This window comes from Mesorhizobium sp. B1-1-8 (assembly GCF_006442795.2).
Lineage (GTDB): Bacteria > Pseudomonadota > Alphaproteobacteria > Rhizobiales > Rhizobiaceae > Mesorhizobium.
Window position 1 is genome coordinate 2,940,917 of record NZ_CP083956.1, and the last position, 900,286, is coordinate 3,841,202.

Genomic DNA, 900,286 nt, shown 5'->3' on the forward strand with positions numbered 1-900,286 from the left:
CCGGTCCCCGGACCGTTTTTTCGAATAACACCGTAAAAGGGTGCCTTGGCTTACCAGGCCAAATGGAGAAGGATTCGAACCTTCGGCCGTCAGATTATGAGTCTGATGCTCTACCCAACTGAGCTATCCGTGTCGTGGGTGTGGGAATTGAACCCTGCCTCCGGACCCAAATCCGGCGCTCTCCATGAGCTACACCCGCAATCCCAACACCCGAAACGGCGCCGTACACAGCGCGGCAGAGCCGTCTGCGCGGGCGGAGGCGAAAGCTCCAGCCGTTGTGCTCGCTTCGGTTTTCGTGACCGGGAGCGCGCCTATAGACCCTGCGACGGGTTGTCGCAAGCGGCATTGTCGCGGCAGATTTGCGGCTTCTTTCCGCTGTGACATTTCGGCACCAATTTCATCGGTCACAGCCTTGTTTGTACCAATGTACCATGATAACAAGCGTTATGGTTATAGAACGTATACAGACTGGCGTGCGCCTGGAGAAAAGGCTTGTGAAAGTGCTCAAGGCTCTGGCCGAGCATCACGACATGAGTCTTGGCGAGCTCATCGAGGGCATCGTGTTGCATGCTTTCGAGGGGCGAGCGCCGTTTTCACCGGCGACACTCGAGACAATCGATCAGCTGAAGCGCATCTACGGGCTGGAGCTCCGCGCGGCGGATAGCCACCAGTTGACGGAAATAATGGAGGAGTCCGGTGACGAGCCATCTTGAGCGCAGCCACAGGATCGATCTTGCAGGTCCTGTCGAGCGCGTCTTTCCATTGTTCACGCCCATGGGAGAAAAGCTGTGGGTCGATGGCTGGAATCCTGAATTTCTGCATCCGCGAGACGGCGAGACGCAAGAAGGGATGGTGTTCCGGACCGGCCACGGTGACGAGCTCACGCTTTGGGCTTGCACGGATTGGCAGCCGAAAGAACACTTTGTGCGCTATGCCAGGGTGACGCCGGGATCGCGTTTCGGATTTGTCGAAGTAACCTGTCTTGATAAAGGCCCGGACGGCACGCAGGCTTCCATCGCCTATGCGTTCACGGCGCTCGGTGAGCAGGGACAATCGTATCTGTCGAAGCTGACCGAGGATGCCTTCAGGGATATGATCGAAACGTGGAAGGTCGAGATCAACGCCTGGCTATTGAAAAATGGGATGGCCAGCCACCACGCCTAGTCAGAACGTGACCCGTCCGAGTACCTTGAGGCCGTCGCCCTGCGGTTCGACGATCACCGCTTCGCCCTCGCGCGGCGCGATGCCGGTGAGCGCGACGATGTTTTCCAGATGCGTGACCATCACCAGGTTGTCAGAGCCGGAATAGTTGCGGATCTCCTTCATGACGGCCTCGAGCTGGGCGGCCTTCTCTTCCGGATCGGTCTTGAGCAGGTCGAGCGGCGCGAAGGGCTGCGGCTCGTCCTCGAAGGCGATACGCGCGGTATCGAGGCAGCGGCAGTAGCGGCTGGAGAGCACACGCTCGATAGGCGCCGCGCGTGCCGCGAACAAGGCGCCGATCCGGCCCGCCTGCTGCTTGCCGCGCTCCGACAGGTTGAGTTGGGTAATGCAGCTGTCGATGTTGAAATTGGCGGGATCGGTTGTACCGGTGACCAGCGCATGGCGAAGCAGCACGACATGGCCGCCGTCGCGCAGCAGCGCCCAGCCCGCATCGGTTGCGTGGGCAAGGCTCGGAACGGCAAGAAGGAAAAGCGCAAGGGCAAGTCGCAGCATCGGGAGTCCTTGTGGCGGCCCGAGAGGCCCGGACCATCGTTGGCATATAGGGATCGCAAAGCCGCCTGAAAGACAAGCAGAGGAAGCGGTGGACGGGCGCAAAGCCGTTCCGCGGAGCGATTGCCCCGCCGTCGGGGCTCGCCTATCACGGGAAAAATGTCACCGCTTGTGGAAACAGTCCTGTTCGTCTTCAGTCTGGTCGCATTCGGCTATCTCGCCGGGTTCACAGGCTACCTCAAGCCGGCGAGCGGCGAGGGCATAGCCGAATTCGCCGTCAACGTGGCGATGCCGCTGCTTCTGTTCCAGACGATGGTGAAGTCGGATTTCCACGGCGTCGCGCCGTGGTCATTGTGGGGCGCCTATTTTGCGGCCGTCGCCATCACCTGGGCCGCCGGTCATCTGCTGACAACGCGTGTGTTTGGGCGCGATGCCCGCGCCGGCATCGTCGGCGGTGTGTCTTCTGCCTATTCCAATATCGTGCTGCTCGGCGCGCCGTTCATCCTCGGCGTCTTCGGGCAGGACGGGTTCGAGGTGCTGTCGCTTTTGGTCTCGGTTCACCTGCCGATCATGATGATGGCCTCGATTATCCTGTTCGAGATGTTCGGGCGAAGCGGCGGCGAACCAGTCCATCCGTTGCGTGTCATCAGAAGCTTCCTCAAGCGGCTGTTCGTCAACCCGCTGATCATCGGCATCCTGGCGGGACTTGCCTGGCGCCTCACCGGCGCTCCGCTGCCGGATCTTGTCGAGCGGCTCGTCGATGCGCTGGCCGGCACGGCGGGACCGGTGGCGCTGTTTGCCATGGGTTTCAGCCTGCGCCGCTTCGGCATCTCCGGCAACGTCCGGCCGGCGCTGGCGCTGTCGGCGCTCAAATTGTTCCTGATGCCGGCGATGGTGCTGGCACTCGTCTGGCTGCTCGGCCTGCCGCCGCTGACGGCGAAGGTCGCGGTGGTCGTGGCGGCGCTGCCTTCGGGCATCAATTCCTATCTCATCGCCGTCCAGTTCAACACCGGCCAGGCGCTGGCGTCGAACCAGATGACGATCGCAACGGCAAGCGCGGTGCTGACCACGTCCTTCTGGCTGACGGTTGTCGTCCATGTGTTTGGATAACGGGCGGAACGGCCCAACCGCTCTCGCCTTTGCTGGCCCAACCCCTATATGCCATCATGCGATTGCTTGCCGGGCTTTCCCTCGGTAAGAGCAACGTGGCAGCGTGGCCACGTGCACGCTCATCGAAATTTCCAGAAAAACGGCCGATCAGCGCGCCGGACGGAGGCCAGACCATGCTTCAGAAAACCAGCCATTTCATGCGCCAGGCCAATCTCATCAAGGGCGAATGGGTGCAGGCCGACAGCGGACAGACGGTCGACGTCAACAATCCAGCCACGGGCCTCAAGATCGGCACCGTGCCGAAGTCCGGCAGGGCCGAAACCCGCCGCGCCATCGAGGCGGCCGAGGAAGCCTTCAAGAGCTGGCGCAAGACCACCGCGCTGGAGCGCTCGAAGCTTTTGCGCAAGCTGCACGATGCGATGATGGACAATCAGGATGTGCTGGCCGAGCTGCTCACCATCGAGCAGGGCAAGTCGCTGTTTGAATCGAAAGGCGAGATCGGCTCGGCCGCGGGCTACATCCTGTGGTTCGCCGAGGAGGGGCGCCGCACCTATGGCGACATCGTGCCGTCGCCCTGGGGCGACCGCCGCATCCTGGTGACCAAAGAGCCGGTCGGCGTCATCGCCGCCATCACGCCGTGGAATTTCCCGTCCTCGATGCTGGCCCGCAAGCTCGGTCCCGCACTTGCCGCCGGTTGCACGGCCGTGGTCAAGCCGGCCTCGCAGACGCCGTATTCGGGGCTCGCCTGGGGCGCGCTGGCCGAGGAAGTCGGCTTCCCCAAGGGCGTCATCAACATCCTGACGGGCTCGGCCGCCGAGATCGGCGACGAGATCTGCGCCAATCCGCTGGTCAAGAAGATCACCTTCACCGGCTCGACCGAGGTCGGCAAGATCCTGATCCAGAAATCGTCGACGACGGTCAAGAAAGTGTCGATGGAGCTCGGCGGCAATGCGCCGTTCCTGGTCTTCGACGATGCCGACATCGATCGTGCCGTCACCGGCGCCATCACCGCAAAATACCGCAATTCCGGCCAGACCTGCGTGTGCACCAACCGCTTCCTCGTCCAGGCCGGCATCTACGACAAATTCGTCGAGAAGCTTGTCGTTGCCAGCAACAATCTCAAGGTCGGTTCCGGCCTGGAAGAGGGCGTGCAGCAGGGACCGCTGATCGACGAGAAGGCGGTCGAGAAGGTCGAGGAATTCATCGCCGATGCGACGTCGAAGGGCGGCAAGGTCGTCGCCGGCGGCAAGCGCCATGCGCTCGGCGGCTCGTTCTTCCAGCCGACCGTCATCGCCGACGCGACTCCTGGGATGCGCTTCATGAAAGAAGAGATTTTTGGGCCGATCGCGCCGGTGTTCAAATTCGAGACCGAGGAAGAGGCTGTAGCGCTCGCCAACGACACCGAGTTCGGCCTTGCCGCCTATTTCTACACCGGCGACCTCGGCCGCGCTTTCCGCGTCATGGAAGGGCTGAAATACGGGATGGTCGGAGTCAATGAAGGCCTGATCACCACACCCGAGGCGCCGTTCGGCGGCGTCAAGGAATCCGGCCTCGGCAAGGAAGGCGGACATCAGGGCATCGAGGACTATCTCGATACCAAATATGTCTGCATCGGCGGCCTCGGCCTCTGATTGCGGTGCGCGATTGGGGCAGGCGGCCAGCCTGCCCTTGACAGCGTTGGGCCGGCCGGCCGAAGTCCACGGATCAACGAACTGACTTTTCGGGCACAGCGATGAAGGATGGCGAGGTCTTCGGCACGACGCAGGCGGGCGAACCCGTTCGCCGCTTCACCATTCGCGGTGGCGGCATCACCGCCAGCATCATCGGACTCGGCGCCATCGTCCAGGATCTGCGGCTCGCCGGCCATGACGCGCCGCTGGTGCTGGGCTATGACCGTTTCGAGCCCTACGAGACCGACCGCGCCTTCTTCGGCGCAATTGTCGGCCGCTATGCCAACCGCATTCGCGACGGGCGTTTCACCATCGCCGGCAATCGCTACCAGACGGAGCGAAATTTCCTCGGCAAGCACACGCTGCATGGCGGCTCGGAAGGTTATTTCCACCGGCCCTGGACCGTTTCGCTGCATGGCCGCGACTTCGTCACGCTGACGCTGCACGATCCCGACGGCACAATGGGCTTTCCCGGCGCGCTCGACGTCACCTGCACCTACCGGCTGAAGATCCCCGGCACGCTCAGCATGGAGCTGACCGCCACCTGCGAGGAGCCGACGCTCTGCAACCTGGCGCAGCATTCCTATTTCAATCTCGATGACGGCGGCGAGGGCGACATCCTCGACCACCGGCTGATGCTCAACGCCGGCGCCTATACGCCCGTCGATGCCGAGATGATCCCGACCGGCGCGGTGAAGCCGGTCGACGGCACGCCGTTCGATTTCCGCCAGGCGCGGCCGCTGCGCATGGAAACGGAAGGCGAGCAGCTTCCCTACGATCTCAATTTCTGCATGGCCTCGACCCGTGGGCCGCTCCACCAGGCGGCCTGGGTGCAAGGTGCCGCCTCCGGCGTCGAGATGGAGGTCTGGACCACCGAGCCCGGTCTGCAGCTCTATATCGGCCAGCATGTCGCGCCGACCTCGCCGGGGCTAGGCGGGCGCCGCTACAAGGCGTTCTCAGGTTTGTGCCTCGAGGCACAGACCTGGCCGGATGCTCCGAACCGGCCCTATTTCCCGCAGGCGACGCTGTGGCCGGGGCAGATCTACCATCAGGTGACGGAATACAGGTTCCGACTTCCCTAGATCGGTTCACCCTTTCACGGAAAGGCTGAACCGCTCCATCTTTTTGTTTGACGCAATTCCGGACGGAAAACCGCTTCACACTTTCCTGGAATTGCTTCTGGGGCGATCCAATGTTCGATCGGACGTTCAAGCCGCTGCTGGCCTTTGTCTTTGCGCAATTCTGGGCGGAAAGTCGGCTGGGACTTTCCCCCGAAGTGCTCCGGGATCTTCGGAACCTCAGCGCTCGAACGCCGCCTGCAGCATCTCGAACGGTGCCAGAGCCCCGCGCACCTGCACGACGGCCGCAGCGACACGATGCGCGCGCGTCGCTGCTACCGCAGTGGCGTGGCCGGCGAGACGGGCGGCGAGATAGGCGCCATTGAAGGAATCGCCGGCGCCGGTGGTATCAACGGGTGCGGCGACATGGATTGCCGGGATGTCCTGCAGCGCTCCGTTCCCGGCAATCAGCGCCGGCGCTTCGCCGTTCTTGACGACCACTTCGCCGACGAATTGTCTCAGACGCCGCGCCGTCGCTTGCGGCGACTGATCGCCGAACAGCATCTGCTCGTCGGGGAAGGTCGGCAGCGCGATATCGGTAACGGCAAGCGCCGCAAGCATCGCGGCTTGCGCCTTCTCGCGGTCCTGCCAGAGTCGTGGACGATAGTTGGGATCGAAAGCAATGAGGGAACCTGCGGCGCGAGCCGCCGCAACGGCTGCAAGCAAGGTCTTGCGCGACGCGTCGTCCAGAATTGCCAGGGTGATTCCGGAAAAATAGACAAGCGCCTGGCTTGAAAGGCTTTTCGCCAGCGCCGCGGGATCGGAAGCCAGCTGGCGCGCGGCTGCGTCGCTTCGCCAATAGGTGAACGCGCGTTCGGCACCTGTCAGCGTGATGGCGTAAAGGCCGGGCCGGGCGCCGGCTATGATCGGGCTGCTGCCGATGCCGATGCCGTTTTGGGCGAAGAACTCGATCTGGTCGCGCGAGAACGGATCGTCGCCGAAGGCCGAGACATAGGTCGCCGGCCGGTTCGGGCTCAGGGCATGCAGGGCCCACAGCGTGTTGAAGGTATCGCCGGCAAAGCCCATGCGCCAGTTCGCGCCGGCCTGGCCCGACAGTTCGAGCATGCATTCGCCGATCGACGCGACACCTAATGCGGCCATGCAACTTTCCTCCTGAAAACTTTGTTGCTGTAGCTTTTTGCAAACGGCAGCGCCATGCTTGGCGAAGGCCGTTTTTTGCGCCAGAAGCGATTTCCCACAGGCGGGGCGGGATGCGACATGCGGCCCGTGACGTTATCAGCCGAAGAGGAACCGGTTTGGCATCGATATGGCGTTACATTCTCGTGGCTCTCGGTCTGGCTGCCCTGCTGGTTGGCATCCTGGCCGTCGTCTATCTGACGGCGCCACATTCGGCGCAAGTCGCAGGTCCCGACACGTCGCGCTCGAAGAAGACGGCGGCCGGACTGTTCGTCGCCGGCTTCGAGCCCGAACATGGCGTCATCCGGCAAGGCGAATTGCAGTCCTGGCTGCTGACGCTGAAGACCGCCGCCGGCGCGCCGGTGGAGGGCGCGGCGATCACTGTCTCCGGCGGCATGCCGCAGCACAATCACGGCCTGCCGACCAGCCCGCAGGCGACCGACTATCTCGGCGACGGACGCTACCGTATCGACGGCGTGAAATTCACCATGGGCGGCTGGTGGCAATTGCGCTTCGCCATTTCGGCGGCGGCGGGCTCAGATTCCGTCGTCTTCAACATCGTGCTGTGAGCGGCCGATGAGGCGTCTTGCCACCATCACAGGCCTGCTCGCCCTGATGGCGCTCGCCCTGCTCGGCGGCTGCGGCAAGCCGCAGTTCAGCGATGCCGAGAAGAAGACCATCGCCTCGCTGGCGCTGAACACGCTGCCGGCGCTCAAGGCGGACACCACCAACCAGTATGCCGATGTGCCGGCTGCGGCGGCGCTCGGATCGACGTTGTTCTTCGATGCCGGCATGAGCCACGACGGCACGGTCTCTTGCTCGACCTGTCACAAGATCGACCGCCAGTTCCAGGACGACCTGCCGCAGGCCGTCGGCGTCGGTCGCACCAACCGCCGTACCATGCCGCTGGCTGGCGTGGCGCACGATCCGTGGTTCTTCTGGGACGGCAGGCGCGACAGCCTGTGGGCGCAGGCGCTGACGCCGCTCGAAAATCCGCTGGAGCAGGCGGGAAACCGCGCCGCCTTCGCGCATTACATCAAGAAGCGGTTCGGCGAGCGCTATGAACGCATTTTTGGGCCGCTGCCGGATCTTTCAACGGTGCCGGCCAATGCCAGCCCGCTCGGCAGCGATGCCGAGAAGGCGGCGTGGAGCGCCATGCCCATTGGCCAGCAAGAGGCGGTCAATCGCGTCTATGCCAATATCGGCAAAGCGATCGCCGCCTTCGAGCGGTCGATCGAGCCGCAGCAGACGCGCTTCGACCGCTTCGCGATCGACCTCGCGACTGGCAGCGAGCCAACCGGCGACGCCGTTTTCTCGGCGCAAGAGATGCTCGGGCTCAAGCTGTTCATCGGCAAGGCCAACTGCGTCACCTGCCATAACGGACCGCGCTTCACCGACGACAGTTTCCACAACACCGGCGTGCCGCCGGTCAAGGATCTGCCGCCGGACCGCGGCCGAGCCGATGCGGTGGCGCAAGTCCAGGCCGATCCTTTCAACTGTTTCGGCGAATTCCGCGATGGCGACGCCAGCGCCTGCCGCGAACTGCGCTTCATGGTCAAGGACGGCCCGCAACTGACGCGCGCCTATAAAACGCCGTCGCTCAGGGGCGTGGCCACGCGGCCGCCTTACATGCATGCCGGGCAGTTTTCCTCGCTCGACGAGGTTGTGGCGCACTACACGAAAGCGGCACCGAGCGTCGAGGGCGCCTCGGAGGTCCACCCGCTCGATCTGTCCGATCGCGAGCGCGCCGCGCTGGTGGCGTTTCTCAAGACACTGTCGGAGTGAGTTAGCGGTCCTTCACCGTCTCCATGGCCACGAAGGTCGAGGTCTGGGCGACGTGGGGGAGGGCCGAGATGCGCTCACCGAGCACGCGGCGATAGGCGGCGATGTCGGTGGTGCGGACCTTCAGCAGATAGTCGAAGCTCGACGCCATCATATGGCATTGCTCGATCTCCGGCACGGCTTGCACCGCACGGTTGAAGGCGTCCAGCGCCGCCGAGCGGGTGTCGGACAATTTCACCTGGACGAAGGCGACATGGCCTTCGCCCATGCGCTCGCGGTCGATGATGGCCCGATAGCCCCGGATAAAACCGTCTTTCTCCAGCCGCTTCACGCGCGCCTGCACCGGCGTCTTCGACAGGCCGACCTTGGCCGCCAGTTCGGACATCGAAAGCCTGCCGTCGCGCCCGAGCGCGGACAGGATGTTACGGTCGATGCGGTCCAATTGGTCTTCTATCATCGGTCTGGTGGTCAAAGTGATGGGAATTGATCCTATATCATAGTCCAAATAGACTGCTCTGACGATTTCTTTGGACCGACCTGCGCCCTTGGCTGTGCTAGCTTGCGCCAATCGGTCCGGTGGCCGCCAGACCGCTCCCTAACGCTTGCTTTCATGGACCCGACATGCCGCTCGACGCCATCCGCCAGCAGATCCGCGCCAATTATTTGCCCGATGAAGACGAAGCGGTGAAGCGCCTGTCGGGGGCGGCCGGGCTTTCGGCGCAAGACCGCAAGGCGATCTCTGCCCGCGCCGCCGACCTGGTGCGCGCGGTGCGCGGCTCCTCCGATCCGCGGCTGATGGAGGTTTTTCTCTCGGCTTACGGCCTGTCAACGAAAGAAGGCGTGGCGCTGATGTGTCTCGCCGAGGCGCTGCTGCGCGTGCCCGACGCCGAGACGATGGACGACCTCATCGCCGACAAGATCGCGCCGCACGACTGGTCGGCGCATTCGGGCGGTTCGAGCTCGATCTTCGTCAACGCCTCGACCTGGGCGCTGATGCTGACCGGCCGCGTGCTCGACGAAGGCGAGGGCGGCATCGAAGGCACGTTGCGCGCCATGGTGCGCAGGCTTGGCGAACCGGTCATTCGAAAAGCAGTCGCGGCTGCCATGCGCGAAATGGGCGAGCAGTTCGTGCTAGGCCGCACCATCGCCGAAGCGGTCAAGCGCGGCAGGCCGATGACGCAAAAAGGCTATCTCTACTCCTTCGACATGCTGGGCGAGGCGGCCCGCACCGAAGCGGATGCGCTGCGCTATCACAAAGCCTATGCGGACGCGATTTCATCGCTCGATTCCGGGTCGAACGGTCCCGATATCCGCCAGAACCCTGGCATCTCTGTCAAGCTTTCGGCCCTGCATCCGCGATACGAGGTGGCGCAGAAGGAAAAGATGCTGCCGGTCATGGCCGAGCGGCTCTTGTCGCTGGCGCTCGCAGCGCGGCATTCTCGCATGGGGCTCAATATCGATGCCGAGGAGGCCGACCGGCTCGACCTGTCGCTCGATGTCATCGAACGGGTGCTGGCCGAGCCGGAGCTCGCCGGCTGGAACGGGTTCGGCGTTGTGGTGCAGGCCTATGGCCCCCGCGCGGCCTTCGTCATCGACTGGCTCCATGCGCTCGCCAAGAAATACAACCGCAACATCATGGTGCGGCTGGTCAAGGGCGCCTATTGGGACACCGAGATCAAGCGGGCGCAGACGCTCGGCCTTGCCGGCTATCCGGTCTTCACCCGCAAGGCCAACACCGACGTGTCTTACCTGGCCTGCGCGCGAAAACTGCTGTCGATGACCGACCGCATCTATCCGCAGTTCGCCACCCATAATGCGCATACGGTGGCCGCCATCCTGTCGATGGCGACGGACCGCGATTCTTTCGAATTCCAGCGCCTGCATGGCATGGGTGAGGCGCTGCACGAGACGGTGCGCAAGGCTGAACGCACGCGCTGCCGCATCTATGCGCCGGTCGGCGCCCATTCCGACCTGCTCGCCTATCTGGTACGGCGGCTGCTGGAGAACGGTGCCAACTCATCCTTTGTCCACCAGCTGACCGACGAAGAGGTAGAGCCGGAGGAAATCGCCCGCGATCCGCTTGAGGCAGTGGAAAAACAAGGTCCGGCCGCCAACCCGGCGATTTTGCGCCCAGCCGCGATCTTCGGCACCGGCCGGCGCAATTCCAAGGGGTTCGACATCACCGATAGTGTGACGCTGGACGCCATCGAGAAGGCCAGGGCCGCATTTGCCGGTGCCGGCCGCTGGCGTGCCAAGCCGATCACGCGTGCCGCCGGTTACGGCAAGCAGCGCCAGATCATCAATCCGGCAAAGCCGGACGAAGTGGTCGGCACGGTGCAGGAGGCGGCGGCCAAGCAGGTGGCGACCGCGGTACGCATCGCCGTCGAGGCGCAGCCGGCCTGGGCCAGGCGCCCTGTCGCCGAGCGCGCCGCCATTCTCAATCGCGCCGCCGATCTTTATGAAGCCAATGCGGTCGAATTCTTCGCGCTTGCCACCCGCGAGGCCGGCAAATCGCTCGCCGACGGCGTCGCCGAAGTGCGCGAGGCCGTCGATTTCCTGCGCTATTACGCTGCCGAAGCTGCCAATGCCGAAGCAGGCACCGTGGCACGCGGCGCAATCGTGTGCATCTCGCCGTGGAATTTCCCGCTCGCCATCTTCACCGGCCAGATCGCTGCTGCGCTCGTCACCGGTAACTCGGTGATCGCCAAACCGGCCGAGCAGACGCCGCTGATCGCTTTTCGCGCTGTCGAGATGCTGCGCGAAGCCGGCATCCCGGAAGACGTCATCCAGCTGCTGCCGGGCGATGGCCCATCGGTGGGCGGTCCGCTCACGGCCGACCCGCGCATCGCCGGCGTCTGCTTCACCGGCTCGACCGAGGTCGCCAAGCTGATCGAGAAGCAACTGGCCGAGACCGCCGCGCCCGACGCCATGCTGATCGCCGAAACCGGCGGGCTGAACGCCATGATCGTCGATTCCACCGCGCTGCCCGAACAGGCGGTGCGCGATATTCTCGCCTCGGCCTTCCAGAGCGCCGGCCAGCGCTGCTCGGCGCTGCGCGTGCTCTATGTCCAGAAGGACGTCGAGAAGAAGATGCTTGAGATGCTGAAGGGCGCGATGGAGGCGCTCAATGTCGGCAACCCATGGCTGATCTCGACCGATGTCGGACCGGTCATCGACGACGAGGCGCAAGGCTCGATCAGCGACTATTGCAAGAAGAAGGCGCTTGAGGGCCGGCTGATCGCCAGGCTGGAAGTCCCGGCCACGGGCCGCTTCGTCGCGCCGCATGTCTTTCGCGTCAAAGGGATCGAAGAGATGGAGCGCGAGGTGTTCGGCCCCGTGCTGCATGTCGCGACCTTCGACGCCGACGATATCGACGCCGTCATCGCCGCCATCAACCGCAAGGATTACGGCCTGACCTTCGGCCTGCACACCCGCATCGAGGGCCGCGTCCAGCATTTCGTCGACGGCATCCATGCCGGCAACATCTATGTCAACCGCAATCAGATCGGCGCCGTCGTCGGTTCGCAGCCGTTCGGCGGCGAGGGGCTGTCGGGCACCGGGCCGAAGGCCGGCGGGCCGCATTATCTGCGCCGCTTCCGCAGGGGACCAGAGGCCGGCACGGAGGTCGGCGAAGGCCACAAGGTGACGGCAACCGAGCTTGCCGACAATCTGCCTGACCCGACGCTTGGCGGTTGGTCGACGCGGCCGGACCGTGTGGCGATCCTGAGGAAGCATCTGCGCGGCAAGGGTGCTGCGGCGATCGCCGCCGCCGCCGGCCTCGATTTCGGCCAGGTCGACCTGCCCGGGCCGACGGGGGAAGCCAACACGCTGTCGCTGTCGCCACGCGGCCGCGTGCTCGCCCTTGGGCCGGATGCCGACACGCTGCTTGCCCAGACAATCCAGGCGCTCGCTGCCGGCAATGCCGTTCTGGCGGTAGCGCCGGGCGCGCCGGCGGCGCTGTCGACGCTGACGGGCAAGGGCCTGCCGCTGGCGGCGATCGACGGCCGGCCCGACCCGATCGAGGCACGCTCGCTGCGCGTCGATGTCGTCGCCTTCTCCGGCACGCCGGAGGCAGCGCGCGTCGTGCGCAAGGTGATTGCCGAGCGTGCCGGACCGATCGTGCCGTTGGTCACAGAGGTGTTTTATCCCGCCGCCTACGCGCATGAACGAGCCGTATGCGTCGACACTACAGCCGCCGGCGGCAATGCCAGCCTGCTGGCGGCGGCATAGCAATGCACCTCAGCGGAGGCTTTAAAATGGACCGATCCGCGCCTTGAACACCCAACTCGATCTTCCCGTCTCGGGTGGAATGGGAGGGAACGGGGCTTGCTGGCGCACCAGTTTCAGAGCGAATTGATCGAGCTCGACAGATCCTGAACTTTCGGCGAGTTGCAGGTCGCCGATGCTGCCGTCGGCCATGACGACGAAAATGACCCTTGCATTGTTGCGAGCCTCGGCCTGGATCGATTTCGACACGCGACGGCTGGCGCGGGCAAGCTTCTTCTGGACTTCACCGCTGTAGTGAGATTCCATGGCATTGCCGGTGGCCGCCTGTTTCTTGCCCTTGCTGGCAACGCCCCCCGCATCGCGCGCATCGCCATTTGCCGTGCCTCGCGAATCAGTGGCTTGACTTGACCCGGCCGATCCGGCGGGCGCGCTCGGGGCCGGTGGCTGCGCGGGTTCGGCAGGCGTCGCTTCGGTGGCTTCCGGCCGGATCGCGGGCGCTGCCGGCCCACTGCTCGCGGCGGGATCATCCTGGCCTGGGGTCTTGGCCGCCAGAATATCCGGTGCGCGGGTCGATTCCTTGACGGCTTCCGGCATCGCCGGCCCGCTTGCCGGTTGCAGCGCCTCCCCTGGCGGCGCGGGCTGGACGGTCCGGGGTTTGGGCGGCTGCGGATCCGGCACCAAGGCAATATTCACCGCTGCGGGCCCCTGATCATCCAAGGCGCTGCCGAGGACGTTTGTGCCATTCTGATCGGCGCCTTCGGCCTGAATCGCCTCGATGGAATCGAACGCCCCGGCCGGTGCGATCAGGAATGCCGCGGCAACAGCGGCATGGAGCAAGCCGGAGACGATAATCGCCAGCATCCATTTGCGGTCTCCGGCCCAACCCGTCGTCTGCGCAAGCGGCTCGGCCGGCGGGATCGCCAGTTCGCTCTCGGTGTCGGGAAGGGGGTTGATGTCCTGCATGTCTCGCGACGAGACCTGCCGCAAGCGGCGCGAAAATGTCAAATCAAGATCGGTTGCCGCAAGCGGGGTGCCCAGCCGATGCCGGCCGGGGCCACGCAAAGGCGTCTCGTGCCGGCTCGAAGCTCCCGCCGTCAGCCTCCAAAGCGCAGGGTTGCCGCCAGCTTCAGCGTGATGCCCGGTTCATAGACGACCGCGGTGGTGCTGCCGTTCAGCGGGTTGGCGTATTTGACGTCGAACAGATTGTCGGCGCGGAAATCGACCTTGAGACTGTCGGTCGCCTGATAGCTGGCAAAGGCGTTGACCAGCGTATAGTCCTCGGCCACCGGATTGCCCTTGGGCTTGCCATTGTACTGCACCTCGCCGCCGACGGTCAGCTTGTCCTCGAGGAAGCGCAAGCCGAGCTGCGCCGTCACCTGCGAGGAGGGGATGGTGGCAAGGTCGGCCCGCTCGCCTTTGTAAGAGATCGTGTGACCATTGGTGATCGAGGCCGAGAGGCCCGCATAGCCCCAGCCGGCATCATAGACGCTTTCCAGCTCGAAGCCGTTGATCTTGGCCTTGGCGAAGTTCTGGTACTGGAAGCAGATCGGGATACCGGGGCCGAACGGGCAGCCGCTCGTCGGATCGAAGGGCGACAGCGTCACGCCGTCGATGTAATCGTCGACATTGTTGTTGAAGTACGCTGCTTTCAAACGAAACGCGTCGCCGGGCTCGAAAATGTCGTTCTGCCTGTAGTTCACGCCGAATTCGACCGTCTTGCCGGTTTCGGGCCTGAGATTGGGATTGGGCAGGAAGGGGAAGGTGACGCCGGCCGGGTGGTTGCCGCTGATCAGCGTTTCCGTCAGCGAGGGCGACCGGTAGCCTTCGGCATAAGTGCCGTAAAACTGCAGACCGGCAAGGCCGGCGCTTTCGAAGGGCGAGACGCCGATTGTGATGCGCGGCGACAGCCGGTTGCCGGATGTTTCGTGGGTGTCATCCTTCAGGCTGTAATTGTCGTAGCGCAGGCCGGTGATCACCTCGAGCCAGTCCCAGGTCAGCTTGTCCTGGATGTAGGCGCCGGAGACGTTGCGCCTGCCGCTAGGCGTGTAGAAGCTGTCGCCGCCGGCGCTGCCGCCGGTATCGACATCGTCGCCGACCCAGTCGCCGCCATAGGTCAGCTCATGCGCGACGCCTCCCGTCTCGAAGCGCGACGTGTTCCAGACATCGATGCCGCTTGTGCCGACATCGAAGGTCGACAGCGAGCCGACCGGCAGCACGACGGGAAGGCCCGTGGCCGGGTCGAAGCGGTTTTGCGGAACAAGAGTCGTCAAGTCGAGATTGGTCTTGTTGTAGGAGGCGTTGATGTGCAGGTCGAGCCAGCTCCTGGCGTCGTCGGTGATGTTGTAACGGGCGGTAAAAGTGTTCGACTTCAAATCGACGTCGTTCGCCGGCACGCCGCCGCTGGTCTCCGTCCAGCCGTCGCTGGAGCCGACCCAGCCGAGCTTCAGTTCGCTGTTCTCGCTCGGGCGGATGGTGGTCTTGAGCAGGCCGCTCAGCACATCGAAGCCGGTGCCGGCAACGGTGTCGCCGCTGCCGTTCTCGTAGTCGCCGTAGTTGCGGTAGACGATGTTGCCCAGCGCATCCCAATTCTCGTTCAAGCGGTAGGCGCCGGTGGCGATGGTGGTCCAGCCCTTGCCGTTGCTTTCATAGCGCCCGGTCACCGAAGCACCCCAGGTCTCCTCTGGCTTCAGAAAATCCTCGGCGTCCTTGGTGTCGAAGAAGACGACGCCGCCGATGGCGCCTGATCCATAAGTATTGGCGACCGGGCCGCGGATCACATCAACGGATTTGATGAGCTCGGGATCGACGTAGAAGGTCGATTGCGTGCCGTGGTCCGAGCGCTGGAAATCCTGCCTGGCGCCATCGACGATCACCGCGACGCGGCCGAAATCCTGCAGGCCGCGGATGTTGATGCTGGAGCTGACGCGCCTGGCGTCGGCCTGCACGGCGACGCCGGGCACGCCGAGCAGCATTTCGTTCGGCGTCGTCGCCATGCGGCGCTCGAGCTGCTCCCGGTCGACATGGCTGGCCGAGGCCAGCGACTGGATCGCCGTCTCGCCGGTGCGGCTGATTACGAGGATCTTGTCGAGCAGCGTTGCCTCGCCGGGCGCCTTCTCGTCAGTCTTTTTCGATTGGTCGGCCGGATGCTCGGCCGCCGGCTGCGCTGCCTGTTGGGCGTTTGCGGCGGGCGTACAGAGCGCGATGACCGCGGCTCCGGCCATCAACACTGCAATGCTGCGCGCCATCGATAGAAAGCCCGGGCTCGCATCCGCCAGCCCCGTCCAATTCACCAACCCCATGCCCCAACTCCAGATTTTCAGGCTCGATGCTGGCTGGCGTGGGGCTCGCTCGCATTTTTGATCACGTCCGGCGTCTTAAATGTTGACTCATTTAGTCCGGTAATGCACTGCTATTAAACATGACCATTCCAGTCAAGAAATGAATCGGCATTTTATGTGAGGCCCGGCCAGACGGCCGGCACAGGAAAGGGACCAACCCGATGAACACGCACAACCCCAACGATTTCCGCTATCGCGTCCGCCGTTCAGACGATACGGCCGAACGTTTCCAGCGGGTGCCGATGGCGGTGAGAACGCTGTCCAGCAACATGCTGTTCCAGGGCGAGCACGAGATCGGCATCGAGCATCATGGCGCGCTTTACCGCCTGAAGATCACCCGCCAGGGCAAGCTGATCCTCAACAAGTAAGCAAGATCAGCAGTCAGAAGACGAGCATCCAGAAGACAGGCAGGTGGACGGCATGGACCAGCGCGTAAAACCCTCGCCGGGTGAAATCCGGCGAGCTCGGGAGGACAATCCAAAAATGCGCGAGCGCGATCTTGCGGCGCAATTGGGCATTTCGGAAGCGGAACTGGTCGCGGCCTATTGCGGCCTGGGCGCAATGCGCATCGAGCCGCGTGTCAACGACCTTTTGACCGGCCTCGAAGCGGTCGGCGAGGTGATGGCGCTGACCCGCAATGAAAGCGCCGTGCACGAGAAGATCGGCGTCTACGACAAGATCGTCACCGGCAACCACAATGCCATGGTGCTCGGCGAAAACATCGACCTGCGCATCTTCCCGAAAGTGTGGGCGCACGGCTTTGCCGTCGAGAAGCGGGACGGTGGCGACATCCGCCGCAGCCTGCAGTTTTTCGACGCGGCCGGCGAGGCACTACACAAGGTGCATCTGCGGCCCGCATCGAACCTCTATGCCTATCAGAAACTGGTGGCGGGGCTGGAATCGTCGAACCAGGAGCCGACCGTCGCGATTGCCCCAAGCGCGCCAGAAAATGATGGCGAGATCCAAGGCGCGGCCGCAAGCATCGACGATCTGCGCGACCGCTGGAGCCGGCTGACCGACGTGCATCAGTTCTTCGGCATGCTGAAGACGCTGAAGCTCAGCCGCCGCGAGGCGGTGCGCATGGTCGGCCAGGATTTTGCCTGGCTGCTCGACAGGGATGCCGTCGGCGCCATGTTCCACCACGCGGTCAAAAGCGAGATGCCGATCATGTGCTTCGTGGGCAACCGCGGCTGCATCCAGATCCATTCCGGCCCGATCAAATCGATCAAGTCGATGGGGCCGTGGATCAACGTGGTCGATGAGACCTTCCACCTGCACCTCAGGACCGACCACATCCAGGAAGTCTGGGCGGTGCGCAAGCCGACCAGGGGCGGCCATGTCACGTCGCTCGAAGCCTATGACGCCAACGGCAGCATGATCATCCAGTTCTTCGGCAAGCGCCACGAAGGCGAGGGCGAGCGCGAGGATTGGCGCTTCCTTGCTGAAAACCTGCCCCGCATTCCCAGCCCGACCGCTGCATAAGGCAAGACCCAATGCGTGTTGTTTTCAGTTTCCGCTCGGCGCTTGCGCCGATGCTCGGCGCTTTGCTTGCCATCGCCGCTCCACCCGTCGAGGCCAACGAAGGTACGACAGCCTTCTCCGACACCTCGCGGATAGCGTCCATCGGCGGGTCGATCACCGAGATCGTCTACGCGCTCGGCGAAGAAGGCCATCTCGTCGCCCGCGATTCAACCAGCCACTACCCGGAGGCGGCGCTGAAACTTCCCGATGTCGGCTATATGCGTGCGCTGTCGCCGGAAGGCGTGCTGTCGGTCAATCCGAGCGGCATCCTGGCCCTGCACGGCAGCGGCCCGCGGAAGGCGGTCGATGTGCTGAAGAAAAGCAGCATCCCCTTCATCGAAGTGCCTGAGCACTATAGTCATGGCGGCATCCTCGAAAAGATCCGTATCGTCGGCATGGCGCTCGGCGTCGAGGCGAAGGCCGAGAAGCTTGCTGCCGCGACGGACGCCAAGCTGAAGGCGGCCGAAAAACAGACCGCCTCGATCAAGGAGCGCAAGCGCGTCCTGTTCGTGCTGTCGATCCAGGGTGGCAAGATCCTTGCCGCCGGCTGCGACACCGCCGGCGACGGCATCGTCAAGCTGGCCGGCGCGGTCAACGCGGTCAAGGGCTTCTGCGGCTACAAGCAGATGTCGGACGAGGCGATCGTTACCGCAAGGCCGGATGTGATTTTGACGATGAAGAACGCCGGGCCGCCGGTCTCCGAGGATGAGCTGTTCGCCAACCCTTCTATCGCCTCGACGCCCGCGGGCGCGGCGCGCAAGGTGATCAGCATGGATGGCGGTTATCTGCTCGGCTTCGGACCGCGCACGGCTGACGCCATCCACGACCTTGCCGTCTCGCTATACGGCAACCAGGTCACGGACTGACCGGCGATGGCCGAACAGTCGATCACAGGCGCGGCGGGTAGGGCGACGGCAGCCGATGGCGACCGCTCGACACGGGCAAGGCTTGTCATCCTGCTTCTGTGCCTGGCGCTTGCGCTTTCCATGTTCGTCTCGCTGACGTCGGGCGCCTCCGATGCGTCGCGACTGGTTTACCGGCGCCGTGCCGGATGACGCGGTGCTGGCCGCGCGCGACCGGCTGATCGTCTATGACATCCGCATGCCGCGGGTTTTGCTCGGCGTGCTGATCGGCGCGGCACTCGCCGTCTCTGGCGCGGTGTTGCAGGGCCTGTTCCGCAACCCGCTTGCCGATCCAGGCCTGATCGGCGTCTCCGCCGGATCGAGCCTCGGCGCGGTGGCCATCATCGTGCTCGGCACGACCTGGCTTGCGCCGCTCACCATTGCGCTTGGTACGCTCGCCTTGCCGTTGGCGGCGTTCTTCGGCGGCCTGGCGGTGACGTTGCTGCTCTATGCCATCGCCACACGCCAGGGCCGGACGTCGGTTGCCACGATGCTGCTTGCCGGTCTCGCGATCGCCGCCCTTGCCATGGCGCTCACCGGCGTGCTGATCTTCGTGGCCGACGACCGGCAGTTGCGCGACCTGACCTTTTGGCAGCTCGGCTCGCTTGCCGGCGCGACATGGCCGAAAATCGGCACAGTCGGGGCGGTGATCGTGATGGCGCTGGCAACGATGCCGTTCCTGGCGCGCGGCCTCAATGCGCTGGCGCTCGGCGAGGCAACCGCCGGCCATCTCGGCATTGCGGTGCAGCGGCTGAAATACACGGCCATCGTCGCGGTGTCGGCGGCGGTCGGCGCATCGGTCGCCGCCAGCGGCGGTATCGGCTTCATCGGCATCATCGTCCCGCATCTGCTTCGCCTGGCGATCGGTCCGGACAACCGCTATCTGCTGCCGGCATCGGCCTTGCTCGGCGCCTCGCTGCTGTTGCTCGCCGATGCGGTCGCCCGCACCATCGTCGCCCCGGCTGAACTGCCGATCGGCATCGTCACGGCGGTCGCCGGCGCGCCCTTCTTCCTCTGGATCCTGCTGCGCAAGCGCGGCATCGTCGATTTGTGAGGTGCCGATGATCGAAGCACGCGACGTTTCCGTGCCGCTCGGCGGCAAGCGCATCGTCGCCCATGTCGATTTGACCGCGCGGCCAGGCGAAGTGTCGGCCATTGTCGGGCCCAACGGGTCCGGCAAGACGACCTTGCTCAAGGCGCTGTCGGGCGAGCTTTCCTATACTGGCGCCGTCACTCTCAACGGATGCGACCTATCGACGATGAAGCCGCTGGAAGCCGCCACGCTTCGCGCGGTGCTGCCGCAGTCGATATCGCTGTCTTTCCCGTTCACGGTGCGCGAGATCGTTCGTCTTGGCCTGCTCGGCGGCCGCTCCGGCGTGCTGCCCGGCGAGGACGCGCGCTTGCCCGAACGGGCGCTGGCGCGGGTCGATCTCGACGGCTTTGCCGGCCGTTTCTACCAGGAGCTTTCGGGCGGCGAGCAGCAGCGCGTGCAGCTTGCCCGCGTGCTTTGCCAGGTCTGGGCGCCGGTGCTCGAAGGGCGGCCGCGCTACCTTTTCCTCGACGAGCCGGTCTCCGGCCTCGATATCAAGCACCAGCTGATCATCATGAACATCGCCCGCGACTTCGCCCGCCGCGGCGGCGGCGTGGTGGCCATCCTGCACGACCTCAACCTGACCGCCATGTACGCCGATCGCATTTTCGTGCTGCACGGCGGCCAACTGGCGGCCGCGGGCTCGCCGACGGACGTGCTCAATGACGAGCTGATCGAAAAGGTGTTCGACTGCAGGCTGAAGGTCGGTGCCCTGCCGGCCGCGAACATGCCGTTCATATTGCCGCAATCAGCAGCCTAATCAGGCCGCAGGGGCGCGCTGCTCCAGCATGTCGATGCCGAGCAGGTGACGCACGTTCGGGCGCGCGGCGACGAGATCGGCGATCGTGTAACGCGAGAGCACGGCGAAGAAGGCGTTGAGCGCTTCGCGCAGCGCCGAATTCAGCGCGCAGCTGTCGACCAGCGGGCATTCGGCGGCGTCGTTCTCGAAGCATTCGGCCATGGCGAAACTCTCTTCGGTGACGCGCACGACATCGAACAGATTGATCTGCTCGGCCGGGCGGCCGAGCCTCACGCCGCCGTTGCGGCCGCGCACGGTCTCGACAAGGCCGGCCTCGACCAGCGGCTGCAGGATCTTGAACAGGAACAGTTCCGACACCGAATAGGCGGCGGCGATCTCCGGAATGCGGCTCAGCCGGTCGGTATTGGCGGCGCAATACATCAGGATGCGCATCGCATAGTTGGTCTGGCGCGTAAGCCGCATGGTACCCTCGCGAAACATTAGCGTGGCACGAATATGGCCTATAGTTTGGAACAATTCCAGACTAGGGCGTCGAGATGGCTGAATATTCTCGTCAACTTTCTGTGCCTGACCGCGCGAACCGCGATCGGTGGGCCGGACGGGCATTTCGCCGGCGCAGGCACTAGATAAGCCTGGGTGCAAAAAGGAGCGGCCTGCCATGTCACAATCAGTTCAGGCCTTCGCGCCGGTCCGATTCGACGCCGATGCACAGGCCAAGCTGTCGGCGCTGAGACGCATCAAATTCATTGCCGCGGCGACGCTCGGCCTGTGCGTCGTGGTGTTTGCCCTGGCGAAATCCTTCGAGGGCGCCTATCCTTGGCTCGGTTTCGTTGCCGCCTTCGCCGAAGCGGCAACCATCGGCGGCCTGGCCGACTGGTATGCGGTGGTGGCGCTGTTTCGGCGACCGCTCGGCCTGCCGATCCCGCACACCGCAATCATCCCGGAAAACCAGCACCGTATCGCCGACAATCTCGGCCGCTTCATCGAGGCCAATTTCCTGGCGCCGGAGCCGGTGCGGGAAAAGCTGACCGAGGTCGACTTTGCAGCGCTGGTCGCCGACTGGCTGGCCGACGCTGAACGTGCCGCCGACCTGTCGCGATTCGTCGCCCGGTTGGTGCCCCAGACGCTTGCCGCGGTGGAGCAGTCCGGACTGCGCGACTTCGTCACCAGCCGCATGCTGGAACAGATCGAAAAGGTGCCGCTGGCGCCGCTTGCCGCCGAGCTTTTGTCGGCGCTGACCGAAGATCGGCGCCACCAAAAACTGTTCGATGAATTCATCAGGGTGGTCGGCCGGTTTCTGAATGACGAGCAGGCCTTGGCGACGATGCGCGAGAAGATCCGCGAGGAACTGCCATCGCTGTTCAACCTGTTTCGCGCCGACGCCTATCTGTTGAAGAAGATCGTCGCATCGGCGGGCTCGCTGCTCGACGAGGTGAGAGCCGATCCCAATCACCCGATGCGCGCCGAATTCGACCGCTTCGCGCTTGGCTTTATCGACCGGCTCAGGACCTCGAAGCAATATGCAAGGCGCGCCGAGAAGCTGAAGCGCGACTTTCTCACCAGGCCGGAAGTCAAGGCGCTGGCCGGCGACATTTGGGAAAGCCTGCGCCTGTTCATCGAGCAGGATGTCAACGCGCCGAATTCAATGATCCGCGACCATCTCGCCAACATGTTCGTCGAGGTCGGCCGGCATCTCGCCGACGACACGCAGATCAGGGCGGACATGAACCAGGGCTTCGTCGTGGCGCTCGCCTCATTCGTCGAAAGCCAGAAGAGCGGCGTGTCGAAATTCATCGCCGACCAGGTCAAGCGCTGGGATCTTGCCCAACTGACGCGGCTGATCGAGATGAACATCGGCAAGGACCTGCAATATATACGCTTCAACGGCATGATCATCGGCGGCCTCGCCGGCCTGGTGCTGTACACGGCCGAACGGCTGTTTCTCGTCAATTGACGCGCGCCGGAGGTGCACTATTGTCCCTGATGGGCGCTGCATCCGCGGCGGATCGGGAGGTGAACGACATGGCAAGGCAAACGGACTCCGATACGTTTCTGGAAATGTTCAGCAGGTTCGGCCGCGATCTCAAAGTGCCGAACGTGGACATGCAGGCGATCCTCGACCACCACCGCAAGAACCTCGAGGCGCTGGAAAAGTCGGTCAGGGCAAGTGCCGCCGGAGCCACCTCGGTCCTGTCGCGGCAGCATGAAATGCTGCAGGAGGCGCTGCGCGAGGCTACCCAGATGGCGCAGAACTACCAGGCCCCCGGCAATCCGCAGGACCTGATGACCAAGCAGGCGGAGTTCGCCAGAAAATCGTTCGAGACGACGCTGAAGAACGCCAGCGAAGTGGCTGACATGGTGAGAAGGTCCAACACCGAATCGATCGAAATCCTGCGCGACCGGATCAGGGACGCGATGGCGGAAATCCGTGCCGGCTACGAGAAAAAGTGAGAGGCCGGACCATCCCGGCTTCCCGTAACTTCGGATTGGATTGAAGTAGCGTTGCAACCGACGCTTGCGGCCGGCTGTTTCCGGTCTGCTTAGGTTTTTGATTTCAAGCATGTCTTCGCCCCGAAACCGCTACACACTTTCGGGAGACATGCTTTAATCCGTCAACCCTGCGGGCGAAATCGCAGGCCTGCGAATTGACAGCGACCGCCGGTTCGTGGTCGGGAGACTTGCTGGAGCCACCAGGAAAGCGGGAATGACGGAAAATCGGCCGAGAACGCCGCCGACCTTCGAGCAGTTGCGGACGATGGCCGGACAGGAGATCGGCGTCTCCGACTGGACGACGGTCGACCAGCGGCGCATCGACCAGTTCGCCGAATGCACCGGCGACCACCAGTGGATTCATGTCGACCCCCAGCGTGCGAAACGGCAGAGCCCGTTCCGCACCACGATCGCGCATGGCTATCTGACGCTGTCGATCATCGGCGCGCTGGCACTGGAAATGGGCATCGTGCCGGAGAACACGCAGGCCGCCTTCAACTACGGCTTCGACAAGGTGCGCTTCCTGGCGCCGGTGCGGGCCGGCGCCCGCATCAGGCTGCGCACGACGCTGCTTTCGATGGAGGATCGCGGGCCCGGCCAGTATCTGATGAAGGCGGCAAACACCGTCGACATCGAAGGCGAGCCAAAACCGGCGCTTACCGCCGAAACGCTGGTCATGCTCTACGAGCGCCGCAAGCGGGCAGGGGCCTGAGAGACTGTTTGGAAATTCTCCGGCGGCCATCTGATGGCGTTGGGCCTCATGCCCTCACCGCGCAATACTTATTGCCCAGTTGTAGCAATATTGCTTGACAATATTGCTGCTATCAGTGATATCTGGCCATGAAAACGATCGTTCTCGCCCCTGCCGCCGCCAAGGCCCTCGACAAGATGAGCGAGTCCGCCCGCGTGCAGATCACCGAGGCACTGCATGCCTATGCAATGCATGGCACGGGCGACGCGAAGGCGATGGTCGGCACGCCGACGGTACGGCTGCGCAGCGGCGATTACCGGGTCATCTTCGACGAGGCGGCGACGACGATCACGGTTCTGGCGCTAGGCAACCGCCGGGAAATCTATCGATAGGAGACAGCAATGGGTATTCAGATCATCACTACCGACAGCGGCGACGAACTTGTCGTCATGTCGCGCCGCGAATACGATGCCCTGCTGGCCCAACTGGGCGACGAGGACGCGGAAGACCGCATGACGCTGCTCATCGCGGCCGAGGCGCGCGGCGAACAGGCTCTACCTGAGCAGGTTTCGGCGGCCATGCTGGCCGGCGACAGCGTGCTGAAGGCGGTGCGCAAATGGCGGGGCCTCACCCAGGCGGCGCTTGCCCAGGCAGCCGGCCTCAACCAGGGCTATCTCAGCGAGCTCGAGGCGCGCGCCAAGACGGGCAAGGCCGAAACTATGCAGCGCCTGGCCAGGGCCATGGATGTTCCTGCGGGCTGGCTTGCCTGAAACGCTGCGCAAGGCGGCGGGACTGTAGAGACCAACCATGATGACGAGGAGGGGATCGCGCATCACTCCGCCCTCCAGATCGTCGAGCCCGAGCATGTCGAACATGGTCGTGATGGCGCGCTTGCTTCCGGCCTTCGCCGGCCAAAGCCTTCCTGAGCGTCTACGCCTCGGATCGGCTACGGCCGGCATAGGCCGGTGCTCACGGACTCAAAGCCGGCTCCGCTCCCGCCTTCGCCTGCTGACGCCATTGCAGGCGCCCGCGCTCCATGAAGGGCTACGGCCGGCGTAGGCAGGTTCTCGAAACCGCCACCATATGCCTCGCCGGAGCGAATTTCGAAACAGTCTCTTGGCGCTCCGTTTTCCGGCAGGGCATACGTCAATTTGCCATCGCTTTATCGAGCGCCTTGAAAATCTGTTCGTCCTCGCATTGGGCGACGTTGAAGCGCATGAAGCGGCTGGCGGTGAGCGACAGGCTGAAGGCGTTGCCGGGCGCCAGCACGACGTTGTCCGTCAGCGCGCGGCGGGCGACATCGGCGGCGTCGATGCCGTCGGGCAGGCGACACCACAGGAACATGCCGGCAGGCTGGTCGATCCAGGGCTCGATACCCATCGCCTTCAGCCGGCCCGCGGTCTCGGCCATGGCGCGCGACAGCCGGGCGCGCAGCTGCTCGACATGCTTGCGATAGCTGCCATCTTTCAGCAGCGTCAGCACAAGCTCGGATGAGAGGCGTCCGCCGCCGAAACTCGTGGCGATCTTGAGGTCGGTCAGCCCCTCCATCCAGTCGCGAGGTGCCGCGATGAAGCCGCAGCGTATGGAAGCGGACAACGTCTTGGAAAAGGAGCCGATGTGTACGACATGCCGCAGCCCGTCGAAGGCAGCAAGCCGCGGGGCAGGGGCGTGTTCGAAATCGGCGAAGATGTCGTCCTCGACAATGGTGAGTTCCGCCTGGTCGGCGAGTTTGAGCAACCGGTGCGCGGTGACGGGAGACAGGATCGCGCCGGTCGGGTTGTGGATGCCGGAATTGGTGATGTAGAGGCGCGGCCGATGTTCGGCGAGCGCCTGCGCGAACAGCTCGATGTCGGGTCCGGAAGGCGTGTAGGGCACGGAGACGACCTTGGCCCGATGGGCGCGCAGCAGCGCGTGGAAGTTGAAATAGCAGGGATCGTCGACCAGTACCGTATCGCCCGGTTCAAGCAGGAAGCGGCACAGAAGGTCGATGGCTTGGGTGCCCGATTCGGTGAGCATGATCTGGTCGGGCGAAGCCTCGACGCCGTGCACCGACACGCGGCGGGCGAGAAGCTGCCGCAGCGCCGGCAGGCCGAGCGGCGTACCGTAATCGGCAAGCACCGCATCGTCGGCTCGCGCCGCGCCCCGCAATGCCTGGCGCAGCGCGGCCTGCGGTAGCCAGGAGGCCGGCAGCCAGCCGCAGCCAGGCTTCAGCATTTCCTCGCCCGCCTCCAGAGACTGCCTGGACACCCAGAGCGGATCGACGGCGCGGTCGAGCCGCGGGCCGATCTCGGCCAGTGACAGCGGCGCGAGCTGGCCGGCGGCGTAGAAGCCGGAACCAGGCCGTGAGCGGATCGTGCCCTCCGCGACCAGACGCTCATAGGCTTCGACAACAGTTGATTTCGAAACCTGCAAGGATTTGGCCAGCGCTCGGATCGAGGGCAGGCGGGCCCCGGGCGTCAGCGTGCGCGCCGCGATCCGGTGACGGATCGTCGCCATCACACCCTCGACGAGGGTGCGCGCACCATCGATTTGCAAGGCAAGTTCCGCCATCTGTACTGTCCGCAATGCCATTACAGTTTTGTTGAATTGTACCCCACTGTCTCTGGCGAGGCCATAGCCGCCGGGTTGATAGAGGGCGGAAACAACGGAGCCTGGAATGGACAAGACGGCGAGCGGCTGGCTGAACGGATTCATCGGCGTGCTGATCTTCAGCGGCTCGCTACCGGCAACGCATGTGGCGGTGATGGATTTCGATCCGACGTTTCTCACGTCGGCCCGCGCGGCGATTGCCGGGCTGCTTGGCCTGGCGATGCTGCTTGTGTTCCGGCAGCAGCGTCCGCAGCGCGAAGACATGGTCTCGCTGGTGGTCGTAGCACTCGGCGTGGTCGTCGGCTTTCCCTTGCTGACGGCGCTGGCGTTGGAGCACATCACCACTGCCCATTCCATTATCTTCGTCGGGCTGCTGCCGCTGGCGACCGCGATCTTCGGGGTGCTGCGCGGCGGCGACCGGCCGCGTCCGGCGTTCTGGCTGTTCTCATGCTTCGGCAGCGCGCTGGTCGCGGGCTTTGCCCTGTCGCAAGGCGTGACAGCGTCGCCGGTCGGCGACGGCCTGATGCTGGGCGCCATCATCATGTGCGGGCTGGGCTATGCGGAGGGTGCTGCGCTGTCGCGCAGGCTCGGCGGCTGGCAGGTGATCTGCTGGGCCTTGGTGTTGTCGCTGCCGGTCATGCTGGTGCTGACTTTTGCGACATTGCCAACGTCCTTTGCTGGCATCGGTTCCGGCGCATGGATCGGCCTCGCCTATGTCTCGCTGTTCAGCATGCTGATCGGCTTCGTGTTCTGGTATCGCGGCCTTGCGCAAGGCGGCATCGCGGCCGTCGGCCAACTGCAGTTGCTGCAGCCCTTCTTTGGCCTGGCGCTGGCGGCGACGCTGCTGCACGAGCAGGTCAGCCCGCTGATGATTGTCGTCACGCTCGGCGTGGTGGCGTGCGTGTTCGGAGCGAAGAAGTTTGCGAAGCAGGATGTGCCGCGGCAGGCGCGCGCGAGCTGACCGCGTTACTGAAACTTCGTCACCACACCGATGCCGATGCCCTCGAAACCGCCCATCGCCATCAGCGCGGCGGGCGCTTCCTCGAGGCTGATCTTCTTGCCGACCAGCAGCTCCGGCTTCAGCTTGCCGGCGCGGATCATCTCCATCAGTGCCGGATAGCGGTAGGCCTGGATGCCGTGGCTGCCTAGGATTTCGAGTTCGAAGGCGATGATCTTGCTCATCGGCACCGCGGCCTTGGCGTGCTCGCCCAGCATCAGGCCGACCTGAACGTGGCGGCCGCGGCGGCGCAGATTGGCGATCGAGTTGAACGAGGTGGTCGGGTGGCCGAGCGCGTCCATCGACATATGGGCGCCGCCATTGGTGATCTGCTTGACGGCCTTGACGACATTGGGCGTCGTGGAGGCATTGATGGTCGCCACCGCGCCGATCTTTTTGGCGAACTCCAGCTTCTCGTCGGTGAGGTCGATGGCGATCACATTGGCGCCCATGGCGCTGGCGATCATGATAGCCGACAGGCCGACGCCGCCGCAGCCGTGCACGGCGACCCATTCGCCCGGTGTCACGCGGCCCTGATCGACAATGGCGCGAAACGAGGTGACAAAGCGGCAGCCAAGGCTGGCGGCGGTGGCGAACTCCATCTCATCGGGCAGGCGCACCAGATTGGTGTCGGCGAAATCGATGGCGACATATTCGGCGAACGAACCCCAGGCGGTGAAGCCGGGCTGGAACTGGTGCTCGCAGACCTGGTGGTTGCCCGACGTGCATTCGAAGCAGCGGCCGCAGCCGCCGACGAACGGCACGGTGACGCGGTCGCCGGCCTTCCAGCGGGTCACCTGCTTGCCGACGGCCACGACGACGCCAGCAAGTTCGTGGCCGGGCACGTGCGGCAACCGGATGTCGTCGTCATGCCCCATCCAGCCATGCCAGTCGCTGCGGCACAGCCCGGTTGCCTCGACCTTGATGACGACGCCTTCGGCAGCCGGCTTCGGATCGGGAACGGTCTGGATCGTCGGCGTTTCGCCGAATTTCTCGAAGACGACAGCTTTCATGGAATTGCCTTCATATTTCTCAGTTCAGAATGCGTCAGCTTAGCGATGGCGGTTCGTCGAGGAGCGGCTGCCGTTCGCGAAACCATTCGTCGGCTTCGACATCCCACGGCCAAACACCAGAGGTCGTGGGATAGACAAGCTGCATGACTCGGAAATCCGGACCATCGTAGAACCAGATATCCCAACCGAAAAACTCGGGATAGTGGTCTGGATGAACAGCGCCGAACTGACAGTCGAAGCCACCTCCCAGGAACCCCGAAGCTCGCTCTCCGACATTGAACTGCTCACCACCGCGCACTCGTCGGCAATACTCGTTGATGATGGTCAGGGAAAGCTTTGGCTTTAGCCCTATTACAACCAATTCAGGGACTTTGAAATTGTGCTCTATCCCCACCGAGTAAGCGAATGGCGGATGCTCGTCGTCCTCCAGCACATAGAGGATATGGCAGCCATACTCTTCGATATCGGCGAGCGCCTTGGCCTCGTCCGGGTCCGTGACTTCTCTATTCAGCATCGATCTGTTTCTCAGGAGATGCCCTCTGGAACGCCGGCAGCGCCATGCAGGCTGCGTGGATGCGCGAGATCACCGGATAGGGCGTCATGTCGACGCCAAAGCGCGCGTTGTTGGTGACTTGGGCGGCAAGGCAGATGTCGGCCAAGCCCGGCGCATCGCCATGGCAGAATGCGCCCGTCGGCGGTGATGTGGCCAGAATCTTTTCAAGCGGCTGGAAACCTTCGTTCACCCAGTGCCGGAACCAGTTGACGACGTCCTGGTCGCCTGCGCCGAACACGGTGCGCAGCGACGTCAGCACACGCAGATTGTTCACCGGATGGATATCGCAGGCGATCATCTGCGCCAGCATCCTGACGCGCGCGCGTCCCAGCGCATCCTTCGGCAGCAGCGGCGGTTCGGGCGCGATCTCGTCGAGATATTCGACGATCGCCAGCGACTGCGTCAAAAGCGTGCCGTCGTCGAGCACCAGCGCCGGCACCAGCCCTTGCGGATTGACCGCGAGATAGGTGGCTTCCAGATGCTCGCCGTGACGCAGGTGATGCGGCACATAGGTATAGGTCAGCCCCTTCATCTCCAGCGCGATCCGCACCCGGTAGGAGGTGGAGGAGCGGTAGTAGTTGTGGAGGACGAGGTTGCTCATCGGACTGGGTCACGCTCTCGGCTGGCCGATGGCGATCTCGATGGTGCCGATGCCGTCGACGCCGCCGGTCATTGTCTGCCCCGGCCTGACCGCGCCGACGCCGGCCGGCGTGCCGGTGAAGATCAGGTCGCCCGGTTCGAGTTCCACTGCCTCGCTGCAGGTCGAGACGATGTCGGCGACCGGCCAGATCAGTTCGGCGAGATCGCCATCCTGTTTCACCTCGCCGTCGACGGCGAGCCAGATGCGGCCCTTTTCGGGATGGCCCGACTTCTGCGCCGCAACGAGCGGCCCGCAAGGCGCGGAGCGGTCGAAGGCCTTCGACCAGTCCCACGGCCTGGCCGCTTTCTTGGCCTGGTCCTGCAGGTCGCGGCGGGTGAGATCAATGCCGACGCCATAGCCCCAGACATGATCGAGCGCCCGGTCGCGTCGGATGCGAAAGCCCGCCTTGCCGATGGCGACGACCAGCTCGATCTCGTGATGCAGGTTGGTTGTCAGCGGCGGGTAGGGGATCTCGGCGCCGCTGTCGACCACGGCGTCGGCCGGCTTGGTGAAGAAGAAGGGCGGGTCGCGCTCGTCATTGCCGAGCTCGCGCGCATGCGCCGCATAGTTGCGGCCGACGCAGAAGATGCGGCGCACGGCAAACCGCTCCGCCGAGCCGGCAATGGCAACCGAGGCGATCGCCGGCGGCGGAAGGACGAAGTCTGTCATCGGTGTCTCTGCATCGGGGTATGGTTCCGTTAAGCACATTCGGCCCATTTCGGCGGCCGGGCAAGGCATGACGGCCGCGAAAGCATTGGCCCTGTCGCTGCGTCGAGTTGGCGATGTACTATTTGGCAATAATCTGGCCATGCTCGCGGGACTATCCTGTGCCCGACAAAACCGAACCGATGCCGCCGAACTGAAGCCATGACCGCCGTCAACGATCGCGCCCGCTTCCTGATCATCGACGACCACCCGCTGTTTCGCGAGGCGCTGCACAGCGCCGTGCAGATGGCCTATCCGGATGTCGACACGGTCGAGGCGCGCTCGATCGCCGAGGCGCTCGACCTTCTTTCCGAGGCCAAGCCGTTCGACCTAGCGCTGCTCGACTTGAGCATGCCCGACGTGCACGGTTTCGAAGGTCTATTGCAGCTCAGAACCCGCTATCCGCGCCTGCCGGTGGTGGTCGTGTCCGGCTATGAGGAGCCGAAGATCATTTCCGAGGCGCTGTCCTACGGCGCCGCCGGCTTCATCCCGAAATCGGCGCGCAAGACCGACCTGGCCAACGCCATACGCTCGGTGATGGACGGCGCCATCTACGTGCCGGAAACCTATGAGGGCCAGCCGCCGGACGCCGACAGTGCCGACCGCGCCGACATGGTGCAGCGCCTGGCCAAGCTGACGCCGCAGCAACTACGCGTGCTGCAGATGCTGCGCCAGGGGATGCTGAACAAGCAGATCGCCTATGAGCTGCAGGTGGGCGAGACCACCGTCAAGGCACATGTCTCGGAGATCCTGCGCAAACTCAACGTCTACAGCCGCACGCAGGCGGTGATCGAGGTGTCGAAGCTGGACAATGCGGAGTTGTTCAGGGATCAGGCGGGGTTTTGAGGGATAATTCTCGTCGCTGTTGGCTATGCGTGCGTCGGCAGATCCCGCCTTGGCGTTTGGCTGAAACGCCCATCACTATCGTCATCCACGGGCGGAGCAAGGAGCGCAGCGACGCGCGCAGACCCGAGGATCCATTCCGTGACATGGAAGCGCTGCGGCGGTCCAGAATTCTGCGCCGTTGCACATTTCGGTCGAGGTAACGGCATGGATTCTAGGGTCTGCGCGCGTCGCTGCGCTCCTTGCTCCGCCCTAGAATGACGAGGTCCAGGAGCCTTCAGCTCGTCGCCAACGTTTGCGCCGACTATCCAACGGGCGTTGAGAATCTTGCCCGCTGACAAGCCCGCAATCCTTCAAACTCCTGTGTTGAGGAACTAAGCCAGAAGATGCGCCAGCAGCGCGCGCAATTGCGCGGGCTTCAGCGGCTTGCGCATCAGCTCGATGCCGGCGGCCCGCGCGGCCTTGGCGACGGCGTCCGAGCCGTCGGCGGTGACGATCAGCGCCGGCACCGGGCGGGCAAGATAATCGCGCACCTCGGCTATTGTCGCGGTGCCGAGATCGCCGCCGTCGAGATGCTGATCGGCGATGACGATGTCCGGCACCCAGGCGGTGTCGCCGAGCAGGTCGAGCGCATCGTCTGTCGAGGTCGCGGCGCGCACCTGGCATTGCCAGCGCTCGAGCAGCGAAGTCATGGCGCCGAGCACGTCGGCGTCGTTCTCGACCAGCAGAACCTTGGTGCCGAACAGGCCGTAGCCGCGCGGCCGTTCCATATCGGCGCCGCCTGCTGCCAGATCAGCCGCCGCGCCCATGCCGACCGGCACGTCGATGTGAAAAATCGTGCCGCGCCCGACCCTGGATGAGAATGTCACCGGATGGCCGAGCGCGGCCGCCATGCGGCGCACGATGGCGAGGCCGAGGCCGAGGCCGCCGGCAAGCCCGGCATCGGCAAGCGTCGAGATGCCGCGATGGAATTCCTCGAACACCGCCTCGCGCTGCTCGTCGGGGATGCCGCAGCCGGTGTCGGCGACGTCGATGCGGATGGTGTCGCCGCGATGCCTGGTGCCGACCAGCACGCCGCCGGAGCGGGTATAGCGCAACGCGTTGGAGAGGATGTTTTGCAGGATGCGGCGCAGCAGCGTGCGGTCGGAGCGCACGACGACGTTGACTGGCCGGAATTTCAGGCTCAACCCCTTCATCTCAGCCTCCGGCAGGAAATCCGAGCGCAGCGAGGAAAACAGCGCCTCCAGGCTGACGTCGCCGATCTCGGCCTGCACCACGCCGGCGTCGAGCTTGGAGATATCGAGCAAGGTGCGCAGCAGGTCTTCCATCGTCTCCAGCGAGCGCTCGACCTGGCGGACCAGTTTTTTGCCTTCCTCGCTGGTCTGCACCTCGGCCAAGGCCGAGACCGACAGATGCGCCGCGTTCAGCGGTTGCAGCACGTCATGACTGGCGGCGGCAAGGAACCTTGTCTTCGACAGGTTCGCCAGCTCGGCCGTCTCCTTGGCGGCGCTGAGGTCTATGTTTGACCGCTCGAGCCGGCGCAAGGTGGCATTCAGTTCCTCGGTGCGGGTGCGCACCCGGTTTTCCAGCGAGATCGCGGTCTGGAACAACGAGAAGGCATTGCCTTGCTGATCCATCGAGCGCTCGACGCGGCTGACCAGCGCCGCGTTGATCTTCTTCAGCTTTTCCAGGTCGTTGATGTCGCGCAGCGGCATGGCGAAGCCTATTCGGCCGCCTGGCGTTCGCCGAACGCGATGCCGGTGAAAGTCTGGTTGAGATGCATCGAGCGGTACTGCTCGCCATAGGTGCCGAAGCCGATGACGTTGTTGACCCGGTAGAGCTCGGAAATGTCGCGAAAAACCTGGCGGTTGCGGGCATCGAGCCGGCGCAGCACGCAGTCGAAGCCGAGGATCATGTCGATGCCGCCCAACCTGTCGCTGACGTCTTCGAGCGCGGCGCGCGTGGATTCCACCATGTTCTTCGGCTGGGCGATGGAGAGCACGACGCCGTCGTCGATGGCGCAGAAGAACGACAGCGAGCCGTCGGGATGCATGCGCTGGATCGAGCGGCAGTAATATTCGCCGCCCACCTTCACCACCACCGGATGGGAAGCAAAGCTCAGCGGCGTCAACGTCTGCGGCACGATGCCGACGGAGGCCGCATATTCCTCGGCGGCATTGGTGGCGTTGAACTCGCGCACGATGCGATGGTCGGGATCGGAAGCCGTCACCACCAGCTTCTCGTCGGTCGGAGTGAAATTATCGGTCTTGAAGACGTGGAAAGGGATCTCGGTGGCGATCAGCACGATGACGGCGCTGTCGGAAGCGACCTTGCCGTTCGAGATCAGGCATGTCGTTTCGAACTTCAGGTCGTCGCCGGCCGAGCCGCCGATCAGCGGGATGTCGTCCAGCCCCCAGTGGATGGCCGAGGTCACCGCTTCCTCGGCGTAGGACAAGCCATCGATGAAGCAGAGCGCGAACGTGCCCTTTGTCCCTTCATAGCCGGCGCGGCCGCGCAGCAGGCGCCTCAGGCCGGCGACCTCGCCGGTGATCCTGTCCATGCCGGACGAGGACAGGTTTTCGACCATGGTGCTGGCGGTCGAGAACGACGCCGACGGCAGGAGCAGGGCAAGGACATGGCCTTCCTCCAGGCCTTGCGGGGTGATCTCGCCGGCGGTCGAGCAGCCGGCATAGGCAAGCGCAGGCGCATGGGTCTCCAGCGCCTGCGAAAGCGCTGCCGCGTCGACCAGACTCTGGGAGAAGAACAGCAGCGCGAAGCCGGCGTCGATCTTTGCCGCCTCGGCCGCGATTGCCCGGGCAAAGGCGCCGGCGTCGCGCTCGTCAGTGGTAAGCGCCGAGAGGCCGCATGCGTAGCGCGTGCTCGAACTGGCCAGTTGCTTCTCTCCCGCATTTCCTTCGACGCTGTTTTTGTGCGTGTCGGGCACGCGGGCGTCGAAATCATTGTTGTCTTCGCCACTCATTTTGGCAATGGGCTGCCGCAATCGGGCGTGACCGAAAGTACAATATGCGGCGTTTCGAGCGAACTGCATTCTCGCATCGCCGGGAGGTCTCAAGACACGTTTGCGGTGCATTGCGGATGGAGGGATTGCCGCAGCGCTCGGAACATGCCGGCGGCTGGACGAACCGAGGTAATACCCAGGGAGGTTTCATGTCGGAAATAGCGTTGACTGTGAACGGGAAGCGGGTCAGCGGGGCGGCCGAGGACCGAACTCTGCTTGTGCATTTCCTGAGAGAGAACCTTGGCCTCACCGGCACGCATGTCGGCTGCGATACCTCGCAATGCGGCGCCTGCGTCGTGCATGTCGACGGCAGAGCCGTGAAATCCTGCACGATGCTCGCCGTCCAGGCTTCGGGGTCGACCATCGTGACCATAGAGGGGCTGGCAAACGGCGCCGATCTGCACCCGGTGCAGGCGGCGTTCAAGCAGCATCACGGACTGCAATGCGGCTTCTGCACGCCGGGCATGATCATGGCGGCGACCGACATGATCGCGCACCATCCGGAAGGCCTCGACGAGGCCACCGTGCGCGCCGAGCTCGACGGCAACATCTGCCGCTGCACCGGCTACCATAACATCGTCAAGGCGATCCTCGCTGCATCGCAAGCGATGGCGACGGGGGCGAAGGGTAAGGCGAAGCAGGCTGCTTAGGGGACTAAGGGAGTAGGGCAGTAAGGGAGTAGGTGAAGACACACCGATTTCCCTACTGCCTTACTCCCCTACTGCCCTACTCCCCTAATTCCGGAGGAATTCCATGGGTATCGAAGGTGTCGGCGCTCGCGTGGCGCGCAAGGAAGACAAGAGGTTCATCACCGGCGGCGGGCGCTATGTCGACGACATGGTGGTGCCCGGCATGAAGCATGCCGTGTTCGTGCGCAGCCCGCACGCCCATGCCGAGATTAAGAAGATCGACGTCAAGAAGGCGCAAGCGATGCCCGGCGTCATCGGCGTGCTGACCGGCAAGGAGCTCAAGGCCGACGGCATCGGCAACCTGATCTGCGGCTGGATGATCCACTCAAAGGACGGCTCGCCGATGAAGATGGGCGCCTGGTCGCCGCTGGCCGTCGATAAGGTGCGCTATGTCGGCGATGCCGTCGTGATCGTGGTGGCCGACACCAAGGGCCAGGCGCGCGACGCGGCGGAAGCGGTCGATATCACCTACAAGGAACTGAAGGCCGTGGTCGAGGCCACCAAGGCGCTGGAAAAGGGAGCGCCGCAGATCCACGCCGAGGCTGAGAACAATCTGATCTTCGACTGGGAGATTGGTGACGCCAAGGCGACCGATGCGGCGATTGCGGCGGCTGCTCACGTCACACGGATGAAGATCGTCAACAACCGGCTGGTGCCGAACGCCATAGAGCCCAGGGCAGCACTTGGCCATTACGACAAGGCCGAGGACCACTATACCTGCTGGACAACGTCGCAGAACCCGCATCTGGCGCGGCTGGTGATGAGCGCCTTCTACAATGTCGCGCCGGAAAACAAGCTCCGTGTCATCGCGCCAGACGTCGGCGGCGGCTTCGGCTCGAAGATCTACATCTATCCGGAAGAGATCGTCTGCCTGTGGGCGTCGAAGAAGACCGGCGTGCCGGTCAAATGGGTGGCCGACCGCACCGAAAGCTTCCTGTCCGACGCGCATGGCCGCGACCACGTCTCGATGGTGGAAATGGCCTTCGACAAGGACAACCGGATCACCGGCCTAAGGGTCGACACGATCGCCAATCTCGGCGCCTATATGTCGCTGTTCTCGTCCTGCGTGCCGACCTATCTCTACGCGACGCTTCTGTCGGGGCAGTACGACATTCCGGCGATCCACGCCAATGTGCGCACCGTCTACACCAACACCGCACCCGTCGATGCCTATCGCGGGGCGGGGCGGCCGGAAGCCACCTACCTGCTTGAGCGCACCATGGAGACGGCCGCGCGCGAGCTTGATGTGTCGCCGGCCGTGCTCAGGCGCAAGAACTTCATCACCTCGTTTCCGCACCAGACCCCGGTGATATTGGCCTATGACGCCGGCGATTATGCCGCCTCGCTCGATGCGGCGATGAAGGCCGCCGATTATGCCGGCTTCCCCGGCCGCAAGGCGGACGCCGCCAGGAGAGGCAAGCTGCGCGGCATCGGCATGAGCAACTATATCGAAGCCTGCGGCCTTGCCCCGTCGTCGGCGGTCGGCTCGCTCGGCGCCGGCGTCGGCCTTTGGGAATCGGCCGAGGTGCGCGTCAACGCCGCCGGCACGATCGAGGTGCTGACCGGCTCGCACAGCCATGGCCAGGGCCATGAGACGACCTTCGCGCAATTGGTCAACCAGCGCTTCGGCGTGCCGATCGAGTCCGTCTCGATCGTCCATGGCGATACCGACAAGGTGCAGATGGGCATGGGCACCTACGGCTCGCGCTCGGGCGCCGTCGGCATGTCGGCGGTCGCCAAGGCGCTCGACAAGGTCGAGGCCAAGGCGAAGAAGATCGCTGCCCATCTGCTGGAAGCCGACGAGGGCGACATCGTCATCGAGAACGGCGAGGTCAAGGTCGCCGGCACCGACAAGAGCCTGCCCTGGTTCCAGGTGGCGCTTGCCGCCTACACCGCCCACAATCTGCCGGCAGGCATGGAGCCGGGATTGAAGGAGACGGCTTTCTACGATCCGTCCAACTTCACCTTCCCGGCCGGCTGCTACATCTGCGAGGTCGAGATCGATCCGGAAACCGGCGTGACCGAGATCGTCCAGTTCGTCGCGGCGGATGATTTCGGCAACATCATCAATCCGATGATCGTCGAGGGCCAGGTGCATGGCGGTATTGCGCAAGGCATCGGCCAGGCGCTGCTGGAAGGCGTGCATTACGACGCCAGCGGACAACTGCTGACGGCAAGCTATATGGATTATACGATGCCCCGCGCGGCCGACCTGCCGTCGTTCAGCGTCTCGACCTCGAACACGCCTTGCCCCGGCAATCCGCTCGGCATCAAGGGCTGCGGCGAGGCCGGCGCCATCGGCTCGCCGCCGGCGGTGATCAACGCCGTCACCGATGCACTCGGCGTCGCCGACATCGCCATGCCGGCGACGCCGTCGAGGGTATGGAAGGCGATAAGGGCGAAGAAATGAGTGAGTAGTCAGTAGTGAGTAGGGAATACGGACGCGCTTCATCATGGCGGCCGCTTTTCACTACTGACTACTTCCTACTTCCTACTCACTACTGCCTAACCACTTTAGGGGAGGATCCCATGTACGCAGTCAACTACCACCGCGCCACCTCGGTCGCCGACGCAGCCAAGCTGTTGAAGAATGGCGACGCGAAGCTGCTTTCCGGCGGCATGACGCTGATCCCGGCGATGAAGACTCGGCTCGCGGCTCCCTCCGACCTGGTCGACGTGTCGCGCCTGAAGGACCTTCAGGGCATCGAGGTGTCCGGCAAGACAATCACCATCGGCGCGGCCACGACGCACTACGATGTCTCCAGCAGCGAGAAGCTGAAAAAGGCCTGTCCGGCGCTTGTCCATATGGCATCGCTAATCGGCGATCCGGCCGTGCGTTACAAGGGCACGATCGGCGGCTCGATCGCCAACAACGATCCGGCGGCCGACTATCCGGCAGCACTGCTGGCGCTTGATGCCACCATCGTCACCAACAAGCGCGAGATCGCCGCAGACAAATTCTTCAAGGGGCTGTTCGAGACGGCGCTGAAGGACGGCGAGATCATCACCGCGGTGACTTTCACCGCGCCGGCCAAGGCAGCCTACCAGAAATTCCGCAACCCGGCCTCGCGCTACGCCATCGTCGGCGTGTTCGTCGCCAAGGGCAAGGATGGGGTGCGGGTCGCGGTCACCGGCGCCGGCGAAGACGGCGTCTTCCGAGCGAAGGACATCGAGGCGGCGCTGGCGAAGAATTTCGACGCCTCCGCGCTCCACGGCGTGAAGGTGCCGGCAAAGGGCATGATGAGCGACATCCATGCCTCGGCCGACTACCGCGCCAGCCTGATCGCGGTGATGGCGAAGCGCGCGGTGGCCGCGGCCAACGCCTGAACGCTCCCGGTCAAGCGAGAAAAAGGGGCCGTCGCGGCCCCTTTTTCTTTTGCAGCCACAACAGCTTGCCGGGGAATACCGGCCAGACCGCAGCTTCGCACTTGCACAAACTTATCCCGCACTGCAAAATAAATGGGGCGGAGTTACGAGGCGGGTCCGGAGCGCGGCCATCCGCGCTGCATTCGGATCTCGAGTTGCGAAGGAACGGCATGACCGACATCTCCGCAGCGTCTGTTGCCCTGCCGCGGGCCGCAGTCGACCGGGCGGCAAGAGAGAGGCTGGCCTATCTCGACGGCTGGCGCGGCCTGTCGATCGCACTGGTGCTGATCGGCCATTTCTTCCCCGTCCCCGGGATCAATCTCGGCGTGCTTGGCGTCGAGTTCTTCTTCGTGCTCAGCGGCCGGCTGATGGGCGAGATCCTGTTCATCGAACGCTTTCCGCTGAAGAAGTTCTTCAAGCGCCGCTTCTCGCGCATCTATCCGGCGCTGCTTTTGTTCGTGATTGCCGCCATGATCGGACTTGCCGGCACATATATCGCCTTCAAATGGAAGGCGGCGCTGGCGGCGCTGACTTTTACCTACAATTATGCCGGCATTCTGATCACCCGCGCCGGCGCGCTCGACCATATCTGGTCGCTCTGCGTCGAGGAGCACGCCTATATCACCCTGGCGCTGATCAGCGTGGCAGTGTCGGGGCGGGCGAATGTCGTGAGGCTTCTGGTGATCCTGTCGCTGCTGGCGATGGCCAACGGTGCCGTTTCGTACTGGGTTCTCGGCATGCATTACGAGACCAGCTACTGGCGCACCGACGTGCATATCGCCTCGATCCTGCTGTCGGCCTCGATCTGCCTGCTCAAGGCTGGCGGGCGCCTGCCGGCTTTCCTGCAGAGCCCGCATGTGGCGCTTGTGGCAGGCGCCGGCTCGGTTTTGCTGTTCCTCAATCCGGTGCCGACGCCGGTGCATTACCTGCTGGGCGTGCCGCTGCTGGCGCTCGCCGTCAACGCGCTCGACTTCGCCGGCAACTATCTTACCGGACTGTTGTCATCGCGGCCGATGGTGATGCTCGGCCTGTGGTCCTATTCGCTCTATCTCTGGCAGCAGCCTTTTTACAAATTCGTCGACGAGCGGGGCAGCGCGGCGATCCCGATGCTGGCCGCGGTCTTCGCCTGCGCGCTCTGCAGCTACTACATCGTTGAAAAGCCCGCCCGCGGCTGGCTCAACCGCAATTGGTGAGGTCCTTGTTTCGACGCAATTCCAGATGGAAACCGTTTCACCCTTTTTCCTGGAATTGCTCTAAGCCGCCCTGCCGTTGCGTTGCGTCGCCAGATAGCGGCGCAGCCCGGCTTCGCCGCGCGGCGTGGTCCAGCGGTGATTCCAGGCAAAGGCTGGCCGCAGCAGGGGAGCCAGCAATTTGAGGATCGGTCTCTCCACCGTCACTTGCCAGATGAGCGCCACGTGCGTGCCGGTTGCGGACGGCGACAGTTCCGCGCGCCAGAGGCCGTCGAAATCGCCGAAGGTCTTCACCACCACCAGCCGGCCGGGGTCGAGCTCGGCCGCCTCGATGATAAAATTCAGCTCGTAGGGCAGGGCGCCGCGCGCCCGCGCCCTGGCGCGCGAACCGACGACGCCCTTGCCCTTCCTGTCGAGCGGCACGACCTGCTTGTAGACGTCGCCCCACCAGAGCGGCAGCAATTCGGCGTCGGACAGCACGTCCCACACTTCTTGCGGCATGGCGTCGGGAATGTCCCAGCTCTCGTCGAAGCGGAACACGTTGCTCGGCATGATGTTCGCCCCTGCCAGAGGAGCGGGTACATTAGCCCCGGCTTGTTTTCGTGGCCAGTGGTGTTCGTTCAGCCGGCGGTCGGCCTGGCAAAGTAACGTACCGATTTCTTGCCGCCGTGGATCACCGCGTCGCCGACCTCGGTGAAGCCCAGCGCGGCATGAAAGGCATCCGAGACCGGGTTGGGCGGATCGGCATTCACCTCGCAGGTCACGATGGTCTGGCCGGCACGTCGGACATGATCGAACAGATCCTCATAGAGCCGGCGGGCATGGCCGCGGCCGCGTGCCTCAGCCGCGACCACGACCCGGTCGACATAGACGAATTGCGGATAGCGATCGCGAAACCAGAGAAAGTTCGGGCTGTCGTAATCCGCATCCTGGTCGAAGGTCATGATGAAGGCTTCGAGCGCGCCGATGCGCCGCGCGTAGAAGGCTTCGCCGAGCAGGAAGGACAGCCGCTCGGGTTCGAGCCACGACAATTCGGCGGCATGCTCGTTGTTGAGGACGAGGATGGCGGCTTCGTCGGCAGGCGCGACCTTTTCGATCAGCAGCAATTCCTTCGACATTGTCGTTGCCGGCATCACGCCCTCGCGGCCGCGATCGTTGCCGCCACCAGCGCTTCGTCCGTGACCGTGTTGCGGTATTCGCGATCGAGATCGGTGCCGCCCATGCCGACATTCGGGTTGCGGTAGCGCATGGCGCTCGGCACGTCGGCGAGCGCTGCAAAATGCATTTCCTTGAGACCGGTTCGCCTGCGCACTTCGCCGATGGTGTCGGGCGCCAGGCCGCCGCAGCCGAGAATGATGATGCGCTCGCCGGCCTGGCGGACGAGCCGCGACAGGAGATCCACGCCTTCGAGCGCGGTGTCGCGCTGGCCGCTGGTCAGCACGCGGCCGACCTTGCAGCGGATCAGCGCTTCCAGCGCCTCGGCCGCGTCGCGGGTCATGTCGAAGGCGCGGTGACAGGTGACGTTGAGCGGACCAGCCGCCTGCACCAGTTCGCTCATGCGCACCTCGTCGATGGCGCCATCGGCGGTCAGGCAGCCGACGACGACGCCGGCGACGCCGAGATCGCGAAGGGCGCCGACATCAGCGAGCATCGAGCGGTATTCGGCCTCGCTGTAGAGAAAGTCGCCGCCCCGCGGGCGCACGATGACATGGAACGGAATGGTGGCGCTGTCGAGCGCGGCGCGCACCGTGCCGAGGCTCGGCGTGATGCCGCCTTCGATCAGGCTGGCGCAGAGCTCGACCCGATCGGCGCCGGCGGCCTGGGCGGCCAGCAGCCCGTCTATGCCTTCGACGCAGATTTCGATCAGGGGCAGTCGGGCGTCGGTCACCAGCGTCCATCCATGCTTCAACAGATGGCCAGCCCTAGCATTGCGGCGATCGCCGCGAAAGCCGCAACGATCGGTCCAGCATGAAGCCTTCCCCTCAAAGCCCAGCCTCAAGGGCCGTCTGGTTATTGCCGCAGGATGGTATTCCTTGCGCCCTGTTCGACCTGGTCGATCACCAGCAGCCTGACCGGATCGGCGCCGATGTTGGCGGCCTGATGCCATTGCCCGATCATTTCGACGATGAAATCGCCAGTCTTGTAGGTATTGCTGGCGCCGGTCTCGATATTGGTAACCTTGAGCGTGCCTGCCTCGACATAGGCATAGCGCGGGAACGGATGCTTATGCACCGGCAAGGTGGCGCCCGGCGCGATCTGATAGATCGAAACCTGAACCTCGACATTCTTTTGCGGCAGCGTGATCGGCTGGCCCGATGCCGTCGTCGTCTTCGACGCCAGCGGCGTCACCACGACGGGCGCGCCGCTGCTGTCCAACGCAAGCGCGGCGGTCGCCGAAAGCGCGGCCATGAGCAGCGCCGATACCAGCATGTTTCGCATGATGTCCTCCAGAAGCCGGCAGCATCGCCCGGCGATCTCCCATGCGCAAGTCGGCGAGGGGATCATCGGCGATGGCCATCGGGCGGCGCATCGACCCGCCGGAAGGCTGAAATTATCGCGTCGGTGACTGTCTTAGTTCCTTCATTGGGCTGACCTACAAAGCGTCATCAGACAGCGGAGTATGCCATGGATACCTCAGATCTCGACCAGCTCCAGACCGCCTACAAGGCAGCGGTGGAGGAATGGATAGCGGCGATCAGACGGGAAGAGGAACTCGCCTCCGTCAACCATTCACTGGCCGAGATCGACAAATGGGAGGCGGCGCACTTCCATGAGGATGAGGTGCGCGGCAAGGTTCTGGACCTGAAGAAAAAATACGAAGACGCGCTGCGCAAGGAACAGTTCGGCTTCTGAACCTGCTTCCAAGCGGGCCGGCGTTTGCGCATTAAAGGGAACGAGAGGGTGGGTTAGCCAGTTAACTCGATATGCCTACCAAGGTCAAAGAACCGCAGCCGAAGTCCGACCAGAGGAAGCGACCTCTCCGTCGTCCCGATCAGGAAGCATCGCCAGAGCCCGATCATGTCGATAAGCCGCCGCGCGACGCGCGGGAGGCGCCGGCACCAAATCCCAACGGCGACAAGAAATCCTGAGCGTTCCGCAGGCCAAAAAATGGGCCGGCAGCCTCGAAGGCCGAACCCATCCTACCCTGGCGGAATGGGCAGTCGCGCTCGCTCAAGAACGCGGCGTCGTGCGAACGCGCGTTTTCGCCGGCATAGGCATTTCCCGCTGCCACAGGTGGTGCCGGACATCGCCGGCACCGCGTCCTTGATGCGCCGGATTCATCCTCTAGTTATTCCGTGGGCGCGTAGTCGCGAGTGCCTGGGGGCACCGGCGGTTTCGACGTTCTGACCGTATACGCGGAAGGACGGCTGGGCCGAGGCACCTTTGGAGATTGCCGTGCGTCAATCGCTTGGATTCAGCTTGGCTTATTTTGCATTCGCTTGCTCGATCGCGGTAGCTTGCGCAGGAACTGCAGTCGCCGGCCAGCACGGCGGAGGACATGACGCTGGCGGCCAGCACGGCGGGGGACACGACGCTGGCGGCCATCAGGGTGATGACGGAGATCATGATGCTGGCAGCCGTCACGGCGAAAGTGGCAACCACGGCCAGCACAAAGGATCTTCCAGCGATCCCGTCGGCGACAGCGGCAGTCCGCCGTCGAACGATCCACCGTCGGACGATCCGCCGTCGAACGATCCACCGTCGAACGATCCCGGGATCAGCACCACTCCAACGGCCGCAATACCGTCAACTCCAGCCGCCACAGCTGCCATCGTCGATCCGTCCGCGGACGGCGGACATTCGCTCGACCTCCCGCCCGCCCTGCAGCCTCCCGAAGACAGCACCATTCCACCGGCGGTCAATCCAGTCGAAGCGCTGCCGGGTGTCCCGGATAAAGTCGTTCGCGCCTGCCATGAGGCAATCGAGCAGGCCGCTGCCAAGTTTGGCGCAGCCAGCGTGCGCGTCAGCAGCGCAGGTTCCATACGTCGATTGAGCCAACGCAGGATCTCGGCCCCCATTCAGGTCAGCATCGACTATGTCCATCAGGGGCGCGTGGAGACGCGTCAGGCGCCGGTCGGCTGCGAATTGAACGCGAAAGGCAGCGTGATCGGTCTGACATAGCGCAAAGCGCGGAACTCCTTGCCGACGAAATTCATCTCGCCCTCCCGGTTTTTCCAGGAAGAGGCCGCGCCATCGTGACCTTTCCCTGCGTCCGGTGTGTTGCGAGGGTGCGAGGCCAATGACTAGAGCGTTTCACCGTTTCACGGAAACGGCGAACCGCTCTACCTCTTTGTTCTACGCAACTCCGAACGGAAGGCTACGGCGAAGTCGCCGAACCTAACCGTGTCACACTTCTCCTGGAATTACTCTAGAGCCTTCACCGCCGTCGCGGTCGTTTGAACTCAATCGAGCGTCGGTTGCCTTGGCCGGAGGGGAAAGGGAAGCGTGATAGAACGCACGCGGATCGCCCGCGACGAGTTGCGAACCTTGCTGCGCATAGTCGTCTTCTGGCTGACGGCCTTCACCTGACCTGTGCCGGCCGATGCGCGGCCGGAACTCGGCTTCAGTGGCGGCTCAATCTGCGCGCTGCGGCGCTCAGCCCTGAGCTTGTCATTGTCCGCGCGCGCGGCGGCCAGGACGCGGGCTAGAGAAACAGTGGCTTCGCGTTGCCTGTCCAGAGCTTCGTTCAGCCTGGTGACCTGTCCCAAAAGCGCTCGGGACGTGCCGCGCTCGAGGCGGGCTTTATCGAGGTCGTCATGGGTCGAGGCCGCTGAAGCGCGCGCCTGTGCCAGAGCATGCGCCGTCTCGGTCGCAGTCTGCTCGGCACGCTCTTTCGCTGAGACAGCCCTGGCGCGTTCCTGTTCAGCCGCGTCGCGCTCGGCACGGGCTTTATCGAGGTCGTCATGGGTCGAGACCTCTGAAGCGCGCGCCTGTGCCAGAGCCTGCGCCGTCTCGGCCGCAGTCTGCTCGGCACGCTCTCTCGCCGAGACAGCCCTGGCTCGTTCCTGTTCAGCCGCGTCACGCTCAAGGCGGGCTTTATCGAGGCCCTCATGGGTCGATACTGCTGAAGCGCGTTCTCGTGCGAGGGCCTGCGCGGTCTCGGCTGCGGTCTGCTCAACCCGTGCTGCACCGGTCCGTTCCCGCTCAGCCGTGTCCGCGATCGCGGCCTTGGACTGTTCCATCGCGGCGAGGTCAGCACGAAGGGCCTTCGACTTCCGGCGCTCGTCGTCAAGCATTCCGCTTGCTTGCGCCAGCGAAGCCCTGGCTTTGGCGCGGTCCTCGGCGGCCGTGGCCTCAAGCTGTGAAATTTGCGCCCGCGCTTGGGATAGATCGCGCGCCATCAGTTCGGTTCGCTGACGCTCCCGATGAGCGGCGGGCATCTGTGTAAAGGCATAGTTGATGCTCTCGGCCAGCAGCGTGCGAGCGTCCCCCGCAATGCGCCGCAATGCGTCGAGTGTGCGGGCCGCCGCGAGTTCGTTGCGCAAACGCTCCCCGTATGCGCTGTCGGCGGCTGCCATGCTTGTCCTCAGCGCGTCGACCTGCTTGCGCGATTCGAAGAGCGCACTCTGCAGAGAGGCGCTTCTGGCGCGCTCTTCTTCCACAGCTCGGCGCTCCTGGTCGGCCAATTCCCTCGCAGCGGATGCCTGAGCACGAGCTGCTTCGACTTGTGCCTTGGGAGTTGCGAGATCCGGGCCAAGCAATCCGACATTCGTACGTCCATCTCCCTGGGCTGGTCCACGCATATCCAATGCAGCACTCGCCGGAGCCTCAAAGCTTCGCGAAAGATCTGGATGGTCCTGGGCCTGCGAAACGGCGGGGGCGCTTTCGACCCAATTTTGTCTCGTCATCGCATAGCCAAGCGGCACGGCCAGGCAGATTGCGGCGACGCCCAGGCGTGACACAAGACGGATGGCCCCGCGACCGCGAGGAGGTGAGGCCGTGGCAATGTTTGCCGGGGAAGCGAAAGCATCGAGCTGGTCGCCTGGCGAACTCTCCGAAGCTTCGGAGAGTATGTCGAAATGCTCGATTCGCACCCCGAACTGACGGTAGTTGGCATCCTGAGGCCGGGCATCCGCGTCCGAGGGCACGGCAGCCTGAGAAGAAGCAGGCCCGGTTGCCAGGTCGACCGGGCGTTCCCAAACCCAAGGGACCTCCTCGACGGGAACAGGCCTGCATTCTTTCAGATAGGCATTTGGTTTCAGGCGACGCCGTTGCACCGCGATAAGGGCATGCCGGACCATAAGAAAGACGCCAGCCAGTGCAAGTATCACCATCCCGCCCAGGATGGCTAGATCCGTGTCATTTGTGTAAATTCCGGCAAGATGATTTGGCATCGCCGTGCCCGTCTGGTCTTGGGGTGCAATTTTTAAGCTCGTGAAGCGGTGTTCGGGTCCTCGCCCTGGCTAAAGCCTCTGCCTGCTCTCGAAGCTGTCGCCGCTTCGAGGCCCCAGTGCTGTGCGAATGTGTTGTTGCATTGCGGAGCGCCGGTCGTGCGTTGATAAAAAGATGCCGGCGCAGATGATTTTTGCTCGAAACGAAACTTGCAGATGCCGTCGCCGCCGGTTGCCGGCCGGCGCCAGCGCAACACTCCGAAAAGCCGACACGCACCTCTCCATTGTCAATGTCCCAAGGTTCTCCCACGATGCGTGCAATCCGCCATTTCGGAGCCTGGGCGGTCCCACCGTGGGCTTTAAGCTAGGTCACAGACTTCGACGGTCAACAATCTCGGCAGTATTTCGGCCATGCAGAACGGGCCATTGTGGTGCCCGCTCTTCGTAGCGGGTCTGAGTCTCCGTTCAGGAGTTCGTCGTCGAAGATTGTGCAGCAGGCTGAGCAGGAGCCGATCGAATCGTGATTCGAGGTTCAAACTCGCAATCGCTTGTCGCGCCTGGAGGAAAGCGCGGGTGCTCACAGTGGAGCACGACGTTCGCAGTTTTGTGAGCGACCCGAGACATAGGTGACGATTTGTACCGGACACATGGGTAACACTTTTGGCTTTTGGCCGGAGGTGTTGATGCCGTGGAGAGAGTGTTCGGTGATGGAGGAACGTCTACGTTTTGTCGCCCGCCTTCTGGATGGCGAAGGCATGAGCGAAGTGTGTCGGGAGTTCGGGATTTCCCGCAAGACCGGCTACAAGATCTTCGGCCGCTATAGGGAGGAAGGGCTCGAAGCCCTATGCGACCGCTCGCGCCGGCCGGTCCGCTAGCCAACCAGCTGCCCGACCCGGTCGAGCGGCTGGTCGTCGAGGCCAAGCGCGACAAGCCGCATTGGGGCGCCCGCAAGATCAGAGAGCTCCTGGTGCGCAAGCTGGCCGGGGACGTGCGTATTCCCGCCAAGAGCACGGTGCACGCGGTGCTCGACCGTCACGGCCTTGTGAGCCAGGCCCGCAAGAGGAACCGGGGGCGAACAAGGCCGAGGGCACGCCGCTCTCGCAGGCTGTCCAGCCCAATGACCTGTGGTGCGCCGACTTCAAGGGCGAGTTCAAACTCGGCGACGGCCGCTACTGTTACCCCCTGACGGTCACCGATCAGGCCTCACGCTACCTGCTTCTCGCCGAAGCGCTTGAAGCGACAAAGGAAGCTCCGGTCATCGAGGCCTTCGTCCGGCTCTTCAAGGAACGCGGCCTGCCGCATGCCATCCGCTCCGACAACGGCGTCCCCTTCGCTTCCCCCAACGGCCTCTACAACCTCTCGAGGCTCTCCGTCTGGTGGCTGCGGCTGGGGATCGCGATCGAGCGCATCAGGCCCGGTCATCCGCAGCAGAACGGCCGCCACGAGCGCATGCACCGCACCTTGAAGCAGGAGACCACGCGGCCGCCGGGCATGAATGCCCTCCAGCAGCAGGCCAGGTTCGACGCTTTCATCAGCGAATTCAATGAGGAACGGCCCCACGAAGCCATCGCCATGAAGGTGCCGGCCGAACTCTATAGCCCCTCGTCACGGCCCTATGATGGCCTGCCGGAGCTGACCTACCCCTTCCATGACAAGGACACCATGGTCACCGCCTGCGGCCGCATCTGCATGATGAGGAAGAAGATCAACGTCTCGACCGTGCTCGCCGGTCAGAGGCTCGGAATCAAGGAAGTCGACGACGGCATTTGGCTCGTCAGCTTCATGCATTATGATCTGGGATATGTCGACCTGGAGCAGAGGACCTTGCAGACGATCGACAATCCGTTCGGCACGAGATTGTCACCCATGTCTTAGGTACGAACTGTTACCTATGTCTCCGGGCCGTACATTGACGAAAATGGCTCCCCGGGCCGGATTCGAACCAGCGACCAACCGGTTAACAGCCGGTTGCTCTACCACTGAGCTACCGGGGAACAGCGCTCTTATGTAAGTGGCGCAGCCTATAGCAAACCCGTTTCGGCTTTGCAAAGAAGCATTTCGCAATTTTTTTCCAGTTTTCGTGCGGCCATTTGTGCCATCGTTGTAGCGTGCCCACATATGAACGGCTTCACAGTTGTGCGGAACAAAGCGGTGGCTGCCGCTTTTGGCGTGGGAAGACAGACGGATCGGGGCCTCGACATGACGGCAGCAGACGACAATGACGCGCCGGCGCGGAAAATCAGCGTTTTCGGCCGCGAATTCACCATGCCGCGCTCGCGCGGCTTGAGGATCGCGATCGGCGTGGTGCTCACCATTGGCGGCATTCTCGGTTTCCTGCCGATCCTCGGTTTCTGGATGATTCCGCTGGGGCTGCTGGTGCTGTCCTATGAATTCGCGCTGGTGCGCCGCCACCGGCGGCGCTTCGTCGTCTGGTGGGAGCGCCGGCGCCGCCCGGACTGACAGGCATGTTTCGGAATGGTCCGGCAAGTCGCCGTCATCGCTCTGGAAACTGGCCGAAACCGATCGGCAACCACTGTTGCCGGTGCGGCAATCGAAAGCGCCGCGAATGAAGCGCCAGCGCTTGACGACCTTTCACCGCCAACATAATGAGTTCGCTCGGAACGCCGGGAGCATTACGAGGCCTCGTGGCGGAGTGGTTACGCAGAGGACTGCAAATCCTTGCACCCCGGTTCGATTCCGGGCGAGGCCTCCAAATGCCCGGGCTCCGGCGCGACCGCGCAGGAGTGGAGTTCCAGTCGAATGAAACCGCGAATTTAAACGCGGGGAGAGCGGGTGGTTGGGACATGAACGCTGATTTCTCCGAACGCCGCCTGAAGATGGTCGATGGCCAAGTTCGCACCACCGATGTCACCAGCGCACCGCTGATCGAAGCCATGCTCGTCACCCCGCGCGAGGCGTTTGTCGGCCCCGAGCAGCGCGACCTCGCCTATATCGACGAGGACATCCGCATTTCGGACGGCGCCAATGGCGGCGGCGCCCGCTATCTGATGGAGCCGTCGCCGCTTGCCAAGCTCTTGCAGCTGGCCGAAATCGGCGACAGCGATTCGGTGCTCGATGTCGGCTGCGGCACAGGTTATTCGGCGGCGCTGCTGTCGCGGCTTGCACGCGCCGTGGTTGCGCTGGAAAGTGATCCGGCGCTGGCGGAAGCCGCGAAATCGACGCTTTCGAGCCTGGGCTGCCACAACGTGACGGTGGTGACCGGACCGTTGCCGCAAGGTCATGCCGCTACCGCGCCTTACGATGTCATCGTCATCGGCGGCAGCGTCGAGGAGGTGCCGGCGGCATTGCTCGACCAGCTCGCGGAGGAAGGACGCCTGGTTGCAGTGGAGGGGCAGGGCAACTCCGGCGTGGCCCGTCTGTTTTTCAAAGCAGGGGGGGTTGTAACCGGAAGACGGGCATTTAATGCGGCAATTAAGCCACTACCGGGGTTCGAACGCATCCATGCGTTCGAATTCTAAGTAATTTTGCCTTGCAGCGAAGGCGTTGTCATGATCGTTTTCGCCCGAACAATCGTTGCTGATTGCTAAACCGGGGATTTTCGGGGGCTTTCAGCGGGGGAACGATAAACAACGCGGCGCTGGCTGATCCACAAGGGTGGGCTGACGTGGCGTGGTTCCCATGCAAAGCGAATGAGGGAAATAACGTGCCGCCTGTACGAAAAAGCATTTTAGCTGCCATCCTCGTTTCCGGCACGGCGCTTTCGCCGCTGGCCGCCTCGGCCGAGACCATCACCGGCGCGCTTGCCAAGGCCTACCAATACAATTCCCAGCTGAACTCGGCGCGGGCTGGTACGCGCGTCACCGATGAGGGCGTCGCCATCGCCAAGTCGGGCTGGCGTCCGACCATTACCGGATCCGCGAGCATCGATTACACCAGCAGCCATGCTAACCGCCTGGGCCGGAGCTTGGCCATCACCACCGGTAATTTTGGCGTGCAGATCAATCAGACGCTGTTCGATGGGTTTCAGACCAGCAACAACGTCGCCGCCGCCGAATCGCGGGTCAAGGCTTCGGTCGAGAGCTTGCGCAACACCGAAGAGAACATCCTGTTCAACGCGGCAAGCGCCTACATGGATGTGATTCGCGACCGCCAGGTGGCGGTGCTGACCGAACAGAACCTGCAATTCCTGACCGAGCAGGCGCGCGCCGCAAGGTCGCGCTTCGAGGTCGGCGAAGGCACCCGTACCGACGTCGCGCAGGCCGACGCTTCACGCGCCACCGCCGTGGCGCAGCTCGCCAGCGCTCGCGCGACGGCGCTGGCCAGTGCCGCAACCTATCACCAGATCGTCGGCGACGAGCCCGGCAAGCTCAAGGCAGCAGCGCCGCTGGCCAGGCTGTTGCCGTCGAGCATCGACAGCGCTTTCACCATTGCCGCCGCCGAACATCCCGCGATACTGGCAACCGAGCATCTCGTCGATGCGGCGGCGTTTTCGGTGAAATCGAACGAAGGCGCGCTGTTGCCGCAGCTTTCGGCTTCAGCGGGTGTCTCCAGTGCCTATCGCAACACCTCGCCCGGCACCTTCTCGAGCGCGACCGACGGCACCACCAACTCAGCCAATATCGGCGCAACGCTGACGGTGCCGATCTATTCGGGCGGCCGCACTTCCGCCCTGGTGCGTCAATCCAAGGAATCGCTGAGCGAGGCCCGGATCGAGGTCGATGTCAACCGCGACCAGGTGCGCCAGGCGGTGGCCGCGGCATGGACGCAATATACCGCCGCCCGCGAAAGCGTGGACGCCAACAGGCAGGTGATCGAAGCCGCCCAGCTGGCGCTCAACGGCGTCATCGAGGAGCGCAATGTCGGCCAGCGCACGACGCTCGATGTCTTGAACGCGCAGAACGCCGTCATTACCGCCAAGATCAACCAGGCGAGTTCCGAGCACGACGTCGTGGTGGCGAGCTATGCGATCCTGTCGGCGATGGGCCGCCTGTCGGTCGAACGCCTCGGCCTGCCGGTCACGAAGTACAAGCCGGAAGAGCATTACAACGCCGTCAAGGACAAGTGGATCGGGCTGCGCACGCCGGACGGCCGCTGATTTTTCGGCATCGTTTTCAGGAGTGCCGCGTGTCCGAGGGATGCGCGGCGTTTTTGCGTGACCGAGCCGAATCATCCGGTTGCTGGGTGGCGCCGACCTAATCTGTTGAAATCCCCTAATCTGTTGAAATCCAAAGTCTCCCCAGATTGGGGATTCTCGGATGGCGATCGGTCGGTTACGCTGTCGCCATGATTCGATCCGGTCGAGGCTGGAACGGAAATCTGTAACGGGTCACAAGGGCGGCGGATGTGACGATGGCGACGGCAAGCAGCGCACAGCGCGAACCTTCCATGGAAGAGATACTGGCTTCGATCCGCAGGATTATCGAAGACAGCGACACCGGCCGCAAGCAGCCGGTCGATGCCGGTGAGCCGCGCCAGGATCTCCAGCCGGCGCCGGCGGTGGAGCCGGTCGCCGAGGTCGATGCCTTCCGCTCCGAATTGCATGCCGAAACCACCCCGAAAAAGCCGGTAAGCCTGGCTGAGGTCCAGGCCCAGCTCGCGGCGGCCGATCCGGCGGTCCGGCGCGTCGAGACCCGTCCGGAACCGGTGAAGATCACACCGGCGCCGAGGACCTTGGCGGAAGTCGGGGCCAGGATCGCCGCCGAACCCGCCGCGCCGGCGGTTGCGGGCCAGCCTGTCGCGGCAAGCGCGCCGCAGACCGCGGACAGCATCGTCGCCGATTGGCGACGCGAAATCGCCGCCGCCGGCGGCAACACGGTCACCGCCAAAACGGCTCAGCGTGTGCAGGAAGCCGCGCCCAAGGTCGGAATAGAGGAAGTCGAAATCGACGAGGAGGAGGCGGATGCACCGGTGGTGGAATCCATTGCCGCGCCTTCCAGCGTCTCCCGCGCGCCGTCGCCGGACGCGCCGCCGCCGGCTCGGCCGGCGATCCTTTCCGAGCATGCCGGACGGCAGGTCGCGGCGGCGTTCGGCGAGCTCTCCGACGCCTTTGCCAGCCGCAGCAAGAAAACCTTCGACGAGATGGCCGAGGAGATGTTGCGGCCGATGCTGCAGGACTGGCTCGATAACAATCTGCCGACCCTGGTCGAGCGGCTGGTGCGCGAGGAGATCGAGCGCGTGGCGCGCGGCGCGCAGTAAATTTTCCGGCCGTTCAGGATGAGACGCCGCCCCTCGGGCGGCGTTTTTGTCTGGAAAGGATTCGAAAACCGCTTGGGTGGCATCGCCGAGGGCGTGGGATTGCCGGCCGCCGTGGCGGACCTATCTTGTAAGAGCAGGCCGCTCCCCGCTCGCGGTTGACTCGGCCAAGACCTTCCGATTTACACCGGACGCATCAATTCCCGACAGTTCGGACTTCCTCCATGCTTGAAAAAACATACGACGCCAAGACCGTCGAGCCCAAGATCGCCAAAGTCTGGGAAGAGGCTGACGCCTTTCGCGCCGGCGCCGGCGCGGAGGAAGGGGCCGAAGCCTTTACCGTCGTCATCCCGCCGCCCAACGTCACCGGCTCGCTGCACATGGGCCATGCGCTCAACAACACGCTGCAGGACATATTGGTGCGCTTCGAGCGCATGCGCGGCAAGAATGTGCTTTGGCAGCCCGGCATGGACCATGCCGGCATCGCCACGCAGATGGTGGTCGAGCGCCAGCTGATGGAGAGGCAGATCCATCGCCGCGACCTGACGCGCGAGGAGTTCATCGAGAAAATCTGGGAGTGGAAGGCCGAATCCGGCGGCGCCATCCTCAACCAGCTGAAGCGGCTCGGCGCCTCGGCCGACTGGAGCCGGGAACGCTTCACCATGGACGAGGGCCTGTCCAAGGCAGTGCTGGAAGTCTTCGTCACGCTCTACAAGCAAGGCCTGATCTACAAGGACAAGCGCCTTGTGAACTGGGACCCGAAGCTGCTCACCGCCATTTCGGACCTTGAGGTGGAGCAGCACGAGATCAACGGCAGTCTCTGGCATTTTCGGTACCCGATCGAATGCGTGACGTTCGATCCGGAAAATCCGAAGACTTTCATCACGGTTGCGACGACGCGTCCGGAAACCATGCTCGGCGACACGGCGGTGGCCGTGCACCCCGACGACGAGCGGTTCCGCGACCTGGTCGGGAAAAACATCGTCCTGCCGATCGTCGGCCGCCGGATTCCGGTGGTCGCGGATGAATATTCGGATCCGGAAAAAGGGTCCGGCGCGGTCAAGATCACGCCGGCGCACGACTTCAACGATTTCGAGGTCGGCAAGCGCCACAAGCTGCCGGCGGTCAACATCCTGACCGTAGAGGCGGCCATCAAGCTGAAGGACAATGAGGATTTTCTCGCCGGCCTCGAGGTCACGCCCGAGCGCCAAACTGTCTGGGACGAGCTCGACGGGCTCGACCGCTTCGCCGCGCGCAAGAAGATCGTCGAGCTGATGGAAGAAGGCGGCTTCCTCGACAAGGTCGAACCGCATCACCACGCGGTGCCGCATGGCGACCGCGGCGGCGTGCCGATCGAGCCGTTCCTGACCGACCAGTGGTACGTCAACGCAGCCGAGCTCGCCAAGCCGGCGATCGCCTCGGTGCGCGCGGGCGCCACCCGCTTCGTGCCGAAGAACTGGGAAAAGACCTATTTCGATTGGATGGAGAACATCCAGCCCTGGTGCATTTCGCGCCAGCTGTGGTGGGGTCACCAGATCCCGGCCTGGTACGGGCCGGACGGACGCGTCTTCGTCGAGAAGACCGAGGAAGAGGCGCTTGCCGCGGCAATCGAATACTATCTGGCGCTGGAGGGGCCGTGGAAGGCCTGGGTCGAGGACAGACTGGAGAATTTCGAGCCGGGCGAGATCCTGACGCGTGACGAGGATGTGCTCGACACCTGGTTCTCCTCGGCGCTGTGGCCGTTCTCGACGCTTGGCTGGCCCGACCAGACGCCGGAGCTGAAGACCTATTATCCGACCGACGTTCTGGTCACCGGCTTCGACATCATCTTCTTCTGGGTCGCCCGCATGATGATGATGGGCCTTCACTTCATGGACGAGGAGCCGTTCCACACCGTCTATGTGCATGCGCTGGTGCGCGACAAGAACGGGCAGAAGATGTCGAAATCGAAGGGCAACGTCATCGACCCGCTCGAGCTCATCGACGAATATGGCGCCGACGCCTTGCGCTTCACGTTGACCGTCATGGCGGCGCAGGGCCGCGACGTGAAGCTCGATCCGGCGCGCATCGCCGGCTACCGCAATTTCGGCACCAAGCTCTGGAACGCGACGCGCTTCGCCGAGATGAATGAGGTCGCGCGCAACGACGACTTCTGGCTGAACGATGCCAAGCTCGCGGTCAACCGGTGGATCCTGACCGAGCTGACACGCGCGGCGCGCGCCATCACCGAAGGCATAACCGCCTATCGCTTCAACGAGGCGGCGGGCGCCGCCTACCGTTTCGTCTGGAACCTGTTCTGCGACTGGTATCTGGAGCTTCTGAAGCCGGTGTTCATGGGCGCCGACGAAGCGGCCAAGGCCGAGAGCCGGGCCTGCGTCGCCTTCGTGCTGGACGAGATCTACAAGCTGCTGCATCCGATGATGCCCTTCATGACCGAGGAGCTGTGGGCGCAGACGGCTGGCGAGGGCAGGGAACGCGAGTCGCTGCTCTGCCATGCCGCATGGCCGTCGCCGGATTTCGAGGACGACGATGCCGCCGCCGACATCAACTGGCTGGTCGAGCTTGTCTCCGGCATCCGCTCGGTGCGCTCGGAGATGAATGTGCCGCCGGCGGCCATCGCGCCGCTGATGGTGATCGGCGCCAATACGCTCACGCATGAGCGGCTGGAGCGCCATGCCTCAGCCATCAAGCGGCTGGCGCGGGTCGGCGACATCGCGCTGGTCGACGCGCCGCCGAAGGGATCGGCCCAGATCGTGCTCAACGAGGCGACGGTGAGCCTGCCGCTCGGCAGCCTGATCGACCTTCAGGCGGAGGCCGCACGGTTGCAGAAGGAACTGGCCAAGGTGACCGAGGAGATCGCCCGCCTGCACAAGAAGCTGTCCAACGAAAAGTTCGTCGCCAACGCGCCCGAGGAGGTGGTCGAGGCCGAGCGCGAAAAGCTGGCGGAATATCGCGCGGCGCAGGAGAAGCTTTCGGTGGCTTTGACCAGGGTCCGCGACGCCGGCTGAGCCGCCGGATTCGACCTTCGCCGGAGGCTTCTTCCGGTACGTCGGCTGCCTCGGAAAGAGGCATGCCGTTGCGTTAATTTTGACGTAAACGGAAAGTTTGCGCCCCATTGTTGCCATAATGTAACAATGGGACCCATCAGCCCCCAAAACGGGCCGTTTTTGTGCATTTTTAGCCGATTTTTGTCACTTTTTGCGGCTGATAAATGCTGACGGGCACGACTTAGGCGCCAACTACCATGGCGAAAATGCGTGCTGTCAAGATGTACATGTACAGCTCTTGAAAACGTTGTTGCGCCGTTAACCCGAATTGGTTCTAGCTTGATCCACTCGTATTTCGGGGAGGGAAATCTATGGACGTTCTGCGGCTCAAAGCACTGCTGGGGGCAGGGTGCTTTTCGCTGGCACTGATCGGCGCGGCGATGCATCCGGCGCATGCCGGCGGCCTGGAGCGCGGCGGCTACGACATCGACCTTCTGTTCGATCCGGCGCCGTTCGCGACGGAAGCCGAAGCGACCTACGTGATGCCGGATCGCAAGTACAAGAACGCGCGTGGCCCTGGTGGCGCCGACCTCGGCTTTGGCACCTCAGCCAAGGGAGCCGAGGATTATTGGGTGCCGCGCATCGGCGTCAAAGCTCAGGTCGTCCAGGGCGTCGACTGCATGTTCGACTATTCGCAGCCTTGGGGCGCGCATACCGCACCCGGCGTGTGGAACGGCGCGTTTTCCAACATGGAAACCGACATCAAGAGCGACAACTACGCGGCAACCTGTTCCTACAAGATGGATGCCGGCAAGGGTCAACTCCGCTTTATCGGCGGTGTCTTCTATCAGAAAGTGTACGGTTTCAAGGAAGACCTGGTGTCACCGTTTGTACCCGACTTCGGGGGTACTGGTCGTGTCGATCTGACGAGCAATGGCTGGGGCTGGCGCGCCGGCATTGCCTATGAAATCCCGGACATCGCCCTGCGCGCTAGCCTGGTCTACAATTCGAAGGTCAAGCTCGACAACATCGAGGGCACGCTGGACTTGACGAACGTTGGCCTAGGTACGATCCCGATCTACGGCTCGACGCAGTACATGCCGGATGTGGTGGAACTGAAATTGCAATCCGGCATCGCACCCGGCTGGCTTGCCTTCGGTTCGATCAAGTGGGTCAACTGGAGCACGCTGCAGAGCGTGCCGATCTGCCCGAAAGGCGTTCCGACTTCGCTTTGCTTCAGCAACTCGCCGGCAGAAGTGACTTCGCTCGACCTGATGTATCGTGACGGCTGGACTGTCTCGGGTGGCGTCGGCCACAAGTTCAACGACCAGTGGAGCGCTGCGGGACAGCTTTCTTGGGACCGTGGCACCTCGCATGGTTATGGCGCGCAAACCGATACGTGGACCGTCGGCGGCGGGGTCGCTTATACACCCCAGCCCAACATTGAGGTTCGCTTGGCGGGTGCAATCGGCGTGATGACCAGCGGTCATTCCGGTACATTGATTGGCCCGAATGGCAAAATCATTGGCGACGACGCCAGTTACGATTTCGGCAACGACTTGGTCACGGCGATCTCGGGCGGCGTCAAGATCAAGTTCTAAGTTTCTGAAAATTCGAGAAAAAGGCCGGGCAGCGCCCGGCCTTTTTCTGTCCAGCCGATGCTTCAAGCCGATCTCTCAGCGCGATGTTCCAGATTCGCCGCACGATCGGTGCCCCTCACGATTGTGACGTTTTGGCAACAGTTTATGAACAACCCCTGCGCTAAAAGTCAGGTCGGGAGGACTGCCCATTTCCCGCCATAAACCCGGCGCACCTCGAATTGTCTCGGGAGGCGCGCGCCAGCAAGGCTCGGCGATGAGGCAGGCCGCGGGGTGTGCGGCAAGGACGAGTATGGACGCCAGAGTAATCTCCAAGGCCAAGCTGCCCAGCCGCCACGTGACCGTCGGCCCGGCGCGTGCGCCGCATCGCTCGTATCTTTACGCCATGGGACTGTCGGCGGCCGAGATCGCGCAGCCGCTGGTCGGCGTCGCCAGCTGCTGGAACGAGGCCGCTCCCTGCAACATCTCGCTGATGCGCCAGGCGCAAGTGGTCAAGAAGGGCGTCGCCGCCGCCAACGGCACGCCGCGCGAATTCTGCACCATCACCGTCACCGACGGCATCGCCATGGGCCACCAAGGCATGAAATCGTCGCTGGTGTCGCGCGAGGTCATTGCCGATTCGGTAGAGCTCACCATGCGCGGTCATTGCTACGATGCGCTGGTCGGGCTTGCCGGCTGCGACAAGTCGCTGCCCGGCATGATGATGGCGATGGTGCGGCTCAACGTGCCTTCGATCTTCATCTATGGCGGCTCGATCCTGCCCGGCAGCTATCGCGGCCGGCAGATCACCGTGCAGGATGTGTTCGAAGCCGTCGGCCAGCATTCGGTCGGCACGATCGGCGACGCCGAACTGCTCGAGATCGAGCAGGCAGCATGCCCGTCGGCGGGCTCCTGCGGCGCCCAGTTCACCGCCAACACCATGGCCACCGTCGCCGAGGCAATCGGCCTGGCCTTGCCCTATTCCTGCGGCGCGCCGGCGCCCTACGAGATGCGCGACCGTTTCAATTTCGCCTCCGGCGAAAAGATCATGGAACTGATCGCAAAGAACATCCGGCCGCGCGACATCGTCACGCTGAAGGCCCTGGAGAATGCGGCCACCGTCGTGTCCGCCACCGGCGGCTCGACCAATGCCGCGCTGCATCTGCCGGCGATCGCGCATGAGGCCGGCATCAAGTTCGACCTCTTCGACGTGGCGGCGATCTTCGAGAAGACGCCCTATATCGCCGACCTCAAGCCGGGCGGCAAATATGTCGCCAAGGACATGTTCGAGGCCGGCGGCATTCCGCTCTTGATGAAGACGCTGCTCGACCACGGCTATCTGCACGGCGATTGCCTGACGGTTACCGGCCGCACTTTGGCCGAAAATATGGAGCATGTTGCCTGGAATGACAGCCAGGATGTCGTGCGTCCCGCCAACCGGCCAATCACCAGGACAGGCGGCGTTGTGGGCTTGAAGGGAAACCTTGCCCCGGAAGGCGCGATCGTGAAGGTCGCGGGCATGTCGGAACTGAAATTCTCCGGTCCGGCGCGCTGCTTCGATTCGGAAGAGGAGTGCTTCGAGGCAGTCACGCAACGCAACTACGAGGAAGGCGAGGTTCTCGTCATCCGCTACGAGGGCCCGCGCGGCGGCCCCGGCATGCGCGAGATGCTGTCGACGACGGCGGCACTCTACGGTCAGGGCATGGGCGGCAAGGTGGCGCTGATCACGGACGGGCGCTTTTCGGGCGCCACCCGTGGCTTCTGCATCGGCCATGTCGGACCCGAGGCGGCCGTCGGCGGGCCGATCGGACTGATCAAAAATGGCGACGTGATCTCGATCGATGCCACGAAGGGCACGATCGAGGTGGCGCTGTCGGACGCCGAACTGGCGGCGAGGGCAAAGAAATGGAAGGCGCGCGAGACCGATTATCAGTCCGGCGCCATCTGGAAATATGCGCAGACCGTGGGGTCGGCCCGCGACGGCGCGGTCACACATCCGGGCGGCGCCAAAGAAACGCACTGCTATGCGGACATTTGAGGTGTTGAGGTCGTCTGTCTTTTCGGCACTGGTCGCGATAGCGACCTTGGGCGCCGTCGGGCAGGCCATGGCCTTCGACGACAAGGTGTTCGACGACAAGACCGGCGTCAAGCCGCAGTCGAGCCCGTGGGCGGTGTTCCAGTTCGGCTTTTCGGCCTACAAGAACGGCCACAAGGACCAGGCGGTCGAGGCCTATAAATACGCCGCCGAAAACGGCCAGATCGGCGCGACGTGGAAGCTTGCGCGCATGTATGCCGAAGGCGACGGGGTGGCGCGCGACGACTACGAGGCGTTCAAGTTCTTCTCGGAGATCGTCGACCAGGATGTCGAGCCCGGCTCGCCGGAGGAAAGCTATGTCTCGGACGCGCTGGTGGCGCTTGGCGACTATCTGCGCAAGGGTATCCCTGGCAGCCCGGTCACCGAGAACGAGGTCGCGGCGCAGGAATATTATATGCGCGCCGCCGCCAACTACCGCAATCCGAACGCCCAGTTCGAGATCGGCCAGATGTTCTTGAAGGGCGAGGGCGGCGTCAAGGCCAGCGTCAAGCAGGCCGGGCGCTGGCTGCAGCTGGCCGCCGAGAAGGGCCATGCCGGCGCGCAGGCGACGCTCGGCAATCTCCTGTTCCAGAGCGGCAAGATCGTGCGCGGCCTGGCGATGATGACGGCGGCGCTCGAGCGGGCTCCGCCGGCCGACCAGCCCTGGATCCGCAGCATGCAGGAAGAGGCCTTTGCCGCCGCCGGCGAGGCCGACCGCCGCACGGCGATTTCGCTGGCCGACGATATCCTGACCAAGGGCGGCGGCGACCAGTAGAAGGCTTTGAGGTCAGTTCTCGGTCGGTTCCGTCGGCACCACGCCCGGCGCCGGCGTCGACGTCGACGTGGGATGGAGTTTTGGGGCTGCTCCAGGGCACCCATCCTCGATCTTCGTCCAGGACGTGTTGTTGAGGACCATGTCGCAGCGGGCGAGGTGGGTTTCACCGGCGAGCGTCAGGCACGCCGTCTCGCCGACCTTGAAGGACTTGCCGTTGGCAAGACACTCCGGCGCGGCGAGCGCCGGCGCCGCCGCGGCAAGCGTCCACAAAAGGCAGACCGGGTAAGCAACAAATCGTATCATCACGGCACCCCCTGACACGACGATAACGCACCAAACGTGCGATTTGTGGCGATATCAGGATTTGGCGAGCGCGCGACGCTTTTCAGACCGGCCGCAGCGCCAGATCGATGGCCACCGGCACATGGTCGGAGGGCTTTTCCCAGGCGCGCACATGCTTTTCGACAGAGGCGGAGGAAAAGCGGCTGGCTGCCTCCGGCGACAAAAGCAGATGGTCGATGCGGATGCCGTTGTTCTTCTGCCAGGCGCCGGCCTGATAATCCCAGAAGGTATAGACATCGGGCGAGTCGGTGACGGCGCGTACCGCTTCGGTGAAGCCGAGGTTCTTCAGCCGGCGGAAGGCTTGCCGGGTCTGCGGCTGGAACAGCGCATCGCTTAGCCAGTTCTCGGGGAACCTGGCATCGGCGGGTTCGGGGATGACATTGTAGTCGCCGGCCAGCACCAGCGCTTCCTCAAGCCGCAGCCGTTCCTCCGCCCAGCGCTCCAGCCGCGCCATCCATGACAGCTTGTAGGAAAACTTCTTCTCGTCATCGATCGGATTGCCGTTCGGCAGATAGAGCGAGGCGACGCGCAGCGCGCCCTTGTCGGTCGAGAACACGCTTTCGATGAAGCGGGCGTGGTCATCCACCTCGTCGCCCGGCAGGCCGCGATTGACCTCGTCGAAGCGGAGTTTTGAGAGAATGGCGACGCCGTTGAAGCTCTTCTGGCCATTGGTCTCGACATTGTAGCCCAAGGCCTCGATCTCGGCGCGCGGGAACTGGTCGTCGAGCGTCTTGATCTCCTGCAGGCAGACGATATCCGGCGCGCTCTCGGTCAACCAGTGGGTGAGATTGCCGATGCGGGCGCGAACACCGTTGATGTTCCAGGTGACGATCTTCATGGGGACCTCAAGGCTGTTCCGGCGCAATGCGTTCGACCAGGCCGATCGTATTGCCTGCCGGGTCCTTTAGAAAGGCCATCCACTCGCTTTCCCCTGCCGGACCGAACTGGCCCTCGGTGTCGCGATGGACGAGCATTGGCGGTGCGGTGAAGGGAACGCCCGCCGCGTTCGCCTCGGCATGGAAGGCTTCGAGGCCGGAAATATCGAGATAGACGGTGCCGGCCGGCACGCCGTCGGTGAAGAGCAACCGCACGCCGCCGGCCATGATGAAGGCCATGCCCGGCGGATCGTAGCGCGCATGCACGCTCATGCCGAGCACGTCGCGCCAGAAGGCAAGCGTCGTGTCGAGATCGCGGCCGGCCGACAGCGCGACCTGGCGGACCGCGCCGACGACAGGCATAGCGTTTTCTTCAGATGGAGAAGCTGGTGCCGCAGCCGCAGGAGGCGACCGCGTTGGGGTTCCTGATCTGGAACGACTGGCCCATCAGGTCGTCGACGAAGTCGATTACCGAGCCGCCCATATAAACCAGCGACAGGTCGTCGATCAGGATAGTCGCGCCGTCCTTCTCAATGGCAACGTCGTCGTCGTTTGCCGCTTCGACCAGATCGAACTTATAGGAAAAGCCGGAGCAGCCGCCGCCCTCGACGGAAACGCGCAGCGCCGTCTTGCCGGGTTCGCCGGAAACGATCCTGGCGATCCGCTTCGCGGCGGCGTCGGTCATCTCGACCTTCATGGCAGTCTTGGCATCCGCGCCCATCGGCGTCACCTTGCTTTCGGTTTCATATGATAGGTATGAAGCGGACGGGGCCAAGTCAACTGGTGGTGAATGGGCAAGGATGCTCTCGGCGACATCGGATTCGGCTATCGGCCGCGCGCGCCCTATGCCAGCGACCCGGCGCAGTCGCGCGGCCGCCTGTTTCCCGAGGCCGAAAGCCCGACCCGTACGCCATTCCAGCGCGACCGCGATCGCATCATCCACTCCACCGCCTTTCGCCGGCTGAAGCACAAGACGCAGGTGTTCGTCGCGCATGAGGGCGATCATTACCGCACGCGGCTGACGCATTCGATCGAGGTGGCGCAGATCGCCCGCGCCTTGGCCCGCGCGCTGCGGGGCGATGAGGATCTCGCCGAAGCGGTGGCGCTGGTGCATGATTTCGGCCACACGCCCTTCGGCCATACCGGCGAGGAGGCGCTGAATGACAAGATGGCCGCCTGGGGCGGCTTCGACCACAACGCGCAATCGCTGCGCGTGGTAACGCGACTCGAGCGACGTTATGCCGAATTCGACGGACTGAACCTCACCTGGGAGACGCTGGAAGGATTGGTCAAGCACAACGGGCCGCTGACCGATGCCGGCGGCAAGGGTCTCAAGGGGCCGGTACCGCAAGCGATCCGCGACTATTCGGAGCTGCACGACCTCGAACTCAACCGCTTCGCCGGCATCGAGGCGCAGTGTGCTGCGATCGCCGACGACATTGCCTACAACACCCATGACATCGACGACGGCCTGCGCGCCGGCTTCCTGACGCTGGATATGCTGGACGAGGTCGGCTTGCCGGGCTCGATCCTGAAAGGCGTGCGCGCGCGCTATCCGGCCCTCGATGACGTACGCACCGGCCATGAACTGATGCGCCGGCAGATCACCTTGATGGTCGAGGACGTCATCACATCGACCTCCGCCAACATCGAGCGCCTCAAGCCGCAGAGCGCCGATGCGGTCAGAGCGGCGGGCGAGACGCTGGTGACATTCTCCGACGGCATGGCGGCGGGCGAGAAGGAACTGAAGGCATTCCTCTACAAGCATCTTTACCGGCACAGCGAAGTGATGCGGGTGCGCGCCGATGCCGAGCAGATCGTCCGCGACCTGTTCGATGCCTATTTCGCCGATCCGCGCGCCATGCCGGACGGCTGGCGCGAAGGCCTCGATAGGGCGCAAGACCGCATCAAGGCGCGCAGCGTCGCCGATTTCCTGGCCGGCATGACCGACACCTACGCCCTCAAGGAGCACCGGCGATTGTTTGACCATACGCCGGATTTGAGCTAGGGCGGGCACGATTTTGCCGGCCAGGCAGCCGGTCACTCCTTTAAAGCCGCCAGAGCATATCCAATGAACATCTTCGCCGATTTCAACGCGCGAATCACAAAAGCCGTCGAAGCCCTTGATCTGAAAGACAAGGAGGGCGGCTCGCCGGACCTGTCGCGCATTGCGGTGGAGCCGCCGCGCGACGCAAGCCACGGCGACCTTGCGACCAATGCGGCGATGGTGCTGGCCAAGCCGACCGGCCAGAACCCGCGTGTGCTCGCCGAGAGGCTGGCCGAGGCGCTGCGCGCCGATGCCGATGTCGCCTCGGCCGATGTCGCCGGGCCGGGTTTCGTCAATCTGAGGCTGAAGGATGGGTTCTGGCAGGCGCATCTGGCAGCACTTCTCGGCGAAGGCCGCGACTACGGCCGCTCCAAGGTGGGCGGCGGCCGCAAGGCCAATGTCGAATATGTCTCGGCCAATCCGACCGGCCCGATGCATGTCGGCCATTGCCGCGGCGCCGTCGTCGGCGACACGCTCGCCAATCTGATGGCTTTCGCCGGCTACGATGTGACCAAGGAATATGTCATCAACGATGCCGGCTCGCAGATCGACGTGCTCGGCCGCTCGGCCATGCTGCGCTATCGCGAAGCGCTCGGCGAAAACGTCGGCGAGATCCCGGCCGGTCTCTATCCGGGCGACTATCTGGTCCCTGTCGGCCAAGCGCTGGCCGAGGAGTTCGGCCTCGGCCTGCTGGAGATGCCCGAAGAGGAAGCGCTGGCGATCGTCAAGCACCGGACGGTCGACGCGATGATGGCGATGATCCGCGAGGACTTGGCGCTGCTCAACGTGCATCACGACGTGTTCTTCTCGGAGCGCACGCTGCATGCCGACAACGCCAAGAAGATCCGAGCGGCCATCGCCGACCTGACCCTCAAAGGGCATATCTACAAGGGCAAGCTGCCGCCGCCGAAGGGCGAGAAGCCCGACGACTGGGAAGATCGTGAGCAGACGCTGTTCCGCTCCACCGCCGTCGGCGACGACATGGACCGGGCGCTGGTCAAGTCGGACGGCTCCTTCACCTATTTCGCGGCCGACGTCGCCTACCTCAAGGACAAGGTCGAGCGCGGCTTCGTAGACCTGATCTATGTGCTCGGCGCCGACCATGGCGGCTACGTCAAGCGGCTGGAGGCGCTGGCGCGCGCGGTTGCCGGGGACGAGGTCAGGCTGACGGTTCTGCTTTGCCAATTGGTCAAGCTGTTTCGCGGCGGCGAGCCGGTCCGGATGTCAAAACGGTCAGGCGATTTCATCACCCTGCGCGAAGTGGTGGAGGAGGTCGGTCGCGATCCGATCCGCTTCATGATGCTCTTCCGCAAGAACGACGCGCCGCTCGATTTCGACTTCGCCAAGGTGACCGAGCAGTCCAAGGACAATCCGGTGTTCTATGTCCAGTACGCCTCGGCGCGCTGCCATTCGGTGTTCCGGCAGGCGAGCGAACAACTGGGCGAGGCAATTTTCGACCGCAACCGGCTGGCTGCCTCGGCCGCCTCGCTGACCGATGAGGGCGAGATCGGCCTGATCCGGAAGCTGGCTGAATACCCACGGCTGATCGAATCCGCGGCGCTTTCGCTGGAGCCGCACAGGCTTGCCTTTTACCTCTACGATCTGGCGTCCAGCTTCCACGCACATTGGAATCGGGGCACTGACAACCCTGACTTACGTTTTGTTAAGGTTAACGACCGACAATTGACGTATGCCAGACTAGGGCTGGTGCAGGCTGTTTCGGATGTTTTGACCTCCGGCCTGACGCTGATCGGGGCAGACGCGCCCACCGAAATGCGTTAGGTTTGACTAAAAAACCTGTCACCTTTTGCCCACATTGCGCTGGTAAGGGCCAACCCTGCGCGACGTCCATGGCGTCCGAATGTGTGCGAGTTCGGGAACAATAATGGCAGACAGAACCCAGCTGAAAGTAGCCGACCACAACGACATCGCCGCCGATGACCCGTTCGCGGAGCTGACCAGGATCATGGGTTTCGACCCGCGCCAGCCGGTGAGGCCGCAGGCGCCCGCGGTCGAAAAGGCTGCGCCGGCAAACCAGGTTGCGGACGAAGCCGACTTCGACATCGACCTTGAAAAGGAGCTGATGGGGGAGTTCGGCGCTGCCGATGACAGCGCGCTTGCCGCGTTCGAACCTGCCAGGCAAGAGCCGGCTTTCGAAACCGTCAGGCAAGAGCCGGCTTCCGAAACCGTCAGTGCCCCTGCCAGCGAGGACGAGTTCGCCGCCTCCTTCGAACAGGATTTTATCTTCGACGATGCGGCGGATCACGCCGACAGTCACTTCGCGCCAGTCCGAGCGCCGGAGCCGGCCGCCGATATCGCCTTCGACGATGATTTCGACAAGGCGGTCGCCGGCTCGCTGGATGTCTCGCCGCTGGAAGACGATTTTTCCATCGACGACGAAATGGCCGCTTCGCTGGATGAGGGCTTCCGGCTTGATCGGCATGTGCCCGAGCTTGATCAGCATGTGGGCGGCAACGCCGATGACGCCGTCGGGGCCGCACCGGTGACCGAGGCAGCCTTCGATGCCGATTTCGACAATGCCGTCCAGATGTCGCTCGAGGACGAACTGGCCTTCGACGATCATATGCCGGAGCAGCCGCCCGAGGTCGCCGAAGCCCGGCCGGCCGAGGTCCATGCTGCAGCCGAACAGCAGACTTTGGACGAAGATTTTGCCGGCCATTTCGACGAAGCGCTGGCCGATGTCGACATGGATCTCAGCCAGCATCAGGATTTGTCCCCGGAAGACTTGCCGCAGGAAGACTTGCCGCGGGAAGACTTGGCCCTTCAAGGAAATTTGGCCCGTCAAGAAGATTTGACCGTTGAGGAAGACTTTGTCGGTGAAGACAATGTTGGCCAGGAACCGGAACTGCCATCCGACGATGAGCAGGCACCGGTCGTGGAAGCGCCCGCCGAGGCGGCGCATTTCGCTGCCGAACCCGACGCCGATCCGGAACCCGTGACCGGCCAGGCCTTCGAAGACGATTTCGAACTCGACTTCAGTCAGGCGCTGAGCGAGGAGCCCGAGGTCCGTGTTGCGGCTGCAGCCGCTGAGGCGCAACCCTCGTTCACGGCGCCCGCAGTCCCGGCATTCACAGCTCCCGCGGCCCCGGCACCGGTTCCGCCGGTTGCCGCTGTCGAGCCGGCAAAGCCCGCCGCCAGCGAGCGGAGCCTGGAAGACGAACTCAATGCGCTGCTCGGCGCCATGACCGCGCGGCCGATTGCGGCCGCCAGGGAAGTCGCCGCTCCGGTCGCCAGGGAAGCAGTTGCTCCGGTCGCCAGGGAAGTCGTTGCGACGCCGCAGCCGGTTGCTCAGCCCGCGAGTTACGGCCAGAAGGTCGAGCAGAAGATCGAGCCGGCTGACAACCTCGACTGGGATCTCGACGAAGACAACCAGGCGCGGAACGAGCAGGCCGCGGAAGACGCCGACCTCGACGCGCTGCTTGCCGGCGAGCTCGACCGGCAGGATTTCGGTGCGGCACACGGAACGGAAAGTGCCGAGCCGAGCATCGATTTCGATGACGAGGCTTTCGACGCCGCCTTTGCCAAGGGCATCGAAGCGGATCAGCACGCGCCTGTCGCAACGGCTGCCGACGTTCCGGCAAGAAGCCCGGTCAATTCGGCCGACTGGCGGCAATCCGTGCCCGCCGAGCCGGTGCGGTCGTCGTGGAGCCGGGTGACTCCGGTCGCCGCGCCTTCGCAGGCTTCGTTTGCCGTGCAGCCGGCGGCCTCGGCGCCGCAGATGTCGGCTCCTGCCTATCGCGACGAGCCGGCCAACGACTATTCCGCCTATGCAAAGCCGGCCCAGGCGCCGCAGCCTCGCCGTTACGATGACGTGCCAGAGGTCGAGACGGTCGATGTGCCGGAGCGCGTGGTGGCGCTTGCCGACGATCTCGACATACCGGAGCTCAACTTCGAGGAAGATCAGCCGGCGGCACCCGCCTATGACGATCTCGATGCCGAGTTTGCGGGCCTGCTCAATGACATGAATGCGACCGAAATCGCTCCGGCGCCCGTGCAAGGCCGGGGCTACAGTGACGATTCCTACAATACCGGGTTCAAGGTCGGCTACGATCGTCGCGAGTTGCGCGCCGAAACGCCTGCCGCCCCCGCAGCCGCTTCGTATGCGATGGCCGCCAACGACTTCGACGTCGACAATCTGCCCGGCAACCAGCCGGTTTCGCAGGCGGACGATTTTGCCGTCGACGAGCTCGATTACGATCCGGAGCTCGACGAGGCGATGACCGTGCCCGGCCTCGCCGAGCATGAGGCGGCGAAGCCGCGCCGCCGCGGCCTGATGATCGCAGCCCTTGTCGGCGCCGTGGTGATTGCCGGCGGCCTTGGTGCTCTTGCCTTCTCGTTCGGCGGCAAGGGCGGCAGCGCAGCGCCGGTGATCGTCAAGGCCGACAACGCGCCGATCAAGGTCAAGCCGGAAAATCCCGGCGGCACGGTGGTGCCGAACCAGGACAACAAGGTCTATGACGCGGTGGCCAAGGGCACCAAGCCGGCCGAGCCGGTGCAGCAGAAGCTGGTGACCAACACCGAGGAGCCGGTCGACCTGGCGTCCAAGGAGCCGCCGCAGAGCCGCGTCGTCGACCTGTCGCCGGACGATACCGACACTGCCCCGGGCACCGACGCCGCGGGCAATCCGGACGCCGCGGCGCCCGGCAGCACTCAGGCGGCCGCGCCTGAGAGCGCTCAGCCGGCCGCCCCGGCGCCGAAATCGGAAGATCGCATCGCCCAGGTCCTGCAGGAAGCCGACAAGGCGACCAATACCGATGTCGTCGCCGTGGCGCCTCGCAAGGTGAAGACCATGATGGTTAAGCCCGACGGCTCGCTGGTTCCGCGCGAGGATCCGGCACCGGCTGCCGCGCCGGCGGTTGCGGCGGCCGAGCCGGCCGACCCGGCACCGCAGCACGTCGCATCGGCGGCACAGCCCGTCGCCGCGCAGACAGGCACGGTAACGGAGGCAACCGACCAGCCGGCCGATCAGGCCGACGCCGGCCAAAGCGAGACGGCCAAGCCGACGCCCGCGGCGAAGCCCGCCGCTGCGCCAAAACCCGCAGCTGCACAGAAAGTCGAAGCCAAGGTCCAGTCCGCCAGCACACCGGCGATGGTGCCGGTGGCGCCGCAGCGCCCGTCCGACCAGCCGGTCGACGTGGTCGGCGAGGTCAAGCCGGATCAGGTCGCCTCCATCGACCCGGCAGCGGCCGGCGGCGGTTCGTGGTCGATGCAGATCGCCTCGCAGCCGACGGTGGAAAGCGCCCAGTCGACCTACCAGGATCTGCAGCGCCGCTATGGCAGCGTGCTTTCCGGCCGCACGGCCAGCATCGTCAAGGCCGAGATCGCCGGCAAGGGCACCTTCTACCGCGTCCGCGTTCCGGCCCAGTCGCGCAACGATGCGATCAATCTGTGCACCAGTTACAAGGCAGCAGGGGGCAACTGCTTCGTGTCGCGCTGATCCGCTCGAACCAACCAGAAGCCGGCGCCGCCGCGAGGTCGCGCCGGCTTTTCGTTGTGGACGGTTTTCAGCAAAGGATCGCCTGCGGGCAGGGGTGATTCCCTTTGCTGGCCTGAAGCCCTAAGCTTCGATTCATGACCGAATCAAAATCCATGATCCTCGGCTGCGCCGGGAAAGCACTCACGCCAGAGGAAATCCGCTTCTATCGCGGCGAACGTCCCTGGGGCTTCATCCTGTTTGCCCGCAACATCGGCGAGACCGAGCAGATCCGCGATCTTGTGGCGTCGATGCGCGATTGCGTCGGACGCCCGGATGCGCCGGTCTTCATCGATCAGGAAGGCGGCCGGGTGCAGCGGCTGCGGCCGCCGCTGGCGCCGAACTATCCGGCCGGCGGCGCGCTCGGCGCGCTGTGGCGAAACGACCGCGAGGCCGGCCGGCGCGCTGCCTGGCTGATGGCGCGGCTGCATGCCTTCGATCTCCTGCGCCACGGCATCACGGCCGATTGCCTGCCGGTGCTCGACGTTCCGGTCGAAGGCGCCAGCGACGTCATCGGCGCGCGCGCCTATGGCAAGGAGCCCGAGCCGGTCATCGAGCTTGGCCGGGCCTCGGCCGAGGGCCTGATGTCGGGCGGCGTGCTGCCGGTCATGAAGCATATTCCCGGCCATGGCCGCGCCTTTGCCGACACGCATTTCGCGCTGCCGACGGTGGACACGCCGCTGGCCGAATTGCGCAAGCATGATTTCGCCCCGTTCAAGGCGCTCAATCGATTGCCCATGGCGATGACGGCGCATGTCGTCTACAGCGCCGTCGACCCGGACAATCCGGCGACCACCTCGGCCAGGGTGGTCAACGAGGTGATCCGGGGCGAGATCGGCTTCGACGGGCTGTTGATGAGCGACGACACGTCGATGAAGGCACTTTCTGGGGATTTCCCGACAAAGGCAGCGGCAATCCTTGCGGCCGGCTGCGATCTCGTCCTTCACTGCAACGGCGTTTTCGAGGAAATGTCGGGGATCGCGTCGCGCACGACGGCGCTCGAAGGCAAGTCCCTGGCGAGAGCGGAGCGGGCGCTGACCTATGTAAAGGGCCGCGACGTCGCCGAGGAAACGGCGATACGCGCCGAATTCGCCACCTATTTCGAAGCGGTGGCCTGAACCGAAGGAAAGCAGGGCAGTGGCGGAGACATTGGACAGTAAGGCCGCAAAGGCCGCACCGATGGACCGTCTGTGGGCCGAGAACGACGATTCACGCCTCACCGGCGACCCGTCGCTGGTGGTCGACGTCGCCGGTTTCGAAGGGCCGCTGGACCTGCTTCTGCATCTGGCGCGCAACCAGAAGGTCGACCTGGCGCGCATCTCCATTCTGGCGCTGGCCGAGCAATATCTGGCCTTTATCGAGAAGGTGAGGGCGTTGAGACTGGAGCTTGCCGCCGATTATCTGGTGATGGCGGCGTGGCTTGCCTTCCTCAAGTCGAAGCTTTTGATCCCGAAGCAGCCTGGCGAAGAGGGCGAGAGCGGCGAAGAGCTGGCGGCGGTGCTGCAGTTCCGGCTGAAGCGGCTGGAAGCGATGCGCGACGCCGCGGCACGGCTGGTCAACCGCAACCGGCTCGGCCGCGACGTCTTTGCGCGCGGCATGCCGGAAATGGTCATTGTCGAGAAGCGCAATGCATATTCGGCCTCACTGTACGACCTGTTGACCGCCTATGCGCAACAGCGCCAGCGGCAGGTCATCAACAATGTGACGATCGCCAGGCGCGCGGTGTGGTCGCTGAAGGATGCCCGCGACGTGCTGGCACGGCTGGTCGGGACGCTGAGCGACTGGACCGCGCTCGACGGTTTCCTGATCGAATATCTGGCGGCGCCGGAAGAGAAGCGCACGGCGGTCGCCAGTTCTTTTGCGGCAACGCTTGAAATGGTGCGCGAGGGCACATTGGAAATGCGGCAGGAGCAGGTGTTCGCGCCGCTTTACCTGCGCGGCCGCGCGCAAAAGGCAAGGGCAATCGAGGTGGTATCATGAGCGAACGCGCCAACGCTTCGGTCATCCCGTTCAAAATTGAGGAACCCGAGGACGAGATGGTCGAACAGGGCTCCCTCGAGAATCCTGCCGAGCGGCTGCAATTGTCGGAGGCGGTGCGCATGGCCGAGGCGATTATCTTTGCCAGCGCCGAGCCGGTCAGCGAAAGGCAGCTGGCGGCGCGCCTGCCCGAAGGCGTCAACATTGCCGCGGCAATGGCCGACCTGCAGGAAATCTATGCCAGGCGCGGCGTCAACCTGGTGCGTGTCGGCGACGCCTGGGCGTTCCGCACCGCCTGCGACCTCGCCTTCCTGATGAGCCGCGACACCGTGCAGCAGCGGAAGCTGTCGCGCGCGGCGCTCGAGGTGCTGGCGATCATCGCCTACCACCAACCGGTAACGCGCGCCGAGATCGAGGACATCAGAGGCGTCGAAACCTCGAAGGGCACGCTGGACACGCTATTGGAAACGGAATGGGTGAGAATGCGCGGCCGGCGCCGCACGCCTGGCCGGCCGGTGACCTATGGCACCACCGACGCCTTCCTCGACCATTTCGCGCTGGAGGAGATTCGCGATCTGCCCGGCATGGAGGAGTTGAAGGGCGCCGGGCTTTTGTCGACGCGCATGCCGTCCAACTTCTCGATGCCGGTGCCGCCGGCCGATCCCGATGCGCTTGCGGAAGACGAGGATGCGCTGACCGATATCGACCTCGAAGAGCTCGGATTGTTGACGCCCCGCGTTACGGAAGATTGACCGCAAAAAAGCCGCTCTTGGGTGGTCCACCGCGAAGGCTGCGCGGATTCGTAGCAAGCCGGTGCCGCCGAAAGTGCGTGACATCCGCCAGCCCGTTCACCAACTTTGTTGCGGTTGTGTTTGAATCCCAAGGCGAAAACGCATAGATCAACGCTAGGGAAAAACGTTCGAGAGAGATTTGCAATGGGTTCACTATCGATATGGCACTGGCTGATCGTGCTGGTCATCGTGCTGCTGGTGTTTGGCCGCGGTAAGATTCCGGAGCTGATGGGCGACATGGCCAAGGGCATCAAGAGCTTCAAGAAGGGCATGGCCGACGACGACGCCGCCGACGACAAGCGTACCGTCGAGCATCGTGCGGACGAGACTGTTTCGGCAGTGAAGGAAAAGGCCAGCAAGAGCTGAGCCCAAGGTTCTAGTCGGAACAAATAGCCATGTTTGAAGTCGGCTGGACCGAGATGCTGGTGATCGCGATCGTCATGATCGTGGTCGTCGGGCCGAAGGATTTGCCCAACATGCTGCGCACGTTCGGCCGCACCACGGCGAAGCTGCGCGCCATGGCGGCCGACTTTCAGAAACAGTTCAATGAGGCGCTGAAGGAAGCCGAGCTTGACGACGTCAAGAAGTCGGTGGACGCGCTGAGAGGCCTCGACCCGGCGAGCGAGATCCGCAGGCAGCTCAATCCATTCGAACAGGCTGCGGCCGATGTCCGCGCCGGCGTCGATACGATGATGAAGCCGAAGCCGGCCGCGGACCCCGCCGCGCCTGCTGCATCGGAGCCGCAAGCCGGCGAGCCGCTCAAGAATGGCGCAACGGATATGCCTGGCGTCAACGGGACGGAGGCGGTTCCGGCCGCGCCGACCTTTCCGGCCATGACCGATGCATCGGTGACTGCGGCCGCTCCAGAGGCAGCCGCGCCTGCCCAGCCGGTGAAGAAAGCCGCAACATCCAGAACGAAGACCGCTGGTGCGGCGGCGAAAACAGCATCGTCCAAGGCGCCGGCCGCCAAAGCCGCGGCAAAGCCTTCGCAGGCCGCCACGAAAGCCGCAGTGCCCAGCAGGAAGGCTGCGCCCGAAGCCAAACCCGCCGCCGTGAACAAGCCGGCTGCGAAAAAGGCCGAAGCCAAGAAGACGGCGGGAGCGCCCAAGTGAGCGTTTCGGATACGGAAAAGGACGAGATCGAGAAATCGTCGGCGCCGCTGATCGAGCATCTCATCGAATTGCGCCGGCGCCTGATCTGGTCGCTGGGCGGCTTCTTCGTCGCTTTCCTCGTCTGCTTTTTCTTCGCCAAGCGCCTGTTCAACTTGCTGGTCGTGCCGTTCAAATGGGCGACGCAATGGGCAGGGCTCGACCCGCACAAGGTCGAGCTGATCTATACCGCGCCGCAGGAGTTCTTCTTCACTCAGGTGAAGCTGGCGATGTTCGGCGGCATGGTCGTCGCCTTTCCGTTGATCGCCACGCAGATCTACAAGTTCATCGCGCCTGGCCTCTACAAGAACGAGCGCAATGCCTTCCTGCCGTTCCTGATCGCGTCGCCCATTCTGTTTCTGATGGGCGCCTCGCTGGTCTATTTCTTCTTCACGCCGATGGTGATGTGGTTCTTCCTCGCCATGCAGCAGACCGGCACCAACGACCAGGTGCAGATCTCGCTCCTGCCGAAGGTGTCGGAATATCTCAGCCTGATCATGACGCTGATCTTCTCCTTCGGCCTGGTGTTCCAGTTGCCGGTGGTGACCAGCCTGATGACGCGCGTCGGCCTGCTGTCGTCGAGGGCGCTGGCCGAGAAGCGCAAATGGGCGATCGTCCTTTCCTTTGTCGTTGCCGCGGTGCTGACGCCGCCCGATCCACTGAGCCAGTGCGGCCTCGCCATCCCGACCATCCTCCTTTATGAGGTCGCCATCTGGTCCTCACGCCTGATCGAGCGCAGCCAGGAACGCGAGCGCGTTGCTCGCGAGAAGCAGGATGCGGATGAGAGCGTGGCGGAAAAAGTCCCCGACGAGCCTCCGACACAGGCAGCCTCGTAGGGCGTCGCGACGGAAAACGATAACCGCCGCCCGACCTCCATCTTGCATCGATCCTGGATGCGGTTTACGCCCTCTGGCCTGCAACGCATCGCCATCAAGCGATGCGTTTCAGTTTTCGTTTTGAGCATGTCGTTATCCCAAAACCGCTGCACACTTTTGGGCGACATGCTACCTTGGAGCGCTCAGAACCATGCTTGACATCAAATGGATTCGCGACAACCCGAAGGCTCTCGCCGACGCGCTGGTGAAGCGCTCGTGGCCGGCCGGGGACGCGCAGTCCACGGTCGATGACCTGATCGCCAGGGACGAAGCGCGGCGCGAGCATCTGACCGAGCTGCAGGTCAAGCAGGAGCGCCGCAATGCCGCCTCCAAGGAGATCGGCAACGCCATGCGCTCTGGCGATTCAGCGCTTGCCGAAAAGCTCAAGGCAGAGGTCGGCGAGATCAAGGCGTTCATCCAGAACGGCGAGGCGCGCGAGCGCGAGCTCGACAAGGCACTGAACGACGCGCTGGCAGTGCTGCCCAACGTGCCGCTCGACGACGTGCCGGTGGGCAAGGACGAGCACGACAATGTCGTCAAGCGCATCGTCGGCGAGGTGCCGACGCGTCCCAACTGGGTGAAGGAGCATTTCGAGATCGGCGAAGCGCTCGGCATGATGGATTTCGAGCGGGCGGCGAAGCTATCGGGCTCGCGCTTCACCGTGCTGAAGAGCCAGCTCGCCCGGATGGAGCGAGCGCTCGGCCAGTTCATGCTCGACCTGCACACGACCGAGCACGGCTATGAAGAGATCCAGCCGCCGCTGATGGTGCGCGACGAAATTTTGTATGGCACTGGGCAGTTACCGAAGTTCGAGGAAGATCTTTTCAAAACAGAAGGCGAAGCGCCCAAGGAGGGTTCTGTTCATTTAGGACCTGAAGATGGTGATCCTCGCGAGCTCAATCAGCTCTTCGATATGGTTTTCAGCCATCAGAAGCGCTCGGACATAACGGCACTCATTCACAAGATCTGGCACGACAATCCAAAGCGGCAGCGAGAAGTTGAGGAACATTTCTTAGGGAGGCGTTCTTTCTGGCTCATTCCCACCGCCGAAGTGCCACTGACCAACCTCGTGCGCGAGGAGATCACCGCGCACGAAAAGCTGCCGCTGCGCTACACGGCGCTGACGCCGTGCTTCCGCTCGGAAGCCGGCTCTGCCGGGCGCGACACGCGCGGCATGCTGCGCCAGCACCAGTTCTACAAGGTCGAGCTGGTTTCGATCACCGACCAGGAGAGCTCGCTGGCCGAGCATGAGCGCATGACGCAATGCGCCGAGGAGGTCTTGAGGCGGCTCGGCCTGCCGTTCCGCACGGTGACGCTGTGCACTGGCGACATGGGCTTTGGCGCGCGCAAGACCTATGACATCGAGGTCTGGCTGCCCGGCCAGAATGCTTATCGCGAGATCTCGTCCTGCTCGGTCTGCGGCGACTTCCAGGCCAGGCGCATGGATGCCCGCTACAAGGACAAGGACGGCAAGGGCAACCGCTTCGTCCACACGCTCAACGGTTCGGGCACCGCGGTGGGCCGCGCTCTTATTGCTGTCATCGAAAACTACCAGAATGAGGACGGCAGCGTAACCATTCCTGAAGTGCTGCGGCCTTACATGGGCGGTCTCGCCAAGATCGAATCGAAATGACTTCATGCGCATCCTGCTGACCAACGATGACGGCATCCACGCCGAAGGACTGGCGTCGCTCGAACGCATCGCCCGCACGCTGTCGGACGACATCTGGGTAGTCGCGCCGGAGCAGGACCAGTCCGGCTATGCGCATTCGCTGTCGATCTCGGAACCGCTCAGGCTGCGCAAGATCGGCGAGAGGCATTTTGCCGTGCGCGGCACGCCGACCGACTGCGTCATCATGGGCGCTAAAAAGATCCTGCCCGGGGCGCCCGACCTCATCCTGTCCGGCGTCAATTCCGGCGCCAACATCGCCGACGACGTCACCTATTCCGGCACCGTCGCCGGCGCCATGGAGGGCGCGCTGCTCGGCGTGCGCTCGATCGCGCTTAGCCAGGCCTATTCCTATGTCGGCGAGGACCGCGTCGTTCCTTATGAAACGACCGAGGCGCTGGCGCCGACGCTGCTTAAGAAGCTGGTGGCGGTGCCGCTTCCCGAGGGCGTTCTGCTCAACGTCAATTTCCCGAACTGCGCGCCCGATGAAATCGAAGGCACGGTCGTCACCTCGCAGGGCAAGCTGGTGCACAGCCTCTGGGTCGACGAGCGCCGGGACGGGCGCGGCCTGCCGTACTACTGGCTGCGCTTCGGCCGCGAGCCGGTCGAAGGCAGGAAAGGCACCGACCTTTACGCGCTGCACAACCGGCTGGTGTCGGTGACGCCGCTGCAGCTCGACCTCACCGCCCATGAACTCCGCGACCAGCTGACCAAGGCGTTGTTGTGAATAGGGTTTTGGCATGAACATGGCTGTCGACGACCGCGAAGGTTTTGCCGCTTTCCTGCTTCGGCTGCGTGGCCGGGGCATGGCGCCCAAGGCCCTGATTGCCGCCTTCGAGGCGACGCCGCGGCGCGGTTTCCTCTCCGCGCAGTTCCATTCGATCGCCTGGTCGGACGGCATGCTGCCGATCGAATGCGGTGAGGCGATTGAGGGCGCGGATCTGCAGGCGGCGGTGATCGCGGCGCTCGCAATCGAGCCGGGCAACCGCGTGCTCGAGATCGGCACCGGGTCGGGGTATACGGCTGCGGTGATGTCGCGGCTTGCCGCGCGCGTCGTCACCATCGATCGCTACAAGACCTTGACCGAACAGGCCAGGCAGCGCTTCGAGGCGCTCGGCATCGGCAACGCCTTAGCGCGCCAGGCGGATGGCTCCAACGGCCTGCCGACCGAGGGGCCTTTCGACCGCATCGTCGCCTGGGCGTCCTTCGACAGCCTGCCGCGCTTCCTGCTCGACCAGTTGTCGAGCGGCGGCATCGTCATCGCGCCGATCGGGCCGGAGGAGGGCGAGCAGGTGCTGGCCAAGCTGACCAAGGTCGGCAGCCGTTTCGAGCGTGAGGACATCGGCATGGTCAGGCTGCAGCCGATCCTGCGCAGCCTCGCTGCCGTCATTTAGCGGACTACCGGACATCCGCCAAAACGCCGTCGAATGTTTTAAGAAAATTTTCGTCGGATTCTAATGGGTTAACCCGCCGGTAACATTAACACGCTTTAATCGGGCCAGTTTGTACCGGGTCTGTGCGGGTTAATGCGATGCAATTCAATGTTTTGAAGGCAAACGGACGCATTCTGGCGCGTGGCTGCGCCCTCATCCTGATCGCCGGCGCCGCAGCCGGGTGCAGCTCGCAGGCGATGCGCTTCAATGGTGTCGATGACGTCTTCACCTCATCCACCAACAACCAGCGCGCCATCATCAACAAGCAGAATGCCGACCAGCCCTATCCGGGCGACACATCGGTCGCGCCGGCGCCGGTCGACGGCAGCCACACCCAATCGGTGAGCCGCTCCAGCCTGGAGCCGGTTTCGGTCCAGCAATTGCCGCCGCCGTCGCAGGCGGCCGCTTCACCCGCCAGGCCGATGCGCACCGCCGCGGCTCCGGCGCCCGCGCCGGCTCCTGCCGCGCCGCACCTGGACAAGACGGCGACCGGTACGGTCACGCCGGCGACGAAGCCGTTCAAGACCGCCGAGCCTGATGCAACGCGCGCCGCAAATGCGACGCCGCATGCCACAGAGATCGTGGTCCGCGAGGGCGAGACGCTGTCGGGCCTGGCGCAGCACTATCATGTGCCCGCCGACGCCATCGCCAAGGTCAACGGGATCGACCCGAAGAAGGGCATCCGGAGCGGTCAGAAGATCGTCATCCCGGCCTATGCTTATTCGAGTAAGGCGGAGCCGAAAGTGGCCGACGCCAAGCCCGCCAATGCTCCAAAGAAGCCCGCCAGCGGGCAGGACAAAGTCGCCGTTTTGCCGCAGCAGCCGAAGGTCAAGGACGGCAAGTCCGCCGCGCAGATCGATGCGTCGGCAGCGGCAAGCGGCTCGAAGAACGCCAGGCCCGCGCCGCAAGTGGCCGCCGCCAAGCCGGCAGGCGCCGGCGGCAGCTATACCGTTCAGCAGGGCGACAGCCTGTCCTCGATCGCCAGGAAGACGGGTGTCAGCGTCACCGCGCTGAAGCAGGCCAACGGCATGGAAAACGGCCTCTTGAAGATCGGCCAGACGCTGAAGGTTCCGGCCGGCGGCACCGTTGTGGCCTCCGCCAAGCCTGCGGTCGATCCGGTGACGACGGCGACGACGCCGCCGCCGGCAAAGGCCACGCCGTCGGAGACGCTCGCCTCCTACACGCCGCCGAAGAAGGACGCCAAGGTCATTCAGCAAGCCGAGGATGAAGACGCGGTGGCGCCGGATGCAACCGGCATCGGCAAGATGCGCTGGCCGGTGCGCGGCCGCGTCATCTCCAGCTTCGGCGCCGGCAAGGACGGCGTCGACATCGCGGTGCCGGAGGGGACGCCGGTCAAGGCGGCCGAGAACGGCGTCGTCATCTATGCCGGCGACGGCCTCAAGGAATTCGGCAACACCGTGCTGGTGCGCCACGAGAACGGTCTGGTCACCGTCTACGGCCATGCCAGTTCGATCGAGGTGCAGCGCGGCCAGAAGGTCAAGCGCGGCCAGGAGATCGCGCTGTCCGGCATGAGCGGCACCACCGACTCGCCGAAGCTGCACTTCGAGGTGCGCAAGAACTCGGCCCCGGTCGATCCGACCGGCTATCTCGAATAGAACAAGAACCGTTTGCGGGCCGCCTGACCTCCAGTCCGATCCCGCCGTCTTCGGCCCGCTCCGTCAGGAGCGGGCTTTTTCAATTCCAGATCAATCCTTGAGCGGTCTGCCGAGCCGCCCGGCGAGGTCCTGCGTGAACTGCCAGGCGACGCGGCCGGAGCGGCTGCCGCGCGTCGTCGCCCATTCCAGCGCCTCGGCGCGCAGCGTGTCGGGATCGATGGTCAGGCCATGATGACGGACATAGCCGTCGATCATGTCGAGATATTCGTCCTGCGAGCATTTGTGGAAGCCGAGCCAGAGCCCGAAGCGGTCGGAGAGCGAGACTTTTTCCTCTACCGCTTCGGACGGATTGATCGCGGTCGAGCGCTCATTGTCGATCATATCGCGCGGCAACAGATGCCGCCGGTTGGAGGTGGCATAGAAGATCACATTGGCCGGCCGGCCCTCGACGCCGCCTTCGAGCGCCGCCTTGAGAGACTTGTAGGAAGTGTCGTCATGGTCGAAGGAGAGGTCGTCGCAAAACAGGATGAAGCGATAGGGCGCGGCCTTCAGCAGCCCCATCAGCTTCGGCAGCGTGTCGATGTCCTCGCGATGGATCTCGATCAGCTTGAGTGGACGGTCGAGCTTGTCCGAAGCGTTGACTGCGGCATGCACGGCCTTGACCAGCGACGATTTGCCCATGCCACGGGCGCCCCACAAAAGCACGTTGTTGGCCGCGTAGCCGGAGGCGAAGCGCTCGGTGTTGTCGACTAGGATGTCGCGGACGCGGTCGACACCGCGGATCAGGCCGATGTCGACGCGGTTGACCTTGTGCACCGGTTCCAGAAAGCCGGGATCGGCCTGCCAGACGAAGCAGTCGGCCACCGCAAGGTCGGTCTGCGGCATCGGCGGCCGGGCGAGGCGGGAGACCGCCTCGATCAGGCGGTCGAGCTTCTTGTTCAAGGCATCCAGGCCGGTGTCGGTCATCTGAGGTCTTTGGTCTGGCATTTCAGGTGCGGAAACGGTTTTCCAGGGGCGCGGCAAGAACCGGCTCCAAGCTTTTGTTGGAACATGCTCCTTTCGGCAAGCCCGATACCGTTTCTCGCCGAGACGCTCTAGCATGGGCCAAACGGCTGGAAAAGCAACGGATTCGCTCCCTCGCGCAGTTGCATTGGCAACTTTACCGACTATATTCCGGCCAAATTTCGCGGGGCCGCCTCGGAGCGGTTTGTCATCATCCAGGAGTATCTTGATGTTCGTCACACCGGCATACGCCCAAGGCGTCGGCGTCTCGCCCGACATCTACCTTCAGATTTTGCCGTTTGTCCTGATTTTCGTGATCATGTATTTTCTGATCATCCGGCCGCAGCGCACGCAGCTGAAGAAGCGCCAGGAAATGCTGTCGGCGGTGCGCCGCGGCGACACGGTGGTGACCGGTGGCGGTTTCGTCGGCAAGGTGACCAAGGTGATCGACGACAACGAGCTGGAGATCGACCTTGGCGGCGGAACCAAGGTGACGGCATTGCGCTCAACGATCTCGGATGTGCGGGTCAAGGGCGAGCCGGTGGCGAACCAGAACGCCAAGAAGTAAGCTGGAGACAAATGGTCCTGGGGCAAAGTAATCTGCCGGTAATGGGCAACGCCGAATGCGATTTTCGCGCCTCACGAAGATCCTGATCGGGCTGGCCGTCGCCGTTGTGATTATCTTCGGCCTGCTCATTGGCGCGCGCTCCATAAAGCCCGATGGGCCCTTCGACGACCTTCTTGCTTGGGTGCCGAAGCGGCAGACGCGTTTCGAACGGCAGGGCGGTTCGCAGTTTCTGCTTGAAGTGGACAAGAACGATCTGATCGAGTCACGTCTCGAGACGGTTCTCGAGGACGTCCGCTCGCTGCTGAGGAATGCCAAGATAGGCTATCGCGGCCTTTTCGTATCGGATCGCGAGTTCAGGGTTCATATTTCGGATCCAGCTGAGATCGATGCCGCCAAAACGGCCCTGAAAATATTCACCGATCCGATCGCCGGAGATAATCCGATCAGGGAGTTCGTGCTCGATGAGCCCGAACCGGGATTACTCAGGCTCACGCTGACAGGTGAGGGCATGAAACTGCGGAACTCGATGGCGATGGTTCCCTCAATGGAGACCGTCAGGCTCCGGGCCAGCGAAAGCGATTCCGAACCGATCGTGCAGCAGCAAGGTGATGACCGCATCCTGCTCCAGGTGCCGGGCCTGCGGGACCCGCAAAGGCTGAAGGAAATTCTCGGCCGGTCCGGCAGGCTGACATTTCAGATGATCGATACGTCCTGGCCGATTGAGGATGCGCTCAAGAACCGGCCGCCGCGAGGGTCTTCGGTGCTGTTTTCACAAGACGAGCCGCCAGTTCCTTATCTGGTCGAAGATCGCGTCATTGTTTCCGGCGACAACATCGTCGATGCACGGGCGACATACAACGCGGCCATGGATGCGCCTGTCGTTTCGTTCCGGTTCGATGCCAAGGGTACTGCGCGTTTCGGGGAGGCGACCTCGCAGAATGTCGGCAAGCCGTTTGCCATGATCCTCGACAATCAGGTGCTTTCGGCCCCTATCATCCGTGAGCCGATCCTTGGCGGTTCCGGCCAGATATCGGGCAACTTCACCAAGGAGAGCGCGGATGATCTTGCTTTGATTCTGCGTTCCGGTCCGATGGCGGCATCGCTGAAAATAGTCGAGGTACGCACGATAGCGCCCGGCGGCGTTCAGAATTAGAATTGCAACCGACAGAGGCGATGACACCAAGCGCGATTCCAGCGAGCGCACCAAATTGACCTCAGCGCGCTCGACAATCGATGACGTGCGGGTTAAGGGCGTGCCGGTGGCGAACCGAGACGCCCAGAAATAACCGAATTATCGGCGGAATAGTCCGCCAGCATGCCCTGACGGACGACGATATATGCTCTATTTTTCGCGCCTGAAGATGATCCTGATCTGGCTGGCCGTGGCCGTCACAGTGATCCTCGCCGCGCCCAACCTCTTCCCGGCAAGCATGCTGGCGCAATTGCCGAGCTGGGTGCCGAAGCGGCAGATGACGCTTGGCCTCGACCTGCAGGGCGGCTCGCACATCCTGCTGCAGATGGATCAGAACGATCTGATCAAGGACCAGCTGCAAACGACGCGCGACGAAATCAGGACGCTGCTTCGCGATGCCAAGGTCAACTACACCGGACTTTCGGGGTCCGGGCGTGTTGTGCAAGTGCGCATCAATGATCTGTCCCAGGTCGATGCGGCAAAGGCAGCGCTGAAGCCGATAACGAATCCGGTGAATGCCAGCCTGTTTACCGGCGGCTCGGTTCAGTCGATGGCGTTGGATGATTCCGAGCCCGGGCTTCTCAAGTTCACCGTTACCGACGCTGGCATCAAATACCGGACGTCGACGGCGCTGTCGCAGGCAATCGAGGTCGTCGAGCGACGCGTCAATGCGCTTGGCACCACCGAGCCGATCGTGCAGAGGCAAGGTGACGACCGCATTCTCGTACAGGTGCCCGGTCTTCAGAACCCGCAGCGACTTAAGGATATTATCGGCCAGACCGCCAAGCTGACGTTCCAGATGGTCGATACCTCGATGCCGGTCCAGGATGCAATGAAGGGCCGCCCGCCGGCAGGCGATGCAGTCCTCTATTCGCAGGACGATCCGCCGGTCCCTTATCTGGTCGAGAACCGGGTCATCGTCTCGGGCGAGGACCTCTCGGCGGCGACGCCGACGTATAATTCGCAGACCAACGAGCCGGTGGTTTCATTTACCTTTAATTCCCGGGGCGCGACCCGCTTCGGCCAGGCGACATCGCAGAATGTCGGCAAGCCGTTTGCAATCATTCTCGACAATCAGGTGATTTCGGCGCCTGTCATCCGGGAGCCGATCCTGGGCGGGAGCGGGCAAATTTCCGGCAATTTCACCGCTGAGAGCGCCAACGATCTGGCCGTGCTGCTGCGTGCCGGCGCCCTGCCGGCAAAGTTGACGATCATCGAGGAGCGCACGGTTGGTCCGGGCCTCGGCCAGGACTCAATCCATGCCGGCAAGGTGGCGGGCGTGATCGGCTCGATACTCGTCGTCGCCTTCATGTTCGTCGCCTATGGCTTCTTCGGCTTTCTCGCTAATGTCGCGCTGGCGGTCCACGTCGCTATGATCGTGGGGCTGCTCTCGCTGCTCGGCGCCACGCTGACCTTGCCGGGTATCGCCGGTATCGTGCTGACCATCGGCATGGCGGTGGACTCCAACGTGCTCATCTATGAGCGTATCCGCGAGGAGCGACGAAACGGCCGCTCGGTGATCCAGGCGATCGACACCGGCTTCTCCAAGGCGCTGGCGACCATCGTCGATTCCAACGTCACCTCGCTGATCGCGACGGTGGTGCTGTTCTGGCTGGGCACCGGCCCGGTCAAGGGCTTTGCCATCACCTACGCCATCGGCATCCTGACCACGGTCTTCACCGCCTTCACCTTCACCCGCATGCTGGTGTCGATCTGGCTGCGCCGTGCGCGTCCGAAGGAATTGCCGCGCGCGCCGGTCACCTTCATTCCGCCGGGAACGAAGATCCCGTTCATGGGCATCCGCCGCTGGACATTCGCGCTGTCCAGCACATTGTCGATCCTGTCGGTCGTCGGGTTCCTGACGCTTGGCATCAACTACGGCATCGACTTCAAGGGCGGTTCGCTGATCGAGGTGCAGTCCAAGCAAGGCGACGCCAATCTCGGCGACATACGCAGCAGGCTCTCGGAGCTCAACATCGGCGAGATTCAGGTGCAGCAGTTCGGCGCGCCGAACGACGTGCTGATCCGCGTCGGCACGCAGGACGCCGGCGAGAACGCTGAGCAGACCGTCATCGATAAGGTGCGCGGCGAACTGCAGGACCAGTACGACTTCCGCCGTGTCGAGGTGGTGGGGCCGACCGTTTCCGGCGAACTCGCCAAGCAAGGCACGATCGCCATGCTGATCGCGCTGGTCGGCATCCTGCTCTATGTCTGGTTCCGCTTCGAATGGCAGTTCGCGGTCGGTGCCATCGTCGCCACGGTCCACGATGTGGTGATGACGATCGGCTTCTTCGTTCTATCGGGACTGGAGTTCAACCAGTCTTCGCTGGCGGCGATCCTGACCATCATCGGCTATTCGTTGAACGACACCATCGTCGTCTATGACCGTGTCCGCGAGGATCTTCGAAAATACAAGAAGATGCCGCTGCCGCAGCTTCTCAACAACGCCATCAATGAGACGCTGTCGAGAACAACGCTGACCTCGGTGACCACTACTTTAGCGCTGCTGGCGCTGGTGCTGTTCGGAGGCGAGGTGATCCGCTCCTTCACCATGGCGATGCTTTTCGGCGTGGTGTTCGGCACCTATTCGTCGATTTTCATCGCCGCGCCGCTGCTGATCCTGTTCAAGCTCAGGCCGCAGGCCGCGACCGCCGACGAGGAGAAGAAGCCGGTGAACGGCAAGGCCGTGGCGACCTGACGTCATAGATCAGGATAACGTTTCGTTGAACCGTCATCCTGATCTAACCTTTTGTCGGAGCATGATCTTTTCCGAAAACCGGTTCCCACTTTTCGGGATCATGCTCTAGAGCCGGATGATTTCAGGTCGAGTCGACCTGAAATCTGAATCCGGCTCTAAATCAAAGAGATGGAGCATGATGTCGTCCGAAAACCGCTCCACACTTTTCGGCATGCTCTAGATCGATGGCCAAAGGCATTGTCATCCGCGAAGCGCATTTCCCCGGCCGTGCGCCAATCGAAGCCTATGGCAATGGCGGCTTCCGCTTTGCCGACATGTCGCACCGCGGCTCGCTGTTGTGCCTGCCGTCCGGCATTCACGGATGGGAGCCGGCCGATCCGCTGGCGCTGAAGGCATCCGACTTCGACAAGCTTTTCGCCGAGGCCGACAAGGTCGAGATCCTGCTGGTCGGCACCGGCAAGGATCTGCGGCCGCTGCCGGCTGCCTTGCGCGCGGCACTCAAGGAGGCGGGCATCTCGGCCGACCCGATGTCGACCGGCGCGGCGGTGCGCACTTATAACGTGCTTTTGGCCGAAAACCGCGCTGCGGCCGCGGCGCTGATCGTCGTCGACTGAATGGCCGGCACACCGAACATCGTCGTGGACGCGGTGCGCGCCGCCGACCATGACCGCTATCTCAGCGCGCTCTATGCGCCGGCCGATAAGCGCGATGCGATGCTTGCCCTTTATGCCTTCAATGCAGAGATCGCCGGCGCGCGCGACCGCATCCGTGAGCCGTTGCCGGGCGAAGTCAGGCTGCAATGGTGGCGCGATGTGATCATGGCCGGGGGCCAGGCTGATACCGGCCATCCTGTCGCCGATGCGCTGAGGGCGACGATTTCCGCCCATCGGCTACCGAAGACGGCTTTCGAGAACATGCTCGAGGCGCGCATCTTCGACCTCTATGACGACCCGATGCCGTCGCGCACCGATCTCGAAGGGTATTGCGGCGAAACCGCCGCGGCGCTCATCCAGCTTGTGGCGATGGTGCTCGATCCGGTCGAGGCCCCGCGCTCTGCCGAGCTGGCGGGCAGGGCAGGCTGCGCGCAAGCCATCACCGGTCTTTTGCTACTCTTGCCGCTGCATCGCAGGCGCGGACAATGCTACGTGCCGGCCGACATACTTGCGGCAGCCGGTTCCTCGCCGGAGGAATTCGTGAAAGGCGACGGCGGCCCCGGCGCGGAACGCGCCGTGGCGGCGATGATTGCGCTGGCCCGGGAGCATCTCAACGCTTTCGAGAAGGGCACGCCGGCGCTCCCGGTGTCGCTGCGCCCAGCCTTCCTGCCACTCGCGCTGACACGCGCCTATCTCGACAAGATGGAGACAGCAGGCCGGTCACCCCTTGGCCGTACTGCGACGCTCTCCACCTTGCGCCGGCACTGGCTGTTGTTGCGTCATGCGATGCGCGGCTGGGCTCCCTTTTTGACGTAAACGTCAATCGTGCTAGGGAGTCTCCCGGCCGGACCCGCCCGTCGAAGAAACGCGAGCCGCCGGAGGAGATGCCTTTTCATGAGCCTGCCCGTGCTGGTCGTCCTTGTCGTGTTCGGCATTGCGCTGTCGGTCGCGGCCGTACATTTCACCGGCGGCACCACGACCGCGACGTTTGCCAGCGCCGATCAGGCGCTCGCGCGTTTCGCCGAGGATTTTCCCGATGAAAAACCAGCGTCCGTGCGATTGACCGCGGACGGGCGCGCAGCGTTTCTCGATCTTGGCCCAGCGCGCTGCGGCATCGTCCAGAGTATCGGCGATTGTTTCCTGACACGCATCCTCACGCCGCGGGATGTTCTTTGCCTGACGACGGAAGGAAACGCGGTCGCCGTGAGAATGGACGATTTCACCTGGAAGGGCGGGCGATTTGTTTTTGGCAGCGCGGCCGACGCCAGGGCGGTGGCGACCTCGTTGCAGACGCAGGACCAGATCCGAAAGGCCGCGTGATGGATGACTATAATTTTCCGCAGGTCACCCAGCTTGCCATCCCGTTCTTCGTCGCCGCGATCCTGATCGAGCTCTGGCTGGTGCGTACCGGCCGCGCCAAGGGATCGTTCGAGACACGCGACACGCTGACCAGCCTGATGATGGGGACGGGCAACGTCGTGGCCGGCCTGCTGCTCGGCGTGGTGTCCTATTGGGCGTTGCTGTGGCTATGGCAATACCGTTTCTTCAACCTCGGCCTGTCGATCTGGGTGTTCCTCGCCGCCTTCCTGCTCGATGATTTGCGCTACTATGTCTATCATCGTATCGCGCACCGGGTGCGCTGGGTGTGGGCCGAGCACGTCAACCACCATTCCAGCCAGCACTACAACCTCTCGACGGCGCTGAGGCAAAGCTGGACCGGCCTCTTCACCTTCATGTTCGTGCTGCAGGCGCCGCTGGTGCTGCTCGGCTTCCATCCGGCGGTGATTGCCTTCACCTTCGGCTTCAACCTGGTCTGGCAGTTCTGGATCCACACCGAGGCGATCGGCAAGATGTGGGGCTGGTTCGAATTCATCTTCAACACGCCCTCGCACCACCGCGTCCACCACGCCACCAATCCGCGCTATCTCGACGCCAACTATGCCGGCACGCTGATCATCTGGGATCGCATGTTCGGCACCTTCGTCGAGGAACTGGAGGAAGACCGGCCGCGCTACGGCATCGTCAAGAACATCGGCACCTTCAACCCGCTGAAGGTGGCCTTCCACGAATGGATCGGCATGTTCAAGGATGCGCTAATGCCAGGGCTGACGCCGAGCGACCGCCTCAACTATCTGATCAAGCCGCCCGGCTGGAGCCATGACGGGTCGCGCGACACGTCGGAAACGCTGAAGGCGGCCTATGTGCGGAGGAATCCGTCAGAGGCGGGAAAGCCGGGATTGCCGCCAGCGGCTGCCGAACCGGCGGAGTAGGTACGAACCTAGTCGACGACCTTGATCCGCACCCTCGAATTGTCCGGCAATTCGTTCAACTGACGGTGAACGTTCGCGATGCCGACGAATTGCTCGCTGACCGGAGTCACGAACATGTTGTCTACGTCGAATTTTCCCTCAGCGAAGACAGGCAAGATGGTGAAGCCGTAGCATTCTCCCGCCTTGGGCTTCTTGCCCGCGGCGTGAAGGCGTTCGACAAGCGGCGGAAGGAACCACTCGTCAACGACATCGGGAGAGACCCGGATCATATCCTCAAAACGTGCCCGGTTGTGAGCGATCCGCTGGACCAAGCCCGTTCCGGTGTCTAGCCAATGAACCTCGTTGTTCGGTTGCTCGACAAACATGCCCCCGACCATTGAGCAGACCAGTGGGGTCCAAGGCTCAGGCAAAAGCCACGACCACGCTTTCGCTGTCGCCAGCGCTACATCGGGCTCAAATTGGAAAGCGATGTCCTGCCAAATGACGTCAGCCACAGGTTACTCTGCCGCCTGCGCCTGCGCCGGCAGCCCCAGCCACGCCCTGCAATCGGCCAGCGCGCGCGAGGTGATGGCGTGCCGTTTTGCAATAGTTTTGTCCTTGCCGCGCAGGCGCTTGCCTTCGGTCCTGGGTGCTTCGACCGGCGGGAACAGGCCGAAATTGACGTTCATCGGCTGGAAGGAGCGTTTGCCCGGCTCGTCGTCCGAAACGATGTGACCGCCGGTGATGTGGTTGAGCAGCGCGCCGAAGGCGGTCGTTAGCGGCGGCACCGCCGGCGCGTGGCCGAGCCGCTCGGCGGCGGCGAAGCGGCCGGCGAGCAGGCCGATCGCCGCGCTCTCGACATAGCCCTCGCAGCCGGTGATCTGGCCGGCAAAGCGCAGGCCGGGCCGGGCCTTGAGCTGCAGCGAGGCATCGAGCAGCGTCGGCGAGTTGATGTAGGTGTTGCGGTGCAGCCCGCCGAGGCGGGCGAACTCGGCCTTCTCCAGTCCCGGAATGGTGCGGAAGATGCGCACCTGCTCGGCATGCTTCAGCTTGGTCTGAAAACCGACCATGTTGTAGAGCGTGCCCAGCGCATTGTCCTGGCGCAACTGGACGACGGCGTAGGCTTTCACCGCCGGATTGTGGACATTGGTCAGGCCCATCGGTTTCATCGGACCGTAACGCAGCGTCTCGACGCCGCGCTCGGCCATCACCTCGATCGGCAGGCAGCCGTCGAAATAGGGCGTGCCTTCCCATTGCTTGAATTCGGTTTTCTGGCCTTCAACCAGCGCCTGGACGAAGGCAAAATACTGCTCCTTGTCCATCGGGCAGTTGATATAGTCCTTGCCGGTGCCACCGGGTCCGACCTTGTCGTAACGCGACTGGAACCAGGCCGTGTTCATGTCGATCGTGTCGAAATGCACGATCGGCGCGATGGCGTCGAAGAAGGCGAGCGCATCGGCGCCTGTGGCTTCGGCGATCGACCGGGCAAGCGAAGGCGCGGTCAGCGGGCCGGTGGCGACGATCGCCTGATCCCAATCGGCCGGCGGCAGGCCGGGCACCTCCTCGCGCTGAATGGTGATCAGCGGGTGCGCCTCGATCTTCCTGGTCACCGCTTCGGAAAAGCCGTCGCGGTCGACGGCAAGCGCGCCGCCGGCCGGAACCTGGTTGGCATCGCCGGCGCTCATGATCAAGGAGCCGGCGAGCCGCATTTCGGCATGCAGCAGGCCAACGGCGTTGTTTTCTGCATCGTCGGAGCGGAAGGAGTTGGAGCAGACGAGCTCGGCCAAACCGTCGGTCTTGTGCGCATCGGTGCCGCGCAGCGGGCGCATTTCATGCAGCACGACCGGGACGCCGGCTTCAGCAATTTGCCATGCGGCTTCGGAGCCGGCGAGGCCGCCGCCGATGACGTGTATGGGATTTTTGCTCATAAGCGCCGGAATAATCGCTTGGCGGTCCGATTGCAATGTCGCGTGGGCGGTAACGCTCGGCGCCACGCGGCTTCAGCCCCCAAAACAACAACACCCGCCGGGGGAGGAGATCCGGCGGGTGTCGTTTTGGTGGCCGATCTTCGGGAGGAGGTGAAGATCGACCGTATCCGTCATCGCCGGGGAGGAGGTCGGCTTTGACGAAATTTCTTTTCGCTTAGAAGACGAACTGCGTTCGCTTCGGAAACAACGCCCGCCGGGGGAGGAGGTCCGGCGGGCGCCGTTTTTATGGTCAACCCTCGGGAGGAGGTGAAGGTTGACCGTATCCGTCAGGGTCGGGGAGGAGGTCGACCCTGGCGAAATCGCTTGGTTAGATCGCCTTGCGGGCGACCATCTTGATCTCGTCGCGAACGATGCCGAGATCATGGAGCTGGCGGTTCGAAAGCCGACCCAGCTCGGAAACCGTGTCGCGATAAACGCGCCAGTTACGGTAGCTGCGGATCAGGTTCATGTCGTTACTCTCTTCAAAACTGGTTCGGACCATTTGCGGCCCGAAGCGGATTAGATCGCCTTGCGGGCGACGTAGTGGATGTCGTGGCGGCTGATGCCGAGATCGGTCAGCTCACGGTTCGACAGGCGGCTCAGCTCGGAAACAGTTTCCCGGTAGCGGCGCCAGTTGCGGTAGTTGCGGATCAGGTTCATGGTAGTGCTCGTTTCGTCTTTTCATTCCGTTTGTGTACGAACGGAAAATAGGCAGGGTCATATCGATTTAAAAGTGCCATTGGCGCATGGCAGCAATGCAAATTGTGCATTGCAGCATTAATGGCCGGTCGCGCCTGCGACACAAATAAGGCCGAATCGGAAAATGCCGTTGCGTCAATGGCTTGCCGGTAGTGGCCGAAAAAGCACCAGGCTCCTAGGGGAAGGATATGGCGAGCTACGCGACACGGGTGAGGGCCGATATCGCCCGATGGCGGGACGCAGGCCTGATCGATGCATCGACAGCCGCGGCGCTGACTGGCGATGTTGCCGCCCACGAGCGCGCCTCATTAAGCTTCGGCTCGATACTGGCGATGATGGCCGCCCTTTTGTTCGGCGCCGCGATCCTGATCTTCGTCGCCTCCAACTGGGACGCCATTCCGCGTCTGGTGCGGGTGGCGGCACTCTTTGCCGCCATCCTTGCCGGCTATGTCGGCGGCGCGGTGCTGAAGACGCGCGACCACGCCGCGATCGGCGAGGCGCTGTGGATCATTGCCGCCGCTGCGTTCGGCGGATCGATCGCGCTCATCGGCCAGATGTATCACCTGTCGGGCGACGAGGCGTCGGCGCTGGTCACCTGGGGCGCCGGCACGGCGCTGGCGGCGGTGGCGCTGCGCTCGAACCCGCTGACCGTCGCTGCCGTCGGCATCGCCGATGCGTGGCTGTTTCTCAACGGGAGCGAATTTTACTGGCATCCAGGTTTTCCGGATTTCTTCATTGTCGCGGCCATCGTTTTATTCGTCGCTTCGTTCTGGACGCAAAGCCAGGCCGCGCGCCACCTGATCATCCTGTCGATTGTCTTCTATCTTTTCATGCGCGCTATCGATCACGACCACGAGACGCTGCGGATCGCCATTCCGCTGGTCATCGTTTCTGCGTTGGTGTTCGCGGCCTCGGTCTTTGCAGGCGATCCGATCGACAAGGTCCTTCAGCTAGGTGGGCGGCTACCCTTGCATGCCTTGTTTGGCTTTCTTACCGGTCTGGCCATGGTCCAGTTCGAACTGGCGGACGGGAATACCTACAATGGCGGCTTTGCCATTGCCTCGATCGTCGCCTTGGCCGGCATCGTGGCGGCCATCATGCTGGCGGGGCGCGAGAGCCGGGGGCTGCGCTGGCTGGCCTATGCCGGCTTCGCCTTCGAGCTTGCCATCATCTACAGCGTCACCCTGCAATCCATGCTCGATACAGCGGGCTTCTTCCTGGCGGCGGCCGTGCTGCTCGGCATATTGGCGCTGGCCATTATCCGCATTGAAAAGCGCATGAGGATGCCTGCCGGGACAGGAGCAACGACATGACCGGGAAGAAGCTGATTATCTCGGCGCTGGTGCTGGCGCTCGTCCAGATCGGCTTCCTCAGCTGGATCATCGCCGGGCGCGCGGCGATCCTGCGCAACGGCAAGGAAATCCTCCTGAAGGTCGAACCCGTCGATCCGCGCGATCTTTTGCGCGGCGACTATATTTCGCTCAACAACAACATATCGCGCATCCCGGTGAAACTGATCGGCAACATCCCGCCCAACAAGTTCTCAAGCGACGATACCTCGATCGTGGTCCGGCTCAAGAAGGGCGCCGACGGCTACTGGCAGCCGACCTCGGCCTGGTTCGGCCACGCACCGGCGCCGGCCGGCGCGGATGAGGCCGATGTTGTCGGGCATGTCAGCGAAGGCTGGGATTTGCACGAGGAAGCGATGATCACACCAGACTACGGAATCGGGCGGTTCTACGTGCCGGAAGGCGAGGGAATGGCGATCCAGAACGATATGCGCGTGCGGCCGTTCGGCATAAAGCTGGCGCTCTCAGCCAATGGCACGGCACAGATCAAGGCGCTGATGGATGGCGACAAGACGCTGTTCGAGGAGCCGCTTTATTGAAGAGCTAGATGTCTTTGGTGTGAGGAGTTCGACGCGCGTTGACTGCGCCGGTCCTCCTTCGCAAGGCTTCGGAGGACACCTTCGGCTCTTCGAGCCTCAGGTGGCGGCGTGCCACCCGAAGCTCGAAGAGCGAAGGGTGGTGCGGATGAAGGGACTCGAACCCCCACGCCTTTCGGCACTGGAACCTAAATCCAGGGCGTCTACCAATTCCGCCACATCCGCGTCGCCCGGCAATCCCATGTAGCCATCATTCTGTCAATGTCGGCGCCAAAGGATGCTTATCCAGCCAATCGCGAAGATGGTTGAAAATTAGCCTAGCCTGTGACAAAAGGCGTGTCGAATGTGACGGGACGCGACGATCCGCTTCTGCAGAATGTGAGAAGAAGTAGGAAAAACAAAGACTTCTTCACATTTTGAAAGGCGCAGCTCAGGAGAGTTTGAGCCGCTTTAGCGGTCAAATCACCAGGTTCCGTACCAAAAGCCATTTCCGGCAAGATTATACCGGCAGGCTGTGAACGGCTAAGAACCGTTTGGCAGCCTCATTGGTGAAAACAAAGGTTTTAGGATGCAGGTCACCGAAACGCTCAACTCCGGTCTCAAGCGCGAGATCAAGATCACCGTGCCGGCCGGTGACATGGAAGCCAAGTTGTTGGCGCGGCTGAACGATGCCCGCGACAAGGTGCGGATCAACGGCTTTCGCCCGGGCAAGGTGCCGGTGCAGCACCTGCGAAAAGTCTACGGCAAGTCGTTCATGGCCGAGGTGGTCAACGAGATCCTCAACGACTCGACCCGTTCCATCATCACCGGGCGCGGCGAAAAGGCAGCCATGCAGCCCGAAGTGATCATGACCGAGGACGAGAAAGAGGCCGAAAAGATCCTGGCCGGCGGCGCCGATTTCGAATTCCGCCTTAACTACGAGGTCATCCCGGCGATCGAGATCAAGGATTTCTCCGACATCAAGGTGACGCGCCAGGTATTCGAGGTGCCGGAAGCGGAGATCGACGAGCAGGTCAAGCGCATCGCCGAATCGGCGCGCAGCTATGAGCCGAAGGACGGCAAGGCCGCCGAAGGCGACCGCGTGAGCATCGACTATGTCGGCAAGATCGGCGGCGAGGCTTTTGCCGGCGGCGCCGGCACCGACCAGCCGCTGGTGCTCGGCTCGAAGGAGTTCATTCCGGGCTTCGAGGACCAGTTGGTCGGCAGCAAGGCCGGCGACGAGAAGCAGGTCACGGTCACCTTCCCGGAAAATTACCAGGCGGCGCATCTGGCCGGCAAGGAAGCCACCTTCGACATCACCGTCAAGGAAGTGTCCAAGCCGGGCGAGCTGGAGATCAACGACGAGACGGCCAAGAACCTCGGCCTGGAGTCGCTGGAACGCCTGCGCGAGGTGGTGCGTGGCCAGATCGAGAACCAGTTCGGCTCGATGACCCGCCAGAAGGTTAAGCGTCAGCTGCTCGACCAGCTCGATGCCGCCTATTCGTTCGAAGCGCCGTCGAAGCTCGTCGAGGCCGAGTTCAACAACATCTGGGCGCAGGTCAACCGCGACCTCGAAGCGGCAGGCCGCACTTTCGCCGACGAGGACACCACGGAAGAAGAGGCGCGCGCCGAATATATGCGCCTTGCCGAGCGCCGCGTGCGTCTCGGCCTGGTGCTGGCCGAGATCGGCGAGAAGGCCGGCGTGACGGTGTCGGACGAGGAGCTGCAGCGCGGCCTGTTCGAACAGGTTCGCCGCTTCCCGGCCAACCAGCAGCAGGAGGCTTTCGAATTCTATCGCAACAACCCCGAAGCGCTGAACGCGCTCAGGGCGCCGATGTTCGAGGAAAAGGTGGTCGACCACCTTCTCGGCCAGATCTCGGTCACCGACATCAAGGTCAGCAAGGAAGAGCTGATGGCCGACGACGACGAGGCCGAGACCAAGGCCAAGCCGGCGAAGAAAGCCGCGTCGAAGAAGGCCGAAGCCAAGGCGGATGAAGCCGTCGACGAAACGGAAGAGCCGAAAAAGAAGGCCGCGCCGAAGAAGAAGGCCGCCAAGGACGCCGAGTAATACCGTTCCGCAACTGATTTTTGGAAGGCCGCCCTCGAAGGCGGCCTTTTTTATTGCCGGCGTTCATACCGATCCGCCTCGAGCCCGGCGTGAACTCTAAACCTTCGCAAATGTTGGCTTTTCCTACTCCTGGGCTGGATTCCGTGGTATGTAGGTAACGCAATTCCACTGGGGATGCGAATATTGCACTTTGCCATGAAGCGCGGGTGCCGCCGCAACGGGCACGCGTGCACATGGCGATCAGGGAGGAAATGCCATGCGCGCGATTGCGTTCTTAGCCATCATGCCTGTTGTTGCCTTCGTCGTGAATCCGTCACGGGCACAGGATGCCTCGGCGGGTGAGAAGGTCTTCACCAAATGCAAGGTGTGCCACATCGCCGACAAGGACCAGAACAAGGTTGGTCCGTCGCTGAACGGCGTTATCGGCCGCACCGCCGGCACACATCCAGGATTCAGCTATTCCCAAGCCATGATTGAGGCCGGAAAGTCCGGAACCAAATGGGATGAAGCGACGCTGACGACCTATCTCCATGATCCAAAGGCCATGGTCAAAGGAACGAAGATGGCGTTTCCAGGCCTTAAGAGCGACCAGGACGTGGCAAACGTCATCGCATACCTCAAACAGTTTTCCAAATAGCCGGTTCCTTCCGCCACCATCGACGGTCGTCTGCCATGTCGACTCACGAAGGCCACCTCAAGGGCACCAGCATCGGCCTATCGGAAGCGACGGCAGCCGATTTCTTCGCGCTGTTGAAACCACGGGTCATGGCGCTCGCTGTTTTCACGGCTTTCGTTGGTCTCATGGTGGCGCCCGGGGGGATGAATCCGGTCATGGCCGTGATTGCGATCGGCGCGATTGCCGCTGGAGCGGGGGCGGCCGGCGCGCTGAACATGTGGTACGACGCGGACATAGATGCGTTGATGTCGCGCACGTCAAAACGGCCGGTGCCGTCTGGCCGCGTCACGCCAGGTGAGGCGCTCGGCTTTGGCCTGGTGCTTTCCGCGCTTTCGGTGATGACGCTCGGAGTGCTCGTTGGGTGGCTTGCCGCATCGCTGCTCGCGTTCACCATCTTCTTCTACGTCGTGATCTATACGATGTGGCTGAAACGCTCGACGCCCCAGAACATTGTGATAGGCGGTGCTGCGGGCGCGCTTCCACCTGTCATCGGATGGGCGGCTGCCACCGGCGGGATCGGCATCGAAAGCCTTATCCTGTTCCTGGTCATCTTTCTTTGGACGCCGCCGCATTTCTGGGCGCTGGCGCTGTTCAAGGTTGGCGATTACGCCGTGGCCGGCATCCCCATGATGCCGAATGTGGCAGGCCAGGCTTCGACGAAGAAACAGATACTTGTCTATGCGCTCTTGCTGGTACCGGTCGGCGTACTGCCCTGGCTCCTCGGATTTGCCAGCGGGTTCTACGGAATCGCCTCGGCTGCATTGGGTGGCGGCTTCCTTTGGCATAGCTGGAAGGTTCTGACCGCTCCGGGTCCGGAAATGAGACCGGCGAAGGCGCTATTTGCCTATTCGATTTTCTACCTTTTCGCGCTGTTCGCAATGCTGCTTGCCGACGCCATCGTCATGCGCGCGGCAGCTGCGAATTGATGGTATCAGCAGTGGTCGCCCGGAGAGGAGACTGGCAATTGCCGAGGTGAACGCTTGAGCCCCGGCCTTTATGTCGGCAATGTCCAAAATCCCAGGACCAGCAGGACAGCGATGCCAAGCGCGAGTATGAGAAGCGTCCTTGCGTCCATGACCTTCTCCTTCGACATCAAGAATATCGAAAAAAGACTTTCGGAGCCAGCGCCCGATCCGAGCCGCTCCATGCCATGGTCCGATTCCGGAGCGACAAATCCCATGCAAGGGCGTATGTTGACTTAGGTGCAGGTCGCGGTTCGCGTGGCCAGCCATGCCGAACGGCAGCACCCGTGAGCTGCGACCTTGCCGGACCTGGTCTGGAGGGAATGGGCATGGCAAATTTTCATGTAATAGCAGGTGCCAGCGAGACGCTGGAGCATACTAAAATTCGAAAGATCGGTATTTCCGATCTCTTCGACGCGCTCAAGCGTGGCGTCGACGACTTCATGGTCAAGCCGTCGCACATCGTGTTTCTGTGCATGATCTATCCGCTCGCCGGCGTAGTGCTTGCCACCTGGACGTCGGGAGCAAACACGCTGCCGCTGCTGTTTCCACTGGTGTCAGGCTTTGCGCTGATCGGGCCGCTCGCGGCGATCGGCCTCTATGAGATCAGTCGCCGGCGCGAAGCCGGGCTCGATGCGTCCTGGAAACATGCTTTCGAGGTCAGGAATTCTCCGGCGCTGCCGGCCATCGCCGCCGTCGGCATCATGCTGTTTGCGATCTTCATCACCTGGCTTTTGACCGCCAAGATTTTCTACGAGCAGCTGTTCGGACCTGAGCCGCCCACGTCATTGTCCAGTTTCATAGCCGAAATATTCGCCACCGGGCGTGGCTGGACGCTGATCGCGTTGGGTCACGCCATAGGGTTCGTGTTCGCCGTGGTCGTGTTGTGCACCACCGTGGTCGCTTTCCCGCTGCTGCTCGATCGCGATGTCGGCGCCTACGAAGCCGTCCACACTTCGGTGCGCGTGGTCCTGGCCAACCCGGTAGTGATGGCCGTCTGGGGCCTGATCGTCGCCATTGCGCTGATCGTCGGCTCGCTGCCCGTGTTCGCGGGACTGGCGGTCGTGTTGCCAATCCTCGGCCATGCGACCTGGCATGTGTATCGCAAGGTTGTGGAGCCGCCACCCGGCCCCAGACCGGCCAAGTGAGCAAGGCCTGTCGTCGCCCACCGGCGAGCCGTGCAGGTGCGCTCAGAAGGCGGGGTGGCTGAACCGCGCCTGACGTGCGCCTGTGGTCAGGTTGCGGAAATCCTTGCCGCTGACATGCACGAGCGTTTTGTGGTCGCCACCCTCGAAATAGACATCGGCGGCATCGCGCAGGCTTTCATCCAGAATGACTGGCACATCATAGGCGGCGCCAATCGGCGGGACGGCGCCGATGTCGCAATCATCGAAGAGCGATACCACCTCGTCCTCGGACGCGAGCCCAAGGCGTTTGTCCATGACGTCCTGCAGCTTGTTGAGCTCGATCCTGTGGGTGCTTGGAACCACGGCCAACGCATAGCCGAGCTCGTGGTGGACGAGGACGGACTTCGCCATGATGCTGCCGGGCACGTGCGCGGCGATGGCGCTCTGTCTGCTGGTGGCGGTCCGATGGTGCGCGACGGTGTCGTAGGGGATTCCCTTGCCGTCGATAAAATCCCTCAGTCTGTTTGCTATCGTCATTTTTGGCCTCCCTTGCTTGAGTTCTCGACGGAAATCAAAATGGACCGGCGGCCTATTGTTTCAAGGCTCCGGCGGCTGCGGTTCCCGGCTGGTTATGCTGCGGCTGGGGTCGAATCGCGTGTCAGGGGCCGGGCCCGAAAAACGCGATGCGGGTCAACAGCGTATAGTCGGACTCGAAGACCATCATCGTCACGAAGACCAGCACCAGGATCGGCGGCAGAATGATCGCATACATCATCGCCAGCCGCTCCCAGGCCATGTGCATGAAGACGGCAACGATCAGCCCGGCCTTGAGCATCATGAAGATCAGGATCAGTGACCATCTGAGATAGCCGTGGAGGCCGAAATAGTCGACCAGATAGGAACAGGTGCTGAGAATGAACAGCCACGCCCAGACCACCAGATAGAGCTTGATCGGGTGTTCCTGATGCGTGTCCGTCTTGACGACCGCCGTCGCATCATGGGTGGCGTGCAGTACGTGTTGTCCGAGCCCGTTTGCGGTTGCTTCAGCCATGTCTTCCTCTCAAAGCCTGCCTCTCACCAAAGATAGAAGAAGGCGAAGATGAACACCCATACCAGGTCGACGAAGTGCCAGTAGAGCCCCATGATCTCGACGTTCTCGTAACGGCCACGGCGACTGGTGAAGAAGCCGGGCCGCCCAACGTCGAAATCGCCGCGCCAGACCTTTCGCGCCGTAATGATCAGGAAGATCACGCCGATCGTCACGTGAGTGCCGTGGAAGCCTGTGATCATGAAAAAGCACGAGCCGAATTGCGCGGCTCCCCACGGATTGCCCCAGGGCCGTACCCCTTCGGTGATGAGCTTGGTCCATTCGAAGGCCTGCATGCCGACGAAGGTCGCGCCGAGCGCAGCGGTCAAAAGCATCAGGATCGCGGTTTTGCGGCGGTCGCGGCGGTAGCCGAAATTGACCGCCATGGCCATGGTTCCGCTGCTGGAGATCAGCACGAAGGTCATGATGGCGATCAGGATCAGCGGGATCTCCGTGCCGCCGATGCGAAGCGCAAAGACCTCGCTCGGATTTGGCCACGGCACGCGCGTGGAGATGCGCGCGGTCATATAGGAAAGCAGGAAGCAGCCGAAGATGAAGGTGTCGCTGAGCAGGAAGATCCACATCATGGCCTTGCCCCAGGACACGTTCTTGAACGCGCGCTGATCCGAGGCCCAGTCGGCCGCAATACCGCGCAGGCCGTCGGGGCGGGCCATCGAGCTGGAATGCGTCAGTGTCGTCTCGGCCATCGCCGGGTCTCCTAGGTGAGCAGCCGTTGGCAAATGTCGATGAACGTCGCCGCCCAGCCGGCCAGAACGGCGAAGATGCAGAGCCAGACGAAGAGGAGGAAGTGCCAATACATTGCGCAGAGCTCGACGCTGAGGCGCAGCCGCTCCGGACGAGCGCCATTCCAGGCGCCAAAGCTCGTCCTGCCAAGGCCAATCAGACCGCCCAGTATGTGCAGACCATGCATTGCGGTGATCAGATAGAAGAAGCTGTTGGCCGGGTTGGAGGCCAGCAGGTAGCCGTCTTCGGTGAGCTGCCGCCAGGCCATCAACTGGCCGGCAAGGAAGGCGAGGGCGGTCAGTCCGGCCGTTGCAAGACCGAGCCTGACCATGTCCATCTGGCCTCTTCGTGCGGCGACCACGGTACATTGCAGTGCGACGCTGCTCAGCACCAGCACGCCGGTGTTCAGCCAGAGCAGGCGCGGCAGCGGCAGCGGCTGCCAGTCCGGCAGGCCCATGCGCATGAAATAGGCGCTGGTAAACAGCGAGAACAGGCAGCCGACAACGGCGAGGAAGACGCCGAGGCCGATCTTAGCGGTGGGCAGGGCCGACCGGTCGGAGCCGACGAAATCCCCGGCCAGGCCTTGCTCCAGCCACGGCTTGGATGTCAGTCGCTGGTGCGAAAGCCACCAGCCGGCAAAACCGGCGATGACAGCCAAGAAGACCAGGATGACGCTCATGCCGGCTCCCTTGAGGGGGCGAAGGTGCCCGGCACGTTCTGCGGAATGAAGTCCTCCTTGGCCCCGGGTACGCTGTAGTCGTAGGCCCAGCGATAGACGACCGGCAGTTCCTTGCCAAAATTGCCATGCGCCGGCGGTGTCTGGGGTGTCTGCCACTCGAGTGTCGTCGCCCGCCACGGATTGCCGCCCGCCTCGCGGCCATGGCGGATGCTCCATATCAGGTTGAACAGGAACACCATCTGGGCGAAGCCGACGGTGAAAGCCATGATGCTGATGAACGAGTTCAGATGGTGGGCCGACTCCGTCATAATAGTCATGTCGGTCAGTTCGGCGTAGCGACGCGGGATGCCCATCAGGCCGAGATAGTGCATGGGGAAGAAGATCAGGTAGGCGCCGAGGAAGGTGACCCAGAAATGGAAGCGGCCGAGTGTTTCGTCGAGCATGCGGCCGGTTACCTTCGGGTACCAATGGTAAATCGCGCCGAAGATCACCAGGATCGGGGCAACGCCCATGACCATGTGGAAGTGGGCGACGACGAACATCGTGTCCGAAAGCGGCACGTCGACAACCACGTTGCCGAGGAACAGTCCGGTGAGGCCACCATTGACGAAGGTGACGATGAAGGCCAGGGCGAACAGCATCGGTATGGTGAGGTGGATGTCGCCGCGCCACAGCGTCAGCACCCAGTTGTAGACCTTGATTGCGGTTGGAATGGCTATGATCAGCGTCGTGGTGGCGAAGAAGAAGCCGAAATAGGGATGCATGCCGCTGACATACATGTGGTGCGCCCAGACCACGAAGCTCAACGCGCCGATGGCGATGATGGCCCAGACCATCATGCGGTAGCCGAAGATGTTCTTGCGCGCATGGGTGCTGATCAGGTCGGACACGATGCCGAAGGCCGGGAGCGCTACGATATAGACTTCCGGGTGGCCGAAGAACCAGAACAGATGCTGGAACAGGATCGGGCTGCCGCCATTGTGCTGCAACTGCGCGCCCATCTCCACGATCGCCGGCATGAAGAAGGAAGTGCCGAGCGCGCGGTCGAGCAGCATCATCACGCAGGCAACGAACAGCGCCGGGAAGGCCAGAAGCGCCATGACGGTGGCGGTGAAGATGCCCCAGACGGTGAGCGGCAGGCGCATCAAGGTCATGCCGCGCGTGCGCCCCTGCAGCACCGTCACGACATAGTTCAGGCCGCCCATGGTGAAGCCGATGATGAACAGGATGAGCGAAGAGAGCATCAGGATGATGCCCCAGTCCTGGCCGCCCGGCGTGCCGGTCATGATGGCCTGCGGCGGGTAGAGCGTCCAGCCTGCGCCGGTCGGTCCGCCCGGCGCAAAGAAGCTCGAGGCCAGAACGAGCACGGCGAGCAGATAGACCCAGTAGCTCAGCATGTTGACATAGGGAAAGACCATGTCGCGGGCGCCGACCATCAGTGGGATCAGATAGTTGCCGAAGCCGCCGAGGAAGAGCGCGGTCAGCAGGTAGATCACCATGATCATGCCGTGCATGGTGATGAATTGGTAATAGGCCTCCGGGGTAATGAAATCGAACGTGCCGGGAAAGCCGAGCTGCAGCCGCATCAGCCAGGACAGCACCAACGCCACCAGGCCGATCGCCGTCGCCGTCGCCGAATACTGGACCGCTATGACCTTGGCGTCCTGTGAGAAGACGTATTTCGTCCACCAGCTATGCGGGTGGTAGAGTTCCACCTCCCCGACTTCGGCGGGCGGCACAGCATCTGCGGGTGTGACATCGACCATGGGAGCACCTCCGTGCTCTGTTCAGCGGGCCTCGACGGCTTCGAGTTTTGCCGCGACGTCCAAACCGGACGTCATCGTCTTTCCTGACGGTTGGTTTGCCGAGCCTGTTTGCTTGGGCGCCGACAATTGTGCAAAAGTCTGCTGCTGGCCGACCCAGGCCAGATAATCTTGCTCGGTGTCGACCACGACCACGCCATGCATCAGCGGGTGTCCCTGGCCGCACAGCTCGGCACACAAGACCTGGAAGGTTCCGGTCCTTGTCGGCGTGAACCAGAAATAGGTGACCGAGCCCGGGATCATGTCCATCTTAGCGCGGAATTCCGGGATGTAGAAATCATGCAGCACGTCGATCGAGCGCAGCAGCACCTTGACAGGTTTGCCGACCGGCAAATGCAGGTCTGCCGCCTCGACCACGACATCGTCCTGGGCGTTGGGGTCAGTCGGCGCGATGCCAAGCGGGTTGTCGGCCGATACGTTGCGGGTGTCGGACGTACCGAGCTTGCCGTCCTTCCCGGGCAAGCGGAAGCTCCATTGCCATTGCTGGCCAACGACCTCGATATCGGAGGCGTCGCTTGGAACGCTGACGAAGCGGCTCCAGACGAACAGGCCTGGGACCAAAAGGGCCGTGACGCCGACGGCGGTGCCGACTGTCAGCCACCATTCGAGGCGCTTGTTCTCCGGTTCATAGGCGGCGCGACTGCCTTCGCGATGGCGGAAGCGGAAGACGCAATAGGCCATGAAAAGCACGACGGCGCTGAAGACGATGCCCGTGATCCAGAAGCTGATGATGATGGTGTTGTCGATATAGTCCCAGTTCGAGGCAATCGGCGTCCACCACCATGGGCTCAGGAAGTGGAACAACACCGAGCCCACGACGATCAAAACGAGTACAAGCGCGATGGCCATGTCCCGTCCTCCGGTATTTCAATAGAGCGCGAAGGGTCCACCCGAAATACCAAGCCGCATCATGCTCGATTTCCGGTTGAAATTCCAGAGCCGACTATCCGATGAGAAATTGTTGGGGTTGTTCGCGCCTGCAAAACCTCGGATGCCGGGCAAACGCCTCAAATCAGCAGCAGGCCCTTCATCGAGGCGTTGCCCTTGCGGCCGATGATGATGTGGTCGTGGACGGCGATGCCGAGCGGCTTGGCCGTATCGATGATCTGCTTGGTCATCTCGATGTCCGCGCGGGACGGTGTGGGATCGCCTGAGGGATGGTTATGCATCATCCCAAAGGATTCTCCATCGCATTGATATTGTAGATATTTCTCTGAAGCTTGGTGGAACTGGTGCCGGGGAATGGGGCATGTTCCCCATGACCGATCGTGATTGTCACGGCTGATCATCGGTGAGTTCAGTGAGTCGCCTTGATGCACGGCAACTCACTCTGTTCTGTTCGTCCCACGCTTCAAGCTCGTCGATCGGATAGAGGACGGCTTTGCCAATCTTAACGAACGACGGGCCGATTTTCATCGCCCGCCAGTTCCGAAGCGTTCCAACCGAGACGCCGCCGCGATAGCGCTCCGAGACTTCCTCGGCGGTTAGAAATTTGGTGTCCAACGTAAGCCTCCCTTGATCGACAGCGTGGTGTCGCTCGTTTGTGGTCATCGAGCGTGAGGCGAGGTCCTTGAGTGCGATATCGCCCGACGTCACCGTTGGGCTTGCTTGTCATCGGTCGCTCACGCTGTTGCACGAGCGACCATGCAGCACTGAGGTGAAATGCGAGAAGCCTGATTTGGTCCGCGTAGGGAGCACGGATAGTCTGGGTTATATATAGGTCGGTCGAGCGCCTAGGCTCGGCGTTTCCTAGAGCAACGGCGCCGTATTTTTTTAGACGCGCCTCCCATCAAAATCCGGTTCAAATAGGAGTGTCGGTTCGATTCCGACCACCCGCACCGTCTTCTTTCTTCCGAGGAATGCGACCTCAGGGAACTCGAATCTCTTCCGGTCCGCCATCTCCCGCCGTTTTCTAAGCAGAAGCCGACGGCCGCGCCCGCATAGCCGATGCGACCTTTGGCTCGCGAGTTCGCCGGCTTCCTGCCCCCACGTTCGTCGTTTGAAGCGCTGGGTCCGACGCTCCACGGTCCGCGCGTGTCAGATCGTCAGGCTTGGAAGGCCCACCGCCGTGTCCCACGGTGTCGGGGACGGGAAAATCTCCCGCAGGAAAGCGGTGAAGGCCCTGACGTTGGGATTGCCACGGCGAGTTTCCGGCCACAAAGCGGTGATCGCGAAAAGGTCGATCGCGAATTCCGACAGCACCGGCACAAGTTCGCCGCGCAACACGAAAGGGGCCGCGACGTATGTAGGTGATATGCCTATTCCGCCCCCGGCAGTGAGAACGGTGGCGACGGCATCGCTGGAATCCACAGTTATACCGGCATTCGGAATTATCTCGATCGTCCGATCTCCGACGCGAAACGGCCAGCGCAGGCTTTGGCCAGTGCTTTGATATCGGAAATTGACGCAGTCGTGGCCATCAAGTTCCTTGGGATGGAGCGGCACGCCCTTGCGGGATAGATAGCTCGGCGCCGCGAAGGCGCAGATGCGATGTGGCGCGAGTGGTCGAGCAATAAGAAGCGAGTCGACGGGATCGCCGACCCTGATCGCCACGTCTATGCCCTCGTCTATGATGTCGACCAAACGATCGGTAAGCCGGAGATCGATCGATAGCCTAGGGTGGCGCAATCTGAAGAGCGGCAGGGCCGGTGACAGCACGGCAATGCCCAGGGGAAAGGGAGCTGTCACTTTGAGCGTCCCAGCGGGCTCCGCCCTCGCGGCCACCGCGGCTTGTTCCATCTCCTCGGCGTCGCGTAGAAGCCTGAGGGCTCGCTCGTGGAGATCGCGCCCCTCCGGTGTCAACGACAACGACCGCGTCGTCCTGTTGAACAGTCGGATGCCTAGTCGCTGCTCCAGGCGCTGCACGCTTTTGCTCACGGCCGACGGAGAGATCCCAAGCGAATTTGCCGCCGCTGTATAACTCCCCAGCGAGCCCGCGCGCGCGAAGGCGATGAGGCCCGTCAGTCGTTCGAATCCCATTTGTTCCATGGCGGAATTTTTATAGCGCCTAGGAAGCCGATTATCAATGGCATGGACTTGGTCTAATCACCGCTAACCGTCTCTTTGACTTGGAGGAGCAGCAGCTTGAGTTTTGGCTGACCCCTCCGCGTCAGAAGCCCGCGCAGCCGAAATCGACGATATCGAAAGTAATCGGAATGACGAACAGACTAGAAGGTAAGATCGCACTGGTAACGGGCGGCAGCAGCGGTATTGGTTTGGCAACTGCCAAGAACTTGGCAGCCGAGGGAGCCCGGATCTTCGTAACTGGCCGACGACAGGTAGAACTCGACGCCGCTGTGCTCGAAATCGGCCACAACGCAACCGGAGTGCGAGGCGACGCTGGCAGCCTGGCTGATCTCGACGCGTTATTCACGACCATTAGGAACGAGGCCGGCTCTCTCGACATCCTGGTCGCCAATGCCGGAATTTACGAGATGCAGGCCCTGACGGATGTCACCGAAGTGGCATTTGACAAGACGTTCGATCTCAACGTGCGGGGGCTGCTGTTCGCGGTGCAGAAGGCGCTTCCGGTGATGAACGACGGTGGGTCCATCGTCCTGCTCGGCTCGGTCGGCGCATCGAAGGGCTTCGCCGGGTTCTCGGTTTACAACGCCACGAAAGCCGCAGTGCGATCTTTTGCGCGCACCTGGGCCGTCGAACTCAAGGATAGAAAGATCCGCGTGAACGTCGTCAGCCCGGGACCGACGGCTACGCCCGGCTTCGACGTGTTCGCCAACGCGGAGATGAAAGAGGGTCTGCTCGGCATGGTTCCGCTCGGACGACTTTCGGATCCCTCGGAGATTGCCAAGGCCATCACCTTCCTCGCGTCCGCTGACAGTCGATTTATTACGGGCATCGAGCTTTTCGTCGATGGCGGCACCGCGCAGGTCTGACGCATCCCCGCGGGCCGGACGCGCGTGGCATAGGCTGACGGCTAAGCGCGAGATAGCTCGGACCAGGAATCGAAACATGCAGGGGCCCGCAGCATTCGCGGCTGGAGGCCGGGCTAAGGAGAGACGCTGTGACACATCAGGATTCGGAACCAGACTATGACACCGTGATGCGCGGCAACGCCGCCCGCGTATTCGGCGAACGTGACCCCGACAAGCGGCTCGCTGCGCTGGCTGAGTTATGGTCCGTAGACGGCACTTTGTACGAGCAGGAGCCCGTTTCGGGATATCAGGCAATATCTGACAGCATTACCGCACTGTTGGGGCAACTGCCTCCGGATACCGTCTTCATGCCTGTCGGGCCCGCCATTGGACATCATGGTGTCGGGCTGCTGCGCTGGGCGGCCGGACCGCGTGGTGGTGAGCCCGGGCCCGTGAGAGGGACGGATGTCGCGCGGATCGAACATGGGCGGATCCGGGACCTCTACGTGTTCCTTGATCCCCCCGCGAGTGGATCGGCCCACGACCCAGTCGTTGCTACGGAGATTCGGTCATGATTTCGATCGAAGTGAACGGCAAGTCTGTGTCGGTGGACGCCGAAGGCGAAGCTCCTCTGTTGTGGATCCTTCGAGATGACCTCGGACTGACCGGCACCAAGTTCGGATGCGGCATCGCCCAATGTGGGGCCTGCACGGTTCACGTCGACGGCGTGGCAACGAGATCATGCGTTTTGCCTTTGGATGCGGTGGAGGGGAAGTCGATCACCACCATCGAGGGGCTGGCTGGAGGCCGACCCCATGTCTTGCAGCAGTTGTGGATCAAGCATCAGGTTCCGCAGTGTGGATACTGCCAGTCCGGCATGCTGATGGCAGCAGCGGGTCTTCTTGCAGAGAACCCCAAGCCCAGCGATGAGGAAATCGACGCGGCGATGACGAATATATGCCGCTGCGGAACCTATCCTCGCGTTAGGGCCGCTTTGCAGGAAGCTCGCGATTCCGCCATTGGTGGAGGTCGTCAGTGAACCCCATCACGCCAAGCCGGCGCTCATTTCTCAAGACTTCCGCGGCGATCGGCGCGAGCGCTTTCATACTACCCTTCGCTACACGAGCCTTCCCGCAAGGCAAAGGCGAGAGTTTCGTCAGCAATTTCCTTCGCATTGATCGAGACGGGGGGATCGTGATCGTTACGCCCGTCGCGGAGGTGGGCCAGGGGACGTCTACGGCGCTGCCCATGATCCTCGCGGAGGCCTTGGATGCCGACTGGACGAAGGTGCGTTTCGAGCTTGCATCCGTCGGGAAGGAGTATGGCAATCCGACCTTGGGCGGAATCCAGCTTACCGGTGCCAGCACAGGCGTCAGTGCCTTCCATGACCCCCTGCAAAATGCTGGCGCCGTGGCGCGAACGATGCTCATTCTCGCGGCGGCCAAGGTCTGGAACGTTAGCCCGGAAGCCTGCTCCACGCAGAACGGGCGCGTGTTGCTGGGCAACACGAATAAGATTCTGACATACGGTGAGCTGGCGTCGGCGGCGGCTGAGCAGCCCGTACCGAAGGTGGTGGCCCCGGTTGCCTCCTCAAAAAACCGGTTCGTTGGAAACCCAATCCCCCGGCTCGACATCCCTGGCAAGGTCAACGGATCCGCAACGTTCGCGGTCGATGTGCGCCTCCCGGGTATGCTCTACGCCACCGTCGCGGCGTGCCCCACTTTCGGCGGCAAGCTGCTGCGCGACACGCGTTCGGAAGTCCTCAAGCAGAAAGGCGTTCGAGGAGTCGTAGACCTGCCGAGTGCGGTGGCCGTCGTGGCCGACCGTTGGTGGATTGCGCGCCGTTCGCTCGACAGCCTCGGGGCAGAGTGGGCACCAGGCCAGAATGATCACGTCAATGATGAATCTATCAGTGCTCAGCTTTGGGGAGACCTCAAATCGAAGGACGGCGTCGTCGTAAAGACGGCGGGAACGCCGGACGCGGCTTTGCGAACGTCGCAGACTGTCATCACCGCGCAGTATGAGGTTCCGTTTCTAGCACACGCGACGATGGAGCCGATGTCGTGTGTCGCGCGCGTCGACGCCGCGAGCTGCGACGTCTGGGTCGGCTCGCAACTTCCCGACAAGGCCAGGGCAGTTGCCGCCGAACTGACAGGCCTTCCGGAAACGTCGGTCAAGATCCACACTCTGATTGCGGGCGGCGGCTTCGGCCGAAGACAGGAGGCAGATTTCGTCGCCCAGGCCGTCCTCGTCGCAAAGAGTTTTCCGGGTCAACCCGTAAAGCTGATCTGGTCACGCGAAGAGGATATCCAGCACGATTTCTATCGGCCCGCAGGTGTATCCGAGCTCACGGCGGGCGTGACAGGCAGGGACGTCCTGGCATTCAAGCACAAGCAGGCATCACAGACGATCTTGCCTCGAATGTATCCGGCCTTCATGCAGTCATTCGACAGCGTCGTCACCGACGCGATCTTCGCCTTCTACGATTTCCCGAACCAGGAAGCTCGTTGGGTCCGCAGCGAAACACACGTACCCGCCGGCATGTGGCGTTCCGTCGGTGCTTCGCAAACCGTTTTCGCCATCGAGAGTTTCATCGATGAAATCGCGGCCAAGACCGGCGAGGACCCTTATCAATTCCGGCGAGACAGACTTCGTGCCAACGCCAAGGCGCTTAAGGTGCTCGACAGGCTCGCCGAGATCAGCGGCTACAAAAATCATGCCGGTGGCTCCAGGGCCATCGGTCTCGGCATCAGCCACAAGAATCTCGACTGCCTTGTCGCCCAGGCGGCAGAGGTCTCTCTGGAAGGTGGACGTGTTGTCGTTCACAAGATCTGGACGGTCGCCGATCCCGGCCAGATCATAAATCCGGACACCGCGAGAGCCCAACTGGAGGGCGCGGCAATATGGGGACTGTCCGCTGCGCTGTACGGGAAGATTTCCATTGGGCAAGGACGCGTCCAGGAAAGCAATTTCGACACCTATCAAGTCGTTCGTCTCGCGGACACACCAACCTTCGTCACTGAGCTACTTCTGAGTGGCGGGCCTTTCGAAGGTATTGGCGAAGGCGGAGCTCCGAACGTTGCTCCAGCGGTCTGCAACGCGCTCTTTCGCCTGACCGGCAAACGTATCAGGCGCTTGCCTATCGCTGAACAGTTCGCCTGACGATCCACGCGACTTTGCTTCAAGCTGTGGCGTGCCGTCGCGCGGCGATCGATCCATCAAAGACGATGGGCCGGTCACGCCATCCAGAACGGGAATCCCGATTTCGAAACCACCACCGAAATGTGCGGTCTTTCAGTCACCAGACTGGAACCGCTCATTATCTAAAAAGGAACGTCATGAATGCCGCAAATGATCACGAAGGCGGGTAGCGCCTTAGCCTTCCTCCTCGCAATCGCCGCGCAAAATGCGAATGCACAGGACGCGACCGCAGGGGCCAAGCTGTTCCAGCAACGGTGCCAGGCCTGCCATAGTACAAAAGCCGGCCAGCGTGCGACGGTTGGTCCAAACCTGGCGGGCGTCATGGGACGACCGGCAGCATCGACAACCTTCTCCTATTCTACAGCACTCAAGAAATCCGGTCTGACGCTGGATGGGGCCACCATGGACAGCTATCTGGCCGCACCCTCGAAGCTGGTGCCGGGGACGCGCATGTCCACGTCAGTTCCCGACGCGAAGCAGCGGGCCGACATCATCGCCTACCTTGCCACGCTAACGCCTTAGTACCGACACGCGCCCGAAGGCGCGTGGCCAGTCCTATTTGGCCCGGGTGACAATTCTAAGTACGCCAGCGCCATCTCCCGGCGATTGGCTCCCTTTACCTAAACTGCATCAACTGAAACAGGAGTCGATATGATAAAAACTGGCCTCGACGCCCTTCTCGCACCCGAAGAGTGCGTATTGCTGCTGATGGACCATCAGCCTTTCCAGTTCGCCAATTTACACAGCCACGAGCCGACAATGGTGGTCAACAATGTCGTCGGGTTGGCAAAAGGGGCGAAGGCCTTCGGGGTCCCGACTATCCTCACTACAATTAATGCCTCGACCGGCGGCGCGCTCTTGCCTGGTATACAGGCCGTGTTTCCCGAACAGGAATCTATCGACCGTACATTGATCAATACCTGGCAGGATGGACGCGTGGTCGAAGCCATCAAGGCCACGGGCCGCAAGCGGGTCGTCATGGCAGGGCTTTGGACCGAGATTTGTCTCGCCATGCCCGCCATACAGGCGATCGGTGAAGGCTGGGACGTCACGATCGTAACAGATGCTTCGGGAGGTGTAAGTCGTGAGGCCCACGATGTCGCCGTCACGCGGATGGTTAGCGCGGGTGCCAACCCTATGACCTGGCTGGCGGTGCTCGGCGAATGGCAACGTGACTGGGCGCGCACCGCGACTGTTCCCGCGTTCGCCCAGGTGATCGTCGAACACGCGGGCGGTTCAGGCGTGGCGTTCCAATGGGAGCAGCAACTCCTGGCCACCTCAAAACACGGATGAGACCTGCGCATGCCAACTTCGACAGACCCGATCCGCATAGGCTATAGCCTGCCCCTTTCAGGTCCGCTTGGCGGAAACGGTCGTTCGGCACGCCTTGCGCATCGGGTATGGGCTGAGAAAGTCAACAGAAGTGGAGGCCTGCTTGGGCGCTCGGTCGAGCTCATCTGTGAAGATGACCGAACAGACGCCACATTGGTGCCAGGGATTTATTCACACCTCCTCGACGTCAAGAAAGTGGACCTCGTAATCGGAAGCTACGGTACCAACAGCCTGCTGCCGGTTATGCCGCTCATCATTCGAAGCAACCGCTTTTTCGTCGGATTGATGGGCGTGGGCGTAAACCAGGGCTTCAACTACCCCGGCTACTTCGCAATGATACCGCTGGGGCCCGATTCAAACGGGGCCCTCACCGACGGATTTTTCGCGTTGGCCGCCCGCCAGTCGGCTAAGCCCGCGACGGTCGCGTTGCTTTCCGCCGACGCGCAATTCGCGCTTAATCCGATCCTCGGAGCCCGCAGCAATGCTGCCAAGTATGGGCTTCACGTCATCGACGAACGGACCTACGCGCTCGGCACCGAAGACTTTGGGCCCATCATTGAAGCGGTTGCCGCACTCAAACCCGACGTCCTTTTGCTTTGCTCATACCTCGCCGACTCCATCGGTTTGGTGCGGGCGATCTCGCAGAGCCGGTTCAAGCCCAAAATGGTCGGGGGAGCGATGATCGGTCCGCAGAACGCGGATGTGAAGGTGCAGCTCGGGCCGCTGTTGAACGGGTTCGTAAACTACGAGTACTGGGCTCCGGTGCCGTCGATGATGAACGACGACGTGCGCAGTATGCTCGACGAATATCAAGGCCTTGCGCGCGATGCGACCGTCGACAAACTCGGCCACTATATGGCGCCGACTGCCTATTCCCAGCTCCAGGTGCTCGAGCACTGTGTGCGGGAGACCGGAACGCTCGAGGACGCGGCCCTTATCGCTTATGCCCGCAGCGCCAGCTTCGAGACGGTTCTCGGAACGATTCGCTTCGGCGCCAACGGCGAGTGGACATCGCCAAGGGTGCTTCAGGTTCAGTTTCGTGGAGTTGCCGAAGATCCACTCGATCAATTCCGGCAAGGATCTGGACAGGTGGTCGTCTCGCCAGACGACCTCTCGTCTGGCGCATTGCTTTATCCCTACTCGACCACCCTTCCTCCACGATCTTGAAAACGGAGTTAGTTGGCAAACAAGCGCGACTCGCTTGCACCTCAGGATGATCAAGCGGTCAATTAATGCCATTCCAGCACAAATGAAACGATATCCGGCCATATTATTGAACGCACGACGACAAGCTATACCGGGTTCGGTGTACATAAAGGATCTCTGCAATGACCGAAGCCTCTTCGCCGACTAGCCACAGCGGCCCGCTCAAGGACCGAACCGTTCTCCTTTTCGGCGGCACCTCAGGCATAGGCCTTTCCGCTGCGGTGCAGGCTAAGGCAGCCGGCGCGGAGGTTTACGTCGTGGGCACGGACGCGACGCGCGCGGCAAAGGCGGCTTCTGACAATGGGTTGGCAGGTTGGCGCGCAGCCGACGTAACCAACCCGCAAGCCATTGCAGAGGCGATCGCCGACATCCCCCATGTCGATCACCTCGTGCTCCTTGCCGGCACTTTCGTTGCTGGCAAGGTTATGGAAGCAGAGGTTTCCCATCTCCACCGGGCGTTCGACGAGCGCGTTTGGGCCGCCGTGCACACCATCCGAGCACTCGGCAATCGTTTGTCGAAGGATGGATCGGTTACCTTTATCTCCGGCGTGCTGGCGGATCGTCCTAATGCCTACGGGACCGCAGTGCTCGCCGCCGCTTCCGCCGCGATGGAGGCTCTCGCTCGTGGCTTGGCCCTGGAACTGGCGCCCGTCCGTGTGAACACGCTGTCGCCTGGCACCACCGATACTCCGCTGCTCAGCCGGACGCTCGGCGAGGGGCGCGATGCATATGTTCAGACACTGACCGATAAACTCCCTCTGCATCGGCTCGGGACAGCGGAAGAAGCTGGTGCCGCGGTGCTGTTCCTAATGACCAACTCGTCAATGAACGCCGAGACGCTCCATATCGACGGCGCTCAGCGGATCGTCTGAGTTGAAGCGAACAATCTAGAGAAGCAACGTAGATGCCGAGTTTATTCGATCCGATCAGGGTTGGTGCGATCGAGGCGCCCAACCGCATTTTCATGGCGCCGATGACACGGGCTCGTGGCACCCGCGACCACGTCCCCACGAAGATAATGGCTGACTACTACGCTGCCCGGGCTAGCGCGGGCCTGATAATTTCGGAGGCGATCGGCATTACACAACAAGGCCTTGGCTGGCCATATGCCACGGGTTTGTGGTCGCGTGAGCAGATTGCAGGCTGGCGCGGGGTGACCGACGCCGTTCACGGTAAAGGCGGACGGATTTTGGCGCAGCTCTGGCATATGGGCCGCGTGGTGCATTCAAGTTTCCTCGCCGGTGATCGTGCTGTGTCCGCTTCGGGCACCACGGCCCCAGGCCACGCCCATACCTACGACGGAAGACAATCCTACGAGCAGGCGCGTCATCTCCACGCCGACGAGATTCCGGGCATCCTCCAGGATTTCGAACGCGGCGGGCGCCATGCGATGGAGGCCGGCTTCGACGGTGTGCAGATCCATGCCGCGAATGGTTACCTCATCGACGAATTCCTTCGAGACAGTTCCAACTTTCGCGACGACGACTACGGCGGATCCATTCCGAACCGGCTACGGCTGCTCCGGGAGGTTACTCAAGTCGTGTCCGACGCCATCGGCGCGGATCGCACAGGCGTTCGCCTCTCTCCCAACGGCGAAACTCAGGGCGTCACTGACAGCGACCCCAAGCCCGTGTTTTTCGCGGCCGCGCAGACGCTGTCCGAGATAGGGATCGCCCATTTGGAGCTTCGGGAGCCCACGCTCGACGGCACGTTCGGGAAGGGTGACATCCCACCGCTCGCGCCCTTTCTTCGGGGTGCGTTCAAAGGAACCTTGATCCTGAACTCCGATTTCGACGCCGCACGCGCACAAGCGGATTTGGATGGCGGTATCGGCGACGCGGTGGCGTTCGGTCGGGCGTTCATCTCGAATCCGGATCTGCCACGTCGGATCGCGGAAGGCTTGCCAATCGTGCCGGCCGAGACGGCCACTTGGTTTAGCCAGGGTGCCGAAGGATATCTCGACTACCCCGCAGCGAACTGACTTCACGGCGGAAAGGCCCGCTTTGCTTCTTGTGCTTGGCCAACTCTGGCTCGAGCTTGAGTGGCGACCCGGGCGAACTTTATTCTTAACATAGGGGATTACACGATGAGCTATGTCACTACCGCCGACGGGACGCGGATCTTTTACAAGGACTGGGGAGATCGTTCCGCGCGCCCTATCGTGTTCTCCCACGGTTGGCCGCTCACTTCGGATGCGTGGGACGGCCAGATGCTGTTCATGCTGCAGAACGGCTTCCGTGTGATCGCGCACGACCGCCGCGGTCATGGCCGGTCCGATCAGCCGGGCGTCGGAAACGACATGGACACTTACGCCGACGACCTCGGCTCAGTATTGGAGGCTCTCGACCTTGAGAACGCGATGATGGTCGGCCATTCCACCGGTGGCGGCGAGGTAGCTCGCTACATCGGCAGGCACGGCACTGCACGCGTCACCAAGGTCGTCCTCGTCAGCGCGGTTCCCCCCATCATGGCCTCGACGGATCAATGGCCGGGCGGCCTCGATATTTCGGTTTTTGATGGACTCCGGAAGGGTGTTTTCGACAACAGGTCGAAATTCTATCTCGATCTCGCGGTGCCGTTCTTTGGGATGAACCGTGACGGCGTAGCGTTGGACGAGGGCCTGCGCTTGACGTTCTGGAACCAGGGGATGATGGGCTCGATTGTCGGTCAACATGCCTGCATTCGTGAGTTCTCGGAAGTCGATTACACGGCAGACCTGAGGAGGATTGACGTCCCGACTCTCGTCATCCACGGCGACGACGACCAGATCGTACCGATCGGCCACTCCGGGGAATTGACGGCGAAGGTCGTTCCGAACGGCGAACTCAAGGTTTACGCTGGCGCGCCCCACGGGCTGGCTGCCACTCACCAGGACAAGCTCAACGCCGACCTCCTGGCCTTTGCACGACGCTGATTGCTTTCCTGCGCGGTTCGATGCGCCTGGATGTTTGCAATCACTGGATTGAAGGACTGGGAAAGCTTGCGTCCTACAGTCGCCAGAACACGGACAAGATCACTTTCGGATTTGCGGTCGTGAAAGCCGAAGAAGTCGCTAATGCGAAAGGCAAGAAAGCCAAGGCGAAATCGAGTGCTGCTGCGTCTGCCCACGTGAAATATCTGACAACGAAGAACATTGGGTTCGATATCCAGGCTATCAGGAGCCAGTTGAACCGGTAGACCAGAATGATCGGCAGCGCTTCACTACGCGGCAGAGCCAGACATGGGCAGCAGGTAACGCGCAAACTCGGGCCGGATGGCGGCTCTCGGCTAAGATCGACCCTTAAGCAAACAGTCAGCCTCCGGCCTCATTTCAGTCGTTCCGATCGCGGCCCAGTGGGGCCGTTTCTGAGCAATTCAGCTAGCGGCGATTGCCGATATCTCTGGCGCTCAGCAGGTTCGTCAAAGGGTGCAGTGACGCGGAATCGACGCTACGTTGTGGGGCACGGAAGGGCGCATGTCTTGTGCCAACGCCCTCGCAGGTCGCTGGCTATATTTGCGATCTATCAACCGTCGCACGACGGTTGGGCAAACTCGCAAATCTATGATTTCAGGGGAAATTGGATCGAAGCGTGACCAACCGTGATCCGTAACGGTCGGTAGGGTGCCGAGCGGGTTCGTTGTGAATCAAAATACTATGATCAGATTCGTCATATCCATCAAATGCTTGCATGCTCATGCTGAAGAGGTGGGGCCGTTAACTGGGGCGTGTGTCGAGCGACCACTGATGATGTTCCACGCTGGGCATGATCGCATTCGCTCAGTACTCTGACGTCCCGATCAACCACGGATTCCGAACGCTTATCTGTCGAGCCAGCGAACTCGGAACGACTGAACTGCCTCTCTGCTACTCTGGCGGTGCCGCTTTTCCCGCGTCAGTTCGCGTGTGGGTCTGCAGACGAAAGGCCCGATTTGTACCAGCGATCCAACTCGCCGCTCGGATAGAGGATTGCTTTGCCGATCTTGAGGAACGATGGCCCGATCCTCATGCAACGCCAGTTGCGAAGAGTCCCTTCGCTTACCTGTCCGCGATAGCGAGCGATGACTTCTTCAGGGGTGAGGTAGTTCGGGTCAGGCATGGGGGTTATGTTAGCAGAGTTGTGCAACGGCTTGTTGCACCCGCGACCCCGTCGGATCGAGACGTGAGGAGAATGCCGGCGCCGTCACCACGGACTTCTCATCGTGACCCGAAGCTGAGGGCACAGGCGATGATGAGCGCTTTGCGCCTCCTTCCTGCCGTTTCGGGTGATGCAGCTGTTTCCCAGAAGCCGCCATCGCTGGCGCGTGTATCAGATGCAGGACCTATGCTGCACTATTTTTTTGAACGGTCGTGTGCGAGGCTTGGGCTGTGTGCTGGAAATGCTGAAGATGCGTTGCCAGCCATCGCGGTTGAGGCGCTCAAGCCGCCGCCAAGGCAAAGCGGGGCAAGGCGCGCGCAGCTGTCCAATACCTGCCAGCGCATCTGCGATGCGGATTGAATCGACAAGAATTGTTCCGTCAGGAGAATTCGAAGGTATTTGAGGAGATCGCTATCCCTATGAGCCCTCAAGGCTTGCCCAGCGTTCTCGCATTTGAACGCTACGACCCGACTGACGCCTCGCTGAACTGGCTGCGCGAGCGTGGGGTCAACGTCATTTTCGGCAACGCACTCTGGGAAATGCCGTTCAAACGCTTCACCGAGGATGAGCTGATTGCCAAGGCACAGGGCTGTGTCGCCTTGATGGGGGCAAGCGGCACCCGCATCACCCGGAGCGTCTTACAGGGGCTTCCGGATCTGCGCTATATCTCGAAATATGGCATTGGCGTTGACAGCATCGATATCGACGCCGCAACAGAGCACGGCATTCTGGTTTCCAGCACGCCTAACGACTTTCAAATCTTTACGGTCAGCGAGCACGCGGTCGCCCTGATGCTGGCTGTTGCCAAGCAACTCGGCACGTGGACGCCCGAATTCATGCGACGTGGCGGGTGGCGCGGCCTGACACATGGAGCTACGCTGCGCGGCGCCACCGTCGGCATCCTCGGCCTCGGCCGCATCGGCCGTGGCGTGGCGCAACGGCTATCAGGCTGGGAGGCTCGCATCCTAGCCTATGATCCCTTCCTTAAGGAAGCGCCTCTAGGGATCGAACTCGTAGACTTCCTCACTTTGGTGGAGCAATCCGACTTCTTGACGCTGCACGCAACGCCGAGTCCGGACAACCATCACATCCTAAACGCCGCCGCGTTTGCGAAGATGAAACCCTCAGCCATTGTCGTTAACACCGGGCGCGGATCGCTGATCGACTACACGGCCCTGCGAGCAGCGCTGGCCAACGGCCAAATCGCGGGTGCAGCACTCGATGTGTTCGACCAGGAGCCGCCAAAGACCGACGACCCGCTGTTTTCGTGGCCCAACGTCTTGTGCACGCCGCATGTCGCCGCCTGGACGACTGAAGGAACTCAAGCCATCGGCTGGCATGCGGCCAAGAACCTGTGGGCGATGATGAGCGGCGAAGGGCAAGCCGATATCGTCAACCCGCAAGCCAAGCAGCGCAGGAGTGCGGCCTTGCTCGGCGACGCGTGATTTCAGGAAGCTGCGTCAATGCCCACCCTTCTGCATCGATCGTGGGACCCGCAAGTCGACACGTGATTGCGTGGCTTGCTCCCATGTTTCTGCATTGGGTGATGTCTCGACGATCCCACCCTAACCTGAAGGTCAGCTCTCGAGGATTCGCAGCCCGAAACCCGCCGGTCTTCTCTCGGCCCCATTCCGGCCGCTTGAAGCAACGGCTTAGCGCGCCTTTAAAGCTAAGTGCTTGTTTCCATGGATCGGAACGGTGGATTATACTATTGCATGGCGGAGAACAAGAATCAGCATTTCGTTCCCAGAGTGCACCTAGCGCCTTTTAGCGTCTGCGCAGAAGGCAAAGCCATCCATCTGTTGAATCTTGATCGGAAGAAGGTAATTTTCGACGCGCCGGTGAAAAATCAGTGTTCCAGGGATTACTTCTATGGGCAGGATTGGAAGCTCGAAGAGGCCATTCAGGCCGTCGAGGGACACTACGGCCAATGTGTTGCTTCCCTCCACAAACCAGGCGCGGTTATCGACGCGTCGCGTGCCACGGTCTTGAGGCGTTTCGCCTATCTGCAGCATGTCCGCACAGAAGCTGCTGCGCATCGATCCGCAGAGTTCGTGTTCGCCGCAACGAACTTTAGTGGTGTCAGCTTCGAACAACCGACATTCAAGGAGGCCGTGAATACCGCCGTCATTGCGGCGATGCGCCACTACGCACACACGATGACCGTCGTGGACGATCTTAAGGTGCGAGTTGTTCGAAACCTCACGTCAGTGCCTTTCCTCACATCCGACGATCCTGCCGTTCTCGCCAACCGGTGGCATCAGCAGCGTGTGCAAGACAGATCCTTCGGCGTCTCCAGTGCTGGAGCCTTGCTGTTCCTGCCGCTTACGCCAACACTCCTTGCCGTTTTCCTGGATGGTGATGTCTATCAAGCTGAGCATGTCGGCGGCTGGATCAGTGTGTCAAACCCAGCGGACATTCTTGCCTGTAACCATCAGCAGATATTGAACTGTGCGGCAAATCTGTATTTTGGTGATCGGAGTTCGGGAATCGATGTGCAAACGATGGCGGCCTCTGTCGCGCAGCTGAGGCTGCCCAGCCGGTTCGATGTTGTGGTGGCTGTAGCTGACGGCGGGACCGCAACCCACTCTCGCTACGCAGTCGTGGAACCGAAAAACGTCGTCGAGCACGACGATGTGCTTGTTCATGTCAAAGCGGTCAGGCCAATCCCGCCGCGATGGCCCTCGTTCGTCAAGTTTCGCAACAAGCCTTTCGTCTTCACCAATGATACCGGCGCAGGCTTTCGACGTCGGACTACAGCGATATCGCGCCTCCAGAACAGTCCGTGTTGGCGCAAGGTGCGTGGCTAAGGACCAATGCGGCGTCGGCACCTCGGTGATATGTCAGGCGTCCGATTGCTCTGTTTCTTCGAAGACCACGAACAGCGTGTCCTCTTCTTCGTTCAGCGCAACATCGCGTCGGTAAGAGAGGGATTCATTGGGGGCTTGGTAAACAGTCTTTGCCGTTAACCTTGGAAGGCTATCGAAGATCATTTGCGCGGGCTCCAGTTCACCAAAGAAGCCGATCAAGCGGCGATTGTGGTTCCATTCCAAGGCCCAAGCCCACGTCTCTGCGGACGGATGCTTCCTTGTGATGAGTTTGAAGAAACCGTCGGCGGAGATCGCGAGAAAGCGACAGTCCCAGAGCTCGACCGTGCGCATGAAGCCTTTCATTAGCGCATTGCCCCAATCGCTGCGGATGGCCGTCATAACGGGATGATAGCCATGAAGCCAGTACCCGCCACGACGGATGTCATGGTTATAGGTCTGCATGTAGAAAAACGCCATCAACTGCAAGCGCGCCAGTTCAAAGGCACGCTGGTCGTCGATCTGGGGCGGAGAAGAAAATTGGAACGATATGTTGATGCCTGGCCCGAGGCTGCCGCGGATATTTATGCCTTCGCTACTATCCTTCACCGGCTTTCGGGTACGACGACTGCGGGCATCGTTCGCCTTCCGGCGCGCCTCCTCCATCGCGCCCGTGTCATCATGGCCGTAGCGCCCCCAGGCGTCGGGCTGAAGAGTAATCGCAGAAATGTCGTCCTCAAGGTCGGCCTTGCGTGAGTTGCAGCGTTGGCAGGCATTCAGGATTAGATTCCATTGTCCATGCAATTTACCCTTGGGCACGAAGCGGCGTCCGATCACGTGCTCGCGAGAAATGTTGCCTGCCAAAAGGGTGGTGCCGCAATAGACGCAGGCGCGATTGTTGAGCGCTGTCGGTCGCTCCGGCACCATTTCAATTTGGCGGGAATGGGCGGCGGATGATTCCATGTGCAGACGGTACACGATCCCTTGCCTGCCGAACAGATCGGGAACACAATAGTCTGTGTCTGATATCGAACCAGAGTCGCTAGTCGCTCCTCGCCAGCATAGCCGCGATCACCTGCGTTACGGAAGCGACCTGAGCGATGCGGAGTGGGAGATCCTGACCCCTTACATGCCGCCGCGGGCCGGGACAGGTCGGCCGCGCCGATGGTCGATGCGCGAGATCGTGATCGCCATCTTCTATGTACTGCGGGCCGGCTGCGCCTGGTGCCTGCTTCCCAAGTGCTTCCCTCCGGCGACCACGGTTTACGGGTGGTTCCTGCGGTTTCGCCGCGAGGGACTGCCATCAACCATCATCTGGTCATGCAGGACCGCGAGCGGGTCGGGCGCGAGGCCTGCCCTTCGGCGGCAACAGGTGAGGCGTTATTCGCATTACATTCATTTTTGCTAAAATTCTCGGAACCGATGGCGCCCGCCCGGTTTGAATCCCTGTTCAGGGAGTCCGAGTACATGCGTAAACAGACGGGCCAACTCACCTTTATCGAGTTTCAATCGCCGACGCTGGTCCAGAAGGCTCCCGATGACGATGAGTGGCTGCATGAGATCAAATATGATGGCTACCGGACGGAGCTTGTCATCGAAGGTGGCGCCGCACGTGCCTTCACTCGTCGCGGCTACGACTGGTCGCACCGTTACAAGCGTATTGTCCAGACCGCGGCCAACCTGCCGGTCAAATCCGCCATCATTGATGGCGAAGCTGTCGTTCTCGGCAGTACCGGCCTGCCGGATTTTCAAGCCCTTGAGCGGGAGTTGGGGAATCCGAACTCGCCGAAGCTGATGTTCTTTGCATTTGACCTTCTGCACCTCAACGGCCGCGATCTTCGACCACAGCCGCTGGTTCAGCGCAAAGCCGCCCTGCGAGACCTGCTTGAGAAAGCGGCGCCGACGCTGACCTATGCCGAGCATCTGGAGCTGGGTGGTAAAGAGGTGTTCGACCACGCCTGCCGCATGGGCCTGGAGGGCATTGTCTCCAAGCGAGCAGATTCTCCTTACCGGTCCGGTGTCCAGGCGAGCTGGCTCAAGATGAAATGTATCAAGAGCGACACGTTTCCGATTGTGGCATTCGTCGAGAAAATCGGTGCCCGACCGCGCCGCATTGCTTCTTTGTACGTCGGCAGGCGAGAAGGCGACCGGCTGCTTTATGCCGGGAAGGCCCAAAGCGGCTATACGCTGGAAGCAGCGCGGAGCGTTCGCGAGCGCCTTGACCCCCTCATCACCGACAAATCCCCCCTGTCTGAACCAATCGACAAGCCCAAGGCGACATGGGTCAAACCAGTGGTCCTTGCCGAGGTGCAGTTCAGCGGCGTGACGGATCGTGGAATCTTGCGCGAGGCGGTGTTCAAGGGAGTGCGCGAGGACCTTCAGCCCATTCCCGCCAAGCCGCCGTCGCCCTCCAAGCGCAGGTCGGACCGCCAACATGGCGTCCCTCGCGAGAACATACTGCAGCTGCTCCCCGAAGCTGTCGCGCCTTCTAAGGAAGAGCTCGCGCGGTACTGGGAGCGGGTGGCCGATCAGGCTCTGATCCATCTAGGCCGACGACCATTGAAGCTCGTCCGCCATGCTTTCGGCGCCACCTTCTACCACAAGGGACCGCTGCCTCGGATACCGCGGTCCGTGCACCAGCTTCGGGTTCAAAAACGCGAAGGCGGTGAAGGTGTCCGGGTCTGGGTGGATGATTTCGACGGCCTGCTCGGCTTGATCGAAATGGATGCTGTCGAGCTTCATCCGTGGAACGCTACGATTGACGATGTCGAACATGCCGACCGGCTTGTCCTGGACCTCGACCCCGGCGACGGCGTCTCATGGGATGCGGTGATCGAAGCAGCGCTGTCGCTACGCGGCATTTTGGAAGCAGCTGGCTTGGAGAGCTGGCCGAAGGTCACCGGCGGAAAAGGGCTTCACTTAATGGCACCGCTCGCCGCGAAGATGACCCATGACAGGGCCCGCCAACTGGCCAAATCGCTCGCCCAGTGTCTCGTTGACGCCGATCCTGACCGGTACCTGCTGTCAGCCGACCCGGCGGCTCGGAGAGGCCGCATCTTCCTTGACTACCTTCGCAACGGTCGGGGCAATACGGCCGTCGGCGCGTTTTCTCCACGAGCTCGCCCCGGCTTCCCAATCGCTCATCCAGTTACATGGAAACAAGTTGAAGAAGGCATCCGGCCAGATACCTTCTCCATCGTCCATCCATTCCGGGCGGCAACCGGCAAGGCAGCCTGACCGAGTGAGGTTGTGCCTCTCCCCCGCCTTTTCCAAGATAATTGCACCTGTCACCGTTTCCTAATAGGACACAGCGAAACAGGAACTGGAAATGGACGAGGCAAGCAAGCAGATGAATTCCGAGCTGTTGGAACTCACGGCAGATATTGTGGCGGCTTACGTGCAAAAGAACGCCGTGCCTGCGACCAGCCTCCCGGATTTGATCGCCAGCGTTAGTACTGCTCTGTCAGGCTTAATCGAGCCGGTCGCCCCACCGCCGCCAACCCTCACACCAGCAGTGAACCCCAAGAAGTCGGTATTTCCTGACTACATCGTGAGCCTTGAGGACGGGCGCAAGTTTAAGTCAATGAAGCGCCACCTTGGGTTGCTCGGCATGACACCTGACGAGTATCGGATGAAGTGGGGTCTCGCAAAAGACTATCCTATGGTGGCGCCGAGCTATGCGGCCCAGCGGTCGGCCCTTGCGAAATCTATTGGCCTTGGTCGCAAGGCGGCAGCTAAAACCCCGCCCAAGAAGGCACCCGCGAAACGGAAAATTAAAACCTGAAGTCAAGGCATATCCGCACAGGAGCCTTCATCATTCCATGTCGGGCACATCGCCACCCACGAAGAGGGTTGCAGGCTCCCCGTATTCGCCCAGCGAAGGGTTGGCTTCACGCGACCACGCAATGACACCAGCATGCTTGCCCGCCAGTCCCTTCGCGGTCCGTATCGCCCGGTCCTCGGTCTGCTGCTCGGCTGGCCCAAAGACCGGCTGAAGGTCCCCGGTCTCATCCCGGTCGAACGCGGTGACGACGATCAGCTTCGGTGCTTTCTTTTGAGGCAGCAGGTTATCCGACATGTCGTTTCTCTTTCCGCTGGACTAAGAGCCGGTCGAAGGTGAGCGGTGCGGGAGGAAGGATCTCGGTCATCTCGAAAAGCGGCACCAAAGGTACTCCCGGCTCAGCTGTTTTCTGCTTGGCTTTCAGGTCGGTGATCTCCTCGTCGCGCCTCGCGATCCGGCTTTCCAGATTGGCAATGCGCTCCGTCAGGAAATAGCGCCCGACGGCAAATCCGCCGCATCCAAACAATATGGCGAACGAGGCAAAGGGGGCCGGATTTGCCATCACCAGCGCCGCATTACTCTGTATGAATACGATCAGGTCATGCATGGGCAAACCCCGCCGTCATGATGCCGTGAACAGCTCAAGCTGTCGCTGATCCCGCGGTAGATCGTAGTAGCCCGGCGCTCTCCGTTCCGCGTACTGCTCCGCAAGCCTGCAGGGCTCGTAGAAAGCGACGCGCAAGACGGGAACGATCCGCTCCTCATAGAGGTCATGCTCTTCGTCGCTGAGTTCTTCCAAATCGCATCCGGCCAGGTTGTAGGCTACGTCGTCCTCTGGCCGGTTGTCACCGAAATGCCCTGCCTTGCGAAGCGCCGCAAGCACGTCGAGACATGCCTCCTCGAACGTCTCGCTCCATTCATCCGCGCTGTCGTAGCCGAAGGGCGGCACAGGAATCGGTAGCAACTCCACGGCCTCACCCGACAACAGGCGGCGTATCGTCGTAGCCAATGGACACTATCCCTGGATGCCGGTGGGCTATGGCGAGGATCTGGGTCTCGAGCTCGCAATTGTAAGCCATGAGCGCCTTCACAGTCTCAAGCGGGCTATCGTAACGAGCGATTAGCTTCACTGCTTCTGAATGCAGCTCGGCTTTGGCCTCGGCGTCAAAGTACATCGTGCCCATTGAGCTTCCTCCTAGCGTGTCGCGCGGCGTGGCGCAGTGAGCGCGTCAAGTCGTTCCTGCAGGTGCCCATTGAGCACGACTTAAGGGCTTTCATTAAGTCGCCCTTGTGCACCGCAACGAACCTGTCGGCCGTCGCTTGCAGGGCGGCCGCTTGGCGGCTGTCCAGCGTCACAACGTGGTCCATCAGGTCACTCCAAAACGCTTGATGGCGATGAGAACAAAAACAGAACAGTGAGTCAAGACGGAATTGACTCATCGAGGAATTACTTCCTATTTTTCCGATCATGCCGGAACCGAGCAGAGACCGGTCCGACAACATGCCGGCGAGATTAGCTGTCAGCTGGATGTTCCCCCGATGTTCCAACGCGCTACGCAGAAGAGGAACGTCCGGAATGCCCGCTGGCGCGCGTCGTACCAATTGGGGGGCCACCGCCGTTCGCCTGTATTTGCACGCCACACTACGATGGTGGTGGAAACCTGTTGAACCGGCCAGATTTCTGGTTCTCTTGATCGTCCCCGAGCGGGGGCCGTCTGAGTTGGTCCCGACTCAAACGGGGACAAGATGGCTGCTTCGCAAAACGGCACCGAAGGACGAGCGCGCAGTTCGCGCATGCTTCGCACTGCGTTCGGCTCCGCCATCACCCGGTTCCTGGACGATCCGGCCATCGTTGAGGTGATGCTGAACCCCGACGGTCGCATTTGGGTAGACCGCCTTGTGGAAGGTCTGGCCGAGACGGGGGAGACGCTCTCAGCCGCTGACGGCGAGCGCATCGTGCGCCTTGTCGCGCACCATGTCGGCACGGAAGTGCACTCGCGCTCGCCGCGCGTTTCGGCCGAGTTGCCGGATACCGGCGAACGCTTTGAAGGCCTGCTTCCGCCTGTCGTTGCCGCACCGGCCTTCGCGATCCGAAAACCCGCCGTCGCCGTGTTCACCCTCGCTGACTACGTCGCCGCCGGCATCATGAGCACCGGCCAGGCCGCGACATTGCGCGCTGCTGTGGCCGCTCGTGCAAACATCCTCGTCGCCGGCGGCACGTCGACCGGCAAGACGACGCTGACCAACGCTCTGCTCGCCGAAGTAGCCAATAGTGCGGATCGGATCGTCATCATCGAAGATACCCGCGAGCTGCAATGCACGGCGCCCAACCTAGTCGCCATGCGGACCAAGGAAGGCGTCGCCTCTCTCTCCGACCTGGTCCGCTCCTCGCTCCGCCTGCGGCCGGACCGCATTCCCATCGGCGAGGTCCGCGGCGGCGAAGCCCTCGACCTTCTGAAGGCGTGGGGCACCGGACATCCAGGCGGCATAGGCACCATCCACGCAGGATCCGGGATCGGCGCTCTGCGCCGTCTCGAGCAACTCATCCAGGAAGCTGTCGTCACCGTCCCGCGCGCTTTGATAGCCGAGACCATACACGTTGTCGCCGTTCTCTCCGGACGCGGTTCGGCGCGTCGGCTCACCGAACTCACCCGCGTCGAAGGGCTTGGCCCCGACGGCGACTATCGCACCTCCCAAGCCACCTTGCACACCACAGGAGACCATTCATGATCCCCGCTTACCGCCAAGGCACTGCCGCAGCCACGACGCTTGTTCTTCTCATGATCGCCCCTGCGGCCCATGCGGCCGGCTCTTCGATGCCTTGGGAGCAGCCGTTGGAGAAAATCCTTCAGTCGATCGAGGGACCAGTCTCCAAGATCATTGCCGTCATCATCATCATCGTGACAGGCCTGACGCTTGCATTTGGCGATAGTTCGGGCGGCTTCCGGCGGCTCATCCAGATCGTCTTTGGCCTGTCGATCGCCTTTGCGGCGTCGAGCTTCTTCCTCTCGTTCTTCTCATTTGCGGGCGGGGCGCTCATCTGATGTTGACCGCTTTCGAAAGTCTCGACGCGGTGCCGGGCTTCGTGGTCCCGGTCCACAGGGCGCTGACCGAGCACATCCTGCTCGGTGGCGCACCGCGTTCCATCGCGATCCTCAACGGCACGCTCGCCAGTGCGGTCGGCCTCGGGCTGCGACTTTGGCTGCTCGGTCTCCTTATCTGGGCTCTCGGGCATCTCGTCGCGGTGTGGGCCGCCAGACGCGATCCGCTTTTCGTCGAAGTCGTTCGCCGGCATCTGCGCATGCCCGGTCATCTGTCGGTTTGAGGGCTCGGCCATGATGAACCTTGCCGAATTTCGCCATACCGCCAGCCGCCTTGCCGACTATCTGCCTTGGGCCGGGCTGGTCGCGCCAGGCGTCGTGCTGAACAAGGATGGCAGCTTTCAGCGCACCGCAAGATTTCGCGGACCCGACCTCGAGTCCGCCGTAGCCGCCGAACTGGTGGCTGTCGCCTCACGCATCAACAGCGCCTTGCGCCGCCTCGGCTCGGGGTGGGGAATCTTCGTCGAGGCGCAGCGGCATGAGGCGTCGAACTATCCCGAGAGTCAGTTTCCCGATCCGGCCTCCGACCTGCTCGACGCGGAGCGCAAGGCAGACTTCGAGGAGGAGGGGGTTCATTTCATTTCGAGCTACTTCCTCAGCTTCCTCTATCTGCCGCCGGCCGACGAGGCCGCTCGCACGGAGGGATGGCTCTACGAGGGGCGCGAACGGTCCAGCGTCGATCCCGGTGAAATGCTGCGCGCCTTCGTCGAGCGCACCGAACGCGTGCTCTCCCTGCTCGATGGCTTCATGCCGGAATGCCGATGGCTCGATGACGGTGAGACGCTCACATACCTGCATTCCACCGTTTCGACCAAGCGCCATCGCGTTCGCGTTCCCGAGACGCCGATCTATCTCGATGCGCTGCTGGCCGACCAGCCACTCATCGGCGGACTCGAGCCGCGCCTTGGCGACCAGCATCTTCGTATCCTCACAGTCGTGGGCTTTCCGACCGCGACGATGCCAGGCCTGGTCGATGATCTCAACCGGCTCGCCTTTCCCTACCGTTGGACGACGCGCGCGATCCTGCTCGACAAAGTCGATGCCGGCAAGCTGCTGACAAGAATCCGGCGGCAATGGTTTGCTAAACGCAAGAGCGTCGCCGCTATCCTGAAGGAAGTCATGACCAACGAGGCGTCGGCGCTCGTCGACACCGACGCCGCCAACAAGGCGGCCGACGCCGATGTGGCATTGCAGGAACTCGGCGCCGACGTGTCGGGCATGGCCTATGTCACGGCGACCGTTACGGTCTGGGACGCCGACCCGCGCCTGGCGCAAGAGAAACTGCGACTCGTCGAGAAAGTCATCCAGGGTCGCGACTTCACCGTCATGAACGAAACGGTCAACGCAGTCGACGCCTGGTTGGGCTCATTGCCCGGACATGCCTATGCCAACGTCCGGCAGCCACCAATCTCGACGCTCAATCTCGCCCACATGATTCCCCTCTCTGCCGTGTGGGCGGGGCCGGAACGGGACGAGCATTTCGGTAGCCCCCCCTTGCTTTATGGCAAGACCGAAGGCTCGACCCCGTTCCGGTTGTCGCTGCATGTCGGCGATGTCGGCCACACGCTGGTGGTCGGCCCGACAGGCGCCGGGAAGTCGGTTCTGCTTGCAGTGATGGCCCTGCAGTTCCGCCGCTATCCACGCGCCCAGGTTTTCGCCTTCGACTTCGGTGGTTCGATCCGTGCCGCGGTCCTTGCCATGGGCGGGGACTGGCACGATCTTGGGGGCGGGCTCACCGATGGCGCGCAAGCATCTGTATCGCTTCAACCTCTCGCCCGGATCAACGATACCTACGAGCGCGCGTGGGCAGCCGATTGGCTGACGGCTATCCTCGCGCGCGAAGGCATCCCAATCACCCCGGACGCCAAGGAGCATATCTGGACCGCGCTGACGTCGCTCGCCTCGGCACCGGTCGAGGAGCGCACCATCACCGGCCTGAGTGTGCTGTTGCAGGCGAGCGACCTGAAGCAGGCTCTGCGGCCTTACTGCGTCGGCGGCCCCTATGGTCGGTTGCTCGATGCGGAAGCCGAGCACCTCGGCGCCTCATCGGTGCAGGTCTTCGAAATCGAGGGCCTCGTTGGAACCGGAGCAGCACCCGCCGTGCTGTCTTACCTGTTTCATCGGATTGGCGACCGGCTCGATGGGCGACCGACATTGCTGATCATCGATGAGGGCTGGCTCGCCCTTGACGACGAAGGTTTCGCCGGCCAACTCCGCGAATGGCTGAAAACGCTGCGCAAGAAGAACGCCAGCGTGATTTTCGCCACCCAGTCGCTGTCCGATATCGACAATTCGGCCGTCGCACCAGCAATCATCGAGAGCTGCCCGACCCGGCTGCTTTTGCCGAACGAGCGTGCGATCGAACCGCAGATCACAGCCATCTATCGCCGGTTTGGTCTCAACGACCGCCAGATCGAGATCCTGGCGCGAGCAACCCCCAAACGCCACTACTACTGCCAATCGCGGCGCGGCAACCGGCTGTTTGAACTTGGCCTGTCCGAGATTGGCCTCGCCCTCTGCGCCGCATCGTCCAAGACGGACCAGGCTCTTATCGACAGCGTGCTCGCTGAGCACGGCCGCGACGGCTTTCTCGCCGCCTGGCTGCGAGCGCGCAACGTTGGCTGGGCCGCCGACCTGGTTCCAGGCCTGACCCACACCCAACCCATTCCCAACCCACAAGCTGAAAAGGAGCCTCGATAATGAGCACCCCGAAAACCCGCAGACACGCGCTTGTGCTGGCCGTGGCGCTACTCGCCCCGCCAATCGCGATACTGCCCCTGGTTACGCCGGCGCACGCGCTCATCGTCTTCGATCCGTCGAACTATGCGCAGAACGTTCTGACCGCGGCGAGATCGCTCCAGCAGGTCACCAACCAGATCACGTCGCTTCAGAACCAGGCCCAGATGCTGATCAACCAGGCCCGCAATCTCGCGAGCCTGCCGTTCTCCTCTCTGCAGCAATTGCAGCAATCGGTGCAGCGTACGCAACAGCTCCTCAACCAGGCGCGGAACATCGCTTTCGACGTTCAGCAGGTCGACAAGATCTTCCAGCAGCAATATGGCGACATCTCTCTCTCCACGTCCGATCGGCAGCTTGTCGCTGATGCGCGCTCGCGCTGGCAGAACACGGTTGGCGGCCTTCAGGATGCCATGCGTGTGCAGGCGGGCGTCGTCGGAAACATCGAGACGAACCGCTCGCAAATGTCGGCGCTGGTCGGCGCCAGCCAATCGGCCACGGGAGCGCTCCAGGCAACACAGGCAGGCAACCAGTTGCTTGCGTTGCAGGCGCAGCAACTCGCCGACCTCACCGCGGTCATGGCCGCGAACGGCCGTGCGCAGGCGCTGAGCGAAGCCGAACGTGCAGCCGCGGCCGAACAGGGCCGCGAGCAGCGCCGCCGGTTCCTGACCCCGGGCTCCGGCTATCAGCCCAGCACCGCCAGGATGTTCAACCAGTGAGGGTTAGACCGATGGATGGCGGGATGCTCGCTCGCATGGTTGCCGTCATTTTCGTCGCCGTCGCCGTCACCGCGGCTGCGCTCGAGTTGACCGGGAAGAAGGGGAGGCCGGCCGACGCGGCTCCGTTGTCGTCGACTTCGGCACCGAACCCCCTGCGTGAGGGTCTTCGCCGCTGTCAGATCCTCGGCGAGGCCGCGCTGCGCGACCAGGAGTGTTCGCGCTTGTGGGCCGAACAGCGAGATCGTTTCCTTGGATTCGAGACGCCGTTCACGACCTTCGCGGAGCCGGGCGCCTCGCCAGATGGGATCAGGCAGGGGGCTCGATAGGCATGGGCGACACCGGCCTCATCGACCAGTTCCTCGGGACTTTCACTCGATACATCGACAGCGGCTTCGGCCTGCTCGGCGGCGAAGTCGCCTTCGTCGCCACAACACTGATCGTCATTGACGTGACGCTCGCGGCACTGTTCTGGAGTTGGGGCGCGGACGACGACATCCTTGCACGGCTTGTCAAGAAGACGCTGTTCGTCGGCGTCTTCGCCTATCTGATTTCCAACTGGAACAACCTTGCCCGCATCATCTTTGAAAGCTTCTCCGGGCTTGGGCTGAAGGCGAGCGGTACCGGCTTTACGGTTCAGGACCTGCTGCGGCCAGGCAAGGTGGCGCAGACCGGGCTTGACGCGGGACGGCCGTTGCTCGAGGCCATCTCCGGGCTGATGGGCTACGTGTCCTTCTTCGAAAACTTCATCCAGATCGCTTGCCTGCTTTTCGCCTGGGCCCTCGTCCTGCTTGCCTTCTTCATTCTGGCGGTCCAGCTGTTCGTCACGCTCGTTGAATTCAAGCTCTCGACGCTGGCCGGCTTCGTCCTGATCCCCTTCGGCCTTTTCGGCAAGACCGCCTTCATGGCCGAACGCGTGCTTGGCAACGTCATCTCCTCCGGCATCAAAGTGCTCGTCCTTGCCGTGGTCATCGGCATCGGCTCTACGCTTTTCAGTGAGTTTACCCGTGGCTTTGGCGGCGAAAGCCCCACCATCGACCAGGCAATGGCGATCGTGCTGGCGGCCTTGTCACTGCTCGGTCTCGGGATCTTCGGCCCCGGCATTGCCAACGGTCTCGTCTCCGGCGGACCACAACTCGGAGCCGGTGCTGCTGTCGGTACGGGCCTCGCGGCTGGCGGCATGGCGCTCGTCGCCGGCGGCGCCGCGGGCCTTGCGACGCGGAGCGGAGCAGCAGCTTTCTCGGGTGCGGCTTCCGCCGCGCGTGGCGGCTCGTTCCTGGCCGGGGGCGCCTCGGCTGCCTATACGCTGGGCTCGGCCGGCCAAACTGGCGGCGCTGGTATCACCGCCGGGGTGAGCGGTGTTGCAAGCGCTGGCGTCTCCGCCATGGCCTCACCGCTCAAACGCGCCGCCACCCGCGCCAGCCAGTCGATGAAGTCTAGCCTGATTTCCGGCACAAACGTCGCCGTCGCGGCGACAGGTGGATCGTCGAGCCTCGGAACGCTGGGAGGCGGGGCCACACCCAATGGACCGTCGTCCGGCCGCGTCGGCGAAACCGGCAGCCCGGCACAAGGGCCGCCCGACTGGGCCAGACGCATGCAACGGTCCCGGCGCTTGTCCCATGGCATCCAGACCACGGCCCATGCCGTGCGCGCCGGAGAGGCCCACGGCAGCGGAACTTCCATCTCTCTCTCCGAAGGCAAGTGATCCATGAACATCTTTCGAAGACCCGCCGTTCACTACGGCAAGACACCGCAACCCGAGACTCCTTATCAGAAGGCCGCGCAGGTCTGGGACGAGCGGATCGGCTCTGCACGCGTCCAGGCCAGGAACTGGCGCACCATGGCCTTCGGATCGCTGATCCTCTCGGCCGGCCTGGCTGGCTCCATGGTCTGGCAGTCGTCCCGGGGCACGGTCGTGCCATGGGTGGTGCAGGTCGATAACGTAGGACAGGCGCAAGCCGTTGCGCCTGCGACCAGAGACTACAAGCCGACCGATCCGCAGATAGCGTGGCACCTGGCCCGCTTCGTCGAGCAGGTCCGCTCGATCCCGGCCGATCCGATCATCGTGCGACAAAATTGGCTGCGCGCCTATGAATGGACGACCGACCAGGGAGCGGCGGCGCTCAATGATTATGCCCGAGCCAACGATCCCTTCGCCAAGATCGGCAAGCAGCAGATTGCGGTCGAAGTCTCCTCTGTCATCCGCGCCTCCGCGGATTCCTTTCGCGTCGCCTGGATCGAACGTCAGTATGAAAACGGCAGGCTTTCCGTCACCGAGCGCTGGACCGCCATCCTGACAATCGTTGTCCAGCCGGCGACCGACGTCGATCGGCTTAAAGCCAATCCGCTTGGCATCTATGTCAACGCCATCAACTGGTCGCGGGAGATGAACCAATGATGCCGGCATTCCGTGACCTTGCGGCTCCGGCTTATCGGGCGTCCGCCTTCGCAGCGGTCTTGCTGTCGGCCACCGCGTTTGGGGGTTGCGCCACACCTCAGAAGCCACCCCGCATTGCCTACGACGCCTTCGTGCCGCCATTGCCGGACGTCGCGCCTATTGCGACGGATGAGCAGCCGAAACCACTGCACGTTCCACCAGCCTGGAGGCCGGCGCGAGGAGGTGCCGCCGGCGACACGCCGTCCGTGCGCGTCGAGAACGCCAACGCTGCCGCGCGTATCCAGCCGCGCCGTGAAGGGTACTATAACGCCATCCAGATCTATCCCTGGAGTGAGGGGGCGCTTTACCAGGTCTACGCTGCCCCTGGGCAGATAACGGACATTGCGCTGGAGCCCGGAGAGAGCCTGACTGGCACGGGTCCGATCGCGGCCGGCGATACCGCGCGCTGGATCATTGGCGACACCGAAAGCGGATCGGGTGTCACCCGGCGCGTCCACGTGATGGTCAAACCCGCACGCGCGGACATAACCACGAATCTCGTCATCACCACCGACCGGCGCGTTTATATGATCGAGCTGCGGTCAGGCGAGAAGCCTTACATGCCGGCTGTGGCCTGGGCGTACCCGGCCCGGCCGGCGGGACAGGGGCAGACCTTGCCCGCCACGCCGGCCATCCCGCAAATCCCCGCGCGCAACTATCGCTACGGTCTCACAGGCGACGCGCCGCCCTGGAAGCCCGTGGCCGTCTATGACGATGGGCGACGCGTCTACGTCGAGTTTCCGCGCGGCATCGTGCAGGGCGAAATGCCGCCCATCTTCGTCATCGGGCCGGACGGCGATTCCCAGATCGCCAACAGCCGTGTCTACCAGAACATCCTGATCGTCGACCGCCTCTTCGGCGCGGCGGAATTGCGGCTTGGCAGCGGCAAACGCCAACAGACTGTCAAGATCGTCCGCACCGATCGGTCGAGAACGGCTCGACTGCCGCTGACGTCAGGGTTCGACGGGTCGTCCGCAGCCATGGAAGCACCGAAGCAAGGGGGAGGGCAACGATCATGAAAGAATCCGAAACCGCCGCCGCGCCTATGCGGCTACGCGCCGAGCCGCCGCGTGTGACCCGCCTGTCGCGCAAGGTTCTCGCTGGGATCGGCTTCGTTGCGTCCCTTGGCGTCGGCGGTGCGCTGATCTATGCGCTGCAGGTCCGCGACAGGGCAACGCCCGGCGAGGAGCTTTATTCGACCTCCAATCTGCAGCGCGCCGACGGGCTGGCCAACCTCCCACGCGATTATACCGGGCCCATACTCGGGCCCCCGCTGCCTGGAGATCTCGGTCGGCCAATTCTGGAAGCCCAGAAGAAGGGGCAGCCCCTTGTACCGCCGACGATCGCCACACCCACGGTCGACGAAGCTGAACAACGCCGGCAGGCCGAACAGGAGGCGGCCCGGACGTCGCGCGTCTTCTTCGAAACGGGAGCGGTAACGGAGACAACCACCGAACCGCCCGGCAATGCTGCCAGCCCGAGCCTTGCCGGCCTAGACCCTGCTGGACAGACACGACAGGATCGCCAGCTTGCCTTCCTCAATGCCGCCGCCGACCGGCGCACCGTGGCGCCCGACCGTGTCGTGGCTCCGGCATCGCGCTTCGTGCTTCAGGCCGGAGCCGTTATCCCCGCCGCGCTGATAACCGGCATCCGTTCCGATCTGCCCGGGCAGATCACTGCACAGGTGACGGAGAATATCTACGACAGTCCGACGGGCAGGGCGCTTCTGATCCCGCAAGGCACCCGCGTCATCGGCGAGTATGATAACGGGGTTGGCTTCGGGCAGCGGCGTGTGCTGCTTGCCTGGAACAGGCTGATCTTCCCCGATGGCCGCTCCATCGTCTTGGAGCGGCAACCCGGGGCGGATGCGCAGGGCTATGCCGGCCTCGAGGACGGGGTCAATTACCACTGGGGTGAGTTGTTCAAGGCGGCGGCGCTCTCAACCATCCTCAGCGTAGGCGCCGAAGCTGGCTCTTCCGGTCAGGAGAGTGACATGGTCCGAGCGCTGCGCAGCGGCGCTTCCGACAGCGTCAGCCGCGTCGGCCAGCAGATCGTCCAGCGCCAGCTCGACATAGCACCGACACTGACGATCCGGCCGAGCTTCCCCGTGCGTGTGATCGTGACACGCGATCTCAAACTCGATCCCTACGGAGGCTGAAATGGCAAAGCTGAAACTTGGCCCGATCGCGGACGACAAACCCATCAAGGTAACCGTCGAACTGCCCGCGCGGCTACATCGCGAGCTGTCCAAATATGCCGAAATCCTTGGCCGAGAATCTGGACAGCCGTCCACCGATCATGTCCGCCTGATTGTGCCTATGCTTGAGCGCTTCATCGCAACCGATCGCGGCTTTGCGAAAGCTAAGCAGGAGCCTAAGGCTTAGTCGGCGCCGGCTTGGTGGGCAACGTGTCCCGACTTTCTCGGGAACCAAATGCGGTGGTTCTGGTTCGGCGCCATACCGCCCCGGACCTGAATCCGGACGAGGCTTTGGTGTTGCTCCGAGGCCGGAGATCGAGGTGCCTACTATTATTATGGCTTCGACGATTCGCGGCAACCGGGAGCTCGGTACAAGGACGGCCGATGAAAAGGCGCACCAATAGAGAGAGACCGGACCCGAGGTGGAACACCGCGGCCGCCGTCGATAGCGGCTCTTTCCGAGACAAGACGGCCGGCATGGATCCCGCCGCCGCTCCGATGGAAACGGACGCAGAGGCCGGCGGCTCCTCTCAACCGGGGGGGCTCGGTGAACCGCCATCTCCGCTGAAAAAGGGAGAGGCGAAGGGTAATCAAGCCTCGTACGGGACGGCAATGCGTCGCCTTGCCGGGATGCCATCTGCGGATCGAGGCTGGTGGCCCCTCCTCCCCCTCCTAATCGTGGTCATCGTGGCGGCGGTGCTGTTGACGATTTTGGCCACTGTATGAACGTCAGCCACCGAGGTTCTGGAAGTTGCGCCTGCAGACAATGTACCCGGTTCTGGGATTGTGACGCGACCCGCGCCGTCGGGACCTCGGCCGGAGGCCCACATGGGATTGCAACATGCAGTTCCAGCGTTGGTGAGGGAACAAGCCGTGAAGCTGCGAATCTAGCGTAGAAAGATTTCGTTGCGTTGAAGGGCTGTTCGTAGATTCGCGTGCAGCTAAGCTGGCCACGCACCGGAGTCGCGAGCGGGTCCGCTACAACCTCCTGGGGGTGACCTACCAGGGATCTAAAACTAGCGTTGGCGCGGGCGGCTCCTTGGAAAAGCACTATGCAGGCGGAGCTGGAGCGAAGGCAGACAATATCGCATCGAGGGACACATTCAATGCGTTGGAAAACGTCCTGCCCTTCTGCCAGATCGCAACGTAATGATAGAGCGCGGATGGTTCTACCGGTTTCACTCCCAACGCGAACGCCTTGTATTCGCGTGCGATGATTTCATTGGTTATTGAGATGCCGAGGCCTGCCGAAACGAACCCAGCCTCATGGCCGTTCGAATCGTATTCGACCAGGATGTCAGGCTCAATGCCGGTGAAACGCAAGGCATTGAAATTCATCTGATGTGAAGCGAACTGAGGGTCGATATCGATGATAGTTTCGCCGGCCAAGTCCTGCGCTTCGATGCAAGAGTGTTTGGAGAAGCGATGTTCAGGATGAAAGATGCACACGTTGCGCGCGGACCCGAGCGGGGCCCATTCGAACAGGCGGGAATCCAGGGGCAGCCTTGATATTCCCAGATCCGCCACTCCGGACAAGATGTGCACACCGACTTGCTCGTGGCTTCCAGATATTGAGCGGACACTCGACGCGGTCTTGGAGCGGATCGTCGCCACCACCTTCGGCAAGGTCACAAAACCGAACACGGCAGGCGCGGCGATTGCGATCCGTTGCTGCTCGTCGTTTTTCATCGCCGTGATGGACGCTTCCAGCCGATCGAGCGATGTCAGGGCCAGTTCCACGTTCCGCAGGAATTCCCAGGCTTCCTGCAACGGGAGGATGCGGTTTGCCGATCTTTTGAAGAGCGCAATGCCCAGCGCCGCTTCAAGCTGTTTTACCTGCTGACTGACGGCTGGCTGACTTATTCCGACTGCGGCGGCTGCCCGCCGCGTCGAGCCGGTCCTTAACACCTCGCGAAAGACCTGTAGTTGTCGCAGCTTCAAGCCGCTCTGCAGCAACTCCATTCTTGCGCTCCTTCCCGAAGCCTTCCTGAGCCAAGCGGTAGATGCCTGGCCGGCAGATGAGGCGAGAGCCGCTTCGATGCACGATGCCTGGATCGCGTCCGATGCGCGGCGCCTGAATCCACCATCGTATAGTCATTATAGTGACTGGTAAAGCTGAACGTTTGCTTATCGCTATGCGCGCATGCGGCTGGCTAAGATTTTTGGAGCGAACGTTCGCAGGGTCCGCCTGAAACGCGGAATGACCCTGGAAACGCTGGCGACCGAAGCTGGCCTCGCCTACAGCTATGTGGGCGGCATCGAACGCGGTCAGAGAAACCCCAGTCTGGATGTCGCCGAGCGGATCGCGAAGGTTTTGGAGAGCGATCCGGTCACACTGTTTCGAGCAAGCTCTCCGTCGGAATAGCGGCTGCCGCAAGGTTCGGGGTGCTGACAGCACAGGGCAGCCTCTCGCTCGGGCGTCGCGGTCTGACATCGCGCCTGGGCCGCCGCCTGTTCGGCAGGTGAGCCACTCCTGGTCATGGCACTTGCGTCCTGCCTCCCCGTTCTCGGAAGCGACAGGGCAGGGCGGCCCCAGCCTGTGACGCGGCGACTTTGCTCTCGATTGTGCGACGCAAGCGTTGACCCGGACGCTCCGCCCGCCGTCAGCCCTCTTGAGATCTTGCCGCGTCAGCCGCGGAAAATTCGGAACCCACACCGCACAACAATCTCAAGTATATAACGGCACCTTATAGAGTAGATTTTCAAATTTATAGATTGATCGAGATTGTTCAGGATTTTAAGATAGAGAAAGGTTCGCAAATTAACTAGGAATTACTTCTTGAACAATTGGCAACCCTGGGTAATCAGACTTGGCCGGCGTCGCAATTGGAATGGCACGGCTTGCGTAAACGCGAGTCAGGGAAGCGCTCCATGAATGGTTTCGCTGCTCAGTTTATTGCCGCATTCGCGACAACCGTGGGCCTTGCTCTTGTCAGTGGATGCCTGGGTACAACGATCGGACTGTTTCTGGCGATTTCGAAGGGCGCGGCCATGCCCCGCCTCAAGCGTGCTGTGACGGCCTACACGACGATGGTCCGTGGCGTTCCAGAACTTCTGATTATCCTGCTCATCTACTTCGGCGGAACCACCTTGGCCAGCAAGGTCGCCGGCCGATACGTGGAGGTGAATGCGTTCACGGCCGGGGTCATCGCGCTCTCGGTCGTCTTCAGCGGTTATGCGACGGAGGTCTTCCGGGGCGCGATCGCGGCAGTGCCGGCGGGCCAGACCGAGGCGGCGAAATCCCTTGGGTTGAATGCATGGCAGCGTTGGGTGTTCGTCGTTGGCCCGCAGATGCTGAGGCTGGCGCTGCCCGCCTACGGCAACCTGTGGATTTCGCTGTTCAAGGACACCGCGCTGGTTTCGGTCGTCGGCCTCACCGACATCATGCGTGTTGCCTATGTCGGCGCCGGGTCGCTGCGCGCACCGCTGACCTTCTACCTCTCGGCGTCGGCTCTCTATCTCTCCCTGACGACGGTCACGCTGCTGTCGATCCGTTTGGCGGAGCGGCGCTTCCCCGCGTTCGGTCGATAGGGAAGCGTCCCATGAACCTCGGCTTGATGCTCGATGCGGTGGTGGTGCTGTCTTCAGGCCTGCTGCTCACCGTGACTCTGACGGCTTTATCGCTCGCGGCGGGATTTCTTGTCTCCGTCCCGCTGGCGTTCGTCCGTGCCTTCGGCCGCCCCGGTCAATCCCTCACGGTGCTCGCCTACACCTATGTCTTTCGCGGCACGCCCATGCTCGTTCAGCTCTTCCTCCTCTATTACGGACTGAGCCAGATCCCGGCGGTGCGCGCCAGTCTCTTCTGGGTCATCCTGCGCGACCCGTTCTGGTGCGCCCTATTGACCTTTTCGCTGAACAGCGCCGCTCACACCACGGAAATCCTCTGTCGCGGTCTCCAGTCCGTGCCGCGAGGAGTCGTGGAGGCGGCCTCGGCGCTGGGCTTGAAGCGTCTGCAAATCGCCCGTCTCGTCACCTTCCCGATCGCGTTCAGGATCTCGCTTCCCGCCTATGGCAACGAGGTCGTGGGCATGATCAAGGGCTCGTCCCTCGCAAGCACGGTGACGCTGCTCGAGATAACCGGCATGGCCCGACAGATGGTGTCGGCGACATTCGCGCCCTACGAAATCTTCATCGTCGCCGGAGCGATCTACCTTTCACTCACGTCGTTGGCCGTGAAGGCGACCCAGTTCCTGGAACGACGGCTTTCGAGCGAAGGCAATCCAAAACAGCGACGCAAGGCGCGCATCAGCCCGTCCTTGCCTGATCACAAGATCACGACCCCCATGACGTAACCCCGCGGCTTTGCGGCTCACATTCCACCGAAGATCCAAAACCAACCAAAGAGGTGCCTTATGCGCATACCCCTGGCTATTGCTGTTTCCATAGCATCCCTGATGACGGCTTGCCCCGTCAGGGCCGAAATCGAGCGTACGATATCGATCGCCACCGAAGGCGCGTCACCGCCCTGGGACGGCACCGACGCGAACGGCAAGCTTTACGGCTACGATATCGATGTCGGTCTCGAACTGTGCCGCCGCGTCAAGATCAAATGCGCCTTCGTCGCGCAGGACTGGGATGGCATCATTCCCGCACTGCTCGTCGGCAAGTACGATGTCATCATGTCAGGCATGGCGATCACGGAAAAGCGCAAGCAGTCCATCGCCTTCTCGGTTCCTTATGCCGCCGGCTTCAATCAGTTCGTCGTGCGCAAGGAGATTGGGCTCGACGCCGGCGACATCAAGGAGAAACTCAACCTCTCGATGGTCGGGACCAGGGAGAAGGCGATCATCGAACGCCTCAGGTCGACGCTCCGGGGCAAGGCAATCGGGGTCCTGCGCTCATCCAACTCCGAGGCTGTCTTGAAGGATCTCTTCGGCGATATCGTGACGCTGCGAAGCTATGACAGTCTGGACAATTTGAAGCTCGACCTTGCCGCGGGCCGGGTCGATGGCGGGCTGGCCGACTATTTCACCTGGCGGGATTTCCTGGAGACGCCGGACGGCTCGATCGCGGTCTTCTTCGGGCCGGAGCTGAACGGCGGCCTGTGGGGGCCGGGGGTGGGTGCCGGCATGCGCAAGGAAGATGCCGAACTGCTCGGCAAGTTCAACACGGCAATCGAAGCGGCGACGAGGGACGGAACGATGAAGGCGCTGAGCCTGAAGTGGTTCAAGATGGACATATCGCCCACCTTGGCGAAATAGCCCGCCCACCGGCCCCGGCATCGATATAGTGCTGGCCGGGCCGCCAGCGCCCAACTCTCAAATCGTCAAGGCGAGTTTTCCATGGAAGATCCATTTTGCGTGGTCGTTACCGGCCAGTCGTTGATTACCCACGACATCCGTCATGTCCACGACGAGCGGTTCGCCGAGGTCATCGGCTTTCTTCGGCAGGGCGACGTCGTCTTCACCAACTTCGAGTCGACCATCCTGGGGAAGCACGGGGGATGGCCAACCAAGGGCAAGTATTTTGGCTACTCGAAGGCCGAAATGCTCGATGCGTTGAAGGCGATCGGATTCAACGCTCTCGCGCTGGCCAACAATCATGCCTTCGATCTTGGTCCCTGCGGCGTCCTCTCGACGCTGGAGGAAGTTGAAGCGCGTAGCTTCCTGTATGCCGGAATCGGGAATGATGAGACTGACGCGGCGATACCTGGTCGCCGCCGACTGGGTGGCCGCAAGGTCACGCTGCTTGCGGTCGACGCCGGCCCCGGCCCGGCCAATATGTATGCCGCGGACCGCACGCCGCTCCGCCCGGCGCGTCCCGGTGTCAACCGACTGAATACCCTGAGAAAGGTGTGCGTTCCGGACGGGCATTTCCGGCGACTGGCACGGCTTGGCGCCGACCTGCGAAGTTCCGAGCTCGAGCTGACCAATTACGCCCAGCCGGAGGATCCGCCGGCGGTGGCGAGCGGCACGGAGATCAATTTCTACGGCACTATCTTCGCCCAGGCAGCCGGCTTCGGCCGCAGGATCGAGGTCGATCCGCAAAGTGCCGCCACCCATCTGTCCGCGATCCGGCAGGCCTCGGCGAGGGGCGATTTCATCGTCGCCTATCTGCACCATCACCATTGGGAACCCGGCTGGCAGGAGGTTCCGCTCTGGGTGCAGGCCTTTGCCCGGACATGTGTCGACGCCGGTGCTGACCTCTTCGTCAGCCACGGCGCCCCCGTGCTGCAGGCAGTGGAGATCTACAAAGGCGCGCCGATCTTCTACGGCCTTGGGAATTTCCTCTTTCACGTCCATCCCGACGAGACCGAGTGGGATCCGCCGGAGGTATGGCAAAGTATAGTCGCCGCCTGCCGCTATGATGCGGGCGGAGGTTTGCACGCCATCGACCTTTTGCCGGTCGTGATCGGCGGCGACGGTCAGGCTGGTTCGGCAACGAATAGACTGGTTCCCGTCGCCGCCCCTGAAAGCATGGCACGCGATATCCTGGCCGGCTTCGCGATCCGTTCGCGAGCATTCGGCACCGAGATTGCGGTGTCCGGACACTCGGCCACGATCGCATTGTCGGGAGCCCGCAAATTCGGCTGATAGGCGCGGGCTGGGTGTCAGCGTTTCATTCGGCCGGCGGTCTCCGGCCGTTCCCCTGTCTGCGACAACTGTGAGCAAGACGAGCCGCTTCGGTACACCGGCCAACAGGAGGGCGCAGCGACACCTGGCGCCAATGCGCTTGCGTCGTTGGTCAGACCGATTATTCGTAACGAGATTTGTCCATACCTAGGCTACGCTGATCGTCCCGGCCAAAAATGATGGTTGGGGCGAATCCCCCAGCGCTGCGACCGTTTAGAAGAGATGCTTCCCCGAAACACTAGGTCTCCGCCGCTGTCCCGCGCGACGACCACCAACGGGCCTCAAACTGTGCTCCGCCGGAGTTCGGCCGCCAGCGCTTCCAGCACCTGTACGTCGCTGTCGTAGAACTGCCCGGGATAGCGCTCCCGCTGCTGCCGGTAGAAGTCGAGCCAACTCGGCAGATCCGAAATCGGAAAAGTTCCCTGCCATCGGTCCTTCACGATGGTGAAAGTGCCCGCTGCCGAATCGTATGTCGCTGTCGTCTGCATGAGCGAGCTATAGCCTCAGCCATACATTCCCAAAAGTAAGCTCGCCGTTCAGCCCCCCAATGTCCCGTGTGTTGCGCCACCCAAACGGCACAGCAAGGGCAGAAATGCCGCCGAATGGAACCCAATAAGGCGACCCTCGAACGCGCTTTCGGATTAGCCCGATCAGGCAAGTGCAACAATTTGACCAGCCTTCGACTGGATGTGAACGCTATGACCTTCGGCAACTGGAAGGCAAGGAGGCTCTTGAACCAGTTGCTGGCGCTCATTGCTGCCGCTGCGCCACCGCCGCAGGCCGAAGGCTTCTAAACCATCTCGCAGCTACAGCGTGACGTATGGCGATCGCCGAGGGCGCAATATGCGTATCAGAATCGAACAAGCTAGGCATCAGCCTTGCTTCGCCGGCGTGGGCGGAGACGAAATGATGGCGATTTCACGCGAGTTGCTCGGTGTCGATCTGACTTTCCATTGTCCTGGGTGTGAAGTTGCGGTGATCCGAAAAGGATCGTGGATCAAGAGCTCCAAGGTGTTCGTTGCGATTTCTGCAATACGCAAACGCGCCTGACATATGGGCTCAAGCTTGCCATCTTCGAAGCGCATCTGGATCCTGGTCGCCGGCTGGCCTGAGAAAACCGGCAACACGGTCCCGCGTGATAGTCGTTCAGATTTGTGATACGATTCGCTGCATGGGCAAAAGGGCGAAGCACAAAGCAAGACAGGCGATTGCTGAACTATCGTTGGATGACGAGATTCAAACGGAAGCCGCCTACTATGCCCGCAAGTGTGGCATTACCACAGAAGAAGCCTTGCAGATCATGGAAGCGGCCAACCGTCCGCAGCGGTCAAGCGGCGCTTTGGCTGGACAGTCCAGTCCGTAGGCCATTGGCGGCATCTATGGTCCGCCCTGGCGCGCTTTTTATACGCTGCTGGCGCGAAGCATTCCGTTGGCCTTAGCTGCGGCAAGGAAGGCCCTGCGCGCATCGTCGGCTGTGCCAGTGCTTTCCTTGGCAGCAAGGCACGCCTCGACCGCGGCTCGCCACTTCGGGCCACGGCCGTCCCATGTCAGCAACTCTTCAGCCGCCGCGTCGACATTGCTGACCATGTGGGTCGTGCCGATCTGTTTCGACTTGACCGGGACTGGAGGTGAAAACCAGAGCATCGCCCGGCATATGCGGCAATGCCAAACTTCGTCAAGCCTGAAGCACTTGCGCGGCGAGAAGGATTTGCGGCATGCTTCTTCCCCAGGATTTCCGGGAGGACGATGGTGCCAATTCGAAGAAGGGCGAGTGAGGTCGGTATCTTCGATGCTTCTGAACTTGCCTTACTTGGTCGCGTCTTCGACCGTTTGCTGCTGGACAACAAATCTGCAGGTGAGCGCGACGCCATAGCCTCACGGATCATCGCCAATTACATGGCCGGCATCAAAGATGAGGCGGAATTATTGTCGCTCTCCAAGCAGCCCTTGGGCCGGTAGCGACAGCAGGGGGAAGCGTGGCAGTCGCAAAGAAGGATCAGGAGCGCACCAGCTACGCCTGGATGTACGGCGCAGGGACGCAAGGACGGCAAAGGAACGGCAGTTCGGGACTTCTGGCAGGAGTACGCCGAAGCCTGGCTTCAGGGCTTTGATGGTCAGGCAATTGGCGGCGCCGGCGGCAAGTCGGTGAGCGACCAGTTGGAGACGGAACTCGACGAGGCAGCGGTGCAGAAATCAGCCGGAATCTAACCTCCGGGCCAAGCTTATGGGCTGGATGAGCACTCCAGCGCTAAACTACCTGCATAAATGGATAAAGGAGAACGTCCCCGTAAACGCCGCGACCGGCCGTGGTCTGATGACCGATCTTGCCGACAGGCCATATCAGATTTGGCGAACGCGGGGATTTCGCCTCGTGAGATCGATCAAGAGGTGGATCGCCTTTTCGCCGTCGTGGTCGATGCGGTGGCAAACCACCAGGGCGGGTTGGCTGAGTAGTTGAGTTGTAGACGCCCAATGCATCCGATTGAAGCACGGAGGTGTTTTGCGGGGCTACGCCGCGTCTAGCCAAGAACTACCTTGCGCCAAACTCCAGGGCTCGAACCGACGCGGCGCGTGAAAACGCGACAAAGGTGGCTTTGGTCCGCAAAGCCGCAAGCGCGCGCTATCGTCGGCAGAGCCGCATCCCGCCTGCGCATCATGGCCTTGGCCGCTTCGACACGAGCCTCAAGCAACCAAGTATGCGGAGCCAGGCCGGTTGATCGACGAAATGCCCGCGAGAAGTGGCTGACCGATAGGCCGCAAGCCGCGGCAATCTCGCGTAGCGGCGTCGCGCCGGTGAGATCGCCAGAAATCATTTCTTTCGACCGTTTTTCCTGCCATGGGGCAAGCCCGCCCTTCAGCGGTCGCGAAACCGCCTGCATTCCGCCGTAGCTCTGCGCGGTGTGGGCTGCGAGCGCCAGTGTCAGATGGTCTGTAAAGAGTCGATTGGTGCATTCGGGAGTCTGAAGCGCGGGTAGAAGCGTGAGGCCGATGTGCTCGACTGTTTTGTCGAATATGCCCTCGCCAGGCTCATAACGCAGTTCACTTATTCGCGGGACGTTGACCTCATCGGCCAAAGCGCCAAGAGCCGCGCAAGGCAAGTAGAAAAGGAGCGAATGAATGGGTTTGTCCATTACAGCGAGTGGTTCGCGCTTCAGATCGTGGAGCGTGATTTGACCCGCCTTCAGCGAATTTGCTGAAACCTGTCGCCCATCCTCCCAGTACAAATTGTTGGGGAGATCACGAAGCATCAGACATATCATGTAGGCGTCAACGCGTGGAATCGGGTCGCACAACCGTCCGAGGGGCCGGTCCACATAGAGTTCGGTGATCGCGATGTCCGTGCTCTTCAGGGATCGGGTCAGGATGAAAGGGGCGTCCTCGGCGCCGAACTTATGGCCAAGGTTTCGACCGTAAACACTACTTGCAGCCAGCGTATCTGGATTTGCTCCCATCGACCGTCTCGGTGCAAAGTTTCCTCGGTCGGAGAGGATAGGCCGGAATCGGTTTGCCTTCAAACGGGAAGGACTTCACGTCGCGCGAGGTTCTGGTTGATGGGCTACAAGCCGCTCTTTGAAACGTGCGGCTCCTTCGCGCAATCTAGCCAATGAGCTTATCCGGCGTGATCGGCAGGTCGCGAATACGCTTGCCGGTTGCGTGAAAAACCGCATTCGCGACCGCCGCGGCGACACCAGTCGCACCGAGTTCTCCGATCCCCTTGCCACCAATTGGCCCCGCCTTTTCATCGATCTCGTCGACGAAGTGCACCGTGATCTCGGAGGGAATGTCGGCGTTCACCGGGATTGCGACACCGGCGAGGTTTTTCGAAAGGAACCGTCCGAGCGTGGGCTCGAACGCGCTCTGCTCCATCGCTGCCATCCCCCAGCCCCAAACGATACCGCCAAGCAATTGGGATCTGGCCGTGCGTGGATTGACGATCCGCCCGACGCTGTAGCTGCCCACGGCACGACGCAGCCGCAGCAGCCCGAGCGCGGGATCAACACCCACTTCCACAAAGACCGCTCCAAACGTCCGCATGGCATAGCCCGTGCCATGCTGCGTTGGATCGAAGATTCCCAGGCCGGCAATCTCAGTTTCTCCGGCTCGCTGCATGACCTCGCCGACAGACTGCGTTTCGGTCGCGCCGATTCGGCCGATGCGGCCGTCGAGCATCGTCGCTTCGTCAGGCGGCAGATTTGCGAGACGGGCCAGTCTGTCGCGAACCTCCTGCGCCGCCGCAAGCACCGCCGCCCCCACGCCCATCGTCGATGACGATCCGTAGGTCGGCCCGGCTTCCGGCAACTCGGTGTCACCCAACCGCAACTCGATCCTGCTTGCCGCAAGTCCGAGCACATCGGAAGCGATTTGAGGGAAGATCGTCGGAATACCGGTGCCAATATCCTGGGTTCCCGTTTCGATCACGGCCGTGGCATCACGGCGCAAGACTATTCTGGCGCGCGAAGGAAACCGGAATGTGCCCATGAAACAACTCGCCATGCCCTGACCGATGATCCAGTCGCCATCGCGCCGTGGCGAGCCTGCGCGCTCCCGCCAGCCGAACAGGCGCGCGCCTTCCTCATAAGCTTCCCGTAATTTCTTCGAAGACCAGGGCGCCCCGGTTGATGGTTCGGTCTCAGCGTAGTTGATGAGCCTCAAGTCCAGCGGGTCTATGCCGAGTTTCACCGCAAGCTCGTCCATCGCCGATTCGAGGGCCCACATGCCCGGACCTTCGCCAGGAGCACGCATAGCTGTTGGCATCGCCACATGCGCGCGCTCGGCTCGCTGGCTCAGCAGCATGCTGGGCGTCGCATAGAGCGACTTCGATGCTTCCGTTGCAAATTCGATGAAATCGTCGGTCACGGTTGTGAGATTGACGACGTGGTGGGTAATGGCTGCCAGAACGCCTTTGTCATCGGAACCGACGCCTACCTTCTGGACGATGCGAGGCTGGTACCCAAGAAACGAGTACATGTCAGCCCGCGAGAGAACGACGCGAACGGGACGCTGGACAATTTTGGCAGCAAGCGCAGCGAGAGCCTCCTGGGGCCACAGCAGGCCTTTCACTCCGAAAGCGCCGCCCGTATGCTTGGAGATGACGCGCACGCGCTCGGACGGAATGCCAAAGAGTGCGGCCAACCCCATTCGCAAGGCATAGACATGCTGGGTCGAAGCATACAGCGTGAGGGCATCCCCCTCCCACTGCGCAAGGACCGCCGATGGCTCCATGGGATTGTGATGCCGCGGGGGCTGCGAATAGACCGCTTCGACGTGCTGCGTCGCGAGCGCGAGAGTCCTATCCGCCTCGCCCTTGGCGAATTCGGGCTCGAGGTAGAAATATCCAGTATTCTTGGGAGGCAGCGCTATCCTGTCGACGTTGGACCAGAGCGGAGCCACCGGAATCCTGGCGATCGCCGGCGCAATGCTGACATTGACCTTTTCGGCGCCAGCTGCGGCGGCTTCGAGCGTCTCGCCCAGAACGATGGCGATCGGCTGGCCCTCATGGCGTATTTCCTCGTCCTGCAAGGGAAGAAAGCTGTGCGCGAAGGGCGGACCTGCGATTGCAGTCTTGGACTGTGGCATGTCGTGGTGAGTCAGCACACTAAAGACACCCGGCTCCGCGAGTGCGTCGCTACTGTCGATCGCGATTACCTTTCCAGCGGGAAGCGGAGCTGTGACAAATACCGCGTGAAGCATGTTCGGCGCGCGCAAATCGGCGGTGTAGCTCGCCGATCCGGTTACCTTCAGCGGTCCGTCGATCCGCGCGAGTGGCTCTCCGATACCCATCACGAGCCCCTTGCTGCAGCGAGCCGTATGGCTCGCTCGGCGGCGTTCTTGGCGAGCGGAACCTTGTAAGCGTTGTGCGTCAGCGGCCTGGCCGTTGCGAACGACGTATCAAGGGCCTTGCGGATTGCCGGAGCGTCGCCGAGGACAATTCCTGCTAGCGCAAGTTCCGCTTCGACGAGCCGCCAGGGTTTATGGGCAACCCCGCCGAGCGCGATGCTGGCGCGGCGAATGCTATCACCCTGCAGGTCGAGGGCGACCGCTGCCGATACGACAGCATATTCATAAGACTGGCGCTCGCGAAGCTTGAGATATGCCGAGTGAGGCGCGGGCCCTGGCAGTTCAATGCCGACAATCAACTCTCCGTCTCTCAGCGTGTTCTCGATATGCGGCGTCTCTCCCGGAAGCCTGTGCAGATCTTCGGCTTTGATGCGTCGACTACCATCTCTGTGATCGGTGACATAGACGGCATCGAGGGCCGCCAGCGCATTGGCCGGATCCGATGGTTGGGTGGCGACACAGGCCTGGCTCCAGCCGAAGATCGCGTGTTTGTCATTGAAGCCGTGCAGGGCGGAACAACCAGAGCCGGGCCAGCGCTTGTTACAAGGTAGTATTGCCTCTGAACGGAAATAGCCGCAGCGGGTCTTCTGTAGAGGATTTCCACCGACTGTCGCCAGGTTGCGCAGTTGCGCCGATGCCGACTGCAAGATTGCCTCGGAAAGCACCGGATAGTCGCGCGCGACATCGTCGTCTAGCGCGACATCGTTGAGCCGTGTCAAAGCACCGATGTGCAGTCCGCCGTCCGGCAGGCGAGAGACGCCGGTGAGGCCTTCGAGCCGCCCAATATCGATTACGCGGGCGGGCTTCACAATACCGAGCCGAAGCCAATTCAGAAGTTCGGTACCGCCTGCCAGAAAAACGGTGTCAGGCGCGCTTGCCTCCGCCAGTGCTTCGACAATGTCGGACGCTTTGCCGTAGGCGAACGCCTGCATCAGCGATCCCCCTGCTGCGACGCGGCCGCTGCCACGGCGGCGGCAATTTGTGGATAGGACGCGCAGCGGCAGAGATTTCCGCTCATCCACTCGCGGATCTCAGCGGGCGAACGCGCGTGCCCTTCCTTGATGAGCGCGACGGCTGACATCACCTGGCCAGGCGTGCAGAAGCCGCACTGGAACGCGTCATGGTCGATGAAAGCCTGCTGGACCGGGTGCAACTCGCCGTTTCCGGCAAGCCCCTCTATCGTGGTAACTTCTGCACCTTCGATGGAAGCGGCCAGAACCATGCAGCCGTTCACGCGCTGCCCGTTCAAATGCACGGTGCAGGCGCCGCACTCACCGAAGTTGCAACCCTTCTTCGTGCCCGTGAGTTCCAGCTTCTCGCGTAGTAGATCAAGCAAGGTCGTGCGGGAATCCAGCTGCACCTGTCGGCTTTGGCCATTGACGCGCACCGTGACTGTGAGATTTGATCGAAATTCCATGATGGCCGACAAACCCGGGCTCTGGTCGTGTTCTGAAGTATTAGAAAATCTGAGGTCATCACCGTAAAGCCTAGATACGGGCGCCGCTTGGCATTTGCGCACGATTGTCCAAATTGTGCTTGGATCGTTCATTGCACTTGATGCGGATGGATGACCAAGCTGGAACTGGGTGCATCAATTCGCAGATGAGAAGGCAAGGTGGACGGTTCTACCGCAGGATGCCTGCTGACTGCGCCGGGACCAAGGAACCGAAACGTTCCTATTCAGCTCAGAAAGCTTCTCGAGGCCGAGCTTGGGAGCCGTTTGTCCGCTGCTGCGGCAATCCAGTGTTCACCGATTGCCGAGCAGTTCCCCAGAACCAGCAACTAGGGTTACAGATGAAACCCTGCCGTTGATACGCCGATGCTAGGTCGCACGATGACGTATCAAAGCAGTGAATTTGTGTCCTACGTTGTCAACCATCTTGCGATTCCTCTGCTTTTGCGCGGGATGCGTGTGGCCAGCTAGCGAAATTGGCGTTATGTTTACGTTGACATAAAAAAGCGTCGATCCCTACGATCGAAATAGCCGCCAAAGAGCGGCGGCAAGGCTGCTAAATGTGCAGTGAGCCTCTTGCTCGCGGTGCCGAGGAGCGTCGTTCTTTTGATCGTTCCGCGCTGCGGCTTTGAATTGCTACTTACGCTCTTTAACGCCGTCCAACCACTGTTCGGCTAAAAGAGATCAGCAGTTGCAGGAGCCTGCGATGATGAAAGAGCTAACAAAGGGGTCGGGGGCGAAGGGGGCGCGTGGCATCGTCGGATACTCGCTGCTGGCAGGCCTCTCCATGCCTTCACTCACCCGCCACGCCTCCTCCCATAAGCGCATCATTATTAGCTACATCAATCCTTCAGTCGCTAACCAAGGCTGGATTGTGATCGGGCAGGGGGCAAAGGACGCTGCGATGCAACGTGGTGTCGAACTGCGCACATACGGCCCATCGCAGGGGGGCGACGTCGCCGGGCAGGTCTCGGTAACACAGGATCAAATAGCCGCTGGAGTCCAGGCTTTGGTAATCGCGCCGGTCAACAGTTCTGCCCTTGTGATGGTCGTCAAAGAAGCGAACGCGGCAAAAATCCCGGTGGTCAATCTCGACTCGAGCATCGACGGCGGAGAGTTGGCCTCCTTTGTCGCCACGAACAACTACGAGGCGGCGAGCATTCAAGCCAAGGCAGTCGCTGACCTCATAGGCGCTAGGGGAAAGGTTGTCCTGATCAACGGGTCGCAAGTCTATTCCACTGGCCGCGACCGTCGCAACGGCTTCGTTGACACAATGACGATTTGCTACCCCCACGTCGACATCGTAGAGGTGCAGACTGATTGGAGCGCCGGTCAAGCGCAGCAAGGCCTGCGTGCCGTACTGTCGTCGAATTCGGACATCGTCGCAATCGCGAACGCCTGGGATGGGGCCACGGTTGCGGCAGCTTCGGTGCTTTCTGAGCGGAAATCCGGGGAGCGGATAGTATTAGTGGGCTTTGACGGCGCTGGTGACGCCATTGCTCTGATGAAGCAGGGCAAGGTGGCCGCCATTGTAGCCCAACGGTTGTACAAGATGGGCTATACTGCGGTGGACACTGCAGTGAACGCCGCATGCGGCGAAAAAGTAAGAGCTCGCATTGATACGGGCTCCATTTTGCTAACCCCGCAGACTGTTGATGGCTTCGTCGAGGACAATCCGCACATGATGCGAGTTCATAGAGAAGGTGTCAAACCGTTGAGAATGAACAAAGCCCCAGCTTAATCGTTATTCTAACCGGCGACGATCAGACGGTGTCTAACCGTGAAGCGGCCATCGCCCTGGCTACGCGGACTGCTCAACGGGACATCGAACCGGTGAAATCGAGCAAATTTCCAAGGCTAACCGGCAAAACAGGAGAGACCGGGGTTGCGAAACCTCTGCAGCGAGCCACGATGCGTGACGTGGCAGCGTTAGCGGGCGTTAGCATCAAGACGGTGTCGCGAGTTATCAATGGCGAAAAATACATATCTGACGCGATCGCGAAGAAGGTCAACGAGGCCGTTCACCGCCTCAACTACCGGCACAATTTGGCCGCAAGCCAATTACGTGCGGGAGCCAACTCCTTTGCTGTCGGCGTTATTCTGGTTGATATATCCAACCCATTCTCGGCTGCCGTGCACCGGGCGGTAGAGGATGTGTTTCGCGAAGCCGGAGTGGCTGTCCTGCTCGCCTCGACCGACGAAGAAGCGGAGCGAGAATGGGCGGCTGTTCACGCCTTCTCGAGGCGTCGCGTCGACGGCCTGGTGATCATGCCGGCGAGCCATGACCAAGCCTATCTCAAATCCGAAATCGAAGCAGGAACGCATATAGTTTTCATCGACAGGCCACCGGCTTTCCTCAATGTCGACTTCGTCGTTTCGGATAACCGAAGAGGCGCGAGAAGTGGGGTCGATCATCTGATCCGTTTTGGTCACCGCCGCATCGGCTTTATTGGCGATCGGCCTATGGTCTCCTCATCACAATTGCGCTTCGAAGGCTATGAAGACGCGCTGGCCGCCGCAAATATCGACATGGACGCTTCCATCGTCTGTAAGGGTTTCGCCGATGCTTCGGCCGCGCAAAGAGCCACGGAAGACCTCCTGTCGCGCGATTCCACCATGACTGCGCTCTTCGTAGCGCAGAACGCCCTTTGCGCGCCCGCAATTCGCGCACTCCGCTCCCTCGGTAAGGGACCGAATGTGGCCGTTGTCGGCTTTGACGGTTTCGACGGCGCGGATCTTATTGAACCGGGTCTCACAGTCATCGCGCAGAATCCTGCACTGATGGGTCGAACTGCGGCCTGTATCCTTTTGAAACGCATGAAAGGCGGGAGCCCTGAGCCACATGCGCGAATGCTCGATACACACCTGATTGCCCGGGGTTCAGGCGAAATTCGCGGCCCATTCTTGCGCGACAGCCTATTGGTGACCTGACGCCAAGCTGTTGCGACGTATCGAACAGGTCAGCAAAATCGTCCTCTCTCGAGCATCGCCCGCAGAATTCATAGTCGACCAAATATTGGCCACCGGGCACGCTTGTTGGATGCGATGGTCGGCCTGTCACCCTCTCGAAGTGACAGCACGCCTCCACCGGGCAGGGCTATCACCAACAACTCGAACAAATGCTCGGGTAAAGGACGCTTGATCAGAAAAGCCGGATTGTATCGCAACATCCACTATCGGGCTGGCGCTCATCATCATCAGCGCCTTCGCATGATCGATCCGACGTTCGAGTAGCCAGCGATAAGGTGACCGGTTGAAGCTTTTTCGGAAGGCACGGGTAAAGTGACTCACTGACAGTCCACACTCGCGCGCCAATTCGGACAAATGAAGATTCCCGTTAAGTCGCGCCGCAATCAGTTCGGCGGCACGCCTCGCTTGCCAAGGTGCCAGCCCGCCACCCTTTCTCACCCTCAAAGGTGGAAGGCCTCCATAGGTTCGGAGCACGTGCGCACCAAGGACAAGGCTGAACTGATCCAGCGCAAGAGAGAGGTTCCAATCCTGCGACTCAACAAAGGGAAGCACGTGGCGCGTCAACTGTGCGAGCACGATATCGTGCTCGCACATTGCGAACTTATACGAGCCCAAGGGTTCTATTCCATGATCTCTGGCTATCTCGTCGAGCCCCTCTCTTGGGACGTGGTAATGCACATAATCAAAGCCGGCACCAACCCAGGCGACCGGGTCCGACTGAAGGTCCATTACGATGGTCCGGAGCGACGGAATAAAGGGGACGTCAATCGCCTTTCCGTCGATCCATAGCTCGTAGGCCCTCAAGGGGACCGGAAGGATTGCAACCGAGATAAGGAGCGCAGCTTCGCTGGGAACGCGCGTCGTGCGATCTGGGGTGCCGGTGCTGGATTGCAGGCGGGTGACGGCGAAAGGATTTCCCCCCGGCCACTCAACAGAGACTTGATCGCTTTCCTGTAGATGGAAATGACTGGCGAGATTTTCCCCAAAGGCACCCGATCTGTTGGGCGAATCGTGCAAGACATCGATCGGATGGCTCATGTGGGAGACCCCGTAACCTGAACCGAAACGGCGCAAAGATATCAAAGAATCGCTTGCGGCGCAGCCGAAATGGAAAAAACTGATCCCTTCGGCCAAAAATGATAAAATCGGTAAAGACGTTGGCTTCGTTAAGTACCTATCGATGGGGGCGTTCGGGAAACGCGCATCGGTCCGCGGCCTATCGCTTTCGAAAACTGGATAGGGCTTTGCCACCACGCTGCTCGGTTTAGCGCCCGCGTGACTGTGAGACATCGTTATGGCCGGTCCTCGATCCCCGCTCCCTCCGGCAGGCGTCTATGGTCGGACGCTTGGGGAGAGAATTGGAGTCGAAGAGGCGCCGGCCATCCTAACAAGGTCGTTGCCGCGAGCGGAAATCGGTCTAACCGAAATTCAAGTGGTTCGACCGATTGGGCGATTGTCTGACCCACTACCGCGGATCGACGCCTTTATGATCGCCTTTATGCTAAGTGACCTACCCAACAACTCCTATTGGGAGGGGGGCCGGGAGGTTTCGTCATACTCTCTGCGGGAAGGCATGACCACGGTTCATGATCTGAGGCGGGAACCGTCGCAGATGGTCGACAAGCCGTTCCATAGTCTTTTGTTTTATCTACCATCAGTGGCTCTCAATGCGCTGGCAGACCAAGCCAATGTGCCGCGCATTGACGAGCTTCGGTACAAGCCTGGGGTTGGCCTGTTAGATGAGACGGTTAGGCACCTTAGCTTGGCGCTGCTGCCGGCACTTAGAGCGCCTGAACAGGTGAACCAATTGTTCATTGATCATGTCATGCTCGCCTTTGCAATTCACACCGCGCAAACTTACGGTGGAATGCAGACCCTGATCAAGCCGCTTAGGGGGGGGCTCGCTGCATGGCAGGAGCGACTTTCAAAGGACATGATCAACAGCGATCTCGCCGGCTCGGTGTCACTGCGCGACATTGCCAGTGCATGCGGACTGTCCGAAAGCCATTTCTCTCGGGCATTCCGCAGATCCACCGGCTTGGCTCCGCATGCATGGCTACTTCACGCACGGGTAGAAGCCGCGAAAGAAATGCTTCGGAAGCGGGAGGGATCGCTGTTGGAGATTGCACGTGCGTGCGGCTTCGCGGATCAAAGCCACTTCTCTCGTGTGTTTACACGTCGCGTGGGTCAGAGCCCCGGGAGTTGGCGCAAAGCAATCATTGATTGACACGTTCATGGTTGCTCAGCTTTGCCACATGCCGCTCTGCGGCAGGTAGCCACGCCACCTACTGTCAATGCCCGAGATCACTGACGGCATGAAACCAGCCTCGGGAGCTAGCGCTTCAGGGGGAGAAGAGCGGTTGGTCGTCATGGCAGTTCGACAGCTACTGCTTTTAGGCGATTCTTTGAGTTGACGTTGAAACCGGCGCTTCGCTGCTGAGCAGGTTGTGAGCCGCTCTAATACGAACGCGGACCACGGCGAGGCCGATGAGCTCGCCGAGCCGTCCATCCAGAACCGTCTTCGCCATAAAGGTGCCGAACCCCCTGACTTCCTGGATATTAACAGTGGGAGGCATAAACAATTCCTGTCTCGCCGTGACCACGTCGGTAAGTGCGGGTGCACGATAACGCAGCGCTGCGCGTACAGCGTCCTCTAGCTCGTCTGGCCGTTCGACGCAAAAACCGGAAGCAAAGAAGCAAACAATGCAGCTTTCCAAACAGCGGCCGCTCTCACGCCCTCGAAACGATATAGTTGCTGCTCGTCATCCTTAGCTCGTCGAGCAGGCGTTTCGCCTTTAGCATGTCCGGTGTGCCGAAGCCTTCTGTGAAGCGCCCATACACCACTTCAAGCGCGTTCACTGCCTCTCTCTCTCGCCGATGAATGACGCTGGACTTCCCGAAACTAATCGTAGAGCGAAGCTCCCAAGAGAGCGCGCCTTGACGATGCGCAAGAGCGCCCGCGCGCTGGTAGAGATCGGCCCCAGCGTTCCAGTCTCCGGACGCCTCCGCTACCACGCCCTTGACGCGAAGAATTTCGGCGGTGCACCAGTGCTCGGGGTCATTGATGTCGTCTCCGTCGTTCTGTCGAAGGAACCATTCAGCATCTGCAATTCGCCCCTCTCTAACAGCCGCCTCAGCGAGCTCAGTCCTAATGATCGGGTGGAAGACGCGGTAGTGCGATGCCTCCTGAAGCCGCAAGCCCTCCTCTACAATCCTGCGCCCTTCGTGGAAACGACCGCGACGGGTCTGGCAAAGGCCGAGGATGGAAAGCCCAAATCCTTGACACTGAGGGATTCCATGTAACTCGGAGTGTTCAACGAGTGCTACCATATCAGCTTCGATCTTTTCGATGTCCGATCCGATGAAGTACTGGCTAAAACCGCACCACATCATGGCGACCGCAAACGGCAGTGGAAATTCGAATGACTCAGCCGTAGATACTGCTTCGCGGCTGGTCCGGAGGGCTTGTTCAGGGAATCCGGTCAGCCATAACAGGCATGAGCTACAGCCTAGGCTATCCAGTCTCCGGTCGTAACTAGTGTCCTTCAACATTATCAGTTTCGACGGCTCTGTATCCGCATCGATGAATCGTCCGAAATGCCCAATTGCCTCTTCAAGTCGTCCTAGGAATAATTTCGATTGCCCCACCATCCATTCTGCATGGCCGACCGCACCGGGGGCTTCGGTGCCCCGGGCTATGTTGAGGCATTTCTCCGCTGCAAGAAGCGACGCCGCATAGCGCGGCACGCGAATCAGGCGTGCCCATAATGCGCGGCTCCATTCCATCTGGCTTTTCGTGTCGCCAAGACTGACGGCGAGGCTGAAGACTTTGTTCCAAATGGGTTCGAACTCGGCTATCTCGCGCCCGATGAACAGCAATGTTATCGCGAGCGGCATATAGATTTCCAACTGCTCCGACTGCGACGCGCGGGTATTGTTCAGCGCGTCGGATGCTATCTTCATCCAGTCATAGCATTCGGTCAAAAGTCCCAAGCCGAGCCAGGTCGTTGCCGATGCCCGCGCCAACTGAACTCCCAAGTCGGGATCGCCCTTAGGGCCAAACGACCAATGAAGCGCCGTTCGAATGTTATCTATTTCCGTAGCCAGTGCGCGGGGGGATCGATCACCGCTAGCGTTTTCTGCCAACAGATCTCGATAGTAGATCGCATGTCGCTCCTGCAAAGCGTGCATTTCATCGACCTGCAGCAGCAGCTTCGAGGCCGCATAGGTACGCGTGATGTCCAGTAGACGATAGCGGACAATAGGCCCTGAAGAGTATGCGGAGACCAGGAACTTTTCGCACAGACCCCCGACTGCCGCGACGACCTGTTCGGTCCCAAGATCGCTTTGGACCACCCGTTTTGCGGCTTCCAGAGTAAAGCTGCCGGCAAAAGTCGACAGTTGCCGCAAGACCATACGCTCGGCTTCCGACAGTAGATTGTGACTCCAGTCAAGCATCGCATTGATGGTTTGCTGGCGAGCCGGCGCTGTTCGGCGTCCAGACCAGTGCAGCGCAACCTGACTGCTGAGCAGCGACGCCGTATTGCGAATGCCGTAGACCGCGACGCGGGCAGCAGCGAGTTCAATAGCTAGTGCGATACCTCCGAGCTCACGACACATTCCTCCGACTATTCGCGCATCCTCATCGGTGAGTGCATCACCGAAACCCGCCGTCCCAACGCGATCACAAAATAATCGTGCAGCTGGGTATGCAAGTACTTGGGTTGCCGTAAGCGCTCCATTCGCCGGCGGGCTGACCAGCGGATGCAACAGATGAACTTGTTCCCCTTCAGCTCGTAACGCCTCGCGGCTGGTTGCGAGAATGTGGAGATGCGGTGTTCCCGCGACGAGGCGCTCTGCGATAACCGCGGCCGTCTCGATCAGGTGTTCGCAGTTGTCGAGAATAAGTAGGACGCGCTTATCGCGAAGGTGTGCGATGAGTTCGGGAATCGGATCTTCAGATCGAATTGACAGGCGGAAGGCTGATGTGATCGTTGTAGCCACGACTTGCGGTGAGCCAATCGCACTGAGTTCAACAAAGCAAATTGCTCCAAGAAACTCTTCTAGAAGCAGGTGGGCGACGGACAGTGCCGCGATAGTCTTGCCTACGCCCCCAGCCCCAACGACCGTGACAAATTTCTTTGAAAGCAGCTTCTCGCATATCTCTTTCACATCTTCGTCTCTTCCCACCATCGCCGTCAGCGGGGAGGGCAGGTAATACACTGGTTCGATTGAGAATTCCGCCCTTTCCTCGGTCATGGTTCGGGAGGTCGGCGCGACGAGGCTATAGCCTCGGCCCCGCGCGTTCCTTAGATAACGCGTACCGTCACAGTTGAGCGTTTTACGCAGGGCGGCAATGTGCACGCGAAGGCTGACGTCCTCTACAAAGACGTTAGGCCATACCTTGGCGATTATTTCCTTCTGACTGACCACCTCACCAGCCCTGTCGGCGAGTACAATCAGAATATCGAGGGCGCGACTGCCTAACTTGATCGTCTCGCCATCCTTCGTCAGGCGACGTTGTGATGGGAAGAGCCGGAATGCACCAATGGAGACGACCTCAGACGCCGGCGGAATATGCGGTCCATGCATTGACTAGACATTGCACATTGCGAATGGCCTCATTTGCGGTAGCGCCAATTCATCGAGCGAGCGGCGCTGCGCGAGCCACCCAAACTAGTCCCTTCCTTTTGAGTCGCTCGCATCTGGACAGGCTCAGCGGCACATTAGGACAGGCGCACCAATCCGAGCGAGGAAAGACGCCCATTCATGTAATTTTTGGCCCGATTTGTACCAAAAAAGCCTGGACCGTACACACTGAGCATCACGTGCATATCATTTCGCGGGCACCCGGCGGAGCCAATGCAAGAGAATAGCCGCGATAAACATGCCTGATTTGCAAACTGCTCGCATCGTGGGCGTAATGTGAGGGTCGAAGAGAGCTCCTCATATTCGCTTCAATCTTGGTCGGGTGTGCGGCTATTGCAAGACAGCTATTCAGGAAACTCACCATCTGGGGGAAGCAGATCCTCCAATGCGTATTTGCCCGAGCTGCGGCATAGATCGCGCTCGCGCCGCCATTTCGATGGGCTTTGGCCAAATGCCTCCCTGAAAAGCTTGCATAAATGGGCGTGGTCAGAAAACCCAACGCTCAACGCGATCTCGCTCAACGATGCGGGGCTGGTCAGCATCAGATGACATGCGCCCTCGAGCCGTCGCTTCACAATGTAGGCATGCGGTGGCTCTCCAAAAGCTTGTTTGAACGAGCGTGAGAAGTGCGCGGTGCTTCGCCGCGCAACGGCACTGAGGTCGCTTGCGCGAATGGGCCGGTGTAAGTTCAGACTAATGAAGGCTCGGACACGTGAAATCTGCCAACCTGTCAATCCACCTGCGTGGGAGCCTTTGGGGGCTGAGCGGCGCTCGATCTCGGACTGAAGGATCTGTGATGCTGTCGCAAGCGATGTCTTTGCCGCCTCCTGGTCGCGGTCGAACTCGCGTCGGGCCGTTTCTAGGAGCAGTGCAAGGCTGTTTGCCAGCGAACCAAATTCGAGTTCGGCCAGAGACAGACGACCTGCGGCGTCGCTGTATGGCTGCTCCATAGCGAACCCTCGATCTCATTACTCGAAGTCGGATGCATAGGAGAATGGCCCGAAAAGCCTCGCTTGGCGCGTTAAGTAGTGTTCTGAAGTGTTAATCGGTGCGGCAACCCCCAAAAGGGCACGGGGGTTCGCCGCCGGTAATGCCGATTCCTTTGCGGTAAATTCATTTGTCCGCAGGCATCAGCCCCACCCGGAGCTTGGCAAAATTCCTGTCGCTGGTACCAATGGCTTTCTGCAAAAACCCCAAACCTTGCCCGCAGAATCGCTTAGGAATTGCCGTATTTTTTTCTGAGTTCCTTCTTATTGAATTTGCCCACGCTTGTTTTAGCGAGTTCCTCAACGAAAAGGACCTTGTCGGGTATCCCGTATTTCGAAATAACTCCGACATCGGCGAAGGCTTTCAGGTGCGCCTTTATCTGCGGCTCGGAGAGATCGGCACCCGTGTCAGCATCCCTGATCACAAGTGCCAACGGTCGTTCACCCCATTTAGCGTCTTTGACGCCGATCACAGCGGCTTCCAACACACCCTTACACTGGCAAATGAGATCTTCGATCTGGAGCGATGAGATCCACTCGCCGCCCGTCTTTATGACGTCTTTAATCCGGTCAATGACCCGAACGTACCCGCTCGGCTCTATAACCCCGATATCGCCGGTGTGCAGATAGCCGCCAGCCCACAACTGCTCGGACGCTTCAGCGTTTTCGACATACCCCTGAGTTAGCCACGGCGTACGCACGACGATTTCCCCAGTGGCTTTCCCGTCGTGAGGTAGTGCATTCATGTCCATGTCGACCAGGCGGATATCGACCAACGGTGCAGGCATCCCGGCACTGATCCGGATATCGACCTCCTTCTCGAAATCGCCGGTAAGGTCCGCGGATCTCACCTGGGACATGCAAAGCAGCGGAGCGCTCTCCGACATCCCGTAACCCGCATAGACGTCGACCCCAAGCGCAAGGGCCTGTTTGGCAAGTGCCTTCGACAGTTCGGAACCTCCGATCACCATCTTCAAACCAGCCAGATCGGTGTTTGCATTCATGGCCGCGCCAAGCAGCATTTGGAGGATTGTCGGCACGCCGTGTGTGAACGTCACGCCTTCGGTTTTGATGAGTTTTAGGAGCAAGGCGGGATCGTAGCGTCCCGGGTATACCTGCTTGACGCCAGAGAGTGTCGCTGTCCAAGGAAACCCCCAAGCATGCGCGTGGAACATTGGGGTGATAGGCATATATACATCGTCGCGGCAGAACCGGCCCTGTCTCGCAGCGGCCCCCAGGAAAGCCATTTCGGCCAGAGAATGGAGAACCAACTGCCGATGGCTGAAGTATACACCTTTCGGCGAACCAGTTGTCCCGCTCGTATAAAGGGTAGTGGCGAGAGTGTTCTCGTCAAAGTCCGGGAAGGTGTAGTCCGGCGAAGCGTCGAGCAACAAGCTCTCATACTCGCCGTCGAATGTAAGCCCGCCGGTTTGGGGCGCCGCCCGATCCGTCATCACGATCAGCGTCTTTACGTTAGGAAGTTGCTGTCTGATGCCTTCGAGGATGGAAACGAAATCGTCGTTGACGAGCAGGACCGACGTGCCCGCATGATTGATCGTATAAGCGATCTGTTCCGGCGGCAGGCGGACGTTCGCCGTCTGCAGGACAGCCCCCATCATTGGAACTGCAAAATAGGCCTCCAGAAATCGGTTGCTGTCCCAATCGAGAACTCCGACCATATCCCCGGCGCGAACACCGAGCCTGTCGAGGCTGGACGCCAGCCGCGCGACGCGTTCGCGCAACTGGCGATAAGTGAAGCGCCTTATGTCACGATATACGATCTCCTGATCGGGCGCTTCCATGAGCGGCGAGTGCCATAGCTGCTTGATGAGCAATGGATATTGATATGCGGACTTGGTGGCTTGTGCGAGCCTTCCGGCCATGGCGTCCTCGGATATGTTGCGCGCCAGCGCCAGATGGCGAGCACGCCGCGAATTGGCATCGACGATGGCACGCTCTCCAGGCTTAAACGCGCCCTAGGCGACCCGACCGCTTTTTGACTGCGCCGTTTCCTCGTCCGCCTTGCTTCGCAATTCCAGAAGCCCGAGCAAGACCTCGTCTCGCTCCGCCGCCAGGTCATCGATCGACCGCGAGCCCACCTCCGCATGAACGCCCTCTATTAGCTTCTGCTGGAGTTCCGGCGTCAGTTCTGGCGAGCCTAGGACCTTCCACCAGGCGGTCATTGGTCCAGTGAATTGCTGCAGGAAATGCTCCATGCCGCCTTGGCCGCCCCCAAGGTGGTTGAGCAGCACTTGGCCCATGATGCCCCACCGTAGTCCTGGTCCCCAACTGAGCGCAGTGTCGACGTCGGCGACGCTGACGACGCCTTCGCCCACCAAATGGTAGACTTCGCGGGCCAAGGCAGCCTGCAGTCGGTTCGCGACATGACCCGGCACTTCCTTGTGAAGACGGACCGTTCGCTTGCCCAGAGCCGTGTAGAATTCCGAAGCGCGCCGGATCGTCTCCTCGGACGTCTTAGCTCCCCCGACGATTTCAACAAGTGGAATCAGGTGTGGGGGATTAAACGGATGCGCAATGACGCAACGTTCGGGGTGAAACGGTGCGCCGGACTGGATCTCACTCATCGTCAGACCCGATGAACTCGAGGCAATGATCACATCCGACGGCAGAAGCGCGTCGAGTTCAGCGTAGAGCTTCTTCTTGAAGTCAATCCGCTCCGGTCCGTTCTCTTGGATTAGATCGGCACTCTTGACGGCCTCCTCCAGGTCTGTGGTAAACCCCAGACGCATCGGAGAGGCGCCGGCGGTGAGTCCTAACCTGTCGAGGGCTGGCCAGGCCGCATCGACAAAGCGCCTCAACGACGCTTCGGCATTGGGAGCGATATCTGTCGCCACGACGTCGAGACCCTTTGCCAGGAAGAGTGCCGCCCAGCTCGCGCCGATGACACCCGTACCAATAATGGCGACTTGAGAGATTGGCTTGTTGCCAGCCATGGTCATTCCTCCTTTGCGGGGATTTCAGCGAATGCGATGCCGGATAGATTGCCTTGAGCGAACAGAAGCGTACGTTTTTCTGAGCCATCGAGATGTGCGGAATAGACCGATCCGCCCAGGTCCGTCACGAACATCCGATTGCCGGGAACATCGAGTGCGACACCGATGCCTTCCATTAGATCGCTGACGACCAGCTCGGATTCGCCTCCGTTTCTGGCTGGGGCATCGATTGGAGCCCGATTGACGGAATTGCCGAGGGGTGGATTGCCGCGGTCGGTCCAGTAGAGGACACGGCTTTCGAGGTCGAGCTCGAGGTCAATCGGCTCAGGGAGGTCGTCGAACCAGACCTCGATGTCCGTTCGACTGGCAGCGCCTTCTCCTTTGGGAAGGTCTATGCCCGCGCGGAAGATGCGGCCGAGACCGGAGTTGTCCGGTCCTTTTTGTGTCCAGAAAAATTGCCCCCCGTCGGGATCGACGGTGATACCCACGCACCACTTCGTGGCGTCGCGACGGTCATCGTCCCCCTCGCCAGTCTGGACCAGGGTCTCCACGTTCGTTCCGTCGAGATTTGCGCGCATGACCCGCATGCCTTCGCGATCGCACCAGTAGAGCTTCCCGCTTTGCTTCTCCAGGTGAAGCTGCTTTGGCGTGTGCGTAATGCCCTGAGGGATGATGAGCTTGCGGTTGCTCCCGTCGAGGTCGGCACGCTCGATGGAACCATCGTTGACGCTTGGCACTCCCATGTTGGTCCAATAGATATGGCCGGCCTCGACGTCGACCGCGATGCCATCGGGAAGATGACAGTCGGTGACAATGACTTTTCGGTTGGTACCGTCCGGCCTCATTGAGTGAATACGGTCACCGCTCAGCTCGAGGACGAACAGTAGACCGGTGGCGTCATTGCGGCCCGATGTGGGTTTCGGCATCGTCGCAGCATTGGTCATGATGATTTTCCTTTCACAGCTCAGGCCCTATGGCGAAGAAGCATCCTCGCGGGATCACTAGATTTCAGTCCGTGGCAATGGCCCTATGCGGTTGCCGCGGATTTAGTGACCTTGGTGAACTCAGGTAGACGCTTTTCCAGAAAGGCCTTAAGCGCTTCCTTCGCTTCTTCAGAACGAACGTGCACGCTGAATGCCTCGTTTTCGGCCAGCATTGCCGCCTTGATCTGCTTGCGAAACGGATGTTTCAGAAGCCGTTTGGAGGCTTGCAGTGCGCTGAGCGGCTTCGCCGCCAGTGTTCGGGCTGTTTCGGTCGCCACTTGCAGGACGTTCTGATCGGACACGACCCGCGTGACCAAACCCAACTCCTGAGCGCGTTTGGCGTCAAACGGTAATCCCAACAGGATCAGTTCAGCCGCGCGAATGTGTCCAATGGCAAGTGGAACTAGGCAGCTCGATCCAAACTCGGGCACCACGGCGAGGTTGATGAAGGGCATCTGGAATCTGGTGCTCTCACCTGAGTAGACGAAATCGCAATGCAGCAGCACGGTGGTTCCGCTACCGATTGCGGCCCCTGCCACGGCCGCAACCACCGGTTTGTCGAAATCGGCCAGGGCATTCATCAGCTGGGCTTGAGGGGATTCTTCCGCGCCCGGAGGATTATTCAGGAAATCCTTCACGTCATTACCAGCGCTAAAAGAATTGCCTGCGCCATGCCACAGCACGACATGAACGTTTTCATCCGTGGCAGCGCCATTAAAAACCGCCGCAAGCCTCGTGTACATGCTCGATGTCATCGCGTTGCGCTTTTCTGGGCGATTCAATTCGAGGCGAAGTATACCCTCGGAAAATTCCGTAACTATCTCGGCCATCGTCTTTACCTTCTCCCGTTCGCATGCCATCGCTCCCTAAGAACGGGGCGCTGTGGCACCTCGCTCTATGCGGCGCGCTCTTGTGATTTCGGAACGGTCTTGCTGGCCTGCAGTTCTTCAATCTCGTTGGCGCTGAAGCCCAGCTGGGTCAGAATCTCCACGCTATGCTCGCCGAGTTCAGGTGCACGCCTGGCCGGAATCTTGGCCACGTCATGCACTTGGAGTGGGCTGCTGATCGTGAAAGTGAGGTTCCCGCCGGCGCCATCGAGCGGAACGACAATGTCGTTTGCCCTAAGCTGAGGGTCCTTGATGACCTCGCTGGGCGAAAGTACCACACCAAAAGTAAGATGTGCCTTCTCGAAGACTTCGCTCCAATGCACCATAGGGCGCGAGGCAAATGTCTGATCCAGGATCGAGGTGAGCTGCGTCGAATTTGCTGCCTGCTTGCCAGGGTCGGCAAACCGCTCATCCGTCAGGAGATCCGGACGGCTGATCGCATCAACCAGCGCCGACCATTTGTCGGGCGTCAACACGATCACAAACCAGACATTGTCAGACGCCTGATAGAGATTGAACGTAGCGTTCGGCGGGTTGGTCCGATCGTGCAACGGGAAGAACGTGGCATCGGCAAGCGCAGCCTGGGCCGACACTGCGGCAGCCCAGACCCCGGCAGCAAGCAGCGACGTCGTGACATACGAACCCGCGCCGGTGCGTTCGCGCCGATAGAGCGCGGTTACTATTGCCGAATAAAGGCTAACGGCAGTCGCGTGGTCGCCGCTGCCTGAAACCGGCAGTGTCGGTGGGGCGCCCGCATCCCGCGTCAATGACAGGAGTCCGCTCCGTGCCCAGTATGCAGTGATGTCGAATCCCGGAAGCCGCGCGTCAGGCCCGTGGTCGCCGTAGCCGGTCACGTCGGCGTAAATCAGTCGTGAATTCCACTGCGCAACGTTCTCATAGCCGAGCTTGAGTTTTTCGCGCGCCGGATGTGGGGTGTTGACGATGAGAACGTCGGCCCACTCGACTAGCCGCCGCAGAACTGCACTCGCCGCGGGCGATTTCAAATCAAGGGCTAATCCGCGCTTATTTCGATTGTTGAGGTGCCATGGATAATTGTCCTTGGAGCGGGGCTGCGGCGGAATCTTGAACCCGATCCGCCAGGTATCGCCGGTCGGTGGTTCGACCTTGACCACGTCAGCTCCGAAGTCGGACAGGATCACTGCTGCGCCCGGACCGGCAATAAAACTTGCCAAATCAACTACCTTCAGTCCGGAGAAAATGTTGTCGTTCATCATCGCTTCCTCGTCAGAACGGGTGATCCGGTGGGCTCAGCGTCCACGGAACTGGGGGGGACGCTTCTCGATGAAGGCCGCAGTACCTTCTTTCTTGTCCTCGGTTGCGGCACAGAGGCCAAAATAGGAGGCCTCGAGCAGCATGCCTTGGCTTTGACCGGACTCCATCCCTTTGTTTGCCGCCTCGAGTGCGAGCCTCACAGCGATGGGGGCGTTGGAGGCGATTTTTTGCACAATTGCCTCGGCGCGCGTGATCAAGGCCGCGGCCGGGACGATTTCGTTGACGAGCCCGATCCGATAGGCTTCCTGAGCGGTGATCATCTCGCCGGATAGAATGAGTTGAAGTGCTCGGCCTTTACCGACCAGCCTGGGCAGTCGCTGTGTACCGCCTCCTCCGGGAACGAGACCGAGCGTGACTTCAGGCTGTCCGAATTTCGCTGCTTCCACGGCGATTCGGATAGTGCAGGCCATTGCTGTCTCACAGCCGCCGCCGAGCGCGAAACCGTTCACCGCAGCAATCACCGGCTTGCCAAGATTCTCGACGAGATCGAGCACTTTCTGACCAACGCGACTTGACCGTTCGGCCTCAACAGCTGTGACTTGCGCAAGCTCTCTGATGTCTGCGCCTGCGATGAAAGCCTTGTCGCCGGCACCGGTCAAAATGACACCGCGGACATCCGCGTCGTCCCGAGCATCCTGGAATACTTTGTCCAACTCCATCCACGTTGGCGTGTTCAACGCATTCAGGACGCTCGGACGATTTACCATCACATATCCAATACCCCGGTCTTTGCGATAAAGGACGTTCGCCAGGTTAAAGACTGTAGTTTCCGCAGCCATAATGATCTCCCATTGCGAGGGGCGAGCTAGAAGTGGGGACACCCCGGCTCGCCGTTGCTCACACGAATGCGCCCAGGCCGGTAATGGCTTTCCCGACAATCAAATTCTGCATTTGATAGGTGCCTTCGTATGAGTAGAGAGCTTCAGCATCGCAGAAGAACCGCGCGACATTGTAGTCAACTACAATGCCGTTGCCGCCCAGAAGCTCACGGCCCCATGAAACCGTCTCGCGGGATTTCGCTGTGCAGAAGGCTTTGGCTAACGACGCGTGATGATCGGCAAGCTTCCCTTCATCATCCATCTGCGCCAGTCGGACCATCAGGCACTGGCATGCAGTGACATTGGCGAGCATTTTGGCGAGGAGATCCTGCACCATCTGGAACGAAGCGATCGGCTTGCCGAATTGCAGCCGCTCCTGCGCGTATTTCAGCGTTGCCTCGAAGGCTCCCATTTGGATACCTGTCGAGGCCCAGCCAACCATGTACCGCGTCATCCGTAGCACCCGAGCCGTATCGCGGAACGAGTTGCCGCCCTGCAGCCGGTTTGCCTCCGGAAGTCGAACATCCTTCAGGGTTATGACGCCGTTCTGGACCACCTTGAGCGCAATTTTGTGCTCGATCTTCTCCACGCTGAATCCGGGCGTTGTCTTGTTCTCGACGATGAAACCCTTCACCTGATTATCGGCAAGGTCGCGGGCCCAGATAATTGAAACGTCGCACCATGTCGCATTGCCAATCCAGCGCTTTTCGCCGTTGAGCACCCAGGTGTCGCCCTCGCGCGCGGCGGTCGTGGTCATCCCTCCGCTCGTTCCAGAACCGACGAGTGGTTCGGTAAGGCCGAAGCAGCCGATCTTTTCCCAGCGCGCCATTGGCGGTAGCCATTTTTGCTTCTGCTCTTCAGATCCATCGAGATAAATCGAGCCCATTGCCAGGCCGCTGTGGACGCCGAAGAAGGTGCCAAACGAAGCATCGACGCGTGCCAGTTCCATCGCGACGAAGCCGAACAGTTTCTGGCTGCCGCCGGCGCAGCCATAGCCCTCATATCCAAGCCCCCCCAAACCCAACTCCTTGAACGAGGGCAGCAGTTCGAAGGGAAATGCGTCCTCCGACCAGTATTTGTTGATAATTGGCTGGACCCTCGCCTCCATGTAGCTCCGCACCTTCTTGACGAGGGCCAATTCGACGGGGGTCAGCACATCGACAAGCTGGTAGAAGTCGCTATTCGGCGCCGGCAAAGGCTTCGCAGCCTTGCCGTTCTTGACTGGGGTGGACATCGGCGGCCTCCTGCTCGTTGGCCCGATAGCTCGGGATGGTGTCTGAGCAGGAATATGGCTTCAGCGGGGGCTTTCTTCTTGGAGAACTCTGCGGCGGGTAGGACGCCTGTGCCGATATCGAACGCGAAACTTCGAGCGCTGAACCATCGTTTCAACAATTCTCCAATAAATTCGCAGGCGACCCTGGCCCGCTCATTGGTAAACTTGTTGTGCGGAAATCTTCTTCCGTTCGGCACATGAAGATCGCTTCATACAAGACCACGCAGGCCGAACCGAGCAACCCGCCTGATGAGATGGATATCGTCTCAGGACGCATAGGGCCGGGAATCCGAGAAGTCAGCCATGCGGTTTTACAAAGCCGGCCCTCTGCTACCGGTGTAATCGAGGGACTTGTTCACAGCGCAAAGGGGTAGCGCCCTCTAAGGAATGAATTTGCGGCTCAAAGGGAGTGAACGCGTCAAGCAAACCTCGCCCCAAGGGCCTAACACGTGACGCGGTGGCGGCCAGCACACCTCCGCGATATAAATGAGCGCCTAGCGCAACTGAGACGAGGCGCAGTTTCCCTAGGCTTTCATGGGGCAGGGGGCTGCTCAGCCGTTACTGAAGCACTATTTGGCCGCGGTGTTTCAGGGATCAGCCGCGAACTGCGCTGGCCGGTTAGATACGACCACAGCCATTGCGATTGAACCCTCCAACGGTTCTGCAACTGAGGCAGAGCCATCAAGTGAATGAAGACCCAGACAAACCACGTCAGAAAACCACCGGTCTTCACCCGACCGGCGTCAAGAACGGCAAAGTTCTTGCCGACCACCGCCATGTTGCCTTTGTCTCGATAGCGAAAGCCCCGGGTCGGCTCGCGGCCGTTGATCCGATCGGAAATGAGGCGCCCGATATAGCGCCCTTGCTGGATTGCTGCTTGTGCGACCCCGGGTACGGGGTGCTCGTCCTGTTTTATAGATGCCGCATCGCCGGCCACGAATACGTTTGGTTCACCAGGCAAATTAAGGAAAGGTTCGACCAACGCTCTTCCGGCCCGGTCTGTCTTGACGCCGAGCAGGCCAACAACCGGCGACGCAGTCACGCCTGCTGTCCACAATACAGTCGCGCTCGGGATTCGATCGCCGCCTGTTATCACCCCTTGTGCATCAACACGGTCGACCTTGGCTCCGGTCATTACATTTACGCCAAGTTTTGCCAAGCGTGCGGCTGCCATTCCCGACAACGAGGGGGGAAAGCTCGACAGCACCCGATCACCCCCTTCAATTAAGGTGATCGTGCTGGTAGCAGGGTCAATCCGTCGAAAATTCCGGCGCAAGGTGACCTTCACCATATGCGCAATGGACGCCGCGAGTTCGACCCCCGTAGGCCCGGCTCCTACAAGAACAAAATTCATTTGGCGCGCGCGCTCGTTCTCATCATCGGTAGCCTCCGCCAGTTCGAATGCGCTCAGGATCTTCGTTCGAATCGTCTCGGCGTCGCGCAGATTTTTGAGCCCGGGTGCGAAGGCCGCGAATTCGTCATGGCCGAAATAGCTCGGATGGGTGCCAGTGGCGACCACGAGGAAATCGAACCGCACCTTGTTTATACCGAGTTCAGGATAGAGAGCATCCACTGTTCGATGGTGCAAATCAATGCCGACGATCTCTGCGAGCATCACGTTCAAATTGGCTTGCTGGGACTCCAACTGCCGGATCGGCGCCGCGATCTCGGATGGTGCGAGTACCGCGGTCGCGACCTGATAGAGCAAAGGTTGGAAGATATGGTGATTGCGGCGGTCTATCAGAACCAGTTCCACATCGGACTTTCTGAGGGCCCGCACCGCCGCAACTCCGGCAAAGCCAGCACCTATTATTACGACTCTAGGCCGCCGGGTGCGCGAACTATCGCCTTCGGCGGCGGTTTCGGGGGGGTCGGTCAAATCCAACATCGCTCATCACCTCATGACTAGCAAAGGGCTAGTGCAGCCGGCCGGGCTGCCGGCCATGCACTGCAATCCGCAGCGGTGACAGAACGGGCTTCACTGTGCGCCTCCCTAGAACCCGCCGGCTGAGTGATCACTTCACAGGCAACCACAAATCGATTGTGGTGCCACGATGAGACGCGCTAACGATCGACAGCCTGCCACCATGACGTTCCACAAGCTCCCTGACAGTCACCAGGGCAATTTCCGTTCCATTGTTCTTGGTGGAAGTATCTCCTTCCGCCCTCAATTTCGCCTCGTCCGTTCCGAGGCTGCAGTCCGATATTGTTACACGGATCATCGGATCGTCGTTCCCGGGACCACTGCTGGACGGATCGTCTTTTGCAGCAACGATCGCGACGTGTCCTCCCTTTGGCATTGCTTCGCGAGCATTCAAAATGAGATTGAGCAACGCCCACTCCATCGGCCGTTTGTCGACGAGAGCCTTTGGGAGACTACGTTCTATATCGAGTTGAAGACGAACGTCGTTCGACATCAGGTGCGGCGACTCGATCCGTTCGAGAAATCGCCTTATGTCAGCCGCCCCAAGCTTGACGACCCGCGGGATAGCGAGCTCGATCATCTGCCTAGCCAATGTCCTGGCCTGAAAGGCACAATAAATCGCACCATCGATCTTTCTCAGCTGTCGTGACGTTCCAGTGCTTCGAGACTGCATCTCTTCAAGCGCTGCCAAAATTGGTGTCAGCAGACCGTTGAAATCATGAACTATGGAGGCGAGCAAGAACCGTGGATCATGCGCTGTCGGAAAGGCGATTTTGGCATCCGAGACGTGCTTCCTGGATGTTACGCCGAGATCGTTGGCCACGGCTTCTTCTTTCCCATCGAGAACTTCTGGATGCTGCTTCGAAAGAAGCATTTGATCACAACCCGTTGGTTTTAGGCTTGTAGGAAGCTTCGGAACTTTTGATGTTTCGCGCACGATTATCGGTTCTGGGTGCCGAGACGGATTGATCGCAAAGGCCAGGATGTTGTCGCGACAAGCTACGCAATGGTGAGCAACGGCCGATTCATGGGAGCCGGGCGAAGATAGCTGAAGGCAGGCTGAGTTCCTCGACGAAACTCTAGGATTCGTACGCGCCGGCCGGATGGCATCAAGAACCAGCTTGAGCATAGCTGAAAGGGCCGCCACGAAGGTGCTGTGTCTGGCGCGCCACAGGCACGGGCGCCTAGCAAAAGACGCTCGAGAGCAGGATGGCGTGCAGAAGTCCGGTATTGCGAGCAGCTACGCGATAACATATGCCGTTCCGACAGCGCGGTGCGCAGCGACCCCGGTGGCACATTCCTTGCGGCTAGCCGTTCAGCGATGTGCCGCGCCGACTTGAACGCCGGGACAGCAGTTCATTCTTGCAATGCCTTCCGCAAGGCAGCGACGTTGGGTGCGTCAACAGGCGGTGCGGCGTTGCCCCAGCTGTTGCGGACGTAGGTCAATACACTTGCTATCTCTTCGTCGCTCAGATTCCATGCAAAGGACGGCATTGCCGGAGCCGTCGGCATGGCGTTGGTCGCACCTGCCACATTCCCAGCAAGCACAACCCGGATCAATGATGTCGCGTCATCGTTGTTGGCGAGCGGCGCGCCCGCCAGTTTTGGGAATAGCTTGGCAACGCCTTCTCCCGAGCCGACGTGGCAGGCGGCACAGCGATCGGCGTAGATGGCTCGACCAGCGACCATGCGCTTATCGTGCGCATCGACCGGCAAGGGCACGGCGATGCCGTTTCCCTCAACTGAACGCAGATAGACGGCGACGGCCCTAAGATCGGGATCAGTCCAATGCTGCGACGATTTCTCGACCATCTCAGCCATCGGCCCTGACGCAATATCGAAATGGTTTGTGCCGGTCTTCAAATACTGCACGATGTCCTCGGATGACCAGGAACCGATACCTTTGTGGGTGTCCGCGGTGATGTCGGGCGCATACCAATTGTCCAGTGTTCCGCCTTGGAGGAATTCAGAGTTCTTGTCGCCGCCTGTCAGGCTCTTGGGGGTATGGCAGCTGCCGCAATGCCCAAGGCCCTGAACGAGGTAGGCGCCGCGGTTCCATTCCGCCGATCTTGCCGGATCCGGTCGGAACTCGCCTCGAGTAAAGTTGAGCAGATTCCAGCCGATAAGGCTCAGGCGCACGTTGAAGGGGAAGGGGAGCTGGTTGGGCTCAACCGGACTCTTCACGGGCTCGACTGTTTGCACGTAAGCCCACAGCGCAGCGTTGTCTTCTTTCGATACCTTTGTGTAGGCAGGATAGGGCATTGCGCCATAGAGGTGGAATCCGCCACGGCCGAGGCCCTCCGACATTACACGTTGAAAGTCGTCCAGCGTCCACTTGCCGATGCCGGTATCCGTATCAGGGGTGATGTTGGCGCCGACGAGGTTGCCGAAAGGTGTCCGCAGGACAACGCCGCCCGCCAATGGCTTGCCTCCCGCCGTGGTGTGGCAGGCAGCGCAATCTCCGAGCACCGCAAGATATCGACCGCGTTCGACCTTCTCGAAAGAAGCGTCGCTAGAGGATTGCGCATGCGCGGTCGAAACGAGACCGGCAGCGGCTACGACCGACACAACAAGGGTCTTCATACCTGCACCAATGCGCCCGGCGCTTTTAGATACAGGGTGCGGATGGCATTGGCGGCCTTGAACGAAAGCGCGCCAACGGTGCCTGTAGGGTTGTAGCCTGGGTTTTGCGGGAAGGCCGACGCGCCGACGACGAAGACATTGGTCACGTCCCAACTTTGCAGATATTTGTTCACGGAACTCGTTTTCGGATCGGCTCCCATCACGAAGCCGCCGACAACGTGCGATGACTGATAAGGCACGGTGTTCCAATGACCCTTTGTCCGATTTTTGACGATCTGGCGCGGAGCCATGGCTTGCGCGATCTCAGCCACCTTGTCGGTGCAGTACTGCGCCATTTTCAGATCGTTTTGGGGGAAGTCGAAGGTCAGCCGCAGCAGCGGCCGGCCGAAGCGGTCTTTGTAGGTAGGGTCTAGCGAAAGATAGTTGGTACGTGTGGTGTAGCTCGATGCCTCACAGCCGATAGACATCGTGCTCAGGTAGTTCTTGACCGTCTGCCGCTTCCATTCAGATCCCCAGCTTGGCGTGCCTGGCGGTACGGGCCGATTGTTGATCGGTGCGGCGCCGATCGGTGTCACGCGTATGCTGCCGCCGCCGAAAAAGCCGAGGCTCGAATGATCGAAATTATCGTTGTTAAATTCATCGATGGCCATGCCGACCGCACCGGCGCCGATAAACGGATTGAAGTTCTTGTCGTCGAAGAACAACTGGACGCCATTGGCGGTCTGATAGGCATAGTTGCGACCCGTCGTACCGACATTGGTTTCCGGGTCGTAAGGCGCGCCGATTTCCGACAAAAGCATGAGACGAACGTTCTCGAAGGTGAATGCGGTGACGACGACGAGCTCTGCCGGCTGCTCCCACTCCTGTCCCGATGTGTCGACGAAAACCACGCCAGTCGCGCGTTTGCCGCTGGCATCCTTGGTTATCCGCAGCACCTCGGAATTTGTTCTCGCGGTGAAGTTGGATTTGCGCACCAGCACCGGCAGTATGGTCGTGATCGCGCTCGCCTTTGAATAATTGGCGCAGCCATAGTTTGTGCAGAAACCGCAAAAAGTGCAGGGGCCCATGGTGACGCCCAGCGAATTTGTGTAGGGCTCCGAAATTAGCGCCGAAGGAACCGGAAACGGTTTGTAACCCATTTTGCGGGCAGCATCGGCGAATAGTGTTGGCCCATAAGGCTGCCGCATCGGCCTGGTCGGATATTCATTTGAACGAGGCCCTTCGAAGGGATTTCCGCCTTCCTGGATTTTGCCCATAAGATTGCCCGCCTTTCCGGAAAGACCGGTGATCTTATCGAAGGCGTCGTAGAAGGGCTCCATCTCTGTCCAATCGGTGCCCCAATCCTGCAGCACAAGGTCCTGTGGAATCGCGGCAGCGCCATATTTCTCCGCCAGATGGCTGCGCAGCCGGAATTCTTCTGGCTGGAAGCGGAAGGTGATGCCGGCCCAATGATTGCCGGCGCCGCCTGCTCCATTTCCTGGGTGAAAGGATCCCCAACTGCGCATCGGCAGCGCCGTCTGAGACGGATTGTTGCGAGCTGTGATGGCATTCTGCGCGGTGCGCAGCATCAATTCCTGGCGCTGCACGTACCGCAATTCGTCGGGCGCAGAAGCGAGGTTGAAATCTGTCGCTGTGTCGCGCCATGGGCCTCGTTCCAGGGCAACTACGTTAAGCCCTTCGTCGGTCAGTTCGTTGGCGATGATCGACCCGGCCCAGCCAAGGCCAACGATAACCACGTCGGTTGAAGGAAGTTTCGTTGCCATCGATCAACCCTTTGTGCTCCAATCGGGGCGGCCTGCAATGCTCAACGGCGGCAGGTCGATCTTCTGGTTGTGCAACTCCACATAGTCGCGATAGTCGTAATGCGCTCCGGGAAAGCCGAGCATCTTCCACGACACCATGTCCCGGTTGCCACCGTAAATCGGATCGGCAAAAAATCCTTCCATCGTGTTGGTCAGAACGATCGCAAAAAATTGCTTTGCGTCGATGCCCTTCAGCGCGATGTCGCCGGTTTGGAGCCCGGTCAGAACTTTGTCGCGCTGTTCGCCTGCAATGTCGGCGAATGACTGCTTGAGCCTGTCCCGACAATAGGTGTCCAGCGCGGCGAGGCCGATCCGGTAGCGTTGCTGCGGAACGAGGGGCGACTGATCGCCTTGTTCCGCGGCTCCAGCCTGGAAGGGACCCTGCATATAGAGGCGCTCGAACGTGCCGTAGAAGCCTGCCAGCTGCCGGTCGATGAATTCAGCACATCCAGCATCCTTGCCGCTGACGCTGAGTTCGTCGGCTGGGATCAATCGCTCGACAATCGCTTCGACCAGCGCGGCTTCCTGTGCAGTAAAGAAATACCAACCGCTGGGTTCGAGTGTTTGGGGTGAGCTGTAGTCAAAGGGTGCCCAGGGCGGCGCGCCCTTGATAATGGCCCCTCCGGCCTTGTCGGCCGCTGCGAACACGACGACCGCCGTGGTCGACAGCAGAAGCTGTCTGCGGCCTATTCCTCGCTGCTTTAGTTTGTTCATGGAACGAGCCTCGGTGGTCGGAAGGGAGGTAGAAGGCCTCACCCAGGCGGGCTCAATGAAGACGCTTGGACGCTGCTTTTGAGTGCTCGCGCTTAATAAACGGGATTGTTAAATCCGTGCTTGTATAAGGATGCGGAGACTTTAATCCGATTGCGGAAATGGTGCGTGCGATGTGCTCGGTTATAGGCTGGATTTCAGTCCAGAGCTTTCGATGTCGAACGGAACTAGAGATTGAACAGATGTCTGATGCGCGTCCGCAAGGGCCGTATAGTCGTTGCCGCAACTGCTCCGTGGCCTTGTCCAAGCCTAAGCGACTCCGATGCATTTCGCTTCGAGAGAAGCGACGCTAACTCGTCGGCAATTGCAGGGCGGTCGCGCATCAACGGTGCCAATCCGTCCTGAGTGATTTCGTAGACGACAACAAAGGTCAAAGCTTGGATTGTCCCCGTTTCGCCGGCGCCTGTTAGAAGTCCGCCTTCGCCGAAAAAGTCTCCTGGAGCTAGCCTCTCCAGTTCCGTGCCATGCGCCCCATCACGCCGAACTATCGACGCGACGCCGCTCCGTACAATCATCAACGACTTGAGCACGGCACCTTGCTCAGCCATGATCTCATCTTTGCGAAAAGTTCGACGCGCCATCGTTGCAGCGAGTGCCTCTTTTTCGTCGTCAGTTAACGAGGCGAAGAGTGGTATTGAGTCCAAGAGCCGATGTGGTGTGGTGTGAAAGCCGAAAGGCGTCTCGTCCGCTTCTGACCGCTGAGATGCCGAACCCGCAGGATCTCCGGGCGTTGCAAATGAGAGCCCGGCCGCCCTTGCGTGCCGATAGATCAGATCAAGTATCTCACTCTTTGCGTTGCTGGCGATGGCCACGTCCGCGACCCTGAAAACGAGCGCCAATTCCACGGCGCCCCCATCAAGAGACAAGATTTGCACGCTCGGCTCCGGTTGTGACAGTATCAGGTTGCTGCTCAAGAGCACCGAGCGCATGACAGCGACCATTCCGGAGGGGGCGGTACTTGCTCGGAAGCAGACCGTCAGCGTCACACCGTGGCTCCGGTCCGGGCTGCTGAGATTGGTCAGCCTTGCCTTGGCAAGATCACTGTTGGGCACAATGACAAGGTCGTTGCCACCTGTCAGAAGATGGGTGGCCCGCCAATTCGTCTCGATTACCTTGCCCTCGATGCCAGCGCTCAGGACCAGCCAATCGCCAATGCTGTAAGGCTTGGCTAAATTGAGTGCGATGCCAGAAAAGACGTCGCTCAACGTGCTTTGGAGGGCAAGGCCAAGGATGATAGCGACCGCTCCGGAGGTAGCTATCAATGTCCCCACTGGAGCCCCGAATACGTAGGCGATAACCGAAAGGATAGCACCCACGTAGATGATGGCAATGATCAAATCCTGGACCAGTCGGCCCTCGCGGGGCTGCCGCTCGAAGATCAAAAAGACGCGGACAATTATAGTCAACGACCATGCCGCATTCGCCCACCATATGATCTTCGCCATATCGATGACGGCTCGCTGCAACTCGGAAGCGTTTGGCTGCTCCGGTCTGTAGGGCAAAATCCCGTGAGAGAGCAGCAGTACCGTCAGCGCAAAAAAGAGTGCCAGTTGCCCTAAAAGGCGCAGAGTTGGATGGCGGCGTAGCAGGAGGTGCGTAGCCGAAGCTCCAATCATGGCGAGAACACTGGTCTGCACGAGAGGATCCGCGATAATGCGGAAGACAGCAGTGTCGTCAAACATGTGCGTCACCTGCTTGCAACGTCCTCTCGGGGCGGGCAATGGGACTGCCCGGACCCTTGGTGCTATCGAGGGTTGGGGAGCCAGACCGTCATCCCAGGTTCTAGGCCTTCGAGACCGCCGATCGGATCAAGCCGAACACGGAAGGAATTGAGATCATGATCGCCAACGGCCCGCGCCGCGCGCCAAGTGGCGAACTCCCCCAGCGGGCGCAGCTCGGTTACGCGAGCTTCGATTTTGCCCCCGTTGTACGTCGTCAATCCTACCACTTTCCCCACTGCGATGTCGCGCAGGTCGTCTTCGCGCATTGTGAACGCAAACCAATTTTGACCTGTGACCTCCAACGTCATAACGGGCCGGCCGGGGCCGACGATCTCACCAGGTTCGGCAACGCGAATTCCTATAGTTCCGTCGGCAGGGGCCACCAATTTCATTTTGTCCAGCTGCGCCAGCAGATCCGCAACCGTTGCTTTGGCCAGCGCCACCCTCGCGTCAGCGAGCACACGCTCTTCTGCAGTCGGACCAGCACTTGCTTCCGCGACCTGAGCTCTCTTTACGTCGAGATCCGCCTTCGCCTTGGCGAGTGAGCCCGTGCTGTCGTCGAGGTTCTGCTTGCTGGCAAAGTCCTTGCCGGCCAGCGCCGCGACGCGGTCAAACTGTTGCTGTGCAAGCAGGAGATTGGCTTCGGCGGTTCGCACGCCCTGCGAAGCAATCGCCACCTTTTCTTTTCGCACACCCGAATAGACCCGATCCCTCTCTGCACTGGCACTTTCAGCGGCGGCTTTTGCTTCGCCAAGCGACGCGGTCAGCTCCGGATTGTCGAGCACTGCGAGCAGATCACCAAGGTGAACGTTTTGACCCAGCATGACCTCGACAGACGCCAAACGTCCCGTCGTTTCAGGTGCGACACGGATCTCGGTCTGCCGAACCATGCCGGTAATCAATAGGTTAGCATCCTGGCCTGCAGCCCGTGGTGCGGAAGTGAAAAGGGGTAAAGTAGCCGTTGCTACCAGCATGGTAGCAACGGCACGAGTCCATCTAAGGCGCATCCGATACTCCTCGCCCAGAAGCGATCCGGGCCGCGATGACCGCGAGGATCGCGTAGACGCCGGTCAGGATCCATAGCCGCATCCAGTCCTTTGAGACTTCGATCCACGTTGCTCCCATTTGGTTGATGCGCACGAGGGCATCGATGCCGGAAGTGCTCGGAAGCACGAAGCTGGCCTGGCGAACGATCGGGGGGATTGCTTCCGGAGGCCATGCCACGCCGACAAGGAAGAAGATTGGCAGGCTGACGGCGAGGAAAAGCAGCACCGCAGTTTCTCGCCGCTTGAACCAGCTGCCCAGAAATTGACCCAACAGACTGACAGAGAGGATGAAGGGAATCCCCATGACGGTGAGGTCGAGTACATGATCGTTCGCCGAAAATCCGTAGACGCGCGGCAACACGACCAGGAAAAGCGCCAAGCCCGGTGCCGCCAGCATGAGGTGCGCCAAGGTTTGGCCGACGACCGCAGCTACGATACCTCTACGCCGGCGTGCGTCGCGACCACCCTGCTCGAAAGCGACTCCACCGAGCGTCGCCGAGCCCATTAGCAACGTCTGTTGCACGATCAGGACAAAGGCAGCCGGAACGACATAGCTCGCATATCCGCCGGTTGGATTGAACAGAGGCTGATTCAGGATTTCCACCGGGGAGTTCCTTGCAAGCGCCGCTTGATAGAGACTGCCGTCAGGACGGGCGCTACGGGCGGCAAGATCGGCCTGGACCGCCGCGGAGGCTTCCTGGATGCCTGCGAGGGTTCGACTGTAGAGAAGGAAGTAAGCTGAATCGACATACGCCGGCAATCGTGCTTGGCTACCCTTGAAAACCTCACGTTCTGTTCCGGCCGGAATACTCAGGATGCCGAATACTTCCCTCCGGGAAAGCGCGATTTGGGCCCCTGCAAGGGTGGTCGGCCGAAGGGCGACCTCGACGGCCTCGTCAGCATTGAGCGCCTGGATAATCATCCGGCTGACCTCGGAATTGTCGTCGTCGACGACGGCTACGGGAATGTGCCTGATAAGCTGGCCAAGATAGGGTTGCGGGTAGAAGACACCGTATAGAATGGGTCCCAACACGATCAGACTTAATGCGCTGCGGTCCCCGAGAACCCGGCCATACTCATCTACGAATGCCCGAGCAATTCCGATCCTGCCCGGCCAATTCGGGACAGGCGCTTCGATAGCTTGGGGGACTGGTTGGCGCGCGACGACGCGTAGCCTGAGCCATGCGAGGACAAAATAGGCGACAGCCAGTCCGCCCAATAGTTGGAAGGGCTCCGCTGAGTCGGCCGGCGGCACTCCCCGGGCCGCCTGGTCGAACAGAATCTGAATGTACCAGCGTATTGGCAGGATCGAGCCCCAGGCACGAGCAAATGTGTTCATGCCCAAGACGGGGAAGCCGACACCGGCATAGCCAAATGCCGGTGAGCAGACGATGCCGGTCAGGCTCAGGCCGAAAGCCAGATCTTTTGTAAGCAGTTGCAGCAGAGCGCCAACAGACAGGTAGGCAACAATAAGGAGGCAAGCTGAGGTCGCAACAATTACCGGATTCCCACGGAACGGTACGTCAAACACACCATGGATGATGCCAAGTCCGATAACCATCATGATGAGAAAGCTACCGAAATAGGCTGCCAACTTGCCCACGAGGGCGACCAGCGTACTGCCACCAGCTGCGGCGAGCCACCCCTGCATGGATCGAGACTTAAACTCGGAGCCGACCGCATAGCCGCCGGCAATCGCGACTACGACATGGAGCACGGTTGGCAAGATCGCGCGCAGCAGGAACTGCACATAGTTCAGCGCGGGATTAGTGAGAACATACTGCTCAACGACCAGGTGGCCCGGCGTGAACGTTGTGTTGGCCGGCCCTGCAGGCAGGTCGGCAACAGCAGCCGATATGGCTGCTTGGATTGAGCCGGACGCGACGTTGCCGGGCGTGAAAAACTGTTTGTTGAAGAAGAGCACTATTTGCGGCCGACGCCCGTCTAAGATGTCACGCTCGAAATTTCGCGGGATATAGACGGCAGCAATGGCGTCGCCGGATCGGATTGCGTGCGTTGCACCATTGAGATCGGACGACCGGCTTGCCACGTTGACTCCAGGTGCAGAGCTGATCGCTTGAACGAACGTCTCGGACGTCTTCGATCGATCCTGATCGACCACGTCCACTCTGAGATCGCGGATCACTGCATTGCTGAAAGTGAACGCCAGAATCGCAAATGCAATCAGCGGGACGGCGATGACAAGCAGCAGCGCCACCCTGTCGCGACAAATCCAGATCACCTCTCTGAGCGCAACATCCAAGATGCCGAAACGACGAGCGGCGGACATTAGTGTCTCCCCAACCAGTCAGCATAGGCGCTCATGCCTGGTCGCAGGTTGGGAACCTTGTCGACGGGGTAGGCCCGCACCTCGAAGGTCCGGAGATCGAAATCGCCGGTCGCACGCGTCGCTCGCCAGCCGGCATATTCGCCACGGGTAGCGATTGTTCGCACCTCAACAATGATTGTCTTGTCGCCAAGGGCCGGAACCTTGACTGCAAAGTGATCCCCGACCTTGAGGCCGAATACCAAATCCTCGCGAAGATCGAAGCGAAGCCACGTGTCACTTAGATCCACCAGCGACAGCAATGGCACACCGGGTGAAACATATTCGCCAGGTTCCGCGGCAACCTGGTAGACTTGCGCAGCGACCGGGGCTTTGACTGTCATCTCCGCGACCTGAGCCTGCAGTGTTGCAATTGCCGCTTCAGCCTTGGCGACAGCAGCCTTAGCTACACCGCGCTCTTCAATCGTGGCTCCAGCGACGGCTTCCTGGTAGGCTAGCTTGGCTTGCTCCAGAGACCGCATCGCAACGTCGAGCGATGCTGTTGCTTCGTCAAGCTTGGCAGCCGATTCGTAACCGCTCAGTGTGACCTTGCTCACGCGGTCATAGGTCTGTTGCGCCAGCTTGGCGTTCGCATCGGCCGACGCGACGGCTGCCTTGCGCTCCGCAATCACCTCGGCGCGCGTGCCGACTTGGATCCGCGCCAGATCGGCCAACGCAACGGTCTTCGCCGCGACCGCTTCGTTAAGTTTGGTCAGGAGTTCAGGGTTGTCGATTTTCACGAGCACCTGGCCGTCAGCAATGTTATCGCCTCGGGATACCGGCCGCTGCGCCACGCGGCCGTCTATGCGCGCCGCTATGTCGATGCGCGTGGCGTCGGCTTCCCCCTGGACGAGAAGCGGCTGCGGCTGGACGAGATACCACAGGGACAATCCGACAATAGCCGCAACGCTGAGCACCACGATAGTAGCCGCCACCTTTGATGTTCTTGGCGGAGCCGGGGGGGCGGCCCGACCTTCGGCTTCGTACGGATCTGGCTGCGGGCGCTCCATCAGGGGGGCTTCTGCAGCGAACTGTCGGGCAGCAGGTTCCGATCGCGCGATGGGAGCATCTGCATGAGTGTCGTCGTTGTTGGACAGCGACCGGCCGGGAAATTGTCCCGCAGAAACGGATTCCGGTGATTTTGCAATTCCCTGATATGTTCCATCACTTGGCTTGGGAGAAACCGTGCTAACGTCGGCCTTGGCGGCTGATGGCACTCCGGCATCGTTCGGGCTTGATGCTTTGTTTTCGGGCGAAGGGTCGGCCACCATCTTGTCTCCGCATCTGTGCTCATTTCCGAGGACCGGCCTCGAAAACTCACCCTGGAATCTGGTCTTGCGGCGGTCGCCGCCTGCCGCAGCTCATTGCACGTATCCCGGCGGAACCTTTTTCCACGGCACGCCATTGAGGCCCATCTGAAAGCCTTTTTCATACAGGGCGGTCATGAATTTGCGGTCGAACTCGTCCGTCTCCTTGACGGTGAAGTCGCCGGGAATGTCTATATAGTTGTAGTCAATGCCGTCTCGCCGTGAGATCGCATAAAGTCGGTACAGATCTCCGATGCCTTGTGTCTTGATGAGTGAAGATATTGCTTTCTCGGCTATGGACGGCAAGGTTGGCTCAACTGAACTGTACTCGGGCGTTGTTCTACCATTACGGATTACATAGAGACTGGCCTTAACTGTACTATGGAATCTCTTCTTAAGTTCGCCGAGAGTCAGTCCCGCAGGCATGAGGAAAACCTCATTGGCAGTGCCGCCGTCCACATGCATCTCATGATAGGTCTTACCTGCAGCTGCAACCTCCAGGTTCACTGGAGGAAAAAAGCCTGGGACTGACGTTGAGGCGAGCAGGACCTCGGCAAACAGTTTTCGACGATCCGGCCGCCCGCTGGCGGCGATCGCACCCATGTCCCAGATGACCGCCCGATCAGCATCGAGGTTGGTCGTCCCGATAAACAGTCGGCGCCCTTTGGAATATTCCGTCGCGACCTTATCGAGAAATTGGTCCGTGACGTTTTCGTCTAGCATCCTGGCGAGGGGCGCGTTGTCGGTGAAGGAGCCGCTCGAAAGTGCGCCCAGAATACCGTGTCTGGTAAAGATGCTTGCGTCGGTAACTTTCGTGAACCCTTCCTTGAGCTTGCCGTCATAAGCGGGTCCAACGAAAACGAACGGAGCTATAAGTGCACCGGCGCTGATGCCTGTGACGATGTCAAATTTTGGCTCGGTGCCCGATTTCGCCCAGCCGGCAAGGATCCCGGCCCCAAAGGCGCCATTGCTGCCACCACCTGACAGCGTAAGCGCGTTGAGCTCTCTCAGGTTTATCGAGGGATCCACCTTCGAGGCCCTCAGTCGCTCATCACGAAACCGGACAAGTCGTTGGGTGGGATAGCTGGCATAGGAGTCGCCCCAGATCCGGATATCGTCCGAATAGCCGGGCGGCTTGGCTATCGAAGCATATTCCTGGGGGACACTGTCTCGCGGAAAGCTTGCGATGCACCCGGCGAGTTGGCTTGCGCACAGGCCAAGTCCAATGGTGCGCGTCATCGAGCGGTTGAACAGGTGTATAACGGCGCATACGTGCTGAACGGTGGCGGTCCCGGCCGTCAAGCAGGCTGAACCCGCGACGAAAGCGCTCGACCAGATCGATTTGCCGTCCGATGAACGCGGGGCTCGGGTTGCCGCCATCGTTGATTCCTCTCAAGGAATTTTTGCCAACCTCGCGAGAGGGCCTTCGGGAAGCATTCTTTTGACCACGGGCCAATGCCCCGCGCTTGTACAAAGCGACGCATATTTTGATATTTCATGCATGATCGGCCCCTGACCTCGGCCTTTGGGCGTTGGACATCGGCTCAGCGCGACCAACTTAACCCCAAAACCGCTAAAGAGGCCGGTGGCGGAATTCACGCTGGCGGAACTGAGTTGTGGGCAAGCGCTCGCTTGCCGCACATCGTGTCACTCCGCGTTGCTTGCCCAATCGTCGGGGGGTACTTGCCAGCCGTCAACACAGCAGCCAAGGCCCAATTCCATTCTTTGAGCATGATCGGCCCCAGTTCAGCAGCGCGGTACAAGCCGGATTTCTAAGAATGTGCAACTTCAGGAATCGACCCCGATCGCGAAGAAACACATCGCCGTGGCATCGTTCAAGGGAGCTCGAAGCGGCATGATAAGCATCGAGACGATAGCTGACCAAATTGGCCGTAGCCACCGGTCGGTTCTATCAATATCGAGGCGTATTGCGCGTCAGATGCGCTACGCGCGTAATGCCGCGAGCCTAATCGGCGTAGCATTAATTGCAGGCTGTTCCCAAGGGGTCCTCAATCCTCAAGGACCTATAGCGTCGGCGGAACGTCTGGTGCTGTTTAATTCGCTGGGCATAATGCTGGCAATCGTGATCCCGACGATCGTCGCGACGCTCGGGGTCGCGTTTTGGTTCCGCTCGTCCAACGACCGCGCTCGCTATATGCCGGATTTCAACTATTCCGGTCGCCTCGAGCTGCTCGTTTGGTCGATCCCCACAATGACAGTGCTCCTAGTTGGCGGTGTTGCCTGGGTCGGCTCGCATAACCTCGATCCAGGCAAACCGATCGCCTCTGCAACTGAGCCCGTGAGAATTCAGGTCGTCGCGCTCGATTGGAAATGGCTGTTCATCTACCCGGATCAGAGCGTTGCGAGCGTCAATAGACTAATTCTCCCGGTTGGCACGCCAGCCGCGTTCGAACTTACCTCATCCGGCGTGATGAACAGTTTTTTCGTACCGCAGCTTGGTAGCCAGATCTATACCATGGCCGGGATGGTGACGCGTCTTCACCTTCAGGCAGACCAAGCCGGAACGTATCGCGGCCTCTCGGCCAATTTCAGCGGGGAAGGCTTTGCGGACATGCGTTTCGACGTCCAAGCCATGCCGGAGGATGCCTTCGCGCAATGGTTGGCCGATGCTCGCAAAACTGGCCCAATGCTCGACACTGCATCGTATGCGGAACTCTCGAAGCCCAGCCAGGCGATCGCGCCGTTCACATATCGCGCAGTCGCTCCCGATTTGTTCAACGAAATCCTGACGTCAGTGATGCGGCCGGGCGGTCTGTCACAGCTCAGCTATCTGGCGCCACAACAGGTAGAAAAATGAACCTTCTCGGCAAGCTCAGTTGGAGTGCAATTCCGTTCGATCAGCCGATCATCATGGGCACGGGGTCGGTTGTAATTTTGGTGATCGTTTCAATCCTGCTGTGGATCACCCTCAAGGGTTATCTGCCTTACCTTTGGTCGGAATGGATCACCTCTGTCGATCACAAGCGTATCGGCGTGATGTATTTCCTGCTGGCACTGGTCATGCTGCTTCGCGGCTTCTCGGACGCAATCATGATGCGGGCACAGCAGGCGGTCGCGGCGGGCGGCGCGCAAGGATATCTGCCGCCAGAACATTTCGATCAAATTTTCTCGGCGCACGGCACCATCATGATCTTCTTCGTGGCAATGCCGTTCGTCATAGGATTGATGAATTTCGTGTTGCCGCTGCAGCTTGGTGTCCGCGACGTGGCGTTTCCGACGCTGAATTCGGTGAGCTTCTGGCTAACTGCTGCGGGCGTTCTCCTTATCAACGTCTCGCTGGTAGTCGGCGAGTTCGCAAAGACAGGCTGGATTGCGTATCCACCGCTCAGTGAACTGAGATTTTCTCCGGGCGTTGGCGTCGACTACTACTTGTGGTCGCTGCAGATCTCTGGGATCGGTACTCTGATGACGGGTATAAACTTTGTCACCACCATTCTCAAAATGCGGGCGCCTGGCATGGGCTATATGCGTATGCCGGTCTTCTGCTGGACCGCGCTTGCGGCGAACCTGCTCATTGTCGCGGCCTTTCCGGTTCTCACCGCAACATTCGCGATGCTCCTGCTCGATCGCTATCTCGGCTTTCATTTTTTTACGGTTGATGGTCAAGGCAACGCAATGATGTATGTCAACCTGTTCTGGGTCTGGGGGCATCCTGAGGTCTACATCTTGGTCCTGCCCGCATTCGGCGTTTTCTCAGAGGTTGTGGCGACGTTCTCCGGCAAGCCGCTGTTCGGCTACCGCTCAATGGTGGCTGCGACAATGGCGATCTGCGTCCTCTCCTTTTTCGTTTGGCTGCACCACTTTTTCACCATGGGTGCCACCGCAGACGTGAATGGGTTCTTTGGCGTTATGACCATGATCATCGCCGTGCCTACTGGCGTCAAAGTCTTTAATTGGCTGTTCACGATGTACGGTGGACGCGTCCGCTTTACCGTCCCGATGCTCTGGTCGTTGGGTTTCATGGTGACATTTGTCATTGGCGGCATGACTGGTGTGCTAATGGCCGTGCCCCCAGCAGACTTCCAGTTGCACAACAGTCTCTTCTTGGTCGCTCATTTCCACAACGTCATAATCGGCGGCGTTTTGTTTGGAGTGATGGCGGGCTACAACTACTGGTTTCCCAAAGCATTTGGTTTTAAACTGGATGAACGCTGGGGGAGGGCATCCTTTTGGTGCTGGCTCATCGGTTTCTATGTGGCGTTCATGCCGCTCTATGTCTTGGGCCTCATGGGCATGACTCGGCGCATGCAGCACTACGACAATCTGGATTGGCAGCCTTGGCTTGAAGTAGCGGCGATCGGCTCTGTCATCATTCTGGCTGGAATCCTTTGCCAGATCATCCAGTTGGTTGTCTCTATCCGCAATCGAGAGTTGCTACGCGTGACCGGTGATCCGTGGGATGGCCGCACGCTAGAATGGTCCACGGCGTCGCCGCCGCCACCTTGGAATTTTGCGCTCCTGCCAAATATCGCTGAACCTGATGCTTTCTGGGTCAGAAAGCAGCATGACAGTACCCAACAGGCACAGCCACTGTCACTTAAGTATGAGCCGATCGAAGTGCCGAAGAACAGCCCGGTCGGGTTCGTAAACGCATTCTTTGCGGTGGTCACCGGTTTCGCATTGGTCTGGCATATCTGGTGGATGGTCGCGCTCGGCCTCGCCGGCGCATTCCTGGCCCTGCTCCTCTTCGCCTTTCGCGATCACGACGAGATTGAGATATCGGCTGCGACAGTTGCCCTATTCGATGAGGTTCATCGAGCGGAGTTCGCGACATGACTGTCGCTGCTGTTGACGACGTCACCCACACCGCTTTGCGGACTGCAAGCGAAACTGGTCCAGCGCCAAAGCGCATTGTCGTTACCTACGGCTTCTGGATCTTCTTGCTCAGCGACATCGTAATGTTTTCGGCATTGTTTGCCAGCTACGCGGTGTTGCGTGGGGCAACTGCTGGCGGACCGACCGGCGCCCAACTTTTCGATCAAACCAGGGTCGCGATCGAAACCGCCTGTCTTCTTGCGTCGAGCTACACGTGCGGTCTTATGATTTTGGCCGCCAATTCACGAGTTCGCCTTGGGACGTATGTGGGTGCTTTACTGACGTTCATGCTCGGAGCCGCATTTCTTGCCCTCGAGATTCGCGAGTTCGCCGATATGGTCGCACAAGGCGCGACACCGCAACGCAGCGCTTTTCTTTCAGCTTTCTTCACGCTGGTCGGCTGCCATGGGCTTCATGTATCTGCCGGTTTGATTTGGCTGACTGTGATGGTGGCGCAGGTCGCAAGGAAGGGCTTCCGCCCGTCGGTGCAGCGCCGCCTTCTGTGCTTCTCGCTGTTCTGGCATGCACTCGACATCATCTGGGTCGGGCTGTTCACAGTCGTCTATCTGATGGGAACCTCAGCATGACAACCGCACTTCACGATCGAGCCCCGGGCGACGATCCGGAATTGACCGGCAAGAAGCAAACCACATCCTCCGGCATATTCATCTACAATATTGGTCTGCTGCTTGCCGTTCTTCTCACAGCGGCATCATTCTGGGTCACTAATACGTCACTTCTCTGGGGGCCGGGCGTCCCGCTCGGTCTCGCCGTGCTCGCCATTGCCCAGATGGGGGTGCACCTCGTATTTTTCCTGCACATCACTACAGGACCAGACAATACCAACAATGTACTGGCGTTGGCGTTCGGTGTCCTCATCGTCCTTCTGGTGGTGGCCGGTTCCCTAGTGATCATGACCAATTTGAACGGCAACATGATGCCGTCCGGCGATCTGACGGATATGCAAATGCACTACTGATCCCCCGTTTCAATGACCGCACGGAAGGTGGCATCGCGATTACCTATAGAGTAGCGCGTAAGAGGTTGGGCGAAACTCCCGAGGTCCTATATTTGATAAGCCGTTCTTGATCGACTACTGAGGGCTTTTCCGCTGGGGTCGTTTAGATCGACCGTTACCCAGGGCAGGAATTTCCAGCGCTTCGTCTGGGTCAGACCGCATCTTCAAGCATAAATCGGCGTCAACGACAAGATCGCTATCGCGATCGATCTCTGAGTTCGCTTGCTTTCGTTTCATGGCCGTGGCGGGACTGTAACAGATCTGGTTTTATGAGCACGTACCGCCTTCATCTCGCTCCATCGAAGGACCGGCGCTTCTCCTCCAGTCTATTGGCTAGTGAGCCTGCTCGGAGTGATCATTTAAGAAAAGGCCCATTCCGCATCCGACGGAACGATCCTTCCTTCCCGCAGCCGCCTGTGAAGTTGGTGCCACGAGGAGTCCGTCGCGAAGCTTGTCATGTTCCCACAGGTTTCGAATAAGGGAAGGCCACCAAAGCGATTGACGAGACCGGCTATGGCGCCCGCTCTGCGGTTTCCGAATAACAACTCGAGTGGAGAATCACCACACTCCACGACGCGGTGTCCCCAAGCTCCCGGCACGTCGTCGGTTGCCAGTGCGTGTCGAAGGCCCGCATCGACGCCTGCCGCCTCAAGTGCGCGGCTGACGACAAAACGCATCAGGGGATAGTAGATCGGCTGATGGCTGCCTCCGAGCACGCGTACGCCAGGCAAAATGGACAAAACGAGAAACACGAGAAGGAGGTTCGGGATTAAGCTGCGGTTGGCCAGTCGCTCGAGGATATCAGGCGCCGCGAAGCGGGCCACCTTCACGCCGGTTGTCGCGTGGACCAGTTCCCCTGCCATCAGCCGCAGAGGCAGGCGCTTGCCGTTTTCATAGAACCAGAAGAAATCGGTGCCGCGGGCGAGCCACCCGCTCCAGGGCCCGGCCGCCAAGCTGTCGAGCTCGGCGAGAATAGTTGGCGCAAACTTCGTGTCTTCCAGCAGCCGGGCACGTAGCCAAGAGTCATCCTCTGACAGATGCTCAGCGACCAGATCGGCTATATCCTCGTCGTCGATCTGCAGAAATGCAAAGCTATCGTCGAACATCTTTGGCCATAAAATGCGGTTCGCTGCCTTGATGGCATGCGCCGGCCGTTCGAATTGCGCTTTAGGCACAAGGCCGCGAAGCCGTCTGATCGCGTCTCTCTCGGCGCTCGGCTCCTTTGATGCGAACTCGAACCTGTAGGATCCAGGCCCGGCCAGAAGGCTGTACCCGATCATCCTGCTGCGGCTCAGCCCGAACACGTTGTGCGGCTTGCCGTCGACCGTGAGCCAGCCTGGCCCCTTGTGTGGCCTTTCAACGAGATTAACCGTCGAAACGGCATAGGAAACGTAGGTCGAGCAGCCATGCGCAGAGAGGCCGATGAGGCTGAATATATGCGTATGATACGCTTCCGGCTCCGCTATGAGAAGCAAATGAGGACCGGTCTGCAACACGCGGCGCTTCTCGAGATCCCTGCAGATTTTCCCGGCGGTATCGGCCGATAATCCGTTTCGTTTCGCTGCCTTCCTGATGATGTCGAGCAGTTTGGTCAAGGCTCGATGCCGGATTTCCGGCACAGACCTCAAGGCCGGCGCTTCGAAAAGTCGGAACGCATAGTCGCGGACCGGCCGGGAGTAAAAGGGTTCCATCCACGGGTAGAGCGCCGCCAACGACCCGAGCACTATCTGCATCGCGTTTACGTCTGCTGCTAGCTCTTCCACCTCACGACTTACCTATTTCTCATTTGCACGACACAGACGTTCAATGCAGAAATGCTGATCAGCAGCACCACTCCGAAGGCGAAGAAGATCGTAGAAGGAAACGCTCGATCTCCCACAACTGCTGCGACGCCAAAGACGAGCAAGCCGAATAGAACGGCCGCACTGTGCATAACGCCTTTTGCCCGGCCCAGTAAGTTAAGGGATATACGCGACTGGAATGTGACTTCGACGCTGACGCGCCCAAGGTTGTAGAGAAATCCCAGGGCGGCAAACAGGATCAGCGTCCATGGCATGGGCACAGACATCACAGCCATGAGTACAAGCCCGGTTGCGCTCAAGAGCACTAGGTGCAGTGCAGGAGGACTCATCACTCGTTCAACTCGAACCAGAGAAATCGCGCCGATCAGCGAGCCGACCGACCAAGCCGCCTCGAGGTAACCGAAATCCAGGGCGGTACCTTTCTGCTCCTGGAAGACGAAACTTGAGCCCATAACGCTCACAAGCACGGCGCTCGCATAGAGTAGCGTGTAGACGACAATCAGACGAAGCAGACCGAGGTCGATGTGGATTGCAGACGCCATGGCGATGCGGACATCGCGCGCCAGGGGGGCCAGTCGCATCAAAGCCAGGAAACCCGTCGAGACAAGGAATAAGGCAGCGAGAGCGGTGAATGGCAGGGCAGGCGAACGCTCATGCATCAAGGGACCTGCGAGCAGAGCAGCTGCGAGATTGCCGAACTGCGTGACGAAAAAGACGATGGAATTCATGGCAACAAGATTCCGCCCGCTGGCCACCGCAGGGATCATTGATTGAGATGTCGTAAGCGCCATACGGTCGTAGAATGAGAACAGAGCCGCTGACAGGCAGATCGTCACAAACGCGTCTAGATAGAGGAGGGCGCAAGCGGTAGCGATAGTGACCAGAAATCGACCGAAATCTGCCGCGAGGTTGAGGCGCCGCCTGTCAAACCGATCCGCCGCTGCACCGACCAGAGGACTGGCGATGAATTCCACAACGCTGACGACCGCAAGCAATGTTGCTACGCCGGCGCTGCCATATCCTCGTTCGACGAGAATCCAAGCCGTTGCGATATAGTAGCCGTTCCGTCCGATCGCCGCAGACAACGTGCTGGCAACGAAACCGAAAAGCGGAATAGACAGGTGGGCCCATGCGTTGGCATGACGAATTCGAACTCGGTTTGACATGAACGGCGGATCCAACCTGACCGCCGATGCTCATACCCGCTTCTTGGAAGCTTGCTTAACAGTAAGGTTCTGATTTTCATATGATTGCTGAGAAGGCAAGCCGCTGGCTCACATCCTGCATTTGCGCCGAAATTCCGTGGGGTTCGCGCCGAAGGCTCGCTTAAAGGCGATCGTGAAATGGCTCGGGCTTGCAAAACCACACTCCATCGCGATTTCGGTCGCCGACAAGTTGGTGGATCGCAACATATCTGCGGACTGCTCCAGTCGGCGTCGCGCGATGAATGCATGCGGCGTCACACCGGTCGACTGCTTGAAGGCCCTGGAGAAATGGAAGCGACTAACCCCAATCTCTTTTGCCAAATGGGCCAAGGTCGGCCTTTCGTCCGACGATGATTCGATCATCCCGACGGCACGCTTCAGATCGAACGACGACAGCCCCCCTTTTGCCCGCTCATGGGAGATGCCGTTCAATCTTAGCATCTGCACGAACAATTGCGTGGCCTGGCTCTCCACCATTGTCACGCTGATAGGATCGGGCTGCTTGAGCTCGATTGCAATCTTCTGCAACGCTATCTCAATGGTGCTGTCCCGAAAGCCTATCGCAGGCGGCAGTTCCGCCCCGCGATAGTATGCCATTCCCCCAAACGTCAGATCAATGAATTGCCGCTCAATTGAAACCAGCAGGTATGAGGCCGTCGCATCGCCTTCATCCCAACCGCTCCAATCGCTGTCAGCCGGGATGTAGATTATTGAGCCTGGTCGCCGCGGCGAGAAGGGAATTCGACGGCCATCCACGAAGTCTTCTCCGCGGAGCGCGGTGCCTCTTACGTTCATCAAGAATATATGCCCCGGATGCGAGATACGTGTTTCCTGTCGCTCCAGACCAGTCCTCTTTATCAAGTCTGCTCGCACCTGGCCCCAGGCCTCACAATGATGAGCCAAGGTCTGATGCCGTGAAGGGCGAATCTTATCTGGGTCGAGGAACATAGGCTCCGACAACTGACGGCTCCTTACTGAAGGTGCTTTCCATCCGATGATGTGCCGAACCCCGGGTTGTCGAACAAATCACAAATAACTCTGGATTGCTAGAAGATGTGCCTTTGGTAAAAAAACGGCAACGGAATGAAAGCAGCCTGTGCCAAGGAAGCCTACCAAAAGCCTCAGCCAATACTCGACTTAGGGAATATTAGGTCTCCCCTAATTTAGTGGAACCTTCCCATCGACGTCTTGGCATCTCACCAATCGTACGGTGCGGGAGGCGTATTGCCATGCGAGGACTCGATGATTTCCTGGCCGAATGCGATCGTGGCCCACGTATCAACGAACTCACAGGCTTCTTCGCGGCCACCGCTGGAGGGAAGAGCGGGATGCCGATCCGGAACCCCGTCGCCGACCCCCGCCTTCTTCCGAGGAATGAACTGCTGCGCAAGCTGGTCGGCCTGCATGCGGCTCGGCAAGGCTTTTTCGACCAGCACTATCACGGCAGCATCCCTTACAGATTGGAAGAGGAGTGCCGGATGGCCTATGCGGTCCTGCAATACGCCCAGCAACGTCACACCCCACTCTCATTGTACAGCCTCGGAACCGCGGAAGGCACAATGGCGAGAACATTGTCCGAATTGTCTGAAGGACAGATTCTCACCCTGTCGTGCAGCCCGAACCCGGAAAACTACGCATCCTTCATGGCCTATGGCGAACCGCGCTACGCCGAGTTCTTTATCGGCCCGTTCCACCGATTGACCAAGGACGTTCTCCGGTCTGATCGCCGGCTGGAAAAATTTGTCCACGGATTCGATATCATCCTGGAAGACACCACCTTTCAAATGTATTCGCCGAACCGATCTAAGCAGATCGAGTTCGTGGCACAGCACCTCAGGGAAGGAGGCATCTTCGTCTTCGTCGAAAAATTCAGGGCGATTGATGACAACGACTACATGCGCCGCGAGCATCAGAAGGATTATGGCTTCAAGGCGCGGTACTTCCCGGTAGAGGAGATCGAAAGCAAGAAGACCGCCGTCCTCAAGACGATGTTCGGCAATGAGGTGACACTCGCAGAGATGTCCCGGGCGGCGAGCGCGCATTTCAAGCACTGCATCATCACTTGGAACAGCGGAAATTTCTGCAGCCTTGCTGCAAGCAACAGCAAGGAAAACCTCGATCTATACGTTTCGCAGATGGCTGCCCCGGCCATTCCGCACGAGTATGTCTACGAAACCAGGCTGCATTGGTCCGCGACGATCGACGCGGCCGAGCCGGGACCTTGAAGGGATGTGTGCGATCCGTGGTGGGGAGGTGCCACGCCCCTACCGAGATCTCGCAGCGCTGCACTGAAGACCGACCGCGCCGGCGGCGCGTGCATTCCGTCAGACCTACCATTCACCTGTAGGTTCCTGGAAAAGATACGACCCCGAGCACTCCGGCGAAGTACTTGAGACATGATGCCGAATGGAAACGCTATCCAGCTACTGACCTATGCCTTTGCGGCCCTGGAGCACGGCAGCCTACGCCAGGCGGCAAGGGCCTTGAATGTCCAGGAGTCCTGTGTGAGTCGCAGCGTCGCCAAGCTCGAACAGCTTCTGGGCATGCAACTGTTTGATCGCGACGTGCACGGCATGCGGTTGACCGAGGCAGGACGAGCCTGGGTCGACATTGTTCGTGTCCACTACGAAGGTTTGGTGGATGCTTTTTCCGGATGTGTCCGTGAACACCAGGACGTGAGCACGCTGCGGATCGGTTTGTGCTGCGTGACAGCTGGGGAATTTCTCCAGCGTCTGATCAGGCGTTTCGGCAAGGTGTATCCCGGTGTCCGCCTGGCCATCGAGGACATCCCAACTGGACAGTGCTTTTCAGCCATACGCCGCAGGCGACTTGACATTGCCTTCACGCACGACCTTGGCACGCTCACGACCTGCCATAGCGAGGTGTTTTGGCAGGAGCGCCTGTTCGTCCTCTTGGCGTCTCGTCATGCGCTTGCCGAGATGCCGTCGGTCACCTGGTCCGATCTTTCTAATATGTGCTTGCTCGTTCCAGCAGGATTGGAAGGACCGCCAATGGATCGGCGCTTGCTGGAACGCATTGCCACACACGGTGCCCCGGCCGTTCAGAGGTCTCGCGCGACCCACGCGACGATCATATTCAAGGTGCAACTGGGCCAGGGCGTCGCCTTGGCCGAGGAAAGCTACGCGAAGTCAGTCGCCGTCGATCGCGCGATGTGGAAGCCTCTTGAAGGTCAAAACAGCGTCAGTTCAATAAGGGGCCTATGGCTCGAATCAAACCCAAAGCGGGCCCTTCTGCGTTTCGTCGCGCTTGCGAAGAAAATGGCTCAGGAAACGGGATTGGGATGCGCGAAGGGCGCAGACGTTGCTGTAGAACCAGCGTTCGCCTGGCCCGCGTAGCTCTCGGTCTTCCCGCTCCCACCGAGGCTGCAGAACATCGTGGGGGGCGACCAGAGTGCTGCCGGGCGCGGGCACGGCCTTATCTAGGCCCAGCCCCGGCGAGTATGTCTTGTGTCGGCGGCCGGCTTACCGGGCTGCTTCCTAGCCGTCGGTCGCTTCGCCGTGATCTGTTGTAGACGCTCACCCAACGACCGCTTTGCGCCCATTCCGGTCAACGCCGCCGCGTTGAAAGCTTCTCGGAAGCAGACATCGGGGTAGCCACGCAAGTTGGCACCTTTGCACCACCAGCGGAACTCCTTGCAGCGAGTGTCGATAAAGGCCATCAAGGACCGCGTTGCCACTCGGAACTTCTAGTTCTCCTCTTCAGCGATGCTGTGCACTGTAGGAGGTTGAACCCGAAGCGCCGTCGCAGCAATTCGGGGTTAGGCGAGTAAACGATGGCCAAGAGGGCAACCGAAAACACGACTTTACTGGCGAAGGGCGGCGGGAATGCGCCCGCCGGCGGCGTCACCATACAAGCTTCGGTTGCCGCGTCGATTGCGGTCCGGCTTCTAGCCGCTGTCGCGTTAGATAAGAGGCTCGGACTGGGCGCTGCGAAGGCGACTGCGATCCGGTTCGAAACCGAAGTACCCGTGGACGATGTCTTAATAGAAACAGATTTCGGCGGGTGGGTGTTTATCCAATCGAAAAACTCGCTCACGGGACGTTTCGTTCTGACGAGCGAACTAGGAAAAACCTGCGATGAGTTTGCACGTCTATGGCTGCTGACCACAGACGGCCAAGGCGAGAGAGGGTGGGATCGCCCTCTGGTCCGCGGCAAGGACGCGATGCTTCTTGCGGTCGGACACGAAACGTCCGGCCCCATCAAAGTGGGCCTCGCAAAGGCGCTCGATGCGCTGAGGATGCAATCGACCGCAACGCTCACGGACGCAGAGCGGACACTCCTGACGTCTTTCAAGAAGTTGGTGCGTTCGGCTTTCGATGCGCACGGCGCGCCTGCCGACCTCGATCTAGAAGCGGTCCTAAGATTCATTCACGTGATCGACTACGATTTCGGCGGGCCGCAGCGCGAGCTTGCCGAAGATAGGCTCAAGGGGCTACTTGAGCTTCCAGACGAGGCTCCGGCTGCGTTCAAGGCGATCGAGCGCGATTGCCAAAATGCGATGACAGAGAGAGGCCGCCTCGATGGCGAGAGCTTTCGAGCGTCCCTTGCCGCAGATGGCCTTCTTATCAAGACCGCTGCGAAAGGCCTTCTGGAAACGCAGGCCGCCATAAGCGCGGACACGCAAGCAATTTTAAGAGGCCATCGGGAGATCGCTCGCGCGCTTTCCGGAACTCCGGCAGAAAACTCGGTTGTCACCGATTTTGCGGAAAGACGACTTCGCGAACTACGGCAATCGCGGTTCGCAGCCGGGTTCGATTCAACGGCTGTTTGCAACTTGCTTCTAACGGCCGTCGATACCGGCGACCTTACCGCTGCTTCGTCGAGCGTACGTCAATCGATCTTTGCCTGGTGCGCGCGAATTCTCAGTTCCGTCGATCACGAAAAGGCGCGGCATGCTTTATCGAAAGCCCAAGCGTTCGGCCCCAGCGAAGAAACGACTATTGCGAGCGCCTTCGTCGAAGCCTTCGCTCAGAACGGCGACAGGGCGAAGGCGCTCGCCGCTATGGAGCCTCTCAACTCGCCGGAGGCTCTTGCAGCCTCGCTCATCGTAGCCGTCCACAATCTTTCGCCGGTAGAAGGGCTTCAATGGCTGGAGAGAACCGGTCTGTCGCTCGACAGATTTCATCCGGACGGCAAGTTCCGAATTCTCGGTATGCACCTCACAGCGGGCGACATTGAGGCCGCGATTAAGGTCGTCGATTCGCTTAAAGAGGCGGATTTGGAGACGACACCTGCGCTCCTTTATCTTTCCGGGACGGCGTATCTAGAGCGGACAGTTCATCCTGAACTTCGAGATGCGCTCCAGGTGCCGCTACCTCCCAATCTGGCCGATTTCCCATTGGCCGAAGATACTCAGGCGATGGCGGATCGCGCGAAAGCGACCGGCTACTACAAAAGAGCTGCGGCAGCTTTCGGACTTCTCGGCGCCAAACAGGCAGCATCGATCGCGGCGGATAGAGCGCTGTGGTTGCAGTTGCGCGACCCCTCGTTGGTTGGAAAGGCTCTCGAAGATCTGCAAGCGAGCATGGCCGATGAGAAGGTTAGGCTACGTAGAATACCGCTCGCTTTCGCATTCCAACTCGATCTGAACCTGCAAGCAGTCGAAGACGACATAGAGCGGGCGACAGCGCTCACAGGCGGGAAATCGCTCGACGCCGCGGTCGCCCGCTTCGAAGTGGCTTTACACCGAAAAGCGTCGGATGTTGCCGCCTATATCGACCGGCATCGTGAGCAGCTCTTGGAGTATTATCATCCGAACTTCTTGACCTCGATTGAAATTGAATCACTGGTCAAAGCGGGACGCGCCGAAGAGGCTAGATCGAAGCTCGCCGTTCTGGAAGGCAACGATATTCCGCCCAGCGCTCTCACGACATTGCGTAATCTTGTCGAGGGGGCGACGGGTGCCGACGTTGCCGCGCTTAGGGAGTCGGAATATCGAGCGAACCCAACAGTCCCCGTGCTTCTCAACCTTGTGGGTGAACTAGAACATATCCGGGACTTTTCGAAGCTTGCCGAATTCGCGGAGATTCTCTTCCAACAGGTCAAGGACGTTCCAAGCGCCGAAACCTATACCTTCGCTCTCTTTGAGACGAATGCCGACGACAAGATCGTTGCGTTCGCGGACGCGTATCCGGGGATCGTCGCCGCATCTCTCAAAATTACCGCGACGGTGGCGTGGGCCAACTACCGCCTTGGCAGGCTCGGCGGCGCTAAGTCCGGCTTGGAAAAGCTTTCCGCCGGACGGGATATTCAAAACGACCGTCGCCTTGCAATGAACATCGCGATTGCATCCGGCGATTGGAGTTCACTCAACACCTTCGTCGAAACCGAATGGCAGAATCGCGAGAAGCGGGACGCCACGGAACTGCTTCGCGCCGGTGTGCTGGCCCAACGGATTGGAGCGACGGCTCGATCGCAAGAGTTAGTTCGCGAAGCTGCGGGCAAAGCGGACGGCGATGCCGGCATCCTTTCAACGTCTTATTCCACGGCTTCCTCGGCAGGCTGGGAAAACCAGGAAGAAATTCACGGCTGGCTCGAAGGAGCGATAGTTGCGTCGGGTGAAGACGGTCCGGTTCGGCGAATGGATATTCGAGAGCTTTTGGACCTGCAGCCCGATTGGGATGAGCGGATGGATCGGACCTGGGACCTCGTCGTTCGCGGAGAGGCTCCTCTGTTTGCCGCTGCAAAGGTTGCCCGCCGAACTCTGCTCGATGTGTTCTTGCGCCCCGCTCTGCGCAACTTAGGACAAGCGGACCCTCGGAGGCGGTCTCCGATCTTCGCTTTCGGCGGCACGAAACCTGTGCGCACGAATGTGGGTAAACGCATTGCGATCGATTTGACAAGCCTCCTTACGCTCAGCCTAACGGACAGGCTTCGAAAGTTTTTGAACTGGGCGGACAGTGTCACGATCGCCCACACGACGCTCAACTGGCTCTTCGAAGAACGAGATAAATTGGCGTTCCACCAGCCAAGTCAGGTGCGGAGAGCGCGAGAGGTACAACAGCTTATTGATGCGGATCGAGTGCACCGGTTTGAGGGCGCAGTTCCGCCGCAAGAACTCGAGCTTCGGGTCGGAGATGACATCGCGCAATATCTCGTTGCCGCCCAAACGCTCGACGGACAAGACATGTCGCAAAAGTTCGTGGTTCGGCCCGCGCCTCTTCCCAAACCCGGTTCTCTCCTCGAAGAAACCGCGGATATTTCGGGGTACGAGTCGTTTTTTGCCGGCGTGGGCGATGTGCTGGCGGCGCTCAAACTCAGCGGGCACTTGTCCGATGTCGAGAGGGCGAATGCCAACGCATACTTACGTCTTCACGAACAGGCTTGGCCTCACAACCCGGTTGTGCAGCCGGGCGCGACGCTCTATCTAGATGATGTCGCCCTATCGTTCTTTCAGCATCTTGGCCTGCTGTCCCGTCTGCCGATGGCTGGGTTTAAGGTTTTTGTCACCTCCTCGGAAGTCGACCGTGCGAATGAGCTTGTCGGCTACGATGCCTCAGCAGATGGCGCCCGGTATATGGTTGAGGACCTACAAGTCGCCCTCCGCGATGGGATCGCATCCGGGAAGGTGAGCCTCGGTCGGTTGCTACCGGGAGAGGACGACGACAAGGATTTCGATCTGCATCCCAGCAGTCTGCTCCTTGCCGGGCGGCCGGAGATCGACGCTCTGATCGTCGACGATCGGTTTGTGAATCGGTTCGGGACTCACGAGACCTACCCCATCGCGAACTCAATCGATCTACTGGCAACGATGACCGAAGGCGGGGAACTCACCTCCGAGGAACTGACAGAAGCCCTGACAGTTATTCGACAGGCAGGAATGCTTTTCGTTCCGCTACGTCCGGGCGAGCTCGCCGCACTGTTGAATACAGCCCCCATCATCGAGGGCCTCGTTCAAGAGACGGCCGAACTCAAAGCCATCCGCGAAAGCATCGTTCGGGCAAGAATGACCGACGGTCTTCAATTGCCCAATGAAGGCCTCTGGCTCGATACTCTTACGCGAGAGGCAGCGGCGGCTTTGCGAATTCAGTGGCAGGAGTCCGTTCTGGACGAGACGGCACGCGCGAGATCGAGTTGGCTTCTTGAACTGTTCGATGCGCGCGGCTGGGCACATAGGTCGGCCGCAACAGGGCTCGGCGCGATCGAGCGATACCGCGCGCAAGTCCTAATGCTTTTGATCCTTCCGATGCCAGACGAAGATGTCCGAGCGCGATACCGAGATTGGCTGGAGGGCGCCGTGTTGAAGGCCTTCAAAGAAGAGCAGCCGGAATCGTACGCCGAGCTTCTCACGTCAATCCGCGAGATTCTCGAGCAACAGATCGCCCGTACCCTCGAAGGAGGAGACGATGACGAGCAAGCCTAATCGCGGTCCTGTTGCCCTGGAGCTGCTTAAGCTGTTTCCGAAGTCCATTCGGGAAGATATCTCTTATTCTGAGAGTTTCCGCTCGAAGTACGAGCTGACGGTGGACTCGGTGCTAACGCTCAACGGTCTTGGGATTGCATTCCGAAGCTCCCGGCTGTTGCCAGCCATCCGGACCCTCTACAAAGGACCGGATACTTCGATCCTTGTTCAGCCTATCGAGGGAGAGCCTGTCGAACTATCGATCGAGAGGGGCGCCAAACCTGAGCTCTTCCTGACGCTCGGCGAACTGCGTCACCGCATGCCTTCGTTCTGGATGCTTGCTGAGGATCGAAGCGTACGTCGTGCTTACTTCGAAGACGAGGTCGGTTCTGCCAATCTACTTAGGAACGTGATCGAGGCGTGGAGGGAGAAGATCGAGAAGGGTCCGCTCAGCGAAGACGAGATGGATGTACTGACCGAGGACCTCAAACTAACGCCGCAATCCGTTGCAGCTGCAGTACGTGGCGAGCTCACCGTGCCGGACGGCCAAGTTTCGGTGATCGTGCCCGGAAAAGCGAGCTACTACCGAGGTCTTATTGGAGAACGTGGCGACGCGAACAATGTCGAGGCCTATGCGGCTGGCAATGCAAGGGATCAGATCGGTCGGCTGTTAAAATGGGATTTGGAGCGCGGCCTTGCTCAGTGTCTCTTGCTTTGCGCTAATCCGAGACTCAGTGCGCTAATCGATATCTCGCAAACCCCCGCTGCTCTTGTCGAAGCCTTCTTCGCCTGGCTCTCGGAGCAAGGCGATCTCTTTTCGCAGATTGCCGGCATTGAGATCGGCATCAGGTCTTTGAAAAGCTTTCCCACCCTCGAGCCTGTATTGGTTCGGATGCTGGAGCGAATACGAGACGAGGATCCCGAGGACAAAACGGGACGACTAGCCCTCACAGTCAATCTCTTTGTGTTCGTGGATGGGGAGTTGTCACGCCTTCGCCTCTTCGCCGCCGACCCCCCGTTCTGGCGCCGTCTCGCTGCGAGCGCGCAAGCGTCTATGATCGAAAGGGAGATCGCTGCACTCGGAGGAACCGGAGATGACTCTTCCGTATGGGCGAGCTTGGGAGCAGAGCCCTTCTATATGCAAACGCTGGCCGATCTACGGCAGGAACCGCGTAGTATTCCCGATCTGATAAGCGCGAAGCAATTCCAGGTCGAGTTCTTGATGCGAGCCCGCATTGTCGGCAACGAAAACAAAGACACTCTACCGGAAGGTCCGCTCAAGACTCTCCTGCTGGGAGACGGTGAGAACGATCTCCAGAGCCGAACTTCTCATCCGTCGGCTTACGCGCCTAGCCCTGTCGAAGGCGGCATCGACGCCCCGCTGCCTTTCCCGGAAGACCTTCTGGAAGAGCTTCGCAAGCCAAGAGACGAGAAGCCCCTTGAGGCGCGTGTCTTCGCGAGCGTTGTGAACTTCTCTTTAGTATTTCGGTTCGATACGGAGACCGTCGATCTCATCGCCGGCCTGCTCCGGAAGGTGAAATACCGCCTCAAGCTCGAGCCGGATTCCGATATCGGCTTCTCCCTCATAATGGGGCTCGCGATTATTGCCGCCTCGGCGCGGCATAGCGGGCTTGCCGACGAGGTGCGCATCTTGTCGCGAGTTCTCCGGCGCCGCGGTGTTATCGGCTCTGCCGCGGACAATCAGATGCGAATTGCACTTACAGCCTGCGCCTCTAGATCGGATTTGGAAGAGTGGTGCAAAGCGGTTGGCGAATGGTTCTTTGAAATCGCCGATGGCGAAATTGATCGTGGGGAAGCTCCGCGGCTGCGTTCCCACCTTCTAGCGCTTTGCCGCGCTGTTCCTCAGCTTTGGCCGCACATTTCGAAGGCCGATGCGGCTCTGGCGGCCATTTCGTATTAAGTGCATTTGTTGCGAACCGCCAACAAGAAGGAAACTCGTCAATTCCGATTGGAAATGGCACTAAATTCCTCGCCGGCCCAACTATGCCCCGGCTTCCATCGACGGAATGTCCAGTTCTTCTTGAACGTCCCCGCTGGCGGATGGTCCGCTACCGGTCCCCGAGCGGTAGTGCCCCTGCGGTTCTCGTCTGGCCAATCAAGGCTGAGGAGCATTCACATGATGCTAGCCCGGACCGCTCAGCTTGGAACGCTGACAAGGAGATCGGCACCAAGCGTCCGCTCACACAGAAACAGATCAGGGCCGTCCGCGTCTTCCTCGATCGCGAGCGCCGCCTTCGTGACCGTGCCCCCGGGCGATACCAAAGCCTCCTGACTGGCGCGAAACTTTCACATGACTGCGGATCTTCGGACGAGCTCCTTGACGTTCAAGGATATCTTGTTCTGACTATTGATGGGCAACAGGCCCGCCTCCTCGTAGACAATTCTGGGTGCCTTCAAGAATGACCTTGTCGCCTTCCACCAAGTTCGCCGTCGCGGTGAAGCCCCTGCTTTGGAGCTTAAACGGCTATGACGGTCCAAGCAGCCCCCGGGTGGCCGGCGGCTTCGTGAGGAAACATGGGTTCGGCGGTGAGGAATGGAACGGGCGCAGTGACCGCACCTGGAAAGGGCAGCGCGTCTTCCATACCGAGACGAAGGAAAAGCTCGATCTCTACGCGAAACATGGACACCTCGGCCTTCTCATGATCGCCATGCATGACGACGTGCAGTACATCGTCGGTGTGGCGTGTGGCGTACGCATCAACGAGGAGGATGATCTCGCCTCGATTTTCAAACAGTTAGCGTTCAAAAACACGATCAATGAGCTATGGAATGCAAGCTCTGTTCGAGCGCGATATGCGTCGATCGCGGCATTGAAGAAGGACTTTCCAGCCGGATTCGACGCACCGAGGTGGCGTTGCCCGTCCGACTATTTTCATTGGTTCGAAGAACCGGTTCCTCTGCCAAAGGACCCCCTCGGCTTCGGGAAAGAGGTTCTCGCCAAGATGCACAACAACTACCAGGCCATCCGACCCGAACATGCCCTGAAGCTGCTGGACGGACACCTGCCGCCCGAGAGCCTGATGCGCCAGTGGTTCATAGAAGCGGAGTTCGACGAGGCCTTTCTGCCGCGCTCCGTAAGAAGCAAACCAGGTCAGACGTCTTCAGAGCGCGCCGACAACTTTGGCGCGCCAGCGGCCAAAGATCCCTACACGCGCTATATCCAAGAGAAGGAGATCAGGGTAACCCCCGAGCACCACTTGTTAGAGAAGGCGTTTCTCGTCTTCCTGAGAACCCTTGAAGCGACAGCCATTGCGCAGAACAAGAATGCGATCGACGTTCGTTTCGAGCTTAAGACTCGGGGTCATATCATCGCCGAACTCAAGCCAGCAGTGGCTGGGCAGACGAAGTACCCCATTCGATTCGCTGTGGGTCAAGTGCTCGAATATCGACACTTCCAAACCCCGAACGCACACCCACTCATCGTCCTAGGGACGAAGCCCAAACCCGAAGAGATCAAGTTCTGTCAGTCACTAGGAATTAGCGTGGCCTGGAAGACAACTACTTCGTTTGTTGTTCAATGGGCAGAATGACCAGGTTGGTTAAGAGACCGCAATGCTCTGACTGAGCTGGACTGCCTTAGTACCTACGCCCGCTTGAGGCTAAAAGCGGCCACCGCCAGTGGGTTGCGCTAATGAGTAGAATGGAGTCGCTGCAGAACGGTCGCTTTCCACCATTAGTTTCCATAAGCGGACTGACGGCTGTCGTCCTCGTTCCTGACGTTCGGGACTTGACTCCGAACGGTGCTTCTGGCGCGTATTTTTGAGATTCAGCTTGGGGCTGCTGGAGCCGCATCCCAGAGGCAACCGGGCATCCCTGCATCATTTGCCGCCGAGATGATTAACTAGCCGGACACCAAGCCCGCCACCATTCTCGGAAATGAATTCAATCCCTGCATCGACCAACGCTCTGATGATCTTCGCTCCTGTCTCAGGGCGACCGCCGAGCGGCCCATCCTCTGCCTCAAGCCGCGCAATCGTCGGCTCTGAAACCGCAGATCCTTCTGCGAGGTCTCCTTGAGACCACCCCAGCAGTGCCCGCGCAGCCTTTACTTGTCTGGTGGTCACGATCAAACGGCGATTTGATAGATTTTCTATTGACATTCACAAAGTCGCATTGATATTTTTCCTATCAATTTTTAGCATCCCGCCCAGAGGCTAGCTGGGCACCGTTTGCCGCATGGCTGATCAGGGTGCGAGAACACCTCGATCAGCTGCCAAAACCAAGTTGCGAGGATCTTGGATCATGGATTCCGACAATAGCACGACTCTGCCTCTGGTCACCCGGAGGAGGGTACTCACAGGAACCGCAATTGCAATCGTGGGATTGCAGACACGCGCGTCTGCTAGAACTGATTTGGGAGGGGACCAGACTGCCGACCCTGCGGTGGCGGTGTGGCGCGAATGGCAGGCGGCCTATCACCAGACTGAACTGCTGTGCCGTCGGCAGCAGCGTCTCGAGCGGCAACTCGTGGAAACGGTCGGATTTCCTTCGGTCACTATCCATGTTCGCGACTGCGAGAACGTGACGCTGCATTCACTGGAGGCTCTTCGCGAAGTTCTCGGTCAAGAAGACGTTAGAACGCGCAAGCAGGCCGAGGCTGATTTTGCTGAATGTCAGGCGCGGTGGGATGCCGCCGACAACGAAATTGGCTTTTCTGCGGCACTCCGAGCTGAGCGCGTAGCTGCGGACCGAGCGGAAAACCTGCTGAAGGTGCTCTCTGAGACCCACGCCACTTCCCTTGCGGGTCTGGAGGCGAAGCTTGATGCCGTACTCAGGGTAGGGGGGTCTTCGGATGATGATTCCGAGTTTCCCTGGCCACATATCCGGTCAGCGTTAGAGGACATTGGCCGATTAGTCGGCAAGCAGAGGTGAGGTAACCACCAAAGCGCCGCTGATCGAAAACATCGTGGGGCATTGGCTCTGCATGCGGATTGTGAAGCATGCGGACAGAATAGAAGGGTTTGCCGCGAAGCTCGTACGCTATCGGAAGTGCTCGGCTCAGGGCAGCGGGCTCAATCCACGTCCGCGACTTCCTCCTGTCGGGTAAGCGAGGAGGAAGGTCCATCACTTGGTGGGCGCACTTTTCGTTGTATCCCACCCCAACCCGCCATCGCATGCCATCTGCTTGGTGGTCTTAGCGCTGTTTTTGCTAGGTTATCTTCGCGCCAACCTTTGATTTTCCATCATAGGTGGGCTGGTCAAATTCCGGAATTTCGGCTAGCTCTGGACGTGAGGCAGTACGCGCTGCCTTGGGGCGTGCAAACCCCTGCGAACGACTGATGCTGGTTGAATCGGCATCAAACTCTCTGACCTTTCGGGTCGGGGAGCCTGTGACGTATGTCCAGGTTCTCCGGAACTAAAGGCCACAGGGCCGTTTCGCACGGTTTGCAACTCCCCGATCATTTGGAGGTTTGATGAGTTTCGCGGGGGCGTACCGCGGCAACTCTCTTTTCGGGGAGTGACGATGCAACATCGCAGGGCCCTGGCGAATCCGAACCGCCCTCGCTTCGAGACATCGGCGAAGGGAGAGAGCGACCCTCATCCGGCCGATCAGCATGTCGGCAGGCAGCTCGCAACGGTTCGCGTCCAGTCGGATGTATCGCAGGCGCAACTCGCCCGATCTATTGGGATCAGCTTCCAGCAGCTCCAGAAATACGAGAACGGGAGGAACCGTGTAAGCGCATCCATGCTCTATGAGATCGCCAGGTCCCTGGGGGTTCCTGTCAGCCGCTTCTTCGAAGGCCTACCGGGAAACGAGGCCAACCGTGATGTTTCGCCTCTGCCGGCCGATGAACGCATCGACTTCATCGCCAGCGCGGAAGGCAGGCGCCTGATCCAGGGATTGATGAACCTTCACCCGCGGGTGCGCGGTCGCGTGTCGGCCCTGATCGCCGCGTTGGGAGAAGAACTGGCTGTCCTTGACGCCCAACCGAATAGTCAAGCTGCCGGTGAACCAACACCCGCCGACAGAAGTCGGTTTTGATGAGCGGACATAGCTATTGCGACCTCCGCCGGGCAGAGACTTGATCCATCGAGTGTGCGGTCCCGTCCTCGATACCGGCAATAGGGAGGCGGGCAGGCCGCTCCTCGATGTCGTTGGCCGTCGTCATGCATCTCCCGCATGTCAGGTATTGAGTATCGCACAGGCGCGAAGCCCTGCGGAAAAGAAGCACACCCGCAAGAGTTTGCGCGTCAGGCCAACGAAACCGCAATGCCCAATTGTGATCATCACGGCTGGTCACTGGCGGATTCAGTGAGTCGCCTTGACGCACGGCACGGCACTCTATTCTTCTCGTCCTACGCCTCTAGGTCGTCGATTGGGTACAGAACGGCCTTGCCGATTTTTATGAACGAGGGGCCGATCTTCATCGCTCGCCAGTTTCTAAGTGTCCCAACCGACACGCCGCCACGGTAACGCTCTGCCACTTCTTCGGCAGTAAGGAATTTGCTCTCGGCCATGTTTCCTCCTTCTAGGAGCGGGACCAACGCCGCGTTATCATTCTTGAGCCAAGCGCAAGAGCCCATGTTAAATTCTGTCGTCACTCAGCATGAGCGCTACTCGCGGCGACGTTCGGTCACCCTGCACGAAGTGATGCAATGTTGGCGCGCGGGGTGGGAAGCACAATGTGGGAGGCGTAGGGAAACTCGCCTACTCTCGGATAGAAATCGGCTGGGTGGAATGACGTTCGCGGCAGTCGGGAATTACCTCAAAGGAAGGGCCGGCGTTTTCACTAGGAAGACGCTTCACATCCGCAGAAATGCGCGATCCGATCGACGTCGCTGTCGTAACCTGTAGCGGTCTGTCGCTGCCTTGCCGGCACAAACGGTGGAAATGCGAGAGCAACGCAGTGCCTATGAGGGTCCTACTCAGTCAGCCGGAGAATCCTGGCCGGTATGTTGGGAAAGTCCCGGCCGACTTATCCATCCCTTGGCGTCAAGCCGATATCTTCAGAAATCTCCTGACGGAGCTTGGGCCCCTTCGCCAACCTGCGGCCGAGCGCGGTGACAAATTGGTCGTACCGTTCGCCCGCCTTGGCACGCGCAGCCTGCGCCGCGGGTTCTGGGAGAGCTGGCGTCGTCGTCAGCCAGAAGCGAATGAACACCGCCAGCGTCTCGATCGCGATGCCGACATCGCGCTCCATCCTCGTCATGCGGCGATCAAGCAGGTCGATCCGCTTCGTGATGGCAGCTTCCTGTCGCTCGGCCGCGTCAGGCGACAGGAAAGATTCGATCGCCGCTTCAGCAACGAGTGAACGGGAATGATCTCGCCGCGCTGCATGTTCGGCGAGCCGGTTCATCACGACCGGATCGAGATAGACCGAGAGGCGCTGTTTGCGGGTTGTCTTCGTCATAGCAATCTCACAGCTCCATGCCGTCGCCAGGATCGAGCGACACTTGACGCGCGACGCCCTGCATGACGCGGATCATGCGGTTATTACGCACAGCCTCATCGTCGGCTTCGTCGGACGGACCGATCTCGAACTCATTCTCGATCGGCGCTTTCTTCTCGACCGGCTGGACTCGGTTCAACTCCGGCTGATGCCGGTGCTCGGATTCCGTCGGGTCGCCATCCCCCGCCTGTGAGGGGGTGGAAGTTTCCCCGGTCGCCGGCCGAGGCGGCAAGGGGAACGCGGTCCACTCGTCAGCGCCTCCCTGTTTCGGCGCGATCAGCGCAGGCGGGGGCAGGATGCGCTCTTGGAAGCGGGCATCCTCATAGTAACGCGCCTTCTTCGCGCGGATCGGTGGCGTGCCCGCGACCATTACGATCTCATCGGCCGGCGGGAGTTGCATGATCTCGCCTGGGGTGAGCAGCGGTCGCGCCGTTTCGGACCGCGAGACCATCAGATGGCCAAGCCAGGGCGAAAGCCGATGGCCGGCATAGTTCTTCATCGCCTTCATCTCGGTCGCGGTGCCGAGCGCATCCGAGACGCGCTTGGCGGTGCGTTCATCGTTGGTCGCGAAGCTCACCCTGACGTGGCAGTTGTCGAGGATCGAGTTGTTCGCGCCGTAAGCCTTCTCGATCTGATTGAGGGATTGCGCGATCAGGAAGCTCTTGAGGCCGTAGCCCGCCATGAAGGCCAGCGCCGACTCGAAGAAGTCCAGCCGCCCCAGCGCCGGAAACTCGTCGAGCATGAGCAGCAGCCGGTGGCGTCCGGCCTTCGCCCGCAGATCCTCGGTCAGACGACGGCCAACCTGATTGAGGATCAGTCGGATCAGCGGCTTGGTACGATTGATGTCGGAGGGCGGCACGACGAGGTAGAGCGTCGTCGGATGTTTGCTGCCGACGATATCGGTGATCCGCCAATCGCAGCGACGCGTCACCTCGGCCACGACGGGATCGCGATAAAGGCCAAGGAACGACATGGCGGTGGAGAGCACGCCGGAGCGCTCGTTGTCGGATTTGTTGAGCAGTTCGCGCGCGGCGCTGGCGATGACGGGATGCGGCCCGGCCTCGCCAAGATGCGCCGTTTTCATCATCGCGGCCAAGGTCGACTCGATCGGACGTTTCGGGTCTGAGAGGAATCCCGCGACGCCAGCGAGCGTCTTGTCCTCTTCGGCATAGAGGACATGGAGGATCGCGCCGACCAAAAGCGCGTGGCTGGTCTTTTCCCAGTGGTTCCGCTTCTCCAGCGAGCCTTCGGGATCGACCAGGATGTCGGCGATATTCTGCACGTCGCGAACTTCCCACTCGCCGCGGCGCACCTCGAGCAGAGGATTGTAGGCCGACGACTTCGCGTTGGTCGGATCGAACAGCAGCACGCGGCCATGCTTCGCGCGGAAGCCGGCGGTGAGTTGCCAATTCTCTCCCTTGATATCGTGGACGATCGCGGAGCCCGGCCAGGTGAGCAGCGAGGGGACCACGAGGCCGACACCCTTGCCCGAGCGGGTCGGGGCGAAGCACAGCACATGCTCCGGCCCGTCGTGGCGGAGATAGGCGCGGTCGTAGCGGCCGAGCACGACGCCATCGGGACCAAGAAGACCCGCGCGCTTCACTTCCTCTGTCCCGGCCCAGCGCGCCGAGCCGTAGGTCTCGACATTCTTGGCTTCACGCGCCCGCCATACCGACATGCCGATGGCGACCGCGATCGAGATGAACCCACCGGATGCCGCGATGAAGGCGCCCTCGACAAAGATCGCGGGCGCATAGGCGTCGAAGCCGTACCACCACCAGAAGAAAGAGGGTGGCAGGTAGAAGGGAAAGCCGAGTAACGTGAACCAAGGCGCGCCAAGCCTGGGCTGGAATGCGAGGCGCCAGGCCACCCATTCCGTTGCCGTCCAGGTCGTGACGAGGACGATGGCGAAGACGGTGAGGATCTGGCCCCAGAGGATTTTCGTGCCCGACATGACGGCGGTCCTTTCGGATAGAAGTTAGAGGCCGAGCCCGCGCTTGCGGCCGAAGCTCCAGTCGACGCCGCCGTCGTCGCGGGCGGCGCCGGAGACGTGCTTCCCGAGTTGTTTTTCGAGGGAGGGCGACCAGGGCACGAGCTGGAAGCCCAGGCCATCGTCCAGCATGGCGAAGCGGCCCGAGGCGAGTGTGAGACGCTCTCTGTAAGTGCCGGCGACATACTCGCCGCCGCCGGGGCGAGTGAACGGCCGGCCGGTCTCGGCGGCGAGCTTCTCGCCGACCGCTTCCAGTTCCCGACGACGCAGCGTGTCGATCAGCCCGCGGTTGAAGGTGACGCGGTGACCGTGCCGTTCGCCCCGGCCCTGTCCGACCAGATGATCGGCGCGCCGATCCATCGCTTCCCGGACCGCCGCGCCAAAGCCGCCCTCGGACAATGCGGCCGGTTCGCGGGCGATGTTTTGACGATCGAGCCAGGTCGCGCCCGTTGCCGTGATCTGCCGATCGATATCGAGATCGGAGCGCACAGCGATCGCGACACGCCGCTGCCCCTGCGCGTCATCGAACTTGCGCAACTCGACGATCGAGCCCGGCGCGCTGTCGCCAGCCGCATCGAGGTCGAATAACTTGATGTGGTGGGTGCGTCCGTCGACGCCATCGACCACGGCGTAGGCCGTGCCTTTCAACTCGTCGTCCAGGCCGCGATCGACCAGCCGGCCGATGATCGGCGTATCGAGGCTCTCGGCCGCAAGCACGTAGCTCGCCGAGCCGCGCTCGATGCCGCGCTCGGTCAACGCGCGGTGCATCCGTTTGATGATGTCGCCGCGCTCGCCGAGTTCCCGCAGCGCCGCCTCGGCCTTCTCGTCGATGATCCATTGGCCGGGGCCGACCTGATCGGCGAGACCGAACGTTTCCAGCTTGCGAAGGCGTCCGACCTTCAGCGCGTGGTATTCGTCGGGCTGTTGGTCGCGAGACGGTGCGAGGTCAATGACGCCGGTCTGGCGGCCGTCGCGGACAAGCTGCCTGTCGAGCTGCGTCCAGCGCTCTGCGTCAACCTGGCGCTCCAGACTGCGGCGGATGTCGAGATCGGTGCGCGGACCGAGTTCCTGCGTGATGAGGTCGCGCGCCCGATCGCGCATGCCTTCCTTGATGTAGTCGCGGGAAATCACAAGATCCTGGCCGTCGTCCCGCACACCACGGACGATCAGATGGACGTGGGGATGTTCGGTATTCCAATGATCGACGGCCACCCAGTCGAGCCGGGTGCCCAGGTCCTTCTCCATCTGGCCGACGAGATCACGCATGAAGGATCTGAGGTCTGCCATTTCCAGCGCGTCGTCAGGTGAGACGATGAAGCGGAAATGGTGCCGGTCATCTTCGCAGCGCGCCGCGAAGGCGCCGGCATCCGCGGCCTGGGGCTCTGGACCAAACAGGCGCGCCTTCTCCCCGTCGCGGGTCACGCCCTCGCGACGGAGATAATTGAGATGGGTCGCCAGCGGCGCGGATCGTGAACCATGGCGCACAACGCGCGCCTTGATCACGGCGCCGCGCGAACGCGACATTATGATCCGGTTCGCCTGGATGCTGGCACGCTGGCCCCTGCCGAAGCGGGAGCGATTGCCTGGAACGATGCGGCCGGAGCGTGAGACACCGGCACCGGCCTTTTTCGCAGCGGCCAATGCCTGGTCGATGAAGGGCCGCGCGCTCTGGGAGCCGGAGGAACGGATGCGGCCTGGCCGGATCCGAAAATCGTCCTCACCGGTCATGGCCGATGCTCCGCACATCGCGCCAAGTACCGGAAACTTAAGAGAAATGGGTCTCGCTGCGAGGTGCGCGGAATTCCCGCACCTCGCGAAATCGCCTCATAACCTATTGAAATACCACAACCGACCGAAGCCGCGCCTCGCGGCCTTTTATCCTGCCATCGTTCGGTTGTGGTGCCTGCCTCTACCCTCGGCGCACGCCATAATACGCCAGAGACCACTATCGTGCGATCGGGAACCGGGACGCTCATCGTGCTGTCCCTTCACCGGCACGGGCGACGAACAGACCGCCGGACTGCGGCACGATGGCGGAAACATCGCGCACGGCCGGCGTCATCGTTGCAGCGTCGGACGCGCGCTCCACCGGAACGGGATCTACGGCCGGTCTGCGATCCGGCTGCGCGATGAACAGGGGCGCGTGTGTCCAGGCGAGCGGATCGGCCGTGACGATCATCATCGGGCTGGCCGTATCGCCGCCATCCGCTGACGGCGCAACGATGGCAACATAGGCGCGCGTTTCCGCAGGCAATGCGCGACCTCTCAGCGAGTCCCGATAACGTCCGGGTCCCGCGTTGTAGGCGGCGATCCAACCGGGCGACCCGTAGCGATCGAACAGTTCGCGGATATACCCCGCGCCGGCGATGATGTTGTCGTGCGGATCATACGGATCGGCGCCGAGATGGTGGCGGAGGCGCAAGCCCGCCCAGGTCTCCGGCATGATCTGCATTAGGCCCATCGCGCCCTTGCGCGAAATCGCGTGCGGATCGCCCGCGCTTTCGGCGCGCATCACGGCCCTGATCCATGCAACCGGAACACCGAAGCGCCGCGATGCCTCCGCGATGTGATCTGCATAGGGCGCGCGTAGCGACGGCCGCACGATCGGCGCGTCCTGCGCCATCGTGATCGCCGGCGCGACGCTCTCAATGGAAAGGCCGGAAAGGAGAAGGAGAGCCATGCGCCGGGCGGCGCGGAGCGGCCCCGACGCACTCGAATGGCTCGTCGATTGGCGGCGAGCAGGCATCGATCAATCCTTCTCGCCGCGATCGCGCGGGCGCGACCAGTGCAGCGACCAGGCGTTGCCGGCATCGTCGTCGCGGAACAGGTTGGCGCGAATCGGATGCGGGAACGCCGGATCGTCGATCTGCAGCGCGACGTATTCGCCGGCCTTCTCGCCGGTGCGTTTCCAGCCGGCGCCGATCTCCGGGCCTGTTTCGTTGCTCATGCCGTCGAAGAGGTGAACGCGATAATCTGGTGCGTTCTCCGCGTCGGACGGTTCTGCCAGGACGATGATGATGTCCTGATGCAGTAAGAGCGTTGCGAGGTTTCCGATGAAGCTGGCCTCCTCGCGCCTGAACTCACCAATTTGCGGCATGACTGTCTCCTTGGCGGTGAGATGGGGGAAGCCATCGGCGAGCACCGCTCCCGCCGATGGCGAAGCGGTCAGCGTGGCGGCGCACGCCATTCGAAGCGGCCGGTTCCGTCTTCGTCGGTCCACAGCGGGACGGCGCGGCCGATGATCTGGTCGGTCGAGATCAGGCCGAAGTAGCGGCCGTCGAGACTGTCGCGAACCTGCCAGTTCATGAGGAAGACTTCGCCGGTCTGGACACGGCGGCAGCCTTGCCAGACGGGGAGATCGCGACCGGCGCGATCGCGTTCCAGCGCCGCGCCGACCTCGACGCCATCGACCTTGATGGTGAGGTTCGAGCGGCAAACGGTCTGCCCCGAGACGGCGAGGATGCGCTTCATCAGCGGCACGCCCTTGGGCAGGTAGCCGCGCTCGGCGAGGAAGGTCGACAGCGGTTCCGGCGCATCGACGGCAACGAGATCGGTCACTTCGAACGGCCCGTCGAAATCGATCGAGTAGAAGCCGATCGGTGCGCTGGCCGATGCATTCCACACCAGCTTGACCGGCATCGGCGTGAGGCCGGGATAGCCGACGCCGAGCACAGCGAGCGTTGTCCCAAGGAGCAAACCGACGCGGCTCACGGCTCCGCCCTCCGGCGCAGCAGAGACGCGCGATGATGATCGAGCGTGTAGGCGCGCGGCTCGTGCCCTGCGGTCAATCGGTTGTGGACGTGCCGCCAGTGTTCAGGCGAGACCGCTTCAGGATCGATGTCGAGACGCTCGATGGCGTCGATCGCCTGCAGCACGCGCTCAACCTTCGGCCATCCCTCAATCTTGAGCAGGATATCGCCGCCTGGCCGCACGAAAGGCAGCGTCTGATAGGCCTCGCCGCGTGCCACGGCGCGCACGATGTCGATGCGCGAGATGATCGTGCCGAAGTCGTTCGACGCCCAGCGCACGAAGGCGAAGACGGCGTCAGGGCGGAACGACAGGACGCGCCGACGACGATCGAGGATCTGTTCGTGCGCGTGCGCGCCGAAGCGAATCCAGTTCTCGATTTTCTTCTCGACCCAGGTGAGCTCGACATGGGTGAGATTGTCGATGGGAAGCGCGGCCGGCGACGGGCCGCCGCGCACGCGGGGAGCCGCGGTGCCGGTCATGATGGATCTCCTGATGTTGCGGGGTATTCGCGCGCGAACAATTCGCGCAGCATGTCGGCGATGGTGATGCCGCGCTGGAATGCAGCAATCTTGATGCGGCCGCGCTGTTCGACCGTCACGTCGACGGTGAGACTATCAACAGCGCTGCAAAAACGCGGATGCGTTAGAAAGATTCCGTAGGAATCCAGGTTAGAGAAGTTACGGCCGCCGCAAGGCTTTGAATGGAGAAGATGAATCGTCGATTCCGGTCCCCGATAGCACGAGGATCGGGTCCCCGATGGCACGATACGGGTGGTCCCCGATAGCACGAGACAATTCACAGCTTATCCCCAAAGCGCGTTGATGATCTCCGTCTCGGGCGCGGCGGGGTGAGAAAGGTCGGAACGGTGGCGACGAAGGAGAGGACGTCGGGTCCGCCGGGCTGGTGTTCGATGGTCAGCCGGTAGCCGGGAAGCGGTTGGCGCTTAACGATCTCCCGCAGGTCGTAGGCGAAGTGCTTGAGCGGCGAGAGGCTGCCGGACTTCTGGTGCAGATGGCCGAAGTCGAAGCTCCAGCCGAAGGACTGGCGGCCGCCGTGCTTGCGCACGATGCGGTAGAGCCAGCGTTCGAGACCGCCCGTCAGATCGAAATACGCCCGGTCGATCGTGAGCACGAGTGCATCGTCGAGCACGGCGCGGTAGAACCAGTCCGGCAGGATCAGCTCGACGCCGACGGGGCGGCCAGCGCGATCGGTACGCTCGTGCCATTCGTTGATCCAGGAGAAGCGGTGACGGCGGCCTTCCGCCGGCTGGCGGATCGATGTCGCGACGGTGGTGGATTGGAGCCGGTCGAGCGCCGCCTTGAGGCGCAGGTAGTCGCGTATAGACACGCCGCGGCCGACGTAGGTGAGAATCTCGTAAGGTGTCGTCGCCATCAGGCGCGAGGTGCGCAAGCCCGCGTCGCGGGCATTGACGATCTGGCTCGCGGCCCAGATCAGGATGTCGGCATCCCAGATCGTCGCCATGCCATGATCCGGCACGGCTTCGACGCGGATGGTGACGTCGCCGGCCTTGAAATCGATCGGGGCGACGCGTTTGGACTTTGCGAGTGAGAAGAACGGATAGGCCATGAGATCCTGCGCGTCGCGAGGCGCGAACTCGCCGGGAAGCGCATGAAATAAATCGAGTTGCGCGCGTTCCGAGGGTGGGTAGGAGCGTGCCGACAAGAGGGAGCCGCTGCGCGATCAGCGCGCGTAGCGGCCGCCATGAGCGGGCGGTTGAGGCGTGTGACGCTTGGCTGGAAGGACGGTGCCCCGCGGATCGGAGGTCGAGGTGACAGCGCCACGCTCGGCCCAGGCTTCGAGGTCGTCGATCGCATAAACGACGCGGCCGCCGAGCTTGCGATAGGCAGGGCCTGTCCCATAGGTCCGGTGCTTTTCGAGTGTGCGGGCGGACAGGCTGAGGAACCCCGCGGCTTCCTTGGTGCGAAGAAAGCGCGGTGGGAGAACGGCGAGATCGGGTCGCATGGGGGCCTCCGTGGGTTCGTTGAGGCTGCTGGTGTTCAGCGGCTAACGAAGGTCACGATGGCGAAGCAGGACCGGCGAGTTGCAGGGCGAATTTAGGGGAGGCTAAATTCGCCCACCATGAACGGCATCCTGATGCGCTAAGCTTGCCCGGCGATGACGAAGAAGCTTGCGATAGCCGCCTGCGATCATGGCACGCGCGTCCCTGAGCAGGGATTTGATGGCGTGGCGGGCAGAGGATGCCTGCCAGTCGTCGCGCTCAAGAGGACCCATGCGGAAGATGACCTGCGCGATTTCCTGCTGTGTGGCGCCATCGCGATAGCCATCGACGCATTGCAGCATCCGTCGCAGTCGCGCGCGCTGTTGTTTGGTCAGCCGCGTTTCGGGAGGAACGGCTCTATTGTGGAGCGCGGCGAGCAGGCGTTGGATGGACTCAACCCGGTCGAACCCCTCGATACCGAGAGGCACGAACGCGCCGAGCGCTACGCGGCCTGGCTCGACATCGTGATGCGTGATCTGCAGGCGTTGCCCGTTGCCGAGATCATAGAGGAGGGAGGTTTCGCCCTCGTCGCTGGTCATGAGAGTGACGCCGATTTTCGGATACTGCGCAGTGCTTGCGGACAGGACCGCAGGCGCCTCTGTGAGAACGATGGCGCCGGTGTCGTCCTGCGGGAGCCAGATCACGCGAGCTTCGGGCGGGGCATCCAGCGGGTCCACCGGGAAATCGCAACCTCCACCGCTGCCGAATCGCGTCGGTCAACGGACGGGTATCCCCCTTCATCTCTTTCAACTCTTCGAAGTCCTTGTCGTAGGAGTCGTTACGGCGGAGCCATTCCCAGGCGAGGTCGGTTGCGGCCATGTCCTCGACATGATCGTAGCCGTTGGGCGAACGCCAGCCGGACGCGTCAGGTCTCATCGCGATGCTCTCCTCGTCTTGAACTTGTGAGAGAATCAAGATTCCCGGATGGGTTGTCGTGTGGAAGCTAGGAAGTCGGCAAAGGGTGATGCCAAAAAAGCATCGCGGCGATCACTGCTTCGTGCGCAACAGTTCACGATAGCCGTGCTCCGTCATCCAACGTGCACGCGCGAGATGCGAGTCATGAATTTTGAGACAGCGCTGCGGCTCTTGTAGGGGGTCAAGGCCGAAAAGAATCTGGACAACCTCGCGCCAATCAGCGCCATCGCGAGCCGAGTCGAGCAGGCGCAGGTAGAGCACCATATGCTCGCGATCATAAGCCGTGAGCGTTTCCCTTATCGGTGGTTCTTCCAGAAATGACGTCATGACATGTCTCATAGGCCGACCATCACTCGACCGGCATTCGTTGGCACTCCTGCCAAGCACTTCTGTGACAAGGGACGACAGTCGGTGCGCTATCGGAACGACGCGAGCGGATGGGCTTAGCCTGGTCCCGGCCATCCAACAGCAGCACTCCTTCACCCTTGTCGGTTGAGAGCAGGACGACACCGGCTGCCTCGAACGCTCTACGAACTTGATCGCATCGTCACCGTCACCTCCGATCCGTTCTCGGATTCGAGGCGTTTGAGCGCGGTCAGCAATGTGCCGGGCTCAGCGAGCGTCTCCTGCGTCCATCCAAGCAACGCGCACGCGGCCCGTGATTGCCGGACGGCGATCATGCATCATCACCTCCCCACCGACGCGAATGTACCTGCCAGAACTACGACTATATTAGTCGTTCTCGCGGGCCGCGCGCGAGGAAAATCGATATCTTTTCCTCTGGATTGCGCCGAATAGGCCGAACAGATTCGGTCGCTTGCATAGCGAAGGCCCCGGCCAATCTGACCGGGGCCTTGTTCGGGGCTCAGTCGCCCCGGCGACCGTTGGGCCGGGACCAGATCAGAGAGAAGGTGTCGGCATCCTCGTCATCGAAGAGGTTGGCGTAGATCGGGGCGTTGAAGCTTGGATCGTCGAGCTTGAGGCCCAGGTAGTCGCGGCCTTCGCCGGAGCGCTTCGACCAGGCGGCGCCAATCTCGGCGCGGCCGACCAGAACGCGGTGGCTGGGGGCGTTCTCGCCGGTTGCGCGCAGGTCGGGGACGATGCGCACCCCCTTGGCCTGGACGCTGAGGGTGACGATGTCGCCGGTGAACTCGTTCGTGCCGGTTTTCTTGAAGGTGCCGATGGTGGCCATGGTAAGTCTCCGTTTTTCCGTTCTCGAGCCCGCACCATGCGGCCTCGATGGCGATCGGTTGGACGGAGGCGACCGACGACGCATCGCTCGCGACCGAAGCAAAGCGGAGGATGGCGCGGATGAGACTTTCTTGGTTCGCGAGGAATGACGGCAAAACCGGGGTCCCCGCGCGACTTGTCGCGCGGGGTGGTTTCGGCAGGGGAAGAAAGTCGGGACGCGCCGTTGCGGCATAGGCGGTCGAGGCGTCAGCCGCCCTTCGGCTAGATCAGCCCATTAAAGAGGCCGTTTGGAGCGCTCGCCGGACGAATTTGAAACGAAGAGGCTGGCCACCGACGCGCCTCACAAGACCGACATGCACTCGACCGGCGCTCCACCCTCTCTTCTCGGGCCACGCCTGCGCATGACCATCATCGGCTTGGCAACGGCAGAAATGTCGCTCCGCCATTCATCGTTCAGTGCCGCAGCCACGACATCGCCGCCCGAGCTGAAGGCCCGACAGGTCGCCTGCGTGGGTTCGTTGCGATGATGCGAAGCACAAGGCCAGAGCCCCGACGTCGGATGCCGTGGTCTGCGAGAGCAACGTCGCGCTGGTTCCGTACCAGTTCGTCGGCCCCGCCTAAGCCCGGACTATGCCACGTCCGGTTTGGTCGGCGGCCGTCATGCCTGCCACGCGGACAAATGCCGTGACGCCCACGGCCACCGCGCCGACGACAGAAAAGACAATCTGCCATGTCGCCGATGGCATGGCGTGTTTCACTATGCCATGGGTTGCATGGTAGCCGGCGATAGCAGCGGGCGCGACGAACACCAGCGCGATCGCCAGTCTCGCCCACAGCGGGCGAACGACGTTGAGCAGAAGCTGACCAAGGCCGAGTGTCAGTCCAGCGGCGAGAGCGCCGACAACGATTGCGCCGAGCCAGCCAGCGCCTACGTTGAATGCCCACATACCTGTGCTGACGCCCGAAAAGAATGGAAGCGCGAAGATGGCGAGCGTGAAGAGTAGCCAGCAGAAAAAGCCGATGGCGATGATGCTGAGAAGTATGCCGAGAACGATCATGGCGGTGTCTCCGAGAGAAATGCTCTGACGGTTGCGCCTTCCACCACCACCGCGGCGCGAAGCAGAGCATAGCAAAAGTTGAATCGTGGCGGGAGCGAAAACCGACAAGGTTTCCGCGTCGCCCGACAGGATCTTCGCCCCGTCATGGGGCGAAGGGATCGATTTCGCCGACGATCTCGGCGGCGTCGCCGTCGTATTCGTTGGCGGGTATGACCGAGAGCGTGCCGTCGCCCGCGCGAAAGATGACGATGGCGACCATCAGGGTGGCGGCGAGGCTGAAGGCGAAGGCATGTGCGTCGGAAAGGGACATCGATCCGGCTCCTGTTTGAAGCGGAGGACCATCCCCCGCTGACAGGCGCCCGATGTGTTCGGCCGAGGGCCGCAATCACCGCGCAGGCGAAGCCGCAGCGGCGGCACGCTTTGCGTAGTCCGACCCCTTGCGGGTTGATGGCGTCAGGCCATCGGCTGGACCAAGGATCAGCGACGAGAAGTGGGGGTGGTGTTCAGCTTAAGAGGCAGCCGGGCTGTCGATACGGCAAACTGCTATGCCACGAGCTTCGCAAGCGCGGTGACAACTTCGCCGACGTCGGCTGCAAATCCCCCCGGCCATCGTCGTGCTACATCACGCTGGAAGCCGCCGCGCTGAAAATGAGGGTGAAGGAGGGAGATTACGCACTGCAGGTCTGGCGGGAGAGTTAGACCGGCCTTGGCGGCGTAGCGCGCTGCCTTGTCGAGATCATGCCGTATGTGCGTCCGATTCCAATTATCATCGGTGACGGTGCGAAGCAGGTAAGACTTGAGCAGCGATTCAATGGCGATGGCAGACTGATGCAAGGCGACATTGTCGGCGCCATTTTCAACCGCCCAATTTGCGCCCTCCATGCTGCCGGTGGCAGTTCGAAGAAAAGTCTCGGAAAGCGCGACGTCGAGAACGACAGTGTCAGGGAACGAAGCAAGCCGCAACATGATGCGAAGATATGCTTCACGTCGTGGACCGTCAAAATATCGCCAGGCGATGAGATGGGGCGGCGCTTACGCGCCGCCGCTTCCGAAGCGATAGACCGGAATGCCGAGCTTGCGGGCCTTGTCGGCAAGATTGTCCTGAATGCCGGTGCCCGGGAAGACGATGACCCCGATCGGCATGATCGCCAGCATCTGGTCATTGCGCTTGAAGGGTGCCGCCTTGGCATGTTTCGTCCAGTCGGGCTTGAAGGCGACCTGCGGCACCTTGCGGTGATCAGCCCAGCGGGCTGCGATCTTTTCGGCGCCTTTCGGCGATCCGCCGTGCATGAGCACCATGTCGGGGTGCTTGATATGGATTTGATCGAGCTTCACCCAGATGAGCTTGTGATCGGTGGTGTCACCGCCCGAGAAGGCGATCTTCGGCCCGGCGGGCAACATGACCTCGGTCTCTGCGCGCCGTTTTGCGGCGAGAAAGTCGCGGCTGTCGATCATCGCGGAGGTGAGGTTGCGATGGTTGACCATCGACCCGGTACGCGGGCGCCAGCTTGATCCGGTCTGCCGTTCGAAGTGATCGGCGGCCTGGTCGCGCATCAGCTCGAACGCGTTGCGGCGTTCGATCAAGGTCTGCCCTTCGGCGGTCAAGCGCTCCAGTTCGACCGATTTCACCTCGCTGCCGTCCTGTTCGCGTTGGCTGCGGCGCTGTCCTTGCTCGTTGTCGTCCAGCTCGCGCTCGATGCGGTCGGTGGCGCGGTGAAAGAGATTGACGGTCGACCAAAGCAGGTCGTCGAGGTCGGGTTCGAGCCGTGTGTCCTGCATGGTCGAGATCAGGGCGTCGAAGATATCGGCGATGGCGCCGGCCACGCGGTCGCCCTCAGGGAGTGGGCGGGGGTCGGGTTCATCCTCGAAGGGACGAAAGCCGTAAAGTTGAAGTTCCTGCAGGAGGTGGTCGGTCGGGGATGTGTTGTGGTGTGGCTCGAAGTCGTCGTGCTCGCTCATGGGATGCTCCATCGGTTGGACCGCGACCGTCGCGGCCTTCATGGCGACGAAGCCCATGGGCGGATCGGCCTTGCACCCGGAGCGCAGCGCCGGGCCGGAGCGTCAGCGGAGGATGGCAGAGGCCGGCTATTTTGGTTCGCGATGGAAAGGCGCGGCACCGGGGTCCCCACGCGGCCTGCCGCGTGGGGTGGAGATGCGCCGCCGGAAAATAGCCGGCCGCCGCCATTGCCGGGCCGGCCCGGCTATGGGCCGATCGCCCTCTCGAAGGCCGAGGCGCGGTTCTCTCCGACGGTCAGATGCATCCGCACGGGCACGATGACGATGCACCGCACCACGCCGTCCTCGTCCAGGGCTATGCCGCCAGCGCCATGAAACGGGCGACGTCCTGGGGTGCGAGTTGGCTCCTCACGTTCGCCGTCAGCGCATTGAGCCCGCGGGTTCGCAGATCCTCGTTGAAATCCCCGAGCATCGGCGAGAGCACGGTCGCGTCGATCCCGACCGCGTTCGCCCGTTCGATCAGGCTATCCCGCGCGCCGTCCCCGGCCGGATCATTGTCGCGGACGATATAGAGCCTGCGCAGCGCGCCCGGGAACAGAATGGCAGCGAGATGTGCGGCTGAGAGTGCTGCCGCCATGGCCATGTCGGGCAGACTCTGCTTGAGCGAGAGCACCGTTTCGATGCCTTCGCCCGCCGCCATGACCTCGCCGGCGTTCCCGAAGCGAACCGCGTTTCCGAGGAGATCGCCCATCGCCTTGCGTTGCGTAGCAATCGGCGCCTTGTCGGAGCCGTCCGGTGCGAGCCAGGTGCGATGCGCGCCGGTGATCCTGCCGCCGAGGTCGGTGACACCAGCGATCATGGCTGGCCAGGTCTCGGTCGGAGAGTGCTCGTCAGGCCGATAGTAGCAGCGCGGATGAAAGTGGAGATGTCCGGTTCCGCGCAAATCCGTAATGCCGCGTTCCCGCAGATACGTTTGTACGATCGTGCCTAAAATCGGCTGCGACACGGCGACGAGGCGCCGTGCTGCTTCGGGTGAGCCCTGTGGTGCGGGACTGCGCTGTTCGTCCACGCGCGGCTCTGGCTCAGGTGGCGTGCTGAGAAAGAGGCGTGCCTCGTCGGCGACGTCCTTGAAGCCGATGAGGCCGCAGCTCTCCCGGATGATGTCGAGAAGATCGCCGTGCTCACCGGTGGCGGCGTCGGTCCATTTGCCCGCCGGGCCTTTTGGTGAATCCTTCAGCCGCACGAACATCGAGCGGCCGGGCGTATTGCGAGCATCGCCAACCTGCCAATAGTTGCCCTGGCGATGACCGGCGCCGAGGTAGCGCCGGCAGACCGCCTCGGCCTGCCGGCCGAGACGTGTTGCGAGATCCGAAGCGTCGTGACCTGCCATTACGCCGCCTCCCGCTCAGAGATGCGCACGATCGGATAGGTATCGAGCAGCTTTCCGATGATCGCCGGCCCAGACGCATCGACCGGTACGAAGAAGCGCAGCTTCCATGAGATGATCTCCGTGAAGAGACCATAGGCGCACAGGCGGTCGCGCGTCGCTTCGGTGAAACCGGAGAGTTCGATCCGGTTCGCGCCCATGACGCGGACACGGCGGAGCTGGAGCCCATCGGCGAGATCCAGAATGGTGCGTCCCTCGATCAATGCCGCATACGCATCGTCGGCCCCGAGGCTGGTCGTGCCGGTGGAGGCGGCGTTCGCGGCCCAGGCCGGAGACACGCGTCGGCCGATGATGCGTTCGCCGCCATCGGTCTGGAGGCGGTAGACGCGGGTCGACTCGTTCGGCAGGCGCTTCCAGACCGGCAGGAGAAGGCCGGCGACGATGTGGATAGTGCTGTCGGTGAAGGTCGGAACCTCATCGAGTTCACGGGACCACGCCGCATTGAACGCGTCGGGGTGAGCTTCCTGCCAATGGCTTTCCGCTATCATCTTCAACGAGGCATGATGATGCTCCATCGGCCGGATCAGCCGGACGCGGCGCTCGATCTCGCCGTCGTCAAGCATCAGCGATGGTGCTGGAACCTGCACGGCGGCGCGGCCCGAGCGCTCGTTCACGAGCAGCTTGCCGTGGCCGTCGTCCAGCGACCGCAACGCGGTGTCCAGCGACATCGGACGATTGCGCTCGCGCTGGGAGATGGTGAGAAGGCGCGTCTCGGCGCCTGTCGCCGGATGGGTGTAGATCGTCCTGCGATCCGTGACCGTGAAGCTCTCGGCCGTCAGCGTTTCCAGACCGATATCATAGATGCCGCTGGCGATCGCTCCCGCCACTTTGGCGTCGAGCAATTGCTCGAAGGCGGTGAAGAGGACGCCCTGAAGCTCGATGGTGAGCGCCAGCAGCCGATTGAGGAAGGTGGTGATCGGCGGCAGCTCGTCCTTGATGCCATTGTCATCCATCAGCTTCAGGCCGGTGGCGGACTCGAAACGGTCAAGCGAGCACCCCTCGATCTTGCCGCGCACGAGCAGGAGATAGAGCTGGCGCAAGGCATCGCGGGCGTAGGCCGACTCCAGATTATCCTCCGGCCGGAACAGGCCCTGGCCGCCGGTCTGACGCTGCCCGCGTGTGATCGCGCCGAGCGTGTCGAGCCGCCGGGCGATTGTGGAGAGGAAACGCTTCTCCGCCTTCACGTCGGTGGCAATCGGCCGGAAGAGCGGCGGCTGCGCCTGGTTGGTGCGATTGGTGCGGCCGAGCCCCTGAATGGCCGCATCGGCCTTCCAGCCCGGTTCAAGCAGATAGTGGACGCGCAGGCGCTGGTTCTTCGCTGACAGCTCGGCATGGTAGCTCCGGCCGGTGCCGCCAGCGTCCGAGAAGACGAGGATGCGCTTCTGGTCATCCATGAAGGCGGATGTCTCGGCCAGATTGGCGGATGGCGCGCGGTTCTCCACCGCCAGGCGATCGCCCATGGTGTCGGCACACGACTTGCGGACGATGCGCCGCGAGCGGCCGGTCACTTCCGCTACCGTATCGGTGCCAAAGCGCTGGACGATCTGGTCGAGTGCGCCGGGGACGGGCGGCAGCGAGGCCAGACGCTCGATCAGTTCGTCACGACGCGCGACGGCTTCGCGGCTCTCGACCGGTTGCCCATCCCGATAGACTAGCCGTGACGACAGATTGCCCTCGCTGTCGGTGAAAGGCTCGTAGAGCTGCACCGGGAAGGAATGGGCGAGATAGTCGAGGACATATTCGCGCGGCGTGATGTCGACACGAACGTCATTCCACTCCTCGGTCGGGATTTCCGCCAGGCGTCGCTCCATCAGGGCCTCGCCCGTCGAGACGATCTGGATGACGGCGGCATGGCCGCTTTCCAGATCGTGCTCGATGGAGCGGATCAGGGTCGGCGTCTTCATGCTGGTGAGGAGGTGGCCGAAGAAGCGCTGCTTGGCGCTCTCGAAGGCCGAACGCGCAGCGGACTTCGCCTGCCGGTTCAAGGTGCCGCTGTGGCCGGTGATGTTGGCGGCCTGCATGGCGGCATCAAGATGATTGTGGATGATCGCGAACGCCCCGGCATAGGCGTCGTAGATGCGGCGCTGCTCATCGGTGAGCCGGTGTTCGACCAGTTCGTATTCCACGCCGTCGTAGGAGAGCGACCGCGCCATGTAGAGGCCGAGTGATCGGAGGTCGCGGGCCAGTACCTCCATGGCCGCAACGCCGCCATCCTCGATCGCCTCGACGAATTCCGCGCGCGTGGCGAAGGGGAAATCCTCACAGCCCCACAGGCCGAGCCGCTGGGCATAGGCGAGATTGTGAACCGTGGTGGCGCCGGTGGCGGAGACATAGACGACGCGGGCATTCGGCAGGGCGTGCTGAAGGCGAAGCCCGGCGCGCCCCTGCTGTGAGGCGGCGACATCACCGCGTTCTCCCTTGCCGCCTGCTGCGTTCTGCATCGCGTGGCTCTCGTCGAAAATGATCACTCCGTCGAAATCGGAGCCCAACCATTCGACGATCTGGCGGACGCGCGAAACCTTCTCGCCACGGTCGTCGGAGCGTAGCGTGGCATAGGTCGTAAATAGGACGCCTTCCGACAGGGAGATGGTCTTGCCCTGCGGGAAGCGCGACAGCGGTGTTACCAGGAGGCGCTCCATGCCGAGCGCGGACCAGTCGCGCTGCGCATCCTCGATCAGCTTGTCGGACTTGGAGATCCAGACCGCTTTGCGGCGGCCGCGCAACCAGTTGTCCAGGATGATGCCGGCCGACTGACGGCCCTTGCCGGCGCCGGTGCCGTCGCCGAGCATGAAGCCACGCCGGAACCGGACGGCGCCACCGGCGTCGGCAGGAGCGGCTTTGACCAGATCGAAGGTCTCGTCGACCGACCACGATCCGGCGAGATAATCGCTGTGGGCCTCGCCGGCGTAGATCACCGTCTCGATCTGCGCGTCCGACAACAGGTACAGAATGTTCTTCGGCAGCATCGGGCGATAGCTCGGCTTCGGCGGCGCAACGCTCGCCATGGCGGCCGACTGCACCAGCTGGGTCGGGTGAGCCTGAGAGCCGGGAATGCGGATCGACTGCAATCCGTATTCTTCGTAGATCGCATCGGTGAGACGGATGCTTTCGGGCGATGTCCAGTCCACGGTCTCGTAGGCGAGTTCTACGCCTTCGGGATCGACTTCTACGGCATCGACGGGCCGTGCCGCTGCCGAGCGCGACAGATATCCGCGCACGGTCTTCGGCGCCGGCGTCTGGAGCCTCGACGTGACTACGGGCTGCGTGACGGGCAGGCGCGGCGGGACCATCGCCTCGATCCAGCCGAGCAGCGTCGCGACGTCGGGGGCCATCCCTGGCGAGGGGGGAAAATCGGTGGGATTGGCGGCCGGACGCTTGTCGATGACCGTCAGCCGCGTCGGGAATGTCGTGCCATGCTTGGCATAGACCGAGCCGGCGATGGTGGCGGAGAAGACGATTATGCCGCGTTCCTGCAGGCGAATGAACGCTTCGCACCAGTCCGGCAGGTCCGGCCCGACATTGGCGCCGGTGATCGCGACCAGCCGTCCGCCCGGCGCCAGACGATTCAATGCCGAGGCGAGATGGCGCATGCCGGCGTCTGTGACGCGGCCCGCGATGTTCGCCATTGCCGAGAATGGCGGGTTCATCAACACGACGGACGGCACAGCGCTGATGTCGAGATGATCGTCGATCTGCGCCGCGTCGAAGCGGGTGACGGGCAGGGTGGGGAGGAGGGACGACAGCAGGTCGGCACGGGTGTCGGCCAGTTCGTTGAGGATCAGAGAGCTGCCGACCGTCGCCGCGAGAATGGCCAGAAGGCCGGTGCCGGCAGACGGCTCCAACACGCGGTCGCTCGCCGTGATGGCCGCCGCCGCCAGTGCCGCGAGCCCCAAGGGAAGCGGGGTCGAGAATTGTTGCAGCGCCTGCGACTCCTCCGACCGGCGAGTATGGGTCGGCAGCAGCGCGACGAGCTTCGCAAGCACAGCCAGCCGTGCGGCCGGAGACGCGGCCTTACGGAAAAGCGCCTTTCCATATTTACGCAAGAAGAGGACCGTTGCGACCTCGCAGGCCTCGTAGGCGGCCTTCCAATCCCAGACGCCGGCGCTATCGGAGGCACCGAAGGCGGTCTCCATCGCGGCGCGCAGAGTGGACAGATCGATACGCTCGCCACGTTCGAGATGACCGAGCAGGCCGTCAGCGGCGCAGAGAATGGCGGGCGCGACGGTGACGGGCGCGGCCGGGGCGGGGGGCAACAGGATGGTCATCGGGAGATCCTCGGGAGAGCGGGAACGGACGAGCCGGCCGGCGCTCTCTCTCGAACCGCCCGGACTCATCCGTCCCGGCGGGCCTCTTCCTCTCAAGGGCCGACACAAAAAAAGCGCCCCGCCGAACGGCAGGGCGCGGAGTGCGCGACGGGCGGGCCGCCTCGTGTCACCGTTCTATTCGGCCGCGATCATTCCCGCCGGCTCGTCGTCTTCTTCGGCGAGTTCGTCATCCTCACCGTCGTCAGCGAGGAATGCCGGCAGATCCTCGTCTCCGCTCTGGGGCGTAGCGTGTTGAGCATCGGAGGCTGCGGTGTCATCCGACATGCGCAGCGGTTCGGGCAGCCATCCACTATCCGCCAGCAGGCGTTCGGCTTCCTTTGCCATGTCGCCCTTCTTCATATGATCGACGAGCTGGGCGGCTCGCTCGCCGGCGCCCTCGCGGACAGCTTCCAGAATGCGGGTCTTCGTGACCCGGCCGAGATAGTTGCCAACCGTAGGCTTCCAGCCGGCTGCTGCCATGTCCAGTCCCGTGGCATGGGCAAGTCGATCTGCCTGGGCCAGTCGCACTTCGAGACCGTGGCGGCTGATGCCGGATGCGGCGTGCGGATTCGGCCGCTCATAGAGAGCGTTGACCCCGAAGCTCACGCAATGCGCCAGCAGATCGAGCCGCGTACCGTCATCGAGCTGTTCCAGCCAGTCCCAGAGCGCCTGATCATCGGCGGGAACATGATCGCCCCAATTTTCGTGGCGCGTCTGCTCCGATTGGGCGGCGGGGCTGGCCTTCATCTCCTCCGATTGGCCGGAGAGGTAGAGATGCCGGACGCTCGCCTCGAGGCAGCCGGTCGGCGCGGTGTGCCGGAAGGTGTCGCTGACCAGCTTGTGCAGCAGCATCGTCAGCGCGACCTGCGGATGGTTCGCCAGTGCATCGCGCAAGGCGAGCGTCCGATGGGCGGTCAGCTCGATGACCAGGCGTTCGGGCAGCGGCTTCAGGCCGTCGTCCTCGTCCTCATCATCTGCCGGAACGGGCTCGCCGCCGACGGTGATGACCGCGCGCTGGATAGCAGGCGCACGGATTTCCCCGGTGTCAGGGTCGACCTCTTCTTCCAGGGCGCCGTCATCCGGAGTGTCCACGGGCCGCTCGTCTTCGGGGCGGACGTAGCCGCGATCGACGGAAAGCGAACCGTCCGAGTCGATGCTGACGAACACGCCGGCGATGGCGATCTCGGTCGGGTCATAGCGAACGGGTCGATTGTCGAGCGCCTTCATGGCGGCTTCGATCTCGCCCAGGCGTTCGTCCACCTCGTCGGGCAGTTCATCCGCATCCTGGTATTCGTCGGTCAGCCGATCGAGTTCCGCCTGCAGTGCGTCGCGGGTGGCCTGTTCTTCGTCGCTCACGTCGGGCGGCGTGCCGTCGAGTTCGCGCAGGCCGTGGGGCACGCCATAGGGAATGCTGACGGCTGCCTCGACCCACTTCCAACCTTCAGCCGCGATCTCGTCGGCGATCACCTTCAGCTTTTCGGAGACGAGACGATCGAGAAGGCTGACATCCTGAAGCCAGCCGCCATCGTCGGACTGGAACAGATCGCGCAACACGAGACCGCCCGCGGCCTCGTAAGCGTCGAGGCCGACGAAGACGGCGCGCTTGTCGGAGGCGCGCGCCGTGGTTTCCGTCAACATGCGCCGGATATGGTATGGCTCCTTCTGCCAGCTATTGCGGATCTGCTCCCAGACCTGTTCCTGGCGAGCGTGGTCCTGCGATACGCTGAAGGCCATGAGCTGTTCGAGCGTCATGCCGTCCTCGGCATAGACGTCGAGCAGCGTCGGCGAGACTGACGCCAGGCGCAGGCGCTGCTTCACGACGTTGACGCCGACGAAGAAAGCAGCAGCGATGGCCTCTTCGGTCATGCCCTTGTCGCGCATGGACTGGAACGCGCGGAACTGATCGAGCGGATGGGCCGGCACGCGCTCGTCATTTTCCGCGAGCGAGATTTCTTCCATCAGGATGCCGCTGTTGCTCGCGCCGACGACGCAAGGCACCGCGGCGGTCTTGTTGAGGCGCTTCTGATTCACCAGCATCTCCAGCGCCCGATAGCGGCGGCCGCCGGCGGGCACCTCGAACATGCCGGTCTCGGCGCCCTCGGCATCAAGGACGGGCCGAACGTGCAGGGATTGGATGAGACCGCGCCGCGCGATCGACGCAGCCAGCTCCTCGATCGAGACGCCGGCCTTCACGCGCCGAATGTTGGACTGGCTCAGCACCAGCTTGTTGAAGGGGATGTCGCGCGCGGACGACAGGGTGATCTTCTGAATGGCAGTTGCCATGTTCGTTACTCCGCGACGGGCGCCGAGAGCCTCTCTCTCGAACCCAAACCCGTCACGAAGCGAAGCGCCGCCCTCTCACTCTAGGGCAGCGCCACCGGGTCGGGAAAACGGAAAGGTACGGAGACGCAAAACCGGAAACACGGAAAACCGCGCTTCCGGCTTCGCGGATATCAGGCGGCTCGCTCCAGCAGCTTCTTTGCCCTGGCCTCCAGGTCGAGCCGGGCGTCCTGATGAGGCTTGTCGCGCGCGACCGCGGTGATGCCCTGGACGAAATCGAAGATGCTCTCGGGCGGGCGGCCTTCCTCGGCGAGAACGGTGTCGATGATCTTGCCCGTCTCCGCCTTGGAGAACCCGCGCTTGCGCAGGAATTCGCTGCGTTCCTCGTCCGATCTGGCGACGATCCGCTCGCGCGCGGCCTTGATGCCGTTGACGAAGGGCACCGGCGACGAGTTCGCGAAGTTCAGCAGCGCAGGCGCGGCCTCGTGGGCGAAGCGGGACGCGGCGTATTTGGAGTGACGGATGGTGATCTCCTCGAAATCTTCCACGCCCCACAGATTCCTATTTTGGCAGACCGCGCGGAGATAGAAGCTCGCCATGCCGAGCGTCTTCGCGCCGACTTCGGAATTCCAGCAATAGAAGCCGCGGAAGTAGAGGTCAGGCGAACCGTCCGGCAGGCGGCCAGCCTCAATGGGATTGAGGTCGTCGACCAGGAAGAGGAATACGTCGCGGTCGGACGCATAGAGTGTCGTCGTATCTTTCGTGATGTCGACGCGGGGATTGTAGATGCCCGTCGACCAATCGAGCACGCCGGGCACCTTCCACCTTGTTTCGCCTGTGCCGTTGCCCGCAATGCGCTGCACGGCTTCCACCAGTTCGTGGTCGTAGATGCGACCATAGTCGGGCCCAGTCACGGCGCGCAGCTCGATGCGGCCGTTGTCGGTTTCGAGAGTCTTGATCTGCTCGGCCCGATGCGACGTCAGACCGTATTGCAGGTTGATGCCAGCCAGCGCCGCCGGGAGCTGGCGCAGATAGGCGGCAGGAGCGCCGACTTGGCTGGCGAGCTGGCCAAAGCTCCAATGGGTCGGGGCGACCGGTGTATCCGAACCCGGCAGAACGAGCGACAGCCGTTCCGGTTCGGTCCGGCTCGCTTCGACATGAATGAGCGCGGTTTCCACCACGCGCGTCCGGCTGCGTTCGGAGCGGCTACGCACCGAGTCTGCCAGCTCCGACAGCGAAAGGTAGCGCTCGTCATCCGGACGCGAAAACCACTCTGAGGAAACGCGACCGATCCGCTCGCCGCGGCTGACGTCCACCTTGTATCCGCCGCTCATGTCGCGGCGCGCGTCGAGAACCTGGATGTTCATGGGATTCAACTCCATGACGGGCGCCGAGAGCCTCTCTCTCGACATTCGACCCGTCATGGAATTCCCGTCCACCCTCTCACTCTAAAGGGGGCGTTGCGGGGAGGGCTCCCCGCAGAAGGGGTCGGCCGAGACCGTGGCTCGGCCGCAGGGGAAGGCTTTCCCCTCTCATTCGCAGTACCGCCAAAATTCAGTTTTAGAGCGCAAATGCTTCTTGACGCGGTTCGTCGTGATATTCGTCCACGCGATAAGTTTGTTTCGGGAACGGCTGCAACAGCACTGATTCCGGCCGGATCAGGTCAAGCCATGCCATCCGCTCCTCGCGGCGCAGCACCACCATTTGCCGATCATGATAGGGCGCGATGTCCTCATTCGCCTTGACGGTGAGGATTGCGTAGGCCTCGGGCCAGTCGCGCATGGCGGGCCGCCAGATACCCGCGAAGTAGAACCAGTCACCGTCCGCCAGCATGAAGCGATAGTGCTTGCCCCGGCTGCGATGTCGAAACTCCGAGGCGGGAATCAGGCAGCGAAATGTCGGAAAAGTTCGCCCCTCCGGTCGCACGACAGTAAACGGCCGCCCGTCGGGTTCGCGCGGCTGCAAGCCCCAAATCAGCTCGACCATCTCCACACCGCTGCCATCACGTTTTATGATGACGCGGCGATCGTCGAGCGATGTGGCTGTGTCAAAGGCCGTGGCGTTCATGACGTCAGGAACATAACAAGAACGAGGTCGCCGCGCAATGGCGATGGAGTCGGAGGCTAGATGTGCAATGACTATCGCCTGACGGTCGATCTGGCATCGATCATGGAGGATTTCGCGGACCTGAAGATCAAGATCCGGTTCTCCGAGGGTCGGCCGAATATCGAGTCCCGAGAGGACATCAAGATCACAGACGTGGCGCCGATCGTTCGGACGGTCGAGGGTCTGCGTGGCGAAGGCGATCTCGTGAACCGGCGCTGGAGCTGGCCTGCGCCGAACAAGCGGCCGGTTTATAATTTCCGCTCAGAGGGGCGCGAGTTCACATCGAACCGCTGCCTCATCATCGCCGATGGCTTCTACGAATTCACCGACCCAGAGGATAAAAAGAAGAAGCGCAAGGACAAGTGGCTGTTCACGAGGAAGAATGAACAGATCTTTGCGATCGCCGGGGTTTGGCGCGAGACCAAGGATGTGGGTGAGGCTTTCACGATGCTCACGATGGAGCCTGGCCCGGACATCGCTCCCTATCATGACCGGCAGATAGTTATCCTCGACCGCGACACCTGGGCCGGTTGGCTTGACCCATCCGTGCCGACGCAGTCGCTGATAAGGCCATTGGCGGCGGGGACGCTTCAGGTCGAGCAGATTGGATGAGTGCTCGTCGTTCCAATCTGCCTATGCATGCTCGTCTTGTTGGGGCGGTGGCGTCCACCCGTCGGCTTGCAGCGTCGCAATGACGTCCGCATACTTGTCGAGACGACCCATGCGGCGCAGATGGTCGTAGAAGCGGTTACGTGCGTCATGAGTGGGGCGGTCGGCCGGAATTGCATTGCGCAATAGGCCGAGCAGGCTCCCAGGCGTATCGGCAGCATCCCAATTTTGTCCGTTCTCTATTACCGCAGCCAGTAATTCGTCGAGTTGTTGGCTGCCGAGGCGGCCGGCGAAGGGAGCGATGAGGTCGCGGAAGTTCGCTTCCGATCCCCGAAAGCTGCCGGAATCCTGAAATTCCTCGACTGCGCGCGGCCATAGGTCACGGAGCGGCTGCGCCGCAATGGCATTTCCAAGGTGATCCCGGTCGAGGCCGGCAATGACATGAAGCAGAGGTTCGCGAAATTGCGGCAGGCTGACGCCTGCCAGCAATCGATACTCTGCCAGCGTCGCGGGATCGGTATGGTCAACAGTCTCCTGCAAGGCTGTTCTCGTCGGCTCTTGCAGCAACGGCCAGAAATCGGGAAAGGCGCCGATAAACGCGATCGCGCGGGGCCGGTGTTCCGGCTCGAGATTGTTGATCAGTCCAATGATGGCCAGCGATATGTCAGGCCATGTCGGGGCGGCGCGCTCCCGCACTGCGACGAGGGAGGAGACGATTTTGCGGTGTTGGGGCTCCCATTGCGGCGGCACACCCTTGAGCAGAGATTTCCCCAGGACCATTCCGAAATTGCGGATGTTATGGGCGCGGACACGCGCAAGGTAGCGCTGCTCCACATAGTCCAGGATCCGAACGTGCGCTGTGGGAAACCCCGTCGACAGCACGTCAACGTCGAACAGGTCGAAGATTGCCTTGCCCTGCAGCGGCTCCTGCGAAAGGACCAAGTCGACGGCGTTGACGAGATGGAGCCGCACCAATTCCGGGGAGGGCTCGAACAGCTCGGCCTCGGCCGAGAAGGCCGGGTGCGCACAAAGATGCCTGTCTTCACGGAGGCGTTCGAGATGTTTGTGTGCGATGCGGTTGACAGCTTGGGTATTGGTCGTCGCATCGTCGAGGATCGTCGCCTCAAGCTGAAGCAGTTTCCGGACGTCATCCGCGGCCGTTGCGGCATCCCAGTCGTGAAGGAACGCGGCGGCAGCGGCATCGCCCAGGGCGCTCAACTCGCGATATTTGGCGATTAGATCGTACACTAGGGCCACCCAAGCCGAGGTGAGAGAGGCGCGCAAAGCGCCTGCCTTGTAAGCTTTTACGGCGTCGAGAAAATAGATCTTCGACTGCGGCTGCCGAATACGCGTGAGCAATATGTCGAGATCTATGAAGCCTGCGTCCACGGCACCTTACCCAGAGCGCGATATATAAAAAAGATAGTATCTCATTGTATATGCTACCGGACATCTCGTGTCTTCAGCTGGTGCGTATAGCCGCGAACACGAGACGTATGAAAATCTATAATTTCCCAGTCCTCGCTGTGCCTGACGTGGTAGTCAAGCTCGTTGAACTTTGAGAGCACTGGTTGTGTCGAGTCGGACCGCGAGGTGGAATAGATGAGTGGCGTCGTAACTACTCCGGCGGTGTGGACCGCCGAGAAGATGGTCGCGTTGCCAGAGCCCAAGCGGCACCTTCACAGTCCCAGCCCGGTTGCACCGGGTTTTGTCGCCCCGATCGCGCCGCCTCACCTTTCATTCACCCCGATTGCTCTTGCCGGTGCGATTGCGCGAACGGCCACCACGCAAGAATCTGCCCCGATCGAGCTCCTTGAGCGAAGGACAGGCAATGCCCTCTCGGACCTGGAGTATTTGATTTCGGATGGTCCAACATTCGCGCTGTCGCCGAACTTCGAATATCTGATCGATATCGAGCGCACGCATTTTGCTGGTCAGGTCGGCAGCGGGATTACCCATCTCGTTATGGAGTCGCTGGGATACAATTGGCGCGCAAATGCGGACTGTCTGACGGCGACGCAGGAGCCGCACGGCGATTTGCTCTATGGCAATGGAAGCGTCTCCCGGCACGGGGTCGTTCTGACAGAGGCTCATGGGTCGTTCTCGGCACGGGCGAGCGCGGGGCACGTCCGCAAGGAGTGCGACGACAAGTATTTGCGCCAGGTGAGGCCGTGGGTCGGCGAGGACTCGCCGCACGGCAAGGTGATCCACGGGTATTCGGTGGCGTTTGGGTGCAAACCGAAGACGGCGGGCGCATCGGTCGCGTTGAGCGAAACTCGGATCAATAAGCCGAGGCGAACGGCAGATCGACCTCCTGCAGCGGAACCTGGTGGCGAGGCTCCGCTCGCGCCCACATCGATGGCTCTCACGACGCATCGGTCTAATTTTCTCCTGATGGGAGCGCGACCTGTCGCCAAATGGATCGACTGGCTGCATGGTGTCGGAGGGGCTCCGGCTGATCCAGGCCCCGTGGAGTTCCTCGTTCTGGAATATGCCGGTCGGCAATTCATGGCGAGTATCACCCCGCTTGTGCCGGTGGCCTCGCTGCGCTGGTGGTTCGACGAGATCTACGGTCACCCTTTTATGTGGCGGCATCATCCCCGCCATACGGACGGGAGCGTAGTTCGACAAGGGAGCGGTTGGTTCGTCATCGAACGCACGGCCGGCGAGCGATTCCTGCATGAATTGAGCGGTATGATCCGAGGTGGCCGAGAGCGTCAGCCGGCGCGCCTTGATCTACCAACCTTCAATCCAGAAGGTTTCGGCTTCGGCGGCGAGTTCGCCGCAATCCACCCTCGACGGGGCGAGTATGAATACGCGATGTTTTCCGACGGCCTGGCACTATTGGGCACTCCAAAGCGGGATCCAATTGTCCGATCTGTCCTCTGGTGGCCGAAGGATGGGGTGCAGTGAGCGTTCGTGATTCCTGGGAAGGTTTGGACCGAGAAGCGGTCGTTCCTGCGCCAATTGGGGCTTGTCAGGCGACCGGTTGCGCGTGCTCGTCCGGCACGTGATGGCGGGCCGCATGGCCCAGCTCCCGATAGCGACGCGTCAGATCTTGGAAGTCATCCCAGAGGTCGGTTCTCTCCTTGATCTTCATCAAAAACAGTGTTGCGAGAATCATTGAGAAGCCGAGTTCGGTGACGGTCACGAGCATATCGTTCTCGTCGAGTGCCGGGTCGACAATCAGCAGGGCTGACTGATCGTCGCGGTTTTCGATGTAGTGCCGGTTGAGCGAGGTTATGCTGACGTGTGCAGCGTCGCCCGAAACATTACGATAGCTGTGGTAGAGGCGCTCAAAATCGCTTCCGTTTAGAAGATCTCCCATCTGGATCTGCTTCGCGCCTTGCAGTCCCTGCGCGACAAAATCCTCGAGCATCTTGCGGACATCGTCTGACCCCGTGAATTTCTTGGCCTTCAAATGCAATCCGGCGCGTGCGTGCCGGTTCTTATAATCGTCGTCCTTCATTTTTTCGACATAGGCGGGGTCGCGATCCAAAGCGATCAAGTACATCGCGGCCTCGATGATACCGCGCGACTGAATCCGGAAATCGAGCTGGCGATCGTTCTCGATCAACAGCAGAGCGCCGTCGAATAGCGTCAGTGCTCGTGCGTAAAGTGCGGCCTTGATCGCGACGAGCTCCCGTTCCTCTTCGGAGGAAACGTGAACCGGCTCGTCCTCGGTAAAGCGTCGCGCGGTGGCCGAGTAGTCTCGTAGCCACGTGACCCATTCGGGCGAGAGTGACGGCGCTTCGACGTTGACTGACATTAGATCGCCTTCCCAACCGTTTCCATTTCTTGGGCCGGCTCTGGTGGGCAATGAATCGGTCGATGGGTTCGATACCTGTATGTTCGAGAGCATATAGGCTGCCTTCGAGCCTGAAGGTCATCTCCACCCGCGCGCTCACTGACGCCGAAATCGGCCGGTCTGATTGCCGACGAAACTGCACAGGAAAGTGTTGCCGGTCTGCTCGCTCGAAATCATCACCGAGCCGCGCCGCGGTTGCAATTGCGCACGGATAGCACCGGTGAACACGGACCATGGCATGTCTTCCGGTCGGCTTATCTCTAGGGTCGTCCGATGAGAGAGAATCGTAGCATCTAATCCACGTCGGCGCAGACGTCGGGCGGCCAAGCGGATATTGTCGCCCCTAACACGATTGAATTCACCAAAATAGCGTCTTGTCATTCGCCTTCGTCCTCCTCGTCGTCGCTTGCAAATGAGATCGTGACCGATGCCAAGCCGTTATTGCGGCTAAAGGCCACCAAAACTCCTTCCCCAACCAAGGCGCGTCGGATCGCTTTGATCGTGTCCGCCTTCGAATCGCGACCGCGTTCGACGTTGCTCACGGTCCCGGCAGACACTCCTGCACGTTCTGCAAGGTTGGCCTGATCCAGGCCAGCGAGCATGCGGGCTGCGGCGTAAGTACGTCCGAGCGCTTCGCTGTTCGAAAGGTTGAGTGGCATACGATGATCCAAAAATGAGTGATAATTAGTGTAATACAAAATTTGATCTAAGCAAGGGGTATCAACGGAAATCCCGCGTCTTCACCTTTAGCCCGCTGATGTGGCCATATGGATCGGCGAAATCGCGAGCGCGCAGTCCCTTGGGCGGTCGTTCCCTTGGGGCGGGACCGCCCCCATGGTGCGCCTGATCACCACGACCATGCGGGAGCGGGAACACGGTATCGCGGCGGCCAACGCTGGCAAGGTCGGCGGAAAGGTCGGCGACCTTCTGGACGACCAGATGCACGACTTCGCCCTCGCGCTGGATACGGCCGCGCACCGCCATCATTGAGGTTCCGAGGAACGTCCGGCGGTTGGCCTCGAACACCTTCGGCCACACGACGAGATTGGCGATGCCGGTCTCATCCTCCAGCGTCACGAACAGCACTCCCTTGGCGCTGCTGGGTCGCTGGCGCACAAGGACGACACCGGCGGCCTCGAGCCAGCGGCCGTCGCGCGCCGCCATCGCCTCGGCGCAACTGACAATGCGACGTTTGCGGAGATCGTCTCGCAGAAACGAGACCGGATGCGCGCGGAGCGACAGCCCGACATGGCCGTAGTCCTGCACCACCTCGCCGCCGGCTGTCATCGGTCGGAGCACGGCGGGCGGTTCGGCGATTTCAGGGACGACGGCAGCCTCACGCGCGGAAGCGGCCGCGAACAGCGGGAGGGGCTCATCCCGCAAGGCGCGGATGGCCCAGAGCGCTTCGCGTCGCGCCAGTCCGAACGCCGGCCGAAAGGCGTCGGCTTCGGCGAGTTGCACGAGTGCCGCCTGTGGCACGCCGGCTCGCTGCCATAGATCGTCAACCGAAGCGAAAGGCTCATCACCGCGGGCGGTGACGATTGACGCGGCGTGGATATTGGCCAGTCCTTTGACCATGCGCAGTCCGAGGCGGACGGCGAGCCTGCTGTCGTCGCTCGTTGATTCGAGCGTGCAATCCCAACGGGAGACGTTGGCGCAGACGGGGCGGACCTCGACACCGTGAGCAATGGCGTCACGGACGATCTGCGCCGGCGCATAAAAACCCATCGGCTGGGAATTCAACAGCGCCGCGCAAAAGACGTCGGGATGCCAGCATTTGAGCCAGGCGGATGCGTAGGCGATGAGCGCAAAGGAGGCCGCGTGACTTTCCGGAAATCCGTAGGAGCCGAAGCCTTCAAGCTGACGAAATGTCTGCTCCGCGAAGTCGGGCGCATAGCCATTGGCAACCATGCCATCCACGAGTTTCGCCTTGAAGGACGAGACGCCGCCCGTGTGCTTGAAGGTGGCCATCGACTTACGCAGCATGTCGGCCTCGCCGGGCGTAAACCCGGCGCATTCGATCGCAACCCGCATCGCCTGCTCTTGAAAAAGTGGGACGCCCAGCGTCTTGCCGAGTACCTTTTCCAGCTCGGGTTTCGGATAGTGGACGGGCTCGATCCCTTCGCGGCGACGCAGATACGGATGCACCATATCGCCCTGGATTGGACCCGGCCGCACGATGGCGACCTGAACGACCAGATCGTAAAACGTTCGGGGTTTGAGGCGCGGCAGCATCGACATCTGCGCGCGGCTCTCGATCTGAAAGGTGCCGAGCGTGTCTGCCTTGCGGATCATCGCATAGGTGCGCGGATCTTCGGCTGGGATGGTCGCGAGGTCGAGCGCGACACCTTTGTGCTCGGCGAGCAAGTCGAGACCGCGCTTCATGCACGTCAGCATGCCGAGCGCCAGGACGTCGACTTTCATGAAGCGCAACGCGTCGATGTCGTCCTTGTCCCACTCGATGACTTGCCGGTCCTCCATTGCGGCAGGCTCGATCGGCACGAGGTCGTCGAGCCGATCGTGGGTCAGCACGAAACCACCCGGATGTTGCGACAAGTGGCGCGGCGTACCCTGGAGCTGGCGGGCGAGATCGAGTGTCAGGCGAAGCCGACGGTCGGTGCTGTTGAGATTGAGCTGTTCGACCTGGCCTTCGGTGACGCCTTCCTCGGACCAGCCCCAGACCATGCCGGAGAGCGTCTTGACAAGGTCCTCGGGCAGGCCAAGCGCCTTGCCGACATCGCGCAGTGCGCCCTTGGTGCGATAGCGGATGACCGTCGAGCACAAGGCGGCGTGGTCACGGCCATAGGTGTCGAACACCCACTGCATGACGATCTCGCGCCGCTCATGCTCGAAATCGACGTCGATATCGGGTGGCTCCCGGCGTTCCTCCGAAACGAAACGCTCGAACAGCAAGTCATTTCGGCCGGGATCGATAGAGGTGATGCCGAGCACAAAACAGACAGCGGAGTTCGCGGCCGAACCGCGGCCCTGGCAGAGGATATCGCGGGAGCGGGCGAAGCGGACGATGCTGTTCACCGTCAGGAAGTAAGGCGCGTAGTCGAGCTTCGCGATCAGTCGCAGCTCGTGGAGCAGGGTCGCGCGAACGCTCTCCGGCAAACCTTCGGGATAGCGGCGCTCTGCGCCTTCCCAGGTGAGTTTCTCCAGCGCCTGCTGTGGGGTCAGCGATGGGTCGTCGCGCTCCTCGGGATATTGATAGGCGAGTTCGTCTAGCGAGAAGCGGCAGCGCTCGGTGATTTCCACTGTGCGCGCCAGCGCCTCCGGGTAGCGGCTGAAGAGCCGATACATTTCTTCCGGCGGTTTCAAATAGCGATCGGCATGCCGCTCGCGCCGATCGCCCAGCTCGTCGATCGTGACGTTGTGGCGGATGGCGGACACGACGTCCTGCAGAATGCGCCGCCCGGGATCGTGAAAAAGCACGTCGTTGGTGACGATGGTCGGCACGCGCATTTGCGCCGCGAGGTTCGAGAGGTTGTGAAGGCGGAGCTGGTCGTTCGGCCGGCGCCGCAGTGTGAGCGCCATATAGACTCGATCGCCGAACGCTTCGCGCAGCCGGCGCAACCGCAAACCGCATTCGGCGTCAGCGATATCGGGCAAGAACACGGCTATGAGACCCTCGCCATAGGCCACGAGATCATCCCACTGGAGGTCGCACTTGGCCTTGCCAGCGCGCTTCTTGCCGAGCGAGAGCAGCCGGCAGAGCCGAGAATAGGCAGGACGATCGGTCGGATAGACCAGTACCGACAATCCATCGGTTAGATCGAGCCGACACCCGACGACCAGGCGCGCGCCCGTCGCTTTCGCCGCCTCGCGGGCGCGCACGATGCCGGCGAGCGAATTGCGATCGACCACGGCGAGCGCCTCGATGCCGAGGCGTGCGGCTTGCGCAAACAGTTCCTCGGCCGAGGACGCGCCACGCAGGAAGCTGTAATGGCTCGTCACTTGAAGCTCGGCATAGCGCGGGATCATCCGAACACCCCATGCAGGAACCAACGATGCGAGCCGGTGGCGGCATCCTCGCCGTCGCCGGCGCGATAGATCCAGTAGCGCTCGCCGGCTTCATCCTCGACCCGGAAATAGTCTCGCACCGCGACCATCTCGGCGTCGCGCCGCCACCATTCGCCGAACACGCGCTCTGGCCCGTCCGCGCGCTTCACGCGCCGGCGGACGCCGCGCCAGGTGAAGGAGACGGGCGGGTGGTCGGGCAGCAGCGCGACGGTTTCGATCAGCTCGGGATGGCCGAGTAGCCGCGATGGCCGAGGCCAATGTCCAGGCCAGGTCGCGCCGCTGTCGGGAGAGGCGGCGGGAATTCGACACACCGATCGCTCGGGCACGTCGCTGGCGACAGGCGCCATGCGATAGATCGCGCGCTCGCCGACCCTATTCGCGAGTGTGTCGATCAGATCGGAAATATCCGGGGTGGCGACCTCAATGAGGCTGCTCGCCATCTGCTTGCGGTCAAGCGGTTCGGCGATGCTCGCGGCCAGAGTCATGATCTCGATCCCGAAGCCGGGATCAATCGTCTCGATTTTCTCGCACAGGAGCCGGGTCAGGCGTTTCGTGTCGCGCACCGGCTGCGCCATGCCGACACGCACGGCAGCAACGCGACTATCGACGCGGTGACAGAGGAGATCCAGCCGACGCGCGCCCATGCCCTTTTCTTCGAGCGCGGTGCAGAGTTGATCGGTTAGCTTGCCGATATAGCGAGCAATGGTCTCGGCCGCCCCGATGGGCTCGGGGAATGCCCAGCGCACCTCGATCAGATCGGGCGGACGCACGGGATCGATCGGCTCGGCCAAGGCCCCCAGCGCCTGGTCGATGCGTCGACCCAGCTCCGGACCGAACCGCAGCGTAAGCGGCGCGCGCGGTTGGGCGAGGAGATCGCCGATGCGCTCGAATCCCAGCACACGCAGGTCGGACGACATCTTTCGCGACAATCGCAGCGCCTCGAGTGGGAGGCTTGTGAGTACGGATGCGCCGTGCCCGGGAGGCGCAACGAAGGTCGGACGCGCCGCGTAGCGGGCGAGAGCGTGGGCAGCGCCCCAGCTATCGGCGATGGCGGCGCGTGCTGTGACGCGGGACATGATGACCCGTCCGATCAGCGCGTCGAGCATGGCCTGCTCGCCGCCATGAAGATGGTCGGCGCCGGTTGTATCGATGGCGATGCCGTCCGGAGCGTCGGCGGCGACGATCGGCGCGAACCGTTGCAACACCCAGAGCGCAAGGCGCTCCAACGCGGCCCCATCCTCGACGGGGTCGGCATCTCTGACGACTAGGCCGGGAACGAGAACCTGCGCTTTGGCCACGGGCATACCGACATGAACGCCGACGGCCTGGGCCGCTGCGTCCGCGGCCACCACGAACCGCCTGCTTCCCTCCCGGCCAATTAGGACGAGCGGCGCCTCATGCGGAGGCGCCGCGTCGCCAGCCTTCCGCCGCAGCCGGTCGGTGGACCAGATCGGCAGGAAGAGCGAGACGACCCGTGTCATCGCAAGCCTCCAACTCGAAATCAGCACTCTCGCCCGCGCGTGCGCGGATCAACTCAACAAGCCAGCGGTGTCGACCGACGCCAGGCACGGGCAGCGGCTCCGAAGGAAGCGCGGATACGCGCCAGCGCGTCATCGCTGCGGTCGGCTGCCCGAAGTCCGCTGCTTCCGTGTGTCGTCGCCAGCGCCGCAATGCGATCGCAATAGAGCCCGTTCCCTCGGCGGAAAGCTGAAGCCGGCGTGAGGCAGTCATCGACAGGCGCGCGACTTCTGCAACGACGGCGCCGAGGCCGCCGTGACGCAGCCCTTCCTCCATACAGGCGAGCACCGTCCTATCGTCGCCTGCCTCCAGGTAGATCACTCGGTCAGAGGTCAGGCCGGCCTGAGCAAGTGCCGGCGCGAAAAGATCGGGCCGCGTGATGCACCAGAGGGTTTTGCCGGTGGTGCGTGCGGCTATACCGGCCGCGAATAATGCTGCGGCTGCACCATCAACTGCACCGTTGCCACCACCAGCGATTTCATGAAGAGCACCGCGTGCGAGGCCACCGCCCGGGAGCCGCGAGTCTACCTCGGCTATCCCAAAGGGGAGAACCGATTTCGCGCGCCGGCTTCTGCCTTCGATCTTTTCGATCTGCGTGCGCAAAGACTCTATGGCGGGCCCGGGCCGCAAGCTCGTTCTTGACCTCCTTGGGCAGGTGCGCTTTCATGTTCCTTATTTGTTCTTCTTTTCAGGCGAAGGAGTCAAGGAGGATTCGTCGGGCCAGCACAAGGCGGCGGACGATATGCGCCGCAAATGCGGTCGGCAGCGATCTTGGCTCGTCTGGAGGTGGATGCTTCCCATAAATTGTTTGGAAATCAGTGGATTCTCGCTCAAGTCGTTGGTTCAGGTTCTTGAATGCCTGCGAGACGATCGCGATATTGAACGGATAGCGAACATTGGGGGGCTTATGCCGGTTCCACAGGCACGTTTTACGGAATTACTCGCGGATATCGAACCAAGTGCAACAACGAAGTCCCGCGCATCTGGCGGGCACAGCGGCATTCGGGAACATCTTCGGACACAAGAACAGTTTAAGAATAGGTACGTTTCGAGCTTTTTGTCGGGAAGCTACGCGCGCAGCACGTCGATCCGTCCACGGACGTCGGCTGACGGCCAAGAGCGTCCGGACGTGGATATCATTATCGTCACGAACTTCTCTACCAGCGACCATCCCGACGACGTGCTGAACGAAGTCTGTCGTGCGCTTGAGGATGGAGGCGAGGGCTACGAGGTCGAGCGCATCAACAAGCGTTCGGTGCGTGTCGAGACATGGCAGGCCGATATGGACATCGTGCCGGTCGTGCAGACGTGGAATGGATACATGATTCCGGACCGTGACAACGGCACCTGGAAATTCACCAACCCGCCGGTCCATACGTCATGGAGCGCAGAGCAAAATGAAAGGTTCGGCGGCCGCTTCAAGCCGCTCGTCAAGCTGTTCAAGTGGTGGCGTCGCATTAATCCCAGCGGCAGACGCCCAAAAGGCTTTGTTCTCGAGAAGCTGGTTTCGCTTCACGCGCCGATTTCACAGACGCACTACGGCGAGGCATTCGCACAGTTGCTCAAGAATATCTACGATGCGTATGGGTATCTCGCTGCGATGGACCAGAAGCCATTCATCGCCGACCCTGCGGATCAGTCGAACGACATTCTTGGCAAAGTGACGCTCGCTCAGTGGAAGGATTTCGTCGAGAAGGTTCGAGTCTACGCCGACATTGCGCGTCGGGCGCAAGTAGCGGAGGACATGGAGGAAGCGACGCGGCAATGGCGCCGCGTCTTCGGTGATCGGTTCAAGGCCACCGCGAATGTGGCGAAGGCGGCCGCCTATGGCGGCTTCGCGACGGCAGCACCTGTGGCTGCTGGCTACACTTTCCCGAATGCGATGGCCGCCCCCGCCAATAAGCCGCGTGGTTTCGCTTGAAATTCTGGTGGCTCGCCAATTCTTCGAGGCTGGGGGTCGAGAAGGCCGGAATCGAATCGCTCGCGCGTGAAGAGGAGTGGTTCGAACTCGATCGCTGGCGATTCCATGCAGGCAGGCTGAGCGCCGAAGGTGTTCTGATCGCGCACGGCCATCGTTATGCAGTGCGCCTAGTCTATCCGGATCAATATCCGGAGGTGCCTGCATGGGTCGAACCGCATGATGAGGTTCGCTGGACTGCGCACCAGTATGACAAGGGTACGCTTTGTCTTGAGCTGAGGCCCGACAATTGGAGTTCCGGCGCAACAGGAGCCGATGTCCTTCGCAGTGCGCACAACCTGCTCATGATCGAGAATCCTCTCGGGAAGGGCGAGCAGAAGGCGCCATCGGTGCACGATATCGGGCAACTACAGGCCTATGATTGGGGCGCGCACCCGGTCCTGATCGGCTCGGGTTGCGCAGAGCGCATTCGCGCTGGAACGGCGCGCGATCTGAGTGCTCTGCGCTGGATGGCCAATGACGATGTATGGCCGATATTGATCCACGACGAAGAGGATCGTCGATTGGCCAGACGACCTCCGGGGCCAGACCTCAATAGCTGGCGTTTTCAGGTGCCGGTTTATGTTTCCGGCGAGTCTGCGCCGTCCACTGGACCGGCCGACCGCGCGGAGTTGGTTCGAACTGCTGCGTTCGATCCTGAGACGTCCACAGCGGTCGAAGCATCGACGGCCGGTGTAGTTGTCTTCGCCGACGGCACTGATCTCGGAGTGGTCCACCTCGTTGCCGACGGCGGCACACATCGGCGTCGTGTGTTTGTCCTGCCCGATGAGGATGGCGCGCGTTCGGTGCGGTCGGCGGACGCCGGAACGAAGCGTGTGACAGTCGTTGGCGCTGGTTCGGTCGGATCCAAGATTGCTGAGGCCGTGCTGCGTTCAGGTGTCCAACATCTGACCTTGGTCGATGGCGATGTGCTGCTGCCAGGAAATTTGGAGCGCCACGCATTGGATTGGCGTGACGTCGGCTTTCGCAAGGTTCATGGGTTGAAACGGCGGCTGTTCGGCATTGTGCCGGGGGCGGAGATAACAGCGATCGATGTCAACTTGAACTGGCAGCGATCAGCAAAGACACATGCTTGGCAGATCGAGGCAGTGGCGGAAGGAAACGTGATTGTCGACGCGACCGGCGATCCTGCGACCGCGCTATTTCTGGCGGCGGTAGCCGAGGCGAATGGCCGAGCCTTTGTCTCGGCCGAAGTCTTTGAGGGTGGTCTCGGCGCCTTGATTGCAGCGTGCTTGCCAAATCGCGATGTGCCCTTTGTCGAAGGCCGGGCGACATTTCTTGCATGGTGCGATGCGCAGGGTATCAAACCGCCAGAGCCTGGCCCGCGACGCTACGAAATGCTGGCCGAGGATGGGGCTCCTGTCATTGCGGACGATGCTGCTGTCACGATCACCGCAGGTCACGCCGCGCGCGTGGTGCTCGACATCCTCGACGGCAATCCGCCTCCGACCGATTCCGCTTGGTTGCTGCTCGGATATCGGAAGGGCTGGCTGTTCGACGGACACGGCCACACGATCCGCCTGAATGTCGGCGAACGCGGGGTCGGGGCACCAGTAGCTGACGATCCGGAGGCGCGATCGTTTGCGCTAAAGCTATTCAAGGAGTGGGTTGGTGAGAGTAGCACTGGCGGCTGATCAAGCAGGAAAGCTTGTCGCCGCTCTGAGGCGTGCGGGGATCAAGGAAATTGGTGGTCAGTTGTTCGGCGAACAGCTCGCGCCGTCGGAATTTCGCGTAACCGAGCTGACCGTGCAGTCCCGACCTGGCACGTTTGCGCGCTTCGTCGTCGATTTACTGCAGGCGGCGAAGGATGCGGTTCGGTTTTTCGATAGAACAGATCATCGATACACGCGCTACAACTACATCGGCGAGTGGCACAGCCATCCAAGCTTCGCGGTGCAACCCAGCAGGCCAGACGTGGCGACCATGCGGGATCTCGTCCGGGACTCGCAGTTTGCGGGCACCTTTGCCGTCCTGATGATCGTTCGGTTGGACGCCGAGACGCTGACGGTCGGAGCGTGGGTCTTTGACCCGCAAGGGGAGGAGCGCGCGATCACATTGGAGGTGGAACTTGAGCAACAATGAGAATGCGCCGACGCTGACTGACGCCAGGGGTGTGGGCGGTGTGATTGCGCAAGATGGTTTCGATTATCAGCTCTACGACGGTCTGGCCCGGCTGCCGGCCTGGCTGGCCTATCCCGCCTTTGAGCAGATGATATTTGAAGGCCTGGAAGATCTGGAGGCGCGATTTTTTGCGCCACATGCGCCGAGAGAACGGCTGCTCGAGCGGTTTCAAGCAAAGGCTGGTTCGCTGGCGCCTGCCGATGTGCGAGAGGTTTTCGAGACATTCGCTAAATTCGAGACGGCCTTTCCTCATGCGGCGCGCGTCCACACGTTGGTGACACCACGATTGCCGCCGACCGTAGGCTGGCTGGCACGGGATCCAAGCCGGGTTCGTAAGGCTCGCCCTTTCTACGCGCCCTTTGCCGATATGATGGCGGCGAGCGACGCTGAGCTGCGGAAACGACTCATCGAGACCTATGGAGATGCGCTGGGGACATTCGTTGCGCAGTCGGTGGAGGTTAGCGAGCGCAACCTTCCGGATCGTGACGCCGCTTTGGCGACCTTCGGAGTCGAACTCGACCGAACCTTCCCCTCTCTTGAGGCACCTCAACGGCGCGTGGCTGACGCATTCGAAGCACTGAGCGGGCTCGCACGGCGGTCGTTAGGCGCGCCGCTCGGGCGAGCCATCCTGTTGCGCACAATTGAAGACGCCTTGGGTAGATCGCTTCCGCTACCGGATCGTTTCCCGATTCAAATTCGCTCGGATCGAAACGAGATCAACGAGCGTAGCCTGGAGATTGACGCTAGTGCGTTTTCGGGGCGTGAAGGGAAATTTCCGGGATCAGCGGTGTGGGCTGACGATCTCGTCGTGCCGCTGAATCGCACGGCGCATTGGCTTCGTAGTCATGACGTTACTCGTATAGCGCTCCGCGGCTCCTATCGCCTGACGACTGCGCTGGTGACTGGTTGGTCATTCCGTGCAGCGATCGGTTTCGAGTTGGAGATACCAACACGCGAGGGCGCGTGGGCGACCGATGATCGGCCATCATCGAGTGATCCGGTGCCAGGCTGGAGTATCGCAGAGCCAACCGCCCTTCATGGCGATCAACTCATAATTTCGGTTGGTGTTTTGCGCGATCCAGCGGCGGATCTACTTGAAACTGCGGGCATCCCGGCCGAGTCGGTGCTGAGGCTCTTTCTTGATGCGCCAATTACATCGGCCAAGTCTGCGCAAGCAGGCGTTTCGGCCATGAAGCGGGCGGCAGATACTGCGGTTGCCAGACTGCGACCTAAAGGGATTCAGCTCTTTTTTGCGGGACCCGCGGCTTTTGCCATCGCGCTCGGCCATCGCTGGAACGCGATGCCGCCGACGCAACTGCATGAATTCGTCACCGCCAGTCGAGTCTATGTCGCAAGTGCGCTGATTTGATCACGAGCGGTGGACGAGATTTTTGATCCACGCCATCGCAGTTTCGATAGCCCAGCTTGTTTGATGTGGCGTCAAAGCAGGAGGACGCTGGCTCCCCGCGCCGTGGCCGTGCGGATTGCGCACGTGGACAAAGTAGGCCTTCAGCATATCCCCCTCCCAGGGGGCGAGAAAGCGCCCGTTTTGTTGGCTTACAAGATTGTCGATGTAATTCGCAGCGCCGCGCTCACGGCCCGTTGACCAACCTCTATCATCGGATATGATCTTGATGGCGCTCTCCAGCGCTTTTGCCGCGTGGAAGGCCGCATCCTGGCGCTGCGCATCCGCGTGCTCAATGGCCTCCTTCAATTCACGATCAACATTCGCCCATTTTGAGTCTTGCAGGACCGCCCAGCAAGGCTCCGCTGTGCGCGTCTCGGTCAACTCATCTCGAGCGAATTGCAGGAGCCCGTTGTGATAGTGCAGGTCCATCCGGGCGTGCCGGAGACGGCTGTTCAACTCGTCCACGGCCCGCGCTACGAGGCGGACCGCGTCTGGAACAGCGGAGGCAAGTTCGCGCGCCCGCTCTTCCGCAAAGCGGAATAGCAGTTCCACCAAGCTAAGACGCATCTTCAAAAAGGTGTCGGCGGCCCATGACGATCCTTCCATAGATCGTGGACTTCCGTGAGGAATTCGCCACAGACCGCGTCCCAGGACGGGGCATCATAGAGACGCCCACGGCCCATTTCGCGCGCGAGCGCGTCATGTGCCTCCTTAAAGAAGGCGACATCCAAGCGCAGGGTCCCCACAAGGTCGTCGAAGACGATGTGAGCGACTTGGACAAAGAGCTGGTGAATCTCAGGAGTGGGGCGGTCTGCCCAATAGATCTGTTGAGGATACCGGCGAACGAACAGGTCTTGGATCATGAATTATTGCCATTTGTGGGGTCGTTTTCAGACTGGCTTCGCAGGTCACTCAGAAACACCGTGCCTACATCAACCGCTCGCCGCGCGTTTTCCGAATCCACGTCGACCCCGTGCGAGGCTTCATTCATGACGCGGAGAGATTCGAGAAATTTCTCCGTGCCGGCCGGAGCGAGCCCACGACGCTGCAAATCGCGGAGCATATTGCCGAGGCCTGTCGGGCGAACGGGAGCAACGCTGTTGGCAGCCATCAAGTCGCGCACGGCACGTTCGATCTCGATCCGCAGCTTGACCACAGACATGAGCGGAAACTCGCGCGCGAACTCCTCGACGGTTGGAAGTTCGTGCTGAAGCTGTGCTGGTAATGCCGGTGAAAGCCGATACTGGGCGACGCCCATGGGTTTGCTGCTATCGCGCAGGGCATATTCGACGATCACTTCATTTCGGCCCTTGCACAGAATGATGCCGATGGTCGGCTGATCGTCCTTGTGCCGAAGCTGATCATCGACGGCCGACAGATAGAAGTTCAGCTTGCCGGCGAACTCAGGCTTGAAGTCCTCGATTTTCAGCTCGATGACGACGAAGCAGCGCAGCCGAAGGTGATAGAAAAGCAGATCGAGATAGTAATCCTGCCCGCCGACCTCGAGATGGTACTGGCTCCCGACGAAGGCGAAGCCCTTGCCGAGTTCGAGGATGAGAGAACGCAGATGCTCGATCAGACCGCGTTCGAGGTCGCGCTCCAGCATGTCGGGGCCGAGCGCGAGGAAGTCGAATGTGTAAGGGTCTTTGATGAGCTGCTGGGCAAGCTCGGACTGCCGGGCGGGAAGGGTTCGGGAGAAGTTGGTGAGCGCGCTGCCCTGCCGCGCGAACAGATTGCTTTCGATCTGATGGACGAGGACGGGACGGCTCCAGCCGTGTTCGATGGCCTGCCGGGCGTACCATGTGCGTTCCTCGGTCGCCTTGACGCTGTCGAGCAAGCTCACGTTATGGCCCCAGGGTAATTGTGCAATGACCCGTTGCACAAATTCGCTGTCCGGCCAGGCATCGGCCAAAGCGCGCATATATTTCAGGTTTCGGGCCGAAAGGCCGGTCATTTCGGGGAAGGCCCGGCGGAGATCCTCGGCTAGCCGGTCGATGACCTTGGCGCCCCAGCCTTCGCGCTCCTGACGCGCCAGAATATCACGACCGATGCCCCAGTAGAGCAGGATCAGCTCCCGATTGACCGAAAGGCTGGCGCGATAACGAGCCTCGGCGATCTTTTGCTTCAGATCGCCGATGAACGCGGAATAACTCTGCGGGTCGATCTCGACGGTCCGACTGAAGACCTTGGCACGGCGAGGCGCTGGTTTGGAGGGCCGAGAACTCACGCAGCCTCCTTCATCAAGGGCTTGCGCCTCTTTTTCGAGAGCAGTTCGCGGACGAACTTGTCCCACTTTGCCACCGCTGCGCGTTTTTCTGGCATGTAGTTCCAGCGATCATAACTCTTAGAGCTGACATCCTGGAGCGTGTGGTTTTGCAGCCGATCTCTTATCTCCTTCGTCAAGCCAGCTTTACCGGCGAGGGTCTTCCATGTTCGCCGGAGATCGCGATTGGTCACGACAGGGATGATCTCGCGATCGCGCTGGCGCCACATGAACGAATAGAGTGTGCCGTGGCTGACCGGCTTCGACGGGTCGGTCGCAGACGGGAAGAACCAGCCAAATTCGTTGGGCTTGATCGACTCGATAAGCTCGGCCGCGATTCTGGGCACGGGAATGGCGTGCGGCTTGCCGTTCTTCGTTTTCGACCAGTCAATGATGCGCTCGGCCGCATCCCATTGGTCAACGTGCAACCGGGCGATTTCCTCGACGCGCTGGCCCGTCAGCATGAGAATTCTGACAGCACGCGCGTATGGCGGATGAACCGGCCTATCGGGGTATTCAAGCCAGCGATAGAGACGGATGAATTCGTCCTCATCTAACCAGCGCGTGCCGACATTCTTAGGTTCAGTCGGAATACCTGCGGCGGGATTGTAAACGAGGCGGAACCGTCGGGCTGATGTGCTGCGGTAGTCGTGTTCGGACTTCAGGCCCCAACTAAAAGCGGAACGAATGTAGCTGCGGACATGATCGGCCATGGAGCGTTTGCCGCGCTCATAAATGGGGCGGATGATTGCAGTGATCTCGTCCGGTTCTATGTCACGGGCGGGACGGTTGCGCCCGAGCGTGTCAGCGATTTTGTTGAGACCCTTTTCCGCCTCTTTCCAGGACGATTTTCCCGCCTCCTTGAGGTTGGCGACATAGGCTTCGAAAAGATCGGCGACCGTACCGGGCCGTGTGTCGCCAGCGATCTTGATGCTGCGACCCTTTTGGATCATTTCCGCGAAGTCGCGATTGAACACCTCGCGTGCTTTGCTGAGTGGCATCGATGGATAAGAGCCGAGCTTCTTTTTGATCCGCTTCTCATCGCGCCATTGTTGGGCCATCCAATCAGCCGTCACCCGTGTCGGCATTGGCTTCATGACGAGGACGAGGCGACCGGTGCCGTGACCCTCACCATCGACGAGGCTTAGCTGTTTTCCTGTCTGTTCGACCTGCTTGAGGGCGCGGCGTATTTCTCCATCGGTAAGGCTTGGCACTGGGGTCTCCCGTCGGCTTTCTAGTGGGGTCGCCAGTCGGATTTGTGGGGCCGGCAACTGGGGTCAAAAAGGGCTACGATCCCCTTAAAACCGACCCCAATATGCCACAATAGCCGGGAGTACGACAAGCCAAAAAAACGTTGTGTTTCAATGGGTATATGCGTGATCCAACGTGATCGAAAGGGGGTGAGTGGGATGGTTGTGGACCAGGATAATGGCGCTGGCGGAGAGTTCGAGCGCCCGCTTCACCACCTCGCGCGGATAGACCGGCGTGTGGTCGACGGTGCCGGTCTGCTGCACCTCGTCGACGATCAGCCCATTCTTCTTGTCGAGGAACAGGATGCGGAACTGTTCGCGGCTCTCGAAGGCCATGGCCGAGCGGCAATAGTCGAGAAGCTGCGTCCAGTTAGACAGCACTTCGCGGCCGCGCACTTCGCCGCGCGCCATGCGCTGCGCCATCGCGGCGATGATCTTCAGCTCGAGCGCCGCCGCCGGCCCGATGCCCTTGATCTCTTCCAGCAGAGCGGCGGGCGCGCCGAACACTTCGGCCAGCGAGCCGAAGCGGGCAATCAGCGCCTTGGCGATCGGCTTGGTGTCGACGCGCGGGATCAGCCGGAAAAGCAGAAGCTCGAGAAGCTCATAGTCGGGCAGGGCGTCGGGACCGCTCGCCGCGAAGCGCTCACGCAGCCGGTCGCGATGACCGAGGTAATGCGGCTTTTCCACCGCCGCTGCGGTTGTCTTCTTAAGCGGCGGCTCGATCCAGGCTTCGGAGAAGAATGCCCGCTCGTCGTCAGTTTTCCCCATGGGCCCGCCCGTGCTCGTCCGGACCGGAGAGGTCCGATGGAGACACTAGAGCATGATTGCGAAAGGGGAAACCGGCTCTCGATTACTTTCAGGACGGTTGCCGGTGACCGCTCACCGAATCCCGATGTGTAATGATCCAGTCGGCTGCCGCCGCGAGATCGGCAACGGTCGACGTCGGGCGGGGATCGAAGCGGGTTTCGTCGCCTGGCCGATATTTGCCTGTCCGCACCAGAAGTGCGCCGGAAAGCCCGGCGCGCAGGGCGCCGGCGACATCGGCCTCGGCATCATCGCCGACCATGACCGCTTCATCCGGCGCACAGCCCATGCTTGCCAGCGCCGACCGAAAGAATTCCGGTGCTGGCTTGCCGACAAGGGTCGCATGGTTCCCGGAAGCAAATTCCAATGCCGCGACGAATGGCCCGGCATCGAGGCTGAGCTCGCCATCGGCATCCCGAAACATCCGGTTGGTGGCAAGGGCCAGCAGTTCGGCTCCCTTGCCCAACTCACGGGACGCCTCGTTCAATGCGGCATAGGTGAAGGCGTCGCCGGCATCTCCGACGACGACGGCACGCCGGCCGCGATCCGGCAGTCCGCGGAAGTCCGGCGCCAGGCTGGGGTGCACCAACAGGTATGGCGCGCGATTGTTGCGCAGAAGCCATTCGCGCGCTGCGTGGGCCGGCGTGAAAACGTCCGCCCCTGCAACCGGGAGCCCGATCGCTGCCAGACGTTCGACAACAGTCTGTTTTGACGACCGGGTGGTGTTGCTGACGAAGCGCACGGTCAAACCTGCCCGACGCAAACGCGCAACAGCGTCGACCCCGCCCGGTATGGCGGCATCGCCATCATAGATGACGCCTGCAAGATCGAGCAGCACGCCTCTTGTCATTGTCTCAGCATGAACGGGAGACCGCCAGGCGTCAAATCCGGCGAACGCCGGGCTTCTGCCGCAGTGCCTGCTACGCCGGCAGGCCGGGCCGGTCGAGTTTTTTCGGCGACAGCGTGAAGATCTCGCAGCCGGTCTCGGTGACGCCGATCGTGTGCTCGTACTGCGCCGACAGCGAACGGTCGCGCGTCACCGCTGTCCAGCCGTCCGATAGCACTTTCACATGCGGCCGGCCGAGATTGATCATCGGCTCGACGGTGAAGATCATGCCGGGCCGCATCTCGACGCCTTCATTGGCGGTGCCGTAGTGCAGGATGTTCGGCGCATCGTGGAAAAGCCGGCCGACGCCGTGGCCGCAGAAGTCGCGCACAACCGAGCAGCGCTCGGCCTCGGCATAGGTCTGGATGGCGGCGCCGATGGCGCCGGTGCGGACGCCCGGCTTGATCGCCGCGATGCCACGCATCAGGCACTCATAGGTCACTTCGAGCAGTCGCTCGGCCGCGCGCTTGATCGTGCCCACCGGATACATGCGCGAGGAATCGCCGTGCCAGCCGTCGAGGATAAAGGTGACGTCGATGTTGACGATGTCGCCATCCTTCAGAGGCTTGTTGTCGGGAATGCCATGGCAAACAACGTGGTTGATCGAGGTGCAGGAAGATTTGGTGTAGCCGCGATAGTTGAGCGTCGCCGGCAGTGCGCCATGATCCACGCCGAACTCGAAGACGAAGCGATCGATGGCTTCGGTGGTGACGCCGGGCTTCACCATCGGCACCAGCTCGTCGAGACAGCGCGCGGTTAGGTCGCAAGCCTTGCGCATGCCGGCAAAGCCTTCCTCGCCGTAGAGGCGGATCTGACCCGTGTTTCTCAAGGGGGCCGTGGCGGCGTCGAGGTAGGTGACCATTTTGTTCGCTAGCCGGTGTTGGCTCGTTAGGCGAGCCGGTGCAGAAAATTTCTCCAGATTTGGCACTTGAAGCGGCAAGGTTCAAGGAGGAACTGCCGTGGATGGATGCTCCGGCGAAGATTTGCGGGAGTGTTCGCCGCATGTCCCAGGCAACGCGATGGGAAGGCGGACACTGTAGAGAGCGCCACCGGGTGCCCATCGCCCTGTCACACAATGGTTATCCTGCGGCCTTAGTCAGGTTTTGCAGCCCCGGCGAACGCCGGACTTCCTCATGTCATTCGAACAGGTATCCCCATGCGCCAGATCGTCTTCGCCGCCATGTTGCTGGCATCCTCCGTTGCCGGCGCGTCCGCCGCCGACGGCACGCTTGTGCTCTACACCAGCCAGCCGAACACCGATGCCCAGCAGACCGTCGATGCCTTCATGGCGAAGAACCCCGGCGTCAAGGTCGACTGGGTGCGCGACGGCACGCCGAAGATCCTGGCCAAGCTGCGCGCCGAGATCGAAGCCGGCCAGCCGCAGGCGGATGTGCTGTTAATCGCCGATGTGGTGACCATGGAAGGCCTGAAAAAGGAAGGCCGGCTGCTTGCTTATCCCGAGGCGAAGGTCGACGGCCTCGACGCCGCGCTCTACGACAAGGACAAGACCTATTTCTCGACCAAGCTGATCACCACCGGCATCGTCTACAACACCAAGGCGCCTTTCGTGCCGACGAGCTGGGAAGACCTGACCAAGCCGGAAGCCAAGGGGCTGATCGCCATGCCGAGCCCGCTGACTTCGGGTGCGGCGATGATCCATGCCGTCACGCTGACCGGCAACCTGCCCGAGGGCTGGGACTATTACGGCGCTCTCGCCAAGAATGGTGCGCAAGCCTCAGGCGGCAATGGCGACGTGCTCAAGGCCGTCAGCGGCGGCGACAAGCTGTTCGGCATGATCGTCGACTACATGCCGATCCGCGAGAAGGCCAAGGGCGCTCCGGTTGAGTTCGTCTTCCCGAAGGAAGGCGTTTCGGCCGTCACCGAGCCGGTGGCGATCCTCTCCACCGCCAAGAACAAGGAAGCGGCGAAGGCCTTCGTCGATTTCCTGCTCTCCAAGGACGGGCAGGAAGTCACTGCCAAGATGGGCTACATCCCGGCGCGCGCCGATGTCGCGCTGCCGGCCGGCTATCCGGATCGCGCCGCCATCAAGGTGCTGGGCTATGACGCCGCCGCGGCACTCGCCAACGATGCCGCGAACAAGGAAAAGTTCAGCGCGGTGATGAGCCAGTAAACGGCTTGTCCTCAACGGGACAACGTATCGCGGGGCAGGGGCTGGCTTCGCCGGGGCTTGGCGGCTTTGCGCCGGCAGGCCCGATAACTGGCCGGCGTCTGTCGGCGCTGGCGGTGCTGCTCATTATCGCCGTGCTCAGCCTGCTGCCGATGGCGCGCCTCGTCCTCGCGGCGATCGCCCCCGGCGGCGGGGTTGATTTCACCGCCTTCGCCGCCCGGCTTGCTGCGCCTGCGGCATTGCGGGCGATGTGGCACACGCTGGATACAGCCTTTTTCGGCGGCGTGCTGGCGCTTTGTCTCGGCATTCCTTTCGCCATCGGCGTCACCATGGCCGATTTGCCGGGGCGAAAAATCCTCGGTTTCCTCCTGCTGTTACCGCTGATGATTGCGCCGCAGGTCACGGCGCTCGCCTGGCTGCATCTGTTCGGCCCGTCGAGCACCTTGCTTGGCATGTTCGACCTGGCGCCGCCGCCGGGCACCGCCAATCCGATGCTTGGCCGCAACGGCATCGTCCTGCTTTATGCGGTGCAGCACGCGCCGATCGTCTTCATCACCATGCGGGCGGGGCTGTCGCGGGTGCCGCGCGATCTGGTCGAGGCGGCACGATCCTGCGGCGCGAGGCCGCTCGCCGTATTGCGGACCATCGTGCTGCCGGTGGTGCGCCCCTATGTCGTGGCAGCCGCGGCACTTGCCTTCGTTTCCGGCGTCGGCAATTTCGGCATCCCGGCACTGCTCGGCATGCCCGTCAACTACCTGACCCTGCCGACGCTGATCTACCAGGACCTGTCGAGCTTCGGGCCGGGCGTGCTGCCGCAGATCGCGGCGCTCTCGGTGCTCGTCGGCGCCCTGGCGCTGGTCGGCATGGCGTTCCAGTCGGTGGCGTTGCGCGGCGCGGGGCATCGCCTCGTTGCCGGCACGCCGGCGCAATTCGAGCTCGGACGCTACCGCTTGCCGCTCGCCTGCCTTTGCTGGCTGGTCATCGCCCTGATCCTCGTGCTTCCGGCCTGCGCGCTGCTGGCGACATCGCTGGTGCCATCCTTCGGCGTGCCGCTTGGCTGGCAGACCGCAACGACTTCAAACTATGTCGAAGTGCTCGCCCGGCAGGCGTCGACGGTGCGGGCCTTCCGCAACTCGCTGTTCTTTGCCGGGGGTGCCGCGTTGATCCTCGCGCTCGGCGTCATACCGATGGCCGCGGTGCTCGAACGCTTCGACCGGCGCTGGCGTCGCGTGCTTGGCGGCATCGTCGATCTGCCTTACTCGATCCCCGGCGTCGTGCTGGCAATCGCCTGCATCCTTCTGTTCCTGCGGCCGCTGCCGCTGATCGGCAGCCTCTATGCGACGGCGTCGATCATCCTGATCGCCTATGCAATGCGGTTCCTGACGCTGGCGATGAAACCGGTGACGACGGCGGTCGGGCAGCTCCCGCGCGATCTCGACGAGGCGGCGGCGGTGTCCGGCGCGGGTCCGTTTCGCCGACTGTGGACGATCACTTCGCCGCTCGTGGCGCCGGCGGCGGTGGCGGGAGGGCTGCTGGTCTTCATGAGCGCCTTCAACGAACTGACGGTTTCGGCGCTTTTGTGGTCGAGCGGCAAGGAGACGCTGGGCGTGGTGCTGTTCAGCCTGGAAGAGGCGGGGCTCGGCACGCAGGCCGCCGCCATCGCCGTATCGACGATCGTCGTCGTTGTCGTGCTGCTTCTGGCGCTCGACCGTTTCGGCCGGCGCCTGCCGGCAGGCGTTCTGCCATGGCGATGACGTCTAAAGCAGGTCGCGTGAAAAAGGATTCACGCAACCTGCTTCAGGTCTTTGATTTTAAGCATGTCTTTATCCCGAACCGCTGCACACTTTCGGGAGACATGCTTCAAGCCAGGCGCTCAGGCGCCCGGCACCACCCAGGCGTCGGACACCGCGACATAGACGCGCTGCCCGGCTGTCAGCGCCTCGGTGCTGTCAACCAGCAATTGCTGTCCCGGGTCGGCGAGCGCCAGCCGCACCTCATGCACCGGGCCGCGATAGACGCTGTCGAGCACGGTTGCCGGCAGGCCGTCGGAAGCGATGCGCAAGGCCTCCGGCCGCAGCAGGACCTTGACCGCACCCGTTGGCTCGCCTTCGCTGCGCGCCGCCAGGCGATGCCCGGCGATGTCGATCATCGAGGTCTGGCCGGAATGGTGGACCGTGTTGCCGGAAACCAGGCTGCCGCGGCCGACAAAGCCCGCAATCGTGGCATCGGCGGGAGAGCGGTAGATCTCCTGCGGCGTCGCTGCCTGCAGCAATTTGCCCTTGCTCATCACCGCGACGCGGTCGGCAAGCGCCAGCGCCTCGGCCTGGTCGTGCGTGACATAGACGATCGTCGCGCCGGTGCGGCGATGGATATCGCGAAACGCATCGACCATGGCCGAGCGCAGATGCATGTCGAGATTGGCCAGCGGCTCGTCGAACAGGATGATCCTGGCTTCGGCGACCAGGCAGCGGGCGAGCGCCACGCGCTGTCTTTGGCCGCCTGAAAGCTCGTCGATGCGGCGCTTGCCGAAGCCATTGAGGCCGACGATATCGAGCACGGCGCCGACGCGGGTGGGGATGTCGGAGGACGCGATATGCCTGGCCTTCAACGGATAAGCGACGTTTTCGGCGACATCCATATGCGGCCACAACGCGTAGGACTGGAAGACGACGCCGACGCCGCGCTGTTCCGGCGGCAGCTGCCGCTTCGGGTCGGCGACCAGCGCATCGCCGAACAGGACGCGGCCTTCGCTCGGCGCCTCGAACCCCGCGATCAGCCGCAACATGGTCGTCTTGCCGCAACCGGATGGACCGAGCAGCGCGGTGAACGAACCCTCCGGGAAGGCGAGTGATACACCGTCCAGCGCGGTCGTGTCGCCATACTGCTTGGTGAGGGATTCGACCCGGATTTCGCTCATGTTTCGTCCGCGGCAAGGTGGCGACGGCCCGGCAATACGTTGGAAATCCGGCATTGGCAATGAGGCCGGCGATCCACGCAGGGGTGCCGATCCGCCGCGCTGATATATGAGGCTGCCGACCCTACTGAGGTCACATTGCGGCGTCAGAAGGCCATCAAAGCAACTTTTCAGAACGAACCGCGTTGCAGACCCGAGGCCAGTTGGGGAGACAGGGAATGGACAGACTGCAATTCGAGGTGCCGGTGCGCATCACGCCCGTGCCCGGCCTGCCGGTCGAAGAAATCTACAGCGTCGAGCAGGCGCTGGATTTCCTGCAGGGTTGGCCGGCGCGCCGGCAGGGCAAAGTCTACGAAGCCGCCTTCAACGCCTGCTTCGGCGCGACGGTCGACGTGGTCGGGACCGAGGAAGCCTGCCGGGCGTTCATGGGATTCTGCCGCGTCAGCGGATTGCTCGCGAGGGACATGATGAACCCTGTCAGGCGCGGCAGTGGAGCGGCGAGGGCGTTTCGCGAGGCGAGAGCTTAGAGCCGATACTTCGATTTCGCCGATTTCAACCGGCGAAGGATACGCCCCTGTAATGCATTCCCACCTGCACGCCGCGGACGATCAGGCGGGACAGGATTTCCATGTCCAGCGGCATCCGCGGGCGCCAGACATCGAGCAGCAGAGCCACGCGCGCCTGGTCGGCGTTGTTCATGACTTCGTGCTCGAAGGTGTCGTCCCACAGCATGCACTCGCCGTCGGCGATGCGCCTCTCCTCATGGTTGATCATCATGATCGTTGCCGGGCGGCCATCCGCCTGCTTCGGGATGACCAGGCCGAGATGAAATCGCATGATGCCGCGAAAGGGGCCGCGGTGGGGCGGGATGTGCTTGTGCGGTGCCAGGAATGAGACAGCCGCCGATTTGACCTCGGGGCATTCGGACAGCAACCTGCTGAGCGTAGGCATCCGCTCGAGGTTTTGCGGGATCGTCATGTCATAGGCCTTGAGCACGAACATGCGCCAGTCGAGGCCGTCATTGGCCGAGATTTCAGCCTGCTCAGGCATGATGTCGTGGAAGCGCGGCGCTCTGTTCAATTGCACGGCAAGCGCCTCGTCACGGATGCCCTGCCAGGCCGCAACGAACTTCGCCGCGTTCGGAAAATAGCTATCGGTATCAAGAACGGGCGGTGCGTCTATGCGCTTTTCATAGATACGACGGACGAGATCGGTTGCGGACTCATAGACGTGCGACATGTCATTGCCTCGATCACCTTATCATATGGCAGGCGATTGTTTTCCGGCCATTGTTTCACAGAGATTTGTTCCGGCCGTTGCCACAATCGTGAGAATACCGCTGCATTTGAAGGCAGCGGTAAACCTGCCATTTGAAGAGCCCTTATTGCTGGCTGGCCGCCGCCGGAGTCTCGCCCGAATCCTGCCCGGTATCTTGTTTGGCCAACCTGCCCTTGAATATCCGGCGCACCGTGACGAACAGCAGCGGCACCAGGAACACGCCGATCACCGTCGCCGCGATCATGCCACCCATCACACCGATGCCGACGGAGTTCTGCGCGCCCGAGCCCGCGCCGCTGGCGATCGCAAGCGGCGTGACGCCGAGGATGAAGGCCAGCGACGTCATCAGGATCGGCCGCAGTCGTTGGCGCGCCGCTTCCAACGTCGCCTCGACCAGTCCCATGCCGGCCGCCTGCCGCTCGATGGCGAACTCGACGATCAAGATGGCGTTCTTGGACGCGAGGCCGATCGTGGTCAAAAGCCCGACCTTGAAATAGACGTCGTTGGTCTGGCCGAAGAGGCTTGCCGCCAGGAGCGCGCCGAAGATGCCGATCGGCACCGAAAGCAGAACGGCGAACGGGATCGACCAGCTCTCGTAAAGGGCTGCGAGGCAGAGGAACACGACCAGCGCCGAAATCGCGTAGAGCGACAGCGCCTGGTTGCCGGAAAGCCGCTCCTGATGCGACAGCCCGGTCCATTCATGCGAATATCCGGGCGGCAGTTGCGCGACCAGCCTGTCGATCTCGTCCATGGCCGCGCCTGAACTCACACCCGCTGCCGCAGCGCCCTGGATCTCGACCGCCGCCGAACCATTGTAGCGTTCGAGCCTGGGCGAACCGAAAGTCCAGTGGCTGGAGGCGAAGGCCGAGAACGGCACCATGGCGCCGCTGGCATTGCGCACCTGCCATTTGTCCAGATCTTCCGGCTGCATGCGGAAATCCGGGGCCGACTGCAGATAGACTGGCTTCACCCGGCCGCGATCGATGAAGTCGTTGACGTAATTGCTGCCCCAGGCGGTTGACAGCGTGTTGTTGATGTCGGCGAGGCTGACGCCCAGCGCGCTCGCCTTCTCCTGGTCGATGTCGACCGAGAATTGCGGCTGGTCCTCCTGGCCGTTGGGACGCGTGTTGGCGAGCACCTTGCTCTGCGCGGCCAGGCCGAGAAGTTGGTTGCGCGTCTGGATCAGCGCATCATGGCCGGCGCCATTGACGTCCTGCAGGTAGAAATCGAAGCCGTTGGTGTTGCCGAAGCCCTGGATGGCGGGCGGGGCGAGCGCGAAGACCTGCGCGTCCTTGATCTTCCTGAAGGCGCCCATGGCGCGGCCGGCGATCGCCTGCGCCGCCAATGCCGGCGATTTGCGCTGGCCGAAAGCCTTCAGCGGCACGAAGGCGATGCCGACATTCTGGCCGGCGCCGCCGAAGCCGAAGCCCGAGGCGGTGAAGACGCCTTCGACAGCGTCCTTTTCGTCTTTTAAATAATGATCGGTGACCTGGGCCAGCACGCGCTCGGTCCGGTCCTGCGTCGCGCCGACCGGCAATTGAACGCTGGTGATCAGGATGCCCTGGTCTTCTTCCGGCAGGAACGAGCTCGGCAGCCGGGCAAACATCCAGCCCATGGCAATGACGATTGCGAGGAACACGGCGAGGAAGCGCCACGAGCGCTTGATGATGCCATGCGAGCCGTTTCGATAGGCAAGCGTGCCGCGATCGAAGAAGCGATTGAACCAGCCGAACGGACCGGTCTGCGTTGCATGGTCCTTGGGCCGGCGCAGGATCGTGGCGCAGAGTGCCGGCGTCAGCACCAGGGCGACCAGCACGGAGAGCACCATTGCCGAAACGATGGTCACCGAGAATTGCCGGTAGATGATGCCGGTGGAGCCGCCGAAGAAGGCCATCGGCACGAACACGGCCGACAGCACGGTGGCGATACCGATCAGCGCGCCGGTGATCTCGTTCATCGATTTGCGCGTCGCCTCCCTCGGCGGCAGGCCTTCCTCCTGCATGACGCGCTCGACATTCTCGACCACGACGATGGCGTCGTCGACGAGCAGGCCGATGGCGAGCACCATGGCGAACATGGTCAGCGTGTTGATCGAATAGCCGAAGAAGGAGAGCACGCCGAACGTGCCGAGCAGCACCACCGGCACGGCGATGGTGGGGATGAGAGTGGCGCGCAGGTTCTGCAGGAAAAGCAGCATCACCAGGAACACCAGCACGATCGCTTCGGCCAGCGTCTTGACCACCTCCTCGATCGACAGCCGCACGAAGGGCGAGGTGTCGTAGGGATAGACGACCTCGACGCCTTGCGGGAAGGTCGAGCTCAGGCGGCTGATCGTGGAGCGCACGGCCTCGGCCGTGTTGATGGCGTTGGCGCCGGTCGCCAGGTTGATGGCGACGCCGGCCGCGGGCCTGCCGTTGTAATTGGCCTGCGTCGTATAGCTTTCGGCACCGAGCTCGACGGTGGCGACGTCGTTGAGGCGAACCAGCGAACCGTCCGTCTGGCTCTTCAGGATGATGTTGCGGAATTGCTCGGCGGTCTGCAGCCGGCTCTTGGCAGTCACTGTGGCGTTGAGTTGCTGGCCCTTGCGCGCCGGCTGGCCGCCGAGCTGTCCGGCCGAAACCTGCGTGTTCTGCGCCTGGATGGCGGCGGCCACGTCGCTCGGTATCAGCGCATATTTGGCGAGCTGGTGCGGGTCGAGCCAGATGCGCATGGCATAGCTGGAGCCGAAAAGCTGTGTGGACCCGACACCTTCGACACGCTTCAGCGTGTCGTTGACCGTGCTGTCGACATAGTCGGCAAGATCGGTCGAGTTCATCTTGCCGTCGCTGGAGACGAAGCCGATGACCATCAGGAAGCCGGTCGAGGATTTGGAGACGTTGATGCCGTTGCTCTGCACCACCTGCGGCAGCTGCGACTGCAACAGCTGCAGCTTGTTCTGCGTTTGCACCTGGGCGGTGTCCGGGTCGGCAGCGCTGGTGAAGGTCAGCGTGATCGAGGCCTGGCCGGTCGAGGTCGACGTCGCCGTCATGTAGTCGAGATTATCGATGCCGGTCATGCCTTGCTCGATGACCTTGGTCACCGAATTCTCGACCGTCTGGGCGTCGGCGCCCGGATAGGTGGCGCCGATATTGACTGTGGTCGGCGCGATCTGCGGATATTGCGAGATCGGCAGCGTGGTGAGCGCGAGCAGGCCGCCCAGCATGATTACGATGGCGATCACCCAGGCGAAGATCGGCCGGTTGATGAAGAATAGCGACATCGGCTCAGTTCCCGCCCGAGGCGCCGGCCTGCTGGCCGTTGCTGGCCATCCTGGACGTGGACGGCGCGGCGGACGTGTTCTGCCCGCGCTCCTTGATCTCTCCGGTCGCCTCGTCGATCGTCACTTCGACGCCCGTCGCATCGCCGCCGGGGCGGGCCAACTGCAAGCCTTCGACGATGACGCGATCGCCGTCGCCGACGCCGGAATCCACCAGCCAATTGTTGCCGACGCTGTTGCGCACGGCGAGCACGCGCGTCTCGACCTTGCCTTGCGTATTGATGACCATGGCCGTTGCCTCGCCCTTGGTGTTGCGGGTGACGGCGCGCTGCGGCACCAGGAAACTGTTCTGGGCGACGCCTTCCTCGACCAGCGCCCGCACATACATGCCGGGCAGCAGCAGGCGGTCGGGATTGGGGAATTGGGCCCGCAGCGCAAAGGTGCCGGTGGTCTGGTCGACATTGGCGCCGGCGAATTCCATCTTGCCGGTCCGCGCATAGATGGTGCCGTTATCGAGCTTCAGCTTGACGCTGACATTGGGACCGCTGAACTTCAGCCGCCCCTCCGAGATGGCCTGGCGCAGATTAAGCAGGTTGGTGCTCGACTGCGTGACGTCGACATTGATCGGATCGAGCGCGCGGATGGTGGTCAGCACCGTTTCCTGGTTGGCGGTGACCAGCGCGCCCGGCGTCAGCGTGGATTTGTCGATGCGGCCGGCGATCGGTGCGGTGATCGAGGTGCGGTCGAGGCTGATGCGCGCCGTCTCGACGCTGGCCTTGGCCGATGCCACGTCCGCCTGGGCCTGCGCCAGCGTGGCGGCGGCATCGTCGTAATCCTGTTGGGAGACAACCTTCTGCTTCAGCAATCCGGCATAGCGGTCGAACTTCGCCTGCGCTGTAGAGACCGCTGCCTCCGCCTTCTGCTGGGCCGCGACGGCACTGTCATAGGCGGCCTTGTAGCTAGCCGGATCGATGAGGTAGAGCGGCTGTCCCACCACCACCTCAGCGCCTTCGTTGAACAGGCGCTGCTGGATGATGCCATTCACCTGCGGGCGCACCTCGGCAACCAGTGAAGCCCCCGTGCGCCCCGGCAATTCGGCAGTGATGGCGACCGATTGCGGATGCAAGGTGACGACGCCGACCTCGGGCTTGCCGACGCCGCCCATGCCGGCCGGAGCCTTTGCTTGCTCCTGCGAGCAGGCGGCCAGGAAAAGTGCTGCGGCCAGCATCGCGGTCCGGGGCGCGTAGTGGCGTAGCGACAGGAGACTGGACTCGATGGGCATGGCCTGGATATTTCCCTGGAGTTGCGGTCGCCGCCTGGCTGTCGGCATCGGATCATTCCAGCAGGAGCCGGCTGAGGACGCACCGGACGTGTCATGGCGATCGGCTGCGCCCGCTTGCACGGCGTCGAGCAATGCGTCGAAGCGGTTCATGCCACGCTCCTTCTGTCTGCGACCGGAGTGTGCTCGATGAGCAAGGATCGTGCGCTTGGCCGCGATGCTGATCGGCATCAGTATCCCGATCCGTGGCGACATGCCAAGCATCTTGCCGGTAGCGCCGCTGTCGGACCGTCGATGAGCGCGGTCGTCGATACCAGACATGTCTTACGCGATCTTGCGGTCATGATTTCCGTGGCTGTCGGGCGAGCGCGGAACCGGAAGCGAGAGACGACAGGCGGCGTAGCTCAGCCGGATCGTGCCCTTCAGCGTGTCGGCCGGCGGCGTAGTGCGTTGTCCCACGGAAAAGCTGGGGCCTGCGGAGGCGATCAGCCGCAACAACATGAGGGCTTCCCACATTGTGGCGCCTCCAGTTCTTGATTGAAACGATCGATGGCGGGACGGGCCGCCATCCGAGGTCGGCCGGCCCGTGAACGGGTAGGTTAGCAAACCGGCCGGCGCAGCCGGTCAGGGTTGCTCGCCATTCCGGGGTGGCGGGAGCTGTCCGCCATGGTCGGGCAGATCTCCGGGGCCGGCTGCATCGTCCGGCGGATTGCCCCAGGGACCGGGGGGTGGTCCGTGCGGCCGATCCGCCGAAGCGAGGATTTCGAGCTGTTCGGGCGTCAGCTTGGTGCGCAGTGCCGCGATGGCGTCCTTGAGCCTGGCGGCCGAGGCAGCGCGCTTGGTGACCTCGTCGGCCAGCCTTTCCTGGAAGGCGAAGGGATCGCGCTTTGCCTGATCGCCGGGACCGGCTGGCCCGGCATCGGGACCGCGACCATCGGGACCGCCGGGGCCGAAATCAGGCGGCGGCGCCAACACCGCTTGCAGCGCGCTGGTGTAGTCGCGCCAGGCGTCGAGCTGGTCGGAGCGGATGCCGATGCGCGTCTCCAGCACCGAAAGCCGGGCCGCCGGCAGTTCCGGCGGCGGCCCCATGCGGCGGAAGCCGAAGCCTTCCGGTCCGCGCCGCATCGGCCCGTGCCGCCAGGGCATCGGGCCGTGGTTGTCGCCGTCAGGCCGCGCCATCGCCGGCGGCTGACCGTCCGGCGCGCTGAAGTCGGGCTGCGCGGCCAGCGCCGGGTGGATGGCGGCGACCGAGAACAGGCCGAGCGCAAGAAGTCTGCTTCGCATGATGTTTCCTTTCTCTCATGCTTCGGACTGCAGGAGGATAGGCAGCGTCCTTTGCCGCTTTGCTTCCGCGCGTTGCCGAAGGTTGCCAGAAAAAGGAGATTTGTTTCTGAATGTTTCCGTCTGCCCGCCGGCAACATTCGGTTGCAATTTTCCGTGCCGCTTGGCTATGGCAGCCCTTAATATGAGCCGCGAACAGACAACCGGGCGATCATGCAGGCACAATCCCACATCCTTGTCGTCGACGACGACCGCGAGATCAGGACGCTGCTCGGGCGCTATCTCGACGGCCAGGGGTTTCGCGTCTCGGTGGCGGCCGACCGGCACGAATGCGAGCAGAAGCTCGGTTCCGGCCAGTTCGACCTGATCGTGCTCGACGTCATGCTGCCCGACGGTTCCGGCCTCGATATCTGCCGGGCGCTGCGGGATCGCAAGCCGCACATTCCGGTCATCCTGCTGACGGCGCTGAAGGAAGACGTCGACCGCATCATCGGCCTGGAGCTCGGCGCCGACGACTATCTCGGCAAGCCGTTCAACCCGCGCGAACTCTCGGCCCGCATCCGCGCCGTGCTACGGCGTTCGAGCCCGGAAGAGGCCGCCCCGCGGCGCGTGCGCGTCTACCATTTCGCCGGCTACAGGCTGGAGCCCGACACTCGCAAGGTGGTCGATACGAGAGGCACGGCCGTCGATCTCACCGGCGCGGAATTCGACCTCCTGCAGGTTTTCCTCGACCGTCCCGGCCGGCTGTTGTCGCGCGACCAGCTGCTCGACCTGACGCAGGGGCGCGAGCGCGACCCGCTCGAGCGCTCGGTCGACGTGCTGATGAGCCGGCTGCGCCGCAAGTTCGGCGACCAGGGCGACGAGCCTCTGTTCAAGACCGTGCGCAACGGCGGCTACCAGCTCATCGCGCGCGTCGAGACGGTGGAGAGCCAGGCGTGAACTCGCTGCGCCGGCGGCTGATCATCCTGCTGGTCGTCTCCATCGTCGGCGTCGTTGGCCTTGCCACCGCCGTTGCGATCAAGGTGCTGGGCGGACCGTCCCCCGAACTGATCATGCGGCCGGTCGCCCGTCAGATCCAGTTCATGGTGCAGCTCGTGCCCGGCCACGTGCCGGGCGCCGGCGATGCTCCAGTCCAGATCAGCGACCATCCGGCGGATGGGCTCATGGATCGCAAGCACACGCGGGTGCTCAACGACATCCTACGTGGCGACGGCCTCGACGTTTCGGCCGTGGTCACCCGCACGATCGGCAAGCGCGGCATGGTTGCGTCCGTCGCGCTGCCGGGCAATCGCTGGATGATCGTGGATGTCACCAATTACGACCCGCCGCGAGACGTCTGGCTCGTGCTGGCGGGCTGGATGGTGCTGATCGTGCTCGGCGCCACCGCGGTGTCGGTCTATTTCACCGCCGTGCTGGTGCGGCCGCTCGAAATGCTGGAGGCCGCCGTCAGCAAGATCGGATCGGATGGTATGTTGGCAGAGGTGCCGGAAGAGGGATCGGCCGAGGTCAGGGTAACGGCGCAGGCGCTCAACCAGCTCTCCGCCAGGCTGAAGACGGCGATGGAAAGCCGCATGCGGTTGGTCGCGGCCGCAGGCCACGATCTCAGGACGCCGATGACGCGAATGCGGCTGCGCGCCGAATTCCTCGACGAGGATCGCGACAAGTGGCTTCACGACCTCGATGAACTGGACCGCATCGCCGACAGCGCCATCCGGCTGGTGCGCGAAGAGGTGAACCAGGACGCGGTCGAGGCGGTCGAACTCGACAGGCTTGTCCGCGATATCGAGGCCGAGATGATTTCGGCCGGCCATGCGGTGTCGGTCGATCATCTGGACAAGGTCTCGGTCAAGGCCGGCGCGCTCGGCCTGCGCCGCGCGCTGCGCAACCTGATCGTCAACGCCGCGACGCATGGCAAAAGCTGCAGCGTCTCGCTCGCCGGGCAGGGCGGCCGCGCGGTGCTCACCATCGCCGACCGTGGTCCCGGCATCCCGCCGGAGCTCCTGAACAAGGCGTTCGAGCCGTTCTTCCGGGTCGATCCGGCGCGCGCGCAATCCATTCCGGGCGCCGGACTGGGCCTCGCCATCGCCAAGGAGATCATCGAGCGCTACGGCGGGACGATCAGGCTGGAGAACCGGCAGGGTGGCGGGCTGCTGCAGACGGTGGTGTTCGGAGCGGAATTGAAGCCGGTCACTTGACCTTTTCGATCACCGGAGGCGGCGTCTGGTCAGGCGCCGGGACCGGCGTGCAATCCGGCCCCTTGCACTCCTGGACGGGGTTCTCGGCCGGCGGCAGGCAATTTTGCCCCTTGCAATGAACCGGCGGCTGCTCCGGCGCTTTTTCGCCCTTCGACGGCGCCGGCTGATCCTCAGCGCGAACGGCCGGCACGCCGGCCAGGCTGATCATGGCGGCGCACACGAGCGCTATCCGAAGCAAGTTCATATTCGCCTCCGGATCTGAAAGCGGGCAGAAGTTTACACGTTCGAGCTAAGGCCGACATGCTGTCACCGCGAACGATGTTAACAGGGTGTTTCCGCCCCAAGGGTGCGCTCGACGCGGATGCGCACCGCTCGGCTTCCATTAGCACTATGAAACCAATGCGGTCGCTCGCCGTTGAATGGCGCGAGGGCAGTCATGACCGATCTCAGCGCCAAAGTCGCGCAAGACCAGAGCAACGTCGCGGCAAAAGGGCCATTTCAGCGCTTCCTCCGGACTATCGGCCCGGGTTTCGTCACCGGCGCCTCCGACGATGACCCGTCGGGCATTGGCACCTACAGCCAGGCTGGAGCACAACTCGGATTTTCAATTGGCTGGACGCTTGTCTTCACCTTCCCGCTCATGGCGGCGATCCAGGAGATAGCGGCTCGGGTGGGCCGAACCACGGGGCGGGGTATCTCTGGAAATCTTTGCCGACACTACCCGGTTTCGCTGGTGTGGTTTGTCGTGATGCTCCTGTTTATCGCCAACGTTATCAATATCGGGGCTGATCTCAGTGCCATGGCCGACGCTCTGAAACTCTTGATTGGGGGGCCAAGCCCGCTTTACGTCTTGCTTTTCGGCGCGATTTGCATCTCGGCGATCGTGTTCCTGAATTATTCAAGATACGTCACCGTCCTCAAATGGACGACGCTTAGCCTGTTCGCTTATGTCATTGCCCCCTTTCTCGCCCATGTGCCTTGGGGCGAAGCGGCAAGCGGTGTTCTGATTCCGAGCATAAGCTGGAACGGCACCTACTTCACAACGCTGCTAGCGATCCTTGGCACGACCATTTCGCCCTATCTGTTCTTCTGGCAAGCCTCGGAGGAAGTCGAGGAGGAGGAACTCGATCCCAAGGCGAAACCTCTCAGATGGGCGCCCTGGCAGGCCCTTTCAGCGTTTTCGCGCATCAGGGCTGATACGCTGGTAGGAATGGCTTTCTCGAACCTGATCGGCATAGCAATAGTCATCACAACCGCTGCGACTTTGCACAAGGCCGGGGTAACCGATGTCGGTTCTTCAACAGACGCCGCAAAGGCGTTGGAACCGGTGGCCGGTCGATTCGCGTTCATGATCTTTGCTGCTGGAATCATCGGTACAGGGCTGCTTGCTGTGCCCATCCTCGCTGGCTCGGCCGCCTACGCAGTAGGCGAAGCATTTCGCTGGCCTGTAGGCCTGGAGCGCCGGCCAAAGGAAGCTATCGCCTTCTATGCCACTTTGGTGAGCGCCGGTGTCTTGGGAATGGGGATAATGTTTACACCGATCGATCCCATCAAGGCGCTTTACTGGAGCGCTGTGATCAACGGGATTTGTGCCGTGCCGGCGATGGTGGTCATGATGCTGATGACCCACCGCCCGGACATCATGGGCGATTTTCCTGTCCATGGCTGGCTGCGCATGCTGGGCTGGTTATCTACGCTGGCCATGTCGCTCTGTGTCCTGGGTCTGGTCCTGCAATGGATGCTCTAAGCTGCCACGGAGGCCATAGGAAGCTCACATTTGCACGATTTCCCGCCAAGGTCCTTGTGCAGCCGCCGCTGTACCGTTCTGGGACGCTCAGATTGGCATTCAAATTGCTGCACTGGACTGTGCCAGCTCTGTGTTGGGGAGGTCTGGAAATCGCCCCGATCGTACCGGGACGTGGGCTCGCTGGGTTGGGCAAGGGGTTTTCCAGCGAGCCTTTCGGATGCCCGCGGGAGATAACGACTGGGAAGCCATTCACTTAAATTTGCCGTGGATCTGGCTGACGTACATACCCACCAAGCTGCTGATGCGCCAACGGTACAGTCGCGCGGCCGTTCTCTGGCGCCCCATAATCGTCTCTGCATGTTCTGCCGCAAGTTTGAGTAGCGTTTCCGCGACTTCATGCGCCGACCAGCCTTTAAGCACGGAAGCTTTCACCAAAGCCTCAAACGAGGGCTCAAGCGCAACCTCGCAGTTGATGAGGCGGTCAGGGCTACCTTCAGGAAGCAGGGGAGATTCGATCGGTCGTGTCGGAGCCATGCACCCAGAAAGCGCAAAACCTGGAAATCGTTCCCCCTGTCATTGGCGCTTGTAGCTTCCGCGACCTCGCCCCGGCGCCGCCGTACGATTTGTTTGGAGTCGAGCGAGAGGCGGGAAGCCTGCTTTCGCCTTGATGGCAGAGCGTGGCACCGGGCGATGCGCCGGCGCCGCGCTCATTCCTTAAACCGTGAAATGCGCGAAAGGCTCTGGCAGCGCGCCCAGGAACACGCAGGGGCGGGCACCAAAGGGCGAAGCGACCGGCGACACAATGGGTCAGCCCTGGCTTAATCGGCCCGTGTCAGACATCTGCGATGCGGGGATGACTTGCGCCACGCCTCGCTGCAGGAGATTTCCGCGAAGAAGCTTAATAGGTCTTCTTGGGGGCTGCCGTCTTCGCAGCGTGCTTCTTGTGCTTGACCGGGCATTTGTGCGTCTTGGTCGGCTTGCAGACCTTCTTGGTTGTGACCTTCTTCGGAGCAGCCTTGGCGGGCGCAGGGGTCATGGTCGAAGCAGCCGGAGCTGTGGTGGTCGCGGCGGCGTTGCCGAGAGCCGGCATCGAAAAGGCCAGAGCAATGCCGAGGCCAAGGGCGGAGAGGAGGGGCTTTTTCATGATTTTCATCCTTCTTCGATGCAGGTCGAATTAAAGCGTCACTGGCCTGGATCGACCGGTGTCACTCCGAGCAGCTTCAAAGCGTTCGCAAGCATCCGGATTCCCTGTGCCTCCTTCTTTTTGGCGCAGTACCGGTTTCCCTTTCTCTGAAGTGCCTTAGCCGCAGTGACCTGCGTGGCCGCGGCATGGGTTTCGATGGCTTCGTCAACCTGGCGATTGAGATCACTGCAGCGCTCAGCCCGAGTAGTCGGCGTCGCCTTTACATTGGAGGCTGCGACCGCGGCCGTGACGAGCGAAATGCTGAGCAACGCGCCCGTCAAAATGATCGAGATCCTTTGCATCCTTCTCGCAAACCCGAGCAAGTGCAGCAGTGCTGCAGCCGATGAACTGACCCTCGCGTCAATTATACGCTTGAAGGATTTCCCGAGTTTTTCCGGAATGTTTCTGGATTGTGTCTGAGGGGAGCGGCTCATATCCGGAGAGGATTCGGTTCCGTCTACTTCGGCGGCAAAGCATTTAGGAGACGCTAAGTGTTCGTCCCTTTCAAATGGTTATCGGCGATACGCGGCGTCCGATTTTGTTAAAAAAGCTTAGCCGGCGCCGCGTTTTCATGCGAACGCATGAGGTTTGGCGCCCGGATGTGATTGAATGCTTCACGGGTGCGGTGGGGCGAGGGTGTCTAGGTCTGGAGCGTATCGTCGGAGCCAGATTACGTGATTATCGAGCTATTCGGCCCTCCAGGCTCGGGCAAAACAACCTTCGCGCATGCGCTTGCGAACCGTCTTCAGGCTCAGGGTTACACTGCGAAGGTGGTACTTTCTTATCAACCCGGCGCTCATCCCTCGTTTGATCCCAGTGGGCTTTGGTACGCTCTCCAGCGTATCGGCGGGGCGACGATACGAACGGCCGCCTTCGCTCATCATCCCTTGAACAACGCTGATGGATTCAGGCTAACGGTCAGGTTAATCCGAATTCTAGCTCCGAGAAACCCGATTTGGTTGCTCAGGTTCAGCCAGTATATCCTGAATCTATCATTGGTTTGGCGTCGCTCAGTCAGCAGTCGCCAAATTGTAATCTTCGATCAGGGTTTCATTCAGGCCGTCTGCTCGCTCGGCTTGTTTTGCGGCGCTGCGGATAAGGAGTCATTGGAAGCGGCCCTGGATCTGATCCCTTTTTCGGATCTTGCTATAAATTTGGACGTCACCGAGCCTTTGTTGTCGGAACGTTTGAAAGACCGGCTTTTTCACGAGAGCTATATGGAGCGGCTGTTCGAGGCAGATCTCACAACGAATTTGCAATCGACGCCGATCATCAACCTGGTCAAAAGCCTTCTTCTCAGCAAAGGGAGATCAATACTAAGCGTCGACACGTCGGATGAACGCAGTCTTCAGGAAGCTATATTTCGCGTTGAAACAGAAATTGGCGAAATGTCGCGCAATTTGGGCGGCCAAATGGACAGAACCGAGCCAGAAGTCCCCAAAGTGCCACCAAAAGCTGGTACGCCCAAGGGGAATCGAACCCCTGTTACCGCCGTGAAAGGGCGGTGTCCTAACCGCTAGACGATGGGCGCGCTCAGACGAAGCGGCTTATAATTGCGTTGTTGCCAACCGGCAACCCATCTGCCGCCGCATGCGACAACTTTTTTCCAAAGCGGCAAAAACCGCCTTGTCATCATCCAGGGGCAGAGCAAGGAGCGACGCGGCGCAGGCCCCAGGGATCGATCTTGTGACCTCGAAGCGTTGCGACGGCGCAGAATTCTGCACCGCTGGATTTTTCGGCCAAGGTAACGGAATGGATCCTTGGGTCTTCGCTCCGCTTCGCGTCGCTACGCCCAAGGATGACGAAGTGGGGGAGTATCAGCCGTCCTCGCCACCGCCGCTGCGCCCGCGGCAGCGCCAGTTCCAGTCGCGCTCGGGGCCGACGTCGACATGGACGGATTCGGTGTGGCAGTAGGTGCCGACGCCGCCGCGGCCGGGCATCGAGCGGACGTAGTTCGCCAGGTCCCATTTGGAGACGCCGGGCAGTTGGATGTCGGCGGCGGCGCAGTACATGTGCAGCGAATTCTTGGCGCCATTGGCGCGGCGGTTTCTGGATGGATCACGATAGCCCGAGGTGACGATCATCTTGCGGCCGAAATGGCCCTCGATCGTCTTCAGAACGCGCACCAGCGACGGTTTCAGGCAGGCGACGTCGACGCTTTCGTTCTGCTTGAGCAAGCCGTTGGGGGCGAGCCTCGCCATACCGGCAGCCGACGCCACCTGGTAGGAGCCTCCGGAGCCTTCGTCCTCGTTCAAGTCGACGTCGCTCTCGTCGTCGAGGCCGGATTTGCGCTTGATCTCGAACAGCGCGGTCTGGCGCACGCCGGGCAAGGCATCGGCGCCAGTGATATGATTGCTTGGGTCGTCGAGGGAGGCCAGTTGCACCGGCTTTTCACCCGGCGTCGCCGAGGCGAGCGTCACGATCGGCTTGGCCGGCGGCGGCGTGGTCTTGGCCTGCGCGGTGGGCTGGTCATTGGTGCGCGCGTTGATCAGCGGTGCCGGCGCTGCCGAAGCCGGCGTGGTGCTGAACAGCGAGGCAAAGAAGCTCTTCTTCGGCGCGGCGATCTGCGGCTGCGGCGCCTCGCCCGCCGTGACATAGACGCCGTTGTTCATCACCGGCGCGATCTGAGCCTCGGCCTTCGACGCCACCGCGGCGGCATCGCCGGCTGAAACCTGCTTGGCGACGGCCAGCGTCTGGTCGGCCGTCTGCGCGGGCTGAACCAGCGGTTGCGGCGTATTCCCCGCAATGGTCGCGGTGCCGGCGGGCACCGCGATGGGGAAGGCGGCCTGCGGCTTGGCGACAGGCACATAGGCGATTTTTTCCGGCAGGGGCGTATCGCCCTCGCTCATCACGGTCGATGCCGCATCGGATGAGGCAGATGCCACCTGCGGCGACGAATCGGCCGCGGTTGCAGGCTTGGCGCCGGCAGCCGCGCTCATCTCGGTGGCGGTTGAATTATAGGCGGGCGAAATCATCGACATGGTCGGGTCGCCGGTCGACGTGCAGGAGGCCAGAAGCACGGAGAAAAGTGCTGCCACAATGCTGCGGCTTTGCCCTCGTGCGAGACGCCAACCTGCTGGTTTCAAAACAAAATTCCCCCTCGGTATCCGGCCGGCCGGTCATCGGTGCGGACGCTATCGCCGTCCCTCCCGATGACCCTCTGTTCCCAACCGGAACGGGACCTGTGTCGAATCTGCAAGCCTCGGATTTATTCGGCGTTTGAAGGTGAATTGAGGCTGTGAAACGATTGACGTGCCCATTTCGCCCTGTTTTGACGGGCCGTCAACTCACCAGACATTACAGACGGTTACACACGCACCTTGACATAGGTGCCCGGCGCATCGCCCAAGGTTTTCATACGCTTGCCCGGTTTGCGGGCCGGCACATGCACATTGTCCTGGGCTTCGATCCAGTGCTGCCAGTGCGTCCACCAGGAGCCCGGATGCTCCACCGCCGTGGCGAACCACCGGCTGAAATCCCCCACCGGCCGGCTGCCGGTCCAGTACTGGTATTTCCTGGCCGCCGGCGGGTTGACGACGCCGGCGATGTGGCCGGAACCGGCCACCACGTACTCGACCTCGCCGCCGAAATACTGCGAGCCGATGAACACCGAAAGCGCCGGCGCGATGTGATCGTCTTTCGTCGCCAGGTTGTAGACCGGGATTTTGACATCGGCCAGCGAGACGATGCGGCCGGCTAGCTCCATTTTGCCGCGCGTGAGATTGTTCTCGAGATAGCAGTTGCGCAGGTAGAAGGAATGGTTGGCCGCCGCCATGCGGGTCGAATCGGCGTTCCAGTAGAGCAGGTCGAAGGGCAGGGGATCCTTGCCGCGCATATAGTTGTTGATGACGTAGGGCCAGATCAGGTCGCCCGAACGCAGCATGTTGAAGGCGGTCGCCATCTTGGTGCCGTCGAGATAGCCCTTCTCGGTCATCGAGCGCTCGACCGCGGCGACCTGCTCCTCGTCGACGAAGACCTTGAGGTCGCCGGCATAGGTGAAGTCGACCTGGGTGGTGAAGAAGGTCGCCGATTTGATGCGGTCGTCGCCTTCCTTGGCCAGCAGCGCCAGTGCCGCCGCCAGCAGCGTGCCGCCGACGCAGTAGCCGATGGCGTTGACATCTTTCTCGCCGGTCGCCTTCTCGACCATGTCGAGGCCGTATTGCAAGCCTTCGCGGATATAGGCCTCCCAGCCCTTGGCGCCGTGGCGCTCGTCCGGGTTGATCCAGGAGATGACGAAGACCGTGTGGCCCTGCTCGATCGCCCAGCGGATGAAGGATTTCTGCGGGTTGAGGTCGAGGATGTAGTATTTGTTGATCCAGGGCGGGCAGATCAGCAAGGGCCGCTTCAGCACCGTCTCCGTCGCCGGATCGTACTGGATGATCTCGGCGACGTCGCTGCGCCCGATCACCTTGCCGGGCGTCGTCGCCACGTTCTTGCCGATCTCGAAGGGCGAGTAGTCCGCCTGCCGCAGTTTCAGGTCGCCCTTGCCGGCGGCGATGTCCTCGGCCAGCATTTTCATGCCGCGCACCAGGTTCTCGCCATTGGAGGCGATGGTCTCGCGGAACAATTCCGGATTGGTCAGAATGAAGTTCGACGGCGCGATCGCGTTCGACACCTGCTTGACGTAGAAGCTCGCCTTGTGGCGGGTATGATCGTCCAGTCCCTCGGCGTGCTCGACGAGCTCGTTCGCCCAGCGCGCGGTGACGAGATAGGCCTGCTTGAGGAAATCGAAAAAAGCATTGCGGCCCCATTCCGGGTCCTGGAAGCGCTTGTCGCCGTGCTCGGGCTTGACCGCGTCCTCGGGCGCCTCGGTGTTCGGGCTGACCTTCTGGATGGCGTTCGCCCATACCGTCATGTACCCGGCGAACAGCCGCGTCTGCGCTTCCAGCGCGCGCTGCGGGTCGGCCAGCCAGTATTCCGAGAGCTTCGAAAAGGTCTTGACCATGTCGACCATGGGCTCGGCGACATGGTCGCGCACCTCACCCTTTTCGCGCGGCTCGGCCCAGGCGGAGGCCGCCTTGCCCGCCTGTTCGAGCATGCGCGCCATGTTCAGCGCAAAGCGCTCGGGGTCCTTGACCAGATATTGCTCGACGGCCGAAGGTCCGCCATCTTCCGCTTTGTCCGAATCGGGAGTTTTGGACATGGTTCTCGGGGTTCCTCCCGGAGCGTTTTCTTGACATATTACCATGGGACATCTGACCGGGTCCAATTCGCTCTAACCCGGCTGCCAGGAAAACAATATGACGATCAATGCAGGCGGCACTCATTTTTTGGGCGCGGGTTCGATTTGCCGCATAGCGCTCGTGGCGGGGCTGGTCGGTGTGCTGCTGCCGGTTGGCGGCTGCACCAGCACCAGCACGAACAATGCGACACCGACAGCGCTGACCGAGGGGCCGATAGACACCGGCTCCTATCCCAACCTCAACGTCCCGCCAAAGGTGGCGGCCAAGCAGTTCACCAAGGAAGAGACGGCGGCAAAGCTGGCGCAGCTCAAAGCCGACCAGCAGGCGCAGGCCGGCAAGGGGGGCGCAGCGAAAGCCCCCGCCAACCAGGCGGCGCTCAACACACTGGCCAGAACCCACGGCAGCGATACGCTGAAGCAGATCGAGGCCAAATGCGACCCTGCCCTCGACCCTACCTGCAAATAGGTCTATATCGCGCGCCGAAACTCGATCGTCTGGGACTGAAATGGAAGAATTTCACAAGGTTCGCCGGCTTCCGCCTTATGTGTTCGAGCAGGTCAACCGGCTGAAAGCCAGCGCGCGTTCGCGCGGCGCCGACATCATCGACCTCGGCATGGGCAATCCGGACCTGCCGACGCCGAAGGCCATCGTCGACAAATTGTGCGAAGTCGTGCGCGATCCGCGCACGCATCGCTATTCGGCCTCGCGCGGCATCCCCGGCCTGCGCCGCGCTCAGGCCAGCTACTATCAGCGCCGTTTCGGCGTGAAGCTCAACCCCGACACGCAAGTGGTGGCGACGCTCGGCTCGAAGGAAGGCTTCGCCAACATGGCGCAGGCGATCACCGCGCCCGGCGACGTCATCCTTTGCCCCAATCCGACCTATCCGATCCATGCCTTCGGCTTCATCATGTCGGGCGGCGTCATCCGCTCGCTGCAGGTCGAGCCCGATGACGGCTTCATCCCGGCGGTCGAGCGCGGCATCCGCCACTCGATCCCGAAGCCGCTGGCGTTGATCCTCAACTATCCGTCGAACCCGACGGCGCTGGTCGCGACGCTCGATTTCTACAAGGACGTGGTCGCCTTCGCCAAAAAGAACGACATCATCATCCTGTCCGACCTTGCCTATTCGGAGATCTATTTCGACGGCAATCCGCCGCCTTCTGTGCTGCAGGTGCCGGGCGCGATCGACATCTGCGTCGAGTTCACCTCGATGTCGAAGACCTTCTCCATGCCCGGCTGGCGCATGGGTTTTGCGGTCGGCAACGAGCGGCTGATCTCGGCGCTGACGCGGGTGAAGTCCTACCTCGACTACGGCGCCTTCACGCCGATCCAGGTGGCGGCAGCGCATGCGCTGAATGGCGACGGCGCCGACATCGCCGAGGTGCGCGAGGTCTATCACAAGCGCCGCGACGTGCTGGTCGATTCCTTCACTCGCGCCGGCTGGACGATTCCCGCGCCTGCCGCCTCGATGTTCGCCTGGGCGCCGATCCCGGAACAGTTCCGCCATCTCGGCTCGCTCGAATACTCCAAGCTGCTCATCGAGCATGCCGACGTGGCGGTGGCGCCTGGCGTCGGTTTCGGCGAGCACGGCGACGACTTCGTGCGCGTGGCGCTGGTCGAAAACGAGCACCGCATCCGCCAGGCGGCGCGCAACATCAAGCGCTTCCTGGCGTCGACCGCCAAGCAACCCAACAATGTGGTGCCGCTCGCGTCCCGCCGCTGAGTTTGCCGGACATTTTCATCGACCAGGTTTTTGAGGGGCGTCGCCGGACATGGCTGAAGCGTTGCGTGTTGGAATTGCCGGCCTCGGCACGGTTGGCGCCTCGGTGGCGCGCGTGTTGCGCGACAAGGCAGCCGAACTCACCCGGCAGTGCGGCCGCGATATCGTCGTGGCGGCGGTTTCGGCGCGCGATGCGAGGCGTGATCGCGGCGTCGATCTCGGCGCCGCGAAGTGGTTCGACGATGCCGTCAAGATGGCGCAGACCGCCGACATCGACGTCTTCGTCGAGCTGATCGGCGGCGACGAGGGGCCGGCGCGTGCGTCGGTCAAGGCGGCGCTCGAAGCCGGCCGGCATGTCGTCACCGCCAACAAGGCGCTGCTTGCCAGGCATGGCGTGCAATTGGCCGAGATCGCCGAGAAGAAAGGCGTGCTGCTCAATTACGAAGCGGCGGTGGCTGGCGGCATCCCGGTCATCAAGACGATGCGCGAGGCGATGGCGGGCAATTCGGTCACCCGCGTCTTCGGCATCCTCAACGGCACCTGCAACTACATCCTGACCCGCATGGAAGCCGAGGGCATCTCCTTCGACGCCTGCCTCAAGGATGCGCAAAGGCTGGGCTATGCCGAGGCCGATCCGACTTTCGACATAGAGGGCCACGACACGGCGCACAAACTGTCGATCCTGACCAGCCTTGCCTTCGGTACGAAAATCGCCGCCAACGACATCTATATGGAAGGCATCTCCAACATCAGCCAGGCCGATATCCGCGCCGCCGGCGATCTCGGCTACCGGATCAAGCTGCTCGGCGTCGCGCAGCGCACCGAGAGCGGCATCGAGCAGCGCGTGCACCCGACCATGGTGCCGACGGCTTCGGTCATCGCGCAGGTGCACGGCGTCACCAACGCGGTGGCGATCGAGACCGACATTCTTGGCGAATTGCTGCTGTCCGGGCCCGGCGCCGGCGGCAACGCCACCGCCTCGGCGGTGATCGGCGACATCGCCGATATCGCCAAGAGCCGCCCCGGCTTCCAGCACGGACCGGTGTTCGGCCTGCCGGCGAAGGAGTTGAGGCCCTACCGGAAGGCGCAGATGCGCAGCCATGCCGGCGGCTATTTCATTCGCCTTACCGTGCATGACCGCATCGGCGTCTTCGCGGCAATCGCCAAGCGCATGGCCGATAACGACATTTCGCTGGAATCGATCGTCCAGCATGCGGCCGGACCGGAGACCGAGGCACAAAAGACGGTCATCCTCGTCACCCACGAGACGACGGAAGCGGCGGTGCGCAAGGCCGTGGACGGCATCACCAAGGATGGCCATTTGACCGACAAGCCGCAGGTGATCCGCATCGAGCGGGCCGGATAGAATCGGTCTATCGCCAATCGGTCTTGCCGTTGTCACGCAGCTTTGACACAAAAAGCGCGCCTCTGGCGGGAGGCGCACTGCGTGCGAGGAAACTGATCGATGAATATGGCCCAGAACATCGCTGCCGGTCTTGACCGGATCCTTACCATGGAAGTCGTGCGTGTCACCGAACGGGCCGCTGTCGCGGCTGCCCGGCTGCGCGGGCGCGGCGACGAGAAGGCCGCCGACCAGGTCGCCGTCGACGCCATGCGCCAGGAGCTCAACCGCCTCGCCGTCAAGGGCACGGTGGTGATCGGCGAGGGTGAGCGCGACGAGGCGCCGATGCTTTATGTCGGCGAGGAGGTCGGCACCGGCAAAGGTCCGGCTGTCGACATTGCGCTCGATCCGCTGGAAGGCACGACGATCTGCGCCAAGAACCTGCCCAATGCGCTGGCCGTCATCGCGATTGCTGAAAAGGGCAGCCTGCTGTTCGCGCCCGATGTCTATATGGACAAGATCGCCATCGGCCCCGGTTATCCGGATGGCCTCATCGATATCGACGCGCCGCCGGCCGAGAACCTCGCCAGGCTTGCTAAAGCCAAGGGCGTGGCGGTGTCCGATATCACCGCCTGCATCCTTGACCGGCCGCGCCATGCCAGGCTGATCGACACCGTGCGGGCGACGGGCGCGGCGATCCGCCTGATCGGCGACGGCGACGTCGCCGGCGTCATCCACACCACCGACCCGGACGAGACCGGCATCGACATCTATCTTGGCACCGGCGGCGCGCCGGAAGGCGTGCTGGCGGCGGCGGCGCTGCGCTGCACCGGCGGACAGATGCAGGGCCGGCTTATCCTCGACACGCCGGAGAAGGCGGCGCGCGCCGAAAAGATGGGCATTTCCGAGCCGAAGCGCATCTACCACACGCAGGATATGGCGCGCGGCGACGTGCTGTTTGCGGCGACCGGCGTCACCGACGGCAACCTGCTCGACGGCGTCAGGTTCGGCCGCACTTTCATCACCACGCACACCATCGTGCTGCGCTCGTCCTCGCGCACCGTGCGCGAGATCAAGGCGCGTCACCAGGACCTGGAGAATTTTTGATTTCGCATTTGCGCGCCCCTTTCAACGCGATTGCGGACGGAAAAGCGTTCCACAGTTTCCTTTAGTTGTCCGCTTTCCCGGAATTGCTACGACCCTCGCATATTGATATCTGCCAAAGGATGATGTGCAGACGGCGCGTCGCATGACGGGCGAAAAACGCTTCTTCCTCGATGTCAGGCAGTCGGCAACCGGTGTCTCCTGGGAGCACCGGCTGACCGAACGGCAGGACATGACTGCGCTTGCCATCGCGCAGGGCCATGGCGTGCCCGATATCGTGGCGCGGGTGCTGGCCGGGCGCGGCGTCGACGCCGAGCAGACCGAGCGCTTTCTCGACCCGACCATCCGCGCGCTGTTGCCGGACCCGTCGTCGCTGACCGATATGGAAAAGGCGGCGGCGCGGCTGGCGGATGCCATCGTTGCCCGCGAAAAGACAGCGATCTTCGGCGACTACGACGTTGACGGCGCCGCCTCGTCCGCGTTGCTCAAGCGCTTCCTGACGCATTTCTCGGTCCCGTGCGAGATCTACATCCCGGATCGCATCTTCGAGGGCTACGGCCCCAATCCGGAAGCAATGCGCGAACTCATCTCTCGTGGGGCGAAGCTGATCGTCACCGTCGACTGCGGCACCAACAGCGCCGCATCGATCGAGGCGGCCAGGCAAGCGGGCGGCGATGTCGTGGTTCTCGACCACCATCAGGTCGGCGGGCCGTTGCCGGCGGCGGATGCGGTCGTCAACCCGAACCGCGAGGACGACCTTTCGGGGCAGGGGCATCTGTGCGCCGCCGGCGTCGTCTTCCTCTGTCTGGTGCAGACGGCGAAGGTTCTGCGAGGTCGGTTGCCCGACGCCGCGCCGCCGGACCTTTTGTCGCTGCTCGACCTCGTGGCGCTGGCGACCGTTTGCGATGTCGTGCCGCTCACCGGCGTCAACCGCGCCTTTGTGGTCAAAGGGCTGCAGATCGCGCGCCAGCAGCGCAATGAAGGGCTTGCGGCGCTGGCGCGGGTGTCGCGCATCGGCGAGCCGATCAACACCTTCCATCTCGCCTATCTGATCGGCCCGCGCATCAACGCCGGCGGCCGCATCGGCGACGCGGCGCTCGGCAGCCGGCTGCTTGCCACCGACGATCCGGTCGAGGCAGCTGTTATCGCCGAGACGCTCGACCGGCTCAACCAGGAGCGGCAGCAGATGGAGATGGAGATGCTGGCGCAGGCGCGCGCCGAGGCCGATGCGGAACTTGCCGGCGGCAGCGGGCCAGCGATCGTCGTCACCGCCAGCAACAGCTGGCACCCGGGTATCGTCGGCCTGATCGCCTCGCGCCTGAAGGATCACGCGCGCCGCCCGGCCTTCGCCATTGCCTTCAACGCCAATGGCATCGGCACCGGCTCCGGGCGCTCGGTGTCCGGTTTCGATCTCGGCCGGCTGGTGCGTGAGGCGGCGGCGGCCGGCCTCATCGTCAAGGGCGGCGGCCACGGCATGGCAGCCGGCATCACCGTCGAGCGGGCAAAGCTCGGCGCGCTGCGCGCCTTTTTCGAAGAGCGCGCGGCGGCCGACATTTTCCGGCTGCAAAGCGAGGAGAGCCTGGCGATCGACGGCGCGCTTGCCGCCGAAGGAGCGACGCTTGCCCTGCTGGATGCATTGGAGAAAGCCGGTCCGTTCGGCGCCGGACATATTGCCCCGGTGTTCGTGCTGCCGCGCCACAGGCTCACCGATGCACGGCCGATCGGCACCAATCACATCCGCGCGGAACTGCAGTCGCAAAGCGGCGGCAACCTCCAGGCGATCGCATTTCGCGCCGTCGATACCGCGCTCGGCGAATTCCTGTTCAAGAACAGGGGCAAAACCGTGCACGTCGCCGGTTCGCTTTCGGCGAACCACTGGAACGGCAACCGCACGGTGCAGTTCCGCATCACCGATGCAGCGCTGGCATAAAGGGCGTTTGGTTGGGTCAGGCCAGAACGGACTGCAGCCGGGTCAGTTCGCCGATCTGGGACATGGTCGCCTGATAGCCTATGCTGATCGCCTCGTCGGCGCGATGAAACTCCGTCAGGCCGATATGGCTTAGCTTCGGCTGCAGCGACATGTCCGGCGGATCGCCGGCGAGTCTTGCTCGCGAAATCCGGTCCTGGATGATGTTGAAGGCCTCGACCATGACGCCGGTGATGCCGAGCCGGCTCTGGTGCGGCTGGTGCTGGGGGTTGACCTGGCCGGGACGCGGCGCATCCTTCTCGATGACGAGTTCACCTGCGCTATGCTTGATGACCGCGGCTCGCCCGAACAGATCATAATGCAGGTTCACCGCCACCACGAGCGGCTGCTCGTAGGCACGGCAGACCGACACCGGCACCGGATTGACCAACGCGCCGTCGACCAGCATACGGCCGTTGCAGTTCACGGGCGAGAAGACGCCGGGCAGCGCGTAGGACGCGCGCATGGCGGTGATCAGCGAACCGTTCGACAGCCAGATTTCGTGGCCGGTGCGGATTTCGGAAGCGACGGCGACGAACGGCTTCGGCAGATCCTCGAAACGGATACCGTCCACGTGCTCACGCAGACGCGCATCGAGCTTCATACCGCCGAATAGGCCGCTGCCGCGCAGATTGAGATCGAGAAGCCCGAACAGGCGCCGCTTGGTCAGGCTCCTGGCGAATTCCTCCAGCTCGTCCAGCTTGCCGGCAAGATAGCAGCCGCCAACGAGCGCGCCGATCGAGGTACCGGCGATCATCGAAACTTCGATGCCGGCTTCGTCGAGCGCGCGCAGCACGCCGATGTGGGCCCAGCCGCGGGCGCAACCGCCGCCGAGCGCCAGCGAGATGCCCATCTTCTTCGCCGACTTCGGATCGGGCACGCCGCCGGACGATGCAGGGCCATTGGCTTCCTGAACGTCAGGTCTGCTGCGCAATGACGCCCATTCGAGCATCATGATCTCCCTTGTCCCGTATCCCTTCTACACCAAGGGCGTTTGAGAATAGTGAATATGAGCGTTTTGTGAATATTGAATGGTTCACACCGGCTTCCGATACGTCTCTTGCGCATCGAACAGCGGTTTGCTGCCGTCGTCGACAAGCGTCGCCTTGCCGTCGTCGAGCCCTACCGTCCGATAAAAGCAGGAACGTCTGCCGGTGTGACAAGTTGCGTCGTGGCCCAATACTTTGACGCTCAACCATATCGCGTCCTGGTCACAATCCGTGCGCATCTCGACGACGCGTTGGAAATTGCCGGAGGTCTCGCCCTTCTTCCACAGCGCATTGCGCGAACGCGACCAGTAGTGCGCGATGCCGGTTTCCAGCGTTAGCGCCAATGCCTCGGCGTTCATATGCGCGACCATCAAGAGCGTGCGGTCGCCAGCGTCGGTGACGACGACGGTGACGAGGCCAGCGGTATCGAAGCGCGGCGAAAGGAGGGTGCCTTCCTCCAGGGCCTTCTTGTCTGCTGGAGCTTTGGGAAATTCGACTGCCGACATCGCCGGTCCTTATGTAGTTGGGCCGGCAATGGCCGGCGATCAGCCCCCGACGCGCACCATGGTGACGAAGCGGACCTGTTCCTCGGGCGTGTCCTTGAAGACGCCGGTGAAGGTCGAGGTAAGCGTGGTAGAGCCCTGCTTGCGGATGCCGCGCATGGCCATGCACATATGCTCGGCCTCTAGCATGACGGCGACGCCGCGCGGGTTGAGCACGTCCTGGATGACGCCGGCGATCTGGGCGGTCATCGCCTCCTGCGTCTGCAGGCGGTGAGCAAAGATGTCGACGACGCGCGCGATCTTGGACAGACCGACGACCTTGCCGTCCGGCAGGTAGCCGACATGCGCCTTGCCGATGATCGGCACCATGTGGTGCTCGCAATGGGAGTGGAATTTTATGTCCTTGACGATGACGAGATCGTCATAGCCGGCAACCTCCTCGAAGGTGCGGCCAAGCTCGTCGGCCGGGCACATGTCGTAGCCGTTGAACATCTCGCGGAACGCCTTGGTGACGCGCTTCGGCGTATCGATCAGGCCTTCGCGATCCGGATTGTCGCCGGTCCAGCGCAAGAGCGTGCGCACCGCGGCCTCGACCTCGGCTTCGCTTGGCCGATCGGTGACGGGCTTCTCCATGTAGGAGGAAGGGGGCATGAATTTTTTGATGACGGCGTCCATAAAAGGCGTCTCCCGTAGTCCCACTCAAAGGTGGGACGAGTTGAACGGACCACGACCTTTCGGGTGAAACTCGCCCGGTTTCCAGCCCGTAAGCGGCGTGAACAGATGAACAAGGACAAGGACTTGTGATCGCCTTGTCGATGCCCAGTACAGACCATTATATAAGATGGCGCCGAGCGAAAGGAAGACGCCGGAGCGGCAAAGCCTGTTCGCTGGGCGGCGACGGATTGGAAAAATATGATCGACGACGTCTACAATGCGAAAATTCTGGGATTCGCCGGAAATATCGGCCGGATCGGCAGGCTCGATCATCCGGACGCAACCGCGCGGGCGCATTCCAAATTGTGCGGCTCGACCGTCACCGTCGACCTGAAGATGGACGGCGACGTAGTCACCGATTTCGCGCATGACGTAAAAGCCTGCGCGCTTGGCCAGGCTTCGTCCTCGATCATGGCCAAGCATGTCGTCGGCGCCAGCGCGGATGAGTTACGCGCGGTGCGCGAGACCATGCTGAAGATGCTCAAGGAAAACGGCGCGCCGCCGGAAGGCCGCTTCGCCGACCTCAAATATCTGGAGCCGGTGCGCGACTACAAGGCGCGCCACGCATCGACCATGCTGACCTTCGATGCAGTGGTCGATGCGGTCGGCCAGATCGAAAAGAAGCGCGCTGAAAGGGCGGCGTGAGAGCCTACGCCCGCCTGCCGTTGGCGCTTCTTATCCAGTCGGCGAAAGCCGCGGCGGGGTTCGGCAGGTCACGCAAATTGGAGCAGAACAGCATTGCGTTCCCGAACCGCAGCCCACATCTATCGCGCAGCAAAACACGCCGCGGAGCAAGGTGAGTGGGCGACAGCCACGGACATGCACGTGAGGCGAGGGCACCGCGACCCGGCCGCAACTGGCCGGGGCCCTGGCGCAAAACGCCGGGCCGTGTGCTTGGCACGTCGCTTGTGCGTATCTACCAGCTGACGCTTTCCGGCTTCGTCGGCAATTCCTGCCGGCATCTGCCGACCTGTTCCGAATACGCGCATGAGGCGATTGCCCGCCACGGCCTGTGGGCCGGCGGCTGGATGGCGCTGTTTCGGGTCTCGCGCTGCGGACCCTTTGGAACGCACGGCATCGACCGCGTGCCGGAGGCACTCGCCGCCCGCTATGTCTGGTTCACACCGTGGCGCTACTGGCAGGTCGGCAGGAAGCGCGGGCAGGTGGATAACTGACAGGCTGGAAACGGGTGGCGACGCCTGTGCGCCGAAGCGACACTGGGGCCTCGAAAACAGGAGGTCTTCCGATGATGTCGCTGTTCCTGGCAATTCACGTCCACGCCGCCAAACGCGGCGACGGATTGCTGCCCGAATTCCTGGGATTGGCGCCGCAGCCTGGCGACGTGCCGAAGGCCATGAATGAAAATCCCGTCGCGAGCGCCGAACAGCGGAAAAGCACTTCCAGGTCCGATCCGCAGACTCGGAGGCCCGTTCGAAAGCCGGTGATCCTCTAAGACTGGCGCGTGAAAAACCGGCTCCGCTTTACGATCCGGTAGGGTTAACACAAGCCTGCACGAAGACTGCGCATTTGAGACAAAATCGAGACAAGACGCTTCGCTAAGCCGCTCCCCGTAATCCCTTCAGGAGTGAGCGCATGCGCCAGATGGACCGCTATCCTTTCTTTTTTGCCATTGTTCTGTTCCTTCTGGCCTGGATGCTGGGCCTGCCGATGCGGGCGCGATCGGCGCCGCTGAAGGACATAAGCTGCACGCTGATCCAGGATGCAAAGAGCGGAGCGACACTCTATCAGGACGGCGTCTGCGACCAGCGTGTCAGCCCGGCTTCCACCTTCAAGGTGCCCCTGGCCCTGATCGGCTACGACGCCGGGATCCTGAACGACGCACACACGCCAAGCTGGGATTACAAGCCCGAGTTCAATGCCGTGAAGCGGGACCGGAAAATCGTCGACCCGACGATCTGGGAGCGTGATTCCATCGTCTGGTATTCGCGCGAGATCACGCGCCGGCTCGGGGCGAAAAGTTTTGCCGGCTATGTTTCCAGGTTCGGCTACGGCAACATGGATGTCTCCGGCGATGCCGACAAGAGCAATGGACTGACCCAGTCTTGGATAAATTCCTCGCTCGAAATATCGCCTGTCGAGCAGACGGCTTTTCTGCGCCGGCTGCTTGCCGGCAACATGCCGGTCTCGGCCAAGGCTCACGATATGACAAAAGCGATCGTCCCGAGCTTCCAGGCAGGTGGCTGGGCCGTGCAGGGCAAGACCGGCAGCACAGGGCTCGGCAAGAACAAGCTGTCGCTGGGCTGGTTCGTCGGCTGGGCGCAGATGAGCGGCCGGCAGATCGTTTTTGCCCGGCTAATCGTCGATAGCAAGCGCGGCGAAATGCCAAAGGGACTGGAGACACGGGCGGCGTTCCTTAAGGATTTACCTCAACTGGTGAAGTAAACCCATCAGGCGTTTCGGCGCGCCCGGATGATGTGACCGCCCGAATTGCCGACTGTTCCGTTCGGGGTCCTGGAAAAGCGGGCGGCGATATCGCCGCTCTCGACATCCTCGATCTCATCGAATCCAAGGCCGGTGAGGTATTTCGCCAGCTCATCAGGGATAAAGAAGCTGATCCAGGGCTCGCCGACGGCTGCGACGCGCGCCGAATGGAAGGCGTGCGCTGACTGTCCCGCCGCATCGCGGTTCTGAGCCGGCTCGCTGTAGTCGAACACAACATCCGAGCCGGGAGCGCCGGCGATATAGGAAAGCGTGGCGAAGATCGTTTCCTGCGTCAGGTAAGGCACGACCCCCAGCCAGATGAAAAAGCTTGGGTCGCTGGCGTTCAGACCGGCGGAGGCCAGTTCTGCCGGCAGACGCTGACGCTCGAAATCGACTGGCACGAATGTGGTTCGAGCAGGCTCGGCTAGACCGGCCTCGGCGATGCATCTGCGTTTCCAGGCCTGCGTTGCCGGGTGATCGACTTCGAACATCGCAAGGTCGGGGTGCGGGTTGCGGAGCGATAAGGTATCGAGACCGGCGCCGAGCACCACGACCTGCCGGACACCGCGCTGCACGGCTTTCGCCAGCCAATCCTCGGCGAGGCGAGCGCGGGCCGCCACGAACAGCCGCATGCGCCGGCTATGCTCGTCTTCCTTGTCAAGCTCCTCAGCGGCAGGTGCAGCGTCACCCAGAACCGCGATCGCGTAGGGATCGCGAAACAGTCCTGCCTGCGGTGAAAACTGGTGCAGTGCCCGCAAGCGCGCGACGCGCAGGGCGGTTCGGCTGGGTGTAGCGTCTTCCATGTCGACCATTCCAAGCTATGAAGATCATATTCGCAAGCCTTTGCAGCCGGCCTGCGGCACTTCTGGCGACATTTCCTGACGCCGCATCGACGACCGCCTCTTTACCTGGCGCCAAGCAGCCTCTAAAACCCGCCCGCCGCCGGACGCCTCCGGCGTTTCACCACCCGCGCTCGTTTGCGGGACTGGATAGGAGAATTCTGATGCTGAATTCCGTTTCCCTGACATTTCCCGATGGTTCGGTCCGCGAGTACGATGCGGCGATGACCGGCGCCGGTCTGGCCGAATCGATCTCCAAGTCGCTGGCCAAGAAGGCTGTGGCTTACGCCATCGATGGCACCGTCCGCGACCTCTCCGACCCGCTCGGCAAGTCCGGCAAGGTCGAGATCATCACCCGCGAGGACCCGCGCGCGCTGGAACTCATCCGCCACGACGCGGCGCATGTGCTGGCCGAGGCCGTGCAGGAGCTGTGGCCGGGAACGCAGGTGACGATCGGGCCGGTGATCGAGAACGGATTCTATTACGATTTCGCCCGCAACGAACCGTTCACGCCGGACGATTTCCCGGCGATAGAGAAAAAGATGCGTGAGATCATCGCCCGCAACAAGCCTTTCACCAAGGAGGTTTGGTCGCGCGAGAAGGCGAAAAAGATCTTCGCCGAGAAAGGCGAACGCTACAAGCTCGAGCTGATCGACGCCATTCCCGAGGACCAGGATCTGAAGATCTATGCGCAAGGCGACTGGTTCGATCTTTGCCGCGGTCCGCACATGGCCTCCACCGGTCAGATCGGCAACGCCTTCAAGCTGATGAAGGTGGCGGGCGCCTATTGGCGCGGTGACAGCAACAATCCGATGCTGACGCGCATCTACGGCACCGCCTTTGCCGACCAGGCGCAGCTCGAGGCCTACCAGATCATGCTGGAAGAGGCCGAAAAGCGCGACCACCGCAAGGTTGGCCGCGAGATGGACCTGTTCCATTTCCAGGAGGAAGGGCCGGGCGTCGTGTTCTGGCATGCCAAGGGCTGGAAGATGTTCCAGAACCTGGTCAACTACATGCGCCGCCGTCTCGACGAGCATGGCTATCAGGAAGTCAACGCGCCGCAGGTGCTGGACAAGAGCCTTTGGGAGACGTCCGGCCACTGGGGCTGGTATCGTGACGCGATGTTCAAGGTCACCGTTGCCGGCGACGATACCGACGACGACCGGATCTTCGCGCTGAAGCCGATGAACTGCCCGGGCCATGTGCAGATCTTCAAGCACGGGTTGAAGTCTTACCGCGAACTGCCTGTAAAACTCGCGGAGTTCGGCAATGTGCATCGCTACGAACCGTCGGGCGCGCTGCACGGGCTGATGCGTGTGCGCGGCTTCACGCAGGACGACGCGCATGTCTTCTGCACAGAGGAGCAGCTGGCGGCGGAATGCTTGCGCATCAACGACCTGATCCTGTCGACCTATGCCGATTTCGGCTTCGACGAGGTCGCTGTGAAACTGTCGACGCGGCCGGACAAGCGGGTCGGCACCGACGAGGCGTGGGATCATGCCGAGGCGATCATGAGCAATGTGCTGGAGACGATCCGCACGCGCTCAGGCAACCGCATCAAGATCTCGATCAATCCGGGCGAGGGCGCCTTCTACGGTCCGAAGTTCGAATATGTGCTGAAGGATGCCATCGGCCGCGAATGGCAATGCGGCACCACCCAGGTCGATTTCAACCTGCCGGAGCGTTTTGGCGCCTTCTACATCGGCTCGGATTCGGAAAAGAAGCAGCCGGTCATGGTGCATCGCGCGGTTTGCGGCTCGATGGAACGTTTCCTCGGCATCCTGATCGAGAACTATTCCGGCCATTTCCCGCTGTGGTTCGCGCCGTTGCAGGTGGTGGTGGCGACCATTACCTCGGATGCCGACGACTACGCCATGAAGGTGGTCGAGCGGCTGAAGGCGGCGGGGCTTTTGGCCGAGGCCGATCTGCGCAACGAGAAGATCAATTACAAGGTGCGCGAGCACAGCCTGGCCAAGGTCCCGGTCATCCTCGTCTGCGGCAGGCGTGAGGCGGAAGAGGAGACGGTCAACGTCCGTCGCCTCGGCTCCCGCGACCAGGAATCGCTCACGCTGGTGGACGCGGTGAAATCGCTCGCCGACGAGGCGGTTCCGCCGGACCGCAGGCGCCGCGCGGCCTGACGCGCCGACACTCTCCTGAAATGGCGGTGGCGCAGTCCACCGCCATTTTCATACACCTGTCACGCCAACCCTGTAACGAGCCGCCATGCTCAAACTGAAACCGCGGGAAAGAGCCTTTCCCGAGTTGTCCTATGCCAACCCGCATCAGCCGGCGCTGACGCGCTGGTTCATCCATTCCGTCGAGGGTCTGTCGGGCCGCGACCGCTTTGCCGCGCTCTACGGGTTCTGGCGTCATCAGGTCGTGCCAAGCGGCGAACGCGTGTTCAGCCGCATGCTGGAGCTGATTGAAGTCAGGGTGCGCAAAGCCGGCCAATGGCCGCCGCCGGCATTGCCGGACACGCCGCTGGTGATCGTCGCCAACCATCCGTTCGGCATCGGCGACGGCATTGCCGTGCTGTCGCTGGCCGAACAGCTCGGGCGGCCGTTCCGCGTCATGATCCACAAGGATCTGCTCAAGATCCGCGAGATGGAACCCTATTCGCTGCCGATCGACTTTTCCGAAACCAAGGAAGCGCTGAAGAACAACTTGGCGGTGCGCCATGAAGCGGTGCGGCTGCTGAAGGAAGGCGTCACCATCGTCGTCTTCCCGGCCGGCGGCGTCGCTACGGCGCCGAAGGGATTCGGCCGGGCAATCGACCTGCCGTGGAAGATGTTTCCGGCCAAGCTGATCCAGGACGCCAAGGCCTCCGTCATCCCGATGCATTTCTCCGGCCAGAACGGCCGCCTGTTCCACCTCGTCAGCGGCCCGATGAACATGGCCGAACGCGACAACCGCGTGGCGAAGTTCGTCGGCAAGGCATCGCTGACGCTGCGCACCTCGCTGCTCATTCGCGAATTCGCGCGCCTGTCCGGCAAGGCGATCGAGGTGCAGATCGGCGACGTGCTGAAATGGAGCGACCTGGAGCCGCTGCGCGACCGCAAGGCGCTGCTCGACCGGCTCTATCGCAGCGTCTTCGATCTGGCGCCGCCGGCCGGGCCGCGCGGGCGTGTGCCGTTTTTGCCAAAGCGCATGCGCAAGGCCGCCTGAGGCCTTACGCCAACTGGGCCCAGGTCAGTCAGCGCCTTCCTCGGGATCGATGGCGGAGGAATCGTTGGCCAGGACCTCGATCTCCTGGTTCTGGCCGGCCACGACCGTGAAATCCTTCTGATAGATGCGGTCGCGGTTCTTGGCGATGATGGTGTATTGGCCTTCGGCCAGCACCATCGAGGCGAACGCGCCGACGGCTTCCTTGATCGGGTCGCCGGATTCATTGAGCAGCGACCAGGATGTGTCGGCTATCGCCTCGCCGCCCTGTTCGCGCACCAGCTTCATCGTCATCTCGGCCGCGCGGTGCTCGACGGTGGCTTCCGTCAGCTTGCCGGCCTCGACGCGGATGTCGGAGCGGATGACGGCGTTGACCGCGCCATAGGTGGAGACGACGTGGTAGGTGCCGGCGTTCAGCCGCACCACGGTGTTCGGCGCGACATCGGGGATGATCAGCGCACGGTCGCCATTGGCTTCGGCATGGCCGTCATAGATGGAGAATTTCAGGTTCTTCGGCGGAATATGCGCGCCGCCCGACGTCACCGCATCGAGCTTGAGGCCGCCGGCATCGAGGACGAGGTTTTCGCGCCTGGCCTGCTTGCCGACGGTGATGCGCTTGGTGGCGCCGGCCCGCCCGTATGAGGCGTGGACGAGATAGCTGCCGGGGTCGAGCTGGAACACCGCCGTGCCGCCATGGGCGGACGCCACCATCGGCAGCTTGCCGTCGCTGGTGGGCTCCGGCCTGAAGACCCGCCAGACGATGCCGCGGGTGATGTCGGCGCCCTTGTCGGTCAGCTGCGCCGAAAGCGTGATCGCGCCACCATTGCCGAGCGCCAGCGGCGCCCCGCTCTTCGGCGTCGCATAACTCGAAATGTCGGGAAGTTTGAGGCCATCGACATCATTGGCGTTTTGGGCAAGCGCGAAGGAAACCGGCACCGCGAACAGCGCGGCCACGAGCCCGATCACGAAAAGGCGCAGAATCCCCTCAAACATGCCTTGCGTTGAAGCCCAAGGCGGTGGCAATTTCAAGGCTTAAGAGCCTGCCGCGTCCGCCACGGCTCCTTATCCGGCGCGTAACGCACCGTCCGCCCGAGCCGCCCGACCTTCCCGATGGCGCGCTTCAGCTCAAAATTGAATGCTCCAGGAGACTTGCGCCCATGGCGTCGCCGATCATCGACTTCCTTTTGAGCCGCAATTCCGCGCCGATCCCGGATTTGAAGGAGCCGGCGCCGGGCGATGCCGAGATCGCCACGATGATTACCGCTGCCTCGCGCGTTCCCGACCACGGCCGGCTCGAACCGTGGCGCTTCATTCTCTATCGCGGCGAGGCGCGCGTCGAGATCGGCAGGAAGCTGGCGGCATTGGCCGAACAGCGCGAGGGGCCGCTGACGGAGGGCCGGCGCAACCAGGAACTGGCGCGTTTCTCGCGCGCGCCGCTGGTCATCGGCGTCGTGTCCATAGCGCGGGACAATCCGAAGATCCCGCAATGGGAGATGTTCCTGTCCGGAGGAATGGCGGCTATGAATCTGATGATCGCGGCCAATGCGCTGGGCTACGGCACCAATATGATCAGCAACTGGTATTCCGATGTCGCGGAGGGCAGGGCGATCCTCGGGCTCTCGCCGCAGGAGCGCGTCATCGGCTTCGTCCATATCGGCTCCTATCAGGGACCGGCGCCGGAGCGGCCCAGGCCCGATCCGGCAAAACTCTATGCCGACTATGCCGGACCCTGGGCCGGATAGAATGTTCTACGAGCCTTCGAAAGGGCATGGCCTGCCGCATGATCCGTCGAAGGCGATCGTGGCGCCCCGTCCGATCGGATGGATTTCCACCATCGACAAGGCGGGAAATGTCAACCTCGCGCCCTATTCCTTCTTCAACGCCTTTTCGACTCGCCCCTTCATCGTCTGGTTCTCGTCGGAAGGCGAGAAGGACAGCGCCACGGTCGCTGCGGAGACAGGTGAATTCGTCGCCAATCTCGTCAGCCGCGAACTGGCGCAGAAGATGAACCGCACGGCAGTCGATGCGCCGCGCGGCATCAGCGAGTTCACTTACGCTGATCTGGCCATGGCGCCGTCGCGCCTCGTCGCGCCGCCGCGGGTGGCCGAGGCGCCGGCGGCGCTGGAATGCCGGGTGACGGAAATCCTGCGCCCGAAGGCGCTCGATTGCACCGAGACCAGTGCTGTCGTGGTCGCCGGCGAGGTCGTCGGCGTCCATATCGATGAGGCCTACCTCAAGGACGGCCTGTTCGATGTCGTCAGGGCCGGCAATGTCGCCCGCCTCGGCTATATGGACTATGCAAACGTCGACCATATATTTTCCATGCGCCGACCGCGGTGGGGGAAGGACTGAAGGATGCCGCGTGAAAAAGGATCACGTGAAATACTTTAGGTCTTTCATTTCAAGCATGTCTTTGTCCCGAAACCGCAGCACACTTTCGGGAGACATGCTTTACCGGATCGGGTGCGGGAGATTGCGATGATCTCGAGGTTGGTCGTCCAGACATTCGTATGGTTCGGCGCCATGGGCGCGGTGCTCTTCCTGGCGGCGGGCACACTGAACTGGTGGGGAGGCTGGGCCTATCTGGTGTTGATGGTGGGGCTCAGCCTTACCCTTGGCGTGGCGATGGCCCGGCGCGATCCCGGCCTGATGAACGAGAGGCTCAGTCCTCCCATCCAGAAGAACCAGACGACCGCCGACAAGATCCTGCTGACCATATTGCTCGTCGCCATCTTTGCGTGGCTGGGCCTGATGGGGTTTGACTTCCGGTACGGCTGGTCGGCGATTTCCCCATGGCTGCAGGTGATCGGAGCGGCTGTACTGCTGCCCGGCATCTGGATCTGCTATCTGACTATGCTGGAGAATAGTTTTGCCGCGCCCGTCGTGAAGATCCAGGAGAAGCGCGGACAACACGTGATTACCACCGGCCCATACAGCTACGTCCGCCACCCCATGTATGCCGGCGCCATTCTTTTCTTCGCCGGCACGGCGCTGCTGCTCGGCTCCTGGTGGGGGCTGGCATCGGTGCTGGTGTTCATCGTGCTGCTCGCCATCCGCACTTTCGTCGAGGAGGAAACGCTGCGTACCGGCCTGCAAGGCTATGATCAATACGCGGAACGGGTCCGCTACCGGCTGATCCCGATGGTCTGGTAAAGCTAGAGCAGAACCCCCGCCGCCGTGGCGCGCGCCAGGAGCCGTTCGGCCAGACGCAGATGCGGCCGGTCATACATCTTGCCGTTGATGCCGACGACGCCGGGATTTCCCGCCGCGGCAAAGGCATCGACGATCGCCTGCGACCGTCGAACCGCCTCGGCTGACGGCGTGAAAGCGGCATTGATCACCGGCACCTGCGCCGGATGGATCGCCATTTTGCCGGTGAAACCGTCGCGCTCGGCCTCGCGGCATTCGGCCTCGAAGACGGCCATGTCGCGAAAATCCGGAAAGACGGTGTCGATTGCAACCACTTCGGCCGCGCCAGCCGCGAGGATGGTCATGGTGCGCGCCAAGCGGAAGACATCGGTGTAACGACCGCTCTCGTCGCGCGCCGAACGGGCGCCGATCGCCGCCGACAAGTCCTCGGCACCCCAGGTCAGCCCGGCAAGCCGGGCGCTTGATCCGGCATAGCTTGCAGCGGCAAGCACGCCGGCAGCGGTCTCGGTGATGATCGGCAGGATTTTGATGCCGCCGTCGGGCAGCCCGTTCTCGGCTTCCCGCACCCTCAGCCTTGCCGCAAGCTGCTGGACATCCTGGCCGCTGTTCGACTTCGGCAGCATGATGCCGTCAGGCCTTGCCGGAACCAGCGCTGCGAGATCGTCGTCGGTCAGGCCGGTCGAGAGGTCGTTGACCCGCACATAGATGGCGGAGCTTGTCTGTTGTCTTTGGTTCGAGATGAAGCTGGCCGCGACCTTGCGCGCGGAAACCTTGTTGGCGGGCGCGACCGAATCCTCCAGGTCGACGATGACCACGTCGGCGCCAGCGCCAAAACCCTTTTCCAGCTTGCGCTCGCAATCGCCGGGCACGAAGAGCAGCGAGCGCATCAGGCGGCCCTCTTCAGCATCATCGCCTGCCTTGTGCATTTGGCGACCAGCATGTCGTTCTGATTGTAGGCGCGGTGCTCGAATTCGACGATGCCGCGATCCGGTTTCGACCTGGACTCGCGCACCGAAACGACCGTGGTCTCGACCCGGATCGTGTCGCCGTGGAAGACGGGGTGCGGGAAGACGGTCTCTTTCATGCCGAGATTGGCGACGGTAGTGCCGACAGTGATGTCGTTCACCGAAATGCCGATCATCAGGCCGAGCGTGAACAGCGAATTGACCAAGGGCTTGCCCCATTCGCTCTTGGCGGCGAAGTCGAAATCGATGTGCAGCGGCTGCGGGTTCAGCGTCATCACCGAAAACAGCATGTTATCGCTCTCGGTAACGGTCTTGCGCAGCGGGTGGCGGAAGACATGGCCGACGACGAACTCTTCGAGATAAAGCCCGGCCATGTCGATCTCCTCCACCGATCGGCGGTTGATAGGCGCTGCGCACCCCGCTCGCAAGCCAGTTAATAAACATGGTGAACCGTTCGTAAACCATTTCCAGCCTACGGTTTCAACGGGGCCCGGAATATTCCGGCAAGGGGCGCAAGCTGGTCGGCATGATTGTTTCGCATTTTCTAAAATGGATTGATACGGCAAGGGTTTCCGAGCGGGCCGCCGCCGCAAGCGCGCTGGCCCGCGCCTACATAAATTCCGACCTGCCGTTCGAGGATCGCTGCGCCGCCGAGGCGGCGCTCACGCTGCTGCTCGACGACCCCTCGTCAAAGGTGCGGCTGGCGCTGGCGGAAGCGCTGTCGATGAGCCACCACGCGCCGCCGCAAGTGATTGCCGCGCTGGCCTCCGACCAACCGGAAGTGGCGGCGCTGGTGCTGGCGCGTTCGCCCTTGCTTACAGATGCCGACCTCATCGACCGCGTCGCCAGCGGCCAGAAGGCCACCCAGAAGCTCATAGCCAACCGCCCCGTCGTCTCGATGTCGCTTGCCGCTGCAATCGCCGAGATCGGCGAACCGGAGGCGTGCGTGACGCTGGTTGCCAACAGCGGCGCCGACATCGCGTCGCTGAGCTTCCGCCGGATGGCCGAGCGGCACGGCCACCTGCCGCTGGTGCGCGAGGCGCTGATTGCCGATCGTCGCCTGCCCGCCGATTGCCGGCACATGCTTTTGGTCAAGCTCGGCGAGACGCTGAAGGGCTCGCCGCTGGTGCTGGCGCTGATGGGAGCGGCACGCGCCGATCGCTTCATGCGCGACGCCTGCGTGAAGGCGTCGGTGACATTGATCGAGGGCACGCGCGCCGAAGAGCATGCAGCACTGATCGAGCACCTGCGGCTACGCGGCGATCTCACCGCAAGCTTCATCATCCGCACCATCGCGCATGGCAAGGTCGACTTCTTCGGCTCGACATTGGTGGCGCTCGCACAGCAGTCCGAACAGCGGGTGAGAGCGCTGCTGGCCGGCGGGCACGATGTGGCGCTGCAGGCGCTGTTCCGCAACGCCGGCCTCGCCACGGCCACGCACGGCATCATCCTGCGTGCGCTCAAAGTGTGGCGCGAGGTCGCCAACGGCAAACGCGTCGCCGGCGTGCAGGAAGTGAGCTGGTTGATGCTGAAGGAGCTTGGCGGCCAATCGGCGGAGGGCGATCTTGCCGGCCTGGTCAAATCGATCCATCTCGACGCGCTGCGCGAAAACGCGCGCGGGCACGCGCTGGCGATCGCGGCGGCGTAACTAGTCTGGCATACCAGCTAGACGCCAGCCTTCGACGAAGGGCTCCGCAGCATTCATACTCTTAAAAGGCAAGTTCGTCGTAAAATCAGCGATTTTCCAGCCTGGATTCCCAGCAAGGAAAAGACGGGCCTCCTCCCGTGCTTCGGGCACGCGGCTTGCTAATGCAAGCGCAGGTATCAGGTTTACCCTTGAACCGGTTCCATATGTTTCATCCCGGCTCAAAGTCGCTATAGCCTCTTCGTACTGACCCGCAGCAAATTGTGCCATTCCCAACACCCAATAGTAGGCGTGGTGCGGACGGGGATTTAGAAGAAGAGCCTCAGCGCAAGCTTTCAACGCGTCTTGCGGCTTGCCCAAGTAGACGTGAAGCTCAGCTAGCCATATCCCTGCGTTTGCGTTATTTGGGTTGAGTCGAGTGGCAAGTTCTAAAAGTGATTTTGCTTCATCCCAATTGCGCTCGTATAGCTGAACGTATCCAAGCGCACTACAAGCGTCTGAATCATTTGGATCGATCTCCACCGCCCGTTGTGCGTGCATCAAAGCATTTGCTTGGTAGGGGATTCGTGGTTCTCCCCAATTAATCCAGCCAAAAAGCAGCGAAACCGCAAGATTGCCGTGCGCCTCGCAATAGTTTGGATCAAGTGCAATCGCACGTTCCAATGCTGAAAGCGCCTCTCTGTTTTCAGACTTCGACATAGCCCATTTTTCTCGTGATCTAACGCAAAGATCATAAGCTTCGAGATTTGACGGCCTGGAACGGGTAGAGATCTTATTCATGCCGATCCTGCCGGAAATAGCTTGCACGACACGACGCGTGACCTCGTCCTGAACCACGAAAATATCGGCAAGATCGCGATCAAAGCGTTCAGCCCAGACATGATTTCCACCGCCCGCGGCATCAATCAACTGGACATTGATCCGGAGACGCTCGGCCGAGCGACGCGCGCTACCTTCAAGGATGTATTTCACCCCTAAATCGTGGGCAATTTGGCGCACATCGATGGATTTGCCCCTGTAGGCAAAGGTGGAATTGCGGGCGATAACGAAGAATCCAGGCACATTCGATAGATCGGTAATGATGTCTTCCGTCAGTCCGTCGGTGAAGAACGTCTGCTCTGCATCACCACTCATATTGACCAGCGGTAGGACCGCTACCGACAGCGTCGGCGGTGTCGACCTAGTCCGATGGCTCGTCCCAAATTCCGACGGTGGGATCGTCGTCGACCTGACGGTGCCAACCTGAAGCGAATAAACCCTGATGGGCTCGGCGATATTCTTGAGGTGCGTGTTGCCGAGGTCGGTAACCGAGAGGTCGAGCCTCGCCCTGACCTGACGATAGGCATCCTCCGAGAGGCAGATGGACCCGGGCGCCGCGACGCCCTCCAGACGCGAAGCGATATTGACGCCGTCACCCATCAGGTCGCCGTCGCTTTCTTCGACCACGTCGCCCAGATGGATACCGATACGGAATTCGATGCGGCGGTCCGGAGCCACGCCGGCATTGCGCTCGAGCATGCCGTTTTGCACCTCGATGGCGCAACGCACGGCATCCACGACACTGCGGAACTCGACTAGCGCCCCGTCCCCCGTGCGTTTGATCACACGACCTTTGTGCACGGCGATGGTCGGATCGATCAAATCGCTCCGCAGTGCGCGCAACCGCGCCAAAGTCCGGTCTTCGTCCTCGTTAGCGAGCCGGCTGTATCCGACTACGTCTGCAGCCAGGATTGCGGCTAACTTGCGGTTCTCGCTCATCGCGCTACCTCCTTGTCGCCAGGATAGCAGGAAGAGCGAACGCAGGAGGCAACTTTCGTTTGCTCGTGGGAACTTGGAGCTCAAACTAACGGGCACCTCTGTTTGGTCTCCGCGCATAGCTAAAAACCGTCCGGACCGGCCTTGAGCCGTTGCGATTGCTGCGCCTCTTCCGCCCGTCTTCGAGCCCGACTAGGGCCTGACCTGAATCTCGACACGCCCTGAGCTGTCTAAGATCGACCCCTCGCAAAAAAATCCGGATAATCCTCCATCGCCGCGGCAATGATGCGCAGCGATGCAGCGATCTGCAACATTTCGGCCTGATCGCTGCGTTCGGCGATGCCGGCCGCGTATTGCCGCGCAACGTCGATGGTCGAGCTTCGCGGCTCCTCAGGCTTACGGAACAGCAATTCCCGCGCCAGACCGCGCAGGAAATTGCCGATCGACTCCACCGTCTCGCGCGGAACGCTCGCGCTCAACTGAGCATTGCGCAGCCGCAGCACCTCCAGCCCGACGGTGACGGCGGCGATGCTGCCGCCCAGGATGGGATCGCCCTTTCGGCCTGTCTGCTGAAGCTGTGGCATCAGCTGGTTGATACGGTCATAGGCAAGGCTTTCGAAGGCCGAGCGCCGGGGAATGCGCTCATGCAGGCAAAGGCGCGCCAGATCCTCCCGCATCGCCTGCGAGATACGGCTGACGGTGACCCAGGGATCGGCAGGCAGCACGACGATGAAGACGCTGATGGCGATAAGGATGCCGACCAGGATCGAGGCCGATCCGGCAAAGAACGGCACCGGGTCGTAGGTCATGGCCTGATGCGGGCTGAGGAAAGCGAGGAAGTTGATGGCAAAGGCAGTCGCCACGCCGACATGGCGCGGATTGGCCATGCCGAGGGCCGCAGGCACGAGGATCGGCACGACAAAGAGGGTGAACCAGCCGAAGCCGGGCAGCGCCGGCAGTGCAACTTGGCCGACGAGAAAGGCAAAGGGCAGCGCCAGCAGGGTTCCGGTGAAAAAGCCCCAGGCCGACTGGACCGGATCGGGGCGCGAGGCGAACAGGCTGGAGACGACGGCGACGAGGATGACGGTGCCGGCCGCTTCCGACCATTTGGTCGTCAGCCAGAAGATCGCCACCAGCAGCGTCGCCAGCGCGGCGCGCACGGCATTGCGCCATGCGGCCTGGTAGTCGCGGTGGACGACCAACGCCGGCTGGCCTCGCTCGCTCGATTTCCGGGAGACGGGCGAACGAAGCGCGTCAAGGCCGCGCATCACCTGCTTCAGCGCTTCGGCGAAGTCGCCGGCGATGGTCAGTCGGGTGATGGTGCCGACCTTGTCTTCGCTGTCATCGTTGGGACCGGTATCGTTAGGCAGTTCGGGCATCTCCCTGGCCTTGGCTGCGATCGCATCGAGCCGTGCCACCCATGGCCCCGTGTCATCGAGCGCGCCGGGCGTCGCCGCCAGTTCACCGACGAAGGCTTTCAATTCGCTGCGCATGGGAATGAGCGCTGCGTTCTTCGGTCTGCGGTGGCTGTGCAGGGCGCGTGCCGCCGAGAGCGCCCACAGCAGCTGTCCTATGGTGCGGCGGACCGGGTGGGCGCGGGTGGCGAAGCTCGGCGCCTCCAGCCGCGCATATGTGCGCATCTCCGCGAGCGTCTGGGCATCGGCGATCAGCTTACGCTGGAGCGCGGCAAGGTTTGCCGGATCGCCGCCGGAAAAGGCGCCACCGGCATAGTCGGCGAGGTCGAGAATGCTGCGCTTCAGCCTCGAGATAATGGCGTCGGCCGCAAGCTTGGGCAGGATCAGCCGGCTGGTGACGCCGGCGCAAACGATGCCGAGCACGATCTCTGCGCAGCGCGCGATGGCAAGATCGACGACGAGATGCGGCTGGCCGAACGCCGGCAGGCTGATGATCATCGCGGTATAGCCGGCAAGGGCGGCGCCATAGGCCTCCGGATTGCGCAGCAAGGACGAAACCAGCGTGCAGAGGCCGATCCATAGCGCCAGCACCGTGACCAGCAGCCAGGGGTTGCTGCCGAAGACGGACGTAATGCCGACGGCCGCGAGGCCACCGGCCAACGTGCCGAGCAGCCGGTAGAAGCCTTTCGCCAGTACCATGCCGGCGACCGGCTGGGCGACGATGAACACCGTCATCATCGCCCATTGCGGATGGTCGAGCTTGAGCGCGTAGGCGGCGAGAAGCGCGATCAGCCCGGCTGAGACCGTGCGCAGAGCAAAGATCCAGTCGGAGCGCGTCGGCTGCGTCAGGCCGCTCAGCGGTATCTCGACAAGCGCTTTCAGCCACGCCCAGGTCACATTCAAGTCTCCATGCCGGAGCCTGTTATGGACCAGTCGGCGCTCAGATATCCAGCACGTCCGTTTCGGCGAACTCGGCGCGCTCCTGGATGAAACGGAAGCGCGCCTCGGGCTTGGTGCCCATCAGTGCGTCGACGGCATCCTTGGTCGCCGCCCCGGCCTCGCCCTCGCTCACATCGACCCTCAGAAGCGTGCGCTTCCTTGAGTCCATGGTGGTCTCCTTGAGCTGCGACGCCATCATCTCGCCCAGCCCCTTGAAGCGACCAATCTCGACCTTGCCGCGCCCGGTGAATTCGGTGCGCAAGAGCTCGTCCTTGTGCGCATCATCGCGGGCGTAAGCCACCTTGCCCCCCTGGCGGATCGAATAGAGCGGCGGCACCGCCATATAGAGATGGCCGCCGCGGATCAGGTTCGGCATCTCCTGATAGAAGAAGGTGATCAGCAGCGAAGCGATATGGGCGCCGTCGACATCGGCGTCGGTCATGATGATGACGCGGTCGTAGCGCAGATCCTCGTCGCGGTATTTCGAGCGCGTGCCGCAGCCGAGCGCCTGGATCAGATCGGAAATCTGCTGGTTGGCGGCAAGCTTGTCGTTGCCGGCGCTGGCGACGTTGAGGATCTTGCCGCGCAGCGGCAACACCGCCTGGCTGGCGCGGTCGCGTGCCTGCTTGGCCGAGCCGCCGGCCGAGTCGCCCTCGACGATGAAAAGCTCGGCGCCCGCTGCGGCGTTCTGCGTGCAGTCGGCGAGCTTGCCGGGCAGCCTGAGTTTGCGCACCGCGCTCTTGCGCGAGACTTCCTTTTCCTGGCGCCGGCGCACCCGCTCGTCGGCGCGCGCGATCACCCATTCAAGCAGTTTTGAGGCTTCCTGCGGGTTGTCGGCAAGCCAATGGTCGAACGGATCGCGGATGGCGCTCTCGACGATGCGCATCGCCTCGATGGTCGCCAGCCGGTCCTTGGTCTGGCCGACGAATTCCGGCTCGCGGATGAACACCGACAGCATGCCGGCGGCCGAGATCATGACGTCTTCCGCGGTGACGATCGAGGCGCGCTTGTTGCCGACGAGATCGGCATAGGCGCGCAAGCCGCGAGTGAGAACGTTGCGGAAGCCGGCCTCATGCGTGCCGCCTTCGCCGGTCGGGATGGTGTTGCAGTAGGAATTGATGAAGCCGTCGCCGCCGAACCAGGTCACCGCCCATTCCAGCGAGCCGTGGCCGCCTTGCTTGTCGCCTTTTCCCGCAAAAACCTCGCGCGTGACCTGGAATTCGTCGCCGAGCGTGGCCTTGAGATAATCCTTCAGGCCGCCGGGGAAATGGAACTCGGCCTTGGCCGGTGTTGGATCCTTATCCTTGATCAGCGACGGATCACAGGTCCAGCGGATCTCGACGCCGCCGAACAGATAGGCTTTCGAGCGCGTCATGCGGTAAAGCCGCGCCGGCTCGAAGGCGGCGCCCTTGCCGAATATCTGCTCGTCGGGATGGAAGCGGGTTCTGGTGCCGCGGCGGTTGTGCACTTCGCCGAGATGCTCCAGCCCGCTCACCGGGATACCGCGCGAAAAACGCTGGCGATAGAGCTGGCGGCCGCGTGCGACTTCGACCTCCAGGTGATCGGAAAGCGCATTGACGACAGAGACGCCGACGCCGTGCAGGCCGCCGGAGGTCTCGTAGACCTTGCTGTCGAACTTGCCGCCCGAATGTAGCGTCGTCATGATCACTTCGAGCGCCGGCTTCTTGAACTTCGGATGCGGATCGACAGGGATGCCGCGGCCATTGTCGGTGACGGTCAGATAGCCGTCGGCCGAGAGCTCGACGTCGATGAAGGTGGCGTGGCCGGCAACGGCCTCGTCCATCGAATTGTCGATGACTTCGGCGAACAAATGGTGCATCGCCTTGGCGTCGGTGCCGCCGATATACATGCCGGGGCGCCGCCGCACCGGCTCCAGCCCTTCCAGCACCTCGATGTCGGCGGCGCTGTAACCTTCTGAGCCGTCACGCGAGGCGGCGGGACGCTTCGCGGCCTGCACCAGCGGGTCGGCCGGACGCGACGGCGCGCGCACCGGCTGCGGCTGCTTTCCCAGGTCGCCGAAAAGATCGTTTCTGTCGTCCATGCTGGCCATTTAAGTCCGATAGCGCGAATCACTCCTCGATACTGCCACGCTTTTGGCGGGCGAACGAGGTTCCTGTTCCGTTCAGGGATCAAAGTGTCTCTTATTCCAAAACCATTCGATAACCAAGTCGGCCGAAATAGGGCGCTCCGTACATCCCGGGATTCCTGAATCTTTAACAATGGCGCATAGCGTGGCCGCAAATAAAAGACCACGGGCGTCAGGGGTTTCGGTGTGAGGGGCAGGGCCATAACGATGATCGGCATCGCCGCCGTTTTTGGCGCGATCTCGATCTTTGCCGCCGACTTCTGGGTCAAGAGCCAGGCGAAAGCCGAGACCGAGGCGAAGGTGGTGACGGTGGTCGCGCCGCAGCCCAAGGTCGAGTTCAAGACCATCGTGGTGGCGAGTGCGCCGCTGCGCTACGGCATGGAGCTCGCCCGCTCGCAAGTCACCGAGATTCCTTGGCCGCAGGATTCCCTGCCGCAGGGCGCTTTTGCGACCATCGACAAGCTGCTCGCCGAAGGCAGCCGGGTCGTGCTGTCGCCGATCGAGGTCAACGAGCCGGTGCTGCTCACCAAGCTGTCGGGCCCGAATGGCCGCGCCACGCTTTCCAACATGTTGTCGCCCGGCATGCGTGCCGTCACCATCCGCACCGACGAGATCGCCGGCGTCGGCGGCTTCATCACGCCGGGGGACCGGGTGGACGTCGTTTTGACGCGCGATGCCGGCGAGATCCAGGAAGTGGCTAAGAACGCGCAAGGCGCATCCGGCTCGACGATCACGTCGGAAATCGTCGTCTCCGACGTCAAGGTGCTTTCGGTCGGGCAGGGCGCCGACGAGCGCAAGACCGAACCGCAGGTTGCCAATTCCGTGACCATCGAGGTGACGAACGAAGGCGCGCAGAAGGTCGCGCTAGCCCGCACCGTGGGCACCTTGTCGCTGTCCTTGCGTTCCGCTGCCGACGCCAGCGCCAACAATGGCGGGCTCACCACCATCTCGTCCTTCGGCGGCTCGGTCGCCGCGAGCGCGCAGGCGAGCGTCAACTCGCTGGTCGACGCGGTGGCGAAGGAGCCGGAAGAACCAAAATTCAGGACGGTGATCGTGACGCGCGGCGACAAGGTCGAGGAATACAAGGTTCCTTCGCGGGAACCGCAGCAATAGCCGGTGGGGACCGGTCGGGGACGGACAATGTTTGGGTTTGATGCATTCTTGACGACCAAGGGATGGCGCCTCTTGCGCGCGGCCGCGTTGGCGATCCCGCTGGCAATTCCGGGTTTCAGCGCGCCGGCCAGGGCGGACAATGACATCGTCTACGTCTCGGCCAACAAGAACGCCTCGATCAAGGTAGCCAAGGGCAAGCCGAAGACGATCATGACGAGCGCCGCCTTCTACCAGATCGTCATCGGCGATCCGGAGATCGCCAACGTCAATCCGCTGACCGATAAATCCTTCTATGTGCTGGGCAACAATCTCGGCACCACCGGCATCGCGCTGTTCGACCAGAACAAGCAGCTTGTCGGCACCATCGACATCGAGGTGACGTTGGACACCGATCAGCTCGCAAACACCATCCGTGCCAGCGTGCCGGACGCCAAGATCAAGGTGGGTTCCGCCAACGGCCGCGTGGTGCTGTCGGGCGAGGCCGACGATGCGGTCGCGGCCGAGAAAGCAAGCAAGATCGCGTCGCGTTTTTCCGGCACCGAGGAAGTGATCAATTCGGTCAACATCTCGTCTTCGCAGCAGGTGCAGCTCAATGTCCGCTTCGTCGAAATCAATCGTCAGGCGGGACAGGATCTGGGCGCCAAATACAGCGCCAATTTCGCCTATGGCCTGGGTGGCCGGGACGTGAAGATCGATCCGGGCGATATCCCGGCGGCGGGCAATGGCGAGATCATCGGCCGGCTGCTGTCGAACGGCCTTTCGATCGATGTCGCCATCAAGGCGCTGGAAGAGCGCGGCCTCGCCAGGCGGCTGGCCGAACCGAACCTGATCGCCCGCTCCGGCCAGACGGCGAGCTTTCTTGCCGGCGGCGAATTCCCGATCCCGGTTTCCGAAGACAACGGCAAGATCAGCGTCAGCTACAAGAAATACGGCGTCAGCCTCGATTTCACCCCGACCGTGCTGAAGGACGGACTGGTCAGCCTCGACATCGCGCCGGAAGTCTCCTCGATCGATGCATCGGCCTCCTACAATATCGGCGAGATTTCGGTGCCGGGCTTCATCGTTCGCCGCGCCAGAACCTCCATCGACCTGAAGAACGGCCAGAGCTTCATGATCGCCGGCCTGCTGCAGTCGCAGAACGACATCACCACCTCGCGCCTGCCGGGCCTCGGCAAGCTGCCGGTGCTGGGTCCGCTGTTCTCCTCGAAATCCTATCAGCGGCGCGAGACCGACCTGGTGATCATCGTCACGCCTTATCTGGTCAAGCCGGTCGATCCGTCGAAGAAGATGGTCGAGCCGACCGACGGCACGCGGCCGGCGAGCAATGTCGATTACTTCCTGAACAACACCGAGGAAGTGAACGCCTCGGCGCCCAAGCGCTCGGTGACGCTGGCCGACGGCAGCACCGCCCGCCCGGTCGCGGCCACCACGTCGGGCCACTTCCTCGACCTGCCGAAGGATTGAAGCCATGCGGCCAGCTCTTTGCATCGCTCTGCTGATCGCCGGTTTTGCCGGCGGATGCACCAGCGACGACTATATCCGCACCGAAGGCGTGACGCCGGCCGCCGGCAACGCGCAAGCCTCCAACACGGCCATGCAGATGGTCGACCCGTGGAAGTACGGTGTCCAGAATACCAGGCTTCTGGTGCCGGCCAACCGGCCGAGTTCTACGGCCAGCGCCGCCGACCAGGCGGCCGGCGAGAAAGCCGCCCAGCCGCCGACGTCGACGACATCCAATTGATTTGAGCTGATGGACTGACGATCATGGCATCCGCCACAAAGACCAAGAAGATCCTGCTCGTTTCCACCGACAGGACGTTCTCGCAGGATACGCGGACGGCTTTCGCCGCTTCCGAAGTGATCGAGCTTTTGACGATTGAAAAGAGCGTCAACGAGCTTCGCGGTGAAGTTCTGGAGGCGGATTTCGGCACCCTCATCGTCGATATGGATGCGGCGAAGCTCGAGGAAATCGAATCGCTGCAGCGCGTCATGCGCCGGCTGGAAGGCCGTATTCCGGTTGTCGTCGTCACCCAGGAATTCAACGCGGCGGCGGTGCGCATCCTGGTGCAGCTCCAGGTCGCCGACTTCCTGGTCAAGCCGATCACCACCGCCGATCTGGTGCGCTCCGTCATCCGCGCGCTGCAGGGCCCGGGGCGGGAAGAAAACACCGAATCGCAAATCTACACCTTCATGCCGGCCGCCGGCGGCGTCGGCACCACCACGCTTGCCCTGCAGACCGCCTTCCAGCTGCATCATTCGGTGACGCGCGGCGCCTCGACCTGCGTGGTCGACCTCAACTTCCAGCAGGGCGCCTGTGCAGAATATCTCGACCTCGAGCCGCGCTTCGACATCACCGAAATCGAAAACCAGCCCGAGCGTCTCGATCGGCAGCTGCTCGATGTGATGCTGTCCAAGCATGCAAGCGGGCTCTGCGTGCTGGCCGCACCGACGCGCCCCTCGGAAATGCGCTCGTTCAAGACCGATGTCGTGGTGCGCATGCTCGATCTGGTGTCGGCCTATTTCGACAATGTAGTGATCGACATGCCGCGCACCTGGTTCCCGTGGACGGAGACGGTGCTGCTCGGCTCCAACAAGCTCTACATCGTCGCCGAGATGACGGTGCCTTGCCTGCGCCACACGCAGCGCCTCATCCAGGCCATCTATGAAACGGCCGGCAAGGAAGTGAAGCCGAACGTCATCGTCAACCGCTTCGAGCAGAAGATGTTCGACAACGGCATCAAGCAGGCCGACGTCCAGGACATCCTCGGCGAGCATTTCATCGGCGGCATTTCCAACAACTACCGGCTGGTGCGCGAGGCTGTCGATCGCGGCGTGCCGCTGCACGACATCGATCCCAACGCCAATGTCGTCAACGATCTGAAGAAGATCATCCTGCCCGAGGAAGCCGTGGCGACGGCGGCGAAGTCGAAATCGCTGTTCGGCCTCGGCAAGGGCCTGCTGAAGAGGAAGGCCGGATGACCAGCCGCTTTTCCACCCTGCAGAACCGCGACGCCCGCCCGCAGCGCGCGCCAGAGGCCGCGCCGGTCGCGCAGCAGCAAGCCGTGGTCATTCCGACCACGCGCAAGCCGGCGGCGCCGAAGCCGGAAGCCGCACCCGCCAAGAGCGCCAACAAGGTGCTCGACGCGCGCGTGCGTATCCACCGCATGCTGCTCGAGGAAATCAACCTCGTCGCGCTGGAACGGCTGCCGAAGGACGAGATGCGTCGTCAGGTGCATGAATTCGTCTCGGAAAAGACACGTCACGAGCGGATGGCGATCAACACCGCCGAGCTCGACGCGCTGGTCGACGATATCGTCGACGAGATGGTCGGCCTCGGCCCGCTGGAGCCGCTGCTCAAGGATCCCGAGATCAATGATATCCTGATCAACGGGCATCAGAACTGCTTCGTCGAAAGGCGCGGCAAGCTGCAGCAGGTCAGCATCCCGTTCAAGGACGAGGCGCATCTGCTTCGCATCGTGAACAAAATCGTTGCCGCGGTCGGCCGGCGCGTCGATGAATCGCAGCCGATGGTCGACGCCCGCATGCTCGACGGCTCGCGCTTCAACGCCGCCATCCGGCCGGTCGCCGTCGACGGGCCGCTGGTGTCGATCCGCAAGTTCTCCAAGAACAAGCTCGGCCTGCACAGGCTGGTCGAATTCGGCGCCATCACCCAGAACATGGCCGAGGTGCTGGCGGCGGCCGTGCACGCCCGCAAGACCACGATCATCTCCGGCGGCACCGGCACCGGCAAGACGACGATGCTCAATGCGCTGTCGGCGTTCATCCCGGAAGACGAACGCCTGATCACCATCGAGGACGCCGCCGAGCTGCAATTGCAGCAGCCGCATGTCGCGCGCATGGAAACGCGCCCGGCCAACATCGAGGGCCATGGCGAGCTGAAGCAGCGCGACCTGGTCAAGAACGCGCTGCGCATGCGCCCGGACCGCGTCATCCTCGGCGAGTGCCGCGGCGAGGAAGCCTTCGACATGCTGCAGGCGATGAACACCGGCCATGAAGGCTCGATGGCGACCATCCACGCCAACACGCCGCGCGACGCCATCTCGCGCCTGGAGCAGATGCTCGGCATGACCGGCATGCCGATGACGGTGCAGTCGATCCGCAGCCAGATCGCCAGCGCGCTCGACCTCATCGTCCAGCTGACGCGTCTGTCGGACGGCAAGCGCAAGGTGACCAGCGTTGCCGAAGTGACGGGCATGGAAGGCGACGTCATCCAGATGCAGGAGATCTTCCGTTTCGTGCGCACCGGCATGGAGGCGGACGGCAAGATCCTCGGTCATTTCGAGGCGACGGGCATTCGTCCGCGCTTCCTCGAGGACCTGCGCAACATGGGCATCGAATTTCCGGGCAAATATTTCGAACCCGGCCGTCCGCAGGAGTAGAAGGTGTTCGAGGGGTTCAGCCCGATCTACGCCGTCTACGCCGCGGCAGCGCTCACCGGCATCATGATCGCCGAAGGATGCTTTCTGCTCTATGCCGGACGCAGCGACAAGCGTACGGCGATCAACCGCCGCATGAAGCTGCAGGAAAACAAGATCAGCCAGGAACAGGTGCTGATCCAGCTGCGCAAGGAGCGCGGGCTTGAAGCCGGCACGTCTGTGTTTTCCATCGAGCGCTTTCGCGCCTTGCGAACGCAGTCCGGCATGACCACGCCGCTGCCCAAATTTCTCATGATCACCTCTGGCGTGGCGTTCGCGCTGGCGCTTGTCGCCGTCTGGTATGGCGCGTCGTTGCTGTTTGGCCTGGAACTGCTCGTCGTGCTGTTGCCGGTGCTGCCGGTGATGGCGATGCGCTTCCTGCGCAAGCGCCGGCTCAAGCGGTTCGGCGTACAGTTGCCGGAAGCCCTGGAGCTGATCACACGCGGCCTGAAAGCCGGTCATCCGGTGCCGGTGGCAATCGCCATGGTGGCGCGCGAAATGGCGGACCCGATCGGCACGGAGTTCGGCGTCATCGCCGACGAGGTGACCTATGGTTCGGACCTGGTATCGGCATTGAACAGCCTGTTCGACCGCGTCGGCCACGAGGATCTGCCGCTGTTCGTCACCGCCGTGTCGATCCAGAGCAGCTCGGGCGGCAATCTGCGCGAAATCCTAGACGGGCTGGCGTCGACGATCCGCGAGCGCGGCAAGCTGCGCCGCAAGGTGCGCGCGATTTCCACCGAAGGCCGCATCTCGGCCTACATCCTGACCGCGGTGCCGGTGCTTTTGTTCACCGCCATCATGGTGCTGATGCCGCAGTTCTATCAGAGCGTCTGGGGAGAGCCGAAGACCTGGTACATGATGGGCGGCTCGATCCTGTGGCTGCTGCTCGGCAATGCCATCATGTTCAAGATGTCGAATTTCAGGTTCTGAGATGGAAGACGTCATCCGCTTTCTCGCCTCGCTTGCGCCGACATCGCTGATGCCGTTGGCGGTGCTTTTGCTGGCATTGGGCGGCGGGGCGGTGGTCTGGCCACTGGTCGTCGCCAAGGGCGATCGCAACGACGTCAAGCGCCGGCTGAAAGTCGAGGTGAACCGGCCGGTCGAGCAGGCGGAGCCGGCGCCCAGGAAGAACACCAGCGCCGTGCGCGAGAAGGCGGTGAAGCGGGCGCAGGAGTTCTACGCCAAGAGCGATCCGGAGAACGTCGCCCGGCTGCGCATGAAACTCATCCAGGCCGGCTACATGGAGCCGCGCGCCGTCGGCATGTTCTTCCTGATCCGGTTTGCCGCTTTGGTCGGCGGGGCGCTCGGCGCGTTTCTGGTCAATCACTGGGCCGCCAGCGCCGACTCGACGATGACCAGCCGCTGGACCTTCATCATCCTGTCAGGGGCGGGCGGCTATTTCCTGCCGGGCCTGGTATTGACGCAGAAGGTGCGGGAAAAGATGCGCGAATACCGCAACGGCTTCCCCGATTTCATGGACCTGATGATCGTCTGCTCCGACGCCGGCATGAGCATGGAGGCCGGCATCGAGCGCGTCTCGAAGGAGCTCGCCAGGAGCTATCCGTCGCTCAGCCAGAACCTGCAGCTGGTGTCGCTGGAACTGCGGGCCGGCCGCAGCCTCGACGATGCGCTGAAGGCGCTCGCAGACCGCCTCAGCCTCGACGAAGTACGCTCCTTCGCCACGCTCTTGCAGCAGTCGAAGGAGCTGGGCACCAGCCTGTCGGGGGCGCTGCGGGTGTTTTCCGACGAAATGCGCCACAAGCGCATGTCACTTGCCGAGGAGAAGGCCCACGCCTTGCCGGCCAAGATGTCGGTGCCGGTGACGGTCTGCATCCTGCCGGTGGTGCTGATGATCGCCATCATCCCGATCATTGTTAAGCTGACCGCCGCACACTGAGGATTCAGGTGAGGCCGGCCTGATCCCAGTCGAGGCAGGGCTTGGCGGCGACGACGCTGGTTAACGCTCCCTTTGCAGGCAACAAAAATTTAGCTGCATTTCGGCACCGAAGCTTAATGGCTGCGCTGTATTGTCTTTCTTGAAGAACGACCCGGCAAATCGGGCGACGGGGCAGGAGCATGCGTCACAGACTTTCCACGGCAGCGGCGGCATTGGCGGCCGTCTTGACGATCACCGGTTGCACGACGAATAACAACGTCGACACGACCAAGACCACCGCGATCCAGCCGGTGGCAAAGGACATCAGCGCTAGCGACCTGGTGGAAGGCAAGGCGCAGTTCCGCGAGGCGAATTTCGGCCTTGCCGAACAGCATTTCCGCAAGGCTGTGGAACTCAAGTCCGACAATGCCGAGGCCTGGATGGGGCTTGCCGCTTCCTATGACGAACTCGGCCGCTTCGATTTCGCCGACCGGGCCTATGCGCAGCTGCTGAAGGTTGCCGGACGCAAGCCGCAGATCGTCAACAATATGGGCTATTCGCAGCTGCTGCGCGGCAATAAGAAGCAGGCGAGGGCACTGCTGCTCGAAGCCAGGGCCGGCATGGCCGACCAGACTGTGGTCGATGCCAATCTGGCACTGCTGAACAAGAGCTAGCCCATCAGGCTTGGGTTGAATCGCTGCGCCCGAATCACCGGCCACCGGTCGAACGCCGTTTCTGCGAAACGGGACAAGTTCCTCGGGTACAATTTCCTGTTTGTCGATTGGCGAAATCAAAGCGACAGGGCGGAATTTCCGGTTGGCGGACGCCCGCTTGTCAGCCGGCTTACCGGGTGTGCAGCATAGGGCGAATGCCGTTTTTCGCGCGGATCGCCTCGTGCTCGTGGAAAAGAACTGTTTCAATATAAACCAAAAGTTTCTAGTCGTCGTGCCTGGCAGACATATTAGTGGATGCTTTGTAAACCTTGCCGGAAGGTTGGGTCGAAAGGTTAGCTGAAAACGGTGTCAGCGCGCCGCCGTTAACCTAGAATGCCGTGTAACTGACGACTCCCAAGAGGCTGCGGCTCAACAATGTTGGATTTCAGTTCGCTCCTGCTTGCGGCGGGGCTGTCGGGCACATGCCTCAGCATCACCATGTTTGCGATCTGGCTCACCACGCCGCGGGCGCGCTTCGTTCTCACTGTTGGCTGCGGCATGCTCGTGCTGGTTGCCCATGTCGTCCTGTTCTGGCGTTACACAAAGGATGCCAGTCCCTGGCTCTGCCAGGTCGTGCTCGCGCTCCTTACTTTGGGTTTTCTCGTCCTCTGCCTGTCGGCAATGCAGTATCTGGTTATCCGCAACTATCGTCGCGCCATCCTGCCGACGTTGGCTGCAATGGCGGCCTGCGCCGCGGTCACCTATCTCGGCTTCGACGGCATAGGCTTCCTCATCACCTATGCGGCGGTGACAGTGCTGCTCGCCGCGATCGGGACAATGTTCTGGATGAAGGGGGACCACGACCGCCGAATCCTGCTGGTCGTTTCGTTCCTGAGCGGCGTCTGCGGTGTGTCCTTCGCACTGTGCGGCCTGGTGCTGTTGGCCCGTGGGCAGTGGATGCTGGGTGCAGCACCCGATAATTGGGCCGAGCAACTGAACTCGGTCGTCGCGGTTGCTTGCATGACCGGCCTCGGCGCGCTGACGCTGTCGCTGCACCATCTGCAGGCGCAGATCGAACTCAAGGCCGAGACCATGACCGATCCGCTGACCGGGCTGATGAACCGGCGCGCGCTGACGTCGCTTTACGGCGATCGCAGCTTCGGGCCGTTCATGGCGATCGCCATGTTCGATCTCGACCATTTCAAGCGGACCAACGACGTCTTCGGCCATCCCGTCGGCGACAAGGTTCTCTGCCGCTTCGCGGCCGTGATCAGGAAATACGGCAAGGCCGGCGTCGACGCCTTTCGGTTGGGTGGTGAGGAATTCGTACTCGTCATGTCGCGCATCACGCCGGAAAAGGCGCACGACCTGGCAAGCAGGATCGGCGTCGCCTTCGGCACCGAAATCGTCCCGACCGACAACGGCCCGCTGCGCAGCACCGTCAGCGGCGGCATGGGCTTCGGCGTGGCCGATGGCCGGACCCTCGACGAGGTGATGGCGGACGCCGACGCCGCGCTCTACGCCGCCAAGCGCGCCGGGCGCAACCGCGTCCTCATTGGCGCCGAAACCGGCCAGCCCGGTGCCGGGCCAGCTCTGCGCTCGGCCTGAACCTCTGTTTTTTACGCATGTCGTTCCCGCAAAACAGCTTCACACCTTTGGGCGGCATGCGTTAAGCCGGTTATTCGGCGGCGCCGAGATATTCCGACAGCGGCGGGCAGGAGCAGACCAGGTTGCGGTCGCCGGCGACATTGTCGATGCGCGAGACCGGCGGCCAATACTTTGCCGCCAGATCGGCATCGCCCGCCGGATAAGCCGCCTCGAGCCGCGAGTAGGGATGCGTCCAGGCGCCGGCCAGCGCTTCCGCCGCGGTATGTGGCGCGTTGACCAGCGGATTGTCGTTGAGCGGCCAATCGCCCCTGGCCACTTTCGCCGCTTCGCCGGCAATCGCGATCATCGCCTCGCAGAAGCGGTCCAGCTCGCGCTTGGGCTCGGACTCGGTTGGTTCGACCATCAGCGTGCCGGCGACCGGGAACGACATGGTCGGCGCGTGGAAGCCGTAGTCGATCAGCCGCTTGGCGACATCGTCGACGCTGATGCCGGCGCTTTCCTTGAGCACGCGCGTGTCGAGGATGCATTCATGCGCGATGCGATCGTTCCTGCCCTTATAGAGGAGCGGAAAGTGCGGCGCGAGCCGCGTCGCCACATAATTGGCCGAGATGATGGCGGTCTCCGTCGCCTGCTTCAGGCCGGAAGCGCCCATCATGCGGATATACATCCAGGTGATCGGCAGGATGGAGGCGCTGCCGAAGGGGGCTGCCGCCACGGCATGGCCCGAGCCTTCGGTGAGATGGCCTGGCAGATAGGGTTTGAGATGCGCCTTGACGCCGATCGGGCCGACGCCGGGACCGCCGCCGCCATGCGGGATGCAGAAGGTCTTGTGCAGGTTCATGTGGCAGACGTCGGCGCCGATGTCGCCGGGTCGCGCAAGGCCGACCAGGGCGTTGAGATTGGCGCCGTCGAAATAGACCTGGCCGCCATGCTCATGGATGAGGGCGCAGAGGTGACGCGCGCCCTCCTCGTAGACGCCATGCGTGGATGGATAGGTGAACATCAGCGCCGCGAGATTCCTGGAATGCTCGTTGGCCTTGGCGCTCAGATCGTCCATGTCGATGTTGCCGTCGTCCAGGCAGCGCACGACAACGACGCTCATGCCCGCCATCGCCGCGCTTGCCGGGTTGGTGCCATGCGCGGAGGACGGGATCAGGCAGACAGTGCGATGGCCTTCGCCGCGCGAGCGGTGATAGGCGCGGATGGCGAGCAGTCCGGCATATTCGCCCTGGCTGCCGGCATTGGGCTGCAGGCTCACCGCGTCGAAGCCGGTGATCTCCGACAGCCAGCCTTCCAACTCATCGACCATGGCGCGATAGCCCGCCGAATGGCCGGCCGGCGCGAAGGGATGCATGTTGGCGACGCTCGGCCAGCTCACCGGCATCATCTCGGCCGCGGCATTGAGCTTCATGGTGCAGGAGCCGAGCGGGATCATGGCACGGTCCAGCGCAAGGTCCTTGTCGGCCAGCCGGCGCAAGAACCGCATCATGTCGGTCTCGGAGCGGTTCTCGTGGAAGACCGGCTGGGTGAGAAACCCCTTGCCGCGCCCTTTTCCGGGCATGGTGCTGTCGGCGGCGCCGGCTGCCTTGGCGCCGAACAGCGCGGCGATCGCTTCCAGATCGGCTTCCGTCGAGGTCTCGTCGAAGGCGATGCCGACATGGTCGGCGTCGATGACGCGCAGCAGCCGGCCGGACTTTTCCGCGGCGGCGGCGATCGCATGCGCCTTGCCCTTCGCTTCAACCGTCACCGTGTCGAAGCGGCTTGCGCCGAGTACTGATACACCAGCTGCCTTGAGCCCTTCGGCAAGGCGGTTGGCCAGCCCATGGACGCGTTCGGCAATCGCCTGCAGGCCGGCTGGGCCGTGCCAGATCGCGTAGGCGGTCGCCATATTGGCGAGGAGCGCCTGCGCGGTGCAGATGTTGGAGGTGGCCTTGTCGCGGCGGATGTGCTGCTCACGTGTCTGCAGCGCCAGCCGGTAACCCGGGCGGCCCTTGCTGTCGATCGACTGGCCGACGAGGCGGCCGGGCATGAGACGGGTCAGTTTGTCGGAGACGGCGCAATAGGCCGCGTGCGGGCCGCCGAAACCCATCGGCACGCCGAAGCGCTGCATCGGGCCAACAGCGATGTCGGCGCCAAGCTTGGCCGGTGCGTCGGTCAGCGTCAGGCCGAGCGGGTCGGCTATGAAGACCACCAGCGCGCCCATGGCGCGGGCCTTTTCGATCGCCGCTTTGTGGTCGCCATAGACGCCGAACGTATCCGGCCATGAGACGAGCAAGGCAGCGGTGTTGTCATCTATGGTCTCGCCGTCGATCTCGATGCCGAGCGGCTCGGCGCGGGTGCGCACGACGTCCAGCGTCTGCGGATGCGGCGTACCGGCGAGCGCCACCTTGGTGCGCTTGTCGCGATGGTGGCGCAAGGCAATTCCCACCGCCTCGGCGACCGCGGTGGCCTCGTCGAGCAGCGAGGCCGATGCCACCGGCAGGCCGGTGAGCTCGGTGACGAGGGTCTGGAAATTGAACAGCATCTCCAGCCGGCCCTGGCTGATCTCGGCCTGGTAAGGCGTGTAGGCCGTGTACCAGGCCGGGTTCTCGAACAAATTGCGCTGGATGACCGGCGGTACAAAGACGCCGTGATAGCCGGCGCCGATGAAGCTCTTCAGTACCGTGTTCTTCGCCATGACCGCCGACAATTCAGCCAGAGCTTCGGCTTCGCTGACCGGCTCGGGCAGGTTCAGCGGCCAGTCGAGGCGGATCGATCTCGGCACGGCCTGGCTGATCAGCGTCTCGACCGAGGGCACGCCGATGACGGCCAGCATCGCTCTGACGTCGTTGAGGCCGGGACCGATATGGCGGGCCGAAAAGGGAGTGGGTACTGCGGTCATTTTGTCTGTCCTGGTATCAACCGATATGGACTTTGTAGCCGGCCTCATCCAGGAGGCCTTCGAGCTGGCCTTCATCGGCAAGCTTCATCTTCCACAACCAGCCGTCGCCGGTCGCCGCCGAATTGACCAGCGAAGGGTCGGCCGACAGCGAGGCATTGGCTTCGGTGATCTCGCCGTCGACCGGCGCGTAGACGTCGGAAGCCGCCTTGACGGATTCGACGACGACGGCGGTGTCGCCCTTGGCGAGCTTGCGGCCAATTTCCGGCAGTTCGACGAAGACGAGATCGCCGAGCTGCTCCTGCGCGTAGTCGGTAATGCCGACCGTGGCGACGCCGCCCTCGACGCGCAGCCATTCATGATCTTCGGTGAAATAGGTCTTTGCCATCAGGGATTCATCCTTTGCGGTAGCGATGCGGCGTGAAGGGCAGGGAAGCGATGTCGATCGGGATTTTCGTGCCGCGGACATCGGCGAACAGTTTTGTGCCAGGCTTGGCCAGGCTTGTGTGGACGTAGCCCATGGCGACCGGGTGGGCCGCCGAGGGGCCGAAGCCACCCGAGGTGACATGGCCGGCCGGAGTACCATCGGCATCGACCAGCGCCGCACCCGAGCGCACCGGCTGGCGGCCATCCGGCTTCAGGCCGACGCGCTTTTGCGAGGGGCCGCGCTCGACGATCGAGCGTAGGGCGTCGACGCCGATGAAGGCGCCGGCGGCGCGGATCTCCTTGGGGATTGCCCACATCAGGCCGGCGCTGGCAGGATCGATCTCGGGTGTAAGGTCCTGGCCGTGCAGGCAGAGCCCGGCCTCCAGCCGCAGGCTGTCGCGGGCGGCCAGCCCGATCCACTGCACGCGTTCATCTTCGAGCAGTTTGGCGACGAGATCGCGGGCGTCCGCTTCCGGCAGGCCGATCTCGAAGCCGTCCTCGCCGGTGTAGCCGGAGCGGCTCATGAACCAGTTTTGCTTTGGTTCGATGCCATGCATGAACAGCAGCGAGCCGGTCTCGATGCCGGCGCGCGACAGGGCGGCCCACGCCTCAGGTCCCTGAATGGCGAGGAAGATGCGGTCGAGCGGCTCCACCCTGGCATCGAAATCAGCGGCCAGGGTGCGAAGATGCTTCTCGTCCTCGACCGCGTTGCCGGCATTGGCCACGACTATGAAGCGGTGATCGCCGAGCCTTGTGACGATCAGGTCATCGATAATGCCGGCGGCCTCATTGAGGAAGAAGGTGTATTTGGACTGCGAGATTTCGAGCCCGCCGGCATCGAGCGGGCAGGCGCGGTCAAGAAGCGCGGCGGCGCCGGGGCCGCTGACCTCGAACAGCTTCATGTGCGAGATGTCGAATAGGCCGGCATGCTCGCGGGTGTGGAGATGCTCCTTCATCACGCCGGGCGGGTAGGTGAGCGGCATCGACCAGCCGGCGAAAGCGCCAAAGCGGGCGCCGGCGGCGCTGTGCAAATCCTCGAGGGGGAGGTGTCTGGTGTCTTCGCCCGTCATGTCTTCTCCAGAATCGCACGCAATCGACCGCGACCGGCGGCCTAGTCGTGCCCCTCTGTCTGAAGCCTGAGAGACTCGCGCCCCGTAACTCTGTCGGCAGCGCTTACACCTTCGGCGCGGGAAGATTCCCGACTTTCCAGAGTTGTCTTTCCCGTCAACGGTTCTTTTGCCTGAGAGATTTCGGGCGATTTCCCCTTCGGCGACAGCTTGCGCTGCTCTCTCCCGCAAACAGGTAGGACTCAGTTGCCCGAGCCCTTGACGCGCCATCCATAGCCCGTCGGCGACACCTTGTCACCTCCCAGCGACATCTCGGCGCTTCGATATTCTGGTGATGCCGGCCTGACCTGATTCTCAGCACATCTGCCGGGCGGCTATCGTCTTGCAAAGGACAATGTTCGAATGGCCTTCGGGCCATCCCGGAAATTCGGCCATGCGCTCGAAGCCTGCTTTCTCGTAAAGACCCGGCGCCTGGAAGTCATGGCTTGAGACCCAGATCCGCCTGACACCTCGACCCGCGGCCTCGGCGATGAAAGCGTCGATCAACTCCCTGGCATAGCCACGGCCTCGATAGGCTTCATCGATCCACATCAATTTGAGCTCGGCGGTTCCCGCCCACGAATATCCGGCGGCAACGCCGACCGCGCGTTCGGCTTTGTCGCGGATGACGAAGATCAGCCCTCGATCATCATCGCGGCCGGTTTTGCGCCGGTTGTCGCTGTCGAGGCGTTCCTCGAGGGCATTCAATTCGTTCGGCGACAGATCGTGCTCGGCCTGCAGGCGAGGGGCCATCAAATACCGCCGTACCAGTCGTAGCCATTGTCCTCCCAGTAGCCGCCGCGGCCGCCGCCGACATTGGCGAAGCTGTCGACCAGCTCGACCTTGTTGACGTATTTCGGCATCTTGTAGCCGAGCTGACGCTCGACACGAACTCGAAGCGGAGCGCCGTTTTCGACCGGAAGCGGCTTGCCGTTGACGCCGTAGGCCAGGATCGTCTGCGGATGGCGGGCATCGATCAGGTCGATGGAGCCGTAATATTTGATGTCGCCCGCCAGGCTTTGCTCGATCGTGTCGAGGCAGTGAAACATGACGTAGCGCGCCTGCGGCTTCACCACCGCCTGATCGAGCACCAGCGACAGCGGCGTGCCGGTCCATTTGGCGATGCAGCTCCAGCCTTCGACACAGTCGTGGCGGGTGATCTGGGTGCGGCTCGGCATGTTCATCAGTTGCTCGCGCGTAAGCGACAGCGGCTTCTCGACCAGGCCGGTAACCTCCAGGCGCCAGTCGGCGAAGTTGTTGGCGAGAAGACCCTTGTAGGTGTCGTCGTCGGGCGCGGTGGAGCCGTTCGGCCGCTGCGGCTGGCGGATGTCCGCCTCTGTGAATTCAGGCGCCAGCTTGTCGCGGCCGGCGAGCAGATGCTGCGCCCGCCAGGTCAGGCCGTTGGCGTTTTCAAGGAAGCTGCGCAGGCCGTCGCCGACGCCGAGGCCGCTGTCGAAGGCATCGCAGCCGGATAGCGCGATGCCGGAGAGGCCGAGGCTGGCAGCGGTGAGGAACTTGCGGCGGCTGATCTGGAATTTCGGCATGTCAGGCGCTCCTCTCGGTCGGCTCGTCGTGCTTGGCGGGCGGGTCGGTGCGGTACCATCCGGTAATGATCGAGCGCAGCTCGTTGATCGGGCCGGCAGCCAGGATCATCAGGATGTGAACAATGAAGAACAGGACGAGCAGCACCATGACGGTGAAATGGATGGTGCGCGCCGTCTGCCTGCCGCCAAGCACTTCGTTGAGCCAGGGCAGCACCGAATCCATGCTTGGCGACATAGCGAGGCCGGTGATGATCATCAGCGGCAGAAGCACGAACAGCACGCCGCCATAGGCCATTTTCTGCAGCGTGTTGTATTCGCGCGTGTGGTGGAACTTCAGCTTGGCGTGGTCGACGACGTCGCGCGGCAGGCGCTTCAGGTCATCCAGTCGCGGGGCAAGGTCGCGGCGGATATGGCCGTTGACCAGCCCGGCGATCAGCCAGACCAGCAAGGTCGTGGTCAGGATCCAGGCGAAGAAGAAATGCACGACGCGGGCGGTGCCGAGATCATAATAGGAGGGGATCGTCGCCCAGGAGGGGAAGGCGCGCGGCGTCTCCTGGCCGGGCGGGCCGGACCAGCCGAGCACGCCGGTGGTGTCGAAACGGTGGCCGAAAATCGCGGTGAAGCCGCGCGGGCCGTTGTTGGTGTTCTCTGCGCCGATCTCGAGGATGGTGTTGTTGAACCCGAAGCCCGACTGCTTGCCGATATAGAGCTGCGGGCGGGCGTTGAAGATCTGCAGGCCGGACAGCAGCATGAAGAACAGCGAGATCGCCCACAGCCAATGCGTCAGCCGCGTCCAGCGCGACTGCCGGTAGATGAGGGTCGCATCCTTCGCGTTCGCTCCAGCGGCGGATTGGCTCGTGGCAGCAGAGTCCATTTTCGTCCTCCAGCCGCATGACGCGCGGCGTCTCAGAACACTGTCTTCTCTCCAATACGTCACCGCGCAAGGCGATGTTTCGTGCGATCACGAATTTATTACGGGGCGCCCAGGCTGACCGCGAGATTGACCGCCGCGGCGAGGATCACCGCGTTGAAGAAGAAGGTCAGGATCGAATGCACAAGCACGACAAGGCGCATTTGCGAGGTCGTGATGGCGGTGTCGGCCGTCTGGGCGGTCATGCCGATGACCGTCGCGAAATAAAGGAAATCCCAGCCTTCCGGCCGTTTGTTGCCGGGAAAGTCGAGGCCGCCGACAGGCATCTTCTTCCTGGTGCCGACATCGATCTCATCGCCGTCCTTCCAGTAGACATGCGCGTAATGCAACGCCGCCATGGCATGGATGGTGAACCAGCCGAGCGGGATCGACAGCATGGCGAAGCCGAGCTGCAAAGGATGCACGCCATCCTTTCGATTGATGAGCAGAAACAGCGAGATGATGGCAGCACCGACGACGAAGAGCGTGACGGCGAAGATCAGCAACACCGGCAGGTCGGTGGCGCGGGCGTTCTTGCTGAGATAGCGGCCGGTGAGCTTCGGCATCTGGATAAGCACAAGAGCGATATAGGCGGCGAAGAACACATTGGCGCCGATGGAGTAGGGGAGCGGCGCGCGCAACAGCAGTGCGAGCAGCAGCGCGACGATGCCGATCGCCGCGGCTAAGGCAAACTGCACGTGCCGATGCATCGGCGTCTTGGCGGATGTGTCTTCGACCATGGGCCAGCTTCCGAAAGATCTCGGATCAGCCCGGTGTGGCGGATTTGAGCGCCCTCCGCAAGATACGGTCGAGCTGGCCGAGAAAGCGCGAGCGGTCCTGCGGTGTGAAGGCGGCGTTGAAGCCGCGGCTTTCGCCGGTCTCGCGCAGATGCTGTTTCAGGTCGCGCATCGCCACCGCCATGCCGATGGTTTCCGGCGTGAAGGGGCGACCGGTGGGCCCCAGCACATGCGCGCCAATCGCCACCGTACGCGCGGCCAGCGGGATGTCAGCCGTGATCACGATGTCGTTAGGCTTGACGTTCTCGACGATCCAGTCGTCGGCGGCGTCGGCACTTTTCGACACCACGACATTGCGGATCATCGGATCGCGCGACGGTCGCAGGCCGCCATTGGAGACATAGGTGACGACGAGGCCATGACGCTCCGCGACCTTCTCGACCTCTGCCTTGACCGGGCAGGCGTCGGCGTCGACGTAGATCAATGGAATGTCGATCGGTGTCTCCCGCTATTGGTCGTCGGGCGCGAGTTCGACAAGCAGCCGGGTCACGATGGTGTCGCGCAGGACGATGCCCTCCGGCAGCCCGGCCACGGTCACCGCGACCAGGCGCGAGACGTTTTCGGACTGCATTTTCTTCAGGGCTTCCACGTTGCTCGCCTTATCGAAGATGGATTTGTCGGAGAAGCCGCCGATCTTTGTTATTTCTGTTGGCGACGAGCCGCCGATCGCGCTCATAAACGGTTGCGTTTGCGCTGCATCCTGCAACAGGGACAGCACGGCGCTGCCCTTGGCGGAGCTTACATATTTGCCGTCCTGATCGACGACAATGACAGTCATTTCCGGATCGATCCGCGACAAGGCGGTAATGTATTCCACGATGATCTGCGCTTGATAGTAACCACCGCGTCCGAGCTGCAAGGTCAAAGCGATCGGGTTGCCGGGCACCAGTTTCTTGAGCAGCGCTTGAAGCTCATCCTCGCCGCCCTTGGGGACCAGATCAGCCTTCAGGATCGGCAAGGGTTCGATCGTCTTGCGAGCCTCGGCGCGAAATTTCGCGCCCCATCCGCCCGGCGCAGTGAATTCGGTGATCTGTCCCGACACGACACCGTAGGCCAGCAGCGGGATGATCAACAAGGCAATCAGCGTCACGCTGTCGCCGAGCGAAAACCGTTTGATGCCATAGGCCAGCGCCAGCCCGATGACGAGCACTGCCGCCGCGATCAAAAGCGCCTGCATCCGCCTCACCTGCTCTCCCGCTGTCAGGCCACGAGCGATCATCTTTCGATGGCCCGTGGCCTGATTCCATGAGGCATTTCACACAAGGCCGTTCTGGCCTGTCCGTGACGCCGTCAGGCCGGAAGCGCCCCGGACCTCTTCGCAGTCCAGGTGGCGATGTAATCCATCAGGCCGGGGTTGAGGCAGTCATAGGGTTCGAGCCCGATCGACTTCAGCTGGCCGCGGATGCCGTCCATGCGGCTCGGGTCGACACCCGATTCGATGATCGAGGAGACAAAGGCGGTGAAGCCCGGCGGCGACCAGCCGTCCTCCTCGAAGCGCTCGGGGTGGATGAAGGACAGGCCCTTGAAGGGATGGTCGCGTTCGACCGGGCCGTGCATGTGGACGCCGCAGCCGGTGCAGGCATGGCGCTGGATCAGCGCCGCCGGGTCGACCACCTTCAGCTTGTCGCCGTTCTCGGTGACGGTGACGTCGCCCGTGCCGGCGACAGCCACGACCGAGAAGATGGCGCCTTCCGGCTTCCAGCACTTGGTGCAGCCGCAGGCATGGTTATGGGCGATCTGGCCCTTGACCTTCACCTTCACCGGATTGCTGGTGCAGAGGCAGACCAGCGTGCCGCCGGCAAAGTCCGCTCTTTCCTTCGGCAGGCCGTTGTCGATCTTCGGATGCAGTTTTTCAGCCATTTTCTCTCCTCCCTTGTTTCAGTTACAGGCCATGTTTGACCACAGCGGTCGCAGGCTGGCTGGCCGGCGACATGTGGTTGTCTTCAGTAAACCACGACACTTCGGATCGACTTGCCCTCGTGCATGAGGTCAAAGCCCTTGTTGATGTCCTCCAGCTTCAGTGTGTGGGTGATCATCGGGTCGATCTCGATTTTCTTGTCCATGTACCAGTCGACGATCCGCGGCACATCGGTGCGGCCGCGCGCGCCGCCGAAGGCGGTGCCCATCCAGGTGCGGCCGGTGACCAGCTGGAACGGCCTGGTCGAAATCTCCTGGCCGGCGCCGGCGACACCGATGATGACCGACTTGCCCCAGCCTCGATGCGAGGCCTCCAGCGCCTGGCGCATCACCTTGGTGTTGCCGGTGCAGTCGAAGGTGTAGTCGGCGCCGCCGATCTGGTCGGCGCCGCGCTTGGTCATGTTGACCAGGTAAGGCACGATATCGCCGTCGATCTCCTTCGGATTGACGAAATGCGTCATGCCGAACTTCTCGCCCCAGGCCTTCTTGTCGTTGTTGACATCGACGCCGATGATCATGTCGGCGCCGGCAAGACGAAGCCCCTGGATGACGTTCAAGCCGATGCCGCCAAGGCCGAAGACCACCGCCGTGGCGCCCTGCTCGACCTTGGCCGTGTTGATGACCGCACCGATGCCGGTGGTCACCCCGCAACCGATATAGCAGATCTTGTCGAAGGGCGCGTCGGGATTGACCTTGGCCACCGCGATCTCCGGCAGCACGGTGAAATTGGAGAAAGTCGAGCAGCCCATGTAATGAAAAAGCTTTTCGCCGCCGACCGAAAAGCGCGAGGTGCCGTCCGGCATCAGGCCTTGCCCTTGCGTGGCGCGGATGGCGGTGCACAGGTTGGTCTTCCTCGACAGGCACGAAGGGCACTGCCGGCATTCGGGCGTATAGAGCGGAATGACATGGTCGCCCTTCCTGACCGAGGTGACGCCCTTGCCGACATCGACGACGACGCCGGCGCCCTCATGGCCGAGGATGGCCGGGAACAGGCCTTCCGGATCGGCGCCCGACAGCGTGAACTCGTCGGTGTGGCAGATGCCGGTCGCCTTCACCTCGACCAGCACCTCGCCCTCGCGCGGGCCCTCGAGGTCGACCTCCATGATCTCCAGCGGCTTTCCGGCTCCAACGGCGACTGCGGCACGCGTTTTCATCAGGCAATTCCTCCCAGGGCAATCCGTATGTATCAGGTTACGGCAGGCGCAAGGCCTGCCCGGCGAGGCAATGCCTGCCGTCTTTTGTGGACCTGTCGTCACCTTATCGAGTTCTTTGAAATCGGCCAACTTCCCTTGCGACGTTTTTCGCCGCGGCAGTCGCAATTTGGGCCGGGCGGACGCGAGCGGGCCCGGCCACTTGAGACATAGCGGGATTGTCCATAGAACTGGGCCGCTTCGCCGGAGGACGACATCCGAATGTTCAAGAAGATCCTGATCGCCAATCGCGGCGAGATTGCCTGCCGTGTCATCAAGACGGCGCGCAAGATGGGCATCGCCACCGTCGCGGTCTATTCGGATGCCGATCGCGACGCCGTGCATGTCGAGATGGCCGACGAGGCGGTGCATATCGGCCCGTCGTCGGCCGCGCAGAGCTATCTCGTGGCGGACAATATTATCGCCGCCTGCAAACAAACCGGGGCGGAAGCGGTGCACCCCGGCTACGGCTTCCTGTCGGAGCGCGCCTCCTTCTGCGAGGCGCTGGAAAAGCAGGGCATCGTCTTCATCGGACCGAAGCCGAAAGCCATCAAGGCGATGGGCGACAAGATCGAATCGAAGAAGTTCGCCAACGCCGCCAAAGTGTCGACCGTGCCCGGCTGGCTCGGCGTCATCGAGGATGCCGACCATGCCGAAAGAATAGCCGGCGAGATCGGCTATCCGGTGATAATCAAGGCTTCGGCCGGCGGCGGCGGCAAGGGCATGCGCATCGCCTGGAGCAAATCGGAAGTGCGCGACGGCTTTGAGCGGGCGCGCTCCGAGGCCAGGAGCTCGTTCGGCGACGACCGCGTCTTCATCGAGAAGTTCGTCGTCGAACCGCGCCACATCGAGATCCAGGTGCTGGCCGACGCGCATGGCAACGCGCTCTATCTCGGCGAGCGCGAATGCTCGATCCAGCGCCGCAACCAGAAGGTGGTCGAGGAGGCGCCGTCGCCGTTTCTCGACGCCAAGACCCGCAAGGCGATGGGCGAGCAGGCAGTGGCGTTGGCCAAGGCCGTCGACTACCAGAGCGCCGGCACGGTGGAATTCATCGTCGACACCGGGAAGAACTTCTATTTCCTTGAAATGAATACGCGATTGCAGGTCGAGCATCCGGTGACGGAACTTGTCACCGGCATCGATCTGGTCGAACAGATGATCCGCATTGCCGCTGGCGAAAAGCTCGGCATCAGACAGAGCAGCGTGAAGCTCAATGGGTGGGCGGTGGAAAGCCGGCTTTATGCCGAGGATCCTTATCGCAATTTCCTGCCGTCGATCGGCCGGCTGACCCGCTATCGGCCGCCGCAGGAGGGGACCTTCGGCGATATTGTGATCCGCAACGACACCGGCGTCACCGAGGGCTCCGATATCTCGATGTTCTACGATCCGATGGTGGCAAAGCTGTGCACCTGGGCGCCGACCAGGCTGGCGGCCATCGATGCCATGTCGGAAGCGCTCGACAGCTTTATCGTCGACGGCATCGAGCACAACATCCCGTTCCTGGCGGCGCTGATGCAGCATCCGCGCTGGCGCGAGGGGCGGCTGTCGACCGGCTTCATCGCGGAGGAATATCCGCACGGCTTCGCGCCGGTCGAACCCAATCCCGAGGAAAGGGCGGTATTTGCCGCGATCGCCACCACGATCGAATTGCTGCGCCGCGACCGGCTCGACCGGCTGAGCGGCCGACTGGCGCCGCATTCGGGCCACCTCAAGCGCGACTGGGTAGCCAAGATCGGCGCGGATTATTTGTCCGCCAGCATTGTCGACGGCATGATCTCGATCCCGATAGAGGTCGATCTGTCGATCGACGGCGGCAAGCCTTTGACGGTCACGTCCGATTGGCGGCCGGGCGACGCAATCTGGCAAGGCACGGTCGGCGGCAACAGGATAGCGGCGCAGATCCGGCCGGTGCCGAACGGGCTTCGCATCGCCTGGAAAGGCATGTCGGTGGCGGCGCGCGCCATGCTGCCGCGCACCGCCGAGCTCGAAAGGCTGATGCCGGAGAAACTGCCGCCGGATACGTCGAAAATGCTTCTCTGCCCGATGCCGGGTCTGGTCGTGTCGATCGCCGTCGCCGAGGGACAGGAGGTCAAGGCCGGCGAGACGCTGGCCGTGGTCGAGGCGATGAAGATGGAAAACGTGCTGCGCGCCGACCGCGACCTCACCGTGGCAAAACTCAACGCCAAGCCCGGCGAGAGCCTCGCCGTGGACGCGGTGATCATGGAGTTTGCTTGAGTTTCGCTGGCAGGCGGCTCGGCGGACGACTAGATTAGGGCCGAGCCGAGATTCTCAAGGACAAGCAAAGGCCTGGCCGGTGGCAGACACAGCAATGATACGCGATCCGCTGAAGCGGGAAGCTAACGAAAGGACGAACCGGCCGGAAGCGCCGGCGCGGCCGTTCATCCATCTGCGCGTGCATTCGGCCTATTCGCTGCTGGAAGGCGCCCTGCAGCTCGGCGCCATCGTCGGCCATGCGGTCAAGGACGAGGCGCCGGCGATCGCGGTGACCGACACCAACAATCTGTTCGGCGCGCTCGAATTCGCCCAGAAGGCGGTCAAGGACGGCATCCAGCCGATCATCGGCTGCCAGATCGACCTTGCTTTCGCCGGTGAGGCGACCGAAGCGCAGCGCGACCGCCGCCGGCATGGGCCCGAAATGGCGCCGATCGTGCTGATCGCCGCCACCGAAGCCGGCTACGGCAATCTCGTCCGGCTGGTCAGCAAGGTCTATCTGGAGACGCCGCCAGGCGAGCCGGTGCATCTGACCAGCGCGATGCTGGAGGGACAGTGCGACGGGCTGATCTGTCTCACCGGCGGCCCGCGCGGCCCGATCGGCACCGCCTTGAAGGCCGACCGGCGCGATCTCGCCGAGCAGCGGCTGCTCCATCTCAAGGCGCTGTTCGGCGACCGGCTCTATGTCGAACTGGAACGGGTGGCGGGCTATGACCGGATGGTCGAGAAGTCGACGGTCGACCTTGCCTACAGCCACGACCTGCCGCTGGTCGCCACCAACGAGGCCTTCTTCTCGCAGCGCGAGGACTATGAGGCGCATGATGCGCTGATTGCCATTGCCGAGGGTTCGGTGGTCGCCGCCGACGATCGCCGGCGGCTCTCCACGGACAATTTCCTGCGCGGCCAGGCCGAAATGGCGCGGCTGTTTTCCGACCTGCCGGAAGCGATCGACAACACGGTCGAGATCGCGCTGCGCTGCTCCTATTATCCGAAGAACCGCAGCCCGATCCTGCCGCGCTTCACCGGAGCCGATACCGCCGACAAGGACGCGGCGGAAAAGGCGGAAGCCGCGGAGCTCGCCCGCCAGGCGCGTGAGGGGCTGGACGCACGGCTTGCCGCGCATGGCCCAACGCCAGGCTATACGGTCGAACAGTATCGCGAGCGGCTCGAATTCGAACTCGGCATCATCGAGAAGATGAAATTCCCCGGCTATTTCCTGATCGTTGCCGACTTCATCAAATGGGCCAAGGCGCAAGGCATTCCGGTCGGGCCGGGTCGCGGTTCGGGCGCCGGCTCGCTGGTCGCCTATTCCACCACCATCACCGACATCGACCCGCTGCGCTTCTCGCTGCTGTTCGAGCGCTTCCTCAACCCGGACCGCGTCTCGATGCCGGACTTCGACATCGACTTCTGCCAGGACCGGCGCGAGGAGGTCATCCGCTACGTCCAGCAGAAATACGGCCGCGACCAGGTCGGGCAGATCATCACCTTCGGCACGCTGCAAGCCCGCGCGGTTCTGCGCGACGTCGGCCGTGTGCTGCAGATGCCTTACGGCCAGGTCGACAAGCTTTCGAAGATGGTGCCGCAGAATCCGGCCAATCCGGTCAAGCTCGCGGACGCCATCGCCAACGAGCCACGCTTTGCCGAGGAGGCGGAGAAGGAGCCGATCGTCCAGACGCTGCTCGATACGGCGCAGAAGCTCGAAGGCCTCTATCGCCACGCTTCCACACATGCCGCCGGCATCGTCATCGGCGACCGGCCGCTGTCGGAACTGGTGCCGATGTACCGCGATCCGCGCTCCGACATGCCGGTCACCCAGTTCAATATGAAATATGTCGAGCAGGCGGGACTCGTAAAATTCGACTTCCTCGGCCTGAAGACGCTGACCGTGCTGGAGACGGCGGTGAAGCTGATCCGCCGGCGCGGCGTCGACATCGATCTGGCGACAATCCCGCTCGACGATCCCGAGACCTATTCCATGCTGTCGCGCGGCGAGGTGGTCGGCGTGTTCCAGGTGGAAAGCGCCGGCATGCGCAAGGCGCTGATCGGCATGCGGCCGGACTGCATCGAGGACATCATCGCGCTGGTGGCGCTCTACCGTCCCGGCCCGATGGAGAACATCCCGACCTACAACGCCAGAAAGCATGGCGAGGAGGAGATGGCCTCGATTCATCCCAAGATCGACCATCTGGTAAAAGAGACGCAAGGCGTCATCGTCTACCAGGAACAGGTGATGCAGATCGCGCAGGAGCTGGCCGGCTATTCGCTCGGCGAAGCCGATCTTTTGCGCCGCGCCATGGGCAAGAAGATCCGCGCCGAGATGGACAAACAGCGCGAGCGCTTCGTCACGGGCGCGGTCGAGCGCGGCGTCAGCAAACCGCAGGCCGACTTCATCTTCGACCTTTTGGCGAAGTTCGCCGACTACGGCTTCAACAAGTCCCATGCCGCGGCTTATGCGGTGGTCTCCTACCAGACCGCTTACCTCAAGGCCCATTACCCGGTCGAGTTCCTGGCCGCGTCGATGACGCTCGACATGGTCAACACCGACAAACTGGCCGATTTCCGCCAGGATGCGCTGCGCCTCGGCATAGAGGTGGTGGCGCCGTCGGTGATGACCAGTTTTCGCGCTTTCGAGGTCGGCGAGAACAAGATTTTCTATTCGCTTGCCGCGCTCAAGGGCGTCGGCGACGCTGCGGTCGAGCACATCGTTGAGAAGCGTCGCGAGAGCCCGTTCACCAGCCTTGCCGATTTCTGCGAGCGGGTCGACCCGAAGATCGTCGGCAAGCGCGTTTTCGAAAGCCTGATCATGGCCGGCGCGCTGGACTGCTTCGGGCACGACCGCGCCGCCATGATGGCCGGCGTCGAACGGATGATGGGGCTGGCATCGCTGGCGCAGCAGAACGCCATCTCCGGCCAGGCCGACATTTTCGGCGCTTCGCTTGGGAGCCAGTCGCAGGCGCTCAATCTGCCGGCGGCCGAACCGTGGCTCGCGGCTGACAAGCTGCATCGTGAATTCCAGGTGGTCGGCTTCTACCTCTCGGCGCATCCGCTCGACGAATACAAGGCCGCACTCGAGAAGATGCGGGTGCAGAACTGGGCGGAATTCTCGGCCGCGGTCAAACGCGGCGCCGCCGCCGGCCGGCTGGCCGGCACCGTCACCACCAAGCAGGAGCGCAAGACGCGCACCGGCAACAAGATGGGCGTCGTGCAGTTTTCCGACACGACGGGACAATATGAGGCGGTGCTGTTTTCCGAGGGCCTGGCGCAATATCGCGACATGCTCGAGCCCGGCCGCTCCGTGGTGATCACGGTTTCGGCCGAGGACAGGCCGGAAGGCGTCAACCTGCGCATCCAGACGGTGCAGTCGCTGGAGGACGAAGCAAGCCGCATCCAGAAGGCGTTGCGCATCTTCCTGCGCGATGCCGCGCCGATCGGCACGCTGGCCAGCCAGCTTGTCGTGAAGGGCGAAGGGCAGGTGAGCTTCGTGCTGATCAAGGAAGCCGGCCAGGGCGAGGTCGAGATCGAGCTGCCCAACCGCTATCGCATCTCGCCGCAGGTCGCCTCGGCCATGCGCGCGGTGCCGGGCGTGGTGGAAGTGGAACTGGTGTAGATCAGGAAACGGCGGCTTCCGCTTCCGCCTGCGGCGCCCTGCGCTGCAGATTGAGCAGATTGCCCATCAGGATGAGCATGGCGCCGCCGGCGGTGAAGGCGTCGATCTGCTCGTGGTAGAGCAGCCAGCCGATCAGCGCCGACAGCGGGACGCGCAAAAAATCCATCGGCGAGATGATGGTGGCGTCGGCATAGGCGAGTGCGCGGGCCATGCAGAAATGCGACGACATGCCGGAAAAGGCGATAAGCACGATCCACGGCCATAGGTCGAGCGGCGGATTGCGCCATTCGTAAAGTGCCGGGACGAGGCCGATCGCCGACTGGATAATCAGCATCCAGAAGATGATGCGCACGACGCTGTCGGTGCGCGTCAGCGACTTGATCAGAACAATCGATATGCCAAAGCAGACCGCCGCGCCGAGCACAAAAAGGTGACCCGGGTTGACCGAGCCGGCGCCGGGGCGGACGATGATCACCACGCCGATCAGCCCGAGCACGATTGCGGCGAGCTTTGGCCGGGAGAGCCTCTCGCCGAGAAAGCTGACCGCCAGAATGGCAGTCCAGATCGGCGTCGTGAATTCGACCGAGATCAGCTCCGCAAGCGGGATCAGTGTCAGCGCGTAGAGCCACGCCGCCTGGCCGGAATAATGGATGACATTGCGGGCGATATGGGCAAGCGGGCGTTTGGTGCGCATCGCCGCGAAGCCGCCGCTCATCATCACCAGCGGCAGCAGGATGAAGAAGCCGATCACCGAGCGCAGTTCCAGCACCTGGAAGACGTTGAGCTCGGTCGTGGTGGCGCGGCCGGCGACCGACATTGCCAGGAACGAGGCGATCGACAGCGCCATCCAGAACGCGGCTTTGGGGATCGAGGGTGAAGGCGCCATGGGCGCTGTGTCGCAAGTCGGCTGCCTCGCCGCAATCGTTAGCGGAAGCATTCGACTGGGCCAGCGAACCCGTGTCAAAAAACAGTCATGCGGAAGGCGGAACCTGCCGACAGGGGCGCTCGTTGAGTCCACGCTTTCAGCCTTTCCCCCGCGGGGAAGCTGCAACCTCGCGATGGCGAGAGGGGATTTTCATGAAATCAGCCGCAGCTTCGCTGGTCGCCGCCTTTCTGCTCAGCGCGACCGCGGCGCATGCCGACGAAGCAGGTTTCCTGCGCTCGCTGCAGGGAAAATTTGCCGGCAACGGAACGGTCAGAATCAGGACCAATTCTCCGGTGATGAACATCTCCTGCACGTTCACCTCGGACGCGACGACGGATTCGCTGTCGCTGGACGGCACCTGCCGCGCCATGCTGATCATGACACGCGAGATCCGCGCCGACCTGAAAACCGACGGGACGAGCTATACCGGCACCTACGTCGGCTCGCGAAGCGGCCCCGCGGGCCTCAGCGGTAGCCGCTACGGCAACGCCATCAATCTCGGCATTCACTGGGCGAAAATCGTCAACGGCGACCGCGACGCCGAGCTTACCGTCGAAAAGACCGGTCCGGATGAGATGCGAATGACGGTGACCGACATGGATCCGAAAACCGGCAAAATGGTTGTCACGAGTCAGATCGATCTTAAACGCAGCTGATATATCAATGATATTTCAGGCTGGAGTCATTCCTCCTGCGGCTCTGGCGGATTGGCGCTGCGGCCTTTGCCGAACGTATAGCCTGTCTCGACGGCCTTCCTGCCGAACTTGCCGCGCAGCGTGTCGATCGCGCCTTCGGCAAGCGCGCGCTTGCGCGACTGGACGTCGACCAGATCGGGCGGATCGGCCTTGCCGTCGTCGGAGAGATCGCTGACGCCGATGCCGAGCAGCCGGAACCTGGTGCCGTCAGTTTCGCGGCGCAACAGGTCGAGCCCGGTCTCGAAGATCCTGTCGGCAAGACGGGTGGGGTCGCCAAGCTGGCGATTGCGGGTGCGCAGCTTGAAATCCTGTGTCTTGAGCTTCAGCACGACAGTGCGTCCGGCGATGCCCGATTTCTTCAGCCGCGCCGAGACTTTTTCCGACAGGCCGCGCAGCACCGGTACCAGTTCCGCCAACGAGGCGATGTCGGTATCGAAAGTGGTCTCTGCCGACACGCTCTTCGCGTCGCCGCCCGGATCGACGCGGCGGTCGTCTTCACCGCGCGAGAGCCGGTAGAGCCGGTCGCCCATCACACCGTAGCGGCGCATCAGTTCGCCACGCTCCATGCGTTGCAGCTGGGCGATCAAGCGGATGCCGTCGCGCTCCAGCGTGGCGGCCAGAGCCCTGCCGACGCCCCAGATCAGCGTCACCGGTTGGGCTGCGAGGAAAGCCGGCGCTTCCGCCTCGCCGATCACCGACAGGCCGCGCGGCTTGCGGAAGTCCGACGCCACCTTGGCCAGGAACTTGCAGTAGGAGAGGCCGGCCGAAACGGTGATGCCGATTTCCCTTTCCACCGTCAGCGCGAAGCGCGCCAGCACCAGCGCCGGTGGCATGCCATGCAGGCGCTCGGTGCCCGCGAGGTCGAGAAACGCCTCGTCGATCGACAGCGGCTCGACCAGCGGCGTCAGCGCCTGCATCAGCGCGCGCACTTCGCGGCCGACGCGGACGTATTTTTCCATGTCGGGCGGGATGACCGCCGCTTCCGGGCAGAGCTCCAGCGCCTTGAACATCGGCATGGCCGAGCGCACGCCGTGGATGCGGGCGATGTAGCAAGCGGTGGAGACGACGCCGCGCCGGCCGCCACCGACGATCACCGGCCGGTCCTTCAGCGCCGGATTGTCGCGCTTTTCGATCGCCGCGTAGAAGGCATCGCAGTCGATATGGGCAAGATGCAGCCGGTAGAGTTCCGGGTGGCGGGCAAGCCGCGGGCTGCCGCAGCGCTCGCAGCGGCGCATCTCTGCGCGCTGGAAACCCAGGCAGTCGCGGCAAAAACCGTGTTCGGGATTGTTGACAGGAGCCGCCATCGCTGCGAACATAAAGAGAACAAACGCAATGGTACGACAGTGCAGCCCAAGCAACAAGGCTAGCCTGGGGAGAAGTCATGGGTACGACCATAGCGCCGCTGGCGCCGGAGCTTTGGGTGGATTTCGAAGATCTTTTCGGTAAGCAGGGCGCCTGCTACGGCTGCTGGTGCACGCATTTCCGGCTGACGCCGGCGGAGCGCCGGGCGAGCGACAGGGAGCGCAACAGGGATCACATCAAGGCGCGCATCGAAGCCGGCCCGCCGCCGGGGCTTCTGGCGTTCGAGGACGGCAAGGCGGTCGGCTGGATGCAGATCGGTCCGCGCGCCGACGTGCCCGAGTGGAACAACCATGGCAGGGGCTCGGCACCGGTCGATCCGGCCGATGCCGGCGACCCGGGCGTCTGGGCGATCTCGTGCTTCTTCATCCGCGTCAAGGCGCGTGGCAGGGGCATCACCCACCGCCTCGTCGAGGGCGGCATCGCCTTTGCCCGCGACAATGGTGCAAGGCTGCTCGAGGCATGCCCGATCGATCTGTCGCGCGATTCGCGCTCGATCGGCCTGTTCGTCGGATCGTCGCGGGTGTTCGAGAAAGCGGGCTTCGAAAGGCTTGTGGAACGCAAGCCCGGCCGCCCGCTGATGCGGCTGGTGCTTTAGGCGCCGACGCGCCTAGTGCTTTAGCCGAATGAGTTTTTAGCCTACAGTCGGCGTCTTGCGGCTGTTACGCTTCTTGCCTACCAGAAGCATGAATATTTTCGTCTTCCGAAATCACGGAGAACCGACGTGAAGCGTATTTTGCCATTTGCCTTTGCCCTTGCGCTCAGCGCGCCGGCTTTTGCCCAGACCGTCGACAATCAAGGCGCCAAAGAGCTGTCCGACAATCTGGCGCGCTATTTCGGAAAGCAGGCATTCGACAAAGGCGTGCTGAAGGTTTCGGTCGAGGGCGACGCCTACAAGATTGCCTTCGACGTCAAAGCGCTCGTCAATGCGCTGCCGGAACAGAAGCTCCTGAAATTCGACATGGCGCCATATGCGCTGATGGTAAAGCCGCGCAGCGACGGATCATGGGATGTCTCGTCAAATTTTTCGCAAGGCGGATCGTTCGAGTTCGACGGGCCGAAAGGCCATCAGAGTATGGAGTTCACGGTCAAGGACGGCAAAGTAACTGGCGTCTACGATCCGGCCCTTGCGGCATTCACTAGCGGAACAAGCTCGTTGGCCGGGATGACCATGACGTCGCGGGAAGCCAAGCAGCAGGCTGATGTCTCAACGGGCGCCGGCACTGCCACCGTTACCGCGACCAAGTCCGCCAATGGCGGTGTCGACTTCACAGCCACGCAAAAAGTCTCGAGCTTCGTCGAAATGATCAAGGTCGATGATCCCGAAAAAGGATTGAACTTCCCGGTTACGCTGAAAACGCCGGAACTGTCGGTGGATGCGAACGGAAAGGGTGTGCGGACGAAGCCGCTGCTCGATCTGCTTGCCTTTGCCGTGGCCAATGAGGACGAAGCCAAGCTCAAGGCTAACCAGGCCGAGCTCAAATCGTTGATGCTGGCCGCACTGCCCATCTGGGAAAGGGTCGATGGCAATTACGGTTTCAAGGATTTCGAGGTGGACAGCCCTGTCGGCAAATTCGGAGCGACGCAGTTCAGCACCGCATTCGGCATGGACGGCGTCTCCCAGAACGGCAAGGTTGATTATGCGATCAAGGCTACTGGCCTGACAATCCCGCGGCAGACCCTGCCTGAATGGACGTTGCCGCTGTTGCCCACAGACATCGATCTGAACTTCGGCGGCGCCAATATCGATCTCGATACGATGGCGAAAAAGGCGATCGAAGCCTTTGATCTCAATAAGAATCCGCCGCTCTCGGATGAATTCGGCAAGGCTCTGGTCGCCGATTTCAAGGCCAAAAATCCGAAGGTCGTCATCGGGCGCAGCACGGTGAAGAATGGCGACGTCGAACTCGCGATGGAAGGCGAGATGACGTTTCCCGGCGAAAAACCCGATGCGACCGTGACCGTCGACATCGGCGGTTACGACAAGATCGTCGACGCCCTGAAAGAAGGGGCCAAAAGCGATGAGCAAATGGCGCAGGCCTTTCCGTTTGCACTGGCCGTCAAAGGTTTTGGCAAGACGCTGCCGGACGGTCGGCTGGAATGGGTGATCAACACCAAGGCCGATGGATCCGTCACGGTCAATGGCGCCATGCTGAAAGGTCCTGACGCCGTGCAGGACGACAGCGCGGGCCAGGACGACAATTCGGATCAGGACGGCGGCACGGACGACAATGGCGGGGCGGGCGCGAAGCTGAAGCCCTGACGCTAAAGCATGCCGCATGACAATGGATTCACGCGATATGCTTTAGGCCTTTTATTTCAAGTATGTCTTTGTCCCGAAACCGCTGCACACTTTCGGGAGATATGCTTTAAGTATTTGATTTCGCGCAATTCCGGTCGGAAATCGCCGTGCGGTTTCGAGAAGCTGCTTAGAGCCCAAGCGCGGTTGCGATCTTCGGCGCAGCCTCGCGCCAATCCTCAAGGACGGTGATATCTTCAGATACCGCCGGCAGGAAGGCGCGCAGCGATTTCTCGGCCATCAGGTGGAAGAGATGGGCGTCCGCCACAGAATTGCGCACCGACACCAGATTGGATGGCTGGTCGTCGACGAAGGCGACCGGCCTGCCTTTTTCGCCGCGCAATTTGGCGACGGCCGGACCTTTGGCCATTTCGGTGGTCAGCAGCGGATAGTTCAGGCCCAGCGCATCGAGATGGGCCCGGCGCACGGCGCGATGCTTGTGCGGCATCGCCGTCAGCATGACGATTTCGGCGCGCTCGCCAAGCGTCGCCAGCGCTTCCGCAGCACCCTCGGTGACGCTTTGCCAATCGGCCTGGGCATCGAAGAATTCGCCGAGAAGCGCCGTCACCTCGGCCTGCTCGATCAGCCGGCCGCTCGCCTTCTCGGCAATGTTGCCGATGAGCCGGAACGAGGCGAGCGTCAGCCCGAAGCCGCGCGACCTCAGGAAATGCGGAAAAGGCCGGATGAATTCGAGCACGACGTCGTCGACGTCGAGCACCAATAGCGGCCGGTCGTCGGCGGCAAGCTCCTCGATCTGTCGCGCCGTCTCGGGATCGTCGCTCATGTCGAGCGCTCGTGATCGTCATTGCCGAGCGGCAACGCCCGCAGGGCCTTGGCGATCGCTGGGGGCGGCGTTCCGGTTTCCTCGGCAAAGCGCAGCAGCGTCGGCTCGTGGGCGAGGATGAACTGCAGCACGCCGGCAAGGAATCCCGGCTCCTGCGCCGCCTTGCGGATCGACTGCGCCTCGATGCCGGTGATCGCCAGGAAGCGCGGCAAGAGCTCAGGATCGGCGGCGACGAAGGCCAGCGCCCTGACGGCGATGGTTTCCGCCTCCTCGCGCATTGACGCTGCGTTTGCCATCATTACCTTTGGAGTGCATGGAGTTTTTTGAGTCTCTCTCCGCAGTAATGGCAAGCGTCGCTTGCGGCAAGTCTCCGCCCGCTTCAGTGCAGCGCCCGAGGCTGGAATCCGGACTATTTTTGCGGGCGCCGGTTTCCGTTTCGTCAATCATATCGGCGTAGAGTGAATGCGGGTTGGATGCGATCCGGAAGGGGCGCATAACGACGGTCTTCAGCCCTGAAGGCGGTCGGGACGGGAAACTGATGGCTAAGAAGGTCATGATCGTCGAGGACAATGAGCTCAACATGAAGCTCTTTCGGGACCTCATCGAAGCCAGCGGTTATGAGACGGTTCGCACACGCAACGGCCTGGAAGCACTGGATCTGGCGCGCCAGCACCGGCCGGACCTGATCCTGATGGACATCCAGTTGCCCGAAGTGTCGGGCTTGGAGGTGACCAAATGGCTGAAGGAAGACGACGAATTGCATTCCATACCGGTCATCGCCGTCACCGCCTTCGCCATGAAGGGCGATGAGGAGCGCATTCGCCAGGGCGGCTGCGAGGCCTATATTTCCAAGCCGATCTCGGTGCCGCGCTTCATCGAGACGATCAAATCCTATCTGGGCGATGCCTGATGCGCAGCCAAGCCGGAGCCTTTTGAAATGACCGCGCGGATCCTCGTCGTCGACGACATCCCGGCCAATGTGCGGCTGCTGGAAGTGCGCTTGCTCGCCGAGTATTTCGAGGTGTTGACGGCCGCCAACGGCCCGGATGCGATCGAGACCTGCGAGAACGGCAAGGTCGACGTCGTGCTGCTCGACGTGATGATGCCGGACATGGATGGGTTCGAGGTCTGCCGGCGGCTGAAGAGCGATCCGGCGACCTCGCATATTCCAGTCGTCATGATCACCGCGCTCGACCAGGTTTCGGACCGGGTGCGCGGGCTGGAAGCCGGCGCCGACGATTTCCTGACCAAGCCGGTCAACGATTTGCAGCTGATGACACGGGTAAAGAGCCTCGTCAGGCTGAAATCGCTGACCGACGAATTGCGGCTGCGCGCCTCGACCACCCGCAACATTGGCATCGAGGAGCTTTTGAGCCGCGATTTCGCGACGGAAGATGTCAGGCCCAGGGTGCTTCTGATCGATGAGCGCAAATCGTCTTTCGAGCGCATCCAGAAGATGCTGCGCGACAGCGCCGAGGTCCATGTGGCGGCCGATCCGAATGCCGGACTTTTCCAGGCCGCCGAGACGCCTTACGAATGCGTGCTGATTTCGACGAGCTTCACCGATTTCGATGCCCTGCGGCTCTGCTCGCAGTTGCGCTCGCTCGATCGCACACGGTTCCTGCCGATCATTCTTCTCGCCAACCAAGGCGAGGAGGGTCGAATCCTCCGCGGCCTCGAACTCGGCATCAACGACTATCTGACGCGGCCGATTGACCAGCACGAATTGACGGCGAGGCTGCGCACGCAGGTGCGGCGCAAGCGCTATAACGACCAGCTCCGCGCCAGCGTCGCCCAGACCATCGAGATGGCGGTGATCGATGGGCTGACCGGCCTGCACAACCGCCGCTACCTCGACAGCCATCTGCAGACGCTGTTCGACCGCGCCGTGGCGCGGCGGCGGCCGCTGTCGGTGATGATCACCGATCTCGACCGCTTCAAGTCGATCAACGACGCCCACGGTCACGACGGCGGCGACGACGTGCTGCGCGAGTTTGCACGGCGGCTGCGCAAGAATGTGCGTGGCATCGATCTCGCCTGCCGCTTCGGCGGCGAGGAGTTTGTCGTGGTCATGCCGGACACCGACGGGATCGTCGCCGAGAAGGTGGCCGAGCGCATCCGCGCCGAGATCGCCGAGATGCCTTTTGCCGTCGGAACCGAGGGTAAGACGATCGAGGTGACCGTCAGCGTCGGCGTATCGTCGGTGCTGAAGGGCGCCGACACCGTCGCGGCGCTGATGAAGCGCGCCGACCTTGCCCTTTACGAGGCCAAAAGCGGCGGCCGCAATCGCGTCGTGGCCAAGGCGGCCTGACGCTGGGCGGTAACCGCCGAGCCAATACGACACGGTTAGGAATTTACCTTAATCCAAGCGATTCCCCAGCTGTGGTTAAGAAATGGTTGATTTTCATACGTTCTTGCGCAAATCTGCGGCGCATAGACCGAAGACGAAGCCGGCACGAGGGTAGACGCCCGGCTCGATCCGAAAAATACCCCATGATGCTCAGGTCCGCCGCATCTCCTGGGTCCGTGGGGTCGGCCGGCCGGCGCTGGCACATAGTGGCCTCCTCGTACCGCTGCCAAACGCCGACCGGCCCCCTCTATCACAAAAACCAAGATCAGGATCCCGCGCCAAGCGGCGAGGGGGCCTGCATTTTTGCGCGGTCGGCAGTGCGATGCCACCAAAACAAAAACGCCGCCCGATGGGCGGCGTTTCGAAATGGCGGTTGGAAACCGGATTACTTGATCTTGGTTTCCTTGAACTCGACATGCTTCTTGGCGACCGGGTCGTACTTGCGGAACGACAGCTTGTCCGTCTTGGTGCGGCTGTTCTTGCTGGTCACGTAGAAGAAACCGGTGTCGGCGGTCGACAGAAGCTTGATCTTGATGTTTGCGGCTTTGGCCATGATGTTCGTCCGTTAATGTTCGTGGAGTTTTGGCCGCTGGAGCACGGGGAAAACACCCGGACGCGGGAAACTTGCCGCGACACATAAAGAACGCGTTCGGAAAGTCAAGCCCGGCCGGCCGTTACCTGCTCCTATACGCCCGCCGCCGCCGGCTCCTGCCAAAGCGGCGGCGCTGCTCAAGCGCCTCAAGCGTCCGCGTCGATCAACATCCCCGGCTTCTTCCAGTCGCCCGTCGTGTTCCACCAACGGTGCGGGTTGGCGCGGTCGTCGAGGCCCTTGGAGCGGCTGGCAAGCAGCGGCTGGATGCGGATCACCGGCTCCTGGTAGGAATGGGCCTGGAATATTGCCTCGACGACGCGGGCGGCAAGCGCCTGGTCGTCGGCGATTTCAAAAGACACCTCGACGGTGCCCGGCCGCCGGCGCAACTCCGTCTCGGCGCCCGCGGCAGCACCCTCCAGCGGCCGGTAGCGCTCGATGCCTTGCGCCGACTGGAAGGCGTTGCTGTCATATTTGCCCATGCGCAGCGGCGTGATCGCCACCACCGCTTCCATGATGCGCTCGATATCGGCTACCGGCGCCTGGAAGGTGACCAGAAGAAGCAATTCCATCCTGAGGGATCTGGTTTCAAAGCCACTGTCGATCATTGATCTGTCCTCACACTCTTCCTGCGTTTGGAACTGAGGTATAGCAGGGGTGCTGCTGACACGGTGATGTCAGCATTGGCCAACGCGGCGACGAGATTTTTTCAGAGGATCTTGCGCACCAGCCTGACGCTGACCAGGGCCATGTAGGCCGCAAAGAACAAAGCGAGCGACCAGCCGAAGCCCGAGGGGCCGAAGGCATCCATGCCGATACCGATCGCCTGCGGGCCAAGAACCATGCCGACGCCGTAGCAGAGCACGAAGGCGGCATTGGCCGACGCCAGTTCGTGACCCGACAATTGCGAGCCGAGATGGGCAAGGCCGATGGTGTACATGGCCGCGACGACGCCGCCCCAGACGAACAGGAGCGCGGCCATCAGGTGCCAGTTCTGCGCGAAATACGGCATGAAGACCGTTCCGATGAGCCCCACGGTGGCGCAGGCCAGGAGAAGGTAGCGGCGGTCCGAGACGCGGTCGCTGATCATGCCGATCGGGATCTGCAGCAGCACGTTGCCGAGGCCGATCATCGTCAGGAGCAGCGCGGCATCAGCCTCGGAATAGCCGATGCGGTTGCCATAGACCGGAAACAGCGAAAAACCGCCGGTCTCGACCGCGCCGAACACCAGCACTGCGAAGGTCGCGGTCGGCACCAGCCAGATGTAGCGCAGGAAGTGGCTGGTCTCGCTGTCGGCGACGATCATCGGGCTCTCGTTGCGCGCCGCGATAACGGGAATGGCGGCCAGCGTCACCAGCCCTATGGTGACGCCGAAAGGCAGGAAGCCGCTCGAGCCGAGATGAGCGAACAGCCAGGGTCCGGCGGCAAAGCCGAGCGACAAAACCGTGGCATAGACGCCGAGCACGAGGCCGCGCCGCTGTGCCGGCGCCGAGGTGCTGATCCAGAATTCCGACAGGATGAACAGCACCGTCAGCGAGATATGCAACACGACACGCAGCGGAAACCACATCCAGAAATCCGGCGCGAAGTGAAACCCGACGAAGGCGAGCGCGCCGGCGGCGATCATCAAAAGCATCGTCCAGGCAACGCCGAGCCGCATGGCAAGCGGGGTGGCGAGCGGCGCGCCGGCGATCGAGGCAAGGCCGGCGACGGCGGTGTTGAGGCCGATCATCGAGGCCGAATGACCGCGCGTCTCGAGGATGACGCTGAGCAGCGGCATGCCGAGGCCGATAGCGATGCCGACGACGCTGATCGACGAGATCGCCGCGATCATCGGCAGCCAGTGTATGCGTTCGTCGCCCTGTTGCTGGGTATCGACCGTCATGGGATCAAAATGCTCTGTTCTAAAGGACTTCGCGGACGAAGCGGTTGCGGACAAGCCGGAAGAACGGCACCGCGCCGCCCGGACGCAGCAAGGGATCATGGGCGAGCCGCTTTTCCAGTTCCTCCAGGATCATGCGGGTAATATCTGGAATATCGACCTTGCGGGCTTCGACGAGCGGCAGCCAGACGAGCTCCTCCAGCTCGTCGGTCGGGCCGCCACCCGGCAATTCGACGGCGACGTCGTCGCGCCAGGCGCTGAAGAAGCGGGTGTCGAAGCGGCGCACCCGGTTCGGCGGGGTGATGGCGCGGGCAATAAAACGCAGGATGTCCAGCGACGGCGCGACGCCATGCTCGACGAAACCCTGCCAGTCGCGCCTGGCGGTCGCGAAGGGGCCTTTGCGGCCGAGCAGCAGGCCGGCTTCCTCATAGGTTTCGCGGATCGCCGATAAGGCGATAGCGCGCGCCCGCGCGGGGCTCGCGCGGCCCGGACCGCTCGCCAGCCTCGCTTCTTCGTCGCGATGCAGCGAGGCGGCGACGGGAATGCGGCTGTCGGCCGGATCGGTGCGGCCGCCGGGAAAGACGAACTTTCCCGGCATGAAGGCATGGCCTGCATGGCGCCGGCCCATCAGCACTAGGACATCGCTGCCCCTGCGGTCGAGCAGGATGAGCGTCGCGGCATCGCGCGGACGCAGCGGCCGGCCGCTGTGCACAGCCAAGCTCCTGTCCAGCTTGTCGACATCCGCCTTGGTCATTGCTTCCATGCGCTCGACCTAGCGGAAACTTCTTGGCAGGGAAAGTGGCTTGCGTGTTCGGGCCTTTGAACCAACCCGGATCAACGTGCTGCTCAAGCTCCGGGATGCGGCTCGAACCCGTCCTTCTCGCCGCCGAAGCCGTGCATATAGAGCGCCCATTGCAGACCGATGACGGCGCCTTTGACCGGCTGCAGCAGCGCCACCGACAGGACGATGGTCAGCGGCACCCAGATCAGCACGTGCTGCCAGGTCGAAAGCGTGGCGGTGGCCTCGACGGCCATGAAGGTGCCGAGCACGATATGGCCCACGATGACGATCACCAGATAGGCGGGGAGGTCGTCGGCGCGGTGGTGGAAAAGCTCCTCGCCGCAGACGCTGCAGTTGTCGACGGTTTTGGTGAAGCCGCGAAACAGCTTGCCCTCGCCGCAATGCGGGCAGCGGCCGAGCAGGCCGCGCTTCATCGCCGTCCACAGCGGGCGCGCGACGCGGCCGGAGTGATGTTCGCCGCCGAAAACCTGGTCTTCCATCTGCAATGCCATCATCGTCTCCTGCCGCGCGAGCCCGGACGCGATTGCGACGCGCGGGCGCGGCCTTTTGCCTTGTGAAACGACCGTTTGGAGCCGGGGAGGGGCTTCGGGTCGGTCAGCATCTCGAAACGCATCGCGCCGGCCATCGGCGCAACCTCGATGAGGCGAACCTCGACGCGATCGGCAAGCTGATAGCCCTTGCCGGTGCGTTCTCCGAATAGCGAGCGGGCGGTTTCGTCGTATATATAGTAATCGCCGTTCAGGCTTGACACCGGGATGAAACCATCAGCGCCATACTGCGGCAATTGGACAAATAGTCCCGCCTTGGTGACGCCCGAAATGCGCGCGTCGAAAGTGTCGTTGATGCGCTCGGCGAGATAGGCGGCAACCAGCCGGTCGACCGTGTCGCGCTCGGCGGCCATGGCACGGCGCTCGGTGGCCGAGATCAATGCCGAGACCTCCTCCAGCCGGTCGGCTTCCTGCTGGGTCAGGCTGCCTTGGCCGAGGCCGAGCGCGGCAATCAGCCCGCGATGCACGATCAGGTCGGCGTAGCGGCGGATCGGCGAGGTGAAATGCGCGTAGCGTTTCAGGTTGAGGCCGAAATGGCCGATGTTCTTCGGCGAATATTCGGCCTGGCTCTGCGAGCGCAGCACCACTTCGTTGACCAGCGCCTCGTTGTCGGCGCCGCGCACGCGCTCCAGGATGCCGTTGAATTGGCTCGGCCGCATCTGCGCGCCGCGCGCCAACGACAGGCTGAGGGTTGCCAGGAATTCGCGCAGCGATTCCTGCTTGGCCAGCGAAGGCGCGTCGTGGATGCGGTAGACCAGAGGCTCTTTCTTAGCCTCCAGCGTCTCGGCCGCCGACACATTGGCCTGGATCATGAACTCTTCGATCAGCTTGTGGGCGTCGAGGCGCTCGGGCACGACGACGCGGTCGACGGTGCCGTCGTCTTTTAGCAGGATCTTGCGTTCCGGCAGGTCGAGCTCGAGCGGCTGACGGCCGTCGCGGCCGCGCTTCAGCACCGCGTAGGCGGCCCAAAGCGGTCTCAGCACCGTATCGAGAATCAGTCTCGTCTTGTCGTCCGGGGCGCCGTCGATCGCCGCCTGCGCCTGTGGGTAGGCCAGCTTGGCCGCCGATTTCATCATGACGCGGTGGAAGGTGTGCCTGAGCTTGCGGCCTTCCGCCGAGAAGGTCATGCGTACGGCAAGCGCCGGCCGGTCCTCGCCTTCGCGCAGCGAGCAGAGGTCGTTGGAAATGCGCTCCGGCAGCATCGGCACGACACGATCCGGGAAATAAACCGAATTGCCGCGCTTCAGCGCTTCGCGATCGAGCGGACTGCCGTAGCGGATATAGGCGGCGACATCGGCGATCGCGACAGTGGCGATGACGCCGCCGGGGTTTTTCTCGTCCGGATCGGGTATGGCGAACACCGCGTCATCGTGGTCCTTGGCGTCCGCGGGATCGATGGTGACCAGCGGCAGGTCGCGCCAATCCTCGCGGTGAGCAAGCGTCGCCGGCCTCATCGCTTCGGCTTCGGCGAGGACGTCGGCCGGGAAGATATGCGGAATATCGTGAGCGTGGATGGCGATCATCGAGACCGCCTTCTCGCTGGTCAGCGAGCCCAGCACTGCCAGCACTTTCGCGCGCGGCAGCCCGTAGCGGGAGGCCCGCGCCGGCTCAACCTCGACCAGGTCGCCGTTTTTGGCGCCGTTCTGGAATTCCTTGTCGACGACCAGTTCAGGCTGGCGCCGTTCCACCGGCTCGATACGGAAAGTTCCGTCCTTCAGCACGCGAAAGACGCCGAGCACGGCCTCGCTGCGCTTCTCGAAGATCTTCATCACCCGTCCGGTGTAGGCCGGCCCGGACGGATCGTCGGTCGGGAATGTCTTGGCAAGTACGCGGTCGCCGATGCCGGGAACCGGGCCGCTGGCGCCGCGCGAGATACGGATGGAGATGACGGGCGGCGAGCCGGCGCCGGTGTATTCGCTCGGATGCGCCAGAAGTGCGCCGTCGGCGTCGCGGCCGAATATGTCGAGCACCGCGACATGCGGCACGGCGCCCACGCGACTGAGCCGCTTGCGTTCCTTGGTCAGCAAGCCTTCGTCCTGCAGGTCGCGCAAAAGGTCCTTCAGCCAGGTGCGGTCCTCGCCGCGCAGCGCAAAGGCCTTGGCGATTTCACGCTTTCCGGAACGATCCGGGTTCTCGGCGATGTAGCGCAGGACCTCGTCGCGCGAGGGCCGGTAGTTGTCCTTGACCTTGGCCCTGGTGTCGGCGGTGCGCGGATCGCCGTGGCTTCTTCCGGAGATCCTGCGCGCCACGCCTGCTATCCCTGTTTTCTGGCGGCGGGCTTCCTGGCCGCCGTCTTCCTGGCGGCGGGCGCCTTGGCCGCTGCCGCCTTGCGGAACGGTTTCTTGCCGCCGCCGCCCTTGGCTTCCTTCTCGGCAATCAGGGCCAGCGCGTCTTCCATGGTCACCGATTGCGGGTCCTTACCCTTGGGCAGAGTGGCGTTGACCTTGCCGTAGTTGACATAGGGGCCGTATTTGCCGTCGCGAACGACGATCTTGCCGCCGCCGTCGGGATGATCGCCAAGCTCCTTCAGCGCCGCCGGCGTGGCGCCATTGCGGCCGCCCTTGGCTTTCGACTGCTTCTCGGCGATGACCGAGACCGCGCGGTTCAGGCCGATCGAGAACACGTCCTCGATGCTTTCCAGATTGGCGTAGGTCCCGTCATGCAGCACGAACGGACCGTAGCGGCCGAGGCCGGCCGAGATCATCTTGCCCGATTCGGGATGCTTGCCGACGTCGCGCGGCAATGACAGCAGCGCGAGCGCCTTTTCATGGTCGATCGAATCGGGCGTCCAGCCCTTGGGCAGGCTGGAGCGCTTGGCGTCCTTGCCTTCGCCGCGCTGGATATAGGGACCGAAGCGGCCGCTGCGCAGCGTGATCTCCTCGGCCGTGTAGGGATCCTTGCCGAGCAGCCTGACACCGTCCTCGCCATTGCCGTTCTCGCCATTGGGGTTGGCGGCGTCGCCGAGCTGGCGGGTGTAGGAGCATTCGGGATAGTTCGAGCAGCCGACGAAGGCACCGAACTTGCCGAGCTTCAGCGACAGATTGCCGGTGCCGCATTTCGGGCAGATGCGCGGATTGGAGCCGTCCTCACGCGCCGGAAACACCAGCGGGGCCAGTTCCTCGTTGAGCGCGTCGAGCACGTCGGAGACGCGCAGTTCCTTGATGTCGTCGACGGCGCCGGAGAAATCCTTCCAGAAGTCGCGCAGCACGTCCTTCCAGGCGAGCTTGCCGTCGGAAATCTCGTCGAGCTTTTCCTCTAGAGAAGCCGTGAAGTCGTATTCGACATAGCGCTCGAAGAAGCTTTCGAGGAAAGCCGAGAGCAGGCGCCCCTTGGCCTGCGGCACCAGCTTGCGCCGGTCGATGGTGACGTAGTCGCGGTCTTCCAGCGTCTTCAGGATCGCCGTATAGGTCGAGGGCCGGCCGATGCCCAATTCTTCCAGCTTCTTGATCAGCGACGCCTCGGAATAGCGCGGCGGCGGCTCGGTGGTGTGCTGGGTGGCGTTGATCGCCCGGCGGGCAAGCTGCTCGCCGGAGCGGATCTCGGGCAGGCGACGGCTTTCCTCGTCCTCGGCGTCCTCGTCCTTCTGCTCGGTGTAGGCGGCGATGAAGCCGTCGAAGCGGACGACCGAGCCGACGGCGCGCAGCTCGGCTGTGCGGGCGCCGTTGAGCGCCTCGATCTCGACCGTGGTACGCTCTATCTCGGCCGGCTGCATCTGGCTGGCGATGGCGCGCTTCCAGATCAGCTCGTAGAGCCGGGCCTGGTCGGCATCGAGATATTGCCGCACTGACGCCGGCGTGCGCATGAAGTCGGTCGGCCGGATCGCTTCGTGCGCTTCCTGGGCGTTCTTGGCCTTGGTCGTGTAAAAACGCGGCTTTTCCGGCAGATATCTTGCGCCGAATTCCTTGGCGATAGCGGCGCGGGCAGCCTCGATCGCCTCAGGCGCCATCTGCACGCCGTCGGTTCGCATATAGGTGATCAGGCCTGCGGTCTCGCCGCCGATATCCATGCCTTCATAGAGCCGCTGCGCGACCTGCATGGTGCGGGTGGCCGAAAAGCCGAGGTTGGAGGAAGCGGCCTGCTGCAGCGTCGAGGTGGTGAAGGGCGGGCCGGGATTGCGCTTGGTCGGCTTGGCTTCGACCGACAATGCCCTGAAGGTCGCGCCCTCCAGCATCGCCTTGATGTCGTCGGCCTGCGCCTTGTTGGCGATGTCGAGCTTTTGCAGCTTCTTGCGCTCGAAGGCGGTCAGGCGCGCTTCGAAATTCTCGTTGCGCGGCGTGCCGAGGATGGCGGCGATCTGCCAGTATTCCTCGCGGATGAAGCGCTCGATCTCGGATTCGCGGTCGCTGACCAGGCGCAGCGCCACCGACTGGACGCGGCCGGCCGAGCGGGCGCCGGGAAGCTTGCGCCACAGCACCGGCGAGAGCGTGAAGCCGACGAGGTAGTCGAGCGCGCGGCGGGCAAGATAGGCGTCGACCAGCGGCGCGTCGATCTGGCGCGGATGGGCCATCGCGTCCAGCACCGAAGCCTTGGTGATGGCGTTGAAGACGACGCGGCTGACCGGCTTGTCCTTCAGCGCGCGCTTCTGCCGCAGCACTTCCAGCACGTGCCAGGAGATCGCCTCGCCTTCGCGATCCGGGTCGGTGGCGAGGATCAGCCCGTCGGCGTCCTTGACCGCCTTGGCGATGTCAGCGAGGCGCTTGCCCGAGGCGGTGTCGACCGACCAGGACATGGCGAAATCCTCGTCCGGACGCACCGAGCCGTCCTTGGCCGGCAGATCGCGGACATGGCCGAACGAGGCCAGGACCTTATAGTTCTTGCCGAGATATTTGTTGATTGTCTTCGCCTTGGCCGGCGATTCGACGACGACGACGTCCATGAGGTCTCTTATCAGCTGTGAGGCGGCGGAAGAACTCCGCAACGCCGCGACGAAATCCCGCTCTTTTCGTCGCTCACATGGCCGTGCTTTTGCGATCGGTCAAGGGCAAGCGGCCAAATTGCCGGCGCGCTGGCGGCGATACACTCTTAGAGTGTATGGCAAAGATCACATTCTTTTGGGAAAAGACGGGTCCGCGGCTTCCTTGTCGTGATCATCATTCCGTGCTGGCGGTTCGATGACGCGTCGCTGGTAACATTCCTGCCGTCACGATCGTACCTGTAGTGCCTGGTAGCGGCCGGTTGCCACAGAATGGTGATTGGCAGGCGGGCCTGCTCGTCGCTATATCGGCGCGCAGCAGTCGGAGCTTGGGAATGGCATTGGACATCGGCTATGTCAGCGCGGTCGGGGCAGGGGCGATCTCGTTCCTGTCGCCTTGCGTGCTGCCGCTGGTGCCGCCTTACCTCTGCTACATGGCCGGCGTTTCGGTCGATGATTTCCGCGGCAACCAGGGCGTGACGGCGCGGGAAGGCACGCGCGGCGCACTGCTTTGCGCCTCGCTGGCCTTCGTGCTCGGCTTCTCCACCGTCTTCGTGGCGCTCGGCGCCGGCGCCTCGACGATCGGCCGGCTGCTGCGCGTCTGGCAGGAACCGCTGGCGATGGCGGCCGGGGTGCTGATCATCCTGATGGGCCTGAACTTTCTCGGCATATTGCGCATTCCGCTTTTGTCGCGCGAGGCGCGCTTCCAGTCGCAGGGCAAGCCCGCCAGCATGGCCGCCGCCTATATCATGGGGCTGGCCTTCGCCTTCGGCTGGACACCCTGCATCGGCCCGGTGCTGGGACCGATCCTGACGCTCGCCGGCGGCCGCGAGACGGTGGGCGAGGGGGCGCTGCTGCTCGCCGCCTATTCGCTCGGCCTCGGCATCCCGTTCCTGATCGCCGCGCTGTTTTCCGGCGCTTTCATGCGCTTCCTGGGAAAATTCCGCGTCCATCTCGGCCGCGTCGAGAAGGCTATCGGCGCGCTATTGGTGGTGGCCGGTGTGTTCTTCCTGACCGGCGGCGTGCAGAGCGCATCCTACTGGCTGCTGGAGACTTTTCCGGTGTTGGGGCGGTTGGGGTAGTAATCCGGCCGTACGCTTTTTCAGCTGTGTCAGAAGTGAGGCTCAACGCGCTGGAAGACGCAGATCGTTTTGAATCCGCGGGCAAGAGGCTGGACCAGGATAGCGGTGGGGCGCTGTTCCTGATTGGAGGGTTGGGCCAGCAAATAGAGCCGTCCGTCGATCCGTTGCGTATCGAAGTGCACATAGCGCCAACTGACCTGCGGATAGAGACCAGCCATGTGGCCCGCAATGACACTCCACCCAGGGGGCAATTTGTCCGTCGAAAACTTGTCCCCGCTGTCGTCGAGCATGCTTTCTTGCAGGATTTTCGACGGGTCGGCCGCAAGCGGCGTCAACAGCATCACATCGCCGTCGAAATAATGATTGGTCCCGCTCCAACGGACAAGCTTGCGGAGCGCGCCCGGCGACACTTCGATCGTCGCGACATTGATATCTTGCCCGATGGCCTCCGCAGGGAAGACGTTGGCGGAGTCGTTGACTGTTGTGCTGACACCTTGAAATCCTTTTGGCCGAAGGCGCAGGAATTTTCGGCAGAGACGCGGTTCGGTGGTTCCGTACGCCAGCAATATGGTTCCGACTGGCGGCCGGCTGCTTGGCCGCGCATATTCGATACCATCGGCCGCGTAGCGAGTTAGCTGGAACGACTTATCCTGACAGGCGATCGCTCCGCTGTTCGGCGCAGCGTAAGTATGGGGTGCATAGCAATAACTCAGCCGATCCGGCCGGATCACGATCCCAATCAGCCGAGGGGCTTCGTCCATCCCGTAGCCGGGCTTCCACTGTTTGCGTGAAAGAATCTTTCGCTTTGCAATCCACAGGCTGAAGAAGGCCGGCGGATCAGCGCCGCCCTGGCCATATCCAAAAGCTTGCTGCTGCCCGTCGCGAAGGCGGATCGTCCAGCCATTGGCCATAGTGCAATTCGAAAGGCCGAGGGTCGGTGTTACCGACAATCCCTGATCGACGCTGGCCGGCAGTTGCCGGTACACGATCGGATCTTCGTCCGATGTCAACGCAAAGCGGACCACCGCGATGTTTGAGTCTCGTTGACAAACCACCTCGGCGTGCGGGGTAGCGTAGTCGGCCAAGGCCGTACCCGAAGAGATTGTTATGCAAATGAGGATTATGAATGCAGCGAGAGCTCGGAGGTCACCCACCAACATCTGCAACTTCCCCTTCAAAAGCACTGTCGCCGTCTCACCGGAATTTAACCGCATTGGTGCAGCATCACGCCGCTGCTAGCATACCCTTGATTCAAACGCTTTTCACACGGTTGCCCTTCATGAGTCAGAGAACCTGTCTGTCCGTCATCCTCGCCGCCGGCGAAGGCACGCGCATGAAAAGCGCGATGCCCAAGGTGCTGCATCCGATCGCCGGCTTGCCGATGGTCGCTCATGTGGTGAAGGCGGCCGAAGCAGCCGGCAGCAACGATCTGGCGTTGGTGATCGGCCACGGTGCCGAGCAGATGCGCAAGGCTGTGCAGAAATTCGCTCCGAAAGCCGAAACCTTCGTCCAGGACAAGCGTCTCGGCACCGCGCATGCCGTGCTTGCCGCCCGTGATGCGATAGCGAGGGGCTACGACGATATTCTGGTGATGTTCGGCGACACGCCGCTGATCGATCCGGAGGCGCTGCGGGTCGAACGCGGGAAACTCGCAGGGGGCGCTGCCGTCGTGGTCATCGGGTTTCGCCCGCCCAATCCAGCCGGTTATGGCCGGCTGATCGAAAAGGACGGCAGGCTGGTCGCCATTCGTGAGGAAAAGGATTGCTCTGAGGAGGAGAAGAAGATCACGTTCTGCAATGCCGGCATGATGGCAGTGGCGGGCAAGCACGCACTTGCGCTGCTCGACAACGTCGGCATCAACAACGCCAAGGGCGAGTTCTATCTTACCGATATCGTTGAGATCGCCGGCGCACAGGGCCTCGACGTCGTGGCAACGGAGGCCAGCTTCGAAAGCGCGCTCGGCATCAACAACCGCGCCGAGCTCGCCGAGGCGGAAGGCATGTGGCAGGCGCGCCGGCGGCGCGAGGCGATGCTTTCCGGCACGACGCTGATCGCACCGGAAACCGTGTATTTTTCGTATGATACCGAAATCGGCGCCGATACCGTGGTTGAGCCCAACGTCTGGTTCGGCCCCGGCGTCAAGATCGCCAAGGGTGCGAAGATCCACGCCTTCAGCCATATCGAAGGCGCGACGATCGCGTCCAATTGCGATGTCGGGCCGTTCGCGCGGCTGCGGCCGGGCGCCGATCTCAGGCAGAAGGCCAAGGTCGGCAATTTCTGCGAGGTCAAGCAGGCGACGATCGAGGAAGGCGCCAAGGTCAATCACCTGACCTATATCGGCGACGCGCGTGTCGGTGCCGCCGCCAATATCGGCGCCGGAACCATCACCTGCAACTATGACGGCTACTCGAAATTCTTCACCGATATCGGCGAGGGCGCCTTCATCGGCTCGAATTCGTCGCTGGTGGCGCCGGTCACGATCGGCAAGGGCGGCTACATCGCTTCCGGCAGCGTGATCACCGAAAGCGTGCCCGACGACGCGCTGGCCTTCGGCCGCGCCCGCCAGAAGACACTGCCTGGCAAGGGCAGGGAGTTGCGCGAACGTTTTGCCTCGGCGGCCGCGGCGAAGAAGAAGGCGGCGGAATGATCGTCAAACGGCGCTTTCGGCAGCCGTGCCGAAAGCAGCCGTCACCTCGATCCTGTCGACGATCGCCTTATTGAAAGCGGGCAGATCCTCGGCTGGTATCCAGTATTCAAGATGTGCCCTGCTGCCGGCATGTTCGACTGGGTAGCGGTCAAGGAAGCTTTTCTCGACCTTAAATCGGGTCACGAAACCGGAGCCGCTCGCCGGCACATTCCAGTCGCGGGCGATCTGGATGGCGTAGGCTTCGGAAAGAACCGGATAGAAGATCGGCTGCTCCGGCAGTCGGGGCGGAAATTCTTGCATCCCTGACGCTTCGATCAGTTTCAGCTCTTCCGGCCCGACTGGCCGCCATAGCGTCACGACATCGTTGGCTTCGCTCATGGCTTGAATAAATTGATCAAATCCGGTTTACGCAAGCCGTATTACAGTTCGCTCGTCCGGTTGGGCCGGCGCTTGTCATTTGAACGATGACGCACTTACGCGGCAAATGATACATGGAGCGGCGGCAGGGTGTGCGAAAAGGCGATCGATTGCACTAACCGGATTGCAAGAACGGTCCGGCATGGTGCATCCACAGAGACTGTTCCGGCGACACGGAACGAAACGCAAAGTGACTTTCGCGGCAGGCCGGCGATCCGTAGATAGCGCTGGGTTTCCGTGAGGAATCGGGGCAAACGGCCATGTGCGGTATCGTCGGAATTGTCGGCCAGCAGCAGGTGGCGCCGCTCATCGTCGATGCGCTGAAGCGGCTCGAATATCGCGGCTACGACTCGGCCGGCGTCGCCACCATCGAGAATGGCAAGCTTGGCCGCCGCCGCGCCGAAGGCAAGCTGATCAACCTCGAACGTCGGTTGAAGGAAGATCCGCTCGACGGCACCATCGGCATCGGTCACACGCGCTGGGCGACGCATGGCGTGCCGAACGAGACCAATGCGCATCCGCATTTCTCCGAAGGCGTCGCCATCGTTCACAACGGCATCATCGAGAATTTCGCCGAGCTGCGCGGCGAGCTGACGCGTGACGGCTATGATTTTTCCTCGCAGACCGACACCGAGGTCGTCGCGCATCTGGTTGCACGTGAGTTGGCCAAGGGACTGAAGCCGGTCGAAGCCGCGCATCAGGCGCTGAAGCGGCTGCACGGCGCCTTCGCGCTGGCGATCATGTTCAAGAGCGACGAGGACCTCATCGTGGGCGCCCGCAACGGCCCGCCGCTCGCCGTCGGCCACGGCGACGGCGAGATGTTTCTGGGTTCCGACGCGATTGCGCTCGCTCCGTTCACCAACTCGATCACCTATCTGGAAGACGGCGACTGGGCGGTGGTGCGGCGCGACAGCGTCGCGATCTATGACATCGACGGCAACCCCGTCGACCGCAAGCGCCAGCAGTCGCTCTCGACCAGCTTCATGGTCGACAAGGGCAACCGCCGTCATTTCATGGAAAAGGAAATCCACGAGCAGCCGGAGGTCATCTCACATACGCTGGCGCACTACGTCGATTTCGTCTCCGGCGTCTCCAAACCGCTCGAGCTGCCGTTCGATTTCGCCAGGATCGGCCGGCTGGCGATCTCGGCCTGCGGCACCGCCTATCTCGCCGGCCTGATCAGCAAATACTGGTTCGAGCGCTATGCGCGACTGCCGGTGGACATCGACGTCGCCTCCGAGTTCCGCTACCGCGAAATGCCGCTTTCGGCGGACGACGCGGCCTTCTTCATCTCGCAGTCGGGCGAAACCGCCGACACGCTGGCCTCGCTGCGCTATTGCCGCAAGGCCGGCATGAAGATCGGCGCCGTCGTCAATGTGCGCGAATCGACCATGGCGCGCGAATCCGACGTCGTGCTGCCGACGCTCGCCGGGCCGGAAATCGGCGTCGCCTCGACCAAGGCCTTTACCTGCCAGCTCTCGGCGCTGGCGACGCTTGCGGTACGCGCCGGCGTGGCGCGCGGCACCATCTCGCGCGAGCAGGAGAAAGAGCTGGTGCGCGAGCTCTCCGAGGCGCCGCGCTTCGCCAATCGGGTGCTGAAGCTCGACGGCCAGATCGAACGCATCTCGCGCGAGCTGTCGCGTTACAAGGACGTGCTCTATCTCGGCCGCGATACCAATTTCCCGCTCGCCCTGGAAGGGGCGCTTAAGCTCAAGGAAATTTCCTATATCCATGCCGAAGGCTATGCCGGCGGCGAGCTGAAGCACGGGCCGATCGCGCTGATCGACGAGAACATGCCGGTGATCGTGATCGCGCCGCATGACCGCATCTTCGAAAAGACAGTCTCCAATATGCAGGAAGTGGCGGCGCGCGGCGGCAAGATCATCCTCATCACCGACAGCAAGGGGGCGGCGCAGGCGGGCATCAAGACCATGGAGACGATCGTCCTGCCCGATGTGCCGGAGATCATATCGCCGATCATCTATGCGCTGCCGATCCAGATGCTCGCCTATTTCACCGCCGTGTTCATGGGCACCGACGTCGACCAGCCGCGCAACCTGGCGAAGTCGGTGACGGTGGAATAGGCTTTCGCCACTGGGCGAGGTCGCTTTCGCCCGCGATTAGCCGAAACATCCCTCCCCGTCGTCATCCACGGGCGGAGCAGTCGCGAAGCGACTGCGCAGACCCGAGGATCCATTCCGCGACGTTCCCCAAAGAACACGACATTTCAAGATGGTCGCGGGGTCGTCCAGCCACTATCCTTCGTTCATGACGGGCTATGTTTATATGACCGCGAGCAGGAAGCGCGGCACCATCTACATTGGTGTCACAAACGATCTCGGGCGCCGGATGCCAGAGCACAAATCCGGCGAAGGCTCACGCTTTACTGGGCGTTACGGCGTGCAACGGCTGGTCTGGTACGAGGAATACTTCGACATCCGCGATGCAATCCAGCGCGAGAAGTCGCTGAAACGCTGGCCGCGCCAATGGAAGATCGAACTGATCGAAAAGGCCAATCCAGAGTGGTTCGAGCTTTTCCGCGGGACCGGGTGGTAGCGGCTAATTCCGGACCGCTTTGATCCGCCACAAACGTCACGGAATGGATCCTCGGGTCTGCGCAGTCGCTTCGCGACTGCTTCGCCCGTGGATGACGAAGGAAATGATGTTTCGGCTAATCGCGGACGGAGGCGGCTTCCGTTTGAGGCTCCCGCTCGAAGTCGCCGCATAGCGAGCGCTCTTTAAAAACTTCGCAGTTCCAAACCGGGTCGCGGTTCACTAATGTTGCGACGCAATCTGCGCCGCGGTGATCCCATGTCCGACGCTTTGAAGACTTCAGGCATGACCCGGCTCAGGAACTATTTCCTGACTGGCTTCGTCGTCTGCGCGCCATTGGCGATCACCGCCTATATCGCCTGGTCATTGATCGGCTGGGTCGATTCCTGGGTGAAGCCGTATATTCCTGCCCGCTACAACCCCGACACCTACCTGCCGTTCCCGGTGCCTGGCTTCGGGCTGATCGTGGCGCTCGTGCTGATCACGCTGATCGGCTTCCTGACGGCCAACATCGTCGGCCGCGCCATCGTCAATTTCGGCGAGCGGCTGCTCGGCCGCATGCCGCTGGTGCGCGGCATCTACGGCTCGCTGAAGCAGATTTTCGAGACGGTGCTGTCGAACAAGGGCGAGATGTTCCGCCAGGTCGGGCTGGTCGAATACCCGCGAAAAGGGGTCTGGTCGCTAGTCTTCGTCTCCAGCGAGAAGGAGACCGAGATCAACCAGAAGCTCGACCAGGAAGGCGACCCGCTGATTGCGGTGTTCATGCCGTGCACGCCAAACCCGACCACCGGCTTCCTGATGTATGTGCATAGGTCCGAGATCGTGCTGCTCGACATGACGATCGAGGACGGCGCCAAGCTGATCGTTTCGGCCGGCATGGTGGCTCCGGAGGTCAAGACCAAACTGGTGACGCTGAACGGCGAGCACCTGGAAGGGGCGCTCGCCAACCCCGCACTCGGCGCGGCTCACCCGGCGCGCAGCAGCCGCACCGCCTCGTCGCGCCCGAACAGGTAAAGCAGAAGGCGAAACGCCGCGCCGCGCGCGGATTGCAGTTCCGGATCGCGCGACAGGACCAGCCTTGCATCGTCGCGCGCTGCCTCGAGCAGGTCGGCATGGAATTCGATGCGCGCCACCTGGAAGCCCGGCGTGCCCGACTGTCGCGTGCCCAGCAACTCGCCTTCGCCACGCAACTTCAGATCCTCCTCCGCGATGAGGAAGCCGTCTTCGGTCTCGCGCATCACCGAAAGCCGGCGTTTCGCCGTCTCGCCGAGCGGCTCCTTGTAGAGCAGCACGCAGGAGGAAGGCTTGGCGCCGCGCCCGACGCGGCCGCGCAGCTGGTGCAGCTGAGCGAGGCCGAAGCGTTCGGCATGCTCGATGACCATGATCGTGGCATCCGGCACGTCGACGCCGACCTCGATGACCGTGGTAGCGATGAGTATGCGTGTCTCGCCTTGCTTGAAGGCGCGCATCGCCTCGTCCTTCTCGGCGCCTTTCATGCGGCCGTGCACGAGGCCGATCCGGTCGCCGAACAGCGGCTTCAACGAAGCGAAGCGGTCTTCCGCCGACATCAGTTTTATATCCTCGGATTCCTCGACCAGCGGGCAGATCCAGTAGATCTTCTGGCCCTCGGCGACGGCGTCCTGCATGCGCCCGACCAGTTCGTCCAGCCGCTCCATCGGCAAGGTGACGGTGCGGATCGGCTGGCGGCCGGCCGGTTTTTCGGTGAGCTTGGAGACATCCATGTCGCCGAAGGCGGTGAGCACAAGCGTGCGCGGGATCGGCGTAGCCGTCATCACCAGCATGTCGGGCGCGTCGCCCTTAGCGGTGATCGCCAGCCGCTGGTGGACGCCGAAGCGGTGCTGCTCGTCGACGACGGCAAGGACGAGGTCGTGGAACGTCACGCTTTCCTGGAACAGCGCATGGGTGCCGACGACGATGTCGATTGCGCCGCTGGCGAGGCCTTCCAGCGTCTCGGTCCGTTCGCGGCCTTTCTCGCGGCCGGTCAGGATGGCGAGGCGCAGGCCGACTTTCTCGGCCAGCGGCGCGATCGTCGCCAGATGCTGACGCGCCAGGATTTCGGTCGGCGCCATCAGCGCAGCCTGGCCGCCTGCCTCGACCGCGCGCGCCATGGCGAGCAGCGCGACGACCGTCTTGCCGGAGCCAACGTCGCCTTGCAGCAGGCGCAGCATGCGCTCTGGATCGGCGAGATCGGCATTGATTTCGGCCAGCGCGAATTCCTGCGACGGCGTCAGCTTGTAGGGAAGGGCGTCGCGCAGCTTCTCGACGATGCGGCCGTCGCCGACAAGAGGGCGGCCCGACAGCCGGCGGATTTTCGATCGCACCAGGGCCAGCGACACCTGGCCGGCCAGCAATTCGTCATAGGCAAGCCGCCGCCAGGCCGGTCCTTCGACGGCGACGTCGATCGGATCGGCCGGATGATGGATGCGAGCAAGCGCATCGCCGAGGGCCGGGAATCTCTGGCGGAGCATAAAGGCGTCGTCCTGCCATTCCGGCAGTTCCGGCAGCCGGCCGAGCGCCTGGCCGATGGCGCGGCGCAGCACCTTGGCCGACAGGCCGGCCGTCAGCGGATAGACCGGTTCGACCAGCGGCAGGCCCTCGGCCTCGCTGGCCAGCGCGATATGGTCGGGATGAACCATGCTCGGGCGGCCGTTAAACCATTCCATGCGGCCGGAGATGACGACATGTTCGCCCACCGGCATCGCCTTTTCGAGATAGGCGGCGTGGGCGTGAAAAAAGGTCAGCGCGATCTCGCCGGTGTCGTCATGCGCATAGACCCGATAGGGCACCGATCTGTTGCCGCGCGGCGGCGGCTGGTGGCGGTCGATGCGCACTTCGAGCGTGACGATCTGGCCCTCGGCCGAAAGCGCGATGCCCGGCCGGTTGCGGCGATCGATTACCGTGTTGGGCAGGACGAACAGCAGGTCGGCCGCGCGAGCGGCGCGATCGCCGAGATCGGCCGGCACCACTTTCTCGATCAGCAAGCCGACCTTCGGCCCGACGCCGGCAAGCGAGGTGATCGGGACGAACAGCGGATCGAGGATGGAAGGACGCATGTTGTCAGCTTAGGTTGCGACAGCCGCAGCGCAAGGCTGACACCGCTCTCTATCCACGCTATATGCGCCGCTTGGAACAGGGATGCGGCGCAATGACCGGAACGAAACGATCGAGCGAGGGGCTGGATGCCCGCCGCCGCAAGCTCCTGTTCCGCTCGTGGCATCGCGGCATGCGCGAGATGGACCTCGTTCTCGGCTCCTTCGCCGATGCCGAGATCGACGCCTTGACCGGCGACGAAATCGACCAATATGAAAAGCTCCTCGAAATCCCCGACACTGAATTCCTGCCGTTGATCACCGGCGAGCGCCCGGTTCCGGGCGATATCGATTGCGCGGTGCTGCAGAAAATCCTGGCGTCGCGCCGGACCATGACATTTTGAAAAACGCCTATCCATGAGCCTCATTCCTTCCATCGGCCTGCCGAAGGGCCGCGCCGGCCAGTTCATCGTCGACGGCGTTGCCGACGGCTACGAAGCCTTCGCGCTGGTGCGGACGGCGCACGAGATCGCGCCCGACAAGCCGGTGCTGTTCGTGGCACGCGACGGCCAGCGGCTGCCGGCAATCATCGAGGCGTTGGCCTTTGCGGACCCTGGCCTGCCCGTGCTGGAGCTGCCCGCCTGGGATTGCCTGCCTTACGACCGCGTCTCGCCGGGCGCGGATGCCGCCGCACGGCGGCTCGATGCGCTCTCCGCCATGATCGCGCTGGCGAAAAAGCCGCATCGCGCCGTCATCCTGACGACGGCCAACGCGCTGCTGCAGCGCGTGCCGCTGGCCGAGCTGATCGAGGCGCAGACTTTTCATGCCAGGCCAGGCAACCAGATCGACATGAATGCGCTGGTCGCGCGGCTGGAGGTCTCCGGTTTCGAACGCGTGCCGACGGTGCGCGGCCTCGGCGAGTTCGCGGTGCGCGGCGGCATTCTCGACCTGTTCGCGCCCGGCTGGAGCGAGGCGCTGCGGCTGGATTTTTTCGGCGACACGCTGGAATCGATCCGCGTCTTCGACGTGGCGACGCAGCTCACCACCGGGCAGCGCAAGTCGATGGCGCTGCAGGCGATGAGCGAGGTGGCGCTGACGCCGGAGACGATCAGCCGCTTCCGTCGCGCCTATATCGAGGCCTTCGGCGCGCCGACACGCGATGACGCGCTTTATGCCGCGGTCAGCGAAGGGCGCCGCTTTGCCGGCATGGAGCATTGGCTGCCCTTCTTCTACGAACGGCTGGAAACCGTCTTCGAATATCTGCCGGATGCGCCGGTGGTGTTCGACCATCTGGCGCATGAGGCGCTGGCCGAACGCCACACGCTGATCCTCGACCATTATGAGGCGCGCCGGAAGCAGGCGGACGCCGCGCTGAAGGACGCCGTGCCCTACAAACCGGTAGCGCCGGATCTGCTCTACCTCTCGCCGGAGAATCTCAAGGCTTCGCTCGGCCCGCGCGAAGACATCGACTTCACCGTCTTCGATGCACCCGATGTGGGCGGCAAAAAAGTCTTCCATGCCGGCTCGCGCCACGGCCGCAGCTTCGCCGAGGAACGCGCCGATCCCAACATCAACGTCTTCGATGTCGTGGTAAAACACATCGCCGATGAGCGCGCTGCGCGCCGCCAGGTGATTGTCGCCGGCTGGACGGAGGGCTCGCTCGACCGGCTCGGCCAGATTCTTGCCGAGCATCATCTCGGCAACCTCAAGCCGGTTGCTTCGCTCGCGGAAGCCGCGAAGCTGGAACCGGGGCAGGCGGGGCTCGCCGTGCTGCCGCTCGAATCCGGCTTCGAGACCGACAGCATGGTCGTCGTCGCCGAACAGGATATCCTCGGCGATCGGCTGATCCGGCGCTCGAAGCGCAAGAAGCGGGCTTCCGATTTCATCGCCGAGGCTTCTTCGCTGTCGTCGGGCGATATCGTCGTCCATGCCGATCACGGCATCGGCCGTTTCGTCGGGCTGCGCACCATCGAGGCGGTGGGCGCGCCGCATGATTGCCTGGAAATCCATTATGCAGGCGACGACCGGCTGTTCCTGCCGGTGGAGAACATCGAGCTTTTGTCGCGCTACGGCTCGGATTCGGCCGAAGCGACGCTCGACAAACTGGGCGGCGGCGCCTGGCAGTCGCGCAAGGCGCGGCTGAAGCGGCGCCTGCTCGAAATGGCCGGCCAGCTGATCCGCATCGCCGCGGAGCGGCAGATGCGCTCCGCGCCCAGCATGATTCCCGCCGAGGGCCTCTACGGCGAGTTCTCGGCGCGGTTTCCTTACGAGGAGACCGACGATCAGCAGACGGCGATCGATTCGGTCATGGACGACCTCGGCGCCGGCAAGCCGATGGACCGGCTGGTCTGCGGCGATGTCGGCTTCGGCAAGACGGAAGTGGCGCTGCGCGCCGCCTTCATCGCGGCGATGGAAGGCTTCCAGGTCGCGGTGGTGGTGCCGACGACCTTGCTGTCGCGGCAGCATTTCAAGACTTTCTCGCAGCGCTTTTACGGCTTGCCGATCCGGGTGGCGCAGGCGTCGCGCCTGGTAGGCTCCAAGGAATTGGCCGAGACCAAGAAAGGTATTGCCGAGGGCATGGTGGATATCGTCGTCGGCACCCACGCGCTGCTCGGCAGCTCGATCTCGTTCAAGAATCTCGGACTGCTGATCATCGACGAGGAGCAGCATTTCGGCGTCAAGCACAAAGAGCGGCTGAAGGACCTCAAGAGCGACGTGCATGTGCTGACGCTGTCGGCGACTCCGATCCCGCGCACTCTGCAATTGGCGCTGACCGGCGTGCGCGAACTTTCGCTGATCGCCACGCCGCCGGTCGACCGCATGGCGGTGCGCACCTTCATCTCGCCCTTCGACCCGCTGGTCATCCGCGAGACGCTGCTGCGCGAGCGCTATCGCGGCGGCCACTCCTTCTATGTTGTGCCACGCATCAGCGATCTTTCGGAAATCCAGGATTTCCTGAGGGAATCCGTGCCGGAGCTGAAGGTCGCGGTGGCGCACGGCCAGATGCCGCCGGGCGAGCTCGACGACATCATGAACGCCTTCTACGATGGCCAGTACGACGTGCTTCTGTCGACGACGATCGTGGAATCCGGGCTCGATATCCCCACCGCCAACACGCTGATCGTGCATCGCGCCGACATGTTCGGACTGGCGCAGCTTTACCAGCTGCGCGGCCGCGTCGGGCGCTCCAAGGTGCGGGCCTATGCGCTATTCACCCTGCCGGCGAACCGCAAGCTGACCGACACCGCCGAGCGCCGGCTGAAGGTGCTGCAGTCGCTTGACACGCTCGGCGCCGGCTTCCAGCTCGCCAGCCACGACCTCGACATCAGGGGCGCCGGCAATCTTCTCGGCGAAGAGCAGTCCGGCCACATCAAGGAGGTCGGGTTCGAGCTTTACCAGCAGATGCTGGAGGAGGCGGTTGCCGAGGTGAAGGATTCCGGCGAGGTGCAGGACGGCGGCTGGTCGCCGCAGATCGCCGTCGGCACCGCGGTGATGATCCCCGAAAGCTATGTGCCGGACCTGCAGCTTCGGCTGGCGCTCTACCGCCGCCTCGGCGATCTCGAAACAACCGAGGAGATCGACGCCTTCGGCGCCGAGCTGATCGACCGTTTCGGGCCGCTGCCGCAGGAGGTGACGCATCTGTTGAAGATCGTCTTCATCAAGGCGCTCTGCCGCAAGGCCAATGTCGAGAAGCTCGACGCCGGCCCCAAGGGCGTCGTCATCCATTTCCGCAGGCGCGAGTTCCCCGATCCGGTCGGGCTGGTCAAGTTCATCGGCGAGCAGGGCTCGCTGGCCAAGATCAGGGCTGACCACAGCGTCGTCTTCATCCGCGACTGGCCGAGTGCCGAAAAGCGGCTGGCCGGCTCGGCCGTGGTGATGACGCAGCTGGCGCGATTGGTGGATAAGGCGGCATAAGGCGACACTTTCGCAGGCGCACAGCATTCGCCACTGCCGAAAATCCCGTCTAGAATAGGAAATCGGCTTCGTGTATGGAGCCGCCACCCCTCAAGGGGCTTGGGTAGCGGGCGAAGCGTCTGCGGAAAGAGCGTTGGGTGCATCGATGACGAAATGGTCGCCGAATTCGTGGAGAGCAAAGCCGATCAAGCAGGTCCCGGCCTATCCGGACCTTGCGGCGCTGAAGGCCACGGAAGCCCAGCTCGCCACCTTTCCGCCGCTGGTGTTCGCCGGCGAGGCGCGCAAGCTGAAGAAGCAGCTGGCTGCCGTCGCGGCCGGCGAGGCCTTCCTGCTGCAAGGCGGCGACTGTGCCGAAAGCTTCGCCGAGCATGGCGCCGACAACATCCGCGACTTCTTCCGCGTCTTCCTGCAGATGTCGGTGGTGCTGACTTTCGCCGGCGCGCAGCCGGTGGTGAAGGTCGGCCGCGTCGCCGGCCAGTTCGCCAAGCCGCGCTCGTCCGACAACGAGACCAAGGCCGGCGTGACGCTGCCGAGCTACCGCGGCGACATCATCAACGGCATCGAGTTCGACGCCAGGTCGCGCATCCCCGATCCGGCTCGCCAGGAGATGGCGTACCGCCAGTCGGCGGCGACGCTCAACCTTCTGCGCGCCTTCGCGCAAGGCGGTTATGCCAGCCTGGAGAACGTGCACCGCTGGATGCTGGGCTTCGTCGCCGACAGTCCGCAGGGCGAGAAATACGAGTCGCTTGCCAACCGCATCACCGAGACGATGGATTTCATGCGCGCGGTCGGCATCACCTCCGAAACCAATTTCGCGCTGCGCGAGACCGATTTCTACACCAGCCACGAGGCGCTGCTGCTCGGCTACGAAGAGGCGCTGACCCGCGTCGATTCGACCTCGGGCGACTGGTACGCCACCTCCGGCCACATGATCTGGATCGGCGACCGCACGCGTCAGCCCGACCATGCGCATGTCGAATACTGCCGCGGCATCAAGAACCCGCTCGGCCTGAAATGCGGACCGTCGCTGACGTCGGACGGCCTGCTCGAGCTGATCGACCTGCTCAACCCCGAGAACGAGCCAGGCCGGCTGACGCTGATCGCGCGCTTCGGCTCCGACAAGGTTGCCGAGCATCTGCCGAAGCTTGTGCGGGCGGTGAAGCAGGAAGGCCGCAATGTGGTGTGGTCGTCGGACCCGATGCATGGCAACACAATCGAGGCGGCAGGCTACAAGACGCGGCCATTCGACCGTATCCTGAAGGAAGTGCAGACCTTCTTCGAGGTGCACCGCGCCGAAGGCACGCATCCGGGCGGCATCCATGTCGAGATGACCGGCAAAAACGTCACCGAATGCACGGGCGGCGCCCGCGCCATCACGGCGGAAGACCTCCAGGACCGGTACCACACGCACTGCGATCCGCGCCTCAACGCCGACCAGGCGATCGAGCTCGCCTTCCTGGTCTCTGACCTGTTGAAGAAGAGCCACGCCCGCCAGCCGAGCACGCAAGCAGCCGAATAGGCCGGCAGAATCCGTTGATGAAAGCGCCGGCCTCGGGCGGCGCTTTGCCTACCGTCCGCGCTCCCAGCGCAGGTCGGCCAGCCGCGGATCGGCGAAGGCCGTGCGCGGGAAGCCGATGCGTTTTTCCGGGAATTCGCAGATAGCCTGGATGCCGAACGAACCGATGCGGATGCGCCAGGTTTGCGGCTCCAGCGGCTTCGGCCTGGCAAAGCCGCGGCAGGTCAGCAGCGCCACATTGGCGCCTTTGGGGTCGCGCACCGAGCGGTAGCGGATCGCCTGCATTTCCGCCTCGCGCGCGACGTCGGCAATGGCCTGGCAGGCATTGTAGTCAGTCGGATCGGTCCATGCCTTCTCGTCGCGGTCGAGCGGCGGCCTGGTAAGGTCGACAGCCTTCTCGCATTTTATCGCCGCCGCGAAGGCCGTATACTCCGCCGCGTCGTGCGGCCACGGCGTTGCAGGCGATTCGGCGAAGAACAGCAGGCGGTAGAAGGCCATCTCCGCCACCGCCGTCAGCACGGTTTCTGCGGCATAGTAGACGCCCAACGTCCTGCCGGCGCGGCGGAAGCGCGAGCCGTACGGATAGACCGAGCCGTAGCGGAAGGGCGTCGCCAGCAGATAGTGGAGATGGCGGCATTCGAGCGGGATCCGCGGCTTGGTGTCCTCGATGAGGTCTTCCAGCAGCGCCTGCTCGTCGAGCGTGTCGACAAGCTTCAGCGTCGAGACGCGGTGCTGCGCCTCGACCATGCGCCAATATTTGCCTTCGAGTCGGGCGGCCTCAGACGAGAGCGCGTCGGGAGTCCAGATAGGCAATGACATCGACAAGTCCGGCTATGGTGAGGATCTTTTCCAGCGGCGTGCCGTCGAACGCCGTGTTGGTGTTCTTCAGCCACGCCCGGGCGACAGTCTCGTCGCCGCCGACGATGGCGTCGAGCGAGCGGAACAGCCGGACAAACAGCACGGCGAGCTCGAATGGCTTGGTGCCGTGCTCAAGCAGGAATTCTTGCCTGCGCATGCGCGAGACCGTTGCCTCCGACACGCCGATGACCGAGGCGAGCGTCCTGGCGGTGATGTCGAGCATGTCGGCCGCGCGCAGCGTGGCCTTGGTGATGACGGCATTTTCCGCCGCCGTCGCGGCGGCGACTGGACGTTGCATGAGCGCACCCTTTCATTTCTGTGGAAAATATAGTCCGCTAAAATTCACTTGGAAAGGGAATGAGGCAAAATTTCCGCTTGACGCGGTTGCGGACCGGACATCAGTCCTTCTTGTACAGCAGCCAGCCCTTGCCGGCGCGGGCGGCCATGGCGGAATGCCTGGTCACGCGGTTGCGGCCGCTCACCTTCGAACGATAAAGCGCCCGGTCGGCCTTGGTGTAGAGGTCTTCGGGGCTGTCGGCCTCCGAGGCCATGCAGATGCCCATCGACACGGTCACGGTGCCATAGTTCATGCCGGTCTGGCTGCTGGTGAACGGCGTCTGCTCGATCAGCACGCGGATGCGCTCGGCGATCTCGTAGGTGATGTCCTCGCTGGCACCTTCGACGATGAGCGCGAATTCCTCGCCGCCGGTGCGGGCGACAAACATGTCGGCGCGAATGCTGGACTGGAAGATGTCAGCGATGATCTGGATGATCCTGTCGCCGACAGGATGGCCGTAACGGTCGTTTATGTCCTTGAAACGGTCGATGTCGGCCAGGATCAAGGCATTGAAGAGGATGCCGCGATTGCTGTTGTAGATGCGGGTGATCTCCTTGTCGAAGGCGCGCCGATTCCTGAGCTGGGTGAGCGGATCGGTGTTGGCGAGCTGTTTGTATTCCTCGAGCTTCGACTTGACGCTTTCGAGTTCGGCGGTCTTCTCGCTGAGCGTGCTGGAGATCTGGCGGTTGTTATCGAGCGTCGAATTGGTGGCGGCCGACATGGCGCCGGCAATCTTGTGCAGCAATTCCTGCGAAAGCAGGCTGCGATTGCTCAGGCCGCTCGATGTCTCGTCAAGGATGCGGCCGTACTTCTCGATATGTGTGCGTTCGCTGCGCAACAGTGCGGCAATATCCTCAAGCTCCTTGGCGATCACGTCGCGCGCATGCTCGACGATGGCGGGGCCATGGTGCTGCGCAAAAAAGGTGCGTCCGATGCGGTCCAGGTCTTCCTGGGTCGGCCGGTTGCTCAGCGAGACCACGGCAAGGCTGAGCTCGTGGTTGCCGCCGCACAGCGCCTCGTAGAAGATTTCATAGTTGCGCGGCAGGCCAAGCACACCGAGCTGGCGCATGGTCGTCACGACGGTGCTGGCTATGTCGGTGTTCCTATCGGCGGGAACGGCTGCCGGCTGCATGCTCACTACCCCTTCAGGCCGACCGCAGACTTTTGCCGGATGTCGCCCAGGCGGGGATTTGAATCAGAATCAAGCTGCAAAGGCATGTCCCCAAATCACGACCCCTGCTTGCGAAAACTTTAAATGCATTTGCGCTAATGTTTCCTTAACGCCCCGCATTTCCGCGCTTATTTCACTACCTCAGGATGCAGTACGCTGCTGGCCCATACTCTGAAACGCGTCTCTCCGATGTCGCTTTTGCCTGTGCCCGATCCGCGCAAAACTGGAATCCTGGCGGGAGACGACAGGCTCGGATCGCGTCGAAGGAGTGCGCAATGGGTGACAATCACAGCGGATCTTGCCTTTGCGGAGCGGTGCGCTTCACGACGAAAGGCCAGCTGCGCGGCGTGATCTACTGCCACTGCTCGCAATGCCGCAAGCAGAGCGGACATTTCTACGCTGCAACCAACGTCTCCGACACCGACATCCAAGTCGAAGGCGTTGAAAACATCACCTGGTACGAGGCGTCCTCCTTTGCCAGGCGCGGCTTTTGCCGGATATGCGGTTCGGTGCTGTTCTGGAAGCCAAACGATGACGCCTATGTTTCGGTTCTGGCGGGTTCGTTCGACAAACCGACCCAACTTCAGGGCGAATGCCATATCTTCGTCAGCGACAAGGGCGACTATTATTCGATCGACGACGGGCTGCCGCAGTTCGAAAGGTCGACGCCGACGCTGAAGGTCGCGCAAGAGTGAATTTTGGAGCGCCTGCCTTATTCCATTGATCCGGCCATTGCGATAATTCCTGCCGGTGACTCGGAAAGGGGCTGGGCATGCAGCGGCTGCTCGATGCATTCATCAATTCGGTGCGGGCCTTCCGCAAACTGGCTGCTCACGAGAAGGCCTTCCAGCAGGAGTTGATGCTGTTCGTGCTCGCCTTGCCGGCCGGCTGGTTCATCTCGGTGTCCTGGCGCGGCTATGCCTTGCTGATCGGCGCGGTCCTGCTGCTGATCATGATCGAAGTGCTCAATACCGGTATCGAGGCGGCGTGCGACGCGATCTCGCGTGAATTCCACATCGACATACAGCTGGCCAAGGATTGCGGCTCGCTGGCGGTGCTGATTTCAATCGTGATTGCTGGCGGCGTCTGGGGCCTAGCGATCATCGAGCGCATCGTCGGCGCGCCGATCTGATCTTTCGGCTTGAAACAGGCTTAGGATATGGAAGCAGGTCTAGGATTTTGCCTGGTCCTGCCTCGCATCCCTGGCGCGCTCCCGTGCGGCAAAGATATGCGCAACTATCCAGGCGAGAATGGCGACGCCAGCACCAACCGCCAGCGCGATAAGAAGCCGCTCGTGGCGGGCGAACGCCTGGCCGACAATATGCTCCGCGCCCAGCCCGAAGACATAGCCGACGGTACCGAACAGGCACGCCCAGACCGCTGACGAGAGGGCATTCAAGATCACAAAGCGCGGCACCGACACGGTTGAAAGTCCGGCGGCGATCCCGCCGACAAGGCGCATTCCGTAGATGTAGCGATTGGTCAGCACGAAAATATTGGGATGGGTGTTGAGCAGATGGTAGGCACGGCCGAAGCCGGGCCGCTTGCGAAAGCCGACGACATAGGGATGGTCGGCAAAGCTGCGGCCGAGGGTGAAGAAAAACGTGTCGCCGGCAAAGGCGCCGAGGAATGCAGCCAGGAATGCCTGCCAGAGCACGAAAACGTGCTGATGCGCAAAAAAGCCGCCGAGGATGGCAGCGCTCTCGCCCTCGGCGACGCAGCCCAGGAAGACCGCAATGAGCCCGTATTGCTCGATGAGACGATGGATGGTCTCGGTCATTGCGTTGCGGACCGCGCCGACAGTTTTTCGTCGATCCGCCTGATCTGCTCGGCCATGCGCAGAATTTCCTCGCGCATGCCGATGATCTCGCTGTGGCGCAATTCGTCCAGCTTTTCATGCAGGGCCATGATCTCGATTTCCGCCTTCAGATTGACCTCGTAGTCGTGCGCGGCGTCGATGCGGTCACGCTCGGTCTGGCGGTTCTGCGACATCATGATCACCGGCGCCTGCAGCGCGGCGACCATGGAGAGCACAAGGTTCAAGAAGATGAACGGGTAGGGGTCGAAGGCCTCTCGCGTCAAAAGCCAGGCATTGCCTGCGGTCCACAGGGCAAGAAAGGCGAGGAAGCCGAGAATGAAGGACCAGGAACCGCCGATCCTCGCGATCGTGTCGGCGATGCGGTCGCCGAAGGTCTGGTGAAAGGCGACCGCCTTGTTGGTGTCCCTGGTGATGGTGGTACGCTCGAGCGTCGATTGCAGCACCCGGCTCTCGAGCGGACTCAGGCCGTCCTTCCTTCGCTTCAGCCAGCGATTCGCCAGATCCTCGACCGTCTTGTTCATGCGTTGTCTCCATCGTCCAGAGCTGGAATAGAGGTAGAGGCTACCGGCCTCGACTGGAAGTGATAGATTGACCGGGACAGGCGAGGATCAAATGATCGACTTCCAGAAAATCCGTGCCCGGGCGGCAAAGCGCAAGGGCGGCGAGGCAGCACTTATCTCGCTGCTCGGACCGATGCCCGACAATGCGGCGGTGGCGAAAATTACCGACGACCGCATCCTGTCGGCCATGGCCGAGCGCATCTTCGCCGCCGGCTTCGTCTGGCGCGTCATCGAGCAGAAATGGCCGGGCTTCGAGGAAGCCTTCCTCGGCTTCGAGCCGAAGCGGCTTTTGTTCCAGCCGGACGATTTCTGGCATGAACTGGCCTCCGACAGCCGCATCGTGCGCAATCCGCAGAAGATCAAATCGGTGCGCGACAACGCCGCCTTCGTCGATCGCGTGTCGAAGGAGCATGGCTCTTTCGGCAAATTCGTCGCCGAATGGCCGGCCGACGATCAGGTCGGGCTGACGGCTTATCTTGCAAAAAATGGCAGCCGGCTCGGGGGCAATACGGGCCAGTATTTTTTGCGCTGGCTGGAATGGGACACGTTTGTCGTCTCGGCCGACATGGCGGCCGCACTTCGCGACGCCGGCCTCGACATTGCCGAAAACCCGACCTCGAAGCGGGACCTCGACAGGATCCAGGCGCAGATCAACCAATGGGCGGCAAAGACAGGTCTGCCGCGCCGGCACATCTCGCGCATCCTGGCAATGTCGATCGGCGAGAACCGGTCCGTGGAAGCGTTGAGCGAGTACATGAACGACTAGGCCTGATCGCATCCGCGCATCGCGGATTTGGTACAAGCAATCACCATTGCCCGGCGATTTCGGTCACGCTACATCCACTCCATGACCGCTCCCGATATTCTGCGCATCGCCGTCGCCCAGCTCAACCCGACTGTCGGCGACGTTGCCGGCAACCTCGCCAAGGCGCGCGAGGCGAGGGCGGATGCCGCCCGCCAGGGCGCCGACCTTGTGCTCTACACAGAGCTCTTCCTCGCCGGTTATCCGCCGGAGGATCTGGTGCTGAAGCCGGCCTTCCTGAGGGCCTGCGAAAAGGCGGCGGAGGATTTCGCTGGGGATACGGCCGATGGCGGCCCCGGCGTCATCATAGGCACGCCGCTGAAGCGCAAGAGCGGCACCCACAATTCGATTGTCTTCGCCGACGGCGGCAAGATCATCGCCGAGCGCTACAAGCTCGACCTGCCGAACTATGGCGAGTTCGACGAAAAGCGCGTCTTCCAGGCCGGACCGGAGCTGCAGGGCCCGATCAACTTCCGCGGCGTGCGGCTGGGCATCCCGATCTGCGAGGACATCTGGGGCGATGTCGCCGTCTGCGAGACGCTGGCCGAAAGCGGCGCCGAAATCCTGCTGGTGCCGAATGGCTCGCCCTATTACCGCGCCAAGATCGAAGTGCGCCATCAGATCGTCATTCGCCAGGTCATCGAGTGCGGCCTGCCGATGATCTACGCCAACCAGTTGGGCGGCCAGGACGAGCTGATCTTCGACGGCGCCTCGTTTGCCATAGGTTCAGACAAGACGCTAGCCTTCCAGATGAGCCAGTTCGAGGAGGCAGTCGACGTCACGACGTGGAAGAGAAAAGGCGAGACCTGGGTCTGCTCGGAAGGCCCGATGTCGAAGATCCCGGAAAAGGAAGAGGCCGACTACCGCGCCTGCATGCTCGGCCTGCGTGACTACGTCAACAAGAACGGCTTCAAGAATGTGGTGCTCGGCCTCTCCGGCGGCATCGATTCGGCGATTTGCGCCGCCCTTGCCGTCGATGCGCTCGGCGAAGAACGGCTGCGCGCGGTGATGATGCCTTACCGCTATACTTCGAAGGACTCCTTGAAGGACGCCGAGGATTGTGCCCGCGCGCTCGGCTGCCGCTACGACATCGTGCCGATCCACGAGCCGGTCGAAGGGTTCATGCACGCGCTGACGCAGCTTTTCGAAGGCACCAAGGAGGGCATCACCGAGGAGAACCTGCAGAGCCGGGCGCGCGGCACCATCCTGATGGCGATCTCGAACAAGTTCGGCTCGATGGTCGTCACCACCGGCAACAAGAGCGAGATGTCGGTCGGCTACGCCACGCTCTATGGCGACATGAATGGCGGTTTCAACCCGATCAAGGACCTCTACAAGATGCAGGTCTATGCGCTTTCGCGCTGGCGCAATTCGTATGTGCCGCCGGGTGCGCTCGGCCCCTCCGGCGAAGTGATCCCGAAGAACATCATCGACAAGGCGCCCTCGGCCGAGCTGCGCGAGAACCAGACCGACCAGGATTCGCTGCCGCCCTATCCGGTGCTGGACGACATTCTCGAGTGCCTGGTCGAGAACGAAATGGGTGTCGACGACATTGTCGCGCGCGGCCATGACCGGGCGACGGTGACACGCATCGAGCACCTGCTCTATATCGCCGAGTACAAGCGCCGGCAGGCGGCGCCGGGCGTGAAGATCACCCGGAAGAATTTCGGCCGCGACCGCCGCTACCCGATCACCAACCGCTTCAGGGATCGCGGCTAGGCCGGGTTTCATCGAATACAGCGTCGCGGCCCAGTCAATGCGCAACCTTGAAATCAGCTTCGACCACTCCCGGATCGACTTCCGGGCGACGTCCGACCAGTTGATGGCCAGCTATTGGGGAAGCGCGCGCAGCGACGAGATGCATCACCGCGCCTTCGCCAACTCGCTATGCGCAGGCGCCTATATGGACGGCGAGCAGGTAGGTTTTGCCCGCGCGATCACCGACTACACGGTGTTTGCCTATATTGCCGACGTCATCATCTGGCCGGAGCATCGCGGGCGGGGCATCGGCAAGCGTCTGGTGCAGGCGCTCATCGATCACCCCGAAGTAAGGACCGTGTCGCATTGGAGTCTCTCGACCAGCGATGCCCACAGTCTCTATGAGAAGTTCGGGTTCAAGACATCGACCGACGGCCGCTACATGCGGCTGGAGCGCGAGCCCTGAGCGGCCGTCGACGCCGCGCCGCCACTGTTGCAAATTCATCCCAGTGCTTGGACCAGATGCCTTTTTAACTACGGCCCGCCTTGGCGGCGCGACGCGGCGTCTCTATAAGAACCTCTCCGCGATCCCTTTCCGGGAGGGCCGAATGCCAGGATTTGACATCGTTATGCGAGGCCGCGACGACTAAGTATGCGCCGGTGCTCCGAAGTTTATTCGGATAGCCAGCCGCAGAACAGGTATTCGCTGCCGGCCGCCGCCTCCAGACGGGCGGTCAGCCATATCGAACCTCCGCATTGCAGGGCGCCTGTGGCGCCGACGCGGGTTTTTCCAATCTGACTTTACCGGGACCGGGCTCGCTTGCGCCCGGATGATATCATGGCTCGTTTCAAGATCGACCTGCGCGCAAGCGCCTTTCGCAGCGTGCTCGGCTTCACGCTCAGTCATTGGCGGCGCCAGCCGTGGCGGCTTTCGCTGATCATGGGCGGGTTCCTGCTCTCGACGCTCGCCGACGTGCTGACGCCGCTCTATTCCGGCCGGCTGGTCGACGCGGTCGCCAGCAGCGCCGGCGCCGACACGGTTGCTTGGAATGCCGCGCTTGCTGCGTTCTTCACGCTGATGGCGCTGGCGCTGGCCGGTGTCGTGCTGCGCAACGCCGCCTTCATGGGAATAGTCGAGCTGACGCTCAAGATGATGTCGGACATCGCCGCCGATGCCTTTCATCGGGTACAGCGGTTTTCGACCGACTGGCATGCCAACAGCTTTGCCGGGTCGACCGTGCGCAAGGTGACGCGCGGCATGTGGGCGCTCGATCTGCTCAACGACACGATTCTGATCGCGCTGCTGCCGTCCGTCGTCATGCTTGTCGGCTCGACGCTGCTGCTCGGCTGGTTCTGGCCGATGATGGGCGCGGCGGTGGCGGCCGGTTCGGTGCTGTTCATCACCGTCACGGCCATGCTGTCGCTTGGTTACGTCGCGCCGGCGGCGCGCCTTGCCAACAGCTGGGACACGCGTCTCGGCGGCTCGCTGGCCGATGCGGTGAGCTGCAACGCTGTGGTCAAGGGTTTCGGCGCCGAGGCTCGCGAGGAAGCGCGCCTTGCCCGCGTCGTCGCCAAATGGCGCCTGCGAACCCGCCGTACCTGGGTGCGCGGCACGATCAACGGCACCACGCAGGGAGCGATGCTGCTCCTGATGCGGGCGGCTGTGATCGGTCTGGCGCTCATGCTGTGGGCATGGGGCGAGGCGACGGCAGGCGACGTCGCCTTCGTGCTGACCTCGTTCTTCGTGCTGGCGGGCTATCTGCGCGACATCGGCACCCATATCCGCAATCTGCAGCGCTCGATCAACGACATGGAGGAGCTGGTCGACTTCCAGTCCGAACCGCTCGGCATCGAGGATCGGCCGGCCGCCGCGTCGATCCGGATCACCGACGGCCGCATAGCCTTCGACAAGGTGACGTTCCACTACGGCAATCACCGGCTGCCGCTCTACCGCGATTTCTCGGTCGATATCGCGGCGGGCGAACGCATTGGACTGGTCGGGCATTCGGGGTCGGGCAAGACGACTTTCGTCAAGCTGATCCAGCGCCTCTATGATGTGAATGCCGGTCGGATCCTGATCGACGGCCAAGACATCGCGGATGTGGCGCAGGCGTCGCTGCGCAGCCAGATCGCCATCGTCCAGCAAGAGCCGATCTTGTTCCACCGCTCGCTTGCCGAGAATATCGCCTATGCCAGGCCGGGCGCCACGCAGGCCGAAATCGAGCACGCGGCGAAACTCGCCAGCGCGCACGACTTCATCGCCGGCCTGCCCAAGGGCTACGGAACACTGGTCGGTGAACGCGGCGTGAAACTGTCGGGCGGCGAGCGCCAGCGCGTGGCGATCGCGCGCGCCTTCCTGGCGGATGCGCGCATCCTGATCCTCGACGAGGCGACATCGAGCCTCGATTCGGAATCGGAAGTGCTGATCCAGAAGGCGATGGAACGGCTGATGGTCGGGCGCACGACCCTGGTCATCGCGCACCGGCTTTCGACGGTGCGGGCCCTTGACCGGCTGCTGGTCTTCGACCGCGGCCGCATCGTCGAGGAAGGCTCGCATGACGAGCTGATCCGGCTTAACGGCGGCATCTACCGGCGGCTGTTCGAGCGTCAGGCGCTCGAGCTGACCAAAGGGCTCGTCGCCTGAATACTGGGTATCCGGCCTCGGCCGGATGCCCTCGCTGCATGTACCACGCTGTCAGCCGTAATGCAGCTTGGGTTTGGGCTCGGTGCCGGTGAACCGGACACCGACGCGGCCGTTGCGGCGCCAGCGCACTTCGGTCCGATAGGCCACGCCGTCGACCGGCACGTAAAGCAAAAAACGATCGGGAACGCGCGATTCGGGTGCGACTTTCAATTCGGCGCCGCCGCTGTTCTGGTTGCGGATGGTGCAACTCACCTCGGAATTTTGGATGCCGGTGATGATTGTTCCGCCCTTGAGCACACGCTGGCGATGCTCACGCCGCGGTTCGCCGGCGTTCTCGTCGAGTGGTTGTGCGGGATTCGTCATCGATCAACGCCGGGTAGCCGAATCGGCCAGGAACAAAAGCAGAGCACTTCCCATGGGTGCGCGGCAATCGACATCGGCAGGCCGCACACCTGATGATCACTCAGTCGAATTTATGGGGCGAATTTATGGGGATCGGCGCAAAAATCGGCGATGATCTGGCAAAGATCGGGCTCGTTGACCATCTGAACGGCTTCGGCGCAGTTCACCCATTTGCGTATGCGCGCACGCTTTTCCTTCCAGCGGTCGGCGACGCGGTCGACCTTGAGCGGGAATACCAGCACCTCGCAAGGCACTTCCTCTCCGGACGCCAACACCTTGGCGTAAAAGTAGCGGCCGGCCTCGAGATGCGAGATGGCGCCGCGTAGCCCGGCTTCCTCGCCGGCTTCACGGGCGGCGGCCTCGCAAAGCGGTTCCCTGGCTTCGGGCCAGCCCTTGGGCAGAACCCAACGTCCGGTATCGCGGCTGGTGATCAGCATGATCTCGATGCCATGGCCGGCCTTGCGCCATGGCAAGGCTGCAACCTGCAGGCGACAGGGCGCCGTGCCGAAGAGCCGCTGGACTCTTTCGGCCATGGAACTGTGCGTTGTCGGCCTCATCAACATGAAGAGAGCTGCCCCAGCCTCCAGAATCGTTTGCCACCTTACGAATCTAGGACAAATTGTGCGCTTTAAAAGTAAAAAACTTCACACCGTCGGGGATTCGCACCCGAAAAAGTCGATCCTGATAAGTAGTTGTGTTCGAAACGCTTAGTTTTAAGCCAAAACGTTGCGATCGGCCGTTGGAAAAGATGGGGCGATCAGCCGGCGTGGTCGTCGGCGATCGGCTTCTGATAGGTGAAGCCCATGTCCCAAGGAAAGTAGATCCAGGTGTCCTGGCTGACCTCGGTGACGAAAGTGTCGACCAGAGGCCGACCTTTCGGCTTGGCATAGACGGTGGCGAAATGCGCCTTCGGCATCATGGCGCGCACGATGCCCGCGGTCTTGCCGGTGTCGGTGAGATCGTCGATGATGAGCACGCCGGCGCCGTCGTCGGCGAGCAGGGAAGGCGAAATCTCCTTCAGCACCTGCAACTGACCCTGGCTGGTATAATCATGATAGGAGGCGACGCAGACCGTCTCGATAACCCGGATGCCGAGCTCGCGCGAAATGATGGCGGCGGGCACCAGGCCGCCGCGGGTGATGCAGACGATTGCCTTCCACTGCCCCTTGTTGGCACCGGCAAGTCGCCAGGCAAGGGCGCGTGCGTCGCGATGGAACTGGTCCCAGGAGACCGGAAAGGCTTTTTCGGGAAGGGACATGGTTCGCGCACTCCGCAAGGCACGCGCCCCGCTGGCGCGCAGATACGATGGAATGCGCGCGGAATTAGCCGGAAAGCGCTGGCCTTGGCAAGGTGGCGACCGGCGAAGGCTGTGGAACTTGTTACCTCGACAGGAAGGCCGCGACGTTCGACGTGCGCAGCACTGTGCGGGTGACGCCGCCGAATAAAAGCTGGCGCAGCCAGGAGTGGCTGTAGGCGCCGAGCACCAGGAGATCGGCGCCGGATTCGGCAATCCTGGCCTGGATGATGTCGTCGACCGAAGCACCCTGCGATTTCTGCACCGAAACGCTGACATTGGCGCCATGGCGGGACAAGGCCGCCGCGATCTCGGCGCCGGCAGCCTCGGCGGACTCCTCCAGCGTCTCCGGCGGATCGATGACGAGAATGTCGGTCTTGTCCGCCTCGATGATGAAGGGCAGGGCGTCAAAGGCGGCGCGTGCCGCCTCCTTGCTGCCATTCCAGGCAAGCAACACCCGCCTGAAAGTGGTGACGAGCGGCCCGGCATGCGGCACGACCAGCACCGGCCGGCCGGCGTCATAGACCAGCGTGTCGACATCGGCGCCCGGATCGCCTCCGGTATCGCGCTGCGCGGCGATGATCAGATCGGCGGCGCGCACGCTCGACAGGCCGGTCAGCGCGCTGTCGCCGGAGAAGCTTTCCAGGCTGCGCCATTCGAAGGACAGGCCGGAATCCTCGATGCGCCTCAAGAAGACCGCCTGCAACTTGTCGGCGCGCTCCTTGTTCATCTCGGCCGACACCTGCAGGAACTCCGTATCGGGAAAACCGGTGGCGGACGTGTATGGCACCGGAAGCGCCTCGGCGTGGATGCCGACAAGATGGCTCTCGAACCGGTCGGCGAGCGGGACGGCGTAGTCGAGCACACGCTCGGCGTCCTGTTCGTTCTGCAGAATGGCGACGATCGTCCTGAAGCGCATGACAGGTCCCTCAGTTTGTCGGCGCAGGTGCGCGTCGGCTTTCAAGTTGTCGACGCAAGTGCGCCTCCGGCCCCTCAGATCGCCGGCGCGAAGCGTCGTCCCAGAAACGTCAGTGCGCCTCGCTTGGTTCCGGATCAGCTTGCCGCCGCAAGGCCCGCCACCATGGCCTCGACGTCCCTGCGTGCGGCTTCCAGCGCCGCTTCGCTGCGGGCGCGCACGACGAGTTCGGTCCAGAACTTGCCGTCGCCATATTTGGGATAGGAGCCGATGATGGTCTCGGGATGCGACTTCTGGATGTCGGCCAGCGGTCCGCCGATCAGGCCTTCGCCGAAGGGGCAATGCACCGTGGCCGAGAGCATTTTCGTACCCGTCTTCAGCGTCGGCACGACACTGTCGAGCATGGCCTGGAAGATCGCTGGAACGCCGGCCATGACATGGACATTGCCGATGCGGAAGCCGGGCGCAACCGACACCGGATTGTCGATATGGTCGGCGCCGCGCGGCATGCGCGCCATGCGCTTGCGCGCCTCGGTGAATTCGATGCCGCGCTGGGCATAGCTTGCTCCGAGCAGGGCATAGGCCTTGGCATCGTATTCGCAGGGCACGCCGAAGGCTTTGGCGACGGAGTCGGCCGTGATGTCGTCATGGGTGGGGCCGATGCCGCCGGTGGTGAAGACATAGGTGTAGCGGGCGCGCACGGCGTTCACGGCGGCGACGATCTCGTCCTCCTCGTCCGGTACGATGCGCACTTCCTTAAGGTCGATGCCGACCGCGGTCATGATGTCGGCGAGGTGGCCGATATTCTTGTCCTTGGTGCGGCCGGAGAGGATCTCGTCGCCGATGACGAGCATGGCGGCGGTGACGATTTCAGGCATGGCGGGCTCCGGCGAACAGGTCGCCTGAGATAACGCGGGCGGCGGGCGGCTGCAATGCGGCGCCTTCACGGAACGCGTCGCCGCGCGCATTCGCCGGCGTGATCCGACAAAGCGCTCTGATCATCACGCCGCAACGCTCCGGCGGCTCACGGGACCGTCACACAAACGTGTCGGACATCTTGCCCCACCCTGGCTTTTCTCGCGGAACCATCTCGCCCAACCCAGGGTTTCAAGCCCGTTGCCGTCAACATTTCGGCGATCAACAAAAATGGAGATTCCAAATGCTTAGGAAAGTTATCGCAGCTTCGGCGCTTGTGCTGGCCATGGCCACCTCGGCGATGGCGCAGTCGTCCGATGATTGGTGGTGGTGGCACCGTGACCGTCCAGTCACGAGCGAGCGTGACGTTCCGGTCGATCGCACGACCACGGGCAGCATCTATTCGGGCAATGAAGTCTACGGCCCCGTTGGCAATCCTCCCAGTGCCGCCGGCCCATGCGCCTCGGACACGGCCGGACCTGACGCCAATGCCAACGGGAACGTCAACGACCAGTATTGCGGCAAGTAATCAGCACATCCGCCAGCGGCCGGCATGAGGGCAAGGACATCGTCGGCCGCGGTGCGGGCGTAGAGGCCAAATCGGCTTCACGCAATATCGGACGGAAAACCCTTTCCTGGAACGGCCCTAGTCGGAGACTTCGGTTTGCGGTCGGTCGCGGCCGTCGGCCAGCTCGTCATGCCATTTGCCGTCGGCATCCTCGTACTGGATACCATCGGTGGTGCCGGCGACCTGTTGCTCGGCCGAAGCAATTTCGGCGGCGCGCAGCGCCTCCTGGTGGCTCGGGAATGTTTCCGAAAAGGTCGAGCCGACCTTGTAGGCCCAGCCGCCATCATGCTCGACGATCTTGTAAGTCAGCTTCGCCATGGAATCCTCCGGTTGAGAAGCTTGCTTCAATGCAGCTTTCCGTCAGGCAACCGGTCTTCGGGAACCAGCACTTCCGATTCCTTGGCTGCCTCGATCAGGGCGCGGCGTGCATCCGCAATCGAACGATATCCTTCCAGCACTTTGAGGCAAGTGTCGAGAGCATCACGATGCCGCGGACCGCGATTGAGCGGCCAAACGGTCATCAGGCACTCGGCGGCTTCGCGGGTGGTGCTGATCTGGCGATATTTGCCGACATGGCCGAGTTCGACCACCACCGGCTTTTCAAAGGGCTTGTTGTCCATCATGGCGGCCAACGCAAAAGCCGCCAATTTGGTTGCAATCGTGGCAGCGCCCCTGCGCCCAAAGGTCCCAGTCCCTGACGGCAGCCACTTGAGATCAGCGGTTCAGCCTACTGCCTTCATCCAGTGCTGCATCGTCGTCACCGAGCGCGCCAGTTGCGGCGCCGGGTGGATTTTTTCGCCGAAGGTTGCTGCCGCGCGCCAGCCCCAGCGCGGGTCCGCGAGGAAGGCGCGCGCCAGCGCCACCATGTCGGCGCGGCCATCGGCCACGATCGCCTCGGCCTGCTTCGGGTCGTCGATCAACCCCACGGCGCGCGTCGGGATATCGGCGCCGCTGCGCACCGCTTCCGCCAGATGCACCTGGTAGCCTGGCCCGGCGGGCAGCTTCTGCAAAGGTGAATTGCCGCCGCTGGAGCAGCAGAGATAGGCAATGCCTGCGGCCTTCAGCGCCTTGGCCACTTCGATCGCGTCCTCGACGTCGAAGCCGCCATCGACCCATTCCTTCACCGAAAGACGCGCGCCCAGCATCATGGACGGGGCGGCCTTCCTCACCGCCCTGGCGATTTCGACCGCAAAGCGCATGCGGTTTTCCAGCGACCCGCCCCAGCGGTCCGTCCGCTGGTTGGAGAGCGGCGAGAGGAACTGGAAGATCAGATAACCATGCGCGGCGTGCAGTTCGGCAAAGTCGAAGCCGGCGCGTTCGGCGCGCACGGCCGCCTGCGCAAAGCGCGCAATGAGCTCCAGGATCTCGTCCTCCTCCAACGCGCGCGGAATGTTCCAGCCCGTGTCGTAGGCGATGGCCGAGGCAGAAACCGTCTGCCAGGGATCCTCGCCAGGCTGCAGCGGACCGCCGCCTTCCCACGGTTTGCGGTTCGAGGCCTTGCGGCCGGCGTGGGCAAGCTGGACACCGAACTTTGTGCCGGGCGCGGCGACGCGCCTGGCGGCGTCGAGCGCGCGCTTGGCGGCCGCCTCATTGTCGTCGGAGTAAAGGCCGAGGCAGCCATGCGAAATGCGCCCGCGCCGCTCGACGTCGGTCATCTCGACGGTCACCATCCCCGCGCCGGACATTGCGAGATTCATCCAGTGGTAGAGATGCCAGTCGCTGGCCGAGCCGTCCTCGGCCGAATACTGGCACATCGGCGCTACCGCGATGCGATTGGGGAAGGTGAGGCCGCCGAGGATGATCGGCCGGAAAAGCGATGATGTCATAAAACAGGCTCCTGGCGAGATACCGCTATCTAGGCAGTCGTGGCGCATCGCGCCAGACACGAGCCGGTGAAAGTCTCGCTGGACCAGCGCTTCTCCGGATTGCGCCGGCGCGGCTTCGCGGCTACGCCTTGCCGCGGCAGCACGGAGGTCGTCATGGAAGATCGCGTTCGCATCCGTTCGGAAGAAATCCTGTCCGACGACTGGGCGGTGCTCAAGAAGACGGTGCTCGACTATCGCCGCCGCGACGGGCAGTGGGAAACGCAGACCCGCCAGACCTACGACCGCGGCGACGGCGCGGTGATCCTGCCATTCGATCCTGTGCGTTCGACGGTGCTGCTGGTGCGGCAGTTCCGCTATCCCGCTTACGTCAGCGGCCATCGCGAGCCGCTGATCGAGGCCTGCGCGGGGCTGCTCGACGAAAACGACCCGGAAACCGCCATTCGCAAGGAGGCTGAGGAAGAGCTCGGCTACCGGCTGAAGGACATGGAGCGCCTGTTTTCGCCGTTCATGAGCCCCGGCAGCGTGACGGAGCGGCTGTGGTTCTTCACCGCCCGCTATTCACCCGCCGACCGTATCTCGGCCGGCGGCGGCACGCCGGAAGAGGGCGAGGACATCGAGGTCCTGGAAATGCCGCTCGACGAGGCGCTGGCCGCCGTTGCCGACGGCCGCATCGTCGACGCCAAGACCATCATCCTGATCCAGCACCTGAAATTGCATCCGATCAAGGCTTGAGCGGTGTGTCGTCGCCCTCAGCGGCGCTGATCGAACCGTCACAGTCCTCCTTCGCCAAGGCTTCGGAGGACACTCCTTCGTTTAACGACTCGGGTGGCCTGCCCCCCGAAGCTCGAAAAAGTGGCCTGCCACCCGAAGCTCGAAGAGGTGGCCTGCCACCCGAAGCTCGAAGAGCGAAGGGTGGTGCGGACGACGGGAATCGAACCCGTACGATCAGAGATCGAGGGATTTTAAGTCCGTTTTTTCCGACGTTCTGCCTGGTGCGGGCGACGGGGGTCGAACCCGTAAGTCACTGAGGACGCAAGATTTTAAGTCTTGTGCGGTTACCAGTTTCGCCACGCCCGCTTCCGAGGCATGTGGGATTTTTCACGCTTTTCCCACGTGATTTCCCACGCAATCTTGAAGTGAGAACGCGTGATTACCCCATCCTGACGGAAACCGCCACCGCGCGAACATCACCCTGTCGCAGCTCCGCTTTGTATGTCACAAAGCTCGATGACATAGTCGAGATTAATAAGGTCAAATGCTATCTTCTCGTCCAAAGTATCGTTTAGGCGATCTGCGGCAGCCTTGGTGAGGCGGAACCCGCCGACAATGGAACGGTCCGGTCCCCGCTTTAGCACACGTCTTGCGTCCTCGGTCGTTATCGGTAGCCGACGTGTCCAAACCATCGCCTCTGTCATTTTATCGAAGCAATCCAGATACCACCCGTAGCGGCTGTGATCCGGGTTATCGAAATCAACGCGTGGCATGCTGCAATATAGCGGGCGAATGCGAAGACCTGCAATGGTTGAAACCGTTTGGTATCTACGGCGCCCCAAATCGACGTTGCTTAGCTATGATGCCGTGCGCAGCTTCGCGATGTTTTTCAAGCCACACCAGCCGCTTAAAAAACGCTTTGCGCCCTTGACTGGTACCGCTGTTCTCGTAGCCCCACAGAGCCTTGGCGATCTGAGCATTCAGTTGCTCAAGGCTAAGCGCCTCGATCTCTTTATCTGTAGTCGAGACCGGCGAGCGTTTTCCCATCGACAAAGCCTCTTCTCGCAAGGGACGGCGCTTGGGGTTTTAAGTCCCTTGCGTCTACCAATTCCGCCACGTCCGCAGGCCGCGATTTCAAGCACTTAAGGCGGTTCCGGTCTAGCCCTGCGGGTGGACTTGGCACCGAATTGGCACCGAATACCCTTATTGCTGTTCCGCGCCCGTTCTCATCGCAGCGTCGATCGCCGCTGCCGCGCCTTCGTCCGACTTCTTGAAAAGTTGGGCCTAGACCGACAGTGTGACCACAGGTGACGCATGCCCTAGGCGGCGGCTAATTGCAACGCCAGCGATCGGAGCGGAGGCGTGGGTGTGTCGAAGTCGTGAAGGCGACCTGGGGCAGGTTGCGAACGAAACGTGGTTGACGTAACGTTAATCAGCGCAATCATTTCGGATTGTGCAGGGTGAGGGCGTTTCCATGAAACTCGTTATCTTGGGAGTAGCAATAGTATTGGCCGCCACCGGAGCAGCTGTTGCGAAAGAGAAGAAAAAGGTGGCCACCGCTCAGGCTGCAACCTTGTGTTCTGCAGCGCATATGAAGGCTGGCAGCAAGCCCACCTCGAAACTGGATTGCAAATCGACAGGCACCGTGGTTGCGCGCCCGTCAAATCAGGCCGCAAATTTCCTGGATCATCACTTGGGGTACGACACCGACCCGTGGATCCGACTTGGCTATTGACGGCGGCTTCGGCTTCCTCATTCCGCACGCGAAGCGATGGTCCGCTGCCGATGGTGGCGGGCTATCGGTAGAACACTGAATATTGGCCGTCGGCCGTGTTTTCGCTGCGCATATTCATTGAGGCTCGAAGCGCCGTTCTATACGGGGTTTCTGCGTAGACCACCAATCGACTTCGAACTCGACCGGCACGATCTCCGGCGCACCGCTGCAATGGCAAAGGCGCGACTGGAGCGGCTGGGTCTCGCCGCAATGCCGGCGGGAAAGCTGTTGTCCTGCGACACCTCGCAATCGGCCCAAACCAACCGGAGATCCTCGGAAAGCGGCGATCGCTTCGCGGTGCTACGGCCGGATAGTGGCGTGATCGCGGAATTACGTCTTCCGGAGCGAACGCTAAGTTGGTTCACGCGGCGGACCTGATCCGCCGAGGCCGGCGTCTATCAGGATCCTACCCCATTCCCCCGCCCCCTGCGGGCGCCGGCCACCCTTCGAAAAGCTTTACGCCAACGACGGCTTAGCTCGCTTCGCCATTACCCGCGGGCAACACTCAGAATTTATAACTGAAGTTCACGCCCAGCGTGTGCAGCTTGACCTCCTGGTCGCGGTCCGAGAAGTCGTCCGGGGCGTCGAAATGCTCCTTGCCGAAATCGTAGTAGCGGTACTGCGCACCGACCACGACATTGTCGCTCAGCGCATAATCGACGCCGGCGCCGATCGTCCAGCCGGTGCTGGTGCGTGTTTTGTCGAAGGCGGTGGCGGCGGCTTGCGAGGTGTCGATACCGGCAAAGGCGACGCCGCCGACGCCGTAGATCAGCCAACGGTCGACAGCAAGACCGGCCTCCGCGTTGACCGATCCGAACCACTTTATATCGGTGCCGACCGAGTTTCCGGGCCCAAGCAAGGCGGAGCCGTCGATCGAGGCGTAGTTAAGCTCAGCCCGCGCGCCGATCACTGCCTGGTTGAATTGCCAGAGGCCGGCGACATGGCCGCCGACGAAGCCGCCTCCGAGCTCGGGCGAAGCGGCGAACGGCCCGCCTTCCGTCCCCGCAATGTCGGAGGAGCCCCAGCCATAGCCTGCCTGCAGGCCGGCATAGTAACCGGTCCAGTCGAAACCCGGCGCTGTCATCGGCAAGCCGGCGCCCATGTCCGCGGCCAAGGCCGGCCCGGACAGCAGGACAAGAAAGCCGGCACTGGCGAGCGTCAGACGACGCATCGAGCACTCCGAAATGGCGGTTTCGAAAGACTCTTCGATGCAACCTAACCTCATCCGCCGCGAAACGGAATTGTATTCCTGCAACAGTGGTTTACGTCGGTGGATTGCGGACGCGATCTTCCAGATCGCGCAATTTCTCCTCGGGCGAGGCCAGCCGGCCGAAAGCGTATTCGGCAAGCACGGAGCCGGCGACGAAGATGGCGATCGGCGCGGGCTATGCCCAGAAGGAAGGCAAGATGAAGAAGGCCAGGCCGGCGAGGCACGCCGACAGCACAAAAATCACGAACCTGATCATCTGCGCCATCGACAATCCTCGTCGCCGCTATTTGGCGTCAATGAAATCCAGCACCGCCTTGCTGTATTCGTCGGGCGCTTGCAACATGGCGAAATGGCTGGCATTGGGCAGGATGATGAGCTTCGCGCCCGGAATGACGGAGGCCATATATTCGGTGTGTTCGCGCTTGATCGCCTCGTCATGGTCGCCGGCAACGATCGCGGTCGGCGTCGTTATCTTGCCGAGCTGTTCCTTGGTCCATGCCGGCTGCGACTCCCACATGTGGCTGATCTGCGCGACGAAGGCATCGTACTGGTCCGGCGTCTTCGACAGCTTCTTGTAGTCGCGGCCTGAGCGCTCGATGTAGGCCGCAAAGGTCTTGTTGGTCATGACGCCGGGATCGACGCCATCCGTGGTGACGTTGGCGGCCTGTGCAAACAGCCGGGTCAGACGCTCGGGATGATGAAGGGCGATGTCGATGCCGATGATACCGCCGTCGCTCCAGCCGACCAGGGCAGTCTTGTCGATCTTGAGGTAGTCGAGCAGCGCCAGATAGTCCGACGCCATAAGATCATAGCCGTAAGGCTCATCCGTGCGGGTCGAGCGGCCATGGCCGCGGCTGTCGGCGACGATCACCTTGTGGGTCTTGGACAATGTCGCCACCTGGCTCGCCCAGATGTCCGCATGGCCGAGGCCGCCATGGATGAGCAGCACCGGGTCGCCTGCGCCAAAAACGGCGTAGTACATCTGAATGCCGTTGACCGGCGCATAACCGCTCTGCTCGGGCTTCGGCATGGCCGCCGGCTCCGGCAAGGTCCGCCAGCGCTCCTCCGCGACGGCAAGAGATGTCGATGCGATGAACAGGATGATGGTGGCGAACGCTTTCCAGTAACGGGTCATGGCTTCCTCGTACGGTGCGGGTTCGACAATCAGCATCGCCTTTTGCCTGAAATAGTCAACAAACGTGGCCTTTCGGCGGATGTCGGCAAAGGAAACCCGGCTTCCGGCGGATGCCAGGTAAACGGCTCTGGCTCCGCGCGCCGACATTTGCGAGACTGGCCGCAGCAAAGGAACCGCCCATGACGCATGCCAAGCCCGCCATCGCCGCAAAACCCAAGCCCTGGACCGAGGTGGCGACGGATCTGGTCGATGTCGCGATGGGGCGCAAGCCTGCCGACCTCGTCATCCGCAACGGACGCTGGGTCAATGTCCATTCCGGCGAGATCATTGCCGGCACCGACATCGCCATCGCCGCCGGCCGTTTCGCCTATTGCGGGCCGAACGCCGGCCATGCCATCGGGCCGGGGACCAAGGTGGTCGACGCCGGGGGGCGCTATCTGGTGCCAGGGCTCTGCGACGCGCATATGCACGTCGAGAGCGGCATGGTGACGGTGACGGAATTCTGCCGGGCGGTGATCCCGCACGGCACCACCTCGATGTTCATCGATCCGCATGAGATCGCCAACGTGCTGGGCTTGCCCGGCGTTCGCCTGATGCATGACGAGGCCGTCGCGATGCCGATCAACGTGCATGTGCAGATGCCGTCCTGCGTGCCCTCGGCGCCGGGGCTGGAGCACGCCGGCGCGGAGCTTACGGTCGCCGACGTCGCCGAGGCGATGACGTGGGAAAACATCGTCGGGCTCGGCGAGGTGATGAATTTTCCGGGTGTCGCCGCCAACGATCCGGTGATGTCGGGCGAGATCGCCGCGACGGTGAAGGCTGGCAAGACGGTCGGCGGCCATTACGCCTCGCGCGATCTCGGCCTGCCGTTCCACGGCTATGTCGCAGGCGGCGCCGAGGACGACCATGAAGGCACGCGCGCCGAAGATGCGATCGCCCGGGTGCGCCAGGGCATGAAGGCAATGCTGCGGCTGGGCTCGGCCTGGTACGACGTCGCGGCACAGGTCAAGGCGGTGACCGAAAGCGGCATCGATCCGCGCAACTTCATCCTGTGCACCGACGACAGCCATTCCGGCACGCTGGTGCATGAAGGCCATATGGACCGCGTGGTGCGGCACGCCATAAGGCAGGGCCTGAAGCCGGTGACGGCGATCCAGATGGCGACGCTCAACACCGCCCAGCATTTTGGGCTGGAGCGCGAGATCGGCTCGATCGCGCCGGGGCGGCTGGCCGATTTGCTGATCGTCTCCGATCTTGCCGAGATGGAGATCGACGAGGTCTATGGCCGCGGCGTCAGGCTGGCAAAAGGCGGCAAGCTCGACATCGAGATTGCCCCTTACGATTATCCGAAGACGGCGAAGAACACCGTCAAGCTCGGCAAGAAGCTCAAGGCCGGCCATTTCGACATTGCCGCGCCGCAAGGCGCCAACGAGGTGCGGGTGCGGGTGATCGGCGTCATCGAGAACCAGGCGCCGACGCGCGCGCTGGAGGCCGATCTGCCGGTTGAGGACGGATTGGTCGCTATGGATCGCCGCAACGACGTTTGCCAGATCGCGCTGGTCGAGCGCCACCGGGGCACAGGCGGCGTCACCAACGCCTTCGTTTCCGGCTTCGGCTATATGGAGGACTGCGCCATGGCCTCGAGCGTGGCGCATGACGCGCACCACATCATCGTCGTCGGCACCAACAAGCAGGACATGGCGCTCGCCGTGAACCGGCTGAGTGAGGTGGGCGGCGGTGTGGTGCTTTACTCAAGGGGCAAGGAACTGGCGCTGGTCGAGATGCCGATCGCCGGCCTGATGTCGGACGAGCGCGCCGAAATCGTCGCGGCCAAGGCCGAAAAGCTGACGGAAGCGATGCGCAAGGTCGGCTGCTCGCTGAACAACGCGTATATGCAGCACTCGCTGCTGGCGCTGGTGGTCATTCCGGAGCTCAGGATTTCGGATGTCGGCCTTGTCGATGTGACGACGTTCCGGAAGGTCGAGCTATTTGTGTGAAGCGTCCGCCGGCTGAAGCATGTCTTCTCGCGAAACCGCTGCACAATTTCGGGAGACATGCTTTATCCGCCGGTGGCGATGGCCAGCACCTTGAACGGCGTCGTGATGATGACTTCCGCGGCGGAGCCGACCGCTCTGCCCAGGCCCTGGCCGACATTGTTCAACTGCGCCGGATTGGGTTCGTCCGACGCAAGGCCGGCTGGCGTGCGCAGCCGGTTGCCCAGCAATTGCACCAGGATCGGGTTGTCGGCGAATTTGGCATGGTTCAGGCCGCCATCGCCGCCCTTGGCCTGGGTCAGGTCGACAACTGTCACGCCATAATTGGCGAGGTCGGCCGCGTTGCCGTAGTCGCCGACGCGCGGCTTGTCGCCGGAAATGAAGCTCGACAGTTTCAGCGCCCGGTCATCGCCGGAAAGCAGCACCGCGAACGGTTTGTCGGGCTTGCCGTAGCGGATCATCTGTTTCTTGAAGATGTCGACGTCGATGTCCGGCGAGGCCAGGATGACATAGCCGATCTTGCCGCCGAGATCGCGATCGCCGGTGATGGCGAGCTGGCGCAGAGCCTCCATGGTCAGCCAGGTTCCCATCGAATGGGCGATGATGTCGATGCTCTTGACCTTGGTCCTGGCAAGCATTCTCAACGTCGCCTCGAGGTCGTCGCGGGCGGCGGTGGCGCTGTCCTTGTCGTAGATGTAGCCGGTCGCCTTGGCGCTCGACGCCCATGAGAACAGCACCGGCGTGCCCGGATATTTCGTATCATGCGCGATCTGCGTCAGCCGGTAGACGCCGTCGTCGAAGCCGTTGTTGAAGCCGTGCACGAACACCAGGGCGCGATCGCCGCGCATGGAAATATCGGCGCCGACCGCCTTGGCGAATTGCTGCGCGTCTCCATAGTGGACGACATCGGTGGTGGTGAACTGCTTGGCCGGATTGCTGTCGGCCGACCCGCTGGCGCGTTCGATCGCGCCGACCTGATGCACTTTGGGAACGGTGATGTCGACCCGCGCGTAGCTGGCGGTCAGCGAGCGATCGCCGTCGAACACCTGGCGCGGATCCTTGGTCGCCGGCTTGCGCGTCGTGGCGACGAAGATTTCGTGGGTCGCCGCAATGTCGGAGGCGGGCACGGCAACCGTCGTCCTGTTGAGCAGGTCATGCGCGTTCTGGCCGGCGCAGCCGGCAAGGGCGAGCGCGAACGCAAGGCCAAGGACGCTCTTCGAACGCTCGATCACCCGGGGTCCCCCAAAGGGCGGCAAAATGTTTATAGGCCCTCTGGACAATCGATAAAGGCATCGACCGGAGCGGTCCAGTTCTAAAGTGTTGCGACGCGGCGATCGCATCCTGCATGGTTACTGCCCGAGCAGGCTGATGCGGTCTGTGACCTCGCGGTCGCTGGCAAAGCCGTCGTCCTCGCGCAGCCGCTGTCCGATCATCTTCACCAGTTCGGGGTTGTCGGCAAACTTGGTGTGATTGAAGCTGTCGCTGCCCTTGACCTTGGAAAGATCGACGACCGTCACGCCATAAGAGGCGAGGTCGGCGGCGTCCCTGTAATCGCCGACGCGCGGCCGGGCGCCGGCGATCAGGCCGGAGAGCCGAAGCGCGCGGTCGTCGTCCGAAAGCAAAAGGATGAAGGGCTTGTCCGGCTTGCCGTAGCGGCGCATCTGGCTCTTGAAGACGTCGACGTCGATGTCCGGCGAAGCCAGCACCACGTCGCCGAGCTTGCCGCCAAGGTCGCGGTCGCCGGTGATAGCGAGCTGGCGCAGCGTCTCCATCGTCACCCAGGTTCCCATCGAATGGGCGACGATGTCGATGCGCCGGGCGCCGGTCTGCGCCAGCATCCTCAGCGTCACTTCCAGCTGGTCGCGGGCGGCCGCGGCGCTTTCCTTGTCATAGACATAGTCGGTGGTCGAGGCGCCGGAAGCCCAGGAAAACAGCACCGGCGTGCCGGGATAGCCGGAATCGTGGACGATCTGGGTCAGCCGGTAGACGGCATCGTCGAAGCCGGTGTTGTAGCCGTGGACGAAGACCATGACCCTGCCTCCGCGGGCGACGATGTCGGTGTTCAGCGCATTGGCGAATTTCGGCTGCGTGTCATAGCCGACGACCTCGGAGGCCATGAAGTATTTGGTGGGGTCGTCAGACTTGCCGCGCGAGCGCCGCTCGATCTGGCCGGTCTGGTGAACCGGCGGAACGGTGACGTTGACGCGCGCGTAATTCAGCGTCGCCGAACGCTCGCCGTCGAAGACCTTGTTCGGGTCGTCTGAGCGCTTGCGGGTGGTTGTGATGAAGATCGAGTGGTTGCCGGCGATCTCCGTCGCCGGCGCGGGCATGGCGATGCTGCCCAGAATTTCCTGTGTCGGCCGCCCGGCGCAACCCGCAACCAAAAGGGCAACGGCAATCATGCAGATCGTCTTCAAATTCACGTCGAAAAATCCGTTCCGGCCGCAAACGGCCTTCCACCTCCGCGAACCCTCCCGGACAGGCGAAGTGCGGCAGAAGTAAGTCGTGTCGAGCGGAATCCTGTCAGCGCCCGACGACAGCCGTGGCGCTGTTGCGCGGAAGCCAAAATGGCGGCCGACGCATCGAGGCGGCTTGCGGTGGCTGCAGACGCTGAATCATGCAATAGGCTTGACGTTCGAACCAACTGATCCCGGGTGATACCATTGACCAGTTTTGCCTCTCGCGTCGCTGTTGCCGCCGAGGCGATCCGTGGGATCTTCCCGGAAACGCCGCTGCAGGAAAACGACTATCTGTCGAAGAAGACCGGCGCCCGCGTGCTGCTGAAACGCGAGGACCTGACGCCGGTGCGCTCCTATAAGATCAGGGGCGCCTTCACTTTCTTTCGCAAGGCGCTTGCCGCGGGCAACAATGCCGAGCTGTTCGTCTGCGCCTCGGCCGGCAATCACGCCCAAGGCTTTGCCTTCGTGTGCCGCCATTTCGGCAAAAAGGGCGTCATCTTCATGCCGGTCACGACGCCGCAGCAGAAGATCGACAAGACGCGGCTGTTCGGCGGCGATTTCGTCGAGATCAGGCTGGTCGGCGACTTCTTCGACGATTGCTACCGCGCCGCCTTCGAATTCACCGAAAGCACGGGCGCGCATATGGTGCCGCCCTTCGACCACAAGGACATTATCGAGGGGCAGGCGACCGTCGCCTACGAGATCGCCGACCAGATGCCGGGCGGGCGTATGCCGGATATCGTCATGCTGCCGGTCGGCGGCGGCGGGCTGGCCGCCGGCGTCACCCACTATTTCGCCGACCAGCATCGCGACACGCGCTTCGTGTTCTGCGAGCCTGCCGGGGCGCCGAGCCTCAGCGAGAGCCTCGCCGTCGGCAAACGGATCAAGCTCGCCAGGGTCGACAATTTCGTCGACGGCGCCGCGGTGGCCGAGATCGGCCGCGAGCCGCTGCGCCACCTTCGGGAGTTCACGGCGGATGCCGTGCGGCTGGTTCCGGAGAACCGGCTCTGCGCCAGCATGATCGAGATGCTCAATGTCGAGGGCGTGGTGCTGGAGCCGGCCGGCGCGCTGGCGATCGATGCGCTGAAAGATTTCTCCCGTAAGGAAATCAGGGGCAAGACCATCGTTGCGGTGGTCTCCGGCGGCAATTTCGATTTCGAGCGGCTGCCGGACGTGAAAGAGCGGGCGCTGCGCTTCGAGGGCTTGAAGAAATACTTCATCATCCGCTTTCCGCAGCGGCCCGGAGCGCTGCGCGACTTCCTCGAAATGCTGGGGCCGGACGACGACATCGCCCGCTTCGAATACCTGAAGAAGTCGGCGCGCAATTTCGGCTCGGTGCTGATCGGCATCGAAACCAAGGACCGCCGCAATTTCGACCTGCTGAAGGCCAATTTCGAGGCCGAGGGCGTGCAATATCAGGACATCACCGACAACGAGACGCTTGCGGGTTTCATCATATGAGCGACAAGGGCGGCAAGGGAACGGTTTTCGTGGCGCTGTTTTCCGGCATCAACGTCGGTGGCAACCGCATCGTCAAGATGGCCGAGCTGAGGTCGTTCTTCGAAGGTCTCGGCTTTTCCGACGTCGCCACCTATGTGCAGAGCGGCAACGTCGTGTTTCGGGCGAAAAAAGGCACCGCGGCTGCGCTGACCAGCCAGTTGGAGGCAGCCTTCGAGAAGAAATGGGGCTTCAACTCGCGCATCATGGTGCGCGACGCCGGCTGGTTCGAGAAGCTTGTGAAGGACAATCCTTATCCGGAAGTCGCCGGCGAGCCGACCAAGCTCCACGCCTATACGCTGGAGCGCGAGCCGACCATTGAGGAGACGGAACGTCTTGCGGAAAAATGCACGGGGCCCGAGCGGTTCGAGATCAAGGGCGACGTGCTTTACCTGCATGCGCCCGACGGGCTCGGCAAATCTGTGTTCGCCAATCTCATCCCGCGCACGCTGAAGGTGCCGGGCACTGCGCGCAACTGGCGCAGCGTGCTTGCGCTGGTCGAAATGGCGCGCAAGGCAGGAGGCTGATTGGCGCTATCGTATGTTTTCACGCAGTTCCGGACGGAAGGCTACGGCGAAGTCGCCGAGCCTGACCGCTGTGCACTTTTCCTGGAATTGCCTTAGGCAGCCTCGGCGCGCTTCCAGTCGAACATCAATTCCTCGCGGAAGGCGAAGCGCTTGATGTGGTCGGTGACGACGCTTTCGAGGCGCTCGATCGAGCCGGCCTCGTCGGCCGATACCGTGATGTGCAGCGCTGCTCCGTCGGCATCCATGACCGTGCGGCCCAGTGAAAGGTCGATGACGCCATGGTTGGGATCGAACTCTACAGGAAATTTATGCGCCCAATGTTTGCACAGCTGCTGCAGATAGCGGCTTGCGTGTGCCGTGGCGACATTGACATGGCTGCTCGGCATGAAGGTGTCTCCGAAGGTGTATGACAATGACACGGCGCCCGCTTTGTGCGGCAGGCTCCCTGGCTGGATAGATAGGAGCGGCCTCGCCAAACGCCATAGATTGGCCGCCGACCGCTCGAAAAGGTGATCGCCTACCAGCTTCCGGTATTGGCCATGGAAACCCAGGGCTCGGCCTTCGCCTTGGCGGGGCCTTTCTGCAGCAGCTCGATCGAGATGCCGTCCGGCGAGCGGATGAAGGCCATATTGCCGTCGCGCGGCGGCCGATTGATGGTGACGCCATTGTCCATCAGCTTCTGACAGGTGGCGTAGATGTCGTCGACCTCATAGGCGAGGTGGCCGAAATTGCGGCCGCCCTTGTACTCTTCCGGATCCCAGTTGTAGGTCAGCTCGACCAGCGGCGCCTTGTCGTCGATGCCGCTCTGTTCGTCTTCGGGCGCGGCGAGGAAGATCAGCGTGTAGCGTCCCTGGTCGTTTTCGTAGCGGCGCACTTCCTTCAGGCCGAGCTTGTTGCAGTAGAAGTCGAGCGACTGATCGATGTCGGCGACGCGGACCATTGTGTGAAGATAGCGCATATCGGTTTCCTCGGAACGTTGCGTTGCGGCGCAACATAAAAGCCGCCCGGCCAAAGGGCAATCGCAGAGCTGGACGTATCGAGCAGCCAATTTGAGGCCGCGCATTGCGCGGCAAGTAACGCCGGCAAACAACAATTCAGGTTTTCCGGCATTCAGCGGTGAAAAAAGGCACGTCAGGCCTTGCACACCCCGGAAGCCGCAGTGTTAATCTCATGGCAAGAATCAGTCGTGGTTTTTAGTTGCAAAAAGGGGGCATTCTTATGGGGGAAAAGGCCTCTTTCACGAGGCGGGACGGAAGCCTTGACGACGCCTTGCAGCGGGACAGTGGCGGCGAAGCCGCCGAGCTTGTCGAAATCGCCGGCGCTATCAAATGGTTCGACGTGGCCAAGGGCTACGGCTTCATTCTTCCGGACGACGGCGTCTCGGGTGATATCCTCCTCCACGTGACATGTCTTCGCAGGGACGGTTTCCAGACCGCGCTGGAAGGCGCGCGCGTCGTCTGCCTCGTCAAGGAGGGCGAGCGCGGCCTGCAGGCCTTCCGCGTGCTCTCCATGGATGTCTCGACGGCAGTGCATCCCGCCGAGCAGGAGCAGCGCACGCATGTCACGGTGACGCCGGAAAGCGGCCTCGAGCGGGCTTTGGTGAAATGGTTCAACCGCACCAAGGGCTTCGGCTTCCTGACCCGGGGTGACGGCACCGAGGACATCTTCGTCCATATGGAGACGCTGCGCCGCTACGGCATCACCGAGCTTCGGCCCGGCCAGGTTGTGCTCATTCGCTTCGGGCGCGGCGACAAAGGCCTCATGGCCGCCGAAATTCACCCCGATATGGGCACCTTGCCGGTCTCGCACTAAGGTGTGTTGATATTCAGGTGAGGCCCGCCTGCAAATGACGGTTTCCTGCGCTTCCGGCCTTCGCCGGCCGAAGCATGCATTCATAAAAGTGGCGTGGCAGTTAAGGCTACGGCCGGCGTAGGCCGGTGCTCACGTACTTCAAGTACGCTCCGCTCCGGCCTTCGCCGGCCGAAGCCCTCACAAGCGTCTCCGCTCTATGAAGGCTACGGTCGGCGTAGGCCGGTTCTCAGAATCCACCATTTTCGACTCGGCCTGACCTGAATCTCAACACACCTTAGGCCGTCTCGACACAGTCCGGGCGGCCCGTCCTCTGTCGAGACGAATCTTGTCCGAAATCCAGGTTTCCCTTTTGCGGATCATGGTCTAGGACAAGGTCTCGACGAGGTATCGAATGGCCCACCGCAACTGGCTGATTTCAGGCGCGTTCTGCGCCGTCATGTTTTTTGCCATCTATTTCAGCGTTCTGACGCCAGGCTCGGCGGACGGTCAGGCGATGATGCTGCCCGTCGACCCGACGCCGCTGGTGGCTGTGACGGGCTCCGGCAAGCATTCCTTCTCCATAGAGATCGCCGACAATTCGGCCGAGCGCGAGGCCGGCCTGATGTTTCGCCGGACCATGGCCGACGATCACGGCATGCTGTTCGTGTTCGACAAGCCAGGTGTGGTGAATTTCTGGATGAAGAACACGCCGATGCCGCTCGATCTGGTCTTCATCGGCCAGGACGGCAAGATCAAGGCCATCAAGCGCGGCGAACCGGAATCCGAGGCGATCATCTCGCCGGGGCAGCCGGTGAGCTTCGTTCTCGAGCTGAAGGCCGGAACTGCCGCCAAGGATGGTCTGGAAAACGGCGATCTGTTGCTTCATCCGGCGCTCGGCACCAACTCCAATTGAGCGGAGCGGATTTCTGCCCGATGCAGTTCTTCTCGCATGACGGTTTCGACCTCGCCTACCTCGATCGCCAGCCGGCGTCGGGTGAGGGCGACCCGGTGCTGATGATCCATGGCTTTGCCTCGAGCCACTATGTCAACTGGGTCTCGCCAGGCTGGTTCAAGACGCTGAACGATGCCGGCTACCGCGCCATTGCGTTCGACAATCGCGGCCACGGCTCGTCGTCGAAAAGCTACAACGAGGCCGACTACACGCCGGCCAGGATGGCCTCGGACGCGGCCGCCCTGCTCGATCAACTGGGCATCGAGCGCGCCCACGTCATGGGCTATTCGATGGGCGCGCGGGTATCGGCGTTCATGGCTTTGTCCAATCCGGACAAGGTGGCGACACTGGTGTTCGGTGGCCTCGGCATCGGTCTTGTCGACGGCGTCGGCGATTGGGATCCGATCGCCGATGCGCTTCTGGCCGAGGATCCCGCTACGATCAGCCATGCGCGCGGCCGTTCGTTCCGCGCTTTCGCCGACCAGACGCGCAGTGACCGCCGGGCGCTCGCCGTCTGCATCGTCGGCTCGCGTGCATCCATGAGCGAGGACGATGTCGCGCGCATTGCCCAGCCGACCTTGATCGGCGTCGGGACCAGGGACGACATCGCCGGCTCGCCCGACGAACTGGCCGCGCTGATGCCACACGCAGAAGCTTTTCACATCGAGGGCCGCGACCATATGCTGGCCGTCGGCGACAAGACCTTCAAGCAGCGGGTGCTGGAGTTCTACGCCGAAAACCCGCTCTGACCTCTGACCGCGCGGGTGGATGGCAATGGTCGATCTTCTTGTGACCTACATGGAGATGACCGCGCCGCCCGGCGAGCCGCTGGCCGTGCCGCTGCCGGGTGCCCTGGTCGCCCGGGAGGCGCTCGATCATTCGAGCTATGTCAGCCTCTATCGTGCCGTCGGCGGACCGGTGCAGTGGGACCAACGCCTGCGCATGCCAAAGGCGGAGCTTGAAACGCTGCTCGCCAGAGCCTCGACACATATCCATGTGCTGCGCGTCGACGGCGATGCCGCCGGCTTTTGCGAGTTCAACGATGGCGGCCGGGCAGACATCGAACTGGTTCATTTCGGACTGGTGCCCGCCTTTCAGGGCCGGCGGCTGGGGCCGTTCCTGCTTGACCGGTCGCTGCGCGCGGTCTGGTCGTATCGGCCGGAACGGCTCTGGCTTCACACCGATACCCAGGACCACCCGACCGCGCAGTCGGTTTATGGCCGTGCCGGTTTCAAGGCCTATGCGCAACGCATGGAAACCTTTCCGGATTAAGCATCATCCGGCTTCAAGTTTTGCGAGCGAGCGCTCCATGTTTTGCCTGGCCTTCCGTTCGAAGCGCGCCTGGAACTCAGCCGTATGGAAGATTTGCGCGCGGCCGAGGAAGTTCCTCAGAACCGCCGCCCGGCCGGCGCGCCACATCGGCTCCTCGACCCAGCCATATTCGCGCCTGACGGCCGTCTCGTAGGCGTCGAAGGCATCAGGTTCGGCACCGAGGATCGAAAGGTCCATGTCGAGCAAAAGGGCAGCATCGCTCGTCGCCTTCTCATCATCCAATGGCGGCAACTGATGCGTGGCGGTGGCATTGATCATCGACGCGATGCGTTGGAGCCGCTCGGTTCGGGTGCGGCCTGCAAGCTTTTCTTCGGCCAGGGCAGCACTGCGTGCCTCATTGTCCTTGGCGCGGCTGTCATAGATGGCATCGTGGAACCAGATCGCCGCCTCGACGGCGCCCGGGTCATGAAGAAGGTGCCTGTATTCCGCGGCCAGCGCCAGCATTGCCTCGATATGGGCGAGGTTGTGATAATGCCGATCCCCGGCCTGATAGAGCGCGGCAAGCTCGGCCTTCAGCGCGTCGTCGATCAGCGTTTCGTTTTCCATGGCGGACCTTTTCGGCATTTAGGGCGAACGTTTTCCGGCGCTTTGGTGATCAAGGCTTCGTTTTCCATCGCGGCTTGAATTTCGATGAACCAGGTCCATTTCACAAAGCACTAAGGAAAATTGAGTTCAACCGTGCTATGATCTGACCTATATGTGGCGCCGGATGAATGAGCAGGCCGGAGACCGTCGATGAACAGCGTTACGATAGCCCGCCCCAGCATGGTGCAGCCGGTCGACCCGATCTGGCGTTCGATCCGCGATGAGGCGATGGAAGCGGTGAACCGCGATCCGCTGCTTGCCGCCTTTCTCTATTCGACCATCCTCAACCAGGAGAGCCTGGAGGAAGCCGTCATCCACCGGCTTGCCGAGCGCCTCGACCATCAGGACATCGGCTCCGATCTCATCCGCCAGACCTTCAAGGCAATGCTTGTCGACGATCCCGAGTGGAGCACGACCGTGCGCGTCGACATCCAGGCCTATTACGACCGCGACCCGGCCTGCGATCGCTTCATCATGCCGGTGCTCTATTTCAAAGGTTTCCATGCCATCCAGACGCACCGGCTGGCACACTGGCTGTGGAACCAGGGCCGCCGGGACTTCGCGCTCTATCTGCAGAGCCGCTCGTCCTCGGTGTTCCAGACCGACATCAATCCGGCTGCCCGCATCGGCAGAGGCATCTTCGTCGACCATGCCACCGGTCTCGTCGTCGGCGAAACCGCGGTGATCGAGGACGACGTATCGATACTCCACGGCGTGACGCTCGGCGGCACCGGCAAGGCCGGCGGCGACCGTCACCCGAAGATCCGTCGCGGCGTGCTGATCGGCGCCGGCGCCAAGATCCTCGGCAATATCGAGATCGGGCATTGCTCCAAGATCGCCGCCGGCTCGGTCGTGCTGTCGCCCGTGCCGCACAACAAGACGGTCGCCGGCGTGCCCGCGCGGGTTGTGGGAGAAACGGGCTGCGACCAGCCCTCGCGGCAGATGGACCAGCTGCTGCCGTCGCAGACAATGGACCACGTGGTCAGCTTCGACATTTGAAACCGGCTGCCGGTGGCCGGTTGTCGGTCACCGTTTTCAAGCGCCGGTTGTCGCGTATTATCCAGTCGGCTTGCCTTTACATCGCCATCGTCGGCGTGTCAGAAGCGCCTTCCAACGAATAAGCCGACATTTCGGAGAAGACTTTTGAAGCCGGACGAAATCAGAAAGCTGGACGCCTATTTCAAGCGCGTCTTCCAGAATCCCAAGCTGCAGGTAAAGGCGCGTCCGCGCAAGGAAGACTCGGCCGAAGTCTATGTCGGCGAGGAATTCCTCGGCATCGTCTTCAAGGACGAGGACGACGGCGACTACAATTTCTCGATGGCGATCCTCGACATCGATCTTGCCTGACCGGCAGCCCTGACCGGGTGCGTGATTGGAGCGCCCCGGTCGAAACACCTGCAGCCTAATCCGGGCAATGTCGCGGGATATGCACCCGCCGCCAGCTGGTCGAGCCTTCCCGCACCACGACACGGCGTGCAACCGTCCCATAGGAGGGCGGGATTTCGGTGATGCGCCGCTGCTCGGGCCGCACCAGCACTTCGCGGGCGACGCCTTCATATTCGGCCGGCAGCACGACGCGACGGACGCGCTCGGGTTCGACGACCACCGTCTCGGCGACGCGCGCGTAACGGGCCTTGCGCCACACCTTGCACAGCACCTTGCGGCCGTGGATGACGCGCCATTCCCAGGCATAGCCGCCATCGTCGACCTTGACTGTGTGATAGACGGTGCGGGTCACGGCCGGCACCACCCCATAGGTGACACGCGGCGGCGCGATCTGCTCGATGCTTTGACTTGTGCCGTAGATTGGCGGGTCGTAGTCGACCAGCTGGCCGCCGGGGCTGACCATCACATCCTCATAGACGGTGTCGTAGAGAGCCGGCCTGTGGACCGGCTCATAGCATTCGAGCGCCCGGCTGCCGGCGGCGGTTTCGGAGACGCTGGCAAGCATTGCGACCGAAGCCAGGAAGGCGGAGCTGTTGCGGATCATGACATTCCCCGTTGAAAAAGGACGCCGGTTCAACGCAGGACTGTAGCGGAAGCTCCGCACCCGGGCAGGGAATTCAAGGCTTGTCGTTAAGCGGCGCGGTTAAGAAAATGCTACCATCGCGGCTCGTGGGGGACGGGATCTCCTGCCGGGGGCAGTATTCCGGGACGGTCGTCCGCATTTCCCCTGGTAGCTGTGCTTGATTCGACTTAACCAGATGGCTAGGAGGGGCGGCCTTGCGCTAGGGTGAGCCGGCATCCTATTTACCTCGTAACCGATCCAGAACCGATTCTGCCCGATTGCTGATATATCACGGCGCCGGAATCCCATCTCCAACAAGGGATAGTCCATGAAAAACCCCGTCGAAACCTACATGAACCTCGTTCCGATGGTGGTCGAACAGACCAATCGCGGCGAGCGCGCCTATGACATTTTCTCGCGCCTCTTGAAGGAACGCATCATCTTCATTACCGGGCCGGTCGAGGACGGCATGGCGACGCTGGTTTGTGCACAGCTTTTGTTCCTCGAGGCGGAGAACCCCAAGAAGGAAATCAACCTCTACATCAATTCGCCGGGCGGCGTCGTCACCTCGGGCATGGCGATCTACGACACCATGCAGTTCATCAAGCCCGCGGTGTCGACGCTCTGCATCGGCCAGGCTGCTTCGATGGGTTCGCTGCTTCTGACCGCCGGCCACAAGGATATGCGCTTTGCCACGCCGAACGCCCGCATCATGGTCCACCAGCCGTCCGGCGGCTTCCAGGGCCAGGCTTCGGACATCGAACGTCATGCGCAGGACATCATCAAGCTGAAGCGCCGCCTCAACGAGGTCTACGTCAAGCACACCGGCAAGAGCTATGACGAGATCGAGCGGACGCTCGACCGCGACCATTTCATGACCGCCGATGAGGCCAGGGATTTCGGCCTGATCGACAAGGTCATCACCTCGCGCGAGCCGGTCGAGGGCCTGACCGTTTAACTTAGAGTGGCAGCTGAATGGCGCGATGGCGTGCTTTTAGCGCGGCTTGCAGCATTTCGGCCACATTTGGCTGTTCCCTCAGGCGTCGGGATTGCCTACGTTAAGGCTATGTTGATTTTCGACGGCTTAGCTTTGCATGGGGTTGCTGCGAATCATTGCCGCGTTTTCTGATTTGTGTTTCGTACGGAATGCGCTGTGTGAGCCGGTACACTGGCGGTGGCGGATTCCTGCGATAGATTGGGTAGGCGCCCTTCTGGCCAGACTATCGGCGGGCGTCCATGAAAGGACAGAAAAATGAGCAAGGTCGGCAACAACAGCGGTGATTCAAAGAACACGCTTTATTGCTCGTTTTGCGGCAAGAGCCAGCACGAAGTGCGCAAGCTGATCGCCGGCCCGACGGTCTTCATCTGCGACGAGTGCGTCGAACTCTGCATGGACATCATCCGTGAGGAGAACAAGACCTCGATGGTGAAGTCGCGCGAGGGCGTGCCGACTCCGCAGGAAATCCTCAAGGTCCTCGACGACTATGTCATCGGCCAGCCTTACGCCAAGCGCGTGCTGTCGGTGGCCGTGCACAACCACTACAAGCGCCTTGCCCATGCCGGCAAAAGCAACGACGTCGAGCTGGCGAAGTCGAACATCCTTCTGATAGGCCCGACCGGCTGCGGCAAGACGCTGTTGGCGCAGACGCTGGCCCGCATCATCGACGTGCCCTTCACCATGGCCGACGCCACGACGCTGACCGAGGCCGGATATGTCGGCGAGGACGTCGAGAACATCATCCTGAAGCTGTTGCAGTCGGCCGACTACAATGTCGAGCGGGCTCAGCGCGGCATCGTCTATATCGACGAGATCGACAAGATCTCGCGCAAGTCGGACAACCCCTCGATCACCCGCGACGTGTCGGGCGAGGGCGTGCAGCAGGCACTCTTGAAGATCATGGAAGGCACCGTCGCCTCGGTGCCGCCGCAGGGCGGCCGCAAGCATCCGCAGCAGGAATTCTTGCAGGTCGACACCGCCAACATCCTGTTCATCTGCGGCGGCGCCTTCGCCGGCCTGGACAAGATCATCTCGGACCGCGGCCGCAAGACCTCGATCGGCTTCGGCGCCACCGTGGCTTCGCCCGAGGATCGCCGCACCGGCGACCTGTTCCGCCAGGTCGAGCCCGAGGACCTGCTGAAATTCGGCCTGATCCCGGAATTCGTCGGCCGTCTACCGGTCCTGGCGACGCTGGAGGACCTGGACGAGCCGGCGCTGATCCAGATCCTGACCGAGCCGAAGAACGCGCTGGTCAAGCAGTATCAGCGGTTGTTCGAAATGGAGAATGTCGACCTGACCTTCCACGAAAACGCGCTGTCGGCGATCGCCAAGCGCGCCATCGAGCGCAAGACCGGCGCGCGCGGCCTGCGCTCCATCATGGAAGCGATCCTGCTCGATACCATGTTCGAGCTTCCGGCGCTGGAAGGCGTGCGCGAAGTGGTCATTTCGGAGGAGGTTGTCTCCGGCAACGCCAGGCCCCTCTATATCTACTCCGAGCAGAAGGAAAAGAAGGGCTCCGTCAGCGCCTGAAATGGCACCTGGCCCACATAGTTTTCATGGAACGGCGCCCGCGCGGCGCCGTTTTGCTGTGAGGGGTGTGCCGTCAGGTAATGGAATGGATCCTGCGACCGTGCTAACCCTTGATCTTTGCTCTGCCCGCATCCACCTAACAGCGGAAGGCCGAAGTGCCCCATTCTGTGCTGTAAAACTCCCGTCACAAACGGTGGTAGGCGGAACGACGCTCGGTCGTTAATATGAGATTCGCGATTGGCTTTATTAGCGGTCGCGACATGAAAGGTTGAACAATGGCCAAAACATCCAGGGCTCCCGGCGACGGCGTCTTCGCAGTCCTCCCGCTGCGCGACATCGTCGTGTTTCCGCACATGATCGTTCCGCTCTTTGTCGGGCGCGAAAAGTCGATCAAGGCGCTGGAAGAAGTGATGGGTCAGGAAAAGCAGATCCTGCTTGCCACCCAGATGAACGCAGCCGACGACGATCCCGAACCCGATGCCATCTTCGACATCGGCACGCTCGCCAATGTGCTGCAGCTGCTGAAGCTTCCCGACGGCACGGTCAAGGTGCTGGTCGAAGGCGCCTCGCGCGCCAAGATCGTCTCGTTCACCGACCGTCCCGACTTCCACGAGGCCCGCGCCGCGGCGCTGGTCGAGCCGGATGAGGAAGAGGTCGAGATCGAGGCGCTTGCCCGCTCGGTCGTTACCGACTTCGAGAACTACGTCAAGCTGAACAAGAAGATCTCGCCCGAAGTGGTGGGGGCCGCCAGCCAGATCGACGACTATTCCAAGCTCGCCGACACGGTTGCCTCGCACCTCGCCATCAAGATTCCCGAGAAGCAGGAGATGCTTGCCACGCTTTCCGTCAAGGAGCGTCTGGAGAAGGCAATGGGCTTCATGGAAGCCGAAATCTCGGTGCTCCAGGTGGAGAAGCGCATCCGTTCGCGCGTCAAGCGCCAGATGGAGAAGACGCAGCGCGAGTACTACCTCAACGAGCAGATGAAGGCGATCCAGAAGGAGCTCGGCGAGGGTGAGGACGGCCGCGACGAAGCCGCCGAAATCGAGGCGCGCATCAAGAAGACCAAGCTTTCCAAGGAGGCCCGCGAGAAGGCGGAAGCCGAATTGAAGAAGCTGCGGTCGATGTCGCCGATGTCGGCTGAATCGACGGTTGTGCGCAACTATCTCGACTGGCTGCTGTCGATCCCGTGGGGCAAGAACTCCAAGGTCAAGCAGGATCTCGCTTATGCGCAGAACGTGCTCGACACTGATCATTTCGGTCTCGACAAGGTCAAGGAGCGTATCGTCGAATATCTCGCCGTGCAGAGCCGCCAGAAGAAGCTGAAAGGGCCGATCCTGTGCCTCGTCGGCCCGCCCGGCGTCGGCAAGACCTCGCTCGGCAAGTCGATCGCCAAGGCCACCGGCCGTGAGTTCATCCGCATGGCGCTTGGCGGCGTGCGCGACGAGGCCGAGATCCGCGGCCACCGGCGCACCTATATCGGCTCGATGCCCGGCAAGGTCATCCAGTCGATGAAGAAGGCCAAGAAGTCCAATCCGCTCTTCCTGCTCGACGAAATCGACAAGATGGGCCAGGATTTCCGCGGCGATCCGTCGTCGGCCTTGCTGGAGGTGCTCGACCCTGAGCAGAACTCGACGTTCATGGACCATTACCTCGAGGTCGAATACGACCTGTCGAGCGTGATGTTCGTGACGACGGCGAACACGCTGAATATCCCTGCGCCCCTGATGGACCGCATGGAGATCATCCGCATCGCCGGCTACACCGAGGACGAGAAGATCGAAATCGCCAAGCGTCACCTGATGCCCAAGGTGATCCGCGATCATGCGCTGCAGCCGAACGAATTCTCGGTCGGCGAGGACGCGATCCGCGGCATCATCCAGACCTACACCAGGGAAGCCGGCGTGCGCAGCCTGGAGCGCGAGCTGATGAAGCTCGGCCGCAAGGCGGTGACTGAGATCCTGAAGACGAAGAAGAAGACGGTCAATATCACGGCGGACAATCTCGCCGACTATCTCGGTGTTCCGCGCTTCCGCTTCGGTCAGGTCGAGGCCGACGATCAGGTTGGCGTCGTCACCGGTCTTGCCTGGACGGAGGTCGGCGGCGAGCTGCTGACGGTCGAGGGCGTCATGATGCCCGGCAAGGGCCGCATGACGGTGACTGGCAATCTGCGCGACGTGATGAAGGAATCGATTTCGGCGGCGGCATCCTATGTCCGCAGCAGAGCCATCGATTTCGGCATCGAGCCGCCGCTGTTCGACAAGCGCGACATCCACGTGCACTTGCCGGAAGGCGCGACGCCCAAGGATGGTCCGTCCGCCGGCGCTGCCATGGCCACGGCCATCGTGTCTGTCCTGACCGGTATTCCGGTCCGGGCCGATGTGGCGATGACCGGCGAGATAACGCTTCGCGGCCGCATCTTGCCGATCGGCGGCCTGAAGGAGAAGCTGCTCGCGGCACTGCGTGGCGGCATCAAGAAGGTGCTGATCCCGGAAGAGAACGTCAAGGATCTGGCGGAGATTCCGGACAATGTGAAGAACGGCATGGAGATCATTCCGGTCTCGCGGGTCGGCGAGGTGTTGAGGCACGCTCTGGTCAGAATGCCGGAACCGATCGAGTGGATCGAACCGGTCAATGCGCCGGCTACGGTGGATACGGGCGACGACGCCGGTAAATCACTTGCTCATTAGCATCTTCTAACGTTGCAGCGCACAAAGAGAGAGCCGGGCTTCAAGCCCGGCTTTTTCATGTAAAAAAAGCTCACAAAAGTGGAAAAAAGCCCGGAATTCCGCGGTTTTCGGCTTGGGTTCCGCAACGCTTCTTTCTAAAGTCCCTTTCCTGCCGGATGAGTCGTAAGTTCCGGTTTTCTCATGGAAGGGAATTTTGATGAACAAGAACGAACTGGTGTCCGCTGTCGCCGACTCCGCAAGCATTTCGAAGGCTGATGCGCAGTCTGCCGTCGATGCGGTGTTCTCCGTGATCACCGGCGAACTGAAGAAGGGCGGCGATGTCCGGCTTGTCGGCTTCGGAAATTTCACCGTGTCAAAACGCGCTGCTTCGACCGGCCGCAACCCGCAGACCGGCGCGGAAGTGCAGATTCCGGCGCGCACCGTGCCGAAGTTCTCGGCCGGCAAGGGCCTCAAGGACGCGGTCAACTAAGACCTTTTCTTTGAAGATCAGAAAAGCCGGGCTTGCCCGGCTTTTCTTTTTTGGCGTCGGCGCAGGGCCGGGGTTCAGGCCGTCGGCGCATCGGCGCGCATCAACCCTTCCTGCTTGAGGTCCGCCCACAGCGCCGCCGGCAGTTCGGCGTCAAGCAGCGCCCGGTTGCTTTCGACCTCGGCCGGGCGCTGGCCGCCAGGGATCACCGACACCACCGAAGGATGCTTGAGCGGGAACTGCAGCGCGGCCTCGATCAGGCGCACGCCGTGGCGCTTGCAGACGGCCTCGATGCGAGCGACGCGGTCGAGTATCTCCTGCGGGGCCTCGGAATAGTTGTAGAAGGCGCCGGGCTTCGGGCCGGTCGCCAATATGCCTGAGTTGTAAGGGCCGCCGAGCACGATGCCAATGCCGCGCTTGTGGCAAAGCGGCAGGAAGGTTTCCAATGCCTCCTGTTCGAGCAGCGTATAGCGCCCGGCGAGCAGGAAGAGGTCGAAATCGCCGCGTTCGGCCAGCGCCTGGCAGACCTGCCATTCGTTGATGCCGCCGCCGAAGGCTTTGATCACGCCCTGGTCGCGCAGCGACAGCAACCCGTAATAACCCGAGGACATGAACTCCTCGATGCGGGCGTCCGACGCCTCCTTGCTGCCATGGGTGAAGATGTCGACATCGTGCACGAAAAGGATATCGATTCGGTCGACGCCAAGACGCTCCAGCGAGGCTTCGAAGGAGCGCATGACGCCGTCATAGCTGTAGTCGTAGACCTCCCTGCGGGACGGCGTGTCGAAGAACTTGCCGATGCCGGTGCGCTGATCAGGCGGGGAGACGCGCATCAGGCGACCGACCTTGCTCGACAGCACGTAGTCGTCGCGTTTCCTGCCGCGCAGGAACGGGTTGAGCCGGGTTTCCGCCAGGCCGAGGCCGTAGAGCGGTGCGGTATCGAAGTAGCGGCAGCCGCTCGCCCATGCCGCCTCCAGCGTGGCATTGGCGTCCTCGTCGGAGACGGCGCGGTAGAGATTGCCGAGCGGCGCGGTACCGAAGCCGAGCTCGGTGAAGGTGATGCCGCCATTGCCGATGCGGTCGAAATGCCGTGTCTTCATGTCTGACGATGTCCTGGATCGCTTTGTCTGACATGACACTATCACGCCCGTGGCACAGCAAAAGCACCGAGGCGCGTTGGACACGGATTTTCGCGGTGATAGCATGAACAAAAACAAGTGTTTCGCGGCCAAAGCGAGTTGCAGAGCCGCATATTTTCGGCAACCGGGTGAACCCCTCATGACGAAAGCCAGATCCGGGATGTTCGCGACTGCCCTGGAGGAACTCGGCGCGGTGCTGGCGCGCGTCGATGACGGCCGGATCGATGCGGCCTGCGAAATGCTTGCCGGCGCCGGCAGGATCGCCGTCTATGGCTGCGGGCGCGAGGCGCTGCAGGTCAAGGGTTTCGCCATGCGGCTCTACCATCTCGGCCTTCCCGTATCGGTGGTCGGAGACATGACCGCGCCGCCGCTCGGGAAGGGCGATGTCTTTCTGACCAGTTCCGGACCGGGCGAGACCACCACGGTGCTGACCTTGATGCGCGTCGCCCGCGAGGCCGGCGCACAAATCCTGCTTCTGACGGCCGAACCGGCGAGCAGCGCTGCGAGCCTCGCCGACGTCACGCTGCTCATTCCGGCGCAGACCATGGCCAGCGACCAGGGCGCGGCCAGAAGCTCGGTGCTGCCGATGGGCTCGCTGTTTGAGGGTGCGCTTTTCCTGCTGTTCGAGATAATGGTGCTGAAGCTCAAAGAGCTGACCGGCGTGGCGCCGGAAGCGATGCGGGCAAGGCACACCAACATGGAGTAGGGCGATGCGCTACGAACTGATGCTGCCGCACCAGATCCGCAAGGCCATCGAGGAGAACTGGCCGGTCGCGCTGCCGCTCGGCGTGCTCGAATACCATGGCGAGCACATGGCCGTCGGCATGGACACGCTGGCGGTGATCAAGACACTGGAACTCTTCGAGAGGGAAAGCGACATCGTCATCCTGCCGCCCTTCTATTACGGCGCGGCGAGCTATGCCGTGGCGCCGCCGGAAGGCAGCGGCTCGGTGCAGGTCGGCGGCCCGGTGCTGGCGCCGTTCGCGGAGGAGTTGTTCTACGGCCTGCTGCGCGTCGGCTTTCGCAACATCCACGCCATCATCCACCACCAGACCGAAAATTTCGCGGCGGGCATGCCGACGGATCTCGCCTTCAAGACCGCCGGTCGGCAGGCGATCTTCCGCTTCCTCGAAAAAGAGCGGGGCGAGGGCTGGTGGGGTTCGAACACAATGGCCGACTATTATGCCGGCCACGCCGGGGGCGAGAACGTCTTCAACTGGGTGCAGGTGCATCCGCTGATGCCAGCGGCGATGAACGGCAAGTACCCGTTCGACCACGCAGGCATCGGCGAGACGTCGCTGATGCTGGCGCTATGCCCGGAAGCGGTGGATGCCAGCCGTTTCGCCGACAATACGGGCTGGTACACGAAAAGCGCGCCGGAGGCCTCGTCCGGCCTCGGCAACATAGGCGTCGCGATGATCCTCGACCATCTGCGGGCGATACTGGTGCGCTAGGCACAGCTCTTCCTTCTCCCGCAAGGGGAGAAGGAAGAGCGGTGCCATCTCTATTTCACCGAACCTGCCGTCATGCCCATGATCAGGTAGCGCTCCAGCGCGATGCCGATGACGGCCAGCGGCGCGATCGCCGCTGTGGCGAGGGCGGCCATCGACCACCAGTTGATACCCTGCGACCCGGTCTGGCTAGCCACCATGACCGGGATGGTCTTAGCATCGGTCGAGGTCAAAAGGGCGGCGAAGAAATACTCGTTCCAGCACAGCACCATCGCCAGGATGAAGGCAGCGACCATGCCGGGAAGCGCGATCGGCATGACGATGCGGAAGAAGGCGCCCCAGATCGACAGGCCGTCGACAAGGGCGGCCTCCTCGAGCTCGACCGGGATCGAGTTGAACTGGTCGCGCATGATCCAGATGACAATCGGCAGCACCATCAGCGTGTAGAGCAGGATGAGCCCGATGCGGGTGTCGAGCAGTCCGACCTCGCGGTAAAGCACCAGGAAGGGCAGCGCCAGCACCACCGGCGGCAGGATCAGCTGCGACAGGAAGAAGAAGGAAATGTCCTCGTTCCTGAACCAGGCGAATTGGTACCGGTAGCGGGTCAGGCCATAGGCAGCGAGGCTGCCGATGATGATGGCGAGGCTCGATGCACCGACCGAGGCGATGACCGAGTTCATGAAGCGCTTGAGGAACTCGTCACGCACGGTCGACGTCTGGAAGATCGAATCCGGCGACAGGCCGAGCGAGCGCCAGCCTTTCCAGTCGGGCTGGAAGTCGACGAAGGGAATGAGGTGGCCTTGCGTGACGTCGACCGCCGATTTGAACGAGGTGGTTATCGTCCAATAGATCGGGAACAGGCAGATGAAGGCCCAGAACACCAGCGCGCCATAGATGAAGACGCGGCTGGTGACGAAACCCGCCGGCGAGCGGATTTCGGAAACGGTGTAGTCGGTGGTCTGGACGCTCATGATGCGGCTCAGTTGACGTTGCGCACGAAGCGGCTGGCAAACTTCAGCAGCGAGGTCACGAACACGACGATGATGACCAGATAGGCCATCGCGAGCATGGTGCCGTAGCCGACGTTCGAGCGGTCGCGGTATTCGCGGTAGATGAAGCTCGACACCGAATCGGTGGCGCCGCCAGGGCCGCCGGAGGTGACCGTGATGATGATGTCGGCAAGCTTCAGCTTGAAGATGATGCGCAGGATCACCGCCGTCACCGACACCGGCAGCATCAGCGGGAAGATGACCTGCCAGAAGGTCTGCCAGGCGGTGGCGCCGTCGACGCGCGCCGCTTCCAGCACCTCGCGCGACATTGCCTGCAAGCCGGCAAGCAGCATGATCATCATGAACGGAATGAAGGTCCAGGCGTCGAGCACCATGATCGAGATGCGCGCGATGACGGGATCGGAGAAAAAGGCGGGATTGTCCCAGCCGAGGTGACGCGCCAGCGTCGATGCCGGTCCGAACCGGTATTCCATCAGCGATTTGCCGACCATCCAGGAGACAGCCACCGGCGACAGCATCAGCGGAAGCAGGAAGACAACGCGGAAGAATTTCCTGGCGCGGATCTGTGCGTTGAGCAGCAGCGCCAGTCCGAAAGCGATGACATATTCGACCAGCACCGCCAGCACATAGAGCACCATGTTGAACAGCGCGTTGCGGTAATAAGGATCGCCCAGCATCTGCCAGAAATTGTCGAGCCCGTTAAACCTGCGGCCGGAGAAGGAACTGAGGTTCCAGTCGGTCAGCGCGATATAGAAACCGAACAGCGTCGGGAAGATCACCATGGCGATGGTGAAGAGCAGTGCCGGCAGCAGGAACAGCGCGCGCTGGCCTTCCTCGCCGCGCGTCAGCACCTGCCAGGCGCCGAGCGCCACGCCCCACAGCACATAGGCATAGACCACGGGACGCCAGGTATAGAAGCCAACCGTGTCGACCTCGGTCTTGTAGAGGATCTGCACCACGATCATCGCCAGCAGCCCGAGCGTCGCGGCAATCAGCAGGGCCCAGCCGAGGCGCTTGCGGCCAGGCGGGATCAGGTCGGTCGATGTGGAATTTGCCGGCCACGCATTCGCGGTCGAGGTCTGGTCAGCCACGCTTATCCCTTTTTGCGCAAGTGACCGGGCGATGCCGGTCAAGATGCGGCCCGGCGACGAGGTGTCGCCGGGCCGCGACTTCTCACGAGACAGCCTATATGCCGAGTGCGGCTTTGTAGAGCTTGATCTGGTTCTCGCGGCCGATCTGGTCGGTCAGCTTCTCCCAGGCGGCAGCGATGGCATCGGCGCCTTCCTGCGCCTTCATCTTGCCGGCGAAGGTGTTGGCCAGGATGTCCTCGGCGGCGCTGTAATACTGGAAGATGCCGGGGATGCGCGGCTCGATCGCCGCGTTCGGATGGTTGTAAGAGTCGCCTTCCGACTTCAGATACGAGGTGATGAAAGCCTCATCGTAGCCCGCTGCCACCCATTCCGGAATGTTGAAATGGGAGTTGCGGTAGGGCTGGAAGCCCGACGGATACATCGCCGTCCAGAGAGACAGGTCCTTGCCCGCGAGATGGGCAGCGGCCGACCATGCCGCCTTTTTCTTCTTCTCGTCGCTGTCGACGCGGGCCATGACATAGACGCCCCAGCCGAGATAAGCGCAATTGGGCGCATAATTCGGGCCGCTCGCCAGCTTTTCCCACTTGCCGGTCTTGGAATTGTAGACGTCGTCCGAGCCGGGCAGGATCGAGAAACCAGTGACGTCGCCGATCACTGAGGAGTCGTTGGTCTTGACGTTGGAGCCGATATCGCCCCACCAGGGGATCATCGAGCCGGTGCCGGCCAGGAACTGCTGGAAGCCGGTGGTGTTCGGGTCGGCGTTGATCTGATCCGGCGGCTCCGAGGGCAATGCGTCGATCACGTCCTGGATCGCCCGCACCCAGGCCGGGTTGTTGATGCGAGGCTTCATCGTGTCGAGATCGAACAGCCAGGCCTTGTCGTCCGGGTGCTTGGCATAGGCGGTGGCGCGGCTGCCGAGGAAGTAGAAGCCGAAGCCGCCCCAGGGCTTGGGAGCGTCGAGATAGCCGTAGACGTCCTGGCCCTTGAACTTCTTGCCCTTAAGGAACTTAGTCACGGCCTGGACCTGTTGCCAGGTCTTCGGCACTCCCCATTCGCCCTGGCCGCCGCTGTCCTTCCATTGCTTGGCGAGGTCCGGATCGGAGAAGACGTCGGTGCGGTAGTTGAAATTGTGCGTGTCGCCGTCGATCGTGGCGCGGTACTGCTTGCCGTTCCAGGTGCCGACCGGCGGCTTCAGGTAGTTGACCAGATCGTCGAAATCGATCTGCTTCTTGACCCAGTCGGGCATCTCGGAGGTGAGGCCCTTGCCGCAGACGTCGCCTTCGAAGGGCGCACCCATCTCGATGATATCGAAGTCGACGGTCTTGGTTGCGATCGACTGCTGCAGGCGGGCGTTGTAGTCGGCCTGGGCGAGGTCGATCCAGCTGATCTTGGCGCCCGTATAGGCCTCCCACGGCTTCAAGAAGCCGCGGAACAGCACGTTATGCAGGTTCTGATTGTTGAGACCCATGAAGGTGAGCTCGACGCCGGCGAATTCGCCCTGCTTGACACCGGCCTTGGTTGCTCCCAGGCAGAGCTCGCCGACTTTCTGGAAGTCGGCATCCGTCGGCTGACCTTTGCCGACACCGGGTATCTGCACAATTTTCGCGCGCAAGCTGTCGTCGGCGGACGCCGGCTTCGTCAGCGCGCCGAGCCCGGCGCCAGATGCCGCGGCAATTGCAGCCATGCTGGCCGCGCCCTTCAGAACATCGCGGCGGGTCGCGCCCGCGCGCACCAGTTTTTCGTAAAGATCGACTCTCATCTCAGGTTCCTCCCAGAACTTCAGCCGTGAATTGAAGTGCCATATCTCGGACGCCGAAACGTCTGCGGTTCTCCTATATCTGGGGGACGTGGGACCCCACCCTGCGTCGCCTGGAGATCCGATTTCCGGGGACCGGCTGTCAGATTGGCACTCGCCACTATTCTCGCAACCCGTTGCCGTGTCAACGAGAATGGCTTTTATCTATAAAGGACCGACTTGCCCTTGCCTTTGGCAATGGCTAGCTTCACCGCAACGATAAAAGGGGGGACGATGGCTCAAGTCGCGATCACCAATGTGGCCAAGGCGTTCGGAACCGTCAAGGTTCTGCACGAGGTCAGCATCGACATTGCCGACGGGCAGTTCGTCGTGCTGGTCGGGCCCTCGGGATGCGGCAAGTCCACGCTGCTGAGGATGGTGGCCGGGCTGGAGACCGTCTCAGGCGGCACGATCGCCATCGGCGAACGCGTCGTCAACAATCTGCCGCCCGCAAAACGCGATATCGCCATGGTGTTCCAGAATTACGCGCTCTATCCGCACAAGACGGTCGAGCAGAACATGGCCTTCGCGCTGAAGCTGCGCGGCACCGATCCTGCGGTGGTCGCCGAGCGGGTCAAGCGCGCCGCCGATATCCTCGACCTCAACCCCTATCTCAAGCGCTATCCGCGCCAGCTTTCCGGCGGCCAGCGCCAGCGCGTCGCCATGGGCCGCGCCATCGTGCGCAATCCGCAGGTGTTCCTGTTCGACGAGCCGCTCTCCAACCTCGACGCCAAGCTGCGCGTGCAGATGCGCACCGAGATCAAGGAACTGCACCAGCGGCTGAAAACCACCACCATCTACGTCACTCACGACCAGATCGAGGCCATGACCATGGCCGACAAGATCGTGGTGATGCGCGACGGCCGCATCGAGCAGGTCGGCGCGCCGCTGCAGCTTTTCGACAAGCCGGCCAATCTGTTCGTCGCCGGCTTCATCGGCTCACCCTCGATGAACCTGCTCAAAGGCACCGTGAAAAAGGGCGAAAAACCTGCCGTCGAGATAGTGGGCACGGCGTTTCCGTTGCCCGCCGGCAGCGCGGCACAGGATGGGCAGGCCGTCGTCTACGGCGTGCGGCCGGAGCATCTGGAAATCCATGCCGACGGCGTCGCCTCAACGGTTTCGGTGGTCGAGCCGACAGGCTCGGAGACCTTGGTGTTCGTGCGCTTCGGCGAGGGCGACATGGTGGCGCTGTTTCGCGAGCGGCACGACTTCAAGCCGGGCGATACGCTGAAGCTCCGGCCTCGGCTCGACCACGTCCATCTCTTCGACGCCGCGACCGGCAAGCGTCTTTAGATTTCAAACACGTCTCTGATTCAAAACGAGGAAACCAATGCTCAAAGGGATCAATCCGCTGCTCAATGCCGACGTGCTGCAGGCGTTGCGGGCAATGGGCCATGGCGACGACCTGATCATCTGCGATACCAACTTCCCGGCCGATTCGGTGGCGAAGCAGACCGTGTTCGGCAAGCTGCTGCGCATCGATGCGCCGGCGGCCGAGGTGGCGAAAGCGGTGCTGTCGCTCTATCCGCTGGACAGCTTCGTCAACGACGGGGCGGCCCGCATGGAGATCGTCGGCAAGCCAACCGAAATTCCGCCGGTGCAGAAGGAAGTGCAAAAGGAGATCGATGCGGCCGAGGGCAAAAACTGGCCGATGATCTCGATCGAGCGCTACGCCTTCTACGAACGCGCCAAGAAGGCCTATTGCGTCATCCAGACCGGCGAACGCCGCTTCTACGGCTGCTTCGCCTTCCGCAAGGGTGTCATTCCGCCGGATGCGGAGTGAAGCGATGGCTGCCGGCGAGCCTGTTATTATGAAGCCTGTCGTCATCCTGGGCGTCTTCGTCGCCGACACCGCCTATCGCGCCGACCGCCAGCCGCGCATGGGCGAAACGATCCTCGGTAATTCGTTCAAGCTGGGGCCGGGTGGCAAGGGCTCGAACCAGGCGGTGGCCGCCGGCAAGCTCGGCGCCGACATCACCTTCCTGACAAGGCTTGGCGTCGATGCCTTCGCCGACATGGCCAGGCAGACCTGGACGGCGGCGAGCGTGAAAAGCGCTGTCATCGACACGCCGGAAAGCTATACAGGTGCAGCCTACATTTTCGTCGAGGAAGTGACCGGCAACAACGCCATCATCGTCAGCCCCGGTGCGGCGATGCTGATCTCGCCCGCCGACATCGAGGCTCACGCCGGTCTCATCCGGTCGGCCGGCGTCTTCGTCACGCAGCTCGAGCAGCCGATCGAGGCGGCGCTGAAAGCGCTCGAGATCGCGCGCGGGGCAGGGGTGACGACCATTCTCAATCCGGCGCCGGCCGCCAGCCTGCCCGACCGTATCTATACGCTCTGCGACTATGTGACGCCCAACGAGAGCGAGGCCGAGGGGCTGACCGGCATCAAGGTGTCGTCGCTCGACGACGCCCGCCGCGCTGCCGACAGCCTCCTGGCCAAGGGCGTCGGCGCCGTCATCGTGACGCTCGGCGAGAAAGGCGCGCTGCTGCACAGCAAGGACCGCTCCGACCATGTCGGCGCCGTCAACGCCGGCCCCGTTGTGGAGACCACTGGGGCGGGCGACGCCTTCAACGGCGGTCTTGCGGCAGCTCTGGCCAAGGGTGTGGAGCCGCTGGAGGCAGTGCGCTTTGCCTGCGCCGTCGCCGGCATTTCGGTCACCCGGCCGGGCACCGCGCCATCCATGCCGACGCTGCAGGAAGTCGAGGCGCTGCTGGCCGGAAACTGAAGTCGCATTCCGTCGCAGCGAGGCCTGAGCCTACGTATAAGTTAATCCTTCATCGTCGCCGATGGCGCATTGCCCCGCGCCGCAGTCAGGAACGCAACTGGCGCGAGCGCGTTCACTGTCTTGGCCACAAGGCAGCCCCGGTTGCGGAGCGACGCGATGAAAAAGGTCTACAAGAAGCCCACGCTGGTGAAGCGCGAGAAGCTCACCGAGCGCACCGCCCAGATCGTCGCTTCCGGGGTCATATTAGGCGAGTGATAGCCGGGACCGCCGTGATATACCTTCTCCGCCAACAACTAGGATGGGAGGTGCTTCAGGGCGATAAGAGCGTCGGAAACGATCGCAATCGCCAATAGGATGATCGCGCACGCCTCTATCGCTCTATGCGCCCAAGGCGCGGGCGGCGGTGGCGCGTTTGCAGCCATCCAAGCAGCCTTTTCTCGTGCACGGGTTTGCTCTTCGTAGGCAACTCTTCGGGCCTGGCGCGCGTCGAGCAGTTCTTGGGCATAGGTCTGCCTGGACCACTCCGAAGCAACCTGCGAATTGGCGTCCAACCACGCCTTGAACAAGTCGGGTCTGATGCGCACCCTGACGTACCCGAATTGCCGCGCCCTCGCGTGCTCTTTCATCGAAGCTTCGAAAAGCTTAGCCCACTCTTCCCAGGTCAATGGCATATCATCGGCGCCGGGAAGTTGCCGGATTAGGGAATAATCCTTGGGCGTGTAAACCGGGATCGCCTCGCGCGGGGCAGCCAAAGCGCGCTGGCGTGCTCGCCAGCGCGCAGTCTGATTGTCGCCTTGATCCTCGAAGCTGCTGCCCAAGCTCTCTATCCCCGCCTTGACAAAATGCGCCGACGAAAAGCCCTTCGCAATCGATCGTTGATCGAACCCCTGCCGCACGGGCAGGGGACAAAATAGCCTGCTATTTCGAGAACCTAAATGGCGCGAGTGACGGGGCTCGAACCCGCGACCTCCGGCGTGACAGGCCGGCACTCTAACCGACTGAGCTACACCCGCGCACAGACGAGCACGTGTCAGGCGTGTTCGTCGTTGGGGGCTGATAAGGGGTTCGCCTGCGGGTGTCAAGCGCAGCAGGTGAGCATAACAGCAAACCGGAGAAGGTTTTTTGACAGGTGCCGCGCTGCCGCCGAAAACCGCTGCCCGGCTAACCCGAATATCTCACCAAAAGAAGTGCATCGGCCCCGAGAATCTGAGAAACTGCTTTTGCAACAAAGAGTTATCAGATTCAGGAACGGGGTCCGATGCAGACACACTGTACTTCCGAGCAGCTTGAATTTGAAGGCTTCGACGGCCACAAAGTTGTGGCTGGTTTCGACGGCGGAGCCATTACCTCAGACGCGGGCGCCTTGCTTCTGCGTCACGTTGATCGGGCCATCGGGCTGTTCGACCGGGTGGCCTCGTGCTTCGTCGATTACCGCGATCCGGATCTCACGGTTCACAGCGTCCGCACGTTGGTCGGGCAACGCATCGCAGCGATCGCGCTGGGATACGAGGACATCGACGACCACGACACGCTTCGCCACGACCCGGTGCTCGCACTTGTGTCGGAACGCTTGACGCCGAAGCGAGACGATTGTGCGGTGCTTGCTGGCAAGTCGACGCTCAACCGGCTGGAGCATGGCCGGGTCGGGGAGCCGACGCGCTATCACAAGATCAGCTACGACAGGCTAGCGTTGGAGGCCTTGTTCGTGGACCTGTTCCTAAAAGCCCACGACAAGCCGCCGGCCGAGATCGTGCTCGATCTCGACGCCACCGATGATCCGCTGCACGGCCGGCAGGAAGGCAGGTTCTTTCACGGCTACTACAACTGCTACTGCTACCTGCCGCTCTACATCTTCTGCGGCCGGCACCTTTTGGCGGCAAAGCTCAGGCGTTCCAACATCGATGCCAGCAAAGGAGCGGTCGAGGAGGTTGAGCGGATCGTGACCCAGATCCGCAAAACCTGGCCCAGGGTCCACATCATCCTGCGCGCTGATTCCGGCTTTGCGCGCGAGGAACTGATGGCCTGGTGCGAGATCAATCGCGTCGACTACGTCTTCGGCCTCGCCCGCAATGAACGGCTGGAAACCAAGATCGCCCCGACCTTGAAGGAAGCCTGCCTGGCATCTCGGGCAAGCGGGCAGGCCGCCCGGGTCTTCCGCGACTTCAGGTGGTCGACAAAAGACAGCTGGTCGCGCCGCAGGCGGGTCGTGGCCAAGGCCGAATGGACGACGCAGGGCGCCAATCCGCGCTTCATCGTGACGTCACTCAAGCCGGGGCGCTGGGCGGCACGGGTGCTTTACGAGGAGCTCTACTGCGCCCGCGGCGACATGGAGAACCGGATCAAGGAGTGCCAGCTCGACCTCTACGCTGATCGCACCAGTGCCAACACCATGCGCGCCAATCAGCTGCGGCTGTGGTTCGCCTCGTTTGCGTATGTCCTGATCTGCGCCTTGCGTCGCCTCGGTCTTGCCCATACCCGGCTCGCCAACGCCAGTTGCGGCACGATCAGATTGAAACTGCTGAAGATCGGCGCGCAGGTGCGCGTCTCGGTTCGTCGCATCAAGGTGGCGATGGCCTCAGCGTGTCCCTATGCCGAGGAGTTCGCCCTGGCTCACGCCCGAATACGTGCCGCGGCTCTGTAATGCCGCCGGACCTGAACCCTTCTCACAAACAATAGAGGACACATTGCTGAAGACCTGACCGTCGCCACACCGCGGCGCTGATCGCCGCCGTCCTCGAACTCCACAGCCATGCCAATGGCCGCGCCGCCTCAAAGCGCAGCCCGGCGATAGATTCGGTGAGAGAAGCGGGCTAAGGGCGTGCCTGTTCATTTGGCCTTGCGAATGCGGGCCTAAACTGCTTAAAGGTCCGCCCCGGAGCGGGCGATTAGCTCAGTTGGTAGAGCGCTTCGTTTACACCGAAGATGTCGGCGGTTCGAGCCCGTCATCGCCCACCATTTAATCCCTTGATTCCGTAAGGATTTCTCTTAGAGACCCGCGAATCGGCTGCTGGCCACACTCTGGTCCCAGCAAAGGGACCGTTAGGGACTAATCCATCTCAACAATAGGGGAGCCGTCCTTTATCAAGGCAAAATGCTCGGCTTCTGCTTCGATGTTCTTATCTCCCCGATAGTGGGCGTTCATGTACACAGGGACCTTAAAAGTAACCCGGCTGACATTTTGGCTAGAGGTCTCTTTCTTCGCTCCTAGGCCTCCGCCAAGCTCTCCGCCAAACTTCGTTCCGAAGACCTCGATTTCTGCTTTAAAAGCCCTCCGACCGTCCTTCTCGTTTGTCGAGGATTCGTTCACCGTCACCGCAACATCAAATTCGACGTAGCTCTTTTCTGTCAGGCGCTCGCCATGGAGTGCTTCAGGATTGATAGCCCAAATGTCCTTTGTCTCAATCTTTGCGCTCTGAATTCCATGAGCGATTTCGGTCATTGTGCCCCTGATAAAATCACGTAACTTCAATGCCTTTCCTCCGTCCGCGTACGGGTGACTCTAACCGAGTATTTGACCGATTAGCGCCCCAATGCCGGCTGCCATCAGGTTTCCGGCTGCACCCTCAACTACCGTTTTGATGGATTGAAGCGCCGTCCTAATTTTTGACTGTGATGGCTCTGGCTCCTTCATCTCACTTTCGAGGGTAGCCAACGGTCCAGAAATTTCCTTTTGGAGCGTATCGGGCAACCCAGCGACTACTGGTCGAACTTGGCCAAGAAAGGCCGATATCTGCTCGACGGAAACTACAGGGGCGACGTTCACCGATCTATCAGTTGAGCCGATGTTTACCCGCGAATTCGCGCCATGGAAAACGTTGGTGATGTTCTGAATGGCAGTTTGGGGCGCCGCCACCGGCATGTTCGAGCGACTGACGTTCACCAAAAAATGAGGGGCAATCGCCCCTACTTTGGCTGTATATTGGGCGTCAATGACAACAAAATCTTCTACGAGTTCGCTAGGCAATCTCCGAAGAAAGTGATCACCCGGTTCAATGGGTAGATCATGTGCAAAAGTTACAATTTGTCTATCCGCAACGCGCCCGGGAATGTTGTCGCGAACTAGAGATCCGTCCTTCTTAACCAAAGACAAGTTATCAATCATCATAGATTTCAAAGACATTTCTTTCCCTTGAACCTCAATAGTAGTGTTACAGTAAATATCAGAAAGCACTGCAATGCGGGATTCTATGTCTGAATTCCTGCTGCCTTCCCATCTCCCTTGATCACGCTCGAGCGGAAACTCGAAACCATTACCTCTTAAAACACGATCCTTTTCAATAGCCGCTCGGCGTATCTTGGTGACGAATTGACAAACGATTTCTCGAGCCTCGTTTAACGCGCGCTCCCTGGTCTCTACCGGATATCTATCTAGTTCCTGTTCGAGGCCATCAAATATCGATCCCACTTTCTTTCGTAGATACCGCTGTATCGTCTCCCAGTAAATTTGCTGGATTGTTCCCCAAAAGGTGACGTTGCCAAATGTCATGCGTTTCCCGTCGAACGCATCAATTTCAACCGGCCCGTCTTTTCCGATAAAGTGCCACTTGAAGAACCATTCGTTCTGCATGCGCAGATACTCGTCATCAAGGGCGATGGCGAGGCGAGAAGCTATGGGTGTCAGTCTGCTCATCCAATTCCCCGAGTCGCGGCGAGGAACAGTTTGAGGCCTTTAACGGTGACAGGCCAGCGCCGCCGGCTCGACTCTGGGTCTCTGCTATCGATATGAACGCGTCTTGACTTATGGGCCCACGTGGGAGGACCCGCTGCGAAATAGTCGATATGACTCATTCATCGGCTTCGTGTGGTGCCTTGACCTTCAATTTCCTCGCGGCGGGGTCATCTGAGAAGTGAAAGACGATGTGGTCATCATCTGCATCGACGTCGCGCGGTGCCATCTCAATCGCTGACAGTGTTTCCCCCCGATCAAGAATGCCCTTGAACAAGTTTTTCTCGTTCGGTCTATCGCCAAGAGCGTATGAGAATTGCTGCGGGGTGATCCGACCGGCGAGCAAATCGAGGAAAGCACGCGCTGGAATTGAGACTTGAAATTGACCCGGCCTGCTTGTCATTTTCACTCCGAGATACCAACCTCTCGCGGTTGGGGAAAAGGCACCTTGTTGGAACAGTGATCGAGCTTGGTAACCTTCAAAATGGGGTTTCGGCAGAGACGCTGCCAATTTCTTCACGGCACCGATTAATTCGTCTCTGAGGGCTCTGTTAGCAGCAAAGCAATGACCTGCCCACTGGAGGTCGTCCTGATGGAAATTTATTCGTTTCCTGTGGGGTGTGAACACTGCCACGGCATCGATGCGTGCAGAGTTTGTGCGAATGAAATGCGAAATGATGTCTGTCCCTGAGAAGTGATAGCCGCCCGGACCTGTTTTTTCACCAAATGTTCCGATGCGCCTGAGCAGGGTGGAACCGACATCAGCCACAATGATGATGCGAACCGTATCGCTCGGTGCGGCTTTCAGTTGGGCCAATTTTCGTTTCAGGAGAGCGTAAAGAGGGTTGTCGTCAATCGAATATGCCTCCGGGGGGATGGAGGAAAAGACGTTGTGGTACCGAACCTGCTTATACCCCCTGCGTTCGACGACTATATGGAGGCCCGGTTCGGATATTGTGAGCTTCCCCGAGTCTGCCCCACCACTCGAAATCCACTCTCGAATTGAGTTCTTTGCTGCTTCGGACAATAGGTATCCTTCCGGCGCCAGACGGCGACGTACTGACCTGCCATTCTCAAAAGCTTGGGTGCCTCCAAACGTAAAGTAGAGATACTGCCCAGACCCTTTTTGCAGGGTGTTCGAAAAATCTGTAATCTGCAGTGCGACACGATCCATCAACTCTTCGCCCGAGATCGCATTATCGGTCACAGCAGCAATTTCAATGGCAGTTAGACGACTGGGAAGCAAATAGTCCGTGACAGCATCTGGTCGCGAGGAGTCGCCCCACCATTCAGGTTCGATATCCATTTCCCCAAGCTTTGACAGCGCCCAAAGCAGTCCTAACTCCATCTCGGCAGGCAAAGCTTGGTCTACGCGCTTGTTCTCAAGACGCCTTAGCAAATCCATGCCTTTTTCGAGAGGCATAACTTGACGGAGTTCATCGAGCATAGATTGCAGACGGCGACGAGAGAAAATCGGCATTTTGGCCTCACTTGTCCGCCCGCCATATTGCCTTGCATTCAATCTATCGCAATGCCTTCCGTCTGCGTGTCTATTCGTTTTGGAGTTTCTCTTGCCGATTTTCGATGGTCCCGCTGCGTGTCTCCAGAGGCACCCCTTGAAACCCCCTCTGGTAGAGTGGGAGGATGGTGCTGCCGTGGCACATTAATGGCACACTGAGCCGGAGATTCGGGCATTCCCAGACCAAGTCCTTTTATCCGAGCGCTTAGCTTTGCTCCTCCAGGGCGACGCTGCTATCGTTCTGGAGTAGCTGATTGATTTTATTCGGCTTCTAGGAACAGGTGGGGGCGATCAAAAATGACCGCCCATCCTTACCGGTTACTCCCGGACGTAGCAGCGCTTGTGGGCGCCTGGAGCGGGGTCGTCGCCGAAGGCGTCGTTGCCGCATCGGACACCGTTCCTGAAAACGCCTTGCTCGTACTGGCCACGCGCCCCGTATCTGACCAACTTGCGGCCACGGAAATCGCAATAGTCGCCTTCCCTGGCGCAGGCAACCCATTCGCCGCGATCCGGGCGCGAACCATAGTCGTCGCCATAGTCGTTGTCGCCATAGTCCTGGCCACCGCCGCGCCTGACGATATAGCAAGCCTTGTGGCGGCCAGGCGCGGGATCGCCAAAGACGCGGTTCGAGCACGGCACGGCGGGACGGTCGAAGAAGCGGGACGTCATTTGACCCCGCGCACCGAAAACCACCTCGGCAGGATAGCGCAGGCGGCATACACCGCCTTCGTCCGCGCATCGCTGCAGCTGCTGGGCCGAAGCGGACGTCGGGAAAAGAGTGGAGGCGGCTGTGACAAGGCCGGCCAGGCAAATGACCGTGAACGCCATTCGGATCAAGACATTGGAGGTTTTCGACACGATCTGTCTCCGTTTGATTGAGACGGCAGCTTACAGCAACCTCGTTGAATGCGCGATGAATGGAGCGCTTTGTTGGCTAACGCGCGGTAGTCGCCGGCTTGCGTAGCGGGTCAGGAGAGACGCTTGCGCCGGGGTGGCAAGAAATCGAGCCTCACGGCGGCGCCAGACGGAAATCCTGGCCTTCGGGCAGCAACTGGCCGCCATCGACGACGATGGTCGTGCCGGTGATGTAGCCGGCGTCGTCGGAGGCCAGGAAGAGGAACGCATTGGCGACGTCGCGCGGGGTGCCGAGGCGACCGAGCGGCACTGCGTCTTCCATGCTCTTGATGAAGGCCTTGTCGCGGTGAAGCTGCATCCCTTCGGTCAGGATGTTGCCGGGCTCGACGCCGTTGACGGTGATGCCGTAGCCGGAAAATTCAAGTGCGGCGGCGCGGATGAAGCCGTTAATGCCGGCCTTGCTCGCCGAATAATGGCCGTGGCCGGGACTGCTCACCTGCGGGCCGGTGATGGAGGAGGTGAAGAGCATGCGGCCGCCGCCTTGCGCCTTCATCGGCGCAAGCGCGGCGCGGGCGGCGTTGAAGCTGCCGCGCAGATTGACCGCCATGACACGGTCCCAGTCCTCGGGGCTGGTGTTTTCGATCAGCTGCCAGGGGTAGATGCCGGCGTTCTGGACGATGATGTCGAGGCGGCCGTGGCGCGCAAGCGCCAACGCGACTACCGCTTCCGCGTCGGCCATCTGGGAGATGTCTGTATGAATGAAGGCGGCATTCAGTTCGTCGGCGCTCGCCTTGCCGGCCTCGGCTTCGCTGTCGGCAAGCACGAGCCTGGCGCCTTCCTCGGCGAAGCGTTGCGCTATCCCCTTGCCGATGCCGCGCGCGGCGCCGACGATCGCCGCCACCTTGCCTGAAAGTCTTCCGTTCTCTGGGCGTCCGGTCATGCGAGTCGCCCTTTCATGCGAGTTTTTGACGAATGGTTTGCTTGAAGGCGTCGAGCAGCACGGCCGCCAGCACGAGCAAGCCGTGGATGACCTGGGTGAAGTTGGCCGGCAGGCCCATCAGGTTGATGGCGGTGTTGATGGCCGACAAAAGCAGCACGCCGGCATAGACGCCGGGCAGGGTGCCGACGCCGCCCTTGAGGCTGACGCCGCCGATGACGACGGCGGCGAAGGCATTGAAGAGCAGGCCGACGCCGAGATTGGCGGTCGCTCCGGAGGTGCGGATGGCAAGCAGCCAGCCGGCGAGGCCGGCGATGGCGCCGGCGAGCACGAAGGCAATGACCAGGTTGCGGTTGACGCGGATGCCGGCGCGGAAGGTCGCCGTCTCGTTGCCGCCGATCATCACCAGATGGCGGCCGAACGGCGTCTTGGCCAGGATCAGCGAGAAAACGACGAAGCAGGCGACGGCGATCCAGGCGGTGAGCGGCAGGCCGGCCAGCCGCTGAATGCCGAACCAGCGGATGGCGGGCGCCAGGTCCTGCGCCGAGCGCCCGCCGGAGATGACCAGCACCAGGCCGCGCACCCAGATATAGGAGGCAAGCGTGATGATGAAGGCGCTCATCTTCAGCCTGACGATCAGGAAGCCGTTGGTGGCGCCAATGATTGCGCCGACGGCGAGCGCGATGGCGAGCGAGACCGGCACCATCAGCCATTCAGGATGCAGTTGCAGGCCGATGCCGATGCCCGACGAGCAGAACAGGATGCCGACCGCCATGGCGCTGAGCGCGGCGACCGATTCGACCGACAGGTCCATGTGGCCGGCGATGATGACCAGCGCCAGGCCGATCGACATCACGCCAAGCACGCTGGACGCCTCGATAATGTTGGCGAAGATGCCGAGCTGGAAGAAGTTCGGAATGAAGGCGGAAAACACCACCAGCACGAAAACCAGCATGAACCAGACGAGATTGTCGAGCACGAGCTCGAGAATGCTGCGGGTGCGTGGGCTCATCGGCTGATCCGGTTGGCGTCAGGAGTGAAGGCGCGGGCTGCTGCGGGGCAGGTCCGTCAGGCTCCGGGCGGGTGGCCCCGGAGCCTTGACGGTGTGCCCTATTCGACTGACTTCACCGTGTTCGTCGGCGGCTTCAAATTGCCCCAGAAGGCAGGGTTGTCGACGTTTTCCTTGGTGATCGCGGCACCGGGGATTTTGATGTTCGGGCCCCAGGCTTCCTTGGTCACCACGGATTTCAGGCCAAGCACGTCATAATCGCCGGGCTTGATCTCCTGCTTGCTGACGACCTTGTCCATGAACATGGCGACCGCGGCGGCCTGCGCGTAGAGCGGCTGCTCGACCTCGACATTGAGCCAGCCCTTGCGGATCAGGTCGAGGCCGACCGGCGCGCCGTTCGAGCTCATCAGCATGACGTCGCCCGGCTTCTTGCCGGCAGCCTCCAGCGAGGCGACGGCGGCGACCGAGAGATGGGCGGCGTGGCTGAAGATCAGGTCGATGTCTGGATTGGCGAGCATCTGGTCGGCGACGATGGTGCCGGCATTGCTCGCTTCCCACTGCATGGCCGGCAGCGAGATGATCTTGACGTCCGGGAACGCCTTCATCTTCTCCTCGAAACCCTTCTGGATATCGAGCGTGTAGGGATCGCCGGGATCGCCGAGCACCTGCAGGACTTTGCCCTTCACAGAGCCGTTCTTGGCCTTCAGCAGCGCTTGCGCCTGGTCGGCGGCGATGTGGCCGATCTCGACGGTGCCGGCAACCGAGGTGAAGTCGGACGGCGTCGCGGTGATCTGGCGGTCGAACTCGACCACCGGGATGCCGGCGGCCCGTGCCGCCTCGACCGACGGCTTCAGCGCGTTGAAATCGACCGCGGCGAGGATGATCGCCTTCGGCTTCAGCGCGATGACGTCGTTCATCTGCGATTGCTGGGCGTCGGTCTTGTTGTCGGCGTTCAGCGTCTTCATCTCGTAGCCGACCTGCTTCAGGAACAATTCCAGCGCGCTCACCGAGCCGGTCTGGAATTCGTCGAGCAGTGTCGGCACCAGGTAATAGACGGTACCTTTGGACTGGGCGAATGCCGGCGTCAGCGTGGCAATGGCCAGGGCCAGGATACCGAAGACAGAAAGTAGCAGTCGCTTCATGTCGTTCGCTCCTCTTTGCGCCGGACCCCTCATTTTTCCCTCAGCCCGCCGGTCCGGCACCGGCGAGCGTCTCCCCGGTGATCATGTTGATCACCGCATCGGGACTTGTCTTGTTGCGCGCGACATCGCCGGCCACGACGCCCTGGCGGATCACCACGATCCGGTCGGCGACCTGGAAGGCCTGCTGCATGATGTGGGTGATAATGACGACGCCGATGCCCTGGCTCGCCACCTGGCGGATCATGTCGAGGCCGCGGCGGGTCTGCTCGACGCCAAGTGCTGCGAACGGCTCGTCGAGCAGCACCAGCTTGCCGCCCCAATGCACGAAGCGGTTGAGCTCGATCGCCTGGCGCTGGCCACCCGAGAGATGCTCGACCTTGGTGCGCAGCGAGGGAATGCGCGTTCCGGCGTTGGCCAGCGCCTTCGCCACCACCGCTTCCATGGCGCGTTCGTCGAGCACCGGAATGCCCAGCACCTTGCGGGTGATCTCGCGTCCCATGAAGAAGTTGGCGACGACGTCGACATTGGTGCAGAGCGAGAGATCCTGGTAAACGGTCTCGATGCCGGCGGCCTTGGCCTCGGCGGGGGATTTGGCCAGAAACTCCTTGCCCTCAAACAGCATGCGGCCCGACGTCGGCTCCAGCCCGCCGGCGATGATCTTGACCAGCGTCGACTTGCCGGCGCCATTGTCACCGAGCAGCGCCACGACCTCGCCGCGTCCGATCGCAAAGCTGATGCCGCGCAGCGCCCGGATGGCGCCGTAGTTCTTGACGACGTTGTCGAGGACCAGAAGCGGTTCGCTCATGCCGCGATTTCTCCACCTTTCAGGGGGTCGCCCTCGCGCTGCCGCTTGGCGGTGAAGATCTGGCCGAAGCGCGGCGAAAGCACGCCGGAGACGGCGAGCGCCGCGGCCCCCCGCAGCACCGCGTGCTGGCCGCCCTGCGCGACGAGGATGCGCGAGGCGGCGCGATCCGTGCGGGCCGAGACCGAATTGTGCAGCGGCTCCGCCGCTGCCGCCAGGTGTTCGAGCAGCGTGGGCGAGGCCAGCCCGCCGAGCACGATCGTCTCGGGATCAAAAAGGTTTTCGATGGTGGCGATGGCATTGCGGAAAATCGGCGCGACCCCGGCCACCCAGTCGGCGTCGTCGCCGCTCCAGCGGCCTCGCGCTTCCAGCGAGATATAGCGTTCGAGGCAACCACGATTGCCGCATGGACAGCGCTCGCCGCCCGGAACGACCGGAATGTGGCCGATCTCGCCGGCATTGCCCCAGGCGCCGCGCAGCACGCTGCCGTCATGCAGCATGGCGCCGCCAAGCCCGACGCCGAAATAGAGGTAATAATATTCGGAATGCTGGATGCCGAGACCGTAGAGGCGTTCGCCCATCGCGGCGGCGGCCATATCGTTTTCGAAGAAGGCCGGCAGGCCGGTCGCCGCCGTCAGCCGCTCGCGCAGGGCGACATCCTTCCAGCCGGCCATGGTGGTCGGACCGACGAAGCTCATGGTGTCGACGCCGAACGGACCTGGAAGCGCCATGCCGATGCCGATGACGCGGCCGCCGGCGCGCCGGCCGGTCAATTCCGCAACCATGGCGCCGATCGCCTCGAACGCTTCGTCGGGCGCCGCATGGGGCGCCTCGCGATGCGCGCTCTCGATCACGTCGCCGCTGAGATTGATGAGGGCGGCGTCGATGCCGAGCGGCGTGAGATGGATGCCCACGGCATAGCCGCCTTCCGGGTTGATGCGGAGCGTCGCCGGCGGCAGGCCGCGGCCCTTCGGTTCCTCGCGAACCGACAGGATGTAGCCTTGCTCCTCCAATTCGCGCACGATGGTCGACACCGTCTGGACAGTGAGCCCGACATGTTGGGCGATGTCGCCCCGCGCGATGGGGCCGAAACGGCGGATTGATTCGAGCACGATGCGCCGGTTGTACGGCCGCCCGAACTCCTGATTGGTTCCCCGCAACGCCATGCCTTGCGCTCCCAGCTGACGCAAGGTTCGCAGAGAAGATTTATTCAGTCAAATGGAATTCAAAAATAATTTGCTGGCGGGATACCGAGGCTCGGGAAAGGCAGGACTGATAGGACCTGTCCACGTGCCGCTCTTGGCTGATTGCCTCCTTGTTGCAGCCGCCCAATTGTGAGTGAACCAGCAAGCGTTGATGCAACATGCATGGAGAAGAGATGATCGAGCTGCCCTTTGCCCGCGACGAATACCAGCAGCGGCTTCGAAAGATCCGCGCCGAGATGGCGACGCGCGGCCTCGAGCTGTTGATCGTCAACGACGTTGCCAACCAGCATTACATCACCGGCTACGACGGCTGGTCATTCTACACGCCGCAAACGGTGCTCGTGCCGGTCGAAGAGGTCGAGCCGGTCTGGATCGGGCGCGCGATGGATGCTGCAGGAGGCCTCCTGACGGCCTGGATGAAGCCGGAGAATGTGGTCGGTTTCCCGGAAGATCACGTTCAGCGCGCCGATCGCCATCCCATGGACTGGATCGCCGGCTGGATCGCGGCAAAGGGCTGGGGAGGCCGTCATATCGGCATCGAGCTCGAATCCTATTATTTCTCGCCAAAGGCGCATGCCAGGCTTGTCGTCGGGCTTCCCAATGCAAAATGGCACGATGCCGATCTCCTGGTGAACTGGATTCGCGCGGTCAAATCGGCGCCCGAAATCGACTATTTGCGCAAGGCGTCGACCCTGGCCGAAGCAGCGGTCCGCCAAGCTTTCGCGGTGATCGCGCCAGGTGTTCGCGAGTGCGACGCCATTGCTGCTATTCAGGCAGCGCAGATCGCCGGCAGCCCGGATTTCGCGGGCGACATCACCGCGCTTCCTCCGACGATTCTTGGCGGCGAGAATGCTTCGGCACCGCACATCATGTGGAGCGACAGGCGGTTTGGCGAAAACGAGACGATTGCCCTGGAGCTTGCCGGCGTCTGCCGCCGCTATGCCGCCGGGCTGGCGCGGACGCTGCAGCTCGGGACGACGCCGACCCGAGTTTCAGATACGGCGAAAGCGGTGATCGAGGGCATGGACGCCGTGCTCGATGCGGTCAGGCCGGGAACGACAGCTGAGGCCGTCGAAGCAGCATGGCGCAAGGTCATCCAGCGCCATGGGCTGAAAAAGGAGTCACGCATCGGCTATTCGATCGGCGTCGCTTATCCGCCCGATTGGGGCGAACACACGATCAGCCTCAGGCCGGGCGACAAGACGGTGCTCGCGCCCGGAAACGTCCTTCATTCCATCCTCGGCATGTGGATGGACGGCTGGGGCATCGAGATCAGCGAGACCATCCTGGTTACCGAAACCGGCAATGAAACCTTGACGAAGTTTCCGCGGGAGATTCATGTCAAATCCTGATGGGCCGGCCAGGGCAGACTGACCAATCGCCTCGATCGAATGGCTGTAGTCTACAGGTACTGCGCGACCTTCTTGCCGACGCTCAGAAAGCGCAGCGGATCGATCGCCTCGCCATTATGGCGCACTTCGTAGTGGAGGTGCGGGCCGGTGGAACGGCCGCTGCTGCCGGTCTTGCCGATCACGTCGCCGGCGGCGAGCTGCTGGCCGACGGCGACGTCGATCTCGCTTAAATGGCCGTAGCGCGTGGCGAAGCCGTTGCCGTGGTCGATCTCGACCATGCGGCCGTAGCCGCCGTTCCAGCCGGCCTTGGTGACGATACCTGCTGCAGTGACCTTGGCGGCCATGCCGATCGGCGCCCTGAAATCCATTCCCGTATGCAAAGCGGCGGTGCCGAGGATCGGGTCGGTGCGCACGCCGAACGGGCTGGTCACGGCATGGCCGGGGGCAGGGTTGGCGAGCGGCAGCTTGCGCGCCTCTTTCTTGACCTGATCAAGCGTATCAAGCGCTTCGTCCAGTTCCTTAACCTTGCTGTCGAAGATCATGGACGGATCGAGCGGGACCAGAGGGCCGCCGACGTCGCCCTTGTCGAACTCGCTGTCGACCGGCAGGCCCGCGGCTTGCAGCGCCTGCTTGATGGCGTCGACATTCCTGTAGGCGTTGTCGGCAAGCGTGGTGATGCGGGTGAGCTGCTGGCTCTCTATGGCCTTGAGCGACGCGTTGATCGACACGAACAGCTTGTCGGCGCGATCGGCGGCCGTCTCGCCGTCGAGCGGTTTGGACCTTGTCGACCACAGTGAGAACGGCTTGGTGTCACCGGCGCCCAGGCTGGCGACGGAATAGGTCGGAGCCTGCGAAAGGCTGCCGGTCACCTCGGGTTTTGCCGCCGTATCGCTTGCGGCCGGAGCATCGCCGACCTCGCTTTCGGCGCGTTCGATGATCGGGCCGAGCCGGCCATGGCGCTGGCTGAGCTGGGTCTGCCTAGCCAACAACTCGCTGACCTTGGTTTCCATGAGCTGCTGGTCGAGAAGCTGGCGACTGGTGATGCGGTCGACCTGGGCACGCAGCGCCGAGATGCGGTCTTCATAAGCCTGCTGCATGCGCGCCTGCCTGGCCGTCGTGGCGCCAATCAGATCGTCGCGCAGCACCAGATAGGAGGTGGCGAGCAAATAGCCGATGGCGATCGCCGCCAGCGCAGAGCCGATGAGAGCGGCAAGCCAGGGGCGGATGGTGAAATGCCTGATCTCGTTACCCCGGGCGATAATGACCGTGTGGGGCTCCTTGCGCCTGCCGAAGACCGCTGACTGACCGGTTGGGTTCACGGGACCAAGCTTTCGTTACGACACCGACGAATAGCCTTGGATTACACATTATTAGGGTTAACAAAGCCTTGTCGCGGGCCAAATCCGCCAACCGATGCCCCGCATCGCGGGTGGCGGGTTGCAACGATGGATTCATGTCGCGAAGCGACTGCGGTTCTTCAGAGGGCGCGGACCGCTTCCAGCACCTCTTGGGCGTGGCCCTTGACCCGCACCTTTCGCCAGATCCTTGCGATCCGTCCGTCCTTGCCGATCAGGAAGGTGGCGCGCTCGACGCCCATGTAGTTGCGGCCATACATCGTCTTTTCGACCCACAGATGATAGGCCTCGATCACCTTGCGCTCCTCGTCCGCAACCAGGTCGACGGTGAGATCGTACTTCGCCTTGAATTTGTCGTGTTTTTTTACGCTATCGGGAGACAGCCCGATCACTACGGCGCCGGCCTTCTCGAACTCCGGCTTCAGCTGCGAGAAGCCGATCGCCTCGGTGGTGCAGCTTGTGGTGTCGTCCTGCGGATAGAAGTAGAGTACGACGGGCTTTCCCCGGAAAGCGGCGAGGCCGAGGGAGCCGCCGCCATCGCGCGGAAGATCGAATTGCGGTGCAACGTCGCCCACTTCGAGATCAGCCATATCGATGCCCTTGTCCGAGGTTACGCGCGGATCGAGCATCGATATAACGTGAGGCGGGGATTCGTCCACGACGAGTTCGTTACAACGGAATATTGCGTGGATCAGGAGCAACCGCAGCACGAGAAGATCAGGTTCAGGCGTGACGAGATCACCGACCTGGGAAAATTTCCGTCCGCCTGCGGCGTGCCGCCGCTCGGCCGCGCTTCCATCCGCCGCTTTCGCATTCTCGGCCGGATTTTTGCCGGGCTCTGCGCGCTCGTGCTTCTGGCGGCAGCCGGGGTCTATGTGCTCGGCACGTCGGGCATCGGCACCGAACGGCTGCGGACGGAGGCCGAGACCGCCATCGAGAAAATCGCCGGCGTCGATGTCAACGTCGCGGTCGGCGCGGCGCGGCTGACGCTCGACAGTTCGAGCTTCATTGCCTTGCAGGTGAGCAACGTCAGCCTGAAAACCACGGACGGCAAGCCGATGGCCGATGTCGGACGCGTCCGTTTCGGCATGCGGCTGCTGCCACTGCTTTCCGGCCAGGTGCGGCTGACCAGCGCCAGGTTTTCCGATGCCCGTATCATGGTGGCCGCGATGCCGTCGGGCGGCGGCGACTGGACGGCGGCGCTGCGCAATGAGGACGGCCTCATCGATCCCGAGAAAGTGTCGGCGGCGGTGTTTGCCGGCGTCAACGACGCGCTCCACGCGGTGCGCGAGGATTCGATGCGCCGGATCGACCTCGGCAATGTCGAGTTCGAACTGCCGGCCGCCGGATCGGTCAAGCGCGTGACCGTGGCGAACGCGACGGTTGCCCAGACCGGGACCGGCAGCATGCAGCTCTCGTCCGACGTGGATGTCGATGGCAGGCACGTCACCTTGACCGCGTCCGCGACGCGTGATCCCGCCGCGAGGCGGATCGCATCGCTCGACGCCAGCCTTCAGATGGCCGGCGCCGGCGGGACGCCAATCGACGGCGACTCTGCCGATGGAACTCCCGACGAAGGCGGCAGGCTGGGTTCGGTCGGCTTGAAGCTTTCAGGCTCGGAGGCGTCCGGCGAAGCGCCATCGCGCCTGGCGGCCTCGTTGTCGCTCGCCGGCTCAATGCTCGATCTCGGCCCGCGCGGCTTGCTGCCGGCCGATGTCGATGCCGATGCCACGCTGGTGGCGGGGTCGAACAAGGTTTCGGTCGACAGGCTGCAGCTCAAGACCGGCCGCTCCACCTTCGACTTCGCCGGCTCGATCGGACCGAAGCCGGCGGCCGCCGGCGAGGAGCCGTCCTATCGCTATGATCTCACCAGCGACGGCTCGACGCTTGCGCCGTCGGAGTCGCCGGAGCCGGCGCTCAAATTCCTTGCGCGCATCGCCGGCGTCTACCAGACCAGGAGCCGCAAGCTCGTCGCCGAGCAGATCGGCGTCCGTTCCGGCGGCTCGAGCGAAGTTCTGGGCACCGCATCCGTCGCTTTCATCGACAACGGCCCGCCGGGCATATCGCTCTCCCTCAACGTCCACGACATGCCGGTCTCGCATGTCAAGCAATTGTGGCCCTGGTTCTCCGCCCGCAATGCCCGTCTCTGGGTCCTCGGCAATCTCTTCGGCGGCCGGGTGACAGATGCCAATCTGCAATTCCAGGTCGTGCCCGGGCGGCTCGACAACGGCGTGCCGCTTTCGGCCGACGAGGTGTTCGGCCGCTTCCAGATCGAAGGGTCGCGCTTCGATACGGCGGGCCGCATCCCACCCATCCGCGATGCGGTTGGCGTCGTCACCTTCCACGGCAACGATGTCGACGTCGCGCTTTCCTCCGGCAGCGTCTACATGCCCAGCGGCCGCACCGTGGCGGCAAGCGGCGGCACGCTCACGGTGAAGCAGGCAAATCACTCGCCGGTGATCGGCGCGCTCGACATCGATGTCGCCGGCGAGGCGCCGGCGATCGCAGAACTCGCCTCCTACGAGCCGATCAACGCCATGCGTCATGTCGGCCTTGCGCCGGAAGACCTGACCGGCACCGTCACCGGCCACGTCCGTGCCGACATCCCGCTGACCGCCGGCGTCGACACCTCGAAGCTCGATTGGCTGGTGGCGCTCGACTACAAGGACCTGTCGCTCGCCAAGCCGTTCGACGACCAGACGGTGACCGATGCCGACGGGTCGATCACGGTCGGCCCCGAGCAAGCGGTGATTTCGGCCCAGGCCAAGCTGAACGGCATGCCGGCCGAGCTCGACCTAGTCGAGCCGCTCAGAGACGACGGGCCGCCGCGCAGCCGCAAGGTCGCGCTGGTGCTCGACGACAAGACGCGCAATGCAGCCATGCCCGGGCTGTCGCCGCTGCTTTCCGGGACGATCAAGGTGGCGATCGACAAGAGCGGCGAGAGCGCCCAGAACGTTTCGGCCGACCTCACCAATGCGAGGCTCGATATCCCCTGGGCCGGATGGAGCAAGGGCGCCGGCATTCCCGCCAAGGTCACTTTCGCGATGGCCAAATCCGGCGGCACCACAAAGCTGTCGGATTTCAATCTCGACGGAAAGAGCTTTTCGGTGGCCGGCGATGTGACGCTGGTCAATGGCGCGCTGTCCTCGGCCCGTTTCAGCAATGTGGCGCTCAACAGAGGCGACGATGTCGCCATCTCGGTGAAGCGAAACGGCAAGAGCTATGCGGTCGATATCAGCGGCGATGCGCTCGACGCCCGTTCGCTGATCAAGCAGTTCACCTCCGACGTCGACACCGCCACCAAGGGCCCGGGCGTCGAAGCGATCTCCGTCAGCGCCGACGTGAAATCCCTGAGCGGCTTCCACGACGAGGTCCTGTCCAACCTCAAACTGGATTACAGCGCAGCAGGCTCCAGGGTGAACGGGCTCAATGTCAGCGCGACCGCGAGTTCCGGTGCAGCGATCACCGTCAGCAACACCACCGGCGACGGTGGCCGCGCGCTCCGGATGAGATCGGCCGATGCCGGCGCCATCCTGCGCTTCCTCGACATTTACGAGCATATGGAGGGCGGCGCGATCACGCTGTCGCTTTCCGGCGCCGCCAGCGGGCCGATGAAAGGCCAGGTCGATGCAAGCAACTTCTATGTCGTCAACGAGCCCAAGCTCGCCTCGCTCGTGTCGACCAAGCCGGCCGGCGACACGCGCAGCCTGAACCAGGCGGTGAAGGCCGATATCGACACCTCCAGGGTGAAGTTCGAGCGCGGCTTTGCCGAGATCGACAAGGGCTCAGGCTATCTGAAGCTCGCAAACGGCCTGCTGCGCGGCCCGCGCATCGGCACGACATTCCAGGGCACGCTCTACGACCAGGACAACAATATGGACATGACCGGCACCTTCATGCCGGTCTATGGGCTGAACCGCATTTTTGGCGAATTGCCGCTGTTCGGTCCGCTGCTCGGCAACGGCCGCGACCGCGGCCTGATCGGTGTCACCTACCGGCTCAGGGGCAACGCCAACAAGCCGAACCTCGACATCAACCCGCTGTCGGTGATCGCGCCGGGAATATTCCGGTCGATCTTCGAGTACCGATAGAGTACGTCACTTCACTCCGGCCGAACGAGGACGATCTTCTTGCCTAATTGGACTTTGAAGGCTCCAGTGCCTTCGTCCATATCTTGATAGAAGAAGTACTTGTCAGGATTGGAAACACGCTCGTTGTTAATCCGGACCCCGCCTTCATTCATTTTTCGGCGAACCTCCGATTTCGAACTAAATAGTCCGGACGCAAAGGCTATCACCTTGGCCGATCGAGCTCGTTCGAAACCCTCTTTTGGCATAACGACAGTTGGCAGAGTTGCAGAAAGCGCGCCTTCCTCGAAGGTCTTGCGCGCGGTCTCGCTTGCCGTCTCGGCCGCTTCGCGACCATGCAGCATGCCTGTGATCTCGGTAGCGAGGATCTTCTTGGCCTCGTTGATCTCCGAGCCGCCGAGCTTTTCAAGGCGCGCGACCTCGGTCAGCGGCAAGGTCGTGTAAAGCCTCAGGAAGCGGCCGACATCGGCATCCTCGGTGTTGCGCCAATACTGCCAGAACTCGTACGGCGACAGCATGTCGCCGTCGAGCCAGACGGCGCCCGACGCCGACTTGCCCATCTTGGCGCCGGACGATGTGGTGAGCAGCGGCGTCGTCATGGCATAGAGCTGCGCACCCTCCATGCGGTGGCCGAGATCGATGCCGTTGACGATGTTGCCCCACTGATCGGAGCCGCCCATCTGCAGCCGGCAGTCGAAGCGCCTGTAGAGCTCGACGAAGTCATAGGCCTGCAGGATCATGTAGTTGAATTCGAGGAACGACAGCGACTGCTCGCGGTCGAGCCTGAGCTTGACCGAATCGAAGGCGAGCATGCGGTTGACGGAGAAATGCCGGCCGACATCGCGCAGGAAATTGACGTAGTTGATCTCCATCAGCCAGTCGGCGTTGTTGACCATGACGGCGTCGCCGGTGCCGCCGCCGAATTTGAGGTAAGGTACGAAATTGCGGCGAATGCCGGCAAGATTGTCGTCGATATCCTGCGGCGTCAGCAGCTTGCGCGCCTCGTCCTTGAAGGACGGGTCACCGATCATCGAGGTGCCGCCGCCCATCAGCGCGATCGGCCGGTGGCCGGTCTGCTGCAGCCAGTAGAGCATCATGATCTGGATCAGCGATCCCGCATGCAGGCTTTTGGCCGTAGCGTCGAAGCCGATATAGGCGCTGACCGTTTCCCCGGCGAAAAGCTGGTCGAGGCCGGCCTCATCCGAAATCTGGTGGATGAAGCCGCGCTCGCTCATGATGCGCAGGAAATCGGATTTGAAGGCAGACATTTTTTCTTCCCGGAACTCGCCCGACCCTGACCAGGCGCAATGTGAAGGCGCGCGTTTAGCATCCGATCGTGTTTCGGTCAAAAGACCGCGATCAGCGGTTTTGCGTCCGGTCACCCTGTCCTTGCTTCGTTCTTTTTGCTGGCGTAATGAGGCGCCGCGCCAGGATCAGGCGCCTCCAATGCCGCGACGGGGCCATCCCGCAGATCGAATCCGGAAAGCTCCCGCGATGAACAGGAACACCCTCATCCTCTTTCTGTTCAGCATCGTGATGACCGTCAGCGGGCTGGCGAGCCTGCCGCCGGTCGATCGCGACGAAGCCCGTTTCGTCCAGTCGACCAAGCAGATGGTCGAGACAGGCGACTATATAGATATTCGCCTCCAGGACGTCTCCCGCTACAAGAAGCCGATCGGCATCTACTGGCTGCAATCGGCGGCCGTGGCGTTGAGCGGCGAGGGGGCTCAAGCGCCGATTTGGGTCTATCGCCTGGTCTCCATGCTCGGCATCGCGCTTGCCGTCGTCGGCATCGGCTGGACCGGCACAAAACTCTTCGGCGCCAAGGCCGGTCTTGCCGCCGGCCTGATGATTGCGGCGATCTTCGCCACCGCCTTCGAGGGCCGCGACGCCAAGACCGATGCCATGCTCCTGGCCTGCTGCGTGGCCGCGCAAGGCGCGCTGGCGCAGGTCTATCTGGCGGCAAAGCGCAACGAGCCGGTGGCCGGCCATCTGCCGTGGATATTCTGGGTTGCGCAAGGGCTGGGGATCCTCATCAAGGGGCCGGTGGCGCCGCTTTTATCCCTGCTGACGGCCGCGGCGCTGTTCGCCTTCGAGCGCGACTGGCGCTGGCTGTTGAAGCTCAAGCTGGTGCGCGGCGTGGCGATCGTGCTGGTCATCGTGCTGCCCTGGATCATCCTCATCAGCTGGAAGAGCGGCGGCGCCTTCTTTCAGGAGGCGGTCGGCAAGGACATGCTGAACAAGGTGGCGCAGGGCGAGGAATCGCACGGCCTGCCGCCCGGCTTCTACATGCTCACTTATTCGCTGTTCATGTGGCCGTTCGGCCTGATCGCGGTCGGCGCCGGACTGCAGGCGATCAACCGTTTTTGGGATGATCCGCGGCTGCGCTTCTGCCTTGCCTGGTACATCCCGTTCTGGCTGGTATTCGAGGCGATCCCGACCAAGCTGCCGCATTATGTCATGCCGGCCTATCCCGGCATGGCGCTGCTGATCGGCTGGCTGCTGACCTTGCCGGCGGCCGAGGCCAATGCGCCGCTGAAGCGCTGGCAGACATGGCTGTGGTGGGCGACAGCCTTCGGCCTTGCTTTGGTGGCGATCGGCCTGGCCGTGGTCTGCGTCGCGGCTCCAATCTATCTGGCAAAGGCGTTTTCCTGGTGGAGCATTCCGGCGGCGATCGCGGCCTTGGTCACCGGTTATCTCGCCTTCCCGCGCCAATTGCAGGTTCCGCTCGGACGCATCGCGGCGATCGCGGTCGGCGCCGGCATCACCTTCAGCCTGCTGTTCGGCGTCATCGCGCCGTCGCTGAAACCGATCTGGCTCAGCCCTGCCATCAAGGCGGCGGTCGATGCCAACCGTCCCTGCGATACAACCGTGCTCGCCTCGGCGCCCTATCATGAGCCGAGCCTGGTCTTCCTGGTCGGCACCAAAACCGTGCTGACCGACGTCGAGGGCGTTGCGCAGCACCTCGCTGCCGATCCGGCCTGCGCGCTTGGTCTCGCGCCGGTCAAGGAAGAGCAGAAGCTGAACGAATTGCTGGCCGGGCAGGGCAAGTCGGCGAAGCGCCTTACCGAGATCGACGGCCTCAACTATTCGTCGGGAGACAAACTGGCGCTCGGCCTCTATCGGGTGGCCGAGTGATGATTGGCGCTGCGCCTTGAATGACCCTATAAGCTCGCGCCCAGCCATGTTCGCCGCCGCCCTTTATCGCCGCTCGCTCGGCAATTTCCTCGACACGATGAGTATCGTGAGGAAACGCTTTGCCGCGCGGCGGCCCCGCTATCCGGAGATCGCGTGGCCAGTCTGGGCGTTGGCCTGGGTGCTGCTGACGGCAGCGGTGTTCCTGCGCCTCGACGCTGGCGCGGGTACGATGCGGCAGGAATGGCCGCGCGGCTTCGTCCATTTCACCGATTTCTTCACGGATTTCGGGTTGGGCGGCTGGTATCTCATTCCGGCGGCGCTGTGCCTGGTCATGGCCAATCTGACGGACTGGCGGGGCCTTTCCCGCCAGGGGCGGCTCTTCGTCTACAACTGGACGTGCTTTGCGTTCCTGGTGCTGTGCGCGGTCGGCCTTTCGGGCATCGCTGTCAACCTTTTGAAATACGGCATCGGCCGGGCGCGACCGCTCTATTTCGACACTTTCGGCGTGCTGTCCCTGCATCCCTTCGCCATGGACGCGCGCTTTGCCGGTTTTCCCTCCGGCCACGCCACGACGATGGGCGCCGTCTTCGGCATCCTGCTGCTGCTTTTCCCAAGACGCTGGCCCATCACCCTGGCCGTCACGGCCTGTATTGCCTCGACGCGCGTCTTCGTCGGCGCGCATTATCCGAGCGACACAGTCGCCGGCTTCGGCATGGGACTGGCCTTCGCAATCGTTACGGGGCTGGTGTTCGCGCGCCTCGGTTTCATCTTCGGCCGGACGCCGTCCAAGCTGCCGCTGCGCAAAAAAACCTTCCGGTTGCGATTGGCCGACGCGCCCGGCGCCAGGATTCCGGCACCGGAGCAGGCCGGCTCCGCTGCGCAGCTCTCGGTTGAGAAGCCGTAGGACCTATTTGCTGTCGATGCCGCCCCAGGCGCGCACCATTCCGGCCATGTCGGGCGCGTCCGGGTTTGGCGCCTCGCTCTCCAGACCTTCGGCGACGCCGACCCGATCGGCGACCGGCCGGTTCTGGCTGACCTTCCATTTGCCGTCGATGGCGGTGATTGCGATCTCCAGCCCGATGATGCCCTTGATCTGCGACTGGATGTAGGCTGGCGGCGCATCGGTCACCGCCCAGGGCAGGTCGCGGCCACCTTCCTGGGATGCCGTCAATTCGGTGATCTGCTGAGCGATCCAGTCGGCGTCGTCGATCACCCTGACCGTGCCGCGCACCTGAACGATAGCGTAGTTCCAGGTCGGCACGACCTTGCCGGTCTCGCGCTTGGTCTCGTACCAGGACGGCGTCACATAGGCGTCGGCGCCCTGGAACACGACCAGCACCGGCGATGCCGGGTTGTCGGCCAGAAGCCGCCACTGCGGATTGGCCTTGGCCAGATGCGCGCGCAGCCGCCCGTTCGGCAGCACATCGTCATCGAGCAGGAAGGGGATAGCATTGGCGACCGGACCTTCGGCGCCGTTGGAGACCAGCAGCCCCAGCGGATGGGTGCGTATCAGCCCGTGCAGCACCTCCTGCCGCGTTTCCTTGAAGTGCGGAGGCTGATACATCGTCCGAAAACTCCTATCTCAGCCGCTTCGGCCGCGGATCGGCGAGCTCGCCCGCGAGGCGGCGGTCCAGATAGTCGGCGCATTCGGCGATCAGCAACTCGGCGTCGTTGGCGAAGAAATGGTTCGCGCCAGGGATCGTCTTCTGCGTGATGGTGATGCCCTTTTGCGTATGCAATTTGTCGACCAGCGCCTGCACGTCCTTCGGCGGCGCCACCTTGTCGGCATCGCCATGGATGATCAGGCCGGACGACGGGCAGGGCGCCAGGAACGAGAAGTCGTAGGTGTTGGGCTGCGGCGCCACGGAGATGAAACCCTCGATCTCGGGCCGGCGCATCAGGAGCTGCATGCCGATCCACGATCCGAACGAATAGCCGGCGACCCAGCAGCTCTTGGAATCCGGATGCAGCGACTGCACCCAGTCTAGCGCGGCGGCCGCATCCGACAGTTCGCCGGTGCCGTGGTCGAATTCGCCCTGGCTGCGGCCGATGCCGCGGAAGTTGAAACGGAGCGTGGTGAAATCCCGCTTCTGGAACATGTAGAAGAGGTCGTAAACGATCTTGTTGTTCATCGTTCCGCCGAACTGCGGATGCGGATGCAAAACGATGGCGATCGGCGCGCTCTTTTCCTTGGAAGGCTGGTAGCGGCCCTCCAGGCGACCGGCCGGACCGGCGAAAATGACCTCAGGCATAAAATACTCCACGTGGCATACGAAGGCGCGTGCCCGGAACTCTTAATTCTGGCCCCATCTTCTGCGGCCTTGACGCCGGGCAAGCGTCTTCCTAGAAGCTAGTTTAGAATTGTTCAAAACTGGGTAGCCGAAACCAATGGTCCGGCCGCCCGCGCCGCAAGCCGCGTAAATAGGACGGCTTGCCTTGCAATTTCAAGGAAATAACGCGCTATCCTCGCGGGATAGTTGGCGAAAGGACGAACTGAGCGAAAATGGCCGCAACCCGCGCCTATCTCGACTACAACGCCAGCGCGCCGCTCATTGCGGAAGCACGCGCGGCGATGGTCGCGGCGCTCGATGCCGCCAATCCGTCGTCGGTCCACAGCGAGGGCCGCACGGCGCGGCGGCTGATCGAGGATGCGCGCCGCGACGTGGCGCGGCTGGTCAACGCCAGGCCGGAACATGTCGTCTTCACCTCCGGAGCCACCGAGGCTGCCTCGACGTTGCTGACGCCAGACTGGCAGATGGGACGCGGCACTATGCGCATGAGCCATCTTTATGTCTCGGCGGCCGATCATCCCTGCATCCTGGGTGGCGGCCGGTTTCCGGCGGCGCAGATGACGAAGATCGGCGTCGATCGCAACGGCATTGCCGACCTCGACGCGTTGGCCAGCGCTTTGGCTTCGCATGACAAATCGGCCGGCTTGCCGCTGGTGGCGATCCATGCCGCCAACAACGAGACCGGCGTCATCCAGCCGATCGAGCGCATCGCTGAAATCGTCAAGGCGGCGGGCGGCGTGCTCGTCGTCGACGCCGTGCAGGCGGCCGGGCGGATTCCGATCGATATGTCGGCCGGTTATGCGGACTATCTGATCCTGTCCTCGCACAAGATCGGCGGCCCAAAGGGCGTCGGCGCCATCGTCGCTCAGGCCGACCTGATGATGCCGAGGCCGCTGATCAATGGCGGCGGCCAGGAAAAGGGCCATCGCGCCGGCACCGAAAACCCTGCCGGGATTGCCGGATTCGCCGCCGCAGCGCGCGTTGCCCTGGCCGGCTTGGCTGATATCGACGCCTTGACGCGCCACCGCGATGAGGTCGAGGCGATCGTGAAGGAATTGGCGCCGGACGCGGAAATCTTCGGAACGGCCGCATCCAGGCTTGCCAACACGACATTCTTCGCTATTCCCGGCGTTAAGGCTGAAACGGTGCAGATCGCCTTCGACCTCGCCGGCGTGGCGCTGTCGGCGGGCTCGGCCTGCTCGTCGGGAAAAGTCGGGCCAAGCCACGTGCTGAAGGCGATGGGACATGGCGACAGCCTTGGCGCCTTGCGCGTGTCGATCGGCCATGCCACCGGCGCCGGGGAGATCGAGGCGTTCCGGGTGGCCCTGGCGGGTATCGCCGCACGGCGGACCGGCAAGGAAAGGGCCGCCTGAAGCGGTCAAAAAACGAATTCAGGCCGTGCGGCCTGGTAGAGCCGTGCGTTTTGTCCTGGCAGGGTGAATTCCAGGTCGAAACGCACTATATGGAGCTTACTCCGCTGCGAGTCCCCGCCGGGACGCGATTTCAGCGGTGCCATAGTTTGAAAACTGTCGGGCCTTGACCCCGGCGTGGATGGAGAACGCTTATGCCTGCTGTGCAGGAGACGATCGATCGAGTCCGAAAGATCGACGTCGACCAGTATAAATACGGATTCCAGACAGAGATCGCGATGGACAAGGCCCCCAAGGGCCTGAGCGAAGACATTATTCGCTTGATCTCCGAGAAGAAGGGCGAGCCGGACTGGATGCTGGAATGGCGTCTGGGCGCCTATCGGCGCTGGCTGACGCTGGAAGAGCCGACCTGGGCGCGCGTCCATTATCCAAAGATCGATTTCCAGGACATCCATTACTACGCCGCGCCGAAGAGCACGCCGGGCCCGAAGTCGCTGAGCGATGTCGATCCCGAGCTGCTCAAGGTCTACGAGAAGCTCGGCATCCCGCTCAAGGAGCAGGAGATCCTGGCCGGCGTACAGAAGACCGATGCCTCCGAGCTCGAGGAAGCCAGCGACAACGTCTATAAATCCGGCCGCGTCGCCGTCGACGCGGTGTTCGATTCCGTCTCTGTCGTCACCACCTTCAAGAAGGAGCTGGCCGAAGCCGGCGTCATCTTCTGCTCGATCTCGGAAGCCATCCGCGAGCATCCGGAGCTGGTGCAGAAATATCTGGGTTCCGTCGTGCCGACCTCCGACAATTTCTATGCGACGCTGAATTCGGCCGTGTTCACCGACGGCTCCTTCGTCTTCGTGCCGAAGGGCGTGCGGTGCCCGATGGAGCTGTCGACCTATTTCCGCATCAACGAGAAGAACACCGGCCAGTTCGAGCGCACGCTGATCATCGCCGAGGAGGGGGCTTATGTCTCCTATCTCGAAGGCTGCACGGCGCCGCAGCGCGACGAGAACCAGCTGCATGCGGCGGTGGTCGAACTGATCGCGCTCGACGATGCCGAGATCAAATATTCGACGGTGCAGAACTGGTACCCGGGCGACGCCGAGGGCAAGGGCGGCATCTACAATTTCGTCACCAAGCGCGGCGACTGCCGCGGCGACCGTTCGAAGATCTCGTGGACGCAGGTCGAGACCGGCTCGGCGATCACCTGGAAATACCCGAGCTGCATCCTGCGCGGCGACGATTCCAGCGGCGAATTCTATTCGATCGCGGTGTCGAACGGTTATCAGCAGGTCGACAGCGGCACCAAGATGATCCATCTCGGCAAGAACACATCGAGCCGCATCATCTCCAAGGGCATCGCCGCCGGCTTCTCGCAGAACACCTATCGCGGCCAGGTCTCGGCGCACCGCAAGGCGACCAACGCGCGCAACTTCACCAATTGCGACTCGCTTTTGATCGGCGACCAGTGCGGCGCGCACACCGTGCCTTACATGGAGGCCAAGAACGCGACGGCGAAGTTCGAGCACGAGGCGACGACCTCGAAGATCTCCGAGGACCAGAAATTCTACGTCATGCAGCGCGGCATTCCCGAAGAAGAGGCGATCGCACTGATCGTCAACGGCTTCGTCAAGGACGTCATCCAGCAGCTGCCGATGGAATTCGCCGTCGAGGCGCAGAAGCTGATCGGCATCAGCCTCGAGGGGAGTGTGGGGTGACAAGGTCGCCCAAGCGCGAATACGCGGAAAAGCATGTGTATCTGCAGGACTGGATGCACCGTTGGTACGTGGCTTTGGAGCTGGCGTTGGGTTTAGCCGCAGTCGGCGTTGCTTTGCTCATCGCGGCCTATTCGCCTGATGGCTTTTGGCATGGGCTTTTGGAAGCCTTGAAGCAGTTGTTAAATCGAGTTTAGCCGGGCAGACGGCTACGGATGGAACGGAACGAAAATGCTTGAAATCAGAAACCTGCACGCCCGCATCGTCGACGACGGCACCGAGATCATCCGCGGCCTGAACCTCACGGTGAAAGCCGGCGAGGTCGCTGCCATCATGGGGCCAAACGGTTCGGGCAAGTCGACGCTGTCCTACATCCTCGCCGGCCGCGAGGACTATGAGGTGACCGAGGGCGACATCCTCTACAACGGCAAGTCGATCCTCGAAATGGATCCGGCCGAGCGCGCGACCGCCGGCATCTTCCTCGCCTTCCAGTATCCGATGGAGATACCGGGCGTCGCGACCATGGAATTCCTCAAAGTGGCGATGAACGAGCAGCGCAAGGCGCGCGGCGAGGAGCCGCTGAAGATCCCGGAATTTTTGAAGCGCGTGAAGGACGCGGCCGCCTCGCTCAACATGGACATGGCGATGCTGAAGCGGCCGCTCAATGTCGGCTTCTCCGGCGGCGAGAAGAAGCGCGCCGAGATCCTGCAGATGAAGCTGCTCGAGCCAAGGCTCTGCGTGCTCGACGAGACCGATTCCGGCCTCGACATCGATGCGCTGAAGATCGTCTCGGACGGCGTCAATGCGCTGCGTTCGCCGGACCGCGCCATCGTCGTCATCACCCATTACCAGCGCCTGCTCGAGCACATCGTGCCGGACTCGGTGCATGTCCTCTACAGGGGCCAGGTCATCAAGTCGGGCGACAAGTCGCTGGCGCTCGATCTCGAGGCCAATGGCTATGCCGGCGTGATCGGGCAAGCCGCGTGAGATGCCAGCAGTCGAGGCAAGAGCAATGAACGTGCATGCACAGCCCCAGCGCACATTAGCCGAGACGGCGTTGATCGATGCCTTCGGCGAGCGGCTGTCGCTGCTGCCCGGCGACGGCGCGGTGATGGTGAAGCGCGACGACGCCATCGAGGCGATCAAGCATGGCCTGCCGACGCGGCGCGTCGAGTCCTGGCATTATACGGATCTGCGCCGGCTGCTGACGGCGGTGCCGGCTTTCGAGGCCGAGACGGCCGTGAAGGCGCTCGAGCCGGTACTGGCGGGTTCCGCCGTGCTGCCGGTGCTGAATGGCGTTTCCAATGCCAAACTGCCGGAGATCGAAGGCGTCGCGGTGCAACGCCTGTCGGAGAAGCTGACCGACGGCAGCGTGGCGCCCGGGCTCGATCGCTATGGTGACGACGATGCGATCGGCGCGCTGAACACGGCTTTCGTCGCGGACGGCTATTTCGTCGACATAACCGACGGCACCCAATTGGAAAAGCCGATCGAATTGCAGAATTTGCAGGCCGGCGGCCAGACGCATGTGCGGCTGCTGACGCGGGTCGGCGCCGGCGCCAAAGCGGTCATCGTCGAACGCCAGGCGGGCGAGGGCGCTGATGCGCTGGTGAGCTCGGTCAGCCAACTGGTGGTCGGCGACGGTGCCGACGTGACCTGGCTGATCGTCCAGGAGCAGCCGGATACGGCAACGCATCTCGCCCAGTTCAAGGCGCATGTCGGCAAGGATGCGAAGCTGACGCTGTTCGTCATGAATGCCGGCGGCAAGCTGGTCCGCCAGGAAGTCGTTGTGCGGACGACGGGCGAAGGCGCAGATTTCAAATTGCGCGGCATCAATCTTCTGGCCGGCGATACGCACACCGACGTGACCATGGTGCTCGACCATGCCGTGCCGCACACGGCCTCGACCGAAGTGATGCGCAATGTGGTGACCGGCAAGGCGCGCGGCGTCTTCCAGGGCCGCATCAACGTGCATCAATATGCACAGAAGACCAACGCCAAGATGGCCTGCAACACGCTGCTTTTGTCGGACGACGGTGAGTTCTCGACCAAGCCGGAGCTGGAAATCTTCGCCGACGACGTCGTCTGCGGCCATGGCGCTACCGTCACCGAGATCGACCACAACCATCTGTTCTACCTGATGGCGCGCGGCATCGACGAGAAGACCGCGCGGGGCTTGCTGGTGAAAGCTTTCGTGGCGGAAGTCATCGAGGAACTGGACGACGAGGCGCTGGTCGAGGCACTGGAAGCGCGGCTCGACGGCTGGTTTTTGACGCACGGGTAGGGTGGTCGAGGCATAGCCTCGACCACCCCCTCATCCGGCCGCTTTGCGGCCACCTTCTCCCCGAGGGGAGAAGAGGCAGACGACGACGTTGGCGACCTTCTCTCCCCGCCGGGGAGAGGATGGCCGGAGCGAAGCGGAGGTCGGGTGAGGGGGAGCCACATCGGAAGGTGATTGCTGTGGACCAGAAGATAGAAACCTACGACGTCGAGGCAATCCGCCGCGACTTCCCGATCCTGTCGCGGGAAGTCTACGGCAAGCCGCTGGTCTATCTGGATAATGGCGCCTCGGCGCAGAAGCCGCAGGTGGTGCTCGACACCATCCAGCACGCCTATGCCGAAGAGTACGCCAACGTCCATCGCGGCCTGCATTTCCTGTCGAACGCCGCGACCGATGCATATGAGAACGCGCGGAAGTCAGTGCAGAGGTTTCTGAACGCGCCGAGCACCGACAATATCGTCTTCACCTCCAACACCACCTCGGCGATCAATACCGTCGCCTATGGCTGGGGCATGCCGAGGATCGGCGAGGGCGACGAGATCCTGCTGTCGATCATGGAGCACCACTCCAATATCGTGCCCTGGCATTTCATCCGTGAACGGCAGGGTGCGAAGCTGGTCTGGGTACCGGTCGACGATCTCGGCGTCTTCCATATCGAGGAATTCGAGCAGCGGCTGACCTCGCGCACGAAACTCGTCGCCATCACGCAGATGTCGAATGCGCTGGGCACGGTGACGCCGATCAAGGAGATCGTGCGCATCGCGCATTCGCGCGGAATTCCTGCCCTCGTCGACGGCAGCCAGAGCGCCGTGCATATGCCGATCGACGTGCAGGACCTCGACTGCGATTTCTTCGTCTTCACCGGCCACAAGGTTTACGGCCCCTCGGGCATCGGCGTGCTCTACGGCAAGAAAGATCGGCTGGAAGAGATGCGGCCCTTTATGGGCGGCGGCGAGATGATCGAGGAGGTGACGGAGGACATCGTCACCTACAACGAGCCGCCGCATCGCTTCGAGGCAGGCACGCCGCCGATCGTGCAGGCGATCGGCCTGGGCGCCGCGCTCGAATATATGGAGAAGGTCGGCCGCGAGCGCATCGCAACCCACGAGGCGGACCTCAAGAATTACGCGCATGAGCGTTTGCGCGCCATCAACTCGCTGCGCATCTTCGGCGACGCGCCCGGCAAGGGCGCCATCATCTCGTTCGAATTGCAGGGAATCCATGCCCATGACGTGTCGATGGTGATCGACCGGCAGGGCATTGCGGTCCGTGCCGGCACCCATTGCGCCCAGCCGCTGTTGAAACGTTTTGGCGTAACCTCCACATGCAGGGCATCGTTCGGCATGTATAATACCAGGGCCGAAGTCGACGCTTTGGCCGAAGCGCTTGAAAAAGCGCGCAAGTTTTTCGGATGACGACCATGGACGATGTGAGCACCACCGCAGAGACCGCCCCGGCAACGGCCGGCAACGGTATCGTCTCGGCCCCGGCCATCCCCGCCGACGAACTGGCGCGGCTGACCGACGATATCGTCTCGGCGCTGAAGACCGTCTATGACCCTGAAATCCCGGCCGACATCTACGAGCTTGGCCTCGTCTACAGGATCGACATCGAGGACGACCGCTCGGTCAAGATCGACATGACGCTGACCGCGCCCGGCTGCCCGGTGGCGGGCGAAATGCCCGGCTGGGTGGAAAATGCCGTGGGCGCCGTCGAGGGCGTGTCCGGCGTCGAGGTCAACATGACGTTCGATCCGCCCTGGTCTCCCGATCGCATGTCGGAAGAGGCGCAGGTCGCGGTCGGGTGGTATTGAGCCGGACTTGCACCCCAGGTGAAACTTCACCATTTTAGGGAAAGACTCATTCCGCGGGCCTTGAACCCGCGCGAACGTGGAGAATGACATGGGACGCTTTGCCGTCATCACAATGACCGAAAAGGCCGCCGATCGGGTCCGCGAGATCGTCGCCACGCGCGAGAACGCGCATGGCATCCGCCTCGGCATCAAGAAGGGCGGCTGCGCCGGCATGGAATACACGGTCGATCTGGTGACCGAGCCGAATGCCAAGGACGACCATATCGAGCGCGACGGCGCGCATGTCTATATCGCGCCCGAGGCTGCCCTTTTCCTGTTCGGCACCGAGATGGATTTCGAGCAGACGACACTGCGCACCGGGTTCACCTTCAAGAACCCGAACCAGAGCTCGGCCTGCGGCTGCGGCGAATCGGTCGAGCTGAAGCCAGCCGATCTGAAGGCGCTCGCCGAGGCGCGCGCTTCGGCCTGAGAGGGTGGCCGACGCTTTCCGTTCAGTCGGGCAGCGCGGCGATCACGACGAGTTCGACGACAAGGTCAGGTTGCGCCAGGGCGGCAACGCCGATCACCTCCGACGGCGGCGGGTTGTTGTAGCTGCAGTGCTTCGGACAGTGTTCCTCGAAAAATTCATCCAGCACGTCCAGGCGGAAATTGGGTGAGCTCAGGACTCCGCCCGTTGGAAACGGCCCTTTGACGTAAAATGTTATCTTGACCAGGTATTCCAGCGAGCTGCCCAGTTCCTCCAGATCCGCTTTGATGTTGGCAAGGATCGCGCGCCACTGCGCAGCCGGGTCGCCGACAGCGCCGCCCTGATGCTTCGACGGATCGTAATCGTCGACGGTCGCGGTGTTGCCGCATAGAAAAACATAGCCTTTGGCGCCGGTGACGACCGTGCCTTTGCCCCATGGCATCAAACGATCGCCCTTGAATTTCTTATGCGTCGTGAGGTTCATTTCGGCCTCCGTTACTAATCCACCCACATGCCCGTGCGCCTGTGCCAGTCGGCGATCGATTCTTCCGGGTAGACGTCGAACACTTTGTCGTTCTTGCCGATCTCGGGTTCGACCCAGTTTGCCTTGTATTTCAGCATCAGATGCACCTTTTCCGGCGGTATCGACAGATCGCTGTCGATCGCCGAGGCGAAGGGATGGACGAGATCCGGCCAGGTCGGATCGTAGAGCCAGAGCGCCGCGCCGCATTTGCGGCAGAAATTGCGCTCGCCGGTCGAGATCTCGCATTGCGGGTGCTCGTCGTCCTCGATCTCGGCCCGGAAGAAGCCGAGGCTGCGCCTGCCCCTGACGTTCAGCGTCTCGTAATCGGCGCCCAGATTGATGGCGAAACCGCCGCCGCCCTGCTGCTTGCGGCAGATCGAGCAGTAGCAAAGCATGAACGGCACCGGCGTGTGGCTCTGCACCTCGAAATGGACGGCGCCGCAGCGGCAGGAGCCTTTGAGCAGGACGGGCATGAGGGGGAACTCCGTTTCAGTTTTCAACTTTTCAGCATGATTTTGGTTGCCGCGATGACAGGGCGCAAAGGCGATGACATGATTGCGGCATGGATAACGAGCGCCTTGAAGAACTGTTCGAAAGCCTGGGTCCGATCAGCATCAGGAAACTGTTCGGCGGCAAGGGCATCTATTGCGACGGCGTCATCGTCGCGGCCGTCATGCGCGGCGAGCTGATGCTCAAGGCCGACGAAGAGAGCGCGCCCGTTTTTGAGGCGGCCGGCTGCAAGCAATGGACCTATACCGGATCGCGGCACGGCAAACAGGTGGCGATGCCCTATTGGAGCATTCCCGACAGCGCCTTCGACGATCCGGACGAAATGGCGGTCTGGGCACGGCGAGCTTACGAGGCGGGGCGAAGGGCGGGGAAGTGATTTGGCCGCTACGAAGGGTAAGTCGAGGCCGCCCCCTCATCCGGCCGCTTCGCGGCCACCTTCTCCCCACTGGGGAGAAGAGGTTTGGCGCCTGCAGGCTCCTCTCCCCTCGGGGAGAGGTCGGATTGCCCCGAATTGCCCTTTGCAATTCGGTTTTGGCAATCCGGGTGAGGGGGCACCCTCCGCCGATAAGGCTACAACGCCTTCGCGATCTGCGCCGCCAGCCGCGCATTGTTCTCGACCAGCGCGATGTTGGTTTTCAAACTTCGGCCGCCGGTCAATTCCAGGATTTTCGATAGCAGGAAGGGCGTCACCGCCTTGCCGGTGACGTTCAACGCCTCGGCGGCCTTTTGCGCCGCCTCGATGTAGCCGGCCATCTCGCCGGCCGGGATTTCCTCGTTTTCCGGCACCGGATTGGCAATCAGCACGCCACCGCCGAGGCCCAGCGCAGCCCTAGTCTTGTAGAAATGCGCGATGTCTTCCGGTTTGTGCAAGGTCAGCGGCGCGCGGAAACGCGACTGCCTGGACCAGAAAGCCGGCATCGTCTCGCAACCGTGGCCGATGACCGGCACGCCGCGCGTCTCCAGCACTTCCAGCGTCTTTTCGATGTCGAGGATGGCCTTGGCGCCAGCCGAGACGACGATCACGGGCGTGCGCGCCAGTTCGTCGAGATCGGCCGAGATGTCGAAGCTCTTTTCGGCGCCCTTGTGGACGCCGCCGATGCCGCCGGTGGCGAATACTTTTATGCCGGCCATATGCGCGGCGATCATCGTGGCGGCCACCGTGGTGCCGCCGGTGCGCTTTTGCGCGACCGCAAAGCCGATATCGGCGCGCGACAGCTTCATGGCGTCGCCGGTCATGGCCAGCGATTCGCGCTCGCCGTCGGAAAGTCCGATCTTGATGCGGCCGTCGACCACCGCGATCGTCGCCGGCACCGCGCCGCCGTCGGTGATGATCTGCTCGACCCTGGCCGCCATCGCGCCATTGTCGGGATAGGGCATGCCATGGGTGATGATGGTGCTTTCCAGCGCCACCACCGGCCGCCCGGCGTCAAGCGCCTCGGCCACCTGCGGGTGGATATCGATGAAGGGGCGGGCGGTTTGTGGGGTCATCTTTGTCTCCGATCCGAAGCGTGCGAACGGCTCCGGCACAATGATCTGGCGGCCCTCATGCCATTTCCCGCGCATTCGGCACAAGTGCAAGCGCCTGCGTAAAACCGGCGGCGGTGAAGATTGGCACTGCCTCGGCGCTCTCGATGGCAAGCATGGCCGCGGCAACGCCTTCGCGCAGCGCGGCGCGCAACGGCAGGCCGCGCAGCAGCGCGGCGACCGTGGCGCCGGTCAGCGCATCTCCGGCGCCGGTGACGTCGGCGACCCGTCGCGGCGCGGGCGGGTCGATGGCAAACACACCGGACCCGTTGAAGCCCAGCACCGGCGCGCTGCCGGCGGTCACCACACCGGCCCGCAGTCCCGTCGCCCTCAGCGCATTGACCAGCTCAGGACCTGTCGCGTCGGTATGGGCAAGGGCCGCGGCCTCGCGGCCGTTCATGAACAGCAGCGCCAACTCGCCGAGCACCGGCTGCAGGCGCACCGCCTTGGCCGGCGAGATGGCGATGGCAAAGACCGGCCTGCCGCCAGCCTGCTCGACCAGGCACTCGAGCGCCGCCGAAGGCAGGTTGGCGTCGCATAGGATGGCGTCGGCGGCGGCGATCGCCTCGCGCACCTTGGCGCGTCGGATCTGCTTGGGGAAGGCGAGCTCGTAGAGTGCCATGTCGGCGAAGCCGACGATCAGCTCGCCGTCGCTGTCGATCAGCGCCGTGTAACTCGGCGTCGTGCGGTCGAGGAACACCACCGACAGGTCGGCAATGCCGGCGCGGGCGATCGCGGCCGACACCGTGTCGGCCGCGGCGTCGCCGCCGCGCACCGAGAGCAGCGAGGCCGACACGCCGCGCCTGACCACGCTGCGCAGCGCATTGAAGACGCCGCCGCCGACATCCTCGCGCAGGATGCCCGGATTGGAGGCCGCAGGCACATAGGTGCCCGACACCTGGCCGCGCCGATCGATATGGGCGCCGCCCAAAGCGAGGATTCTTGGGGATGTCGGCATGCCTGTGCTATGACCCCCATGTTCACGTGCGCACACTAGGTTTGTGCGCGCCGGCCCGCAATCGGGGTTGCGATTCGGACCGGGGAGAAAACAATGCGCTGTGGCGGCAGCGGGCTGATTGCCGGGCTAGCGGTACAAAAAAAGAACAAATCCAGATATTGTTTGTTTTTCATATGGTTGAATCCCCTTGCCAAATGAGAACAAAAAAGGTACAAAACGTTCAGGGATCACGGATTGTCCGGCCTTCATTGACGACCAAGGGGTGATGTATCATGGCTCAGAATACTTTGCGGCTTGTAGAGGATAAGGCAGTGGACAAATCAAAGGCTCTGGATGCGGCGCTGTCGCAAATCGAGCGCGCCTTCGGCAAGGGCTCGATCATGCGGCTCGGCGCCAACGAGCAGGTGGTCGAGATCGAAACCGTGCCGACCGGCTCGCTCGGCCTCGATATCGCGCTCGGCGTCGGCGGCCTGCCGCGCGGCCGCATCATCGAAATCTACGGGCCGGAAAGCTCGGGCAAGACGACGCTGGCGCTGCATACGGTTGCGGAAGCCCAGAAAAAGGGCGGCATCTGCGCTTTCGTCGATGCCGAGCATGCGCTCGATCCGGTCTATGCCCGCAAGCTCGGCGTCGACCTCGAGAACCTTTTGATCTCGCAGCCCGACACCGGCGAGCAGGCGCTGGAGATATGCGACACGCTGGTGCGTTCAGGCGCCATCGACGTGCTGGTGGTCGATTCGGTGGCGGCGCTGACACCGCGGGCCGAAATCGAGGGCGAGATGGGCGATTCGCTGCCCGGTCTTCAAGCTCGTTTGATGAGCCAGGCGCTGCGCAAGCTCACCGCCTCGATCTCGCGCTCCAACACCATGGTCATCTTCATCAACCAGATCCGCATGAAGATCGGCGTCATGTTCGGCTCGCCCGAGACGACGACCGGCGGCAATGCGCTGAAATTCTACGCCTCGGTGCGCCTCGATATCCGCCGCATCGGCTCGGTCAAGGACCGCGATGAGGTCGTCGGCAACCAGACCCGCGTCAAGGTGGTCAAGAACAAGCTGGCCCCGCCCTTCAAGGTGGTCGAGTTCGATATCATGTATGGCGAGGGCGTGTCGAAGACCGGCGAGTTGGTCGACCTCGGCGTCAAGGCCGGCGTCGTCGAGAAATCCGGCGCCTGGTTCTCCTACAATTCGCAGCGCCTCGGCCAGGGTCGCGAAAACGCCAAACTGTTCCTGCGCGACAATCCCGACACGGCGCGCGAGATCGAAATGGCGCTCAGGCAGAATGCCGGCCTGATCGCCGAAAAATTCCTCGAAAATGGCGGCGCCGAGAGCGGCGACGACGGGTTCGAGGATGAAGCCGGCGCCATGTAGGGCCGGGCAATTCCGGGAAAGCGTGCAGCCGGTTCCATCCTGAATTTGGGTGAAAGAAATTAGTCGGCTTAGCCGGAGTTCGGCCATGATTCCGGTTTATCGTCTTGTGCTTATGTAATCGAGTACTTCAGTATATTGCGTACCAAACCGCCGGCCTCGTGCCGGCGGTTTTGCGTTTCCGGGACAGGCGAAGCGGCCGGCAAGGTCGCCACTCGGGACGAACTGCCGTGTTTCTGGACAGGGTCAAGAGCTACCGCTAAAAGGCCACTCTATCTTCTGAAACGCAGAGCCCAATTGCCGCCGGCCTGGCCGGCGGTTTTCGCGAAAAGGCAGTGTCCATGAGTGGCGTGAACGACATCCGGTCGACATTCCTCGACTATTTCCGCAAGGAGGGTCACGAGATCGTGGCGTCGAGCCCGCTGGTGCCGCGCAACGATCCGACGCTGATGTTCACCAACGCCGGCATGGTGCAGTTCAAGAACGTCTTCACCGGCCTGGAGAAGCGGCCTTATTCGCGCGCCGCGACCGCGCAGAAAAGCGTGCGCGCCGGCGGCAAGCACAATGACCTCGACAATGTCGGCTACACGGCGCGCCATCTCACCTTCTTCGAGATGCTCGGCAACTTCTCGTTCGGCGACTATTTCAAGGAGCGCGCCATCGAGCTTGCCTGGAACCTGATCACCAGGGAGCTTGGGCTGCCGAAGGACAAGCTTCTGGTCACCGTCTACCATACGGACGACGAGGCGGCCGGTTTCTGGAAGAAGATCGCCGGGTTTTCCGACGACCGCATCATCCGTATCGCAACCTCCGACAATTTCTGGGCGATGGGCGATACCGGACCGTGCGGGCCGTGCTCGGAAATATTCATCGACCGCGGCGAGCACATCTGGGGCGGCCCGCCCGGCAGCCCGGAGGAAGATGGCGACCGCTTCCTGGAATTCTGGAACCTGGTGTTCATGCAGTATGAGCAGGTGACCAAGCAGGAGCGCATCGACCTGCCGCGCCCGTCGATCGACACCGGCATGGGCCTGGAGCGCATGGCTTCCATCCTGCAAGGGGTGGAAAGCGTCTTTGAGACCGACCTGTTCCAGCATCTGATCGATGCCGCGTCTTCCGCGCTCGGGCACGGTCCCGACCGGGAGAACGTCGCCTCCTTCCGGGTCATTGCCGATCATCTGCGCTCCACCTCCTTCCTGGTGGCCGACGGCGTGCTGCCGTCCAACGAAGGCCGCGGCTATGTGCTGCGCCGCATCATGCGCCGCGCCATGCGCCATGCGCAGCTGCTCGGCGCCAAAGAGCCGCTGATGTGGCAGCTGGTGCCGGCGCTGGTGCGCGAGATGGGCCAGGCCTATCCGGAACTGGCGCGCGGCGAACAGCTGATCACCGAGACGCTGAAGCTGGAGGAGACGCGTTTCGGCAAGACACTGGCACGCGGCCTCGGCCTGCTTTCGGAGGCGACGGAGACGCTCCATGCCGGCGACATGCTGGACGGCGAGACGGCCTTCAAGCTCTACGACACCTACGGCTTCCCGCTCGACCTGACGCAGGACGCGCTGCGCCAGCGCAACATCGCGGTCGACCTTGCCGGCTTCACCGATGCGATGGAACGGCAGCGGGCGGAGGCGCGGGCGCACTGGGCGGGTTCGGGCGAGGCCGCGACCGAAACGGTGTGGTTTCCGGTGCGCGAGAAGACCGGCGCGACGGAGTTTCTCGGCTACGAGACCGAGCAGGCGGAGGGTCTTATCCAGGCGCTGGTAAGGGACGGCAAGACCGTCGACAGCGCCGGCCAGGGCGACGCCGTTGCCGTGGTCGTCAACCAGACGCCGTTCTACGGCGAATCGGGTGGTCAGATGGGCGATGCCGGCGTCATCTCCGGCGAGGGTTTCTCGATCGAGATCACCGATACGCAGAAGAAGGCCGACGGCCTGTTCGTGCATCTCGGCAAGGTGGCGAGCGGCACGGTCAAAACGGGCGCGGCTGTCGAATTGAAGGTCGACCACGCGCGCCGCTCCAAGCTGCGCGCCAACCATTCCGCCACGCATCTGATCCACGAGGCGCTGCGCGAGGTGCTGGGCACGCATGTCGCGCAGAAGGGCTCGCTGGTCGCGCCGGACCGGCTGCGTTTCGACATCTCGCACAACAAGCCGATCTCGCCCGACGAACTCGAGGAGGTCGAGCGGATGGCGAATGAGATCGTCGTGCAGAACAGCCCGGTGACGACGCGCCTGATGTCGGTCGACGACGCCATTGCCGAGGGCGCCATGGCGCTGTTCGGCGAGAAATACGGCGATGAGGTGCGCGTCGTCTCGATGGGCACCGGCCTGCATGGCGCCAGGGCCAACCGGCCCTATTCGGTCGAGCTCTGCGGCGGCACGCATGTCAGGTCAACCGGCGATATCGGCTTGGTGCGCATCCTGTCGGACAGCGCGGTGGCGGCGGGCGTGCGCCGCATCGAAGCGCTGACGGGCGAGGCAGCGCGCAAGCATCTCGACGAGCAGGACAAGCGCCTGAAGACCGCCGCGGCGACCTTGAAGATCGCGCCGGCCGACGTGCCGGCGCGCGTCGAGGCACTGCTCGATGAGCGCAAGAAGCTTGAGAAGGAGCTGAGCGAGGCGCGCAAGAAGCTGGCGCTTGGCGCTGGTACCGCCGTGTCCGATGCTCCGCCCACCAACGAGACCGTTGCCGGTGTCGGTTTTCTCGCCAAGGCGGTCAGCGGCGTGGCGCCGAAGGACCTGAAGCCGCTGGCGGATGCCGGCAAGAAGTCGCTCGGCTCCGGCGTCGTCGTCTTCGTCGGCGCCGGCGAGGACAACAAGGCAAGCGTCGTCGTCGCCGTCACCGACGACCTGACCGGCCGCTTCAGCGCCGTCGACCTGGTGCGCGTCGCTTCCGCAGCACTTGGCGGGCAGGGCGGCGGCGGACGTCCCGACATGGCCCAAGCCGGCGGCCCCGACGCCTCCAAGGCCAACGATGCGATCGCGGCGGTGAGGGCAGCACTCGAAGCAGCGTGAGCTGACCGAATCGAAGCTGGGCAGCAAGCTCCCAAAGGGTAGCGCTGCCCCTCATCTGGCTGCCGCCATCTTCTCCCCGTTGAACGGGGAGAAGGGCGCTGTCATCATGGCTTTCGCCAATCGTCATTGTTGAAGGAAAGCGGCGGCGTCGAGGCCAGCCTCTTTCGCCCCGTTTACGAGAAATGCCCGGCAGGGCAATGAGGGGCGGCGCCGATGCTCGTAATTGTCGTTCGTGGGCTATTCAGTACTGCGAGGCCCACCAGATCACTAGGCCTTTTCAGTTCGTGCAAAGCTCGGCCGTTCGGTCACCCGCGAATACCAATCCTGAATATCCGAAAACCGCTCCAGCAGATCGCGCCCTTCCGTGACCTTGACGAAATAGGCGATGATGGGTGCCGCGTGCAGGTCGACCAGGGTCAGTCGGTCGCCAAGCAGCCAAGGCCCGTTTGCCTTCAGCGACGTCAGCACCTTAAGCACCGTCTCCGCCTGCCGCAGGCCGGCGGCGATCAGGTCTTCGTCGGGCGTCGTCTTTTCGAGCCGCTCCACGGCGACGTCCCAGACCATGGCGCGATAACCATAGGCGTCGAGCATGCCGGCAATCTGGGTCTTCCTGGCGCGGCCGCGCGCATCGATGGGCTGCAGGACCGGACCCTCGAAGGCCTCGTCGACATAATGCGTGATGGCATTGGTTTCGAAGAGGCGAAAGCCGTCATGCTCGAAGGCCGGGATGCGGCCGAACGGGTGGTGCTCGAGATACCAGGCCGGAATGCCCTCGGGCGCGAAGATGTCGACAGGCACAAGCTCGTAGCCGACGCCCTTTTCCTCCAGCGTCATCCGCGCGATGCGGACATAGACGCTGTAGTCGGCGCCGTAGAGAACAGGCTTTGCCATCCGTCATTCCTTCATGGTCATGGACGCAGTCGCGGTCAGCCAGGCCCACTTTCAACCAAATCCCGCAGCCAGACGCGCAGCATGCCGGTGGACTGAAAGCCACAGGCCAGCGCCTCATCCAGCGCGCCATCGCGTTCATATCCGACGAGGGCGCGCCTTCCGGTAAACGCGTGGGCGGCGGCTGCCGCGGCATCGCGATATGCCGAACGGCCGCCGGTGGCGAAGACATTTGACAGCCCGATCACCTGCTCCGACCTGTTGGCGATGCAACCGGAGCTGAAGCCGTCGGCCGTTCGCCGGCCGAGCATAGCGATGGTGTCGTCTTTCAGGATCGCTGCGGGAAAGACCTGGCCGGTGGACGGGTTTCCACCATCCGCCCAGGCGAGTTCCCACTTTTCCAGGCTTGAAGCGTCCTCGACTCGTTCCCAGTCGGAAGGCGCTTCAATCGGGTGAGCCAGGTCCATCCAGATCCAGCTTGATTCGAAGAGCTGCCGGAACCCGAGCGGTTGGAGATCGAGGCGGCAAAATCCGTCCTTCACCGCAAAGCTGTTGGCCATAACGGATGCCAACCTGCCAATTTCGGCAAGCTGAGCGTCTACGGCATCGGCATCCAGTGTGGCGGCGTTGGAATAGTAGGGAGGCGCTTGCTCATCGCTCGACCAGAAGAGATCGCTCCGCCGGTCGCTCAGCCCATGCGCCTTGAAAACTGCCTGATAGAGATCGGCATTGTTGCCGGCGCAAAGACGGGCCTTTTCGCCGGCATCGTCCACCGCTTCTTACCCCATGGCCTTCTGCAGGTTCTCGTCGATCTTGTCGAGGAAGCCGGTGGTGGAAAGCCAGGGCTGGTCGGGGCCGATCAGCAGCGACAGGTCCTTGGTCATGAAGCCGGACTCGACGGTCTGGATGCAGACCTTTTCCAGCGTTTCGGCGAAGCGCTTCAGTTCGGCATTGTCGTCGAGCTTGGCGCGGTGGGCGAGGCCGCGCGTCCAGGCGAAGATCGAGGCGATCGAGTTGGTCGAGGTTTCTTCGCCCTTCTGGTGCTGGCGATAGTGGCGGGTGACGGTGCCGTGCGCGGCCTCGGCTTCCACGGTCTTGCCGTCCGGCGTCATCAGCACCGAGGTCATCAGGCCGAGCGAGCCAAAACCTTGCGCCACGGTATCCGACTGGACGTCGCCGTCATAGTTCTTGCAGGCCCAGACATAGCCGCCGGACCATTTCAGGCTGGAAGCGACCATGTCGTCGATCAGCCGGTGCTCGTACCACAGCTTCCTGGCCTTGAACTCGGCCTCGAATTCGGCCTCGTAGACTTCCTGGAAGATGTCCTTGAAGCGGCCGTCATAGGCCTTGAGGATGGTGTTCTTGGTCGACAGATAGACCGGATAGTTGCGCAGCAGGCCGTAATTCAGCGAGGCGCGGGCGAATTCGCGGATCGATTCATCCAGATTGTACATGGCCATGGCGACGCCGGCACCGGGAGCGTCGAACACGTCGTGCTCGATCACCTGGCCGTCCTCGCCAACGAACTTGATCGAGAGCTTGCCCTTGCCGGGGTAGCGGAAGTCGGTGGCGCGATACTGGTCGCCGAAGGCATGGCGGCCGACGATGATCGGCTTGGTCCAGCCCGGCACCAGGCGCGGCACGTTCTTCATGATGATCGGTTCGCGGAAGATGGTGCCGCCAAGAATGTTGCGGATGGTGCCGTTCGGCGACTTCCACATCTTCTTCAGCTTGAATTCCTCGACGCGCTGCTCGTCGGGGGTGATCGTGGCGCATTTGACGCCGACGCCCCATTTCTTGATGGCGTTAGCGGAGTCGACCGTCACCCGGTCGTTGGTGGCGTCGCGGTTCTCGATGCCGAGGTCGAAATAGTCCAGCTTAAGATCGAGATAAGGGTGGATCAGCTTGTCCTTGATGAACTGCCAGATGATGCGGGTCATCTCGTCGCCGTCGAGTTCGACGACCGGGTTCGCCACCTTGATCTTCGCCATGGAAAGAATGCCTCGTTGCTGGGGATCTGAACGGCCTTGCCAGCATGGCTTTCGGCCGGGGTTGCGGAGCGTATATCAAAGCCGCTTTGAGCGCGCAAACCGCGATCGGCTGGCCACGGACCGGTACCATTGTTGTGAATGCTTCATTTTCCGGGCCGGATGTGGCAGGGGACGCCGAAACGCCGCAAACCCTGGTTACCGACAAGCCCATGCCCACCACCAAAGACCCCGCCAAGACCGCGTCCGCCGGGCCGGCGATCATCCTCGTCGAGCCGCAGCTCGGCGAGAACATCGGCATGGTCGCGCGGGCGATGGCGAATTTTGGCTTATCCGAGCTCAGGCTCGTGAACCCGCGCGACGGCTGGCCGAGCGAGAAGGCGCGCGCCGCCGCGAGCCGCGCCGACCATGTCATCGATGCCACAAAAGTCTTCGACGACCTCGCTTCGGCGATAGCCGACCTGAATTTCGTCTTCGCCACAACCGCGCGCGAGCGCGACGGTTTCAAGCCGGTGCGCGGGCCGGTCGAAGCGGGCAGGGCGCTGAGAGCGCGGGTCGAGGCGGGGCAGCGCACCGGCATCCTGTTCGGCCGCGAGCGCTTCGGCCTTTACAATGATGAGGTGGGGCTCGCCGACGAGATCGTCACCTTTCCCGTCGATCCCGGCTTCTCCTCGCTTAACATCGCGCAGGCCGTGCTATTGATGTCCTATGAATGGATGAAGTCCGGTCTCGCCGACGAGACTGCGACCAATTTCTCCGCCCCGGAGCTGGCGCCGGCGACCAAGGAGCAGTTGCACAGCCTGTTTGCCTATCTTGAAGGCGCGCTGGAAGCGCGCGGCTATTTCCGTCCGGAAGGCAAAAAGCCGAAGATGGTCGACAATCTGCGCGCCGTGCTGACGCGCGCCGGCTTCGCCGAGCCCGAGCTCAAGGTGCTGCGCGGCATCATCTCGTCGCTCGACAGGTTCTCGCCGGCCATGCCGCGCGGCGATGGCTCGCCGGGAGATGATCCGAGGCGGCTCCCGGCCGCGGCGCGGCCCAAGGCGACAGACAAAGAAGGTTAAAATCTCTAAGCTTCGAGCGGCCGAAGTAACCGAATATTATTCGGTTCCAATCCATTGTTGCTAAAACGGTGGGTGGCACATGTTGACGTCCAATATTGGCCGTTTGCGCTTCTTCCTTTACTCCGTCTGCCTTACGGTGGCCGAGGCGGCGGCGATCGTCATTTGCATTGCAGGCACGATCGGTTTCGCCGGGCTGCTCAATTCGATGCCCGGCCCGTCGCGGCAAAGTATGGCCGGCGCGGCCCTCATTGTGTCGCTCATCTTCGTCGCGCTGCGCGGCAACACCGCCTGGCGCCGCAGCCGCGATGCCAACGGATCCGGCTGGATCCTGTGGTCCTATATCGTCTTTTCCGCCATCTATGCCTTTCTGCAGGCTGGCACCTTGCTGGTTATTGATTTCGGCAATCCTGAAAGCGTACCCGGCGGCCTGAACTTGCTCGGCCTTGCCATATTCGGCCTCTGGTGCACGATCCTGTGGGCAAAGCCGGTCGCCGGCAGCAACATCGATGAGCTGACATCGGTTTTCGACTTCGACGGCCCCTTGGCGGCGCCTTTAGGTGCCGACCGGATGGCGACGAGCGCCGCCGTTTCGCAGCCGCGGGCCGCTGCGGCGGCCACCCGCGCAACGCCGGCTCCGCAGCCTTTCGGCCGGCCGCGCCGCGCCGGTTTCGGCAAGCGCGGCCTCTGAACAGATTGCGCTGCGCAAAAGCTGCTGGCATTGGCCACTTCAACACCATGATCGTTCACGATAGAAGCGACCCAGCCCAAATCACGGGCCGGCTTCTTTCCTGGGGCGAATGACGATGAACGATCGATCAAGCCAGCGTCCGATCCTGATGTTCGATTCCGGTATCGGCGGGCTGACAGTATTGCGCGAGGCGCGCGTCCTGATGCCCGACCGCCGTTTCGTCTATGTTGCCGACGATGCGGCATTCCCGTTTGGGGCCTGGGAAGAGCCGGCACTTGAGGAACATATACTTGCGCTGTTCGGCAAATTGTTGGATCGCTTTCAGCCGGCCATTTCGGTAATCGCCTGCAACACCGCCTCGACGCTGGTGATCGAAGCGTTGCGCCAGAGATTTCCCGGCCATCCCTTCGTCGGCACCGTGCCGGCAATCAAGCCGGCGGCCGAGCGCACGCGGTCCGGCCTCGTCTCGGTGCTGGCGACGCCGGGCACAGTGAAGCGCCAGTACACACGCGACCTGATCAGCAAATGGGCGCAGAAGTGCCACGTTCGCCTGGTCGGCAGCGACCGGCTGGCGGGGCTGGCCGAGGTCTATATGCGCGAAGGGTTTGTCGAGGAAGAAGCCGTGCGCGCCGAGATCGCGCCGTGCTTCATCGAGCGTGAGGGCAATCGCACCGACATCGTCGTGCTCGCCTGCACGCATTATCCGTTCCTCGCCAACCGCATGCGCAAGACGGCGCCTTGGCCGGTCGACTGGATCGATCCGGCAGAAGCAATCGCGCGACGAGCCATGTCGTTGCTGGAACCGGTCGGCGAACCGTCCGGCGAAAACGATCCCGACATCGCCATCTTCACCTCGGGCAAGACGGATTTCGCCACGCGACGTCTGATCCAGGGCTTTGGGCTGACGGTGCCCTGAACACTGGAACTGTGGTGATGGCGCCCGCGTTTCTCCTCACAGCAAAGGAGAAACCGCCATGCCTGCAACATCACAAGCGCAACAAAAGGCTGCCGGCGCCGCGCTTGCGGCCAAGCGCGGCGAGATTAAGAAGAGCGAGCTGAAAGGCGCTTCGCGCGAAATGTATGAATCGATGAGCGAGAAGCAGCTCGAGGAATTCGCCGAGACCAAGCGCAAGGGCCTGCCTGGCAAGAAGTCCTAAGCTGGCCGAAGTCGGGATCCGGACAAAAAGCCCGCGGCGCAAACCGCGGGCTTCGTTGACTTCACCAGCGACGCCGAATTAGCGCCACCAGCAGCGCCGCACCCTATGGCGGACGACATGGCGATGGCCATGCCGCCATACTACTCTTTTCGTCACCACGACGCGGCATACCTGCCTGTGGCCATGCCAGTGCCTGGCCATCGCGGGCTCCGGCGTCATGACCGCCATGGACCCCGCCAACACCGCGGCTCCGGTAAGGGTAAGGAAGAACTTCTTCATGGGAATTCGGACTCCTCTGCTCCAGTCCCCTCGTCAAAGTGTCAGAGCTTGGGCGTCCGGGGATTGGGCGCACCTCCCTCAGATGCCGTCGGCCTCCGCTACATCCGGCACCGCATGCAACTTTGAGATGTTATAGTGTTGCTCTCGGCGCTGCCACTCACAAGCTTGACACCGGTTAAATCTCTGTTTACAGACCCGCCAACACCGGGTGGCGACGCCCGGTGGTTTCTTTTGACGTGTCCCGTGGGTTTTCCGTCGCGTTGCGTGGAAAACCCTGTCAGGTCTCGAAAACGGAGGCCAGAGGAGGGCGCGTTTCCTTCGCCCGGAGCCATGGGGTTCCGGGTATATTGTTTTGAAAGGGAATGCGATGAGCAAGCGCGAATCCGCGAAATACAAGATCGACCGCCGTCTTGGCGAAAATATCTGGGGCCGCCCGAAGTCCCCGGTCAACAAGCGTGAATACGGCCCCGGCCAGCACGGCCAGCGCCGCAAGGGCAAGCTTTCCGATTTCGGCCTGCAGCTGCGCGCCAAGCAGAAGCTGAAGGGCCACTATGGCGACGTTTCGGAAAAGCAGTTCCGCAAGGTCTATGAGGAGGCCAACCGCCGCAAGGGCGACACCTCGGAGAACCTGATCGGCCTGCTCGAGTCGCGCCTCGACGCGGTTGTCTACCGCGCCAAGTTCGTTCCGACGATCTTCGCCGCCCGGCAGTTCGTCAACCACGGCCACGTCAACGTCAACGGCAAGCGCGTCAACATCGGTTCGTACCGCTGCAAGCCGGGCGACGTCATCGAGGTGCGCGAGAAGTCGAAGCAGCTCGTCATCGTGCTGGAATCGGTGGGCCTCGCCGAGCGCGACGTGCCGGACTACATCGAAGCCGACCACAACAAGATGACCGCGACCTTCGCTCGCGTTCCCGGCCTGGGCGACGTTCCGTTCGCCGTGCAGATGGAACCGAACCTGGTCGTCGAATTCTACTCGCGCTGATCGGTTCCGACAGCCGCACCGTCGAAGGCCGCCCTCGAGGCGGCCTTTTCTTTGTCCGCCATGTCCGCTATGCGAGCAACAGGACACGTGGGGCATCGGCGCCATGAATATGCTGCCAGATATCAAATCCCTCGAGCCGATCGGCGACGATGCCGAAGGCGGCTTTCATCCGCTGTTTGGCGACGTGCCGTCATCGGTAGAGTTCAACAAGCTGCGCAAGCGGCTGTTGAGGCTGACGCGCCAGGCGATCGAAGAGTTTGCCATGGTCAAGCCCGGCGAGCGCTGGCTGGTGGCGCTCTCCGGCGGCAAGGATTCCTACGGCCTGCTCGCCTTGCTGCTCGACCTCAAATGGCGTGGCCTGCTGCCGGTCGAGCTGCTCGCCTGCAATCTCGACCAGGGCCAGCCGAATTTCCCGAAACACGTCCTGCCCGATTATCTCGAAAGCCACGGCATTGCCCACCGCATCGAATACCGGGACACTTATTCGGTGGTCACCGACAAATTGCCGGAGGGCAGCACCTATTGTTCGCTCTGCTCGCGACTGCGGCGCGGCCATCTCTACCGCATCGCGCGGGAGGAGGGCTGCGCGGCGCTGGTGCTTGGCCACCACCGCGAGGACATTCTCGAGACCTTCTTCATGAACCTCTTCCACGGGGGACGCCTCGCGGCCATGCCGCCCAAGCTCCTCAATGACGAAGGCGATGTGATGGTGCTGCGGCCGCTCGCCTATTGCGCGGAAGTGGATCTGGAAAAATTCGCCGATGCCATGAAATTCCCGATCATTCCGTGCGACCTCTGCGGCAGCCAGGAGGGGCTGCAGCGCAATGTCATGAAGGCGATGCTGGACGACATCGAAAAGCGCATGCCGGGCCGCAAGGACACGATGATCCGCGCCATGACCAATGTGCGGCCCTCGCATCTGCTCGACAGGAAGCTATTCGATTTCGCAGCGCTCGACGCGAACCTCAACGCAGGGCACGATCAAGCCGGCGGCTGAAAGATTCGACGCGACGTCGCGCAAATCCGGAGATCGCCGAATGAAATCCCTGGCCGCGATTGCCGCCTTTACCATTGCAGTGGCTATCGGCTTCAGCGACGCAGCAGCGCAAAGACGCGCCTGTCACAGTCCCGATCCCATCGACACGCTTGAGGAAATGTCCGCCGCCATCTTCGCCTGCTGGCAGCCACCACCTGGAACCGCGGGCATGTCGCTGACATTGCTGTTCTCGCTTCGCCGCAACGGCACCCTTATCGGCAAGCCTCGCGCGACATATTCCAATCTGGGACCCGACGAGAAGCTCAACCGGGCTTTTGTGGCGTCTGTCCTGAAGGCGCTCGACACGGCTTTGCCACTGCCTTTTTCGGAAAGCATGGGTGGAGCAATCGCAGGGCGTGTGCTTGCCCCTCGCTTCACGGCAACAATCGAAGGGAGATCCTGAAGCGCGCCGGCGGCGCGCATTGAAGCATGTCTCCCGAAAGTGTGCAGCGGTTTCGGGACAAAGACACGCTTAAAATCAAGGACCTAAAGCAAGGTCGCGTGATTCCTTTTTCACTCGACCTGCTCAGACTGGCGGGTTGTGCGGCTGGAACAGCCGCCCGCGCTCGGCAATCAGGATCATCAGCAGGGCGGCCACCGAGACGCTGCAGAATCCGGCGGCGAGCGGCGTCACCGTGCCGTTATAGGCCTGGCCGATCAGCGTGCCGAGAATGCCGCCGAGGAAGGTCTGCATGAAGCCCAGGATGGACGAGGCCGTACCGGCAAGCTCGCCGAGCGGCTCCATGGCCAGCGCGTTGAAATTCGCGCCAAGGCCGCCAAAGGGCAGCATCGCGCAGGCGAAGAAGGTGATGAACAGCCAGAGCGGCATGTTCATTTCGAGCGAGACGACCAGCCAGGCCAGGCTGATGCTGAGGAAGAGCAGCAGGGCGCCCTGCGACAGGCGGCGCATGCCGACCCGTCCGACAAGCCGCGCGTTGAGGAAGTTCGAAAACGCGAGCACGCCGGCGACGCCGGCGAAGATCAGCGGGAACAGCTCGCCGACATGAAAGATGTTGAGATAGATCTGCTGGGCAGAGTTGATGAAGCCGAACATCGCGCCGAAGATGAAGGTGCTGGCGAAGGCATAGCAAAGCGCGATACGGTTGGTGAGCACGATGCGGAAGCCGCCGACGATGGCGTTGACCGTCAGCGGGCGGCGATATTCGGGATGCAGTGTCTCCGGCAGGCGTAGCAGCGCCCACGCCGAGACGATCAGCGCGCCGATGGCCATGGTGACGAAGATCCAGTGCCATGTGGCGAACAGCATGATGAACTGGCCGATGCCGGGCGCGACGACCGGGATGGCCATGAACACCATGAAGATCAGCGACATCACCTCGGCCATGCGGCGGCCGTCGAACGTGTCGCGCACGATCGAGACGGCAATGACGCGGGTCGCCGCGGCGCCGATGCCTTGCACGAGCCGTAAGGCAAGCAGGGTGGCGAAGGTCGGGGCGACGGCAGCCGCGGCAGCCGCGGCCACATAGATGATCAGGCCGGCGACAAGCGGCGCGCGGCGCCCGAACCGGTCGGAAAGCGGGCCGAAGAAAAGCTGGCCGCCGCCGAAGCCGAGAATATAGGCGGCGATCACATACTGCCGGTGGTTCTCGTTCTCGACGCCGAGCGAGGCGCCGATCTGCTGCAGGGCCGGCAGCATGATGTCGATAGCGAGCGAGTTGAGCGCCATCAGCGCCGCGCAGAGCGCGATGAATTCCCAGCGCGGAATGGGCAGTGCCCGTTGCGTCGCTTGCAGCTGCTTGTCCACGGCAAATCCGATCGTTCAAACGAACATGCGCCGGCAGACCGGCGCATCGGTTCGTCCTTTAATGCCGAGGTTGGGGGCGGCCCCGGATGCTTTGGCGCTCGCCGGCCAGGCGGCCGCCACGAAAATCAGTTCAGGCAGCGCCTTTGACGCTGACGCCCTTTTCGACCAGGAAGCTCTGCAATTCGCCGGCCTGGAACATCTCGCGCACAATGTCGCAACCGCCGACGAACTGGCCCTTGACGTAAAGCTGCGGGATGGTCGGCCAGTTGGAATATTCCTTGATGCCCTGGCGCAGTTCCGCCGAGTCGAGCACGTTGACGCCTTTGTAGTCGGCGCCGATATAGTCGAGGATTTGCACCACCTGGCCGGAGAAGCCGCATTGCGGGAAACCGGGCGTGCCCTTCATGAAGAGCACGACGTCGTTGCCCTTCACTTCGCTGTCGATGTAGTCGTTGATGCCAGTCATGGACGATCCTTTCACGCCTGTGGGAGTCAGGCTCGAAACATGTCCTTCAAATAAACCCATAGATTGGCTGAAACAAGACGTTAGCCGCCATGCCGTCCAAATGGCGCAAGAGATGGCGCGGTTTGGGCCAAGCCAGGTGGCATCAAATTCTCAGTCGGGAACGCTGGTCTGCAGGGCAAGGGCATGCAGCACGCCGCCCATATTGCCCTTCAGCGCATCATAGACCATCTGGTGCTGCTGGACGCGGCTTTTGCCGCGAAAGCTTTCCGCCACCACTTCGGCCGCATAGTGATCGCCGTCGCCGGCCAGATCGCGAATCGTCACCTTGGCGTCTGGAATGCCTTCCTTGATCAGCTTTTCGATGTCGTGGGCATCCATTGCCATGGCGAAATCCTGTTTCGAGCGGGTGAGCGGCCCGCGTAAAGAGAGTCGGGTGAGCCTAAAGCCTTTCCGGTCCGGATTGAAGCCGTTCCGTCCAACTCGCCAAGGCATGGGCTCACGAGATGGTTTCGTGCGATCCACCGTCTGCTTGATCATCCTCGCGGGTCGAAAAGGCGCGGCCAAGGCTGAATGCCAGCACGTAGAGCGGGATGTTGATCACCAGGCTGACGATCGGCAGATAGCTGGTCATCTGCCAGGCAAGTGAGAAGAAGGGCTGTCCGTAGCCATCGCAGATAAGCGAGGAGCCATACTCCCATAGCGCCCCCATAACCATCGCGGCGGCGAAAAGCCTGATGCAGGTGACGAGATGCTTCGCCCGCGCCGGCTCCGGTAAAAGCCGATTCCACAAGACAAGGCAGATAAGCGGAACCACATAGAAAAGGTTCTGCACTGCCAGCATCGAAAGCGTGCTGTTGGCTGCGGCAAGGAATTGCTCGCGTGTCTCCAGCCGGGTGCAGGTCTCGCTGGACGTCGTCGACAAGAGGAAAAAGACGAACGGCCCGAGACACCAGAAGAAGAACAGCGACGGCCAGAAGACGACTGCAACCAGCGCCCTGGCGCCCAGCCTGGTCAAATGGCTTGATCCATGAAGCGCGGGAACCAACTCTCATGGGCGGCGCTCAGTTCGCTGACCGGAATTGCCCGGGCCTCACCAAGTTTTAGCGTGCTGCCGCCGGTCGTGCCGATCCATGGCGCGAAGATGCCGAGCCTGGCCTGTTCCTCGCGGAGCTTTTGCCATTCGTCGCCTTGCGGGTCGATCGACAGCGTCAGCACGTAGCGGCCCTGGTCCTCGCCGAACCAGACCGGGATCGGATCGGTGCCGGTCAGCCCCGGTATGGTGGCGCCTATGCCCGATGCCATCGCCATTTCGGTCAAAGCCACGGCAAGGCCGCCGTCGGAAACGTCATGTGCCGCCGTCACCACGCCCGAGGCGATCAGCGCGCGGACATGGTCGCCGACGCGCTTTTCATGCGCGAGGTCGACCGGCGGCGGCGGGCCGTCGGCGCGGCCGTGGATGTCGCGCATATAGACGGACTGGCCGAGATGGCTGCCCCAGTTCGCCGGCGCGCCGACCAGCACGATCATCTGGCCTTCGGCGGCAAAGCCGATCCGCGCCATCTTCGACCAGTCGGCGATCAGTCCGACGCCGCCGATGGTCGGCGTCGGCAGGATGCCGCGGCCGTTGGTCTCGTTGTAGAGCGAGACATTGCCGGAGACGATCGGGAAGCTGAGCGCGCGGCAGGCATCGCCAATGCCTTTCACGGCGCCGACAAGCTGGCCCATGATCTCGGGCCGCTCCGGATTGCCGAAATTGAGGTTGTCGGTGGCGGCGAGCGGCATGGCACCGGTGGCGGTGAGGTTACGCCAGCATTCGGCCACCGCCTGCTTGCCGCCTTCATACGGGTCGGCCTCGCAGTAGCGCGGCGTCACGTCGGACGAGAAGGCGAGCGCCTTGGTCGGGTGGCCCTCGACGCGCACGACACCGGCATCGCCGCCGGGCAGCTGCAGCGAGTTGCCCTGGATCAGCGTGTCGTACTGCTCCCACACCCAGCGGCGTGACGAGAGGTCCGGCCCGCCGAGCAACTTGAGCAATGCATCGGCGACATCGGCCCCGGGCGCATCGCTCGCGGCCAGTGGCGCCGGCTTCTTCTGCTCAACCCAGGGGCGGTCATATTCCGGCGCCTGGTCGCCAAGATCCTTGATCGGCAGGTTGGCGACCTCATCGCCCTGATGCAGGACACGGAAGCGAAGATCGTCGGTGGTCTTGCCGACAATGGCGAAGTCGAGGCCCCATTTGTGGAAGATCGCCTCGGCCTCCTTCTCCTTTTCGGGGCGCAGCACCATCAGCATGCGCTCCTGGCTTTCCGACAGCATCATCTCATAGGCGCTCATGCGCTCTTCGCGCACCGGCACCTTGTCGAGGTCGAGCTCGATACCGAGATCGCCCTTGGCGCCCATCTCGACCGCCGAGCAGGTGAGGCCGGCGGCGCCCATGTCCTGGATGGCGATGACCGCGCCGGAGGCCATCAACTCCAGGCAGGCTTCCAGCAGGCATTTTTCGGTGAAAGGGTCGCCGACTTGCACGGTCGGGCGCTTCTCCTCGATCTTGTCGTCGAATTCGGCCGACGCCATGGTGGCGCCGCCGACGCCGTCTCGTCCGGTCTTGGCGCCGAGATAGACGACCGGCAGGCCGACGCCCCTGGCTTCAGACAGGAAGATCGCATCGGTCTTGGCCAGTCCTGCGGCGAAGGCGTTGACCAGGATGTTGCCGTTGTAGCGGGCGTCGAAATTGACCTCGCCGCCGACCGTCGGCACACCAAAGGAATTGCCGTAGCCGCCAACCCCGGAAACCACGCCGGCGACCAGATGGCGGGTCTTGGGATGATCCGGCGCGCCGAAGCGCAGCGCGTTCATCGCCGCGATGGGGCGCGCGCCCATGGTGAAGACGTCGCGCAAAATGCCGCCGACACCGGTCGCCGCGCCTTGATAGGGCTCGATGAAGGAAGGGTGGTTGTGGCTTTCCATCTTGAAGACGACGCAGTCGCCGTCGCCGATGTCGACCACGCCGGCGTTCTCGCCCGGGCCCTGGATCACCTGCGGGCCTGTTGTCGGCAGCGTGCGCAGCCATTTCTTGGAGGATTTATAAGAGCAGTGCTCGTTCCACATCGCGGAAAAAATGCCGAGCTCGGTGAAGCTCGGTTCGCGTCCGACCAGGTCGAGGATGCGCTGGTATTCGTCGGGCTTCAGCCCATGCGCGGCAATGAGTTCCCGGGTGATCGGCACCGAATTGGAAATGGTCATGGGCGGCGTTTTTTTATCCGTGGGAGCGGGATTTTTCAGTCCCCCTCTTATCGCAAGCTTTGGCGCGATACACCCCATAGGCCGACGAAAAACGCCGGAAGCCACAGCTCGGCGTGTCTCAGGAAAAGCTGTCGTAGCCGGCGCGGCCTTCCTCGAGCAGCCGCCGGATGATCGCGACGCCGCCGGCGACATCCTCGCGCCGCCTCGGTTGCGAAACGCCGAAGCGCACGCCGTGGAAGACGTGCTCGGAACGCCCTGCCTTGAACTCGTCCTCGTCGTCGATGAGCAGGCCATGTTCGAGACAGGCTTTCTTGAAGGTGCCGGACAGCCATGGGTCGGGCAAGGTGAGCCAGACGAAGGGTATTCTTTCGTGCGACCTGAAGACGAAGCCGGCCAAGGTCTCGCGCACGATCGCGATGCGGGCACCGATTTCGGCGATGCTGCGCCGGCGGATGTCGCCGGCCTGGCCGGACAGCACCAGCCGCGCATTCACCTCGGCCAGCAGGAAGGGCATGCCGCCGGTCATCATCTTGTGGGCGACGCGAATGCGATGACGATAGGCGGGCGGGCACGACAGCCAGCCGCCGCGAATGCCGGCGGCGACCGATTTCGACAAGCCGCCGGCGACAATGGTGCGTTCAGGCGCATAGTCGGCCATCAGCGGCGTCGGGTCTTCAGTCAAGCCGCCATAAAGATCGTCCTCAATGAGGACGACGTTGTATTCACGCGCAATCCGCGCGATCGCCGCGCGGCGCGACGCCGGCAAGATCGCCAGCGTGGGGTTTTGCGCTGTCGGCATCAGAAAGATCATTTTCGGATGCTTTTGTGCGCAGACGCGTTCGAAATCCTCGGGGTCGATGCCTTCTTCGTCCGATGCCACCAGCGCCGTGCGCCGGCCGATAAGGCCGGCACTGCGGGAAATCTGCGAATAGGTGAGGTGCTCGAAGGCGACATAGTCACCGGGCGTGGTCAGCGCCGCGATCGCCGCCATCACGGCGGCATGGGTGCCAAGCGTCGGCACGATGGAATCGGGCGAGGGGCGGAACGAATTGCGCGCCAGCCACCGGCTGCCTGCCTCGTACCAGCGCTCGGGAAAGTCCCTGGTGTAGCTTGAAATCTCGTGCGGATGATCCTGCGCCGTGCGCGACAGCATGTCCGCGATGATGGCGCCCTGGCCGATGTCGGGCGCGGCGGTGCTGTCGAAGCGCAGTTTGCCGGGCGGCGCATCGATATGGCGCGTGCCTTGCACGCCGGGCTCGATGAATTCGGGCGTCGCGGCTTCCGATTGCTGGGCGAGCACATAAGTGCCGCGCCCGACTTCGCCGCTCACCAGCCCGCGTTCGCGCAGCAGCTGGTAGGCCCTGCCGACGGTGCCGACCGTCGTGCCGATGTCATAGGCGAGGTCGCGCTGCGGCGGCAGTTTTGCACCGGCATCGATGACGCCCTTGTCGATATCTGACTCAATGCTGTCAGCAAGGCGCTGATACAGGGGGCCGGAGCCGGAAGAGAGATCGGGGAGCCAACTTGTCATGGTAACAATTTTCTATATTGCACCGCGAGACGAGTCAATCGATATGAAATCACAGGCGGCAAGGGCACAATCCATCAATTTGGCGGAACGAGAGATGAATACAATTGATACATTCCGTGGTGCTGAATTGCATGGGCGCCCCGCGGTCAGCCGCGGGTTTGCCGGCCGTTTCGTGTTCGTGCTGGGCTCCATCGCCAGGCAGATCGACCGCACGCTGCAGCGCCGGCGTGGCCGCCTTGCGCTCATGGAGATGACCGACGAGCAGCTCAAGGATATCGGCATCTCGCGCTGCGACGCCCATCGCGAAGGCATCAGGCCATTCTGGGAATGATTCCTGGTTCGGTTTGATCGGACAGCAGGATGGACGCCGGCCTGCGGATCATTTCCGCAGCCTGGCGATACCATGGTCGACAAGCACGGCAAGCACGCACAGCCCGAGGAACAGAGCCGTCGTGGCCAACGCCGAGATGGCGACGCTGGCTGCACCGTTTTTCGCCACGTCGAGAAACGGGTAGGGCACTTCGCCCGCGATCGGCGCGCGTATCAGCGCATAGCCGAGATAGGCGAGCGGATAGATCATCCACCACGAAATGTCGCGCCAGCGCGTGCTGCCGTCGGCTCCCGCGATCAGCCACCACAGCACGAAGATCAGCGGCGTCACGTAGTGGAGCAGGATATCGCACAACAGGAACAGGCCTTCCGGCGCCCACAGGCGCGCCAGTACGGTCGAATAGACGATGAAGACCAGCGTCACGGCGACCGCGACGCCCGCCCGCATGCGTTTCCCGGCGAAGGCCGGGAACCAGGCATAGCCGGCGGGCGAGAGCAGCGAAGCGTGCACCAGCACGGCGCCGATGTTGGTCAGGATGGTGAAGAAGCTAAAATAGAAGACGATCGAGCCAAGCAGGCCGCGGCCGGCCGCCATCGACGCCGGCAAGGTGATCGAGAACTGCAGGACAAGTGCTATCAGGCCGATGGCCAGTCCCGCGAATTGCAGGAACCGGCCCATGGCAGGCTCACGCGGCCGCTGCGCACGACGGATTGCCGGCTTGCCAGCGGGCAATGTCGGAGCCGATGCGCGCGCCGAGCGGCTCGGCCATCAGCGGGCCGAATGCATCGACGCGGCTGGAATAGCCTTGCGCCTGAACGACCAAAAGCGGTTTGCCGCCGTAGTGCTTGGCGGGCACCAGCAGGAAGCGCGGCGTACCGCTGTAGGAGTTGAGCTCGTTGGCCATCTGATAGGCCTTGAAGGCCGGATCCTTGCTGGCGATCCAGCATTTATGCGCCGATATCGCCACCTGTTCCATCGCCAGCAGCGAAGCGCTCTTGCCCGAAGCCACCGGCGCGGTCTTCGGACCGGACTGGCAGGAGGCCAGCGCAAGGCCGGCGGCGGCCATGAGAGCATAGCGCGCAATCGTCAGTCTCATGGCCAGTCCGCCCGTCGTTCTGAAGGAATTGTTCTGAAGAAATTTTTCGAGACAATATCAAGCGGCGATGCCGAGAGCGCTTTCGAACAGCGCGCGGCCGTCATTGCCGCCATGCGCCGCCTCGATCAGGTTCTCCGGATGCGGCATCAGGCCGAGCACATTGCCCTTGTCGTTGACTATGCCGGCGATGTCGTTGATCGAGCCGTTCGGATTGGTGTTTTCGGCATAGCGGAACACCACCTGGCCTTCGCCTTCGAGGCGGGCAAGCGTCTCGGCGTCGGCAAAATAATTGCCGTCGTGGTGCGCCACCGGCGAGCGGATGATCTGGCCTGGCCGGTAGCGGCGGGTAAACATGGTGTTGGCGTTGGCGATCTCGAGCTTCACCTGCCGGCAGACGAATTTCAGCGAGGAATTGCGCATCAGGGCGCCCGGCAGCAGGCCCGCCTCGACCAGGATCTGGAAGCCGTTGCAGACGCCGATCACCGTGACCCCTTTGGCGGCTTTTTCGGCCACGGCCCGCATCACCGGCATGCGTGCCGCGATCGCGCCGCAACGCAGATAGTCGCCGAAGGAGAAACCGCCGGGGATAGCAATCAGGTCGACATCGGGGATTTCGGTATCGGTCTGCCAAACGGTCGCCGGCGCCTGGCCGGAAATCTTGGTCAGCGCCGCAATCATGTCGCGGTCGCGGTTGAGGCCGGGGAGAAGGACGACGGCTGATTTCATTTCGGTTCGTAAGGCCTCTGGCTCTCGGCAAGCTCGCGCAGGTCTAGGCGGCGCTCGATGCGTTCGAGGCGATCGTCTTGACGGGCGAGAATTCCGTAGATGTTATGTATATCGCTTTGAGTTGCCGCCATGTGGCCCCGAAGCACGTTCATCTCTCGCTTCTGCTCGGAAAAGTCCTGGCGAAGCTCCGCAACCTCGTGATGGACACGCTTCAGAAGCTCGTACATCAACTCGTTCGTGGCTTCCGGCATAGTGCCTCCAGCACAACCTCAGGTAAGCGTCACACTATAGTTCTCAATCACCGTGTTTGCCAGCAGCTTGTCGCACATGGCCTTGAGATCGGCCTCTGCCTTGGCTTTATCAGTCGAAGCAAGCTCGATATCGAACACCTTGCCCTGGCGCACCTGGCCGACGCCGTCGAAGCCCAGCCCCGACAGCGCATGCTCGATCGCCTTACCTTGCGGGTCGAGCACGCCGTTCTTGAGCGTCACTGTGATGCGGGCTTTCATCGATACTCCTGGTTGATCAGTCGTGGCGGCAGCGGACCTGCCGTTGCCGGCAGGCCGCTAATCAGTGCTTCAAGCCCTTGGGCGACTCGGAGGAAGCGACGAGCACCGGGCCCGTCGGGCGCGGCGGCTCGTTCTCGTTCATGATGCCGAGGCGGCGGGCGACTTCCTGATAGGCCTCGACCAGGCCGCCCATGTCGCGGCGGAAACGGTCCTTGTCGAGCTTGTCCTGGGTCGCGACATCCCACAGCCGGCAGGAATCGGGCGAGATCTCGTCGGCGACGACGATGCGCATCATGTCGCCCTCGAACAGGCGGCCGCACTCGATCTTGAAATCGACGAGCTGGATGCCGACGCCCATGAACAGGCCGGAGAGGAAATCGTTGACGCGAATGGCGAGCGCCATGACGTCGTCGATTTCCTGCGGGCTCGCCCAGCCGAAGGCGGTGATGTGCTCTTCCGACACCATCGGATCGTCGAGCGCATCGGCCTTGTAGTAGAATTCGATGATCGAGCGCGGCAGCACCGTGCCTTCCTCGATGCCGAGGCGCTTGGACAGCGAACCGGCGGCGACGTTGCGCACGACGACCTCGAGCGGGATGATCTCGACTTCCTTGATCAGCTGCTCGCGCATGTTGAGCCGACGGATGAAATGGGTCGGGATGCCCATGCGGTTCAAATGGTTGAAGATGTGCTCGGAAATGCGGTTGTTGAGCACGCCCTTGCCATCGACAACTTCATGTTTCTTCTTGTTGAAAGCGGTGGCGTCGTCCTTGAAGAACTGGATCAAAGTTCCCGGCTCAGGGCCCTCATAGAGGATCTTGGCCTTGCCTTCATAAATGCGGCGGCGATTTTTCATCTGATTTTTTCTCTGGATTTGCGGGCAGGCGGCAAGCGACCAGTTCCTGTCCGTCTGCCTAAATTAGTTGTGGCGACGGGGGCGTTCAATGCCGGTGTTATCGCAATCGCAATGTTTGCTCAATCGGCAAATCCTCCGAATCAACCGCTTTCGGGGCCGAAATGCCGCAGCGCAGCAGCGATCACGCACGATCAAGCGTATTGACCAGGTCGCGACCTTTTGGTTTGTGCTTGGCCACCACACATATTCATCGCTCTATCGAATCGGATTTTGACCGGAGGGACGTCATGAGCAGCATGAAAGACCGCGAAGAGGGTTTTGAGCGCAAATTCGTCTTTGACGAGGAACTGCGCTTCAAGGCCGCGGCGCGCCGCAACCGGGAGCTCGGCCTGTGGGCTGCTGAAAAGCTCGGCAAGTCCGGGGCCGATGCCGATGCTTATGCCAAAGAGGTGGTCGTTTCGGACATCGAGGAAGCCGGCGACCACGATGTCTTTCGCAAGATCCGCAAGGATTTCGATGCTGCCGGCGTCAACCAGTCGGACCATCAGATCCGCCGCACCATGGACGAATTGATGGCGCAGGCAATCGAGGAGATCAAGAACAGCTGAGGCTGTGTGGGCATGATATTCGCCTGAAAACCGCTGCACACTTTTCGGCATCATGCGCTATCTTTTTTGTTTCTACGCAATTCCGGACGGAAAACCGTTACACACTTTTCCTGGAATTGCTCTGACTGGACCAATCGACCGCCCGGCTCAGCCGGGCGGTTTTTCTTTGCCTTTGCCGCTGTTTCCGGCTGAAACTGGGCGTCCTTAACAAGGAAAGTTCCAATGTCGCTGAAATCCCGCCTGGCCGCCGATGAAATACTGTTCACCGCCTGGTCGGGGGTGCCGGATGCGCTGACGGTGGAAATCATGGCCAAGCAGGGTTTTGACGCAGTCACGCTCGACATGCAGCATGGCGGCCATCACGAGGACAGCGTGCTGCGCGGCCTTGTGCCGGTGCTTGCCGCCAACAAGCCGGCGCTGGTGCGCATTCCTGTCGGTCGCTTCGACATGGCAAGCCGCGCGCTCGATTTCGGCGCCGAGGCCGTGATCGCGCCGATGGTGAATTCGGTCGCGGACGCCAGGCAGTTCGCCGCCGCGACGAAATATCCGCCGCTGGGCGAGCGCTCCTGGGGCCCTACCTATGCCTTTCCGCGCCACGGCAAGGGCGACCATGCCGAATGGCTGCGCGACGCGAACCAGCGCACGATGGCTTTTGCGATGGTCGAGACACGGGCGGCGTTCGAGGCGCTGGATGGCATCCTCGAAACACCCGGCATCGACGGCATCTTCGTCGGCCCGTCGGATTTCTCGATCGCCTGGTCGAACGGCGCCACCGTCAACTCGACACTGGAAAGCATGATGGAAACCGTGGCTTCGATCGCCGAGCGGACGCGCAAGGCCGGCAAGCACGCGGCAATCTATGTCATCGAACCGGCCATTGCCGGCCGCGTGGTGTCGATGGGCTACCGGCTGCTCGCCATGGGCTCGGACCACACGTTGATTTCGCTCGGCGCAAAGACGCTTTTGAAGAGCATGCGGGATTCGATCGGCTCCTGAGCAAGCCCGCACCTACTTGATTTTGCACGTGATCCTGGAATTCCTGGATCATGACCGGGGCTCAGGGTTCCTCAGTTCGGTCAGGAATTTGGCGAAAGTCATCGAGCCTTCCGGCCACGGGCCGAAGCCTGAATCGGCATTGAGATGGCCGGCCTCGCCGGCGTCGATGAACAGCGATCCCCAGGCGGAGGCGATGTCCTCGGCAACGTCGAAGGCGCAGAACGGATCGTTGCGGCTGGCGATGACGATCGACGGAAAGGGCAGGGGATCGCGCGAATAGGGGCCGAAGGTCATCAGATGTCGCGGCCTGATCTCCGGATTGGCGACATCCGGCGGCGCGACGAAGAAAGCGCCGGCGACCGGTCTTTGAAATTGCGGGATGGCCTGCACAGCCGCGGCCACGCCAAGCGAGTGCGCGACGATCACGACCGGCCGCTCTGCTTCGTTGACCGCCTTGGCGACGTTCGCCGTCCAGTCCTCGCGCACCGGCTTCGACCATTCCGTCTGTTCGACGCGCCGCGCCGTCGACAGTTTCGACTCCCAACGGGTCTGCCAATGCTCCGGACCGGAATTGGTGTAGCCCGGTACGATAAGAATATCTGTGTCCTTGACCTTCATGGCGCGGATGTAGCGAGCGCTCCGGTTTCGTGCAACTGTGTCGATAGGCGCGACACCATCACATTTGTGAACAACCTGTTCGATTTTTTCCATCTTGTGTGAACGATCGTGATCGGCGATCTGAGGCACGAAAAGGAACTTGCATGGGCGGCTTGGTTGGGCCTCGCCTAACGGAGACAGCGATGAGCGAACTGCCCTTTGCCGCGACCACCCCTGTCAGCGTGTCACGCGTCGGGCTGAAGGCGCGCAACGCAGAAACCCTCGCCGCCTATTACCGCGCCGTGGTCGGGCTGCAGGAATTGAGCCGAGCCGATGGCGCGATCACGCTCGGCGCCGCCAACCGCCCACTTCTGGTGCTGGAGCCGGATGCCTCGGCCAAGCCCGATGATCCGCGCAGCGCAGGCCTGTTCCATACGGCGTTCCTGCTGCCATCACGGGCAGATCTCGGCCGTTGGATCAACCATGCCGCCGCCAATCAGATCCGCATCGAGGGCGCGTCCGACCATCTGGTCAGCGAGGCGCTTTATCTGACCGACCCCGAGGGCAACGGCATCGAGATCTATGCCGACCGCCGCCCGCAGGACTGGCAATGGAACGGCGATCGTATAGCGATGGCGACCGAGCGGCTGAACCTGCCGGCGGTCGTCGCCAGCGTGCCGGCGGGCGATGCCGGCTGGCAAGGTGCGCCGGAGAACAGCATCGTCGGTCATGTCCATCTGCGCGTCGGCCGGCCGGAAGACGCCGAGGCCTGGTGGCACGATGAGTTCGGCTTCGACACGGTGGCGAAATATGGCGGCCAGGCGGTGTTCCTGTCGTCCGGCCATTACCACCACCATATCGGGGCCAACGCCTGGCACAGCGCCGGCGCCGGCCGCCGCGATCCTTCTCGCGCGGGGTTGGCCTGGGTCGAGATGCGCTCGGACAATGTGAAGGAGCAGATGAGCCGCGAAGATCCTTGGGGCACGGTGATCAGGACCGTGCCTGGGAAGGCGTGATCGATGCGCTGGCGTCAAGCTGGAGCACCCCTCATCCGTCTCGGCGCTATCGCGCCGATCCACCTTCTCCCACAAGGGGAGAAGGCAAGGCTGCGCCAGCGACTTTGCGATCGCGAACCATGGTGACTAGCCGAAATGTAGGCGCCGAAGTCTCCTTCTCCCCCTGTGGGAGAAGGTGGCTTGTCGCGAAGCGACAAGACGGATGAGGGGTGTTCCAGCTTGGCGCCAGCGTGTGGCTTGTTCGACCTCAAGCTCCCCCAAACACCCGCTTGAAAATCGTTTCGACATGCTTGGTGTGATAACCGAGGTCGAATTTTTCGCGCAGCTCGGCTTCGGAAAGCGCAGCCGTCACGTCCTTGTCGGCAAGCAGTTCCTCGAGGAAATCGGCGCCTTGTTCCCACACCTTCATGGCGTTGCGCTGCACCAGACGGTAGGCGTCTTCGCGTGACAGGCCGGCTTGTGTCAGTGCCAGCAGCACGCGCTGCGAATGGATCAGGCCGCGGAACTTGTTCATGTTCTTCAGCATGTTGTCGGGATAGACGAGCAATTTGTCGATGACCCCGGTGAGGCGCGAGAGCGCGAAATCGAGCGTCACGGTGGCGTCAGGCCCGATCATGCGCTCGACCGAGGAATGCGAGATGTCGCGCTCGTGCCAGAGGGCCACGTCCTCCATCGCCGGCAGCGCCATGGACCGCACCATGCGGGCAAGGCCGGTCAGATTTTCGGTCAGCACCGGGTTGCGCTTGTGCGGCATCGCCGACGAGCCTTTTTGCCCCGGCGCAAAATATTCTTCTGCTTCCAGCACCTCGGTGCGCTGCAGATGGCGGATCTCGACGGCGAGGCGCTCGACCGACGAGGCAATCACGCCGAGCGTGGCGAAGAACATGGCGTGGCGGTCGCGCGGGATGACCTGCGTCGACACCGGCTCCGGCTTCAGCCCGAGCTTTGCCGCCACATGTTCTTCGACATAGGGATCGATGTTGGCGAAGGTGCCGACCGCGCCCGAGATGGCGCAGGTGGCGATGTCTTGCCTTGCATGCACCAGCCGCTCTCGGCAGCGCGAGAACTCGGCATAGGCCTGCGCCAGCTTGACGCCAAACGTGGTCGGCTCGGCATGGATGCCGTGGCTGCGGCCGATGGTGACGGTGTCCTTGTGCTCGAAAGCGCGGCGCTTAAGCGCCGCCAGCAGCGCGTCGATGTCGGCAAGCAGGATGTCGCTGGCGCGGCTGAGCTGCACGGCAAGGCAGGTGTCGAGCACGTCCGACGAGGTCATGCCCTGGTGAATGAAGCGGGCGTCCGGTCCGACGAATTCGGCGAGATGGGTAAGGAAGGCAATCACGTCGTGCCTGGTGACGCGCTCGATCTCGTCGATCTTGTCGACGTCGAATTTGGCGGTGCTGCCTTTCTCCCAGATGGTTTTAGCCGCTTCCTTCGGAATGACGCCGAGTTCCGCCAGCGCGTCGCAGGCATGCGCCTCGATCTCGAACCAGATGCGGAACCTGGTTTCGGGCGACCAGATGGCGACCATTTCCGGCCGGGAATAGCGAGGAATCATCGGTCAGTCCTGACTCAGGAGAAGCATTGGCCCGCGTCCTAACAGAGGCGGGCGAAATGCTCAACGCCGCTGCCGCGCGCTCACGCTGTTGGTCGCGCCGTCTCAATCGCGTCATACCTATCACGCCAATGAGAGGTGCCGAGCGATGCATCCAATCCGGCGTTCGTTTGTTATTGTCCGTCTCACGTCCGAAAGGACACAGGCCCCATCCAGCGGAGGACCAGCATGAGCACCGACATCAGCAAGATACGCGAACATATGGAAGTGACCGGCGCCGACGGCGTCCATATCGGCACCGTCGACAAGGTCGAAGGGGATCGGATCAAGCTGACCAAGGCCGACAGCGGCATGGGCACGCATAAGGGGCACCACCACTATGTCCCGCTGAGCCTCGTTGCCGAGATCGACGGCGGCAAAGTCTGGCTGTCGGCGAATTCAGATGTGGCCGTCACCTTCGAGGAAGAAAAATCCGATCCGACCTGATCGGGCAAACTCAGCGCGACGACCAGACCGGGAACAGATCGCCATCGGCAGGCGTCGCGGCGTGGACGCCGCGGCTAATGGCGCGGGCCATGGTTGCGCCGGCGGCGGCGTAAAGATCGATTGCGGCTTCGAAGCTGAGCTCGATGCCGCTTTTGCCGGTCGCCAGCGCAAAGACCAGATCGCCGTCGGCCGGCGTGTGCGTCGGCCAGATGGCGCGGACAAACCCGTCATGCGCGGCAATCGCCAGCCGCTTGGCAGCAGCCTTGGTGAGCATGGCGTCGGTGGCGATGACGGCAATCGTGGTGCCGCCACCCTCCGCCCGGGTTCCGATCGGCGTGCCGCGGAATTTCAGCTCTATTTTTCTGGCGTCTTCCGGCATCCGATCGGGATAGCCCAGCCCGCCGAATTCGTCGCCGATCTCGAAGGGTGCCGCCCAGAAATGGCGGCTGCGGCCGACTGTCACCGAGCCCATCGGGTTGACGGCGGCAAGCGCGCCTATGGTGACGCCGCTGTCGAGCACAGTCGAGGCCGAGCCCAGGCCGCCTTTCAGTCCGCAGGTCAGCGCGCCCGTGCCGGCGCCGACCGTGCCGAGCGGGAAGTCGATGTCGGCCGCCTGAGCCGCCGCGTAGCCGAGCTCGCGATAGGGCGGGTAGCGGCCCCAGTTCTTGTCGCCGCCATTGTGCAGGTCGAACAGGATCGCCGCCGGCACGATCGGCACGCGAAAGCCGCCGACCTCGACGCCGATGTTTTTCTCCCGCAGGGTGGCCTGGACGCCAGAAGCGGCATCGAGGCCGAAGGCCGAGCCGCCGGAAAGCACCACTGCATGGACGGCCGTGATTGAGTTGTGCGGCTCGAGCAGGTCGGTCTCGCGCGTGCCCGGCGCGCCGCCCAGCACCTGGAACCCTGCCACCGCCGGCTCTTGGCACAGCACCACCGTGACGCCGGATTTCAGCCTCGCATCGGCGGCATTGCCGACACTCAAGCCGGCGACGTCGGTGATCAGGTTGCGCGGCCCGGTGCGAAACATCACTTCTCCTCCAGCGGCACGAAATGGGTACCGTCGAAACGGAAGATGCGGAAGGGGTTCTGGCTGAGGTCGCCCTTGTCGTCGAAACGCACGGGTCCGATCGCGGTGGCAAACTCGTGCCCGGTCAGGAGGTCGGCAACCGGCTTGCCGGATGTTTCAGACGCAGCCGCCGCCGCATTGGCGATTTCGACGGCCGCGTAGGCAGGCAAGGCATAGCCATCCGGAACGATATTCCTGGCTGCAAACGCCTGGACGATTTTGGGATCAGCGACCTCGGCCCATTCCGGTAGCGCGATCATCAATGTGCCCACCGCGTATGGAATGCCGCTGTCCGGCGTGCGCAGATTTTCGCCGCCGGCAAAAGTGATGTCGGCATCGAGCCGGGCGGCATCGCGGCCCATGATGGCGACGTCGTCGCCGTCGCCGCCGGCGAACACTTTTGTTGCGCCGGCTTTCTTCAACCGGGCGACCAGGCCGATCTGGTTATCGAGCTGCGGCCGGAAGGTGTCGACGAAGACCGGCTTCAGCGCCGCCTGCTCGGCCGCGGCGCGAAAGGTCTCGGCGATCTCGCGGCCATAGATGGTCCCGTCGTCGACGATGGCGAACAATTCGCTCTGCCACAGCCGGGTAAGGATCTTGGCGCCAGCGTTGCGCTCGTCGTCACCCCTTGGCCCGAGCCGATAGACCGGCCAGCCGGTCTTGGCGCGGCGGTCGGTCAGGCTCTCGGTGCGCACGCCGACCGTGATGACCGGGATTTTGGCATCCTTGAGGATCGGCAGCGCCGCTTCGATCGCATCGGTGCACAGGAAGCCGACGACGACATTGACCTTGGCGGCCGCGAGTTCCCTGGCGGCTGCAGCGCCGCCATCGGCGGTGCATGCATCGTCGACCGCCTTGACAGTGATGCCATTGGCCTGCGCCGCCAGGCTGGCGCCGACCTCGACCTGATTGCCAAGGATCGCCGACGGACCGGAAAGCGGTGCGGCAACGCCGACCAGCATCTCGGCACGGGCGTTCGCGGCCAGCGACAGCCAGGCAAGCGCGGCTATTGTCGTCGTGATATGGCGCATTCTGGCGAAGAGGTCCTCCGTACCGGAGTTACGATCCGGCACTATCCCAGCAAAGACCTAAAGGCTGGCTAATCCCGGCGCAACACGCGAATTTCAGGATTGCAGTCAAGCACTTCGCTTGTGGCGTGCAATATGCCGCCATATATAACGGGCTGGTTTCGACAGGTGGATCACCGGGTGCTGAAGATCAATGACATCGGGCCGCAGGCCTATCGCGATGCAATGGCGCATTTTGCCGGCCAGGTCCATGTGGTGACCACCGACGGCCCGGCGGGCAAGCGGGGCGCAACGGTGATTGCCGCATGCTCGGTGTCGGACACGCCCCCCACGGTGCTTGTCTGCCTCAATCGCGAGAATCCCAAGAACGAGCCGTTCATCAAGAACGGCAACTTCGCGCTGAACACGCTGGCCTCTGACCAGGAGGCGCTGTCGGTCGGCTTTTCCGGCATCACCGGCCTGCCGCCCGAGGAACGCTTCGCGCTCGGCGAGTGGGACGTGATCTCGACCGGCGCGCCGACGCTGAGAGGGGCGCTCGCCGTGTTCGACTGCGAGATAATCGACAGCAAGGACCTCGCCACCCATCGTGTGCTTTTTGGCAAGGTGACAGGCCTGCGCATCGGCGATAATTTGCGGCCGCTGCTCTACCACAACCGCGGCTACCACGTTCTGTGAACGGGCAAGCGGGACCTACGGAGACAAGATGAACGGGCTTGCCCCGCGCGCCGCGCCAAGGTCGATCGACGAGACGCTCGATCTCTTGGCCGGCGCGGACTATGTCGCTGACCGCTCGCTGGCGACGGTGCTGTTCCTGTCGCTGCGCATGAAGCGGCCGCTGTTCCTCGAGGGCGAGGCCGGTGTCGGCAAGACCGAGATCGCCAAGGTGCTGGCCGAGGCGCTCGGCCGCCGGCTGATCCGCCTGCAATGTTATGAAGGGCTCGACGTCTCCTCCGCCGTCTATGAGTGGAACTACGCCGCGCAGATGATCGAGATCCGCATGGAGGAGGCGGCCGGCAAGGTCGTGCGCTCCGACATGGAGCGCAATGTCTTTTCCGAAAAATACCTGATCCGCCGACCGGTGCTGGACGCGCTGACCGGCAAGGCAGACGCCGCGCCTGTCTTCCTGATCGACGAGCTCGACCGCACCGACGAGGCCTTCGAGGCGTTCCTGCTCGAAATCCTGTCGGACTTCCAGGTCACTGTTCCCGAGCTCGGCACGATCAAGGCGGAAGAGCCGCCGATCGTCATCATCACCACCAACCGCACGCGCGAAATCCACGACGCGCTGAAGCGGCGTTGCCTCTATCACTGGGTCGATTACCCCAATGCCGAGCGGGAGCTGGAGATCGTGCGCCGCAAGGTGCCGCAGGCAAACAGCCGGCTGTCGGCTGAGGTCGTCTCCTTCATCCAGAAGCTGCGCCAGGTCGAGCTGTTCAAGGCGCCCGGCGTCGCCGAGACCCTCGACTGGGCCGGCGCATTGACCGAGCTCGACAAGGTGGCGCTCGATCCGGAGACGGTGTCCGATACGATTGGCGTGCTGTTGAAATACCAGGACGACATTGCCCGCATCGGACAGGGCGAGGGCCGGCGCATCCTCAATGAGGTGAAGGCCGAGCTTTCGGCGGCGGAGTAGGCGCGATGCTGTCGCCGCGTCCGGAACCCAAAGAAGCGACCGCTGACGGGCGCATCGCCGATAACATCGTCTATTTCGCGCGAACGCTGCGCAAGGCTGGCATGCGGGTCGGGCCGGCCTCGGTCAAGGATGCGATCGAGGCGGTGCTTGCCGCCGGCATCGGCTCGCGCGACGATTTCTACTGGACGCTACATGCAGTGCTGGTCTCCCGCCACGAGGACCATCCGGTCTTCGACGAAGCCTTCCGGCTGTTCTGGAAATCGCACGAGCTGATCGAAAAGATGCTGGCGATGTTTTCGCCGGTGGCGCCGGACAGCAGAGAGAAGCAAAAACCACGCGCGGCAGAAAACCGCGTCGGCCAGGCGATGTTCGAGGGTCATCGGAAAAACCAGCCGGTGCGGGAAATCCCGGAGATCGAGGTCGATGCGCGCCTCACCTTTTCCGGCAACGAGGTGCTGCGCGGCAAGGACTTTGCTCAGATGGACGTCGCCGAACTCGCCGAAGCCAAAAAGGCAATAGCCGCCTTGCGGCTGCCTTTCGATACGGTTCGCACGCGCCGCTTCAAGGTCGACGCGCAAGGGCGGCGCATCGATCCGCGCGCCATGATGCGGTCGGCGGCGCGCACCGGCGGCGAACTGATCCTGCCGAAATTCCGCTCGGCCCGCGAAATGCATCCGCCGCTGGTGGTGCTTGCCGATATTTCCGGCTCGATGAGCCAGTACACCCGCATCTTCCTGCATTTCCTGCATGCCCTGACCGAGAAGCGCCGGCGTGTGCATGCCTTTGTCTTCGGCACGCGCCTGACCAATCTGACCCGGCAGATGCGCCATCGCGATCCGGACGCCGCGCTGGCCGACTGCTCCGCCGCGGTGAAGGACTGGTCCGGGGGCACCCGCATCGGCGACACGCTGGCCGAGTTCAACCGGCTGTGGTCGCGACGCGTGCTGGGGCAGGGCGCCGTGGTGCTTTTGATCACGGACGGGCTGGAGCGCGACGACGTCGCCGGCCTGTCGGAGGAAATGGAGCGCCTGCACAAGTCCTGCCGGCGGCTGATCTGGCTGAATCCGCTGCTGCGTTTCGAAGGCTTCGAAGTCCGCGCCCGTGGCGTAAAGGCGATGCTGCCGCATGTCGACGAATTCCGCTCGGTGCACAATCTCGATGCGCTTGCCGATCTGTGCGCCTCATTGGACCGCCAGCCAGCCGCTTCCGTCGATCTGCGCCGCTGGTTGCAGGCTGGCGAGAGGCGTGCCGCGTAGCCATATGTTTCCACGGGAAACTTTGGTTCCTTGAGAAAAACAGACTTTGTGAGAAACGACGATGGACGAGAGCATTTATCTCGATGAGGCCCGCGATCCCCTGATCATCGCGGAAGGATGGATGAAGGACGGCAAGGATGTCGCCATCGCGACCGTGGTCGAGACCTGGGGTTCGGCGCCGCGGCCGGTCGGCAGCCATCTGGTCATCGACGCCGAGGGGAATTTCCATGGCTCGGTCTCCGGCGGCTGCGTCGAGGGAGCGGTGGTGACCGAGGCGATCGACGTCATCGGCAGCGGCAAGGCCAAGATGCTGGAATTCGGTGTCGCCGACGAAACCGCCTGGCAGGTGGGCCTGTCCTGCGGCGGCCGCATCAAGGTCTATGTCGAGCGCCTGGGCTAGAAGCATGATCCCGCAAAGTGGGAACCGGTTTGCGGATGAGACCATGCTTGGACAAGAGGCTTTCTGATGGACCCATACGCGCTCAAAACACTGAATGAGGAACGCCGTGCCCGCCGCGCGGCGGTGCTGGTCACCGATCTCGGCGACGGTCGCGACCGCGTCGTGCGCGAGGGCGACCATGTTGCTGGCGATCTCGGCACTGCCATCGCCGAGGCCTTCCGCACCGGCAATTCAGGCTCCGTCGAGGCGGAAGGGCGAACCTTTTTCCTCAACGCCCACCTGCCGCAGCCGCGCCTGGTGGTGATCGGCGCGGTCCATATCAGCCAGGCGCTGGCACCGATGGCGCGGATCGCCGGCTATCCTGTCGAGATCATCGATCCGCGCACCGCCTTTGCCACGCCCGAGCGTTTCCCGGATGTGACTTTGCATGCGGAATGGCCTGAGGATGTGCTGCAGCGCGCGCCGCTGGACAGCTATACCGCGCTTGCCGCCCTCACCCACGATCCTAAGATCGATGATTTTGCGCTCAAGGCGGCGCTCGATGCGAAATGCTTCTATGTCGGGGCGCTCGGCAGCCGGAAGACGCATGCCAAGCGCGTCGAGCGCCTGCTGGCATCGGGCGCCAGCGCCGATCGGATTGCCCGCATCCATGCGCCGATCGGTCTCGACATCGGCGCGGCGAGCCCGGCCGAGATCGCCGTCGCTATCCTCGCCCAGACCATTCACGCCTTCCGCTCGCGCGGGCTCGAAAGCAAAGGCGCGGTGGCGTGAGGTTCGGTCCAGTCCCGATCGATCTGGCTGAAGGCGCGGTGCTCGCGCATGCGACCGCTGCCGGCGAGCGGCGGTTGCGCAAGGCGCACCGGCTGAGCGGCGAGGATGTGGCAGCGCTAAAGGCGGCCGGCGTCACGGAAGTCATTGCCGCTGTGCTGGCTCCCGACGATCTTGGCGAGGACGCAGCTGCCGAAAAGATCGCCGCCGGCATGAGCCATCGCAACGTCGATGCCAAGCCCGCCGCGACCGGCCGGGTCAACCTCCATGCCGAAACCGCCGGCATCTTTACGGTCGATGCCAGGATGATCGACGCCATCAACGCCGTCAATCCGGCGATCACCATCGCCACGCTGGCGCAGCACGCGCCGGTCGAGCGGGGCCAGATGGTGGCGACGGTGAAGATCATTCCCTTCGCCGTGGCCGCAAATCTGGTGGAGAGGGTGGTGAAGATCTGCGCCGGCGGCGAGATCTTTGCCGTCAACGCCTATCGTCCGGTCAGCGTCGGCGTCATCCAGACGATGCTTCCCGGCGTCAAGCCGAGCGTCCTCGACAAGACGCTGCGCGTCACTGAAGCACGGCTGGCGCGCTCCGGCGGGCGGCTGAGGGCGGAGCGCCGCACGCCGCACGAGATCGCGCCCGTCGCCGAGGCTGCCGCCGCCCTGGCGCGCGACAACGACATGGTGGTGATCTTCGGCGCCTCGGCGATGAGCGATTTCGCCGATGTCGTTCCGGCCGCGATCGAGCAGGCGGGCGGCACAGTGATCCGCGCGGGCATGCCGGTCGATCCCGGCAATCTTTTGGTGCTGGGCACGCTGGCCGGCAAGCGCGTCATCGGCGCGCCGGGTTGCGCCCGCAGCCCGAAGGAGAACGGCTTCGACTGGGTTCTCGACCGGCTGGTCGCCGGGCTCGACGTGACGGCGGGCGATATTGCCGGCATGGGCGTCGGCGGCCTGCTGATGGAAATCCCGACCCGACCGCAGCCGCGCGAGCCGCTGCCGGCGAGGGCCGAGCCGAGGGTTGACATCGTGCTCCTCGCCGCCGGCCGCTCCAGCCGCATGGGTGGGCCGAACAAGCTTCTGGCGCTGTTCGACGGGCAGCCGCTGGTGCGGCGCACGGCCGAGCGGGCGCGGGGCTCGAAGGCTGTCGACACAATCGTCGTCACCGGGCATCAGCGCGAGCGCGTGCGCGCAGCACTCGCCGGCCTCAATGTCACGCTCGCCGACAATCCGGATTTCGCCGATGGCCTGGCGTCGTCGCTGAAAGCAGGCATCGCGCGGGTCGCGCCCGGCGCGGCCGGCGCCATGATCGTTCTCGGCGACATGCCGGGCGTCTCCTCGAAAGACCTCGACAGCCTCATCGACGCCTTCCGCAGATCCGGCGGCCGGTCCGTCGTGCGCGCCTCCCACCAGGGCAAGCGCGGCAATCCGGTGCTGTTGCCGCGCTCATTGTTCCCGGCCATCGCCCACCTCGAAGGCGATACCGGCGCGCGCCATTTGGTCGAGGCCGAGGGCCTCGACGTTATCGATGTCGAGATCGGCAAGGCAGCCTCCATCGACGTCGACACGCGCGAGGCGTTGGAAGGCGCCGGCGGCGTCTTGCAGGATTGACAAACCGAAGGCGAATTTCGCATGCCTGCTGGCATGTCTTTCCGCTTCCGATTTTTCCTTGCACTGCTGACCGCCACAGCGCTTTCGCTTTCGGCCGCTGCTGGTCAGTCTTTGTCCCTTAAATCTTTCAAGGACGACCTATTCGCCTATCCACCGACGCTTTCGTCAGGCGACGGCGGCGCCTATACGGTCCTCGATTACCATGAAATGCGCGACATCAACCAGCGCGACGAGGTGCCGGAGAAGCGGGTGCGTGCGCAGTATACCGATACCGGTGTGCGCAAGCTGCAGCAGGATTTGATGCTGAAAACCGATGCCGGCGATGTCCGGCATGTCGCGGTCGGAAAGACGGAAGGGGCGGCGATCATCGTGCTCTACCTGCACGGGCAGGGCGGCAGCCGCAAGCAGGGCGTCGACGACTTCACCTTCGGCGGCAATTTCAACCGCATCAAGAACCTGATGGCCAGCAATAACGGCCTCTATATCACGCCGGATTTCCCCGATTTCGGCGACAGGGGCGCAGCTCAGGTCGCGGCGCTGATCGACCACTATGCCGAGAAATCGCCAGGCGCAAAAATCTTCGTCGCGTGCGGCTCGATGGGCGGCATAATCTGCTGGAAGCTCGCCGATCGCAAGGACACCGGGAGCCGGATCGATGGCCTGCTGCTGCTCGGCTCGCTATGGGATGAGAGCTTTCTGGCCAGCCCGGCGTTCAAGCGCCGGGTGCCGGTGTTCTTTGGCCAGGGCAGCCACGACGTGGTCTTTGCCGTGGCGAAGCAGGAGGCGTTCTTCCGGTCGATCCTGGCCAAATCGAAGACCTACCCGACCCGCTTCGTGCGCTTCGAAACCGGCACGCACGGCACGCCGATCCGTATGGTTGACTGGCGCGGCACGCTGAACTGGATGCTGGCGAAAGCGCCCTGATTTCTCTGTGGCGGCTCAGGGAGCCGTGTTGTAGTCGATGATCGTCTGCGGATTTTGCTCCCCGTCATAGGACGCATCGACGTCGTACTGGACGAGCGAGAAATCGCCGTTTCGGAACAGATAGGTTCCCGATGACGAGGCATCCCCCACACCACGCCATTTGTCTGATGTGGTGATGGTCTTGGTGTTGTCGTCATAGTCCGAGTTGGTCGCCCAACCGCTCGTCTTGAAACCAATGATGTGAATCGACTCGAGCTTGCCTTCGTTGTTGTTGTTCTCGTAGCGGATGTCGAGCTCCGGCTCGGTGAACTGCAACTGTGTGACACCGTTGATATCGTTAGCGATGTAGTAGACCGCGGTCTCGTTGTAGGCGGCCATGGAACAGAAGAAGCGGAACAGCCGCGTCTCGCGCTCCGGCTCGTCGGCGGCCGCATCCTTGTCCTTGTAATGGATGGAATGGGCTACCGGCTCGCCGATCGGCTTGCCGTCCGGGTCCTGCTTGTCGCACTGCGCGCCATAGCTGGCGAGGAAAGCCTTCTTGGCCTGTTCCAGCGCTTCGTCTTTCTTCGGCGGCGGCGGGCCGTCGCCGCAGCTTGCCGGCATCGCATCCTCGAATTCGGCGGTCGAAGGTTTGAGTGCGCCCTTGTCGATGAAGATCGGCTGGAACGGCGGCTCCTGGATCTGGGCGTTGACCTGGCGCAGCGTGTAGCAGCCGGCGAATACTTTTGCCTCGCCCTTCTTGTCGGTCGCCTGGATGGCGACAGGGACGCTGAAATAGATGCTGCCAGCCGCGCCCTCGTCCGATACGGCGCCGGTCTTGACCTCGACGGCGTCGGTGCCGTCATAGCCCTTCACAAAGCTGTTGAAGTCCTTTGCCGGCTTTGTATCGCCGAAATATCCCCAGGCGCGGGCGAACTCATGCCGGTTGATGGCGCTGTAGAGCGAGCGGATGACCGCCTCGGCGCTGGACCTGTCGTCGACATATGGCGCGTCGGCCGCGTGCGCCGTTCGCGCGACCACGGCGACGGAAAGCAGGGCAGTCGCAGCAAGAATGACGCGTCTCATCGATATCCTCCGCTCGATAACGAAAATACTACCACGGCGATTGCGGCGACGCGGTGACGCGGCCGCGCAGCCTGCTTGAAGAATCGCGGCAGGAGGCGCTAGCTCACCGCCCGCGGCGCTGGGCCGCTCAAGGAGATTACCGTGACCATTTCCATGTACGACATATCCGTCGGCGTCTTTTCGGCCCGGCTGAAGGCGCTGGCCAGCGTGCTGACCGCCGCCGAACAGAACGCCACCGAACGCAAGATCGATCCGAACGTGTTTTTGACGGCGCGGCTGGCGCCAGACATGTTCGCGCTGGCCAGGCAGGTGCAGATCGCCACCGACCATGCCAAGGGTGCGCCGTCGCGGCTCGCCGGCCGCGAGGTGCCGAAATATGAGGACAATGAGGCCAGCTTCGCCGAGCTGCAGGCGCGAATCGCCAAGACGCTCGATCACCTGGCGACATTCTCGGCGGCCGATCTGGACGGATCGGAAGACCGGCCGATCGAATTGCGGCTCGCAGGACGAGAGGTTCAGCTGCCGGGCATCCAGTATCTGCTGAACGCGGCCATGCCGAACTTCTACTTCCACGTCACCACGGCTTACGACATCCTGCGTCACAACGGCGTGCCGCTCAGCAAGCAGACTTTCCTTGGGAATCGCTGACTTTAGGGTGGTTTAAAGGTTTCCCGGCACCACCGGGAAACCTCTTCGGTTCAGCGCAGCTCAGCGCATCGACATTTCGCGGGCGATACGCGGAAAATCCGCCGGCTTGACGCCGATGTCGGCGCGGTCGGCGTTGCTCATCGCATTCAGCAGCGCGAGCGCCGCGCGGTAACGCTGGTGTTCCTGCGGCCGCGGCCGAGCAAACATTTCGGTGAAGAACCCCATGACTCACATGCCCCGTGTTGGTCCTCCCGACGCCAAGATATAGGCGATTTGTTAAAATTGTGCAGTGCAGCAATTGCATGGCTGCCATGCCAAGCGGATTTTTTTCGCCACATTCGATTTTTTCTGAAACTTACGCGCAACCTCGACCGTACGCAGCAATGCTGGCACATGGCCGGCTTTTCCTCGCCACTCCTGGCGACCTTGCCGGGCTGTGTGAAAATGCAGTCCGGCTTTTTTAGTTAGAAGCTTAACATTGCCGGCATTCATTTTTAACGAGGCCGCTTTATCGTCGGCGATAGTGCAATGCGGTCGCAACACGGGAGGCTGAGATCGGCACCGGGAAGAAGCTCGATTTCGCTTCCTTGCTCGACGACCTGTTCGTCGCTTCCGAAAAGGGTGAGCAGGAGGGCGCCCGGCCATCCATTCCATTCGACTATCTGTCGGTGGCGGACGAGCTTCACTCCGGCCGCATAAAGGTTGCCGGCGAGAGCGTTGCCGCCGAATATCGCGAGGCGGGCGCCGATCTCGCCGCTGAATTCGCGGCACTTCTCGACCAGGCCAAGCTGACGCTGGCCAGCGAGGACCACCAGCCGGAGGAAAAACTGCCGCCGATCGATCCCGAATCGATCGCCGGCGAGCTCGGCCTCGATCGGCCGGCGAAAAATGCCGATCTCGGCCGCTTGCGCCGCAATTTCGCCTTCGCCAACCATCCGGATCGCGTCGCCCCGCATCTGCGCCAGCGCGCCATGATTCGCATGCAGGTGGCCAACATGCTGATCGACGAGGCCAAGCGGCGCGCCCTGGCCGGCGTCCGGCGTTAGCAGCCGGAAGAAAAGTCGGCGCCGGCGGGGACTTGGAGAACATCCGGCCTTTGCTTATGCTTGCGTCTCCTCCTCGCGCAGCCGCGCAAACCTCCCGCCGGAGACAATCCCATGCATAAACGCCGCCTCGGTCGGACCGATCTCCTTGTATCGCAAATCTGCCTCGGCTCGATGACCTGGGGCCAGCAGAACACGGAAGCGGAGGGTCATGCGCAGATGGACCTGGCCTTTTCGCGTGGCGTCAACTTCATCGACACGGCGGAGCTTTACCCGATCCCGCCCAAGGCCGAGACGCAAGGGCGGACCGAGAAGATCATCAGCAGCTGGATGAAAGCGAAAGGCAACCGCGACAAGGTTATCGTCGCCTCCAAAGTGGTTGGCCGCACCGCCAACACCTGGTTCCGCGGCGACAGGCCATCGCAATTGGTGCGCGCCGATGTCTTCGACGCCATCGACAAATCGCTGACCAAGCTCGGCACCGACTATATCGACCTCTACCAGATTCACTGGCCAGAGCGCGACATTCCCTGGGGTGCCAACCCCACACGCGTCGGCGTGGTGGCTCGTCGCGCCGATGCCGTGGGCGCACCGGCCGGCGAGACGCCGATCGCCGAGACGCTTTCGGTGTTCGAGGAATTGGTGAAAGCGGGAAAGATCCGCCATTTCGGCCTGTCGAACGAAAGCTCCTGGGGTGTCATGCGTTTCCTCGCCGAGGCGGGCAACGGCATCGGGCCGCGCGTCGTCTCGCTGCAGAACGCCTACAATCTGATCAACCGCACTTTTGAGGTGAACCTTGCCGAGGTTTGCGAGCGCGAGCAGGTTTCGCTGCTTGCCTATTCGCCCTTGGCGCAAGGCTATCTCACCGGCAAATACGACCACGGCGCGCGGCCGCAAGGCTCACGCTCGCAATTGTTCAACCGCGGCCAGCGCTACGAGACGCCCAACGCGGCCGAGGTCCAGCTCGAATACAACGAGTTGGCACGTTCCTTCGGTATGGAGCCGGCGCTGTTTGCCAATGCCTATGTGTCGAGCCGGCCTTTCGTGACCTCGAACATCGTTGGGGCCACCAGCGTGGCGCAGCTCGACATGGCGCTGTCTTCAGTCGACGTGACCTGGACCGACGAGATGCAGAAGGCAGTCGATGCCGTCCATCAGCGGGTCGGCAATCCGTGCCCGTGAACGACATTGGGTGAAAAAATCAAGAATGACAAAGGGATGGAAGCGATGGCGACATTTCCAATCGAGGCCGTGCGTGGAAAATTCCCGGCTCTGTCCCTGACCGATGAAGGGCGTCGGCGCATCTATCTCGACAACCCTGCCGGGACGCAGGTGTCGCAGACAGTGGCCGACGCCGTGTCGTTCTGCCTCATCACCACAAACGCCAATCTCGGCGGTTTCTTCGAAACCACGCTCGCGGCGCAAAAGGTGGTCGATGATGCGCATCTGGCGATGGCCGATTTCCTTGGCGCCGCGAGCCCGCAGGAAATCATCATCGGCGCCAACATGACGACGCTGACGTATCACATGTCGCGCACGCTGGGGCGCGGTTTCGACCCGGGCGACGAGATCATCGTCACCCGCATGGACCACGAAGGCAATGTATCGCCCTGGCTGCAACTGGCCGAGGATCTCGGCCTAGTCGTGCGCTTCCTGCCGTTCGACGAGCAAAGCTGGCAGATAGAGGAGGCGGCCCTGGAGGCGCTACTTTCGGAGAGAACGCGGCTTGTGGCGCTGAACTATGCCTCGAACCTCACAGGCTCGATCAACCGCGTCAAGTCGTTGACCGAAACCGCCAGGCAGGCCGGGGCGCTGGTCTATGTCGATGCGGTGCAGTTCGCGCCACACGGGCTGATCGACGTGCAGGCGCTGGGCTGCGATTTCCTGGTCTGCTCGGCCTACAAATTCTTCGGCCCGCATATGGGCATTTTGTGGGGTCGCCGCGACGTCATCGACGCACTTGAGCCCTATAAATGCCGCTGCTCCTCCAACGGTCTGCCGGAGCGCTTCGAGCTTGGCACGCCGCAGATCGAGCTGATGGCCGGGCTTACGGCGGCCGTCGATTATTTCGCGGATCTGGGGGCTGCCGCAGGCGAGGGCGGCTCGCGCCGGCAACGGATCGCCAGGGCATTCGACGTGTCGACCGCTTATGAGAATGGGCTGGCGCTGAAGCTGATCTCGGGCCTGTCCAATATCGAAGGCCTGACGATCCGCGGCATCACCGATCCGGCGCGGATGGGCGAACGCGTGCCGACGGTTTCTTTCACCGTCGATGGCATCGCGCCGGAAACGATCGTTCGGCAGATGAATGCCGAAGGCATCTTCCTGTGGTCAGGCCATAGCTACGCTTGGGAGATCGTCCATCAGCTCGGCATTCCGGCCGAGCAGGGCGTCGTGCGCATCGGCGTTGCGCACTACAACACTGCCGCCGAGATCGACGAAACGCTGGAGAGCGTGCACCGGATCATCGCCATGCTCAGGCAGCAGCGATCCTGAGTGAGGTTATCGCTGCTTACCGCCGAAGCCGGTCAGGAAAGCGGTGAGATTGTCACCGAGCCCATCGCAGAGATAGCCGCCTTCCTGGACGATGACAGTCGGCAGACTGAGCCCGGCGATCGCCTCGCCGATGCGCGAGAAACCCGGCGTAGTCACCGACAAGCCGCCGAACGGATCGCCCTCGTAGGCATCGAGTCCCAATGCCACCACCAGCGCCTCGGGCGCGAAGGCACGAATGCGCTGGGAGGCCGCGGCGAGCGCCTCGAGAAACGCCGCATCGCTGGATTTGCGCGGCAGCGGCAGGTTGAGATTGTAACCCAGGCCCGCGGCTTCGCCGCGCTCGTCGGCATAGCCCCAAAAGAACGGATAGAAGCGCACCGGGTCGGCATGCAGCGAGACGGTGAGCACGTCCGGCCGCGCATAGAAGATGCCTTGCGTGCCATTGCCGTGATGCAAATCGACGTCGAGTATCGCTACCCGCGCTGCGTTCTTGCGCAGCAGCTGCGCTGCGACGGCCGAATTGTTGATGAAGCAGAAACCGCCAGCGACATCGGCGAAGGCGTGGTGGCCGGGTGGGCGGCAAAGCGCGTAGGCCGAAGACGCGCCCGCCATCACCGCTTCCGCAGCCTCAATCGCGCTCCAGGCGCTCCACAGCGCGCTGTCCCAGGTTTCGGCCGAGATCGGGCAGGCGGTATCGGCCATGTGATAGCCCGCCTGGCCGACCGCCGAGGCCGGATAGAAGCCATTGCGTGCGATCGGATGGATGTTGGGGATCACTTCCGCCGAGGCGCCTTCGATGCGCTGCCAGCGCGCGAAGATGTGTTCGAGGAAGTCGAGATATTCAGGCGTGTGCACCGCCGCGATCGGGCCGAGCCCGCGATTGAGGGGCCGTTCTATCGCCAAACCGGCAGATTTTGCGCCGGCTAATAATCGCTCGACGCGTTCCGGCTTTTCCGGGTTTGGCTGCGGGGCGCCGCTGGAGAGAAAGGCTCTGGGATCGTGGCTTTTTTGTTCCTCGGCGTAGAAGGCTTTCATTGCTCTCCCTCCGGCGCATCGGCAAAGGCGAAGAAGGCCTCGCCGACGATCTTTTGCGTTTGCTCGTAGCTCGACCAGCCGATGCCCAGTCTTTCATAGAAGGCCTTGGCGGTCTCGTTGTCGGTGTCGACGGAGAGTCTCAGATAGGCGCCGCCTTGCGCGCGGCATTCTTGCGCCACGCTGCGCAGCAGACGCTCGCCGATCCTGCGGCCGCGAAAACGGTCCTCGACGTAAAGGTCCTGCACGTAAACGCCGGGCCGGCCCATCCAGGTCGAGAAGATGGGGAAGTACAGGCAGAGTCCGGCGAATTCGCCGCCGATTTCCGCGATGAGAGTCGAGAAGGCGGGGTTTTCGCCGAAGCCGTAGCGGCGGAGATCGTCGGGCGTCGAGGTGATTTCCTGATGGGCGCCGATGTGGTTGCCGAGTTTGAGCAGCGCGGCGTGGATGGTTTCGACATCGTCGATGGTGCCGGGGCGGAGGATGACCGTATTCACAATCACCTCAAAATGCCACCCGGTCGCCGCCCTTCAACGTCAGCATTTCGCGCGCTTCCGCAGGGGTTGCAACCTCCAGCGACAGGGCCTCGAGAATACCGCGGATGCGGCGCACCTGGTCGGCGTTGGATTTCGCCAGCTGCCGCCCGTCATAGAGGCTGTCCTCGAGCCCGACGCGGACATTGCCGCCCATGGCGGCGGCGATCGAGATCAGCGGCATCTGGTGGCGGCCGGCGGCGAGCACCGAGAACTGGTAGCTGCCGAACAGTTTGTCGGCGATGCGCTTCATATGGACGAGATTGTCGGGATCGGCGCCGATCCCGCCCAATATGCCCAACACGAACTGGATGAACAGCGGCCCCGAGACCAATCCGCGGTCGCGGAAATGCGCCAGCGAATAGAGATGGCCGACGTCGTAGCACTCGAACTCGAAGCGCGTGCCGCAACCGTTGCCGAGCTTCTCCAGCACCGTCTCCATGTCGGCGAAGGTGTTCTTGAAGATCGTGTCGCGGGTGGCCTCGAGCAGTTTCGGTTCCCAGTCGTGCTGCCATTCGCGCGGCTTGTCGAGCATCGGGAACAGCGCAAAATTCATCGAGCCCATGTTGAGCGAGCACATTTCCGGCTCGGCCCGCAAGGGCGCCGCCAGCCGCTGGTCGAGGTTCATCAGCGAGGAGCCGCCGGTGGTGATGTTGATCACCGCATCGGTCGCCTGCTTGATGCGCGGCAGGAACTGCATGAACATTTCAGGGTCGGCGGTCGGCCGGCCATCCTTCGGGTCTCTTGCATGCAGATGCAGGATCGAGGCGCCGGCTTCGGAAGCGGCGATGGCCTCCGCGGCGATCTGGTCCGGCGTCACCGGGAGATATGGCGACATAGACGGCGTATGCACCGAGCCGGTGACGGCGCAAGTGATGATGACCTTCCTGGGCGCCATTTTTGCTCCTCAGCCTTCGACCGGCAGGTCGAGTTCGCCGGCCAGCGCCTCGAGCGAGTCGCCGATGATGGCGATGATCTCGCCGATCTGCTCGCGCGTGATGATCATCGGCGGCGCAACCATGAAATTGTCGCCGTCGACGCCGCCCTTGACCCTACGCCCGTAGATGATCAGGCCACGCTCATATGCGAGATCGAGCAGGCGTTGCGTCGCCTTCTTGCCTGGTGCGATCGGTACAAGCGTCTCCGGATCGGCAACCATTTCGGCGCCGAGCAGCAAGCCTTTGCCACGCACGTCGGCGATGAAAGGGAAGCGCTTTTGCAACGCCCTCAACTCGCCGATCAGCAAATCGCCCATTGCGGCCGCGTTGGCGATGAGGCCCAGCCGGTCCATTTCGCCGAGCACGGCACGGCCGGCGGCGCAGGCCAGCGGATTGCCGGCATAGGTGTGGCCGTGCTGGAAACCGCCGGAGGCAAGCAGCGGCTCGACCAGCCGCATCGGCGCGGCCAGCGCGCCGAGCGGCGCGTAGCCGGAGCCCAGGCCTTTCGACAGCGCGACGATGTCAGGCCGGCAGTTCCAGTGGTCGCCGCCGAGGAATTTGCCGGTGCGGCCGGTGCCGCTCATCACTTCGTCATGGATGAGCAGGATGCCGTAACGGTCGCAGATCTCGCGGATGCGCGGATAGTAGCTGTCGGGCGCTACCAGGGCGGCGGTGGCCGCGCCGCCGATCGGCTCCATGATGAAGGCGAGCACGCTTTCCGGACCTTCGGCGAGAATCTTTTCCTCCAGCATGTCGGCGTAGCGGATGCCGCGCTGCTCCATCGAGAGATTGTCGCGGTCGCGCCAGGCGGTCGGCGCCGGCACGGTCGGCATCACCCGCATCATCGGCGTGAAAGTTTCGGCCAGCGCATCGTCGCCGGTGATCGAAAGCGAGCCCAGTGTTCCGCCGTGATAGGAGGGGAAACGGGTGATCACCTTCCAGCGCTTGGGCTGACCAGTGGCGACCGCCCATTGCCGGGCGAGCTTAATGCAGGATTCCGTCGCTTCCGAACCGCCGGAGACGAAGAAGATGCGGTCCATGCCCTCCGGCAGCTTGCCGGCGAGCTCCCGCGCCAGTTCCTCGGCCGGCTCGTTCTCGAAATGCAGCCGGTAGGCGAAGGTGGCCTTGTCCATCTGCCGCTTCATGGCATCGAGCACGTTGCGGTTGGAATGACCGATATTGGCCACCATCGGCCCGCTCGATCCGTCGATGAAGCGGCGGCCGTCCCTGGTCCAGAAGTAGATTCCTTCCGCGCGGTCGACCAGCGGCCGACGCAGGCTGGAGAGATAAAACAGATGCGACGGCGGCCGCGCTTCGGCGTCGGGCGAGGGCAGCACTTCCGGTTTCGGCATGTCAGGACTTTCCAAGATAGCGGTCGAGGACATTCTTGGTCACGCGTTCGACCATTGGATCCTGCCTTAGCAGGCCGGCGACCCATTCGCAGCTTCCGGCATGGAACACTTCGCCCTTGCCGCGCGGGAAATTGACGATCATGCCGTTGCCGCGCTTGACCTTGTCGAGATTGGCGTCGCTGGCCTCGCCGAACAGCGTCTCGGCGGTGAAGCGGCCATCCTCGTCGGTGAGGAACTGGTCCTCGATCGGGATATCGGCGCTTTCCTCGACCTGGCTCGCCATGCCGACGGCCAGCACCTGCAGGCCGTCCGGAGCGCCGCTCTCCGCAGTCGGGTAGGGCAGGCCGCCGTGAATCTCGAAGTCGAGCCCGTCGACCTCATAGCCATAAACATGGCTGTCGGCTCCGAGCAGGTCGCCATAATAGATGCCGGTGCCGGCAAAGGCCCAGTGCTCGGGACGGTAGACCGGAAAGCCGCGCACGCCGCGCGGCGCGCAGCCGCCCCAGCCGGCATAGACGCCTCTCGTCGCATTGAGGCCGAAGGTGGCGCTGCCCGGCCGGCCGATCTCCGGCGCTTCCCAGGAATTGGTGGCGCGCCTGACGTCGCCGCCGCGATAGGCCGGGTCCTCGGCGCGCGCCTTGTATTTATAGCAGACCTGCCGGCGGCCTTCGTCCTCCAGCCTGGTCTGCCACATGAAATTGCCGGCAAAGCGCGCCGCATAGCCGCCGCGATCGACGTAACGGTCGACCGCGTCGCGCATCTCCCAGGTCCAGTATTCGTCATGGCCGACGAAGACGACGCAGTCGTAGCCGTCGAGGATTTCGGGCGAGAAATGCAGTTCGTGCTGGCTGGCGAGATCGATCGCATAGCCGGCGCGCTCGGCGAAGCGGAAGAAGTGACTGTCATAGCTCGCCCAACCGGAGGAGGCGTATTTCTTCGAATGTCCAGTGGCGAACGCCCATTCCATATGCGGATAGCGCGGCACGGTCTTTGGCAGCACCGCGACCTCCAGAGGCACGCGCGGCGCGTCCTTGGGCAGCACGACGAAACCGCGGCACCAGGGCCGCTGCGTCGAAACCATGGTGGCATATTGATCGCGGTTGGGGCCGGTGATGCCCTGGTAGTGATTGGAGCCGCCCCAGGTGTTGTAGGCGAGCCATGTGCCGGTCGCTGCGATCTGCAGCAGGCGGCCGGGTTTTTTGCCGGGCAAGGGCGCGACGATGAAGAGGTGGTGGCACTGGATCGGCTTGCCGTCGCGGCCGTCGGCGGAAAGCGTGAGGCGATAGGCGCCGGAGGGCCAATCGGTGCCAATGCGAAATTCGAACGAGGCCTCCCAGCCGCAACCTTCGACCGAGCATTGATCCGGCGTCTCCTGCCAGCGTGCGGCGACGCCCGTCTTCTCAAAGACCTTGGTCTCGTCGGCGCCGTCGCGAATGATGGCCATGCCGAATTGCGGCGCGGTCGAGCTGACATGCAGCGCCACCGTCTCGCCCGGGCGGTAGGAGAAGCGATCGGAATAGCACCAGATCTCGCCGCGCTCGCCGTCCATGCCCGGCCATTCGTAATAGTGGCCGCGCACCGCTTCGCGGCGCTGCTCGGGCGTCAGCCCGAAATCGGGAAACTCTGTCGGCAGCTGCGTCATGAACACCAGTCGGGTGAAAGGCCGTCATTGAGACCGTTGGCCGGCCAAGCGTCAATTGGAAACCATCGGGCCAGCGGCTGCCCTTGGCCGCTGCCGGCAAACCAACTATCCATGCTGGGGCGACATTTTTCGCCAGGGAGCCGATATGCTGCGTGTGCAAAAGGTCAAGGTCGACGACATCTACGTACCGACGGCGCGCAAGAAGACGCTGCATCCGGAAACCGTCCGCCACCTTGCCGAGGACATACTGGAGAACGGCATGAAGACGCCGATCCAGGTGCGCCACGACGGCAAGCGCCACATCCTGGTCGAAGGCCTGCACCGGCTCGAAGCCGCCAAATGGCTCGGCGAGACCGAGATCGACGCCTATCTCGTCCAGGCCAAGCGCCACTAAGGCGATTCCGGTTGATAGCGCCCCTTCGATCCCCGAAAAAATCCCTGAAGAGTTTTGTCGGCGCGCGCCGCGTTTGTTCGTCCTTGGGGCAGCAACCAAAGGAAAATGAGTGAACCCCATGACTACTAAACTCGACATCGCCCCCGCCCACGACCGCGAACTGGTTCTCGGCCGTATCATCGATGCGTCGCGCCAGAGCGTCTATCGCTGCTGGGCCGAAACCAGTCTTCTCAAGCAATGGTTCGCGCCAAAGCCATGGAGCGTTCCGCGCGCCGAAATGGATGTGCGCACCGGTGGTTCGAGCTTCGTCGCCATGGCTGGTCCGGACGGTAACGAATTTCCCAACTATGGTGTCTTTTTGGAAGTCATTCCGGGCGAGAAGATCGTCTTCACCGACGCCTTTACCAGCGCCTGGGAGCCTTCGGACAAGCCGTTCATGACGGCAACTCTGACCTTCGAGGACGAAGGCGAAGGCAAGACCCGCTATATCGTCCGCGTCCGGCACTGGAGTGTCGCTAACCGCGAAGAGCATGAGAAGATGGGTTTCCATCAGGGCTGGAGCCAATGCGCCGACCAGCTTGAGGAGCTCGCCAACACCCTTTGATCAGCAACGCTGGCCGTCTGCTTCTGCAGGTGGCCAGCTGTCGCTACGACGCCCTGGCCCGCCGCGGCCGGCGCAGGTGCCTGACGCCGCTCATTTCGACGAAGTTCGTCGCCGATTCCCAGAGATAATCGCCATAGAGGAACGGCTCGAAGGGCTCCGCGCCCTCAAGCGCCAACGGCGCGATCTCGGCGTCGACGCGCGGCTCGTAGAAGAACGGGATCGAGAAACGCGCCGTCTTCGGCGCGATTACCCGGTGCCTGGTCGCCTTGACGCGGCCGCCGGTCCAGCGTTCCAGCAACTGGCCGAAATTGACGGCAAGAGTGCCGTTGGCCGGCGGCACGTCGATCCATTCGCCGGTGAGGTTCTTGGCTTGCAAGCCCTCGACGCCGTCCTGGGCGAGCAAGGTGACGAAGCCGGAATCGGCGTGCTCGCGGCCGATGATGGTGCGCGTCTCGCCCTTGTGGACGACCGAGAAGTCCGGCCCGCTCAGGTCGACGCCGTTGTTGGGGTCGCGCAGCGGATAGCGTATCAGCCGCAGCGTCGAGATGCCGCCCTCGAAATCGGCGTTGAAGGTGGTTTCCGCAAGCCCGAGCCCGCGCGCGATCGAGCGCATCAGGCCATTGCCGACCGCCTCCATCGCCTTGTAATAGCCGGCGGCGGCCGCGTGCCAGCCGGGCGCAGCATTTTCGGGCGGCAGCGGCGTCGCCTCGCACAACGGATCATCGGCATCGGCGCCAGCGGCCGGCGCGTGCGCGATGTCTGGCCCCATGTCGATGCCCTCCTTGTAGGAGACGGCGGTCGGCTGCAGCGGGAACCAGCCGCGATAGACGTTCTTTTTGCTGCGATCGAAGTTCCAGCGCAGCAGCTTCTGCTTTTCGGCTTCGGGCAGATTGAAGATAGCCAGCAGCCGTGCCCGGTTCTGAGGCGTCAGCCACTCGTCGCCGGGAAAGTCGCGGATCGCCATGAAGCCGATGCCGGAGGCGGCGGCGAGGATCCTGGCGTCGGTGCGGTCGCGGGCCGGCGAGGGCGGTCCGAACAGCGGTCCGACCGCGATCGTGTCGATGTCCTCAGCCACGGCGCATCCTCCAATTTGCGTCGCAAGCAGGGGGCACCGGTTGGCGCTTGTCAAATCGCAGGATGCGCCGGTCGTTGGGCCAATGCATCACGCCGAGCGATGACTTCCGATCAATGCTTTTCAATTGACCGTCTGGTGCCGGCCGCTACGGTGCCGCCGTTTTCCAACGAAGCAGGTGGCTGGCGATGACGACATATCTGGGTGGGTGCCTCTGCGGCGCGGTGCGCTATCGCGCCGAGACCGAGCCGGTCAACGAGCGCGTCTGCCATTGCCGGCTCTGCCAGAAAGCGATCGGCGCGGCTTTCAACGCGCGCCTGTTGTTTCGCATCGACGACGTCACCATCGAGGGGCAGGTGGCGACGGTGAACACCTCGGCGGACCTTAAGCGCGGCTTTTGCCCGGCCTGCGGCACGACGCTGTTTTCGCGGCGCGATTCCCGAGGCATGGTGGGTATCACTTCGGGTTCGCTCGACGATCCTTCCGTTTTCAAACCGGATATGCATTTCTGGACTGCCTCCAGGCAAGCCTGGCTGCGGCTGGACGACGGCCTGCCGCAATATGAAGGGCCGCCACCGGTCTGACTCATTTGAACGCCCATCTGCACAAAAATTTCATCCGAACCACGACATAGCCGGCAAAGCGTCATTGGCGGGCCATCATTGGCTGCCTATTTAACGCATGCGGACAGGGCATCGAGGAGGCGACGGATGAGCGAGAGCATCAACACCCTGGACGAGCTTTTGAACGACCCGATGATCCAACTCGTCATGGAGCGTGACCGGGTGCGCCCGGCGGAGCTTCGCATGTTGCTGGAAAAGAAGGCTCGTGTCAGGGCCGTCGATTCCCCCAACGATCAGCCTGCCGTGCCTCCGGCCCATGTGGTGGCCGGGACCTGCCTCAAGCAATGGCTGTACCGCTAAGCAGGTATTCATGGGTTGGCCCACGAATGCCCGCTTGGATTCCTTTGTTTGCCGCAGGTTCTTATCGCAGAATTGTGAGACGCTTTTGCTGAACCTGCCTTGCTTAGACATGGAAAGGTCGGCGCCTCCGTTTTCAACTCTGACCTGACCATCTAGTTATTCCAGATTGGATGGCCTCGTACGTGTTCACATCACCCGCCAGATCGCGGCCTTGGCTGCACCGATGACATCGGCCAACGGTTGTCCGGCATCAAGGTTCACCACCGTAGTGCCACCGAAGTTCAGTTCCTGAATGTCTGACACCCGCCTTCGAATGACCAACGGATCCATATCCGGCTCGCGCGTCATTATGACTTCGGGGATCGTCTGCAGTTTGATGACGAGATCGGGCGGCAGCTGGCGGGCAAGCGCATAAGAGTTGGCCTCGAAACGCCGAAGCCAGGCCGGGACTTTGGCCAATCGGGGCAGAAGCGGAGCATCATTGAAGCCTATGATCTGGTCTTGGGGGAACCTATCAGCAACGACGACCATTCCGCGATCCGCTCCGCGGCGCGCGGCCACCAGCTTCATCCGCTTCTCGACCGAGAGGACGCTTGCCCACACGGTAAGCAGTATGTTGTAGAAGGGCCCCGGCGGACGATCCGTCACAGTGCCGTGCGAGCTGCCAGCGGGCTTGGTTCCAAGCGCCCGCGTAGCTATCGGGACAAGCAGCTTGAAAGGCAGAAGCAGCAGCGACGGCCTTCCGTGTCCGGTGCCGAAATACATCGGGAGCACGTCGACTTCCGACTCCAGCCATTCGTGGATCGCTGTCACTAGCGTTGTTTTGCCGCTACCGTCGATACCGACCACGGCCACCACCATGCCGCCGCCGGGAGCGCGACGGCTCCAGGGTCGTGGTACATGCAGGAACTGCTTGTTCAGACTTCCGGCGGTCCACAAGATTACCCTGCCGACCCCACGCAGAACGCTTTCTAGGGCATTGTACGTTCGGTATGCCGCCAGTTCTTTTCGAATCCGCGCGTGAAGGCGATGCCGGGCCGTGAAGCTCTGCGTCGCGAATAATGCCTCGGCAATGGCTTCCACGAGGTCCTTATTTACAAGCTTTGCAGCGAGATCTTGGAAACTGCGTCGGTCGACCCGCGACGTCACATGCAGCCGGTCCAGTTCGAAGTTCTCCTGTAACCTCTTCCAGTGGCGAAACGCGATCGGATCTCGACGCCGCAGCTCGAGGCTGGCTCGCACCGCCAGCAGCAATGCCTCGCTAGCCGGATCGAGCGTCCGGAGAGGCAGTGCCGGGTGTGGGATCGACGAGGCCAGAAAGAGGCCTTCCCAAGGAGGCTGATAGTTCCTCAAAACCGGCTCGCCGACGACGAGGCGGAAGTGAAGATGGAGATGGACGATGCGCCCGCTCGGCTCGTCATAGCCAAGAAAGCTCTGGACTGCGGGGTGGCCGTGGCAATTGGAGGGCTCGAACCGCTTGAATCCGCAGCCGAGCAAGGCCTGGGCGGCCCGATGTTGATCAGACTTGGCAACAAGCAGATCAAGGTCCGATTCACCCAGCAGAACAGCCGGAAGACGCCGGCTGCTCCTCCAATAGCAGCATTCGACGTTGCTTTGCTCCAATGCGGTCAGCGCCGTGATCAGGGTGCTCAGCGCCTGGGATTTCCCGCTACGCATCGCGTTGGCATTTTTCCGTTTCGCCGGCCAGAGTCTCTGGAGAGTCGGACTCATATTGCTGAACGTGGCTAGCTTGATGACCGGTGGATATCATTGCATCGACCCCCACGAACTGGGACATGCGGCTATCCCAGCGGAGCTCTGATCTGTCCCGACCTCAAGGTCAAGGCAGCAAAGACCAGACCGGGCAAGATGTTCAAACGCTTGCGGATATAGGTTGCCATTGCCAGGTTCCAGACGACCAGTGCGAGCGTGAAGCCGGCCGCCGCTCCGGTCGCCCCGTCCAGCGCTATCCCGGCTGAACAGGCGACGACGGCGGTCACGGCGGCGCCAACCATCGCTGTCGCGGCGGCCCACTCATGCTTGGTCATCGTCAGAAGGTTCAGCTGGGGTCCGCAGACCGCAGTGCAGAGGTAACCCACAATGAGGATTCGTGCGATCGGGGCGCCCGCAGCAAAATCCTTGCCGAACCAGCCTAGGAGACGTTCCGTGACCAGTAGGAGTAAAAAGGTCATTGCGAGCGCCCCGCTGAAGCTCAGAACTGCTGCTCGCGAGAATAGTCGCTGCAGGCGCTCGTGATCCCCGCGGGCGTGGAGATCCGCAGCGGTCGGCGAGAACATCGTGCTGACTGCGACGCTCGAAAGGCCGACCAGCAACGCCACGTTCAGTGCCAGGGCAAAGATGCCAGCCTCGTGGACGCGGCCCGTCCAGCCCAGAAGCATGACTCCCGTCCGGCTTATGAAGGCATCAAGCCCGGTGATCAGCATGGTAGGAGGGATTGCAGAGCGCCATAGGCATATGGAGTAGCTCGCCCGCGCGTTTTGCAGGTCCGTCGGCAGCAGCTTGATTGCTATGGCGAGCACAAATATCGCGGTAACGGCCGAGCTCGTGACCACCGCCATTATCGCGAACGGCGCGTCTAAGGTCACCCAACCCGAAAACGCCGCGCCGCCCACCAGGGCCAACAGCAGCCCATCGCGCGCCACACGCTCGGGCAAAAGCGCGGACACCACGCCTCCAAAGGCGCGAACCAGAGTGGTACCAAGCGCATAAGCCGTCATGAGCGGCACGGCCGCCATGGCGAGCAGCATTGCCGTCCGAAGTTCCTGGTGAAGCTTTCCTGAGAAGGCGATGAGGCCGGCCCCTGCCAGCCCGGCCAGCACCGCGGCCGAGAGGGACCACGACAGCGCGAAGACGATCACCCCGCGTGCTAGGTCAAAACGCCCAGCGGCCCTGTGTGCCGGCACGAAGCGCAACAGCGACACGTTGAAGCCGAGCGTCGAGAGGGTTGCGAGAACGGTGCTCCAGGCCAACGCGTATGAGTAGATACCGTAGCTCGTGGCGCCGACCATGCGCGCGATTCCAAGCTGTGCCATGCTGGCTAGTCCTGCGCCGCCGATATAGACCAGGAGGGCGAAGATGCTCGCATGCAAGAGGCGCCCACCGACATCACGGGGTCGGCGGAAGATCGCAAAGGACGCTCGGCCTGCGGTGCCCGCAATCGACGGGATGTGCGCAGCCCCGTCGGCCACATGGCGTTCGAGCGGATGTCCTTCCGAGCGGCCGTCCATGCTTCGCTCCCTGCTTTCGGCAGTCAACTCGCTGCCGCCGCGCGCATTGCCGAACAGAGAAACTCTGGTCCGCGGTAAGCGCGCCAGGATTTCCTCTTCCACCCGACAAAGGTCGCCTGCAGTGGACTGTTCGTCGATCGTCAGAACCGGGGCGTTACTTCGCCGCGCGCTCCTAAGAACATTACCAATCCTTTCGAAGATATCGAAAGCTTGCATGTTGCTGGCGAAACCTACTTCTAAGAACCGCTCCGTAGGCCGGTTCGTGCATCATTCTTGTCTGAAGCCGCGCTTCCACAACATCGCGCGGGACTGCCATCCAAATCACCAGATCGGCCTGAGGCGTAGATTCGAGCGCTTGTGCGATCAACCCGTCGTCTGCGGCGCCGTTGAACATAGCAAGGGACCCGATCGCCTGTACGAAGCCTTGGTCGAATATGATTATATTTGTTGATCCCAGCGCCTGTTCCCAGCAGCGTGACAAGCGAACTATGTACTGCCAGAGACGAATTCGCCATATAAGGCTATGTGGGGATATTGTTCTTACAAGTTTATTGGCAGGTGTAATATCATGGCTTCGCCCATATGAAGAAAGAAGTGTCAGAATTGTGATGAAAATGGCGGATGATATTCGGGAGGTTACCGTGAAAATGCCGAAGCGGTCCCGGCCGTCGCCTCTATTGCGGGGCAGGTAGCACTGGGTGACTTTGGCAACGTACCCATGGTCGCGCAAATGCTTGGCAAGGGCGTTCGCGAAGGTTGTTTTGCCGGATCCCGCTGGTCCGAAAAGTTCAACGATCATGCCGTTTCAATCCTGAGATCGAGGTGATCGGTTCAGTCCTCTCAATAGCCCTTCAAGGTCGCCACAATCCCCGAGTCGGCGGTTGGCGCCAGAAGGGTTGGAATCCCCTTCTGGCGTGTCAGTCCGCCGACGAAGATTACGATCTCGGCGAAAAGCAGACCGAACTGCTCTCGCATCACCGCGGCCGAAAGTCCGCCATGACTAGCCGCCGCGACGCCCACGTCGCTTCCCGAACCGGCAATCAGCCGTGCCGTGCCTTTTCGAGTCAGCCACCAGCGCTCGAAGAAAGCCCGATCGTCCCGGTTCTGGAAAACAGTCGCGGCAGTCAAGAGAGAGGCAAGCCATGGCAGGCTGCAGATGACAGGGCGCGGGCCCAGCGCTCCTGGTTCCAGCGAAGAGAAGGTCCAGCCGAGACCGTTTGTCGTGCGGACGACTGGCACCTGACCGCGCACTGACAACGGGGTCAGCAAATTGGGCTTGGTGTCGAAGCTTTGGATGATGTCCGACCGCGTCTTTGCCACCAACCTGCGGACCGAGCGCAACGCGCTTAATTGCGCACCGCCTGTGGCAAATGGATCGAATTCAATGCGACGATGGGGAATTCCGCGGCGCGAAAATGCTGTCCCGTTGTCAACCGAGACCGCAGTAAGTCTGAAGCCTCTTTCGCGCAGGGACAGCAGGAAAGGAATACGCACCGGTGATCCTCGCCTCCTATGCAAAATAGGTGGGGGTTCATCTCGCCTCTCCCGAGAGTGCGAGGCGCCTCAAGCGCACGACGTGGCTAGCGACTTTTTTTTCTCATTGCCGATTTGCAACGCTTCCGCCTGACATCCGCCCTGATCACGCTAGGGGCATGCTTGCCCACTGTCCTCGTCCGTTTGAATGAAGCCGGCAAACGAGTTCGCTCAGACAATCAAGGGCAACGCAGGGGCCAACATCATCAACGGCGCGGGCGGAGCCGACATCCTGACTGGGAATGGTGGCAAGGACGTTTTCGTTCAATTCCACCCTCAAAGCCGGAAATGTCGCTAAGATCACTAACTTCAACGTCGCCGAGGACAAGATACAGCTTGACCACACCGTTTTCACGGGACTTCAGCCGGGTGCCCTGCCGGCCGGGGAGTTCCACATTGGCAAGGGCGCGCATGACAGCACTGATCACATTATTTACTACAGCTCGACCGGGGCGCTTTCATTCGACATCGACGGCACCGGCAGCTCTCATCAAGTACAATTCGCTACCCTTGCCCCACATCTCTCGCACACGGCATCTTCGTTCGTTGTTGCCTGAATCTCGACAGGCGTCTGACCTTCGGGCTTCGGCGGTCGACTCTCGCATCTGGGTATAGACAAGGTTAGCCCGAATGCGCCGGCAGGTAGCTGTAATGGCTTCGAAAATAGGCGATCCTGAAACCGAGCCGTGCATAATTGCGGTAGGCCGGGCCATCGCGGTCGGGGCGTGGCGCCTCGATGTCGGCGACGAACAGTTTCACCCCGGCGGCGATGCCGTCGCGAACGATCCTTTCGCCGAGCAGGGCGTCAAGGTCGAAGCTTGGCGCCATGATACCGGGCACCGGTGCGTCCATGCCGCTCCAGGCGGCGCCGTCTGAGATGAACAGTGAGCGCACCGCTGCCACAGCCTCGCCACGTCTCAGCATGTAATGATGCCAGCCCTTGCGGCCTACAAGTGCCTTCAGCCAGGGCGAGGTTGGCAACCTGTACTGGGCGTCGATGAAGGAAGCCCATTCGCTCGCCGTTTCAGGCGTCACCTCTTCGACCGAAATGTCGTCGGCAGCGAAGAGCGGTTCGGCCGCCAGCGGCGTCGCGTCGCGAAAGATGCGCTCCCAGCCGCTCTGTCGCTGCAGGCCGCGCGCCTCGAGCCAGCATCTGAGCCGCGACGGCTCGGTATGCGGACTGGCGTAGAACCAGGGCCGCAGGATGCCGGCCGCGCGATAATGCGCGAGCAGCGCGTCGACCTGGTCTTCCGTGGCCGGACCGTCGACGCCGATGTTTTTCACGCAGTTGAAGTGAATGAACGGGATCGTCGTGCAGGTGGTCCAGACGAGGTCGCCATCGCGGGCGATGGAGAGCCCATGCCGCGCCGCGAAATCGGCCGGCGCCGCGTCGTAGAGGTCGAGCCAGGCATTGACTTCGGCGCGCTCGATGGCGCGGCTCATATCCCGCGAGACATCCTCGACCGCGATACCCGGCCGCTGCGGTTCGGTCGACGTCGCAGGAAGTAGTTCTGACAGAGCGGCGGACTGCATGGCTCTCCTCCGACGTTGCCTTACAGTGTAAGATTAATGCAGAATAATATGCCTGCGGGCATTGTCAAGCAGGCGGCGCACCTTACAAATCCGTAAATTGGTTTTGGCCGACAGCGCGGTTATTGCTCAGCCGGGATGGGCCGCGTCGGCGTTTTCCCCTATAATCGCAGCTACGCTTGGAGAGGCTCGACATGGCTGACGTCTGCACCCAGGGCCTGGACACCGGCTTCGTCGGCCTGGGTTATGCCAAGGTGGCGTTTCTCGGCGTCGTGCAAGGCATCACCGAATTGCTGCCGATCTCGTCGACGGCGCATATGCGCATCGTGCCGGCGGTGCTTGGCTGGCAAGATCCGGGCTCCGCCTTCTCGGCCGCCATGCAGCTTGCGGCCCTGGCGGCGGTGGTCAGCTATTTCTGGGGAGACGTCAGGGACATTCTGTTCGGTTCGGTCGATGCTTTGGTGCGGCGCGATTTCGCCGATCCGTTTTTCCGCCTGGCGCTCTGGATCATTCTCGCGACCATACCGATCGTCATCGCCGGCGTCGCGCTGTCGGGCACTCTCAATGCCTGCAATTCGCCCCTGCGCACGCTCAGCGTGATCGGCTGGGCCTGCATCGCCATGGCGGTGCTTCTGGGGCTGGCCGAGATCTACGCCCGCCACAAGCGCACAGTCGGCGACGCGACGCTTACCGACGCGTTGCTTGTCGGCATAGCCCAGGTCGGCGCCCTGATCCCGGGTGTCTCGCGTTCGGGCTCGACGCTGACGGCAGCGCTCGGGCTGGGATTTGCCCGACCGGAAGCGGCACGCTTCTCCTTCCTGCTTGGCCTGCCGGCCATCGCGCTGGCCGGCCTCAAGGAGTTGTGGGAACTGCACAAGGTCCATCTCGGCGCGCATGGCTGGTCGGTTCTGGTCGTGGGACTGGTCGTAGCCTCGATCTCGGCATTCTTCGCCATATGGGGCCTGATGCGGGTGCTCGAACGCTTCTCCGCATGGCCCTTCGTCATTTATCGCGGTCTGCTGGGCATCGTCCTGCTTGCCGGCGTCGTGACGGGCTGGTTCGCCTAGAGCCGGCCGCGAAATCCGCTATAAGCACCCTGAACCATCGCTTCGGGTGCACGCATGGATCTCGTGACGCTTCTGCAATCGGCGCCCTTGCTGGCCATGCTGGTGAAGTCGGCGCTTCCCGCGGCCATCGGGGCAGGCATGGGATTTGGGCAGTGGCTGGCGGCGCTGCCGCCTTGCCGCAATCTCTCTTTCGAAACCGCGACCTACCTCGTCTGTGAGACCGATCCGAAACATTATTCGATCGAACTCTTCTGGAAGGACAGGGAAGGCAAGCCCTATCGTTCGCTGCACAATCTCCGCACTGCCGAGCAGGCTGCCGGGCGCACCATGCTCTTCGGCATCAACGCTGGCATGTATCATCCCGACCTCGCGCCGGTCGGCCTCTATGTCGAGCAGGGCCGGCAGATCGCGCCGGCGAAAATCGGGGCAGGCACCGGCAATTTCTCCATGCAGCCGAACGGCATCTTTTATCTCAGCGGCGGCAAGGCGGGCGTTCGCGCGACGAAGGATTATCTGCGGCGGCCGTCGCGCACGGACTACGCCACCCAGTCCGGGCCGATGCTGGTCATCGACGGCAAGCTGCATCCGAAATTCCAGCCCGACAGCGCGTCGCGCAAGATACGCGATGGCGTCGGCGTACGCGCCGACGGCGTCGCGGTCTTCGCGATCTCCAACGACGTCGTCACCTTCCACGAATTCGCCCGCCTATTCCGCGACGAGCTCGGTTGCCCGAACGCGCTTTTCCTCGACGGCTCGATCTCCAGCCTCTATGCGCCGGCGATCGGTCGCAACGACGATTTCTGGAATCTCGGGCCGATGATCGGCGTGTTCCGGCGAAGCGGGTAGAGCGCCGATGGTATTCAAGCCTGACTTGAAGCGTCCTGGATCGCCGACAGCAGCCACGGCCCGCCGGCCTCGCGGGTGAAGGTCCACAGTTCGGTCACTTCGACCGGATTGTTCGGGTCGCCCTTTTCGACAGCGCCGGTCTGGCGGTTGCGCATGACGTCGATTGCCGACCAACGCATTGCCACCGTGGCGTAATCGCGCGAGCCCTCACGCCACGCCTCGGCGACCTCGCCCTTCAGCAGCTGAAGGTCCGTCACATCGTTCTTGAAGCCGTGGGTCGCGTTGTCCGCCAGCTCCTCCGAGAGGTAAGACACCATTTCGGGTGTCGTCAGCCTCCGCAATCCCTGGTGGTCCTCGCGACTGAACGCGGCCTGGACTTCGTGGAGGATGCGTTCGTATGCATCCCGGTCGGTATCCGTGATGCCGATTTCGTCAGCGCCGGATGCGCCGGCCGAGCCAAGGCTCGTGGTGTTGGATGAGTAACCGGGTTGGGCGGCGCCCCAGCCTTGCTGACCGAACGGAAGGCCCGAACTTCTCATGTTGGCCGGCGCGGCATTGTCGCGGCCGAAAAACCGCATCGCCAACATGATGAGGCCGCCGATCAGCAGCAGCTGGAAGATGAAGCTCAGGCCACCGCCGATGCCGCCGAATCCATGGCCGAGCATCATGCCGAACAGGCCGTTGAAAAGCAGCCCTCCGACCAGCCCGCCGACAAGGCCTCCACCAAAGCCGTTCCAGAATCCCGGGCGCGCCTGGCCGGGAAACGACTGCGCCGGCGGTATCGACTGGGTGGTATTCGGCGTCATCGAGCGCGTTACAGGCGCCGTATAGGGCGCGGTCCTCGTCGGGGCGGGGGCCTGGAAGGTCCTGCTGCCGCGGCTGCCGAAACTGCCGCCCATCCGCGCCTCCGCGGGAACGATGGACGCGCTTGCGAGCGCCATCAGCAGGATCAGGAAGATCGATGCAGCTTTGATCGTCCGTGATTTTGACATTGGTGACAATCCTTGGGTCCGAGCGTTTCAAACGCATCCAGCGAGCCCTCTATATGGGTACGAATTGGGGCAGGGTTAGCCCCGGCCTTTCATGGCGTCGGTTGTAGCGGGGCCTGCGGCTATCCAATCAGGGCCTGCGGCTTGCCGGATTCATCAGGCACGGCCAGCCGCGAATCGCACGACCGGACCAGAGGTAAATTTTGATTCAAACTTTGTTGGTAATTTCTCGTTAGGAATGGGGCTTGCGGCGGCGCTGTTCCCGCCTTCGGTCTGTTTTGTTTTGCGTACAGGTCAAGATGCGGATTTTTGGCGTCGTCAGTTTCATGCTCGCATCGCTGTGCCTTGCCGGCTGCTCGTCGACATCGGGCGTCGATGCCTTGCAAATGCCATCCAACGAGACGACCAGCTCTGTCGTGCGGCCGAGCGCGCCGGTGGCCAAGTTCGTGAAAACCGCCCACAGCGAGGCCACCGTCGAAACTGCATCGCTTAGCGATGGCACGGGAATGAAGCCGCCGGCGCCGCTGCTTGACGAGGGCAATGCGCGTTCGGACGACGAGAACTCGCGTCCCGTCGACGAGAACTCGCGTCCTGACGACGAAGTTTCGCGTCCGTTCGGCCTGGCCGAAGAAGAGACCGTGGCGTTTCCCGCGCAGCCGGACGGCGCCGAGGCGCCGGTAGAAGCCGCAGCCCTTGTCTCGCCGCCGAAGCGGCTGTCGCGCGCCGCGCCAGCAATGCTTGCCGGGCCGGTGACACGCTATGCTTTCCGAGACGCCAAGCCGATCAATTTCGGCAGGTCGTCGCCGCGCCACCTGGCCGTGCACGGCGTCGACGTCTCGCGCTGGCAGGGCGACATCAACTGGGGAAAGCTGCGCGCCCAGGGCGCCAATTTCGCCTATATCAAGGCGACGGACGGCGGCGACCATCTCGACCCGATGTTCATGAAGAACTGGCGCAATGCCGACTCCGCCGGCTTAAGGCGCGGCGCGTATCATTTCTTCTACTGGTGCCGCACCGCCGGCGAGCAGGCCGACTGGTTCATTCGCAACGTGCCGAAGGTCGAGGGCGCGCTGCCGCCGGTGATCGACGTCGAGTGGAACGGCGATTCCTCCTGCAGGCGACGGCCGTCGCGCGCGACGGTGCAGGAAAAGATGCAGGTGTTCATGGACAAGCTGGAGCGCCATTACGGCCAGCGGCCGATCATCTACACCAGCCCCGATTTCTATCGCGACAATCTGCGCGGCGCCTTCCCGGATTATCCGTTCTGGCTGCGTGCGGTCGCCGCGCACCCCTCAAAAGTCTATCCCGGCCGCAAATGGTTGTTCTGGCAATATTCGGGTTCCGGGCTGTCGCATGGCGTGCGGGGCCGCATCGATCTCAACGTCTTCCATGGCGACGAGCGGCAATGGCGCGCCTGGCTGGGGGGCGGACAGATGGTGGCCGAGGCGGAATAGGCATCGGCTGTTCCTCGATGGCCGCACCAATTGGATCGAGACCTCACACCACGGTCGAAGACACGTCCCGTGCTGCGACCCAGCGACTAAAAATCCGCGCTGTTCTCAACCGTGATCAAACGCGCCGGCAGCGCGGAACGATCGAACGCGGAATCCGTTGGGACTGATCGGCCCGACGTCTCGCGGCCTCTCGTGGAAGCAGGGTGCGGGACCAACGTCTTTATCCGGGATGCTCGCGGCCGACTCAGTCCACAGATCGTCGCGAGACGACAGGGTTGACGAGGAACCCGCGAAAAGCCTTGCGGCATCAAAACCGAAAGGATCGAACATGCCACTCACACTCACCAGTCCGGCGTTCGCCGACGGCGATCCTATTCCCGAACGTTTCGCGCGCGACGGCAAAAATGTCTCTCCGCCTCTGAAATGGTCCGGTGTTCCTGACGGAGCCAGAAGCCTGGTTCTCGTCGTTGAGGACCCCGATGCACCGCACGGAACATTCGGCCACTGGGCAGTGCTCAACATTCCGCCCAGCGTCGACCAACTCGCCGAAGCAGAAGACGGAAGGCCGGGCACTGGAGCACTTCAGCAAGCAAGGAACGACTTCGGCAACGCCTCCTATGACGGCCCGGCTCCGCCAGCCGGGCATGGCGTCCACCATTACCATTTTCGGCTGGCGGCTCTGGATGTGCCGAGCCTCGACATCCCCGGCCAGGTCGGCGTCAAGGAAATCTGGAAGGAGGCCCAACGCCACGCGATCGAGGCGACGGAACTCGTTGGCACATACGAAAATGCCGCCTGAAAGCGCTGCCAGCCGGCGGCGTGGAGGCATCACCCCTGGAGCCTGCAATGAGCGATCCTGATCCGAACAACCCGGTGCCGGTGCCAGACAACCCAAACCCGGAGCCATCCCGGCCTCCGGCGCCACCGGAAAACCCGCCCGGAGAACCGCCGGGAGTTCCTCCGCCTTCGCCGGATCCTATTCCGGGACCTGGGCGGGGGCCTCCCGAGATTCCGCCGGACACGCCGCCCGAAATCCCGCCGGAGCCGACCTTTCCCAGCCCGACGGCGGGCAAGTTGAGCATGTAGGAGCAAGCATTACTGTTTTTCTTCGATCATGCGAACGACGTCCTCGATGTCGAGCGGCGCAATACCGAGTTCGGCCAGTCCCAGGATGGCGCCTGTCGCCACATTGTCCCGACGCATAAGATCGACCTGATTGCGCGTAATGAGCGGTGCCGGAAGAAATTCCGTCGCTCCGGCCAAGGCGTTCCATGCGGCGAACGGCACGGGCACCAGCATCGGATGGGCGCCGAGCCGTCGCGCGATTTCGCGAACCAGTTCGTCATAGCGCCAGATACGCGGGCCGGCGATTTCGAACATCGGCGCGTCGATTGGATGGTCGACCAACCGGCTGACCGCCTCGGCGACGTCGCCGACATAAACGGGCTGAAGCAGGGTGGCTCCGTTGCCGAACAACGGATAGACCGGCAGCAGCCGGACCAGCCGCATGAGCGTCGTGAGGAAGGCGTCGTCCGGACCGGCCATGACGGCGGAACGCAGGACCACCGCTCCGGGAAACATGGTCCTGACTACATCGTCGCCGCGCCCGCGCGCCCTGATGTAGTTCGAATCCGATCGGGCGTCCGCGCCTATTCCCGAGATTTGGACGAAGCGGCCGATACCGGCCTGCAGCGCGGCGCTCGCCAGATCGGCTGCGGCCGTCACGTGCACCCGCTCGAAGGTCAGGCCGCCGCGCTCGACATAGAGGCTGACCGCATTCACCACCGCATCCGATCCGGCAATCGCGGGAGCGATCGAGGATCTGTCCAGAATATCCGCCTCGACCCTTTCAGGCGCTTTCGCTCCAGAGGCAAACGCGGTCTTCGCCCGCCGCGCATGACGGGATACCGCCCGCACGTCAAAGCCTTTCTCCAAGAGCCGCTCGACTATCCTGCGGCCGAGGAAGCCCGTCCCGCCGAACACGGCTATTTTCATGGACGCTCCTTGCCTGCCTAAGCGCAGGCCTACAACTTAGCTGCGGGAAGCGGCTTTCTGGCCGGCCCATGGGATCCATCCGCAGCGAAGATCGAACCGTGGCATGGGCAATCCCATGCTCCGACATATCCCAAGCCGACCGGCAGCAGAACTCCGCCGATGTGTCCAAATCAGATCGCCGGAACCCATTTCCAGAACACGCCTTCCATCCTCTCGGGATAGTACTTGAATTCACATTCGAACCGGCGTCCGTAGCTGGCGGCGGCAGCAAGCGCTGCCTCGCTGACGGGGCGCATGCCCGTTCCCGGCGCAAACCAATCCTCCAGCAGATCGTCGGGCACATAGGCGCCGATCCTCAGCGGCAGCTGTTGCAGGACAACGTCCATTTCCTTCGGCGGCACCGCGTTCATTCGTTTCCGGCTCCTCGCGGGTGCGGTGAATTTGAAGCTCCTGCGATTCAAGAATTCCGAAATCACACTAGGGAACTGCGGGCTCGGTCTGGAGTTCCATGAGAACCAGCAGGAACGCGTCTTCCCTTCTTCCACAAAGGGTGAGAAGGAGATGGCGCGCTATGCCTCGTTGATTATCGCCTCGATATTGTATCCATCGGGATCGAGCACGAAGCAGGCAGAGTAAATCTCGGCATAATCCGGCCGTGGCCCGGGCGCGCCATTGTCCGCGGCGCCAGCTTCGAGCGCCGCCCGATAGAACGCATCGACCTCCGCCCGGCTAGCCACCCGGAAGGCGACATGCAGATGAGTAAGCGGCGGCTTCTCGCCCGTGCGCTGGATCTCGAACAGACAGCCATTGCCGACATCGAAGGCCCAGAACACGCCCTCCTTGCCGAAGGACAGGCGATATCCCAAGGGCGCGAAGGCACGTTCGTAGAAGAGTTTGCTCTTCTCGAGATCGCTCACTTCGATGGTGATGTGGTCGATCATGGGAATTGTCTCGGAGATCGCGACCAAGCTGGCGCGACCACCCACAACGGAGACATGGCGGATGGTGGCTATGCCTCTATGTATTCCGCCAGACTGACGCCCTTTGGCACATCCAACCCGTCAGCACGCAAGCCCTCGATATGGAAGCGAATTGCATCGCGGATTTCGGTTTCGACCTCAGGCACGGTCGCAGCTGTCGCAATGCAGCCGGGCAGATCCGGCACATAGGCAGAAAAATTGTTTCCGGCCTTTTCAATAACTACAGCATAACGCATGCCATCACTCCTTCAGGCCGGACTGCTTGAGGATGCTGTTCAGTGTTCCTGGCGCAACCTCTTCAGACGGCTTGCCGGCCACGGTGACGCGGCCGGCTTTGATTTTATGCTTATATTGGCGATGGCTGCCTTTGGTTGCAACCAGATACCAACCGTCAGCTTCCAGCATACGAATGGCTTCGCGGACCGTGAGCCGAGGCGGCATCTAGCTTCTCAGCTGCACCCGCTCGTCGAACCGCACGTATCGCACTTCTCGCAGGTGCCGTTCCGCACCATGGTGAAGTTGTGGCATTCGGAGCATTCGTTGCCGGTGTAGCCTTGCAGCAGCGATTGCTGGCGCCTGGTTGCGGCGAGCCTCTTTGCCTCGGCGGCTTCCTGCGCGGCGGCGTCGGTGAACAGCGCCTCGGCGCCGCCGATTTCCTGCTCGACGATCTCTTCGGCAAGTTCCCTGGCGCGCTCCTCATAGTCGCGCTTGTAGGCGATCGCCTCGTCGCTTGCCGGCTTCAGCGTCAGCACGTTGGAGCCGGAAAAGGCGGTCGGCGCGGAGCGGGCAGGGGCCGCGGACGGTCCAGCGCCGCCAAAGCCCTTGGGCTCGGCGCCCGACACCAGCTTCACCGGCGAGGCGCCGCGATAGAGACCCTTGGAGAAGGGCGTTGCCTTGCCTTCGGTGATGCCGCGGCCGAGTGCTGTCTTGTCGAAGTCCGACTGGTCGACATGGGCAAGGTCATGGCGGGCGAGATAGGACACGGCAAGCTCGCGGAACACGTAGTCGAGGATCGACGTCGCGTTCTTGATCGCGTCGTTGCCCTGCACCATGCCGGCCGGCTCGAATTTGGTGAAGGTGAAGGCCTCGACATATTCCTCAAGCGGCACGCCATATTGCAGGCCGAGCGAGATGGCGATGGCAAAATTGTTCATCATGGCGCGGAAGGCGGCACCTTCCTTGTGCATGTCGATGAAGATCTCGCCGAGGCGGCCGTCGTCGAACTCGCCGGTCCGCAGATACACCTTGTGGCCGCCGACGACGGCCTTCTGGGTGTAGCCCTTGCGGCGGTTCGGCAGCTTTTCGCGGTCGCGGTAGAGCCGTTCCACCACGCGCTCGACGATCTTTTCCGTTACCTGCACGGCGCGCTGCGCGGCGGGGGCGGAGATCAGCTGCTCGACCGTCTCGTCCTCGTCGTCCTCGCCATCGGCGAGCAGCGAGGCATTGAGCGGCTGCGACAGTTTCGAGCCGTCGCGGTAAAGCGCATTGGCCTTCAGCGCCAGCTTCCAAGACAGCATATAGGCGTTCTTGGCGTCCTCGACCGTCGCTTCGTTCGGCATGTTGATGGTCTTGGAGATAGCGCCGGAGATAAAGGGCTGCGCCGCAGCCATCATCAGGATATGGCTGTTGATCGACAAAGAGCGCTTGCCGATCTTGCCGCAGGGGCTGGCGCAGTCGAACACCGCAAGATGCTCGGCCTTGAGGAAAGGCGCGCCTTCCAGCGTCATGGCACCGCAGACATGGATGTTGGCGGCGTCGATCTCCTTCCTGGAGAAGCCCAGCGCCGGCAGCATCTCGAAGGAGACGTCGGCGAGCTGCTCGTCGGTGAAGCCGAAGGTGTCCTTCACCCAGTCGGCGCCCAGCGTCCATTGGTTGAAAACGAATTTGATGTCGAAGGCCGATTTCAAGGCAGCATTCAGCGCCGCGATCTTGTCGTCGGAAAAACCCTTGGCCTTGAGCGAGCCGGGGTTGATACCGGGCGCCTGGTTGAGGTTGCCGTGGCCGACGGCGTAAGCCTCGATCTCGGCGATCTGGCTTTCTGAGTAGCCAAGAGTGCGCAGCGCTTCCGGCACGGCGCGGTTGATGATCTTGAAATAGCCGCCGCCGGCGAGCTTCTTGAACTTCACCAGCGCGAAGTCGGGCTCGATGCCGGTGGTGTCGCAATCCATGACCAAGCCGATCGTGCCGGTCGGCGCGATCACGGTCGCCTGCGCATTGCGGTAGCCGTGTTCCTCGCCGAGCTCGATGGCGCGGTCCCAGGCAGCCTTCGCATGGCTGGCCAGTTCCGGCTGCTTGAGGTCGGAGGCGACCAGCGGCACCGGATTGACGGCGAGCTTCTCGTAGCCGTCCTTGTCGCCATAAGCGGCGCGGCGGTGGTTGCGCATGACGCGCAGCATGTTCTGCGCGTTGCGGTCATAGTCCGGGAAAGCGCCGAGCTCAGAGGCCATTTCGGCCGAGGTGGCGTAGGCGGTGCCGGTCATGATCGCGGTGAGCGCGGCGCAGATGGCGCGGCCCTCGTCGGAGTCATAGGGAATGCCGGAAGTCATCAGCAGGCCGCCGATATTGGCGTAGCCGAGGCCGAGCGTGCGGTATTCGTAGGAGAGCTTGGCGATCTCCTTCGACGGGAATTGCGCCATCATCACCGAGATTTCGAGCACGATGGTCCACAGCCGCACCGTGTGCTCATAGGCGGCGATGTCGATGGTGCCGTCGGCATTGCGGTAGGGCAAAAGATTGATCGAGGCGAGATTGCAGGCCGTGTCGTCGAGGAACATGTATTCCGAGCACGGGTTGGAGGCCCGGATCGCGCCGGCCGACGCGCAGGTGTGCCAGTCGTTCATCGTCGTATTGAAATGCAGGCCGGGGTCTGCCGACGCCCAGGCGGCGTAGCCGATCTTTTCCCAAAGATCGCGCGCCTTCAGCGTCTTCAGCACCTTGCCGTCCTTGCGGGCGGTGAGCTGCCAGTCGCTGTCGGCTTCGACGGCGCGCAGGAAATTGTCCTTCAGCGACACCGAATTGTTGGAATTCTGGCCGGAGACGGTCAGATAGGCATCCGAATCCCAGTCGGTGTCGTAGGTCTTGAACGACATCGAGGTGTAGCCCTGGCGGGCGAACTGGATGACGCGGTAAATATAGTTCTCCGGCACGGCATCCTTCTTGGCCGCCTTGATCTCGCGCTTCAGCGCGGTGTTGATCGCCGGATCGAAGCAGTCGTCGTCATGGCCTTCGCAATTGACGCAGGCCTTCATGATCGCTTCGAGGTGCTTCTTGACGATCTTGGAGCCGGTCACCAGCGAGGCGACCTTCTGCTCTTCATTGACCTTCCAGTCGATGAATTCCTCGATGTCGGGATGGTCGGCATCGACGATGACCATTTTTGCGGCGCGGCGCGTCGTGCCGCCCGACTTGATGGCGCCGGCCGCGCGGTCGCCGATCTTGAGGAAGCTCATCAGGCCGGACGAACGGCCGCCGCCGGACAGCTTTTCGCCTTCGCCGCGCAACATGGAGAAGTTGGAGCCGGTGCCGGAGCCGTATTTGAACAGGCGCGCCTCACGCACCCACAAATCCATGATGCCGCCCTCGTTGACGAGGTCGTCCTGCACGCCCTGGATGAAGCAGGCATGCGGCTGCGGGTGCTCGTAGGCGCTCTTCGACTTGGTCAGCTTGCCGGTGAAGGGGTCGACATAGAAGTGGCCCTGGCTCGGGCCGTCGATGCCATAGGCCCAGTGCAGGCCGGTGTTGAACCATTGCGGCGAATTCGGCGCCACGCGCTGCGTGGCCAGCATATAGGCGAGCTCGTCGCGGAAGGCGCGCGCATCGTCCTCGGATTTGAAGTAGCCGCCCTTCCAGCCCCAATAGGTCCACGTGCCGGACAGCCGGTCGAAGACCTGGCGGGCGTCGATCTCGGAACCGTAGCGCTCGGCCTCGGGAAGCTTGGCGAGCTCGTCCTCGTCGGGGATCGAGCGCCACAGGAAGGAGGGGACGTCGTTCTCCTCGACCTTCTTGAGGCGCGCGGGCACGCCGGCCTTCCGGAAATATTTCTGCGCCAGGATGTCGGCCGCGACCTGGCTGAACTGGGCCGGCACGTCGATATTGTCGAGGCGGAACACCACCGAACCGTCCGGATTCTTGATCTCCGACAGCGCCTTGCGGAATTCGATCTCCGCATAGGCTGATTGACCTGGCTTGGTGAAACGACGCTCGATGCGCATTGGTCCGGTCCCTTTTGTCTATATATAGCGCTTTCCCCCAGGGATTTCTGCCCCGCATGGTGAAAAGCGCAGTCCGCCGTTTGCCGGCATTGCAAGCACGCCGGCACTCTCCTCGTCGCGGGTGCCGGCATGCAGGCAGCAAAACGCCCCGCCAGGCGTTTGCCTGGGCTGCAGACCGACCCGCGGGTCCCTCAAATGAAACTTTTTGTCGATTCCCTCTGTAGAGGGAGGTTCACACTATCTAGGGTCGAGCCTGCCTGCAAACACTAAATATAGTGTTAACAGATCATTTTTTCCAGCCCGACAATTCTCCCTTTCGCCCACCCAAGCCCCAACGATCCCAACGCTTCCGCCGGCCTCGTGAACAGGCGGAAATTCGGGCAAAACGCACAAAATCCGGGAAAAAAGACCGGCCTCAGAACTCTCCGGTCACGCTCGCAACAGGAGCGCATGGCCTATAAAAGGCGACTCGGTTTGCGTCGTCAAGGATTCGTTTTTGTAGGATTTGTGACCCCAATATGTTGTGTGTCACATATGTGGATAACGGGGACAGAGAGCCACCCTGGAAAGCCCGGATTTGCCGGCATCGACAGCGGCGGCAAGCCATTCGGAACGACGCCGTCGCCCCACCTTTTCATTTTAGCTGGCTTGCACTATCTGTTGCCTTCGCGCGGGGGCGCGCCTTGTCAACCCTAAAAGCATCCGCTACGCCCCGCTCATGACAGTTACCGTTCGTTTTGCTCCATCGCCGACCGGCCGAATCCATATCGGCAACGCGCGTACCGCGCTGTTCAACTGGCTGTTCGCCATGAACAACAAGGGGCGCTTCATCCAGCGCTTCGACGACACCGACATTGCCCGCTCGAAGCAGGAATTCGCCGATTCCATCCTTTACGATCTGCACTGGCTGGGCATCTTCCCCGATGCCACCGAATACCAGTCGCGGCGCGTCGACATCTATGACGCTGCGGTGGAGCGGCTGAAAGCGGCGCGGGTGCTTTACGCCTGCTACGAAACGCCCGAAGAGCTCGACTTGCGCCGCAAGGTGCGCCGCACGCGCGGCCTGCCGCCGGTCTATGGCCGCGAGGCGCTGACATTGACGCCGGAGCAGGTGGCCGAATACCGGTCGGACGGGCGCCGCCCGCATTGGCGCTTCCTGCTGCCGAACTTCACCAGTGATCCGCTGCAGCCGGAACGCACCGAGGTGCACTGGAACGACCTGGTGCGCGGCGAGGAGACCGTCGACCTCGCCTCGCTGTCGGATCCGGTGCTGGTGCGCGAGGACGGCACCTATCTCTACACGCTGCCTTCGGTGGTCGACGACATCGAGATGGGTGTCACCCATGTCATCCGCGGCGACGACCATGTCACCAACAGCGGCGTGCAGATCGCCCTGTTCCAGGCGCTCGGCGCCGAGCCGCCGGTCTTCGGCCACCACAATCTCTTGACCACCGTCTCGGGCGAGGGGCTATCGAAACGCACCGGCGCGCTGTCGATCGAAAGCCTGCGCGAGGACGGCATCGAGCCGATGGCGGTCGCTTCGCTGGCGGTGCTGGTCGGCACGTCGGAGAATGTCACGGCCACGCACGACCTCAACGAGCTCGCCGGCCATTTCGACCCCGCTGCGACTTCAAAATCGTCCGCCAAGTTCGACCCCGACGAACTCTTCGTGCTGAACCGCCAGCTGCTGCACCATATGCCGTTCGAGGAAGCGCGCGACCGGCTGATGGTGCTCGGCATTTCCGGCGACAAGGCCGAGCCGTTCTGGCTGGCGGTGCGCGGCAATCTCGACCGGCTGGCCGACGCGGTCGCCTGGTGGCGTATCCTGAGCGATGGACCGCAGGAGCCGGCCGATATTTCGAACGAGGATCGCGATTTCCTCAACCAGGCCTTCGATCTGTTGCCTGAGGAGCCGTGGAACGGCACCGTCTGGAAGGACTGGACGGGCAAGATCAAGGAAGCGACGGGGCGCAAGGGCAAGCCGCTGTTCATGCCGTTGCGGCTGGCGCTTACCGGGCGGGCTTCTGGGCCGGAGCTTGCAGATCTATTGCCGCTGCTGGGTCGGGAAGAAACGCTGGCCCGACGACCCTGACCTTGCGCTGCTCCGGCGGCAGCGCCGATACCGGTGATACCGGCGCCTTGGTGGTCAGGCGCTTGATTGCCCCGCGGTCGAGCCCGCCTTTCATGTTGGCAATCGTTTCGGGATCGGCGCCCAGATCGGGTTTGTCAGCCGGCACCGGAATAAGGGGTGTTGCCTCGCTGTCCGGCTGCGACTGTTGCGGATTGGGCGGATTGCCGCCGATGATCGAGAAATTCTCGGCCTGCGCGTTGCAGCCACAGGCTGGCGGCCGCGGCACGCTGGCGTTCTTGTAGAGATAGGCCGTCGGCAGCTCGCTATAGGGGCGGCCGGTAACCGACGAGGTCATCGAACCCGAGTCGTCGTCCATTCCACGCGAATAGAAGACCTGCATCTCGGTGCCTGGACAGCTCGATTCGCAATTCTTCTGGTCGCGTTCGAAATCGCCGACGGAGGCGGCGTTCGACATCGGGAAGAAATAGCCGTCGCAGGTGCGCACGCAGACGGTACGGAATTCGCCGCCCAGCCTCGGCAGATCCATGCCGTCCGGCTGGTTGATGACGCGGCGGATGTTGCGCTCGCTGGGGTCGTCTGGCGCAACGTCGGGGACATTGGGGGTCTCGAGCTCATCGAGCTGGCGATTGCCGCCGAACAGCTGCTCGAACAGATTGCCGCCGCCATTATTGCGGGCGATCTCGTCGTCCGGCGCGCGCCTGGGCGCCGGCCCGTCGTCGCGGCAGCCATTGGCGTCGAGCGCCGCCAGGATGCGGCTGCGGTCGCGCCGCGAACCCCCGTTGGCAAGCCGCTCGCGCTTTGCCTGAAGAGAGTCGAGATTGGTGGTCATACGCTGGATCGAGGCGTTGATCGCCGCGCATTGGCCGACATTGCGCGAGAACAGCGTAAAGCCGCAACCTGCATCGCTCGCCCGGCCGCGGGCCTTCGTCAACTGCTCACGCTGCCGCGCGATCGCGTCGTCATATTTGCGGACCAGGCCTGGGCCGCCGCCTCCGCCACGAGCGGCGGCGAGTTCCGCTTCGAGCTGGCGGCACATGCGCGAGGCTGCCTGCGTGTCGGTCACGGCAACGGCTGAGCTCGCGAGCGCCGCAAGCAGCGCCACAAGGTGGGTCAGCTTCAGCCCCGCGCCTTTCAGTCGCCCGAAACCCCGATTGCCTGTGGCCGGAAGGCTACCGTGTTCGTAGTTAACTGTTCCCTAGCTTAGTCCAAGTGGGCGATCGCCTGCGCCTTGTGCGCCGCCTCGACCACGGCGAGCGCCGTCATGTTGACGACGCCACGCGAGGTTACCGAAGGTGTCAGGATGTGCGCCGGCTTGTCGGTGCCGAGCAGAATCGGACCGACATGCAGCGCATCCATCATGGCGCGCAGCGCCGTCAGCGTGATGTTGGCCGAATCGAGATTCGGGAACACCAGCAGATTGGCTTCGCCCTTCAGCCGCGAATGCGGGTAGACGCGCTGCCGAAGATGCTCCGACAGCGCCGAATCGGCGTGCATCTCGCCGTCGCATTGCAGCTCCGGCGCGATGCGCGCCAGGATCGCCGCCGCCTGGCGCATCTTCATCGCGCTGGGCGAATCGCGCGAGCCGAAATCCGAATGCGACAGCAGCGCCGCCTTAGGCTCGATGCCGAAGCGCTGGATTTCCTCCGCTGCCAGCACCGTCATCTCGGCGATTTCCTCCGCCGTCGGATCGACGGAGACATGGGTGTCGGTGAGAAAGATGATGCCACGCTGCGAGATCAGCATCGACAGCGTAGACAGGTCGCGGTCCTTGATGCCGGCGCGAGGACCAATGATGAGACTCACATTGCGCAGATGCCGCTCGAACCTGCCTTCGAGGCCGCAGACCATGGCGTCGGCATCGCCGCGCTTCAGCGCCAATGCCGCGATCACCGTGTTGTCGGTGCGCACCATGGTGCGCGCGGCTTCGGTGGTGACGCCGCGCCGGCCGGCGAGCTCGATCAGGAGGTCGACATAGTGGCGATAGCGCGGATCGTCCTCAGGGTTGATCAGGCCGAAGTCGACGCCCGGCTTGATGCGCAGCCCATAGCGCTTCAGCCTGACCTCGACGACATGCGGACGGCCGATCAGGATCGGCTCGGCGATGCCTTCTTCCAGCACCACCTGCGCGGCGCGCAGCACGCGTTCGTCCTCGCCGTCGGCATAGATGACGCGCTTGGCGCTCGAGGTCTTGGCCGACGAAAACACCGGCTTCATCACCAGGCCTGAGCGGAAGACGAAGCGGTTCAGCTTGTCGATATAGGCGGCAAAGTCGGCGATCGGCCGCGTCGCGACGCCGGTGTCGCAGGCGGCCTTCGCCACCGCCGGCGCGATGCGCAGGATAAGGCGCGGATCGAAGGGCGAGGGGATCAGGAAATCGGGGCCGAAGATCGGCGTCTCGCCGGAATAGGCCCGTGCGGCGACGTCCGAAGGTTCTTCGCGGGCAAGGGCGGCGATCGCCCGCACCGCGGCCATCTTCATCTCTTCGTTGATGGCGCTGGCGCCGCAGTCGAGCGCGCCGCGGAAGATGTAAGGAAAGCACAACACGTTGTTGACTTGATTGGGAAAATCGGAGCGCCCGGTGCAGATCATGGCGTCGGGCCGGGCCGCCCTTGCCGCCTCCGGCATGATCTCCGGCGTCGGGTTGGCGAGCGCCAGGATCAGCGGCTTCGGCGCCATGTGCTGCAAAAGCTCGGGCTTCAGCACGCCGGCGGCGGACAGGCCGAGGAAGACATCGGCGCCGGAGATGACATCGGCCAGCGTGCGCGCCCCGGTGTCCTTCACATAGGGGTCTTTCCAGCGGTCCATCTCCTCGACGCGGCCCTTGTAGGCGACGCCGAAACGGTCAGTGACCCAGATGTTTTCAACCTTCGCGCCGAGCGAGACGAGAAGGTTGAGGCAGGCAAGTGCCGCCGCGCCGGCGCCGGAGGTGACGATCTTGATGTCGGAGATCGTCTTGCCGGCGAATTCCAGCCCGTTGAGCACCGCCGCGGCAACGATGATCGCGGTGCCATGCTGGTCGTCATGGAACACCGGGATGCCCATCCGGGCCTTCAGCCGCTCCTCGACCTCGAAGCACTCCGGCGCCTTGATGTCCTCGAGGTTGATGCCGCCGAAGGTCGGTTCCAGCGCCGCGACCGTCTCGACCATACGCTCGATCTCCGGCGCGTCGATCTCGATGTCGAAGACGTCGATGCCGGCGAACTTCTTGAACAGCACCGCCTTACCTTCCATCACCGGCTTGGAAGCGAGCGGACCGATATTGCCGAGGCCGAGCACCGCTGAGCCGTTGGAGACGACGCCGACCAGATTGGCGCGCGCCGTATAGTCGGCGGCGGTGGCCGGGTTGTCGCGGATTTCGAGGCAAGGAGCGGCGACGCCGGGCGAATAGGCAAGCGCCAGGTCGCGTTGGTTGCCGAGCGGCTTGGTCGCCTGGATTTCGAGCTTTCCCGGGGTCGGGTGCTTATGGAAATAGAGCGCGGCCTCGTCGAGGTCCGACCGGGCCGTGTTCTTGCTCTCGCCGTCCATGCCGGCCCTCCCTCGGTTCCAGGCTTTCGGCCCTTTTAGCATGCGGCGGCGCGTTTTCGCGACGCCAAATCACGCCAGGGACGCTGACATCGGCGAAGCGCGAATAATCGAACTATATCAGCCTGTTGGACGGGGAATCTGCAATGGATTAGCACTAGCCCGTCAGAAGGCGCTGACATAAAGGCCGCCATCGACCGGGATGTTCTGGCCGGTGAGATAGCCGGCATGGACCGAACAGAGGAAGGCGCAGATCTGGCCGAATTCCTCCGGCGTGCCCAGCCGCTTTGCCGGCACGTCGGCGCTGATGCGGGCCTTGCGCGCGGCAGCCGCGGCCGGATCTTCCGGCGTGCCGGCTTCGTGCGGGCCGCGCAGCCGGTCGGTGTCGAGCTTGCCGGGCAACAGGCTGTTGATGGTCACATTGCGGTCGATCACGGTACGCGCCACGCCGGCGAGGAACGAGGTCAGGCCGGCGCGGGCGCCGGACGATAGGTCGAGCCCGGGGATGGGCACATAGACCGACAGCGAGGTGATGTTGACGATGCGGCCGAAGCCGCGCTTCGCCATGCCGTCGATCACCGCCTGGATCAATTCGATCGGCGTCACCATGTTTTGTGTCACGCCTTCGAGGATTTTTGCCCGATCGAGCTCGCGGAAATCGCGAAAGGGCGGGCCGCCATTGTTGTTGACCAGGATGTCGGGATGCGGGCAGGCGGCGAGCATCGCCTTCTGGACCTCGGGCTTCGACACGTCGCCGGCCACCTCCGTCACCGTCACGCCGTAGCGCTGGCGAAGTTCAGTGGCGGTCTTCGCCACCAGTTCGGCATTGCGCCCGTTGACGACGATGTCGCATCCGGCTTCGGCCAGCGCCATGGCGCAGCCGCGTCCAAGTCCCTTGCTGGAAGCGCAGACGATGGCCTTCTTTCCGCGAATGCCGAGATCCATGGTGATTTCTCCTTTTTCGAAGGCGGCAAGCTAGCGCTTGGGCTGGACCAACCGCAACCGTCATACGGTTGTTGCATGAATCGAGGCATAGGCACGCGAAAGCAAAGGTGAAATCGCGATGTCAGGCCCAGAGCCCCGCACTTTCCGTGCTATGTTCATTTCTGACGTGCATCTCGGGTCGAAGGCGGCCAAGGCCGACTTCCTGATCGATTTCCTGCGTTACCACGATGCCGATATCATTTATCTGGTCGGCGACATCGTCGACGGCTGGCGCCTGCGGCGCAGCTGGCACTGGCCGCAGAGCCACAACGACGTCGTGCAAAAACTGCTGCGCAAGGCGCGCAAGGGCGCCTCGATCACCTATATCGCCGGCAATCACGACGAATTCGCCCGCCAGTTCCAGGGCGTGCATTTCGGCGGCATCGTCGTTGCCGACCGCGCCACCCACGAGACTGCCGACGGCAGGCGCCTGCTGGTCATCCATGGCGACCAGTTCGACACCGTGGTGCACAACCAGCGCTGGCTCGCCTATCTCGGCGACCATGCCTATGACGCCGCGATGATTGTCAACCGCGTCGTGACGAAACTGCGGCAGTGGCTCGGTCTGCCTTACTGGTCGTTTTCGTCCTGGGCCAAGGTCAAGGTCAAGAAGGCTGTAAACTTCATCGGTTCGTTCCAGACGGTGCTCAGCGAGGAAGCGCGGCGCTCGCATGTCGACGGCGTGATCTGCGGCCATATCCACCACGCCGCGATCGAAAACTATGGCGACGTGCAGTACATCAATACTGGCGACTGGGTGGAAAGCTGCACCGCGGTGGTCGAGCATTTCGACGGCCGCATGGAGATCCTGACCTGGGCACATGTCCTGCCCGACGCTCCGGCCGGCAACGAGGTGCTGGTGCCGGTCGATATCATCGGCCTCAAGGGCAGGGCGGCGCAGGCCGCCTGAGCGCACATCCCCGAGGCGTCGAGCGCCTCGAGGGCTGGGATGCTTTGTCTTTCAACAGCTTTAGCCCGATCGATTGGTCCAGGCAGTTTCACCGCGCCTGGCCTCATGTTAGGGATCGAGACGCGTTGCAACCCGGAGAGTGCAGCGCAATTGGATCGATTCATGTCGCTGCCGCCGCTTTCGCCTGAACAATTGGTCAAACCTCGCCATTTTGAACTGCGCATGGGCCTGATCTTCGCGACCTTGTTCGTCTCGCAAGGCACTCATCTGCCTTACTTTCCGCTCTGGTTGCAGGCGAAAGGTTTTCATGCCGAGCAGATCGCCGTCATCCTGGCGGCGCCGATGTTTTTGCGCGTGGTGACGACGCCGCTGCTCACGGCCTTTGCCGACCGGGCAAAGGATCGCGCCAATGTCTATGTCGCGCTGGTCGCGGCATCGATGGTCATTTCGGCAGGCTATTTCCTGCCGGCGACCTATGCGATCGTGCTTGCGGTATCGCTGCTGCTGACGATCGTCTGGACACCGCATTCGCCGATCGCCGATTCGCTGGCGCTGTCGGGCGTGCGCCGCTTCGGTTCCAACTACACCGCCATGCGCAAATGGGGGTCGATCTCCTATCTCTGCGCCAATGTGGCTGGCGGCTTCATCCTGGCGGCCACCGGCCCTCGGGCCGTTCCGGCGATCATCTTCGTGGCCCTTGCCGCGGCGCTCGTCGCGGGACTGCTGGCGCCGCGCATGGGACGGCCGCGCCGCGCCTCACCGCTTTCGGCGACCGAGATCCAACATTCGGCGCCGGGCCTGCTCAATGCCTATTTCGTCTATTTCACCCTCGGCGTCGGCATCATCACCGCCAGCCACGCCTTCCTCTACGGCTTTGTGTCGATCTACTGGAAATCGGTCGGCATCAGCGATTCCGTCGTCGGCCTACTATGGGCCTGGGGCGTGGTGTCCGAGGTCTGCATGTTTTTGTTTTTCAACCGCATTTTCGCTTCCGTGTCGGTGGTCAGGGTGATGGTGATCGCCAGCATCGGCTCGATCGTGCGCTGGATCGCTTTTCCGCTGATCTGGCCGCTCGGCCTTGGCGTGGCAGGTTTTTTCGGCGTCCAGACACTGCATTCGGTGTCGGTGGCCATGGTGCTGATCGGCCTGCAAAAGATGATCGGCGAGACGGTTTCCGAAGAGCGTACGGGCGCGGCGCAAGGCATCGCCTACTTCTTCAACGGCTTCTTCATGGCCGCGGTGACGCTCGCTTCCGGCCCGCTCTATGATCGCTTCGGCGTCGACGGTTTCCTGGCTATGATCCCGATCGCGATCATTGGTCTTGCACTGATCGGGCTTGCCGCGCGCTCAGCCCCACAGCGCACTGTCAGGGGGTGAGACCAGCGATCCGCGGTAGACAAGGCCAGGCTCGTGGTCGCGCGCCAAAAGCAGCGGCCCGTCGAGGTCGACGAAATCGGCTCCTTGAGCCAGCAGCACAGCCGGTGCCATGGCGAGCGAGGTGCCGACCATGCAGCCCACCATCACACCGAAGCCCAGTTCGCGGGCGCGGGCGCGAAGCTTGAGCGCTTCGGTCAGGCCGCCCGACTTGTCGAGCTTGATATTGACGGCGTCATAGAGGCCGACCAGCGAATCGAGGTCCTTTGCCTCATGCACGCTTTCATCGGCGCAGATCGGCACCGGATGCGCGATCTGGCGCAAGATGCCGTCGCGACCGGCGGGAAGCGGCTGTTCGACCAGCGCGATGCGATGCTGTGCGGCAAAAGCGAGATTCTCGACGACATTGTCGTCCGTCCACCCCTCATTGGCATCGAGGATGATGCGGCTCTCGGGCGCGGTTTCGGTGACCGCGCGGATGCGCGCGATATCGTTGACGCCGCCGATCTTGACTTTGAGCAGCGGCCGGGTGGCGTTGGCGCGCGCTTGCGCCGCCATGGCTTCCGGCTCGGCGAGCGACAGCGTGTAGGCGGTTTCCAGGGCGTGCAGCGGAGCCGCGCCAATGGCATTCGCCACCGGCTTGCCGCTCAGCTTGGCCTCGAGGTCCCAAAGCGCGCAGTCGATGGCATTGCGGGCTGCGCCGGCCGGCATGACATCCAGCAGCGCGGTTCGGCCGATGCCGTCCACGATCTGCTTTCGCATCGCCTCGATCGCGGCGCGCACGCCCTCCATGGTCTCGCCATAACGCTTGTAGGGAACGCATTCGCCACGCCCGACATGGCCGTTTTCGCCGATCGTGCAGGTAATGACCTCGGCTTCGGTTTTCGATCCGCGCGAGATGGTGAAGGTGCCGGCAATCGGAAACCGCTCGGCCTCGACCGAAATGACACGCGCCATAATTTTCTTCTCCGGCTGTGCAACACCAGTCTGCCGGCAAATCGACACGCCGGTCCGGTCACGCTAAACAGGACGCCATGTTGACCATCCGCAAACGCGGCGCAAGCGCCGCCGCCAGCGACAACCACCAGCCGCGCATCGCCGTCGGCGAGGAAGGCGGGGTGCTCGGCTGCGCTTTTTCCGGCGTCTGGACAACACGGACCGTCGCATCGGTCGATGCCGAGATGCGCAAGATAGAGAAGCGCGGCGACGCCAAGACGCTGATGCTCGACCTTTCGCAAATCGAGAAGTTGGACACGGCCGGCGCCTGGCTGATCGATCGGCTGGCCTGCGCGTTCGAGAAGAAGGGTGTCGAAGTCCATGTCCAGGGGCAGAGCGAGATCGCCTCGATCCTGCTCGGCGCCGTCGGCGACGCGGTTCGCCGCGAGCCCGAATCGGGACCTTCCGGACCGCCCAACATCATCCTGCGCGCGCTGGAGGCGCTCGGCCGGCGTGTCTACGAGATGCGCGACGATTTCCTCGCCTCGATGAACATTCTCGGCGCCACCATTCGCGGCGCGCAGATGAAGCTCGGCCGCGGCCATGCCGTCAATCCGGCGGCAATCTTCAACCAGATCGACCGCATGGGCGTCGGCGCCATTCCGGTCGTGGTGCTGATGTCGGCCATCGTCGGCGCCATCGTTGCCCAGCAGGGCGCCTATCAGCTGAGCTATTTCGGCGCCGATATCTTCGTCGTCGACCTCGTCGGCGTGCTGATCCTGCGCGAGCTCGGCGTGCTGATGACGGCGATCATGATCGCCGGCCGCTCCGGCAGCGCCATTACCGCCGAAATCGGCTCGATGAAAATGCGCGAGGAGGTCGATGCGCTGAAGGTGATCGGGCTGAACCCGATCGGCGTGCTGGTCTTTCCCAGGCTGGTCGCGCTGGTGATCGCGCTGCCATGCCTGACCATCATCGCCAATTTCGCCGCGCTCGGCGGCGGCATTATCGCGGCCTGGCTCTATTCCGGCATCGAGCCCACCGCCTTCATCGACCGGCTGCGCGTCGCCATCGATCTCAGCACCATTTTCGCCGGGCTGATCAAGGCGCCGTTCATGGCCATGATCATCGGCACCATCGCCTCCGTCGAAGGCATGAAGGTCGGCGGCAGCGCCGAATCGCTCGGCCTGCACGTGACCGCCTCGGTGGTGAAGTCGATCTTCGTCGTCATCATCCTCGACGGGCTTTTCGCCATGTTCTACGCATCGATCGAGTTCTGAGATGGCGAACGGCAATGGAGCCACGGCGGCGGAGGATGCGGGCGAGAACGAGATCGTGCTTTCGGTGCGAGACGTCACCGTTGCCATCGACGACAGGCTGATCCTCGAGAAGCTCTCGCTCGACATCAGGCGCGGCGAGATCCTTGGCTTTGTCGGCGCCTCGGGCGCCGGTAAGTCCGTCCTGTTGCGAACCATCCTCGGCCTGATGCCGAAGCAGTCGGGGACGATCACGCTGTTCGGCGTCGACGTGGAGAAGGCGAGCGACATCGAGCGCCTGCGCATCGACATGCGGCTTGGCGTTCTTTTCCAGCATGGCGCGCTGTTTTCGGCGCTGACGGTGCAGGAAAATGTGCAGGTGCCGATGCGCGAATATCTCGATCTGCCGAAGAAGCTGATGGACGAGTTGGCGCTGCTGAAGGTCGAGCTGGTCGGGCTGCCGCCCGATGCAGCGCAAAAATTTCCCTCCGAGCTTTCCGGCGGCATGATCAAGCGCGCGGCCCTGGCGCGCGCGCTGGCGCTCGACCCGGACATCGTCTTTCTCGACGAGCCGACATCGGGCCTCGATCCGATCAGCGCGGCCGAGTTCGACGAGCTGGTCGTCAAGCTGCGCGACACCATGGATCTGACCGTCTACATGGTCACGCACGACCTCGACACGCTGTTTACCGCCTGCGACCACGTGGCGGTGCTCGGCAAGAAGAAGGTGCTGGTCGAAGGCACGATCGACGACATGCTGAAGAGCGAGGAGCCGTGGGTGAAATCCTATTTCCGCGGAAAACGCGCCCGGCAGCTTGATCTTGCGGCGCGCGCATAGCCATAAGTGGGGCAATGGAAACAAGAGCCAACTATGTAATTGTCGGCATCTTCACGCTGGTCGCGATCCTCGCGGCCTTCGCCTTCGTCTATTGGACCGCCAATATCGGCAACAGGGGTGTGACGGCGACGCTGCTCGTGCGTATTCCGGGTTCGGCCTCCGGCCTCGGCCCCGGCAGTCTGGTGCTGTTCAACGGCGTCAGGGTCGGTGTGGTCAAACGTGTCGATATCGACCCCAACGATCCGTCAGCCGCCATTGCCACCACCGAAGTCGGAAGGAATACGCCGCTCACCAAATCGACGCGGGCGGATATCGGCATTTCCGGGCTCAGCGGCCAGGCCAATCTCGAACTCAAAGGAGCCGGCGCCAAGGAGGCAAGGCTGCTCGACGAAGCCGAAAACGAAGGCAAGGTCGCCGTGATCGTCGCCAATCCCTCGGCCGTGACCAACCTTTTGCAGACGGCGCAAGACATCTTCGAGCGGGCCGACAAAGTGCTTTCGGAACTCGAAGGCTTCACCAAGGACGTTCGCGGGCCGCTGACGCAGACCGTCAAGAATGTCGAGACCTTCTCGGACGCGCTGGCCAAGAATTCGGACGGCATCGACAAGTTCCTGTCCGCGGTCAGCTCGCTTTCGGACCAGTTGAAAAACGTGTCGGGCAGGCTCGACAGCACGCTGAAGGCGGCCGAAGGCCTGCTTAATGCCGTCGACAAGGACCAGATCAAGAGCATTGTCGCCAATGTCGATACCGTCACCGCCAATTTGAAGGAAACCTCCAAGCAGTTCGACACCGTCATCGACAACGTCAACACGGCGGTCGTCTCGATCAACGAATTCGCCAAGCAGACGCAAGGCACGCTGGCCAAGGCCAACGGCGTGCTTGACAGCATCGATCCGGCCGACGTGCGTGCGGCGCTCTCTAATATCCAGAAGGCCAGCGACAATGCCGACAAGGCCGCCGCCGACATCGCCAAGGTCACCGACAAGATCGCCAACCGCGCCGACGACATCAACGAAACCATCAAGGACGCCCGTCAGCTCGCCCAGCGCCTCAACGATGCCTCCGTGCGTGTCGACGGTATCCTGGCCAAGGTCGATCAGCTGCTCGGATCCGGCGAGGCCAACGGCGTGATGGCCGATGCCAGGTCGACGCTGAAATCCTTCAAGCAGGTTGCCGACACGCTGAACGCCCGTCTCGGCACCATCGTCGACAATCTTTCGCGCTTCTCGGGCTCGGGGCTGCAGAATGTGGAGGCGCTGGTGCAGGACAGCCGGCGCTCGATCAACCGCATCGAGGAAGCGGTCACCGATCTCAGCCGCAATCCGCAGCGCATCCTGTCGGGCGGCGAGGGCGAGGTCCGGCAGTTCGACGGCAGGGCGCGGCGTTGACTTCGGCCGCCGCGAACGCCAAGAACGTGAACTGCAAGTGTGGGTTGATCGTAAGATCCGGGGACAACGGGGATCGGGCGTGAAGTCGGGCAAGATGAGGGTGGGCGGATCGACATCGGCTGCGGCGCTGCTTGCGCTCACGCTTGCCGGCTGCGCGGCATTAGGCGCCAAGCCGGCGCCGCTCGACACATTCGAGCTTTCCGCTCCCTCGATCGACATGCGCGGCCACAGCCGCCGCCAGATCCTGATCGCCCAGCCTTCGGCGCTTAAGGCGCTGGACAGCCAGAACATCGTCATCAGGCCATCCGACAGCTCGATCCAGTATCTCAAGGGAGCGCAATGGGCGGACCGGCTACCGCTCATCGTGCAGGCAAGGCTGGCCGAGACCTTCCAGCATTCCGGCAGCTTTGCCGGCGTCGGCAAGCCGGGCGAGGGGCTGGCGATCGACTACCAGATCATCGTCGAGGTGCGGACTTTCGACGTCCGCGTCAACGGCGGCGATCATGCCGATGTCGACCTGTTCGTGCGCATCCTCAACGACCGCAACGGCGAGGTGCGTGCCTCGAAGGGCTTCAGCGCGAGCGCGCCGGTCTCGGGCGGCGGCAACGCCGCCTATGTCGGTGCGCTGGACGCAGCATTTGGCAAGGCGGCCAAGGATATTGTTCGCTGGACGGATTCGGTGATCTGAAGCGCGCCAGGCGCCAATCAGGCATCGAGGACATGAAAAAGGCGGACCGAGGTCCGCCTTTTGTTTTTGTTTGAGCAATGCGCTCGCCGGCTCAGTGCAGGCGGCCGCTGGCGTGGGCCAGCATGGTGTAGACCTTGCCGGTATCAGAGGTCAGATAGGTCTGCGCCATGATGTTGTCGCGGTCGTTGCGCGACACGTCCTTGAGCAGCTTCTCGAAATCGTCGCAATAGCGGTCGACGGCGGCGCGGAACTCGGCTTCAGCCTGGTACTTGCGGCGGATCTCGTCGAAGGTCTGCTGGCCTTTCAGCGTGTATAGACGGCGCGTGAACACGTCGCGTTCGCCGCGGCGGTAGCGGTTCCACAGCTCGATCGAGGCGTCATGATCGATCGCCCGCGCGATGTCGACGGACAGCGAATTGAGCGATTCCATGACATGCAGCGGCGAGCGCTGGGCGGGTGCTGCGCGCGGCGCTTCCGCGGGTGCGGCCGGCCTCAGCTCCTCCTCGCGCGATGCGTTGGTCAGCAGATCGCGCACCCAGCCGCCCTGCGGCGACTTGCCGTTGGGGTCGCGGCGCGGCGCCGTCTCGGCGGGGCGCTCGAGGTCGAGCGTGCCGCGCAGCGTGGTCTCCGCCAGCGGCGGGGCCTGCGGCGGAGCACGGAATTCCGGCTGTTGTGGTTGCGGCTGCGGCGCCGGCGGACGACGCAGCGGCTCGGCGGCACGGGCCGGCGCTTGCGGCGCAGGACGCAGGCCGCGCGGCTCGCCGGCGTCGCTGCTGCCGCTGCGGCCGGATTTGGCGACGATATCCGACAGTTCCTTGAGCGCGTTGATCTGCTCGGCGACGGCGCGGCGGATGGCCGAGGTCGATTCCTTGGCCTCCTCCGGCATCTCGATGACGCCCTTCTTCAGCTCGGCGCGTGTGAGATCGAGCTCGCTCTTGATCGAACCGGCGGTGCGCCGCATCTCTTCCGTCGCGTCGGCGAAGCGGCGCGTTGCCGAATCGACCACATCGGCGATGGCGGTGCGGATCTTCTCCGCCGATTCCATCGTCCGGCCTTCGGCGTTCTGCATCGTCTGCCCGACCAGGTTCTCGAACGATCGCATCACCTTCTCGAGATCTTCCGATTTCTTGACCAGGCCGACCGCGAGATCTTCCAGCGAAGACTGCCGCTCCAGCGTGTGTTCGAGATTGCTCTGCGCGGAACTCAAGAGATCCGAAGCGCTGGAGAGCAGACGGCTGTGCTCGTCGAACTTGGTCGCGATCGAGGCGACCTCGCGCAAGGTTGCCGACGACAGGTCGGTGAGCCGCGTCGTGTTGGAATCGACCAGGCGCGCCGAGCTGGCGAAGGTCTGGGCGGCCCTTTCCGTGGTCGTGGCGAAGCTCTGCGTGCTGCCGTTAAGGCGCTCCTCGACCTGACCGAGGTTGACGGCCGCCTGATCGATCAGCTGGCCCAGCTGCGCGCTGGACGTCGTCATGCGGCCGATGAGGTCGGCGACACTGTCGGCAAGCGTCTCGCGCGCGCCTTCGACAGCCGAAAGCGTCTCGGCGGTGCGGCTGGCGAGCGCGTTGACGAGGGCGGCGTTTTCGCTGCGCAGCTTCTCGGTCGCCCGTTCGGTGACCGCTTCCATGCTCTTTTGCAGTTCCGAGCCGCCCTGGGCGAAGCGCTCGACCAGGGGCTTTGCCGTCTCGTCGAGGATCTTCGACATTTCGGCGGAACGTGCCGCAAGCATGGTGTTGAGTTCGCGGGTGTTGGAGGCAATGGTCCTGGCCGCCTCATTGGTGCTCTGGCCGATATGCTGGCCGACCGCGGTGAAAGTTTCGGCAATGACGTTGGCGCGTGAAATGAGCTGCGCCTCGGCGCTGGAGACCTGCTCGCTGAGCTTCTGGCCCATCGTCTCGGCGGTGTAGGCGAGGCGGTTCTCGACGCTCGCAACCTGCTCCTCGACACGCGCGGCAGCCGCCGCTGCGCTCGACGCCAGCCGATCGTCGGCGCCGGCCAGCGCCTGCTCGATCTCACGGGCGTGGACGGCGAGTTCCTGGCCGGTCTGGCGGGCGCGATCGGCGACGCGCTGCTCGGTGCTGGCGAAGGCGCCGACGATGGTGTCGGCATGTCCGCCGATCGTCGAGGTGCTGTCGGCAATGCGCGAGACGAGCCGCTGATCGGCATCGTCGAAGATGCGGGCAATCTCGGACGCCCTTGACGACAGCGCTTCCGAACCCTCGGCGATGCGCGAGATCAGGTGCTGGTCGGCGGCATCGAAGACGCGGCCGAGATCGGAGGCGCGGGCCGCAAGCGCCTCAGCCGATTCGCTGATGCGCATGGCAAGCCGCTCATCGGCGCCCTCGAAATTGCGCAGGATATCGCCGGCGCGAGCGGCAAGAGACTGCGCCGTCTCGACCGCGCGGGCGACCAGCTTCTGGTCGGCGGCATCGAAGGTGCCGGCGATCTCGCTGGCGCGGGCGGCCAGCTTGTCGGCTGTTGCCTCGGCGCGGGCCATCAGCGTGTTGGAGGCATCGTCGGCGCGGCCCATGAGCATGTTGGATGTATCCTGGGCACGCTCGTGCAGGCGGCGATCCGCCTCCTCGAAGGCGTGGGCGATATCCTCGGCCCTGGCAAGCAGCGCAGCCGAAGTCTGTTCGGCACGCTCGGCGATCTTGCGATCGGCGTCGCTGAAGGCGAGGCCGGCCTGCTCATGCAGGGTGCTGGTGACTTCCATGACCTTGTCGCGCAAGGCACCGGCAACGAAGACAGCGGTCTTTTCGAGCACGCCGCGGACATTGTCGACGCCGGTCGACAGCGCCCGCTCCATGGTCCCGGCGCGTTCCTCGATGATGCCGGTCTGCCGGCTGAAGGCCTGCTCGATCTTCTCGACATCGGCGGCAATGGCGGCCGAGATGTCGTTGCTCCTGGCGGCGATCTGGTCGATATGACCCGACACCGAACGGTCGACGTCCTTGCGCGCATCGACGAGCTTGGCGAGGTCGTCCTCGAGCGCCCGGGCCAGCATGTCGCGGCCTTCGGACAACTTGCCGACATGGCCGGCGATGACGTCGTCGATCTCGGAGCGGCTCTCGGAGAGCTTCTGCAGGTCGGTTTCGAGTGCGCGCCTGAGGATGTCGCGGCCCTCGGCCAGTTTCTCGACCTGTCCGGCGACCAGTCCGTCGATGCCGGCGCGGCTTTCGGCCAGCTTGGCAAGATCGGCTTCGAGCGCACGCGTGAGGAGATCGCGGCCCTCGGCGAGTTTCTCGACTTGGCCGGTGACGAGCCCGTCGATGCTGGAACGGCTCTCGGCCAGCCTGGCGAGATCGGCTTCAAGGGCGCGCTTGAGGATGTCGCGGCCCTCGGCCAGCTTTTCGACCTGGCCGGCGACCAGCCCATCGATGCTGGAACGGCTCTCGGCAAGCTTGGCGAGATCGTCTTCGAGTGCCCTGGACAGCGCGGCGCGGTCCTGCGAGAGCCTGTCGGTATGGCCCTGCATGAGGCCGCTGACATTGCCCATGTCGGCTTCAAGGGCCCGCGAAAGTTCGGCGCGGTGATCGGTGATCTTCTGCGAATGATCGATGACGGCGCCCTGGATCGTGTTGAGATCCGCTTCCAGCGCGCGCTTCAGGATATCGCGGCCTTCGGCCAGCTTCTCGACCTGCCCGGCGACCAGCCCATCGATGCTGGAGCGGCTTTCGGCAAGCTTGGCGAGATCCTCCTCGAGCGACTTGGCTAGCACCGAGCGGTCCTGGACAAGCCTGTTCTGATGGTCGGCGATGGCGCCGCTGACCGTCTGCAGGTCGGCTTCCAGAGCCCTGGACAACTGGCCGCGGTCCTCCAGCAGCTTGTCGGAATGTCCGGCGATGGCGCCCTTGATCGTGTTGAGATCGGCTTCGAGCGCGCGCTTCAAGATATCGCGGCCTTCGGCGAGCTTCTCGACCTGGCCGGCAACCAGGCCGTCGATGCTGGCGCGGCTTTCGGCCAGCTTGGCGAGGTCGGCTTCCAGCGTCTGCGACAGCAGGCTGCGGTCGTCGGCGAGCTTGCCGGCGTGACCTTCGATCAGATTGCGAATGCCGGTGAGGTCGTCCTCCAGCGCGCGGCTGAGTTCGCCCCTGTCTTCGGCCAGCTTCGAGGAATGGGTCTCGATCAGGTTCCTGATGCCGATGATGTCGGTCTCGAGCGCCTTGGCGAGCACGGCGCGGCCCTCGGCGATCTTCTCGACCTGGCCGGCGACGAGGCCGTCGACGCTGGCGCGGCTGTCGGCCAGCTTGCTGAGATCGGCTTCGAGAGCGCGCGCCAGGATATTGCGGCCCTCGGCCAGCTTTCCGACATGACCCGCGACCATTTCGTCAATCAATGTACGGGCTTGCACGAGTTTTCCGGAGTCTTCGTTCAATGCCTGGGCGAGGCGGTTGCGGCCTTCCTCGAGCTGTTCGAGATGGGCGCCGAGCGAGGCGTCGATGGCGGCGCGCGACTCATTGACCTTGCGCAGATCCTCGTCCAGCGCGCGCGAGATCAGGTTACGGCCCTCGGCCAGCTTCTGCACCTGGTTGGTCACCGCGGCATCGATGCCGGCGCGGCCCTCGGCGAATTTCGCCAGATCCGCCTCCATGGCGGCGGCCATGCGGTCGCGGCTTTCCGAAAGCTTGCGGCTGTGATTCTCGACCGCTTCCTCGATGCCGACGCGGGCATCGGCAAGCCGCTGGATGTCGGCGTCGAAGGAGCGCGATACCACGTGGCGGGCAGCCTCCATGCGCCCGGCGAAGTCGGTGGCGCGGGCCTCGAGCATGGACGAGGTCGACGAGATGATGTCGGCCATGTCGGCGCCGATCTGGGTTTTGCCCTGATCGATCATCGACGACAGCTGGTCCTTGCTCTCGGCGAAGGTGTGGGCGATCTCGCGGGCACGCTCGACCAGCGTCTCGTTGATCTGGCGGGCGCGGGCTTCGAGCGCGGCATTGAGCTTCTGGGTGCCGGTATCGAGCGCCTCCGCACGGGTCTGGAATTCGCTGATCAGCGCCTGGCCGCGTTCGGCTAGTGTCCGCTCGATGCCGTTGAGGCTGTTTTCGAATTCCGAACTCAGCGTGCGCGCGGCGCCGCCGAGCAGCGAGACCATGCCATGGGTGCGGTCGTCGAGCAGGTCGGTCAGCGAGCGCGTCAGCCCGTCCGTGGTGTCGGTCAGCTTGGCGATGCGGGTGTCGAGAAGGCTGGCGAAGGCCTCGCCGGAAGTCGACAGCTTGTCGGTGATGGTATCGAGACGGCCCTCCACCGAATCGAAGATCGACATCGAGCTTTCGTTGATGCGATCGATCAGCGTGTCGCCCGAATTGTTGATCGTCATCGACAGCTTGGTCGAGGCATTGAGGATGGAGTCGCGGATGATGTCGCTGGCGGCGCCGATTTCGTCGCGCAACGTCTCGTGGGCGCCGGCGATCGAGGCGCGCACGCGCTCGGCATGGGTGACGACCGCTTCGCGTTCGCTGCCCAGGCCATCGACCAGATTGCGGATGCGGGCCTCATTTTCGGAATAGGAGCGCTCGATCTGGTTGACCTCGCTGTGGACCAGCGTTTCGAGCTCGACGGCACGGGCCAGGGTGCGCTCGATGCCTTCGCCCATCGCCGCGACCTCGCGGCGAACGGCCTGGCCGATCATCATGACGCGGTCCTGGGCGAGGTTTTCCGGCTCGGCCAGGCGGAAGGCGACTTCGGTCATCGATTGCGCGGCAATGCGCATTTCCTGCGCGCGCCGGATCATGGCAGCGAAAGCCCAGAACAGGATCACGGGCAGTATCGTCGCGACCGCCAGGCCGATCAGCTCGGGGCGGGCGAAGAACTGGTCGAAGGTGCGGATCTTCCAGATGCCGGGGCCGAACAAAAGGTTGGCCAGACCGCCGGCGCCGGCGATCCAGGCCAGCGAGATGAAGGCCACGACCCAGTAGACCGTGCTCGAGGCACGCTTGTTGAGGCCGTGCAGCAGCGTCCGGTAGTCCTTCTGGCGGTCGTCATTGGCTGGGGTGAAGCCATTTGCCGGCGTGAAGCCCGGGGCAGGCGTGAAGCCCGCCGGCTGCGCGCCATTGCGCGATTCGACCGGGCGCAATTCGGCCGGCTTTGTCTTGGGCGCGGCTGCCGGAGCCTGGGCCTGGGCTGCCGGTTCGGTCCTCTGGCTGCGACCTTCACGCGCCAGCTCGTCCGCCGCCTGCGATATCTGGGCTTCGAGATCCTCCATCGACGCCGCCATATCGAGCCCGCCGTCGCCGCTGAGATCGAGATCCAGCGCTTTTTCCAGTTCCGCGGCTACGTCGCTCTCGAGAGATTTGGTCGTCGGTGTCTTAGCCATGCCTTCGCTACCCTGTACTAGCTGCCGGGGGACTTATGATTTTGGCCTGATTTTGGCTTGTCGATCCCACGCAGGAGGCTGAAAAATGGACCTTCGTATCGTAATGACACACAGGGGTAAAGAAAACATGCATTCCGGCGGATACGTAAAACTTTAAATATAAGGTTAACGGAAGCGTGATTTGGGTGCCTCTGTGACAACATTTTTCCCCGCCAGTCGTTAACCCGTTGGCGACGGGAATCGCCTAATTTTCGGGGCGGCCTGCCTGCCCGATGGAGTTGCAGAGCGTATGCGTGGTGAGAGCGGTATAGCGTTTTCCATGCCCGGTGGCGACGTCTCGGGGACGGCAGGAGCCCGCCCTGTGGATCTAGCCCATCTGGCGCGCCAGACGATGGGTGACCGCGAGCTCGAACGGGAAGTGCTGGCGCTGTTCGTGCAGCAGGCGCTGTCGGTCCGCGACAAGGTCCTCGACGCCGACGCCAGGGAACGGGTGCTTCTCGCACATAGCCTGAAAGGCTCGGCGCGCGGGGTCGGCGCCTTTGCAGTCGCCGAATGCGCCGCCACCATAGAGAAGCAGCCTGACGATGCGCGCCTGCTGCAGAGGCTTGGCATACTGATCGAAGAAGTGCGCGACTTCATCGCCGCCATCAGCCGCTAAGGCGCTGAAAGCGGGCTCAGGCCATGCATGTCGTCTTGCCAAACAGCTGCGCTTTTTTGGGACATGCGCCGGCGCCGGCAAACCGCCCTCTTCCAAAAAAGCGTCATGCGGTGGCGTTTTCGCGCCGCAGTTGACTTGTCCGGCGGAGTGATTATCTCGGCTGCGACTCCTTCAGGTGACAAATGACCAAGCTGACCTTCATTGCCCATGACGGCACTCGATTCAACGTGGATGCCGAGAACGGCTCGACCGTCATGGAAAACGCGATCCGCAACGCGGTCCCCGGCATCGAGGCCGAATGCGGCGGCGCCTGCGCCTGCGCGACCTGCCATGTCTATGTCGATGAGGCGTGGACGGCGGAAGTCGGCGAGCCGGAGGCGATGGAGGAGGACATGCTGGACTTCGCCTACGAGGTCCAGCCGAACTCGCGTCTTTCCTGCCAGATCAAGGTGCGCGACGCGCTCGACGGCCTGGTCGTGCGCGTTCCCGCCCGCCAGGGCTGAGCCAGCGCCCTTCCTCCAATTTTGTCCCTGGCTGCTTGGCAGCCGGCCAATCGTCATGCAGTGTCGCACCACTTTTGCAACAGGGCGCATCGATGACCGATACAACCAAGACGGACGTTCTCATTGTCGGGGCAGGGCCGGTTGGCCTGTTCGCCGTGTTCGAGCTCGGCCTGCTCGACATGAAATGCCATCTGATCGACATTCTCGACCGTCCCGGCGGCCAGTGCGCGGAACTCTATCCGGAAAAGCCGATCTACGACATTCCCGGCTGGCCCATGATCTCCGCGCAAGGCCTGGTCGACAAGCTCATCGAGCAGATCCATCCGTTCAAACCGGAATTCACCTTCAACCGCATGGTCTCAAGCCTTGAAAAACTCGAACACGGCGGCTTCCGAGTCACCACCGACGAGAACGAGGTGTTCGAGGCCAAGGTGGTGGTGATCGCCGCCGGCGGCGGCTCGTTCCAGCCCAAGCGCCCGCCCATCCCCGGCATCGAGGGCTATGAAGGCAAAAGTGTCTTCTACTCCGTCCGCCGCATGGAGGATTTCCGCGGCCACGATCTCGTCATCGTCGGCGGCGGCGACTCCGCGCTCGACTGGACGCTCAATCTGCAGCCGATTGCAAAAAGCGTGACGCTCGTCCACCGGCGCCCGGAATTCCGCGCGGCGCCCGACAGCGTCAACAAGATGTATGCCATGCAGGAGATGAAGCAGCTGGATTTCCGGGTCGGTCAGGTGAGCGCTCTGACCGGCGCCGACGGCCAGCTCTCGTCGGCGACCATCAAGGGCGGTCCGGACGGCGACATCGAGGTGCCGTGCACCCGGATGCTGCCCTTTTTTGGCCTGACCATGAAGCTCGGGCCGATCGCCGAATGGGGCCTCAATCTGCATGAGAACCTGATCCCGGTGGACACCGAGAAATTCCAGACGTCGTTTCCCGGCATATTCGCGATCGGCGACATCAACTGGTACCCCGGCAAACTGAAGCTGATCCTGTCGGGTTTCCATGAGGTCGCCCTGATGGCGCAGGCGGCCAAGCGCATCGTCAGTCCCGGCGAGCGCATCGTTTTCCAGTACACGACCTCGTCGACCAGCCTGCAGAAGAAGCTTGGCGTTCACGATTAACGGTCGCTACTCCGACAGAATAGGCGCGTCGTGCTCGGCCTGGCCGCGGAGCGGCTTTTCCGGCATCAGCGCAAGCATTATCAACGCCAGAAACAGGATCGTTGCCGCGACCAGAAAAATCATGACGAAAGCTTCGCCCGACGCGATGACGCCGGCCGAACGCGCGCCTTCGCCGGCCAGCGGCAGGCCGTAACCCAACGCAACTGCGCCGAGGATCGCGACCCCCAGTGCGCTGCCCAATGAGCGAAGGAAGGTCAACACGCCGGTGGCGACGCCGAGATGTGCCCTGTCGACGGCGTTCTGAACCGATACGGTGGCGACGGGAAACGTCGTTCCGCTGCCCAGACCGATCAAGGTCGTCAGTATCTCCACCGTCAGCAGCGAGGCATGCGCCGCCACCATGCCGAGCACGCCGAGGCACAGCACTGCGAAGATCACGCCCACCATCGCGATCCGCTTGTAATGGACGAAGCGCGGTATTGTGCGTCCGCTGAAGGTCGCGCCGGCGACGGTCCCGAGCATGAAGCCGAGCAGGGCGATGCCCGATTCACTTGCCGAAAGCCCGATGATCGATTGCAGATAGACCGGCAGGTAGACGGCAAGGCCGATGTTGGAGGCCTGCAGCAGGAACAATGAACTCGTGCCTGCCAGAACGATGGGGTTACCGAGCACTTCGAGCGAGATCAGCGGCTCAGCGGCACGCATGAGCCGCAGCGCGAAGGCGGCCCAGACAACCGCAGAACAGCCAAGCAATCCCAGGATTTCGCGCGACAGCCATGGGTAGGCGCTGCCGCCCCAATTCAGCGCCAGCAGCAGCAGCGCGGTTGCCACGATCAATAGAAGCGCTCCGAGACCGTCGATGCGATGATGTTTTGCTGTGATCGGCAGCTTCTTCAGAGGCTTGTTGATGATCGCCATTGCCAGAAGGCCGAGGGGCATGTTGATCCAGAAGATCAGCGACCAGTGCAGGTGTTCGGCGAAGGTGCCTCCGAGCAGCGGACCGGCGATGCTGGCAACCGCCCAGGTGCCGGCAATCCACGCGGCGTAACGCGCCCGCTCGCGCGGCGGCACCAGGTCGCCGATCACCGTCTGCGCCAGCGCAAACAAGCCGCCGCCGCCCGCACCCTGGATCGCGCGTCCGACGATGAGCACCAGCATGTTGGGGGCAAGCGCGCTGACCAGCGAGCCAGCAAGAAAAATCAGGATCGCCGCGTAGACGGTCGGCCGGCGTCCGTAGACGTCGGAGATCTTGCCGTAGAGCGGCGCCATCGCGGTGGCGGTCAGAAGATAGCCGGTCACGATCCACGGCAGATATTCGGCATGGCCAAGCAGCCGCCCCATAGTCGGCATGGCAGGGGCGACGATGGTCTGGTCAAGCGCCGCCAGCAGCATCGACAGCAGCACGCCGCCGATGATGGCGTTTTTCTCGCTCTCGGTCAGCGGCGAGGAGGTGGTTTCCATCGTGCGGGCGTCGACGGTCTGATCCATACGTCGTTCTTCCAAGGCTGATGTGCAAACGGCAGAAACCCGGCCGGGCCGGTCAAGGCGTTTGCCGCCACTATGGGGTGTATCTCGTGTTTCCAAGGCTCGCGTCTTTGCGAACCCGCCCTATGTCGTGCGGTATAGGCCGATTTCGACCGCTGCTCGAAAGTTTTTTCGGCTCTGGCACCATGCTTCGGCGAGATTGGCCTTGGCTGCGTGCGGGTCGTGCTTTCGTGTCAAGGCGGCGGCAACTGGCCGTTTTCGACGCGTTGCATTCTGTAGTGCATGAGCCGGAGGATCCGGCTTTCGAAATTGGCTGCCTCGACGCGATCGAACCGTACCTGGTCCTGGTCGTGGCCGGCGAGTTCTGCCGCGCTGATCTCGGCGGCCTTTGCCTTGGCCGCTTCGCAGGTCTTTTGCGGATAGCTCGCCTTCAGCGCATCCTCGAGCATGCGCGCATGGTTCTTGGCGATCTCGACATGGCGCTCCTCGTGGCGTTTGATGTCGGCCGACAGCGTGTCCCAGAACAGCCTGACATTCGCGTCGGATTTGCGCGGCCGCCGCCATTCGGGAAGGATCACCTTGACCTTCAGGGTAACCGAGGCGTCGGCGATCCGGCAGGACGTCGCTGTCTGCGCATAGCTGATACGGGTGGTGAACGCCATCTGCGTGGCGCCGGGATGCCGCGAGCCGGTGCTCTTCACCTCCGGCCCGTTTTTCGACAGCTGTTTTTCGATATCGTCCAGCGTGCGACCGCCGATGCTGAAATAGCTGTAGGTCTTGACCAGGTTAGCCGCACCGGCCGGCATGGCGGTCAGCATGAGCATCAGGGCACAGAGCAGGGGTCGGTTCATCAGATTGCCTCTTCGCGCACCTTGCTTTACGGCCGTTGCCGGCGCAACGGAATTGAATCCCGGCGGATCACACATGGTTGATGCACAATGACGACAAGGCGATGGCAACTGGCGCATGGACGCCATCTCGACCTCGGGGCCAGGGCCGTGGTCGTCGGCATTCTCAATGTCACGCCCGACAGCTTCTCCGATGGCGGGTTGTTCATCGCGCCAGACGCGGCGATAGCACAGGTGCGCCGCATGGTCGAGGAAGGGGCGGCGGTCATCGACATCGGCGGAGAATCGACGCGGCCGGGTTTTTCCCCGGTGACCGCGGCGGAAGAGCAGGGACGTGTCCTGCCGGTCATCGAGGCGCTCGCCCGCTCCGGCGAGGCGCTGATCTCGATCGACACCTATCGTGAGGAGACGGCCCGGCATGCCATCGCCGCCGGCGCGCATATCGTCAATGATGTCTGGGGACTGCAGCGCGAGCCGGGCATCGCCCGCGTCGCCGCCGAGACCGGCGCCGGGCTCGTCATCATGCATACCGGGCGCGAACGGCAGAAACTGCCCGACGTGATCGACGACCAGTTTCTCTTCCTGCGCAAATCGCTGGAGATCGCACGCGCCGGCGGCGTTGCCGACGGACAGATCGTGCTCGACGCCGGGTTCGGCTTCGCCAAGGAAACCACCGAGGAAAACCTCGACCTGATGGCGCGGTTTGCCGAGCTTCGGGCGCTCGGTTTCCCGCTGATGGCGGGGACGTCGCGAAAGCGGTTCATCGGCGGCGTCACCGGGCGCGAGCCTGCCGAGCGAGCAGTCGGCACCGCGGCCACCAGCGTTATTCTGCGGCTGAAGGGTGCCGATCTGTTTCGCGTCCACGATGTCGCAATCAACGTGGATGCGCTGGCGGTGGCCGATGCTATGCTGGCGCGAGAAACCGACCCGCCCGGACGCTGACCAATGTATGTCATCCGCATGAAGAACTGCGCCTTCTTTGCCCGGCATGGCGTGCTGGACGAAGAGGAGACGCTCGGCCAGCGTTTCTATGTCGATGCCGAGCTCACGGTCGAGCCCAGCCGGCCGCTGGAGGAAGATTCCATCGAGGATACGGTCAACTACGGCATCGCTTTTTCGGTGATCGAGAAGATCGTCACCGGCCATCGCCGTTTCCTGATCGAGGCGCTGGCGCTGGAAGTGGCGAAGGCGCTGGCGGCGCGGTTTCCGCAGATCAGGAAGGCCGCGATCACGGTGCGCAAGCCGAACGCCCCGGTGCCGGGCGTGCTCGATCATGTCGAGGTGACCGTTGTCTGGCCAGAATAGCGCCGTCTATCTCAGCCTCGGCGGCAATCTCGGCGATCCGGCGAAATCCATGGCCGCGGCGCTGCGCATGCTGGACGGCGATGAGCGGTCGCGCGTCACGGCGGTGTCCTCGCTCTACCGCACCCCGCCTTGGGGCAAGCTCGACCAGCCGGACTTTCTCAACGCCGCGGCGGCGATCGAGACGGCGCTCTCGCCACGCGGACTGCTCGACCTTTGCCTCGACGTCGAAAGGCGGTTGAAGCGGGTGCGCGAGGAGCGCTGGGGACCGCGGCTGATCGACATCGACATCCTGGCGTTCGGCGACCGGGTCATCCACGAGACCGGGCTCGAAGTGCCGCATCCGCGCATGCTGGAACGCGCCTTCGTGCTGGCGCCGCTGGCCGAGATCGCGCCCGACCTCGTGGTCGCAGGCAGAACCGTTTCGGAGCGGCTCGGCGTCGTCGACACTTCAGGGATCGAACGGCTGCAGTCGGGCCGGGAGTGGTGGCTGTCAAAGCTCAATTAGCTTGACCGTCGCAAATGGCCGAGATGGCGAAGCGCCGCTTAGTTCGCGACGACGTAGGTGCCGTCTGTATCTTGGTAAACGAACAACTCGACGGCGTCGTGCTTCTGGCGGTCAATCGAGATTGTCAGGAAATCGTCCCCGGCCAGGTGGAGGGTGATCTCTTGATCGGTGGATGTAACGCGTTCGATGTACGATCCGCCCGGTATGTCACTCATGCGCAGCGACACCTCGGAATGAACGGTAAGTCCAGTACCATCTGAAAAAAGAACAGTGATCCCAAACCCCGGTTGACCCTTTTCGACGGCGCGGATCGACTTGCCAAGAATTCGTTCTCCGAAGGTTTTCATAGCACTCCTCCCGATGGCGAGTGTCCGCGCGCCAACCAATCAGCCTGAAAAACCGCCGCCGTCGAGGAAAGCCTGTTCTTCCGGCGTCGTCTCGCGGCCAAGCATCCTGTTGCGGTGCGGGAAGCGGCCAAAGCGCTTGATGATGTCCAAGTGCTCCTGCGCATATTTGATGTAGTCCGGCGCCCTGGCGGTCGTCAGCTCCAACGACCTTTGCTGATCCGCAAACAGTTCCGAATGCTCGAAGGGCAGATAGAGGAAGACGCGCACCGGCTCTTCCAGTTCCAGGTCCTGGCCGGCGGCGATCGCCTTCGCAGCGAAGTACCTGGCCAGCGGATCGGTCGCGTACATATGCGCCGTGCCGCGAAAGCAATTGCGGGGAAACTGGTCGAGCAGGATCATCAACGCCAGCGAGCCTTCGGCGTGGGCGCTCCAGTCGTCGCATTCGCGCCGCGCGGCGGCATGGTGCAATTCGAGAAAGCCGTTGCGAAAATCCCTGTCGAAGGCGTCGTTCTTCTCGAACCAGGCATCCTCGCCGGCGTCGCGCCAGAATTTGGCGACCGAAAGCGCTCGCACGTCAAGCCCTGCCATGCCTTCCCCCTCAGTTCTTGGTCTCTGCCTTGTTCAGCACGCCTGCCGTCTCTTCGTTCAGCGCCCGGCCTGCACGACGCGGTTGCGTCAACGGCGTCGGGATCGGCGTGCCGATATTGCCCCTCAGGAAGCGTTGTCCGGCCCGGATGCCTTCCGCCAGTTGCGTCTCGAAGCGGGCGCTGTCGCGGCGCCGCACGTCCTCGATGATCTCGGCGACGTCTTGCGGGTCGACACCCAGCGCCTCGAGGGCGGAGCCGCCAAAGACCAGCGCCGATTCGAAGGTCTCGCGCAACTGGAAGTCGACCCCGACGCGAATGAGCTGCAGCGCGGTGCCGCGATCGAACGCGCGCGCCAGTATCGTCAGCAGCGGGAACTCCGCCTTGATGAGCTCGGCGATGCGAACGGCGGCGTCGGGCTTGTCGACGCAGATCAGCACGGCGCGCGCCCGCCCGGCGCCGGCGGCACGCAGGATGTCCAGCCGCGTGCCGTCGCCATAATAAACCTTGAAGCCGAAATCGGCGGCGGCCTGGATCATTTCGACATCGTTGTCGATGATCGACACGTCGAGACCACGCAGCAGCAGCGGCTGGCTGGCGATCTGGCCGAAGCGGCCGAAGCCGATGATCAGCACGCTGCCGGTGAGGCCATCGGCGATGTCGACGCCTTCGAGCGACTGCTCGTCGCGCGGCGTCAGATAGCGCAGCGCCACGATGGCCAAGGGCGTCAGCACCATCGAGATGATGATGATGGCGGTCAGCGTCGCATTGGCCTGGCCGTCGATGATGCCGACCGCTGCAGCAGCGGAATAGAGCACAAACGCGAATTCGCCGCCTTGCGCCATGAAGACGGCGCGCTCGAGCGCTTCGCGGTGGCCGGTCCTGAGCATGCGCGCGACGATGTAGATGCCGAGCGCCTTCATGATCATGTAAGCGACGACATAGATGGCGACGAGCCGCCAGTTCAGGGCAACGACGCCGAGGTCGAGCGACATGCCGACGGCGAGGAAGAAAAGGCCGAGCAGGATGCCGCGGAACGGTTCGATATCGGCTTCGAGCTGGTGGCGGAAGGTCGATTCGGACAGAAGCACGCCGGCGAGGAAGGCGCCCATCGCCATCGACAGGCCGGAAAGCTGCATGGCCAAAGCCGATCCCAGAACCACCAGCAAGGCGGCTGCGGTCATCACCTCGCGGGCGCGGGCATCGGCCAGGATGCGGAAGAGCGGATTGAGCAGATAGCGTCCGGCCACAACCAGCCCGACGATCGCGGCGATGCCGATGCCGACCTCGGTCAGGCGCTCGGACAGGCTGGTCTCGGTGCCGCCGGGTGCAAGGAACGCAACCAGCGCCAGTAGCGGCACGATCATCAGGTCTTCCAGCAGCAGGATGGAGACGATGCGCTGGCCCTTGGGCGAAGAAATATCGCCGCGTTCCTCCAGAAGCTGCATGACGATCGCCGTCGAGGTCAGCACGAAGCCGGCGCCGGCGACGAAGGACTGCGCGATCGGAAAACCTCCGGCCAGTCCGACCAGGGTCAGCAGCATCGCGCAGACGCCGACCTGCAGCGCGCCGAGGCCGAAGATCTCGCGGCGCAGGCTCCAGAGCCGGGACGGCTGCATTTCCAGCCCGATAATGAACAGGAACATGACGACGCCAAGTTCGGCGACATGCAGGATGGCCTCCGATTCGGAAAAGATGCGCAGGCCGAACGGGCCGATGACGACGCCTGCGGCGAGATAGCCGAGGATGGAGCCCAGGCCCATGCGCTTGAAGATCGGCACGGCGACCACGCCGGCGGCAAGCAGCGCCACCACCTGCACAAGATCGCTGCTCGATGCCTCTGCCGCCATACTTGTCGTCCCGTTGTCTCGACGCACTCCTTGCATGCACGGGGAGCGAGAGGCAAGGGCGGCCGGCCTGGCATGAAGGGCAGGGTGTCTCCCGAGGTTTCAATCCAGGCGCCTCTCCGACAAACGCCTGTTGCACACGCGTCAGACAAGTTTATGCAGCCCGGTCGTTGCGTGCCGTCACAATCAAAGGTTAAGGCATGCTCGGCTTCGGCCATTGGAAGGCGGCGGCGATGGGGTCGCTGCCTTTTTTGAGGAGATGACTGACATGAGGAAGTTTTTGCTCGTCGCCGTCGGCATTGCGGCGCTTGCCGCTTCGGCCTGTTCCAAGGGACCTGAATGCACGCAGGAGACGGCCGCCAAGAAGGCGCAGGACATGGCTGCGGCGCTGCAGGCGGCAATCACCAAGGATCCGACCAAGGCGGCCGACCTGACCGCAAAAGTCCAGGCGGTGACCGCGAAGTACCAGAATGCCACGACGCTGGATGAGGCCTGCAAGGCCTATGACGAGTTGACGGCCACCATCAAGAGCTGACCATCTTCGCAGACAAGTGAAATGCGGTGGTCGATGGCCGCCGCTTTTTTCGTTGCCCGCTGCCCTGATTCAGTTCTTGGCGATTGACCCGACTTCCAGCGTGTCGACGCGCTTCAGTTTCATGCCGATGACCGGCACCAGCTGCTTGTCGACGCGCACCGCGACCGTGACGGTCATCGAATCGTCGCCGGGGATACGGGCCTGCATGACGCCGTTCAGCTGTTTGCGGTTGATGGTGAAGACCACCTTCTGGGCATCGACCACATTGCCGCCGACAATGTCGAGCCCGTCGCCGGATGAGCCGCCCATGAAGCTGCCCCTGTAGCCTTCGCGGCCCTTGCGTTCGACGGTCGCCGACATCTTCTGGGTGAACATGCCGACCCGGCAGTCGCCGTCGAGCGTCATGCCGAGCTTGCCGTCAGGCGTCGTGCCGTTGAAATTGCAGGTGAATTTGGTGCCTTTGTATTTGCCGGCGACGATCTCGCCAGGCCCGACCCACTTGCCTTCGACCGAGTGGAAGAACTGCTTGTCCGGTTCCGCGCCAGAAGCCTTTCCGGCGAGGCCGAGCGGCGCGATGACAGCAACCGTCGCAGGCAGGACGCAGGACAAGATTACGCTTTTCATCGACGACACCCGGCACGAACGAGTCTGATCTTGGGACGTGCTCGACCATGACCAAGATTGGTTAATGCTTCGTCACTTCTGGGCGTTCGTCTATTTACCTTGTGCCCTGGTTTCGCCGTCCTTGCGCGTCGCGAAAGACGTCAGCGCCGACAGGAAATCGCCCATGCCGGGGCGTCTCACCGCAATGAACGGCAGCGGTCGCGCCGTTTCCATCGCGGCGATGCCGATGCGCGCCGTCATCATGCCGTTGACGACGCCTTCGCCGAGCTTCGCCGAGAGTTTCGCGGCCAGCCCGTGGCCGACGATCTGCTGCACGAAACTGTCGCCGACGGCGATCGAGCCGGTCACCGCCAGATGCGCGAACACGCCGCGCGCCAGGCGGAAGAAGCCGAGCGTGCCGGGGCGGCCGCCATACAGCTCCGACAGGCGCCGGATCAGGCGCCCGGCCTCGAACACGACATAGGCGACATCGACAAGCGCGCGGGGGCTTACCGCCGTCACCAGCGAGACGCGCTTTGCCGCTTCGAGGATCATCACCTTGGCGCGTGCATCGAGCGGCGAGAGAATCTCGGTTTCGGCAAGCCGCACCAGATTGCCGCCGTCGATGATCTCGCCGCGCAACTCGGCAAGCGAGCGGCGGCCGGCCGCGGTCTCGGGCTTGGCGGCGACGAAAGCCGAAAGCTCGTCGATCAAGGCACGCGCGGCCTTGGGATCGTCACGCGCCACTGCGTCCAGTGCTCGCCGCTGCAGCTTTTCGACCTCGGCGAGACGGGCAATGGCCAGGAATTCGCGGACCAGGATGACAAGCAGCGACAGGAGCGCGATCGCAGCCATCCCGGCGGCCAGCCAACCCAGCCATTCGTTGCGCGCGAACAGGTCACGGATGAGCTGGTCGGCCCACAGACCGACCGCAAGCGAGACCAGCACGCCGACGGCGCCGAAGAACAGGCGCGAAAGCAGCGAGCGTTTTCGCGGCGCTGTCGCCGGCGGCGGCGCGGCCTGCTCGATGTCCGGTTCGTCGAAGACGTCGACTTCCGAAGGAATGACGACCGCGACATCGGCGGCGGTTGCGCGAGGCCTGCGCACCGCCTGCGCATCGGCACGGCGCGGCTGCGGAGTTTCCTTGGCGGGGGGCGCCTCGGGCTCGATGCGGAAGGCCGCCGGTTTGCGGGGCGCGGTCATGCCAGATGATCTCCGATCAGGAATTGCAGCGCGCGGTCGAGCCTTATATGCGGCAACGACAGCGTGACGCCTTCGGCCGTGCGCTCGAGCCTCGGCGGACGGAAACGCACGAAGCGGATCGCCGGTTCATCGCTTTGCGAATGCGATCCGGAAAGTTCGAAAACCGCATCGACTTTTTCTGGCAAGTCGCCAGGAAATATGGCGGTTTCGGTCTTGCCGTCGAATGTCTCGCCGTCGATCTTCTCGCCCTTCAGCGGCGTGCCGATGATCACCGGCAGCGTCTCGCGGCCCTGCTTGACCGTGCCCTCGCGGGTCGAGCGCACCGCCGCCATGGCGACCACGTCGACGGCGGCGCCGCTGAAATTCGCCCGCGCCACCGCCCGGTCGGCCAGCCTGCGCACGATCGCCTGCAGCCGGTCATGGCTTTCGTGGTGCAGATGGTCGGCCTTGGTGGCGGCGACCAGGATGCGGTCGATGCGCCTTGAAAACAGATCGGTGACGAAATTGCCCCGGCCGGGCCGAAAGCAGGACAGGATTTCGGTGACGGCGCGTTCCAGATCGGCCATGGCGGCGGGGCCGGCGTTGAGCGCCTGCAGGGCATCGATCAGCACGATCTGGCGGTCGAGGCGTGTGATGTGCTCGCGAAAGAACGGTTTTACGACATGCGTCTTGTAGGCTTCGTAGCGGCGTTCCATCATCGCCTGCAGCGATCCGGCGCGCGGCCGCCGCGCCGAAATCGCCATCAGCGGCGCGAAGGTGAGCGCCGGCGAACCTTCAAGATCGCCGGGCATCAGGAAGCGGCCGGGCGGCAGGGTCGAAAGCGCCCGCTCGTCGAGCTTGCAGGCTTTTAGATAGGCGGCAAAGCTTTCGGCAAGGCGGCGCGCCGTCATCTCATCGGCGTCGGCATCCGGATCGGCTGTCGCGGCCAGCGCGCGCCATGGCTGCGAAAGTTCAGTGCGCACGGACAGCGCCGCCATTTCGACCGCCTCGCGCGAAAAATCGGCGAAGGACTTGCCGAGCAGCGGCAGGTCAAGCAGCCATTCGCCGGGATAGTCGACGATATCCACCGACAGTTTGCCGGCCGAAAACAGGCGGTTCCAGCCGGAGGCCGATTCGTATTCGATGGTCAGCCGCAGCTCCGAAATGGCACGCGTCGAGTCCGGCCAGACGCGGTCGTTGACCAGGGCCGCGACATGGTCCTCGTATTGGAAGCGCGGCACGGCGTCGTCCGGCTGCTCCTCGAGGAAAGCGCGGGCGATGCGGCCCGATTTCTGCGCCTTGAGCAGCGGCAGGCGCCCGCCATGGATGAGATTGTGGACGAGGGCGGAGATGAACACCGTCTTGCCGGCGCGCGAAAGGCCGGTGACGCCCAGCCGCAGCGATGGAGAGAAGAGCCCGGCGGCGCGGTCCGACAGCGTGTCGAGCGCAATCCTCGCTTCGTCCGTGAAAGTGGTCAGCGATGATGCCAAATTGCGCCCCTGGTCGCCCGTCAGGCCCCGATATAGGCCCTGGTCCCGGCGTTTGAAATGGTGTCAGAGATCGGCGGGGGTCAGAAACGCTTCGAGATAGCCATTGCCTTGCGATGCCTCGGCAAGGTTGCCGGGAAAGCGAACTACGGCAAGGCCGGAGGTCGGAAAACCGTGATTGAGCGTGCCGCGCGCGGCCTCGTCGCCGTCGCCTGACACCGCCATGGCGAGATCTTCCGTCATCGGATTGTGGCCGATCACCAGCAAGGAGCCCAAGCCGCCATTTTTGCGGATGATGTCGAGATAACCGGCGGCATCCTCGCTGTAGAGCGTGTCGAGGAACAGCACCCGGCCGGTGTCGGTGCGCCCCGCAAGGCCTTCGAGCGTCTGCCGCGCGCGCTTTGCGTTGGAGCACAAAGTGACATCGGGCACGTAGGCGCGAGCCCGCATGGCTTCGCCCATCGCTTCGGCATCGGCCATGCCCGATTCGTCGAGCGGGCGATCGAAATCGCGCACGCCCGGCAGCGCCCATCCGGCCTTGGCATGCCGCAACAGATAAAGTCTGCTCAACAGGGCCCCCGATGATGCTGCACGCGCAGGCAATGCGCGATTAGTCACGATAACGCTGTCATGCACAATGGCCGGTCCCCTACAACCACCACGAATCATGGATGAATTCGACGCCGCCGATTGAGCTGGGGCCTGCCGGCGCGAGACTAACAATTGCGTGAAACAGTTGCCGATTGCGCTTGTCTAGCCCCTTGTCCGCGAATATATAGGCGCCAAATTTTGGGGTTGTTGGGTGAGTCGAATGAACGACATCGTTACCGCCGATTACGTACCCTCCGAAGACGAGCCGTTCATGAACGAACGGCAGAAATCCTACTTCCGCATGAAGCTTATCACCTGGAAGAACGACATTCTCCGCGAAGCGCGTGAAACCCTCGAAATCCTGCAGCAGGAAAACGCCAACCACCCCGACCTCGCAGACCGCGCCTCTTCCGAAACCGACCGTGCCATCGAACTTCGCGCCCGCGACCGTCAGCGCAAGCTGATCTCGAAAATCGACTCGGCGCTGCAGCGCATCGACGAGGGCACGTACGGCTATTGCGAAGAGACCGGCGAGCCGATCGCGCTGAAGCGGCTCGACGCGCGTCCCATCGCGACGCTGTCGATCGAAGCGCAAGAGCGCCATGAGCGCCGCGAGAAGGTCTATCGCGACGACTGACGCGAAAAGTAGGCAAGATTCAAGAAAAATGGCCGGGTTTCCGGCCATTTTTGTTCTCGCCTTCTGAACCGGCCGAAGACCGACCCGGCTATCGCTTATGACTGGCAAGCTCGCCGAGAAGCTTCGTCATCTCATCGTCAAGGGAAGGCTTGGCTGGCGGTTTGCTGGCCACCGGTTTGTTGCGCGACTCTTCGAGCGAGACCTCGAGCTCCTGCATCAGCGTGTCGTCGATGGAATCGTTGATTGGGGGCGGCGGCGTATGCCGGCCGCTGCCGTTCGTCATCCCATAGGCGGGCAGCGGCATGACTTTCGCCGTCGGCTGGCTCGGCGTCACCGGCTTGGGCGCCGGCGCCGGAGGGCGCGGACGGGCGGCGGCCACCGGCTGGAGCACCGGTTGCGGTGGCGGTGGCGGTGCCTGCTTCACAGGCGCCGGCGCAGGAGCCGGTTGTGGCGCACGCTGGCGCGCTGCGGCGGCTTGCTGCTGGCCGCTGTCTCCGGTCAATGCCGGGCGGCGGGGTGCTGCAAGCCTTATGTCGCGTTCGACAACGACATCGGTCGGGCCGCCGATCAGGATCAGGTGCTCGATATCGTCGCGGCGCACCAGCACCAGCCGGCGATGGCTGTCGACGGCGGTGGCGTCCATCACCGCCAGCCGCGTCTTGCGGTTCCGGCCGCCGGCGACGAAGGTTCCGAAGGTCAGGTTGCGGACCACCTTGATGACGAGCAGCACGACGACCAGCAGGACGAGGGCCGCAAACGTCCACAGGATTGCGGCGACATAACCCGGACCCGCCACGCTATCCAGCCACTGCAGCATCGGTACACCCAATCGCCTCTTTGAAGTGACGCGACACTAGACCTTAGGCGCTAGCCGCCGCAAGTTCGCATCACGCTTCGTGAACAGTTTGAAACACGAATCCGTTGTCCGGCGCCATTTTTATCCGACATTTGCCGCCGGGGCCTTTTCCGCTGCGGGAGAATGTGATTCAACCGGCCGTCCGCGGGTGTCGGGCACCGGAATCACGAGCAGGGGGCACATGGCCAAGGAAGCGCGCGGCGATTTCTATCCAGTACCGATCGTCGACCAGAACACGCGTCCGGGCGCCGTCACCAGGCTCATCGTCTTCATCGTCGTCCTGACCGGCGCCGCGATCGTCTTCGGGCTGTTCCGCGAGCGCCTGGGCGATCCTTTCCTGCTCGGCATGCTCGGCGTGCTCGCCATGATCGGCGTTGGCTTCCTCTTTGCCACCGCAATCGGCTTCGTGCAGATCGCGCCGCGCTCGACCGGTGACGAATTGTCGAAGGCCTTCGTCGATTCGATGTCGCAAGGTCTCCTGGTCACCGATACCAAGGGCCGCGTCATCTATGCCAACAGGGCCTATGCCGACATGACCGGTGCCGCGTCGGCGGCCGATCTCAAGACCGTCGAAGGGATGCTGTCGGATGTTCCCGAGGCCTCGATGACCATCTACCGGCTTGCCTCGGGCCTGCGCGACGGCCAGGCGGGCGACGGCGAGTTCAGGCTGGCGCAGTCCATCAAGCCAGGTGCGGAGCCCGGCGCACGCTGGTATCGCGCCCGCGCCCGCGCCTTCAGCGTGCCGGGCCAGCGGCTGCCGATGCTGGCTTGGCAGCTCGCCGATATCTCGCAGGAACGGGCCGAGCAGGAGCGCTTCTTCCTCGACCTGCAGAAGGCCATCGACCATCTCGACCACGCGCCGGCCGGCTTCTTCTCGGCCGACCAGGAAGGCCGCGTCACCTATATCAACGCCACGCTTGCCGAATGGCTGGGCATCGACCTTGCCAGTTTCACGCCGGGCGCCGTCACGCTGCCGGAAATCGTGGCCGGCGACGGCATGGCGCTGGTCCGCTCGGTCAAGGCCGATCCCGGCACGACGCGCAATGCGGTCATCGATCTCGACCTGACGACGATGAGCGGCCAGGCGCTGCCGGTGCGTTTCATGCACCGCGTTTCGGCAAGTCGCGAGGGCGTCAACGGCCCGACCCGCACCATCGTGCTCAACCGCACGCAGGGCGAGGATGCTTCCGCCGACCTCCGCGCCTCGGAGGTCCGTTTCACCCGCTTCTTCAACTCGACGCCGATGGCGATCGCCGGCGTCGATGCCAGCGGCCGCATCCTGCGCACCAACGCGCCGTTCCTGTCGCTGTTTTCCTCCGTTGTCGACCGCGATGCGGTCGACCGGCGCGTGCGGTTCGATACCGTGGTGCACGAGCGCGACCGGACGGCCTTTGCCTCCGCCTTCGAGAAGGCGCGGCAACGGCAGGCCAATATCGAGCCGATCGACTCGCTGCTGCCCGGCAATGACGAGCGCCATATCCGCTTCTACGTCAACGCCGTTGCCGATGGCGCCGGCGGCGAGGGGGCCGAGGAATCGGCGATCGTCTATGCGGTCGAGACCACCGAGCAGAAGGCGCTCGAGGGCCAGATGGCGCAGAGCCAGAAAATGCAGGCGGTGGGCCAGCTTGCCGGCGGCATCGCCCACGACTTCAACAATGTGCTGACCGCCATCATCATGGCGTCGGACCTTCTGCTCACCAACCATCGTCCGTCGGACCCGTCCTTCCCCGACATCATGAACATCAAGCAAAACGCCAACCGCGCGGCGTCCCTGGTGAGGCAATTGCTGGCCTTTTCGCGCAAGCAGACGCTGCGGCCGGAAGTGCTCAACCTGACCGACGTGCTCGCCGATCTCAGGATGCTGCTTGCCCGGCTGGTCGGCAACGACATCAAGCTCAAGATCGACCACGGCCGCGACCTCTGGCCGGTCAAGGTCGATATCGGCCAGTTCGAGCAGGTTGTGGTCAACCTCGCCGTCAATGCCCGCGATGCCATGCCCGCCGGCGGCGACCTTACCGTGCGCACCCGCAACGTCACGACCGAGGAGTGCAAGTCCTTCGCCTATCGCGAGTTGTCCCCGGCCGACTATGTGCTGGTCGAGGTCGAGGACACCGGCAGCGGCATCGCGCCGGATGTGCTGAAGAAGATCTTCGAACCCTTCTTCACCACCAAGGAAGTGGGCAAGGGCACCGGCCTTGGCCTGTCGATGGTCTACGGCATCATCAAGCAGACGGGTGGTTTCATCTTCTGCGATTCCGAGGTCGGCAAGGGGACCGTGTTCCGCATCTTCCTGCCGCGCCACATCGCCGAGGTGAAAAAGGCAAATGAGCCGGGCGAAGCGCCGGCGGCGCCGGCCAAGCCTGCCGATACCGCGAAGGATCTCTCCGGCTCGGCCACGGTGCTTCTGGTCGAGGACGAGGATGCCGTGCGCATGGGTGGCGTCAGGGCATTGAACTCGCGCGGCTACACCGTGCATGAGGCGTCGTCCGGTGTCGAGGCGCTGGAGATATTCGAGGCGCTCGGCGGCAAGGTCGACATCGTGGTGTCCGACGTGGTGATGCCGGAAATGGACGGGCCGACGCTGCTCGGCGAATTGCGCAAGCGGCAGCCGGACATCAAGTTCGTGTTCGTTTCCGGCTATGCCGAGGATGCCTTCGCCAGGAACCTGCCGGCCGACGCGCATTTCGGCTTCCTGCCCAAGCCTTTCTCGCTCAAGCAACTGGCGACCATCGTCAAGGACGTGCTGGAATCCTAAAACAGCTATCGCTTGCACATTACGGCGACCCTGCCATGATGTAGCGGGTTGCATGAGGGGAGGTAGCGTGACGCCGCACATCGAGGCGGGCAGGGGCGATTATGCCGAAACGGTACTGTTGCCGGGCGACCCCGAGCGCGCTCTGTGGATGGCTGAAACCTTTCTGGAAGCGCCGCGCTGCGTCAATCGCCGCCGCGGCGCGCTCGGCTTCACCGGCCTGTTCCGCGGCAAACCCGTCAGCATCCAGGCAACCGGTATCGGCGTTTCGTCCTTTCTGATCTACGCCCATGAGCTGCTGGATTATCATGGCGTGAAGACGCTCATCCGTACCGGCACATGTGGTGCCCTGGTTGAGAACGTGGCGCTGCGCAGCGTCGTCATTTCCAGTGCCGTCCAGGCCGAAGGGCCGATCAGCGGCCAGGTGTTCGGGCTTTACCAGCCGGCGGGACCGGATCGGGCGCTTCATGCGCTGGCCCTGCAGCGGGCCGCCGAGCTCGGCATCGCCTGCAGCGCCGGGTTGACGGTCTCAAGCGACATATTCCATCACCCCGCCGGCCGCGCCCGTTTCGACGAACCAAGGGCGCGTGGAGCGGTGGCGGTCGATATGGAAACCAGCGCGCTCTACCGCATCTGCGCGCATTTCGGCGCCCGCGCGCTGTCACTGCTGACCGTGGTCGACCACATCGCCACGGACGAGCAGACCGACTATTCCGAACGCCAGGCGCTTTTTACCGACATGGCGCGGCTGGCGCTTGAAGTCGCGGCGGATTAGGCGAGGTACCGGCGCGGGACCCGACCGGTTCCGCGCCTTTTTTCGACGTCTCTTAACTTACGCGCCGATCGGCTGTCCGTCCTTGTGGCGGATGGCGACCACCGACGGCCGCGGCAACTGGCCGTCCTTGAAGTCGGGCCACAGCGACTGCGCCTTGTCGAGCGTCTCGGCATCCTCGGAGGGATGCTGGACCGAGAGGAACAGCGTCGTGCCGTCGGGCGTGAAGCAGGGGCCGGTCGCTTCGGCGCCATGCGGGCAGGTGAACAGCAGTTTTGGCAGGCCTCGCGCCGGACCTTCCGTGTCGACGCCATAGACGCCGTCCGGCAGGTCGAAGTCGTTGGCGCCGTCGGTCGCGACCCACAGGCGGCCCGCCGGATCGAAGGTGATGTTGTCGGGGCAGACGAACCAGCCATCGTCCGACGTGTCGGGATGGAAGGTGGCGCCGACCTTGGCATCCTTGTGATTGCCGCACAGCACGAACAGGTCCCAGGCATATTTGTCGGCGGTGTGGTCGGCATCGGCGCCGCGGCCGCCGGGCGGGATCAGTTCGACGATATGGCCCCAGAGGTTTTCCGGCCGCGTATTGGCCGGATTGACCTTGGATTCGTCGCGCTTCTTGTTCTTGGTCATCACCGCATACACGCGGCCAGTGACCGGGTTGGTCTCGATGTCCTCCGGCCGGTCCATCGGCGTGGCGCCGAGCGCATCGGCGGCAAGGCGGGTCTTCAACAGCACTTCGGCCTGGTCGGCAAAGCCGTTCTCGGCCGTCAGCTTGCCCTGGCCGTGGACCAGCGGCAGCCATGTCATCGAGCCGTCGGCGCCATAACGGGCGACCGACAGCACGCCGTCGTCGAGCAGATCCTTGCCGGAGGCCGGATTGGCCGGGTCGTAGGACTTGGCCGAGACGAAGCGGTACATGTATTCGAAGTAGTCGTCGTCGCCCATGTAGACGACGATGCGGCCGTCCTTATTGCGCACGACGGTCGAGGCCTCATGCGACATGCGGCCGAGCGCGGTGCGCTTCACCGGCTTCGACTGCGGATCATAGGGGTCGATCTCGACCACCCAGTCGAAGCGGTTGGTTTCGTTCGGCTCCTTGTCGATGTTGAAGCGGTCGTGAAAGCGGCCGCGGCCGTAGATATCGCTGCCATCGAAGCCGTAGCGGTCCAGGATGTCGGCGATCGGCGCCTTCTTCGGGTCGCCGCCGAACAGGTCGGAAACGCCTTCCTCGCAGGTCAGCACCGTTCCCCAGGGCGTGACGCCGCCACTGCAATTATAGCTGGTGCCAAGCACCCTGGTGCCGGTCGCGTCGGCCGAGGTCTTCATCAGCGCGTGGCCGGCGGCGGGGCCGGAAACGGTCATTTCCGTGTTGGCGGTAATGCGGCGGTTGAGCGGGCTGTCCTCGACGATGGCCCACTTGCCGTCTTTGAGGATCACCTCGACGATCGAATGGCCCATGGCGGCCAGACCGAGGTCGACCTGTTCCTTGCTCATCGTTTTGCCGGCGCCGTCCTCGGTCATGCCGGCAAACATCACATTGGGCGAGATGTATTCGTTGTTGACGCAGAGCAGGCCATGATCCGAATTCACCGTGCCTTTCGGCAATGGCATGAAGGCGATGTAATCGCAATTGTAGCCAAAACGCTTTTCCTGCTCGTCGGCCGCCACCTTGCTGCCGTCGAAATCCGGCATGCCGGCGACAAGCGGGTCGCCCCAGCGCGCGACGATCGTGGTTTCATAACCTTCGGCGGCGGCATGGGTCTTGTCGTAGACCCGCTTCAGCTCCGGAAAGCCGAGGGTGGAAAGGGCGGCCGCGGCATGTGTTTCGCCGGCAAACAAAGAGCCGACAAAGCCGCCGCCAGCAATCAACGCGCCGGAGGCCAGGCTGCCTTTCAGGAGTTCGCGGCGCGAGACGCGCGCGGCGATGACGTCGCGGATAACAGGGGCGGGTGAGGACGGGGAGTTGGCCATCGTGTCTGCCTCTCAGTGGATGTTGACGACGGCCTGCTGCCTAAGCCGCTTCGGCAACACCCGGATGACACGAACGTGATCTTTCCGTCGGCTGCGCCGCCGGCCGCGACTACCCCTTGGTGCAGGTCGAGGCGGTGAAGGCGCCGTCAGGCTGTTTCATGATGATGTCGAAGGAAGGGGCGCCAGGACCATCGAGCGTTGCCTGCGTCATCGAGATCGCATTGCCGCCGCTGGTGTAGCCGCCGAGCGGCCCAAGCCAGCTGATCTCGCCATTGGCGTCCATCTGATAGTTGTAGGCCTGCGGTGCGCTGCCGAAGGTCACCGGGCCGCTATAGAGGTTGCCCTTGATTGTGATGTCGCCGAGGTTGAAGAACAGGCCGAGCAGGTAGACCTCGCAGTGGTAGACGCCATCAGGCAGCTTGCCGTCGGCAAAATCGGCGCGGGCGCCCCCGGCGGTTCCAGCCAGAAGCAGAAAGCTCAAGATAACGCGGATCAAGGTGGTCATGGCGTCGCTCGTTTCGGCGGTGACCATGCCCATTTTGCCGTCGGCTCGCAACCGTCGACGACGGCCCGACATGCCGTCGAGATCAAAATTTAGGCATTTTAACGAATTGAATATGATTTAGGCAAAGATGTGCAAAGTTTTCTCATATCCTAGATATGGCGACGTCTCTTAAGTTTGGCGGCTAACAAGCTAACAAATTGAAGAAGCTGCGTTATTGCGGCCAGGCCTCTAAAGCCTCCCGGTTTGGCATGTCGCTTGCACTGCAATGTTGCGTGCAAGATCAACCAGCTTGGGAGTGTGTGACATGAGGGGTAACTTCGCAAAAATAACAAAAACCATTTCGGCAGGCGTGCTTGCGGCAGGTCTGCTGATGACGGCTTCCGCCAGGGCGGCCGAAGGCACCATCAAGGTCGGCATTCTCCACTCGCTGTCGGGAACCATGGCGATCTCGGAGACGACGCTGAAGGACGTCATGCTGATGCTCATCGACGAGCAGAACGCAAAGGGCGGACTGCTTGGAAAGAAGCTCGAGGCCGTCGTCGTCGACCCGGCGTCGAACTGGCCGCTGTTTGCCGAAAAGGCGCGCGAGCTGATCTCCAAGGACAAGGTGGCCGCCGTGTTCGGCTGCTGGACCTCGGTGTCACGCAAATCGGTGTTGCCGGTTTTCAGCGAGCTCGACAACATCCTGTTCTACCCCGTCCAGTATGAGGGCGAGGAGAGCGAGCGCAACGTCTTCTATACCGGTGCTGCCCCGAACCAGCAGGCTATTCCGGCCGTCGACTATCTGATGAGCGAGGATGGCGGCTCGGTGAAACGCTGGGTGCTGGAAGGCACCGACTACGTCTACCCGCGCACGACCAACAAAATCCTTGAAGCCTATCTGAAGGCCAAGGGCGTGTCGGCCGATGACATCATGGTCAACTACACGCCGTTTGGCTTCTCCGACTGGCAGACTGAGGTCTCGGCGATCAAGAAGTTCGGCTCGGCCGGCAAGAAGACGGCCGTAGTGTCGACCGTCAACGGCGACGCCAACGTGCCGTTCTACAAGGAGCTCGGCAACCAGGGCATCAAGGCCGAGGACATTCCGGTGATGGCCTTCTCGGTTGGAGAAGAAGAACTCGCCGGTCTCGACACCGGTCCGCTGGTCGGCCATCTCGCCGCCTGGAACTATTTCGAGAGCGTCGACACGCCGCAGAACAAGAAGTTCATCGACGACTGGCACAAGTTCATCAAGAACGACAAGCGCACCACCAATGACCCGATGGAAGCCCATTATATCGGCTTCAACATGTGGGTGAAGGCGGTCGAGAAGGCGGGCACCACCGATCCGGACAAGGTCATCGACGCCATGGTCGGCGTGTCGGTGCCGAACCTGACCGGCGGCTATTCGACCATGATGCCGAACCATCACATCACCAAGCCGGTGCTGATCGGCGAAATCCAGGCCGACGGCCAGTTCGAGACCGTGTCGCAGACGCCGGGCCTGGTGATGGGCGACGAGTGGTCCGACTATTTGCCTGATTCCAAGGACCTGATCTCCGATTGGCGCGAGCCCTTGCGCTGCGGCAACTTCAATGTCGCAACCGGCAAGTGCGGCGGCAAGGGAACCAACTAATCCTCCCGGGTAGGGTTGCGGAGTGGCCCCGCGACCCGAGACCGCCGCCCGGGCGGGCCAGTCTCTCCGGCCCGCCCGGGCAGGAACTCCAACCATGCGAGACCGTTGAGGCGATGATCCTTTTGCGCGCGATTGGCCTGATGGTGCTGCTGACGATGGCGAGCCTGCTGCCGTCAAGCGCGGCCGAGACCGATCTTCGCGCCCTGATCGCCAAATTCGCGACCGCCGCCAATTTCTCCGCCACCGAAGCGGTCGTGCGCGAGCTTGCCGCCAGCGGCGATCCCGCCGTCGAACGCGCCCTCGCCGCGCTCGCCGACGGCAATCTCTACATCCGCAAGGCCGACACTGAGGTCTTCGTCGGCAAAGAAACAGGCGACGCCGTTGAGCTGATCGATCCGCTAAGCGGCGAGAAGGCGGCTGAAGCCGCCAAGGCCGATCTAACCAGGATCAAGGTCAACAATGGCCTGCGCCGCGTTATCCGCGATGCGCTGGGCACGCTGACGCTGCGCGCCAAGGATCCAGGCGTGCGCCTTGCCGCCGCTGCGACCATGTTCAAGACGCCCGACGCGGCAAATATTGAGCCGCTCGACGAAGCAGTCGCCGCCGAAACGGGCCCTGGCGTCAAGGCCCTGTTCGAACAGGCCCGCGCCGCGTCGGTCCTGGTCTCCGACAAGCCCCAGGCCGACAAGCTGGCCGCCATCTCGGTCATCGCGGCGCGCGGCGACCGTGACGCGCTGTCGCTGTTAACCTCGGTCGAGGCCAATGCGCAAGGCGCGGTGAAAGATGCGGCAACCGCCGCGATCGCCACCATCAATTCGACGCTGGCGCTGTGGGATGCCGGCCAGAACATCTGGTACGGCATTTCGCTGGGCTCGGTGCTGCTGCTGGCGGCAATCGGCCTCGCCATCACCTTCGGTGTCATGGGCGTCATCAACATGGCGCATGGCGAGATGGTGATGCTCGGCGCCTACACCACCTTCGTCGTCCAGCAGGTGATCCGCACCTCCTTTCCGGGCCTGTTCGACTGGTCGCTGGTCATCGCGCTGCCGCTCGCCTTCCTCGTTGCGGCTTTCGTCGGCCTCGTCATCGAGCGCGGCGTCATCCGCTTTCTCTACGGCCGGCCGCTGGAGACGCTGCTCGCCACCTGGGGCGTGTCGCTGATCCTGCAGCAGGCGGTGCGCACCATCTTCGGACCGACCAACCAGGAAGTCGGCAACCCATCGTGGATGTCAGGGTCGTTCGAGATGGGCCAACTGGCGATTACCTGGAATCGGCTGTGGATCCTGGTGTTCGCGCTCGCCGTATTTGGCGTGCTGCTCTACGTGATGAAGCGCACGCCCTGGGGCCTGCAGATGCGCGCCGTCACCGCCAACCGCCGCATGGCGGCGTCGATGGGTATCAGGACGCCGTGGGTCGACGCGCTGACTTTTGCGCTGGGGTCCGGCATTGCCGGCATCGCCGGCGTCGCGCTCAGCCAGATCGACAATGTCTCGCCCAATCTCGGCCGCGGCTACATCATCGACAGTTTTATGGTCGTCGTCTTCGGCGGTGTCGGCAATCTGTGGGGCACGCTGGTCGGCGCCTTGTCGCTCGGCATCGTCAACAAGTTCCTCGAGCCCTATGCCGGGGCAGTGCTCGGCAAGATCGTGGTGCTGGTGCTGATCATCCTGTTCATCCAGAAACGCCCGCGCGGTCTGTTCGCGCTAAAGGGCCGGGCGGTGGAAGCATGATCGCACAACGCTTCTTCGGTGCAGACGGCCGCATCACCATTACTGTTCTCGTCCTGCTGGCTGCTGCGATCATCGTGCCGCTGCTCAATCTCTGGGTTTCGCCAGCGAGCGCCCTCTACGTTCCGCCCTACATCGTTGCGCTGGTCGGCAAATACCTGTGCTACGCGCTGCTCGCCTTGGCGCTCGACCTCGTCTGGGGCTATTGCGGCATCCTTTCGCTCGGCCACGGCGCCTTCTTCGCGCTCGGCGGCTACGCGATGGGCATGTATCTGATGCGCCAGATCGGCTCGCGCGGCGTCTATGGCAATCCGATCCTGCCCGACTTCATGGTGTTCCTGAACTACAAGGAACTGCCCTGGTTCTGGCACGGCTTCAACCATTTCTGGTTCGCGGCGCTGATGGTGATCGCCGTGCCCGGCCTGCTTGCCTTCGTCTTCGGCTGGTTCGCCTTCCGCAGCCGGGTCACCGGCGTCTATCTCTCGATCATCACCCAGGCGATGACTTATGCGCTGCTGCTCGCTTTCTTCCGCAACGACATGGGTTTTGGCGGCAACAACGGCCTGACCGATTTCAAGGACATCTTGGGATTCAATGTCCAGGCCGATTCGACCCGCTCGGCGCTGTTTGCGGCCAGCGCCGTTATGCTGGCGCTCGCCGTCTTCGTCACCGCGGCGATCGTGCGCTCCAAATACGGCAAGCTGCTGATGGCGGTGCGCGACGCCGAAAGCCGCACCCGCTTTCTCGGCTGGCGAACGGAGAACGTCAAGCTGTTCGCCTTCGTCGTATCCGCCGTCATGGCCGGCATCGCCGGCGCGCTTTACGTGCCGCAGGTCGGCATTATCAATCCGGGTGAATTCGATCCGGCCAACTCGATCGAGGTGGTGATCTGGACCGCCGTCGGCGGGCGCGGCACCATTGTCGGTCCGATCATCGGCGCGCTGCTCGTCAACGCCGGCAAATCCTGGTTCACCGGCGTGCTGCCGGAATTTTGGCTGTTCGCTTTAGGCGGCCTGTTCGTCGCCGTCACCTTGCTGTTGCCCAAGGGCATCATCGGCATGTGGGACAGCTGGCGTGGCAACGCCAGCGCCATGCGGAAGGCCTCGCTTGCCGAGGAGGCTGGAACCGATGGCGAGGTCACCGCAGCGAAGATCGTTCGCGCCGCGGCGCGGACACCCGGCGAATGGGCGTCGTCCAATCCCGAACCGCAGCCGGCGGAGTGAGCGATGGCAAGCAAGTCGAACACCATCCTCTACCTCGACGGCGTCTCGGTTTCCTTCGACGGTTTTCGCGCCATCAACAACCTGTCGCTGGTGCTCGACAAGGGCGAGATGCGCGCCATCATCGGCCCCAACGGCGCCGGTAAGACGACGATGATGGACATCGTCACCGGCAAGACGCGGCCGGACGAGGGCGAGGTGTTCTTCGACGGCCAGGTCGACCTCACCCGGCATGACGAGGCCGAGATCGCCATGATGGGCATCGGCCGCAAATTCCAGAAGCCGACGGTCTTCGAGAGCCACAGCGTCGAGGACAATCTCATGCTGGCGCTGAAGGGTCCGCGCTCGATCTTCCCGGCGTTGTTCCATCGCCGCTCGGCAGCCGAGGCGCGGCAGATCGATGACATCCTCGGCATCATCCGGCTTGGCGACAAGCGCGACGAACGCGCAGCCAACCTCAGCCACGGCCAGAAGCAGTGGCTGGAGATCGGCATGCTGCTTGCGCAGGACCCGAAGCTCTTGCTCGTCGATGAACCGGTGGCCGGCATGACCGACGCCGAGACCGAAGAGACAGCGCGCCTGCTCAAGGACATTGCCCGCGACCATTCGGTCGTCGTGGTGGAACACGACATGCATTTCGTGCGCGAGCTGGGCGTCAAAGTTACCTGCCTGCATGAGGGCTCCGTGCTGTCCGAAGGCACGCTCGATTTCGTTTCGGCCGACGAGCGTGTCGTCGAAGTCTATCTGGGACGATGACCATGGTCTGGCGGGTTCAATTCCATCGTTTCGACCTCGCTTTCCTCCGGCGTTGGAGAAGGAGCTGACATGCTCGAAGTATCCAATGCCACGCTGCATTACGGCGCCGCCCAGGCATTGCGCGGCGTCTCGCTGACGGCGGGCGCGCGCAAAATCACCTGCGTGCTCGGCCGCAACGGCGTCGGCAAGACCAGTTTGATGAGATCGATCGTCGGCCATCACCGGCTGACGAGCGGAAGCGTTGCCTTCGAGGGGAAGGCGCTCGACCGGAGCGCGGCGTATGACCGCGCCCGGTCGGGCATCGCATTCGTGCCGCAGGGCAGGGAGATCTTTCCGCTGCTGACGGTGCGCGAGAATCTGGAGTCGGGCTTTGCGCCGCTGAAACGCATCGACCGCAACGTGCCGGCACATGTCTTCGATCTGTTTCCGGTGCTGAAGCAGATGCTGTCACGGCGTGGCGGCGACTTGTCCGGCGGCCAGCAGCAGCAGCTGGCCATCGGGCGGGCGCTGGTGATGCGGCCGAAGCTGCTGGTGCTCGACGAGCCGACCGAAGGCATACAGCCATCGATCATCAAGGATATCGGCCGCGCCATACGCTATCTGCGCGACCAGGCGGGGATTGCCGTGCTGCTGGTCGAGCAATATCTCGACTTCTGCCGCGAGCTTGCCGACGAGGTCAACATCATGGACCGCGGCCAGATCGTCCACACCGGTCCCGCCGAGGACCTCGATCGGGCGGATGTAAGGAAGTTCCTTACTGTCTAGAATCGGCTGCGCACTTCGCTCGGCGCTGCGTATTCAAAGCAAGTCCAATATTTTCCAGTCCAACCGTCTGCAACTCTGGCGCGTCCTATATCGCATGCTAGTCTTTTCCTGGCCTTGGTGAGTCGGCCGCTTTCCGTACCAGTCGCAAATGAGGGGGAGAGGCGCCGGCTCAGCAGGCAAGGTCCACGCAAGCCAGCCTGCCTAGCTTTCCCCGCAGTGATTGTCGGTCAATGCGTCTAAAAAATGTTGCCAGGGGACGGCGATGGAACGTTTTGTCGAGGACCACCAGAAGCGGCGCCTCACCGAGCGCGTCGATATCATGACTGCGATCAACATCCTGATGTCGCAAGGCTATGACGAGGACGAACTGATCGGGGAAATAACCAAGGTCTTTTATGTCGACCTCGATGCCTATAACGAGGTCATCGGCCGCCACTGACGGTTCAAATCAAGACTCTCTCAAAGCTAACCGGCGCGGCGGAAGTCCAGCACGCGGTTGCGGCCGCTGCGTTTGGCTGCGTAGAGCGCCCTGTCGGCGGCGCTGAGCACCTTGTCGAAGCTGGTGCCTTCATTGCTGCCGAAGGCGAAGCCGGCGCTGACCGTGCATCCGAGCGGGCCCGCCTCGGTTTCAATGGTTCGCGCTGCAAATGCCATCCTGATGCGCTCGGCCGTGCCTTCGACCATCTCGGGCATGGTGCGTTTGAGCACCAGCGCGAATTCCTCCCCGCCCATGCGGGCGGCGATGTCGTTCGGGCGTAGATTGCCGGAGAGCTCCCCGGCAAAGACCTTCAGCACCTCGTCGCCGGCGGCATGGCCGAATTCGTCGTTGATCGCCTTGAAGCCGTCGAGGTCGAACACCACCACCGCGGTGAAGGCGCCGACGGCGGTCTTGCCGTGCAGGTCGAACAGAGCGCGGCGGTTGAGCAGCCCGGTCAGCGCATCGGTTTGCGCATCGCGCTGGTGATGGCGGGCAAGCCGCATCTGGTTCAGGGCAAGCGACAAGCCGCCGATGCCCGTCAACGCGGCAATGACGATGACGAGGCTGAGATCCTCCGCCCAATTGCTCGGCGCATGTCCAAGAACCAGCTTGCCGTCCTGGACCAGGACGGCCGAGCATAGCACGAAGGAGGCGGCGGTCAGCGAATAGAGCAGCGTCACGCCGATGAGCGGCGCGGGCGCCTCGGCGCGGCCTTTCCAATATTCGTACGCGGTGGCGAACAGGAGCAGCGCGGCGAGGAAATTCTCCAGCATGAAGCCCAGCCCGTCAGAGCCGAGCGCCATCGGCGGCAAGGTGACGGCAAACGAGATGCCGACGCCGAGCACCGTTCGCGGCAAGGGCGAGCGGCCGGTCCTGAACTGATAGGCAGCGCCCAGCATCACCGAGAAGCCGAGCAGAAGCAGCGCGAGCGTCAGGACGCCGAGGGCCGGGCCGGGCGTTTTAATATAGGCGTTGTAGGTGAAGACCTCGGCCACCACCACCAGCACGCTGATTGCCCATGTCAGCAGGAACTTGTCGGAACGCGCGGTCAGCCAGGTTCCGAACAAAGTCAGACTGAGGCAGGCGGCGGAAAAGCCGACGGCCAGAAGCAATGAATTATAGTCGAGCAACATGCACTCGTCCCTTGCCGGCGCCGGGCTTCCGCAACCTGACGTAGGTGTATTAGTGCAGCAAGGAAGTATCGATTAGGTTACGATCGCCACGAAGACACGTGGTTTCCCATTCGGCCAATGATAGAGCCGGCTGAGTTTTTGCCCATTGGGGACGAAAAACCGCTGCGCGCTCTCCTGGAATTTTTAGGCTGTCACCCGCTTCATCAGCGCCATGGCGCCGAAGGGCGCGCGCACCTTGCCTTCGGTGATGAAGTAGACGAACACGTCGCGCGGCTTGACCGGCGCGTCGGTCCCGGGATCGGCGCGCGGCAGGTCGGCCGGCTGCTTGCCCTCCGCCCAGGTCCTTGCCCGCGCCGCCCATTCGTCGAGGCCCTTCGGCGTGTAGCAGTCGGGATTGTCGTCGCTGCCGGTCTGCAGCCGCGCATAGACGAAGTCGCCGGTGACGTCGGCGATCGCCGGATATTTGGCGTGGTCGGCATAGACGATAGCCGCCTTGTACTTGCGCGCCAGCGCCGGAAATTTCGGCACGATGAAACTGTCGTTGCGCACTTCGAGCGCATGCCGCAGCGCCACGCCGTCCTGTTTTTCCGGCAGGAGCTTGAGAAAAGCCTCGAAATCGTCGGGGTCGAATTTCTTGGTCGGCGCGAACTGCCAAAGGATCGGTCCGAGCTTGTCGCCGAGCGCTGCGACGCCGGAGCCGAGGAAGCGCATCATCGATTCGCCGGCTTCGCCGAGCACGCGGCGGTTGGTGACGAAGCGGTTGCCCTTCAGCGAATAGACGAAACCGTCAGGCGCCTCGTTGGCCCATTTGACGAAGGTCGGCTCCTTGAAGCTGGAATAATAGGTGCCGTTGACCTCGATGCTCGGTACCTGCCGGCTGGCATAGTGGAGCTGTTTGGCCTTCGACAGCTTGTCCGGGTAGAAGGACGTATCCCAGGGCTCGAAGGTCCAGCCGCCCATGCCGGAGCGGATCGTTCCATGGCTGCTCATCGTCTTCCTCCCGGTTTTTAGATTGATCAGGCCGGCACGGCACCGTCGACCGGCTTGGCCATGTCGACCACGGTCCAGCCCGGCCGGTACGGATTGGGCCGGCGACCCGTCTCGTGAAAACCATAGGCCGTGTAGAGCGCGATGTTCCGCTCCATTTTCGAATTGGTGTAGAGCCGCACCTCCGGCAGACGCCACTGCCGCGCCTGCTCGTCGGCGAAGTCGAGCAATCTGATCCCAAGCTTCCTGCCCTGGAAAGCCGGCGCGACGGCGACGCTGAAGATCATGGCGTGGTCAGGATGCCGTTCGAGGACGATTAGGCCGGCGAGTCCGGTGCCGCTCTCCAGTAGCCAGATTTCACCGCGCGCGATGCGCGGCGCATAATCCTCGGTGACTGGGATGGGCGGCGCGCCGAGCAGCGCTGTGTAGGGCGCGTAGGCATCCGAGGTCAGCGCGACGACGGCGGCAAGATCTTCAGAGCGGGCCAGCCTCACGATTGATTGACTCCAGCAGCGGCCGCGACGACCTTTTCCATGCCCGTCGAAATGGCCGCAACGGCATCGCGGCTGGCGTCGCCAAGGCCATGCCGCTCGGCCAGCCAATGCGCATCGTTGTAGGAGAGCCAGACCTTGCCTTGCTCGTCTGCCCAGGCTAGCGCCCTCACCGGCAGATCGATACCCGCAAGCTGCTGGTCCTGCATAAGTGGCGTGCCGCCTTTCGGGTGGCCGAAGATCAGCAGCTCGGTCGGGCGCAACGGCTCATCGATTTCATGCGCACCGGCGGCGTGATCGATGCGCGCGAAAACCCGCAGTCCGGCGCGTGCTACGGTCTCGGCCAGCCGGTCGATTGTCTCGGTCACGCCGAAACGGCTTTCGACGGAGACGAGGCCGCTCTTCGCCATCACTCGGCCGCTTCGCGCTTGCCCCCGGGGCGGCGCTCCAACAGCTCCTTCAGGAACTGGCCGGTGTAGCTGCGCTTTTCGCGCACGATCGCTTCCGGCGTGCCGGAGGCGACCAGTTCGCCGCCGCCGTCGCCGCCTTCGGGGCCGAGGTCGAGCACCCAGTCGGCGGTCTTGATCACTTCCAGATTGTGCTCGATGACCACCACCGTGTTGCCCTGGTCGACCAACTCGTGCAGCACTTCGAGCAGCTTGGCGACGTCGTGGAAATGCAGGCCAGTGGTCGGCTCGTCGAGGATGTAGAGCGTCTTGCCGGTCGCCTTGCGCGACAATTCCTTGGCAAGCTTGATGCGCTGCGCCTCGCCGCCCGACAGCGTCGTCGCCTGCTGGCCGATGTGGATGTAGCCGAGACCGACCTGCTTCAGCGTCTCCAGCTTGTCGCGCACACCGGGTACGGCGGCGAAAAAGTCGACGCCCTCCTCGACGGTCATGTCCAGAACATCGGCGATCGACTTGCCCTTGAACAGCACATCCAGCGTCTCGCGGTTATAGCGCTTGCCGTGGCAGACGTCGCAGGTGACGTAGACATCCGGCAGGAAGTGCATTTCGATTTTTAACACGCCGTCGCCCTGGCAGGCCTCGCAGCGGCCGCCCTTGACGTTGAAGGAGAAACGGCCCGGCTGATAGCCGCGCGCCTTGGCCTCGGGCAGACCGGCGAACCAGTCGCGGATCGGCGTGAAGGCACCGGTATACGTAGCCGGATTGGAACGCGGCGTGCGGCCGATCGGCGACTGGTCGATGTCGATGACCTTGTCGAGGAATTCCAGCCCTTCGATCCGGTCGTGGTCGGCCGGATGCTCGCGCGAGCCCATGATGCGGCGCGAGGCCGCCTTGAACAGCGTTTCGATCAGGAACGTCGACTTGCCGCCGCCGGATACGCCGGTGACGGCGGTGAAGGTGCCGAGCGGGATCTCCGCCGTCACGTTCTTCAGATTGTTGCCGCGCGCGCCGACGACCTTGATACGCCGGTTCTTCTTCGCCTCGCGGCGCACCGCAGGTGTGGCAACTTCAAGCTCGCCCGACAGATATTTGCCGGTTATCGAGGCGGGCGTCGCCATGATCTGCTGCGGCGTGCCTTGCGCGATGACGTGGCCGCCATGGATGCCGGCTGCCGGCCCGATATCGACGACGTAGTCGGCGTGCAGGATGGCGTCCTCGTCATGCTCGACGACGATCACCGTGTTGCCGATGTCGCGCAAATGCTTCAGCGTGTCGAGCAGGCGCGCATTGTCGCGCTGGTGCAGGCCGATCGACGGCTCGTCCAGGACATAGAGCACGCCGGTCAGCCCGGAGCCGATCTGCGAGGCCAGCCGGATGCGCTGGCTCTCGCCGCCCGACAGCGTGCCGGAATTGCGCGACAAGGTCAGGTAGTCGAGGCCGACATCGTTCAAGAAGCGCAGCCGCTCGCGGATTTCCTTGAGCACGCGGACCGCGATCTCGTTCTGCTTGTCGTTGAGCTCACCCGGCAGGTTGGTAAACCACTGATCGGCCTTGCGGATCGACAGTTCGGTGACCTCGCCGATGTGCTTGCCGGCGATCTTCACCGCCAGCGCTTCCGGCTTCAGCCGGTAGCCGTGGCAGGCCGGGCAGGGGGTGGCCGACATGAAGCGCTCGATCTCCTCGCGCATCCAGGCCGATTCCGTCTCCTTCCAGCGCCGCTCGAGATTGGGAATGACGCCCTCGAACGTCTTGGTGGTCTTGTAAGCGCGCAGGCCATCATCATACTGGAAGGTGATCTCGCGTTCGCCGGTGCCGCGCAGCACGGCCTGCTGGGCCTCGGCGCTCAGATCCTTGAACTTGTCGCCGAGCTTGAAGCCGTAAGCCTTGCCCAGCGCTTCCAGCGTCTGCGCGTAATAGGGCGAGGTCGACTTCGCCCACGGGCTGACGGCGCCGTCGCGCAACGAGACATTTTCGTCGGGCACGACAAGGTTCGGGTCGATGGCGCGCTGGCTGCCGAGGCCATCGCAGGTCGGGCAGGCGCCGAACGGATTGTTGAAGGAGAACAGCCTGGGCTCGATCTCCGGAATGGTGAAGCCGGACACCGGGCAGGCGAATTTTTCCGAGAACATGATGCGTTCATGCGTCTCGTTCTTCGATTTGTTGACCGAGTCCTCGCCGGTCTGGCTGGCATCGAGCGGCCTGTCGGCGAATTCGGCCACCGCCAGCCCGTCGGCGAGCTTCAGCGCGGTTTCCATCGAGTCGGCAAGCCGGGTGGCAAGGTCGCCGCGCACGACGATGCGGTCGACGACGACATCGATGTCGTGCTTGTATTTCTTGTCCAGCGCCGGCACGTCGGCGATTTCATAAAAGACGCCGTCGACCTTGACGCGCTGAAAACCCTTCTTCTGCAGCTCGAGCAGTTCCTTGCGGTACTCGCCCTTGCGGCCGCGCACGATCGGCGCCAGCAGATAGAGGCGCGTGCCTTCGTCCAGCGCCAGCACGCGGTCGACCATCTGCGAAACCGTCTGGCTCTCGATCGGCAGGCCAGTGGCCGGCGAATAGGGGATGCCGACACGCGCAAACAGAAGCCGCATGTAATCGTAGATCTCGGTGACGGTGCCGACTGTCGAGCGCGGGTTCTTCGACGTCGTCTTCTGCTCGATGGAGATGGCCGGCGACAGGCCGTCGATCTGGTCGACGTCCGGCTTCTGCATCATCTCCAGGAACTGGCGGGCATAGGCCGACAGGCTTTCGACATAACGGCGCTGGCCTTCGGCATAGATGGTGTCGAAGGCAAGCGAAGACTTGCCGGAGCCCGACAGGCCGGTCATGACGATCAGGCTGTCGCGCGGCAGGTCGAGATCGACGTTCTTCAGATTGTGTTCGCGCGCCCCGCGAATGGAAAGGTATTTATGGTCGGCCATCGCCGGTCGCCGCCTCAGGTCTGGAATGTGCTGGAGTGGCGGGTCTGTCCCCGGCCATCCCTTATGTAGGTAATTTCGCCGCAACGTCGAGTGACGCCACAATCTCGACAGAAGCGTTTAACCGCCTTTCTTGCAAGCGGGCAAGCGGAAAGAACAAAGGCCGAACAAGCTCCTGACAAAGCACTGTGGAAAAATTGCTCGCGATATCCGCCGATGAATCCACACAGACGCTCGACTTACCCGGACGTAACCTCCGGGCGATCACATTTTTCGGTAACCGGCTATTCAACAGTTGACGCCAGCGACTCACGGGAGCAGTCTCAACACGTCAACGAAGCCGGCCGTCTGTCGATGGCCTCGCCACCTAGGGGTGGCCTGCGAGACGCCGCGGGCGCTAGCGATTGTGCTTCGAACGACATTGTCGCAACGGACCCAGGAGCGGAGCATGACGCCACCGGACTGTCCCTTGAGGCTCCACACAGCGATGGAGCCACGGCGGGCATAAGTGCCAGGGCAGGCGCGAGCCCCAGCCCGACAAACCGTGACTTGCCGATCCCCTACAATTAGAGACGATAGTCGGATCGTCGGCTGAACGCCGCGTTGCATCCGAAACAGAACGCCGGCAGTCCACTCCCGGCTAAAATTGGATTTCAGATCCATGAAAGCCCCGTCCACCTGCGGAAGCAGCGGCGGGGCTTACATTTTGTGGGTCCGGTGGGCCTTTTTAACATGCTTCACCGCAACGTTCGGAATTGGCTGAAGCCTCCCGAACATCGTCATCCTTGGGCGTAGCGACGCGAAGCGGAGCGAAGACCCAAGGATCCATGCCGTGACCCCGGTCGAGGAATGCAGCGGAGCAGAATTCTGCACCGTTGCAACGCGTGGAAGTAACGGCATGGATCCTTGGGTCTGCGCGCGTCGCTTCGCTCCTTGCTTCGCCCAAGGATGACGAAATTGAAATGCGCTTTCGGCCAATCTCCACAGTTTGCGATTTTCCCAACGCGAGCACTATCCGATACATCAAGACTTCTGGGCCAGGGCCTCAATGGTTGGGCGGCCTGATTCCGCCGGTTGCCATATCGATGGTTATGCTGCCGGAAATCCTGACATCGGTATTGCCGATCTTGAACGAGCCGCCGTTGCCGGCGGGCAGCGCGTCGTCCGGCTCAGGCTGCGGCGCAGGCTTGGCGATGCGGTAATCGCCGCTCACGCCTGGGAGCTTTTGCGCCAAGCTGTCGTCCGCCAAGGCCGCGGTGCCGGCCAGGAACGCGCCGGCGAGCGCGGCGAGGGCGATGCGCAAATGTCTGGATGTCTTCGTCATCGGCTGACTATAGGCGCGGGCCGGCGCCGAAACCAGACGCGCGGTGTTCAATTCGCCGCGCGTCATCTACATGTTTTCACGCCGCCTTCTTGCGGGTGTCGTAGACATGGTCGACAAGGCCCCAGGCCTTGGCCTCCTCGGCGCTCATGAAATAGTCGCGGTCAAGCGTGCGCTCGACCTCTTCATAGGTGCGGCCGCAGTGCTTGGCATACAGCTCGGTCATGTGCTGCTTGGTGCGCACAATGTCTTCGGCATGGCGCTGGATGTCGGAGGCCTGGCCCTGGAAGCCGCCAAGCGGCTGATGCAGCACGATCCGCGTGTTGGGCAGCGCGATGCGCCGTCCCGGCGCGCCGGCCATCAGCAGGAATGAGCCCATCGAGGCCGCGAAACCCATGCAGACCGTCGACACCGGGCAGGAGATGTACTGCATCGTATCGTAGATGGCGAAGCCGCTGGTCACCATGCCGCCGGGCGAGTTGATGTAGATCGAGATCTCCTTGTCGGGATGGTCGGATTCCAGCGACAGAAGCTGGGCACAGACCAGCGCCGACACGTTGTCATTGATCTCGCCGTTGATGAAGACGATGCGCTCGCGCAGCAGCCGCGAAAAAATGTCGAAGGAGCGCTCGCCGCGGCTCGACTGCTCGATCACCATCGGCACCAGATTGCCAACACTCATCTCTTTTCTCCTCGGTTGTTTTTCAGGCCGCGCGCAGCATCATGCAGGGCGCGTTGGCGGCGATGGGATTCTTGCGCGCGTCGAGCGAAAGCCCGCAGCCGGCGCCAGCCACGGCAACGAGAGGCTGTGCTGCCGCCACGAACCCGCCATGGACGATGCGCAGATGTGTGCCGCCGGACACCGCGGCGGCGAGCGTGAAAGTGACGACGCTGTCGAAGGCCGGCAGTCCTTGCTTGTCATCGCGGTCCGCTTGCTGGCGCCAGGAATAGCGCAATAACTTGCCGGGCTCGGCATCGAGCACCCGGCATTCGATCGGCGCGTCCGGCCCGGCAAAGGCGAAGCGGCTGCCGATCTCAGGCCTGATATCGTTCGGCATCAGCCAGGCGGCCAGCAATTCCGGCTCGGTCAGCGCCCGCCAGACTTTTTCCGGCGGATCGGGAAGCTCGCATTCGAAGCTGAGCGGCGCCTCGGTGGCTGCCGGATGTTCGGTTGCCGTCATTGATCCATTCCCTTCAGAACCGTCTTCAACTTCTCGATGCGCTCCGGCCAGAAGGCGCGGTAGCGTTCGATCCAGCCAAGCAGCGGATCGAGCCCTTGCGGGTCGGCGCGATAGTAGGCGTTGCGGCCGGCGCGCCGCTCGACCACCAGGCCGGCGCCGCGCAGCACGGCGAGATGCTGCGAGACCGCCGGCTGCGACACGCTCATGCCGGCCCGCAGCTCGCTCACGCTCATCTCGCTGGCAGCCAGCCGCTCGTAGACGGCGCGTCGCGTCGGGTCAGCCAGGGCGCGAAAGATCTCTGCTTCGATCATGTCAGAAGCATAAGTCGATACTTATTGGTTGGCAAGCATCGTTTCAGTGCCATATGAGAGGTATGGTGGCGAAATCTACGATTGCTGACATTCCTTGACAGAAGGGGTGGTCAAGATTAGAACGAAAAGAGAACGAAAAACCTTGTGGGAAAAGCCAGCCGCGGCAGGCGTCAATTGCCCGCAGGCTGTAAGGTGAGCGACTTAAAATTTGTTTCGGATGAGCGCGGAGAAATACGATGGCGGGTAGCGTCAACAAGGTCATTCTGGTCGGCAATCTCGGCGCGGATCCTGAAATCCGCCGCCTGAATTCGGGTGATCCGGTCGTCAACATCCGCATCGCCACGTCGGAAAGCTGGCGCGACAAGAATTCCGGCGAGCGCAAGGAAAAGACCGAGTGGCACAACGTCGTCATCTTCAACGACCAGCTCGCCAAGGTCGCCGAGCAGTATCTGAAGAAAGGCATGAAGGTCTATGTCGAGGGCCAGCTGCAGACGCGCAAATGGCAGGACCAGACCGGCAATGACCGCTACACGACGGAAGTCGTGCTGCAAAAATTCCGCGGCGAATTGCAGATGCTCGACGCGCGCGGCGAGGGCGGCGGGCAGGTCGGCACCTATGCCGGCGGCGGCAACAGCAGCCGCGGCTCCGATTTCGGCCAGTCCGGCCCGAACGAAAGCTTCAGCCGTGGTGGCGGCGGTCCCAAGGGCGGCGGTGGTGGGTCGCGCGAGCTGGACGACGAGATCCCGTTCTAAGCCTCACGGCATGATCATTTGAGGATAGGCGCGATGTCGTTCGGACCGCTGCTATCGGCGCCGCCTCCCATTCCGTGGCACGCCTTCGCGGCCTTCGCCGCACTGGCGGTGGGCGGCGCCCAACTGGCGCTGCCGAAAGGCAATTTGCGCCACCGTGTGATGGGCTATGTCTGGGCGGCGCTGATGCTGGTCATCGCCATCTCGAGCTTCTGGATCCAGCAGATCCGCCTGGTCGGGCCGTTCAGCCCTATCCACCTGCTTTCGATCCTGGTGCTGGTCACCGTGCCCCTGGCGGTGTGGTACGCGCATACGCACCGCGTCACCGCGCATCGCGGCGCCATGATCAAGCTCTATGTTTTCGCCTTGATCGGCGCCGGCATTTTTACCCTGCTGCCCGGCCGCATCATGCATACGGTCGTGTTCGGGCAATAATGTCCGCAATGCTAAAGCATATATCGCGTGAAAAAGGGTTCACGCGATATGTGCTTAGGTCTTTGATTTAAGCATGTCTTTGTCCCGAAACCGCTGCACACTTTCGGGAGACATGCTTTGGGAAGGAAGAGTTCAATGAAGGCACGTGTCAAATGGGTCGAGGAGCGCACCTTCGTCGGCGAGTCCGGCAGCGGCCACAAGCTCGTGCTGGGGACCGCGCATGGCCCCGAGGGCAGGACGCCCGGGCCAAGCCCCATGGAGCTGGTGCTGATCGGCACCGGCGGCTGCACGGCCTATGATGTCGTCCACATCCTGGAAAAGGGACGCGAGGCGGTCGAGGACTGCGTGGTCGAGCTCGACGCCGATCGCGCCGAGACCGAGCCGAAAGTCTTCACCCGCATCCACATGCATTTCATCGTCAAGGGCCGCGCGCTGTCGCGCGACAAGGTGAAACGCGCCATCGACCTGTCGGCCGAAAAATATTGCTCGGCCACCGCGATGATGGCCAAGACGGCGACGATCACGCATGACTTCGACATCATCGATACGGCGGCGAAGTAGGGGATATGCTCAGGCAGCCATCAGCGCCTTGATGCCATCAGCCACGAACTGCACGGCAAGGGCAGCCAGGATGACGCCGAGCAGCCTGGTCAGGATCGAGCGGCCGGTCTGGCCGAGGATGCGGTCGATGCGCTCCGACAGCACGAACACCAGAAAGGTGATCACCAGGCAGATCGCGATGATGCCGACCAGCGCGACCTGCGCGCCAAAGCCCTGGAAGGAGCCGGACAGCAGCACCGTCGCCGAAATGGCGCCGGGGCCGGCGATCAGCGGGATTGCCAGCGGGAAGGCGGCGATGTTGTGGATCATGTCCTTGGTGATGGCGACGTCGCCGATCTTTTCCTTGCGGTCCTGCCGGCGCTCGAACACCATTTCGAAGGCGATGAAGAACAAAAGGAAGCCGCCGGCGACGCGGAAGGCCGGCAGCGTGATGCCGAACACCGACAGGATCGAGGCGCCGGCGACGGCAAACAGCGCCATCACCAGGAAGCCGATGATCGAGGCGCGAACCGACACCTGTTGACGCTCCTCGCGGTTCATGCCGCGCGTCACGGCAAGGAAGAGCGGCGCCAGCCCTGGCGGATCTATGGTCACCAGAATGGTGACAAAGGCGTTGAACAGGCTGTCGAAGCTCGGCATCGCTGGTCCCCTCCCGCCGGGCGAAGCCCAAGCCTTTCAATTGGTAGAGCAAAGCAGCAGCGCTGGAAACCGGATGGGCAGCAGGAAATCGATGACCGTTTCATCGTTTCACGGAAACGCTGAACCGCTCTATCTCTTTGTTTTGAAGCAATTCCGAACTGAAAACCGCTTCACACTTTTCCTGGAATTGCCCTAGTCGGCGCCGTCCATAGCGACGACCGCCGCCTCGCCAACGGCACTAAGCCGCGCTGCGTCACGCGCGGGCGGCAGGCCGAACTGGCGGGCGTACTCGCGGCTGAATTGCGAGGCGCTCTCATAGCCGACGGTGAAGGCCACGCGTGCCGTATTGCCGGGTTCCACGATCAGCAAATGGCGGGCCTCCAGCAGTCGGATCTGCTTTTGGAACTGGATCGGGCTCATCGCCGTCGCCGCCTTGAAATGACGATGGAATGAGGCGGTGCTCATATGGGCAAGCTCGGCCAGCTGCCGGACTTCGATCGGCTGATCGTAATGGGCACGGATCCAGGCGATCGCCCGGCGTATCCGCGACAGGGCGCCGTCGGCGCGCGCGAGCCGGCGCAGCTTCGCGCCTAGCGGACCCTGCAACAGCCGAAACAATATCTCCCGCTCGAGCATCGGAGCGAGCACGGGGATGTCCGAACCGGATAGATAGGTAACAGAATGGACCGATTAGATGGGTGACAGTTTTCTTGTCCGCCGGGAGGACCGGCGATGGTTTGGCGAGAGACTGGGCTCATGGATGAGCGGCTTCGTTTTGTTGCGGAATGCCTATCTGGCGAGGAGACGATGACGCAGCTTTGTGCTGCCTTCGAGATCTCGCGCAAGACCGGTTACAAATGGCTTGGACGTTACCGGGCGTTCGGGCCGGAAGGCCTGCACGACCAGCCGCGGGCGGGCGCCGCTCGAGCACGGCCGTGCCACGGCAGCGGAGCTGGTGGAGCGGATCGTGGCGCAGAAGGAAGCGCATCCGCTGTGGGGGCCGAAGAAGATCATGGCCCGGCTGAAGCGGGCGGAGCCCAGCTGCAGCTGGCCGGCGGTGTCGACAGCCGGCGAGATTCTGAAGCGGCATGGCCTTGTCGGGCGTCGGCGCGCGCGCTGGAGAGCGGCGGGCAACGGTCCATGGCCGGAGCCTGAGGCGGCGAACGCGCTGTGGACGGGAGATCACAAGGGCTGGTTCCGGACCGGCGACGGCTGGCGCTGCGAGCCGCTGACGGTGATGGATGGGGCGTGCCGCTACCTGTTGGCGCTGGCGGCGATCGGCTCGACGTCGGAGGGTGAAGCCTGGCCGGTGTTTGAACGGACATTCGAGGAGCATGGCCTGCCGGATCGGTTCAGAAGCGACAATGGGGCGCCGTTCGCGTCAGCCGGCGTCACCGGGCTGACGCCGCTTGCGGTGCGCTTCATCAAGCTCGGTATCGTGCTGGAGCGCATTCAGCCGGGCAAACCGCAGCAGAACGGATGCCATGAGCGCTTCCACCTGACCATGCTGCCGCTGGCCAAGGCGCCGGAGGCCGACAGGGCCGCCCAGGCTCGGGCTTTCGAGGCTTTCCGGCGCGAGTATAACGAGGAGCGCCCGCACGAGGCGCTGGGTATGGACACGCCGGCACAGCATTACCGCCCCTCGACCCGCGCCATGCCGAAGACGACACCAGAGCCGGACTATCCGGCCGAAGCTGCGGTGCGCAGCGTGCGCCAAAACGGCGAGATCAAGTGGAACGGCGACTTCATCTACGTCTCAAAAGCGCTGGCCGGTGAAGCGATTGCCGCAACCGAGACCGAGAATGGGGAATGGGCACTCCACTTCTATGCTATGCATCCGCTCGGCTTCATTGACGGCCGACACAAGAAACTGGTCCGCCGCAGTGCCGTTCAACCCCGACCAGACGGCACTGCGGCGGACAGCAACTCAGGGAGAAAACTGTAACCCATGTATCCGGTTCAAAGTGTTACCCATCTATCGGCTGGACAGGGATCTCTTCAGGCCGGTCAAGCAGCCGCAGCGTCCGGCGCAACGCGTCGAGCAAGTCATCGGAGATCGGGCAAGTCATGAAGTCGTCGCCGGCTGGCGGCTTGTGATCAACGAGAAGCGCCGCGACCGCTTCGACATTGAGGGCAAAGCCGATGGCCAGATAGGGGCGCGCGGCACTTGCCTCGATCAGCCGGCTGGTGGCGGGCGCCTCCACCGCATAGACGAAATAGCTGGCGGCATCGTAGCGAAGCGCTCGATCGCCGATCAGCACCGATTTCGTGCCCTGCAGCACGAACAGGGCCGTCGGCAGGCAAAGCTCGGGCAGCGGCGGCGTCGGGACCTCGCTGCGGCCGATCGAGACACGCGGGATCGCTGTCTTTGTCCGTCGTCCACGCGCATGGCGGCCGGCGATCGCGATCAGTTCCTGCAGTGCTTCACTCATCGTTCAAGCATTGCCGATCGGCGCCGGCCGTGCAACCTGGGTGAGAGGATTAGGCAAGAGCAAGAGAGTTTTCGGCGCGCGAGGTGGGCCGCGCCATGCCACATTCGAGGCTCCAGAAAGGAGACATCGATATGACGACACCGAAGAGCGCGCTGGTGACCGGCGCCAACAAGGGAATAGGCTTTGAGACCGTGCGGCGGCTGGCGGCGGAGGGCTTCAAGGTCTGGCTTGGCGCCAGGGATGCCGAACGCGGCATGGCGGCCGCAAACGCGCTCCGCGCCGAAGGGTTGGACGTCGAATGGCTCGAACTCGACGTCGCCAGTGACGACAGCGTGGCGGCCGCCGCGAACGCCGTCGCCGCGCGCGCACCCAGCCTCGATGTGCTGGTCAACAATGCAGGCATTGCGCCCGGATATGTCGAGTCTTTCGGCCCGGACGGGCGCTACGAGCGGCCGCCGAGCCAGGAGAATGTTGCCGACATCCAGGCCACCTATGACGTCAACGTTTTCGGCCCGATCCGTGTCACCAAGGCGTTTCTGCCGTTGCTTCTTGCGGCACCTGCCGCCCGCATCGTCATGGTCAGCAGCTCCACCGGGTCCATCGGACGCGCGCTCGATCCCACCACCGCCAATGCCGCAGTCAACCTGCTGGGCTATGGCAGCTCCAAGACCGCCTTGAACGCCGTCACGGTGGCCTTTGCGAGGGAGCTCGCGCCGCAAGGCATCAAGGTCAACGCGGCAGCGCCCGGCTATACCGCGACCGATCTCAACGGCTTCAAGGGACACCGCACCGTGCAGCAGGCGGCCGAGATCATCATACGCCTGGCGACCCTTGACGCCGCCGGCCCGACCGCCGGCTATTTCAACGACGACGGCCCGCTTCCGTGGTGATTGCGGCCGTGGCTCAGCTGGCGGCACTGCAATAGGCTTCGAGGCGATAGCCGTCCGGATCGATGACGAAGGCGGCGTAGTAATTGTCGCCATAGGCGGCGCGCAGGTCGGGCGCGCCGTTGTCTTTGCCGCCTTCGCGCAGAGCGCCGGCGTGGAAGGCATCGACGCCGGCGCGCGTCGGCGCCGCGAAGCAGAAGTGCAGGCCTGAGTGCGTATCGGCAGGCACCGGCCGGCCGGCCTGATTGACCCACAGCGCCACTGCTTCATTGCCATAGCCGAGGGAACCGGGCGACTGGCTGAGGCAAGAGTAGCCGAGCGGTTGCAGCGCGGCGTCGTAGAAGCGCTTCGAAGCATCGGCGTCGCGGACGCCGATCGAGACATGGTCGAACATCGTTTTCTCCATCATTACAGTGGGTTTGGCCGATCAGGTTTGAACCGTGCGCCTGGCCAGGAATTCGACCTCGATGCGCCAGGTGGCACCGCCGTCATGCGAACGCTCGCCCAGCCAGCGGAAGGAATTCTCGGTGATGCGCGAAAAGCTCCAGCGCACCGACGAGCCGCTGTCGTCGACGCCTTGCTGGACGATCATGTCGCCTTCGGCGCGGCCGAGTTGGCGGCTGAAATAGCGGCTGCGCGGATCGCTCCAGAAAATATGCCAGGCATCGACGCCGGGATCGTAGACGCGCAACGTCGTGCCGTAGAAGGTCCAGGGGCCAAGGGAGGGCGAGGGGCCGGCATCGCGAGCGGGCAGGATCCAGACGTCCTGGATCGCCTTGCCCTCCAGCACCCAGCCGAAATGGACCTCGCCACGGCCGCTCAGCGTCGTGCCGTCCCCGAGGTGGCGTCGAATGCCCAGGCGCCGACGAAGCGGCCGTAGAGCTGCAGTTTTTCGGCGAGGCCCTCGTCGGGGCCGTCGTTGTGCAGGGCTTCGGCGAAGGAGGATTGATCGGTCATGATTGCTGCCTCATCTGTCAGGAGTGTGCAGCGATAGGCCCAGGGCGGGGTTCTGCGCTTGGGAAAAATTGCTATCTTTCGGATCATGACGACGACCGCAAAAACCCTGGCCTCGGGGCAGGGCTGGCAAGTGTCCGACGTGGTGTGCACGGCCGCCGCCGGCGATCGGCCGTTCGAGGAAGAGCATTGCAGCTTCTGCGTCGCCGCCGTGACCAGCGGCACGTTCCGCTATCGCACGCGCCAGGGCACGGCGGTGCTGGCGCCGGGCGCGATTTTGCTCGGCAATCCCGGCGCCTGCTACGAATGCGGCCATGAGCACGGCGCCGGCGACCGCTGCCTCTCCTTCCATTTTGCCCCGGCCTACATGGAGCACGTCGTCGCCGACGTGCCGGGCGCCAAGAAGCTTGGCTTTGGGGCGGCTCGCCTGCCGCCTCTGCCGGCGCTGGCGCCGCTGTTGGCCGAGGCTGAAGCCGCGCGCGAGACAGGCGATGGCGATGCCCTCGAGGAACTCGGTCTGCGCATTGCCGGCGCGGTGGTTGCCGCTGCATCCGGCTCGACCAAAGCCGACCGGGCGCCCAGCCGCCGCGACCAGAAACGCGTCGCCGAGGCGGTGCGGCGCATCGAACTCGACGCCGATCAGCCGCTTTCGCTGGCCGAACTGGCCGGCGAGACCGCAACCAGCCCGTATCATTTCCTGCGCACATTCAAGCACGTCGCCGGGCTGACGCCCTACCAGTTCCTGCTCAGAACCAGGCTGCACCGGGCGGCGGTGCGGCTGCGCACGTCAAACGAGGCGATCTCGGCGATCGCCTTCGATGCCGGCTTCAACGATCTGTCGACCTTCAACCGCCGCTTCCGGCGCGAAATGGGAGAGCCGCCCGGCGCCTACCGCGCCAGGCGATCCGGCATGCGATAGGGCCGGATGCATTGGTTGGCAATTTTCGCCCGTCACCGGGATGCCTTCGGTGCCCGGGTCAGAGCCTTGGAAGATGCCGTGTGTCATTGCTTGAAGACATAAATCGCGCCTCCGGCGTCGTCTGATACGAGCACTGAACCGTCCGGCGCTTCCTTGACGTCCACGGGCCGGCCGACGCCTTTGACGAATGTCGTCGCAGAGACAGAACGGCCGCCCTGGAAGCGCACGCGCACGACCTGACGCCCGACCGGAACCGAGCTGTTCCAACTTCCATGTTCGGCGACCAGGGCGTCGCCGCCGAGGCTGCGGAAGAAATGGATACCCAGGGTTGCGACATGCGCCTGGAAGTCGAAGACGGGCGGAATCTGCTGCTCGGGCGGCCGCGCGTCCTCGTATCCTTTGAGCCGGATTTGGCCTCCGAAATACGGAAAGCCGTAGAAGCCGCCGGGCCGGAGCTCATTCAGCTCGTCCGGCGGGATATCGTCGCCCATCCGGTCAGCGCCGTTATCGGTGAAGAACATGGTGCCGCCGTGCCAGTCGAAGCCGACCGAATTGCGCACGCCCGAGGCGACGCGCCGAAAGTCGGATCCGTCTTGCTTCATGCTGACGATGGTGCCCTGCAGTCCGCGCGGCAAGCAAATGTTGCACGGCGACCCCAGCGAGATGTAGAGCCGGGAATCCGGGCCGACACCGATATAGCGAAGACTATGGACCCCTGAATTCGCTAAGCCCTGCCGAATGTCGCGCCTGCCGCTCAGGGCGCCCCCCGGCCCGATATCGAATGCGGTCACGCTATTCCTCGAGGCCACGAACAGACGACTGCCGGAGCATGCGACACCATTCGGCGCTGAGAATCCGGAAGCGGCCACTCGGGCGCGGCCGCCCGACACCGGCAAGGAATAGACCGAGGAGCCTTTGGTGCCGACGAACAGCATGTCGCCACAGACCGCCATCTCGCGCGCCGCTGGAACGCGGGCAAGAAGCGCTGCCTGCGCCGGGCCGAGTTCCAAGCCGGAGGCGACCGTAGCAACCGAAGCGAAAGCGAGAAATCGAATTCCAGCGGAAAGCAATCCGGTCTTGTGAGAAAAGCTCTTAGGGGAAAAGGCGTCCATCGCCGCCCTCCATGTATAAGCAAGCCTGCTGGAGGGAATTGGAGCGGCTTATTCTCGTTTCAAGTCGGAGCCACCAGCTGAGTGGCGGCGGCGGGCAACGCCGAACGACTATCAGCAACCTGCCAGGCTCGCCTGCCGTCAGTCCGATGTCGGACCGCACCAGCCGGGCAGATAGTCCGCATCCACCGGCGCCATGTGACGGCCGGGGAACGTGCCGGTTTCTCTTTCGCTCTGGGCGCGGATCATCCAGTTCATCGCGTTTGCAGTTTCCGCCCGAGGAAAACGATCCATGGCCGACGCCCCTTCGGCAGCGAACTCGACCCGTGGCCATATCGTCGCAATCTGCGGTATCCATTTGAAATTGCCGTCAAAATTGTCTCTGGAAAAGTGTCGCCGGGATTGGAGTTTCGCCCCGGCTTCCTATATAAGCAGCCAGTGATTCCCGACAGGATTGTGACCTGATTTGACCGACCAGAAGACTCCGCGCGGCGCCGACGGCGGCCCGACCGGCATCGAGCCGATTTCGATCATCGAGGAGATGCAGCGCTCCTACCTCGATTACGCCATGAGCGTGATCGTCAGCCGCGCGCTGCCGGACGTGCGCGACGGCCTGAAGCCGGTGCACCGCCGCATTCTCTACGCCATGCAGGAAGGCGGTTACCACTGGAACCGCAAGCATGTGAAGTCGTCGCGCATCGTCGGCGATGTGATGGGTAAATACCATCCGCATGGCGATGCCTCGATCTATGACGCTTTGGTGCGCATGGCGCAGGACTGGTCGCTGCGCGTTCCGCTGATCGACGGGCAGGGCAATTTCGGCTCCATCGACGCCGACCCGCCGGCGGCCATGCGCTACACCGAGTCGCGCCTGACCAAGGTCGCGCACGAGCTTCTGGAGGATATCGACAAGGAAACGGTCGATTTTCAGGACAATTATGACGGCGCTGAACAAGAGCCAAAGGTACTGCCGGCGCGTTTCCCCAACCTTCTGGTCAACGGTTCGGGCGGCATCGCCGTCGGCATGGCCACCAACATCCCGCCGCACAACCTCGCCGAAGTCTGCAACGGCGCCATCGCCATCATCGACAATCCGGCCATCGACCTGCCGTCGCTGATGGAGATCGTGCCCGGTCCGGATTTCCCGACCGGCGGCATCGTGCTTGGCCGCTCCGGCATCTACAGCGCCTATTCGACGGGGCGCGGTTCCATCGTCATGCGCGGCCGCGTCAACATCGAGCAGCGCGGCAATGACCGCGAGTCGATCATCATCACCGAGATTCCCTATCAGGTGAACAAGGCGGCGATGATCGAGAAGATGGCCGAGCTGGTGCGCGAGAAGCGCATCGAAGGGATCTCCGACATTCGCGACGAAAGCGACCGGCAGGGCTACCGCGTCGTCATCGAATTGAAGCGCGAGGCCGTCGCCGACGTCATCCTCAACCAGCTTTATCGGTTCACGCCGCTGCAGACCTCGTTCGGCGCCAACATGGTGGCGCTGAACGGCGGCAAGCCGGAAATGCTGACGCTGATCGACATGCTGAAGGCTTTTGTCGGCTTCCGCGAGGAGGTGATCAGCCGGCGCACGAAATACCTGCTGCGCAAGGCGAGGGACCGGGCTCATGTCCTGGTGGGTCTGGCGATTGCCGTCGCCAATATCGACGAAGTTATCAAGCTGATCCGCTCCGCGCCCGATCCGCAGACGGCGCGCGAGCAGTTGATGGAGCGGCGCTGGCCGGCCCATGACGTCGCTCCGCTGATCCAACTGATCGACGATCCCCGCCATCGCATCAATGAGGACGGCACCTACAATCTCTCCGAGGAGCAGGCTCGCGCCATTCTCGACCTGCGCCTGCAGCGCCTGACGGCGCTCGGCCGCGACGAGATCGCCGACGAGTTGAACAAGATCGGCGCCGAAATCCTTGATTATCTGGATATTTTGTCTTCCCGCGCGCGCATCCAAAAGATCGTCAAGGATGAACTCATCGCCGTGCGCGACGAGTTCGGCACGCCGCGCCGCACCGAGCTTACCGAGGGCGGCGCCGACATGGAAGACGAGGACTTGATCCAGCGCGAGGACATGGTCGTGACGGTGAGCCATTCCGGCTACATCAAGCGCGTGCCGCTGTCGCTCTACCGGGCGCAGCGCCGCGGCGGCAAGGGCCGCTCCGGCATGTCGACGAAGGAAGAGGATTTCGTCACCCGGCTGTTCGTCGCCAACACGCACACACCGGTGCTGTTCTTCTCCTCGCGCGGCATCGTCTACAAGGAAAAGGTGTGGCGGCTTCCGATCGGCAATCCGCAATCGCGCGGCAAGGCGCTGATCAACATGCTGCCGCTGGAGCAGGGCGAGCGCATCACCACCATCATGCCGCTGCCGGAGGACGAGACCAGCTGGGGCGAACTCGACGTAATGTTCGCCACCACGCGCGGCACCGTGCGCCGCAATAAGCTGTCCGACTTCGTCCAGGTCAATCGCAACGGCAAGATCGCCATGAAACTGGAGGAGGAGGGCGACGAGATCCTCGGCGTCGAAACCTGTACCGACAATGACGATGTGCTTTTGACGGCGAATTCCGGCCAGTGCATCCGCTTCTCGGTCAGCGACGTGCGCGTCTTCCAGAGCCGCAACTCAGTCGGCGTGCGCGGCATCGCCATGGCCGATACCGACCGCGTCATCTCGATGTCGGTGATCGAGCATGTCGACGCTTCGCCGGCCGAGCGCGCCGCCTATCTCAGGCGCGCCGCCGCCGAGCGCCGGGTCGTCGCGGATGCGGCTAACGGCGAGGAGGAAGAGATCGCTCTGACCAATGAAGAGATCGGCGAGGAAGCCGAGCTTTCGGACGAGCGCTACGAGTTCCTCAAGGCGCATGAACAGCTGGTGCTGACGGTGACCGAATATGGCTACGGCAAGCGCTCGTCGTCCTACGACTTCCGCCTCACGGGGCGCGGCGGCAAGGGCATTCGCGCCACCGACGTCTCGAAGGTCGCCGAGATCGGCCGGCTGGTCGCGACCTTCCCGGTCGGCAATGACGATCAGATCATGCTGGTTTCGGATGGCGGCACCGTCATCCGCGTACCGGTCGAAGGCATCCGCTTCGCCAGCCGCGCCACCAAGGGCGTGACCATCTTCAATACGGCCGAAGGCGAGAAAGTGGTGTCGGTGGAGCGGATTTCGGAACCGCAGGCAGACGAGGACGTCGAAGATCTTGTGTCGGGCGAGGCGGGCACCGATAAGACGGGCAAAGAAGGTTCCGAATAGGCCTCGCTGCGCATCACCGGCCGTCCGGCCGGTGCGGTCGCTACCGGAAATCAGAAGTGACGGTAAGGCTTGCGAGCGGCGCCGAAACCTTCGAGCCGCCTGGCGTCAGCCTTGACGCGGACTCGTCCTGCTTCCTGATGCAGCCCGAAGGCGGTTGCGATAAGCATGACGATGGTCATCGCGGTGGCGAGCATGTAGATCAGCATGTGCGTGTTCTCCTGCACCTTGTAACGGAGAGATGGGAGTTTGGTTTCATCTCTTGAAGCGGCAACCTAGTGAACGCTGCGTGAAACGTTCGTGATTGTCGCATTCATCTGTCGTTCACGTCGGTGAAAAGGTTCACGCGGATTTGCCTTTGTTTGAGAGCCTCGCTAAAGCGTTTCACCGTTTCAAGGAAATGGCGAACCGCTCTATCTTTTGGTTTGCGCAATTCCGGACGGAAAACCGCTCACACTTTTCCTGGAATTGCTCTAGAAGCCTGCCATGACCGAACGCATCGCCCTTTACGCCGGCTCCTTCGACCCGCTGACCAACGGCCATCTCGACGTGCTGAAGGCTTCGCTGGCCGTGGCCGACACGGTCTACGCGGCGATCGGTATCCATCCAGGCAAGAAGCCGCTGTTTTCCTTCGAGGAGCGCGTCAAGCTGATCGAGGCCGCGACCCGGGCCGAGTTCGGGAACGACAGCGCCCGCATCAAGGTTGTCGCCTTCGACGGGTTGGTCATCGATGCGGCCAGGAGAGAAGGCGCCTCGATCATGATCCGTGGCCTGCGCGACGGCACTGACCTCGATTACGAGATGCAGATGGCCGGTATGAACGAGACCATGGCGCCGGAACTGCAGACGGTTTTCCTGCCCGCCAGCCCTTCGGTCAGAACCATTACCGCCACACTTGTCCGCCAGATTGCGTCGATGGGCGGCGACATCCGCCCCTTCGTGCCGGCGGCGGTTGCCGGCGCGCTCACCGCCAAATTCGCTAGGTAACCCTCCCGGAGAATATTATGCAGCTGCAGAAGCTCGCTTCGTTACTCGTCGTGCTTGCCGGCCTTTTCGCGGCATCTCTGCCGGCCGTCGCGGCCGACAAGGAAAACACCATGATCATCACGCTGAAGGACGGCGATGTGACCGTCGCGCTGCGTCCCGATCTGGCGCCCAAGCATGTCGCGCAGATCAAGAAGCTGGTGCGCGAAGGCGCCTATGATAACGTCGCCTTCCACCGCGTCATCGACGGTTTCATGGCGCAGACCGGCGACGTCAAGTTCGGCAATATGAAGAAGGGTTTTAACCCGGAAGCCGTCGGCACCGGCGGTTCAGATCTTCCCGACCTGCCGGCCGAATTCTCCAAGACCGAGCAATTCACCCGCGGCGTGCTCGGCATGGCGCGCTCGCAGGATCCGAATTCGGCGAATTCGCAGTTCTTCATCATGTTCGCGCCGGCGCCGAACCTCGACGGACAATACACCATTGTCGGCAAGGTGGTCAGCGGTATGGAACTGGTGGACAAGATCAAGAAGGGCGACGAGGCCGACAACGGCACCGTCACCGATCCAGACCGCATGATCAAGGTGCGCATCGCCGCCGACAGCAAATAAGCCTCTCAATTTTCAAAGGATTTCTGACATGGCTGAGATCAAGGACCGCGAGAACGCGCTCATCATGGAAACGACCAAGGGCAACGTCGTCATCGAAATGTATCCCGACCTGGCGCCCGGCCATGTCACCCGCATCAAGGAACTGACGCGCGAAGGCGCCTATGACGGCGTCGTCTTCCACCGCGTCATCGACGGCTTCATGGCGCAGACCGGCGACGTCAAGTTCGGCAATTCGAACAAACCCTCGTTCGCGCCTTCCCGCGCCGGCATGGGCGGGTCCGACAGGCCCGACCTGAAGGCCGAGTTCTCCAACGCCAATCACGGCCGCGGCACCTGCTCGATGGCGCGTGCCCAGAACCCGAATTCGGCCAACTCGCAGTTCTTCATCTGCTTCGACGACGCGGCCTTCCTCAACCGCCAGTACACGGTCTGGGGCCAGGTCATCGAAGGCATGGAGAATGTCGACAAGCTCAAGCGCGGCGAGCCGGTGCAGGACCCCGACAAAATCGTGTCGCTGAAGGTCGCGGCCGACGTCAAGTAAGGGCAGAACCACAATGATGGGCGCCGTCTGGTCGCTTCTCGGCATTCTGTCCGGCGCCTTCATCGCCATTCAGGCGCCGATCAATTCGCAATTGGCGCGCGGCCTCGGCCTTCCGGTCGCGGCCGCGGCCTTTTCGTTCCTGTCCGGCGCCATCGTGCTCGGCATCATCGCGGTCTCGGTGGTGAAGGTCCAAGGCATCTCGCTCGACTGGAAGGCGCCGGCGCCGTGGCTGTTCATTGCCGGCGGCGTGCTCGGCGGCTTTTACGTGACGCTGTCGACCATCCTGACGCCGCGCATCGGCGCCGCGGCGCTGATGGCCTTCCTTGTCGCCGGGCAGCTGCTTGCCGGCATGCTCATCGACCGCGTCGGCTTCCTTGGCGTGGCGGTGCGTGAAATCTCGCTTGGCCGCGTCGCCGGCGCCGTGTTGCTGCTGGCCGGAGCGCTGCTCGTCCGGCTGTTCTGATGCGCGTCGATCTGTTCGACTTCGACCTGCCGGAAGAGCGCATTGCGCTGCGTCCGGCCGAGCCGCGCGACAGCGCCAGGATGCTGGTGGTCAAGCCCGGCGAGGTGCTGGAAGACCGCACCGTGCGCGAGCTGCCGTCGCTGCTGAGGAATGGCGACGTCCTGGTGTTCAACGACACCAAAGTCATCCCGGCGCAGCTGAAAGGCATCCGCAAGCGTGGCGAGGCGACGGCGCAGGTCGAGGCTACGCTGCATATGCGGGTGGCGCCGGACCGCTGGCAGGCGTTCATGCGGCCGGGCAAGCGCATTGCCGCCGGCGACCGCATCCATTTCGGCCATGACCAAAATTCCTGCTTCCTCGGCCAGCTCGATGCGACAGTGGTCGAGAAGGGCGAGGCGGGCGAGGTGCTGCTCGGCTTCGACCTGTCAGGTCCGTTCCTCGACGAGGCGCTGCATGCCGTCGGCCACATCCCGCTGCCGCCTTACATCGCCTCCAAGCGCGACGATGACGAGCGCGACCGCGCCGATTACCAGACCATCTATGCCAAGGAGGAGGGCGCGGTGGCCGCGCCCACCGCCGGCCTGCATTTCACGCCGGAACTGTTTGCTGCGCTCGACGCCAGGGGAATCGAACGTCGCTTCGTCACCCTGCATGTCGGCGCCGGCACCTTCCTGCCGGTCAAGGCCGACGATACGGCCGATCACAAGATGCATGCCGAGACCGGCTCGGTCAGCGCCCAAACGGCGCAGGCGCTCAATGCGGCAAAGGCGCGGGGAGGGCGGATCGTCGCCGTCGGCACGACATCGCTTCGCCTGCTGGAAAGTGCTGCCGCCGAAGACGGCAGAATCGAGGCCTGGTCCGGCCCCACCGACGTCTTCATCACGCCGGGCTACCGCTTCCGGACGGCCGACCTGCTGATGACCAATTTCCATCTGCCGCGCTCGACATTGTTCATGCTGGTCGCGGCCTTCTGCGGACTGGAGACGATGCGTTCGGCCTATGCGCATGCCATCGAGAGCCGCTACAGGTTCTACTCCTATGGAGACGCAAGCCTGCTTTACCGGGCGGAGACAGGCGATGGATGAGCAGATATCAGCGCGCCGGTGCATGACAAGGAATTCAATGGCTGAGACCTTTTCCTTCAAGCTGCTGGCGACGGACGGCAAGGCGCGGCGCGGCCTGATCTCGATGCCGCGCGGCGAGATTCGCACGCCGGCCTTCATGCCGGTCGGCACCGGCGGCACCGTCAAGACCATGTATATGGACCAGGTGCGCAATCTTGGCGCCGACATCATCCTCGGCAACACCTATCACCTGATGCTGCGGCCCGGCGCCGAGCGCGTGGCGCGGCTTGGAGGCCTGCACGAATTCGCCCGCTGGCCATACCCGATCCTCACCGACAGCGGCGGCTTCCAGGTTATGTCGCTGTCGAAGCTGAGGAAGCTGACGGAAAAGGGCGTCACCTTCCGCTCGCATATCGACGGCGCGCCTTACGAGATGTCGCCGGAGCGGTCGATCGAGATCCAGGGATTGCTCGATTCCGACATCCAGATGCAGCTCGACGAATGCACCGCACTGCCGGCCAAGCCCAAGGAGATCGAGCGCGCCATGGAATTGTCGCTGCGCTGGGCCGAGCGTTGCAAAACGGCGTTCGGCGAGCAGCCGGGCAAGGCCATGTTCGGCATCGTCCAGGGCGGCGACAGCGCGGCGATGCGCGTGCGATCCGCGCAGGCGCTGAAGGCGATGGATTTGAAAGGCTATGCCGTTGGCGGACTGGCGGTCGGAGAGCCGCAATCCGTCATGCTCGAGATGCTCGACATTACCTGCCCGGAGCTGCCGGCCGACAAGCCGCGCTATCTGATGGGCGTCGGCACGCCGGACGACATATTGAAATCGGTGGCGCGCGGCATCGACATGTTCGATTGCGTGATGCCGACGCGGGCCGGCCGTCACGGCCTTGCCTATACCCGCCGCGGCAAGGTCAATCTTAGGAATGCCCGTCACGCCGACGATCCGCGTCCGCTGGACGAGGAAAGCGATTGCCCGGCCGCGCGAGACTATTCACGTGCCTATCTGCACCATCTGGTGCGCTCGCAGGAGGCGCTGGGGGCGATGCTGCTGACCTGGAACAACCTGTCCTACTACCAGAAGCTGATGCAGGACATCCGCGCCGCCATCGAGGCGCAAGCCTTCGAAGCGCGCGCGGCGGAGATTTCCGAAGGTTGGGCGCGCGGCGATATTCCGACGCTGTAGCGAGCCGGAAGAGTTCTTCTGCGAACCCTTTTGAAATATCTGCAAAGTAGCGTCGCGGGATAGACTGGAGCTGTTCATCCCGGGGCGAACTTCAATGTCAAGCACGACCGCGCGGGCGGATGGCATCACCCGAACGCCTGCCGCCCCCTTCGAGGCAGCACGGAGATCGCTGACGTGGCCGTGGCTGGCGGTCTCGCTGATCGCGGTGGCCGGTCTTGTGCTGCGGTTCGTCGGTGCGCGCGGCGACCTGTGGCTGGATGAGATCTGGAGCTTTGCGCTGTTGAAGCCGCTCGGCTCGATCGACCAGATCTTCTGGCGGGTAAACCACGACAACAACCATTTCCTCAATTCCGTCTATCTCTACCTGGTCGGCCCCGATGCTCCGCCGCTGGCGCAACGCGGCCTGTCGATCGCGTTGGGGGTCGCCACTATCGTTGCCGCGGCAGTGGCGGCAGCACCTCGCGGACGGCTGGCGATAATTGCGACAAGCCTCTTGTTCGCCGTCAGCTATCCGTTGGTCCACTACGGCTCGGAGGCGCGAGGCTATGCCGGCCTGGTGCTGTTCACCGTGCTTTCCCTGGTGTTTCTGGAGCGCAGCCTCGATGGTCGGCGCTACGCCAGGACGGTGCTGGCCATTGCCATGCTGTTCGGGATGTTGTCGCACCTTACCATGATCTTCACGGGGATCGTGCTGGTCGCCTGGGCCTGCTGGGTGGTCTGGTTGCGCACGCGAAAGGCCACCGGGACGTTCATCGAAATCTGGTCGATTTTCAGGCCGACATTGGTCGCGGTCTTGCCGTTGGCCGCCTGCGTGATCGTCGGCGCCCGGCTGTATGGTGTCACGGTCGGCGGCCTGTCGCCCTTCTCGCCGGCGGCCTTCGCGGCCGGCTATGGCGGGATGATCCGCTATCTGTTTGGACTGCCGGCCTGGACGAACGACTGGGCCGGCATCGGCGTGTGCTGCGCTCTTGTCTGTGCCTCAGCCTGGATCTTTCGCGACCGGCGGGCCAGCCTTTATGTGATAGCCATTGTCGGACTGCCCGTGCTGATGTGGCTGGCGCGTCTGCCGAACCTCGAATTCCCGCGCTATTTCATCGTCAGCGCGACGTTCATGCTGCTGTGGGTTGGCGAGTTGATCGGCCGCGGCCTGGCGGCCGGCGGACGCAATCGCTTTCTGGCGGCCGTCGGGATGGCGGCAATTGTCTTGGGCAGCGCGGTCTCGCTGTTCTCGTTCTATCAAAGCGGGCGAGGGTCCTACGCCGCAATGGTCGAAAAGATGACGCGTGACGGGCCGGCCACTTTCTCCAGCAACCATGATTTCAGGACCCCGCTGGTCGTCGACTATTTTTCCGAGCGGATGGGCCGCCAGGCTTCTTTCATCCCGCAGGGCAAAATGTGCGCCGAACGGCCTGACTGGCTTATCCTCGAGGGTGACATGGCCGAACCGCTTGAGCGGTTCAAAGGCGCCTTCCAATGCTCTCTGGACTACGATCGCGTCGACGCGGCGAGCCACTGGGGCCTTTCGGGGCTGAGTTGGTCGCTTTACCGCCGGCGCGGTTGAAGCTGGCCGTCTTCAGGTGCTGACCGAGGTCGATGCGCGCAGGCTGCAGCCGGTGATCTGGAACGTGCCGTCGGGCTGCTGCTCGAGCGTGTAGACCGCTTCATAGTCCTTGCCGTCGGGCCCGACGATCAACACCTGCTGGATGACCGAGGTCGGCCCGGTCTGCTCGACCTTGCCGAAGGAATAGCTTTGCGGCTTGCGCACCGGCGCATAGCCATTGGTCACCATGTTCATGAACATGTCGACGGTCGGGAAGATCCGCTTCACGTTCGGCGCCGCAAAACTATAGGCGGTGGCGCCGTCATTGGCGATGAAGGCCTTGAGCTGACTGTCGATGACCGTCTGCGCCGCCTTTATCTCGGCATCGCCGGCAAAGGCGATCGAGGCCAGGAGCGTTGGGACCAGAGCTAATGCGAATAGTGTGCGGCGCATGGCCAGCCTCCCGGAATTCGCGTTGCTATGGCGCAATCTAACATACGCGCGATAGCGTACCGTGGTTTCATTGGACTGAGAAGATTTCGCAATTCCGGCGCGGCATGCCGTTTGCCGATTGCTGCAGGCCGTCGCCGGCGCGCGTGCGGCCTGACGCTTGAAAGCCCGGCGGCAGTCTGCCACAAGGACCGCTTATTCGGGTAAGGTTTAGGCAGGACCGGCAAATGAAGGCATTCTTCGTGCAGATTAAGTGCGATCTGGGCAAGGCCTATGAGGTCGCCGGTGCGCTAGCCGATGCCGAAATCGCCTCCGAAATCTATTCGACCGCGGGCAACTTCGACCTGCTCGCCAAATTCTATGTCGACGACGAGCAAGACGTCGGCCACTTCGTCAATGAGCGGGTGCAGATCCTGCCCGGAATCAAGGACACCTTCACCATCGTCACCTTCCGGGCGTTTTGACAGAAGTATGCCCGGCCACAAGGCAAAGCCTTGACCCGGCCTTGGCCGCGTTGCCTTAATCTTAGGCAATTTGCATAGAGTGACCTGCGCCGCCCGTTAAATCACCGATTGCGCTTGATTTTCTCCGACGAGGCCATTGAAATGGTCTGACAGGGGAGTACGCGATTGGCAGCGTTCGACGAGATGCTTCCGGAAATCTCCGGATTGAGAAGTCCATATGCGGCTTACGATCGCTGGCTGAAGGAACAGGACCCGGCCAGGCTTACAGAGAAAATGCAGGATGCCGAGCGCGTCTTCCGCAAGACCGGCATCACCTTCGCCGTCTATGGCGAGCAGGAAGCTTCCGAGCGGCTGATCCCCTTCGACATCGTCCCGCGCATCATCTCCGGCAATGAATGGCGCCGGCTGACGCAAGGCATCGAGCAGCGCGTGCAGGCGCTGAACGCCTTCCTCGACGACATCTATCACCGCCAGGAAATCCTGCGCGCCGGGCGCGTTCCGAGGGACCTTGTCGCCAAGAACGAGGCCTTTCTGCCGGAAATGATCGGGGTGCGGCCGCCGGCCGGCGTCTACACCCACATCATCGGCGTCGACATCGTGCGCATCTCAGAAAACGAATTCTACGTGCTGGAGGACAATGCCCGCACGCCGTCCGGCGTTTCCTACATGCTGGAGAACCGCGAGACGATGATGCAGCTCTTTCCGGAGCTGTTCCAGCGGATCAAGGTGCGGCCGGTCGAGAATTACCCGCAGTTGCTCCGCCAATCGTTGGCGGCAGTGCGGCCGCAGAGCGCCAAGGGGGCGCCGACCATCGCAGTGCTGACGCCGGGCTCGTATAACTCGGCCTATTTCGAGCATGCCTTCCTGGCCGACCAGATGGGGGTGCAACTGGTCGAGGGGCAGGATTTGCGCGTCGTCGACGGCCATGTCGCGATGCGCACGACCGAGGGCTACAAGCAGATCGACGTGCTCTACCGGCGCGTCGACGACAATTTCCTCGATCCGCTGACCTTCCGGCCGGATTCGGCGCTTGGCGTGCCCGGCATCATGGATGTCTACCGGGCCGGAAACATCACCATCGCCAACGCGCCGGGAACCGGGATCGCCGACGACAAGGCGATCTATTCCTACATGCCCGAGATCGTCGAGTTCTATACAGGCCGCAAGGCGATCCTCGGCAACATTCCGACCTGGCGCTGCTCGGAAGCCGACAGCCTGAAATATGTGCTGGAGCACATCCACGAACTGGTCATCAAGGAAGTGCACGGCTCCGGCGGCTACGGCATGCTGGTCGGGCCGGCGGCGACCAAGAAGGACTGCCAGGATTTTGCCAGGAAGCTGCAGGCCAAGCCCTCCAACTACATCGCCCAGCCGACGCTGGCGCTGTCGACCTGCCCGATCCTGACCGAAAAGGGCCTGTCGCCGCGCCATGTCGATTTGAGACCCTATGTGCTCGTCTCCGACCGCATCCAGATCGTGCCCGGCGGCCTGACTCGCGTCGCGCTCAAGCAAGGTTCGCTCGTGGTCAACTCGTCGCAAGGTGGGGGGACGAAGGATACTTGGGTGCTGGATGATTGAGATAGTGAATAGTGAATAGTGAAGGGAGACGTTCAATGCGTTGGTTCGTTGAAGGTGCGGACATGATGCGCCGTCGATCTCGACTGTCGGATCATTCACTATTCACCATTGACTACTCACTATTCACTACTCACTAGCCCGAAGGGCCCCACATGCTTCTCGGCCGCACCGCCAACGGGCTCTACTGGATGAACCGCTACATCGAGCGGGCCGAAAATATGGCCCGCCTTGTCGATGCCGGTTTGCGCATGGCGCTGACGCGCACGCAGAGCGCTTCGGAGGAGTGGAATTCAGTTCTGCTCAGCGCGGGTTCGGACGCCGCCTTCAGCCAGAAATACACCGACTACACCGCCGCTAATGTCTCCGACTTCCTGCTGCGCGACACTTCGAACCCGTCGAGCACGATGTCGGCGATCGAGACCGCCCGCAACAATGCGCGCATGGTGCGCACCGCGCTGACACGCGAGACCTGGGAGAGCATCAACGAAGCCTGGATGGCGCTGAAGCGCATGCTAGCGCGGCCGATCGACGAGCGCGACCTGCCGACCGTGCTCGACGCGATCAAGCGCGAGACGGCGCTGATCCGCGGCTCTTTCTACGGCACCATGCTGCGCAACGAGATCTTCGACTTCTCGCAGCTCGGCACCTATGTCGAGCGCGCCGACAACACGGCGCGCATCCTCGACGTCAAATACTATGTGCTGCTGCCCTCGATCTCCTGGGTCGGCTCGACGCTCGACAACTACCAGTGGGAATCGATCCTGCGCTCGGTGTCGGCGCACCGTTCCTATCGCTGGGTCTACGACGCCGACTACAAGCCGACCAATATCGCCGACTATCTGATCCTCAATGTGCGCATGCCGCGCTCGCTCACCTTCTGCTACCGCTTTCTCGGCGAGCATCTGAAGTTCCTCGCCGACGATTATGGCGAGCGCCACATCTGCCACGCGACGGCCGAGAAGACGCAGGCGATGCTCAAAAGAGGTTCGATCAAGGACATCTTCGACCACGGCCTGCACGAATTCCTGGTCGAGTTCATTCGCGACAACACCAGGCTGGGCGACGAGATCGCCCAGGATTACCGGTTCCACTGAGTGTGCTCAGAACGTTAGAGACGGGGCGCCATGCGGCTCAAGATCACCCACCGGACCGAATACCGCTACGATGCGCCAGTGCCCTATCTGCTGCAGCGGCTGCGCCTTTTTCCGCAGAGCGGGCAGACGCAGACCGTCGCCTCCTGGGCGATCAAGATCGACGGCGCGCGCGAGGAGGTGCGCTTCACCGACCATTTCGGCAACGACACCCGGCTAGTCAGCGCCGAAGGCGGCCACAACGTCATTGCCCTCGAGGCTTCGGGTGAAGTGACGACGCGCGACACGGCAGGCGTATCGGGCCCGCACCACGGCTTCGCGCCGCTCTGGCTGTTCGGCCAGCAGACGCAGCTGACCGCCGCCGGCGAGGGCATTCGCGAACTTGCCGCATCGGTCGGCGAGGGCGCCGATATCGAGCGGCTGCACAGGCTGATGGGCATGGTCGGCGAGCGCGTCGCCTACAGGCCGGGCGCGACCAGCGTGGTGACGCCGGCGGAGGAGGCCCTGGCGCTGAAGACCGGTGTCTGCCAGGACCACAGCCACATCTTTGCCGCCGCCGCCCGTGCCATGGGTTTTCCCGCCCGCTATGTCAGCGGCTATCTGATGATGGATGCGGCCGTCGAACAGGCGGCGAGCCATGCCTGGGCCGAGGCGCATGTTTCGGGACTGGGCTGGGTTGCCTTCGATCCCGCCAACGGTATCTCTCCCGACGAGCGCTATGTCAGAGTGGCGACGGGGCGCGACTATCGCGACGCTTCGCCGGTGTCGGGGATCCTGCTCGGGCAAGCGGACGAAAAGCTTGCCGTCACCGTCACGGTCGAGCAGTAATTTCTGTCAGGATCTGCAGCTACAAGAAGAAACAATGACCTATTGCGTCGGCCTCAAGATCGATCGCGGGCTCGTGTTCATGTCGGACACACGCACCAATGCCGGCATGGATTCGATCTCCACCTTCAAGAAGATGCATGTCTGGGAGCAGCCCGGCGAGCGCGTCATCGTTTTGATGTCGGCGGGCAATCTCGCCACGACGCAAGCCGTGGTCAGCCTGCTCGACGAGCGAACCAAGGCCGTAGCCGACCGGCATCCGGCGCTGCTTGAAATACCGTCCATTTACCAGACGGTGCGGCTGGTCGGCGACACGGTCAAGGAAGTCATCGCGCATGCATCGCCGGAAGGTGACAAGGCAGATTCCTATTTCAACGCCTCCTTCATCCTCGGCGGCCAGATCAAGGGCAGTCCGCCGCGGCTGTTCATGATCTATCCCGAAGGCAATTTCATCGAGTCGACCGACGACACGCCGTTCTTCCAGATCGGCGAGACCAAATATGGCAAGCCGATCATCATCCGCGCCTATGACCGGGCGATGAGCCTGGCGGCGACGGTGAAGCTGCTTTTGGTATCTTTCGATTCGACGCTGAAATCCAACCTGTCGGTCGGCCTGCCGCTCGACCTGCTCTTCCTGGAGAAGGACGCCCTTGCGGTCGGTTTACGCAAGCGCATCGGCAATGACGACCAATATTACCGCGCCATCTCCGACGGCTGGTCGAGTGCGCTGAAGGCAGCCTTTGCCAGCCTGCCGGACTTTCCGGGGTGATTGGCCGCCGGGAGGGAACCCATGGACAACAATGAATTCCGCGCCTGGTCGAGGCGCGCCGCCGACTGGGGCGCCGACTATCGCGCCAACTTGCGCAACCGGCCGGTGCGGCCGGCGATCGCGCCGGGCGAGATATTCGGGAGCATCGAGGCCTCGCCGCCTGAGACGCCGGAGCCGATGGAAAAGATCTTCGCCGATTTCGAATCCAAGATCGTGCCCGGCATGACGCATTGGCAGCATCCGCGCTTCTTCGCCTACTTTCCGGCCAATGCGGCCCCGGTGTCGGTTGTGGCCGAATATCTGGTCTCCGTGATGGCCGCGCAGTGCATGCTTTGGCAGACCTCGCCGGCGGCGACCGAGCTCGAGATGCGCATCGTCGACTGGATGCGCCAGGCGCTCGGCTTGCCAGAAGGTTTCTCCGGCGTCATCCAGGACTCGGCGTCGTCGGCAACGCTGGCCGCGGTGCTGACCATGCGCGAGCGCGCGCTCGACTGGCAGGGAAACAAAAAGGGACTGGCCGGGCAGGGAAAACTGCGCGTCTATTGCTCCGACCAGGTTCACACCTCGATCGACCGCGCCATCTGGGTCGCCGGCATCGGCGAGGAGAACCTCGTCCGCATTCCTGTCGCCGGACGTTTTCGCGCTATGGATACGGTGGCATTGGAAGCGGCGATCCTTGCCGACCGCGAAGCCGGCCTGCTGCCTGCGGGCATCATCGCCTGCGTCGGCGGCACCAGCACCGGCGGCACCGATGATATCGCGGCCGTCGCTGCGATGGCGAAGCGGCAGGGGCTCTATCTGCATGTCGATGCGGCCTGGGCCGGATCGGCGATGATATGCCCGGAATTCCGGCATTTCTGGGCCGGCGTCGAAGGCGCCGATTCGATCGTCTTCAACCCGCACAAGTGGCTGGGCGCACAGTTCGACTGCTCGATCCAGTTCATTCGTCAGCCGGAGGATCTCGTGCGCACTCTGGCGATCAGGCCGGAATTCCTCAAGACACATGGCCATGACAGCATCATCAATTATTCCGAATGGTCGGTGCCGCTCGGCCGCCGGTTCAGGGCGCTGAAGCTCTGGTTCCTACTGCGCGCCCACGGTCTTGAAGGCCTGCGCGGCATGATCCGCAATCATATCGCATGGAGCGAAGGCCTCGCCGCGCGGCTGGCCAAAGAAGCGGATTTCGAGCTCGTCACCGAGCCGATGCTGTCCTTGTTTTCGTTCCGGCATCGCGCGGCGCCCGGCGCCGATCCCGATGAGCACAATCTGCGCCTGGTCGACGCCATCAACACTGACGGCCGTATCTATCTGACGCAAACGCGGGTCGACGGACAGGTGGCGATCCGCTTCCAGGCCGGTCAGTTCGAATCGACGGCAGCGGACGTCGACATGGCTTTCGATGTCATCTGCGAATGTGCAAGATCGGTCATGCCTTAGAAGGCATTTGTCGCTTGCAGGGCTGCGGCCAAGGAAGCCAATGACCGTCCAGGAAGAGACAACGCAAAATCTGACCGGGGTCTGGAACGGCCGCTATTTTTATCCGCGCGAACTGCCGCCGGTATCGTTCGTTGCGACGCTGATCGAGACGGCAAGCCTCTTGACCGGGACAACCCACGAATCAGCCGGGCCTGCCGGCGCCGCGCGATATGCGACCCTGCAGGGGCAGCGCCATGGCAGCAGCGTCGTCTTCGTCAAGACATACAACGCCGGGCCGCATGTTCATCCCATCGACTACAGGGGCGTTCTGAACGGCGATGCCACGGAGATCGAAGGCGTCTGGCAAATCCGTGGGAACTGGTGGGGGAAATTCCTGATGATCCGCTCACCGGGCAAAGTCGCTGCCGTGGTCCGCAAGGCAGCGGAGCGGGTATGACATTTACCTTCCGCGCTCAGGTCTGTTTCGATAACCGATCGATGCCTTTTCACTGCTTTCGTTTTCCGCTATAGACGGAAAAAACGAAAAAGGGGAGGACGCCGATGTTTCTTTCGCCACGCCATGCTGAAATCATCCAGATGGCGAAGGACCATGGCCGCGTGCTGGTCGACGACCTGTCGACCCATTTCAGCGTGACGCCGCAGACGATCCGCAAGGATCTCAACGATCTCTGCGACCAGCGACTGCTGACGCGCATCCATGGCGGGGCGCTGTTTCCGTCCGGCGTCGAGAACATGGAATATGAGGCGCGGCGCAAGATCGCCGCCGACGAGAAGGAGGCGATCGGCCGCGCCGCCGCCAGGCTGATCCCCGACAACGCCTCGCTCTTCATCAATATCGGCACCACGACCGAAGCCGTCAGCAAGGCGCTCCTCGACCACAACGGGCTTATGGTCATCACTAATAATATCAATGTTGCCAACAGGATGCGCATCTACCCCTCGATCGAGGTGGTGATCGCCGGCGGCGTGGTGCGTGGCTCCGACGGCGGCGTCGTCGGCGAGGCCGCCGTCGACTTCATCCGGCAGTTCAAGGTCGACTACGCCGTCATCGGCGCCTCGGCCATCGATCACGACGGGGCGCTGCTCGACTTCGATTTCCGCGAGGTGAAGGTGGCCCAGGCGATCATCGCCAATGCGCGCCATGTCATCCTCGTTTCCGACCGGACCAAGTTCGAGCGCACGGCACCGGTGCGCATCGGCCATCTGTCGCAGGTCAACACCTTCATCACCGATCGTTGCGAGATTCCGTCGGTGCGCAGGATCTGCGAGGAAGCCGAGGTTCGGCTTGTCGAGACCTTGGTCAGCAAATGAACTTCACAGGCTCGCGATATTTCGTTTGACATTCGATTTTAGTTCGAAATAATTCCGCCACGGTTTCGTAAAACACAAAAATGGTGCAATGCGAAATCGTTGGAGGAATTTGTGGACACATCTCCGATCCATGACGTTTTCGTCATAGGCGGCGGCATCAACGGCTGCGGCATTGCCCGCGATGCCGTCGGCCGCGGCTTTTCGGTATACCTCGCCGAGATGAACGATCTGGCCAGCGGGACCTCCTCAGGCTCGACCAAGCTTATCCATGGCGGCCTGCGCTATCTCGAATTCTACGAATTCCGCCTGGTGCGCGAAGCGCTGATGGAGCGCGAGGTGTTGTGGAAGAACGCGCCCCACATCATCTGGCCGATGCGCTTCGTGCTGCCTTATGCCAAGGGCCTGCGGCCGGCCTGGCTGATCCGGCTCGGCCTGTTCCTCTACGACCACATCGGCGGGCGCAAGCTGCTGCCGGCGACGAAGACACTGGACATGGCCACCGATCCGGCTGGCAAGCCGTTGAAACCATTGTTTCACAAGGCTTTTGAATATTCCGACGGCTGGGTCAACGATGCCCGCCTGGTGGCGCTGAACGCTCGCGACGCTGCCGATCGCGGCGCCATCATCCGCACCCGCACCAAGGTCGTCAGCGCACGCCGTGACGGCGCGCTGTGGACGATCGGGCTGCAGAACGTGCTGAGCGGCGAGACCGAGGAAGTCCGCGCGCGGCTTCTGGTCAACGCTGCCGGTCCCTGGGTCGACCAGGTGCTGGCCAAGGCGGTGGGCCAGAACAATGTCCACAATGTCCGGCTCGTGCAGGGCAGCCATATTGTCGTGCGCAAGAAATTCGACGACCCGCGCGCCTATTTCTTCCAGAACAAGGACGGCCGCATCATCTTCGCCATACCCTATGAGGAAGAATTCACGCTGATCGGCACCACCGACCGCGATTTTCCGGGCGACCCGCATGAGGTGAAGATCAGCGACGCCGAGATCGACTATCTGTGCGCTGCGGCAAGCGAATATTTCGCGCAACCCGTCAAGCGCTCCGACATCGTCTGGACCTATTCCGCCGTGCGCCCGCTGTATGACGACGGCGCCTCGAAGGCGCAGGAAGCGACCCGCGACTACGTGCTGAAGGCCGATGGCGGGGAGGGCGCGGCTCCCTTGCTCAATGCCTTCGGCGGCAAGATCACGACCTTCCGCCGGCTGGCGGAATCGATGCTGGAGAGGATCGAAGGGTTTCTCGGCAAGCGCGGCAAACCGTGGACGCGTGACGCGCCGCTGCCCGGCGGCGATTTCCCGGCGACCGGTTTCGATGCGCAAGTGACAAAGCTGAAGAGCGCCTATCCGTTCCTCGACCAGCGGCTGGCGCGCCGGTTCACCCGGCTCTACGGCACGCGCGCGCAAAAGCTGCTCGGTCTCGCCAAGTCGAATGCCGATCTCGGCCGCAATTTCGGCGCCGACCTTTATGAGGCGGAAGTCCGCTATCTCGTTGAAAACGAATGGGCAGTCACCGCCGAGGATGTGCTGTGGCGCCGCACCAAGCGCGGCCTGCATTTCAGCCGCGAGCAGACGGCGGCGTTGGAAGAATTCATGCGTGGCCGCCGCCATGTCGCGGCGGCGGAATGAAGACCGCCCGGTAATGCGCAAGGCCTGGGAGGAGGCGTAAATGCTGGAACTGAGGAACGTGACGAAGACGGTCGGCGCGCAGGAGCACGTCCGCGACGTGTCGCTGACGCTTCAGCACGGCTCGCTGAACGTTCTCCTTGGCCCCACGCTTTCCGGCAAGACCAGCCTGATGCGGCTGATGGCAGGGCTCGACGCGCCGACATCCGGCTCGGTCTGGTTCGACGGCAAGGACGTCACCGGCCAGAAGGTGCAGAAGCGCAACGTCGCCATGGTCTACCAGCAGTTCATCAATTATCCGGCGATGACGGTCTACGAGAACATCGCCTCACCGCTGAGGGTCGCGGGCACCGAACAAGCGAAGATCGACAGAGAGGTACGCAATGCCGCGGCACTCCTCAAGCTCACCCCTTATCTCGACCGCACCCCGCTCAGCCTGTCCGGCGGCCAGCAGCAGCGCACGGCGCTTGCCCGCGCCATCGTAAAGAACGCCAGCCTTGTGCTGCTCGACGAGCCGCTCGCCAATCTCGACTACAAGCTGCGCGAGGAATTGCGCGCCGAACTGCCGAAGATCTTCGCCGCTGCCGGCACCATCTTCGTCTATGCGACGACCGAGCCGCACGAGGCGTTGCTGCTCGGCGGCAACACGGCGACGCTTTCCGAAGGTCGCATCACCCAGTTCGGGCCGACCGTGGAGGTGTTCCGCAGGCCGGTCGACCTGGTGACGGCGAAGACCTTCGCCGATCCTCCGCTCAACACCATCGTGCTCGCCAAGAAGGGCCCGGATTTCCTGCTCGAAGGCGGCGTCAAGCTGCCGGTGCCGCCGGAACTGCAAGGCATTGCCGACGCCAGCTACACGATCGGCTTCCAGCCGCACCATCTGTCGCTCGATCATCCGAACGCCGGCGCCGTGCCGGTGCGGGCCAAGGTGACGATCACCGAGATCACCGGCTCGGAGAGTTTCGTGCATCTCGACTTCGCCGATGCGCGCTGGGTGATGCTCGCTCACGGCATTCTCGATTTCGAGACGGACGACGAGGTCGAGGTGTTCATCGACCCGCGCCACGTCATGGTGTTCGACCAGAACGGCCGCGCCATGACCGCGCCGAAGCTGGCGGCCTGAGGAGGAGCGGATGGCGCGCATCGAGGTCAACCATATCCGCCACTCCTACCTGCCCAATCCGCAGAAGGATTCCGATTTTGCGCTGAAGGAAGTGCACCACACTTTCGAGGATGGCGGCGCTTATGCGCTGCTCGGCCCCTCGGGCTGCGGCAAGACCACCTTGCTCAACATCATTTCGGGCCTGCTGCATCCCTCGCACGGGAAGCTTCTGTTCAACGGCCGGGACGTGACCAGGCTGTCGACGCAGGAGCGCAACATCGCCCAGGTGTTCCAGTTCCCGGTCATCTACGACACCATGACCGTCTATGACAATCTGGCCTTCCCGCTGCGCAACCGCCGCGTGCCTGAGGCCGACGTCGACCGCAAGGTGCGCGAGACGCTCGACATGATCGACCTTGCCTCGATGGCCAGCAGGAAGGCGCGCCGGCTGACCGCCGACCAGAAGCAGAAGATCTCGCTCGGCCGCGGCCTGGTCCGCTCGGACGTCAACGCCATCCTGTTCGACGAGCCGCTGACCGTCATCGATCCGCATATGAAATGGGTGCTGCGCTCGCAGCTGAAGCAGCTGCACCGCCGCTTCGGCTACACCATGGTCTATGTCACGCATGACCAGACCGAGGCGCTGACCTTCGCCGACCGGGTGGTGGTCATGTATGACGGCGAGATCGTGCAGATCGGCACGCCGGCCGAATTGTTCGAGCGGCCGCGCCATACTTTCGTCGGCTATTTCATCGGCTCGCCCGGCATGAATGTCCTGCCCGTCTCGCTCGACGGCAAAACGGCTAAGCTCGGTTCGCAGCGCATCGAATTGCCCGGCGTGCCCAAGGCGGAAGCCGCAGCGGTCGAGCTCGGCATTCGGCCCGAATATGTGCGGCTTGGCCGCGAGGGCATGGCGGTGTCCGTCAGCAAGGTCGAGGATGTCGGCCGCCACAAGGTGGTGCGCGCCAATCTCGAGGGCCGGGAGATCGCCGCCGTCATCGGCGAGGACGAGGACGTGCCCGCCGATCCCAAGGTGCGCTTCGATCCGGCCGGCATCAACATCTATGCCGATTCCTGGCGCGTCGAGATGGGGGCATAGGTGGAAAAGACCTGGAACAACAAGGCCTGGTTCCTCGTGCTGCCGGTGCTGGTGTTGGTGGCGTTCTCGGCCGTCATCCCGCTGATGACCGTCGTCAACTATTCGGTGCAGGACACGTTCGGCAACAATGTCTTCTTCTGGGCCGGCACCGAGTGGTTCGAGGAGTTGCTGCAGTCAAACCGCTTCTGGGAAGCGATGGTCCGCAACCTGATCTTCTCCTTCATCATCCTGGCGATCGAGGTGCCGCTCGGCATCTTCATCGCGCTCAACATGCCGAAGAAGGGCTGGGGCGTGCCGGTCTGCCTGGTGCTGATGGCGCTGCCGCTCTTGATCCCGTGGAATGTCGTCGGCACCATCTGGCAAGTCTTCGGGCGCAACGACATCGGCCTGCTCGGCTACTACGTCAACGCGCTCGGCATCGACTACAATTACGTTCAGGACCCGGTCGACGCCTGGGTCACCGTCATCGTCATGGACGTCTGGCACTGGACAAGCCTGGTCGTGCTGCTCTGCTATGCCGGCCTTGTCTCGATCCCAGACGCCTTCTATCAGGCGGCCAAGATCGACGGCGCCTCGCGCTGGGCGGTGTTCCGCTACATCCAGCTGCCGAAGATGCAGCGCGTGCTGTTGATCGCCGTGCTTTTGCGCTTCATGGACAGTTTTATGATCTACACCGAGCCCTTCGTCGTCACCGGCGGCGGCCCCGGCAACTCGACCACGTTCCTGTCGATCGACCTCGTCAAGACGGCGCTTGGCCAGTTCGACCTCGGCCCGGCCGCGGCCATGTCGCTGGTCTATTTCCTGATCATCCTGCTGTTGTCATGGGTGTTCTACACCGTGATGACCAACTACGACGCGGAGCGCTGAGATGAGGGGCGTCAACGAGACAACGCGCGTGAGCGAAACGGCGGTCACCGAAGTAGAGAGCACGTTGTCGCAGGACGAGGTGGCGAAGCTGATGCGCCATCGCGGCGAGGAATCGCGCTGGTGGTGGATCGTGCCGACGGTCTATATCGTCCTGCTTCTTTTGCCGATCTACTGGCTCATCAATATGAGCTTCAAGACCAACCAGGAGATCGTGTCGTCGCTGACGCTCTTTCCGCATGAGCCTACGCTGCGCAACTACAAGATCATCTTCACCGACCCGTCCTGGTATTCCGGCTACATCAATTCGATCACCTATGTGGTGATGAACATGGTGATCTCGGTGGCGGTGGCGCTGCCGGCGGCCTACGCCTTCTCGCGCTACCGCTTCCTCGGAGACAAGCACCTGTTCTTCTGGCTTTTGACGAACCGCATGGCGCCGCCGGCGGTGTTCGCGCTGCCGTTCTTCCAGCTCTATTCGGCCTTCGGCCTCATCGACACGCATATCGCAGTGGCGCTTGCGCACTGCCTGTTCAACGTGCCGCTGGCGGTGTGGATCCTGGAAGGTTTCATGTCTGGCGTGCCGAAGGAGATCGACGAGACCGCCTATATCGACGGCTATTCGTTCCCGCGCTTCTTCGTGAAGATCTTCATGCCGCTGATCGCCAGCGGCATCGGCGTCGCCTGCTTCTTCTGCTTCATGTTCTCGTGGGTGGAGCTCTTGATTGCCCGCACGCTGACGACAACCGATGCCAAGCCGATCGCCGCCACCATGACGCGCACGGTTTCGGCTGCGGGCATGGACTGGGGCCTGCTTGCCGCCGCCGGCGTGCTGACGCTGATCCCCGGCGCGCTCGTCATCTGGTTCGTGCGCAACTATATCGCCAAGGGCTTCGCCCTGGGGAGGGTCTAGCCATGAACCTCGACTTCTCCTGGATGGCGTGGACATGGCCGACGGCCGCCTTCTTTGTCGTCATCGCGCTGATGCTCTGCGGCATGGGCGTATGGGAATATGTCTCGCCCGGCGGCAATCCGCGCATCGGCTTGCTGCGCTTCGAGACGACGCGCGGCGACCGCCTCTTCGTTTCGCTGCTTGGCAGCGCCTTCATCCATCTCGCTTGGCTGGGTCTGGTTGGACCCAACCTGTGGTGGGCTCTCGCTCTCTCCGTGGTCTACGCCGTTGGCGTGTTCCGCTACGTATAGAGGGGGATTAGTCGGAGCGGCCGCGTGCTGGTGGCCGCTCCGGATCGTACTTGAAACCTTTGAACTGTGGGAGGAAACACATGCGACGGCAATTTTTAACATCGACGACCGCCCTTGTCCTGTTGCTCGGAGCAGGCAATGCCTATGCCGGGATGGATGAGGCAAAAGCCTTTCTGGACAAGGAGATAGGCCCGCTGTCGACGCTTTCGCGCGCCGATCAGGAAAAGGAAATGCAGTGGTTCATCGACGCCGCCAAGCCGTTCGCCGGCATGGAAATCAAGGTCGTGTCGGAAACCCTGACAACGCATCAGTACGAGTCGCAGACGCTTGCACCGGCTTTCACCGCCATCACCGGCATCAAAGTCACGCATGACGTCATCCAGGAAGGCGACGTCGTCGAGAAGATCCAGACCCAGATGCAGACCGGGCAGAACCTCTATGATGGCTGGGTCAACGATTCCGACCTGATCGGCACGCACTGGCGCTATCAGCAGGCGCGCAACCTGACCGACTGGATGGCCGGCGAGGGCAAGGACGTCACCGATCCAATGCTCGACGTTGACGACTTCATCGGCAAGTCGTTCACGACCGCGCCCGACGGCAAGCTTTACCAGCTGCCTGACCAGCAGTTCGCCAACCTCTACTGGTTCCGTTACGACTGGTTCAACGACGAGAAGAACAAGGCCGATTTCAAGGCCAAATACGGCTACGACCTCGGCGTTCCGGTCAACTGGTCGGCCTATGAGGACATCGCCCAATTCTTCACCGGCCGCGAGATCGGCGGCAAGAAGGTCTATGGCCACATGGACTACGGCAAGAAGGATCCCTCGCTCGGCTGGCGCTTCACCGATGCGTGGCTCTCCATGGCCGGCAATGGCGACAAGGGCATTCCGAACGGCAAACCTGTCGACGAATGGGGCATCAAGGTCGACGAGAATTCGCGCCCGGTGGGTTCCTGCGCAGCGCGCGGCGGCGACACCAACGCCCCGGCCTCGGTCTATGCCATCCAGAAGTATCTCGACTGGCTGAAGGCATATGCGCCGCCGGAAGCGCAGGGCATGACCTTCTCCGAATCGGGTCCCGTTCCCTCGCAGGGCAACATCGCCCAGCAGATCTTCTGGTACACGGCGTTTACCGCCGACATGGCCAAGCCCGGCCTGCCGGTGGTGAACGACGACGGCACGCCGAAATGGCGCGTCGCGCCGTCGCCGCACGGTGTCTACTGGAAGGACGGCATGAAGCTCGGCTATCAGGACGCCGGTTCCTGGACCCTGCTGAAGTCGACGCCGACCGACCGCGCCAAGGCCGCGTGGCTCTATGCGCAGTTCGTGGTGTCGAAGACCGTCGACGTCAAGAAAAGCCAGGTCGGTCTGACCTTCGTCCGAGACTCGACCATCCATGACAAGAGCTTCACCGAGCGGGCGCCGAAGCTCGGCGGCCTGATCGAGTTCTACCGCTCGCCGGCGCGCGTGCAGTGGACGCCGACCGGCACCAACGTTCCGGACTATCCGAAGCTGGCGCAGCTCTGGTGGCAGAACATCGGCGACGCCTCCTCGGGCGCCAAGAGCCCGCAGGAAGCGATGGATTCACTTTGCGCCGACCAGGAGAAGGTACTGTCTCGCCTCGAGAAATCGGGTGTGCAGGGCGATATCGGACCGAAGATGGCCGAAGAGCACGATCTCGAATACTGGAACAAGGACGCCGCCTCGAAGGGCAACCTTGCGCCGCAGCTCAAGATCGAGCCTGAAAAGGACAAGCCGATCACCGTCAACTACGACGAGCTGGTCAAGAGCTGGCAGAAGTAACTGCATGACGCGGGCGTGCTCGCCCGCGTAAGAAATGCAGGGGAGGCGGCTTTGCCGCCTCCCCTGTTGCATGAGAAGCGGAGGGAAGCGGAATGAGCGGTTTTGTGCTGGCCATCGACCAGGGAACGACATCGACCCGGGCGATCCTGTTCGACGACAAGATGAAGGTCGCCGGCACCGGCCAGCAGGAATTCACCCAGCATTATCCGGGCTCGGGCTGGGTCGAGCATGACCCGGAAGACATCTGGGCGAGTGTTCTCGCCACAGTGAAATCGGCGCTGAAGGCGGCCGGCCGCGCGGCATCGGATGTCGCCGCGATCGGCATCACCAACCAGCGCGAGACGGTTGTCGTTTGGGACAAGGCGACGGGCAAGCCGATCCACAACGCCATCGTCTGGCAGGACAGGCGAACGGCATCGCTTTGCCAGAAACTCCGCAAGCAGGGGCTGGAGAAGACATTCACCCGCAAGACCGGCCTGCTGCTCGACCCCTATTTTTCCGGCACCAAGATCGCCTGGATGCTGGACAAGGTAACGGGCGCAAGGAAGCGCGCCGAGAAGGGCGAGTTGCTCGCCGGCACCATCGACAGTTTTCTCATCTGGCGGCTGACCGGCGGCAAGATGCACGCTACCGATGCGACAAACGCCTCGCGCACGCTGGTCTACAATATCGAGAAGAACGCCTGGGATGACGAGCTGCTGTCGATCCTGCGCATTCCGGCCGCGATGCTGCCCGAGGTCAAGGATTGCGCCGACGATTTTGGCGTTACCAACAAGGAGCTCTTCGGCGCGGAGATAAAAATCCTCGGCGTCGCCGGCGATCAGCATGCAGCGACCATCGGCCAGGCCTGTTTCGAGCCGGGGATGATGAAATCCACCTACGGCACCGGCTGCTTCGCGCTGCTCAACACCGGCGCCGACCTGGTGCGCTCGAAGAACCGGCTGCTGACCACGATTGCTTACCGGCTGAACGGCAAGACCATCTATGCGCTGGAAGGCTCGATCTTCATTGCCGGGGCGGCTGTGCAATGGCTGCGCGACGGCATCAAGGTGATCGGCAAGGCAGAGCAAAGCGGCGCGCTGGCGGCGAGCGCCGATCCGGCGCAACAAGTCTATCTGGTGCCGGCCTTCGTCGGGCTGGGCGCGCCGCATTGGGACGCTGACGCACGCGGCGCCATCTTCGGGCTGACGCGCAACTCGGGCCCGGCGGAATTTGCCCGCGCGGCGCTCGAATCCGTCGCCTTCCAGACGCGAGACCTGCTCGACGCCATGCGCAAGGACTGGAAAGGCGCTTCGGCCAAGACCGTGCTTCGGGTCGACGGCGGCATGGTGGCGTCGGACTGGACCATGCAGCGGCTGGCCGACATCCTCGACGCGCCGGTCGACCGCCCGACCATCCTGGAGACGACCGCGCTCGGCGCCGCCTGGCTCGCCGGCTCGAAGGCCGGCGTGTGGCCGAAAGCGCGGGAATTTGCCAAGACCTGGGCGCTCGACAGGCGCTTCAAGCCGGACATGAATGCCGCCACACGCTCGGTGAAGCTGGCGGGCTGGCGCGACGCGGTGCGGCGCACGCTCAGCACGCACTGAAATCCGTCAAGGAGCCCGCGCCTTGCGATGCGGGCTTGGTCACGACTCCGGGTACCTGCTGCAGCCGTCAGTAGGGCGAGCGGCACTCACGCCTGCCGTAGCTGGACATGTAGGTATTGTCCGAGGCGCGATAGCTTCTGTAATGGTCATAGCACCACTGCACATGCGCATTCGCATAGCGGTTCTGGCTGTTGACGATCGCGCCGGTGATCAGCGCGCCGGTAGCGAAGGCGGCCAGCGGGAACCAGAAATCGCCGTGACGGCGATAGCCGCGGTGATATTCGCGATAGCCGCGGTGACCGTTCCAGTACACGGCACCATTGCGTTCATACATGCCGCTTGGGGAGCGATTGAAACCGGGGCGCCTCCTCCAGTCCTGGTACTGTACTGTCTGGACGTTCGAAAGGTCCTGGCCTTGCGGCACATAGTTCGGCTGGGCATTGACGGGCACGATCTCCGCCGCGGCGAACGAAACCGATAGAGCTGTTGCCAGCAGACCCGATGAAATCCTGTTCATGGTCTTCTCCTTCAGGATGGTTGTCGTCCCTTGCGGGAGGAACGGACGGGAGGTGCGATAGTTCCGCTAATCCCCACGTCGCGTTCGACGCCCGGCGCGAGCAGCCGACATGGGAGTAAGACATCCATGAAAACAATAGTTTAAGCGCGTCTCGCGGTTTTGTTCAACACGACGCGCACGACCCCGATGCGTCTCGCTGCGGCCATGCGGGCAACAGGGTTCGGAAGGGCCTCGATGTCGTGAAAAGCAGACTTGCCGGCGATCTTTTTCCGGTTGACCGGCCGATGTACTCTCCCTATGTTCCGCGCAATTTCGAGGGCGGCGTTTCCAAGCCCGCGGGAGCGCGTAGCTCAGCCGGTAGAGCAACTGACTTTTAATCAGTAGGTCTCGGGTTCGAACCCCGACGCGCTCACCACATTTCCCTGTGTACGGCCCGGAGACATAGGTAACAGTTTGTACCTAAGACATGGGTGACAAGCTCGTGTCGAACGGGTCGTCGATGGACCGGCAAGCCCGATTGGCGGGAGGTTCATCTCTCGGCTTGAGGAGGAGGCCGGCTTGCATGGGCAGAACGGTTGCGCAATGCTGTCGCCGGGGAGTGGTGTTCGCAATATCGATTCTGTGGAAGCACCACCATGTTCATTGACTATTACGAACTTCTTGAGATCAGCCCGAACGCGAATTCGGAAACGATTGAACGCATATTTCGCTATTTTGCCATGCGCTATCATCCCGATAATCGGGATACCGGCGACGAGTCACGTTTCAGCGAAATCGTGGAAGCCCACAATACGCTCAAAGATCCGGTCAAGCGCGCCCAATACGACATTCATTACAAAGACCATCTGGGTCTTCGCCGTGAGCTGACCGAGCAAGCCAGCGATGCGAAAGGTCTTGAACGGGATATCGTCATTCAAGCCAAACTGCTTTCGCTTCTTTACGTAAAACGCCGACAGGACGTCAACAATCCTGGTATCGGCGATGAAGAACTTGAACGCTTGTCAGGTTGCCCGCGAGAACATCTGGAATTTCATCTTTGGTACCTGAAGGCAAAGGGCTGGATAGCAAGGATCGAAAACGGGATGTTCGCGATCACCGTGGAAGGCGTCGACCGCGCCAATTCCGAAAATCGTCGTGATGCCGCAACGACCAGACTGTTGAATCACGCGAACTGAAGGGGAGGGCAAAATCGTCCGGGAAAAAGGTGATCGCAGTCAAGGACTGGACCTGCGTACACGGCTGTCTATCTAGCGAGGGTACTGGCTCTCACGACGGGACCTCGGGCAGCAATCCAACCTTGTGACCAGATTGGGTGAAGGTTGAAGTCGACCTTCCGAAGGAGGCTCGAACATGGCACTTGACCTTTCGGTAGATGCGTCAGCCACCAAGGCGGCGCCACCCGGTAAATATCTCTTCGGCCCGGTCGCCGACTTTCTCATGCTCGGCGGCGGCGCCTTTCTCATTCTGCCTGTTCTGTTTCTTGTGCCGCTCGAATACGAAGGCGCCTTGGCGGCGACAATGGTGGCTGTGGCCTATCTGGTGAACTATCCGCACTTCGCCCACTCATACCAGATTTTCTACCGCAATTTCGGGCGCAAGGTGAGCGGGGACGGCTACGACCGCAGCCTCCAATTCCGCTACATTTTCGCCGGCGTTGCCGTTCCGCTGGTCATGGCCGGGTTTTTTGCCTATGGCGCGGCGACGGCAAACACCCGTCTCTTGGGTTATGCGACCAACGCGATGTTCTTTTTCGTCGGCTGGCACTACGTCAAGCAGGGCTACGGCATGCTGATGGTGGATGCCGTGCTGAAGCGCAAATTCTTCGACGATCGCGCCAAGAAGGTGTTGCTGTTCAACAGCTACGCGGTGTGGATCCTGGCATGGCTGCAGACGAATTCGGCTGTCACCCAAGGCAAATATTACGGCCTCGAATATTACACATTTGCAGCGCCTTCCTGGATCACCGACATTGCCTTGCTGGCGGCGGTCGCGTCTACGGCGGCCACGGTTCTGATGTTGATCGACCGCTGGCGAAAGAACGGCGGCGGCCTGCCGTACAACGGCGTCGTGGCCTATGTGGCGTCGCTCTATCTCTGGATCCTGATTGCGAGGATCAATCCGCTGTGGCTGCTTGTGGTGCCCGCGCTCCATTCGCTCCAGTACCTGGCGGTGGTGTGGCGCTATCAGACCAATGTCGAGCGCGACGGCCCGGACGCGGCACGCGATCCGGAACCGAAGATGCTGTCCTTTCTTGGCCCTCTCTACAGGCTTCGAGTCCTGGGGTTTATCGTCGGGGGCGCAGCGCTTGGATATCTCGGTTTCTGGCTGATCCCGTTCATGCTGACCGCCTTGATCCCCTACGACAAGCAGGTCCTCGGCTCATCGCTGTTCTTCTTCATTGTGCTGATATTCATCAATGTCCATCATTACTTCCTGGACAACGTAATGTGGCGTCGCGGCAACCCGGAAGTATCGAAATATCTGTTCCGTTAGGCTGCTCGGCGATGGCACACGTCACGAAACCAGCGACACGTTCCCGCCGGCATGGCGCTCCAGCCGACCGGCGAGGTCTAGCTCCAACAGGACCATAGATATCTGCGCCGCGCTTAGGCCGGTGTGGCGGATGATTTCGTCGACCGCGACCGGCGTCGGGCCGAGCGCTTCGAGCACATCGGCACGCTCGTCCTCGCCGGGCGGGGGCAGCGCCGCCAGGTCGGGCGCCTCGGCGAGCGGCGCGGTCCTTGGCGGGCGGGTGCCGGCCAGCGGTGCCAGCGCGCCCAGAACGTCGGCGGCTTCGGTGACGAGCGTGGCGCCGTCCTTGAGCAAAGCGTTACAGCCGGCGGCGCGCGGGTCGAGCGGCGAGCCCGGCACCGCGAAAACCAGCCGGCCCATCTCGTTGGCAAGGCGGGCGCTGATCAACGAGCCGGAGCGCTGTGCGGCCTCGACCACGACCAATCCCAGCGCCATGCCGGCGACAAGCCGGTTGCGGCGCGGAAAATCCTGGGCGCGCGGCTGCCAGCCGAACGGCATTTCCGAGACGATGGCGCCGCCGCGTCCGGCGATCTCGTCGCAGAGGCCGGCATTTTCGGGCGGGTAGGGGACGTCGAGACCGCCGGCAAGAACACCCACAGTGCCGGTCGCAACGCTTCCCTGATGCGCCGCCGTGTCGATGCCGCGCGCCAGGCCGGAGACAATGGCGTAGCCGTCGCGACCGAGATCGGCCGCCAGCATGCGCGCCATCTTGATGCCGGCAAGCGAGGCATTGCGGGCACCGACAATCGCCAATGCCGGCAGGCGGAAGACCGCGCCTTCGCCTTTCATCGCGAGCAGCGGCGGCGGGTTGTCCATGGTCTTCAGCATCGGGGGATAGTCGGCCTCGCCAATGCCGACGAAACGGGCGCGGGCTCGGCCAGCGGCATCGAGCTCCGCCTCGGCCTCGGCGACGGATGGAATGCGCACGATACGGTTGGCGCCACCTGAGATCATCAATTCCGGCAACATTTCGAGCGCCGCTTCGGCCGAGCCGAAGCGGTTGATCAATTCGCGGAAAGAGGCCGGGCCGACATTCGGTGTGCGGATCAGGCGAAGCCAGGCGAGCCGCTGCCGGTCGCTGAGGCGCGGGCCGGCGGTCGGCACACTCAACCCTTGGCCCCGATCTTGCCTTCGGTACCCGCAAGCAGCCGCGAGATGTTTTCGCGATGCTTGGCGATGACGATCAGGCTCATCACCGCGAACAGGCCGGCAATCTGAGGCGTGCTGATGAAATAGAGCGCGATCGGCACGACCACCGCCGCCGTCAGCGCCGCCAGCGAGGAATAGCGGAACAGGAAGGCCATGGCGAGCCAGACGACTGAGAAGATAAGCATGACCTGCCAGGCAAGGCCTAGCAACACGCCGAGATAGGTGGCGACGCCCTTGCCGCCCTTGAAGCCGAGCCAGACCGGAAACAGGTGGCCGAGGAAGGCGCCGAAGCCGGCCAACAGTCCGAAGTCCGACGAAAAATGCCCGGCGATCAGCGCTGCGGCCGTTCCCTTCAGCGCATCGAGGACCAGCGTGGCGGCGGCGAGTCCCTTGTTGCCGGTGCGCAGCACGTTGGTGGCGCCGATGTTGCCGGAGCCGATCTGGCGCACGTCGCCGAGGCCGGCGGCGCGGGTGAGCAACAGGCCGAACGGGATCGAGCCGAGCAGATAGCCGAAGATCAGTGAGAGCACGTAACCCATTGTTTCCCCCGCGTTCCACTGGCTAGATCGGATCGTCTTTGCCTTGTCGCCTGGTGGCCTCAGGCAGAGAACACTGTGCGGCCCGCGACCATGGTTTGCAAGACCTTGCCCTGCAGCCGCGCGCCCTCGAAGCAGGTGTTCTTCGAGCGCGAGCGAAGACCGCCCTCGCTGACGATCCATGGCTCGTCGAGATCGATCACCGCAAGATCGGCCGCCGCGCCAGGTTTCAGCGTGCCGCCGGGCAGGCCGAACAGCTTTGCCGGCGCGGTGGACAGCGTCTCGATCAGCCTGAGCAGCGGCACCTCGCCATTGTGGTAGAGGCGCAGGGCTGCGCCGAGCAGCGTCTCCAGCCCGATTGCGCCGGCGGCGGCATCGGCGAAGGGAAGGCGCTTGGTGTCGACATCCTGCGGGTCGTGCGAGGAGACGATGATGTCGACGGTGCCGTCCCTGATCGCTTCGATCATCGCCAGCCGGTCGTCCTCGGCGCGCAAGGGCGGGGTCAGCCGGAAGAAGGTGCGGTACTCGCCGACATCGTTTTCGTTGAGCGACAGATTGTGGATGGCGACGCCCGCAGTGACGTCGGCGCCGTCGGCCTTTGCCCGGCTCACCGCTCCGGCCGCCATGGCGGTCGAGACCTTGGCCGCGTGATAGGCGCCGCCGGTCAGTCGCGCCAGCGCCAGGTCGCGCTCCAGCGGGATCAGTTCGGCCTCGCGCGGAATGCCGGCGAGCCCGAGCCAGCTGGCATAGAGGCCTTCGTTCATGACGCCGGCGGAGGCGAGGTCGTGGTCCTGGGTCTCATGCGCGATGACGCCGCCGAAGTCGCGCGCATAGGTCAGCGCGCGGCGCATCACCAGCGCGCTGGCAATGGTGTGGCGGCCGTCGGTGAAGGCGACGGCGCCGGCTTCGCGCAGCAGGCCGAACTCGGTCATCTCGCGGCCGTCGAGACTCTTGGTGATCGCCGCCGCCGGGAAAACGTTGACGCTTGCAGTGTCTTTCGCGGTGCGCAGCACGAATTCCACCAGCGCGACATTGTCGATCACCGGGTCGGTGTCCGGCATCATGACGACGGAGGTGACGCCGCCCGCGGCTGCCGCGACGCTCGCCGAGGCGATCGTCTCGCGGTGCTCGCCGCCGGGTTCGCCGATGAAAACGCGCGCATCGACAAGGCCGGGAATGATCGTCTTGCCGGCGCAGTCGATGACGGTTGCGCCTTCGGGAACGCCCTGGTTCAGCGCCGCCTTACCGGCGGCGGCGATCTTGCGGCCGTCGACGATGACGGCGCCGATCTCGTCAATACCTCGCGAGGGGTCGACGATATGCGCCTTGCTGAAGACCGTGATGCTCATGCGCCGCGCCCCTCATGGTTGCGGCCTTCATAGTTGCGGCGCGGATCGAGCAGCGCTTCCATGACCGCCATGCGCACGGCGACGCCCATCTCGACCTGCTCCTGGATGACGCTTTGCGGTCCGTCGGCGATTTCCGAGGCGATCTCGACGCCGCGGTTCATCGGCCCCGGATGCATCACCAGCGCGTCGCCCTTGGCGGCTTTCAGCTTTTCGGCATCGAGCCCGAAATAGCGGAAATATTCGCGCACCGAAGGCACGAAGGCGCCCTCCATGCGCTCGCGCTGCAGGCGCAGCATCATCACCACGTCGGCATCCTTGAGACCCTCGGCCATCGAGCGCGACACGATCACGCCCATCCTGTCGATGCCCGCCGGCAGCAATGTCGAGGGCGCGACGACGCGCACCTGCGCGCCGAGCGCGTTGAGCAGCATGATATTGGAGCGGGCGACGCGGGAATGCAGGATGTCGCCGCAGATCGCCACGATCAGCTTCGACAGCGGGCCCTTGGCGCGGCGGATGGTCAGCGCGTCGAGCAGCGCCTGCGTCGGGTGTTCATGCGCGCCGTCGCCGGCATTGACCACCGAGCAGCCGACTTTCTGCGCCAGCAGAGCGGCGGCGCCCGCCGACTGGTGGCGGATGATCAGGATGTCGGGTCGCATGGCATTCAGCGTCATCGCCGTATCGATCAGCGTTTCGCCCTTCTTCACCGAAGAGCTTGCCACCGGCATGTTCATGACGTCGGCGCCGAGCCGCTTGCCGGCCAGTTCGAAGGACGATTGGGTGCGTGTCGAGGCCTCGTAGAAGAGGTTGATCTGGGTGCGGCCGCGCAGCGCCGAGGTCTTCTTTTCCGGCTGCCGCGAGATCGCCACGGCGCTATCGGCCCGGTCGAGCAAAAGCTCGATATCGGCGGGGGAAAGATCGCGGATGCCCAGAAGATGGCGGTGAGGAAAGAGCGGCAGGGACGAAGCGTCGGTCATCTCAAGGCGCTGCTATAGGGTGCGGTCCTGTCAGCCGCAAGCGCCAGCTTTGGATTGCCGGATTTCTCCCCGGTATTTTCGTCGCGCACGCGGTAAAGCTTGGGCTATAAGGCCCGATGGCTTCGGATTCGCGACCGCGGCCTTGAGATGAAGGACCTCTCCTGAAGGATTCGGCGTGACCGACGACGTGATCAACCAGCCGCCGCCGCTGACGGGCGGCAACGCCTGGCGCGGCGATCCGTTGCTGATCCAGCTTGCCGAGCGCTTTTCCGATACCGTGCGTAAGGATCTCGACGGACTCGGCCGCTTCGCCATGACGCAGGAGGCGCAGGAACTCGCCCGCCTCGCCAATGTCGACACGCCGAAGCTCAAGACACACGACCGCCAGGGCCGGCGCATCGATCTGGTCGAATTCCACCCCGCCTATCACGCGCTGATGCGCCGTTCGGTGGCCAATGGGCTGCATTCTTCCGTATGGGAAAACGGTGATGCCGAGATTGGCCGCCGCCATCAGGTGAGGGCGGCCCGTTTCTACCTGACGGCCGAACTGGAGACCGGTCATCTGTGCCCCATCACCATGACCAGCGCTTCGCTGGCGGCGCTGATGGCGAGCCCAAAGCTGTTTCGCGAATGGGCGCCGCGGGTGACGACGCGCAAATACGACCAGAGCCAGAAGCCGCCGGTGGAAAAGACCGGGCTGACGCTCGGCATGGGCATGACCGAAAAGCAGGGCGGCACCGATGTGCGCGCCAACGTCACCAGGGCCGAGCGCACCGGCAGCGGCTTTTACCGGCTGACCGGGCACAAATGGTTCATGTCGGCGCCGATGTCGGACGCCTTCCTGGTGCTTGCCCAAGCATCGGAGGGGCTTTCCTGTTTCCTCGTCCCACGTATCCTGGGCGACGGCTCCGGCAACGGCTTCCGCTTCCAGCGGCTGAAGGACAAGCTCGGCAACCGCTCCAACGCTTCGTCGGAAGTCGAATTCGTTAATGCCATCGGCGAGATGGTCGGCGAGCCGGGCGCGGGCGTGAAGACGATCATGGACATGGTGACGCTGACCCGGCTCGATTGCGCCGTCGCCTCGTCGGCGATCATGCGGGCGGGGCTGGCCGAGGCCGTTCACCACACGCGTCACCGCCAGGTGTTCGGTGTCAACCTGATCGACCAGCCGCTGATGCAGCGCGTGCTTGCCGACATGGCGCTCGATGTAGCCGCCGCCACGGCGCTGTCGTTCAGGCTGGCGCGTTCCTTCGACGAGGCGGCAAGCGATCGCGGCGAGGCGGCTTTTGCCCGCACCATGACGCCGGTGGTCAAATACTGGGTATGCAAGATCGCGCCGCCGCTGCTTTACGAGGCAATGGAGTGCCTGGGCGGCAATGGCTATGTCGAGGAAGCGCCGCTTGCCCGCTACTATCGCGAGGCGCCGGTCAACGCGATCTGGGAAGGTTCCGGCAACGTCATGGCGCTCGACGTGCTGCGCGTCCTTGGCCGCGCGCCCGGCCTGTTCGAGGAGGTGCTGGCCGGCATCGACCGCGACCTCGGCGCCGGCAGCCGCGGCACCATAGGCGTGCTCAAGGCGGCGATGCAGGTGGCCTCGACCGACCAGGGCTCGGCGCGCCTGCTCACCGAGCAGCTGGCGCTGTCCGCCGCCGCGGCGGAACTGCGCCGGCTCGGAGCAGGGCGGATCGCCGACGCCTTCGTCGAAACGCGCCTTGCCGGCCAATGGCGCACCACCTACGGCATGCTCGATCCGCGCCATGACGCGCGCATGATCATCGACACCCTCTATCCGCCGATGAGCTGAGCGCGCCCGTGGCGCATTTCTTCGCTGAACCCTGTGGCCGTCACTGGCCCTGTGGATGGCCGTTAACCTTAACAAATGGTTTCCGTTGCGGGGAGCACTCGCAAAGCCCACTCTCCGTTTGCTGGAGTAGGGAATGGTTAACTATGGACCGCCAGTTGCCCAGCGAAACGGGAAGCGCATGCGGCACATCTTGACCTCATTTCTGGCCTTGCATTGGGCGGTCGTTTTCGCCCTGCTGGCGTATATCTGCATGGATGGCGACCGCGGCATCGCATCGGCGCTCGGCGTGCTTGGCGTGTCGGTGCAGAACAGCACTTTGCCCGGTCTCGAACATGCCGCCATCGTGGCGCCGCTCTCGATCGCGCTGCTTATCGTGGCGGTGCTGTTCTGCTGGGCCTTCGTCGAGACGCTGCTCAACATTGCGGCGAGGCCGGAGGCGGGCGACAGCGTGGTGCGGATCGCCTTCATCTCGGCCTCCTTCCTGTTGTCGCTGATCTTGGTCGGCGGCGTCGCGCAAGGCGTCAACGGGCTGTTCATGGTCGTCGCCATCCAGATGACGGCGCTGCTTGCATCCTATGTCGCGGTGCTGGCCGAGCGCCGCTCGGCGACTGCGATGACTTTGCATGAAAGCGAACTCCATGTCGCCGCCCATCGCATGGCGATCGGCGCAGCGCACAGTTCCCTGCTTTCCCGCATCTCCGGCCGGCCGGAAATCAAGCCCGGAGGTCGCCGCTGATGCGCACCCTGTTCGCACTCTGGGCGGCTCCGCTGGTCCTGTTCTGGGGCTGGTTCTTCCTGTCGCTCAACGACATCAATTTCGGCTACGTCATGCTCAGCCGGCAGCTGCACGACTTCGCCTTTCAGCTCTACGGCCAGATGCTCGGCGTCGATCCGGCAATCATCCCGGGCATGGTGGCGAAGACCTGCGTCTTCGACTCCTTGCTGCTTTTCGGCTTGTGGACATTCCGTCGCCGGCGCAACATCGCCGCATGGATCAGGCAGCGCCGGCAAGGCGGCGTCAGCGAGCAGCGGCTCAGCCGAGCGATTGAAGCCGGTCCAGAGCTCCCTGCAGAATAAAGGCGGCTGCGGCCGAATCGATCTTGCCGGCGCGTTTCCTGCGCGAAAAATCCATCTCGATCAGCGTGCGTTCCGCGGCGACCGTCGACAACCTCTCATCCCACAGCACGAAGGGCAGGTCGGAAAGTGCCGCCATATTGCGTGCGAAGGCACGCGATTTTTGCGCGCGCGGCCCTTCCGATCCGTCCATGTTGACGGGAAGCCCGAGCACCATTGCGCCAACGTTGTCCTTCTCGAGCTGCGCCAGCAGCAGGGCGGCGTCAACTGAGAACTTCTTGCGCAGGATGACCGGACGCGGGTGGGCAAAGGACAGCCCGCGATCCGAAACCGCGACGCCGATCGTCTTGTCGCCGAGGTCGAGCCCGGCGAGCGTTCGGCCGCCGGCGAGCCGCGCCGGCAATTCCTCGATTGAAATAACGGCCAACGGCTTCCTCTGACATTCGGGCGTCACATCCTTTTGACGTTTAGGAGCGCTGCGCCACTTTCAATTTGTTGCCAGCGTTCTATCCTCCGGCAACGGAAAAATCGAGGAAAGCATTGATGAAACTCACTTGGTACGGACATTCGGCGTTTCGCGTCGAGACCAAGGACGCCACCATTCTCATCGACCCCTATCTGGTCGGCAACCCCTCCTGGACGGGCGGCTGGGAAGGGCCGGCGGAAGGTGTCACTCACGTTCTGCTCACCCATGGCCACAGCGACCATATCAGCGGCGCGATCGAAGTGCTGAAGAAGAGCGGCGCCATGCTGGTCGCCAATTTCGAGATCTGCATGTATCTGGTCGGCCAGGGCGTCAGCGGTGACAAGATCAATCCCGGCAATATCGGCGGCACCGTCGATTGCGGTCCCTTTACCACCACTTTCGTCCAGGCGCTGCATTCTTCCTCGTTCGGCGGCGAGGGCGGCACCAACACTTATCTCGGCAATCCGGGCGGGCTGGTCCTGCATTTTCCCGAGGACAAGACGCTCTATCACATGGGCGACACCGATATCTTCTCCGATATGGCGCTGATCAACGAGCTGCATGAGCCGAAGGTCGGCATCGTGCCGATTGGCGACCGCTTCACCATGGGCGGCGCGGTGGCGGCCCTTGCCTGCCGCCGCTTTTTCGGCTTCGATACGGTCGTTCCCTGCCATTTCGGCACCTTCCCGATGATCGACCAGACCGCCGACAAGTTCGTGGCCGGCATGGAGGGATCTGGCGTCAAGGTGGCGCTGCCTGAGATCGGCAAGCCGATCACGATCTAGCCCGGCCGTCAGGAAATTGGAATGAAAGCATGGCCTTGAGGCGGATTCTTTGTGTTTTCGATGCCGGTCGCGGCAACTTTGTCCCGACATGAAGCTGTCGGCGCTGCTGTCCCCGCTTCTGCGACGCGAGCGTCCGGTCTTCCGGAAGCTCGAGCTGCATGTCGGGCATGGCTGCAACCTGTCTTGCGAGAGCTGCTCGCACTATTCCAATCATGGCCATGCCGGCACGGTCTCGATCGAGGAGGCCGACCGCTGGATGGGCTTGTGGAGCCGACGGGTGTCCGTGGACCGCTTTACGCTTCTCGGTGGTGAGCCGACCATCCACCCGCAGCTGCCGGCCTTTGTCGGACTGGTGCGGCGGCACTGGCCGCGGACCAGGATAGAAATCGTCAGCAACGGGTTCTTCCTGCATCGGCACCCTTCGCTGCCGGCGGTGCTGGCGGCGGATCCCGATGCGCGTCTGGTCATTTCGGTGCACCACGATGCCGAGGAATATCAGGAGCGGCTGAAGCCGGTCTTTGCCCTGCTTGAAGAATGGCGGCGTGAGCACGGGCTTGTCGCCAGGATACGGCCGGCGAGCAAGAACTGGACCCGCCGCTATGAAGGTTTCGGCGATGCCATGCTGCCCTTCGAGGACGGCGACTCTCGCTCAAGCTGGGAGATTTGCCCGGCCAAGCACTGCAAGCAGCTGCTTGAAGGGCGCATCTGGAAATGCGCCCCGCTCGCCTATCTGCCGATGCAAAAGGCCAGGTATCGCCTTTCCGAGAAATGGGACTCCTATCTGGCCTACAAGCCGCTTGAGCCGGACTGCTCCGATGCCACCCTCCGGGCTTTTGCGGCACTGGAAGACGAGGCGGCATGCGGCATGTGCCCGGCGACGGAGCGGCTTTTCGAATTGCCCGTCCCGCTGCGCCGGCCAAAGCCGCGCGCCGGAGCGGCGGCCTGACTGCATCCGCCATGAACGATGTTGCACCGCAAGCGCCGCGCCGCTATAGCCCGCACTGGTTTTCCCGAGGCAATTGACATGTCCGTTGATCTTCAGACCGTGAAGCGCGTCGCGCACCTTGCCCGTATTGCGGTGAATGAGGAGGATGCCGAGCGCATGACCGGCGAATTGAACGCCATTCTCGGCTTCGTCGAGCAACTGAACGAGGTCGATGTCTCGGGCGTCGAGCCGATGACCTCGGTGACGCCGATGGAGATGAAGAAGCGGCAGGATGTCGTCACCGACGGCAACAAGGCCGCCGATATCGTTGCCAACGCGCCGGCCACCGAAGAGAACTTCTTCCTCGTTCCGAAGGTCGTGGAGTAGGGGCGGCCCGGTGCCGGACTGTCCCGATTTCTGCCTGGTCGGTGTTTTACGAAAAGAGCCTTGCCTGATGAGCGATCTCACACATCTCACCATTTCCGGGGCCCGCGCCAAACTGCGCGGCAAGGAGATCACCGCGGCCGAGATCACCGAGGCCTATCTGCAGGCGATCGAGCGTGCCAATCCGGTGCTCAACGCCTATGTCGCGGTGACCGGCGACAAGGCGCGCGACATGGCCAAGGCTTCCGACGCCAGGCTCGCGAAGGGCGAGGGCGGTGCACTGGAAGGCATCCCGCTCGGCATCAAGGATCTTTTCGCCGTCGAAGGTGTTCACACCCAGGCCTGCAGCCATGTGCTGGACGGTTTCAAGCCGCATTATGAATCGACCGTCACCAGCAACCTGTGGGCCGACGGCGCCGTGATGCTCGGCAAGCTCAACATGGACGAGTTCGCCATGGGCTCGTCCAACGAGACCTCCTATTACGGCCCGGTCATCAATCCGTGGCGGCGTTCGCGCCTCGACACGGTGGTGATGCCGACGACGCATCAGGGTGACGGCGGCTTTGTTTCCGCCGGCGGCACGAAGACCGCACGCACCCTCGACAACGCCCAGCTGGTGCCGGGCGGCTCGTCCGGCGGCTCGGCTTCGGCTGTTGCTGCTTTCCTGTGCGCCGGCGCCACGGCGACCGATACCGGCGGCTCGATTCGCCAGCCGGCCGCCTTCACCGGCACGGTCGGCATCAAGCCGACCTATGGCCGCTGCTCGCGCTGGGGCGTGGTTGCGTTCGCTTCCTCGCTCGACCAGGCCGGGCCGATCGCCCGCGACGTTCGCGATGCCGCCATCCTGTTGAAATCGATGGCGTCCGTCGATCCGAAGGACACCACCTCGGTCGATCGCCCTGTGCCGGACTACGAGGCAGCGATCGGCAAGCCGGTCAGGGGCATGAAAGTCGGCATTCCCAAGGAATACCGCGTCGACGGCATGCCGCAAGACATCGAGGCGCTGTGGCAGAAGGGCGTGGCCTGGCTGAAAGACGCCGGCGCCGAGATCGTCGACATTTCTTTGCCGCACACCAAATATGCCTTGCCGGCTTATTATATCGTGGCGCCGGCCGAGGCGTCCTCGAACCTCGCGCGCTATGACGGCGTTCGCTACGGCCTGCGCGTCCCCGGCAAGGACATTGTCGATATGTACGAGAAGACCCGCGCCGCAGGTTTCGGCCGCGAGGTCAAGCGCCGCATCATGATCGGCACCTATGTGCTGTCGGCCGGCTACTACGACGCCTATTACCTGCAGGCGCAGAAGGTACGCAATTTGATCAAGCGCGACTTCGAGACCGTCTTCGCTGCCGGCGTCGATGTCATCCTGACCCCGGCGACGCCGACGGCCGCCTTCGGGATCGCCGACGAGGACATGGCCTCCGACCCGGTCAAGATGTATCTCAACGACATCTTCACCGTGACGGTGAACATGGCCGGCCTGCCCGGCATTTCCGTGCCCGCCGGTCTCGACGGCAAGGGCCTGCCGCTCGGGTTGCAACTCATCGGCCGTCCCTTCGATGAGGAAACGCTGTTCCAGACGGCGCGTATCATCGAGCAGGCGGCGGGCGGGTTCCAGCCGGAGAAGTGGTGGTAGGCTCGGTCCCGTCAGGGTCGAAGTTGGCCAGCGGGGCGAATGATGTTCTTCTTACTTTCCAAGCTTTTTTGGTTTGTAGCCAAGCCACTCAACCTGGCGATCTTCCTGCTTCTGATAGGCTTGGTTGCCGGTCTGTTCGGCCGGCGGCGATTGGCAACGGCCGGCAGCGCCCTTGCATTTTTCATCCTTGCGCTTTCGGCATGGTCGTCGATTGGCGTGATCATGCTCAATCCGCTGGAGGAGCGCTTCCCAAGACCGCCGCTGCCGGCAAAGGTGGACGGTATCGTCGTGCTGGGCGGCGCCATGGACGGTGCGGTCAATTTCGCGCGCGGCGGCTATGAATTGAATGCCAGCGGGGACCGCATCGTCGAGGCGGCTGTGCTGGCGCTGCGTTTCCCGACAGCGAAAGTCGTCGTCTCCGGCGGGCCTATCGAAATGATCGGCGAAGGCGAGGGTGATGCGGACGCGGCACCGCGCCTGCTCACAGCGCTCGGCATAAGCGCCGATCGCCTGGTCATCGAGAACAAATCACGCACCACTTACGAGAATGCGGTCTTCACCAAGAGGCTGGTGATGCCGAAACCGGGCGAGACCTGGCTACTCGTCACATCGGCTTTCCACATGCCGCGCGCCAAGGCGCTGTTCGACAAAGCCGGTTTTCCCACTATTCCCTGGCCGGTCGACTACTGGACCACGGGCAGAGAACGCCTGTACCGCACAAGTCCCGGCGACAATCTGGATATCACCACCAAAGCGCTTCGCGAGTGGACAGGGCTCATCGCCTATTGGCTCGTCGGCCGTATCGATCAGCCTTTCCCGGGGCCGGGCGGCTGACCGATCACCGCCTGGCGGGCATTCGAGAAGAACTGACGGCGCACCAGCACCGCCAGCAGCACGAGTGTCGAAATCACGAAGACCGCCGGATCGACGAACCAGCCGAGATAGCCGATCGAGAAGAACACGGCGCGCAGGCCGGAGTTGAAATGCTTGCCCGCAAGCTTGTTCATCTCGGCCGCCCGCCACACCGCCGTTTCGGTCACCGGGTTGCGTGACGCCTCGCCATGCGGGATCGGCACGGCGCCAATCAGGATCGTGCAATAGTTGAACAGCCGATAGGCCCAGCCGAACTTGAAGAAGGCAAAGGCGAGGATCAGCACCAGGCCGAACACCTTGATCTGAAATGCCGCGCGATCCGGCGCGCCGCCCAGCGGCAGGTTACTCAACACCTCGATGACCCGATCGGAGGCACCCAGCAGGGCAAAGCAGCCGCCCAGTGCGATCAGTGAACTGGAGGCAAAGAAGGCGGTGCCTTGCTGCAGGCCGCTCATGATGGCGGTATCGACGATGCGGATCTCGCGCTCGGCCATGGTCCGCATCCACGCCTCGCGCTGCTTGTTCATCGCTGTCGTCAACGACACCCGGCTGACCAGCTTGCCGTCAGAGGCGAGCGTGTGCAGCACCCAGACAATCAGGAAGAAAGCCAGCGCCGCCAGATCGGCCGTCGAAAGATGCAGGGAATCGAGCATGCGACCCTTCTACCACAGGCGAAGCAGTCGCTTCGACGGCTGACAGGCGCGACGCCCGACAATGTCGCTGCGGGAGCAAACAAGGTCGGCAGGTGCCGCGCCGCGGCACGCAAAACATCGGAAACATCACGACAATTCCTATATGTATATTTTTAGCAGGCCTCAGGAGGCAGTGGCGCGTGTTTCTTTCGGTTTTCGACCTGTTCAAGATCGGCATCGGACCATCGAGCTCCCACACGATGGGACCGATGACGGCCGCGCGCCGCTTTCTGGACGAGATTCTTACGGGCGACTGGCCGCGTCCGGCCGGCGTCGAGGTCGATCGCATCGCCGCCAGCCTGCACGGCTCGCTCGCCTATACCGGCATCGGCCACGGCTCGGATCGCGCGGTCGTCCTCGGCCTCGCCGGCCAGTTGCCGCAGACGGTCGACCCGGACGAGGCGGACTCCATCGTGGCTCGCATCGCAGCCGACAAGCGCATTTCGCCGCCCGGCCATCCGAGCTACCGCTTCGATCCGGCCAGGGACCTGGTTCTAGACCGCAAGACGCCGCTCCCCGGCCACGCCAACGGCATGGCTTTTTATGCCTACGACGCGTCCGACCGACTGCTGCTCAAGCGCGTCTATTATTCGATCGGCGGCGGCTTCGTCGTTTCCGAGGAAGAGTTGCAGCGCATGAAAGCCAAGGGCTCGGTGACGACCGAAGGCAAGAAGGTGCCGTATCCGTTCAAGAATGCCGTCGAGATGCTGTCGATGGCGTCAAAGAGCGGGCTTTCCATCGCAGAGATGAAGCGCGTCAACGAGGAGACGCAGATGTCGCGCGAGGAGCTCGATGCCGGTCTCGACGCGATCTGGAGCGCCATGAAGGGCTGCATCGACCGCGGCCTGTCGCAGGACGGCATCATGCCGGGCGGGCTGAAGGTGCGCCGCCGCGCGCGGCAGTTGCACGATAAGCTGCAGGAACAGTGGCAGCAGAACCGGCCCAATCCTCTGCTCGCCAATGACTGGCTGTCGATCTACGCCATGGCGGTCAACGAGGAGAACGCGGCTGGCGGGCGCGTGGTGACCGCGCCGACCAATGGCGCGGCCGGCACGCTGCCGGCAGTGCTGCGCTACTGGCTGCATTTCCACCCCGAGGCCGACCAGCCGAGCATTCGCGATTTCCTGCTCACCGCCGCCGCCGTCGGCGGCATCATCAAGTCCAACGCCTCGATCTCCGGCGCCGAGGTCGGCTGCCAGGGCGAGGTGGGCTCCGCCTCGGCGATGGCGGCGGCCGGCCTGTGCGCTGTCATGGGCGGCTCGCCGGAGCAAGTCGAGAACGCCGCCGAGATCGCGCTGGAGCATCATCTGGGCATGACCTGCGACCCTGTCGGCGGGCTTGTGCAGGTGCCGTGCATCGAGCGCAACGCGCTGGGCGCGGTCAAGGCGGTGACTGCCGCTTCGCTGGCCATAAAGGGCGACGGCACGCATTTCGTGCCGCTCGACGCGGCGATCGAGACCATGCGCCAGACCGGCCTCGACATGAACGAGAAGTACAAGGAAACCAGCCTCGGCGGACTGGCCGTCAATGTGGTCGAGTGCTGAGGACCCACCGACAAGTGGGTCTGGCCCTGTGGAGAAGTCGCTCAAGGCGTTGACGCTCGGGCTCGCCCAGCTAAATCTTGTGCCATGTCTCTCAATCTCATCAAACTCTGCGTCGGTTGCGACAGCGTCGAGGATCTGGAAGAGTGGATCGCCTTCCGCCTGGACGAGCGGCGCCGCGCCGGCGAGCCGGCCGAGCATTGGCACACGACCCGCATGATGCCGACGCGTGGCGATGAGGTGACCGACGGCGGTTCACTCTACTGGGTGATCAAGGGCAATGTTCAGTGCCGGCAGCTGATCACCGAAATCCGGCCCTTCACCGATGACGAGGGTATCGGCCGCTGCCATCTGATGCTCGACCCGCACGTTGTGCGCACCGAGTGGCAGCCACGCCGCGCCTTCCAGGGCTGGCGTTATCTCAAGCCCTCCGATGCCCCGGCCGATCTCGGCAAGGGCAAGACCGCGCTGGCCGAGATGCCGCCGAAACTGCGGCTCGAGCTTGCCGAGCTTGGTCTGCTCTAATCCCGGGCGCTTCGCCACTGGCCCTTTCGGCTCGTCCGATGTGGGACTTGCAAGCATCGGACCTAAGCCCCATCCTCTTCCTAGGCACAATCATCTGGATGGTAGCGCAAACCGATGGGCGTGATCATTGCTTCGGCGGCACTGCTCGTGTTGCTTTTCGGCGCCGTGACCATCTTCGTGCGCGCCGACCCGGCAAGGATGGCCGACAATCTGAGGGCACTCGGACCGGCGCTGCTGGGTGTGGTCGGCGCGGTCACGCTGGTCGTCGGCCGCAGCTTCATCGGCGGCCTGCTTCTGGTCGCGGGCATGGTCTGGTACGGTTGGCTGCGGTCGCAACGGCCGGCGGCAAAGACTGCCGCGGCCAAACGCTCGACCGTGCGCACCGCGGCTCTCGAAATGGAGCTCGAGCATGACAGCGGCAAGCTCGAAGGGCTGGTTCTGGCCGGCCGCTATGAAGGGAAGATGCTGGGCGCCATGGCGATGGCGGATCTGCAGCGGCTCTACAGCGAATTGCGCGCCGATCCGGAGAGCTGCCAGCTCCTAGAGGCGTATCTTGACAGCCGTTTTCCCGTCTGGCGCAAGGACGCGCAGGCGGACGGTGGCGAAAGGCTGGGTATTGCGCCACGTCCGGGCGCCATGACTAAGGAGGAGGCCTACAAGATCCTTGGTCTTGAAGCGGGGGCTGCCGCGGCGGATATCCGCAAGGCGCACCGCCGCCTGCTGCAGCGCCTGCACGCCGACGTCGGCGGCACGTCTGTTCTGGCGGCGCGGATCAATGAAGCCAAGGACGTCCTGCTCTCCAATCACGACTAGTCTCCTTCGACGCGGAACCTTCCGGGAGATTTCAAAAACCGCCTATTGCTGGACGGCGTAGCACGATATCTTCTTTCGCTTCAGGGCATCGCAGGCCTTCCAGGCGGCGTCCTTCGATCCGAAGCCGCCGAAGCGGGCGCGGTAGTACGTGACGCCGTCCTTGTCGAAGGCGACGGTGAAGCCCGAGGCATCGGCCAGGACTTTCGGCGCCTGCTTGCTCGTCTTGTCGAGCAAGGCCTGCGCGCCCGACTGCGTCGGCGAGGAAGCGACCTGCACCGCCCAGCCCGACGGCACCGACGCTGTGCTGACCGGGTCGACCCCAGGCGCGGCCGGCGTCGGCTCGGCATATGCTGCGACGGCCTGGGACGCGTCCTGCGACGCAGGGGCGGAAGCCATGCCGGCCACAGCGACCGTCTTCACCTTCCTGACCTGGATCACCGGCTTGGTTTCTTCGGCAGCCGGCGCGCTGTCGTCGGCGGAGGCGACGGTGGCGTCATCCTCGACCGCCGGCTTGTCGTCAGGAACCGGCGCGTCGTGCTTCGGCAGGAAGACCTTGGCCAGCGTCTTGATCGCATTGTCGCCGCCCGCCTTGGCGATCAGCGCCCCCCCGCCGCGGGTCGAGGCGCGCGGCAGATAAGTGTTGATCAGCGAGGCCATCTGGTTGTCGCGGCTGCGGCCCGAAGCACCGCCCATAACCACGGCGACAAGACGGCGGTCGCCGTCGGCGACGGAGGAGACGAGATTGTAGCCCGAGGCGCGGGTATAGCCGGTCTTGATGCCGTCGACGCCCTTGATGCGGCCGAGCAGGCGGTTGTGGCCGTTGATGCGCTGGCGTCCGTACAGGAAGGAGCGCTGCGAGAAATAGCCGTAATATTGCGGAAAGTGTTCCCGGAGCGCGATGCCCAGCATCGCCATGTCGTGAGCGGTGGTGAACTGGCCTGGATCAGGCAAGCCGTTGGCATTGCGGAAGACGGTGCCGTCCATGCCGAGCTGGCGCGCCTTCGTCGTCATCATGCGGGCGAAATTGTCCTCGCTGCCGCCGAGCAGCTCGCCGAGCGCGGTTGCCGAGTCGTTGGCCGACTTCGTCACCATCGACAGGATCGCGGTCTCAACCGGGACCGAGCCGCCGGCGCGGACGCCGAGCTTGGTCGGCGGCTCGGACGCGGCATGGGCCGAGTATGGCACCGGCGTATTCTTGCTGATCCTGCCTTTCGCCAGCGCCTCGAAGGTGAGGTAGAGCGTCATCATCTTGGTCAGCGAGGCGGGATAGCGCCGGCCGTTGGCGTCAACCGAATAAAGCACCTTGCCGGTCTTGGCATCGACGACGATGGCCGCCGACCTTGCGGCAAAAGCCGAGCCGACATCGGCAGCGACGACCGTCACCGCCAGCGCGGCGATCATGATTGCCTTGAAGCAGATTGAGAATTTGGAGACGAACCCCGACAACGCCTGACGCACCACGACTACCCTGAATTTTCGTTTGCCCCGGAGGCGGCAGAGGGAGTGCCAGCCTCACTTCCGGCCAAACTATCGCGGGCAGCGTTACCAATCCGTTTATGGTAACCGCCGCGTTCACACTTTTCCGCCGATTTGAGCCTTCCTTTATGCGAATTTTAGCTGTCGCCAGGGCTTCATCCCTTGCATCCAAAGGAAATCTTGACTTTTGTGCACTGCACAATATATTGAGATGCACTGCACAAGGGCGCCCGGGGCAAATGGGCGTTTCAAACCAAAGGGAAGTATGAAATGACCCAGACCTATGAGGACTTCGCGAAATACGGCAAGGAGTTTGCCGACACCGGACTGAAGAGCTTTGCTTCGCTCACCAAGGGCGCGCAGGCGATCGCCACCGAAGCGGGCGAGTACACCAAGAAGAGCTTCGAGGCCGGCAACGCCGTGGTCGAGAAGCTGTTCTCGGCCAAGTCGTTCGAAAAGGCCATCGAGATCCAGACCGACTACGCCAAGCAGAGCTACGAGAGCTTCGTGGCCGAGGCCAGCAAGATCGGCGACCTCTACGCGGAGCTCGCCAAGGAAGCCTACAAGCCGTTCGAATCGGTCGTCGCCAAGGCGAAGTAATTTCGCCCGATCACCATCGGATTGGCCAGCCGGCCTTGAGAACAGACCCGGTCGCGCAAGCGCGGCCGGGTTTTTTCATGCCTTGCGGCGTCCACGCGCCTTTGCCGCCTTCACGATTGAGAAATTCGCCCAAGTTTGCTCACCTAGCCATATTGTCAGCTAAACAGAAGGGCTTAAAATCGTCCATCGAAGACCTACATGTTGAACTCGCATGAGGATTCGAAAAAAGGCAGGACTACGTGACGATCGGTTTGACTGCCACGGCAGGCGTGGTGCGAATGCAAAGTGACGGTGACCGCAACGATGTCGGTCGCGGCACTGCGGTCATCACGCGCACCAAAACCAAGACCAAGAAGCCAAGCCTCTACAGGGTCCTCATCCTTAACGACGACTACACTCCCATGGAGTTCGTGGTTCACGTCCTGGAGCGTTTTTTCCAGAAGGACCGCGAGGCCGCCACACGCATCATGCTGCATGTTCACAATCATGGAGTGGGCGAGTGCGGGGTCTATACATTCGAGGTGGCCGAGACCAAAGTGTCTCAGGTCATGGATTTCGCCCGACAGAATCAGCATCCGCTGCAATGCGTGATGGAGAAGAAGTGAGGTAACATGCCGGCTTTCTCCCAAGGCCTGGAAAAGGCGCTACATCAGGCGCTGACGCTCGCCAATGAGCGGCACCATGAATACGCAACCCTTGAACATCTGCTGCTCGCGTTGATCGACGACACCGAGGCGGCCGCCGTAATGCGCGCCTGCAATGTCGATCTCGACGAGCTCAAACACACCGTTCTGACCTATATCGACACCGAGCTCGACAATCTCGTCACCGGCTATGACGAGGATTCCAAGCCGACCGCGGGTTTCCAGCGCGTCATCCAGCGCGCCGTCATCCATGTGCAGTCGTCCGGCCGCGAGGAGGTGTCCGGCGCCAACGTGCTCGTCGCCATCTTCGCCGAGCGCGAGAGCCACGCCGCCTATTTCCTGCAGGAACAGCAGATGACCCGCTACGACGCGGTCAACTACATCTCGCACGGCATCGCCAAGCGCCCCGGCGCGTCGGAGACGCGCACGCCGCGCGGCGCCGAGGAAGAGCAGGGCGGCCAGAATGGCGCCGAGCCGCAGGAAGAGGGCGGCAAGAAGAAGCAGCAGGACGCGCTGACGGCCTATTGCGTCAACCTCAACAACAAGGCCAGGGCCGGCAAGATCGATCCGCTGATCGGCCGCGACAGCGAGATCAACCGCACCATCCAGGTGCTCTGCCGCCGTTCCAAGAACAACCCGCTCTATGTCGGCGATCCCGGCGTCGGCAAGACGGCGATCGCCGAGGGCCTGGCCAAGCGCATCGTCGAAGGCGACGTTCCGGAAGTGCTGCAGGACGCCACCATCTTCGCGCTCGACATGGGCACGCTGCTCGCCGGCACCCGCTATCGCGGCGACTTCGAGGAGCGGCTGAAGCAGGTTGTCAAGGAGCTCGAGGATTATCCGGGCGCGGTGCTTTTCATCGACGAGATCCACACCGTGATCGGCGCCGGCGCCACTTCGGGCGGCGCCATGGACGCGTCGAACCTTCTGAAGCCGGCGCTGTCGTCGGGCGCCATCCGCTGCATCGGCTCGACCACCTACAAGGAGTTCCGGCAGTTCTTCGAGAAGGACCGCGCGCTGGTGCGGCGCTTCCAGAAGATCGACGTCAACGAGCCGACCGTCGAGGACGCCATCGAGATCATGAAGGGTCTGAAGCCCTATTTCGAGGAGTTCCACAAGGTCCGCTACACGAGCGAGGCGATCAAGGCGTCAGTCGAGCTCTCGGCGCGCTACATCAACGACCGCAAGCTGCCGGACAAGGCGATCGACGTGATCGACGAGACCGGCGCCTCGCAGATGCTGGTGCCGGAGGCCAAGCGCAAGAAGACGATCGGCATCAAGGAGATCGAGGCGACGATCGCCACCATGGCGCGCATCCCGCCGAAGACGGTTTCGGCCGACGACGAGAAGGTGCTGCAGGGCCTCGACATCGAGCTGAAGCGCGTCGTCTACGGCCAGGATACGGCAATCACAGCGCTTACTTCTGCGATCAAGCTGGCGCGCGCTGGCCTGCGCGAGCCGGAAAAGCCGATCGGCTCCTATCTGTTCTCGGGCCCGACCGGCGTCGGCAAGACCGAAGTCGCCAAGCAATTGGCAGCTTCGCTGGGCGTCGAGCTGATCCGCTTCGACATGTCGGAGTATATGGAACGCCATACCGTCTCGCGGCTGATCGGCGCGCCTCCCGGCTATGTCGGCTTCGACCAGGGCGGCCTGCTCACCGACGGCGTCGACCAGCATCCGCACTGCGTGCTGCTGCTCGACGAGGTCGAGAAGGCGCATCCGGACCTGTTCAACATCCTGTTGCAGGTGATGGACCACGGCAAGCTAACCGACCATAACGGCAAACAGATCGACTTCCGTAACGTCATCCTGATCATGACCACCAACGCGGGCGCATCGGATGCGCAGCGCGCGGCGATCGGCTTCGGCTCGACCAAGCGCGAAGGCGATGATGTCGAGGCGATCAACCGGCTGTTCACGCCGGAGTTCCGCAATCGTCTCGATGCGATCATCCCGTTCGGCTCGCTGCCGGTGCCGGTCATCCATCAGGTGGTGCAGAAGTTCGTCATGCAGCTCGAGGCCCAGCTTTCCGAGCGCGGCGTCACGTTCGACCTGTCGCCGGACGCGATCGCCTGGCTGGCCGACAAGGGCTATGACGAGCGCATGGGTGCGCGGCCGCTCGGCCGCGTCATCCAGGAGCACATCAAGAAGCCGCTGGCCGACGAGGTGCTGTTCGGCAAGCTCAAGAAGGGCGGCACGGTGCGCGTCACCGTCGAGAAGAAGGAAACCGGCGAGACCGGCCTGAAGCTTGAATCGCTGGCCGACGAGGCGCCGGTGAAGCCGAAGAAGGAAGAGGTCGAAGACGCGCCCAAGCCGCGGAAAGCGGCGGCGAAGAAGCCGGTTGCCAAGCCGGCCACCCGGAAGGCCGTGGCGCAGAAGCCGGAGCCGAAGGGCAAGGACGGCGGCAAGCGCAGCCTGGTGCCGCAACTGCCGCGCAAGGGCTGACACGGCTCTCGTTGAAAATTACGAAAAAGCCCCGGCAACGGGGCTTTTTCTTTGAGACTATCAGGAGCAGTCGCGCGATGAGCAGCTGCCTCAGCTTCCCAGCGCCGCCCGGATTTTGCCGGCGTTTTCGGCCAGCACCTCCGGCTTTTCCATCTGCCCGGAATGGGGCTTGAGCGGCACGCCGTCGAAGCGAGGGATGACGTGGACATGCAGGTGAAAGACCGTCTGTCCTGAAGCCGGCTCGTTGAACTGGACAATGGTGACGCCGTCGGCGTCGAAAGCTTTCTTCACCGCTACCGCCACTTTCTGGACGATCGCAAACAGCGGTTTGAATATTGCCGGATCGGCGTCGAGAATGTTGCGCGACGGCGCCTTTGGCACCACCAGCGTATGGCCGGTTCCCTGCGGCATCACATCCATGAAGGCAACGATCGCGTCGTCCTCATAAACGCGGTGCGACGGGATCTCACCGCGCAGGATTTTCGCGAAGATATTGCCGGGATCATAGACGCCTTCGGCCATGGCAAGTGCTCCGGATTGTGATGTCCCGTCTCGTGTAGCGAAGCGCCCCTTGCAGGGCAAGGCGGGATCACGCCGGTGGGGTTAGTCCGGAAGGTCCTTGCGGAATGGCGTATGCTCTTCGAGATATTCGCCCATTCGCTCGACCTCCCGGCGCTCCCGACGCAAATAGTCTGCGACCGCGTTGCGCAAGCCGGGATGCGAAATGTAGTGCGCCGAATGCATGGTCACCGGGCGGTAGCCGCGCGCCAGCTTGTGCTCGCCTTGCGCGCCGGCCTCCACCACCTTCAGCTTGCGCTCGATGGCAAAGTCGATCGCCTGATGATAACAGACCTCGAAATGCAGGAAGGGGTGGTCCTCGACGCAGCCCCAGTTGCGGCCGTAGAGCGCGTCCGAGCCGATGAAGTTGATGGCGCCGGCGATGTAGCGGCCGTTACGCTTGGCCATCACCAAGAGGATGTCGTCGGCCATCCGCTCGCCGATCAGCGAGAAGAACTGACGGTTGAGATAGGGCCGGCCCCATTTGCGGCCGCCGGTGTCCATGTAGAAGGCGTAGAAATCGTCCCAGGCGCGTTCGGTGATGTCCTTGCCGGTCAGCCAGTCGATGGTGATGCCGTCGACCAGCGCCTCGCGCCGTTCCTTCTTCATCGCCTTGCGCTTGCGCGAAGCGAGCGTGGCGAGGAAATCGTCATAGGTCGAAAAACCTTCGTTGAAGAAATGGAACTGCTGGTCGGTGCGGTGCAGGAAGCCCGCCGCTTCCAGGGTCGCGACATCGGTTTCGGTGGCGAAGGTGACATGCGCGGAAGAGACGCCGAGCCTGTCGGTCACCATCTTCAGGCCGGCGGCGAGACCGGCCCTGATCGCGCCGGCGTCTTCGCCTTTTCCGACCAGCAGGCGAGGGCCGGTGACCGGCGAAAACGGCACCGAACATTGCAGCTTCGGGTAATAGCGTCCGCCGGCGCGCTCGAAGGCGTCCGACCAGCCGTGGTCGAAGACGTACTCACCCTGGCTGTGGGATTTGAGATAGCAGGGCACGGCGCCCAGCAGCCTGCCTTGCGCCGTCTCCAGCCTGAGGTGATGGCCTTGCCAGCCGGTGCGCCGCACGGCGCAGCCGGAATCCTCCAGCGCGCTCAGAAAAGCGAATGAAACGAGCGGGTTATAGCCGTTTTGCTTGTCGCCGCGCGTGGTTCCGGCGAAACCGTTCCATTCGTCACAGGTGAAGGCGCCGATGGCCGCCGCGATGCGGATCGCATAATCCGCATCCGCCATCCGTCCATCATCGTCGTCACCCTGATCCATGCGCCTTATTTAAGCTTCGCCCGGACCGCTACAAGTCACGTTTCGGGCACTGCCTTATGCAACTTTCACCAGATCGGGTTCGAAGCCCTCGAAGGTCATCTGGTCGGCATATTTGAACGTCAGATCGACTGCCGGCTGGTCGTGCACCGTCCAGGTGATGACCGGCATTTTCAGCTTTTCGCGCACGAAGGTGATGAACGGGTTGGGCAGGTCGCCGGCGGCATAAGAGGTGAAGGCGATCTCATGCGCCAGCATGGCGAAATGCGCCTCGATCAGCTGGTTGTCCCTGCCGTAAGCGGTCAGCCCGCCCGGAATGCCCGGCGCATCCCTGGCGAAATCGCGGATCAGCCAGTGGTCGAACGACATGATCGCCACCTTGCCCTTGTAGCGCTTGAGCAGCCTGCCGACGCTCGCCACCAGGCCCTTGTCGTAGCCAGGCATGCCTTTCAGTTCGACCACCAGCGGCACCCGGCCGTCGATGAGATCGAGCGCCTGCTGCAGCGTCGGGACGTGGTCGGCGGTGCCGCCGATCCTGAGAGCGGCCAGCTCGGCCGCGGTGCGCTGCCAGACGAAACCGTCCTCGCCGGTCAGCCGCTTGAGATCGCCGTCATGGATGATGATGGGGACGCCGTCGGAGGTGAGGTGCACGTCGCATTCGATCGCATAGCCGCGCTCGGCTGCCGCCGCGAAGGCCGACAGCGTGTTCTCCCACCGCGTCTTGTTCATGTCGTGAAAGCCGCGATGGGCGACCGGGCGGGCAATCAGCCAGGAAAGGTCGGTCATCGCAATCTCACTCGATTTCGAAAATGGCTTCGATTTCGACCGCGGCATTGAGCGGCAGCGAGGCGGTGCCGACAGCCGAGCGCGCATGCTTGCCGCGCTCGCCGAGTGCCGCGACCAGAAAGTCGGAAGCGCCGTTGGCGACCAGATGCTGCTCGACGAAACCCGGCGCCGAGGCGACGAAGACGGTGATCTTGACCAGCCGGCGGATCTTTTCGAGGTCGCCAAGCGCTGCCTTGGCCTGCGCCAAAATGTTGATGGCGCAGAATTTCGCGCCCTCCTTGCCGGCGGCGGTATCGACGTCTCGGCCGAGCAGCCCGCTTGCCTGCAGCTTGCCGTCCTTGAGCGGCAACTGGCCGGCGGTGAACAGCATGTTGCCGGTCCGGCAATAGGGCACATAGTTGGCGGCGGGCGCGGCTGCGGCGGGGATGGTGACGCCGAGATCGCTTAGCCGCTTTTCGATTGTTTCACTCATTGGTTTTCCCTATTGCTGGAAGGCGCCGCGTTGGCCGGGCCGAAATTGCTATTTTTGCCCAGCTTCCGCCACGACTTTTTTTAAGCTGGACCATCTTTCCCTGCGGCCTGCCATTGACCGCGACGATCGGAGTAGCTCATGCGCGCATCGCGCCTTTTTGTTTCCGCCGCTCTCTTGTCGGCCGCCTTGCCGATCGCTCCGGCTCTTGCCGTGCCGGCGCTGCAGGCGCACCGCGCCGTCTACGACCTCACGCTCAACAAGGCGTCGGACCGTTCGGGCATCACCGGCATTTCCGGCCGCATGGTGTATGAGTTCAACGGCTCGCCCTGCGAGGGCTATACGGTAAAATTCCGCTTCGTCACCCAGATCGTCACCAACGACAATACCAGGCTGACCGACCAGCAGACGACCACCTTCGAGGACGCCGAAGGCAAGACCTTCTCCTTCGTGACCAAATCCTTCGTCGACCAGAACCTCGACAAGGAGGTCAAGGGCATCGCCACCAGGGAGCCGAAGGGCCTCAAGGTCGATATCGACAAGCCGGAAAAGAGCAGCATGGAACTCGCCGCCACCCAGTTCCCGACGCAGCACCTGGTCGAGCTGATCGGCAAGGCCGAAAAGGGCGAAAACTTCTATCAGACCAATCTGTTCGACGGCTCCGAGGACGCCAACAAGGTGATGACGACAACCGTCGTCGTCGGCAAGAAGACGGACGCCCAGACGTCGGACCCGGAAGGGCCGGCGCTGGCCAAGCTCGCAAGCGACAAATACTGGCCGGTCGACATTGCCTATTTCGACGACACCGACAAGTCGGGCGAGGAAGTGCCGGAATACCGGATCAGCTTCAAGCTGCACGAGAACGGCATCACGCGCGACCTCGTCATGGACTATGGCGATTTCTCGATGACCGGCAAGCTGGTCAACCTGTCGCTGTTCGACCAGGCAAAGCCCTGTCCGGCGTCGAAATAGCAACGCTTTGACGACAGGCGGCCCGGCTTGCAAGCCTGGCTTCAACACGCCATGTGTGAGGCTCACGGAAAGCGGCGAGCCTGATGGCGGTCTATGTCGATGCGGCGATCTGGAAATGGGCCGGCCATCGCTGGTGCCACCTGCTCGCCGACGACACTGACGAACTGCACCGCTTTGCCGCCGAACTCGGCATCAAGCGCTCGTCCTACCAGGGACCGCCAAGGACATCGGCGCCGCATTACGATATAACCGGCTTCGAGCGCGACCGCGCGGTGCGGCTCGGCGCCATCGAATGCAGTCGCGAGGAGATCGTCGCGATCTTCAGGCGGGTGCGGGTGCCGAACGGGAAGATGCGGCCATGACATTGACGGCATTTCTAGCTTATTGCACGGCGATCACGCTTGCCGCCGCCACGCCAGGGCCGGCGATGTTCACCGTCATCACCAGCGGCGTGTCGCGTGGGTTCCTACGTGCATTCGTTGCCGGAATTGGCGTTGCGGCAGGTGATGCTGTGCTGGTCACCCTGGCGCTGCTCGGGCTGGTGGTATTGGCTCAGACGTTTGAGTGGGTCTTCCTTCTGCTGAAATATGCCGGCGCTGCCTACCTGGTTTTCCTTGGCGTCAGGATGTGGAGGGCCGCTGCGGAACAAGCGAACGAACCGCAGGCCTCTGAAGTCGGATTATCGCGGTCGTTCCTGCTCGGCGCGTCCGTTGCGCTCGGCAACCCGAAGGCTATCTTGTTCCATGCCTCGATCATGCCGCTGATCCTCAATCTCGACACTATGACGCTTGCCGATGGCCTGCTGGTGGTGCTTGTCGTCATCAGCGTCAACATTCTCACTATGGGTGTCTATGCCGCGCTCGCCGGGCGGGCTTCGGGCTGGTTCAGGACACCGAGACGCATGCGGCTGATGAACAGGTTGGCCGGCAGTGCCATGATCGGCACCGGGGCGCTGATTGCCGCACGCTGAGCGCAGAGGCGCAACAGCGCTTGCGTTTAGGGCGCTTCCCCTCTATATGCGCGCTCATTCCACACACGGACTTTGGTGTCTGCCCGGGAGAAATCCGGCTGAAACCTCCGGTGGCGTTCAAGGACTTCGGTCCAAAAATGCCTGTGTCCGTGGAGGCCAACCGGAAAGGAACTAAAGAATGGCTCTGCCTGATTTCAGCATGCGCCAGCTTTTGGAAGCTGGCGTTCACTTCGGCCACCAGACCCACCGCTGGAACCCGAAGATGGCGCCCTACATCTATGGCGCCCGCAACAACATCCACATCATCGATCTGTCGCAGACGGTGCCTTTGCTGCACCAGGCGCTGAAGCAGGTGTCCGACACCGTCGCCAAGGGCGGCCGCGTGCTGTTCGTCGGCACCAAGCGCCAGGCGTCCGACATCGTCGCCGATGCGGCGCAGCGTTCGGCCCAGTATTATGTCAACTCGCGTTGGCTGGGCGGCATGCTCACCAACTGGAAGACGATCTCGAACTCGATCCAGCGCCTGCGCAAGCTCGACGAGATGCTCGCCGGCGAGGCGCAAGGCCTGACCAAGAAGGAGCGTCTCAACCTGGACCGCGAGCGCGAGAAGCTCGACAAGGCGCTGGGCGGCATCAAGGACATGGGCTCGACGCCTGACCTGATGTTCGTCATCGACACCAACAAGGAAGCGATCGCCATCCTCGAGGCCAAGCGCCTCGGCATTCCGGTCGTGGCCATCATCGATTCCAACTGCGATCCGGACAAGATCGACTTCCCGATTCCCGGCAATGACGACGCGGCCCGCGCCATCCAGCTCTATTGTGACCTGATCGCCAAGGCAGCCATCGACGGCATCGCCCGCCAGCAGGGCGCGCTCGGCGTCGATATCGGCGCCTCGGCCGAGGCTCCGATCGAGCCTGCGCTCGACGCGACCCCGGCGGGCGAGACCCCGGAAGCCTGATAGGGAAGGCCGGTTGCGGCCTTCATCTTTCCAATATCTTGGCGCGCTAAAGCGCTAGCTACAGACGCATCACCGAGATTCGGTGGTGCGTCGGCGCATTATAAAACAAAGAGGCGACAATGAGCATTTCGGCTGCACAGGTCAAAGAACTCCGCGACTTGACCGGCGCGGGCATGATGGACTGCAAGGCGGCGTTGAACGAAACAAACGGCGACATGGAAGCCGCCGTCGACTGGCTGCGCAAGAAGGGTATCTCCAAGGCCGACAAGAAGGCCGGCCGCACCGCGGCGGAGGGCCTGATCGGCGTCGACGCCGGCATTCGCGAAGCTGCCATTGTCGAGGTCAACTCCGAGACTGACTTCGTCGCCCGCAACGAGCAGTTTCAGGACCTTGTCCGCAACATCGCCAAGGTGGCGCTCGCCTATGGCACGACCGAAGCAGTGGCAGCGGCCAAATATCCAGGTTCCGACAAGTCGGTCACCGAGACCGTCAAGGATGCGGTCGGCACCATCGGCGAGAACATCAATTTCCGCCGTTCGGCCAAGCTCACCGTGCCGCATGGCGCGGTGGCGACCTATGTTCACAATGCGGTAGCCGAAAACCTCGGCAAGCTCGGCGTGCTGGTCGCGATCGAAACCACGGGCGATGCGCATGCCGCCAATGCCTTCGGCCGTCAGGTCGCCATGCATGTCGCCGCCACCAACCCGATGGCGCTGACCACCGAAGAGCTCGACCCGGCCGCGGTCGAGCGCGAGAAGGCGATCTTTGCCGACCAGGCGCGCCAGACCGGCAAGCCGGAAGCGATCATCGAGAAGATGGTCGAGGGCCGCCTGCGCAAGTTCTACGAGGAAGTCGTGCTGCTCAAGCAGGCCTTCGTGCTCAATCCCGACATCACCGTCGAGAAGGCGCTGAAGGATGCCGAGAAGGAAATCGGCGCTCCGGCCAAGATCAGCGCCTATCTGCGCTTCGCGCTCGGCGAAGGCATCGAGAAGGAAACGACCGACTTCGCGGCGGAAGTCGCCGCGGCGGTCAAGAAATAGCCCCACAACGGGCTAAGCCAGCTCAGGCAACTCGGCCGGGTGTCCGCAAGGATGCCCGGCCGATTTCTTGTGCGGTGTCGATGAAGGCCCTGAGCTTCGGCGCCATCGCCGCGCGGCGTGGGAAGTAGAGGAAAAGTCCCGGCTCCTCGATCGCCGTCTGCGGCAGGATCTGGACGAGGCGGCCGGCGGCGAGGTCGGCGCGCACCAGCGGCTCGAACACATAGGCGAGCCCGACACCGGCGAGCGCAAGGTCGATGGCCGCAAGCGAATCGGTGACGATGGCCGTGCCACGCGTCTCGATCACCACGTCCTTGCCGTCTTCGGTCAGATCCCAACGGTAGAGGGCGCCTGAGCGGACCAGCCGGTAGCCGATGCAATTGTGGTTCGCCAGATCGGTGACGTTGCGCGGCCGGCCATGCCGGCCGATATAGGCTGGAGAGGCAACGATCACGGCCCTGAATGGCTGCGTCAGCCGCACTGTGATCATGTCCTGCGCGATCATCTCGCCGAGCCTGATGCCGGCGTCGAAACCCGTGCCGACGATGTCGACGAGGCCCTGGTCGGTGAACAGCTCCACCGTCACGTCCGGATAGCGCTCGGCCATCGCCGCGACCACCGGCGTTACCGCCAGCGGGACGGCGATGTTGGAGACGTTGATCCTGAGCAGGCCTGAGGGTCGGCCCTTGATGCCGCAAATGCGGTCCATCCGCTCGGCGATGTCCTGCAGGGCAGGGGCGGCCGCCTCAACCAGCGCCTTGCCGGCTTCGGTCAGCGAAACGCTGCGCGTCGTGCGCGCGAACAGCGGCTGGCCGATACGCTCCTCCACCAGCCGCACCGCGTGGCTCACCGCCGAAGGGCTCATGCCGAGCTCGGCCGCGGCCAGTGCAAAGCCGCCGCGCCGCGCCACAGCCACGATCACAGGCAGATGCGTGAGCAGATCTCGATCCATTCATGAGCGATATCGCATAGTGCATGCGAACAATGCAATCTTGTCGTGTCAGGACAACGGCCCACATTATCGCCCAATACATCGGCGGCGGGCTGATGCAACAAGGAGAAAAAGATGAATGCGTTGAGACACATCACCTTTGCGGCGGGTGTGGCGCTGGCCCCTGTCGATGCCGGCGGGGCCGAACCATCCGACTGGCAGGCGCTCGCCGATGAGCGCGCCGTCATCCGCATTGCTGATGCCATCGATCGCGCCGTCGACGCGCAGGACTGGAAGCTGGCCCGAAGTTATTTCGCGGATCGGGTGACCGCAGACTTCAGCACCTTGTCCGGACAGCCCGCGGCCAACATAGCCTCGGACGATCTGATCGGGGCCTGGGCGGCCAACCTCAAGGCCAGCAAGACCAGCCTGCACCTGCGCACCAACCATCAGGTCTCCTTCGACGCCGGCGGAGCGACGGTCCGCTCCAACGGCTATGCGTGGAACCGGATGGAAGGCAATGGCGACCCGCTCTGGGAAGTCTGGGGCACCTACGAGCACCACCTGACGCATTCCGCCGCCGGCTGGAAGGTGGATGGCTTCACGTTCCGGATGACGCATGAACGCGGCAATCCGTGGGTCAAGGCGACCCCCGGCCAATAGCGGCATCAATCGGACCAGGATTGGAGAGAGATCATGACGATGACCTATTACACGCTCGGCAACAGTGGCCTCAGAGTGAGCCGGCTGGCGCTGGGCACGATGACCTTCGGCACCGAATTGGGTTGGGGCGCCGACAAGGATACCTCTCGCGCCATGTTCGAGGCCTATGTCGAGGCGGGCGGCAATTTCTTCGATACGGCCGACCTTTACACGAGCGGCACCGCCGAGACATGGCTCGGCGAGTTCGTCGCCGAGCGCGGCTTACGCGACAAGGCGGTGATCGCCACCAAATTCACCATGAACATGGATCCCGGCAATCCGAACGCCGGCGGCAATGGCCGCAAGAATATCATGCGCGCCGTGGACGCCTCGCTGAAGCGGCTCGGGACTGATTATATCGACCTCTATCTCCTGCATGTGTGGGACAGGCTGACGCCGGCCGAAGAAGTCCTGCGCACGCTCGACGACCTGATGCGCGCCGGCAAGGTGCGCCACATCGGCCTGTCCAACGTCCCGGCCTGGTATGCCGGCCGGACGCAGGCGATCGCCGAACTGCGTGGCTATGAGCCGATTTCGGCCCTGCAGCTTGAATATTCGCTTGCCGAACGCGCCATCGAGCACGAATTCGTGCCGTTCGCCACGCGATACGGCGCCGGCATCATGGTGTGGAGCCCGATGGCGAGCGGCCTACTCAGCGGCAAATACCGTCCGACGCAGGCGGGCAATGCCGGACGGCTCGACGGTTTCCGCAACACCACCCATCCGAGCTTCCAGAAATTCAGCGATCGCAACTGGGCGATCGTCGCCGAACTCGAAAAGGTAGCTGCCGAGGCTGGCCACAGCATGGCTCAGCTTGCGCTGAACTGGGTGGCGACACAGCCCGGCGTCGCCACGGTCATCCTCGGCGCGACGAAGCTCGCCCAGCTGCAGGACAATCTGGCCTCGCTTGATTTTTCAATCCCCGCAGAGCTTCGCCAAAGGCTGGATACGGTGAGCCGCGCTCCCGCGCCGTTCCCGCATTCCTATTTCGGCCCCGAGATCCAGGTCAGAGTGACCGGCGGGGTGGTGACCGGCGACAAGCCTTCAGGCTATGCGTCACCGGTGATCATCGAAGGCGAGGCCGTCAGCATCAGGAGCAACTGATCCAAAAAGCCTGGAATTTTGCACAAGGGCGCGGCGTGACATCGCCGCGCCCTTCGTGTATCGGGTCAACCCGTCATGACAGCACCGCCGGGCGAAGCGGCGCAGCTTGCGCCTCCAGAATTTACCGCGCTGAGATTTTCGAGGAACCAGATGACGGCGAAGCCCCTCTATCGACGTGTCGTGCTGAAAGCTTCGGGTGAAGCCTTGATGGGCGAGCAGCATTTCGGCATCGACGTTTCGGTCGTCGACCGCATTGCCGCCGATATCGCCGAGGCGCGCGCGCTGGATGTCGAAGTTGGCGTCGTCATCGGCGGCGGCAACATCTTCCGCGGCGTGGCCGTGGCCTCCAAGGGCGGCGACCGCGTCACCGGCGACCACATGGGGATGCTCGCCACCGTCATCAACTCGCTGGCGCTGCGCACCTCGCTGAACAAAATCGGCGTCGATGCCGTGGTGCTTTCGGCGATCGCCATGCCCGAGCTGTGCGAGAGTTTTTCGCAACGTCAGGCGACCGCCTATATGAACCAGGGCAAGGTGGTGATTTTTGCCGGCGGCACCGGCAATCCGTTCTTCACCACCGATTCGGCCGCCGCCCTGCGCGCCGCCGAGATCGGCGCCGACGCGCTGTTCAAGGGCACGCAGGTCGACGGCGTTTACTCGGCCGATCCCAAGAAGGACCCGAATGCGGTCCGCTTCGAGCGCATAAGTCATGCCGAAGTCATCAAACGCGGGCTTGCGATCATGGATACGGCCGCGATTGCACTTGCGCGCGAAAACAACATTCCGATAATCGTCTATTCGATCCACGAAAAGGGTGGTTTCGGAGATATTCTAAGGGGCGGCGGCCATTGCACGGTCGTCGCCGACAATTGATCGGTCCGGGATTCGTCAGGCGACTGCCGATCGCGGACGAGACCAAAACACAAACAGTGAACCCGGCGAACGGGTCGAGGAGATGATCATGAGTGGCGAGTACGACGACCTCAAGCGACGCATGGACGGGGCTATCGCAGCCTTCAAGCACGATCTCGCTTCGCTGCGCACCGGCCGGGCTTCCAGCAACCTGCTCGACGCCGTCCAGGTCCAGGCCTATGGCACGACGATGCCGATCAACCAGGTGGCCAATGTGACGGTGCCGGAGCCGCGCATGATTTCGGTCTCGGTCTGGGACAAGTCGATGGTGAGCGCGGTCGACCGCGCCATCCGCGAAGCCAATCTCGGCTTCAATCCGATCGTCGACGGCACCAATCTGAGGATTCCGCTGCCCGAGCTCAACGAGCAGCGCCGCAAGGAACTGGTCAAGATCTCGCATGGCTATGCCGAAAACGCCCGCGTCGCGGTTCGCCATGTGCGCCGTGACGGGATGGATTTCCTCAAGAAGGCGGAAAAGGACGGCGACATCAGCGAGGACGATCACCGCAAGCGCTCCGACCAGGTTCAAAAGCTGACCGACGAGATGATCAGCAGCATCGATCACCTGCTTTCCGATAAGGAAGCTGAAATCATGCAGGTTTAGGGTCGGTCGATCCTTCACCGGTTCGAAAGCGAGACCATGGCAACGCCCGCGCATGTCGCGATCATCATGGACGGAAACGGACGCTGGGCCAAGGCGCGCGGCATGCCGCGCCTTGCCGGCCATCGCGCCGGCGTCGAGGCCTTGCGCAAGACGGTGCGCGCCGCTCCCGAACTCGGCATATCGTTCCTGACGGTCTACGCCTTCTCGTCGGAAAACTGGTCGCGGCCGAAGTCCGAGGTCAGCGATCTGATGGGGTTGTTGAAGCTGTTCATCCGCCGCGATCTTGCCGAACTGCATCAGAACGGCGTGCGGGTGAGGGTGATTGGCGACAGGGAAGGGCTGCAGCCCGACATCAGGGGCCTGCTGCAGGAAGCCGAATCGCTGACCGCGGGCAATGAGGCGCTGACACTCGTCATCGCCTTCAACTATGGCGGCCGTGACGAGATCGTGCGCACCGCGCGCAAGCTCGCCGCCGCCGTCGCGCGCGGCGAAATGGACAGCGACGCGATCACCGCGGAAAGCTTTGCCGGCTCGCTCGACACCGAAGGCATCCCCGATCCCGAACTGGTGATCCGCACCAGCGGCGAGCTCAGGCTGTCGAATTTTCTTCTGTGGCAGGCAGCCTACAGCGAGTTGGTCTTCCTGCCGTGCTACTGGCCGGATTTCAGCCGCGAGCATCTTGCCGACGCCCTGCGCGATTTTGCCGGCCGCGAGCGCCGTTTCGGCGGGCTTGCCGCGCGCGACGTCGCCTCATAGCGCCAACACGGATGAGCAATCTCCAGCAGCGCGTCATCTCGGCCCTCGTGATGGCGGCCGTCACGCTCGCGGTCACCTGGTTTGGCGGGCTGCCTTTTCGCCTGTTCTGCGCTGCGATCGCGGCCGCGATCTTCTACGAATGGACGCGCATGTCGCGCCCGGCAGGTGGCGCCACGATCGGCTTTCTGCCGGAGGCGCTGGTTCTGGTCTTTCTCGTCGCGCTGATTGCCGGCCTGCCGGCTTTGTGGCTGCTGCTCTTGGTCGCAGCTCTCACCATCATCGTCGCCGTCGCTACGCGCATGCAGGCAGCCGCGCAATGGGAAGCCCCGGGGCTGGCCTACGCGTCTTTGTCCGGTTTTTCGCTCGCCTATCTGCGCGATGGCGACCATTCCGGCCTGATCGCCATCCTGTTCCTGTTCGCGGTGGTGTGGGCGACCGACATAGCCGCCTATTTCGTCGGCCGCGCCGCCGGCGGCCCGAAGCTGGCGCCGTCGATCTCGCCCGGCAAGACGCAAAGCGGCGCGCTTGGCGGCGCCGTCGGCGGCGTCATTGCCGGACTGCTGCTGGCAGTCGTGGCCGGGGCCGGAAATCTGGTCCAGCTTGGCCTTGTCGCGCTGGCGCTCTCGATCGTCTCGCAGGTCGGCGACCTGTTCGAATCCTGGGTCAAGCGCCGGCACGGCTGCAAGGACTCGGGCAACCTCATTCCCGGCCATGGCGGCGTCATGGACAGGGCGGATGGGCTTGTCGCGGCGGCTCTGGCCCTGTACGTGATCGGCTGGGTTTCGGCCGCGAACGCCGATCATCCGGCGCTGGGGCTGTTTGCGTTCTAACGATATCGCTACAAGGCGAAAACGGGACGCGTCACGGATTCGCCCCGGATTGATGTCACAGTTGCGGGCGATTTTGAGGGCATGACTTGAACGAGCTTCTTCACGCGGTCTTCAGCATGCAAGGCTTTGTCCTCGGCACGCTGGTGCCGTTCCTGTTCGTGCTCACCGTGGTCGTCTTCGTCCATGAGATGGGTCATTACCTCATCGGCCGCTGGTGCGGCATCGGCGTAAAGGCTTTTTCCATCGGCTTCGGCCCGGAACTCCTGGGTTTCAACGACCGCCACGGCACACGCTGGAAGCTCTGCGCCATTCCGCTTGGCGGCTATGTGAAATTTGTCGGCGACATGAACGCGACGTCGAGCCAGCCGAGCACCGAGGATATCGAATCGCTGACCGAGGCCGAGCGCGCGGTCGCCTTCCATACACAGCCGGTCTGGAAGCGCGCGGCGACCGTCGTTGCCGGACCGCTGTTCAATTTCCTGCTGACCATCGCCGTCTTTGCGGTGCTGTTTTCGCTCTACGGGCGCCCCGTCATGGAGCCGACAGTGGCAGAAGTCACTGCTGGCAGCCCGGCCGCCAGGGCGGGGATTCAGCCGGGCGACCGATTCGTCAAAGTCGGCGGCAGCAAGGTGGAGACCTTCGCCGACGTCCAGCGCCTGGTTTCGGGGCGCGCCGGCGATGCCATTACCTTCACCATGCTGCGTGACGGCAAGGAGGTCACCGTCACGGCGACGCCCGAGCCGATGGAGCAGCAGGACGCGCTGGGCAACAAGGTCAAGGTTGCCGTCATCGGTGTCGTCAACAATACCGAGCTTGGGCAGCCGCGGCTGATTTCCTACAGCCCCGCGGGAGCGCTGGCGGCGGCGGTCGAGGAAACCGGCCATGTCGTCGAGCGCACCGGCCAGTTCCTGCAGCGTTTCGTCGTCGGCCGCGAGGACAGATGCGCCCTGGGCGGACCGATCAAGATCGCAAAAATGTCGGGTCAGGCTGCAAAACTCGGCTTCGAATGGCTGGTGCAGCTTGTGGCATTCTTGTCAGTCGGGATAGGGATTCTCAATCTTCTGCCGATTCCCCCCCTCGACGGCGGCCATCTGTTGTTCTACGGCGTGGAGGCCGTCATCAGGCGGCCGGTGTCGGAGCGGGCGATGGAAATGGCCTACCGGACCGGTCTCTTTCTGGTGCTCGGATTTATGGGCTTCGTTTTTTGGAATGATCTGTTTGGATGCTGAAATCATGAAGAAATTTGGCTCTGATCACGATCACGTTGAGGCGCCGTTTACCATGCGTGGGGATAGGCGTGACGCGAAAGCCACGCAACAGGGTTAAGTAATTACAAATTAACCGGGAGCCTTGCGTGTAGGGAAAATCCGGTTAATACGGTAAGGGAAAATACCGCACGTCCGGTTTTCTCGCCGTGGGGACTACGAGAAAAAGGTACAAAAGCCCGATGAAGGCAGCATCCAAGTTTCTGAGCGCCGCGTCCGCGGCGGCTTTGTCCGCCGCGCTGGTTTTGCCGGGCGCGCTCGCAGTGCAGATCGTTGCCACATCGGTAGCAGAAGCAGCAGTCGTCAGCAGAGTCGAGGTCAGCGGCAACCAGCGTGTCGATGCTGAAACCATCCGCAATTACATCTCGATCAAGCCCGGCAAGGCCTTTTCCAGCTCCGACATCGACGATGCCGTCAAGGCATTGTTCGGCACCGGGCTGTTCTCGGATGTCCAGATCAACCAGGTCGGCTCGACCCTGGTCGTGAAGGTTTCCGAATACAAGGTCGTCAACCAGGTCCTGTTTCAGGGCAACAAGAAGCTGAAGGATAACGCGCTTCAGGCTGCGATTCAGCTGAAGCCGCGCGCGACATTCTCGCAGCAGGCGCTCGATGCCGACGTCGAGGCGGTCAAGGCCGCCTATCGGCGCATCGGCCGCGACGACGCCGCCGTGACGACGCAGATCATGGATCTCGGCGACAACCGCGTAAACGTCGTCTTCAACATCAATGAAGGCGGGCGCACCCAGATCGCGGCGATCAATTTCGTCGGCAACAGCGCCTTTTCCAGCCGCCGCCTGTCGGATGTGATCAACACCAAGCGTTCGTCGTGGCTTTCGTTCGTGCTGCGCGACGACGTCTATGACGAGGACAAGCTGCGCGCCGACCAGGAACTGCTGCGCCGCTTCTATTACAATCACGGCTATGCCGACTTCCAGGTCGTGTCGGCCGTCGGCGAGCTCGACGACGCCACCAACAAATACACGGTCACCATCACCGTGCAGGAAGGCGAACGCTACACGTTCGGCGACATCAGCGTCGAGAGCACCATCCCGGAAGTCGACTCGAAGTCGCTGGAATCGGTGGTCGAGACCCACAAGGGCGATGTCTACAACGCCAAGGATGTCGAGGATTCGATCGTCGCCCTGACCGAAAAGGTTGCGGGATCGGGCTACGCCTTTGCTCAGGTGACGCCGCGCGGCGACCGCAACTTCGAAAACCACACCATTTCGGTCGTCTACACCATCGACCAGGGCACCAAGGCCTATGTCGAGCGCATCGAAATCCGCGGAAACGACCGCACGCGCGACTATGTCATCCGCCGCGAATTCGATGTCAGCGAAGGCGACGCGTTCAACCAGGTTCTCATCCAGCGCGCGAAGAAGCGCCTGGAAGCACTGGATTATTTTGAAAAAGTCGACATTTCGACTGTTCCTGGGTCGGCCCCGGACCAAGTCGTCCTGGTCGTCGACGTGGTCGAGAAGTCGACCGGCGAGTTCTCGGTCGGCGCCGGCTATTCGACCGGCGGCGATACGCCCGGTCCGTCCGTCGAAGGCTCGATCACCGAGCGCAACTTCCTCGGCCGCGGCCAGTACATCAAGCTGTCGGCCGGCGGCGGCAGGCACTCGCGCGACTACAGCATTTCCTTCACCGAGCCGTATTTCCTCGGCCGGCGCATCGCGGCGGGCTTCGATATCTACAAGTCGACCCGCGAGTACAGCCACTACGATACCGACGTCTTAGGCGGGACCATTCGTTTCGGCCTGCCGATTACTAACAGTATCTCGACGCAGCTGGCATACAACATCTCGCAGGAGAAATATAAGCTTTCCGACAGCTGTGATGCCAATGGCGACGGCGTTCCTGATGCCGGCTGTAATGTCTCGCAGGCTATTCTCAATGGTATCAACGAAAGCCCTTGGCTGAAATCTTCGGTCAGCTTGGGCTTGGTCTACAACACAATCGACGACATGAAGAACCCGCATGAGGGTCTCTATATCACCGGCGCGACCGAGTTCGCTGGTCTCGGCGGCGATGCGAAGTGGGTGAAGCTGACCGGGCGCGCAAGCGTCTATCAGACGTTGTCGGAGCAACTCGACCTGGTGGGCCTGGTTTCGGGCGGCGCTGGGTATATAGCGGGCTACGGCAGCAACGATCTGCGTATCTTTGACTATTTCCAGAGTAACGAACGCATGATCCGTGGTTTCGAATACGGCGGTATCGGTCCCGTAGCTACCGGAACCAGTGGCGACCATCTTGGCGGCACGACTTACTTCAATGCCTCTGCGGAGGCCCAGTTCCCATTGCCGGTCATCCCAGAGAGCTTCGGCTTGCGTGGTGCGGTCTTCGCGGATGCCGCAACGCTCTATGGTAACACGCTTGCCGGCGTCGATACGGCCACAACCGGCATGCAGTGGCGCGCCTCGGTCGGTGTCGGCCTGATGTGGGCTTCGCCGTTCGGCCCGATCCGCATCGACTATGCGTTCCCGGTCAAGAAGGAGCCGACCGACAAAACGCAGGAATTCAACTTCGGCATCGCAACTCGCTTCTGATCTGTGGGCGCGATGTTTCCGGGCCGCCTGACGGCCCGGAGTGGACTGATCCGACCTAGCTGGATAATGCTTCTGGAATGACCGATCCGGTGTTCTTCGCGCCTTCACGCCTGTATACGGCTGGCGAAGTCGCGAATCTGACCGGCGCCAACCTTGTCGATTCCTCCCATGCCGATATCGCCATCCAGGCGCTGGCGCCCGCCAATGAGGGCGGCAACGGCGCGCTCGTCTTCGTTGACGGCAAACGCAATTTCGCCCTGATGCATTCGCTGAGGGCAGCCGCGGTCCTGTGCCCCGCCGATTTTGCCGGCAAGGCGCCGCAGGGCATTGCCGTGCTGGTGCATCCGCGCCCGCAACAGGCTTTCGCCATGGTCGGCCGCCTGTTGTTTCCGCAAGCCGCCACGCCGGGGCCGATGACCGCGGAAACCGGCATTTCGCCGCATGCGCATATCGATCCGTCGGCGCACGTCGAGATCGGTGCGATCGTCGAGGCAGGTGCCGTGATCGGCCCTGACGTGTCGATAGGCGCCGGCACCGTCATTGCGCCTCACGCCGTCATCGGCCGTTCCTGCAAGATCGGCCGCGACGGCTATATCGGCCCCAACGCCAGCATCCAATATGCGCTAATCGGCAACCGCGTCATCATCCATGGCGGCGCCAGGATCGGTCAGGACGGCTTCGGCTTCGTCGGCGGCGCCAAAGGGCCCGAGCGCGTGCCGCAGATCGGCCGCGTCATCATCCAGGACGACGTCGAGATCGGCTCCAATTCCACGGTCGATCGCGGCGCGATGTCCGATACCGTCATCGGCCAGGGCACCAAGATCGACAATCTGGTGCAGATCGCCCACAATGTCCGCATCGGCCGCAATTGCATTATAGCCGGACTTTCGGGTATTTCCGGTTCCGTCACCGTCGGCGACAATGTCACCATGGGTGGCGGTGTCGGCCTTGCCGATCATTTGACCATCGGGCCAGGAGCCAAGCTTGCTGCGAGAAGCGGATTCATGAGCAACGTGCCGGCAGGCGAGGTCTGGGGAGGCTACCCGGCGCAGCCGATGGCCGAAGCCTTGCGCGAGATCGCGATGCTGCGCAGGTTCGCCAAGTCCCGCAAGCAGGGCGACGGAAATGGCTGACATGGTGGCGACGACACTCGAGGCGGTGGACATATTGGGGCTGATGAAGCTCCTGCCGCACCGCTATCCATTTCTTATGATCGATCGCATCGTCGATATCGACGGCGACGATTCGGCTGTCGGCATCAAGAACGTGACCATCAACGAGCCGCATTTCCAGGGCCATTTCCCGGAGCAACCGGTGATGCCGGGTGTGCTCATCGTCGAGGCCATGGCGCAGACCGCCGGCGCGATCTGCATCCGCAGCCTCAACACGGAAAAGCCGTCGCTGGTCTATTTCCTGACCATCGACAACGCGAAATTTCGCAAGCCGGTGGTTCCTGGCGACCAGCTCAGGATCCACGTCAAGAAAATCAAGAAACGCGGCAACCTGCTCAAATTTGCCTGCGAGGCCCTGGTGGACGGCGCCAAGGCCGCCGAAGCCGAGATTTCGGCCATGATGGTCACCGGCGACTGACGATCGAAATGCTTATGAAAATCAAGACTTCCATCCATCCTTCCTCCGTCGTGGAGGAAGGCGCTCAAATCGGCGAAGGCGTCCGCATCGGACCGTTCTGCCACATCGGCGCCGACACCGTCATTGGCGACCGCGTCGAGCTGGTCAGCCACATCTCGGTGATGGGCGCGACCACCATCGGCGCCGCGACAAAGGTCTATCCGATGGCGACGCTCGGCGCGCCGCCACAGAACACCAAGCACAAGGGCGGGCGCACGACGCTGGTCATTGGCGAAAATTGCACCATCCGCGAAGGCGTCACCATGCATGTCGGCACGGATTCCAGCCGCGGCGAGACGACCGTCGGCGACAACGGCAATTTCCTCGCCTATGCCCACATCGCCCACGATTGCGTCGTCGGCAGGAACGCCACCTTCGCCAATGGGGCGACGCTCGGCGGCCATTGCGAGATCGGCGACAACGTCTATATCGGCGGCCTTACGGCCGTGCATCAGTTCGTGCGCGTCGGCGACAACGCTTTCCTGGGTGGTTGCTCGGCGATCGTCGGCGATGTCATTCCCTACGCCATCGCCGTCGGCAACCGCGCCAGCCTGCGCGGCCTCAACATCATCGGCCTGAAGCGCTCCGGTCTGCCGCGTACCGAAATCCAGCTGCTGCGCAAGGCCTACAAGACGATTTTCGACCGCTCCCGCACCGTCGGCGAGAACGTGGAATTCGCCAGGGCGGAGTTCGCTTCCTCGCCATCGGCCATGAAGATCATCGATTTCATCACCAGTCGCGGCAAGCGGCATTATGCCGTCCCGTCGCTCAAGGGTGGCGGCGCCGATGACGATGGCGATGACGAGGGCTGAGATTCCGGCAGCCAGGCTTGATCTCGCGCCGGGCTCCAGGGTCGGCATCGTCGCCGGTGGCGGCAGCCTGCCTGTGGAAATCGCCGACGGGCTTGCCGCGCATGGGCATGCGCCATTCATTCTGCTGATGGAAGGCGAGGCCGATCGCCAGCAGGAGCTTCGCCGATACGAGAACGACAGCCTCGCGCTCGAACAGATCGGCTCACTGGTGGCGACGCTGAAACGCCACGGTGTCACCCATCTTGTCCTTGCCGGCGAAATCAAGCGCAGGCCGAAGCTGACCGACATGCGCCCCAGTCTCGGCTTGCTGGCAATCGTGCCTTCGGTGGTCACGGCGCTGGCGCGCGGCGATGACGGGCTGCTGAAGGTGCTCACGCGGGGGCTGGAAAAACGGGGCATCAAGGTGGTCGGCGCGCACGAGGTCGTTCCCGAACTCGCGGCTAGCGAAGGCACGCTGACCGCGGCAGCACCAAATCGATCCGACTGGCGCGACATCGAGGCAGGACGGGCGGCCGCCAAGGCCATCGGCGCGCTGGACATCGGCCAGGCTGCGGTTGCGATCGGCGGCCGGGCCATCGCGCTGGAAGGCATCGAGGGCACCCACGGCCTGCTCGAAAGAACGCGGGACTTGCGCGGGCACGGCAGGCTTGCCGGAAAGGCGCGCGGCGTGCTGGTCAAATGCGCCAAGCCAGGGCAGGAGTTGCGCGTCGACTTGCCTTCAATAGGACCTCGGACGGTCGAAGCAGCACATGCCGCCGGGCTTGCCGGCATAGCCGTGGAGGCCGGTCGCTCGCTCATTCTCGAAGGCCCGGCAACATTGTCGCGTGCCAATGCGCTCGGCCTTTTCATCGTCGGCCTACCCGCGTCGGAGTCGGCCGATGGCCGGTGAAAAGCCGCTCAAGATCGCCATTGTCGCCGGCGAGGAATCGGGCGACCTGCTCGGCGCCGACATCGTGCACGCGCTCGAACGGACAACTGGCCGCAAGATCAAGCTCGTCGGCATCGGTGGGCGGCATCTGCAGGAACTCGGGCTTGTGCCGCTGTTCGACGGCGGCGAGATCGCGCTGATGGGGCTCAGCGCCATTTTGCGCGACCTGCCGCGGCTGATGCGGCGGATCGGCCAGACTGCGGCGACGATCGCGGCCGAGCGGCCGGATTGCCTGATCACCATCGACAGCCCGGATTTTTCGCTGCGCGTTGCAAAGAAGGTTCGCGCAGCCGATCCAGCCATCCCGATCGTGCACTATGTCTGCCCGAGCGTATGGGCGTGGCGACCGGGCAGGGCAGTGGCGATGAAGCCCTATGTCGATCATATCCTGTGCATCCTGCCCTTCGAGGTGAAGGCGCTTGCCCGTCTCGGTGGGCCGCCGGGCACTTATGTCGGACACCGGCTGACGCAGGACCCCGGCGTGCTCGGCGCCCTCAGGGCGCAAGAGATGCCGCGCGATTTGTCCGACGACCGTGTCAAGACGCTGCTCGTGCTGCCGGGCTCGCGCCGCGGCGAGGTGAGCCGACTTATCGGTCCGTTCGGTGAGACAGTATCGGTCCTGCGCGCCCGCGGACACCGCTTGCGCCTGCTTTTACCCACGGTACCGCATGTCGCCGACCTGGTCAGGACGTCGGTCTCACGCTGGGATGAAAAGCCCGAGATAGTCCTCGAACCCGAGCGCAAATGGCAGGCCTTCGGCAAGGCCGATGCGGCTCTGATCGCATCGGGGACCGTGTCGCTCGAACTGGCATTGTCCGCGGTGCCGATGATCTCGTGCTATCGGCTCGACCCGGTCATGCGCTTGGTCCAGGGGCTGGTCACGGTGTGGAGCGCCGCCTTGCCCAATCTGATCGCCGACCAGACGATCGTGCCGGAGCACTACAACCAATATGTGCGGCCGCATTATCTGGCCAGGCAGCTCGAAGGTCTTTTTTCAGCCACCGCCTACCGCGCCTGGCAAAAGGACGGCTTTGCAGAGGTTGCAAGACGCATGGCAACCGAGAGGCCGTCGGGCGAGATCGCCGCCGAGGTGGTGATGGGATGCGTCAGGAGAGCGAATAGAGCGTAGTGAGTAGTGAGTAGTGAGTAGTGAGTGGTCGGCTTTCTTGGCCTTACTACTCACTACTCACTACTCACTATTCACTCACCTTTTCGCAATCGGCACGTAGTCGCGTTCCGTGGCGCCGGTGTAGAGCTGGCGAGGGCGGCCGATCTTCTGGTGCGGGTCCTCGATCATTTCCTTCCACTGGGCGATCCAGCCGACGGTGCGGGCGACGGCAAACAGAACCGTGAACATCGTGGTGGGGAAGCCCAGCGCCTTCAGTGTAATGCCGGAATAGAAATCGACGTTCGGATAGAGCTTCTTCTCGATGAAATAGGCGTCGGTCAGCGCAATCTTTTCCAGTTCCATGGCGATATCCAGCAACGGGTCGTCCTTGATGCCGAGCTCGCCCAGCACCTCATGCGCGGTCTTCTGCATGATCTTGGCGCGCGGATCGTAATTCTTGTAGACGCGGTGGCCAAAGCCCATCAGCCGAAACGGATCGTTCTTGTCCTTGGCGCGGTCGATGAATTCCGGGATGTGGTCGACATGGCCGATCTCGCCCAGCATGTTGAGCGCCGCTTCGTTGGCGCCGCCATGCGCCGGACCCCACAGGCAGGCGATGCCGGCGGCGATGCAGGCGAACGGATTGGCACCGGACGAGCCGGCAAGGCGGACCGTCGAGGTCGAGGCGTTCTGCTCGTGGTCGGCGTGGAGGATGAAGATGCGCTCCATGGCGCGCGCCAGCACCGGGTTGATCTTGTACTCCTCGCAGGGCACCGCAAAGCACATGTGCAGGAAGTTGGCGGCGAAGTTCAGCTCGTTCTTCGGGTAAATGAAAGGCTGGCCGATGTGGTATTTATAGGCCATCGCCGCGATCGTCGGCATCTTGGCGATCAGCCGCATCGAGGCGACCATGCGCTGATAGGGGTCCGAGATGTCGGTGGAGTCATGATAGAAGGCCGACAGCGCGCCGACCACGCCGCACATCACTGCCATCGGATGCGCGTCGCGGCGGAAGCCGGTGAAGAAGCGCGACATCTGCTCATGCACCATGGTGTGGCGCGTCACCCGATAGTCGAAGTCGTCCTTCTGCGCCTTGGTCGGCAGTTCGCCATAAAGCAGCAGATAGCAGACCTCGAGGAAGTCGCCATGCTCGGCCAGCTGGTCGATCGGATAGCCGCGATGCAAGAGAATGCCGGCATCGCCGTCGATGAAGGTGATCGCCGACTCGCAGGCCGCCGTCGAGGTGAAGCCCGGGTCGTAAGTGAAGGCGCCGGTGGTGCTGTAGAGCGAAGCGATGTCGATGACATCGGGCCCAACCGTGCCGCTTCGCACCTTGAACTCATGGGTCTGGCCGGCGAGTTCGAGCCTGGCGGTCGACTCGCGCGTCTTGCTGACCGGTTCCCGTTTTGTGGCAGCTTCGCTCATTTGCAAACTCCTTTTGTATCCTCATGCCGGCAAGGCAAATTCCTGCAAACGACACGTCGAAGTCACCGAATGCGCGAACTCGCCACCGCATTTTAGGAGGTGCGTGCCAGATTGGGCCAAGACGTAATGTTGCACTGCGAAACGCACCTTTCAATGCCAATCTTCTTGGGCCAGCTCGCTCCTAATCGATTTGATCCGCGATCCGCGCCAGGCTCTCCTCGCGCCCCAGCACGGCAAGCACGTCGAACACGCCGGGCGAAGTGCTGCGGCCGGTGAGCGCGGCTCGGAGCGGTTGAGCCACGGCACCGAGCTTATGGCCGCCGGCCTGTGCAAAGTCACGGATGGAAGCCTCAGCTGCCGCGGCGCTCCACTCGCCCGGGATCGCCGCCAGTGCGGAATGGGCGCCGCGCAGGATGACGCGCGCGTCGCCGCCGAGCAACCCCGCCGCCTTTTCATCCAGCGGCAGCGGTCGCGCCGCAAACAGGAAGGCCGCACCGTCGACGAGCTCGACAAGTGTTTTCGCCCGCTCCTTGAGGCCGGGCATGGCGGCAAGCAGCCGCGCCTTGCCCTGATCGTCAAGATGCAGGGTGAGCGCCGGGCCACCTTCGAGATAGGGCAAGGTGGCGACGAAGATGTCGAACAGCGCGTGATCGTCCATCTTGCGCATATGGACGCCGTTCAGCGCCTCGAGCTTGGCGAAATCGAAGCGGGCGGCGCCCTTGTTGACGTCGCCGATGTCGAACCAGGCGATCATATCCTTGATCGACATCACCTCGTCGTCGCCATGGCTCCAGCCGAGCCTGGCGAGGTAATTGAGCAACGCCTCGGGCAGATAGCCCATGGCGCGATAGGCCTCGACGCCGAGCGCGCCGTGCCGTTTCGACAGCTTGGCGCCGTCGGCGCCATGGATCAGCGGGATGTGCGACATCGACGGCACGTCCCAGCCCATGGCGTTGTAGATCACGGTCTGGCGCGCGGCGTTGGTCAGGTGGTCGTCGCCGCGGATGATGTGGGTGACGCCCATGTCGTGATCATCGACAACAACGGCATGCATATAGGTCGGAGTGCCGTCCGAACGCAGAATGATGAAGTCGTCGAGATCCTTGTTGGGGAAACGCACCTCGCCCTGCACGCGATCGTGGACGACTGTCTCGCCTTCGGTCGGCGCCTTGATGCGGATGGCGCCCCTGACGCCGGCCGGTGCCTCCGACGGGTCGCGGTCGCGCCAATGGCCGTTGTAGCGCGGCGGCAGGCCTTTGGCCCGCGCTGCCTCACGCATGGCCTCGAGCTCGGCGGGCGTCTCGTAGCTGTAATAGGCCTTGCCCAAGCGCACGAGCTCCTCAGCCACTTCGCGGTGGCGTGGCGTGCGCATGAACTGCGAGACGGCGTCGCCGTCCCATGTCAGGCCGAGCCAGGTGAGCCCTTCGAGGATCGCCGTCGTCGCCGCCTCGGTGGAGCGCTCACGGTCGGTGTCCTCGATGCGCAGCAGCATCGTGCCGCCGGTGTGCTTGGCGTAGAGCCAGTTGAACAGCGCCGTGCGCGCGCCGCCAATGTGCAGGAAACCTGTCGGCGACGGGGCAAAACGGGTGACGACCTTGTCGGGCATGGAACTCTCAGGCTGGCACTGAAGGGCAGACGTTTGTCGCGCGGACTTTCGCGCGGCCGGCGTTCATGTAGCATAGGGGGTCTGGGGCGCAAGGGGCAGACCCGATGGCTGCAAGAGGCCGGGGCGCGGAGGAAGGCGAGGGCACGACAGTGGGCGTCAGCGAGCGCCTGCTGTTTGCCGGCAACGCACCTTCCGAAGCGGCGCCGGTTTTGGTTCCGGAGCCGCGTCCGGCCACGGAAATTCTGCCGCCCGACGGCGGCGCGTCCCGCGCGGTCGCACCAACGGCAGCTATTGTCCGGCTCCGCAGAGAGCTTCACCGTGTCTCGCTTCCCGCGCTTCGCCGAAATATCGGTGTAGCCGCCACCACGGAGCTCGACCGCGGCGTTGCCTTCCTGCTGGTTCCGGTGTTTCTCGCCGCCGGTGTCATCTATTACTTTTCGCTGAGCACCGAGCCGGATCTCTACAGGCCCATCGCGGCGGTTGCACTGCTGGCTGTCTGCGCGGCGGTTTCGCGGTCGTGGCAGACGACGCATCTCATCTTCATGGCGGCGCTGTTTTGCGCATTGGGTTTTCTCGCCGCCAAGGTCGAGACCTGGCGGGCGGCGACGCCGATGCTCGGCTCTGAGATCCAGACGCGGCTGACCGGCCGGCTCGTTATCGCCGAGCCGACAGCCAATGGCCGCGTCAGGCTGACCATCGATCTCATTTCGACGGCCAATCCAAAGCTGCGTTACGCGCCTGACCGGGTCAGGGTTTCGGCGCGTCGCATTCCGCCCGACATGAAGGCCGGATCGGTTCTGACCGGCTATGCCAAGCTTCTGCCGCCAACCGGACCGGTGCGGCCCGACAGCTATGATTTCTCCTTCGACAGCTATTTCACCGGCATCGGCGCCAGCGGATTTTTCATGGGCGATCCGAAGCTCATTGCGGCAACGGTCGACTCGCCTTTCGGTTCAAGCGTCGGCTTGGCCATCGAGAATGCGCGTGAGAACATCGCCGATCACATCAGGAGCACCATCGGCGGTTCCGAAGGCGAGATCGCAGCGGCATTGATTGTCGGCGTGCGTGCCGGCATTCCCGAAGAGATCAACGAGTCGATGCGGCGCACCGGCATCTATCACATCATCTCGATCTCGGGCCTGCACATGGCGCTGGTGGCCGGCACGATCATGCTTCTGCTGCGCGGCGCCTTCGCGCTGTTTCCGGATTTCTCATCGCGCCGGCCGGTCAAGAAATACGCCGCGGCCATCGCGCTTGCGTCGATCGCGGCCTACCTCGTCATCTCCGGCATCGTGGTCGCCGCCGAGCGAAGCTTTATCATGCTGGCGGTGATGCTGGTTGCAGTGCTCTTCGATCGCGCGGCGCTGACCATGCGCAATCTGGCGATCTCGGCGATTGCCGTCATCCTGGTGTCGCCGCATGAGGTGGTCGGTCCAAGTTTCCAGATGTCGTTTGCCGCCACGGCCGCCCTTGTCGGCGCCTATGCCGGCTTTGCCGACTATCGCGCCGGTAAAACAACAGCACCGCCGGCAAAGCTGTCGTTCCTCCGGTTCTGGTCGCGAAAGCTGGCGGTTGGAATTGGTGGCGCCGCCCTGACGTCGCTCATCGCCGGCAGCGCGACGGTGCTGTTTGCCATCTGGCATTTCCAGCGGGTGTCGCCACTCAGCGTTGTCGCGAACCTTGCGGTCATGCCGATCGTCTCGCTGATCGTCATGCCGTTTGCCGTCCTGAGCGCGCTGGCCATGCCTTTCGGCTTCGATGGCCCATTCCTCTACGTGATGGGAAAGGGCCTGACGGCGATGGTCGCGATCTCGGCGTGGATTTCGGAGCGCTCGCCGGTCGATGCCGTCGGGCTGATCTCGATCCAGTCGGTGCTGCTGGCGACGGTCGCGCTCGTCATCGCAACGATGGCGACCACGTGGCTCAGGCTGTTCGCGATTCCTTTCGCGCTCGCTGGCCTGCTTGCGATCCCGCACGTTCGCACGCCGGACGTCCTGATCTCCGAGGATGCGCATCTGGTGGCGATGCCGATCGGCGGCGGCGAACTCGCCATCAACCGCGCACGCTCGAACGAATTCACCACCGACAATTGGAAGCGCGCGCTGCAAGCCGAGGAAATTGTGCCGCCCGAAACGTTCGCGAAGGGCGCGCTGGACATCGCCGACCCCGTCGACTTGCCGCCGGGCTCGCCTTTCTATTGCACCGGCGACCTCTGCATCGCCCGGCATCCTTCGGGCGCCATCGTCGCGCTCGCCGAAGACCGTAACAGCGCGCGCCCGGCCTGCGGCTTTGCCGATCTCATCGTCATCAACGACGTCACGGCCTACAATCCCTGCCGCGATCCGCGCGTCCTCGTCGTCACCAAACGGCAGCTTGCGCGCGATGGCAGCGCCGCCGTCTTCTTCGACCCGCAATCGGCAACGGCGCAAGCGACGATCCGCTACTCGGTCGAAAAGCCTTACCGCCCCTGGCATGAGCAGCGGCGATATTCACGCGAGGCGAGGGGCCTGCCACCCTATAAACGTCCCGAGAAACCAGAAGCCAAGTCTGAGCCAGCTCAGTAGCGGTTTGTCCAAACCGCTACTGGTGTTTCGTTTTCCCGCAATTCCGGACGGAAAACCGCTGCGCACTTTTCCTGGAATTGCTCAATAGCGGCGGATCAGCCCGACGAGCTTGCCCTGAACCTTGACGCGATCCGGCCCGAAGATGCGGGTCTCATAGGCCGGGTTGGCGGCTTCCAGCGCGATCGAGGCGCCCTTGCGGCGGAAGCGCTTCAGCGTCGCTTCCTCCTCGTCGACCAGCGCCACCACGATCTCGCCGGGGCTGGCGGTGTCGGCGTTGCGGATGATGACGGTGTCGCCATCGAAGATGCCGGCCTCGATCATCGAGTCGCCCTTGACCTCGAGCGCATAATGCTCGCCGCCCGAGATCATGTCCGGCGGCACCGAGATCGAATGCGTCTGATGCTGGATGGCGTCGATCGGCACACCGGCGGCGATACGGCCCATCACCGGAATGGACACCGCCGGCACCGCATCGTCATTGCTGGGCGCGGGCGTGCGCGAGGGCGCTGCGGGCTTGATCTGCCGGCCGATATTGCCCTGTCCGCCTTGGATGACGCTCGGCGAAAACTTCCTCGCCGCGTTGAGGCCGGGCGCGATCGAATCGGGCAGGCGCAGCACTTCGAGCGCGCGAGCCCGGTTCGGCAGCCGGCGAATGAAGCCACGCTCTTCCAGCGCCGTGATCAGGCGGTGAATGCCCGACTTCGACGCAAGGTCAAGTGCTTCCTTCATCTCGTCGAAAGACGGCGGAATGCCGCTTTCCTTCAGCCGTTCGTGGATGAACATCAAGAGTTCATGTTGTTTGCGCGTCAGCATGGCGGCCCCCACGGGTCTCTGAAACCAGAATCAGAAAAACAAACCCAGAACAAACACTATCTGTTCCAGTTGTGTTCGGCAACCGTTTAAAGTTTAGTGAATGTGTTGACGTTTTGTTCAGCGTAACATCAGCACGCTGCATTCGGCGCCAGCTTCCGCGGCCGGCGCGAAGGGCTCGCGCACGATCAGGCCGTTGGCGTCGGCAAGCATTCTCAGCATCGAGGAATCCTGGATGCCGAACGGCGTCGCGACCAGCGCGCGATCATCCTCGCGTACCACGGCCCGTACATAATCCTGCCGCAGATCGTTGGCCTGCATCGCAGCAGCCAGCCGCGCCCTGCGCATGTCCTGCTGGAAACTACGGCCGCCGAGTCGCGCCAGCAACGGCTTCAGGAACAGCTGCGAGCAGACCAGGCTCGCCACCGGATTGCCGGGCAGACCGATGCAGCGGATATCGCCCAGCCGGCCAAACATCAAAGGTTTGCCGGGGCGCATGGCGATCTTCCAGAAGTCGAGGTTTATGCCTTCGCCGGTCAGCACGTCGTGGATCAGATCATGGTCGCCGACCGAGGCGCCACCAAGCGTGACGATGACGTCGGCCTTTGCCGCGACAGCTTTCTTGACCAGCGCCGCTATATCCTGCTCGCGGTCGGCGGCGATGCCGAGATCGAGAGCGCGGGCACCGACCGATTGTGCGGCGGCTGCGACGCCATAGGCATTGGAGGAGATGATCTGGTCCGGCCCGGGTTCACTGCCCGGCGCCAGCAATTCGTCGCCGGTGGCGACGATCGCGACCAGCGGCCGTCTCACCACGTTCAGCGTGGGATGGTTGGCCGATGCGGCCAGCGATAGCGCTGCCGGATCGAGTATGCGGCCCTTATCCAGCAGAACGTCGCCTTGCGAAAAATCCAGCCCGCGGCGGCGGATGTTGCGGTCTTTTGCCGTCGGCTCGGTCACCTCGACATGGCCATTGCCGAGATCGCGGACATTCTCCTGGATGACGATGGTGTCGGCGCCCTCCGGCACGGGAGCGCCGGTGAAGATGCGCACCGCCTCCGCCCGGCCGACGGACCCGTCATAGCCGCGCCCGGCCGGCGCCATGCCGATCACCGAGAGCCGCACCGGCACCGATGCCACATCCGCGGCCCGCACGGCGTAGCCGTCCATGGCCGAGGCGTTGAAGGGCGGCTGGGTGCGGAGCGCCACCACCGGTTCCGCCAGCGCACGGCCAGCCGCATCGGCCAACGGAACGCTTTCGCCCGGCAGTGCCGTGGCACCATCCAGCAGACGTTCGAGCGCCTCGGCGACCGGAACCAGCGCCATCTAAGAACCCGCCTTATAGTCGCCGGACTTGCCGCCGGTCTTCTCGACCAGTTTTATGCCGGAAATCACCATGGCGCGGTCCACCGCCTTGGCCATGTCGTAGATGGTTAAGCAGGCGACCGAAGCGGCAGTCAGCGCCTCCATCTCGACGCCGGTCTTGCCGGTGACGCGCGCGAGCGCAGTGACCTTGAGGCCTGGTAGTGCGCGATCCGGCTCGATGTCGACGGCAACCTTGGTCAGAAGCAGCGGGTGGCAGAGCGGGATCAATTCATAGGCCTTCTTGGCCGCCATGATGCCGGCGATGCGCGCGGTTCCCAGCACATCGCCCTTCTTGGCGTCGCCGGCAAGGATCATGTCGAGCGTTTCCGGCCGCATCGCGACAAAGCCTTCGGCGATGGCCGTGCGCGTCGTCTCGGCCTTGTCGCCGACGTCGACCATGTTGGCCTCGCCCTTGGCGCCGAGATGGGTGAGGGAGGCCATTTTCAAACGGCCTCGGCCGGCGCCTGGCCCGTGAGCAGGAGCTGCGTTGCCGCCGCGACATCCTGTTGCCGCATCAGGCTCTCGCCGACGAGGAAGGTGCCTATCCTGCTCTCTTCCAGCCGCCGGCAATCCTCATGCGTGAAGATGCCGCTCTCGCTGACCAGCAGCCGATCCGCCGGCACCACGGCCGCCAGCCGCTCCGAAACCCCGAGGCTGGTCTCGAATGTCCTGAGGTTGCGATTGTTGATGCCGATCAGCCGCGAGGAAAGCGCAAGCGCACGCTCCATTTCCACCTCGTCATGCACCTCGATCAGCGCATCCATGCCGAGGTCGAATGCTGTCGATTCCAGTTCACGGGCCATGGCGTCATCGACGCTGGCCATGATGATCAAAATCGCGTCCGCGCCCCAGGCACGGGCCTCATGGACTTGATAGGGATCGAACAAAAAGTCCTTGCGCAGCGCCGGCAGCGTCACGGCCGCGCGCGCACTGGTGAGAAACGCCGGCGCGCCCTGGAAAGACGGCGCGTCGGTCAACACCGAAAGGCAGGCGGCGCCGCCTTGCTGATAAGCCCTGGCCAGCGACGGCGGGTCGAAATCGGCGCGGATCAGGCCTTTGGACGGGCTCGCCTTCTTGATCTCGGCAATCAGCGCGAAGCCGCCGGCCTTGCGCTTGGCTTCCAGCGCCGCAAGGAAGCCACGCGGCGGCTCGATATCCCTCGCTTTGGCCTTGATCTCGGCCAGGGGCACGCTGAGCTTTGCCGCGGCGATCTCATCGCGCTTGTAGGCCTCGATCTTGCGCAGGATGTCGGACAAGGTTCTAACCGTTCGAAATCTCGATAAGCTTGTCGAGCACCGCAACCGCCCGGCCGCTGTCGATGGCTTGCGCCGCCGCCGCGATGCCGTCGGCAAGCGTCGTCGCCTTGCCGGCCACCACAAGACCGGCGCCGGCATTCATCAGCACCGTGTCGCGATAGGCGCCGGCGGCACCGCTCAGCATATCGCGCAGCGCCCTGGCGTTGTAGGCCGCGTCGCCGCCGCGAAGCTCGTCTTTCTTGTAGCGCTTCAGACCGACCGCTTCCGGCGTCAGCGTGAAGCTGCGGATCTCGCCGCCGGCAAGCTCCGCAACCTGCGTCTCGCCGGTGGTGGTGATCTCGTCATAGCCATCACCGTGGACGACCCAGGCGTGATCGGCGCCGAGCGCCTTCAGCGTCTCGGCCACCGGCATGATCCACTCCGGCAGGAAGACGCCGACCATCTGGCGGCTGACGCCGGCCGGGTTCGACAATGGTCCGAGCAGGTTGAAGATGGTGCGCGTGCCGAGCTCGACGCGAGTCGGCCCGACATGCTTCATCGCCGGATGATGCGCCGGCGCGAACATGAAGCCGACGCCTGCCTCGTGGATGCAGCGGCCGATCGTCTCCGGCGGAATATCGATTTTGACGCCGAGCGCCATCAGCACGTCGGCGGCGCCGGTCAGCGACGACAGGCCGCGATTGCCATGCTTGGCGACCGGAACGCCGGCGGCGGCGATGACGAAGGCGGACCCGGTCGAGATGTTGACCGAGTGCGAATTGTCGCCGCCAGTGCCGACAATGTCGATGGCGCCGTGCGGCGCCTCGACGCGCAGCATCTTGGCCCGCATCGTAGCGACAGCGCCGGAAATCTCGCTCACCGTCTCGCCGCGCACGCGCAGCGCCATCAGGAAGCCGCCGATCTGGCCCGGCGTGGCGTCGCCCGACATGATGATGTCGAAGGCCTCGCGCGCTTCCTCGAAGGACAGCGCGCTGCCGCCGGCAACCTTGGCTATGTGTATCTTCAGTGCGCTCATCTGGTTTGTGCTTGGGCAACGGCGGTCGGGTCGATGCGGACGTCATACTGCGACTGCAGCTGCGCCACCAGTTGGTCGAGCAGGTCGTCGGACATGCCGGCGCCGAAAGATTTCTGCGCATCGTCCGGCACCGAGCTGGCATCGGCGCCGGCCGGCTCGAAGACCTCGGCGACTTTGAAGAGGATCTGTCCATCGCCGGTGGGCGAGGGGATCAGTCCGGTGCCGCCTTCGCCGACGCCGAACATGGCCGCAGCGCCTTCCTTGCCGAAATCGGCATCGTCGGCCTCACGCTTCAGGCCGCGCTTGGTCTGCTTCTCGAGCTTCAGCTCGCCGGCGATGACGTCGAGGGTCGCGCCAGCCTTGAGGCGCTTCTCCAGCTCCTGGGCCTTGGCGTCGAGCCGCTTGTCGGTTTCGGCAGCCGTCCAGTCGGCGACCACCTTCTGGCGAACTTCGTCCAGCGTGCGGTCGCGCGCCGGCGTGATCGATGCGACTTCATAGAAGACGAAGCCGTTGTCAGCGGTGGTCAGGGCTTCATTCTCGGTGTTGGGTTCGGCCGCGAACACCGACTTGATGAGGTCGGCAGATTCCGGCAGATCCTTGACGATGCTGCCGTCCGGCCGCTGACCGGTGCGGTCTATCGCATCGACGGTGACGACCTTGAGCTTCAGCTTGTCGGCCGCCTGCGCCAGCGAGCTGCCCGAGGCGCGGGTGTCCTCATAACTGTCGTGGACGTCGAGCAGGACGCGGCTTGCTTCGCCGAGCGCCAGATCCTTGCGGATCTGGTCGGACACTTCCGAAAGGGGCTTGACGACTTGCGGCTTGATGTCGGTGACGCGCAAAAGCACCGGACCGAACGTGCCTTGAACCACCGGGCTCACCTCATTGACATTGAGCGAGAAGGCCGCGTCCGCCACCGCTTTGTCGGCGATCTTGTCCTTGGCCAGCGTGCCGAGCAGCGTGTCGGCCTGCGTCTTGCCTTCGGCCGTGACGATCTTGTCGAAGGTGGCGCCGGTCTTCAGCGAATCGTAAGCCGCTTTCGCCGCATCCGGCGTCTTGAACACCAGCTGCTCGATCGTGCGCATTTCAGGCGTGGTGTAACGCGCCTTGTTCTTATTGTAGTCGTCGGCAACCTGCTGGTCGGTGATCGCGGTCGGATCCATGATGTCCCGCGGCTCCAGCCGGACATAGGAGAATTTGCGGTATTCCGGCGCGGCGTAGTTTTTCTTGTTGGCTTCGAAATACGCCTTCAAAGCACTGTCCGATGGTGCCTCGATCGGCTGCACCAATGTCTTCGGCAGGACGAGATAGTCGATCGTGCGGTCCTCGCCGCGATAGAGCGCGACCGCCTTCAGGAAGGTCTGCGGCACTTTCAGGCCATCGGATACCGCCTCGACGATCTGCTGGCGCACCGCCACCTGCGAGCGGTTCTTGAGATAGTCTTCCGGCCGCATGTTGACCTGTCGCAGCAGATATTCGAATGTCCTGCGGTCGAATTGGCCGCTCGGGCCCTTGAAGGCCGGATCCTCGCGCGTCAATTCGGCCAGCCTGTCCTTAGAAAGGCCCAGTCCGAGCTTGCGGGCCTGCTCGTCAAGCACGGCGCCCGATACCAGCTGCGCCAGCACCTGGTTGTCGAGGCCGAGCAGCTTGGCCTGCTCATGCGTGATGCGCTGGCCGTATTGCTGCGACAAAGCGTTGATCTGGCGCTCGTAGGCGAGACGGTATTCGTTGATCGAAACCTCCGTGCCGCCCGCGGTGATCACCGCATGGTGGCCGGCCAGCACACCACCCACCATCCGGGTAGTGATGCCCCAGGCGGCAAAACTTATCACCAGCAGGGACAGCAACGCCTTCGCGACCCAGGTGCCCGCCGCGCTTCTCAATATACCAAGCATACTTACTTCCGATTTATGCGCATTTTCGCATGCGCGGAGTCTGAAACAAGCGCAATAGCGCCCTTCCGACCGACTGTCGATTGCTTTGTGGGCTGATTTTGGTAGTGAGGGCGCTGCCTTATGTCGCCTGGAGAACCCGATCCCATGACCCCTGGAATCCGCCCCCTCGTTGCCGGCAACTGGAAAATGAACGGCACCAGCGCCTCGCTCAACGAGCTCAGGATGATCGGCAACGGCTTCATGAGCGGGCTCGACGCGGAAACGGAAGCAGTGGTCTGCGTGCCGGCGACCCTGCTTCAACGCGCCGCCGAAATCCTGTCGCGCACGCCGGTGCGGGCAGGTGGCGAGGATTGCCACACCAAGGAGAGCGGCGCCTATACCGGCTGCATTTCGGCCGAGATGCTGAAGGACGCCGGCGCCAGTCTTGTCATCGTCGGCCATTCCGAGCGCCGCGAGCAGGGCAGCGAGGACGACGCCACCGTCAATGCCAAGGCCTCCGCCGCGTGGCGGGCGGGCCTTATCGCCATCATCTGCATCGGCGAGACGGCAGCCGAGCGTGAGGCCGGCACGACGCTCGAAGTGTTGGCGCGCCAGCTCGCCGGCTCGGTTCCGCCGAGCGCAACGCCCGCCAACGCCATCATCGCCTATGAGCCGGTCTGGGCCATCGGCACCGGCCTGACGCCGACCGCCGCGGACGTCGCTGAGGCGCATGCGCATATCCGCGCCAAGCTTGGCGAGCTGCTCGGCGATGCGGCGGGCAAGATGCGCATCCTCTATGGCGGCTCGGTCAAGCCGTCCAATGCGGCCGAATTGCTCCGCGTCGACAATGTCGACGGCGCGCTGGTCGGCGGCGCCAGCCTGAAGGCGGCCGACTTCCTCGCCATCGCCGAGGCCTACCTGCACGTCGCATAGGTGGGGCGACCGCCGGACACGGCCGAAATCGTTGCATTGGCGGTATTGCTTCCCATATTCCGGCCTCGGGCTTGGAAATGCCGCCAAAGCATTGTAAGGAGCCGCCTCCAAATCACCGGTCGTAAGCGCTGACGCGCAAGGCCTCGCCAGGATAAATTATGGAAACCGTACTGATCGTCGTCCACCTCATGGTCGTGCTCGCCCTTGTCGGCGTGGTGCTGCTGCAGCGCTCCGAAGGCGGCGGTCTCGGCATCGGCGGCGGTTCCGGTTTCATGACGGCGCGTGGCGCCGCCAACGCGCTGACCCGCGCGACGGCGATCCTGGCGGCGGCTTTCTTCGTGACGTCTCTCGGTCTGTCCATCATCGCCCGCTACGGCGAAAAGCCGATCGATATCCTCGACCGCGCTCCGGCGTCGACCTCGAACAATGCCGGCAAGGGCGTGCTTAACCAGCTGCCTGGCGCCAACGGTCCGGTCGCTCCGGGCGGCAGCACGGCACCTGCCGCTCCGGCCGGCAGCACGACGACCACGACACCGCTTGCCAATGGCGGCTCGACGACGGCTCCGGCCACCGCGCCGGCCGCGCCGGCACCCGCGAATCCGACCGCGCCGCCGGCCACGAACGGCGTCACCTTGCCGGTCACCCCGCAGGTTCCAAACCAATAGCCGGGCAAGCATCGGGCCGCGACCTGTTGTCGTTTGAACACAGTCGCGGCAAATGCCGCTTGATCACGAAGATTCAACCGGGCCTTGCGCGCAGCTTGGCTTGAGCGGCTCATGGCTAATCGATTATAGGTTGCGCGCGGCACATTTCGGCGTCCTTGGGGGGCGCCGGGCGACGCCGTGGGCAACAAGCATTGAACGATCGGATCTTCGCCATGCAGCTTCGCAGCTTCATTATTCTGGGATTCTGCGCCGTCCTCGGCACGGCTTCCGCGGCCTTTGCCTCACCGGCAAACGTGGCCGCCTCACCGTCGGTTGAGAAGACCGACGCTATTCCCGTCGCCGCCAGGAGCGACGCCTCGCAGCTGAAGCTTCTCAAGAAGAAGAAAAACCCGAGCGCAGACGACCTCGCCCAGATCGGCAAGCTCGAAGCCAAGATCGCGGCCGAAAAGGAAGCCGCCAAGGACAAGGCGCTGGAAGCCCGCAAGCTGGCGATGCGCGAGGCGGCCAAGGCCAAGGCAGAGGCCGCCCGTCAGGAATGGCTTGCCAGGAAGGGCTCGGCGCCGGATGCCGAAATGGCCGACGCCAAGCCGGTGAAGAAAACCACCAAGATCATCGGGCCGCTCGAACCCTTGGCGCCGCTCGCGCCGATCCAGTCCGCGGAACCGATCCCGGCCGAGGCGATGAACGTCGCAGCCAACGGCAACAATGGGGAATTGCGCAGCGAGGCTCCCGGCCAGAAGCAGACCAGCGGCGGGCTGTTCGCCGGCCTGTTCGGCGGCCAGTCAGTGACCTCGATCAATTATTTGCCCGAGACCCGCGCCCTCGATTCGGCGCTCGCCCAGAAGGCGGCCAAGAAGCCGTTCAAGGTGAAGCCTGAGTTCGTGCCGCAGGATGTCGCCTTCTCGGGCTACGAACCGGGCACCATCGTGATCGACACCAGCGCGCGCCGCCTCTATCTCGTCGAGAGCTATTCGACCGCCCGCCGCTATGCCATCGCTGTCGGCCGCGAAGGCCTGCAGTTCAAGGGCACCGTGGCGGTCGGCGACAAGCAGGAATGGCCGCGCTGGATCCCGACGCTCGACATGCAGAAGCGCGAGCCGAAGCACTATGGCCAGTACAAGGACGGCATGCCCGGAGGCGGCGAGAACCCGCTCGGCGCGCGCGCCATCTACCTCTATGACGGCAAGAAGGACACGCATCTGCGCATCCACGGCACGATTGCGCCGCAGTCGATCGGAACCAGCGCCTCCAATGGCTGCTTCCGCATGATCAACGAGCATGTCATGGACCTCTACAGCCGGGTCAGGATTGGCACCAAGGTTGTCATCATATAACAACCAGTCGTCATCATCTGGCGCGTTCCACTATTCTGCCGAAAGGGCCGGCCTCGCCGGCCCTTTCGTTTTGACTGCTGCAGCACCCCCCGGGCACCGGCGCCATTTTGGGAAAAAGCCCTCGCGGCGGTTTTTTCTCTGGCGGAATCAATCAGGCCGCGTTAAGCGATGAATCCCATGGCGCGATATGTATTCATCACAGGCGGCGTGGTTTCCTCACTCGGAAAAGGCATCGCCGCAGCAGCTCTTGGGGCTCTTCTGCAGGCGCGAGGCTATCGCGCGCGGATCAAAAAGCTCGATCCCTACCTCAATGTCGACCCCGGGACGATGTCGCCCTACCAGCATGGCGAAGTCTTCGTCACCGATGACGGCGCCGAGACCGATCTCGATCTCGGCCATTACGAGCGCTTCACCGGGCGCTCGGCCAACCAGCAGGACAACATCACCACCGGCCGCATCTACAAGAACATCATCGAGCGCGAGCGGCGCGGCGATTATCTTGGGGCCACCGTGCAGGTGATCCCGCACGTCACTGACGAGATCAAGCACTTCGTTCTCGACGGCAATGACGACTACGACTTCGTGCTGTGCGAGATTGGCGGCACCGTCGGCGACATCGAGGCGATGCCTTTCCTGGAAGCGATCCGCCAGCTCGGCAACGACCTGCCGCGCAACAACGCCGTCTATGTGCATCTGACGCTGATGCCTTACATCCCGACGGCGGGCGAATTGAAGACCAAGCCGACGCAGCATTCGGTCAAGGAATTGCGCGGCATCGGCATCGCGCCCGATATCCTGCTGGTGCGCGCCGACAGGCCTATCCCCAAGGAGGAGCGGCGAAAGCTTTCACTGTTCTGCAACGTGCGCGAAAGCGCTGTCATCCAGGCGCTCGACGTGCCGCACATCTATGACGTGCCGATGGCCTATCACAGGGAAGGGCTCGATTCGGAAGTGCTGGCGGCGTTCGGCATCGACCCGGCGCCGAAGCCGCGCATGGAGCCCTGGCAGGCGCTGTCCAACCACATCCACAATCCGGAAGGCGAGGTGACCATCGCCATCGTTGGCAAATATACCGGCCTGAAAGACGCCTATAAATCGCTGATCGAAGCGCTCTCGCATGGCGGCATCGCGAACCGTGTCAAGGTCAAGCTCGACTGGATCGAGAGCGAGATTTTCGAGAAGGAAGACCCGACGCCGTGGCTGGAAAAGGTGCACGGCATCCTCGTTCCCGGCGGCTTCGGCGAGCGCGGCTCGGAAGGCAAGATCCTGGCCGCGAAGTTCGCGCGTGAGCGGAAAGTGCCTTATTTCGGCATCTGCTTCGGCATGCAGATGGCTTGCATCGAGGCGGCGCGCTCGCTCGCCGGCGTCGAGCATGCCTCATCGACCGAGTTCGGTCCGACAGACGAACCGGTCGTCGGGCTGATGACGGAATGGCTGAAGGGCAATATGCTGGAGAAGCGCAGGGCGAGCGGCGATCTCGGCGGCACCATGCGGCTCGGCGCCTATCAGGCGGACCTCGCCAAGGGTTCCAAGATCGCCGAGATTTACGGCGACACGCAGATCTCGGAGCGCCACCGCCACCGCTACGAGGTCAATGTCGACTACAAGCAGAAGCTCGAGGATTGCGGGCTGGTCTTTGCCGGTATGTCGCCCGACGGGGTGCTGCCGGAAACGATCGAATATCCGGACCATCCCTGGTTCATCGGCGTGCAGTATCACCCGGAGCTGAAAAGCCGGCCGCTTGATCCGCATCCGCTGTTCGCCAGCTTCATCGAGGCGGCGGTGGAGCAGTCGCGCCTGGTGTAGCCCCAAAAGCGGGAGCGCGGCGCATGCAAACCTATGTCGCGCTGCTCTACAGCATCGGTCTCGGCGAAGGGCGACGTCTCGTGATGTCCGATCTCAAGGCGATGGCGGAGGGCCTGGGCCTCAAGAATGCCCGCACGTTGGTGGCGACCGGCAATCTGGTTTTCGAGGCTCGGGCGAGCAAGCTTCCTTCTCTTGAGCAGCGGCTGGAGGTCGCTTTCGAAAAGACCTTCGGCCGCCATGTCGACATCATCGTGCGCCGCGCCGAGGACTGGCTGAAGCTTGCCGCCGGCAATCCGTTCCCGGGCCAGTCCGCGGATGCTGGCGACCAGGTGGCGGTGCGGGTGATGCGCGCGCCAGTGCCGGCAGATGCCATCACGGCGCTCAGGGCCTATGCGGCCGAGGACGAGCTGGTGCAACTGGTCGACGGCGATATCTGGCTTGTCTTTTCGCGCGAGCGGCCGAGCTCGCGACTGCTCGCCGCCGCCAATCACAAGCGCTTCGGCGTCGGCACGTCGCGCAACTGGAACACGGTGCGCAAATTGGCCGAGATGGTCAGCCCATAGACGCCCCAACAGGACGGCAGCCAGCTGGTGAAGTTGGGCAGGATCGAGGAGAAGATCGCGCCGATACTTCAGCAGCAATGATGCTGGCCGGCAGCACTCGACTGCCGCTCTGCCTGTTTTGGCGGACAGGGATGATCGCCGTAAGAGCAAAATACGCAGCAATCACCCGGTAGAGGCTTGAGGAGAGTTTTGCAGCTTTCGCATTCGTAGAAATGCTGGCAGGCATCAGTGGGCATGGTCTCGGTTCTGCGATGGCCGCAGGCGGGACAGGTGATGGTGCTGGTAAGCTCCATCATTGCGCATTCACCAATGCCGCTGCATAGCCAGCGTTGGTCGAAGCATCGGCGATCGCCCCGGTGCTCGTCTTGCCGTCGTCGAAGACAACCGTTGCAGTCTTGGCACCGACATCGGTTGAAACCGAGACAATGCCGTCGAGGCGCCTGATCGCGGTCGCAACGGTGATCGGGCAAAGCGGACAGACCATGTCTGGAACTGAGAATGTGGCGGTGCGCTGGGCTGCGAGGGCGGGCACGGTGGCCAGGAACGGGACAATGATTGCAATGGCGATGCGCATGGTGGGATCTCCTACAAATTGAGCTGCCCGAAGACATCGACTGCGGCCGCCGACGCTGCAATGAGGCTCGCTGCCAACAGGATGAATCGGGTGGAACGGCGATAAAGAGGACTGGCGCAAAGAGAGCCCGCAACGCACGTGGCCTCATTGCGGCGGTAGCGCCAGAATCCGAAACCAATCGAGACGGCTGCGAGCGTGAGGAAGTATGGCTGGTAAGGCGCCAGCGCGGTGAGGCGCGCGATCCAGGCGCCGCTGATCCCCGCGAGAGCCAAGGCGAGGGGAAGGACGCAGCAGGCGGAAGCGAGTAGACCTGCCGAGAGTCCGCCAAGAGCGAGCGACAAAGCGGCCCGCGATTTCGCCAAGTCGCCGATAGGCAGTGGTCCGCTCATTGGGGCCGCTCCAGGCGATTCGGCACGAACAGGTGGATGACGCCGCCCAACAACACAATCAACGATCCGGTGCCTAGGTTGAACATCAGAATCTCGACGCTGGCGTCGAGCGGGTGGAACAAGGTGAGCGCAGCCGCCGTGATCCCGGCGACGGAAAGGCTTGCCGCGAAGATCACCGGCGCCGGGTCGAAAAGAGCGGCATGGCGAAGCATGAGGGCCAAGGCGAGCGACAAGGGCAGGCTGGTCAGCACCAACGTCGCAATGCAGGAAGCCGTCTCCCCAGGAGGCGCGCCGCCGGGAACCAGCGGGGTCCAGAAGCTCAGGCACTGATAACCGATCGAGAAAAGCCATGCGGCAAGTGCCGGAACGGGCAGCCACAGCCAGTGACGCGAGCGGCCGGGAACGCTGACGAGGAATGCCGCGACCGCGGCGAGAATGCCGGTGAAGACGGCCCCCGCGAGGCTGAGGGCGAAGCGGATCTCGGCCAGGCGAACGAGCAGGCCCGGCCGCCAGCCATGGGCAATGGCGATCATGCCGAGGATCAGAGCGGCGAGGACCAGGAAGCCGGCGGCGCGCAATAGCGGCGGACGGAGCCGCCTGACCGGCCTCAGATTGGCGGCAAGCGCAGAGATGAGATCATCCGTGGGGATCATGTTTCACTCCCGCCGGAGAAGAAACTCCGAAGACGCCGGATGGCGCGGTGGGTGGCGACTTTGAGCGCTGCCACGCTCATACCGCTCGCCGCCGAGGCTTCCTTCAGCGACAGTCCTTCGATCTTTGTAAGCCGTAGGGCTTCACGCTGGCCGGAGGGAAGATGGTCGAGGGCCGCGGCGATCTCATGCATCTGTGTCATGTGTTCAAGGTTCGCGGGCGGTTCCGCAAAGGTTTCGTGGGTAGGTTCAAATGCCGTTTCCAAGGCCTGGCGGCGACCTTGGCGGCGCAGACGGTCGATCAGCCTGCGTTTGGCAATTGCCGTGAGCCAGGGGCCGAACGGCCGCGCCGGGTCATAGGTCGCACGCACGGCGTGCACGGTCAGCAGTATATCCTGCACCGCATCCTCGACATCGCTGAGATTGCGATGACAGCGCGCCGCGTGGGCGCGCAGGTATGGTGTAATGCTCGCGAGGAGCCGCCGGTAGGCGTCGGCATCGCCGTCCTGGGCCCTTGCCATGAGGATTGACCAATCCACCTCCCGCACCTGCGGAATGGGAGCAGATCCCCCCCTCACAAGCTTCAGCACAGGAGGGGTGGTCATTGCCGACGCGCCTCCGAAGCAAATCGTCGCGCGACCAGCCGATCAACGGAAATGGGCCCTGCGCCAAGGGCAATGATGGAGATCGCCATGGCGGCCCAGGGCAGATGGAAGTTGGCCCAGCCGTCGGGCACCACAAGCTGGATGACACCGGTCATGACGAGCATCGCCAACGCCGCAAAGCGGGTAGCGAGGCCCAGAACCAGCAGCACCGGCAAAGTGATTTCGGCGGTCGCGACCAGATAGGCCACGGCATCGGGCATGGGGAACCCATACTCGGCACCGAAGATGTGCAGCTTGAACTCCTCTTCGAACAGATAGATGGTGCTGTCCGAGAGCTGCAGGAATCCGTCCCAGCGGGTGAGGCCGGAGCGGAAAAACGGCACCGCGAGCGCTGCTCGCAGAAACAGCGGCGCCAAGGCCATGGCGATTGTGGAAAGCCACGTCGTCAGCGTACGAATCAGGTTCGGAGCCGACATCATGATGGCTCGTCTCCGGTCTCCGGTTCGAGGCTCCAACCGATGAAAGCGCCGGCTTCAATCAGTCCGGCCAACATCGTCCTGAGATCGAAGTGCTGTGTAGCTTCGAGTACGGCGATCGTCGCGGCCACCACTGGCTTACCGGCGCCCAGGGTCCTGATGAGGGCCGCAGCTCCCACCGGCAGCTGGCGCACGACGACTTCCGTGCCTGGGCGGATGATGAGAGCATCCTCACCACCAGCCTGGAGATCGACAGCGGCGGGCTCGCCGCCGGCAATGTTCATGCGCCAGATAGTGAGGGCGGGAAACTGCGATTGCGTCACCCGGAGTGAAGGATGGAGCGCCAGCCGGACCTGGCCCAGGCAGTCCTTATCGATGGCAAGGAGATCATTCGCCGAAAGCGGCTCCGCATCAGCCGCGTGATACGCCTCGATCCAGGCGCGCTCGATCCTCGCCACGTCGGGGAGGTAGGGGAGTGTCGCCGCGGGCTCGAACCCAGCGATGAATTCGGGGAGGCCTGCACCATAGTCCAGCATGATGGGACGCCGTGGTGGATGGGCGGTTACGAATTGCCCCGTCATCGCGCGGAAGAATTCATCCCCGACGATGCGATGAACCGCCGGATAATTTTCCTTCAGTGTCTCAATGAGGCCGGCCACGACATTGTTGCGATAGACCGCGAAGCGGCGCGGACTTGGCAAGCCGTCGGGTCCCACGAGGCCTCGCGGCGTGGCGCGAGCAGCGTCAAACAAGGCCAGCGCGAATTCCTGTTGCTGTTCAGCCAGTCCTTGCAAGTCGCATCTCCTGTCCCGGCGCGTGAGACTTCATATACGCTTCGGCCCGCATGGCCTCGGCATGCAGTTCACTCCATGATGGTAAATCGGCATCCCATTCGATCAGCGTCGGCATGGGACCGAGTTTGCCGATCGCGTACGCATAGAGCGCCCAAACCGACGGGTCGACCGGCCGGCTATGGGTATCGATGAGCAGCGGCCTCTGTTTCTCGTCGGTTTCCGGCGTGAAGCCGGCAAGATGTATTTCCTGAACGGCGCCGAGCGGGTAGGCATCGATATAGCCGAAGGGATCCCACCGCTGATTGGTCGAAGCGACGTGGACGTTGCTCACATCGAGCAGCAGTCCGCAGCCGGTGCGCCGTTGCACCTCGGCGATGAAATCAGGCTCGGCATAGGTGCTTTCGGCAAAGGCGATATAGGTGGAAGGATTCTCAAGTAGCATCTGGCGGCCAAGTGTCTCCTGCACCTCGTCGATGTGCGAGGCGATGCGCCGTAGCGTTTCCACCGTGTAGGGCACCGGCAGGAGATCGTTCAGAAAGGCATCGCTATGACTCGACCATGCAAGGTGCTCGGAGAAAAGGCCTGGCTGATAGCGGGCGATCAGGTCTTTCAGGCGCCTCAAATGGTCTTGGTCGAGAGGCTTGGCCGCGCCGATCGACAGACCGACGCCGTGCAACGACAGAGGATAATGCTCACGCACCGCCGTGAGGTACCGGTGCGGTGGTCCGCCCGCTCCCATGTAGTTTTCGGCATGGACCTCGAAAAAGCCGATGTCCGGTCCGGTTTCCAGGATCTCGCGGTAGTGCTGCGGCTTAAGTCCCACTCCGGCGCGCGGAGGAATGTTCATGGTCAAGCTCCCGGAAGGCAATGGAAAGGGCGGATGGCGATGCCACCCGCCGCGGTTCCTGAGATTCAGCCGATCGGCTTTAGTGAACCATGGCCATTAGGCGTGGTCATGGCAGTGCAGGTCCCCTTCGCCACCAGCTTGAAGGCATTGCCCTGGTAGTCCTTGGTGGACGTGCCCGCGCAGGTGGTTCCAGCGCCCGCGTAGCAGTCGTTGTGGCCCTTCAGCGCCACGCCGAAACACTTCTCCATCTTGCCGGATGCGACCTCCTTCTTGGTCATTTTCTGCATCTTCATCATTTCTGCCTCGCTCATCGCGGCTGATGCGGAACCAATGGCGGCGGCGCCAATGGCTGCGGCGAAGGCACTGGCGACGGCGGCGGATATGAGGCGGTTTGACATGCTTTTCCTCCAATGGTCGTTGTTGCACGAACCCTTCTCCCCCAGCGATGCCGGAAGCCGCAGGTTCTTCTGGAAGTTCGCGGCAGCGCCGGCGGAGGTTACGGCGGTTTAGACCATCACGGTTCACGAATCTGTGTAGTGCCGCAGTCGGGCTCGTTACGTGGGATGATTCGTGCTGGCTGTGCGCGAGATGCGCGAGCCCGTTCCCGCTGAGTTCTTCACGGCCTGAAGCCAATGTCGGCGAGGATGAAAAGCTGCAGGCAGTCGGCGGCGATATTTGGATTCTTTTCTCTCGCGCGCCACCCAATTTGCGGCTGCTTGCGGTGACCAATTACAATGGGCATCGGCACCTCGCGCAACTGGAACACCGTGCGCAGGCTGGCCGAGATGGTAGGGGAATAGGGGAATAGGGAATAGGGGAATAGGGGAATAGGGGAATAGGGGAATAGGGGAATAGGGGAATAGGGGAATAGGGGAATAGGGGAATAGGGGAATAGGGGAATAGGGAATAGGGGAATAGGGGAATAGGGGAATAGGGGACCCAATTCCCTACTCCCTTACTGCCCTACTCCCTTACTCCCCTATCTACTCCCTATTGTCAGGCCTTCGCCATCCTGGCGCCTGCGCCGAGCGCCATGGTACGCAGCACGTAATAGACCGCGCCGGCGATTGCCACGCCGAAGAACCAGCCGTAGACGCCCCACCAGGACGGCAGCCAGTTGGTGAAGTTGGGCAGGATCGAGGAGAAGATCGCGCCGATGCCGGCGGCGATGAAGGCGTTGATATGCCAGCCGCCCTGGAAGCGGAACTCGCCATTCTCCCTATAGAGCGCCTCGACATCGACCTCGCTTTTGCGGATCAGATAGTAGTCGACCATCATCACCCCGAAGATCGGCCCCATCGTCGCGCCGATGATGTTGACGAAAGAGGCGGCACTGCCTTCCCACGGTGCGAAAGGATAGAGCACCAGCGCGATCAGCGCCGCGATATAGCCGCCTTTCTTGAAGTCGATCTGGCGCGGAAAGACGTTGGAAAAGTCGAAGGCCGGCGAGACGAAATTCGCCACCACATTGATGCCGAGCGTCGCCACCGCGAAGGTCAGCGCCGCAAGGGCCGCCAGGAACCAGCTGTCGAATTTGGCCGAGATCTGGTCGGGATGCAGCAGCACCTCGTGATAGACGTCGTAGGCGGCAATGGTGGTGACGCCGGCGACCAGCGAAAACAGGATCAGGTTGACCGGCAGGCCCCAGATATTGCCCTTGCGCAGCGACGCCTTGTCCGGCGCGTAACGGGCGAAGTCGCAGAAGTTGAGATAAAGCGCCGAGAAATAGGTCACCCAGATTGCCGCCACCGCAAACAGCGCGGTCCACGATCCAGGCTCGCCGGGCACGCCCGCGTCCTTTGTCTTGTCGAGCAAGACATCCATCGGGATGTCGCTGGTGAACGCGAAAGTGCCCGACTTGATGCCGAGGTAGATTGCCAGGATCAGCATCATCACCCACACGGCGGGGCCGGCCCAGTCCTGGAAGCGGCGCACCGTCTCCATGCCTTTCTGGATGATCAGCAACTGCAGCGCCCAGATGACGACGAAACAGATCACCTCAAGGGTGGAATGGCCGAGAAAATGCGAGCCCTTGTTGAACTCGTCGAACCATTGCAGCCGCGTCAAAAGCGCCACGATGGCGCCGGAGGCAGCGGCCGTCTGCGCGCCGTACCAGAAGCAGGCGACGATCGCCCGCACCAGCGCCGGAATGTTGGCGCCCCAGATGCCGAAGGAAGCGCGGGCAAGCACGGGGTAGGGCACGCCGGTCTTGACCCCGGCATAGCCGACCATGTTCATCAGCGCGTAGATGATCAGCGAACCGATGCCGATGGCGATGATGAAGTTGACGAAGCCGCCACAGAACAGAAACAGACTTGCGGCGAGATAATAGCCCCAGAGGCTGTGGACGTCGGAGGTCCAGACGTTGAAGATGGAAAACGGTCCCCAGTTCCTGACCGTTGCCGGAGCCAGATCCTCGTTATAGAGGTCAGGCGATGCGCCTTGGATGGTCATTGCAAGTGTTCCCCTTTTTGCAAAACGCGCCCTCACGCGTTAACAGTGGAGGGTAAGCCTGACGCAGGGGAACCGGCAAGCAATCCATTTGCCGGCTTTGGCCTTAAAGACATTCAATGAGAATCGCCCTTATCGTGACCCTGAAACAGGGATTGCATCGCCTGAGTCGGCTTGGCCTCAAGGGCGGCAGAATCACTGCCGATCGGTCCGCTGTCAAAAAATCTTTTTGACAAGAGCATTTTTTCGGAACCAAATCGCATGGCGGGCGTTTGGCATGGTTCGACTGCGGCGCGGTCGACCGGGAGGATAAATATGGATCGCTTGCATTTCTTTACCCCAGTGCGAATTGCGCGTGGGCAGGGACACCCTGTCGAGGAAATCGACAGTGTCCCCGAAGCAATGGTGTTCCTGCGAAAGTGGCCGACGGGAAGACGCGGCCCGGTATATCAATGTGCGCTGAATTGCTGCGCGGCGGCGATGTCGGGCAAGATGTCAGCCGAAGAAGCAAGAAAGGCTTTCACCGGCTTTGCCCGCATCACCCGACTGCTCGACGACGACATGGCGCTGCCGCTGGGCGGACCGTCCATGGACACCGACAACGTCTACGCCTTGCGGCGCTAGAACCGTCACGACCCTCCGGCGGCTGCCGGACACCGGGTTCACGAGGCGTTGGCCTTGAGGCCGACGTCTGGTGGTGTTTGTCTTTCATCGGCACCTGATCTGTCTATTCAATTCTCCTTGAAAGGGCGCGTGAGGGAAGCCTTGCCCGGCAAGTCCGCGCCGAACCCGTCAATCCGCCACTCCATCATCTCTCCTTGAAAGCCTCCGAAGCTGCTTTGGCGAGCGGCGAGAGCAGGTAGTCGATCACACGGCGACTGTCGGTTTTGATTTCCACGGTCACCGTCATACCCGGAGTCAGAGGGATCATCCCGCCGTTTATGTTCATCGCCTGCTCCTCGATCGTGATGGTGACCGGGAAGACGAAGCTCTGGGACTGCCCGGCCTGACTTGCGGGGGCGGCGGCCGCTGTATTGGCGGCGGCGGCTGCGTTGGCGAGCCCACGCTTGGCCTCTTGCTCCTCGACCGCTTCGGAGGCGACGCGGGTGACTTTGCCGTGCAACACGCCAAAACGGGTGAAAGGGAAGGCGTCGACCTTGATCGCCGCGCTCTGGCCGGGTTTGACGAAGCCGATGTCGAGGTTGGCGACGAGCGCCTCAACCTGCAGTGCCCCTTGTGTCGGCGCCACGACCAGGAGCTGCTGCCCGGTGGTCACGACCTGGCCGATCGTGGTCACGGCGATCTGTTGGGCGATGCCGTCGGCCGGTGAATAGAGCTTGGTACGCGCGAGGCGAGCGTCCGCCTTGACGACCGCCTGTTTTGCTTCGTCCGCCTTGCGGTCGGCGGTGGCGAGCTTGTTCTCGTTGTCGGCTACGAATTGCGAGAGCGTCATGATCTTCTCGCTCCCAAGCTCCTTCAGGGCGGCATCGGTCTCGATCAATTCCCCTTCGTCCGAGGCGAGCGACGATTGCGATTTTTCCAGCTGCTGCTTGGAGTCATAGAGATTGATCTTGCTGCCGACTTGACGATCGAGCGCCTCCTGGCGGGTGCCGACAAGCTGGATCAGCGTTTCGATCAACTTGTTCTGGTAGGCTATGCTCATATCGAGGCGCTGACGCGTCGCCTCCTTCTGCAAAATCTGCTTATCGAGGCTCTGCAAGGCGCCGGTGAGCTGGTTGAGATCGGCCGTCAGCACCGAAGCCTCGCGCAGGCGGACCGCCTCCGGCAGCTCGACGCCCCAGACGATTCGCGGCTCGGGGTCGGCGGCGGCTTGCGCCAGCTGCGCGACAATGACCTCGCCTGCGCTCGCCTCGCTCGATTTCGCTGGACCATCGAGCACGGCGCGCGCCGTCGCGATCGCGAAGCGCCGGCGCGCGATTTCGGCGAGGTTCGCATTGAGCTCGTCGCGCTGCGCGTTCTCCTCCGCCGCCGGTTCCGTGGAATCCAGCTCCAGGAGCAGATCTCCCGCCCTCACGTGCTGCCCGTTCTCGACATGTATTGAGGCGACCTTGCCGGGATCGAGCGGCTGTATCACCTTGGCGTGCCCGGCCGTGTCGATTTTGCCGGGCGCCACTGCGTGCACGTCGAGCCGCCCGTAGAACGACCAGGCGAGCGCGGCCGCGAAGAACACGCAGATCGTCAGCATCGTGACGACCGACAACGGCGGCGCCGGCGTTTCCAGGATTTCGATCGCCGCCGGCAGGAATTCGCGATCGCGGCCTGAGATGGCCAACGCGGGTTGGTTGACCGGATGCGGCGACGCCGCAGGGAGCGGCACGGTTCTTTGGTTCATGCTCCGGTCCCCGCTTGATCCGACTGCAGCGCCCAGAGCCGAGCGTAGAGGCCGCCTTTGCGCGCGAGGAGTTCCTCGTGGCTTCCGATCTCGACGACCTCGCCCCTTTCCATTCCCACGATGCGCGTGCACGGGCGAACCGCCGCCAGGCGATGGGCGATGATCAGCACCGTGCGGTCGCGTACGATCGCGCGCATATTCTCCTGGACGATGCGCTCGCTCTCGTAATCGAGCGCCGAGGTCGCTTCGTCGAAAATGAGGATACGTGGATTGGTGGCGAGCGCGCGGGCGATGGCGATGCGTTGGCGCTGTCCTCCCGAGAGATTGGCGCCGCGCTCCTCGATAATCGTGTCATAGCCCTGCGGCATCTGCGCGATGAATTCGTCGGCGCCGGCAAGCCTGGCCGCCTGAATCACCCACGCCCGCGGCACGGCGGGATCGCCGAGCGCGATGTTTTCGTGGATTGACCGGTTGAACAGGATGTTCTCCTGCAATACGACCCCGATCTGCCGGCGAAGCCATCCCGGATCGAGCTGGGCGATGTCGATGCCGTCGAGCATCACTTGGCCCGCCTGCGGCGAATAGAGCCGTTGCACCACCTTGACCAGCGTCGACTTGCCCGAGCCCGACGCGCCGACGAAGCCAATGACTTCGCCCGCGCCGATCGACAGCGTGACGTTGCGCAGGGCCTCGGCGGCGTCCGGCCGATAGCGCAGCGTCACGCCGCGCAGTTCGATCGCGCCCTTCGGGGGAGGCAGCGTCAGCAGGTTCTGGGGCACGGGTTCTGGCGGCGTGTTCAGGATGTCGCCGAGCCGCGCCACCGAAACCTGGACCTGCTGGAAGTCCTGCCAGAGCTGCGAGAGGCGAAGGATCGGCGCAACGACCTGGGAGGCGATCATGTTGAACGCGATCAACTCGCCGACCGTCATTGCGCCGTTGATCACCGCCTGCGCACCGAAGAGCAGGATCAGCGCCGTCGTCACCTTGCTCACATACTGGACGAGGTTCTGGCCGAGCGTGCCGGTGACACCGGCGTCGAACGAGGTGCGGACGTAGGACGCCAGCCGCTCCTCCCATTGCGCCTGCATCATCGGCTCGACGCTCGCCGCCTTCAGGGTCGGCGCTCCGACGATCGACTCGACAAGAAACTGCTGCGAGCGCGCGCCGCGGTTGAACTTCTCATTGATCTGCTCGCGAAAAATCGGGCGGATCAGCACCGCAATCAGCAGATAGACGGGGACCGTGCCGAGCACGACCAGCGTCAGTGTGGGCGAATAGATGAACATCACGACGAAGAAGACCAGTGTGAAGACGAGATCGAGCAGCGACGTCAGCCCCTGTCCGGTCAGGAAGTTGCGGATCGTCTCGAGCTCGCGCACGCGCGCCACCGTCTGGCCGGTCGCGCGCGTCTCGAAATAGGCGAGGGGCAGGCGAAACAGGTGATGGAACAGGCGCCGGCCGAGCTCGACATCCATCCGGTTGGTGGTGTGGCTCAGCGTGTAGGCGCGCAGGAATTGCAGGACCGACTCGAACAGTCCCAGCGTCACCAGGCCGACGATCAGCACTGTCAGGGTGGATACCCCCTTGTGCACCAGCACCTTGTCGACGATGAGCTGGAAGAACACCGGCGTGATAAGCGCGAACAGTTGCACGAAGAGCGACGCGAGCACGACCTGGGCGAGAGGCCGCCGGTAACGCAGGATCGAGGGCAAGAACCAGCGGAATCCGAAAGTTCTGGGGTTTGTGCCTGCCCCGCCAAGACGGCGCGTGACCAGCACGACCTCGCCCGATGAGAGCGCGGCAATGTCCTCGATCGGCAGCTCCCGGGCAATGCGGACGATCGGATCGAGCAGCCGCGCGAGCCCCTTCGTGGGGGAGGCCGCCAGGACGCCGAAGGTGCCGTCCTTGAGGCCGATCAGCGCGGGATAGGGAACGGCGGCGAGGCGCTTGGTCTTGATGCGGCGTAGGATGCGCGAGCGCAGCTCCAGGATATTGGCGCCGCGGACGATATCCTCGGCGGCGGCGAATCGCCCCGTCAGCGCGAGCTGATGACGCATTTGCGCCGGGTCGGCGGCGATGCGGTAGTATCCCGCGATCACCGCCAGCCCGGCCAGGCCGGAGTCCATCGGCGTGAACGGCGGCGGCGCGGGTTCGACCCTGGACAGCTCGGCTGGGCCGCGCGCTGCCTCGGGCGGCTCGACCTCAGCGGTCGCGTCGGTCATGTCGCTGTTCGCTTGGTCCACTGCCACCCCCAAAAAGGGCCGAGCCGGGTCCCCGGCTCGGCCGAAGCATCCCTAAACGGTAGGCGCCGTCAGGTTGATGTTGAGTTTGCCTGTCCCTGCCTCCGTGAGGTTGGTGATCGATCCGCTATTGAACGCGTCGTAGTCCTGTAGCGCCAGGTCGAAGGCCATGCTGATGGGCTGGCCGGCGCTGAAGGTCGAGACCGACACCGCGCCCATGTCGAACGAGTCCTTGTTGCCATAGACAGTGCCGATGTTGGTCGCCAGCAGGCGATCGAAGCCGGTGGCCGTGCTGACGAGGATAAACTCGCCCGGCGCCAGCTTCAGACCTGTCAGATCGACACCGCTGCTATCGCCCGTTGGCGCGAAGTGCGCCGTCACGGTCTGGCTGACGCCGCCTACGCTGAAGGTCTTTTGCTGCCCGTCAGCGGTGAAATCGGCGAGTTCGGCGGTGATGTGACCACTGCTGTCCTCGGTGACGATCTTGACGTCGGTGATTGCCTCATGCGTGGCGCTCGTATCGGTGGGGAATGCCCCTCCAGGCTGAAGCTGCGTCCCCTGCGGGACCTCGTAGGCGTCGAGGCGGATGTCGACGGTCTTTCCATTCGGACTGACTTGGCTAAGCGTGAAGCCCGAGTTGTTGACCTCGTAGTGATCGGCATAGCCGAGCGTGTTTAAGTGCTTCAGGTCGGTGGTGGTGGTGATCGAGTGGACATTGTCGACGAAGTCGAGGCGGATGGCCTTGCCTGGCGCCACGGCCTGCTTGTCCGTGCCGACGCCGATCGAGCTCGGATTGACCGTATCGACGCTCGGGTTGAGCCCGGTGAAGATGACCGACTTGCCGGGGCTGACGGGTTGTTTGGTCGTCGGGTTGAACGGCAGCGAGAACCAAGCGTAGTTGCCGGCCGGCACGTCCGCGAAGTCGCTGAAGGTAAAGCTCGAGCCGTTCCCGATCGCCTGGAGCATATTGTAGTTGTATGTGCCGGCGTCGGGATCGAGGGTGATTGTGAACACATCGTCCGCCGCATTGATGCCGGTCGGATCGGTTGTCGCCGTCAGCGTGCCGGTGCCGAATCCGAACAGGTAGATATCGTTCCCCCCCGCTTGCAGGTTCGTAGCCGCGCCCCCGTCGAGTTGGCCCGTCAGCTTCGAGCCGTCCGTGCCGCTGAAGGACAAATCGCCGAAGCCGTCGGCGCCGGCGTGTTCCTTGATGGTGAGCGACGAATTTGGATCGACGGTCCCGTCGGCCAAATCCGTGTTGATCAGACTGCCGGTAAAGTGCGAGCCGGCGGCGTCCTGCACATTATCCGCGCTGACGATCGCCTCCGGATTGAAATCCGCCGGCACGTCGTCGGTGATCGTCACCGTCAGCGCGCCCGTGGCCGCGGTGGCCGTATCGCCGGCCGCGAAGTTACCGTCGGCGTCGGTCGCCAGGACCAGCCCGCTGAAGTCAATCGTGGTGTTGCTGGAGTCGTCCGCGCCCGGTGCGTGATCGACCGGCGCCGAGAGCGTGAAGTTAAAGTTTCCGCTCGTGTCCAATGTCAGCGTGAACACCGTCGCGCCGCCTGATCCGGTCGCGGTGAGGCTCGCCCCGTCGATCGAGACGCTATAGGCCAGTGCCGTGCCGTGCGACGAAAGGTTTTGGCTCGTCAGGCTCGAATAGTCGGCCGACAGCTTGTAGGAGAGCGGCGTGTCGGTGCCGGGTATGAACAGGGTCGTCACCGAGCCGGTCGCCGTCGCGCTGCCGTCCTTGTCCGGAAGGAGATTGGCCGACAGCGCGTCTTCGTCGACCGCCTTCGTTACCGTGTTGCCGCTCGCGCTCGGCACGCTGTCCTCGAAGATGATGTGCGAGCCGACTTCCTGGGTATCGGTGGTGGTCGTTGTCTGCGTTTGCGTTTGCGTGACGTTGAGAATGTCGAAGCCCGGATTGTTGCCGGTGCCTGTGACGTTTTTGGCCACGAACTGGTCGAACTGCGCGCCATTGGCCGCAAAGAAGTCGACTGTCTCGTTGACGGTCAGGTGGTTGACGGTCACGATGCCGTTGTTGAAGCTGAAAGTTATTCCGTTGTTGAGGTTGGGCGCCCGCGCCGAATCGGCAATCAGGGTCCCACCAACACCGCCGGTCCAGACCTTGACCTCCACGATCGCCACCAGGTTGGTAGACGTGCTCGTGTACGCCCCGTTGAACGTGCCGTTGCCCTCGTCCTGGGCGATGATCTGCACGTTAACGAAACTGCCGGTGGGGGTCACCTGGCTGATGTCGAACGTCGCCTCGTTTCCTTCGAGATAGACGAGATTGTGGAGTGAACTGTCGGTGAGAAACGTTTTGTCCTTAGTGGAACCGCCCGAGAAGCTCGAGACGAAATCGAAGCGCAGCGCCCCGCCGGGAGTGATCGACTGGGTGTTGCTGCCGTCACCTACCGAACTGGTGTTGACGGTGTCGGGACTGGACGTGCTCGCGTCGAGCCCGGTCACGAGGACCGTCGCCGTTCCGGTGCTGTTCATGAACGGCAGCCAATAGTTTTGTCCGGGCATCTTGGTGCCGATGTTGAATGATGAGGTCGTGGTGGAACTGGAGGACCCGCTGACGTAGACGAGGCTGGAGAGATCGAGGGTGTTGACGTCCTCGCCCGCCGCGGGGTTCGTGTTGGTGAGCGCCTCGTACTGCACGACCCAGATCGTGGCGCCGCCGCTCGTCGGCTGCAGCAGGAGCGCGAAGGCGACCGTGCCGGTGTTCGCCTCTTTGCCGAGTACGATGTGGGGATTGCTCGGATCGGAATAGAGGAGGATCTCGTTGCCATCGAGGGCTGTGATGCCGGTAGGGACGCCGTTCAGCGCCCCGCCGCTGCTGTCGGTGAACTGCAAATTCTGGTCGGTCGTGCTGACGATCGCGTCCTCGGAGATGCCGATCGCCGTGGTCGTGCCATTGGCGCCGTTCGTCGTTGTATCTGGATAAATGCCGAGCACCTTGAGCTCGGCGCCAATCGAGGATGAGGTGGAAATGCTGTTCTGAAAGGCGGATAGCGTGACGTTGTCGTCGGCATCGGTGGCGTCGCTGTCCGTCGCAAGAGTTGTCAGTCCTAGGTTTTCGTCCTCAATGACGTTGCCGGTGATGGTAAGTGACATGGTGTACCTCCCTGCTCAGCGGCTAATGCGCCGCGATGTTCCCGTTTTGCTGTCGTGATTTCCGATGATCACTGAACCCGTCCAGGCGGATAGGGCGGCGACGGAGGTGATGGTTTTCCCCGCGCTTGCTGTTGCCTGAACGAAGTCGGCCTGGAAAGCGATCTCCAGTGAACTCAGTCGGCCCAGACCGTCGCGACTTAGAAGATATTGCAGCGTGGTGTTGGCGCTGTCCGGCGCAACGGACAGATCAACATCGTCGTCCGTAAGGTCGGTCGGTTCGTCGACGACGATGTCTTGGGCCAGGATGTCCCGCGCCATCGAGATTCTCCCTGGTTTCAATGCGACAGGCGCGAAATCAGCCCCAACGCTGGCAACCGGGCGCACGGACGCGCATCCGCTGGCTGTGCCAGCGCTACGCGTCATCATTGAAAGAAACTTGGAGTGGTGAGTTGGCTTACGGGGTAGAGGGTGTTGAAGGGGCCGCCGCTCCCCCGCTCCGTGCCCCGTCAGCATTGTCGGGAGGATGCGTCCTGTGCGCATCGGCAATCCGCCCACGGCGGACACCGAGGATCAATGATAATGAGGGCATACTAACCGCCCCTCCCCAACAGGCATGACTGCCTGTACGCCTCCACAGCTCATATTATGAGCAGCTAAAGTTTACTCTTATTTGTGGAAAGTTCAAACTGGACTATTGATTTTTTAATAACTATGTGACTTGGGAAAATGGTCCCTGTCGGGGGGGACCTTTGTCCCTGCCATCGGAAGTATCTGAAAATAAAAGAAAATACGGAAAATCACGCTGACAGATTTGATTATGACACCGGCGACAGCATTGAATAGGCTCATGCAGACGACGCTCGCAATAGCACCAATGATGGACTGGACAGACAAGTAAATAAAATCAGATGGTTATGAGAGCACGTGTGCAAAAATCGCACATGAAAGTTCTGCTTCTCTTCTTTTTTCGTTCCTACGACGGAGCCGCCGACATTCCTTTTTAACGCTCTTCTGCCGACGATATTGACCGCTCCATGCGGATGTTCGCTGCGACATCCGTGGGCCTCGTTGTCCTCTGGGGCGTCCAGTTTGCCTGGGGAACTTTCGGACCCGAGTGCGGTGAGAAACGCGGAAATTGTGGTCGTCATGATTTTCTCCAAGGCAAGCAGCGACGAGGGGCTGCAATATTGCCGCGATAACCTTTGTTGGCGTTGTGGTTTCTGGGTCTTGGGAAAAATTGCTGTGTTGCCGCTATCGATGCCGGTCATCCTCCCACACCGCGTCCTTGATGCAGCGGATTCATCGCCTAGTTAATTCCGTGGGCGCCGTAGTCGCGAGTTTTTGCCTAGGGGCAGCGGCAGTTTCGACGTTCTGACCGTATGCCTCGGAAGGACGGCTGGGCCGAGGCGCCTTGGAGGTTGCCGTGCGTCAATTCCTTGGATTCAGCTTGGCCTATTTTTGCATTCGCTTGCTCGATTGCGGTAGCTTGCGCAGGAACTGCAGCCGCCGGCCAGCACGGCGGAGGACATGACGCTGGCCATCAGGGTAATGATGAAGGTCATGGAGGTCATGGCAGCCATCACAGCAATGGCGGGGCGGTTTTTTTGCGTTGGAAGGGCACGGAATCACCGCGGCGCGCCCGAGGGTGATCACCCAGCGCATCCGGGACGGACGGCTCTGCACGAACATCGGCAACGTGTCGGCCCTCGACGAGGCGGGGGCACGGCAGATACGGCAGCTTGCAGCTCGCTCGGGTCCAGGCCCGACGGTCCGGTAACGCCCCGACGTCTTCGCTTGAAGACAAAGGGCTTTGCCGGCTCCGAGAATATCGGCTTAACTTGCCGCGTCTTGCCGCAAGGGGCGGCCGGCGAAGTGGTTTCGGGAGCGTGCGTTGGGGCGCAGACAGTCGGATCAAGCAGTTCTCGGACCGCAATTCGCCAGGAATCTCGACTGGAACCTGCTGAAGTTTTTCCATGAGATCGCGTGCGCCCGCTCGGTGACCAGGGCGGCGCAGGAGCTCAACCGCAAACAGCCGGCGCTGAGCCTTGCGTTGCGGCGCCTCGAGGAAAGGCTTGGCGTTACGCTCTGCCATCGTGGCCCGACCGGCTTCGAACTGACGGAGGAGGGTCGCATCCTTGCCGAGCGCTGCCGGGAATTCGCCGGCGCGATCCGTGAAATCCCGGCGAAGCTCTCGGACGTCAAGTCTGAGATTCGTGGACATTTGCGGGTGATGCTGGTCTCCAATCTTGTCGCGCCGGCCCTTGATGAGGCGATCGCCGCCTTCCATGCCAAATATCCGGCTGTCGAACTGATCGTCGAGGTCGCAGCCTGGACCGAAGTGGTCAACTCGCTCATTCAGCACAGGATCGACGTCGGCATCTCGCCTTCGCGGGTGAAGCGCGCAGAGCTCGCCTATCTTCACCTCTTCACCGAGATCCACCGGCCCTATTGCGGCAGGGCGCACAGGCTGTTTGGCAAGAGCGTTGCCGATCCGGGCGATCTGGCGCGAGAAGCGTTCGTGCTGACCGGCGCCGACGAGGGCGACGAGCTCACTCAGTTTCGGCTCGAGCATGGCTTCGGCCGCAACATCGCCGGCATGTCCGATCATCTCGAGGAAGCCAAGCGGCTGGCGATCCTCGGCGTCGGCCTCTGCTTCCTGCCGGAAGGCTACGCGCAAACCGATGTCGAGGCCGGGCGGCTGTGGCCACTGATCGCCGGCCCCGACGTGCCTCGCAACGACATCTTCATCGTCACCGATCCGCAAAGCCCGGCCCACATCGGGCGTGACCTTTTCATCGGCGAGATCGTCGAGCAGACGTAGCCGGGCAAAGAGGAGGCATTGATCCGATTAATGCTTAACGTTCGATCTTTGGGCGTTGAAGGGAAGAAGTTGGGGTTTCATGGTCAAGCGTGGCGACGTTGCATCGGTCCCGTTGATGCTGCCGCAAGGCGAAGACGGGCGGGCATGTCGACCAGGGGAACACCTCGCAAAGGGGATACTGAGATGACCTTGCAAACACCGACTTCGCCCAGGCAGCCATTGCCTGGCGAGGCGCAGCCGGCGATTGCCGACAGCGTCGAGACCATCCTGTCCGTCACCGAGGCGGATATTGCCGACTATACCGAATCGGTGGTGCCGCAGGAAAAGCGGCGCTCCAACTTCCGCATGCTGGCGCAGTTCCTGTCGATGCAGGCGGTGTTCGGCACCGTGCTGGTCGGCTATGGCGCGCGTTTCCAGGGGCTGACGCTTTCCGAGCTGACTGTGGCGATGCTGATCGCCGCCACCGTCATGAGCCTCTATTGCATCGGCTCGGCCAACGCCGGCGCCACCACGGGCCAGACCCATTCAGTCATGGCGCGCAGCATCTTTGGTACCATCGGCAGCGGCCTCGTCTCGCTGCTTCTGATCGTCAACGGCATGGCCTTCTACCTGTTCACGGTGAAATTCATCATCGACATCGCCGGCGGACTAATGACCGTCCCGGCGGTCGGCGCGATCACCGCGCTGCTGGCGGTGGTGATGATCGTCAACACCTATTTCGGCTTCGAGGGCGTGCAGCGCTTCGCCCAGTTCGTAGCCGTGCCGGTGATCCTGATCTGGGGCGTTTTCGCCACCATCCTCGCCTTCACCACCGTCTCCAGCAATGTGCTCGCTGCGGTGCCGCATGTCGACAGCAAGACCGCCATGATCATGGTCATCGGCAGCATGGTCGGCCTCTCGACCTGGGGCAACGAGCCCGACTTCTTCCGCTACGCCAAGGCCGGCCGCGCTTCTTGGTGGAACATCCCGACCATCGTGATTTCCTATCTGGTCGGCGCGCTGCTCTTCCCGGTCATGGGCTACATGATCGCGGCGCTCTCCAACCAGCCCGATTTCGGTCCGAGCATCAGCTATTTCGTCAATTTCACGATGTTCGGCAGCGCGCTGCTCGGCATCGCCGTCATCGTCATCAACCAATGGGCGGTGCAGGACGGCAACCTCTATATCGCAGTCAACGGTGCCCAGAACGTGCTGTCCGGCATTCGCGGCTGGAAGCGCCAGTACACGGTCGTCGGCCTCGGCCTAATCGCCGCCGTGCTGACTTTCTACCTGCCCAATCTCCAGGATACGTTCAACCTGACTACCAGCATCGGCTCCAGCACCGTCCCGGTCGCCAGCACGATCATGGCGATCGACCTGTTTCTGCTGCCTTGGCTGTTCGGCATCAAGCGGCCGATGTATCGCGTCGCCAACTGGAGCGAGCTCGGCATCGCTAACTGGCCGGGGGTCATCGCGCTTGCCGCCGGCACGCTGGTCGGCGTCTACACCGCCGGCCTGATTCCGGCGCTCAACAGCGACTATATCGGCTTCCCGGCCTTGCAGGCCTGGCTGACCGGCGCGGTCGTCTATCTGATCGGCGTGACGCTGGTCCACAAGCGGGCCGACGTGAAGGCTCTGCTCGGCTTCGCCCGCATCTGAAATGCAATTTGTCCGGAGGCTGTAGTCAGCTTCCGGACAGGGATCCAAGCTCCAGCGTCCGTTGCGGCAGGCCGCACGGGGAGGAATTGCCATGACATCCCTCGATCTCCTCATCCGCGCCCCACGCGCCATCCTTCCCGAAGGCGAGCGTGCCGTGTCGGTCGGCGTCATCGGCGGCAAGATCGTCCGTCTCGCCGCGCTTGACGCTCCGGCCAACGCCCGCGAAACCGTCACCCTAGATGCCGACACGGTGCTTTTGCCCGGTCTCGTAGATAGCCACGTCCATATTTGCGAACCCGGCAACACCGGATGGGAAGGCTTTCTGACCGCGACCCGCGCGGCGGCGGCCGGCGGCGTCACCACGCTGGTCGACATGCCGCTGGACAGCGTGCCGACCACCGTGACGCTCGAGGCATTTGCCGCCAAACGTGAGGCCGCCGACGGTCAGTGCCATGTCGATGTCGGCTTCTGGGGCGGCGCCATCCCGTCGAACCTCGACGACCTGCCGAGGCTGCATGAGGCCGGCGTGCTCGGCTTCAAGTCTTTCCTCTGCGATACTGGCACTGATGATTTCCCGGGCATCACGCCCGGGCATATGCGCAAGGTGATGGACGTCGTCGCCGGCCTGGGCTCGCTCTTCATCGTCCACGCCGAGAGCGCCGACGTAATCGCCGCGATGCCGGAGGGCCACACCCGCCACTATGCCGACTACCTCGCCTCGCGCCCCAAAGGCGTCGAAAACCTGGCGATCGCCGAGGTGATCGAAGCGGCCCGCGCCAGTGGCGCGCGCGCGCATATCCTGCATCTCTCCAGCGCGGACGCGCTCCCGATGATCGCTTCCGCAATCGCTGATGGTGTCAGGCTCAGCGTCGAGACCTGCCCGCACTACCTCGCGCTCTGCGCGGAGGAGGTCGGCGACGGCGAGACCGCGGCCAAGGTCGGCCCGCCGGTGCGCGAAGCCGTCAACCGTGAGAGGCTCTGGAGCGGCGTCGGGGAGGGCACGATCAGCATGATCGTCTCGGACCATTCGCCCTGCACGCCTGAGATGAAGGAACTGGCCTCTGGCGATTTCGGCGCCGCCTGGGGCGGCATCTCCTCGCTGCAGCTCGGCCTGCCGGTGACCTGGAGCGAGGCGCGCAAGCGCGGCCATTCGCTGGCCGACGTCGTTCGCTGGATGGCCGAGCGTCCCGCCGCGCTCGCAGGCCTTCCGCATAAGGGCCGCATCGCGACCGGTTGCGACGCCGACTTCACACTGTTTTCACCCGATGCCGAATTCGTCGTCGATGCGGCCAGCCTCCATCACCGCCATCCGATCACCCCCTATGCCGGCAGGACACTGAGCGGCGTAGTGCAGGAAACCTTCCTGCGCGGCCAGCGCATCGACCTCTTCGGCCGCCCGATGGGCGAACTGATCGCCAGAAAAGCGCAGGCCGGAGGAACAAGCCGGATGCAGCAATTGAGAAGGAGTGCCTGAGATGAAGATCCTTGTCGTCAACGTCAACACCAGCCAGTCAATGTCCGATGTCATCGACGCGGCCGCCAAGACCGCCGCGTCCGCCGGCACCGACATCGTCACGCTGACGCCCTTCTTCGGGCCCGAAGCGGTGGACTGCAACTTCGAGAGCTATATTTCTGCCGTCGCCGTCATGGACCGCGTGCTTGCCTATGACGAACCGTTCGATGCCGTGGTCATGGCCGGCTTCGGCGAGCATGGTCGCGATGGGCTGCAGGAACTGATCGAGCAGCCGGTGATCGAGATCTGCGAGGCCTCCGCCCATATGGCGATGATGATCGGCCGCAGCTATTCGGTTGTCACCACCTTGCAGCGTTCGGTGCCGCCGATCGAGGATAGGCTGCGGCTCTCCGGCCTTGCCGACCGCTGCGCCTCGGTGCGCGCCAACGGCATGACCACGCTGGAGGTCGATCAGGATCCCGCCGGCGCCATGCGTTCCATTGTCGAGGAGGCGCGCAAGGCGGTCGCGCAGGACCATGCCGAGGTGATCTGTCTTGGCTGCGCCGGCATGGCCGGCTTGGAGGAAGCGATCACCACCGAGCTTGGCGTGCCCGTAGTCGATGGTGTGGCCGCCGCTGTGCGGCTCGCCGAGGCAGTCGTCGGCCTTGGGCTCAAGACCAGCAAGGTCTCGACCTATGCGAAGCCGGATGCGAAGCGCATCGACGGCTGGCCCCTGTCGGAGGCGTTGGGGTTGAGACCGCGTTCGTCGGGGCTGGCGCTGCGCGCGGGAGGCCGGCGATGAACATGATCGAGAAAGGCTCGGCGCATGACGCCTACGCCATGCCCGAGCTGAAGGAGGATTTTGTTGCGGAGGTCGATCTTGCCTCGCGCTGGCTGGGCGGCAGCGTGCTCGCCGCGAGCGACGAATCCTTCGGTGAGAAGGAGAGCCTGCTCACGCCGACGCCCTCGGCTTTCGTCCCGGGCAATTACGGACCGCGCGGCGAGATCGTCGACGGCTGGGAGACGAAGCGGCGGCGCGAGCCCGGCCACGATTGGGCGCTGATCAGGCTGGGTGCGGCCGGCATCATCACCGGGATCGATGTCGATACGTCCTTCTTCACCGGCAATTTCCCGACCACGTGCCGCATTGAGGCCTGCGGCGTCGAGGGCTATCCAAGCCCGAAGGCGTTGCAGTCGGCCGACACCGAATGGATCGAGATCGTGCCGCGCTCGCCGGTCAAGGGCGACGCGCACAACCGCTTCGACGTCTCCGACCGCCGCCGCTTCACCCATGTGCGTATCTCCGCCTTTCCGGACGGCGGCATCGCCAGGCTGCGCGTCTACGGCCATGTGGTGCCGGACCCGCGTGTCTTCGACGGGCTTACCGTCGACCTTGCCAACCAGGACCATGGCGGCCAGGTGGTGACGAGCAGCGACGGTTTCTACACCTCGGCCGCGATGCTTAACCGCCCCGACAAGGCACGCAACATGGGCGACGGTTGGGAAACGCGCCGCCGTCGCGACGACGGCAACGACCATGCCGTCATACGTTTGGCGCTGCCGGGGCATGTCAGGCTGGTCGAGATCGACACAGCGCATTTCAAATACAACGCCTCCGCCGAGGTGGCGCTCTCCGGTGCGGGAGAGGCGCTGCCCGGCGGCGACGATGGCTGGCGGCCGTTGCTTTCCCGCCGGCCTCTGCAGCCGGACACGCGCCATGTTTTTCGCGTGGCGCAAACGAGGGAGCGAGTTTCCTACATCCGGCTCGACGCCTACCCCGATGGCGGCATCTCGCGGGTGAGATTGTGGGGCAAGGTCGACCCCGCCGCGCGTCTCACATCTGGTTATCGCTGGTTCAACACGCTGCCGACAGGGCAGGCTAGGCAGGTGCTTGCGGAGCAGGGTGTCTCTGGCGACCTCGCGGAACAGTTGATCGCTGCACGACCACTCACCGAGGAGATCAGGGTTTCCTTTCACAGCGCGGATCTAGCCGGCCTGTGGACGATGCTAGAGGGACGATTCGATGAGAGATGACCGGGTCGTCGGTGGCTTTAAGGCGCTGCGGCGACTGATGTTCGCAGCAATGCAGTTTCGTTTCGGGCAATTCGCAAAGCGCGGGTAGTTGCGGTCCGTTCCGTATTCCGACTGGGTGTCGCAGAAATTTCGTACCTTCTGCATAGCGACTTCGGTCGAATTGCGCGGGTACATGAGGGACGCTGGGTACCCCATGTGCAGTGGTGCAAACTTGATCGAAGTTTTTCTGGGGGTTCGACTCGGTAGAGCGCTACCGCCAATACAGCGCCGTTGTCGAAATCGTCTGCTAGCTAGCGGAACCTTCGCGGTGAGATGGTTACTCATGCCGTGCGGCGGCCGGCGAACGATGAAGTGGGCAATTCGTTTTCGCTGTGGCCTGTCTTGAGATTCAGCCTCGCTGGGGGACGGCTGCATGCGGGCCGCAACGCGACCACCATCCCCTCTGAGTGCTTTCAGCAGGATGTCACGGTTGATATGTGACGGTGAGAACCCCCCTCCGGGGTACGGCGATCGTGCTGGTTTCGAGTTGGGGCCAGATCCACAAGCCGGGGAGATGACCCTCCGAGACAGGACGTCAGCTTCCGAACTTAAATGTTCTACTCCGGACCGCAGAAGCTCACGCGCCTCGCTAGTTTTGGGGACGCCAGCGCCGCCGTCTTGGCGCCGAAGCCGGCGCTCTGCATTCGTCGTGCGACCAACGTTCACGCAATCGTGTACATTGTGCTCCTGTGAATCCGATAGGCTGCACACGATCCACCCCCGGATCATCTGGGCGACGAGGTCCCACCTTTGTGCCCTGACAAAGACCCCGCTGGCCCCGGCCGGCGGGGACTTATGCTTTATTTCCCAGTATTACCAGTTAAAATTCTATATACTTCTACCATCCGCGTTGGAGCCTGTCCGGTATTATGAACGGCAGTATTGCGGCCGTCATTTTTCGCCTTTATTATTAGACCTCAGTTAATTAGGTCCTCGGCATGTATGATCGCTCGTCCAATAGGATTGTCGCCGAGCTGCCGGGAGGCCTCGACGCACGATTCTGCGAAGTGATGAACACGGCACCGGTCATGATCTGGGTGTCCGGCCAAGACAGGCTCTGCAGTTGGTTCAACCGTCCCTGGCTCACATTCACAGGCCGCAGTATTGAGCAGGAGCTAGGGATCGGTTGGACGGAAGGAGTGCACCAAGACGACTTAGGTCGTTGCCTGCATATCTACACCAGCCACTTCGATGATCGGAAAGAATTCCGAATGGAGTATCGCCTCCAGCGATATGACGGCGTCTACCGCTGGATCGACGATACCGGAATTCCCCGCTACGATCGGCAGGGTACGTTTCAGGGGTATATCGGCTCCTGCGTCGACATCCAGGAACGACGGCAGGCGCTAGGCGAAATGCGCGTTCACCTGCTTGAGGTCGCTGACTTGAACCGCAGTGCTGACGCTGCGATGCTATCTGCTGCAATTTCGCACGAACTGAACCAACCCTTGGCTGCGATCATGGCCAACGCCGAGGCTGCGGGGATACTCCTCGAGGCAAGCCAACCTGATCTGGATCAGGTCAAAGAAATCCTTTCCGACATTCGCCGGGACGATAAGCGTGCAGCGGACGTGATCAGCCATATGCGGCGGTTCCTCAAAAAGAATGATATTGGATTTCATGACATCGACTTGAACGAAACTGTGCACGTGGTGCGCGAAATTCTCGGGCCCTACGCGACGGCCAAAGCTGTTGTGTTGAGTGTCGCCTGGGAGGTGGGTCCGTTGACAGTCCGTGCTGATCCAATTCAGCTGCAGCAAGTCGTCTTGAATCTGGCTCTGAACGGCGTGGAAGCAATCGGCGGATCTCCTTTTCGCGCGTCAACACTTACAATCCTGACAACCCGCGTCGACGCACACACAGCTGAAATCTCCGTCGCGGATTCCGGCATCGGCATTCCGGCTGACAGACTGGAACTTATTTTCGAGCCATTCTTCACGACCAAAAAAGAGGGGACGGGCCTGGGACTGTCCATCGCCCGCGCGATCGTGGAAAATCATGGAGGGAAGATATGGGCCGAGAATTTGCAGGAGGGGGGAGCGATGTTTCGCTTAACCCTTCCGTTGGCCACCGCACCACCGGGGTAGCCGCCCGGCCACCGGCCGTCATCCATGTTGTCGATGACGACGCGTACTTCCGCACTGCTGTCGGCCGTCTGCTTCAAGCCTTCGGGCTGGAGGCCGCTCTTTACGAGTCGGGGACACAATTTTTGGAGCGGCTGCCTAGGGATGCACGGGGCTGCATTCTGCTTGACGTCGAAATGCCTGGTCTGGACGGGCTGGAACTTCAAGATCGGATTGCAAAGGGAGGATGCATGCTCCCGATACTCTTTTTGACCGCCCACGGTGACATTCCGATGAGTGTGCGGGCAACCAAGGCAGGCGCAGAGGACTTCCTGCTAAAGCCTATCTCAAAAGAACCGCTTGTGGCAGCCATCCGGCGGGCGCTTCGGCGATGCGAGGCGGAACAGGAGCATCATGATAAACTCGGCGCGTTACGGCGACTTGTCGATACTTTGACGCCCAGGGAAAAGGCGGTCTTCGCGCTGGTCATTCGCGGCAAGCTCAACAAACAGATTGCGTTTGAGATGCGCACTTCGGTGCGTACCGTGAAGGCGCATCGCCATGAAGTCATGTTCAAGCTTCAGGTCCGATCGGTTGCAGAGTTGGTTGCGTCCGCCGGCACCTTGGCTGCCGCCGGCATTACCGTTGGTTCTGGCGACTGGTTCACGCCTGACTTGAAGCAGAAGTTCGCACCCATGATGCTATAGCCGACCTGCACACGTGCAGCAGAGGTCTCAGTCAAATTCGGCCCCCAGGTACAATATCGGAGCGGCTGACCGGGCCTTAAGGTTTGATGGGTAATACATCTGCCGCCGAACTCTCGTCCCTCGCGGCGCGCGCTTCAAGGAACGGGTGGGTGCAAGCAAAGCCGTTGATCGTGGCCGTTGTCGACGATGATCCCAGTTTGTTGAAGGGTATACAACGCTTGTTGAGCGCCCAGGGAATTGCTTCGGAGGTCTTCGCTTCCGCTGAAGCATTCCTGTCCAGTTCAGCTGCAAGCCGTGTAGCATGTCTGGTTCTCGACATACAGCTGGGAGCAATGAATGGTTTCGAACTCCAACGCCAACTGGCAGACTCAGGATCGAAGATCCCGATCATATTCATGACGGCGTTCGACAACGAGGCCACGCACTTGCTGGCAGTCGAGGCCGGCTGCACGGCTTACCTCCACAAACCGTTCTCGGCACGCCTGTTTTTTGACGCGATTGAAAGGGCCGTAGCGAATTCCGGGTAGGTTTTCGGTTACGCCCGCAACGCCATTGCCCTCAAGGACAATTGTTGAAGGACATGTTGCGCGTCAGAGTCGATACGAACCGATATGGATAGGTGGGCAGCATCGATCATCAAGCGGGGCAGAGGGAACCTTCGACCGTTCGGCATGCGGCTAACAAGTTGCATTGAAGAGACCGCTGCAACGGCGTGGGCCATCGTTTCCAAGAGAATGCGGTAGAGGATACGACGATGGTCAGACTCATGACGTACATTTCGGTCGCTCTTGCGTTTCTTGTGCCGGAATTGGTCAACGACAACACGGCCGAGTTGATGCGGGGCAAGTTTCTGCCTGAGACCCAGGCAGCCGCCCTCTCAGTGCGCACGCTTCCGCGAGGATGCAAGAGCCTGCATATCAACGGCGCCCACTACTATCATTGCGGATCCGTCTATTTCCGACGGGTTCCCAGCCACTACGTGCAGGTGACCGCACCGCATGTTCATCGCCATGGCCATTAGGCTGTCCGTTACCGGTTCTTGGCGCACGCGACTAAAGGCATGATCAAATCGTTCGAAGGGAACTTGCCATGACCTATCAAGAACAACTCGCGACGGATCCAGACTCACGAGGGTGGCGCTTCAAGTGTGGTGTCGCCCTGTTCGGATTGTTGATCTTTCTGGCGCTGATGATTCCTGTCACCGCCTTTTCTGGAATGGAAGCAGGAAAGATCGCGGCTATAACCGGTGCCATCTTCGTCTTCAACAAAGTCCTGATGGTGTTGATCGTTGCCGTCATGGGCAAAGCGGGTTTCCAGGAACTCAAGCAATCTCTCGGTGCATATCTGCCAAAGCTGCCAGCGGACGAAATCGTCAGTCCGTTGCGTCACTATATCGGGCTCCTCATGTTCTGCGTGCCGATCATCACGGGGTGGCTGGCGCCGTACCTCGACCACCTCTGGCCGGGCCTGAGACCGGACAGGATCGAATTTCGCGCGTTTGGCGACATCATGATGGTTGTCAGCATTTTCGTATTGGGCGGCGGCTTTTGGGACAAGGTCCGCGCGCTCTTCGTACGCACTGCGCGGGTGTCATACGCCGCGACCGGGGGAGCCAATCTATGAAACTCAAAGACAAGGTAGCGCTGATTACAGGCACGGCCGCACCGAAGGGCCTGGGCAAAGCGATCGCGGTGGCCATGGCCCGGGAAGGGGCGAAGATTGCCGTATGCGACATCAACGAGGAGGGTGTCATCCAGAGCGCCAAGGACATCGAGGCCACGGGAGCGCAAGCGCTTGGCCTTCGCTGCGATGTGTCTGACGTGGAAAGTGTCCGCGAAACATTCTCAAAAGTCATCGACCGCTACGGCACGTTGGACATTCTGGTGAACAATGCCGCGCTCATCCCCACAAAGCCTGCAGATACAGACCGACGTAATCGGCACTATGCTTACATGACGACTCCTATACCGCGGCAGTCCATCGGCATCACCAGCAGCCTAACCGACGATGACTGGCTTCGATGGTGGGGAGTTAACGTGCATGGCGTGTTCTACTGCACGCGTGAGGCCTTGAAAATAATGGAACCAGCGAAATACGGACGCATCGTAAATATCGCGTCCACTGGCGGCATCTCCGTAATGAGCGGCCACAGTCCCGGATATAGTGCGAGCAAGGCTGCCGTCGTTTCTTTTACAAAAACTGTAGCGCAAGACGTTGCTGGCGCTGGAATTTTTGTGAATTGCATTGCTCCGGGAGGTATTCATACCGACGACTTCGAAGGATACCTTTCGGGCCTAACTGACGTGCAAAGAAATACATTGTGGCAGATAATGCCCGCCGGCCGGTTGGGAAAGCCAGAGGAGTATGCGGCTCTGGCCGTGCATCTTGCCTCGGACGAGACTTACTGTGTGGGTCAGATCATCAGTCCGAATGGTGGGCTGGTCTTCTAAGGCGAAGCTTAGCAGATGCGCCCGCCTATCCTCGTCACGGCATTCGTCGGAGCAGTGCATGGTCACCGATCACTCAAGGGCCGTCGGGCGAGCTGTCAGTCCGAACAATGGGAGCGTTGTATGAACCAACTGGGTTCTCCATCGATATGGTGCGGAAGGGCAGTTTGTTGAGTTCCAATCTCTCACCCGTGGCAACGTTTGTCTCGGTCGCAAGGCCGCGAAGTCCGATGGCTAGGTCCATCGTCTTGGTTTTGACCATCAAGCTGGTCGGCATCCTGTGTATGAAGGCTTTCTTGTTTCCTGACAGCGCGAAGCCTCTCGTCGATGCATCGGCGATCGAGCGTTTGCTAGGTCCCCAACAGCCCGTGCCGGGACAGGAAATGGACAAGGCCAATGCTCGAATTTGATCCTGTCAGCCTTGCGCGACTGCAATTCGCCGTCACCGCTCTCTATCACTTTCTCTTCGTCCCGCTGACGCTGGGCCTCTCGTTTCTCCTTGCCATCATGGAGAGCGCATACGTCATGACTGGCCGGGAAATCTGGCGCGACATGACGAAGTTCTGGGGCAAACTGTTCGGCATCAATTTCGCCATGGGTGTCGCCACCGGCATCACCATGGAATTTCAGTTCGGCACCAATTGGGCGTATTTCTCCCACTATGTCGGCGACATATTCGGCGCACCACTCGCGATCGAGGGCCTCATGGCCTTCTTTCTCGAGGGTACCCTGGTCGGCCTGTTCTTCTTCGGCTGGGATAAGTTACCCAAACTCGGTCATCTTCTGGTGACATGGCTGGTCGCGCTTGGCGCAAACCTCTCCGCTCTATGGATCCTGATCGCCAACGGCTGGATGCAATACCCGGTTGGCGCGGTGTTCAATCCTGAAACCATGCGGATGGAACTCACCTCCTTCTGGGACCTCGTCTTCAATCCTGTCGCGCAGGCAAAGTTTGTCCATACGGTGGCCGCGGGTTACGTCACCGGGTCGATGTTCGTCATTTCCATATCCGCGTACTATCTGCTCTCCGGCCGCTTCCATGCATTCGCAAAGCGATCGATCATCGTGGCATCAGCGTTCGGGCTGGCAACCGCACTTTGTGTGGTCGTCATGGGTGACGAGAGCGGCTATTCTCTCGGCGATAACCAGAAGATGAAACTCGCGGCCCTCGAAGGCATGTGGAAAACGGAACCGGCGCCCGCCGGCTTGATAATCTTCGGGATCCCCAACGCCGCCGAGCGGGAGGTCAAGTACAGCATCAAGATCCCGTGGCTGCTCGGCATCATGGCAACGCGTTCGTTCAATACACAGCTGCCTGGGATCGACGATCTGATCGTGCGGGAGGAAGAGCGAATACGCAGTGGGCTGATTGCTTATGATGCACTGCAGCGGTTCAAGGCCAACAGGGACGACAGCCAAGCGACAGCCCTGCTTCGAGAGCATGCGCAGGATCTAGGGTATGCATTGCTCCTGAAGCGCTACGTCGCGGACCCGCGTACAGCCGATTCCGCAACCATTGCCAGGGCCGCCGCTGACACCGTTCCGCCCGTCGCCGCACTCTTCTGGAGTTTCCGTGTGATGGTGGGACTTGGTCTCTACTTCATCGCGTTATTCGCATTCGTTTTCTGGGACGCGGCGAACCGGAATTTTTCGCGCCCATGGTTGCTGCGCCTGATGCTCTGGTCCCTGCCGCTGCCATGGATTGCGGCGGAACTCGGTTGGGTGGTCGCGGAATATGGTCGTCAACCTTGGGCTATCGACGGGGTTTTGCCGACATTTCTTGCCGTCTCCTCGGTATCGTCTACGCAAATCCTGTTCAGCCTAACAGGTTTCGTTCTGTTCTATTCACTGCTTCTTTTCGTCGACGTCGTCTTGCTGCGCAAATACGTTCGGAAGGGGCCGATTGAAGTTCTAGGCCCCAGGCAGTCTCGTACGATGCCCTCGCTCACACCGGCCGAATGAGGATAGGATCATGGAGCTTCCGCTTGGCTACGAGACGCTTCGTGTCATCTGGTGGCTGCTTCTCGGCGTCCTGCTGATCGGCTTCGCGGTCACGGATGGCTTCGATCTTGGAGTGGCGATGCTGCTGCCGCACGTAGCGAAGAACGATATCGAGCGGCGCATCACGATCAACACGATCGGGCCCTTCTGGCACGGCAATCAGGTGTGGTTGCTGCTGGGCGCCGGTGCGGTTTTCGCGGCTTGGCCGCCAGTCTATGCAGCCTCCTTCTCTGGCTTTTACATCGCGATGTTTCTCGTCCTCGCCACGCTGATCTTGCGTCCCGTCGGCTTCCAGTTCCGCAACAAGGTGGTAGATCCGCTCTGGCGCACGTTTTGGGATTTCGCATTGTTCGTCGGAGGCTTGGTGCCAAGTGTCGTGTTCGGTGTAGCGTTCGGCAACCTGCTGCAAGGTGTTCCCTTTCGGATCGACAGTGACTTGCGTATTGCCTACGAAGGCAGCGGACTGTTCGAGCTGCTCAATCCTTTTGGCCTGTTGTGTGGCCTCGTCTCAGCGGCGATGTTCGTTATGCACGGCGCGATCTATCTCACTCTCAAGACCGACAGCGTCGTGCAGGCTCGCGCCAGCAACGTGGCAAAGCTCGGTGCCCTAGCAACAGCCGCCCTATTTGCTGTGGCAGGGCTTGTTGTCTGGCGCGGTATCGATGGCTACCTGATCACGAGCGCCATCACCACCGAGGGGCCATCAAATCCCTTGATGAAGACCGTCATTCGCCAGCCCGGGCAATGGCTGTCCAATTATGGCGACCATCATTGGATGATCTTCGCGCCGACCCTGGGGCTCCTGGGGCCTTTGCTGGCATCGCTCCTGAGTGCAAAGGAGCATCGCGGACTAGCCTTCGCCGCCAGCGCTCTCGGCATACTCGGGATCATCTCGACCGCCGCTGTGAGCATGTTTCCATTTCTCATGCCGTCGAATATCGACCCGAATGCGAGTCTGAGCGTCTGGGATGCTTCTTCCAGTCGCTTGACGCTGTTTGTTATGCTGGTGGCGACACTGATCCTGCTCCCGATCGTCCTCGCCTACACGGCGTTCGTATATCGGGTGCTGGGCGGAACCGTCACTGCGAGTATGATCGAGGAAAATTCCGCCAATCTCTATTGAGGACGTCATGTGGTATTTTACCTGGATCCTCGGCGTCGCCTTTGCCTCCGGCTTCGGCGTTCTCAACGCTGTTTGGCACGAGCACTATCTTCCCAATGAAGACATCTACGATGGAACAGAGCTAAGGCCGGGCGGACCACCGGCAGGGAATGCTCCGGGCCTCACTCCCTTGAAGGCGAAGTCCCGCACCGGCATGAGGCGGGCGCGGAACAAGCCGTCGTAGAGGCTATTCAGTCGAACGAAACGATATCGCCCGCGGCGTCTATGTCGAGAGGGGAGTCTTTGCGCCGAGCCCGCGCTGCGGGCCAGAGCAATGCTGTCAGGCACGCAGTGCACGCGATGGCGAACAGTACCTGCCCGATACGGGTGGCGAAGGAATCGCCGGCTGAGGTAGGCAGTGGTGACACGCCAAGCCCGAACAAGATGATGAAGATCGTCAAGGCGCCTGCATAGATCTTCCCTGACTGGCGGTCGGCTGCGCGACCCCCGAACAAAAGCCCGACAATCAGCACGATGAGGAACAGGAAGATCAGCGTCGGCCTAATCTCGAGAAACAGGAATGCTGTCGAAGCGGCGATGCCGCCGAGCAAATTAACGATCATCAATCCGAACGCGGCGCGCCTGCTATTAGCAAGGTCGATCTGGTTGAGGACGGAGGCCACGGTGATCGGCACCACAATCGCCGAGGAGAACAGGTCGCTGACAAGGCAAACCGCAACCATCATCACTAGAATGGCGGCGTTGGCGAGCGCTCGCCACTCGGCACCTTCAAGCAGAGGCACGACAGGCGGCTCCAATGTGTCCGGCCTGGAATCGGGGAAGACCAGATGGGTCAGCCATGTCAGAGCGACGCCTGAGAGGACGCCCTTCAACAAGAGTCCCACAATGCTCTCGCCCAAATCCTTATGGAGCAGGCCCAGCATCGGCACCATTATAGCAATGACAATGATGAGGAATCCGACTGGCCCGCCCTTGCCTCTTGCCAGGAGCAAAAAACAGCCAAAATAGATAAGGCCCAGCAATGCCAGCAAAACCACTGGCCGGTCACCGGTAAGGCCGGTGAGCAAGACCATCGCCTGACCGACCAGGAATATGATGATGACCAAGCCGATGGCCTGCCGCAGGGCGAGAGGTTTCGGGCTTGAGACCAGGAACTGCGCCGCGAACAGTGGGCCAAGAAAAGGCATTACGGAGCCGCTCGCCACTGCTGCCGTCATACCGCCCGCTACCGCGAAGCCGATGCGCAAGCCCTGTCGCTTCAACCGGTCGGCGTGCATTTGCGTCTCAACTCAGATAGGTCAGAACGGATACAATCCGAATCCACAAATAGGCCACAGCGTTCATCGCTGAATTGTCGCTTGCATAGATCATGACATTGACTTGCGATCCGAAGCGAACGCCGCGCGGCGGCCCATCCGTGAACACTAGGCGGACCGGAAAGCGCTGTGAATCCCGAACCCAGCCACTCTGGTTGCGGATATTCGGCAAGCCAGTCGCGAGGTCGACGCCACCCTGACCGACGCCCCAGCCGACGCTCTCGACGCGCGTGGCGAAAACCATGCCGGGCAGGGAGTCCAGTACGACTTCCGCCTCATCGCCAGGCTCCAGATATTCGAGACTGTTCTCTTTGACCGCAGCAGTCACCCAAATCGTGCCTGAATCAATGAATGTTAAGGCCGACTGGCCGACGCCCACGATCTGCCCAACAGAAAGCTGTAGGTTGCTGATGACGCCGTTGGAGGGCGCCACTACGGTTGTATGGGCGAGATTGAGCCGCGCCCGCTCGGCTGTTGCCAAAGCCTCCTTGAGCTGCGGATTGTCAGCCCCTTGCGGTCCAAGTTCTTCTTGAGCTTTGCTGAGATCTGCCTCGGCTCCCGTTACAGTCGCCTCGGCAACGTCGACTGCGCGTTTGGCATCATCCAGTTTGGCGCGAGGGCTGATGCCGCGATCGACGAGCGTCTTGGTGCGCTGGAACTGGGCCCGCACGTTGTCGCGATCCGCCTCTGCCTTGACCACGCGAGCCTGGGCGGAATCCACTGCGGCGGTCGAAGCGCCGATCGATTGACCGATGCGCTCAAGCCGCGCCGATGCCTCCGCGACAGCCAGTTCGTATGGTTGCGGATCAATCCGAAATAGGGTCTGCCCCTGAGTGACGCGCGCGTTGTCAGAAACGCCGACCTCGATCACACGGCCAGCAACTTCCGGCGCCATTCTAACCACATAGGCCTGAACCGTGGCTTGTGCCGAATACGGGGTTAGCCGCTCCATTGCGATCGAAAGCGCAAACAGTGCAATGGTCAAGAGAACGACGACGAGCGCCACCCGCCGCGAGGAATTTGTCGTCGCCGGAGGAGCGTCCATTTCGGAAGCGGCTCGAATGTCCGTTGCAGCAATCGATGGTGTGTCCGTCGCAGCGGTATCCATGTGGCGGCTCCCACGTTCCTGGGGGCGATACCCGGGAACATACTTCTATCCTTCGTGCACCCTTTGGGATGACATGACAACCTGCACCAAGGGGCACTGCCGAATAGGCGACAGCACCTCCCGGTTGGGATAAGAAATTGGTGGGGTGTGACGTTGCCGTTTGGCCCGCAGCCAGATCACGGTTCCGTCGCCCCTGGACGTGGCAAGTAAACAGTCATCCGACCGTCGAGAGACAAATGGCTTCAGGGCGATCATTGCCGGGTGTATCCCACCAGCCCGAAAATACGGAACTGTACGGGGGTATGGTTCTCGGCCTGGCGACCGTGGCGGCTCTCGTGGTCGCGAACTCTCCATTGGGGCCTCAGTACTTCGCCGCGCTTCAATTGAAGGCAGAAGCGACCATCGGCGGGATCGGCCTTAGCAAGAGTGTCGAGCACTGGGTCAATGACGGACTTATGGCCGTGTTCTTCCTCTTCGTCGCGCTTGAGATAAAACGCGAGGCCGTCGAAGGCGCCCTTTCCAGCGCGCGGAAGGCTACCCTGCCGATCTTCGCCGCTCTCGGCGGTTTTTTCGTTCCGGCCGCCCTCTACGCAATGGCGAACTGGAGTGATCCGTATTCCTTGCGCGGCTGGGCGATTCCGGCCGCGACCGATATCGCCTTCGCGTTGGGTATCTGCGCAATGTTGGGCCGGAGTGTACCCTCGTCCCTGAAGACTTTCCTACTCGCACTTGCCATCATCGACGACCTCATGGCGATCATTGTCATCGCGATTTTCTACAGCGCTCAGTTGTCCCTAGTGGCTCTCTTCCTGGCAGGATTGGGACTGGCAGCCCTCGTCCTTATGAATTTCGCCGACGTGCGCAAGCCTTCTCTCTACCTTCTGGTCGGTCTTGTCACCTGGGTGTGCGTCCTGAAATCCGGAGTGCACGCCACATTGGCAGGCGTCGCGGTTGGTCTCGCGATGCCACTCACCAAACATGACGGCGAAAGCGTGCTCGAGAAGACTGAACACGCGCTGAAGCCATGGGTGAGCTATGCGATTGTGCCAATCTTTGCCTTCGCCAACGCGGGAGTCTCGTTAGCGGGCCTAGGGTTTGCACATGTAGCAGCCCCGGTCCCAATTGGCATTATTTTGGGGCTATTCATCGGCAAACAGGTTGGCGTGTTTGGCCTGTCCTATCTTGCTATAAAGCTGGGCTTCGCGGCGTTACCCGAAGGGGCGACAACAAGCAAATTGTACGGCATATCGGCTCTGACAGGTGTCGGCTTTACGATGAGTCTGTTCATAGGCACGCTTGCCTTTGACGATGAGACGCTCCTCGCGCAAGTTCGTCTGGCGGTGCTCGTGGCCTCGCTATTGTCCGCCCTTCTCGCCGTCTTCGTCCTCGTTGCAACGGGCCGATCGATAGAGGAGGGGCAGGGAAGTAGTCCCGAAGACACGGCTGGCGTCCTGCAGCTTCAACGAAAATAATCAGTCAGTAGGAGGCCTCCAAAGTTTGCCCCATTTTTGGGCGGCGCGCCGTGCAATCTCTTCGCGCAGCTCGGCGTCATGTTCTCGGCGCCCTCGCACCAAGCGCCTTGTTAGGCATATCCCTTCTCAAATTCGCAAACGATGACATATCCAGCCAACACTCGATTACCCTCGGCATTGTCCCGCCCCGGGGTCCAAATGACATTGATTATGCGGCCACCGCGGTCTGAAACTTCCTTCATCGCGTCTTCCAGATATCCGATACCATCAATGACTGCCATTGCGCTGTATCGGCGTTTCATGACTTCCGCATCTCCAGTGCTTTCCGCTAATCATATAGGAGTCTGGGCAGGGCGGCGACAAGCGTGAGGCTAAATTTCAAACTGAGAGACTACCCGTCCCTGATATCAGAGAGGATCGCGAACATTACCCAAATCAGCGTAACGAATAGGAGCACAAGGGCGAGGAGCGAAATGCATTCAGCCAAGCCATTTTGCCACAAGGGCCAATAAGGTTGCCACCAGTGCAAGCGAAAATCCTATGAACCCAAGCCGTGCGCGCCGCTGGTAACGAGACAAAACGCTCTTGCGCTCAGTCTTCTGATAGGACTCAGAACTTGCGAATATCCCACCGAGAAAAACAAGGATAAACGCTGCGAGAGCCGCAGCAGCTCCTGCCACCTCAGCCATAACCGGCAAAGCGCTTGGCATTGTCCCCCCAAACGACGTGTTGGAAGGTCTGCCTGTTCGGCGAAAATCGCAAGGCTAAATTTCAAACTGAGACACTACCGATCAGTCGCCTATCTTGACTCTCTCAAGCGATTGGCGCAGCCATAGTGTCTTGTGGATCGTTTGGAACCCGCCGTCTTGTTTGACGGCGGGTTTTTTTGTTTGGAAAGGGCAAGCAGCCGGTCGTCAACCCGGCCCAGAGCTCTTCCGACCTGCTGCAGAGGGCTCGGTCCGGCGTCGGCCCAACTCCCTTGGCCGCCCGGACTTCAGCATCAACCATAAGTAGCCGCCGTCCGGGCTCGTGCTTGGCCGAGGGTGCGGGCGTTCGTTGCCCTCAAGACCAATGGGCAACGAATTGGACGAGGTCTAGCCTCGCCATTGTCCTGCGACGGATGTGAAGGATTTCGCCAGCGTTCCTTTCGACCTGACTTTTAAATCCGGCCACTTTGACGAGGAGGGCAGACACAATCCAGAAACAAAATTCTACAATGCAGAAACACCGTCGAAAAAATCAAAGATCATACTCGCTTCCGCAGTAGTCGGGTCTTCGATCCGCTTCAATAGGGAAAGGAAACGATACGTGAAAATGTCTCTCCTCTCAGCTTTCGGCATTGCAGCCGCACTTGCTTTCGGCGTCAGCAGCGCTGATGCGCAGACGACAAACATGCACCGCAAGCATCATCATCAGGCAGCCGTCACGTCGATGCATCACCGTCATCATCACCACTATCATCACTACCATCACCATCATCACCATCACGTTCCGATGCATCGCCAGCATCATAAGCAGCCGGCTGGCTAACTACGGAGCCTACGAAAGACCGGCTTTGGTTTTGACCAAGGCCGGTCTCCAAGTGATGACGAACAAAGTAAGGCATGCCGCTGTTTGACATTCCGGTCTCGCCCGGCGAGGGCGAGAATGCCTTGAATGGCGCAGTTGTAGGCGGAAACATCAGCCCGATCACCAGGATGGTAGGGCTGCTTCCGGAGCTGCAGTCGGATCGCATTTGCGCTCTCGGCAGTCGCTTGCCCTCAAGGACAATAGCGCGGCGGATCGGGCTGCGTTTAGTTGCAAACGGCGAATAGATATCTCGCTTCCTGGCACGGCGCGTCTTTCGCCGGCAGGACTTGGTTGGAACCATCACCAGGAGGAACGCAAATGCGACACGGTCGGTTCACGAAAGTTCTCTGTGCCGTGATTGCATTCGCTGCCGGATTTCTCATTCGCGATGATCTGAGCCAACTGCCTCGTGGCAATGCTATTTCGCAAGCAGAAGCGCGAGTGATCGAGCGTCATCATCATCGCCATATCCCGGTCACCGCTCACGGCGTGGCGCGCCGCACCGCGCGTCGTACGATCCGCCGGACAGCAATCTTTGTGGCAGCGCTGCCGCCGGGCTGTCGTGTGGTCCATTACAACGGCCTCGGCTATCATCAGTGTGGCTCGCGCTACTATCAGAGTTCTGGCGGTCGATACGTCCAGGTAACCGTCCATTGATCGAGTTTGTCGGTGCGGTGAAGCAACCGCCGTTCGGCAGTGCTGGTCGCAAGGTACTGACATTTTGCCGGGGGGCGTGAGGGGCGTTCGAGGTGTTGAGTAGAGCCGCACGCCTCTGCCTGGCTTTTGCCCTGATCGGATTGACGTCATGCGCGCAGCGGCCCGAAAACGTCTTTATTGCCGAGGGGCCGAATACCGTGTCAGGCGCATCGCAGGTTGAAATGCTGGTTGCGACCACCCGACGCCCATCCAGCGTTCCTGGAGAAATGTTCGGAGGCGAGCGCGGTGATCCAGCCTTCGCCGACATCTCAATTTCCATTCCACCTGACAAGGCGCGCAAGGTCGGAGAGGTGGAATGGCCAAAGTCCATACCTGCCGATCCCAAGCGTGAATTTTCGACGATCCGCGCAACCCTGTTGAAGCGGGATGCGGTCATCGCGGACTTTCATGAACGCTTGGGCAGGGGGCCGTCCCGGAAAGTTCTGGTTTTCGTCCATGGCTACAATAGTCGCTTTGACGATGCCGTATTCAGGTTCGCGCAGATCGTTCATGACTCCGGCGCGAAAGATGTGCCCGTGCTCTTCACTTGGCCTTCCCGCGGAAAGCTCCTCGCCTACGCTTACGATCGCGAAAGTGCCAACTACAGCCGGGATGGCCTCGAGGCGACGCTCAATTATTTAGTGCAGGACTCGGCGGTATCCGAGGTCTCCATTTTGGCCCATTCGATGGGAAATTGGGTCACCCTCGAGGCGCTCCGTCAGATGGGAATTCGTAAGGGCGGGATTTCCCCAAAGATCAAGAACGTCATGCTTGCGTCTCCAGATGTGGATGTGGATGTCTTCCGCACCCAGTTGGATTCCATGGGTCCTCGGCGCCCGCGCCTGACGCTCTTCGTCTCGAACGACGACAAGGCCCTGAAAGCCTCACGATGGCTTTGGGGAAGCACAGCCCGCCTCGGCACCATCGACCCAACCGTCGAGCCATACAAGCATTTCCTGGAGACTGAGAAGATCGATGTGGTCGACCTCAGCCACGTCAAGACTTCCGACCGCCTGAACCATGGCAAGTTCGCCGAAAGCCCTGAGGTCATCCAGCTTATCGGACGGCAATTGGCTACTGGACAGCCCATTACCGATCAGCAGTTGAGTGTGGCCGACCGGATCGTTGGGGGCGTCGATGCGCGACTCTCTGGCACAGTGGAACCCTAAGGAAACGCCGATGTCGAATGTACGATGCCTGTTCAAGAAGACCTTTTTGTCCGTCTTCGCACTGGCTGTCAGTTCTTTTTCGGTACATGCCCGAGATCTGGTCATCGCCATGCCTAACTGGCCGTCGGGGCAGGCGACCGCGAACATTTTGAAGGTCGGCTTGAAAAAGGAATTTGGGATCGACACAGAGGTTCGAGAACTGGGCTCGATGATTGCATTTGCCGGGCTGAACTCCGGCGATGTGGACATACATCCCGAGATCTGGTCGCCCAATCTCGACAGCCTCGTCGACAAGTACGTCACCAAAGCGCGCACTGTCTCCATGAGTCCTGTCGGCGTGCAGGCCTGGCAAGGACTCTGTGAGACCCGCGTCACCGCCGAGAAATACGATATTCGGGACATCTCGGACTTGAACGACCCGAAAAAGACAGTGGTGCTCGACACGGACGGGGACGGTCAAGGCGAACTGTGGATCGGTGCGGAAACATGGGCGTCGACCGCCATAGAGCGGATCAGGGCCAACAGCTATGGCTATGCCAAGACCATGGCATTGCTGGAAACGCCGGAGGACGTCGCGATGGCTGCTGTGGATGCGGCGGAAGCCACGGACCGTCCGATTGTATTTGCCTGCTATGCCCCACATTACATCTTCAAGCTTCACGATATCGTTCGGCTGACAGAGCCGCCGTACGATCCCGGCAAGTGGAAGATCGTGCTGCCTTCGGAGGATCCGCAATGGTTGGTGAAATCCAGCGCGGCTGTCGGCTGGAATGCCGCTCACTTCCGCGTCGGTTACGCAACAAGCCTTCGCCAAAGCCATCCAGAGGTGGTCAAGTTCCTGGAGCGGATCGACTTCAAGGAGAATGAAATTACCGAGATGAGCTACGCGCTCCAGGTTGAGCGCCAGGCTCCGTTCGACTTCGCCACGAAATGGGTGGCTGCGCATGCTGAGCGGGTACATGGATGGGCAAGCAAATGAAGCGAAGCTCGACAATACGGAAAGCTTCATACCTCGGCGCGGATGCCTGGCAGATAAGCCTCCCGGCTATTGGGCGGCTACCCGGTATAGCCGCGATCGCGGTTATGATGGCCGTCGCTCCGTTACAACTTGCAATTTCGGCTCCCCCGGGCGCAGCCACACAAGTCTTCGATCCAATCACCCACAAATGGGTCGACTATGACCGCAAGAAGGCCCTCAAATATTTTGCAGCGCATAAGGAGGTGCCCGAGGCTTTCCGCATGCAGACGGTGAAGTTCCGCACCGCCGAGGTGCCTGGCACGATCATCATCGATGGGAACCAGCATTTCCTCTACCTGGTGCAGCCCGACCAGACAGCGATGCGCTATGGCATTGGTGTCGGCAGGGAGGGATTTGGCTGGGCAGGAATCGTTCGTATTGGCCGGATATCGGAATGGCCGACCTGGACACCACCCGCAGAAATGGTCGCTCGCGACCCAAAGGCTGTTCCGTTCGCGTCGGGCATGCCTGGCGGTCCTGATAACCCGCTGGGAGCCAGGGCCCTATACCTCTACGAGGGAGACCACGACACGATATATCGCATCCATGGCACGCCTGAACCATGGACGATTGGTCTCGACGTCTCTTCCGGCTGCCTCCGTATGAACAACAAGGACATTATCGACTTGGCATCACGGGTGAGCGTGGGGGCCAAGGTCATCGTCCTGATGCAGGGCGCGGCACTCTACAAAGGTGTGTGACGCCGAACAAATTTGAGGAGGGGATCCCATGTCGACACTAAAGATTCGGGCGGTTCTGGGACATCGGTCTGCGGTTGCCGTAGTTTTGTTGGGGGCGGCCTTTCCGGTTGCCTGCGTCAGCACGCCGGCTCCGCCACCGCCGGAGCAAATGTCGCGTACAGCGGCAAAGACTGCCCCTGCCGACCTGCAACTTCTCTGCGCCAACGCCGCTGCGAAATCCGGCAACCTTAAGGCGGACAAGATCCTGCCGGTCAGCTCAAGCCAGATCGACTCGAAGACCTTTCAGGTCGACCTCGACGCCGGGGGCAAGAAAACCAGTTGCCTTGTCGACACGGACGGCAATGTCAAATCAGTGCAGCCGTTGTAGAAAACCGGTGCCGTGGCAACCGCAACAACTTCCGTTCGCGGCTTGTGGAAGCAGACGCAACCGAGGTTGAGCCGACGTCCTCGATTTGCTCAGCCGGCCTGCTCTATCGCTCGGCCCAATCTCTCGAGTTCAAGGGAATAGCAAAACAAGGAGAAAAGCACGCCGAGCACGATGAAACCCTTGGCCAATACCTGACCCAGGGGAGGGAACGCGTCGAGCTCAGGAACGTGCCTGAAGAATAAGGCGGAGAAGAGCACTCCGGCGAAGAAGAAGCTGGCGCGGCTTGCAAACATGAGGAGGTGCCCAACCAGGGCGTTCTCAAAGGGCGCCCGGATCGCGACCCAGTTGTGCCTAGCCCAATAGAGGCCTTGCAGCGCGATTGTGCCAGCTACCACGGCAGCTTGAGTTCCCAACTCAATGTCCAAGGTTTGTCCGAAGCTCGCGACCAAACGCTTAAAGACCGGAAATATCGTCCAAAACAGGAACGATGCCGCCAGCGTTTGGAGCCCGATCAGTATGGGATAAGCGAGCGCCGCTGCCGGATACGGCCTCTGCCTGTTGTACCGGTGGTTCGGATGGAGCATTGATCTCACCTCCGCCTTGCCACTGTATAGATGATTTGGCTCCAAAGCAGCAGTGCATGTGCATGCGGCCGAAGACCGAAGTCGGCGATTGAGGTGTCGCTAGCGCAGCGCTCTCTCCGCCTCGGCCTTCGAACTGGCGCATCCTTTTTGGCCCATCGCCACCTTGCGCTCATTTGGCCGTCTAGGGGAGCAAGGAACCTATCCTCCCCTGTCATCCACCTTTGCTCTGATCTTGGCCGCGAGATGCTCCTTGAGCAGGAAGAGATCCTGTTGTCCCCAATCTTGGACTCCCAGGACCGCGCTCCAGCCCTCGACATAATCCTGAGGCGCATAGACATGGCCGTGACCGATCGGCGCAGTTGTTGCGACAGCCATGTCCAGACCAAGCTGCAGCATTGTCACTATCGGATACCAGCTGAGTTGCGCCGAGACATCCGGGCCTCTGGGTGAATTCATCCAACTGGGTTGCCGGTAGGCATCGCGATAATCAAAGAACACAATCGGATCGCTTGCATATTGCAGGTAGACGACCCGGAGCGGACCCCAGGGAGCGCCTCGAGGTACTGCTTGTCCGCTCTGGTTCATGAACCGCACCAGGCTGCTGTCGCGAAAGACGGGCAGCCACTGAGGCGTTCCTTTGTTCCGGGCGTCGCTGACCGATCGCCAGACTCGGCTGTCGAATGGCGGACCACTCCAAAGCGCGCCACTGATCGGATCGTCGATGATTTCGAACAATCCGACAGACTTTTCAGAGTTCATCGCTCCCAAGCTCAGTCCGTGCAGATAAAGACGAGGACGGGACTGCTTGGGCAAGGTCGTCCAATAGCCATAAATCTCCAAAAAGAGGGCACGAGCTGTCTCGGAGCCATATTCCGGTTGCGCCAGCAGAGAAAGCGGGCTGCTCAAATAGGAGTACTGGACTGCGACGCTCGCGACATCGCCACGACAAAGGTACTCGACCGCATCCATGGAGGCCGGGTCGACCCAGCCCGTGCCCGTCGGTGTAATGATGATCATCGTGGATTTTCGGAAGCCGCCGACCCTCTTTAGTTCTTCCAGAGCCAATTTCGCCCGAGCCTCGGGATTCGAGGCGGCACCCAATCCGACATAGACCCGGATCGCTTCTTGCGCTGGCCGGCCGGTAAAGGTGCTTATTTCCGCGGCAGTGTCCTCGTCAGCAATAAATTCACGGCCCGCACGCCCGAGTTCGTCCCATCTGACCAACGATGCCGAACTTCCGGTCCGGCTGCTCTCGGCCGGCTGGAGACGCTTTGGTTCAAACAGCGCATCATATTTGGCGTAGGACGAGTCCAAAGCGCTGAAGACAGAGCTTACGACGACATTGCTGGCAACCGACCAGGCCAGCACCGCTGCGATGCCCACGCCTGCTACGTTGGCAAGTCGCCGAGGTATGTATCGCCTGAAAAACTGGGCAATGACTTGGACCAGCATGCTCAGCAGACGTGCAATTGCCAATACAGAGACAAAGGTTACTATCGCCAACGCGCACACATTCAATGGATGCGACCCATCCACCAGCGGCATCTGCATCGCTGCGCGGATGGAATTTTGCCAATTTGCGGATTCCCAAAGAGAAGCGATGGCCCCGCAGAGGCAAAGGATGATGATCACAACCTTCGCTAACCGCCGGGGACGGGTTGCCAGCTCAGGAATCTGCAGATAGCGCCATAGCCATTGCAGGGCGACGCCGAGGCCATACCCTGCGGCGAAGCACCCGCCAGCGAGCACACCCTGCGTCAAGTCAGTCCGGGGAATGAGCGTCGGCCTAAGCGCGGCCGCAAAAAAGAAGGTGCCGACCACCAAGCCGCTGCCCGACAACAAACGCGACCGTATTGTGATCAGCTGCGCTACTAGCCCGAGGCGGGAATAACTCATGCGTCAATAGCTACACAGCGGCCGCAGCCAATCCAAGTGAGTTCTGTCGAAATGCACCGGGTCTTCTACTTTTTGACAGACGTCCGGCCGAGCATGCCGCTTTCCCAATGGACCGGCGCACGCCTAGTTCGATGAAGTGTTCGCTATTTGGGTGCTCTTCGGCAAACCCTCCTCGCGCAGCTAGACGTTCATTGGCCGGACGAGGCTGTTCACACGACTCCTAAAAGTTTGCCGATACCGGGATTTGCCTCTGCAAGGTCTGGCTCGTTTCCACATGATGCACGAAAGAGCCACCGACGCTAGAGCGCCAAGCGCCTGAAATCGACCGCTACACATGGGCTCGGAACGATCAGGTCTTGCACCACAACATCGGTTTCTCCAAGGTAGGAGCGACGACGGACATTGGTGTCGTTGCTTGCCTATCTGAAGGTTACAGCACGATGACACGCATCACGCGACGACTGGGAGCCAGGACTCTGGCGCACCCGGCGGATCTGATAGCGATGTTTGTCCTGATTGCCAGGCCGCTTGCCTTTGGAATTGCCCTCTTGCTGGCTGGTCCGACGCAGGCGCAGGCCCCGGCAAGCGTGCCGCCTGAAAGGGTCAAACAGCTGTTCGAGCTTCTCGGTGACCCGTCGGTGAAGGCCTGGGTGACAGAACAGCACAATCAGGAATCCAAATCTACGGGGGGCACTGCCCAGGCAGGGATTGCTCCGGCCGGCGCATCGTCCGACGCGGTGGCCGCACCAGGCCGGATGAACACGATGGCATCCTCGATGCTCGATCGGATCAGGCATCATTTCCAACGAATCGTACGGACGTTGCCCCTCTTGCCAGGCCAGTTCGCACGCGTTCGGGCAGCGACCATGGACGATATGTCCAGCAAGGGATCCGCCGGCGTACTCTTGCTGGTCGCGATGTTCATCGCCGCAGGATTCGCGCTCACCTGGGCGACCTACAAGCTCACGCGTCCATTTCGTCTTTGGATCATCGCGCAGCCGAAGGACACCCCAGCCGGGCGAGCCAAGAACATTGGCGGCCGCACGCTTTATTCCAGCATTCTGATCGTCTCCTTCGCCTTGGGCAGCGCCGGCGCCTTTATGTTGTTCGACTGGCCGATGCTTATCCGCGAAATCGTCCTGACGTTTCTGATAGCTGCAGTCGCAGCATGGGGGGTGCGCATGTACATCGTGGCCCTGCTCGTCCCTTCCTTCATCAACATCGAGAACGCCGCCCAGGTTCGTGCCTTGCCGATCACCAACGAAACAGCGGACCATTGGACCTATTGGCTATCCCGGATCCTCGGCGTCTTGGCTTTCTTCGCCGCCGCGTTTCTCCTCTTGCCGGGTCTCGGCATCGATCGGGATGGAATGCTGGTGCTGTCGACGGGCGCCGATTTCGTGCTGTTGCTGCTCTTGCTGCTTGCCGTTTGGCGTCGGCCAAGGATACAGCGGGACGGTATGCGCCGAAACGGTCACACGGCAGCGACATGGTTGTTGACGGCCTATTTCGTCGTCCTGTTCCTGCAGCGTATCGCCGGCCTCAATAGACCCTTCTGGTTTACCTTTGCCGCATTCTTCCTGCCCCTGGCGATCGTGCTGACGCAGCGCGGCGTCAATTTCGTCCTGCGGCCGGGTTCGGAAGATGTCGGACGCCCGACGATCCCGGCGGTGACGATCGCGGCCATCGATCGCGGAATCCGGATGCTTTTGATCCTGGCGGCGGCTTATTTTCTGGCGCGCGTCTGGGGTCTGGACATGCAGTCCATGGAAGGCGGCGATACGACGACCACGCTCATCTTGCGCGGCTTGATCAACGTCATGGTCATCGCGCTTGCCGCCGATTTCGGTTGGTCGATCATCAAAGCTTTAATCCAACGAGAACTGGGCATCGAGACGCCGCACGCGGTGGTCGGCGAGGAGGACGCCCCGACCCTCGATCCTCAGCAGGCGCGGCTGCGCACGCTCTTGCCGATCATCCAGAACATTCTGCTCGCAGTGATCGTGGTGATGGCGGTGCTGATGATGCTCGCCTCGATGGGTATCCCGATCGCGCCGTTGATCGCCGGCGCCGGCGTCGTCGGTGTCGCCATCGGATTTGGAGCGCAAACCATAGTCAAGGACGTCATTTCGGGCATATTTTTTCTGCTCGATGATGCCTTTCGCGTCGGCGAATACATTACATCCGGCCGTTATGTCGGAACGGTCGAGAGCTTTTCCCTGCGCTCGGTGAAGCTGCGCCACCATCGTGGCCCGCTGTTCACAATCCCTTTCGGTGAACTCGGGGCGGTGCAAAACCAGAGCCGTGACTGGGTCACCGACAAATTCAACATCACCGTCGGCTATGACACCGATATCGACTTCGCCCGCAGGCTGATCAAGCGAATCGGCCTCGAACTGGCGGAAGATCCCGAATTCAAAAACTGGGTGCTCGAACCGATCAAGATGCAGGGCGTACAGGAGTTCGGCGAGTACGGCATCGTATTGAGGATGAAGGTCAAAACCAGGCCGGGAGGCGCCTTCGGCATGAAGGGCAAATTCTATGTGCGAATCCGCCAAGCCTTCAAGGAGCAAGGCATCGAACTCCCATTCCCGACCGTTCACGTCCAGGGGCTGCAGAACCCCCCGGAGACAGAGAATATGAAGGTTTTGAGATTACGCCCGAGTTAACGACGGCTGTCACGCAGTCGCACATCAATGGAGGGTCCGAAACTATCTCCTACGATATCACATAGGGACCGCTGCGCTCCGTCTCGATACCTTCAAAGTGGACCGTGAGCGCATAGCCATTGAAAATCGAGAGGCCACGACAAAGATCTTTGATTGCTGCTCCAGCCACAGCAGAGACTCTGCAGCAGCTGCTACGGGGTGTCTCGGCAACGGACCTTCGTTTGCAATGACGAGTGGATTGGAAGTCTTTGCGTTCGAGCGTCCAAATACCTTTTAGAAAGCCGGACATTTGGTCTCGGGACCAGTGGTGGCGCATGATGGAACAGATAGCTTTCGCAATGCTCCGCTGACGCAGGTCTTCCATCAGGAGCACCCCATTGTAGGTATATTGTTGGAGTCTTTACGCCGCCCGCCGCTTTCACAACCACCGCTAAGTTCGTTCTTCCTTTTGCTGTTCAATCCCTTCCGCGTTGAACGCCTGCTTTCCCTTCGCGACCCACAATTCCCTCGCATGCTCGCCTTCATGGCTTTGGAGCTTGGCGGCGATCCATAGGAGCGCGCCGTAGATGATCGCTCGATCGTCATTGGTCAGCTCGACGATGCCTGCCTTGGCGACGAGACCGCCGAGTTCGATCAGATGTCGGGTGCGTCTGCGGCGCTCAACCTGCCAGGCACGCATGTCATTGCGAGCCAGAGCCGCTTGCCGGCGATTGTGGGCTGCCCGGTTGCGCTGGAGCGCTGCGATCGTTGCGCATAGATGCCGGAGCAATTCGCCGGGACCTGCTCTCGAAAAACATCGCCCCACGCTTGGCCCATGCCTCACGCTTTGAGGCGTCTTTCGTTTCAGCGATTGCTACGAGCGCCCCGGCTAGTTCGTCGCTGCTGAGTTCATCGGCGCCGGTGGCGATCACCAGTTCACCGAGCTGCTGTACCTTTCGCGTCTTGAGCTCTCGCGCCTTGTCTTCCAGCGCCCTCAGTTCCGCGTCGAAGTCACGTGGTTTACGCATGGCTGTCCCCATTGATTGTCGATCCGACGATGATAGGGGAGCGTCCGCCAGAAGGCTTCAGGGTTGCCGAGACAGCCCGGGACGGGCTGGTCCATCCCGAGATTTTTTCGAGGGAGGGCGCGCTTATACGTCGTGCCGACGTGCGGTTTGCCGTGCAAATGATCTGATCGCGATGGCGATCTATCATCTTCACGTCAAGGTCATTGGCCGCAAGGCTGGGAGCAGTGCCGTGGCATCCGCCGCCTACCGCTCGGCTTCGCGGTTACGCGACGAGCGCATCGAACGTGTCCAAGACTTCTCGGCCAAGCGCGGTGTTGTGCATTCGGAGGTGATGCTGCCGGAGAATGCGCCGGATGCCTGGAGCGAGCGCGAACGGCTGTGGAACGATGTCGAGGCGTTCGAGGTGCGTAAGGATGCGCAGCTGGCCCGGGAAGTGGAATTTGCTCTGCCGCGCGAACTGAGCCAGGCACAAGGCATCGAGCTGGCGCGCGACTTCGTGCAGGCCGAATTTGTCAGCCAGGGCATGGTCGCCGACCTCAATGTGCATTGGGACAGGGCAGAGGATGGCAGTCCAAAACCTCATGCCCATGTCATGCTCACCATGCGCTCGGTGGACGAGAACGGTTTTGGTGCGAAAGTCCGCGACTGGAACAGCACCGACCTTGTCGAGCGCTGGCGCGAGCGATGGGCCGAGCTTGCCAATGAGCGGCTTGCCGAACTCGACATCGACGCGCGCATCGATCATCGCAGTCTGGAAGCGCAGGGCATTGCCCTGGAGCCGCAAACCCAGATTGGTGCGCCGGCTCAACGCATTGAAGGCGGCGGCCTTGCCGCTACCGGCATTGACGCGGATCGCGCCGAACTGCATCGCGAGATCGCACGCAACAATGGCGCACGGATCATCGCGGATCCTAACCTTGCGCTGAATGCCATCACGCATCAGCAATCGACCTTCACTCGAAAAGACATTGCCAAGTTCGCGCATCGCCACAGCGACGGAATGGAGCAGTTCAACGCGGTCATGGCCGCCATCGGCAACGCGCCCGACCTCGTCGAACTCGGCAAGGACGGACGCGGCGAAGATCGCTTCACCACCCGGCAGATGATCGAGACCGAACAGCGCGTGCATCGCGCGGCGGAACGCATGGCCGAAGCTGACCGCCATGCGGTGAGTGACGCACAGCGCGAGGCAGCTTTGGCACGGGCAGCGCAACGCGGGCTTGTCCTGTCAGGCGAGCAGGCCGATGCACTGGATCACATCACCGACGGCCGCGGTCTTGGTGTCGTCGTCGGCCTTGCCGGAACCGGCAAGAGCGCAATGCTGGGGGTTGCGCGCCAGGCATGGGCAGCAGCAGGCTACGAAGTTCGAGGCGCCGCACTCTCCGGCATCGCGGCCGAGAATCTCGAAAGCGGATCAAGTATCCCGTCACGCACCATCGCCAGTATGGAACATGGTTGGGGGCAGGGCAGCGATCTTCTCACCGCGCGTGATGTCCTGGTGATCGATGAGGCCGGCATGGTCGGCACGCGCCAGTTGGAGCGCGTGCTCTCCCATGCAGCGGAAGCCGGCGCAAAGGTCGTGCTGGTCGGTGATCCCCAGCAGTTGCAGGCGATTGAAGCGGGTGCTGCGTTCCGCTCGATCCATGAGCGTCATGGCGGCGTCGAAATCGGCCAGGTGCGCAGGCAGCGCGAGGACTGGCAGCGCGATGCGACGCGCGATCTGGCGACTGGCAGGATCGGCGCTGCGATCGACGCTTATGATGCGCAAGGCCTGGTGCACCGGGCCGCGACGCGCAATGAGGCGCGCAGCGATCTGGTCGAGCGCTGGGACCGCGACAGGCAGGCAGACCCCGAAGCGAGCCGGATCATTCTCACCCACACAAACAACGAAGTGCTCGCGCTCAACCAGGCAGCGCGCGAGCGCATGCGCGCTGCCGGCGATCTCGGCGAAGAAATGCAGGTCGCTGTGGAACGCGGTGCAAGAAACTTCGCAGCCGGCGACCGTGTCATGTTCCTGCGTAACGAGCGCGGGCTCGTCGTCAAGAACGGAACGCTCGGTGTGATCGAAGAGGTCAGCACACAGAGCATGGCCGTGCGCACCGACGATGGCAGGTCTGTGCGCTTTGACCTGAAAGACTATGCCCACATTGACCATGGCTATGCCGCGACCATTCACAAGGCCCAAGGCATGACCGTCGACCGCGCCCATGTGCTCGCTACGCCGGGCATGGATGCGCACGGCAGCTACGTCGCGCTGTCAAGGCATCGAGATGGCTTGGACCTGCATTACAGCCGCGATGACTTTGCCACGCGGGAGCGGCTGGTCCTTACGCTTTCACGCAACCGCGCAAAGGACATGGCGTCGGATTACGAGCAAGCCGATCCGGCGCAGAGCTATGCCGAATGGCGCGGCATCACTTTCCGGCAGCGTGTGGTCGAGATCGTGCGTCGGATCGTTCCGGAGAAGCTGCGCGACAGAATCAGCGGGCTGCTGGAGGGGTTGCGCTCGCCGGGCGACGCCGAGCTCGGCCAGAACCGTGGGCACAGGCCGGGAAGGGAAGATGTTGGGGCGCAAATTGGAGATGCCGGGCCCGCGCGTGAAAGAGAAGCTTCCGCCAGGGGAGTGCCGCGCGAAACGGGCGCGGCGGTGGACCGGGAAGCAGCGTTGCGCAGCGCTCGCACGAAGGCGCTTGTTCGTCACGCGCGCGCGCTCGACGCTATCCTGCGCACCGGAGATGCGGACGGGCAGGGTAGTCCGGAGCAGATGCGCGAATTGCGACATGCCCGCACCGCTTTCGAAAAAGTTCGGCCGCATGGCTGGCGCGATGCCGAAGCGGCCTACGCGAAAAATCCCAAGCTTTTTCGTGAAGCGGCGACCGGTCGCGTCAACCGCGCTGTGCTGGCGCTCCAGCTTGAAACCGAAATCCGCACTGGGCTGGACACCGATCCGAGCTTGCGGGCGGACCGTTTTGTGGAACGTTGGCAAAAGCTCGACCTCACGGCCCAGCGGCGATACCAGGCCGGCGACATGTCTGGCTATAGGTCAGCGAGGTCGGCCATGTCCGATATGGCCAAGAGCCTCGAACGCGATCCGCAGCTGGAATCCCTTCTTGCCAACCGCAAGCGCGAGCTCGGCATCAGCATCGATTCCGGCCGGCGCCTCGGCGCGGAACTCGCCTTCAACCAAGGGATCGGGCTCGGGAGGGGGCGCGGCATCGGACTCTAACCCATCCGATCTGCCGCCGTTACCACGCCGCCTTGCGACACGGCAGCGATCCCTCTTGCGTGGCCATAGACACCTTGTTCTGTCTGGCCCATCAGGTATCAGAAACACCCAGCAAGAGGCAGGCCAGCTATGCCGGAACCCGACCGCATCATCCGCCGCAGAACCGTTCTTGCCCGGACCGGCCTGTCCCGCTCAACCATGTATCGCAAGATCGCCGAAGGGACGTTCCCGGCTCAGATCAAAATCAGCGTCAACGGTGCGGGCTGGCGCGAATCCGAGATCAATCAGTGGATCGACAATCCGGTTGCATGGCGACCTGGGCGTCAGCTCTGATTGCGAGACAAACGCACCCCTGGGCCGCCGCCATTCTCTGGGATGAACTCAATCCCGGCAGCTTCAAGCGCGGTTCTTATCTGATCTACGGTAGATTGCTTCAACGCCTCACCTCGCTCGAAGCGAACAATGGTCTGGGTGGAAACCCTGGCTTCTTTTGAGAGGTCCAAAACGCCCCACCCCAATGCAGCCCGAGCCATGCGGCACTGCACCGGATTCATAAAATCACCATTCTATGGTGATTTTGGTTGCTTAGATAATGCACTGTGTGTAGTCTCGGTTTCACTTGGCGGCCGGATGGGTGATGCAACACCAATCCGGCCTGGCCACGCCAAAGCTGTTGAGGAGCTCGGATCATGGCTGATTCCGACAATAGCACGACTTTGCCTTCCGTCATCCGCAGGGAACTATTTCGCGCAACAACCGACCCTGCCGTGACAGTGTGGCGCGAGTGGCAAGCTGCTCATGAAGAGACCGATCGGTTGAGCCGCGAGCAGCAGCGTCTGGAGCGGAGGCTCGTAGAAGAAGTCGGCTTTCCCAAAGTGATGATCCGATTGTCAGATGACAGGGGCGCTACGCCGGCTTCACATGAGGCCCTTCGCGGTGTGTTGGGCGTCGGATCTATGGAGACGGAGATAGCTGCGAAGGTCGAGGCCGATTTGGCGGTTCATCAGGCGCGCTGGGAGGCCTATGACCGGGCGATTGGCTATTCTGCCACGTTGCGTGCTGAAAGTGAGGCAGCCGGTCAGGCGGAGACGTTGCTTGAGGCACTGTCAGAAACACCAGCTATCTCCCTTGCCGGCGTCGCAGCGAAGCTTGATGCCATACTAAGGGAAGGGCAGCCGTCGAAGGACGATCCCGAGTTTCCTTGGCCGCAAATCCGCTCGGTAATGGAGGATATTGGTCGGATCGGTGTGGATAAAGAGCCAAGCTGACGGCACAACGCCGTTCGAGCACTTCGCAACTCCCCTTTCATTCCGAAGTTTGGCTGGTCTCGCGTCGGGAGCCTACGCGACCAACTTTTCTACAAGGGAGTAATGCAATTGCGAAAGGCATTGGTTGAATCAACACGCCCCCGCGTCATCCAGGCAAGGCCAAAGCCTGTAAACGAGAATAGCTCGCATCCCGCAGATCAGCATGTCGGCAGGCAGATCGCGATCGTTCGCGTCCAGTCGGACGTATCGCAAGCTCAGCTTGCGCGATCCATAGGCATCAGCTTCCAGCAGCTCCAGAAATACGAGAACGCGAGGAACCGCGTTAGCGCATCCATGCTTTACGAGATCGGCAGGTCGCTGGACATTCCTGTAAGTCGTTTTTTCGAAGGCCTGCCCGGAAATGAAACCAGCCGAGAGCCTTCACCCCTCCCGGTGGACGAGCGCATAGACTTCATCGCCAGCGCGGAAGGCCGGCGCCTCATCGAAGGATTAATGAATCTTCATCCGCGCGTGCGCGGCCGGGTGGCGGCCTTGATCGCCGCATTGGGGGAAGAACTGGCGGTCCTCGATATAGACCGGGGCAGCGCCACGACCGGAGAACTGGCGCTGACGGCGCGCGAGACGGTTGGGCCCACAGGTAATCACGCAAGCGAATCTGGTGTCGCCACGCTGAAATAGCGGCGATCGGCACAGGGCATTTCGCCCATAGTGCGATTTTGCGCCGAAGACCGCCGACTGGCCAAAACCGGCGGAAAAAACGGCTGAATTCCAAAGATCAAGCCGGTGTCGAATCGCCCGATGTGTCAAAGTACTGTGTGAACTCAATCGGATGGAGTGGCGCAGGCGGGCCAGTTCGAACGCACGATTGTCGTCAACCTGAGGCGGGCTGGTGTATTGAAACGATAGGGTGATTCCAGGTCCGAGGGTCCCCTGGATTTTGATCTCTTCGCTACTGTCCTTGACCGCCTTCCGCGTCCGTCGGCTGCGCGAGTCTTTGGCCTTGCGTAGGGCATCCTCGATCGCCGAGATGTCGTCATGTCCGTAGCGGCCCCAAGAATCGGGTTGCAGGGTAATCGCCGAAATATCGTCCTCGAGATCGGCCTTGTGAGAGTTGCACGACGGCAAGCGTTGAGGACTAGTTCCACTGCCCTTGTAGCTTCCCATCCGGCACGAAGCGGCGCCCGATGACATGCTCCCGCGTCTTGTTGCCGGGAGTGAGGGCGAGCCCGCAATAGACACAGGTCTGATTGCGAAGCGACAGGGGGCGTTCGGGTGGCAAATCCATCACTTCAGACTGAGAGGCGGTCGATTCCATAGGTTCATAATAGCGCCGAACGCAATTAGAGGCCAAACCCAACGATAGGCATCAACGTGCAATGGATTGCAGCGATGCCATATGCGTATGAATTCTTCGTACGGTGCACTCTGTAGTAGGCTCGTCAAATTGCCAATCTCGCGCGAAAGCTAAGGGGCAGCGAATGGGGATTATCGGCGAACTCTGGCGAGAGTTTACGGTGGCATTCCGTGCGGGACGGCAGGGCGGAGAGGCACAACAGAAATTTCAGGACGACCAAGAGATACAGAGACTTGGTGCGCAGTGGGGCAAGGCCCGGACACCTGCCGAGCGCGAGCGGGCCGGGAAGGAGGCCATGAACTACATAATTCACGGACCTCAGGGCAAATCAGACGGTGCTCGTTTAGCTGAAACGAACGAGTTGGAATGGTCGGACAACCCGGGCGCGCGCGAAGCCTATTTGATCAAGAGATGGCAAAACCCCTACTTTCCGCCGCCCAGGCGAATTTTTTCAAGAGAAGAGCTTTCTGAGGCAAGGAAGGACGACAGCGAGAAGGTCTTATTGGCGCAAGGTCTATTTTCCGCGCTCTCAAAGGAAAATTGGGGAGCTTCCCTCGCCAATGACCACTGGCGACTTGCACAAAGTTCGGGAAAGCCTCGACGAACTCATTCAGTTCGCGGTGAGCGTCGGCGGCCCGGCAAAAAACATAGCCCTGCAAGCTGACCGAATTCGAGATGCGGTCATCATGACGATGCGCGAGGCATTTTCGGGCGACGACGATGCCTTAGAGAAGATTGAGAAAGCGGATACCTATCACAAGGACCATGTCAGAACATTCTATCTGCCGATCGTGGCAGAGATTCTGAGCGACGAACGAACAACACCTAACGAGGAACTGGTTCCATCGCTTGTTTCGGAAGATCCAACAACGATTTCAATTGTACTCGATTTACTGCCCGACGAAGATCGAGTTAACATGCAAGCGGCGGCAATGAAGCTAATTCTACGGGTATTGGAGGAAGGGTACATCGACCCCCAACTGGACGAAAAGCTCGCAGTTCTTTCAAAATTAACATCCGCCGACATCGCCTAAGGCGATCGGCTACGACTACATTTCACCGCGGGCGGGGGTTCGGGTTTATTATCCGCTGCACTTTGATAGCTGGTTCACCCAGGTTCGCAATACGAACCATCAGTTTTCGACGCTGGCGGCGTGTTAATGGTGCCAGCCGTATATATCCTCTTTTCAAAAACCGTTCGTTGGTTTGATTGCGCTTGGCACAGATCCCGGCGGGTCCAAGGTGGTCGGCTTGCCTGCGGGCGAGGTCGATTAAGTCCAGATGATCCCGGTTTGTCTTGCCGATCCAAAGTCTGAGTCCGCGGTACATGGATTACGCTCCTACAAGTTCACAAGAAGCGTATCAGAGACGCCAGTCCGTGGGTAGAGGCCTCGAATATCCGAAGCGTTCATGACGCCTTCGTGCTTTGAGAGTCGGTGCCGTTCAGCTTCGCGAAAACCGCAAACCAAAAGCGGTAGTCGCGCTCACGCCCATCGCGCAATGGGCTGCTGCAGTAGCTGCGTCCGGTCCGTAGACCGGGCGGCCGAGTAGTTTGGCGCGACCATAGGATAATCCTTTGCCAGCCCCACTTCGCCCGGTACTCGTCGGGCGTCATGCCGTGCTTGGTAGCCAGATGCCGCTTAAGCGACTTGTATTTGTGGCCGTCTTCAAGGCTGATGATGTAGTCCGGAAACACTGATCGGGATTGACTGCCGGCTTCGGGGCTGGTGCTTCTGCTGGAATTGCCTGTCCAATATTAGTGAGTGCCGAATTCACGCTGGCGATCAGATCGGGTTATCGAGCTACTGGAACCGGGTTCTTCTGGACATACGCGGAAACGATATCCGCAGTAAGTTCGATCAGGTTGTTGGCTTCTTCGGACATCACAATGCTCCAAGATTTAAACCACACGCTGATATCGCCCAAGACGCGCAACCAATCCAGCCTGCCGTGAATGGTCAGGGGGCCAGGGGTGTTGAACGTCACGTTTGGCGCTACTTTGGCGTGAGGGCGAGCCGGGCTCACAACGGAAGTGGGATACGGATGAAAGGCAAATTGCGCCCAAGACCTGATCCCACAAATAACCGGCCAGCCCTAAATTGTTGGCACAGAGTTGCCTTCGCTCCATAAACAAAGAGCCCCCTTCATCTCGGAAATGTTTCTGTTGAAAGTCTTATGAAGGGCTTTCATCATAAAATACGTGCTCATCCTTGATTTGGGGAGGGGGAGAAGGTCCATGAGGGTTTTTGTAAGGAGCTCGCTGGGGGTTTGCTTCGCTCTTTCGAGTTGTGCCAGCGTCCCAAATTTGCCAACTGACGTTGGCCTCCTACGCATTTCTGACATTGTCGACAACATCCGCTGCGACCTGAAAGAGGGTCGCGACGGCCGGCCCAAAGCAGATCCCCCGGTTCACCCTGCTACCTTCCTGACTGACAAGGGAAAATGGGCCGCGGCGGTTGAACTGTCGTTGAACGTTGTGGCGACGGGCGGCGGCGATGTCAGTGCGGGAAATGAAGTACCCTACATTCCCCAGACGGGCACGTTTGCGTTGGCAACGAACGCCACCGGAACCGCAGACAGGCTGGTGGGGTACAAGTTCACTATCGGCTTAAGTCAGCAAGACCCTATCGTGTGCGATACAGACGCCGTCAATGGGCGCCGTGCTCACGGATCACGGCTTATTGGTAACTTGAAGATCGCGGACTGGCTTGCACAGGTCCAGGACGCCTACGCGGATACTAAGACCCCGCCAGATTCGGTATCCTACGTCATGGGGTTCACGCTGGAGCAGGGCGCCTCGGCGAGCGTCAAGATCGTCACGATACCTTTCGATACGGGGCATGCCAGCCTAGGCGCGGGCTGGAAAACCACTTGGAAAGACGTCAATAAAATCAGCATCGTTTTTGCGCCAAAGGCCGAAGAAAAGCCCAAACCCAAGCAGGCGCCCGAACGCGCGAATCCGCTGCCGAAAGGCCAACCCATCAAGAAGGTTCCCGCTCCGCCGCCGGTTGACCCAGCCGCCAAGGACAAACTGCTGAACGATCTGAACCTGCTCATCCTTCAGCAGAGCCTGAATAAGAGCTAATTAAGCATCGCCAAATGGCGAGCCTGTGCTGGCTCCAGGCGCACGCATGCCCAAATTCTCTGCCGTTACACCGCCATAGAGGCCGCATCATACAGCGCCCTTCGCCGGGGGCGGTCGGCCCCGCATCCCGCCTGGCGGCGGCGCTATGCTGATGCTCCTTCGGCCACCCTGTTGAACCGGTCTCAGGGCCACGAACTTTCTCCAGCACCGAACTGACTTGGTCCCGCTGGCGGGCATTTCGGTGCTTCCGCTTTGTACGCCCGTTTTCCTTGGTGGCCGAATAGACGGCCAGCGCCGACTAAGAATGTGAATTGATGTACGTGAATTTCCTGTTGAAGGCCGCCTGCAACTGGGGATCGTTCGGCAACGCACCGCGATAGGACTGGACCCATTGGTCGATCAGCTTCTGCATCAGATCCCTGTTGACATAAGTCTGGCTGAAATCGATGGCCTTCGGACCAATTGCCCGCACCCTCCAACCGTTTTTGGTTTGCGTTTCATGCACAAGCGCGCACCTTATGTCGGTGTAGAACGTCTCCGCCTCTGCGTCAGACGTCACGACAGAGGTGAACGGCGCCTCACTTGTCAAGAATTCCTTATAGAGCCGTCGGCTTGATCCGTATTCGTCATTGACGCCCCAAGGGGCGCCGGAGTGAAAGTTCCACCCCTTTTTTAAGGCTGCGAGGAATTCAATCAGCGCACATTGAATGGTGAGGATCGTAAAACCCTCACCGTGCAGAGGGCCTTTCTGCAAAGCTCGTATCGGGACAAGGTAACGTTTCTGTATTCGGTCGGACAGGCAAACACTGAAAGCAGCGTCCCAGTCTGCTGCCGTAGGGCCGGCCTGTAAGACAGCCTCAATCTGCGGCCACTGGCCCGGAAACTTCATTTTCAAAATTGTAGACATGGCACCCCCTGAGAAAAGGGTAAGGCTTCTTAGAGATGATGGGAAGAGAGGCGCGCGGCCCTCTCTCCCCGCAAGCCTCGCCGCAAGGCAGGGGTTCAGGGAGGCCTGCACCCATCAGGTCAATCCCTGAAACCAACAAGGAGCAAGACCATGAACACGAATGAAATCACCATCCCGCTCGGCAAGCTGGTGCCGAACAAAGCCAACGTCCGCCGCGTCAATTCCGAGGCGGGGAGGACGGAACTGGCGGCCAGCATCGAGGCCCACGGCCTCATCCACAACCTTGTGACCCGCAAGGCCCCGAAAGGAGCCAATTTCGAGGTGGTCGCCGGAGGGCGGCGTCTGGGGGCGCTGCGGTTGCTGCTGGAGGAAGGGCGCACCGTGCAGGGGGTGGCCGTTACCAAAGACTATCCGGTCAGGGCTGTCCTGCGGGAGGAAGGCAGCGACACCGAAATTTCGCTGGCGGAGAACGACCAGCGTGAGCCGATGCATCCTGTGGACGAAGTCATTGCCTATCGCGACCTAGTGGAACAGGGAATGGCGGCCGAGGACATTGCCTCCCGTTTCGGCAAGTCGGTTGTCACCGTGCGCCAGCGCGTGAAACTCGCCAATCTTTCGCCACGCATTCTCGATGTCATGCGCGCAGGGGAACTGACGCTTGAACTGGCCAAGGCCCTTGCCGTCAGCGATGACCACTCCGCGCAGGAGGCGGCTTGGTTCGAGCAGGATGGGTCGAGCCGCAACCCGGCCAACCTTCGTTCCTTTCTGACCAGTGCCCATGTGCGCGGTACCGACCGGCTGACCCGCTTCGTCGGCGCAGCAAACAGATGACATGCCGGAGCCGACCCGGCCGCGACGGAGGACAAGGCTGTGCTGCGTCTCAAAGGTGTCACCTGCTTGGAGGCTGGAGAGACGGCAGACTTACGCAGAATCACGAGATTTGAGAGTGAATATAAGCTCGCGCTAACTAACGATGGATTGGGTTTTCTGAGCAAAATTTAGGCAAACAGTCGTGACCTACACCGGGATACCCGGCAAAAATATTAGGGCAGGGGATGTTGGAGCCATTGCGAATACGACCATCCCGTCCGACGGGGGTGATCCCCATCGATTTCCTGGTCCTTCTCGGAGGGGCAATCTGCGATGGAAACATCGGTGAAGAATAATTTTGGTATTCATGTACTTCCATGTAAAAATTTTATCGCAAATGTTACATTAAAGTGAAGTAATGATGAATACCAGAGACCTAAAAATGACTAAAATACAAATGATTACATATTTCGATTATACCGTATTATCGTACGGATGGCCTTCACACTGTAGGGGTCGTAGGTTCGAATCCTATACCGCCCACCATATTTTTCAAATATTTGCGCAAAGGGATACCGTGCTAATCTAGCTCATGTAACCTGTAACCGTAGAGGCTCTAGTCGAAAAATGGCCATTACGGGGCGGCATCTCTGAAGCTGATCGACGGCAAATCCTATAGCTCTAGCTTGGTCCCTGGGCGCCAGTAGTGACAGGGGAGGCGATCGGAATGCAGGTGTCGGGATCCAGGCCATAGAAATGTGCGAATTGTCTCTTGGCGATTGCGATTAGCCCGGAATTTTCGGAGTTGCCGGTGAGCCATTTGAAATCGTAACGAAAAGGCCCTGGCTCGAGGACCCATTGCAGAGCAAGGTCGAACACGAGCATCCCACCAAAGAAGTTGTTGACGAGCGCTTTGATGCTTTCGGGGCTGCGACCAGACACGGCGCGAGGGAATATCTGTTCGCTGTCAGCTCTGTCCTGAAACAGGGACAAATGGGTGATGAAGAGCGACCCAGCCTCGGGCTTGAAATCGTCTCCCGTCATCCAGATGCCCGGCCAGCAGAAAAATTCAGGCCGCCGCCGCTTATCCCTGCAAAAAGCTATGTGGTGTGAAACCATGACCCTGACGGGCATATTCTTGCTTGCATAGTTGAATGTACGATGCTCCTCCATCAGAGCATCGACAGGTCCGTTATCGCCGAGCAACTCGATCACAGCATCAAGACCCTTTCGCGGATCATCATAGCCGCACCGCTCTGTCAGTTGCGCCGCTATAGATTCATACTCAATCGCGGAGAACCTTTGCACGGCTTGGGCAAGCTCGGGGGCTTCCGCCGCAGCGAGGCAAAATCGGGTGAAGCGCGCGCCCGGGTCCACGTCGCAGATGAAATCCTCGAAAGACTCGATGTCGAGCGGAAATCCCCTTGTTGGGTTGATTGCCAGATCGCAGATCAGAAGAAACAGACCGACGATCGGGCTGTCATGTCGTTCAGGCCACTCTGTCCCGGTAAGTCTCAGGAATACTTCAAACGCGTCGATATAAGGAGGCGCAAAAATAGCCCTGGTCCCGATACGTCTGAAGCAGCTCGGGACCTCCTGATGAAGCCAAAAACTGGATTTGGCAAAAGCGGGCCTGGCCTTCGAAAATTTCCTGAATACCGACCTCGGCGAAAGGTGGACGCCAGCCATGATAGAAGCCTTCGCATCGGCGGAGTTGAAGCTGGAGGAACTGCGGATCCCAGCGACCAGGATCAGGAAATTGGCCCTCCGCTAGATCGCAGGAGCCAGTGATTGCATAGACGGTTTCACCATAGGTCTTGAGGTAGCTGTGACCGACGCTCTCGAAATAGGGCGTCCGCTCGAGTGAAAGGACGGCCTTGGGCGAGCAGGCGAGTTGCTTGTAGAAGTTGATGTCTAGCGCGTTGTTGACCGCAATGTTAGCGGCGGCAAGGACTGGGTCGGAGTGCGTCTTGCCGTCGATCATAGCCTTATAGGCCCAATCCTTTATCGGTTTCATGCCGCCGACGCCCCGCGCATAGGTCTGGAGAAACTCCATGCTGCCATAGACTTGTGCCGGGTAGGCCAGGCTGAGGATGAGGCCCGCAGTGGAGCCCATGTGCTGCCACCAATGCACGGTTTCGTGCAGATAGGTAGAATAAGCTTGGAGCAGTTCGCCTACGTCATAGCCATCTATTTCGCCCCGGGTGAGAGCGTCGACAAGCTCATGGGCACGAGGACTCAGGCGCAGAACGAAATGTTCCGTCGTATAGGTTCCATGGGCTCCCAGCGTGGCGTGGAACACCAGCGGATCGCGAGCCGGATTGAGTAGATGGGGATCAAGATCTGAGAAATGGAGCATGGGGAAGTATAACAGAGATTGAGTTCCCAAGCGGACGGAATCGATACAGTCGCTGATTTGCTCCAGTCGCTCCGGGCGATCGTATTGGTTGGAAGAGACGTCGCGCCAGACGCGGCTCTCAGGGCTGCGTTTGACGAGACATTTTGCGCCATCTGCGGCCGGGACGAGGCTTTCGACGAACCCCAAATCGAGACGTCGAACTGAGATGGCTCCTACTAGATACGGTCTTTGAGGGCGTCGATGGCGTCGAGAGCTTTCCGCCTACGCGCAATGGCGTCGGTTAGCAGGGCCTCTAATTTGGCGTTATGCGCATCGACCTGTGCTTTTGAATATCCGACATACACTCGCAGGGTTTGTTCTTGGCTATCGATCTCGCGTTTCAATGTCTCCGCGTCGTTCCGGCCTTCCATGCCAATAACGATGCGGCCGCCAGTGACAAGACCATGGGGCAAAACACTCGAATAAGGATTGGTCTTGAGCGAAAATAGCGCTGGCTCGCCAGTGAATGCGAAGCTGCGGGTCGCGCGCACACCATCGATCATAACTGCACCATCAAAAACGTCGTGGACTTGCACACGCGTTTCGCTCACATCCTTTTGAGGATTCTCGAAGTCTACCTGCAACGGTTCCACGCGAGCACCTGGCAGATGCTGCTGGGTGATCTCGGCGTCGGTCTTGCCTAAATCCGCCTTAGTGACGTTCTTGCGCACGTGCTCGTCAATCGCGCCCACTTGGGCCCGGAGGTAATTGTCTAAATCATTTTTCCGGAAGAGTGCTTCACCGATAATCATGCTATCCCTCGTTATGTTTGATAAGGACACTATCACGTAAGGTGCGGCCAACAGGCCGATGATCAAGGCGGCTGGCGCCAGCTTATTTGCCGACGTGCTCACCGGACTTCAAGTCGATTGACGCGTCACTCCGCTTTCATCTGCACAATCAGGGTTTCGCAACTGAGCGTGAGCTGGCGGGCGTAGGCCTTCGACGCTTCAAGCACGGCCCGTTTCGTGACGCCAAAAAGCAGGTAAAGCGCATGCACCGCAGCAAGAATCCCCAATGCAACGAGCTTTCCATGGGTCAGTTCGGCAAAATCCGGCTTGTAATAGATGATCGCTGCGGCGGCCGCGATGGTCAACAGGTTGAGGGCGATACCGTAGGGCTTCAGCGCGAGCAGGTTGCGGTAATAGCCGTAGGTAATGTTCTCGTTGAACAGTATCCGGAACTTGTCGGTATCGCGGGTGTTCTCGCGCAGCCAGTTGTAGCACTGGACATAGAAGGCAGCGGCTTCGTCCGGATCCTCGATTTCCATATCGCGGGTAGGTGCCGGCTGCTCGATCTGCTTGGCAAGAAACTGCCGGTACCGTTGCTTGGTCTTGTGATCGAGCGTCTTGTCGGGGTGGCTGAGTTCGCGGTTCTCCGGGCGCCCACCAGTGGTCGCAAACAGCTGCCGTTCCTTACGCTTGCCGAGCCGGCGCGCGATGTTGGAAGCCGCAAAGAACAGGACCGTGACGGCGACCCCGATAATCGCTTCCGGCAGGCTGGGTTGGACCCAGTTGAAGGCCAGGACGATCAGCACAATCACCGGCGCGACGGCCAAGGCCGCCGGCGCTAGGCGCGCCTTGATCGAATAGGCGTCGAGATAGTCGTTCATCAGACCTCCTTGTGCATGATGGCGTGATAGGTGCCGGGGGTGGCGATGAGCAGGATTGCCGGCGGGGCCCGTTCGGCCGCTACTTGCTTGGCGGTCTGCCGGTCGGTACCAGATGGCCCCTGTTCAGCAAGGTGGCTGTGCCATGTGCCGACATCGAGCAGCGAGCGGCCGCTTTCCTCGAAACGGGTGTCGATCCGCTGTTTCATGCCCTTGGTGCCGAGCACGAACAGGGTCGGCGTCCTGCGGCTGTCTTCAGGTGCCTCGATCAGGTCGACCACGGTCACGCTCTTCCTCAGCGAACTGCAGGACCCAATCAAAAGACCACCGGTCTCGACGTTCGGAAACCGGGCGATCTCTTCGCGGATCATGGTGGCGACATGAGAAGATAGACGCAGCGTCCATTCCCCGCCCTCTACCGGAATTTCAAGGAACTTTGGGACCACAAGGCGGCGCCAACGTGTCGATGGTCCATTGGGGTCCGTCACGCCCACAACGAGTTCTCCGTCGTCGGCGTTGGCGATCGCAAGGCGCATCAGCTCCTCAGTGGCCGTGGCCGTCATCGCCGACAGACGCGCGTCGGTCATCGGCATGGTCATAGAGCCGCAGCCTTCCCCAATCTGGATTTGTGCGAGTCCGAACTCGGGATCGAACAGCAGTGTCCGTTCGTAGGGGGTCACCGTCGCCGATAGGACAGTCTGCAAATCGGCGAGGCTTGGATTGCGGCCGGAGCCTTCGTGGAAGACAAAACCGCCGCGGCCGCGCCCGAAAAGCGCGATCTCGGCCACGCGCGTCGGCAGTTCGGCCGGGGTGACAGTCGACAGCGCGTCGCGCACCAGGCTCGATGCGGTCGTGTTGACCAGGGTCCCGGTCCCTGCAGGCGCGATCTTCAACCGGTCCTCGGGCCGTTTCAGGCCCTTGACCACGTCGATCAGGTTGGCCTCGGATTTTTGCCCGAGGGGCCCAAGCTCCTCGGCCAATTCGAAGGCCTTCGGCCAGGGCAGGGGGAGGCGCACGAGGGCGTGCCTGGCCATATTGTGCGGCCGCAGCTCGTTGCTGTCGGAGACGGCCAGGATCTCGGCGCCGGCCCGCGCCAGATGCAGGGCAGCTTTCGACCCGACGCTGCCGCAGCCGACCAGGCTGAACGGCGCGAAAACCGCAGTGGCGGACACGGTACGCAAGAGCTTCGGTGTGGTCCGGTCAAGCTGCTCCATGGCGACAACCGTCTTCGCGTTCGGACCTTCGAACAGTGAGGCGCGCTTCGGCTTCGCCGTGATCTCGATCAGGTAGGGAAGCAACTCGACGGCCGAATCCCGCCCGCTGAGCGGGAACGGGCGCCGCGCGCACAGCACGACGGCGACCGGCAGAACCGCGGCTGTGGTCTTGGCCTTCCAGCGACGCTCGAGCTTGCCAAGAAACAGTGCAAACTCCGCGCCGCAGCCCAACGCCTCGGCGCGTTTGGCCAGATCGTCGAGTGTCTGGACGGTTTCCGGGAGGACGGTGCTCGTGATCGCGTCCTGGGGCGGCCAGATCAGAGCCGTCACGGTGATGCCGCTGTAGCGGTCTTCGCGCTCAGGCACAAACGGGAACGGCTTCATGTCGCCGAAGACCGCAGCAAGTTCATTGTTCGCCGAGAGGGTGTAAGCCCTTTTGCCAGAGAGATCCTTGCCTTTCGCGAATCTGGTCGCAAGCCACACGGAGCCCGTCTTGTCGGCGACCTGGCTGCGGGCGTAGTCCGCATCGATAATCAGCCGGTCCGGCAGGCCCTGACGCATCACCGGTTCCCAGCCATGGTCCGCGTCCATCAAGGCGCCGATCGCGGCGCGGCCGAGCCATAGGCCCATCTGGTTGACGATGGCGCCGATGCCGAGCTCAAGCAGCCCGTGCTGGTTGAAAAATTCGTCCTGGTTGCCGTCGACGAGGCAAGGGGTCGGACTGACATTGTCCGACCCGGGTGTCAGGTGAGCCATGTCGCGCGGGAAATCCGCGCGCAAGGTGAACGTAGGGCAGCGCCATGGGTAGTCCGGGCGCAGCATGACCTCGACCCTTTCGACCGCCATGACGCCATTGGGGGCACCGCCTTTGGCGACCCAATGTGTTGGCATTTCCACGGCCAAATCAAGGAACAGCGACGCCACGTCTTCATCGACGGCGATCAGGCCACAGCGTTTGCATTGCGGAATCTCGTTGGCGACACGCAGAAAATGGTCTGCGTGTCGCTTCATGTCTGCCAAGGCCATGGGTTCAGCCGTGAGCCCTGGGCGTGGTGGTCACGCCACTGACGCCGGCAATCGAAGCGGCCTTCTTGGGCGTCAGCGCCTGCTTCTTGGCCGTCCCGGCGCTGGTGATGTTGAATTCCACCGGCCCGTCATGCTCTTCGGCATACTCGGTCGTGCAGATGAAGCGGTCGCTGGACGTGATCGAGACGTATTCCCGCTTCGCACGCTCATGCGGCGGGTTGTCGTCATCCTTCTTGATGGGCTTGCAGGAGGCGACGATGATGGCGCCTTCGCGCGTCTGCGACAGGGCATTCCTCGCGTCCTCGGAGACCTTGACCTTCTCGCCCAGCTTCGACCAGCGGTCATGGCTCAGGGTGCGCCATGAGCAGTGATGGGGCGTTTCCATCACATCGTAGCTCAGCCAGTCCTTGTTGCTGTCCTTGTGGCGCTTCCAAAGCCGGTCCCAGATCGAGACGTCGGCGTCGCCGCCGGTCAGGAAGCGACAGCGATCGGCGAAGCCGTCGCCGGCGATCGAGAACCGCACGATCGCCGAGGAGTTGTTCTTCTCGAGTTCCTCGATCAGATCCTTGTCGTCTTCGTCGACATACATCGGCGCGAGCAGGCGCCCTTCGAACTGGCTAGCCTTGACGCGGTCGGCCGCGGTCAGCAGCTCGTCCTGCTTGACCAGGATGTCCGTCAGGTCGTCGGTCTTGCCGTCCTTGTCCTCGCCCAGGATCAGGATGCGGTCGCCAGAGCCGGTACCGGCCAAGCCCTTTTCGCGGAACAGCTTGACGCGGCGCCGCGCCTCCTTTGCCCATGCCTTGGCTTCGTCGCACAGCGTGTGCTGCGCACTGGCGCGGCGGAACACGATCGGCGACGACCACATTTCACGGATCAGGATCAGATCCTTGTTGCCCTCCGGGAAATCCTCGGGCGGGCCGAGGTGGAAATGGGTGGTGAGGCCGGTCACGTGGTCGGAGTCCGGATGCGACAACAGGAAGGCATCGATGTAGAGCCGGCCCTTGTCGTCGCGCGGAAGGCGCCCCTTCAGGTCTTTGGCGACGTCATAGGTGTCGTCGTCAGGATCGTCGGCGGCGGCGCGGATGTTCATGTCGACGAGGATCGTCTGCTTGTTGTTCAGTTCGATGAGCGCCATGTCCCCGTTGCCAACGGGGAAAAAAGTCAGTTTTGCGGGCATTGATGTCGGTTCCTGTGTTTGGCCGGAACGGCCGCGCAGCGGATCAACTCCGCGTGCGCGCGCCGCCAGCGACTATGCCTGTGGCTTGTCAATGGGGCCTTTGGGCACTAGAACCGACTTGCTAGGGTACGGACCCGGTGGTCTGGGCAGCCTCACGGCGCCACGTCCGCAGGTACGCACAAACAGAAGGCAGGCGGTGGAATCACCGTCTGCCTTTTTTATGGCATAGCGTTAAAATGAAGTAAATACGTTCGTGCAGCGCGTTGCACTGAGGGTACGATTATTTGCCGAGTTGTCAACAGGCCAAACCGACCAAAACGCCGCAGGCGCTGATGCATGGCAGCTATGTCTTTTTGTATATGGTGATCAGAGGCCGGGCGCCACAAGGTCCTTGACCATCTGCGGTTGCAACAAGTGCTGGAGGGCTCATGCCGCCTGCATATCGCGGTCTTCAATGGCAGGTCCACTGATCCAGTTCGCCCACAGCTTTATGAACCGCAAGAACTCGTCCTCTGTCGTGACAATCACTCGGTACGTTTCGGCTTGGGCCTGCGCCTCGGCGCCTTCCTCATAGCGTGAAAGAAAAGCGAGGTAGTGAACGATGTCACCCTCACGCTCCTCACCGTCCTTGTTCAGATAGACGATGTTCCCATGGGCCAGCGCATTCCGGATCGTCCGCAACACCTCGTGTGTCCTCTTTCGCGCTAGAAAATCCTCAGCACCCTTTGCCAGCGGATGCCGGCCATCCCTCGCAACCCAATGTTCGACGGAATTGGCGTTTTTGACGATATGCGACTGCCGCCAGTCACCCGGGCCTTCCCGTAGCCAAAAAGGCGCCTGGGTGAATTTCACTTTGCTGAGTTGGTCGATCGCAGCCGTCATTTGATTATCCCGCTCCCGATGCAGGAAATGGCGAGCTTGGGCGCGTTCGAACGGAATGGTCAGGACAGCCGCAGCCGCCAAAAGAGAGAATGACCCGACCAAGCGATGATCGCGTGCAAAGCCCTCCACAGCATTAATCAGCTGAGGCACCGGTTTGGATATTCTGCGGCCAGTCTGTTGGGGATAGCCATGCAACAACCTCTCTTCCTTTGAACTAGGACACTATCACAGATGCTGGCGCCGCGAATTCGGTTGAAAAAAGTCGATCTTTGTTACACAAATCCTTGCACATTAACAAACCGTTGTGGCATAAAGTCCATGTAAAACAAAGAGATGCAGGAAAGCTATTCGGTCTCCAAAACCGCCGCTCCTTCGAAGCTCTGCCGTGGTTGCGCGCACACTGAGCTCGGGGTGGCCCTGCTATTGATGCCGCCTCTCTCGCACCCCAACTATGCAGCTTTCGCAGCGTGGATAGTATGAAGCATCTCGGGCTTTAGATGTGTGTAGCGTCGCAGCATCTTCCAATCCTTGTGTCCTGTAACCAGCGCTACCTGTTCGATTGTGAACCCAGCTTCGAATAGGCGGCTCGTGCCTTCGTGGCGCAAATCATGAAAATGAAGGTCGTGGATTTTCAGGTCAGCGCATCCTCGACGGAACGCGGTGCCGACTGACCTATGATTGAACGGGAAAATTCGGTCATCATCATTGCTGCGCTTTGCCCGCTGCTCCTCAACAATGGTCCACGCGTCGTAACCGGTCGCAGCGAACAGCGGTATGCGCTGATTGTTGCCGCTCTTGTTTCGGGGATCTTTTCGATCACGGATGAGAAGCATCCGCGTGCTCGTCTCCAAATCTGACCAACGGGCCTTGCATATTTCCTCCTGGCGCATCGCGGTTGCGACGGCGAAACGTATGATTTGGCTTACTGGTGCCGTCTGACGAGGGTTTGCATCGAAGTGAGCGATCAGTCTGTCGAGTTCATCCTGGGTCGGCCGTCTGTCGCGCTGATTGCCTTTCCCAACGAGACCAAGCCTCTTTAGGGCGATACGCGCGAGATCAACCGGTTCGACCTTGACGGGCAGGCCGTGAACCGCAGCCGCATGAGCCAGAATGAGTTTTACAAATCCGATGTCGATGCCGAGAGTCATCGGTCCGGCACCTTGGGCGGCTCGATCGCGACCAAAGCGAATGAGCCGTTCGCGATCGAGGGCCGCGATGTTGCACTTCCCCAAATGTCTTTGGAGCATATCGAGCGCTGCGGCCTTGGAGCGGCGAGGGGACTTGCCTACATCGCACATGTCGTCGATATGAAGGTTGATGAGTTCGCCGAAAGTTTTAAAGCGCGCTATTCGGGCCTTGGTCGGCGTCTCACCGCGATCGACCTGGCGCTCTGTCTCGGTTGCCCAGCGCCGTGCGTCGTCCCGGCGCAAGAAGGTTTCGCTGACGTAGCGACCTTTGCGGCGGACTTGGACGCGCCAGGAACCGGACGAGAGTTTTGTGTAGGTGGCCATTGTTTTCGTGTGCGCTCCGTGTGCACTGAGAGATCGAAACGTGGCGAAAAGGGTCGTATTCTGGGGTAAATTCGTGTGCACTCGGCAGGTTCTAACGATTTGATGTTAAAGAAAAAATGCTGAAAAATCAAGCGCATAGAGTGGCCGTGGCGCCCATGATGGACTGGACGGATCGGCATTGCGGCTGCGGCGCTGTAGGGTCACGACGGTTTGGAAAGGATCATGAGATAGTTCTTTGGAAGGCCGCCGCCAACGTAGCGATTCCTGCTATCAGCGGCGTTAGCCGCCCATCTTAGCGGCGAAAGAAAGAGCCTGAAAACGGCGAATGCTCCCGCCGAAACAACACCTTGCAAACCGCCACCGAAATCAGACGGCTTCCAAGGCAAGTGCCTCTTCATAAGGCGGAGTTGATGGGTGACGCTGGCCATATAACCATCGAGCCACCGCACCTCTTCGACAACAAACCCCGCTTTCTCCACTAAGTGCTTCAATCCGAATTGCGTGTACCTGTAGAAATCATAGGGCCGCTCATGCTCCTCGTACCATAGAGGGCAGGTCAGGATCATCGATCCCCCCGGCTTTAGCGTTCGATGAAGCTCCCGTAACACTACAAGTGGTTCCGGCAGATGTTCGAGAACTTGTGTGCAGACAACCGCATCGTATCGCCCATCTTCGACAGGAATTGACGCCAGATCGCAGCTAAAGGTCGGTTTCTTGTAAACCTTATCGACCTTTTCGAAATCCGCTGCCTCATATCGGGTATGCTGGAAAATCGGAGCGTACACCTGGTCACCTGCGCCGGCATCCAAGATCAGCGAGCCGGGCGTGAGCTTTGCGGCGAACGCATGCAGTTCGCGCTCCAACCAGTCGCGTGACGAATTCTTCGACATTCCGGCACCTCCAGCATGGGCACCTCAAGTTACATCATTTCAAGCATGACCGACACGCTGGACATGGAGGAAATCCATGGAAAAAGGGCAAGCCTTGCACCGCGTGCACCGTGCTCTTGGCGGGAATACGCACGTCCCCGGCCAGCTTGCGCACCAGGAGCTCTCTGATCTGCCGGGCGCCCCAATGCGGCTTGTCGCGCTTGGCCTCGACGATTAGCCGCTCGACCGGGTCGGGCAGTTGGTTGGCCGGTCGCCACCGACGAAGTGATCCGGCGTACTTCGGGGTCTTCCGCTTGTAGCGATTCCCTGCTTAATTCGAATAAATCCACACCAATTATAGAGTTGCCACGTGATACCAATCTACATTGGATATGATCCACGCGAATCCCGAGTTCTAGATGTAGCGCGATGGAGCGCCTATCGGCGGACAAGCACGCCGTTGCAGATAAAGCCACTCGTGCTCAAAGAGCTTGAAGCCCAAGGGATTATGAAGCGACCGATGGAGGTTCGTGATGGTAAGCTCTGGTGCCCGATTTCCGAGGCACCGATGGCGACCGAGTTTGCCATATCGCGCTTTGCCGTTCCGTTTATGAGGCAAGGCGGCTGGGCCATGTTCTGCGATTGTGACGTCCTGTTTCTAAAGGATCCAGCCAAGCTGCTCGACCTACTCGATCCTTCCTACGCGATTATGGCGGTTAAGCACCAGCAACGCGAATCCGAAGCGGTCAAGATGGACGGACAAACGCAGACGTTCTATCGCCGCAAAAACTGGTCGTCGGTCGTTTTGTGGAATCTCGATCATCCCTCCAACAAACGGCTGACCAACGAGATGCTCAATACGTGGCCTGGACGTGACCTCCACGCCTTCAAATGGCTTGAGGACCATGAGATCGGGGAATTACCTTTGGCATGGAACTACCTCGTAGGGGCCTCGGCTTCGGAACTCGACCCCGCCGATGTCTCGCTGGCGCACTACACGCTCGGCGGTCCTTGGTTTGCGGGCTGGTCTGGCGCCACGCAATGGGACGAATTGTGGAGCCGAGAAGAGAGCATTCTGCGCGCGTATGAGGAACAGGCGGTTCAGATTCCCGCATGAAAACTCGGCTTTTGAAACTCTTGCCAACCTTTTCAAAGCCAAGTCTTCGCTTGCCCAGGGTCACGGGTCCCGCTTTGGTGATGGGGTCGGCGCCGAATTTTCGCCTCCCGGAGGGATATGATGCCGACTGGGCGCTTGTGACCGTCAATGCTTCCCAGCTTTTGGCGGAAACCTTCGGCCTCCCCGTTCCTGATGTCGCCCTGATACGCCGCGGCATTTTAGTCGGCGAGGGCGAGCAGGATTTTTACAAGCGTGATCTGTTAAAAGGACGGCAGGCAAAACATCTGATCATCCCGGTTTGGCCGGACGTTGAGGACAAGCTGAAAGCCGGTTGTCGCACCTTCAATTATCGTTACGACACCTTGCAAGCGCTTACCCAATGGCAGCTTGCCAACATCATCTGGCGGCTTAGCGGCAAATATCACGTGTCCCGCCGCTGGCACCGGAAAATCTCCACCGGGGTCTTCGCGATCATGCTGGCGCGTTTCGCCGGTTTCGCTCCTGTTGTAGTCAGCGGGTTTTCCCTGTCCCAGGCCGGGCATGGATACGACACCCGAAATGCCTTTCGATATCACGCCGACGAAGATGCGGCTCTGCTGCGACTGGTAGTTGGAAGAGGCGAGCCGATCTACGCAGAGGATAGAGACTTCGCTGCAGAAACTGGATTGCCCTTGTGGCAGGGACAGATGCCATGACGACGACCGCAGCAGGCCGATGGCGAATGGCGCAAATACTCGAGCCAGTACGGCTTAGGGAAGCTCGCAATATGGTGGACCATCCCAACTTCGTAGCAAAGGCAACCTTGCTTCGATGCTGAAAAGAGAGATATCCATTGGCTGGAACGGTGAGCCCGCCATGGCCGATATCACCCGCCCTACGTGAGGTCGATGTGCTGAATGTCTCGATGGCTGATCGGCTAGCTATCAAGTCCATTCTCGTTATTCAGACGAAGTATATCGGGGATGTCATTCTGACCTCGGCGCTCGTGCGAAATCTGCGCCTCGCTTACCCTAACGCTACGATAGCCATGCTTTGCGCTGCTGGCCTGCGAGACTTCGTAGACACCCAGAATATCGCAGACGTGGCCATCGGATTCGACCGTCGAAGTGCTGGTAGAAGTCTGCTTCAGCGAGTGAAGGAATATTCAAGTTTGCTCGCTGACCTGCGCCGCCGAAAATTCGATCTCACCATTGATGTAACCGACTCGAGGACATCAAGGATAGTGCACAGGTTAATCGGCGCCCCGCTGCGCGTTGGATACAATCCCCCGGAAAGGCCCCTGAAATTTTGGGAAGTTCAGCCTGCTAACATATTTGCTGAACCCTTCGGCCATGGAGGCGCGCACTTTTTGTACCGGTATCTGTCCCCGCTTGAAGCGCTTGGGATAGGATTACGCGAAGTGATACCGAGGCTTGAACCCACACCAGTCGGGCGAAGCGCGTCTAACCAGGTTCTGGCGCAAAGCAATCTGGCTGTAAAAGCTTTCGTGGCAGTACACGCTGGAGCAACGTTCGAAGGGCGGCGCTGGCAACCTGAACGGTTCGCTGCAGTAATCGATGAGATTTATACGACGACGGGCCTGCGGTCACTGCTGGTCGGTGGACCTGATGAAAGCGCAACCGAGCAAGCAATCTTGAATGTGGCAATGTCACCTTTGGTGAGCGTTGTTGGAAAGGTCTCGCTTGAGACACTAGCTGCTTTGCTTGCGGATGCATTTATCTTTCTGGGAAACGAGAGCGGCCCGATGCACCTGGCCGCGTCAGTCGGAACCCCAGTTGTGGGCCTGTATGGCCTCACGCCACCCGACATCTGGGGGCCTTTGGGGGTGCTTCACCGCACTGTTGAGCCTCCGCTGCCTTGCCAGTGTGTCGCGCCCGATTTGTGCAAACCCGGCAACCCGAGCCGCGTCTACTGCGTTCATCGACTGCCAGTTGCCAAGGTCGCTCAAGCGACACGGGACCTGATAGATGCAGTGAGACAACAGGCGAATGAGGCGGCCAATTGAACCATCCCATCGCCTCTCACTGCGCACATCTAACCTGCCAGCGGCGGCAGCCGAGTGGTACGACCGCTGTTTGGATCAATGATAGCGGGCGGCCGGCTTCAGAGGTTGGGCGTCGCCGGCGACTGACGAGCCGTTGACAGCAAGGGCGCATACAGAGGGCTCAGGCTCCTCGCCATGGTTGCGGTGATGTGATCGGCATCCTTGTAGATCGGCAAGCCGTTTCGAACTGCGTCGCAATGTCCATTGCTGCAGATCGTTTGAAGTGGATCGATAATGGCAGCACCGTATTTTTCGGCCAGGCGCGCCAAGATCGCACGCGAAAGCGCCTGCCGTTTCTCGACATAATCCCATGGAGCGGCCACATCGGTGGAACGTCCTGCTATCATCGCCTTGGCGACCGCCTCCGGCATATAATGTCCCATCTCAGGGACATCCATGACCAAAACAACCTTGTCGCCCTGTTTCGTCAACTCCCCCATCAGGCGGTCGAGCGTTTCGACGACCGAGGCGGATCTGTCTTCAAGCGGTGGCGGCACCGACGGGTCGAAATAAACGCCCTCGTTCGGCAATTCGGCATCGTGCACGTATTTGGGCCAGTAGGCGATCAGGAAGACGAGCGGGATGTGTCTGGATGCGATCAGATCGCGCACTGCTCCGTTGAAGTCACCGCACCGTTTGGTGTCGCCACGCGGCGTGAGCTGAACGCCTGGCAAAGGCGGACATGAAGAATGTCCGGCAAAGAGACCAGTAACGCCGGTTTGCGTGGCGGCTGCATCAATAGCCGGAGCCATTGCGCCGGAGTGGGAGTCTCCCCACACGAGGAAAGCGGGATTGTTCGAACCTTCGATGCCGAGCGGGCACAGCTTGCCCATGCGTATGTCGGCCGGTGTCGGTCCCGTTGTATCGGAATCGGCGAAACAGGGCGGAACGCTGAACCGGCTTTCATCGTAGGTCGCGGCGTAGACATTCCGAGCATCGACAGGAAGACGGGATGGAACGCCCTTGTCGTTGATCATATGGCTCCCAAAGCTGACGGCTACCGCAATCACAATGACCGCTCCTGCAAACAGCGAATGCCGGCCGATCCGGCCATTGCGACCGCGGAAGGGCTGTTCGATAAACCACCACGAAAAAGCGGCGATGGCGAGCGACGTCAGGACGATCAGGCTGCCGTGAAGCAAGGATAGTTCGCGCCCGGCCATCTCACGGCTGAACACGATGACGGGCCAATGCCACAGATAAAGCGAGTAGGAGATCAAGCCTATGAATACAACTGGCTTCGATCGCAGGATTTGGCTGGCCGGCCCTTGCTCGTCGTGTGCATAGATCACCAGCGCGGCGCCAATGCAGGGCAGCAGTGCCGCCGGGCCGGGAAAGAGAGTGCGGTTATCAAATCCGAACACGGCTAAGGCGATCAGCAAAATGCCGCCGGCTGCCAAGCCTCCCCGCATGGTCGACCGCTTCGGCGTCGGCACCGCGTCGAAGGCAATCAGCGCGCCAACCAGCAGTTCCCAGGCGCGAAACTGCAGCAGGTAGAACGCTGCGACCGGCGAATGGAAGACCATCCATGCGCTCGCCACAAACGAGACGATCAGCAACCCGATCAGGATGGGCACCGTGTGTCGCCGCGCGAACCGGTTGATTGCGACCAGCAGCAGCGGAAATAGAATGTAGAACTGCTCCTCGACCGCAAGCGACCATGTGTGCACCAGCGGCTTCATCTGCGCACCAATGTCGAAATAGCCGCTTTCTTTCTCGAACTGGATATTCGATGTGAACAACGCTGCGGCCTTCAGGCTGCGGGCGAAATATTCCAGCTCGGCGGGCATCAGCAGGAACCATGCGGCAATGGACGAGGCCGCCAGAACTGCAAAGAGCGCCGGAAAGATCCGTCGGATGCGACGCTCGTAAAAACGCAGCAAACTGAAACCGCCGCGAGTGATTTCCCCTGAAATCACCGACGCCATGAGAAAGCCAGAGATGACGAAGAACACGTCGACGCCAACAAAGCCGCCGCCGAAACCCGGAATGCCGGTATGGTACAGGATCACCGGAACGACTGCCAAGGCACGCAGCCCGTCGATATCCCCGCGATAAGTAAGCCCCGCTTGTCCATCCCCGTGAATTGAAGCCTGGGCGAATGGACGCCTGAGAACGAGGTTCAAACGTTTATTCTCCGAAATTTTGCGGTGGCAGGCGTTTATTAGCGCAGTATGGCTTCAGCAAGACTGGCCTCGATCTTCTGACGAAGGGGCGAGGCCACTCCACGAGAATGCTCGTGCTTTTCAACCACGACGCTTCCGAAGCAAGCCCGTTAATCAGTCCCGCGTGCGAGAGAAGGCAACCGACTTCATCTTAGTTGCTCGACCGAATATCATGGATTCTTCGCCATCAAAACATGATTGGCGAAGAGTTTCCGTTGCAGAGTTCCCGGTCAACAGCCCGAAAAGGGTCGTATTCTGGCGTAAATTCGCGTGCACCCGGCAGGCTCTAACGATTTGATGACAAAGAAAAAATGCTGAAAAATCAAAATCATAGGATAGCCGTGGCGCCCATGATGGACTGGACGGACCGGCATTGCCGGTTCTTCCACCGTCGGCTGACGCGCCGGGCGCTGCTCTATACCGAGATGGTGGTGGCGGACGCCGTCATCCACGGCGCGCGCGAACGCCTGCTCGGATTCGACGATTCCGAACATCCAGTTGCCCTGCAACTTGGGGGCTCGGATCCGCGAAAGCTGGCCGAAGCGGCGCGGATCGGCGAGGCCTTCGGCTATGACGAGATCAACCTCAATGTCGGCTGCCCATCCGACCGCGTCCAGTCCGGCACGTTCGGCGCCTGCCTGATGAAGACGCCGGTTCTCGTCGCCGATTGCGTCGCGGCGATGAAGGCCGCGGTGAAAATCCCGGTGACGGTCAAGTGCCGCATCGGCGTCGACGAGCAGGATCCCGAGCCCGCGCTCGACACGCTGGCCGACGGCGTGTTCGCGGCCGGCGCCGATGCGCTTTGGGTGCATGCCCGCAAGGCGTGGCTGGAAGGGCTGAGCCCCAAGGAAAACCGCGACATCCCGCCGCTCGATTATCCGCGCGTCTACCGGCTGAAGGCAAAAAAGCCGAACGAATTCATCGGCGTCAACGGCGGAATTCAATCGCTGGAGGAGGCTTCCGCCCATCTCGGCCATGTCGATGGCGCCATGCTTGGCCGCGCGGCCTATCATATGCCGGGCATGCTCGCCGGCGTCGACGCCGCATTTTACGGCGAGCCGCCTGTCGCCTTCGACTACGCCGCGCTCTTCGATATCATGGCCGGCTACGCCGCGCGCCATATCGAGAAAGGCGGGCGGCTCGGCCACGTCACCCGACACATGGTCGGGCTGTTCCACGGCCTGCCGGGCGCACGCCGCTACCGGCAAATCCTGTCCACGGATGCCAATAAACCGGGGGCCGGGCCTGAGGTGCTGAAGACGGCGTTTGCGGCAATAGACTTGGCGGCGCAAGCCGAGGCGGCTTGACGCGTCCGGCTTTCAGTCGCGCAAAATCATCCGGTCGCCGCGCACATCGAAGCCCGACAGCGAGCCGATGAAATTCATGCCGAGCAGGCTCTGGCCGAGCATGCCCGGAGCCGCCACCATCACTGGCATGTCCTTGCGCACGATGCCCCCGATCGCCACCTGATCGGTCCGCACCACGGCGGCGCGCGCCACGCCGTTGGCCGTCGAAACCGGTATGGTGAAGTTGAGCACCGCCGGATTGAACCCGGCCGCCAGCGCGTCGTCGGAGGTCAGCACCGTGCTGGTCGCACCGGTGTCGACCACGGCCCGTACCGGCGTGCCGTTGACTAGGATGCGCGCTTCGAAATGACCGCTATCGGCCTTGTCGAGGGTGACGGTGGCATGACCGTTGTCCACGCCCAGCGCCAACGGGCTTCCCGGAACGAGGCCGGCGCTGACGCGGCTGGCGACATCCTGCAATTCATAGCGGTACTGGTAGCCGGCGATCAGGACGAGCACGATGGCCGCCCAGACGCCGAGATTGCGCGCCATGTCGCCCATCGGCCGACCCGAGCGAAGCAGGCTGGCGCCGATCAGCGTTCCGAGCGCGCCAAGCCAGATCACCCGGCTGAAATCGTTGTTATCCATGCCGAAGGTGCGGCCGGCGGAATCGTTGAGCATAAGCAGCACCAGCCCGGTGCCGATCACCGCCATCACGATCCAGAATAGCCGGTTCATGGGTGATCTCTTCTCAAAGGGCGTCGCGCTCGCGCGCCATGCGGCTGCGCCGTGTCTCGCGGCGCGGCCGCCGCTCGACCGTCTCCAGTCTTGCCGGCAGTTCGGCCATGACAGCTCGCCGGACTTCCGGCGTCATCGCGATCCAGGCGGCGATTTCATCGCGCGTGCGGCCGCAGCCGAAGCAGAAGCCGGTTTTCATATCGATCGAACAGACCAGGATGCAGGGAGATTCGATTGCCGTCATGCTGTTCTCTTGCCTCGCTTCCACATGGTGCAACCGCAAGACCAATGCAAGCCCTCCGGAATGCGCCGCGGAGGTGGCGTTTCCGCGGCATTGCCCGGAGGTTGTGCCGGCCGCGGAAGCTGGCTATGCCGCATACGAGCTTCAGCAATGGCGGCGATCGACATGACCAGCACAACACCCTTCGACGATTTCCGCAGCCTTCTGGCGACGCTTCCGGCAGCGGACGCCGCAGCCGAGGATCGCATCCGAATGCTGTTCGCCAAGGCCGACAAACCAAAGGCTTCGCTCGGCCGCATCGAGGATATCGCCGCCTGGCTCGGCGCCTGGAGCGGGCGCGCGCCGCCGGCCGTGAACCGACCGCTGGTGGCGATCTTTGCCGGCAACCACGGTGCCGTGCGCCATGCCGTCTCGCCACGGCCGGTGGCCGCGACCGCCAATGCGGTCGAGCTTTGCGCCGCCGGCGGTGCGGCGATCAACCAGGTCTGCATCGCCAACGATCTCGGCCTGAAAGTCTTCGATCTGGCGCTCGACATTCCGACAGGAGACATCACCGAAGCGGCGGCGCTCGACGAGCGCGGCTGCGCCGCCACCATGGCGTTCGGCATGGAAGCGGTCGCCGGCGGTGCCGACCTGCTTTGCCTAGGCGACCTCGGCGTCGGCAATTCAACCATCGCCGCGGCGCTTTGCGCGGCGCTGTTCGGCGGCAAGGGCGGCGACTGGGTCGGGCCGGGATCGGGCGCGGATGCGGCGATGATGGCGCGCAAGGTTGACGTCATTGATCGTGCGCTTGCTTTGCATGGCGCCAGCCTCGGCGATCCGCTTGAGGCGTTGCGCCGGGTCGGCGGGCGCGAATTCGCGGCGATCTGCGGCGCCATTCTCGCGGCCCGCATGCAGAAGATCCCGGTGCTGCTCGATGGGTTCGTCGCGACCGCAGCGGCCGCGGTCCTCCATGCGGCCAATCCCGCGGCGCTCGACCATTGCCTGCTCGCCAGCCTGTCGCCCGAACCAGGCCACGCCAGGGCAGCGCAAAAACTTGGCCTGCGCCCGCTGCTCGATTTCGGCATCAGTCACGGCGAGGGGATAGGAGCCGGCCTTGCCGCCGGCCTCGTCAAGGCCGCGGCGCTCACCAGTTCCGGCATGGCGGCGGCCGTTCGGCGATAAGGGTTTTGGGGAATTAACGCCGCCGTGCGGCGACCGCCTTGGTCGGCAGCGCCGGCAGTTCCTCCATCACGCGGCTCAGCGGGAAGATGGCGATCGCTTCGGTGCCCTCGCGCAGCTTGGAGTGGAGCTCGAACTCGCCGCCATGCATGGCCAGCAGGCCCTGCACGATCGGCAGGCCGAGGCCGGTTCCCTGCTCGGCGCTCTTGATGGCGATCGAGCCCTGGCCAAACGCTGAAAGCACCACCGGGATTTCTTCTTCCGGAATGCCGGGGCCGTTGTCCTTGACCGAAATGTACTGACCGCCGCCCGCGGTCCAGCCGACGCGCACGCGCACCTCGCCGCCCGAAGGGGTGAACTTGATGGCGTTGGACAACAGGTTGAGCGTGATCTGCCTGAGCGCCCGCTCATCGGCAAACAGGCGCGGCAAGGTCGTCTCGAACTCCTGGACGATGCGGATGTCCTTGTTGCGGGCCCTGAGCTCCATCATATGGCAGCAGTCCTCGACGATCGTCAGCAGCACCACCGGTTCCTCGTTGAGCTGATAACGCCCGGCCTCGATGCGCGACAAATCGAGGATCTCGTTGATGAGATCGAGCAGATGCTGGCCGGATTCGTGCACGTCATGCGCGTAGTCGCGATAGGTCGGGTTGTTCATCGGCCCGAGCACTTCATTGGCCATCACCTCGGAGAAACCGAGGATGGCGTTGAGCGGCGTCCTGAGCTCATGGCTCATCGAAGCGAGGAAGCGCGACTTCGCCAGGTTGGCGTCCTCGGCGCGGCGTCGTGCCTCGTCGGACATCGATTTCGCCGTCTCCACCTCGGCGATCAGCGCGTCCTTTTCCGAACGGAAACTGAGCACCATCCAGGAGGACTGGTTGAGCTGGCGCGCGACATAGCCGAAAAAGGGCAGCGCAATCACCAGCAGCGCCGCCATGATGGCTTCCACCGGCATCCACAGGCGGACGACCGCATAGACGTAGACAGCGACCGGGATAGCGAAGGTCGCAAGCAGGGCGCCGCCCAGCGACGACGCCATTACGGCGGTTATTGCCATGGCGACCAGGAGCACCACGGCCTTGACGATATGAAACTGGTCGGCCTGGCACGCATCGCAGCCGAGCCAGGCGAACCAGGCCCAGCCGAGGCCGCACAGGAAATGGCCGATCAGGAATTCTCGACGCGTCCGCACCGGATCGAGCTCGGCGGCTTCCGTGCGCTCGACGCGGTGGGCCATGAAAGCCACGATCGTATAGCAAAGCAGCGTGAACAGGGCCCAGATGGTGACCTGCTGGTCCAGACCGGCAAGGCGGCCGATTGCCGCCACGGCGAGCACGAGCAGCGGGATTGCCGCCGCGCTGACCATCATGGCGCGCGCATGCAGCTTCAAGAGTTCGCGGTCGAAATCGAGATTGCCCGCCTGCTGCGAAAGACGGTCGCGCGTCTTGCGCACCGCGCGCGCCACATCGCTGTTGCGATGCGGTTTCCTGCGGTCCACAATGAATTTATCCGCTGTGTCCGAGCGTAGCAAAGGCATACAAAGTTCAATTTCTGCGCGCAGCGATTGTCAGTTCGTTAAGCTACGTTCGAATGATTAAGAGACTGTTTGCCATATGAGCCGTTCCTGGCCGCGAGGACCGGGCCGGCGATACGCTCCGCGCCCGCCGCCAAGCCTTTGGCGCAGGCTGCTGGATTATGGGCTGACTGTCGTGCTGCTCGGCCTGCTCATCCTGGTGGCGGCGCGGCTCGACCGCTTCGAGACCCGCAACGAGCAGGGCACTGCCGTCGTCAATGACGGCGATTCGATCACGCTGGGCGCCGAGCGCATCCGCATGCGCGGCATCGACGCTCCCGAGTACATGCAGATCTGCCGCAAGGGCGCCGCCGACTATGCCTGCGGCAAACTCGCGCGGCAGTCGCTGGTCAGGCTGATCGCCAACAGGCCGGTTTCGTGCAGCGGCTGGCAGCGCGACCGCTACGGCCGGCTGCTCGGCGATTGCAAGGCGGGCGAGACGGACCTCAATCGGGCGCAGGTCGAGGCCGGATGGGCGGTCGCCTATGGCGATTTCGAGGCGGAGGAGGCTGGCGCCAGGGCGGCCAAGGCCGGCGTCTGGGCCGGCAGCTTCGAGGAGCCGCAGGACTGGCGTGACAGCCACCGCGATGCGCCGGTCGAGAGGAAGCACAGCACGCTGGCGTCGATCGGCGATCTCCTGCGCGAGCTTTTCCGCTTCTGGTGATGAACGGGAGCACGCCCTATGATTGGGCAAGCGATCGGGAGACTGGAATGAAGCTGTTCGATGGCGGCCGCGCGCCAAATCCCCGGCGGGTCCGGGTTTTTCTCGCGGAAAAGGGGCTGAGCGTTCCTTTGGTGCCCATCGATATGGGCGCGCTGGAGCATCGCGAGGAGCCGGTGGCGTCGCGCAACGCGCTGCGGCGGCTGCCGGTGCTCGAACTCGACGACGGCACCATCATCACGGAGTCGATCGCCATCTGCCGCTATTTCGAGGAGCTGCATCCGGAGCCCGCTTTGTTCGGCAAGGGAGCGCTCGGCAAGGCCATGGTGGAGATGTGGCAGCGGCGCATGGAGTTCAATCTGCTGACTTGCGTCGCCGCCGCCTTCCGGCATATCCATCCGGCGATGAAGGACTGGGAGGTGCCGCAGATCGCCGAATGGGGCGAGGCCAACAAACCCAAGGCGATCGACTTCCTGCATCTCCTCGACCGGGAGTTGGCGAACCGGGAATTCGCCGCCGGCGATAAATACTCGGTCGCCGACATCACCGGGCTGATCGCTGTCGATTTCATGAAGCCGGCGCGCATCAAGGTGCCGGAGGAATGCGGCAACGTGCTGCGCTGGCATGCGGCGATCGCGAGCCGGCCGAGCGCTGTGGCGTGAGCGCAACTATTGGATAAACTGCCCGGCATGAGTGAAGAGCTGGAGAGCCTAGCCCAGAGGGTGCGGGCCTGCCGCATCTGCGTCGAGAACCCGGCCGGCCGGCCGTTGCCGCATGAGCCGCGGCCGGTGCTGAGACCCTCATCGAAGGCGCGCATCCTGCTTGCCAGCCAGGCGCCGGGCACCAAGGTGCACATATCCGGCATGCCGTTTACCGATGCTTCCGGAGATCGCCTCAGAAGCTGGCTCGGCGTCAGCAGCGAGGAGTTCTACGACACCGAAAAATTCGCCATCGTGCCGATGGGTTTTTGCTTCCCAGGCCAGGATGCCAAGGGCTCCGACCTGCCGCCGCGCCGCGAGTGCGCGCCGGCCTGGCGCAGCCGGTTGATGGCACTGATGCCGCAGATCGACCTGGTGCTGACGATCGGCGGCTATGCGCAGTCCTGGCATATGGGCGCCGCGCGCAGCGCTTCATTGACGGACACGGTGAAGAACTGGCGCGCCGCATGGGACGCGCCGGCCAGGCCGAAAGTGCTGCCGCTGCCGCATCCGTCGTGGCGAAACACCGGTTGGCTGAAGAAGAATCCCTGGTTTGAAATGGATTTGCTGCCTTTCCTCCAATCGGAAATCCGCTATCGCATCAACTAGCGATCTCGCAAGAAATCACTCGCTTTTCCGACGTTCGGCAGAATTTCTTTCTTGTGAAAGGGCCGGATAAAAGGGAATATAGCCAAACTATTCCCCTGGAGCCTCCCATGGACCGCCTTGACAGAAAAATTCTTCGCCTCCTGCAGGAGGACGCAACCCTTGCGGTCGCCGATGTCGCCAAGAAAGTCGGCCTGTCGACCACGCCCTGCTGGCGGCGCATCCAGAAGCTCGAGGAGGAGGGCGTCATCAAGCGGCGCGTGGCCATCCTCGACCACGAGAAGGTCAATGTGCGGGTCACCGTCTTCGTGTCGATCCGCACCAATTCGCACAGCCATGAATGGCTGCGCCGCTTCTCCGAAGTCATCCAGGAATTTCCGGAAGTGGTCGAGTTCTACCGCATGAGCGGCGACGTCGACTATCTCTTGCGCGTCGTGGTGCCCGACATCGCCGCCTATGACGCATTCTACAAGCGGCTGATCGCCAAGATCGAGATCCGCGACGTGTCGTCGTCCTTCGCCATGGAGCAGATCAAGTACACGACGGAGATCCCGCTCGACTACATGGTGCTGGACAAGGAATCGGGCGCCAACGCGGCTTGAGCATGTAGCTTTTTTGGGGACGAATGGACCTGCCGCTTTTACATGGCGGCGGTGAGCCGTCGGGTCATTCTTGGCGGTCTCGCTTCTGCCGAAATTTCAAAAAATAACCAAACGCGATATCGGTGAGAATAGCGGATGCCGCAACATAGAGGAAATACTTCTGATAGTGACTGTGAATGAAGTTAAATGCGTAAACCCACACAAAGGCGCTGGCGAACCATATTATGGGGCGAGGGCCAAATGATTTCCGGAAAATCTGCAGCATACGGTTGCCAACGGCCTGTTGATCGTTTCGCTCTTTAGAGAGCTCAGCTTAGAGAGCTCAGCCAACCTATCCTTGCACTTTTGGAATTGCAACGTATTGGCGAAGGCCGAATGTATGCGCCGCAGCCACCGTGCGGTGGCTATTGCGATTGCGTGTCAGTTCTTCTTTTTGTTGAGAAAATTCCACGGCGAGTTGACCGGCAGCGTGACCGTATCCGGCACGGTGTCGACGCTTGTCACCTCGGCCTTGCGCACCGTGTAGCCCGACTGGACGATCGAGACGCCGTCGAGAATGAAGAGCTGGCTCTTCTCCAGGCCCGGCTGCAGCGCGCCGGTGACCGAGACCGGCTGGTAGACCTGCGCCATCTTGTAGGGATGCGCCGGCGTGACCAGCACGATCTGGTTGGGCGGTGGCGTCGGCATGTGGCTGCAGGCGCCTGTCCACGGCACCAAAAGGAACTGGTAGACCAAGTCACCATCGCGATCGACCGGCAATGCATAGCCGGCTAATTGTATCGTCTTGTCCTGGAGATTGAGCGACAAGGTCTCCCCATGGTCGGGCAATTTCGCCGCGATCATCGGCAGGTTGGCGTCCTCGGCGATCGCCTGGGTGGCCGGGCGCAAATCCTTCCAGAAGATGTGCGTGGGCGCGGCCGAGGCTTCGACGGCAGTGGAGACAAACACCGCGGCTGCGAGCGCTACGGTTTTGAGGCGGTTGTCCATTGGCCGCTTCCCCTTCGAGCCGAGTAAAGACGCTGCTCCGGGTGACGTCAACGCTCAAGCCGCATCACATGTCTGCGAGAACCGGCCATGCCTGTTTCGTAGAAGCCGCGACCGGCAAACATGTCGCGAAAGCCCATGAACCTGTAGCTCGGCGACGCTTCGTCCACCGGATAAGCCTCGATGATGTGGGCCCCTTTGGCGAAGGCATGGTCGATCGCCGCATCGAGCAAAGCGGATGCGAGGCCGCCGCCGCGCAACGACCTCGGCACGTAAAAGCAAACGATCGACCAGAGGCCGGCCTCGCCGTCATCCTGTTGCTTCGACAGCCTGCGGTAGGTTTCGCGCGGCGCGACCGAGCACCAGCCGACTGGCTTGCCCGCCAGCTCAGCGACAATGCCGACCGGTGTGCCGGCATCGATGCGCGCCATCATCAGGCGTTTTTTCTCGTCGCTATCGATGTGCTCGCGGCCGGAGTAGCGCCAGGCCATGCACCAACAGTATTTCGGCGCGCTGGGCTGTTCGAACAAGTCTTCGAAGCAGCCGCGCGTCTCCGGCGTCACCTCGATGAAGCGGATGCCGGCAAGGTCAAGCCGTTCTGGCGGCGAGGCGTTCGAGCGTTTTGGCACCGGAGAGTTCCTTCACCGCATCCTTGCCGATCCAGCGCGCCGTCTTGTCCGACGATGCCGCCAGTCTTTCCGCCAGCGCAAGGGCAGGGGCGTGCAAGGCCACTGACCGCTTGCCGATCTGCCGCAGCGCCCAGTTCACCGCCTTCTTGACGAAATTGCGCGGATCGCCAGCATGCTTTTCGATCAGCGGCAGGTAGGCGAGGAATGTCGCATCCGGCTCATTCTTGAGATGCACCGCTCCCCAGGCCAGCATGGCAAAGGCGGTGCGGCGGACGAATTCGCGCTCGTCGGCGGCAAATTCCTCGACAAGATCGCGCCAGAATGCCGTTGCGGCAAACAGGTCCGCGACCGTATCGACGATCTCCCAGCTGTCGAAATCCGCGGCCCAGCGCCGGCACATATCGGCGTCGATCTTCTTCGGCTCGCCGGTGAAGGCGGCCATCAGCCGCGCCTCTCGGATGCCGCTGTCCCACAAAAGCAGCGCCCGCTCATGGTTCTTCTTCAGCTTGCGCGCCAGCGGCCGCAATTCGGAATTGCCGACGCCAAGCGCGGTCGCAATGTTGATGCCGAAGCGCGCCATGCCGGCGCGGTTTTGCTCCGTGCCGATCGAGCGCAAGTGAACGACGATGTCGTCGGCGCTCCAGCTCGGATCGGGCAGGGCCATCGCGCCGCCTATTTTTCCAGGCGCGCCAGCAGCGAGGAGGTGTCCCAGCGCTTGCCGCCCATCGCCTGCACGTCCTTGTAGAACTGGTCGACCAATGCTGTCACCGGCAGCTTGGCGCCGTTGCGGTCGGCTTCGGCCAGGCAAATGCCGAGATCCTTGCGCATCCAGTCGACGGCAAAGCCGAAATCATATTTGCCGGCGTTCATGGTCTTATGCCGGTTTTCCATCTGCCATGAGCCGGCCGCGCCCTTGGAGATCACCTCGATCACCTTCTCGATGTCGAGCCCTGCCTTCTTGCCGAAATGGATGCCTTCGGCCAGCCCCTGGACGAGACCGGCAATGGCGATCTGGTTGATCATTTTCGTCAGCTGGCCGGCACCGACCGGACCCATCAAGCCAACCATACGGGCGTACGCCTCGATGACCGGCCTGGCCTTGTCGAAGGCGGCCTGCTGGCCGCCGACCATCACCGTCAGAGTACCATCCTCGGCGCCGGCCTGGCCGCCGGAGACCGGCGCGTCGAGGAAGGAAAAGCCAGCCTTTTTGGCCGCTTCATCCAGCTCGCGCGCGACTTCGGCGGAAGCGGTGGTGTTGTCGATATAGACCGAGCCGTTCTTCATCGCCGCGAAGGCCCCTTTTGCGCCGGTCGTCACCGAGCGAAGGTTGTCGTCATTGCCGACGCAGGAGAAGACGAAATCCTTACCCTCCGCGGCCTCAGCCGGGGTCTGCGCCAGCCTGCCGCCATGCTGGGCAACCCACTGCTCGGCCTTAGCTGTGGTGCGGTTGTAGACGGTGACATCGTGGCCGCCCTTGTTCCTGAGGTGTCCGGCCATCGGATAGCCCATAACGCCAAGACCGAGAAATGCCACCGATGCCATGTTTCCGAATCCTTGAGAAGCCAGCTTTGCCGGCCTTCTTAACGGATCAGGCCGGCCTATGGGAGTCAGCGATGCAGATGGACGGTGATCCGGCGTTCGATCCACTCGACGCCATGACGCAGGATCTCGACCATCACCAGATAGACGATCGCCACCCAGATATAGGCCTGGATGTCGAAGGACTTGGCGTAGGCGAGCTTCGCATTGCCCATTAGATCGTAGACAGTGATGATGGCGACGATGGCCGAGGCCTTGATCATCAGGATGAGCTCGTTGCCGTAAGGGCGCAGCGCCACGATGATCGCTTGCGGCATGATGACCTTGCGCAGCGTCTGCAATCTGTGCAGGCCGAGCGAGGCGGCGCCTTCCCATTGGCCCCTTGGAACGCTTTCTATGGCGCCGCGCAGAATTTCGGCCTGATAGGCGGCGGTGTTGAGCGAGAAGGCAAAAACGGCGCAGTAGAAAGCCTCGCGGAAGAACCACCACAGTCCGACCGTTTCGAGTTCCGGCCGGAACGAACCGATGCCGTAATAGACCAGATAAGTCTGCACGAGCAGCGGCGTGCCGCGGAAGAAATAGACATAGCAATAGGCCAGCCCCGACAGCACCCGGTTCTTTGACATGCGGCCATAGGCGACGGGCAGCGAGAGGATTGCCCCGAGCACCATCGAAATGGCCACCAGCGACAAGGTTGTGCCCAGTCCCTGCAGATAGGCTGGCGCGTATCTGGCGAAGAACTCGGCATTCCAGGCGTAGACGAGATAGGCCACGATGCCGAGACCGAAAAGGATCCACACGCCGACCAGCGCATAGCCGACGACACGGGCGCGCGACCAGCCGCGAGCCAAAGGCGGCGGTTTGTCGACGGCGATGGCCTGGCTGACGCTCATCGCGCCTCCCTTCGCCCGAGCGAGCGCAGGATATAGCTCGTAGCAATCGACGACAGGATGGCGAGCAGAAGGAAAATCAGCGCCGCAAGGCTGTAAAAAAGGAAAGAGTGTTTGGTGACGCGGGCCGCGACACCGGCATTGCGTAAGGTCTCGGCGAGATTGACGACCGAGACCAGCGAGGTGTCCTTGAGCAGGCTGAGCCAGCAGTTCTCGAGGCCGGGAAAGGCGATGCGCAACAGTTGCGGCAGGACCACCAGGCGCATGGTCTGCCATTTCGACAGGCCGATGGCGTAGCCGCCCTCATACTGGCCTTTCGGAATGGCGCGAAAGGCGGAGAGAAAAACCTCGCTGGCGTAGGATGAAAAGATCAGCGACAGCACGATCATGCCGGCGATGAAGCTGTTGACGTCGATCGTCGCGTCCGGATTGAACAACCGGATGAGATGTTGCAGCAAAAGTGGCATACCGAAGAAGAACAGGAACAGCGTCACCAGTTCAGGCAGGCCGCGAAAGACAGTGGTGTAGATGTTGCCGGCCAGTCGCAGCGAAGGTTCTTCATGCTGCTTGGCGAAGGCGACGAAAAAACCGATCACCAGGCCGAAGGGAAGCGTGGCAAGCGCCAGCGCAACCGTGACCAGCACGCCTGACGCAATGTCGTCACTCCAGCCATCCGGTCCCCAGCTGAGAAGTGTCCAAATGCTCTGGGCCGGCATTGACGGGTCGTGTCTCCGTGGCGATCCCGGAAGAATTTATGGCGGCGAGGGGCTCCCCGCCGCCGTTGGCTTACCGATCAGGATTCGGCGCCGTAGACGTCGAACTTGAAGTACTTGTCGTTGATTTCCTTATACTTCCCGTTTTTGCGGATGGCGTCGATCGCGGCATTCAGCTTGTTGACCAGATCGGTCTCGCCCTTGCGCACGGCGATGCCGGCGCCTGGTCCGAAAATCTCGACCGGCTGCGGCGAGGGCTGGCCGAGGATCTTGCAGCAGGCGCCGTCAGGCGAATCCAGCCACTGCTGCAGCACGACGATATCGTCCTCGATGGCGTCCAGACGACCGTTGGCGAGGTCGGCCTGCTCCTCGGGGCTGCTCGGATAGCCCTTGATCGTGCTGTCGGTGTAGGTCTTGGAGGCATAGTTGAAATGGGTGGTCGTGGTGGCGACGCCGATCGATTTGCCGGCAAGATCCTGCTTGGTCACGCCCTTGATGGTCGAATCCTTGGCGACGGCGATCGCCGAGGGGGTGTTATAGTATTTGTGGGTGAAGTCGACCTTCTCCTGACGCTCAGGCGTGATCGACATGGAGGCGACGATGGCGTCGAACTTGCCGGCTTGCAGCGCCGGGATGATGCCGTCCCAGTCCTGCGCGACAAAGGTGCACTTCACCTTCATTTCGTCGCAAAGGGCCTTGGCGATGTCGATGTCGAAGCCGACCAACTGGCCGTCCGAAGTCAGGTTGTTGAAGGGCGGATACGCGCCTTCGGTGCCGATCCTCAGGGTCTTTTCCTGAGCCTGGGCAACGCCAAGTGTCAGCAGCGCGGCCGAAGCGGCGAGCGCGATACGCAGTGCAATACGCATGATGATCCTCTCATAATTATCATGGCCGCTGTCCCATGCGGCTCTTGTGGGCGGAGCTTTCCTGACCGCCCGCTGGCGGGATACTCCCACTCTTTCCAAGAAAAAAGCAACTGCAAAACAACCGACAACCGGCAATCGCGGTGTGCCGCTGCGTTACTTGCTTTGAGCGACGAGGCCGCTGGCGCGCTCGATGAAGTCGGCTATTGTTTTCGTGTCATCGAGATCGAAGACCGGCAGGCTTTCGCCCTCGACTTTGAAATCCGCGGCGATGGCGACGATGTGCGGATCGCCGGCCGCGAGCGGCGTGCGGTCTCTGGCCTCGATCCGCCTTGCCTCGATCTTGCGGTGCGCCTCGCGCTTGAAGCCTTCGATCAGCACGATGTCGGACGGCGACAGCCGCGCCAGGATATCATCCAGGGTCGGCTCGTCTTCGTCGCGCAGTTCGTGCATCAGCGCCCAGCGCCTGCCGGATACGATCGCGACCTCGGTTGCGCCTGCCTGGCGGTGCCGAAAGGAGTCTGCGCCCGGCTTGTCGATGTCGAAGTCGTGATGGGCGTGCTTGACCGTCGAGACCGTCCAGCCGCGCCGCACCAGTTCGGTGACCAGCTTCTCGGTCAGTGTCGTCTTGCCGGAATTCTTCCAGCCGGTAATGCCGAATACGCGTCTCATAGGTCGACGCTTTGCAACAGACGCTCGGCCTGCGCAAGATCGTCCGGCGTGTTGATGTTGAAGAACGGGTCGATGCGCAGGCCTTCGGCTTCGATCATCGGAAACTCCACCTGGACAAAACCGTGCCGTTCCATGAAGGCCGAAACCCGGCGATTGTCCTCGTCGACCAGGAAATGGCGCAGCACATCGCGCAGGCCAAGCGGCCAAAGCGCGAAGGTCGGATGCCACCTGCCGGCGGAGCTGGCAACGGCAATGGTGCCCGGCTGCTTGCGGGCGGCCTCGGCCAATCGTTCGACGACATCGCGCGGGAAAAACGGCGTGTCGCCGGCAGCGCTTGCCAGTGCCTCGCATGCCGGGTTCATTGCCGCCCACTCGAGGCCCGTGAGGACGCCGGCGAGTGGGCCCGGGTAGTCCGGCACGGTGTCGGGCAGCACCGGCAGGCCGGCGACGGTGAAGCGTTCCGGATCGCCATTGGCGTTGATCGCCAGCGCCCCGACCTGCGGCTGCAGACGTGCGGCGACGCGATCGACAAGCCTGCGATTGCCCAGCGAAAGCAGCGGCTTGTCGCCGCCGCCCATGCGCCGCGACAGGCCGCCTGCCAGAATGATGCCCGAAACGCTCCGGTCCATGGGCCTATATGCCGTCCGGCGCCATGTCGGGTCCAGCGCTTTCGGCGGCGGGCTGGCGCCGGCCGACGATGCGTTCGCGGTAGAGCGCGTAGAGGCCGGAGCCGATGATGATGGCGGCGCCGACGATCATCGGCAAATCGGGGATGTCGCCGAAGATGACCAGGCCAAGCAGGATCGACCACAAAAGCGCGGTGTAGCGGAACGGCGCGATGAAGGAGATGTCGCCCGAGCGCATCGCCATGATGATGAACTGGTAGCCGATGAGCACCAGCACGGCCGCCAGCGCCAGCAATGCCGTTGCCTTGCCGGTCATCGGCGTCCAGCCACCCATCGGTGAAAGGAGAGCCGCGCCGAGCACGGTCATGGCCAGCGCCGTTGCCGTCGACACCAGCATGGTGGGAATCTTCTGCGGGATGCGCTTGGTGGCGAGGTCGCGCACGGCGCAGCAGGCGACGCTCGCCAGCGCCAGCAGCGAATAAACGCTGAACCCTTCGAAGCCCGGCCGCACGATGATCAGCACGCCGGCAAAGCCGACGGCGATCGCCAGCCAGCGCCGCCAGCCGACCCCTTCGCCGAACACCAGGGCGGCGCCCATCGTCACCGCCAGCGGCAGCGCCTGCAGCACGGCGGAGACGTTGGCGATCGGCAGATGGGCAAGTGCAATCAGGAATGACACCGTGGCGCCGGCCTCGCCGGCGACGCGCACGGCCACCATCGGCTGCAGCATCGCAGCCGGATTGGCAAGCGCGCCGCGCTGCCAGGCGAGCAGGCCTACGAACAGCGAGGCGAAGGCGCCACGCACGAGCATGACCTGCGCCATATTCATCGATTCGGAGGAGAATTTGGTGATCGCGTCGTTGAGGGTGAAGCCGATCATGGCCACGACCATGAACAGCGCGCCGCGAAGATTTGGCGAAAGAGGCAAGGGCGTTTCCGGATTCTATTTTGAATCAAGCCCTATCAGGCGGCCGCAAAACAGCAACGCCAAAGAAATGGGCCACGAATGTCTCCGTGGCCCGAAAGATCGATTTGCACAGATTGCGAAGGCTTATTTCGGCGTCAGCGTTTCGGTGCCGTTGCCGTTCTGGCCGGCGATGGTCCACAGCCCGTGCAGCGAGCCGTCCTTTTCCACCTTGTAGACGACGAGGCCGATTTCCTTGCCCATTGAGTAGCCGGCGGAAAAGGCATTGTCGTTGCGCATGCAGATGCCGTCGGAGGTCGAACCGCCGGTCTCCCAATGGATTGCGCAGGTCGTCTCGCTGGTCAGCGTGATGGTTGCTTCGCCGCCATAGTGCGAGCCGTCGAAATTGGTGCCGGAAACCGTGTATGTGCCGCCGATCGACTGGGCTGCCGCCGGCATGGCAGCGGCCCCGAGCATTGCAAGTGAAGCCAAGAATGTGCGCATGTGCACTCCCCCTTAGAGCGAAAATCGCTCCCGGAGGCTAGGCTGGAACGGGCTGGCGGTAAATCGGCCGGGAGGCCCGCGCGAAGGTTTATTTCCAGTGTGACCCGCTTGCCTCGTGCAGGCTGCCGGCGATGGCGCCGATCAGCAGGTCGTACTTTGCCTTGAGCGCGGCGGGATATTCGATCCAGACGCTGCGGATCACGTCGTCTTTTCCGAACAGGCGCCGTTCATAGAAGATATTGTCGCCCTTGACCCCGGAAAGCACCGCCCAGTTCTTGCCGATCTTGCTGTAGGTGACCTTGTAGCCCGGCTCCGTGCTCGCCATCTGCGCTTCGACGAAGGTCTTCGGTGTGTCGTCGTCGCCGTTGTAGATGCCGGAGCAGGTCAGGCTGGCGCCGTCGGCACTAAGCCATTGTTGTCCATCGCCATTTTCCGGTTCGGGCAAGGCGTCGCTGAAAATCTGGTCGGGAAAGGTGCAGACAGTGCCAAAGCGGGCGTTAACGTAGGTGAATGGCTTTGCGATCACGGGCGTCGCGGCGATCGCCAATGATGACGCCAGCAAGAAACAGAGATGTTTCATGGTACCCCCCACGGCCGATAGCCGGAGGCGATCATGCACCAAGCCAAAGAAAAAATCAGCCGCCGGTGACGCTCATGTGCCGCGATACCGACGGGCGGTTGGTGCGGCGGTCGATGATAAAGTCATGACCCTTGGGCTTGCGGCCGATCGCTTCGTCGATGGCCGCGCTGACCAGTTCGTTGCCTTCGGACACGCGCAACGGCGCCCTGAGATCGGCGGCGTCCTCCTGGCCGAGGCACATATAGAGGGTTCCGGTGCAGGTCAGCCGGACGCGGTTGCAGCTCTCGCAGAAATTATGCGTCATTGGCGTGATGAAACCGAGCCTGCCGCCGGTCTCGGCGACATGGACGTAACGGGCCGGACCGCCGGTCTTATAGGCAATGTCGCTCAGCGTGAATTGCCGCTCCAGTGAGGCGCGCAACAGCGACAGCGGCAGATACTGGTCAGTGCGATCGGCGTCGATTTCGCCCATCGGCATGGTTTCGATAACGGTGAGGTCCATGCCGCGGCCATGCGCCCAGCGCAGCAGCTCAGGGATTTCGGCATCGTTGAAATCGCGTAGCGCCACCGCGTTGAGCTTGATCTTCAATCCTGCCTTCTGAGCCGCGTCGATGCCCTCCATGACCTTGCCGAGCTGGCCCCAGCGGGTGATCTGGCGGAATTTTTCGGCGTCGAGTGTATCGAGCGACACGTTGATGCGCTTGACCCCGCAATCGGCGAGCTCGGCGGCGAAGCGCGACAGCTGCGAGCCATTTGTGGTCAGCGTCAGCTCTTCCAGCGCGCCGCTGTCGAGATGGCGCGACAGCTGGCGCACCAGATGCATGATGTTCTTGCGCACCAGCGGCTCGCCACCGGTGAGCCTGAGCTTCTTCACACCCTTTTCGATGAAGACGCTGCAGAGCCGGTCGAGCTCTTCGAGCGACAGCAGATCCTTCTTGGGAAGGAAGGTCATGTCCTCGGCCATGCAATAGGTGCAACGGAAATCGCAGCGGTCGGTGACCGACACGCGCAGGTAACTGATCGTGCGACCGAAGGGGTCGATCATGTTCATCTTCAAGCGTTTCCGTGGCCGTTACGGGCGTCGTTATATATGGCTATGTGATACGATCCAGCCCCGCATTCAAGATAGAAGGAATTGGCCTTTGGTAACATTCCCCGACCGACATCGTGTGTCGGCTGTCTGCAACCGCCTTTTCGTCTTGCGCGAAGCGGCGTAGGGAAGGGCGGTATTTACGCAGGGAATAATCATGACGGCGCCGAAGGAACTGAGGGTCTCCAAGGACCGCAAGCTGCTGACCGTGACCTTTCCCGGCCATCAGCCGTTCGAATTGCCGGCCGAACTGTTGCGCGTCGCCTCGCCCTCGGCGGAGGTGCAGGGCCATTCGCCGGAGCAGCGCGTGACCGTGCCCGGCAAGCGCAATGTCGCAATCCTCAAGATCGAGCCGGTCGGCAATTACGCGGTGCGCATCACCTTCGACGATTTCCACGACACCGGCATCTTCACCTGGAATTATCTTCACACGCTTGGCCACGAGAAGGAGGTGCGCTGGAGCGCCTATCTCGCCGAGCTTGCCGAGAAGGGCCTCAGCCGCGACCGCTAAGCTGTCGTCAAAACGTCATGGGCGTGGCGTAGCCCCGGCAAAGATCTGGGAAAAGGCATATGGCGGTCATCACATCAATCGAACAGCTGGAAGCCCTTTACGGCCTGCCCGGCGAGGCTTCGCTGGTCAAGGAACTCGACCATGTGATCCCCGAATATGCCGCCTTCATCGAAGCCTCGCCTTTCGTGGCGCTGGCGACCAGCGGACCGGAAGGGCTGGACTGCTCGCCGCGCGGCGATCTTGCCGGCTTCGTCCGTATCTTCGATGCGAAGACGCTGATGATGCCGGACAGGCGCGGCAACAACCGTGCCGATTCGCTGAAGAACATCATTCGCGATCCGCGTGTCGGCCTGCTGTTCCTGGTGCCGGGCTCAGGCACGACGCTGCGCATCAACGGCCGCGCCCACATCACCACCGATCCGGAGCTCTGCGCCTCCTTCACTATCGACGGCAAGCCGGCCCGATCGGTCACCGTCATCGCCGTCGATACGGTCTATTTCCAATGCGCCCGCGCCATCGTGCGTTCGCAGCTTTGGGACCCGGCCAAGCATGTCGATCCGAAGTCGCTGCCGACGCCCGGCCAGATCCTGGAGATCACCAGCCGCAAGAATATCGACGCCGAAACCTATGACCGGGAATGGCCTGAACGGGCGAAGAAGACGATGTGGTAAAGCCTGACAGTCAGGCTTCCTTCAGCACGTCGGCGATCTTGCGCATCTGTTCGCCGATCATGTCGCACTGTTCGGGCGTCGATTGGCTCATTGCCTTCTCGATCAGCGCCATGTGCACTTTCAGCGCCCGCATCAGCAGGGCCTCGCCGGCTTCGGTGAGGTTCAGCCGCAACACGCGCTTGTCCTTCTCGTCGCCCTCGCGGCGCAACAGGCCGCGCGCCTCGAGCTGCGGCAAAAGCATGGTGATGTTGGAGCGGCCGACCAGCAGCTTGCGGGCGAGGTCGTGCTGCGACATGCCGGGATGGCGATAAAGGTTCATCAGCACGTCGAGCTGAGCCGGCTTGAGATCGAGCGGCGTGAGCTGCGCCGCCAGCGTACGCTCCAGCACATGGCAGGCGCGCGCCACCGCAACCCAGTTGCGAAAGCGCGGATTGTCCCAGGGCAGCTCTTGTTTAATGTTCATGTTTGAACTATTATGTTCATGCCTGAACGAATGGATGGACCGCGACTATGGCATCATTTGGATTGAAGGTCATCCGGAGCGTGTTCGGCGCAGCTGAACATGTCGCCCCGCGTCTCAGCGGCCGCGCCGCGTTCGAACTGTTCTGCCGCACGCCCGATGTCAAAGCGCTGAGCGACGGCGAGCGCCGCGCCGTTGAGCGCGCCGCCGGTTTCATGGCCGAGGCGCGCCACCACCGGCTGAAGACCAGAACCGGCTGCGTGGCTGCGCATGAATTCCGGCCGGAGCCGGGCAGGGGCTCTCGCGGCACCGTGCTGGTCATCCACGGCTGGCGTTCGCGCACCGAATACATGCGCGCGCTGATCGAGGGGTTTCGCGATGCCGGCCACAAGGTCGTCTCGCTCGACCTGCCGGGCCATGGCCAGTCGCTAGGCCGCCATTTGAACATGGTGAATGCGGTGGATGCGGTAAGGGTCGCCGGCGAATGGTTCGGCCCGTTCGTCGCCGCCGTCGGACATTCCTTCGGTGGCGCGATTGCCGCCAACGCTGTCGCGGCATCGGTCAAAGGCATACCGCCGCTGGCGGCCGGAAAGCTGGTGCTGATCGCCGCCCCCAGTTCCTTGCCGGCGATCTTCGACGACTTCAGCAGCATGCTCAATGTCGGGCCGCGTTCCCGGATCGCCATGGCGGATCGGGTGAAACAGCTGTCGGGGCGGCCGCTCAGCGAATTCACCGGTGACCGCCAGCTTGCCGAGACACCGGTGCCGACGCTCGTCATCCATGCGCCGGACGATCGCGAGGTCCATGCCGATCATGCGAAGCGTTACGCCGGGGCCGGCGATCATGTCCGCCTGCATTGGGCCGAGGGTCTTGGCCACCGCCGCATCCTTGCCGACAAGGACGTCGTCGCGCGTGCCGTCGGCTTCGTGACCGGGCAGCAGGAACTGACGTTGCAGTGAGCAGTTCCAAGAAAAGTGTGTACCGGGTTTTCCGTCCGAAATTGCGCGAAAAATCCGATCAGTCGGGTTTCTTTTTCTGCCCCGGCTCGACCGGCAAGCCCGCCGCCTTCCAGGCAGTGTAGCCGCCAAGAATGTGCTTGACCGGGGTCAGGCCCATATCCTGCGCCGTCTTGGTCGCCAGCGCCGAGCGCCAGCCGCCGGCGCAGAAGAAGACGAAGGTCTTTCCCGAGGCGAAGAACGGCTTGTGATAAGGGCTTTCCGGGTCGATCCAGAATTCGAGCATGCCGCGCGTCACATGCCTGGCGCCGGGAATCTTGCCGTCGCGCTCGACTTCGCGGGGATCGCGCAGGTCGACGAAGATCGTATCGTTGTCTTCCAGCAGCCCCGCCGCTTCTTCCGGCGACACCACCTCGATCTCGGCATTGGCCTCATCGAGAAGCTCGCGATATCCCTTCTTCACTGCACATCCTCCAGGCCGTGCTCGAGGCCGCTGGAATTTCGATCACAAAGACCGCTGTTTGTCACGGATTGATGTTTGGTTCAGGTCCGAGCGCCGGCCATCGTTGCCCAAGCCGCCATGGCGCCCGCAACGGTTGCCATGAGGGCGGCATACGTCGCGCCGTCACGCGCCTGGATCGACATGCCGTGCTGGACCGTGGCGAAGAAGGTAGCGGCGGTTTGGCTGTCGAAATCCGCCGGTAGCTCTCCTTCGGCGACGGCGCGTTCCAAACGCCTTTTGAGCGCCATATGATTTTCGGCCCGGCGGCGGCGCAGGTCGTGGCAGATCAAGCCTTGGCTCGAATCCTGATGCAAGGCGCCGAGCGCGATCAGGCAGCCTTGCGGCCGATCGGTTTGGGAATAGGCCTTTGCCGTCTGGGTCAGGAACCCCTCGATCGCCTGCCGCGCGGTCGGCGCCTCTTCCAGCGTCGTCCAGATATCGGAGCCCTCGACACGCGTATAGAGGTCGGTTGCTTCGAGGAAGAGCGCTTCCTTGCTGCCGAAGGCGGCATAGAGGCTGGGCGAATTGATACCCATGGCGGCCGTCAGGTCGCTCAGCGAGGCGCCTTCATAACCCTTGGCCCAAAAAACCTCCATCGCCCGCCGCAGCGCGGCGGTTCGATCGAAGGAACGGGGGCGGCCTTTTTCCGACATGATGTCCTTTTCTGTGTCGATCGATACATAATTAACTTGACGACGCCAGGCAAGGTTGGCAGGTATTTATGTATCGATCGTTACATAAAGGAGAAATCGATGTCTTCCAACCAACTCGCCGGCAAGGCGGCATTTGTGACCGGCGGCAGCCGCGGTATCGGCGCCGCGATCGCCAGAAGGCTTGCGCGCGAGGGCGCCAGCGTCGCGCTGACCTACGTCAATGGCGAGGCGCAGGCGCGCGCCGTTGCCGGTGAAATCGAGGCGGCGGGCGGGCGCGTCATGGCCATCAGGGCCGATGGCCGCGACGCCGCCGCGATCGAAAGCGCCATCGCAAAGACAATCGATGCGTTCGGCCGGCTCGACATACTCGTCAACAGCGCCGGCATCTGGCGCGCCGCGCCGATCGATAGCCTGTCGCTTGCCGATTTCGACGAGAGCATGGAGGTCAATCTGAGGGCGCCTTTCGTTGCCTCGAAGGCGGCCGCCCGGCATATGGCGGAAGGCGGTCGCATCATCTCGATCGGCAGCAACCTGGCCGAGCGCGTGACGGACGCCGGCCTCAGCGCCTATTCGACCAGCAAGGCGGCGCTGGTCGGGTTGACCAAGGCTCTGGCGCGGGACCTCGGCCCGCGCGGCATCACCGCCAACATCGTTCATCCGGGATCGACCGACACCGACATGAACCCTGCCGACGGGCCGCATGCCGAGCACCAGCGCCAGAAAATGGCGACGCCGCGATTCGGCGAGGCCGAGGAGATAGCAGGCCTGGTCGCCTGGCTCGCCAGCGCCGAGGGCCGTTTCGTCACCGGTGCCGCGCTGACCATCGATGGCGGCGCCAACGCCTGATTGTCGTCGAGGCCTCTGAAACCAGGAGCGGCCCTGCCGCATTGTGTCTCACAAGGATGTGAAACCGTTCTGCAACACGGCGGTGGAAATTTATGGAAGCTTAACGAAATCCGTATGAATCGGTACAGTCGCGCCTTACATCCGCCATGCGTTGGGCGGGACCGTCGGGCGGCGCGGAACGGGAACCGATTCAACCGGTGCGGGTGATGCATGAAATTCCTCGGCAACAAGAAAGCCATAATGCCGATCGCGATTGCGGCGACGCTGGCCTTCGGCCAGCAGCCCGCGAGCGCCCAGGGGCTGTTCGACATGTTGTTCGGCGGCGGCATCCGGCACAATCCCCAGGATGAATTTCCACCGCCGCCGAAGCCGCGCAAGATACGGCCAGGTGCGTCTGCCGAGGGTGACGGCGGCGTCAGAATCAGCAGCCCAACCTACAACACCTACAAGGCCGACCGGCTTGTGAGTGTCGACTTCAAGTCGTTGATCGCGGCGTCGCAACCTGCGATCGCGGCGCCGCAACCTGGTGCGATCGCGGCTCCGCAGCCTGCCACGCCGCAAGATGCAGTCTATGTGCCGTCAGTGACAGGCACTGCTTTCCGCGACGCGCTGGCCGGGCTGAGCGACTATGAACTCTTTGCCGAGCCAGATATCGCCAAGGCGCTGGTCGCCTACTATTCGGCCAATCCGGATTTCATCTGGGTGACGGGGGACGCGCCGAACAGCCGGGCGCAGGATGCAGTGCGGGTGCTCGGCGAGGCAGCGAGCTACGGCCTGACGCCGGCCGACTACAGCGTCGATGTTCCGGCTGCCACGACATCCGCGACGCCCGAAGAGCGCGCGAAGGAGATGGTCCGCTTCGAGATGGCGCTGTCGGCGCGCGTGCTGCGCTATGCCCATGACGCCCAGAGCGGCCGCGTCGAGCCCAACCGGATGACGGGTTACTACGATTTCCCGGCCAAGCCGCTCGATATGGAAGGCGTGCTGAAGACACTGGCGCACACGCAGGAGGTTCGCACCTATCTCGAATCTCGGCATCCGCAGAATCCGGAATACCAGGCGCTGCGCGTCGAACTGGAATCACTTGAGGCGAGTGAGGAGAACGAGATCGTTGTCGATCCCAAGCTGTTGTTGAAACCCGGCGAAAGCAGCCCGGAACTGCCCAAGCTGCTGACGCTGATTGGCCGCAATCTCGACGACGAGATGGGCGGCGCATACGGCGAGGTCCTCTCCAGATTGGGCAACAGCGAGGTCTACGATCCCGAGTTGGTGCCGGTGATCAAGGCGGTCCAGCAACGCGCCGGGATGAAGGGCGACGGCGTCATCGGCCCGCGGACCGTGGCCTCTCTCGCCGGCGCGTCCAAGGCCGACAGGATCGAGAAGGTCAAAGTTGCGCTCGAGGAATTGCGCTGGCTGCCCTCCGATCTCGGCAGTCCGCGCGTCTTCATCAACCAGCCGGCCTTCACCGCCAGCTACATCGACAATGGCGAGGAGAAGCTGAAGACCCGCGCGGTCATCGGCAAGACCACCAACCAGACCGCCTTCTTCTACGACCACATCAAGCAGGTCGATTTCCATCCCTACTGGGGCGTGCCGCAATCGATCATCGTCAATGAGATGCTGCCGAGGCTGCGCAGCGACCCCGGCTATCTCGACCGTGCCGGCTATGAAGTTACGGATTCGCACGGCAAGCAAATCCCGTCGTCGGCGGTCGATTGGGGCGCCTATGGCGCCAAAATCCCCTTCAACGTGCGCCAGCAGCCAAGCGAGGCCAACGCGCTCGGCGAACTCAAGATACTGTTCCCCAACAAGCATGCCATCTACATGCACGACACGCCGCAAAAGTCGTTCTTCGCGCGCGACATGCGCGCGCTGAGCCACGGCTGCATCCGCCTGCAGGATCCGCGCGGCATGGCGGCGGCGGTGCTTGGCACCTCGGTCGACGATATCGCCGAGAAGCTGAAGCACGGCCATTCGACCGAGAATGTGACACGCGTCATCCCGGTCTATGTCGCCTATTTCACCGCCTGGCCGGACATGTCCGGCAAGGTCGAGTATTTCGATGATGTCTATGATCGCGATTCAAAGCTGATGCAGGCGCTCGACGCGACCGAAGCGGTGCGCTCGCCCTCAAGTTGAGCGCGATATCAGGCGCCGCCGCAGAGGTGCTCGGCATCCGGCAAGACCCAGCTGCCCATTGCCGCGGTAGTTTAAGCAAAATCCGGGTGGCACGAAACAGCCCTGTGGCCCGGTGCTACTTGGATTCCCCGGTCACCGGATCATAGGTGATTTGAACCTTGGCCTTGTCGGTGGTGTAATAGGTTACGGTATAGCCGTCGCTGTCCCAGTCGACCTCCTTCACATAACGGAAGTCCTTTCGCTGCTCGACCTTGGCGATGATTTCGGAAAGCTTCTTGGCTTTTTCCGGCGGCAGCGGTTGCTCTTCCGCCGCCAATGCCGGGCCGAAAAAAAGAACCGCAACAGCGGTTGCCAAAACAACAGTACGCATGACCGCCCTCAATCTCGTATTGGCATGGGTGCGCTGGAAAACTCGCATGCCTGCCCGTTGGTTCCGCCAGGAGCGCACAACGCCTGCTCCAGAGCCAACTCGGCAGGGTCGATGTCAAGCCCGGCAGCGTGTTCATTCGCGAAAGCTGAAATGAACAAAGCGGCGAGATTCCAATACGTAAGGACGTCGCTGCGATCTGGTGCTTCAGGTAACGAACAGCTAACCATGCGTGCGGCGACGCGCTGCGCTCTATTAGCGGATCGTGGTAGAGCTTTTGGCGAGACCCTGTTAGAGTTCTGCACATAACAAGGTGGCAACGGCACGCTGTGCCTGCCGAGGACTTTTCCTCGGCAAACGGCGAAGTGTTCAAGAGCGGAGTCGCCTGTTCTGGACCGAAAACAGGGACCGGGGGCTCGATCATGGCTGAACGGAATTATACCCGTCAGCTTGCGACGATCATTTCGATCGATGCCGTAGGCTTTTCACGGCTGATGGGCATCGACGACGAACTTGCCGTCGCTGCCTTCGAGGAAAGGCGCGACATCATCGCCGACAGCTGCGGCGCCTTTGGCGGGCGCACCTTCGGCGACGCAGGCGACAGCGTGATGGCCGAATTCGGCAATCCGATTGAAGCCCTGCGGGCGGCTTTCGACTTCCAGGACCGGATCGTGGCGCTGAATGCCTCGGTCGCCGAGGAGATGCGCATGCCGTTTCGGGCCGGCATCAACACCGGCGACGTCATCGTCCGCGAGGGCCGCCTTTATGGCGACGACGTCAATATCGCCGCCAGGATCCAGGAATTCGCCCCGCGTGACGGTCTCGCCCTTTCGGAGACGACATGGCATCACGTGAAGGACAAGACGGCGGCGGCTTTCACCGATCTCGGCGAATTCATGTTGAAGAACATCGCCTTGCCGGTGCGCGTCCTGATTGCCGGCCGCAACGCCAATGGCGCCTCGACGACGGCAGCGCCGCTGGCAGCAATTCCGGTCGCTCCCGCGCACAGCCGGCCAGCTCCCAAGGGTCCGCCGGCGATCGCGGTGCTGCCGTTCCAGGGCGACGGAAGCGAAGCCGATGTCGGTTATATGGCCGACGGCATTGCCGAGGACATCATCTACGGCCTCTCCAACACCCGTTGGCTTTCGGTTATCGCCAAGGGCTCCAGCTTCCAGTTTCGCGACGACAGCCTGGGAACCAGGGTCATCGGCAATGCGCTCGGCGCCCGCTACATCGTCGGCGGCACGCTGACCGGCTATGGCGGGCAGATCCGCCTCAACGCCTCGCTCACCGATACATCCAACGGGCGGCTCGTATGGTCGCAGCGCTTCGACCGCGCCCTCGGCGACATCTTCAGCCTGCGCGACCAGGTCGGCAGCGAGATCGTTTCCATCCTCGACAAGGAAGTCGACCGGGCCGAGCAGGCGCGGACCTTCCAGGTGCCATGGGAGAGCCTTGAAACCTGGCAATTGGTGCGGCGCGGCCGCTGGCACATGAACCGGCGCACCCGCAGCGACACCGAACTTGCGCTCGAATTCTTCGAAAAGGCCTATCGGGAGGACCCGAATTCCAGCGCGGTGCTGAACGAGCTGGCCTGGTGGTATTTCTGGCGGGCGTGGCTGCGTTTCGGCGACAGCGACGATCTGGACAAGGTCGAAACGTTCGCGCGCAAGGCGCTGCTTATGGACAGCCTCGATGCACGTCCACATGCGCATCTCGGCGTCGCCGACATCATGCGCGGACGGCCGGCATCGGCGGTCGAGCATCTCGAGGAAGCTATACACATCAATCCGAGCTTTGCCTTCGCACGCTCGGCGATGGGCAGCGCCCTCCTGTTGCTCGGCGATGCCGCCGGCGCGATACCGTTCTTCCTCGACACCGAGCGGTTGAGCCCGTTCGACCTCTACCGCTTCCACAATCTGGGCGAACTTGCCGCCGCCTACTGCTTCGTCGAGGACTGGCCGGCGGCAATCGCCAACGCCAACCGTTCGCTCAACCTGTCGCCAGGCTATTTTTACGCTAGGTTCCTGAAGATCGGCGCCCTGATGCGAAGCGGCCGTCGCGAGGAGGCGACGCGCGAACTTGCCATTTTCGCGACCAGGCATCCCGATTTTTCGGAGCAGAGGATTCGCTGGATACCGTTCACCGACACGGCCAAGAACGATTTTCTGATCGCGAATTTCGATCAGGCCAAGTCCGCTGCAACATTACCCGCCGAACATGGAACGACTGTGAAAAAATTCACATACGCCGGACCGACGGAAACCTAGGCCATGAGGTTGCCGGCATCGCATTGACGTGGACAGCCGGGGGGCTCGAACGCGCATGATCAAGATCAAATATTTCGCCGCTGTGCGGGCAGCCCAGAAAAGCCAACGCCCTATCGCCGAAATGCCGCCGTTCGACATCAACCGGCTTCGTTCCAAGGACGGCCTTGCGTCCCGCATCGCAGGCTTCTTTCTCAGCGATCCGCGCTGGCTGCTGGCGCTGCTGCGCCGTTTCTGGCCGAACCTTGCATTCGGCAATTTCCTGCTCGTCACCAAGGGCGCCGACGTGCGCGACATACTGGAGCGCGGCGATGAATTCGAAACGCCCTATGGGCCGGAAATGGCGGAACTGGCAAGAGGGTCGAACTTCATTCTCGGCATGCAGGACGGCGCCGCGTACCGGCAGATGAAATCGGCAGTGCTGAGTGCGTTTCCGCCGGCGGAAGTCGAAAGCGCCGTCAGGCCGATCGCCGAGCGGCATTCGCGCGACATCATGACCCGCGCCAGTCCCGGCTTCGACGCCATTGCCGGACTGATGAAGATCGTGCCGGTGCGCATCTGCCGCGACTATTTCGGCCTCGAGATCGACGACGAGACCGAGTTCGCCGACTGGTCGATCTCGCTCAGCGCGCTGTTCTTTTCCGACCCGACGGCCAGCGCCACCACGCGCCAGCTGGCGATCGTCGGCGGTGACCGGCTGATCAAGGTCATCGACCGCTCCATCGCCGCGATCAGGGACAAAGGCGGCAAGGACGACCGGTCTCTGGGCCGTCTCGTCGCGCTTATGGACCAGGGGCGCCTATCGCTGGCCGATCTCCACTCCATCATGCTCGGCATGATCGCCGGCTTTGTTCCGACCAATGTGCTTGCCGGCGGCAATTGCCTGGAGGTGATCCTGTCGCGGCCCGATGCGCGTCAGGCTGTCGATGCGGCGCTTGCCGCAAACAGCACCGAGAAGCTCGACCGGGCGGTGCTCGAGGCCATGCGTTTCAAGCCGATCTGGGTCGGCCCATGGCGTTATACCGCGCGCGACGCGACCATCGGCAAGGGGACGCGTCGCGAGCGGCTGGTGAAGGCCGGAACGGTGGTGATGCCGGCGACGCTCTCGGCCATGTTCGATCCTGAAATCGTGCAAAGGCCAAACGAGTTCGATACGTCGCGTCCGCATCGCGACTATATGGTTTTCGGCCACGGCATTCATCTGTGCATCGGCGCCGAGATTGCCCGCATCCAGATCGGCGAATGCATTCGCGCCCTGTTCAGCAAGCCGAAACTCAGCCGCATGCGCGGCAGGGCCGGAAAAATGGTCAATGTCGGCGCCTATCCGGCGAGCCTCAAGGTCGATTTCGAACGCTCGAAGTTCAGCCGCACGGTCGATCAGTCCATGGTGACTGTGGTCTGCCCGGTCAGGCGCGGGGTGCCGCTCGATGCCGCGCGCGACAAGGTCGAAGCGCTCGGCAATCCGGCAATCGACGAGCTTGGCCAGGCGCTCGACACGGTCGGCTCAATCCATTTCACCAGCCTGGCCGTCGCCGCCACCGGCAAGGACGAGGCGTCGGGCCTCGAATCCGGAGCGCTGGTATTTGAAATCTCCGGCGACGGCAGCGCCGATGACGTCATTGCAGCGCTCACGCATGCCATCGGGCAGCGGCTGAGGCCGATCTTCAGGGACGTGTGCGGCCTGCCCGACGGCGACTCGCTGGAGGACTTCCTGAAGAAGCACCACATCGAGATATCGCCGTCCTTCGGCAGCACTGCCGGGCTGGTTTTTTCGGGTACGCCGGGGCACTCGGTGCAGCGCATCAGGGCCGAGGCCAAGCTTGCCGACAGCGTGCGCGATATCGCCGAAAGGCCGCGCACCGGCACCGGCGACGCTCCAGCGGTGCTCGCCGAGGCGCGCCGCCATGTCCAGGCGCTGGGGACGTTCCCCTGGGCTTTCGAGCCGGCCGAGAGTCTCCTGGAAAGGCCGCCGGGGCGGTGGTGGAACGCCTTTAAGACGACGCTGCTGGTCCCGCCGGTTCTCGCGACGCTGGCGATACTCCTGGCTGCCGGCTGGTATATGACTTACCACCTGGTATTCGGGAGGGTTGTCGACATAAGCTCGATCTCGGTCACCGGCATAGCCATCGCCGTGACTTCTCTTGTGCTGGCACTGGCCGGATTGTTGATTTTCGCGATGCTGTTGGCGCTTCTGGGCCTATGGCTGCTGCAACGCCTCGATGACCGGGACCAGCCGCAAAACACCTCGATCGGGATAGAGGCGCTGGACAGGATCCTCGCCCATGAGGACCACGCCGCCCAAAACCATCTGACGGCGATCTCGACGATGAAGGCCGGCATCCTGCGGCGGCTGGCGCTCAGGTTTTCCTTCTACCTGATCTCGATAGCAGCGCAGAAAGTGTTCAAGCCGGGCTTTCTCGCTACCATCAACACCATCCATTTCGCCCGCTGGGTGCTGCTCCCCGGCTCCAATAAGCTGATGTTTTTCTCCAACTATGGCGGCAGCTGGGAAAGCTATCTGGAGGACTTCATCGCCAAGGCATCCGAAGGCCTGACCGGCGTGTGGAGCAACACCGAGGGCTATCCGCGCACACGCTTGCTCTTTCTCGACGGCGCGCGCGACGGCGACCGCTTCAAGCGCTGGGCGCGGCGCCAGCAGGTGCCGACCCTGTTCTGGTACTCCGCCTACCCGGATCTCAACACCACGCGCATCCGCATCAACTCCAGGATCAGGCGCGGCATTGCATCGGCCACCGGCAATGAGGCGCGCGACTGGCTGAGCCTGTTCGGCTCCTTGCCGCGTCCGCAGGCGAGGGCCGCGGACGCGGCAAGTCCCTCCACGCCACGTGCTTGGCCGGTTGAAGAGCTGGAATCCGGCGAGATCCAGTCGATCTTCTTTGGCCCTTTCGGCGCGCTGGGTTATGCGCATATGCTGGCCATCCAAGTGCCCGAGAACCTGCCGAAAACCAAGCGCAAGGCCTGGCTGGATTTCGTCATCGCGCAAACGAGTTTCGGCGACGGCGTGCCTGCCGAACGAGCCATGACGGTGGCCTTCGGCCCTAAAGGACTCAAGCGGCTGGGGCTGGAAGGCGGCGTCGACGACGATCCGCTGGACACGTTCCCCGTCGCCTTTCGCCACGGCATGGGCAATCCCGAGCGCAGCCGCATCCTCGACGAAACCGGCCCCGACGCACCCGACAAATGGCAGTGGGGCTCGCTTGAAAAGCCGGTGGACGCGGTCATCGTCTGCTATGCGGGCAGGCCGGATAGCCTGAAGACCGAGATTGCCGCGGCGAAGCGGCAGACGACCGGGGCGGGGATGAAAATCGTCGCTGAACTGCCGCTCGTCATAAACCGTGAACCGCCAAAGGACGGCGCGAAAGCTCCTCAGACTGCAAAGGGTGACGAAGCCGCAAGGCATAGCGGCAAGCCAGAGCGCCCCCGCGCGTACGAGCATTTCGGCTTTGTCGATGGCGTCTCGCAGCCGGTCGTGCGGGGCACGGCGCGCGCCAACAAGGGTGCGGCGCCCATGCATCTGGTCGCGCCGGGCGAATTCCTGTTCGGCTATCGCGACGAGCACGGCTTCTATCCGGCTTCGCCCTCGGTGCGGGCAGCGCAGGACCGCACCGGCATCCTGTCGCAGGTGCGGCGCAACCGGCAGGTTCCCGGCCAGCCGCCGCCGCCGCGCGACTTCGGACGCAACGGCTCCTTCCTTGTCGTGCGGCAGTTCGAACAGCATGTCGAATTGTTCGACAGTTATTGCAGGCAGGCGGCGGCGCGGGCCGCCCGCGAGACCGCCGATCCGGCCATCACACCCCACTGGGTCGCCGCCAAGATGCTCGGCCGCTGGCAGGACGGCAGCTCGCTGGTACGCAATCCCGACGGTCGTCAGGGCCGCGGCGCGGACAACGACTTCGCCTTCGGCGCCGAGGATCCGCAAGGGCATCGCTGCCCGCTCGGTTCGCATATACGCCGTTCCAACCCGCGCGATTCGCTTGGCGAGGACCGCGAGACGCAGATCGCGATCGGCAAGCGCCACCGCATCCTGCGCGTCGGCCGCACCTATGAGAAGAAGGGCAAGGACGGGAAGGTCGAGAAAGGCCTTCTCTTCATGTGCCTCAACGCCGACATCGAGCGTCAGTACGAATTCATGCAGCAGACCTGGGTTTCGTCGAGCTCGTTCCAGGGCCTTGTCGGCGAAAAGGACCCGATGATCGGCGCACGCAACGGCGATGGCCGGTTCTCGATCCCGTCTTGGGAGAAGGTCACGGTGCTGAAGGATATGCCGCAGTTCGTCACCACAAAGGGCGGCGGCTATTTCTTCATGCCGAGCCGCTCGGCACTGCGCTACCTGATTTCACGGCTTTGATTCGGGGTCTGGAAATTGGTCAACCGTCGTCCTGCGAATCGGCGATCTGGTTCAAGGCGGCGGCGTTGGTTATGCGCAGTCCGCCGCGCTTGATGGCGATCATCTGCCGGTTGCGCCAGTCGTTGAGCGCCTTGTTGACCGATTCGCGCGTCGCGCCGAGGAACTCGCCGAGCTCCGACTGGGAAATCGGAATCCAGCCGGCAGGATCAGCCATGACACCGCTCAGGAATACCAGCCGCTTCGCCAGCCTGGCTTCGATGCCGAAAAAGGCCTGGTCGCCCAGTTCGCCGCTGACCCAGCGCAGCCGGGCGCACAGCAACCCGATCATGGCGCGCGCGAGCGGCGGGTTTTTCTCAATGCGATCAAATAGTTGAGCGCGACTGAGGGAAACCAGCTCGCAGGCTGTGAGGCAGATCGCGGTCGCCGTTCGCGGTCGTCCGTCGAGCGCGCCGATCTCGCCGACAAGGCTGCGCGAGAGCTCGATATTGGCCACCAGCTTCTGGCCGCCCGGCGAATAGATCGAGATTTCGACGTTGCCGTTCAACACACCGTAGATGCGGTCGGCGGCATCTTCCTGGACGAACAGATGCTGGCCGGCGGCATAACGTTCGACCTTGCAGCCGGCAAAAAGCAGGTCGAAGTGACCGGGATCGATCCGCGCCAGGCGCGACAATGCGCTCCGGTCATCCGCGCCGGCTGTGGACATGATGCGATTCCGCCTCTCTTCGAGGGGGAATTGTAGGACAAGTGCGTGCTCGATCAAAGCTTCCTCTCCTTCGTGACGGCATTGCGGATGCAATGCCTCTCGGCCGGTCACGAAACAGTCGTGGGCGCTTCGTGAGCCGGCAAATTTCAGCGAACGAAAGGCAGGTCTGGCGGAACCATGCCCAAATATTCGAAACGCCATCCGCGCGCGTGGCGGGAGGTGGCCATCGCACGCGGACAGCAAAACTGAAAATGGTTAGGTGCTCGATAGCCCCTGTCGAGGAACGACCCCATTTTCAGGTTCGGGAAGCCCATCTCAGAACCTGTGCATCGCGCAAAGGGTCATCGCCACCCGGGTGCGGTTATCTGTGCGCGTTTCTCCCGCGCCGTATGTGAAGGCATTCACAGAAGTGCGTCCCGCGCGGCGCGATTGTCATTTTAGCAGCGAGGGCACTTTGTTCATATTCCGCGGCCAATTGTCGAAACTCGAAAACTGCTTTATGGAGCGATCGGCTGATTGAGGGCGGCCATCCATCCTGTTTGCGTAGGTTGCCCCATGCCCGATGAATTCTCGCGCATAATCGCATTTCTTGCTGTGGTCATGGCCCTGCTGTTCGCCGGGATTCATTTTCATCACGGCAACATCTTGGCCACCCTCTACTTCATGACCGGCGCCATCCTGGTGACGGCCGTGACGCATCTGAATGTGCGCAGAGGTCTGATTTAACAGCCACGCCAGTGTGGACGGCTCCAGTGTCAAATCGCGGCAGGGCAAAGCTGTCGCGTTCGAGCCTGCGTGTCCGGACTAGAAGTCGGTGTGCGCGCACAGAGTCAAACTTTTGTGAGATACCGGGATTCTGCACGGGGACGTTCGGAACAATGCTCCGGCTGGATGGTTAGCGCCAATGATCAGCCAGCCATGGAGCGAGCCATGTCCCAGTCTTCCGCCTCTAGCGCCAATGGCCTCAGCCGACGAAGCTTCATGACCGGCACTGTTTCGGTCGCCGCCGCGGCGCCGATGCTCGCCTCCGCGGCGCAGGCCGAAACGCCGGCAGCATCCCCGTCAAAGCTCAGGGAAACCGTCGTCACATCGCTGCGGATCAACAAGCAGCCCTACGAGCTTTCGCTCGATCCAAGGACGAGTCTGCTCGACGCCCTGCGCGATCATGTCGGCCTGACCGGGACGAAGAAGGGCTGCGACCACGGCCAGTGCGGCGCCTGCACGGTTCTCGTCGACGGCAAGCGCGCGCTCTCCTGTCTCAGCTTCGCGGTGATGAACCGGGGCAAGGAAGTAACGACGGTGGAAGGACTGGCCTCGAGCGACGGTAAATTGCATCCGATGCAGCAGGCCTTCATCGATCACGATGCCTTTCAGTGCGGCTATTGCACGCCGGGCCAGATCATGTCGGCGATCGGCTGCGTCAATGAAGGTCACGCCGGTTCCGAGGATGATATTCGCGACTATATGAGCGGCAACATCTGCCGCTGCGCGGCCTATCCGAACATCGTCGCGGCAATCATGCAGGCGCGCGATGAGACAAGGGGGGCTTGAGATGCGTCCCTTCGTTTACGAGCAGCCAACGAACGTATCCGCCGCTGTTGCGGCTGCATCCCGATTTACTTCCGCCGACGACCAGCCGACACAAGCGAACGCGCAGTTCATTGCCGGCGGCACCAACCTTGCCGATTACATGAAGCTCGGTGTCGCACAGCCGAACAGACTGCTGGACCTCAACCGGCTCGCCGAGCCGGCACTCCGGCAGATCAGGATTACCGATGACGGCATCCGCTTCGGTGCGCTGGTGCGGATGGGGGAGGCCGCAGACAACAGCGAGGTCAAACGCCGCTATCCGGTGATCGCCGACAGCTTGCGGCTGGCGGCAAGCGGTCAGATACGCAACATGGCCAGTCTTGCCGGAAACATCCTGCAGCGCACGCGCTGCGAATATTTCCGCGAGACCTCCTGGCCTTGCAACAAGCGCGCGCCGGGCTCCGGCTGCGCGGCGATGGAGGGCTTCAACAGGCAGCATGCGGTGCTTGGGACCAGCGATGCCTGCATCGCCACCTATCATGGCGACTTCGCCCAGGCGCTCATCGCGCTCGATGCCGTGGTTCATGCGGAAGGCTCACGCGGCGCGCGGAAAATTTCATTCGCCAAGCTGCATCGGCAACCCGGCGCCACGCCGCATATCGAGACCGAGCTGGCGGCCGACGAGATCATCACTGCCATCGAAGTGCCGGCCATTTCATGGGCTCGCCGTTCGCTCTACCTGAAAATCCGCGATCGCGAATCCTATGCCTTTGCGCTGGCCTCGGCGGCCGTCGCGCTCGACCTCGACGGTGACAGCGTGCGCGAAGCCCGCATCGCGCTTGGCGGCGTGGCGACGGTCCCGTGGCGCGCCCGAGCGGCTGAGGAGGCCTTGCAAGGCAAGACGCTCGACGAGGCGTCCGCCAAGACAGCTGCTGATGCTGCCTTTGCCGACGCCGAACCGCGCCAGCACAACGGATTCAAAATAGAGCTCGGCAAGCGAACGCTGGTGCGGGCGTTACTCGAAACCCGCGACATCAAGGTGTGACCATGGACGCAGCCGCTCCAAGACCCAAGGACAATCAAGGCGAACCGCTGCCGCGTATCGATGGGCGGTTGAAGGTTACTGGCCAAGCTCACTATCCGGCAGATCTGCCGACGGCCAACATAGCCTATGGCGTACTTGCAACGAGCAGCATCGCCAAGGGCAGGGTGACCAGGCTTCATCTCGATGAGGCTCGCGCAGTGCCGGGCCTGCTCGATATCGTGACATACGGTGACATGGACAAGGTCGACAGGCCGAAGTTTGGCAACGGCAGTGCAACCTCGGTCGGACCGCTGCACGACCGGGCGATCTTCCACGATGGCCAGATCATCGCGCTCGCCGTTGCCGAGACTTTCGAGGCGGCCGAGGAGGCAGCGCAACTGATCCGCGCGGAATACGAGGAGCAAGAACCGACAGCGAGCTTCGATAGCCCCGGAACGAAGACCATTCCCGCTGCCGGCAAAAGCCCGCTGTTCAAGGAAGACGTCAAGGCCGGCGATTTCGATGCCGCCTATGCCGCCGCTCCGGTCAAGATCGACGCACGCTATTCGACCCCGACGCAGCATCACAATCCGATCGAGCTGTTCTCGACGACGGCGATGTGGCAAGGCGATCAACTCATCGTCCACGAGCCGTCCCAGAATGTCACCGGCTGGAAGGTCGAACTTGCCAGGCAATTGAAGATCGATCCGGCGAAAGTGCGGATCGTCAGTCCCTATATCGGAGGCGCATTCGGCTCGAAGGGACCGATGACATCGCGCACAGCGATCGTCGCTGTTGCCGCCAGGCGTCTCGGCCGGCCGGTGCGTTGCGTGACGAGCCGCATGCAGGCCTTCGGCACCCAGACCTACCGGGCCGAAACCCGGCATCGAGTCCGGATCGGCGCCGGCAAGGACGGTCGCATCACCGCCTTCGCGCATGAAGGCTGGGAAATGACGTCTCGTACGGACGATTATGTCGTCGGCGGCACTTCGGCTACCGGCCGCATGTATGACTACGGCTCGGTGCTGACGCATGTCTCGCTGGTCCAGGCCGACCGCAACACGCCGGGCTATATGCGTTCGCCGCCAGAGACGCCCTACGTCTTCGCCCTGGAGAACGCCATGGACGAGATGGCGGTGGCGCTCGGCATGGACCCTGTCGAATTTCGCCGGATCAATGAACCGAAGCAGGAGCCGATCGGAAAGAAGCCCTTCTCCAGCCGCTCGCTGGTCCAATGTTATGACCAGGCGGCGGATGCGTTCGGCTGGGCGAAGCGCGATCCTAAGATTGGTGCGATGCGCGAGGGCGACTGGCTAATCGGCGTGGGCTGCGCCACAGCCATCTATCCAACCGCCGCGGCGCCTTGCGCGGCGCGCGTTCGCCTCTCCGTCGAGGGCGATGTGCGCGTGCAGTGCGGTTCGCATGAAATCGGCACCGGCGTGCGCACCGTCGCCGGCCAGATGGCCGCGGAGCGTCTTGGCGTCGGCATCGACCGGGTGAATGTGGAGATGGGCGACAGCAGCCTGCCGCCGGCGCCGGTATCGGGCGGCTCGATTTCCACCGCGAGCGTGTGTTCGGCAGTGCTCAAGGCCTGCGACGCGATACGGACCAAACTCTATGCCGCCGCAACGGCCGAAGGCGGCCCGCTGGCCGCTTCCCATAATGAGGAACTGGACCTTCGGGGCGGCAAGATCGTGGCGAAAAGCGGCGCATCGGCCAAGGTCGAGGATGTTTTCAAGACCATGCAGGCGGGGGCGATCGAGGAATATGCCGAGTTCGCGCCCAAGGGCGCGACGCCCGAGGCGCTGAAGAAGCTCTATGCCGGCCTGCCGGAATTCCATGGCGGCGAGTACGACGAGGATTCGGTGAAATACGCCTTCGGCGCCGAATTCGTGGAGGTTCGCATCAACAATTATACAAAGGAAATCCGCGTGCCGCGTATCGTCGGCGCGTTCGCCGCCGGCCGCATCATGAACACGCGCACAGCGCGCAGCCAACTGATGGGCGGCATGATCTGGGGCATCGGCCAAGCGCTGCACGAGGCGACGGAGGTCGACAGACGCTATGCCCGCTATGTGAACCGCGACCTCCAGGATTACCTTGTACCGGTCAATGCCGACATCAAGGATTTGCAGGTCATCCTGGTTCCGGAGATCGACCATGCGGTCAATCCGGCCGGCGTCAAGGGATTGGGAGAACTGGGCAATGTCGGCACGGCAGCCGCGGTTGCAAGCGCTGTCTATCACGCGACAGGCAAGCGCATCCGCGACCTGCCGATCAGGATAGAGCAGCTGATCGCCTGACAAGCCGGCCGCGGGGCTCGGTAACCGTTATCAGGAAGGCAGATGGTGGGCGATGCAGGGATTGAACCTGCGACCCCACCCGTGTGAAGGGTGTGCTCTCCCGCTGAGCTAATCGCCCGCTCGTTGCCCGAAGGCCAAGCGAGCCGCGATATAAGGGAGGCGGGCTCTCGAAGTCAAGGCAATGTGGGGGGCGATCTGCAGGGACTGAATTGCGCCGGCTTCAGCAGATTTAGGTATGGCGAGGCTCAGCGCGCGGCGGCGATCAGCCGGTCCGCCAGCCCGGTTGTCAGCGTGTCGAAATGCGAGATCACCAGCGTCGGCTCGAACTCGCGCACATGGCGGTCCGTATAGCCGAAATCGACCGCCACTACCGGAATGCCGGCCGCCTTGGCGGTGTCGATGTCGGTCTGCGAATCGCCCACCATCAGCGCGTTGTGCGGATCGCCGCCGGCCAGCTTGATCGTCTCGGTGAGATGGCGCGGGTCAGGCTTGCGGAAGGCAAAAGTATCCTGGCCGCAGATCGCCGCGAAATACTTTGACATGCCGAGCGCGCCGATCAACGTCGCCGAATTGGCTTCATATTTGTTGGTGCAGACCGCCATCAGATAGCCGGCAGCCTGAAAACGGTCCAGGGCGGCAAGAACGCCAGGGTAGGGACGGGACTTTCCGGGGATGTTCACCGAATAATGATCGAGGAAAATCTTCAGCAGCCGGTCGTGCTCTTCGGCCATCAGCGCCTTGTTCTGGGCGGCATGCGCGCGCTCGATCATGACGCGGCCGCCATGGCCGACGAAGCGTCTGAAGCCGGCTTCGTCGACGGCGGCGACATTGCCGGCCGCCAGGCTGTGGTTGAGGCTGTCGAGCAGGTCCGGCGCCGTGTCGATCAGCGTCCCGTCGAGGTCGAACACGATGATCGGTGGGGTCATGGCCAGTCCTGCGGCAAATTGAATTGCCGCAGCCGATACAGGCTGCGTTGGGTTCAAGCAAGCGAGCTGCATCGGTTCACAGAACCTTTGACGGGCGAGGCAAAAATGCTAGGACGCGCGCCAAACCAGCGAATTGCGGGTGGGGCATGGACGCAAGGCAGTTGAAGGTCGAGGCAGCGCGGGCAGCGCTCGCCCATGTCGGCAGCGGCATGCGGCTCGGCATCGGCAGCGGCACGACGGCGGAAGAGTTCGTGCGGCTGCTGGCCGAGAAGGTCGCAACCGGCCTCACCATCGTCGGCGTGCCCACCTCCGAGCGCACTGCATCACTTTGCCGCGAGCTCGGCGTGCCCCTGTCTACCCTGGAGGAAACCCCCGAGCTCGACCTTACCGTCGACGGCGCCGATGAGGTCGATCCGGCGCTGACGCTGATCAAGGGTGGCGGCGGCGCGTTGCTGCGCGAAAAGATCGTCGCTGCCGCCTCCGAGCGCATGATCGTCATTGCCGACCAGTCCAAGATGGTCGAAACCCTCGGCCGCTTTCCGCTGCCGATCGAGGTCAACAAGTTCGGCCTGCGCGCCACCGAGATCGCGGTCCGCGCGGCTGCGGCAAGCCTCGGCCTTTCCGGGCCGATTACATTGAGGATGACGGGCAGCCAGCCATTTGTTACAGACGGCGGCCATTTTATCCTCGATGCATCTTTTGGCCGCATTCCGGATACAAGAGCGCTTTCGAATGTTCTCCACGCCATTCCAGGCGTGGTCGAGCACGGTCTTTTCATCGGGCTGGCGTCAACGGCCATCATCGCCGGCGGCGACGGCATCCACACCGTCCATGCCGCCCGAAAACCAGGGAGTTCTATCGACCATGATGTTGCATAAACGGGTTCGCCGTCTGTCGGCCATTCTGGCGGCTTCCGCCGTTCTTGCGCTGTCGTCGCCGGCGTTTTCGCAGGATGTCAGCGAATCGCACCTCAAGGCGGCGCGCGCCGCGGTTGCCGCTATCCACGCCACCGACCCGTTCGACAATATCCTGCCGCAGGCCGCCGCCGCGCTCGAAAACCAGCTGATCCAGAAGAACCCCGACATGCAGGAGCTGATCGGCAAGACCGTCACCGAGAAGGCGATGGCGCTGGCGGCGCGCCGCTCCGACCTCGAGAAGGAGGCGGCACTCGCCTACGCCAAGGTGTTCTCCGAGAAGGATCTCAACGATATCGCCGCCTTCTACAGCTCCGATGCCGGCAAGAAGCTGCTGGACAGCGGTCCGGCGGTAACGCGCGACCTCGTGAAGGCCGCCGACATCTGGCAGAACGGCGTTGCCCGCGATCTCGCCCAACAGGTCGGCGAAACGCTGGCAGCGGCTGCGAAGGCGGCTGCGCCGGCCGCGCCCGCTGCTCCGGCGGATGCCACTGCCCCTGCCGATGGCTCCGCCCCTGCGGATGGCTCAGCCCCTGCGGATGACTCGGCACCGGCCGACGGATCGGCTCCACAGAACTGATCCGCATCTCGACCAGTCTGCACGGTCGCTGGACCACAGAAGCCCGGGTTTCCCGGGCTTTTCTTTTGGTCTTTTGCAGCCTACCTCTGAGGTCCCTTTGTTTCGCAGGAGCCCATCCCGATGGCTGGATACGACTATGATCTTTTCGTCATCGGCGGCGGCTCGGGCGGGGTGCGGGCGGCCCGTCTGGCGGCAGCGCTCGGCAAGCGCGTCGCCATCGCCGAGGAATACCGCTATGGCGGCACCTGCGTCATCCGCGGCTGCGTGCCGAAGAAACTCTATGTCTACGCCTCGCAATTCCCAGAGCATTTCGCCGACGCGGCCGGCTATGGCTGGACGGTGCCCGAGGCAAGCTTCGACTGGCCGACGCTGGTCGCCAACAAGGACAAGGAGATCGCGCGGCTGGAGGCGATCTACAAAAGGAACGTCGAGGGCGCCGGCGGCGAGACGTTTCATTCGCGCGCAGTGCTGGTCGATCCGCACAGCGTTTATCTCGTTGCCGAGGATCGCACCGTCACCGCCGACCAGATCCTGATCGCCACCGGCGGCCGGCCGGCGCCGCACCCGGCGCTTGCCGGCCACGAATACTGCATCTTCTCCAACGAGGCCTTCGATCTCAAGCAGCTGCCGAAGGCGATCATGATCGAGGGCGGCGGCTACATCGCCGTCGAATTCGCCAATATTTTTCATGGGCTCGGCGTGGAGACCACGCTCGTCTACCGCGGCAAGGAGATCCTGTCGCGCTTCGACATGGATCTGCGCCGCTCGCTACACGAAACCATGGAGAAGAAAGGCATCAGAATCCTTTGCCACGCGGTTTCGGAATGGGTGCGCAAAAACCCCGACGGCAGGCTGGACGTGCTGCTCTCCAGCGGCCAGATGCTGACGGCCGACCAGGTGATGCTCGCCATCGGCCGCATTCCCAACACCGAGAATATGGGGCTCGAAGGTGTCGGAGTGGAGCTCGGCAAGACCGGCGCGATCGTCGTCGACGACTATTCGCGCACCAGCATCGACAACATCTGGGCGATCGGCGACGTCACCCATCGCGTGCAGCTGACGCCGGTCGCCATCCATGAGGCGATCTGCTTCGTCGAGACCGCGTTCAGGGGCAATCCCACTTCGCCAGACCACGACACCATTCCGACAGCGGTGTTTTCGCAGCCGGAGATCGGCACCGTCGGCCTGTCTGAGGACGAGGCGGTCAAGCGCTTCCCCGATATCGAAATCTATCGCGCCTCTTTCCGCCCGATGCGGCACACGCTGTCGGGACGCGACGAGAAGATGCTGATGAAGCTGGTGGTCGACGGCGTTTCGAGGAAGGTGCTCGGCGCCCATATCCTTGGACCGGACGCCGGCGAGATGGCGCAGCTTCTCGGCATTCCGCTCAAGGCCGGACTGACCAAGGACGATTTCGACCGCACCATGGCCGTGCATCCGACCGCGGCTGAAGAACTGGTGACCATGTACAAGCCGACCTACCGGGTGAAGGACGGCGAACGCGTGTGAGTTCCGCCGCCGGCAAGGCCGGCAGCGATGAATAATGCGGTCAAAGCAGCGTGCCGCGCAGGATCACCAGCGCCACCGAAAAGTAGATCACCAGTCCGGTGACGTCGACCAGCGTGGCGACGAACGGCGCCGAGGCGCTCGCCGGATCGAAGCCGATGCGTTTCAGCGCAAAGGGCAGCATCGATCCTGACAGCGAGCCGAAGGTGACGATGCCGACCAACGCGGCACCCACCGTCGCCGCAATCAGCATCCAGTGCGCACCGTAATCGTAGAGGCCGAAATACTGCCAGAGCGCGATGCGGCAGATGCCGACGACGCCGAGAATCGAGCCGAGCACAAGGCCGGTCGGCAGCTCGCGCAAGGCAACCCGCCACCAGTCGCCAAGGCCGATCTCGCGCAGCGCCAGCGCGCGGATGACCAGCGAGGTCGCCTGTGAGCCGGAATTGCCGCCTGAGCTCATGATCAGCGGGATGAACAGGGTGAGCACGATCGCCTTCTCCAACTCGCCCTCGTAGCTCTGCATGGCGTTGGCCGTCAGCATCTCGCTGAGGAACAGCGCGCAGAGCCAGCCGCCCCGCTTCTGGATCATCGCAAGGAAGCTCATCTTCATATAGGGCTCGTCGAGCGCCTCCATGCCGCCGAAACGATGCACGTCCTCGGTCGTCTCCTCGATCATCGTGTCGATGATATCGTCGATGGTGACGATGCCGATGATCTTGCCGTGGTCGACCACCGGCAGGGCAAGCAGGTCGTATTTGGAGATCGTCTGCGCCAGGGTTTCGCGATCGGTCAGCGGGGTGACCGTCACCGGAACGCGATCCGGCGCCACCGACAGGATCGAGTCGTCCGGTTCGCCGGTGATGAGACGGCGCAAGCCGGTCGAACGCAGCAGGAGCTGCGTTTCGGGGTCGACGATGTAGATCGCGTAGACGGTTTCGCGCGTCCGCTCGACCTTGCGGATGTAGTCGAGCGTGCGGCCGACGGTCCAGTCCGAGGGCACGCTGAGATACTCGGTCGTCATGATCGAGGCCGCGCTGCCTTCTGGATAGCCCAGAATGGCAAGCAGCTCCGTGCGCAGCGGCGGCGCCAGCGCGGCGAGCAGTTCGGAGCGGGCCGGTTGGTCCAGATCGCGCAGAATATCGGCGGCGCGGTCGACCGACATGGCGGTCAACAGCTTGCTCGCCTTAGCGCGCGGCAAGGCTTGCGCGAGTTCCGGGGCGCTGTCGAGCTCCGGCTGATCGAAGATCTCGACCAGCCGCTCGAACGGCACCGCGCAAAGCAGCTCGATGGCCGTCTCGCGCGGCTCGCGATTAAGCGCCTCGACGACGTCGGCGACGTGATCGTTGGCGAGAACACGGGCAATGGCGACGGCTTCGTCGTCCAATACGGGGGCAAATTCGTTCATGGCTCACTCCTTGCCGTCCGGCAGGACGTGAGCCGTCAGGTCACGTCAGGGCGGACGGCGGTTGCGTTCGACTGTGACTGTCGCCAGGCATGGCGGTTAGACCTTTCTGCTCGCGGGTTTCGGGTTCCAAATTCAGCGAGCCGGCGCAACATAGGAGGGCTTCCTGGCGAGTCAATCGCAAGGAGTCGGGAAAACGGGCGTGGAGAGGCCGGATCGCGAGACTGTGATCGACGGCGGCTGTCCTCACGCCGCACGCTTCGAGCAACCGCTTGGCGCGGCTGCTATTTCTGCTTCAGCCGGCGCGAGAAGCGCAGCCATTTGTCCTCCGCCGGCTTTGGCTGCGCGAGGATCGTCGTGAGCTCGCGGGGCAGGGTGGGAACGAGCGGCTTCTTGGTCGCGACGCCATCGGCGATGGCGACGACGCTGTGGTAGAATTCTTCGCCCGAGAGCGAGCGCGGCGGCACCGCCTCGTGCATCACGCTGATCACCGTGACATCCGGGCAATTGTCCTTGATCGCCTGGTGGAAGGCGATCTTGCCTTCGGGGTCGAGCGCGCCGGTCGCTTCGTCGAGGAACAAAAGTCCTGGCTGCTGCAGGATGATGCGGGCGACCACCAGCTTCTGCTTTTGGCCGCCGGACAGAACCTGGTCCCAGATCTTGCCCTCGCGGCTCTCGTCGGCCAGATGCTCGATGAAGTCGCCAAGGCCGGCCTTGTGCAAGGCCGATGCCACCTGCGCGTCGCTGTGATCGTTCTCGGAGCCTGGGAGGCAGACCAGCTGCTTCAGCGAAACCTGCTGCAGCTTGACCTCCTGGGCGGCGTAGAAGCTGGTGATCCCTTCCGGGAACACGACGGTGCCGCGGCCGTAAGGCCAAAGCCCGTTGATCGCCTTGATCAGCGAGGTCTTGCCGCAGCCCGACTCGCCCTTGAGGAAGGTCCACTCGCCGCGGCGGAAGCGCAGATTTGCGGCGCTGAGGAAGGGCGTGGCGTCCTCGCCCTGATGCGCCAGTTCCAGCTTCTGGATGGTCAGGCCGAACACCGGATTCTGGCTGCTGTAAACGAAATCCGAGCGACCGGTCTGACGGTAGAACTCCTGCGGCTGCTGGACGTTTTCAATCGCGTTGGCGAGCTCGGTCACGCGCTGGCTGTTGGCCCTGAGTGCCGCAATGGCCGGCATCACATGGATGAACCACGAGCACTGGCTGATAAGCTGGGCTACCATTTCGGAGCCGGTAATGTAGCCTTTATAATCCAGGCGGTTATGGATGAACGACACCAGGCCTGGCCCGTAAGCAACAATGCGGCCCCCGATGAAATTGTAGATCAGCTCGAATGACGTGTAGCTGTTGTTTACGATATTGAGCCGGCCCCAGGTTTTGTCGATATCGACATAGAGCCTGTCGTGCATCGACTTTTGCACGTTCTCGCCATGCGAGGCGGCGACATGGAAGCTGCGGCGCAGGAACGTCGTCAACTCACTGCGGTAGCTGCCCTCGGCTTTCTGCATGCGGATGTTGAGACGCTCCAGCATGCTGCCGAGCTTGACGGCGATCCAGGTGTTGAGCGGCACGTAGACGGCAACCGCCAGAAAGGAGAGGACGGCGCTGCCATAGCTGCCAAGAAATTCCAAACCTTTGACCTCTACTGACGACTGCAGCAGGTTCTGGCCGATGAAGTAGAGCGAAGTCGCAACGCCAAACACGCCCATGGCGAGGCCGATCGCGCCGCCGGTCATATCCTTGATCGATTCCTGAATGCGCTGGTCGATGTTGTCGGGTGCCACGATGCCGCCAGCCGCCGAACCATTCTGGGCATGGAAATGGGTATGGTTGCCGTCGAGCAGAGCCTGGTTGAACTGGCTGTTCAGCCAGCCACGCCATTTTCGGTGCAAGGTTGCAGAGACAAGACCTCGCACGCCGGTGAAGCCGGCATCCTTGAGCACGACCAGCAGCACCAATATGCCGGCATTGGTCAGAATTGCCTGCAGTGGGTGGGTATTGGCGGCATCGTGGAGGAAGGCGATCGAATTGCCCAACTCGCCCAATGCTACGGCAAACCATACGCCCGCCTTGCTGGACAGCGCCGTGAGCAGCGCGATGACGAGGGTGAGGGTCCAGGCTTCCTTCCAGCGGTCGGAGAACCAGTAAGCCCGCATCAGCCCCCAGAAGGTGCGCATTGACGAAACCGGCGTCAGGGGCGAGGGCTTGGGTGCCTCGCCGGGTAGTTCTGCCGGTATTGTACGTCCTGGTCTGTCGACCCGAATCACTATCCCGCCCAAACCTTTTTTAGTTTTGTTACACAGAGTAACACCAATTGATCATTTTCTATTAATTTTTCTGCCCCCCGACTGTGAACCGGGCCACGCGCCGTTGCAGCAAGGCAACAGAGGGCTTCGACCGGCCTGATGCTGCCGACCGGAATTGGCGCTTTATTTCATAAGGTTAAATAGCGTGCGCGGCGTGACATGATGCTTCCCTAAGGGAAGCTGAAAACACGGTTTTGTGAACAAAAATCTACTGCCAGCGATGCGAATTTCCCACTGCACGCCGGCCGGGACGGCCGAAAAAGTGCCGTCCATGATCTCTTCCGGCTTGCCCGAATCGTCCTCCCGGGGCCGCGAAGTGACCGGAACTTGGGGGTGCCGGCGGCGTCGTGTCTGTCGGTGACGATCCGTTCAATCCACCGTTTCCAGCTCTCCGCGCGCCTTGGCCTGAGCGACCTGCCGAATGGCGTCGGCGAGCGTGTCGGCATCCTGGGCGCCCATCACCGCATATTTGCCTTCGAGCAGGAAGCAAGGCACGCCGGTGATGCCCATGCGCGATGCGGTCGCGATCTCGGTGCGAACGGCATCGACATCGGCATCCGTCGGCAGCAGCGTCTCGACCACCGTGGCATCCATGCCCGCCTCGCGGGCTGCCTCGACCAGCACGACGTGATCGCCGAGATCAGCGCCTTCCTCGAAATTCAGCTGGAACAGGCGGCGCACCAGCCGGTTCTGCACGTCCTCGCCGGCCGCGCCTGCCCAGCGGATGACGCGGTGCGCGTCGAGCGTGTTGGGCGCGACCTTGATGGCGCCGAAGGCAAAGCCGATTCCTTCGGCTTCGCCGAGCGGCTCGATGCGGGCATGGATCTGGCGGATACGCTCCTCGCTGCCGAATTTGCCCAGCATGTATTCGCGACGGTCCATGCCTTTAGGCGGAATGGTCGGGTCGAGCTGGAACGGCCGCCAGCGCACATGCACGTCGACGTCACTGGCGGCGGCAATCGCCTTGTCCAGCCGCTTCTGACCGATGAAGCACCAGGGACAGACGACATCGGACACGACATCAACGGTGATCGAGTTCTCGGCGCTCATAAATCGTCTCCTTGTCCTGGGATCGATTGGGCCCTGGGATCAGTTGGGCTTTCGCCACCAGGCCGGCAGCTGATAGCCGAATATGGGGGTCTTTTGCGGATGGTCCAGATAATTCCAGTAAGCGACCCATTGCTGGGTGTTGTACTGCATCGGCACCATGTAGTTGCCCGAGATCAGCAACCGGTCGAGGACACGCACGGCCGCGACATAGTCTTGCTTGGTTCGCGCCCTCAGCATGGCGTCCATAGCGGCATCTATCGCGGGATCGGCAACACCGGCCAGGTTAAAGGAGCCTTCCCTTTTGGCTTCCGAAGATCCCCAGCGAAAGGTCTGCTCGATGCCGGGAGACAGTGAATTGCTGAAGCCGCTGGATCCGACCAGCACTTCGAAGTCGAACCGCTGCTTGCGCGACTGGATCTGGTCGCCGTCGAGGCTGCGGATTGAGACGTTGATGCCGATTTTCTCCAGGGTGCGCTGGTAGATGGCGGCGAGCCGCTCTTCATCCTGCGAGGAGGTCAGTATCTCGAAGCCGAAGGGGTTTCCCTGCGGATCGCGCATGGTCCCGTCCTCAATGCGGTAGCCAGCGCTTTTCAGCAGCCCGAAGGCCGCTTTCAGGACCTTGCGGTCCTGGCCGGAGCCGTCGGTGACCGGCGGCCGCCAGGTTCCGTCCATGACGTCGGCGGGCACGCGGCCGGGATAGGGGGCAAGCAATGCCTTTTCCCGGTCGTCGGCCGGATGGCCGAGCGCTGAAAGCTCGGAATTCTGCCAATAGCTCATGGTGCGGTTGAACTTGCCGCCGAAAAGATTCTTGTTCGCCCATTCGAAGTCGTAGAGCATGCCGAGCGCGCGCCGCACGAGCGGATTGGAAAATTTCGGCAACCTGGTATTGAACAGGAAACCAGTCACCACCGGCGGAATGCCGGTGTCGAAGTTTTCCGCCTTCACCTCGCCCCTGTGGAAAGCCGGAAAGTCGATATCGCGCTCGCGCTTGACCGGATCGGTTTCCTCGTCGGTGGAGCAGATGCCTTTCTTGAACGCTTCCGTCCTGGCGTTGGCGTTGAGGAAATATTCGATGGTGATCTGGTCGAAATTGTCGAAGCCGCGCTTGGCGGGCATGTCCTTGCCCCAATAGTCGGGATTGCGCTTGAAGACGATGCGCTGCCCGGGCTGTATCTTGTCCACGGTATAGGGACCGCTGCCAATCAAAGGCTTCAGCGTGGTCTTGTCGAAGGTCTCCTTGTCGAAGGCATGTTTCGGGATGATCGGCGTCAGCGCGATGATCAACGGGAATTCGCGATTGGCTTTGTCGTTGAAGGTGAACTTCACGCTGTGCTCGCCGGTCTTCTCCAGCTTGGCGATCAGGCTCATGCGGTCGCTGTAGGGCGGGCGGCCCTTGTCGGTGAAGACATCATAGGTGAATAGCACGTCGTCCGGTGTGACGGGCTGCCCGTCCGACCACTTTGCGTTGGGGTTGAGATGGAACTCGATGCTCTTGCGCTCCGGATCCATGTCGGCGCTGTCGGCAAGCAGGCCGTAGAGGCTGAAGGGCTCGTCGTAATTGCGCTGCATCAGCGGCTCGAAGACGAGGTTGCCGTAGACCGTGTCGATCATGCCGCGCGCCGTGGTGCGCAGGCTTTTCAAGATGAACGGGTTCAAATTGTCGAAGCTGCCGACGACGCAATAGGTGATGCTGCCGCCTTTCGGCGCGTCGGGATTGACGTAATCGAAATGCGCATAGTCAGCCGGCAGCGCCGGCTCGCCCTGCATGGCAATGCCGTACTTCGGCTCCGACTGGGCCGGAAGCAGCGAAAGGGCCAGAAACGAGGTCGCGGCAATCAGCCGAACGAGAACGCGGTCCATGACCGTCTCCTTGCCGGGCGGTTTTGTGATTCGCCATGCACCCTAGAGCATTTCGCCCGCCGATTGAATCGGCGCGCCCAAGGAGTCGCTGTCCAGGCAGACCGCTGCCAGCGGAAGCGTGCCTGCGACACGAGCCCGTCAAGAATCGCGGAGAGCGGGCTGGATTCGGCATCGCCGGCAGTGTAACACGCGCACCGAAGTCATGCTGTTGCCTCATTTCGGCAACAGGTAGCGGGACCACACGGCGCGAAGAAGCCGGTCTCCGGGATCATTTGAGAGGAAAGTGCACCATATGACGATCAACGCGTACCGCCTTTCGGTGCTGGCCGCAGGCGTGGTCGGCTTCCTGGGCGCCGGGCTTTTCACCGCCTCGGCGCAGCAGCAGCCGCAGATTCCGCAGGGCTGGTTCAAGGCCTGCACCAAGCAGGAAGACGTCGACATCTGCAATGTGCAGAACATCGTCACCGCCGGCAACGGCCAGCTCGTCACCGGCATCAGCCTGATCGAGCTGAAGGGCAAGGTGAACCGCAAGGTGTTCCAGGTCACGGTTCCGACCGGCCGCCTCGTTCCTCCCGGCATCGCTTTGCAGATCGACACCGGCAAGGCGCAGAAGCTCGACTATGTGATCTGCTTCCCCGACCGTTGCGTCGCCGAAGTGCCGCTGAGCGACCAGCTCGTTGCGTCTTTCAAGAAGGGCCAGGCGATCACGCTGACTTCCATCAACTTCCAGAACCAGCCGAACCCGATCAAGGTCGCGCTGACCGGCTTCAGCGGTGCCTTTGACGGCCCGCCGCTGCAGCAATCGGACATCGAGGACCGCCAGAAGAAGCTGCAGGACTTCGTCGCCAAGAATAACCAGGATTTTGCCAAGAAGCTCAAGGAAGAGCAGGACAAGGCGAAGACGGCCAACTGATCGTTCGAAGAAATTTCTCCGGACTGCAAAAAGCGGGGCAAAATCCCCGCTTTTTTTGCGATTTTTTCAGTGCGCCGGCTTCAGTGCTTCAATTGGCGCTTCGGCTCGTAGCGGCCGTCCGGCAGCTTGTCGAACATCTCGCCGATCTGCGGATGCCGGACCGGCTCGCCCGTCCGGTCCTCGAGCAGGTTCTGCTCGGACACATAGGCAACGTATTCGGTTTCGGAATTCTCGGCGAGCAAATGGTAGAAAGGCTGGTCCTTGCGCGGACGCACGTCCGCGGGGATGGCTTCGTACCATTCTTCGGAGTTGGCGAACTGCGGATCGACATCGAAGATGATGCCACGGAACGGGAACAGCCGGTGGCGAACCACCTGTCCGATCGCGAATTTGGCTGTTTTCATCATACTCACCACTTGGGGCTTTCGCTGCGAGCGAAACGCCCTAACACCTTGAAATTACGCGTTACGCCACCAAAAATCGACCCCGACTTTTGGGTTGGTGCCCATTTGGCGTAGACGCTGCCGCAATTCAATGCCGGGCGGCCCGACTTGCCCGAGTTGCGGATCGGGTGCCGCAAGGATTTCGCAATCGCAAACTGAAACCGCGTCTTACCGCCCGGCTTGCCGCCTGAAACCGCCGGCGAGCGCCTGGAAGCCGCTGCCTGGCCTTAGCCCCTCGCGCATGAAGAAGGCGCGCAGCGGCGCGAAGCTGCCCAGCACATTGAGGCCTGCGCTACGCACCAGCTGAGCGGGCAGCATGTCGGACAGCAACGACATGTTGAGCAGGTTTACGGCGCTGCTGCGCACAAATACATCCGGCCGGCGCCTGGTGTCGTAGGCGGCCAGACTTGTCCTCGATCCCGGATCGTTACGGTTTTCGTCAGCGATTCCAATCAAGTCGTCGATATCCCTGATGCCGAGGTTGAGGCCCTGCGCGCCGATCGGCGGGAACACATGGGCGGCTTCGCCGACAAGCGCGACACGATTTTGCGCAAAGCGCACTGGCGAAGCCGCGGAAAGCGGATAGATCTGGCGGCCGGGCTCGACCGAGATCCGGCCTAGCATCGATTGCATCTGTTCCTCGACCCGCGCCGACAGCGAGGCATCATCGAGCGCGGCCAATTCCTTCGCCGTTTCCGGCTTTACGACCCAGACCAGGCTGGAGCGTTTGCCGGGCAGCGGCACCTGCGTGAACGGCCCGGTTTCCGTGTGGAATTCGGTCGAGATAAAGCCATGCTCGCTGCGGTGGCCGAAATTGAGAACGAGCGCCGACTGCGGATAAGACCGCGCGGAAGCGCGTATGCCGGCCGCCTCGCGGGCCGGCGACAGGCGCCCGTCGGCCGCAACCGCCAGCGACGCCGAAACCTCACTGCCGTCGGCCAGGCTGGCATGGGCCTGGTCTGCCTCGAGGCGCCAGGCCTCGACCATCGACTTGCGCCATTCGATGCCGGCACGGGCCGAAACGGCCTTGGCGAGAACCGGGATCAGAATCGTGTTCGGCAGATTGATCCCGAACTGCTCCTCGCCGATCTCGCTGGCGCGGAAAGTGACGGTCGGGCTGCGGATCAGCCTGCGGGTGGCGTCGACGATGCGCATTACCTTCAGCGGCGCCGCCTGCGACCTGAGCTCGTCAAGCACGCCCAGGCGATCGAGCATCTTGAGGGCAGGGTTCATCAGGGCGGTGGTGCGGCCGTCGTCGCTTGCAGCCTTGGGGCCTGCCAGCGTCACGGTAAAGCCGGCCTTGGCAAAACCGAGTGCCGCGATGAGGCCGGCCGGACCGCTGCCGGCAACCAATATGCGGGCTTTGTCGTTCTGCTCCACGCGAGGCTTCCACAATGAAGGGCGATCCGTCGGCCCTGTATGCGGATATAGGTCAGATCGGCCGGCTTGATCAACACGGCGATTCGGCCCATTCGAATGCCATGAGCGCCCAGGATCATGATTTCAGCCATCTCGACCGAGCCGGCCGCGCGACGGCAGGCCTTGCGCGCAGCCCGCGCCCGACGGTGACGCTCGCCATTGGCATGGCTATCGTCCTTGCCTGGTATGTGCTGGCTGCGATGGCGATCCGCGGCACCGAGAGCCGCCTTGCCGGCGCTCCAGGCGATGCGCTGCTCCGACACTTGCCGCAATTGCCGTTGCCCGAGTTTCTCGATCGCTTTTTCGCGCTCTGCCTGGTCCCGGCGCCGCTCGCGGGCTCGATCGTCACGCAAGCCTGCGCTCTCGTCCTGATGTGGTTCCTGATGGCGGTGGCGGCGATGCTGCCTTCGGCGGCGCCAATGATCCATACCTATTGCGAGATTGCCGACACCGCCAGGATCAAAGGCGAGCCGGTCGTCCATCCGCTGGTGCTGGTTGCCGGATATCTGACGACCTGGCTCGGCGCTTCAGTGCCGTTCGCCGCGCTGACGATGGCGATCTATGCTTTCGCCGGCTCGGGGCAGGTGCTCGATCCCGTTGCCGGATTTGCCGGGGCCGCCGCCCTGCTGATTGCCGGCCTTTATCAGTTCAGCGGCCTGAAGCAGGCCTGCCTGAACAAATGCCGCAATCCGTTCTCGATCCTGTTTGCCAACTGGAGCGCGAATCCCCGGCGCATCTTCCGGCTTGGCCTCAGGCAAGGCATCTGGTGCCTGGGCTGTTGCTGGGCCTTGATGCTGGTGATGTTCGCGGTCGGTGCGATGAACATCTTCTGGATGGCGCTGATCGGCCTGTTCACCCTGATCGAAAAACAGACGCAAGGCAGGATGGCAAGCCGGGTGGCGGGTGCGATACTGCTTGTGTGGGCTGGCGCCCTGCTATTAATTTCGGCGTGAGGGAGAATTCGATGACGGATCGGAGCTGGGCGATGAAGGGAGAGCTGGTGCTTTCCTGCAATTGCACGGTTTTCTGCCCGTGCGTGCTGTCGCTCGGCAGCCATCCGCCGACCGAGGGCTATTGCCAGACCTGGGCAGGTTTCCGCATCGATGCCGGCCATTTCGGCGAGGTCGATCTGTCCGGCCTCAATCTCGGCCTGGTCATGGAAATCCCGGGCTATATGAGCCGCGGCAACTGGACCGCCGGCCTGTTCATCGACAAGCGCGCCTCGGTCTACGCGGTGAAGGCGCTGACCAGGATTTTTGCCGGCAAGGCCGGCGGCACCACCGCGCTGCTCTCGATCCTGGTCGGAAAATTCCTCGGCGTCGAGCAGGTGCCGATCACCTATGAGACGCGCGACAGGACGCGTGTCTTCCAGATACCGAAAATCATCGATGGCGCGGTGACGCCTGTTCCCGGAAAGGATCGCGATAAAGACACGGTGATCTCGAATTCCGAATACTGGATCGCGCCGGAAATCATCGTGGCGAAGTCGGACAAGAGCAAGATGCGCGCCTTCGGCCGCAACTGGAATTTCGCCGGCCGCTCGGCCGAAATCTGTAAGCTGGACTGGCGAGGCCCGTGAGCAAGAACACAACGGCGGCGAGGAAAGCGGCCAAGAAGATCGCCGATCGGATTCCGCGACCGAAGAAGAAGGTGACGTGGCCGCAGGCACGCGCCTTCTCGGTGCACCTGCTGACCGCCTCGGGTTCGTTCCTGGCTTTCCTGTCGCTGGTGGCGGCCAGCGAGCAGCGCTGGACGGCGATGTTCTGGTGGCTGGGGCTGGCGCTGTTCGTCGACGGCATCGACGGGCCGATCGCCAGGAAGCTGGAGGTCAAGGAAATCCTGCCGACATGGTCGGGCGAGCTGCTCGACAACATCATCGATTACGTCACCTACGTGCTCATCCCGGCCTTCGCGCTCTACCAGCGCGGCTTCATGGGCGAGAGGCTGTCGTTCCTGTCGGCGGCCATCATCGTGGTGTCGAGCGCGATCTATTATGCCGACACCGGAATGAAGACGAAGGAGAACTTCTTCAAGGGCTTTCCGGTGGTCTGGAACATGGTGGTGTTCACGCTTTTCGTCATCGAGCCCGGCCAATGGGTTTCCTTCGGCGTCGTGGTTACGGCGGGCATCCTGACCTTCCTGCCGATCAATTTCATCCATCCGGTGCGGGTGGTGCGGCTGAGGCCGCTCAATCTCGGCATGACGCTTTTATGGTGCGCCTTCGGCGCGCTGGCGCTGGCGCAGGCCGCGCTTGCCGCCTTCTACGACCAGATCGGCGTGCTCGGCGAGCAGGTCGGCATCTTCACCAAGGTCGGCATCACGGTAACCGGCCTCTATCTCGCCTGCATCGGCGGCGTCATGCAGGCGTTCCCCAACCTTGGCGCCAAGAAGTCCTGACCTAGATTCCGCCTCTGCCCGCCCCTTAAGTCCCGTTTCCAAGAGAGTTGACCGATGTCCAAGGCAATCCGTATCCACGCCCATGGCGGCCCGGAAGTCCTGACCTACGAGGATGCCGATCCCGGCCAACCAGGCGCCGGACAGATCCTGATCCGCCACACCGCGATCGGCCTCAACTTCATCGATGTCTATCACCGTTCGGGGCTTTATCCGCCGCCGGGCGGGTTGCCCTTGATCCCCGGCAGCGAGGCGGCCGGCGTGGTGCTGGCGGTCGGCGCCGGCGTCGACTGGCTGAAGCCCGGCGACCGCATCGCCTATGCCGTCAATGTCGGCGCCTATGCCGATGAGCGGGTGATCGCCGCCGAGCGTGTGGTCAAGGTGCCGGACGGCATCAGCGACGAACAGGCGGCTGCGATGATGCTGAAGGGCATGACCGCCGAATATCTCTTGCGCCGTACCTTCAAGGTGAAAGCCGGCGACACGATCCTCTACCACGCGGCGGCCGGAGGCGTTGGCCTGATCCTCGGCCAATGGGCCAAGCATCTCGGCGCCACAGTGATCGGCACGGCGAGCTCGACCGGCAAGATCGAGCTCGCCAGCGTGCATGGCTTCGACCATGTCATCAATTACAAGGAGCAGGATTTCGTCGCCGGCGTCGCTGCCATCACCGGCGGCAGGAAATGCGATGTCGTCTACGACTCGGTCGGCAATGACACCTTTCCCGCTTCGCTCGACTGCCTGAGGCCGCTCGGCATGTTCGTCAGCTTCGGCCAGTCGTCAGGACCGATCCCGCCCTTTTCGATGTCGCTGCTGGCGCAGAAAGGCTCGCTCTTCGCCACAAGGCCGACGATCTTCGTCTACAACGCCAGGCGCGAGGATCTGGTGGCGTCTGCCGCGGCACTCTTCGATGTGGTGCTGAGCGGCGCCGTCGAGATCAAGATCAACCAGCGCTACGCGCTGAAGGACGCCGGCAAGGCGCAATCCGATCTTGAGGGCCGCAAGACGACCGGTACGACCATCCTCATTCCCTGAGCCGGCTGACTTGTTTTTCAGCGGCTTGCCGTCCTTGAAGGCACAAGTCTGCGCGAAAAGCTTGCCGGTTTTCTCGCGCTCACAACAGGCCTATCTTACCCCTTGAGTTTCCGCTGAAATTCTTGAAGCTCTTTCAAGTCGGGTGCCGCTTTCCGACGGGAGCCGGCCGCGCCTACGATATTTGCGGGAACACAGAACATATCCGGAAAGCCGGATGGGAGGCACTGTGAGTGCAAATCATGACGGAGCAAACCTGCTCGAGGTTCGCGGCCTTACCAAGATTTTCGGCAGGCTGACGGCGTGCGATCACATCGACCTCAATATAGCGAAAGGCGAGATCCACGCGTTGCTGGGCGAGAACGGCGCCGGCAAGTCGACGCTGGTCAAGATGCTGTTCGGATCGCTGGAACCCAATTCGGGCGAGATCTTCTGGAACGGCCAGGCGGTCAGGATCACCAGCCCCGGCGTGGCGAAAAAGCTCGGCATCGGCATGGTGTTCCAGCATTTCTCGCTGTTCGAGGCGCTGACAGCGGCCGAGAACATCGCGCTTTCGCTGAACGACGGCTCGCCAATCTCCAGCATTGCAGCGAAGGCGAGGGCGCTTTCCTACAGCTATGGCCTGCCGCTCGATCCGGAGTCGCTGGTCGGCGATCTCTCCGTCGGCGAACGCCAGCGCATCGAGATCATCCGCTGCCTGTTACAGACGCCGCAACTCATCATCCTCGACGAGCCGACCTCGGTGCTGACACCGCAGGAAGCCGACAAGCTGTTCGAGACGCTCGAGCGGCTGCGCTCGGAAGGCAAGTCGATCCTCTACATTTCGCACCGGCTGGAAGAGGTCAAACGCATCTGCGACCGCGCCACCGTGCTGCGCCACGGCAAGGTGGTCGGCCATTGCAACCCGCGCCAGGAGACGGCCGCATCGCTCGCCCGCATGATGGTCGGCAATGAGGTGCAGGCCGTGGTGCGCGCGCCGGCTGAAGGCATCGAAACCGCGCCGGCGCTGCTGGAGATACGCGGGCTGACCCGCAAGCCGGCGACGCCCTTCGCCATTCCGCTGAAGAACATCAATCTTGCCGTTCGCGCCGGCGAGGTGATCGGCATCGCCGGCGTCGCCGGCAACGGCCAGGGCGAGTTCTTCGAATCCGTTTCCGGCGAAGTGCTGCAGCAGGACGCCGGTTCGGTTCGCATCCGCGGCAAGGATGCCGGCGCGCTCTCGATCACTGGCCGGCGGCTGATGGGTGCCGCCTTCGTGCCGGAAGAGCGACTCGGCCACGGCGCGGCGCCCAGGATGAAGCTTTCGGAGAACCTGCTCCTGTCGCGCCACGCCACCGACGGCAAGTCCTTCGTCGGCTCCGGCGGCATGGTCAAGAACGCTTCGGTTTACAGCGCCGCCCAGCGCATCATCACCGCGATGGATGTGCGCAAGAGCGCGCCCGATCCCGAGGCCGCGGCGTTGTCGGGCGGCAATCTGCAGAAATTCATCGTCGGTCGCGAGCTCGACCGCAAGCCGAGCGTCATGGTCGTCAACCAGCCGACCTGGGGTGTCGACGCGGGTGCTGCCGCGCACATCCGCCAGGCGCTGATCGAGCTTGCGCGCAGCGGCTCGGCGGTGCTGGTCATCAGCCAGGACCTCGACGAGTTGTTCGAACTGTCGGACGCGATCGCCGTCATGCACAATGGCGAATTGTCGGCGCCGCTGCCGATCGCCGAAGCCACTTTTGAGAAAATCGGCCTATTGATGGGCGGCGCCGAGCCCGGCCACGCCGAACACACCTTGGAGACGGCATGATGCGCCTCGAACTGGTCAAACGCCCGCAGCGCTCGGTGCTGTTTTCGGTGCTGTCGCCTTTCATCGCCTTCGCGCTGACGATCATTGCCGGCGCCATCCTGTTCGCGCTGCTCGGTGTCAATCCGCTCAACGCCTTCGAGATCTACTTCATCGAGCCGATCAGCCAGATCTGGCAGCTGCATGAGCTGGCGATCAAGGCAGCTCCGCTCATCCTGATCGCGGTCGGCCTGTCGGTCTGCTACAAGGCCAACATCTGGAACATCGGCGCCGAGGGCCAGTTTATCCTGGGCGGCATCTTTGGCTCGATCATACCGGTGCTGTTCCCGCAGTTCGAAGGCCCGCTCGTCCTGCCGCTGATGCTGCTGTTCGGCATGGTCGGCGGCGCGGCCTATGCGGCGATCCCCGCTTTCCTGAAAACCCGCTTCAATACCAACGAGATCCTGACCAGCCTGATGCTGGTCTATGTCGCGCAGCTCTTCCTCGACTGGCTGGTGCGCGGACCCTGGCGCGATCCGCAAGGTCACGGCTTCCCGCAAACTATCCAGTTCGGCGACGCGGCCACCTTGCCGCAGCTGATGCCGGACGCCGGGCGCGCCAATTGGGGCTTCGTCTTCGCGCTGGTCGCCGCCGTGCTGATCTGGCTGATGATGAGCCGCATGCTGAAGGGTTTCGAGGTCCGCGTCCTCGGCTCCAGTCCGAGGGCAGGGCGCTTCGCCGGCTTCGGCTTCAACCGCATGGTGTTCTTCAGTTTCATGCTGTCAGGCGCGCTTGCCGGCCTCGCCGGCATTTCGGAAGTGTCCGGCGCCATCGGCCAGCTGCAGCCGGTGATCTCGCCCGGCTATGGCTTCACCGCCATCATCGTCGCCTTCCTAGGCCGGCTCAATCCGCTGGGCATCGTGGCGGCCGGTCTGGTGCTGGCGCTGACCTATCTCGGCGGCGAGGCGGTGCAAAGCGCGCTCGGCATATCCGACAAGGTGGCGCGGGTGTTCCAGGGCATGCTTTTGTTCTTCGTGCTCGGCTGCGACACGCTCATCCACTATCGCATTCGCCTGATCGGCCTGGCGCTGACGAAGCCGGACGCGGCGAAACTCGAGGCCGCGCCCAAGCTGGAGGAGGCCCGCTGATGGACATCACCATCAACATCCTTTTGACCGTCGCGACCGCCGCGACGCCGCTTTTGATCGCGGCGATCGGCGAGCTGGTCGTCGAGCGCTCCGGCGTTCTCAATCTCGGCGTCGAGGGCATGATGATCATGGGCGCCGTCGGCGGTTTCGGCGCCGGCTACCTGACCGGCTCGCCCTGGATCGGCCTCATTGCCGCAATCATCGTCGGCGCGCTGTTTTCGATGCTGTTCGCGGTCATGACGCTGTCTTTGGCCACCAACCAGGTCGCGACCGGCCTGTCGCTGACGCTGCTAGGGCTCGGCCTTTCGGGCATGATCGGCACCAGCTTCGTCGGCCAGCCCGGTGTCAGGCTGCCGAACCTCGATATCCCGGGCCTGAGCTCGATCCCGGTCATCGGCAGGCTCATCTTCGGCCAGGATCCGGTGTTCTATATCTCGATCGCGCTCACCGCCGCGGTGATGTGGTTCCTGTTCAGGACACGCACCGGCCTGACCCTGCGCTCGATCGGCGACAGCCACTCTTCGGCGCACGCGCTCGGCATCAAGGTCATCCGCTACCGCTACCTGTCGGTGATCTTCGGCGGCGCCTGCGCCGGGCTTGCCGGCGGGCATTTGTCGCTGGTCTACACGCCGCAATGGGTGGAGAACATGAGCGCGGGCCGCGGCTGGATCGCGCTGGCGCTGGTGGTGTTCGCTTCCTGGCGTCCGTGGCGGGTGCTGGCCGGCGCCTACATCTTCGGCGCGGTCTGGATCGGCCAGCTTCATGCACAGGCTTTTGGCATTCCGGTGCCTTCGCAGTTTCTTTCTTCGCTTCCCTATCTGGCAACCGTCGTGGTTCTCGTTCTAATCTCGCGCAACAAGCGTCTGACGATGATGAACACGCCGGCTTCTTTGGGGCAGCCATTCGTTCCGGATCGTTGACAACAATAAAAAACGGAAGCTCCAAGGCTTAACTCAGAGAGGTAACACAATGAAAAAACTGCTTATTGCACTGATGACCACAACCGCGGCCCTGTCGCTGGCGGCGTCCGCTCAAGCCGCCGACAAGCTGAAGGCATGCTGGGTCTACACCGGTCCGATCGGCGACTTCGGCTATTCCTACCAGCACGACCAGGGCCGGCTCGAAGTCGAGAAGGCGCTCGGCGACAAGGTCGAGACCGCCTATCTAGAAAACGTTTCGGAAGGCCCAGACGCCGACCGCGCCTTCGAGCGCCTGGCGCGCGAGAAGTGCAAGATCATCTTCGGCACCTCCTTCGGCTTCATGGACGCCGAAGTGAAGGTCGCCAAGAAATTCCCCAAGGTGATGTTCGAGCACGCCACCGGCTTCAAGACCGGCGCCAATCTCGGCATCTACAACGCCCGCTTCTATGAAGGCCGCTACGTGCTCGGTCAGATCGCGGCCAAGGAATCGAAGAAGGGCCTTGCCGGCTACATCGTCTCCTTCCCGATCCCGGAAGTGGTGATGGGCATCAACTCCTTCATGCTCGGCGCGCAGTCGATCAATCCGAACTTCAAGGTCAAGATCGTCTGGGTGAACTCCTGGTTCGATCCGGGCAAGGAAGCCGATGCCGCCAAGGCGCTGTTCGACCAGGGCGCCGACATCATCGTGCAGCACACCGATTCCACCGCGGCCCTGCAGGTCGCCGAGGAGCGCAAGCTGCACGGTTTCGGCCAGTCCTCCGACATGATCAAGTTCGCGCCGAACGCGCAGTTGACTTCACTGACCGACGAATGGGGCCCGTATTATATCAGCCGCGTCCAGGCCGCCATCGACGGCACCTGGAAACCCGACAATGTCTGGCTCGGCATCAAGGACGGCGCGGTGAAGCTCGCGCCCTTCACCAACATGCCCGACGACGTGAAGGCGATGGCCGAGGCGACCGAGAAGAAGATCGCCGGCGGCTGGAACCCCTTCACCGGGCCGGTCGCCAAGCAGGACGGCTCGCCATGGCTGAAGGACGGCGAGGTCGCCGACGACGGCACGCTGCTCGGCATGAATTTTTACGTCAAGGGCGTCGACGACAAGCTGCCGCAGTGAACGGCGCGGATGTCAAAAGGGAAGGGCGCCGCGCGGCGCCCTTTTCGTGTGTGCCGAGCATGATCGACAGCTTGGAGGTGTGAGTCCTCTACCCAGCCTGATGACGGCGAAGGGTTAGCGAAGCGCAAGGGCGTCGTCGTGAGGCGGGGTCTGAAGGAAGCGTGGAGCAAACCCGCGACCCGATGGACAAGAACCGGATATGAGGCCTACCCGGCCGGACGAGCGGGCACGTGACCGCGAAGTCCATGGTCATCAAGGGCCGGGGTGGTAAATCCGGCGGGTGTGCGGGGAAGGCGGTCGATCTTACCTCGGGAGATCTGCGCCGTGTCCGGAATTCCGGACTGAGCCCGCCGTGAGGCGTGCCGATCGCGGCGCAGAAGTCAGCAGAGGGCATAGTAGCCGCCGGGCTTGCCCGGAGGCGAAGGCTCGAACGGTTGGAAGGACGAGTAGGACGGAGTTCTCGCATTGGCCATGCGGCGGAAAACCCAGCTTGAGCTGGCCTTCTCCGAGATGGGAGCGGGTGAAGCCCGCGACCGCTCTGGGGCAGGGACCGAAGCCCGTGCGGCGAACGCCGCCTCCGAAAGCCCGGCGGCGATGGCCGGACCGTGCATGGAAGCGATTGTCGAGCGCGACAATCTGAGGAAGGCGCTGGCGCAGGTCCGGCGCAACAAGGGAGCGCCGGGGATCGACGGCATGAGTGTCGAGGCCTTGGCGCTGCATCTGAAAGACCACTGGCCCGAACTTCGTGCCCAATTGCTCGAAGGCTCCTACAAGCCGCAACCGGTGCGGCGCGTCGAAATCCCGAAGGCGTCCGGCGGCACCCGTCCGCTCGGCATCCCGACAGTGCTCGACCGCTTTATCCAGCAGGCGGTGATGCAGGAGCTGCAGGACGCATGGGATGACGGGTTCAGCGCGTCGAGCTACGGGTTCCGACCCGCACGCTCGGCACATCAGGCGGTTGCCGCGGCGCAAGCGTTCATCGCGTCGGGCCACCGCATCGTGGTGGACATCGACCTGGAGAAGTTCTTCGACCGGGTCAACCACGACATCCTGATGGGGCTGGTGGCCAAGCGGGTATCCGATCCGCGCCTCCTTCGTCTGATCCGGGGCTTTCTGACCTCGGGAGTGCTCGAAGGCGGGCTGGTCGGCCCAATCGATGAGGGAACGCCGCAAGGCGGCCCGCTCTCGCCGCTGCTGTCGAATCTGATGCTGGACGAACTCGACAAGGAACTGGAGCGACGCAAGCATTGCTTCGTGCGTTACGCCGACGACTGCAACATCTATGTGCGCAGTGTGCGGGCGGGTGAACGGGTGATGGCCAGCGTCGAACGCTTCCTCGACAGGCGTCTGAAGCTGAAGGTCAACACGCACAAGAGCGCGGTCGCCCCGTCGCACCGGCGCAAGTTCCTCGGCTTCAGCTTCACGGACGAGAAGACGCCAAGGCGTCGGATCGCGCCTGAGGCGGTCGCCCGGTTCAAGGAGCGCGTGCGGGTGCTGACGATGCGGACGCGGGGCGCAAGCCTCGTGCTGATAGCCAAGGAGCTGTCGACCTATCTGAAAGGATGGCGCGGCTACTTCGGCTTTTGCGAAACCCCGTCGGTGCTGCGCGACCTCGACCGGTGGATCAGGCGAAGGCTGCGATCCATCGCATGGAAACAGTGGACGCGCGGGCGCACCCGCTTCGCGGAGCTGCGGCGCCGGGGTGTCGGGCGCGAGCTGGCGGCACAAACCGCCGGCAGTGCGCACGGTCCCTGGCGCATCAGCAACAGTCCCGCGCTCGCCATTGCCCTGCCAAATGCTTTCCTCGCAAGCATCGGCCTCGCTTCCATCGAACCCGCCAAGACCGCATAACCAATCGAACCGCCCTGTACGGACCCGTACGCAGGGTGGTGTGGGAGGGGAGGAGCCGCGAGGCTTCCCCCTATCCCGATTTGAAGCGCCACTGTCTGGAGACGCCTGTCTGTTCGGCAAGTATCAGACGGCCGAGCCGTAAAGATCATAGGCGTCGGCGCGCTCGACCTTGACGGTGACGATCTCGCCGGCACGCAGCGGCCGGCGCGACTGGATATGCACGGAGCCGTCGATCTCCGGCGCGTCGTATTTGGTGCGGCCCTTGGCCGAGGTGCCATGCGCCTCGTCGATCAAAACCGGCAGGCGCTTGCCGACCTTTTTGGCGAGCTGCGTCGCCGAAATCTTCTGCTGGCGCTGCATGAAACGGTGCCAGCGCGCTTCCTTGATCTCTTGCGGCACCTGTTCGAGGCCGAGATCGTTGGAGCGGGCGCCCTTGACCGGCTCGTATTTGAAACAGCCGGCGCGGTCGATCTTTGCTTCGTCCAGCCAGTCGAGCAGCATCTGGAAATCGTCTTCGGTCTCACCTGGGAAGCCGACGATGAAGGTCGAGCGGATGGCAAGGTCCGGGCAGACCTCGCGCCAGCCGCGGATGCGGTCCAGCGTCTTTTCGCCATGTGCCGGACGGCGCATGTTCTTCAATACCTGAGGCGATGCATGCTGGAAGGGGATATCCAGATACGGAAGGATTTTTCCTTCCGCCATCAGCGGGATAACATCGGCGACGTGCGGGTAGGGATACACATAATGCATGCGTACCCAGATGCCGAGTTTGCCCAGTTCCTCCGACAGATCGAGGAACTTCGCCCGCACTTCACGGTCGCCGAACGTCGACGTCTGATACTTGATGTCGATGCCATAGGCACTGGTGTCCTGCGAGATGACCAGGATCTCCTTGACCCCGGCCTTGGCGAGCTTCTCGGCCTCGCGCAGCACGTCCGCCGCCGGCCGCGAGACGAGGTCGCCGCGCAGCGCCGGGATGATGCAGAAGGTGCAGCGGTTGTTGCAGCCTTCCGAAATCTTCAGATAGGCGTAGTGGCGCGGCGTCAGCTTGACGCCCTGCGGCGGCAAAAGATCGATATAGGGATCATGGCTTGGCGGCGCGGCCTCATGCACCGCAGCCATGACGCTCTCATAGGCCTGCGGGCCGGTGATCGCCAGCACGTTGGGGTGCTTTTCGCGGATCACCTCCGGCTCGGCGCCGAGGCAGCCGGTGACGATGACGCGGCCATTTTCCGACAGTGCCGAGCCGATCGCATCGAGCGACTCTTCGCGCGCGGAATCGAGAAAGCCGCAGGTGTTGACGACGACAAGGTCGGCGCCGTCATGCTTGCGCGCGATCTCATAGCCCTCGGCGCGCAGGCGCGTGATGATGCGCTCGGAATCGACGAGCGCCTTCGGGCATCCGAGACTGACGAAACTGACGCGTGGGGCGGACATAAATTTGTTTTCCAAGAGATGAGGGCGAGATCGAGGAGCCTCAGGCTCCGAAGATCGATCCACGGCGCGCGGCTTTGAGCCATTTCGCGCGGCGCAATAGCACGCTTCGGCACAGAAGCAAACCTGCCAGCCGGCCATGACAAGAGGCGATGCGGCAGACGCTCGCCTTGAAGAGCGTCAGTGGCCGTCCGATCCGAACCAAGGCGCCAGGAAAGCAAAATGGTCGGGAAACTGCTGCACGGCGCCCCCCAGAAGCATGTTCACCGCGACATAGAGGATGATCAGCAGGCCGATATAGGCGATCCAGCGGTATTTGTGCAGCAGGCGCGCGACAAAGGAGGCGGCAAAGCCCATCAGCGCGATCGAGAGAACCAGTCCGAAGATCAGCACCGTGGGATGCTTCATGGCTGCGCCGGCGACGGCGAGCACGTTGTCGAGCGACATCGAGACGTCGGCGATGACGATCTGCCAGGCGGCCTGCGAGAAGGTCTTGCGCGGCGACTTGCCGGCGATTTTGCCATCTATGTAGTCGCCGTTCGACAGCGCTTCCGTCGCGTCGCGCTCATCCTCATGGCTGACGCGCAGCTCGCGCCACATCTTCCAGCATACCCAAAGAAGCAGGAGCCCGCCGGCGATGAGCAGCATCGGGCCGATGCTCAGCAGCCATTGCGTGATCAGGGCAAAGACGATGCGCAGGACAGTGGCTGCCGCGATACCGACCAGGATGGCGCGCTTGCGCTGATCCGCGGGAAGGCCGGCTGCCGCGAGGCCGATCACGATTGCGTTGTCGCCGGCGAGAGCGAGATCGATTGCGACGACCTGGAGGAGAGCTGAAAGGCCTGCGGCAGTGAATATTTCCATCGACTAGAAATCCTTGCCTGAAAATGAGCGTAGCCCTTTACCCGGACGGGCCTAAAGGCATGGTCCATCGGCGTCAAGACGCAGGGTTGGGCATCGCCGGAAAACAAGGCCGGCAGCGCAAGCCCTCAAGGATTTCGGGCGGTTGCCGGCAAGCGGCAAGGCCGAAAACTAGTCGTAGAGATTGTATTTTGCCCAGTCGGATTCCGGGATTTCGTCGCCGATCTTGTAGCGGAACTGCAGCACCTCCATGTGGTCCGGCGCGGTCTGGCATTTGTACTTCAGCCGGTACCATTGCCCCTTGCTGCGAAAGGCGGCGCCGGGGCTGCGGATGGCGTCGGCGCTCATCTGCGGCGTGGCGAAGGCATAAGCCACCACGCGGTCGGCCTTGTATTTGCGATCGTCGTGGCTGATCCGGTCGAGGACCTCTGCATCGCACCGTTGCTCGAGACGTGTCTCAGGGTCGAGTTTCAGCAGGCCGGCGCGCAACGCATCGTCCATCGCCTTGGCCGGCCAAGCCAGCGTCAGGGCCGCCAGAACCATCAGGCAGAGCTTTTTCATGGGCGCGACAAGCAGCATATTTTGTCTGAGAAATCAACCAAACGCACGCGCTTGTGAGACAGGAGTGAAGCCTCTAACGAGAGCGGACGCAGCAATTTCCGCAGCCGGTTTCGGCACCGGCATCGAGGCTGGCCGGCGCCCCGTGCGAACATCAAGGACAGCGCCTGAAGACAAAGGTTGCCTGGGTCGGCTTGATTGCGATGCGTCTGCCTCCAACCAGGCAATGCCTCGCAAGCTGGCGCTTGCGGACTTCAGCCATTCGGGCGCGAAGAGTTCGCCCGGATCGACATGACCAAAGCAGGGGAAAACGAACACTTCATGTTTTGATGCAGGGTTACTAATATTACGATTGCTTCAGCCGATTCGTTAACCCCGAGTCGGTCAGGCTCGGCGGTCAACCCAACGCCACCCCAACAGACCGTCGGGCCGCTAGACCAGAGCCGCGGGAAGACCCCCATCCATCGATTGAAGGATGAGGCTGTGCCAACAATTCTATACTTACGACAGACCGGCAATCGCTTGGTGGGTGGCGTTCCGGGAGGGCAGTGATGCTCAAACGAATTATGGCAGTCAAGGACTGGTCTTGTGCCATGAGCGACGAGATGGGCCGAGTGGTGTTGATGATCAACCCGACCGAAGGCGAGCCCGTCTTGGCCTTGATGACACTCTTGCAGGCCGCCAAAATGGGACTTGAGCTGCAGGCGCCAGAACTTGTCGCGCTATCCAGGTCTTCGGCCGCCAGACGGCGGCGCAGCCATTAGGGGCGACCCATCGGGCAACGCATCGATGCCTCCGGCGGCCAGGCGCCGGTGGTGTTCAAAGATCGCCAGCTTCTGCCCGTAGGTCATCCGCACCTTCGCGCGGCACCCCTCACATTTGAAGGTTGTGATGCTCTTGATCCAGGAGCCCCTTCTGATGATCGTCTTGTGACAGTTCGGACACTTGAACATCAGGTTTTTGTCGTGCAAGTCGATTGATAAGGGCATCCCCAATCCCCCAGGCGAGGAGGCGGTTCACACACCCCTCTCGCAGAAATTACACAAGCGATGTGCCCTGACTGTGAGCAGCATCACATGTCATGGGCCGGCATCCTTTCCGGACGGCTCGCTCTGGTCCGGCAGGTATACACGCAACAGTTGTTATAGCTAATTTAGCCGCATGCCGGCAACACCGCAGATTCCAGCACTTCGAATGCGGTTTGGTCGGTCAGAATCGGAAACCCACATTTTCCGGCGCGTTTTGGGCCAAAAGTGTTACCCAGGTGACCCGTGTGTCCGGAACGAACCTGGGCCGGCCTGGCGGACCGCGAACGATGACATTGTGGGCAACTAAACGTGGAGGCAAAGGGGAGACCCCTAGGCGCACAGAGTTGACCGTGGCAAAAACGCTAGTCGGAACTTCGGATCTAAACAGTGGCCGCCATGCAAAGGTTGTCGAAGTTGCTTTGTTTCATAACCGGCCTGCTGATGGCCGGCATCGCCCATGCGGGACAAGCGGAACAGGCCTATAAAAGTGGAGACTACGCGGCGGCTGTCGAGTTGTGGAAGCTCAAGGCTAACGCAGGTGATGCCCAAGCGCAGGACAATCTTGGCACTGCTTACGCCGAATGGCACGGTGTCACACAGGATTACGTTCAAGCTGCCGCTTGGTACCGTAAGGCAGCAGACCAGGGTGACGTCCAGGCAGAGCACAATCTCGCCTATCTTTACGACCGTGGGCTAGGCGTCAAGCAAGACTATGCCGAAGCTGCAATTTGGTTTCGAAAAGCTGCCGATCAAGGATTAGCGGTCGCTCAGACCGATCTCGGGTTGCTGTACAGAGATGGAAGAGGCGTCCCGCAGGACTATAGAGAAGCTGCCACGTGGTTCCGTGAGGCCGCCGATCAAGGAACGGCCATTGCCCAATACTTTCTGGGTTTGGCCTACGCCAAAGGTCTAGGAGTCGCCCAGGATTATACCGAGGCAGTCGGATGGTATCGCAAAGCAGCGGATCAGGGGAATGCCCTCGCCGAGCATGATCTTGGTTTAGCTTATGCGGAGGGTCTCGGCGTTACGCTTGACTATGCCCAAGCCGTCTCATGGTTCCAGAAGGCTGCGGACCAGGGGGATGCAGGTGCTGAGTACGACCTTGGTATTTCGTACTACGAGGGGCTAGGGGTCCACTTAGACTTTGTGCAGGCCGTTGCCTGGCTGCGGAAATCTGCCGACCAAGGGTTCGCTAAAGCTGAGAACAGCCTTGGAGTAGCATACCTCGATGGCCATGGTGTGAAGCAGGATACTGCCCAAGCTCTCATTTTGATTCGCAAGGCTGCTGATCAAGGAGATTCCACTGCTAAGGCCAATCTTATCAAGTTGGAGCCGCCGGCGAAAAAGGCCTAAAATTCGCTATTTCGTAGAATTTCGACACTCAAAACTGGCGAGCAACACCTGATGAAGGTGGGCAATTCATTCACGCCAAACCGCTTCTCAGCTTTCATGCAGATCGCCAACCGCATCCTGTCCTGACCCGATCGCTTGTCGCGCAAGTCGCGTGACTTGCGTTGGATCAAAGCCGCTCCCTTTTGTCCTGTCTAAAGGCAGTAGATGCGATCTGCCGTTAGCTAGTGGCCTTAAAAGCATTTTCGGCTGAGGTTCTGCCGGGCTGAATGCTCGGCGCCGTTACAGGCCGCGACTAGATTGCGGTCAGCGCGGCGACCGCAGTCCCACAGTGGCAAATTCCTGCGACGGCCTCCGGCAAGCGAACAGTCATGGACCGAATTGAATGCCAAAGCGTTGGACTCCTTATCGGCTGAAACTCGAGCAACCCGCAGGCATTCGTAACCAACGACGGAACCGACGAAATGAGCGACCTACCGACTACAGCCAGCCCCCGATTGTCGGAAAACGAACTGCATAACATCAACGCCTATTGGCGCGCCGCGAATTATCTGACGATCGGCCAGATCTACCTGCTCGACAATCCGCTGCTGCGCGAGCCTCTACGGCTGGAGCACGTCAAGCCGCGGCTGCTTGGTCATTGGGGAACCTCGCCGGGCCTCAGCTTCATCTACGCGCATCTCAACCGCGCGATCCGGCTGCGCGACGCCAATATCATCTATATCTGCGGCCCCGGTCACGGCGGCCCCGCGATGGTGGCGAATAGCTATCTTGAAGGCGTCTACAGCGAGATCAATCCCGATATCTCGCCGGACGAGAACGGAATGAGGAAGCTGTTCCGGCAATTCTCGTTTCCGGGCGGCATTCCCAGCCATGCCGCACCGGATGTGCCGGGCTCGATCCACGAGGGCGGCGAGCTCGGCTACGCGCTCTCCCATGCCTACGGCGCGGCCTTCGATAACCCGGATCTCATCGTCGCCTGCGTCGTCGGAGACGGCGAGGCGGAGACCGGGCCGCTCGCCACCGCTTGGCATTCCAACAAATTCCTCAACCCGGCGCAGGATGGCGCGGTGCTGCCGATCCTCCATCTCAACGGCTACAAGATCGCCAATCCGACAATCTTTGCCCGCATTCCGCAAGACGAGTTGCGCGCGCTGTTCGTCGGCTATGGCTATGAGCCGCTATTCGTCGAAGGCCATGAGCCGGCATTGATGCATCAGCGGATGGCGGTCGTTCTCGACGAGGCGCTCGATCGCATCAAGGCCATTCAGGATGCGGCTCGCAGCGATGGCGCCGCTGCCCGGGACCGGCCGAAATGGCCGATGATCGTGCTGCGAAGCCCCAAAGGCTGGACAGGTCCGAAAGAGGTCGACGGGCTGAAGACCGAGGGCTTCTGGCGTGCGCATCAGGTTCCGCTATCTGGTCTCGCCGAGAACCCGGCGCATCTCAAAATGCTGGAGGAGTGGCTGCGAAGCTATCGGCCAGAGGAATTGTTCGATGCCGGCGGCGCAGCTGTGGCCACGATCCGTGCCACCGCTCCGCGGGGAACCAGGCGCATGAGCGCCAATCCGCATGCGAATGGCGGCCTGCTGCGCCGATCACTTAGCCTGCCCAGCCTGCAGGACCACGCGCCGTCGGTCGAACGCCCCGGATCGGTCAAGGCCGAGGCGACCCGGGTGATGGGCAATTTCCTGCGCGACGTCATGATGCTGAACCAGGACGCCAGGAACTTCCGCATCGTCGGTCCTGACGAGACAGCCTCGAACCGGTTACAGGATGTGTTCGAGGTGACGGAACGTGCCTGGATGGAAACGATTCTGCCCGAAGACGTGCATCTCGGCCGCGAGGGCAGGGTGATGGAAATCCTGTCCGAACACACCTGTCAGGGCTGGCTGGAAGGTTACCTGCTAACGGGGCGGCATGGTTTGTTCTCGTGCTACGAGGCCTTCACGCACATCGTGGATTCCATGTTCAACCAACACGCCAAATGGCTGGACGCCTGTCGCAAATTACCCTGGAGACGGCCGATCGCGTCGCTGAATTACCTTTTGTCCAGCCACGTCTGGCAGCAGGAGCACAATGGTTTCAGCCATCAGGATCCGGGCTTCATCGACGTGGCTTTGAACAAGAAGGCCGATGTCGTTCGCGTCTACTTGCCGGCTGACGCCAACAGCCTGCTTTGCGTAACCGACCATGTGCTGCAGACATGGAACCGGATCAACGTGATCGTGGCCGGCAAGGCCATGTCCTGGCAATGGCTGTCGATCGAAGAGGCGATCGTCCACTGCCATCAAGGCATCGGCATATGGAACTGGGCGTCAACCGATGACGGAGCCGAGCCTGACGTGGTCATGGCATGCGCCGGCGACGTGCCGACGCTTGAGACGCTCGCCGCCGTCCAGATCCTGAAGAACAGCATTCCGGAACTCAGGATCAGGGTGGTCAACATCGTCGACCTGATGACCCTGCAGCCAAAGGAACACCACCCTCACGGTCTATCGGATCGCGATTTCGACGCCCTGTTCACCGGGGATAAGCCGGTCATCTTCGCCTACCATGGCTATCCGTGGACCATCCACCGGCTGACCTATCGGCGAACCAATCACGACAACATCCATGTGCGCGGCTATAACGAGGAAGGGACGACCACGACGCCGTTCGACATGACCGTTCTGAATGGCCTCGATCGGTATCACCTGGTGCTGACTGTTCTCGACCGCATCCCGGCGCCGACAGGCGCGCATATCCAGTTGAAACAGGCCATGGAAGGCAAGCTGATCGAGCACCATGCCTATATCCGGGAGCACGGGCAGGACATGCCGGAAATTCTCGGCTGGAAGTGGGAGCAGTAGTCGGTGCGGCCGCCATCCTGGCCCGATCAGCTGAACGACGTCCATTGGCCGGCGGGTGGCTAAGGTGCTTCAGCCATGAGCGACGCGATCCTTGTCCTCAACGGTGGTTCCTCAAGCCTGAAGTTCGCCCTCTTCCGGGAGGGCGATGAGCTTGCCCCGCTTCTGCGCGGGAATTTGTCCTCGATGGGGAAGCATCCGCGGCTGCGCGTTGCGGCCACGCAAACGGCAGCGGAAATCGACAGAAGCCTGGGCGATGAAGCGATCGATACCGCCAAGGCGTTTGCCGCGGTGGCCTCGGTGCTCGCCGATCGCGACATGCTGCGCCGGATAGGCAAGGTCGGGCACCGGATCGTGCACGGCGGGCGGGATTTTATCGGGGCGGCAATGCTCGACGCCGACAACCTCAAAGCCCTGCATCGCCTGGAGCCGCTCGCTCCGATTCACCAGGCCATCAACCTCGAGATCGTCGCGCTGGCTGCCGAACTCCTGCCAAAGGCGATCCAGGTCGGCTGCTTCGATACTACCTTCCACACGGCGCGACCGGAGCTGGCCAGGATCTACGGCCTGCCGCGCGAACTCACGGAAGCGGGCATCGTTTCCTACGGGTTCCATGGACTTTCCTACAGCCACATTGCCGGGAAGCTTCGCGGACGTTACGGCGCTGCCGCCGGCGGGCGGGCGATTGTCGCCCATCTCGGCAGCGGCGCGAGCCTTTGCGCCATGCGGGGAGGGGCAAGCGTCGCCACCACGATGGGATTTTCGACGCTCGACGGCCTTGTGATGAGTACGCGTTGCGGCGCTGTGGATCCGGGGGCTATCCTGTACCTTCTCCAGGACAAAAAGCTTTCTTCCGAAGAACTTACGAACCTGCTTTACGAGAAATCCGGCCTGTTGGGCGTGTCCGCCATTTCGGGGGATATGCAGACGCTGCTTGGCTCGAGTGATCCTGCAGCGGCCCGTGCCGTCGACCTCTTCGTCTATCGTATCGGGCGTGAAATCGGTTCGCTCGCCGCTGCGCTTGGCGGACTGGACACGCTGGTTTTCACCGCCGGCATTGGCGAGCACGCAGCTGTGGTCCGGCAAAGGATCTGCGAAGCAGCGGAATGGCTTGGCGTTGCGCTCGACAATGATTTGAACCAGGGCGGCGAAGAACTGGTCAACGCGCCGAACTCCCGCGTCGACGTTCTTGTCATCCCAGCCGACGAGGAAAGTGCCATGGCCAGGGAACTGCTCCAGTTCTGAGCAGACCCGGTGGATCGGCCCCTTTGTTTTGTTAATCCCTTGATAAAGAAGAAATTTTTTGAACGACTGGCGGAGGGAGTGGGATTCGAACCCACGGTGAACTTGCGCCCACGCCGGTTTTCAAGACCGGTGCCTTAAACCGCTCGGCCATCCCTCCATGTGATCTCTATCACCGGGTGCTCCGCTTAGATCAGCCGGCAGGACTGTGACGTGTCGCGAAGCACCCCATTGCTCTAGTGTGCAGCCTAAAGACCTGTCAACCGCGCTGCGTAAGGCGTCGCATAATTGCTGAACGGGACGCATTCGTCCCGCCTCATTGACGATACGACGCCGCGCCGGCCAGTCTACAGGGTTTTCGGGAAGAGACCGGCGCGAGGCAAAAGCACTTTCGCCGGAACTGTCGGCCATCGCGACCGTTTCACTCATGCGGGGTTTGGAAGCTGAAAAGAGGAGGACGAAAATGGCTGTCATCCTCATCGGTGCGCTACTCATAGTCGCCGGCATTGTCTACATGGCAGGCGCGGCACTCTCACAGGGGCGACTCAGCAATTCGGCGCCGTTCGGCACTCCCGCCGACCGATCGGCCTCAAGGCTGTCAACGCCAGGTCCGACTCTCGAGCCGCGCCGGCGTGGACTCGGTTTCCTTGGGCTCTCGCGCAACTGGCCAGGCCTGCTGATGATGGGCATCGGCATAATTTTGATGTTGTCGGGGGCAGTGCCTTAGGCGCGGCGAGGGCAGGGGCAAGCCTCTTGATGCGCCCCCCATCGAGGCCGAGCACTCCCGTCGTTGCCGCTGCCCCTGGCGCGCAAATCTTTCCGTCATCCAAGGTACCAAAGATATTGGTCGCAGCCGGCGCACCGAATCCCTTCCGTGTTGGCCACCGCTCCCGCCACATTCTCGCCCGGTTGCTGCCATAATCGGTTAATACGCTGATAAGCAATTCCTGCGCACAAAGGGATTGGGATTCAAGGTGTTGCCTGGCGCGGGCCTTCGGCTCCGCAAGGTGGCAGCGAGAGGGGACAGTCGCAAACATGCAGACTTCGGCGCGCCCGCGTCTTCGTCGCGCTCCTGCTTTGGTTCTGTGCGCCTTATCGGCGGCGCTGCTTGCTGCCTGCACATCAACGCCGCAGCCGAAGGGGATGGTCGACAGGCGGCAGCGCTCCAAGGAGTATTTTGCCGAGACCGAATATGGCGTGAAGGCGAGCCCGCGCGTCGCCTTCATGCGGCGCGGCGGCGGCCGCGACCAGCTCGGCAAGCCGTATCAGGTGCGCGGCAAGTGGTACTATCCGAAGGAAGAGAAGCACTACGCCAAGGTCGGCCTGGCCTCCTGGTACGGCGACGCCTTCCACGGCCGGCTGACCGCCAACGGCGAAGTCTACGACACGGCGCAACTGACGGCGGCGCATCCGACCATGCCGCTGCCGAGCTATGCCCGCGTCACCAATCTTGCGACCGGCAGCTCGGTCATCGTGCGCGTCAACGACCGCGGCCCATACCATGAAGGGCGCATCATCGACGTGTCGGAGCGCGCCGCCCAGATGCTCGACTATGCCAACACCGGCACGGCCGAGGTGAAGGTCGAATATATCGGCCGGGCGCCGCTGGACGGCAATGACGACCAATATCTGATGGCCTCCTATCGTCCCGGCAACAGGCGGCCGGATCCCTCCGACGGCCTGCCGTCCGGCGTGATGGTGGCCATGAACGGCCCGTCGCCGAGCATGCCGGTGAGCGCGCCGGCGGCAGCAGTGCCGTTCCCCGGCCAGCTGACCAATTCCGGACAGGCGCTTGCCGCGCAGCCGGCTTCCTTCGAACAGCCGGTCCAATCGGCGCAGGCGCCGGGCGATGTCGTGCTGCCCGATTTCGGACCGATCGTGCCGGAACGGCCGGGGCTCGGCCTGCCGCCGAATTCGCCCTTTGCCATGGCCTCGCTGTCCTATGCGGATGAGCGCGTCCAGCGTGCCGATGTCTTTGCCGCGCTGGACGACAGCGGCATGTCGCCGGCCGACATCCTGCAGTCATGGAAGAAGTCGCAGGCGCCCGTTTCCGACTATGTCGCCGCCGGCTCCTTCGACGATGCCGCCGAGGCAGATCGCGTCGCGGCGGCTCTCAAGCCTTTCGGCAGGACCGAGATCCAGCGCACCGAGCTCGACGGCAATGACTGGTATGCCGTCAACGTCTATCCGGACGGCCATGGCAGCGTCGACGACCTGCTGCAGGCGGCCTGGTCGCACGGCGCCCCGGACGCGCTGGCTGTGCGTAACTGATCAATTTCGCGCGCGCTGTTGGTCCGGCGGAAAAAACCCTGATAGCCTGATGCGGCCAAACCGGCTAAAGGGTCGATATTTCATGCAGTTCCGCGCTGTTTCGCCATTTCTGGGACTGGCCCTTTTGCTCTTGTGCCTCGGCCCGGCTGCCGCGCAGCTTTTCGAAACCAAGGCCGCCCAGGCCTTCATGATCGATGCCGATACCGGCACCGTGCTGTTCGCCAAGGATGCCGACAAGCCGATCCCGCCGGCATCGATGGCCAAGCTGATGACGATGGAGATGGTCTTCAACGCCATCAAGTCGAAGCGCATGACGCTCGATGACACTTTCGTCGTCAGCGAGAACGCCTGGCGCACCGGCGGCGCGCCGTCGGGAACCTCGACGATGTTCGCCAAGCTCAAATCGGCGGTCCGCGTCGAGGACCTGATCCAGGGCGTGACCGTGCAGGCCGCCAATGACGGCTGCATCGTGCTTGCCGAAGGCATGGCCGGCTCGGAAGCGAATTTCGCCGCGCAGATGACGGAGCGCGCCCGCGAGCTCGGCCTGCGGAAATCGACCTTCGTCAACTCGACCGGCTTGCCGGCCGACGGCCAGCAGACGACCGTGCGCGAACTGACGCTGCTGGCGCTGCATATCTGGCGCGACTATCCGGAGTTCTTCCATTATTACGGCCAGCCGGATTTCACCTGGAACAAGATTGCCCAGCGCAACCGCAATCCGCTGCTGGCCATGGGTATCGATGCCGACGGCTTCGTGGCCGGCGCCAGCGAGCAGGCGGGTTTCGGCATAGTCGGCACTGTCAGCCACAACGGCACGCGGGTGATCGCGGCCCTGAGCGGCCTGGCAAACGATCGCGAGCGCTCCGAGGAGGCGCGTAAGCTGCTCGACTGGGGCTCGCATTCGTTCCAGAAGACCGAGATCTTCGCCAAGGACGAAGTGGTCGGCGTAGCCGAGGTTTTCGGCGGCGCCAAATCCGGCGTGAGCTTGAAAGCCAAGGGTCCGGTGGACATATTTTTGCCGATCGCCAACCGTGACAAGTTGACCGCCAAGATCGTCTACAGCGGGCCGGTGGCGGCGCCGGTGGAGGAGGGGCAGCCGGTCGGCGAATTGCGCGTCTGGATCGGCGACACGCTCAGTCAGCAGACGCCGCTGTTCGCCGCCGAGAAGGTTGAGGTCGGCACGCTGCCGCAACGTGCGCTCGATGCGGCCAAGGAACTGGTCGTCGGCTGGCTGCGTTGATGCGTGTCGCTCAAAAGTGCGTAGCGGTTTTGGGAAATGATATGCATGAGAACAGGAAACTTAACGCGCGCAGCCGACGGCGCGGCGGGCCGTTAGAACCAATGTGATCGGGTAGTTCGTGGACCTTTTGTCAGACGACAGCTATGACAGCGGCCAGCACGGGCAAAGGCAGTCTCGATTGGCGAGCGGATTTTTCATCACCTTCGAAGGCGGCGAAGGAGCGGGCAAGTCGACGCAGATCGAGCGTCTGGCGCGGCGGATGCGCGCCAAGCGCTATGATGTCCTGGTGACACGCGAGCCCGGCGGCTCGCCGGGCGCCGAGGCGGTCAGGCACGTGCTGCTTTCGGGCGCTGCCGAACCGTTTGGCCCGAAGATGGAGGCGATCCTGTTCGCCGCCGCCCGCTCCGATCATGTCGAGCAGGTCATCCGGCCGGCGGTCGAGCACGGCTCGGTCGTGCTTTGCGACCGCTTCGTCGATTCCTCACGCGTTTACCAGGGTGTCACCGGCGGTCTCGATCCGGCCTTCATGGAGGCGCTGGAAGCGGTCGCCATCAACGGCATGGTTCCCGACATGACGCTGATCTTCGACATCGATCCGGCCGAAGGCCTGAAACGCGCCGCGCTGCGGCGCGGCGCGGATGATGGGCCGGACCGTTTCGAGAAGGAGACGCTTGCCGTCCATCAGCGGCGGCGTGAGGCCTTCCTGGCAATCGCCAAGGCGGAGCCGGAACGCTGCGTCGTCATCGACGCCGCTGCCGATCCCGATGCGGTTGAAAATGTCGTTACCGAGGCCGTGTTCGCGGCGCTGGAAAATCGTCTTCCGGTACAAAGGAAGCAGACGGCGCCGGCATGATCTTCGAACGCATCGCCCCCGAACAGCACGACACGCTGGACGGCGTTCCTGAGCCGTCGGAAACGCCGCGCCTGGTCGGCCACGCGCAGGCAGCAGGCATGCTCGCCACCGCCTACCGCTCCGGCAAGCTGCCGCATGCGCTGATCTTCGCCGGGCCGCTCGGCATCGGCAAGGCGACGCTCGCTTTCCATCTGGCGCACCATCTTCTGAAGAACCCGGATTCCAGGACCGCGCCCGACACGCTTGCCGTCCCCGATCCGGCGTCGCCGCTGTTTCGCCAGATCGCCACCGGCGCGCATCCCTCGGTCCTGCACCTGACGCGCCCGGCCAATGACAAGACCAAGAGTTTCAAGACGGTGCTGACCGTCGACGAGATCCGCAGGGTCAGCCGCTTCCTGTCGATGACCTCGCATGACGGCAGCTACCGGGTGGTGATCGTCGACCCGGCCGACGACATGAACATCAATGCCGCCAATGCGTTGCTGAAGAATCTTGAGGAGCCGCCGGCGCGCACATTGTTCGTCCTGATCGTGCACGCGCCGGGCAGCCTGTTGCCGACGATCCGCTCTCGCTGCCAGATGGTGCGGCTGACGCCGCTCGGCCCCGACGAGCTGATGGCTGTGCTGGAAGGAATCGAACCGCCGCCGCCCGAGGATCCAGCGGCGCGCGCCGCACTGGCCGGCCGGGCAGGGGGCAGCGCCCGCAATGCGATCCTTCTGACGCAGTATGGCGGGCTGGAGATAGCGGCCGCGCTCGATGCGCTGGTGGCGGCGAAGAAGCCGGAGGTCGCCGGTGCCCACCGCCTCGCCGAGGCCGTCGCCAGCCGCGACCAGTCGATCCAGTTCGATATCTTCAACCGCCGCGCGCTCGACCTGTTGTCGTCCGCCGCCAGCGAAGCAGCACTTGCAGGCGATCTCGCCAGGGCCAAGGCGCTGTCGGAGGCTTGGCACGAGGCCATGAACACGATATCTGAGGCCGAGACCTACAACCTCGACAAGAAGCAGCACGCCTTGACCATGATCGACCGCCTGAATTCCGCAATGCGAATGTGACGGTTCGTTTGGTGCATGCCGTTGGCCCAAAACCGGGCCACTTTTGGGCGGCATGCACTGGCCTCGGGATGGCAATCGCTGTCTCGATGCGATATCCACCGCCACACCTTCATTCTGACATTCATGACGGTTTTGATCCATGGCACGCGAAAAATTTTACCTGACTACTCCGATCTTTTATCCGAACGGCAAACCACATATCGGCCATGCCTATACGGTGATTGCCAGCGATGCGCTGGCCCGCTTCCAACGTCTCGACGGCAAGGATGTGTTGTTCCTCACCGGCACTGACGAGCATGGCCTCAAGATGCAGCAGACGGCTGAGAAGGAAGGCATCACACCCCTGGCGCTTGCCGACCGCAATTCGGCAATCTTCCGCTCGATGACAGAGACAGTCGGCGGCTCAAACGATGAATTCATCCGCACGACCGAACAACGCCACTACGCATCCTGCCAGGCGATCTGGAAAGCGATGGCCGCCAACGGCGACATCTATCTGGACCGCTACAGCGGTTGGTATTCGGTGCGGCAGGAGGCTTATTTCGACGAAAGCGAAACCACGCTTGGAGAGGACGGCGTGCGCCGCGAACCGCTGGGCTCGCCGGTCGAATGGAACGAGGAGGAAAGCTATTTCTTCCGGCTGTCCGCCTATCAGGACAAATTGCTGGCACTTTATGAGCGCCAGCCCGACTTCGTTGGCCCGGTTGAGCGGCGCAACGAAGTGATGAGTTTCGTCAAGTCGGGACTGAAGGACCTGTCGATCTCTCGCACCACCTTCGACTGGGGCGTGCCCGTGCCGGGCGACGATAAGCATGTGATGTATGTCTGGGTCGATGCCTTGACCAACTATATCACCGCTGCAGGCTATCCCGACACCAAATCCGAGCAATGGCGCTACTGGCCGGCCACGCACATCATCGGCAAGGATATCGTCCGCTTCCATGCGGTCTACTGGCCAGCTTTTCTGATGTCGGCCGGCATCGAATTGCCGAAGCGTGTCTTCGCCCACGGCTTCCTGTTCAACCGCGGCGAGAAGATGTCGAAATCGGTCGGCAATGTCGTCGACCCCTTCACCATGGTCGAACACTATGGCCTCGACCAGGTACGCTATTTCTTCCTGCGCGAGGTGCCGTTCGGCCAGGACGGCAGCTACAGCCACGAAGCGATCGTCAACCGTACCAATGCCGATCTCGCCAACGGCCTCGGCAATCTGGCGCAGCGCTCGCTGTCGATGATCGCCAAGAACTGCGGCGGCGCTGTGCCGAAGCGCAGCGAACTGACCGAGGCCGACAGCGCGATCCTCGATCAGGCGGTTGAGGCGCTTGGCACGGCGCGCAAGGCGATGGCCGAGCAGGCCATCCACTTGGCGCTGGCGGCGATCTTCGGCGTGGTCGCTGAAGCCGATCGCTACTTCGCTTCCCAGGAGCCATGGGCGTTGCGCAAGACCGATCCGGAGCGCATGGAAACGGTGCTGTGGACGACGGCCGAGGTCGTGCGGCGGGTGACGGTGCTGTGCCAGCCCTTCATTCCGGGATCGGCCATGAAGCTGCTCGATCTGCTCGCCGTGCCGGCTGACAAGCGCGATTTCGCGCATATCCATGCCGACCACGCGCTTCAGTCCGGCATGGCCTTGCCAGCGCCGGAGGGCGTGTTTCCGCGTTACGTCGAGCAGGATGTCAACGCCTGATGCTGGTCGACAGCCATTGCCATCTCGACTTTCCGGATTTCGCCGAGGAGCGGGCGGCCATCGTCGCCCGCGCCCTGGCGGCCGGGATCGGCCGCATGGTGACGATCTCGACGCGTGTCAGGCGGTTTCAGCAAATACTTGAAATTGCAGAAACTTTTGACGAGGTCTACTGCTCGGTCGGCACCCATCCGCACAATGCAGCGGAAGAGCTCGATGTAGCCGTCGACGAACTGGTGCGGCTGTCCGCCCACCCAAAGGTGGTGGCGATCGGCGAGGCGGGCCTCGACTATTTCTACGACAAAGCGCCGCGTGATGCGCAGGCGCAAGGGTTTCGTACGCATATCGCGGCAGCCCGCGCGACCCGTCTGCCGCTGGTCATCCATTCGCGCGACGCCGACGACGACATGGCCGCCATCCTCGAGGAAGAAACAGGGAAGGGCGCCTTCCCCTTCATCCTGCACTGTTTTTCGTCCGGGCGCAGGCTGGCCGAAGTGGGCGTGTCGCTCGGCGGCTATGTTTCCTTCTCAGGCATCCTGACCTTCAAGAATTCGACCGAATTGCGCGCCATCGCCGCCGACGTGCCGCGCGACCGGCTGCTGGTCGAGACCGATGCGCCCTACCTTGCGCCGGTGCCGTTCCGGGGAAAACGCAACGAGCCGGCCTATGTCGCCAACACCGCAAAGGTGCTGGCCGAGACGATCGGCGTGAGCGAAGCGGAGATTGCCGACATCACCACCGAAAACGTCTTCCGGCTGTTCACCAGGATGCCGCGCCCTAGGCCTGAGCAATGAGCGACCGGCTGCGCCTTACCATTCTCGGCTGCGGCTCGTCGCCCGGCACGCCGCGCATCACCGGCGACTGGGGCAATTGTGATCCGAGCAATCCGAGGAACCGGCGGATGCGCACGGCGGCGCTGGTCGAGCGGATCGCGGCCAATGGCGGGCGTACCACGGTGGTCATCGACACGGGCCCGGATTTCCGCGCGCAGATGCTGCTCGCCTCGGTCAGGCGCATCGACGCGGTCGTCTACACGCATCCGCATGCCGACCATATCCACGGCATCGACGATTTGCGCGGTTATGTGCTGGAACAGCGCCACCGGATCGACATCCATGCAGACGAGCCGACTATGCGGCGAATGCGCCAGGCCTTCGGCTATTGCTTCGAGACGCCGGCGGGCAGCTCCTATCCGCCGATCGTCCAGGCCCACATCATCGATCATGCCAGGCCGGTGGTGATCGAAGGCGAGGGGGGTGCCCTCACCCTTGAACCGCTGCCGCAGATCCACGGCGACATCATCTCGCTTGGTTTTCGCATCGGCGGGCTCGCCTATTGCCCCGATATCAGCGACTTTCCGGACGCCACCGCCGAGCGGCTGCGCGGTCTCGACACACTGGTCATCGACGCATTGCAATACAACACGCATCCGAGCCATCTGTCGCTCGGCGAGGCGCTGGGCTGGATCGAGAAGCTTGCGCCCAAAAACGCCGTGCTGACGCATATGCATGTGCCGCTCGACTACGCCGCCGTGATGGCCGAGACGCCTGATAATGTGGTGCCGGCCTATGACGGCATGGTGATCGAAATCCCTGCTGAATCAGCGTGATATAAACAGACTTTCATAATGGCGTTCGGCTCTTTGGCCCGAAGATCAGCAACGTGCCCATTCGCTCGTAGCCCATGCCGGGATAGAGCAGCGCTCCGCTATGCGTCGCGGCAAGCACCGAGCACCTCGAGCCACGAGCCAGATCGTCGCGCAGCATCTTCGACAGCAGCGCCTGGCCAATGCCGCGACGCCGGTGCGAAGGCTCGACATACATGGCTTCGCACCAGGTCGCGCCGACAGCATCCACGCTGCGCACGCGCCCGACAATGGCGTCGCCGTCGACCGCCACATATTGGCGGAAAGGCGCGCCATCGCCGAGCAGATCGCCCGCGATCGGCCGCCTGCATGTGATCTTTCCCAACTGCGCAGCCCTCTCGGCCGTGCGCACGCGTTCGATCGAGACGACGACCGGCGGGTTTGGAATCTGGCGTAACCGCTGCACAAAGAACGATTCCGTCCGCAGCAGTCGGTAGCCGAGAGCTTTGTACGCGGTTCGCACCGGCGCATCCGGGTCGTCGTTCCCGATCACCACGGAAATGGCGGAGACCGACCGTGTGTGCTGCCGCACGATCGCATCGGCCTCCTGAGGAGCGACGTCATGGACGACCCATTCCTCGCTGCGATAGTCGTGAGCGTTCTTGCGCGGAGCATCACGCATCAGCCACAACGGCCCGACGCGGCTGGCCTCGTAGGGAAAGGTGCGGCTCCTGCCGACGCTGTAGCCATGCACGAACACCTCGATCGCCGATTCGATCTCACGCTTTGCTGTGGTCATCCAGGCAGCTTAGCGTTGGCCATCTGCTCAGGGCAACACGCATCGACCGCCGCAAGCCTATGAAAATCGCCAGTAATCTCTGTCTGGCGGCTGCCACGTCAGTTCCATAATCTATCTTATGCGACTTTCCGATATGGCCGCGGAGATGTCGAGAGCGCGATGTCACACAGCCCTGCTCGCCAGCCGCACGGAGCTGTTGCACATCCGCATGCCGTCACCTTCCATTTCAAACACGCCTTCATCCGCAAGCGCCCGGACCCGCGACCAGAGGACCAGATCTCCGCAGTAAGTGCCATCGTCCCAGAGTGCGCTAAGGCAATTGGCGACGACGCCAGAAAAGCTCAGCGCCCTTTCGGTGTTCTTCTGACATGTCGAACCCCAATGCATCCTGTACCCATTGGTCGCGAAGATCGGCCGCGGGTGGATCGATTGGACCAAAGCTAAGGTCATCTGGCAACCCGATGACGGTTTAACGGAGTTTCAACTGCCGGAGAGCCTGACGAAGGCTACCGGCGGCCGACATACTGAAGACGACATGAACAACAGGCTTTTGAGGCTTGACCATGGGGCACACACCTTGTCAGCCGACACGCGGCGCGCGACCCACATGGATCTGGTAGGTCAGTATGCGCTTGGCGCCCGGCGCGATCAGCATCGCGCCCGGCTTATCGGTGAACTCGCCATCGAAATCGGCCGGGCTGGCGATGCCGTGCCAAGGCTCGATGCAGAGGAACGGCGCCCCGCCCGGTTTGGACCAAATGCCCAGTTCCTCGAATCCCTGCCACGACATTTCGATCGCCGGCCCATGGTCGGCAGCGTAGCGGATGCTTTTGCTGGCAGGCCGATCGAGGATGACGGCGTCATCGTCGAACAGCCGCTCGGAGAGCGCGAGGATCTTGCCGTCGACTGGCGTGGGCTGCGGCGTCGGCAGCAGCAAGCCTTCCTTCAGCCGGCGGATCGGCGCGGGCTCATTGTCGGCAAAGGTTAGCCTGTAGGCCTCCTTCGATAATTCCGGCAATAGCGGCCAATTGAACGCAGGATGGGCCCCGATCGAAGCCGGCAACGGCTCGTCGCCGGTGTTGGTGATCTCGAAAGTTATGCCGATTTGCCTGGGGCCAAGGCTGTAGCTTACGGCCAGCCGAAAGGCGAACGGGTAGTGCGCGCGGGTCTCGGCGTCGTCGGTCAGAAGCAGCGTGCAGGAGGAAGGCCCCTGCTGCGCCCACGCAAAACGCTTGTCGCGGGCAAAGCCGTGCTGTGTCATCGGATAGAGCCGGCCCTGGTGGCGCAGCTGATCGCCTTTCAGCCGGCCGACGATCGGGAACAGCACCGGGGAATGGCGTCGCCATTCGGGGCCTGCCTGCCACAAAAGCTCGGTTCCACCGGCATCGCGCAAGGAGGTGAGTTCGGCCCCCTGCCCGACAATGGTCGCCGAGATGCCGTCGCCGTGAAGCGTCACCTGTTCCATGCGTCCTCGCGGCGGGCTGTTGCGGGCGGCAGGTTAGCAAAAGCCCGCGGCGACTCAAGGGCGGCCGCCAGGCAATCCGGCGCGGCGCTGGCGAATAAAAACCGCGGCCGAAGCGCTGCCCTGCGACCGCGGCGGTAGGCCGGCAAACAAGCCGCCTACACTTTTGGTGAGCTGACTATTCGCGTTCGCCGGTGAAATTCAGCAACAGCTGGAAGATGTTGATGAAATTCAGATAGAGCGAGAAGGCGCCGAACACGGCAAGCTTCTGCTGCGATTCCGCGTCGAAATTCTCGGCATACTGCTCCTTGATCGTCTGCGTATCCCAGGCGGTCAGGCCGATGAAGACGGCGATGCCGATCACCGAAATGGCGAATTGCAGCGCGGTCGAGCCAAGGAAAAGGTTGACCAGACTGGCGATCACGACGCCGATCAGGCCCATGATCAGGAAGGACGAGAATTGCGTCAGGTCGCGCCTGGTGGTGTAGCCGTAAAGGCTGGTGGCGCCGAACATGGTGGCGGCGATGAAGAAGGTGCGCGCGATGCTGGTGCCGGTGAAGACCAGGAACACGGAGGCCAGCGACAGGCCCATGACGGCGCAGAAGGCCCAGAACATCGCCTGCGCGCTGGCCGCCGACATCGTCTGCATCTTGAACGAGAACAATAGAACGAAGGCGAGCGGCGCCAGCATCACCACCCATTTCAGCGGGCTGGAAAAGATCGGCACGTAGAGCGCCGGCGTCGAGGCCACGGCGAAGGCGACAAGGCCGGTGACGACGAGGCCAAGGCCCATGTAGTTGTAGACGCGCAGCATATGCTTGCGCAGGCCCTCGTCATAGACCGCTCCGGCCTGGACGCCGGTGCCCATTCGGTATCCCAGATCGGAGTTGTTCATCTCGGTTCTCCTTGGTTTGGTCGGTTCGGTTGCGTGCTTCAGTAGAGCGTTCCGGCAAGCTTTTCGGCGGCACGGTCGAGACTGCCGGCATCGCCCCGCCCGACGACGGCGTAAGCGACGTCGCCGATCTGGAAATAGGCCGACGAGATGTCGCCCGAAGGCGCGACCGTCGGCTTCACCACGTCGAAAGTGCCCGGCCTGATGGCAAACAGCGACACCAGGCCGAGGTCCTTCGTTTCGAGCGCCATCTCGACGCTCGGACCGAAGCGCGACGGATAGACCTGCACATCGCGGATCTTCCAGTCGTCGGGCAGCGAGGGCATGACGATCGCCGTCGCGGCGCGAATCTCGTCGGCATTGTAGGTCGGGGCTTCCCGCTGCGACGGCATCGTCTCGCGCACCAGCATCGTCCTGTGCGCCGCGATCGCATCGTCGACATAGGCGGGCGGCTGGGTCGAGGCGACCACCTTGGTTATCGTGATCGGCCCGAAGATGCCGTTCGCCAGCCAACCGGCCGCCACCAGCACGGCGGCGGCGGCGGCGCGCTGCAGCACGGCAAGGACGCGGCCCCTGGCAAGCCCCCTCTCCAGCCGCCGCGCTGCGTCCGTCGTTGCCGGGCGCGCCATGCCCCTGGAGCCGGCGAGCGCCACGCGCAGCTCGTCACGCATCCTGAGGTCGGACATCACGCGCGCCGCGGCTTCCGGGTGCGCGGACAGGAATGCCTCCACCTCGATACGGCGGGCAACGTCGAGCTGGTCGTCGATATAGGCGTCAAGGTCGGCATCTATCACAGGGTCGACATTTGCCGTCATCGTTCGTCTCCAACGATCCTGAGATTGGGCCAGGCTCTTGCCGGAGCGCCCTCCTCCATCTCGCGCAGCGCCGCACGAGCGCGGCCGATGCGCGACATCAGGGTTCCAAGCGGCACGCCGCTGACCTCTGCGGCGTGGGCGTAGCCCAGCCCCTCGATAGCGACGAGGTGCAGCGCCTCGCGCTGCTCGTCCGGCAGCGCGAGGAAGGCCTCCCGTACCTGCGCCAATCGCACGGAATGATCCTGCGAGGCCGGCACGCTGGCGTCGGCAAGGTGGCCGGCCTGCTCGATGCGGGCCGCTTCAGATCGGCGCGAGCGCATCCGGTCGATGAAGACGTTGTGCATGATCGAAAAGAGCCAGGCGCGCAAATTGCCGCCCGTGCGAAAAGTCCCGCGCCGCTCGTATGCACGCACCAGCGCGTCATGCACGAGGTCCTCGGCATCGGCGCCGTCGCGCGTCAGCGAGCGCGCGTAACGCCTCAGCGAACCCAACTGCGCGACGATATCGAAGCGTGGCATCGATCGTTTCATGCCCTTTATACGGAGCAGATCCGGATCTTAATCCCGCCGGTGCAGAATTTTTAGACGACGCGGCAAACCGGCGCTCAGGGCCTTTCGCCGCGCCGCAACCTGCCCTCGATCTGGGCGATGACCGGCAAGAGATCGGCGACGCCGCTGACGACGTAGTGCGCGCCGGCGGCGCTGAGCTTGGCCGAGGCCTCGGCGCGCTTGGTGCGGAACACATCAGGCGGCAGCGCCTGGGTTTCCGCCAGCGTATAGCCGAAGACATTGCCGGTGACCGACACGCCGACCGTCCAGGCGCCGGCATTGACGCCCTCGGCGATGCCGACCTCGGTGTCGTCGACCTTGACGGCAAGCGTTGCCGGATAGACGCCGAGCTCGGTCAACGCCTTCCACAGCATGAACGGCGTCGGCCTGCCGTCCGGCGTGTCGCCGGTGCAGACCAGGCAATCGGGCGCAAATCCCTGCTTTGCCGCGACCGGCAAGATCTCGGCCATGATGTCGCGCGTATAGCCGGTGGTCGAACCAATCTTGAGGCCCCGCGCGCGCAACGCGGCAACGACCTCGGCGACGCCGGGAATGAGATCGGCATAGCGCGCCGCGACAGCCCGGTTCTTCGGCACGAACACATCGTAGACGGCGTCGATATCGGCTTCGGTCGGCACATGGCCATGCTGCTTTGTCCAGGCCTCGGCGACGCCCGGCAGCGCCATCAGCGCGGCAATGTGCGGACGCTTGGCCATGCCCATCGGCCCGCGCGCCTGCTCGATGCTGATCGGCACGCCGAACTCGGCGAAAGCCTCGACGAAAACGCCCATCGGCGCCAGCGACCCGTGGTCGACGACCGTGCCCGCCCAGTCGAAGACCACGGCGCGAAGCAACCCGTTTGTGGCGGTCATGCGATCTTCCTTGTTTCCGAAGCGCCGAATAGATCGTCCATCACTTCCTCGGCGATGGCGAAGGAGGTGCTGGCGCCGGTGCCGCTGGTGATCATCACCAGCCGCACGTCCTCATGCGGGGCGTCGGCGAACATGGTGCGATCGGAGGCCGAGGCATAGATGCCGGTCCAACGCTCGAGCACGGCAGGCGGCGGGCCGCCGAACACCGCGCAGAATTCCTCGAGCATGAGCCGCTCCACCTCCTCGGAGGCAAAAGGATCAGGCGTCGTCGCGTAATGATGCGAGTCGCCTACCACAAGGCTGCGATCGGCGCTCTGCACGACAATCAGGTGCACGCCGTTGTCGAGTGCATCGCGCTGTTCGGCCTCCAGCCTGCGCCGCAAGACGGCAGCCTCCGGCAAAGCGGCGTAGCCGGCATAACGGGCAAGCCCGAGATCCGACATCAGCGACGCCGGCAGCCGGAAACCCGGATCGGCAAGACGCAGCATCTGCAATTTGCAGCGGGTGACGCCGTATTGGGCGACGCGCTCGGGGTAGAGCGTCGCCAAATCGTCACCGGGACACACGATCACCTTCGAGGCATGAACGGTGCCGCGGCTTGTCTCGACGACCGGCGGCTCAACCGCCCGCACGGCGGTTTCGCGCCGGAATTCGACGCCATGACGCCCGCCGAGCCAGGCAGCGAGCTTTGGGATCGCCTGGCGCGATTCGACACGCACCTCATGCGGGCTCCACAGCGCGCCGGCAAAGTCCTTCGCGGCGAGATTAGGATGGTCGCGCGCCAGCGTCCCGGGTTCGAGCAGGCTGCACCCTTCGCCCATTTCGGTGCGCAGGAAAGCCTCCACCACCGCCCTCGCCTCGGGCCGCCTTGCCACCACCACCGCGCCGCGTTGGATGATGTCGATGCCTGCCGGGGCCGCCACTTCCAGCCAGACGTCGCGCGAGCGCATGGCGCGCCGCCACACCTGGCCGCGTTCCTGGCCGCTGACAGTGATGAAGCCGAAATTGCGCACCGAAGCGCCATTGGCCTGGGCGTCGCGGTCGATGACGACAACGCTCAAGCCGCGGCGAATGGCGGCGAGCGCATGCGCCAAGCCGACAATACCGGCGCCGACAATGGCGAGATCGAACTGTTGGTGGCCGCTGGTCATCTTGCCTCGCGATTGCGCGTACTTATTCAGACTACGCTGATGTGACAGGAACGTGTAAGCGGCCGCTTCCCGCCGCTCTCAGCTGGTGCACAGGAAAGCGCTGGCGAAATCCGGCCGATTTGCGTATCACTCCGCCCGCTATTTGGAGCCATCCGGCATGTTTGAAACCCTGCAGCCCGCGCCCGCCGACAAGATCCTTGCCTTGATCGGCCTCTACCGCGCCGATCCGCGCCCCGGCAAGGTCGATCTTGGTGTCGGCGTCTACAAGGACCGCGACGGCAGGACGCCGGTGATGCGCGCCGTGCGCGAGGCCGAGAAGCGGCTGCTCGCGAACCAGGACACCAAGACCTATCTCGGCCTTGCCGGCGACACCGGATTCAATGCCGCAATGATCAAGCTTGCCTTCGGCGAGAAGGCCGATTTCTCGCGCATCCGCGCCGCGCAGGCGCCTGGCGGTTCGGGCGCGCTGCGGCTGGTGGCGGAGCTGTTGAAGCGCACGCGCGCCGACGCGACCGTCTGGCTGTCCGACCCGACCTGGCCGAACCACATGCCGGTGATGCGCGCCGCCGGCCTGCAGGTGCGCGAGTATCCCTATTTCGATGCGGCCTCGGGCGCGGTCCGCTTCGACGATATGCTGGTCGCGCTGAAGACGGCCAGTCGCGGTGACGTGGTGCTGCTGCATGGCTGCTGCCACAACCCGACCGGCGCCAATCTGGATGCCGCGCAATGGGTCGAGGTGGCCGAAGTCGTACTGGAGCGGGGTCTGCTGCCTTTTGTCGACATCGCCTATCAGGGCTTTGGCGAAGGCCTCGATGCCGACGCCGCCGGGCTGCGGCTGCTTGCCGGCAAGGTGCCCGAAATGGTCATCGCTTCGAGCTGCTCGAAGAACTTTGCCGTCTATCGCGACCGCGTCGGCGCGGCGATGGTCATGGCCAAGGATGGCGCCCAGGCCGATGTGGCGATGAGCCAGATGCTGGCTGCGGCGCGCGCGCTCTATTCGATGCCGCCGGACCATGGCGCCGCGGCAGTGCGCATGGTGCTGGAAGACGCTGCGTTGAAGGCGGATTGGGAAGCAGAGCTCGAAGCCATGCGGCTGCGCATGCTGAGGCTGCGCGTCGCCTTCGCCGAGGCGCTCAGGCGGCAGTCCAATTCGGATCGTTTCGATTTCGTCGCCAGCCATCGCGGCATGTTTTCCCGCCTCGGTCTGACGGAAGCCCAGGTCGAGCGCCTGCGCACCGACCACGCCGTCTACATGGTCGGCGACAGCCGCATCAACGTGGCAGGCCTGCCGGAAGACGGGATGGACGAACTCGCCAAGGCAATCGTCTCGGTGATCGACTGACGCGACGCGCCTCGGATGGCTGTGAACAAACTCCCCTCGCCGGCCGGCACTGTTGTCCGCGCCTCTCAACGCAAGATAGCATCGGGCCGATGAAACCCTCGCAAGACATTTCCCGGCTGATCGAGATCATGGCGGCGCTGCGCGCGCCAAAGACCGGTTGTCCTTGGGATATCGAGCAGAATTTCTCGACCATCGCGCCCTACACGATCGAGGAAGCCTATGAGGTGGCGGACGCGATCGCGCGCGGCGATTTTGACGATCTGCGCGAGGAATTGGGAGACCTGCTGCTGCAGGTCGTCTACCATGCGCAGATGGCTGAAGAAGCCGGTGAATTCGCTTTCGGCGACGTCGTCGAGGCCATCACCACTAAGATGATCCGCCGCCACCCGCATGTCTTCGGCGACGAGAAAGCGCGCAGCGCCGGCATGGCCAAGGGCATGTGGGAGAAGATCAAGGCGGCGGAGAAGGCCGACAAGCGCAATTCCCGCATCGCGCGCGGTCTCGATCCTGAAGACAATGGCAGCGGCTATCTCGACAGCGTTCCGGTCGCCCTGCCCGCGCTGACGCGGGCGCTGAAACTGCAGGAGAAGGCGGCGCGCGTCGGCTTCGACTGGAGCGAGGCAGCGTCCATCCTCGACAAGATCGAGGAAGAGATCGGCGAATTGCGCGAGGCGCTTGCCAACGGCGATGCCGCGCCGATCAAGGACGAGTTCGGCGACATGCTGTTTGCCGTCGTCAATCTCGGCCGCCACCTGAAGCTTGATGCCGAAGCAGCGCTCAGCGGCACCAACGATAAATTCCGCTCGCGCTTCCATTATGTCGAGCGGGAACTCGTGGCTTCGGGCAGTTCGCCGGAAAAGGCGACGCTGGATGAGATGGAAGCGCTCTGGCAGCAGGCAAAAAGCGCGAAGTAACCGGCCTTAGTCTTTGCTTTTCCGGTGCAATCTGGTCGCGATGTCCTGCCTTGCGCTGTGCGTGGCCATCAGCGAAAGGGTGACGCTTCCGTCCTCATTGTCGGTCCGGGAAGTGACGTCGCCATTGCGGTAGAGCCAGTCGACGAGGCCGAGCTGCGCTGGGCTCAGCGTCACCGTCATCATTTCCAGTTCGCCCGACATTCGCGTCTCGATGATCGCCTTCAGCGCCTCGATGCCCTCGCCGGTGGCCGCGGATATCGCTACCGGCGGCGCCTTGGCGGCGGCGCCGTCGGCAAGCAGCCGCTCCCGGTTGCCTTCGTCGAGCAGGTCGATCTTGTTCCACACCTCGATGACACGCTTGTCGTCGGTCGCGTCGACGCCGAGATCGGCGAGGATGCGCTCCACGTCCTCGGCCTGCGCTGCCGTGTCAGGGTCGGAGATATCGCGCAGATGCAGCACGAGATCGGCTTCGACCACCTCCTCCAGCGTCGCCCGGAAGGCCGCGACCAGATGCGTCGGCAGGTCCGAGATGAAGCCGACCGTATCCGACAGGATGATCGGCGTGCCGTGCGGCAACCGCACGCGGCGCAGCGTCGGGTCGAGCGTGGCAAACAGCATGTCCTCGGCCAGCACCCCTGCCCCGGTCAAACGGTTGAACAGCGTCGATTTCCCGGCATTGGTGTAGCCGACGATCGCCACCACCGGGAACGGCACCTTCTTGCGCTTGGCGCGGTGCAGGTCGCGGGTGCGGCGGACCGTCTCCAGCTCATGCTTCAGCTTTGTGATCTTGTCCTGCAGGATGCGGCGATCCGATTCGATCTGGGTTTCGCCGGGACCGCCGAGGAAACCGGCGCCGCCGCGCTGCCGTTCAAGGTGGGTCCAGCTGCGCACCAGCCGGCCCTTCTGGTAGTTGAGATGGGCAAGCTCGACCTGCAGCGTGCCTTCCTTGGTCCGCGCCCGCTCGCCGAAGATCTCCAGGATCAGCCCGGTGCGGTCGAGCACCTTGGCGTTCAGTTCCTTTTCGAGATTGCGCTGCTGCACCGGCGTCAGCGGATGGTCGACGATGACCAGTTCGGCGCGGCGCTCCTTCACGATGTCGGCGAATTCGGCCACCTTGCCGCTGCCGAGCAGCGTCGCCGGGCGCGGATCGGCGACCGTCACGACGGCCGTGTGGACCGGATCGAGATCGATGGCGCTGGCAAGCCCGACCGCTTCGTCGTGGCGGGCATCCGCCGAGCGGCTGAGCCGCGGCCGGCTCGAATCATCCTCGCCACGCGGCTGGCGGGTGAGCACGGGCACAATAACCACCGCCCGGGTCGGATCCTTGGCTTCCGGTCCGAGCTGATGTGCTGATTTTCCGCGAACGCTGCGGTCCGCGTCCTTCTCACGTGCCAATCAGGCGCCCTGGCTTTCCTCGCCATCGAACATCTGAACCGGCTGGCTCGGCATGATCGTGGAAATGGCGTGCTTGTAGACGAGCTGGGAATGGCCGTCTCTGCGCAGCAAAACACAGAAATTGTCGAACGAAGTGACGACGCCGGTCAGCTTCACGCCGTTGATGAGGAAGATGGTAAGTGGATTTTTGCTCTTGCGAACTGAATTCAGGAACAGGTCCTGAAGGTTTTGCGATCGTTCCGCCATTGTTTTTGTCTTTCGCCGATCCCCTACGGTTTGCAGGCCAATGCGCCAAAATAGTCGGCACCTGTCAAGCGCGCAAACCCCCTCTTGCCGCCAGAATGGCAAGCAGAACGAGATAACTGATGTTCATTCCATCTGTGCGGTTATCAGGCTGGACTTTTTTCCGCAATGTCAAAAAAGGCCTGCCGCAACGAAAGTGTCATGGAGCCGGGGTGGCCATTGGCTATCGGCGCACCGTCGATTTCGACCACCGGCATGGCGATTGTGGTCGCGGAGCTGATGAAAGCCTCGCGCGCCGCCTTGGCTTCGGCGACCGAAAAACCGCGCTCCTCGATCTTCAAACCAAGCTTGGCCGCGACATCGAACAGCGTCGTGCGGGTGATGCCGCGCAGGATGCCGTGCTCGGCCGGGCGCGTCACCAGGACACCGTCCCTGGTGATGATCCAGGCGTTCGACGAGCCTCCTTCCTTGACCGTGCCGTCGGTATCGACGAACCAGGCTTCCTGGGCGCCGGCCTCCTTGGCCTTCTGCTTGGCGAGCACGTTGGGCAAAAGCCCGACGCTCTTGATGTCGACGCGGTCCCAGCGATTCTCCGGCACGGTGATGACCTTGATGCCGGTCTCCACCCGCCTGGCCGCCGCGGCCGGATCGGCCTTCCTGGCGGTAATCACCAGCGACGGCCTGGTGCCGGCGGCCGGGAAAACGAAATCTCGGCTGGCGACGCCGCGCGTCACCTGGACGTAGACGAGGCCGTTGACGACATGGTTCCGGCGCACGACCTCGCGCAGCAAGAGCGGCAGCACGCCGCGCGAGACCGGCCAGCCGATCGACAGTTCGGCCAGCGAACGGTTCAGCCGGGCAAGATGGCGCGGCATGTCGACGATATAGCCGCGCGCCACCTCGCAGACTTCATAGACGCCGTCGGCGAACTGGTAACCGCGATCCTCGATGTGCACGGTGGCGTCGGCATGAGTGATGTAGCGCCCGTTGACATAGGCAATGCGCGGCATGGAGCACCTCGGGATTTGCTTCGGCTTGTTTAGGCGATTCCACCGCTGCGGTAATGGAGAATTGCGTGGGCCACGCCTGCCGTTAGATTTGTTTTACGCAACTCCGGACGGAAGGCTACGGCGAAGCCGGCGAGCCTAACCGTTTCACACTTTCCTGGAATTGCTCTACACGCCCAGCGACTTCAGCTTGCGGTGCAGGGCGGATCGTTCCATGCCGATGAACTCCGCCGTCTTCGAGATGTTGCCGCCAAAACGATTGATCTGGGCGATCAGATAGTCCTTCTCGAATTGTTCTCGCGCCTCGCGCAGCGGCAGCGCCATGATGTGCTGGTCCGACTGGTTGGGCGTGCGTGGCATGACGTCGCCGATCTCGGACGGCAGCAGGTCCGCGGTGATCGGAGCATCGGCCTCGCCGCCGCGCGCCAGGATCATCAGCCGTTCGACATTGTTGCGCAGCTGGCGCACGTTGCCGGGCCAGTTGTGGGCCTGCAGCACGGCGAGCGCGTCGTCACCGATGCGGCGCGGCCTGATGCCGGCCTGGCGGGCGATCTGTTTCATGAAATTGTCGACGAGGTAGGGGATGTCCTCGCGCCGCTCGGCCAGCCCCGGCACCATGACCGGAACCACCGCCAGGCGATGGTAGAGGTCCTCGCGGAAGCGGCCGTCGGCGATCATCGCCTCCAGGTTCTGCGAGGTGGACGAGATGATGCGGACGTCGACCTTGACCCGCTTGGTGCCCCCTACCCGCTCGAACTGCTGCTCGACCAGCACGCGCAGGATCTTGTTTTGTGTCTCGCGCGGCATGTCGGCGACTTCGTCGATGTAGAGGATGCCGCGATGCGCCTCTTCCAGCGCGCCGACCTTGCGCTCGGTGCCGTTCGATTCGGTGCCGAACAGCTCGATCTCCATGCGCTCGGGCGTGATCGTGGCAGCACTCAGCGTCACAAACGGTCCCATTTTGCGCGCCGACAGCGCATGGATGGCGCGCGCCGTCAGTTCCTTGCCGGAACCGGAGGGACCGATGATCATGACGCGGCTGTTGGTCGGCGCGACACGCTCGATGGTCTGCCGCAACTGGCTCATCGCCGACGACATGCCGATCAGGTCGAAGGTCTCGCCGCTGCGCAGCTTAAGGTCGGAGACCTCGCGCTTGAGCTTGGACGTTTCCAGCGCGCGTTCGGCGACCAGGATGAGGCGATCGGCCTTGAACGGCTTCTCGATGAAATCATAGGCGCCGCGCCGGATCGCCGATACCGCCGTTTCGATGTTGCCATGGCCGGAGATCATCACCACCGGCATGTTCGGATGCATCGTCTTGATCTCGTCGAGCAGCGCCAGGCCGTCGAGGCGCGAACCCTGCAGCCAGATATCGAGGAAAATCAGCCGCGGCGCACGATCGGCAATTGCTGCCAGCGCGCTGTCGGCATCGGATGCCGTGCGGGTTTCGTGACCTTCGTCGCTTAGGATACCGGCGACGAGTTCGCGGATGTCTTCCTCGTCATCGACGATGAGAATGTCAGACGCCATTACCGACCTTTTCAGTTTCTCGTTCGTGTTCGTTGCGGCCTTCGCCGCGTGGCGGCGCGGCAATGACCGCTGCCGGCGGCAGGATGATCGAGATCATCGCGCCCCGGCCGCCGTGGAAATCCGGCGGCGCGTCGTGCAATTCGAGCCGACCGCCATGGTCCTCCACGATCTTCTTGACGATAGCGAGGCCAAGGCCGGTACCTTTTTCGCGCGTCGTCATATAGGGCTCGAGCAGCCTCTGCCGATTCTCGCGCGGCAGCCCCTTGCCATTGTCGATAACGTCGATTCTTATGGCGCCATCTTGGCGGCCGGCTTGAATCCGGATTGTGCCGTCCGGGTGATCCTTTGCATCAAGTCCGTCAATGGCCTCGGCGGCGTTCTTGATGACATTGCCGAATGCCTGCGCCATCAGGCGGCTGTCGAACGTGCCCTTCAGCGGCTCTGCACCGAAATCGCGCTCGAAGGCGATATCGGAGCGGCTCACCTCGACCAGGAATGAGGCTTCGCGCAACGATTCGCGCAGGTCGATGACTTTCATCTCCGGCTTCGGCATGCGGGCAAAGGCCGAGAACTCGTCGACCATGCGGCCGATGTCCTCGACCTGGCGAATGATCGTGTCGGTGCACTGGTCGAAGACCTCGCGGTCCTCGGTGATGACCTTGCCGTAGCGGCGCTTGATGCGCTCGGCCGACAGCTGGATCGGCGTCAGCGGATTCTTGATCTCATGCGCGATGCGCCGGGCGACGTCCGCCCAGGCCGAGGAGCGCTGCGCCTGGACGAGATCGGTGATGTCGTCGACGGTGACGACGTAGGATTTTTCTTCCGAGCCGTCATCGCCGGCCTCGATGGTGATCTGGACGTTGAAGGTCCGCTCCATGCCGGCGCGGAAGAAGGTCACCTGCTCGCGATAGACAGGCCTGCCGGACTGGCGGCCGATCTCGAAGACGCGGCCGACATGCGGCAGCACCGTCGAGAGGTTCTGGCCGAGCGCGGCGCTGGCCGAAATCGCCAGCATGGTTTCGGCGGAGCGGTTGACGATGGTGACGATGCCGTAGGGATCGACGCCGATGACGCCGGCAGTGACGCCGGCCAGCACTGCTTCGGAGAAGCGTCGCCGCTCGTCTATCAGATCCTTGGCCGACAAAAGCTCGTTGCGCTGCGATTTGAGCTCGAGGATCATGTTGTTGAACGTATCGCCGAGCGAGGCGACGTCGCCGTCGGACGGTCTGACCGGCACGGCGACATCGAGATTGCCGGTCGCCACTTCGTCGGCGGCGCCGATCAACTGGCGGATCGGCCGCACAAGCCGGTCGGCGACCGCAATGCCGGTCCAGATCGCCGACAGGATGATGATCAGCGTCAGGGACAGATAGGGCAGCGCGAAGGCCACCTGGGAGGTGCGGCGATTGTCTTCGAGGTTACGATACTCATCGGTGTTGGACCTGACGATCTGACGCGCCCTGATCACCTCGGGGTCGACCAGGCGGATCGTGTAAAGGTAAAGGCCGTCGATCTCGCGCAGCTTGACGATGGCGCCCATGATGTTGCGGGTGCGCGGCTCGATCAGCACCGGCTTGCCGTCGGCGGCGGATTCGACCGCGCCCGGCGGCGGCTCCGGCATGGCGAAATCGGCGTCGGTCTTGGCGCTCATGACGAAAGAGCCGTCGGGCTTGATCAGCGCGGCGTGCGCCAGCGAACGGCCGACGGCTTCCTTGTTCATGAGGTCGAGGAAGCCGGTCCGGTCGAGGCCGTAGAGGGTGCGCGAAGCGTCGAGGTCATAAGCCATCGACAGCGTCGTGCCCTGCAGGTTGCGCGCATTTTCCTGGACATAGGCATCGGCGATCGACAGCGACGAATTGACGATCGTCTTGGTGCGGATCTCGAACCAGCGGTCGAGGCCGATATCGAGCGTGATCGAGGCGATGATCGCCACCATGATCGCGGGAATGGCGGCAACAAGCGCGAACATCGCCACGATGCGCACATGCAACCGCGAGGCTGCCTTGCCGTGCCGGCGCGCCATGACGATGCGGTGCACCTCGCGGCCGACCAGCGCGATCAGGAACAGGACGAAGACGGCATTGAGCGCAATCAGCGCCCAGGTCGTATCGGCGGTCGGCGCGATCGGCGTCGCGCCGACCAGGATCGCAAACGAGATCGCAGCCGTGATCATGGCGCCTGCGATGGCGACCACACCCGGCAGCGCTAGCAGCCGCCGGCCGTCGCGCACGCCGGGCCGGCTGAAAAGCGGTTGGTTCAGTGTTGGAGCCTGCGCAGCCATATCGCCGTTTTTGAGTCAGTGATTGCGTCGGATGTATGCAACGCATTGTGGCGATTATGCAACAAGTGTGGCCGGGACGGAAATCTTTCCCCGGTCAATTTGCTCGGAAGCCGCTCTGACGCTAGGGTGGTTCAGCTTTTTGTAGAATTGCCGGACCGCCCGGGATTTTTGTTTTCACGCAAGTCCGGACGGAACCTGCTTCCTGGAACTGCTCTATGGCTGCCTGGAGGATTTGTAGACGTTGACGCCGAGTTCGCGGATCTTCTTGCGCAACGTATTGCGATTGAGGCCCAGGAGCTCGGCGGCCTTGATCTGGTTGCCGCGCGTCGCGGTCATCGAGGCCAGCACCAGCGGGTACTCGACCTCGGCGAGGATGCGCTGGTAAAGGCCGGACGGCGGCAATTCGCCGGCGAAGGACGCGAAATAACGCTGCAGGAAATGCTCGACCGCCTGGCCGATCGCCAGATCGTCCGGAATGAGCGGGCCGGCGCCCGGCACGACCGGCCTTTCGCCGGTCTTCAACTCGGCCTCGATGATCTCGGCCGAGATCTCGTCCTGCGAATAAAGGGCGGCCAGCCTGCGCACCAGGTTTTCCAGCTCGCGCACATTGCCGGGCCAGGGGTAGCGCTTCATCAGCTCGATGCCGCCCGTCGAAATGCGCTTGGTCTGCAGGCCCTCGCTGGCGCCCTGCTTGAAGAAGTGCCGCACCAGATCCGGGACATCCTCGGAGCGTTCACGCAGCGCCGGCAGCCGCAGCGGCACGACATTCAGGCGATAGAACAGATCCTCGCGGAACAGGCCCTGGTTGATCAGCGTCCGCAGATCCTTGTTGGTGGCGGCCACGATGCGCACGTCGGTTTTGATCGGCGTGCGGCCGCCGACCGTGGTGTATTCGCCCTGCTGCAATACGCGCAGCAGGCGGGTCTGCGCCTCCATCGGCATGTCGCCGATCTCGTCGAGGAACAGCGTGCCGCCCTCGGCCTGCTCGAAGCGACCGGTGGAGCGGTTTTGCGCCCCGGTGAAGGCGCCCTTCTCATGACCGAACAGTTCCGATTCGATCAGGTCGCGCGGAATCGCTGCCATGTTGATGGCCACGAACGGGCCGCCTCGCCGGCGGCCATATTCGTGCAACGCGCGCGCCACCAGCTCCTTGCCGGTCCCCGACTCGCCCGAAATCATCACCGTCAGGTCGGTCTGCATCATGCGCGCCAGCATGCGGTAGATGTCCTGCATGGCTGCCGAGCGGCCGACCAGCGGCATCGTCTCCGGCTGCTCTTCTGCGCGCGACTCTAGCTTCGGCCGTTTCGGCTCGGCCAGCGCGCGGTTGACGATGTTGAGCAGCTCGGTGAGGTCGAACGGCTTCGGCAGGTACTCGTAGGCGCCGGTCTCGGAGGCGCGGATCGCCGTCATGAAGGTGTTCTGGGCGCTCATGACGATGACCGGCAGTTCCGGCCGCGCCTTCTTGATGCGCGGCAGCATGTCGAAGGCGTTCTCGTCCGGCATCACCACGTCGGTGATGACAAGGTCGCCCTCGCCGGCCGCCACCCACCGCCACAATGTCGAAGCGTTCGAGGTGACGCGCACCTCATGGCCGACGCGCGACAGCGCCTGGTTGAGCACGGTGCGGATCGCCGCATCGTCGTCGGCGACCAGAATATTGCCGCGAGCGGTCATTTGCGGTCTCCTTCAGCTTCGTCGTCGGCACCGTGCGCGATCGCCTTCCAGGCCGGCATGAGGATGCGGAAGGTGGTTCCGCGCGGCGTCGAATCGCATTCGATGATGCCGCCATGCTCGCCGACGATCTTGGCCACCAGCGCCAGGCCCAGTCCCGAGCCGTTCGGCTTGGTGGTGATGAAGGGATCGAACAGGATCGGCAGGATGTCCTCGGAAACGCCGGGGCCATTGTCGTGCACGCAGAATTCCAGCGGCAGCGAGACGCGGTCCTGCGTCCCAGGCACCGATACGCGGATGCCCGGCCGGAAGGCGGTCGACAACATGATCTCGCCCTGCGGATCGGCGCCGATCGCCTCGGCGGCATTCTTGACCAGATTGAGGAACACCTGGATCAGCTGGTCGCGGTTGGCATAGACCGGAGGAAGCGATGGATCATATTCCTCCAGGATCTTGGTCCGCTTGGCAAAACCGTTTTTGGCGATCGCCTTCACATGATCGAGCACGACGTGGATGTTGACGGGATAGCGCTCGATCGGCCGCTCATCCGAAAACACCTCCATGCGGTCGACCAGCGAGACGATGCGGTCGGTCTCGTCGGTGATCAGCCGGGTGAGCGCGCGATCCTCATCGGAGGCCGAAAGCTCGAGCAACTGGGCGGCACCGCGGATGCCGGACAGCGGGTTCTTGATCTCATGCGCCAGCATCGCCGCCAGGCCGGTGACCGAGCGGGCAGCGCCGCGATGCGTCATCTGGCGGTCGATCTTGTCGGCCATCGACCGTTCCTGGAACATCACCACAACCGAGCCCGGGAACTCCGGCACCGGCGCGACGTAGAGATCGACCATCTTCTCGATGCCGAGGCGCGGCGAGGAGACGTCGACACGGTATTCGTTGACCGGCGCGCGGCGCTCGCGCACCTGGTCGACCAGGGTCAGCAGCGGGCTGCCGAACGGCACCAGCTTGGACAGCGTGTTGCGGGCAAGCATGGTGGCGCTGGAACGGAAGAAATCCTCGGCGTCCGCATTTGCGAAGGTGATGAAGCCGTCGGGATCGACCATGATCACCGGCCGGCGGATGGTGTTGAGCACGATATTGGCGGCATCCGCCATCTTGACCGGCTGCGGGACGTTGGCCTTCATGCCGCGCTCCGCAAGCCGTTCGGAATCGCCCCATCGGCGACTGCCTCGCGCAGTCCGGCGATGACCCCGGCCGGGTCGAAAGAGGTCAGAATGCGCTTGCGCTGTTCTGGCGAAACGCCGGGCGCATGGCGATCGAGATACCAGCCGAGATGCTTGCGCGCCTGCCGCAGGCCGCTCTCGACGCCGTCGAGCGAAAGCATGTCCTCGTGATGGGCGGCGATATAGTCGGCGAGCGCTTGCGGGGTGTCAGGGATGCCATGTGCTGATGCGCCGGCGGCTGCCGCCGCGATATCGCCGGCGGCCCATGGCGCGCCGTAATGAGCGCGGCCGATCATCACCGCGTCGGCGCCCGACTGCTCAAGGATCGTCGCCGCCTCTTGCGGAGAGCCGACGTCACCATTGGCCACCACGGGGATCGAGACCGCTTCCTTGACGCGCGCGATGGCGCGCCAGTCGGCCTTGCCCTGGTAGAACTGACAGCGCGTGCGGCCGTGCACCGTCACCATGCGCACGCCGGCCTGCTCGGCGCGGCGCGCCAGCATCGGGGCGTTGAGCGCGCTTTCGTCCCAGCCGAGCCGCATCTTGACCGTCACCGGCACCGCTACGGCGCCGACCACGGCCTCGATCAGCGACAGCGCATGGTCGAGATCGCGCATCAGCGCCGAGCCGGCATAGCCGCCCGTTACCTTCTTGGCCGGGCAGCCCATGTTGATGTCGATGATGTCGGCGCCCTCGCCTGCCGCGATGCGCGCGCCTTCGGCCATATGCGCCGCCTCGCGGCCGGCAAGCTGGATCATATGGACGGGCAGCCCCGAGTGACGGATGCGCAGGCCACAGCCTGCCCTGCCCCTGGCCAGTTCGCCGCTCGCCACCATTTCCGACACGACCAGCCCGGCGCCATGCGCGTGGGCGCGCTGCCGGAAGGGCTCGTCGGTGATGCCGGACATCGGCGCGAGGAACACGCGGTTGCGTATCCTCACGCCGCCAATGTCGAGCGGCAAAGCCAATTTCGTCAGTTCAGGCATGCGCAAAAACCAAGCACGTTCGATTGCTGCACATTTTCTAGCCAGAAGAATGGCATTGTGCAACGCGCAATGACGTCACATTAAGGCGCATTTTGGAAAAAGCTGGTCTTCAGCCATTACCCCGACTAGGAGCGGTTGACATGACCGACGCAAGCGACATTCCGGCGACAGAAATGAACGACAAGGTCGGCGTGGTAATCGTCGCAGCCGGGCGTGGCGCGCGCGCCGGTCAGGCGGACGGTCCGAAACAGTATCAGCGCATCGGCGGCCGCGCTGTCATCATGCATACGCTGGAGGCCTTTCTCTCGCATCCGAGGATCGGCCCGGTGGTGGTGGCCATCCATGCCGACGACGCCGAGCTTTTCGAGCGCGCGGCGGGAGAGAATGCCAGGCGCGTCTTCGCTGTCACAGGCGGCTCGTCCCGCCAAGCTTCGGTCCGGCTCGGGCTTTTGGCGCTTCGGGACCAGGCGCCGGCAAAGGTGCTGGTGCATGATGCGGCGCGCCCCTTCGTCGATGCCGGACTGATCGACCGCACCATCGACGCCATCGGCGAGCGCCAGGGAGCGCTTCCCGCCCTGCCCGTCGCCGACACGCTGAAGCGGGAATCGGCCACGGGCATGATCGAGGAGACGGTGCCGCGGGCCGGCCTTCATGCCGCGCAGACGCCGCAAGGTTTCCCCTTCTGGCCGCTGCTGGCGGCGCATGAAAAGGCGTATCACCTCGGCAAAACCGAATTCACCGACGATGCGGCGATCGCCGAATGGGCGCATATCCCGGTCAAGATCGTCACCGGCTCGCCGGACAATATCAAGCTCACCTGGGCAAGGGACATCGCAATGGCGGACCAGCGGCTTTCCAGCGCGTTGCCGCGCTTCCCCGACATCCGCACCGGCAATGGCTATGATGTCCACGCCTTCGAACCCGGCGACCACGTCACGTTATGCGGCATCGCCATTCCGTATGACCGTAAGCTGTCCGGCCATTCGGATGCCGATGTCGGGCTTCATGCGCTGACCGACGCGCTGCTCGCCACCTGCGGCGCCGGCGACATCGGCACGCATTTCCCGCCGTCGGACCCGCAGTGGAAAGGGGCCGCATCGCGCATTTTTGTTGAATACGCGGCGAAGCTGGTGCGCGAGCGCGGCGGCCGCATCGCCAATGCCGACATCACGCTGATCTGCGAAGCGCCGCGCGTCGGCCCGCATCGCGAGGCGATGACGGCGGCGCTCGCGGCGATGCTCGGCATTGCACCCGAGCGCATCTCGATCAAGGCGACGACCAATGAGAAGCTGGGCTTTCTCGGTCGCGGCGAAGGCATAGCAGCGATTGCCACGGCAAACGTCGTCTTTCCAGGCGATGTGCCAGCATGAGCAACACCGAGCTTGCCGACACCCTGCTTCAGGCCTGCCAGCGGCGCGGCATCGTGCTGGCGACGGCCGAAAGCTGCACCGGCGGCATGATCATCGCCGCGCTTACCGACATTGCCGGCTCTTCCGCCGTGGTCGACCGCGGCTTCGTCACCTATTCCAACGAAGCCAAGATGGACATGCTCGGCGTCGCCAAAGCCACATTGGACGCTCACGGCGCGGTGTCGCGCGAGACGGCGCTGGAAATGGCGGCCGGTGCGCTGGCGCGCTCGCGCGCGGGCTTGAGCCTCGCCGTCACCGGCATTGCCGGTCCGGGCGGCGGCTCGGCGGAAAAGCCGGTCGGCCTGGTCTGGTTCGGGGTCGCGCTGGCCGGCCAGCCGGTTGTCGCCGAACGCCAGCTGTTTGCCGACAAGGGCCGCGCCTTCATTCGCAGGGAGACGGTGCGTCGCGCGCTGGAACTCGGCCTGCGCGCGCTTGGCGAAGATCAGGCGGGCCTTGTGCCGTAGATCAAATTGGCGCGCTTCTCGAAGGCTTCGGAAAACATGCGGAAGGCGCGGTCGAACATCGTGCCCATCAGCGCGCCGAGGATGCGGCTCTTGAATTCGTAGTCGATGAAGAAATGCACCTCGCATCCGCCGCCGTCGGCCGGGTCGAAACGCCAGATATTGCTGAGATATTTGAACGGGCCGTCGATGTATTTGACGTCGATGGCGTTCTCGTCGGGCTTCAGCAGCACCTGCGTCGTAAAGGTCTCGCGGATCGCCCTGTAGCCGATGCTCATGTCGGCGATGAGGATGGTGCGGCCATCGCGCTCCTTGCGCGAGCGTACCGTGAGGGCCTCACAGAGCGGCAGGAATTGCGGATAGGTCTCGATATCAGCCACCAGCGCAAACATCTGCTCCGGCGTGTGGGCGACGCGGCGAGTGGCTTCGAATTTCGGCATTGCAGACGGATCAGCCGGCTTTCTCGAGCTGCGCCTCGCGCGCCGCCCGCAGCCTGGCGAAATCGTCACCGGCATGATGCGAGGAGCGCGTCAGCGGGCTCGACGCCATCAACAGAAAACCCTTGGTCTTGCCGATCGTCTCGAAGGACTTGAACTCCTCCGGCGTGACGAAGCGGATCACCGGATGGTGCTTCTTCGATGGCTGCAGATACTGGCCGATGGTCATGAAGTCGACATTGGCCGACCGCAGATCGTCCATCAGCTGCAGGATCTCGTTGCGCTCTTCGCCGAGGCCGACCATGATGCCGGACTTGGTGAAGATCGATGGATCGAGCTCCTTCACCCGCTGCAGCAGCCGGATCGAATGGAAGTAGCGGGCGCCCGGCCGGACCGTCAGATAGTTCGACGGCACGGTTTCCAAATTGTGGTTGAAGACGTCGGGCTTCGCCGCCACGACGATCTCCAGCGCGCCGTCCTTGCGCAGGAAGTCGGGCGTCAGGATCTCGATCGTCGTCGAAGGTGTCGCGGCGCGGATGGCGCGGATGACATCGGCGAAATGCTGCGCACCGCCATCGGCAAGGTCATCCCGGTCGACGGAGGTGATGACGACGTGGCTGAGGCCCATCTGCTTGACCGCGTGCGCCACCCGCGCGGGTTCATCCGGATCGAGCGCGGTCGGGATGCCGGTGGCGACATTGCAGAACGCGCAGGCGCGCGTGCAGATCTCGCCCATGATCATGAAGGTGGCGTGCTTCTTGTCCCAGCACTCGCCGATATTCGGGCAGCCGGCCTCCTCGCACACGGTGACCAATTTGTGCGACTTCACGATCTCGCGCGTTTCGGCATAGCCCTTCGAGACCGGCGCCTTGACCCGGATCCAGTCGGGCTTGCGCAGCACGTCCTGGTCGGGCCTGTGCGCTTTTTCGGGGTGCCGCAGGCGCGGCGCATTGGCGATCGTGTCGAGAACAGTGACCATCTCAAACCCTTCGCGGCAGCGTTCGCGGCCGCCTGTCTGCGTCATTTAGGACTTTTCGGAGTAAAGCAAAAGGCCGCGCCGGCGCATGCCGTCACGGCCATTTTCGCATAGCGGCATTTCGCAAGGTCTAGCGGCGCACCAGCCGTCCTACGAAGATGAGCAGGCAGGCGCCGATGAAGCCGGTGATCAGGTAGGCTACCCAGCCGACGCCGAAAGACTGGATGTTCAGAGCCTGCAGGATCGCATTCAGCACCACCGCGCCGACGATACCCATGATGATGTTCATGAAGATGCCGGTGTTGCTCTTCATGACCATTTCGGCGAGCCAGCCCGCCAGACCTCCGATGATGATGGCTGCGATCCAGCCGACGCCATTCAAATGCATGTGCCAAGTCCTCCTGTACCAGATGAAAATGCAGCCGGAAACGAACTGCCTTGCCGTCAGGTTCCCCCGGCCTTTGCGTGCGAGTCTCGCAAGGGCAACTTATCATGCGTTCAAAGCGCGGCCATAGGCGTCGAGCACGCTCTCCTTCATCATCTCCGACAGCGTCGGATGCGGGAAGATGGTGTGCATCAGCTCTTCCTCGGTGGTCTCCAGGTTCATCGCCACGACGAAGCCCTCGATCAGCTCGGTCACTTCGGCGCCGACCAGATGGGCGCCGAGCAACTGACCGGTCTTCTTGTCGAAGATGGTCTTGACGAAGCCCTGGTCCTCCCCTAGCGCGATCGCCTTGCCGTTGGCGCCGAACTGGAAACGGCCGACGCGGATGTCCTTGCCCTCGGCCTTGGCCCGGGCCTCGGTCAGGCCGACCGAAGCGACCTGCGGGTTGCAATAGGTGCAGCCGGGGATCTTCAATTTGTCGATGGCATGCACGCCGGGGAAATTGGCGATCTTTTCGACGCAGACGACGCCCTCATGTTCGGCCTTATGGGCGAGCATCGGCGGCCCGGCGACGTCGCCGATGGCATAGATGCCGGGCACATTCGTCTTGCCGTAGCCGTCGACGACGACGCAGCCGCGCTCGGTCTTCACGCCAAGCGTTTCGAGGCCGAGATTTTCGATGTTGCCCTGCACGCCGACGGCCGAAATCATGCGATCGGCGGTGATCTTCTCGACCTTTCCGTCCTTCATCTCGACATGCGCGGTGACCGAGTTGCCGCCCTTTTCAACCTTGGTCACCTTGGCCTCGAGGATGATCTTCATGCCCTGCTTCTCGAACTGCTTTTGCGCGAATTTGGAAACTTCGGCGTCCTCGACCGGCATCACCGCCGGCAGCAATTCGACCACCGTCACCTCGGCGCCCATGGTGCGGTAGAAGGAGGCGAACTCGATGCCGATGGCGCCGGAGCCCATCACCAGCAGCGACTTCGGCATCTCCTTCGGCACCATCGCCTCGAAATAGGTCCAGATCAGCTTGCCGTCCGGCTCGATGCCGGGCAGCGCGCGCGGCCGGGCGCCGGTCGCCAGAATGACGTGCTTGGCCGTGTAGGTGCCCTCGCCCTTGACGCCCTTGGGCACCGGCGGCTGCGGCTCCATCGGCTTCTTGGCGGTCTTGGAGACGACGATCTCGCCCAATTTGTCACCGGAAGGAGCCTTGCTGAGCTTGGCCTCGCCCCAGATGACGTCGACCTTGTTCTTCTTCATCAGGAAGGCGACGCCGCCATTGAGCCTGAGCGACACTTTGCGCGAGCGGTCGACGACGGCGGCGGTGTCGGCGCTGACCTTGCCGTCGAGCTTCAGCCCGTAGTCCTTGAGGTGGTCGGAATAATGCATGATCTCGGCCGAGCGCAGCAGGGCCTTGGTCGGGATGCAGCCCCAGTTGAGGCAGATGCCGCCGAGATGCTCGCGTTCGACGATCGCCGTCTTGAAACCGAGCTGGGCGGAGCGCACCGCCGTGACGTAGCCGCCAGGGCCTGAGCCGATGATGATGACGTCGTAGGATTCAGCCACGGGTTTCTCCGTTCTTCTTTCTCTAGAGTTCCAGCATCACACGCACCAGCGGCGCCAGCGCTTGGCCGATCCTGCGCGTGTTTTCGGCATCGAGGTGAACGCCGTCGAGCGGCGTGGTGGTCGCCACGGTGCCGGCATCGAAGAAGCCGCAACCGGCCTCGTCGGCAAGCGCGGAATATTGGGGCGCCAATCGCTTCGAGGCATCGTCGCCGCCGGCAAACATCTCCTTGAATTCGGCATTGTCGGTGCGTGAGACGGTGGGAGGCGCTACCAGCAGGATCTGCGGTGGCGGCCAGTCGAACGGATAGTCGTGGCCGCGCACGATATCGATCAGGCGCTGCATGCCTTGCCTGGCGGCGACCGGATTGCCATGGATCCACGGCTTCATGTCGTTGGAGCCGAGCATGAAGATGACCAGATCGAGCGGCGCGTGGCTGGTCAGGATAGTCGGCAGCAGCCTTGCGCCATTGCGATCGGCGCCGGCGAGATAATCGTCGAAGGCGGTGGTGCGGCCATTGAGGCCCTCGGCAATGACCTCGATGCCGTCGCCAAGCGCGGATTTGAGCACGCTCGGCCAGCGGTCCTCCAGCGGATGACGGCCGAGGTTTGCAGCGTCATAGCCCCAGGTCAGCGAATCGCCATAGCAGAGAACTGTCTTCATGCCTGTGCCCCGCCTCTGCTAAAGCCTGTCCGCGAGCGTGCCCCGCCTGGTTGCTAGACCAGCATGCCCATCGGGTTTTCGATGATCCGCTTGAAGGCGCCGAGCAGCTCGGCGCCAAGAGCGCCGTCGACGGCGCGGTGATCGGTCGAGAGCGTCACCGACATCACGGTGGCAATCTTGATCTCGCCGTTCTTCACCACCGCCCGTTCCTCGCCGGCGCCGACCGCCAGGATGGTCGCATGCGGCGGATTGATGACGGCGGCGAAATCCTTGACGCCGAACATGCCGAGATTGGAGACGGCCGTCGTGCCGCCCTGATATTCCTCGGGCTTCAGCTTGCGGCTGCGGGCGCGGCTGGCCAGATCCTTCATCTCGTTGGAGATGGTGGACAGCGTCTTTTCGTCGGCGCGGCGGATGATCGGCGTGATCAGCCCGCCAGGGATCGACACGGCAACGCCGACATCGGCGTGCTTGTGCTTGACCATGGCGCTCTCGGTCCATGACGCATTGGCATCCGGCACCGCCATCAGCGCCATGGCCATCGCCTTGATGACCATGTCGTTGACGGAGAGCTTGTAGGCCGGCGCCTCACCCTTCTCTGTTTTCTTCACCGGTGCCGCTGCGTTGAGCTGTGTGCGCAGAGTCAAAAGCGCATCGAGCTCGCAATCGAGCGTCAGATAGAAATGCGGGATGGTGCTCTTGGCCTCGACCAGGCGGCGGGCGATGGTCTTGCGCATGTTGTCGTGCGGCACGAGCTCGTAGGAGCCTTCGGCGAACAGCTTCAGCACCTGATCGTCCGACATTGGCTTCAGCGCCGGAGCGGTCGGCGGCGCACCGGCGGGCGCCTTGGCGGCAGGCGCTGCCGTGGCGCCGCCCCACGAAATCGCCGCCTCGACATCGGCCTTCACCACGCGGCCATGCGGGCCGGAACCACTCACAGCCGCCACATCGATGCCGGCATCCTTGGCGATGCGGCGGGCGAGCGGCGATGCAAAGACGCGCTCGCCACCGGCGTGGCCATTGGCGGCCGGAGCAGGCTCGGCCTTCGCTGCCGGCGCGGGCGCTGTGGCCGCTGCTTCTGCAGGCTTCGGCGCATCCGCCCTTGGCGCTTCGGCTTTCGGCGCGTCCGCTTTTGGAGCCTCTGCCTTCGGCGCGGCGCCGCCGTCGCTCTTGGCCGCGGCGCCGGCATCCTCGCCCTCGCCGGCAAGGATGGCGATCAGCGCGTTGACCTTGACGCCTTCGGTGCCGGCCGGAACGACCAGCTTGGCGACAGTGCCTTCATCGACGGCCTCGACCTCCATCGTCGCCTTGTCGGTCTCGATCTCGGCGATCACGTCGCCGGGCGAAACCTTGTCGCCTTCCTTGACCAGCCATTTTGACAGATTGCCCTCTTCCATGGTCGGAGAGAGCGCCGGCATGGTGATGTTGATTGGCATGATGTCCTCCCGACCGGCTCAGCGATAGGTAACGGCTTTGACGGCCTCGACGACCTCGCCGACATTGGGCAACGCCAGCTTCTCGAGGTTCGCCGCATAGGGCATCGGCACGTCCTTGCCGGCGATGGTGATCACCGGCGCATCGAGGAAGTCGAAGGCGCGCTGCGAGACCTGGCTGGCGATGTGGTCGCCGACCGAGCTCTGCGGGAAGCCCTCTTCCACTACCACCAGACGGTTGGTCTTCTTGACAGAGGCGATGACGGTGTCGAAGTCGAGCGGGCGGACGGTCCTGAGATCGATGATTTCAGCGTCGATGCCCATGCCGCGCAGTTCGGCTTCCGCCTTGACCGCGTAGGTCATGCCGATGCCGAAGGAGACGATGGTGACGTCCTTGCCTTGCTTGTGGATGCGTGCCTTCCCGATCGGCAGCACGAAATCGTCCAGCTTCGGTACGTCGAAAGACTGGCCATAGAGGATCTCGTTCTCGAGGAAGATGACCGGGTTCGGATCGCGGATCGCCGCCTTGAGCAGGCCCTTGGCGTCGGCGGCCGTGTAGGGCATCACCACCTTCAGGCCGGGAATGTGGCTGTACCAGGCGGCATAGCACTGCGAGTGCTGGGCGGCGACGCGGGCTGCCGCACCGTTCGGCCCGCGGAACACGATCGGCGCGCCCATCTGGCCGCCGGACATATAGAGCGTCTTGGCGGCCGAATTGATGATCTGGTCGATCGCCTGCATGGCGAAGTTGAAGGTCATGAATTCGACGATCGGCTTCAGGCCGGCCATCGCCGCGCCGACGCCGACGCCGGCAAAGCCGTGCTCCGTTATCGGCGTGTCGACGACGCGCCGCGGCCCGAACTCCTGCAGCAGGCCTTGCGTGATCTTGTAGGCGCCCTGGTACTCGGCGACCTCCTCGCCCATGACGAAGACATCGCCATCGCGGCGCATCTCTTCGGCCATGGCGTCGCGCAGCGCCTCGCGCACGGTGGTCGAGACCATCTCGGTGCCGGCGGGAATATCCGGATCGGCTGCCGGTTTCACCGCCGGAGCCGCGGGAACGACCTTCGGAGCCTCGCCGGCATCCTGCGCGAATGCTTTCGAACCTTCCTCCGCCGCGTCGGTACGCTGACCACCCGAGGAAACAGCGTCCTGGGTCGAAGCGGGCTGAGCCTTGCCGCCCTTTTCGACATCGGCTGCACTTTCGCCGTCCTGCAGCAGCACGGCGATCACGGCGTTGACCTTGACGCCTTCGGTGCCGGCAGGAACCACGATCTTGCCCAGCGTGCCTTCATCGACCGCCTCGACCTCCATCGTCGCCTTGTCGGTCTCGATCTCGGCGATGACGTCACCGGCGACGACTTTGTCGCCCTCGTTCTTCAGCCATTTGGAAAGATTGCCCTCTTCCATCGTCGGCGAGAGCGCGGGCATGAGAATTTCGATCGGCATGTCCTTGCCCTCCCTTAGTGTACGATGTCGGTCCAGAGCTCGGACGGATCCGGCTGGGCGTCGTGCTGGGCGAATTCGGCGGCGTCGGCGACGACGTCGCGAACCTCCTTGTCGATGGTCTTGAGCTGGTCCTCGCTCGCCCACTTCTTGTCGATCAGCCGTGTCTTGACCTGCTCGATCGGGTCATGCTCGGAGCGCATCTTCTGCACTTCCTCCTTGGAGCGGTACTTCGCCGGGTCGGACATCGAATGGCCGCGATAGCGGTAGGTCTGCATTTCGAGGATCAGCGGGCCGTTGCCGGCGCGGCACCATTCGGTGGCGAGATCGCCGGCGGCCTTAACGGCGCGCACATCCATGCCGTCGACCTGGATGCCGGGAATCTTGAAGGAAGCGCCGCGATGCGAGAAATCGGTCTCGGCCGACGAGCGCGACACGGACGTGCCCATGGCGTAGCGGTTGTTCTCGATGATGTAGATCACCGGCAGCTTCCACAGCGAGGCCATGTTGAAGCTTTCATAGACCTGGCCCTGGTTGGCCGCGCCGTCGCCGAAATAAGTCAACGAGACGTTGTTGTTGTCGCGATAGCGGTTGGCGAAGGCGAGACCCGTGCCGAGCGACACCTGCGCGCCGACGATGCCGTGGCCGCCGTAGAAATGCTTCTCCTTGGAGAACATGTGCATGGAGCCGCCCTTGCCCTTCGACAGGCCGCCGCGGCGCCCGGTGAGTTCGGCCATGACGCCGCGCGGCGACAGCTCCATCGCCAGCATGTGGCCGTGGTCGCGATAGGCGGTGATCATCTGGTCGCCGTCGACCAGCGCCATCTTCATGCCGGTGACGACGGCTTCCTGGCCGATATAGAGATGGCAGAAGCCGCCGATGAAGCCCATGCCGTAGAGCTGGCCGGCCTTTTCCTCGAAGCGGCGGATAAGCAGCATGTGCCGATAGGCGGCAAGCTCTTCGTCCTTGGTGAATTCGACTGGTTTAGGGGTGGTAAGGCCCGACGATTTGCCGTCGGTTCTGGATTTGGCAGGCGCTTTTTTGGCGGCGGTGGCCATGCATCACTCCCTGATGGCGTCTCTTGGCGGACATTAGAGCGGGACGAAATCCCCTCCGGGGAGGTCAATGTCTCCCCACCGATTTGCGGGAGGCTAACATGCGAGGATGCATTGCGCCATGCCGAAAAACGCATGGCTGGCATGCGTCTAACCGACTAGAATCATTGCGAATAACCTTTGTTAACCGGAAATCGGTTATTTGGTCGGAGCAGGCAGCATGATGGTGATTTCGTCGGGCTGCGACAGATTGAGCGCCTTTCGCGCCTGCTCGTCAAGCATGTCCTTCTCCAGCGTGCCTTCATGCATCAGCTGGACGCGGCGCTCGAACTCGACCCGCCGCGCCTTGACGGCATCGAGCTGCGCCTGCAGTTCGACCGCCTGAGCCTCGAGCCTGTATTTGGAGTAGATGCCGAATTCGCCGTGATAGGCGTGGAAGCCGAAATAGGCCAGGAACAGCACGCAAAGCGACGGAATGATCAGCCGGCCCGTATTTCTCTGCTTGTGCTGACGTGTCCACATCACTCGAACCCTCGCAGCCGCGAACGCGAGCGGCCGACGACCTTTTTCGCCCGATTGTGCTTAATGGATGGTTACGGCGGACACGAAAAGGGCAGGAATGACCAGCCCTCGGCCATAGCCTGGAATTAATTGACAGCATGCTGTCGGTTGATCAATCATCGCCGGACATCACTGCGAGATCAGTGCGTCAGCCGGATGGATGGCGTTAAGCCCTGGCGGCGAGCTGGCGCTGGCGCGTCGTCCTGTGTGCCAGCGACGCGGTCATCACCAATGTCGATTTCAGTCGAACGTAGCAGGAGATTGTTGGTGCCGCTCGAACTCATCAACCCCAAGGATCTGCCAATTCCAGAGATGTACACGCAGGTTGTCGTCGCGGCGGGAACCAAGCTGGTATTCGTCTCAGGTCAGCAGCCCGAGGACATACACGGCAAGCTCGTCGGGCATGGTGATTTTGCGGCGCAAGCGCGCCTGGCATTCGGCAATCTCGGACGAGCGCTCAGTGCGGCAGGTGCACGGCCTGAGCAAGTTTGCAAGATCACAATCTACATTGTCGATTACAGGCGCGATGAACACGTTCCGATCATCGAAGAAGCACAGATTTCGCTGTTTGGAGATCACAAACCAGCGAATGTCGTGGTCGGGGTAGCGATAATGTCTCCTGGCTACCTCATAGAGGTCGACGCGATAGCGGTCATTGACGAGTCCAATAGAAGCTAGTGAGCAGCTCGCGTGATCCTTTTTCACGCGAGCTTTAGATCCAGATCAGCTCTTGACCACCGACTTGCCGGCGTAGCGCGCCTGCTTGCCGAGCTCTTCCTCGATGCGGATCAGCTGGTTGTACTTGGCCATGCGGTCGGAGCGCGACAGCGAGCCGGTTTTGATCTGCCCGCAATTGGTGGCGACGGCGAGGTCGGCGATGGTCGAATCCTCGGTTTCGCCCGAGCGGTGCGACATGACGGCGGTGTAGCCGGCCTTGTGTGCGGTCTCGACCGCGTCGAGCGTTTCGGTCAGCGACCCGATCTGGTTGACCTTGACCAGGATCGAATTGGCGACGCCCATGCGGATGCCGTCGCGCAGCCGCGCCGTGTTGGTGACGAACAGGTCATCGCCGACCAACTGGATGTTCTTGCCGATCATGTCGGTCAGGATCTTCCAGCCTTCCCAATCGTCCTCGGCAAGGCCGTCCTCGATGGTGATGATCGGATAGTCGGCGGCGAGCTTGGCAAGGTATTTCGCCTGCGCCTTGGGGTCGCGGGTCTTCTTCTCGCCCTCATAGACATAGTTGCCGTCCTTGAAGAATTCGGTCGCGGCGCAGTCGAGGCCGAGCGCGACCTCCTCGCCCGGCTTGAAGCCGGCCTGCACGATCGATTCCATGATGAAATCGAGCGCCGCCGGCGCGCTCTTCAGATTGGGCGCGAAACCGCCCTCGTCGCCGACATTGGTGTTGTGGCCGGCATCCTTGAGCTTCTTCCGCAGCGTGTGGAAGATCTCCGAACCCCAGCGCACGCCGTCGCGCAGCGTCGGCGCGCCGACCGGCAGGATCATGAATTCCTGGAAGTCGATCGGGTTGTCTGCATGGGCGCCGCCATTGATGATGTTCATCATCGGCACCGGCAGGATATGCGCCTTGGTGCCGCCGACATAGCGGTATAGCGGCAGGCCGGCGGCTTCCGCGGCGGCCTTGGCCACCGCCAGCGACACGCCGAGGATGGCATTGGCGCCGAGCCGGCTCTTGTTGGGGGTGCCGTCGAGCTCGATCATCGTCTGGTCGATATGGATCTGGTTCTCGGCTTCCATGCCGCCGATCGCCTCGAACAGCTCGCCATTGACGGCCTCGACGGCGCGCTGAACGCCCTTGCCGAGATAGCGCGGGCCGCCGTCGCGCAGCTCGACCGCCTCATGCGCGCCGGTCGAGGCGCCGGACGGCACCGCAGCGCGGCCCATCGAACCGTCTTCCAGCACGACATCGACCTCGACGGTCGGATTTCCACGGCTGTCCAGGATTTCACGCCCGACAATGTCGATGATGGCGGTCATTTGCGATGTCCCCGATTGATCGATTGAAGCGTCGCGCCCCTCTTAGCCAAAGCATCGCAAAAGGCAATCGGGCCGCCCGCAAATAGTGCCGCCGGCACGATTCACGAAGCGCAAATTTGTGTCATCATAAGTCATGCGCATCGCGCACGCTTCTCATCTATGGTGGCGTTCGCGCGGGGCGAAACAGGAGAGGGTTTCGCCATGTCCCAGTTGAGCGGTATCGTGAGTTTGTTCCTGATCGCGGCGGCGTTCCTGACGTCGTGCGATCCCCAGAAGCCCCAGCAAGGCTCCATGGAGCTGTCTACCCTGCACGCGGGGGAGTAGATCCCGGACACTCAAAGGCCCCCGGTTCTGCCAGGGGCCTTTCGATTCCAGCCTGCGGTTTGTCGGCAATCAATGCCAGTACGGCGCCACGTTATAGTAGGCGAAAGAGGCATCGCGGGCCGCTTCGCCGTCGGCGCCGGTCAGCTCCTTGATCGAGTACGCGGGCGCCGCCTTGAGCTGGTCCTTGGTGAAAGGCACGACGTAGCCGCCCTTCTCCGGATCATAGTCGAGGCTGGCCCAAGGGATGGCATGATATTTCTCGCCCATGCCGAGGAAACCGCCGAAACCGATCACCGCGAACATGATGCCGTTTGACATCTTGTCCAGCATGACGTCCTCGATGCTGCCAATGCTGTCTCCTTCGGTGTTGTAGACCGTCGTGCCGATGACGCGCGAAGCGGCAATGGCTTCGGTATGCCCAGACGGGGTAGCCATGATTGATCTCCTCTCGGTTAGATGCCCGCAGGGACAATGAGAGGAACTGGCGAAGGTTCCAGAGACTTTTCGCCGGGTGCGAAATTCTAAAGCGCGTCGCGCTGACACGGATTTAGGCGATGCGCTTTGGATCTTTGTTTTGATGCATTTCGCAAAACCGCTGCATACTTTTGCGCGGCATGCATTAGTCCATGAGGATGAAGGTCACTTTCATGTTTACCCGATAGGCTGAAATCTTGCCGTCCTGGACATCGATCTTCTGGTCCTGGATCCAGGCACCTTCGACATTCTTCAAGGTTTTTGCGGCGCGCGCAATGCCCTGCTCGATGGCGTCCTGAAAGCTCTTGCTGGACGATGACGTGATTTCGGTAACGCGGGCGACGGACATGGCTTCCTCCTGCCAAAGGCGCTCAGTTGCAATACCAGCGTACAACCGGCTTTTTACAACAACAAGCCGGCGCAGGATCGGCTTCGCGCCGTCTATATCAGAGTCCCTTGGCGATGCGGTCGAACGCCATCAGCCTCTCGAGCAGTGCGGGCATGTCCTTCAGCGGCACCATGTTGGGCCCGTCGGAAGAGGTCGAATTGTCGGGGTCCTGGTGCGTCTCGATAAAGACGCCGGCGACGCCGACGGCCACCGCGGCGCGGGCCAGCGTCTCGACGAAACGCCGTTCGCCGCCCGAAGAGCCGCCCTGCCCGCCCGGCTGCTGCACCGAATGCGTGGCATCGAAAATGACCGGCGCACCGATCTCGGCCATAATGGGCAGCGCGCGCATGTCGGAGACCAGCGTGTTGTAGCCGAAGGACGCGCCGCGCTCGGTGACCAGCACGTTGGCGTTACCGGAGCCGGTGATCTTGGCGACGACGTTCTTCATGTCCCAGGGCGCGAGAAACTGCCCCTTCTTCACATTGATCACCTTGCCGGTTTTCGCCGCCGCGACCAGCATGTCGGTCTGCCGCGAAAGAAAGGCCGGGATCTGCAGGACGTCGACATGCGGCGCCACGATGGCGCACTGTTCCTCGGTATGGACGTCGGTCAGAACGGGAAGCGAAAATTCCTTGCGCAAATCGTCGAAGACCGGCAGCGCCGCCTCGAGCCCGGCGCCGCGCGTTGCCGACAGCGAGGTTCGATTGGCCTTGTCGTAGCTGGTCTTGTACACCAGCCCGATGCCGAGCTTGCGGGTCAATTCCGTCAAGGCGCCAGCCATGTCGAAGGCGTGCTGGCGCGATTCCAGCTGGCACGGGCCGGCGATCAGCGACAGGGGCGCCGCGTTGTCGAAGACGACTTTGCCGACGGTTACCGATGCATTGGGCGCCGAGGGCTTGCTCATGGGATCTCCCGGAAGATGAAGGCGGCGCCCTGCCCGGGCGCCGGCGGCACGACGATATCGTTGCCGCTCATGTCGTATCCGATCGCGCTGGTTGCAAGCACGCGCGTGGCGGCTGCTATGCTGCGGACCGAGAAAACGATGGCAGCGAAGCGCAGCTCCGAAGAGGCCATCGCCGGAACGCCAAAGCGCAAGGCAAAGGCGGCTGGGTTGAGCACGTTCAATGTCGCGTTCGGCAGGCCTACGGTGTCGTCATCGCGTTCTTCGATGCCGGCAGCGATCGAAAGCAGCCGGCGCGGCGCTGGCGGCTCGTCGCTGACCGCGACGATCTCGACGATGCCGGTCACGCCGTTGGCATGCGCCTGGAGCGCCGTGCGATCGATCTTCGGCGCGTTGATGCGTTCGACGGCAAAGAGGAAAGCGTCGCTCCCAAGGTGGTCGGCGCAGAAGGCCAGCCTGAAGGATGCCATATCGCTTTGTCCTGCCGCGTCGGTGAAGGCGCGCGAAAATTCCAGCACGTCGCCGGCCGACAGGCCGGTCTCGAAATAGCGCGCATGGTCGGCGCCAGCGTCGCCTGTCCCGAGGGCGACGGCGGAAAAGCCCTCGTCGCCCAGCCTTTCGCGGTAGAGGCGGTCGCGCGCGACGAAGACATTGCCCTCGCCTATGGCGCGCTCCGCCACTTGCTCGTTGCCCACCGCCAGCGGCTCCAGATAGGTGCCGTCAGCGAAAAAGACGCAGCAGTTTTCGGTTCCGAAGGGATGGACGCCGGTCGGCGCGACGACAAACCCGAGCGAGACCAGGCGCTGCCTTGCGACATCGAGGCTGCGTGTCGGCAGCACAAGATGGTCGAGCGGATGGGCGGAAATCTTCGTCATGCCGGCGCGGTGTGCCCCATTCCCGCCGACGGTTCAAGGGCACGGCGGCACGTGCCAAAAGAGTCCGTGACTCAGGCGGCCACGACATCGGCCGAATAACGCAGCTCCCGCAACGGTTTGACCTTGCTGGTGGTCTCGGCATAGAGGGGATGCGCCTTGTAGGCCGCGAGCGCCGCCTCGTCCTCGAATTCGGCATAGACGACCACGTCGATCGCGTTGGAGAACTGATCGACCTTGGTGTTGAGCGTCACCTCGAAATGACTGGAATGCGGGATTTTGCCGAGCTCCTGCAAGCCGGAGCGCACTGCCTCCACATCCTCGTTGCGCCGCGCGCTGAAGAAAACGATGTGCCGGATCAATCCAGCCTCCCTGATCGTCAGTTCAGGCGTGTTTTTTGTGGGAGCAAGGCCGTCCGGTCAACCGGCAACGATGTCGCGCCCGTTACCCGGCGCAGCGGTCAGCCGGCTCCGGTGACATAGCGCACGATGCGCGACATCTCCCTGACGGTCAGGTCGAGATAGTGGCCCTGATTGTAGAGGCCGTCCCAGATCAGGAAAAAGGTGACGGCGGCAATGACGATCACATAACGCATAGCTAAAACTATCGCATGTCGCCGGCTGGAACCAGAGCAGGTGCGGGGCAATCGGTCCAGTTCACCGGTTTTCGCCGGTATGCGCTTTTTCGCGGCCTCAAAGCGTGATGCGATATCTGGCAAACCCTGCCTCGCCCTCGCCCGCCGGCTCGATCTTCAGCGACTTCACCTCGGCAATAAAATCCTTCGCGTTGGGGCCGGTCTCGAAGACAGCGCTGGCGCCGGGCAGCGGCGCGAACGACCAGTTGCCGTCGGCCGACGGATTGATCGTGCCTTCGCTGATGACATAACGCACGATCACGTCGCGGTTAGTGTCCGGCGCCTCGTAGATGATTTTCGAGGCGTTGATGTCGGGGAAATTGCCGCCGCCGCCGGCGCGGTAATTGTTGGTGGCGACGACGAATTTTGCCGCCGAATCAATCGGTTTGCCGTCGAATTTCAGATCGACGATGCGATTTGAGCCGGCATTGGCTATGCCGCCCTTGGAATCGTATTTCGACGGCTGCGACAGGTCGATCTTGTAGGTGACGCCGTCGATGACATCGAAATTGTAAGACGGGAAATCGGCGTTGATGAGCGGCTGGTCGGCCTTACCCGGTTCTATCCTGTTGAAGATGCCGGCTGACATCTCCAGCCATTCCTTGACTTGCGCGCCGGTGACTTCGACCGCCCGCACGGTGTTTGGATAGAGATAGAGGTCGGCGACGTTCTTGATGGCGATGTCGCCGACCGGCACGTCGGTATAGTAGTCGGCGCCGCTGCGGCCGCCAGCCTTGAAGGGCGCGGCCGCCGACAGCAGCGGCACGTCCTTCCATCGCGTGCTCTTCAATATGTCCTTGAGGTACCAGCTTTGCGCCTGGTTGACGATCTGCACCGACGGATCGTCGGCAACGAGCGCGAAATAGGAATAGAGCGGCGCCGAGGTCTTGCCGACCGGGCGGCGCACATAGGCAAGCGTTGCCTCGTGGTCCTGCTCCAGCGCCGCGACGATGCGCTTGTCGTCACCGACCGTCGGCCTGTTCTTGTTGTCGACACGCTCGTAGATCGGCCGCGCCTCGGAGGTCGCCGAGACGACCCGCCATTTCGAGCCGTCGCGCTCCAAAAGCAGGTCGATCAGGCCCATATGCGAGCCCCAGAAGCCGCCCATCACCGCCGGCTTGCCTTGCAGGGTGCCCTTCTCGGCGTCGACGCCTTCGAGCGCCTGGAAATCCTTCTTGCCGGGGAAGACGAGATGCTGGTGACCGGTGAAAACCGCGTCGATGCCTTCGACACCGGCGACGAAGAACGAGGCGTTCTCCATCATGTCGCCCTGCTTGACGTCGATGCCGGAATGCGAGAGCGCGATCACGATGTCGGCGCCCTCCTCACGGATCTGCGGCACCCAGGCCTTCGCTGCCTCGACGACATCGCGCGTCTTGACGTTGCCTTCCAGGTTCTTCAGGTCCCAGACCATGATCTGCGGCGGCACGAAGCCTATGACGCCTATCCTGATCGGCTGCTCGGCGCCCGAGCCGTCCTTGATCTTCCTGTCGAGGATGACATAAGGCTTGAGATAAAGCTTGTCGTCGCGCGGGTTCGCGGCAAGCGTGGTGCCGCGGATCAGGTTGGCGCAGACGAACGGGAAATTGGCGCCGGCCAGCACCTTGTCCATGAACGACAGGCCGTAGTTGAATTCGTGGTTGCCGAGCGTCGAGCATTCATAGCCAAGCAGGTTCATGCCCTTCATGACCGGGTGCAGGTCGCCATCCTTCATGCCTTTCTCATAGGCGACATAGTCACCCATCGGGCTGCCCTGCAGCAGGTCGCCATTGTCGATCAGCATCGAATTGGTGGCTTCCTTGCGCACTGCGTTGATCAGCGAGGCGGTGCGGGACAGGCCCATCGTGTCATTTGCTTTGTCGGCATAGTAATCATAGGGAAGCACATTGACATGGATGTCGGTGGTTTCCATGATTCTCAGATGCGCCTGGTTGGCCGCGGCGCAGGCGGAGAACGGGTGCAGCACGATCAGCGCACCGGTGGCGGCGGCGCCGGCCAGGAACTCGCGACGGGAGACGGGCAGTCGTGACATTGTTTCCTCCTCTTCGACATCATCACCAGCCCAACCCCTGGCGCAAAGCTTGGCGCTGAAAGCATCTCAAGTCCATGGCTGTCGGAGACCTGTTGATCACGACAAGGTGACGCTTCGATGAAACAGGCGCTGGAAATCAGCTCTTGTCGTCGTCACCCTGGGTGATCAGGCGGGCGCTGCGCTGGCCGGTAAAATATATCCACAGCCAGCTAAGCGAAACCGTAAGCCGGTTACGGAAGCCGATCAGGAAATAGATATGCGCCATGCCCCAGAGCCACCAGGCGATCCATCCGGTGAGCCTGATCCAGCCGAAATCGATCGCAGCCGCGCGTTTGCCGATCGTCGCCAGATCGCCGTCGTGGTGGTAACGGAAAGGACGCAGTGTCGTATCGCCGGCCAGCCGCGCCTTGATGGTCGCGGCGACATGCTTGCCCTCCTGCTTGGCGGAAGGCGCCACGCCGGGCACCGGCTTTCCGTCCGGCCGCAGCACATGCGCGGTATCGCCGATGACAAATATCTCCGGATTGCCTGGCACAGTGAGATCGGGCTCGACCAGCACCCTGCCCGCCCGGTCGGCGGACACTCCCAGCCATTCCCCGGCAGGCGAAGCGGCAACGCCCGCCGCCCACAGGATTGTCCTTGCCGGCAGGCGCTTGTCGCCAAAGACGACGCCTTCGGCATCCAGCCGCGTGACGGGCCGGCCGAGCTCGACCGTCACGCCAAGCCGCTCAAGCGCCTTGCGGGCGTAGTCCGAAAGTTTCGGCGCGAAATTGGCAAGGATGCGGTCGCCGGCCTCGATCAGCACGACGCGCGTTTGCCTGGTATCGATGCTGCGGAACTCGCCGCGCAGCGTATCACGCGCAAGCTCGACAATGGTGCCGGCGAGCTCCACGCCGGTCGGTCCGCCGCCGACGATTACAATGGTCAGCAGGGCCTGGCGCTTCTCCGGATCGGCTTCCCGTTCGGCCTGCTCGAAAGCGATCAGAATGCGGCGCCGGATCGTGGTGGCATCCTCCAGCGTCTTCAATCCGGGTGCAAAAGGTTCCCATTCGTCATGGCCGAAATAGGAATGGCGAGCGCCGGTGGCGAGCACCAGCGTGTCGTAGCTGACCGCGACGCCGTCTTCGAGCAGGACACGCCTGCCCGCGCGGTCGACGCCGATGACATTGCCCAGAAGCGTCGTGACGTCCTTGCGCTTGCGCAGCAGGTGACGGATCGGCCAGGCGACCTCGGAGGTCGCCAGCGACGTCGTCGCCACCTGGTAAAGCAGCGGCTGGAAAAGGTGGTGGTTGCGCTTGTCAATCATCGTGATGCGCACCGGCGCGCCGGCAAGCGCGTGGGTGAGTTCGAGGCCGCCGAACCCCGCGCCGACGACCACGACATGATGGCTGGCATCTTTCATCGCACCACCTCGCAAGCGAACCCGCTGACCCTGATGTAAGCATTTTTGTGCAGCGCAACAACATTGCCCTGGAAGCCACCATTGCCCGGGAGTCGTCGCCCGGTGTCGTGAACGCACATGCCGCTCGCCAGCCTCGGGTATAGCGTGGAACCGATGACGACCGGAGTGAAGCATGGCTAACAATCGCGAAGACGAAGGTCCGGCCCAATACGCCTCGCCGCCCTGTTTCATGCACGAGCTCGATCCGGAATTCCGGGCCCCGCTCACCGACTGGACCGATGTCAGGCGCTGGCGCAAAGCCGAGCGCGAAAGGCTGATCGCCGCCCGCCTCGCCGTTTCCGCCGACGCGCGCGCGGCGATGTCGACGCGCATCGCCGAAGGTCTCGACGCCATGATCGGCGACATTGCCGGCCGCATGGTCAGCCTCTACTGGCCGTTCCGCGGCGAGCCGGACCTGCGGCCTTGGATGGCCGCCATTAACGAACGGGGCGGCCGCACAGCGCTCCCCGTCGTCATCGAGAAGGGACAGCCCCTGGTGTTCCGTGCCTACAGACCGGGCGACCGGCTGGAGAAAGGCGTCTGGAATATCCCGATTCCAGCCGAGGGCGATCCGGTGCTGCCGGATGTCGTGATCTCGCCCGTCGTCGGCATCGATCCCGGGAACTACCGGCTGGGCTATGGCGGCGGCTTCTACGACCGCACGCTTGCCGCGATGCCATTCAGGCCGCTGGTGATAGGTGTCGGTTACGGATTGCAGCGCATTCCCACCATTTATCCGCAGCCGCACGATATCCCGATGACCACGGTGGTGACCGAGGCCGTCGCAGGTAAATGACGGCTAAGCCATCTCCGGCCTCAGCCCCATCGCTGTCCTGTCGACGATCTCGCGCAAGGCAAAGGACGAATTGATCTTCGTCACATGCGGCATGGCCGACAGCCATTCCTTGTGGATGCGCTCATAGTCGACGAGGTCCTTGGCGGCGATGCGCAGGATGTAGTCGTATTCGCCCGACATCAGGTGGCAGGACAGCACGTTGGGGCAACGCTTGATCGCCGCCTCGAAATCCGACAGCGTCTTTTCGAATTGTCCCGACAGCGATATATGCACGATCGCCGTCATCTGGTGGCCGAGCGCTGCGTTGGACAGCCGGGCGTGATAGCCGCGGATGGTTCCGGATTTCTCCAGATTGTCGAGCCGCCGCGAACAGGCCGACTGCGACAGCCCGACCTTTTCCGCAAGTGCGGCATTGGGGATCCGGCCATCCTTCTGCAAAGTCTCCAGAATGGCGATATCGATCCTGTCCAGCGGCATTTTTCGTGATTCCTGCGAAGATAACGGCATTTTGCGCAACGATTATCGAAGACTGCATGCTGTCGCAAGCGTATTCGCAAACACCTACGGAACGTTTCGTGGTTCACTCTGTTCAACAGGGAACGTGCCCTCTGAAGGGCCGGACAGGAGAACAAAATGCGCGTCGGCTGCCCCAGGGAAATCAAGAACCATGAATATCGCGTCGGCCTGACGCCCGGCTCGGTCCGCGAATATGTCGCGCACGGCCATGAGGTGCTGGTCGAGACCGGCGCCGGCGCCGGTATCGGCGCCGACGACAACGCCTACCGCGCCGCTGGCGCCATCATCGCCAAGACGGCCGCCGATGTGTTCGCGAAATCCGACATGATCGTCAAGGTCAAGGAGCCGCAGCCCAACGAATGGGTGCAGCTGCGCGACGGCCAGATCCTCTACACCTATCTCCACCTGGCGCCGGATCCGGAACAGACCAAGGGCCTGCTTGCCTCCGGCGTCACGGCAATCGCCTATGAGACGGTCACCGACGACCGCGGCGGCCTGCCGCTTTTGGCGCCGATGTCGGAAGTCGCCGGCCGCCTGTCGATCCAGGCCGGCGCCACCGCGCTGCAGAAGGCCAATGGCGGCCGCGGCGTGCTGCTCGGCGGCGTGCCCGGCGTGCTGCCGGGCAAGGTGACGGTGCTGGGCGGCGGCGTGGTCGGCCTGCATGCGGCCAGGATGGCCGCGGGCCTCGGCGCCGACGTCACCATCATCGACCGCTCGATCCCGCGCCTGCGCCAGCTCGACGACCTCTTCGCCGGCCGCGTCCACACCCGTTATTCGACTGTCGAGGCGCTCGAGGAAGAATGCTTTTCCGCCGATGTCGTCGTCGGCGCCGTGCTGATCCCGGGCGCCGCGGCACCCAAGCTCGTCACCCGCGAAATGCTGTCCGGCATGAAGAAGGGTTCGGTGCTGGTCGACGTCGCCATCGACCAGGGCGGCTGTTTCGAGACCTCGCATGCGACCACCCATGCGGACCCGACCTATGAGGTCGACGGCGTCATCCACTATTGCGTCGCCAACATGCCCGGCGCGGTTCCGGTGACCTCGGCCCACGCGCTCAACAATGCCACCTTGCATTACGGCCTGCAGCTCGCCGACAAGGGCCTGAAGGCACTGGTCGACGACCACCATTTGCGCAACGGCCTCAATGTGCACAGGGGCAAGATCACCAACCGCGCCGTCGCCGAGGCGCTCGGCTATGAAATGGTCGAGCCGAAGGCGGTGCTCGCCGCCTGACGCGCAACTGAAGAGCTTCCTCCCGTCTCGCCCGCCGGTTCATTCCGGCGGGCTTTTTCTTTGCCGGGAGCACTCAACTTCTTTGCCAGGCACGCGCGACTTCTTGGCCGGACGACGCAATCTCTTTGCCGGGACAAGGGCAACAAAAAAGCGGAGCCAAAGCCCCGCTTCCTCGATGTTGGGACGCCGCCGGTTCATCCGCGGTCGGCAATCCATCAACGCTTGCTGTTTAGCGCGGCAATGCGACGGGGGTACGACAGTCTTGACCGAGAGCGGTGCGGTCCTGCCTTGCCACGCAATACGCGTGCTGTGTGAAATGCTTCACATTCGGCCCCCGAAAAACATGCCTAGACAGAGCCCTGACGGCTTGTGCCGCCACCGGTGCCGACGAATAGCCGGCCCGCTGGCGGATTTGCCTGAAGGCTTCTGTCAAAGACCAACTCCCAACGGCCCGCCAGACCATCGGCGGGCTTTTTTTCCGTCTCAAGCCCGCACGATGCGGCACTGGTAGCAATTGTTGCGTGCCGAGCGGACATGGATGTAGGCGATGTCGTCGCGCTCGAGCAGCGTCTGCGCGCGGACCGCGATATCGCCGGTCGGAGTGACCGCGCCGCTGCCATAGACGATGCGGTCGTCGCTGCCGTAGCCGCGCACGATGTAGTCGCTGCTTTGGAGCATTTCGGGGAGCGCATCCTCGTCGGGAGCGCGTTCGCACTCATCCGCATGCAGGAAGATCGGCCCGGTCTCGGCATAAGGCTGCAATTCGGGGAACGGTCGGTATGCGACGATGAGATAGGTATCACCGGCGGCAACGTTCTTCAGGCAGTGCCGGCATGGCACGCCGTCGCCGTCGGAAATCTTTTGTTCGGGCGCGCGGCCGTAGGCGTCGGGACCTCCCCGCTGCAGGGCGCGAACGTTTTCGGTCGGCAAGGCTTTGAACTGGATGCCCATGGCAAATCTCCCGGTGTCAATGGCCGGAAATTATGCCTTGCCGAAACTGCCTCCCACCCGATTCCTGCGCAGCAGGCCGAGGCGCGTTCCCGGGGACCGCGGATAAACCGCAAGTTCAGCCGGTAGAAATCATGGCCTCATAACGCTCGCCGAGCGTTCGACGAAGCTCATCGGATGCACGACTTCCTTCTTCTGCGCCACCGGCGCGAAGCCGAGCTTCTGGTAAAGCGGCAGAGCCGCGGGATGGTCGAGCGTGCAGGTCTGCACGGTGACGCGCTTCGGCCCGTGCGCCCAGGCAGCGGAGATGGCGGCGCCCAGGAACCAGCGGCCGATGCCCTGGCCGTGCGCATGTTCCATCATGCCGAAATATGCAAGCTCCACTTCCTCCGGCAGATGCGGCTTGAGATCGAAGAAACCGGCGGGGGAACCATCGAGATAAAGCACCCTGATGTCGCGGTCCTCGCGGTGCAGGCCGGCCGCCAGTTCCTCGTCGCTCAGCCTCAGCACATTGACCCAATGCCATTTGCGGCCGACGCGATCCATCAGATAGCGGTAGAAATGCAGCGGGATGTCCTTGGTCTTCAACAGCGCGATCTGGCGGTTGTAGGGCGCCGGCGGCGATGCCGCCGGCGGCGCATGCATTTCGAGAAACGTGACGGTGACCTCGATATCCTTCAGCGCGCCGTTTTCCATCGCCGTCATTCCTTGCCCGTCACCACCGGCGTATCGCCTAGTCCGCCCCACTCGGTCCATGAACCGTCGTAAAGCCTGTTATCGGTGTGACCAAGCGTCTCCAGCGCCAGCGTGATCGCGGCCGCGGTGATGCCCGAGCCGCAGGATGTGACGACCGGCCTCGTGAGATCAATTCCGGCATCCTCGATTACCTTGCGAAGCCGATCCCTGGGCAGCAGCTCGCCGTTCTCGGCAAGGGCCGCAATCGGCACATTGCGCGCGCCCGGCATATGACCGGAACGAACACCGGGGCGTGGCTCAGGGTCGGTTCCGGCGAAACGGCCGGCCGATCGAGCGTCGGCGATCTGGCTTTCGTGCCTGTCGACGATCCGGCGCATCTCGTCGAGGCCGACGACCCTGCTTGCATCGAAATCAGCCTGGAAGATGCAGGGCGCGATCTTCGTCTGCTCCGCGGTGACCGGACGGCCTTCGGCCTTCCAGCGATCGAAGCCGCCATTCAGGATGTAGACCTGGGAGACGCCCATGACCCGGAACATCCACCAGCCGCGCGGCGCCGAAAACAAACCCGGGCCGTCATAGACGACGATCGTGTCGTCAACCGAGACGCCCATGGCGCCGACATATTGGGCGAAATATTGAGGTGACGCCAATGTGTGCGGCAGCTTGGAATCCGGGTCTGAAACGGCGTCCTGATCGAGGAACCGCGCACCCGGAATATGCGCCGCATCATATTCGGCGCGTGCGTCGCGCTTTTGCGCCGGCAGATACCAGGAAGCGTCGATGATGGTCAGGCCGGGCTGTCCCAGTCGCTCTTCGAGCCAATCCGCGTCGACGATGAAAGGACTGTCTTCGGCCATTTTCTCGCTCCTGCCCTTGTTCGCCGTCAGTTCGCCGGCATCGGCCCGAAGCGAATGCGGAAGCGCCGGTTCTCGCGGCCCTTCTTTTCGATCTTGCCGATATGGATCTCGCCGATCTCGCCGCTGCTCTTCACATGGGTGCCGCCGCAAGGCTGGCTGTCGATCGCAGCATTTTCGCCGATGCAGACCAGGCGGATCCTGCCGGTGCCGACGGGCGGCCGCACGTTCTTCGATTTGACCAGGCCGGGATTGGCGGCAAGTTCCTCGTCGGTGATCAATCGGGTGAAGATCGGATGATCGGCGCGCACCAGCTCTATCAGCCGCGCTGTCACCTCCTCCTTGGTGAAGAAGGCGTCGGGGATGTCGAAGTCGACACGGCTGTCATCCTCGGAGACCGCGGCCCCGGTGATCGGGAACGGGCAGACGACGGTGAGCAGATGACAGGCCGAGTGCATGCGCATCAAAAGATGCCGCCGCTGCCAGTCGATCGCAAGCTTCAGCGTCTCGCCGACCGTGGGCAGCGCCTGCTCGGCCGCCGGCACATGGATGATCTCGTCCTTGGTCTCGCCGGTGATGGTGGCGGCAACCGCGATACGGCTGCCGTCGGCGCGTTCGAACGTTCCGGTGTCGCCCGGCTGCCCGCCCGAAGTGGCGTAGAAGATCGTCCGGTCGAGAATAATGCCGCCGCGCTCATTGACGGCGACGACCGTGGCATCCGCCGCCTTCAGATAGGCGTCGTCGCGAAACAGCGCTTGCGTCGTCCTCGCCATCACGCCACCTTTTCGAACGGCACCGAAATCTCTGTCTTCTCTTCCATCCAGCCCGGCACTGGAAGATTCTTTTCGCGCAGGAAGGCGGGATTGAACAGCTTCGACTGATAGCGTGTGCCGTAGTCGGCAAGAATCGTCACGATGGTGTGGCCCGGTCCAAGCTCACGCGCCAGCCGGATGGCGCCGGCGATGTTGATGCCGGTCGAGCCGCCGACGCAGAGCCCCTCTTCCTGGATCAGATCGAAGATGATCGGCAGCGCTTCCTCGTCCGGGATCTGGTAGGAAAAGTCCGGCGTGAACCCCTCGAGATTGGCGGTGATGCGGCCCTGCCCGATGCCTTCGGTGATCGAGTTGCCATCGGATTTCAATTCACCACTGGTGTAGAAACTGTAGAGCGCGGCGCCCAGCGGATCAGCGAGCGCGATCTTGACGTCCTTGCTCTGGCCCTTGAGCCCGAGCGCGACACCGGCGAGCGTGCCGCCAGAGCCGACCGCCGAAACGAAGCCGTCGATCTTGCCGCCTGTCTGGGCCCAGATTTCCTGCGCGGTCGTGCGGACGTGACCATCGCGGTTGGCGACATTATCGAACTGGTTGGCCCAGATTGCGCCGTTGGGCTCGGAGCGTGCCAGTTGCGCGGCAAGACGGCCGGACAGTTTTATGTAGTTGTTGGGGTTCTTGTAGGGAACGGCCGGAACTTCGATGAGCTCGGCGCCCAGGATCTTGATCGTGTCCTTCTTTTCCTGGCTCTGCGTGTCGGGGATGACGATGACGGTGCGATAGCCGAGCGCCTTGGCGACCAGCGTCAAACCGATGCCAGTGTTGCCGGCAGTGCCTTCCACGACGAGCCCGCCGGGCTTGAGCAGGCCGCGCTGCTCGGCATCGCGGATGATGAAAAGGCCGGCCCGATCTTTCACCGATTGTCCTGGATTCATGAATTCGGCCTTGCCGAGGATCTCACAGCCGGTCGCTTCCGAAGCCTTGTTGAGCCGAATCAAGGGCGTGTTGCCGATCGCTTCGATCACAGAACGGGGCATGTGGGATTCCTTTATGTGTGCGGCGAGGACCCTAGAAACCAGAAGCTGCGGTTTCAAGGCAAGAATTTGCCTGGTCCAGTCGCATTCCGCGCGCTGCAATCCTTCCCGGCCCGCTCTCGCGGTCCCCGCGACGATTTCAACAATGTGCGCAGAAGCGCCCTTTCCATTCGATTTTTTCATCGCTAGAGCACTACCGACACATTCGCAGGACTTCGCATGGCACTCTACCGGGCCAACCCGAAAGACGGCGTCGCCTGGATTACCGGCGGCAGCAGCGGCCTGGGCCGATCGTTAGCCAAGAACCTCGCAGCGCAGGGGTACGCTGTCGCGGTAACGGCGCTGCCGGACGATCCGGTCGATACGCTGCTGGTCGAGACGGCGCAGATGCCCGGGCATGTAAAATCCTTCCCGTGCGACGTCACCGACGAGCAAGGCATGGCGCAGACGGTCGCAGCGATCGAGAAGGAGATGGGGCCGATCGTGCTCGCCGTCTTCAATGCCGGAAACTACATCGCCACCCCCGGCGAAAACCTCGTCGTGCGCGATTTCCACCGCTCCTTCGCCGTCAACTATTTTGGCATCGTCAACGGCGTTGTGCCCGTCGTCGATTATATGCGGGTGCGCTCGCGCGGCCATGTCGTCCTGGTCGGTTCGGTCACCGCCTATTCGGGATGGCCGACCACCGCGGCCTATGGCGGCACCAAGGCGGCGATCAACATCCTGGCGGAATCGCTGAAATACGACTTCGACAAAATGAACATCCGCGTCCAGGTGATAAACCCGGGCTTCGTCGACACCTCGCTGACGGAAAAGAACATGCTGCCGATGCCTGGCCTGATGCCCGTGCAGCGCGCCTCGCGCCGCATGGCGCGCGGCATCAGGAAGGGCGGCTTCGAGGTTACCTTTCCCTACCACATAAGCTGGCCGCTGAAGCTGCTTGGCCTGCTGCCGCGGCCGATCTGCCGCTGGGTGATCGGCCTGACGACCGGCTGGAAAGCCAGGCCGCTGAATTTTGACCGCAAGCTGCCGAGCAAGACATCGGACGAGGCGAGTTAAGCCGGCGAAGCGACGATTGCCTGCCGGCCGGTACGGCCGCAGGTTGAAAAATTATTGGTTGGAGTCTGCCATGGGGCGACGGATCGTGCTTGCTGTGCTTGGCCTTGCCGTCATCCTTGTCGTTGGCTTCTTTCTCGGTCCGCGCGTAGCGGCCGACACGACAATCCGTTTCGATCCTTCGGCGATCGGCGACGATCCGCAGGCCTATCTGGCGCACGAAGAGGCCGCCGTGCCCAATATCCGCGACGGACTGGACAAGGAAATCATCTGGGCGAACCCGATGGTTCACGCCAAGACGAAGCTTTCGATCGTCTACATCCACGGCTTTTCGGCTTCCAAGGGCGAGGTTCGCCCGCTGCCGGACGATGTCGCCGATGCGCTTGACGCCAATCTCTTCTACACGCGCCTGACCGGCCACGGGCAGGATGGCGCGGCGATGGCCAAGGGCAGTGTCAATGCCTGGATCAACGACTATGAGGAGGCGCTGGCGATCGGCCGGGCGATCGGCGACAAGGTGATCGTGATCTGCACCTCGAGCGGTGGCTCGCTGGCGGCATGGGCCGCAACCCAGCCGGGCACCTCCGACGGCGTCGCCGCGATCGCGTTCATCTCGCCGAATTTCGGCGTCAAGGCGTCCGGCGCAGAGGTTCTGACCATGCCCTGGGGCAGGCAGATCGCCGAACTTGTCGGTGGCAAGGAGCGCAGCTTCACGCCGCGCAATGCACTGCATGCGAAGTTCTGGACCTATAAATACCCGATGGCCGCGACCCTGCCGATGGCCGCGCTCACAGACCTTGCCTACGGCGCGCCGGTCGAGAAGACGACCATCCCTGCTTTGTTCATCTTCTCGGATGCGGACAAGGTGGTGCGGCCCGACCGCACGCGCGAGATCGCCGGCCGCTGGGGCGGTCCGCACGAGCTGGTGCCGGTCGAGGATACCGGCGATCCGGACAACCACGTCATTGCCGGCGATGCGCTGTCGCCGTCGACCACGAGTTTTCTGGCCGAACGGATCGAGGTGTGGGTCAAGGCGCTGACGCAGCAGCAGGCAAATCCTTGAATCGGGATAGGGGGAAGCCTCGCGGCTCCTCCCCTCCCACACCACCCTGCGTACGGGTCCGTACAGGGCGGTTCGATTGGTTATGCGGTCTTGGCGGGTTCGATGGAAGCGAGGCCGATGCTTGCGAGGAAAGCATTTGGCAGGGCAATGGCGAGCGCGGGACTGTTGCTGATGCGCCAGGGACCGTGCGCACTGCCGGCGGTTTGTGCCGCCAGCTCGCGCCCGACACCCCGGCGCCGCAGCTCCGCGAAGCGGGTGCGCCCGCGCGTCCACTGTTTCCATGCGATGGATCGCAGCCTTCGCCTGATCCACCGGTCGAGGTCGCGCAGCACCGACGGGGTTTCGCAAAAGCCGAAGTAGCCGCGCCATCCTTTCAGATAGGTCGACAGCTCCTTGGCTATCAGCACGAGGCTTGCGCCCCGCGTCCGCATCGTCAGCACCCGCACGCGCTCCTTGAACCGGGCGACCGCCTCAGGCGCGATCCGACGCCTTGGCGTCTTCTCGTCCGTGAAGCTGAAGCCGAGGAACTTGCGCCGGTGCGACGGGGCGACCGCGCTCTTGTGCGTGTTGACCTTCAGCTTCAGACGCCTGTCGAGGAAGCGTTCGACGCTGGCCATCACCCGTTCACCCGCCCGCACACTGCGCACATAGATGTTGCAGTCGTCGGCGTAACGCACGAAGCAATGCTTGCGTCGCTCCAGTTCCTTGTCGAGTTCGTCCAGCATCAGATTCGACAGCAGCGGCGAGAGCGGGCCGCCTTGCGGCGTTCCCTCATCGATTGGGCCGACCAGCCCGCCTTCGAGCACTCCCGAGGTCAGAAAGCCCCGGATCAGACGAAGGAGGCGCGGATCGGATACCCGCTTGGCCACCAGCCCCATCAGGATGTCGTGGTTGACCCGGTCGAAGAACTTCTCCAGGTCGATGTCCACCACGATGCGGTGGCCCGACGCGATGAACGCTTGCGCCGCGGCAACCGCCTGATGTGCCGAGCGTGCGGGTCGGAACCCGTAGCTCGACGCGCTGAACCCGTCATCCCATGCGTCCTGCAGCTCCTGCATCACCGCCTGCTGGATAAAGCGGTCGAGCACTGTCGGGATGCCGAGCGGACGGGTGCCGCCGGACGCCTTCGGGATTTCGACGCGCCGCACCGGTTGCGGCTTGTAGGAGCCTTCGAGCAATTGGGCACGAAGTTCGGGCCAGTGGTCTTTCAGATGCAGCGCCAAGGCCTCGACACTCATGCCGTCGATCCCCGGCGCTCCCTTGTTGCGCCGGACCTGCGCCAGCGCCTTCCTCAGATTGTCGCGCTCGACAATCGCTTCCATGCACGGTCCGGCCATCGCCGCCGGGCTTTCGGAGGCGGCGTTCGCCGCACGGGCTTCGGTCCCTGCCCCAGAGCGGTCGCGGGCTTCACCCGCTCCCATCTCGGAGAAGGCCAGCTCAAGCTGGGTTTTCCGCCGCATGGCCAATGCGAGAACTCCGTCCTACTCGTCCTTCCAACCGTTCGAGCCTTCGCCTCCGGGCAAGCCCGGCGGCTACTATGCCCTCTGCTGACTTCTGCGCCGCGATCGGCACGCCTCACGGCGGGCTCAGTCCGGAATTCCGGACACGGCGCAGATCTCCCGAGGTAAGATCGACCGCCTTCCCCGCACACCCGCCGGATTTACCACCCCGGCCCTTGATGACCATGGACTTCGCGGTCACGTGCCCGCTCGTCCGGCCGGGTAGGCCTCATATCCGGTTCTTGTCCATCGGGTCGCGGGTTTGCTCCACGCTTCCTTCAGACCCCGCCTCACGACGACGCCCTTGCGCTTCGCTAACCCTTCGCCGTCATCAGGCTGGGTAGAGGACTCACACCTCCAAGCTGTCGATCATGCTCGGCACACACGAAAAGCGGCCGGAGCCATCGCTCCGGCCGCCTCCAATTATCCTAGACGGCGTTGACCCAGAACGGGCCGGTCCGTCAGCTCAAGCCGCCCGGTTGGCCGGACGCTTGCCGCCGAAACGGCGCTTGTTGTTGCCCTTGAAGCGCTTGACACCGTCAGGCTTGCGCTCGCCCTGCGGCTTGCCGGCCTGGTCGCCGGAGGGCTTGCCGGAAAACGCCCTCTCGCCGCCGGCGCCGAAGCGCTGCTTGCCGGAACCTTTGCCGCCGCCGGGGCGCCGACCGTCACGGCGGGCGCCGTGATGCTCGCGATCATTGACCGACTCGAAATGGCGTTCGTTCTTCTCCGCTGGATTGCGCTGCGGGTCGGGGCTGCCGAGGTGGTCGGCAACGACGGGCAGCTTGGTGCGGATGATCCGCTCAACCTGGCGCAGCTTGGCGTTCTCGGAAGGATCGCAAAGCGTGATGGCGATGCCGTCCATGCCGTTGCGGCCGGTGCGGCCAATACGGTGGACGTAGCTTTCGGCTTCGTCCGGCAGGTCAAAATTCACGACATGGCTGATGCCGGGCACGTCGATGCCGCGCGCCGCGATGTCGGTGGCGACCAGGATGCGCACCGATCCTTCACGGAAATCGTTGAGCGCCTTCTGGCGGGCATTCTGCGATTTGTTGCCGTGGATCACGGCGGCCTTGAAGCCGTCGCGCTCGAGGTCCTTGGTCACCCGGTCGGCACCGTGCTTGGTGCGCGAAAAAATGATGACGGACTTCATCGCCTCGTCGGCAAGCATTTTGGATAGCACCTGGCGCTTCTGCTTGGTGCGGGCGAGCACCAGGCTCTGCACGATCTCGGCCGCCGCAGTGCTCTGCGGCGCCACTTCGACGCGGATCGGATTCTTCAAAAGGCCCTTCGCCAGTTCGGCGATTTCATTCGGCATCGTGGCCGAAAATAGCACCGTCTGGCGGTCGGGCGCCGTCGCCTTGGCGATGCGCTTGACGTCGTTGATGAAGCCCATGTCGAGCATGCGGTCGCCTTCATCCAGCACCAGCCATTTGGTGTCGGCGAGGATGAGATCGCCCTCGCGCACCAGGTCGGTCAGCCGGCCGGGCGTGGCGATCAGGATGTCGACGCCGGGCGCAACCTTCTTCACCTGGCTGAAGCGCGAGACGCCGCCAAGCACCAGCGCGGTCGAGACATGCGCCCCCTTGGCCAGGATCTTGATGGTGTCCTCGATCTGCACGGCGAGTTCGCGCGTCGGCGCCAGGATCAGCGCACGCGCCGTCTTGGGCCGGCGCTTGGTGCCAAGCCCGATGATCTTGGAGAGGATCGGCAGCGCGAAGGCCGCCGTCTTGCCCGAGCCGGTCTGGGCGATGCCGAAAATGTCACGGCCTTCCATCTGCGGCGGGATCGCCTGCATCTGGATCGGCTTCGGATTGGTGAGGCCGGCGGCATGAGTCGCCTTCAGCAGCGCACCGGTGATTCCAAGTGCTGCGAAACCGTTCAGTTCCGCTATGTTTTCGTTGGTCAAAATAATCTTCTTTCACGCGGCTTGCGGCCGCAAACATCGATGGCGGCAGGGCGCAACCTGCCGTCGAATACATTGTCAGGAAACGACAAGGCGGCGGACAGGTTCGTCCGCGCGGCTGCGCTGTCGTGCCCGCAGGCTTCATGCCACGGGGCTTTTTCGCCAGCTTGCCGATCGAGCTTAAGCCGATTTGTGGGACAAGAGGGAAAACAGACGCAACCAGTCTCATTCGTCGAGAAGACCGGATATCCCGGCCCAAGCGCCTATGTTGCTGCATATGGCGGAGTTTGGCATGAAATGCAAGGGCTCCATGTTGCGATGCAGCAAAAACCGGACAAACGAGCAGCCGTGAATATCCGCTCAAACTTCATCCGGCCATTTCCTTGCACCGTGCTGGACGAACAGAATTTCTATTTGAGTGTCCCTCACCCGATACGCGACAATGTAAGGTGTGCCGGGAATCACCAGTTCGCGCGTGCCTTCGATCTCACCGACGCGTCCGATAAATGGATTGGCGGATAACAACCGCGCAGTCTTTGAATGGATTTCGTTGACAACCCGGGCCGCGGCCCGCGGATTATGCTGGCCGATGTAATCGCCGATTGAGGCAAGCTCGATCAGATAGTGTCTGGTCCAGACAATTCGCACAAAGCCTCATACCTGACTGTATTTATTGAGGACGGCCGCTATCTCTTCTTCGTTTGCAAAGTCGCCACGGTCGGCGGCTTCGGTACCCGCTTGAACGCCGGAGATCCACTTTTCCTGCCACGCCAGGGAACGGCCATGGGACAGGGCGTCCTCGATGATCTGATCGCGAGTGAGCGTCGAGCGCGAGGTCAACATTTCGATCCTGCGGTTCAGATCCTCGGATATTTCGACGTTGTTCTTCATAGGTTTATTCTGCCATATCTGGCGAACGCCTGCCAAGAAGTTATCGCGCATGGGAGACCGGCGATGAAGGACGTGCTGAAGGAACTCGAGCGCCGCCGCGAGATCGCCCGCATGGGCGGCGGCAAGGACCGCATCGACGCGCAGCACAGGAAAGGCAAGCTGACCGCCCGCGAGCGCATCGAGGTCTTTCTCGACGAAGGCTCGTTCGAGGAGTTCGACATGTATGTCGAGCACCGCTCGACCGATTTCGGCATGGAGAAGACCAAGATCGCCGGCGACGGCGTCGTCACCGGCTGGGGTACCGTCAACGGCCGCCCGGTTTACCTCTTCGCCAAGGATTTCACCGTGTTCGGCGGTTCGCTGTCGGAAGCGCATGCCGAGAAAGTCGTAAAGGTTCAGGAGATGGCGTTGCGCAACCGCGCGCCGATCATCGGCCTCTACGATGCCGGCGGCGCCCGCATCCAGGAAGGCGTGGCGGCGCTCGGCGGCTATGCCGAAATCTTTCAGCGCAACGTGCTTGCCTCGGGCGTCATCCCGCAGATCTCGCTGATCATGGGCCCTTGCGCCGGCGGCGACGTCTATTCGCCGGCGATGACCGATTTCATCTTCATGGTGCGCGACACCTCCTACATGTTCGTCACCGGGCCGGACGTGGTGAAGACAGTGACCAACGAGACGGTGACCGCGGAAAGCCTCGGCGGCGCCTCGGTGCACACGACAAAATCCTCGATCGCCGACGGCGCCTATGACAACGACGTCGAGGCGCTGCTACAGATGCGCCGGCTGGTCGACCTGCTGCCCGCCTCCAACACCGCCGAGATCCCGGAGATCGAGTGCTACCAGTCGGTGACGGATCATGACCTCTCGCTCGACCGGCTAATCCCGGACAACGCCAATAAGCCCTACGATATCAAGGAGCTGATCCTGAAAGTTGCAGATGAAGGCGACTTCTTCGAGATCCAGCAGAGCTTTGCCAAAAACATCGTCACCGGCTTCGGCCGCGTCGAGGGCCGCACCGTCGGCTTCGTCGCCAACCAGCCGATGGTGCTGGCCGGCGTGCTCGATTCCGACGCCAGCCGCAAGGCGGCGCGCTTCGTGCGTTTTTGCGATTGCTTTTCGATTCCCATCGTCACCTTCGTCGACGTCCCGGGCTTCCTGCCCGGCACCGCGCAGGAATATGGCGGGCTGATCAAGCACGGCGCCAAGCTGTTGTTCGCCTATGCCGAAGCGACCGTGCCGAAGATCACCGTGATCACCAGAAAAGCCTATGGCGGCGCCTATGACGTGATGGCGTCAAAGCACCTGCGCGGCGACATGAACTATGCCTGGCCGACGGCGCAGATCGCGGTGATGGGGGCGAGAGGTGCGGTCGAGATCATCTATCGCAAGGACATCGGCGATCCGGAAAAGATCGCGGCCCATACAAAGGCTTACGAGGACCGCTTCCTGTCGCCCTTCGTCGCAGCCGAGCGCGGCTATGTCGACGAGGTGATCATGCCGCACTCGACGCGGCGCCGCGTCGCGCGGGCGCTGCGCATGCTGCGCAACAAGGACATGCAGAATCCCTGGAAGAAACACGACAACATCCCGTTATGAGGCGGGGCCACGACACCCGCATCCTTGATGGCAACGCGCTTCCGTGACAAATCACCGGCGCGCCCGCCGTCTGTGGCGGCTGTTCCGGATAGAAAAGGTTTCTCCCGTTGCGTCCCATACTCGTCATCTGCCTGCCGGCGATCGGCGACTTCATCCGCTGCCATTCGGCCATCCAGATCATCGCCAAGACGTTTCCCGGACACCCGATCGACGTCATCACCTCGCCGCTTGCGGCACCTTTGGCGCGGCTGATGCCGCATGTCCGGAAAGCCTGGACGCTGGACAAGCGGCATCGGAAACCCGGTATTGGCGAGCGCAGGCGATTGGCGGGCCGGCTTCGCGAAGAAAACTATCAGGCGGCCTATCTGCTCTCAAGCAGCACCAAGGCCGCCCTGGTGCCGTGGCTGGCCGGCATACCCGAGCGCATCGGCTATCCGCGCGAGCTCCAGTTCGGCATCGTCAACCGGCTGCCGGCCGGCTGGCTGAAAAGCCTGGTTGCCTTCGGCCCGCGCAAGACAAGATTGTTCGAGCAGGTCTGCGCGATTGCCATGCTGGGTGCCAGGCCCGCGGCTGATACGCGATTGCCAGCGCCGCAAATGGCAGTTTCGCCTGAGGAACTCTCGGCATGGCGCATCCGGCACGGGATCGACGCGGCAAGGCCGGCGCTGGCTCTTTACACGTCAGAATTCACCAACTTCCGCTCATGGCCGGCGGAACGTTTCATCTCCGTCGCCAGGGATCATGCCAGGCGCGGCTGGTCGGTATGGCTAGTCGGTGGTCCGCGCGAACGCGCGGCCGCGGCCCAGATCCGGGCAGAACTTCCGGAGGCGGTGGATTTCACATCGACCCCCGACATCACCGATGCCATGTGCCAGATCGCCGCCTCGACCGTGTTCCTGGGCGTCGACGGCGGCATCTGCCATGCCGCCGCGGCTTTGGGAGGGCCCTGCGTGCTCATCTTCGGATCGAGCCGCTCCTATGAAACGGGACCCGTGAACGACCATGTCCGGTTTCTCGAGCCGCCGATTTCAACGCCGAGCTGGGTTCGCGATACGCGCGGTGTCAGCGAGGAAAGAGTGCTCGCAGCGCTGGCTGACGCCGTGGCAGGGTTGCATCGTCCCCAAGGCGCCTGAATTCGCCGCCAACGCCTACTCTTCCAGGGCAGCGCCGCGGGCGATCGCAAAGAGAACCGCGTGCTTCATTTGACCGCCGCCCGGCCTTCAATGAGCTCGCGCAGCACCGGGACCATGGCGGACGGCAGGTCCTCGGCGATCAGCCCTGGGCCGAACCGGCTGCCGACCTCGGCATGGATCCAGACCGCCGCACATGCCGCCTCGAAGGCCGGCATACCTTGCGCCAAAAGCCCGGCAATAATACCAGCCAAAACATCGCCCGAACCGGCCGTGGCGAGCCAAGGAGCACCATTGCTGTTGATTGCCGCCCTGCCGTCGGGCGCGGCGATCACCGTGTCCGGTCCCTTATAGACAAGGATGGCGTTCGCGCGGACGGCCGCCGCGCGGGCCTTGGCCAGTTTGGAGAGCGCTTCATCACCTGCGATTTCGGGAAACAATCGGCCGAATTCGCCCTCATGCGGCGTCATCGTCAGCGCCGGCGCGTCCGGCCTTGCGGCCGCCTCGAACAGCGTCGAGGCGGCATTGCGAAACGACGTGATGCCGTCGGCGTCGAGCACGAGCCCTTCTATGCCGCCGTCCTGCCGCTTTCTGGCGAGCACGGCAAGGGCGAAATCGCGCGCCTTGTCGCCGATGCCGAAGCCGGGTCCGAGGACGAAACTTGACGCCCGGCGATCGCCGACAAAGTCGTGCACGTCCTCGATCGCATCTGCCTTGCGCAGCATGATCGAAGTCAGGTGCGCGGCATTGACCTGCATGGCATTGGCCGGCGACAGAACGGTCACCGCCCCAGCCCCGCTTCTGGCCGCCGCAAGCGCCGAGAGCCGCGCCGCGCCAGTCGCTGAAGGTCCACCGGAAAAGATGCCGACATGGCCCCGCCGGTATTTGTGCGCATCGACCGCCGGAACCGGAAACTCCTCGAGCCACAAGGCCGGGTTGTTGTCGAAGGTTTGCGGCGCGACCTGTGCGATGATCGCGTCACCGATGCCGATGTCGGCAAGCACGATCTCGCCGCACCGCTCGCGCCCCGGCAGCAACAAATGCCCCGGCTTCTTGCGCGCGAAGGTGACGGTGGTCGTGGCACGAAAGGCGGTGCCGAGGATCACTCCGCTCTCGCCGGAAACGCCGGAAGGAAGATCGACGGCTACCACCGGTAGCTTCAAGTCCGTCGCGATCTCGACAGCCCGGGCGGCATCGCCTGACAGCGGCTTGGACAGCCCTGCCCCGTAGAGTGCGTCGACAACGATCGAGCCAGGTGCGGCGGCGAACGCCGAAAGCGGCCGCCGTTCAAGCAGGCAATCGGCCGCGGCGATCGCGGCATCGCTGCCCGCCCGCGGCCGGCCCGACACCCACATCGCGACATCGACGCCCGCCCCTGCCAGCAGCTTGGCCACGACATAGCCATCGCCGCCATTGTTGCCGGGGCCGCACAGCACGTGCACCTTCGTTGCAGCCGCGTAGCGCGCCAGCACGACGGCCGCGACCGCTTCGCCGGCGCGCCGCATCAGCCCAAAGCCGTCGAGCGGTCCGGCCGCGATCGCCAGCCGGTCGGCCTCGGCCATCTCGGCCGGCGAAAGAAGTTCATTGGTCATCGGATTGCCGCGCCCATGGGATTGCCGATCCTGATGCAATCAAGCATTGTCCAGTTTTCGGTCCGAAGCAAACGCGGCGGCCAGCACCGCTTGCAAAAGCGGTCGCATCCGAGGGGAAATTGCCTGCAAATTGCGCCATCTGCCCATTTTTTGCGCAGACGCGAGGAGGAGCGATGTATAGGCTTTGGGCGTCCATGACGCATCCGATGCAGCCAATGATGCGAATTCGCATCGGGGCATGCTATGGCGCCGGAATCGTCGGAAAACGCCTGCAATCGCAAGGAATTGGCACAGTTCGTGCTTGATGGAGGCGCAAGCGGGGCGCACAACCCGTCCTTTTGGCAGTGGAGGCCACTTTCTACATGAAAAAGATCGAAGCGATCATCAAGCCATTCAAGCTGGACGAAGTGAAGGAAGCGCTTCAGGAGGCCGGACTGCAAGGCATCACCGTCACCGAAGCGAAAGGCTTCGGCCGGCAGAAGGGCCATACCGAACTTTATCGCGGCGCCGAATATGTCGTCGACTTCCTGCCCAAGGTGAAGATCGAGGTGGTGCTCGGCGACGATGCCGTCGAGGGCGCCATCGAGGCCATCCGCAAGGCGGCGCAGACCGGGCGCATCGGCGACGGCAAGATCTTCGTCTCCAACATCGAGGAAGTCGTGCGCATCCGCACCGGCGAGACCGGCATGGACGCCGTCTGACACCGCCCACCCTTTCCGAACCGTCATCATCAAAAAACGTCATCACATAGGGATACATGACATGACGACAGCCAAAGACATCATGAAGCAGATCAAGGACAACGACGTGAAGTTCGTCGACCTGCGCTTCACAGATCCGAAGGGCAAGCTGCAGCATGTGACGATGGATGTCGTCGAGGTCGAGGAAGACATGTTCGCCGACGGCGTCATGTTCGACGGCTCATCGATCGCCGGCTGGAAGGCGATCAACGAGTCCGACATGGTGCTGATGCCCGACACCGACACGGTGCATATGGACCCGTTCTTCGCCCAGTCGACCATGGTCATCCTGTGCGACATCCTCGATCCGATCTCGGGCGAAGCCTATAACCGCGACCCGCGCGGCACCGCCAAAAAGGCCGAGGCCTACATGAAGGCAGAAGGCATCGGCGACCAGGTCTTCGTCGGCCCCGAGGCCGAATTCTTCGTGTTCGACGACGTCAAGTACAAGGCGGACCCCTACAACACCGGCTTCCGCGTCGACTCCACCGAGCTGCCGTCCAACGACGACACTGATTACGAGACCGGCAATCTCGGCCATCGCCCGCGCATCAAGGGCGGCTATTTCCCGGTGCCACCGATCGATTCCTGCCAGGACATGCGTTCCGAAATGCTGACCGTGCTCGCCGAGATGGGTGTGCGCGTCGAAAAGCATCACCACGAGGTCGCCGCCGCCCAGCACGAGCTCGGCATCAAGTTCGACACGCTGGTGCGCAACGCCGACAAGATGCTGATCTACAAATATGTCGTGCACCAGGTCGCCAATGCCTATGGCAAGACGGCCACCTTCATGCCGAAGCCGGTGTTCGGCGACAACGGCTCGGGCATGCATGTCCACCAGTCGATCTGGAAGGGCGGCAAGCCGACCTTCGCCGGCAACGAATATGCCGGCCTGTCCGAGAGCTGCCTGTTCTATATCGGCGGCATCATCAAGCACGCCAAGGCGATCAACGCCTTCACCAACCCGCTGACCAACTCCTACAAACGCCTGGTGCCGGGCTATGAGGCGCCGGTGCTGCTTGCCTATTCGGCGCGCAACCGCTCGGCCTCGTGCCGCATTCCGTTCGGCTCCTCGCCGAAGTCGAAGCGCGTCGAGGTCCGCTTCCCCGATCCCGGCGCCAACCCCTATCTCGGCTTCGCCGCCATGCTGATGGCCGGCCTCGACGGCATCAAGAACAAGATCCATCCGGGACAGCCGATGGACAAGGATCTCTACGACCTGCCGCCGAAGGAACTGAAGAAGATCCCGACCGTCTGCGGCTCGCTGCGCGAAGCGCTGCAGAACCTCGACAAGGACCGCGGCTTCCTGAAGGCCGGCGGCGTCTTCGACGACGACCAGATCGACTCTTACATCGAGCTGAAGATGGCCGAGGTGATGCGCTTCGAGATGACCCCGCATCCGGTCGAGTACGACATGTACTATTCGGTCTAAGCGAAAGAAATCATTGTAAAAAAGAACCCCGGCGAAAGCCGGGGTTTTGATTCGTAGAATGCTTGCAGCGCAGACGCGGTCTGCGCCGCAAACGATCAGGCTGCCGCCGAAACCGATGCTTCGGTCGAAACCTGCGAGATCGTCTTCAGCACCTGCGAGGCGATTTGGTAGGGGTCGCCCTGCGAGTTCGGACGACGGTCCTCGAGATAGCCGCGATAATCGTTCTTGATGAAGGAGTGCGGCACGCGGATCGAGGCGCCGCGGTCGGCGACGCCGTAGCTGAACTTGTTCCACGGCGCCGTCTCGTGCTTGCCGGTCAGGCGCTTGTCGTTGTCCGGACCGTATACGGCGATGTGGTCCATCAGGTTCTTTTCGAACTGCGCCATCAGCGCCTCGAAATAGGCCTTGCCGCCGACTTCGCGCATATAGCTGGTCGAGAAGTTGCAATGCATGCCCGAGCCGTTCCAGTCGGTGTCGCCGAGCGGTTTGCAGTGGAACTCGATGTCGATGCCGTATTTTTCGGTCAGGCGCAGCAGCAGATAGCGCGCCATCCACATCTGGTCGGCTGCCCGCTTGGAGCCCTTGCCGAAGATCTGGAACTCCCACTGGCCCTTGGCCACTTCGGCGTTGATGCCTTCATGGTTGATGCCGGCAGCGAGGCAGAGGTCGAGATGCTCCTCGACGATCCGGCGCGCGACATCGCCGACATTCTTGTAGCCGACGCCGGTGTAGTACGGACCCTGCGGGGCCGGGTAGCCGCTCTGCGGGAAGCCGAGCGGACGGCCGTCCTTGTAGAAGAAATACTCCTGCTCGAAGCCGAACCAGGCGCCCTCGTCGTCGAGGATGGTGGCGCGGCTGTTGGACGCATGCGGCGTGACGCCATCGGGCATCATGACCTCACACATGACGAGAACGCCATTGGTGCGGGCCGGATCCGGGTAGAGCGCCACCGGCTTCAGCACGCAATCCGAGCTGCGGCCCTCTGCCTGCATGGTCGAGGAGCCATCGAAGCCCCACAGCGGCAGCTGCTCGAGCGTCGGGAACTCGGCAAATTCCTTGATCTGGGTCTTGCCGCGCAGATTGGGCGTCGGGGTGTAGCCGTCGAGCCAGATATACTCGAGCTTGTATTTGGTCATTCCAGTGCCTCTCGTTTGCTAGGACACCGCAAAGTGGCGGTATCAACGCATGGCCGGGCCGAGCCGACCTGCCGATGGTTAAAAAGCAAGTCGTGTGCCACTCTCGCGTCTCCGGATGCAGCAAAATTGCCGCGCGATCGCCGTGAATTTGCTGAGCCGCCTCAGCAATGCGCTCGGATCGATCAAGGCCAAATACTGCACAAATCCTAGGCAAATACTGATCTTTTCGTAGGCATATTGCCTAAAGGAGTCGCAGGACCTACCTTGGCAAAAGATGAATCGACAAGGCTCCCGGAGAAGCAAGGAGGTCGGCCATGCAAGCCACGCAATCGCGTCAGTCGGCAAAGATCCTGAGGTTCCCGCTGGCAGGTCGAACGTCTGCCTCAATTTTAGGCGCGAAGGCCAAATTCGCGGCAGAGCTTGCCTCGCTGCGCACTACGCATGCCGATGTCGACGGCTGGTACCACGAGGCGGCGATCGAGGAAGAAAACCAGCGCAAGAGCTGATCCGCTTTTCAATATCATGTCTCCAGCGCGAAAAGCCCGGCGTGATCGCCCACGCCGGGCTCTTTTTTGCAGGCCTGTCGGTTCAGCTGCGCCATTTCCCGCGGGCACCAGGATCGCGGCGGTCGGCGCCGACAGTTCGGGCGGCTCGACGATCCTTTGCGAAGACCGCTTCAGACGCCGAGATAGCGCTGTAGCAGCTCCGGCCGCGCCTTGATCTCGGCGGCCGGTCCTTCATGGGCGATGTGGCCGTTGTTGATGATGTAGACGCGCTTTGCGAGCGCCAGCGTCGCGGCCAGGTTCTGTTCCACCAGCACGATGGTCTGTCCGGCATCGGCCAGTTCCCGGCAGGCCTTGACCAGGTCCTGCACGATGACCGGGGCAAGTCCTTCGAACGGCTCATCGAGCAGGACGATTTTGGGGTCGCGCACAAGCGCGCGGGCGATCGCCAGCATCTGCTGTTCGCCGCCGGAGAGATCCGTGCCGCGGCTGGTGCGCCGCTCCTTCAGCCGCGGAAACATGCCGTAGATGCGGTCGAGCGGCCATTTGTTGTCGGCGGTCAGGCCGGCCAAGATTATGTTGTCCTCGACGTTCAGGCTGCCGAAGATGCGCCGGTCCTCATGCACCAGCTGCATGCCGAGCCGGGCGATGTTGTGCGCCTTCCTGCCCGCCAGTTCCTCGCCGTCGAGCATGACGCTGCCGCTGCGTGGCGTGACGACACCCATCAGGCTCTTGAGAGTGGTCGATTTGCCGGCGCCGTTGCGGCCGAGAAGCGCGACAACCTCGTTCTTCTCCACCCGCATCGACACGTCGAACAGGATGTGGCTGTCGCCGTAATAGCTGTTCAGACCTTTGACCTCGAGCAGGCTCATGCCATCTCTCCGTGAACGCCGCCGAGATAGGCTTCCTGGACTTTCGAATTGGTCTTGACCTCTTCCGGCGTCCCGTGGACGAGGACCCGGCCCTCTTGCAGCACGGTGACCGTCTCGACCAGTTCGAACAGCGAATCCATGTCGTGGTCGATGATGATCATCGTGCGGCCGCGCGCGATTGACTTCAGCAGCGCCACCGTTTCGATGCGCTCGCGCGGGCTCATGCCGGCGAGCGGCTCGTCGAGCAGCAGCAGGCTCGGCGACGTCGCCAGCGCCAGCCCGATCTCCAGCCGGCGCTTCTCGCCATAGGCGAGCTCCGACACGGGCGTGTCCAAGCGGTGCGTCAGGTTGACCAGCGCCAGCGTGCGCTCGACCTGCTCGCTCAGGCCCGGGATCTTGCCGATATTGCGGAACAGGTCGAGCCTGAACTTGCCGCGGGTTTCGCCAAGCGCGGCAATCGTCAGGTTCTGCCTGACCGTCAGCCGGTCGAAGAGCTGGTTGATCTGGTAGCTTTTGGTCAATCCGAGCTGGCAGACGTCCGTCACGCTCATGCCGGTGATGTCGCGGCCCTCGAACACGATTTTGCCTGAGGTCGGCGCCACCTCGCAGGTAAGCATCTTGAAGAAGGTGCTCTTGCCGGCGCCGTTGGGGCCGATGATGCCGCGTATCTCACCGTGGCCGATGGTGAAATCGATATCGCTGTTGGCCATCAGACCGCCGTAGCGCTTGCTCAGCCCCGTGGCCTGCAGGATGGGGCCGGAAGCGTGGTCCGTCGGACGGTGTCGCGCCGGCATCGCCTCGGCGACGACCGGCGCAACCGGGGTGATCGCGGAGGCAGCGGCCGTCGCCTCGATCGGCTCGGCGGATTTCCTGGCGCCCGTCGCCAGATCGTAGACATCCGCGATGGCGCCAACGATGCCGCGCCTCAGGAAGACGACCAGCAGCACGAAAACGATGCCGAGCACCAGCTTCCATGTCGCGCCGAGGTGCAGCACATTCTGGAAGAAATCGCTGAGGAAAAGCCACACGGTGGCGCCGATCAGCGGCCCGAACAGCGTGCCGGCGCCGCCTATCGCGGTCTGCATGACAAGCTGGCCGGAAGTATCGAACATGAAAGCGTCGGGCGGCATGAAGCCCTGCATGACGCCGAGCAGGCCGCCGGCGAACCCGGCATAGATCGCGGCCACCACGAACGCTGTATGCTTGTAGGCGTGGATGTTATGGCCAAGCGCGGCCGCGCGCAGCGGGTTGTCGCGGATGGCCGAAAGGATCGCCCCGACCGGCGAGCGCACGATGCGCAGCGCAACCACCAGACCGACGAAATACCAGAACGCTAGGAAAATATACATCGTCCAGTCGGAATCGAACCTGAACGTCGTAAAGCCAAGCGAGATGCTCGGTGTCGGCACGCCCGGCAACCCGTTCTCGCCTCCGGTATACTCCGACAGCGGGTTGAACTCGACGAAGAAGAACACTTCCGAGATCGCCACTGTGATCATGGCGAAATAGATGCCGGTGCGCCTGAGCGCGACCAGCCCGACGAGGTAGCCGACGATGCCGGCGGCGACGGCGCCAACGATGATCGCCACCATGACGTATGGAAAGTCCAATTCGGTCAACAGGTAGGCGGCGAACATGCCGCCGGTGCCGAAGAAGGCTGACTGGCCGAAGGAAAGCAGGCCGGTGTAGCCGAAAAGGATGTCGAAGCCGAGCCCGAACAGGCCCCAGATCAGGATACGGTTGATGGTTGTCGGCGCGAAGCCGAGATGCGGCAGGATGAAGGGCCCGGCGATCAGCGCGATCGCCGTCAGCACCTCGACGAGGAAGGGGCGTTTCTGGTTCATGAGCGGACCGCGTTCACTCGCGGCCTGCCGTGCCGAGCAATCCGTAAGGACGGAACACCAGCACGAGGGTCATCGCCACGAAAAGCATGACATAGGCATAGCCGGGGTTGAACATCGAGGTGATGGAGATAATCTCGCCGGCGATGATGCCGCCGAGCACCGCGCCCGGGAATGACCCGACACCGCCGATGACGACCACAACGAAGGTCTGCACCAGGATCGCCTCGCCGACGTCCGGCGCAATCGACACCACTGGCGCGTTGACGATGCCGGCGAAGCCCGCCGCCATGGCGCCGATGCCGAACACCAGCATGAAGACCTTGTAGACGTCGATGCCCAGCGATCCGACCATGACGGAATCCTCGATACCGGCGCGTACGATCATGCCGATGCGGGTGCGATAGAGCACTAGATAGAGCGCCAGCAGCGACACGGTGACGATGCCGAGCGCCGCCAGGCGATAGGTCGGATAGACCATGAAGCCCAAATTGGTGATGCCCTGGAACAGGGCCGGTGGCGGCACCGTCTTGGACAGGCTGCCGAAGAAGAAGCGTACCGCCTCGACGAAGACGATACCGAGACCGAAGGTAACGAGGATCTGATCCTCTTGCGGACGCGTGTAGAAGTAGCGAATGATCAGCCGCTCCATCAGCACGCCGACCAGCATGACGAAGAGCGAACCGGCGACGAGCGCAACGATAAAAGAGCCTGTATAATCGTAGGCGACCCAGCCGGCATAGCCGCCGAGCATGAACATCGCGCCATGCGCAAGATTGAGGACGCCAAGCGTGCCGTAGATGATCGTCAGGCCGGAGGAAATCAGCGCCAGAAGCGCGCCGAGCACCAGCCCGTTGAAGCATTGCGAAATGAAATTAGCCCAATTGATCACGCTGCCGCCCGCGTTGAGATTGATGAATAGACGACCGTCGCGGCGCCGTCTGCCTGCCATCATGGCAGGCAATCGATTGCCCTGCGACAGTTAATTGGCCAGGACTCGGGCCGCGGAGACATGCTTCGCGGCCTTCGACCTGGCCGTAACGGGATGAAAATCCTCCTTCGCACCGGTGATGCGAAGAAGGGTGTCGTGACGGTCAGGTGTAATCACCAAGCTGGCAGCCAAAGGCATCCGGCTTCTGCATCAGCCCTTCGCCGGGCACGATCTCCACGACGTCCCAGAAGTCTTCCTCGTTCTTCATGTCCTTGGCCGCCTTGCCGCGGACGATGACGACAGGACGAATAAGCTGGTGGTCCTCGGCGCGGAACTTGACGTCGCCGACCATCGACGGGAAGGTCTCGCCCTTCTCGTACTGCTTGATGACGTCCGGCGGATAGAACGTGCCGGCTTGCGAAACCATCCGCGCCCAGATGGCGAACTGCATATAGGCGTTTTCCGCACCCCATTCGGGGCGATAACTGTACTTTTTCTGGAATGCATCGACGAACGCTTTTGCCAGCGGAAATTTGTCTTCCATCGTCCACCAGAAATCGGTGGCGGCGAACACCCCCTCGGTCAGGTCCGGACCCACTTCCTTGGCCAGAAACGGAATCTGATAAGGGATCACCATCTTCATGGTCGGCGTCAGGCCGAACTGCTTTGCCTGCTGCACCGACAGCACGGCGTCGCGACCCCAGTTGACGTTGACGATGAACTCAGCGCCGGAATTGGCGATATTGGTGAGGTACTGGCTGAAGTCCTGCGTTCCGAGCGGGGAGATCTGGTTGGTCACCATTTCCCAGCCGCCCTGGGATGTAAGATAGTCATTGACCGATTTGGTGACGGTGTGGCCGTAGGTATAGTCAGGCGTCATGAACGCCGCCTTCTTGCCTTTGCCGAAATTCTTGACCAGCACCGGGCCGATGGCGTTAGCGCAGGTTTCGCCATAGACGCACTGGCGGAAGGAATAGCGCGCGCAGTCCTTGCCGGTGGTGTCGTTCGAGCCGGAGATTGCCACCAGATACAGGATCTTCTCGCGCTGGGCGAACTTGTTGAGCGCAACCGCCACCGCCGAAGAGGTAGACCCTGTCATGGCGACGATTTTGTTGTCGTTGATAAAGGTCTGCTGAGACTGCACCGCATTGTTCGGCTTGGCGGCCGAGTCGGCGACGACCAATTCCACTTTCTTGCCGAGCACGCCCTTGTCGATCTTCGGCGCGATCTGCTTGAGCAGATCATTGCCCTCGTTGATGTGCTCGACGGCCAGTTGCATGCCCTTGAGCTCGTCCTCGCCCTGCACGGCATAGGCGCCGGTGCGCGGCACGGTCGCGCCGATATAGACAGTGTTGCCCTGCGAGCCAGCCGGCCACGTGCCTATCGCCGGCTGGTCGTCGGCATACGCCCGGCCAAGCTGTCCGGCCAAACCAGGGATCAGCGTCGCACCGGCGACGCCCGCGCCAAGCTGCAAAATGTGACGGCGCGAGAAGCCGCCCGCGCCCTTATCCAGGTTTTTGAACTCTGTCATGCATTCCTCCCATATGTTCCAGGTTTTGGTTGTAACCGCCTGCCGCTGCTCCTCCCACCAAGCAAACGCCGGCTCCTCGATCCGGATAATGGGCGGCAGAGAACAGGGCCGTCAATGCAACTTTCGTTTGCTATCGAAGGCGGTTCGAGCGGAAAAATGCTTGATATTCTTGCATTTCCGTCCGATCGGCAGGCATCCGGAGGGTATTGGGCGGCGCCGGCGAATCGTCTCGTGCCGGCCTGGCGGCCGGGGCCGATCTACAGCGCTTCGAGAAGACGGACCGCGGCCATCATGTCGCGCTTGCGGGCCGAGCGGCGCGCCACGGCTTCGGCGTCCTGGCCCCAATGCTCGATCTGCCAGTCCTCGTCGACGTGACCGGCCGTCCACGCTTCCTCGCCGTCGAGCTCGCCGAAATCGACGGCGAGCGCCAACAGCGCCGATCCGGTCAACGAGGTCATGACGTGAATGGCTGCGAGCCGCAGCGGCTCGGCGCGCTGGGCAAGATGAGCGCCAAGGATGGCGATGGTCTCGCGCGGCTGCTCGACATGGATGACGCCTTCGGCAAGATTGAAGCGCGCGCCGAGACTGCCGCGCGCCCAATCCAGGACCGGATCCCAGAGACGGTTCTGCCGATCGACCAAGCCTTGCGGGCCATCGGCGCGGTAACAAAGCAGGTCGGACGAAGCGAAGCGCAGGATGTCTTCCAGCACGGCCTGCGGATCGCTGGCGACGCCGTCGATTGCCGTGTTGACGAGGCGCATCACCGGCATCGTCACAGGGTCGATGACTTCGCCCTGCGCGGCGAATTCCTCGGCGACGAGAGAAGCCGCTTTTTCGGTCGGCAGCACCAGCAGCGCTTTCCCGGGCGTGCGAACCGGCCTGCCGTCGAGATGGACGGCAAAGCCGTTTTCGACCGGGGCGACCGACGCGGTCTTGTAAAAACGCTTCGGCAGCGGCGTCTTCATCTGGATCTGGGCGCGGCGCACCGGATCGGGATCGGAGAGCAGCTTTCCCGCTTCGAGATCGTTGAGGATATCGCGCATGTCGAGCTCCTTACGCTGGCACCTGCTTGCGCACCGGCCTGTTGACGATGATCAGGCCAGCGGCGATCAGGCCAAGCGCCAGGAAAATCCTGACCGTCAGCGGCTCGCCCAGAATCATCGCGCCGCACAGCACGCCGAACACCGGCGACAGGAAGGCGAAGCTCGAAAGGCCGGATGCCGGATAGCGCCTGAGCAGCCAGAACCACAATACATAGGTGAAGGCGACGACATAGACAGACTGGAACAGCAGCGCCCATGTCGACAGTGCTGTGACGGCGCGGATCGGCGGGCCGGCGAACGGCAGCACCAGGACGCCGACGACGGCAGCCCCGGCCAGCTGGTATAGCAGGAGCTTCTCGGCACTGGTCTCGACCAGTTTCGAGCGCTTGATGACGATGCTGGTCAGCGCCCACAGGATGCCGGCGCCGAGGCTAAGCAGATCGCCGGTCAGCGTTGCGTCATTGCCGCCCATGATCCCGTCGGAGAACACCGCCACCAACCCGCAGAAGGCGAGCACAAGGCCGGCGAGCTTGCGCGCGGTGATATGCTCGCCAAGCAGGAAATGGCCGCCGACCAGCACCCAAAACGGCATGGTGTTGACCAGCAAGGTGTTGCGGGCAACGGTGGTGTGCTCCAATCCGATATAGAGACACAGGAACTCGGCGCCGAAGAGCACGCCGGCGAGGATCCCGGCGCTGAGCGTCCCATCCGCTTCGAACAGCTTTATGCCGCGCAGCCAGCACCAGCCGACGACGCAGGCGCCGCCGATGACCGAGCGTGCGATCGAGACGACGACGGGATCGTAACCGGCGTAGGAGATCTTGGCGGCGACGTAGTTCAGCCCCCAGGACAGCGTCAGCCCGACCATGACGGCCGCTGCCGTCATGTCGACGGCGTCGCGGCGGTCGAGCGTATCGGCAGCGCTGCTCATCTTTCTTCCTCTGCGCTCTGCTCGTCGAAGCCGATCAGGTTCCAGCTCTGGCGCATATGCGGCGGCATCGGCGCGGTGACGTCGATGACGCCCTGGTCGGGATGCGGAATGACGATGCGGCGGGCGTGCAGGTGCAGGCGGTTTTGAATGCCGCCGGGAAAGTCCCAATTGGTGTCGGCCTCGAAATATTTGGGATCGCCGATGATCGGGCAGCCGATATAGGCGGCATGGACGCGCAGCTGGTGGGTGCGGCCGGTATAGGGTTCCATCTCCAGCCAGGTCATCGTCTGCGCAGCCTGCTCGATGACGCGGTAATAGGACACCGCGTGGTCGGCGCCCTTTTCACCGTGTGCTGCGATGCGCACGCGGTCGCCATCCGGCGTCGACTCCTTGACCAGCCAGGTCGAGATCTTGTCCTCGCGCTTCGGCGGCACGCCCTTGACCAGCGCCCAATAGGTCTTCCTGGTCTCACGCGCCCGGAACGCCTCGGAAAGCTTCATGGCTGCATGCCTGGTGCGCGCGACGACCAGCACGCCCGACGTATCGCGGTCGAGGCGGTGCACGAGGCGGGGCTTCTCGCCCTTCTTGCTGCGCCAGGCCTCCAGCATGTCGTCGACGTTGCGGCTGACGCCGGAGCCGCCCTGCACGGCCAGGCCCGCCGGCTTGTTGAAGACGTAGACCTTCTCGTCTTCGTGCAGCAGCATCTTGGCCAGCACATCGGCATCGTCCTGGTTGCGGATCGAATGGCCGGTGAGCGGGGCGTCACCCTTCTTGTCGATATCGAGCGGCGGGATGCGCACGGTCTGGCCGGGCTCGACGCGGGTGTCGGCCTTCACCCGGCCGCCGTCGACCCTGACTTGGCCGGAGCGCAGCAGCTTCTGCAGATGGCCGAAGCCAAGGCCCGGGAAATGGACCTTGAACCAGCGGTCGAGCCGCATGCCCGCCTCGCCGGCCTCCACCGTGATCTGTTCAACGCCTGCCATGGGTTCGCTTATCCGTTCGATAGCGGCGCCATAGCACTAAGGCAGGCGTCTTGCGAGCCAAAGACCCAAAATCCGGACAAAGATCGCGCCAGGCAGAATCCGGCGCCAAGTGCGCCAGATGCTTCAGTTGGCGGCGACCTTCTTCGGCTTGGACGAACCGATCATCTTCCAGTTCTTGTAGAACATGGAATTGATGCGCTCGACGCTCACCGAGACGACGGCGAGAAGGCCGGCGATGAGGCCGGGGAATGGCGACGGACGGATAATGTCCATGAATACGCAATAGCGGCGCCCATCATACTCGTTGACAGAGCGGTGCAGCAGCGTGTCGTCGAAAATGTAGAGCGGATTGTCGTGCCAGTAATTCCGGGCGTTGTTGCACTCGACGAAAATCTCGGCCTTCACGGGCAACAAATTGTAGAGGATGCGCAGGCTGAGCCGCAGCGGCCCGAAATGCCAGGAAGTCGATTCCTTGCCCCTGAACACCGAGACGGCGATGGTCTTGATGTATTTGAAATCCTTGTTGAATTCCGCAACGTTATCTATTCTGTGCTTGCCGTACCACTGATAGACATACATGCCGCGCCGGCCGGTGCCGAAATTGGCGTCGATATCGGCGATGATCTCATCCTTGCGCGCCTTGAAGACATCGAGAACCTCGTTGACCTCGCGCTGATAGTCGGCCGGGAACTGCTCCAGCTTCCATACGCCCGGGTTTCTGTAGCAAAGCAGGTCGACCAGAAGGTTGAAGGGCGACAGCAGCCAGGTGAAGATGCCATTGCCGAGGAAATAGCCGCGGAACAGCGACAGATCCTTGTTTGCATTGCGCATCACATCGATCAGGCCGCAGACGATCCAGATTGTCGTCAGGATCGGGATGAAGTAGAAGGCGAGCGCGAGAAGCGGGACTGCGATCGCAGCCTGACGAAGGATCTTACGGCTTTGCTTTGTCATTGTCTTCCGCGCTGGAGCGCGGCCCTGTTTACATGAAACAAATCACGGCGCCGACCCCCGCCAGCCGTGCGCCTTGATAAGGCCTTTTGGTCAGCCGCACAACGGCATCGCCGCAGGATGGGTTTGCGGTGCCTTGGCTGATCTCGTCGGACGACGCCGGCTATTCGCGCTCTTTGCGCAGCTTGGCCCAGTATTCCAGCCGCTTCCTGACTTCGCGCTCGAAGCCGCGCTCGGGCGGATCGTAAAAAGTGTGCCGGCCCATCTTTTCCGGAAAATAGTCCTGCCCGGAAAAGGCGTCCGGCTCGTCGTGGTCGTAGCGGTAGCCGGCGCCGTAATCCTCCTGCTTCATCAGCTTGGTCGGCGCGTTGAGGATATGCTTGGGCGGCAGCAGCGAGCCGAATTCCTTGGCGGCTTGCGTCGCCGCCTTGAAGGCGGTGTAGACGGCATTCGATTTCGGCGCGGTGGCGAGATAGACGGTGGCCTCGGCGAAAGCGAGATCGCCCTCGGGCGAGCCCAGATAGTCATAGGCGTCCTTGGCGGCATTGGCGACGACCAGCGCCTGCGGATCGGCGAGCCCGATATCCTCCATCGCCATACGCACCAGCCGCCGGCCGAGATAAAGCGGATCCTCGCCGGCGTCGAACATGCGGGCAAGGTAGTAGAGCGCTGCGTCCGGGTCGGAGCCGCGCACCGATTTGTGCAGCGCCGAGATCAGATTGTAATGACCGTCCTGGCCCTTGTCGTAGATCGGGGCGCGGCGCTGGACGATGCGCTGCAGGCCCTCCGGAGTGAACACCTCGCCGGGCTTGGCGGCGCGCCAGACCTCTTCGGCCAGCGTCAGCGAGGCGCGACCGTCGCCATCGCTCATGCGCATAAGCATGGCCCGCGCCTCTTCGTCGAGCGGCAGTGCCCTGCCCTCGGTTTCCTCGGCCCGCGCCAGGAGCTTGGCGATGCTGTCTTCGCCGAGCGAGCGGAAGACCAGCACGCGTGCCCGCGACAGCAACGCGGCATTCAGCTCGAAGGACGGGTTTTCGGTGGTGGCGCCGACCAGCACGACGGTGCCGTCCTCCATGACCGGGAGAAAACCGTCCTGCTGGGCGCGGTTGAAGCGATGGATCTCGTCGACGAAGAGCAGCGTCTGGCGGCCGCTGGCGCGGCGCAGCTTCGCCGTCTCGAAGACCTTCTTCAGGTCGGCGACGCCGGAAAACACCGCCGATATCTGCTCGAAGGCGAGATTGGTTTCACCGGCGAGCAGCCGCGCCACCGTTGTCTTGCCGGTGCCGGGTGGCCCCCAGAAGATCATCGAGCCGAGCGAGCCAGAATTGATCAGCCTGGTCAGCGCGCCATCCGGACCGGTCAGATGCTCCTGGCCGACGACCTCGCCAAGGTTTTTCGGGCGCAGCCGATCGGCCAGCGGCCGGCCCAGCGGCGCCTTTTCCGGTTCATCGGAACTGAACAGATCGGCCATGAACGTCGCCAAACCTGGAGGACGACCCTTCGGATCGCCTCAATAACGCAACACCTGGCGCAGTATCTGCCCGCCGCGCTCGACGGTAAAGCGCCACCAGCGCGTGTCCTGCTGGGCGACCTGCGCCAGTGTCGCCGCCGTTTCGATGGTGGTGCCGTTCACCTCGCGCACGACATCGCCCGGCTGGAAGCCGAAATCGGCGGCAGGTGAATCGCGGTTGATGTCGATCACGGTGACGCCCTTGAGATCGGTGCGCAGGCCGAGCCGCTGCGCAAGCCTTGGCGATAGTTCCGCGACCTTGGCGCCGGCGAAGGGGCTGCGGCCGTGCAGCGTCACTTCCGCTGCCTTGGCCCCCTCCGGCGCGCGCTCCAGCGCGATCTCCATCGTCGCCTGCTGGCCCTTGCTCAGCACCGCGAAGCTCGCCTTGGAGCCGATCGACAGCGTCGCCATGCGGTAGTCCAGCGCCTCGATGCTTTCGACCGGCGTGTTGTTGAGCGACAGCACGACATCGCCGGGCTTGAGGCCGGCCTTGCCGGCGGGACCCGTGGCATCGACCGACGACACGAGCGCGCCGGCCGGCTTGTCCATGCCGAGCGATTCGGCGATCTGCGGCGTCACCGCTTCGAACTCGGCGCCGATATAGGGGCGCTCGAAGAAATCGAGCCCGGCCTTGGCGGCGTCGGCGAAGGCGCGCACCATGTTTGCTGGGATCGCGAAGCCGATGCCGATCGAGCCGCCGCTGCGGCTGTAGATTGCGGTGTTGATGCCGACCAGCTGGCCGCCCATGTTGATCAGCGCGCCGCCGGAATTGCCTGGGTTGATGGCGGCGTCGGTCTGGATGAAGTAGCCCGAATCCGAAACGCCGATATGGCTGCGGGCAAGGGCCGAAACAATGCCGCTGGTGGTGGTCTGGCCGACGCCGAACGGATTGCCGATCGCCAGCACCAGATCACCGACCTCCAGCGCGTCGGAATCGCCGATGGCGATCACCGGAAACGGCTTGTCGGCCGAGATCTTGAGCACGGCGAGATCGAGCGTCTCGTCCTTGAGCATGACCTTCGAGGTGAATTCGCGCCCGTCAGCCGTCGCCACCTTCACCTCGTCGGCATCCTTGATGACGTGGTAGTTGGTGACGATGACGCCGCTCGGATCGACTAGCACGCCGGAACCGAGCGAGGACTGTGCGCGCGGCTGGGCGCGGCCGAAGAACTCCTCGAAGAACGGATCGCCCTCGAAGGGCGATGTGACCTTGGCGGTCTGCGAGGCATAGACATTGACCACGGCCGGCGCCGTCTGCTTGACCAGCGGCGCGAAGGAGAGCTGCACCTCCTCGCGGCCGAACGGCACGCGCTTGTCCGGACCGGCGGTGGCGTTCTCGCCTTCGACGCCATGCAGGAGGTCCGTCAGCACGTCGGAGAGTCCTGGGTCGGCCGGCTTGGCGGCGTCCTCTGCCAGCGCCTGCCTAACCGCCGGCACCGCGGCGAAAGCGGCGAGCGCGCAGAGCGTGACAAGAAACAGCCGTTTGAAACGCATTCCGAATCCTCCAGATCGGGCGCCATTGTCCCGACGATTGTGCAGAATGAAAGGCTAAGGCGATGGAATGCGACGATTGTCGCGCAGAAGCACCGGCTCGATAGACAAAAAACGTCGCGGGGCACCATCCCTCAAGATGCGAAAAGGGGCCCGAAGGCCCCTCGAAACCATTCTCGGAAACCGAGCCTCAAGCGGCAGCGGCTTCCTCGTTGGCGCCTTCCGCCTCGAGACGGGCGCGGTCGGCGGCGCCCTTGGCCGAGGTGTCGCGGTCGACGAACTCGATCACCGCCATGGCGGCGTTGTCGCCGTGGCGGAAGCCTGCCTTCATGATGCGCAGATAGCCACCGTTGCGGGTGGCGTAGCGCGGCGCGATGGTTTCGAACAGGCGGCTGACGACGCCCTCATTGCCGATCTGCGCGATCACCTGGCGGCGGGCGTGCAGGTCGCCGCGTTTGCCGAGCGTCACCAGCTTCTCGACGATCGGACGCAAATCCTTCGCCTTCGGCAAGGTGGTGAGGATCTGCTCGTGCTCGATCAGCGACACGGCGAGATTGGCAAACATCGACTTGCGGTGGCTTACGCTGCGGGCGAAGCGACGGCCCTTGAAACCGTGGCGCATGGCTCTTTTCCTTCTTCAGTTGTTCAAGAGGCCACGGCCTCTGATGGTTTTCCGCATGACCGTCGGATCGAGCGGCTCACGCCGCCGATCCTTGGAATTCATGCTCAATATTGGTCTTCGTAACGCTTGGCGAGATCTTCGATGTTTTCCGGCGGCCAGTCCGGCACTTCCATGCCGAGGTGCAGGCCCATGGCCGCCAGCACTTCCTTGATCTCGTTCAGCGACTTGCGGCCGAAGTTCGGGGTGCGCAGCATCTCGGCTTCGGTCTTCTGGATCAGGTCGCCGATATAGACGATGTTGTCGTTCTTCAGGCAGTTGGCCGAACGCACCGAAAGCTCGAGTTCGTCGACCTTCTTGAGCAGCGCCGGGTTGAAGGCGAGCTCGGTGACGGCCTCGGTGGCGACTTCCTTCTGCGGCTCGTCGAAATTGACGAACAGACCGAGCTGGTCCTGCAGGATGCGGGCGGCGAAAGCCACCGCGTCTTCGCCCGAGATCGAGCCGTCGGTCTCGATCGTCATGGTCAGCTTGTCATAGTCGAGAACCTGACCCTCGCGGGTGTTCTCGACCTTGTAGGAGACCTTCTTGACCGGCGAGTACAGGCTGTCGACCGGGATCAGACCAATCGGCGCGTCCTCGGCGCGGTTGCGTTCGGCCGGCACATAGCCTTTGCCGGTATCGACGGTGAACTCCATGCGGATCTCGGCGCCCTCGTCCAGCGTGCAGATGACGTGGTCGGGGTTGAGGATCTCGACATCGCCAACCGTCTGGATGTCGCCGGCGAGCACGGCGCCGGGGCCCTGCTTGCGCACGACCATGCGCTTGGGACCATCGCCTTCCATGCGGATGGCGATTTCCTTGATGTTCAAGACGATATCGGTCACGTCCTCGCGCACGCCGGCGATGGACGAGAATTCATGCAGCACGCCGTCGATCTGCACGGCGGTGACGGCCGCGCCGCGCAGAGAGGACAGAAGCACCCGGCGCAGGGCGTTACCCAGCGTGAGGCCAAAGCCCCGCTCGAGCGGCTCGGCGACCAGCGTGGTCAGCGTCTTCTTCTTCGACGAGAACTCGATCTTGTTCGGCTTGATCAGTTCCTGCCAATTTTTCTGGATCATGGTGTCTTCCTTCCGTTGTCCCGCCACCATCCAATCGTGGCGGGCGCCCTGGAATACCGCGGAGGAACGCTTCTTGCGTTCGCGCGGCGTTCTTTAAATTTTCTTAGACGCGGCGCTTCTTGCGCGGGCGGCAGCCATTGTGCGGGATCGGCGTCACATCACGGATCGAGGTGATGGTGAAGCCGGCAGCCTGCAAAGCGCGCAGCGCCGATTCGCGGCCGGAGCCGGGCCCGCAGACCTCGACCTCGAGCATGCGCATGCCGTGTTCCTGGGCCTTCTTGGCGACGTCCTCGGCGGCCATCTGGGCGGCGAACGGGGTCGACTTGCGCGAACCCTTGAACCCTTGCGCGCCGGCCGACGACCACGCAATCGAATTGCCCTGTGCGTCGGTGATGGTGATCATCGTGTTGTTGAAGGTCGAATTGACGTGGGCAACGCCCGACGAGATATTCTTGCGTTCGCGACGGCGAACACGAGCGGCTTCCTTGGCCATGGTAGTCCTTTCAGTTGATCTCTACACCGCCGTAATGCCAGCGGCTCCACCTTGGTAAGGGAGTAGGGGAATAGGGCAGTAAGGGAGTAGGGAAATGTGTGGTCCGATTTTCGGACTATTCCCTACTGCCTTACTCCCCTACTCCCTTATTCCCCTAAATCACTTCTTCTTGCCGGCGATCGACTTGGCCGGACCCTTGCGGGTGCGCGCATTGGTATGCGTGCGCTGGCCGCGGACCGGCAGCGAGCGGCGGTGACGCAGGCCGCGGTAGCTGCCGAGGTCCATGAGCCGCTTGATGTTCATCGAGACTTCGCGGCGCAGGTCGCCTTCGACCTGGTAGTCGCGGTCGATCGTCTCGCGGATCTGCAGCACTTCGGCGTCGGTCAGCTGGTTGACGCGACGGTCGGCCGGGATGCCGACCTTGTCGACGATTTCCTGGGCGAACTTCTTGCCGATACCGTGAATGTACTGAAGCGCAATGACGACGCGCTTGTTGGTCGGAATGTTGACGCCGGCTATACGAGCCATGTTCTTCTCATCTCCATATGGGCCGGACAAGCCGGCGCTTCAAGTTGCCCCGCGTCCGGTGGAGGCCGGCCCTTGCGGGAGTTTCCGTATTCAAAGCGGCTGCCTCGCCCTTGCGGGCAAGCAAATCCTATGCCTGACAGGAAGACGGGCCGCCATACCCCAATGGCGGCCTTCGGTCAAGCACAATCTTAACTTGTCGCGGCAGCCTGTTATGCCGTCGCCGCGACTACCGCCTCGATTTCCGCGGTCACCGCGTCGATGCTGGCCATGCCGTCGACAGTTTTCAGTTTGCCTTTGGCGTAATAATAGCCGGTCAGCGGAGCGGTTTTCTTGTAGTATTCCCGCAGGCGTTCCTCGAACACCGCCGGATTGTCGTCCTTGCGCACCGGCTGGCCGGCGGCCTGGGCGTCCTCGGCCCGCTTGACGATGCGGCCGACAAGCGCCTTGTCGTCGACGACGAGCTCGATCACCGTGTCCAGCGCGATGCCGCGCTCGGAAAGCATGGCCTCGACCGCGTCGGCCTGCACCAGGGTGCGCGGGTATCCGTCGAGGACGAAGCCGTTCGCGCAATCGGGCTGATCGATACGTTCGGCGACAATGGCGTTGACGATCGCGTCCGACACCAGCTCGCCGGCGTCCATAACCGCCTTGGCGCGCTTGCCGACCTCGGTTCCGGCCTGGACGGCGGCACGCAGCATGTCGCCCGTCGAAAGCTGGGGTATGCCGTGTTTTTCTACCAGTCTTTGTGCTTGCGTCCCCTTGCCCGCCCCCGGCGGCCCAAGCAATATCAGCCTCATCTGCCTCCTCTTTCCCCGCGCAACTTCGACTTCTTGATCAGGCCCTCATACTGGTGCGCGATCAGGTGACCCTGAATCTGCGCCACCGTATCGAGCGTGACACTGACCACGATCAGAAGCGATGTGCCACCGAGGTAGAAAGGTACGCCAGTCGCCGAAATCAGGAACTCGGGCAGCAGACACACCAGCACCAGATAGATGGCGCCGACGACGGTGATACGCGTCAGAACATAGTCGATATATTCGGCGGTCCGCTCGCCCGGGCGATAGCCCGGGATGAAGCCGGAATGCTTCTTGAGCTGGTCGGCGGTGTCCTTCGGGTTGAAGACGATCGCCGTGTAGAAGAAGGCGAAGAAGACGATCATCGCCGCGTAGAACGCCATGTAGAGCGGCTGGCCGTGGCCGAGCGAGGCGAGGATGGTGCTTGCCCAGCCAGGCAGGTTGGTCGCCTGCGAGAAGCCGGCGACGGTCGCCGGCAGAAGCAGCAGCGAGGACGCGAAGATCGGCGGGATGACGCCCGACGTGTTGAGCTTCAGCGGCAAATGCGAGGTATCGCCCTGGAACATCCGGTTGCCGACCTGCCGCTTCGGATACTGGATGAGCAGGCGCCGCTGCGCGCGCTCGAAGAAGACGATCAGCCCGATGACGATGATGGCGAGAACGATGATGGCCAGGATCAGGCCCGTCGACAGCGCGCCGGTGCGGCCGAGCTCCAGCGTGCCGGAAATGGCCCGCGGCAGGCCGGCGACGATGCCGGAGAAGATGATCAGCGAAATGCCGTTGCCGATGCGCGGCGCGGTGATCTGCTCACCGAGCCACATCAGGAACATGGTGCCGCCGACCAGCGTGACGACGGTCGAGATGCGGAAGAACATGCCGGGATCGTTGACGATGCCGTTGCCGCCCTCGAGGCCGACCGAGATGCCATAGGCCTGCACGAGCGCCAAGAGCACGGTGCCGTAGCGGGTGTACTGGTTGATGATCTTGCGGCCCTGCTCGCCTTCCTTCTTCAGCGCTTCCAGCGACGGGATGACCGAGGTCATCAGCTGCATGATGATGGAGGCGGAGATGTAGGGCATGATGCCGAGCGCGAAGATCGCCATGCGCTGCACGGCGCCGCCGGCAAACATGTTGAACATGCCGAGCACGCCCTTGCTCTGCGAGGAGAAGGCGTGGGCGAAGGCGTCAGGGTTGATGCCGGGAAGCGGGATATAGGTGCCGAGGCGGTAGACGAGCAGCGCGCCGATGGTGAACCAGATGCGCTTCTTCAGATCCTCGGCTTTGGCGAAGGCCGCAAAATTCAGATTCGAGGCTAGTTGTTCAGCAGCCGAAGCCATGCCTGATTCTCCGCTAGAGCATGATGCCGAAAAGTGTGGAGCGGTTTTCGGACAACATCATGCGCTACTTCTTTGATTTCTACCGTCACGCTCGATGCCCGCAGCTCAGGCGGCGCGTGTCACCGAAACTCACGAGATAAGCTCCGGACCGTAAACATGCAAGCGGCCGCGTTGACGCGGCCGCCTGGTTGATCAGATCAAAGCGCGTTTCGGCGGTAAAAAAACGGAGTCGTTCCCGCCGGCGGCACTTCAAATCGCCGTTACTCGGCGGCGGCCGCTTCCGGCAGCTTCACCGAACCGCCGGCCTTCTCGATCTTCTCGATCGCCGCCTTGGAGGCGCCGGCGACGTCGAAGGAGAGCTTGGCCTTGAGTTCGCCGTCTGAAAGCACGCGCACGCCGTCCTTGACGCGGCGGATGACACCGGCGGCGACAAGCGCCTCGGCCGTCACGGTCGCCTTGGCGTCGAGCTTCTTGGCGTCGACCGCGGCCTGGATGCGGGCGAGCGACACAACCGTGAAGCTCTTGGCGAACAGGTTGTTAAAGCCGCGCTTGGGCAGGCGTCGATAGAGCGGCATCTGGCCGCCCTCGAAGCCGTTGATGGCGACGCCCGAGCGCGCCTTCTGGCCCTTGACGCCGCGACCCGCGGTCTTGCCCGAGCCGGAGCCGATGCCGCGACCGAGGCGCTTCCTGGAGTGCGTGGCGCCGTCCTTGTCACGCAGATCGTTGAGTTTCATTGTCGTTCTCCTGCGCTTTCAGTTCAGCCCTCGTCCACGACGCGGACGAGATGCTGGACGGCAGCGATCATGCCGCGCACGGAAGGTGTGTCTTCCAGCGTGCGCTGCTTGTGCATCTTGTTCAAGCCGAGGCCGACCAGCGTCGCGCGCTGCTCCTTCGGCCGGCGGATCGGCGAACCGATCTGCTCGACGGTGATGGTCTTGGTAGCTTTCTTGGCCATGATCGAAATCCCTGGTCAGCGTCGACTATTCTTCAGCCGCAACGGCGGTGCCGCGGCGGGCCTGAAGGGTCGAGTATTTGATGCCGCGCGCGGCGGCCACATCCTTCGGATGCATCTGGCTCTTCAGCGCGTCGAAGGTGGCGCGAACCATGTTGTAGGGGTTCGACGAACCCATCGACTTGGCGACCACGTCATGCATGCCGAGCGTCTCGAAGACGGCGCGCATCGGGCCGCCGGCGATGATGCCGGTACCCTGCTTGGCGGCGCGCAGCAGAACGCGTCCGGCGCCCCAGCGGCCCTCGACGTCGTGGTGCAGCGTACGGCCCGAGCGCAGCGGCACGAAGATCATGTCGCGCTTGGCCGATTCGGTCGCCTTGCGGATCGCCTCCGGCACTTCGCGCGCCTTGCCGTGGCCGAAGCCGACGCGGCCCTTCTGGTCGCCGACAACGACGAGCGCGGCAAAACCAAAGCGACGGCCGCCCTTGACCACCTTGGCGACGCGGTTGATGTGGACGAGCTTGTCCACCATACCGTCGTCGCGCTCTTCGCGCTCGCGGCCGCGGCCGCCTTCCCTACGTTCCTGTGCCATATCCTGTTCCTTGTTCTTTTCCGGAAGCACGGTTGCTGATGATATCCGGCGCCTCTGCGGGTCACCGGGGGCGAAAATTAGAAGCTCAAGCCACCTTCGCGGGCAGCCTCGGCCAGCGCCTTGACGCGGCCGTGATAGATGTACGGGCCACGGTCGAAGACGACTTCCTTGACGCCGGCCTTCGAGGCGCGTTCGGCGATCAGCTTGCCGACGGCGGCGGCAGCCGCGGTGTCGGCGCCGGTCTTGAGCGAGCCCTTGAGGTCCTTCTCAAGCGTCGAGGCGGCAGCCAGCGTGTGGCCGTTGGCGTCGTCGATAACCTGCACGTAGATGTTCTTCGAGGTGCGATGCACCGACAGGCGCGGACGTTCGCCCGCGACTTTCTTGATCTGGCGGCGCACGCGCTGCGCGCGGCGCTGGGTGGATTCTTTCGAGCCCATGATGTCGGTTCCTTGCCTTCAGTAAACGGGGGCAACCCTGTGCGGTAGGCCGATGCCTCCCGCGGCCGCGCCCCGCGGCGTTGCGGTTTTACTTCTTCTTGCCTTCCTTGCGGACGATCTTCTCGCCGGCATAGCGCACGCCTTTGCCCTTGTAGGGCTCGGGGCCGCGATATTCGCGGATCTCGGCCGCGACCTGGCCGACCTGCTGCTTGTCGATGCCGGAGACCGTGATCTCGGTCGGCTTCGGCACGGTGATCGTGATGCCGGCCGGCGTCTCGTAGACGACGTCATGGCTGAAGCCGAGCGCCAGCTGCAGGTTCTTGCCCTGCAAGGCGGCACGATAGCCGACGCCGGTGATCTCGAGCTTCTTCTCAAAACCGTCCTTGACGCCCTGCAGGATGTTGACGATCTGCGTGCGCGACATGCCCCATTTGGAGCGGGCGGTCTTGGTCTGGTCGCGCGGCTCGACAGCGATCTCGCTGCCTTCCATCTTGACCAGAACCTCGTCGTTGACCACGAACTTCAGCTCGCCCTTGGGGCCCTTCGCCGTCACGGTCTGGCCGTTGACGGTAGCGCTCACGCCCTGCGGCAGCGAAACGGGTTTTTTTCCGATACGAGACATTTTGTTGTCCTCGTCACTTCTTTCGTTTCAGGTTCCAGTTTCCGGGCACGATCCCGAAAACCGAAGCCCACTTTTCGCTAATCAGCCCGATCAGAAGATCTGGCAGAGGATTTCCCCGCCGACATTCTGCTCGCGCGCTTCGTGGTCGGCCATCACGCCCTTCGGTGTCGAAAGGATGGCGATGCCGAGGCCATTGGCGACCTGCGGGATCGACTTGGCCGAAACATAGACGCGACGGCCGGGCTTCGAGACGCGCTCGATTTCGCGCACGACCGGCGCGCCGTCGAAATACTTCAGCTCGATCTCGATTTCCGACTTGCCGTTGTCGAAGTCGGTCTGGCTGTAGTCGCGGATGTAGCCTTCCGACTTCAGCACGTCGAGAACGCGGGTGCGCAGACGCGAGGCCGGCGTCGAGACGCTCGACTTCTTGCGGCCATAGGCGTTGCGGATGCGGGTCAGCATATCGCCGAGAGGATCGCTCAATGACATCTCAATGTCCTCCTTACCAGCTCGACTTGACCAGGCCCGGGATCTGGCCGTTATTGCCGAGATCACGAAGCGCGATGCGCGATACTTTGAGCTTGCGATAGTAGGCGCGCGGACGCCCCGTTACTTCGCAGCGGTTGCGGATACGGATCTTGGCCGAGTTGCGCGGCAGCGCCGAAAGCTTCAGCTGAGCGCGGAAACGCTCCTCCATCGGCTTCGACTGATCCATGATGATCGCCTTGAGGGCAGCGCGCTTGGGGCCGTACTGGTCGGCAAGCTTGCGGCGCCTGTTGTTCTTCTCGACTGAGCTGGTCTTTGCCATTTCAGATTTTTCCTTTTTCGCTGCCGTTACTGGCGGAAGGGGAAGTTGAAGGCCTTGAGCAGAGCTCTCGCCTCGTCGTCCGTCTTCGCCGTCGTACAAACGATGACGTCCATGCCCCAGACCTGATCAACCTTGTCGTAGTTGATCTCCGGGAACACGATGTGTTCCTTGATGCCCATGGCGTAGTTGCCACGGCCGTCAAAGCTCTTCGGGTTCAGCCCACGAAAGTCGCGAACGCGCGGCAGCGCAATGTTCACGAGGCGGTCGAGGAACTCGTACATGCGTTCCTTGCGCAGTGTGACCTTGGCGCCGATCGGCATGTTCTCGCGCACCTTGAAGCCGGCGATCGAGTTGCGGGCACGGGTGACGACGGCCTTCTGGCCGGCGATCATGGCGAGGTCTTCGGCCGCGACCGAAGGCTTCTTCGAATCGGCTGTCGCCTCACCGACACCCATGTTCAGCACTATCTTGTCGAGGCGCGGAACCTGCATGTCGTTGTCGTAGCCGAACTGCTCCTGCAACGCCTTGCGGATGGTCTCGTTGTAGACCTTCTTGAGGCGCGGCTCGTTCTTGGCGGTCGCCTGTTTGCTTGCAGCCTTAGCCATTGATGACTTCTCCCGAACGCTTGGCGACGCGCACCTTCTTGCCGTCCTTCTGGGTGGTGAAGCCGACGCGGGTCGGCTTGCCGTCCTTGGGGTCGGCCAGCGCGATATTCGACAGGTGGATCGGCGCTTCCTTGGTGATGATCCCGCCCTCTTGGGCCTGGGTCTGCTTCTGGTGACGGCGAATGAGGTTCACGCCGCGCACCAGCGCGGTGTCTTCCTTCGGCTGCACCGACAGGACTTCGCCCGAACGGCCCTTGTCCTTGCCGGCAAGCACGACGACCTTGTCGCCTTTTCTGATCTTTTGCATTGGTCCGGCTCCTTACAGCACTTCAGGCGCGAGCGAGATGATCTTCATGTGGTTCTTGGCGCGAAGCTCGCGCGGAACCGGCCCGAAGATACGCGTGCCGATCGGCTCTTTCTTGTTGTCGACGAGAACGGCCGCGTTCTTGTCGAAACGGATCACGCTGCCGTCGGGGCGGCGGATGTCCTTGGCCGTGCGAACCACGACCGCCTTCATCACATCGCCCTTCTTCACGCGGCCGCGCGGAATGGCTTCCTTGATCGACACCACGATGATGTCGCCGACGGAAGCGTATTTCCGCTTCGAGCCGCCCAGCACCTTGATGCACATGACACGACGGGCGCCGGAATTATCCGCGACGTCGAGGTTTGTTTGCATCTGAATCATGACTGGCCGCCTTCTTCTTTTCTAACGGGACGGGCTCTTCACCCTCCCCCGGTCTGTCCAAAATTCGTTTCGTTACGCCTGGTCCGAGGCGACGACGATCCAGCGCTTGTCCTTGGAAATCGGCTTCGATTCCTGGATGAACACCTGGTCGCCGACCTTGTGGGCGTTGTTCTCGTCGTGCGCCTTGTACTTCTTGGTCATGCGCACGGTCTTCTTCATCACGGGATGCGTGAAGCGCCGTTCGACCTTGACGACGACCGTCTTCTCGTTTTTGTCGCTGACGACGGTGCCCTGCAGAATGCGCTTTGGCATGGTCTTAACCCTTCTTGGCCGCGGCTTTTTGCGCGGCAATGGTCTTGATGCGCGCGATGTCCCTGCGGACCTGCTTCACGCGCGCGGTCTTCTCGAGCTGGCCGGTGGCCTTCTGGAAGCGCAGGTTAAACTGCTCCTTCTTCAGGTTGGCCAAATCGTCGGTCAGCTGATCCTGGGTCTTGGTCCGGATGTCTTCGGCTTTCATGATCGGCCCGTCCTTATTCTGCGATGCGCTGTACGAAGCGCGTCTTGACCGAGAGCTTGGCGGCGCCGAGACGCAGCGCCTCGCGCGCGGTCTCCTCGCTGACGCCGTCGATCTCGAACATGATGCGGCCAGGCTTGACGCGCGCCGCCCAATAGTCGACGGCGCCCTTGCCCTTACCCATGCGCACTTCGGTCGGCTTCGAGGTGACCGGCAGATCCGGGAACACCCGGATCCAGACGCGGCCGGCGCGCTTCATCTCGCGGGTGATCGCGCGGCGGGCCGCCTCGATCTCGCGCGCGGTGACGCGGTTCGGCTCAAGCGCCTTCAGCCCGAAACCGCCGAAATCCAGATTGGTGCCGCCCTTGGCGGCACCGTGGATACGGCCCTTGAACTGCTTGCGGAACTTTGTGCGCTTTGGCTGCAGCATCGTTCTAACTCCAAATTCTCAAATGTCTCAGGCGTTCTCGCGACGGCGACCGCGCTCGCGCTCGCCGGACGGACCGCCATGATCGCCTTCGGTGGCGCGGCGCTCGGAAGCCATCGGGTCGTGCTCGAGGATCTCGCCCTTGAACACCCAGACCTTGACGCCGCAGATGCCGTAAGCCGTGTTCGCCTCGGCCGTGCCGTAGTCGACATCGGCGCGCAGCGTGTGCAGCGGCACGCGGCCTTCGCGATACCACTCCATGCGCGCGATCTCGGCGCCGCCGAGACGGCCGGCGCAGTTGATGCGGATGCCTTCGGCGCCGAGACGCATGGCCGACTGCACGGCGCGCTTCATGGCGCGGCGGAACGCGATGCGGCGCTCGAGCTGCTGGGCGATCGACTGCGCGATCAGCGTGGCGTCGATCTCCGGCTTGCGCACCTCGACGATGTTCAAGTGCGTCTCGGACTTCGTCATCTCCATCAGCTTCTTGCGAAGCTTCTCGATGTCGGCGCCCTTCTTGCCGATGATCAGGCCCGGACGCGCCGCATGGATGGTGACGCGGCACTTCTTGTGCGGACGCTCGATCACGACCTTGGAGATCGCAGCCTGCTTGAGTTCCTTCTCAAGATATTTGCGGATCTTGATGTCCTCGTGCAGCAGCTGGCCGTACTCGCCGGTGTTCGCGAACCAGCGCGAATCCCAGGTGCGGTTGATGCCGAGACGCAGCCCGATCGGATTGACTTTCTGGCCCATTATGCGGCCTCCCCTGTTTCCTCGACTTCACGAACGACGATCGTGAGGTGCGAGAACGGCTTCTCGATACGGCTGGCGCGACCACGGCCACGAGCGTGGAACCGCTTCATGACGATCGACTTGCCGACATAGGCTTCCGAAACGATCAGCGCGTCGACGTCGAGGTCGTGGTTGTTTTCCGCGTTGGCGATCGCCGATTCCAGCGTCTTCTTGACCGTGCCGGAAATCCGCTTGGCCGAGAATTCGAGGTCGGAAAGCGCTGTCGCGACCTTCTTGCCGCGGATCAGCGCGGCAACCAGGTTCAGCTTCTGCGGGCTGATGCGGATGGTGCGCAGAACGGCGCGCGCCTCGTTGTCAGCAAGCCTGCGCGGAGCTTTGGCCTTGCCCATGATTATTTCCTCTTCGCCTTCTTATCCGCGCCGTGACCGTAATAGGTCCGGGTCGGAGCGAATTCACCGAACTTGTGGCCGACCATGTCCTCGTTCACCGAGACGGGAACATGCTTCTGGCCGTTATAGACACCGAAGGTGAAGCCGACGAACTGCGGCAGGATGGTGGAGCGACGGCTCCACATCTTGATCACCTCATTGCGACCGCCTTCACGAACCTTGTCCACCTTCTTGAGAAGGTAGCCGTCAATGAAGGGGCCTTTCCAAATCGAACGAGTCACTTGGCGTTACCTCTTCTTAGCTCTTGCGCTGATGGCGCGAGCGCAGGATGAACTTGTCGGTCGCCTTGTTGGACCGCGTCTTCTTGCCCTTGGTCGGCTTGCCCCAGGGCGAAACCGGATGACGGCCGCCCGAGGTGCGGCCTTCGCCGCCGCCATGCGGATGGTCGACCGGGTTCATGGCCACGCCGCGATTGTGCGGACGCTTGCCGCGCCACACGGTGCGGCCGGCCTTGCCGTCGTTGATGTTGCCGTGGTCGGGGTTCGACACGGCGCCGACGGTGGCCATGCAGGAACCGTGCACGACGCGCTGCTCGCCCGAATTGAGGCGCAGGATCGCCATGCCCTGGTCGCGGCCGACGAGCTGGGCGTAACCGCCCGCCGAACGGGCGACCTGGCCGCCCTTGCCCGGCTTCAGCTCGATGTTGTGGACGATGGTGCCGACCGGCATCGAGGCCAGCGGCATCGCATTGCCCGGCTTCACGTCGACCGATTCGCCGGCCACGATCTTGTCGCCGGCGGCAAGGCGCTGCGGGGCCAGGATGTAGGACAGCTCGCCGTCGTCATACTTGATCAGCGCGATGAAGGCGGTGCGGTTCGGATCGTATTCGATACGCTCCACCGTGCCGACGACGTCGAACTTGCGGCGCTTGAAGTCGATGATGCGGTAGGTGCGCTTGTGACCGCCGCCGATGAAGCGGGCCGTGATGCGGCCGTAATTGTTGCGGCCGCCCGACTTGGTCAGGCCTTCGGTCAGGCCCTTGACGGGCTTGCCCTTGTAGAGGCCCGAGCGGTCGACGATGACCAGCTGGCGGGTGCTCGGCGTTACCGGGTTGAATTTCTTGAGTGCCATTGTCCTGTCCTCGCGGCCTTGCTCAGAGACCCGTCGCGACGTCGATCGACTGGCCGTCGGCCAGCGTCACAACCGCCTTCTTGACGTCGCCCTGGCGGCCGATGGTGCCGCGGAAGCGCTTGATCTTGCCCTTGCGGACAAGCGTGTTCACGGCCGTGACCTTGACCCCGAACAGGGCTTCGACGGCGGCCTTGATCTCCGGCTTCGACGCCTTTTTGGCGACGTTGAAGACGACCTGGTTCTGCTCGGAAGCCATGGTCGACTTTTCAGTGATCGCCGGCGAGACGATCACGTCGTAGTGACGAAGGTCGGTCATTTGAAGCGCTCCTCGAGAGCCTCGACGGCGGCCTTCGAAAGGACCAGCGTGCCGCGGCGCAGAATGTCGTAGACGTTGATGCCCTGGATGGGCAGCACGTCGATGTTCGGGATGTTGGTCGCCGCCAGCTTGAAGTTCTGGTCGAGCTCGGCTCCGCCGATCACCAGGGCGTTGGTCAGCCCAAGCGTCTCGAGGTTCGCCACCAGCGTCTTGGTCTTGGCCTCGGCGAGCTTCAGCTCGTCGATGACGATGATCGAAGCGCTCTTGGCCTTGGCCGAGAGAGCATGCTTCAGGCCCAGCGCGCGGACCTTCTTCGGCAGCTCGTGCTCATGGCTGCGTACGACCGGGCCGTGCGCCTTGCCGCCGCCGCGGAACTGCGGGGCGCGAGCAGAATGGTGACGGGCGCGGCCCGTACCCTTCTGCTTGTACATCTTGGCGCCGGTGCGCGCGATCTCGGCGCGGCCCTTGGCCTTATGCGTGCCCTGCTGCTTCTTGGCCAGCTGCCAACGCACGACGCGCTGCAGGATGTCGTCGCGCGGGTCAAGGCCGAAAATCGCCTCGGAAAGCTCGACCTTGCCGGCGTCCTTGCCGCCGAGCGTTGTGATCTTGAGGTCCATTATTCAGCTCCCTCAGTGGCCGGGGCGTCGTTCTTGGCGACAGCGGCAGCGCGGATTGCGGCAGGCTTCGGCGCGTTGGCGGGCAGCGCGACCTTGGCAGCGTCGCGAACCAGGATCCAGGCGCCCTTGACGCCTGGAACGGCGCCGCGGATCAGGATCAGGCCGCGGTCGGCATCGGTCGAGACTACCTCAACATTCTGCGTGGTGACGCGGGTGTCGCCCATGTGGCCGGCCATTTTCTTGCCCTTGAACACCTTGCCGGGGTCTTGGCGCTGGCCGGTCGAGCCGTGCGTGCGGTGCGAGACCGAGTTGCCGTGCGTGGCGCGGCCGCCACCCATGTGGTGCCGCTTGATCACGCCCTGGAAACCCTTGCCGGTCGAGGTGCCCGTCACGTCGACCTTCTGGCCGGCGACGAAATGCTCCACGGTGATCTCGGCGCCGACATCGATCATGTTGTCGGCGGAGACGCGGAACTCGGCGACCTTGGCCTTCGGCTCGACGGAAGCGGCGGCGAAATGGCCGCGCATCGCCTTCGACGTGTTCTTCACCTTGGCAAGGCCAACGCCGAGCTGGACGGCGGTGTAGCCGTTCTTCTCCTGCGTGCGCTGGGCCACGACCTGGCAGTTCTCCATCTGGAGAACGGTGACGGGAACATGTTCCCCGGCATCGTTGTAGATGCGGGTCATTCCCACCTTCTTTGCAATCACACCTGAACGCATCGGTTCAATTCCTTTAGAGTTACCTGTCAGGGCTGTCGCCCCTCCACGCCTCTTGATCCTTTAGAGTTCCCTGTCGGGGCTAGCGCCCCTCCACGCCTCTTGTTCCTTAGAGCTTGATCTCGACGTCGACACCGGCGGCCAGATCGAGCTTCATCAGAGCATCGACCGTCTGCGGGGTCGGATCGACGATGTCGAGCAGCCGCTTGTGGGTGCGCATCTCGAACTGCTCGCGGCTCTTCTTGTCGACGTGCGGCGACCGGTTGACCGTGAACTTTTCGATCCGCGTCGGCAGCGGAATGGGGCCGCGGACGTTGGCCCCGGTGCGCTTGGCGGTCGACACGATTTCGCGGGTCGAGGCGTCGAGCACCCGGTGGTCAAACGCCTTAAGGCGGATGCGGATATTCTGTCCGTTCATGCGTCAATTCCTTGTTCTGGCGCGGCGCGGGCAGCTCCCGCGCCCGCGACAGATCCGTTTCAGTCCAATTATTCCTTGATGGTGACGACGATGCCGGCACCGACGGTGCGGCCGCCTTCACGGATGGCGAAGCGCAGCTTCTCTTCCATGGCGATCGGCACGATCAATTCGACATCGACGGTGATGTTGTCGCCGGGCATCACCATCTCGGTGCCGGCCGGCAGCGTCACGATGCCGGTCACGTCCGTGGTGCGGAAGTAGAACTGCGGACGGTAGTTGGTGAAGAACGGCGTGTGACGGCCGCCCTCGTCCTTGGTCAGGATGTAGGCTTCGGCCACGAACTTCTTGTGCGGCTTGACCGTGCCCGGCTTGGCCAGAACCTGGCCGCGCTCGACGCCCTCGCGGTCGATGCCGCGCAAGAGCGCGCCGATGTTGTCGCCGGCCTGGCCCTGGTCGAGCAGCTTGCGGAACATTTCCACGCCCGTGCAGGTCGTCTTGGCCGTCGGACGGATGCCGACGATCTCCAGCTCCTCGCCGACCTTGACCACGCCGCGCTCGACGCGGCCGGTCACCACCGTGCCGCGGCCCGAGATCGAGAACACGTCCTCGATCGGCATCAGGAACGGCTTGTCCAGCGGACGCACCGGCGTCGGGATATAGGCGTCGACCTGCGCCATCAGCTCGCGGATGGCGTCCTCGCCGATGGTCTTGTTGGTGTCTTCCAGAGCCGCAAGCGCCGAGCCCTTGACGATCGGAATGTCGTCGCCGGGAAACTCGTTCTTGGTCAGAAGCTCGCGAACCTCGAGCTCGACCAGCTCGAGCAGCTCGGCATCGTCGACCTGGTCGACCTTGTTCAGGAACACCACGATCGACGGCACGCCGACCTGGCGGGCCAACAGGATGTGCTCGCGCGTCTGCGGCATCGGGCCGTCGGCGGCCGAAACCACCAGGATGGCGCCGTCCATCTGCGCGGCACCGGTGATCATGTTCTTGACATAGTCGGCATGGCCGGGGCAGTCGACATGGGCATAGTGGCGGTTGGTCGTCTCATACTCGACATGCGCCGTCGAGATGGTGATGCCGCGCGCCTTCTCTTCGGGCGCCGCGTCGATCTGGTCATAGCGCTTGTATTCGCCAAAATACTTCGTGATCGCCGCCGTCAGCGACGTCTTGCCATGATCGACATGCCCGATCGTGCCAATGTTCACATGCGGCTTGGTGCGCTCGAATTTACCTTTTGCCACTGTCGTTCTCCGTCTTACTCTACCCGCTCGGGGAAATTGATATTCGCTCTATCCGTGCCGGAAACGCGCAAGAATTGCGGTTCCGGTGGCACAGGCATTCTCACGCGTACTTTTTCTGGACTTCCTGGGCCACCGCCGTAGGGACCGGTTCGTAGTGATCGAACTGCATCGTGTACTGGGCGCGGCCCTGCGACATCGAACGCAGATTGTCGACGTACTTGAACATGTTGGCGAGCGGCACCATGGCGTTGACGACCACGGCAACGCCGCGCGTCTCCTGACCCTGGATCTGGCCGCGGCGGCCGTTGAGGTCGCCGATGACGCCGCCGACATAATCTTCCGGCGTCACAACCTCGACCTTCATGATCGGCTCAAGCAGCTGCACGCCGAGCTTCGGCGCCGCTTCCTTGAAGCACGCACGCGAGGCGATTTCGAACGCCAGCACCGAGGAGTCGACGTCGTGGAAGGCGCCGTCGATCAGCGTCGCCTTGACGCCGATCATCGGGAAGCCGGCGAACGGACCGGAGCCCATGACGCTCTGGATGCCCTTCTCGACGCCGGGGATGTATTCCTTCGGCACCGCGCCGCCGACGATCTTCGACTCGAACGCAAACTCCTCGCCCTCGGCATTCGGCTCGAACACGATTTTGACGCGGGCGAACTGGCCGGTACCGCCGGTCTGCTTCTTGTGCGTGTAATCCTGCTCGTGCCTGCGGGTGATGGTCTCGCGATAGGCGACCTGCGGCGCGCCGACATTGGCCTCGACCTTGAACTCGCGACGCATGCGGTCGACGATGATGTCGAGATGCAGTTCGCCCATGCCGGCGATGATGGTCTGGCCGCTTTCCTCGTCGGTCTTGACGCGGAAAGACGGATCCTCGGCGGCCAGGCGATGCAGCGCCAGGCCCATCTTCTCCTGGTCGTTCTTGGTCTTCGGCTCGATGGCGATCTGGATGACCGGATCGGGGAATTCCATGCGCTCAAGGATGACCGGGTGCAGCGGATCGCACAGCGTATCGCCGGTGGTCGTGTCCTTCAGGCCGGCCAGCGCCACGATGTCGCCGGCAAAGGCTTCCTCGATGTCGGCGCGCGAGTTCGCATGCATCTGCAGCATGCGGCCGATGCGCTCCTTCTTGCCCTTCACGGTGTTGTCGAGCGAGACGCCCTTGGCGAGCTTGCCCGAATAGATGCGGGCAAAGGTCAGCGAACCGACGAACGGGTCGTTCATGATCTTGAACGCCAGCATCGACAGCGGCTCGTTGTCATCGGCATGACGCTCGATCTCGGCATCCGTCTTGGCGTCGACGCCCTTGATGGCGGGCACGTCGATCGGCGACGGCAGGTATTCGACAACGGCGTCGAGCAGCGGCTGCACGCCCTTGTTCTTGAAGGCCGAGCC

Annotated in this window: 857 protein-coding genes, 11 tRNA genes, 14 pseudogenes and 1 riboswitch (1 of these 883 only partly in view); of the genes and pseudogenes, 423 read left to right on the top strand and 459 right to left on the bottom strand. The window is 62.6% G+C overall.

Features of this window, described 5'->3' with window-relative positions; all coding sequences use genetic code 11:
- Positions 1-63: 63 nt before the first annotated feature.
- Positions 64-129 (bottom strand) — tRNA-Ile (locus FJ974_RS14270).
- A 365-nt stretch (positions 130-494) separates the two neighbouring features.
- On the opposite strand from FJ974_RS14270, the gene FJ974_RS14275 reads away from it, so the two are divergent.
- Together FJ974_RS14275 and FJ974_RS14280 are read left to right on the top strand one after the other, a co-directional pair.
- Positions 495-713: a hypothetical protein gene (locus FJ974_RS14275; RefSeq protein WP_226891258.1), complete on the top strand. Its 219-nt coding sequence runs from the start codon at positions 495-497 to the stop codon at positions 711-713.
- Entirely contained in the window at positions 697-1,164 is a 468-nt protein-coding gene (locus FJ974_RS14280) for an SRPBCC family protein (RefSeq protein WP_140537395.1), read from the top strand. Before FJ974_RS14275 ends, FJ974_RS14280 begins: the two co-directional genes overlap by 17 nt.
- Here the strand turns inward: FJ974_RS14280 and FJ974_RS14285 are convergent, their stop codons facing one another.
- Positions 1,165-1,713: a histidine phosphatase family protein gene (locus tag FJ974_RS14285; RefSeq protein WP_140537393.1), complete on the bottom strand. Its 549-nt coding sequence runs from the start codon at positions 1,711-1,713 to the stop codon at positions 1,165-1,167.
- 156 nt (positions 1,714-1,869) lie between these two features.
- Here FJ974_RS14285 and FJ974_RS14290 point away from each other — a divergent pair, with 156 nt between their 5' ends.
- The 3 genes from FJ974_RS14290 to FJ974_RS14300 all read left to right on the top strand — a co-directional run bounded on the left by FJ974_RS14290 (position 1,870) and on the right by FJ974_RS14300 (position 5,572).
- Positions 1,870-2,820 (top strand): AEC family transporter, encoded by a 951-nt coding sequence (locus FJ974_RS14290; protein WP_140537391.1) that lies wholly within the window; start codon positions 1,870-1,872, stop codon positions 2,818-2,820.
- Positions 2,821-2,993: 173 nt separating this feature from the next.
- Positions 2,994-4,451 (top strand): NAD-dependent succinate-semialdehyde dehydrogenase, encoded by a 1,458-nt coding sequence (locus tag FJ974_RS14295; RefSeq protein ID WP_140537390.1) that lies wholly within the window; start codon positions 2,994-2,996, stop codon positions 4,449-4,451.
- Between the two features lie 101 nt (positions 4,452-4,552).
- Positions 4,553-5,572 (top strand): aldose epimerase family protein, encoded by a 1,020-nt coding sequence (locus FJ974_RS14300; protein WP_140537388.1) that lies wholly within the window; start codon positions 4,553-4,555, stop codon positions 5,570-5,572.
- A gap of 216 nt (positions 5,573-5,788) precedes the next feature.
- Here the strand turns inward: FJ974_RS14300 and FJ974_RS14305 are convergent, their stop codons facing one another.
- Complete coding sequence (locus FJ974_RS14305) at positions 5,789-6,709, bottom strand: sugar kinase (RefSeq protein WP_140537386.1); 921 nt, start codon at positions 6,707-6,709, stop codon at positions 5,789-5,791.
- A gap of 155 nt (positions 6,710-6,864) precedes the next feature.
- Between FJ974_RS14305 and FJ974_RS14310 the strand changes: the two genes are divergently transcribed.
- On the top strand, positions 6,865-7,314 hold the full coding sequence (locus FJ974_RS14310) for a FixH family protein (RefSeq protein WP_140537385.1): 450 nt from the start codon (positions 6,865-6,867) through the stop codon (positions 7,312-7,314).
- 7 nt (positions 7,315-7,321) lie between these two features.
- Positions 7,322-8,530 (top strand): cytochrome-c peroxidase, encoded by a 1,209-nt coding sequence (locus FJ974_RS14315; RefSeq protein WP_140537383.1) that lies wholly within the window; start codon positions 7,322-7,324, stop codon positions 8,528-8,530.
- A gap of 1 nt (position 8,531) precedes the next feature.
- Here FJ974_RS14315 and FJ974_RS14320 read toward each other — a convergent pair whose 3' ends face one another.
- On the bottom strand, positions 8,532-8,984 hold the full coding sequence (locus FJ974_RS14320) for an Lrp/AsnC family transcriptional regulator (RefSeq protein ID WP_140537459.1): 453 nt from the start codon (positions 8,982-8,984) through the stop codon (positions 8,532-8,534).
- A 164-nt stretch (positions 8,985-9,148) separates the two neighbouring features.
- Between FJ974_RS14320 and putA the strand changes: the two genes are divergently transcribed.
- On the top strand, positions 9,149-12,757 hold the full coding sequence (gene putA, locus FJ974_RS14325) for a bifunctional proline dehydrogenase/L-glutamate gamma-semialdehyde dehydrogenase PutA (protein ID WP_140537381.1): 3,609 nt from the start codon (positions 9,149-9,151) through the stop codon (positions 12,755-12,757).
- Positions 12,758-12,778: 21 nt separating this feature from the next.
- Here the strand turns inward: putA and FJ974_RS14330 are convergent, their stop codons facing one another.
- Entirely contained in the window at positions 12,779-13,717 is a 939-nt protein-coding gene (locus tag FJ974_RS14330) for an energy transducer TonB (protein WP_140537380.1), read from the bottom strand.
- 131 nt (positions 13,718-13,848) lie between these two features.
- Positions 13,849-16,053 carry a TonB-dependent hemoglobin/transferrin/lactoferrin family receptor gene (locus FJ974_RS14335; protein WP_181177251.1) on the bottom strand — a complete coding sequence of 735 codons (2,205 nt, stop codon included), beginning with the start codon at positions 16,051-16,053 and terminating at the stop codon, positions 13,849-13,851.
- A 200-nt stretch (positions 16,054-16,253) separates the two neighbouring features.
- On the opposite strand from FJ974_RS14335, the gene hemP reads away from it, so the two are divergent.
- From hemP to FJ974_RS14360, 5 genes and pseudogenes are all read left to right on the top strand, one after another.
- On the top strand, positions 16,254-16,460 hold the full coding sequence (gene hemP / locus FJ974_RS14340; protein ID WP_140537378.1) for a hemin uptake protein HemP: 207 nt from the start codon (positions 16,254-16,256) through the stop codon (positions 16,458-16,460).
- A 52-nt stretch (positions 16,461-16,512) separates the two neighbouring features.
- The gene (locus tag FJ974_RS14345; protein WP_140537377.1) at positions 16,513-17,574 is read left to right on the top strand and encodes a hemin-degrading factor; all 1,062 of its coding nucleotides are present in this window, start codon (positions 16,513-16,515) and stop codon (positions 17,572-17,574) included.
- Between the two features lie 11 nt (positions 17,575-17,585).
- On the top strand, positions 17,586-18,479 hold the full coding sequence (locus FJ974_RS14350; RefSeq protein ID WP_140537375.1) for a heme/hemin ABC transporter substrate-binding protein: 894 nt from the start codon (positions 17,586-17,588) through the stop codon (positions 18,477-18,479).
- Between the two features lie 6 nt (positions 18,480-18,485).
- Positions 18,486-19,569: pseudogene (locus tag FJ974_RS14355) on the top strand (FecCD family ABC transporter permease).
- Positions 19,570-19,576: 7 nt separating this feature from the next.
- Entirely contained in the window at positions 19,577-20,365 is a 789-nt protein-coding gene (locus FJ974_RS14360) for a heme ABC transporter ATP-binding protein (protein WP_140537374.1), read from the top strand.
- On the opposite strand, the gene rirA is transcribed toward FJ974_RS14360, so the two are convergent.
- Positions 20,366-20,827 carry an iron-responsive transcriptional regulator RirA gene (rirA, locus tag FJ974_RS14365; protein WP_140537372.1) on the bottom strand — a complete coding sequence of 154 codons (462 nt, stop codon included), beginning with the start codon at positions 20,825-20,827 and terminating at the stop codon, positions 20,366-20,368.
- A 196-nt stretch (positions 20,828-21,023) separates the two neighbouring features.
- Here rirA and FJ974_RS14370 point away from each other — a divergent pair, with 196 nt between their 5' ends.
- From FJ974_RS14370 to FJ974_RS14390, 5 genes are all read left to right on the top strand, one after another.
- Positions 21,024-22,319, top strand: coding sequence for a DUF445 domain-containing protein (locus FJ974_RS14370; protein ID WP_140537370.1), 1,296 nt, complete (start codon positions 21,024-21,026; stop codon positions 22,317-22,319).
- A 68-nt stretch (positions 22,320-22,387) separates the two neighbouring features.
- The gene (locus tag FJ974_RS14375) at positions 22,388-22,816 is read left to right on the top strand and encodes a phasin family protein (protein WP_140537369.1); all 429 of its coding nucleotides are present in this window, start codon (positions 22,388-22,390) and stop codon (positions 22,814-22,816) included.
- A 253-nt stretch (positions 22,817-23,069) separates the two neighbouring features.
- Positions 23,070-23,567 carry a MaoC family dehydratase gene (locus tag FJ974_RS14380; protein ID WP_140537367.1) on the top strand — a complete coding sequence of 166 codons (498 nt, stop codon included), beginning with the start codon at positions 23,070-23,072 and terminating at the stop codon, positions 23,565-23,567.
- 128 nt (positions 23,568-23,695) lie between these two features.
- Positions 23,696-23,938, top strand: a complete 243-nt coding sequence (locus tag FJ974_RS14385) for a type II toxin-antitoxin system RelE family toxin (RefSeq protein WP_140537366.1) — start codon at positions 23,696-23,698, stop codon at positions 23,936-23,938.
- A 9-nt stretch (positions 23,939-23,947) separates the two neighbouring features.
- The gene (locus FJ974_RS14390; RefSeq protein ID WP_140537364.1) at positions 23,948-24,316 is read left to right on the top strand and encodes a helix-turn-helix domain-containing protein; all 369 of its coding nucleotides are present in this window, start codon (positions 23,948-23,950) and stop codon (positions 24,314-24,316) included.
- A 376-nt stretch (positions 24,317-24,692) separates the two neighbouring features.
- Here FJ974_RS14390 and FJ974_RS14395 read toward each other — a convergent pair whose 3' ends face one another.
- On the bottom strand, positions 24,693-26,096 hold the full coding sequence (locus tag FJ974_RS14395; RefSeq protein ID WP_140537362.1) for a PLP-dependent aminotransferase family protein: 1,404 nt from the start codon (positions 26,094-26,096) through the stop codon (positions 24,693-24,695).
- Between the two features lie 106 nt (positions 26,097-26,202).
- Between FJ974_RS14395 and FJ974_RS14400 the strand changes: the two genes are divergently transcribed.
- The gene (locus FJ974_RS14400) at positions 26,203-27,096 is read left to right on the top strand and encodes a DMT family transporter (RefSeq protein WP_140537361.1); all 894 of its coding nucleotides are present in this window, start codon (positions 26,203-26,205) and stop codon (positions 27,094-27,096) included.
- A gap of 5 nt (positions 27,097-27,101) precedes the next feature.
- Here the strand turns inward: FJ974_RS14400 and FJ974_RS14405 are convergent, their stop codons facing one another.
- Genes FJ974_RS14405 through FJ974_RS14420 form a run of 4 tightly spaced genes read right to left on the bottom strand, consistent with a single transcriptional unit; the run spans position 27,102 to position 30,007 of the window.
- Positions 27,102-28,145, bottom strand: coding sequence for a zinc-dependent alcohol dehydrogenase family protein (locus FJ974_RS14405; protein ID WP_140537359.1), 1,044 nt, complete (start codon positions 28,143-28,145; stop codon positions 27,102-27,104).
- 34 nt (positions 28,146-28,179) lie between these two features.
- Entirely contained in the window at positions 28,180-28,659 is a 480-nt protein-coding gene (locus FJ974_RS14410; protein ID WP_140537357.1) for a DUF4262 domain-containing protein, read from the bottom strand.
- Positions 28,649-29,299 (bottom strand): maleylacetoacetate isomerase, encoded by a 651-nt coding sequence (maiA, locus tag FJ974_RS14415; protein ID WP_140537355.1) that lies wholly within the window; start codon positions 29,297-29,299, stop codon positions 28,649-28,651. The genes FJ974_RS14410 and maiA overlap by 11 nt, the downstream gene beginning before the upstream one ends.
- 9 nt (positions 29,300-29,308) lie before the next feature.
- Entirely contained in the window at positions 29,309-30,007 is a 699-nt protein-coding gene (locus FJ974_RS14420; protein WP_140537354.1) for a fumarylacetoacetate hydrolase family protein, read from the bottom strand.
- A gap of 198 nt (positions 30,008-30,205) precedes the next feature.
- On the opposite strand from FJ974_RS14420, the gene FJ974_RS14425 reads away from it, so the two are divergent.
- Positions 30,206-30,889 (top strand): response regulator, encoded by a 684-nt coding sequence (locus FJ974_RS14425; RefSeq protein ID WP_140537352.1) that lies wholly within the window; start codon positions 30,206-30,208, stop codon positions 30,887-30,889.
- A 371-nt stretch (positions 30,890-31,260) separates the two neighbouring features.
- Here FJ974_RS14425 and FJ974_RS14430 read toward each other — a convergent pair whose 3' ends face one another.
- Positions 31,261-32,601, bottom strand: coding sequence for a hybrid sensor histidine kinase/response regulator (locus FJ974_RS14430; RefSeq protein ID WP_140537351.1), 1,341 nt, complete (start codon positions 32,599-32,601; stop codon positions 31,261-31,263).
- An 8-nt stretch (positions 32,602-32,609) separates the two neighbouring features.
- Positions 32,610-33,866, bottom strand: coding sequence for an FIST signal transduction protein (locus FJ974_RS14435; RefSeq protein WP_226891259.1), 1,257 nt, complete (start codon positions 33,864-33,866; stop codon positions 32,610-32,612).
- A gap of 188 nt (positions 33,867-34,054) precedes the next feature.
- Here FJ974_RS14435 and FJ974_RS14440 point away from each other — a divergent pair, with 188 nt between their 5' ends.
- The 4 genes from FJ974_RS14440 to FJ974_RS14455 all read left to right on the top strand — a co-directional run bounded on the left by FJ974_RS14440 (position 34,055) and on the right by FJ974_RS14455 (position 39,153).
- Positions 34,055-34,555 carry a (2Fe-2S)-binding protein gene (locus FJ974_RS14440; protein WP_140537349.1) on the top strand — a complete coding sequence of 167 codons (501 nt, stop codon included), beginning with the start codon at positions 34,055-34,057 and terminating at the stop codon, positions 34,553-34,555.
- A gap of 103 nt (positions 34,556-34,658) precedes the next feature.
- A complete protein-coding gene (locus tag FJ974_RS14445; protein ID WP_140537348.1) occupies positions 34,659-37,004 on the top strand; it encodes a xanthine dehydrogenase family protein molybdopterin-binding subunit in 2,346 nt (781 codons plus the stop codon).
- A 119-nt stretch (positions 37,005-37,123) separates the two neighbouring features.
- Positions 37,124-37,921, top strand: a complete 798-nt coding sequence (locus tag FJ974_RS14450) for an FAD binding domain-containing protein (RefSeq protein WP_140537346.1) — start codon at positions 37,124-37,126, stop codon at positions 37,919-37,921.
- A 209-nt stretch (positions 37,922-38,130) separates the two neighbouring features.
- Entirely contained in the window at positions 38,131-39,153 is a 1,023-nt protein-coding gene (locus FJ974_RS14455; protein ID WP_140537344.1) for an acyltransferase family protein, read from the top strand.
- Positions 39,154-39,213: 60 nt separating this feature from the next.
- Here FJ974_RS14455 and FJ974_RS14460 read toward each other — a convergent pair whose 3' ends face one another.
- The 4 genes from FJ974_RS14460 to FJ974_RS14475 all read right to left on the bottom strand — a co-directional run bounded on the left by FJ974_RS14460 (position 39,214) and on the right by FJ974_RS14475 (position 41,589).
- Positions 39,214-39,702 carry an SRPBCC family protein gene (locus FJ974_RS14460; RefSeq protein ID WP_140537343.1) on the bottom strand — a complete coding sequence of 163 codons (489 nt, stop codon included), beginning with the start codon at positions 39,700-39,702 and terminating at the stop codon, positions 39,214-39,216.
- 68 nt (positions 39,703-39,770) lie between these two features.
- The gene (locus FJ974_RS14465) at positions 39,771-40,283 is read right to left on the bottom strand and encodes a GNAT family N-acetyltransferase (RefSeq protein ID WP_226891260.1); all 513 of its coding nucleotides are present in this window, start codon (positions 40,281-40,283) and stop codon (positions 39,771-39,773) included.
- Positions 40,283-41,041, bottom strand: a complete 759-nt coding sequence (locus tag FJ974_RS14470; RefSeq protein WP_140537452.1) for a copper homeostasis protein CutC — start codon at positions 41,039-41,041, stop codon at positions 40,283-40,285. Before FJ974_RS14470 ends, FJ974_RS14465 begins: the two co-directional genes overlap by 1 nt.
- Positions 41,042-41,160: 119 nt before the next feature.
- Positions 41,161-41,589: a cupin domain-containing protein gene (locus tag FJ974_RS14475; RefSeq protein ID WP_140537341.1), complete on the bottom strand. Its 429-nt coding sequence runs from the start codon at positions 41,587-41,589 to the stop codon at positions 41,161-41,163.
- A 186-nt stretch (positions 41,590-41,775) separates the two neighbouring features.
- On the opposite strand from FJ974_RS14475, the gene FJ974_RS14480 reads away from it, so the two are divergent.
- Together FJ974_RS14480 and FJ974_RS14485 are read left to right on the top strand one after the other, a co-directional pair.
- Positions 41,776-42,003: a hypothetical protein gene (locus FJ974_RS14480; RefSeq protein WP_140537340.1), complete on the top strand. Its 228-nt coding sequence runs from the start codon at positions 41,776-41,778 to the stop codon at positions 42,001-42,003.
- Positions 42,004-42,546: 543 nt separating this feature from the next.
- A complete protein-coding gene (locus FJ974_RS14485; protein WP_181177250.1) occupies positions 42,547-43,272 on the top strand; it encodes a hypothetical protein in 726 nt (241 codons plus the stop codon).
- A 281-nt stretch (positions 43,273-43,553) separates the two neighbouring features.
- Here FJ974_RS14485 and FJ974_RS14490 read toward each other — a convergent pair whose 3' ends face one another.
- On the bottom strand, positions 43,554-45,485 hold the full coding sequence (locus FJ974_RS14490; protein ID WP_226891262.1) for a hypothetical protein: 1,932 nt from the start codon (positions 45,483-45,485) through the stop codon (positions 43,554-43,556).
- A gap of 680 nt (positions 45,486-46,165) precedes the next feature.
- On the opposite strand from FJ974_RS14490, the pseudogene FJ974_RS14495 reads away from it, so the two are divergent.
- Positions 46,166-47,357: pseudogene (locus FJ974_RS14495) on the top strand (IS481 family transposase).
- Positions 47,358-47,401: 44 nt separating this feature from the next.
- Here the strand turns inward: FJ974_RS14495 and FJ974_RS14500 are convergent.
- Positions 47,402-47,476: transfer RNA gene (locus FJ974_RS14500), tRNA-Asn, on the bottom strand.
- A gap of 205 nt (positions 47,477-47,681) precedes the next feature.
- On the opposite strand from FJ974_RS14500, the gene FJ974_RS14505 reads away from it, so the two are divergent.
- From FJ974_RS14505 to FJ974_RS14545, 9 genes are all read left to right on the top strand, one after another.
- Positions 47,682-47,942 carry a hypothetical protein gene (locus tag FJ974_RS14505; RefSeq protein ID WP_140534431.1) on the top strand — a complete coding sequence of 87 codons (261 nt, stop codon included), beginning with the start codon at positions 47,682-47,684 and terminating at the stop codon, positions 47,940-47,942.
- 179 nt (positions 47,943-48,121) lie between these two features.
- Positions 48,122-48,195 (top strand) — tRNA-Cys (locus FJ974_RS14510).
- Between the two features lie 91 nt (positions 48,196-48,286).
- Positions 48,287-48,961 carry a protein-L-isoaspartate O-methyltransferase family protein gene (locus FJ974_RS14515; RefSeq protein ID WP_140534451.1) on the top strand — a complete coding sequence of 225 codons (675 nt, stop codon included), beginning with the start codon at positions 48,287-48,289 and terminating at the stop codon, positions 48,959-48,961.
- Between the two features lie 185 nt (positions 48,962-49,146).
- A complete protein-coding gene (locus FJ974_RS14520; RefSeq protein WP_140534429.1) occupies positions 49,147-50,538 on the top strand; it encodes a TolC family outer membrane protein in 1,392 nt (463 codons plus the stop codon).
- 254 nt (positions 50,539-50,792) lie between these two features.
- Complete coding sequence (locus FJ974_RS14525) at positions 50,793-51,638, top strand: PopZ family protein (RefSeq protein ID WP_140534428.1); 846 nt, start codon at positions 50,793-50,795, stop codon at positions 51,636-51,638.
- Positions 51,639-51,859: 221 nt separating this feature from the next.
- A complete protein-coding gene (locus FJ974_RS14530) occupies positions 51,860-54,643 on the top strand; it encodes a valine--tRNA ligase (RefSeq protein ID WP_140534426.1) in 2,784 nt (927 codons plus the stop codon).
- Positions 54,644-54,993: 350 nt separating this feature from the next.
- Positions 54,994-56,223, top strand: coding sequence for an OmpP1/FadL family transporter (locus FJ974_RS14535; RefSeq protein WP_140534424.1), 1,230 nt, complete (start codon positions 54,994-54,996; stop codon positions 56,221-56,223).
- Positions 56,224-56,512: 289 nt separating this feature from the next.
- On the top strand, positions 56,513-58,237 hold the full coding sequence (gene ilvD, locus FJ974_RS14540; protein WP_140534422.1) for a dihydroxy-acid dehydratase: 1,725 nt from the start codon (positions 56,513-56,515) through the stop codon (positions 58,235-58,237).
- Positions 58,224-59,048: a tetratricopeptide repeat protein gene (locus tag FJ974_RS14545; RefSeq protein ID WP_140534421.1), complete on the top strand. Its 825-nt coding sequence runs from the start codon at positions 58,224-58,226 to the stop codon at positions 59,046-59,048. Before ilvD ends, FJ974_RS14545 begins: the two co-directional genes overlap by 14 nt.
- A gap of 12 nt (positions 59,049-59,060) precedes the next feature.
- On the opposite strand, the gene FJ974_RS14550 is transcribed toward FJ974_RS14545, so the two are convergent.
- The 4 genes from FJ974_RS14550 to erpA all read right to left on the bottom strand — a co-directional run bounded on the left by FJ974_RS14550 (position 59,061) and on the right by erpA (position 60,986).
- A complete protein-coding gene (locus tag FJ974_RS14550; RefSeq protein ID WP_140534419.1) occupies positions 59,061-59,351 on the bottom strand; it encodes a hypothetical protein in 291 nt (96 codons plus the stop codon).
- A gap of 82 nt (positions 59,352-59,433) precedes the next feature.
- Positions 59,434-60,228: an exodeoxyribonuclease III gene (xth, locus tag FJ974_RS14555; protein ID WP_140534417.1), complete on the bottom strand. Its 795-nt coding sequence runs from the start codon at positions 60,226-60,228 to the stop codon at positions 59,434-59,436.
- A 7-nt stretch (positions 60,229-60,235) separates the two neighbouring features.
- Positions 60,236-60,628: a VOC family protein gene (locus FJ974_RS14560; protein WP_140534415.1), complete on the bottom strand. Its 393-nt coding sequence runs from the start codon at positions 60,626-60,628 to the stop codon at positions 60,236-60,238.
- A 10-nt stretch (positions 60,629-60,638) separates the two neighbouring features.
- Positions 60,639-60,986 (bottom strand): iron-sulfur cluster insertion protein ErpA, encoded by a 348-nt coding sequence (gene erpA, locus FJ974_RS14565; protein WP_140534413.1) that lies wholly within the window; start codon positions 60,984-60,986, stop codon positions 60,639-60,641.
- Between the two features lie 69 nt (positions 60,987-61,055).
- Here erpA and FJ974_RS14570 point away from each other — a divergent pair, with 69 nt between their 5' ends.
- The 13 genes from FJ974_RS14570 to FJ974_RS14630 all read left to right on the top strand — a co-directional run bounded on the left by FJ974_RS14570 (position 61,056) and on the right by FJ974_RS14630 (position 77,315).
- The gene (locus tag FJ974_RS14570; protein WP_140534411.1) at positions 61,056-62,273 is read left to right on the top strand and encodes a deoxyguanosinetriphosphate triphosphohydrolase; all 1,218 of its coding nucleotides are present in this window, start codon (positions 61,056-61,058) and stop codon (positions 62,271-62,273) included.
- Between the two features lie 63 nt (positions 62,274-62,336).
- A complete protein-coding gene (gene argS, locus FJ974_RS14575) occupies positions 62,337-64,094 on the top strand; it encodes an arginine--tRNA ligase (protein WP_140534409.1) in 1,758 nt (585 codons plus the stop codon).
- Positions 64,095-64,197: 103 nt separating this feature from the next.
- Positions 64,198-67,770, top strand: a complete 3,573-nt coding sequence (locus FJ974_RS14580) for an SPOR domain-containing protein (protein ID WP_140534407.1) — start codon at positions 64,198-64,200, stop codon at positions 67,768-67,770.
- A gap of 134 nt (positions 67,771-67,904) precedes the next feature.
- Positions 67,905-68,924, top strand: a complete 1,020-nt coding sequence (gene nagZ / locus FJ974_RS14585; RefSeq protein ID WP_140534405.1) for a beta-N-acetylhexosaminidase — start codon at positions 67,905-67,907, stop codon at positions 68,922-68,924.
- 61 nt (positions 68,925-68,985) lie between these two features.
- Positions 68,986-69,786 (top strand): segregation and condensation protein A, encoded by an 801-nt coding sequence (locus tag FJ974_RS14590; RefSeq protein WP_140534449.1) that lies wholly within the window; start codon positions 68,986-68,988, stop codon positions 69,784-69,786.
- Entirely contained in the window at positions 69,783-70,535 is a 753-nt protein-coding gene (gene scpB / locus FJ974_RS14595; RefSeq protein ID WP_140534403.1) for an SMC-Scp complex subunit ScpB, read from the top strand. The genes FJ974_RS14590 and scpB overlap by 4 nt, the downstream gene beginning before the upstream one ends.
- A gap of 183 nt (positions 70,536-70,718) precedes the next feature.
- Entirely contained in the window at positions 70,719-70,940 is a 222-nt protein-coding gene (locus FJ974_RS14600; protein WP_140534401.1) for a twin-arginine translocase TatA/TatE family subunit, read from the top strand.
- Positions 70,941-70,969: 29 nt separating this feature from the next.
- Entirely contained in the window at positions 70,970-71,686 is a 717-nt protein-coding gene (gene tatB, locus FJ974_RS14605) for a Sec-independent protein translocase protein TatB (protein ID WP_140534400.1), read from the top strand.
- Positions 71,683-72,558, top strand: coding sequence for a twin-arginine translocase subunit TatC (gene tatC, locus FJ974_RS14610; protein WP_140534398.1), 876 nt, complete (start codon positions 71,683-71,685; stop codon positions 72,556-72,558). The genes tatB and tatC overlap by 4 nt, the downstream gene beginning before the upstream one ends.
- Before the next feature lie 190 nt (positions 72,559-72,748).
- Positions 72,749-74,230 (top strand): serine--tRNA ligase, encoded by a 1,482-nt coding sequence (gene serS, locus FJ974_RS14615; RefSeq protein WP_140534397.1) that lies wholly within the window; start codon positions 72,749-72,751, stop codon positions 74,228-74,230.
- Positions 74,231-74,234: 4 nt separating this feature from the next.
- Positions 74,235-74,993 (top strand): 5'/3'-nucleotidase SurE, encoded by a 759-nt coding sequence (gene surE / locus FJ974_RS14620; protein ID WP_140534395.1) that lies wholly within the window; start codon positions 74,235-74,237, stop codon positions 74,991-74,993.
- Positions 74,994-75,006: 13 nt separating this feature from the next.
- Positions 75,007-75,660: a protein-L-isoaspartate(D-aspartate) O-methyltransferase gene (locus FJ974_RS14625; protein ID WP_140534393.1), complete on the top strand. Its 654-nt coding sequence runs from the start codon at positions 75,007-75,009 to the stop codon at positions 75,658-75,660.
- A gap of 137 nt (positions 75,661-75,797) precedes the next feature.
- A complete protein-coding gene (locus tag FJ974_RS14630) occupies positions 75,798-77,315 on the top strand; it encodes a LysM peptidoglycan-binding domain-containing M23 family metallopeptidase (protein ID WP_140534392.1) in 1,518 nt (505 codons plus the stop codon).
- A 90-nt stretch (positions 77,316-77,405) separates the two neighbouring features.
- On the opposite strand, the gene FJ974_RS14635 is transcribed toward FJ974_RS14630, so the two are convergent.
- Positions 77,406-78,281: an ATP-binding protein gene (locus FJ974_RS14635; RefSeq protein ID WP_140534390.1), complete on the bottom strand. Its 876-nt coding sequence runs from the start codon at positions 78,279-78,281 to the stop codon at positions 77,406-77,408.
- Positions 78,282-78,546: 265 nt separating this feature from the next.
- Between FJ974_RS14635 and yajC the strand changes: the two genes are divergently transcribed.
- The 7 genes from yajC to FJ974_RS14670 all read left to right on the top strand — a co-directional run bounded on the left by yajC (position 78,547) and on the right by FJ974_RS14670 (position 85,698).
- On the top strand, positions 78,547-78,885 hold the full coding sequence (yajC, locus tag FJ974_RS14640; protein ID WP_140534388.1) for a preprotein translocase subunit YajC: 339 nt from the start codon (positions 78,547-78,549) through the stop codon (positions 78,883-78,885).
- Between the two features lie 55 nt (positions 78,886-78,940).
- Positions 78,941-80,038 carry a SecDF P1 head subdomain-containing protein gene (locus tag FJ974_RS14645; RefSeq protein WP_140534386.1) on the top strand — a complete coding sequence of 366 codons (1,098 nt, stop codon included), beginning with the start codon at positions 78,941-78,943 and terminating at the stop codon, positions 80,036-80,038.
- A gap of 184 nt (positions 80,039-80,222) precedes the next feature.
- Positions 80,223-82,775: a protein translocase subunit SecDF gene (gene secDF / locus FJ974_RS14650; protein WP_140534385.1), complete on the top strand. Its 2,553-nt coding sequence runs from the start codon at positions 80,223-80,225 to the stop codon at positions 82,773-82,775.
- A gap of 224 nt (positions 82,776-82,999) precedes the next feature.
- Positions 83,000-83,389: an Mth938-like domain-containing protein gene (locus FJ974_RS14655; protein WP_140534383.1), complete on the top strand. Its 390-nt coding sequence runs from the start codon at positions 83,000-83,002 to the stop codon at positions 83,387-83,389.
- A complete protein-coding gene (locus FJ974_RS14660) occupies positions 83,390-84,244 on the top strand; it encodes a phytoene/squalene synthase family protein (protein WP_181177182.1) in 855 nt (284 codons plus the stop codon).
- Positions 84,245-84,352: 108 nt separating this feature from the next.
- Positions 84,353-84,748, top strand: coding sequence for a hypothetical protein (locus FJ974_RS14665; protein ID WP_319023036.1), 396 nt, complete (start codon positions 84,353-84,355; stop codon positions 84,746-84,748).
- Positions 84,748-85,698 carry a sterol desaturase family protein gene (locus FJ974_RS14670; protein WP_181177181.1) on the top strand — a complete coding sequence of 317 codons (951 nt, stop codon included), beginning with the start codon at positions 84,748-84,750 and terminating at the stop codon, positions 85,696-85,698. Before FJ974_RS14665 ends, FJ974_RS14670 begins: the two co-directional genes overlap by 1 nt.
- 8 nt (positions 85,699-85,706) lie before the next feature.
- On the opposite strand, the gene FJ974_RS14675 is transcribed toward FJ974_RS14670, so the two are convergent.
- The 4 genes from FJ974_RS14675 to FJ974_RS14690 form a co-directional block, all read right to left on the bottom strand.
- Positions 85,707-86,192, bottom strand: a complete 486-nt coding sequence (locus FJ974_RS14675) for a T6SS immunity protein Tdi1 domain-containing protein (RefSeq protein WP_140534378.1) — start codon at positions 86,190-86,192, stop codon at positions 85,707-85,709.
- A gap of 3 nt (positions 86,193-86,195) precedes the next feature.
- Complete coding sequence (gene trmFO / locus FJ974_RS14680; RefSeq protein ID WP_140534377.1) at positions 86,196-87,605, bottom strand: methylenetetrahydrofolate--tRNA-(uracil(54)-C(5))-methyltransferase (FADH(2)-oxidizing) TrmFO; 1,410 nt, start codon at positions 87,603-87,605, stop codon at positions 86,196-86,198.
- A gap of 367 nt (positions 87,606-87,972) precedes the next feature.
- Positions 87,973-88,113, bottom strand: a complete 141-nt coding sequence (locus FJ974_RS14685; protein ID WP_140534375.1) for a DUF1127 domain-containing protein — start codon at positions 88,111-88,113, stop codon at positions 87,973-87,975.
- Positions 88,114-88,163: 50 nt separating this feature from the next.
- Positions 88,164-88,304, bottom strand: coding sequence for a DUF1127 domain-containing protein (locus FJ974_RS14690; protein ID WP_140534374.1), 141 nt, complete (start codon positions 88,302-88,304; stop codon positions 88,164-88,166).
- Between the two features lie 227 nt (positions 88,305-88,531).
- Between FJ974_RS14690 and FJ974_RS14695 the strand changes: the two genes are divergently transcribed.
- Entirely contained in the window at positions 88,532-89,656 is a 1,125-nt protein-coding gene (locus tag FJ974_RS14695) for a DUF2157 domain-containing protein (protein WP_140534372.1), read from the top strand.
- The gene (locus tag FJ974_RS14700; RefSeq protein WP_140534371.1) at positions 89,653-90,231 is read left to right on the top strand and encodes a GDYXXLXY domain-containing protein; all 579 of its coding nucleotides are present in this window, start codon (positions 89,653-89,655) and stop codon (positions 90,229-90,231) included. Before FJ974_RS14695 ends, FJ974_RS14700 begins: the two co-directional genes overlap by 4 nt.
- A gap of 137 nt (positions 90,232-90,368) precedes the next feature.
- Here the strand turns inward: FJ974_RS14700 and FJ974_RS14705 are convergent.
- Positions 90,369-90,453 (bottom strand) — tRNA-Leu (locus tag FJ974_RS14705).
- Positions 90,454-90,796: 343 nt separating this feature from the next.
- Here FJ974_RS14705 and tig point away from each other — a divergent pair.
- The 4 genes from tig to FJ974_RS14725 all read left to right on the top strand — a co-directional run bounded on the left by tig (position 90,797) and on the right by FJ974_RS14725 (position 95,061).
- Positions 90,797-92,275: a trigger factor gene (tig, locus tag FJ974_RS14710; protein WP_140534369.1), complete on the top strand. Its 1,479-nt coding sequence runs from the start codon at positions 90,797-90,799 to the stop codon at positions 92,273-92,275.
- A gap of 256 nt (positions 92,276-92,531) precedes the next feature.
- On the top strand, positions 92,532-92,912 hold the full coding sequence (locus tag FJ974_RS14715) for a c-type cytochrome (RefSeq protein ID WP_140534368.1): 381 nt from the start codon (positions 92,532-92,534) through the stop codon (positions 92,910-92,912).
- A gap of 35 nt (positions 92,913-92,947) precedes the next feature.
- Positions 92,948-93,877: a heme o synthase gene (locus FJ974_RS14720; RefSeq protein WP_140534366.1), complete on the top strand. Its 930-nt coding sequence runs from the start codon at positions 92,948-92,950 to the stop codon at positions 93,875-93,877.
- A 365-nt stretch (positions 93,878-94,242) separates the two neighbouring features.
- Positions 94,243-95,061 carry a DUF2189 domain-containing protein gene (locus FJ974_RS14725; protein WP_140534364.1) on the top strand — a complete coding sequence of 273 codons (819 nt, stop codon included), beginning with the start codon at positions 94,243-94,245 and terminating at the stop codon, positions 95,059-95,061.
- A gap of 42 nt (positions 95,062-95,103) precedes the next feature.
- Here FJ974_RS14725 and FJ974_RS14730 read toward each other — a convergent pair whose 3' ends face one another.
- From FJ974_RS14730 to FJ974_RS14770, 9 genes and pseudogenes are all read right to left on the bottom strand, one after another.
- Complete coding sequence (locus FJ974_RS14730) at positions 95,104-95,577, bottom strand: aminoacyl-tRNA deacylase (protein WP_140534363.1); 474 nt, start codon at positions 95,575-95,577, stop codon at positions 95,104-95,106.
- 121 nt (positions 95,578-95,698) lie between these two features.
- Positions 95,699-96,091 carry a cytochrome C oxidase subunit IV family protein gene (locus tag FJ974_RS14735; protein WP_140534361.1) on the bottom strand — a complete coding sequence of 131 codons (393 nt, stop codon included), beginning with the start codon at positions 96,089-96,091 and terminating at the stop codon, positions 95,699-95,701.
- 23 nt (positions 96,092-96,114) lie between these two features.
- The gene (locus FJ974_RS14740) at positions 96,115-96,834 is read right to left on the bottom strand and encodes a heme-copper oxidase subunit III family protein (protein ID WP_140534359.1); all 720 of its coding nucleotides are present in this window, start codon (positions 96,832-96,834) and stop codon (positions 96,115-96,117) included.
- An 11-nt stretch (positions 96,835-96,845) separates the two neighbouring features.
- Positions 96,846-97,550 (bottom strand): cytochrome c oxidase subunit 3, encoded by a 705-nt coding sequence (locus FJ974_RS14745; protein WP_140534358.1) that lies wholly within the window; start codon positions 97,548-97,550, stop codon positions 96,846-96,848.
- On the bottom strand, positions 97,547-99,316 hold the full coding sequence (ctaD, locus tag FJ974_RS14750) for a cytochrome c oxidase subunit I (protein WP_140534356.1): 1,770 nt from the start codon (positions 99,314-99,316) through the stop codon (positions 97,547-97,549). Before ctaD ends, FJ974_RS14745 begins: the two co-directional genes overlap by 4 nt.
- Before the next feature lie 21 nt (positions 99,317-99,337).
- Positions 99,338-100,222, bottom strand: a complete 885-nt coding sequence (locus tag FJ974_RS14755) for a cytochrome c oxidase subunit II (protein WP_140534354.1) — start codon at positions 100,220-100,222, stop codon at positions 99,338-99,340.
- Between the two features lie 158 nt (positions 100,223-100,380).
- Positions 100,381-100,545 (bottom strand): annotated as a pseudogene (locus FJ974_RS14760) (JAB domain-containing protein); the annotation flags it as partial.
- 103 nt (positions 100,546-100,648) lie between these two features.
- Positions 100,649-100,876 (bottom strand): helix-turn-helix transcriptional regulator, encoded by a 228-nt coding sequence (locus tag FJ974_RS14765; protein ID WP_226891263.1) that lies wholly within the window; start codon positions 100,874-100,876, stop codon positions 100,649-100,651.
- Between the two features lie 534 nt (positions 100,877-101,410).
- Positions 101,411-102,361 carry a LysR family transcriptional regulator gene (locus tag FJ974_RS14770; RefSeq protein ID WP_140534351.1) on the bottom strand — a complete coding sequence of 317 codons (951 nt, stop codon included), beginning with the start codon at positions 102,359-102,361 and terminating at the stop codon, positions 101,411-101,413.
- Positions 102,362-102,528: 167 nt separating this feature from the next.
- Between FJ974_RS14770 and FJ974_RS14775 the strand changes: the two genes are divergently transcribed.
- From FJ974_RS14775 to FJ974_RS14835, 12 genes are all read left to right on the top strand, one after another.
- Complete coding sequence (locus FJ974_RS14775; RefSeq protein ID WP_140534349.1) at positions 102,529-103,266, top strand: glucose 1-dehydrogenase; 738 nt, start codon at positions 102,529-102,531, stop codon at positions 103,264-103,266.
- Positions 103,267-103,816: 550 nt separating this feature from the next.
- Positions 103,817-104,284 (top strand): (2Fe-2S)-binding protein, encoded by a 468-nt coding sequence (locus tag FJ974_RS14780; RefSeq protein ID WP_181177180.1) that lies wholly within the window; start codon positions 103,817-103,819, stop codon positions 104,282-104,284.
- Entirely contained in the window at positions 104,281-106,407 is a 2,127-nt protein-coding gene (locus FJ974_RS14785) for a xanthine dehydrogenase family protein molybdopterin-binding subunit (protein WP_140534347.1), read from the top strand. The genes FJ974_RS14780 and FJ974_RS14785 overlap by 4 nt, the downstream gene beginning before the upstream one ends.
- Before the next feature lie 180 nt (positions 106,408-106,587).
- Positions 106,588-106,968 (top strand): c-type cytochrome, encoded by a 381-nt coding sequence (locus tag FJ974_RS14790; protein ID WP_140534346.1) that lies wholly within the window; start codon positions 106,588-106,590, stop codon positions 106,966-106,968.
- 129 nt (positions 106,969-107,097) lie between these two features.
- Positions 107,098-107,739, top strand: a complete 642-nt coding sequence (locus FJ974_RS14795) for a hydrolase (protein WP_140534344.1) — start codon at positions 107,098-107,100, stop codon at positions 107,737-107,739.
- Positions 107,740-107,748: 9 nt separating this feature from the next.
- Positions 107,749-108,945 carry an amino acid ABC transporter substrate-binding protein gene (locus tag FJ974_RS14800; RefSeq protein WP_140534342.1) on the top strand — a complete coding sequence of 399 codons (1,197 nt, stop codon included), beginning with the start codon at positions 107,749-107,751 and terminating at the stop codon, positions 108,943-108,945.
- A 161-nt stretch (positions 108,946-109,106) separates the two neighbouring features.
- The gene (locus tag FJ974_RS14805; RefSeq protein WP_140534341.1) at positions 109,107-109,856 is read left to right on the top strand and encodes an SDR family oxidoreductase; all 750 of its coding nucleotides are present in this window, start codon (positions 109,107-109,109) and stop codon (positions 109,854-109,856) included.
- 32 nt (positions 109,857-109,888) lie between these two features.
- A complete protein-coding gene (locus tag FJ974_RS14810; protein ID WP_140534339.1) occupies positions 109,889-110,965 on the top strand; it encodes an alkene reductase in 1,077 nt (358 codons plus the stop codon).
- A gap of 105 nt (positions 110,966-111,070) precedes the next feature.
- Entirely contained in the window at positions 111,071-111,898 is an 828-nt protein-coding gene (locus tag FJ974_RS14815) for an alpha/beta fold hydrolase (RefSeq protein WP_140534338.1), read from the top strand.
- Between the two features lie 20 nt (positions 111,899-111,918).
- Positions 111,919-112,161: a hypothetical protein gene (locus tag FJ974_RS14820; RefSeq protein WP_226891264.1), complete on the top strand. Its 243-nt coding sequence runs from the start codon at positions 111,919-111,921 to the stop codon at positions 112,159-112,161.
- Between the two features lie 1,294 nt (positions 112,162-113,455).
- On the top strand, positions 113,456-114,544 hold the full coding sequence (locus tag FJ974_RS14830) for a hydroxyacid dehydrogenase (RefSeq protein ID WP_226891265.1): 1,089 nt from the start codon (positions 113,456-113,458) through the stop codon (positions 114,542-114,544).
- A 270-nt stretch (positions 114,545-114,814) separates the two neighbouring features.
- Complete coding sequence (locus tag FJ974_RS14835) at positions 114,815-115,909, top strand: DUF4238 domain-containing protein (protein WP_181177179.1); 1,095 nt, start codon at positions 114,815-114,817, stop codon at positions 115,907-115,909.
- A gap of 33 nt (positions 115,910-115,942) precedes the next feature.
- Here FJ974_RS14835 and FJ974_RS14840 read toward each other — a convergent pair whose 3' ends face one another.
- Positions 115,943-116,884 carry an HNH endonuclease gene (locus tag FJ974_RS14840; RefSeq protein ID WP_140534333.1) on the bottom strand — a complete coding sequence of 314 codons (942 nt, stop codon included), beginning with the start codon at positions 116,882-116,884 and terminating at the stop codon, positions 115,943-115,945.
- Between the two features lie 49 nt (positions 116,885-116,933).
- Here FJ974_RS14840 and FJ974_RS14845 point away from each other — a divergent pair.
- From FJ974_RS14845 to FJ974_RS14855, 3 genes and pseudogenes are all read left to right on the top strand, one after another.
- Positions 116,934-117,274, top strand: a pseudogene (locus FJ974_RS14845) (transposase); the annotation flags it as partial.
- 99 nt (positions 117,275-117,373) lie between these two features.
- Entirely contained in the window at positions 117,374-119,143 is a 1,770-nt protein-coding gene (gene ligD / locus FJ974_RS14850; RefSeq protein WP_140534330.1) for a DNA ligase D, read from the top strand.
- 91 nt (positions 119,144-119,234) lie between these two features.
- Positions 119,235-119,690, top strand: a complete 456-nt coding sequence (locus FJ974_RS14855) for a MucR family transcriptional regulator (protein WP_140534328.1) — start codon at positions 119,235-119,237, stop codon at positions 119,688-119,690.
- A gap of 30 nt (positions 119,691-119,720) precedes the next feature.
- Here the strand turns inward: FJ974_RS14855 and FJ974_RS14860 are convergent, their stop codons facing one another.
- Genes FJ974_RS14860 through FJ974_RS14875 form a run of 4 tightly spaced genes read right to left on the bottom strand, consistent with a single transcriptional unit; the run spans position 119,721 to position 120,871 of the window.
- Positions 119,721-119,984, bottom strand: coding sequence for a hypothetical protein (locus FJ974_RS14860; protein WP_181177178.1), 264 nt, complete (start codon positions 119,982-119,984; stop codon positions 119,721-119,723).
- The gene (locus tag FJ974_RS14865; protein WP_181177177.1) at positions 119,974-120,294 is read right to left on the bottom strand and encodes a hypothetical protein; all 321 of its coding nucleotides are present in this window, start codon (positions 120,292-120,294) and stop codon (positions 119,974-119,976) included. Before FJ974_RS14865 ends, FJ974_RS14860 begins: the two co-directional genes overlap by 11 nt.
- Before the next feature lie 15 nt (positions 120,295-120,309).
- Complete coding sequence (locus FJ974_RS14870; RefSeq protein ID WP_140534327.1) at positions 120,310-120,696, bottom strand: hypothetical protein; 387 nt, start codon at positions 120,694-120,696, stop codon at positions 120,310-120,312.
- Complete coding sequence (locus tag FJ974_RS14875; RefSeq protein ID WP_140534325.1) at positions 120,662-120,871, bottom strand: hypothetical protein; 210 nt, start codon at positions 120,869-120,871, stop codon at positions 120,662-120,664. Before FJ974_RS14875 ends, FJ974_RS14870 begins: the two co-directional genes overlap by 35 nt.
- Positions 120,872-121,433: 562 nt before the next feature.
- On the opposite strand from FJ974_RS14875, the gene trbB reads away from it, so the two are divergent.
- Genes trbB through FJ974_RS14930 form a run of 11 tightly spaced genes read left to right on the top strand, consistent with a single transcriptional unit; the run spans position 121,434 to position 131,061 of the window.
- The gene (trbB, locus tag FJ974_RS14880; protein ID WP_140534323.1) at positions 121,434-122,417 is read left to right on the top strand and encodes a P-type conjugative transfer ATPase TrbB; all 984 of its coding nucleotides are present in this window, start codon (positions 121,434-121,436) and stop codon (positions 122,415-122,417) included.
- Entirely contained in the window at positions 122,414-122,731 is a 318-nt protein-coding gene (locus tag FJ974_RS14885; protein WP_140534322.1) for a TrbC/VirB2 family protein, read from the top strand. Before trbB ends, FJ974_RS14885 begins: the two co-directional genes overlap by 4 nt.
- Complete coding sequence (locus FJ974_RS14890) at positions 122,731-123,012, top strand: VirB3 family type IV secretion system protein (protein WP_140534320.1); 282 nt, start codon at positions 122,731-122,733, stop codon at positions 123,010-123,012. Before FJ974_RS14885 ends, FJ974_RS14890 begins: the two co-directional genes overlap by 1 nt.
- Before the next feature lie 10 nt (positions 123,013-123,022).
- A complete protein-coding gene (trbE, locus tag FJ974_RS14895; RefSeq protein ID WP_140534319.1) occupies positions 123,023-125,488 on the top strand; it encodes a conjugal transfer protein TrbE in 2,466 nt (821 codons plus the stop codon).
- Positions 125,488-126,243, top strand: a complete 756-nt coding sequence (gene trbJ / locus FJ974_RS14900; RefSeq protein ID WP_140534317.1) for a P-type conjugative transfer protein TrbJ — start codon at positions 125,488-125,490, stop codon at positions 126,241-126,243. The genes trbE and trbJ overlap by 1 nt, the downstream gene beginning before the upstream one ends.
- Positions 126,244-126,254: 11 nt before the next feature.
- A complete protein-coding gene (gene trbK-alt, locus FJ974_RS14905; RefSeq protein ID WP_140534315.1) occupies positions 126,255-126,569 on the top strand; it encodes a putative entry exclusion protein TrbK-alt in 315 nt (104 codons plus the stop codon).
- Positions 126,570-126,571: 2 nt separating this feature from the next.
- Positions 126,572-127,945 carry a P-type conjugative transfer protein TrbL gene (gene trbL / locus FJ974_RS14910; protein ID WP_140534313.1) on the top strand — a complete coding sequence of 458 codons (1,374 nt, stop codon included), beginning with the start codon at positions 126,572-126,574 and terminating at the stop codon, positions 127,943-127,945.
- Positions 127,946-127,948: 3 nt separating this feature from the next.
- Positions 127,949-128,638 (top strand): conjugal transfer protein TrbF, encoded by a 690-nt coding sequence (trbF, locus tag FJ974_RS14915; protein WP_140534312.1) that lies wholly within the window; start codon positions 127,949-127,951, stop codon positions 128,636-128,638.
- Positions 128,635-129,696, top strand: coding sequence for a P-type conjugative transfer protein TrbG (gene trbG / locus FJ974_RS14920; RefSeq protein WP_140534310.1), 1,062 nt, complete (start codon positions 128,635-128,637; stop codon positions 129,694-129,696). The genes trbF and trbG overlap by 4 nt, the downstream gene beginning before the upstream one ends.
- Entirely contained in the window at positions 129,693-130,835 is a 1,143-nt protein-coding gene (locus FJ974_RS14925) for a TrbI/VirB10 family protein (protein ID WP_140534308.1), read from the top strand. The genes trbG and FJ974_RS14925 overlap by 4 nt, the downstream gene beginning before the upstream one ends.
- A gap of 1 nt (position 130,836) precedes the next feature.
- Complete coding sequence (locus FJ974_RS14930; RefSeq protein ID WP_140534307.1) at positions 130,837-131,061, top strand: DUF2274 domain-containing protein; 225 nt, start codon at positions 130,837-130,839, stop codon at positions 131,059-131,061.
- Positions 131,062-131,924: 863 nt separating this feature from the next.
- Here the strand turns inward: FJ974_RS14930 and FJ974_RS14935 are convergent.
- Complete coding sequence (locus FJ974_RS14935) at positions 131,925-132,836, bottom strand: LysR family transcriptional regulator (protein ID WP_140534303.1); 912 nt, start codon at positions 132,834-132,836, stop codon at positions 131,925-131,927.
- Positions 132,837-133,074: 238 nt separating this feature from the next.
- Between FJ974_RS14935 and FJ974_RS14940 the strand changes: the two genes are divergently transcribed.
- The 5 genes from FJ974_RS14940 (at position 133,075) to FJ974_RS14960 (ending at position 137,407) form a co-directional block, all read left to right on the top strand.
- Entirely contained in the window at positions 133,075-133,239 is a 165-nt protein-coding gene (locus tag FJ974_RS14940; protein ID WP_264296733.1) for a helix-turn-helix domain-containing protein, read from the top strand.
- 506 nt (positions 133,240-133,745) lie between these two features.
- A complete protein-coding gene (locus tag FJ974_RS14945; protein ID WP_140534300.1) occupies positions 133,746-134,405 on the top strand; it encodes an ABC transporter permease in 660 nt (219 codons plus the stop codon).
- A gap of 11 nt (positions 134,406-134,416) precedes the next feature.
- Positions 134,417-135,166: an ABC transporter permease gene (locus tag FJ974_RS14950; RefSeq protein ID WP_140534298.1), complete on the top strand. Its 750-nt coding sequence runs from the start codon at positions 134,417-134,419 to the stop codon at positions 135,164-135,166.
- A gap of 60 nt (positions 135,167-135,226) precedes the next feature.
- On the top strand, positions 135,227-136,075 hold the full coding sequence (locus FJ974_RS14955) for a transporter substrate-binding domain-containing protein (RefSeq protein ID WP_140534296.1): 849 nt from the start codon (positions 135,227-135,229) through the stop codon (positions 136,073-136,075).
- 81 nt (positions 136,076-136,156) lie between these two features.
- Complete coding sequence (locus tag FJ974_RS14960; RefSeq protein WP_140534295.1) at positions 136,157-137,407, top strand: CapA family protein; 1,251 nt, start codon at positions 136,157-136,159, stop codon at positions 137,405-137,407.
- A gap of 320 nt (positions 137,408-137,727) precedes the next feature.
- Here FJ974_RS14960 and FJ974_RS14965 read toward each other — a convergent pair whose 3' ends face one another.
- Positions 137,728-137,934: a hypothetical protein gene (locus FJ974_RS14965; protein ID WP_140534293.1), complete on the bottom strand. Its 207-nt coding sequence runs from the start codon at positions 137,932-137,934 to the stop codon at positions 137,728-137,730.
- Between the two features lie 114 nt (positions 137,935-138,048).
- Between FJ974_RS14965 and FJ974_RS14970 the strand changes: the two genes are divergently transcribed.
- The 3 genes from FJ974_RS14970 to FJ974_RS14980 all read left to right on the top strand — a co-directional run bounded on the left by FJ974_RS14970 (position 138,049) and on the right by FJ974_RS14980 (position 138,809).
- On the top strand, positions 138,049-138,240 hold the full coding sequence (locus tag FJ974_RS14970; protein WP_140534292.1) for a hypothetical protein: 192 nt from the start codon (positions 138,049-138,051) through the stop codon (positions 138,238-138,240).
- Between the two features lie 49 nt (positions 138,241-138,289).
- Positions 138,290-138,496: a hypothetical protein gene (locus tag FJ974_RS14975; protein WP_140534290.1), complete on the top strand. Its 207-nt coding sequence runs from the start codon at positions 138,290-138,292 to the stop codon at positions 138,494-138,496.
- 121 nt (positions 138,497-138,617) lie between these two features.
- On the top strand, positions 138,618-138,809 hold the full coding sequence (locus tag FJ974_RS14980) for a hypothetical protein (protein ID WP_140534289.1): 192 nt from the start codon (positions 138,618-138,620) through the stop codon (positions 138,807-138,809).
- 38 nt (positions 138,810-138,847) lie between these two features.
- Here FJ974_RS14980 and FJ974_RS14985 read toward each other — a convergent pair whose 3' ends face one another.
- Positions 138,848-139,033 (bottom strand): DUF982 domain-containing protein, encoded by a 186-nt coding sequence (locus tag FJ974_RS14985; RefSeq protein ID WP_264296734.1) that lies wholly within the window; start codon positions 139,031-139,033, stop codon positions 138,848-138,850.
- Between the two features lie 75 nt (positions 139,034-139,108).
- On the opposite strand from FJ974_RS14985, the gene FJ974_RS14990 reads away from it, so the two are divergent.
- The gene (locus FJ974_RS14990; protein ID WP_413468308.1) at positions 139,109-139,405 is read left to right on the top strand and encodes a hypothetical protein; all 297 of its coding nucleotides are present in this window, start codon (positions 139,109-139,111) and stop codon (positions 139,403-139,405) included.
- Between the two features lie 560 nt (positions 139,406-139,965).
- Here the strand turns inward: FJ974_RS14990 and FJ974_RS14995 are convergent.
- The 4 genes from FJ974_RS14995 to FJ974_RS15010 form a co-directional block, all read right to left on the bottom strand.
- Positions 139,966-140,898: a helix-turn-helix transcriptional regulator gene (locus tag FJ974_RS14995; RefSeq protein ID WP_226891266.1), complete on the bottom strand. Its 933-nt coding sequence runs from the start codon at positions 140,896-140,898 to the stop codon at positions 139,966-139,968.
- Positions 140,899-141,043: 145 nt separating this feature from the next.
- A complete protein-coding gene (locus FJ974_RS15000) occupies positions 141,044-143,227 on the bottom strand; it encodes a xanthine dehydrogenase family protein molybdopterin-binding subunit (RefSeq protein ID WP_140534285.1) in 2,184 nt (727 codons plus the stop codon).
- On the bottom strand, positions 143,227-144,216 hold the full coding sequence (locus FJ974_RS15005; RefSeq protein WP_140534284.1) for an FAD binding domain-containing protein: 990 nt from the start codon (positions 144,214-144,216) through the stop codon (positions 143,227-143,229). The genes FJ974_RS15000 and FJ974_RS15005 overlap by 1 nt, the downstream gene beginning before the upstream one ends.
- On the bottom strand, positions 144,216-144,701 hold the full coding sequence (locus tag FJ974_RS15010; RefSeq protein ID WP_140534436.1) for a (2Fe-2S)-binding protein: 486 nt from the start codon (positions 144,699-144,701) through the stop codon (positions 144,216-144,218). The genes FJ974_RS15005 and FJ974_RS15010 overlap by 1 nt, the downstream gene beginning before the upstream one ends.
- 742 nt (positions 144,702-145,443) lie before the next feature.
- On the opposite strand from FJ974_RS15010, the gene FJ974_RS15015 reads away from it, so the two are divergent.
- Both FJ974_RS15015 and FJ974_RS15020 read left to right on the top strand, forming a co-directional pair.
- On the top strand, positions 145,444-146,478 hold the full coding sequence (locus tag FJ974_RS15015) for a sugar ABC transporter substrate-binding protein (protein WP_140534282.1): 1,035 nt from the start codon (positions 145,444-145,446) through the stop codon (positions 146,476-146,478).
- Positions 146,479-146,648: 170 nt separating this feature from the next.
- Positions 146,649-147,668 (top strand): LacI family DNA-binding transcriptional regulator, encoded by a 1,020-nt coding sequence (locus tag FJ974_RS15020; RefSeq protein ID WP_226891267.1) that lies wholly within the window; start codon positions 146,649-146,651, stop codon positions 147,666-147,668.
- A gap of 126 nt (positions 147,669-147,794) precedes the next feature.
- Here the strand turns inward: FJ974_RS15020 and FJ974_RS15025 are convergent, their stop codons facing one another.
- Positions 147,795-148,958, bottom strand: coding sequence for a helix-turn-helix domain-containing protein (locus tag FJ974_RS15025; protein ID WP_181177176.1), 1,164 nt, complete (start codon positions 148,956-148,958; stop codon positions 147,795-147,797).
- A gap of 361 nt (positions 148,959-149,319) precedes the next feature.
- Here FJ974_RS15025 and FJ974_RS15030 point away from each other — a divergent pair, with 361 nt between their 5' ends.
- Entirely contained in the window at positions 149,320-149,934 is a 615-nt protein-coding gene (locus FJ974_RS15030; RefSeq protein WP_226891268.1) for a helix-turn-helix transcriptional regulator, read from the top strand.
- Positions 149,935-150,437: 503 nt separating this feature from the next.
- Here FJ974_RS15030 and FJ974_RS15035 read toward each other — a convergent pair.
- From FJ974_RS15035 to FJ974_RS15125, 19 genes are all read right to left on the bottom strand, one after another.
- A complete protein-coding gene (locus FJ974_RS15035) occupies positions 150,438-153,299 on the bottom strand; it encodes a winged helix-turn-helix domain-containing protein (protein WP_140534276.1) in 2,862 nt (953 codons plus the stop codon).
- 401 nt (positions 153,300-153,700) lie between these two features.
- Positions 153,701-154,306, bottom strand: a complete 606-nt coding sequence (locus FJ974_RS15040; protein WP_140534274.1) for a helix-turn-helix domain-containing protein — start codon at positions 154,304-154,306, stop codon at positions 153,701-153,703.
- A gap of 266 nt (positions 154,307-154,572) precedes the next feature.
- Positions 154,573-156,225, bottom strand: a complete 1,653-nt coding sequence (locus tag FJ974_RS15045; protein WP_140534273.1) for a fatty acid--CoA ligase — start codon at positions 156,223-156,225, stop codon at positions 154,573-154,575.
- 93 nt (positions 156,226-156,318) lie between these two features.
- The gene (locus FJ974_RS15050) at positions 156,319-157,296 is read right to left on the bottom strand and encodes a 3-hydroxyacyl-CoA dehydrogenase NAD-binding domain-containing protein (RefSeq protein ID WP_140534271.1); all 978 of its coding nucleotides are present in this window, start codon (positions 157,294-157,296) and stop codon (positions 156,319-156,321) included.
- A gap of 2 nt (positions 157,297-157,298) precedes the next feature.
- Positions 157,299-158,240 carry a 3-hydroxyacyl-CoA dehydrogenase gene (locus tag FJ974_RS15055; protein WP_140534269.1) on the bottom strand — a complete coding sequence of 314 codons (942 nt, stop codon included), beginning with the start codon at positions 158,238-158,240 and terminating at the stop codon, positions 157,299-157,301.
- An 83-nt stretch (positions 158,241-158,323) separates the two neighbouring features.
- Positions 158,324-159,109: an enoyl-CoA hydratase-related protein gene (locus tag FJ974_RS15060; protein ID WP_140534268.1), complete on the bottom strand. Its 786-nt coding sequence runs from the start codon at positions 159,107-159,109 to the stop codon at positions 158,324-158,326.
- Positions 159,110-159,174: 65 nt separating this feature from the next.
- Complete coding sequence (locus tag FJ974_RS15065) at positions 159,175-160,401, bottom strand: CaiB/BaiF CoA transferase family protein (RefSeq protein ID WP_140534266.1); 1,227 nt, start codon at positions 160,399-160,401, stop codon at positions 159,175-159,177.
- Between the two features lie 33 nt (positions 160,402-160,434).
- On the bottom strand, positions 160,435-161,238 hold the full coding sequence (locus FJ974_RS15070; protein ID WP_140534265.1) for an enoyl-CoA hydratase-related protein: 804 nt from the start codon (positions 161,236-161,238) through the stop codon (positions 160,435-160,437).
- Positions 161,239-161,296: 58 nt separating this feature from the next.
- Positions 161,297-162,511, bottom strand: a complete 1,215-nt coding sequence (locus tag FJ974_RS15075) for an acyl-CoA dehydrogenase family protein (protein WP_140534263.1) — start codon at positions 162,509-162,511, stop codon at positions 161,297-161,299.
- A 571-nt stretch (positions 162,512-163,082) separates the two neighbouring features.
- Entirely contained in the window at positions 163,083-164,438 is a 1,356-nt protein-coding gene (locus FJ974_RS15080) for an NAD(P)/FAD-dependent oxidoreductase (protein WP_140534262.1), read from the bottom strand.
- A gap of 127 nt (positions 164,439-164,565) precedes the next feature.
- Positions 164,566-165,348, bottom strand: coding sequence for an ATP-binding protein (locus FJ974_RS15085; RefSeq protein ID WP_181177175.1), 783 nt, complete (start codon positions 165,346-165,348; stop codon positions 164,566-164,568).
- A gap of 482 nt (positions 165,349-165,830) precedes the next feature.
- A complete protein-coding gene (locus tag FJ974_RS15090) occupies positions 165,831-167,057 on the bottom strand; it encodes a c-type cytochrome (protein ID WP_140534259.1) in 1,227 nt (408 codons plus the stop codon).
- Positions 167,054-168,820, bottom strand: coding sequence for a GMC family oxidoreductase (locus tag FJ974_RS15095; RefSeq protein ID WP_140534257.1), 1,767 nt, complete (start codon positions 168,818-168,820; stop codon positions 167,054-167,056). The genes FJ974_RS15090 and FJ974_RS15095 overlap by 4 nt, the downstream gene beginning before the upstream one ends.
- A gap of 3 nt (positions 168,821-168,823) precedes the next feature.
- The gene (locus FJ974_RS15100; protein WP_140534255.1) at positions 168,824-169,573 is read right to left on the bottom strand and encodes a gluconate 2-dehydrogenase subunit 3 family protein; all 750 of its coding nucleotides are present in this window, start codon (positions 169,571-169,573) and stop codon (positions 168,824-168,826) included.
- 224 nt (positions 169,574-169,797) lie between these two features.
- The gene (locus FJ974_RS15105; RefSeq protein ID WP_140534254.1) at positions 169,798-171,312 is read right to left on the bottom strand and encodes a mechanosensitive ion channel domain-containing protein; all 1,515 of its coding nucleotides are present in this window, start codon (positions 171,310-171,312) and stop codon (positions 169,798-169,800) included.
- Positions 171,313-171,374: 62 nt separating this feature from the next.
- Positions 171,375-172,253, bottom strand: a complete 879-nt coding sequence (locus tag FJ974_RS15110) for an HlyD family secretion protein (protein WP_181177174.1) — start codon at positions 172,251-172,253, stop codon at positions 171,375-171,377.
- Between the two features lie 94 nt (positions 172,254-172,347).
- The gene (locus FJ974_RS15115; protein WP_140534250.1) at positions 172,348-174,687 is read right to left on the bottom strand and encodes an ABC transporter permease; all 2,340 of its coding nucleotides are present in this window, start codon (positions 174,685-174,687) and stop codon (positions 172,348-172,350) included.
- On the bottom strand, positions 174,687-175,994 hold the full coding sequence (locus FJ974_RS15120; protein ID WP_226891269.1) for an HlyD family secretion protein: 1,308 nt from the start codon (positions 175,992-175,994) through the stop codon (positions 174,687-174,689). The genes FJ974_RS15115 and FJ974_RS15120 overlap by 1 nt, the downstream gene beginning before the upstream one ends.
- Positions 175,995-176,084: 90 nt before the next feature.
- Complete coding sequence (locus tag FJ974_RS15125) at positions 176,085-177,410, bottom strand: patatin-like phospholipase family protein (RefSeq protein ID WP_140534248.1); 1,326 nt, start codon at positions 177,408-177,410, stop codon at positions 176,085-176,087.
- Between the two features lie 400 nt (positions 177,411-177,810).
- On the opposite strand from FJ974_RS15125, the gene cyoA reads away from it, so the two are divergent.
- Genes cyoA through cyoD form a run of 4 tightly spaced genes read left to right on the top strand, consistent with a single transcriptional unit; the run spans position 177,811 to position 181,845 of the window.
- Positions 177,811-178,848, top strand: a complete 1,038-nt coding sequence (gene cyoA, locus FJ974_RS15130) for a ubiquinol oxidase subunit II (protein ID WP_210240708.1) — start codon at positions 177,811-177,813, stop codon at positions 178,846-178,848.
- Positions 178,845-180,827, top strand: a complete 1,983-nt coding sequence (gene cyoB / locus FJ974_RS15135) for a cytochrome o ubiquinol oxidase subunit I (RefSeq protein ID WP_226891270.1) — start codon at positions 178,845-178,847, stop codon at positions 180,825-180,827. The genes cyoA and cyoB overlap by 4 nt, the downstream gene beginning before the upstream one ends.
- Positions 180,824-181,453 (top strand): cytochrome o ubiquinol oxidase subunit III, encoded by a 630-nt coding sequence (cyoC, locus tag FJ974_RS15140; RefSeq protein ID WP_140539209.1) that lies wholly within the window; start codon positions 180,824-180,826, stop codon positions 181,451-181,453. Before cyoB ends, cyoC begins: the two co-directional genes overlap by 4 nt.
- Positions 181,450-181,845 carry a cytochrome o ubiquinol oxidase subunit IV gene (gene cyoD / locus FJ974_RS15145; RefSeq protein WP_140539208.1) on the top strand — a complete coding sequence of 132 codons (396 nt, stop codon included), beginning with the start codon at positions 181,450-181,452 and terminating at the stop codon, positions 181,843-181,845. The genes cyoC and cyoD overlap by 4 nt, the downstream gene beginning before the upstream one ends.
- Before the next feature lie 398 nt (positions 181,846-182,243).
- Here cyoD and FJ974_RS15150 read toward each other — a convergent pair whose 3' ends face one another.
- From FJ974_RS15150 to FJ974_RS15160, 3 genes are all read right to left on the bottom strand, one after another.
- Entirely contained in the window at positions 182,244-183,617 is a 1,374-nt protein-coding gene (locus FJ974_RS15150; RefSeq protein WP_140539207.1) for a hypothetical protein, read from the bottom strand.
- Positions 183,618-183,655: 38 nt separating this feature from the next.
- A complete protein-coding gene (locus FJ974_RS15155) occupies positions 183,656-184,852 on the bottom strand; it encodes an MFS transporter (RefSeq protein ID WP_140539206.1) in 1,197 nt (398 codons plus the stop codon).
- Between the two features lie 108 nt (positions 184,853-184,960).
- On the bottom strand, positions 184,961-185,647 hold the full coding sequence (locus FJ974_RS15160) for a helix-turn-helix domain-containing protein (RefSeq protein WP_226891271.1): 687 nt from the start codon (positions 185,645-185,647) through the stop codon (positions 184,961-184,963).
- Positions 185,648-186,120: 473 nt separating this feature from the next.
- Here FJ974_RS15160 and FJ974_RS15165 point away from each other — a divergent pair, with 473 nt between their 5' ends.
- From FJ974_RS15165 to FJ974_RS15185, 5 genes are all read left to right on the top strand, one after another.
- Positions 186,121-187,116, top strand: a complete 996-nt coding sequence (locus FJ974_RS15165) for a class I SAM-dependent methyltransferase (RefSeq protein ID WP_140539205.1) — start codon at positions 186,121-186,123, stop codon at positions 187,114-187,116.
- Positions 187,117-187,287: 171 nt separating this feature from the next.
- The gene (locus FJ974_RS15170) at positions 187,288-188,247 is read left to right on the top strand and encodes a LysR family transcriptional regulator (protein WP_140539204.1); all 960 of its coding nucleotides are present in this window, start codon (positions 187,288-187,290) and stop codon (positions 188,245-188,247) included.
- Between the two features lie 437 nt (positions 188,248-188,684).
- Entirely contained in the window at positions 188,685-193,274 is a 4,590-nt protein-coding gene (locus FJ974_RS15175; protein ID WP_140539203.1) for a hypothetical protein, read from the top strand.
- Positions 193,258-195,174, top strand: a complete 1,917-nt coding sequence (locus tag FJ974_RS15180) for a hypothetical protein (protein WP_140539202.1) — start codon at positions 193,258-193,260, stop codon at positions 195,172-195,174. Before FJ974_RS15175 ends, FJ974_RS15180 begins: the two co-directional genes overlap by 17 nt.
- Positions 195,175-195,673: 499 nt before the next feature.
- Positions 195,674-196,804: a hypothetical protein gene (locus FJ974_RS15185; protein ID WP_140539201.1), complete on the top strand. Its 1,131-nt coding sequence runs from the start codon at positions 195,674-195,676 to the stop codon at positions 196,802-196,804.
- 288 nt (positions 196,805-197,092) lie between these two features.
- Here FJ974_RS15185 and FJ974_RS15190 read toward each other — a convergent pair whose 3' ends face one another.
- Positions 197,093-197,374 carry a transcriptional regulator gene (locus FJ974_RS15190; RefSeq protein WP_181177343.1) on the bottom strand — a complete coding sequence of 94 codons (282 nt, stop codon included), beginning with the start codon at positions 197,372-197,374 and terminating at the stop codon, positions 197,093-197,095.
- Positions 197,375-197,516: 142 nt separating this feature from the next.
- Between FJ974_RS15190 and FJ974_RS15195 the strand changes: the two genes are divergently transcribed.
- Positions 197,517-198,146 (top strand): hypothetical protein, encoded by a 630-nt coding sequence (locus tag FJ974_RS15195; protein ID WP_226891272.1) that lies wholly within the window; start codon positions 197,517-197,519, stop codon positions 198,144-198,146.
- 592 nt (positions 198,147-198,738) lie between these two features.
- Positions 198,739-199,257, top strand: a complete 519-nt coding sequence (locus tag FJ974_RS15200; protein WP_226891273.1) for a helix-turn-helix domain-containing protein — start codon at positions 198,739-198,741, stop codon at positions 199,255-199,257.
- Between the two features lie 317 nt (positions 199,258-199,574).
- Here FJ974_RS15200 and FJ974_RS15205 read toward each other — a convergent pair.
- From FJ974_RS15205 to FJ974_RS15320, 25 genes and pseudogenes are all read right to left on the bottom strand, one after another.
- Positions 199,575-199,733, bottom strand: a pseudogene (locus FJ974_RS15205) (helix-turn-helix transcriptional regulator); the annotation flags it as partial.
- Between the two features lie 458 nt (positions 199,734-200,191).
- Entirely contained in the window at positions 200,192-200,626 is a 435-nt protein-coding gene (locus FJ974_RS15210) for a CopG family transcriptional regulator (RefSeq protein ID WP_140539199.1), read from the bottom strand.
- Between the two features lie 7 nt (positions 200,627-200,633).
- Positions 200,634-202,619: a conjugal transfer protein TraG gene (locus FJ974_RS15215; protein WP_140539198.1), complete on the bottom strand. Its 1,986-nt coding sequence runs from the start codon at positions 202,617-202,619 to the stop codon at positions 200,634-200,636.
- Between the two features lie 24 nt (positions 202,620-202,643).
- Entirely contained in the window at positions 202,644-204,383 is a 1,740-nt protein-coding gene (locus FJ974_RS15220; RefSeq protein WP_140539197.1) for a relaxase/mobilization nuclease domain-containing protein, read from the bottom strand.
- 244 nt (positions 204,384-204,627) lie between these two features.
- Positions 204,628-205,401 carry a lytic transglycosylase domain-containing protein gene (locus FJ974_RS15225; RefSeq protein ID WP_140539196.1) on the bottom strand — a complete coding sequence of 258 codons (774 nt, stop codon included), beginning with the start codon at positions 205,399-205,401 and terminating at the stop codon, positions 204,628-204,630.
- Positions 205,402-205,404: 3 nt separating this feature from the next.
- Positions 205,405-205,752, bottom strand: a complete 348-nt coding sequence (locus FJ974_RS15230) for a DUF736 domain-containing protein (protein WP_140539210.1) — start codon at positions 205,750-205,752, stop codon at positions 205,405-205,407.
- 68 nt (positions 205,753-205,820) lie between these two features.
- The gene (locus tag FJ974_RS15235) at positions 205,821-206,366 is read right to left on the bottom strand and encodes a S26 family signal peptidase (protein ID WP_226891274.1); all 546 of its coding nucleotides are present in this window, start codon (positions 206,364-206,366) and stop codon (positions 205,821-205,823) included.
- Positions 206,363-206,884, bottom strand: coding sequence for a DUF2840 domain-containing protein (locus FJ974_RS15240; protein WP_140532750.1), 522 nt, complete (start codon positions 206,882-206,884; stop codon positions 206,363-206,365). The genes FJ974_RS15235 and FJ974_RS15240 overlap by 4 nt, the downstream gene beginning before the upstream one ends.
- Positions 206,881-207,003 carry a hypothetical protein gene (locus tag FJ974_RS30180; protein ID WP_264296828.1) on the bottom strand — a complete coding sequence of 41 codons (123 nt, stop codon included), beginning with the start codon at positions 207,001-207,003 and terminating at the stop codon, positions 206,881-206,883. The genes FJ974_RS15240 and FJ974_RS30180 overlap by 4 nt, the downstream gene beginning before the upstream one ends.
- A 197-nt stretch (positions 207,004-207,200) precedes the next feature.
- Positions 207,201-207,992: a replication initiator protein A gene (locus FJ974_RS15245; protein ID WP_413468309.1), complete on the bottom strand. Its 792-nt coding sequence runs from the start codon at positions 207,990-207,992 to the stop codon at positions 207,201-207,203.
- 114 nt (positions 207,993-208,106) lie between these two features.
- Positions 208,107-208,388, bottom strand: a complete 282-nt coding sequence (locus FJ974_RS15250; protein WP_140532753.1) for a helix-turn-helix transcriptional regulator — start codon at positions 208,386-208,388, stop codon at positions 208,107-208,109.
- A 102-nt stretch (positions 208,389-208,490) separates the two neighbouring features.
- Positions 208,491-208,964: a DUF2285 domain-containing protein gene (locus FJ974_RS15255; protein WP_140532754.1), complete on the bottom strand. Its 474-nt coding sequence runs from the start codon at positions 208,962-208,964 to the stop codon at positions 208,491-208,493.
- A complete protein-coding gene (locus FJ974_RS15260) occupies positions 208,927-209,301 on the bottom strand; it encodes a transcriptional regulator domain-containing protein (protein ID WP_226891275.1) in 375 nt (124 codons plus the stop codon). The genes FJ974_RS15255 and FJ974_RS15260 overlap by 38 nt, the downstream gene beginning before the upstream one ends.
- A 111-nt stretch (positions 209,302-209,412) precedes the next feature.
- Positions 209,413-209,667, bottom strand: coding sequence for a DNA -binding domain-containing protein (locus FJ974_RS15265; protein ID WP_140532755.1), 255 nt, complete (start codon positions 209,665-209,667; stop codon positions 209,413-209,415).
- Between the two features lie 115 nt (positions 209,668-209,782).
- A pseudogene (locus FJ974_RS15270) lies at positions 209,783-210,020 on the bottom strand (hypothetical protein); the annotation flags it as partial.
- Between the two features lie 185 nt (positions 210,021-210,205).
- On the bottom strand, positions 210,206-210,532 hold the full coding sequence (locus tag FJ974_RS15275; protein WP_140532756.1) for a DUF736 domain-containing protein: 327 nt from the start codon (positions 210,530-210,532) through the stop codon (positions 210,206-210,208).
- A gap of 616 nt (positions 210,533-211,148) precedes the next feature.
- Complete coding sequence (locus FJ974_RS15280; protein ID WP_140532757.1) at positions 211,149-211,589, bottom strand: hypothetical protein; 441 nt, start codon at positions 211,587-211,589, stop codon at positions 211,149-211,151.
- A 142-nt stretch (positions 211,590-211,731) separates the two neighbouring features.
- The gene (locus FJ974_RS15285) at positions 211,732-211,899 is read right to left on the bottom strand and encodes a hypothetical protein (RefSeq protein WP_181177081.1); all 168 of its coding nucleotides are present in this window, start codon (positions 211,897-211,899) and stop codon (positions 211,732-211,734) included.
- A gap of 233 nt (positions 211,900-212,132) precedes the next feature.
- On the bottom strand, positions 212,133-212,555 hold the full coding sequence (locus FJ974_RS15290; RefSeq protein ID WP_140532758.1) for a hypothetical protein: 423 nt from the start codon (positions 212,553-212,555) through the stop codon (positions 212,133-212,135).
- Positions 212,556-212,621: 66 nt separating this feature from the next.
- The gene (locus FJ974_RS15295; protein WP_140532759.1) at positions 212,622-213,548 is read right to left on the bottom strand and encodes a DUF2493 domain-containing protein; all 927 of its coding nucleotides are present in this window, start codon (positions 213,546-213,548) and stop codon (positions 212,622-212,624) included.
- Positions 213,549-213,900: 352 nt separating this feature from the next.
- A complete protein-coding gene (locus FJ974_RS15300) occupies positions 213,901-214,935 on the bottom strand; it encodes a toprim domain-containing protein (protein ID WP_140532760.1) in 1,035 nt (344 codons plus the stop codon).
- Positions 214,935-219,257 carry a strawberry notch family protein gene (locus FJ974_RS15305; RefSeq protein WP_140532761.1) on the bottom strand — a complete coding sequence of 1,441 codons (4,323 nt, stop codon included), beginning with the start codon at positions 219,255-219,257 and terminating at the stop codon, positions 214,935-214,937. Before FJ974_RS15305 ends, FJ974_RS15300 begins: the two co-directional genes overlap by 1 nt.
- Positions 219,258-219,431: 174 nt before the next feature.
- Positions 219,432-221,579 (bottom strand): ParB/RepB/Spo0J family partition protein, encoded by a 2,148-nt coding sequence (locus tag FJ974_RS15310; RefSeq protein ID WP_140532762.1) that lies wholly within the window; start codon positions 221,577-221,579, stop codon positions 219,432-219,434.
- Positions 221,580-221,749: 170 nt separating this feature from the next.
- The gene (locus FJ974_RS15315; protein ID WP_140532918.1) at positions 221,750-222,943 is read right to left on the bottom strand and encodes a DUF932 domain-containing protein; all 1,194 of its coding nucleotides are present in this window, start codon (positions 222,941-222,943) and stop codon (positions 221,750-221,752) included.
- Between the two features lie 193 nt (positions 222,944-223,136).
- Positions 223,137-223,643 (bottom strand): SOS response-associated peptidase family protein, encoded by a 507-nt coding sequence (locus FJ974_RS15320; RefSeq protein WP_140532763.1) that lies wholly within the window; start codon positions 223,641-223,643, stop codon positions 223,137-223,139.
- A 60-nt stretch (positions 223,644-223,703) separates the two neighbouring features.
- Here FJ974_RS15320 and FJ974_RS15325 point away from each other — a divergent pair, with 60 nt between their 5' ends.
- The gene (locus FJ974_RS15325; protein WP_140532764.1) at positions 223,704-224,294 is read left to right on the top strand and encodes an SOS response-associated peptidase; all 591 of its coding nucleotides are present in this window, start codon (positions 223,704-223,706) and stop codon (positions 224,292-224,294) included.
- A 21-nt stretch (positions 224,295-224,315) separates the two neighbouring features.
- On the opposite strand, the gene FJ974_RS15330 is transcribed toward FJ974_RS15325, so the two are convergent.
- Positions 224,316-225,680, bottom strand: coding sequence for a hypothetical protein (locus FJ974_RS15330; RefSeq protein WP_140532765.1), 1,365 nt, complete (start codon positions 225,678-225,680; stop codon positions 224,316-224,318).
- 213 nt (positions 225,681-225,893) lie between these two features.
- On the opposite strand from FJ974_RS15330, the gene FJ974_RS15335 reads away from it, so the two are divergent.
- Positions 225,894-227,204: a hypothetical protein gene (locus FJ974_RS15335; RefSeq protein WP_140532766.1), complete on the top strand. Its 1,311-nt coding sequence runs from the start codon at positions 225,894-225,896 to the stop codon at positions 227,202-227,204.
- 64 nt (positions 227,205-227,268) lie between these two features.
- Here the strand turns inward: FJ974_RS15335 and FJ974_RS15340 are convergent, their stop codons facing one another.
- The 6 genes from FJ974_RS15340 to FJ974_RS15365 form a co-directional block, all read right to left on the bottom strand.
- The gene (locus FJ974_RS15340; protein ID WP_140532767.1) at positions 227,269-228,060 is read right to left on the bottom strand and encodes a DUF5677 domain-containing protein; all 792 of its coding nucleotides are present in this window, start codon (positions 228,058-228,060) and stop codon (positions 227,269-227,271) included.
- 135 nt (positions 228,061-228,195) lie between these two features.
- Positions 228,196-228,480 carry a hypothetical protein gene (locus FJ974_RS15345; protein WP_140532768.1) on the bottom strand — a complete coding sequence of 95 codons (285 nt, stop codon included), beginning with the start codon at positions 228,478-228,480 and terminating at the stop codon, positions 228,196-228,198.
- A complete protein-coding gene (locus FJ974_RS15350) occupies positions 228,477-228,758 on the bottom strand; it encodes a helix-turn-helix domain-containing protein (RefSeq protein ID WP_140532769.1) in 282 nt (93 codons plus the stop codon). The genes FJ974_RS15345 and FJ974_RS15350 overlap by 4 nt, the downstream gene beginning before the upstream one ends.
- 61 nt (positions 228,759-228,819) lie before the next feature.
- Entirely contained in the window at positions 228,820-232,086 is a 3,267-nt protein-coding gene (locus FJ974_RS15355) for an error-prone DNA polymerase (RefSeq protein WP_140532770.1), read from the bottom strand.
- Complete coding sequence (locus FJ974_RS15360; protein ID WP_140532771.1) at positions 232,083-233,606, bottom strand: DUF6504 family protein; 1,524 nt, start codon at positions 233,604-233,606, stop codon at positions 232,083-232,085. The genes FJ974_RS15355 and FJ974_RS15360 overlap by 4 nt, the downstream gene beginning before the upstream one ends.
- A complete protein-coding gene (locus tag FJ974_RS15365; RefSeq protein ID WP_140532772.1) occupies positions 233,521-234,273 on the bottom strand; it encodes an ImuA family protein in 753 nt (250 codons plus the stop codon). The genes FJ974_RS15360 and FJ974_RS15365 overlap by 86 nt, the downstream gene beginning before the upstream one ends.
- On the opposite strand from FJ974_RS15365, the gene FJ974_RS15370 reads away from it, so the two are divergent.
- From FJ974_RS15370 to FJ974_RS15385, 4 genes are read left to right on the top strand one after another with little or no spacing between them, the layout of a single operon-like run.
- Positions 234,254-235,564, top strand: coding sequence for an SMODS domain-containing nucleotidyltransferase (locus FJ974_RS15370; RefSeq protein WP_226891276.1), 1,311 nt, complete (start codon positions 234,254-234,256; stop codon positions 235,562-235,564). The genes FJ974_RS15365 and FJ974_RS15370 overlap by 20 nt on opposite strands.
- Entirely contained in the window at positions 235,561-237,255 is a 1,695-nt protein-coding gene (locus FJ974_RS15375) for a ThiF family adenylyltransferase (RefSeq protein ID WP_140532773.1), read from the top strand. The genes FJ974_RS15370 and FJ974_RS15375 overlap by 4 nt, the downstream gene beginning before the upstream one ends.
- Positions 237,233-237,703, top strand: a complete 471-nt coding sequence (locus FJ974_RS15380) for a Mov34/MPN/PAD-1 family protein (protein WP_140532774.1) — start codon at positions 237,233-237,235, stop codon at positions 237,701-237,703. The genes FJ974_RS15375 and FJ974_RS15380 overlap by 23 nt, the downstream gene beginning before the upstream one ends.
- Complete coding sequence (locus FJ974_RS15385; RefSeq protein WP_140532775.1) at positions 237,690-239,111, top strand: SAVED domain-containing protein; 1,422 nt, start codon at positions 237,690-237,692, stop codon at positions 239,109-239,111. Before FJ974_RS15380 ends, FJ974_RS15385 begins: the two co-directional genes overlap by 14 nt.
- Here FJ974_RS15385 and FJ974_RS15390 read toward each other — a convergent pair whose 3' ends face one another.
- The 7 genes from FJ974_RS15390 to map all read right to left on the bottom strand — a co-directional run bounded on the left by FJ974_RS15390 (position 239,112) and on the right by map (position 245,215).
- Positions 239,112-239,756, bottom strand: coding sequence for a hypothetical protein (locus FJ974_RS15390; protein ID WP_140532776.1), 645 nt, complete (start codon positions 239,754-239,756; stop codon positions 239,112-239,114).
- Entirely contained in the window at positions 239,720-240,013 is a 294-nt protein-coding gene (locus FJ974_RS15395) for a hypothetical protein (RefSeq protein WP_181177082.1), read from the bottom strand. Before FJ974_RS15395 ends, FJ974_RS15390 begins: the two co-directional genes overlap by 37 nt.
- Positions 240,010-241,377: a PDDEXK nuclease domain-containing protein gene (locus tag FJ974_RS15400; protein WP_226891277.1), complete on the bottom strand. Its 1,368-nt coding sequence runs from the start codon at positions 241,375-241,377 to the stop codon at positions 240,010-240,012. Before FJ974_RS15400 ends, FJ974_RS15395 begins: the two co-directional genes overlap by 4 nt.
- Positions 241,374-242,627 (bottom strand): tyrosine-type recombinase/integrase, encoded by a 1,254-nt coding sequence (locus tag FJ974_RS15405; protein ID WP_140532778.1) that lies wholly within the window; start codon positions 242,625-242,627, stop codon positions 241,374-241,376. The genes FJ974_RS15400 and FJ974_RS15405 overlap by 4 nt, the downstream gene beginning before the upstream one ends.
- A gap of 147 nt (positions 242,628-242,774) precedes the next feature.
- Complete coding sequence (locus FJ974_RS15410; protein WP_181177083.1) at positions 242,775-243,431, bottom strand: RadC family protein; 657 nt, start codon at positions 243,429-243,431, stop codon at positions 242,775-242,777.
- An 88-nt stretch (positions 243,432-243,519) separates the two neighbouring features.
- Complete coding sequence (locus tag FJ974_RS15415) at positions 243,520-244,317, bottom strand: TIGR01458 family HAD-type hydrolase (protein WP_140532779.1); 798 nt, start codon at positions 244,315-244,317, stop codon at positions 243,520-243,522.
- A 70-nt stretch (positions 244,318-244,387) separates the two neighbouring features.
- A complete protein-coding gene (gene map / locus FJ974_RS15420) occupies positions 244,388-245,215 on the bottom strand; it encodes a type I methionyl aminopeptidase (protein WP_140532780.1) in 828 nt (275 codons plus the stop codon).
- Between the two features lie 294 nt (positions 245,216-245,509).
- Between map and FJ974_RS15425 the strand changes: the two genes are divergently transcribed.
- On the top strand, positions 245,510-246,484 hold the full coding sequence (locus FJ974_RS15425; RefSeq protein WP_140532781.1) for an ABC transporter substrate-binding protein: 975 nt from the start codon (positions 245,510-245,512) through the stop codon (positions 246,482-246,484).
- A gap of 149 nt (positions 246,485-246,633) precedes the next feature.
- Positions 246,634-248,235 carry an ABC transporter permease gene (locus tag FJ974_RS15430; RefSeq protein ID WP_140532920.1) on the top strand — a complete coding sequence of 534 codons (1,602 nt, stop codon included), beginning with the start codon at positions 246,634-246,636 and terminating at the stop codon, positions 248,233-248,235.
- 119 nt (positions 248,236-248,354) lie between these two features.
- Here the strand turns inward: FJ974_RS15430 and FJ974_RS15435 are convergent, their stop codons facing one another.
- The gene (locus FJ974_RS15435) at positions 248,355-249,398 is read right to left on the bottom strand and encodes an ABC transporter ATP-binding protein (protein WP_140532782.1); all 1,044 of its coding nucleotides are present in this window, start codon (positions 249,396-249,398) and stop codon (positions 248,355-248,357) included.
- Between the two features lie 215 nt (positions 249,399-249,613).
- Between FJ974_RS15435 and FJ974_RS15440 the strand changes: the two genes are divergently transcribed.
- Positions 249,614-249,922 carry a DUF982 domain-containing protein gene (locus tag FJ974_RS15440; protein WP_140532783.1) on the top strand — a complete coding sequence of 103 codons (309 nt, stop codon included), beginning with the start codon at positions 249,614-249,616 and terminating at the stop codon, positions 249,920-249,922.
- A gap of 25 nt (positions 249,923-249,947) precedes the next feature.
- On the opposite strand, the gene FJ974_RS15445 is transcribed toward FJ974_RS15440, so the two are convergent.
- From FJ974_RS15445 to FJ974_RS15465, 5 genes are all read right to left on the bottom strand, one after another.
- Positions 249,948-250,634 carry an aspartyl/asparaginyl beta-hydroxylase domain-containing protein gene (locus FJ974_RS15445; RefSeq protein ID WP_140532784.1) on the bottom strand — a complete coding sequence of 229 codons (687 nt, stop codon included), beginning with the start codon at positions 250,632-250,634 and terminating at the stop codon, positions 249,948-249,950.
- A gap of 142 nt (positions 250,635-250,776) precedes the next feature.
- A complete protein-coding gene (locus FJ974_RS15450; protein WP_140532785.1) occupies positions 250,777-253,932 on the bottom strand; it encodes an efflux RND transporter permease subunit in 3,156 nt (1,051 codons plus the stop codon).
- Positions 253,933-253,936: 4 nt separating this feature from the next.
- Positions 253,937-255,157, bottom strand: a complete 1,221-nt coding sequence (locus FJ974_RS15455; protein WP_226891620.1) for an efflux RND transporter periplasmic adaptor subunit — start codon at positions 255,155-255,157, stop codon at positions 253,937-253,939.
- A 375-nt stretch (positions 255,158-255,532) separates the two neighbouring features.
- A complete protein-coding gene (locus FJ974_RS15460) occupies positions 255,533-255,724 on the bottom strand; it encodes a hypothetical protein (RefSeq protein ID WP_140532786.1) in 192 nt (63 codons plus the stop codon).
- Positions 255,725-255,832: 108 nt separating this feature from the next.
- Positions 255,833-256,492: a hypothetical protein gene (locus FJ974_RS15465; protein WP_140532787.1), complete on the bottom strand. Its 660-nt coding sequence runs from the start codon at positions 256,490-256,492 to the stop codon at positions 255,833-255,835.
- 210 nt (positions 256,493-256,702) lie between these two features.
- Between FJ974_RS15465 and FJ974_RS15470 the strand changes: the two genes are divergently transcribed.
- The gene (locus tag FJ974_RS15470) at positions 256,703-257,428 is read left to right on the top strand and encodes a response regulator (protein WP_140532788.1); all 726 of its coding nucleotides are present in this window, start codon (positions 256,703-256,705) and stop codon (positions 257,426-257,428) included.
- Complete coding sequence (locus FJ974_RS15475) at positions 257,425-258,684, top strand: ATP-binding protein (RefSeq protein ID WP_140532789.1); 1,260 nt, start codon at positions 257,425-257,427, stop codon at positions 258,682-258,684. The genes FJ974_RS15470 and FJ974_RS15475 overlap by 4 nt, the downstream gene beginning before the upstream one ends.
- Here FJ974_RS15475 and FJ974_RS15480 read toward each other — a convergent pair.
- Positions 258,677-258,928, bottom strand: coding sequence for a hypothetical protein (locus FJ974_RS15480; protein ID WP_140532790.1), 252 nt, complete (start codon positions 258,926-258,928; stop codon positions 258,677-258,679). The two genes, FJ974_RS15475 and FJ974_RS15480, sit on opposite strands and share 8 nt — an antisense overlap.
- Positions 258,929-259,120: 192 nt before the next feature.
- Between FJ974_RS15480 and FJ974_RS15485 the strand changes: the two genes are divergently transcribed.
- Positions 259,121-260,431, top strand: coding sequence for an NRAMP family divalent metal transporter (locus FJ974_RS15485; protein WP_140532791.1), 1,311 nt, complete (start codon positions 259,121-259,123; stop codon positions 260,429-260,431).
- Positions 260,432-261,329: 898 nt separating this feature from the next.
- On the opposite strand, the gene FJ974_RS15490 is transcribed toward FJ974_RS15485, so the two are convergent.
- Together FJ974_RS15490 and FJ974_RS15495 are read right to left on the bottom strand one after the other, a co-directional pair.
- Complete coding sequence (locus FJ974_RS15490) at positions 261,330-261,575, bottom strand: hypothetical protein (RefSeq protein ID WP_140532793.1); 246 nt, start codon at positions 261,573-261,575, stop codon at positions 261,330-261,332.
- A 38-nt stretch (positions 261,576-261,613) separates the two neighbouring features.
- Complete coding sequence (locus FJ974_RS15495; protein ID WP_140532794.1) at positions 261,614-261,916, bottom strand: hypothetical protein; 303 nt, start codon at positions 261,914-261,916, stop codon at positions 261,614-261,616.
- Between the two features lie 372 nt (positions 261,917-262,288).
- On the opposite strand from FJ974_RS15495, the pseudogene FJ974_RS30405 reads away from it, so the two are divergent.
- Positions 262,289-262,339: pseudogene (locus tag FJ974_RS30405) on the top strand (hypothetical protein); the annotation flags it as partial.
- A gap of 731 nt (positions 262,340-263,070) precedes the next feature.
- On the opposite strand, the gene FJ974_RS15505 reads toward FJ974_RS30405, so the two are convergent.
- The 3 genes from FJ974_RS15505 to phaC form a co-directional block, all read right to left on the bottom strand.
- Positions 263,071-263,145 (bottom strand) — tRNA-Glu (locus FJ974_RS15505).
- Between the two features lie 286 nt (positions 263,146-263,431).
- On the bottom strand, positions 263,432-264,652 hold the full coding sequence (locus FJ974_RS15510) for a YcbK family protein (protein ID WP_140532795.1): 1,221 nt from the start codon (positions 264,650-264,652) through the stop codon (positions 263,432-263,434).
- A 269-nt stretch (positions 264,653-264,921) separates the two neighbouring features.
- Positions 264,922-266,757 (bottom strand): class I poly(R)-hydroxyalkanoic acid synthase, encoded by a 1,836-nt coding sequence (gene phaC, locus FJ974_RS15515; protein WP_140532796.1) that lies wholly within the window; start codon positions 266,755-266,757, stop codon positions 264,922-264,924.
- A 97-nt stretch (positions 266,758-266,854) separates the two neighbouring features.
- Between phaC and FJ974_RS15520 the strand changes: the two genes are divergently transcribed.
- The 5 genes from FJ974_RS15520 to recJ all read left to right on the top strand — a co-directional run bounded on the left by FJ974_RS15520 (position 266,855) and on the right by recJ (position 272,893).
- Complete coding sequence (locus FJ974_RS15520; protein ID WP_181177084.1) at positions 266,855-267,262, top strand: hypothetical protein; 408 nt, start codon at positions 266,855-266,857, stop codon at positions 267,260-267,262.
- Between the two features lie 40 nt (positions 267,263-267,302).
- Positions 267,303-268,520, top strand: a complete 1,218-nt coding sequence (locus tag FJ974_RS15525; protein ID WP_140532797.1) for an LL-diaminopimelate aminotransferase — start codon at positions 267,303-267,305, stop codon at positions 268,518-268,520.
- A 49-nt stretch (positions 268,521-268,569) separates the two neighbouring features.
- On the top strand, positions 268,570-269,883 hold the full coding sequence (locus FJ974_RS15530; protein ID WP_140532798.1) for a homoserine dehydrogenase: 1,314 nt from the start codon (positions 268,570-268,572) through the stop codon (positions 269,881-269,883).
- Between the two features lie 99 nt (positions 269,884-269,982).
- Positions 269,983-270,966, top strand: coding sequence for a class II fructose-bisphosphatase (glpX, locus tag FJ974_RS15535; RefSeq protein ID WP_140532799.1), 984 nt, complete (start codon positions 269,983-269,985; stop codon positions 270,964-270,966).
- A 142-nt stretch (positions 270,967-271,108) separates the two neighbouring features.
- Positions 271,109-272,893, top strand: coding sequence for a single-stranded-DNA-specific exonuclease RecJ (recJ, locus tag FJ974_RS15540; protein ID WP_140532800.1), 1,785 nt, complete (start codon positions 271,109-271,111; stop codon positions 272,891-272,893).
- 16 nt (positions 272,894-272,909) lie between these two features.
- Here recJ and FJ974_RS15545 read toward each other — a convergent pair whose 3' ends face one another.
- The 3 genes from FJ974_RS15545 to folE all read right to left on the bottom strand — a co-directional run bounded on the left by FJ974_RS15545 (position 272,910) and on the right by folE (position 275,096).
- The gene (locus FJ974_RS15545; protein ID WP_140532922.1) at positions 272,910-273,881 is read right to left on the bottom strand and encodes a patatin family protein; all 972 of its coding nucleotides are present in this window, start codon (positions 273,879-273,881) and stop codon (positions 272,910-272,912) included.
- An 84-nt stretch (positions 273,882-273,965) separates the two neighbouring features.
- Positions 273,966-274,424 (bottom strand): phosphoribosyl-AMP cyclohydrolase, encoded by a 459-nt coding sequence (hisI, locus tag FJ974_RS15550; RefSeq protein ID WP_140532801.1) that lies wholly within the window; start codon positions 274,422-274,424, stop codon positions 273,966-273,968.
- A 39-nt stretch (positions 274,425-274,463) separates the two neighbouring features.
- Positions 274,464-275,096 (bottom strand): GTP cyclohydrolase I FolE, encoded by a 633-nt coding sequence (gene folE, locus FJ974_RS15555; protein ID WP_140532802.1) that lies wholly within the window; start codon positions 275,094-275,096, stop codon positions 274,464-274,466.
- A 237-nt stretch (positions 275,097-275,333) separates the two neighbouring features.
- On the opposite strand from folE, the gene FJ974_RS15560 reads away from it, so the two are divergent.
- From FJ974_RS15560 to blaOXA, 4 genes are all read left to right on the top strand, one after another.
- A complete protein-coding gene (locus FJ974_RS15560) occupies positions 275,334-275,780 on the top strand; it encodes an iron-sulfur cluster assembly scaffold protein (protein WP_140532803.1) in 447 nt (148 codons plus the stop codon).
- 155 nt (positions 275,781-275,935) lie between these two features.
- Positions 275,936-276,310, top strand: coding sequence for a membrane protein insertion efficiency factor YidD (yidD, locus tag FJ974_RS15565; RefSeq protein WP_140532804.1), 375 nt, complete (start codon positions 275,936-275,938; stop codon positions 276,308-276,310).
- 71 nt (positions 276,311-276,381) lie between these two features.
- A complete protein-coding gene (locus FJ974_RS15570) occupies positions 276,382-276,588 on the top strand; it encodes a hypothetical protein (RefSeq protein WP_140532805.1) in 207 nt (68 codons plus the stop codon).
- 140 nt (positions 276,589-276,728) lie between these two features.
- The gene (blaOXA, locus tag FJ974_RS15575; protein WP_140532806.1) at positions 276,729-277,538 is read left to right on the top strand and encodes a class D beta-lactamase; all 810 of its coding nucleotides are present in this window, start codon (positions 276,729-276,731) and stop codon (positions 277,536-277,538) included.
- Between the two features lie 5 nt (positions 277,539-277,543).
- On the opposite strand, the gene FJ974_RS15580 is transcribed toward blaOXA, so the two are convergent.
- On the bottom strand, positions 277,544-278,389 hold the full coding sequence (locus FJ974_RS15580; protein WP_226891278.1) for an SAM-dependent methyltransferase: 846 nt from the start codon (positions 278,387-278,389) through the stop codon (positions 277,544-277,546).
- A 191-nt stretch (positions 278,390-278,580) separates the two neighbouring features.
- Between FJ974_RS15580 and thrS the strand changes: the two genes are divergently transcribed.
- A complete protein-coding gene (gene thrS, locus FJ974_RS15585; protein WP_140532807.1) occupies positions 278,581-280,554 on the top strand; it encodes a threonine--tRNA ligase in 1,974 nt (657 codons plus the stop codon).
- 85 nt (positions 280,555-280,639) lie between these two features.
- On the top strand, positions 280,640-281,581 hold the full coding sequence (locus FJ974_RS15590; protein ID WP_140532808.1) for a lysophospholipid acyltransferase family protein: 942 nt from the start codon (positions 280,640-280,642) through the stop codon (positions 281,579-281,581).
- A 24-nt stretch (positions 281,582-281,605) separates the two neighbouring features.
- On the opposite strand, the gene FJ974_RS15595 is transcribed toward FJ974_RS15590, so the two are convergent.
- Positions 281,606-282,571: a hypothetical protein gene (locus FJ974_RS15595; RefSeq protein WP_140532809.1), complete on the bottom strand. Its 966-nt coding sequence runs from the start codon at positions 282,569-282,571 to the stop codon at positions 281,606-281,608.
- Between the two features lie 164 nt (positions 282,572-282,735).
- Here FJ974_RS15595 and FJ974_RS15600 point away from each other — a divergent pair, with 164 nt between their 5' ends.
- The 3 genes from FJ974_RS15600 (at position 282,736) to FJ974_RS15610 (ending at position 284,731) form a co-directional block, all read left to right on the top strand.
- The gene (locus tag FJ974_RS15600) at positions 282,736-283,320 is read left to right on the top strand and encodes a nitroreductase (RefSeq protein WP_140532810.1); all 585 of its coding nucleotides are present in this window, start codon (positions 282,736-282,738) and stop codon (positions 283,318-283,320) included.
- 1 nt (position 283,321) lies between these two features.
- Positions 283,322-283,930, top strand: a complete 609-nt coding sequence (locus tag FJ974_RS15605) for a flavin reductase family protein (protein WP_140532811.1) — start codon at positions 283,322-283,324, stop codon at positions 283,928-283,930.
- A 126-nt stretch (positions 283,931-284,056) separates the two neighbouring features.
- Positions 284,057-284,731 carry a methyltransferase family protein gene (locus FJ974_RS15610; RefSeq protein WP_140532812.1) on the top strand — a complete coding sequence of 225 codons (675 nt, stop codon included), beginning with the start codon at positions 284,057-284,059 and terminating at the stop codon, positions 284,729-284,731.
- A 2-nt stretch (positions 284,732-284,733) separates the two neighbouring features.
- Here FJ974_RS15610 and FJ974_RS15615 read toward each other — a convergent pair whose 3' ends face one another.
- Positions 284,734-285,615, bottom strand: coding sequence for an HpcH/HpaI aldolase/citrate lyase family protein (locus FJ974_RS15615; RefSeq protein WP_140532813.1), 882 nt, complete (start codon positions 285,613-285,615; stop codon positions 284,734-284,736).
- A complete protein-coding gene (locus FJ974_RS15620) occupies positions 285,615-286,067 on the bottom strand; it encodes a MaoC family dehydratase (RefSeq protein WP_140532814.1) in 453 nt (150 codons plus the stop codon). The genes FJ974_RS15615 and FJ974_RS15620 overlap by 1 nt, the downstream gene beginning before the upstream one ends.
- 152 nt (positions 286,068-286,219) lie before the next feature.
- Here FJ974_RS15620 and FJ974_RS15625 point away from each other — a divergent pair, with 152 nt between their 5' ends.
- Positions 286,220-287,341, top strand: coding sequence for a DUF2336 domain-containing protein (locus tag FJ974_RS15625; RefSeq protein WP_140532815.1), 1,122 nt, complete (start codon positions 286,220-286,222; stop codon positions 287,339-287,341).
- On the opposite strand, the gene FJ974_RS15630 is transcribed toward FJ974_RS15625, so the two are convergent.
- The 3 genes from FJ974_RS15630 to parE form a co-directional block, all read right to left on the bottom strand.
- On the bottom strand, positions 287,342-289,096 hold the full coding sequence (locus FJ974_RS15630) for an adenylate/guanylate cyclase domain-containing protein (RefSeq protein ID WP_140532816.1): 1,755 nt from the start codon (positions 289,094-289,096) through the stop codon (positions 287,342-287,344).
- A 227-nt stretch (positions 289,097-289,323) separates the two neighbouring features.
- Positions 289,324-291,405, bottom strand: coding sequence for an FUSC family protein (locus FJ974_RS15635; RefSeq protein WP_140532817.1), 2,082 nt, complete (start codon positions 291,403-291,405; stop codon positions 289,324-289,326).
- A 43-nt stretch (positions 291,406-291,448) separates the two neighbouring features.
- A complete protein-coding gene (gene parE, locus FJ974_RS15640; protein WP_140532818.1) occupies positions 291,449-293,509 on the bottom strand; it encodes a DNA topoisomerase IV subunit B in 2,061 nt (686 codons plus the stop codon).
- A 252-nt stretch (positions 293,510-293,761) separates the two neighbouring features.
- On the opposite strand from parE, the gene cpaB reads away from it, so the two are divergent.
- The 9 genes from cpaB to FJ974_RS15685 all read left to right on the top strand — a co-directional run bounded on the left by cpaB (position 293,762) and on the right by FJ974_RS15685 (position 303,243).
- Positions 293,762-294,667, top strand: a complete 906-nt coding sequence (cpaB, locus tag FJ974_RS15645) for a Flp pilus assembly protein CpaB (protein ID WP_140532819.1) — start codon at positions 293,762-293,764, stop codon at positions 294,665-294,667.
- Between the two features lie 48 nt (positions 294,668-294,715).
- Positions 294,716-296,131 carry a type II and III secretion system protein family protein gene (locus FJ974_RS15650; RefSeq protein WP_413468310.1) on the top strand — a complete coding sequence of 472 codons (1,416 nt, stop codon included), beginning with the start codon at positions 294,716-294,718 and terminating at the stop codon, positions 296,129-296,131.
- Between the two features lie 4 nt (positions 296,132-296,135).
- The gene (locus FJ974_RS15655; RefSeq protein WP_140532821.1) at positions 296,136-296,408 is read left to right on the top strand and encodes a hypothetical protein; all 273 of its coding nucleotides are present in this window, start codon (positions 296,136-296,138) and stop codon (positions 296,406-296,408) included.
- Positions 296,409-296,431: 23 nt separating this feature from the next.
- Positions 296,432-297,646: an AAA family ATPase gene (locus tag FJ974_RS15660; RefSeq protein WP_140532822.1), complete on the top strand. Its 1,215-nt coding sequence runs from the start codon at positions 296,432-296,434 to the stop codon at positions 297,644-297,646.
- Entirely contained in the window at positions 297,643-299,067 is a 1,425-nt protein-coding gene (locus FJ974_RS15665) for a CpaF family protein (RefSeq protein WP_140532823.1), read from the top strand. Before FJ974_RS15660 ends, FJ974_RS15665 begins: the two co-directional genes overlap by 4 nt.
- A 3-nt stretch (positions 299,068-299,070) precedes the next feature.
- Positions 299,071-300,036, top strand: a complete 966-nt coding sequence (locus FJ974_RS15670; RefSeq protein ID WP_140532824.1) for a type II secretion system F family protein — start codon at positions 299,071-299,073, stop codon at positions 300,034-300,036.
- A gap of 1 nt (position 300,037) precedes the next feature.
- Positions 300,038-301,003 (top strand): type II secretion system F family protein, encoded by a 966-nt coding sequence (locus FJ974_RS15675; protein WP_140532825.1) that lies wholly within the window; start codon positions 300,038-300,040, stop codon positions 301,001-301,003.
- 179 nt (positions 301,004-301,182) lie between these two features.
- Entirely contained in the window at positions 301,183-301,656 is a 474-nt protein-coding gene (locus FJ974_RS15680; protein ID WP_140532826.1) for a tetratricopeptide repeat protein, read from the top strand.
- A 414-nt stretch (positions 301,657-302,070) separates the two neighbouring features.
- Positions 302,071-303,243, top strand: a complete 1,173-nt coding sequence (locus FJ974_RS15685) for a GGDEF domain-containing protein (protein WP_140532827.1) — start codon at positions 302,071-302,073, stop codon at positions 303,241-303,243.
- A 70-nt stretch (positions 303,244-303,313) separates the two neighbouring features.
- On the opposite strand, the gene gcvP is transcribed toward FJ974_RS15685, so the two are convergent.
- From gcvP to FJ974_RS15740, 11 genes are all read right to left on the bottom strand, one after another.
- Positions 303,314-306,124: an aminomethyl-transferring glycine dehydrogenase gene (gene gcvP, locus FJ974_RS15690; protein WP_140532828.1), complete on the bottom strand. Its 2,811-nt coding sequence runs from the start codon at positions 306,122-306,124 to the stop codon at positions 303,314-303,316.
- A 16-nt stretch (positions 306,125-306,140) separates the two neighbouring features.
- Positions 306,141-306,509, bottom strand: coding sequence for a glycine cleavage system protein GcvH (gene gcvH / locus FJ974_RS15695; RefSeq protein ID WP_140532829.1), 369 nt, complete (start codon positions 306,507-306,509; stop codon positions 306,141-306,143).
- A 7-nt stretch (positions 306,510-306,516) separates the two neighbouring features.
- Complete coding sequence (gcvT, locus tag FJ974_RS15700; RefSeq protein ID WP_140532830.1) at positions 306,517-307,617, bottom strand: glycine cleavage system aminomethyltransferase GcvT; 1,101 nt, start codon at positions 307,615-307,617, stop codon at positions 306,517-306,519.
- 148 nt (positions 307,618-307,765) lie between these two features.
- Positions 307,766-307,852: riboswitch (glycine riboswitch) on the bottom strand.
- 116 nt (positions 307,853-307,968) lie between these two features.
- Positions 307,969-308,406, bottom strand: coding sequence for a GNAT family N-acetyltransferase (locus FJ974_RS15705; protein WP_140532831.1), 438 nt, complete (start codon positions 308,404-308,406; stop codon positions 307,969-307,971).
- Positions 308,406-309,197 carry a molybdopterin-binding protein gene (locus tag FJ974_RS15710; protein ID WP_140532832.1) on the bottom strand — a complete coding sequence of 264 codons (792 nt, stop codon included), beginning with the start codon at positions 309,195-309,197 and terminating at the stop codon, positions 308,406-308,408. The genes FJ974_RS15705 and FJ974_RS15710 overlap by 1 nt, the downstream gene beginning before the upstream one ends.
- Before the next feature lies 1 nt (position 309,198).
- Positions 309,199-310,071 (bottom strand): cytochrome b/b6 domain-containing protein, encoded by an 873-nt coding sequence (locus FJ974_RS15715; RefSeq protein ID WP_140532833.1) that lies wholly within the window; start codon positions 310,069-310,071, stop codon positions 309,199-309,201.
- A 98-nt stretch (positions 310,072-310,169) separates the two neighbouring features.
- Positions 310,170-310,847 carry a DUF1345 domain-containing protein gene (locus FJ974_RS15720; protein WP_140532834.1) on the bottom strand — a complete coding sequence of 226 codons (678 nt, stop codon included), beginning with the start codon at positions 310,845-310,847 and terminating at the stop codon, positions 310,170-310,172.
- A 25-nt stretch (positions 310,848-310,872) separates the two neighbouring features.
- Positions 310,873-311,340 (bottom strand): YaiI/YqxD family protein, encoded by a 468-nt coding sequence (locus FJ974_RS15725; RefSeq protein WP_140532835.1) that lies wholly within the window; start codon positions 311,338-311,340, stop codon positions 310,873-310,875.
- A 12-nt stretch (positions 311,341-311,352) separates the two neighbouring features.
- Complete coding sequence (locus FJ974_RS15730) at positions 311,353-312,081, bottom strand: hypothetical protein (protein ID WP_140532836.1); 729 nt, start codon at positions 312,079-312,081, stop codon at positions 311,353-311,355.
- 113 nt (positions 312,082-312,194) lie between these two features.
- The gene (gfa, locus tag FJ974_RS15735) at positions 312,195-312,764 is read right to left on the bottom strand and encodes an S-(hydroxymethyl)glutathione synthase (RefSeq protein ID WP_140532837.1); all 570 of its coding nucleotides are present in this window, start codon (positions 312,762-312,764) and stop codon (positions 312,195-312,197) included.
- An 83-nt stretch (positions 312,765-312,847) separates the two neighbouring features.
- A complete protein-coding gene (locus tag FJ974_RS15740; RefSeq protein WP_140532838.1) occupies positions 312,848-313,975 on the bottom strand; it encodes an S-(hydroxymethyl)glutathione dehydrogenase/class III alcohol dehydrogenase in 1,128 nt (375 codons plus the stop codon).
- A 258-nt stretch (positions 313,976-314,233) separates the two neighbouring features.
- Here FJ974_RS15740 and FJ974_RS15745 point away from each other — a divergent pair, with 258 nt between their 5' ends.
- Complete coding sequence (locus FJ974_RS15745) at positions 314,234-316,246, top strand: acetyl/propionyl/methylcrotonyl-CoA carboxylase subunit alpha (RefSeq protein ID WP_140532839.1); 2,013 nt, start codon at positions 314,234-314,236, stop codon at positions 316,244-316,246.
- A gap of 94 nt (positions 316,247-316,340) precedes the next feature.
- Positions 316,341-319,853 carry a DNA polymerase III subunit alpha gene (gene dnaE / locus FJ974_RS15750; RefSeq protein ID WP_181177086.1) on the top strand — a complete coding sequence of 1,171 codons (3,513 nt, stop codon included), beginning with the start codon at positions 316,341-316,343 and terminating at the stop codon, positions 319,851-319,853.
- A gap of 1 nt (position 319,854) precedes the next feature.
- Here dnaE and FJ974_RS15755 read toward each other — a convergent pair whose 3' ends face one another.
- Positions 319,855-320,739: a DMT family transporter gene (locus FJ974_RS15755; protein ID WP_140532841.1), complete on the bottom strand. Its 885-nt coding sequence runs from the start codon at positions 320,737-320,739 to the stop codon at positions 319,855-319,857.
- Between FJ974_RS15755 and FJ974_RS15760 the strand changes: the two genes are divergently transcribed.
- Positions 320,727-321,434, top strand: coding sequence for a hypothetical protein (locus FJ974_RS15760; RefSeq protein ID WP_319023037.1), 708 nt, complete (start codon positions 320,727-320,729; stop codon positions 321,432-321,434). The genes FJ974_RS15755 and FJ974_RS15760 overlap by 13 nt on opposite strands.
- A 26-nt stretch (positions 321,435-321,460) precedes the next feature.
- Here the strand turns inward: FJ974_RS15760 and FJ974_RS15765 are convergent, their stop codons facing one another.
- Positions 321,461-322,789, bottom strand: a complete 1,329-nt coding sequence (locus FJ974_RS15765) for a DNA polymerase IV (RefSeq protein ID WP_140532842.1) — start codon at positions 322,787-322,789, stop codon at positions 321,461-321,463.
- Between the two features lie 65 nt (positions 322,790-322,854).
- Between FJ974_RS15765 and FJ974_RS15770 the strand changes: the two genes are divergently transcribed.
- Together FJ974_RS15770 and FJ974_RS15775 are read left to right on the top strand one after the other, a co-directional pair.
- Entirely contained in the window at positions 322,855-323,430 is a 576-nt protein-coding gene (locus FJ974_RS15770; protein WP_140532843.1) for a GNAT family N-acetyltransferase, read from the top strand.
- 126 nt (positions 323,431-323,556) lie between these two features.
- A complete protein-coding gene (locus FJ974_RS15775) occupies positions 323,557-325,095 on the top strand; it encodes a hypothetical protein (protein WP_140532844.1) in 1,539 nt (512 codons plus the stop codon).
- Positions 325,096-325,261: 166 nt separating this feature from the next.
- Here FJ974_RS15775 and FJ974_RS15780 read toward each other — a convergent pair whose 3' ends face one another.
- Both FJ974_RS15780 and FJ974_RS15785 read right to left on the bottom strand, forming a co-directional pair.
- Positions 325,262-325,915: a hypothetical protein gene (locus FJ974_RS15780; RefSeq protein WP_140532845.1), complete on the bottom strand. Its 654-nt coding sequence runs from the start codon at positions 325,913-325,915 to the stop codon at positions 325,262-325,264.
- Positions 325,912-326,211 carry a DUF3572 domain-containing protein gene (locus FJ974_RS15785; protein WP_140532846.1) on the bottom strand — a complete coding sequence of 100 codons (300 nt, stop codon included), beginning with the start codon at positions 326,209-326,211 and terminating at the stop codon, positions 325,912-325,914. Before FJ974_RS15785 ends, FJ974_RS15780 begins: the two co-directional genes overlap by 4 nt.
- A gap of 242 nt (positions 326,212-326,453) precedes the next feature.
- Between FJ974_RS15785 and FJ974_RS15790 the strand changes: the two genes are divergently transcribed.
- Positions 326,454-326,825: a response regulator gene (locus FJ974_RS15790; RefSeq protein WP_027166515.1), complete on the top strand. Its 372-nt coding sequence runs from the start codon at positions 326,454-326,456 to the stop codon at positions 326,823-326,825.
- Positions 326,826-326,852: 27 nt separating this feature from the next.
- Positions 326,853-328,226: a PleD family two-component system response regulator gene (locus FJ974_RS15795; RefSeq protein ID WP_140532847.1), complete on the top strand. Its 1,374-nt coding sequence runs from the start codon at positions 326,853-326,855 to the stop codon at positions 328,224-328,226.
- A 424-nt stretch (positions 328,227-328,650) separates the two neighbouring features.
- Here FJ974_RS15795 and rpmG read toward each other — a convergent pair whose 3' ends face one another.
- From rpmG to topA, 7 genes are all read right to left on the bottom strand, one after another.
- Positions 328,651-328,818 carry a 50S ribosomal protein L33 gene (gene rpmG, locus FJ974_RS15800; RefSeq protein WP_006201775.1) on the bottom strand — a complete coding sequence of 56 codons (168 nt, stop codon included), beginning with the start codon at positions 328,816-328,818 and terminating at the stop codon, positions 328,651-328,653.
- 185 nt (positions 328,819-329,003) lie between these two features.
- Positions 329,004-329,462, bottom strand: a complete 459-nt coding sequence (locus FJ974_RS15805) for a hypothetical protein (protein WP_140532849.1) — start codon at positions 329,460-329,462, stop codon at positions 329,004-329,006.
- 101 nt (positions 329,463-329,563) lie between these two features.
- Entirely contained in the window at positions 329,564-330,739 is a 1,176-nt protein-coding gene (locus FJ974_RS15810; RefSeq protein ID WP_140532850.1) for an MFS transporter, read from the bottom strand.
- A 19-nt stretch (positions 330,740-330,758) separates the two neighbouring features.
- Positions 330,759-331,499: an NUDIX hydrolase gene (locus FJ974_RS15815; RefSeq protein ID WP_140532851.1), complete on the bottom strand. Its 741-nt coding sequence runs from the start codon at positions 331,497-331,499 to the stop codon at positions 330,759-330,761.
- A gap of 83 nt (positions 331,500-331,582) precedes the next feature.
- Positions 331,583-332,029, bottom strand: a complete 447-nt coding sequence (locus tag FJ974_RS15820; protein WP_140532852.1) for a DUF983 domain-containing protein — start codon at positions 332,027-332,029, stop codon at positions 331,583-331,585.
- Positions 332,029-334,335: a ribonuclease R gene (gene rnr / locus FJ974_RS15825; RefSeq protein ID WP_140532853.1), complete on the bottom strand. Its 2,307-nt coding sequence runs from the start codon at positions 334,333-334,335 to the stop codon at positions 332,029-332,031. The genes FJ974_RS15820 and rnr overlap by 1 nt, the downstream gene beginning before the upstream one ends.
- Positions 334,336-334,340: 5 nt before the next feature.
- Positions 334,341-336,962: a type I DNA topoisomerase gene (gene topA / locus FJ974_RS15830; RefSeq protein WP_140532854.1), complete on the bottom strand. Its 2,622-nt coding sequence runs from the start codon at positions 336,960-336,962 to the stop codon at positions 334,341-334,343.
- Positions 336,963-337,333: 371 nt separating this feature from the next.
- On the opposite strand from topA, the gene FJ974_RS15835 reads away from it, so the two are divergent.
- Positions 337,334-338,080 carry a cytochrome c biogenesis CcdA family protein gene (locus FJ974_RS15835; protein WP_140532855.1) on the top strand — a complete coding sequence of 249 codons (747 nt, stop codon included), beginning with the start codon at positions 337,334-337,336 and terminating at the stop codon, positions 338,078-338,080.
- Positions 338,081-338,109: 29 nt separating this feature from the next.
- Here the strand turns inward: FJ974_RS15835 and FJ974_RS15840 are convergent, their stop codons facing one another.
- The gene (locus FJ974_RS15840; RefSeq protein WP_140532856.1) at positions 338,110-339,165 is read right to left on the bottom strand and encodes a hypothetical protein; all 1,056 of its coding nucleotides are present in this window, start codon (positions 339,163-339,165) and stop codon (positions 338,110-338,112) included.
- A 194-nt stretch (positions 339,166-339,359) separates the two neighbouring features.
- Between FJ974_RS15840 and glmU the strand changes: the two genes are divergently transcribed.
- Complete coding sequence (gene glmU, locus FJ974_RS15845) at positions 339,360-340,727, top strand: bifunctional UDP-N-acetylglucosamine diphosphorylase/glucosamine-1-phosphate N-acetyltransferase GlmU (protein ID WP_140532857.1); 1,368 nt, start codon at positions 339,360-339,362, stop codon at positions 340,725-340,727.
- Positions 340,728-340,730: 3 nt separating this feature from the next.
- Here glmU and FJ974_RS15850 read toward each other — a convergent pair whose 3' ends face one another.
- Positions 340,731-341,105 (bottom strand): ADP-ribosylation/crystallin J1, encoded by a 375-nt coding sequence (locus FJ974_RS15850; protein ID WP_140532858.1) that lies wholly within the window; start codon positions 341,103-341,105, stop codon positions 340,731-340,733.
- A 299-nt stretch (positions 341,106-341,404) separates the two neighbouring features.
- Here FJ974_RS15850 and glmS point away from each other — a divergent pair, with 299 nt between their 5' ends.
- The 3 genes from glmS (at position 341,405) to FJ974_RS15865 (ending at position 344,711) form a co-directional block, all read left to right on the top strand.
- Positions 341,405-343,228: a glutamine--fructose-6-phosphate transaminase (isomerizing) gene (gene glmS, locus FJ974_RS15855; RefSeq protein WP_140532859.1), complete on the top strand. Its 1,824-nt coding sequence runs from the start codon at positions 341,405-341,407 to the stop codon at positions 343,226-343,228.
- Positions 343,229-343,412: 184 nt separating this feature from the next.
- On the top strand, positions 343,413-343,700 hold the full coding sequence (locus tag FJ974_RS15860) for a GIY-YIG nuclease family protein (RefSeq protein WP_140532925.1): 288 nt from the start codon (positions 343,413-343,415) through the stop codon (positions 343,698-343,700).
- Positions 343,701-343,955: 255 nt separating this feature from the next.
- Positions 343,956-344,711 (top strand): DUF502 domain-containing protein, encoded by a 756-nt coding sequence (locus tag FJ974_RS15865; RefSeq protein ID WP_140532860.1) that lies wholly within the window; start codon positions 343,956-343,958, stop codon positions 344,709-344,711.
- Here FJ974_RS15865 and recG read toward each other — a convergent pair.
- Complete coding sequence (recG, locus tag FJ974_RS15870; protein WP_140532861.1) at positions 344,663-346,771, bottom strand: ATP-dependent DNA helicase RecG; 2,109 nt, start codon at positions 346,769-346,771, stop codon at positions 344,663-344,665. The two genes, FJ974_RS15865 and recG, sit on opposite strands and share 49 nt — an antisense overlap.
- 92 nt (positions 346,772-346,863) lie before the next feature.
- On the opposite strand from recG, the gene FJ974_RS15875 reads away from it, so the two are divergent.
- The 3 genes from FJ974_RS15875 (at position 346,864) to FJ974_RS15885 (ending at position 352,181) form a co-directional block, all read left to right on the top strand.
- Complete coding sequence (locus FJ974_RS15875) at positions 346,864-347,151, top strand: succinate dehydrogenase assembly factor 2 (RefSeq protein ID WP_140532862.1); 288 nt, start codon at positions 346,864-346,866, stop codon at positions 347,149-347,151.
- Positions 347,152-347,164: 13 nt separating this feature from the next.
- The gene (gene mfd / locus FJ974_RS15880) at positions 347,165-350,662 is read left to right on the top strand and encodes a transcription-repair coupling factor (RefSeq protein WP_140532863.1); all 3,498 of its coding nucleotides are present in this window, start codon (positions 347,165-347,167) and stop codon (positions 350,660-350,662) included.
- A 145-nt stretch (positions 350,663-350,807) separates the two neighbouring features.
- On the top strand, positions 350,808-352,181 hold the full coding sequence (locus tag FJ974_RS15885) for a class II 3-deoxy-7-phosphoheptulonate synthase (protein WP_140532864.1): 1,374 nt from the start codon (positions 350,808-350,810) through the stop codon (positions 352,179-352,181).
- A gap of 48 nt (positions 352,182-352,229) precedes the next feature.
- Here the strand turns inward: FJ974_RS15885 and FJ974_RS15890 are convergent, their stop codons facing one another.
- The 3 genes from FJ974_RS15890 to FJ974_RS15900 form a co-directional block, all read right to left on the bottom strand.
- Positions 352,230-352,997 carry an RES family NAD+ phosphorylase gene (locus FJ974_RS15890; protein WP_140532865.1) on the bottom strand — a complete coding sequence of 256 codons (768 nt, stop codon included), beginning with the start codon at positions 352,995-352,997 and terminating at the stop codon, positions 352,230-352,232.
- Complete coding sequence (locus tag FJ974_RS15895) at positions 352,957-353,334, bottom strand: MbcA/ParS/Xre antitoxin family protein (protein WP_140532866.1); 378 nt, start codon at positions 353,332-353,334, stop codon at positions 352,957-352,959. Before FJ974_RS15895 ends, FJ974_RS15890 begins: the two co-directional genes overlap by 41 nt.
- Before the next feature lie 100 nt (positions 353,335-353,434).
- Positions 353,435-354,505 carry a GGDEF domain-containing protein gene (locus FJ974_RS15900; protein ID WP_140532867.1) on the bottom strand — a complete coding sequence of 357 codons (1,071 nt, stop codon included), beginning with the start codon at positions 354,503-354,505 and terminating at the stop codon, positions 353,435-353,437.
- 314 nt (positions 354,506-354,819) lie between these two features.
- On the opposite strand from FJ974_RS15900, the gene FJ974_RS15905 reads away from it, so the two are divergent.
- Together FJ974_RS15905 and FJ974_RS15910 are read left to right on the top strand one after the other, a co-directional pair.
- Positions 354,820-355,239 (top strand): GFA family protein, encoded by a 420-nt coding sequence (locus FJ974_RS15905; RefSeq protein WP_140532868.1) that lies wholly within the window; start codon positions 354,820-354,822, stop codon positions 355,237-355,239.
- A 77-nt stretch (positions 355,240-355,316) separates the two neighbouring features.
- Positions 355,317-355,676, top strand: coding sequence for a diacylglycerol kinase (locus tag FJ974_RS15910; RefSeq protein ID WP_140532869.1), 360 nt, complete (start codon positions 355,317-355,319; stop codon positions 355,674-355,676).
- A gap of 39 nt (positions 355,677-355,715) precedes the next feature.
- On the opposite strand, the gene FJ974_RS15915 is transcribed toward FJ974_RS15910, so the two are convergent.
- Positions 355,716-356,324 (bottom strand): DedA family protein, encoded by a 609-nt coding sequence (locus tag FJ974_RS15915; RefSeq protein WP_140532870.1) that lies wholly within the window; start codon positions 356,322-356,324, stop codon positions 355,716-355,718.
- Positions 356,321-356,884: a DUF1003 domain-containing protein gene (locus tag FJ974_RS15920; RefSeq protein WP_140532871.1), complete on the bottom strand. Its 564-nt coding sequence runs from the start codon at positions 356,882-356,884 to the stop codon at positions 356,321-356,323. Before FJ974_RS15920 ends, FJ974_RS15915 begins: the two co-directional genes overlap by 4 nt.
- A 91-nt stretch (positions 356,885-356,975) precedes the next feature.
- Here FJ974_RS15920 and FJ974_RS15925 point away from each other — a divergent pair, with 91 nt between their 5' ends.
- The 4 genes from FJ974_RS15925 to FJ974_RS15940 all read left to right on the top strand — a co-directional run bounded on the left by FJ974_RS15925 (position 356,976) and on the right by FJ974_RS15940 (position 362,067).
- Positions 356,976-357,689, top strand: a complete 714-nt coding sequence (locus FJ974_RS15925) for a DNA-3-methyladenine glycosylase I (protein ID WP_140532872.1) — start codon at positions 356,976-356,978, stop codon at positions 357,687-357,689.
- A gap of 81 nt (positions 357,690-357,770) precedes the next feature.
- Complete coding sequence (locus FJ974_RS15930) at positions 357,771-359,444, top strand: NAD+ synthase (RefSeq protein WP_140532873.1); 1,674 nt, start codon at positions 357,771-357,773, stop codon at positions 359,442-359,444.
- A gap of 37 nt (positions 359,445-359,481) precedes the next feature.
- Positions 359,482-359,889: a GNAT family N-acetyltransferase gene (locus FJ974_RS15935; RefSeq protein ID WP_140532874.1), complete on the top strand. Its 408-nt coding sequence runs from the start codon at positions 359,482-359,484 to the stop codon at positions 359,887-359,889.
- 372 nt (positions 359,890-360,261) lie between these two features.
- Positions 360,262-362,067 (top strand): ABC transporter ATP-binding protein, encoded by a 1,806-nt coding sequence (locus FJ974_RS15940; RefSeq protein WP_140532875.1) that lies wholly within the window; start codon positions 360,262-360,264, stop codon positions 362,065-362,067.
- A gap of 51 nt (positions 362,068-362,118) precedes the next feature.
- On the opposite strand, the gene FJ974_RS15945 is transcribed toward FJ974_RS15940, so the two are convergent.
- The 6 genes from FJ974_RS15945 to FJ974_RS30185 all read right to left on the bottom strand — a co-directional run bounded on the left by FJ974_RS15945 (position 362,119) and on the right by FJ974_RS30185 (position 365,681).
- Positions 362,119-362,430, bottom strand: coding sequence for a PilZ domain-containing protein (locus tag FJ974_RS15945; RefSeq protein WP_140532876.1), 312 nt, complete (start codon positions 362,428-362,430; stop codon positions 362,119-362,121).
- Positions 362,431-362,540: 110 nt separating this feature from the next.
- Entirely contained in the window at positions 362,541-363,032 is a 492-nt protein-coding gene (locus FJ974_RS15950; protein WP_140532877.1) for an NUDIX hydrolase, read from the bottom strand.
- 194 nt (positions 363,033-363,226) lie between these two features.
- Positions 363,227-363,727: a xanthine phosphoribosyltransferase gene (gene gpt / locus FJ974_RS15955; RefSeq protein WP_140532878.1), complete on the bottom strand. Its 501-nt coding sequence runs from the start codon at positions 363,725-363,727 to the stop codon at positions 363,227-363,229.
- 121 nt (positions 363,728-363,848) lie between these two features.
- Positions 363,849-364,682: a universal stress protein gene (locus FJ974_RS15960; RefSeq protein WP_140532879.1), complete on the bottom strand. Its 834-nt coding sequence runs from the start codon at positions 364,680-364,682 to the stop codon at positions 363,849-363,851.
- Positions 364,683-364,816: 134 nt separating this feature from the next.
- A complete protein-coding gene (locus FJ974_RS15965; RefSeq protein ID WP_140532880.1) occupies positions 364,817-365,557 on the bottom strand; it encodes a competence/damage-inducible protein A in 741 nt (246 codons plus the stop codon).
- Positions 365,550-365,681, bottom strand: coding sequence for a hypothetical protein (locus FJ974_RS30185; RefSeq protein ID WP_264296737.1), 132 nt, complete (start codon positions 365,679-365,681; stop codon positions 365,550-365,552). Before FJ974_RS30185 ends, FJ974_RS15965 begins: the two co-directional genes overlap by 8 nt.
- Before the next feature lie 157 nt (positions 365,682-365,838).
- Here FJ974_RS30185 and FJ974_RS15970 point away from each other — a divergent pair, with 157 nt between their 5' ends.
- Complete coding sequence (locus FJ974_RS15970) at positions 365,839-366,123, top strand: hypothetical protein (protein ID WP_140532881.1); 285 nt, start codon at positions 365,839-365,841, stop codon at positions 366,121-366,123.
- 117 nt (positions 366,124-366,240) lie between these two features.
- Here FJ974_RS15970 and FJ974_RS15975 read toward each other — a convergent pair whose 3' ends face one another.
- The 3 genes from FJ974_RS15975 to FJ974_RS15985 all read right to left on the bottom strand — a co-directional run bounded on the left by FJ974_RS15975 (position 366,241) and on the right by FJ974_RS15985 (position 367,988).
- The gene (locus tag FJ974_RS15975; RefSeq protein ID WP_140532882.1) at positions 366,241-366,480 is read right to left on the bottom strand and encodes a DUF2188 domain-containing protein; all 240 of its coding nucleotides are present in this window, start codon (positions 366,478-366,480) and stop codon (positions 366,241-366,243) included.
- A gap of 26 nt (positions 366,481-366,506) precedes the next feature.
- Positions 366,507-366,785, bottom strand: coding sequence for a DUF982 domain-containing protein (locus FJ974_RS15980; RefSeq protein WP_140532883.1), 279 nt, complete (start codon positions 366,783-366,785; stop codon positions 366,507-366,509).
- A 99-nt stretch (positions 366,786-366,884) separates the two neighbouring features.
- Positions 366,885-367,988: an NADH:flavin oxidoreductase/NADH oxidase gene (locus tag FJ974_RS15985; protein WP_140532884.1), complete on the bottom strand. Its 1,104-nt coding sequence runs from the start codon at positions 367,986-367,988 to the stop codon at positions 366,885-366,887.
- Between the two features lie 153 nt (positions 367,989-368,141).
- On the opposite strand from FJ974_RS15985, the gene FJ974_RS15990 reads away from it, so the two are divergent.
- Positions 368,142-368,720, top strand: coding sequence for an NUDIX domain-containing protein (locus FJ974_RS15990; protein ID WP_140532885.1), 579 nt, complete (start codon positions 368,142-368,144; stop codon positions 368,718-368,720).
- Between the two features lie 258 nt (positions 368,721-368,978).
- Here the strand turns inward: FJ974_RS15990 and FJ974_RS15995 are convergent.
- Positions 368,979-369,065: transfer RNA gene (locus FJ974_RS15995), tRNA-Leu, on the bottom strand.
- Positions 369,066-369,527: 462 nt separating this feature from the next.
- A complete protein-coding gene (locus tag FJ974_RS16000) occupies positions 369,528-369,746 on the bottom strand; it encodes a hypothetical protein (RefSeq protein WP_140532886.1) in 219 nt (72 codons plus the stop codon).
- 427 nt (positions 369,747-370,173) lie between these two features.
- On the opposite strand from FJ974_RS16000, the gene FJ974_RS16005 reads away from it, so the two are divergent.
- Positions 370,174-370,434 carry a hypothetical protein gene (locus tag FJ974_RS16005; protein WP_140532887.1) on the top strand — a complete coding sequence of 87 codons (261 nt, stop codon included), beginning with the start codon at positions 370,174-370,176 and terminating at the stop codon, positions 370,432-370,434.
- 544 nt (positions 370,435-370,978) lie between these two features.
- Here the strand turns inward: FJ974_RS16005 and FJ974_RS16010 are convergent.
- Together FJ974_RS16010 and FJ974_RS16015 are read right to left on the bottom strand one after the other, a co-directional pair.
- Positions 370,979-371,644 (bottom strand): outer membrane protein, encoded by a 666-nt coding sequence (locus FJ974_RS16010; RefSeq protein WP_140532888.1) that lies wholly within the window; start codon positions 371,642-371,644, stop codon positions 370,979-370,981.
- Between the two features lie 322 nt (positions 371,645-371,966).
- On the bottom strand, positions 371,967-372,818 hold the full coding sequence (locus FJ974_RS16015) for an alpha/beta fold hydrolase (protein WP_140532926.1): 852 nt from the start codon (positions 372,816-372,818) through the stop codon (positions 371,967-371,969).
- Between the two features lie 179 nt (positions 372,819-372,997).
- Here FJ974_RS16015 and ade point away from each other — a divergent pair, with 179 nt between their 5' ends.
- Positions 372,998-374,815, top strand: coding sequence for an adenine deaminase (gene ade, locus FJ974_RS16020; protein WP_140532889.1), 1,818 nt, complete (start codon positions 372,998-373,000; stop codon positions 374,813-374,815).
- A gap of 62 nt (positions 374,816-374,877) precedes the next feature.
- On the opposite strand, the gene FJ974_RS16025 is transcribed toward ade, so the two are convergent.
- Positions 374,878-376,044 (bottom strand): alpha/beta hydrolase, encoded by a 1,167-nt coding sequence (locus FJ974_RS16025; RefSeq protein WP_140532890.1) that lies wholly within the window; start codon positions 376,042-376,044, stop codon positions 374,878-374,880.
- A 117-nt stretch (positions 376,045-376,161) separates the two neighbouring features.
- Complete coding sequence (locus FJ974_RS16030) at positions 376,162-377,214, bottom strand: alpha/beta hydrolase (RefSeq protein ID WP_181177088.1); 1,053 nt, start codon at positions 377,212-377,214, stop codon at positions 376,162-376,164.
- 261 nt (positions 377,215-377,475) lie between these two features.
- Between FJ974_RS16030 and ilvA the strand changes: the two genes are divergently transcribed.
- The gene (gene ilvA / locus FJ974_RS16035) at positions 377,476-378,732 is read left to right on the top strand and encodes a threonine ammonia-lyase IlvA (RefSeq protein ID WP_140532892.1); all 1,257 of its coding nucleotides are present in this window, start codon (positions 377,476-377,478) and stop codon (positions 378,730-378,732) included.
- Complete coding sequence (locus FJ974_RS16040) at positions 378,729-379,295, top strand: DUF1697 domain-containing protein (RefSeq protein ID WP_140532893.1); 567 nt, start codon at positions 378,729-378,731, stop codon at positions 379,293-379,295. The genes ilvA and FJ974_RS16040 overlap by 4 nt, the downstream gene beginning before the upstream one ends.
- Before the next feature lie 92 nt (positions 379,296-379,387).
- Here the strand turns inward: FJ974_RS16040 and FJ974_RS16045 are convergent, their stop codons facing one another.
- A complete protein-coding gene (locus tag FJ974_RS16045; RefSeq protein WP_140532894.1) occupies positions 379,388-379,681 on the bottom strand; it encodes a DUF2218 domain-containing protein in 294 nt (97 codons plus the stop codon).
- Between the two features lie 131 nt (positions 379,682-379,812).
- A complete protein-coding gene (gene gloA / locus FJ974_RS16050; protein ID WP_140532895.1) occupies positions 379,813-380,253 on the bottom strand; it encodes a lactoylglutathione lyase in 441 nt (146 codons plus the stop codon).
- Between the two features lie 260 nt (positions 380,254-380,513).
- On the opposite strand from gloA, the gene FJ974_RS16055 reads away from it, so the two are divergent.
- The 4 genes from FJ974_RS16055 (at position 380,514) to FJ974_RS16070 (ending at position 383,310) form a co-directional block, all read left to right on the top strand.
- Positions 380,514-381,107 carry a cold-shock protein gene (locus FJ974_RS16055; protein WP_140532896.1) on the top strand — a complete coding sequence of 198 codons (594 nt, stop codon included), beginning with the start codon at positions 380,514-380,516 and terminating at the stop codon, positions 381,105-381,107.
- Positions 381,108-381,498: 391 nt separating this feature from the next.
- Entirely contained in the window at positions 381,499-381,999 is a 501-nt protein-coding gene (locus tag FJ974_RS16060; RefSeq protein WP_140532897.1) for a DUF192 domain-containing protein, read from the top strand.
- 20 nt (positions 382,000-382,019) lie between these two features.
- Positions 382,020-382,787: an alpha/beta fold hydrolase gene (locus tag FJ974_RS16065; protein ID WP_140532898.1), complete on the top strand. Its 768-nt coding sequence runs from the start codon at positions 382,020-382,022 to the stop codon at positions 382,785-382,787.
- A 25-nt stretch (positions 382,788-382,812) separates the two neighbouring features.
- Complete coding sequence (locus tag FJ974_RS16070) at positions 382,813-383,310, top strand: GNAT family N-acetyltransferase (RefSeq protein WP_140532899.1); 498 nt, start codon at positions 382,813-382,815, stop codon at positions 383,308-383,310.
- Positions 383,311-383,313: 3 nt separating this feature from the next.
- On the opposite strand, the gene FJ974_RS16075 is transcribed toward FJ974_RS16070, so the two are convergent.
- Positions 383,314-383,916: a hypothetical protein gene (locus FJ974_RS16075; RefSeq protein WP_140532900.1), complete on the bottom strand. Its 603-nt coding sequence runs from the start codon at positions 383,914-383,916 to the stop codon at positions 383,314-383,316.
- 189 nt (positions 383,917-384,105) lie between these two features.
- Here FJ974_RS16075 and cysE point away from each other — a divergent pair, with 189 nt between their 5' ends.
- Positions 384,106-384,954 (top strand): serine O-acetyltransferase, encoded by an 849-nt coding sequence (gene cysE / locus FJ974_RS16080; protein ID WP_140532901.1) that lies wholly within the window; start codon positions 384,106-384,108, stop codon positions 384,952-384,954.
- A 144-nt stretch (positions 384,955-385,098) separates the two neighbouring features.
- Positions 385,099-385,302, top strand: a complete 204-nt coding sequence (locus tag FJ974_RS16085; protein ID WP_140532902.1) for a DUF3126 family protein — start codon at positions 385,099-385,101, stop codon at positions 385,300-385,302.
- A 55-nt stretch (positions 385,303-385,357) separates the two neighbouring features.
- Here the strand turns inward: FJ974_RS16085 and FJ974_RS16090 are convergent, their stop codons facing one another.
- Positions 385,358-385,945 carry a hypothetical protein gene (locus FJ974_RS16090; RefSeq protein WP_140532903.1) on the bottom strand — a complete coding sequence of 196 codons (588 nt, stop codon included), beginning with the start codon at positions 385,943-385,945 and terminating at the stop codon, positions 385,358-385,360.
- 346 nt (positions 385,946-386,291) lie between these two features.
- Here FJ974_RS16090 and FJ974_RS16095 point away from each other — a divergent pair, with 346 nt between their 5' ends.
- The 4 genes from FJ974_RS16095 to hupB all read left to right on the top strand — a co-directional run bounded on the left by FJ974_RS16095 (position 386,292) and on the right by hupB (position 391,646).
- Positions 386,292-386,921, top strand: a complete 630-nt coding sequence (locus tag FJ974_RS16095) for an ATP-dependent Clp protease proteolytic subunit (protein ID WP_140532904.1) — start codon at positions 386,292-386,294, stop codon at positions 386,919-386,921.
- A gap of 294 nt (positions 386,922-387,215) precedes the next feature.
- Positions 387,216-388,490, top strand: coding sequence for an ATP-dependent Clp protease ATP-binding subunit ClpX (gene clpX / locus FJ974_RS16100; protein WP_140532905.1), 1,275 nt, complete (start codon positions 387,216-387,218; stop codon positions 388,488-388,490).
- Between the two features lie 275 nt (positions 388,491-388,765).
- Positions 388,766-391,177 carry an endopeptidase La gene (lon, locus tag FJ974_RS16105; RefSeq protein WP_140532906.1) on the top strand — a complete coding sequence of 804 codons (2,412 nt, stop codon included), beginning with the start codon at positions 388,766-388,768 and terminating at the stop codon, positions 391,175-391,177.
- A gap of 196 nt (positions 391,178-391,373) precedes the next feature.
- Positions 391,374-391,646 carry a DNA-binding protein HupB gene (hupB, locus tag FJ974_RS16110; protein WP_140532907.1) on the top strand — a complete coding sequence of 91 codons (273 nt, stop codon included), beginning with the start codon at positions 391,374-391,376 and terminating at the stop codon, positions 391,644-391,646.
- A 74-nt stretch (positions 391,647-391,720) separates the two neighbouring features.
- Here the strand turns inward: hupB and FJ974_RS16115 are convergent, their stop codons facing one another.
- Positions 391,721-392,743, bottom strand: a complete 1,023-nt coding sequence (locus tag FJ974_RS16115) for an aldo/keto reductase (protein WP_140532908.1) — start codon at positions 392,741-392,743, stop codon at positions 391,721-391,723.
- Positions 392,744-392,921: 178 nt separating this feature from the next.
- On the opposite strand from FJ974_RS16115, the gene hxlB reads away from it, so the two are divergent.
- Positions 392,922-393,488, top strand: coding sequence for a 6-phospho-3-hexuloisomerase (hxlB, locus tag FJ974_RS16120; RefSeq protein ID WP_140532909.1), 567 nt, complete (start codon positions 392,922-392,924; stop codon positions 393,486-393,488).
- 4 nt (positions 393,489-393,492) lie between these two features.
- Entirely contained in the window at positions 393,493-394,236 is a 744-nt protein-coding gene (locus FJ974_RS16125; protein ID WP_140532910.1) for a creatininase family protein, read from the top strand.
- A 50-nt stretch (positions 394,237-394,286) separates the two neighbouring features.
- On the opposite strand, the gene FJ974_RS16130 is transcribed toward FJ974_RS16125, so the two are convergent.
- From FJ974_RS16130 to FJ974_RS16140, 3 genes are all read right to left on the bottom strand, one after another.
- Positions 394,287-395,204: a carbohydrate ABC transporter permease gene (locus FJ974_RS16130; RefSeq protein WP_140532911.1), complete on the bottom strand. Its 918-nt coding sequence runs from the start codon at positions 395,202-395,204 to the stop codon at positions 394,287-394,289.
- Between the two features lie 8 nt (positions 395,205-395,212).
- Positions 395,213-396,334 (bottom strand): carbohydrate ABC transporter permease, encoded by a 1,122-nt coding sequence (locus FJ974_RS16135; protein WP_140532912.1) that lies wholly within the window; start codon positions 396,332-396,334, stop codon positions 395,213-395,215.
- 94 nt (positions 396,335-396,428) lie between these two features.
- Entirely contained in the window at positions 396,429-398,093 is a 1,665-nt protein-coding gene (locus FJ974_RS16140; protein ID WP_140532913.1) for a sugar ABC transporter substrate-binding protein, read from the bottom strand.
- Positions 398,094-398,363: 270 nt separating this feature from the next.
- Between FJ974_RS16140 and FJ974_RS16145 the strand changes: the two genes are divergently transcribed.
- The 4 genes from FJ974_RS16145 (at position 398,364) to FJ974_RS16160 (ending at position 401,116) form a co-directional block, all read left to right on the top strand.
- Complete coding sequence (locus FJ974_RS16145; protein WP_140532914.1) at positions 398,364-399,422, top strand: ABC transporter ATP-binding protein; 1,059 nt, start codon at positions 398,364-398,366, stop codon at positions 399,420-399,422.
- 37 nt (positions 399,423-399,459) lie between these two features.
- A complete protein-coding gene (locus tag FJ974_RS16150) occupies positions 399,460-399,912 on the top strand; it encodes an RbsD/FucU family protein (protein ID WP_140532915.1) in 453 nt (150 codons plus the stop codon).
- Positions 399,913-399,916: 4 nt separating this feature from the next.
- Positions 399,917-400,861 (top strand): ribokinase, encoded by a 945-nt coding sequence (rbsK, locus tag FJ974_RS16155; protein ID WP_140532916.1) that lies wholly within the window; start codon positions 399,917-399,919, stop codon positions 400,859-400,861.
- A gap of 156 nt (positions 400,862-401,017) precedes the next feature.
- Positions 401,018-401,116, top strand: a complete 99-nt coding sequence (locus tag FJ974_RS16160) for a putative RiPP precursor (protein WP_210240695.1) — start codon at positions 401,018-401,020, stop codon at positions 401,114-401,116.
- Positions 401,117-401,154: 38 nt separating this feature from the next.
- Here the strand turns inward: FJ974_RS16160 and FJ974_RS16165 are convergent, their stop codons facing one another.
- A complete protein-coding gene (locus FJ974_RS16165) occupies positions 401,155-401,679 on the bottom strand; it encodes a hypothetical protein (RefSeq protein WP_140532917.1) in 525 nt (174 codons plus the stop codon).
- Positions 401,680-401,797: 118 nt separating this feature from the next.
- A tRNA-Asp gene (locus tag FJ974_RS16170) sits at positions 401,798-401,874 on the bottom strand.
- A gap of 245 nt (positions 401,875-402,119) precedes the next feature.
- Here FJ974_RS16170 and FJ974_RS16175 point away from each other — a divergent pair.
- Complete coding sequence (locus FJ974_RS16175; RefSeq protein ID WP_140539328.1) at positions 402,120-403,502, top strand: IS1380 family transposase; 1,383 nt, start codon at positions 402,120-402,122, stop codon at positions 403,500-403,502.
- Between the two features lie 238 nt (positions 403,503-403,740).
- Positions 403,741-403,816, top strand: a tRNA-Val gene (locus FJ974_RS16180).
- A 91-nt stretch (positions 403,817-403,907) separates the two neighbouring features.
- Here FJ974_RS16180 and FJ974_RS16185 read toward each other — a convergent pair.
- The 9 genes from FJ974_RS16185 to FJ974_RS16225 form a co-directional block, all read right to left on the bottom strand.
- Positions 403,908-404,300 carry a hypothetical protein gene (locus FJ974_RS16185; RefSeq protein ID WP_140533720.1) on the bottom strand — a complete coding sequence of 131 codons (393 nt, stop codon included), beginning with the start codon at positions 404,298-404,300 and terminating at the stop codon, positions 403,908-403,910.
- Positions 404,301-404,360: 60 nt separating this feature from the next.
- A complete protein-coding gene (locus tag FJ974_RS16190; protein WP_140533719.1) occupies positions 404,361-405,491 on the bottom strand; it encodes a hypothetical protein in 1,131 nt (376 codons plus the stop codon).
- Positions 405,492-405,645: 154 nt separating this feature from the next.
- Positions 405,646-407,007, bottom strand: coding sequence for a hypothetical protein (locus FJ974_RS16195; protein WP_140533718.1), 1,362 nt, complete (start codon positions 407,005-407,007; stop codon positions 405,646-405,648).
- Between the two features lie 357 nt (positions 407,008-407,364).
- Positions 407,365-407,715 (bottom strand): hypothetical protein, encoded by a 351-nt coding sequence (locus FJ974_RS16200; protein WP_319023038.1) that lies wholly within the window; start codon positions 407,713-407,715, stop codon positions 407,365-407,367.
- A gap of 340 nt (positions 407,716-408,055) precedes the next feature.
- Positions 408,056-408,841: an SDR family NAD(P)-dependent oxidoreductase gene (locus FJ974_RS16205; RefSeq protein WP_140533717.1), complete on the bottom strand. Its 786-nt coding sequence runs from the start codon at positions 408,839-408,841 to the stop codon at positions 408,056-408,058.
- A gap of 13 nt (positions 408,842-408,854) precedes the next feature.
- Complete coding sequence (locus FJ974_RS16210) at positions 408,855-409,850, bottom strand: ABC transporter permease (RefSeq protein WP_140533716.1); 996 nt, start codon at positions 409,848-409,850, stop codon at positions 408,855-408,857.
- Positions 409,851-409,948: 98 nt separating this feature from the next.
- The gene (locus tag FJ974_RS16215; protein WP_140533715.1) at positions 409,949-410,989 is read right to left on the bottom strand and encodes a sugar ABC transporter substrate-binding protein; all 1,041 of its coding nucleotides are present in this window, start codon (positions 410,987-410,989) and stop codon (positions 409,949-409,951) included.
- Between the two features lie 40 nt (positions 410,990-411,029).
- Complete coding sequence (locus FJ974_RS16220) at positions 411,030-411,794, bottom strand: ATP-binding cassette domain-containing protein (protein ID WP_140533714.1); 765 nt, start codon at positions 411,792-411,794, stop codon at positions 411,030-411,032.
- Complete coding sequence (locus FJ974_RS16225; RefSeq protein WP_140533713.1) at positions 411,791-412,957, bottom strand: ROK family transcriptional regulator; 1,167 nt, start codon at positions 412,955-412,957, stop codon at positions 411,791-411,793. The genes FJ974_RS16220 and FJ974_RS16225 overlap by 4 nt, the downstream gene beginning before the upstream one ends.
- 212 nt (positions 412,958-413,169) lie before the next feature.
- Here FJ974_RS16225 and FJ974_RS16230 point away from each other — a divergent pair, with 212 nt between their 5' ends.
- Positions 413,170-414,348: a M24 family metallopeptidase gene (locus FJ974_RS16230; RefSeq protein WP_140533712.1), complete on the top strand. Its 1,179-nt coding sequence runs from the start codon at positions 413,170-413,172 to the stop codon at positions 414,346-414,348.
- A gap of 50 nt (positions 414,349-414,398) precedes the next feature.
- Here FJ974_RS16230 and FJ974_RS16235 read toward each other — a convergent pair whose 3' ends face one another.
- Both FJ974_RS16235 and FJ974_RS16240 read right to left on the bottom strand, forming a co-directional pair.
- Positions 414,399-415,667: a M23 family metallopeptidase gene (locus tag FJ974_RS16235; RefSeq protein ID WP_140533711.1), complete on the bottom strand. Its 1,269-nt coding sequence runs from the start codon at positions 415,665-415,667 to the stop codon at positions 414,399-414,401.
- Positions 415,668-415,825: 158 nt separating this feature from the next.
- Positions 415,826-416,293: a peroxiredoxin gene (locus tag FJ974_RS16240; RefSeq protein ID WP_140533728.1), complete on the bottom strand. Its 468-nt coding sequence runs from the start codon at positions 416,291-416,293 to the stop codon at positions 415,826-415,828.
- 96 nt (positions 416,294-416,389) lie between these two features.
- On the opposite strand from FJ974_RS16240, the gene FJ974_RS16245 reads away from it, so the two are divergent.
- Complete coding sequence (locus FJ974_RS16245) at positions 416,390-419,794, top strand: DUF3971 domain-containing protein (protein ID WP_140533710.1); 3,405 nt, start codon at positions 416,390-416,392, stop codon at positions 419,792-419,794.
- An 11-nt stretch (positions 419,795-419,805) separates the two neighbouring features.
- Here FJ974_RS16245 and tyrS read toward each other — a convergent pair whose 3' ends face one another.
- Positions 419,806-421,059, bottom strand: coding sequence for a tyrosine--tRNA ligase (gene tyrS / locus FJ974_RS16250; RefSeq protein WP_140533709.1), 1,254 nt, complete (start codon positions 421,057-421,059; stop codon positions 419,806-419,808).
- Positions 421,060-421,285: 226 nt separating this feature from the next.
- Here tyrS and FJ974_RS16255 point away from each other — a divergent pair, with 226 nt between their 5' ends.
- Positions 421,286-422,929, top strand: coding sequence for an ArnT family glycosyltransferase (locus tag FJ974_RS16255; RefSeq protein WP_140533708.1), 1,644 nt, complete (start codon positions 421,286-421,288; stop codon positions 422,927-422,929).
- A 46-nt stretch (positions 422,930-422,975) separates the two neighbouring features.
- Positions 422,976-423,833: a phosphatase PAP2 family protein gene (locus tag FJ974_RS16260; RefSeq protein WP_140533707.1), complete on the top strand. Its 858-nt coding sequence runs from the start codon at positions 422,976-422,978 to the stop codon at positions 423,831-423,833.
- A 3-nt stretch (positions 423,834-423,836) separates the two neighbouring features.
- Here the strand turns inward: FJ974_RS16260 and FJ974_RS16265 are convergent, their stop codons facing one another.
- Together FJ974_RS16265 and FJ974_RS16270 are read right to left on the bottom strand one after the other, a co-directional pair.
- Positions 423,837-424,493, bottom strand: a complete 657-nt coding sequence (locus FJ974_RS16265) for an FMN-binding negative transcriptional regulator (protein ID WP_140533706.1) — start codon at positions 424,491-424,493, stop codon at positions 423,837-423,839.
- 13 nt (positions 424,494-424,506) lie between these two features.
- Entirely contained in the window at positions 424,507-425,181 is a 675-nt protein-coding gene (locus tag FJ974_RS16270) for an alpha/beta hydrolase (protein ID WP_140533705.1), read from the bottom strand.
- Positions 425,182-425,432: 251 nt separating this feature from the next.
- On the opposite strand from FJ974_RS16270, the gene FJ974_RS16275 reads away from it, so the two are divergent.
- The 8 genes from FJ974_RS16275 (at position 425,433) to sufA (ending at position 432,862) form a co-directional block, all read left to right on the top strand.
- Positions 425,433-426,593 (top strand): cysteine desulfurase family protein, encoded by a 1,161-nt coding sequence (locus tag FJ974_RS16275; protein ID WP_140533704.1) that lies wholly within the window; start codon positions 425,433-425,435, stop codon positions 426,591-426,593.
- Positions 426,594-426,784: 191 nt separating this feature from the next.
- Positions 426,785-428,302 carry a Fe-S cluster assembly protein SufB gene (sufB, locus tag FJ974_RS16280; RefSeq protein ID WP_140533703.1) on the top strand — a complete coding sequence of 506 codons (1,518 nt, stop codon included), beginning with the start codon at positions 426,785-426,787 and terminating at the stop codon, positions 428,300-428,302.
- The gene (locus tag FJ974_RS16285; protein WP_140533702.1) at positions 428,299-428,496 is read left to right on the top strand and encodes a hypothetical protein; all 198 of its coding nucleotides are present in this window, start codon (positions 428,299-428,301) and stop codon (positions 428,494-428,496) included. The genes sufB and FJ974_RS16285 overlap by 4 nt, the downstream gene beginning before the upstream one ends.
- Positions 428,497-428,530: 34 nt before the next feature.
- Positions 428,531-429,286, top strand: a complete 756-nt coding sequence (gene sufC / locus FJ974_RS16290; protein ID WP_140533701.1) for a Fe-S cluster assembly ATPase SufC — start codon at positions 428,531-428,533, stop codon at positions 429,284-429,286.
- A gap of 25 nt (positions 429,287-429,311) precedes the next feature.
- Positions 429,312-430,583 carry a Fe-S cluster assembly protein SufD gene (gene sufD / locus FJ974_RS16295; RefSeq protein ID WP_140533700.1) on the top strand — a complete coding sequence of 424 codons (1,272 nt, stop codon included), beginning with the start codon at positions 429,312-429,314 and terminating at the stop codon, positions 430,581-430,583.
- 176 nt (positions 430,584-430,759) lie between these two features.
- Entirely contained in the window at positions 430,760-431,995 is a 1,236-nt protein-coding gene (locus FJ974_RS16300) for a cysteine desulfurase (RefSeq protein ID WP_140533699.1), read from the top strand.
- A gap of 5 nt (positions 431,996-432,000) precedes the next feature.
- Positions 432,001-432,393 (top strand): SUF system Fe-S cluster assembly protein, encoded by a 393-nt coding sequence (locus tag FJ974_RS16305; protein WP_140533698.1) that lies wholly within the window; start codon positions 432,001-432,003, stop codon positions 432,391-432,393.
- Between the two features lie 88 nt (positions 432,394-432,481).
- Positions 432,482-432,862 (top strand): Fe-S cluster assembly scaffold SufA, encoded by a 381-nt coding sequence (gene sufA, locus FJ974_RS16310; protein ID WP_140533697.1) that lies wholly within the window; start codon positions 432,482-432,484, stop codon positions 432,860-432,862.
- Positions 432,863-432,884: 22 nt separating this feature from the next.
- Here sufA and FJ974_RS16315 read toward each other — a convergent pair whose 3' ends face one another.
- Positions 432,885-433,343 (bottom strand): RidA family protein, encoded by a 459-nt coding sequence (locus FJ974_RS16315; protein ID WP_140533696.1) that lies wholly within the window; start codon positions 433,341-433,343, stop codon positions 432,885-432,887.
- A 14-nt stretch (positions 433,344-433,357) separates the two neighbouring features.
- Positions 433,358-433,855 (bottom strand): GFA family protein, encoded by a 498-nt coding sequence (locus tag FJ974_RS16320; protein WP_140533695.1) that lies wholly within the window; start codon positions 433,853-433,855, stop codon positions 433,358-433,360.
- Between the two features lie 89 nt (positions 433,856-433,944).
- Between FJ974_RS16320 and FJ974_RS16325 the strand changes: the two genes are divergently transcribed.
- The gene (locus tag FJ974_RS16325) at positions 433,945-434,268 is read left to right on the top strand and encodes a TfoX/Sxy family protein (protein WP_140533694.1); all 324 of its coding nucleotides are present in this window, start codon (positions 433,945-433,947) and stop codon (positions 434,266-434,268) included.
- Positions 434,269-434,462: 194 nt separating this feature from the next.
- Here FJ974_RS16325 and FJ974_RS16330 read toward each other — a convergent pair whose 3' ends face one another.
- Together FJ974_RS16330 and FJ974_RS16335 are read right to left on the bottom strand one after the other, a co-directional pair.
- On the bottom strand, positions 434,463-435,380 hold the full coding sequence (locus FJ974_RS16330) for a pseudouridine-5'-phosphate glycosidase (RefSeq protein ID WP_140533693.1): 918 nt from the start codon (positions 435,378-435,380) through the stop codon (positions 434,463-434,465).
- A 55-nt stretch (positions 435,381-435,435) separates the two neighbouring features.
- Positions 435,436-436,374 (bottom strand): carbohydrate kinase family protein, encoded by a 939-nt coding sequence (locus tag FJ974_RS16335; protein WP_140533692.1) that lies wholly within the window; start codon positions 436,372-436,374, stop codon positions 435,436-435,438.
- A gap of 272 nt (positions 436,375-436,646) precedes the next feature.
- Here FJ974_RS16335 and recA point away from each other — a divergent pair, with 272 nt between their 5' ends.
- A complete protein-coding gene (gene recA, locus FJ974_RS16340; RefSeq protein ID WP_140533691.1) occupies positions 436,647-437,744 on the top strand; it encodes a recombinase RecA in 1,098 nt (365 codons plus the stop codon).
- Between the two features lie 338 nt (positions 437,745-438,082).
- On the top strand, positions 438,083-440,752 hold the full coding sequence (gene alaS / locus FJ974_RS16345; protein ID WP_140533690.1) for an alanine--tRNA ligase: 2,670 nt from the start codon (positions 438,083-438,085) through the stop codon (positions 440,750-440,752).
- A gap of 267 nt (positions 440,753-441,019) precedes the next feature.
- Here the strand turns inward: alaS and FJ974_RS16350 are convergent, their stop codons facing one another.
- Genes FJ974_RS16350 through FJ974_RS16360 form a run of 3 tightly spaced genes read right to left on the bottom strand, consistent with a single transcriptional unit; the run spans position 441,020 to position 443,631 of the window.
- Positions 441,020-441,643: a glutathione S-transferase family protein gene (locus FJ974_RS16350; RefSeq protein WP_140533689.1), complete on the bottom strand. Its 624-nt coding sequence runs from the start codon at positions 441,641-441,643 to the stop codon at positions 441,020-441,022.
- 35 nt (positions 441,644-441,678) lie between these two features.
- Complete coding sequence (locus FJ974_RS16355; RefSeq protein ID WP_140533688.1) at positions 441,679-442,413, bottom strand: hypothetical protein; 735 nt, start codon at positions 442,411-442,413, stop codon at positions 441,679-441,681.
- Between the two features lie 6 nt (positions 442,414-442,419).
- Entirely contained in the window at positions 442,420-443,631 is a 1,212-nt protein-coding gene (locus FJ974_RS16360; protein ID WP_140533687.1) for an NADP-dependent isocitrate dehydrogenase, read from the bottom strand.
- A 209-nt stretch (positions 443,632-443,840) separates the two neighbouring features.
- Between FJ974_RS16360 and FJ974_RS16365 the strand changes: the two genes are divergently transcribed.
- The 7 genes from FJ974_RS16365 to FJ974_RS16395 all read left to right on the top strand — a co-directional run bounded on the left by FJ974_RS16365 (position 443,841) and on the right by FJ974_RS16395 (position 449,237).
- Positions 443,841-444,689 (top strand): RNA methyltransferase, encoded by an 849-nt coding sequence (locus FJ974_RS16365; RefSeq protein WP_140533686.1) that lies wholly within the window; start codon positions 443,841-443,843, stop codon positions 444,687-444,689.
- Positions 444,690-444,768: 79 nt separating this feature from the next.
- Positions 444,769-445,377, top strand: a complete 609-nt coding sequence (locus tag FJ974_RS16370; protein WP_140533685.1) for a hypothetical protein — start codon at positions 444,769-444,771, stop codon at positions 445,375-445,377.
- A gap of 115 nt (positions 445,378-445,492) precedes the next feature.
- Positions 445,493-446,293 carry a glutamate racemase gene (gene murI, locus FJ974_RS16375; protein ID WP_140533684.1) on the top strand — a complete coding sequence of 267 codons (801 nt, stop codon included), beginning with the start codon at positions 445,493-445,495 and terminating at the stop codon, positions 446,291-446,293.
- A 58-nt stretch (positions 446,294-446,351) separates the two neighbouring features.
- Entirely contained in the window at positions 446,352-446,534 is a 183-nt protein-coding gene (locus tag FJ974_RS16380; protein WP_140533683.1) for a DUF3008 family protein, read from the top strand.
- Between the two features lie 646 nt (positions 446,535-447,180).
- Entirely contained in the window at positions 447,181-447,798 is a 618-nt protein-coding gene (rpsD, locus tag FJ974_RS16385) for a 30S ribosomal protein S4 (protein WP_140533681.1), read from the top strand.
- A 103-nt stretch (positions 447,799-447,901) separates the two neighbouring features.
- On the top strand, positions 447,902-448,795 hold the full coding sequence (ttcA, locus tag FJ974_RS16390; RefSeq protein ID WP_140533680.1) for a tRNA 2-thiocytidine(32) synthetase TtcA: 894 nt from the start codon (positions 447,902-447,904) through the stop codon (positions 448,793-448,795).
- 40 nt (positions 448,796-448,835) lie between these two features.
- Positions 448,836-449,237, top strand: coding sequence for a hypothetical protein (locus FJ974_RS16395; protein ID WP_140533679.1), 402 nt, complete (start codon positions 448,836-448,838; stop codon positions 449,235-449,237).
- Positions 449,238-449,360: 123 nt separating this feature from the next.
- On the opposite strand, the gene FJ974_RS16400 is transcribed toward FJ974_RS16395, so the two are convergent.
- The 6 genes from FJ974_RS16400 to FJ974_RS16425 form a co-directional block, all read right to left on the bottom strand.
- Entirely contained in the window at positions 449,361-450,521 is a 1,161-nt protein-coding gene (locus FJ974_RS16400) for a multidrug effflux MFS transporter (protein ID WP_413468356.1), read from the bottom strand.
- A 208-nt stretch (positions 450,522-450,729) separates the two neighbouring features.
- On the bottom strand, positions 450,730-451,065 hold the full coding sequence (gene grxD / locus FJ974_RS16405; RefSeq protein WP_140533677.1) for a Grx4 family monothiol glutaredoxin: 336 nt from the start codon (positions 451,063-451,065) through the stop codon (positions 450,730-450,732).
- A gap of 150 nt (positions 451,066-451,215) precedes the next feature.
- Positions 451,216-451,449 carry a BolA/IbaG family iron-sulfur metabolism protein gene (locus FJ974_RS16410; protein ID WP_006206026.1) on the bottom strand — a complete coding sequence of 78 codons (234 nt, stop codon included), beginning with the start codon at positions 451,447-451,449 and terminating at the stop codon, positions 451,216-451,218.
- Positions 451,450-451,561: 112 nt separating this feature from the next.
- The gene (locus FJ974_RS16415) at positions 451,562-452,080 is read right to left on the bottom strand and encodes a hypothetical protein (RefSeq protein ID WP_140533676.1); all 519 of its coding nucleotides are present in this window, start codon (positions 452,078-452,080) and stop codon (positions 451,562-451,564) included.
- The gene (gene purL / locus FJ974_RS16420; protein WP_140533675.1) at positions 452,077-454,308 is read right to left on the bottom strand and encodes a phosphoribosylformylglycinamidine synthase subunit PurL; all 2,232 of its coding nucleotides are present in this window, start codon (positions 454,306-454,308) and stop codon (positions 452,077-452,079) included. Before purL ends, FJ974_RS16415 begins: the two co-directional genes overlap by 4 nt.
- A gap of 118 nt (positions 454,309-454,426) precedes the next feature.
- Positions 454,427-455,839 (bottom strand): PLP-dependent aminotransferase family protein, encoded by a 1,413-nt coding sequence (locus tag FJ974_RS16425; RefSeq protein ID WP_140533674.1) that lies wholly within the window; start codon positions 455,837-455,839, stop codon positions 454,427-454,429.
- A gap of 94 nt (positions 455,840-455,933) precedes the next feature.
- Between FJ974_RS16425 and FJ974_RS16430 the strand changes: the two genes are divergently transcribed.
- Positions 455,934-456,170: a DUF1127 domain-containing protein gene (locus FJ974_RS16430; RefSeq protein ID WP_140533673.1), complete on the top strand. Its 237-nt coding sequence runs from the start codon at positions 455,934-455,936 to the stop codon at positions 456,168-456,170.
- 48 nt (positions 456,171-456,218) lie between these two features.
- Here the strand turns inward: FJ974_RS16430 and FJ974_RS16435 are convergent, their stop codons facing one another.
- The 6 genes from FJ974_RS16435 to purC all read right to left on the bottom strand — a co-directional run bounded on the left by FJ974_RS16435 (position 456,219) and on the right by purC (position 459,357).
- Positions 456,219-456,848, bottom strand: coding sequence for a Pr6Pr family membrane protein (locus FJ974_RS16435; RefSeq protein WP_140533672.1), 630 nt, complete (start codon positions 456,846-456,848; stop codon positions 456,219-456,221).
- Positions 456,849-456,855: 7 nt separating this feature from the next.
- Positions 456,856-457,266 (bottom strand): hypothetical protein, encoded by a 411-nt coding sequence (locus tag FJ974_RS16440; RefSeq protein WP_140533671.1) that lies wholly within the window; start codon positions 457,264-457,266, stop codon positions 456,856-456,858.
- A 57-nt stretch (positions 457,267-457,323) separates the two neighbouring features.
- Complete coding sequence (purQ, locus tag FJ974_RS16445; RefSeq protein ID WP_140533670.1) at positions 457,324-457,992, bottom strand: phosphoribosylformylglycinamidine synthase subunit PurQ; 669 nt, start codon at positions 457,990-457,992, stop codon at positions 457,324-457,326.
- Positions 457,989-458,243, bottom strand: a complete 255-nt coding sequence (locus tag FJ974_RS16450; RefSeq protein WP_140533669.1) for a hypothetical protein — start codon at positions 458,241-458,243, stop codon at positions 457,989-457,991. The genes purQ and FJ974_RS16450 overlap by 4 nt, the downstream gene beginning before the upstream one ends.
- A gap of 18 nt (positions 458,244-458,261) precedes the next feature.
- The gene (purS, locus tag FJ974_RS16455; RefSeq protein ID WP_140533668.1) at positions 458,262-458,501 is read right to left on the bottom strand and encodes a phosphoribosylformylglycinamidine synthase subunit PurS; all 240 of its coding nucleotides are present in this window, start codon (positions 458,499-458,501) and stop codon (positions 458,262-458,264) included.
- A 61-nt stretch (positions 458,502-458,562) separates the two neighbouring features.
- Positions 458,563-459,357: a phosphoribosylaminoimidazolesuccinocarboxamide synthase gene (purC, locus tag FJ974_RS16460; protein ID WP_140533667.1), complete on the bottom strand. Its 795-nt coding sequence runs from the start codon at positions 459,355-459,357 to the stop codon at positions 458,563-458,565.
- Between the two features lie 287 nt (positions 459,358-459,644).
- Here purC and FJ974_RS16465 point away from each other — a divergent pair, with 287 nt between their 5' ends.
- Entirely contained in the window at positions 459,645-459,965 is a 321-nt protein-coding gene (locus tag FJ974_RS16465) for a DUF1476 domain-containing protein (protein WP_140533666.1), read from the top strand.
- 222 nt (positions 459,966-460,187) lie between these two features.
- Positions 460,188-460,961: an HpcH/HpaI aldolase family protein gene (locus FJ974_RS16470; RefSeq protein WP_140533665.1), complete on the top strand. Its 774-nt coding sequence runs from the start codon at positions 460,188-460,190 to the stop codon at positions 460,959-460,961.
- 48 nt (positions 460,962-461,009) lie between these two features.
- Here FJ974_RS16470 and FJ974_RS16475 read toward each other — a convergent pair whose 3' ends face one another.
- Complete coding sequence (locus FJ974_RS16475; protein ID WP_140533664.1) at positions 461,010-461,579, bottom strand: RBBP9/YdeN family alpha/beta hydrolase; 570 nt, start codon at positions 461,577-461,579, stop codon at positions 461,010-461,012.
- A gap of 182 nt (positions 461,580-461,761) precedes the next feature.
- Here FJ974_RS16475 and FJ974_RS16480 point away from each other — a divergent pair, with 182 nt between their 5' ends.
- Positions 461,762-462,574 carry a VOC family protein gene (locus FJ974_RS16480; protein ID WP_140533663.1) on the top strand — a complete coding sequence of 271 codons (813 nt, stop codon included), beginning with the start codon at positions 461,762-461,764 and terminating at the stop codon, positions 462,572-462,574.
- A gap of 247 nt (positions 462,575-462,821) precedes the next feature.
- Here the strand turns inward: FJ974_RS16480 and purB are convergent, their stop codons facing one another.
- The gene (gene purB / locus FJ974_RS16485; protein ID WP_140533662.1) at positions 462,822-464,129 is read right to left on the bottom strand and encodes an adenylosuccinate lyase; all 1,308 of its coding nucleotides are present in this window, start codon (positions 464,127-464,129) and stop codon (positions 462,822-462,824) included.
- 225 nt (positions 464,130-464,354) lie between these two features.
- Here purB and FJ974_RS16490 point away from each other — a divergent pair, with 225 nt between their 5' ends.
- Positions 464,355-464,612 carry a DUF2171 domain-containing protein gene (locus tag FJ974_RS16490; protein ID WP_140533661.1) on the top strand — a complete coding sequence of 86 codons (258 nt, stop codon included), beginning with the start codon at positions 464,355-464,357 and terminating at the stop codon, positions 464,610-464,612.
- A 10-nt stretch (positions 464,613-464,622) separates the two neighbouring features.
- Here FJ974_RS16490 and FJ974_RS16495 read toward each other — a convergent pair whose 3' ends face one another.
- Both FJ974_RS16495 and FJ974_RS16500 read right to left on the bottom strand, forming a co-directional pair.
- Positions 464,623-465,639, bottom strand: coding sequence for a P1 family peptidase (locus tag FJ974_RS16495; protein ID WP_140533660.1), 1,017 nt, complete (start codon positions 465,637-465,639; stop codon positions 464,623-464,625).
- Positions 465,639-466,709 (bottom strand): branched-chain amino acid ABC transporter substrate-binding protein, encoded by a 1,071-nt coding sequence (locus FJ974_RS16500; RefSeq protein ID WP_140533659.1) that lies wholly within the window; start codon positions 466,707-466,709, stop codon positions 465,639-465,641. The genes FJ974_RS16495 and FJ974_RS16500 overlap by 1 nt, the downstream gene beginning before the upstream one ends.
- 177 nt (positions 466,710-466,886) lie before the next feature.
- On the opposite strand from FJ974_RS16500, the gene FJ974_RS16505 reads away from it, so the two are divergent.
- From FJ974_RS16505 to FJ974_RS16535, 7 genes are all read left to right on the top strand, one after another.
- Positions 466,887-467,381 (top strand): flavin reductase, encoded by a 495-nt coding sequence (locus FJ974_RS16505; protein WP_140533658.1) that lies wholly within the window; start codon positions 466,887-466,889, stop codon positions 467,379-467,381.
- 28 nt (positions 467,382-467,409) lie between these two features.
- Entirely contained in the window at positions 467,410-468,339 is a 930-nt protein-coding gene (locus FJ974_RS16510) for an AAA family ATPase (protein WP_140533657.1), read from the top strand.
- A gap of 5 nt (positions 468,340-468,344) precedes the next feature.
- Positions 468,345-469,595 carry a vWA domain-containing protein gene (locus FJ974_RS16515; protein WP_140533656.1) on the top strand — a complete coding sequence of 417 codons (1,251 nt, stop codon included), beginning with the start codon at positions 468,345-468,347 and terminating at the stop codon, positions 469,593-469,595.
- A 61-nt stretch (positions 469,596-469,656) separates the two neighbouring features.
- Complete coding sequence (locus FJ974_RS16520) at positions 469,657-469,995, top strand: XdhC family protein (protein WP_126093635.1); 339 nt, start codon at positions 469,657-469,659, stop codon at positions 469,993-469,995.
- Positions 469,996-470,061: 66 nt separating this feature from the next.
- Entirely contained in the window at positions 470,062-470,766 is a 705-nt protein-coding gene (locus FJ974_RS16525; RefSeq protein WP_140533655.1) for an XdhC family protein, read from the top strand.
- Positions 470,763-472,373, top strand: a complete 1,611-nt coding sequence (locus tag FJ974_RS16530; RefSeq protein ID WP_140533654.1) for an NTP transferase domain-containing protein — start codon at positions 470,763-470,765, stop codon at positions 472,371-472,373. The genes FJ974_RS16525 and FJ974_RS16530 overlap by 4 nt, the downstream gene beginning before the upstream one ends.
- Before the next feature lie 33 nt (positions 472,374-472,406).
- On the top strand, positions 472,407-473,297 hold the full coding sequence (locus FJ974_RS16535; RefSeq protein ID WP_140533727.1) for an alpha/beta hydrolase family protein: 891 nt from the start codon (positions 472,407-472,409) through the stop codon (positions 473,295-473,297).
- A gap of 15 nt (positions 473,298-473,312) precedes the next feature.
- On the opposite strand, the gene FJ974_RS16540 is transcribed toward FJ974_RS16535, so the two are convergent.
- On the bottom strand, positions 473,313-474,362 hold the full coding sequence (locus FJ974_RS16540) for a DUF1176 domain-containing protein (RefSeq protein ID WP_140533653.1): 1,050 nt from the start codon (positions 474,360-474,362) through the stop codon (positions 473,313-473,315).
- Between the two features lie 141 nt (positions 474,363-474,503).
- Between FJ974_RS16540 and FJ974_RS16545 the strand changes: the two genes are divergently transcribed.
- Entirely contained in the window at positions 474,504-475,010 is a 507-nt protein-coding gene (locus FJ974_RS16545) for a DUF1993 family protein (protein ID WP_140533652.1), read from the top strand.
- Between the two features lie 60 nt (positions 475,011-475,070).
- Here the strand turns inward: FJ974_RS16545 and FJ974_RS16550 are convergent, their stop codons facing one another.
- Positions 475,071-475,235: a DUF1127 domain-containing protein gene (locus FJ974_RS16550; RefSeq protein ID WP_140533651.1), complete on the bottom strand. Its 165-nt coding sequence runs from the start codon at positions 475,233-475,235 to the stop codon at positions 475,071-475,073.
- 362 nt (positions 475,236-475,597) lie between these two features.
- Between FJ974_RS16550 and FJ974_RS16555 the strand changes: the two genes are divergently transcribed.
- From FJ974_RS16555 to FJ974_RS16565, 3 genes are all read left to right on the top strand, one after another.
- Complete coding sequence (locus FJ974_RS16555; RefSeq protein WP_140533650.1) at positions 475,598-476,056, top strand: hypothetical protein; 459 nt, start codon at positions 475,598-475,600, stop codon at positions 476,054-476,056.
- 111 nt (positions 476,057-476,167) lie between these two features.
- The gene (locus FJ974_RS16560; protein WP_140533649.1) at positions 476,168-477,235 is read left to right on the top strand and encodes an aldo/keto reductase; all 1,068 of its coding nucleotides are present in this window, start codon (positions 476,168-476,170) and stop codon (positions 477,233-477,235) included.
- A gap of 45 nt (positions 477,236-477,280) precedes the next feature.
- Positions 477,281-478,549 carry a cysteine desulfurase-like protein gene (locus FJ974_RS16565; RefSeq protein ID WP_140533648.1) on the top strand — a complete coding sequence of 423 codons (1,269 nt, stop codon included), beginning with the start codon at positions 477,281-477,283 and terminating at the stop codon, positions 478,547-478,549.
- A gap of 6 nt (positions 478,550-478,555) precedes the next feature.
- On the opposite strand, the gene FJ974_RS16570 is transcribed toward FJ974_RS16565, so the two are convergent.
- The 5 genes from FJ974_RS16570 to FJ974_RS16590 are packed head-to-tail and all read right to left on the bottom strand — an operon-like array spanning position 478,556 to position 484,046.
- A complete protein-coding gene (locus tag FJ974_RS16570; protein ID WP_140533647.1) occupies positions 478,556-479,584 on the bottom strand; it encodes a histone deacetylase family protein in 1,029 nt (342 codons plus the stop codon).
- The gene (locus FJ974_RS16575) at positions 479,581-480,081 is read right to left on the bottom strand and encodes an N-acetyltransferase family protein (protein ID WP_413468357.1); all 501 of its coding nucleotides are present in this window, start codon (positions 480,079-480,081) and stop codon (positions 479,581-479,583) included. The genes FJ974_RS16570 and FJ974_RS16575 overlap by 4 nt, the downstream gene beginning before the upstream one ends.
- Before the next feature lie 4 nt (positions 480,082-480,085).
- The gene (locus FJ974_RS16580) at positions 480,086-481,012 is read right to left on the bottom strand and encodes a 3-keto-5-aminohexanoate cleavage protein (RefSeq protein WP_140533645.1); all 927 of its coding nucleotides are present in this window, start codon (positions 481,010-481,012) and stop codon (positions 480,086-480,088) included.
- Between the two features lie 9 nt (positions 481,013-481,021).
- Positions 481,022-482,404, bottom strand: coding sequence for an aspartate aminotransferase family protein (locus FJ974_RS16585; RefSeq protein WP_140533644.1), 1,383 nt, complete (start codon positions 482,402-482,404; stop codon positions 481,022-481,024).
- Between the two features lies 1 nt (position 482,405).
- Positions 482,406-484,046: a N,N-dimethylformamidase beta subunit family domain-containing protein gene (locus FJ974_RS16590; RefSeq protein WP_140533643.1), complete on the bottom strand. Its 1,641-nt coding sequence runs from the start codon at positions 484,044-484,046 to the stop codon at positions 482,406-482,408.
- A 145-nt stretch (positions 484,047-484,191) separates the two neighbouring features.
- Between FJ974_RS16590 and FJ974_RS16595 the strand changes: the two genes are divergently transcribed.
- Positions 484,192-484,440, top strand: coding sequence for a ParB N-terminal domain-containing protein (locus FJ974_RS16595; RefSeq protein WP_008875526.1), 249 nt, complete (start codon positions 484,192-484,194; stop codon positions 484,438-484,440).
- A gap of 118 nt (positions 484,441-484,558) precedes the next feature.
- Complete coding sequence (locus FJ974_RS16600; RefSeq protein WP_140533642.1) at positions 484,559-485,044, top strand: SRPBCC family protein; 486 nt, start codon at positions 484,559-484,561, stop codon at positions 485,042-485,044.
- 43 nt (positions 485,045-485,087) lie between these two features.
- On the opposite strand, the gene FJ974_RS16605 is transcribed toward FJ974_RS16600, so the two are convergent.
- Positions 485,088-486,119 (bottom strand): isopenicillin N synthase family dioxygenase, encoded by a 1,032-nt coding sequence (locus FJ974_RS16605; protein ID WP_140533641.1) that lies wholly within the window; start codon positions 486,117-486,119, stop codon positions 485,088-485,090.
- A gap of 185 nt (positions 486,120-486,304) precedes the next feature.
- Here FJ974_RS16605 and FJ974_RS16610 point away from each other — a divergent pair, with 185 nt between their 5' ends.
- Both FJ974_RS16610 and FJ974_RS16615 read left to right on the top strand, forming a co-directional pair.
- Positions 486,305-486,700, top strand: a complete 396-nt coding sequence (locus FJ974_RS16610; RefSeq protein WP_140533640.1) for a GFA family protein — start codon at positions 486,305-486,307, stop codon at positions 486,698-486,700.
- A 126-nt stretch (positions 486,701-486,826) separates the two neighbouring features.
- Positions 486,827-487,039 (top strand): hypothetical protein, encoded by a 213-nt coding sequence (locus tag FJ974_RS16615; RefSeq protein WP_140533639.1) that lies wholly within the window; start codon positions 486,827-486,829, stop codon positions 487,037-487,039.
- Between the two features lie 186 nt (positions 487,040-487,225).
- Here FJ974_RS16615 and FJ974_RS16620 read toward each other — a convergent pair whose 3' ends face one another.
- The 4 genes from FJ974_RS16620 to FJ974_RS16635 all read right to left on the bottom strand — a co-directional run bounded on the left by FJ974_RS16620 (position 487,226) and on the right by FJ974_RS16635 (position 491,781).
- Positions 487,226-488,716 carry a hypothetical protein gene (locus FJ974_RS16620; RefSeq protein ID WP_140533638.1) on the bottom strand — a complete coding sequence of 497 codons (1,491 nt, stop codon included), beginning with the start codon at positions 488,714-488,716 and terminating at the stop codon, positions 487,226-487,228.
- 125 nt (positions 488,717-488,841) lie between these two features.
- Positions 488,842-490,503: a lipopolysaccharide biosynthesis protein gene (locus FJ974_RS16625; RefSeq protein WP_226891279.1), complete on the bottom strand. Its 1,662-nt coding sequence runs from the start codon at positions 490,501-490,503 to the stop codon at positions 488,842-488,844.
- Entirely contained in the window at positions 490,469-491,086 is a 618-nt protein-coding gene (locus FJ974_RS16630; protein WP_226891280.1) for an AAA family ATPase, read from the bottom strand. Before FJ974_RS16630 ends, FJ974_RS16625 begins: the two co-directional genes overlap by 35 nt.
- Before the next feature lie 41 nt (positions 491,087-491,127).
- Positions 491,128-491,781 carry a glycosyltransferase family 4 protein gene (locus FJ974_RS16635; protein WP_140533637.1) on the bottom strand — a complete coding sequence of 218 codons (654 nt, stop codon included), beginning with the start codon at positions 491,779-491,781 and terminating at the stop codon, positions 491,128-491,130.
- Between the two features lie 187 nt (positions 491,782-491,968).
- Here FJ974_RS16635 and FJ974_RS16640 point away from each other — a divergent pair, with 187 nt between their 5' ends.
- Positions 491,969-492,118 carry a hypothetical protein gene (locus tag FJ974_RS16640; RefSeq protein ID WP_226891281.1) on the top strand — a complete coding sequence of 50 codons (150 nt, stop codon included), beginning with the start codon at positions 491,969-491,971 and terminating at the stop codon, positions 492,116-492,118.
- Positions 492,063-492,377, top strand: coding sequence for a calcium-binding protein (locus tag FJ974_RS16645; RefSeq protein ID WP_226891668.1), 315 nt, complete (start codon positions 492,063-492,065; stop codon positions 492,375-492,377). The genes FJ974_RS16640 and FJ974_RS16645 overlap by 56 nt, the downstream gene beginning before the upstream one ends.
- A 64-nt stretch (positions 492,378-492,441) precedes the next feature.
- On the opposite strand, the gene FJ974_RS16650 is transcribed toward FJ974_RS16645, so the two are convergent.
- Entirely contained in the window at positions 492,442-493,353 is a 912-nt protein-coding gene (locus FJ974_RS16650; RefSeq protein ID WP_140533636.1) for a hypothetical protein, read from the bottom strand.
- A 191-nt stretch (positions 493,354-493,544) separates the two neighbouring features.
- On the opposite strand from FJ974_RS16650, the gene FJ974_RS16655 reads away from it, so the two are divergent.
- Positions 493,545-494,417, top strand: a complete 873-nt coding sequence (locus FJ974_RS16655; protein ID WP_140533635.1) for an undecaprenyl-diphosphate phosphatase — start codon at positions 493,545-493,547, stop codon at positions 494,415-494,417.
- A gap of 54 nt (positions 494,418-494,471) precedes the next feature.
- Complete coding sequence (locus tag FJ974_RS16660; protein ID WP_140533634.1) at positions 494,472-495,263, top strand: phosphodiester glycosidase family protein; 792 nt, start codon at positions 494,472-494,474, stop codon at positions 495,261-495,263.
- Positions 495,264-495,277: 14 nt separating this feature from the next.
- Here the strand turns inward: FJ974_RS16660 and FJ974_RS16665 are convergent, their stop codons facing one another.
- A complete protein-coding gene (locus FJ974_RS16665; protein ID WP_140533633.1) occupies positions 495,278-496,255 on the bottom strand; it encodes a Tim44 domain-containing protein in 978 nt (325 codons plus the stop codon).
- Positions 496,256-496,551: 296 nt separating this feature from the next.
- On the opposite strand from FJ974_RS16665, the pseudogene FJ974_RS30410 reads away from it, so the two are divergent.
- The 3 genes and pseudogenes from FJ974_RS30410 to FJ974_RS16675 all read left to right on the top strand — a co-directional run.
- Positions 496,552-496,692, top strand: a pseudogene (locus FJ974_RS30410) (muramidase); the annotation flags it as partial.
- 162 nt (positions 496,693-496,854) lie between these two features.
- Positions 496,855-497,706, top strand: a pseudogene (locus FJ974_RS16670) (GH25 family lysozyme); the annotation flags it as partial.
- 328 nt (positions 497,707-498,034) lie between these two features.
- Complete coding sequence (locus FJ974_RS16675) at positions 498,035-498,505, top strand: YbhB/YbcL family Raf kinase inhibitor-like protein (RefSeq protein WP_140533631.1); 471 nt, start codon at positions 498,035-498,037, stop codon at positions 498,503-498,505.
- Between the two features lie 296 nt (positions 498,506-498,801).
- On the opposite strand, the gene FJ974_RS16680 is transcribed toward FJ974_RS16675, so the two are convergent.
- The 6 genes from FJ974_RS16680 to FJ974_RS16705 form a co-directional block, all read right to left on the bottom strand.
- Entirely contained in the window at positions 498,802-499,701 is a 900-nt protein-coding gene (locus FJ974_RS16680) for a complex I NDUFA9 subunit family protein (RefSeq protein ID WP_140533630.1), read from the bottom strand.
- A gap of 170 nt (positions 499,702-499,871) precedes the next feature.
- Complete coding sequence (locus FJ974_RS16685) at positions 499,872-500,111, bottom strand: hypothetical protein (protein WP_413468311.1); 240 nt, start codon at positions 500,109-500,111, stop codon at positions 499,872-499,874.
- Positions 500,112-500,270: 159 nt separating this feature from the next.
- Positions 500,271-500,642 (bottom strand): VOC family protein, encoded by a 372-nt coding sequence (locus FJ974_RS16690; RefSeq protein ID WP_140533629.1) that lies wholly within the window; start codon positions 500,640-500,642, stop codon positions 500,271-500,273.
- A 68-nt stretch (positions 500,643-500,710) separates the two neighbouring features.
- The gene (locus tag FJ974_RS16695; RefSeq protein WP_140533628.1) at positions 500,711-500,917 is read right to left on the bottom strand and encodes a type II toxin-antitoxin system HicB family antitoxin; all 207 of its coding nucleotides are present in this window, start codon (positions 500,915-500,917) and stop codon (positions 500,711-500,713) included.
- 4 nt (positions 500,918-500,921) lie between these two features.
- Positions 500,922-501,122: a type II toxin-antitoxin system HicA family toxin gene (locus FJ974_RS16700; protein WP_140533627.1), complete on the bottom strand. Its 201-nt coding sequence runs from the start codon at positions 501,120-501,122 to the stop codon at positions 500,922-500,924.
- 8 nt (positions 501,123-501,130) lie between these two features.
- Positions 501,131-504,892: a vitamin B12-dependent ribonucleotide reductase gene (locus tag FJ974_RS16705; RefSeq protein ID WP_140533626.1), complete on the bottom strand. Its 3,762-nt coding sequence runs from the start codon at positions 504,890-504,892 to the stop codon at positions 501,131-501,133.
- 718 nt (positions 504,893-505,610) lie between these two features.
- On the opposite strand from FJ974_RS16705, the gene gltX (FJ974_RS16710) reads away from it, so the two are divergent.
- Positions 505,611-506,984: a glutamate--tRNA ligase gene (gene gltX / locus FJ974_RS16710; RefSeq protein ID WP_140533625.1), complete on the top strand. Its 1,374-nt coding sequence runs from the start codon at positions 505,611-505,613 to the stop codon at positions 506,982-506,984.
- On the opposite strand, the gene FJ974_RS16715 is transcribed toward gltX (FJ974_RS16710), so the two are convergent.
- The 3 genes from FJ974_RS16715 to FJ974_RS16725 all read right to left on the bottom strand — a co-directional run bounded on the left by FJ974_RS16715 (position 506,902) and on the right by FJ974_RS16725 (position 511,451).
- Positions 506,902-508,119 (bottom strand): DUF2865 domain-containing protein, encoded by a 1,218-nt coding sequence (locus FJ974_RS16715; protein WP_413468358.1) that lies wholly within the window; start codon positions 508,117-508,119, stop codon positions 506,902-506,904. The two genes, gltX (FJ974_RS16710) and FJ974_RS16715, sit on opposite strands and share 83 nt — an antisense overlap.
- 65 nt (positions 508,120-508,184) lie before the next feature.
- On the bottom strand, positions 508,185-510,509 hold the full coding sequence (locus FJ974_RS16720) for an NADP-dependent malic enzyme (protein WP_140533624.1): 2,325 nt from the start codon (positions 510,507-510,509) through the stop codon (positions 508,185-508,187).
- A 162-nt stretch (positions 510,510-510,671) separates the two neighbouring features.
- A complete protein-coding gene (locus tag FJ974_RS16725) occupies positions 510,672-511,451 on the bottom strand; it encodes an SDR family oxidoreductase (protein WP_140533623.1) in 780 nt (259 codons plus the stop codon).
- Between the two features lie 151 nt (positions 511,452-511,602).
- Between FJ974_RS16725 and FJ974_RS16730 the strand changes: the two genes are divergently transcribed.
- On the top strand, positions 511,603-512,400 hold the full coding sequence (locus FJ974_RS16730; RefSeq protein WP_181177140.1) for a UDP-2,3-diacylglucosamine diphosphatase: 798 nt from the start codon (positions 511,603-511,605) through the stop codon (positions 512,398-512,400).
- Between the two features lie 162 nt (positions 512,401-512,562).
- Positions 512,563-513,777: an MFS transporter gene (locus FJ974_RS16735; RefSeq protein ID WP_140533621.1), complete on the top strand. Its 1,215-nt coding sequence runs from the start codon at positions 512,563-512,565 to the stop codon at positions 513,775-513,777.
- Here the strand turns inward: FJ974_RS16735 and dgcA are convergent.
- On the bottom strand, positions 513,748-514,731 hold the full coding sequence (gene dgcA, locus FJ974_RS16740; RefSeq protein WP_140533620.1) for an N-acetyl-D-Glu racemase DgcA: 984 nt from the start codon (positions 514,729-514,731) through the stop codon (positions 513,748-513,750). The two genes, FJ974_RS16735 and dgcA, sit on opposite strands and share 30 nt — an antisense overlap.
- Positions 514,732-514,808: 77 nt before the next feature.
- Here dgcA and FJ974_RS16745 point away from each other — a divergent pair, with 77 nt between their 5' ends.
- The 4 genes from FJ974_RS16745 to FJ974_RS16760 all read left to right on the top strand — a co-directional run bounded on the left by FJ974_RS16745 (position 514,809) and on the right by FJ974_RS16760 (position 518,880).
- The gene (locus FJ974_RS16745) at positions 514,809-515,990 is read left to right on the top strand and encodes an ABC transporter permease (protein ID WP_140533619.1); all 1,182 of its coding nucleotides are present in this window, start codon (positions 514,809-514,811) and stop codon (positions 515,988-515,990) included.
- 1 nt (position 515,991) lies between these two features.
- Positions 515,992-516,804 (top strand): ABC transporter ATP-binding protein, encoded by an 813-nt coding sequence (locus FJ974_RS16750; RefSeq protein WP_140533618.1) that lies wholly within the window; start codon positions 515,992-515,994, stop codon positions 516,802-516,804.
- A 14-nt stretch (positions 516,805-516,818) separates the two neighbouring features.
- Complete coding sequence (locus tag FJ974_RS16755; RefSeq protein ID WP_140533617.1) at positions 516,819-518,192, top strand: MCE family protein; 1,374 nt, start codon at positions 516,819-516,821, stop codon at positions 518,190-518,192.
- A gap of 94 nt (positions 518,193-518,286) precedes the next feature.
- On the top strand, positions 518,287-518,880 hold the full coding sequence (locus tag FJ974_RS16760) for an ABC-type transport auxiliary lipoprotein family protein (RefSeq protein ID WP_181177142.1): 594 nt from the start codon (positions 518,287-518,289) through the stop codon (positions 518,878-518,880).
- A gap of 91 nt (positions 518,881-518,971) precedes the next feature.
- Here the strand turns inward: FJ974_RS16760 and FJ974_RS16765 are convergent, their stop codons facing one another.
- Positions 518,972-525,199, bottom strand: a complete 6,228-nt coding sequence (locus FJ974_RS16765) for a kinesin (RefSeq protein WP_140533616.1) — start codon at positions 525,197-525,199, stop codon at positions 518,972-518,974.
- A gap of 289 nt (positions 525,200-525,488) precedes the next feature.
- Here FJ974_RS16765 and FJ974_RS16770 point away from each other — a divergent pair, with 289 nt between their 5' ends.
- The 3 genes from FJ974_RS16770 to FJ974_RS16780 all read left to right on the top strand — a co-directional run bounded on the left by FJ974_RS16770 (position 525,489) and on the right by FJ974_RS16780 (position 527,484).
- The gene (locus tag FJ974_RS16770; protein ID WP_140533615.1) at positions 525,489-525,857 is read left to right on the top strand and encodes an Hpt domain-containing protein; all 369 of its coding nucleotides are present in this window, start codon (positions 525,489-525,491) and stop codon (positions 525,855-525,857) included.
- 182 nt (positions 525,858-526,039) lie between these two features.
- Positions 526,040-526,360, top strand: coding sequence for a 2Fe-2S iron-sulfur cluster-binding protein (locus FJ974_RS16775; protein ID WP_140533614.1), 321 nt, complete (start codon positions 526,040-526,042; stop codon positions 526,358-526,360).
- 92 nt (positions 526,361-526,452) lie between these two features.
- Entirely contained in the window at positions 526,453-527,484 is a 1,032-nt protein-coding gene (locus FJ974_RS16780) for an NAD(P)/FAD-dependent oxidoreductase (protein WP_140533613.1), read from the top strand.
- Between the two features lie 6 nt (positions 527,485-527,490).
- Here the strand turns inward: FJ974_RS16780 and FJ974_RS16785 are convergent, their stop codons facing one another.
- Both FJ974_RS16785 and FJ974_RS16790 read right to left on the bottom strand, forming a co-directional pair.
- Entirely contained in the window at positions 527,491-528,972 is a 1,482-nt protein-coding gene (locus FJ974_RS16785) for an MDR family MFS transporter (RefSeq protein ID WP_140533612.1), read from the bottom strand.
- 230 nt (positions 528,973-529,202) lie between these two features.
- A complete protein-coding gene (locus FJ974_RS16790) occupies positions 529,203-529,820 on the bottom strand; it encodes a DUF922 domain-containing Zn-dependent protease (RefSeq protein ID WP_181177139.1) in 618 nt (205 codons plus the stop codon).
- An 87-nt stretch (positions 529,821-529,907) separates the two neighbouring features.
- Here FJ974_RS16790 and folP point away from each other — a divergent pair, with 87 nt between their 5' ends.
- Genes folP through folK form a run of 3 tightly spaced genes read left to right on the top strand, consistent with a single transcriptional unit; the run spans position 529,908 to position 531,627 of the window.
- The gene (folP, locus tag FJ974_RS16795) at positions 529,908-530,759 is read left to right on the top strand and encodes a dihydropteroate synthase (RefSeq protein WP_140533610.1); all 852 of its coding nucleotides are present in this window, start codon (positions 529,908-529,910) and stop codon (positions 530,757-530,759) included.
- 3 nt (positions 530,760-530,762) lie between these two features.
- On the top strand, positions 530,763-531,122 hold the full coding sequence (gene folB / locus FJ974_RS16800) for a dihydroneopterin aldolase (protein WP_140533609.1): 360 nt from the start codon (positions 530,763-530,765) through the stop codon (positions 531,120-531,122).
- Positions 531,106-531,627: a 2-amino-4-hydroxy-6-hydroxymethyldihydropteridine diphosphokinase gene (folK, locus tag FJ974_RS16805; RefSeq protein WP_140533608.1), complete on the top strand. Its 522-nt coding sequence runs from the start codon at positions 531,106-531,108 to the stop codon at positions 531,625-531,627. Before folB ends, folK begins: the two co-directional genes overlap by 17 nt.
- 38 nt (positions 531,628-531,665) lie before the next feature.
- Here the strand turns inward: folK and FJ974_RS16810 are convergent, their stop codons facing one another.
- From FJ974_RS16810 to FJ974_RS16820, 3 genes are read right to left on the bottom strand one after another with little or no spacing between them, the layout of a single operon-like run.
- Positions 531,666-531,974: a hypothetical protein gene (locus FJ974_RS16810; RefSeq protein WP_140533607.1), complete on the bottom strand. Its 309-nt coding sequence runs from the start codon at positions 531,972-531,974 to the stop codon at positions 531,666-531,668.
- A 39-nt stretch (positions 531,975-532,013) separates the two neighbouring features.
- Positions 532,014-532,562 (bottom strand): DUF924 family protein, encoded by a 549-nt coding sequence (locus FJ974_RS16815; protein ID WP_140533606.1) that lies wholly within the window; start codon positions 532,560-532,562, stop codon positions 532,014-532,016.
- Positions 532,563-532,572: 10 nt separating this feature from the next.
- The gene (locus FJ974_RS16820) at positions 532,573-534,408 is read right to left on the bottom strand and encodes a monovalent cation:proton antiporter-2 (CPA2) family protein (protein ID WP_140533605.1); all 1,836 of its coding nucleotides are present in this window, start codon (positions 534,406-534,408) and stop codon (positions 532,573-532,575) included.
- 265 nt (positions 534,409-534,673) lie between these two features.
- On the opposite strand from FJ974_RS16820, the gene FJ974_RS16825 reads away from it, so the two are divergent.
- Positions 534,674-534,940 (top strand): hypothetical protein, encoded by a 267-nt coding sequence (locus tag FJ974_RS16825; RefSeq protein WP_140533604.1) that lies wholly within the window; start codon positions 534,674-534,676, stop codon positions 534,938-534,940.
- 69 nt (positions 534,941-535,009) lie between these two features.
- Here FJ974_RS16825 and FJ974_RS16830 read toward each other — a convergent pair whose 3' ends face one another.
- The 4 genes from FJ974_RS16830 to FJ974_RS16845 form a co-directional block, all read right to left on the bottom strand.
- On the bottom strand, positions 535,010-535,564 hold the full coding sequence (locus FJ974_RS16830) for a hypothetical protein (protein WP_140533603.1): 555 nt from the start codon (positions 535,562-535,564) through the stop codon (positions 535,010-535,012).
- A gap of 90 nt (positions 535,565-535,654) precedes the next feature.
- On the bottom strand, positions 535,655-536,746 hold the full coding sequence (locus FJ974_RS16835) for a YcjF family protein (RefSeq protein WP_140533602.1): 1,092 nt from the start codon (positions 536,744-536,746) through the stop codon (positions 535,655-535,657).
- A complete protein-coding gene (locus FJ974_RS16840; RefSeq protein WP_140533601.1) occupies positions 536,743-538,215 on the bottom strand; it encodes a YcjX family protein in 1,473 nt (490 codons plus the stop codon). The genes FJ974_RS16835 and FJ974_RS16840 overlap by 4 nt, the downstream gene beginning before the upstream one ends.
- A 63-nt stretch (positions 538,216-538,278) precedes the next feature.
- A complete protein-coding gene (locus tag FJ974_RS16845) occupies positions 538,279-538,782 on the bottom strand; it encodes a SixA phosphatase family protein (protein WP_140533600.1) in 504 nt (167 codons plus the stop codon).
- A 241-nt stretch (positions 538,783-539,023) separates the two neighbouring features.
- Between FJ974_RS16845 and dksA the strand changes: the two genes are divergently transcribed.
- The gene (gene dksA, locus FJ974_RS16850) at positions 539,024-539,440 is read left to right on the top strand and encodes an RNA polymerase-binding protein DksA (protein WP_059185643.1); all 417 of its coding nucleotides are present in this window, start codon (positions 539,024-539,026) and stop codon (positions 539,438-539,440) included.
- Between the two features lie 88 nt (positions 539,441-539,528).
- Here dksA and FJ974_RS16855 read toward each other — a convergent pair whose 3' ends face one another.
- Positions 539,529-540,257 carry a flagellar biosynthetic protein FliO gene (locus tag FJ974_RS16855; RefSeq protein ID WP_140533599.1) on the bottom strand — a complete coding sequence of 243 codons (729 nt, stop codon included), beginning with the start codon at positions 540,255-540,257 and terminating at the stop codon, positions 539,529-539,531.
- 220 nt (positions 540,258-540,477) lie between these two features.
- Here FJ974_RS16855 and cckA point away from each other — a divergent pair, with 220 nt between their 5' ends.
- Positions 540,478-543,051 carry a cell cycle histidine kinase CckA gene (cckA, locus tag FJ974_RS16860; protein ID WP_140533598.1) on the top strand — a complete coding sequence of 858 codons (2,574 nt, stop codon included), beginning with the start codon at positions 540,478-540,480 and terminating at the stop codon, positions 543,049-543,051.
- Positions 543,052-543,118: 67 nt separating this feature from the next.
- Positions 543,119-543,823 carry a DeoD-type purine-nucleoside phosphorylase gene (locus FJ974_RS16865; protein ID WP_140533597.1) on the top strand — a complete coding sequence of 235 codons (705 nt, stop codon included), beginning with the start codon at positions 543,119-543,121 and terminating at the stop codon, positions 543,821-543,823.
- 57 nt (positions 543,824-543,880) lie between these two features.
- Here FJ974_RS16865 and FJ974_RS16870 read toward each other — a convergent pair whose 3' ends face one another.
- Together FJ974_RS16870 and FJ974_RS16875 are read right to left on the bottom strand one after the other, a co-directional pair.
- On the bottom strand, positions 543,881-545,794 hold the full coding sequence (locus FJ974_RS16870; protein ID WP_140533596.1) for a PhoX family protein: 1,914 nt from the start codon (positions 545,792-545,794) through the stop codon (positions 543,881-543,883).
- A gap of 109 nt (positions 545,795-545,903) precedes the next feature.
- Positions 545,904-546,299, bottom strand: coding sequence for a hypothetical protein (locus FJ974_RS16875; protein ID WP_140533723.1), 396 nt, complete (start codon positions 546,297-546,299; stop codon positions 545,904-545,906).
- Between the two features lie 304 nt (positions 546,300-546,603).
- On the opposite strand from FJ974_RS16875, the gene urtA reads away from it, so the two are divergent.
- The 6 genes from urtA to FJ974_RS16905 all read left to right on the top strand — a co-directional run bounded on the left by urtA (position 546,604) and on the right by FJ974_RS16905 (position 552,821).
- Entirely contained in the window at positions 546,604-547,914 is a 1,311-nt protein-coding gene (gene urtA, locus FJ974_RS16880) for an urea ABC transporter substrate-binding protein (RefSeq protein WP_140533595.1), read from the top strand.
- 113 nt (positions 547,915-548,027) lie between these two features.
- Positions 548,028-549,644 carry an urea ABC transporter permease subunit UrtB gene (gene urtB, locus FJ974_RS16885; protein WP_140533594.1) on the top strand — a complete coding sequence of 539 codons (1,617 nt, stop codon included), beginning with the start codon at positions 548,028-548,030 and terminating at the stop codon, positions 549,642-549,644.
- Complete coding sequence (gene urtC / locus FJ974_RS16890) at positions 549,641-550,864, top strand: urea ABC transporter permease subunit UrtC (protein ID WP_140533593.1); 1,224 nt, start codon at positions 549,641-549,643, stop codon at positions 550,862-550,864. The genes urtB and urtC overlap by 4 nt, the downstream gene beginning before the upstream one ends.
- 3 nt (positions 550,865-550,867) lie before the next feature.
- Positions 550,868-551,617 (top strand): urea ABC transporter ATP-binding protein UrtD, encoded by a 750-nt coding sequence (urtD, locus tag FJ974_RS16895; protein WP_140533592.1) that lies wholly within the window; start codon positions 550,868-550,870, stop codon positions 551,615-551,617.
- A gap of 69 nt (positions 551,618-551,686) precedes the next feature.
- Positions 551,687-552,382, top strand: a complete 696-nt coding sequence (gene urtE / locus FJ974_RS16900; RefSeq protein WP_140533591.1) for an urea ABC transporter ATP-binding subunit UrtE — start codon at positions 551,687-551,689, stop codon at positions 552,380-552,382.
- A 262-nt stretch (positions 552,383-552,644) separates the two neighbouring features.
- Positions 552,645-552,821, top strand: a complete 177-nt coding sequence (locus FJ974_RS16905; protein WP_140533590.1) for a hypothetical protein — start codon at positions 552,645-552,647, stop codon at positions 552,819-552,821.
- Positions 552,822-552,847: 26 nt separating this feature from the next.
- On the opposite strand, the gene FJ974_RS16910 is transcribed toward FJ974_RS16905, so the two are convergent.
- The 9 genes from FJ974_RS16910 to FJ974_RS16950 all read right to left on the bottom strand — a co-directional run bounded on the left by FJ974_RS16910 (position 552,848) and on the right by FJ974_RS16950 (position 561,612).
- Positions 552,848-553,993 (bottom strand): GGDEF domain-containing protein, encoded by a 1,146-nt coding sequence (locus tag FJ974_RS16910; protein ID WP_140533589.1) that lies wholly within the window; start codon positions 553,991-553,993, stop codon positions 552,848-552,850.
- 183 nt (positions 553,994-554,176) lie between these two features.
- Positions 554,177-554,983 carry a DUF72 domain-containing protein gene (locus FJ974_RS16915; RefSeq protein ID WP_140533588.1) on the bottom strand — a complete coding sequence of 269 codons (807 nt, stop codon included), beginning with the start codon at positions 554,981-554,983 and terminating at the stop codon, positions 554,177-554,179.
- Between the two features lie 26 nt (positions 554,984-555,009).
- Entirely contained in the window at positions 555,010-555,474 is a 465-nt protein-coding gene (locus tag FJ974_RS16920; RefSeq protein WP_181177138.1) for a GNAT family N-acetyltransferase, read from the bottom strand.
- Positions 555,471-555,881 carry a DUF302 domain-containing protein gene (locus FJ974_RS16925; RefSeq protein WP_181177137.1) on the bottom strand — a complete coding sequence of 137 codons (411 nt, stop codon included), beginning with the start codon at positions 555,879-555,881 and terminating at the stop codon, positions 555,471-555,473. Before FJ974_RS16925 ends, FJ974_RS16920 begins: the two co-directional genes overlap by 4 nt.
- Positions 555,881-558,802 carry an excinuclease ABC subunit UvrA gene (gene uvrA / locus FJ974_RS16930; RefSeq protein ID WP_140533586.1) on the bottom strand — a complete coding sequence of 974 codons (2,922 nt, stop codon included), beginning with the start codon at positions 558,800-558,802 and terminating at the stop codon, positions 555,881-555,883. Before uvrA ends, FJ974_RS16925 begins: the two co-directional genes overlap by 1 nt.
- 1,042 nt (positions 558,803-559,844) lie before the next feature.
- Positions 559,845-560,123, bottom strand: a complete 279-nt coding sequence (locus tag FJ974_RS16935) for a hypothetical protein (RefSeq protein ID WP_140533721.1) — start codon at positions 560,121-560,123, stop codon at positions 559,845-559,847.
- A gap of 76 nt (positions 560,124-560,199) precedes the next feature.
- On the bottom strand, positions 560,200-560,802 hold the full coding sequence (locus tag FJ974_RS16940; protein ID WP_140533585.1) for an ATP-dependent Clp protease proteolytic subunit: 603 nt from the start codon (positions 560,800-560,802) through the stop codon (positions 560,200-560,202).
- A gap of 22 nt (positions 560,803-560,824) precedes the next feature.
- A complete protein-coding gene (locus FJ974_RS16945) occupies positions 560,825-561,301 on the bottom strand; it encodes an SRPBCC family protein (RefSeq protein ID WP_140533584.1) in 477 nt (158 codons plus the stop codon).
- Positions 561,298-561,612 (bottom strand): ArsR/SmtB family transcription factor, encoded by a 315-nt coding sequence (locus FJ974_RS16950; protein WP_140533583.1) that lies wholly within the window; start codon positions 561,610-561,612, stop codon positions 561,298-561,300. Before FJ974_RS16950 ends, FJ974_RS16945 begins: the two co-directional genes overlap by 4 nt.
- A 236-nt stretch (positions 561,613-561,848) precedes the next feature.
- Between FJ974_RS16950 and FJ974_RS16955 the strand changes: the two genes are divergently transcribed.
- The 3 genes from FJ974_RS16955 (at position 561,849) to FJ974_RS16965 (ending at position 563,357) form a co-directional block, all read left to right on the top strand.
- Positions 561,849-562,364 carry a single-stranded DNA-binding protein gene (locus FJ974_RS16955; protein ID WP_140533582.1) on the top strand — a complete coding sequence of 172 codons (516 nt, stop codon included), beginning with the start codon at positions 561,849-561,851 and terminating at the stop codon, positions 562,362-562,364.
- A gap of 33 nt (positions 562,365-562,397) precedes the next feature.
- Complete coding sequence (locus FJ974_RS16960; RefSeq protein ID WP_140533581.1) at positions 562,398-562,796, top strand: DUF2306 domain-containing protein; 399 nt, start codon at positions 562,398-562,400, stop codon at positions 562,794-562,796.
- 135 nt (positions 562,797-562,931) lie between these two features.
- Positions 562,932-563,357, top strand: coding sequence for an OsmC family protein (locus FJ974_RS16965; RefSeq protein ID WP_140533580.1), 426 nt, complete (start codon positions 562,932-562,934; stop codon positions 563,355-563,357).
- A gap of 9 nt (positions 563,358-563,366) precedes the next feature.
- Here FJ974_RS16965 and FJ974_RS16970 read toward each other — a convergent pair whose 3' ends face one another.
- The gene (locus FJ974_RS16970) at positions 563,367-563,996 is read right to left on the bottom strand and encodes a MarC family protein (protein ID WP_140533579.1); all 630 of its coding nucleotides are present in this window, start codon (positions 563,994-563,996) and stop codon (positions 563,367-563,369) included.
- Between the two features lie 192 nt (positions 563,997-564,188).
- A pseudogene (locus FJ974_RS16975) lies at positions 564,189-564,656 on the bottom strand (helix-turn-helix domain-containing protein); the annotation flags it as partial.
- Positions 564,657-564,728: 72 nt separating this feature from the next.
- Here FJ974_RS16975 and FJ974_RS16980 point away from each other — a divergent pair.
- Positions 564,729-565,941, top strand: a pseudogene (locus FJ974_RS16980) (integrase core domain-containing protein).
- A 22-nt stretch (positions 565,942-565,963) separates the two neighbouring features.
- Here the strand turns inward: FJ974_RS16980 and FJ974_RS16985 are convergent.
- Positions 565,964-566,428: an AraC family transcriptional regulator gene (locus FJ974_RS16985; protein WP_140532034.1), complete on the bottom strand. Its 465-nt coding sequence runs from the start codon at positions 566,426-566,428 to the stop codon at positions 565,964-565,966.
- Between the two features lie 131 nt (positions 566,429-566,559).
- Between FJ974_RS16985 and FJ974_RS16990 the strand changes: the two genes are divergently transcribed.
- Positions 566,560-567,318: an SDR family NAD(P)-dependent oxidoreductase gene (locus FJ974_RS16990; RefSeq protein ID WP_140532032.1), complete on the top strand. Its 759-nt coding sequence runs from the start codon at positions 566,560-566,562 to the stop codon at positions 567,316-567,318.
- A gap of 13 nt (positions 567,319-567,331) precedes the next feature.
- On the opposite strand, the gene FJ974_RS16995 is transcribed toward FJ974_RS16990, so the two are convergent.
- Together FJ974_RS16995 and FJ974_RS17000 are read right to left on the bottom strand one after the other, a co-directional pair.
- Positions 567,332-567,709 (bottom strand): VOC family protein, encoded by a 378-nt coding sequence (locus tag FJ974_RS16995; protein ID WP_140532030.1) that lies wholly within the window; start codon positions 567,707-567,709, stop codon positions 567,332-567,334.
- 33 nt (positions 567,710-567,742) lie between these two features.
- A pseudogene (locus FJ974_RS17000) lies at positions 567,743-568,272 on the bottom strand (hypothetical protein).
- 85 nt (positions 568,273-568,357) lie between these two features.
- On the opposite strand from FJ974_RS17000, the gene FJ974_RS17005 reads away from it, so the two are divergent.
- Positions 568,358-569,188 carry a helix-turn-helix transcriptional regulator gene (locus FJ974_RS17005; protein ID WP_140532028.1) on the top strand — a complete coding sequence of 277 codons (831 nt, stop codon included), beginning with the start codon at positions 568,358-568,360 and terminating at the stop codon, positions 569,186-569,188.
- An 83-nt stretch (positions 569,189-569,271) separates the two neighbouring features.
- Here the strand turns inward: FJ974_RS17005 and FJ974_RS17010 are convergent, their stop codons facing one another.
- Both FJ974_RS17010 and FJ974_RS17015 read right to left on the bottom strand, forming a co-directional pair.
- Positions 569,272-570,300, bottom strand: a complete 1,029-nt coding sequence (locus tag FJ974_RS17010) for a PQQ-dependent sugar dehydrogenase (RefSeq protein ID WP_140532026.1) — start codon at positions 570,298-570,300, stop codon at positions 569,272-569,274.
- Positions 570,301-570,438: 138 nt separating this feature from the next.
- Complete coding sequence (locus FJ974_RS17015) at positions 570,439-570,591, bottom strand: hypothetical protein (RefSeq protein ID WP_181177050.1); 153 nt, start codon at positions 570,589-570,591, stop codon at positions 570,439-570,441.
- Between the two features lie 172 nt (positions 570,592-570,763).
- Between FJ974_RS17015 and gyrA the strand changes: the two genes are divergently transcribed.
- A complete protein-coding gene (gene gyrA, locus FJ974_RS17020) occupies positions 570,764-573,559 on the top strand; it encodes a DNA gyrase subunit A (protein ID WP_140532024.1) in 2,796 nt (931 codons plus the stop codon).
- Positions 573,560-573,609: 50 nt separating this feature from the next.
- Here the strand turns inward: gyrA and FJ974_RS17025 are convergent, their stop codons facing one another.
- Positions 573,610-573,765, bottom strand: a complete 156-nt coding sequence (locus tag FJ974_RS17025) for a hypothetical protein (protein ID WP_140532022.1) — start codon at positions 573,763-573,765, stop codon at positions 573,610-573,612.
- Positions 573,766-574,042: 277 nt separating this feature from the next.
- Here FJ974_RS17025 and coaD point away from each other — a divergent pair, with 277 nt between their 5' ends.
- The 7 genes from coaD to FJ974_RS17060 all read left to right on the top strand — a co-directional run bounded on the left by coaD (position 574,043) and on the right by FJ974_RS17060 (position 579,969).
- Complete coding sequence (coaD, locus tag FJ974_RS17030; protein ID WP_140532020.1) at positions 574,043-574,543, top strand: pantetheine-phosphate adenylyltransferase; 501 nt, start codon at positions 574,043-574,045, stop codon at positions 574,541-574,543.
- Between the two features lie 17 nt (positions 574,544-574,560).
- Positions 574,561-575,151: a peptidylprolyl isomerase gene (locus tag FJ974_RS17035; protein ID WP_140532018.1), complete on the top strand. Its 591-nt coding sequence runs from the start codon at positions 574,561-574,563 to the stop codon at positions 575,149-575,151.
- A 28-nt stretch (positions 575,152-575,179) separates the two neighbouring features.
- Positions 575,180-575,692, top strand: coding sequence for a peptidylprolyl isomerase (locus FJ974_RS17040; RefSeq protein ID WP_140532016.1), 513 nt, complete (start codon positions 575,180-575,182; stop codon positions 575,690-575,692).
- 13 nt (positions 575,693-575,705) lie between these two features.
- On the top strand, positions 575,706-576,155 hold the full coding sequence (locus FJ974_RS17045) for a DMT family transporter (RefSeq protein WP_140532014.1): 450 nt from the start codon (positions 575,706-575,708) through the stop codon (positions 576,153-576,155).
- Complete coding sequence (gene queA / locus FJ974_RS17050) at positions 576,155-577,240, top strand: tRNA preQ1(34) S-adenosylmethionine ribosyltransferase-isomerase QueA (protein ID WP_140532012.1); 1,086 nt, start codon at positions 576,155-576,157, stop codon at positions 577,238-577,240. Before FJ974_RS17045 ends, queA begins: the two co-directional genes overlap by 1 nt.
- Positions 577,241-577,277: 37 nt before the next feature.
- On the top strand, positions 577,278-578,408 hold the full coding sequence (gene tgt / locus FJ974_RS17055) for a tRNA guanosine(34) transglycosylase Tgt (protein WP_140532010.1): 1,131 nt from the start codon (positions 577,278-577,280) through the stop codon (positions 578,406-578,408).
- Between the two features lie 94 nt (positions 578,409-578,502).
- On the top strand, positions 578,503-579,969 hold the full coding sequence (locus FJ974_RS17060) for a hypothetical protein (RefSeq protein ID WP_140532008.1): 1,467 nt from the start codon (positions 578,503-578,505) through the stop codon (positions 579,967-579,969).
- A 12-nt stretch (positions 579,970-579,981) separates the two neighbouring features.
- On the opposite strand, the gene FJ974_RS17065 is transcribed toward FJ974_RS17060, so the two are convergent.
- Positions 579,982-580,401: a DUF4864 domain-containing protein gene (locus FJ974_RS17065; RefSeq protein WP_140532006.1), complete on the bottom strand. Its 420-nt coding sequence runs from the start codon at positions 580,399-580,401 to the stop codon at positions 579,982-579,984.
- A 224-nt stretch (positions 580,402-580,625) separates the two neighbouring features.
- On the opposite strand from FJ974_RS17065, the gene FJ974_RS17070 reads away from it, so the two are divergent.
- The 16 genes from FJ974_RS17070 to glpK all read left to right on the top strand — a co-directional run bounded on the left by FJ974_RS17070 (position 580,626) and on the right by glpK (position 597,161).
- Positions 580,626-580,862: an Lrp/AsnC ligand binding domain-containing protein gene (locus tag FJ974_RS17070; RefSeq protein ID WP_140532004.1), complete on the top strand. Its 237-nt coding sequence runs from the start codon at positions 580,626-580,628 to the stop codon at positions 580,860-580,862.
- A gap of 165 nt (positions 580,863-581,027) precedes the next feature.
- The gene (locus FJ974_RS17075) at positions 581,028-582,440 is read left to right on the top strand and encodes a circularly permuted type 2 ATP-grasp protein (RefSeq protein ID WP_181177049.1); all 1,413 of its coding nucleotides are present in this window, start codon (positions 581,028-581,030) and stop codon (positions 582,438-582,440) included.
- Positions 582,441-582,592: 152 nt separating this feature from the next.
- Positions 582,593-583,534, top strand: a complete 942-nt coding sequence (locus tag FJ974_RS17080) for an alpha-E domain-containing protein (RefSeq protein ID WP_140532002.1) — start codon at positions 582,593-582,595, stop codon at positions 583,532-583,534.
- Positions 583,535-583,564: 30 nt separating this feature from the next.
- Positions 583,565-584,359 (top strand): transglutaminase family protein, encoded by a 795-nt coding sequence (locus FJ974_RS17085; RefSeq protein WP_140532000.1) that lies wholly within the window; start codon positions 583,565-583,567, stop codon positions 584,357-584,359.
- 34 nt (positions 584,360-584,393) lie between these two features.
- The gene (locus FJ974_RS17090) at positions 584,394-585,125 is read left to right on the top strand and encodes a peptidase (protein WP_140531998.1); all 732 of its coding nucleotides are present in this window, start codon (positions 584,394-584,396) and stop codon (positions 585,123-585,125) included.
- A 21-nt stretch (positions 585,126-585,146) separates the two neighbouring features.
- The gene (locus tag FJ974_RS17095) at positions 585,147-586,562 is read left to right on the top strand and encodes a pyridoxal phosphate-dependent decarboxylase family protein (RefSeq protein ID WP_140531996.1); all 1,416 of its coding nucleotides are present in this window, start codon (positions 585,147-585,149) and stop codon (positions 586,560-586,562) included.
- 40 nt (positions 586,563-586,602) lie between these two features.
- Positions 586,603-586,998 carry a hypothetical protein gene (locus FJ974_RS17100; RefSeq protein WP_140531994.1) on the top strand — a complete coding sequence of 132 codons (396 nt, stop codon included), beginning with the start codon at positions 586,603-586,605 and terminating at the stop codon, positions 586,996-586,998.
- Positions 586,999-587,102: 104 nt separating this feature from the next.
- Entirely contained in the window at positions 587,103-587,873 is a 771-nt protein-coding gene (locus FJ974_RS17105; RefSeq protein WP_140531992.1) for a DeoR/GlpR family DNA-binding transcription regulator, read from the top strand.
- Between the two features lie 111 nt (positions 587,874-587,984).
- Positions 587,985-589,505, top strand: a complete 1,521-nt coding sequence (glpD, locus tag FJ974_RS17110) for a glycerol-3-phosphate dehydrogenase (protein WP_140531990.1) — start codon at positions 587,985-587,987, stop codon at positions 589,503-589,505.
- A 40-nt stretch (positions 589,506-589,545) separates the two neighbouring features.
- Complete coding sequence (locus FJ974_RS17115) at positions 589,546-590,625, top strand: ABC transporter ATP-binding protein (RefSeq protein WP_140531988.1); 1,080 nt, start codon at positions 589,546-589,548, stop codon at positions 590,623-590,625.
- A 10-nt stretch (positions 590,626-590,635) separates the two neighbouring features.
- Positions 590,636-591,703 (top strand): ABC transporter ATP-binding protein, encoded by a 1,068-nt coding sequence (locus FJ974_RS17120; RefSeq protein WP_140531986.1) that lies wholly within the window; start codon positions 590,636-590,638, stop codon positions 591,701-591,703.
- The gene (locus FJ974_RS17125; RefSeq protein ID WP_140531984.1) at positions 591,704-592,570 is read left to right on the top strand and encodes a carbohydrate ABC transporter permease; all 867 of its coding nucleotides are present in this window, start codon (positions 591,704-591,706) and stop codon (positions 592,568-592,570) included.
- A 1-nt stretch (position 592,571) separates the two neighbouring features.
- The gene (locus FJ974_RS17130; RefSeq protein WP_140531982.1) at positions 592,572-593,480 is read left to right on the top strand and encodes a carbohydrate ABC transporter permease; all 909 of its coding nucleotides are present in this window, start codon (positions 592,572-592,574) and stop codon (positions 593,478-593,480) included.
- A 2-nt stretch (positions 593,481-593,482) separates the two neighbouring features.
- Complete coding sequence (locus FJ974_RS17135; RefSeq protein ID WP_140531980.1) at positions 593,483-593,770, top strand: DUF2160 domain-containing protein; 288 nt, start codon at positions 593,483-593,485, stop codon at positions 593,768-593,770.
- A gap of 80 nt (positions 593,771-593,850) precedes the next feature.
- Positions 593,851-595,575 carry an ABC transporter substrate-binding protein gene (locus tag FJ974_RS17140; RefSeq protein ID WP_140531978.1) on the top strand — a complete coding sequence of 575 codons (1,725 nt, stop codon included), beginning with the start codon at positions 593,851-593,853 and terminating at the stop codon, positions 595,573-595,575.
- Positions 595,576-595,667: 92 nt separating this feature from the next.
- Complete coding sequence (gene glpK, locus FJ974_RS17145) at positions 595,668-597,161, top strand: glycerol kinase GlpK (protein ID WP_140531976.1); 1,494 nt, start codon at positions 595,668-595,670, stop codon at positions 597,159-597,161.
- Positions 597,162-597,228: 67 nt separating this feature from the next.
- Here the strand turns inward: glpK and FJ974_RS17150 are convergent, their stop codons facing one another.
- Positions 597,229-597,678, bottom strand: coding sequence for a BA14K family protein (locus tag FJ974_RS17150; protein WP_140531974.1), 450 nt, complete (start codon positions 597,676-597,678; stop codon positions 597,229-597,231).
- A gap of 339 nt (positions 597,679-598,017) precedes the next feature.
- On the opposite strand from FJ974_RS17150, the gene FJ974_RS17155 reads away from it, so the two are divergent.
- From FJ974_RS17155 to FJ974_RS17165, 3 genes are all read left to right on the top strand, one after another.
- A tRNA-Lys gene (locus FJ974_RS17155) sits at positions 598,018-598,093 on the top strand.
- 220 nt (positions 598,094-598,313) lie between these two features.
- Complete coding sequence (locus FJ974_RS17160; RefSeq protein ID WP_140531973.1) at positions 598,314-598,853, top strand: J domain-containing protein; 540 nt, start codon at positions 598,314-598,316, stop codon at positions 598,851-598,853.
- A 175-nt stretch (positions 598,854-599,028) separates the two neighbouring features.
- On the top strand, positions 599,029-600,171 hold the full coding sequence (locus FJ974_RS17165; RefSeq protein ID WP_140531971.1) for a hypothetical protein: 1,143 nt from the start codon (positions 599,029-599,031) through the stop codon (positions 600,169-600,171).
- A gap of 21 nt (positions 600,172-600,192) precedes the next feature.
- On the opposite strand, the gene dprA is transcribed toward FJ974_RS17165, so the two are convergent.
- The 4 genes from dprA to FJ974_RS17185 are packed head-to-tail and all read right to left on the bottom strand — an operon-like array spanning position 600,193 to position 604,221.
- A complete protein-coding gene (gene dprA / locus FJ974_RS17170; RefSeq protein ID WP_140531969.1) occupies positions 600,193-601,320 on the bottom strand; it encodes a DNA-processing protein DprA in 1,128 nt (375 codons plus the stop codon).
- On the bottom strand, positions 601,317-601,898 hold the full coding sequence (gene plsY / locus FJ974_RS17175; RefSeq protein WP_140531967.1) for a glycerol-3-phosphate 1-O-acyltransferase PlsY: 582 nt from the start codon (positions 601,896-601,898) through the stop codon (positions 601,317-601,319). The genes dprA and plsY overlap by 4 nt, the downstream gene beginning before the upstream one ends.
- Positions 601,899-601,957: 59 nt before the next feature.
- The gene (locus FJ974_RS17180) at positions 601,958-603,244 is read right to left on the bottom strand and encodes a dihydroorotase (protein ID WP_140531965.1); all 1,287 of its coding nucleotides are present in this window, start codon (positions 603,242-603,244) and stop codon (positions 601,958-601,960) included.
- On the bottom strand, positions 603,241-604,221 hold the full coding sequence (locus FJ974_RS17185; protein WP_140531963.1) for an aspartate carbamoyltransferase catalytic subunit: 981 nt from the start codon (positions 604,219-604,221) through the stop codon (positions 603,241-603,243). Before FJ974_RS17185 ends, FJ974_RS17180 begins: the two co-directional genes overlap by 4 nt.
- Before the next feature lie 175 nt (positions 604,222-604,396).
- On the opposite strand from FJ974_RS17185, the gene FJ974_RS17190 reads away from it, so the two are divergent.
- The 3 genes from FJ974_RS17190 to FJ974_RS17200 all read left to right on the top strand — a co-directional run bounded on the left by FJ974_RS17190 (position 604,397) and on the right by FJ974_RS17200 (position 607,102).
- Entirely contained in the window at positions 604,397-606,025 is a 1,629-nt protein-coding gene (locus FJ974_RS17190; RefSeq protein WP_140531961.1) for a DNA alkylation response protein, read from the top strand.
- 178 nt (positions 606,026-606,203) lie between these two features.
- Positions 606,204-606,761 (top strand): hypothetical protein, encoded by a 558-nt coding sequence (locus tag FJ974_RS17195; protein ID WP_140531959.1) that lies wholly within the window; start codon positions 606,204-606,206, stop codon positions 606,759-606,761.
- Entirely contained in the window at positions 606,761-607,102 is a 342-nt protein-coding gene (locus FJ974_RS17200; RefSeq protein WP_140531957.1) for a DUF6105 family protein, read from the top strand. Before FJ974_RS17195 ends, FJ974_RS17200 begins: the two co-directional genes overlap by 1 nt.
- On the opposite strand, the gene ruvX is transcribed toward FJ974_RS17200, so the two are convergent.
- A complete protein-coding gene (gene ruvX, locus FJ974_RS17205) occupies positions 607,059-607,526 on the bottom strand; it encodes a Holliday junction resolvase RuvX (RefSeq protein WP_140531955.1) in 468 nt (155 codons plus the stop codon). The genes FJ974_RS17200 and ruvX overlap by 44 nt on opposite strands.
- Positions 607,527-607,642: 116 nt before the next feature.
- On the opposite strand from ruvX, the gene FJ974_RS17210 reads away from it, so the two are divergent.
- The 5 genes from FJ974_RS17210 to FJ974_RS17230 all read left to right on the top strand — a co-directional run bounded on the left by FJ974_RS17210 (position 607,643) and on the right by FJ974_RS17230 (position 612,129).
- The gene (locus FJ974_RS17210) at positions 607,643-608,350 is read left to right on the top strand and encodes a metal-dependent hydrolase (RefSeq protein ID WP_140531953.1); all 708 of its coding nucleotides are present in this window, start codon (positions 607,643-607,645) and stop codon (positions 608,348-608,350) included.
- An 88-nt stretch (positions 608,351-608,438) separates the two neighbouring features.
- Positions 608,439-609,296: a radical SAM protein gene (locus FJ974_RS17215; protein ID WP_140531951.1), complete on the top strand. Its 858-nt coding sequence runs from the start codon at positions 608,439-608,441 to the stop codon at positions 609,294-609,296.
- 78 nt (positions 609,297-609,374) lie between these two features.
- Complete coding sequence (gene gatC, locus FJ974_RS17220; RefSeq protein ID WP_140531949.1) at positions 609,375-609,662, top strand: Asp-tRNA(Asn)/Glu-tRNA(Gln) amidotransferase subunit GatC; 288 nt, start codon at positions 609,375-609,377, stop codon at positions 609,660-609,662.
- A gap of 67 nt (positions 609,663-609,729) precedes the next feature.
- Entirely contained in the window at positions 609,730-611,295 is a 1,566-nt protein-coding gene (locus FJ974_RS17225; RefSeq protein ID WP_140531947.1) for an amidase, read from the top strand.
- A 42-nt stretch (positions 611,296-611,337) separates the two neighbouring features.
- Complete coding sequence (locus tag FJ974_RS17230) at positions 611,338-612,129, top strand: YdcF family protein (protein WP_140532048.1); 792 nt, start codon at positions 611,338-611,340, stop codon at positions 612,127-612,129.
- Here FJ974_RS17230 and FJ974_RS17235 read toward each other — a convergent pair.
- Entirely contained in the window at positions 612,102-612,821 is a 720-nt protein-coding gene (locus FJ974_RS17235; protein ID WP_140531945.1) for a DUF599 domain-containing protein, read from the bottom strand. The two genes, FJ974_RS17230 and FJ974_RS17235, sit on opposite strands and share 28 nt — an antisense overlap.
- 179 nt (positions 612,822-613,000) lie before the next feature.
- Between FJ974_RS17235 and FJ974_RS17240 the strand changes: the two genes are divergently transcribed.
- The 3 genes from FJ974_RS17240 (at position 613,001) to FJ974_RS17250 (ending at position 615,739) form a co-directional block, all read left to right on the top strand.
- A complete protein-coding gene (locus FJ974_RS17240; RefSeq protein WP_140531943.1) occupies positions 613,001-614,404 on the top strand; it encodes an L-serine ammonia-lyase in 1,404 nt (467 codons plus the stop codon).
- 84 nt (positions 614,405-614,488) lie between these two features.
- Entirely contained in the window at positions 614,489-614,926 is a 438-nt protein-coding gene (locus FJ974_RS17245; RefSeq protein ID WP_140531941.1) for a DUF1489 family protein, read from the top strand.
- A gap of 114 nt (positions 614,927-615,040) precedes the next feature.
- The gene (locus tag FJ974_RS17250) at positions 615,041-615,739 is read left to right on the top strand and encodes a molecular chaperone DnaJ (RefSeq protein WP_140531939.1); all 699 of its coding nucleotides are present in this window, start codon (positions 615,041-615,043) and stop codon (positions 615,737-615,739) included.
- Positions 615,740-615,781: 42 nt separating this feature from the next.
- Here FJ974_RS17250 and FJ974_RS17255 read toward each other — a convergent pair whose 3' ends face one another.
- Positions 615,782-617,197, bottom strand: a complete 1,416-nt coding sequence (locus FJ974_RS17255) for a D-alanyl-D-alanine carboxypeptidase (protein WP_140531937.1) — start codon at positions 617,195-617,197, stop codon at positions 615,782-615,784.
- Positions 617,198-617,485: 288 nt separating this feature from the next.
- Here FJ974_RS17255 and FJ974_RS17260 point away from each other — a divergent pair, with 288 nt between their 5' ends.
- From FJ974_RS17260 to clpA, 3 genes are all read left to right on the top strand, one after another.
- Positions 617,486-617,815 (top strand): phasin family protein, encoded by a 330-nt coding sequence (locus FJ974_RS17260; RefSeq protein ID WP_140531935.1) that lies wholly within the window; start codon positions 617,486-617,488, stop codon positions 617,813-617,815.
- A 278-nt stretch (positions 617,816-618,093) separates the two neighbouring features.
- A complete protein-coding gene (clpS, locus tag FJ974_RS17265) occupies positions 618,094-618,420 on the top strand; it encodes an ATP-dependent Clp protease adapter ClpS (protein ID WP_226891623.1) in 327 nt (108 codons plus the stop codon).
- A gap of 6 nt (positions 618,421-618,426) precedes the next feature.
- Positions 618,427-620,904 carry an ATP-dependent Clp protease ATP-binding subunit ClpA gene (clpA, locus tag FJ974_RS17270; RefSeq protein WP_140531931.1) on the top strand — a complete coding sequence of 826 codons (2,478 nt, stop codon included), beginning with the start codon at positions 618,427-618,429 and terminating at the stop codon, positions 620,902-620,904.
- A gap of 90 nt (positions 620,905-620,994) precedes the next feature.
- Here clpA and FJ974_RS17275 read toward each other — a convergent pair whose 3' ends face one another.
- The 4 genes from FJ974_RS17275 to FJ974_RS17290 all read right to left on the bottom strand — a co-directional run bounded on the left by FJ974_RS17275 (position 620,995) and on the right by FJ974_RS17290 (position 623,977).
- Positions 620,995-621,426 (bottom strand): HIT family protein, encoded by a 432-nt coding sequence (locus tag FJ974_RS17275; RefSeq protein ID WP_140531929.1) that lies wholly within the window; start codon positions 621,424-621,426, stop codon positions 620,995-620,997.
- An 81-nt stretch (positions 621,427-621,507) separates the two neighbouring features.
- Positions 621,508-622,722: a GNAT family N-acetyltransferase gene (locus FJ974_RS17280; RefSeq protein ID WP_140531927.1), complete on the bottom strand. Its 1,215-nt coding sequence runs from the start codon at positions 622,720-622,722 to the stop codon at positions 621,508-621,510.
- Positions 622,723-622,776: 54 nt separating this feature from the next.
- Entirely contained in the window at positions 622,777-623,505 is a 729-nt protein-coding gene (locus FJ974_RS17285) for a glycerophosphodiester phosphodiesterase (protein WP_140531925.1), read from the bottom strand.
- A gap of 7 nt (positions 623,506-623,512) precedes the next feature.
- Positions 623,513-623,977: a RidA family protein gene (locus FJ974_RS17290; RefSeq protein ID WP_140531923.1), complete on the bottom strand. Its 465-nt coding sequence runs from the start codon at positions 623,975-623,977 to the stop codon at positions 623,513-623,515.
- 138 nt (positions 623,978-624,115) lie between these two features.
- On the opposite strand from FJ974_RS17290, the gene FJ974_RS17295 reads away from it, so the two are divergent.
- From FJ974_RS17295 to tsf, 5 genes are all read left to right on the top strand, one after another.
- Positions 624,116-624,946: a cell envelope integrity EipB family protein gene (locus FJ974_RS17295; RefSeq protein ID WP_140531921.1), complete on the top strand. Its 831-nt coding sequence runs from the start codon at positions 624,116-624,118 to the stop codon at positions 624,944-624,946.
- A gap of 83 nt (positions 624,947-625,029) precedes the next feature.
- Entirely contained in the window at positions 625,030-625,308 is a 279-nt protein-coding gene (locus FJ974_RS17300) for a DUF4031 domain-containing protein (protein WP_140531919.1), read from the top strand.
- Complete coding sequence (locus tag FJ974_RS17305) at positions 625,305-625,916, top strand: LysE family translocator (RefSeq protein WP_140531917.1); 612 nt, start codon at positions 625,305-625,307, stop codon at positions 625,914-625,916. The genes FJ974_RS17300 and FJ974_RS17305 overlap by 4 nt, the downstream gene beginning before the upstream one ends.
- A 178-nt stretch (positions 625,917-626,094) precedes the next feature.
- The gene (rpsB, locus tag FJ974_RS17310; RefSeq protein WP_140531915.1) at positions 626,095-626,877 is read left to right on the top strand and encodes a 30S ribosomal protein S2; all 783 of its coding nucleotides are present in this window, start codon (positions 626,095-626,097) and stop codon (positions 626,875-626,877) included.
- Positions 626,878-626,996: 119 nt separating this feature from the next.
- A complete protein-coding gene (tsf, locus tag FJ974_RS17315; RefSeq protein ID WP_140531913.1) occupies positions 626,997-627,917 on the top strand; it encodes a translation elongation factor Ts in 921 nt (306 codons plus the stop codon).
- A 22-nt stretch (positions 627,918-627,939) separates the two neighbouring features.
- Here tsf and FJ974_RS17320 read toward each other — a convergent pair whose 3' ends face one another.
- On the bottom strand, positions 627,940-628,866 hold the full coding sequence (locus tag FJ974_RS17320; protein WP_140531911.1) for a LysR family transcriptional regulator: 927 nt from the start codon (positions 628,864-628,866) through the stop codon (positions 627,940-627,942).
- 114 nt (positions 628,867-628,980) lie between these two features.
- On the opposite strand from FJ974_RS17320, the gene FJ974_RS17325 reads away from it, so the two are divergent.
- The 13 genes from FJ974_RS17325 (at position 628,981) to lpxB (ending at position 642,065) form a co-directional block, all read left to right on the top strand.
- A complete protein-coding gene (locus FJ974_RS17325) occupies positions 628,981-629,508 on the top strand; it encodes a nuclear transport factor 2 family protein (RefSeq protein ID WP_140531909.1) in 528 nt (175 codons plus the stop codon).
- A gap of 33 nt (positions 629,509-629,541) precedes the next feature.
- Positions 629,542-630,651: an aldo/keto reductase gene (locus FJ974_RS17330; RefSeq protein WP_140531907.1), complete on the top strand. Its 1,110-nt coding sequence runs from the start codon at positions 629,542-629,544 to the stop codon at positions 630,649-630,651.
- 150 nt (positions 630,652-630,801) lie between these two features.
- Positions 630,802-631,524: a UMP kinase gene (gene pyrH, locus FJ974_RS17335; protein ID WP_140531905.1), complete on the top strand. Its 723-nt coding sequence runs from the start codon at positions 630,802-630,804 to the stop codon at positions 631,522-631,524.
- Between the two features lie 88 nt (positions 631,525-631,612).
- Complete coding sequence (frr, locus tag FJ974_RS17340; protein WP_140531903.1) at positions 631,613-632,167, top strand: ribosome recycling factor; 555 nt, start codon at positions 631,613-631,615, stop codon at positions 632,165-632,167.
- Positions 632,168-632,203: 36 nt separating this feature from the next.
- The gene (locus tag FJ974_RS17345) at positions 632,204-632,923 is read left to right on the top strand and encodes an isoprenyl transferase (protein WP_140531901.1); all 720 of its coding nucleotides are present in this window, start codon (positions 632,204-632,206) and stop codon (positions 632,921-632,923) included.
- A gap of 11 nt (positions 632,924-632,934) precedes the next feature.
- A complete protein-coding gene (locus tag FJ974_RS17350; RefSeq protein ID WP_140531899.1) occupies positions 632,935-633,753 on the top strand; it encodes a phosphatidate cytidylyltransferase in 819 nt (272 codons plus the stop codon).
- Positions 633,754-633,839: 86 nt separating this feature from the next.
- The gene (gene rseP, locus FJ974_RS17355; RefSeq protein ID WP_140531897.1) at positions 633,840-634,982 is read left to right on the top strand and encodes an RIP metalloprotease RseP; all 1,143 of its coding nucleotides are present in this window, start codon (positions 633,840-633,842) and stop codon (positions 634,980-634,982) included.
- Between the two features lie 218 nt (positions 634,983-635,200).
- Positions 635,201-637,567 (top strand): outer membrane protein assembly factor BamA, encoded by a 2,367-nt coding sequence (bamA, locus tag FJ974_RS17360; RefSeq protein ID WP_140531895.1) that lies wholly within the window; start codon positions 635,201-635,203, stop codon positions 637,565-637,567.
- 77 nt (positions 637,568-637,644) lie between these two features.
- On the top strand, positions 637,645-638,700 hold the full coding sequence (gene lpxD / locus FJ974_RS17365; protein WP_140531893.1) for a UDP-3-O-(3-hydroxymyristoyl)glucosamine N-acyltransferase: 1,056 nt from the start codon (positions 637,645-637,647) through the stop codon (positions 638,698-638,700).
- Positions 638,693-639,157, top strand: coding sequence for a 3-hydroxyacyl-ACP dehydratase FabZ (gene fabZ, locus FJ974_RS17370; protein WP_140531891.1), 465 nt, complete (start codon positions 638,693-638,695; stop codon positions 639,155-639,157). The genes lpxD and fabZ overlap by 8 nt, the downstream gene beginning before the upstream one ends.
- Before the next feature lie 14 nt (positions 639,158-639,171).
- A complete protein-coding gene (gene lpxA, locus FJ974_RS17375) occupies positions 639,172-640,008 on the top strand; it encodes an acyl-ACP--UDP-N-acetylglucosamine O-acyltransferase (RefSeq protein WP_140531889.1) in 837 nt (278 codons plus the stop codon).
- Complete coding sequence (locus FJ974_RS17380; protein ID WP_226891625.1) at positions 639,989-640,897, top strand: LpxI family protein; 909 nt, start codon at positions 639,989-639,991, stop codon at positions 640,895-640,897. The genes lpxA and FJ974_RS17380 overlap by 20 nt, the downstream gene beginning before the upstream one ends.
- Positions 640,887-642,065, top strand: a complete 1,179-nt coding sequence (gene lpxB / locus FJ974_RS17385) for a lipid-A-disaccharide synthase (RefSeq protein ID WP_140531885.1) — start codon at positions 640,887-640,889, stop codon at positions 642,063-642,065. The genes FJ974_RS17380 and lpxB overlap by 11 nt, the downstream gene beginning before the upstream one ends.
- Before the next feature lie 75 nt (positions 642,066-642,140).
- Here lpxB and gltA read toward each other — a convergent pair whose 3' ends face one another.
- Together gltA and gltX (FJ974_RS17395) are read right to left on the bottom strand one after the other, a co-directional pair.
- A complete protein-coding gene (gltA, locus tag FJ974_RS17390) occupies positions 642,141-643,469 on the bottom strand; it encodes a citrate synthase (protein ID WP_140531883.1) in 1,329 nt (442 codons plus the stop codon).
- Between the two features lie 181 nt (positions 643,470-643,650).
- A complete protein-coding gene (gene gltX, locus FJ974_RS17395) occupies positions 643,651-645,075 on the bottom strand; it encodes a glutamate--tRNA ligase (RefSeq protein WP_140531881.1) in 1,425 nt (474 codons plus the stop codon).
- Between the two features lie 104 nt (positions 645,076-645,179).
- Here gltX (FJ974_RS17395) and FJ974_RS17400 point away from each other — a divergent pair, with 104 nt between their 5' ends.
- Positions 645,180-647,639, top strand: coding sequence for a ComEC/Rec2 family competence protein (locus tag FJ974_RS17400; protein ID WP_140531879.1), 2,460 nt, complete (start codon positions 645,180-645,182; stop codon positions 647,637-647,639).
- Positions 647,640-647,720: 81 nt separating this feature from the next.
- Here FJ974_RS17400 and lexA read toward each other — a convergent pair whose 3' ends face one another.
- The 6 genes from lexA to FJ974_RS17430 form a co-directional block, all read right to left on the bottom strand.
- Positions 647,721-648,452 (bottom strand): transcriptional repressor LexA, encoded by a 732-nt coding sequence (lexA, locus tag FJ974_RS17405; RefSeq protein WP_140531877.1) that lies wholly within the window; start codon positions 648,450-648,452, stop codon positions 647,721-647,723.
- A 117-nt stretch (positions 648,453-648,569) separates the two neighbouring features.
- On the bottom strand, positions 648,570-649,775 hold the full coding sequence (glp, locus tag FJ974_RS17410; protein ID WP_140531875.1) for a gephyrin-like molybdotransferase Glp: 1,206 nt from the start codon (positions 649,773-649,775) through the stop codon (positions 648,570-648,572).
- On the bottom strand, positions 649,776-650,255 hold the full coding sequence (gene moaC, locus FJ974_RS17415) for a cyclic pyranopterin monophosphate synthase MoaC (RefSeq protein WP_140531873.1): 480 nt from the start codon (positions 650,253-650,255) through the stop codon (positions 649,776-649,778).
- A 2-nt stretch (positions 650,256-650,257) separates the two neighbouring features.
- Positions 650,258-651,070 (bottom strand): indole-3-glycerol phosphate synthase TrpC, encoded by an 813-nt coding sequence (gene trpC / locus FJ974_RS17420; protein WP_140531871.1) that lies wholly within the window; start codon positions 651,068-651,070, stop codon positions 650,258-650,260.
- A 4-nt stretch (positions 651,071-651,074) separates the two neighbouring features.
- Positions 651,075-652,085: an anthranilate phosphoribosyltransferase gene (trpD, locus tag FJ974_RS17425; protein WP_140531869.1), complete on the bottom strand. Its 1,011-nt coding sequence runs from the start codon at positions 652,083-652,085 to the stop codon at positions 651,075-651,077.
- Entirely contained in the window at positions 652,082-653,977 is a 1,896-nt protein-coding gene (locus FJ974_RS17430) for a peptidyl-prolyl cis-trans isomerase (RefSeq protein WP_140531867.1), read from the bottom strand. Before FJ974_RS17430 ends, trpD begins: the two co-directional genes overlap by 4 nt.
- Before the next feature lie 144 nt (positions 653,978-654,121).
- On the opposite strand from FJ974_RS17430, the gene tpiA reads away from it, so the two are divergent.
- The 5 genes from tpiA to FJ974_RS17455 all read left to right on the top strand — a co-directional run bounded on the left by tpiA (position 654,122) and on the right by FJ974_RS17455 (position 659,257).
- On the top strand, positions 654,122-654,889 hold the full coding sequence (tpiA, locus tag FJ974_RS17435; RefSeq protein WP_140531865.1) for a triose-phosphate isomerase: 768 nt from the start codon (positions 654,122-654,124) through the stop codon (positions 654,887-654,889).
- A gap of 158 nt (positions 654,890-655,047) precedes the next feature.
- Positions 655,048-655,554, top strand: coding sequence for a preprotein translocase subunit SecG (secG, locus tag FJ974_RS17440; RefSeq protein WP_140531863.1), 507 nt, complete (start codon positions 655,048-655,050; stop codon positions 655,552-655,554).
- Positions 655,555-655,766: 212 nt separating this feature from the next.
- A complete protein-coding gene (locus tag FJ974_RS17445) occupies positions 655,767-656,888 on the top strand; it encodes a L,D-transpeptidase (RefSeq protein ID WP_140531861.1) in 1,122 nt (373 codons plus the stop codon).
- Positions 656,889-657,056: 168 nt separating this feature from the next.
- Positions 657,057-658,694: a CTP synthase gene (locus FJ974_RS17450; RefSeq protein WP_140531859.1), complete on the top strand. Its 1,638-nt coding sequence runs from the start codon at positions 657,057-657,059 to the stop codon at positions 658,692-658,694.
- 23 nt (positions 658,695-658,717) lie between these two features.
- Positions 658,718-659,257, top strand: a complete 540-nt coding sequence (locus FJ974_RS17455) for a DUF1697 domain-containing protein (protein WP_140531857.1) — start codon at positions 658,718-658,720, stop codon at positions 659,255-659,257.
- A gap of 68 nt (positions 659,258-659,325) precedes the next feature.
- Here FJ974_RS17455 and FJ974_RS17460 read toward each other — a convergent pair whose 3' ends face one another.
- The 10 genes from FJ974_RS17460 to FJ974_RS17505 form a co-directional block, all read right to left on the bottom strand.
- On the bottom strand, positions 659,326-659,550 hold the full coding sequence (locus tag FJ974_RS17460; RefSeq protein WP_226891626.1) for a GDCCVxC domain-containing (seleno)protein: 225 nt from the start codon (positions 659,548-659,550) through the stop codon (positions 659,326-659,328).
- Positions 659,550-659,831 (bottom strand): cation transporter, encoded by a 282-nt coding sequence (locus FJ974_RS17465; protein WP_140531853.1) that lies wholly within the window; start codon positions 659,829-659,831, stop codon positions 659,550-659,552. Before FJ974_RS17465 ends, FJ974_RS17460 begins: the two co-directional genes overlap by 1 nt.
- 11 nt (positions 659,832-659,842) lie before the next feature.
- Entirely contained in the window at positions 659,843-660,220 is a 378-nt protein-coding gene (locus tag FJ974_RS17470; protein WP_140531851.1) for a mercuric transporter MerT family protein, read from the bottom strand.
- Positions 660,217-660,798: an NrsF family protein gene (locus FJ974_RS17475; protein WP_319023039.1), complete on the bottom strand. Its 582-nt coding sequence runs from the start codon at positions 660,796-660,798 to the stop codon at positions 660,217-660,219. The genes FJ974_RS17470 and FJ974_RS17475 overlap by 4 nt, the downstream gene beginning before the upstream one ends.
- 71 nt (positions 660,799-660,869) lie before the next feature.
- The gene (locus FJ974_RS17480) at positions 660,870-661,475 is read right to left on the bottom strand and encodes a sigma-70 family RNA polymerase sigma factor (protein WP_140531847.1); all 606 of its coding nucleotides are present in this window, start codon (positions 661,473-661,475) and stop codon (positions 660,870-660,872) included.
- Positions 661,472-661,954 carry a DoxX family protein gene (locus tag FJ974_RS17485; RefSeq protein ID WP_140531845.1) on the bottom strand — a complete coding sequence of 161 codons (483 nt, stop codon included), beginning with the start codon at positions 661,952-661,954 and terminating at the stop codon, positions 661,472-661,474. Before FJ974_RS17485 ends, FJ974_RS17480 begins: the two co-directional genes overlap by 4 nt.
- Complete coding sequence (locus FJ974_RS17490; protein ID WP_140531843.1) at positions 661,951-662,745, bottom strand: DUF2063 domain-containing protein; 795 nt, start codon at positions 662,743-662,745, stop codon at positions 661,951-661,953. Before FJ974_RS17490 ends, FJ974_RS17485 begins: the two co-directional genes overlap by 4 nt.
- On the bottom strand, positions 662,729-663,592 hold the full coding sequence (locus FJ974_RS17495; RefSeq protein WP_140532046.1) for a DUF692 domain-containing protein: 864 nt from the start codon (positions 663,590-663,592) through the stop codon (positions 662,729-662,731). Before FJ974_RS17495 ends, FJ974_RS17490 begins: the two co-directional genes overlap by 17 nt.
- A 65-nt stretch (positions 663,593-663,657) precedes the next feature.
- The gene (locus FJ974_RS17500) at positions 663,658-663,990 is read right to left on the bottom strand and encodes a DUF2282 domain-containing protein (protein ID WP_140531841.1); all 333 of its coding nucleotides are present in this window, start codon (positions 663,988-663,990) and stop codon (positions 663,658-663,660) included.
- Between the two features lie 598 nt (positions 663,991-664,588).
- The gene (locus tag FJ974_RS17505) at positions 664,589-666,046 is read right to left on the bottom strand and encodes an NCS1 family nucleobase:cation symporter-1 (protein ID WP_140534994.1); all 1,458 of its coding nucleotides are present in this window, start codon (positions 666,044-666,046) and stop codon (positions 664,589-664,591) included.
- 312 nt (positions 666,047-666,358) lie between these two features.
- Between FJ974_RS17505 and FJ974_RS17510 the strand changes: the two genes are divergently transcribed.
- Complete coding sequence (locus FJ974_RS17510) at positions 666,359-666,667, top strand: DUF982 domain-containing protein (RefSeq protein ID WP_140534991.1); 309 nt, start codon at positions 666,359-666,361, stop codon at positions 666,665-666,667.
- 184 nt (positions 666,668-666,851) lie between these two features.
- Here the strand turns inward: FJ974_RS17510 and FJ974_RS17515 are convergent, their stop codons facing one another.
- The 5 genes from FJ974_RS17515 to FJ974_RS17535 all read right to left on the bottom strand — a co-directional run bounded on the left by FJ974_RS17515 (position 666,852) and on the right by FJ974_RS17535 (position 675,030).
- Entirely contained in the window at positions 666,852-668,396 is a 1,545-nt protein-coding gene (locus tag FJ974_RS17515) for an HlyD family type I secretion periplasmic adaptor subunit (RefSeq protein ID WP_140534989.1), read from the bottom strand.
- Complete coding sequence (locus tag FJ974_RS17520; RefSeq protein ID WP_181177195.1) at positions 668,393-670,522, bottom strand: type I secretion system permease/ATPase; 2,130 nt, start codon at positions 670,520-670,522, stop codon at positions 668,393-668,395. The genes FJ974_RS17515 and FJ974_RS17520 overlap by 4 nt, the downstream gene beginning before the upstream one ends.
- A 168-nt stretch (positions 670,523-670,690) precedes the next feature.
- Positions 670,691-673,762 carry a hypothetical protein gene (locus FJ974_RS17525; protein WP_140534983.1) on the bottom strand — a complete coding sequence of 1,024 codons (3,072 nt, stop codon included), beginning with the start codon at positions 673,760-673,762 and terminating at the stop codon, positions 670,691-670,693.
- 15 nt (positions 673,763-673,777) lie between these two features.
- Positions 673,778-674,080, bottom strand: coding sequence for a hypothetical protein (locus FJ974_RS17530; protein ID WP_140534980.1), 303 nt, complete (start codon positions 674,078-674,080; stop codon positions 673,778-673,780).
- A gap of 527 nt (positions 674,081-674,607) precedes the next feature.
- Positions 674,608-675,030 carry a hypothetical protein gene (locus FJ974_RS17535; RefSeq protein WP_140534977.1) on the bottom strand — a complete coding sequence of 141 codons (423 nt, stop codon included), beginning with the start codon at positions 675,028-675,030 and terminating at the stop codon, positions 674,608-674,610.
- Between the two features lie 623 nt (positions 675,031-675,653).
- On the opposite strand from FJ974_RS17535, the gene FJ974_RS17540 reads away from it, so the two are divergent.
- The 15 genes from FJ974_RS17540 (at position 675,654) to cydX (ending at position 690,311) form a co-directional block, all read left to right on the top strand.
- A complete protein-coding gene (locus FJ974_RS17540; RefSeq protein ID WP_140534974.1) occupies positions 675,654-676,583 on the top strand; it encodes a LysR family transcriptional regulator in 930 nt (309 codons plus the stop codon).
- A 183-nt stretch (positions 676,584-676,766) separates the two neighbouring features.
- Positions 676,767-678,221 carry a cytosine permease gene (locus FJ974_RS17545; RefSeq protein ID WP_140534971.1) on the top strand — a complete coding sequence of 485 codons (1,455 nt, stop codon included), beginning with the start codon at positions 676,767-676,769 and terminating at the stop codon, positions 678,219-678,221.
- Positions 678,222-678,312: 91 nt separating this feature from the next.
- Positions 678,313-679,695: an allantoinase AllB gene (gene allB, locus FJ974_RS17550; protein WP_140534968.1), complete on the top strand. Its 1,383-nt coding sequence runs from the start codon at positions 678,313-678,315 to the stop codon at positions 679,693-679,695.
- 1 nt (position 679,696) lies between these two features.
- Positions 679,697-680,476, top strand: coding sequence for an aspartate/glutamate racemase family protein (locus tag FJ974_RS17555; protein ID WP_140534965.1), 780 nt, complete (start codon positions 679,697-679,699; stop codon positions 680,474-680,476).
- Positions 680,473-681,708, top strand: a complete 1,236-nt coding sequence (gene alc / locus FJ974_RS17560; protein WP_210240712.1) for an allantoicase — start codon at positions 680,473-680,475, stop codon at positions 681,706-681,708. Before FJ974_RS17555 ends, alc begins: the two co-directional genes overlap by 4 nt.
- Positions 681,709-682,685: 977 nt before the next feature.
- Complete coding sequence (locus FJ974_RS17565; RefSeq protein WP_140534962.1) at positions 682,686-683,834, top strand: PAS domain-containing sensor histidine kinase; 1,149 nt, start codon at positions 682,686-682,688, stop codon at positions 683,832-683,834.
- A gap of 20 nt (positions 683,835-683,854) precedes the next feature.
- Positions 683,855-684,517, top strand: a complete 663-nt coding sequence (locus FJ974_RS17570; protein ID WP_226891628.1) for a response regulator transcription factor — start codon at positions 683,855-683,857, stop codon at positions 684,515-684,517.
- Positions 684,518-684,666: 149 nt separating this feature from the next.
- The gene (locus tag FJ974_RS17575) at positions 684,667-685,044 is read left to right on the top strand and encodes a response regulator transcription factor (protein WP_226891282.1); all 378 of its coding nucleotides are present in this window, start codon (positions 684,667-684,669) and stop codon (positions 685,042-685,044) included.
- A gap of 227 nt (positions 685,045-685,271) precedes the next feature.
- Positions 685,272-685,538: a hypothetical protein gene (locus FJ974_RS17580; RefSeq protein WP_140534953.1), complete on the top strand. Its 267-nt coding sequence runs from the start codon at positions 685,272-685,274 to the stop codon at positions 685,536-685,538.
- Positions 685,539-685,606: 68 nt separating this feature from the next.
- The gene (locus tag FJ974_RS17585; RefSeq protein ID WP_140534951.1) at positions 685,607-686,140 is read left to right on the top strand and encodes a transporter suffix domain-containing protein; all 534 of its coding nucleotides are present in this window, start codon (positions 685,607-685,609) and stop codon (positions 686,138-686,140) included.
- Entirely contained in the window at positions 686,137-686,967 is an 831-nt protein-coding gene (locus tag FJ974_RS17590; RefSeq protein WP_140534948.1) for an SDR family NAD(P)-dependent oxidoreductase, read from the top strand. Before FJ974_RS17585 ends, FJ974_RS17590 begins: the two co-directional genes overlap by 4 nt.
- Positions 686,968-687,194: 227 nt before the next feature.
- Complete coding sequence (locus FJ974_RS17595) at positions 687,195-687,374, top strand: hypothetical protein (RefSeq protein WP_140534946.1); 180 nt, start codon at positions 687,195-687,197, stop codon at positions 687,372-687,374.
- Positions 687,361-688,926 carry a cytochrome ubiquinol oxidase subunit I gene (locus tag FJ974_RS17600; RefSeq protein ID WP_140534943.1) on the top strand — a complete coding sequence of 522 codons (1,566 nt, stop codon included), beginning with the start codon at positions 687,361-687,363 and terminating at the stop codon, positions 688,924-688,926. The genes FJ974_RS17595 and FJ974_RS17600 overlap by 14 nt, the downstream gene beginning before the upstream one ends.
- Positions 688,927-688,936: 10 nt before the next feature.
- Complete coding sequence (gene cydB, locus FJ974_RS17605) at positions 688,937-690,088, top strand: cytochrome d ubiquinol oxidase subunit II (protein WP_140534940.1); 1,152 nt, start codon at positions 688,937-688,939, stop codon at positions 690,086-690,088.
- 7 nt (positions 690,089-690,095) lie between these two features.
- Positions 690,096-690,311 carry a cytochrome bd-I oxidase subunit CydX gene (gene cydX, locus FJ974_RS30415; RefSeq protein ID WP_140534936.1) on the top strand — a complete coding sequence of 72 codons (216 nt, stop codon included), beginning with the start codon at positions 690,096-690,098 and terminating at the stop codon, positions 690,309-690,311.
- A 7-nt stretch (positions 690,312-690,318) separates the two neighbouring features.
- Here the strand turns inward: cydX and FJ974_RS17615 are convergent, their stop codons facing one another.
- On the bottom strand, positions 690,319-691,365 hold the full coding sequence (locus tag FJ974_RS17615) for a DUF2955 domain-containing protein (protein WP_140534933.1): 1,047 nt from the start codon (positions 691,363-691,365) through the stop codon (positions 690,319-690,321).
- 7 nt (positions 691,366-691,372) lie between these two features.
- Positions 691,373-692,449 (bottom strand): HlyD family secretion protein, encoded by a 1,077-nt coding sequence (locus FJ974_RS17620; protein ID WP_413468359.1) that lies wholly within the window; start codon positions 692,447-692,449, stop codon positions 691,373-691,375.
- A gap of 365 nt (positions 692,450-692,814) precedes the next feature.
- Between FJ974_RS17620 and nhaA the strand changes: the two genes are divergently transcribed.
- On the top strand, positions 692,815-693,984 hold the full coding sequence (gene nhaA / locus FJ974_RS17625; protein WP_264296748.1) for a Na+/H+ antiporter NhaA: 1,170 nt from the start codon (positions 692,815-692,817) through the stop codon (positions 693,982-693,984).
- Between the two features lie 110 nt (positions 693,985-694,094).
- Here nhaA and FJ974_RS17630 read toward each other — a convergent pair whose 3' ends face one another.
- From FJ974_RS17630 to FJ974_RS17640, 3 genes are all read right to left on the bottom strand, one after another.
- Complete coding sequence (locus FJ974_RS17630; protein WP_140534927.1) at positions 694,095-694,286, bottom strand: hypothetical protein; 192 nt, start codon at positions 694,284-694,286, stop codon at positions 694,095-694,097.
- Between the two features lie 1,024 nt (positions 694,287-695,310).
- Complete coding sequence (locus tag FJ974_RS17635) at positions 695,311-695,496, bottom strand: hypothetical protein (protein WP_140534924.1); 186 nt, start codon at positions 695,494-695,496, stop codon at positions 695,311-695,313.
- Between the two features lie 357 nt (positions 695,497-695,853).
- Positions 695,854-696,126, bottom strand: a complete 273-nt coding sequence (locus tag FJ974_RS17640; protein WP_140534920.1) for a hypothetical protein — start codon at positions 696,124-696,126, stop codon at positions 695,854-695,856.
- A gap of 179 nt (positions 696,127-696,305) precedes the next feature.
- Here FJ974_RS17640 and FJ974_RS17645 point away from each other — a divergent pair, with 179 nt between their 5' ends.
- From FJ974_RS17645 to FJ974_RS17660, 4 genes are all read left to right on the top strand, one after another.
- Positions 696,306-697,418, top strand: a complete 1,113-nt coding sequence (locus FJ974_RS17645; protein WP_140534917.1) for an alpha/beta hydrolase — start codon at positions 696,306-696,308, stop codon at positions 697,416-697,418.
- A gap of 10 nt (positions 697,419-697,428) precedes the next feature.
- Positions 697,429-698,397: a glycine betaine ABC transporter substrate-binding protein gene (locus FJ974_RS17650; protein WP_140535014.1), complete on the top strand. Its 969-nt coding sequence runs from the start codon at positions 697,429-697,431 to the stop codon at positions 698,395-698,397.
- Between the two features lie 104 nt (positions 698,398-698,501).
- Positions 698,502-699,137 (top strand): L,D-transpeptidase, encoded by a 636-nt coding sequence (locus FJ974_RS17655; RefSeq protein WP_140534915.1) that lies wholly within the window; start codon positions 698,502-698,504, stop codon positions 699,135-699,137.
- A 28-nt stretch (positions 699,138-699,165) separates the two neighbouring features.
- Complete coding sequence (locus FJ974_RS17660) at positions 699,166-699,504, top strand: hypothetical protein (protein ID WP_226891283.1); 339 nt, start codon at positions 699,166-699,168, stop codon at positions 699,502-699,504.
- An 89-nt stretch (positions 699,505-699,593) separates the two neighbouring features.
- On the opposite strand, the gene FJ974_RS17665 is transcribed toward FJ974_RS17660, so the two are convergent.
- Positions 699,594-700,088, bottom strand: a complete 495-nt coding sequence (locus FJ974_RS17665) for a hypothetical protein (protein WP_140534912.1) — start codon at positions 700,086-700,088, stop codon at positions 699,594-699,596.
- Between the two features lie 198 nt (positions 700,089-700,286).
- On the bottom strand, positions 700,287-701,984 hold the full coding sequence (locus FJ974_RS17670; RefSeq protein ID WP_140534909.1) for an alpha/beta hydrolase: 1,698 nt from the start codon (positions 701,982-701,984) through the stop codon (positions 700,287-700,289).
- Between the two features lie 440 nt (positions 701,985-702,424).
- Between FJ974_RS17670 and FJ974_RS17675 the strand changes: the two genes are divergently transcribed.
- Entirely contained in the window at positions 702,425-704,653 is a 2,229-nt protein-coding gene (locus FJ974_RS17675; RefSeq protein ID WP_140534907.1) for a mechanosensitive ion channel family protein, read from the top strand.
- Positions 704,654-705,083: 430 nt separating this feature from the next.
- Here FJ974_RS17675 and FJ974_RS17680 read toward each other — a convergent pair whose 3' ends face one another.
- Both FJ974_RS17680 and FJ974_RS17685 read right to left on the bottom strand, forming a co-directional pair.
- A complete protein-coding gene (locus FJ974_RS17680) occupies positions 705,084-705,332 on the bottom strand; it encodes a conjugal transfer protein TraD (RefSeq protein WP_140534904.1) in 249 nt (82 codons plus the stop codon).
- Position 705,333: 1 nt separating this feature from the next.
- A complete protein-coding gene (locus FJ974_RS17685) occupies positions 705,334-705,660 on the bottom strand; it encodes a conjugal transfer protein TraD (RefSeq protein WP_140534901.1) in 327 nt (108 codons plus the stop codon).
- Between the two features lie 172 nt (positions 705,661-705,832).
- Here FJ974_RS17685 and traA point away from each other — a divergent pair, with 172 nt between their 5' ends.
- A complete protein-coding gene (gene traA, locus FJ974_RS17690) occupies positions 705,833-708,886 on the top strand; it encodes a Ti-type conjugative transfer relaxase TraA (protein WP_140534898.1) in 3,054 nt (1,017 codons plus the stop codon).
- 129 nt (positions 708,887-709,015) lie between these two features.
- Positions 709,016-709,219 carry a helix-turn-helix transcriptional regulator gene (locus tag FJ974_RS17695; RefSeq protein ID WP_140534896.1) on the top strand — a complete coding sequence of 68 codons (204 nt, stop codon included), beginning with the start codon at positions 709,016-709,018 and terminating at the stop codon, positions 709,217-709,219.
- Here the strand turns inward: FJ974_RS17695 and FJ974_RS17700 are convergent.
- Positions 709,210-709,440: a transcriptional regulator gene (locus FJ974_RS17700; protein ID WP_226891284.1), complete on the bottom strand. Its 231-nt coding sequence runs from the start codon at positions 709,438-709,440 to the stop codon at positions 709,210-709,212. The two genes, FJ974_RS17695 and FJ974_RS17700, sit on opposite strands and share 10 nt — an antisense overlap.
- Before the next feature lie 135 nt (positions 709,441-709,575).
- Between FJ974_RS17700 and FJ974_RS17705 the strand changes: the two genes are divergently transcribed.
- The 3 genes from FJ974_RS17705 (at position 709,576) to FJ974_RS17715 (ending at position 712,542) form a co-directional block, all read left to right on the top strand.
- Entirely contained in the window at positions 709,576-710,154 is a 579-nt protein-coding gene (locus tag FJ974_RS17705) for a hypothetical protein (RefSeq protein ID WP_140534893.1), read from the top strand.
- A 108-nt stretch (positions 710,155-710,262) separates the two neighbouring features.
- Positions 710,263-710,832: a helix-turn-helix domain-containing protein gene (locus FJ974_RS17710; RefSeq protein ID WP_226891285.1), complete on the top strand. Its 570-nt coding sequence runs from the start codon at positions 710,263-710,265 to the stop codon at positions 710,830-710,832.
- A gap of 1,236 nt (positions 710,833-712,068) precedes the next feature.
- Positions 712,069-712,542 (top strand): hypothetical protein, encoded by a 474-nt coding sequence (locus tag FJ974_RS17715; protein WP_140534886.1) that lies wholly within the window; start codon positions 712,069-712,071, stop codon positions 712,540-712,542.
- A 22-nt stretch (positions 712,543-712,564) separates the two neighbouring features.
- Here the strand turns inward: FJ974_RS17715 and FJ974_RS17720 are convergent, their stop codons facing one another.
- Both FJ974_RS17720 and FJ974_RS17725 read right to left on the bottom strand, forming a co-directional pair.
- Positions 712,565-712,837, bottom strand: coding sequence for a hypothetical protein (locus FJ974_RS17720; protein ID WP_140534883.1), 273 nt, complete (start codon positions 712,835-712,837; stop codon positions 712,565-712,567).
- Positions 712,838-712,992: 155 nt separating this feature from the next.
- Positions 712,993-713,392, bottom strand: a pseudogene (locus FJ974_RS17725) (MucR family transcriptional regulator).
- 352 nt (positions 713,393-713,744) lie between these two features.
- On the opposite strand from FJ974_RS17725, the gene FJ974_RS17735 reads away from it, so the two are divergent.
- A complete protein-coding gene (locus tag FJ974_RS17735; RefSeq protein ID WP_140534880.1) occupies positions 713,745-714,593 on the top strand; it encodes a hypothetical protein in 849 nt (282 codons plus the stop codon).
- A gap of 298 nt (positions 714,594-714,891) precedes the next feature.
- On the opposite strand, the gene FJ974_RS17740 is transcribed toward FJ974_RS17735, so the two are convergent.
- On the bottom strand, positions 714,892-715,500 hold the full coding sequence (locus FJ974_RS17740) for a hypothetical protein (protein WP_140534877.1): 609 nt from the start codon (positions 715,498-715,500) through the stop codon (positions 714,892-714,894).
- Between the two features lie 150 nt (positions 715,501-715,650).
- Here FJ974_RS17740 and FJ974_RS17745 point away from each other — a divergent pair, with 150 nt between their 5' ends.
- Positions 715,651-716,331: a ParB/RepB/Spo0J family partition protein gene (locus FJ974_RS17745; RefSeq protein ID WP_140534875.1), complete on the top strand. Its 681-nt coding sequence runs from the start codon at positions 715,651-715,653 to the stop codon at positions 716,329-716,331.
- Positions 716,332-717,835: 1,504 nt separating this feature from the next.
- Here the strand turns inward: FJ974_RS17745 and FJ974_RS17750 are convergent.
- The 9 genes and pseudogenes from FJ974_RS17750 to FJ974_RS17790 form a co-directional block, all read right to left on the bottom strand.
- Positions 717,836-718,855 (bottom strand): hypothetical protein, encoded by a 1,020-nt coding sequence (locus tag FJ974_RS17750; protein WP_140534869.1) that lies wholly within the window; start codon positions 718,853-718,855, stop codon positions 717,836-717,838.
- Between the two features lie 29 nt (positions 718,856-718,884).
- Positions 718,885-719,460 (bottom strand): hypothetical protein, encoded by a 576-nt coding sequence (locus tag FJ974_RS17755; RefSeq protein ID WP_140534866.1) that lies wholly within the window; start codon positions 719,458-719,460, stop codon positions 718,885-718,887.
- A gap of 125 nt (positions 719,461-719,585) precedes the next feature.
- The gene (locus FJ974_RS17760; protein WP_140534863.1) at positions 719,586-720,320 is read right to left on the bottom strand and encodes a hypothetical protein; all 735 of its coding nucleotides are present in this window, start codon (positions 720,318-720,320) and stop codon (positions 719,586-719,588) included.
- Entirely contained in the window at positions 720,320-722,557 is a 2,238-nt protein-coding gene (locus tag FJ974_RS17765) for a Mov34/MPN/PAD-1 family protein (protein ID WP_140534860.1), read from the bottom strand. The genes FJ974_RS17760 and FJ974_RS17765 overlap by 1 nt, the downstream gene beginning before the upstream one ends.
- 4 nt (positions 722,558-722,561) lie before the next feature.
- A complete protein-coding gene (locus FJ974_RS17770; protein WP_210240710.1) occupies positions 722,562-723,692 on the bottom strand; it encodes a hypothetical protein in 1,131 nt (376 codons plus the stop codon).
- Positions 723,693-724,160: 468 nt separating this feature from the next.
- Complete coding sequence (locus FJ974_RS17775; RefSeq protein ID WP_140534855.1) at positions 724,161-724,811, bottom strand: hypothetical protein; 651 nt, start codon at positions 724,809-724,811, stop codon at positions 724,161-724,163.
- Between the two features lie 254 nt (positions 724,812-725,065).
- Complete coding sequence (locus FJ974_RS17780) at positions 725,066-726,127, bottom strand: site-specific integrase (RefSeq protein ID WP_140534853.1); 1,062 nt, start codon at positions 726,125-726,127, stop codon at positions 725,066-725,068.
- Positions 726,128-726,327: 200 nt separating this feature from the next.
- Positions 726,328-727,017: a class I SAM-dependent methyltransferase gene (locus tag FJ974_RS17785; RefSeq protein WP_140534851.1), complete on the bottom strand. Its 690-nt coding sequence runs from the start codon at positions 727,015-727,017 to the stop codon at positions 726,328-726,330.
- Between the two features lie 97 nt (positions 727,018-727,114).
- A pseudogene (locus tag FJ974_RS17790) lies at positions 727,115-727,285 on the bottom strand (helix-turn-helix domain-containing protein); the annotation flags it as partial.
- Between the two features lie 171 nt (positions 727,286-727,456).
- Between FJ974_RS17790 and FJ974_RS17795 the strand changes: the two are divergent.
- From FJ974_RS17795 to FJ974_RS17805, 3 genes are all read left to right on the top strand, one after another.
- On the top strand, positions 727,457-728,113 hold the full coding sequence (locus tag FJ974_RS17795) for a hypothetical protein (RefSeq protein ID WP_226891287.1): 657 nt from the start codon (positions 727,457-727,459) through the stop codon (positions 728,111-728,113).
- Positions 728,110-728,808, top strand: coding sequence for a hypothetical protein (locus tag FJ974_RS17800; protein ID WP_140534845.1), 699 nt, complete (start codon positions 728,110-728,112; stop codon positions 728,806-728,808). Before FJ974_RS17795 ends, FJ974_RS17800 begins: the two co-directional genes overlap by 4 nt.
- 137 nt (positions 728,809-728,945) lie before the next feature.
- Positions 728,946-730,118: a glycosyltransferase family 9 protein gene (locus FJ974_RS17805; RefSeq protein WP_413468312.1), complete on the top strand. Its 1,173-nt coding sequence runs from the start codon at positions 728,946-728,948 to the stop codon at positions 730,116-730,118.
- A gap of 98 nt (positions 730,119-730,216) precedes the next feature.
- Here the strand turns inward: FJ974_RS17805 and FJ974_RS17810 are convergent, their stop codons facing one another.
- Complete coding sequence (locus tag FJ974_RS17810) at positions 730,217-732,283, bottom strand: acyltransferase family protein (RefSeq protein WP_140534843.1); 2,067 nt, start codon at positions 732,281-732,283, stop codon at positions 730,217-730,219.
- 350 nt (positions 732,284-732,633) lie between these two features.
- Between FJ974_RS17810 and dusA the strand changes: the two genes are divergently transcribed.
- Entirely contained in the window at positions 732,634-733,629 is a 996-nt protein-coding gene (dusA, locus tag FJ974_RS17815; RefSeq protein ID WP_140534840.1) for a tRNA dihydrouridine(20/20a) synthase DusA, read from the top strand.
- A gap of 12 nt (positions 733,630-733,641) precedes the next feature.
- On the opposite strand, the gene FJ974_RS17820 is transcribed toward dusA, so the two are convergent.
- Both FJ974_RS17820 and FJ974_RS17825 read right to left on the bottom strand, forming a co-directional pair.
- Positions 733,642-734,346: a TIGR02281 family clan AA aspartic protease gene (locus FJ974_RS17820; RefSeq protein WP_140534838.1), complete on the bottom strand. Its 705-nt coding sequence runs from the start codon at positions 734,344-734,346 to the stop codon at positions 733,642-733,644.
- A gap of 13 nt (positions 734,347-734,359) precedes the next feature.
- Entirely contained in the window at positions 734,360-734,590 is a 231-nt protein-coding gene (locus FJ974_RS17825) for a DUF1289 domain-containing protein (protein ID WP_181177193.1), read from the bottom strand.
- Between the two features lie 162 nt (positions 734,591-734,752).
- Between FJ974_RS17825 and FJ974_RS17830 the strand changes: the two genes are divergently transcribed.
- Positions 734,753-735,751 carry a nicotinate-nucleotide--dimethylbenzimidazole phosphoribosyltransferase gene (locus FJ974_RS17830; protein ID WP_140534835.1) on the top strand — a complete coding sequence of 333 codons (999 nt, stop codon included), beginning with the start codon at positions 734,753-734,755 and terminating at the stop codon, positions 735,749-735,751.
- Between the two features lie 13 nt (positions 735,752-735,764).
- Here the strand turns inward: FJ974_RS17830 and FJ974_RS17835 are convergent, their stop codons facing one another.
- Complete coding sequence (locus FJ974_RS17835; RefSeq protein ID WP_140534833.1) at positions 735,765-737,285, bottom strand: sensor histidine kinase; 1,521 nt, start codon at positions 737,283-737,285, stop codon at positions 735,765-735,767.
- A 76-nt stretch (positions 737,286-737,361) separates the two neighbouring features.
- Between FJ974_RS17835 and FJ974_RS17840 the strand changes: the two genes are divergently transcribed.
- The 4 genes from FJ974_RS17840 to FJ974_RS17855 all read left to right on the top strand — a co-directional run bounded on the left by FJ974_RS17840 (position 737,362) and on the right by FJ974_RS17855 (position 739,888).
- Positions 737,362-737,985: a thermonuclease family protein gene (locus FJ974_RS17840; RefSeq protein WP_140534830.1), complete on the top strand. Its 624-nt coding sequence runs from the start codon at positions 737,362-737,364 to the stop codon at positions 737,983-737,985.
- 47 nt (positions 737,986-738,032) lie between these two features.
- Complete coding sequence (locus FJ974_RS17845; RefSeq protein ID WP_140534828.1) at positions 738,033-738,644, top strand: glutathione S-transferase; 612 nt, start codon at positions 738,033-738,035, stop codon at positions 738,642-738,644.
- Between the two features lie 27 nt (positions 738,645-738,671).
- A complete protein-coding gene (locus tag FJ974_RS17850) occupies positions 738,672-739,289 on the top strand; it encodes a uracil-DNA glycosylase family protein (protein WP_140534825.1) in 618 nt (205 codons plus the stop codon).
- A 107-nt stretch (positions 739,290-739,396) separates the two neighbouring features.
- Positions 739,397-739,888, top strand: a complete 492-nt coding sequence (locus tag FJ974_RS17855; RefSeq protein WP_006205209.1) for an Lrp/AsnC family transcriptional regulator — start codon at positions 739,397-739,399, stop codon at positions 739,886-739,888.
- A 420-nt stretch (positions 739,889-740,308) separates the two neighbouring features.
- Here the strand turns inward: FJ974_RS17855 and FJ974_RS17860 are convergent, their stop codons facing one another.
- The 13 genes from FJ974_RS17860 to moaA all read right to left on the bottom strand — a co-directional run bounded on the left by FJ974_RS17860 (position 740,309) and on the right by moaA (position 749,843).
- Positions 740,309-740,875: a DUF3299 domain-containing protein gene (locus FJ974_RS17860; protein WP_140534822.1), complete on the bottom strand. Its 567-nt coding sequence runs from the start codon at positions 740,873-740,875 to the stop codon at positions 740,309-740,311.
- Positions 740,876-740,922: 47 nt separating this feature from the next.
- The gene (locus tag FJ974_RS17865; protein WP_140534820.1) at positions 740,923-741,501 is read right to left on the bottom strand and encodes a GNAT family N-acetyltransferase; all 579 of its coding nucleotides are present in this window, start codon (positions 741,499-741,501) and stop codon (positions 740,923-740,925) included.
- Positions 741,461-742,165: a DNA alkylation repair protein gene (locus FJ974_RS17870; protein ID WP_140534817.1), complete on the bottom strand. Its 705-nt coding sequence runs from the start codon at positions 742,163-742,165 to the stop codon at positions 741,461-741,463. Before FJ974_RS17870 ends, FJ974_RS17865 begins: the two co-directional genes overlap by 41 nt.
- 8 nt (positions 742,166-742,173) lie before the next feature.
- On the bottom strand, positions 742,174-743,043 hold the full coding sequence (locus FJ974_RS17875) for an NAD(P)-dependent oxidoreductase (protein WP_264296749.1): 870 nt from the start codon (positions 743,041-743,043) through the stop codon (positions 742,174-742,176).
- A 65-nt stretch (positions 743,044-743,108) separates the two neighbouring features.
- Positions 743,109-743,933 carry an ABC transporter permease gene (locus tag FJ974_RS17880; protein WP_140534815.1) on the bottom strand — a complete coding sequence of 275 codons (825 nt, stop codon included), beginning with the start codon at positions 743,931-743,933 and terminating at the stop codon, positions 743,109-743,111.
- Positions 743,930-744,646 carry an ABC transporter permease gene (locus FJ974_RS17885; protein WP_140534812.1) on the bottom strand — a complete coding sequence of 239 codons (717 nt, stop codon included), beginning with the start codon at positions 744,644-744,646 and terminating at the stop codon, positions 743,930-743,932. The genes FJ974_RS17880 and FJ974_RS17885 overlap by 4 nt, the downstream gene beginning before the upstream one ends.
- Before the next feature lie 77 nt (positions 744,647-744,723).
- The gene (locus tag FJ974_RS17890) at positions 744,724-745,509 is read right to left on the bottom strand and encodes an ABC transporter substrate-binding protein (protein WP_140534810.1); all 786 of its coding nucleotides are present in this window, start codon (positions 745,507-745,509) and stop codon (positions 744,724-744,726) included.
- A 153-nt stretch (positions 745,510-745,662) separates the two neighbouring features.
- The gene (gene mobB, locus FJ974_RS17895; RefSeq protein ID WP_140534807.1) at positions 745,663-746,178 is read right to left on the bottom strand and encodes a molybdopterin-guanine dinucleotide biosynthesis protein B; all 516 of its coding nucleotides are present in this window, start codon (positions 746,176-746,178) and stop codon (positions 745,663-745,665) included.
- Positions 746,175-746,807 carry a molybdenum cofactor guanylyltransferase MobA gene (gene mobA, locus FJ974_RS17900; RefSeq protein WP_140534804.1) on the bottom strand — a complete coding sequence of 211 codons (633 nt, stop codon included), beginning with the start codon at positions 746,805-746,807 and terminating at the stop codon, positions 746,175-746,177. The genes mobB and mobA overlap by 4 nt, the downstream gene beginning before the upstream one ends.
- A gap of 4 nt (positions 746,808-746,811) precedes the next feature.
- A complete protein-coding gene (locus FJ974_RS17905; protein WP_140534802.1) occupies positions 746,812-747,732 on the bottom strand; it encodes a DMT family transporter in 921 nt (306 codons plus the stop codon).
- Positions 747,733-747,855: 123 nt separating this feature from the next.
- On the bottom strand, positions 747,856-748,212 hold the full coding sequence (locus FJ974_RS17910; RefSeq protein WP_140534799.1) for a hypothetical protein: 357 nt from the start codon (positions 748,210-748,212) through the stop codon (positions 747,856-747,858).
- An 88-nt stretch (positions 748,213-748,300) separates the two neighbouring features.
- Positions 748,301-748,759, bottom strand: coding sequence for a hypothetical protein (locus FJ974_RS17915; protein ID WP_226891289.1), 459 nt, complete (start codon positions 748,757-748,759; stop codon positions 748,301-748,303).
- Between the two features lie 88 nt (positions 748,760-748,847).
- On the bottom strand, positions 748,848-749,843 hold the full coding sequence (moaA, locus tag FJ974_RS17920) for a GTP 3',8-cyclase MoaA (protein WP_140534793.1): 996 nt from the start codon (positions 749,841-749,843) through the stop codon (positions 748,848-748,850).
- Between the two features lie 196 nt (positions 749,844-750,039).
- Between moaA and FJ974_RS17925 the strand changes: the two genes are divergently transcribed.
- The gene (locus FJ974_RS17925) at positions 750,040-750,393 is read left to right on the top strand and encodes a gamma-butyrobetaine hydroxylase-like domain-containing protein (RefSeq protein ID WP_140534791.1); all 354 of its coding nucleotides are present in this window, start codon (positions 750,040-750,042) and stop codon (positions 750,391-750,393) included.
- A gap of 59 nt (positions 750,394-750,452) precedes the next feature.
- The gene (locus FJ974_RS17930; protein WP_140534789.1) at positions 750,453-751,064 is read left to right on the top strand and encodes a pyridoxamine 5'-phosphate oxidase family protein; all 612 of its coding nucleotides are present in this window, start codon (positions 750,453-750,455) and stop codon (positions 751,062-751,064) included.
- Positions 751,065-751,074: 10 nt separating this feature from the next.
- Here FJ974_RS17930 and FJ974_RS17935 read toward each other — a convergent pair whose 3' ends face one another.
- Complete coding sequence (locus FJ974_RS17935; RefSeq protein WP_140534786.1) at positions 751,075-751,527, bottom strand: MarR family winged helix-turn-helix transcriptional regulator; 453 nt, start codon at positions 751,525-751,527, stop codon at positions 751,075-751,077.
- A gap of 47 nt (positions 751,528-751,574) precedes the next feature.
- On the opposite strand from FJ974_RS17935, the gene FJ974_RS17940 reads away from it, so the two are divergent.
- A complete protein-coding gene (locus tag FJ974_RS17940; RefSeq protein WP_140534783.1) occupies positions 751,575-752,483 on the top strand; it encodes an alpha/beta hydrolase in 909 nt (302 codons plus the stop codon).
- Between the two features lie 58 nt (positions 752,484-752,541).
- On the opposite strand, the gene FJ974_RS17945 is transcribed toward FJ974_RS17940, so the two are convergent.
- Together FJ974_RS17945 and FJ974_RS17950 are read right to left on the bottom strand one after the other, a co-directional pair.
- Complete coding sequence (locus tag FJ974_RS17945; RefSeq protein ID WP_140534780.1) at positions 752,542-752,943, bottom strand: rhodanese-like domain-containing protein; 402 nt, start codon at positions 752,941-752,943, stop codon at positions 752,542-752,544.
- 80 nt (positions 752,944-753,023) lie between these two features.
- Positions 753,024-753,635: a TetR/AcrR family transcriptional regulator gene (locus tag FJ974_RS17950; protein WP_140534778.1), complete on the bottom strand. Its 612-nt coding sequence runs from the start codon at positions 753,633-753,635 to the stop codon at positions 753,024-753,026.
- A gap of 99 nt (positions 753,636-753,734) precedes the next feature.
- Between FJ974_RS17950 and FJ974_RS17955 the strand changes: the two genes are divergently transcribed.
- Both FJ974_RS17955 and FJ974_RS17960 read left to right on the top strand, forming a co-directional pair.
- Positions 753,735-754,481, top strand: coding sequence for a 3-oxoacyl-ACP reductase family protein (locus tag FJ974_RS17955; RefSeq protein WP_140534775.1), 747 nt, complete (start codon positions 753,735-753,737; stop codon positions 754,479-754,481).
- Positions 754,482-754,691: 210 nt separating this feature from the next.
- A complete protein-coding gene (locus FJ974_RS17960; protein WP_140534772.1) occupies positions 754,692-756,620 on the top strand; it encodes a L,D-transpeptidase family protein in 1,929 nt (642 codons plus the stop codon).
- A 115-nt stretch (positions 756,621-756,735) separates the two neighbouring features.
- Here the strand turns inward: FJ974_RS17960 and FJ974_RS17965 are convergent, their stop codons facing one another.
- Complete coding sequence (locus FJ974_RS17965; RefSeq protein WP_140534997.1) at positions 756,736-756,990, bottom strand: PepSY domain-containing protein; 255 nt, start codon at positions 756,988-756,990, stop codon at positions 756,736-756,738.
- Positions 756,991-757,409: 419 nt separating this feature from the next.
- Between FJ974_RS17965 and FJ974_RS17970 the strand changes: the two genes are divergently transcribed.
- Together FJ974_RS17970 and FJ974_RS17975 are read left to right on the top strand one after the other, a co-directional pair.
- A complete protein-coding gene (locus tag FJ974_RS17970) occupies positions 757,410-759,257 on the top strand; it encodes an adenylate/guanylate cyclase domain-containing protein (RefSeq protein WP_140534770.1) in 1,848 nt (615 codons plus the stop codon).
- 55 nt (positions 759,258-759,312) lie between these two features.
- Complete coding sequence (locus FJ974_RS17975) at positions 759,313-763,623, top strand: cytochrome P450 (protein ID WP_140534767.1); 4,311 nt, start codon at positions 759,313-759,315, stop codon at positions 763,621-763,623.
- Between the two features lie 19 nt (positions 763,624-763,642).
- On the opposite strand, the gene FJ974_RS17980 is transcribed toward FJ974_RS17975, so the two are convergent.
- Positions 763,643-764,329 (bottom strand): Crp/Fnr family transcriptional regulator, encoded by a 687-nt coding sequence (locus tag FJ974_RS17980; RefSeq protein WP_140534764.1) that lies wholly within the window; start codon positions 764,327-764,329, stop codon positions 763,643-763,645.
- Positions 764,330-764,884: 555 nt separating this feature from the next.
- Between FJ974_RS17980 and FJ974_RS17985 the strand changes: the two genes are divergently transcribed.
- The 4 genes from FJ974_RS17985 to FJ974_RS18000 all read left to right on the top strand — a co-directional run bounded on the left by FJ974_RS17985 (position 764,885) and on the right by FJ974_RS18000 (position 769,186).
- Positions 764,885-765,055 carry a hypothetical protein gene (locus FJ974_RS17985; RefSeq protein ID WP_181177192.1) on the top strand — a complete coding sequence of 57 codons (171 nt, stop codon included), beginning with the start codon at positions 764,885-764,887 and terminating at the stop codon, positions 765,053-765,055.
- Between the two features lie 255 nt (positions 765,056-765,310).
- Positions 765,311-765,880, top strand: a complete 570-nt coding sequence (locus tag FJ974_RS17990) for a (2Fe-2S)-binding protein (protein ID WP_226891291.1) — start codon at positions 765,311-765,313, stop codon at positions 765,878-765,880.
- A 1-nt stretch (position 765,881) separates the two neighbouring features.
- Complete coding sequence (locus FJ974_RS17995) at positions 765,882-766,904, top strand: FAD binding domain-containing protein (protein ID WP_140534759.1); 1,023 nt, start codon at positions 765,882-765,884, stop codon at positions 766,902-766,904.
- 2 nt (positions 766,905-766,906) lie between these two features.
- Positions 766,907-769,186 (top strand): xanthine dehydrogenase family protein molybdopterin-binding subunit, encoded by a 2,280-nt coding sequence (locus tag FJ974_RS18000; protein ID WP_140534756.1) that lies wholly within the window; start codon positions 766,907-766,909, stop codon positions 769,184-769,186.
- A gap of 43 nt (positions 769,187-769,229) precedes the next feature.
- Here FJ974_RS18000 and FJ974_RS18005 read toward each other — a convergent pair.
- Together FJ974_RS18005 and FJ974_RS18010 are read right to left on the bottom strand one after the other, a co-directional pair.
- Positions 769,230-769,304 (bottom strand) — tRNA-Val (locus FJ974_RS18005).
- A 127-nt stretch (positions 769,305-769,431) separates the two neighbouring features.
- Entirely contained in the window at positions 769,432-770,112 is a 681-nt protein-coding gene (locus FJ974_RS18010) for a phosphoglycolate phosphatase (RefSeq protein WP_140534754.1), read from the bottom strand.
- A 146-nt stretch (positions 770,113-770,258) separates the two neighbouring features.
- On the opposite strand from FJ974_RS18010, the gene rpiA reads away from it, so the two are divergent.
- From rpiA to gor, 3 genes are all read left to right on the top strand, one after another.
- On the top strand, positions 770,259-770,990 hold the full coding sequence (gene rpiA / locus FJ974_RS18015; RefSeq protein ID WP_140534751.1) for a ribose-5-phosphate isomerase RpiA: 732 nt from the start codon (positions 770,259-770,261) through the stop codon (positions 770,988-770,990).
- Positions 770,977-771,606 carry a DUF2059 domain-containing protein gene (locus FJ974_RS18020; RefSeq protein ID WP_140534748.1) on the top strand — a complete coding sequence of 210 codons (630 nt, stop codon included), beginning with the start codon at positions 770,977-770,979 and terminating at the stop codon, positions 771,604-771,606. Before rpiA ends, FJ974_RS18020 begins: the two co-directional genes overlap by 14 nt.
- Positions 771,607-771,726: 120 nt before the next feature.
- Complete coding sequence (gene gor / locus FJ974_RS18025; RefSeq protein ID WP_140534746.1) at positions 771,727-773,115, top strand: glutathione-disulfide reductase; 1,389 nt, start codon at positions 771,727-771,729, stop codon at positions 773,113-773,115.
- Between the two features lie 40 nt (positions 773,116-773,155).
- Here the strand turns inward: gor and mgtE are convergent, their stop codons facing one another.
- The 4 genes from mgtE to FJ974_RS18045 form a co-directional block, all read right to left on the bottom strand.
- Positions 773,156-774,520, bottom strand: coding sequence for a magnesium transporter (mgtE, locus tag FJ974_RS18030; RefSeq protein ID WP_140534743.1), 1,365 nt, complete (start codon positions 774,518-774,520; stop codon positions 773,156-773,158).
- Positions 774,521-774,801: 281 nt separating this feature from the next.
- Complete coding sequence (locus tag FJ974_RS18035; protein ID WP_181177191.1) at positions 774,802-776,694, bottom strand: ABC transporter ATP-binding protein/permease; 1,893 nt, start codon at positions 776,692-776,694, stop codon at positions 774,802-774,804.
- A 498-nt stretch (positions 776,695-777,192) separates the two neighbouring features.
- Entirely contained in the window at positions 777,193-777,873 is a 681-nt protein-coding gene (locus FJ974_RS18040) for a DsbA family oxidoreductase (RefSeq protein WP_140534738.1), read from the bottom strand.
- 39 nt (positions 777,874-777,912) lie between these two features.
- Positions 777,913-779,733, bottom strand: coding sequence for an extracellular solute-binding protein (locus tag FJ974_RS18045; RefSeq protein ID WP_140534735.1), 1,821 nt, complete (start codon positions 779,731-779,733; stop codon positions 777,913-777,915).
- A 292-nt stretch (positions 779,734-780,025) separates the two neighbouring features.
- Between FJ974_RS18045 and FJ974_RS18050 the strand changes: the two genes are divergently transcribed.
- Positions 780,026-780,646 carry an invasion associated locus B family protein gene (locus FJ974_RS18050; protein ID WP_140534733.1) on the top strand — a complete coding sequence of 207 codons (621 nt, stop codon included), beginning with the start codon at positions 780,026-780,028 and terminating at the stop codon, positions 780,644-780,646.
- Between the two features lie 80 nt (positions 780,647-780,726).
- On the opposite strand, the gene hspQ is transcribed toward FJ974_RS18050, so the two are convergent.
- Positions 780,727-781,050 (bottom strand): heat shock protein HspQ, encoded by a 324-nt coding sequence (gene hspQ / locus FJ974_RS18055; protein ID WP_181177190.1) that lies wholly within the window; start codon positions 781,048-781,050, stop codon positions 780,727-780,729.
- Between the two features lie 207 nt (positions 781,051-781,257).
- Complete coding sequence (locus FJ974_RS18060; protein ID WP_140534727.1) at positions 781,258-782,469, bottom strand: UbiH/UbiF family hydroxylase; 1,212 nt, start codon at positions 782,467-782,469, stop codon at positions 781,258-781,260.
- A gap of 101 nt (positions 782,470-782,570) precedes the next feature.
- On the opposite strand from FJ974_RS18060, the gene FJ974_RS18065 reads away from it, so the two are divergent.
- The 9 genes from FJ974_RS18065 (at position 782,571) to ltrA (FJ974_RS18105) (ending at position 792,741) form a co-directional block, all read left to right on the top strand.
- A complete protein-coding gene (locus FJ974_RS18065) occupies positions 782,571-783,461 on the top strand; it encodes a DUF2182 domain-containing protein (protein WP_140534725.1) in 891 nt (296 codons plus the stop codon).
- Between the two features lie 11 nt (positions 783,462-783,472).
- Positions 783,473-784,087 carry a DUF1326 domain-containing protein gene (locus FJ974_RS18070; RefSeq protein ID WP_140534722.1) on the top strand — a complete coding sequence of 205 codons (615 nt, stop codon included), beginning with the start codon at positions 783,473-783,475 and terminating at the stop codon, positions 784,085-784,087.
- Between the two features lie 50 nt (positions 784,088-784,137).
- Positions 784,138-784,905, top strand: a complete 768-nt coding sequence (gene pcsA / locus FJ974_RS18075) for a phosphatidylcholine synthase (RefSeq protein ID WP_226891632.1) — start codon at positions 784,138-784,140, stop codon at positions 784,903-784,905.
- 54 nt (positions 784,906-784,959) lie between these two features.
- Positions 784,960-785,937 (top strand): quinone oxidoreductase family protein, encoded by a 978-nt coding sequence (locus FJ974_RS18080; RefSeq protein WP_140534717.1) that lies wholly within the window; start codon positions 784,960-784,962, stop codon positions 785,935-785,937.
- A 214-nt stretch (positions 785,938-786,151) separates the two neighbouring features.
- Positions 786,152-787,729: an ABC transporter ATP-binding protein gene (locus tag FJ974_RS18085; RefSeq protein WP_181177189.1), complete on the top strand. Its 1,578-nt coding sequence runs from the start codon at positions 786,152-786,154 to the stop codon at positions 787,727-787,729.
- The gene (locus tag FJ974_RS18090; protein WP_140534712.1) at positions 787,726-788,853 is read left to right on the top strand and encodes an ABC transporter permease; all 1,128 of its coding nucleotides are present in this window, start codon (positions 787,726-787,728) and stop codon (positions 788,851-788,853) included. Before FJ974_RS18085 ends, FJ974_RS18090 begins: the two co-directional genes overlap by 4 nt.
- Positions 788,853-789,773, top strand: coding sequence for an ABC transporter permease (locus FJ974_RS18095; RefSeq protein WP_140534709.1), 921 nt, complete (start codon positions 788,853-788,855; stop codon positions 789,771-789,773). Before FJ974_RS18090 ends, FJ974_RS18095 begins: the two co-directional genes overlap by 1 nt.
- Positions 789,774-789,822: 49 nt before the next feature.
- Positions 789,823-790,890, top strand: a complete 1,068-nt coding sequence (locus FJ974_RS18100; RefSeq protein WP_140534706.1) for a BMP family ABC transporter substrate-binding protein — start codon at positions 789,823-789,825, stop codon at positions 790,888-790,890.
- 471 nt (positions 790,891-791,361) lie between these two features.
- A complete protein-coding gene (gene ltrA / locus FJ974_RS18105) occupies positions 791,362-792,741 on the top strand; it encodes a group II intron reverse transcriptase/maturase (protein ID WP_226891292.1) in 1,380 nt (459 codons plus the stop codon).
- A gap of 123 nt (positions 792,742-792,864) precedes the next feature.
- Here the strand turns inward: ltrA (FJ974_RS18105) and rimO are convergent, their stop codons facing one another.
- The 3 genes from rimO to FJ974_RS18120 form a co-directional block, all read right to left on the bottom strand.
- The gene (gene rimO, locus FJ974_RS18110) at positions 792,865-794,178 is read right to left on the bottom strand and encodes a 30S ribosomal protein S12 methylthiotransferase RimO (protein WP_140538395.1); all 1,314 of its coding nucleotides are present in this window, start codon (positions 794,176-794,178) and stop codon (positions 792,865-792,867) included.
- A 177-nt stretch (positions 794,179-794,355) separates the two neighbouring features.
- Positions 794,356-795,039: a TerC family protein gene (locus FJ974_RS18115; protein WP_140538396.1), complete on the bottom strand. Its 684-nt coding sequence runs from the start codon at positions 795,037-795,039 to the stop codon at positions 794,356-794,358.
- 168 nt (positions 795,040-795,207) lie between these two features.
- Positions 795,208-795,615 carry a DUF930 domain-containing protein gene (locus tag FJ974_RS18120; RefSeq protein ID WP_181177298.1) on the bottom strand — a complete coding sequence of 136 codons (408 nt, stop codon included), beginning with the start codon at positions 795,613-795,615 and terminating at the stop codon, positions 795,208-795,210.
- Positions 795,616-796,145: 530 nt separating this feature from the next.
- Here FJ974_RS18120 and FJ974_RS18125 point away from each other — a divergent pair.
- The 4 genes from FJ974_RS18125 (at position 796,146) to FJ974_RS18140 (ending at position 802,066) form a co-directional block, all read left to right on the top strand.
- Positions 796,146-796,358 carry a hypothetical protein gene (locus tag FJ974_RS18125; RefSeq protein WP_181177299.1) on the top strand — a complete coding sequence of 71 codons (213 nt, stop codon included), beginning with the start codon at positions 796,146-796,148 and terminating at the stop codon, positions 796,356-796,358.
- A gap of 660 nt (positions 796,359-797,018) precedes the next feature.
- Positions 797,019-797,975 (top strand): SEL1-like repeat protein, encoded by a 957-nt coding sequence (locus tag FJ974_RS18130; RefSeq protein ID WP_226891633.1) that lies wholly within the window; start codon positions 797,019-797,021, stop codon positions 797,973-797,975.
- A gap of 461 nt (positions 797,976-798,436) precedes the next feature.
- Positions 798,437-800,824 carry a phosphoketolase gene (locus FJ974_RS18135; RefSeq protein WP_140538399.1) on the top strand — a complete coding sequence of 796 codons (2,388 nt, stop codon included), beginning with the start codon at positions 798,437-798,439 and terminating at the stop codon, positions 800,822-800,824.
- Between the two features lie 75 nt (positions 800,825-800,899).
- On the top strand, positions 800,900-802,066 hold the full coding sequence (locus tag FJ974_RS18140) for an acetate/propionate family kinase (protein ID WP_140538400.1): 1,167 nt from the start codon (positions 800,900-800,902) through the stop codon (positions 802,064-802,066).
- 67 nt (positions 802,067-802,133) lie between these two features.
- Here FJ974_RS18140 and FJ974_RS18145 read toward each other — a convergent pair.
- Positions 802,134-802,223: transfer RNA gene (locus tag FJ974_RS18145), tRNA-Ser, on the bottom strand.
- 875 nt (positions 802,224-803,098) lie between these two features.
- On the opposite strand from FJ974_RS18145, the gene FJ974_RS18150 reads away from it, so the two are divergent.
- The 7 genes from FJ974_RS18150 to FJ974_RS18180 all read left to right on the top strand — a co-directional run bounded on the left by FJ974_RS18150 (position 803,099) and on the right by FJ974_RS18180 (position 810,772).
- Positions 803,099-804,334, top strand: a complete 1,236-nt coding sequence (locus FJ974_RS18150) for a septal ring lytic transglycosylase RlpA family protein (protein ID WP_140538402.1) — start codon at positions 803,099-803,101, stop codon at positions 804,332-804,334.
- 82 nt (positions 804,335-804,416) lie between these two features.
- Positions 804,417-805,574 carry a D-alanyl-D-alanine carboxypeptidase family protein gene (locus FJ974_RS18155; protein WP_140538403.1) on the top strand — a complete coding sequence of 386 codons (1,158 nt, stop codon included), beginning with the start codon at positions 804,417-804,419 and terminating at the stop codon, positions 805,572-805,574.
- A gap of 178 nt (positions 805,575-805,752) precedes the next feature.
- Positions 805,753-806,427, top strand: a complete 675-nt coding sequence (gene tmk, locus FJ974_RS18160; RefSeq protein WP_140538452.1) for a dTMP kinase — start codon at positions 805,753-805,755, stop codon at positions 806,425-806,427.
- Positions 806,424-807,479 (top strand): DNA polymerase III subunit delta', encoded by a 1,056-nt coding sequence (locus tag FJ974_RS18165; RefSeq protein WP_140538404.1) that lies wholly within the window; start codon positions 806,424-806,426, stop codon positions 807,477-807,479. Before tmk ends, FJ974_RS18165 begins: the two co-directional genes overlap by 4 nt.
- A 139-nt stretch (positions 807,480-807,618) precedes the next feature.
- Entirely contained in the window at positions 807,619-809,166 is a 1,548-nt protein-coding gene (gene metG, locus FJ974_RS18170) for a methionine--tRNA ligase (RefSeq protein ID WP_140538405.1), read from the top strand.
- On the top strand, positions 809,166-809,957 hold the full coding sequence (locus FJ974_RS18175) for a TatD family hydrolase (protein WP_140538406.1): 792 nt from the start codon (positions 809,166-809,168) through the stop codon (positions 809,955-809,957). Before metG ends, FJ974_RS18175 begins: the two co-directional genes overlap by 1 nt.
- Positions 809,954-810,772 (top strand): MBL fold metallo-hydrolase, encoded by an 819-nt coding sequence (locus tag FJ974_RS18180; protein WP_140538407.1) that lies wholly within the window; start codon positions 809,954-809,956, stop codon positions 810,770-810,772. The genes FJ974_RS18175 and FJ974_RS18180 overlap by 4 nt, the downstream gene beginning before the upstream one ends.
- Positions 810,773-810,785: 13 nt before the next feature.
- On the opposite strand, the gene FJ974_RS18185 is transcribed toward FJ974_RS18180, so the two are convergent.
- From FJ974_RS18185 to FJ974_RS18215, 7 genes are all read right to left on the bottom strand, one after another.
- Positions 810,786-811,547 (bottom strand): GNAT family N-acetyltransferase, encoded by a 762-nt coding sequence (locus tag FJ974_RS18185; RefSeq protein ID WP_140538408.1) that lies wholly within the window; start codon positions 811,545-811,547, stop codon positions 810,786-810,788.
- Between the two features lie 580 nt (positions 811,548-812,127).
- Positions 812,128-813,012, bottom strand: coding sequence for an aldose 1-epimerase family protein (locus FJ974_RS18190; protein WP_140538409.1), 885 nt, complete (start codon positions 813,010-813,012; stop codon positions 812,128-812,130).
- Between the two features lie 175 nt (positions 813,013-813,187).
- The gene (locus FJ974_RS18195; protein ID WP_140538410.1) at positions 813,188-813,904 is read right to left on the bottom strand and encodes a Bax inhibitor-1/YccA family protein; all 717 of its coding nucleotides are present in this window, start codon (positions 813,902-813,904) and stop codon (positions 813,188-813,190) included.
- 38 nt (positions 813,905-813,942) lie between these two features.
- Positions 813,943-814,716 (bottom strand): anti-sigma factor family protein, encoded by a 774-nt coding sequence (locus tag FJ974_RS18200; protein ID WP_140538411.1) that lies wholly within the window; start codon positions 814,714-814,716, stop codon positions 813,943-813,945.
- Positions 814,713-815,234 carry a sigma-70 family RNA polymerase sigma factor gene (locus tag FJ974_RS18205; protein WP_181177300.1) on the bottom strand — a complete coding sequence of 174 codons (522 nt, stop codon included), beginning with the start codon at positions 815,232-815,234 and terminating at the stop codon, positions 814,713-814,715. The genes FJ974_RS18200 and FJ974_RS18205 overlap by 4 nt, the downstream gene beginning before the upstream one ends.
- Positions 815,235-815,320: 86 nt before the next feature.
- The gene (phnX, locus tag FJ974_RS18210; protein WP_140538413.1) at positions 815,321-816,136 is read right to left on the bottom strand and encodes a phosphonoacetaldehyde hydrolase; all 816 of its coding nucleotides are present in this window, start codon (positions 816,134-816,136) and stop codon (positions 815,321-815,323) included.
- Positions 816,133-817,287: a TIGR03364 family FAD-dependent oxidoreductase gene (locus tag FJ974_RS18215; protein ID WP_140538414.1), complete on the bottom strand. Its 1,155-nt coding sequence runs from the start codon at positions 817,285-817,287 to the stop codon at positions 816,133-816,135. Before FJ974_RS18215 ends, phnX begins: the two co-directional genes overlap by 4 nt.
- 157 nt (positions 817,288-817,444) lie before the next feature.
- On the opposite strand from FJ974_RS18215, the gene FJ974_RS18220 reads away from it, so the two are divergent.
- Positions 817,445-818,629, top strand: coding sequence for an aromatic amino acid transaminase (locus tag FJ974_RS18220; protein WP_140538415.1), 1,185 nt, complete (start codon positions 817,445-817,447; stop codon positions 818,627-818,629).
- 89 nt (positions 818,630-818,718) lie between these two features.
- Complete coding sequence (gene mazG, locus FJ974_RS18225) at positions 818,719-819,543, top strand: nucleoside triphosphate pyrophosphohydrolase (protein ID WP_140538416.1); 825 nt, start codon at positions 818,719-818,721, stop codon at positions 819,541-819,543.
- 6 nt (positions 819,544-819,549) lie between these two features.
- Here mazG and hflX read toward each other — a convergent pair whose 3' ends face one another.
- From hflX to dusB, 8 genes are all read right to left on the bottom strand, one after another.
- Positions 819,550-820,938 (bottom strand): GTPase HflX, encoded by a 1,389-nt coding sequence (gene hflX / locus FJ974_RS18230; RefSeq protein WP_140538417.1) that lies wholly within the window; start codon positions 820,936-820,938, stop codon positions 819,550-819,552.
- Positions 820,939-821,184: an RNA chaperone Hfq gene (gene hfq, locus FJ974_RS18235; protein WP_006202172.1), complete on the bottom strand. Its 246-nt coding sequence runs from the start codon at positions 821,182-821,184 to the stop codon at positions 820,939-820,941.
- A gap of 143 nt (positions 821,185-821,327) precedes the next feature.
- Positions 821,328-822,191 carry a D-amino-acid transaminase gene (locus FJ974_RS18240; protein ID WP_140538418.1) on the bottom strand — a complete coding sequence of 288 codons (864 nt, stop codon included), beginning with the start codon at positions 822,189-822,191 and terminating at the stop codon, positions 821,328-821,330.
- A 165-nt stretch (positions 822,192-822,356) separates the two neighbouring features.
- Positions 822,357-823,718: a sigma-54-dependent transcriptional regulator gene (locus FJ974_RS18245; RefSeq protein ID WP_140538419.1), complete on the bottom strand. Its 1,362-nt coding sequence runs from the start codon at positions 823,716-823,718 to the stop codon at positions 822,357-822,359.
- Complete coding sequence (locus tag FJ974_RS18250) at positions 823,708-825,999, bottom strand: sensor histidine kinase NtrY-like (RefSeq protein ID WP_140538420.1); 2,292 nt, start codon at positions 825,997-825,999, stop codon at positions 823,708-823,710. The genes FJ974_RS18245 and FJ974_RS18250 overlap by 11 nt, the downstream gene beginning before the upstream one ends.
- A gap of 213 nt (positions 826,000-826,212) precedes the next feature.
- Positions 826,213-827,673, bottom strand: coding sequence for a nitrogen regulation protein NR(I) (gene ntrC, locus FJ974_RS18255; RefSeq protein ID WP_140538421.1), 1,461 nt, complete (start codon positions 827,671-827,673; stop codon positions 826,213-826,215).
- Positions 827,670-828,812 (bottom strand): two-component system sensor histidine kinase NtrB, encoded by a 1,143-nt coding sequence (locus tag FJ974_RS18260; RefSeq protein WP_140538422.1) that lies wholly within the window; start codon positions 828,810-828,812, stop codon positions 827,670-827,672. The genes ntrC and FJ974_RS18260 overlap by 4 nt, the downstream gene beginning before the upstream one ends.
- Positions 828,809-829,837: a tRNA dihydrouridine synthase DusB gene (gene dusB / locus FJ974_RS18265; RefSeq protein WP_140538423.1), complete on the bottom strand. Its 1,029-nt coding sequence runs from the start codon at positions 829,835-829,837 to the stop codon at positions 828,809-828,811. Before dusB ends, FJ974_RS18260 begins: the two co-directional genes overlap by 4 nt.
- Positions 829,838-829,977: 140 nt before the next feature.
- Between dusB and FJ974_RS18270 the strand changes: the two genes are divergently transcribed.
- Together FJ974_RS18270 and FJ974_RS18275 are read left to right on the top strand one after the other, a co-directional pair.
- Positions 829,978-831,207 carry a bifunctional 2-C-methyl-D-erythritol 4-phosphate cytidylyltransferase/2-C-methyl-D-erythritol 2,4-cyclodiphosphate synthase gene (locus FJ974_RS18270; protein WP_140538424.1) on the top strand — a complete coding sequence of 410 codons (1,230 nt, stop codon included), beginning with the start codon at positions 829,978-829,980 and terminating at the stop codon, positions 831,205-831,207.
- Positions 831,204-831,710: a CinA family protein gene (locus tag FJ974_RS18275; RefSeq protein ID WP_140538425.1), complete on the top strand. Its 507-nt coding sequence runs from the start codon at positions 831,204-831,206 to the stop codon at positions 831,708-831,710. The genes FJ974_RS18270 and FJ974_RS18275 overlap by 4 nt, the downstream gene beginning before the upstream one ends.
- On the opposite strand, the gene FJ974_RS18280 is transcribed toward FJ974_RS18275, so the two are convergent.
- From FJ974_RS18280 to FJ974_RS18320, 9 genes are all read right to left on the bottom strand, one after another.
- Complete coding sequence (locus FJ974_RS18280) at positions 831,689-832,147, bottom strand: type II toxin-antitoxin system RatA family toxin (RefSeq protein WP_140538426.1); 459 nt, start codon at positions 832,145-832,147, stop codon at positions 831,689-831,691. The genes FJ974_RS18275 and FJ974_RS18280 overlap by 22 nt on opposite strands.
- A gap of 10 nt (positions 832,148-832,157) precedes the next feature.
- A complete protein-coding gene (gene lipA / locus FJ974_RS18285) occupies positions 832,158-833,123 on the bottom strand; it encodes a lipoyl synthase (RefSeq protein ID WP_140538453.1) in 966 nt (321 codons plus the stop codon).
- A gap of 127 nt (positions 833,124-833,250) precedes the next feature.
- The gene (locus FJ974_RS18290; protein WP_059188542.1) at positions 833,251-833,508 is read right to left on the bottom strand and encodes a GlsB/YeaQ/YmgE family stress response membrane protein; all 258 of its coding nucleotides are present in this window, start codon (positions 833,506-833,508) and stop codon (positions 833,251-833,253) included.
- Positions 833,509-833,610: 102 nt separating this feature from the next.
- A complete protein-coding gene (gene lpdA, locus FJ974_RS18295; RefSeq protein ID WP_140538427.1) occupies positions 833,611-835,074 on the bottom strand; it encodes a dihydrolipoyl dehydrogenase in 1,464 nt (487 codons plus the stop codon).
- Positions 835,075-835,096: 22 nt separating this feature from the next.
- Positions 835,097-835,735, bottom strand: coding sequence for an SGNH/GDSL hydrolase family protein (locus FJ974_RS18300; protein ID WP_140538428.1), 639 nt, complete (start codon positions 835,733-835,735; stop codon positions 835,097-835,099).
- A gap of 53 nt (positions 835,736-835,788) precedes the next feature.
- Positions 835,789-837,171: a pyruvate dehydrogenase complex dihydrolipoamide acetyltransferase gene (locus FJ974_RS18305; RefSeq protein WP_140538429.1), complete on the bottom strand. Its 1,383-nt coding sequence runs from the start codon at positions 837,169-837,171 to the stop codon at positions 835,789-835,791.
- 18 nt (positions 837,172-837,189) lie between these two features.
- The gene (locus FJ974_RS18310) at positions 837,190-838,617 is read right to left on the bottom strand and encodes a pyruvate dehydrogenase complex E1 component subunit beta (protein ID WP_140538430.1); all 1,428 of its coding nucleotides are present in this window, start codon (positions 838,615-838,617) and stop codon (positions 837,190-837,192) included.
- 14 nt (positions 838,618-838,631) lie between these two features.
- Positions 838,632-839,672: a pyruvate dehydrogenase (acetyl-transferring) E1 component subunit alpha gene (pdhA, locus tag FJ974_RS18315; RefSeq protein ID WP_140538431.1), complete on the bottom strand. Its 1,041-nt coding sequence runs from the start codon at positions 839,670-839,672 to the stop codon at positions 838,632-838,634.
- Positions 839,673-839,867: 195 nt separating this feature from the next.
- Entirely contained in the window at positions 839,868-840,191 is a 324-nt protein-coding gene (locus FJ974_RS18320; protein ID WP_140538432.1) for an FtsB family cell division protein, read from the bottom strand.
- 306 nt (positions 840,192-840,497) lie between these two features.
- On the opposite strand from FJ974_RS18320, the gene FJ974_RS18325 reads away from it, so the two are divergent.
- On the top strand, positions 840,498-840,908 hold the full coding sequence (locus FJ974_RS18325) for a RidA family protein (protein WP_140538433.1): 411 nt from the start codon (positions 840,498-840,500) through the stop codon (positions 840,906-840,908).
- A gap of 45 nt (positions 840,909-840,953) precedes the next feature.
- Here the strand turns inward: FJ974_RS18325 and eno are convergent, their stop codons facing one another.
- The 9 genes from eno to FJ974_RS18365 form a co-directional block, all read right to left on the bottom strand.
- The gene (gene eno / locus FJ974_RS18330; RefSeq protein ID WP_140538434.1) at positions 840,954-842,228 is read right to left on the bottom strand and encodes a phosphopyruvate hydratase; all 1,275 of its coding nucleotides are present in this window, start codon (positions 842,226-842,228) and stop codon (positions 840,954-840,956) included.
- A 393-nt stretch (positions 842,229-842,621) separates the two neighbouring features.
- Positions 842,622-842,987, bottom strand: coding sequence for a PRC-barrel domain-containing protein (locus FJ974_RS18335; protein ID WP_140538435.1), 366 nt, complete (start codon positions 842,985-842,987; stop codon positions 842,622-842,624).
- A 184-nt stretch (positions 842,988-843,171) separates the two neighbouring features.
- Positions 843,172-843,375 (bottom strand): dodecin family protein, encoded by a 204-nt coding sequence (locus FJ974_RS18340; protein ID WP_140538436.1) that lies wholly within the window; start codon positions 843,373-843,375, stop codon positions 843,172-843,174.
- A 97-nt stretch (positions 843,376-843,472) separates the two neighbouring features.
- Positions 843,473-844,318 (bottom strand): 3-deoxy-8-phosphooctulonate synthase, encoded by an 846-nt coding sequence (gene kdsA / locus FJ974_RS18345; protein WP_140538437.1) that lies wholly within the window; start codon positions 844,316-844,318, stop codon positions 843,473-843,475.
- The gene (locus FJ974_RS18350; RefSeq protein WP_140538438.1) at positions 844,315-845,190 is read right to left on the bottom strand and encodes a VOC family protein; all 876 of its coding nucleotides are present in this window, start codon (positions 845,188-845,190) and stop codon (positions 844,315-844,317) included. The genes kdsA and FJ974_RS18350 overlap by 4 nt, the downstream gene beginning before the upstream one ends.
- 71 nt (positions 845,191-845,261) lie before the next feature.
- Positions 845,262-845,549, bottom strand: coding sequence for a Dabb family protein (locus tag FJ974_RS18355; RefSeq protein ID WP_140538439.1), 288 nt, complete (start codon positions 845,547-845,549; stop codon positions 845,262-845,264).
- A 98-nt stretch (positions 845,550-845,647) separates the two neighbouring features.
- Entirely contained in the window at positions 845,648-845,782 is a 135-nt protein-coding gene (locus FJ974_RS30190; protein ID WP_264296753.1) for a hypothetical protein, read from the bottom strand.
- Positions 845,783-845,879: 97 nt separating this feature from the next.
- Positions 845,880-847,853, bottom strand: coding sequence for a bifunctional 2',3'-cyclic-nucleotide 2'-phosphodiesterase/3'-nucleotidase (locus tag FJ974_RS18360; protein ID WP_140538440.1), 1,974 nt, complete (start codon positions 847,851-847,853; stop codon positions 845,880-845,882).
- Positions 847,854-847,989: 136 nt separating this feature from the next.
- Complete coding sequence (locus FJ974_RS18365; protein ID WP_140538441.1) at positions 847,990-849,255, bottom strand: NAD(P)/FAD-dependent oxidoreductase; 1,266 nt, start codon at positions 849,253-849,255, stop codon at positions 847,990-847,992.
- A 172-nt stretch (positions 849,256-849,427) separates the two neighbouring features.
- Between FJ974_RS18365 and FJ974_RS18370 the strand changes: the two genes are divergently transcribed.
- Positions 849,428-850,090, top strand: a complete 663-nt coding sequence (locus FJ974_RS18370; RefSeq protein WP_140538442.1) for a 5-formyltetrahydrofolate cyclo-ligase — start codon at positions 849,428-849,430, stop codon at positions 850,088-850,090.
- A gap of 3 nt (positions 850,091-850,093) precedes the next feature.
- Here FJ974_RS18370 and FJ974_RS18375 read toward each other — a convergent pair whose 3' ends face one another.
- Positions 850,094-850,567: an Lrp/AsnC family transcriptional regulator gene (locus FJ974_RS18375; RefSeq protein ID WP_140538443.1), complete on the bottom strand. Its 474-nt coding sequence runs from the start codon at positions 850,565-850,567 to the stop codon at positions 850,094-850,096.
- 156 nt (positions 850,568-850,723) lie between these two features.
- Here FJ974_RS18375 and ald point away from each other — a divergent pair, with 156 nt between their 5' ends.
- Complete coding sequence (gene ald / locus FJ974_RS18380) at positions 850,724-851,839, top strand: alanine dehydrogenase (RefSeq protein ID WP_140538444.1); 1,116 nt, start codon at positions 850,724-850,726, stop codon at positions 851,837-851,839.
- A gap of 483 nt (positions 851,840-852,322) precedes the next feature.
- Here ald and FJ974_RS18385 read toward each other — a convergent pair whose 3' ends face one another.
- The 5 genes from FJ974_RS18385 to FJ974_RS18405 form a co-directional block, all read right to left on the bottom strand.
- On the bottom strand, positions 852,323-852,790 hold the full coding sequence (locus tag FJ974_RS18385; RefSeq protein ID WP_140538445.1) for a DUF1203 domain-containing protein: 468 nt from the start codon (positions 852,788-852,790) through the stop codon (positions 852,323-852,325).
- A 129-nt stretch (positions 852,791-852,919) separates the two neighbouring features.
- Positions 852,920-853,483: a GNAT family N-acetyltransferase gene (locus FJ974_RS18390; RefSeq protein WP_140538454.1), complete on the bottom strand. Its 564-nt coding sequence runs from the start codon at positions 853,481-853,483 to the stop codon at positions 852,920-852,922.
- A 5-nt stretch (positions 853,484-853,488) separates the two neighbouring features.
- Positions 853,489-854,340, bottom strand: coding sequence for a 3-mercaptopyruvate sulfurtransferase (gene sseA / locus FJ974_RS18395; RefSeq protein WP_140538446.1), 852 nt, complete (start codon positions 854,338-854,340; stop codon positions 853,489-853,491).
- Positions 854,341-854,366: 26 nt separating this feature from the next.
- Positions 854,367-855,110, bottom strand: coding sequence for an alanyl-tRNA editing protein (locus FJ974_RS18400; protein WP_140538447.1), 744 nt, complete (start codon positions 855,108-855,110; stop codon positions 854,367-854,369).
- A complete protein-coding gene (locus FJ974_RS18405; RefSeq protein ID WP_140538448.1) occupies positions 855,110-856,144 on the bottom strand; it encodes a cysteine synthase A in 1,035 nt (344 codons plus the stop codon). The genes FJ974_RS18400 and FJ974_RS18405 overlap by 1 nt, the downstream gene beginning before the upstream one ends.
- Positions 856,145-856,360: 216 nt before the next feature.
- On the opposite strand from FJ974_RS18405, the gene FJ974_RS18410 reads away from it, so the two are divergent.
- Both FJ974_RS18410 and FJ974_RS18415 read left to right on the top strand, forming a co-directional pair.
- A complete protein-coding gene (locus FJ974_RS18410; RefSeq protein WP_140538449.1) occupies positions 856,361-857,200 on the top strand; it encodes an SDR family oxidoreductase in 840 nt (279 codons plus the stop codon).
- Positions 857,201-857,270: 70 nt separating this feature from the next.
- The gene (locus FJ974_RS18415; RefSeq protein ID WP_140538450.1) at positions 857,271-858,260 is read left to right on the top strand and encodes an alpha/beta hydrolase; all 990 of its coding nucleotides are present in this window, start codon (positions 857,271-857,273) and stop codon (positions 858,258-858,260) included.
- An 80-nt stretch (positions 858,261-858,340) separates the two neighbouring features.
- On the opposite strand, the gene ltrA (FJ974_RS18420) is transcribed toward FJ974_RS18415, so the two are convergent.
- The 4 genes from ltrA (FJ974_RS18420) to FJ974_RS18435 form a co-directional block, all read right to left on the bottom strand.
- On the bottom strand, positions 858,341-859,720 hold the full coding sequence (ltrA, locus tag FJ974_RS18420; RefSeq protein WP_226891292.1) for a group II intron reverse transcriptase/maturase: 1,380 nt from the start codon (positions 859,718-859,720) through the stop codon (positions 858,341-858,343).
- A gap of 505 nt (positions 859,721-860,225) precedes the next feature.
- Entirely contained in the window at positions 860,226-861,665 is a 1,440-nt protein-coding gene (locus FJ974_RS18425; RefSeq protein WP_181177312.1) for a DEAD/DEAH box helicase, read from the bottom strand.
- A 357-nt stretch (positions 861,666-862,022) separates the two neighbouring features.
- Positions 862,023-862,310 (bottom strand): type II toxin-antitoxin system RelE/ParE family toxin, encoded by a 288-nt coding sequence (locus tag FJ974_RS18430; protein ID WP_140538639.1) that lies wholly within the window; start codon positions 862,308-862,310, stop codon positions 862,023-862,025.
- Positions 862,311-862,316: 6 nt separating this feature from the next.
- The gene (locus FJ974_RS18435; protein ID WP_140538640.1) at positions 862,317-862,553 is read right to left on the bottom strand and encodes a transcriptional regulator; all 237 of its coding nucleotides are present in this window, start codon (positions 862,551-862,553) and stop codon (positions 862,317-862,319) included.
- Positions 862,554-862,616: 63 nt separating this feature from the next.
- Between FJ974_RS18435 and FJ974_RS18440 the strand changes: the two genes are divergently transcribed.
- Both FJ974_RS18440 and waaF read left to right on the top strand, forming a co-directional pair.
- Positions 862,617-864,149, top strand: a complete 1,533-nt coding sequence (locus tag FJ974_RS18440) for an acyl-CoA carboxylase subunit beta (protein ID WP_140538641.1) — start codon at positions 862,617-862,619, stop codon at positions 864,147-864,149.
- 107 nt (positions 864,150-864,256) lie between these two features.
- Positions 864,257-865,282, top strand: coding sequence for a lipopolysaccharide heptosyltransferase II (waaF, locus tag FJ974_RS18445; protein WP_140538642.1), 1,026 nt, complete (start codon positions 864,257-864,259; stop codon positions 865,280-865,282).
- A gap of 65 nt (positions 865,283-865,347) precedes the next feature.
- Here the strand turns inward: waaF and FJ974_RS18450 are convergent, their stop codons facing one another.
- The gene (locus FJ974_RS18450) at positions 865,348-866,871 is read right to left on the bottom strand and encodes an NAD(P)H-hydrate dehydratase (protein ID WP_140538643.1); all 1,524 of its coding nucleotides are present in this window, start codon (positions 866,869-866,871) and stop codon (positions 865,348-865,350) included.
- Positions 866,872-867,233: 362 nt separating this feature from the next.
- Between FJ974_RS18450 and FJ974_RS18455 the strand changes: the two genes are divergently transcribed.
- Complete coding sequence (locus tag FJ974_RS18455) at positions 867,234-867,572, top strand: P-II family nitrogen regulator (RefSeq protein WP_006205430.1); 339 nt, start codon at positions 867,234-867,236, stop codon at positions 867,570-867,572.
- Positions 867,573-867,633: 61 nt separating this feature from the next.
- The gene (gene glnA / locus FJ974_RS18460; protein WP_140538644.1) at positions 867,634-869,043 is read left to right on the top strand and encodes a type I glutamate--ammonia ligase; all 1,410 of its coding nucleotides are present in this window, start codon (positions 867,634-867,636) and stop codon (positions 869,041-869,043) included.
- A 95-nt stretch (positions 869,044-869,138) separates the two neighbouring features.
- On the opposite strand, the gene FJ974_RS18465 is transcribed toward glnA, so the two are convergent.
- Complete coding sequence (locus FJ974_RS18465; protein ID WP_140538645.1) at positions 869,139-870,179, bottom strand: glutamine synthetase beta-grasp domain-containing protein; 1,041 nt, start codon at positions 870,177-870,179, stop codon at positions 869,139-869,141.
- Positions 870,180-870,493: 314 nt separating this feature from the next.
- On the opposite strand from FJ974_RS18465, the gene FJ974_RS18470 reads away from it, so the two are divergent.
- Positions 870,494-870,685, top strand: coding sequence for a DUF2735 domain-containing protein (locus FJ974_RS18470; protein WP_140538646.1), 192 nt, complete (start codon positions 870,494-870,496; stop codon positions 870,683-870,685).
- A 170-nt stretch (positions 870,686-870,855) separates the two neighbouring features.
- Here the strand turns inward: FJ974_RS18470 and FJ974_RS18475 are convergent, their stop codons facing one another.
- From FJ974_RS18475 to fusA, 39 genes are all read right to left on the bottom strand, one after another.
- Entirely contained in the window at positions 870,856-871,554 is a 699-nt protein-coding gene (locus tag FJ974_RS18475; protein ID WP_140538647.1) for an ABC transporter ATP-binding protein, read from the bottom strand.
- A complete protein-coding gene (locus FJ974_RS18480; protein WP_140538648.1) occupies positions 871,551-873,398 on the bottom strand; it encodes an ABC transporter permease subunit in 1,848 nt (615 codons plus the stop codon). Before FJ974_RS18480 ends, FJ974_RS18475 begins: the two co-directional genes overlap by 4 nt.
- Before the next feature lie 13 nt (positions 873,399-873,411).
- A complete protein-coding gene (locus FJ974_RS18485; RefSeq protein ID WP_140538686.1) occupies positions 873,412-874,287 on the bottom strand; it encodes a branched-chain amino acid ABC transporter permease in 876 nt (291 codons plus the stop codon).
- A gap of 202 nt (positions 874,288-874,489) precedes the next feature.
- Positions 874,490-875,857 (bottom strand): substrate-binding protein, encoded by a 1,368-nt coding sequence (locus FJ974_RS18490; protein ID WP_140538649.1) that lies wholly within the window; start codon positions 875,855-875,857, stop codon positions 874,490-874,492.
- Between the two features lie 257 nt (positions 875,858-876,114).
- Positions 876,115-876,900 carry an ATP12 family chaperone protein gene (locus FJ974_RS18495; RefSeq protein ID WP_140538650.1) on the bottom strand — a complete coding sequence of 262 codons (786 nt, stop codon included), beginning with the start codon at positions 876,898-876,900 and terminating at the stop codon, positions 876,115-876,117.
- 10 nt (positions 876,901-876,910) lie between these two features.
- Positions 876,911-877,831 carry a DMT family transporter gene (locus tag FJ974_RS18500; RefSeq protein ID WP_140538651.1) on the bottom strand — a complete coding sequence of 307 codons (921 nt, stop codon included), beginning with the start codon at positions 877,829-877,831 and terminating at the stop codon, positions 876,911-876,913.
- Positions 877,828-878,814, bottom strand: coding sequence for an RluA family pseudouridine synthase (locus FJ974_RS18505; RefSeq protein ID WP_140538652.1), 987 nt, complete (start codon positions 878,812-878,814; stop codon positions 877,828-877,830). The genes FJ974_RS18500 and FJ974_RS18505 overlap by 4 nt, the downstream gene beginning before the upstream one ends.
- A 123-nt stretch (positions 878,815-878,937) precedes the next feature.
- Complete coding sequence (locus FJ974_RS18510) at positions 878,938-879,768, bottom strand: aspartyl/asparaginyl beta-hydroxylase domain-containing protein (protein ID WP_140538653.1); 831 nt, start codon at positions 879,766-879,768, stop codon at positions 878,938-878,940.
- A 160-nt stretch (positions 879,769-879,928) separates the two neighbouring features.
- The gene (locus FJ974_RS18515) at positions 879,929-881,236 is read right to left on the bottom strand and encodes a replication-associated recombination protein A (RefSeq protein WP_140538654.1); all 1,308 of its coding nucleotides are present in this window, start codon (positions 881,234-881,236) and stop codon (positions 879,929-879,931) included.
- 39 nt (positions 881,237-881,275) lie between these two features.
- Positions 881,276-882,769 (bottom strand): DegQ family serine endoprotease, encoded by a 1,494-nt coding sequence (locus tag FJ974_RS18520; protein ID WP_140538655.1) that lies wholly within the window; start codon positions 882,767-882,769, stop codon positions 881,276-881,278.
- A 187-nt stretch (positions 882,770-882,956) separates the two neighbouring features.
- The gene (gene rplQ / locus FJ974_RS18525; protein ID WP_140538656.1) at positions 882,957-883,388 is read right to left on the bottom strand and encodes a 50S ribosomal protein L17; all 432 of its coding nucleotides are present in this window, start codon (positions 883,386-883,388) and stop codon (positions 882,957-882,959) included.
- A 104-nt stretch (positions 883,389-883,492) separates the two neighbouring features.
- Positions 883,493-884,503, bottom strand: coding sequence for a DNA-directed RNA polymerase subunit alpha (locus FJ974_RS18530; RefSeq protein WP_032933403.1), 1,011 nt, complete (start codon positions 884,501-884,503; stop codon positions 883,493-883,495).
- A 103-nt stretch (positions 884,504-884,606) separates the two neighbouring features.
- The gene (gene rpsK / locus FJ974_RS18535) at positions 884,607-884,996 is read right to left on the bottom strand and encodes a 30S ribosomal protein S11 (RefSeq protein ID WP_006205444.1); all 390 of its coding nucleotides are present in this window, start codon (positions 884,994-884,996) and stop codon (positions 884,607-884,609) included.
- A gap of 159 nt (positions 884,997-885,155) precedes the next feature.
- Positions 885,156-885,524, bottom strand: a complete 369-nt coding sequence (rpsM, locus tag FJ974_RS18540; protein ID WP_140538657.1) for a 30S ribosomal protein S13 — start codon at positions 885,522-885,524, stop codon at positions 885,156-885,158.
- Positions 885,525-885,733: 209 nt separating this feature from the next.
- Positions 885,734-886,321 carry an adenylate kinase gene (locus FJ974_RS18545; protein WP_140538658.1) on the bottom strand — a complete coding sequence of 196 codons (588 nt, stop codon included), beginning with the start codon at positions 886,319-886,321 and terminating at the stop codon, positions 885,734-885,736.
- The gene (secY, locus tag FJ974_RS18550; RefSeq protein WP_226891293.1) at positions 886,318-887,658 is read right to left on the bottom strand and encodes a preprotein translocase subunit SecY; all 1,341 of its coding nucleotides are present in this window, start codon (positions 887,656-887,658) and stop codon (positions 886,318-886,320) included. The genes FJ974_RS18545 and secY overlap by 4 nt, the downstream gene beginning before the upstream one ends.
- 260 nt (positions 887,659-887,918) lie before the next feature.
- Positions 887,919-888,392: a 50S ribosomal protein L15 gene (gene rplO, locus FJ974_RS18555; protein ID WP_140538660.1), complete on the bottom strand. Its 474-nt coding sequence runs from the start codon at positions 888,390-888,392 to the stop codon at positions 887,919-887,921.
- Positions 888,393-888,415: 23 nt separating this feature from the next.
- On the bottom strand, positions 888,416-888,613 hold the full coding sequence (gene rpmD / locus FJ974_RS18560) for a 50S ribosomal protein L30 (RefSeq protein ID WP_006205449.1): 198 nt from the start codon (positions 888,611-888,613) through the stop codon (positions 888,416-888,418).
- A 25-nt stretch (positions 888,614-888,638) separates the two neighbouring features.
- Positions 888,639-889,202: a 30S ribosomal protein S5 gene (rpsE, locus tag FJ974_RS18565; RefSeq protein ID WP_032933400.1), complete on the bottom strand. Its 564-nt coding sequence runs from the start codon at positions 889,200-889,202 to the stop codon at positions 888,639-888,641.
- A gap of 77 nt (positions 889,203-889,279) precedes the next feature.
- Entirely contained in the window at positions 889,280-889,639 is a 360-nt protein-coding gene (gene rplR, locus FJ974_RS18570) for a 50S ribosomal protein L18 (protein WP_140538661.1), read from the bottom strand.
- A gap of 88 nt (positions 889,640-889,727) precedes the next feature.
- Entirely contained in the window at positions 889,728-890,261 is a 534-nt protein-coding gene (gene rplF, locus FJ974_RS18575; protein ID WP_140538662.1) for a 50S ribosomal protein L6, read from the bottom strand.
- Positions 890,262-890,351: 90 nt separating this feature from the next.
- Entirely contained in the window at positions 890,352-890,750 is a 399-nt protein-coding gene (gene rpsH / locus FJ974_RS18580; protein WP_140538663.1) for a 30S ribosomal protein S8, read from the bottom strand.
- A gap of 13 nt (positions 890,751-890,763) precedes the next feature.
- Positions 890,764-891,069, bottom strand: a complete 306-nt coding sequence (gene rpsN, locus FJ974_RS18585; RefSeq protein ID WP_140538664.1) for a 30S ribosomal protein S14 — start codon at positions 891,067-891,069, stop codon at positions 890,764-890,766.
- Positions 891,070-891,095: 26 nt separating this feature from the next.
- On the bottom strand, positions 891,096-891,674 hold the full coding sequence (gene rplE, locus FJ974_RS18590; RefSeq protein ID WP_140538665.1) for a 50S ribosomal protein L5: 579 nt from the start codon (positions 891,672-891,674) through the stop codon (positions 891,096-891,098).
- Entirely contained in the window at positions 891,667-891,981 is a 315-nt protein-coding gene (gene rplX, locus FJ974_RS18595; RefSeq protein WP_140538666.1) for a 50S ribosomal protein L24, read from the bottom strand. The genes rplE and rplX overlap by 8 nt, the downstream gene beginning before the upstream one ends.
- Positions 891,982-891,993: 12 nt before the next feature.
- On the bottom strand, positions 891,994-892,362 hold the full coding sequence (rplN, locus tag FJ974_RS18600) for a 50S ribosomal protein L14 (protein ID WP_006205457.1): 369 nt from the start codon (positions 892,360-892,362) through the stop codon (positions 891,994-891,996).
- A 72-nt stretch (positions 892,363-892,434) separates the two neighbouring features.
- The gene (rpsQ, locus tag FJ974_RS18605; RefSeq protein ID WP_006205458.1) at positions 892,435-892,674 is read right to left on the bottom strand and encodes a 30S ribosomal protein S17; all 240 of its coding nucleotides are present in this window, start codon (positions 892,672-892,674) and stop codon (positions 892,435-892,437) included.
- A gap of 4 nt (positions 892,675-892,678) precedes the next feature.
- Positions 892,679-892,879, bottom strand: coding sequence for a 50S ribosomal protein L29 (gene rpmC, locus FJ974_RS18610; RefSeq protein ID WP_027170363.1), 201 nt, complete (start codon positions 892,877-892,879; stop codon positions 892,679-892,681).
- A 13-nt stretch (positions 892,880-892,892) separates the two neighbouring features.
- The gene (rplP, locus tag FJ974_RS18615) at positions 892,893-893,306 is read right to left on the bottom strand and encodes a 50S ribosomal protein L16 (protein ID WP_095765511.1); all 414 of its coding nucleotides are present in this window, start codon (positions 893,304-893,306) and stop codon (positions 892,893-892,895) included.
- Between the two features lie 27 nt (positions 893,307-893,333).
- Complete coding sequence (rpsC, locus tag FJ974_RS18620) at positions 893,334-894,056, bottom strand: 30S ribosomal protein S3 (RefSeq protein WP_140538667.1); 723 nt, start codon at positions 894,054-894,056, stop codon at positions 893,334-893,336.
- Entirely contained in the window at positions 894,056-894,445 is a 390-nt protein-coding gene (gene rplV, locus FJ974_RS18625; RefSeq protein ID WP_140538668.1) for a 50S ribosomal protein L22, read from the bottom strand. The genes rpsC and rplV overlap by 1 nt, the downstream gene beginning before the upstream one ends.
- A 2-nt stretch (positions 894,446-894,447) precedes the next feature.
- The gene (gene rpsS / locus FJ974_RS18630) at positions 894,448-894,726 is read right to left on the bottom strand and encodes a 30S ribosomal protein S19 (protein ID WP_006205463.1); all 279 of its coding nucleotides are present in this window, start codon (positions 894,724-894,726) and stop codon (positions 894,448-894,450) included.
- A gap of 16 nt (positions 894,727-894,742) precedes the next feature.
- The gene (gene rplB, locus FJ974_RS18635) at positions 894,743-895,576 is read right to left on the bottom strand and encodes a 50S ribosomal protein L2 (RefSeq protein ID WP_140538669.1); all 834 of its coding nucleotides are present in this window, start codon (positions 895,574-895,576) and stop codon (positions 894,743-894,745) included.
- Positions 895,577-895,598: 22 nt separating this feature from the next.
- Positions 895,599-895,892 (bottom strand): 50S ribosomal protein L23, encoded by a 294-nt coding sequence (locus FJ974_RS18640; protein WP_126054435.1) that lies wholly within the window; start codon positions 895,890-895,892, stop codon positions 895,599-895,601.
- Positions 895,889-896,509, bottom strand: a complete 621-nt coding sequence (gene rplD / locus FJ974_RS18645; RefSeq protein WP_140538670.1) for a 50S ribosomal protein L4 — start codon at positions 896,507-896,509, stop codon at positions 895,889-895,891. Before rplD ends, FJ974_RS18640 begins: the two co-directional genes overlap by 4 nt.
- Entirely contained in the window at positions 896,509-897,228 is a 720-nt protein-coding gene (gene rplC / locus FJ974_RS18650) for a 50S ribosomal protein L3 (protein ID WP_140538671.1), read from the bottom strand. The genes rplD and rplC overlap by 1 nt, the downstream gene beginning before the upstream one ends.
- A 106-nt stretch (positions 897,229-897,334) precedes the next feature.
- Positions 897,335-897,643, bottom strand: coding sequence for a 30S ribosomal protein S10 (rpsJ, locus tag FJ974_RS18655; RefSeq protein WP_006205468.1), 309 nt, complete (start codon positions 897,641-897,643; stop codon positions 897,335-897,337).
- A gap of 68 nt (positions 897,644-897,711) precedes the next feature.
- Complete coding sequence (gene tuf, locus FJ974_RS18660) at positions 897,712-898,887, bottom strand: elongation factor Tu (RefSeq protein WP_140538672.1); 1,176 nt, start codon at positions 898,885-898,887, stop codon at positions 897,712-897,714.
- A 100-nt stretch (positions 898,888-898,987) separates the two neighbouring features.
- On the bottom strand, positions 898,988-900,286 hold the 3' portion of the coding sequence (fusA, locus tag FJ974_RS18665) for an elongation factor G (protein ID WP_140538673.1). Its footprint extends 792 nt past the window's final position; the window shows 1,299 of its 2,091 coding nt (coding positions 793-2,091); its start codon lies off the right edge, out of view; its stop codon occupies positions 898,988-898,990.

Bases quoted from the DNA above. Each gene is read 5' to 3' on its own strand.
- FJ974_RS15355 (WP_140532770.1), bottom strand. From the start codon at position 232,086: ATGATCCCGCGCTATGCCGAGCTTCAAGTGACGAGCCATTACAGCTTC.
- urtC (WP_140533593.1), top strand. From the start codon at position 549,641: ATGATCGCACAACGCTTCTTCGGTGCAGACGGCCGCATCACCATTACT.
- clpX (WP_140532905.1), top strand. From the start codon at position 387,216: ATGAGCAAGGTCGGCAACAACAGCGGTGATTCAAAGAACACGCTTTAT.
- FJ974_RS15960 (WP_140532879.1), bottom strand. From the start codon at position 364,682: ATGCGCTTCAGGACGATCGTCGCCATTCTGCAGAACGAACAGGACGCC.
- FJ974_RS14635 (WP_140534390.1), bottom strand. From the start codon at position 78,281: ATGACCGACACCGGCCTGGATGCCTTGAACAAGAAGCTCGACCGCCTG.
- FJ974_RS16400 (WP_413468356.1), bottom strand. From the start codon at position 450,521: ATGGCGCTCAACTCGCTCGCTATCGACATCATGCTGCCGGCCCTGCAG.
- FJ974_RS16705 (WP_140533626.1), bottom strand. From the start codon at position 504,892: ATGCGCATCGAGCGTCGTTTCACCAAGCCAGGTCAATCAGCCTATGCG.
- FJ974_RS15790 (WP_027166515.1), top strand. From the start codon at position 326,454: ATGGCTAAGAAGGTCATGATCGTCGAGGACAATGAGCTCAACATGAAG.
- FJ974_RS15820 (WP_140532852.1), bottom strand. From the start codon at position 332,029: ATGGCATTGCAGATGGAAGACCAGGTTTTCGGCGGCGAACATCACTCC.
- trbK-alt (WP_140534315.1), top strand. From the start codon at position 126,255: ATGGATGGCGGGATGCTCGCTCGCATGGTTGCCGTCATTTTCGTCGCC.
- FJ974_RS15120 (WP_226891269.1), bottom strand. From the start codon at position 175,994: ATGGTGGCCGACCCTTCGCCCGAAAACAAAGCATCAAGCCCGAACGAT.
- FJ974_RS16620 (WP_140533638.1), bottom strand. From the start codon at position 488,716: ATGCGTAGCGGGAAATCCCAGGCGCTGAGCACCCTGATCACGGCGCTG.
- FJ974_RS17670 (WP_140534909.1), bottom strand. From the start codon at position 701,984: ATGAGTTATTCCCGCCTCGGGCTAGTAGCGCAGCTGATCACAATACGG.
- gcvP (WP_140532828.1), bottom strand. From the start codon at position 306,124: ATGACCGCAGTACCCACTCCCTTTTCGGCCCGCCATATCGGTCCCGGC.
- FJ974_RS18090 (WP_140534712.1), top strand. From the start codon at position 787,726: ATGATGCGCCTCGAACTGGTCAAACGCCCGCAGCGCTCGGTGCTGTTT.
- FJ974_RS17700 (WP_226891284.1), bottom strand. From the start codon at position 709,440: ATGAATCCGGTGCAGTGCCGCATGGCTCGGGCTGCATTGGGGTGGGGC.
- FJ974_RS17685 (WP_140534901.1), bottom strand. From the start codon at position 705,660: ATGCGTAAACCACGTGACTTCGACGCGGAACTGAGGGCGCTGGAAGAC.
- FJ974_RS14995 (WP_226891266.1), bottom strand. From the start codon at position 140,898: ATGGGAGCAAATCCAGATACGCTGGCTGCAAGTAGTGTTTACGGTCGA.
- mobA (WP_140534804.1), bottom strand. From the start codon at position 746,807: ATGGACCGGAGCGTTTCGGGCATCATTCTGGCAGGCGGCCTGTCGCGG.
- allB (WP_140534968.1), top strand. From the start codon at position 678,313: ATGACATCCCTCGATCTCCTCATCCGCGCCCCACGCGCCATCCTTCCC.
- FJ974_RS14425 (WP_140537352.1), top strand. From the start codon at position 30,206: ATGACCGCCGTCAACGATCGCGCCCGCTTCCTGATCATCGACGACCAC.
- fabZ (WP_140531891.1), top strand. From the start codon at position 638,693: ATGGCTGACATGGTGGCGACGACACTCGAGGCGGTGGACATATTGGGG.
- FJ974_RS15785 (WP_140532846.1), bottom strand. From the start codon at position 326,211: ATGGCAAACGCAGCGTCAATGCGCGAGGAGGCGGAAACCATCGCCGTC.
- tatB (WP_140534400.1), top strand. From the start codon at position 70,970: ATGTTTGAAGTCGGCTGGACCGAGATGCTGGTGATCGCGATCGTCATG.
- FJ974_RS18020 (WP_140534748.1), top strand. From the start codon at position 770,977: ATGATGTTGCATAAACGGGTTCGCCGTCTGTCGGCCATTCTGGCGGCT.
- FJ974_RS16940 (WP_140533585.1), bottom strand. From the start codon at position 560,802: ATGAGTGTTGGCAATCTGGTGCCGATGGTGATCGAGCAGTCGAGCCGC.
- FJ974_RS18195 (WP_140538410.1), bottom strand. From the start codon at position 813,904: ATGAACAACTCCGATCTGGGATACCGAATGGGCACCGGCGTCCAGGCC.
- rplO (WP_140538660.1), bottom strand. From the start codon at position 888,392: ATGAAACTCAACGATCTGCGTGACAAGGACGGCGCCACGCACTCCAGG.
- FJ974_RS17430 (WP_140531867.1), bottom strand. From the start codon at position 653,977: ATGCTTGGTATATTGAGAAGCGCGGCGGGCACCTGGGTCGCGAAGGCG.
- FJ974_RS18435 (WP_140538640.1), bottom strand. From the start codon at position 862,553: ATGAAGAACAACGTCGAAATATCCGAGGATCTGAACCGCAGGATCGAA.
- FJ974_RS16225 (WP_140533713.1), bottom strand. From the start codon at position 412,957: ATGGCGTTGCGGGGAACCAATCAGGAGTTCGGGCGGCCGTACAACCGG.
- FJ974_RS16730 (WP_181177140.1), top strand. From the start codon at position 511,603: ATGTTCATTTCTGACGTGCATCTCGGGTCGAAGGCGGCCAAGGCCGAC.
- gltX (WP_140533625.1), top strand. From the start codon at position 505,611: ATGACAGTTACCGTTCGTTTTGCTCCATCGCCGACCGGCCGAATCCAT.
- FJ974_RS16695 (WP_140533628.1), bottom strand. From the start codon at position 500,917: ATGCGTTATGCTGTAGTTATTGAAAAGGCCGGAAACAATTTTTCTGCC.
- FJ974_RS15815 (WP_140532851.1), bottom strand. From the start codon at position 331,499: ATGGAAGCAATGACCAAGGCGGATGTCGACAAGCTGGACAGGAGCTTG.
- FJ974_RS15265 (WP_140532755.1), bottom strand. From the start codon at position 209,667: ATGACGTCATTTCTGGAAGAACCACCGATAAGGGAAACGCTCACGGCT.
- FJ974_RS16160 (WP_210240695.1), top strand. From the start codon at position 401,018: ATGAAAAAGGTCTACAAGAAGCCCACGCTGGTGAAGCGCGAGAAGCTC.
- FJ974_RS15150 (WP_140539207.1), bottom strand. From the start codon at position 183,617: ATGCAGATAGTGCTCGGGTCGTTGGCGGCGCTCTACCCGTGGATGGAA.
- FJ974_RS15600 (WP_140532810.1), top strand. From the start codon at position 282,736: ATGGCGTCGCCGATCATCGACTTCCTTTTGAGCCGCAATTCCGCGCCG.
- FJ974_RS17565 (WP_140534962.1), top strand. From the start codon at position 682,686: ATGTATGATCGCTCGTCCAATAGGATTGTCGCCGAGCTGCCGGGAGGC.
- FJ974_RS15485 (WP_140532791.1), top strand. From the start codon at position 259,121: ATGACCGATCTCAGCGCCAAAGTCGCGCAAGACCAGAGCAACGTCGCG.
- FJ974_RS14930 (WP_140534307.1), top strand. From the start codon at position 130,837: ATGGCAAAGCTGAAACTTGGCCCGATCGCGGACGACAAACCCATCAAG.
- FJ974_RS17295 (WP_140531921.1), top strand. From the start codon at position 624,116: ATGCGCGCATCGCGCCTTTTTGTTTCCGCCGCTCTCTTGTCGGCCGCC.
- FJ974_RS16470 (WP_140533665.1), top strand. From the start codon at position 460,188: ATGTCGCTGAAATCCCGCCTGGCCGCCGATGAAATACTGTTCACCGCC.
- FJ974_RS16240 (WP_140533728.1), bottom strand. From the start codon at position 416,293: ATGGCTGATCTCGAAGTGGGCGACGTTGCACCGCAATTCGATCTTCCG.
- FJ974_RS14465 (WP_226891260.1), bottom strand. From the start codon at position 40,283: ATGCCGGCAACGACAATGTCGAAGGAATTGCTGCTGATCGAAAAGGTC.
- FJ974_RS17480 (WP_140531847.1), bottom strand. From the start codon at position 661,475: ATGACCACCCCTCCTGTGCTGAAGCTTGTGAGGGGGGGATCTGCTCCC.
- mazG (WP_140538416.1), top strand. From the start codon at position 818,719: ATGAAACCCTCGCAAGACATTTCCCGGCTGATCGAGATCATGGCGGCG.
- FJ974_RS15000 (WP_140534285.1), bottom strand. From the start codon at position 143,227: ATGGGTATCGGAGAGCCACTCGCGCGGATCGACGGACCGCTGAAGGTA.
- FJ974_RS18370 (WP_140538442.1), top strand. From the start codon at position 849,428: ATGGCTAACAATCGCGAAGACGAAGGTCCGGCCCAATACGCCTCGCCG.
- FJ974_RS14940 (WP_264296733.1), top strand. From the start codon at position 133,075: ATGACCCTGGAAACGCTGGCGACCGAAGCTGGCCTCGCCTACAGCTAT.
- FJ974_RS14815 (WP_140534338.1), top strand. From the start codon at position 111,071: ATGAGCTATGTCACTACCGCCGACGGGACGCGGATCTTTTACAAGGAC.
- ade (WP_140532889.1), top strand. From the start codon at position 372,998: ATGACGCATGCCAAGCCCGCCATCGCCGCAAAACCCAAGCCCTGGACC.
- FJ974_RS14535 (WP_140534424.1), top strand. From the start codon at position 54,994: ATGGACGTTCTGCGGCTCAAAGCACTGCTGGGGGCAGGGTGCTTTTCG.
- FJ974_RS15190 (WP_181177343.1), bottom strand. From the start codon at position 197,374: ATGTCAATAGAAAATCTATCAAATCGCCGTTTGATCGTGACCACCAGA.
- FJ974_RS14430 (WP_140537351.1), bottom strand. From the start codon at position 32,601: ATGCCGCTGCGCGACATCAACGACCTGGAAAAGCTGAAGAAGATCAAC.
- FJ974_RS17305 (WP_140531917.1), top strand. From the start codon at position 625,305: ATGACATTGACGGCATTTCTAGCTTATTGCACGGCGATCACGCTTGCC.
- FJ974_RS15975 (WP_140532882.1), bottom strand. From the start codon at position 366,480: ATGGCGAAGCTGACTTACAAGATCGTCGAGCATGATGGCGGCTGGGCC.
- FJ974_RS16220 (WP_140533714.1), bottom strand. From the start codon at position 411,794: ATGAGCGAACCGCTTCTGGTCCTCGACAACGTCGTCAAGAACTACGGC.
- FJ974_RS14960 (WP_140534295.1), top strand. From the start codon at position 136,157: ATGGAAGATCCATTTTGCGTGGTCGTTACCGGCCAGTCGTTGATTACC.
- glpK (WP_140531976.1), top strand. From the start codon at position 595,668: ATGAGCGGTTTTGTGCTGGCCATCGACCAGGGAACGACATCGACCCGG.
- rplB (WP_140538669.1), bottom strand. From the start codon at position 895,576: ATGGCACTCAAGAAATTCAACCCGGTAACGCCGAGCACCCGCCAGCTG.
- FJ974_RS18220 (WP_140538415.1), top strand. From the start codon at position 817,445: ATGTTTGAAACCCTGCAGCCCGCGCCCGCCGACAAGATCCTTGCCTTG.
- moaC (WP_140531873.1), bottom strand. From the start codon at position 650,255: ATGGCCTCCCTCACCCATCTCGGCGCCAAGGGCGAGGCCAACATGGTC.
- rpsJ (WP_006205468.1), bottom strand. From the start codon at position 897,643: ATGAACGGACAGAATATCCGCATCCGCCTTAAGGCGTTTGACCACCGG.
- FJ974_RS17930 (WP_140534789.1), top strand. From the start codon at position 750,453: ATGGCGGTCATCACATCAATCGAACAGCTGGAAGCCCTTTACGGCCTG.
- FJ974_RS16790 (WP_181177139.1), bottom strand. From the start codon at position 529,820: ATGAACCGACCCCTGCTCTGTGCCCTGATGCTCATGCTGACCGCCATG.
- FJ974_RS16475 (WP_140533664.1), bottom strand. From the start codon at position 461,579: ATGAAGGTCAAGGACACAGATATTCTTATCGTACCGGGCTACACCAAT.
- FJ974_RS15100 (WP_140534255.1), bottom strand. From the start codon at position 169,573: ATGAACAAACTAAAGCAGCGAGGAATAGGCCGCAGACAGCTTCTGCTG.
- FJ974_RS17245 (WP_140531941.1), top strand. From the start codon at position 614,489: ATGTCTCTCAATCTCATCAAACTCTGCGTCGGTTGCGACAGCGTCGAG.
- eno (WP_140538434.1), bottom strand. From the start codon at position 842,228: ATGACCGCCATCATCGACATTGTCGGGCGTGAAATCCTGGACAGCCGT.
- FJ974_RS14345 (WP_140537377.1), top strand. From the start codon at position 16,513: ATGGACCAGCGCGTAAAACCCTCGCCGGGTGAAATCCGGCGAGCTCGG.
- FJ974_RS15050 (WP_140534271.1), bottom strand. From the start codon at position 157,296: ATGGCTGGCAACAAGCCAATCTCTCAAGTCGCCATTATTGGTACGGGT.
- FJ974_RS15195 (WP_226891272.1), top strand. From the start codon at position 197,517: ATGGATTCCGACAATAGCACGACTCTGCCTCTGGTCACCCGGAGGAGG.
- FJ974_RS17320 (WP_140531911.1), bottom strand. From the start codon at position 628,866: ATGGATCGAGATCTGCTCACGCATCTGCCTGTGATCGTGGCTGTGGCG.
- FJ974_RS15245 (WP_413468309.1), bottom strand. From the start codon at position 207,992: ATGGCCTATCCGTTCTTCTCACTCGCAAAGTCCAAACGCGTCGCCCCG.
- FJ974_RS17095 (WP_140531996.1), top strand. From the start codon at position 585,147: ATGGACAACAATGAATTCCGCGCCTGGTCGAGGCGCGCCGCCGACTGG.
- FJ974_RS18095 (WP_140534709.1), top strand. From the start codon at position 788,853: ATGGACATCACCATCAACATCCTTTTGACCGTCGCGACCGCCGCGACG.
- gltX (WP_140531881.1), bottom strand. From the start codon at position 645,075: ATGCCCGACAAGGTCGTCACCCGTTTTGCCCCGTCGCCGACAGGTTTC.
- FJ974_RS18455 (WP_006205430.1), top strand. From the start codon at position 867,234: ATGAAAAAGATCGAAGCGATCATCAAGCCATTCAAGCTGGACGAAGTG.
- kdsA (WP_140538437.1), bottom strand. From the start codon at position 844,318: ATGAGCAAGCCCTCGGCGCCCAATGCATCGGTAACCGTCGGCAAAGTC.
- FJ974_RS14320 (WP_140537459.1), bottom strand. From the start codon at position 8,984: ATGATAGAAGACCAATTGGACCGCATCGACCGTAACATCCTGTCCGCG.
- FJ974_RS15675 (WP_140532825.1), top strand. From the start codon at position 300,038: ATGGAAGACGTCATCCGCTTTCTCGCCTCGCTTGCGCCGACATCGCTG.
- FJ974_RS17290 (WP_140531923.1), bottom strand. From the start codon at position 623,977: ATGAGTGAAACAATCGAAAAGCGGCTAAGCGATCTCGGCGTCACCATC.
- FJ974_RS15305 (WP_140532761.1), bottom strand. From the start codon at position 219,257: ATGACCATCCTGTTGCCCCCCGCCCCGGCCGCGCCCGTCACCGTCGCG.
- FJ974_RS18495 (WP_140538650.1), bottom strand. From the start codon at position 876,900: ATGCGCGATATCCTCAACGATCTCGAAGCGGGAAAGCTGCTCTCCGAT.
- FJ974_RS16855 (WP_140533599.1), bottom strand. From the start codon at position 540,257: ATGCTGCAGTGGCTGGATAGCGTGGCGGGTCCGGGTTATGTCGCCGCA.
- FJ974_RS17130 (WP_140531982.1), top strand. From the start codon at position 592,572: ATGAGGGGCGTCAACGAGACAACGCGCGTGAGCGAAACGGCGGTCACC.
- FJ974_RS14700 (WP_140534371.1), top strand. From the start codon at position 89,653: ATGACCGGGAAGAAGCTGATTATCTCGGCGCTGGTGCTGGCGCTCGTC.
- FJ974_RS18135 (WP_140538399.1), top strand. From the start codon at position 798,437: ATGAGCGACCTACCGACTACAGCCAGCCCCCGATTGTCGGAAAACGAA.
- FJ974_RS16490 (WP_140533661.1), top strand. From the start codon at position 464,355: ATGAGCACCGACATCAGCAAGATACGCGAACATATGGAAGTGACCGGC.
- FJ974_RS17525 (WP_140534983.1), bottom strand. From the start codon at position 673,762: ATGTCACTTACCATCACCGGCAACGTCATTGAGGACGAAAACCTAGGA.
- FJ974_RS16570 (WP_140533647.1), bottom strand. From the start codon at position 479,584: ATGAAAGCCTTCTACGCCGAGGAACAAAAAAGCCACGATCCCAGAGCC.
- FJ974_RS15620 (WP_140532814.1), bottom strand. From the start codon at position 286,067: ATGGCCGGGCTTTATCTCGAAGAGTTCGTCGTCGGCCATGTCTTCCGC.
- FJ974_RS15570 (WP_140532805.1), top strand. From the start codon at position 276,382: ATGATGTCGCTGTTCCTGGCAATTCACGTCCACGCCGCCAAACGCGGC.
- rpmD (WP_006205449.1), bottom strand. From the start codon at position 888,613: ATGGCCAAGAAAGCTACCAAGACCATCACCGTCGAGCAGATCGGTTCG.
- FJ974_RS17180 (WP_140531965.1), bottom strand. From the start codon at position 603,244: ATGAGCATCACGGTCTTCAGCAAGGCGCATATCGTCGACCCCTCGCGA.
- FJ974_RS18260 (WP_140538422.1), bottom strand. From the start codon at position 828,812: ATGAAGGCCAACGTCCCGCAGCCGGTCAAGATGGCGGATGCCGCCAAT.
- FJ974_RS15390 (WP_140532776.1), bottom strand. From the start codon at position 239,756: ATGGAAGGATCGTCATGGGCCGCCGACACCTTTTTGAAGATGCGTCTT.
- FJ974_RS16335 (WP_140533692.1), bottom strand. From the start codon at position 436,374: ATGCCGACATCCCCAAGAATCCTCGCTTTGGGCGGCGCCCATATCGAT.
- FJ974_RS15680 (WP_140532826.1), top strand. From the start codon at position 301,183: ATGCGTCACAGACTTTCCACGGCAGCGGCGGCATTGGCGGCCGTCTTG.
- FJ974_RS14380 (WP_140537367.1), top strand. From the start codon at position 23,070: ATGACGGAAAATCGGCCGAGAACGCCGCCGACCTTCGAGCAGTTGCGG.
- FJ974_RS17665 (WP_140534912.1), bottom strand. From the start codon at position 700,088: ATGCTCCATCCGAACCACCGGTACAACAGGCAGAGGCCGTATCCGGCA.
- FJ974_RS15280 (WP_140532757.1), bottom strand. From the start codon at position 211,589: ATGATCGTTCTCGGCATACTTCTCAGCATCATCGCCATCGGCTTTTTC.
- FJ974_RS15930 (WP_140532873.1), top strand. From the start codon at position 357,771: ATGACCGCTCCCGATATTCTGCGCATCGCCGTCGCCCAGCTCAACCCG.
- FJ974_RS17910 (WP_140534799.1), bottom strand. From the start codon at position 748,212: ATGCGCACATTCTTGGCTTCACTTGCAATGCTCGGGGCCGCTGCCATG.
- FJ974_RS15445 (WP_140532784.1), bottom strand. From the start codon at position 250,634: ATGTCGCACGTCTATGAGTCCGCAACCGATCTCGTCCGTCGTATCTAT.
- lipA (WP_140538453.1), bottom strand. From the start codon at position 833,123: ATGGTCACTGTTCTCGACACGATCGCCAATGCGCCGCGCCTGCGGCAC.
- FJ974_RS16275 (WP_140533704.1), top strand. From the start codon at position 425,433: ATGGCCGCAACCCGCGCCTATCTCGACTACAACGCCAGCGCGCCGCTC.
- FJ974_RS17070 (WP_140532004.1), top strand. From the start codon at position 580,626: ATGAAGGCATTCTTCGTGCAGATTAAGTGCGATCTGGGCAAGGCCTAT.
- FJ974_RS18140 (WP_140538400.1), top strand. From the start codon at position 800,900: ATGAGCGACGCGATCCTTGTCCTCAACGGTGGTTCCTCAAGCCTGAAG.
- FJ974_RS15530 (WP_140532798.1), top strand. From the start codon at position 268,570: ATGGCTGAAGCGTTGCGTGTTGGAATTGCCGGCCTCGGCACGGTTGGC.
- ltrA (WP_226891292.1), bottom strand. From the start codon at position 859,720: ATGCGGCGGAAAACCCAGCTTGAGCTGGCCTTCTCCGAGATGGGAGCG.
- FJ974_RS15055 (WP_140534269.1), bottom strand. From the start codon at position 158,240: ATGACCAATGCTGCGACGATGCCGAAACCCACATCGGGCCGCAATGAC.
- alaS (WP_140533690.1), top strand. From the start codon at position 438,083: ATGAGTGGCGTGAACGACATCCGGTCGACATTCCTCGACTATTTCCGC.
- FJ974_RS17015 (WP_181177050.1), bottom strand. From the start codon at position 570,591: ATGGATCGTTTTCCTCGGGCGGAAACTGCAAACGCGATGAACTGGATG.
- FJ974_RS15770 (WP_140532843.1), top strand. From the start codon at position 322,855: ATGGGTACGACCATAGCGCCGCTGGCGCCGGAGCTTTGGGTGGATTTC.
- FJ974_RS15925 (WP_140532872.1), top strand. From the start codon at position 356,976: ATGATCGACTTCCAGAAAATCCGTGCCCGGGCGGCAAAGCGCAAGGGC.
- FJ974_RS16095 (WP_140532904.1), top strand. From the start codon at position 386,292: ATGAAAAACCCCGTCGAAACCTACATGAACCTCGTTCCGATGGTGGTC.
- yajC (WP_140534388.1), top strand. From the start codon at position 78,547: ATGTTCGTCACACCGGCATACGCCCAAGGCGTCGGCGTCTCGCCCGAC.
- FJ974_RS17855 (WP_006205209.1), top strand. From the start codon at position 739,397: ATGGACCGCCTTGACAGAAAAATTCTTCGCCTCCTGCAGGAGGACGCA.
- FJ974_RS18180 (WP_140538407.1), top strand. From the start codon at position 809,954: ATGAGCGACCGGCTGCGCCTTACCATTCTCGGCTGCGGCTCGTCGCCC.
- FJ974_RS14300 (WP_140537388.1), top strand. From the start codon at position 4,553: ATGAAGGATGGCGAGGTCTTCGGCACGACGCAGGCGGGCGAACCCGTT.
- FJ974_RS14795 (WP_140534344.1), top strand. From the start codon at position 107,098: ATGATAAAAACTGGCCTCGACGCCCTTCTCGCACCCGAAGAGTGCGTA.
- FJ974_RS18050 (WP_140534733.1), top strand. From the start codon at position 780,026: ATGACGATCAACGCGTACCGCCTTTCGGTGCTGGCCGCAGGCGTGGTC.
- FJ974_RS15030 (WP_226891268.1), top strand. From the start codon at position 149,320: ATGGTCGACAAGCCGTTCCATAGTCTTTTGTTTTATCTACCATCAGTG.
- FJ974_RS16430 (WP_140533673.1), top strand. From the start codon at position 455,934: ATGAATACAATTGATACATTCCGTGGTGCTGAATTGCATGGGCGCCCC.
- FJ974_RS14475 (WP_140537341.1), bottom strand. From the start codon at position 41,589: ATGCGAAACATGCTGGTATCGGCGCTGCTCATGGCCGCGCTTTCGGCG.
- FJ974_RS14580 (WP_140534407.1), top strand. From the start codon at position 64,198: ATGGCAGACAGAACCCAGCTGAAAGTAGCCGACCACAACGACATCGCC.
- FJ974_RS14875 (WP_140534325.1), bottom strand. From the start codon at position 120,871: ATGGGCACGATGTACTTTGACGCCGAGGCCAAAGCCGAGCTGCATTCA.
- FJ974_RS15460 (WP_140532786.1), bottom strand. From the start codon at position 255,724: ATGTGGGAAGCCCTCATGTTGTTGCGGCTGATCGCCTCCGCAGGCCCC.
- FJ974_RS15125 (WP_140534248.1), bottom strand. From the start codon at position 177,410: ATGGCGGCAACCCGAGCCCCGCGTTCATCGGACGGCAAATCGATCTGG.
- FJ974_RS15225 (WP_140539196.1), bottom strand. From the start codon at position 205,401: ATGCCTGCTCGCCGCCAATCGACGAGCCATTCGAGTGCGTCGGGGCCG.
- cyoD (WP_140539208.1), top strand. From the start codon at position 181,450: ATGACAACCGCACTTCACGATCGAGCCCCGGGCGACGATCCGGAATTG.
- gpt (WP_140532878.1), bottom strand. From the start codon at position 363,727: ATGTCCCTTCCCGAAAAAGCCTTTCCGGTCTCCTGGGACCAGTTCCAT.
- FJ974_RS16540 (WP_140533653.1), bottom strand. From the start codon at position 474,362: ATGAGACGCGTCATTCTTGCTGCGACTGCCCTGCTTTCCGTCGCCGTG.
- FJ974_RS15720 (WP_140532834.1), bottom strand. From the start codon at position 310,847: ATGGTCGAAGACACATCCGCCAAGACGCCGATGCATCGGCACGTGCAG.
- FJ974_RS16910 (WP_140533589.1), bottom strand. From the start codon at position 553,993: ATGTTGCTCGACTATAATTCATTGCTTCTGGCCGTCGGCTTTTCCGCC.
- FJ974_RS15495 (WP_140532794.1), bottom strand. From the start codon at position 261,916: ATGCAAAGGATCTCGATCATTTTGACGGGCGCGTTGCTCAGCATTTCG.
- xth (WP_140534417.1), bottom strand. From the start codon at position 60,228: ATGAAGATCGTCACCTGGAACATCAACGGTGTTCGCGCCCGCATCGGC.
- FJ974_RS14790 (WP_140534346.1), top strand. From the start codon at position 106,588: ATGCCGCAAATGATCACGAAGGCGGGTAGCGCCTTAGCCTTCCTCCTC.
- FJ974_RS18125 (WP_181177299.1), top strand. From the start codon at position 796,146: ATGCTCAAACGAATTATGGCAGTCAAGGACTGGTCTTGTGCCATGAGC.
- FJ974_RS16510 (WP_140533657.1), top strand. From the start codon at position 467,410: ATGAACGGGCTTGCCCCGCGCGCCGCGCCAAGGTCGATCGACGAGACG.
- FJ974_RS17200 (WP_140531957.1), top strand. From the start codon at position 606,761: ATGCGCACCCTGTTCGCACTCTGGGCGGCTCCGCTGGTCCTGTTCTGG.
- FJ974_RS17035 (WP_140532018.1), top strand. From the start codon at position 574,561: ATGCAGCTGCAGAAGCTCGCTTCGTTACTCGTCGTGCTTGCCGGCCTT.
- FJ974_RS15705 (WP_140532831.1), bottom strand. From the start codon at position 308,406: ATGGCCCCTCGCCTGCAGGCCGAGCACGATCTGTCGCCGAACGAATTG.
- FJ974_RS17985 (WP_181177192.1), top strand. From the start codon at position 764,885: ATGCCCGATGAATTCTCGCGCATAATCGCATTTCTTGCTGTGGTCATG.
- FJ974_RS15985 (WP_140532884.1), bottom strand. From the start codon at position 367,988: ATGACATCATCGCTTTTCCGGCCGATCATCCTCGGCGGCCTCACCTTC.
- FJ974_RS15900 (WP_140532867.1), bottom strand. From the start codon at position 354,505: ATGCAGCCGGCAGCCGTTCCCGCCGATAGGAACACCGACATAGCCAGC.
- FJ974_RS14590 (WP_140534449.1), top strand. From the start codon at position 68,986: ATGGACCGTCTGTGGGCCGAGAACGACGATTCACGCCTCACCGGCGAC.
- FJ974_RS15220 (WP_140539197.1), bottom strand. From the start codon at position 204,383: ATGACCGGTGAGGACGATTTTCGGATCCGGCCAGGCCGCATCCGTTCC.
- FJ974_RS14935 (WP_140534303.1), bottom strand. From the start codon at position 132,836: ATGGAGTTGCTGCAGAGCGGCTTGAAGCTGCGACAACTACAGGTCTTT.
- FJ974_RS15950 (WP_140532877.1), bottom strand. From the start codon at position 363,032: ATGTTGATGAGGCCGACAACGCACAGTTCCATGGCCGAAAGAGTCCAG.
- gloA (WP_140532895.1), bottom strand. From the start codon at position 380,253: ATGCGCTATCTTCACACAATGGTCCGCGTCGCCGACATCGATCAGTCG.
- FJ974_RS18440 (WP_140538641.1), top strand. From the start codon at position 862,617: ATGAAGGACGTGCTGAAGGAACTCGAGCGCCGCCGCGAGATCGCCCGC.
- FJ974_RS17720 (WP_140534883.1), bottom strand. From the start codon at position 712,837: ATGTACCGCGGACTCAGACTTTGGATCGGCAAGACAAACCGGGATCAT.
- FJ974_RS14295 (WP_140537390.1), top strand. From the start codon at position 2,994: ATGCTTCAGAAAACCAGCCATTTCATGCGCCAGGCCAATCTCATCAAG.
- ntrC (WP_140538421.1), bottom strand. From the start codon at position 827,673: ATGACCGCTCGCGGCAATATTCTGGTCGCCGACGACGATGCGGCGATC.
- sufB (WP_140533703.1), top strand. From the start codon at position 426,785: ATGCCTGCTGTGCAGGAGACGATCGATCGAGTCCGAAAGATCGACGTC.
- lexA (WP_140531877.1), bottom strand. From the start codon at position 648,452: ATGCTGACGCGCAAACAACATGAACTCTTGATGTTCATCCACGAACGG.
- FJ974_RS16060 (WP_140532897.1), top strand. From the start codon at position 381,499: ATGGCCCACCGCAACTGGCTGATTTCAGGCGCGTTCTGCGCCGTCATG.
- FJ974_RS18545 (WP_140538658.1), bottom strand. From the start codon at position 886,321: ATGAGGCTGATATTGCTTGGGCCGCCGGGGGCGGGCAAGGGGACGCAA.
- FJ974_RS15360 (WP_140532771.1), bottom strand. From the start codon at position 233,606: ATGACACGGGTCGTCTCGCTCTTCCTGCCGATCTGGTCCACCGACCGG.
- FJ974_RS14335 (WP_181177251.1), bottom strand. From the start codon at position 16,053: ATGGGGTTGGTGAATTGGACGGGGCTGGCGGATGCGAGCCCGGGCTTT.
- FJ974_RS14460 (WP_140537343.1), bottom strand. From the start codon at position 39,702: ATGCCGAGCAACGTGTTCCGCTTCGACGAGAGCTGGGACATTCCCGAC.
- FJ974_RS14400 (WP_140537361.1), top strand. From the start codon at position 26,203: ATGGACAAGACGGCGAGCGGCTGGCTGAACGGATTCATCGGCGTGCTG.
- FJ974_RS18270 (WP_140538424.1), top strand. From the start codon at position 829,978: ATGACCGACGCAAGCGACATTCCGGCGACAGAAATGAACGACAAGGTC.
- FJ974_RS14645 (WP_140534386.1), top strand. From the start codon at position 78,941: ATGCGATTTTCGCGCCTCACGAAGATCCTGATCGGGCTGGCCGTCGCC.
- FJ974_RS18320 (WP_140538432.1), bottom strand. From the start codon at position 840,191: ATGTGGACACGTCAGCACAAGCAGAGAAATACGGGCCGGCTGATCATT.
- FJ974_RS16515 (WP_140533656.1), top strand. From the start codon at position 468,345: ATGCTGTCGCCGCGTCCGGAACCCAAAGAAGCGACCGCTGACGGGCGC.
- FJ974_RS16450 (WP_140533669.1), bottom strand. From the start codon at position 458,243: ATGCCGGAAGCCACGAACGAGTTGATGTACGAGCTTCTGAAGCGTGTC.
- FJ974_RS17780 (WP_140534853.1), bottom strand. From the start codon at position 726,127: ATGGCCACCTACACAAAACTCTCGTCCGGTTCCTGGCGCGTCCAAGTC.
- FJ974_RS17250 (WP_140531939.1), top strand. From the start codon at position 615,041: ATGGGCGTGATCATTGCTTCGGCGGCACTGCTCGTGTTGCTTTTCGGC.
- FJ974_RS14455 (WP_140537344.1), top strand. From the start codon at position 38,131: ATGACCGACATCTCCGCAGCGTCTGTTGCCCTGCCGCGGGCCGCAGTC.
- FJ974_RS15155 (WP_140539206.1), bottom strand. From the start codon at position 184,852: ATGTCAAACCGAGTTCGAATTCGTCATGCCAACGCATGGGCCCACCTG.
- FJ974_RS17080 (WP_140532002.1), top strand. From the start codon at position 582,593: ATGCTTCTCGGCCGCACCGCCAACGGGCTCTACTGGATGAACCGCTAC.
- FJ974_RS18410 (WP_140538449.1), top strand. From the start codon at position 856,361: ATGGCACTCTACCGGGCCAACCCGAAAGACGGCGTCGCCTGGATTACC.
- traA (WP_140534898.1), top strand. From the start codon at position 705,833: ATGGCGATCTATCATCTTCACGTCAAGGTCATTGGCCGCAAGGCTGGG.
- FJ974_RS15965 (WP_140532880.1), bottom strand. From the start codon at position 365,557: ATGCCTGAAATCGTCACCGCCGCCATGCTCGTCATCGGCGACGAGATC.
- FJ974_RS15895 (WP_140532866.1), bottom strand. From the start codon at position 353,334: ATGCAACGTCCAGTCGCCGCCGCGACGGCGGCGGAAAATGCCGTCATC.
- FJ974_RS14525 (WP_140534428.1), top strand. From the start codon at position 50,793: ATGGCGACGGCAAGCAGCGCACAGCGCGAACCTTCCATGGAAGAGATA.
- FJ974_RS18405 (WP_140538448.1), bottom strand. From the start codon at position 856,144: ATGCCCCGTTCTGTGATCGAAGCGATCGGCAACACGCCCTTGATTCGG.
- purQ (WP_140533670.1), bottom strand. From the start codon at position 457,992: ATGAAATCAGCCGTCGTCCTTCTCCCCGGCCTCAACCGCGACCGCGAC.
- FJ974_RS15630 (WP_140532816.1), bottom strand. From the start codon at position 289,096: ATGAGCGAGAACCGCAAGTTAGCCGCAATCCTGGCTGCAGACGTAGTC.
- sufC (WP_140533701.1), top strand. From the start codon at position 428,531: ATGCTTGAAATCAGAAACCTGCACGCCCGCATCGTCGACGACGGCACC.
- FJ974_RS15860 (WP_140532925.1), top strand. From the start codon at position 343,413: ATGACGGGCTATGTTTATATGACCGCGAGCAGGAAGCGCGGCACCATC.
- FJ974_RS16360 (WP_140533687.1), bottom strand. From the start codon at position 443,631: ATGGCGAAGATCAAGGTGGCGAACCCGGTCGTCGAACTCGACGGCGAC.
- FJ974_RS17825 (WP_181177193.1), bottom strand. From the start codon at position 734,590: ATGACGGCAATCGAATCTCCCTGCATCCTGGTCTGTTCGATCGATATG.
- FJ974_RS18415 (WP_140538450.1), top strand. From the start codon at position 857,271: ATGGGGCGACGGATCGTGCTTGCTGTGCTTGGCCTTGCCGTCATCCTT.
- FJ974_RS17275 (WP_140531929.1), bottom strand. From the start codon at position 621,426: ATGGCCGAAGGCGTCTATGATCCCGGCAATATCTTCGCGAAAATCCTG.
- FJ974_RS15480 (WP_140532790.1), bottom strand. From the start codon at position 258,928: ATGAACTTGCTTCGGATAGCGCTCGTGTGCGCCGCCATGATCAGCCTG.
- FJ974_RS15045 (WP_140534273.1), bottom strand. From the start codon at position 156,225: ATGGCCGGAAGGCTCGCACAAGCCACCAAGTCCGCATATCAATATCCA.
- FJ974_RS16580 (WP_140533645.1), bottom strand. From the start codon at position 481,012: ATGGCGCCCAGGAAGGTCATCATCACTTGCGCCGTCACCGGCTCGGTG.
- FJ974_RS16270 (WP_140533705.1), bottom strand. From the start codon at position 425,181: ATGCCTGAGGTCATTTTCGCCGGTCCGGCCGGTCGCCTGGAGGGCCGC.
- folB (WP_140533609.1), top strand. From the start codon at position 530,763: ATGTATGTCATCCGCATGAAGAACTGCGCCTTCTTTGCCCGGCATGGC.
- FJ974_RS17650 (WP_140535014.1), top strand. From the start codon at position 697,429: ATGTCGAATGTACGATGCCTGTTCAAGAAGACCTTTTTGTCCGTCTTC.
- FJ974_RS17660 (WP_226891283.1), top strand. From the start codon at position 699,166: ATGTCGACACTAAAGATTCGGGCGGTTCTGGGACATCGGTCTGCGGTT.
- FJ974_RS17640 (WP_140534920.1), bottom strand. From the start codon at position 696,126: ATGGACCACACGACAGCCCGGCGGCAGCGCTGCCACAAAGATTGCTGT.
- FJ974_RS17595 (WP_140534946.1), top strand. From the start codon at position 687,195: ATGGCTAGGTCCATCGTCTTGGTTTTGACCATCAAGCTGGTCGGCATC.
- ctaD (WP_140534356.1), bottom strand. From the start codon at position 99,316: ATGGTCGATGTCACACCCGCAGATGCTGTGCCGCCCGCCGAAGTCGGG.
- FJ974_RS15260 (WP_226891275.1), bottom strand. From the start codon at position 209,301: ATGAGACCTGACGCGTCCGGCTGGCGTTCGCCCAACGGCTACGATCAT.
- FJ974_RS18505 (WP_140538652.1), bottom strand. From the start codon at position 878,814: ATGGCAGGCGTTGAACAGATCACGGTGGAGGCCGGCGAGGCGGGCATG.
- hupB (WP_140532907.1), top strand. From the start codon at position 391,374: ATGAACAAGAACGAACTGGTGTCCGCTGTCGCCGACTCCGCAAGCATT.
- FJ974_RS17330 (WP_140531907.1), top strand. From the start codon at position 629,542: ATGACGATGACCTATTACACGCTCGGCAACAGTGGCCTCAGAGTGAGC.
- rpsH (WP_140538663.1), bottom strand. From the start codon at position 890,750: ATGTCATTGAGCGATCCTCTCGGCGATATGCTGACCCGCATCCGCAAC.
- argS (WP_140534409.1), top strand. From the start codon at position 62,337: ATGAACATCTTCGCCGATTTCAACGCGCGAATCACAAAAGCCGTCGAA.
- FJ974_RS17045 (WP_140532014.1), top strand. From the start codon at position 575,706: ATGATGGGCGCCGTCTGGTCGCTTCTCGGCATTCTGTCCGGCGCCTTC.
- FJ974_RS15095 (WP_140534257.1), bottom strand. From the start codon at position 168,820: ATGGCAACGAAACTTCCTTCAACCGACGTGGTTATCGTTGGCCTTGGC.
- gcvT (WP_140532830.1), bottom strand. From the start codon at position 307,617: ATGACGGGCGAAGACACCAGACACCTCCCCCTCGAGGATTTGCACAGC.
- mgtE (WP_140534743.1), bottom strand. From the start codon at position 774,520: ATGAACGAATTTGCCCCCGTATTGGACGACGAAGCCGTCGCCATTGCC.
- FJ974_RS16005 (WP_140532887.1), top strand. From the start codon at position 370,174: ATGAAACTCGTTATCTTGGGAGTAGCAATAGTATTGGCCGCCACCGGA.
- FJ974_RS18100 (WP_140534706.1), top strand. From the start codon at position 789,823: ATGAAAAAACTGCTTATTGCACTGATGACCACAACCGCGGCCCTGTCG.
- FJ974_RS16565 (WP_140533648.1), top strand. From the start codon at position 477,281: ATGGCGACATTTCCAATCGAGGCCGTGCGTGGAAAATTCCCGGCTCTG.
- FJ974_RS17185 (WP_140531963.1), bottom strand. From the start codon at position 604,221: ATGACCGACGCTTCGTCCCTGCCGCTCTTTCCTCACCGCCATCTTCTG.
- rpsE (WP_032933400.1), bottom strand. From the start codon at position 889,202: ATGGCACAGGAACGTAGGGAAGGCGGCCGCGGCCGCGAGCGCGAAGAG.
- recG (WP_140532861.1), bottom strand. From the start codon at position 346,771: ATGCGTCCTTCCATCCTCGATCCGCTGTTCGTCCCGATCACCTCGCTT.
- FJ974_RS16150 (WP_140532915.1), top strand. From the start codon at position 399,460: ATGCTCAAAGGGATCAATCCGCTGCTCAATGCCGACGTGCTGCAGGCG.
- rplD (WP_140538670.1), bottom strand. From the start codon at position 896,509: ATGGACCTCAAGATCACAACGCTCGGCGGCAAGGACGCCGGCAAGGTC.
- FJ974_RS16370 (WP_140533685.1), top strand. From the start codon at position 444,769: ATGTTGACGTCCAATATTGGCCGTTTGCGCTTCTTCCTTTACTCCGTC.
- FJ974_RS17845 (WP_140534828.1), top strand. From the start codon at position 738,033: ATGAAGCTGTTCGATGGCGGCCGCGCGCCAAATCCCCGGCGGGTCCGG.
- FJ974_RS14955 (WP_140534296.1), top strand. From the start codon at position 135,227: ATGCGCATACCCCTGGCTATTGCTGTTTCCATAGCATCCCTGATGACG.
- FJ974_RS15835 (WP_140532855.1), top strand. From the start codon at position 337,334: ATGGCATTGGACATCGGCTATGTCAGCGCGGTCGGGGCAGGGGCGATC.
- FJ974_RS17215 (WP_140531951.1), top strand. From the start codon at position 608,439: ATGAAGCTGTCGGCGCTGCTGTCCCCGCTTCTGCGACGCGAGCGTCCG.
- FJ974_RS16255 (WP_140533708.1), top strand. From the start codon at position 421,286: ATGAACAGGAACACCCTCATCCTCTTTCTGTTCAGCATCGTGATGACC.
- FJ974_RS18305 (WP_140538429.1), bottom strand. From the start codon at position 837,171: ATGCCAATCAACATCACCATGCCGGCGCTCTCTCCGACCATGGAAGAG.
- FJ974_RS16835 (WP_140533602.1), bottom strand. From the start codon at position 536,746: ATGACCGCGCCCCGCAAACCGGCGGCCTTCCGCATCGAGCCCGAGGCG.
- FJ974_RS18515 (WP_140538654.1), bottom strand. From the start codon at position 881,236: ATGGCCGATCTGTTCAGTTCCGATGAACCGGAAAAGGCGCCGCTGGGC.
- FJ974_RS14695 (WP_140534372.1), top strand. From the start codon at position 88,532: ATGGCGAGCTACGCGACACGGGTGAGGGCCGATATCGCCCGATGGCGG.
- tyrS (WP_140533709.1), bottom strand. From the start codon at position 421,059: ATGTCTGCCTTCAAATCCGATTTCCTGCGCATCATGAGCGAGCGCGGC.
- FJ974_RS16665 (WP_140533633.1), bottom strand. From the start codon at position 496,255: ATGTCAAAATCACGGACGATCAAAGCTGCATCGATCTTCCTGATCCTG.
- FJ974_RS14375 (WP_140537369.1), top strand. From the start codon at position 22,388: ATGGCAAGGCAAACGGACTCCGATACGTTTCTGGAAATGTTCAGCAGG.
- ilvD (WP_140534422.1), top strand. From the start codon at position 56,513: ATGGACGCCAGAGTAATCTCCAAGGCCAAGCTGCCCAGCCGCCACGTG.
- FJ974_RS16230 (WP_140533712.1), top strand. From the start codon at position 413,170: ATGATCGAGCTGCCCTTTGCCCGCGACGAATACCAGCAGCGGCTTCGA.
- FJ974_RS14800 (WP_140534342.1), top strand. From the start codon at position 107,749: ATGCCAACTTCGACAGACCCGATCCGCATAGGCTATAGCCTGCCCCTT.
- FJ974_RS16185 (WP_140533720.1), bottom strand. From the start codon at position 404,300: ATGACCGAAATCGCTCATGGAATTCAGAGCGCAAAGATTGAGACAAAG.
- FJ974_RS16935 (WP_140533721.1), bottom strand. From the start codon at position 560,123: ATGACGAAGACATCCAGACATTTGCGCATCGCCCTCGCCGCGCTCGCC.
- FJ974_RS16260 (WP_140533707.1), top strand. From the start codon at position 422,976: ATGTTCGCCGCCGCCCTTTATCGCCGCTCGCTCGGCAATTTCCTCGAC.
- FJ974_RS17840 (WP_140534830.1), top strand. From the start codon at position 737,362: ATGAGCCGTTCCTGGCCGCGAGGACCGGGCCGGCGATACGCTCCGCGC.
- FJ974_RS16700 (WP_140533627.1), bottom strand. From the start codon at position 501,122: ATGCCGCCTCGGCTCACGGTCCGCGAAGCCATTCGTATGCTGGAAGCT.
- FJ974_RS14385 (WP_140537366.1), top strand. From the start codon at position 23,696: ATGAAAACGATCGTTCTCGCCCCTGCCGCCGCCAAGGCCCTCGACAAG.
- FJ974_RS15935 (WP_140532874.1), top strand. From the start codon at position 359,482: ATGCGCAACCTTGAAATCAGCTTCGACCACTCCCGGATCGACTTCCGG.
- uvrA (WP_140533586.1), bottom strand. From the start codon at position 558,802: ATGGCCGACCATAAATACCTTTCCATTCGCGGGGCGCGCGAACACAAT.
- FJ974_RS17870 (WP_140534817.1), bottom strand. From the start codon at position 742,165: ATGGCCCTGCCCGATCCGAGCTGGAGCGCCGACGACATCGTCGTTCAC.
- ltrA (WP_226891292.1), top strand. From the start codon at position 791,362: ATGCGGCGGAAAACCCAGCTTGAGCTGGCCTTCTCCGAGATGGGAGCG.
- FJ974_RS15020 (WP_226891267.1), top strand. From the start codon at position 146,649: ATGCGTGACGTGGCAGCGTTAGCGGGCGTTAGCATCAAGACGGTGTCG.
- FJ974_RS17160 (WP_140531973.1), top strand. From the start codon at position 598,314: ATGTTCATTGACTATTACGAACTTCTTGAGATCAGCCCGAACGCGAAT.
- FJ974_RS16325 (WP_140533694.1), top strand. From the start codon at position 433,945: ATGGATAACGAGCGCCTTGAAGAACTGTTCGAAAGCCTGGGTCCGATC.
- FJ974_RS14305 (WP_140537386.1), bottom strand. From the start codon at position 6,709: ATGGCCGCATTAGGTGTCGCGTCGATCGGCGAATGCATGCTCGAACTG.
- FJ974_RS15295 (WP_140532759.1), bottom strand. From the start codon at position 213,548: ATGAGCGAGCACGACGACTTCGAGCCACACCACAACACATCCCCGACC.
- FJ974_RS16560 (WP_140533649.1), top strand. From the start codon at position 476,168: ATGCATAAACGCCGCCTCGGTCGGACCGATCTCCTTGTATCGCAAATC.
- FJ974_RS15625 (WP_140532815.1), top strand. From the start codon at position 286,220: ATGATTGTTTCGCATTTTCTAAAATGGATTGATACGGCAAGGGTTTCC.
- FJ974_RS16195 (WP_140533718.1), bottom strand. From the start codon at position 407,007: ATGCCGATTTTCTCTCGTCGCCGTCTGCAATCTATGCTCGATGAACTC.
- FJ974_RS16680 (WP_140533630.1), bottom strand. From the start codon at position 499,701: ATGAAAATAGCCGTGTTCGGCGGGACGGGCTTCCTCGGCCGCAGGATA.
- FJ974_RS15015 (WP_140534282.1), top strand. From the start codon at position 145,444: ATGATGAAAGAGCTAACAAAGGGGTCGGGGGCGAAGGGGGCGCGTGGC.
- pdhA (WP_140538431.1), bottom strand. From the start codon at position 839,672: ATGGCCACCGCCGCCAAAAAAGCGCCTGCCAAATCCAGAACCGACGGC.
- purL (WP_140533675.1), bottom strand. From the start codon at position 454,308: ATGACCATTTCCAATTCGGTGCCGATCACCCGGGAACTCATTGCCGCG.
- ald (WP_140538444.1), top strand. From the start codon at position 850,724: ATGCGCGTCGGCTGCCCCAGGGAAATCAAGAACCATGAATATCGCGTC.
- FJ974_RS14410 (WP_140537357.1), bottom strand. From the start codon at position 28,659: ATGCTGAATAGAGAAGTCACGGACCCGGACGAGGCCAAGGCGCTCGCC.
- FJ974_RS14625 (WP_140534393.1), top strand. From the start codon at position 75,007: ATGAACATGGCTGTCGACGACCGCGAAGGTTTTGCCGCTTTCCTGCTT.
- FJ974_RS16750 (WP_140533618.1), top strand. From the start codon at position 515,992: ATGGCGAACGGCAATGGAGCCACGGCGGCGGAGGATGCGGGCGAGAAC.
- FJ974_RS16315 (WP_140533696.1), bottom strand. From the start codon at position 433,343: ATGAACCTCACGACGCATAAGAAATTCAAGGGCGATCGTTTGATGCCA.
- FJ974_RS14805 (WP_140534341.1), top strand. From the start codon at position 109,107: ATGACCGAAGCCTCTTCGCCGACTAGCCACAGCGGCCCGCTCAAGGAC.
- FJ974_RS18150 (WP_140538402.1), top strand. From the start codon at position 803,099: ATGCAGACTTCGGCGCGCCCGCGTCTTCGTCGCGCTCCTGCTTTGGTT.
- FJ974_RS14435 (WP_226891259.1), bottom strand. From the start codon at position 33,866: ATGAGTGGCGAAGACAACAATGATTTCGACGCCCGCGTGCCCGACACG.
- FJ974_RS14545 (WP_140534421.1), top strand. From the start codon at position 58,224: ATGCGGACATTTGAGGTGTTGAGGTCGTCTGTCTTTTCGGCACTGGTC.
- FJ974_RS15455 (WP_226891620.1), bottom strand. From the start codon at position 255,157: ATGCTGGCCGCAGCACTTTTCCTGGCCGCCTGCTCGCAGGAGCAAGCA.
- FJ974_RS14735 (WP_140534361.1), bottom strand. From the start codon at position 96,091: ATGGCTGAAGCAACCGCAAACGGGCTCGGACAACACGTACTGCACGCC.
- FJ974_RS17555 (WP_140534965.1), top strand. From the start codon at position 679,697: ATGAAGATCCTTGTCGTCAACGTCAACACCAGCCAGTCAATGTCCGAT.
- glmU (WP_140532857.1), top strand. From the start codon at position 339,360: ATGAGTCAGAGAACCTGTCTGTCCGTCATCCTCGCCGCCGGCGAAGGC.
- FJ974_RS16650 (WP_140533636.1), bottom strand. From the start codon at position 493,353: ATGCAGTCCGCCGCTCTGTCAGAACTACTTCCTGCGACGTCGACCGAA.
- FJ974_RS15915 (WP_140532870.1), bottom strand. From the start codon at position 356,324: ATGACCGAGACCATCCATCGTCTCATCGAGCAATACGGGCTCATTGCG.
- FJ974_RS17935 (WP_140534786.1), bottom strand. From the start codon at position 751,527: ATGAACATTAAACAAGAGCTGCCCTGGGACAATCCGCGCTTTCGCAAC.
- FJ974_RS14950 (WP_140534298.1), top strand. From the start codon at position 134,417: ATGAACCTCGGCTTGATGCTCGATGCGGTGGTGGTGCTGTCTTCAGGC.
- FJ974_RS14505 (WP_140534431.1), top strand. From the start codon at position 47,682: ATGACGGCAGCAGACGACAATGACGCGCCGGCGCGGAAAATCAGCGTT.
- FJ974_RS17545 (WP_140534971.1), top strand. From the start codon at position 676,767: ATGACCTTGCAAACACCGACTTCGCCCAGGCAGCCATTGCCTGGCGAG.
- FJ974_RS14885 (WP_140534322.1), top strand. From the start codon at position 122,414: ATGATCCCCGCTTACCGCCAAGGCACTGCCGCAGCCACGACGCTTGTT.
- FJ974_RS16330 (WP_140533693.1), bottom strand. From the start codon at position 435,380: ATGACCCCACAAACCGCCCGCCCCTTCATCGATATCCACCCGCAGGTG.
- FJ974_RS17520 (WP_181177195.1), bottom strand. From the start codon at position 670,522: ATGGACTCCGGCCTGGCCGGGCTGGCGGTGATCGCGGGATACTACCGC.
- FJ974_RS18010 (WP_140534754.1), bottom strand. From the start codon at position 770,112: ATGACCCCACCGATCATCGTGTTCGACCTCGACGGGACGCTGATCGAC.
- FJ974_RS15755 (WP_140532841.1), bottom strand. From the start codon at position 320,739: ATGGCGCCTTCACCCTCGATCCCCAAAGCCGCGTTCTGGATGGCGCTG.
- FJ974_RS18185 (WP_140538408.1), bottom strand. From the start codon at position 811,547: ATGACCACAGCAAAGCGTGAGATCGAATCGGCGATCGAGGTGTTCGTG.
- FJ974_RS17280 (WP_140531927.1), bottom strand. From the start codon at position 622,722: ATGGATCAGGGTGACGACGATGATGGACGGATGGCGGATGCGGATTAT.
- FJ974_RS15320 (WP_140532763.1), bottom strand. From the start codon at position 223,643: ATGAACGCCACGGCCTTTGACACAGCCACATCGCTCGACGATCGCCGC.
- FJ974_RS18175 (WP_140538406.1), top strand. From the start codon at position 809,166: ATGCTGGTCGACAGCCATTGCCATCTCGACTTTCCGGATTTCGCCGAG.
- FJ974_RS14970 (WP_140534292.1), top strand. From the start codon at position 138,049: ATGGAACCCAATAAGGCGACCCTCGAACGCGCTTTCGGATTAGCCCGA.
- metG (WP_140538405.1), top strand. From the start codon at position 807,619: ATGGCACGCGAAAAATTTTACCTGACTACTCCGATCTTTTATCCGAAC.
- FJ974_RS17695 (WP_140534896.1), top strand. From the start codon at position 709,016: ATGCCGGAACCCGACCGCATCATCCGCCGCAGAACCGTTCTTGCCCGG.
- recJ (WP_140532800.1), top strand. From the start codon at position 271,109: ATGACGGGCGAAAAACGCTTCTTCCTCGATGTCAGGCAGTCGGCAACC.
- urtE (WP_140533591.1), top strand. From the start codon at position 551,687: ATGCTCGAAGTATCCAATGCCACGCTGCATTACGGCGCCGCCCAGGCA.
- FJ974_RS16600 (WP_140533642.1), top strand. From the start codon at position 484,559: ATGACTACTAAACTCGACATCGCCCCCGCCCACGACCGCGAACTGGTT.
- blaOXA (WP_140532806.1), top strand. From the start codon at position 276,729: ATGCGCCAGATGGACCGCTATCCTTTCTTTTTTGCCATTGTTCTGTTC.
- glnA (WP_140538644.1), top strand. From the start codon at position 867,634: ATGACGACAGCCAAAGACATCATGAAGCAGATCAAGGACAACGACGTG.
- cckA (WP_140533598.1), top strand. From the start codon at position 540,478: ATGGCCAAGGAAGCGCGCGGCGATTTCTATCCAGTACCGATCGTCGAC.
- FJ974_RS18190 (WP_140538409.1), bottom strand. From the start codon at position 813,012: ATGGAACAGGTGACGCTTCACGGCGACGGCATCTCGGCGACCATTGTC.
- thrS (WP_140532807.1), top strand. From the start codon at position 278,581: ATGCTGAATTCCGTTTCCCTGACATTTCCCGATGGTTCGGTCCGCGAG.
- FJ974_RS15335 (WP_140532766.1), top strand. From the start codon at position 225,894: ATGAGTGGCGTCGTAACTACTCCGGCGGTGTGGACCGCCGAGAAGATG.
- rpsM (WP_140538657.1), bottom strand. From the start codon at position 885,524: ATGGCTCGTATAGCCGGCGTCAACATTCCGACCAACAAGCGCGTCGTC.
- FJ974_RS17820 (WP_140534838.1), bottom strand. From the start codon at position 734,346: ATGAACCGGCTATTCTGGATCGTGATGGCGGTGATCGGCACCGGGCTG.
- FJ974_RS16870 (WP_140533596.1), bottom strand. From the start codon at position 545,794: ATGGCCAACTCCCCGTCCTCACCCGCCCCTGTTATCCGCGACGTCATC.
- FJ974_RS15580 (WP_226891278.1), bottom strand. From the start codon at position 278,389: ATGGTCGACATGGAAGACGCTACACCCAGCCGAACCGCCCTGCGCGTC.
- FJ974_RS17760 (WP_140534863.1), bottom strand. From the start codon at position 720,320: ATGAACGACTATCTCGACGCCTATTCGATCAAGGCGCGCCTAGCGCCG.
- FJ974_RS17835 (WP_140534833.1), bottom strand. From the start codon at position 737,285: ATGCCTTTGCTACGCTCGGACACAGCGGATAAATTCATTGTGGACCGC.
- FJ974_RS16950 (WP_140533583.1), bottom strand. From the start codon at position 561,612: ATGATCGAAGCAGAGATCTTTCGCGCCCTGGCTGACCCGACGCGACGC.
- FJ974_RS14945 (WP_140534300.1), top strand. From the start codon at position 133,746: ATGAATGGTTTCGCTGCTCAGTTTATTGCCGCATTCGCGACAACCGTG.
- FJ974_RS16305 (WP_140533698.1), top strand. From the start codon at position 432,001: ATGGACGATGTGAGCACCACCGCAGAGACCGCCCCGGCAACGGCCGGC.
- FJ974_RS16440 (WP_140533671.1), bottom strand. From the start codon at position 457,266: ATGAGACTGACGATTGCGCGCTATGCTCTCATGGCCGCCGCCGGCCTT.
- FJ974_RS15660 (WP_140532822.1), top strand. From the start codon at position 296,432: ATGGCATCCGCCACAAAGACCAAGAAGATCCTGCTCGTTTCCACCGAC.
- rpmG (WP_006201775.1), bottom strand. From the start codon at position 328,818: ATGGCCAAAGCCGCAAACATCAAGATCAAGCTTCTGTCGACCGCCGAC.
- FJ974_RS18000 (WP_140534756.1), top strand. From the start codon at position 766,907: ATGGACGCAGCCGCTCCAAGACCCAAGGACAATCAAGGCGAACCGCTG.
- FJ974_RS14775 (WP_140534349.1), top strand. From the start codon at position 102,529: ATGACGAACAGACTAGAAGGTAAGATCGCACTGGTAACGGGCGGCAGC.
- hxlB (WP_140532909.1), top strand. From the start codon at position 392,922: ATGACGAAAGCCAGATCCGGGATGTTCGCGACTGCCCTGGAGGAACTC.
- FJ974_RS17630 (WP_140534927.1), bottom strand. From the start codon at position 694,286: ATGAAACGCCGATACAGCGCAATGGCAGTCATTGATGGTATCGGATAT.
- FJ974_RS17460 (WP_226891626.1), bottom strand. From the start codon at position 659,550: ATGGAGCTTACCAGCACCATCACCTGTCCCGCCTGCGGCCATCGCAGA.
- FJ974_RS17470 (WP_140531851.1), bottom strand. From the start codon at position 660,220: ATGAGCGGACCACTGCCTATCGGCGACTTGGCGAAATCGCGGGCCGCT.
- FJ974_RS17755 (WP_140534866.1), bottom strand. From the start codon at position 719,460: ATGATTATCGGTGAAGCACTCTTCCGGAAAAATGATTTAGACAATTAC.
- FJ974_RS18245 (WP_140538419.1), bottom strand. From the start codon at position 823,718: ATGGCGTCTGACATTCTCATCGTCGATGACGAGGAAGACATCCGCGAA.
- urtA (WP_140533595.1), top strand. From the start codon at position 546,604: ATGAGGGGTAACTTCGCAAAAATAACAAAAACCATTTCGGCAGGCGTG.
- FJ974_RS15970 (WP_140532881.1), top strand. From the start codon at position 365,839: ATGCTTAGGAAAGTTATCGCAGCTTCGGCGCTTGTGCTGGCCATGGCC.
- rbsK (WP_140532916.1), top strand. From the start codon at position 399,917: ATGGCTGCCGGCGAGCCTGTTATTATGAAGCCTGTCGTCATCCTGGGC.
- FJ974_RS16010 (WP_140532888.1), bottom strand. From the start codon at position 371,644: ATGCGTCGTCTGACGCTCGCCAGTGCCGGCTTTCTTGTCCTGCTGTCC.
- rplC (WP_140538671.1), bottom strand. From the start codon at position 897,228: ATGCGTTCAGGTGTGATTGCAAAGAAGGTGGGAATGACCCGCATCTAC.
- FJ974_RS18475 (WP_140538647.1), bottom strand. From the start codon at position 871,554: ATGAGCCTGCTCGAGGTCAAAGGTCTGAACAGCTATTACGGCGACAGC.
- FJ974_RS18500 (WP_140538651.1), bottom strand. From the start codon at position 877,831: ATGAGCAGCGCTGCCGATACGCTCGACCGCCGCGACGCCGTCGACATG.
- rirA (WP_140537372.1), bottom strand. From the start codon at position 20,827: ATGCGGCTTACGCGCCAGACCAACTATGCGATGCGCATCCTGATGTAT.
- FJ974_RS15920 (WP_140532871.1), bottom strand. From the start codon at position 356,884: ATGAACAAGACGGTCGAGGATCTGGCGAATCGCTGGCTGAAGCGAAGG.
- FJ974_RS17090 (WP_140531998.1), top strand. From the start codon at position 584,394: ATGACCTATTGCGTCGGCCTCAAGATCGATCGCGGGCTCGTGTTCATG.
- sufA (WP_140533697.1), top strand. From the start codon at position 432,482: ATGGGACGCTTTGCCGTCATCACAATGACCGAAAAGGCCGCCGATCGG.
- FJ974_RS17010 (WP_140532026.1), bottom strand. From the start codon at position 570,300: ATGGACGCCTTTTCCCCTAAGAGCTTTTCTCACAAGACCGGATTGCTT.
- parE (WP_140532818.1), bottom strand. From the start codon at position 293,509: ATGGACGACAGAAACGATCTTTTCGGCGACCTGGGAAAGCAGCCGCAG.
- FJ974_RS17580 (WP_140534953.1), top strand. From the start codon at position 685,272: ATGGTCAGACTCATGACGTACATTTCGGTCGCTCTTGCGTTTCTTGTG.
- FJ974_RS16525 (WP_140533655.1), top strand. From the start codon at position 470,062: ATGGACCCATACGCGCTCAAAACACTGAATGAGGAACGCCGTGCCCGC.
- FJ974_RS18155 (WP_140538403.1), top strand. From the start codon at position 804,417: ATGCAGTTCCGCGCTGTTTCGCCATTTCTGGGACTGGCCCTTTTGCTC.
- FJ974_RS18335 (WP_140538435.1), bottom strand. From the start codon at position 842,987: ATGGCTACCCCGTCTGGGCATACCGAAGCCATTGCCGCTTCGCGCGTC.
- FJ974_RS18130 (WP_226891633.1), top strand. From the start codon at position 797,019: ATGCAAAGGTTGTCGAAGTTGCTTTGTTTCATAACCGGCCTGCTGATG.
- FJ974_RS18115 (WP_140538396.1), bottom strand. From the start codon at position 795,039: ATGGAAATATTCACTGCCGCAGGCCTTTCAGCTCTCCTCCAGGTCGTC.
- plsY (WP_140531967.1), bottom strand. From the start codon at position 601,898: ATGGGTTACGTGCTCTCACTGATCTTCGGCTATCTGCTCGGCTCGATC.
- FJ974_RS15275 (WP_140532756.1), bottom strand. From the start codon at position 210,532: ATGGCCACCATCGGCACCTTCAAGAAAACCGGCACGAACGAGTTCACC.
- FJ974_RS16055 (WP_140532896.1), top strand. From the start codon at position 380,514: ATGGGGGAAAAGGCCTCTTTCACGAGGCGGGACGGAAGCCTTGACGAC.
- FJ974_RS17940 (WP_140534783.1), top strand. From the start codon at position 751,575: ATGGCATCATTTGGATTGAAGGTCATCCGGAGCGTGTTCGGCGCAGCT.
- FJ974_RS17140 (WP_140531978.1), top strand. From the start codon at position 593,851: ATGCGACGGCAATTTTTAACATCGACGACCGCCCTTGTCCTGTTGCTC.
- FJ974_RS17025 (WP_140532022.1), bottom strand. From the start codon at position 573,765: ATGCTGATCTACATGCTCGCCACCGCGATGACCATCGTCATGCTTATC.
- FJ974_RS17235 (WP_140531945.1), bottom strand. From the start codon at position 612,821: ATGCTCGATTCCCTGCATCTTTCGACGGCCGATCTGGCGGCGCTGGCT.
- FJ974_RS15875 (WP_140532862.1), top strand. From the start codon at position 346,864: ATGACCGGAACGAAACGATCGAGCGAGGGGCTGGATGCCCGCCGCCGC.
- FJ974_RS14285 (WP_140537393.1), bottom strand. From the start codon at position 1,713: ATGCTGCGACTTGCCCTTGCGCTTTTCCTTCTTGCCGTTCCGAGCCTT.
- FJ974_RS16775 (WP_140533614.1), top strand. From the start codon at position 526,040: ATGACCAAGCTGACCTTCATTGCCCATGACGGCACTCGATTCAACGTG.
- FJ974_RS14550 (WP_140534419.1), bottom strand. From the start codon at position 59,351: ATGATACGATTTGTTGCTTACCCGGTCTGCCTTTTGTGGACGCTTGCC.
- FJ974_RS15040 (WP_140534274.1), bottom strand. From the start codon at position 154,306: ATGGAGCAGCCATACAGCGACGCCGCAGGTCGTCTGTCTCTGGCCGAA.
- FJ974_RS16190 (WP_140533719.1), bottom strand. From the start codon at position 405,491: ATGAGCAGACTGACACCCATAGCTTCTCGCCTCGCCATCGCCCTTGAT.
- FJ974_RS18300 (WP_140538428.1), bottom strand. From the start codon at position 835,735: ATGAAGACAGTTCTCTGCTATGGCGATTCGCTGACCTGGGGCTATGAC.
- FJ974_RS16115 (WP_140532908.1), bottom strand. From the start codon at position 392,743: ATGAAGACACGGCATTTCGACCGCATCGGCAATGGCGGCATCACCTTC.
- FJ974_RS15200 (WP_226891273.1), top strand. From the start codon at position 198,739: ATGCAACATCGCAGGGCCCTGGCGAATCCGAACCGCCCTCGCTTCGAG.
- FJ974_RS18640 (WP_126054435.1), bottom strand. From the start codon at position 895,892: ATGACCGACCTTCGTCACTACGACGTGATCGTCTCGCCGGCGATCACT.
- lon (WP_140532906.1), top strand. From the start codon at position 388,766: ATGGCCAAAACATCCAGGGCTCCCGGCGACGGCGTCTTCGCAGTCCTC.
- FJ974_RS15685 (WP_140532827.1), top strand. From the start codon at position 302,071: ATGTTGGATTTCAGTTCGCTCCTGCTTGCGGCGGGGCTGTCGGGCACA.
- coaD (WP_140532020.1), top strand. From the start codon at position 574,043: ATGACCGAACGCATCGCCCTTTACGCCGGCTCCTTCGACCCGCTGACC.
- FJ974_RS15240 (WP_140532750.1), bottom strand. From the start codon at position 206,884: ATGACCGGCACCGCGGCTCCCCGCGTGCGCGGCGGCCCGTCGCCGGCC.
- FJ974_RS15290 (WP_140532758.1), bottom strand. From the start codon at position 212,555: ATGTTGCGGCTTGCTTCGTTCCCTGACACTGTCGTTCTCGACGTCGCG.
- FJ974_RS17635 (WP_140534924.1), bottom strand. From the start codon at position 695,496: ATGATGCTGGCGATGCATCGGAACGTGATGGTGATGATGGTGATGGTA.
- FJ974_RS15315 (WP_140532918.1), bottom strand. From the start codon at position 222,943: ATGAACATCCAGGTTCTCGACGCGCGCCGCGACATGAGCGGCGGATAC.
- FJ974_RS17005 (WP_140532028.1), top strand. From the start codon at position 568,358: ATGACGACGACCGCAAAAACCCTGGCCTCGGGGCAGGGCTGGCAAGTG.
- FJ974_RS15605 (WP_140532811.1), top strand. From the start codon at position 283,322: ATGTTCTACGAGCCTTCGAAAGGGCATGGCCTGCCGCATGATCCGTCG.
- sufD (WP_140533700.1), top strand. From the start codon at position 429,312: ATGAACGTGCATGCACAGCCCCAGCGCACATTAGCCGAGACGGCGTTG.
- FJ974_RS17890 (WP_140534810.1), bottom strand. From the start codon at position 745,509: ATGCGTATTGCACTGCGTATCGCGCTCGCCGCTTCGGCCGCGCTGCTG.
- FJ974_RS15765 (WP_140532842.1), bottom strand. From the start codon at position 322,789: ATGTTCGCAGCGATGGCGGCTCCTGTCAACAATCCCGAACACGGTTTT.
- folP (WP_140533610.1), top strand. From the start codon at position 529,908: ATGACGACAAGGCGATGGCAACTGGCGCATGGACGCCATCTCGACCTC.
- FJ974_RS17450 (WP_140531859.1), top strand. From the start codon at position 657,057: ATGAATCCCATGGCGCGATATGTATTCATCACAGGCGGCGTGGTTTCC.
- FJ974_RS15215 (WP_140539198.1), bottom strand. From the start codon at position 202,619: ATGTCGGGCACGAAAATCCTCTGGGGCCAGATCCTCACCGTCTTCGCC.
- FJ974_RS16130 (WP_140532911.1), bottom strand. From the start codon at position 395,204: ATGAGCGTCCAGACCACCGACTACACCGTTTCCGAAATCCGCTCGCCG.
- ttcA (WP_140533680.1), top strand. From the start codon at position 447,902: ATGAATATGCTGCCAGATATCAAATCCCTCGAGCCGATCGGCGACGAT.
- FJ974_RS16915 (WP_140533588.1), bottom strand. From the start codon at position 554,983: ATGAGCAGCCATGGAACGATCCGCTCCGGCATGGGCGGCTGGACCTTC.
- FJ974_RS15910 (WP_140532869.1), top strand. From the start codon at position 355,317: ATGCAGCGGCTGCTCGATGCATTCATCAATTCGGTGCGGGCCTTCCGC.
- FJ974_RS16660 (WP_140533634.1), top strand. From the start codon at position 494,472: ATGGATCTCGTGACGCTTCTGCAATCGGCGCCCTTGCTGGCCATGCTG.
- FJ974_RS17960 (WP_140534772.1), top strand. From the start codon at position 754,692: ATGAAATTCCTCGGCAACAAGAAAGCCATAATGCCGATCGCGATTGCG.
- FJ974_RS15715 (WP_140532833.1), bottom strand. From the start codon at position 310,071: ATGGACTCTGCTGCCACGAGCCAATCCGCCGCTGGAGCGAACGCGAAG.
- FJ974_RS17620 (WP_413468359.1), bottom strand. From the start codon at position 692,449: ATGGACGCTCCTCCGGCGACGACAAATTCCTCGCGGCGGGTGGCGCTC.
- FJ974_RS15945 (WP_140532876.1), bottom strand. From the start codon at position 362,430: ATGACGAATCCCGCACAACCACTCGACGAGAACGCCGGCGAACCGCGG.
- dusA (WP_140534840.1), top strand. From the start codon at position 732,634: ATGCTGAAAAATCAAAATCATAGGATAGCCGTGGCGCCCATGATGGAC.
- trbG (WP_140534310.1), top strand. From the start codon at position 128,635: ATGATGCCGGCATTCCGTGACCTTGCGGCTCCGGCTTATCGGGCGTCC.
- gatC (WP_140531949.1), top strand. From the start codon at position 609,375: ATGTCCGTTGATCTTCAGACCGTGAAGCGCGTCGCGCACCTTGCCCGT.
- FJ974_RS15170 (WP_140539204.1), top strand. From the start codon at position 187,288: ATGATGCCGAATGGAAACGCTATCCAGCTACTGACCTATGCCTTTGCG.
- FJ974_RS16480 (WP_140533663.1), top strand. From the start codon at position 461,762: ATGAGCGAACTGCCCTTTGCCGCGACCACCCCTGTCAGCGTGTCACGC.
- FJ974_RS15560 (WP_140532803.1), top strand. From the start codon at position 275,334: ATGATCGACGACGTCTACAATGCGAAAATTCTGGGATTCGCCGGAAAT.
- FJ974_RS16785 (WP_140533612.1), bottom strand. From the start codon at position 528,972: ATGGATCAGACCGTCGACGCCCGCACGATGGAAACCACCTCCTCGCCG.
- FJ974_RS17585 (WP_140534951.1), top strand. From the start codon at position 685,607: ATGACCTATCAAGAACAACTCGCGACGGATCCAGACTCACGAGGGTGG.
- FJ974_RS16520 (WP_126093635.1), top strand. From the start codon at position 469,657: ATGGACGAGAGCATTTATCTCGATGAGGCCCGCGATCCCCTGATCATC.
- FJ974_RS17400 (WP_140531879.1), top strand. From the start codon at position 645,180: ATGGCTGCAAGAGGCCGGGGCGCGGAGGAAGGCGAGGGCACGACAGTG.
- FJ974_RS17105 (WP_140531992.1), top strand. From the start codon at position 587,103: ATGTTTCTTTCGCCACGCCATGCTGAAATCATCCAGATGGCGAAGGAC.
- topA (WP_140532854.1), bottom strand. From the start codon at position 336,962: ATGGACGTCGTCGTCGTCGAATCGCCGGCCAAGGCGAAGACAATCAAC.
- FJ974_RS17230 (WP_140532048.1), top strand. From the start codon at position 611,338: ATGTTCTTCTTACTTTCCAAGCTTTTTTGGTTTGTAGCCAAGCCACTC.
- FJ974_RS14835 (WP_181177179.1), top strand. From the start codon at position 114,815: ATGGCGGAGAACAAGAATCAGCATTTCGTTCCCAGAGTGCACCTAGCG.
- FJ974_RS16625 (WP_226891279.1), bottom strand. From the start codon at position 490,503: ATGCAAGCTTTCGATATCTTCGAAAGGATTGGTAATGTTCTTAGGAGC.
- FJ974_RS18120 (WP_181177298.1), bottom strand. From the start codon at position 795,615: ATGCTGCTTGTCGCGCCCATGAAAAAGCTCTGCCTGATGGTTCTGGCG.
- FJ974_RS14420 (WP_140537354.1), bottom strand. From the start codon at position 30,007: ATGACAGACTTCGTCCTTCCGCCGCCGGCGATCGCCTCGGTTGCCATT.
- FJ974_RS16200 (WP_319023038.1), bottom strand. From the start codon at position 407,715: ATGACGTCCCGCTTCTTCGACCGTCCCGCCGTGCCGTGCTCGAACCGC.
- FJ974_RS14370 (WP_140537370.1), top strand. From the start codon at position 21,024: ATGTCACAATCAGTTCAGGCCTTCGCGCCGGTCCGATTCGACGCCGAT.
- trbB (WP_140534323.1), top strand. From the start codon at position 121,434: ATGGCTGCTTCGCAAAACGGCACCGAAGGACGAGCGCGCAGTTCGCGC.
- rplE (WP_140538665.1), bottom strand. From the start codon at position 891,674: ATGGCTAAGGCTGCAAGCAAACAGGCGACCGCCAAGAACGAGCCGCGC.
- FJ974_RS17495 (WP_140532046.1), bottom strand. From the start codon at position 663,592: ATGAACATTCCTCCGCGCGCCGGAGTGGGACTTAAGCCGCAGCACTAC.
- FJ974_RS15210 (WP_140539199.1), bottom strand. From the start codon at position 200,626: ATGACGAAGACAACCCGCAAACAGCGCCTCTCGGTCTATCTCGATCCG.
- FJ974_RS16435 (WP_140533672.1), bottom strand. From the start codon at position 456,848: ATGGGCCGGTTCCTGCAATTCGCGGGACTGGCCATCGGCCTGATAGCA.
- FJ974_RS16965 (WP_140533580.1), top strand. From the start codon at position 562,932: ATGAAGGCACGTGTCAAATGGGTCGAGGAGCGCACCTTCGTCGGCGAG.
- FJ974_RS17675 (WP_140534907.1), top strand. From the start codon at position 702,425: ATGACACGCATCACGCGACGACTGGGAGCCAGGACTCTGGCGCACCCG.
- rpmC (WP_027170363.1), bottom strand. From the start codon at position 892,879: ATGAAAGCCGAAGACATCCGGACCAAGACCCAGGATCAGCTGACCGAC.
- FJ974_RS16365 (WP_140533686.1), top strand. From the start codon at position 443,841: ATGCCCACCACCAAAGACCCCGCCAAGACCGCGTCCGCCGGGCCGGCG.
- FJ974_RS15310 (WP_140532762.1), bottom strand. From the start codon at position 221,579: ATGGCAACTGCCATTCAGAAGATCACCCTGTCGTCCGCGCGCGACATC.
- FJ974_RS14315 (WP_140537383.1), top strand. From the start codon at position 7,322: ATGAGGCGTCTTGCCACCATCACAGGCCTGCTCGCCCTGATGGCGCTC.
- FJ974_RS16675 (WP_140533631.1), top strand. From the start codon at position 498,035: ATGCCACTCACACTCACCAGTCCGGCGTTCGCCGACGGCGATCCTATT.
- FJ974_RS15395 (WP_181177082.1), bottom strand. From the start codon at position 240,013: ATGATCCAAGACCTGTTCGTTCGCCGGTATCCTCAACAGATCTATTGG.
- urtB (WP_140533594.1), top strand. From the start codon at position 548,028: ATGATCCTTTTGCGCGCGATTGGCCTGATGGTGCTGCTGACGATGGCG.
- hemP (WP_140537378.1), top strand. From the start codon at position 16,254: ATGAACACGCACAACCCCAACGATTTCCGCTATCGCGTCCGCCGTTCA.
- FJ974_RS18200 (WP_140538411.1), bottom strand. From the start codon at position 814,716: ATGACGGCAAATGTCGACCCTGTGATAGATGCCGACCTTGACGCCTAT.
- FJ974_RS14865 (WP_181177177.1), bottom strand. From the start codon at position 120,294: ATGCATGACCTGATCGTATTCATACAGAGTAATGCGGCGCTGGTGATG.
- FJ974_RS18375 (WP_140538443.1), bottom strand. From the start codon at position 850,567: ATGCCGCTGGACAGGATCGATATCGCCATTCTGGAGACTTTGCAGAAG.
- mobB (WP_140534807.1), bottom strand. From the start codon at position 746,178: ATGAGACGCGTATTCGGCATTACCGGCTGGAAGAATTCCGGCAAGACG.
- FJ974_RS15370 (WP_226891276.1), top strand. From the start codon at position 234,254: ATGGCGGGCCCGGGCCGCAAGCTCGTTCTTGACCTCCTTGGGCAGGTG.
- FJ974_RS18045 (WP_140534735.1), bottom strand. From the start codon at position 779,733: ATGGACCGCGTTCTCGTTCGGCTGATTGCCGCGACCTCGTTTCTGGCC.
- bamA (WP_140531895.1), top strand. From the start codon at position 635,201: ATGAAGGCAGCATCCAAGTTTCTGAGCGCCGCGTCCGCGGCGGCTTTG.
- FJ974_RS17100 (WP_140531994.1), top strand. From the start codon at position 586,603: ATGACCGTCCAGGAAGAGACAACGCAAAATCTGACCGGGGTCTGGAAC.
- dgcA (WP_140533620.1), bottom strand. From the start codon at position 514,731: ATGGCGCGTGTCATTTCGGTCGAGGCCGAGCGGTTTCCGATTGCCGGC.
- FJ974_RS15255 (WP_140532754.1), bottom strand. From the start codon at position 208,964: ATGACCAGCGACGAGGGCGAAACCTCCCTCCTCTATGATCTCGGCAAC.
- moaA (WP_140534793.1), bottom strand. From the start codon at position 749,843: ATGAACATGATCGACCCCTTCGGTCGCACGATCAGTTACCTGCGCGTG.
- FJ974_RS16970 (WP_140533579.1), bottom strand. From the start codon at position 563,996: ATGCCGAGCTTCGACAGCCTGTTCAACGCCTTTGTCACCATTCTGGTG.
- FJ974_RS17980 (WP_140534764.1), bottom strand. From the start codon at position 764,329: ATGTCCACAGCCGGCGCGGATGACCGGAGCGCATTGTCGCGCCTGGCG.
- FJ974_RS16030 (WP_181177088.1), bottom strand. From the start codon at position 377,214: ATGATTGCCGTTGCCCTTTTGGTTGCGGGTTGCGCCGGGCGGCCGACA.
- FJ974_RS15435 (WP_140532782.1), bottom strand. From the start codon at position 249,398: ATGAGCGAAATCCGGGTCGAATCCCTCACCAAGCAGTATGGCGACACG.
- FJ974_RS14890 (WP_140534320.1), top strand. From the start codon at position 122,731: ATGTTGACCGCTTTCGAAAGTCTCGACGCGGTGCCGGGCTTCGTGGTC.
- FJ974_RS17380 (WP_226891625.1), top strand. From the start codon at position 639,989: ATGGCGATGACGAGGGCTGAGATTCCGGCAGCCAGGCTTGATCTCGCG.
- map (WP_140532780.1), bottom strand. From the start codon at position 245,215: ATGGTCACCTACCTCGACGCCGCCACGGCCCCCTTGAGAAACACGGGT.
- FJ974_RS15115 (WP_140534250.1), bottom strand. From the start codon at position 174,687: ATGTCCGCCGCTCGTCGTTTCGGCATCTTGGATGTTGCGCTCAGAGAG.
- rimO (WP_140538395.1), bottom strand. From the start codon at position 794,178: ATGTCCGCCCCACGCGTCAGTTTCGTCAGTCTCGGATGCCCGAAGGCG.
- glmS (WP_140532859.1), top strand. From the start codon at position 341,405: ATGTGCGGTATCGTCGGAATTGTCGGCCAGCAGCAGGTGGCGCCGCTC.
- trbF (WP_140534312.1), top strand. From the start codon at position 127,949: ATGAACATCTTTCGAAGACCCGCCGTTCACTACGGCAAGACACCGCAA.
- FJ974_RS18450 (WP_140538643.1), bottom strand. From the start codon at position 866,871: ATGACCAATGAACTTCTTTCGCCGGCCGAGATGGCCGAGGCCGACCGG.
- FJ974_RS15595 (WP_140532809.1), bottom strand. From the start codon at position 282,571: ATGTTTGAGGGGATTCTGCGCCTTTTCGTGATCGGGCTCGTGGCCGCG.
- frr (WP_140531903.1), top strand. From the start codon at position 631,613: ATGAGTGGCGAGTACGACGACCTCAAGCGACGCATGGACGGGGCTATC.
- FJ974_RS15450 (WP_140532785.1), bottom strand. From the start codon at position 253,932: ATGTCGCTATTCTTCATCAACCGGCCGATCTTCGCCTGGGTGATCGCC.
- FJ974_RS17325 (WP_140531909.1), top strand. From the start codon at position 628,981: ATGAATGCGTTGAGACACATCACCTTTGCGGCGGGTGTGGCGCTGGCC.
- FJ974_RS14860 (WP_181177178.1), bottom strand. From the start codon at position 119,984: ATGTCGGATAACCTGCTGCCTCAAAAGAAAGCACCGAAGCTGATCGTC.
- FJ974_RS15665 (WP_140532823.1), top strand. From the start codon at position 297,643: ATGACCAGCCGCTTTTCCACCCTGCAGAACCGCGACGCCCGCCCGCAG.
- FJ974_RS14975 (WP_140534290.1), top strand. From the start codon at position 138,290: ATGCGTATCAGAATCGAACAAGCTAGGCATCAGCCTTGCTTCGCCGGC.
- FJ974_RS16500 (WP_140533659.1), bottom strand. From the start codon at position 466,709: ATGCGCCATATCACGACGACAATAGCCGCGCTTGCCTGGCTGTCGCTG.
- rplQ (WP_140538656.1), bottom strand. From the start codon at position 883,388: ATGCGCCACGGTTTCAAGGGCCGTCGCTTCGCCCGCAGCGTAAGCCAC.
- FJ974_RS15165 (WP_140539205.1), top strand. From the start codon at position 186,121: ATGCGAGGACTCGATGATTTCCTGGCCGAATGCGATCGTGGCCCACGT.
- FJ974_RS14350 (WP_140537375.1), top strand. From the start codon at position 17,586: ATGCGTGTTGTTTTCAGTTTCCGCTCGGCGCTTGCGCCGATGCTCGGC.
- FJ974_RS16000 (WP_140532886.1), bottom strand. From the start codon at position 369,746: ATGGGAAAACGCTCGCCGGTCTCGACTACAGATAAAGAGATCGAGGCG.
- FJ974_RS16145 (WP_140532914.1), top strand. From the start codon at position 398,364: ATGGCTCAAGTCGCGATCACCAATGTGGCCAAGGCGTTCGGAACCGTC.
- FJ974_RS18165 (WP_140538404.1), top strand. From the start codon at position 806,424: ATGATCTTCGAACGCATCGCCCCCGAACAGCACGACACGCTGGACGGC.
- rpsQ (WP_006205458.1), bottom strand. From the start codon at position 892,674: ATGCCAAAGCGCATTCTGCAGGGCACCGTCGTCAGCGACAAAAACGAG.
- FJ974_RS17120 (WP_140531986.1), top strand. From the start codon at position 590,636: ATGGCGCGCATCGAGGTCAACCATATCCGCCACTCCTACCTGCCCAAT.
- FJ974_RS17300 (WP_140531919.1), top strand. From the start codon at position 625,030: ATGGCGGTCTATGTCGATGCGGCGATCTGGAAATGGGCCGGCCATCGC.
- FJ974_RS16990 (WP_140532032.1), top strand. From the start codon at position 566,560: ATGACGACACCGAAGAGCGCGCTGGTGACCGGCGCCAACAAGGGAATA.
- dnaE (WP_181177086.1), top strand. From the start codon at position 316,341: ATGATACGCGATCCGCTGAAGCGGGAAGCTAACGAAAGGACGAACCGG.
- FJ974_RS15430 (WP_140532920.1), top strand. From the start codon at position 246,634: ATGGCGCGCCTCGTCCTCGCGGCGATCGCCCCCGGCGGCGGGGTTGAT.
- FJ974_RS15185 (WP_140539201.1), top strand. From the start codon at position 195,674: ATGACCTTGTCGCCTTCCACCAAGTTCGCCGTCGCGGTGAAGCCCCTG.
- FJ974_RS15065 (WP_140534266.1), bottom strand. From the start codon at position 160,401: ATGATGAACGACAACATTTTCTCCGGACTGAAGGTAGTTGATTTGGCA.
- gltA (WP_140531883.1), bottom strand. From the start codon at position 643,469: ATGAGCGAAGCTGCCACAAAACGGGAACCGGTCAGCAAGACGCGCGAG.
- FJ974_RS16210 (WP_140533716.1), bottom strand. From the start codon at position 409,850: ATGAGCCCACGCACCCGCAGCATTCTCGAGCTCGTGCTCGACAATCTC.
- hfq (WP_006202172.1), bottom strand. From the start codon at position 821,184: ATGGCGGAACGATCGCAAAACCTTCAGGACCTGTTCCTGAATTCAGTT.
- FJ974_RS16745 (WP_140533619.1), top strand. From the start codon at position 514,809: ATGTTGACCATCCGCAAACGCGGCGCAAGCGCCGCCGCCAGCGACAAC.
- rpsD (WP_140533681.1), top strand. From the start codon at position 447,181: ATGAGCAAGCGCGAATCCGCGAAATACAAGATCGACCGCCGTCTTGGC.
- FJ974_RS15105 (WP_140534254.1), bottom strand. From the start codon at position 171,312: ATGTTTGACGACACTGCTGTCTTCCGCATTATCGCGGATCCTCTCGTG.
- FJ974_RS14290 (WP_140537391.1), top strand. From the start codon at position 1,870: ATGTCACCGCTTGTGGAAACAGTCCTGTTCGTCTTCAGTCTGGTCGCA.
- FJ974_RS16825 (WP_140533604.1), top strand. From the start codon at position 534,674: ATGAGGAAGTTTTTGCTCGTCGCCGTCGGCATTGCGGCGCTTGCCGCT.
- FJ974_RS17065 (WP_140532006.1), bottom strand. From the start codon at position 580,401: ATGCGCCGCACACTATTCGCATTAGCTCTGGTCCCAACGCTCCTGGCC.
- FJ974_RS16380 (WP_140533683.1), top strand. From the start codon at position 446,352: ATGCCTGCAACATCACAAGCGCAACAAAAGGCTGCCGGCGCCGCGCTT.
- FJ974_RS14770 (WP_140534351.1), bottom strand. From the start codon at position 102,361: ATGGAACAAATGGGATTCGAACGACTGACGGGCCTCATCGCCTTCGCG.
- FJ974_RS14395 (WP_140537362.1), bottom strand. From the start codon at position 26,096: ATGGCGGAACTTGCCTTGCAAATCGATGGTGCGCGCACCCTCGTCGAG.
- tpiA (WP_140531865.1), top strand. From the start codon at position 654,122: ATGACCCCTGGAATCCGCCCCCTCGTTGCCGGCAACTGGAAAATGAAC.
- FJ974_RS18065 (WP_140534725.1), top strand. From the start codon at position 782,571: ATGAGCGCCCAGGATCATGATTTCAGCCATCTCGACCGAGCCGGCCGC.
- urtD (WP_140533592.1), top strand. From the start codon at position 550,868: ATGGCAAGCAAGTCGAACACCATCCTCTACCTCGACGGCGTCTCGGTT.
- secDF (WP_140534385.1), top strand. From the start codon at position 80,223: ATGCTCTATTTTTCGCGCCTGAAGATGATCCTGATCTGGCTGGCCGTG.
- FJ974_RS18085 (WP_181177189.1), top strand. From the start codon at position 786,152: ATGGGAGGCACTGTGAGTGCAAATCATGACGGAGCAAACCTGCTCGAG.
- FJ974_RS18215 (WP_140538414.1), bottom strand. From the start codon at position 817,287: ATGACCAGCGGCCACCAACAGTTCGATCTCGCCATTGTCGGCGCCGGT.
- tgt (WP_140532010.1), top strand. From the start codon at position 577,278: ATGGCTGAGACCTTTTCCTTCAAGCTGCTGGCGACGGACGGCAAGGCG.
- FJ974_RS14855 (WP_140534328.1), top strand. From the start codon at position 119,235: ATGGACGAGGCAAGCAAGCAGATGAATTCCGAGCTGTTGGAACTCACG.
- FJ974_RS15075 (WP_140534263.1), bottom strand. From the start codon at position 162,511: ATGTCCACCCCAGTCAAGAACGGCAAGGCTGCGAAGCCTTTGCCGGCG.
- FJ974_RS18240 (WP_140538418.1), bottom strand. From the start codon at position 822,191: ATGCCGCGCATTGCCTATGTCAACGGGCGCTACATCACTCATGCCGAC.
- FJ974_RS14985 (WP_264296734.1), bottom strand. From the start codon at position 139,033: ATGGTCAGCAATGTCGACGCGGCGGCTGAAGAGTTGCTGACATGGGAC.
- FJ974_RS18490 (WP_140538649.1), bottom strand. From the start codon at position 875,857: ATGACAGAGTTCAAAAACCTGGATAAGGGCGCGGGCGGCTTCTCGCGC.
- FJ974_RS15035 (WP_140534276.1), bottom strand. From the start codon at position 153,299: ATGCATGGACCGCATATTCCGCCGGCGTCTGAGGTCGTCTCCATTGGT.
- FJ974_RS15465 (WP_140532787.1), bottom strand. From the start codon at position 256,492: ATGCGAAGCAGACTTCTTGCGCTCGGCCTGTTCTCGGTCGCCGCCATC.
- rplX (WP_140538666.1), bottom strand. From the start codon at position 891,981: ATGCAAAAGATCAGAAAAGGCGACAAGGTCGTCGTGCTTGCCGGCAAG.
- FJ974_RS15005 (WP_140534284.1), bottom strand. From the start codon at position 144,216: ATGCAGGCGTTCGCCTACGGCAAAGCGTCCGACATTGTCGAAGCACTG.
- FJ974_RS14810 (WP_140534339.1), top strand. From the start codon at position 109,889: ATGCCGAGTTTATTCGATCCGATCAGGGTTGGTGCGATCGAGGCGCCC.
- cydX (WP_140534936.1), top strand. From the start codon at position 690,096: ATGTGGTATTTTACCTGGATCCTCGGCGTCGCCTTTGCCTCCGGCTTC.
- FJ974_RS17950 (WP_140534778.1), bottom strand. From the start codon at position 753,635: ATGTCGGAAAAAGGCCGCCCCCGTTCCTTCGATCGAACCGCCGCGCTG.
- FJ974_RS15615 (WP_140532813.1), bottom strand. From the start codon at position 285,615: ATGCGCTCGCTGCTCTTCGTGCCCGGCGATTGCGAGCGCAAGCTGGAA.
- FJ974_RS15085 (WP_181177175.1), bottom strand. From the start codon at position 165,348: ATGCTTCTTTCGAAGCAGCATCCAGAAGTTCTCGATGGGAAAGAAGAA.
- FJ974_RS18385 (WP_140538445.1), bottom strand. From the start codon at position 852,790: ATGGGCATCCAGTTCAAAGCCTTGCCGACCGAAAACGTTCGCGCCCTG.
- FJ974_RS16815 (WP_140533606.1), bottom strand. From the start codon at position 532,562: ATGGCAGGGCTTGACGTGCGAGCGCTTTCGGTCGCCAAATTCTGGCGC.
- FJ974_RS16875 (WP_140533723.1), bottom strand. From the start codon at position 546,299: ATGACCACCTTGATCCGCGTTATCTTGAGCTTTCTGCTTCTGGCTGGA.
- FJ974_RS17800 (WP_140534845.1), top strand. From the start codon at position 728,110: ATGAAAACTCGGCTTTTGAAACTCTTGCCAACCTTTTCAAAGCCAAGT.
- FJ974_RS18530 (WP_032933403.1), bottom strand. From the start codon at position 884,503: ATGATCCAGAAAAATTGGCAGGAACTGATCAAGCCGAACAAGATCGAG.
- FJ974_RS15230 (WP_140539210.1), bottom strand. From the start codon at position 205,752: ATGCCGCAAATTGGTGAGTTCAGGCGCGAGGAGGCCAGCTTCATCGGA.
- FJ974_RS17970 (WP_140534770.1), top strand. From the start codon at position 757,410: ATGGCTGAACGGAATTATACCCGTCAGCTTGCGACGATCATTTCGATC.
- FJ974_RS16070 (WP_140532899.1), top strand. From the start codon at position 382,813: ATGGTCGATCTTCTTGTGACCTACATGGAGATGACCGCGCCGCCCGGC.
- pyrH (WP_140531905.1), top strand. From the start codon at position 630,802: ATGACGGCGAAGCCCCTCTATCGACGTGTCGTGCTGAAAGCTTCGGGT.
- FJ974_RS17740 (WP_140534877.1), bottom strand. From the start codon at position 715,500: ATGTCTACAATTTTGAAAATGAAGTTTCCGGGCCAGTGGCCGCAGATT.
- FJ974_RS17875 (WP_264296749.1), bottom strand. From the start codon at position 743,043: ATGGCATCGGTGGCATTTCTCGGTCTTGGCGTTATGGGCTATCCGATG.
- cpaB (WP_140532819.1), top strand. From the start codon at position 293,762: ATGATCGGCATCGCCGCCGTTTTTGGCGCGATCTCGATCTTTGCCGCC.
- hisI (WP_140532801.1), bottom strand. From the start codon at position 274,424: ATGTCGGCAGTCGAATTTCCCAAAGCTCCAGCAGACAAGAAGGCCCTG.
- FJ974_RS15440 (WP_140532783.1), top strand. From the start codon at position 249,614: ATGGACAGACTGCAATTCGAGGTGCCGGTGCGCATCACGCCCGTGCCC.
- FJ974_RS18080 (WP_140534717.1), top strand. From the start codon at position 784,960: ATGTCCAAGGCAATCCGTATCCACGCCCATGGCGGCCCGGAAGTCCTG.
- scpB (WP_140534403.1), top strand. From the start codon at position 69,783: ATGAGCGAACGCGCCAACGCTTCGGTCATCCCGTTCAAAATTGAGGAA.
- FJ974_RS18520 (WP_140538655.1), bottom strand. From the start codon at position 882,769: ATGCGTTTCAAACGGCTGTTTCTTGTCACGCTCTGCGCGCTCGCCGCT.
- FJ974_RS14670 (WP_181177181.1), top strand. From the start codon at position 84,748: ATGGATGACTATAATTTTCCGCAGGTCACCCAGCTTGCCATCCCGTTC.
- FJ974_RS14655 (WP_140534383.1), top strand. From the start codon at position 83,000: ATGGCCAAAGGCATTGTCATCCGCGAAGCGCATTTCCCCGGCCGTGCG.
- hspQ (WP_181177190.1), bottom strand. From the start codon at position 781,050: ATGAAAACAGCCAAATTCGCGATCGGACAGGTGGTTCGCCACCGGCTG.
- FJ974_RS17165 (WP_140531971.1), top strand. From the start codon at position 599,029: ATGGCACTTGACCTTTCGGTAGATGCGTCAGCCACCAAGGCGGCGCCA.
- FJ974_RS17115 (WP_140531988.1), top strand. From the start codon at position 589,546: ATGCTGGAACTGAGGAACGTGACGAAGACGGTCGGCGCGCAGGAGCAC.
- FJ974_RS16830 (WP_140533603.1), bottom strand. From the start codon at position 535,564: ATGAAAAGCGTAATCTTGTCCTGCGTCCTGCCTGCGACGGTTGCTGTC.
- FJ974_RS17465 (WP_140531853.1), bottom strand. From the start codon at position 659,831: ATGCGCATCGCCATTGCAATCATTGTCCCGTTCCTGGCCACCGTGCCC.
- FJ974_RS14925 (WP_140534308.1), top strand. From the start codon at position 129,693: ATGAAAGAATCCGAAACCGCCGCCGCGCCTATGCGGCTACGCGCCGAG.
- FJ974_RS15010 (WP_140534436.1), bottom strand. From the start codon at position 144,701: ATGGAATTTCGATCAAATCTCACAGTCACGGTGCGCGTCAATGGCCAA.
- FJ974_RS17510 (WP_140534991.1), top strand. From the start codon at position 666,359: ATGGATCGCTTGCATTTCTTTACCCCAGTGCGAATTGCGCGTGGGCAG.
- murI (WP_140533684.1), top strand. From the start codon at position 445,493: ATGAACGATCGATCAAGCCAGCGTCCGATCCTGATGTTCGATTCCGGT.
- FJ974_RS16755 (WP_140533617.1), top strand. From the start codon at position 516,819: ATGGAAACAAGAGCCAACTATGTAATTGTCGGCATCTTCACGCTGGTC.
- cyoB (WP_226891270.1), top strand. From the start codon at position 178,845: ATGAACCTTCTCGGCAAGCTCAGTTGGAGTGCAATTCCGTTCGATCAG.
- FJ974_RS17455 (WP_140531857.1), top strand. From the start codon at position 658,718: ATGCAAACCTATGTCGCGCTGCTCTACAGCATCGGTCTCGGCGAAGGG.
- FJ974_RS14405 (WP_140537359.1), bottom strand. From the start codon at position 28,145: ATGAAAGCTGTCGTCTTCGAGAAATTCGGCGAAACGCCGACGATCCAG.
- FJ974_RS15745 (WP_140532839.1), top strand. From the start codon at position 314,234: ATGTTCAAGAAGATCCTGATCGCCAATCGCGGCGAGATTGCCTGCCGT.
- FJ974_RS18035 (WP_181177191.1), bottom strand. From the start codon at position 776,694: ATGCGCACCTTCTGGGGGCTGATGCGGGCTTACTGGTTCTCCGACCGC.
- FJ974_RS15610 (WP_140532812.1), top strand. From the start codon at position 284,057: ATGATCTCGAGGTTGGTCGTCCAGACATTCGTATGGTTCGGCGCCATG.
- rpsB (WP_140531915.1), top strand. From the start codon at position 626,095: ATGGCTCTGCCTGATTTCAGCATGCGCCAGCTTTTGGAAGCTGGCGTT.
- FJ974_RS16205 (WP_140533717.1), bottom strand. From the start codon at position 408,841: ATGACCGGACGCCCAGAGAACGGAAGACTTTCAGGCAAGGTGGCGGCG.
- FJ974_RS14560 (WP_140534415.1), bottom strand. From the start codon at position 60,628: ATGCCTGTCGTCGGCGCGGTCCGCCAGGTCGCGCTGTCGGCCGGCCGC.
- FJ974_RS17445 (WP_140531861.1), top strand. From the start codon at position 655,767: ATGCAGCTTCGCAGCTTCATTATTCTGGGATTCTGCGCCGTCCTCGGC.
- rplF (WP_140538662.1), bottom strand. From the start codon at position 890,261: ATGTCTCGTATCGGAAAAAAACCCGTTTCGCTGCCGCAGGGCGTGAGC.
- FJ974_RS17705 (WP_140534893.1), top strand. From the start codon at position 709,576: ATGGCTGATTCCGACAATAGCACGACTTTGCCTTCCGTCATCCGCAGG.
- FJ974_RS15350 (WP_140532769.1), bottom strand. From the start codon at position 228,758: ATGCCACTCAACCTTTCGAACAGCGAAGCGCTCGGACGTACTTACGCC.
- FJ974_RS16685 (WP_413468311.1), bottom strand. From the start codon at position 500,111: ATGAACGCGGTGCCGCCGAAGGAAATGGACGTTGTCCTGCAACAGCTG.
- FJ974_RS17745 (WP_140534875.1), top strand. From the start codon at position 715,651: ATGAACACGAATGAAATCACCATCCCGCTCGGCAAGCTGGTGCCGAAC.
- FJ974_RS14570 (WP_140534411.1), top strand. From the start codon at position 61,056: ATGGGCAAGGATGCTCTCGGCGACATCGGATTCGGCTATCGGCCGCGC.
- FJ974_RS17225 (WP_140531947.1), top strand. From the start codon at position 609,730: ATGAGCGATCTCACACATCTCACCATTTCCGGGGCCCGCGCCAAACTG.
- FJ974_RS14980 (WP_140534289.1), top strand. From the start codon at position 138,618: ATGGGCAAAAGGGCGAAGCACAAAGCAAGACAGGCGATTGCTGAACTA.
- FJ974_RS14480 (WP_140537340.1), top strand. From the start codon at position 41,776: ATGGATACCTCAGATCTCGACCAGCTCCAGACCGCCTACAAGGCAGCG.
- FJ974_RS18470 (WP_140538646.1), top strand. From the start codon at position 870,494: ATGCAAGCCACGCAATCGCGTCAGTCGGCAAAGATCCTGAGGTTCCCG.
- FJ974_RS15490 (WP_140532793.1), bottom strand. From the start codon at position 261,575: ATGAAAAAGCCCCTCCTCTCCGCCCTTGGCCTCGGCATTGCTCTGGCC.
- trpD (WP_140531869.1), bottom strand. From the start codon at position 652,085: ATGAGCGCACTGAAGATACACATAGCCAAGGTTGCCGGCGGCAGCGCG.
- FJ974_RS14730 (WP_140534363.1), bottom strand. From the start codon at position 95,577: ATGACGATAGCAAACAGACTGAGGGATTTTATCGACGGCAAGGGAATC.
- FJ974_RS14755 (WP_140534354.1), bottom strand. From the start codon at position 100,222: ATGGCCATCGCGCTTGTACTCGTTTTGATCGTCGTGGGCTCGGTGTTG.
- FJ974_RS17880 (WP_140534815.1), bottom strand. From the start codon at position 743,933: ATGAGCGTCAGCCAGGCCATCGCCGTCGACAAACCGCCGCCTTTGGCT.
- FJ974_RS15180 (WP_140539202.1), top strand. From the start codon at position 193,258: ATGACGAGCAAGCCTAATCGCGGTCCTGTTGCCCTGGAGCTGCTTAAG.
- FJ974_RS16495 (WP_140533660.1), bottom strand. From the start codon at position 465,639: ATGTTTCGCACCGGGCCGCGCAACCTGATCACCGACGTCGCCGGCTTG.
- FJ974_RS17345 (WP_140531901.1), top strand. From the start codon at position 632,204: ATGGCAACGCCCGCGCATGTCGCGATCATCATGGACGGAAACGGACGC.
- FJ974_RS16925 (WP_181177137.1), bottom strand. From the start codon at position 555,881: ATGGCGAAGAGCGGCCTCGTCTCCGTCGAAAGCCGTTTCGGCGTGACC.
- FJ974_RS17515 (WP_140534989.1), bottom strand. From the start codon at position 668,396: ATGAACCAAAGAACCGTGCCGCTCCCTGCGGCGTCGCCGCATCCGGTC.
- phaC (WP_140532796.1), bottom strand. From the start codon at position 266,757: ATGTCCAAAACTCCCGATTCGGACAAAGCGGAAGATGGCGGACCTTCG.
- glp (WP_140531875.1), bottom strand. From the start codon at position 649,775: ATGGCGCTGGTTCCGGTCGCCGAGGCGCTCGAACGTCTGCTGGATGGT.
- FJ974_RS14720 (WP_140534366.1), top strand. From the start codon at position 92,948: ATGTCGACTCACGAAGGCCACCTCAAGGGCACCAGCATCGGCCTATCG.
- FJ974_RS17615 (WP_140534933.1), bottom strand. From the start codon at position 691,365: ATGCACGCCGACCGGTTGAAGCGACAGGGCTTGCGCATCGGCTTCGCG.
- FJ974_RS18340 (WP_140538436.1), bottom strand. From the start codon at position 843,375: ATGTCCGTCGCCCGCGTTACCGAAATCACGTCATCGTCCAGCAAGAGC.
- FJ974_RS16550 (WP_140533651.1), bottom strand. From the start codon at position 475,235: ATGGGGTTCTTCACCGAAATGTTTGCTCGGCCGCGGCCGCAGGAACAC.
- FJ974_RS17850 (WP_140534825.1), top strand. From the start codon at position 738,672: ATGAGTGAAGAGCTGGAGAGCCTAGCCCAGAGGGTGCGGGCCTGCCGC.
- FJ974_RS16140 (WP_140532913.1), bottom strand. From the start codon at position 398,093: ATGAGAGTCGATCTTTACGAAAAACTGGTGCGCGCGGGCGCGACCCGC.
- FJ974_RS14685 (WP_140534375.1), bottom strand. From the start codon at position 88,113: ATGAACCTGATCCGCAGCTACCGTAACTGGCGCGTTTATCGCGACACG.
- FJ974_RS14690 (WP_140534374.1), bottom strand. From the start codon at position 88,304: ATGAACCTGATCCGCAACTACCGCAACTGGCGCCGCTACCGGGAAACT.
- FJ974_RS15805 (WP_140532849.1), bottom strand. From the start codon at position 329,462: ATGATCGACAGTGGCTTTGAAACCAGATCCCTCAGGATGGAATTGCTT.
- trbJ (WP_140534317.1), top strand. From the start codon at position 125,488: ATGAGCACCCCGAAAACCCGCAGACACGCGCTTGTGCTGGCCGTGGCG.
- FJ974_RS15340 (WP_140532767.1), bottom strand. From the start codon at position 228,060: ATGTCAGTCAACGTCGAAGCGCCGTCACTCTCGCCCGAATGGGTCACG.
- trbL (WP_140534313.1), top strand. From the start codon at position 126,572: ATGGGCGACACCGGCCTCATCGACCAGTTCCTCGGGACTTTCACTCGA.
- FJ974_RS16760 (WP_181177142.1), top strand. From the start codon at position 518,287: ATGAGGGTGGGCGGATCGACATCGGCTGCGGCGCTGCTTGCGCTCACG.
- FJ974_RS16125 (WP_140532910.1), top strand. From the start codon at position 393,493: ATGCGCTACGAACTGATGCTGCCGCACCAGATCCGCAAGGCCATCGAG.
- FJ974_RS16985 (WP_140532034.1), bottom strand. From the start codon at position 566,428: ATGAGTGAAGCACTGCAGGAACTGATCGCGATCGCCGGCCGCCATGCG.
- FJ974_RS14715 (WP_140534368.1), top strand. From the start codon at position 92,532: ATGCGCGCGATTGCGTTCTTAGCCATCATGCCTGTTGTTGCCTTCGTC.
- erpA (WP_140534413.1), bottom strand. From the start codon at position 60,986: ATGGGCGCGGATGCCAAGACTGCCATGAAGGTCGAGATGACCGACGCC.
- secY (WP_226891293.1), bottom strand. From the start codon at position 887,658: ATGGCTTCGGCTGCTGAACAACTAGCCTCGAATCTGAATTTTGCGGCC.
- FJ974_RS17735 (WP_140534880.1), top strand. From the start codon at position 713,745: ATGAGGGTTTTTGTAAGGAGCTCGCTGGGGGTTTGCTTCGCTCTTTCG.
- FJ974_RS15795 (WP_140532847.1), top strand. From the start codon at position 326,853: ATGACCGCGCGGATCCTCGTCGTCGACGACATCCCGGCCAATGTGCGG.
- purC (WP_140533667.1), bottom strand. From the start codon at position 459,357: ATGAAAAATCGCCGCCGCATTTATGAAGGCAAGGCCAAGATCCTCTAT.
- FJ974_RS17040 (WP_140532016.1), top strand. From the start codon at position 575,180: ATGGCTGAGATCAAGGACCGCGAGAACGCGCTCATCATGGAAACGACC.
- FJ974_RS16615 (WP_140533639.1), top strand. From the start codon at position 486,827: ATGAGCGAGAGCATCAACACCCTGGACGAGCTTTTGAACGACCCGATG.
- FJ974_RS15590 (WP_140532808.1), top strand. From the start codon at position 280,640: ATGCTCAAACTGAAACCGCGGGAAAGAGCCTTTCCCGAGTTGTCCTAT.
- FJ974_RS16015 (WP_140532926.1), bottom strand. From the start codon at position 372,818: ATGACCCGTTACTGGAAAGCGTTCGCCACCATCATCCTGTTCATCGCA.
- FJ974_RS17530 (WP_140534980.1), bottom strand. From the start codon at position 674,080: ATGGCGCGGGACATCCTGGCCCAAGACATCGTCGTCGACGAACCGACC.
- FJ974_RS17590 (WP_140534948.1), top strand. From the start codon at position 686,137: ATGAAACTCAAAGACAAGGTAGCGCTGATTACAGGCACGGCCGCACCG.
- FJ974_RS16075 (WP_140532900.1), bottom strand. From the start codon at position 383,916: ATGGAAAACGAAACGCTGATCGACGACGCGCTGAAGGCCGAGCTTGCC.
- FJ974_RS14965 (WP_140534293.1), bottom strand. From the start codon at position 137,934: ATGCAGACGACAGCGACATACGATTCGGCAGCGGGCACTTTCACCATC.
- FJ974_RS17965 (WP_140534997.1), bottom strand. From the start codon at position 756,990: ATGCGTACTGTTGTTTTGGCAACCGCTGTTGCGGTTCTTTTTTTCGGC.
- FJ974_RS16945 (WP_140533584.1), bottom strand. From the start codon at position 561,301: ATGACGGCAACCGAACATCCGGCAGCCACCGAGGCGCCGCTCAGCTTC.
- FJ974_RS16045 (WP_140532894.1), bottom strand. From the start codon at position 379,681: ATGCCGAGCAGCCATGTCAATGTCGCCACGGCACACGCAAGCCGCTAT.
- mfd (WP_140532863.1), top strand. From the start codon at position 347,165: ATGAGCCTCATTCCTTCCATCGGCCTGCCGAAGGGCCGCGCCGGCCAG.
- FJ974_RS14445 (WP_140537348.1), top strand. From the start codon at position 34,659: ATGGGTATCGAAGGTGTCGGCGCTCGCGTGGCGCGCAAGGAAGACAAG.
- FJ974_RS18205 (WP_181177300.1), bottom strand. From the start codon at position 815,234: ATGCCACGCTTCGATATCGTCGCGCAGTTGGGTTCGCTGAGGCGTTAC.
- FJ974_RS14780 (WP_181177180.1), top strand. From the start codon at position 103,817: ATGATTTCGATCGAAGTGAACGGCAAGTCTGTGTCGGTGGACGCCGAA.
- nagZ (WP_140534405.1), top strand. From the start codon at position 67,905: ATGACCGAATCAAAATCCATGATCCTCGGCTGCGCCGGGAAAGCACTC.
- FJ974_RS16905 (WP_140533590.1), top strand. From the start codon at position 552,645: ATGGAACGTTTTGTCGAGGACCACCAGAAGCGGCGCCTCACCGAGCGC.
- purS (WP_140533668.1), bottom strand. From the start codon at position 458,501: ATGAAAGCCCGCATCACAGTGACGCTCAAGAACGGCGTGCTCGACCCG.
- FJ974_RS16780 (WP_140533613.1), top strand. From the start codon at position 526,453: ATGACCGATACAACCAAGACGGACGTTCTCATTGTCGGGGCAGGGCCG.
- FJ974_RS15655 (WP_140532821.1), top strand. From the start codon at position 296,136: ATGCGGCCAGCTCTTTGCATCGCTCTGCTGATCGCCGGTTTTGCCGGC.
- FJ974_RS14820 (WP_226891264.1), top strand. From the start codon at position 111,919: ATGCGCCTGGATGTTTGCAATCACTGGATTGAAGGACTGGGAAAGCTT.
- alc (WP_210240712.1), top strand. From the start codon at position 680,473: ATGAACATGATCGAGAAAGGCTCGGCGCATGACGCCTACGCCATGCCC.
- FJ974_RS18390 (WP_140538454.1), bottom strand. From the start codon at position 853,483: ATGGAAAACGGCGCGCTGAAGGATATCGAGGTCACCGTCACGTTTCTC.
- FJ974_RS18365 (WP_140538441.1), bottom strand. From the start codon at position 849,255: ATGAAAGATGCCAGCCATCATGTCGTGGTCGTCGGCGCGGGGTTCGGC.
- FJ974_RS17995 (WP_140534759.1), top strand. From the start codon at position 765,882: ATGCGTCCCTTCGTTTACGAGCAGCCAACGAACGTATCCGCCGCTGTT.
- FJ974_RS17500 (WP_140531841.1), bottom strand. From the start codon at position 663,990: ATGTCAAACCGCCTCATATCCGCCGCCGTCGCCAGTGCCTTCGCCGCA.
- dusB (WP_140538423.1), bottom strand. From the start codon at position 829,837: ATGCCTGAACTGACGAAATTGGCTTTGCCGCTCGACATTGGCGGCGTG.
- phnX (WP_140538413.1), bottom strand. From the start codon at position 816,136: ATGACCGCCACAAACGGGTTGCTTCGCGCCGTGGTCTTCGACTGGGCG.
- FJ974_RS16725 (WP_140533623.1), bottom strand. From the start codon at position 511,451: ATGGATCTCGGCATTCGCGGAAAGAAGGCCATCGTCTGCGCTTCCAGC.
- FJ974_RS16960 (WP_140533581.1), top strand. From the start codon at position 562,398: ATGTCGTTCGGACCGCTGCTATCGGCGCCGCCTCCCATTCCGTGGCAC.
- FJ974_RS16395 (WP_140533679.1), top strand. From the start codon at position 448,836: ATGAAATCCCTGGCCGCGATTGCCGCCTTTACCATTGCAGTGGCTATC.
- FJ974_RS18280 (WP_140538426.1), bottom strand. From the start codon at position 832,147: ATGCCGAAATTCGAAGCCACTCGCCGCGTCGCCCACACGCCGGAGCAG.
- FJ974_RS15890 (WP_140532865.1), bottom strand. From the start codon at position 352,997: ATGTCATTGCCTATCTGGACTCCCGACGCGCTCTCGTCTGAGGCCGCC.
- FJ974_RS15070 (WP_140534265.1), bottom strand. From the start codon at position 161,238: ATGGCTGCGGAAACTACAGTCTTTAACCTGGCGAACGTCCTTTATCGC.
- gcvH (WP_140532829.1), bottom strand. From the start codon at position 306,509: ATGGCAAAGACCTATTTCACCGAAGATCATGAATGGCTGCGCGTCGAG.
- clpS (WP_226891623.1), top strand. From the start codon at position 618,094: ATGCAAAGTGACGGTGACCGCAACGATGTCGGTCGCGGCACTGCGGTC.
- FJ974_RS15300 (WP_140532760.1), bottom strand. From the start codon at position 214,935: ATGGCAGGTCACGACGCTTCGGATCTCGCAACACGTCTCGGCCGGCAG.
- FJ974_RS15090 (WP_140534259.1), bottom strand. From the start codon at position 167,057: ATGAAGACCCTTGTTGTGTCGGTCGTAGCCGCTGCCGGTCTCGTTTCG.
- FJ974_RS16645 (WP_226891668.1), top strand. From the start codon at position 492,063: ATGGTGGCAAGGACGTTTTCGTTCAATTCCACCCTCAAAGCCGGAAAT.
- FJ974_RS15810 (WP_140532850.1), bottom strand. From the start codon at position 330,739: ATGACGGTCGATACCCAGCAACAGGGCGACGAACGCATACACTGGCTG.
- FJ974_RS14745 (WP_140534358.1), bottom strand. From the start codon at position 97,550: ATGAGCGTCATCCTGGTCTTCTTGGCTGTCATCGCCGGTTTTGCCGGC.
- FJ974_RS16585 (WP_140533644.1), bottom strand. From the start codon at position 482,404: ATGCCGAAACCGGAAGTGCTGCCCTCGCCCGACGCCGAAGCGCGGCCG.
- FJ974_RS15850 (WP_140532858.1), bottom strand. From the start codon at position 341,105: ATGAGCGAAGCCAACGATGTCGTGACGCTATGGCGGCCAGTCGGGCCG.
- FJ974_RS16995 (WP_140532030.1), bottom strand. From the start codon at position 567,709: ATGTTCGACCATGTCTCGATCGGCGTCCGCGACGCCGATGCTTCGAAG.
- FJ974_RS15425 (WP_140532781.1), top strand. From the start codon at position 245,510: ATGCGCCAGATCGTCTTCGCCGCCATGTTGCTGGCATCCTCCGTTGCC.
- cydB (WP_140534940.1), top strand. From the start codon at position 688,937: ATGGAGCTTCCGCTTGGCTACGAGACGCTTCGTGTCATCTGGTGGCTG.
- FJ974_RS17135 (WP_140531980.1), top strand. From the start codon at position 593,483: ATGAACCTCGACTTCTCCTGGATGGCGTGGACATGGCCGACGGCCGCC.
- FJ974_RS16955 (WP_140533582.1), top strand. From the start codon at position 561,849: ATGGCGGGTAGCGTCAACAAGGTCATTCTGGTCGGCAATCTCGGCGCG.
- FJ974_RS18360 (WP_140538440.1), bottom strand. From the start codon at position 847,853: ATGTCACGACTGCCCGTCTCCCGTCGCGAGTTCCTGGCCGGCGCCGCC.
- FJ974_RS16690 (WP_140533629.1), bottom strand. From the start codon at position 500,642: ATGATCGACCACATCACCATCGAAGTGAGCGATCTCGAGAAGAGCAAA.
- FJ974_RS15285 (WP_181177081.1), bottom strand. From the start codon at position 211,899: ATGTCCCTTTCCGACGCACATGCCTTCGCCTTCAGCCTCGCCGCCACC.
- FJ974_RS15710 (WP_140532832.1), bottom strand. From the start codon at position 309,197: ATGCCGAAATTCCAGATCAGCCGCCGCAAGTTCCTCACCGCTGCCAGC.
- tig (WP_140534369.1), top strand. From the start codon at position 90,797: ATGCAGGTCACCGAAACGCTCAACTCCGGTCTCAAGCGCGAGATCAAG.
- FJ974_RS17655 (WP_140534915.1), top strand. From the start codon at position 698,502: ATGATGGCCGTCGCTCCGTTACAACTTGCAATTTCGGCTCCCCCGGGC.
- FJ974_RS15980 (WP_140532883.1), bottom strand. From the start codon at position 366,785: ATGATGGACAACAAGCCCTTTGAAAAGCCGGTGGTGGTCGAACTCGGC.
- FJ974_RS17210 (WP_140531953.1), top strand. From the start codon at position 607,643: ATGAAACTCACTTGGTACGGACATTCGGCGTTTCGCGTCGAGACCAAG.
- FJ974_RS14530 (WP_140534426.1), top strand. From the start codon at position 51,860: ATGCTTGAAAAAACATACGACGCCAAGACCGTCGAGCCCAAGATCGCC.
- FJ974_RS14660 (WP_181177182.1), top strand. From the start codon at position 83,390: ATGGCCGGCACACCGAACATCGTCGTGGACGCGGTGCGCGCCGCCGAC.
- sseA (WP_140538446.1), bottom strand. From the start codon at position 854,340: ATGGCCGAAGACAGTCCTTTCATCGTCGACGCGGATTGGCTCGAAGAG.
- serS (WP_140534397.1), top strand. From the start codon at position 72,749: ATGCTTGACATCAAATGGATTCGCGACAACCCGAAGGCTCTCGCCGAC.
- FJ974_RS14390 (WP_140537364.1), top strand. From the start codon at position 23,948: ATGGGTATTCAGATCATCACTACCGACAGCGGCGACGAACTTGTCGTC.
- FJ974_RS15325 (WP_140532764.1), top strand. From the start codon at position 223,704: ATGTGCAATGACTATCGCCTGACGGTCGATCTGGCATCGATCATGGAG.
- FJ974_RS15080 (WP_140534262.1), bottom strand. From the start codon at position 164,438: ATGTTGGATTTGACCGACCCCCCCGAAACCGCCGCCGAAGGCGATAGT.
- FJ974_RS17830 (WP_140534835.1), top strand. From the start codon at position 734,753: ATGACCAGCACAACACCCTTCGACGATTTCCGCAGCCTTCTGGCGACG.
- FJ974_RS17765 (WP_140534860.1), bottom strand. From the start codon at position 722,557: ATGGCCTTGGCAGACATGAAGCGACACGCAGACCATTTTCTGCGTGTC.
- FJ974_RS17085 (WP_140532000.1), top strand. From the start codon at position 583,565: ATGCGGCTCAAGATCACCCACCGGACCGAATACCGCTACGATGCGCCA.
- rplV (WP_140538668.1), bottom strand. From the start codon at position 894,445: ATGGGCAAGGCCAAAGCTCCGCGCAGGCTTGCTGACAACGAGGCGCGC.
- FJ974_RS16610 (WP_140533640.1), top strand. From the start codon at position 486,305: ATGACGACATATCTGGGTGGGTGCCTCTGCGGCGCGGTGCGCTATCGC.
- FJ974_RS17680 (WP_140534904.1), bottom strand. From the start codon at position 705,332: ATGCGTGCCTGGCAGGTTGAGCGCCGCAGACGCACCCGACATCTGATC.
- FJ974_RS16655 (WP_140533635.1), top strand. From the start codon at position 493,545: ATGGCTGACGTCTGCACCCAGGGCCTGGACACCGGCTTCGTCGGCCTG.
- FJ974_RS17285 (WP_140531925.1), bottom strand. From the start codon at position 623,505: ATGACCGACCTTTCCTGGCTGATTGCCCGCCCGGTCGCCCATCGCGGC.
- rplP (WP_095765511.1), bottom strand. From the start codon at position 893,306: ATGCTGCAGCCAAAGCGCACAAAGTTCCGCAAGCAGTTCAAGGGCCGT.
- FJ974_RS16590 (WP_140533643.1), bottom strand. From the start codon at position 484,046: ATGACGCAGCTGCCGACAGAGTTTCCCGATTTCGGGCTGACGCCCGAG.
- lpxA (WP_140531889.1), top strand. From the start codon at position 639,172: ATGAAAATCAAGACTTCCATCCATCCTTCCTCCGTCGTGGAGGAAGGC.
- cyoC (WP_140539209.1), top strand. From the start codon at position 180,824: ATGACTGTCGCTGCTGTTGACGACGTCACCCACACCGCTTTGCGGACT.
- FJ974_RS17955 (WP_140534775.1), top strand. From the start codon at position 753,735: ATGTCTTCCAACCAACTCGCCGGCAAGGCGGCATTTGTGACCGGCGGC.
- FJ974_RS17860 (WP_140534822.1), bottom strand. From the start codon at position 740,875: ATGGACAACCGCCTCAAAACCGTAGCGCTCGCAGCCGCGGTGTTTGTC.
- FJ974_RS15415 (WP_140532779.1), bottom strand. From the start codon at position 244,317: ATGACAAGAGGCGTGCTGCTCGATCTTGCAGGCGTCATCTATGATGGC.
- glpX (WP_140532799.1), top strand. From the start codon at position 269,983: ATGAATATGGCCCAGAACATCGCTGCCGGTCTTGACCGGATCCTTACC.
- FJ974_RS14990 (WP_413468308.1), top strand. From the start codon at position 139,109: ATGCCAAACTTCGTCAAGCCTGAAGCACTTGCGCGGCGAGAAGGATTT.
- FJ974_RS16350 (WP_140533689.1), bottom strand. From the start codon at position 441,643: ATGGCAAAGCCTGTTCTCTACGGCGCCGACTACAGCGTCTATGTCCGC.
- FJ974_RS14450 (WP_140537346.1), top strand. From the start codon at position 37,124: ATGTACGCAGTCAACTACCACCGCGCCACCTCGGTCGCCGACGCAGCC.
- FJ974_RS17925 (WP_140534791.1), top strand. From the start codon at position 750,040: ATGACGGCGCCGAAGGAACTGAGGGTCTCCAAGGACCGCAAGCTGCTG.
- queA (WP_140532012.1), top strand. From the start codon at position 576,155: ATGCGCGTCGATCTGTTCGACTTCGACCTGCCGGAAGAGCGCATTGCG.
- FJ974_RS15730 (WP_140532836.1), bottom strand. From the start codon at position 312,081: ATGCAGGCGCTTTTGATCGCGGCGGCAGTGCTCGTCATCGGGCTGGCG.
- FJ974_RS17990 (WP_226891291.1), top strand. From the start codon at position 765,311: ATGACCGGCACTGTTTCGGTCGCCGCCGCGGCGCCGATGCTCGCCTCC.
- trbE (WP_140534319.1), top strand. From the start codon at position 123,023: ATGATGAACCTTGCCGAATTTCGCCATACCGCCAGCCGCCTTGCCGAC.
- FJ974_RS15525 (WP_140532797.1), top strand. From the start codon at position 267,303: ATGGAAGAATTTCACAAGGTTCGCCGGCTTCCGCCTTATGTGTTCGAG.
- gfa (WP_140532837.1), bottom strand. From the start codon at position 312,764: ATGGCTGAAAAACTGCATCCGAAGATCGACAACGGCCTGCCGAAGGAA.
- FJ974_RS30185 (WP_264296737.1), bottom strand. From the start codon at position 365,681: ATGATCAGAGCGCTTTGTCGGATCACGCCGGCGAATGCGCGCGGCGAC.
- FJ974_RS15545 (WP_140532922.1), bottom strand. From the start codon at position 273,881: ATGCTCGAATGGGCGTCATTGCGCAGCAGACCTGACGTTCAGGAAGCC.
- FJ974_RS16595 (WP_008875526.1), top strand. From the start codon at position 484,192: ATGCTGCGTGTGCAAAAGGTCAAGGTCGACGACATCTACGTACCGACG.
- FJ974_RS18510 (WP_140538653.1), bottom strand. From the start codon at position 879,768: ATGACAAAGCAAAGCCGTAAGATCCTTCGTCAGGCTGCGATCGCAGTC.
- folE (WP_140532802.1), bottom strand. From the start codon at position 275,096: ATGGACGCCGTCATCAAAAAATTCATGCCCCCTTCCTCCTACATGGAG.
- FJ974_RS14630 (WP_140534392.1), top strand. From the start codon at position 75,798: ATGCAATTCAATGTTTTGAAGGCAAACGGACGCATTCTGGCGCGTGGC.
- FJ974_RS18400 (WP_140538447.1), bottom strand. From the start codon at position 855,110: ATGGCGAGGACGACGCAAGCGCTGTTTCGCGACGACGCCTATCTGAAG.
- lpxD (WP_140531893.1), top strand. From the start codon at position 637,645: ATGACCGATCCGGTGTTCTTCGCGCCTTCACGCCTGTATACGGCTGGC.
- FJ974_RS17350 (WP_140531899.1), top strand. From the start codon at position 632,935: ATGAGCAATCTCCAGCAGCGCGTCATCTCGGCCCTCGTGATGGCGGCC.
- FJ974_RS14740 (WP_140534359.1), bottom strand. From the start codon at position 96,834: ATGGCCGAGACGACACTGACGCATTCCAGCTCGATGGCCCGCCCCGAC.
- FJ974_RS16410 (WP_006206026.1), bottom strand. From the start codon at position 451,449: ATGGCAATGGATGCCCACGACATCGAAAAGCTGATCAAGGAAGGCATT.
- FJ974_RS14330 (WP_140537380.1), bottom strand. From the start codon at position 13,717: ATGCAGGACATCAACCCCCTTCCCGACACCGAGAGCGAACTGGCGATC.
- recA (WP_140533691.1), top strand. From the start codon at position 436,647: ATGGCTCAGAATACTTTGCGGCTTGTAGAGGATAAGGCAGTGGACAAA.
- FJ974_RS17535 (WP_140534977.1), bottom strand. From the start codon at position 675,030: ATGACCGGCATCGATAGCGGCAACACAGCAATTTTTCCCAAGACCCAG.
- FJ974_RS16810 (WP_140533607.1), bottom strand. From the start codon at position 531,974: ATGAAAACCTTCGGAGAACGAATTCTTGGCAAGTCGATCCGCGCCGTC.
- FJ974_RS17715 (WP_140534886.1), top strand. From the start codon at position 712,069: ATGACCACTGGCGACTTGCACAAAGTTCGGGAAAGCCTCGACGAACTC.
- rplN (WP_006205457.1), bottom strand. From the start codon at position 892,362: ATGATTCAGATGCAAACAAACCTCGACGTCGCGGATAATTCCGGCGCC.
- FJ974_RS16320 (WP_140533695.1), bottom strand. From the start codon at position 433,855: ATGCCCGTCCTGCTCAAAGGCTCCTGCCGCTGCGGCGCCGTCCATTTC.
- FJ974_RS17485 (WP_140531845.1), bottom strand. From the start codon at position 661,954: ATGATGTCGGCTCCGAACCTGATTCGTACGCTGACGACGTGGCTTTCC.
- FJ974_RS16465 (WP_140533666.1), top strand. From the start codon at position 459,645: ATGAGCAGCATGAAAGACCGCGAAGAGGGTTTTGAGCGCAAATTCGTC.
- trmFO (WP_140534377.1), bottom strand. From the start codon at position 87,605: ATGAGCAAAAATCCCATACACGTCATCGGCGGCGGCCTCGCCGGCTCC.
- nhaA (WP_264296748.1), top strand. From the start codon at position 692,815: ATGGTTCTCGGCCTGGCGACCGTGGCGGCTCTCGTGGTCGCGAACTCT.
- rpsC (WP_140538667.1), bottom strand. From the start codon at position 894,056: ATGGGCCAGAAAGTCAATCCGATCGGGCTGCGTCTCGGCATCAACCGC.
- FJ974_RS17885 (WP_140534812.1), bottom strand. From the start codon at position 744,646: ATGCCGGCCCAGAGCATTTGGACACTTCTCAGCTGGGGACCGGATGGC.
- clpA (WP_140531931.1), top strand. From the start codon at position 618,427: ATGCCGGCTTTCTCCCAAGGCCTGGAAAAGGCGCTACATCAGGCGCTG.
- FJ974_RS17150 (WP_140531974.1), bottom strand. From the start codon at position 597,678: ATGAACAGGATTTCATCGGGTCTGCTGGCAACAGCTCTATCGGTTTCG.
- FJ974_RS15865 (WP_140532860.1), top strand. From the start codon at position 343,956: ATGTCCGACGCTTTGAAGACTTCAGGCATGACCCGGCTCAGGAACTAT.
- FJ974_RS15060 (WP_140534268.1), bottom strand. From the start codon at position 159,109: ATGGCCGAGATAGTTACGGAATTTTCCGAGGGTATACTTCGCCTCGAA.
- FJ974_RS14725 (WP_140534364.1), top strand. From the start codon at position 94,243: ATGGCAAATTTTCATGTAATAGCAGGTGCCAGCGAGACGCTGGAGCAT.
- FJ974_RS15345 (WP_140532768.1), bottom strand. From the start codon at position 228,480: ATGACAAGACGCTATTTTGGTGAATTCAATCGTGTTAGGGGCGACAAT.
- FJ974_RS14490 (WP_226891262.1), bottom strand. From the start codon at position 45,485: ATGCCAAATCATCTTGCCGGAATTTACACAAATGACACGGATCTAGCC.
- rplR (WP_140538661.1), bottom strand. From the start codon at position 889,639: ATGGGCTCGAAAGAATCCACCCAGCGCCGCGCGCAGCGCGTGCGCCGC.
- FJ974_RS15905 (WP_140532868.1), top strand. From the start codon at position 354,820: ATGGGTGACAATCACAGCGGATCTTGCCTTTGCGGAGCGGTGCGCTTC.
- FJ974_RS18350 (WP_140538438.1), bottom strand. From the start codon at position 845,190: ATGACGAAGATTTCCGCCCATCCGCTCGACCATCTTGTGCTGCCGACA.
- FJ974_RS16720 (WP_140533624.1), bottom strand. From the start codon at position 510,509: ATGGACGGCGAGAGCAAGAACACGGCCCGGTCGGACCTCGACGAGGCC.
- FJ974_RS17260 (WP_140531935.1), top strand. From the start codon at position 617,486: ATGACCCAGACCTATGAGGACTTCGCGAAATACGGCAAGGAGTTTGCC.
- FJ974_RS17975 (WP_140534767.1), top strand. From the start codon at position 759,313: ATGATCAAGATCAAATATTTCGCCGCTGTGCGGGCAGCCCAGAAAAGC.
- FJ974_RS18465 (WP_140538645.1), bottom strand. From the start codon at position 870,179: ATGACCAAATACAAGCTCGAGTATATCTGGCTCGACGGCTACACCCCG.
- FJ974_RS14600 (WP_140534401.1), top strand. From the start codon at position 70,719: ATGGGTTCACTATCGATATGGCACTGGCTGATCGTGCTGGTCATCGTG.
- FJ974_RS16425 (WP_140533674.1), bottom strand. From the start codon at position 455,839: ATGACAAGTTGGCTCCCCGATCTCTCTTCCGGCTCCGGCCCCCTGTAT.
- FJ974_RS16770 (WP_140533615.1), top strand. From the start codon at position 525,489: ATGCGTGGTGAGAGCGGTATAGCGTTTTCCATGCCCGGTGGCGACGTC.
- lpxB (WP_140531885.1), top strand. From the start codon at position 640,887: ATGGCCGGTGAAAAGCCGCTCAAGATCGCCATTGTCGCCGGCGAGGAA.
- rpsN (WP_140538664.1), bottom strand. From the start codon at position 891,069: ATGGCAAAGACCAGCTCAGTCGAGAAGAACAACAGGCGCCGCAAGCTT.
- FJ974_RS16735 (WP_140533621.1), top strand. From the start codon at position 512,563: ATGTCGCTGCCGCCGCTTTCGCCTGAACAATTGGTCAAACCTCGCCAT.
- FJ974_RS17785 (WP_140534851.1), bottom strand. From the start codon at position 727,017: ATGTCGAAGAATTCGTCACGCGACTGGTTGGAGCGCGAACTGCATGCG.
- FJ974_RS15780 (WP_140532845.1), bottom strand. From the start codon at position 325,915: ATGAGCGACGATCCCGAGACGGCGCGACAGATCGAGGAGCTTGCCGCC.
- gor (WP_140534746.1), top strand. From the start codon at position 771,727: ATGGCTGGATACGACTATGATCTTTTCGTCATCGGCGGCGGCTCGGGC.
- FJ974_RS18275 (WP_140538425.1), top strand. From the start codon at position 831,204: ATGAGCAACACCGAGCTTGCCGACACCCTGCTTCAGGCCTGCCAGCGG.
- FJ974_RS16265 (WP_140533706.1), bottom strand. From the start codon at position 424,493: ATGTATCAGCCTCCGCACTTCAAGGAAACGCGGCAGGAGGTGCTGCAC.
- FJ974_RS16215 (WP_140533715.1), bottom strand. From the start codon at position 410,989: ATGAAGCGACTGCTACTTTCTGTCTTCGGTATCCTGGCCCTGGCCATT.
- FJ974_RS15940 (WP_140532875.1), top strand. From the start codon at position 360,262: ATGGCTCGTTTCAAGATCGACCTGCGCGCAAGCGCCTTTCGCAGCGTG.
- FJ974_RS16175 (WP_140539328.1), top strand. From the start codon at position 402,120: ATGCAGACACACTGTACTTCCGAGCAGCTTGAATTTGAAGGCTTCGAC.
- FJ974_RS15740 (WP_140532838.1), bottom strand. From the start codon at position 313,975: ATGAAAACGCGTGCCGCAGTCGCCGTTGGAGCCGGAAAGCCGCTGGAG.
- FJ974_RS30190 (WP_264296753.1), bottom strand. From the start codon at position 845,782: ATGCGTTATGTGATCGTCATTGCCGCCGTCACCTTTTTCCTGATCTGG.
- FJ974_RS14440 (WP_140537349.1), top strand. From the start codon at position 34,055: ATGTCGGAAATAGCGTTGACTGTGAACGGGAAGCGGGTCAGCGGGGCG.
- FJ974_RS18480 (WP_140538648.1), bottom strand. From the start codon at position 873,398: ATGAACCAGAAACGCCCCTTCCTCGTCGAGGTGCTGACGGCGATCGCG.
- FJ974_RS16040 (WP_140532893.1), top strand. From the start codon at position 378,729: ATGAGCGACAAGGGCGGCAAGGGAACGGTTTTCGTGGCGCTGTTTTCC.
- FJ974_RS15175 (WP_140539203.1), top strand. From the start codon at position 188,685: ATGGCCAAGAGGGCAACCGAAAACACGACTTTACTGGCGAAGGGCGGC.
- FJ974_RS16535 (WP_140533727.1), top strand. From the start codon at position 472,407: ATGTCTTTCCGCTTCCGATTTTTCCTTGCACTGCTGACCGCCACAGCG.
- FJ974_RS15885 (WP_140532864.1), top strand. From the start codon at position 350,808: ATGACGAAATGGTCGCCGAATTCGTGGAGAGCAAAGCCGATCAAGCAG.
- ligD (WP_140534330.1), top strand. From the start codon at position 117,374: ATGCGTAAACAGACGGGCCAACTCACCTTTATCGAGTTTCAATCGCCG.
- FJ974_RS16640 (WP_226891281.1), top strand. From the start codon at position 491,969: ATGAAGCCGGCAAACGAGTTCGCTCAGACAATCAAGGGCAACGCAGGG.
- FJ974_RS17770 (WP_210240710.1), bottom strand. From the start codon at position 723,692: ATGGCGCTCATCGAACTGAACAACAAGCAGACGATCCTCGTCGACATG.
- FJ974_RS15410 (WP_181177083.1), bottom strand. From the start codon at position 243,431: ATGGGGAAAACTGACGACGAGCGGGCATTCTTCTCCGAAGCCTGGATC.
- FJ974_RS14515 (WP_140534451.1), top strand. From the start codon at position 48,287: ATGAACGCTGATTTCTCCGAACGCCGCCTGAAGATGGTCGATGGCCAA.
- FJ974_RS18040 (WP_140534738.1), bottom strand. From the start codon at position 777,873: ATGAGCGCCGAGAACTCGATCACCGTTGATGTCGTGTCCGATGTCGTC.
- FJ974_RS17600 (WP_140534943.1), top strand. From the start codon at position 687,361: ATGCTCGAATTTGATCCTGTCAGCCTTGCGCGACTGCAATTCGCCGTC.
- FJ974_RS18290 (WP_059188542.1), bottom strand. From the start codon at position 833,508: ATGCATTTGAATGGCGTCGGCTGGATCGCAGCCATCATCATCGGAGGT.
- FJ974_RS15470 (WP_140532788.1), top strand. From the start codon at position 256,703: ATGCAGGCACAATCCCACATCCTTGTCGTCGACGACGACCGCGAGATC.
- rpsK (WP_006205444.1), bottom strand. From the start codon at position 884,996: ATGGCCAAGGAAGCCGCTCGTGTTCGCCGTCGCGAACGCAAGAATATC.
- FJ974_RS16065 (WP_140532898.1), top strand. From the start codon at position 382,020: ATGCAGTTCTTCTCGCATGACGGTTTCGACCTCGCCTACCTCGATCGC.
- dksA (WP_059185643.1), top strand. From the start codon at position 539,024: ATGAACGACATCGTTACCGCCGATTACGTACCCTCCGAAGACGAGCCG.
- FJ974_RS17195 (WP_140531959.1), top strand. From the start codon at position 606,204: ATGCGGCACATCTTGACCTCATTTCTGGCCTTGCATTGGGCGGTCGTT.
- putA (WP_140537381.1), top strand. From the start codon at position 9,149: ATGCCGCTCGACGCCATCCGCCAGCAGATCCGCGCCAATTATTTGCCC.
- FJ974_RS16630 (WP_226891280.1), bottom strand. From the start codon at position 491,086: ATGATCGTTGAACTTTTCGGACCAGCGGGATCCGGCAAAACAACCTTC.
- tsf (WP_140531913.1), top strand. From the start codon at position 626,997: ATGAGCATTTCGGCTGCACAGGTCAAAGAACTCCGCGACTTGACCGGC.
- secG (WP_140531863.1), top strand. From the start codon at position 655,048: ATGGAAACCGTACTGATCGTCGTCCACCTCATGGTCGTGCTCGCCCTT.
- grxD (WP_140533677.1), bottom strand. From the start codon at position 451,065: ATGACTGGCATCAACGACTACATCGACAGCGAAGTGAAGGGCAACGAC.
- FJ974_RS16090 (WP_140532903.1), bottom strand. From the start codon at position 385,945: ATGATCCGCAACAGCTCCGCCTTCCTGGCTTCGGTCGCAATGCTTGCC.
- FJ974_RS15250 (WP_140532753.1), bottom strand. From the start codon at position 208,388: ATGCGACCCGATCTCGCCGTTCTCCCACCGCGCTTTCTTCGCACCAAG.
- purB (WP_140533662.1), bottom strand. From the start codon at position 464,129: ATGATTCCTCGCTATTCCCGGCCGGAAATGGTCGCCATCTGGTCGCCC.
- FJ974_RS18310 (WP_140538430.1), bottom strand. From the start codon at position 838,617: ATGCCGATCGAAATTCTCATGCCCGCGCTCTCGCCGACGATGGAAGAG.
- FJ974_RS14360 (WP_140537374.1), top strand. From the start codon at position 19,577: ATGATCGAAGCACGCGACGTTTCCGTGCCGCTCGGCGGCAAGCGCATC.
- cysE (WP_140532901.1), top strand. From the start codon at position 384,106: ATGAACAGCGTTACGATAGCCCGCCCCAGCATGGTGCAGCCGGTCGAC.
- FJ974_RS17060 (WP_140532008.1), top strand. From the start codon at position 578,503: ATGTCAAGCACGACCGCGCGGGCGGATGGCATCACCCGAACGCCTGCC.
- FJ974_RS16820 (WP_140533605.1), bottom strand. From the start codon at position 534,408: ATGGCGGCAGAGGCATCGAGCAGCGATCTTGTGCAGGTGGTGGCGCTG.
- surE (WP_140534395.1), top strand. From the start codon at position 74,235: ATGCGCATCCTGCTGACCAACGATGACGGCATCCACGCCGAAGGACTG.
- FJ974_RS15520 (WP_181177084.1), top strand. From the start codon at position 266,855: ATGACGATCAATGCAGGCGGCACTCATTTTTTGGGCGCGGGTTCGATT.
- maiA (WP_140537355.1), bottom strand. From the start codon at position 29,299: ATGAGCAACCTCGTCCTCCACAACTACTACCGCTCCTCCACCTCCTAC.
- FJ974_RS15990 (WP_140532885.1), top strand. From the start codon at position 368,142: ATGGAAGATCGCGTTCGCATCCGTTCGGAAGAAATCCTGTCCGACGAC.
- FJ974_RS16765 (WP_140533616.1), bottom strand. From the start codon at position 525,199: ATGGCTAAGACACCGACGACCAAATCTCTCGAGAGCGACGTAGCCGCG.
- rpiA (WP_140534751.1), top strand. From the start codon at position 770,259: ATGGACGCAAGGCAGTTGAAGGTCGAGGCAGCGCGGGCAGCGCTCGCC.
- FJ974_RS18250 (WP_140538420.1), bottom strand. From the start codon at position 825,999: ATGGCTGCGCAGGCTCCAACACTGAACCAACCGCTTTTCAGCCGGCCC.
- FJ974_RS18070 (WP_140534722.1), top strand. From the start codon at position 783,473: ATGACGGATCGGAGCTGGGCGATGAAGGGAGAGCTGGTGCTTTCCTGC.
- FJ974_RS17505 (WP_140534994.1), bottom strand. From the start codon at position 666,046: ATGACCATCCAAGGCGCATCGCCTGACCTCTATAACGAGGATCTGGCT.